Annotated in this window: 800 protein-coding genes, 20 tRNA genes, 3 rRNA genes, 1 other RNA gene, 7 pseudogenes and 1 riboswitch (1 of these 832 running past the window's edge); of the genes and pseudogenes, 340 read left to right on the top strand and 491 right to left on the bottom strand. The window is 63.9% G+C overall.

Annotation, left to right across the window (positions count from 1 at the left end):
- A protein-coding gene (locus JOF28_RS01085) for a long-chain-fatty-acid--CoA ligase (protein ID WP_209704079.1) crosses the window boundary here: on the top strand, window positions 1-379 show its final stretch. The gene continues 1,340 nt to the left of window position 1, outside the view; the window shows 379 of its 1,719 coding nt (coding positions 1,341-1,719); the start codon falls outside the window, past its left edge; it ends in the stop codon at window positions 377-379.
- A 75-nt stretch (window positions 380-454) separates the two neighbouring features.
- On the opposite strand, the gene JOF28_RS01090 is transcribed toward JOF28_RS01085, so the two are convergent.
- Together JOF28_RS01090 and JOF28_RS01095 are read right to left on the bottom strand one after the other, a co-directional pair.
- Window positions 455-1,441, bottom strand: a complete 987-nt coding sequence (locus JOF28_RS01090; protein WP_209704080.1) for a nucleotidyl transferase AbiEii/AbiGii toxin family protein — start codon at window positions 1,439-1,441, stop codon at window positions 455-457.
- Window positions 1,438-1,848 carry a hypothetical protein gene (locus JOF28_RS01095; protein ID WP_209704081.1) on the bottom strand — a complete coding sequence of 137 codons (411 nt, stop codon included), beginning with the start codon at window positions 1,846-1,848 and terminating at the stop codon, window positions 1,438-1,440. Before JOF28_RS01095 ends, JOF28_RS01090 begins: the two co-directional genes overlap by 4 nt.
- A gap of 374 nt (window positions 1,849-2,222) precedes the next feature.
- Here JOF28_RS01095 and JOF28_RS01100 point away from each other — a divergent pair, with 374 nt between their 5' ends.
- On the top strand, window positions 2,223-3,038 hold the full coding sequence (locus JOF28_RS01100) for a hypothetical protein (protein WP_209704082.1): 816 nt from the start codon (window positions 2,223-2,225) through the stop codon (window positions 3,036-3,038).
- Between the two features lie 2 nt (window positions 3,039-3,040).
- On the opposite strand, the gene JOF28_RS01105 is transcribed toward JOF28_RS01100, so the two are convergent.
- The 3 genes and pseudogenes from JOF28_RS01105 to JOF28_RS01110 form a co-directional block, all read right to left on the bottom strand.
- Window positions 3,041-3,319 carry a hypothetical protein gene (locus tag JOF28_RS01105; RefSeq protein WP_245189821.1) on the bottom strand — a complete coding sequence of 93 codons (279 nt, stop codon included), beginning with the start codon at window positions 3,317-3,319 and terminating at the stop codon, window positions 3,041-3,043.
- A pseudogene (locus JOF28_RS14860) lies at window positions 3,320-3,436 on the bottom strand (DUF1648 domain-containing protein); the annotation flags it as partial. It lies immediately after the preceding gene.
- 11 nt (window positions 3,437-3,447) lie between these two features.
- Window positions 3,448-4,455, bottom strand: a complete 1,008-nt coding sequence (locus JOF28_RS01110; RefSeq protein ID WP_209704083.1) for a VOC family protein — start codon at window positions 4,453-4,455, stop codon at window positions 3,448-3,450.
- Window positions 4,456-4,555: 100 nt separating this feature from the next.
- Here JOF28_RS01110 and JOF28_RS01115 point away from each other — a divergent pair, with 100 nt between their 5' ends.
- Window positions 4,556-4,951: a PRA1 family protein gene (locus JOF28_RS01115; protein WP_209704084.1), complete on the top strand. Its 396-nt coding sequence runs from the start codon at window positions 4,556-4,558 to the stop codon at window positions 4,949-4,951.
- On the opposite strand, the gene JOF28_RS01120 is transcribed toward JOF28_RS01115, so the two are convergent.
- Window positions 4,948-5,667 carry an AAA family ATPase gene (locus JOF28_RS01120; RefSeq protein ID WP_209704085.1) on the bottom strand — a complete coding sequence of 240 codons (720 nt, stop codon included), beginning with the start codon at window positions 5,665-5,667 and terminating at the stop codon, window positions 4,948-4,950. The genes JOF28_RS01115 and JOF28_RS01120 overlap by 4 nt on opposite strands.
- Before the next feature lie 184 nt (window positions 5,668-5,851).
- Between JOF28_RS01120 and smc the strand changes: the two genes are divergently transcribed.
- Both smc and JOF28_RS01130 read left to right on the top strand, forming a co-directional pair.
- Window positions 5,852-9,703 (top strand): chromosome segregation protein SMC, encoded by a 3,852-nt coding sequence (gene smc / locus JOF28_RS01125; protein ID WP_209704086.1) that lies wholly within the window; start codon window positions 5,852-5,854, stop codon window positions 9,701-9,703.
- 274 nt (window positions 9,704-9,977) lie between these two features.
- Entirely contained in the window at window positions 9,978-11,258 is a 1,281-nt protein-coding gene (locus tag JOF28_RS01130) for an ABC transporter substrate-binding protein (protein WP_209704087.1), read from the top strand.
- A gap of 153 nt (window positions 11,259-11,411) precedes the next feature.
- On the opposite strand, the gene JOF28_RS01135 is transcribed toward JOF28_RS01130, so the two are convergent.
- The 4 genes from JOF28_RS01135 to JOF28_RS01150 are packed head-to-tail and all read right to left on the bottom strand — an operon-like array spanning window position 11,412 to window position 15,587.
- The gene (locus tag JOF28_RS01135) at window positions 11,412-12,182 is read right to left on the bottom strand and encodes an ABC transporter ATP-binding protein (protein WP_209704088.1); all 771 of its coding nucleotides are present in this window, start codon (window positions 12,180-12,182) and stop codon (window positions 11,412-11,414) included.
- The gene (locus JOF28_RS01140) at window positions 12,179-13,195 is read right to left on the bottom strand and encodes an ABC transporter ATP-binding protein (protein ID WP_209704089.1); all 1,017 of its coding nucleotides are present in this window, start codon (window positions 13,193-13,195) and stop codon (window positions 12,179-12,181) included. Before JOF28_RS01140 ends, JOF28_RS01135 begins: the two co-directional genes overlap by 4 nt.
- Window positions 13,188-14,174, bottom strand: coding sequence for a branched-chain amino acid ABC transporter permease (locus JOF28_RS01145; RefSeq protein WP_209704090.1), 987 nt, complete (start codon window positions 14,172-14,174; stop codon window positions 13,188-13,190). The genes JOF28_RS01140 and JOF28_RS01145 overlap by 8 nt, the downstream gene beginning before the upstream one ends.
- Window positions 14,175-14,183: 9 nt before the next feature.
- The gene (locus tag JOF28_RS01150; RefSeq protein WP_342452043.1) at window positions 14,184-15,587 is read right to left on the bottom strand and encodes a branched-chain amino acid ABC transporter permease; all 1,404 of its coding nucleotides are present in this window, start codon (window positions 15,585-15,587) and stop codon (window positions 14,184-14,186) included.
- A 383-nt stretch (window positions 15,588-15,970) separates the two neighbouring features.
- Between JOF28_RS01150 and ftsY the strand changes: the two genes are divergently transcribed.
- The 11 genes from ftsY (at window position 15,971) to JOF28_RS01205 (ending at window position 26,089) form a co-directional block, all read left to right on the top strand.
- Window positions 15,971-16,846 (top strand): signal recognition particle-docking protein FtsY, encoded by an 876-nt coding sequence (gene ftsY, locus JOF28_RS01155; protein WP_209704092.1) that lies wholly within the window; start codon window positions 15,971-15,973, stop codon window positions 16,844-16,846.
- Between the two features lie 212 nt (window positions 16,847-17,058).
- Window positions 17,059-17,913 carry a 3-hydroxyacyl-CoA dehydrogenase gene (locus tag JOF28_RS01160; RefSeq protein ID WP_209704093.1) on the top strand — a complete coding sequence of 285 codons (855 nt, stop codon included), beginning with the start codon at window positions 17,059-17,061 and terminating at the stop codon, window positions 17,911-17,913.
- Window positions 17,914-17,984: 71 nt separating this feature from the next.
- Window positions 17,985-19,553, top strand: a complete 1,569-nt coding sequence (ffh, locus tag JOF28_RS01165) for a signal recognition particle protein (RefSeq protein WP_209704094.1) — start codon at window positions 17,985-17,987, stop codon at window positions 19,551-19,553.
- A gap of 98 nt (window positions 19,554-19,651) precedes the next feature.
- The gene (locus tag JOF28_RS01170; RefSeq protein WP_209704095.1) at window positions 19,652-20,932 is read left to right on the top strand and encodes an alpha/beta fold hydrolase; all 1,281 of its coding nucleotides are present in this window, start codon (window positions 19,652-19,654) and stop codon (window positions 20,930-20,932) included.
- Window positions 20,933-21,099: 167 nt separating this feature from the next.
- Window positions 21,100-21,516, top strand: a complete 417-nt coding sequence (gene rpsP, locus JOF28_RS01175) for a 30S ribosomal protein S16 (protein ID WP_209704096.1) — start codon at window positions 21,100-21,102, stop codon at window positions 21,514-21,516.
- A 5-nt stretch (window positions 21,517-21,521) separates the two neighbouring features.
- Window positions 21,522-21,860, top strand: a complete 339-nt coding sequence (locus tag JOF28_RS01180; protein WP_245189822.1) for an RNA-binding protein — start codon at window positions 21,522-21,524, stop codon at window positions 21,858-21,860.
- On the top strand, window positions 21,860-22,471 hold the full coding sequence (gene rimM / locus JOF28_RS01185; RefSeq protein WP_209704097.1) for a ribosome maturation factor RimM: 612 nt from the start codon (window positions 21,860-21,862) through the stop codon (window positions 22,469-22,471). Before JOF28_RS01180 ends, rimM begins: the two co-directional genes overlap by 1 nt.
- The gene (trmD, locus tag JOF28_RS01190) at window positions 22,468-23,241 is read left to right on the top strand and encodes a tRNA (guanosine(37)-N1)-methyltransferase TrmD (protein ID WP_209704098.1); all 774 of its coding nucleotides are present in this window, start codon (window positions 22,468-22,470) and stop codon (window positions 23,239-23,241) included. Before rimM ends, trmD begins: the two co-directional genes overlap by 4 nt.
- A 21-nt stretch (window positions 23,242-23,262) precedes the next feature.
- Window positions 23,263-24,597 (top strand): Mur ligase family protein, encoded by a 1,335-nt coding sequence (locus JOF28_RS01195; protein WP_209704099.1) that lies wholly within the window; start codon window positions 23,263-23,265, stop codon window positions 24,595-24,597.
- A complete protein-coding gene (locus JOF28_RS01200; protein WP_342452044.1) occupies window positions 24,594-25,331 on the top strand; it encodes a type 1 glutamine amidotransferase in 738 nt (245 codons plus the stop codon). The genes JOF28_RS01195 and JOF28_RS01200 overlap by 4 nt, the downstream gene beginning before the upstream one ends.
- 200 nt (window positions 25,332-25,531) lie before the next feature.
- Complete coding sequence (locus tag JOF28_RS01205) at window positions 25,532-26,089, top strand: YceI family protein (RefSeq protein WP_209704100.1); 558 nt, start codon at window positions 25,532-25,534, stop codon at window positions 26,087-26,089.
- 35 nt (window positions 26,090-26,124) lie between these two features.
- Here JOF28_RS01205 and JOF28_RS01210 read toward each other — a convergent pair whose 3' ends face one another.
- From JOF28_RS01210 to JOF28_RS01220, 3 genes are all read right to left on the bottom strand, one after another.
- A complete protein-coding gene (locus tag JOF28_RS01210; protein ID WP_209704101.1) occupies window positions 26,125-27,192 on the bottom strand; it encodes an FUSC family protein in 1,068 nt (355 codons plus the stop codon).
- Window positions 27,189-28,178, bottom strand: coding sequence for an App1 family protein phosphatidate phosphatase (locus JOF28_RS01215; RefSeq protein ID WP_209706669.1), 990 nt, complete (start codon window positions 28,176-28,178; stop codon window positions 27,189-27,191). Before JOF28_RS01215 ends, JOF28_RS01210 begins: the two co-directional genes overlap by 4 nt.
- A 124-nt stretch (window positions 28,179-28,302) precedes the next feature.
- Window positions 28,303-29,076 carry a metal-dependent hydrolase gene (locus JOF28_RS01220; RefSeq protein WP_209704102.1) on the bottom strand — a complete coding sequence of 258 codons (774 nt, stop codon included), beginning with the start codon at window positions 29,074-29,076 and terminating at the stop codon, window positions 28,303-28,305.
- Window positions 29,077-29,501: 425 nt separating this feature from the next.
- On the opposite strand from JOF28_RS01220, the gene JOF28_RS01225 reads away from it, so the two are divergent.
- The 10 genes from JOF28_RS01225 (at window position 29,502) to JOF28_RS01270 (ending at window position 42,418) form a co-directional block, all read left to right on the top strand.
- The gene (locus JOF28_RS01225) at window positions 29,502-30,938 is read left to right on the top strand and encodes a cytochrome ubiquinol oxidase subunit I (RefSeq protein ID WP_209704103.1); all 1,437 of its coding nucleotides are present in this window, start codon (window positions 29,502-29,504) and stop codon (window positions 30,936-30,938) included.
- A 15-nt stretch (window positions 30,939-30,953) separates the two neighbouring features.
- A complete protein-coding gene (gene cydB / locus JOF28_RS01230; RefSeq protein ID WP_209704104.1) occupies window positions 30,954-31,988 on the top strand; it encodes a cytochrome d ubiquinol oxidase subunit II in 1,035 nt (344 codons plus the stop codon).
- A 3-nt stretch (window positions 31,989-31,991) separates the two neighbouring features.
- Window positions 31,992-33,752, top strand: coding sequence for a thiol reductant ABC exporter subunit CydD (cydD, locus tag JOF28_RS01235; RefSeq protein ID WP_209704105.1), 1,761 nt, complete (start codon window positions 31,992-31,994; stop codon window positions 33,750-33,752).
- Window positions 33,749-35,434, top strand: coding sequence for a thiol reductant ABC exporter subunit CydC (gene cydC / locus JOF28_RS01240; RefSeq protein WP_209704106.1), 1,686 nt, complete (start codon window positions 33,749-33,751; stop codon window positions 35,432-35,434). The genes cydD and cydC overlap by 4 nt, the downstream gene beginning before the upstream one ends.
- Before the next feature lie 141 nt (window positions 35,435-35,575).
- A complete protein-coding gene (locus JOF28_RS01245; protein WP_209704107.1) occupies window positions 35,576-36,535 on the top strand; it encodes a zinc-binding dehydrogenase in 960 nt (319 codons plus the stop codon).
- Between the two features lie 1,366 nt (window positions 36,536-37,901).
- A complete protein-coding gene (locus JOF28_RS01250; protein ID WP_209704108.1) occupies window positions 37,902-39,011 on the top strand; it encodes a hypothetical protein in 1,110 nt (369 codons plus the stop codon).
- Window positions 39,012-39,098: 87 nt separating this feature from the next.
- A riboswitch (TPP riboswitch) is annotated at window positions 39,099-39,199 on the top strand.
- On the top strand, window positions 39,191-40,042 hold the full coding sequence (gene thiM, locus JOF28_RS01255) for a hydroxyethylthiazole kinase (RefSeq protein WP_209704109.1): 852 nt from the start codon (window positions 39,191-39,193) through the stop codon (window positions 40,040-40,042). (Overlaps the previous riboswitch by 9 nt.)
- Window positions 40,039-40,737, top strand: coding sequence for a thiamine phosphate synthase (thiE, locus tag JOF28_RS01260; RefSeq protein ID WP_209704110.1), 699 nt, complete (start codon window positions 40,039-40,041; stop codon window positions 40,735-40,737). The genes thiM and thiE overlap by 4 nt, the downstream gene beginning before the upstream one ends.
- Entirely contained in the window at window positions 40,734-41,615 is an 882-nt protein-coding gene (thiD, locus tag JOF28_RS01265) for a bifunctional hydroxymethylpyrimidine kinase/phosphomethylpyrimidine kinase (protein ID WP_209704111.1), read from the top strand. Before thiE ends, thiD begins: the two co-directional genes overlap by 4 nt.
- Complete coding sequence (locus tag JOF28_RS01270) at window positions 41,612-42,418, top strand: 3-oxoacyl-ACP reductase (RefSeq protein WP_209704112.1); 807 nt, start codon at window positions 41,612-41,614, stop codon at window positions 42,416-42,418. The genes thiD and JOF28_RS01270 overlap by 4 nt, the downstream gene beginning before the upstream one ends.
- A 17-nt stretch (window positions 42,419-42,435) precedes the next feature.
- Here JOF28_RS01270 and JOF28_RS01275 read toward each other — a convergent pair whose 3' ends face one another.
- Window positions 42,436-43,038 carry a TetR/AcrR family transcriptional regulator gene (locus tag JOF28_RS01275; protein WP_209704113.1) on the bottom strand — a complete coding sequence of 201 codons (603 nt, stop codon included), beginning with the start codon at window positions 43,036-43,038 and terminating at the stop codon, window positions 42,436-42,438.
- Window positions 43,039-43,210: 172 nt separating this feature from the next.
- On the opposite strand from JOF28_RS01275, the gene JOF28_RS01280 reads away from it, so the two are divergent.
- From JOF28_RS01280 to JOF28_RS01290, 3 genes are all read left to right on the top strand, one after another.
- Complete coding sequence (locus JOF28_RS01280; RefSeq protein WP_209704114.1) at window positions 43,211-44,287, top strand: alkene reductase; 1,077 nt, start codon at window positions 43,211-43,213, stop codon at window positions 44,285-44,287.
- A 39-nt stretch (window positions 44,288-44,326) separates the two neighbouring features.
- Window positions 44,327-45,043, top strand: a complete 717-nt coding sequence (locus tag JOF28_RS01285; RefSeq protein WP_209704115.1) for an SDR family oxidoreductase — start codon at window positions 44,327-44,329, stop codon at window positions 45,041-45,043.
- Between the two features lie 110 nt (window positions 45,044-45,153).
- A complete protein-coding gene (locus JOF28_RS01290) occupies window positions 45,154-46,521 on the top strand; it encodes a hypothetical protein (RefSeq protein WP_209704116.1) in 1,368 nt (455 codons plus the stop codon).
- Window positions 46,522-46,563: 42 nt separating this feature from the next.
- Here the strand turns inward: JOF28_RS01290 and JOF28_RS01295 are convergent, their stop codons facing one another.
- Window positions 46,564-47,604, bottom strand: a complete 1,041-nt coding sequence (locus JOF28_RS01295; RefSeq protein WP_209704117.1) for an aminotransferase class IV — start codon at window positions 47,602-47,604, stop codon at window positions 46,564-46,566.
- A gap of 157 nt (window positions 47,605-47,761) precedes the next feature.
- On the opposite strand from JOF28_RS01295, the gene JOF28_RS14765 reads away from it, so the two are divergent.
- Entirely contained in the window at window positions 47,762-49,159 is a 1,398-nt protein-coding gene (locus tag JOF28_RS14765; RefSeq protein ID WP_209704118.1) for an anthranilate synthase component I family protein, read from the top strand.
- Window positions 49,160-49,274: 115 nt separating this feature from the next.
- A complete protein-coding gene (gene leuS / locus JOF28_RS01305) occupies window positions 49,275-51,797 on the top strand; it encodes a leucine--tRNA ligase (protein WP_209704119.1) in 2,523 nt (840 codons plus the stop codon).
- Between the two features lie 378 nt (window positions 51,798-52,175).
- On the opposite strand, the pseudogene JOF28_RS01310 reads toward leuS, so the two are convergent.
- From JOF28_RS01310 to JOF28_RS01330, 5 genes and pseudogenes are all read right to left on the bottom strand, one after another.
- Window positions 52,176-52,400: pseudogene (locus tag JOF28_RS01310) on the bottom strand (transposase); the annotation flags it as partial.
- 110 nt (window positions 52,401-52,510) lie between these two features.
- On the bottom strand, window positions 52,511-53,278 hold the full coding sequence (locus tag JOF28_RS01315; RefSeq protein WP_209704120.1) for an ATP-binding protein: 768 nt from the start codon (window positions 53,276-53,278) through the stop codon (window positions 52,511-52,513).
- On the bottom strand, window positions 53,278-54,897 hold the full coding sequence (gene istA, locus JOF28_RS01320) for an IS21 family transposase (RefSeq protein ID WP_245189823.1): 1,620 nt from the start codon (window positions 54,895-54,897) through the stop codon (window positions 53,278-53,280). Before istA (JOF28_RS01320) ends, JOF28_RS01315 begins: the two co-directional genes overlap by 1 nt.
- 135 nt (window positions 54,898-55,032) lie before the next feature.
- Window positions 55,033-56,073: pseudogene (locus tag JOF28_RS01325) on the bottom strand (IS256 family transposase); the annotation flags it as partial.
- A 649-nt stretch (window positions 56,074-56,722) separates the two neighbouring features.
- On the bottom strand, window positions 56,723-59,431 hold the full coding sequence (locus tag JOF28_RS01330; RefSeq protein WP_209704121.1) for a helix-turn-helix transcriptional regulator: 2,709 nt from the start codon (window positions 59,429-59,431) through the stop codon (window positions 56,723-56,725).
- A gap of 973 nt (window positions 59,432-60,404) precedes the next feature.
- On the opposite strand from JOF28_RS01330, the gene JOF28_RS01335 reads away from it, so the two are divergent.
- From JOF28_RS01335 to JOF28_RS01345, 3 genes are all read left to right on the top strand, one after another.
- Window positions 60,405-64,259 (top strand): DUF7927 domain-containing protein, encoded by a 3,855-nt coding sequence (locus JOF28_RS01335; protein ID WP_209704122.1) that lies wholly within the window; start codon window positions 60,405-60,407, stop codon window positions 64,257-64,259.
- A 132-nt stretch (window positions 64,260-64,391) separates the two neighbouring features.
- Entirely contained in the window at window positions 64,392-65,873 is a 1,482-nt protein-coding gene (locus JOF28_RS01340) for a SpaH/EbpB family LPXTG-anchored major pilin (RefSeq protein ID WP_209704123.1), read from the top strand.
- Window positions 65,874-65,991: 118 nt separating this feature from the next.
- Complete coding sequence (locus tag JOF28_RS01345) at window positions 65,992-66,960, top strand: class C sortase (protein WP_209704124.1); 969 nt, start codon at window positions 65,992-65,994, stop codon at window positions 66,958-66,960.
- A gap of 693 nt (window positions 66,961-67,653) precedes the next feature.
- On the opposite strand, the pseudogene JOF28_RS14865 reads toward JOF28_RS01345, so the two are convergent.
- Window positions 67,654-67,884 (bottom strand): annotated as a pseudogene (locus JOF28_RS14865) (RES domain-containing protein); the annotation flags it as partial.
- Between the two features lie 106 nt (window positions 67,885-67,990).
- Here JOF28_RS14865 and JOF28_RS14415 point away from each other — a divergent pair.
- The gene (locus JOF28_RS14415; RefSeq protein WP_342452185.1) at window positions 67,991-68,440 is read left to right on the top strand and encodes a transposase; all 450 of its coding nucleotides are present in this window, start codon (window positions 67,991-67,993) and stop codon (window positions 68,438-68,440) included.
- A 312-nt stretch (window positions 68,441-68,752) separates the two neighbouring features.
- The gene (locus JOF28_RS01360) at window positions 68,753-69,442 is read left to right on the top strand and encodes a hypothetical protein (protein ID WP_209704126.1); all 690 of its coding nucleotides are present in this window, start codon (window positions 68,753-68,755) and stop codon (window positions 69,440-69,442) included.
- 50 nt (window positions 69,443-69,492) lie between these two features.
- On the opposite strand, the gene JOF28_RS01365 is transcribed toward JOF28_RS01360, so the two are convergent.
- Together JOF28_RS01365 and istA (JOF28_RS01370) are read right to left on the bottom strand one after the other, a co-directional pair.
- On the bottom strand, window positions 69,493-70,266 hold the full coding sequence (locus tag JOF28_RS01365; RefSeq protein WP_209704127.1) for an ATP-binding protein: 774 nt from the start codon (window positions 70,264-70,266) through the stop codon (window positions 69,493-69,495).
- Window positions 70,259-71,905, bottom strand: a complete 1,647-nt coding sequence (gene istA, locus JOF28_RS01370; RefSeq protein WP_209704128.1) for an IS21 family transposase — start codon at window positions 71,903-71,905, stop codon at window positions 70,259-70,261. Before istA (JOF28_RS01370) ends, JOF28_RS01365 begins: the two co-directional genes overlap by 8 nt.
- Window positions 71,906-72,076: 171 nt before the next feature.
- Here istA (JOF28_RS01370) and JOF28_RS01375 point away from each other — a divergent pair, with 171 nt between their 5' ends.
- Window positions 72,077-72,415, top strand: coding sequence for an NAD(P)-binding domain-containing protein (locus tag JOF28_RS01375; protein ID WP_209704129.1), 339 nt, complete (start codon window positions 72,077-72,079; stop codon window positions 72,413-72,415).
- Here the strand turns inward: JOF28_RS01375 and JOF28_RS01380 are convergent.
- On the bottom strand, window positions 72,412-73,299 hold the full coding sequence (locus JOF28_RS01380) for a Fic family protein (protein ID WP_209704130.1): 888 nt from the start codon (window positions 73,297-73,299) through the stop codon (window positions 72,412-72,414). The genes JOF28_RS01375 and JOF28_RS01380 overlap by 4 nt on opposite strands.
- Window positions 73,300-73,302: 3 nt before the next feature.
- A complete protein-coding gene (locus tag JOF28_RS01385; protein ID WP_209704131.1) occupies window positions 73,303-74,055 on the bottom strand; it encodes a helix-turn-helix domain-containing protein in 753 nt (250 codons plus the stop codon).
- Between the two features lie 157 nt (window positions 74,056-74,212).
- Between JOF28_RS01385 and JOF28_RS01390 the strand changes: the two genes are divergently transcribed.
- Complete coding sequence (locus tag JOF28_RS01390) at window positions 74,213-75,205, top strand: ComEA family DNA-binding protein (RefSeq protein WP_245189824.1); 993 nt, start codon at window positions 74,213-74,215, stop codon at window positions 75,203-75,205.
- The gene (locus tag JOF28_RS01395; protein WP_209704132.1) at window positions 75,202-76,071 is read left to right on the top strand and encodes a hypothetical protein; all 870 of its coding nucleotides are present in this window, start codon (window positions 75,202-75,204) and stop codon (window positions 76,069-76,071) included. The genes JOF28_RS01390 and JOF28_RS01395 overlap by 4 nt, the downstream gene beginning before the upstream one ends.
- A 110-nt stretch (window positions 76,072-76,181) precedes the next feature.
- Here the strand turns inward: JOF28_RS01395 and JOF28_RS01400 are convergent, their stop codons facing one another.
- Genes JOF28_RS01400 through JOF28_RS01415 form a run of 4 tightly spaced genes read right to left on the bottom strand, consistent with a single transcriptional unit; the run spans window position 76,182 to window position 82,870 of the window.
- Complete coding sequence (locus tag JOF28_RS01400) at window positions 76,182-76,934, bottom strand: hypothetical protein (protein ID WP_209704133.1); 753 nt, start codon at window positions 76,932-76,934, stop codon at window positions 76,182-76,184.
- Window positions 76,927-78,123 (bottom strand): GIY-YIG nuclease family protein, encoded by a 1,197-nt coding sequence (locus tag JOF28_RS01405; RefSeq protein WP_209704134.1) that lies wholly within the window; start codon window positions 78,121-78,123, stop codon window positions 76,927-76,929. The genes JOF28_RS01400 and JOF28_RS01405 overlap by 8 nt, the downstream gene beginning before the upstream one ends.
- Complete coding sequence (locus JOF28_RS01410; RefSeq protein WP_209704135.1) at window positions 78,120-80,090, bottom strand: DEAD/DEAH box helicase; 1,971 nt, start codon at window positions 80,088-80,090, stop codon at window positions 78,120-78,122. The genes JOF28_RS01405 and JOF28_RS01410 overlap by 4 nt, the downstream gene beginning before the upstream one ends.
- Window positions 80,087-82,870: a DNA methyltransferase gene (locus tag JOF28_RS01415; protein WP_245189825.1), complete on the bottom strand. Its 2,784-nt coding sequence runs from the start codon at window positions 82,868-82,870 to the stop codon at window positions 80,087-80,089. Before JOF28_RS01415 ends, JOF28_RS01410 begins: the two co-directional genes overlap by 4 nt.
- 119 nt (window positions 82,871-82,989) lie before the next feature.
- Between JOF28_RS01415 and JOF28_RS01420 the strand changes: the two genes are divergently transcribed.
- Entirely contained in the window at window positions 82,990-83,535 is a 546-nt protein-coding gene (locus JOF28_RS01420; protein WP_209704136.1) for a DUF1643 domain-containing protein, read from the top strand.
- A gap of 7 nt (window positions 83,536-83,542) precedes the next feature.
- Here JOF28_RS01420 and JOF28_RS01425 read toward each other — a convergent pair whose 3' ends face one another.
- The 5 genes from JOF28_RS01425 to JOF28_RS01445 all read right to left on the bottom strand — a co-directional run bounded on the left by JOF28_RS01425 (window position 83,543) and on the right by JOF28_RS01445 (window position 88,004).
- Entirely contained in the window at window positions 83,543-83,785 is a 243-nt protein-coding gene (locus JOF28_RS01425) for a hypothetical protein (RefSeq protein WP_209704137.1), read from the bottom strand.
- 40 nt (window positions 83,786-83,825) lie between these two features.
- Complete coding sequence (locus JOF28_RS01430) at window positions 83,826-84,029, bottom strand: hypothetical protein (protein WP_209704138.1); 204 nt, start codon at window positions 84,027-84,029, stop codon at window positions 83,826-83,828.
- A gap of 78 nt (window positions 84,030-84,107) precedes the next feature.
- Window positions 84,108-85,445: a hypothetical protein gene (locus tag JOF28_RS01435; RefSeq protein ID WP_209704139.1), complete on the bottom strand. Its 1,338-nt coding sequence runs from the start codon at window positions 85,443-85,445 to the stop codon at window positions 84,108-84,110.
- Window positions 85,445-86,005 (bottom strand): recombinase family protein, encoded by a 561-nt coding sequence (locus JOF28_RS01440; protein WP_209704140.1) that lies wholly within the window; start codon window positions 86,003-86,005, stop codon window positions 85,445-85,447. The genes JOF28_RS01435 and JOF28_RS01440 overlap by 1 nt, the downstream gene beginning before the upstream one ends.
- Window positions 86,006-86,486: 481 nt before the next feature.
- The gene (locus tag JOF28_RS01445; protein WP_209704141.1) at window positions 86,487-88,004 is read right to left on the bottom strand and encodes a SulP family inorganic anion transporter; all 1,518 of its coding nucleotides are present in this window, start codon (window positions 88,002-88,004) and stop codon (window positions 86,487-86,489) included.
- A 196-nt stretch (window positions 88,005-88,200) separates the two neighbouring features.
- Here JOF28_RS01445 and JOF28_RS01450 point away from each other — a divergent pair, with 196 nt between their 5' ends.
- From JOF28_RS01450 to JOF28_RS01460, 3 genes are all read left to right on the top strand, one after another.
- Window positions 88,201-88,554, top strand: coding sequence for a MerR family transcriptional regulator (locus JOF28_RS01450; protein ID WP_209706674.1), 354 nt, complete (start codon window positions 88,201-88,203; stop codon window positions 88,552-88,554).
- Between the two features lie 368 nt (window positions 88,555-88,922).
- On the top strand, window positions 88,923-90,077 hold the full coding sequence (locus JOF28_RS01455; protein ID WP_209704142.1) for a hypothetical protein: 1,155 nt from the start codon (window positions 88,923-88,925) through the stop codon (window positions 90,075-90,077).
- A 133-nt stretch (window positions 90,078-90,210) separates the two neighbouring features.
- Window positions 90,211-90,411 (top strand): hypothetical protein, encoded by a 201-nt coding sequence (locus JOF28_RS01460; protein WP_209704143.1) that lies wholly within the window; start codon window positions 90,211-90,213, stop codon window positions 90,409-90,411.
- Between the two features lie 72 nt (window positions 90,412-90,483).
- Here the strand turns inward: JOF28_RS01460 and JOF28_RS01465 are convergent, their stop codons facing one another.
- The 5 genes from JOF28_RS01465 to JOF28_RS01485 form a co-directional block, all read right to left on the bottom strand.
- Window positions 90,484-91,041, bottom strand: a complete 558-nt coding sequence (locus JOF28_RS01465) for a hypothetical protein (RefSeq protein WP_209704144.1) — start codon at window positions 91,039-91,041, stop codon at window positions 90,484-90,486.
- A gap of 236 nt (window positions 91,042-91,277) precedes the next feature.
- Window positions 91,278-91,571 (bottom strand): hypothetical protein, encoded by a 294-nt coding sequence (locus tag JOF28_RS01470; RefSeq protein WP_209704145.1) that lies wholly within the window; start codon window positions 91,569-91,571, stop codon window positions 91,278-91,280.
- 182 nt (window positions 91,572-91,753) lie between these two features.
- Complete coding sequence (locus JOF28_RS01475; protein WP_209704146.1) at window positions 91,754-92,350, bottom strand: hypothetical protein; 597 nt, start codon at window positions 92,348-92,350, stop codon at window positions 91,754-91,756.
- Window positions 92,351-92,352: 2 nt separating this feature from the next.
- Window positions 92,353-92,886, bottom strand: a complete 534-nt coding sequence (locus tag JOF28_RS01480; protein ID WP_209704147.1) for a hypothetical protein — start codon at window positions 92,884-92,886, stop codon at window positions 92,353-92,355.
- On the bottom strand, window positions 92,879-93,643 hold the full coding sequence (locus JOF28_RS01485; RefSeq protein ID WP_209704148.1) for a hypothetical protein: 765 nt from the start codon (window positions 93,641-93,643) through the stop codon (window positions 92,879-92,881). Before JOF28_RS01485 ends, JOF28_RS01480 begins: the two co-directional genes overlap by 8 nt.
- Before the next feature lie 320 nt (window positions 93,644-93,963).
- On the opposite strand from JOF28_RS01485, the gene JOF28_RS01490 reads away from it, so the two are divergent.
- The gene (locus tag JOF28_RS01490) at window positions 93,964-94,284 is read left to right on the top strand and encodes a hypothetical protein (RefSeq protein WP_209704149.1); all 321 of its coding nucleotides are present in this window, start codon (window positions 93,964-93,966) and stop codon (window positions 94,282-94,284) included.
- Between the two features lie 37 nt (window positions 94,285-94,321).
- Window positions 94,322-95,785, top strand: a complete 1,464-nt coding sequence (locus tag JOF28_RS01495) for a type IV secretory system conjugative DNA transfer family protein (protein WP_209704150.1) — start codon at window positions 94,322-94,324, stop codon at window positions 95,783-95,785.
- 354 nt (window positions 95,786-96,139) lie between these two features.
- On the opposite strand, the gene JOF28_RS01500 is transcribed toward JOF28_RS01495, so the two are convergent.
- From JOF28_RS01500 to JOF28_RS01550, 11 genes are all read right to left on the bottom strand, one after another.
- Window positions 96,140-96,553, bottom strand: a complete 414-nt coding sequence (locus tag JOF28_RS01500; RefSeq protein WP_209704151.1) for a hypothetical protein — start codon at window positions 96,551-96,553, stop codon at window positions 96,140-96,142.
- 51 nt (window positions 96,554-96,604) lie between these two features.
- Window positions 96,605-99,907 carry a MobF family relaxase gene (gene mobF, locus JOF28_RS01505; RefSeq protein WP_209704152.1) on the bottom strand — a complete coding sequence of 1,101 codons (3,303 nt, stop codon included), beginning with the start codon at window positions 99,905-99,907 and terminating at the stop codon, window positions 96,605-96,607.
- Window positions 99,908-100,407: 500 nt separating this feature from the next.
- Window positions 100,408-102,720 (bottom strand): relaxase/mobilization nuclease domain-containing protein, encoded by a 2,313-nt coding sequence (locus JOF28_RS01510; protein ID WP_209704153.1) that lies wholly within the window; start codon window positions 102,718-102,720, stop codon window positions 100,408-100,410.
- A gap of 7 nt (window positions 102,721-102,727) precedes the next feature.
- Window positions 102,728-103,246: a hypothetical protein gene (locus JOF28_RS01515; protein ID WP_209704154.1), complete on the bottom strand. Its 519-nt coding sequence runs from the start codon at window positions 103,244-103,246 to the stop codon at window positions 102,728-102,730.
- A gap of 429 nt (window positions 103,247-103,675) precedes the next feature.
- The gene (locus JOF28_RS01520; protein WP_209704155.1) at window positions 103,676-103,981 is read right to left on the bottom strand and encodes a hypothetical protein; all 306 of its coding nucleotides are present in this window, start codon (window positions 103,979-103,981) and stop codon (window positions 103,676-103,678) included.
- Between the two features lie 205 nt (window positions 103,982-104,186).
- Window positions 104,187-104,774 carry a hypothetical protein gene (locus JOF28_RS01525; protein WP_209704156.1) on the bottom strand — a complete coding sequence of 196 codons (588 nt, stop codon included), beginning with the start codon at window positions 104,772-104,774 and terminating at the stop codon, window positions 104,187-104,189.
- A 126-nt stretch (window positions 104,775-104,900) separates the two neighbouring features.
- Entirely contained in the window at window positions 104,901-106,151 is a 1,251-nt protein-coding gene (locus JOF28_RS01530) for a ParM/StbA family protein (protein ID WP_209704157.1), read from the bottom strand.
- Between the two features lie 38 nt (window positions 106,152-106,189).
- Window positions 106,190-106,552 carry a hypothetical protein gene (locus tag JOF28_RS01535; RefSeq protein WP_209704158.1) on the bottom strand — a complete coding sequence of 121 codons (363 nt, stop codon included), beginning with the start codon at window positions 106,550-106,552 and terminating at the stop codon, window positions 106,190-106,192.
- A gap of 132 nt (window positions 106,553-106,684) precedes the next feature.
- Window positions 106,685-107,047 (bottom strand): hypothetical protein, encoded by a 363-nt coding sequence (locus tag JOF28_RS01540; protein WP_209704159.1) that lies wholly within the window; start codon window positions 107,045-107,047, stop codon window positions 106,685-106,687.
- Window positions 107,048-107,066: 19 nt separating this feature from the next.
- Window positions 107,067-109,082 carry a DNA primase family protein gene (locus JOF28_RS01545; RefSeq protein ID WP_209704160.1) on the bottom strand — a complete coding sequence of 672 codons (2,016 nt, stop codon included), beginning with the start codon at window positions 109,080-109,082 and terminating at the stop codon, window positions 107,067-107,069.
- Between the two features lie 100 nt (window positions 109,083-109,182).
- Window positions 109,183-109,509, bottom strand: a complete 327-nt coding sequence (locus tag JOF28_RS01550) for a MerR family transcriptional regulator (RefSeq protein WP_209704161.1) — start codon at window positions 109,507-109,509, stop codon at window positions 109,183-109,185.
- A gap of 398 nt (window positions 109,510-109,907) precedes the next feature.
- Here JOF28_RS01550 and JOF28_RS01555 point away from each other — a divergent pair, with 398 nt between their 5' ends.
- Window positions 109,908-110,327: a helix-turn-helix transcriptional regulator gene (locus JOF28_RS01555; protein ID WP_280909305.1), complete on the top strand. Its 420-nt coding sequence runs from the start codon at window positions 109,908-109,910 to the stop codon at window positions 110,325-110,327.
- 1,462 nt (window positions 110,328-111,789) lie between these two features.
- Complete coding sequence (locus JOF28_RS01560) at window positions 111,790-112,269, top strand: hypothetical protein (protein WP_209704163.1); 480 nt, start codon at window positions 111,790-111,792, stop codon at window positions 112,267-112,269.
- Window positions 112,270-112,313: 44 nt separating this feature from the next.
- On the opposite strand, the gene JOF28_RS01565 is transcribed toward JOF28_RS01560, so the two are convergent.
- The gene (locus JOF28_RS01565) at window positions 112,314-113,162 is read right to left on the bottom strand and encodes an AbiV family abortive infection protein (protein ID WP_209704164.1); all 849 of its coding nucleotides are present in this window, start codon (window positions 113,160-113,162) and stop codon (window positions 112,314-112,316) included.
- A gap of 597 nt (window positions 113,163-113,759) precedes the next feature.
- The gene (locus tag JOF28_RS01570) at window positions 113,760-115,286 is read right to left on the bottom strand and encodes a recombinase family protein (RefSeq protein ID WP_209704165.1); all 1,527 of its coding nucleotides are present in this window, start codon (window positions 115,284-115,286) and stop codon (window positions 113,760-113,762) included.
- A 31-nt stretch (window positions 115,287-115,317) separates the two neighbouring features.
- On the opposite strand from JOF28_RS01570, the gene JOF28_RS14770 reads away from it, so the two are divergent.
- The 6 genes from JOF28_RS14770 to JOF28_RS14775 all read left to right on the top strand — a co-directional run bounded on the left by JOF28_RS14770 (window position 115,318) and on the right by JOF28_RS14775 (window position 123,594).
- Window positions 115,318-117,036 (top strand): ComEC/Rec2 family competence protein, encoded by a 1,719-nt coding sequence (locus tag JOF28_RS14770; protein ID WP_342452045.1) that lies wholly within the window; start codon window positions 115,318-115,320, stop codon window positions 117,034-117,036.
- A 9-nt stretch (window positions 117,037-117,045) separates the two neighbouring features.
- Window positions 117,046-118,062, top strand: coding sequence for a DNA polymerase III subunit delta (holA, locus tag JOF28_RS01580; RefSeq protein ID WP_209704166.1), 1,017 nt, complete (start codon window positions 117,046-117,048; stop codon window positions 118,060-118,062).
- Window positions 118,063-118,156: 94 nt separating this feature from the next.
- Entirely contained in the window at window positions 118,157-118,981 is an 825-nt protein-coding gene (locus JOF28_RS01585) for a phosphoribosyltransferase family protein (RefSeq protein WP_209704167.1), read from the top strand.
- A 2-nt stretch (window positions 118,982-118,983) separates the two neighbouring features.
- Window positions 118,984-120,465 carry a nicotinate phosphoribosyltransferase gene (locus tag JOF28_RS01590; protein ID WP_209704168.1) on the top strand — a complete coding sequence of 494 codons (1,482 nt, stop codon included), beginning with the start codon at window positions 118,984-118,986 and terminating at the stop codon, window positions 120,463-120,465.
- Window positions 120,462-121,139, top strand: coding sequence for an NUDIX domain-containing protein (locus JOF28_RS01595; protein WP_209704169.1), 678 nt, complete (start codon window positions 120,462-120,464; stop codon window positions 121,137-121,139). Before JOF28_RS01590 ends, JOF28_RS01595 begins: the two co-directional genes overlap by 4 nt.
- 298 nt (window positions 121,140-121,437) lie before the next feature.
- Window positions 121,438-123,594 (top strand): HNH endonuclease signature motif containing protein, encoded by a 2,157-nt coding sequence (locus tag JOF28_RS14775; protein ID WP_209704170.1) that lies wholly within the window; start codon window positions 121,438-121,440, stop codon window positions 123,592-123,594.
- 336 nt (window positions 123,595-123,930) lie between these two features.
- Here the strand turns inward: JOF28_RS14775 and rpsT are convergent, their stop codons facing one another.
- Together rpsT and JOF28_RS01610 are read right to left on the bottom strand one after the other, a co-directional pair.
- Window positions 123,931-124,191 carry a 30S ribosomal protein S20 gene (rpsT, locus tag JOF28_RS01605; protein WP_209704171.1) on the bottom strand — a complete coding sequence of 87 codons (261 nt, stop codon included), beginning with the start codon at window positions 124,189-124,191 and terminating at the stop codon, window positions 123,931-123,933.
- A 135-nt stretch (window positions 124,192-124,326) separates the two neighbouring features.
- Complete coding sequence (locus tag JOF28_RS01610; RefSeq protein WP_209704172.1) at window positions 124,327-125,166, bottom strand: MOSC domain-containing protein; 840 nt, start codon at window positions 125,164-125,166, stop codon at window positions 124,327-124,329.
- Window positions 125,167-125,245: 79 nt separating this feature from the next.
- Here JOF28_RS01610 and lepA point away from each other — a divergent pair, with 79 nt between their 5' ends.
- The 12 genes from lepA (at window position 125,246) to JOF28_RS01670 (ending at window position 136,583) form a co-directional block, all read left to right on the top strand.
- On the top strand, window positions 125,246-127,099 hold the full coding sequence (gene lepA / locus JOF28_RS01615; protein ID WP_209704173.1) for a translation elongation factor 4: 1,854 nt from the start codon (window positions 125,246-125,248) through the stop codon (window positions 127,097-127,099).
- The gene (locus tag JOF28_RS01620) at window positions 127,096-127,755 is read left to right on the top strand and encodes a DUF1990 domain-containing protein (protein ID WP_342452046.1); all 660 of its coding nucleotides are present in this window, start codon (window positions 127,096-127,098) and stop codon (window positions 127,753-127,755) included. The genes lepA and JOF28_RS01620 overlap by 4 nt, the downstream gene beginning before the upstream one ends.
- Entirely contained in the window at window positions 127,756-128,979 is a 1,224-nt protein-coding gene (hemW, locus tag JOF28_RS01625; RefSeq protein ID WP_209704174.1) for a radical SAM family heme chaperone HemW, read from the top strand. It begins immediately after the preceding gene.
- An 83-nt stretch (window positions 128,980-129,062) separates the two neighbouring features.
- Window positions 129,063-130,100, top strand: a complete 1,038-nt coding sequence (gene hrcA, locus JOF28_RS01630; protein ID WP_209704175.1) for a heat-inducible transcriptional repressor HrcA — start codon at window positions 129,063-129,065, stop codon at window positions 130,098-130,100.
- 44 nt (window positions 130,101-130,144) lie between these two features.
- Window positions 130,145-131,254 carry a molecular chaperone DnaJ gene (gene dnaJ, locus JOF28_RS01635; protein WP_209704176.1) on the top strand — a complete coding sequence of 370 codons (1,110 nt, stop codon included), beginning with the start codon at window positions 130,145-130,147 and terminating at the stop codon, window positions 131,252-131,254.
- A gap of 4 nt (window positions 131,255-131,258) precedes the next feature.
- The gene (locus tag JOF28_RS01640) at window positions 131,259-132,038 is read left to right on the top strand and encodes a 16S rRNA (uracil(1498)-N(3))-methyltransferase (protein WP_209704177.1); all 780 of its coding nucleotides are present in this window, start codon (window positions 131,259-131,261) and stop codon (window positions 132,036-132,038) included.
- Between the two features lie 33 nt (window positions 132,039-132,071).
- On the top strand, window positions 132,072-132,422 hold the full coding sequence (locus JOF28_RS01645; RefSeq protein WP_209704178.1) for an HIT domain-containing protein: 351 nt from the start codon (window positions 132,072-132,074) through the stop codon (window positions 132,420-132,422).
- A 1-nt stretch (window position 132,423) separates the two neighbouring features.
- Complete coding sequence (locus JOF28_RS01650) at window positions 132,424-133,506, top strand: PhoH family protein (protein WP_209704179.1); 1,083 nt, start codon at window positions 132,424-132,426, stop codon at window positions 133,504-133,506.
- A complete protein-coding gene (gene ybeY / locus JOF28_RS01655; RefSeq protein ID WP_209704180.1) occupies window positions 133,503-133,964 on the top strand; it encodes an rRNA maturation RNase YbeY in 462 nt (153 codons plus the stop codon). Before JOF28_RS01650 ends, ybeY begins: the two co-directional genes overlap by 4 nt.
- The gene (locus JOF28_RS01660) at window positions 133,961-135,250 is read left to right on the top strand and encodes a hemolysin family protein (RefSeq protein ID WP_209704181.1); all 1,290 of its coding nucleotides are present in this window, start codon (window positions 133,961-133,963) and stop codon (window positions 135,248-135,250) included. Before ybeY ends, JOF28_RS01660 begins: the two co-directional genes overlap by 4 nt.
- Entirely contained in the window at window positions 135,250-136,146 is an 897-nt protein-coding gene (gene era / locus JOF28_RS01665) for a GTPase Era (RefSeq protein ID WP_209706678.1), read from the top strand. Before JOF28_RS01660 ends, era begins: the two co-directional genes overlap by 1 nt.
- Window positions 136,147-136,187: 41 nt before the next feature.
- Complete coding sequence (locus tag JOF28_RS01670; protein ID WP_209704182.1) at window positions 136,188-136,583, top strand: DUF5684 domain-containing protein; 396 nt, start codon at window positions 136,188-136,190, stop codon at window positions 136,581-136,583.
- A 72-nt stretch (window positions 136,584-136,655) separates the two neighbouring features.
- Here the strand turns inward: JOF28_RS01670 and JOF28_RS01675 are convergent, their stop codons facing one another.
- Window positions 136,656-138,551, bottom strand: coding sequence for a DUF2207 family protein (locus JOF28_RS01675; protein ID WP_209704183.1), 1,896 nt, complete (start codon window positions 138,549-138,551; stop codon window positions 136,656-136,658).
- 196 nt (window positions 138,552-138,747) lie between these two features.
- Here JOF28_RS01675 and leuA point away from each other — a divergent pair, with 196 nt between their 5' ends.
- The 7 genes from leuA to JOF28_RS01710 all read left to right on the top strand — a co-directional run bounded on the left by leuA (window position 138,748) and on the right by JOF28_RS01710 (window position 147,959).
- Window positions 138,748-140,511 carry a 2-isopropylmalate synthase gene (gene leuA, locus JOF28_RS01680; RefSeq protein ID WP_209704184.1) on the top strand — a complete coding sequence of 588 codons (1,764 nt, stop codon included), beginning with the start codon at window positions 138,748-138,750 and terminating at the stop codon, window positions 140,509-140,511.
- A gap of 146 nt (window positions 140,512-140,657) precedes the next feature.
- The gene (gene ruvA, locus JOF28_RS01685) at window positions 140,658-141,269 is read left to right on the top strand and encodes a Holliday junction branch migration protein RuvA (RefSeq protein ID WP_209704185.1); all 612 of its coding nucleotides are present in this window, start codon (window positions 140,658-140,660) and stop codon (window positions 141,267-141,269) included.
- On the top strand, window positions 141,266-142,255 hold the full coding sequence (ruvB, locus tag JOF28_RS01690) for a Holliday junction branch migration DNA helicase RuvB (RefSeq protein WP_209704186.1): 990 nt from the start codon (window positions 141,266-141,268) through the stop codon (window positions 142,253-142,255). The genes ruvA and ruvB overlap by 4 nt, the downstream gene beginning before the upstream one ends.
- 120 nt (window positions 142,256-142,375) lie before the next feature.
- Window positions 142,376-142,831: a preprotein translocase subunit YajC gene (gene yajC / locus JOF28_RS01695; protein ID WP_245189826.1), complete on the top strand. Its 456-nt coding sequence runs from the start codon at window positions 142,376-142,378 to the stop codon at window positions 142,829-142,831.
- A gap of 50 nt (window positions 142,832-142,881) precedes the next feature.
- Window positions 142,882-144,603, top strand: a complete 1,722-nt coding sequence (gene secD, locus JOF28_RS01700) for a protein translocase subunit SecD (protein ID WP_209704187.1) — start codon at window positions 142,882-142,884, stop codon at window positions 144,601-144,603.
- A gap of 1 nt (window position 144,604) precedes the next feature.
- A complete protein-coding gene (gene secF / locus JOF28_RS01705; protein WP_209704188.1) occupies window positions 144,605-145,648 on the top strand; it encodes a protein translocase subunit SecF in 1,044 nt (347 codons plus the stop codon).
- A 61-nt stretch (window positions 145,649-145,709) separates the two neighbouring features.
- On the top strand, window positions 145,710-147,959 hold the full coding sequence (locus JOF28_RS01710) for a RelA/SpoT family protein (protein WP_209704189.1): 2,250 nt from the start codon (window positions 145,710-145,712) through the stop codon (window positions 147,957-147,959).
- A 29-nt stretch (window positions 147,960-147,988) separates the two neighbouring features.
- Here JOF28_RS01710 and JOF28_RS01715 read toward each other — a convergent pair whose 3' ends face one another.
- Together JOF28_RS01715 and JOF28_RS01720 are read right to left on the bottom strand one after the other, a co-directional pair.
- Entirely contained in the window at window positions 147,989-148,654 is a 666-nt protein-coding gene (locus JOF28_RS01715) for a hypothetical protein (RefSeq protein WP_209704190.1), read from the bottom strand.
- 198 nt (window positions 148,655-148,852) lie between these two features.
- On the bottom strand, window positions 148,853-150,088 hold the full coding sequence (locus JOF28_RS01720; RefSeq protein ID WP_209704191.1) for a DUF349 domain-containing protein: 1,236 nt from the start codon (window positions 150,086-150,088) through the stop codon (window positions 148,853-148,855).
- 149 nt (window positions 150,089-150,237) lie between these two features.
- Between JOF28_RS01720 and JOF28_RS01725 the strand changes: the two genes are divergently transcribed.
- The 11 genes from JOF28_RS01725 (at window position 150,238) to JOF28_RS01775 (ending at window position 161,807) form a co-directional block, all read left to right on the top strand.
- The gene (locus tag JOF28_RS01725; protein ID WP_209706682.1) at window positions 150,238-151,515 is read left to right on the top strand and encodes a replication-associated recombination protein A; all 1,278 of its coding nucleotides are present in this window, start codon (window positions 150,238-150,240) and stop codon (window positions 151,513-151,515) included.
- 270 nt (window positions 151,516-151,785) lie between these two features.
- Entirely contained in the window at window positions 151,786-152,415 is a 630-nt protein-coding gene (gene rpsD / locus JOF28_RS01730) for a 30S ribosomal protein S4 (protein WP_209704192.1), read from the top strand.
- A 159-nt stretch (window positions 152,416-152,574) separates the two neighbouring features.
- Window positions 152,575-152,787 carry a hypothetical protein gene (locus tag JOF28_RS01735; RefSeq protein ID WP_209704193.1) on the top strand — a complete coding sequence of 71 codons (213 nt, stop codon included), beginning with the start codon at window positions 152,575-152,577 and terminating at the stop codon, window positions 152,785-152,787.
- A gap of 47 nt (window positions 152,788-152,834) precedes the next feature.
- Window positions 152,835-155,504, top strand: a complete 2,670-nt coding sequence (alaS, locus tag JOF28_RS01740; protein ID WP_209704194.1) for an alanine--tRNA ligase — start codon at window positions 152,835-152,837, stop codon at window positions 155,502-155,504.
- On the top strand, window positions 155,504-155,986 hold the full coding sequence (gene ruvX, locus JOF28_RS01745; protein ID WP_209704195.1) for a Holliday junction resolvase RuvX: 483 nt from the start codon (window positions 155,504-155,506) through the stop codon (window positions 155,984-155,986). The genes alaS and ruvX overlap by 1 nt, the downstream gene beginning before the upstream one ends.
- Entirely contained in the window at window positions 155,986-157,119 is a 1,134-nt protein-coding gene (gene mltG / locus JOF28_RS01750) for an endolytic transglycosylase MltG (protein WP_342452047.1), read from the top strand. The genes ruvX and mltG overlap by 1 nt, the downstream gene beginning before the upstream one ends.
- Before the next feature lie 2 nt (window positions 157,120-157,121).
- Window positions 157,122-158,078 (top strand): shikimate dehydrogenase family protein, encoded by a 957-nt coding sequence (locus JOF28_RS01755; protein WP_209704196.1) that lies wholly within the window; start codon window positions 157,122-157,124, stop codon window positions 158,076-158,078.
- A 54-nt stretch (window positions 158,079-158,132) separates the two neighbouring features.
- Window positions 158,133-159,332, top strand: a complete 1,200-nt coding sequence (gene aroC / locus JOF28_RS01760; RefSeq protein WP_209704197.1) for a chorismate synthase — start codon at window positions 158,133-158,135, stop codon at window positions 159,330-159,332.
- A complete protein-coding gene (locus tag JOF28_RS01765; protein WP_342452048.1) occupies window positions 159,329-160,144 on the top strand; it encodes a shikimate kinase in 816 nt (271 codons plus the stop codon). The genes aroC and JOF28_RS01765 overlap by 4 nt, the downstream gene beginning before the upstream one ends.
- Before the next feature lie 50 nt (window positions 160,145-160,194).
- The gene (aroB, locus tag JOF28_RS01770) at window positions 160,195-161,277 is read left to right on the top strand and encodes a 3-dehydroquinate synthase (RefSeq protein ID WP_209704198.1); all 1,083 of its coding nucleotides are present in this window, start codon (window positions 160,195-160,197) and stop codon (window positions 161,275-161,277) included.
- A gap of 29 nt (window positions 161,278-161,306) precedes the next feature.
- Window positions 161,307-161,807 carry a 2-thiouracil desulfurase family protein gene (locus JOF28_RS01775; protein WP_209704199.1) on the top strand — a complete coding sequence of 167 codons (501 nt, stop codon included), beginning with the start codon at window positions 161,307-161,309 and terminating at the stop codon, window positions 161,805-161,807.
- Here JOF28_RS01775 and JOF28_RS01780 read toward each other — a convergent pair.
- Complete coding sequence (locus JOF28_RS01780; RefSeq protein ID WP_245189827.1) at window positions 161,767-163,224, bottom strand: AAA family ATPase; 1,458 nt, start codon at window positions 163,222-163,224, stop codon at window positions 161,767-161,769. The two genes, JOF28_RS01775 and JOF28_RS01780, sit on opposite strands and share 41 nt — an antisense overlap.
- Window positions 163,225-163,304: 80 nt before the next feature.
- Here JOF28_RS01780 and JOF28_RS01785 point away from each other — a divergent pair, with 80 nt between their 5' ends.
- Entirely contained in the window at window positions 163,305-165,209 is a 1,905-nt protein-coding gene (locus tag JOF28_RS01785; protein ID WP_209704201.1) for a VWA domain-containing protein, read from the top strand.
- 103 nt (window positions 165,210-165,312) lie between these two features.
- Window positions 165,313-166,200 (top strand): hypothetical protein, encoded by an 888-nt coding sequence (locus tag JOF28_RS01790; protein WP_209704202.1) that lies wholly within the window; start codon window positions 165,313-165,315, stop codon window positions 166,198-166,200.
- 221 nt (window positions 166,201-166,421) lie between these two features.
- Here the strand turns inward: JOF28_RS01790 and JOF28_RS01795 are convergent, their stop codons facing one another.
- Complete coding sequence (locus tag JOF28_RS01795) at window positions 166,422-166,985, bottom strand: acyl-CoA thioesterase (protein WP_209704203.1); 564 nt, start codon at window positions 166,983-166,985, stop codon at window positions 166,422-166,424.
- A 135-nt stretch (window positions 166,986-167,120) separates the two neighbouring features.
- Here JOF28_RS01795 and efp point away from each other — a divergent pair, with 135 nt between their 5' ends.
- The 16 genes and pseudogenes from efp to JOF28_RS01875 all read left to right on the top strand — a co-directional run bounded on the left by efp (window position 167,121) and on the right by JOF28_RS01875 (window position 183,170).
- Window positions 167,121-167,684: an elongation factor P gene (gene efp / locus JOF28_RS01800; RefSeq protein ID WP_209704204.1), complete on the top strand. Its 564-nt coding sequence runs from the start codon at window positions 167,121-167,123 to the stop codon at window positions 167,682-167,684.
- Window positions 167,685-167,690: 6 nt separating this feature from the next.
- Window positions 167,691-168,107 carry a transcription antitermination factor NusB gene (gene nusB / locus JOF28_RS01805; protein ID WP_209704205.1) on the top strand — a complete coding sequence of 139 codons (417 nt, stop codon included), beginning with the start codon at window positions 167,691-167,693 and terminating at the stop codon, window positions 168,105-168,107.
- 157 nt (window positions 168,108-168,264) lie between these two features.
- Window positions 168,265-168,828 (top strand): annotated as a pseudogene (gene pyrR, locus JOF28_RS01810) (bifunctional pyr operon transcriptional regulator/uracil phosphoribosyltransferase PyrR); the annotation flags it as partial.
- Window positions 168,825-169,781, top strand: a complete 957-nt coding sequence (locus tag JOF28_RS01815) for an aspartate carbamoyltransferase catalytic subunit (RefSeq protein WP_209704207.1) — start codon at window positions 168,825-168,827, stop codon at window positions 169,779-169,781. The pseudogene pyrR and the gene JOF28_RS01815, both read left to right, overlap by 4 nt.
- Entirely contained in the window at window positions 169,778-171,172 is a 1,395-nt protein-coding gene (locus JOF28_RS01820) for a dihydroorotase (RefSeq protein WP_209704208.1), read from the top strand. Before JOF28_RS01815 ends, JOF28_RS01820 begins: the two co-directional genes overlap by 4 nt.
- Complete coding sequence (locus JOF28_RS01825) at window positions 171,169-171,729, top strand: PH-like domain-containing protein (RefSeq protein ID WP_209704209.1); 561 nt, start codon at window positions 171,169-171,171, stop codon at window positions 171,727-171,729. The genes JOF28_RS01820 and JOF28_RS01825 overlap by 4 nt, the downstream gene beginning before the upstream one ends.
- Window positions 171,726-172,937, top strand: a complete 1,212-nt coding sequence (carA, locus tag JOF28_RS01830) for a glutamine-hydrolyzing carbamoyl-phosphate synthase small subunit (RefSeq protein ID WP_209704210.1) — start codon at window positions 171,726-171,728, stop codon at window positions 172,935-172,937. Before JOF28_RS01825 ends, carA begins: the two co-directional genes overlap by 4 nt.
- Window positions 172,937-176,224, top strand: coding sequence for a carbamoyl-phosphate synthase large subunit (gene carB / locus JOF28_RS01835; protein WP_209704211.1), 3,288 nt, complete (start codon window positions 172,937-172,939; stop codon window positions 176,222-176,224). The genes carA and carB overlap by 1 nt, the downstream gene beginning before the upstream one ends.
- Window positions 176,224-177,111 carry an orotidine-5'-phosphate decarboxylase gene (gene pyrF, locus JOF28_RS01840; protein WP_209704212.1) on the top strand — a complete coding sequence of 296 codons (888 nt, stop codon included), beginning with the start codon at window positions 176,224-176,226 and terminating at the stop codon, window positions 177,109-177,111. Before carB ends, pyrF begins: the two co-directional genes overlap by 1 nt.
- Window positions 177,112-177,242: 131 nt before the next feature.
- On the top strand, window positions 177,243-178,169 hold the full coding sequence (gmk, locus tag JOF28_RS01845; protein ID WP_209704213.1) for a guanylate kinase: 927 nt from the start codon (window positions 177,243-177,245) through the stop codon (window positions 178,167-178,169).
- Entirely contained in the window at window positions 178,166-179,242 is a 1,077-nt protein-coding gene (locus JOF28_RS01850; protein WP_209704214.1) for a DMT family transporter, read from the top strand. Before gmk ends, JOF28_RS01850 begins: the two co-directional genes overlap by 4 nt.
- 42 nt (window positions 179,243-179,284) lie before the next feature.
- Window positions 179,285-179,896, top strand: coding sequence for a DUF308 domain-containing protein (locus JOF28_RS01855; protein ID WP_209704215.1), 612 nt, complete (start codon window positions 179,285-179,287; stop codon window positions 179,894-179,896).
- A 757-nt stretch (window positions 179,897-180,653) separates the two neighbouring features.
- Window positions 180,654-181,148 carry a Fic family protein gene (locus JOF28_RS01860; protein ID WP_209704216.1) on the top strand — a complete coding sequence of 165 codons (495 nt, stop codon included), beginning with the start codon at window positions 180,654-180,656 and terminating at the stop codon, window positions 181,146-181,148.
- A 29-nt stretch (window positions 181,149-181,177) separates the two neighbouring features.
- Window positions 181,178-181,846: a Fic family protein gene (locus JOF28_RS01865; protein WP_209704217.1), complete on the top strand. Its 669-nt coding sequence runs from the start codon at window positions 181,178-181,180 to the stop codon at window positions 181,844-181,846.
- Between the two features lie 351 nt (window positions 181,847-182,197).
- Window positions 182,198-182,515 carry a hypothetical protein gene (locus JOF28_RS01870; RefSeq protein WP_209704218.1) on the top strand — a complete coding sequence of 106 codons (318 nt, stop codon included), beginning with the start codon at window positions 182,198-182,200 and terminating at the stop codon, window positions 182,513-182,515.
- Window positions 182,516-182,861: 346 nt separating this feature from the next.
- Window positions 182,862-183,170, top strand: a complete 309-nt coding sequence (locus JOF28_RS01875) for a DUF3592 domain-containing protein (RefSeq protein WP_245189828.1) — start codon at window positions 182,862-182,864, stop codon at window positions 183,168-183,170.
- Between the two features lie 83 nt (window positions 183,171-183,253).
- On the opposite strand, the gene JOF28_RS01880 is transcribed toward JOF28_RS01875, so the two are convergent.
- Window positions 183,254-183,330: transfer RNA gene (locus JOF28_RS01880), tRNA-Ile, on the bottom strand.
- Window positions 183,331-183,536: 206 nt separating this feature from the next.
- Here JOF28_RS01880 and JOF28_RS01885 point away from each other — a divergent pair.
- The 4 genes from JOF28_RS01885 (at window position 183,537) to efeB (ending at window position 187,705) form a co-directional block, all read left to right on the top strand.
- Window positions 183,537-184,025 (top strand): Dps family protein, encoded by a 489-nt coding sequence (locus JOF28_RS01885; protein WP_209704220.1) that lies wholly within the window; start codon window positions 183,537-183,539, stop codon window positions 184,023-184,025.
- 186 nt (window positions 184,026-184,211) lie between these two features.
- On the top strand, window positions 184,212-185,168 hold the full coding sequence (gene efeU, locus JOF28_RS01890) for an iron uptake transporter permease EfeU (protein WP_209704221.1): 957 nt from the start codon (window positions 184,212-184,214) through the stop codon (window positions 185,166-185,168).
- Window positions 185,169-185,210: 42 nt separating this feature from the next.
- Window positions 185,211-186,401 (top strand): iron uptake system protein EfeO, encoded by a 1,191-nt coding sequence (gene efeO, locus JOF28_RS01895; RefSeq protein WP_342452049.1) that lies wholly within the window; start codon window positions 185,211-185,213, stop codon window positions 186,399-186,401.
- A gap of 2 nt (window positions 186,402-186,403) precedes the next feature.
- A complete protein-coding gene (efeB, locus tag JOF28_RS01900) occupies window positions 186,404-187,705 on the top strand; it encodes an iron uptake transporter deferrochelatase/peroxidase subunit (protein ID WP_209704222.1) in 1,302 nt (433 codons plus the stop codon).
- A 44-nt stretch (window positions 187,706-187,749) separates the two neighbouring features.
- Here efeB and JOF28_RS01905 read toward each other — a convergent pair whose 3' ends face one another.
- The 7 genes from JOF28_RS01905 to aceE form a co-directional block, all read right to left on the bottom strand.
- The gene (locus tag JOF28_RS01905; protein WP_209704223.1) at window positions 187,750-188,541 is read right to left on the bottom strand and encodes a glutamine amidotransferase; all 792 of its coding nucleotides are present in this window, start codon (window positions 188,539-188,541) and stop codon (window positions 187,750-187,752) included.
- A gap of 119 nt (window positions 188,542-188,660) precedes the next feature.
- The gene (locus JOF28_RS01910) at window positions 188,661-189,899 is read right to left on the bottom strand and encodes a beta-ketoacyl-[acyl-carrier-protein] synthase family protein (RefSeq protein WP_209704224.1); all 1,239 of its coding nucleotides are present in this window, start codon (window positions 189,897-189,899) and stop codon (window positions 188,661-188,663) included.
- A 68-nt stretch (window positions 189,900-189,967) separates the two neighbouring features.
- A complete protein-coding gene (locus JOF28_RS01915; protein WP_017794148.1) occupies window positions 189,968-190,216 on the bottom strand; it encodes an acyl carrier protein in 249 nt (82 codons plus the stop codon).
- 81 nt (window positions 190,217-190,297) lie between these two features.
- Entirely contained in the window at window positions 190,298-191,302 is a 1,005-nt protein-coding gene (locus JOF28_RS01920; protein ID WP_209704225.1) for a beta-ketoacyl-ACP synthase III, read from the bottom strand.
- Window positions 191,303-191,319: 17 nt separating this feature from the next.
- Window positions 191,320-192,240 carry an ACP S-malonyltransferase gene (locus JOF28_RS01925; protein WP_209704226.1) on the bottom strand — a complete coding sequence of 307 codons (921 nt, stop codon included), beginning with the start codon at window positions 192,238-192,240 and terminating at the stop codon, window positions 191,320-191,322.
- A 79-nt stretch (window positions 192,241-192,319) separates the two neighbouring features.
- A complete protein-coding gene (locus tag JOF28_RS01930) occupies window positions 192,320-193,525 on the bottom strand; it encodes a PucR family transcriptional regulator (protein ID WP_209704227.1) in 1,206 nt (401 codons plus the stop codon).
- 8 nt (window positions 193,526-193,533) lie between these two features.
- Window positions 193,534-196,260, bottom strand: coding sequence for a pyruvate dehydrogenase (acetyl-transferring), homodimeric type (gene aceE, locus JOF28_RS01935; protein WP_209704228.1), 2,727 nt, complete (start codon window positions 196,258-196,260; stop codon window positions 193,534-193,536).
- A gap of 250 nt (window positions 196,261-196,510) precedes the next feature.
- Between aceE and JOF28_RS01940 the strand changes: the two genes are divergently transcribed.
- Window positions 196,511-196,972, top strand: coding sequence for a peroxiredoxin (locus tag JOF28_RS01940; RefSeq protein WP_209704229.1), 462 nt, complete (start codon window positions 196,511-196,513; stop codon window positions 196,970-196,972).
- Between the two features lie 163 nt (window positions 196,973-197,135).
- Window positions 197,136-197,211, top strand: a tRNA-Val gene (locus JOF28_RS01945).
- A 624-nt stretch (window positions 197,212-197,835) separates the two neighbouring features.
- On the opposite strand, the gene JOF28_RS01950 is transcribed toward JOF28_RS01945, so the two are convergent.
- Window positions 197,836-198,183, bottom strand: coding sequence for a hypothetical protein (locus JOF28_RS01950; RefSeq protein WP_209704230.1), 348 nt, complete (start codon window positions 198,181-198,183; stop codon window positions 197,836-197,838).
- Window positions 198,184-198,352: 169 nt separating this feature from the next.
- Between JOF28_RS01950 and JOF28_RS01955 the strand changes: the two genes are divergently transcribed.
- Window positions 198,353-199,306 carry an arsenic resistance protein gene (locus tag JOF28_RS01955; RefSeq protein ID WP_209704231.1) on the top strand — a complete coding sequence of 318 codons (954 nt, stop codon included), beginning with the start codon at window positions 198,353-198,355 and terminating at the stop codon, window positions 199,304-199,306.
- Window positions 199,307-199,372: 66 nt separating this feature from the next.
- Here the strand turns inward: JOF28_RS01955 and JOF28_RS01960 are convergent, their stop codons facing one another.
- The 3 genes from JOF28_RS01960 to JOF28_RS01970 all read right to left on the bottom strand — a co-directional run bounded on the left by JOF28_RS01960 (window position 199,373) and on the right by JOF28_RS01970 (window position 201,547).
- Window positions 199,373-200,515: an NADH:flavin oxidoreductase gene (locus tag JOF28_RS01960; protein WP_209704232.1), complete on the bottom strand. Its 1,143-nt coding sequence runs from the start codon at window positions 200,513-200,515 to the stop codon at window positions 199,373-199,375.
- A 119-nt stretch (window positions 200,516-200,634) separates the two neighbouring features.
- Window positions 200,635-201,177 carry a hypothetical protein gene (locus tag JOF28_RS01965; protein ID WP_342452050.1) on the bottom strand — a complete coding sequence of 181 codons (543 nt, stop codon included), beginning with the start codon at window positions 201,175-201,177 and terminating at the stop codon, window positions 200,635-200,637.
- A gap of 94 nt (window positions 201,178-201,271) precedes the next feature.
- On the bottom strand, window positions 201,272-201,547 hold the full coding sequence (locus tag JOF28_RS01970; RefSeq protein ID WP_209704233.1) for a hypothetical protein: 276 nt from the start codon (window positions 201,545-201,547) through the stop codon (window positions 201,272-201,274).
- Between the two features lie 233 nt (window positions 201,548-201,780).
- Between JOF28_RS01970 and JOF28_RS01975 the strand changes: the two genes are divergently transcribed.
- The 3 genes from JOF28_RS01975 to JOF28_RS01985 all read left to right on the top strand — a co-directional run bounded on the left by JOF28_RS01975 (window position 201,781) and on the right by JOF28_RS01985 (window position 204,296).
- The gene (locus JOF28_RS01975) at window positions 201,781-202,515 is read left to right on the top strand and encodes a CYTH domain-containing protein (RefSeq protein WP_209704234.1); all 735 of its coding nucleotides are present in this window, start codon (window positions 201,781-201,783) and stop codon (window positions 202,513-202,515) included.
- Between the two features lie 80 nt (window positions 202,516-202,595).
- Window positions 202,596-203,114, top strand: a complete 519-nt coding sequence (locus JOF28_RS01980; protein WP_209704235.1) for a flavin reductase family protein — start codon at window positions 202,596-202,598, stop codon at window positions 203,112-203,114.
- Between the two features lie 87 nt (window positions 203,115-203,201).
- Window positions 203,202-204,296: a glutathione S-transferase family protein gene (locus JOF28_RS01985; RefSeq protein WP_209704236.1), complete on the top strand. Its 1,095-nt coding sequence runs from the start codon at window positions 203,202-203,204 to the stop codon at window positions 204,294-204,296.
- An 89-nt stretch (window positions 204,297-204,385) separates the two neighbouring features.
- Here the strand turns inward: JOF28_RS01985 and JOF28_RS01990 are convergent, their stop codons facing one another.
- The 4 genes from JOF28_RS01990 to JOF28_RS02005 form a co-directional block, all read right to left on the bottom strand.
- On the bottom strand, window positions 204,386-205,627 hold the full coding sequence (locus tag JOF28_RS01990; protein ID WP_209704237.1) for an MFS transporter: 1,242 nt from the start codon (window positions 205,625-205,627) through the stop codon (window positions 204,386-204,388).
- Window positions 205,628-205,649: 22 nt separating this feature from the next.
- Window positions 205,650-206,297, bottom strand: coding sequence for an MBL fold metallo-hydrolase (locus tag JOF28_RS01995; RefSeq protein ID WP_209704238.1), 648 nt, complete (start codon window positions 206,295-206,297; stop codon window positions 205,650-205,652).
- Window positions 206,294-207,145, bottom strand: coding sequence for a universal stress protein (locus tag JOF28_RS02000; RefSeq protein ID WP_209704239.1), 852 nt, complete (start codon window positions 207,143-207,145; stop codon window positions 206,294-206,296). The genes JOF28_RS01995 and JOF28_RS02000 overlap by 4 nt, the downstream gene beginning before the upstream one ends.
- 117 nt (window positions 207,146-207,262) lie before the next feature.
- Window positions 207,263-208,702 carry a glyceraldehyde-3-phosphate dehydrogenase gene (locus JOF28_RS02005; RefSeq protein WP_209704240.1) on the bottom strand — a complete coding sequence of 480 codons (1,440 nt, stop codon included), beginning with the start codon at window positions 208,700-208,702 and terminating at the stop codon, window positions 207,263-207,265.
- A 234-nt stretch (window positions 208,703-208,936) separates the two neighbouring features.
- On the opposite strand from JOF28_RS02005, the gene JOF28_RS02010 reads away from it, so the two are divergent.
- From JOF28_RS02010 to rnpB, 6 genes are all read left to right on the top strand, one after another.
- Window positions 208,937-209,842 (top strand): MetQ/NlpA family ABC transporter substrate-binding protein, encoded by a 906-nt coding sequence (locus JOF28_RS02010; RefSeq protein WP_209704241.1) that lies wholly within the window; start codon window positions 208,937-208,939, stop codon window positions 209,840-209,842.
- Window positions 209,843-209,950: 108 nt separating this feature from the next.
- Window positions 209,951-210,979 (top strand): methionine ABC transporter ATP-binding protein, encoded by a 1,029-nt coding sequence (locus JOF28_RS02015; protein WP_209704242.1) that lies wholly within the window; start codon window positions 209,951-209,953, stop codon window positions 210,977-210,979.
- The gene (locus JOF28_RS02020) at window positions 210,979-211,644 is read left to right on the top strand and encodes a methionine ABC transporter permease (RefSeq protein WP_209704243.1); all 666 of its coding nucleotides are present in this window, start codon (window positions 210,979-210,981) and stop codon (window positions 211,642-211,644) included. The genes JOF28_RS02015 and JOF28_RS02020 overlap by 1 nt, the downstream gene beginning before the upstream one ends.
- 3 nt (window positions 211,645-211,647) lie before the next feature.
- The gene (locus JOF28_RS02025) at window positions 211,648-212,511 is read left to right on the top strand and encodes a Nif3-like dinuclear metal center hexameric protein (protein ID WP_209704244.1); all 864 of its coding nucleotides are present in this window, start codon (window positions 211,648-211,650) and stop codon (window positions 212,509-212,511) included.
- 10 nt (window positions 212,512-212,521) lie between these two features.
- Window positions 212,522-213,250, top strand: a complete 729-nt coding sequence (locus tag JOF28_RS02030) for a zinc ribbon domain-containing protein (protein ID WP_209704245.1) — start codon at window positions 212,522-212,524, stop codon at window positions 213,248-213,250.
- A gap of 25 nt (window positions 213,251-213,275) precedes the next feature.
- Window positions 213,276-213,654, top strand: an RNA gene (rnpB, locus tag JOF28_RS02035) — RNase P RNA component class A.
- Between the two features lie 68 nt (window positions 213,655-213,722).
- Here rnpB and map read toward each other — a convergent pair.
- Window positions 213,723-214,592, bottom strand: coding sequence for a type I methionyl aminopeptidase (gene map / locus JOF28_RS02040; RefSeq protein ID WP_209704246.1), 870 nt, complete (start codon window positions 214,590-214,592; stop codon window positions 213,723-213,725).
- A gap of 49 nt (window positions 214,593-214,641) precedes the next feature.
- Here map and JOF28_RS02045 point away from each other — a divergent pair, with 49 nt between their 5' ends.
- The 4 genes from JOF28_RS02045 to JOF28_RS02060 all read left to right on the top strand — a co-directional run bounded on the left by JOF28_RS02045 (window position 214,642) and on the right by JOF28_RS02060 (window position 221,040).
- On the top strand, window positions 214,642-214,845 hold the full coding sequence (locus tag JOF28_RS02045; RefSeq protein ID WP_209704247.1) for a methionine aminopeptidase: 204 nt from the start codon (window positions 214,642-214,644) through the stop codon (window positions 214,843-214,845).
- A 110-nt stretch (window positions 214,846-214,955) separates the two neighbouring features.
- Complete coding sequence (gene glnA, locus JOF28_RS02050; RefSeq protein ID WP_209704248.1) at window positions 214,956-216,293, top strand: type I glutamate--ammonia ligase; 1,338 nt, start codon at window positions 214,956-214,958, stop codon at window positions 216,291-216,293.
- Window positions 216,294-216,295: 2 nt separating this feature from the next.
- Window positions 216,296-219,352 (top strand): bifunctional [glutamine synthetase] adenylyltransferase/[glutamine synthetase]-adenylyl-L-tyrosine phosphorylase, encoded by a 3,057-nt coding sequence (locus JOF28_RS02055; protein WP_209704249.1) that lies wholly within the window; start codon window positions 216,296-216,298, stop codon window positions 219,350-219,352.
- Between the two features lie 749 nt (window positions 219,353-220,101).
- Window positions 220,102-221,040: a DUF808 domain-containing protein gene (locus tag JOF28_RS02060; RefSeq protein ID WP_209704250.1), complete on the top strand. Its 939-nt coding sequence runs from the start codon at window positions 220,102-220,104 to the stop codon at window positions 221,038-221,040.
- Window positions 221,041-221,252: 212 nt separating this feature from the next.
- Here the strand turns inward: JOF28_RS02060 and JOF28_RS02065 are convergent, their stop codons facing one another.
- The 5 genes from JOF28_RS02065 to JOF28_RS02085 all read right to left on the bottom strand — a co-directional run bounded on the left by JOF28_RS02065 (window position 221,253) and on the right by JOF28_RS02085 (window position 225,694).
- A complete protein-coding gene (locus JOF28_RS02065) occupies window positions 221,253-221,657 on the bottom strand; it encodes a VOC family protein (RefSeq protein WP_209706692.1) in 405 nt (134 codons plus the stop codon).
- A 975-nt stretch (window positions 221,658-222,632) separates the two neighbouring features.
- On the bottom strand, window positions 222,633-222,863 hold the full coding sequence (locus JOF28_RS02070) for a hypothetical protein (RefSeq protein ID WP_209704251.1): 231 nt from the start codon (window positions 222,861-222,863) through the stop codon (window positions 222,633-222,635).
- A gap of 172 nt (window positions 222,864-223,035) precedes the next feature.
- Window positions 223,036-224,460, bottom strand: a complete 1,425-nt coding sequence (gene glnA / locus JOF28_RS02075) for a type I glutamate--ammonia ligase (RefSeq protein ID WP_209704252.1) — start codon at window positions 224,458-224,460, stop codon at window positions 223,036-223,038.
- Between the two features lie 109 nt (window positions 224,461-224,569).
- Window positions 224,570-224,998 (bottom strand): RDD family protein, encoded by a 429-nt coding sequence (locus JOF28_RS02080; protein WP_209704253.1) that lies wholly within the window; start codon window positions 224,996-224,998, stop codon window positions 224,570-224,572.
- A 3-nt stretch (window positions 224,999-225,001) separates the two neighbouring features.
- Window positions 225,002-225,694 carry a DUF4191 domain-containing protein gene (locus JOF28_RS02085; RefSeq protein ID WP_209704254.1) on the bottom strand — a complete coding sequence of 231 codons (693 nt, stop codon included), beginning with the start codon at window positions 225,692-225,694 and terminating at the stop codon, window positions 225,002-225,004.
- A gap of 159 nt (window positions 225,695-225,853) precedes the next feature.
- On the opposite strand from JOF28_RS02085, the gene JOF28_RS02090 reads away from it, so the two are divergent.
- Complete coding sequence (locus tag JOF28_RS02090) at window positions 225,854-226,327, top strand: hypothetical protein (RefSeq protein WP_209704255.1); 474 nt, start codon at window positions 225,854-225,856, stop codon at window positions 226,325-226,327.
- Window positions 226,328-226,347: 20 nt separating this feature from the next.
- Here the strand turns inward: JOF28_RS02090 and sucB are convergent, their stop codons facing one another.
- Together sucB and lpdA are read right to left on the bottom strand one after the other, a co-directional pair.
- A complete protein-coding gene (gene sucB / locus JOF28_RS02095) occupies window positions 226,348-228,033 on the bottom strand; it encodes a 2-oxoglutarate dehydrogenase, E2 component, dihydrolipoamide succinyltransferase (protein ID WP_209704256.1) in 1,686 nt (561 codons plus the stop codon).
- 38 nt (window positions 228,034-228,071) lie between these two features.
- Window positions 228,072-229,445, bottom strand: coding sequence for a dihydrolipoyl dehydrogenase (gene lpdA / locus JOF28_RS02100; RefSeq protein WP_209704257.1), 1,374 nt, complete (start codon window positions 229,443-229,445; stop codon window positions 228,072-228,074).
- Between the two features lie 238 nt (window positions 229,446-229,683).
- On the opposite strand from lpdA, the gene JOF28_RS02105 reads away from it, so the two are divergent.
- Both JOF28_RS02105 and JOF28_RS02110 read left to right on the top strand, forming a co-directional pair.
- Complete coding sequence (locus JOF28_RS02105; protein WP_209704258.1) at window positions 229,684-230,664, top strand: proteasome assembly chaperone family protein; 981 nt, start codon at window positions 229,684-229,686, stop codon at window positions 230,662-230,664.
- A gap of 197 nt (window positions 230,665-230,861) precedes the next feature.
- Entirely contained in the window at window positions 230,862-232,283 is a 1,422-nt protein-coding gene (locus JOF28_RS02110; RefSeq protein ID WP_209704259.1) for an RNA polymerase sigma factor, read from the top strand.
- A 108-nt stretch (window positions 232,284-232,391) separates the two neighbouring features.
- Here JOF28_RS02110 and JOF28_RS02115 read toward each other — a convergent pair whose 3' ends face one another.
- Complete coding sequence (locus JOF28_RS02115; protein ID WP_209704260.1) at window positions 232,392-232,613, bottom strand: DUF7455 domain-containing protein; 222 nt, start codon at window positions 232,611-232,613, stop codon at window positions 232,392-232,394.
- A 277-nt stretch (window positions 232,614-232,890) separates the two neighbouring features.
- Between JOF28_RS02115 and JOF28_RS02120 the strand changes: the two genes are divergently transcribed.
- Window positions 232,891-235,026 carry a DNA gyrase/topoisomerase IV subunit B gene (locus JOF28_RS02120; protein ID WP_209704261.1) on the top strand — a complete coding sequence of 712 codons (2,136 nt, stop codon included), beginning with the start codon at window positions 232,891-232,893 and terminating at the stop codon, window positions 235,024-235,026.
- A gap of 175 nt (window positions 235,027-235,201) precedes the next feature.
- Here the strand turns inward: JOF28_RS02120 and JOF28_RS02125 are convergent, their stop codons facing one another.
- Complete coding sequence (locus JOF28_RS02125) at window positions 235,202-237,676, bottom strand: DNA gyrase/topoisomerase IV subunit A (RefSeq protein WP_209704262.1); 2,475 nt, start codon at window positions 237,674-237,676, stop codon at window positions 235,202-235,204.
- A 9-nt stretch (window positions 237,677-237,685) separates the two neighbouring features.
- Here JOF28_RS02125 and JOF28_RS02130 point away from each other — a divergent pair, with 9 nt between their 5' ends.
- Window positions 237,686-238,912, top strand: coding sequence for an alkaline phosphatase family protein (locus tag JOF28_RS02130; protein WP_209704263.1), 1,227 nt, complete (start codon window positions 237,686-237,688; stop codon window positions 238,910-238,912).
- Window positions 238,913-238,981: 69 nt separating this feature from the next.
- Here JOF28_RS02130 and sepH read toward each other — a convergent pair whose 3' ends face one another.
- Window positions 238,982-240,556 carry a septation protein SepH gene (gene sepH, locus JOF28_RS02135; protein WP_245189830.1) on the bottom strand — a complete coding sequence of 525 codons (1,575 nt, stop codon included), beginning with the start codon at window positions 240,554-240,556 and terminating at the stop codon, window positions 238,982-238,984.
- Between the two features lie 236 nt (window positions 240,557-240,792).
- Here sepH and JOF28_RS02140 point away from each other — a divergent pair, with 236 nt between their 5' ends.
- The gene (locus JOF28_RS02140; protein ID WP_209704264.1) at window positions 240,793-241,083 is read left to right on the top strand and encodes a DUF4193 domain-containing protein; all 291 of its coding nucleotides are present in this window, start codon (window positions 240,793-240,795) and stop codon (window positions 241,081-241,083) included.
- A 118-nt stretch (window positions 241,084-241,201) separates the two neighbouring features.
- Here JOF28_RS02140 and JOF28_RS02145 read toward each other — a convergent pair whose 3' ends face one another.
- The gene (locus JOF28_RS02145) at window positions 241,202-241,669 is read right to left on the bottom strand and encodes a DUF3093 domain-containing protein (protein WP_209704265.1); all 468 of its coding nucleotides are present in this window, start codon (window positions 241,667-241,669) and stop codon (window positions 241,202-241,204) included.
- 82 nt (window positions 241,670-241,751) lie between these two features.
- On the opposite strand from JOF28_RS02145, the gene dut reads away from it, so the two are divergent.
- The 5 genes from dut to dxs all read left to right on the top strand — a co-directional run bounded on the left by dut (window position 241,752) and on the right by dxs (window position 248,523).
- A complete protein-coding gene (gene dut / locus JOF28_RS02150; protein WP_209704266.1) occupies window positions 241,752-242,204 on the top strand; it encodes a dUTP diphosphatase in 453 nt (150 codons plus the stop codon).
- A gap of 63 nt (window positions 242,205-242,267) precedes the next feature.
- Window positions 242,268-242,945, top strand: coding sequence for a DUF3710 domain-containing protein (locus tag JOF28_RS02155; RefSeq protein ID WP_209704267.1), 678 nt, complete (start codon window positions 242,268-242,270; stop codon window positions 242,943-242,945).
- Window positions 242,942-243,757 (top strand): DUF3159 domain-containing protein, encoded by an 816-nt coding sequence (locus JOF28_RS02160; protein ID WP_342452051.1) that lies wholly within the window; start codon window positions 242,942-242,944, stop codon window positions 243,755-243,757. The genes JOF28_RS02155 and JOF28_RS02160 overlap by 4 nt, the downstream gene beginning before the upstream one ends.
- A 62-nt stretch (window positions 243,758-243,819) precedes the next feature.
- The gene (gene acnA / locus JOF28_RS02165; protein WP_209704268.1) at window positions 243,820-246,489 is read left to right on the top strand and encodes an aconitate hydratase AcnA; all 2,670 of its coding nucleotides are present in this window, start codon (window positions 243,820-243,822) and stop codon (window positions 246,487-246,489) included.
- A 120-nt stretch (window positions 246,490-246,609) separates the two neighbouring features.
- Window positions 246,610-248,523: a 1-deoxy-D-xylulose-5-phosphate synthase gene (dxs, locus tag JOF28_RS02170; RefSeq protein ID WP_209704269.1), complete on the top strand. Its 1,914-nt coding sequence runs from the start codon at window positions 246,610-246,612 to the stop codon at window positions 248,521-248,523.
- A gap of 72 nt (window positions 248,524-248,595) precedes the next feature.
- On the opposite strand, the gene JOF28_RS02175 is transcribed toward dxs, so the two are convergent.
- The 5 genes from JOF28_RS02175 to JOF28_RS02190 form a co-directional block, all read right to left on the bottom strand.
- Window positions 248,596-249,474 (bottom strand): M23 family metallopeptidase, encoded by an 879-nt coding sequence (locus JOF28_RS02175; protein ID WP_245189831.1) that lies wholly within the window; start codon window positions 249,472-249,474, stop codon window positions 248,596-248,598.
- 103 nt (window positions 249,475-249,577) lie between these two features.
- Window positions 249,578-250,237 carry a phosphoribosylanthranilate isomerase gene (locus JOF28_RS02180; protein ID WP_209704270.1) on the bottom strand — a complete coding sequence of 220 codons (660 nt, stop codon included), beginning with the start codon at window positions 250,235-250,237 and terminating at the stop codon, window positions 249,578-249,580.
- Between the two features lie 223 nt (window positions 250,238-250,460).
- The gene (locus tag JOF28_RS02185; RefSeq protein ID WP_342452052.1) at window positions 250,461-250,955 is read right to left on the bottom strand and encodes a MarR family winged helix-turn-helix transcriptional regulator; all 495 of its coding nucleotides are present in this window, start codon (window positions 250,953-250,955) and stop codon (window positions 250,461-250,463) included.
- A 2-nt stretch (window positions 250,956-250,957) separates the two neighbouring features.
- Window positions 250,958-251,251, bottom strand: a complete 294-nt coding sequence (locus tag JOF28_RS14425; protein ID WP_245189832.1) for a hypothetical protein — start codon at window positions 251,249-251,251, stop codon at window positions 250,958-250,960.
- Window positions 251,176-252,669, bottom strand: coding sequence for a DHA2 family efflux MFS transporter permease subunit (locus tag JOF28_RS02190; protein ID WP_245189833.1), 1,494 nt, complete (start codon window positions 252,667-252,669; stop codon window positions 251,176-251,178). Before JOF28_RS02190 ends, JOF28_RS14425 begins: the two co-directional genes overlap by 76 nt.
- Before the next feature lie 295 nt (window positions 252,670-252,964).
- On the opposite strand from JOF28_RS02190, the gene JOF28_RS02195 reads away from it, so the two are divergent.
- On the top strand, window positions 252,965-253,168 hold the full coding sequence (locus JOF28_RS02195; protein WP_209704271.1) for a hypothetical protein: 204 nt from the start codon (window positions 252,965-252,967) through the stop codon (window positions 253,166-253,168).
- 179 nt (window positions 253,169-253,347) lie between these two features.
- Here the strand turns inward: JOF28_RS02195 and JOF28_RS02200 are convergent, their stop codons facing one another.
- Together JOF28_RS02200 and JOF28_RS02205 are read right to left on the bottom strand one after the other, a co-directional pair.
- Window positions 253,348-254,520, bottom strand: a complete 1,173-nt coding sequence (locus JOF28_RS02200) for an ATP-binding protein (protein ID WP_209704272.1) — start codon at window positions 254,518-254,520, stop codon at window positions 253,348-253,350.
- A 163-nt stretch (window positions 254,521-254,683) separates the two neighbouring features.
- On the bottom strand, window positions 254,684-255,925 hold the full coding sequence (locus JOF28_RS02205) for a PucR family transcriptional regulator (protein WP_209704273.1): 1,242 nt from the start codon (window positions 255,923-255,925) through the stop codon (window positions 254,684-254,686).
- Between the two features lie 206 nt (window positions 255,926-256,131).
- Between JOF28_RS02205 and JOF28_RS02210 the strand changes: the two genes are divergently transcribed.
- The 3 genes from JOF28_RS02210 to JOF28_RS02220 are packed head-to-tail and all read left to right on the top strand — an operon-like array spanning window position 256,132 to window position 260,574.
- The gene (locus JOF28_RS02210; RefSeq protein WP_342452053.1) at window positions 256,132-257,505 is read left to right on the top strand and encodes a type III PLP-dependent enzyme domain-containing protein; all 1,374 of its coding nucleotides are present in this window, start codon (window positions 256,132-256,134) and stop codon (window positions 257,503-257,505) included.
- 31 nt (window positions 257,506-257,536) lie between these two features.
- Window positions 257,537-258,991, top strand: coding sequence for a Na+/H+ antiporter NhaC family protein (locus tag JOF28_RS02215; RefSeq protein WP_209704274.1), 1,455 nt, complete (start codon window positions 257,537-257,539; stop codon window positions 258,989-258,991).
- 2 nt (window positions 258,992-258,993) lie between these two features.
- On the top strand, window positions 258,994-260,574 hold the full coding sequence (locus JOF28_RS02220; RefSeq protein WP_209704275.1) for an N-acyl-D-amino-acid deacylase family protein: 1,581 nt from the start codon (window positions 258,994-258,996) through the stop codon (window positions 260,572-260,574).
- Window positions 260,575-260,594: 20 nt separating this feature from the next.
- Here the strand turns inward: JOF28_RS02220 and JOF28_RS02225 are convergent, their stop codons facing one another.
- Genes JOF28_RS02225 through JOF28_RS02235 form a run of 3 tightly spaced genes read right to left on the bottom strand, consistent with a single transcriptional unit; the run spans window position 260,595 to window position 263,136 of the window.
- Complete coding sequence (locus JOF28_RS02225; RefSeq protein ID WP_342452054.1) at window positions 260,595-261,386, bottom strand: phosphatase PAP2 family protein; 792 nt, start codon at window positions 261,384-261,386, stop codon at window positions 260,595-260,597.
- Complete coding sequence (locus tag JOF28_RS02230; RefSeq protein ID WP_209704276.1) at window positions 261,383-262,222, bottom strand: TrmH family RNA methyltransferase; 840 nt, start codon at window positions 262,220-262,222, stop codon at window positions 261,383-261,385. The genes JOF28_RS02225 and JOF28_RS02230 overlap by 4 nt, the downstream gene beginning before the upstream one ends.
- A 5-nt stretch (window positions 262,223-262,227) precedes the next feature.
- Entirely contained in the window at window positions 262,228-263,136 is a 909-nt protein-coding gene (locus JOF28_RS02235; RefSeq protein WP_209704277.1) for an alpha/beta fold hydrolase, read from the bottom strand.
- A 123-nt stretch (window positions 263,137-263,259) separates the two neighbouring features.
- Here JOF28_RS02235 and JOF28_RS02240 point away from each other — a divergent pair, with 123 nt between their 5' ends.
- Complete coding sequence (locus tag JOF28_RS02240) at window positions 263,260-263,961, top strand: exonuclease domain-containing protein (protein WP_209704278.1); 702 nt, start codon at window positions 263,260-263,262, stop codon at window positions 263,959-263,961.
- Between the two features lie 178 nt (window positions 263,962-264,139).
- Here JOF28_RS02240 and JOF28_RS02245 read toward each other — a convergent pair whose 3' ends face one another.
- Both JOF28_RS02245 and JOF28_RS02250 read right to left on the bottom strand, forming a co-directional pair.
- Window positions 264,140-264,388 (bottom strand): type B 50S ribosomal protein L31, encoded by a 249-nt coding sequence (locus JOF28_RS02245; protein ID WP_209704279.1) that lies wholly within the window; start codon window positions 264,386-264,388, stop codon window positions 264,140-264,142.
- 134 nt (window positions 264,389-264,522) lie between these two features.
- A complete protein-coding gene (locus JOF28_RS02250) occupies window positions 264,523-265,308 on the bottom strand; it encodes an ABC transporter ATP-binding protein (protein ID WP_209704280.1) in 786 nt (261 codons plus the stop codon).
- A 61-nt stretch (window positions 265,309-265,369) separates the two neighbouring features.
- Between JOF28_RS02250 and serB the strand changes: the two genes are divergently transcribed.
- Window positions 265,370-266,008 carry a phosphoserine phosphatase SerB gene (gene serB / locus JOF28_RS02255; protein ID WP_209704281.1) on the top strand — a complete coding sequence of 213 codons (639 nt, stop codon included), beginning with the start codon at window positions 265,370-265,372 and terminating at the stop codon, window positions 266,006-266,008.
- Window positions 266,009-266,134: 126 nt separating this feature from the next.
- Here the strand turns inward: serB and fabG are convergent, their stop codons facing one another.
- Window positions 266,135-266,845, bottom strand: a complete 711-nt coding sequence (gene fabG, locus JOF28_RS02260; RefSeq protein ID WP_209704282.1) for a 3-oxoacyl-ACP reductase FabG — start codon at window positions 266,843-266,845, stop codon at window positions 266,135-266,137.
- A 98-nt stretch (window positions 266,846-266,943) separates the two neighbouring features.
- On the opposite strand from fabG, the gene JOF28_RS02265 reads away from it, so the two are divergent.
- From JOF28_RS02265 to JOF28_RS02275, 3 genes are read left to right on the top strand one after another with little or no spacing between them, the layout of a single operon-like run.
- A complete protein-coding gene (locus JOF28_RS02265) occupies window positions 266,944-267,354 on the top strand; it encodes a DUF3099 domain-containing protein (protein ID WP_209704283.1) in 411 nt (136 codons plus the stop codon).
- Window positions 267,351-267,593 (top strand): hypothetical protein, encoded by a 243-nt coding sequence (locus JOF28_RS02270; RefSeq protein WP_209704284.1) that lies wholly within the window; start codon window positions 267,351-267,353, stop codon window positions 267,591-267,593. Before JOF28_RS02265 ends, JOF28_RS02270 begins: the two co-directional genes overlap by 4 nt.
- Window positions 267,586-268,503 carry an SURF1 family cytochrome oxidase biogenesis protein gene (locus JOF28_RS02275; RefSeq protein ID WP_209704285.1) on the top strand — a complete coding sequence of 306 codons (918 nt, stop codon included), beginning with the start codon at window positions 267,586-267,588 and terminating at the stop codon, window positions 268,501-268,503. Before JOF28_RS02270 ends, JOF28_RS02275 begins: the two co-directional genes overlap by 8 nt.
- Window positions 268,504-268,600: 97 nt before the next feature.
- Here the strand turns inward: JOF28_RS02275 and JOF28_RS02280 are convergent, their stop codons facing one another.
- The 10 genes from JOF28_RS02280 to sufB form a co-directional block, all read right to left on the bottom strand.
- The gene (locus JOF28_RS02280) at window positions 268,601-270,151 is read right to left on the bottom strand and encodes an ABC-F family ATP-binding cassette domain-containing protein (protein ID WP_245190051.1); all 1,551 of its coding nucleotides are present in this window, start codon (window positions 270,149-270,151) and stop codon (window positions 268,601-268,603) included.
- 158 nt (window positions 270,152-270,309) lie between these two features.
- The gene (pgl, locus tag JOF28_RS02285; RefSeq protein ID WP_209704287.1) at window positions 270,310-271,029 is read right to left on the bottom strand and encodes a 6-phosphogluconolactonase; all 720 of its coding nucleotides are present in this window, start codon (window positions 271,027-271,029) and stop codon (window positions 270,310-270,312) included.
- 2 nt (window positions 271,030-271,031) lie between these two features.
- Window positions 271,032-272,468: an NADP-dependent phosphogluconate dehydrogenase gene (gndA, locus tag JOF28_RS02290; RefSeq protein ID WP_209704288.1), complete on the bottom strand. Its 1,437-nt coding sequence runs from the start codon at window positions 272,466-272,468 to the stop codon at window positions 271,032-271,034.
- On the bottom strand, window positions 272,465-273,397 hold the full coding sequence (locus JOF28_RS02295; RefSeq protein ID WP_209704289.1) for a glucose-6-phosphate dehydrogenase assembly protein OpcA: 933 nt from the start codon (window positions 273,395-273,397) through the stop codon (window positions 272,465-272,467). The genes gndA and JOF28_RS02295 overlap by 4 nt, the downstream gene beginning before the upstream one ends.
- Complete coding sequence (gene zwf / locus JOF28_RS02300; protein WP_209704290.1) at window positions 273,394-274,923, bottom strand: glucose-6-phosphate dehydrogenase; 1,530 nt, start codon at window positions 274,921-274,923, stop codon at window positions 273,394-273,396. Before zwf ends, JOF28_RS02295 begins: the two co-directional genes overlap by 4 nt.
- A 4-nt stretch (window positions 274,924-274,927) precedes the next feature.
- Window positions 274,928-275,278: a metal-sulfur cluster assembly factor gene (locus JOF28_RS02305; protein WP_425342469.1), complete on the bottom strand. Its 351-nt coding sequence runs from the start codon at window positions 275,276-275,278 to the stop codon at window positions 274,928-274,930.
- Window positions 275,279-275,288: 10 nt separating this feature from the next.
- Entirely contained in the window at window positions 275,289-276,047 is a 759-nt protein-coding gene (sufC, locus tag JOF28_RS02310) for a Fe-S cluster assembly ATPase SufC (protein WP_209704291.1), read from the bottom strand.
- Window positions 276,048-276,051: 4 nt separating this feature from the next.
- Window positions 276,052-276,378, bottom strand: a complete 327-nt coding sequence (locus JOF28_RS02315; RefSeq protein ID WP_209704292.1) for a Rieske (2Fe-2S) protein — start codon at window positions 276,376-276,378, stop codon at window positions 276,052-276,054.
- On the bottom strand, window positions 276,378-277,556 hold the full coding sequence (sufD, locus tag JOF28_RS02320; RefSeq protein WP_209704293.1) for a Fe-S cluster assembly protein SufD: 1,179 nt from the start codon (window positions 277,554-277,556) through the stop codon (window positions 276,378-276,380). The genes JOF28_RS02315 and sufD overlap by 1 nt, the downstream gene beginning before the upstream one ends.
- A gap of 2 nt (window positions 277,557-277,558) precedes the next feature.
- A complete protein-coding gene (sufB, locus tag JOF28_RS02325; protein WP_209704294.1) occupies window positions 277,559-278,977 on the bottom strand; it encodes a Fe-S cluster assembly protein SufB in 1,419 nt (472 codons plus the stop codon).
- A 263-nt stretch (window positions 278,978-279,240) separates the two neighbouring features.
- On the opposite strand from sufB, the gene JOF28_RS02330 reads away from it, so the two are divergent.
- A complete protein-coding gene (locus tag JOF28_RS02330; RefSeq protein ID WP_245189835.1) occupies window positions 279,241-280,167 on the top strand; it encodes a COX15/CtaA family protein in 927 nt (308 codons plus the stop codon).
- Window positions 280,168-280,682: 515 nt separating this feature from the next.
- Here JOF28_RS02330 and JOF28_RS02335 read toward each other — a convergent pair.
- The gene (locus JOF28_RS02335; RefSeq protein ID WP_209704295.1) at window positions 280,683-281,609 is read right to left on the bottom strand and encodes a heme o synthase; all 927 of its coding nucleotides are present in this window, start codon (window positions 281,607-281,609) and stop codon (window positions 280,683-280,685) included.
- A gap of 80 nt (window positions 281,610-281,689) precedes the next feature.
- Here JOF28_RS02335 and tkt point away from each other — a divergent pair, with 80 nt between their 5' ends.
- From tkt to JOF28_RS02350, 3 genes are all read left to right on the top strand, one after another.
- The gene (gene tkt, locus JOF28_RS02340) at window positions 281,690-283,780 is read left to right on the top strand and encodes a transketolase (protein ID WP_209704296.1); all 2,091 of its coding nucleotides are present in this window, start codon (window positions 281,690-281,692) and stop codon (window positions 283,778-283,780) included.
- Window positions 283,781-283,924: 144 nt separating this feature from the next.
- On the top strand, window positions 283,925-285,034 hold the full coding sequence (gene tal / locus JOF28_RS02345; RefSeq protein ID WP_209704297.1) for a transaldolase: 1,110 nt from the start codon (window positions 283,925-283,927) through the stop codon (window positions 285,032-285,034).
- A 32-nt stretch (window positions 285,035-285,066) separates the two neighbouring features.
- Window positions 285,067-286,707, top strand: a complete 1,641-nt coding sequence (locus JOF28_RS02350) for a glucose-6-phosphate isomerase (RefSeq protein WP_209706707.1) — start codon at window positions 285,067-285,069, stop codon at window positions 286,705-286,707.
- Window positions 286,708-286,985: 278 nt separating this feature from the next.
- Here JOF28_RS02350 and JOF28_RS02355 read toward each other — a convergent pair whose 3' ends face one another.
- The 10 genes from JOF28_RS02355 to JOF28_RS02400 all read right to left on the bottom strand — a co-directional run bounded on the left by JOF28_RS02355 (window position 286,986) and on the right by JOF28_RS02400 (window position 299,704).
- Complete coding sequence (locus tag JOF28_RS02355; protein WP_209704298.1) at window positions 286,986-287,351, bottom strand: RNA polymerase-binding protein RbpA; 366 nt, start codon at window positions 287,349-287,351, stop codon at window positions 286,986-286,988.
- A 72-nt stretch (window positions 287,352-287,423) separates the two neighbouring features.
- A complete protein-coding gene (gene secG, locus JOF28_RS02360; protein ID WP_209704299.1) occupies window positions 287,424-287,672 on the bottom strand; it encodes a preprotein translocase subunit SecG in 249 nt (82 codons plus the stop codon).
- A 61-nt stretch (window positions 287,673-287,733) separates the two neighbouring features.
- Window positions 287,734-288,567, bottom strand: coding sequence for a triose-phosphate isomerase (tpiA, locus tag JOF28_RS02365; protein WP_209704300.1), 834 nt, complete (start codon window positions 288,565-288,567; stop codon window positions 287,734-287,736).
- Window positions 288,564-289,766, bottom strand: a complete 1,203-nt coding sequence (locus tag JOF28_RS02370; protein WP_209704301.1) for a phosphoglycerate kinase — start codon at window positions 289,764-289,766, stop codon at window positions 288,564-288,566. Before JOF28_RS02370 ends, tpiA begins: the two co-directional genes overlap by 4 nt.
- 82 nt (window positions 289,767-289,848) lie before the next feature.
- Window positions 289,849-290,466 (bottom strand): superoxide dismutase, encoded by a 618-nt coding sequence (locus JOF28_RS02375; RefSeq protein WP_209704302.1) that lies wholly within the window; start codon window positions 290,464-290,466, stop codon window positions 289,849-289,851.
- Between the two features lie 168 nt (window positions 290,467-290,634).
- Window positions 290,635-291,609 (bottom strand): DNA-binding protein WhiA, encoded by a 975-nt coding sequence (gene whiA, locus JOF28_RS02380; RefSeq protein WP_209704303.1) that lies wholly within the window; start codon window positions 291,607-291,609, stop codon window positions 290,635-290,637.
- Window positions 291,610-291,666: 57 nt separating this feature from the next.
- Window positions 291,667-292,545 (bottom strand): RNase adapter RapZ, encoded by an 879-nt coding sequence (gene rapZ, locus JOF28_RS02385; protein ID WP_209704304.1) that lies wholly within the window; start codon window positions 292,543-292,545, stop codon window positions 291,667-291,669.
- Window positions 292,542-294,521 carry an excinuclease ABC subunit UvrC gene (gene uvrC / locus JOF28_RS02390; RefSeq protein WP_209706709.1) on the bottom strand — a complete coding sequence of 660 codons (1,980 nt, stop codon included), beginning with the start codon at window positions 294,519-294,521 and terminating at the stop codon, window positions 292,542-292,544. Before uvrC ends, rapZ begins: the two co-directional genes overlap by 4 nt.
- Window positions 294,522-294,559: 38 nt before the next feature.
- Window positions 294,560-297,442 carry an excinuclease ABC subunit UvrA gene (uvrA, locus tag JOF28_RS02395; protein ID WP_425342482.1) on the bottom strand — a complete coding sequence of 961 codons (2,883 nt, stop codon included), beginning with the start codon at window positions 297,440-297,442 and terminating at the stop codon, window positions 294,560-294,562.
- 402 nt (window positions 297,443-297,844) lie between these two features.
- The gene (locus JOF28_RS02400; RefSeq protein WP_209704306.1) at window positions 297,845-299,704 is read right to left on the bottom strand and encodes an HNH endonuclease signature motif containing protein; all 1,860 of its coding nucleotides are present in this window, start codon (window positions 299,702-299,704) and stop codon (window positions 297,845-297,847) included.
- A gap of 230 nt (window positions 299,705-299,934) precedes the next feature.
- Here JOF28_RS02400 and JOF28_RS02405 point away from each other — a divergent pair, with 230 nt between their 5' ends.
- Together JOF28_RS02405 and uvrB are read left to right on the top strand one after the other, a co-directional pair.
- Window positions 299,935-300,420 carry a GatB/YqeY domain-containing protein gene (locus JOF28_RS02405; RefSeq protein ID WP_209704307.1) on the top strand — a complete coding sequence of 162 codons (486 nt, stop codon included), beginning with the start codon at window positions 299,935-299,937 and terminating at the stop codon, window positions 300,418-300,420.
- Between the two features lie 263 nt (window positions 300,421-300,683).
- Window positions 300,684-302,774, top strand: coding sequence for an excinuclease ABC subunit UvrB (uvrB, locus tag JOF28_RS02410; RefSeq protein ID WP_209704308.1), 2,091 nt, complete (start codon window positions 300,684-300,686; stop codon window positions 302,772-302,774).
- A gap of 211 nt (window positions 302,775-302,985) precedes the next feature.
- On the opposite strand, the gene JOF28_RS02415 is transcribed toward uvrB, so the two are convergent.
- From JOF28_RS02415 to JOF28_RS02435, 5 genes are all read right to left on the bottom strand, one after another.
- Entirely contained in the window at window positions 302,986-304,383 is a 1,398-nt protein-coding gene (locus JOF28_RS02415) for a sugar nucleotide-binding protein (RefSeq protein ID WP_209704309.1), read from the bottom strand.
- A 2-nt stretch (window positions 304,384-304,385) separates the two neighbouring features.
- Window positions 304,386-305,387 carry a dTDP-glucose 4,6-dehydratase gene (gene rfbB / locus JOF28_RS02420; RefSeq protein ID WP_209704310.1) on the bottom strand — a complete coding sequence of 334 codons (1,002 nt, stop codon included), beginning with the start codon at window positions 305,385-305,387 and terminating at the stop codon, window positions 304,386-304,388.
- A 126-nt stretch (window positions 305,388-305,513) separates the two neighbouring features.
- On the bottom strand, window positions 305,514-306,449 hold the full coding sequence (locus JOF28_RS02425) for a glycosyltransferase (protein WP_209704311.1): 936 nt from the start codon (window positions 306,447-306,449) through the stop codon (window positions 305,514-305,516).
- A gap of 2 nt (window positions 306,450-306,451) precedes the next feature.
- Entirely contained in the window at window positions 306,452-308,485 is a 2,034-nt protein-coding gene (locus JOF28_RS02430; protein WP_209704312.1) for a DUF6541 family protein, read from the bottom strand.
- Entirely contained in the window at window positions 308,482-309,306 is an 825-nt protein-coding gene (locus JOF28_RS02435; protein WP_342452056.1) for a glycosyltransferase, read from the bottom strand. Before JOF28_RS02435 ends, JOF28_RS02430 begins: the two co-directional genes overlap by 4 nt.
- Window positions 309,307-309,330: 24 nt before the next feature.
- Here JOF28_RS02435 and JOF28_RS02440 point away from each other — a divergent pair, with 24 nt between their 5' ends.
- A complete protein-coding gene (locus JOF28_RS02440; protein WP_209704313.1) occupies window positions 309,331-310,368 on the top strand; it encodes a glycosyltransferase in 1,038 nt (345 codons plus the stop codon).
- A gap of 120 nt (window positions 310,369-310,488) precedes the next feature.
- Here the strand turns inward: JOF28_RS02440 and JOF28_RS02445 are convergent, their stop codons facing one another.
- From JOF28_RS02445 to rfbA, 4 genes are read right to left on the bottom strand one after another with little or no spacing between them, the layout of a single operon-like run.
- Window positions 310,489-311,763, bottom strand: a complete 1,275-nt coding sequence (locus JOF28_RS02445; protein WP_209704314.1) for a lipopolysaccharide biosynthesis protein — start codon at window positions 311,761-311,763, stop codon at window positions 310,489-310,491.
- 14 nt (window positions 311,764-311,777) lie between these two features.
- Window positions 311,778-312,224 carry a DUF2304 domain-containing protein gene (locus JOF28_RS02450; RefSeq protein WP_209704315.1) on the bottom strand — a complete coding sequence of 149 codons (447 nt, stop codon included), beginning with the start codon at window positions 312,222-312,224 and terminating at the stop codon, window positions 311,778-311,780.
- Window positions 312,221-312,985, bottom strand: a complete 765-nt coding sequence (locus tag JOF28_RS02455; protein ID WP_342452057.1) for a glycosyltransferase family 2 protein — start codon at window positions 312,983-312,985, stop codon at window positions 312,221-312,223. Before JOF28_RS02455 ends, JOF28_RS02450 begins: the two co-directional genes overlap by 4 nt.
- The gene (gene rfbA / locus JOF28_RS02460) at window positions 312,982-313,848 is read right to left on the bottom strand and encodes a glucose-1-phosphate thymidylyltransferase RfbA (RefSeq protein WP_209704316.1); all 867 of its coding nucleotides are present in this window, start codon (window positions 313,846-313,848) and stop codon (window positions 312,982-312,984) included. The genes JOF28_RS02455 and rfbA overlap by 4 nt, the downstream gene beginning before the upstream one ends.
- Window positions 313,849-314,041: 193 nt before the next feature.
- On the opposite strand from rfbA, the gene JOF28_RS02465 reads away from it, so the two are divergent.
- The gene (locus tag JOF28_RS02465; RefSeq protein ID WP_209704317.1) at window positions 314,042-314,545 is read left to right on the top strand and encodes a MarR family winged helix-turn-helix transcriptional regulator; all 504 of its coding nucleotides are present in this window, start codon (window positions 314,042-314,044) and stop codon (window positions 314,543-314,545) included.
- 121 nt (window positions 314,546-314,666) lie between these two features.
- Here JOF28_RS02465 and JOF28_RS02470 read toward each other — a convergent pair whose 3' ends face one another.
- The 6 genes from JOF28_RS02470 to ileS all read right to left on the bottom strand — a co-directional run bounded on the left by JOF28_RS02470 (window position 314,667) and on the right by ileS (window position 322,583).
- A complete protein-coding gene (locus tag JOF28_RS02470; RefSeq protein WP_209704318.1) occupies window positions 314,667-315,461 on the bottom strand; it encodes an SDR family oxidoreductase in 795 nt (264 codons plus the stop codon).
- 75 nt (window positions 315,462-315,536) lie between these two features.
- Window positions 315,537-316,772, bottom strand: coding sequence for a winged helix-turn-helix domain-containing protein (locus JOF28_RS02475; RefSeq protein WP_209704319.1), 1,236 nt, complete (start codon window positions 316,770-316,772; stop codon window positions 315,537-315,539).
- Between the two features lie 118 nt (window positions 316,773-316,890).
- Complete coding sequence (gene ndk, locus JOF28_RS02480; protein ID WP_209704320.1) at window positions 316,891-317,307, bottom strand: nucleoside-diphosphate kinase; 417 nt, start codon at window positions 317,305-317,307, stop codon at window positions 316,891-316,893.
- A 91-nt stretch (window positions 317,308-317,398) separates the two neighbouring features.
- A complete protein-coding gene (locus JOF28_RS02485) occupies window positions 317,399-317,875 on the bottom strand; it encodes a DUF4233 domain-containing protein (RefSeq protein WP_209704321.1) in 477 nt (158 codons plus the stop codon).
- Window positions 317,872-319,212 (bottom strand): bifunctional folylpolyglutamate synthase/dihydrofolate synthase, encoded by a 1,341-nt coding sequence (locus JOF28_RS02490; RefSeq protein WP_209704322.1) that lies wholly within the window; start codon window positions 319,210-319,212, stop codon window positions 317,872-317,874. The genes JOF28_RS02485 and JOF28_RS02490 overlap by 4 nt, the downstream gene beginning before the upstream one ends.
- Window positions 319,209-322,583: an isoleucine--tRNA ligase gene (gene ileS / locus JOF28_RS02495; protein ID WP_209704323.1), complete on the bottom strand. Its 3,375-nt coding sequence runs from the start codon at window positions 322,581-322,583 to the stop codon at window positions 319,209-319,211. The genes JOF28_RS02490 and ileS overlap by 4 nt, the downstream gene beginning before the upstream one ends.
- Before the next feature lie 662 nt (window positions 322,584-323,245).
- Here ileS and JOF28_RS02500 point away from each other — a divergent pair.
- The 6 genes from JOF28_RS02500 (at window position 323,246) to JOF28_RS14430 (ending at window position 330,793) form a co-directional block, all read left to right on the top strand.
- A complete protein-coding gene (locus tag JOF28_RS02500) occupies window positions 323,246-324,616 on the top strand; it encodes a quaternary amine ABC transporter ATP-binding protein (RefSeq protein ID WP_342452058.1) in 1,371 nt (456 codons plus the stop codon).
- On the top strand, window positions 324,613-325,506 hold the full coding sequence (locus JOF28_RS02505; RefSeq protein WP_209704325.1) for an ABC transporter permease: 894 nt from the start codon (window positions 324,613-324,615) through the stop codon (window positions 325,504-325,506). The genes JOF28_RS02500 and JOF28_RS02505 overlap by 4 nt, the downstream gene beginning before the upstream one ends.
- Before the next feature lie 106 nt (window positions 325,507-325,612).
- A complete protein-coding gene (locus JOF28_RS02510) occupies window positions 325,613-326,503 on the top strand; it encodes a glycine betaine ABC transporter substrate-binding protein (protein ID WP_209704326.1) in 891 nt (296 codons plus the stop codon).
- Window positions 326,504-326,662: 159 nt separating this feature from the next.
- A complete protein-coding gene (locus JOF28_RS02515) occupies window positions 326,663-327,550 on the top strand; it encodes a glycine betaine ABC transporter substrate-binding protein (protein ID WP_209704327.1) in 888 nt (295 codons plus the stop codon).
- A gap of 333 nt (window positions 327,551-327,883) precedes the next feature.
- Window positions 327,884-330,466: a valine--tRNA ligase gene (gene valS / locus JOF28_RS02520; RefSeq protein WP_209704328.1), complete on the top strand. Its 2,583-nt coding sequence runs from the start codon at window positions 327,884-327,886 to the stop codon at window positions 330,464-330,466.
- A gap of 3 nt (window positions 330,467-330,469) precedes the next feature.
- Window positions 330,470-330,793, top strand: a complete 324-nt coding sequence (locus tag JOF28_RS14430) for a Fe-S oxidoreductase (RefSeq protein WP_245189837.1) — start codon at window positions 330,470-330,472, stop codon at window positions 330,791-330,793.
- Window positions 330,794-330,810: 17 nt separating this feature from the next.
- Here JOF28_RS14430 and JOF28_RS02530 read toward each other — a convergent pair whose 3' ends face one another.
- From JOF28_RS02530 to JOF28_RS02550, 5 genes are all read right to left on the bottom strand, one after another.
- On the bottom strand, window positions 330,811-331,509 hold the full coding sequence (locus tag JOF28_RS02530; protein WP_245189838.1) for a nucleoside/nucleotide kinase family protein: 699 nt from the start codon (window positions 331,507-331,509) through the stop codon (window positions 330,811-330,813).
- Window positions 331,506-332,447: a PfkB family carbohydrate kinase gene (locus JOF28_RS02535; RefSeq protein ID WP_209704329.1), complete on the bottom strand. Its 942-nt coding sequence runs from the start codon at window positions 332,445-332,447 to the stop codon at window positions 331,506-331,508. Before JOF28_RS02535 ends, JOF28_RS02530 begins: the two co-directional genes overlap by 4 nt.
- Entirely contained in the window at window positions 332,440-333,276 is an 837-nt protein-coding gene (locus tag JOF28_RS02540) for an ATP-binding cassette domain-containing protein (protein ID WP_209704330.1), read from the bottom strand. The genes JOF28_RS02535 and JOF28_RS02540 overlap by 8 nt, the downstream gene beginning before the upstream one ends.
- A gap of 11 nt (window positions 333,277-333,287) precedes the next feature.
- A complete protein-coding gene (locus tag JOF28_RS02545) occupies window positions 333,288-334,292 on the bottom strand; it encodes an ABC transporter permease (RefSeq protein ID WP_245189839.1) in 1,005 nt (334 codons plus the stop codon).
- A gap of 78 nt (window positions 334,293-334,370) precedes the next feature.
- Complete coding sequence (locus tag JOF28_RS02550; RefSeq protein WP_245189840.1) at window positions 334,371-335,408, bottom strand: substrate-binding domain-containing protein; 1,038 nt, start codon at window positions 335,406-335,408, stop codon at window positions 334,371-334,373.
- Between the two features lie 144 nt (window positions 335,409-335,552).
- On the opposite strand from JOF28_RS02550, the gene JOF28_RS02555 reads away from it, so the two are divergent.
- The 3 genes from JOF28_RS02555 to JOF28_RS02565 are packed head-to-tail and all read left to right on the top strand — an operon-like array spanning window position 335,553 to window position 338,569.
- Complete coding sequence (locus JOF28_RS02555) at window positions 335,553-336,554, top strand: LacI family DNA-binding transcriptional regulator (protein WP_209704331.1); 1,002 nt, start codon at window positions 335,553-335,555, stop codon at window positions 336,552-336,554.
- A 15-nt stretch (window positions 336,555-336,569) separates the two neighbouring features.
- Complete coding sequence (gene fbaA, locus JOF28_RS02560) at window positions 336,570-337,592, top strand: class II fructose-bisphosphate aldolase (RefSeq protein WP_209704332.1); 1,023 nt, start codon at window positions 336,570-336,572, stop codon at window positions 337,590-337,592.
- On the top strand, window positions 337,589-338,569 hold the full coding sequence (locus JOF28_RS02565; RefSeq protein WP_209704333.1) for a PfkB family carbohydrate kinase: 981 nt from the start codon (window positions 337,589-337,591) through the stop codon (window positions 338,567-338,569). Before fbaA (JOF28_RS02560) ends, JOF28_RS02565 begins: the two co-directional genes overlap by 4 nt.
- Window positions 338,570-338,599: 30 nt before the next feature.
- Here JOF28_RS02565 and clpX read toward each other — a convergent pair whose 3' ends face one another.
- The 14 genes from clpX to recO all read right to left on the bottom strand — a co-directional run bounded on the left by clpX (window position 338,600) and on the right by recO (window position 351,232).
- Window positions 338,600-339,871 (bottom strand): ATP-dependent Clp protease ATP-binding subunit ClpX, encoded by a 1,272-nt coding sequence (gene clpX, locus JOF28_RS02570; protein ID WP_209704334.1) that lies wholly within the window; start codon window positions 339,869-339,871, stop codon window positions 338,600-338,602.
- A 112-nt stretch (window positions 339,872-339,983) separates the two neighbouring features.
- Window positions 339,984-340,649: an ATP-dependent Clp protease proteolytic subunit gene (locus JOF28_RS02575; RefSeq protein ID WP_425342483.1), complete on the bottom strand. Its 666-nt coding sequence runs from the start codon at window positions 340,647-340,649 to the stop codon at window positions 339,984-339,986.
- Window positions 340,650-340,678: 29 nt separating this feature from the next.
- On the bottom strand, window positions 340,679-341,275 hold the full coding sequence (locus JOF28_RS02580) for an ATP-dependent Clp protease proteolytic subunit (RefSeq protein WP_280909306.1): 597 nt from the start codon (window positions 341,273-341,275) through the stop codon (window positions 340,679-340,681).
- A gap of 143 nt (window positions 341,276-341,418) precedes the next feature.
- Window positions 341,419-342,894, bottom strand: coding sequence for a trigger factor (gene tig / locus JOF28_RS02585; RefSeq protein ID WP_245189842.1), 1,476 nt, complete (start codon window positions 342,892-342,894; stop codon window positions 341,419-341,421).
- A 56-nt stretch (window positions 342,895-342,950) separates the two neighbouring features.
- Window positions 342,951-343,028: transfer RNA gene (locus JOF28_RS02590), tRNA-Pro, on the bottom strand.
- A gap of 149 nt (window positions 343,029-343,177) precedes the next feature.
- Window positions 343,178-343,251, bottom strand: a tRNA-Gly gene (locus JOF28_RS02595).
- A 78-nt stretch (window positions 343,252-343,329) separates the two neighbouring features.
- A complete protein-coding gene (locus JOF28_RS02600) occupies window positions 343,330-343,881 on the bottom strand; it encodes a gamma carbonic anhydrase family protein (protein WP_209704338.1) in 552 nt (183 codons plus the stop codon).
- Window positions 343,882-343,963: 82 nt separating this feature from the next.
- Window positions 343,964-344,036, bottom strand: a tRNA-Asn gene (locus JOF28_RS02605).
- Window positions 344,037-344,127: 91 nt separating this feature from the next.
- Window positions 344,128-344,976 (bottom strand): ATP-binding cassette domain-containing protein, encoded by an 849-nt coding sequence (locus JOF28_RS02610; RefSeq protein ID WP_209704339.1) that lies wholly within the window; start codon window positions 344,974-344,976, stop codon window positions 344,128-344,130.
- A gap of 68 nt (window positions 344,977-345,044) precedes the next feature.
- Complete coding sequence (gene dnaG / locus JOF28_RS02615) at window positions 345,045-347,000, bottom strand: DNA primase (protein ID WP_209704340.1); 1,956 nt, start codon at window positions 346,998-347,000, stop codon at window positions 345,045-345,047.
- A gap of 103 nt (window positions 347,001-347,103) precedes the next feature.
- On the bottom strand, window positions 347,104-348,360 hold the full coding sequence (locus JOF28_RS02620) for a deoxyguanosinetriphosphate triphosphohydrolase (protein ID WP_342452059.1): 1,257 nt from the start codon (window positions 348,358-348,360) through the stop codon (window positions 347,104-347,106).
- Entirely contained in the window at window positions 348,353-349,561 is a 1,209-nt protein-coding gene (gene dusB, locus JOF28_RS02625; protein ID WP_209704342.1) for a tRNA dihydrouridine synthase DusB, read from the bottom strand. The genes JOF28_RS02620 and dusB overlap by 8 nt, the downstream gene beginning before the upstream one ends.
- A 42-nt stretch (window positions 349,562-349,603) precedes the next feature.
- Complete coding sequence (locus JOF28_RS02630) at window positions 349,604-350,392, bottom strand: isoprenyl transferase (protein WP_209704343.1); 789 nt, start codon at window positions 350,390-350,392, stop codon at window positions 349,604-349,606.
- 117 nt (window positions 350,393-350,509) lie between these two features.
- Window positions 350,510-351,232, bottom strand: a complete 723-nt coding sequence (recO, locus tag JOF28_RS02635; RefSeq protein WP_209706720.1) for a DNA repair protein RecO — start codon at window positions 351,230-351,232, stop codon at window positions 350,510-350,512.
- A 127-nt stretch (window positions 351,233-351,359) separates the two neighbouring features.
- Here recO and JOF28_RS02640 point away from each other — a divergent pair, with 127 nt between their 5' ends.
- Window positions 351,360-352,169, top strand: coding sequence for a trimeric intracellular cation channel family protein (locus JOF28_RS02640; protein WP_245189844.1), 810 nt, complete (start codon window positions 351,360-351,362; stop codon window positions 352,167-352,169).
- A gap of 33 nt (window positions 352,170-352,202) precedes the next feature.
- On the opposite strand, the gene ruvC is transcribed toward JOF28_RS02640, so the two are convergent.
- The 5 genes from ruvC to JOF28_RS02665 form a co-directional block, all read right to left on the bottom strand.
- The gene (ruvC, locus tag JOF28_RS02645) at window positions 352,203-352,793 is read right to left on the bottom strand and encodes a crossover junction endodeoxyribonuclease RuvC (RefSeq protein WP_209704344.1); all 591 of its coding nucleotides are present in this window, start codon (window positions 352,791-352,793) and stop codon (window positions 352,203-352,205) included.
- 1 nt (window position 352,794) lies between these two features.
- On the bottom strand, window positions 352,795-353,559 hold the full coding sequence (locus tag JOF28_RS02650; RefSeq protein ID WP_209704345.1) for a YebC/PmpR family DNA-binding transcriptional regulator: 765 nt from the start codon (window positions 353,557-353,559) through the stop codon (window positions 352,795-352,797).
- A 97-nt stretch (window positions 353,560-353,656) separates the two neighbouring features.
- Window positions 353,657-354,199, bottom strand: a complete 543-nt coding sequence (locus tag JOF28_RS02655; protein WP_342452060.1) for an HIT family protein — start codon at window positions 354,197-354,199, stop codon at window positions 353,657-353,659.
- Window positions 354,187-356,154, bottom strand: coding sequence for a threonine--tRNA ligase (gene thrS, locus JOF28_RS02660; RefSeq protein WP_209704346.1), 1,968 nt, complete (start codon window positions 356,152-356,154; stop codon window positions 354,187-354,189). Before thrS ends, JOF28_RS02655 begins: the two co-directional genes overlap by 13 nt.
- A 91-nt stretch (window positions 356,155-356,245) precedes the next feature.
- The gene (locus JOF28_RS02665) at window positions 356,246-358,042 is read right to left on the bottom strand and encodes an ABC-F family ATP-binding cassette domain-containing protein (protein WP_209704347.1); all 1,797 of its coding nucleotides are present in this window, start codon (window positions 358,040-358,042) and stop codon (window positions 356,246-356,248) included.
- Window positions 358,043-358,242: 200 nt separating this feature from the next.
- Here JOF28_RS02665 and JOF28_RS02670 point away from each other — a divergent pair, with 200 nt between their 5' ends.
- The gene (locus JOF28_RS02670; RefSeq protein ID WP_209704348.1) at window positions 358,243-359,520 is read left to right on the top strand and encodes an integrase catalytic domain-containing protein; all 1,278 of its coding nucleotides are present in this window, start codon (window positions 358,243-358,245) and stop codon (window positions 359,518-359,520) included.
- 114 nt (window positions 359,521-359,634) lie between these two features.
- Window positions 359,635-360,138, top strand: a complete 504-nt coding sequence (locus JOF28_RS02675) for a hypothetical protein (protein WP_209704349.1) — start codon at window positions 359,635-359,637, stop codon at window positions 360,136-360,138.
- A gap of 109 nt (window positions 360,139-360,247) precedes the next feature.
- On the opposite strand, the gene JOF28_RS02680 is transcribed toward JOF28_RS02675, so the two are convergent.
- The 3 genes from JOF28_RS02680 to JOF28_RS02690 all read right to left on the bottom strand — a co-directional run bounded on the left by JOF28_RS02680 (window position 360,248) and on the right by JOF28_RS02690 (window position 360,535).
- Window positions 360,248-360,319 (bottom strand) — tRNA-Val (locus JOF28_RS02680).
- A 29-nt stretch (window positions 360,320-360,348) separates the two neighbouring features.
- Window positions 360,349-360,419, bottom strand: a tRNA-Cys gene (locus JOF28_RS02685).
- Between the two features lie 43 nt (window positions 360,420-360,462).
- A tRNA-Gly gene (locus tag JOF28_RS02690) sits at window positions 360,463-360,535 on the bottom strand.
- Between the two features lie 169 nt (window positions 360,536-360,704).
- Between JOF28_RS02690 and JOF28_RS02695 the strand changes: the two genes are divergently transcribed.
- Together JOF28_RS02695 and JOF28_RS02700 are read left to right on the top strand one after the other, a co-directional pair.
- Window positions 360,705-361,733 carry a coiled-coil domain-containing protein gene (locus tag JOF28_RS02695; RefSeq protein WP_209704350.1) on the top strand — a complete coding sequence of 343 codons (1,029 nt, stop codon included), beginning with the start codon at window positions 360,705-360,707 and terminating at the stop codon, window positions 361,731-361,733.
- 106 nt (window positions 361,734-361,839) lie between these two features.
- Window positions 361,840-361,912: transfer RNA gene (locus tag JOF28_RS02700), tRNA-Val, on the top strand.
- Window positions 361,913-362,068: 156 nt separating this feature from the next.
- Here the strand turns inward: JOF28_RS02700 and JOF28_RS14780 are convergent.
- Together JOF28_RS14780 and JOF28_RS02710 are read right to left on the bottom strand one after the other, a co-directional pair.
- On the bottom strand, window positions 362,069-363,379 hold the full coding sequence (locus JOF28_RS14780) for a site-specific integrase (RefSeq protein WP_209704351.1): 1,311 nt from the start codon (window positions 363,377-363,379) through the stop codon (window positions 362,069-362,071).
- 52 nt (window positions 363,380-363,431) lie between these two features.
- Entirely contained in the window at window positions 363,432-364,085 is a 654-nt protein-coding gene (locus JOF28_RS02710) for a hypothetical protein (RefSeq protein WP_209704352.1), read from the bottom strand.
- Between the two features lie 98 nt (window positions 364,086-364,183).
- On the opposite strand from JOF28_RS02710, the gene JOF28_RS02715 reads away from it, so the two are divergent.
- The 8 genes and pseudogenes from JOF28_RS02715 to yidD all read left to right on the top strand — a co-directional run bounded on the left by JOF28_RS02715 (window position 364,184) and on the right by yidD (window position 371,460).
- Window positions 364,184-364,441, top strand: coding sequence for a helix-turn-helix domain-containing protein (locus JOF28_RS02715; protein WP_209704353.1), 258 nt, complete (start codon window positions 364,184-364,186; stop codon window positions 364,439-364,441).
- Between the two features lie 704 nt (window positions 364,442-365,145).
- Window positions 365,146-366,330: an AAA family ATPase gene (locus JOF28_RS02720; RefSeq protein ID WP_209704354.1), complete on the top strand. Its 1,185-nt coding sequence runs from the start codon at window positions 365,146-365,148 to the stop codon at window positions 366,328-366,330.
- 775 nt (window positions 366,331-367,105) lie between these two features.
- Window positions 367,106-367,342 (top strand): annotated as a pseudogene (locus tag JOF28_RS14870) (hypothetical protein); the annotation flags it as partial.
- 78 nt (window positions 367,343-367,420) lie between these two features.
- Entirely contained in the window at window positions 367,421-367,636 is a 216-nt protein-coding gene (locus JOF28_RS02725) for a hypothetical protein (protein WP_209704355.1), read from the top strand.
- A gap of 44 nt (window positions 367,637-367,680) precedes the next feature.
- Window positions 367,681-368,715, top strand: a complete 1,035-nt coding sequence (locus tag JOF28_RS02730; protein ID WP_209704356.1) for a hypothetical protein — start codon at window positions 367,681-367,683, stop codon at window positions 368,713-368,715.
- Window positions 368,716-368,741: 26 nt separating this feature from the next.
- On the top strand, window positions 368,742-369,362 hold the full coding sequence (locus JOF28_RS02735; protein WP_209704357.1) for an Ish1 domain-containing protein: 621 nt from the start codon (window positions 368,742-368,744) through the stop codon (window positions 369,360-369,362).
- A 152-nt stretch (window positions 369,363-369,514) separates the two neighbouring features.
- A complete protein-coding gene (locus JOF28_RS02740) occupies window positions 369,515-370,870 on the top strand; it encodes a hypothetical protein (protein ID WP_342452186.1) in 1,356 nt (451 codons plus the stop codon).
- Window positions 370,871-371,214: 344 nt separating this feature from the next.
- Entirely contained in the window at window positions 371,215-371,460 is a 246-nt protein-coding gene (gene yidD, locus JOF28_RS14875; RefSeq protein WP_209704359.1) for a membrane protein insertion efficiency factor YidD, read from the top strand.
- Between the two features lie 1,024 nt (window positions 371,461-372,484).
- On the opposite strand, the gene JOF28_RS14440 is transcribed toward yidD, so the two are convergent.
- Window positions 372,485-373,219 carry a DUF2510 domain-containing protein gene (locus JOF28_RS14440; protein WP_245189845.1) on the bottom strand — a complete coding sequence of 245 codons (735 nt, stop codon included), beginning with the start codon at window positions 373,217-373,219 and terminating at the stop codon, window positions 372,485-372,487.
- A 158-nt stretch (window positions 373,220-373,377) separates the two neighbouring features.
- The gene (locus JOF28_RS02755; RefSeq protein WP_209704360.1) at window positions 373,378-374,262 is read right to left on the bottom strand and encodes a DUF2510 domain-containing protein; all 885 of its coding nucleotides are present in this window, start codon (window positions 374,260-374,262) and stop codon (window positions 373,378-373,380) included.
- Between the two features lie 256 nt (window positions 374,263-374,518).
- Here JOF28_RS02755 and JOF28_RS02760 point away from each other — a divergent pair.
- From JOF28_RS02760 to JOF28_RS02810, 11 genes are all read left to right on the top strand, one after another.
- A tRNA-Ser gene (locus tag JOF28_RS02760) sits at window positions 374,519-374,622 on the top strand.
- A 598-nt stretch (window positions 374,623-375,220) separates the two neighbouring features.
- Entirely contained in the window at window positions 375,221-375,796 is a 576-nt protein-coding gene (locus JOF28_RS02765; protein WP_209704361.1) for a DUF1345 domain-containing protein, read from the top strand.
- Between the two features lie 373 nt (window positions 375,797-376,169).
- Window positions 376,170-377,045: an ABC transporter substrate-binding protein gene (locus tag JOF28_RS14940; protein ID WP_209704362.1), complete on the top strand. Its 876-nt coding sequence runs from the start codon at window positions 376,170-376,172 to the stop codon at window positions 377,043-377,045.
- Window positions 376,982-377,194, top strand: a complete 213-nt coding sequence (locus JOF28_RS14945) for a TroA family protein (RefSeq protein ID WP_209704363.1) — start codon at window positions 376,982-376,984, stop codon at window positions 377,192-377,194. Before JOF28_RS14940 ends, JOF28_RS14945 begins: the two co-directional genes overlap by 64 nt.
- Window positions 377,172-378,221 carry a FecCD family ABC transporter permease gene (locus JOF28_RS02780; RefSeq protein ID WP_209704364.1) on the top strand — a complete coding sequence of 350 codons (1,050 nt, stop codon included), beginning with the start codon at window positions 377,172-377,174 and terminating at the stop codon, window positions 378,219-378,221. Before JOF28_RS14945 ends, JOF28_RS02780 begins: the two co-directional genes overlap by 23 nt.
- Window positions 378,218-379,096, top strand: a complete 879-nt coding sequence (locus tag JOF28_RS02785; protein ID WP_209704365.1) for an ABC transporter ATP-binding protein — start codon at window positions 378,218-378,220, stop codon at window positions 379,094-379,096. Before JOF28_RS02780 ends, JOF28_RS02785 begins: the two co-directional genes overlap by 4 nt.
- Complete coding sequence (locus JOF28_RS02790) at window positions 379,093-379,848, top strand: class I SAM-dependent methyltransferase (RefSeq protein WP_209704366.1); 756 nt, start codon at window positions 379,093-379,095, stop codon at window positions 379,846-379,848. Before JOF28_RS02785 ends, JOF28_RS02790 begins: the two co-directional genes overlap by 4 nt.
- A gap of 141 nt (window positions 379,849-379,989) precedes the next feature.
- Window positions 379,990-380,265, top strand: a complete 276-nt coding sequence (locus JOF28_RS02795) for a hypothetical protein (protein ID WP_209704367.1) — start codon at window positions 379,990-379,992, stop codon at window positions 380,263-380,265.
- Window positions 380,266-380,396: 131 nt separating this feature from the next.
- A complete protein-coding gene (locus JOF28_RS02800) occupies window positions 380,397-381,410 on the top strand; it encodes a carbohydrate ABC transporter permease (protein ID WP_209704368.1) in 1,014 nt (337 codons plus the stop codon).
- The gene (locus JOF28_RS02805) at window positions 381,397-382,251 is read left to right on the top strand and encodes a carbohydrate ABC transporter permease (RefSeq protein ID WP_209704369.1); all 855 of its coding nucleotides are present in this window, start codon (window positions 381,397-381,399) and stop codon (window positions 382,249-382,251) included. Before JOF28_RS02800 ends, JOF28_RS02805 begins: the two co-directional genes overlap by 14 nt.
- 24 nt (window positions 382,252-382,275) lie before the next feature.
- On the top strand, window positions 382,276-383,628 hold the full coding sequence (locus JOF28_RS02810) for an ABC transporter substrate-binding protein (protein WP_209704370.1): 1,353 nt from the start codon (window positions 382,276-382,278) through the stop codon (window positions 383,626-383,628).
- 151 nt (window positions 383,629-383,779) lie between these two features.
- On the opposite strand, the gene JOF28_RS02815 is transcribed toward JOF28_RS02810, so the two are convergent.
- The gene (locus JOF28_RS02815) at window positions 383,780-384,868 is read right to left on the bottom strand and encodes a carbohydrate kinase family protein (protein ID WP_209704371.1); all 1,089 of its coding nucleotides are present in this window, start codon (window positions 384,866-384,868) and stop codon (window positions 383,780-383,782) included.
- A 118-nt stretch (window positions 384,869-384,986) separates the two neighbouring features.
- On the opposite strand from JOF28_RS02815, the gene JOF28_RS02820 reads away from it, so the two are divergent.
- The 3 genes from JOF28_RS02820 (at window position 384,987) to JOF28_RS02830 (ending at window position 386,956) form a co-directional block, all read left to right on the top strand.
- Entirely contained in the window at window positions 384,987-386,333 is a 1,347-nt protein-coding gene (locus tag JOF28_RS02820) for a 6-phospho-beta-glucosidase (protein ID WP_209704372.1), read from the top strand.
- Between the two features lie 199 nt (window positions 386,334-386,532).
- Window positions 386,533-386,605 (top strand) — tRNA-Gly (locus JOF28_RS02825).
- A gap of 278 nt (window positions 386,606-386,883) precedes the next feature.
- Window positions 386,884-386,956 (top strand) — tRNA-Gly (locus JOF28_RS02830).
- Window positions 386,957-386,998: 42 nt separating this feature from the next.
- Here the strand turns inward: JOF28_RS02830 and JOF28_RS02835 are convergent.
- From JOF28_RS02835 to JOF28_RS02850, 4 genes are all read right to left on the bottom strand, one after another.
- Window positions 386,999-387,214, bottom strand: coding sequence for an Rv0909 family putative TA system antitoxin (locus JOF28_RS02835; RefSeq protein ID WP_209704373.1), 216 nt, complete (start codon window positions 387,212-387,214; stop codon window positions 386,999-387,001).
- A gap of 111 nt (window positions 387,215-387,325) precedes the next feature.
- Window positions 387,326-387,982, bottom strand: a complete 657-nt coding sequence (locus JOF28_RS02840; RefSeq protein WP_245189846.1) for a hypothetical protein — start codon at window positions 387,980-387,982, stop codon at window positions 387,326-387,328.
- 6 nt (window positions 387,983-387,988) lie between these two features.
- Window positions 387,989-389,047, bottom strand: coding sequence for a cell division protein ZapE (gene zapE / locus JOF28_RS02845; RefSeq protein ID WP_209704374.1), 1,059 nt, complete (start codon window positions 389,045-389,047; stop codon window positions 387,989-387,991).
- Window positions 389,048-389,104: 57 nt separating this feature from the next.
- On the bottom strand, window positions 389,105-390,388 hold the full coding sequence (locus tag JOF28_RS02850) for an alpha/beta hydrolase family protein (RefSeq protein WP_245189847.1): 1,284 nt from the start codon (window positions 390,386-390,388) through the stop codon (window positions 389,105-389,107).
- A 115-nt stretch (window positions 390,389-390,503) separates the two neighbouring features.
- Here JOF28_RS02850 and JOF28_RS02855 point away from each other — a divergent pair, with 115 nt between their 5' ends.
- The 4 genes from JOF28_RS02855 (at window position 390,504) to JOF28_RS02870 (ending at window position 395,765) form a co-directional block, all read left to right on the top strand.
- A complete protein-coding gene (locus JOF28_RS02855; protein WP_209706728.1) occupies window positions 390,504-391,112 on the top strand; it encodes a DUF3000 domain-containing protein in 609 nt (202 codons plus the stop codon).
- Window positions 391,113-391,120: 8 nt separating this feature from the next.
- On the top strand, window positions 391,121-392,308 hold the full coding sequence (locus tag JOF28_RS02860; RefSeq protein WP_209704375.1) for an HRDC domain-containing protein: 1,188 nt from the start codon (window positions 391,121-391,123) through the stop codon (window positions 392,306-392,308).
- Window positions 392,309-392,420: 112 nt separating this feature from the next.
- The gene (locus tag JOF28_RS02865) at window positions 392,421-393,623 is read left to right on the top strand and encodes a thiolase family protein (protein WP_209704376.1); all 1,203 of its coding nucleotides are present in this window, start codon (window positions 392,421-392,423) and stop codon (window positions 393,621-393,623) included.
- A 6-nt stretch (window positions 393,624-393,629) separates the two neighbouring features.
- Entirely contained in the window at window positions 393,630-395,765 is a 2,136-nt protein-coding gene (locus JOF28_RS02870; protein WP_209704377.1) for a 3-hydroxyacyl-CoA dehydrogenase NAD-binding domain-containing protein, read from the top strand.
- A gap of 214 nt (window positions 395,766-395,979) precedes the next feature.
- On the opposite strand, the gene qcrB is transcribed toward JOF28_RS02870, so the two are convergent.
- The 4 genes and pseudogenes from qcrB to ctaE form a co-directional block, all read right to left on the bottom strand.
- Window positions 395,980-397,584, bottom strand: a complete 1,605-nt coding sequence (gene qcrB, locus JOF28_RS02875; RefSeq protein ID WP_209704378.1) for a cytochrome bc1 complex cytochrome b subunit — start codon at window positions 397,582-397,584, stop codon at window positions 395,980-395,982.
- Window positions 397,581-398,693 (bottom strand): cytochrome bc1 complex Rieske iron-sulfur subunit, encoded by a 1,113-nt coding sequence (qcrA, locus tag JOF28_RS02880; RefSeq protein ID WP_209704379.1) that lies wholly within the window; start codon window positions 398,691-398,693, stop codon window positions 397,581-397,583. The genes qcrB and qcrA overlap by 4 nt, the downstream gene beginning before the upstream one ends.
- Before the next feature lie 44 nt (window positions 398,694-398,737).
- Window positions 398,738-399,547 (bottom strand): cytochrome bc1 complex diheme cytochrome c subunit, encoded by an 810-nt coding sequence (gene qcrC / locus JOF28_RS02885; protein WP_209704380.1) that lies wholly within the window; start codon window positions 399,545-399,547, stop codon window positions 398,738-398,740.
- A 21-nt stretch (window positions 399,548-399,568) separates the two neighbouring features.
- Window positions 399,569-400,183: pseudogene (gene ctaE / locus JOF28_RS02890) on the bottom strand (aa3-type cytochrome oxidase subunit III).
- 187 nt (window positions 400,184-400,370) lie between these two features.
- Here ctaE and trpD point away from each other — a divergent pair.
- The gene (trpD, locus tag JOF28_RS02895; RefSeq protein WP_209704381.1) at window positions 400,371-401,426 is read left to right on the top strand and encodes an anthranilate phosphoribosyltransferase; all 1,056 of its coding nucleotides are present in this window, start codon (window positions 400,371-400,373) and stop codon (window positions 401,424-401,426) included.
- Window positions 401,427-401,486: 60 nt separating this feature from the next.
- On the opposite strand, the gene JOF28_RS02900 is transcribed toward trpD, so the two are convergent.
- From JOF28_RS02900 to erpA, 6 genes are all read right to left on the bottom strand, one after another.
- Entirely contained in the window at window positions 401,487-401,891 is a 405-nt protein-coding gene (locus tag JOF28_RS02900) for a TetR/AcrR family transcriptional regulator (RefSeq protein WP_209704382.1), read from the bottom strand.
- A gap of 4 nt (window positions 401,892-401,895) precedes the next feature.
- Window positions 401,896-402,339: a GNAT family N-acetyltransferase gene (locus tag JOF28_RS02905; protein ID WP_209704383.1), complete on the bottom strand. Its 444-nt coding sequence runs from the start codon at window positions 402,337-402,339 to the stop codon at window positions 401,896-401,898.
- Window positions 402,340-402,351: 12 nt separating this feature from the next.
- Window positions 402,352-402,777 carry a cytochrome c oxidase subunit 4 gene (locus JOF28_RS02910; RefSeq protein ID WP_209704384.1) on the bottom strand — a complete coding sequence of 142 codons (426 nt, stop codon included), beginning with the start codon at window positions 402,775-402,777 and terminating at the stop codon, window positions 402,352-402,354.
- A gap of 19 nt (window positions 402,778-402,796) precedes the next feature.
- Window positions 402,797-404,434, bottom strand: coding sequence for an aa3-type cytochrome oxidase subunit I (gene ctaD, locus JOF28_RS02915; protein WP_209704385.1), 1,638 nt, complete (start codon window positions 404,432-404,434; stop codon window positions 402,797-402,799).
- Window positions 404,435-404,450: 16 nt separating this feature from the next.
- On the bottom strand, window positions 404,451-405,308 hold the full coding sequence (gene ctaC, locus JOF28_RS02920) for an aa3-type cytochrome oxidase subunit II (RefSeq protein WP_209704386.1): 858 nt from the start codon (window positions 405,306-405,308) through the stop codon (window positions 404,451-404,453).
- 157 nt (window positions 405,309-405,465) lie between these two features.
- Window positions 405,466-405,843: an iron-sulfur cluster insertion protein ErpA gene (erpA, locus tag JOF28_RS02925; RefSeq protein WP_209704387.1), complete on the bottom strand. Its 378-nt coding sequence runs from the start codon at window positions 405,841-405,843 to the stop codon at window positions 405,466-405,468.
- Between the two features lie 155 nt (window positions 405,844-405,998).
- On the opposite strand from erpA, the gene JOF28_RS02930 reads away from it, so the two are divergent.
- Window positions 405,999-406,565 carry a DUF3043 domain-containing protein gene (locus tag JOF28_RS02930; RefSeq protein WP_342452061.1) on the top strand — a complete coding sequence of 189 codons (567 nt, stop codon included), beginning with the start codon at window positions 405,999-406,001 and terminating at the stop codon, window positions 406,563-406,565.
- 118 nt (window positions 406,566-406,683) lie between these two features.
- Here JOF28_RS02930 and JOF28_RS02935 read toward each other — a convergent pair whose 3' ends face one another.
- The 7 genes from JOF28_RS02935 to JOF28_RS02965 form a co-directional block, all read right to left on the bottom strand.
- Window positions 406,684-407,736 carry a quinone-dependent dihydroorotate dehydrogenase gene (locus tag JOF28_RS02935; protein WP_209704389.1) on the bottom strand — a complete coding sequence of 351 codons (1,053 nt, stop codon included), beginning with the start codon at window positions 407,734-407,736 and terminating at the stop codon, window positions 406,684-406,686.
- 4 nt (window positions 407,737-407,740) lie between these two features.
- Window positions 407,741-408,220, bottom strand: coding sequence for a transcriptional regulator NrdR (gene nrdR, locus JOF28_RS02940; RefSeq protein ID WP_209704390.1), 480 nt, complete (start codon window positions 408,218-408,220; stop codon window positions 407,741-407,743).
- A 3-nt stretch (window positions 408,221-408,223) separates the two neighbouring features.
- Window positions 408,224-409,534 carry a histidinol dehydrogenase gene (hisD, locus tag JOF28_RS02945; protein ID WP_209704391.1) on the bottom strand — a complete coding sequence of 437 codons (1,311 nt, stop codon included), beginning with the start codon at window positions 409,532-409,534 and terminating at the stop codon, window positions 408,224-408,226.
- Between the two features lie 50 nt (window positions 409,535-409,584).
- The gene (locus tag JOF28_RS02950; protein WP_209704392.1) at window positions 409,585-411,120 is read right to left on the bottom strand and encodes a DUF7059 domain-containing protein; all 1,536 of its coding nucleotides are present in this window, start codon (window positions 411,118-411,120) and stop codon (window positions 409,585-409,587) included.
- A 169-nt stretch (window positions 411,121-411,289) separates the two neighbouring features.
- Complete coding sequence (locus JOF28_RS02955) at window positions 411,290-412,738, bottom strand: glutamate synthase subunit beta (RefSeq protein WP_209704393.1); 1,449 nt, start codon at window positions 412,736-412,738, stop codon at window positions 411,290-411,292.
- Window positions 412,731-417,356 carry a glutamate synthase large subunit gene (gltB, locus tag JOF28_RS02960; protein ID WP_209704394.1) on the bottom strand — a complete coding sequence of 1,542 codons (4,626 nt, stop codon included), beginning with the start codon at window positions 417,354-417,356 and terminating at the stop codon, window positions 412,731-412,733. The genes JOF28_RS02955 and gltB overlap by 8 nt, the downstream gene beginning before the upstream one ends.
- Before the next feature lie 324 nt (window positions 417,357-417,680).
- Window positions 417,681-418,448, bottom strand: coding sequence for an SDR family oxidoreductase (locus tag JOF28_RS02965; protein WP_209704395.1), 768 nt, complete (start codon window positions 418,446-418,448; stop codon window positions 417,681-417,683).
- Between the two features lie 159 nt (window positions 418,449-418,607).
- On the opposite strand from JOF28_RS02965, the gene JOF28_RS02970 reads away from it, so the two are divergent.
- Window positions 418,608-418,967 (top strand): RNA polymerase-binding protein RbpA, encoded by a 360-nt coding sequence (locus JOF28_RS02970; RefSeq protein WP_209704396.1) that lies wholly within the window; start codon window positions 418,608-418,610, stop codon window positions 418,965-418,967.
- 72 nt (window positions 418,968-419,039) lie between these two features.
- Here JOF28_RS02970 and lnt read toward each other — a convergent pair whose 3' ends face one another.
- The 8 genes from lnt to JOF28_RS03010 all read right to left on the bottom strand — a co-directional run bounded on the left by lnt (window position 419,040) and on the right by JOF28_RS03010 (window position 428,618).
- Window positions 419,040-420,611 (bottom strand): apolipoprotein N-acyltransferase, encoded by a 1,572-nt coding sequence (gene lnt / locus JOF28_RS02975; RefSeq protein WP_342452062.1) that lies wholly within the window; start codon window positions 420,609-420,611, stop codon window positions 419,040-419,042.
- A complete protein-coding gene (locus tag JOF28_RS02980) occupies window positions 420,608-422,926 on the bottom strand; it encodes a DEAD/DEAH box helicase (protein WP_209704397.1) in 2,319 nt (772 codons plus the stop codon). Before JOF28_RS02980 ends, lnt begins: the two co-directional genes overlap by 4 nt.
- On the bottom strand, window positions 422,923-423,741 hold the full coding sequence (gene tatC / locus JOF28_RS02985; RefSeq protein ID WP_209704398.1) for a twin-arginine translocase subunit TatC: 819 nt from the start codon (window positions 423,739-423,741) through the stop codon (window positions 422,923-422,925). Before tatC ends, JOF28_RS02980 begins: the two co-directional genes overlap by 4 nt.
- Before the next feature lie 45 nt (window positions 423,742-423,786).
- Window positions 423,787-424,770 carry a helix-turn-helix transcriptional regulator gene (locus JOF28_RS02990; RefSeq protein ID WP_209704399.1) on the bottom strand — a complete coding sequence of 328 codons (984 nt, stop codon included), beginning with the start codon at window positions 424,768-424,770 and terminating at the stop codon, window positions 423,787-423,789.
- Window positions 424,767-425,795 (bottom strand): helix-turn-helix transcriptional regulator, encoded by a 1,029-nt coding sequence (locus tag JOF28_RS02995; RefSeq protein WP_209704400.1) that lies wholly within the window; start codon window positions 425,793-425,795, stop codon window positions 424,767-424,769. Before JOF28_RS02995 ends, JOF28_RS02990 begins: the two co-directional genes overlap by 4 nt.
- Window positions 425,796-425,804: 9 nt before the next feature.
- Window positions 425,805-426,725 carry a peptidylprolyl isomerase gene (locus JOF28_RS03000; protein WP_209704401.1) on the bottom strand — a complete coding sequence of 307 codons (921 nt, stop codon included), beginning with the start codon at window positions 426,723-426,725 and terminating at the stop codon, window positions 425,805-425,807.
- A gap of 73 nt (window positions 426,726-426,798) precedes the next feature.
- Entirely contained in the window at window positions 426,799-427,893 is a 1,095-nt protein-coding gene (locus JOF28_RS03005; RefSeq protein WP_209704402.1) for a tRNA (adenine-N1)-methyltransferase, read from the bottom strand.
- Entirely contained in the window at window positions 427,890-428,618 is a 729-nt protein-coding gene (locus JOF28_RS03010; protein WP_209704403.1) for an HAD family hydrolase, read from the bottom strand. The genes JOF28_RS03005 and JOF28_RS03010 overlap by 4 nt, the downstream gene beginning before the upstream one ends.
- Window positions 428,619-428,713: 95 nt before the next feature.
- Here JOF28_RS03010 and JOF28_RS03015 point away from each other — a divergent pair, with 95 nt between their 5' ends.
- Window positions 428,714-429,826: a PAC2 family protein gene (locus tag JOF28_RS03015; RefSeq protein ID WP_209704404.1), complete on the top strand. Its 1,113-nt coding sequence runs from the start codon at window positions 428,714-428,716 to the stop codon at window positions 429,824-429,826.
- A gap of 87 nt (window positions 429,827-429,913) precedes the next feature.
- Here JOF28_RS03015 and mshC read toward each other — a convergent pair whose 3' ends face one another.
- From mshC to JOF28_RS03030, 3 genes are all read right to left on the bottom strand, one after another.
- Window positions 429,914-431,170 carry a cysteine--1-D-myo-inosityl 2-amino-2-deoxy-alpha-D-glucopyranoside ligase gene (gene mshC, locus JOF28_RS03020; protein WP_209704405.1) on the bottom strand — a complete coding sequence of 419 codons (1,257 nt, stop codon included), beginning with the start codon at window positions 431,168-431,170 and terminating at the stop codon, window positions 429,914-429,916.
- On the bottom strand, window positions 431,167-432,033 hold the full coding sequence (locus JOF28_RS03025; protein WP_209706732.1) for an undecaprenyl-diphosphate phosphatase: 867 nt from the start codon (window positions 432,031-432,033) through the stop codon (window positions 431,167-431,169). Before JOF28_RS03025 ends, mshC begins: the two co-directional genes overlap by 4 nt.
- Window positions 432,034-432,217: 184 nt before the next feature.
- Entirely contained in the window at window positions 432,218-433,531 is a 1,314-nt protein-coding gene (locus JOF28_RS03030; protein ID WP_209704406.1) for a M20/M25/M40 family metallo-hydrolase, read from the bottom strand.
- Between the two features lie 125 nt (window positions 433,532-433,656).
- On the opposite strand from JOF28_RS03030, the gene JOF28_RS03035 reads away from it, so the two are divergent.
- Window positions 433,657-434,601, top strand: a complete 945-nt coding sequence (locus tag JOF28_RS03035) for an EamA family transporter (protein ID WP_209704407.1) — start codon at window positions 433,657-433,659, stop codon at window positions 434,599-434,601.
- A 52-nt stretch (window positions 434,602-434,653) separates the two neighbouring features.
- Here the strand turns inward: JOF28_RS03035 and JOF28_RS14880 are convergent, their stop codons facing one another.
- Complete coding sequence (locus JOF28_RS14880) at window positions 434,654-435,001, bottom strand: helix-turn-helix transcriptional regulator (RefSeq protein WP_425342470.1); 348 nt, start codon at window positions 434,999-435,001, stop codon at window positions 434,654-434,656.
- A 96-nt stretch (window positions 435,002-435,097) separates the two neighbouring features.
- Complete coding sequence (locus JOF28_RS03045; protein WP_209704409.1) at window positions 435,098-435,475, bottom strand: hypothetical protein; 378 nt, start codon at window positions 435,473-435,475, stop codon at window positions 435,098-435,100.
- Window positions 435,476-435,643: 168 nt separating this feature from the next.
- On the opposite strand from JOF28_RS03045, the gene JOF28_RS03050 reads away from it, so the two are divergent.
- Entirely contained in the window at window positions 435,644-436,534 is an 891-nt protein-coding gene (locus tag JOF28_RS03050; RefSeq protein WP_209704410.1) for an alpha/beta fold hydrolase, read from the top strand.
- Window positions 436,535-436,627: 93 nt separating this feature from the next.
- Here the strand turns inward: JOF28_RS03050 and JOF28_RS03055 are convergent, their stop codons facing one another.
- The 6 genes from JOF28_RS03055 to JOF28_RS03080 all read right to left on the bottom strand — a co-directional run bounded on the left by JOF28_RS03055 (window position 436,628) and on the right by JOF28_RS03080 (window position 441,558).
- A complete protein-coding gene (locus JOF28_RS03055) occupies window positions 436,628-437,254 on the bottom strand; it encodes a hypothetical protein (protein WP_209704411.1) in 627 nt (208 codons plus the stop codon).
- A 323-nt stretch (window positions 437,255-437,577) separates the two neighbouring features.
- Complete coding sequence (locus JOF28_RS03060; RefSeq protein WP_209704412.1) at window positions 437,578-438,189, bottom strand: hypothetical protein; 612 nt, start codon at window positions 438,187-438,189, stop codon at window positions 437,578-437,580.
- Between the two features lie 355 nt (window positions 438,190-438,544).
- A complete protein-coding gene (locus JOF28_RS03065; RefSeq protein WP_209704413.1) occupies window positions 438,545-439,750 on the bottom strand; it encodes a Fic family protein in 1,206 nt (401 codons plus the stop codon).
- A gap of 257 nt (window positions 439,751-440,007) precedes the next feature.
- Window positions 440,008-440,397: a Rid family detoxifying hydrolase gene (locus JOF28_RS03070; protein WP_209704414.1), complete on the bottom strand. Its 390-nt coding sequence runs from the start codon at window positions 440,395-440,397 to the stop codon at window positions 440,008-440,010.
- Between the two features lie 206 nt (window positions 440,398-440,603).
- Window positions 440,604-440,909, bottom strand: coding sequence for a helix-turn-helix domain-containing protein (locus tag JOF28_RS03075; RefSeq protein WP_342452063.1), 306 nt, complete (start codon window positions 440,907-440,909; stop codon window positions 440,604-440,606).
- A gap of 103 nt (window positions 440,910-441,012) precedes the next feature.
- Complete coding sequence (locus JOF28_RS03080; RefSeq protein ID WP_209704415.1) at window positions 441,013-441,558, bottom strand: SMI1/KNR4 family protein; 546 nt, start codon at window positions 441,556-441,558, stop codon at window positions 441,013-441,015.
- A 573-nt stretch (window positions 441,559-442,131) separates the two neighbouring features.
- On the opposite strand from JOF28_RS03080, the gene JOF28_RS03085 reads away from it, so the two are divergent.
- The 3 genes from JOF28_RS03085 (at window position 442,132) to JOF28_RS03095 (ending at window position 444,351) form a co-directional block, all read left to right on the top strand.
- Window positions 442,132-442,377, top strand: coding sequence for a helix-turn-helix domain-containing protein (locus JOF28_RS03085; protein ID WP_209704416.1), 246 nt, complete (start codon window positions 442,132-442,134; stop codon window positions 442,375-442,377).
- Window positions 442,374-443,363 carry an SRPBCC domain-containing protein gene (locus JOF28_RS03090; RefSeq protein WP_209704417.1) on the top strand — a complete coding sequence of 330 codons (990 nt, stop codon included), beginning with the start codon at window positions 442,374-442,376 and terminating at the stop codon, window positions 443,361-443,363. The genes JOF28_RS03085 and JOF28_RS03090 overlap by 4 nt, the downstream gene beginning before the upstream one ends.
- Window positions 443,364-443,664: 301 nt before the next feature.
- Entirely contained in the window at window positions 443,665-444,351 is a 687-nt protein-coding gene (locus JOF28_RS03095; RefSeq protein ID WP_209704418.1) for a haloacid dehalogenase type II, read from the top strand.
- 168 nt (window positions 444,352-444,519) lie between these two features.
- Here the strand turns inward: JOF28_RS03095 and JOF28_RS03100 are convergent, their stop codons facing one another.
- The 5 genes from JOF28_RS03100 to JOF28_RS03120 form a co-directional block, all read right to left on the bottom strand.
- Window positions 444,520-445,437, bottom strand: a complete 918-nt coding sequence (locus tag JOF28_RS03100; RefSeq protein WP_209704419.1) for an alpha/beta hydrolase — start codon at window positions 445,435-445,437, stop codon at window positions 444,520-444,522.
- 120 nt (window positions 445,438-445,557) lie between these two features.
- Window positions 445,558-448,689 (bottom strand): DEAD/DEAH box helicase, encoded by a 3,132-nt coding sequence (locus JOF28_RS03105; protein WP_209704420.1) that lies wholly within the window; start codon window positions 448,687-448,689, stop codon window positions 445,558-445,560.
- A 287-nt stretch (window positions 448,690-448,976) separates the two neighbouring features.
- Window positions 448,977-449,059: transfer RNA gene (locus JOF28_RS03110), tRNA-Leu, on the bottom strand.
- A 130-nt stretch (window positions 449,060-449,189) separates the two neighbouring features.
- On the bottom strand, window positions 449,190-449,696 hold the full coding sequence (ybaK, locus tag JOF28_RS03115) for a Cys-tRNA(Pro) deacylase (RefSeq protein ID WP_209704421.1): 507 nt from the start codon (window positions 449,694-449,696) through the stop codon (window positions 449,190-449,192).
- Window positions 449,697-449,783: 87 nt separating this feature from the next.
- Window positions 449,784-451,592, bottom strand: coding sequence for a DEAD/DEAH box helicase (locus tag JOF28_RS03120; RefSeq protein ID WP_209704422.1), 1,809 nt, complete (start codon window positions 451,590-451,592; stop codon window positions 449,784-449,786).
- Window positions 451,593-451,667: 75 nt separating this feature from the next.
- On the opposite strand from JOF28_RS03120, the gene JOF28_RS03125 reads away from it, so the two are divergent.
- Window positions 451,668-452,495, top strand: a complete 828-nt coding sequence (locus JOF28_RS03125) for an SGNH/GDSL hydrolase family protein (protein WP_209704423.1) — start codon at window positions 451,668-451,670, stop codon at window positions 452,493-452,495.
- Between the two features lie 52 nt (window positions 452,496-452,547).
- The gene (locus JOF28_RS03130; protein ID WP_209704424.1) at window positions 452,548-452,889 is read left to right on the top strand and encodes a spore germination protein GerW family protein; all 342 of its coding nucleotides are present in this window, start codon (window positions 452,548-452,550) and stop codon (window positions 452,887-452,889) included.
- A 41-nt stretch (window positions 452,890-452,930) separates the two neighbouring features.
- On the opposite strand, the gene gluQRS is transcribed toward JOF28_RS03130, so the two are convergent.
- Window positions 452,931-453,932, bottom strand: a complete 1,002-nt coding sequence (gene gluQRS, locus JOF28_RS03135) for a tRNA glutamyl-Q(34) synthetase GluQRS (RefSeq protein WP_209704425.1) — start codon at window positions 453,930-453,932, stop codon at window positions 452,931-452,933.
- An 81-nt stretch (window positions 453,933-454,013) separates the two neighbouring features.
- On the opposite strand from gluQRS, the gene JOF28_RS03140 reads away from it, so the two are divergent.
- Together JOF28_RS03140 and pdxY are read left to right on the top strand one after the other, a co-directional pair.
- The gene (locus JOF28_RS03140) at window positions 454,014-455,354 is read left to right on the top strand and encodes an FAD-binding oxidoreductase (protein ID WP_209704426.1); all 1,341 of its coding nucleotides are present in this window, start codon (window positions 454,014-454,016) and stop codon (window positions 455,352-455,354) included.
- A 97-nt stretch (window positions 455,355-455,451) separates the two neighbouring features.
- Window positions 455,452-456,303 (top strand): pyridoxal kinase PdxY, encoded by an 852-nt coding sequence (pdxY, locus tag JOF28_RS03145; protein WP_209704427.1) that lies wholly within the window; start codon window positions 455,452-455,454, stop codon window positions 456,301-456,303.
- Between the two features lie 35 nt (window positions 456,304-456,338).
- Here the strand turns inward: pdxY and JOF28_RS03150 are convergent, their stop codons facing one another.
- Together JOF28_RS03150 and JOF28_RS03155 are read right to left on the bottom strand one after the other, a co-directional pair.
- Window positions 456,339-456,707, bottom strand: coding sequence for a fluoride efflux transporter FluC (locus JOF28_RS03150; protein WP_209704428.1), 369 nt, complete (start codon window positions 456,705-456,707; stop codon window positions 456,339-456,341).
- Window positions 456,704-457,315, bottom strand: coding sequence for a fluoride efflux transporter FluC (locus JOF28_RS03155; protein WP_209704429.1), 612 nt, complete (start codon window positions 457,313-457,315; stop codon window positions 456,704-456,706). The genes JOF28_RS03150 and JOF28_RS03155 overlap by 4 nt, the downstream gene beginning before the upstream one ends.
- Window positions 457,316-457,509: 194 nt before the next feature.
- Between JOF28_RS03155 and JOF28_RS03160 the strand changes: the two genes are divergently transcribed.
- The 4 genes from JOF28_RS03160 to JOF28_RS03175 all read left to right on the top strand — a co-directional run bounded on the left by JOF28_RS03160 (window position 457,510) and on the right by JOF28_RS03175 (window position 461,191).
- Window positions 457,510-458,406 carry a metal ABC transporter substrate-binding protein gene (locus tag JOF28_RS03160; protein WP_209706736.1) on the top strand — a complete coding sequence of 299 codons (897 nt, stop codon included), beginning with the start codon at window positions 457,510-457,512 and terminating at the stop codon, window positions 458,404-458,406.
- Window positions 458,403-459,197 (top strand): metal ABC transporter ATP-binding protein, encoded by a 795-nt coding sequence (locus JOF28_RS03165; protein WP_209704430.1) that lies wholly within the window; start codon window positions 458,403-458,405, stop codon window positions 459,195-459,197. The genes JOF28_RS03160 and JOF28_RS03165 overlap by 4 nt, the downstream gene beginning before the upstream one ends.
- Entirely contained in the window at window positions 459,194-460,063 is an 870-nt protein-coding gene (locus tag JOF28_RS03170; protein ID WP_209704431.1) for a metal ABC transporter permease, read from the top strand. Before JOF28_RS03165 ends, JOF28_RS03170 begins: the two co-directional genes overlap by 4 nt.
- Before the next feature lie 219 nt (window positions 460,064-460,282).
- Window positions 460,283-461,191 (top strand): cutinase family protein, encoded by a 909-nt coding sequence (locus JOF28_RS03175; RefSeq protein WP_342452064.1) that lies wholly within the window; start codon window positions 460,283-460,285, stop codon window positions 461,189-461,191.
- 74 nt (window positions 461,192-461,265) lie between these two features.
- On the opposite strand, the gene JOF28_RS03180 is transcribed toward JOF28_RS03175, so the two are convergent.
- From JOF28_RS03180 to JOF28_RS03200, 4 genes are all read right to left on the bottom strand, one after another.
- Window positions 461,266-463,839: a M28 family peptidase gene (locus tag JOF28_RS03180; protein WP_209704433.1), complete on the bottom strand. Its 2,574-nt coding sequence runs from the start codon at window positions 463,837-463,839 to the stop codon at window positions 461,266-461,268.
- 169 nt (window positions 463,840-464,008) lie between these two features.
- Entirely contained in the window at window positions 464,009-465,385 is a 1,377-nt protein-coding gene (locus JOF28_RS14885) for an NYN domain-containing protein (RefSeq protein ID WP_425342471.1), read from the bottom strand.
- Between the two features lie 75 nt (window positions 465,386-465,460).
- Window positions 465,461-466,309, bottom strand: a complete 849-nt coding sequence (locus tag JOF28_RS03195; RefSeq protein ID WP_209704434.1) for a glycerophosphodiester phosphodiesterase family protein — start codon at window positions 466,307-466,309, stop codon at window positions 465,461-465,463.
- A gap of 5 nt (window positions 466,310-466,314) precedes the next feature.
- The gene (locus JOF28_RS03200; protein WP_342452065.1) at window positions 466,315-467,262 is read right to left on the bottom strand and encodes an EamA family transporter; all 948 of its coding nucleotides are present in this window, start codon (window positions 467,260-467,262) and stop codon (window positions 466,315-466,317) included.
- Between the two features lie 121 nt (window positions 467,263-467,383).
- Between JOF28_RS03200 and JOF28_RS03205 the strand changes: the two genes are divergently transcribed.
- Complete coding sequence (locus tag JOF28_RS03205) at window positions 467,384-467,836, top strand: T3SS (YopN, CesT) and YbjN peptide-binding chaperone 1 (protein ID WP_209704435.1); 453 nt, start codon at window positions 467,384-467,386, stop codon at window positions 467,834-467,836.
- A gap of 135 nt (window positions 467,837-467,971) precedes the next feature.
- On the opposite strand, the gene JOF28_RS03210 is transcribed toward JOF28_RS03205, so the two are convergent.
- Window positions 467,972-468,469: a hypothetical protein gene (locus JOF28_RS03210; protein WP_209704436.1), complete on the bottom strand. Its 498-nt coding sequence runs from the start codon at window positions 468,467-468,469 to the stop codon at window positions 467,972-467,974.
- 150 nt (window positions 468,470-468,619) lie between these two features.
- On the opposite strand from JOF28_RS03210, the gene JOF28_RS03215 reads away from it, so the two are divergent.
- Together JOF28_RS03215 and JOF28_RS14890 are read left to right on the top strand one after the other, a co-directional pair.
- Window positions 468,620-470,257 (top strand): DUF222 domain-containing protein, encoded by a 1,638-nt coding sequence (locus tag JOF28_RS03215; RefSeq protein WP_209704437.1) that lies wholly within the window; start codon window positions 468,620-468,622, stop codon window positions 470,255-470,257.
- The gene (locus tag JOF28_RS14890) at window positions 470,197-470,454 is read left to right on the top strand and encodes an HNH endonuclease signature motif containing protein (protein WP_209704438.1); all 258 of its coding nucleotides are present in this window, start codon (window positions 470,197-470,199) and stop codon (window positions 470,452-470,454) included. The genes JOF28_RS03215 and JOF28_RS14890 overlap by 61 nt, the downstream gene beginning before the upstream one ends.
- 264 nt (window positions 470,455-470,718) lie before the next feature.
- Here the strand turns inward: JOF28_RS14890 and JOF28_RS03225 are convergent, their stop codons facing one another.
- The 5 genes from JOF28_RS03225 to JOF28_RS03245 form a co-directional block, all read right to left on the bottom strand.
- Window positions 470,719-471,762: a ribokinase gene (locus JOF28_RS03225; protein ID WP_209704439.1), complete on the bottom strand. Its 1,044-nt coding sequence runs from the start codon at window positions 471,760-471,762 to the stop codon at window positions 470,719-470,721.
- A gap of 2 nt (window positions 471,763-471,764) precedes the next feature.
- Window positions 471,765-472,724 (bottom strand): nucleoside hydrolase, encoded by a 960-nt coding sequence (locus tag JOF28_RS03230; protein WP_209704440.1) that lies wholly within the window; start codon window positions 472,722-472,724, stop codon window positions 471,765-471,767.
- A gap of 224 nt (window positions 472,725-472,948) precedes the next feature.
- Window positions 472,949-473,251, bottom strand: a complete 303-nt coding sequence (locus JOF28_RS03235) for a helix-turn-helix domain-containing protein (protein WP_209704441.1) — start codon at window positions 473,249-473,251, stop codon at window positions 472,949-472,951.
- Window positions 473,252-473,390: 139 nt separating this feature from the next.
- Window positions 473,391-473,738, bottom strand: a complete 348-nt coding sequence (locus JOF28_RS03240; RefSeq protein WP_209704442.1) for a hypothetical protein — start codon at window positions 473,736-473,738, stop codon at window positions 473,391-473,393.
- On the bottom strand, window positions 473,735-475,270 hold the full coding sequence (locus tag JOF28_RS03245) for a PspC domain-containing protein (RefSeq protein WP_209704443.1): 1,536 nt from the start codon (window positions 475,268-475,270) through the stop codon (window positions 473,735-473,737). The genes JOF28_RS03240 and JOF28_RS03245 overlap by 4 nt, the downstream gene beginning before the upstream one ends.
- Window positions 475,271-475,383: 113 nt before the next feature.
- Between JOF28_RS03245 and JOF28_RS03250 the strand changes: the two genes are divergently transcribed.
- The 9 genes from JOF28_RS03250 to JOF28_RS03290 all read left to right on the top strand — a co-directional run bounded on the left by JOF28_RS03250 (window position 475,384) and on the right by JOF28_RS03290 (window position 486,937).
- Window positions 475,384-476,895, top strand: coding sequence for an ATP-binding protein (locus JOF28_RS03250; RefSeq protein WP_209704444.1), 1,512 nt, complete (start codon window positions 475,384-475,386; stop codon window positions 476,893-476,895).
- A complete protein-coding gene (locus tag JOF28_RS03255) occupies window positions 476,892-477,656 on the top strand; it encodes a LuxR C-terminal-related transcriptional regulator (protein ID WP_209704445.1) in 765 nt (254 codons plus the stop codon). The genes JOF28_RS03250 and JOF28_RS03255 overlap by 4 nt, the downstream gene beginning before the upstream one ends.
- Before the next feature lie 128 nt (window positions 477,657-477,784).
- Window positions 477,785-479,041: an SPFH domain-containing protein gene (locus tag JOF28_RS03260; protein ID WP_209704446.1), complete on the top strand. Its 1,257-nt coding sequence runs from the start codon at window positions 477,785-477,787 to the stop codon at window positions 479,039-479,041.
- 49 nt (window positions 479,042-479,090) lie between these two features.
- A complete protein-coding gene (locus tag JOF28_RS03265) occupies window positions 479,091-480,608 on the top strand; it encodes a TFIIB-type zinc ribbon-containing protein (protein WP_245189852.1) in 1,518 nt (505 codons plus the stop codon).
- Between the two features lie 16 nt (window positions 480,609-480,624).
- Window positions 480,625-481,023 carry a hypothetical protein gene (locus JOF28_RS03270; RefSeq protein WP_209704447.1) on the top strand — a complete coding sequence of 133 codons (399 nt, stop codon included), beginning with the start codon at window positions 480,625-480,627 and terminating at the stop codon, window positions 481,021-481,023.
- Window positions 481,024-481,128: 105 nt separating this feature from the next.
- Window positions 481,129-481,204 (top strand) — tRNA-Ala (locus tag JOF28_RS03275).
- Between the two features lie 96 nt (window positions 481,205-481,300).
- Window positions 481,301-482,839, top strand: a complete 1,539-nt coding sequence (locus JOF28_RS03280; RefSeq protein ID WP_209704448.1) for a DUF3375 domain-containing protein — start codon at window positions 481,301-481,303, stop codon at window positions 482,837-482,839.
- Window positions 482,832-483,590, top strand: coding sequence for a DUF4194 domain-containing protein (locus JOF28_RS03285; RefSeq protein WP_209704449.1), 759 nt, complete (start codon window positions 482,832-482,834; stop codon window positions 483,588-483,590). The genes JOF28_RS03280 and JOF28_RS03285 overlap by 8 nt, the downstream gene beginning before the upstream one ends.
- On the top strand, window positions 483,587-486,937 hold the full coding sequence (locus JOF28_RS03290; protein WP_209704450.1) for an ATP-binding protein: 3,351 nt from the start codon (window positions 483,587-483,589) through the stop codon (window positions 486,935-486,937). The genes JOF28_RS03285 and JOF28_RS03290 overlap by 4 nt, the downstream gene beginning before the upstream one ends.
- 91 nt (window positions 486,938-487,028) lie before the next feature.
- Here JOF28_RS03290 and rsfS read toward each other — a convergent pair whose 3' ends face one another.
- From rsfS to JOF28_RS03340, 10 genes are all read right to left on the bottom strand, one after another.
- On the bottom strand, window positions 487,029-487,403 hold the full coding sequence (gene rsfS / locus JOF28_RS03295; protein ID WP_209704451.1) for a ribosome silencing factor: 375 nt from the start codon (window positions 487,401-487,403) through the stop codon (window positions 487,029-487,031).
- 91 nt (window positions 487,404-487,494) lie between these two features.
- Entirely contained in the window at window positions 487,495-489,183 is a 1,689-nt protein-coding gene (locus tag JOF28_RS03300) for a hypothetical protein (protein WP_209704452.1), read from the bottom strand.
- Window positions 489,176-489,778 carry a nicotinate-nucleotide adenylyltransferase gene (nadD, locus tag JOF28_RS03305; protein ID WP_342452066.1) on the bottom strand — a complete coding sequence of 201 codons (603 nt, stop codon included), beginning with the start codon at window positions 489,776-489,778 and terminating at the stop codon, window positions 489,176-489,178. Before nadD ends, JOF28_RS03300 begins: the two co-directional genes overlap by 8 nt.
- A gap of 16 nt (window positions 489,779-489,794) precedes the next feature.
- Window positions 489,795-490,010 (bottom strand): hypothetical protein, encoded by a 216-nt coding sequence (locus JOF28_RS03310; protein WP_209704454.1) that lies wholly within the window; start codon window positions 490,008-490,010, stop codon window positions 489,795-489,797.
- A gap of 56 nt (window positions 490,011-490,066) precedes the next feature.
- Window positions 490,067-491,359: a glutamate-5-semialdehyde dehydrogenase gene (locus tag JOF28_RS03315; RefSeq protein WP_209704455.1), complete on the bottom strand. Its 1,293-nt coding sequence runs from the start codon at window positions 491,357-491,359 to the stop codon at window positions 490,067-490,069.
- 96 nt (window positions 491,360-491,455) lie between these two features.
- The gene (gene proB, locus JOF28_RS03320; RefSeq protein ID WP_209704456.1) at window positions 491,456-492,244 is read right to left on the bottom strand and encodes a glutamate 5-kinase; all 789 of its coding nucleotides are present in this window, start codon (window positions 492,242-492,244) and stop codon (window positions 491,456-491,458) included.
- The gene (gene obgE / locus JOF28_RS03325; RefSeq protein ID WP_209704457.1) at window positions 492,241-493,767 is read right to left on the bottom strand and encodes a GTPase ObgE; all 1,527 of its coding nucleotides are present in this window, start codon (window positions 493,765-493,767) and stop codon (window positions 492,241-492,243) included. Before obgE ends, proB begins: the two co-directional genes overlap by 4 nt.
- 71 nt (window positions 493,768-493,838) lie before the next feature.
- Window positions 493,839-494,093, bottom strand: a complete 255-nt coding sequence (rpmA, locus tag JOF28_RS03330) for a 50S ribosomal protein L27 (RefSeq protein ID WP_209704458.1) — start codon at window positions 494,091-494,093, stop codon at window positions 493,839-493,841.
- Between the two features lie 33 nt (window positions 494,094-494,126).
- Entirely contained in the window at window positions 494,127-494,435 is a 309-nt protein-coding gene (gene rplU, locus JOF28_RS03335) for a 50S ribosomal protein L21 (RefSeq protein ID WP_209704459.1), read from the bottom strand.
- A 143-nt stretch (window positions 494,436-494,578) separates the two neighbouring features.
- On the bottom strand, window positions 494,579-497,461 hold the full coding sequence (locus JOF28_RS03340) for an Rne/Rng family ribonuclease (RefSeq protein WP_209704460.1): 2,883 nt from the start codon (window positions 497,459-497,461) through the stop codon (window positions 494,579-494,581).
- A 308-nt stretch (window positions 497,462-497,769) separates the two neighbouring features.
- On the opposite strand from JOF28_RS03340, the gene JOF28_RS03345 reads away from it, so the two are divergent.
- Complete coding sequence (locus tag JOF28_RS03345) at window positions 497,770-498,378, top strand: vitamin K epoxide reductase family protein (protein WP_209704461.1); 609 nt, start codon at window positions 497,770-497,772, stop codon at window positions 498,376-498,378.
- Window positions 498,379-498,416: 38 nt separating this feature from the next.
- Here the strand turns inward: JOF28_RS03345 and coaE are convergent, their stop codons facing one another.
- Window positions 498,417-499,031, bottom strand: coding sequence for a dephospho-CoA kinase (gene coaE, locus JOF28_RS03350; protein WP_209704462.1), 615 nt, complete (start codon window positions 499,029-499,031; stop codon window positions 498,417-498,419).
- Window positions 499,032-499,105: 74 nt separating this feature from the next.
- Between coaE and JOF28_RS03355 the strand changes: the two genes are divergently transcribed.
- Window positions 499,106-499,708 (top strand): DUF4126 domain-containing protein, encoded by a 603-nt coding sequence (locus JOF28_RS03355; RefSeq protein WP_209704463.1) that lies wholly within the window; start codon window positions 499,106-499,108, stop codon window positions 499,706-499,708.
- A gap of 88 nt (window positions 499,709-499,796) precedes the next feature.
- On the opposite strand, the gene rpsA is transcribed toward JOF28_RS03355, so the two are convergent.
- Together rpsA and polA are read right to left on the bottom strand one after the other, a co-directional pair.
- Window positions 499,797-501,242 carry a 30S ribosomal protein S1 gene (gene rpsA / locus JOF28_RS03360; RefSeq protein ID WP_209704464.1) on the bottom strand — a complete coding sequence of 482 codons (1,446 nt, stop codon included), beginning with the start codon at window positions 501,240-501,242 and terminating at the stop codon, window positions 499,797-499,799.
- A gap of 326 nt (window positions 501,243-501,568) precedes the next feature.
- Window positions 501,569-504,190, bottom strand: a complete 2,622-nt coding sequence (gene polA / locus JOF28_RS03365) for a DNA polymerase I (RefSeq protein WP_209706742.1) — start codon at window positions 504,188-504,190, stop codon at window positions 501,569-501,571.
- 159 nt (window positions 504,191-504,349) lie between these two features.
- Between polA and JOF28_RS03370 the strand changes: the two genes are divergently transcribed.
- Window positions 504,350-504,742: a hotdog fold thioesterase gene (locus tag JOF28_RS03370; protein WP_245190082.1), complete on the top strand. Its 393-nt coding sequence runs from the start codon at window positions 504,350-504,352 to the stop codon at window positions 504,740-504,742.
- An 89-nt stretch (window positions 504,743-504,831) separates the two neighbouring features.
- Here JOF28_RS03370 and JOF28_RS03375 read toward each other — a convergent pair whose 3' ends face one another.
- Window positions 504,832-505,443, bottom strand: coding sequence for an ANTAR domain-containing response regulator (locus JOF28_RS03375; protein ID WP_209704466.1), 612 nt, complete (start codon window positions 505,441-505,443; stop codon window positions 504,832-504,834).
- 169 nt (window positions 505,444-505,612) lie between these two features.
- On the opposite strand from JOF28_RS03375, the gene JOF28_RS03380 reads away from it, so the two are divergent.
- Window positions 505,613-505,697, top strand: a tRNA-Leu gene (locus JOF28_RS03380).
- Window positions 505,698-505,897: 200 nt separating this feature from the next.
- Here the strand turns inward: JOF28_RS03380 and gatB are convergent.
- From gatB to JOF28_RS03425, 9 genes are all read right to left on the bottom strand, one after another.
- Entirely contained in the window at window positions 505,898-507,412 is a 1,515-nt protein-coding gene (gene gatB / locus JOF28_RS03385) for an Asp-tRNA(Asn)/Glu-tRNA(Gln) amidotransferase subunit GatB (protein ID WP_209704467.1), read from the bottom strand.
- Window positions 507,412-508,947 carry an Asp-tRNA(Asn)/Glu-tRNA(Gln) amidotransferase subunit GatA gene (gatA, locus tag JOF28_RS03390; RefSeq protein WP_209704468.1) on the bottom strand — a complete coding sequence of 512 codons (1,536 nt, stop codon included), beginning with the start codon at window positions 508,945-508,947 and terminating at the stop codon, window positions 507,412-507,414. The genes gatB and gatA overlap by 1 nt, the downstream gene beginning before the upstream one ends.
- 10 nt (window positions 508,948-508,957) lie before the next feature.
- Complete coding sequence (gene gatC, locus JOF28_RS03395; protein WP_209704469.1) at window positions 508,958-509,281, bottom strand: Asp-tRNA(Asn)/Glu-tRNA(Gln) amidotransferase subunit GatC; 324 nt, start codon at window positions 509,279-509,281, stop codon at window positions 508,958-508,960.
- A gap of 87 nt (window positions 509,282-509,368) precedes the next feature.
- Window positions 509,369-510,070: a DNA-3-methyladenine glycosylase I gene (locus tag JOF28_RS03400; RefSeq protein WP_209704470.1), complete on the bottom strand. Its 702-nt coding sequence runs from the start codon at window positions 510,068-510,070 to the stop codon at window positions 509,369-509,371.
- Between the two features lie 220 nt (window positions 510,071-510,290).
- A complete protein-coding gene (gene ligA, locus JOF28_RS03405) occupies window positions 510,291-512,651 on the bottom strand; it encodes an NAD-dependent DNA ligase LigA (protein ID WP_209704471.1) in 2,361 nt (786 codons plus the stop codon).
- Between the two features lie 66 nt (window positions 512,652-512,717).
- On the bottom strand, window positions 512,718-513,884 hold the full coding sequence (mnmA, locus tag JOF28_RS03410; RefSeq protein WP_209704472.1) for a tRNA 2-thiouridine(34) synthase MnmA: 1,167 nt from the start codon (window positions 513,882-513,884) through the stop codon (window positions 512,718-512,720).
- Window positions 513,885-513,949: 65 nt separating this feature from the next.
- On the bottom strand, window positions 513,950-515,128 hold the full coding sequence (locus JOF28_RS03415; RefSeq protein ID WP_209704473.1) for a cysteine desulfurase family protein: 1,179 nt from the start codon (window positions 515,126-515,128) through the stop codon (window positions 513,950-513,952).
- Between the two features lie 3 nt (window positions 515,129-515,131).
- Window positions 515,132-516,115, bottom strand: a complete 984-nt coding sequence (locus JOF28_RS03420; protein WP_209704474.1) for a tetratricopeptide repeat protein — start codon at window positions 516,113-516,115, stop codon at window positions 515,132-515,134.
- 139 nt (window positions 516,116-516,254) lie between these two features.
- The gene (locus JOF28_RS03425; RefSeq protein WP_209704475.1) at window positions 516,255-518,225 is read right to left on the bottom strand and encodes a DUF8094 domain-containing protein; all 1,971 of its coding nucleotides are present in this window, start codon (window positions 518,223-518,225) and stop codon (window positions 516,255-516,257) included.
- Between the two features lie 334 nt (window positions 518,226-518,559).
- On the opposite strand from JOF28_RS03425, the gene JOF28_RS03430 reads away from it, so the two are divergent.
- From JOF28_RS03430 to JOF28_RS03440, 3 genes are all read left to right on the top strand, one after another.
- Window positions 518,560-522,144 carry a hypothetical protein gene (locus tag JOF28_RS03430; RefSeq protein WP_209704476.1) on the top strand — a complete coding sequence of 1,195 codons (3,585 nt, stop codon included), beginning with the start codon at window positions 518,560-518,562 and terminating at the stop codon, window positions 522,142-522,144.
- 4 nt (window positions 522,145-522,148) lie between these two features.
- The gene (locus tag JOF28_RS03435; RefSeq protein WP_209704477.1) at window positions 522,149-522,673 is read left to right on the top strand and encodes a ribonuclease H family protein; all 525 of its coding nucleotides are present in this window, start codon (window positions 522,149-522,151) and stop codon (window positions 522,671-522,673) included.
- A 117-nt stretch (window positions 522,674-522,790) separates the two neighbouring features.
- Complete coding sequence (locus JOF28_RS03440; RefSeq protein WP_209704478.1) at window positions 522,791-523,195, top strand: hypothetical protein; 405 nt, start codon at window positions 522,791-522,793, stop codon at window positions 523,193-523,195.
- A gap of 76 nt (window positions 523,196-523,271) precedes the next feature.
- Here the strand turns inward: JOF28_RS03440 and JOF28_RS03445 are convergent, their stop codons facing one another.
- From JOF28_RS03445 to rpsB, 8 genes are all read right to left on the bottom strand, one after another.
- Window positions 523,272-523,568, bottom strand: coding sequence for an ATP/GTP-binding protein (locus JOF28_RS03445; protein WP_209704479.1), 297 nt, complete (start codon window positions 523,566-523,568; stop codon window positions 523,272-523,274).
- Window positions 523,569-523,577: 9 nt separating this feature from the next.
- Window positions 523,578-524,210, bottom strand: coding sequence for an aggregation-promoting factor C-terminal-like domain-containing protein (locus JOF28_RS03450; protein WP_342452067.1), 633 nt, complete (start codon window positions 524,208-524,210; stop codon window positions 523,578-523,580).
- A gap of 70 nt (window positions 524,211-524,280) precedes the next feature.
- On the bottom strand, window positions 524,281-524,835 hold the full coding sequence (locus JOF28_RS03455; RefSeq protein WP_245189855.1) for a DivIVA domain-containing protein: 555 nt from the start codon (window positions 524,833-524,835) through the stop codon (window positions 524,281-524,283).
- A gap of 47 nt (window positions 524,836-524,882) precedes the next feature.
- Window positions 524,883-525,800 carry a phosphatidate cytidylyltransferase gene (locus tag JOF28_RS03460; protein WP_209704481.1) on the bottom strand — a complete coding sequence of 306 codons (918 nt, stop codon included), beginning with the start codon at window positions 525,798-525,800 and terminating at the stop codon, window positions 524,883-524,885.
- Between the two features lie 5 nt (window positions 525,801-525,805).
- Window positions 525,806-526,360, bottom strand: coding sequence for a ribosome recycling factor (gene frr, locus JOF28_RS03465; RefSeq protein WP_209704482.1), 555 nt, complete (start codon window positions 526,358-526,360; stop codon window positions 525,806-525,808).
- Between the two features lie 74 nt (window positions 526,361-526,434).
- Window positions 526,435-527,154 (bottom strand): UMP kinase, encoded by a 720-nt coding sequence (gene pyrH, locus JOF28_RS03470; RefSeq protein ID WP_209704483.1) that lies wholly within the window; start codon window positions 527,152-527,154, stop codon window positions 526,435-526,437.
- Window positions 527,155-527,366: 212 nt separating this feature from the next.
- The gene (gene tsf / locus JOF28_RS03475; protein WP_209704484.1) at window positions 527,367-528,197 is read right to left on the bottom strand and encodes a translation elongation factor Ts; all 831 of its coding nucleotides are present in this window, start codon (window positions 528,195-528,197) and stop codon (window positions 527,367-527,369) included.
- Window positions 528,198-528,238: 41 nt separating this feature from the next.
- Complete coding sequence (rpsB, locus tag JOF28_RS03480) at window positions 528,239-529,072, bottom strand: 30S ribosomal protein S2 (protein ID WP_209704485.1); 834 nt, start codon at window positions 529,070-529,072, stop codon at window positions 528,239-528,241.
- Window positions 529,073-529,348: 276 nt separating this feature from the next.
- Here rpsB and JOF28_RS03485 point away from each other — a divergent pair, with 276 nt between their 5' ends.
- On the top strand, window positions 529,349-529,891 hold the full coding sequence (locus JOF28_RS03485; protein ID WP_209704486.1) for a M23 family metallopeptidase: 543 nt from the start codon (window positions 529,349-529,351) through the stop codon (window positions 529,889-529,891).
- A gap of 6 nt (window positions 529,892-529,897) precedes the next feature.
- Here the strand turns inward: JOF28_RS03485 and JOF28_RS03490 are convergent, their stop codons facing one another.
- Window positions 529,898-530,845: a tyrosine-type recombinase/integrase gene (locus JOF28_RS03490; RefSeq protein ID WP_209704487.1), complete on the bottom strand. Its 948-nt coding sequence runs from the start codon at window positions 530,843-530,845 to the stop codon at window positions 529,898-529,900.
- A gap of 4 nt (window positions 530,846-530,849) precedes the next feature.
- A complete protein-coding gene (locus JOF28_RS03495; protein ID WP_342452068.1) occupies window positions 530,850-531,641 on the bottom strand; it encodes a DNA-processing protein DprA in 792 nt (263 codons plus the stop codon).
- Here JOF28_RS03495 and JOF28_RS03500 point away from each other — a divergent pair.
- From JOF28_RS03500 to JOF28_RS03520, 5 genes are all read left to right on the top strand, one after another.
- Window positions 531,580-533,106 (top strand): site-specific integrase, encoded by a 1,527-nt coding sequence (locus tag JOF28_RS03500; protein ID WP_209704488.1) that lies wholly within the window; start codon window positions 531,580-531,582, stop codon window positions 533,104-533,106. The genes JOF28_RS03495 and JOF28_RS03500 overlap by 62 nt on opposite strands.
- The gene (locus JOF28_RS03505) at window positions 533,103-534,911 is read left to right on the top strand and encodes a hypothetical protein (protein WP_209704489.1); all 1,809 of its coding nucleotides are present in this window, start codon (window positions 533,103-533,105) and stop codon (window positions 534,909-534,911) included. The genes JOF28_RS03500 and JOF28_RS03505 overlap by 4 nt, the downstream gene beginning before the upstream one ends.
- Before the next feature lie 155 nt (window positions 534,912-535,066).
- Window positions 535,067-537,013 (top strand): site-specific integrase, encoded by a 1,947-nt coding sequence (locus JOF28_RS03510; RefSeq protein ID WP_209704490.1) that lies wholly within the window; start codon window positions 535,067-535,069, stop codon window positions 537,011-537,013.
- The gene (locus tag JOF28_RS03515; RefSeq protein WP_209704491.1) at window positions 536,982-537,404 is read left to right on the top strand and encodes a hypothetical protein; all 423 of its coding nucleotides are present in this window, start codon (window positions 536,982-536,984) and stop codon (window positions 537,402-537,404) included. The genes JOF28_RS03510 and JOF28_RS03515 overlap by 32 nt, the downstream gene beginning before the upstream one ends.
- 586 nt (window positions 537,405-537,990) lie before the next feature.
- A complete protein-coding gene (locus JOF28_RS03520) occupies window positions 537,991-538,278 on the top strand; it encodes a hypothetical protein (RefSeq protein ID WP_209704492.1) in 288 nt (95 codons plus the stop codon).
- A 39-nt stretch (window positions 538,279-538,317) separates the two neighbouring features.
- Here JOF28_RS03520 and JOF28_RS03525 read toward each other — a convergent pair whose 3' ends face one another.
- The 3 genes from JOF28_RS03525 to JOF28_RS03535 form a co-directional block, all read right to left on the bottom strand.
- Window positions 538,318-538,803 (bottom strand): hypothetical protein, encoded by a 486-nt coding sequence (locus JOF28_RS03525; protein WP_209704493.1) that lies wholly within the window; start codon window positions 538,801-538,803, stop codon window positions 538,318-538,320.
- Between the two features lie 222 nt (window positions 538,804-539,025).
- The gene (locus tag JOF28_RS03530; protein ID WP_209704494.1) at window positions 539,026-539,334 is read right to left on the bottom strand and encodes a transcriptional regulator; all 309 of its coding nucleotides are present in this window, start codon (window positions 539,332-539,334) and stop codon (window positions 539,026-539,028) included.
- Window positions 539,327-539,794, bottom strand: a complete 468-nt coding sequence (locus JOF28_RS03535) for a hypothetical protein (protein ID WP_209704495.1) — start codon at window positions 539,792-539,794, stop codon at window positions 539,327-539,329. Before JOF28_RS03535 ends, JOF28_RS03530 begins: the two co-directional genes overlap by 8 nt.
- 606 nt (window positions 539,795-540,400) lie before the next feature.
- Between JOF28_RS03535 and JOF28_RS03540 the strand changes: the two genes are divergently transcribed.
- The 12 genes from JOF28_RS03540 to JOF28_RS03595 all read left to right on the top strand — a co-directional run bounded on the left by JOF28_RS03540 (window position 540,401) and on the right by JOF28_RS03595 (window position 552,895).
- The gene (locus JOF28_RS03540; RefSeq protein ID WP_209704496.1) at window positions 540,401-541,528 is read left to right on the top strand and encodes a sensor histidine kinase; all 1,128 of its coding nucleotides are present in this window, start codon (window positions 540,401-540,403) and stop codon (window positions 541,526-541,528) included.
- Window positions 541,528-542,169 carry a response regulator transcription factor gene (locus JOF28_RS03545; protein ID WP_209704497.1) on the top strand — a complete coding sequence of 214 codons (642 nt, stop codon included), beginning with the start codon at window positions 541,528-541,530 and terminating at the stop codon, window positions 542,167-542,169. Before JOF28_RS03540 ends, JOF28_RS03545 begins: the two co-directional genes overlap by 1 nt.
- 85 nt (window positions 542,170-542,254) lie before the next feature.
- Window positions 542,255-542,992: an ABC transporter ATP-binding protein gene (locus JOF28_RS03550; RefSeq protein ID WP_209704498.1), complete on the top strand. Its 738-nt coding sequence runs from the start codon at window positions 542,255-542,257 to the stop codon at window positions 542,990-542,992.
- Window positions 542,989-543,750: a hypothetical protein gene (locus JOF28_RS03555; RefSeq protein ID WP_209704499.1), complete on the top strand. Its 762-nt coding sequence runs from the start codon at window positions 542,989-542,991 to the stop codon at window positions 543,748-543,750. Before JOF28_RS03550 ends, JOF28_RS03555 begins: the two co-directional genes overlap by 4 nt.
- 10 nt (window positions 543,751-543,760) lie before the next feature.
- Window positions 543,761-544,504 carry an ABC transporter permease gene (locus tag JOF28_RS03560; protein WP_209704500.1) on the top strand — a complete coding sequence of 248 codons (744 nt, stop codon included), beginning with the start codon at window positions 543,761-543,763 and terminating at the stop codon, window positions 544,502-544,504.
- A 548-nt stretch (window positions 544,505-545,052) separates the two neighbouring features.
- Complete coding sequence (locus JOF28_RS03565) at window positions 545,053-547,344, top strand: AAA family ATPase (protein ID WP_209704501.1); 2,292 nt, start codon at window positions 545,053-545,055, stop codon at window positions 547,342-547,344.
- A 385-nt stretch (window positions 547,345-547,729) separates the two neighbouring features.
- Window positions 547,730-548,275, top strand: a complete 546-nt coding sequence (locus JOF28_RS03570) for a HEAT repeat domain-containing protein (protein ID WP_342452069.1) — start codon at window positions 547,730-547,732, stop codon at window positions 548,273-548,275.
- Between the two features lie 4 nt (window positions 548,276-548,279).
- Window positions 548,280-549,272, top strand: coding sequence for a HEAT repeat domain-containing protein (locus JOF28_RS03575; RefSeq protein WP_209704503.1), 993 nt, complete (start codon window positions 548,280-548,282; stop codon window positions 549,270-549,272).
- A gap of 60 nt (window positions 549,273-549,332) precedes the next feature.
- A complete protein-coding gene (locus tag JOF28_RS03580) occupies window positions 549,333-550,079 on the top strand; it encodes a formylglycine-generating enzyme family protein (protein WP_209704504.1) in 747 nt (248 codons plus the stop codon).
- 492 nt (window positions 550,080-550,571) lie between these two features.
- Complete coding sequence (locus JOF28_RS03585) at window positions 550,572-551,150, top strand: recombinase family protein (protein ID WP_209704505.1); 579 nt, start codon at window positions 550,572-550,574, stop codon at window positions 551,148-551,150.
- On the top strand, window positions 551,150-551,821 hold the full coding sequence (locus JOF28_RS03590; RefSeq protein ID WP_209704506.1) for a hypothetical protein: 672 nt from the start codon (window positions 551,150-551,152) through the stop codon (window positions 551,819-551,821). The genes JOF28_RS03585 and JOF28_RS03590 overlap by 1 nt, the downstream gene beginning before the upstream one ends.
- Window positions 551,822-551,875: 54 nt before the next feature.
- On the top strand, window positions 551,876-552,895 hold the full coding sequence (locus tag JOF28_RS03595; protein WP_209704507.1) for a DUF4365 domain-containing protein: 1,020 nt from the start codon (window positions 551,876-551,878) through the stop codon (window positions 552,893-552,895).
- 242 nt (window positions 552,896-553,137) lie between these two features.
- Here the strand turns inward: JOF28_RS03595 and JOF28_RS03600 are convergent, their stop codons facing one another.
- The 9 genes from JOF28_RS03600 to JOF28_RS03640 form a co-directional block, all read right to left on the bottom strand.
- Complete coding sequence (locus tag JOF28_RS03600; protein ID WP_342452070.1) at window positions 553,138-555,099, bottom strand: ATP-binding protein; 1,962 nt, start codon at window positions 555,097-555,099, stop codon at window positions 553,138-553,140.
- 782 nt (window positions 555,100-555,881) lie between these two features.
- Window positions 555,882-556,601: a DNA-processing protein DprA gene (locus JOF28_RS03605; RefSeq protein ID WP_209704509.1), complete on the bottom strand. Its 720-nt coding sequence runs from the start codon at window positions 556,599-556,601 to the stop codon at window positions 555,882-555,884.
- Window positions 556,598-558,172 carry a YifB family Mg chelatase-like AAA ATPase gene (locus tag JOF28_RS03610; RefSeq protein WP_209704510.1) on the bottom strand — a complete coding sequence of 525 codons (1,575 nt, stop codon included), beginning with the start codon at window positions 558,170-558,172 and terminating at the stop codon, window positions 556,598-556,600. The genes JOF28_RS03605 and JOF28_RS03610 overlap by 4 nt, the downstream gene beginning before the upstream one ends.
- Window positions 558,169-558,783: a YraN family protein gene (locus tag JOF28_RS03615; protein ID WP_209704511.1), complete on the bottom strand. Its 615-nt coding sequence runs from the start codon at window positions 558,781-558,783 to the stop codon at window positions 558,169-558,171. The genes JOF28_RS03610 and JOF28_RS03615 overlap by 4 nt, the downstream gene beginning before the upstream one ends.
- Window positions 558,784-558,944: 161 nt before the next feature.
- The gene (locus JOF28_RS03620; RefSeq protein ID WP_209704512.1) at window positions 558,945-559,706 is read right to left on the bottom strand and encodes an iron ABC transporter ATP-binding protein; all 762 of its coding nucleotides are present in this window, start codon (window positions 559,704-559,706) and stop codon (window positions 558,945-558,947) included.
- Window positions 559,703-560,731, bottom strand: coding sequence for an iron chelate uptake ABC transporter family permease subunit (locus JOF28_RS03625; protein ID WP_209704513.1), 1,029 nt, complete (start codon window positions 560,729-560,731; stop codon window positions 559,703-559,705). The genes JOF28_RS03620 and JOF28_RS03625 overlap by 4 nt, the downstream gene beginning before the upstream one ends.
- Window positions 560,728-561,747, bottom strand: coding sequence for an ABC transporter permease (locus tag JOF28_RS03630; RefSeq protein ID WP_209704514.1), 1,020 nt, complete (start codon window positions 561,745-561,747; stop codon window positions 560,728-560,730). The genes JOF28_RS03625 and JOF28_RS03630 overlap by 4 nt, the downstream gene beginning before the upstream one ends.
- A complete protein-coding gene (locus JOF28_RS03635; RefSeq protein ID WP_209704515.1) occupies window positions 561,744-562,775 on the bottom strand; it encodes a siderophore ABC transporter substrate-binding protein in 1,032 nt (343 codons plus the stop codon). The genes JOF28_RS03630 and JOF28_RS03635 overlap by 4 nt, the downstream gene beginning before the upstream one ends.
- Window positions 562,776-562,952: 177 nt before the next feature.
- Entirely contained in the window at window positions 562,953-563,276 is a 324-nt protein-coding gene (locus JOF28_RS03640) for a DUF2469 domain-containing protein (RefSeq protein WP_209704516.1), read from the bottom strand.
- Between the two features lie 120 nt (window positions 563,277-563,396).
- Between JOF28_RS03640 and JOF28_RS03645 the strand changes: the two genes are divergently transcribed.
- The 4 genes from JOF28_RS03645 to JOF28_RS03660 are packed head-to-tail and all read left to right on the top strand — an operon-like array spanning window position 563,397 to window position 570,672.
- Window positions 563,397-564,032, top strand: a complete 636-nt coding sequence (locus tag JOF28_RS03645) for a hypothetical protein (protein ID WP_209704517.1) — start codon at window positions 563,397-563,399, stop codon at window positions 564,030-564,032.
- A complete protein-coding gene (locus JOF28_RS03650; RefSeq protein ID WP_209704518.1) occupies window positions 564,029-565,690 on the top strand; it encodes a DNA polymerase Y family protein in 1,662 nt (553 codons plus the stop codon). The genes JOF28_RS03645 and JOF28_RS03650 overlap by 4 nt, the downstream gene beginning before the upstream one ends.
- A 58-nt stretch (window positions 565,691-565,748) precedes the next feature.
- On the top strand, window positions 565,749-569,300 hold the full coding sequence (locus JOF28_RS03655) for an error-prone DNA polymerase (RefSeq protein ID WP_209704519.1): 3,552 nt from the start codon (window positions 565,749-565,751) through the stop codon (window positions 569,298-569,300).
- 55 nt (window positions 569,301-569,355) lie between these two features.
- Complete coding sequence (locus tag JOF28_RS03660) at window positions 569,356-570,672, top strand: nicotinate phosphoribosyltransferase (protein ID WP_209704520.1); 1,317 nt, start codon at window positions 569,356-569,358, stop codon at window positions 570,670-570,672.
- A gap of 103 nt (window positions 570,673-570,775) precedes the next feature.
- On the opposite strand, the gene JOF28_RS03665 is transcribed toward JOF28_RS03660, so the two are convergent.
- From JOF28_RS03665 to JOF28_RS03675, 3 genes are all read right to left on the bottom strand, one after another.
- Window positions 570,776-571,051, bottom strand: a complete 276-nt coding sequence (locus JOF28_RS03665; RefSeq protein ID WP_209704521.1) for a DUF3039 domain-containing protein — start codon at window positions 571,049-571,051, stop codon at window positions 570,776-570,778.
- Window positions 571,052-571,151: 100 nt separating this feature from the next.
- Entirely contained in the window at window positions 571,152-572,723 is a 1,572-nt protein-coding gene (locus JOF28_RS03670) for a hypothetical protein (protein WP_209704522.1), read from the bottom strand.
- Window positions 572,693-573,733 carry an ABC transporter ATP-binding protein gene (locus JOF28_RS03675; protein ID WP_425342472.1) on the bottom strand — a complete coding sequence of 347 codons (1,041 nt, stop codon included), beginning with the start codon at window positions 573,731-573,733 and terminating at the stop codon, window positions 572,693-572,695. Before JOF28_RS03675 ends, JOF28_RS03670 begins: the two co-directional genes overlap by 31 nt.
- Between JOF28_RS03675 and JOF28_RS03680 the strand changes: the two genes are divergently transcribed.
- Together JOF28_RS03680 and JOF28_RS03685 are read left to right on the top strand one after the other, a co-directional pair.
- Entirely contained in the window at window positions 573,712-574,500 is a 789-nt protein-coding gene (locus tag JOF28_RS03680; RefSeq protein WP_209704524.1) for an ABC transporter permease, read from the top strand. The two genes, JOF28_RS03675 and JOF28_RS03680, sit on opposite strands and share 22 nt — an antisense overlap.
- A gap of 1 nt (window position 574,501) precedes the next feature.
- Window positions 574,502-575,263 carry an ABC transporter ATP-binding protein gene (locus JOF28_RS03685; protein ID WP_209704525.1) on the top strand — a complete coding sequence of 254 codons (762 nt, stop codon included), beginning with the start codon at window positions 574,502-574,504 and terminating at the stop codon, window positions 575,261-575,263.
- Window positions 575,264-575,375: 112 nt separating this feature from the next.
- Here the strand turns inward: JOF28_RS03685 and pyk are convergent, their stop codons facing one another.
- The 13 genes from pyk to rpe form a co-directional block, all read right to left on the bottom strand.
- Complete coding sequence (pyk, locus tag JOF28_RS03690; protein ID WP_209704526.1) at window positions 575,376-576,851, bottom strand: pyruvate kinase; 1,476 nt, start codon at window positions 576,849-576,851, stop codon at window positions 575,376-575,378.
- A gap of 10 nt (window positions 576,852-576,861) precedes the next feature.
- Window positions 576,862-577,860, bottom strand: coding sequence for a prolipoprotein diacylglyceryl transferase (gene lgt / locus JOF28_RS03695; protein ID WP_209704527.1), 999 nt, complete (start codon window positions 577,858-577,860; stop codon window positions 576,862-576,864).
- A gap of 96 nt (window positions 577,861-577,956) precedes the next feature.
- Entirely contained in the window at window positions 577,957-578,781 is an 825-nt protein-coding gene (trpA, locus tag JOF28_RS03700; protein WP_209704528.1) for a tryptophan synthase subunit alpha, read from the bottom strand.
- Entirely contained in the window at window positions 578,778-580,016 is a 1,239-nt protein-coding gene (gene trpB / locus JOF28_RS03705) for a tryptophan synthase subunit beta (protein ID WP_209704529.1), read from the bottom strand. Before trpB (JOF28_RS03705) ends, trpA begins: the two co-directional genes overlap by 4 nt.
- A gap of 16 nt (window positions 580,017-580,032) precedes the next feature.
- Window positions 580,033-580,806: an indole-3-glycerol phosphate synthase TrpC gene (trpC, locus tag JOF28_RS03710; protein ID WP_209704530.1), complete on the bottom strand. Its 774-nt coding sequence runs from the start codon at window positions 580,804-580,806 to the stop codon at window positions 580,033-580,035.
- 1 nt (window position 580,807) lies between these two features.
- Window positions 580,808-581,041 carry a DUF6704 family protein gene (locus JOF28_RS03715; protein WP_209704531.1) on the bottom strand — a complete coding sequence of 78 codons (234 nt, stop codon included), beginning with the start codon at window positions 581,039-581,041 and terminating at the stop codon, window positions 580,808-580,810.
- Window positions 581,042-581,123: 82 nt separating this feature from the next.
- Complete coding sequence (locus JOF28_RS03720) at window positions 581,124-581,738, bottom strand: Trp biosynthesis-associated membrane protein (RefSeq protein WP_209704532.1); 615 nt, start codon at window positions 581,736-581,738, stop codon at window positions 581,124-581,126.
- Window positions 581,728-583,317, bottom strand: a complete 1,590-nt coding sequence (locus tag JOF28_RS03725; protein WP_209704533.1) for an anthranilate synthase component I — start codon at window positions 583,315-583,317, stop codon at window positions 581,728-581,730. The genes JOF28_RS03720 and JOF28_RS03725 overlap by 11 nt, the downstream gene beginning before the upstream one ends.
- Before the next feature lie 24 nt (window positions 583,318-583,341).
- Entirely contained in the window at window positions 583,342-583,716 is a 375-nt protein-coding gene (gene hisI, locus JOF28_RS03730; RefSeq protein WP_209704534.1) for a phosphoribosyl-AMP cyclohydrolase, read from the bottom strand.
- On the bottom strand, window positions 583,713-584,504 hold the full coding sequence (hisF, locus tag JOF28_RS03735; protein ID WP_209704535.1) for an imidazole glycerol phosphate synthase subunit HisF: 792 nt from the start codon (window positions 584,502-584,504) through the stop codon (window positions 583,713-583,715). Before hisF ends, hisI begins: the two co-directional genes overlap by 4 nt.
- A 16-nt stretch (window positions 584,505-584,520) precedes the next feature.
- Window positions 584,521-585,363 carry an ATP phosphoribosyltransferase gene (gene hisG, locus JOF28_RS03740; RefSeq protein WP_209704536.1) on the bottom strand — a complete coding sequence of 281 codons (843 nt, stop codon included), beginning with the start codon at window positions 585,361-585,363 and terminating at the stop codon, window positions 584,521-584,523.
- Between the two features lie 99 nt (window positions 585,364-585,462).
- The gene (locus tag JOF28_RS03745) at window positions 585,463-585,726 is read right to left on the bottom strand and encodes a phosphoribosyl-ATP diphosphatase (protein WP_209704537.1); all 264 of its coding nucleotides are present in this window, start codon (window positions 585,724-585,726) and stop codon (window positions 585,463-585,465) included.
- Window positions 585,723-586,418 carry a ribulose-phosphate 3-epimerase gene (gene rpe, locus JOF28_RS03750; protein ID WP_209704538.1) on the bottom strand — a complete coding sequence of 232 codons (696 nt, stop codon included), beginning with the start codon at window positions 586,416-586,418 and terminating at the stop codon, window positions 585,723-585,725. Before rpe ends, JOF28_RS03745 begins: the two co-directional genes overlap by 4 nt.
- 77 nt (window positions 586,419-586,495) lie before the next feature.
- Here rpe and JOF28_RS03755 point away from each other — a divergent pair, with 77 nt between their 5' ends.
- Window positions 586,496-588,127 (top strand): hypothetical protein, encoded by a 1,632-nt coding sequence (locus JOF28_RS03755; RefSeq protein ID WP_209704539.1) that lies wholly within the window; start codon window positions 586,496-586,498, stop codon window positions 588,125-588,127.
- Between the two features lie 110 nt (window positions 588,128-588,237).
- Here JOF28_RS03755 and JOF28_RS03760 read toward each other — a convergent pair whose 3' ends face one another.
- Complete coding sequence (locus JOF28_RS03760) at window positions 588,238-589,755, bottom strand: RsmB/NOP family class I SAM-dependent RNA methyltransferase (RefSeq protein ID WP_209704540.1); 1,518 nt, start codon at window positions 589,753-589,755, stop codon at window positions 588,238-588,240.
- Window positions 589,752-590,696, bottom strand: coding sequence for a methionyl-tRNA formyltransferase (locus JOF28_RS03765; RefSeq protein WP_209704541.1), 945 nt, complete (start codon window positions 590,694-590,696; stop codon window positions 589,752-589,754). The genes JOF28_RS03760 and JOF28_RS03765 overlap by 4 nt, the downstream gene beginning before the upstream one ends.
- 180 nt (window positions 590,697-590,876) lie before the next feature.
- Here JOF28_RS03765 and trpB (JOF28_RS03770) point away from each other — a divergent pair, with 180 nt between their 5' ends.
- The gene (gene trpB, locus JOF28_RS03770; RefSeq protein ID WP_209704542.1) at window positions 590,877-592,124 is read left to right on the top strand and encodes a tryptophan synthase subunit beta; all 1,248 of its coding nucleotides are present in this window, start codon (window positions 590,877-590,879) and stop codon (window positions 592,122-592,124) included.
- A 49-nt stretch (window positions 592,125-592,173) separates the two neighbouring features.
- Here the strand turns inward: trpB (JOF28_RS03770) and JOF28_RS03775 are convergent, their stop codons facing one another.
- The 4 genes from JOF28_RS03775 to JOF28_RS03790 all read right to left on the bottom strand — a co-directional run bounded on the left by JOF28_RS03775 (window position 592,174) and on the right by JOF28_RS03790 (window position 596,627).
- Window positions 592,174-594,267, bottom strand: coding sequence for a primosomal protein N' family DNA-binding protein (locus JOF28_RS03775; protein ID WP_209704543.1), 2,094 nt, complete (start codon window positions 594,265-594,267; stop codon window positions 592,174-592,176).
- A gap of 8 nt (window positions 594,268-594,275) precedes the next feature.
- Entirely contained in the window at window positions 594,276-595,469 is a 1,194-nt protein-coding gene (gene metK, locus JOF28_RS03780; RefSeq protein WP_209704544.1) for a methionine adenosyltransferase, read from the bottom strand.
- Between the two features lie 126 nt (window positions 595,470-595,595).
- Window positions 595,596-595,901: a DNA-directed RNA polymerase subunit omega gene (gene rpoZ / locus JOF28_RS03785; protein ID WP_209704545.1), complete on the bottom strand. Its 306-nt coding sequence runs from the start codon at window positions 595,899-595,901 to the stop codon at window positions 595,596-595,598.
- 81 nt (window positions 595,902-595,982) lie between these two features.
- The gene (locus tag JOF28_RS03790) at window positions 595,983-596,627 is read right to left on the bottom strand and encodes a DUF8185 domain-containing protein (RefSeq protein ID WP_209704546.1); all 645 of its coding nucleotides are present in this window, start codon (window positions 596,625-596,627) and stop codon (window positions 595,983-595,985) included.
- A 125-nt stretch (window positions 596,628-596,752) separates the two neighbouring features.
- Here JOF28_RS03790 and JOF28_RS03795 point away from each other — a divergent pair, with 125 nt between their 5' ends.
- A complete protein-coding gene (locus JOF28_RS03795) occupies window positions 596,753-597,619 on the top strand; it encodes an acyl-CoA thioesterase (RefSeq protein WP_209704547.1) in 867 nt (288 codons plus the stop codon).
- A gap of 86 nt (window positions 597,620-597,705) precedes the next feature.
- Here JOF28_RS03795 and JOF28_RS03800 read toward each other — a convergent pair whose 3' ends face one another.
- From JOF28_RS03800 to JOF28_RS03810, 3 genes are all read right to left on the bottom strand, one after another.
- Complete coding sequence (locus JOF28_RS03800; RefSeq protein ID WP_209704548.1) at window positions 597,706-598,173, bottom strand: acyl-CoA thioesterase; 468 nt, start codon at window positions 598,171-598,173, stop codon at window positions 597,706-597,708.
- Window positions 598,174-598,239: 66 nt separating this feature from the next.
- Window positions 598,240-599,922, bottom strand: coding sequence for an energy-dependent translational throttle protein EttA (gene ettA / locus JOF28_RS03805; protein WP_209704549.1), 1,683 nt, complete (start codon window positions 599,920-599,922; stop codon window positions 598,240-598,242).
- A 169-nt stretch (window positions 599,923-600,091) separates the two neighbouring features.
- Window positions 600,092-600,598: a DUF6993 domain-containing protein gene (locus tag JOF28_RS03810; RefSeq protein ID WP_342452071.1), complete on the bottom strand. Its 507-nt coding sequence runs from the start codon at window positions 600,596-600,598 to the stop codon at window positions 600,092-600,094.
- A gap of 262 nt (window positions 600,599-600,860) precedes the next feature.
- Between JOF28_RS03810 and JOF28_RS03815 the strand changes: the two genes are divergently transcribed.
- Entirely contained in the window at window positions 600,861-601,406 is a 546-nt protein-coding gene (locus JOF28_RS03815; protein WP_209704550.1) for a single-stranded DNA-binding protein, read from the top strand.
- A 50-nt stretch (window positions 601,407-601,456) separates the two neighbouring features.
- Here JOF28_RS03815 and msrA read toward each other — a convergent pair whose 3' ends face one another.
- The 23 genes from msrA to JOF28_RS03930 all read right to left on the bottom strand — a co-directional run bounded on the left by msrA (window position 601,457) and on the right by JOF28_RS03930 (window position 626,822).
- Window positions 601,457-601,984: a peptide-methionine (S)-S-oxide reductase MsrA gene (gene msrA / locus JOF28_RS03820; RefSeq protein ID WP_209704551.1), complete on the bottom strand. Its 528-nt coding sequence runs from the start codon at window positions 601,982-601,984 to the stop codon at window positions 601,457-601,459.
- Window positions 601,981-602,826: an ammonia-dependent NAD(+) synthetase gene (gene nadE, locus JOF28_RS03825; protein WP_209704552.1), complete on the bottom strand. Its 846-nt coding sequence runs from the start codon at window positions 602,824-602,826 to the stop codon at window positions 601,981-601,983. The genes msrA and nadE overlap by 4 nt, the downstream gene beginning before the upstream one ends.
- A gap of 42 nt (window positions 602,827-602,868) precedes the next feature.
- Complete coding sequence (gene dnaE / locus JOF28_RS03830) at window positions 602,869-606,378, bottom strand: DNA polymerase III subunit alpha (protein WP_245189858.1); 3,510 nt, start codon at window positions 606,376-606,378, stop codon at window positions 602,869-602,871.
- Between the two features lie 176 nt (window positions 606,379-606,554).
- The gene (locus JOF28_RS03835) at window positions 606,555-607,472 is read right to left on the bottom strand and encodes an RluA family pseudouridine synthase (protein WP_209704554.1); all 918 of its coding nucleotides are present in this window, start codon (window positions 607,470-607,472) and stop codon (window positions 606,555-606,557) included.
- Window positions 607,459-608,067, bottom strand: a complete 609-nt coding sequence (lspA, locus tag JOF28_RS03840) for a signal peptidase II (RefSeq protein ID WP_342452072.1) — start codon at window positions 608,065-608,067, stop codon at window positions 607,459-607,461. Before lspA ends, JOF28_RS03835 begins: the two co-directional genes overlap by 14 nt.
- A gap of 8 nt (window positions 608,068-608,075) precedes the next feature.
- Complete coding sequence (locus JOF28_RS03845) at window positions 608,076-608,747, bottom strand: DivIVA domain-containing protein (RefSeq protein ID WP_209704555.1); 672 nt, start codon at window positions 608,745-608,747, stop codon at window positions 608,076-608,078.
- Window positions 608,748-608,827: 80 nt separating this feature from the next.
- Window positions 608,828-609,124, bottom strand: a complete 297-nt coding sequence (locus tag JOF28_RS03850) for a YggT family protein (RefSeq protein WP_209704556.1) — start codon at window positions 609,122-609,124, stop codon at window positions 608,828-608,830.
- A gap of 3 nt (window positions 609,125-609,127) precedes the next feature.
- Complete coding sequence (locus JOF28_RS03855; RefSeq protein WP_209704557.1) at window positions 609,128-609,628, bottom strand: cell division protein SepF; 501 nt, start codon at window positions 609,626-609,628, stop codon at window positions 609,128-609,130.
- Between the two features lie 31 nt (window positions 609,629-609,659).
- Complete coding sequence (locus JOF28_RS03860) at window positions 609,660-610,343, bottom strand: YggS family pyridoxal phosphate-dependent enzyme (protein WP_209704558.1); 684 nt, start codon at window positions 610,341-610,343, stop codon at window positions 609,660-609,662.
- Between the two features lie 7 nt (window positions 610,344-610,350).
- On the bottom strand, window positions 610,351-611,562 hold the full coding sequence (gene ftsZ / locus JOF28_RS03865) for a cell division protein FtsZ (protein WP_209704559.1): 1,212 nt from the start codon (window positions 611,560-611,562) through the stop codon (window positions 610,351-610,353).
- Between the two features lie 149 nt (window positions 611,563-611,711).
- Complete coding sequence (locus JOF28_RS14785; RefSeq protein WP_209704560.1) at window positions 611,712-612,899, bottom strand: cell division protein FtsQ/DivIB; 1,188 nt, start codon at window positions 612,897-612,899, stop codon at window positions 611,712-611,714.
- Window positions 612,896-614,332 (bottom strand): UDP-N-acetylmuramate--L-alanine ligase, encoded by a 1,437-nt coding sequence (murC, locus tag JOF28_RS03875; RefSeq protein ID WP_209704561.1) that lies wholly within the window; start codon window positions 614,330-614,332, stop codon window positions 612,896-612,898. Before murC ends, JOF28_RS14785 begins: the two co-directional genes overlap by 4 nt.
- Before the next feature lie 55 nt (window positions 614,333-614,387).
- Window positions 614,388-615,461 (bottom strand): UDP-N-acetylglucosamine--N-acetylmuramyl-(pentapeptide) pyrophosphoryl-undecaprenol N-acetylglucosamine transferase, encoded by a 1,074-nt coding sequence (locus JOF28_RS03880; protein ID WP_209704562.1) that lies wholly within the window; start codon window positions 615,459-615,461, stop codon window positions 614,388-614,390.
- Between the two features lie 5 nt (window positions 615,462-615,466).
- On the bottom strand, window positions 615,467-616,657 hold the full coding sequence (locus JOF28_RS03885) for an FtsW/RodA/SpoVE family cell cycle protein (RefSeq protein WP_209704563.1): 1,191 nt from the start codon (window positions 616,655-616,657) through the stop codon (window positions 615,467-615,469).
- Window positions 616,658-616,663: 6 nt separating this feature from the next.
- Window positions 616,664-618,154 (bottom strand): UDP-N-acetylmuramoyl-L-alanine--D-glutamate ligase, encoded by a 1,491-nt coding sequence (murD, locus tag JOF28_RS03890; protein WP_209704564.1) that lies wholly within the window; start codon window positions 618,152-618,154, stop codon window positions 616,664-616,666.
- Between the two features lie 11 nt (window positions 618,155-618,165).
- The gene (gene mraY / locus JOF28_RS03895; RefSeq protein ID WP_209704565.1) at window positions 618,166-619,254 is read right to left on the bottom strand and encodes a phospho-N-acetylmuramoyl-pentapeptide-transferase; all 1,089 of its coding nucleotides are present in this window, start codon (window positions 619,252-619,254) and stop codon (window positions 618,166-618,168) included.
- Window positions 619,251-620,660, bottom strand: a complete 1,410-nt coding sequence (locus tag JOF28_RS03900) for a UDP-N-acetylmuramoyl-tripeptide--D-alanyl-D-alanine ligase (protein WP_209704566.1) — start codon at window positions 620,658-620,660, stop codon at window positions 619,251-619,253. Before JOF28_RS03900 ends, mraY begins: the two co-directional genes overlap by 4 nt.
- Window positions 620,657-622,198 carry a Mur ligase family protein gene (locus JOF28_RS03905; protein ID WP_209704567.1) on the bottom strand — a complete coding sequence of 514 codons (1,542 nt, stop codon included), beginning with the start codon at window positions 622,196-622,198 and terminating at the stop codon, window positions 620,657-620,659. The genes JOF28_RS03900 and JOF28_RS03905 overlap by 4 nt, the downstream gene beginning before the upstream one ends.
- 25 nt (window positions 622,199-622,223) lie before the next feature.
- A complete protein-coding gene (locus tag JOF28_RS03910; protein ID WP_209704568.1) occupies window positions 622,224-624,017 on the bottom strand; it encodes a peptidoglycan D,D-transpeptidase FtsI family protein in 1,794 nt (597 codons plus the stop codon).
- 24 nt (window positions 624,018-624,041) lie between these two features.
- Window positions 624,042-624,629, bottom strand: coding sequence for a cell division protein FtsL (gene ftsL / locus JOF28_RS03915; RefSeq protein WP_245189859.1), 588 nt, complete (start codon window positions 624,627-624,629; stop codon window positions 624,042-624,044).
- Window positions 624,626-625,597 carry a 16S rRNA (cytosine(1402)-N(4))-methyltransferase RsmH gene (gene rsmH, locus JOF28_RS03920; protein ID WP_209704569.1) on the bottom strand — a complete coding sequence of 324 codons (972 nt, stop codon included), beginning with the start codon at window positions 625,595-625,597 and terminating at the stop codon, window positions 624,626-624,628. Before rsmH ends, ftsL begins: the two co-directional genes overlap by 4 nt.
- A gap of 11 nt (window positions 625,598-625,608) precedes the next feature.
- Complete coding sequence (gene mraZ / locus JOF28_RS03925; RefSeq protein WP_209706750.1) at window positions 625,609-626,040, bottom strand: division/cell wall cluster transcriptional repressor MraZ; 432 nt, start codon at window positions 626,038-626,040, stop codon at window positions 625,609-625,611.
- Between the two features lie 392 nt (window positions 626,041-626,432).
- A complete protein-coding gene (locus JOF28_RS03930) occupies window positions 626,433-626,822 on the bottom strand; it encodes a DUF3040 domain-containing protein (RefSeq protein ID WP_209704570.1) in 390 nt (129 codons plus the stop codon).
- Between the two features lie 73 nt (window positions 626,823-626,895).
- On the opposite strand from JOF28_RS03930, the gene JOF28_RS03935 reads away from it, so the two are divergent.
- Window positions 626,896-627,993 carry a polyprenyl synthetase family protein gene (locus JOF28_RS03935; RefSeq protein WP_209704571.1) on the top strand — a complete coding sequence of 366 codons (1,098 nt, stop codon included), beginning with the start codon at window positions 626,896-626,898 and terminating at the stop codon, window positions 627,991-627,993.
- 93 nt (window positions 627,994-628,086) lie between these two features.
- On the opposite strand, the gene JOF28_RS03940 is transcribed toward JOF28_RS03935, so the two are convergent.
- The 7 genes from JOF28_RS03940 to JOF28_RS03970 all read right to left on the bottom strand — a co-directional run bounded on the left by JOF28_RS03940 (window position 628,087) and on the right by JOF28_RS03970 (window position 633,438).
- Complete coding sequence (locus JOF28_RS03940) at window positions 628,087-628,476, bottom strand: Rv2175c family DNA-binding protein (protein ID WP_209704572.1); 390 nt, start codon at window positions 628,474-628,476, stop codon at window positions 628,087-628,089.
- A gap of 47 nt (window positions 628,477-628,523) precedes the next feature.
- The gene (locus JOF28_RS03945) at window positions 628,524-628,913 is read right to left on the bottom strand and encodes an MmcQ/YjbR family DNA-binding protein (RefSeq protein ID WP_209704573.1); all 390 of its coding nucleotides are present in this window, start codon (window positions 628,911-628,913) and stop codon (window positions 628,524-628,526) included.
- A 70-nt stretch (window positions 628,914-628,983) separates the two neighbouring features.
- The gene (locus JOF28_RS03950; RefSeq protein ID WP_209704574.1) at window positions 628,984-629,694 is read right to left on the bottom strand and encodes a hypothetical protein; all 711 of its coding nucleotides are present in this window, start codon (window positions 629,692-629,694) and stop codon (window positions 628,984-628,986) included.
- Window positions 629,691-630,368 carry a hypothetical protein gene (locus JOF28_RS03955; protein ID WP_209704575.1) on the bottom strand — a complete coding sequence of 226 codons (678 nt, stop codon included), beginning with the start codon at window positions 630,366-630,368 and terminating at the stop codon, window positions 629,691-629,693. Before JOF28_RS03955 ends, JOF28_RS03950 begins: the two co-directional genes overlap by 4 nt.
- Window positions 630,365-631,165, bottom strand: coding sequence for an ABC transporter ATP-binding protein (locus tag JOF28_RS03960; protein ID WP_209704576.1), 801 nt, complete (start codon window positions 631,163-631,165; stop codon window positions 630,365-630,367). The genes JOF28_RS03955 and JOF28_RS03960 overlap by 4 nt, the downstream gene beginning before the upstream one ends.
- Window positions 631,158-632,279: a FecCD family ABC transporter permease gene (locus JOF28_RS03965; protein ID WP_245189860.1), complete on the bottom strand. Its 1,122-nt coding sequence runs from the start codon at window positions 632,277-632,279 to the stop codon at window positions 631,158-631,160. The genes JOF28_RS03960 and JOF28_RS03965 overlap by 8 nt, the downstream gene beginning before the upstream one ends.
- A 4-nt stretch (window positions 632,280-632,283) precedes the next feature.
- A complete protein-coding gene (locus JOF28_RS03970) occupies window positions 632,284-633,438 on the bottom strand; it encodes an ABC transporter substrate-binding protein (protein ID WP_209704577.1) in 1,155 nt (384 codons plus the stop codon).
- Between the two features lie 218 nt (window positions 633,439-633,656).
- On the opposite strand from JOF28_RS03970, the gene JOF28_RS03975 reads away from it, so the two are divergent.
- On the top strand, window positions 633,657-634,115 hold the full coding sequence (locus tag JOF28_RS03975; protein ID WP_209704578.1) for a MarR family winged helix-turn-helix transcriptional regulator: 459 nt from the start codon (window positions 633,657-633,659) through the stop codon (window positions 634,113-634,115).
- Here JOF28_RS03975 and JOF28_RS03980 read toward each other — a convergent pair.
- Entirely contained in the window at window positions 634,112-635,197 is a 1,086-nt protein-coding gene (locus JOF28_RS03980) for an NAD(P)-binding domain-containing protein (protein WP_209704579.1), read from the bottom strand. The genes JOF28_RS03975 and JOF28_RS03980 overlap by 4 nt on opposite strands.
- A gap of 85 nt (window positions 635,198-635,282) precedes the next feature.
- Between JOF28_RS03980 and pknB the strand changes: the two genes are divergently transcribed.
- On the top strand, window positions 635,283-637,394 hold the full coding sequence (pknB, locus tag JOF28_RS03985) for a Stk1 family PASTA domain-containing Ser/Thr kinase (protein ID WP_280909598.1): 2,112 nt from the start codon (window positions 635,283-635,285) through the stop codon (window positions 637,392-637,394).
- Window positions 637,395-637,545: 151 nt separating this feature from the next.
- Here pknB and JOF28_RS03990 read toward each other — a convergent pair whose 3' ends face one another.
- Window positions 637,546-638,910 (bottom strand): class II 3-deoxy-7-phosphoheptulonate synthase, encoded by a 1,365-nt coding sequence (locus JOF28_RS03990; RefSeq protein ID WP_209704581.1) that lies wholly within the window; start codon window positions 638,908-638,910, stop codon window positions 637,546-637,548.
- An 81-nt stretch (window positions 638,911-638,991) separates the two neighbouring features.
- Complete coding sequence (locus tag JOF28_RS03995; RefSeq protein ID WP_209704582.1) at window positions 638,992-639,666, bottom strand: lysophospholipid acyltransferase family protein; 675 nt, start codon at window positions 639,664-639,666, stop codon at window positions 638,992-638,994.
- Window positions 639,667-639,816: 150 nt separating this feature from the next.
- Here JOF28_RS03995 and JOF28_RS04000 point away from each other — a divergent pair, with 150 nt between their 5' ends.
- A complete protein-coding gene (locus JOF28_RS04000; protein WP_209704583.1) occupies window positions 639,817-641,646 on the top strand; it encodes an AMP-dependent synthetase/ligase in 1,830 nt (609 codons plus the stop codon).
- A 7-nt stretch (window positions 641,647-641,653) separates the two neighbouring features.
- Window positions 641,654-642,394, top strand: coding sequence for a hypothetical protein (locus tag JOF28_RS04005; protein WP_209704584.1), 741 nt, complete (start codon window positions 641,654-641,656; stop codon window positions 642,392-642,394).
- Between the two features lie 57 nt (window positions 642,395-642,451).
- Here the strand turns inward: JOF28_RS04005 and JOF28_RS04010 are convergent, their stop codons facing one another.
- Window positions 642,452-643,081 (bottom strand): response regulator, encoded by a 630-nt coding sequence (locus JOF28_RS04010; protein ID WP_342452073.1) that lies wholly within the window; start codon window positions 643,079-643,081, stop codon window positions 642,452-642,454.
- Between the two features lie 43 nt (window positions 643,082-643,124).
- Entirely contained in the window at window positions 643,125-644,411 is a 1,287-nt protein-coding gene (locus JOF28_RS14790; protein ID WP_342452074.1) for a sensor histidine kinase, read from the bottom strand.
- 185 nt (window positions 644,412-644,596) lie between these two features.
- Between JOF28_RS14790 and JOF28_RS04020 the strand changes: the two genes are divergently transcribed.
- A complete protein-coding gene (locus JOF28_RS04020) occupies window positions 644,597-645,070 on the top strand; it encodes a small multi-drug export protein (protein WP_209704586.1) in 474 nt (157 codons plus the stop codon).
- A gap of 20 nt (window positions 645,071-645,090) precedes the next feature.
- Window positions 645,091-646,356 carry a winged helix DNA-binding domain-containing protein gene (locus JOF28_RS04025; protein ID WP_209704587.1) on the top strand — a complete coding sequence of 422 codons (1,266 nt, stop codon included), beginning with the start codon at window positions 645,091-645,093 and terminating at the stop codon, window positions 646,354-646,356.
- Here JOF28_RS04025 and def read toward each other — a convergent pair.
- Window positions 646,353-646,844, bottom strand: coding sequence for a peptide deformylase (def, locus tag JOF28_RS04030; protein WP_209704588.1), 492 nt, complete (start codon window positions 646,842-646,844; stop codon window positions 646,353-646,355). The two genes, JOF28_RS04025 and def, sit on opposite strands and share 4 nt — an antisense overlap.
- Before the next feature lie 23 nt (window positions 646,845-646,867).
- A complete protein-coding gene (locus JOF28_RS04035) occupies window positions 646,868-650,266 on the bottom strand; it encodes a pyruvate carboxylase (RefSeq protein ID WP_209704589.1) in 3,399 nt (1,132 codons plus the stop codon).
- Window positions 650,267-650,455: 189 nt separating this feature from the next.
- Between JOF28_RS04035 and JOF28_RS04040 the strand changes: the two genes are divergently transcribed.
- The gene (locus JOF28_RS04040) at window positions 650,456-651,256 is read left to right on the top strand and encodes a ParA family protein (RefSeq protein WP_209704590.1); all 801 of its coding nucleotides are present in this window, start codon (window positions 650,456-650,458) and stop codon (window positions 651,254-651,256) included.
- 76 nt (window positions 651,257-651,332) lie between these two features.
- Here the strand turns inward: JOF28_RS04040 and JOF28_RS04045 are convergent, their stop codons facing one another.
- From JOF28_RS04045 to JOF28_RS04060, 4 genes are all read right to left on the bottom strand, one after another.
- On the bottom strand, window positions 651,333-651,905 hold the full coding sequence (locus JOF28_RS04045) for a MerR family transcriptional regulator (protein ID WP_209706756.1): 573 nt from the start codon (window positions 651,903-651,905) through the stop codon (window positions 651,333-651,335).
- 159 nt (window positions 651,906-652,064) lie between these two features.
- The gene (gene ftsR / locus JOF28_RS04050) at window positions 652,065-652,742 is read right to left on the bottom strand and encodes a transcriptional regulator FtsR (RefSeq protein WP_209704591.1); all 678 of its coding nucleotides are present in this window, start codon (window positions 652,740-652,742) and stop codon (window positions 652,065-652,067) included.
- Between the two features lies 1 nt (window position 652,743).
- Window positions 652,744-653,208, bottom strand: coding sequence for an FHA domain-containing protein (locus JOF28_RS04055; protein ID WP_209704592.1), 465 nt, complete (start codon window positions 653,206-653,208; stop codon window positions 652,744-652,746).
- Window positions 653,209-653,341: 133 nt separating this feature from the next.
- On the bottom strand, window positions 653,342-654,805 hold the full coding sequence (locus JOF28_RS04060) for a helix-turn-helix transcriptional regulator (protein ID WP_209704593.1): 1,464 nt from the start codon (window positions 654,803-654,805) through the stop codon (window positions 653,342-653,344).
- Window positions 654,806-655,038: 233 nt separating this feature from the next.
- Between JOF28_RS04060 and aceB the strand changes: the two genes are divergently transcribed.
- Entirely contained in the window at window positions 655,039-656,628 is a 1,590-nt protein-coding gene (gene aceB / locus JOF28_RS04065; protein ID WP_209706758.1) for a malate synthase A, read from the top strand.
- Between the two features lie 79 nt (window positions 656,629-656,707).
- Here aceB and mnhG read toward each other — a convergent pair whose 3' ends face one another.
- The 9 genes from mnhG to JOF28_RS04110 all read right to left on the bottom strand — a co-directional run bounded on the left by mnhG (window position 656,708) and on the right by JOF28_RS04110 (window position 668,518).
- Entirely contained in the window at window positions 656,708-657,094 is a 387-nt protein-coding gene (gene mnhG / locus JOF28_RS04070; RefSeq protein WP_209704594.1) for a monovalent cation/H(+) antiporter subunit G, read from the bottom strand.
- A complete protein-coding gene (locus JOF28_RS04075) occupies window positions 657,087-657,395 on the bottom strand; it encodes an MrpF/PhaF family protein (protein ID WP_209704595.1) in 309 nt (102 codons plus the stop codon). Before JOF28_RS04075 ends, mnhG begins: the two co-directional genes overlap by 8 nt.
- The gene (locus JOF28_RS04080) at window positions 657,392-657,967 is read right to left on the bottom strand and encodes a Na+/H+ antiporter subunit E (RefSeq protein WP_245189861.1); all 576 of its coding nucleotides are present in this window, start codon (window positions 657,965-657,967) and stop codon (window positions 657,392-657,394) included. Before JOF28_RS04080 ends, JOF28_RS04075 begins: the two co-directional genes overlap by 4 nt.
- Entirely contained in the window at window positions 657,960-659,612 is a 1,653-nt protein-coding gene (locus JOF28_RS04085; protein ID WP_209704597.1) for a Na+/H+ antiporter subunit D, read from the bottom strand. Before JOF28_RS04085 ends, JOF28_RS04080 begins: the two co-directional genes overlap by 8 nt.
- Window positions 659,609-660,112, bottom strand: a complete 504-nt coding sequence (locus tag JOF28_RS04090) for a Na(+)/H(+) antiporter subunit C (RefSeq protein ID WP_209704598.1) — start codon at window positions 660,110-660,112, stop codon at window positions 659,609-659,611. Before JOF28_RS04090 ends, JOF28_RS04085 begins: the two co-directional genes overlap by 4 nt.
- Window positions 660,109-662,982: a Na+/H+ antiporter subunit A gene (locus tag JOF28_RS04095; protein WP_209704599.1), complete on the bottom strand. Its 2,874-nt coding sequence runs from the start codon at window positions 662,980-662,982 to the stop codon at window positions 660,109-660,111. Before JOF28_RS04095 ends, JOF28_RS04090 begins: the two co-directional genes overlap by 4 nt.
- Before the next feature lie 216 nt (window positions 662,983-663,198).
- Window positions 663,199-663,315: ribosomal RNA gene (gene rrf, locus JOF28_RS04100) — 5S ribosomal RNA — on the bottom strand.
- A gap of 144 nt (window positions 663,316-663,459) precedes the next feature.
- A 23S ribosomal RNA gene (locus JOF28_RS04105) occupies window positions 663,460-666,570 on the bottom strand.
- Window positions 666,571-666,991: 421 nt separating this feature from the next.
- Window positions 666,992-668,518: ribosomal RNA gene (locus tag JOF28_RS04110) — 16S ribosomal RNA — on the bottom strand.
- Together the 16S, 23S and 5S rRNA genes form the textbook arrangement of a ribosomal RNA operon.
- Window positions 668,519-668,937: 419 nt before the next feature.
- Between JOF28_RS04110 and tgt the strand changes: the two genes are divergently transcribed.
- The gene (tgt, locus tag JOF28_RS04115; RefSeq protein ID WP_209704600.1) at window positions 668,938-670,281 is read left to right on the top strand and encodes a tRNA guanosine(34) transglycosylase Tgt; all 1,344 of its coding nucleotides are present in this window, start codon (window positions 668,938-668,940) and stop codon (window positions 670,279-670,281) included.
- Between the two features lie 21 nt (window positions 670,282-670,302).
- Here the strand turns inward: tgt and JOF28_RS04120 are convergent, their stop codons facing one another.
- The 5 genes from JOF28_RS04120 to JOF28_RS04140 are packed head-to-tail and all read right to left on the bottom strand — an operon-like array spanning window position 670,303 to window position 675,965.
- Window positions 670,303-671,049 (bottom strand): queuosine precursor transporter, encoded by a 747-nt coding sequence (locus JOF28_RS04120; protein WP_209704601.1) that lies wholly within the window; start codon window positions 671,047-671,049, stop codon window positions 670,303-670,305.
- The gene (locus tag JOF28_RS04125) at window positions 671,042-672,034 is read right to left on the bottom strand and encodes an NAD(P)/FAD-dependent oxidoreductase (RefSeq protein ID WP_209704602.1); all 993 of its coding nucleotides are present in this window, start codon (window positions 672,032-672,034) and stop codon (window positions 671,042-671,044) included. The genes JOF28_RS04120 and JOF28_RS04125 overlap by 8 nt, the downstream gene beginning before the upstream one ends.
- 2 nt (window positions 672,035-672,036) lie before the next feature.
- The gene (gltX, locus tag JOF28_RS04130; RefSeq protein ID WP_209704603.1) at window positions 672,037-673,578 is read right to left on the bottom strand and encodes a glutamate--tRNA ligase; all 1,542 of its coding nucleotides are present in this window, start codon (window positions 673,576-673,578) and stop codon (window positions 672,037-672,039) included.
- Window positions 673,579-673,632: 54 nt separating this feature from the next.
- Window positions 673,633-675,012 carry an MFS transporter gene (locus JOF28_RS04135; protein WP_342452075.1) on the bottom strand — a complete coding sequence of 460 codons (1,380 nt, stop codon included), beginning with the start codon at window positions 675,010-675,012 and terminating at the stop codon, window positions 673,633-673,635.
- Window positions 675,009-675,965 (bottom strand): LysR family transcriptional regulator, encoded by a 957-nt coding sequence (locus tag JOF28_RS04140; RefSeq protein WP_209704604.1) that lies wholly within the window; start codon window positions 675,963-675,965, stop codon window positions 675,009-675,011. The genes JOF28_RS04135 and JOF28_RS04140 overlap by 4 nt, the downstream gene beginning before the upstream one ends.
- Before the next feature lie 92 nt (window positions 675,966-676,057).
- Between JOF28_RS04140 and JOF28_RS04145 the strand changes: the two genes are divergently transcribed.
- Window positions 676,058-677,125 (top strand): aminotransferase class V-fold PLP-dependent enzyme, encoded by a 1,068-nt coding sequence (locus JOF28_RS04145; RefSeq protein ID WP_209704605.1) that lies wholly within the window; start codon window positions 676,058-676,060, stop codon window positions 677,123-677,125.
- 14 nt (window positions 677,126-677,139) lie between these two features.
- Here the strand turns inward: JOF28_RS04145 and JOF28_RS04150 are convergent, their stop codons facing one another.
- The 10 genes from JOF28_RS04150 to JOF28_RS04195 all read right to left on the bottom strand — a co-directional run bounded on the left by JOF28_RS04150 (window position 677,140) and on the right by JOF28_RS04195 (window position 688,380).
- Window positions 677,140-678,471 carry an FAD-dependent oxidoreductase gene (locus JOF28_RS04150; RefSeq protein WP_280909604.1) on the bottom strand — a complete coding sequence of 444 codons (1,332 nt, stop codon included), beginning with the start codon at window positions 678,469-678,471 and terminating at the stop codon, window positions 677,140-677,142.
- Entirely contained in the window at window positions 678,390-679,730 is a 1,341-nt protein-coding gene (rlmN, locus tag JOF28_RS04155; protein WP_209704607.1) for a dual-specificity RNA methyltransferase RlmN, read from the bottom strand. Before rlmN ends, JOF28_RS04150 begins: the two co-directional genes overlap by 82 nt.
- Before the next feature lie 65 nt (window positions 679,731-679,795).
- Window positions 679,796-680,317 carry a DUF779 domain-containing protein gene (locus JOF28_RS04160; protein ID WP_209704608.1) on the bottom strand — a complete coding sequence of 174 codons (522 nt, stop codon included), beginning with the start codon at window positions 680,315-680,317 and terminating at the stop codon, window positions 679,796-679,798.
- Between the two features lie 187 nt (window positions 680,318-680,504).
- On the bottom strand, window positions 680,505-682,028 hold the full coding sequence (exaC, locus tag JOF28_RS04165; protein WP_209704609.1) for an acetaldehyde dehydrogenase ExaC: 1,524 nt from the start codon (window positions 682,026-682,028) through the stop codon (window positions 680,505-680,507).
- Between the two features lie 146 nt (window positions 682,029-682,174).
- Window positions 682,175-683,668 (bottom strand): sigma-54-dependent transcriptional regulator family protein, encoded by a 1,494-nt coding sequence (locus tag JOF28_RS04170; protein WP_209704610.1) that lies wholly within the window; start codon window positions 683,666-683,668, stop codon window positions 682,175-682,177.
- 76 nt (window positions 683,669-683,744) lie between these two features.
- The gene (locus tag JOF28_RS04175) at window positions 683,745-684,848 is read right to left on the bottom strand and encodes a carboxylate-amine ligase (protein ID WP_209704611.1); all 1,104 of its coding nucleotides are present in this window, start codon (window positions 684,846-684,848) and stop codon (window positions 683,745-683,747) included.
- Window positions 684,849-684,915: 67 nt separating this feature from the next.
- On the bottom strand, window positions 684,916-685,704 hold the full coding sequence (locus JOF28_RS04180; protein WP_209704612.1) for a fumarylacetoacetate hydrolase family protein: 789 nt from the start codon (window positions 685,702-685,704) through the stop codon (window positions 684,916-684,918).
- Between the two features lie 2 nt (window positions 685,705-685,706).
- Window positions 685,707-686,804 carry a branched-chain amino acid aminotransferase gene (locus JOF28_RS04185; protein WP_209704613.1) on the bottom strand — a complete coding sequence of 366 codons (1,098 nt, stop codon included), beginning with the start codon at window positions 686,802-686,804 and terminating at the stop codon, window positions 685,707-685,709.
- 30 nt (window positions 686,805-686,834) lie between these two features.
- A complete protein-coding gene (locus JOF28_RS04190; RefSeq protein ID WP_209704614.1) occupies window positions 686,835-687,899 on the bottom strand; it encodes a 3-isopropylmalate dehydrogenase in 1,065 nt (354 codons plus the stop codon).
- Window positions 687,900-688,307: 408 nt separating this feature from the next.
- Window positions 688,308-688,380, bottom strand: a tRNA-Glu gene (locus tag JOF28_RS04195).
- Window positions 688,381-688,655: 275 nt separating this feature from the next.
- Between JOF28_RS04195 and JOF28_RS04200 the strand changes: the two genes are divergently transcribed.
- Window positions 688,656-689,825: an IS1249 family transposase gene (locus tag JOF28_RS04200; RefSeq protein WP_209704615.1), complete on the top strand. Its 1,170-nt coding sequence runs from the start codon at window positions 688,656-688,658 to the stop codon at window positions 689,823-689,825.
- 133 nt (window positions 689,826-689,958) lie between these two features.
- Here the strand turns inward: JOF28_RS04200 and JOF28_RS04205 are convergent.
- From JOF28_RS04205 to thrC, 3 genes are all read right to left on the bottom strand, one after another.
- Window positions 689,959-690,031 (bottom strand) — tRNA-Glu (locus JOF28_RS04205).
- A 211-nt stretch (window positions 690,032-690,242) separates the two neighbouring features.
- Entirely contained in the window at window positions 690,243-691,424 is a 1,182-nt protein-coding gene (locus JOF28_RS04210) for an AI-2E family transporter (RefSeq protein WP_209704616.1), read from the bottom strand.
- Window positions 691,425-691,471: 47 nt separating this feature from the next.
- Complete coding sequence (gene thrC, locus JOF28_RS04215) at window positions 691,472-692,902, bottom strand: threonine synthase (protein WP_209704617.1); 1,431 nt, start codon at window positions 692,900-692,902, stop codon at window positions 691,472-691,474.
- Between the two features lie 190 nt (window positions 692,903-693,092).
- On the opposite strand from thrC, the gene mscL reads away from it, so the two are divergent.
- The gene (mscL, locus tag JOF28_RS04220; protein ID WP_209704618.1) at window positions 693,093-693,470 is read left to right on the top strand and encodes a large conductance mechanosensitive channel protein MscL; all 378 of its coding nucleotides are present in this window, start codon (window positions 693,093-693,095) and stop codon (window positions 693,468-693,470) included.
- A gap of 109 nt (window positions 693,471-693,579) precedes the next feature.
- Here the strand turns inward: mscL and JOF28_RS04225 are convergent, their stop codons facing one another.
- The gene (locus JOF28_RS04225) at window positions 693,580-695,013 is read right to left on the bottom strand and encodes a dipeptidase (RefSeq protein ID WP_209704619.1); all 1,434 of its coding nucleotides are present in this window, start codon (window positions 695,011-695,013) and stop codon (window positions 693,580-693,582) included.
- Window positions 695,014-695,268: 255 nt separating this feature from the next.
- Here JOF28_RS04225 and JOF28_RS04230 point away from each other — a divergent pair, with 255 nt between their 5' ends.
- Together JOF28_RS04230 and JOF28_RS04235 are read left to right on the top strand one after the other, a co-directional pair.
- On the top strand, window positions 695,269-696,249 hold the full coding sequence (locus JOF28_RS04230) for a hypothetical protein (protein ID WP_209704620.1): 981 nt from the start codon (window positions 695,269-695,271) through the stop codon (window positions 696,247-696,249).
- The gene (locus tag JOF28_RS04235; RefSeq protein ID WP_209704621.1) at window positions 696,236-696,625 is read left to right on the top strand and encodes a GntR family transcriptional regulator; all 390 of its coding nucleotides are present in this window, start codon (window positions 696,236-696,238) and stop codon (window positions 696,623-696,625) included. Before JOF28_RS04230 ends, JOF28_RS04235 begins: the two co-directional genes overlap by 14 nt.
- Here the strand turns inward: JOF28_RS04235 and JOF28_RS04240 are convergent.
- Window positions 696,622-697,290 carry a MazG nucleotide pyrophosphohydrolase domain-containing protein gene (locus JOF28_RS04240; RefSeq protein WP_209704622.1) on the bottom strand — a complete coding sequence of 223 codons (669 nt, stop codon included), beginning with the start codon at window positions 697,288-697,290 and terminating at the stop codon, window positions 696,622-696,624. The genes JOF28_RS04235 and JOF28_RS04240 overlap by 4 nt on opposite strands.
- 187 nt (window positions 697,291-697,477) lie before the next feature.
- Here JOF28_RS04240 and JOF28_RS04245 point away from each other — a divergent pair, with 187 nt between their 5' ends.
- Complete coding sequence (locus JOF28_RS04245; RefSeq protein ID WP_209704623.1) at window positions 697,478-697,963, top strand: hypothetical protein; 486 nt, start codon at window positions 697,478-697,480, stop codon at window positions 697,961-697,963.
- Window positions 697,964-698,059: 96 nt separating this feature from the next.
- Here JOF28_RS04245 and mfd read toward each other — a convergent pair whose 3' ends face one another.
- The 7 genes from mfd to JOF28_RS04280 all read right to left on the bottom strand — a co-directional run bounded on the left by mfd (window position 698,060) and on the right by JOF28_RS04280 (window position 706,536).
- Window positions 698,060-701,710 (bottom strand): transcription-repair coupling factor, encoded by a 3,651-nt coding sequence (gene mfd / locus JOF28_RS04250; RefSeq protein WP_209704624.1) that lies wholly within the window; start codon window positions 701,708-701,710, stop codon window positions 698,060-698,062.
- A complete protein-coding gene (pth, locus tag JOF28_RS04255) occupies window positions 701,707-702,300 on the bottom strand; it encodes an aminoacyl-tRNA hydrolase (RefSeq protein ID WP_209704625.1) in 594 nt (197 codons plus the stop codon). Before pth ends, mfd begins: the two co-directional genes overlap by 4 nt.
- 118 nt (window positions 702,301-702,418) lie before the next feature.
- Window positions 702,419-702,985, bottom strand: coding sequence for a 50S ribosomal protein L25/general stress protein Ctc (locus JOF28_RS04260; protein ID WP_209704626.1), 567 nt, complete (start codon window positions 702,983-702,985; stop codon window positions 702,419-702,421).
- 216 nt (window positions 702,986-703,201) lie between these two features.
- Entirely contained in the window at window positions 703,202-703,756 is a 555-nt protein-coding gene (locus JOF28_RS04265; RefSeq protein WP_209704627.1) for a CE1759 family FMN reductase, read from the bottom strand.
- Between the two features lie 218 nt (window positions 703,757-703,974).
- The gene (locus tag JOF28_RS04270) at window positions 703,975-704,952 is read right to left on the bottom strand and encodes a ribose-phosphate diphosphokinase (protein ID WP_209704628.1); all 978 of its coding nucleotides are present in this window, start codon (window positions 704,950-704,952) and stop codon (window positions 703,975-703,977) included.
- A complete protein-coding gene (gene glmU / locus JOF28_RS04275; protein WP_209704629.1) occupies window positions 704,952-706,418 on the bottom strand; it encodes a bifunctional UDP-N-acetylglucosamine diphosphorylase/glucosamine-1-phosphate N-acetyltransferase GlmU in 1,467 nt (488 codons plus the stop codon). The genes JOF28_RS04270 and glmU overlap by 1 nt, the downstream gene beginning before the upstream one ends.
- A gap of 46 nt (window positions 706,419-706,464) precedes the next feature.
- Window positions 706,465-706,536 (bottom strand) — tRNA-Gln (locus tag JOF28_RS04280).
- A 97-nt stretch (window positions 706,537-706,633) separates the two neighbouring features.
- Here JOF28_RS04280 and JOF28_RS04285 point away from each other — a divergent pair.
- Complete coding sequence (locus JOF28_RS04285; protein ID WP_209704630.1) at window positions 706,634-707,170, top strand: MarR family winged helix-turn-helix transcriptional regulator; 537 nt, start codon at window positions 706,634-706,636, stop codon at window positions 707,168-707,170.
- Here the strand turns inward: JOF28_RS04285 and JOF28_RS04290 are convergent.
- Complete coding sequence (locus JOF28_RS04290; protein ID WP_209704631.1) at window positions 707,167-708,864, bottom strand: amidase; 1,698 nt, start codon at window positions 708,862-708,864, stop codon at window positions 707,167-707,169. The two genes, JOF28_RS04285 and JOF28_RS04290, sit on opposite strands and share 4 nt — an antisense overlap.
- Window positions 708,865-708,990: 126 nt before the next feature.
- On the opposite strand from JOF28_RS04290, the gene JOF28_RS04295 reads away from it, so the two are divergent.
- The gene (locus JOF28_RS04295; RefSeq protein ID WP_209704632.1) at window positions 708,991-709,581 is read left to right on the top strand and encodes a TetR/AcrR family transcriptional regulator; all 591 of its coding nucleotides are present in this window, start codon (window positions 708,991-708,993) and stop codon (window positions 709,579-709,581) included.
- On the opposite strand, the gene JOF28_RS04300 is transcribed toward JOF28_RS04295, so the two are convergent.
- Entirely contained in the window at window positions 709,578-710,492 is a 915-nt protein-coding gene (locus JOF28_RS04300) for a LysR family transcriptional regulator (protein WP_209704633.1), read from the bottom strand. The two genes, JOF28_RS04295 and JOF28_RS04300, sit on opposite strands and share 4 nt — an antisense overlap.
- A gap of 74 nt (window positions 710,493-710,566) precedes the next feature.
- Between JOF28_RS04300 and JOF28_RS04305 the strand changes: the two genes are divergently transcribed.
- Together JOF28_RS04305 and JOF28_RS04310 are read left to right on the top strand one after the other, a co-directional pair.
- Entirely contained in the window at window positions 710,567-712,087 is a 1,521-nt protein-coding gene (locus JOF28_RS04305; protein ID WP_209704634.1) for an aminotransferase class I/II-fold pyridoxal phosphate-dependent enzyme, read from the top strand.
- A gap of 246 nt (window positions 712,088-712,333) precedes the next feature.
- Complete coding sequence (locus tag JOF28_RS04310) at window positions 712,334-713,779, top strand: amino acid permease (RefSeq protein ID WP_209704635.1); 1,446 nt, start codon at window positions 712,334-712,336, stop codon at window positions 713,777-713,779.
- An 81-nt stretch (window positions 713,780-713,860) separates the two neighbouring features.
- On the opposite strand, the gene JOF28_RS04315 is transcribed toward JOF28_RS04310, so the two are convergent.
- Window positions 713,861-715,087 carry an acyl-CoA dehydrogenase family protein gene (locus JOF28_RS04315; protein ID WP_209704636.1) on the bottom strand — a complete coding sequence of 409 codons (1,227 nt, stop codon included), beginning with the start codon at window positions 715,085-715,087 and terminating at the stop codon, window positions 713,861-713,863.
- 180 nt (window positions 715,088-715,267) lie between these two features.
- On the opposite strand from JOF28_RS04315, the gene JOF28_RS04320 reads away from it, so the two are divergent.
- A complete protein-coding gene (locus JOF28_RS04320; RefSeq protein ID WP_209704637.1) occupies window positions 715,268-715,930 on the top strand; it encodes a TetR/AcrR family transcriptional regulator in 663 nt (220 codons plus the stop codon).
- Window positions 715,931-715,980: 50 nt separating this feature from the next.
- Here the strand turns inward: JOF28_RS04320 and JOF28_RS04325 are convergent, their stop codons facing one another.
- Window positions 715,981-717,021: an AsnC family transcriptional regulator gene (locus tag JOF28_RS04325; protein ID WP_209704638.1), complete on the bottom strand. Its 1,041-nt coding sequence runs from the start codon at window positions 717,019-717,021 to the stop codon at window positions 715,981-715,983.
- Window positions 717,022-717,178: 157 nt separating this feature from the next.
- Between JOF28_RS04325 and JOF28_RS04330 the strand changes: the two genes are divergently transcribed.
- Window positions 717,179-718,411 carry a M20 metallopeptidase family protein gene (locus JOF28_RS04330; RefSeq protein WP_209704639.1) on the top strand — a complete coding sequence of 411 codons (1,233 nt, stop codon included), beginning with the start codon at window positions 717,179-717,181 and terminating at the stop codon, window positions 718,409-718,411.
- A gap of 56 nt (window positions 718,412-718,467) precedes the next feature.
- A complete protein-coding gene (locus JOF28_RS04335; RefSeq protein ID WP_209704640.1) occupies window positions 718,468-719,847 on the top strand; it encodes an MFS transporter in 1,380 nt (459 codons plus the stop codon).
- Window positions 719,848-719,972: 125 nt separating this feature from the next.
- On the opposite strand, the gene JOF28_RS04340 is transcribed toward JOF28_RS04335, so the two are convergent.
- Window positions 719,973-720,602 (bottom strand): MBL fold metallo-hydrolase, encoded by a 630-nt coding sequence (locus JOF28_RS04340; protein WP_209704641.1) that lies wholly within the window; start codon window positions 720,600-720,602, stop codon window positions 719,973-719,975.
- Window positions 720,599-721,684 (bottom strand): S-(hydroxymethyl)mycothiol dehydrogenase, encoded by a 1,086-nt coding sequence (locus JOF28_RS04345; protein ID WP_209704642.1) that lies wholly within the window; start codon window positions 721,682-721,684, stop codon window positions 720,599-720,601. The genes JOF28_RS04340 and JOF28_RS04345 overlap by 4 nt, the downstream gene beginning before the upstream one ends.
- Before the next feature lie 167 nt (window positions 721,685-721,851).
- Here JOF28_RS04345 and JOF28_RS04350 point away from each other — a divergent pair, with 167 nt between their 5' ends.
- The 3 genes from JOF28_RS04350 (at window position 721,852) to JOF28_RS04360 (ending at window position 725,284) form a co-directional block, all read left to right on the top strand.
- Window positions 721,852-722,532 carry a FadR/GntR family transcriptional regulator gene (locus JOF28_RS04350; RefSeq protein ID WP_209704643.1) on the top strand — a complete coding sequence of 227 codons (681 nt, stop codon included), beginning with the start codon at window positions 721,852-721,854 and terminating at the stop codon, window positions 722,530-722,532.
- A gap of 171 nt (window positions 722,533-722,703) precedes the next feature.
- Window positions 722,704-724,014: an MFS transporter gene (locus tag JOF28_RS04355; protein WP_209704644.1), complete on the top strand. Its 1,311-nt coding sequence runs from the start codon at window positions 722,704-722,706 to the stop codon at window positions 724,012-724,014.
- Window positions 724,015-724,024: 10 nt separating this feature from the next.
- Window positions 724,025-725,284 carry an alpha-hydroxy acid oxidase gene (locus JOF28_RS04360; RefSeq protein WP_209706762.1) on the top strand — a complete coding sequence of 420 codons (1,260 nt, stop codon included), beginning with the start codon at window positions 724,025-724,027 and terminating at the stop codon, window positions 725,282-725,284.
- 101 nt (window positions 725,285-725,385) lie between these two features.
- Here the strand turns inward: JOF28_RS04360 and JOF28_RS04365 are convergent, their stop codons facing one another.
- Window positions 725,386-727,146 (bottom strand): FAD-binding protein, encoded by a 1,761-nt coding sequence (locus JOF28_RS04365; RefSeq protein ID WP_209704645.1) that lies wholly within the window; start codon window positions 727,144-727,146, stop codon window positions 725,386-725,388.
- 77 nt (window positions 727,147-727,223) lie between these two features.
- Here JOF28_RS04365 and JOF28_RS04370 point away from each other — a divergent pair, with 77 nt between their 5' ends.
- Window positions 727,224-728,162, top strand: a complete 939-nt coding sequence (locus tag JOF28_RS04370) for a LysR family transcriptional regulator (RefSeq protein WP_209704646.1) — start codon at window positions 727,224-727,226, stop codon at window positions 728,160-728,162.
- A 44-nt stretch (window positions 728,163-728,206) separates the two neighbouring features.
- On the opposite strand, the gene JOF28_RS04375 is transcribed toward JOF28_RS04370, so the two are convergent.
- Window positions 728,207-730,036: an ABC-F family ATP-binding cassette domain-containing protein gene (locus JOF28_RS04375; RefSeq protein ID WP_209704647.1), complete on the bottom strand. Its 1,830-nt coding sequence runs from the start codon at window positions 730,034-730,036 to the stop codon at window positions 728,207-728,209.
- Window positions 730,037-730,259: 223 nt separating this feature from the next.
- Between JOF28_RS04375 and JOF28_RS04380 the strand changes: the two genes are divergently transcribed.
- Together JOF28_RS04380 and JOF28_RS04385 are read left to right on the top strand one after the other, a co-directional pair.
- Window positions 730,260-732,170, top strand: a complete 1,911-nt coding sequence (locus tag JOF28_RS04380; RefSeq protein ID WP_245189864.1) for a lipase family protein — start codon at window positions 730,260-730,262, stop codon at window positions 732,168-732,170.
- Between the two features lie 89 nt (window positions 732,171-732,259).
- Window positions 732,260-734,032 carry an alkaline phosphatase family protein gene (locus tag JOF28_RS04385; RefSeq protein WP_209704648.1) on the top strand — a complete coding sequence of 591 codons (1,773 nt, stop codon included), beginning with the start codon at window positions 732,260-732,262 and terminating at the stop codon, window positions 734,030-734,032.
- Between the two features lie 86 nt (window positions 734,033-734,118).
- On the opposite strand, the gene JOF28_RS04390 is transcribed toward JOF28_RS04385, so the two are convergent.
- From JOF28_RS04390 to JOF28_RS04420, 7 genes are read right to left on the bottom strand one after another with little or no spacing between them, the layout of a single operon-like run.
- Window positions 734,119-734,340 (bottom strand): hypothetical protein, encoded by a 222-nt coding sequence (locus tag JOF28_RS04390; protein WP_209704649.1) that lies wholly within the window; start codon window positions 734,338-734,340, stop codon window positions 734,119-734,121.
- 49 nt (window positions 734,341-734,389) lie between these two features.
- Window positions 734,390-735,067: a DsbA family oxidoreductase gene (locus JOF28_RS04395; protein ID WP_209704650.1), complete on the bottom strand. Its 678-nt coding sequence runs from the start codon at window positions 735,065-735,067 to the stop codon at window positions 734,390-734,392.
- 54 nt (window positions 735,068-735,121) lie between these two features.
- On the bottom strand, window positions 735,122-736,054 hold the full coding sequence (locus JOF28_RS04400; protein WP_209704651.1) for a 4-(cytidine 5'-diphospho)-2-C-methyl-D-erythritol kinase: 933 nt from the start codon (window positions 736,052-736,054) through the stop codon (window positions 735,122-735,124).
- A gap of 59 nt (window positions 736,055-736,113) precedes the next feature.
- Window positions 736,114-736,998: a 16S rRNA (adenine(1518)-N(6)/adenine(1519)-N(6))-dimethyltransferase RsmA gene (gene rsmA, locus JOF28_RS04405; protein ID WP_209704652.1), complete on the bottom strand. Its 885-nt coding sequence runs from the start codon at window positions 736,996-736,998 to the stop codon at window positions 736,114-736,116.
- Window positions 736,995-737,942, bottom strand: a complete 948-nt coding sequence (locus JOF28_RS04410) for a TatD family hydrolase (protein ID WP_209704653.1) — start codon at window positions 737,940-737,942, stop codon at window positions 736,995-736,997. The genes rsmA and JOF28_RS04410 overlap by 4 nt, the downstream gene beginning before the upstream one ends.
- The gene (gene metG, locus JOF28_RS04415; RefSeq protein WP_209704654.1) at window positions 737,939-739,525 is read right to left on the bottom strand and encodes a methionine--tRNA ligase; all 1,587 of its coding nucleotides are present in this window, start codon (window positions 739,523-739,525) and stop codon (window positions 737,939-737,941) included. Before metG ends, JOF28_RS04410 begins: the two co-directional genes overlap by 4 nt.
- A 42-nt stretch (window positions 739,526-739,567) precedes the next feature.
- A complete protein-coding gene (locus JOF28_RS04420) occupies window positions 739,568-740,047 on the bottom strand; it encodes an OsmC family protein (protein ID WP_209704655.1) in 480 nt (159 codons plus the stop codon).
- 105 nt (window positions 740,048-740,152) lie between these two features.
- Between JOF28_RS04420 and JOF28_RS04425 the strand changes: the two genes are divergently transcribed.
- Window positions 740,153-741,493 (top strand): aminotransferase class III-fold pyridoxal phosphate-dependent enzyme, encoded by a 1,341-nt coding sequence (locus tag JOF28_RS04425; RefSeq protein ID WP_209704656.1) that lies wholly within the window; start codon window positions 740,153-740,155, stop codon window positions 741,491-741,493.
- A gap of 76 nt (window positions 741,494-741,569) precedes the next feature.
- Here JOF28_RS04425 and JOF28_RS04430 read toward each other — a convergent pair whose 3' ends face one another.
- The 15 genes from JOF28_RS04430 to JOF28_RS04500 all read right to left on the bottom strand — a co-directional run bounded on the left by JOF28_RS04430 (window position 741,570) and on the right by JOF28_RS04500 (window position 754,107).
- On the bottom strand, window positions 741,570-742,454 hold the full coding sequence (locus JOF28_RS04430) for a PP2C family protein-serine/threonine phosphatase (RefSeq protein WP_209704657.1): 885 nt from the start codon (window positions 742,452-742,454) through the stop codon (window positions 741,570-741,572).
- A gap of 71 nt (window positions 742,455-742,525) precedes the next feature.
- The gene (locus JOF28_RS04435) at window positions 742,526-743,296 is read right to left on the bottom strand and encodes a YaaA family protein (RefSeq protein ID WP_209704658.1); all 771 of its coding nucleotides are present in this window, start codon (window positions 743,294-743,296) and stop codon (window positions 742,526-742,528) included.
- Between the two features lie 79 nt (window positions 743,297-743,375).
- The gene (locus JOF28_RS04440) at window positions 743,376-743,636 is read right to left on the bottom strand and encodes a F0F1 ATP synthase subunit epsilon (RefSeq protein ID WP_209704659.1); all 261 of its coding nucleotides are present in this window, start codon (window positions 743,634-743,636) and stop codon (window positions 743,376-743,378) included.
- A 3-nt stretch (window positions 743,637-743,639) separates the two neighbouring features.
- Window positions 743,640-745,097 (bottom strand): F0F1 ATP synthase subunit beta, encoded by a 1,458-nt coding sequence (gene atpD / locus JOF28_RS04445; RefSeq protein ID WP_209704660.1) that lies wholly within the window; start codon window positions 745,095-745,097, stop codon window positions 743,640-743,642.
- A 23-nt stretch (window positions 745,098-745,120) separates the two neighbouring features.
- Window positions 745,121-746,011, bottom strand: a complete 891-nt coding sequence (locus JOF28_RS04450; protein ID WP_209704661.1) for a F0F1 ATP synthase subunit gamma — start codon at window positions 746,009-746,011, stop codon at window positions 745,121-745,123.
- Between the two features lie 75 nt (window positions 746,012-746,086).
- A complete protein-coding gene (atpA, locus tag JOF28_RS04455) occupies window positions 746,087-747,712 on the bottom strand; it encodes a F0F1 ATP synthase subunit alpha (protein WP_209704662.1) in 1,626 nt (541 codons plus the stop codon).
- A gap of 54 nt (window positions 747,713-747,766) precedes the next feature.
- A complete protein-coding gene (locus JOF28_RS04460; RefSeq protein WP_209704663.1) occupies window positions 747,767-748,543 on the bottom strand; it encodes a F0F1 ATP synthase subunit delta in 777 nt (258 codons plus the stop codon).
- The gene (locus JOF28_RS04465; RefSeq protein WP_209704664.1) at window positions 748,543-749,091 is read right to left on the bottom strand and encodes a F0F1 ATP synthase subunit B; all 549 of its coding nucleotides are present in this window, start codon (window positions 749,089-749,091) and stop codon (window positions 748,543-748,545) included. Before JOF28_RS04465 ends, JOF28_RS04460 begins: the two co-directional genes overlap by 1 nt.
- Before the next feature lie 37 nt (window positions 749,092-749,128).
- Window positions 749,129-749,353, bottom strand: coding sequence for an ATP synthase F0 subunit C (gene atpE, locus JOF28_RS04470; RefSeq protein WP_017791782.1), 225 nt, complete (start codon window positions 749,351-749,353; stop codon window positions 749,129-749,131).
- 56 nt (window positions 749,354-749,409) lie between these two features.
- Entirely contained in the window at window positions 749,410-750,234 is an 825-nt protein-coding gene (gene atpB, locus JOF28_RS04475) for a F0F1 ATP synthase subunit A (protein ID WP_245189865.1), read from the bottom strand.
- 190 nt (window positions 750,235-750,424) lie between these two features.
- Window positions 750,425-750,925, bottom strand: a complete 501-nt coding sequence (locus JOF28_RS04480; protein WP_342452076.1) for a Cg1360 family ATP-synthase-associated protein — start codon at window positions 750,923-750,925, stop codon at window positions 750,425-750,427.
- Window positions 750,922-752,082 (bottom strand): MraY family glycosyltransferase, encoded by a 1,161-nt coding sequence (locus tag JOF28_RS04485; protein WP_209704665.1) that lies wholly within the window; start codon window positions 752,080-752,082, stop codon window positions 750,922-750,924. Before JOF28_RS04485 ends, JOF28_RS04480 begins: the two co-directional genes overlap by 4 nt.
- Window position 752,083: 1 nt before the next feature.
- Window positions 752,084-752,749, bottom strand: coding sequence for an L-threonylcarbamoyladenylate synthase (locus JOF28_RS04490; protein ID WP_209704666.1), 666 nt, complete (start codon window positions 752,747-752,749; stop codon window positions 752,084-752,086).
- Window positions 752,750-752,760: 11 nt separating this feature from the next.
- Window positions 752,761-753,690 (bottom strand): peptide chain release factor N(5)-glutamine methyltransferase, encoded by a 930-nt coding sequence (gene prmC / locus JOF28_RS04495; protein ID WP_209704667.1) that lies wholly within the window; start codon window positions 753,688-753,690, stop codon window positions 752,761-752,763.
- Between the two features lie 69 nt (window positions 753,691-753,759).
- Window positions 753,760-754,107, bottom strand: a complete 348-nt coding sequence (locus tag JOF28_RS04500; RefSeq protein WP_209704668.1) for a hypothetical protein — start codon at window positions 754,105-754,107, stop codon at window positions 753,760-753,762.
- Window positions 754,108-754,284: 177 nt separating this feature from the next.
- Here JOF28_RS04500 and JOF28_RS04505 point away from each other — a divergent pair, with 177 nt between their 5' ends.
- From JOF28_RS04505 to cysE, 3 genes are all read left to right on the top strand, one after another.
- Window positions 754,285-754,893 carry a TetR/AcrR family transcriptional regulator gene (locus JOF28_RS04505; RefSeq protein ID WP_209704669.1) on the top strand — a complete coding sequence of 203 codons (609 nt, stop codon included), beginning with the start codon at window positions 754,285-754,287 and terminating at the stop codon, window positions 754,891-754,893.
- Window positions 754,894-755,009: 116 nt separating this feature from the next.
- On the top strand, window positions 755,010-755,945 hold the full coding sequence (gene cysK, locus JOF28_RS04510) for a cysteine synthase A (RefSeq protein ID WP_209704670.1): 936 nt from the start codon (window positions 755,010-755,012) through the stop codon (window positions 755,943-755,945).
- 119 nt (window positions 755,946-756,064) lie between these two features.
- Entirely contained in the window at window positions 756,065-756,634 is a 570-nt protein-coding gene (gene cysE / locus JOF28_RS04515; RefSeq protein ID WP_209704671.1) for a serine O-acetyltransferase, read from the top strand.
- Here cysE and JOF28_RS04520 read toward each other — a convergent pair.
- The 9 genes from JOF28_RS04520 to JOF28_RS04560 form a co-directional block, all read right to left on the bottom strand.
- On the bottom strand, window positions 756,631-758,016 hold the full coding sequence (locus JOF28_RS04520; RefSeq protein ID WP_209704672.1) for an MFS transporter: 1,386 nt from the start codon (window positions 758,014-758,016) through the stop codon (window positions 756,631-756,633). The two genes, cysE and JOF28_RS04520, sit on opposite strands and share 4 nt — an antisense overlap.
- 222 nt (window positions 758,017-758,238) lie before the next feature.
- Window positions 758,239-759,312: a peptide chain release factor 1 gene (gene prfA, locus JOF28_RS04525; RefSeq protein ID WP_209704673.1), complete on the bottom strand. Its 1,074-nt coding sequence runs from the start codon at window positions 759,310-759,312 to the stop codon at window positions 758,239-758,241.
- A 50-nt stretch (window positions 759,313-759,362) separates the two neighbouring features.
- On the bottom strand, window positions 759,363-761,498 hold the full coding sequence (locus JOF28_RS04530; protein ID WP_342452077.1) for a hypothetical protein: 2,136 nt from the start codon (window positions 761,496-761,498) through the stop codon (window positions 759,363-759,365).
- Window positions 761,499-761,668: 170 nt separating this feature from the next.
- Window positions 761,669-762,649: a homoserine kinase gene (gene thrB, locus JOF28_RS04535; protein ID WP_245189867.1), complete on the bottom strand. Its 981-nt coding sequence runs from the start codon at window positions 762,647-762,649 to the stop codon at window positions 761,669-761,671.
- On the bottom strand, window positions 762,646-763,956 hold the full coding sequence (locus JOF28_RS04540; protein WP_209704675.1) for a homoserine dehydrogenase: 1,311 nt from the start codon (window positions 763,954-763,956) through the stop codon (window positions 762,646-762,648). Before JOF28_RS04540 ends, thrB begins: the two co-directional genes overlap by 4 nt.
- Before the next feature lie 90 nt (window positions 763,957-764,046).
- Window positions 764,047-765,486, bottom strand: coding sequence for a diaminopimelate decarboxylase (lysA, locus tag JOF28_RS04545; RefSeq protein WP_209704676.1), 1,440 nt, complete (start codon window positions 765,484-765,486; stop codon window positions 764,047-764,049).
- Window positions 765,487-765,707: 221 nt separating this feature from the next.
- On the bottom strand, window positions 765,708-766,469 hold the full coding sequence (locus tag JOF28_RS04550; protein WP_209704677.1) for an LmeA family phospholipid-binding protein: 762 nt from the start codon (window positions 766,467-766,469) through the stop codon (window positions 765,708-765,710).
- A gap of 25 nt (window positions 766,470-766,494) precedes the next feature.
- Window positions 766,495-768,165, bottom strand: coding sequence for an arginine--tRNA ligase (gene argS, locus JOF28_RS04555; protein ID WP_209704678.1), 1,671 nt, complete (start codon window positions 768,163-768,165; stop codon window positions 766,495-766,497).
- A 73-nt stretch (window positions 768,166-768,238) separates the two neighbouring features.
- The gene (locus JOF28_RS04560; RefSeq protein WP_209704679.1) at window positions 768,239-769,231 is read right to left on the bottom strand and encodes a DMT family transporter; all 993 of its coding nucleotides are present in this window, start codon (window positions 769,229-769,231) and stop codon (window positions 768,239-768,241) included.
- A 72-nt stretch (window positions 769,232-769,303) separates the two neighbouring features.
- Between JOF28_RS04560 and JOF28_RS04565 the strand changes: the two genes are divergently transcribed.
- Complete coding sequence (locus JOF28_RS04565) at window positions 769,304-770,230, top strand: LysR family transcriptional regulator (protein WP_209704680.1); 927 nt, start codon at window positions 769,304-769,306, stop codon at window positions 770,228-770,230.
- 222 nt (window positions 770,231-770,452) lie between these two features.
- Here the strand turns inward: JOF28_RS04565 and JOF28_RS04570 are convergent, their stop codons facing one another.
- The 9 genes from JOF28_RS04570 to JOF28_RS04610 all read right to left on the bottom strand — a co-directional run bounded on the left by JOF28_RS04570 (window position 770,453) and on the right by JOF28_RS04610 (window position 777,939).
- Window positions 770,453-771,424, bottom strand: a complete 972-nt coding sequence (locus JOF28_RS04570; protein ID WP_342452078.1) for a siderophore-interacting protein — start codon at window positions 771,422-771,424, stop codon at window positions 770,453-770,455.
- Between the two features lie 34 nt (window positions 771,425-771,458).
- Window positions 771,459-772,268: an ABC transporter ATP-binding protein gene (locus JOF28_RS04575; protein WP_209704682.1), complete on the bottom strand. Its 810-nt coding sequence runs from the start codon at window positions 772,266-772,268 to the stop codon at window positions 771,459-771,461.
- Complete coding sequence (locus JOF28_RS04580) at window positions 772,265-773,377, bottom strand: FecCD family ABC transporter permease (protein ID WP_425342484.1); 1,113 nt, start codon at window positions 773,375-773,377, stop codon at window positions 772,265-772,267. Before JOF28_RS04580 ends, JOF28_RS04575 begins: the two co-directional genes overlap by 4 nt.
- 5 nt (window positions 773,378-773,382) lie before the next feature.
- Window positions 773,383-774,420: a FecCD family ABC transporter permease gene (locus JOF28_RS04585; protein ID WP_342452079.1), complete on the bottom strand. Its 1,038-nt coding sequence runs from the start codon at window positions 774,418-774,420 to the stop codon at window positions 773,383-773,385.
- Between the two features lie 10 nt (window positions 774,421-774,430).
- On the bottom strand, window positions 774,431-775,492 hold the full coding sequence (locus JOF28_RS04590; protein ID WP_209704683.1) for an iron-siderophore ABC transporter substrate-binding protein: 1,062 nt from the start codon (window positions 775,490-775,492) through the stop codon (window positions 774,431-774,433).
- Between the two features lie 365 nt (window positions 775,493-775,857).
- Window positions 775,858-776,778 (bottom strand): hypothetical protein, encoded by a 921-nt coding sequence (locus JOF28_RS04595; protein ID WP_209704684.1) that lies wholly within the window; start codon window positions 776,776-776,778, stop codon window positions 775,858-775,860.
- Window positions 776,779-776,928: 150 nt separating this feature from the next.
- Window positions 776,929-777,093: a hypothetical protein gene (locus tag JOF28_RS04600; protein WP_209704685.1), complete on the bottom strand. Its 165-nt coding sequence runs from the start codon at window positions 777,091-777,093 to the stop codon at window positions 776,929-776,931.
- A gap of 141 nt (window positions 777,094-777,234) precedes the next feature.
- The gene (locus tag JOF28_RS04605) at window positions 777,235-777,558 is read right to left on the bottom strand and encodes a hypothetical protein (protein ID WP_209704686.1); all 324 of its coding nucleotides are present in this window, start codon (window positions 777,556-777,558) and stop codon (window positions 777,235-777,237) included.
- Between the two features lie 308 nt (window positions 777,559-777,866).
- Window positions 777,867-777,939: transfer RNA gene (locus JOF28_RS04610), tRNA-Arg, on the bottom strand.
- Between the two features lie 192 nt (window positions 777,940-778,131).
- On the opposite strand from JOF28_RS04610, the gene JOF28_RS04615 reads away from it, so the two are divergent.
- The gene (locus tag JOF28_RS04615; RefSeq protein WP_209704687.1) at window positions 778,132-778,776 is read left to right on the top strand and encodes a GNAT family N-acetyltransferase; all 645 of its coding nucleotides are present in this window, start codon (window positions 778,132-778,134) and stop codon (window positions 778,774-778,776) included.
- 78 nt (window positions 778,777-778,854) lie between these two features.
- On the opposite strand, the gene JOF28_RS04620 is transcribed toward JOF28_RS04615, so the two are convergent.
- From JOF28_RS04620 to trmB, 3 genes are all read right to left on the bottom strand, one after another.
- Window positions 778,855-780,270 carry an MFS transporter gene (locus JOF28_RS04620; RefSeq protein WP_425342473.1) on the bottom strand — a complete coding sequence of 472 codons (1,416 nt, stop codon included), beginning with the start codon at window positions 780,268-780,270 and terminating at the stop codon, window positions 778,855-778,857.
- Between the two features lie 84 nt (window positions 780,271-780,354).
- A complete protein-coding gene (locus JOF28_RS04625; protein WP_245189869.1) occupies window positions 780,355-781,560 on the bottom strand; it encodes an NAD(P)H-dependent flavin oxidoreductase in 1,206 nt (401 codons plus the stop codon).
- A gap of 97 nt (window positions 781,561-781,657) precedes the next feature.
- Window positions 781,658-782,314 carry a tRNA (guanosine(46)-N7)-methyltransferase TrmB gene (gene trmB / locus JOF28_RS04630; RefSeq protein ID WP_245189870.1) on the bottom strand — a complete coding sequence of 219 codons (657 nt, stop codon included), beginning with the start codon at window positions 782,312-782,314 and terminating at the stop codon, window positions 781,658-781,660.
- 180 nt (window positions 782,315-782,494) lie between these two features.
- On the opposite strand from trmB, the gene aroQ reads away from it, so the two are divergent.
- The gene (aroQ, locus tag JOF28_RS04635; RefSeq protein WP_209704690.1) at window positions 782,495-782,935 is read left to right on the top strand and encodes a type II 3-dehydroquinate dehydratase; all 441 of its coding nucleotides are present in this window, start codon (window positions 782,495-782,497) and stop codon (window positions 782,933-782,935) included.
- A gap of 15 nt (window positions 782,936-782,950) precedes the next feature.
- Here aroQ and JOF28_RS04640 read toward each other — a convergent pair whose 3' ends face one another.
- Window positions 782,951-783,886, bottom strand: coding sequence for a CPBP family intramembrane glutamic endopeptidase (locus JOF28_RS04640; RefSeq protein ID WP_209704691.1), 936 nt, complete (start codon window positions 783,884-783,886; stop codon window positions 782,951-782,953).
- Between the two features lie 33 nt (window positions 783,887-783,919).
- Here JOF28_RS04640 and JOF28_RS04645 point away from each other — a divergent pair, with 33 nt between their 5' ends.
- Window positions 783,920-786,292, top strand: a complete 2,373-nt coding sequence (locus tag JOF28_RS04645; RefSeq protein WP_209704692.1) for an ATP-binding cassette domain-containing protein — start codon at window positions 783,920-783,922, stop codon at window positions 786,290-786,292.
- Here the strand turns inward: JOF28_RS04645 and JOF28_RS04650 are convergent.
- Window positions 786,255-787,328 carry an LOG family protein gene (locus tag JOF28_RS04650; RefSeq protein WP_209704693.1) on the bottom strand — a complete coding sequence of 358 codons (1,074 nt, stop codon included), beginning with the start codon at window positions 787,326-787,328 and terminating at the stop codon, window positions 786,255-786,257. The genes JOF28_RS04645 and JOF28_RS04650 overlap by 38 nt on opposite strands.
- Window positions 787,329-787,422: 94 nt before the next feature.
- Between JOF28_RS04650 and JOF28_RS04655 the strand changes: the two genes are divergently transcribed.
- Window positions 787,423-788,895 carry an RNB domain-containing ribonuclease gene (locus JOF28_RS04655; protein WP_209704694.1) on the top strand — a complete coding sequence of 491 codons (1,473 nt, stop codon included), beginning with the start codon at window positions 787,423-787,425 and terminating at the stop codon, window positions 788,893-788,895.
- Between the two features lie 78 nt (window positions 788,896-788,973).
- Here JOF28_RS04655 and ispG read toward each other — a convergent pair whose 3' ends face one another.
- The 6 genes from ispG to rsmI form a co-directional block, all read right to left on the bottom strand.
- A complete protein-coding gene (gene ispG / locus JOF28_RS04660; RefSeq protein ID WP_209706778.1) occupies window positions 788,974-790,104 on the bottom strand; it encodes a flavodoxin-dependent (E)-4-hydroxy-3-methylbut-2-enyl-diphosphate synthase in 1,131 nt (376 codons plus the stop codon).
- Window positions 790,105-790,208: 104 nt separating this feature from the next.
- The gene (locus JOF28_RS04665; protein WP_425342485.1) at window positions 790,209-791,672 is read right to left on the bottom strand and encodes a M50 family metallopeptidase; all 1,464 of its coding nucleotides are present in this window, start codon (window positions 791,670-791,672) and stop codon (window positions 790,209-790,211) included.
- 161 nt (window positions 791,673-791,833) lie between these two features.
- Window positions 791,834-792,922 (bottom strand): 1-deoxy-D-xylulose-5-phosphate reductoisomerase, encoded by a 1,089-nt coding sequence (gene dxr, locus JOF28_RS04670; protein ID WP_209704696.1) that lies wholly within the window; start codon window positions 792,920-792,922, stop codon window positions 791,834-791,836.
- A gap of 109 nt (window positions 792,923-793,031) precedes the next feature.
- Complete coding sequence (locus tag JOF28_RS04675) at window positions 793,032-794,075, bottom strand: FKBP-type peptidyl-prolyl cis-trans isomerase (RefSeq protein WP_209704697.1); 1,044 nt, start codon at window positions 794,073-794,075, stop codon at window positions 793,032-793,034.
- Window positions 794,076-794,227: 152 nt separating this feature from the next.
- Window positions 794,228-794,764, bottom strand: a complete 537-nt coding sequence (locus JOF28_RS04680) for a hypothetical protein (protein ID WP_342452080.1) — start codon at window positions 794,762-794,764, stop codon at window positions 794,228-794,230.
- 24 nt (window positions 794,765-794,788) lie between these two features.
- A complete protein-coding gene (gene rsmI, locus JOF28_RS04685) occupies window positions 794,789-795,607 on the bottom strand; it encodes a 16S rRNA (cytidine(1402)-2'-O)-methyltransferase (RefSeq protein WP_209704698.1) in 819 nt (272 codons plus the stop codon).
- A gap of 105 nt (window positions 795,608-795,712) precedes the next feature.
- Here rsmI and JOF28_RS04690 point away from each other — a divergent pair, with 105 nt between their 5' ends.
- From JOF28_RS04690 to JOF28_RS04715, 6 genes are all read left to right on the top strand, one after another.
- Entirely contained in the window at window positions 795,713-797,011 is a 1,299-nt protein-coding gene (locus JOF28_RS04690; protein WP_209704699.1) for a DsbA family protein, read from the top strand.
- Window positions 797,012-797,060: 49 nt separating this feature from the next.
- Window positions 797,061-798,299, top strand: a complete 1,239-nt coding sequence (locus JOF28_RS04695; RefSeq protein ID WP_209704700.1) for an MFS transporter — start codon at window positions 797,061-797,063, stop codon at window positions 798,297-798,299.
- Window positions 798,300-798,515: 216 nt separating this feature from the next.
- Entirely contained in the window at window positions 798,516-800,453 is a 1,938-nt protein-coding gene (locus JOF28_RS04700) for an HNH endonuclease signature motif containing protein (protein WP_209704701.1), read from the top strand.
- Window positions 800,454-800,558: 105 nt separating this feature from the next.
- Window positions 800,559-801,854: an aminotransferase class V-fold PLP-dependent enzyme gene (locus JOF28_RS04705; protein WP_209704702.1), complete on the top strand. Its 1,296-nt coding sequence runs from the start codon at window positions 800,559-800,561 to the stop codon at window positions 801,852-801,854.
- Entirely contained in the window at window positions 801,851-802,324 is a 474-nt protein-coding gene (gene sufU, locus JOF28_RS04710) for a Fe-S cluster assembly sulfur transfer protein SufU (protein ID WP_209704703.1), read from the top strand. The genes JOF28_RS04705 and sufU overlap by 4 nt, the downstream gene beginning before the upstream one ends.
- A gap of 165 nt (window positions 802,325-802,489) precedes the next feature.
- Entirely contained in the window at window positions 802,490-803,740 is a 1,251-nt protein-coding gene (locus JOF28_RS04715) for a DUF4192 family protein (RefSeq protein ID WP_209704704.1), read from the top strand.
- On the opposite strand, the gene JOF28_RS04720 is transcribed toward JOF28_RS04715, so the two are convergent.
- The 5 genes from JOF28_RS04720 to JOF28_RS04740 all read right to left on the bottom strand — a co-directional run bounded on the left by JOF28_RS04720 (window position 803,649) and on the right by JOF28_RS04740 (window position 809,903).
- Window positions 803,649-804,932 carry a cysteine desulfurase family protein gene (locus tag JOF28_RS04720; RefSeq protein ID WP_342452081.1) on the bottom strand — a complete coding sequence of 428 codons (1,284 nt, stop codon included), beginning with the start codon at window positions 804,930-804,932 and terminating at the stop codon, window positions 803,649-803,651. The two genes, JOF28_RS04715 and JOF28_RS04720, sit on opposite strands and share 92 nt — an antisense overlap.
- 17 nt (window positions 804,933-804,949) lie before the next feature.
- Complete coding sequence (nadC, locus tag JOF28_RS04725) at window positions 804,950-805,798, bottom strand: carboxylating nicotinate-nucleotide diphosphorylase (RefSeq protein WP_209704706.1); 849 nt, start codon at window positions 805,796-805,798, stop codon at window positions 804,950-804,952.
- Window positions 805,792-807,459 (bottom strand): L-aspartate oxidase, encoded by a 1,668-nt coding sequence (locus tag JOF28_RS04730; RefSeq protein ID WP_209704707.1) that lies wholly within the window; start codon window positions 807,457-807,459, stop codon window positions 805,792-805,794. Before JOF28_RS04730 ends, nadC begins: the two co-directional genes overlap by 7 nt.
- Window positions 807,456-808,820 carry a quinolinate synthase NadA gene (gene nadA / locus JOF28_RS04735; protein WP_209704708.1) on the bottom strand — a complete coding sequence of 455 codons (1,365 nt, stop codon included), beginning with the start codon at window positions 808,818-808,820 and terminating at the stop codon, window positions 807,456-807,458. Before nadA ends, JOF28_RS04730 begins: the two co-directional genes overlap by 4 nt.
- Window positions 808,821-808,967: 147 nt before the next feature.
- Entirely contained in the window at window positions 808,968-809,903 is a 936-nt protein-coding gene (locus tag JOF28_RS04740; protein ID WP_209704709.1) for an NUDIX hydrolase, read from the bottom strand.
- Window positions 809,904-810,420: 517 nt separating this feature from the next.
- Between JOF28_RS04740 and JOF28_RS04745 the strand changes: the two genes are divergently transcribed.
- The 4 genes from JOF28_RS04745 to JOF28_RS04760 all read left to right on the top strand — a co-directional run bounded on the left by JOF28_RS04745 (window position 810,421) and on the right by JOF28_RS04760 (window position 815,696).
- Entirely contained in the window at window positions 810,421-810,624 is a 204-nt protein-coding gene (locus tag JOF28_RS04745; protein WP_209704710.1) for a cold-shock protein, read from the top strand.
- 149 nt (window positions 810,625-810,773) lie between these two features.
- Entirely contained in the window at window positions 810,774-812,813 is a 2,040-nt protein-coding gene (locus JOF28_RS04750; RefSeq protein ID WP_209704711.1) for an NADPH-dependent 2,4-dienoyl-CoA reductase, read from the top strand.
- Between the two features lie 10 nt (window positions 812,814-812,823).
- Window positions 812,824-814,185 (top strand): M20/M25/M40 family metallo-hydrolase, encoded by a 1,362-nt coding sequence (locus tag JOF28_RS04755; protein ID WP_209704712.1) that lies wholly within the window; start codon window positions 812,824-812,826, stop codon window positions 814,183-814,185.
- Window positions 814,182-815,696, top strand: a complete 1,515-nt coding sequence (locus JOF28_RS04760) for an MFS transporter (protein WP_209704713.1) — start codon at window positions 814,182-814,184, stop codon at window positions 815,694-815,696. Before JOF28_RS04755 ends, JOF28_RS04760 begins: the two co-directional genes overlap by 4 nt.
- Here the strand turns inward: JOF28_RS04760 and JOF28_RS04765 are convergent.
- Window positions 815,620-816,231, bottom strand: a complete 612-nt coding sequence (locus tag JOF28_RS04765) for a TetR/AcrR family transcriptional regulator (RefSeq protein WP_209704714.1) — start codon at window positions 816,229-816,231, stop codon at window positions 815,620-815,622. The genes JOF28_RS04760 and JOF28_RS04765 overlap by 77 nt on opposite strands.
- A gap of 89 nt (window positions 816,232-816,320) precedes the next feature.
- Between JOF28_RS04765 and JOF28_RS04770 the strand changes: the two genes are divergently transcribed.
- Genes JOF28_RS04770 through JOF28_RS14795 form a run of 3 tightly spaced genes read left to right on the top strand, consistent with a single transcriptional unit; the run spans window position 816,321 to window position 821,593 of the window.
- Window positions 816,321-817,961, top strand: coding sequence for an ABC transporter substrate-binding protein (locus JOF28_RS04770; protein ID WP_209704715.1), 1,641 nt, complete (start codon window positions 816,321-816,323; stop codon window positions 817,959-817,961).
- A gap of 9 nt (window positions 817,962-817,970) precedes the next feature.
- Complete coding sequence (locus tag JOF28_RS04775) at window positions 817,971-818,951, top strand: ABC transporter permease (protein WP_342452082.1); 981 nt, start codon at window positions 817,971-817,973, stop codon at window positions 818,949-818,951.
- A complete protein-coding gene (locus JOF28_RS14795; protein ID WP_342452083.1) occupies window positions 818,948-821,593 on the top strand; it encodes an ATP-binding cassette domain-containing protein in 2,646 nt (881 codons plus the stop codon). The genes JOF28_RS04775 and JOF28_RS14795 overlap by 4 nt, the downstream gene beginning before the upstream one ends.
- Before the next feature lie 100 nt (window positions 821,594-821,693).
- Here JOF28_RS14795 and JOF28_RS04785 read toward each other — a convergent pair whose 3' ends face one another.
- Window positions 821,694-823,982, bottom strand: a complete 2,289-nt coding sequence (locus tag JOF28_RS04785) for a bifunctional alpha,alpha-trehalose-phosphate synthase (UDP-forming)/trehalose-phosphatase (RefSeq protein WP_245189872.1) — start codon at window positions 823,980-823,982, stop codon at window positions 821,694-821,696.
- Between the two features lie 560 nt (window positions 823,983-824,542).
- Between JOF28_RS04785 and JOF28_RS04790 the strand changes: the two genes are divergently transcribed.
- Complete coding sequence (locus tag JOF28_RS04790) at window positions 824,543-825,712, top strand: IS1249 family transposase (RefSeq protein ID WP_209704716.1); 1,170 nt, start codon at window positions 824,543-824,545, stop codon at window positions 825,710-825,712.
- Between the two features lie 126 nt (window positions 825,713-825,838).
- Here JOF28_RS04790 and JOF28_RS04795 read toward each other — a convergent pair.
- The 3 genes from JOF28_RS04795 to typA form a co-directional block, all read right to left on the bottom strand.
- Window positions 825,839-825,912 (bottom strand) — tRNA-Pro (locus JOF28_RS04795).
- A 119-nt stretch (window positions 825,913-826,031) separates the two neighbouring features.
- Complete coding sequence (locus JOF28_RS04800) at window positions 826,032-826,769, bottom strand: maltokinase N-terminal cap-like domain-containing protein (RefSeq protein ID WP_209704717.1); 738 nt, start codon at window positions 826,767-826,769, stop codon at window positions 826,032-826,034.
- A 143-nt stretch (window positions 826,770-826,912) separates the two neighbouring features.
- Window positions 826,913-828,817 (bottom strand): translational GTPase TypA, encoded by a 1,905-nt coding sequence (gene typA / locus JOF28_RS04805; RefSeq protein ID WP_209704718.1) that lies wholly within the window; start codon window positions 828,815-828,817, stop codon window positions 826,913-826,915.
- 161 nt (window positions 828,818-828,978) lie between these two features.
- Between typA and JOF28_RS14655 the strand changes: the two genes are divergently transcribed.
- Window positions 828,979-829,437: an MFS transporter gene (locus tag JOF28_RS14655; protein WP_280909308.1), complete on the top strand. Its 459-nt coding sequence runs from the start codon at window positions 828,979-828,981 to the stop codon at window positions 829,435-829,437.
- Window positions 829,438-829,445: 8 nt separating this feature from the next.
- On the top strand, window positions 829,446-830,186 hold the full coding sequence (locus JOF28_RS14660; protein ID WP_280909309.1) for an MFS transporter: 741 nt from the start codon (window positions 829,446-829,448) through the stop codon (window positions 830,184-830,186).
- 82 nt (window positions 830,187-830,268) lie between these two features.
- On the opposite strand, the gene JOF28_RS04815 is transcribed toward JOF28_RS14660, so the two are convergent.
- From JOF28_RS04815 to JOF28_RS04850, 8 genes are all read right to left on the bottom strand, one after another.
- Entirely contained in the window at window positions 830,269-831,966 is a 1,698-nt protein-coding gene (locus tag JOF28_RS04815; protein ID WP_209704719.1) for a dipeptide ABC transporter ATP-binding protein, read from the bottom strand.
- On the bottom strand, window positions 831,963-832,949 hold the full coding sequence (locus tag JOF28_RS04820) for an ABC transporter permease (protein ID WP_209704720.1): 987 nt from the start codon (window positions 832,947-832,949) through the stop codon (window positions 831,963-831,965). Before JOF28_RS04820 ends, JOF28_RS04815 begins: the two co-directional genes overlap by 4 nt.
- Window positions 832,950-832,951: 2 nt before the next feature.
- Window positions 832,952-834,025, bottom strand: coding sequence for an ABC transporter permease (locus JOF28_RS04825; RefSeq protein ID WP_209704721.1), 1,074 nt, complete (start codon window positions 834,023-834,025; stop codon window positions 832,952-832,954).
- 71 nt (window positions 834,026-834,096) lie between these two features.
- Window positions 834,097-835,716 carry an ABC transporter substrate-binding protein gene (locus JOF28_RS04830; RefSeq protein ID WP_209704722.1) on the bottom strand — a complete coding sequence of 540 codons (1,620 nt, stop codon included), beginning with the start codon at window positions 835,714-835,716 and terminating at the stop codon, window positions 834,097-834,099.
- 235 nt (window positions 835,717-835,951) lie between these two features.
- On the bottom strand, window positions 835,952-837,682 hold the full coding sequence (locus JOF28_RS04835; RefSeq protein WP_209704723.1) for a dipeptide ABC transporter ATP-binding protein: 1,731 nt from the start codon (window positions 837,680-837,682) through the stop codon (window positions 835,952-835,954).
- A complete protein-coding gene (locus tag JOF28_RS04840) occupies window positions 837,679-838,650 on the bottom strand; it encodes an ABC transporter permease (protein ID WP_209704724.1) in 972 nt (323 codons plus the stop codon). The genes JOF28_RS04835 and JOF28_RS04840 overlap by 4 nt, the downstream gene beginning before the upstream one ends.
- Entirely contained in the window at window positions 838,643-839,569 is a 927-nt protein-coding gene (locus JOF28_RS04845; protein ID WP_209704725.1) for an ABC transporter permease, read from the bottom strand. Before JOF28_RS04845 ends, JOF28_RS04840 begins: the two co-directional genes overlap by 8 nt.
- A gap of 176 nt (window positions 839,570-839,745) precedes the next feature.
- On the bottom strand, window positions 839,746-841,353 hold the full coding sequence (locus JOF28_RS04850; RefSeq protein WP_209704726.1) for a peptide ABC transporter substrate-binding protein: 1,608 nt from the start codon (window positions 841,351-841,353) through the stop codon (window positions 839,746-839,748).
- A 268-nt stretch (window positions 841,354-841,621) separates the two neighbouring features.
- Here JOF28_RS04850 and JOF28_RS04855 point away from each other — a divergent pair, with 268 nt between their 5' ends.
- Window positions 841,622-842,458, top strand: coding sequence for a CPBP family intramembrane glutamic endopeptidase (locus tag JOF28_RS04855; RefSeq protein ID WP_209706788.1), 837 nt, complete (start codon window positions 841,622-841,624; stop codon window positions 842,456-842,458).
- Between the two features lie 45 nt (window positions 842,459-842,503).
- Here the strand turns inward: JOF28_RS04855 and JOF28_RS04860 are convergent, their stop codons facing one another.
- The 8 genes from JOF28_RS04860 to ychF form a co-directional block, all read right to left on the bottom strand.
- Window positions 842,504-843,370 carry a hypothetical protein gene (locus tag JOF28_RS04860; RefSeq protein WP_209704727.1) on the bottom strand — a complete coding sequence of 289 codons (867 nt, stop codon included), beginning with the start codon at window positions 843,368-843,370 and terminating at the stop codon, window positions 842,504-842,506.
- Window positions 843,371-843,448: 78 nt separating this feature from the next.
- Complete coding sequence (locus JOF28_RS14800; RefSeq protein WP_209704728.1) at window positions 843,449-844,249, bottom strand: phosphotransferase; 801 nt, start codon at window positions 844,247-844,249, stop codon at window positions 843,449-843,451.
- 36 nt (window positions 844,250-844,285) lie between these two features.
- Window positions 844,286-845,017, bottom strand: a complete 732-nt coding sequence (locus JOF28_RS04870) for a GTP pyrophosphokinase (RefSeq protein WP_209704729.1) — start codon at window positions 845,015-845,017, stop codon at window positions 844,286-844,288.
- 106 nt (window positions 845,018-845,123) lie between these two features.
- Window positions 845,124-845,939, bottom strand: coding sequence for an alpha/beta fold hydrolase (locus tag JOF28_RS04875; RefSeq protein ID WP_209704730.1), 816 nt, complete (start codon window positions 845,937-845,939; stop codon window positions 845,124-845,126).
- 64 nt (window positions 845,940-846,003) lie between these two features.
- On the bottom strand, window positions 846,004-847,662 hold the full coding sequence (locus JOF28_RS04880; protein WP_209704731.1) for an ABC-F family ATP-binding cassette domain-containing protein: 1,659 nt from the start codon (window positions 847,660-847,662) through the stop codon (window positions 846,004-846,006).
- Between the two features lie 117 nt (window positions 847,663-847,779).
- Window positions 847,780-848,154: a zinc ribbon domain-containing protein YjdM gene (locus JOF28_RS04885; protein WP_209704732.1), complete on the bottom strand. Its 375-nt coding sequence runs from the start codon at window positions 848,152-848,154 to the stop codon at window positions 847,780-847,782.
- A 95-nt stretch (window positions 848,155-848,249) separates the two neighbouring features.
- Window positions 848,250-849,551 (bottom strand): M23 family metallopeptidase, encoded by a 1,302-nt coding sequence (locus tag JOF28_RS04890; protein ID WP_245189873.1) that lies wholly within the window; start codon window positions 849,549-849,551, stop codon window positions 848,250-848,252.
- 423 nt (window positions 849,552-849,974) lie between these two features.
- A complete protein-coding gene (gene ychF / locus JOF28_RS04895) occupies window positions 849,975-851,048 on the bottom strand; it encodes a redox-regulated ATPase YchF (protein ID WP_209704733.1) in 1,074 nt (357 codons plus the stop codon).
- A gap of 65 nt (window positions 851,049-851,113) precedes the next feature.
- Here ychF and JOF28_RS04900 point away from each other — a divergent pair, with 65 nt between their 5' ends.
- Both JOF28_RS04900 and JOF28_RS04905 read left to right on the top strand, forming a co-directional pair.
- Window positions 851,114-851,698: a 3'-5' exonuclease gene (locus tag JOF28_RS04900; RefSeq protein WP_209704734.1), complete on the top strand. Its 585-nt coding sequence runs from the start codon at window positions 851,114-851,116 to the stop codon at window positions 851,696-851,698.
- Window positions 851,699-851,763: 65 nt separating this feature from the next.
- Window positions 851,764-853,419: a DNA recombination protein RmuC gene (locus tag JOF28_RS04905; protein ID WP_245189874.1), complete on the top strand. Its 1,656-nt coding sequence runs from the start codon at window positions 851,764-851,766 to the stop codon at window positions 853,417-853,419.
- A gap of 132 nt (window positions 853,420-853,551) precedes the next feature.
- Here the strand turns inward: JOF28_RS04905 and glpX are convergent, their stop codons facing one another.
- Window positions 853,552-854,535: a class II fructose-bisphosphatase gene (gene glpX, locus JOF28_RS04910; protein ID WP_209704735.1), complete on the bottom strand. Its 984-nt coding sequence runs from the start codon at window positions 854,533-854,535 to the stop codon at window positions 853,552-853,554.
- A 110-nt stretch (window positions 854,536-854,645) separates the two neighbouring features.
- Between glpX and fbaA (JOF28_RS04915) the strand changes: the two genes are divergently transcribed.
- Window positions 854,646-855,674: a class II fructose-bisphosphate aldolase gene (fbaA, locus tag JOF28_RS04915; RefSeq protein WP_209704736.1), complete on the top strand. Its 1,029-nt coding sequence runs from the start codon at window positions 854,646-854,648 to the stop codon at window positions 855,672-855,674.
- Window positions 855,674-856,558, top strand: a complete 885-nt coding sequence (locus JOF28_RS04920; protein ID WP_209704738.1) for a DUF6264 family protein — start codon at window positions 855,674-855,676, stop codon at window positions 856,556-856,558. The genes fbaA (JOF28_RS04915) and JOF28_RS04920 overlap by 1 nt, the downstream gene beginning before the upstream one ends.
- A gap of 97 nt (window positions 856,559-856,655) precedes the next feature.
- On the opposite strand, the gene JOF28_RS04925 is transcribed toward JOF28_RS04920, so the two are convergent.
- Window positions 856,656-857,750 (bottom strand): 4-hydroxy-3-methylbut-2-enyl diphosphate reductase, encoded by a 1,095-nt coding sequence (locus JOF28_RS04925; protein WP_209704739.1) that lies wholly within the window; start codon window positions 857,748-857,750, stop codon window positions 856,656-856,658.
- Window positions 857,751-857,839: 89 nt separating this feature from the next.
- On the opposite strand from JOF28_RS04925, the gene xseA reads away from it, so the two are divergent.
- The 5 genes from xseA to JOF28_RS04950 all read left to right on the top strand — a co-directional run bounded on the left by xseA (window position 857,840) and on the right by JOF28_RS04950 (window position 862,213).
- Window positions 857,840-859,090 (top strand): exodeoxyribonuclease VII large subunit, encoded by a 1,251-nt coding sequence (gene xseA, locus JOF28_RS04930; RefSeq protein ID WP_209704741.1) that lies wholly within the window; start codon window positions 857,840-857,842, stop codon window positions 859,088-859,090.
- Between the two features lie 74 nt (window positions 859,091-859,164).
- On the top strand, window positions 859,165-859,404 hold the full coding sequence (locus tag JOF28_RS04935) for an exodeoxyribonuclease VII small subunit (RefSeq protein WP_209704742.1): 240 nt from the start codon (window positions 859,165-859,167) through the stop codon (window positions 859,402-859,404).
- Window positions 859,405-859,406: 2 nt separating this feature from the next.
- Window positions 859,407-860,072 carry a DUF4245 family protein gene (locus JOF28_RS04940; protein WP_209704743.1) on the top strand — a complete coding sequence of 222 codons (666 nt, stop codon included), beginning with the start codon at window positions 859,407-859,409 and terminating at the stop codon, window positions 860,070-860,072.
- On the top strand, window positions 860,073-860,747 hold the full coding sequence (locus tag JOF28_RS04945; RefSeq protein WP_209704745.1) for a carbonic anhydrase: 675 nt from the start codon (window positions 860,073-860,075) through the stop codon (window positions 860,745-860,747).
- A gap of 62 nt (window positions 860,748-860,809) precedes the next feature.
- On the top strand, window positions 860,810-862,213 hold the full coding sequence (locus JOF28_RS04950; protein WP_209704746.1) for a class II fumarate hydratase: 1,404 nt from the start codon (window positions 860,810-860,812) through the stop codon (window positions 862,211-862,213).
- 97 nt (window positions 862,214-862,310) lie between these two features.
- Here the strand turns inward: JOF28_RS04950 and phoH2 are convergent, their stop codons facing one another.
- Window positions 862,311-863,726 (bottom strand): RNA 5'-3' helicase PhoH2, encoded by a 1,416-nt coding sequence (gene phoH2, locus JOF28_RS04955; RefSeq protein ID WP_209704747.1) that lies wholly within the window; start codon window positions 863,724-863,726, stop codon window positions 862,311-862,313.
- Between the two features lie 328 nt (window positions 863,727-864,054).
- Here phoH2 and mtnA point away from each other — a divergent pair, with 328 nt between their 5' ends.
- The 7 genes from mtnA (at window position 864,055) to JOF28_RS04990 (ending at window position 871,224) form a co-directional block, all read left to right on the top strand.
- Window positions 864,055-865,098, top strand: a complete 1,044-nt coding sequence (gene mtnA / locus JOF28_RS04960; RefSeq protein ID WP_209704748.1) for an S-methyl-5-thioribose-1-phosphate isomerase — start codon at window positions 864,055-864,057, stop codon at window positions 865,096-865,098.
- A 40-nt stretch (window positions 865,099-865,138) separates the two neighbouring features.
- Window positions 865,139-866,188: a BMP family ABC transporter substrate-binding protein gene (locus tag JOF28_RS04965; RefSeq protein ID WP_209704750.1), complete on the top strand. Its 1,050-nt coding sequence runs from the start codon at window positions 865,139-865,141 to the stop codon at window positions 866,186-866,188.
- Between the two features lie 111 nt (window positions 866,189-866,299).
- Complete coding sequence (locus tag JOF28_RS04970; RefSeq protein WP_209704751.1) at window positions 866,300-867,853, top strand: ABC transporter ATP-binding protein; 1,554 nt, start codon at window positions 866,300-866,302, stop codon at window positions 867,851-867,853.
- Window positions 867,850-869,097: an ABC transporter permease gene (locus tag JOF28_RS04975; RefSeq protein WP_209704753.1), complete on the top strand. Its 1,248-nt coding sequence runs from the start codon at window positions 867,850-867,852 to the stop codon at window positions 869,095-869,097. The genes JOF28_RS04970 and JOF28_RS04975 overlap by 4 nt, the downstream gene beginning before the upstream one ends.
- Window positions 869,094-870,008, top strand: coding sequence for an ABC transporter permease (locus JOF28_RS04980; RefSeq protein WP_209704754.1), 915 nt, complete (start codon window positions 869,094-869,096; stop codon window positions 870,006-870,008). The genes JOF28_RS04975 and JOF28_RS04980 overlap by 4 nt, the downstream gene beginning before the upstream one ends.
- Window positions 870,005-870,544, top strand: coding sequence for a cupin domain-containing protein (locus tag JOF28_RS04985; RefSeq protein WP_342452084.1), 540 nt, complete (start codon window positions 870,005-870,007; stop codon window positions 870,542-870,544). The genes JOF28_RS04980 and JOF28_RS04985 overlap by 4 nt, the downstream gene beginning before the upstream one ends.
- Before the next feature lie 104 nt (window positions 870,545-870,648).
- Complete coding sequence (locus JOF28_RS04990) at window positions 870,649-871,224, top strand: TetR/AcrR family transcriptional regulator (protein ID WP_209704756.1); 576 nt, start codon at window positions 870,649-870,651, stop codon at window positions 871,222-871,224.
- Here the strand turns inward: JOF28_RS04990 and JOF28_RS04995 are convergent.
- From JOF28_RS04995 to JOF28_RS05005, 3 genes are all read right to left on the bottom strand, one after another.
- Window positions 871,219-872,259: a CPBP family intramembrane glutamic endopeptidase gene (locus JOF28_RS04995; RefSeq protein WP_209704757.1), complete on the bottom strand. Its 1,041-nt coding sequence runs from the start codon at window positions 872,257-872,259 to the stop codon at window positions 871,219-871,221. The two genes, JOF28_RS04990 and JOF28_RS04995, sit on opposite strands and share 6 nt — an antisense overlap.
- Window positions 872,260-872,385: 126 nt before the next feature.
- Complete coding sequence (locus JOF28_RS05000; protein WP_209704759.1) at window positions 872,386-873,549, bottom strand: acyl-CoA dehydrogenase family protein; 1,164 nt, start codon at window positions 873,547-873,549, stop codon at window positions 872,386-872,388.
- A gap of 85 nt (window positions 873,550-873,634) precedes the next feature.
- A complete protein-coding gene (locus JOF28_RS05005; protein ID WP_209706796.1) occupies window positions 873,635-874,849 on the bottom strand; it encodes a CaiB/BaiF CoA transferase family protein in 1,215 nt (404 codons plus the stop codon).
- 120 nt (window positions 874,850-874,969) lie between these two features.
- On the opposite strand from JOF28_RS05005, the gene JOF28_RS05010 reads away from it, so the two are divergent.
- Window positions 874,970-876,487, top strand: a complete 1,518-nt coding sequence (locus tag JOF28_RS05010; protein ID WP_209704761.1) for a PucR family transcriptional regulator — start codon at window positions 874,970-874,972, stop codon at window positions 876,485-876,487.
- 59 nt (window positions 876,488-876,546) lie between these two features.
- Here the strand turns inward: JOF28_RS05010 and JOF28_RS05015 are convergent, their stop codons facing one another.
- The 4 genes from JOF28_RS05015 to JOF28_RS05030 all read right to left on the bottom strand — a co-directional run bounded on the left by JOF28_RS05015 (window position 876,547) and on the right by JOF28_RS05030 (window position 882,159).
- On the bottom strand, window positions 876,547-877,200 hold the full coding sequence (locus JOF28_RS05015) for a hypothetical protein (RefSeq protein ID WP_209704763.1): 654 nt from the start codon (window positions 877,198-877,200) through the stop codon (window positions 876,547-876,549).
- Window positions 877,201-877,204: 4 nt separating this feature from the next.
- Window positions 877,205-877,765, bottom strand: coding sequence for an amino-acid N-acetyltransferase (locus JOF28_RS05020; RefSeq protein WP_209704765.1), 561 nt, complete (start codon window positions 877,763-877,765; stop codon window positions 877,205-877,207).
- Window positions 877,766-877,888: 123 nt separating this feature from the next.
- On the bottom strand, window positions 877,889-879,400 hold the full coding sequence (locus JOF28_RS05025; RefSeq protein ID WP_209704767.1) for an MFS transporter: 1,512 nt from the start codon (window positions 879,398-879,400) through the stop codon (window positions 877,889-877,891).
- A gap of 233 nt (window positions 879,401-879,633) precedes the next feature.
- Window positions 879,634-882,159, bottom strand: coding sequence for an ATP-dependent Clp protease ATP-binding subunit (locus JOF28_RS05030; RefSeq protein WP_209704769.1), 2,526 nt, complete (start codon window positions 882,157-882,159; stop codon window positions 879,634-879,636).
- A 186-nt stretch (window positions 882,160-882,345) separates the two neighbouring features.
- On the opposite strand from JOF28_RS05030, the gene JOF28_RS05035 reads away from it, so the two are divergent.
- The 5 genes from JOF28_RS05035 to JOF28_RS05055 all read left to right on the top strand — a co-directional run bounded on the left by JOF28_RS05035 (window position 882,346) and on the right by JOF28_RS05055 (window position 885,199).
- The gene (locus tag JOF28_RS05035) at window positions 882,346-883,029 is read left to right on the top strand and encodes a hypothetical protein (RefSeq protein WP_209704771.1); all 684 of its coding nucleotides are present in this window, start codon (window positions 882,346-882,348) and stop codon (window positions 883,027-883,029) included.
- The gene (locus tag JOF28_RS05040) at window positions 883,029-883,652 is read left to right on the top strand and encodes a hypothetical protein (RefSeq protein WP_209704772.1); all 624 of its coding nucleotides are present in this window, start codon (window positions 883,029-883,031) and stop codon (window positions 883,650-883,652) included. Before JOF28_RS05035 ends, JOF28_RS05040 begins: the two co-directional genes overlap by 1 nt.
- Entirely contained in the window at window positions 883,649-884,326 is a 678-nt protein-coding gene (locus tag JOF28_RS05045; protein WP_209704774.1) for a hypothetical protein, read from the top strand. The genes JOF28_RS05040 and JOF28_RS05045 overlap by 4 nt, the downstream gene beginning before the upstream one ends.
- Entirely contained in the window at window positions 884,326-884,547 is a 222-nt protein-coding gene (locus JOF28_RS05050) for a helix-turn-helix domain-containing protein (RefSeq protein WP_209704776.1), read from the top strand. The genes JOF28_RS05045 and JOF28_RS05050 overlap by 1 nt, the downstream gene beginning before the upstream one ends.
- A 61-nt stretch (window positions 884,548-884,608) precedes the next feature.
- Window positions 884,609-885,199 (top strand): histidine phosphatase family protein, encoded by a 591-nt coding sequence (locus JOF28_RS05055; protein WP_209704778.1) that lies wholly within the window; start codon window positions 884,609-884,611, stop codon window positions 885,197-885,199.
- On the opposite strand, the gene cls is transcribed toward JOF28_RS05055, so the two are convergent.
- From cls to tilS, 12 genes are all read right to left on the bottom strand, one after another.
- On the bottom strand, window positions 885,185-886,666 hold the full coding sequence (cls, locus tag JOF28_RS05060; RefSeq protein ID WP_209704780.1) for a cardiolipin synthase: 1,482 nt from the start codon (window positions 886,664-886,666) through the stop codon (window positions 885,185-885,187). The genes JOF28_RS05055 and cls overlap by 15 nt on opposite strands.
- 81 nt (window positions 886,667-886,747) lie before the next feature.
- Window positions 886,748-886,927 carry a hypothetical protein gene (locus JOF28_RS05065; RefSeq protein WP_209704782.1) on the bottom strand — a complete coding sequence of 60 codons (180 nt, stop codon included), beginning with the start codon at window positions 886,925-886,927 and terminating at the stop codon, window positions 886,748-886,750.
- Window positions 886,928-887,099: 172 nt separating this feature from the next.
- Complete coding sequence (gene lysS / locus JOF28_RS05070; protein ID WP_209704783.1) at window positions 887,100-888,638, bottom strand: lysine--tRNA ligase; 1,539 nt, start codon at window positions 888,636-888,638, stop codon at window positions 887,100-887,102.
- An 82-nt stretch (window positions 888,639-888,720) separates the two neighbouring features.
- Complete coding sequence (locus tag JOF28_RS05075) at window positions 888,721-889,449, bottom strand: Rossmann-like and DUF2520 domain-containing protein (protein ID WP_209704785.1); 729 nt, start codon at window positions 889,447-889,449, stop codon at window positions 888,721-888,723.
- Window positions 889,433-891,280 (bottom strand): PH domain-containing protein, encoded by a 1,848-nt coding sequence (locus JOF28_RS05080; protein ID WP_342452086.1) that lies wholly within the window; start codon window positions 891,278-891,280, stop codon window positions 889,433-889,435. The genes JOF28_RS05075 and JOF28_RS05080 overlap by 17 nt, the downstream gene beginning before the upstream one ends.
- The gene (locus tag JOF28_RS14895) at window positions 891,277-891,837 is read right to left on the bottom strand and encodes a PH domain-containing protein (RefSeq protein ID WP_425342486.1); all 561 of its coding nucleotides are present in this window, start codon (window positions 891,835-891,837) and stop codon (window positions 891,277-891,279) included. Before JOF28_RS14895 ends, JOF28_RS05080 begins: the two co-directional genes overlap by 4 nt.
- A 198-nt stretch (window positions 891,838-892,035) precedes the next feature.
- Complete coding sequence (locus tag JOF28_RS05090; protein WP_209704787.1) at window positions 892,036-892,563, bottom strand: DUF3180 domain-containing protein; 528 nt, start codon at window positions 892,561-892,563, stop codon at window positions 892,036-892,038.
- Window positions 892,556-893,080, bottom strand: a complete 525-nt coding sequence (gene folK / locus JOF28_RS05095; protein WP_209704788.1) for a 2-amino-4-hydroxy-6-hydroxymethyldihydropteridine diphosphokinase — start codon at window positions 893,078-893,080, stop codon at window positions 892,556-892,558. The genes JOF28_RS05090 and folK overlap by 8 nt, the downstream gene beginning before the upstream one ends.
- The gene (folP, locus tag JOF28_RS05100; RefSeq protein ID WP_342452087.1) at window positions 893,077-894,402 is read right to left on the bottom strand and encodes a dihydropteroate synthase; all 1,326 of its coding nucleotides are present in this window, start codon (window positions 894,400-894,402) and stop codon (window positions 893,077-893,079) included. The genes folK and folP overlap by 4 nt, the downstream gene beginning before the upstream one ends.
- A gap of 2 nt (window positions 894,403-894,404) precedes the next feature.
- Window positions 894,405-896,453 carry an ATP-dependent zinc metalloprotease FtsH gene (ftsH, locus tag JOF28_RS05105; protein ID WP_209706803.1) on the bottom strand — a complete coding sequence of 683 codons (2,049 nt, stop codon included), beginning with the start codon at window positions 896,451-896,453 and terminating at the stop codon, window positions 894,405-894,407.
- A gap of 175 nt (window positions 896,454-896,628) precedes the next feature.
- On the bottom strand, window positions 896,629-897,189 hold the full coding sequence (gene hpt, locus JOF28_RS05110; protein WP_209704789.1) for a hypoxanthine phosphoribosyltransferase: 561 nt from the start codon (window positions 897,187-897,189) through the stop codon (window positions 896,629-896,631).
- Window positions 897,190-897,216: 27 nt separating this feature from the next.
- The gene (tilS, locus tag JOF28_RS05115; protein ID WP_209704790.1) at window positions 897,217-898,350 is read right to left on the bottom strand and encodes a tRNA lysidine(34) synthetase TilS; all 1,134 of its coding nucleotides are present in this window, start codon (window positions 898,348-898,350) and stop codon (window positions 897,217-897,219) included.
- A gap of 147 nt (window positions 898,351-898,497) precedes the next feature.
- Between tilS and ppa the strand changes: the two genes are divergently transcribed.
- Complete coding sequence (ppa, locus tag JOF28_RS05120; RefSeq protein ID WP_209704791.1) at window positions 898,498-898,989, top strand: inorganic diphosphatase; 492 nt, start codon at window positions 898,498-898,500, stop codon at window positions 898,987-898,989.
- Window positions 898,990-899,097: 108 nt separating this feature from the next.
- Here the strand turns inward: ppa and JOF28_RS05125 are convergent, their stop codons facing one another.
- Both JOF28_RS05125 and JOF28_RS05130 read right to left on the bottom strand, forming a co-directional pair.
- Window positions 899,098-900,447 (bottom strand): M23 family metallopeptidase, encoded by a 1,350-nt coding sequence (locus JOF28_RS05125; protein ID WP_245189875.1) that lies wholly within the window; start codon window positions 900,445-900,447, stop codon window positions 899,098-899,100.
- 177 nt (window positions 900,448-900,624) lie between these two features.
- A complete protein-coding gene (locus JOF28_RS05130) occupies window positions 900,625-901,086 on the bottom strand; it encodes an Lrp/AsnC family transcriptional regulator (RefSeq protein ID WP_209704793.1) in 462 nt (153 codons plus the stop codon).
- Window positions 901,087-901,285: 199 nt separating this feature from the next.
- Between JOF28_RS05130 and JOF28_RS05135 the strand changes: the two genes are divergently transcribed.
- The gene (locus JOF28_RS05135) at window positions 901,286-902,593 is read left to right on the top strand and encodes an MFS transporter (protein WP_209704794.1); all 1,308 of its coding nucleotides are present in this window, start codon (window positions 901,286-901,288) and stop codon (window positions 902,591-902,593) included.
- Window positions 902,594-902,652: 59 nt separating this feature from the next.
- Here JOF28_RS05135 and JOF28_RS05140 read toward each other — a convergent pair whose 3' ends face one another.
- The gene (locus JOF28_RS05140) at window positions 902,653-903,525 is read right to left on the bottom strand and encodes a FadR/GntR family transcriptional regulator (RefSeq protein ID WP_245189876.1); all 873 of its coding nucleotides are present in this window, start codon (window positions 903,523-903,525) and stop codon (window positions 902,653-902,655) included.
- 212 nt (window positions 903,526-903,737) lie between these two features.
- Between JOF28_RS05140 and JOF28_RS05145 the strand changes: the two genes are divergently transcribed.
- The 5 genes from JOF28_RS05145 (at window position 903,738) to JOF28_RS05165 (ending at window position 910,506) form a co-directional block, all read left to right on the top strand.
- A complete protein-coding gene (locus tag JOF28_RS05145) occupies window positions 903,738-905,261 on the top strand; it encodes an ABC transporter substrate-binding protein (RefSeq protein WP_209704795.1) in 1,524 nt (507 codons plus the stop codon).
- A 90-nt stretch (window positions 905,262-905,351) separates the two neighbouring features.
- Window positions 905,352-906,299, top strand: a complete 948-nt coding sequence (locus JOF28_RS05150; RefSeq protein ID WP_209704796.1) for an ABC transporter permease — start codon at window positions 905,352-905,354, stop codon at window positions 906,297-906,299.
- Window positions 906,300-906,301: 2 nt separating this feature from the next.
- Complete coding sequence (locus JOF28_RS05155) at window positions 906,302-907,234, top strand: ABC transporter permease (RefSeq protein WP_209704797.1); 933 nt, start codon at window positions 906,302-906,304, stop codon at window positions 907,232-907,234.
- Window positions 907,234-909,048, top strand: coding sequence for a dipeptide ABC transporter ATP-binding protein (locus JOF28_RS05160; RefSeq protein ID WP_209704798.1), 1,815 nt, complete (start codon window positions 907,234-907,236; stop codon window positions 909,046-909,048). The genes JOF28_RS05155 and JOF28_RS05160 overlap by 1 nt, the downstream gene beginning before the upstream one ends.
- A gap of 48 nt (window positions 909,049-909,096) precedes the next feature.
- Window positions 909,097-910,506 (top strand): amidase, encoded by a 1,410-nt coding sequence (locus JOF28_RS05165; protein WP_209704799.1) that lies wholly within the window; start codon window positions 909,097-909,099, stop codon window positions 910,504-910,506.
- Between the two features lie 151 nt (window positions 910,507-910,657).
- On the opposite strand, the gene JOF28_RS05170 is transcribed toward JOF28_RS05165, so the two are convergent.
- Window positions 910,658-911,458 carry an SDR family NAD(P)-dependent oxidoreductase gene (locus JOF28_RS05170; protein ID WP_209704800.1) on the bottom strand — a complete coding sequence of 267 codons (801 nt, stop codon included), beginning with the start codon at window positions 911,456-911,458 and terminating at the stop codon, window positions 910,658-910,660.
- Window positions 911,459-911,523: 65 nt separating this feature from the next.
- Window positions 911,524-912,996, bottom strand: coding sequence for an aldehyde dehydrogenase family protein (locus tag JOF28_RS05175; protein WP_209704801.1), 1,473 nt, complete (start codon window positions 912,994-912,996; stop codon window positions 911,524-911,526).
- Between the two features lie 141 nt (window positions 912,997-913,137).
- Between JOF28_RS05175 and JOF28_RS05180 the strand changes: the two genes are divergently transcribed.
- Complete coding sequence (locus JOF28_RS05180) at window positions 913,138-914,268, top strand: 3-isopropylmalate dehydrogenase (RefSeq protein WP_209704802.1); 1,131 nt, start codon at window positions 913,138-913,140, stop codon at window positions 914,266-914,268.
- Window positions 914,269-914,530: 262 nt separating this feature from the next.
- Here the strand turns inward: JOF28_RS05180 and JOF28_RS05185 are convergent, their stop codons facing one another.
- From JOF28_RS05185 to JOF28_RS05200, 4 genes are all read right to left on the bottom strand, one after another.
- Window positions 914,531-915,769: an acyl-CoA dehydrogenase family protein gene (locus tag JOF28_RS05185; protein WP_209704803.1), complete on the bottom strand. Its 1,239-nt coding sequence runs from the start codon at window positions 915,767-915,769 to the stop codon at window positions 914,531-914,533.
- Window positions 915,766-917,142, bottom strand: a complete 1,377-nt coding sequence (locus tag JOF28_RS05190) for a beta-ketoacyl-[acyl-carrier-protein] synthase family protein (protein WP_342452088.1) — start codon at window positions 917,140-917,142, stop codon at window positions 915,766-915,768. Before JOF28_RS05190 ends, JOF28_RS05185 begins: the two co-directional genes overlap by 4 nt.
- On the bottom strand, window positions 917,139-918,701 hold the full coding sequence (locus JOF28_RS05195; protein WP_209704805.1) for a class I adenylate-forming enzyme family protein: 1,563 nt from the start codon (window positions 918,699-918,701) through the stop codon (window positions 917,139-917,141). Before JOF28_RS05195 ends, JOF28_RS05190 begins: the two co-directional genes overlap by 4 nt.
- A 110-nt stretch (window positions 918,702-918,811) precedes the next feature.
- Window positions 918,812-919,276: a MarR family winged helix-turn-helix transcriptional regulator gene (locus JOF28_RS05200; RefSeq protein WP_209704806.1), complete on the bottom strand. Its 465-nt coding sequence runs from the start codon at window positions 919,274-919,276 to the stop codon at window positions 918,812-918,814.
- Between the two features lie 54 nt (window positions 919,277-919,330).
- Here JOF28_RS05200 and JOF28_RS05205 point away from each other — a divergent pair, with 54 nt between their 5' ends.
- Window positions 919,331-920,791: an MFS transporter gene (locus JOF28_RS05205; protein ID WP_209704807.1), complete on the top strand. Its 1,461-nt coding sequence runs from the start codon at window positions 919,331-919,333 to the stop codon at window positions 920,789-920,791.
- 41 nt (window positions 920,792-920,832) lie between these two features.
- On the opposite strand, the gene JOF28_RS05210 is transcribed toward JOF28_RS05205, so the two are convergent.
- Window positions 920,833-921,402 carry a dihydrofolate reductase family protein gene (locus JOF28_RS05210; RefSeq protein WP_209704808.1) on the bottom strand — a complete coding sequence of 190 codons (570 nt, stop codon included), beginning with the start codon at window positions 921,400-921,402 and terminating at the stop codon, window positions 920,833-920,835.
- 106 nt (window positions 921,403-921,508) lie between these two features.
- Window positions 921,509-922,219, bottom strand: coding sequence for a cyclase family protein (locus tag JOF28_RS05215; RefSeq protein ID WP_209704809.1), 711 nt, complete (start codon window positions 922,217-922,219; stop codon window positions 921,509-921,511).
- 49 nt (window positions 922,220-922,268) lie between these two features.
- Between JOF28_RS05215 and JOF28_RS05220 the strand changes: the two genes are divergently transcribed.
- Window positions 922,269-922,613 (top strand): DUF2200 domain-containing protein, encoded by a 345-nt coding sequence (locus JOF28_RS05220; protein ID WP_209704810.1) that lies wholly within the window; start codon window positions 922,269-922,271, stop codon window positions 922,611-922,613.
- The last annotated feature ends 133 nt before the right edge of the window (window positions 922,614-922,746 follow it).

The raw sequence follows: 922,746 nt of genomic DNA on the forward strand, positions 1-922,746 counted from the left end.
CGAAGACGGCTTCGTCACCGTGGTGGACCGCAAGAAGGAACTCATCATTACGGGCGGCTTCAATGTCGCCCCGAGCGAGGTTGAAGCCGTCATCAACCGCGTGCCCGGCGTTGCCGAGACCGCCGTGGTGGGCGTGCCTCGCGGCGGTGGTGCCGAAGTGATCACGGTGGCCGTCATTCTCGAGCCCGGCGCGACGTTCGACCAAGATGCGGCTCGCGAGCTCGCACGCGAACACCTCGCCGAATACAAGCGCCCCTCAACCTACGTGGTGTGGGAGGAACTGCCGAAGTCATTGATCGGTAAGGTGCTGCGCCGCAAGGTGCGTGACGCAATGATTGCCGACCGCAAGGCGGTGCGCGCGATCGCTGACGAAGACTAAGTCGCGCGCGCATCGTTGTTGAGATCCGGGGTGTCCACTGTTCGTGGGTGCCCCGGATCTTGCGTATCTTGTTTGCTAGAGCAGCCCGCGTTGATGGCGCACGGCGCTGATGATCTCGTCTAAGGAAACAAAGTCTCCATGGAGGAGCGCCTGGGCTGCCTCATATCCCGCTTCGATCGTGCCGCGCGCGGGATGTTCGCGATCAAATGCAGGGCTGTGCGCGTAGCCTTCGATCGGCCGTGGTGTCGAGGAGAAGCCGGCGGCAGCGCTCTGGCTATCAATATCGTCGACCAGTGCGTTGATCCCTTCGTCACCAAGGTTCTCAAGCGCGTCTGTTACTTGTTTGTCCTGGAGGAGACAGTGGATGTCGTAGAAGTGGCGGCCGTGCTTGAAGAGTGCGTCTCTGTCGGCTCGGCTAGCCGCGTCATGTACGGCCGCAAGTTTCTCGAACAGGGTCCGCTCCGGGGCTAAGACATTGACGCTGAACGCAGCGAATTCCTCCCACGTAGCCTCGCTCTCGCCAAGGATGGTGATCGCGTGCTCGGCGACAAGCGACCGATAGCTGTACACCGCGGACGGCTGCGTACCGCCTCGACTCCCGAGCTCGAGTAGAACACCTTCCTTCAGTGAGGGGTCGCTGTTTGCCGTTGGGTATAGATACGTCGTGTAGCGCTTGATCCCTGTCGTTGATGAGCCCACGAGGACCTGAGAGTTCAGGAATGCGAGGTGGCTTTTCACCGCCTGGTCGACTTCTTTTAGCACCTTGTGACGGGCCCCCAACGAGGCCTCCCGCGGAAATACCGCGAGAAGATCGACGTCCTCCGAGAATCGTTTGATGATCCCGAAGACTCGGCTGAGGCTGGTCCCGCCTTTGAACGTGAAGGTCGTCGGTGCGGTCGAACCGTCCGGCAATGTCACGGCGCGGTCGATACTGGCGGCGCGGAGTACCTCGGTGACCCAGAAGTCCTTCTCTACATATACCGTAGGCATGCCAAGGGCTTCCGCAGTTACCCCCACGAGTGCTTCGAGATCATCGGGGGCTTCCCGGAGACGCTCGGTCATGCGACGGCCAGATCCGAGACGAGCCGGTCGAAATTCTCGCGCACCGCGATGTTTCGCTCTCCCGCAACCGCGACGCGTAGACGACCCTCGTTAATCTCACCATCCACAAGTGCGTCACGGACTTTGCTTGCCAAGGTCTTCCAACCAGCCTCGACGTACACCTCTGGCGCGCGCATCAACTCGAGAAGCGCGATCTCCTTTGCGTTGAGGCTCGCGCGTTCCCTGTTGCTGCGTGAGTACTGTGTGGCGCCTTCGATCGGCTCGGCCGTCCACAACGCCGCGACATGGAACGATGAGGGAACCTGGGTGGTTACGCCCCATTCGCGCGCAGCGGAGTACCCGGCCGGACCGTTCCCTTCCGCCCCGAGAACCTCTCGTACGATCTCTTCAATACGAGGCCGAGTCATTCCATACCGAGTCTTCGCTCCGCGGTAGTAGAGGCCACGACGAACGGGCATGAGCTCTCCGCTCCGTGCCGCTCTGGAAGCTGCTTGACGTGCAGCGGACGCAGTCCCGGGCAGCCGGTTGACATGCACGAACGACCGCACCGGGGTGCTCCGGATTGCAGCGGCGGGAGAGATGGCGATCATGTCACGAAAGTTTACCGGGAACGTGACATGAAAGCAACGACGACGAGCGTCACAGCGGCTGCACGTGGGGAATTCGGGGGTTACATCGGCGGCGTGGTTTCTTTTAGGCTGGTGGGGTGCGCGCCCGGGTCGAAGCCGACCTGCCGTCGTACAGACGCCGTAGCCACGACGCCACTACAAGGAGATTGTCGATGAAGACTCGCCCCACACTCACCGTGACCGCTGCCGCCTCGGGCCTCTTGCTAGGCCTCGTTGGGCTCACCGGGTGCGCTGCAGAACCTGAAGCTCCCAGCGCGAAAAACACTGAGTCGGTGCCCGTCGAAGAGACCGTGGTGGAAGAAACCGTGGCCGAAGAAGCAACGGTCGAAGAAACCGAGCGCGAAGTTCCTGCATCGTGCGCCGCGCTCGACCTACAGCCTGGCGCAACCCTTGATGGTGCAGCGCTGGGCACCTGTGTCTCTGAAGCGCTGTCCAGCTACGGCTCGGGCAAAATGCGAGTCACCGCAGACTCATCGGGCGATGTGGAATTCACCTACAACCCCACCTACGAATTTCAAGGCACACTCGAGGGCTCAGACGGTGCGGTCAAGATTTCTTACGTCGATGGAGTCATCTGGATCGACCAGGGAACGGGCCCGGTCAAGGGCGACCTTGAATCAGAGAACCTCGAAGAACAACTGGCAGGTGCCGCAGGCGAGCTCTACCGCATCTACTCCGACCTCGAACAAACGAAGCAAATGATCCAGGCACAACCCTCTTGGACGGTCGAAGAGGGGCAAGACCTGATCGAGCTGCCCAGCGGAGAGATCGTGGAATCATTCCGCATCACGAGCGACGAAGCCTTCAGCTGGCACGAAATGCCATTTAGTGAGTTCATTTTGTGGTTTGGTGAAGACTGGGTGCCGGTGGGCGATCAAGCATCGATCGATATTCAGGGTATGCAGAGCACGCACACGCAGCACTTCTACGACCTGGGAGTGCCGGTGACCATTACCCCGCTGGGCTAACGCTACGCCCGAAACATGCGGGTCAGGCCGACTCCCAGCGCCCCAAGCATGACGGCCACCCCGGGGAGAATAAGTAACGCGCCATTGAACTGCGTGCCAGCAGAGGCGAGGATCCCCGCGTTAATGAGCGCGCACGAGGCAGTGACGCCCACCGTCATGAATTCCCCGGGGCGATACATCTCTTGGGCGTTCGCCTCAGAAACGATGCGGGGGTAGTTGAAGATGCGCGGGTGGCACGAGAGCCAGGCCAGCCCGCACACAATCACCACAAAAATCGCCATGTTAATGAAGATCGAAGATCGAGGCCCCCACCCGTCGGGTTGGCCCAACGCGTTGAAGTGCGTGGGGATGGTTAGCGGCCACGACGGGTACCGCCAGACTTCCCGTGCGCAAGGCAGTCAGGCCGCGGTTACGCCGCCGGGGTGCCCAGCAGGCGAATCGTATTGCCCCAGGGGTCATCTACGGTGAGCTGGCCCGCATCATTCGTAAACGCCACCTGCGCAGCCTCGAGCCGATCGGCCACGGCGGCGAGCGCCGCATCGTCACCCAGGTGCACGGTGAAGTGCCCCAGCCCCTGGGCCTTGGGGCGGTCGCCCGCGCCGTCGCTCATCCACGTGTTGGTGGCGAGGTGGTGGTGGTAGCCGCCGGCCGAGTAGAAGAGGGCGCCGTCTGATTCTGCGGTGACGTCGAAGCCGAGGGTGTCGGCGTAGAACGCGCGGGCATCGTTAAGGTTGCCCACGCGCAGGTGTACGTGGCCCATCACGGTGTCCTCGGTGCTGGGGGTCTGCCCGAGGTGTTCTTGAATGAAGACGTTGGGGTCGAGGGGTGCGGCGCCCATGGTGACGAGCCCGTCGTTCCACACCCAGGTGTCTTCGGGGGTGTCAGTGTAGAGCTCGAGGCCGTTACCGTCGGGATCAGTGAAGTAGAAGGCGAGACTGACGGAGTGGTCGGCGCTGCCGCTGTAACTCTCGGGGGCGGCGGTGGCGATGTGTGAGAGGACGCGGGCCAGCGAGGGGGAGTCGGGGTACAAGATGGCCGAGTGGTAGAGGCCCGCCTGGGTGGCGGTGTCTACGGGCCGGCCGTCATCGAGGGTGAGCGTGATGAGTTCGGCGTCGTCGCGGCCGAGACTGACCTGGGTGCTGCTGGCGTCGAGCACGTCGAGCCCCACCGCGTTCACGTAGTACTCCTGCATCGGGGCGAGCGATGCCGTCACGAGCTCCACGGCCCCCATGCTGGTGTCATCGGGCAGTGCCCGCGCCGCGCTCTGGGCGCTCGCCGCAGTGTTGGCTGACGATGCCGCGGTGACGCCCCACCAGATGCCTGCGGCGGCGAGGGCGGCGACGGCGATCGCGATCGCGGTGATGATGAGGGCGCGTGAGCGTTTGGGGCGTGCTGAGGTTGCGGGGGTGTGGGGCATACTGGGCTTAACTGCTTGCGCATGCAACTTATTCCTGTGGAGATCCGGATCATTCGCCTGCTCCCAGAATGACCTTGTGCCGCCCGATACCATGGTGGGTATGGGATTTCCGCGCGTGACCTGGGGTATGAGTGCCGGCGTATGGTTTGTTGTGTTGATGATGTGCTGCGTGCAGTGGGGTCTGCCGGCGGCGACCGTCGCGATCATTGCGGGGGTGCTGCCCGCGCTGCCGCTGATTGGCGGGTTTACCGGTGACGGGCGTATGAAGCCCGGCCGCGTGCCGCTGTACAACTCGATGATCGGCATGCTTGGCCCGATCGTGGTGCTCGCCATCGGCATTGTGGTGTTGTTTGTCACGGGCGGTTTCGCCACCGGGTTCTGGGGCGTGGGCATCGCCGGTCTCGCCTGGTTCGTGCATGCGGCCGCGAGCCGCGCGTTTGGGTTCGGCCCGCGCCTCGACGACGGCACCCTGCCGAAGGTCGAGCCCCGGTTCTAACCCAGGTGGCGCAGGTAGCGCTCGGGGGCATCGAGAAACAGCCGCCAGTTCTGCGTCATCGCCAGCTCATCGAACGTTGCGGGGCGCAGGCCCCAGTCGCCCAGCTCATAGAGCGCGGCCTGGGGCAGCGCAGCCAAGATCGGCGAGTGCGTTGAGAGCAGCACCTGCGATCCGGCCGCGAGCAGCTCGGTGATTTGTGACAGCAGGGCGAGCTGCCCATTGAACGAGAGCGCCGACTCGGCCTCGTCGAAGATCCACAGGCCCTGCAGGTGGGCCCGCGAGGTGAAGAACTCGATGAACGATTCGCCGTGGCTTTGAAAGTTGTGGCGGCCGGGCTGCGCGATGTCATCGAGGTAGGCGAAATGGCCGTGCATGGTCTCGGCGCGTAAGAAGACGCCCTGCTTCGAGCTGCCGGTCCCGCGCACCAACTGCAGGTGATCGGCCAGCACCGACTCGGTGCGCTGCGTGTGGTGCATTGCATTGTGGGTGCCGCCCTCGGTGTTCAGCCCAAACGCCCCCGCGATCGCCTCAATGAGCGTTGACTTACCGGCACCGTTTTCGCCCACGAAGACGGTGAGGGCAGCCAGATCGAGCCCCTCAGCGAGCAGCTGAGCGACTGCGGGCACGGTGGCGGGCCACTCATGTCGGGCCATCGGCGCGAGGCGGTGCGCTTCGACCCTGCGCACCGGGAGCCTGCTGAATGCTGCTGAACTCATGCCCCCAGTGTGCTGGGTCTTCGGGCACACACGCAAGGCGCGGCCGCCGGTTCAGCCCGCGCACCGCTACAGTTTGAGAGAGAACTTCGGCGAGATGCGGCCGTGCGCCACCGGGCACTCGCACGCCCCCGTCGATCACGGCACCCCACCCGGGCGCCGCCCAGTAACGCAGTGAGGAGATGGCGTGCACCTGAAGAGCCTGACCATCAAGGGCTTTAAGTCGTTTGCGCGACCCACCACCTTCGACTTCGAACCCGGAGTGACCGCCATCGTCGGCCCCAACGGTTCGGGCAAATCCAACGTCGTTGACGCCCTCGCCTGGGTGATGGGCGAGCAGGGCGCCAAAACCCTGCGCGGCGGCAAAATGGAAGACGTCATCTTCGCCGGCACCGAAGCCCGCGGCCCGCTGGGCCGCGCCGAGGTGAAACTCACCATCGACAACGCCGACGGCGCACTGCCGATCGAATACAGCGAAGTGACGATCAGCCGCACCCTGTTTCGCAGCGGCGCAAGCGACTACGCCATCAACGGCGAAACGTGCCGACTGCTCGACGTCCAAGAGCTGCTGAGCGACTCGGGGCTCGGCCGTGAGATGCACGTCATCGTCGGGCAGGGGCAGCTCGACGCCGTGCTGCGCGCCACCCCCGAGGACCGCCGCGGATTCATCGAAGAAGCCGCCGGCATTCTGAAACACCGCCGCCGCAAAGAGCGCACCCTGCGCAAGCTCGACGGCATGGAAGCCAATCTGACGCGCTTGCAAGACCTTGCGGGGGAGATCCGGCGCCAGCTCAAGCCCCTGGGGCGCCAGGCCGAGGTGGCCCGCGAAGCCCAGCACATCGCGGCTGACGTGCGCGACGCCAAAGCGCGCCTGCTCGCCGACGACGTCACCCAGCTGCGCCACGAACTCGACGGCCTCACCCAGGTCGAATCTGAGCGGCATGCCGAGCGCATCGTGCTGCAAGAGCAGCACGACCACAAGCAGCAGCGCGTCACCCTCCTCGAGCACGAGCAATCGGGGGAGGCCCTCGACACCGCCAGGCGCATCACGGTGGGGCTCGAGGGCGTGCAGCAGCAGCTGCGCGGGCTGTACACACAGGCGCAGCAGCGGCTCACGTTCTTGGCGACCCAGGCTGAAGCTCCGGATCAATCGGGCCGGCTCACCCAATCAGTCGTCGATGACGCGGCCGCCGAAACCGCGCGGCTGTCAACACTCGTGCCCACGGCCGAAGCTGCGTGGCGCGAAGCGCAGTCGGCATCGCTGAAGGCCCGCGCCCAGGTCGACGCGCTCGATGAACAGATCGCTGAGCTCAGCGCGCTCGTGTCGCAGCATGACCTCGCGCTGTCGCAGCTGCGCGGCCGTGCCGAAGCCGCCGGCCAGAAGCACGCCACGCTCGCACAAGAGCTCACGCGCCGCACCCAGGCGCTAGCGCAGGCCGAGGAGCGTGCCGAGGCCGCCCAGGCGGCACTCGACGCGTTCGTGCGTGGCGCGGCTGGAGATGACGCGAGCGACACTGCAGGGGGATCGGGCGAGCAGGGCTCGTCTGATCAGCTCACCCCCGAGCAGCTCACCCCCGAACAACTCGAGGCCGCCCACCGTGCCGCGCAGGAGGCGCAGGTCGCGTGCGAGCGCGCCCGTGATGCGGCCCGTGACGAACTGCACGCCATCGAACAAGAACGCGCCGGGCTCGAGGCCCGCGTTACCGCCCTCACTCGGCTGCTTGAGGCGCGCGACGCCTCGGGGGCGCTGCTTGGTGCTGCCCAGCCCGGCATCACCGGCCGCGTCGCCGACCACGTGCGGGTGCGCGACGGTTTTGAAGCCGCGGTGGGCGCAGCTCTCGGCGCGAACGTTGACGCACTGCTCGCCACCACGCTCGCCGACGCCACTGCCGCGGTTGACACGGCACGCGACGGCGACCTCGGCACCGTGCGCACGGTCATTGCCGCACCACTCAGCGACGCATCTGCGCGCGAATGCAGCGCGGCGACAACGCAGCAGACCACCATTGCCCGCAGCCTCGGCGCGACGCCGCTCGCCGACACCCTGCTTGATGCCCCTGACGGGGTGCGTGCTCTGCTTGCCCGCAGCTACGCGGTCGAGCACCTGACTGCTGCCGCGCAGCTGGCCGAGGCCCTGGGGGCCGTCACCGCCAGCGCGGCGAGCGACACCAGCGGTCAAAGCAACACTCTCGGCGGTGACGCTGGCACCGGCTACCTCATCGTGACGGCCGCGGGCGATGTGCTCACCCCGCACACGCTTACGGGTGGGTCGGGTCACCCGCCCTCGACCATCGAGCTGGCGGCCGAACTCGAGCAGGCAGCGGCGTCGCTCGCACGGGTACGCGAAGCCGCCGAGACGGCGGCCACGGCGCTGACCGAGCACCGCGAGCGCGCCCAGCAAGCCAAGCGTGACGTACACGCCGCGTACGCGCGCCTACGCGAGGCCGATGCGCGCGCGGCCGAAACCGCCAAGCAGCGCAATCAGCTCACGGCGCGGGCCGAGTCGGCGCACGCCGAGGCCGAACGCGTGGCGCAGTCCATTACACTCGTTCAGACGGAAGCCGCACAGGCAGAAGCCTCGCTTGCCGAAGCGACCCGGGCGCTCGACGCCGCGGCCGAAGAGCCGCGCCCCGTGCTCGATGTCAGCCAGCGCGATGCCTTCGCATCGGCGCTCGACACGCACCGCGCCACCGAACTCGAACAGCGGCTCGCGCTCGAGACCGCGCGTGAGCGGGTGCGGGCGGCAACTGCCCGCGCGCGCGAGCTCGGTATTCAGCTTGAGGCCGAGCGCCGGGCCGCCGATGAAGCCGCCCGCCGCGAGGTGCTGCGTGCACGCCAGGTTGACCGCGCAACCAGGGTGGCCCACGCGCTGCCCGCCATCATCGATGCGTGTGACCGTTCGGTCGCCGAGGCTCGCGAGGCCCAGCAGCAGGCCGAGGCCGAGTGGGCAGGCCGCAACCACGAGCTCACGCAGCTGCGCGCGCAAGAGGCCGAGCTGCGCACGAAATTGGCCCGGCTCACCGAGCAGGCGCACAACTCTGAGCTCAAAAGCTACGAGCGCAGGCTCCACCTCGCCTCCCTTGTCGAGCGCGCAAACGGAGAGCTCGGGCTCACCGAAGCTGTGTTGCTCGCAGAGTACGGCCCCGATCAGCCCATCCCCGTGGAGGCAGGCGATGAGGCTGACACGGCGGAAAGCGCAGCTGCGCGGCCCGCATCGGGGAAGCAGCCACGGGCCAGGTTGCCCGCGGGCTTTGCCAGCCAGCTCGAGGCCGAACTTGCGGCAGAACTGGGGCTGCAGCCCGCAGGATCCGGATCATTCGACGCCGAAGCCAGCGCGCCCAGGGCCCCGGGCACCGCGCACCCCGCATCGATCCCGTACGTGCGCGCCGAGCAAGAGCGCAGGCTCGCCGCGGCCGAGAAGAAACTGTCGCGCCTGGGGCGCATCAACCCGCTCGCGCTCGAGGAATTTGCAGCGCTTGAGCAGCGGCACCAGTTCCTCTCAGATCAGCTGCAGGATCTCACCAAAACCCGCGCCGATCTACTCGCGATCATCAGTGACCTCGACGTAAAAATGCAGGGTATTTTTGCGGCCGCGTTCGAAGACACCCGGGCCGCGTTCGCCGAGGTCTTTCCCATTCTGTTTCCGGGTGGCACGGGCGAGGTGTCCCTCACCGAACCCGGCAACCTGCTCGCCACCGGCATCGATATTGTGGTGCGGCCCGCGGGCAAGAAGGTTGAGCGAATGTCGCTGCTCTCGGGCGGCGAACGATCGCTCGCGGCCGTGGCCTGGCTGGTCGCCATCTTCCAGGCCCGCCCCAGCCCGTTCTACATCGTCGATGAGGTGGAAGCTGCCCTCGATGACGCAAACCTGGGCCGCTTGTTGCTCGTATTCGAGCGGCTGCGCGAGAACTCTCAGCTCATCATCATTACCCACCAAAAGCGCACGATGGAGATCGCAGACGCGCTGTATGGGGTGTCGATGCGGCAAGACGGTATCTCGCAGGTCGTCGGCCAGCGGGTGGGACGCGAAGACGCGTGACCAGCCTGGCCCGCCTGACCTGTTTGCCCCGTCTGGGATGTCAGACCCACAGCTGACCTACGCATCGCTGCACCCTCAGCTACTGGGGCGGCACAGCAAATCTGGCAGCCCTACCCATTTGCGGAAAAGGCCAAGATAAGCGCGCGAATAGGTACTGAAATCTAACGAATTCATCTCTACGGCATGGCCGATACCAGTTGCTGGCACCCGAACCGTTAAGCTCGTCGACAAGTCCCGTGCGTCGGGACGTTTCAATGACGAAAGGTAGTTGCCAATGAAGGTTTACTCCAAAAAGGCCGCTAGTGCTTTCGCTCTCATGGCCGGCGCGGCACTCGCGCTCTCGGCCTGCAGCAGCGGTGGCGCAGCTCCAGCAGACACCTCTAAGCCCGCGGCAGACAGCGGCAGCGAAGCGAGCAGCGAGGCACTTCGCATCGGCACGCTACTTCCACAGACGGGTTCACTTGAGCACCTGATCTACGGCCCCAAGGCCGGCGTAGCACTCGCCGTGAAAGAGATTAACGAGGCCGGCGGCGTCGGCGGCAACGACGTTGAGGTCGTTGTCGAAGCCAATGAGCACGACCCCACCGACCCGACGATCATGAACAAGAGCGTCGACGAGATCATCAAGGCCAACCCCGCATTCGTGCTGGGCGCAATGGGCACCGGCAACACCAACGCCGCCATGCCGAAGGTCACCGAGGCCGGCATCTTGATGGGTTCGCCCTCAAACACCGGTATCGCGCTCGCGGGTATCAACGACCTCTACTTCCGCACCATCGCCTCTGACATCATTCAGGGCCGTGCACTGGGCAACCTGATTCTGCAGGACGGCAACGCAAAGGTCGCCGTGCTTGCCCAGAACAACGACTACGGTAAGGGCCTGCGCGACAACCTGCAGACCACCGTCGAAGAGGCTGGCGGCGAAATCAGCTACGGCGCCACCGGATCGGGCGAAGAGTTCCCCGAAGCACAGACCACGTTCTCGTCAGAGGTCACAGCCGCACTCGCGACCAAGCCCGACGCGATCGCGATCGTGAGCTACGTGGAAGCGAAGCAGGCCATCCCCGAGCTCGCAGCGCAGGACTTCGACCTCTCGAAGCTCTACCTCGTTGACGGCAACACCGTGCCGTACCCCGAGTTCGACGCGGGCCTGCTCGAGGGCGCACAGGGCACCACGCCCGGTCGCACCGTCGACGACGCGTTCGAGAAGGCGCTCGTTGCGGCCTCCTCTGACGCCAGCAAGAGCCTGAACTTTGCCCCCGAGGCCTACGACGCAGTCATGCTCGTAGCGCTCGCGGCACAGAAGGGTGGCGCAACCGACACCGACACGATCGTGAAGAACCTGCACGCGGTCTCGGGCGATAAGGGTGGCGACGAGTGCTCAACCTACGCTGATTGCCTCGCTCTGCTCGAAGACGGCAAGGAGATCCACTACCTCGGTAAGGCTGGCGGCGGTCCTCTCAACGCCGACAACGAGCCCTCAACCGCTCTGATCGGCATCTACAAGTACGATGCCGAGAACACCCCGGTAGCAGTGGGTGAGATCGAGGGTTAATCCTCGCTCCAACACAACAGCGGCTGATCTCCCACTTGGGAGACCAGCCGCTGTTGTGTTGTGGGCCGTTTACACGGCCTTACTGCTTATCTGGGTGACTTACTCGACCGACTGCGTCTGTGGGGCGCTCAGCCCCGCTTACGTGTCGGCCTGTTAGGCCTGCGCGTCAGCCTGCCCGGCCTTCGCTTCGACGTCTTGCGCGAGCGTACCGAGGTAGAGCTCGATGACGCGGGGATCGTTCGCGAGCTCGCGCCCTGCGCCCTCGTAGGCGTTGGTGCCGTGGTCGAGCACATAGGCCCGATCACAGATCTGCAGGCAGCGGCGGGCATTCTGCTCGACCATGATGATCGTGACACCCGTCTTGTTGATCTGACGCGTGCGAATAAACGTCTCGTCCTGCCGCACGGGGGAGAGCCCAGCGCTGGGCTCATCAAGCAGCAGCACGCTCGGGTTCATCATCAGCGCGCGTGCCATGGCCACCGACTGGCGCTCACCGCCCGAGAGCGAACCCGCCTGCTGCTTGCGCCGGTCAGCGAGCATCGGAAACAGATCCCACATTTCGTCAATGCGCGTCGCAAACTCGCGCGGCTTCAAGAACAACCCCATCTGCAGGTTCTCCTCGATCGACAGCGAGGGGAAGACGTTGTTGCTCTGCGGCACAAAGCCGACCCCGGCGCGCACGAGCTCATTCGTTTTCAGGCCCGTTACGTCGCGCCCGTTCAGCATCACCTTGCCACTGCGAATGTTCACCAGCCCAAACAGCGACTTCAACAGCGTCGATTTGCCGGCGCCGTTGGGGCCAATGATGCCGACGAGTTCGCCCTTGCGGGCCTCGAGCGAGCAATCGTTCAAGATGTTGATGCCGGGCAGATACCCGGCGTCGAGGTTCTCTGCCCGCATGATGGGCTCGGCCTGGGTGGTCATCGTGCCTCCTCCGAAATTTCTTGCGCGGTTTCTTCGGCGACCTCGTTTGCGATCGCCCGAATCACCCCGGTGGTCAACACGTCATCGTCGCCGAGATCGCGGTCGTGGTGCGCACCCAGATAGGCGTCAACGACGGCCGCGCTGGTCATTACGTCTTCGGGGAGCCCCTCGGCAATGATCCGGCCCTGGGCCATCACGACGACCCAGTCTGAGATGTGACGCACCATGTGCATGTCGTGCTCAACGAAGAGCACGGTGGTGCCCTCATCGCGCAGCATCTGAATGTGGTCGAGCAGGCTCTGGGTGAGCGCCGGGTTGACGCCCGCCATCGGCTCATCGAGCATAATCATGGACGGGTTGGCCATCAGCGCCCGCGCCATTTCGAGCAGCTTCTTCTGCCCGCCCGAGAGCCCGCCGGCCATGTCGTCACGTTTGGCATCGAGCTTGAACCGGCGCAGCAGGTCTTCTGCGCGCTCGATGTTCTCTTGCTCGCGTTTCGCCCACAGCGGCTTTACGAGCCCGACGAAGAGGTTCTCGCCGGGCTGATTGGCGGCGCCGATGAGCATGTTCTCGAGCACCGTCATGCGGTCGAGTGCCTTGGTGAGCTGGAAGGTGCGAATCATGCCGGCGCGCGCCACCCGGGTGGCGTTCGTGCGGCCGAGATTGCGACCCTCAAACGACCACTTTGCTTTGCCCTCGCCGCCGCCGAAGACACCGGCCACATTCGAGGGCCGGTCGAAACCGGTGAGCAGGTTGAAGAAGGTGGTTTTGCCGGCACCGTTCGGGCCGATGAGCGCGGTGATGGCGCCGCGCTGCACCTCGAGGTGGTCGACATCGACCGCCGTCATGCCGCCGAACTTTCGCTCGATGGTGTCGACCGTGAGAATCGAATCGGGCTTGGAGACCCCCGGCGTCTGATCGAGCGTGCGCAGGGTGGCTCGCAGCGCTTCGCGATCGCTGGGGTAGTTGGGGTGCAGCAGCTGAGAGCCGTTGGCGCGTAACAAGTTAGACATTGAACGACAACTCCTTCTTATTTCCGAGTATGCCCTGGGGTCTGAATATCACGAGCAGCATCAGCATCGATCCGATCAAGATCCACGAGACGATCTCGGTCTGCTGCGCGTCGAGGATGCTTGAGGGCACGAACTCGGTCGCGACCGCTGAGATCACGAGGCGCACGACGAAGAACAAAATCGATCCGAGCAGCGGGCCGAGAATGGTGGCGGCACCGCCCAGCAGCATGATCATCCACAGGTTGAAGGTGGTGGCGCGGCCCATGCCATCGGGGTTGATAGCCGAGGGGAGCACCATGATGATGCCGCCGAAGCCGCCCATCACGCCGCCGATCATGAGCGCCTGCATCTTGTACGAGAAGGTGCTCTTGCCGAGGCTGCGCACGGCGTCTTCATCTTCACGAATGCCCTTGAGTACGCGGCCCCACGGGCTGCGCATCAGCAGCCAGGTGATGAGCAAGAAGAGGGCGACGAGGCCCCACGCGATGATGCGAGACCACCAGTCATCGACACCGGTGTTCATATAGTTCATGCCGAGGAAGGAGGTGCGCCCCTCGGGCAGAGGCGAGAGTGCGTTCAGTTCAACGCGAAAGTTGGGGCTCTGAATGCCGCTCGGGCCGCCGGTGATGGGGGAGAGGTTCGCGAGGCGGGCCACCATGCGTACGATTTCGGCGGCGCCGATCGTCACGATGGCGAGATAGTCACCCCTGAGCTTGAGCGTGGGGATGCCCAACAGCAATGCGAACAGTGCCGAGCTCAGCATCGAGATGATGATGGCGGGGAAAACGCCGAGGCCGTTCATCACTGAGATGACGAAGCCGTAGCCGCCGATGAGCATGAAGCCGGCCTGGCCCATGTTCATGAGGCCGGTGAACCCGAAGTGAACGTTGAGGCCGATCGCGGCGAGCACGAAGGCCGCCGTGACGGGATTGAGTGCGGTCTGCAGGATGGACTGCAGCAGGCTGAGTAGAAATTCCATCGTTCGCCCCTAACCGATCCGCTCTTTGCGGCCGAATATGCCCTGCGGACGAATCAGCAGAACGACAATGAGAATGAAGAGTGCTGCGGCGTGCTTAAGGTCACCCGGCAGCCAAATGTTGGCCATTTCAACGATCATGCCGATGATCATGGCGCCGATGACCGCGCCGAAGGCGGTGCCGATACCGCCGAGCACAACCGCAGCGAACAACAGCAGCAGGAAGTGCCAGCCGGTGTTCCACGAAATACCGTTGAGCACGAGGCCGAGCAGCACACCGGCGAGGCCCGCGAGGGCGGCGCTGGCGATCCACACCACTCTAATGACGCGGTTCACGTCGATGCCAGAGGCCTCGGCGAGCGCGGGGTTATCTGACACGGCGCGCGTGGCACGGCCGAAGCGTGTGAACTTCAGCGCGACGCCGACGCCCACGATCGCGACCAGCGCGATGGCCATCGCCACATACGACTGCACGGTGAGGGTGACGCCGAGCATGGTGATGGTTTTGGGGGTGCTCGGGTCGATGCGCAGCACGTTGGCGCCAAAGAAGAACTGGAAGACGTTCTGCAGCACGATGGAGAGGCCGATCGATACGATCATCAGCTGCATCAGGCTCAGGCGTTTCTTGCGCAGCGGTTTCCACAGCGCCGCATCTTGCACCCAGCCAAACGCGGCCATGAGCACGACGGAAATGCCGCCCGCGAGCCAGATGTTGCCGGTGAGTGACATGAACAGGAACGCGAGAATGCCACCCATTGACAGCATCTCGGCGTGCGCGAAGTTGCTGAACCCGGTCGTGCCGAACACGAGCGACAGGCCCACGGCGGCGAGCGACAAGAGCAGGCCCATGCGCACACCCGAGGCGGCTTGCTGCCACAGGCGCGGCCACGAGAAACCGTCGCCGCTGGCTTCGGTCGCGGTCGCTGCACCGGGAGCGGCGCCCGACTGGTTCGTGCTGGCGGGGGCCTGGCCCGCGGGTGCATCGGTGCCCGAAGCTCCCGAGGTGCCCGCGGCGCCTGGGGCCGCGGCGGCGGCCTCATCGTCGGTGAGCGGGAAGAGCGCGCTCACACTGTTGTAGAGCTTCACATTGACGGTGCGCTCGGCCTGACCCTTCGCGAATTCGCCGCTGGGCAGGGTCGCGGTGTCGAGCGCGACGGTGTACTCGCCGTCTGCGTCGACCGCGAAGCTCCACCGGCCAGCGTCATCGGTTTCGGTCTGCTGAGCGCCCTCGTCGAGGTCGATGGTGACGCCCGCGGCGGGGTCGCCCGCGCTCGTCTTGATGATGCCCTGAATGCAGGCGGTGGCAGGATCGGGTGCGCACGTGTCGGCGTACGCCGGCGGCAGCGCCAGCGAAGAGAGGCCAAACATCGCGAGTACACCGATAAGAATCAGAAGCGAAAGGCGTCTCGGGGACACCGCACTCCTGGGGGTGGAGAGGATCACTTGACCTCCATTGGTCATTTTCCGTCTTGTCTCAAATGCAGGGTGCTGGCGTAAAATCCGCCGCACCTCAAAATCACGTTGCTGCTGCCGAATATAGCGGAATCGCGGGCGTTGGTTTGCTTCGGCTGTTGGCATGGTGCAATTTTGGGCGGCGGGCCGCCCCTTATTTCTGTACCAACTGCCCGGTGAAATGCCAGGTCGGCCGCGAACTTCCTATGTATTGATCTGGATCATTTGTCGCCAGCCTCACCGTTTTACAGCGCGAGGCGTTGTCGCGGGAGTCGTGATGGGGTCGCTGCAGGGCCATCGCGGGGGCGTCGCGGCTGAAAATTGCTGACCACCGGTAGGATTGAGGCATGGCAGAGCGATCCTGGTCTTTCTCGAAGGCTTTTAAGAACATTTTTAGTGGCCCCGAGCAGATCACCGATGACACGTGGGACGATCTTGAGACCGCGCTCATCACGGCAGACTTCGGCCCCGACGTCACCGATTCGATCCTTGATCAGTTGCGCGCAGACGTCGAACGTCACCGCGTCACTGAGGTGAAAGAGATGCGGCGCATGCTGCGCGACGCGATCGAAGAGCGGCTCGCGGCATACGATCCGACACTCACGCTGTCTGATCGCCCCGCGGTCGTACTCGTGGTCGGTGTGAACGGTGTGGGCAAGACCACCACGATCGGCAAGTTCGCGAACTACCTCACCGCCTTCGATAAGAAGATCATCGTCGGTGCGGCAGACACGTTCCGTGCGGCCGCCGTCGAGCAGCTCGCCACGTGGGCCGATCGCGCAGGCGTCGACATTGTGCGCCCGCAGCAGCACGGCCAAGATCCCGCTTCGGTTGCGTTCCAGACCGTCGAGCGCGCGATCGAGGGCGGTTATGACGTCGCCATTATTGACACGGCCGGCCGATTGCAGACCAAGGGCGGCCTGATGGATGAGCTTGGCAAGGTGCGCCGCGTCGTTGAGAAGCTGGCCCCCGTCGCCGAGGTGCTGCTGGTGCTTGACGCGACGACCGGCCAGAATGGGCTCGCGCAGGCCGAAGCCTTCATCGAGCACGCTGGCGTGACCGGCTTGGTGCTCACCAAGCTCGACGGCTCAGCCAAGGGCGGGTTTGTGCTCTCGGTGCAGCAGAAGACGGGCCTGGCGATTAAGCTCGTGGGCCAGGGTGAGGGCATCGGTGATCTCACCGGCTTCACGCCGCACGTCTTCGCGCAGCAGCTCGTCGGCTAATTTCGCCAGCTTCACGCAGCATTCGCTGGCTACATGCCGCACCCGCCGCTGAGTGACCCACCCCTACGGGCGGGTCACTCAGCGTATTTTTCTCCCACGTGTGGCTTTTCGCTGGTAATATAGGGAAGTGAGGCCTGACGGCCACCCTTTTCGCTTCGGCCGCCAGGCCGTAAGCGCTGCCATCGGGGCGGCGCATGCGAGAAAGGGTGAACATGCAGAACCTGACCGTATTGGGCACGGGCGTCTTAGGCTCCCAGATCATTTTTCAAGCGGCCTACTCGGACAAACAGGTCGTCGCGTACGATCTCAACGATGAGATCCTCGGCAATCTGCCGGCGCGATGGGAATACCTGAAGCCGCGATACCTCGCCGAGGTGCCGGGCGCGACGCCCGAGAAGCTGGCGGCCGCGGTGGGGCGTATTCGTGCCTCATCAGATCTTGCAGACGCGCTCGTCGATGCCGACATCGTGATTGAAGCGGTGCCCGAGCGTCTCGATATTAAACAGAGCACGTGGGAACAGGTGGGCAAGCTTGCCCCCGAGAAAACGAACTTCTGCACCAACTCATCCACGCTGCTGCCCAGCGACATCGCCCCGTTCACGGGCCGCCCCGAGAAGTTTCTCGCCCTGCACTTTGCCAACGAGGTGTGGTCAAAGAACACCGGTGAGGTGATGGGGCACCCGGGCACCGACCCGGCCGTGTTTGAAGCGGTGGCGCAGTTCGCTGCCGAGATAGGCATGGTGCCGATCAGAATCCATAAAGAGCAGCCGGGCTACGTACTGAACTCGCTGCTCGTGCCGTTTCTAAACGCGAGCGCGAAGCTGGTCGTCAACAAGGTCGCTTCGTTTGAAGACATTGACAAGACCTGGCGCATCGCGACCGGTGCCCCGGTGGGCCCCTTCCAGATCTACGACATCGTCGGCATGATGACCCCGTACAACCTCGGCAAAGACAGCGACGACGCTGATATGCGCGAGTTCGCTGAATTCGTGAAGCGCGAGTACATCGATAAGGGCTGGCTCGGCAAGGGGGCCGGGCGCGGCTTCTACGACTACGGCGGCCAATAGCGGTGATTCGCTGCCCGCGGGTGTGCCGGTGCAATATCGGTGCACCCGCGCAGGGTAGAATCTAAGACACTATGGCTACTTTCGGAAACCTCTCTGCGCGGCTCACCGACACCTTCAAGAACCTGCGGGCGAAGGGCAAGCTGTCGGCGTCTGACATTGACAGCACGGTGCGTGAGATTCGTCGCGCCCTACTCGAAGCCGACGTTGCGCTTGACGTGGTGAAGGACTTCACCGGCAAGGTGCGCGATCGCGCCCTCGGCGACGAGGTCAGCGAGGCACTCAACCCGGCTCAGCAGGTCGTGCAGATCGTCAACGAGGAGCTCGTCAGCATCCTCGGTGGCGAGCAGCGCCGCCTCGAGTTCGCGAAGAACCCGCCCACGATCATCATGCTCGCCGGCCTGCAGGGCGCTGGTAAGACCACGCTCGCGGGCAAGCTCGCCAAGTGGCTCAAGGGCCAGGGGCACACCCCGCTGCTCGTCGCGTGTGACCTTCAGCGCCCCAACGCCGTCACGCAGCTCAGCGTGGTGGCCGAGCAGGCGGGCGTCGCAGTGTTCGCGCCCGAGCCCGGCAACGGTGTGGGCGACCCCGTCAAGGTCGCCAAGAACGGTGTGGCTGAGGCGAAGGCGAAGCACCACGACTTCGTGATCGTCGATACCGCCGGTCGTTTGGGCGTTGACGCCGAGATGATGAAGCAGGCGGCAGACATTCGCAAGGCCGTCAACCCCGACGAAGTGCTCTTCGTGATTGACGCGATGATCGGTCAAGACGCGGTCGCCACGGCGAAGGCGTTCCAAGAGGGCGTCGACTTCACCGGCGTGGTGCTCACCAAGCTTGACGGTGACGCACGCGGTGGTGCTGCGCTGTCGATTCGCAGCGTCACGGGCAGGCCGATTCTGTTCGCCTCAACCGGTGAGGGCCTGGGCGATTTCGAGCCCTTCCACCCCGACCGTATGGCCAGCCGCATCCTTGACCTGGGCGATATTCTCACGCTCATCGAGCAGGCGCAGGGCGCCTTCGATGAGGATGAGGCGCGCAAGGTTGCCGAGAAGATCGCGAAGGATGCGTTCACGCTCGACGACTTCCTCGGCCAGATGCAGCAGATGCGCAAGGCCGGCTCCATCAAGAAGATGATGGGCATGCTGCCGGGCATGGGCAAGATGAAGGAGCAGCTCGACAACTTTGACGAGCGCGAGATCGTGCACACCGAGGCCATCATCCAGTCGATGACTAAGGCCGAGCGCGAGAACCCCAAGATGCTCAACGGCTCACGTCGTCTGCGCATCGCCAAGGGTTCGGGCATGACCGTCACCGACGTTAACCAGCTCGTGCAGCGCTTCGAGCAGGCCGCCAAGATGATGAAGACCGTTGCGCGCGGCGGCATGCCGCAGATCCCCGGTATGGGGCCGATGCCCGGCATGGGCAGCCACGGCGGCAAGAAGAAGCAGCAGACCAAGGGCAAGGGTTCGAAGAAGTCGGGCAACCCGGCCAAGCGCGCCCAAGAACTCTCGGGCGTCGAAGCCGCGAAGGCCGCAGCCCCCGCGGGCTTGGGCTTCGGACTCGGCGGTGGGGGAGCAACAGCTGCCCCGAGCGAAGAAGAGATGGCCAAACTGCAGCAGATGCTGGGTAAGGGCCTGCGCTAACCGCATCCGCACCACCCGCACTGCCGCAACATCGCACGCACCAGCACAGCCCGCGCATTCATGCCGCGGGCTGTGCTGTATCAGTCAAGGAGGACCTCATGCACCGTAGCGCCGAATACCTGATTGGCACCGCGATCGCCGCGCGCGATATCTGGACCGATGTGCCGCTGGATTGGAACGATCCCGGCGGCGAAACGATTCGCGTATTTGCTCGCGAACTGGTCGCGGCCGAAAAGCGCCACGAAGAACTGCCGCTGCTCGTGCATCTGCAGGGTGGCCCGGGCGGCAAGGGCCCACGTCCCCTCGCACGCGGCGCCTGGCTGGATACGGCGCTGAAGCGCTTTCGCGTGGTGATCCCCGATCAGCGCGGCACCGGCCGCTCGACCCCGCTGTCGGGCCGCGACTTTGCCGAGATGGCCGCCGAAGAGGGCGCGCGCCGGCTGTCGCTGCACCGCGCCGACTCGATCGTGCGCGACTTCGAGGCGATCAGGCACACGCACTACGCCGGCCGCCCGTGGTGGAGCATTGGGCAAAGCTACGGCGGCTTCCTCACGCTGCACTACCTGTCGGTCGCTCCCGAGGCGATCGTGGCTTCGGCGGTGACGGGCGGGCTGGCGTCGATTGATCCGGATCCCGACGAGGTATACCGCCGCACGTTTCCGCGCGTCAGCGAGAAGAACCGCGTCTTTGCGCAGCGGTTCGGGCACCTCACGGAGCGCATCGGCCGCGTCGCCGATGTGCTCGCGGCGGGGGAGACATATCTGCCCGACGGTGACCTGCTGACCGTGCGCCGGCTGCAGACCCTCGGCCTCGACTTTGGGATGGGCCCGGGCTACGACCGGGTGCACTGGATGTTTGACGAGGCCTTTGCCGATGCGGGCGAGACGCGGCTCAGCGACACCTTTATCGCCACGGTCGGGCAGGCGACGGCATACGCGACGAACCCGCTGTTCATGGCCCTGCAAGAAAGCATTTATGGGCCAGGGCCTTCTGCCTGGGCGGCCCAGCGTGCCCGCGACGCGCGCCCCGAATTCGCCGAGAGTCGCAGGCCACTGCAGTTCACCGGCGAGATGGCGTTCCCCTGGATGTTCGAAGAGATTCGCGCGCTGCGCGGGTTTCGTGACGCCGTTGAACTGCTCGCTTCGCGCGAGTGGCCGATCGCGCTCTACGATCACGCGCGCCTCGCAGCAAATGAGGTGCCTGTTGAAGCGGCGGTCTACTTCGCCGATATGTACGTCGATGCCGAGCTCTCGCTCGACACCGCGCGCCGCGTCGGCGGGGTGAATACGTGGGTGACGAACGAGTATGAACACGACGGTGTGCACCACGATGGCGTTGCTGAGCGACTGTTTGTGGCCCTTGAGCGACGTGTTGGCTGAGGTTTCCCCGCATAGGTTGCACTAAAACCCCTGATCGCAACAAAAATTGCGATTTTGGCTCAGTTGTGCCAAAATTGACAAGTTCGCGAAATACGCGTCCCTAGGTTTTCACGCCGGCCACACACTGTGTGCGCGAGGCGTCGTGCCATTCAATTCAAGGAGTCATCATGGCTGTCAAGATTCGCCTCAAGCGCTTCGGTAAGATCCGCGCCCCCTTCTACCGTGTTGTTGTTGCTGACTCGCGCACCAAGCGCGACGGCCGCGTCATCGAGGAGATCGGTCAGTACCACCCGACCTCACACCCCTCGTTCATCGAGATCGATTCAGATCGCGCTCAGTACTGGCTCAGCGTTGGCGCACAGCCGACCGAGCAGGTTGCTGCTCTGCTGAAGCTCACGGGCGACTGGGCTAAGCACACCGGTGTTGGTAGCACCGAGTCGAAGGTTCTCGCTCCCGAGGCCAAGCCTGCATTCGTTGCTGACGCATCGAAGAAGGCTGTTCTGCGCCCCAAGGCTGAGAAGCCTGCTGAGGCTCCCGCAGAGGCGCCCGCTGAAGAAGCAGCTGCAGAGACCACCGAGGCCTAAGACCCTTGGCTGAACAGGCGCTAGCTGAAGCGCTCGATCACCTGGTGCGCGGAATCTCTGCGCACCCCGATCAGGTGCGCGTGGATTCACGCGATACCGGCCGCGGCGAGGTACTCGAGGTGCGCGTGCACCCCGAGGATCTGGGCCGTGTGATCGGTCGCGGCGGGCGCACTGCGTCGTCGCTGCGCACCGTGGTTTCGGCACTGTCGGAATCTGGTCGTGTACGCGTTGACGTGATTGACACTGATGTGGTCGATTCCAGCGTGATCGAGGCTGACGCAGTTGAAACCGACGCCGTCGTTACTGACGCGGCGCACGCTGCCACTGTCGAGGGCGGCGCCTGATGGCCGACGCTTCCGGGCGTGCGCAAGCTCCCCGTCCCGCTAGCGGGGCGGGGAGCTTGCGTGTTGGCCGACTGACGAAACCCCACGGCCTCAAGGGCGGTGTGAAGCTCGAGTTGTTCACCGACAACCCCGAGCTGCGCTTCACCCCCGGCGCCGTGTTCTACCTTCAGGTACCCGAAGACTCACAGTGGTTCGGGCGCACCATCACGATGCGTGAGCTGCGCTGGTTCAACGAGGCCCCCGTCGGCTTCTTCACCGAGGTTCCCGACCGCACCGCGGCCGAGAGCATCGTGCGCGCGATCCTGTGGATCGACGAGGAGGCTGTCGCCGAGGGCCAAGAAGATGACGCATGGTACGACCACCAGCTCGTTGGGCTGCAGGTCGTGCGCGAGGGCGCCAACGGCCCCGAGGTGCTTGGCAAGGTTGCAGAAGTGCAGCACTTCCCGGCGCAAGACCTGATCACCGTCACCACTGCCAACGGCCCCGTTTTGGTGCCGTTTGTTGAGGCGATTGTGCCCAGCGTTGACCTCGAAGCCGGCGTCATGCACGTCACCCCGCCCGCGGGATTGTTCGAAGAACTCGAGCCCGCTGAGGGGGAGGACCCCGCGTGAGGATCGATGTCGTCACAATCTTTCCCGGCTACTTCGACGCGCTCGAACTATCGCTGCTGGGCAAAGCCAAGCACAAGGGACTGATTGACGTGCGCGTGCACGATCTGCGCGAACACGCGCACGATAAGCACCGCACGGTCGACGACACGCCTGCGGGCGGTGGCGCCGGCATGGTGATGAAACCAGAACCGTGGGGCGTCTGCCTCGATGGCATCTTGGACAGCGCGGCATCTGAGGCTGCTGAAGCCTCCGATGCTGCGCAGGTTCCTGATCCGGATCCGCTCATCATCTTCCCGTCACCCGCTGGCGACGTGTTCAACCAGCGCATGGCCCGCGAACTCGCTGAAGAATCGCACCTCGTGTTCGGCTGCGGCCGCTACGAGGGCATCGATCAGCGGGTGTTCGACGAGTACTCGGCCCGCGGCCGCGTGCGACTCGTGAGCCTGGGCGACTACGTGCTGAACGGCGGTGAAGTCGCCTCGATCGCCATGATCGAAGCGATCGGCCGCCTCGTTCCCGGCGTCGTAGGCAACCCGCAAAGCCTCGTGGAAGAATCCCACGAGGAAGACGGGCTGCTCGAGTACCCGAGCTACACCAAGCCGGCTTCCTGGCGCGACCGTGAGGTGCCCCCGGTGCTGCTGGGTGGCAACCACAAAGCGATCGAAGCGTGGCGCACCGAGCAGCGCATCGAGCGCACGCGCCGGGTTCGCCCCGACCTTCTGCCGCGCGAGCTGCGCGGCGAACCGCGTGGGCGGCACGTCGCAGAGTAACCCGCCACTAGGCTGGAACGCATGCGTGATGTAATTTCAGCCGCCGTCGGTAAGACAGTGCGCCAAGTGGCGCGACTGCGCGGCGGCGGCTCAGCTCTGCCCGGGCTCGTCGTCGAAAAGATTGACCCCGGGTTCTTGGGCCGTGTGCTCGGCCGACTGCCCTACGGGGTGGTCGCCGTGAGCGGCACCAACGGCAAAACCACCACCACGAAGATGGTGGTGGAAATGTTGGAGGCCCGCGGCCTACGCGTGTTCACCAACAAAACCGGATCAAACTTCTCTCGCGGCGTGGTCGCCGCCGCCATTCAGGAGTGCTCCCTGAGTGGCCGCATTGACGCCGATGTCGCGGTGATTGAGCTCGACGAAGCCCACGCGATGTACTTCATCAACCGGGTGCCGCCGCGGTTCACGCTGCTGCTAAACGTGCTGCGTGATCAGCTCGACCGCTTCGGCGAGATCGACACGACCGCCCGCTACCTGCAGCGCATCGCCGATGCCACCACCGGTGGCCTCGTCGTCAACCGCGAAGATCGCCTCGTCGCCCGCATCGGTGAGATCACCCGCGAGCGCGCGGGCGGGCCCCAGGTGCGCGACTTTGGGCTCGCACCAGACCTGCTCGCCACGTTCCCGAGCGATGACGATTTTCACGCCGATGCGGCAGCGGCGCCTTCGCCCGAACCGGCTGACGCGGTGCCCGCCGATGTCACGCTCACGAAGCTGGGCGACCACAAGGCAACGTTTGTCATCGACGGCGAAGACCACCACACCTCGCTGAAGCTTGAGGGCCTCTACAACACCTTCAACGCCGCCGCGGCGCTTTCGACCGTGCGCATGATTTTGGCGGCGGGCCCGCAGGCCGGCCAAAGCATCGCCAACCAGCCGACCGCAGACTCGGCCGCGATCGTCGAAGCGCTCTCTCAGGTGCGCCCCGCGTTTGGCCGTGGCGAGCAGCTCGTGCTCGACGACCAACCGCTCGAACTCGTGCTCGTGAAGAACCCCGCAGGCTTCAGGCTCGGGCTCGCCTCGTTTGAGGCGGCCGGGGTCGCGACGATGATCGCGATCAACGACCAGTACGCTGATGGCCGCGACATGTCGTGGCTGTGGGACGTCGACTTCTCGACACTCGCCACCGACGGTGTCAACCTCATCAGCGGCACTCGCGCGTGGGATATGGCGCTGCGGCTGGAACACGACGACGTCGCCGTTGGGCACGTTGAAGAGGACCTCGGCGCCGCGCTCACGGCCTTCCGTGAGCGCACCATGGGGCAGCCGCGCCGCATCTACTGCACCTACACCGCCATGCTCGAGCTGCGCCGTGCGCTCGCGCTCGTTACCGACGTGGAGGACATCTGGTGACCCACTCACAGGAGACGACGCGTGAGCTCGTCATTCTTTCGCTCTACCCGCGCGACATGAACATTTACGGTGACCGCGGCAACGTGCTCGCGCTGTCACGCCGCGCACGCGCCCAGGGGTTCACCCCGGTGGTCGTTGACCTGAACCCGGGTGACGCGCTGCCCGAGCACATTGACATCGTGATCGGTGGCGGCGGCCAAGACTCAGGCCAGGCCCGCGTCGCCGCAGATCTCGCGGGTCGCCGCGAGCAGTTTCACCAGCTCGCCGAAGCGGGCGCCCCCATGCTGCTCGTGTGCGGGCTGTACCAGCTCTTCGGTCACCGCTTCATCACCAGCACCGACGAAACCCTCGAGGGTATCGGGGTGCTCGACGTGGAAACCCGTGGTGGCTCGGAGCGCATGATCGGCAACATTGTGCTCGAATCTGCAGACTTCGGTGAGGTCATTGGCTACGAAAACCACAGTGGCAACACCACGCTCGGCGAGGGCTCAACCCCGTTCGGGCGGGTGCTGCAGGGCGCGGGCAACAACCCCACCTCTGGCGCCGAGGGCGCACGCAGCCACAACGTGATCGGCACCTACCTGCACGGATCCCTGCTGCCGAAGAACCCCGCGGTCAGTGACTTCTTGATCGCCCAGGCCGCGAAGGCCCGCTACGGCAGCTTCGAACCGGTCGCCGGCATCGACGAGACCACCGAGCGCGCACGGGCCAGCGCAAAGCGCCGCCCCCGGTAGCCTCACCTGTTCATGGGGTGGCTGAGCGCGGGGTGGCCAGGGGGTGCGCAGTCATGTGCATGCGTGGCCACCCCGTGAACGCAAACGGTCCCGTGAAAAAACTTTTTCAAAAAAGTTAGATGCAAGGGAATATAGTCGCCCAATCGGCGTTATCCTTCTGTGAGGCCGGTCCCGGCCAGACCACGATAGGAAGGCATCGCATGTCGATCACCGCAGAACAGATCCCCGGCTACCGCGTTGGCACTTGGGCCATTGACCCCACGCACTCGGAGGTCGGCTTCTCGGTTCGTCACCTCGCCATCAGCAAGGTCAAGGGCAAGTTCGAGAACTTCTCGGCCACGTTCGAGACCGCAGAGAACCCCCTCGAGTCGAAGGTGACCGCCACCGCTGAGGTTGCTTCGGTCAACACGAACGAGAAGAACCGCGACGGCCACCTGCGCACCGGTGACTTCTTCCTCGCTGACGAGTTCCCCGAGCTCACGTTTGTGTCGACCGGCGTGCGTGCCGACGGCAGCGATTTCATCGTTGACGGCGACCTCACCATGCGCGGCGTTACCAAGCCCGTCAGCTTCGAGTTCGAGCTCGGTGGCTTCGGCGAAGATGCCTACGGCAACTACAAGGTCGGCTTCACCGCCAAGACCGTCGTGAAGCGCGAAGACTTCGGCCTGAGCTGGAACGCTCCCCTCGAAAAGGGTGGCCTGCTGCTCGGTTCTGATGTCACGATCACGCTCGACATCCAGGCAGCACTCCAGGCGTAAGCCTTACCGGGCGGTACGCCGCCTGTAGTGCGGGGTCAGACGATCTCTCCGGTGATCCGGCCCCGCACGCGCCGCAGATCTTCCATCAGTGAGCCGATGAGCACCCAGTGCTCGGGGTTGGGCTGCGGAATAACGTACGGTTTCGTGAGCGCGGGTGGTTCGATCATTTCGAACTCGCCCGCGCTTTCGTGTACCAGCCGCGAAAGATCGTGGGAGGCGCGGCGCATCTCATCGGCCATGCCCTGCACCGCCGGGTCTGCGGCGAGCTCGGGGGAGTAGAGGTCGGTGAGGGCGCGTGCCATACCGATCACCTGCGTGACGATCGGCTGCAGCCGTTGAAACTGGTCGTCGTCATCGGCGAGCGTTTCGGCGTAGCGGCGGCCGCGAGGATTGAACCGCAGGCTTTCGCGCGCCTGACGCAGCAACTGATGCACGTGCCTGCGCTCATCTTGCAGTGCGCGCGCGTTCGCGAGCATCTGCGCAAGCCACGGTTCATCGCGCGGGGTAGAAAGCCCGTCAGCGATCTCTGAAAGCACCAGCGCCGCATCGTCGGTGAGCGTCGCAATCGCCTCGTGCACCGACGAGCTGCGCACCGGGGCGACCACGAGCGCATTGATCAGCACCCCAATCGCCGCGCCGATTGCGGTCTCCACGAACCGCTCCACCCCGTAATCGAGGCTCAAACCGCCCAGCGCGATCATCAGCAGCGCGCTGATGGCGATCTGGTTCGCAGACGACGGGGTCATGCGCAGCAGCCAGCCCACGGCCATGGCGGCCGGGATCGCGGCGATGAACAGCCACGATGCATTGCCAAATACGGTGCCGGCGCCGATGGCGACCGAAACTCCGAGCAAGACGCCAATGACGCGCTCGATGCCGCGGGTGAGCGACTGGTCGACGTTGTCTTGCATCACCAGCAGCGCGGCGATCGCACCGAAGAGCGGCAGCTGATCGGGGAATATCGCGGCGCACACAAACCACGTGATGATCGAGGCAGCAGCGCCCTTGAGCAGCTGGAACCATGAGGGGCGAACCTTCACCGTAAAACGGCCAGTTAAATTGCGCTCGAAGCGGCGCCACGGGCGAGTTACGGGTGAGGTCACAGCAACCCGAGTTTTTTGAGTTCTTCGCGCAGCGTCGCACCATCGGGGCCATACACCCAGGGCACACCGCTCGTGCTGCGGTTGACGCGCGCCTTCGACCGGCCGCCGGCGAGCACAGCCTCGCTGATGGAGAGCTGCCTGATGAGCACGGCCGCCACGTTTTGTGGGTAGGCGGTCGCGAACTCGTGGTACAGGCCCTCATCGTGCTGGCCGTCGTCGCCGATCAAGATCCAGCGCATATCGGGGAACTCGCGGGCAATGCGCTGCAGTTCGCGGCGCTTGTGCTCCTGACCGCTGCGGAACCAACGGTCGTGCGTGGGGCCCCAATCGGTGAGCAGCAGGGGGCCCATCGGGTACAGATTGCGCGCCAAGAAGCGGCTGAGCGCGGGGGCCGCGTTCCAGGCGCCCGTCGACAAATAGATGACGGGGCTGCCCGGGTGGTGAGCGGTGAGGTGATCGAGCATCACGGCCATGCCGGGGGTCGCGCTGCGGGCGTGTTCATCGAGCACGAAGCTGTTCCACGCGGCAACAAACGGCTTGGGGAGCGCGGTGATGAGGATCGTGTCGTCGACGTCTGAGATGACGCCGAGCTGCGCCTGCGGGTCAACGATCTTCACGGGCGCATCGGCGGCCTCGCTGTCGCCGGTCTGCAAGGTGAGCGTGTGCCAGCCCGAATCGAGCGATACGGGCACGATGGAATCGATGACGCCGCCGCGATCGGCCACCACCTCGGCGACGGGCACCCCGTCAACGAGCACCTGCACCGGCTGATGCGGCACCGACAAGCTGGTGAACGTGCGCCAGCCGCGCACGCGAGAAACAGCGGTGACATCGGGGCGAAATCGGGTGTGTTCGCGGCTGTCGGGGCGTAAGTACAGCACGCGGCCGAGCACGCGCACCCACTCGGTGGTGCCGTAGCCAATGTATGGGATGACTGACGGGGTTTTTCCCTGCGCGATCGCGCGCTTGGCCCGGTGCGATTGCATCCAGTCCTCAAAGCGCGCCGCAAAGCGGGGGCGGGAATCGGGCTGGGCGTTCAATGTCACCTGTTCAGTGTACGCGGTTCGGCTTGAGGGGCGTCCATATGCTGGCGCCCCGGCCGTGGCCGGGCTATTTCGTAATGTAGACCGCGATGAGGTTCGCGATAAGGCCGGTGAGGGCATAGAGCCCCAGCAGGGTGCCCAGCACGCGCTCTGCGAGGGATCCGGTGCGCCCCAAAATGGGAAGCGCGAAGTAGCCGTTCCCCTTCCAGATCTTGCTGATGACGGGCAGCGATTTCACAACCTTGGGAGCCTTGAACTTGAGCGGCCAGAACCAGTTGATGCCCTCAAAGGTGAGAAAGTCGCCCGCGATGTGCGCGGTGAAACCGACCGTGACGCACAGCTGAAACCAGCCCATTTGGTCGGGCAGAAACAGGGTGAGCGCGGCGGCGGCCACGATGCCCATCAACCACGCGAGCGGCCACGTTTTTGCGATCGTGAGCACCTTGAATGCGAACGTAAACAGCGCGGCCGCGGCGAGGGCGGCGCCCCACGGAATCGCCTGGTGCCACCACGTAGGCTGCGCGCTGAGCGTGCCGATGAACCCGGTGGCAAACCAGCAACCGATGATCGCGAGGATCGAGTGCATGCCGTGACGGTGCCCGCCGGTGATTGAACCCGCGGCACCAGCCGCGACGCGACCGGCGACCGGAATCGAATGCGCGATGGTGGCGTTGTGGTGGTCGGCGTCGGGCAGCAGCGCGGCACCCGCGCACACAACCGCGCCGGTGATCAGCTGCCAGGGCTCGACCTCGACGATGCCGAGCGCGGGGAACGCGGGTGCGGTAGACGCAACCGCCACCCAGGCGGCGGCGCCTGAGATTGCGTGGTTGAAGCCCATCATCGTGAATCGATCTCCTCGTGTACGCGGCAAACTGCTCAGGCGCGCATCGCAGTGTGTGAGCGAATCAGGGCCCGCGACGCCTAGGTGGGGCCGCACCGGCCCAGGTCGCATGGCGCAGCATGTTGCTGCACTTGCAACAGTACCGAAACGAATGGGTGCCTCAAGGATTGCGCGGGGCTCGGGGGTGGCGCGGGGGAGCCGCGCGGCGCAGACAATCTTGACGTGAAGCGAAGACAATCTTGACGTGAAGCTAAAGAAATCTTGACGTCAAAATGCATTCGCGATCAGGTAAAAATCTCGATAAATTTGAGAGTGTTCAACGCAAGTTTGAACGCTCTGGGGGTGAAATTCTCTCAGATCTCACTACGGGGTTTCTAGCTTTTGGCTGGGAACAATTCCATAGTCAGGAGCCAACTTTGTACTTTATGCTCGACGCCCTTGATCTGGCGCGATGGCAATTCGGATTAACGACGCTGTACCACTTCATCTTTGTGCCACTGACGGTGGGTATGGCCCTGATCGTGGCCATTCTGCAGACGGTGTGGGTGAAGACCGATAACCCGAAGTACCTGCGCCTCACCAAACTGTTTGGCAAGATCTTTCTCATCAACTTCGCGATGGGGGTGGTCACCGGCATCGTGCAGGAGTTTCAGTTCGGCATGAACTGGTCAAACTACTCCCGCTTCGTCGGCGATATCTTTGGGGCCCCGCTCGCGATGGAGGGACTGATCGCGTTCTTCTTCGAAGCCACCTTCATTGGGCTGTGGATCTTTGGCTGGGACAAGCTGCCCAAGAAGATTCACGCCGCCACGATTTGGTGCGTGTGGGTGGGCTCAGTGCTGTCGGCCTACTTCATCCTCGCCGCCAACGCCTTCATGCAAAACCCCGTGGGCTACGAGCTCAATGACGAGAAGGGGCGCGCAGAACTCACTGACATTGTCGCGGTGCTCACAAACCCCGTCGCGCTCACCCAGTTTCCCCACACTATCTTCGCCGCGGTCATGTTTGCCGGCACGGTAATGGTCGCGGTCGCCGCCTGGCACCTCAAGCGCAACCAGTTCGTTGATGACATGCGCACCACCCTCAGGTTTGGTGCCGTCACCAACATTCTGGGGTTCTTGGGCGTTGGCCTCTCGGGCCACTCGCTCGGCCTCGTAATGACCGAAACGCAGCCCATGAAGATGGCCGCGGCCGAGGCGCTCTATGACTCAGCCTCGGGCGCCGACGCTTCGTTCTCGCTGTTTAGCCTCGGCACCCCCGATGGCGCGCACGAAATCTTCTCGGTGCGCATTCCGTACCTGCTGTCGTTCCTGTCAACGGGCAGCTTCGACGGCAGTGTGGAGGGCATTCGTGACCTGCAAAGCACCTACACCGAGATGTACTGCGGTGCAGGCGACACCCTGCTCACCTGCCCCACCGATGGCCAGTTCGCCCCGATTATCTGGATCACCTACTGGGCCTTCCGCTGGATGATTGGCCTCGGCGCACTCGCAGCACTCGTGTCGCTCGTTGGCCTGTGGATCACGCGCAAGAAGCAGGTGCAGCTGCCCAAGTGGGTCTGGAATGTTGCGATCTGGACGGCACCGCTGCCGATGCTCGCCTCACTCGTGGGATGGGTGTTCACCGAGATGGGCCGCCAGCCCTGGATCGTGTTTGGGGTGATGACCACCGAACAAGCGGTATCGCCGGGCGTACCGGCCTGGGCCGTGATGGTGTCGCTCGCGGTGTTCACCATCGTCTACGGCGGCCTTGCGGTGCTCGAGTTCAAACTCATTACGAAGGCCGCCAAGGCAGGCCCGCCAGAAATTGGCGAGACCGCTGACGGCGACACCGACCACCAGTCGCTCGCGACGGTCTACTAGAAAGGAAGACACCTCATGGAACTCACCACACTCTGGTTCTTCATCGTTGGCGCCTTTCTCATTGGCTACTTCGTGCTCGACGGCTTCGACTTCGGCGTGGGGATGTCGCTGCCGTTTCTCGGCAAAGACAACACCGATCGCCGCGTCATCATCAACACCATTGGCCCCGTCTGGGATCTGAACGAAACCTGGCTGATCGTCGCGGGCGCCGCCATATTTGCCGCGTTCCCCGAGTGGTACGCCACGATGTTCTCGGGCTTCTACCTCGCCCTGCTGCTCATTCTTGTCGCCCTGATTTTGCGCGGCGTCTCATTTGAATACCGCCACCAGGGCAAGGGCAAGAACTGGACGAAGTGGTTCGACCAATTCATCTTCTGGGGGTCGGTGCTGCCCCCGCTGCTGTGGGGCGTCGCATTCGCCAACCTGGCACAGGGGATGCCGATCGTGCCGATGGAACGAGGCGGCTGGCTCTTCGAAGGCACGCTGCTCACCCTGCTCAACCCCTACGGGCTGCTCGGCGGGCTCGCAATGCTACTGATCACTTTCACCCACGGCCTCGTGTTCGTGGCGCTGAAGACCACGGGCGAGATGCGCGACAACGCACGCGCACTCGCCACGAAGGCGGGCATCGTCACCATCGTGGTGGGCGCAGCCTTCTTGATCTGGACGATCATGCAGCACCTCGACAGCGACATGATCTGGCTGATCGTCACCGCCTCGGCGGTTGCCGCGGTCGCGCTGATCACGGCGTGGGTGGCGAACCTGCGCGGGCGTGAGGGCTGGGCCTTCACCGGCAACGCGATCGCGATCGCGTTCGTGCTGCTCGCGATCTTCCTCGCACTGTTCCCCAATGTGATGCCCTCAAACATTGATCCGGCGTTCTCGATGTCGATCGAAGGGGCCGCGAGCTCGCCCAAGACGCTCGAACTGATGACCTGGGTGGCCGTGTTCACGATGCCGCTCGTCATCGCCTACCAGGCGTGGACCTACTGGGTCTTCCGCCGGCGCATCTCGCGCGACGCCATTCCGGCAGAAACGGCAGCGCACTAACCCATGAAACCCCTCGACCCGCGCCTGTTGCGCTATGCCTCCGCCGCCCGCCGCGTGCTTGCGCTCGGCGGAGGCCTCGGCCTCATTCGCACCCTCGCGACCATCGCGTGGTGCTGGTTTCTCGCGAACGCCCTCACGGTGATCGCGCTGCCGGTGCTCGCTGGCGCGGGTGGAGGGGCGGGGCAGATCGCCCAAAATGCCCCGGATCAGCGGCAACTGCCGCAGCTCATCGCCTACGCCGCGGCGGCGTTTATCGTGCGCGCCCTTGCGGGCTGGGCGATGGACGTCACCGCGGCCCGCGGCGCGGTGCGGGCGAAGGAACAGTTGCGCAGCGCGGCTCTTAACGCCCTCGACCGGCGGGCCATGGGGCCCGCCGGCGGGGATGGCCCTGGGGTGAGTGCGCCGGCGAGCGCGCCCGGCACCGTTGAAACGAGCACCATTTTGGGGCGCGGCCTCGACGCCCTCGACGGCTACTTCTCGGGGTACCTGCCGCAGCTGATTCTCGCGGTGATCGCGACCCCCGTGTTGGTCGCCACGATTCTGCTCGCCGACCCCGTGAGCGGGGTCACCGTGCTCATCGTGTTCCCGGTGATTCCGATGTTCATGGTGCTCATCGGGCTCGCCACGAAGGCGGTGCAAGATCGCCAGTGGGCGCAGCTGCGCAGGCTTTCGGGGTCGTTCCTCGACGCGGTCGAGGGGCTCTCCACCCTCAAAATCTTTCGGCGGGAACACCGCCAGGCCGCACGCATCGCGCGTGAGGCCGACGACTACCGCGTGCGCACCATGAAGGTGCTGCGGGTTACCTTTCTCTCGGGTTTCGTGCTCGACCTCGCCGGCACCTTCTCCATTGCGCTCGTCGCGGTGACCGTGGGCACGCGCCTCGTTGAGGGCGCTTTTCCCCTCGCGCTCGGCCTCTTCGTGCTGCTGCTCGTGCCCGAGGCGTTCATTCCCGTGCGCCAGGTCGGTGCGGCCTTCCATGCCTCGACCGAGGGGCTCGCCGCCTCGCAAGATGTGTTCGCGCTTATCGAGGGCGGGGCTGACGAGGTGGCTCCCGGGGTCGCTGCCGACAGCGCCGGCGACGACACCGCCTCCACGCTCACGCTCGAGGATGTCACCGTGGCCCGCGGGGCACGCCAGGTCGCTGGCCCCGTCTCGCTCACCGTCGCACCCGGCGAAGTCGTGGCGCTTGCAGGGCCCTCGGGAGCCGGTAAATCCAGCGTGCTCGCCGCCGTGCTCGGGTTCGCCGAGGTCACGAGCGGCCGCCTCAGCCGCCCGGGCGCCGTCTCCTGGGTGGGCCAGCGCCCAGATCTCGCCCGTGGCACGGTCGCCACAAACGTCGCCCTGGGCGACGATGCCCCAGACCCGGTGCTCGTGGTGCGGGCGCTGCACGCCGCGCAACTGCCCGACGTTGACCCCGTAACCCCCCTGGGCGCCCTGGGCAGCGGCCTCTCGGGCGGGCAGGCGCAGCGCGTCGCCATCGCCCGCGGCCTCTACCGCGCCTGGGCACACGACGCACCGATCATCATGCTCGACGAACCCACCTCGGCGCTCGACGCCGACACCGAGGCGCGCATCTGCGACATGCTGCGCGCCGAAGCCAGCGCCGGCCGCGGGGTGCTCGTGGTGAGCCACCGCCCCGCCGTGCTGGCCGCGGCCGATCGGGTGGTGACGCTGGGCGATCCGGAGCAGCGTGATCGCCACGAAATTGCGTCGCAAGATACCGACCCCGCAGTGCCGACCGTGACCCAGGGAGCTTCCTCATGAGCGCAGTAACACCTCGCGAGCGCGTGATCGCGCGTGCGCTGCCGCCGCGCGCGAAAACGGTGGCCGGCAATACACTGGGCGCGCTGGCCGACCTGTGCGTCGTGGGCCTGCTCGGTCTGAGCATGTGGCTGATCGTGAGCGCGGCAGAACAGCCGCCCATTTTGCACCTCACATTTGCGATCGTGGGGGTGCGGGCGCTCGCGATTGGGCGGGCCGCGCTGCGATACACGCACCGGCTCAACACGCACGATGCGGCCCTTGCCCAGCTGGCGCCGCTGCGGGCAGAGACGTTTACGGCGCTGGTGCCGAGGGTTCCGGGGGCGCTGCCCACGAGCCGCCGCGGTGAGCTGCTCGCCGCCTTCGTTGACGACGTTGATCAGCTGCAAGACGAGCCGCTGCGGGTGCGCGGGCCGCTCGTGACGAGCGCGATCGTCGTCGCCCTGTCGCTCATCGCGGTCGCCCTGATTTCGCCCGTGGCCGCCCTGGTGCTGTTCGTGTCGCTCGCCGTTTCGGGTGCGCTCGCCATCTGGCTCGCCGCACGCTCAGCGGGCTCGTACGACCGCGAGCTGAGTGCGGCCCGGGCCCGCCTGAGCGATGCGCTGCTCGAGCGCTTCACCCGCACCGACGCCCTCGCAGCTTTTGGCGCGCTGGGGCAGGCGCGCGCCACGATCGCCGACGCCGAAGCGCAGCTGTCACGCGTGCAGCTGGGGCGGGCCGGATCAGCGGGCCGCACGGGCGCGATCTTGGCGTGTGGGGCGGGGGCTGCGACGCTCGTCACGCTTCTGCTCGTCGCACCCAGTGCGCTTAACGCGCCGCTGATGGCCGCCGTCACCGTGCTGCCCACCGCGGTATTTGAGATCTTCGCCCAGGTGCCGGCGGCATTTGCGGCCGCCCGCGCGGTGCGCGCGAGTGCCGACCGGGTCGCAGGGCTCACCGAGGGGGAGCTACCCGCTGAACTGCCGGTTGAGTTGGCTGAGGGTGCGGTGCTTGAAGCGCCGGCTGCCGGTGCTGCGGGAACTGGCGCGGTCGCGCCGCTTGCAGATACGACGATCGAGCTTATCGATGTCGCCGTGCGCCACCCGGGGGCCTCGCGGCCTGCGGTGGCCGGCGTGAACTTGACCCTGCGCCCGGGCGAAACCCTTATTGTGACGGGCGAGAGCGGCGCTGGTAAAAGCACGCTCGCCCTCGCGCTTGAGGGATTCTTGAACTACGAGGGTTCGTACCTGATCGGGGGAGTCGAGGCGCGGTCGATACCGACGCACACGCTGCGCGCCACCGTGGGCTTGTGCGAGCAAACCCCGCACCTGTTCGACACCGACCTGCGCCAGAACCTGAAGTTCGCGCGCGACACCGCTACCGATGACGAGCTTTGGGCCGTGCTCGAGCGGGTGGGGCTCGCCGACTGGGCACGCCCGCGGGGTGGCCTCGATGCGTGGACCGGTGAGCGCGGCGCGCTCGTGTCGGGCGGCCAGGGGCAGCGCATCGCGCTCGCCCGCGTGCTGCTCGCCGATTTCCCGGTCGTGCTGCTCGATGAGCCCACCGCCGGTGTCGACGGCCCGCTCGCCGACAAGCTGCTGCGCGACCTCATGGAGGCGGTGCCGGCAGACCGCTCGGTGCTGCTGATCACGCACGCTGAGGTGCCGGCGGAGTTGCGGGCGGAGCGGCTGGCCTTGGCAACCTGAGCAGCGAAAGGTAGCATGTCGTAAGCGTTCGAACAGAATTCAAAACCGCCCGATTCGTCGTATGATTGGGAATAATTTGGGCTCCTAGGCCGTTGCAATACAGTGAGTTAGATACATGCGCATACAAAAGGAGATTCCCTCATGAAGGCATGGCAGTTCACCGGTACCAACCAGCCGCTCGAGTTGAATGAGGTCGCAGAGCCGCACGCCGGGCCGGGGCAGGTCGTGGTTGAGGTGAGGGCTGCAGGGATCTGCCATTCTGACGTGACTGCTCTGGATGACGCGGGTTGGATGCCACTCTTCCCAGAGCTCCCTCGCACCATGGGGCACGAGAACGCCGGTGTAATCACTGAAGTCGGCGAGGGCATGGACGAGTGGAAGGTCGGCGACCGCGTCGGCCTGGCCCCGGTGATGAGCGATGGCGACGCCCTAGGTTACGGCAAATGGGACGGTGGCTTTGGCCCCCGTCTACTCGCCACCAACGACAACTTGGTCAAACTTCCCGACGAGGTTTCTTTCGAGCTCGGCGCGATGGCGACTGATGCTGGTCTGACGGCTTACCACGCGATCATGGCCGTCGGTGGGGCCAAAGCCGGAATGAAGGTCGGCGTGATCGGACTTGGCGGCTTGGGATACATCGGCGCGCGCGTTGCGGCGCTCTCTGGTGCTGAAGTCTATGGCGCTGAAGTGAACCCCGAAACGCGGAAGCTGGCTGACGAGATCGGACTCGCGGGCATTGCCGACTCGATTGATGCGTTCAAGGATAAGAACCTCGACCTGATCGTCGACTATGCCGGTTTCGGAACAACTACGGCCGCCGCCATTGAGACGCTTGCTGAATTCGGAACGTTTGTTCAGGTCGGAATGGGTCGCCTTGAGGCAACCATCAACACCTACCCGATTATCATCAATCAGCTCACCATCAAGGGTTCAAAGTCTGGCACCAAGGAAGACCTCGAGGCGCTCTACGAGCTCATGAAGTCTGGCCAGCTAAACCCGCCGATCAACCTCATCACTCAGGCTGAAATCCCCGAGGCGATTGACAAGCTGCGCGTTGGTGGCGTAGTCGGCCGTTACATCGCCATGTACGAACAGGCATAGCGAAACTAGAGAAGTTTGAGTTGATCCCGAAGATCATTGGATCGACTCCTTCTACTTTGTATCGATCGGCACGGCAGCACGTGCGTCCCCGCACCCCAAGTGGCGATTCCGCGTGACCTGCGAGATGACGCTACGGGACTCGTGCGGCGGGAAGGCGGCGTGCTGCGTCACACCTGAGTGAGGCACGGGCGAGCATGATCCGGATCAAAAATCGTGACCCGGATCGCGCGTGACCAACGTGGGAGCGAGGCCGCTTATTGGCCTCGCTCCCACGTTTTGCTTGACCGGCTACTTCTGCTGGTTCCACCGAAGGGCTTTTGGTCAGTGCCCGCGTTAAAAAGCATTGACTCCCGGCCAATCTCTTCTCCGTCTGTTGCCATAACCTGCTGATCTGCCGGCTGCGCTTCGTAAAACGAGTCAAGGGCTTCTGGCTTGAGGTTGCTTCGGATTAGGAGCGCGGCCCCCTTGATGCGTGCCGTTTCCTGCACCGGCAAACCGCGAGACCGCCCATGAGGAATCCACCAGCTCAGTGTGCTGTGGCAGCTCCAAAGCCAGCAGGCGCTCTTCAACTCGTTGGGCAGCTGCATTATTGGCATTGTGTACCCATACGTAAGTGCCGATGAAAGCCAAGATCGGCACCAGTACGATGGCAGCGAGGATGGAGAAAATCCAGCGCCCAGGGTGCTCTCGGAAGCTACTACAGAATCATGGGTGATCCCTACGCGTGTGGTCGCGGAACGGTCTGAGAAAGCAGTAGAGCTCGGGCCTGATCGGGGGCGTCGAGGCGCGGTTGATTCTGACGCACATCTTGCGCTTGTAGTTTTGGCTCAGATGAAACACACCACATAGGTGAAACTCGCCAATCGACTGTGCGAAGCTTGGCCAGTCGCTACTTCAGCCAATGAGTGTTCCAGGGGGTGATTCGCAGATGCCGCGCAAACGCAAACAAGCAGTGCCCAAGCACTTTGTCCAAGTACTCAGACGCCCCAATGTGGGGGTCGAGACGACGACGGGGCGGCCGTGGATCGGCGTTGATCAGCAGGTCGGGCATGGCTCAGCCGACGCGCGGTTCGCGTTGACCCCTGAACAGTACGCTCAGGTGCTGACCGAGGGATGGCTAGAAACGCCTTTCGAAATGGAATGCTGGCGTGGCGAGCACCCCGAGCTGGAGTTATCACACCCAGGAAAGCGCCAAGAGACACCCGAAGTCTGGTCTCCGGCACCATCGCGGTCAATAGAGACGCCATTTCACGGTGAACTGTGGCGTCACGCTGACGTACTCGGGGCAACGCCAGAGGACGACATCGTTCAAGTTGTGCAGCAACTTGCAGCTCAGTCCTGGCAACCGTGCATCGTGGACGGGGTAGTGCATCGTCTGACATTCTTGCTCACCGGCGAAAACTCGTACCCGCGCCCCGAAGGGCTGATCGCCGGGCTCACGCAGGGGAGCACGCGCGACCTTGCGCACTTGATCTTGGGCGAGCCGGTAGACGCCACTCGTGACGAGTTTGCTGCGGACGGGATTCGGGTCTTTCTTGAATTCGAAGCCGGGGGCCTATCCCAGATCAGCATTGAGCCGACTTTGCAATGGACCCTTCCTCCGGGCCGCCTCGGGCGTCTCCTTGAGACGCTTGGGACTCCCGAGTTTAGTGATGCATTTGTTGAGGTTATCGAGCAGACGGGCGGAGCGCGGCGACGTCACGAGATACTTTCGGGCGGCATCGGGCGGCTCATTGTTTGGGACGCTGGGCTCAAAGTTCAAGTGCAAGACGGCAACATAGCGATCGCGCAGGTTGAGATCAGCACGGGCGAGGCCGATGAGCCGAATGAGTATGCCCGAACACTTGTCCCGGGCATGACGTGGCCAGCGACGCGAGAACAGTTGCACTCGGCATGGGGGCCGCCCTCAGCAACGGCCGGGCATGCCGATTTGTATCGGTACGGTCGTCGAGAATTGGCGGTGCACTTCAGCTCGGGTCAGGCTAACGCGACCCTGGTTAAGCTCACCGCCGTCATGAGCGGCCAGAATGCGACCATGGCGATGCCGTCGCGTAGTTCTGGCAATTACACAATCTATCTTGATCTGCTCGGGCGCCCCCAAACCGATGCGACTGTCGTCTACGCCCGCACGCAGCTCGGTGCTCACGTACAGCTGTCGGGCACGGGAAGAATCGTCACCGCGGTGGAAGTTGACGGGAGCAGAGTGGGCTTTGCTCGCTTCATGGACGGCTGGTCAAACGTTGCTAGGCGAAGCGACGTAGCTTTCGGCGCACCCGACTACTACGGTGCCCACGACGACGTCTGGTGGCGTGCCCCCGGATGGATTCACGTGCATTCCAATAATGGCCGAAATATTGATCGCATCACCGTCTCCCAAGAACGTCCGACTCGCCTTGACGTACACGCGTGGCAATTTGGGCGCGACAGCATGGAGGCCTGGCGGTCGCTTTCAGACGGGGCATCCGTCACTGAGTGATTGGTGGGTGTGCGGAGCAAACTTGGTGCTGGTCGTAGCTGTGTGACATGAAATTTCGGTGTTTCTGAACTCGTGGGCTATGTTGGGCTCTGTGACACGGGGTGCCCGTCGCCGAATGGCGGGCTGAGATTACACCCGTCGAACCTGATCTAGTTAGTACTAGCGAAGGGATGTTATAGATGCGCACGCGTCTAACCTCTGAACAATGCGCCCAAATGCTCGATTTTCTGCGGGAGCGAGCCCCACTCGTGCAGTGCGTCACCAATACGGTGGTGACAAATTTCACCGCGAACGCCCTGCTCGCCTTAGGCGCCGCCCCGGCCATGGTCGACGTGCCCATTGAGGCCGGCCAGTTCGCCCGCATCGCCTCTGGCGTGCTGATCAACCTGGGTACACCCCACGCCGAACAGCGCACCGCCATGCTTGAAGCGGCCCATGCGGCACACGACGCCGGCACCCCGTGGGTGCTCGATCCCGTGGCCGTCGGCACGTTGACGGTGCGCACCGATCTCGCCCGCGAACTGCTCGCACTGGCACCCACCGCCATTCGCGGCAATGCCTCAGAGATCATCGGACTAGCAGGCCAGGGGAGCGGCGGCCGCGGCGTCGACGCCACCGATCTTCCCGAGACCGCGCTCGCCGCAGCCACTCACCTGGCCGAGGCGACCGGCGCGGTGATTGCCATCTCGGGCGCGGTCGATCTGATCACCGATGGCACTGAAACCATCAGGGTCGCGAACGGCCACCCGCTGCTTACGCAGGTCACCGGGGGCGGTTGCGCACTCGGCGCGGTCACGGCGGCATTCCTGTCGCTCACACACGAGAGCGCAGCATCGGGCGGCCACGCGCCTAGCCCGCGTGGTGGGCTGGATGTGCTCGCCGCAACGGCGGCCGCGACCGCCGTGTATACAATTGCCGCCGAGCTCGCTGCGGCAGATGCAGAGGGCCCCGGCAGTTTCGGGTGGCGGTTCATCGACCGGCTGCACGATCTTGACGCCGCAACCGTCGCAGCGCGGGTGAGGCTGTCATGAGTGCACCAAACGATTCAGTGTCGGATATCTCAGTGCCAGATGCCTCAGCGCGCGCCATCGATCTCTCGATCTACCTCGTCACCGATGAGGCCCTGTGTGGTGAGCGCGGGGTGGTGCAGACCGCGATCGACGCCGTTGCGGGCGGGGCCACCACGGTGCAGCTGCGCCACAAAAACGCCTCAGATGAGCAGCTGCTCGAGACCCTGCTGCAGCTCGCACACGCAATAAGCGACCGGGCGACCCTGCTCGTGAACGACCGCGTCGACGTCTTCACCCGTGCGAAAGCCCTGGGGGCTGCGGTGCACGGCGTACACGTGGGGCAGGGAGACCTCGACCCTCGCGCCGTGCGGGCGCTGATCGGCGAGGACGCCATTCTCGGGCTGAGCGCAGACAGTGCGGCCCACCTCGCCGCGGTGCGCGCGCTACCGGCGGGCACCGCCGACTACCTCGGGGTGGGGGCGGTGCGCGCCACCTCCACCAAACCCGACCATCCGCCGGTGCTCGGCATCGACGGCTTTGCAGCGGTCACCGCGCAGGCAGCACTGCCGTGCGTGGCGATCGGCGGCATCGGCCTGGCCGACGCACAGCCCCTGCGACGTGTGGGCGCGGCAGGCATCGCCGTCGTCTCGGCAATCTGCGCCGCGACAGACGCCCGCGAAGCCGCGGCCCAGCTACGTGAGGAGTGGAGCGCATGACCCAGATACCCCGCGTGCTGAGCATCGCCGGCACCGACCCCACGGGCGGCGCCGGCATCCACGCCGACCTGAAAAGCATCGCCGCGAACGGTGGCTACGGCATGGCCGCCGTCACCGTGCTCGTCGCGCAGAATACCCGCGGCGTGCGCGCCACCCATGCGCCACCAGCCTCATTTCTCACTTCTCAGCTCGACGCGGTGAGTGATGACGTCACCATTGACGCCGTCAAAATCGGCATGCTCGGCGACACCGCCATCATCGATGCCGTGGCTGACTGGCTGACCCGGGTCCCCCCGCCGATCGTCGTGCTTGATCCGGTGATGATCGCCACGAGCGACGACCGCCTGCTCGACGAGACCGCCGAGGGCTCCCTGCGCGCCCTCGTGCCCCGGGTCGATCTCGTCACGCCCAACCTGCCCGAACTTGCCATCTTGCTCGACGAACCCGTCGCCCGCGACTGGGCGCACGCCCTCGACCAAGGGGAGCGGCTCGCCCAAGACACCGGCACCCGCGTGCTCGTCAAGGGCGGGCATCTCGCAGGCATGGCCTGCCCCGATGCGCTCGTGGGCGCGGGCGAAGCGCCGTTTGTGCTCGACGGGATCCGGATCAACACCCCGCACACCCACGGCACCGGGTGCTCGATGTCGGCCGCGCTCGCCACACGCCTCGCCGTGCACGGCGACTGGCGGCGCGCGCTCACCGAAACCAAAGCCTGGCTCACCGACAGCATTCAGTCGGCGGCCGAGCTGCGGGTCGGCGCAGGCCACGGGCCCATCAACCACTTCCACGCGCTCTGGAGCGCGGCCCAGGCGCCGCAAATAACGCACACCACTCATGTATCTCACGCAATGCAGACCAACGAAGGTTCACGCTCATGACTGACACCACCCCGCTTCCCGCATCCCTCCCCATCTCCGAACAAACCGTGCTCGTCACCGGCGGCGGCCGCGGCGTCGGCACCCACCTCGTGCGCGCCTTCGCCCAGCAGGGCGCTCGCGTCATCATCAACTACCGCAGCAGCCACGCAGCAGCGACGGCGCTCGCCGCAGAACTCGAAGTAGAGCACGGCGCGGGCCGCGTGATTGCACTGGAGGCAGATGTGACCGACCGTGAGGCGGTCGACCGGATCGTGGCTGATGCCACCGCGCACTTTGGCACCGAAATTACCACGGTGGTGAGTAACGCGTTGCCCGCGTTCTCGTTCAACGGCGATGACCGACCCAAGGCAGCAGACATCGGCTGGGATGACGTGGCTGCGCAGTTTGAGGGCACCGTGCGCGGGGCCCTCAACACGGTGCAGGCGGTGCTGCCCGGCATGCGTGCGCGAGGATTTGGGCGCGTCATTACCGTGGGCACGAATCTGTTTCAGCACCCGGTGGTGCCGTACCACGACTACACCGCGGCGAAAGCGGCGCTGCTCTCACTCACCCGCACACTGGCGCACGATCTCGGGCCCGACGGCATCACGGTGAACATGATTTCTGGTGGGCTGTTGCGCACGACCGACGCGAGCGCCGCCACCCCTGACGCCGTGTTCGAATACATTGCCGCCGCCAGCCCGCTGCGCAGGGTGACGACGCCGCGCGAATTCGCTGACGCGGCGCTGTTCTTCGCCTCAGAGTGGTCGCGGGCCGTCACCGGTCAGAACCTGGTGGTCGATGGCGGGCTCGTGAATAACTGATCGCGGGCGTGCGTACGCTATTGCGGCAGCACCGCCGCGATCTGGGTGCGAATATCTGCGATCACCGCGTCGGTTGAGGGGTGCAGATGCGCGCCGCTGGCCATGGTGAGAAACGTGATCGACGAGATGACGTGGGCGAGGGTGCGCGCGGTGTCATCGGTCACCGCGCCACCGCGGGTGAGTACCTCGGCGTACGCCTGCTTGGTGCGGGCGACGATGCTCAGCGCCTCGGCGTGGTGCGGTTCGCCCGGGTCGCCGAACACCATTTCACGCAGGTAGGTGCGCCCGTTCTCGATCTGGACCCGGTTGCAGCGCACGACGGGGGTGACGATGGCGAGCAGCGCATCAAGCGGGTCGGTGAGCTTTGCGGCCGCGGCCTGCCCTGCGGCGAGCGCCTGGGCGTAGTGGGCGTTTTGTACGAGCAGCAGCAGCTCACCCTTGGTTTTGGCGTAGAGGAAGAGGGTGCCCGCGCCGATATCGGCTTTGTCGGCGATCTGTTGTGTGGTGACCTCGTCGACGCTGTGGGTGGCGAAGAGTTCGGTGGCGGCAGCGGTGATGCGTTCGAGTTTTTCGAGTTTGTTGCGTTCGCGCCGACCCAGCGCGGGTGCTGTGAACGTCATGAGAAGTATCCTCCTGGGAATAAAGTATGAGTACACTCAGTTATGATCATGGTCACTGTCGCGTGGCCTCGAATCTGCTTCCGCTCATTCTCTCACGACAGTGTTGATTGCCCCGTTGTGCCGGGCTACCGACCGGTAGTCAGTAATCGTGCGATGTAAAGGAACTCACCTCATGACCTCCTCTTCACTGTGGACACCATTTACCCTGGGCCGCATGCAGCTCGAGCACCGTCTCGCCATGGCGCCGATGACGCGCAACCGCGCCGACGTTGATGGCACCCCGAGTGACCTGATGGTCGACTACTACGGGCAGCGCGCCGGCCTGGGCCTTATTATCACCGAGGGCACGCAGCCCTCTGCTGACGGCCAGGGCTACCTGAACACCCCCGGCATCTACACTCCCGAGCATGTTGCGGGCTGGAGCAAGGTCGCCGACGCCGTGCACGAGAAGGGTGGGCACCTGTTCATCCAACTGATGCACGCGGGCCGCGTCTCGCACCCCGATAACACCCCGCACCATCGCCAGCCGGTCGCCCCTTCGGCGATCGCTCCCGGCGAGGATTCACACACCCCCACGGGCGTGCAGCCTATTCCGGTGCCCCGCGCACTGGGCACCGAGGAGATCGCTGATGTGATTGCCGAGTTCCGTCACGCGGCTGCCTCGGCCATCGCTGCGGGTGCCGACGGCGTCGAGATTCACGCCGCGAACGGCTACCTGCTGCACCAGTTCCTGTCGCCCAACTCGAACGAGCGCACCGACTCCTACGGCGGATCAATTGAGAACCGCGCCCGCATCGTGATCGAGATCGCGCAGGCCGTGGCCGACGAAATCGGCGCCGACCGCACCGGCATTCGCATCTCGCCGGCACTGCCGCTCGGTGGCCTCAACGAGGGCGAGGTAGAAGCCGTGCGTGCCCAGTACCGCTACCTCGTCGGCGAGCTCGCCAACCTCAATCTCGCGTACCTCCACGTGCACCACATCGGTGACGATGAGCTGTTGCGTTCGTTCCGCGAGGTGTGGCCGACCGCCGTGCTCGTGGTGCGTTATGGCCGTGGCCGCGACCAGATCGCCGCCGACATTGACGCGAACTTCGCCGACATTGCGCCGATTGGTCGCTTCGCACTCGCTAACCCCGATCTGGTGGAGCGCCTGCGCACCGACGCCCCGCTGAACGAGGTCGACCCGGCCACCCTGTACGGCGGCGGAGAAGCGGGCTACACCGACTACCCCGCGCTGGCCACCGCCTAACCCGCCAGCACACCACCACCACACGCAGAAAGCAGACACATGACTTCACTCAATGGCGCAGTAGTGCTCGTGACCGGCGCAAACGGCGGCATCGGCACACGCTTCGTGCGCGAAGCCCTCGCCCGCGGTGCGGCAAAGGTGTACGCCTCGGCGCGCAACCCGCGCACCTGGGATGACGACCGCATCGTGCCGTTGGCGCTCGATGCCACTGATCCGGCATCGATTCAGACAGCCGTTGCGGCGGCCCCCGACGTCACCGTGCTGATCAACAACGCCGGTGCCGGCGTGCACAGCGCCGGCGTGCTCGGCCACACCGACGCCGAGATTCGCGCCAACGTCGAGGTCAACTTCCTCGGTCCGCTGTTCCTCTCGCGGGCATTCGCCCCCGTGTTGGCAGCGCACGGCGGCAACACCGCCATTATCGACATGCACTCGGCGCTGTCGTGGCACGCGAGCGTGGGTATCTACTCGGCCACCAAGGCAGCCCTGTGGTCGGTCACGAACTCACTGCGCATCGAACTGCTGCCCGCTGGCGTGCAGGTCGTCGGCGTGCACGTGGGCTGGGTCGACACCGCCATGGCGGCCGGCGTCACCGACCCCAAGACCGACCCCGCCGTACTGGTAGGGATGATCTTCGACGCCACCGAAGCGGGGGAGTATGAAGTACTCGCCGACGACACCGCCATCAACCTGAAAGCGGCGCTCAGCGCCCCGCTCGAAGCGGCCTACCCGCAGCTCAGGCAGGCACAAGGCTAAACGCCCTCAGGGCTAAATGCCTTCAGGGGCATCGCGGGTGCTGTTTCATCAGCACCCGCGACACCCCGGCCCGGCTGCAGGCCACCCACCATTTTTACTACAGTTGACGGGTGACTTACGTACCCGCCGTTCGGCTCACCGGAGAGCTCCACCCCAACCCCGGCTACCCCCTCACCGTCGATACGGTGACAGCACACCTGCGCTCGCGACGCCTGCTCGCGGCAGTCGGACAATACGACCTGAGCGCCCTGGCCCGCGCCGCCGGAGTCACAGAAGCCGACCGCTCAGTGATTATCGCGCTCGCCGCCACCGAAGACGAACGCGTCTTCGTGCTCGAAAACGGTAAGGCCCAGCAGGGCCTGAGCGTCGCTGAGCTGTGCGCCGAACTCGCGGCCGCCACACGCGCCAACGTTGAGATCTCAGGCGAATACGTCGACGCCAACGAAACAGAAATCGAAGATACGTTCGAACGCGGTGATGGCGCGGATGAAAGCCACTCGGGTGACCGTGCCGACGATGACGCCCATGGCGACTCGGGGCCGATCGTCGTAGAGCTGCCTGACGCAGACGACCCCGCGCCCGTGCTCATCTTCCGAGGCAAGGCCGACCTGCTGCCCATGCTCGCCAAAGACGCCGAATCACCCCTCGAAACCATCACCCACGGTGACTGGACCATCGTTGGATTCGAAGATGCGGCGGCCGACCCCGGCAGGCACGGCTGGACCCGCAGCGAAACCCCCGTCATTGAACTCAGCGCCATCGGCGAAGACCGCTACCTCACCATCCTCACTTCACGCGGCGCCCTTATCCAGGGGTGCACCCTCACGTGGCAGACGCCCACCACACCGGTACTGGGCGATGAGGAGACCTTTGAGGCAATCACGGGGGATCACCCCGGCCTCGCCGCCGTGCTCGCAAGCCTCGCCAACCCCCACCTCGACCCCGAATCCGAAATGACGCGCCTGCTGAGCGACCCAGCCTTCGCCCACATCGACGCGCATCAGCTCGCCACCGCCCTGCAGCTCCCGCCCGACGAACACTGGTTCACCCGCGTCCTCACAGTCCTCGAGCTACCCGCGCTCGCCGCAGCCGTGTTTGAAGCTGGCGGGTTTGCTACAGACGGCGAGGACTCCGCGCGCGTGACCCGGGTTGAACCCGGCGGATTCTGGGCGTCCATGCGTGCCGTGCTGCAGGTGCACGACACCGCATCGCCCAGCGAGATCGAGCGCAAGGGCATCTTCGGTCGCATCTACGCGGCAACGGTACGCCAGCCGGCACGCATGCTGTTCTCGATCGTCCCTGAACTCGCCCTCGGATCGGCCGCCCTCGCCTGGGTGGCCACCAGCGACCACCGGCCCTGGTGGCTCATCGCCGTAGGGTTCGCGGGCGGGCTCGCCATTCTCGACGCCGTCGTTGATATCGCCCTGATGATCAGGCGCATCACCCGCCAGCGCCGCGGCATCTCACCGCGCAACTAGCGCCCCTGGAGAGCGATCCCCGGATAGCGACCTCCCGAAGGGCTAGGGGCGCACCGGCTCCCACGTGCCATCAAGCGCGAGGCGAAACCTCGCCAGGCGCCCCGCATCGTGCACCGTCAGCGCCTGCCCATCAATTGAGCGCACCGGGCGAATACCGTGCAGGGCATTCACGGCCCACACGTCGCGCCCGACCAACTGATCGGGAGTCACCGTGGCAGGCATGAGCGGCGCCCCGAGGCTGCGGGCCTCACGGGCAACGAGCGCTTCGGCGACCGACGGCACCCGCTGTGTAGACGCCGCCACGAACCCACGCCCAGCGGCATCCCACCACACCAGACTCGTCGTCGTGCCCTCAATCACCGCGCCATCGGCGTCAACCAGCAGCCCCTCGCACCCCAGCGAGCGCGCAATCTCGCTATAGACCGCAATATTCGGGCCCTTGCGAGCAGGGGAGACGAGGCTTGCGGGCAGTGGCGCGGTACGCAACTCAATACTGTCCCGGATCACAGGGAGGGGTCGCAACGCCACCGATAGCTCCCAGCCGGGCACGAGCTGTACAGAGGGCACCTGCTGTGGGGGCTGCGCACTGCCTGCTTGCTGCGCTGCCTGTGTTCCTGGTGCTTCCTGCGCTGCCTGCTTCCCTAGCGCGGGGGACGTCTGCCACAGCTCGAGCCGCGGAAACCCCTCGCCCGCCGCATCGATGCGTTCCAGAGCCTCCGTGAGGAACTCATCTAGCGCATTCGAAACTGTGTTCGAATCAAGATTTGGGCGTGAATCAGCGGAAGCTGGCGCCTGAGGGTTAGGAAACACCTCAAGCAACGGCTCAACTTCTGACAACGCTTCAATCGCGGACTGACGGAACCGTGCCAGGTGCAGCGCAAGCCCCCGCACCTCGGTGACGTCAGCGCGCACACGCGTGCGAAACGAATCAGCCACCGCGAGCTGCCGAGAGGGAACGCTCGCGCTGAGCTCCGTACTAAGTTCCGCGCTGGGCTCCGTGCCGAGGCCATTACTTGCCTGCCGTGCAGAGGAAGAGGGATCCGGAACAGGGAGCGAAGAATCCTGGGGAGCGTGCGCGGGCATGCGGCGAGCGTACCAGGCACGCCAGCAGTGTTCGGGAAGATAGAACAGCCGCACCTGTGGCTCTCACTGCGCCCGCTACTGCGGCCATACCCATTGAGGCAGATACATCCAGCGCTGCGACTACGCTAGTGGAGTGCAAGAAACCAGTGCGCCACACGTGAGGCGGCCAATCGAAGGCTCCTTCGACGCCGAAACCCTCGCCCGCACCCTTGCCGCTGCGGGCCACCCCTGGTGCTGGCTCGATGGAGAGGCTCCCGCCCAGGGGGAGACCCAGGTCAGTTACTTCGGCGCCACCGAACACATTATTGAATGCGCACGGGGGAGCGAACGAAAGTTCCTCACACACCTGCGCAACGAACAAGACCGCCGGTACCGTAGAGACGGCCACTCACACCGCCACTCACACGAAGACCCACAAGGTTCCATCCCTGCGACAGCTGTGCGCGACGGATTTCACGGGGGTTGGGTCACCGCGCTGAGCTACGAGTTCGGCGTCGCCCTCACTGACCTCACTCCGGCGATAGACGACGAGCCGCCCGCATTCGCCCTGCGCCTCGACGCCGTACTCGCCCTCACTGGCGACACCCTCGAACTACGCGCACACACGCACGAAGCGCTCGCCGCAGGGATACAGTACTACGCCAGCGTCATCGCACGGGCCAGGCGAGGCATGCGGTCCCAGGTTCGCGCCGACACCGCGCACCTGGCGCAAACCGACATTGCGTGGCGCCGATCCGGAGCCGCGTATGAAACCCAAGTCGCCAAGTGTCAGCAAGCCATCACGGCCGGCGACGCCTACGTCATCTGCCTCACCGACTCCGCACGCACAAACGGCCACTTCGACCCCATCGACATCTACACCCGCCTACGCCGCCTAGGCACTGCGACCCGCGGCGGCATCATCAGCACCGGCCACCGTGCCCTCATCAGCGCCAGCCCAGAACGCTTCCTCAGCGTGCGAAACCGAGAAATCTCTACCCACCCCATCAAAGGCACCCGCCCCAGAGACGCAGATAGCAACCGCGACCAAGCGCTCGCCGCAGAGCTCGCGAACGATCCGAAAGAGCGGGCCGAGAACCTCATGATCGTCGACCTGATGCGCAACGATCTCAGCCGGGTGTGCGCGCCGGGATCGGTGGGCGTGCGCGAATTTTTGCGGGTCGAGCAGCACCCGCACGTGCATCAGCTCGTGAGCACCGTCGCCGGGCAGCTGGCCGATGGGCTCGATGTGTTCGACGCGATCGCAGCGTGTTTTCCCGCCGGATCAATGACGGGCGCCCCCAAACGCCGTGCCATGCAGCTGCTGGGCGAACTCGAAGCGGCCCCGCGGGGGCTCTACGCGGGGTGCTTTGGTTGGCTGGATGACGGCGGCGACGCCGAGCTCGCGATGACCATTCGCGGGGTGGAGCTGCGAGGGTTGGCAGGCGCGCGGCAGACCGCGCTCGTGGGCGCCGGCGGCGGGATCACCGCAGATTCAGACCCGGCAAGTGAGCACGCAGAGAAAGACCTCAAGGCCGCTGCGGTGCTTGCGGCGCTGGTGCCTCGCGCACTCTAGACGTTTGACACGCCTGGGGCGCGGGCGCGGTGCGCGGCGAGGATGCCCGGGCGCGGTATCCTAGACGGGTGTGTGCCCGCCGTCGCGGGCCCTCCCAAACGAGATCGAGGTGTGTGTGACTGAGCAGGGGCGTGAAGCCGAGGGCTACGACTTCCAAACAATTCAGGATCGGTGGCTGCCGGTTTGGGATGAGCTGAAGCCGTTCGAGGTCACCGATGAGGTGTCAGATCGGCCCAAGAAGTACGTCCTCGACATGTTCCCCTACCCCTCAGGCGACCTGCACATGGGTCACGCTGAGGCATTCTGCTTCGGTGACGTGCTGGCACGTTACTGGCGCGGCCAGGGCTACGACGTGCTGCACCCGATCGGGTGGGACTCCTTCGGGCTGCCCGCCGAGAACGCGGCCATCAAGCGCGGCGTTGACCCGCGCGACTGGACGTACTCGAACATCGACCAGCAGAAGGCGTCGTTCCGCCTGTACGCGCCGTCGTTCGACTGGAGCCGCGTGCTGCACACGAGCGACCCCGAGTACTACAAGTGGAACCAGTGGATCTTCCTCAAGATGTACGAGAAGGGCCTCGCATACCGCAAGGCCAGCTGGGTGAACTGGGACCCGGTAGATCAGACGGTGCTCGCCAACGAGCAGGTGCTCGCTGACGGCACCTCTGAGCGCTCGGGCGCCATCGTGGTGAAGAAGAAGCTGACGCAGTGGTACTTCCGCATCACTGACTACGCCGATCGCCTGCTCGACGATCTCGATCAGCTCGAGGGCCGCTGGCCCGCGAAGGTGCTCAACATGCAGCGCAACTGGATCGGCCGCTCACGCGGTGCCGAGGTTGAGTTTCAGATCGAGGGCCGCGACGAGAGCGTTCCCGTCTTCACGACGCGCCCCGACACGCTGCACGGCGCCACCTTCATGGTCGTCGCTCCCGACTCAGACCTCGCGGCTGAACTCGTCGAGGATGCCTCTGATGAGGTGCGCGAAGCGTTCCAGAGCTACCTCGCTCAGGCGCAGAAGCAGACCGAGATTGAGCGCCAGAGCAGCGAGCGCGAGAAGACCGGTGTCTTCTTGAACCGCTTTGCGATCAACCCGGTAAACGGTGAGCGCATTCAGGTGTGGGCTGCCGACTACGTGCTCGCCGATTACGGTCACGGCGCGATCATGGCCGTGCCCGCGCACGACCAGCGCGACCTCGACTTCGCCCTCAAGTTCGACCTGCCCGTGCAGGTGGTTGTTGACGTGCGCGACGAAGACGGCGCAGCGCTCGAGAACCCCGCCGTGAGTGGCGTGGCCACCAGCGGCGCAGGCGTCATGATCAACTCGGGCGAGCTCGACGGCCTCGGCAAGACCGAAGCCATCGCGAAGGCCATCGAGGTGCTCGAAGCGCGCGGCACCGGTCGCAAGACGACCACGTACCGCCTGCGCGACTGGCTGATCTCACGCCAGCGCTACTGGGGCACCCCGATTCCCATTCTGCACAACGAGAATGGCGACATGCGCCCCGTCGACGAGGCGTCACTGCCCGTCGAGCTGCCGTCGTCAGAGGGCCTCGATCTGAAGCCGAAGGGCTCGTCGCCTTTGGGTGCCGCCACCGAGTGGTCCACCGTCACCGACGAGGCCACGGGCGAAACGTGGAAGCGTGACCCCGACACCATGGACACGTTCGTGGACAGCTCGTGGTACTACCTGCGCTTCATGGCTTCGAACGATCCGACGCAGCCGTTCGACCCCGCCGCTGCAAAGAAGTGGGGCCCGATCGACCAGTACGTCGGCGGCGTTGAGCACGCAATCTTGCACCTGCTCTACTCGCGCTTCATCACGAAGGTGATGAACGACCTGGGCTATGTCGATTTCGACGAGCCGTTCATGGACATGCTGAACCAGGGCATGGTGCTGCTTGACGGCGCGAAGATGTCGAAGTCGAAGGGTAACCTCGTCGAGTTCGCTTCCGAGCTGTCGGCGCACGGCGCCGATGCGCTGCGCGTGACGCTCGCGTTCGCTGGCCCGCCCGAGGATGACATTGACTGGGCCGACGTGTCGGTGCAGGGCTCGGCCAAGTTCTTGGCGCGCGCTTGGCGCATCGCCGATGACATTGAGCACTCAGGTGCTAACGCTGCGGCCGATTTCGCCACCGGCGACCAGGGCCTGCGTTGCGCGACGCACCACCTGCTCGCCGACGCACCCAGCCTCATCGAGTCGTACAAGTTCAACGTCGTTGTCGCACGCCTCATGGAGCAGGTCAACGTGACCCGCAAGGCGATCGACTCGGGCTGCGGCGTGGGTGACCCTGCCGTGCGCGAGTCGGCAGAGGCGGTCTCGCTGATCCTGTCGCTATTCGCACCCTACGCGGCTGAAGACATGTGGGCGAAGCTGGGCCACGAGCCCACCGTTGCCCTGCAGACCTGGCCCACCGCCGACCCCGCACTGCTCGTTGAGAACGAGGTCACCCTCGTGGTGCAGGTCGACAAGAAGGTGCGCGACCGGCTCACGCTGCCCGCATCGGTCACCGAGGCTGAGGCCGAGGCTGCCGCGCTCGCGAGCGCGGCCGTGCAGGCAGCGATTGGTGATCGCGAGATTGTCAAGGTCGTGGTGCGCGTGCCCAAGATCGTCAGCATCGTAACGAAGCCCGCAAGCTAGGGCTTGTGCGGGGCCCGCAGCACTGGCTGCGACCCCCGCTGTGCACTGTGGCCGCTGCCTCACCGTTCTGGTGGGTAGCGGCCACAGGCGTATCTGGGGCTTTGTGGATCCGGATCAACGGGCCTGTCCTGGCTAGGTAGCCCCTCCTACAAGGTTGAGCTAGTTCCGGAGGATAATCGCAGATCTCCCCGGAGTTATTCGGTATCCTCATCCGCCCCAATTCTTTTGGGGGAGGTCGGTCGCATTCGCTCCGCTAGTATCTTCGAGTCGGATACGCTTTGGAGGCACGAACTGCGCGGAATATTCGTCAGAAAACCAGGCCCAAGTGGTCAAGTCCCGTGGAGTGGTGTAACGATCATTCTTCGAGAATGAGCTTGGCTACGCAGTCAACGTGAGGGGTAGTTCCACAGCCACCTCCTCAGCAACGTTGTCCGTGATGAGGCGAACCCTGCAACGAGCCAACACCTCGAGTCCGAGGTATCGGCGGCCCTCCGCCCACTCGTCAGATTGCTCTGCCAGGACCGCTCCAACGAGCCGGGTGATCGCGTCTCGATTCGGGAAAATACCGACAACGTCAGTGCGACGTCTGATTTCTTTGTTGATGACAAGTAGCCCTTGATGGTACGGGTAGTCCACATACCCGGTACTCCTATTCTGGCGAGGGGGTACTGGCACCCAGTCGAAGACGCTGGATGCCAGGCCGCTCGCTCCTGCTACTCCCAGTGGTCCTCTTTCTTGCGTGCGCGTTCGGCGTGCAGGCTCCGCATATCGATAGTGCCCAGATCGATGCGGCGGGAGCCAGAGACGAGCCTGTTCACGATCGAGTCGGCCGCGACTCGGTCCGGGAGCGCTTCGAGCCAATAGCCCGGCCCCGACTGTGACGCGATAATCGTGGGCAGCCTCGTGTCTCTGTTCGCGAGGATTGTGAAGAGGTCATTCGCGGCGTCAGCATCAATACCGATGGTGAGGAAATCATCCAAAATAAGCACTTCAACGTTTGAGAGGTCGTTCAAGAGCTGCTGATGCTGGATGCTGTCACCCCTCGCGACGAGGAGGCGGCGGGCAAGGTCATCCATGCGAACGTAAGTCACCGAGTGTTCGGTGTGGCAGGCCGCGATCCCGATCGCGCACGCTAGATACGTTTTCCCGCCGCCGGTAGGTGACATGATCAGCACGTTCCTCGGGTCTTGCCGCCATGCGGCTGCCGCGTAACGTTGCATCCTGACTTTAGTGAGGCCACGCCCTTCTCGATAGTCGATCTCTGCGACTGACGCGGTCGGATGAGGGAACCCGGCCTTCTTGATGAACCCGTTGACCCGGTTCTCGCGCCGGATCCCGAGCGCTAAATCGGCGGCGGTTTGAAAGAGTTGTTCGGGGGTGAGATGGTCATTCGCCTCATCAGCGATGAGCTGCTCGAACTGGAGCGCAACGTGCGTGATCCTGAGGGTGCGGAATTTCTCGTGGTCTTCGCTGCTGAACATTAGGCTGCGCCTCCCTGCTGCCCGTTGCCTGGGGCGTAGTGAGAAGCGTCGCGCACGTACACGTCAGCAAACTCTTCGAACTTAACGGGACTCACTCGCTTTGCTTGGCCTTTCTGCGTTGACCCTGCCGGCACTCGGGGTGCAGGTTTCTTGACGTCGCTATCGATGCCCGCCATCATGCGTTTCAACACGGTGTATGTGGGTGCCGTTCCGAGGTTCAACACCTGCTGGCAGGCAGCCTCGAGTCGCTGCTTGTTCCGCCTCCCCAACCCGGTGAGAATATTCTGGCAGTCGAGGAAGCCCTGCGCCTCGATCTGCTGACGGTCAAGAACCTGCTCGATCACGGTCACGGTCGCGGGGCCGAAGCTCCGCGCGAGATCGGTGAACCATCGCCTGGTCCACAGCCCATCAATGTTGCGGTGCTGTGGCGGCACATGCGCAGGCTGGGTCGCATACTGGCCTTTACGCCCGGTGAGGCGTCGGTGTTCACAGACAAGATCGTGCCCATCGAACACTGCCACTCTCGCCGAGGTGAGTCGGGCCCGAAGGAGGCGGCCAGCGTAAGCATGGGGAACGGAGTAGTGCATGTAATTGCAGGTGACGTGGTAGTTCCGCCCCACCTTCACGTCTTTCCACTCGACTTCTTCAAACGGGTCGGCAGGCATCGGCCCAAGTTCTGCCGCTTCCTCGGTCTCGAATCGTTCCCATCTGGTGGTGTCGTCGGCGCGTAACATCACGTGATTGATCTCGTGTACCCGCTCCTCGATCGCTTCGTTCAACTCCGCAAGACTCGACCATGTTTCCTCGGCAAGATATCCGATGACACGTTTATTGACTACGTTTACCGCGTTCTCGGCAGCCGCTTTGTCGCGTGGTTTCTTGACTCTGGCGGGCACGACCGCGACTCCGTAATGGTCAGCGAACTGCCGGTAGCGTGCGTTCACTACCCGCTCCGCATCACCCTGCCGCAGCCGATGTGTCGAGGTTGTCGGGTTATCGGGCACGATCAACTTCGTCGTGCCCCCAAAGAACGAGAACGCACGCGCATGCGCGTCAATCCACGACGGTGATTTCATGTCCGTATACGCGTGGCAGAACACCGCACCCGAAAACGGGAGCGCTGCAACAAACAAGATCGCCTTGGTGATTTCCCCGGTTGCCTGGTCGACGAGGTCGAGGGTGTCGCCAGCCCAATCGACAAGTATCGCCCGACCCGGCTCATGTTTGAGCGTCGCGACGAGATCGTTCTTCCTCAGGTAGTCGCTGAAGAGATGGCAGTACTGGGCGTACCCATATTTCCTCAGCCCTCCGCTATCTTGACCGACATAGCGTGACCAGGCTTGCTGCAGCGTGAAATGCCGATTCTTCCGCATCGATGCCACCACCCGTCGGTAGTCGGGCTGTTCATAATCATCGCTCACTCGAGCGCGCCCATCGGGGAACAAACCCCGCACCTCGGCATCGGTCATGGGCTGGAACAAAGCGCGAGTAATCCCGCGCGTCGCGATCACCTTCTTCGCTGCTGCAACCTCTCGGCGAGAACATCCCACAAGCTCCGTGATCGTCGCGTAGCTGCGCTGATCGAGGAGCAGATCCATGATTTTTCGGTAATCGGCCATCACCGGCCACCTCCTGAAACTGTGTCAGCAGCACCGTATTGTGCCGCTAGTTCCAGAAAAGCGCATAACGCGCGGCAGTACCACCTGCCCAGAATAGGAGTACCGGGTAGATGGACTACCCGTACCAACTGAGGCTATGCGCCAGTTGAGACGTTCGTTGGGGTTGTTCGACCAGATCTGCTGCCACACATCTTTCGGGAACGCCGTGAATGCGAGGATATCGGCGCGGGCAGCATCGAGATGATCGTGCACGCCAGGCAGTTTCTCGCCGACGTAGTCCAGGAGCCGGTCGAACTGTGCCTCGACAGCTGCAACGTCGGGCTGGTCATAGACGGAATGCAGCATTGCTTTCACGGCAGGCCACATCTGCTTCGGGCAGGCCGACATGAGGTTCGCGGCGTAGTGGGTGCGGCAACGCTGCCAACTGGTGCCGGGAAAGTTGGCCCGCATGGCCTCGACCAGGCCAGCGTGTGCGTCTGACGTGATGAGCTGCACTCCGGTCAGTCCTCTCGCGACGAGGTCCGCGAAGAACATGTTCCACGCCGCCCCGGTCTCGCTCGTCGCGACCTGCATGCCGAGCACTTCACGATGCCCATCGGCGTTGACGCCGGTCGCGACGAGCACGACCGTGTTGATCACTCGCCCGCCCTCACGTACTTTCATGGTGAGGGCGTCACACGCGACGAACGTGAACGGGCCGGCATCACTGAGCGGTCGGGTGCGGAACTCGGTGACGTGTTCGTCGAGATCAGTGGCCATGCGAGAGACCTGCGATTTCGACAGTGAGTGAATGCCGAGCGTTTTCACGAGTTTGTCCATGCGTCTCGTGGAGACGCCCGCGAGGTAGGCGTCAGCGACGACGGTGATCATCGCTGACTCGGACCGTTTGCGTCGTTCGAGGAGCCAGTCAGGGAAGTAGCTGCCCTGCCGTAGTTTCGGGATCTGCACATCGATCGTGCCGACGCGGGTATCGAGCTCGCGGGCCCGGTACCCGTTGCGGGAGTTCGTGCGGTCTGGTGAAGGGGTGCCGTACTCGGCGCCGCAGACCGCGTCGGCCTCGGCGGAGAGGAGCGTGTTGATCATGGTGTGCAGCAGGGTGCGCATCAGATCTGGCGAAGCGTCGCCCAGGGCTTGGGTGAGAACAGCAGCAGGGTCGACAATAGAAGGAGTGGTCATCGGTGTGATGCCCTTTCGAGTGAGAGTTAGAAGGCTTCTCGAAGGTGTCCCCGGTGGCCACGCTGTTCTTTCAGTGGGGCCGTTGTTACTCGGGGTTCGTTACACCACTCTACGGGGCACTACTGCCCAAGTAGCTTGGCGGAGCAACGCTCAGGCCCGGCACCGGGCAATGCTTGATCGTCTCCATGATGGTCGAACGAGCACCCACCCACCCCGCGACATCCGAGTCCACTCAAGAAAAGAACTGGTCAAACTCGTGCAGCCGTTTAGCGAGACCGGTCGTAGTGCTGAATACTGGCTCCCAGTGGGCGAGTCGGTTTCGGAGGGTATTCAGTTTCTTCATCGGATCGTGTACCTGGCCACGCGTGACGCCGTGAAAAATAGGAGACAGCATTGGGGTCCAGATCGTTGACTCCCGAGCACCGGCCGTGAGCATCATCCAGAAGCCAAATTGTAAGTTCGCGATTGCGTGACCAGCGCTCTGTGACGAACTCAACCGCCGCGCAGAGCGAACAGAGCTTCCTGATTTTTTGGTTAACTCACGCTGTTTGCCGCGCGCCTGCGGGATACCCGCTTCGAGGGACCACAATGCGCTTGGGGTCGTCGGCAGGAGACCGGTGGGTGTCTCGTCGAGCGGGAGCTTCACTTTTTAGCCTGAAAGCTGATAACCGGCCTCGATAGCAGCCGCAATCGCGTCGCTCCGCTTGTTTACGCCGAGCTTTCTGTATGCGCTTCGTACCTGATTCTTGACCGTGTGCGGGGAGAGATGCAGATTAGTTGCGGCCAACGCAATCGAGCCATGTTTCAAAATGGAAGACAAAGCGCGTACCTCTGCGGTAGAAAGCAGCCCTCGTGTTTCAGTCACTAGCTGCGAGTTGTCAGTATCGCGAGAATTGATTAGGTTCGTTAGAGCGTCCATACTGCTATCTGGCAGGACCCTAAACGGAAGAGTGAGCCGATACTGCCCAGCGAGCGCCAATGCGGATTTGAAAGACCGCTGAGCGATTTCCAACTCGCCCATGCACCTTGCGCTTTCCGCATGCAGCAGGAGTACCTTGCACTTACGGCGTGGGAAGTTTTCAGTGCTCGGGTTTCGTAGTATTTCACTAGCAGTTGAACGCGCACCAGCGCTCCGGCCATAACTTAACTGGCTGATTACATGACCCACAGTTCGGGCTTGTTGCATGCCGGGAATTGGTACGGTGCGTGAGGCACGCCACGCCAGTCGTGAACTCAGGCCATCTAGTAGAGCCTTGTTTGTCTTGGATAACATCTGAGCGTTAGAACTCGATTCAATTAACCAGGTCAAACGATTCAAGGCCTCGTCTGGACCGTCCTGGGCCTCGATAATGAGAGCCTCAATGCAGGTGAGCTGAGGCCAGAATTCAGATACCTGGCGCATCTCGGAATAGCTGTCGAGTTGGCGTCGGGCTGAACGCCAGTTCGCATCTTCTAACTCGAGTAGCGCGCTCGCAACATGAAAACCAGCCGCTTCGTAGCCGGCGAACCAATTTGGTTTGGGAGTACGCGCAGTCACAGCTTCGATCGAGCGTTTTGCGGTGCGAAGATCACCTCGCCAGGCCGCGACAAATGCCTGAAGAGCGAATTGATGCGGTAGCCGATTTGGTGCAGCAGTTTGCCTTAGATTAGACAGGCGTTCCAGTTGCGAAGCGCTTTCATGGAATCGCTCGCTCACCAGGTAGGTTATCGCGATGTGTTCAGAGATTAGACATTTGAGTTCGGCAGACTCTGTTTTGTCCCGTACTTCAGAAATTTCCTGTTGAACATCTGCTTTCCGAGCGTAAGTGAGTGATTGAGCTTCCCGCCCAATCATCCGGGCTGCGCCCATTTTAAGAGCACTATGCATCCCAGCTCTCGCAGGGTTCTCGACCTGCTTCGCGACTAATGCATTCCCTAAGAACCTAAGACTCGAAGTTATGAGGCGGTGCTTTGACTTATGGGGAGAACCGATTTCAGCCAGTAGTGACATGAAGTGAAGCGCAGGGTAGCTCTTTGTTACTTGGTGAGGTATTTCTTGAAAAGCGAACGATGCAGAATCTGCCGGGCTAGTGAGGTTGATGCAGCTAGGGTGGTGGTTCACTATCTCGTTGAGCAGGTTCCACTGTCCAGCTTGGAGAGCGAGCCTAGCGGCTTCAAGGGGGTCTGAGTCTTTGAGTGCTCGGGAAAGCGCTCCTAGGAGTCGGAAATGGTTGTCTTCACTGAGCACTTGCTTCGCGAGGGTGAGTAACTGAATACGTACGAGACGTTGGTGACGGTACCAGCGGGTGTTGCTCTCGTCTAGAGTGAAAATCGCTCCAAGAGTGTTGTAGCACTCGAAGAGCATGCGTGTTTGAGTTGCATCTAGCTCGCACACCTTAGCAATGAGTGTGGTGCTCGATTCAGACGGGAGAGCTGAAGCGCAGACAGCGATCCGAACCTCGGAGTCCAGTGTGTTGATCCATGTCTCGATCATCGTGAAGAAGGACTTCTGTGAAAGCTGAAGATCGAAGTGATTTTGTTGGATAGGAGATCCGATTGAGATTGCATGGACTGCTCCAGGCCATCCCTCTGTATGAGAAAAGACCTCATTTGCTATGATTTCGAGCTCCCTTTTACTGTTCTTAAAAGCGGAAGGCTGACGAAGCCTCAAGAGCTGTCTAATCTCTGAAACGCTGAAATGCAGCATGTCTTGAGGTATCTCGATTATTGAAATTCGGAGGGCGGATATCGGGTTAGTGAATTCGGTGAGTGGAACACGTGTTGTAATCACGATACAAAGCTGTTCCCCAGATTCCACTAATTCCAGGATCCACGAATCGTTTTCTTTCGAGGAAGCCAGGTGGTAGTCATCCAGAACTATGGTCATTGGTTCGCGAGCCGCTCCAAGAGCGAAGATTCTTTCGGCAGGGTGTTGGAGGCTCTCAAAGCGCTGTGGCATACGACCTTTGGTCTCTGCGCCGCGGTGAATTATCGCATGAGAGACATCGTCGACGATGGTTCGGGAGAATTCATCTAACGAAGTGAGCCCCGGGTGGCATTTAACCCATGCATAAGTCCCATTCTTTGTGTCACTGAAAGCAGAAGCTATTTGTAGCGCTGTCGACGACTTTCCTGAGCCCGCACCTCCCGACAGTACGATCAGGCTTGCTCGAGAGGGGATGACGGTCGAAAGGATTTGGGCGCGCCAAATGGAGAGATGTCGATTCGCTGAAGGTGCGGTTTCAGGTAGAGACTTCGCCTCGACGAAACCTATATCCCCCGATATGCGCACAGAAACCTTCTCCCCCAACTTTGGTCTTCCCACACGGATCTGTGGGCTTTTGATATGTGAGATCTTATCCGAACGTCGAGAAACCATCAGGTACCTCTCCTTATCGCTCGAAAATAATGAGTATCGGTCTATTCCAAGGACTAAATACACTGACCTGAGGTCTTGAGTTTGTTGTTTATCCCGCATACCTAAAGGTTTCGGGATAATGCGTTTCTCGACATCTTTGGGAGAGTGGTCCGCACGTGACCCCCTACGAGGCCTGGGATGTTCCCAAAAGAGCGCTACCCGGAATCTCTCCTACGCCTGATGTTTTAACAGTTGAACCGCTAGCAGCTACTGCAACAGCTGCAATCTCCAGGTTCGGCTCCTGGGACCCCTGTTCGTCAAGCATCATGCTGCTGCCTGCATTGAAGTCTCACTCCGATGCGTAAGGGCTAATTGAAGTGCCATTTTAGTGTCATGTAAAGCAGGCCGATTTCTGAAACGGGATGCTTTGGAGTGGGCCAATCAGGATCATTATGAGCAGTCACGTACAGCTATAAGGTATGTAGTCCTTTGGTGTGGAACCCACCAATGATTCGAACAATGGATACAAGGAGTCAAGGATGAAGCTAATAAACCTGTGCAAATGGGTTGCGTCGCGCTCGCGGCGTACTCATGACTTCAAAGGCTTAAACGCCCGGAGAAGACAGGTATTGAGACGATCAGGTACAGCCATTCTCTCCCTTGCTGTTCTTGGGGGGCTCATTTCGTTGCCCACAGCAGCCGCACCGGCTCAAGCTACCGAATCGACCGCTGGGTGTGCATATGCCCACGGGGGGACAGGTAAAGGTGCGGAATCAATCTGTTGGATTGATTTTAGCGCCTACTCTGAATCCGCTGCAAGAAGTGCCGAACATCTATCACTTACATTAGGTCAGCATGAAAGGGAATCATGAGTTTTCATAAACCGGAGCGTCCCCCTGCTCGGAACGCTTTCCGGCGTTCCAGGGGGGCTCGCCCTAAGAAACGGTCAGAGTTCATCACTTATTTCAGGCGATCTAAGGTCCTTGCCTCAGGCATGATCCTCGCTTTGGGATCTACGTTACTTGGTTCACCTGCACTTGCAGAACCAGTTTCTGAAGTTACAGTAAAATGGGCCAGCGGAACACCTGAAACCCTCACGACAGGGCAGGTGCTCAATACTGAGGTCAGGATCAATCTCAATGATGACCAGCCGGCCCCTGACGACACTGTCAACGAGAACTTTACGGCGAACTTCACCGTTGCCAACGCGGAATTCACTCAGATCCCCGAGAGTTGTCTCGTTGAGGGAGTCACTCCGCAGTCAGCAATTTCTGACGATGGAACTGAACTGACCTGTAATTTCGGCGAGCAGGTTGAAGGCACCGCCTTAGCACTGCAAGTTCCATTGCAGGTCAAGGGATCCACAGGCGACACAGTCACCTTCGATGCTCGGGTAGGTGACGTTAACGCTGATCAGCTTGTTGCCAATATCGAAAATCCGTTCATGATGGATATCGACTGGACCAACCCAACCGCTCTTGCCCAATCTCCGGGCAACCAGCGCGCAGTACAGTTCGAATGGACCCTATATTGGGGCGAAGGCAGCGATCCCGGACCAGATTCGGTGTCTTACAACCTGAATGCAGTCCCTAGCGCAGGTTCAGTGACCTCAATTGGGAATTGCGGCCCATTCGTAGATGCATTCCCTTCAGGACACCCCAATTCAGGAATCACCGATCCGGCTGATCAGGTTGCTCCGTTCCCAGAGTGCAACATCACCGGCACAGGCGCCAATGCCACGATGACGTTGAGCGGATTGGATTATTCCAAGACACAGGTGCCCTCGAAAGATTCTGGCGGAAATGCCCTTCCCGCTGACCGGGTAGCTATCGCCAGTGGCAAGATCATTGTGAATGTGACTGCAGCAAACCCTGGCAATGTAGTCCTTACCAGTAGCGCTCCTGAATACCAGGCACCGAGCGGTGGAGTTGCGAACGACGATCCATCAAACAACAGGGTAAATAAAACCTGGCTTAACCCTGGCGGCTGGGCCTCCAACTGGCAGCGACCATACACCAATTCCGGCGGCCAGCCTCTCGACGACACCTATCGGGTATCGCAGGGTACTGAAGTTCTCTCGGTCAGCTACTTTGCTGAAGCAGTTACACAGAGCAACCGACCTGCAAATACCTCGCTAATCCTGTGTCACATCCTGGATAACAAGTACACGGAATTTACCGGCGCTACTACTGTTGTTCACCCCAGCGCTGAGCCAATTCCAGGTGCCACGATACAGTACTTCGTCGGGGCCGTTCCGGGGTTGAACCCCAACCAGACTAACTACAACCCGGGGGCAGTATCTTGTGGTGATTTGGCTGGTAGCAATCCTGGTGCTGGCACTGGCTGGCTCACCACCGAACCTGCTAATAAGTCCACGATCAAGGCCGTGAGAGCTGTCATGACCAGGGGTCACCTACAGGGGCACCCACGAGCACTGTTAGAAGTCACACAGACCATCAAGCCTTCAACTCCTGTTGGTACCGATGTGTGGCAGTTTAGCCACCACTTCCAAGGCGGAACCGGTTGGGCCCCGGCGGTGCTGCCCAACAACGCTGGCAATACGGTGGCGCAGCCCGCCCGCTACCCAACAACCAACGCGCATCGTGACCTATTACGTGTAGTGGGGTTGACCCCGAATATCAGGAAATCCGTCGATAACCCTTCACTGCGCGTGGGTGAAGAAGCTGAATTTACATTGGCATATTCGGCTAACGGCGGTACTTCCGCACCAGAAACTGTCGACGATTTCGTTATCGTAGATAAGCTTCCGGCAGGTCTGACCTATGTTGAAGGTTCCGCCACGGTAGATCCAACGGTTACCGAGGAAAATGGTGCACAAGTCCTTACCTGGAACCTCGATGGTGTTCAGACCAATGAAACTCAGGAACTGACTTACCGGGCAACAGCTAACGAAAAGGCGGCTCCTGGTGAACGACTGGTGAACTCGGCTAATGCGACTGTGCAAGGACGCACGAGCGGGGCGAGTGTGGCATCGGTTACGATATCGCAAGACGGCCGAACAATCATTGGCAAGTCCGCAGACCAGAACTTCATCCCGAACGTTGACGGCAACGGATCAGGCGAAGGATCTTGGACTGTTTCGCTTCGTTCCGACGATCCTTTCCCGCAGTCATTCACTGACCTGATTGACATCCTTCCGTACAACGGCGACGAGCGTGGCACGGACTTCTCCGGAAACTACTCCGTTGAGGACGTTGTCCTCTCTGATGGCGGCACGGTGTACTACACCACTGCTTCGGTCAATGATTTGAGCGACGATCCAGCAGACGCCTCCAACGGCGCTGCCGGAAACATCGACGGCAACACTGTCGGCTGGACCGACACGAAGCCAGCCGATGCCTCCAGCATCACCGCAATCCGCGTGATTGCTGGCGAATTACTGCCAAGCGCTGAGCGTTCCTTCCAAGTGAAGATCAGCACTGACGGAGCTAAAGGCGGCGACACCTACGTCAACCGTGTTCAGGGCCGAGCCTCGCATACCGAACTGGTCATGCGCATCTCTGCGCCAACCATCGTCTCGCAGTACTACGCATACGACCTCAAGAAGTATGTGATGAATAGCGCCGGCGAATGGGTTGACGCTCAAGACGAGAACGAAGCCGAATGGCCACAGCTCGCTCCAACCGACACGGCGAAATACAAGTTCGTAGTGACCAACACCGGACAGGGCGACCTGACCAATATCGTGGTGAGCGACCCGCTGTTCGGTGATGACCCGGTATGGACCATCGATGAGCTCGCTTCGGGCGATTCCGTTGAATCCGAGGAGTTCGAATTCGACCTCAGTGGCACTGACTCAGAGGTTCTGCGCAATGAAGCATGTGCAGTAACCGAGCTTCCTGCAGATAGCTCGCAGGAAGAACTGATCAACCCTTGCGATGAAGCCAACGTGTTCGTTCTACCGAAACTGAACGTCGAAAAGACTTCAAACGCGAACGCAGACGTGAAACCAGGAGATACCGTATCTTACACCGTCACGGCGACGAACGACGGACCAGGTACATACACCGAAACCGCACCTGCCGTAATCACAGACGACATGACCGATGTTCTTGACGATGCCGTCTACCAGGACGACGCCGTCGCTACAGTAGACGGTGTCGCGGCCGGGTCGATCAACTTTGAGAACCCCCGCTTGGTCTGGAACGGCCCACTCGCCCCGGGCGAGTCTGTGACCATCATTTACACTGTGAAGCTCGGTGCATCCGGTGACGGAAACGTGCGGAACGTCGCATTCCTCGGTGACGGAGAGACTCCAGAATGTACCACCGATGAGCAGGCTGCACGCATATGTGGGGAAGTTGAATATCCGCTTGAACTTCCTGGCTTGCACTGGCAGAAGGTCGGCGACGACGCAGCTGCCACGCCGCTCGCTGGCTCTGAATGGTCCCTCGTCCCGCTTGACGAGGACGGTGCTCAGATCAGTGATAAGGCTATTACCGTGCTCGACTGTGTCGCAGACACAGAAGCTGACTGCGCTGACCAGACTGACCAGAACCCGGCAGAAGGTGGCTTCCTCGTGAAGCCGCTGAAAGCTGGCGACTACCAGTTGGTAGAGACGAAAGCGCCGGCGGGGTTCAAACTGTTGACCGATCCCATGAACGTCACGATCAGCGTTGACAACCTGAATGCTGACGGCGACCTTGACCTCGGTGACATCGTGAACGAGAAACAGAACGTACCCGCTATCCCGCTGACCGGCGGTGTTGGAACCTTCTCCATCTTGCTGACCGCGGGCGGAATTATGCTCGCCGCAGCTGTACTCCTGATCGTCCGCGCCCGTAGATTGCGGCTCACAGAAGCTGACGGCGTAGACCTACTCAACTAAACCCTCACCGGCTCTCCGGCGGGCACGCAAAACCTTCGACTGCGTGCCCGCCCGGCAGCGCCATACCCAAAACGGGTATCCACACACTTCCGTGGCATCTGCTGGCGGAAACATAAGAAAGGAAACACGCTCATGACTGTGCGTAAGAACCGCGCAACTCGCGCGCTTGCAGCAAGTGGAGTTGTGGCTCTCGGCCTCGCCGGGATGTTTGCCGCCACTTCCGCCGCTCACGCTACCGAGGCGGCACCCGGCAACATCGACACATCAGTGGACGACGGGTCAGTCATCATCCACAAACACGAGACGACCGACCCGATTGCTGACCCCGGTAACCCGAAGACTGGTGCGCTTGGGTCAGGTTTCGGTGACGCGATTGATGGTGCAGGCTTCACCACCTGGCCGATTGAAAGCCTCGACCTTACTAACGGGGACGACTGGAACGATCTCGAAGCCCTCATCGCGCAGGTCAACAGCTCAGGTGCCTGTGAAGTGCCAGGAGAGACCCTCGGTGCTTCGCTCGGTGAAGTCACTACCGCGGGTGGCATCGCGACGGTGCCAAACCTGACCATCGGCGCTTACCTTGTATGTGAAACCACGTTGCCCGCTGGCGCTTCGCACGGGTCTGCACCGTTCATCGTGACGGTGCCGTCGCCGTACGCCGGTGACTGGCTGTACGACGTGCATGTGTTCCCGAAGAACACGCTCAACGTCGTGGAGAAGAAAGTTGAAGCTCCCAGCGGCTACGGTCTTGGCAGCACCCTGAAGTTCCCAGTGTCCACGACGATCAAGCCGCTCCCCGATGGCGAGCAGTATGCGTCGTTCATTATCTCTGACACGCTTGATTCGAAGCTCGGCGGCCCCGCTGTCGAGTCAGTGAAGATCAACGGCGTCGATGTAGCTTTCATGACCGCTGGTGCCGCCGGTAACTTCATTCCCGTGCACATCGATGTGAACGATCCTGGGTTTGTTGTCGGCGGCAAGGTTGAGGTTGTGTTCTCCGGTACCGTCATCGAAGTCGGCGAGATCGAGAACGAAGCAGACCTCTTCGTCAACGACCCGAACATGGAAGGTACAGGCGTTCCTTCGAACAAGGTCGAGAGCCATTGGGGCGACCTGGAGATCAACAAGGTCGATGGTGACTCCACATCGACCGGTCTTGCTGGCGCGATCTTCGAGGTGTATGAGTCGAACGAGCCGTACGCGGCTGACTGCTCGGCTACCACGCCCGGCGCAGGTCCTATCGCTGTAAGCGGTGAGACCACGTTCAAGAGTGGTGCGAACGGTGTCGTCGACGTTGCCGGTCTCTACGTGACCGATTCTGATAACCACCCGAACCAGGGCGCAACTGAGCGTTGCTACTTCGTCAAGGAAACGCAAGCTCCGACCGGCTTCATCACCCCGACCGGTGATGACGCTTTCACCCCGGTCGCTGTAAAGGCCGGCGTATCGGCTTCGGCTGACGTGGTCATCGAGAACACCAAGCAGAACGTGCCGGAGCTCCCGCTCACCGGTGGTGCGGGCCAGGCTGGTCTGATCGCGGGTGGCCTTGCTCTGGTTATCGGCGGTATCACAGCAGCATCGCTGCGCGGCCGTCGCAAGAACGCAGCAGTCTAACCCCGACCGCTGAGGCGCATTAGCGTCGCCCTGATGGGGAGCAGCACGATCATGCTGCTCCCCATCGTTTCAAGACTCGGCATGAAGTGCACTAAGCCAGGCATCTAGGAGATAACGAATGACTTTGACGGTTGACCCGAAGCAGCACGATGAAGCCCAGTCTTCCGTTGCTGCCCGAGGCTCGAAGTGGCGACCGTCCATGCTCTCCTGGGTCATCGCATTCGTCACTCTCATCGGAGTGATCGTGGCGCTGTATCCGAACACGGCACAGTGGCTATCTGCTTACAGCCAGTCGCAGCTCGTGAAGGCATACTCCACACAAGTGGAAGAAGTCACCCCGGATGCTAGCTCGCAAATGGTGGAAGCTTTTCGGTACAACGAAGCGCTCACCGCAGGTGTCGACCTTCTCGCAGGGGCGACTGTCCCAACTGGAACTGGTACATCAAATGCCGACTACGACTACAACACAACATTGACTGCGAATGAGGAAGGTCTTATGGCACGGATCCGGTTCCCCGTCGCGAATGTCGACCTCCCGATCTACCACGGCACTTCTGACTCCATATTGTTGAAAGGTGCAGGGCACCTCGAAGGATCACATCTCCCTGTTGGCGGAGACGGCACACGGTCAGTGATCACCGCCCACCGCGGTCTTGCCGAGGCCACAATGTTCAGCAACCTCGACCGTGTCGCGGAAGGCGACCGGTTTACAATCGAAACCTTCGGTGAAGTGCTGACATACGAGATTCGTGAGACACGTGTCATAGCGCCGGAGGACACAGATTCACTCCGAGCCGAACCCGAGCGTGATCTAGTGACACTTGTTACCTGTACTCCACTCGGGATCAACACGCACCGCATCCTTGTGACAGGGGAGCGAGTGACACCGACGCCACCCGGTGATCTAAGGTCACTTGGCCAAGAGTCAGTGCTCCCCGGATTTCCTTGGTGGATGCTCGTCGCCGGCGCAGCACTGCTCCTTGTGGCAGGTTTTGTGTGGCGTGCAGGATACGTCGACACTCAAAACCAACGACAAGCAATCTCAGTTCCGAAGGTAGACGTGGGCGTAACCTCCGAAAACAGTTGACATCCATTGATCGATTTCTGCTCAACAGCTTTGTGTAGGAGGTGTCATGTTGGCGTGGCTGCAAAACCTCAGATTTCATAGACCGCTGGATACCAGGCTTTGCCGGGTCCAGCCGAATCCGGCGCCTTTATGAGGTTTCCCCGCTTCCAGGCGTCGAACTTCAGTGTCACCTTTAAGGCTCACCCCCTATTAGCCATGAGGGTGACACACTCCTTTCTGCTGGCGGCATTAAAGGGTGCCGCACTCCCTTCAGCGAATCAGTGAAATTTGTGATGTGTCAAAGTGTGGGTGTGTGACGTACTGATGGTTCGACAAATTCAATGCTGCCGCACGTGACTGCGGGGCTGGTTACCGGGGCGCTGGTCACCACTCCACAGTAATCGAGCGCTTCATGTGTTGGGTCTGAACCGACGCCGGGTCGATAACGAATAGTGGATCGGTGCGCTGACGTTCCTGTTCATGCTTTATCCGCCGCATTCCCTCGGGCTCTTGAAAGTCGGTGGGGTTGATCCAAAGATCATCGCCAAAGAATAGGACGAGACTCTTCCCACCTTCACTTACACGGGAGGGATACATCAGGACGTCGATGGTGGGTTTTGTCCACCATTGAAAGGCCTCGGTGCGAAGCTGTGGAGCAGCATGGTCAACGGGGTGGTTGCCGTCGATAATTACAGGGCGTGTGATCTGCTCGACTTAGTACGCCATAGCTACGACTTGGTGGTGGATGTCGTCGTGCGAGTCATCGAACACGCTGGTGTCCGGTGGTACCTGAGTGAGGTCAAGGATGTGGAGAGGGACCTGTAACTTGAACTTGCCGACCACGGCTTCGTAATATGGGTTGTGAGCAGCAACCTCGGCGCAAGCGGTGTCTTGAACACGGGTGACATAAAACAAGGGGATACCTTGAGCATTCATGCGACCCGCAGCAGATTTGCTCTGCGGTGCAGGACCGAGCTGTGACCCCGGAGGCTCCTGTACCGATTGTTACAATGAATGCGCATCGCGCTCTATTCGTGCGTGAAAGAGTGAGATTTTGGGTTCGAGCGTTACTGAGAACTGCTCAGTCCAGCCGACCCGAGTCGTTCTCGCGCCCGTTAACCGCCACGACAGCCCGCTTCTGCAACCAACCCTTGAGTGCCTGGGCCGCTTCGGCTTCGACCTTCCTGAGACAATCACGGTGCACCTGGATGCGGGCTACGACTCCTGGGTGACGCGGGACCTCCTCGAGGAGCTGGGCTGCGAACATGAAATCACCACCAAGGGTGTCCCGCTTCAAGCGGGCCGACGCTGGGTTGTGGAGCGCACCAACGCCTGGCACAACAACTTCGGCAAGCTCGTGCGCATGACCAAGCGCGGCATCGACGTCGCTAGGGCATGGGTGCAGCTGGCCAATGCCCTCCTGATCATTCGCAGAATTGTCGCTGAAGTGTGGACGACTCATCAGTGGGCCGGTCGTCCGAAGCGCAAGGTTTCTGGATAGCGGCCGATGCGGAAGCTAAGGGAAGATCCAGACTTGTCGGCGTTTCCGAATGAGAAGCAGCTCTCTCAGAAGAACTCTGAATCAGAATACGATAATACGCACTACCTGTCGCCTCCCGGGTTTAGTCCGATGAAGCCCCTCAGATGACGGGTGACATCGGCGAGCTCGAAGAAACTTGAGGGTACATCGGGTAGGAGGTAAGGCCCTCTGGAGATGCTAAGAACCTGGATGTCAGCGGTCTCGGGGACACTTCCCCTATGCCTTTCCTTCTATTAGTGACTTCCCTCGGCCTGCTCATTCGGGCAGTCGACCTTGCCCGCCGCTATTCTCGCTCGTTCGAAAGTCGGCCAGGTCAAGTTCCACCGCTCCTCCAGCGGCTTTATGATTTTGTCGCAGTGGGCGCGTTCGCAGTCTTTGCTTTCGTATTTGCATGCATGGCTTTTTCCTACAACGATGGCCCTCGCGTACGTCATCAGTCTCCCTATCGCCCTGCTTTTCTGGGCCTCGCGGTTGCCGCTGGGCGCTCTCAGAAAGTGGGCCGTTGCTTCAGGAAAGTCGCGACCAACCCTGCGCAACCTTCTGAAAGATATGATGCGAGCATGGGTATTTTCGACCTTCCGCTTCCTCAAGGCCGCACGGAAGGCGATCGCTCCAAATAACAAAGCCTGGAAGGAAGTACGAATCCCCGGCAGCCTGGTCGATCAGTTGCTTTCGATCAAAATGTTTGTCCTCGTCTATCTCGGAGGACTGGTACTCGTCTTCGTTCTCATGATCCCCAGCCTCTCCGTATCGTTGGGCTACATGCAGGGCCCAAGCGGTGCTGTGATGCGTGCCGCGATCGGTTTCAACGCACTCTTTATCGTTTCAATCTTTACGGTCTCCGCCGTAGCCACAGTTTCGCTCGCAGCCTTGCTGCGTAGCCTCGGGGTTGTCTTGTTTCCAATTGACCTCCGAGAGTGTTTAGCCGCAGCTTCGGAGAGCGCCTGTGTAATGATCCGATAGCGCGGGCGTAACGACCCGATAGCAGTCGATCCCGCCCGCGCTAACCCGGGTCAGGCGACGTCCCCCGCCTCACGAATCACCGTGGCATGGGTGCGCATGTTCGGCCCGTCGAGCTGGACAATCTCCGCATTCGAGACAATCCGATTCAAAATGGACTCCGCGATCACCGCATCGTGCAACGATTTATACCAGTCCTCGGGATCGAACTGCGAGGTCACAACAGTAGATCCTCGCCCCTCACGCGACGCCAGAATGTTCAACAGCTCCGCGGCGGTCTCGCTGCTAATCGGTGTCGTAAGGAAATCATCAAGCACCAGCACATCACACGTGTGTAGTCCGTCTAAGAACTTTAACCGGGCAGCATCGCTGCGATCGTAGACCGCGAGCTGGTTCGCGAGGTCATCCAGCCGATAATATTTCGCGCTGTAATCCCTGCGGCAAGCCGCGTTCACGAGCGCCTGCGCAAGATAAGACTTCCCGACACTCGAGGCCCCCAAAATGACAAGGTTCGTAGTGTTATCCACCCACTTACAGGCCGCGAGCCTGGCCACGACTTCTCGGTTCAATGTTCGGCCCTCGAGGTAGTGGATATCTTCCACGCAGGCCGCCATGTTGGGGGTGCCGGACGCTTTCAAAAGTTTCAAGAAACGCCGCTCATCCCGCGCAGCGATCTCTCGGCCAAGGGCATGCCGGATTTTCTGCGAGAACGTCCACTCATCAAACTGGGGGTCGTTGGCGATATCAACAACCGCTTCTCCAAACGCAGTCATACGGAGCTTGGTGAATAGGGGCATGTCGTCAGCGGTGAGGTGCTGCTCAAACATCATCTCTCCCTTCCTGGTGCCGGCCAGTGAGCGCATCGAGACTGAACGCAGCAGCCCCCGCGAGATACGCCCGACTCGTGTCACGAACGCCAGGCGACCCCGCCCCAGCAGAAGATGGAACCCCCGGCCTTCCCGTTGACTCGGTCTGCGGGCGCGCATGGTGTTCAGCACGTATGGCGGTGAGGCGATGTTTCACTGCCGTGTAGCTGATCTGCCGATGGGGGTCTTCATCGGTGAGCTGCCTGCAGGCATGTTCTAGCAGGGATCGGTTACTTCGTTTCCCGAGCTCGAGAATGTTCATGCAAGAACGGAACCCTTGCGCTTCGATCTTCTTCCCGTCGAGGAGTCGTTCGAGCGCGGCCACAGTACCTGGCCCGACCTTGGCTGCCTGCCGCAGGAAATAGGCGCGCGTCCAAAGCCCTGCGGTCTCTTCCATATAGGCAGGAGCGTGGTCGGGGACGGTGACATATCCATTCTTGCGTTGCCCCCGGTGATGCGTCGCGATAATCTCACCGTCACTGAGGACATCGATCGTGTCGCCGATGATGCGTGCCGAGACTTGACGACCAGCAAACTCGTAGGGGACGGAGTACTTAATGGTGTCGATCTGGATGTGCCAGTCACGATGTACCTTTGCATTTCGCCACGTGACAGGCTCCCACCGTCTCTCGGGCAGCGAGATGAGTTCATCTCGCTCGGACTCGTTGAACCACTCAACACGGGAACGGTGTTCTCCGCGAAACGGGGTCCGCTGATTGATGCTTTCGACTCGCTCAGCAACAGCAGCGTTCAAGTCATCAAGTGACGCGAACACTTGATCAGCGAGGTAATGAATGACCCAGTTCGTGATGATCTTCACGCCGGCTTCGACATGGCCTTTATCCCGGGGACGGTATGAACGAGTGGGAACGGCGGCTGTCTGGTGGTACTCCAGGAACTCTGCGTAGGCAGGATTCACATCGCGGGCACGCTCGGCCCGGCTGATCTGGTTCGAAGCGGTTGATGCGTTATCTGGCACCACCACCAGGGTGACCCCACCAAAATATTCGAAGGCCCGCCGATGGGCGTCAAGCCAAGCTGGCTGCTTCTCGTCGAGACAGCCGTAGGCGAACACGAGACCGGAATACGGCAGCGTCGCGACGAACACGGACACCTTGGTGGTGGTTCTCGTAATGGGGTCAGTGATGAACATCGGGGTGCCGGCCCAGTCCACTTGCATGGTGTGGCCAGGCACATGAACGATCGGTGAGGTGAGGTCGTTCGTTCTCACATGCTCCGCCACGATTTGGCAGAATCTTTCGTAGCCGTAAAACCTGGCCCCTGGCATGGGGTCGTGCTTCAGATATTTTGCCCAGAGCACTTTCAGTGGTGGTTTCTTGCGGCCCAGTCTCGCTGCAATGATCTTCTCAATATCGACGGGAACGAACTCGCCTGGCACGCTCTTACGGCCGTCGTTGAATAACCGGTCAAGGTCTTCTGCGGTGAGAGCGTTGATTTGTGTGGAGGTCGTCAGCTGTTCGGTATGGAGCACGCGACGTGCTTTCGAAATGGTGGTCTGCGAGCAAGCCGCGATCGAGGCGATCTGGCGATACGACTGGTCCTGTAACAAGAGCAGCATTATTTGCCGGTAATTCGTCATTGAAATCCGTTCTCTGTACCCGAGGCGCTTTGCCGCGGGTGAGAACCATCATTCGGGAAACGAAGCGGGGGCGCTACTGGATACGTACACGCCCGCTATCGGGTCGTTACACAAGCGCTCTCCAACGCACCGACTAAACACGAGCAAGAGCTGCTGCCCAGCGCGGTCGTGGTGAAGGCATTCAACGGCATTCTCGCCCACCACATTCCAAACCTTGCGGGCTCGACCCCGCGCACCGCGCTCTTCATCGCGGGCGATAACGCGGCCGCAAAGCAGGCTGTAGCTTCTCTCGTATCTGCGCTGGGTTTTGACACAGTGGATGCTGGCACGCTTGCCGAGGCCTGGCGCTTCGAACCAGAATCAGGGGCGTACACCCCGATCTATGTCGCAGATATGGCCGTGTTTGCGGCGGACTATCTTGCTGATCCGGGCACCCCGGTCGTAGCCGACAGGCTGCGCGAGCTGCTGGCGGACTCGCACCGCGCAGACGTGGCCGCCCGCCAGTTCTAGCTGCCAGATACCTCTGGCGCGCAGGTGGTCAAGAACTCCATCAGCTCAGTGGCGTCATCGGTTTGGAAGAGCCGATCGAGCGCAACGTTGAATTCTTCAGACCTGGCGTATGGAATGTTGATGGCCTCGAAACCCGCCTGCAGTAGGGCGCCGGTCATCATGATGCGGGCGGTGCGCTTGTTGCCGTCGAAGTAGAACTGCGACCTAGTTGCCGAGCAAAAGTAGGCCAGGGCGGTGGCTCGAGGATCGTCAAGCGTGGCAAGGGATGCGAGCAGGTTCTCATAATCGGCGCGCAGCAGCTCACCGTGATCACCTGCGCGATCCCCTTTGACGGTGCCGCCGCCCGCGAGGCGCACAGCCCCGCCGCCCTGGGTGACCCCTTCGCCGCGAAAATGCCCAGACTCGATGGCCTCGTGGCGCGCGACGACACCGTGCACCGCGTCTGAAAGTTCCTTCCTGAGAGTGAACGTGCCGGAGCGAACCTCACGCACCATGAGGTCCATGGCCGCACTCAGCGCCAGAATCTGTTCGGCTTCCTCTTGTCGCTTGCCGCCCACGGTGACGCCTTCGAGTAACGTGCGCACCTGCGGCAGGGTGAACGTGTTGCCCTCGAGCGCGGCGGCGTTCCAGATCAGTGAGGGTAACGCTTTCTCGAGGCGAAAAAGTGCTCGCGGAGTAGGCGACTCGGGGATCAACGAAAAATCGACCAGTTGGGGCTGCCAACTGATGCGGCCCGTGGTGACGAGCGACGGATCGGCGCGAAGCCGTGAAGCGCGTTCACCGGGGCGGGATGCGCCGGGCCCGGTTGCGTGAGCGGCACGTCGGTGAGCGGCCTCAGCGGCGCTGCGCCCCCACTGTTTCTGCGGCGGAAGATCGGGGTTCATTCCTCACCACCCTTCTGTAACGTTCAACGCGAGGTTGGTATAGCCGAGCCCGTGCAAATCGAGGGCCGCTTGGATCGGTGAGACGACGGTGAGATGTTCTTTTTCATCGGTGAGGGAATCGACGAAATACTCAGGCGGGGCGGGCGCGACCAAGATACCCCCGGGCTGGTAATCGGGAGCTTCGCGAAACGTTGCGCTGAGCGCGTCACAGGCGGCCTCGGCGTGCTCGCTCCACAACACGACGGGGCCTACGCTGCCCGAGGTGAACAGATAATAATCGGCGGCGGCAATACCTGACAGCGCAAACGCACCTTGCGAGGTAACGCCAGCGCTGTTGACCGCTGAAGTGAGCCGGTCGTGTGAGAACCCACTGCGCGGTGCGAAGAACCGAGCCTGAGGGTGGTGCTGGGGCGCCGCGTACTTTCCCGCGAGCGCGAGCACTTCATCGGGTGCGGTGAGCTGATGGCGCTTGAGGCGGGCAACCCACTGCGCAACGTCATCGGATTCTGCGACTGAGGTGGCGAGCATGGAGTCGTACATCACGCGTGCGGCGACGGCCGCGGCAGGATCGCCAGGGGCGACGAGGGTGACCGCGATGTCGTACCCAGCTGCCAGCGCGAGCTCTCTTAGTGTGGCAATTGTGGGCACCGAAGTTCCCTCACGAACACGTTGAATAGTCATGCGAGATAACCCGGTGAGGCGCGCGGTAGACGTCGGTGTGCGCCCGACCTGTTCAATCATCGTGCTGATATCCATGACCCAATTGTAACATTCATGTTTCAGGTGCAACATTGATGTTGCAACTAGTTCTTCTGGTTCGTCCCCAGCTTGGCGATTAACGTGAAAGGGCGGTCTTCTCCACACCGGCGTGAAAGGCCTAGAGAAGTGCCGTGGAGCGAATTACGGTGCGAGTATGCACAACCGTTCGAGCCCGGCTCACGCGAAGGAAGAACCACCGACGCTGCGCTCTGAAGACATCATCGCCAGCGAGCGGTGGCGTGCCCGCGTCGGCAGCGGCCCCGCGGTGGAGCCCGCTTTGGAGCGGGTGCCAGAGCGCTCACTGAGAGACCGGATCGCCCGCGCCGTGAAAGCTCCGGTGCTTGCGGGCATCGCGGTGTTCGTGGTCGCCGTTATCGTCACGATTGGCATCGTCGCCGCGAGCTCACTGGGCGGGGATGTCGCACCAGACGCTGGGGCCGAGGCGATGGCGGGCGTGGCTGATGCAGACGGCCTCGGTGAAAGCGCAGACGCCGGCACAGGCTCAGGCGGCCTGACGGGCGGCGGGGGAGAAAATGGTGCGACTGGTTCTGGAGCCGGCACGGGCGCTGGAACCGGTGCCGAAGCTCGGCCGCTAGCGGGGGACCAATCCGCAGCGGGCAACAGTAGCGATGCTGCTAGTGGACCTGGTGCGGCCACAGCCGCGGGAGCGCTGATCTTCGTGCACGTGGTGGGAGAGGTCGCGAGGCCCGGCGTGATTGAACTCCTCGCTGGTGCGCGCGCACAAGATGCCATTGAAGCCGCTGGCGGCGCGACCGGGGCCGCCGTGCTCTCGGGCCTGAACCTTGCGCGGCCCCTCGTTGATGGCGAACAACTGGTGGTGCCCGACAAGGCCGCCGTGGCTGCTGCGCTTGAAGCCGCCGCCGAGACGGGACAGCCGCACCCGCCGGGTGACGCCGCTCCCGCAGACGCACCGCCTAGCGAAGCGCCGGCGAGTGCCACCATCAACCTGAACTCAGCCGACGCAACCCAGCTCGAGACACTGCCGAGGGTCGGGCCAGCACTCGCCGAACGCATCATCGATTGGCGCACCCAAAACGGCGGCTTCACAAGCGTTGACCAGCTGCTCGAGGTCTCTGGAATCGGCGCGAAGACGCTCGCCGGGTTTCGTGATCGAGTGACAGTATGAGCGATGCAACGACCATAGAGGGTCAGCGCACCGTGAGCTCGCGCACGGCCGAACCGGTGCCGCGTGCACCACCAGGAACTTGGCGGGTGCTTGGCCCGGCCCTGGTGCTCTGGGTGGTGACCGCGATCTCGGTCGCCGTACCAGGAAGCTGGTGGGTACTCGTGTGTCTGGCGAGTGTCGTCGGTGGGGTAGCCGCAGTCGCAGCTATCCGCGGTCGAAAGTGGTTGAGCCACGCGATCTTCGCCTACGCGGCTGTAGGCGCCGCCCTGGTGATGGTCACGGGAATGCGTATTGGCGTTGCTGAAGCGCAACGCGAGGCTCCGCACATTGAGGCTGCAGTGAGCTCGGGCGAATCGGTGGCGCTCAGGGTCGCGCTGAGTGACTACCCGGCACTGGATGCCGAGGCTACTGAGAACGCGATTTCTGGCTGGAGCCCGGCCACGTTACTGGAGCAGCGCCACGGCACCAAGCTCGTGCTGTGGTTTGCCCGCACCGAAACGGATCTCGGAATAGGTGGCGACGCCGAGGCACAGGATACGGCACCCCGGTTCTGGGCGCCGGGCACCGAACTGCTGATCGAGGGGCACCCGGTGCCCCTCGAAGCCACCTCAGGAGCACCATTTGGCATCAGCGTCAAACGGGTGAGCGAGATCACCCCGGCGTCACCTGGCATGATCGTGGCGGCGAACCTGCGTGCACAATTGCGTGACACGGCAGCGCAAGTCGCCTGGGCATCACTCGTGCCAGGCTTCGCCGTGGGCGACACCGCTTTGGTCAGCGATCTGCTCGACGAACGTATGCGGTCCAGTTCACTTTCGCATCTTGTTGCTGTTAGCGGGGACACTGTTAGATCAGGAGGTGGGTAGCGGATTTGTTGCGCTGACTGGGATCTGCGGGGGTCTAGTAGACATGGAGAAGCGGAAGACCCCCACAATATTGCCTGCAGGGGCCTCTCCGTTTGACTAGCTGAAACTACCTATTCAGTTGAACCAACGATCGCATCCACCTCAGCGAGAACTGCTGCAACGTCAGATTGGCGAAGTTCATCGACAAAGAATATTCGGCTGCCAATCTTGTTCAGTGAGGTCCCAAGGATCAGTCCTCGTTCACGGTCTGCGATCCAAAATCGATCGTGGAAATCGTTGGACTCAACTACGTTGACCTCTAGATCTCGACCATGCGCATGTAGATGCTCGAGAACAGCCGTCCGCACTGTTTCATCATTCTGAGAAGGACTCACAACAGTTGTGATGCGCAAGCCATCTGTCAAAGCGGGCGAAATCATTCTCGCTACCGAGGCCGCATAATCTTGGCTATCTCGCTTCCGGGAGCTTGTGTACAGATACGGATCTGTGATGATCAGCTCCCGGATCGGGGCCAGTGCCTGAAGACGGCCTGCCATTCGTTGCTCCGCCGTCTTCGGCGGTTCCTTAACGGAGATGTCTTCTTGGAGCCAGACCATATTCAAGAATGATCCAGGTCCTCGGGCAACTAGTTGTTCTTGGATCTGTTCGATTGAATAGTCGGCTCGTCGGAACAGCATCCGATACCCAAGCTCATCCGCGTGTGACACAAGTTTGAGAGCATCTGTGTGAGTTAGCGGCGGATCGAACTGGAACGAATTCCAGGCATCAAGATGCCGAAATTCCCCGTCATCGTCAAAGCTCACGGGCTCGTTCGCCGACGTGGACCTTGTGCCGTCGCTGCCATCAAGAAAGGAATCACTCATGCTTGGACCCCACTAAGCGTTGTTGCACCTTGTCGTACACGTAGTCGGTGATCTCACCGGACATGATCATCGCCACAGCCTCGTTGATCGCGTCGCGGGGCACAACGAACCATTCAGACGGATCGTAGTTCTGGCCCTTCTTGTCCACCTGGGTCAGGGCGAGGCGCACGTCTGCAAAGACGCGGTGCAGCAGGTTCTCCAGCGCCGAGGCCTTGAGGTTGTACACCCGGTAGTCAGCCACGATCTTGACCGGTGCCATCAGATACGTCGGTGAAGTCGACGCGCCTTTGACCCGTTGCTCAACGCTGGTGGTCGAGAACCCGATCTTGTGCAGATCTTTGATGTTCGCAACTTGGGGGTCTGTGCTCATCGACTGCAGCACGTAGATATGTCCACTCTCGATGTCGGGGTCAAGTACTTCGCTCACATCGTGCCCTGTACGCGCCAGAACCTGCCCCTGGGCCTCGTACAGACGCGTCATGAGGCTCTGTCTATACATCGCCGATTCTGTGCCATTCTCGAAGACCACGCGCAAACGCTGCTTTTGCTTCGGCTTTCCACCAACAACCAGATCCACATCGTCCCCGACCTCGGCGACGAAGCACATCACACCGCTAAGTACGAAGAACACACCTTCACGGATGAGATCCATGCCGGTGAACGGCATCAGTTGGTAGGTCCCGTCAGCGAGCTCGGCATGTTTTGCCTTGAATAGCGGCTCAAAGAGGTCGAAGTCTTGGGCTTTCACCCTCTGAGCCACCGAGTCTGGCGATTCAGGGCGCTTGAACACCGGCAGGTCTGACACATCAAGAATGCCAGTTTCGTCACCCAGCAGGTCATCGAGGTCGTCGTCCTCGAGCAGATCTTCCAGGGACGACGGTGCTTTAGCGACCTCTAGCATCCCGAACTCGTCGAGTGGTTTCAGCTCTTCTAGTTTTGCATCGTCTGCCAGGATCCCATCGAGCCGGGCACCAAGCTTGCGCTCAGCAATGTCACGGGTCGTTGCACTCGGCAACCGGTCGTGCGTCCGACGGAACTCTACGATCTCCAGGAAGGCACGCTGTAGCCGATCAGTGGCTGTTGCTTTCTTTGGCTTTTCTGGGACGTCCAGCAACCCATCGAGGTCGTTGTCGATAAGGTCCTGTAGCGATGTTGGTGCAGCCTCGAACTCGTCTTCATGCTCTGTCATTCGCCAGCCATCATCTCTGTCGCGCGCTTGTCTGCTTCGAGCTTCTGCTTGGCCCGCTGGAGCCAGATCAGCGCTTCTGCATGACGCTTTTCTGTCGGATCTTCGGCACGTGAGTCGGGCTTACGGCCGTTGACCTTGATCCAGTTCTTGATCCGCGGTACCAGGGCGAGTGCTTCTTCTTCGGTGAACTCGATCCGCGTCGCCGAGATAGCGTCGGTAATAATCCGCAGCACGTTCGTTGTGACCGACTTGGACATGACTTCGAAGGCGCGTTGGAACGGATTGACGGAGTCGATCAGGTTGATATTGATCTCGTCGATGTTGACGAACTTCTCGCTCATCTTGATGAACCGCTGGTCGCCGACCGTGCGCACCTCACCGTTCTTGATCACCGAGTCCACGACAACCTGCTGGCGGATCTCTTCGATTTCGGTCTCGGTCAGGTCCGGGTACTTCTCGCGAATGATCTTCGGGATGAGTACCTTGTTCGTGGTCTCAGGATCGATGCTGCCGGCAGCGGCTCGAGCGAAGGTGTCATCCTGCAGAATCGTGGCCTTCAAATCGTTCAGGTCGGTGTCCACGATCTGCTTCACGCGATCAGTCGAGGGTTCCTTGAAACCCTTGATGCGCAGCGTGCCCGGTTCCGGTGCATCGCCATCGCGCTTGGCCTTGAACGTGAAGTTCTGCGCCAGCACCTGCTCCATCAGAAGCGACGCAGTGATCGCCTTGAGCATGTTGTTGACCGAGACCTTGACCTCGGTCTGTGACGCATCTGGTTCGGCGATAAGGTTCGTGAACTGGGTATGCGTCTTGCCGGGGCTGTCGCGGGTCACGCGACCAATGATCTGGATAACCTCAGTCAGCGAGGAGCGGTAGCCCACCGTCAGAGCATGTTCGGCGAACGGCCAGTCAAAGCCCTCCTTCGCCATACCCAGCGCCAGGATGATGTCCACCGCGTCGGCTTGCTTCGATGCGACAGTCGAGAGGTAATGCAGCGTGTCAGCACGCGCCTTCTGGTTCGTGTCGTCAACGAGATCAGCCACGCGCAGGATCGCGCCTGTATCGGCGCGACGGATCCGGATGATCCCGGTGTCCTCTTCGGTATCCACGACCTCACCGATCGCGTCGATGATGAAGCCGACCTCTTCGATCTTGTCCTTTGTCGACTCATTAGCGTTCACGCTAGGGATGTGCAGGATCGTCTTCTTGTCCAGGTCCAGCACCTCGCTGATCGCGTCGGTGTAACGCCCCTGGTAGAAGTGGTGGCCGATACCCAGAGATTTCAGGTGCTCATAGCCGTTCAGCTGGTCGTAGTAGTTGAACGTCACCGGTGTGAACTGTGCCTCATCGTCGGCCGACAGCACAGGCACCGAGTCGCCGCGAAAGTACGAGCCAGTCATGGCCACGATGTGCACATCCGAGCCAGCCATCACATCACGTAGCAATGCACCGAGGCGGTTTGACTCGGTATCTGCCGAGACATGGTGGAACTCATCGATTGCCAGCACTGTGCCGTTGAACGCTTCGGGGGCGAGCTTCTCAAAGGCATAGCGCAACGTCGCATGCGTACACACCAGAGTCGCGTCCGGTCCGTTGAGGAAATCCACGAAAGCTTTGACCTTGCCAGATGATGACCCAGGCGTGCACAGATTGTGCTCATCCTTGATTTCCCAGTCGGCGAAGAAGCCGTTCTTGGTTAGTGGCGTGGTTGCAAACGATGCGCCGATTGAACGCTCCGGCACCGCAACGATGACCTTCTTGCGGCCCTGGTTGTAGAGCTTGTCGAGCGCCACGAACATCAGTGCACGAGACTTACCCGAGGCTGGGGGAGCCTTCACCAGCAGGTGCTGCGCATCGCGCTTTTCGAAGACGCGCTGCTGCATCTCGCGCATGCCCAGTGCGTCAGTATGCACTGACGCCCCGGTCTGGGAATACGTCACATCGACGATGTTCTCGGTCTTGCTCATTTTTTCTTACCCTTCAAAGCTTCAGCTGCAGTCATGGCCTCATACATACCAAACAGGTCCGACAATCGCTGTTCGTCCGTCTCGTAGCCGCTCTTCGAATAGATGGAATCAACTAGCTCATCGATGGCAGTGTGGGCCGCACGAAGGTCCGCCGGCATCTTGTCTGGGTCGTAAAGCTCAGCCAACGTCTTTTCGCAGTGGTACTCACGGACGTCCAGCACTCGCAGGGCAGCGACTGTGAGCTTCTCCTTGACCGTGCCGGATAGCGGAGGCACCGGGAAGTTGTTGTAGACGATCGTGTTGGAGTAACGAATTCGATCCTCGAGTGCGCCCGCGACGGCGCGAGTCCACGCCATATGAACGCGCGACGTTAGGAGGGCGAAAACCCATGGCTCGGCATCATACACGGCGCTTGCTGAGTCTCCGATGACGGTATCTGGACCCAGGTAGCCAATCGGGATGTAGTCCCGCCTTTCTGATGAGTGGCGCGGAATCAGAATCGAATTGGTTTCGCGGTATCGCACTTCAGCGAAGCGCCATGGAACGTCTGCTAGTTTCTTGGTGGCGAGGCGAGTGCTTTTTGATCGATGCTCTAATACTCCGCGCACTCTTCGGTCGATCTCTGGAATTTCGGCTGCGACGGCATGATTCTCCAACGTCAGCCATAGGACGTACTTGTCAGTGCCGTCGATAAACTCCTCGGTACCCGTGAACGCCTTCGTATAGTCAGTGGATCTTGGATCCCTTTCGATCAGGTCTCGCCATGCAGGTTCTTTGATCAGGAGATTTCCTCCGTCGTTTGGCATGCTGCCATTGGAAATAGGGGGAAGGCCTGACAGCGGTTTACGGCGATCCGTGACAACAAAGTTGTCACCATCGGCAAGGTAACCGTTGATGTTTGTAGCCTTGATCTGCAGATCGCCAGCGTAGATATACTTCTGGTCCACCCGAGGGACACGCAAATTTATGACTGAAACTGTCACGCCAGCGTTTCGCTTCGCGTTGTTCGTCCATTTGAATGATGTATACGCGTACCCGATCTCCAAGTCCAGACTGACCAAGAACGGAAATAGGAGCGCAACTTGTTGGCCTTGCGAGAGAGAATTTGTTGTCACGAAAGCAAGTTCGGACTTGCTACCGCGAATGTACTGAGCACCCTTAATGAACCACAGGGCAATATAGTCCAGGTTTTTGGATAGGCCTGTGTTCTCAATTACATAAGTGTAATCAGCCTTTTGCTCTGCTGTTTGAAGCTTTGATCCGTAGTACGGCGGGTTTCCAATTAGGTATATTTCAGACTGCCCGTCGTTCGGGCACACTTGGGTCCAGTCAATTCTTGCTGCGTTTCCAGCTTTGACCTGACCCGTCTCTCTCAGCGGGATCAGCGGAATCGAGAGCTTGAACTTCTCTTTGAACTCGGTGTTCATCTGGTGCTTAGCAATCCAGATCGACAGGATCGCCACCTCGACCGCGAAGTCATCGATCTCGATGCCGTAGAAGTTCTCGATATTGATCCGTGACTCGGCGTACAGCATCTGGTGCTTGCTATCGAGCTCGAAGAGGCGCTCAAGGATGCCGTGCTCAAGTCGACGAAGCTCCTTGTAGGCGATGATGAGGAAGTTTCCTGAGCCACAGGCCGGGTCGAACACCTTGATCTCGCTGATCCGGTCCAGCAGTGCGCCGAGCTTCTTGACGCTGTCGAATCCAGCGTCAAACTGATCGCGCAGCTCGTCCATGAACAGTGGCTCAATGGTTTTGAGAATGTTTGGCACCGAGGTGTAGTGCTGGCCAAGGTCTGCGCGCTTACCGGGTGTGACGATGGCCTGGAACATCGAGCCGAAAATGTCGGGGTTGATCTCGCGCCAAACCAGGTTGCCCAGCTCGATCAGCAACTGCCGTGCCGACTTGGTGAACTCTGGCACGAACTCGTCATCGGTCACGGTGAAGAGACGGCCGTTGACGTAGGGGAAGGCAGCCAGATGGTGCGGCTTGTCTTCAGCAAGCTCAGTATCAAGCGCGAGGAACACGTCCCGCAAGAAGTCCGCGGCATCGGACCCATCGACTTGAGTGTGCGACCCCACAGCGTTAGTGAACTGGCTCCCGTCAAAGATCTCTGTGTCCTCAGCGAAGAAGCAGAACAGCAAGCGCGTGAAGAACACATTCAGCGAGTGACGTCCGTTTGGCTGCTCAAGCAATCCGGGATTCGCTGCCATCAACTCATCAAAGAGTTTGCCCATGCGCTCGGCAGCCTTGACATCAGCAATCTTCTCGGCGACGTATTGCGCCTTCTCCATGCCAGCCCAGGGCAGGAAGAAAGTGTAGTGCTTGTCGATGTCGCGGATGTCAAACCCGATGGTTTCGCCGACTTGCGTGTCTATCGCGACGACCTCGTCGTAATCCGTAACGATCACGAACCGCGGGCCGTACCGCACCACCGAAGCCGAGATGCGTAGCTCTTCGAGCTCGGCCAGTGGGTCGCCGTTGGTCTCACGGAAGTAGACAACGTTCTTCTGCGCCACTTCTCGTGATGGGTCAGCTGCGACGTTGAGCGAGGTGCCGTTCTTCAATCGGGTGACGTTGCCCTTGGGCTTTCCGTAAGCCAACAACAAATCGAAGATGAATTCGCGGTCGTACGATTCTCGACCTGCAAGTGGGGCGACGCGTTCTTCGACGGCCTTGAGATTTAGTTTTGCCATCGTTCTCTCGTTGATTCTTCTTGGGCGCGCCGACGCCGGCTGCGCGTCCTCGCAACCGGAATGATTCATGATCTTTCGGGTCATCTCAGATCATATCGGCGCGCTGCTGTCAGCTCCGGTATGATCTTGCGGTTCGCGTGAATCAGTAGCTACGTAGAACATAACTGTCAATCGCTGGATCGTCGTGAACGAATGGAGCACTCATGGTGATGTTCTACCCCCAGGGACACGAGGCCACCTTATGGAAGCCAGATCCTGCCGAGGCAGGGCATCGTTTTTTCCTCGGTAACGACGCTGGCTGGTCGGTCGGAAATCCGCCGCTCATCGCGCTCTGCATGAACCCGTCGTATGCCAGCGAGCAAGTCTCGGACAAGACAATTGACCGGTTGATCAAAGCGAGCATCGAACACCAATACAGCGGCTGGGTCATGCTCAACCTGTATCCCGAACGGGCCACAGACCCGGCGAATTTATCTGCCTACGATGCCTCGCTTTCGCAGGACAATTGTGACGCGATCGAGGAAGTGATCGCGAAGTATCAAGTCACCGAGATTCTTGGGGCCTGGGGTGGGAACCCTAAACCGACTATTCGCCAAGCAAAGCGCGACGTACTTGCGCGGCTCAAGTCTCTCGGTGTGCAGGTTTTCAGCTTGGATCCGCTTACTGCTGACAAGAACCCGCGGCACCCTACGCCGAGGACTGGCCCACTACCGATGCTTGGCCCAAAGGTGTACCTGCCGCTGCTGTGAAGTGAGCCTATTCGCCATCCTCGCTCAGAATCAACGGCGTGAAGCCGCCCAGCGCCGCAGGTGATGCACACGGCAGGCATAGTGTTAGCCCGAACTCCAAACACAGCAACAGCTCATCCCGGTCGTGACCGGTGTGCCAGCTACCTGTCAGCCGGTCGCGACCGGGGATTGCCCCGCAGTAAGGGATCAAATCAAGCGCCGGCCCACGCTGGTACAAGTGGTGGACAACTTCTCCGGTGACAGTACTCATGCAGCGGATCCTGCCAGCAGCCACCGACACCCGGTTCGGCTCAGCGACGATCCTCAAAGGGATCCACCACGCTGTGAACGCCATGCTCGGGGCAAATGAACGCGATACGCACACCCATGCCAGCTGCGCCTGCGGCCACGTCTGGCTCACAGTCACCACCGCACTCTGGGCAGGTTCTGTACCCGTCGTTCTTGGGCACTCGGATCGATACTCCGTCGGGGCCCTCAAGCTCGTGGTACTCCATGCGACCATTCTGCCCGGAGAGACGACAAAGGAGAACCCCCGCGGATCATCCACGGGGGTTCTCCTGACGGTGCCAATGTCAGCTGACGTGCAACTCCTGGCGCTCAAGCGCTGCAATAAATGACAGCACGTCATCCTCAACAGTCTCCAGATCCGACACCCTGAGCAGGTGGTAGCCGTTGGCCTTTGCCCAATCGTTCTTGAGACCGTCGCTGTGCTTCACCTTCTCGAAAGCAACCTCGGCCTGTTCGACGGTGATGCTGTGGTTCCAGAACACCGGTCTGAAGTGCTGGGCCCCGTCAAACTCGATGAGCACTCTGCGCTCTGGCAAGAGGAAATCGAATCTGCGCCGGCCGGCATCTTTCCGCGTCTCGAACGCCCACTCCTGCTCGAACTCGATCCCCAGATTCTCCAACGCTTCAGCTACACGGTATTCACCCCGTGACACGCTGCATCGCTTACAGCCACTACCTTCTTCGGCATGCCCACGAGGGTTCTGGGAGAACTTGCCATGCTTTCTGCAGATGATGATGACGTTGGTTGCTTGATTCACGTAAATGACCAAGCTGTAGTCGTAGCGATTACCGTGAGTGATCCTGGCGCGTACAATCCACTCATCAGAGGAGTGGGGGATGCCCCCGCCGCAGCGCGCGCAACCGACGCCCTTGACGTGATCCTTCGCTACCTGTCGAAAGGCTCCATGCTCACGACAGATGATCGTCACCATGGTGGTGGAGTTCACGTAGACGGTCTCGGAATAGTCGTAGAGATCTCCGTGCACCTCGCGCACTACAGCGATCCACTCTGGGGTGCTCCAGTTGTACAGACCAGCACAGCGAGCACAGGCGTGTCCGCCCAGGTGATTTCCTGCGTTCTGGGAGAACTCGCCATGCTCTGAACAGATGATCGTCACGCTGTATCCAAGGCCCTGATACATGACCTTCGAGTAGTCGTACATGTTGCCATGAACTTCCCGCGCCCTGCTGACGAACTCATCATTACCCAGTCGCGATGCCTGGGCCATGGCGTCGACGCCACATCGTGGACACCCGTGAGTGCAATGCAGATGAACCCACGGAGTCTGGTTGAACTCGCCATGGACCCGACAGATGATCGTCACTGGCGAATCGACGTTGATGTACACCACTTTGGAGTAGTCAAACATTTCTCCACGCACACCTCGAGCCTGGACAATCCACTCTTCAGTAGTCGGGCGGTAGAGCCCAGCACACCGAACGCAGCCCTGTCCTCGGTTCACATGATTCTGCGGTCGCTGGGTGAACTCACCGTGCACGCGGCAAATGATGATGACCTTTAACATGGATCCGAGGTACACGCTCTTCGAGTAGTCATAGAGATCACCGTGACGTGCGATCGCCTTGGCGATCCATTCTTCCGGTGTTATGCGTCGCGCCATTACTGCGCACCTACCTTGAGGTAGCGGTACAGCGTTGCCGGGCTTACGCCAACGACGCGCGCAATCTTTTCCATGGAGAACCTGCGCTCGTCATAGAGCTCCTGAGCCTCCTTGATCTGCTCGTCGGTGATGCTGCGACGACGGCCGCCAACGTTCCCCTTGGCTCTGGCAGCAGCCAGTCCAGAGTGGGTGCGCTCGATCAGCAGTTCTCGCTCCATCACAGCGACAGCCGCAACGATATTGAAGATGAGCTTTCCCGCCGGCGTCGTAGTGTCGATTCCAAGGTTGAGGATCTTCAGGCCGATCCCTCGTTCCTGCAGCTCTTCCGAAAGTTTCGCCAGCTCACCAAGATGCCGGCCAAGTCGCGAGAGCTCGACAACAACCAACCGGTCACCCTGACGCAGCGTTGCAAGGCACCGATCCCACTGCGGTCGATCAGCGCCCTTCTTACCTGATGCCTTCTCTGAGTAAATCTGGTCGCATCCAGCGGCCGTGAGTTCATCCAGTTGACGGTCAAGGATTTGATCCTTGGTACTGACGCGGGCATACCCAATATCCATGAGAGAGTCTTCTCCTCGGTAATGGACGTAATGGTCCAACTTCAAGAACAAGACAGCATGGCGGTCTTCGGGGTAATTCTCATTTTACCGGGGTTTGTGAGTAAACCCAATATGAGAGACCACCATGTGAGATATGACCTGCGGAGCTACGTCAAAACCGCTGAACGAGACGTCCAGCCGGGAGCCTCTCACATAACGCTCGATTGCGAGAGAGCCTTTTTGTGCGTCGTCAGGTCCAGTTGAACTGTGCTGAATTCCGACCGATTGCAGGACACGAAATACGAGCCACCAAGACGCGCGGCCTCACGCAAAGAGAACTGTCAAATGTACGAAGGCGTCAGTGCTTCCGCCCACAATCCTCGTTGCTCACGGTGTGCATGCTGTGGGTCCACGGGTGTGGCCCAAACTGTCGGGACGGTGAACGACCTGTCGGGCGATTGCGAACAGACTGGGCCAGCTCCCGGTCAGTGGTATGTGGTGGTCAGTGGCCGTTGCCGAGGTTCCCGGTGAGGCGACCGTGGAAGGCTGCGGCGGTGTCGTTGAGGCCTTCGATAGTGACGGTTTTGCCGCGGTTTTCGTACTTGGTGATGATTGCGTCGAGAGCCGCGACAGTTGAGGCGTCCCATACGTGCGAGCGGCTCATGTCGATGACCACAGTCTCGGGGTCATCTGTGTATTCGAATTGGGTGGTGAGGTCGTTGCTTGAGGCAAAGAATAGCTCGCCATTCACAGCGTAGGTCGCCGTTGTGCCGCTGTCGTCGATGGTGCGGGTGACGCTGACGAAGTGCGCGACGCGGCGGGCGAACATGATCATTGCGGCGATGACTCCGAGGATGACGCCTACGGCGAGGTTGTGGGTCCAGACGGTCGCGATGACAGTGATGAGCATGACTGCGGTTTCGCTCTTGGGCATCCGCTTGAGAGTACTCAGTCGGATGCTGTGCCAGTCGAACGTGGCGATCGCTACCAGGATCATCACTGCCACGAGGGCGGCCATGGGGATCACAGCGACGACGTCGCCGAGGGCGAGGATCAGCACGAGAAGGAACACGCCTGCAAGGAAGGTCGAGATGCGGGTGCGTGCGCCGGATGCTTTGACGTTGATCATCGTCTGGCCGATCATCGCGCAGCCACCCATGCCTCCGAACGCGCCGGAGAGGACGTTGGCTGCTCCCTGACCTAGGGCTTCGCGGGTCTTCCGGGAGTGGGTGTCGGTGATGTCATCGACAAGCTTCGCGGTCATGAGGGATTCGAGCAGCCCGACGACGGCCATCGCGAGGGCGAAGGGCGCGATGATCTGGAGAGTTTCGAACGTGAGCGGCACGTTCGGAATGAACAGCTCGGGCAGGCTTCTCGGCAGCTCGCCCTGGTCGCCCACGTTCGGGACGTTCCAGGCGAAAACGATGACAGCGGCTGTCAGTAAGACGATCGCGACTAGGGGCGCGGGGATAACTTTCGTCAGCCGCGGCATCAGGTACATCACGAGCAGTCCGACGGCAACGAGCGGATAAACCAGCCACGGGACACCGATGAGCTGCGGGAACTGCGACGTGAAGATCAGGATTGCCAGCGCGTTCACGAATCCGACCATCACCGAACGAGGGATAAACCGCATCAGCTTTGCGACGCCGAGCAGCGCCAGAACGATCTGGATGAGCCCGCCCAAAAGGACGGTGGCGATGAAGTAGTCCATGCCATGCTCGCGGGCGACCGGTGCGATGACGAGCGCGATAGCGCCCGTTGCGGCGGTGATCATTGCGGGGCGACCACCCAGGAACGCGATAGCGACCGCCATGACGAACGAGGAAAACAAGCCTACGCGTGGATCTACGCCCGCGATGATCGAGAACGCGATTGCTTCCGGGATGAGCGCGAGGGCGACAACGAGGCCGGCGAGGACTTCGCGGGTTAGCAGGCGCGGGCTTCGCAGCGCCTGTATGACGGTGGGTTCGATGCGATAGCGCGATGCGGCATCACGTGTAGGGGTGACGGCAGTCATATGCCCTCCGATTGTTGGGCTCTCTCGTGAGAGCGGGGATAACGAATGGGTTGCGCAGCGGCGCGCAGGCGTCGGTCAGCCCGACGCGGGAAGATAGGGGGTTCGAGCGCGAGAGCCGCGCCGACCCCGACTCTAACGTAACGTTAGTGTTGTGAGGAAATCGACAGGAGGTTCGGCTGTGGCCAACGAGGAAACCATGCGGATCGGTGAAGTTACCGAGCGCACGTCTCTGTCGCTGCGCACCCTTCGACACTGGGAGGATGCGGGTCTTGTGTCACCGTCCGCGCGCACAGAAGGCAACTTCCGGCTCTACACCGAAACGGACGTCGAGCGGCTGTTGATCATTCGACGGATGAAACCGCTCGGGTACACACTCGATGAAATGCGCGAGCTGCTGGACGTCGTCGACGCGCTGGCCGTCACCCCTGACGATGCCTTGCTGCGTGCGCGCCTCAATGAAGTCCGTGAGGGTGCTGCGCTACGCCGCGAGAAGCTCACTGAGCATCTCGCTATGGCCGACGAGTTCGTGGGGTTGCTCGCCCGTCTGTAGTTCGGGAGAGCGACGCTCGACATGTCGGTTGTTTGCGCCCGTGGAGCGAGTGTCTTGATGCGCATGGGACAGCTGGCAGTCGATTTACGCCCCATGATGATCGCGTTGGGCACAAGAGCGTTGAGGACTTCGGACAGAAGCTGCCCCGCCTTTGGACACTGACAACAAGCCCTACCAGTGCCACGATGAGGCTCCGTTCAATAAACAGGTTCAGTTATTGGCTTCAACTCAACACTGTTTATAGAACGGGTTGTTGAACGGTCGGTACGCGACTTCTGATGATCTGACGGAATTCAGTCCGTGCTCGGATAGGCGACCGATTGTTGAACGCTCTGCGACCTGTCCTGGATGCGCCTTAAGGTGATGACATGACATCTGCTGTGCCCACGTGGCTTCCCGAACGACACCTCGGGGTGATCGCGACGCTTGCGCATGCCGACGAACTTATTGCTCAGATCGGTGAACTGCTGTTTTCGTATCTTCGTGGTGAAGATGTCATCCGGATCCGTGAAGTTCCCAACGGAGCCATGAGCGACGCGGTCGTCGAGAGGCTTGCTCCCATCCCGCGAAAGCTCCCACTGTTGGTAGCCGACGCCTTCGTCACTCTGCGTGCCGCTCTCGAGCACACCCTGTTTGCTGAAGCCGAGTTTCTCAACGGTGAGCCACTTAGCGAAGACGCTGCTCGGTCGATAGAAATGCCGGCAAGCCTGAAACACAACGACTACGTCGAATGGGTGAAGAAGCGGAAGCGGAAGACGCCCGACTCGCTGGCGGCCGGTAGTGAACTCTTGCGTCGCGTGGAGGGTCTACAGCCGTTCCACCGCAACATCCGACCTGACTTGCACCCGCTTGCACGCTTGGCGCTGCACACGAATAGATCGAAGCATCGGACGCCTGCGACAATTGCGGTCCGGCTCGTAACTATCGTTCGGGACGACGAGGTGGTGCGCTCAATCAACGACGTGGAGCTACGCCCCGAACTTCCACTGCACGTTGGTGAGGTCATCGCGCAAACGCCGTTGGGCCAACGCGTACCTGCCGATCTCTGGCCGGCGCTTGGGATCAACCGGCCAGATACCGACGAATGGCCGATTATGATGCACGAGCTGGATGAGATCTCGAGCTGGGTGCGCCAACAAGCAATACCACGACTGATCACTGGTGGGGGAGCCTCTGCTGAGGAACTCCCGACTCACTATGAGATCAGTACCGGTCACGACGACGAGTCCCTAGCTATAGCTAGGGGGTCGACGCTCACTGCTGCCCAGCGAAACAAGAATCAGATGGGGGCTGCCGTTGTGCGTAGTAACCTTGTCGATCTCTTGCTGCCACAGGCGACGGGGTTGACTATCGAAGGAATTACCGCCTGGCTTGCCCAAGTGGAAGACGTAGACGTCATCGATATGATCACGCAACTGAAGGCGAGTCTTTCCCAGGAGCCCGGTGGAACCGAAGCGGCAGAGATGCTCCTCAACGAACTCGGCAATAGGGCCCTTCAATTCATGAGCGACCAGCCTCAATAGGCTCTCTGGTTGGGGACAGACGATCCGACATGTAATCGCGGCGGATGCTACTGATAACCCTTTGCCAGATTGTGCAGCACAGCTGCTCCGGGAATCCCTCGAGAATAAGATCCACCACCTTGAGGAGTCCGTCATGAGCACTGCCACCGTCGCTATTGTCCAGTTATCACTGTTCGATCTGGACGTCGCTTACACCGAGGCGGACCGCATCGCTGATCGCCAGCTCTGCCGGGGCTACCTCAATCAGTGGGCCAGCTCCTTCAAATCAGAGCCAGCCGTCACTGAGATCTGCACCGCTGACTTCAAAGCGGCAGCCGCGCGGCTTGCGCTGTAGCACTGGCGACCACGGACAAAAAAGAACCCCACTCGCCAATGAAGGCAAGTGGGGTTCTCTCCGACGGCGGAGCTACGCCGTGGTCTTGTGGTCAGCCGCGTTCTTCGCAATGGTGTCGCGCAGCTTGGTGAAGAGTTCATCATCATGGCCATGCACGAACCAGGTGTGCTTGATTGCGTTCACCATGGGATCGAGGAAACTACCAGCGAATCCTTCGACTGCATGAGCCGCAGTGAGCGTCAAGTGTTTGGCAATAGTAAGAGGCGGCTCAATCGAGTCAGCGCTGCGCTTAGCGTCGCGACGCTCGAGGTCGTCGAGAACACGGGCGTGCCCCTCGGCCGCATCATCGAGATGCATCAGCATGTCGCGACGCTCGAAGTAGTCGACAGCCAGAGAACCAAGATCCGTACCGAGACTGTCTTGGAGCAGTACCGCGAACCGGGTGGCTGAGGCTGGGTCGAGGTTCTCTCGGGCGCTGCGCTCATCGATGAACGCCGCGAAGTTGTCGCGGGTGCCCTTGAGTCGACGCTCCACAAGTTCGCTCCAGAGCAGCATCTGCTCAGTATCAGAGAGCCGGCCTGAGGCATCGCGTGAAATTACTGCGGTGAATGGGGTGGTGGTGACGGTCATGACAAGTAGCTCCTTGTTCGGGGTGGGTGAAGGGCTCTTTCCCCTTCGAAATCCATCCCGAGCGGGCTATGCCCGCCCTTATGTGCTGCGTAGACGGCACCAGACAAAGAGAACCCCACCTGCCAATGAAGGCAAGTGGGGTTCTTCCTGACGGTGAGGCGCAGTCACCGCGGCAGCAATCGCTACCAGTTCTGCGCCCGGGTGGGCTATGCCCACCAGTCTTTACTGCTCTTGGTCTAGCTGCCCATGCGGCGGACGATCTCCTGATGCATGACGGCCAGCCCACCCTCGAAGTGTGAAAGGCTCGCGGCGTTTTCGCGCAGGCGGCTGCGGTACGGATTTTTGAGGGCGTGCATGTACATGTTCAGCAGCTGATTGTTGGTGAGCTCGGCAATGTCCGGAAGATCGGGAGTCGTACAGTGAGGGTCGGCTGCCAGATGAATCTGGGCTGCGAAGTGCTGTGCCGGGTTCGGGTAGGAGAGCTCACGCGCATGGTTGTAGTCGAACGTGGCGATGATGGTGATTGACATGGGTTGCGCCTCTAGTCAGTAGGTCGGTGGATGAAGGATCCTTTCCCTTCAATCAATAACCCGAGCGGGCTGTGCCCGCCCTTATGCGCTTCGAGCGCGACACCACACAGCACAAGACCCGGCTGCAGCTGCAACCGGGGTCTTGCTTTTCTCTGTCTGTCTGACCAGCTGGGGGAGTAGCCCTAGAGCAGGAGCTTCAGCACCGTGTCTCCAAGCTCGCCGCACATCTTGGTGAATTTGACTGCTGCGGCCTTCTTGTCGACGATGGCCGCCCCGTCGTCAATGCCGTGCAGCTGACTCAAGTACCTATCGGTGATCTCCAGATTGCGGCCAACAGAGTCCACGCCGGTAGCGTCCGGATCCCACGTGATCTCGAGCGACCCGTCTGCGTAGCCGGTGGGTGCAAGAGTGCCGTTGCCTTCGCCGGTGACAGATCCCGCGCACGAGTACTGCTTGAAGCTAACCGTAGTTCCGTCAACGACCCACTTATCAAGCACCGGAGAGAATCGCTGATTCGCTTGGAAGTACTCCGTCCCAGACTGCGGGGCGGTGCCCTTCGACGAGTCAGTTTCAGAGGCCGGCTGTTCGACGGCTGGCTCCTGAGCTGCTGGATCCTGCTGCTGCTCAGTATCTGATGGGATCTGCTCGGCTGCTGCCTCGGCCCGTACCTGTGCGTAGTACTCAGCGGCAATCTCGTCGCTGCCAGGGTAGCTAGTGCAAGCTGTCGTACCCAACAGGACTGCTGCCACCAGAGACAGCGCAATAGCCTGCTTCTTCATGATTATTTACGCCCCTTCTTGGTGTTGAGCTTGCGCAGCCAAGCCAGAATTTCCTTCTGAGCGATAAGCCCTGCGCCGAACAGCAACCCGACGCCGATAGCCATCCACGTTCCGCTAAGCAGGCCGAACAGTACGCCCATGCCAGCCTTGAGAAACAGGAAGCCTGCTGTGTAGAGAGCAGCGAAGATGATCAACTTCACCACACCGCTGCGGGCGATCGACGTCTGGATCTCGTCGTAGATCCGACGCAGCGTGCTCTTGGTGAATGCCAGGTCATCGCTGTCCTGCCCGGACGGTGGCAAATTCCAGATACCTGCCTTGAAGAGGTAGCCGACCAAGGTCACCAGAAACACCGTCATGCCTGTGGCTACGACATCTGCGAACGGCCCCAGCGAGAGCTGGTAACCAATCGCCATGATGCCGGCCGTCGCCAAAAGTGTGATCAGCATGCCTCCCCAGTCGCGTCCGCCGTCAATTCGAATAACGTTCTCGATGCGGGGCTGGGTAGGTCCATCGTGCCGTGTCTCGTTAGACATTGTTCTTGCTCCCTTCCTTGGGGCTGGAGATGATCTTGAATCCTGCATCGACCTCGGCGGACGCCTTGGTCTTGTTGTTATCTGGAGCGTCCTGACCAGAGATGATCTTGACGCCCTTGTCAGTGGCCATTGATTGGCCCTGCGCCACGTTGCGGACAGCCGGTGCGGCCCAACCCCAGCTGTAGGCGCGCCATCCAGCGGCGGCAAAGGCCAGCACGATCTGGATCTCGAGCCAGCTGACCATGCCTGCGGCGTACCAGCCGGAGAGTACTCGTGGCGCAATCCACCCACCGGTGCTGGCTTCCAGCCCGCTGGCCAAGGTGTTGATCAGCCAGAGGTCGCCACCGGCAGGGCGACCAAGCAAGAACAAGACTGCGACGAGAGCTGCTGCGACGAAGTACGGCAACACCATGACTCGATGTGTTGCAGCCCTTGATTCCCAAGCTTTGTAGAGCACCCAGCTCAGTCCCCACGTGACGCCGAACCAGCAGGCTTTCAGCCCCGTGTACATGACGTAAGCGACAGCACCCAAAGCAGATGTGCCAGTGTCCTCGCTGCGCTCTGCCCAGAGCCGCATGGTGCTCTTGAGCTTTGCCTCGTGCATGGCAGTGTCACCGAGACCGGCCTTTGTGCGGTCAAGTTTGCGGGCCTGACTGGCCAGGAGCTCAGCGCGTTGCGAGGCACTGTGCTTGTCGAACCAGCGATGGCCCTTGATCCATGCCGAGCGTTCTGCTTCAAACAATCGGGTCTCAGCCACGGCTGCTCACCCAGATCCCGGCCACGTTTGCTGCTGCGCTAGGCACGTTCAACGGGGAGACTGTCGTACCCACGACGTAGCCTGCGAAGAAAATGAACCCCGCCACGAATAAGACGACGATCCCTCCGAAGATCAGTTTCCACATGCGATTTCCTTTCCCGGCTTGATGTAAGTAGGTGCCGGGAAATGGGTACGCCGGACACCAGTGATATCTATCAAGCGGTCAAGGAGCGCTTCGGGGTACTTCAAAGATAGCATAAAATTGTATACTTTGCTATAATCTTATTATCCGAATATCTCAACGTTAAGGAGCCAAGGTGATGGCCGACTTGAATACACGGCTGACGATCCCGATGGCTGCAGACGATAAGACCCGCCTTCGGCGCGCTGCCGCCGAATTGGGCATCAGCCCTGGGCTGCTGGCACGTGCGCTGATACTGGTCGGTCTGGACTCGATCGGGGAGCCGGACGTTATCTCTCGGATTGAAGTTGAGGCCGAAGCGGCAACCAGCCGGGCATCTGCAGCCGGCAAAGCCGCGATGAAGTCCCGCTGGGACAAGGAGCGGGCCAAGCAGAAGAGATCAGGTGCTGGCCGAGCTAAGGCTGTGTCACCAGATCTCGAAGAAGAGAACAAATCCTAGCTTTATACGAACTAGCCAGACTGAGGTGACCCAAGTAATGGGTATTTTCGACAAGATCAAGCAGACAGCGACTGACTTCGCTGGAGCCGTGGATACCGTGATGGCTGAACCGAAGAAGGCTTACGTCAGTGATGACCGCACGCCATTCGTAGGCTTCGAGACTGACGAGAACGGTAAGGTCGTCAAGCCCGCGCAGGGTGGTGTCCACAACCTGACTCTTGCTGGCTCTGGTGTCGGCAAGTCCCGCACCGTCTTGGCCCCGGCGATCATGCTGTGGGATGGGCCGGTCTTCGCTGTCAGTGCCAAGGGCGACCTCGCTGAGATGACCGCCGAGCATCGAGCTCGTGACGGTGGTCCGACCTACCTCATGGATCTGACCGGTCAAGTCGATCTCGATGAGATTCCGGCTGGTCTCATGCCGCTGGTCAACGATCCGTGTGCACTGCTGGTGCCCGATGGTGACGGCAACACGGATGACTCTGCTTACGACCTCGCGACGCTGCTCGTGCAGGTCGGCTCTATGGGCGTGAGTGGCGGCAAGGGCGGGGGCGGTGGTGACTCTGACTTCTGGGCAACACTGTCACTCGGCGTACTGGCCTGCCTGCTTCAAGCAGGCGCTGGCTACCCCGATCCTGAGACCGAAGAGTGGGTCGACGGTGGTGGCATCGCGTGGGTGCTCAAAGCCATCTTGAATCCTGGCGGTGACGAGGGTGATGGCGAAGACGGTGGGGGTTTCGAGTTCGACTTCGACACACCAAGCTGGGACACAGCCGCCATGCGGGCCGGCCTCCGCGACTCGGTGCATGCACTGGACATCGAGGCGACCAAGAATCTCGATCCGAAGCAGCGCGACTCCGTCGGCATTAACCTCCGTGTCGCTCTTTCCAGCTGGAAGAAGCGCGCCATCCGTGGAGGCAAAGGCTCCACACCTTTCAAGCCGGCCATGCTCGAAGATCCGACAGCCACTTTTTACCTTGTCTCACCATCCAACGGTGCGGGCGCAGCAGCAGCTGTCTCGGTCATTGAGGCCATCGTCAACCACTGGGTCACTGGCTTCGCCCGGAAGATGCCCAAGATGTTGATGGTGCTCGATGAGATGCCCGTTATCGCGCCCTGGAAGCGGCTGCGTGAAGCCGTGGGTCTGTTGCGTTCATACGGCCTCACGTTCCACGTCGCGGCACAGCACAGCACCCAGTTCATCGCCCGATTCGGCAAAGAAGAAGCAGACGCACTGCTGGCCATCTTCCCGTCGATCCTGATCGGTGTGGGTGCCATCGAGAAGGAACTGCTTGAGTTGGCAGCATGGACCGCACCGCCAAGTGAGCGGCGCGTAGAGTCCCTTGACGCCAACGGCCGGCGCAGCAGCTCCACGGACAAAACCGAGACGTACCAAGGATCAGAACTCCTGCCACGACACCCGGGAGAGGGCCGGCTGTTGCTCCGCGGGATGTCCGGTATGAAGGTCAAGCTGAAGGACTACACCGAGATGTTCGCGGACTAGACCAAGAAGTAAACCAGCACCAACACAGAACAAGACCCCGATGGCATAGCCACCGGGGTCTTGTTGTATCTACTACCTCTTGAATTGATCACCGGCTCTTGCGGGCCTGTTCACGACGCCTCTCGACGACGATGGCCTGCTCAAAGCCCCTCTCAGTCATCACGTACAGGTTGGGGTCTGTCGTGCGCCTCGGTGCCTGAGGCGGCGTAGCAACCGTGTCGAGTGACTGGGAACAGTGCGGCGCGTGCTGCGTATGGTCTTCGCTGAGGTGTGTCGGCTCATCACATTCGACGCAAACACTGCTCTGACCTACTCCCAGGAACGCCGTCCCGTCACGGCTAAGCCAGGCCACGGCTACATGCTCTGGGTCTGCGACTGGCTCTTGCTCTTGGCCTGAGCGAGTCGCGAGTTCTGGCGGTTCTGACTCTGCTTCATCTGCGCCGCCTTCTGCTGACCTGCCGTCATCGGCTGCTTCTTGGCGGCACGCTGCTGGGCAGCGGGCTTGGCCTTCGCGGTCTGGGTAGCGGGCTTGGCCTTCTGGGTGGGCTGTGACATGGTGTTGCCTTTCTGGTTGGTGTTGCTGCTGTTCTGAAAATGTGCGGCCTGTCCCTTGCGGGCTTGAGCTTTGCGTTGCTGGCGTTGCTCGGTGACCTTCTGGAATTCCGGCGAGTGTTCGTTGAATCGCCGAGCAGTCTTGGCCTCGCCGTTGCTGGCCATGGACGACTTGATCTTCTGGACTTCCCGTTTGTCGATCTTGGGCTGTGCCATAAGCGCTGCCTCCTTCTTCTGTGTTCACGACTGCGTGTGGTGACTGTGTGCTTAGAGGCTTTGAACCTGTGACTGATCCATTTCACGCTCCTTCCGCAGTCGGGTGTTCTGCTTGTTCTGACGCTGGCGCATGGCTTGCATCTTGGCCATCGCCGGGTTCAGCGGTTTAGCCGGCGCAGCGTCAGTGGTCTCTGTGGTGTCCGTCGTTGCCTGCGTAGTTTGTGCAGGTGCAGGCTGCTTGTGCGCCTTGTCTTCACTCTGTCGCTGGACGCTCAGCACGTCCTTTTGGATCAGTTGGTGAGCTGTGGACTCCTGCAGGGAAACGACGTCGACGGTGTAGTTGCCGTCCTGCTGCTGTTGGATGTCACCCTTGACTGCAATGACGTGCTTGCCCTCAACCATCACGTCGTTGCCGCCAGTGGAAAGGAGACGCTTGCCGAAGTCTTCCAAGGGATCAGGGTCAACCTCGAGGTCACGGCCGCTGGATGCTGCACACAGCTGGTTGTACTGCTCTGCACTCAACCGCTGACCGGTCTTGGCTTCCTGCAGGCGCAGGCTCTTCTGACCCTGCGCAGCTTGGCCGTAGGAAGCCAACTGGAAATCAACGTCAACGCTGCCATCGCTGTGCTCGTCACGAACGACAGCGATCAGCTCGGCCTGACGCATCTGCTCATCGCTCAACCCGCTGGCCTGACGATCCCGGGCCACAGGAGCCTGGGTCGGTGCCAGTGGCTGCGTCGGAACATCCAAGCCGTCAAGCTCCTGCAACGATGCCTTGAGCGCGCCTTCGAGTCCCGTGTCAGCGCTCTCGCGAGCCATAGCCTGGGAGAACTGCTCACGAGCATCGTCCTGGTCAATTGCCACAGCGTGCAAAACGTTGGCGTGACGGCCACGGGTGAGGGCTACATAAGCCCCAGCCGCGTCCATCTGGTCGCTGAGAATCGTGTGAGCCGTGTCGACGGTCATACCCTGAGCACCGTGGGCGGTGACTGCGTAAGCCAGCTGCACGTTCTCGGCGACGTACTCGGCGGTCAGCTCACGGTGGCGACCGTTCTCGTCCTTGACTGTGATGCGACCATCCTGATTGACGCGATCCACAGTGAAGGTCTGTCGGTTGGCAACATCGAGGTCACGATCGTTCTGCCGGGTAGCAACACGAGCGCCGACAGCGATTGGATCCTCATCCAGGCCATAGACGACACGGCTGTCATCCACGACACCCGCCGCAACCAAACGCTCGAACACAGCATGGTTCACACGCTGCGCAGTGGCGTTTGTCGAAACGATGGCCAGCGACTCTTCATCAGCGATCAGCTCTAGGGCGACCGTCTCAGATACGCGATCAATGACCTCTTCCGAGGTGCCTAGCTGCACCTGACCGCGCTGATCCAGCAAGTTGTAGAAGTCATCAACGCCTTCACGTTCACGCAGGACAACTGAGGCGTCAGCGTACTGCGTGTCGATCTGGCCATCAGCTGTACGGAAGCGACGCACGTCTTGCAGGTCACTGTAAACAGTGGTCAGCTCAGCAGCACGGGCCATGTAGCCGCCGCGGCCCACAGCAGCCAGCTGCTTGGTGTCACCGGTGAGTACCAAGGTGCCCAGCTTGGCCTCGTCCACGTACTTGTGCAGCACACGAGCAGTGTCCTGGTCGAGCATGCCGCACTCGTCAACCACCAGCACCGTGTCACCGTCGATGGTGAATTCAGCGGGCTGTTCTTTCCACTGCTGAGGAATGACCCACTTGCCAGTGTCCGGGTGCATGGAAGCGCCAGCGCGGTACAGCATCGAGTGCACCGAGTTTCCTTCGGCACCGATTGCTGAGCCAGCCTCCAGTGCGCCACGCTTAGTAGGGGAGACGACGACCATGCGTCGACCATCAATTTTGAGCTGCTCGTTGGCTGCGTCGAGCATCGTCGTCTTACCGGCTCCGGCTGCGCCCTCGATGACCACCAGAGCGTGATTACCCGTGATGGTCTGCGCGGCCTTGACCTGCTCGTCGGAGAGAGTGAAGCCGCCGCGGTCAGCGAATACAGTGCCATCCGAGCCGCGCTGTTGTGCGCGAGCAGTCAGTCGATCAGTGAGGTCTTGCTCGGTGGCCATGACAGCCTTCGAGGTGTAGTGGCGGTTGCCTTCGATCACGACGCCGTCGTCGAAGAAGGAGTACTGCTCTACCTGTGCGGCGTTGAAGGCAGCGGTACGTAGCTCGGGGACACCATCGGTGCCGAGCAGGTACGTCTGTGCGATGCGACGGTCAATGGCTGCGTTGAGCTCAGCAGCAGACCATGCTGAATGACTCTGCGACAGGTCGTCAAGGGCCGTCATAGCAATGACGGTAGGGCTGATCTGATCTGCGCTCTGGCCAGCAACGAAGTGGTCAGTGTTCTGGCCTACGACATCTTCAAGACCCTGCGCAAGACCATCAGCATCAAGTGAGGTGACGTCACCCTTGACAGACTTAGCCGGGCGCTGGTGTGACCAACCCAGCTGATCCCAAGCACGCAGCTGCTTCGGGCCTGGTTCTTTACCGACGTGCTCAGCACGCCAGCGGGTCTCGAGTGCTTCACGGTTTTCCGCAACCTGATCGCGTCGTGAAGAGAAGTCATCAACCAGGTGCTCGAACTCGACGATCTTGCCGCCGCCCTCACCCGGGATCCAGGTGTAACCGGCTTCAGCGATCGCTTCACGCAACGGCACATCAGCCGACATCGACAGGTCAGCGGCAGCATGCATGCGACCGGACAAACGGTAGAGGGTTGCACCATCAATGGAGCGCCACTTGCCCTCGGCAAAAGCCTTCGGAGTGATCTGAACATGTCGGTGCCAGTGCGGGTCATCAGCGCGGGAAGTGCGGTGCTGAACGGAGGTGAACTCCATCCGTTCCAGCTTTGCTTGGTACTGGGCACCCTTGGGGCCAATCCGGGTCACGGCATGCTCTTGGAGAGCTTCAACGCCGGCCAGAGCGGCACGTGCCTGCGCAGCGTCTAAGGCGTCTGCAATACGAGGGTCAGCCGCAGCAGCTAATGACAGCGACTTGGAGGAGGAAACCAGAGTCTCCTGAAACAGGGGAGTACCGCCCAGCTTGGTCTCGCCGTTCTTGTCAACGTAGGTGCGCTGACGGAAGGTACCGCGCTGCTCGCCGGTCTCCGGGTCGCGGTGCTCCATCCATGCAGTGAACTCAACAGAATTCAGGGTGCTCAGTTCAACACCAGCGTCACCGATGATGCCGTACTGGATGGCACGCTCTCCGCCTTCGGAGTAGTACTCATCGAGGCGTGCGGCACCGGTTTCAAGCAGGTATGCGGAAGCAGCCGCGGAGGAACCGCGAAATGCTTTGAAGCCGCCCTTGCTCATATCCGTTGCCTGCCTGATAGGCGGTGTCCGGATATGCAGAAACCCGAGCACCTAATGGTGTCTATCAAGCGGTCAAGGAGCGCTTCGGGTGCTCTAATTCTACCAGAAATATGGAGGCACTACCCCCGGTAGATTACGTGCTTCCTATTTCCCTTGCTCCATAGGCCTAGCTTGCTCACCAGAAGGCTGGAACAGCCAAAGGTGAGCTTGTTCCAGCAGAGAGCTAGCTGTAGTTGCTTGTCATATGTGAGCCGTGTGGCGTCTGAGCAGTGAATCCCAACTAGAGCTCAATGAAGTGCCACCAAGCCCCACAATGACCCTTGCTATTCACACCATGACTTCCCATGAAATGACCCTTGCTATTCATGCAAAGTGGGTGCTGCATGTAATTCCTAAATGTGTAAGCACCATGCTTGAATCAACACCACCAAGACACAAAAGAGCCCACCTACCTTTGCAAGTAAGTGGGCTCCTACGGCCAGAGAGTAATACCAGGGAACCTACTGCACCGAGAGCTGCTGGTCGCTCTCGTGGTTGGGCTGATCAATCTGTGCTGCGTTCTCGTCGATGACTGCCTTCAAATACGCACTGCGATCCTCGTCGCTGATGTCGTAGTCACCTGCTGTGAGCTTTGCAACCAACCACTCACGACGCTTATTGGAGCAACGCAGCTCTCGATCGATTTTCTTGAACCTCGGTGCATGCCTGTCGACGAAGCCGCCAGCGGTCTCAAGACCACTACGCTCCGTCAGGACTGCACGACCTGCGGTGTACTCGGCATCGCGTGCTTCAAGAAGAGCTACCCGCAACCGCAGCTGCTCGTTGACGGCAGGGTCGAGATAGTCACCGAACTCGTCCAACCACGCCTTGCCGATGCCGCTAGGCACACGGGAGTCATCAAAGTGCTGAGCATCAGCCAGTGCCCTCCAGGCATGCTGTTCCTCGAACTCAGCCATGGCCGTGATGGCACGCTGCTTACGCTGGTTGGGACGCTGCACCATGCGCAGCAGGGACTCTCGCGGAGCATCAGGTACAGCTGGTTCTTGTTCAACCGGCGCAGCTACAACCGTTCGCGTCAGCTCAACTGGATCCACCAACTCTGACTCCGCAACAGGTGCGTCGACATGCTCTGGCTGGGGCTCCTCTGCCTCAACGATGACAGCCTCGGGCTTAGCCGGAGCTTCCTGCTCCACAGGCTCTGGTGAAGGCACCTGTCGAGGACGGCTCGGGTAGAACTTCTCGAGCCAAGACGTGTCGCTTTCAGGTGTGGCATCTTCAACGTCAGCCAGCAGCTGCGCAAACGTCGGCCCGCCAGCATTCACCTCGTTTTGTGCAGCTTGCTTTCGCTGGGGCTCAAGGGCAACAGGACTCTCGCTAACGACCTCAGTGCGCTCTGCCGGCTCATCCTCGATCAACTGCTCAGCGGGGCGCTCAGAGGCGGTCCCAGGGCAGCCCTGCTCCTCCCACAGCGTGTCCAGGTACTTTGCCTCGTCGTAGCTCAGGCCGTGAGCCCTGCGCATGGCCTCACGTTGCCCAGTGCGGAATCGCTTTGACAGACCTACGGCTTGCTCTTCCTTGACGATCATCAGTTTATCGAGCTGCTCCATGCGCGCCGCGTCAGACAGCTGTGCGAAACGTGCTGGCGGGTTATCCAGAACTGCGCGCACAGCCTTTTGGTGCTCCGCATCTTTGCTGGCCCGCAAGGCATCTGCTGCAGCTTTAACGTCTGCCCGTTCGGCGAGACGCTTCTGGGACGCAAGCTCATTCGCTGCGATCTTGGCCTGAGTGCTGGCCTCGCGTGCAGCCTGACGCTGATCGAAGCGAGCTTGCTGTGCAGCCTGCTGAGCCTCAAAAGCCAACACCTGTGGGGATACCTGTCGCGTCTCGGCAGCGATCTTGTTCTCCTTTGCGGCCACCAGAATCGCGTTGCGGCTGAAGTCGTTGCTGTGCAGACGTTTGGAGCCGGCTCGTGCGGTGTGAGTGCGATCAGCGCCGTCAGTGTAGGTGTACGACCACGTCTTGTTCTTGCCACGCTCATTGAGAACGACAGCGCCGTCATGGGTGAGCAGTTCCCGGAAGGACTCTTCGCTGGTGGCTTCTGCCTTCGCGTGCTCGACCCGAGCCTTGAGCTCGCCCAACCACCCGTTGGTGCTGCGGGTTGAACGAACAAGCGCCGTGTTGTCATATGCGTGCTCTCCGACCAGGAAGTTGAGCCCCTGGCTGTCCAGGCCAGCGCGCACGCTCATGAGCTTGCCCAGCCGAGAGTTGTCGTAGCCGACAGATGCCATGAACTGCTCATCGGCCAGCACCGCGTTTGTCGCCTCACGGATGCGGAACACGTTGGACATGGCTGAGCTAAATGGCTTACCGGCGACAACCTTTTCGGTGACCTGTTTCCCCTTGACGGTGTGCGTCATCTCAGCATCTTCATGGGCGACATTGGAGATCACCCAGTGTGAGTGGACAAGACCAGTCTCGCCATCGATCTGAGTGCCGACCAGGATCTGACGACCGGGGAAAGTCATCTCAGCAGCGTGCTGCGACACCATGTGGAATTGGTAGACCTGCTCTGGATCTGCAGGATCAAACTCTTCCTTGGATGCGCTGATGACGGCAGAGTATGCCTGAACTGTCAGCTTGTCGTTGGGATCGAACCTGTCGCGTGTGTCAGCAAAGTCAGCCTTGGCCGTGCTGGCCACGCAGCCAATACCTGAGGCGTACATGCACCGGTCGACCTCGGCATCGAGCTTTTCGTTGAGGACGTACCCGATGATCCGGCTGGCCGAGTCGCTGCTCTGAATAGCGTTGTACACGGCTACATCACCACGAGTCGCGGGTGAGTACGTCGCGCAGCTTTCGGGCGCTCTGATCACCCTGTGCGGTAAGCGTCGCCAGCTGCTGATCGATGCTCGTCAGCAGAGCCACGATTTCACCGTTGTGCACGTTCTCGCCGGACCAATAACGCTTGAGCTGCGGCAGCACATTGTGGCCCAAACGGTTGAGCGCAACAGTGTTTTGCTCGAGGGACTTCTGCGTAGCTCGAACCTCTCGGCGCACCTCATCAGGAACATCAACACGAACTGCTCGTGCACCTGCTCGTCCCTTGCCGATGAACTGCAACACAGCAGCAACGACCAAATCAGATCGCTTCATCTCACGACGCTTCGCTGCTTCATCGATCAACACCAGCTCAGCGACCGCTACGCGTCCACTGATCGGGTACGTAGTAGACCTCTTCGGCTTCGCCTCATCGACCACGGCTGCGCCAACCCTGGCTGCGCCAGGACTAACGGTGCTCTCCGTCAGCTTGGGGATGCCCTGCTGCTCCTTCGTCGCCATGGCAATTCCCCTTCACTGTCTTACGACCACCACACCGTGCGATGTCTTTGATGCTCCGCACCTGCACCCATTGTATCGCCCGGTAACAAACCTGACGAGTAGTGATGGTGTATACAGTTGCTGCGCAACTTACCGGCTGCGCCGGCCACCATCACTCTCGATCAGGCCTCACGTCTATTTCGCTCCGCTTCATAGACTCCGGCCCGATACCCGGGGGAAGACAACCCTTCGCGTTGCTACGGGCGACGCTGGCGCTGCACCATGCATTGCACCCCAGTGCATCCCACGAAGCGGGAGCGGAGGGTACATGTGCAACAGTGCTGCGCCAGCACATGCCAGCCATCGTCGCTACCGCTGTGTGGCTGGGCATGACAAAACCCCGGCTGCATCTGCAACCGGGGTTCGATCTACGCACCGACACCTACGCCATCAGTACTGCGACTCAGCTTCGTCGAGAGCCTCCTCGACAATAGGAATGACGCTGGCAATAGAGCCGCCATCACGGCTTTCTTTCGCCTTACGGCTGCGTTCCAAGCGCTGGGCCTGCAGCTCCTGGAACGACTGCTTGTACAGCTGCTTGTAGAGCGCCTCATACTCGTCGCCCTGCAGGATTTCCAGCACCCTGTCAGTGATGCGCTTCTCCTCGTCAGCCTGCTTCTGCTTGAGCTTGCGCATCTTCTCGCTGTGGGCCTTCTTGGCCAGTTTCATCTCTTCGTCGATGCTGAGCTTGCTCATCGTGGTCACTCTCTCTCTGGTGAGGTGTCGTGCGTGCTGCACGTCTTGTTGTTGTTTGCCCTCGACCCGTAGCGGGAGCGAAAAGGTCGTGGGCTTCTCGGTGCCACCTGAAGCGGGAGCGAAAGGTGCACCGAAAGAGTCGGTAGCGGGAGCGAACGAGGCGGGCTACACGCGCTGTGCGGCCCGCCTGGCTGCCACTGCTGAGCTAGGAAGCCTGAGCCCGCTCTGGGCCCCAGATGGGTGCTTCAAACGATTCGGGTCCGTACTTGCGTGCCTGCCGCATCCGTCGGGTCGCGACCCGTTCAGAGATGTTCGCTCTGTCCATCAACTGCTTTACAGCGACCTCGACTCCGTGTTCGGCCTGAAGCCAGATCCAGTCGAGCTGAAGACCCTTGGTTTTCAGCGGGAGGCTCAGGAGAATCAGGTCAGCATCCTGCTCACGCAGCTCGATACTGCCGTCGGGGTTGATGACCGTGTCAGTGGTGCCATCTCCAGATTCGAAAGTGACCGAATCATCGGTATCGATGCAGATTTCTCCCTCCGACTGCTTCCGCCAAACGGTGACGGCACCTGCCTCGTTGACGTACAGCTTGCGACCCGATGAGGTGACGATCTCGACGAAGCCGTCGCCCGTCAGAGAGATCCGAGTGCTACCTGCGTCCTCTCCACCGTTGCGAACGATGTCAACGGAGTTGAACCCCTCGTAGTACGAAAAGGGGCCCCAATGATGCACCAGGCGGCCCGGGTCGCTATTGGAAATCGTGGCCAAAGGTGACTGTTCTGAGTTGCTCATGATTGAGTTCCTATCTGTTGTTGTTGCAGGTGGCATCTAGCCGCCTGTGTGGATGTGGCGGGCAGGCTGTCTGCCTATGCAGAAGCCCCTAGATCCAACAGATCCAGGGGCTCCAGAAGACAGCGGCTACTTCGCCGCAGCGTCCTTCGCGGCGATGAACAATCCCTCACGATTCAGGTTCCGAGAGAACCCTGCATCGAGGTACATCACCGGTACGAAACTGCCGGGCTTGGTACGCGAGATCGTCTCCTGCAGGACAGGGTAAAGGTGTTCGCGGATGGCACCGGAGCCGCCACCGTAGACGTACAAAACCTGCGCCGACGACGCTGTGCGCAGCGACTCCGCGAGGTGCTTTGCAACCTCTGAAACGAAGAGCTTTACTTCGGTGTCGACGTAACCCTTGACGTGTGCGTGACGCTGCTTATCCAGCCGGTTCGGGGTAGCCAAAAGGTACTCAGCAAGGTGCTTCCGTGAGGAGAAAGCCGTCCCTTCGCCGGCCGATGTCATGGCATCCAAAGCGTCCTGCAGCACCGAGCCGTAGCCGCGGTCAAAGCTGCGTGAGGCGTTGTCGTTGAACACCGCGTCAGTGCCCTGTGTGGCGATAAAACCAGTCGTTCCGTCACCGATGTCGATGCCGATAGCGCCCTTGGCCTCAGCAATATCTGAGGCTTCGATGCCCACCAAAGCCGTCGCATGTGCGTCGTTGTGGGTGCGGGCCTCATCGAGCATGTACTGGATCAGGGACTCGCCGTGAGCAGCGATCGCTGACTGTGCTGATGCGCCCTCGGCATTCACGATGACCTCAGCGAACGTGATATTCACCCGTACCTTGGTCTCGAAGTTCTCGATGATTACGGTGTGTGCCTGCTCATGTGCGAGCAGCTCGTCGGCATAAGTACCGCGGTGACGCAGGTACTCATGAACGGGCAGTGCCAGCGCTACCGTGGCGCTCACATCCAGCTCGTCAGTGGGGAGAATCCCCTCAGCCGAGACGTAATCCTTCAGCGCCTTGGCGGCGATGGTGCCCAAGACCAGCACCTTGGAGAGCTGCTGCTGCGCCTTCGACGCACCGCTGACGGTGTCGAACTCCTCGATGGCTCCCTTGGAGTCAAGGGCGGACGTGCCAAAGAGACGTCGGTGCTGATCTGAGACAAGAGGCGTCTCGAAGCGGGCGTCCAAACGGTTGTAGAAAGACACATCTGAATTGAAGACAGTTGCAACCTCGCTGTCAGGCGTCGGGTTCTGCTTGTCGTGAGTCACGATGCGTACCAGTGAGGGCATGTCCACTTCATCAGTGCGCTCTGACGTGACGTCCTTCAGTACAGCCTTGGTGTATCCGTTGCCGATGTCAGCTCCGGCGATGATATTTACAGTCATGATCTAGATCCTTTTTGCTTGAAATGGTCAGTGCTAGGTCAGCGACTGAAAGGGAAATCAGCTGGCGGAGCACTCTCGGTGCTCTCTTTAGCCGGTGCTGACTTGGAAGTGTCTTCATCCAGCACGGGCTCAGCAGGCTTCGAGGTCTTTTTAGCTGGAGCTGGCTTCGCCGGAGCCACAACTTGCGCCTCCACAGCCTCAACCTGGCTGCTGTGCTGCACGGCCTCGGGATCAAGGCCACGAGACATGACCGCGGTGAATGCGTCGGTGCTGCCAAAGCGCTTCACGTAGTCGTTGATCAGAACATGAATCGACATGCTCAAGTTCTTTTGTGCTTCGAGCCAGCCCGTGACCAGCACATCCTCGCTATCAACAGTGAATCGCTGCTGTGTCTTAGTCATTTCGTTACTCGTCCCTGCTGCTCAGTGGCAGCCAATGGTTATCTTTGGCTAAATCAGTGAAGAAATTAGCTACTTTGTATACTTTAATTGTAGATGGTCTACAAAACATAGGCAAGATGGTGCTAAGAATAGCTAGACGAAAGACATGCTCAGCGTGATCCCGCCAGCCACTGCCAGTGCCTGGAGCACCAGAAGCACCGTTTTGTCGTCAAGGCTGGTCATGACCTCAGCGAGGTCGACAGGATGGCTGCTGGAGGCTAAGGAGGTTGCAATCCTCAACACACGAGTTTCTCCGCCAGAGAGATAGCCGCCTTCTTCGGCAGCAAGATCAGCGTCGAACCAGTAATGGCCTTGGTCATCAGAGCGAATCCACGGGCCGCTGAGCAGACGGCCGTTCAACGTAGTGCTCAGGACCTGCACTGCAGCACTCAGAGGCAGTGACCCCTCGGCCCAGCGACGCAGGCCGGCTGTCAGGGGAGTGGGGTTGATGTTCATGGGTTTCTCCTTGGGTTGGTTAGTTGTCGGCGTCGGCAGAGGATGGAACAGCGGTTGCAGTAGTGGCGTTGACCATCGCTTGGGTCATGCGCTGGATTCCCCGGTAGTTCGCAGCAATCGATGGGCTGGCCAAACGAGCCTGGTCCGGGTTCTTGTTGTTCTTCTCGAGCGGGTTGAACCAGTTCTTCAGCTCGTGACGAACGATGAGCAGCTCGGGATCTTTCATCCGGAGCCCCGGTCGGACAGCCTTGGATTTGTCCGGGCAGTGCCACCCATCGTCGGTCTGGATGATCGGCAAGAGATCCTTGATGAAGCGCTGAGCACTAATCGGTGAACCCGAGGGAGATACCTCTACAAACCACGCCTTGTAAAGGTCGTAGAGGAAGGTGAACGGCACCAGATCCCACACGAACTTGTCGCGGAACTCCATCCAGAACGCCCTCACAGGGTCGTTGGTTTCCTTGTACTCCGAGAGCGCGACCTTGGTCGCCAGCGGCTCAGCCAGCTCGTAGTACTCGCCCGGTGTGCGTGAGCCAGCAACGTGCAGCGCGTACCAGAGCACGTGCTCGAGCACGTCGCGTCGCTCCAGGTAGTCGTCCTTGATGTACTTGCGCTCAGCACCTGTGAAGCACTTGGTAAACGGCACAAAGAGCTGTCGGCGGTAGAAGCTCTCTGACTTGTCCTTGACCAGCGGGAACTCGTTGAGGCACTGCACCATGAAGCCCCAGAACTGGAAAGCGATGGGCATGCGGTACTTACGGTTGATCTGGATGACGTCGTTGGTAACGATGGCTTTGAGGTTTGCGGCCTTGTCGATAAACGTTCCGACGTCGTTCTCATCGACGATCACAGCACTGGCTCGCACCAAAGGCTCCAGCGCAAATTCCTTGCCGAAATCTGACAGCGGGATAGAGGTGTGTGACCCAGACCCGACAATGTTACGCATCAAGGCGCACAGGGTGCCCTTGCCGTTGTTGCCGGATTCTGAGTAGAACCAAGCGGTCTTACCCCAGCGCACATGCGGCCGCACGATCGCTCCGATGGTCTCCCAGATCAGAGCAGCCATACCGTCGTTCTTGAGATTGAAATCGTCGTCGCCCTCGGTGAAGTAGAACTCCTCGACCCAACTCTCGACGTCCCAAACGGTGCCGTCCTTGGGGTGCGTGATGACCGGCTTGACGGCAGCTGCGACGTAGTTCACACGGCTCTTGGATACGAAGACCAGCGTCGGATCAAAGGGGTGCAAGCTCTTCGCCTTGAAGCTGAAGGCTTTCCCGTCAATCTTGAGATCAGTGTCGTGGTTACCGTAGAAGAAGACACCATTATTGACGGCGATCAGATCGCGCTCTTCGCACTGGTGCATCCGAGGCGAGTCTTCCTTGAGTACCGCGAGGACTTCCTTGAAGTCGTTGAGGGTGCGCTGGGCGTGGTACGCCCGAGCCGCCATACGAATGTCATCTTCGCTGGTGGTGTACGTGCCCTGCATGCTGCCTGTCGCTCGGTACATGGCCAGCAGGTCGTATTCACGATCTGTGTCTTTGGCGTTAGGCGCGATCCGGATCACGTGGTTGAGCGTCAGAAGAATCTGCGCCAGCTGCCAGTAATTCAGGTGTCGAGCCAGTGCGTAACGAGTCTCGCCCTTGGGCATCTTCTGGTTTTCGTTACGTGTCATCTCGTTGATCAGCGTCAGGAGCTGACGTTCCACGCGCCGAGGCTCAGGAACATTCGTCGCGACGATGTGCTTCAGGTACTCCTCAGTGACATACGTCGTGATCAGGTTCTGCGGTGCTGGATCAGAGGTCTCCTGCATGCTGAAGTAATCCAGCAGTTCCATCGACAGAGACTGGATAGCTTGATCGGTGCGGACGCGCTTGCCAGTGGATTTAGGTACAGCTACGTCGACTGGTGCAGAAACAGCAGGCACAGCCTGCTCGGTCTGAACTGGGGAGTGAGCTACGAGCAACTGCGCTTTCTGCGCAGGGCTGAGGTCGAACGGCAACTGGTAATGAGTGTCATTATCGGGTAAAGTAGACACAGAAGTCTCCTATAAGTAAGCCTGGTAACGAGCTCTAACTCGCAGGCTGAAGAATTTGAACAATTGAGAAGTCCCGGTTCGCCGGGGCTTCTCTTTTTTGTCAGGCGGCGGGGGCCAAGAGGCGACCCAGCTCACCTTTCTGCTCAGCGTTGAGCTTGGGGAGGGTGTCGACGATGTCTTTGACTAATGCGTCGAACTGGACGGCCGATGCCTTGACTGGCCTGGCCAGCAGGTGCATATCACTGCGACGAACCTTGAAGTGCGTGCCCACGCGCAGCGCAGGGAGCAGGCCCTCGTGGATACGGACAAGCACCGTGGCGTGAGAGATGTAACCGAGCTCGTCAGCGACCTTGCGGGGGCTTAGCAGCTCGTTCATGTCAAGTGCGTCGAGATCGACGGCAGGGGTGGTGGCGACTGCAGTAGTCATCGGAATACCTCGTGAGAGTGGTGACGGAGCGCGATTGCTCTACGCGAGATCTCGATGGCGCAAATTCACATCGGGATCAAGGCTCCGGGGTGTCTCAACCGGGGAGCTACACTTCTACGCGAGTACCGGGCTGCCGCCCGTATACAAGGCTCCGGGGTATCTCAACCCTGAAGCTGCACATATTTGCGAGTACCGGACTGCCGCCCGTGTACAAGACGCCGGGGCATTTCAGCTCACGGCACTGCATACGTCCTGTCACCCGCTATCGCCAGCTTGCTACCACTGTGCGGCGGGACGACCTTTGAGGTCATACATACAGTCTACAGGTCACAGGTGATTCTTACAAGTCACGCGATAGGGTTGGCGATAATCACCTAGTACTACCGTCAGGGGTCACCATGTTGAATTCACCAGCTCAGGTATTTGCGCGGCGTCTGCGCGAGGAACGAGTTCGCATAGACATGAGCCAAGCTGAGCTCGCACAGAAGCTCAGCGTGCACTACGACATCAAGCTCGACGCCTCAGCGGTCGCCCGCATTGAGCGTGGTGAGCGTGGCGTAAAGCTCGACGAGGCTGTGGGTATTGCGCAGATTCTCGACACTGAGCTTGAGGCGCTTCTGGATAGTGCCACCAGCATCGACCGAGCATTGCGGAGGCAGCGCACCGAACTAGCTCTGGCGAAAGTCAAGCTTGCAGCGATGCAGGACGAGGTCACCGAGCTGGCGTTGAACGTCGAAAACCTGGAGCAAGAAATTGCTGATCGTGAGGTTCGCGATGAGCTGGCAGATGATCTTCGTACAGAGCAGTGGCCCGGCTGAGTACGAACAGGCCCAGTCAGCCATTGGCGACATAGATCAGTAGATCGCAGGCCTGAAGGCGTCGCCGGGCGCGTGATGTAAGTACACGTCATGCTGGCTGTAAGTGCGTCAGGAAGTGGGCTGTTGGGCTGTGAGTCGCACATGTAGCGCGCTTTTTGGTGGCGTGATGCATGTCAAAAACCTCGTAATTCCGCGGCTAGATGATGATTTCATGACGTGTAGCGGATGTAGCACCCTTTTTTGAACCGGGAGTCATATATAGGGAAATGTATAGGGCAGGTAGTAGCAGAGACTGCGTTTTCCCTTTTCACCCCCCTATGGGTTTATAAAAAAGAGTGCTCCAGTGCTACAAGCTACAAATTTCCCTTGTTCTGACAGGGCGAAGGCCGGAGCGCATTTTGTAGCAACCTTTTTGACCGTGCTACATCATGCTACAAACCTCGCTACATCTCCCCTTTACTGACGTAGAGCACCAGGGGTGCAGCCACAGGACCCTCCGTTGCCAGCCTCATTCGCTTCCTGACGTGCATGCACCCACTTGCTCACGACGCGGTGCTCCAGGGTGGCCCCACGGGCTCAGCATCACCATCGGGCACACCTGCTCACGACGCAGCTTCCCTCCGAGTGCCCAACTCCACCACGCTGACCTGCCATTACCAGCCTGACCGAGACTCGCGCCGGCACGGTCGGCTATCTACTAGCATCTGCCCAATCTGCCCTGACCTGCCCTTGACGTCTGCACGGCGGTGATAGGCGGTGGCGCTTTTTGTCCCCTAGTGGGCACTTGCCGGTGGCGGCAGTGCAGCTACGGGATGGCGAACCAACCCAGCAAGCCAGTGGTGGCTTGGAAACCTAGCAGTAGTGCTCTTTAATCTGACTGGTGATAAACGGTGGCGCTCCACAGCCCGGCTGCTACGCAACAGGGTGATAAACGGTGGCGCTTGACCCACGAACCTCGCTGACATGACCTGCAAGCCCCGCATGTTTCTGCGGAATATGGTCAGGCTCTGCCCTTGACGTCTGTACAGCGGTGATAAGCGGTGGCGCTAAGTGTCCCCTCAGGGGACACTTGCCGGTGGCGGCAGTGCAGCTACGGGATGGCGAACCAACCCAGCAAGCCAGTGGTGGCTTGGAAACCTAGCAGTAGTGCTCTTTAATCTGACTGGTGATAAACGGTGGCGCTCCACAGCCCGGCTGCTACGCAACAGGGTGATAAACGGTGGCGCTTGACCCACGAACCTCGCTGACATGACCTGCAAGCCCCGCATGTTTCTGCGGAATATGGTCAGGCTCTGCCCTTGACGTCTGTACAGCGGTGATAAGCGGTGGCGCTAAGTGTCCCCTGAGGGGACGCATGCCGGTGGCGCACCCGCCAGGAATCTAGCTCACCGATGGGTGATAAACGGTGGCGGACCCGCAGAATCCTTGTCTGGTGCCCCCAACACCGCATAGCGTCGTCACTATGACAACCGAAGGCGACCGCGCTGACCATGACTTTCTCATCAAGTACGCCGGTATGACGGCAGCTGAGCTCTCGGATGAGGCGCTTCGAGAAGGCGACGCAGAGCTCGTGCAAAGCCGCGCAGCAGCTCACCTGCAGGCCGTCGCCGACTCGTGGGACGCCAGCCAGGTCGCAGTATTCCTCAACCTCGAGCACGACGCTGTGCGTCGTGCTGCAACTGAGGGTGCGCTGTACTCTTTTGCATCTGTGTCAGGAGACAACATCTGGTTCCCGTCGTGGCAATTCACGGCGTCGGGACTCCTCCCAGGACTGCAAGAGATTGTCCGGGCGCTGCCTCGCAGCTACCACCCGGTCTCAGTGCATGACCTCATGACGGAGCCGGACGAAGCGCTGGACGGGCTCAGTCCGGTGCAGTGGCTCACAGATGACCATGCGCTGGCAGCTGTCATGGAGATCGTTGAAGGCCGCAGCCGGGAGTGAGTCAGTGCAGTCGTCTACCTGACATCGCATTCGACCCCGCAGCTTCACTCATTCGAGTTGCTGACGTCTTCTTGTGCGCTGTTGCCCTCTTCCCAAAGTGCCCGAAGCTCGCGGTCCTGCGCTTCATATCCAGGTCTTCCGACATTTTCGAACGGGCTGCTCGGCGCGCGGAATGCATAGCTTGCATTCCGGATCGGTTCGCCAGTCTCGCCACGGCGCATTGACTCGATAATTCCGTCGCGGATCACTGGGTCAACGCTACGAAATGCATGGCGCATCTCTTCTATTTCTTCTTCACTCGACGGAGGTATGTCCTCTGCGCGCTCGCGTTGACTCTTGCCTTCGATGTGCTCGCCGAGACGCAACTGCCACCCGATCTGATGAACGTGACCGATCACGGCTCGCACGGCCTCGGCATCGGCGACCTCCTCAGGTGTGACCGGATCTCCCTCGGGATTGACATCGATGTAGAACCCGCGCTGTTTCAAAGTATTGTGGTCGCGCTTCCAGGCGTCGATGGTCCCGAGGATCTGCTCGTTCTCCTCAGGATCTGCAGGCTCGACGCCGAACCAGTATTGCTCCTGCACTAAGAAGCTATGCACCGTCTCGAGCTTAAGTGTGTGCTGCGCCCACAAATCCAAGAGGCACTGATCCACAAATGCCTCGCCCTCTGGTGCGTACTGGATCCCTACGCGCCGCTCATGCAGTGCGATTGCCTTTCCGGACTCCTCCATGCCAAGGATCGCGAGCGATCGAGCGAGCGACAGATCTGCATGATCCAGCATTGTCAGCGCACCTCGGAGCAGCCGGTCCGCGTTCGACAGCAGAGCGTCTTGCAACGCGATCACCTGATCGGGGGAGAGGTATGCAGGGAGTGGAGGTTTTCGAGCCATGATCAGAGTCTGTCGTATGCCTCCGACGTGCTCACTGAAATGTTGGTATATGTGGCGATGTGATCGAGTGGCGTTCTGGCGTCTAGGCGTTCTTGAAAACGAGCCCATCAGCCTTGATCAGGCAGCAAGATCCAGGTCCCGTACACCGCTATTACTCTTCGCTGCGACACGCGATGCTGTGGCCGTGAACAGAGCATTGACTTGGAGGATGACATCTTTGCTCACCGGGGGAGCGCTGGCAGCGATGCCCGCTGCCCATGCTTTGAGCGAAGCTTTCTCGGCTTGAGTCTTGGCCTGATCAGCACAGACAGCGGGGTCAACAAGGGGGGTGCGTGTAGAAGTCAAAATGCCGGTTTTCGGGCTCGATTTGGAGAATCCGAACCCGTGTATTCGGCTGCGCGGGCTCTAAAGCCCTTAAACGTTCTAGCTGTCAACGGATGAACCCGGTCTTAGACAGGGTCCCGGAGAGAGGGAAGCTGACAGCTTGGAGGAACTCATCATGGGGATGTTGCCCTCGACGGAGAGACTATTGGGTTCCAACGAGCCCCGCTTGCCGTTCTGCCGTAGGCATAAATTCCGGCTGAAGCTTGTGGACGCTTAGCGCCAGGCGAAATCCACACGGTCAGGGTAGATGCCTTTACGGCCTTTGCGGCTATCGGGCATACGGTTGATCTTCGGTACCACCAACAGCCTGATGACCTGCCTTTGATCCATCACTGACATCTCTTGCCAGCTGGCATCAATATCATCGGCTCCGGCAAGTTTGATGACCAGTGGGTCAGTCTGCGCAAGAGACTCAAGCTTCTTCTGTGCAGCGTCGATGAGAGGTCGTACCTGCTGCTCCTGTTGCGAGAGCATGGTCAGGTTCTTGGTCTCCATCGCGAGCTGATGGACTTCTTCCAGCCACTTTCGGTGGCCCTCTATCTCCTGAAGCAGCTCCGCACGCACAGTGTCGACTCCTTGGTCGGCCTGGCCGATCTGCGCCAGAAAGTCTGGACGCTTGATACGAGCCAAGACGACCTCGGTTACCAGCTCGTCCAAGAACTCCAAGCGCATCGCGACGTGGAAACCTTTCTTGCCCGGCGTGCCTAGGCATGTGTAGATCTTGTAGGTGGCGAGGGGGAGCTTCTCACCCGTCACCTTGTCGTATTGCCGGCGACCTGCGTTCTGCTTGCCCGTGCGGGTATTATTGCCGCACTCGCCACACACAGCGATACCGGTCAGTAGATACTTTGTCTCCCAGTGGTTACCTTTGAGCTTGCTCCGCCCAGCCATGACTGCCTGCAATTTATGCCACGAGTCACGGTCGATCAGCGTGGGCCAGATCGTGTCAACGTCTTCGAGTACTTCTCCTTGGTGCTGGCGCAATCCGGCATACGCAGGCATCGTCAGCATCTGTTTCACAGCCGGAGCCGTCCATCCCATGACCTCTCGCTGCGGGTTGAATTTCGGCCGTCTGGCTGGGATGCCCTGCACGTTGAAGTCTCTGGCAATCGCGTAGTAGGTCTCACCGGCCAACACGCGCCGTGCGGCCTCTCTCACAACCGGGCCCTGGTCAGGGTGCTCAATTACTTCAAGCAAATCTCGGGTGTGTTTGTCGTACAAACGCTCATATCCGTAGAGGTTCTTCCCGTGCGGGCGGCCCTTCATAGCGTTGGCGCGCACATCGCGCAGTAGGCGCTCGCTGGTCTTGTCGCTCTCGTACTCGGCATCAGAGGCGTCTTCTCGCAATGAACGCCTGTCACGTGCGTTGGTGGGGTCGTAGACACGACCATGGGTCAGTACCCAGATACCCACGCCTTGCTTTGCGCAGAGCTCGATCAGGTCGATCCACTCGCCGGTGCGTCTGGATCCACGACTCGACTCCCACAGGCCGAGGATGTCAGCTCCAAAGTTGCCGGCTTCTAGGTCATCGAGGAGGTCGGTAAAACCCTCACGTACCTTCTTGGTGTACCGGCTCGCACTGCGGTCAGTGTCCTCATAAGGGCGAGAGTGAACTAACCAGCCTTTCTGCTTGGCCGTCGCCACCATCTCTTCGTGTTGCTGCCCGGGGCTCTTGCCGGTACCCGATCGGTCCGACGATACGCGGAGATACTCTCGGACGGTTTGACCAGCTGAATCCATGGGTCCAGCCTACCCACCTCCTTAGTCCACTGTGTCTGGCGCAAATTGCGCGCTCGTTACCAGTGCCGCGGTCTGGGTGCTGTCATGGCTTGGTTGTGGCCGCAGAATGCGCACGGTTGCCGCAGGGGTGGCGCTTGGTGGATTCGTGCTCATCGTCGGCCCCGACACGAGCGTACAGCGCGCCGCCATCATGGGCGCGGTGCTGCTCGTGTCGTCATACGGCGGCAAGCGTGCGGTCGCCCTACCGGCGCTCGGCCTGGCGATCGCGGTGCTCTTAATCATCGATCCGTGGCAGGCCTGGCAGCCCGGTTTCGCGCTGTCGGTCGCCGCCACCGGCGGCATCATTGTGTGCGCACCAGAACTCACCGAGGGGCTGCGCAGACTCACCGGCGCTCCCATGTGGATCGCGCTGCCGGTTGCGGTGTCGGCCGCGGCACAGTTCGCCTGCGGCCCGCTGCTGCTGCTTCTGCAAGACGGAATTCCCGCGTCGGGCCTGCTCGCCAACGTGCTCGCGGGCCCGGCCGCCCCGGCGGGCACGGGGCTCGGGCTGGCCGCGCTGCTGGCGGGCCCGGTGTCGCCTGCCCTCGGCCAGGCCCTCGTGGTCGCGGCAAGCTTCCCCGCGCGGTGGGTGGAGGCCACCGCGCAGGTCGCCGCCGAGCTGCCCTTCGCGCGCTGGGACTGGGTGCCAGGCGTGCCCGGAGCGCTGCTCTTATGCGGGGTCGAGGCGGCCCTGGTGGCGGCCTGGTTGCTCGCCACCGGCAGACTGACACGCAGCGGAGCGCGCGTGATCCGGCCCTGGATGTCGCTGGGACTCGGCCCGAGGAAGCTGCGCACCTGGGTCGCGGTGCTGCTGGGGGCCGCCGCCGGAGCCCTCGTCGGCCCCACCCTCGTTGCCCCGGTGATGCAGCAGGCCGAAGTGCCCAGCGGCTGGCGCATCGTCGCCTGCGATGTAGGCCAGGGCGACGCGATTTTGCTGCGCGGCGGGGGAGCGGCCCCCGGCGAGGCCGTGCTCATCGACACCGGCGACGACGAGACACAGCTGCGGGCGTGCCTGCGGCAGTTCGGCATCTCACGCATTCCGCTGCTCGTGCTCACCCACGACGATCGCGACCACATCGGGGCCGTCGGCGCGATTCTGCCCCAGACCGCGCGGGTGCTCATCGCCCCGCCCACGCGCGAGGATCGCGAGCATCGGCCGATGGTCGCGCAGCTCGAGGCCGCCGACGTTTCGTGGGAGGTGGGCAGCGCGGGCGATTCGGGCGATGACGCCGGGGTGGCGTGGGCACTGCTTGCTCCGGATCGCGGGCTAACGCCCGCCAGCCGCAACGCCGCAAGTTTAGTGATGCGTGCAGATACGGGAGGTCTGACGGCGCTGTTGCTGGCGGACACGGGGGAGGCCGAGCAAGGGCCGCTGCTGGCGAAGTATGACCCGGCGCAGACCCCGGCGGGCGACGCGGCTGCGGCCGGCGCGCTCGTGGCCGATGTGGTGAAGGTCGCTCACCACGGGTCGCGCGATCAGCACCCGGGCATGTATGGCGCCGTGCACGCCCGGGTGGGGCTCGTTTCGGTGGGCGAAGGCAACGGCTACGGCCACCCCGCGCGCGATTTACTCACGTCGCTTGCGCGGGCAGATACTTTGGCTTTGCGCACCGATCTCTTGGGGTCAATCGCGATCTCCCCGGGTGATCACCGCGGCGCGGGCCCCACAATCTGGGCCGCACGCGGGCGCCCTGTCAGTAGTGACGAGTAGGCTTGAAGCGTGGCATCACGAGGCGCAACTACCAAGACACCGGCGATTCAGTGGGATGAGGCGTACCCTGCGCCGGTCGTGCTGGTGAGTGGTCCCGAAATTTTCCTTGCTGATCGCGCGGTGCAGCGCATTCGCGAGACGATGTTTGCCGAGCGCAGCGATCTTGAGCTGCACGATCTCGACGCCGCAAGCTATACCGCGGGCGAACTCTACACGATCGCGAGCCCCTCGCTGTTTGCTGAACCTCGGCTGATTCGCGTGACCAACGTTGAGCGCTGCTCTGACGCATTCTTAAGTGATGCGCGGCGCTACGTCACGGAGCCGGCAGAAGATGCGACCCTCGTGCTGCGGCACGCGGGCGGCCAGCGCGGCAAAGCGCTCCTCGATCTCGTGCGTGGTGGCGCCGGCATCGAAGTGGCCTGCCCCGAGATGAAAAAGGACCAGGATCGCCTGGCCTTTGCCCAGGCTGAAATGCGTCGCCTCGGCGCCCAGATCACACCGGGTGCCGTGCGGCAGCTGGTGGCCGCCTACATGGGTGACCTCGGTGAGCTCGCCGGTGCCTGCGCCCAGCTCATCGAAGTGAGCGGCAAGCAGCTCAACGAAGATCACGTGACCCGCGCCACCGAGGGCCGCGTAGAAACCAACGGCTTCAAGGTGGCCGATGCCGCCACGGCGGGGCGCCCGGCCGAGGCGCTCGTGCTGCTGCGGCAGGCATTTGCCGGCGGCATCGATCCGATTCCGCTGCTCGCGGCGTTGAATATGAAGGTGCGCGGCATGGCCCGCGTGTTTGGCCTGCGAGGATCTGCGGGTCAGCTCGCCAAAGATCTCGGCATGGCGCCCTGGCAGGTCGAGCGAGCAATGAAAGAAACTCGCGGCTGGCGCGAGGCAGAGCTCGCCCGCGCGATCGATCTCGCGGCCGAAACCGAGTGGCTGCTCAAGGGCGGCACGCGCGACCCGCAGTACGCCCTCGAAAAGTATGTTCTGTTCGTGGCGCGACGAGGCCGCGAGGCCAATTCACCGCGGTGATCGCGCGGCGCGAAGGCTGCGCCCCGATCCGGAGCATTTGATTTAATTTGAAATCTATTCGTCATTTTGACGAATAGCGTGTTACGCTGATGTCATGACCATCACACTCCACGCACTCAGCGCAGACGGCACCACCGTCCCCTCGGCGGTCGAACCCTTCCAGTTTCCCGGCGGCGAATGGCACCTGCGCCTTCCCGCCGAAGAAACCCCGTCGCACGCCACGCTCACCGGCTGCGACGCCAATGACTTCATCGTGCTGGGCCTCTGGGCCGACTGGGTGCGCAGCACGGGCTACCGAGCCGTCGCCCACATTCCCTACCTCCCGGCAGCGCGCGCCGATCGCGGCGTGCCGTTCGGCGCAAAGATCTACGCGGCCCTCATTAACGCCGCCGAGCTCGACGAAGTGGTGTGCTTTGACCCGCACTCACCGGTGGCTCCGTCGCTCATCACCAACATTCGCATCGTAGAATCCACGGGCGTGATCACCGAGCGCGTGCTTCCGCACGGCGACTACACGGCGATCATGGCCCCCGACGCGGGAGCGGTGCACCGGGCGCAGCTCGTGGCCGACCGGGCCGGGCTGCCGCTGTTCACCGCCACCAAAAGCCGCGACTTCGCAACGGGCAAACTGCTCGGCTTCCACGCACCCGAGGGTCTGCCGGATGCTGGCCGCGTGCTGATCGTTGACGACATCTGCGATGGCGGCGGCACGTTCATGGGCCTCGCCGAGGCCACCGGCCTCGATCGCAGCCGCCTCGACCTGTGGGTCAGCCACGGCATCTTCTCGGGCCGGGCCGCCCAGCTCACCGAGCGCTTCGGGCGCATCTTCACCACTGATTCACACCCCGGATCAACCCACGCCGCGCTCGCCCCCACCATCATCGAACTCGCCCCGTACCTGGCAGCCGAAAGGAACTGATCATGCTGAAGAATCGTTTCGCCCCGATCAAGGCGCTCATGCTCACCGATGTGTACAAGCTCGGCCACCGCGATGCCTACCTGCTCGCTGGTACCCCCGAGATTGTGTACTCCAACTGGACCAACCGCGGCAGCCGGGTAGAAGGCGTCGACGAGGTCATTCACTTCGGGCTCCAGGCGTTCTTGGGCAAACTCACTGACTGGTTTGAACCATTCTTTGCCGCCGATGAAGACGAAGTGTGCGCGCTGTACGAAGAGCGGCTGACGCAGATCCTCGGGCCCAACACGATCGGCTCCGCACACATTCGTGCGCTGCACCGCAAGGGGTACCTGCCGCTGACCTTCAACGCGGTTCCCGAAGGAACTGCGGTGCCGGTGCGCGTGCCGTCATTCACATTCGAGAACACCGACCCCGAGTTCTTCTGGCTTACCAACTACATCGAGACCATCATCTCCGCCGAAGTGTGGCAGCCCTCCACCTCTGCCACCATCGCCCACGAGTTTCGCAAGGTGCTCGAGGCCGGGTGCGCGCGCACGGGCGGAGACCCCGCAGCAATTGACTGGCAGGGCCACGACTTCTCCTTCCGCGGCATGTCCAGCCTCGAAACCGCTGCGGCATCTGGGGCGGGCCACCTGCTCTCCTTCACCGGCACCGACTCCCTGCCATCACTCGAGTGGATCGAAGACTTCTACGGCGGCGAGTACGTTGCAGGCAGCGTTCCCGCCACCGAGCACTCAGTGATGTGCACGGGCACCGCGGTGGTGGGGGAGCGCGAAATGTTCTCTCGGTTGATCGACCTGTACCCCACGGGTATTTTCTCCGTCGTCTCTGACACCTTCGACCTGTGGGAAGTGCTGACCGACTTCCTGCCCGCGCACAAAGCTCGCATCCTGGCGCGCGACGGCAAAATGGTGATCCGGCCCGATTCTGGGGATCCGGTCGATATTCTCTGCGGCACCGAGCCGCGCTTGGGCGCAGGGGTTACTCCGGCGCAAAAGGGCGTCATTGAACTGCTCTGGGACACCTTCGGGGGCACCACGAACGAGCTGGGCTACGCCGTGCTCGACTCCCACATCGGGGCCATCTATGGCGACTCCATCACGCGTGAGCGCGCCCAGCAGATCATCGACAGGCTCGCCGCTAAGGGCTTCGCCTCCACCAACGTAGTCTTCGGCGTGGGGTCCTTCACCTACCAATACAACACCCGCGACACCTTCCAGAGCGCGGTCAAGGCGACCTGGGCGCAGGTGGACGGCGTGGGATATGACCTGCAAAAGGATCCCGTCACCGACAGCGGCATGAAAAAAAGCGCACGCGGCCGGCTCGCGGTGACACGAGATGGGGCGGGCACCCTCACCCTGATCGAACAGGCCACCCCAGACCAAGAAGCCGCGAGCGAGCTGCGCGAGGTGTGGACCGACGGCGAGTTTGTGCGCAGGCAGAGCTTCGCCGAAGTGCGCGAGACGATGCGGAGCAACCGATGACTGACTGGGGGCAGCCGCTCGTTTCAGTCGATGTGCTGGCACTGCGGCGTGAATCGGGGGAGCTGCTGTACGCCACGCACGAGCGCAAGCTCGACCCCTTTGCCGGGCGCCTGGCGCTACCAGGGGTGCTGCTGCTCCCCGGCGAAAGCCTCGACGCGGCCGCACGCCGGGCCGTCTCGAGCAAGCTAGGTATCGCGACTGGAGCTGTGCGGGAGGTCGTGCAGTTCGGCGCCTTCGATGGCACCAACCGAGATCCCCGTGGCGCCACTATCTCGATTGGCCACCTGGTGCTGCTCGGTGTGCGGGGTGATGGTTTGGGTGTGGTGGATGATCGGGCTGGCCTGGGTGAGGCTGGCGGGTTGGGTGAAGCGCTCACCTGGTCACGCCTCGGCGGCGAACCGCTGGGGCTTCCCTTCGATCACGACCGCATCGCCAGCGCCGCAGCCGCCGAAGTCGCCCGCAGGCTCTGGGCTGACTGGGAGTTCACGCTCGCATTGTTTGGCGACGAATTTACCTCCAGTGAAGCGATCGCGATCACTCGACAGGTTGCTGGGCGGCTTCCGGCTCCCGAAACGAACCTGTCGCGCTGGTTAAAAGCCAGCGGAAGGGTTGAGAAGCTCGGGCTACGCGGGCGAGACACGGTGTGGGGGCGCTCGGCAGTACTCGAGGAGTGAGGAGTCCATCGAGTTGTGCCGGGTGGTGTCTGCTTCGCGGGCAGCTTTACCCTGGCCGCTACCGGGCTTGTTGCGGTAACTAGTGCCGGCACGGGGCTGCAGCCTCAGCTGGCTCTGCCATGGCATTAACGCTTTACCATTTAGCCGCCCCGGCTTCAGCCAAGTCATGGACATTTCCTAAGCTGAAGTAAACATGCTTCACTGAGGCGTCTTTTTGCGAGTGTCCCCTATGTTCTCCGCAAATGTGCGGGACATTCGTCAAAGCACGCCCCCTTGATGAAGCGCAAATGGCTGATCAGTGACCCGTTCAGTGGCCCGCTCGTCCCTGTCGATCTTAAATGTCGTAGGTGTGGTGTCTAATGGGGTTATGGCCACCACACGACGAGGTGCAGGTCACCTCAATAACGATCCAGGCAAACAGCCTGGGGGACGTCGTGCGGGCTCACGAGTACAGTTCGAGTTCACTCCTCCCGATGATGACGAGATACGTGAAGCGAAGCAGATACGCGAAGCATATGTGGCCGCATCGCAAGAAGTTACGATGCTTGAGGCGAGGAAAGCGAAACAGCTCGCTGATCTTCAAAAACTGGTCCTCGATCGCACTCAGATCGACAGTGAGATCAGTATCGGGTTACGGTCAAAGGCCGCTGATGTGGCCCTCGCGCTGGGGGTGAGTGACCGGCTGGTACTCAGGCATATGGGCGACGCATACGAACTCGTGTACGGCTACCCGGTGGTGTTCGCCGCGGTGGCGGAAGCTTCGATTACGATGGCGCACGCGAAAGTGATTATCGCCGAGGGCGGGGTCGTGGGCGAGACCGAACACGAATCTTATGAGACTCGGTGTGTGGAGATTGCGCAGGCTACGAGCCCGGCGAGGTCGCGGGACAAGGCGCGGCAGATCGCGCAGCACCTCACTCCTCACTCGGTTGATGAGCTTCATTATTTGGCGGCGGCGGAGCGGCAGGTGTGCCTGGTGGAGTTGCCGTACGGGATGGTGCAGATCATTGCGACGGTGCCGGCGGTGATCGGGTACAGCATTATCAATCGGCTCCACAAAACCGCGAAAGCGGCCAAGGCTCTCGATCTGGCACGAGCACCATCGACTTCGGCGGGTGGGGAGACGGTGGTGCAGGTGAAGCGCACGTTGGGGAATCGGCGGGCTGATATTTTCGCGGAACTCCTCCTCACTGGCGACGTCCCCCGCCCCAGCGCCGGCAACACCAGCAGCACCAACACATCAAATGGCAACAGCAGCGCCAACGGCACGGGGAACGCGAGCAGCGCCGGTAAGACCGGCACATCGAACACCACAGGCTCCACGAGTGAATCCCTCACGGGGGCGGTGATGGACGGCGGTGAGGGTGCCCAGGCGACGAACACGGGCGAAGCTTTTCTGGGGATTCAAGCGAACATCTCGATTGTGATCCCGGCCGGGGGCACAGCCACTCTCGAGGGATACGGGCCCATTGATACGGAAACGGCGCGGGCGTTCACCCAGATCGCCCCGGGATGGGACGCGATCTTCCTTTCCCCTGACGGTGAGGTGGTGGCGACGAGTAGGCGGCAGCCCACGGAAGCAATGCGGAGAACGTTGCGGGCAAGGGATCTGCATTGCCGGTTCCCGGGGTGCATAGTGCCGGTGGCATCGTGCGAGATCGACCACACGAAGGAATGGGCCAAGGGCGGCCCGACCACAATCACTAACCTTCAACATCTCTGCCCCGCCCACCATGCGTTGAAGCATCCCGATCTCCCGGTGCATGCGAAGTGGCGAGTGACTCAAACTCCAGAGGGAGTTCTGTGGTGGGCGAGCCCGACCGGGGCGGTGTACACCGATCATCCCGAACACAAACTCCACTTCCTGCCGGGTGGCGACCCTGGTGGAGAAGGCAACAACGACGATGGTGACAACGGCGGCGGTGATACCCCAAGCGGCGGCAACTCTGGCGGCGACAGACCCGAAAACCCCGGCCGAGGGGACAACTCTGGCCATGACGGGGAGGGCAATGTCGACGGGGGATTGAACAGCAGTGAGGACCTCACCGAAAACAGCAGTAGCTCGAATGCCAGCGGCAGCTCGAACGCCAGTAGTACCAGCAGCACCGGCACCGACGCCGACTATACCGATTCATGGGGCAGCATGAGGTGGAGAAGGTCTGAGAAGCCGGTGCACCTGAGTGAAGACCCCCTCTGTGTTTGCCCGATCTGCACGGCCAGCGAACGGGCCTCACGAAACATCGCAGCGATCGCCCGCAAGTCCGACTCGGCAGCCACACGCGATAACTGCACGGTAAGCGACACAGACACAGACACAGACACAGACACAGACACAGACACTGCGACCATGACCGCCACTGCGACCGCCAAAGCCCTCGCCGAAGCAGTCACCCGGGCAACCCAGGCTCTCACCAAAGCACACCGCAACACCACGTTCGAACCGCACGATATTTAAGCCACACGTCAGCGCCGCCGAGCAGCGCGGGTCAAGGCGCCGTCAGGGTATAGCCCCAAACGTGTCCGGGGTGGCGAGCCCAGAAGAACAGGGGTTTCAGCGCAGGCGTATAGCCCCTTTGTCGGCTACGGGCCTCAGTGCGCAGCGGAGCAGAGCAGCACAGCGGAGCAGAGCAGTAGAACAGGGGGAGCGCCAGAGGTAGAGAAGCGCCAGAGCCAGGGCCGGAGCCCGCGCCAGAACTAGAATCAGCGCAAGCACGCCCCTTCTGCAGCGTGCACCCGGGCACGCAAAAAAGGCCCCCGCCGAAGCGGGAGCCTTTCTTAAAACCGGTTCAGCTTAGAGAGCTGCAACCTTGGCTGCGAGGCCCGACTTGCGGTTCGCTGCCTGGTTCTTGTGGATAACACCCTTCGACACAGCCTTGTCCAGCTTGCGTGATGCAAGCTGCAGCTTCGCCTCGGCAGCAGCCTTGTCGCCCGAAGCGATGGCCTCGCGGGTTGCGCGGATTACGGTGCGCAGCTCGCTCTTGTAAGCACGGTTGCGCTCGGTAGCCTTGAGGTTGGTCTTGATGCGCTTGATCTGCGACTTGATATTTGCCACGTTAAGTGTGTCCTTAAAAAGGTAAAGATTGACGAATTGATTCCGAGGGGTGGAGAGGGCACCGTCTCGGGGTGTGTGGTTGTTATCCACACGCAAGTCAAGAACTCACTCTATCAGATGATCGTGGAAAATATGTCAGACGGCGCTGACCGTGTCACCGATCCGGATCACGCCGCCCGAGAAACCCGTGTCGAGCGCGCCCGGTACCGCGCCATCCTCACTCACGCCCGCGGGCAGCAGCAGTCGCCCCAGCTGCGGTTCTGCCATACCCAGTACCCCCGTGAGAGTGGTGAGCACCCGGGCATCACGCACCCCGGTGTCGGGGTTGGCGTGCGTAGCGAGGCAGCGTGCGATCGCGCCCTGCGGCGCAAACTCGACGTCGCCAATGCGAATCGGGCCGGTCCACGAGAGTTCCTCATTGGGGGAGAGCCCCTCGACAACGATGTTCGAACGAAACCTGCGATCGTCGATCGGCATCCCCAGCGCGTCGCCGAGCGCCTGCACGCTCGCCTCGCTGTGTACCGAAACAAACCCGCGCGCCCGATCCTGAAAACGTGACTGCACACCGTCGCCCACGAGCGCGAGCGGAAGCCGCCCCTCTCGCGTGAGTTTGCGCCCCTCACCCGACTCCAGCACGAACGTAGCCAAAGCATCGCTCAGAAGAGCGCGACCGGCCTCATCGAGCGCGGCCTCCACGAGGGTGTCTGCACCCAATCGCACGGTGACCCGCTGCGCGCTTTCATCGAACGTGAGGCGCAGCGGCGCGAGGGATGGAAAGTCTTGCAGCGCGAGACCCTTAGATTTGGGCCAGTAATCAAGCCCATTGCGGTCTTCGGGCACCGCGGCGTTGCCGAACCGAAAGGCCAGCACCCGGTCGCCGCGCACGCGCCCGTCAGGCAGGATCGTGAGGGAATCCACGGCTTCGGGGGTGAAACCTTTGACAGGGTATCTATAGAGCGCGACAACGTTGGCCATGTACTTATACTGCCAGTTCGACACCCTGAGGCGCGACGGGTGCCTCATTAGCAGCTGACGCATGCGATAATGGCCGGTAATGTCTCCTCGCAGTGTGAACCCCCCAGAGCCGGCGTCGACCGATCCCGCGAAGATCCGCAACTTCTGCATCATCGCGCACATCGACCACGGTAAGTCCACGCTCGCCGATCGCATGCTGCAGGTCACCGGTACGGTGCCCGAGCGCGAGATGCGTGCCCAATACCTCGACCGCATGGATATTGAACGTGAGCGCGGTATCACGATCAAGTCTCAGGCCGTTCGCATGCACTGGGATGTAGGGAGTGATTCCTACGCCCTGAACATGATCGATACCCCCGGTCACGTTGACTTCAGCTACGAGGTCTCTCGCTCGCTCGCCGCGTGTGAGGGAGCCATCTTGCTGGTCGACGCAGCTCAGGGGATCGAAGCCCAGACGCTCGCGAACCTCTACTTGGCCATGGAGAACGATCTTGAGATCATTCCCGTGCTCAACAAGATTGATCTGCCCGCCGCAGACCCCGAGCGGGTCGCGCGCGAGATCACCGACCTGATCGGCGGCAACCCCGACGATATTTTGAAGGTCTCGGGCAAAACCGGCGCCGGTGTTGAGGAACTCCTCGACTACGTCGTCAAGCGCATCCCCGCACCCGTGGGCGACGCGAACGCGCCTGCCCGCGCAATGATTTTTGACTCGGTCTACGACGCGTACCGCGGCGTGGTCACCTACGTTCGCGTGATCGACGGCAAGTTGTCGCCGCGCGAAAAGGTGATGATGATGTCAACGCTCTCAGATCACGAAGCGCTCGAGATCGGCGTATCTTCACCCGGTCCGACTCCCACCAAGGGGCTCGGCGTGGGCGAGGTCGGCTACCTCATCACCGGCGTGAAGGATGTGCGCCAGTCGAAGGTTGGCGACACCGTCACCGCAAAGCTGAAGCCCGCCGCCGAAGCGCTGCCTGGTTACACCGATCCCAAGCCGATGGTGTTCTCGGGCCTGTACCCGCTCGATGGCAGTGACTTCACCGTGCTGCGCGAGGCGCTCGACAAGCTGAAGCTTGAAGACGCTGCGCTGCAGTACGAGCCCGAGACGTCAGTCGCGCTCGGCTTCGGCTTCCGCTGCGGCTTCCTCGGTCTGTTGCACCTTGAGATCATCTCAGAGCGCCTGCGCCGTGAGTTTGACCTCGACCTGATCGCCACCGCGCCCAGCGTGGTGTACGAGGTCACCGCTGAAGACGGTAGCCAGATCACGGTCACGAACCCCTCTGAGTACCCCGACGGCAAGATTGCCAGCGTGAGCGAGCCTGTCGTGCGCGTCGCCATTCTCACGCCGAAGGATTACACCGGCACCATCATGGAGCTGTGCCAGTCGCGCCGCGGCACCCTGATGGGTATGGAGTACCTCGGCGAACGCGTGGAGCTGCGCTACAGCATGCCCATGGGTGAGATCGTGTTCGACTTCTTCGACCACCTGAAGAGCCGCACCCAGGGTTACGCCAGCCTCGACTATGAGCCCATGGGTGAGCAGACCGCTGACCTCGTGAAGGTCGACATTCTGCTGCAGGGCGAGCAGGTTGACGCGTTCAGCGCGATTGTGCACCGCGACAACGCCTACGCCTACGGCACGCTCATGACGGATCGCCTGCGCAAGCTGATTCCGCGCCAGCAGTTTGAGGTGCCGATTCAGGCAGCTATTGGATCGCGCATTATTGCCCGCGAAAACATTCGCGCCATTCGCAAGGATGTCCTTGCCAAGTGCTACGGTGGCGACATTAGCCGTAAGCGCAAGCTGCTTGAAAAGCAGAAGGAAGGCAAGAAGCGCATGAAGATGGTTGGTCGTGTCGAGGTGCCGCAGGAGGCCTTCATCGCTGCGCTTTCGGGCGACGTCGATGGCAAGGAAAGCGGCAAGAAGTGAACGCCGTAACGCCTCCCCGTCGCGGCAGCCATGTCGAGATGCCGGTCGCGTACGCCGCGGTGGGCGCCTCGAAGCTGCCCGACATCACTCGCTTTCCGCCCGCGGGCGCCACTCCGTATGAAGAGAGTGTGCGCCTCGGCAGCGGTCAGCCGCGCTTCCTCACGGCTTCGAGCCACCTGATGACCTGGGGCGCCCAGCGCGGCGCCGGGGTCACCGTGGAAGAGCTCGGCGGCGCCGACTCCGACACCTACACCGGCCCCGAGTTTGGTGTTGACGGTACACCCGAGGCCCCCGTCGAGCGCGAAGAGCACTTCGCGCCCGACGGCACCCCCTTCATCGCAGCGGGCGCCCGCGCCCGCATCACCCGCCCCGGGGCCACCCCCCGCGACGTACTCGTGATCTACACGATCAACGAGCCGCGTCGCGCCGGGTTTGCCTGGGGCACGAGTGACGCTGAAGGTGCCATTGGCGAGCAGTTGTTTCTCGTAGAGCACCGTGAAGACGACTCCGTGTGGGCCGTCGGCCGGGGCTTTTTGGCGCCGGCGAAGGTCGGGCTGTTTGGCCGTAAGGGCCGCAGTGACCTGCAGGTCGCGATCGATACGGTGACGAGCCAGCTCGAAGCGCTGCTGCCCGGCGCCGCACCCGAGGCCAGTTAAATGGCCGGTGCGCTCCCCGAAGGGGATCCGGCGCCCGAAGACGGTCTGCTGCCTGCAAGTGCAGCGGTCGGCAGCGATGAGCGTAACTTCGGCGTATATGTGCACGTGCCGTACTGCCGCGTGCGCTGCGGGTACTGCGACTTCAACACCTACACCGCGCAAGAACTCGGCGGCACCAGGCAGAACGACTACGCCGAACAGGCAGCCTGGGAGCTCAGCTTCGGCGCCGATGTGCTGCGGCGCTCGGGCGTTGCCGAACGCCAGGTATCGACGGTGTTCTTTGGGGGTGGCACGCCGACCCTGCTGCCCGCGACCGACCTTGCCCTGATGCTGCAGCGCATCAAGGACGAGTGGGGTCTCGCACCGGGCGCCGAGGTGACCACCGAAGCGAACCCTGATTCGGTGGATGCCGCGTATCTCGCGACCCTCGCCGAGGCCGGGTTTACCCGCGCCAGTTTCGGCATGCAATCGGCGGTGCCGAGCGTTTTGGCGACCCTTGATCGCACGCACACCCCCGAGCGCGTGCCGCTCGTCACTGGGTGGGCGCGCGACGCGGGTCTGCAGGTGAGCGTCGATCTGATCTATGGCACGCCGGGGGAGACGCTCTCTGATTGGGAGCGGTCGATCGATGCGGCGCTGGCCACGAATCCCGACCACATTTCGGCCTACGCGCTGATTGTCGAGCGCGGCACGAAGCTCGCCGCCCAGATTCGCCGCGGCGAGGTGCCCGAGCCCGATGAAGATCTACACGCCGAAATGTACGAGCTCGCCGACGCACGCTTTCGTGAGGCCGGCCTGTCGTGGTATGAGATCAGCAACTGGTCGCGCACGCCCGAAACACGCTCGAGCCACAACCTGTCGTACTGGACCGGCGAAGACTGGTGGGCGGCGGGCCCCGGCGCGCACAGCCACGTGGGTGGCGTGCGCTGGTGGAACGTGAAGCACCCCGGTGCGTACGCCCAGCGCGTGGCCGCGGGCGTTTCGCCCGCACACTCGCGCGAATTGCTCACCGACGCAGCCAGGCTTGAGGAGCGCGTGTTGCTCGAGACCCGGATCGCCGACGGCCTGCCAATTGAACTTTTGGGGCCTGAGGGACGCCGGGCAGTGCCCGAGCTGATTGCGAGCGGCCTGATTGACGGTCGCGCTGCCATCGGTGGTCGGGTGGTACCGACCCTGCAGGGCCGGCTGCTTGCCGACACTGTGGTGCACCGGCTGCTGGAGTGACCGAGATTTGCTCTTTGGTATCGACCAGGTGCTCTGCGATAGACTTAGCACTCGTAAACAGCGAGTGCTAGGAGGATGGGTCGATGGTCTCTGAACGTAGCCTCGCTGTGCTCCACGCAATCGTGGGCGATTACGTCTCTTCGAACGAACCCGTTGGCTCAAAAGCCATCGTCGATCGGCATGAGTTTGGGGTGTCGGCCGCGACGATTCGCAACGACATGGCCCTGCTCGAAGAGAATGAGCTGATCGCCCAGCCGCACACCTCATCTGGGCGCGTGCCCACCGATAAGGGGTACCGGCTGTATGTCGATACCCTCGCGAGGATCCGGCCGCTTTCAGGTTCGCAAAAATCAGCCATCGAGCGATTTTTGGGTGAATCCAGCGACCTCGACGATGTGATGGGGCGCACAGTGCGCATGCTCTCGCAGCTGACCAATCAGGTCGCTGTTGTGCAGTATCCTTCACTGCGCGCCACCGTTGTGCGTCACATCGACCTCGTCGCCATTGGCGAAGATCGCGTGTTGTGCGTGCTGATTCTGGGCACGGGAGTGGTCGAGCAGCAGCTCGCTTGGTTGCCGGCAACGCGGGTCACCGAGGCCTGGGTGCACGGGCTGCGCTCGCGCATCGCTGAAGCAGTGGTGGGCGGCGACGTCGAATCTGGTGTCGCTGCCGTGAGCGCGCTGCTTGAGACAGTTGGCGAGTGGGCCGAGCCCGCAGAGGCCACCGTCGTTGAGCGCGTGATCGAGGTGGTGCGCAGTCAGCTGCAAGCCAACCGCAGCGATCGCATTGCCGTGGCCGGTGCCGCAAATCTCACCCGCATCGATGCTTTCGCCGGCTCACTGCCGGGCGTGCTCGACGCGATTGAAGAGCAGGTCACCCTGCTGCGATTGTTTGCCGAGCTCGCGCAAGAGGGCCGCACCGTGGCCGCATCCATCGGCCGCGAGAACGCGCCGTATGGGCTCTCCACCGCCTCGGTGATTGCGTCTCGATACGAAGACGCGGGGGACTCCTCGAAACTCGGGGTGCTTGGCCCCATGCGCATGGATTACGCGGGAAATATTGCCGCCGTACGCGCTGTTGCTAGATATTTGAACCAAATCTTGGGCGAGGACTCAGCATGATTCCCTCGTCACATGACCGTTACAACCACTGAGGAGCTAGGCCTGTGGCCGATCACTACGAAACCCTCGGAGTCTCGCGCGAAGCGACCCCAGAAGAGATCAAGAAGGCATACCGCAAGCTGGCACGTCAGCTGCACCCCGATGTAAACCCCAGCGAGGAAGCCTCAGAGCGATTCAAGGGTGTCACGCACGCCTATGACGTCTTGAGCGATGCCGAGCAGCGTCAGAACTATGACATGGGTGGCCAGGGCGGTCAGGGTGGCGCTGGCGGCTTCGGTGACATCTTCGAAACCTTCTTCGGCAGTGGCGGCTTCGGTGGCGGTGGCCAGCGCGGCCCGCGCCCGCGCGCCGAGCGGGGCGAAGACGCGATGATTCGTGTCGACGTCAGCCTGCAAGACGTAATGTTTGGCGTGCAGCGCGACGTCACCGTCAACACGGCCGTCTTGTGTGATGTGTGCCAAGGAAGCAGCTGCCAGCCCGGCACTCACCCCGTAACCTGTGACGTGTGCAACGGTCACGGCCAGGTGCAGCGCCAGGTGCGCTCGCTGTTTGGCAACGTGGTCACCATGCACCCTTGTGGCAGCTGCCAGGGCTATGGCACGGTCATCGAGAACCCCTGCGTCGAGTGTGGCGGCAAGGGTCGCGTGCGCGAGCGCCGCACCATCCCCATTGATATTCCCTCTGGCATCGACACCGGCACGCGGTTGCAGCTGCGCGGCGGCGGCGAGGTGGGCCCCGGTGGTGGGCCCAACGGCGACCTGTTCATCGAGTTCCGCGTCGTGCACCACGATGTATTCAGCCGAGATAACAACGACCTGCTGTGCACCATGCAGGTATCGATGACCGACGCGATCTTGGGCGTCGAGGCCAAACTTGACGGCATTGACGGGCTGCTCGAGGCCGACGTGCCCGCGGGCACCCAATCGGGCGACATCATCACGGTGCGCGGCCGCGGTATTCAGGGGCTGCGCTCCACCACCCGCGGCGATGTCAAAATTGCCGTGCAGGTCACTACCCCCGCAAAACTTTCGGGCCGCGAAAAGGACCTCGTGCGGCAGCTCGCTGCCTTGCGCGGCGAAGAGAAGCCGTACCTGGGCGAGTTCCAGCAGGGGCTCTTCGGCAAGCTGCGCGACCGATTCTTCAAGGGCAACTAGGCGCATGGCAAACCTGTACTACGCGGAGCAACTCGCCGAGGCACCGCTCGCACCCGGCACCGTGGTTGAGGTGACGGGTGACGAGGCGCACCACGCAGTACGGGTGAGCCGGCTGCGCACCGGCGAACGCATTTTGATCGGCGATGGCCAGGGCCGCATCGGTGAGGGCGAGGTCGAAACCGCCGAACGCGATCGCTTTACGGTGCGACTCGACACGGTGCACGAGGCGGCAACGCCCGCGCCCGCCTTGGTGCTCGTGCAGGCGCTCGCGAAGGGCGACCGCGATGAGCGCGCCATCGAACAGGCGACCGAATTTGGCGTCGACGCGATCGTGCCCTGGCAGGCCAACCGCTCGGTGTCGCGGTGGAATGGCAGCGGTGATAAGGCCGAGCGCGGCTGCGAGAAGTGGCAGCGGATCGCCCGGGAGGCCGCGAAACAGTCGCTGCGACCGCGCATTCCGGGTGTACGCCCGCTCACCAGCCTCGCGGGGCTGTGCGAGCTCGCAGCCCTCCCAAGCACCGAGGTGATTGCCCTGCACCCGCGCGGTAATCACCCGCTCAGCGCGTGGGTGAGCGCGCACGCCGCGACCCTGAACGGAGGTGCGGGCGGTGCACACGAGGTTGTCGTGGTGGTGGGCCCTGAGGGGGGTTTTTCTGATACCGAACTTGACCGGCTTGAAGCGGCCGGCGCGCAGATCGCCGTGCTCGGCGAAACCGTGCTGCGCACCTCGTCGGCCGGCCCCGCAGCCCTCGCTGTGCTGAACGTCGCGCTCGGTCGCTGGTAGCCCGCCCCAAGCAGGCTGCTCTAAACTAGCGCTATGGCAAAAGAGACGGTGTTCGCAAAGATCGTGTCAGGCGAGATCCCAGTGCAGATCCTCGCTGAGACGGAGCGCTTAATTGCGTTCCCCGATATGAGCCCGCAGGCTCCCGTACACATTTTGGTGATCCCTAAATCGACGGCGTACGAGAACGTCACCGAGCTTGCCGCGGCCGAGCCCGAAACGCTCGCCGAGATGATTCAGGTTGCACAGCAGCTGGCAGACGAGCACGCCGGGGGAGAGTATCGCTTGATTTTCAACACCGGCGCTGGCGTCGGCCAGACCGTGTTCCACGTGCACGCGCACGTACTCGCGGGCAACCTCGAGGAGAGTTCGCTCATTGGATCCTGATATGCAGGCTCCGCACTCAGACGCGCCGCAACTGCAGCGCACGGTACTTCTCGAGGGCGTTGACCTGGGCTCATTGCTCGGGCACCGCGACCGACTCGTCGGTGACCTCGAACGCCACCACCCCGGGGTGAACTTTCACGTGCGCGATCAGGTGCTCACGATGCGCGGCCCCGTGGCGAAGGTGCGCGCCGCTGAGCTGGCCGTCGGTGAGATCGTGAAGCTCGCGCGGGGCAGCGGTGCCGTGTCAGCGAACGACGTGAGCGAAATCACCCGCATGGTGCGCGAGGGCAACGGCCCAACCGCCGCCCAAGCGCTCAGCACCCCCATTGTCACCGTGCGCGGCCACTCGGTTCGCCCGCAGACGCGTGGTCAACGTGCCTATGCCGACGCCATTGACGAACACACGATCGTGTTTGGGGTGGGCCCCGCGGGCACCGGTAAAACCTACCTCGCCATGGCCAAAGCGGTGCAGGCACTGCAGCGGCGTGAAGTTGCAAAGATTATTTTGACCCGCCCTGCCGTCGAGGCGGGAGAGCGGCTGGGCTATCTCCCTGGTTCACTCGAAGATAAAATTGACCCGTACTTGCGGCCGCTGTTTGATGCGATCGGCTCGCTGATGGACATCGATGTGGTGCCGAAGCTGCTGGCCAGCGGCACCATCGAGGTGGCCCCGCTCGCATATATGCGCGGACGTACCCTGAACGAAGCCTTCATTGTGCTCGACGAGGCACAGAACACCACACCCGAGCAGATGAAAATGTTTCTGACCAGGCTCGGGTACGGTTCGAAAATGGTTGTCACGGGCGACCTCACCCAGGTGGATCTGCCGATCGCCTCGAGTGGGTTGCGCATCGTGAGCCAGATTCTTGACGGCGTCGATGACGTGCACTTCGCATACCTCGACTCCGACGACATCGTGCGCCACAGTCTCGTGGGCCGCATCGTTGATGCGTACAGCGCCTATGACGAACGGCGCACGGCGCAGCAGCAACAGGACCCGCGCCGACAGCCGGCTCAGAACCACCCATCACAACCATTACGGGGCAACCAAGGCCCCGAAAACGCCCAGGGAGGGTCACGATGACCGTCGAGATCAACAACGAGTCGGACATCGAAATTGAAGAGGTGCGCATTCAGCGCCTCGCAGCCTTCGTGCTCGAATCCATGCATGTGCACCCGTCGACCGAGCTCGGTGTGATGCTGGTGAACGAAGATGCGATCGCGCAACTGCACGTGCAGTGGATGGATCTGCCCGGGCCCACCGACGTACTCAGCTTCCCGATGGATGAATTGCGCCCCGGCCGTGCCGACGCGCAGACCCCCGCAGGCCTGCTGGGCGACATCGTGATCTGCCCGCAGATCGCCCAGGCACAGGGTGAGGCCGCAGGCCACGACCTGGCACAGGAAGTATCGGTGCTGCTGACTCACGGCATGCTGCACCTGCTCGGCTACGATCACGCCGCGCCCGATGAGGAGGCAGAAATGTTTGGATTGCAGCGCGATTTGCTGCTCTCCTTCGCCATGCACGAGCGTTCACGTTGAGTCTCTCGCTCGTATTCGTACTGCTGGGGGCCGCAGTCTTGCTGCTCAGCGCGGGCGGCCTCCTCGCGGCCGCTGACGCTGCCCTCGGAGTGCGTTCACGAGCAGAACTGGTCACACTTGCCGACGAATCTCCCCGCACGGGCCGCGCCATTCGGGCGATTGCCGAAGACGAGGGGAGGCACCTCGAGGCGATCGGATTCGCCCGTGTGCTGGCCGAAACGATCTCGGCGGTCTTGATTACTCTCGTGCTTGCGTATTCGCTTGAGGCGCTGTGGCTTGAACTCATCCTTGCGACGCTCGTGATGACCGCGACCACGTTCGTGCTCGTAGGATCAAGCCCCCGCACGGTGGGAAACCACCACCCCGATGCGGTGATTCGGTTTGCGGCACCTGCGATGCGCGCGGTGCGGGTATTGCTGGGCCCCATCGCCACGGCGCTGATGCGCTTTGGCAACCGGGTCACCCCGGGGCGCGCCGCAGGGCGTGCTCACATTCGCGATGAGCAGCAGCTCCTCTCGATGGTGGATCAGGCCGCTGAGCAAGAGCTCCTCGAAGACGACGACCGAGAGTACATTCACTCGCTCGTCGAATTCGGTGACACCCTCGTGCGCGAGGTGATGGTGCCGCGCATTGACATGGTCACTCTGTCGAGCGATCTGCCGGTACGCGAAGCACTCGAGCAGATGCTCGCCTCACGGCACTCACGCGTACCCGTCATCGCGGGCGACGTAGATGACGTGGTGGGCGTCGTGTATCTGCGAGACGCGAGCGGCTTCATGCTGCGACGCGCTGAGGAAGCCGAGACCGCTGCGGTGACTCGCATCGCAAAGCCGGCCATCTTTGTGCCCGAGCTGCAGCGAGCTGACAGCCTGCTGCGCCAGATGCAGCGTGACGCCAACCATCTTGCGTTGGTCGTTGATGAGTACGGTGGCATCTCTGGGCTCGTGACCCTTGAAGACCTGATCGAAGAACTGCTGGGCGAGATTAACGACGAGCACGACCGAGATCTCCCCGAGGTGACCGCGCAAACAGACGGCTCGTATATGGTGAGCGCACGGCTGAGCGTGGAACAACTCGGTGAACTTTTCGACATCGAACTTGATGACGACGAAGTAGACACTGTGGGTGGTCTGGTTGCAAAGGAACTGGGTCGCCTCCCCGATGCGGGCGACACCGTCGTGGTATCGGGAATTGAACTTATTGCAGTGGGCGTCATGCGCAAACTGCAGCGTCTCACAACTGTTGAGGCGCGTTGGGTGGGAGTGCCCGAGGAAAAGGACGAATGATGAACGAGGAACAGAATTTGCGGGCGGGGTTTGTCTCATTCGTGGGTCGCCCCAACGTGGGGAAGTCAACTCTCACCAACGCGCTTGTTGGCGAGAAGGTTGCGATCACGAGCCCGAAGCCGCAGACCACGCGTCGCGCGATCCGGGGCATTGTGCACCGCGAAGATGGCCAGCTCATCATTGTTGACACCCCGGGTATTCACCGCCCGCGCACCCTACTGGGTGAGCGGCTGAACGCGCTCGTTGAAGCGACGCTTGGCGACGTCGATGTGATCGGCTTCTGCGTGCCCGCCAACGAAAAGCTCGGCCCGGGCGACCGCTTCATTAACGATCGTCTCGAAGATTTTCCGCGTGCCAAGAAGGTCGCGATTCTCACCAAGGTCGACGAGGCCTCGAAGACCGAGATCATCGATCAGCTCACCCGCCTGGGCGAGCTGCGTGAGTGGGATGCGATCGTGCCTATCTCGGCCGTCACCGATGAGCAGCTCGACGTGCTCTCTGACGTGCTGCTGTGCATGATGCCGCACTCGCCGATGCTCTATGAGAGCGATCAGACGACCGACGAGAACGAAGACGACCGCATCGCTGAGCTCATTCGCGAGGCGACCCTCGAGGGCGCCCGCGAAGAGCTGCCGCACTCGCTCGCAGCGAGCGTCGATGACCGCGAAGAACGCGAAGATGGCCTGCTCGCCATCTACGGCTCGATCTATGTTGAGCGCGACAGCCAGAAGGGCATCGTGATCGGCAAGGGCGGGTCGCAGCTGCGCAGCTCGGGCGAACGCGCCCGGCACGAGATTGAGAAGCTGCTGGGGCGCCGCGTGTTCCTGTCGCTGCGCGTTAAGGTGATGAAGGAGTGGCAGCGCGACCCGAAGGCGCTGGGTAAGCTGGGCTTCTAAACTTTCTTAGCGCGTGCGCGACATCCAACGGAGGACACACCATGTTAGCGATCGATAGCATCACCGACCAGGCCGAACTCAACACGCTCTTTGCGTTGAACGGCACCTCTGGCATATTCGCGCTGATCGTGTATGTGATCGTCGCCATTGGTCTGTGGAAGGTCTTCACCAAGGCCGGGTACCCCGGGATCCTCGCGATCATTCCGATCGTGAACATGTTCGTGCTCGTGAAGGTTGCGGGTTACTCGGCATGGATGACGCTGCTCTACATTATTCCGCTGGTGAACATCGTGTTCGCGATCTTCGTTGCCATTCGCACGGGCGAACGATTTGGCAAGGGCGGGCTGTTCTCGATCGTGCTGCTCTGGCTGTTCCCGATGATCGGTTACCTGATCTTGGGCTTCGGTAGCGCAACCTACCGCCCGCGCACCCGCTAAGCCCCGCACGCTGTCTGACGCAGAAAGCCCCAGTTCACTGAACTGGGGCTTTCTGCGTCAGTGGGGCGAGAGCTACCTGCCGCCCGAGAATCCGCCACCCCCGCCGCCGCCGGCGAAACCTCCGCCGGTTGATCCGCCCGAGCTGCTCGCGGTGTAGCCCGCAGCCGAGGTGAACGTGGACGTGAACTGCGAGATGGTGCTTTCGAGCGCGCTGCCGACGCCGATGAGGCCCACGGCGCCCGTGCCCGCCACCCAGTGGGGTGCGAAGCTCGCGCCCTGCGGCGTCGCTTCATACTGCACCTCAAGCGCGCGCGTCCACTCCTTCTCCATCCCAAACAGCATCGCGTAGGGCAGCAGCCGCTCGTACAGCTGCACGACCGACGCGTCGCCGGCCGGCAGCCGTTCGGCACCCGTCACCGACTGCAGCATCGCAATGCGATCGGCCTCGGCCACGCGAATAAACTCGCGCACGCCCAGCAAATACTCGCGGGCCTCGGCGCCCTGCGCGGTGAACACCCGGTGCCGCTTGACGCCGATGACGGCGAGCACGACGGCGACGATCTCGACGAGAATAGCCGCGAATGCGAGCGGACTTTCGCGCTGCCCGATCGCGACGCATCCGAGCGCGAACGCGGCGGCGGTGAGCGCCAGCCCCGCCACACCCAACACGCGGCCCACCGCAGAGTACACGCGCGTGACGTACCCGCGCTTGAACGCCGCAGCGCGCCCGTCGCTGCGCAGTTTCTCCATGCGGCTCGCAAACTTCTCGCTCTTGCGCGGTACCTCAAATACGGTGCCGGGCACAGCCGAACTAAACACCCGCGCCACCGTGGCGTGATCGAGCGGCTCTTCTGCAACCGCCGGATCCACCAACCGCAAACGCGGCCGCTGTTTCTTCGGTCTCACGAGGGTGCCATCTGGCTTGCTCTCGAGCTCGATTCTGAGGGCGCCCGTGACCGCGAGATGCACGATCTGAGCAGGCACGGGATGGGGCGAGGTGCCCGCAAGCTCGGCGGCAAGCAGCGGGGGCCATTGCCTGGGCACGTCGTACTGCGCGACGATCGTGCCGCGGTGCACGCGCCGCTTCCGGCGCATACGCATCACGCTCACGCACGCGGCGGCGCTCAGCAGGAGGCCCGCGCCAGCGATCAGCAGGGGAGCGATGTCGAGAGCGAAACTGGGCAGCCGCGCCGCCGGTTGGGTCACCGCGCCCGGCGCGAGCCCGATCGCGACCGTGACGCCCTCGCGCGCCTCGAGCGTGAGCGGGGCCACGCTCCAGGTCGCCGCGGCCGGGTTGAAAGGTTCTGCGCCCGCTGATCCGGATCCGCGTTCGATCACACACTCAGCGTCAGAGCCCGCGGCACCCGCGTAGCAGCGCGCGTCGCCCGAGAGTTGCTCGGCGAGCGCGGCATCAAAGGTGACCTCGGCCGAGAACGAATCGACCTGCTGCGCGTGTTCGAAATCCAGCAGATCCCAGTAGAACTCGTCGCGGGCGCCGTCATCGCGGGCGAGAATGACGTCGCTGAGCGTGTAGCTGATAACGACGGTGTGCACGCCGTGCAGATAGCGGTCATCGCCCGTGAGCACCGCGGTGAAGCCGTCATCGTGTTCGATTTCGAAGGGCACCGCGTCGCCCGCAACGTCGGTGACGGTGAAGTCCCTGGGCGACAGGGGCGCCCCCTCGTAGCGGCCGGGAATGCCGCGCACGAGACCGCGGTTCTGATCGTGATCTGGGAACCTTGCGGTGATGGTCTCGGTGAAGCGCGCAGTGGCGCGGCCCTCGTCGTTGACACCAATGTCGGCGGCAACGTGCCAGCGGTCATAGCTGAAATTCTGCACGTCGGCGTGCGCGGGCCGTGCGGTGAGCGCCTGCCAGGCACCCGAGAGCAGCAGGGCACACAGCAGCGCGACCGCGAGTGCGATAATGCGCGCGGTGGGTGCGGGGGAGTGTGGCGAGTGAGCGACCATGTCTTCTACGCTAGCGGTGCGTGCAAGACGGCGCGTGTCACGGGCGCGTCTTTCGCCAGCAGCCGTGTGCTAGATTGAAACCATGCTCTTCGGTACGCTCCTTCTTAGCTGCCGCGACGAGGCCTAACCACATCGGCCGTCCTCGTCGCGGTGTTCGTGTTTGGCTGAAAACCCCAAAGATGAGAAAGACGAGTCAATGAAGAACACGCAGCAGCCCTCAGGAATGCCGTTCCACCGGTACCGTCCCTACCACGAGATCATCCCGGTAGATCTGCCCGACCGCACCTGGCCGTCGAAGCGCATTGAGAAGGCCCCGCGCTGGTGCGCCGTCGACCTGCGTGATGGCAACCAGGCGCTGATCGATCCGATGAGCCCTGAGCGCAAGCGCGTCATGTTCGATCTGCTCGTGAAGATGGGCTACAAAGAGATCGAGGTGGGCTTCCCCTCGGCAAGCCAGACCGACTTCGACTTCGTGCGCCAGCTGATCGAAGAAGACGCGATCCCCGATGACGTCACCATTCAGGTGCTGACGCAGGCGCGCGAGCACCTGATCACGCGCACCTACGAATCGATCATCGGTGCCAAGCAGGCCATCGTGCATCTGTACAACTCGACGAGTGTGCTGCAGCGCGACGTCGTGTTCCGTCAAGACCGCGAGGGCATCAAGCAGCTCGCCATCGAGGGCGCCAAGATGTGCCGCGCGAGCGAGCACATTTGCGCTGGCACTGAGGTCTTCTACGAGTACTCACCCGAGTCGTACACCGGCACCGAGCTGGAATACGCGCTCGAGGTATCGAACGCCGTCATCGAGATCTTCGAGCCGACCCCCGATCGCAAGGTCATCATCAACCTGCCCGCCACGGTAGAGATGTCGACCCCCAACGTTTACGCCGACTCGATCGAGTGGATGAGCCGTCGGTTGAACCACCGTGAGAACGTGCTGCTGTCGCTGCACCCGCACAACGACCGTGGTACGGGCGTTGCCGCGGCCGAGCTGGGCTACCTCGCGGGCGCCGACCGCATCGAAGGCTGCCTCTTCGGTAACGGTGAGCGCACCGGTAACGTCGACCTCGTTGCGCTGGGCATCAACATGTTCACGCAGGGCATCGACCCGCAGATCGACTTCTCGCGCCTCGATGAGGTGCGTCGCACGGTGGAGTACTGCAACCAGCTGCGCGTCCCGGAGCGCAGCCCTTGGGCTGGCGACCTCGTCTACACGGCATTCTCGGGTTCGCACCAGGATGCCATCAAGAAGGGCTTCGAGCGCATGGCGCAGGATGCCGAGGCCGCAGGCGTGAGCGTCGACGAGATCGAGTGGGCCGTGCCGTACCTGCCCGTTGATCCCAAGGATCTCGGCCGCTCGTACGAAGCTGTGATTCGCGTGAACTCGCAGTCGGGTAAGGGCGGCGTCGCGTACCTGCTCAAGACCGACCACAACCTCGACCTGCCGCGCCGGCTGCAGATTGAGTTCAGCGCCGTCGTGCAGAACGTCACCGACAGCGAGGGCGGCGAGGTGTCGAGCGACGCCATCTGGACCATCTTCCAAGATGAGTACCTGCCCGCCGCTTCGCCCGAGTCTGATCGTTGGGGCCAGTACGAACTGTTCCGCACCGCATCAACGAGTGCCGGCGACGGCGTCACCGAGCTCAATGTTGACTACCGCGCGGGTAGCGACGATCGTCAGCTCACCGCACGCGGTAACGGCCCCGTAGATGCCTTCATCAACGGCCTCAATGCGAACGGCCACACCGTCACCCTGTTCGATTATGTCGAGCACGCGATGAGCTCGGGCGGCGACGCGGTTGCCGCCTCGTACGTTGACCTCGAGGTTGACGGCCAGCGCCTGTGGGGCGTCGGTATCGATGCCGACACTAGCAGGGCGACGCTGAAGGCGATTGTCAGCGCGGTCAACCGTGCCGTGCGCAACAGCGCACCCGAGAAGGTCGCAGCCGCTGTCTAACTAGCTGCATTATCAGCCCCGGCGCCAGCAGAAGCTGGTGCCCGAGTTGGGCTGAAAACCCGTCGCCGCGCCGCCCATTCGTACTTTTGTTCGAATGCGCGGCGCGGCGACGTTTGTCTGGCAGCTGCGCACCTTAGAGTGAGCGTGTGATTGCATCATTGTCGGGCCCAGTGCTCTCGTCAGGGGCCGGTTGGGCCGTAGTAGGTGTCGGTGGGCTCGGCATGCGAGTGGAACTGCCCAGTGGGCGGGTGTCGCAGGCCTCGGTCGGCGACGTCGTCACCGTGCACACCTCACTGGTGGTGCGCGAAGACTCGCTCACCCTGTTTGGCTTTCAAACCTCAGACGAGCTCGAAGTCTTCGGTCACCTCATCGGGGTCACCGGCGTCGGCCCCCGCAGCGCCCTGGGCGTGCTTTCGACGCTCACCCCGGCAGAGGTTGCGCGCGCGGTGGCGGCCGAAGACGAGAAGGTCTTTCGCAAGGTGTCGGGTATTGGCCCGAAAACCGCGAAGCTGATCGTGATTTCGCTCGCCGGTAAACTGCAGGCCGCCAGCTACGCCGACGAAACAGTCGCCCCCGTGGGTGGCGCGGCATCGCACGCCGACGCCGTGCGCGATGGCCTCATGGGCCTCGGCTGGAACGAGCAGGCCGCCGCCGGCGCCGTCGAAGACGCGCTGGCCGCTGGCGCCCCCACCGATAACGCCGGGCTGTTGCGTGCCTCGCTCGCACTGCTGCAGGCGGCACGAGGGGGCGGGCGATGAGCGACGAGCTCTCGGCGCAGGCCACCCCCACCGATCAGGGCTACGAGGGCGCGCTGCGCCCCGCCACCCTCGATGAGTTTGTGGGCCAGGCGAAGGTGCGCAAGCAGATGGGGCTGCTGCTGAACGCGGCCGCCATGCGCAACCACACCCCCGACCACATCTTGCTTGCCGGCCCGCCCGGCCTGGGCAAAACGACGCTCTCGATGATCGTGGCCGCCGAAGTGGGCAAGCCGCTGCACCAAACCTCGGGCCCCGCGATTCAGCACGCCGGCGACCTCGCCGCGGTACTGTCTGCGCTCACCCCGGGCGAGGTGCTGTTTATCGACGAGATTCACCGCATGGCACGCAGCGCAGAAGAGATGCTCTACCTCGCGATGGAAGACTTCAAGGTCGACATTATGGTGGGCAAGGGCGCCGGCGCGACCTCGGTGCCGCTCGAGCTTGCGCCGTTCACCCTGGTGGGTGCCACGACGCGCGCTGGCCTGCTGCCCAACCCGCTGCGCGACCGCTTCGGGTTTACCGCGCACCTCGAGTTCTACTCTGACGATGAGCTCACGAGCGTGGTAACCCGCGCCTCGGGCCTACTCGGATTCGAAGTTTCTGAGACGGGGCTCGAAGAGATCGCGCGCCGCTCACGGGGCACCCCCCGCATCGCGAACCGGCTGCTGCGCCGCGTGCGCGACTACAGCCTCGTGCACGATACGCCGGGGGACACCGCGGCCGTGCGCGCGGCGCTCGCGCTCTACGACGTCGACGATCACGGCCTCGACCGCCTCGACCGCGAGGTGCTGCGCGCGGTCGTCGAACGTTTCGAGGGCGGCCCCGTCGGGCTCTCAACGCTTGCCGTGTCGGTGGGCGAAGAAGCCGAGACCATTGAGGCCGTCGTCGAGCCGTTTTTGGTGCGTGCGGGCCTGCTCACGCGCACCCCTCGCGGCCGCGTGGCGACGCGGCTGGGCTGGGAACATATTGGGCTGCGGCCCGTCTAAGGCAATGATCCGGATCAAAGATTTTCAGCTTTGGTCCCGGGGGCGAGCTGTCAGCTAAATCACGATAGGCTGGCAAGATCTGTGCCCCGCGTGCGTGCACGCTCATTGGAAGGACCTCCCTTGGACCCGATTACCCTCATGATGTTTGCCCTCATCGCAGTGATGATCTTCTTCATGTTCCGCAACAGCAAGAAGCGCAAGGCTGCTATGGAAGAGATGCAGACCAACATGCGACCGGGCGCCGAGGTGATGCTTCAGTCGGGCATTTTCGCGACGCTCGAAGAGATCGACGAAGAAACGAACCGCGCTACGGTTCGCAGCGGCAACAGCACCCTCATTGTGCACCGCAACGCCATTAGCCAGGTCGTGACCCCGCTCGCTGACTCAGCTGACGCTAGCCAGTCAAGCGACATCGCTCCCGACGACGATCCCGCCTTCGGCGAGCGTCTCGCGAGCGGCGAATCAGCAGCGCAGGCAGACGCCGCAGCCGCTGAAACGACCGAGGCAGCGGCTGAAGAGCCCACCTCAGCTGATTCAACCGAGAACCCGGGCGAAGAGCAGACCCCTAAGGCGTAAGCCGAGGTGTCATCTCGGCACCCTTCAATTTCTCATAGAAAGCAGTCACCGTGGCGTCGTCTCCCGCTGTGCGCAGGGCTCGTAAATCCCTGATTTTCCTTCTGATCGTTATCGTTGGTCTCACTGGTCTCATCGCCTACGGCGTTGAGCGCAGCGGCGCAACCTGGGCCCCCAAATTGGCCCTCGACCTGCAGGGCGGCACGCAGATTCTGCTCGCCGCCGAGCAGACCGATGGTAAAGCCATTGCTGGCGACCAGCTGCAGCAGGCGGTGTCGATCATTCGGCAGCGTGTTGACGCGGCGGGTGTGTCAGAGGCAGAAATTACCACGCAGGGCAATCAGCACATCTCGGTAGCTATTCCGGGTAAGGCTGATGAGGCCACGCTGCAGCGCATCGAGGCATCTGCGAAGCTCGACTTCCGCCCCGTGCTCACCATTGGCATGGGCGTCAACATGCAGCAGCCCCTGGCTGACGACGCCACGGCCGAAGAGAAAAAGGAGCGGGCCGCTCAAGAAAAGGCGCTCGAAGAAGCAGCCGCGGGTCCTGTTGACCCTGATCCGCTGCCGAAGAGCGCCGGCGATCTGGCGTGGGCGACCCCCGCGCTGCTCGCGCAGTTCGAGGCCTTCACCTGTGCATCGGAAGAGGCCCTTGACTCGCGCGATGCGAAGGCCGACCGACCGCTCATCACCTGTGATGACAGCGGCACGGCGAAGTACCTGCTCGGCCCCGTCGAGCTCGGCGGCGACGTCATCACCGACGCCACCGCACAGATGGGCACCACCCAGAGCGGTGCAACCACCGGCGAGTGGGTCGTGCAGATCACGATGAACAAGAAGGGCACCGCTGACTTCGGCAAGATCAGCACGCGCCTGTTCGGTGCTGCTGAACCGCAGAACCAGTTCGCCTTCGTGCTTGACGGCAACGTTTTGTCTGCCCCCGCCATGCAGGGCCAGATTCTTGACGGCCGCCCCTCCATCAGCGGCGGCTTCACTCAGGAGTCGGCTCAGGCCCTCGCCGATCAGCTGAAGTTCGGCGCACTGCCGATGGACTTCACCGTGCAGAGCCAAGAGGATATCTCGGCAACGCTCGGCACCAGCCAGCTGTCGGCCGGCCTGCTCGCGGGCCTCATCGGTCTGCTGGCCGTCGTCGTTTACTCGGTCTTCCAGTACCGTGCGCTCGGCTCGCTCACCATTGCCTCACTCGTGGTGGCCGGTGTGCTGACGTACCTGCTGTTGACCTTCTTCTCGTGGCGACAGGGCTACCGACTCTCGCTCGCGGGCGTCGCCGGCATCATCGTCGCCGTGGGCTTCACCGCCGACTCCTTCATCGTGTACTTCGAGCGAATACGTGACGCTCTGCGTGACGGCTTCTCGATCGAGAGCGCGGTTGAAAACGGTTGGAAGAAAGCCTTCAGAACGGTGCTCGCCTCTGACGGCGTGAACTTCCTCGCCGCGGCGATCCTGTTCATCCTCGCCGTCGGTAGCGTGAAGGGCTTCGCGTTTACGCTCGGCCTCACCACGCTCGTCGATATCCTCGTGGTTGCGCTGTTCACGCACCCGATGATGACGCTGCTGGCACGCACGAAGTTCTACCGCACCGGCCACAAGTTCTCGGGTCTCGATCCGCAGGCACTCGGCGCGGTGTACCGCGGTCGCGCAGCATTCCGCGAACCGGCGAAGGCCGATCGCAAAAAGAACGTGAAGAGTGCTCGCGAAGCCGAGCGCCGACAGACCATTGCGGAGCGCAAGGCCGCCGCTGGAAAGGAGAGCTAACATGGCTCGTTCATTCGCAGATTTTGGCAACGCGCTCTACACCGGTGAGAAGTCGATCAACTTCATCGGTAAGCGTCGCCTGTGGTACGCGGTATCGGTGGTATTGATTCTGCTGTCCATCATCGGGCCGCTCGCCCGTGGCGGATTCACCTTCGGTATTGAGTTCACCGGTGGCAGCCAGTTCCAGGTGCACCTCACCGAGGGGCAGGATCGCGACCCGGCGGTTGCGCAGAAGGCCGTTGAATCGGTGCTGCCGCAGAGCGCACCTCGCGTCACGCTCGTGGGTCCCACCGACCTGCGTGTGCAGACCGAGGCCCTCACCGATGCCGACAACCGTGCAGTCACCGCCGCGCTGGTTGAGCAGTACGACGTCTCAGCCGATGAAGTGACGTATTCGTTCATTGGCCCGGCCTGGGGCCAAGACATCACGAAGCAGGCAGTGATTGCACTGTTCGTCTTCTTGATTTTTGCGGCGCTCGTGATGGCCCTGTACTTCCGCACCTGGAAGATGTCGCTCGCGGCCATCATCGCCCTGCTGCACGACCTCGTCATTACCGCTGGCATCTACGGTGCCTCTGGCTTCGAGATCACGCCCGCGGCCATGATCGGGTTCTTGACGATTCTCGGTTACTCGCTGTACGACACCGTGGTGGTGTTCGACAAGATCCGCGAGAACACCCTGCCCGGTCAGCTCAGCGAGCGCCAGACCTTCGGCGAGGCCGTGAACCTCGGTGTCAACCAGACGCTGGTGCGTTCGATCAACACCTCGATTGTCGCGTTGCTGCCCGTTGGGTCGATTCTGTTCATCGGCGCATTCGTGCTCGGTGCTGGCACGCTGCGCGACATCTCGCTGGCGCTGTTCATCGGCATCTTGGTCGGCGCATACTCGACGATCTTCATCGCATCGCCGGTGTACGCACACCTGCGCGAGAGCGACGAAGATATCAAGCGTCACGATGCAAAGGCACTGAAGCTGCGCGGCGAAGAACCCGCCGCAACGGCAGTCGCCGACGAGCCGGCCTCGCCCGCGACCAGCGCGTCGTAGAGCCCGGTTCGTTGGAAATGCCGGGTGTGGTGTAGCGTTCAATCATTCGAGGAGGTCTGACATGGTAGCCAGTGACGTTTCGCAGGGCGGTACGGCTGCGCTCAGGCGCCTAGTACCTCGAATTTTTTCACGCGGCACCGCGCCCGGCGCGGTCGATCAGCTGATTCGCACGGTGCGCGGAAACTATCCGCGCTCCGACCTCAGCGTCATCGAACGCGCATACACGGTGGCAGAGCGCGCCCACCGCGGCCAGAAGCGCCGCAGTGGTGAGCCCTACATCACCCACCCCATCGCCGTCGCTCAGATTCTTGCTGAGCTGGGCGTGGCACCGGTCGCGATCGCGGCCGCACTGCTGCACGACACGGTCGAAGACACCGAATACACGCTCGAACAGCTCACCGCAGAGTTCAGCGAAGAAATCGCCATGCTCGTTGATGGCGTCACCAAACTTGACAAGGTGAAGTACGGCGACTCGGCTCAGGCCGAGACGGTACGCAAAATGGTCGTCGCAATGTCGCGCGATATTCGTGTACTCGTCATTAAGCTCGCCGACCGCTTGCATAACGCGCGCACCTGGGGCTTCGTACCCAGCGACTCGGCGAAGCGTAAAGCGCAAGAAACCATCGAGATTTATGCGCCGCTCGCGCACCGCCTGGGAATCCAGTCGATCAAGGCCGAACTCGAGGATCTCTCGTTCGCCGTCTTGAAGCCGAAGCTCTACGCCGAGATTGAAAATCTGGTGACGCAGCGCAACCCCGAGCGCGAGAAGATTGTCGGCGAGGTGACCGCGTCGATCGAAGCTGACCTGCGCGAGAGCAAGATCAGGGGCGAAGTCACCGGCCGCCCGAAAGAGCTGTACTCGATTTATCAGAAGATGATCGTGCGCGGCCGAGATTTCGATGACATCTACGACCTCGTGGGAATTCGCACGCTCGTGTCGTCGATTCGCGACTGTTACGCGGTGCTCGGTGCGGTGCACGCGCGGTGGACCCCCATTCCGGGGCGTTTCAAGGACTACATCGCCACCCCCAAATTTAATCTCTACCAGTCGCTGCACACGACCGTGATCGGGCCCGATGGCCGCGCGGTCGAGATCCAGATTCGCACGGTAGAAATGCATCAGCGCGCCGAGTACGGTGTCGCCGCGCACTGGAAGTATAAGCAGCGCGCACAAAACGGTACTGCCCCCAGCTCCAATGACATGGCGTGGCTGGCCCACATCTCAGACTGGCAGGCCGAGACCGAAGACCCGAGCGAATTCCTTGACGCGCTGCGCTACGAAATTGGCGCGAAAGAGGTGTACGTCTTCACGCCGAAGGGCCGCGTGATCGGTCTGCCCGAGGGCGGCACCACGGTGGACTTTGCGTATGCGGTGCACACCGAGGTGGGGCACCGCACGATGGGTGCCCGCGTGAACGGCCGCCTCGTGCCGCTCGAAACGTCACTGCAAAACGGCGACGTTGTTGAGGTGTTTACTTCGAAGGACCCCGAGGGTGGGCCGAACCAAAACTGGCTGACGTTTGTGAAGAGCAAGCGCGCTCAGAACAAGATTCGCCAGTGGTTCACCAAGGAGCGCCGCGAAGAGGCGGCCGAGGCCGGTAAGATCGACATCGCCAAGACGCTGCGCAAGCAGGGGCTGCCCCTGCACCGCGTGATGAACTCTGAGTCACTGCAGCAGGTCGCCCTGCAACTGCGGTACGCCGATGTGGCGGCGCTCTACGCCGCGGTGGGCGAGGGCAACGTTTCGGCGCAGCACGTCGTCGAAAAGGTAACCGCGCTCGTGTTCGACGAGCAGACCTCGTCTGAACCGGCGCTCGCGACGATGCCCATCATTGAGGCGCCACGCGTGTCTCGCTCCACCGACTCGAGCGGCGTGATGGTGAAGGGTGCCAGCGATGTGCTGGCGAAACTCGCCAAGTGCTGTACCCCGGTGCCGGGCGATGAGATTCGCGGCTTCGTCACCAAGGGTCAGGGCGTCTCGGTGCACCGCGTTGATTGCCACAACTTCATCACGCTGCAGCAGCAGCCCGAGCGCATTGTCGACGTCGACTGGGCGCCCACGCACAAGAGCGTGTTCCTCGTGCAGATTCAGGTCGAGGCGCTCGACCGCTCGGGTCTGCTCTCAGATGTGACGCGCACGCTCTCTGAGCACCACGTCAACATTTTGTCGGCGTCGGTGAACACCTCGACCTCGCGTTTGGCGCTGAGCAAGTTTGTGTTTGAGATGGCCAACGCCACGCACCTCGATCACGTGCTGAACGCGGTGCGACGCATCGAGGGCGTCTACGACGTCTACCGCATCACGAACTAGTTGGCGCGGGCTGCGCGAACAGCAATCTCCTAGAGCAACGCGGCGAGGCGCGTGAGCGCCCGGGCTCGGTGACGCCCGGGTCCCGCGTGCAGTGCCGCCTGGCAGCGCTCACGTGACAGCTGCCCGCGCTGCACGAGGAGGCGGCAGGTGACGGCCAAGCTCACGGTGAATGTTTCTTCCAGTCGCAACAGATCGCACACCGTGCGCTCTGGCGTTGGCAACGCGACCCCATCGCAAGCGACGAGGTCGGTGGCGGCGTAGTGAAACTCGTGCACGCGCATGGTGCGGGCGCACGCGAGTTTGGGTCTGCCGCCGCCGCGCGTTGAACAGCTGATGGGGGAGCCCGGCTCACCCGCGCAGCCCCACACCCACGCCGCCGAGATCAAGATCGGGATAAGTTTCGTGCCGAGCAGCTCCCGCAGTACGTGCGCGCGTGTCGCTGGCGTGTCAGGCCACGCCGCGAGGCGCACCCCCGGGCCGCAGCGCACGAGCGTGCCGTGCGCCAGCTCGGCCGATCGCACGGCGGCGGGCCAGCGTTCAAAGTTGATGCGGGTGCGGCCAGGCCTCGAAGTGTGGAGCCTGGGAACGGTGATGTTGGGAACGGTGGAACTGGGGGATGCCGCGCTGGGAGCGAGGGCGCAGGGCTCTGGAGCACTGGAGGCGACAGTGCTGGGTGCTGAAGATGTCTGGGGCATACCAGCATCATGCGGGGACCGCGGGCGAAAGGCCAGACCCCCGAGTCGAGTTGTGGATAAGTGCTGGGTGCTCGCGCCCGGGGGCGAATGGCCGCCACCAACGCACGATGCTACCAACGCACGATGCCGCCGGCTCCGAAGAGCCAGCGGCATCGTGTCAGGTGTGCGGAGCCTAAGCTCGGCACGGGTATTGCGGTATTAGCCGTCGATGGCGGCGAGCCATGAACGCTGGGTCTCCAGTGTCTGCTCGGCGGCAGCCTTCGCCTTCGTGTCGCCCGCGGCGGTCGCCTCAGCGATTTCAGCGGTGAGCTCAGCGATTGACGCCTCGAGCTGGCCGCGCAGACCTTCGCTGCGAGCCTGCGTCTCGGGGTTGGTCTTGCGCCAGTGATCCTCTTCGAGCGCCTTCACGTGATCTTCGATCTTGCGCAGACGACCCTCGACCTCGCGCAGTGACTCGCGCGGCACGCGGCCGATCTCGTCCCAGCGCAGCTGGATCGCGGTGAGCTGCTTGCGGGCTGCAGCGTGATCCTTCACCTCGAGGATGGGCGTAGCCTCGACCAAGATGGCTTCCTTGGCTTCGAGGTTGGCCGTGTACTCCTCGTTCGTCTGAGCGGCTTCTGCGGCCTTTGCGGCGTAGAGCTGATCGCCTGCAGCCTTGAAGCGGGCCCACAGCTGGTCGTCGAGCTTGCGGCTCGCGCGGCCTGCGGCCTTCCAGTCATCGAGCAGCGAACGGTACGCGGGGATGCCCTCGATACCGCGGGGCGCGAGCGCCTCGGCTGCAGCGATGATGCGCTCCTTGCGCTGCTTGACGTCCTTGTTGTTGGCGTCGAGCTGGGCAAAGTGGGCGCGGCGCGCGGCATCGAACGAGTGACGTGCGGCACGGAACCGCTTCCACATCGCGTCAGCCTGTGCCTTGGGCACCTGGGGGCCGCTGCGCTGAGCGGTCTGCCAATCGGTGAAGAGCTTCTCGAACGCTTCGCTCGTGTCCTTCCAACGAATGGAAGCCTCGGGCTGGGCAGCGAGTGCCTCGGCCTCGATGACAATTGCTTCGCGCTTGGCGACTGCAGCCTGCTTGGCCGCGTCGCGCTCTGCGTTCTGCTGCTTGGTGAGTACAGCAGTCTTCTCTACGAGTGCAGCTACGCGAGTGCGCAGGCCTTCGATATCGCCAACGGCTGCCGGCTCAACGAGGGTTTCCTGCAGCTTCGCTACGGTATCGGCCGCCGAAGCGTCTGCAACACCGCGGGCGATGCGCGCTTCGAGAAGCGTCACCTGACCTGCGATATCGGCATACTTGCGTTCGAAGTATGCGAGTGCTTCTTCTGCGGTCCCGTCGGGGAAGGCGCCGACGGCGCGTTCGCCCTCGCCCTCGCGCACGTAGACCGTGCGGTCCTCATCGACTCGTCCCCAGGGGTTCTGGCCTGTCGCTTCAGTCACGGTTTTGCTCACCTGTCATAGTGGAAGGGCGGTCGGCGTGCCGACCGTACGGATAGACCACTCCACTATGCCACAGCTTGGCGCTTAAGTAGCATGGGAGTGTGACAACCCACACTCCTCCAGCGCATACTGCGCCGCTCGCCGTGCGTATGCGGCCCCGCTCTCTCGACGAAGTTGTGGGCCAGCAACACCTGCTTTTGCCGGGCTCTCCGCTGCGCACCCTCGCCTCCGACGGGGGCAACGGCGCCGTGTCGGTGATCTTGTGGGGCCCGCCCGGCACGGGCAAGACGACCCTCGCGCAGGCAATTGCCCACACGAGTGGCCGCCGATTTGTTGAGCTCTCGGCCATTACCGCCGGCATCAAGGATGTGCGCACCGTGATGGAACGCGCGCTCAATGACCGCGATCTCTTCGACATTCCGACTGTGCTGTTTCTCGACGAGATTCACCGCTTCACCAAGGCGCAGCAGGATGCGCTGCTGCCCGGCGTGGAAAACGGCTGGGTCACGCTGATCGCGGCGACGACCGAGAACCCATCATTTTCGGTGATCAGCCCGCTGCTGTCGCGCTCACTGCTGCTGACGCTCGAGCCACTCATCGAGACCGATCTGCGCGCACTTCTGGTGCGGGCGGCTAGCGACCCGCGCGGCTTTGCCGACGCCCTCGACGTCGATGATGAGGCCTACGACGCCCTGGTGCAGCTGGCTTCGGGCGATGCGCGGCGTGCGCTCACGGGCCTCGAGGCTGCGGCGGCTTCGGCCTTCGCCGCCGAGCGGGGCGATGATGAGCGACCCCGGATCACCGCTGAGCTCGTCTCGCTCGCCGTCAATCGGGCGCTGCTGCGATACGACAAAAAGGGTGATCAACACTACGACGTCATCAGCGCCTTCATTAAGTCGATGCGCGGTTCTGACCCCGATGCTGCCGTGCACTACCTCGCCCGCATGATCGAGGCGGGGGAGGACCCGCGGTTCATTGCGCGCAGGCTCATGGTGCACGCGGCAGAAGATGTGGGGCTCGCCGACCCCCAGGCGCTCGTGATCGCGGTCGCCGCCGCAGAGGCCACCCAAATGATTGGGCTGCCCGAGGCGCGCATTCCGCTCGCCGAGGCCACGATCTATATCGCGACGGCGCCGAAATCGGGGGCCGTGATCAACGCCATCGATTCGGCGATCGCCGATGTGAAGGCCGGCCGTTTCGGTCTCGTGCCCAAACACCTGCGCGATGCGCACTATCCGGGCGCGAAGCGACTCGGCCACGGGCAGGGATACATTTTTCCCCATAATGACCCGCGCGGCGTGTCGACCCAGCAGTATCTGCCCGACGAGTTGGTGGGGCGCGAGTATTACGCTCCCACGCAGCACGGCAACGAACGCGAGGTGGCAGATCGCTTGGAAAAGATCCGGCGCATCACGAGAGGTTCGTAGCCCCCGAGGGCAAAACCGTGGTAGGGTTTTCGTTGGCCAACATTGCGTTCGTGAGCGGCTGCCCACGACACAACAATGGCAGGTACCCCGTAGCCGGGTTTCTGCGCTGGTCGTTCCCTCACCGAAACACGGTTCGTTACGTCGCGAGCACTAGAGCGGTGGCCCGGGTTGCTTTGCAGCCAGGATCATCCAGATTAGTGCGGACGTGACACAGCCGAGAGAACGCGCGATTCAACCTGAATCGCGAATAGCAAACCCGAAAGGATCCACGTGTCGACTACGTCGCGTACCCGTTCCCAGACCCGCCTGTCGCGCTCACTGGGCATTGCCCTGACGCCGAAGGCGGCTAAGTACCTGGAGAAGCGCCCCTATGGCCCCGGCCAGCACGGCCGCACCAAGCGTAAGAGCGACAGCGATTACGCCGTTCGCCTCCGCGAGAAGCAGCGTCTGCGCGCCCAGTACGGCATTCGCGAGAAGCAGCTGACCATTGCGTTTAAGGAAGCCCGTCGTCAGGACGGCCTGACCGGTGAGAACCTGGTCGAGATCCTTGAGACGCGTCTTGACGCGCTCGTGCTGCGTGCAGGCTTCGCCCGCACCACCGCACAGGCACGCCAGATGGTTGTGCACCGCCACATCCTGGTTGACGGCAAGATCGTTGACCGCCCCTCGTTCCGCGTCAAGCCGGGTCAGCAGATCCACGTGAAGGCACGTTCAGAGGGCACCGAGCCTTTCCAGGTGGCAGCCGCTGGTGGCCACGCTGAGGTTCTTCCCCCCGTCCCCGGTTACCTCGAGGTCGAGCTGGACAAGCTGCAGGCACGCCTGCTGCGTCGTCCGAAGCGCGTCGAGATTCCCGTGACGTGTGAAGTACAGCTCGTGGTTGAGTACTACTCAGGCCGCTAAGCTTTTCCCATTGCGAGGGGTGTCGGATTCTTTCCGACACCCCTCGCTGTGTTTTCCCTGGCGCGTATGCACGCTGTTGAATGGCGCCCGCTAAGCTGGGGGATGATGATTTTACGCGCGGTCTTGCCGCGCCCAATCGATGTCGGAAGGGAGCAAGTCATGCGCAAATTGCTGTGGCTACTCAACGGGGTCGTGCTGGGCTTTATCGCCGCACACTTCGTCAATCAGACGCCCGAGGGGCGCCGGTTTTTTGACCGCGTCGGACGCGGGCTAGAGGAGTTTGGCCGTGCGTTCTCAAACGGCTATCACGAAGCCGAACCGAACGACGCAGATTTCGAGGCCGCACTGCGCGACCTCACCACCAAGCAGTAACGCACACGCGCTACTTGCAGTTTGAAACGTAGAAGGATACGACACGGATGCAGACCGCCGAGATTCACCGCCGTTGGCTCGACTTCTTTGAAAAGCGAGGGCACACGGTTGTGCCCTCGGCTTCTCTAGTAAGCGACGACCCGAGCCTGATGTTTACGGTGGCCGGCATGGTGCCGTTCGTGCCGTACCTCTCGGGCATGGTGCCCGCGCCGTACCCCCGCGCCACCAGCGTGCAGAAGTGCATTCGCACCAATGACATCGAAGAAGTGGGCAAGACGCCCCGCCACGGCACCTTCTTCCAGATGTGCGGCAACTTCTCATTCGGTGATTACTTCAAGGCAGACGCGATTCGCTTTGCCTGGGAGCTGCTCACCACGAGCGAAGCAGACGGCGGCCTCGGGTTTGAGGCCAAAGACCTGTGGGTGACCGTCTACGAAGAAGACGAAGAGGCCATCGCGCTGTGGCGCGAGCACTCCACCCTGCCCGACGAACGCATTCAGCGCCTCGGCAAGGACACGAACTATTGGTCGACCGGCCAGCCCGGCCCCGCAGGCCCCTGCTCTGAGATCTTCTTCGACATGGGCCCCGAGCACGGCATCGACGGCGGCCCCGCCACCGATGACGACCGCTACGTCGAAATCTGGAACCTGGTCTTCATGCAGTACCAGGTCGCCGACGTGAAGTCGAAGACCGACTTCACCATTCTCGGTGAGCTGCCCAAGAAGAACATTGACACCGGCATGGGCCTTGAGCGCGTCGCGTTCATCAAGCAGGGCGTCGCCAACATGTACGAGATCGACCAGGTTCGCCCGGTGCTCGATCGCGCGGCCGCTGTTGCCGGCAAGATGTACGGTGCAGACCACGCCGACGATGTGCGCCTGCGCATTATCGCTGACCACGTGCGCAGCGGTTTGATGCTGATCTCAGACGGTGTGACGCCCTCAAACGAGGGCCGCGGCTACATTCTGCGTCGTCTGCTGCGCCGTGTCGTGCTGCAGATGCGCCTGATGGGTGTCATGGGCGCAAGCTTCGCCGAGCTGTTCCCTGTGTCGCGCGACGCCATGCAGGGCGCGTACCCCGTTGTTGCACAGGACTTCGATCACATTTCGAAGGTCGCCTACGCCGAAGAGAAGACGTTCTTGCGTACCCTCGCCTCGGGTATCCAGATTCTGCAGACCGCGGTCGCCGCAGCTACCGACGCGCACACCGCCGTTGCCGGCGACACCGCGTTCTTGCTGCACGACACCCACGGTTTCCCGATCGAGCTGACGCTCGAGATCGCCGCCGATGCCGGCGTCAGTGTCGACGAGCAGGTCTTCGTCTCTCTGATGCAGGAGCAGCGCGACCGTGCGAAGGCCGATGCGAAGGCCAAGAAGGGCCAGCGCGCCGACCTGTCGGTGTACAAGGAGCTTCGCGGCCTCGGTGAGACCGTCTTCACGGGCTACACCGAGCTCACCCATGAGAGCCGCGTGCTCGGCATCGTCGTTGACGGCGTGCCCGCACAGGAAGCGCACGAGGGCCAGATCGCCGAGATCGTGCTCGCCGAGACCTCACTGTGGGCTGAGGCAGGCGGCCAAGACTCCGACCAGGGCCTCATCGTGGGCGACGGGTTTGAAGCCGAGGTACTCGACGTGCAGAAGGCTGTTCCCGGCCTGATCGTGCACACGGTGAAGGTGCTCGTGGGCACCGTCGCGGTCGATGCGCGGGCTGAAACCCACGTTGACGCTGACTACCGTCGCGGCGCCACCCAGGCCCACTCGGGCACCCACATCGTGCACGCGGCGCTGCGCCAGGTGCTCGGCGAGGGTGCTCACCAGGCTGGCTCGTACAACAAGTCGGGCTACTTGCGCCTCGACTTCACGCACTCTGAAGCGCTGTCGAACGACACCAAGAGCGAGATCGAAGAGATCTCGAACCTGGCCATTCGTGCGAACCACGAGGTGGTCACGCGCGAGATGCCCATCGCCGAGGCGAAGGCACTGGGTGCGATGGCGCTGTTCGGCGAGAAGTACGGCGATCGCGTGCGCATGGTCGACATCGGTGGCCCGTGGTCGCGCGAGCTTTGCGCGGGTACGCACGTTGCCAACTCGGCTGAGATCGGGCTGATCAGCCTCGTCTCTGAAACGAGCGTGGGTTCGGCGAACCGCCGCATTGAGTCACTCGTTGGCATGGATGCCTTCCGTAACTTCGCTGCTGAGCGCGCAATCGTGCAGCAGCTCACGAGCGGCCTGAAGGTGCCCCGTGCCGAGCTCATCACGCGCGTGCAGGATCTGGGCGCGCAGCTCAAGGCCGCCGAGAAGCGGGTCGCCTCAATGGAGGCCGAGAAGCTTGCGGCCCGCGTGCCCGAGCTGCTGGCAAAGGCCGAAGAGGTGGGTGCCTCGCGCACCGTGCTCGCCGACCTGGGCCGCGTGGGCTCAGCCGACGATCTGCGCACCCTCGCGATGCAGCTGCGTGAGCGGCTGAGCGCAGAGGCCGGCGTGGTCGTGCTCGCGGGCACCATCGCTGGTGGCGATGGCCCCGATAAGCCCGTGGTGCTTGCGGCCACGACCCCCCTCGCTCGCGAGGCGGGCGTGAAGGCTGGCGACATTGCGAAGCTGGGCGCGAAGGTGCTCGGCGGCGGCGGTGGCGGCAAGCCCGACCTGGCTCAGGGCGGTGGCACCGATGTTTCGAAGATCGGTGAGGCTCTCGCCGAGATCCGTCGAAGCCTGGCGGGCTAGTGCGCCCAGGAGTACGCCTCGGCATTGATGTCGGCAAGGCCCGTGTGGGGGTCGCGCGCTGCGACCCCCACGCGATGCTTGCGACCCCGGTCGAGACGGTGCCGCGCGATCTGGGTGGGGATCAAGACCTGATCCGGATCGCAGAAATCGCAGCAGAGCTTGGCGCGATGGAAGCGATCGTGGGGCTGCCGTTGAATATGCGTGGCGAGCGCACCCTGTCGACTGACGACGCGGTGGAGTTCGCGCAGCGGCTCGCTCGGCATCTCGCGGCGGCCGAGGTTTCGGTGCGCCTCGTTGACGAGCGCCTGTCGACGGTGTCTGCCCAGGGGCAGCTGCGCCAGGCAGGCAAGAAAACGAAACAGAGCCGCAGCATCATCGATCAGGCCGCGGCCGTCGTGATTTTGCAGCATGCGCTCGATACCGAACGCTCCCGGGGGGTTGCCCCGGGTGAGGCGGTTGAGCTGAACGAGGGGACTAGCTAGTGAACGCACGGCCATCTGACGGGGGAGTGGCGGCTGTGCGTCGCGAAGAAAAGCGGGCGAAGAGCCGCCGCGTGGCCAAGCGCCTCACGATTTCTTTGCTGGTGACGGTGTTGCTGCTGGGTGGCCTCGCCGCGGCGGGGTCATACCTGTGGTCGCAGTACGGCACCTCGGTGTCGCTCGCCATGGGGTGGACCACCAACGACTACGAGGGCGAGGGTGACGGCGACGCTATCATCGTCATCTCAGAGGGCGAAATCGGAGAAGACATCGCCCGCTCGCTCGCCACCGCCGATGTGGTGAAGACGAGCGAAGCGTTCTACGACCTGCTGGTGAAATCGCCCGATGTCGAGTTCATGCCGGGTTCGTACAGCCTGAAGCTGCACATGAGCGCGAAGGCGGCGCTTGCGGCGCTGCAGGATCCCGAGAACCGTCTCGCATTCACGGCGATGATTCCCGAAGGCAAGACGGTCGAGCAGACGCTCGAGCTCGTGGCCACCGGCGCCGATATTCCGCTCAAGGAGCTGCAGAAGGCCGCCAAGGATCCCTCGCAGTACGGGCTTCCTGAGGGCGTCGATAGCCTCGAGGGTTGGCTGTTCCCGGCGACCTACGAGTTCGAAGAAACTACGACGGGTGAGGAGGCCATTCAGCGCCTCGTCAACCGACAAAAAGAAGTACTCAGCGAGTTCGGTGTCGAAGAGGGCGAGCGTGAGCGCGTGCTCACCATCGCCGCGATGGTGCAGCGCGAGAGCGGTCGCCTGGAAGATTTCGGCAAGGTGTCGCGCGTGATCTACAACCGGCTCGCCGACGACATGATCTTGCAGATGGATTCGACCGCGCAGTACGGCATGGGTCAGCACGATGACGGTAGCGTCTGGTCAACCAACGAAGCGCTGGCTGACGACAATCCCTGGAACACGTACGTGCACAAGGGCCTGCCGAAGGGACCCATCGCTAACCCGGGTGCCGACGCCATCGAGGCGACGCTCAACCCCACCCCCGGCGACTGGATCTACTTCGTGGCCGTGAACCTCGAAACACGCGAGACCGTGTTTAGCGTGACACAAGATGAACACAACGCCGCCGTCGGCGTGCTCAACGAGTGGTGCGTCGCCAACCCCGACCAGGGTTGCTGACCATGACCCCTGTGGCTGCGGCTGCCGCCCCCGCGCGGCAGCTCGCAGTGCTCGGTCACCCGATCGCGCACTCGAAATCACCGCTGATCCACCGGGCCGCATACCGCGAGCTCGGCCTGGACTGGAAGTACCGGGCGATTCGGTGCGGCGAGGAATCGCTCGCCGCGCTACTTGCGGGCCGCGGCCCCGAGTGGCGCGGATTCTCGGTCACCATGCCGCTGAAAGACGAGGCGTATCGCAGCGCCGTGTCGCTCGACCCCGTCGCCGTTGAAAGCGGGGTCGTGAACACGCTGCTGCGCGTCGATGACGAAGCAATGGCATCTGCAGCGCATGCTGGGATGGCTCATGCAGAGACGTCGCGTGCAGCGGCGCCGCAGTGGGCTGGCTTTAACACCGATGTCGCAGGGCTCGCCCGCGCGATTGCGGGCGCTGGCCTCGATGCGACCCGCACGATCGTGCTGGGTGCCGGCGCCACCTCGGGCTCTGCAGTGCTTGCCGCGCGCAGCCTCGGCGCCGAACACATCACGGTGATGGCGCGGCGGCTGACCGCGGCCACGGAGATCACCCGTCGCTTCGCGGGCACGCCCGGGGTGACCGGTGCGCCGCTGGAAATGGCGGCTGCAGAGTTGCTGCCCGCTGCGACACCGGTGACACCGGAGGAGGCAGCCGCGCCTGGATCGCCCACGCTCGTGATCTCGACGCTGCCCGGTCACGGAGTGGACTGGAGCGGGCTCGCCGTGCCCGCGGGCGTTGCGCCACTTTTTGACGTGGCATATAGCCCCTGGCCGTCACACGGCGCCCAGACCTGGCGTGCCGCCGGTGGCACCGCGCACAGCGGCATCGACATGCTCGTCGAGCAGGCCCTGGTGCAGGTGCGCATCTTCGTGATGGGGTCACCCACGGCCACATTGCCCAATGAAGCACGGGTATTGCAGGCCATGCGAGAGGCCGCAGCGTAATCTAACGTCGCACCGAATATGTTTGGGCCCCCCAGATATGGGAGGATAGTGATTATGCTGCGTTGGCTCACTGCCGGAGAATCTCACGGCCCAGAATTGATTGCTGTCCTCGAGGGCCTACCCGCGGGCGTGCCCGTTTCACTTGACGAGATCCGTGCTGATCTCGCCAGGCGCAAACTGGGGTATGGCCGAGGCTCTCGAATGCGGTTCGAACAGGACGAACTGAACATCTCGGGTGGCGTTGTGCAGGGTGTCTCGATCGGTGGCCCCCTGGCCATTCGTATCGGCAACACCGAGTGGCCCAAGTGGACCGAGGTGATGAGCGCCGAAAAGACCGAACTCTCTGAGAAGAGTCGCGGTCGTGGTGCCCCGCTCACCCGCCCCCGCCCGGGTCACGCCGACCTCACGGGCATGCAGAAGTACGGCTTCGCTGAAGCCCGCCCGGTGCTCGAGCGCGCCAGCGCCCGCGAAACCGCGGCGCGTGTAGCGCTCGGTGCGGTCGCTCGTGCGTTCCTCGCTGAGCTCGGGATCACCCTTGTCAGCCACACCGTGTCGATCGGTGATGTTGAGGTGCCCGTTGGCGCCTCGCTGCCCCGTCCCACCGACGTTGATGCTCTCGACGCTGATCCGCTGCGTTGCTTTGACGCTCCCACGAGCGCCCGCATGGTCGCCGAGGTCGATGACGCGAAGAAGACCGGTGACACCATCGGCGGCATCGTCGAGGTGCTCGCTTACGGTCTGCCGCCCGGGCTCGGTTCATACGTGCACTGGGATCGCCGCCTCGACTCGCGCCTCGCCGGCGCGCTGATGGGTATTCAGGCGATCAAGGGCGTCGAGGTCGGTGACGGCTTCGAAACCACCCGACGTCGTGGCTCTGTGGCCCACGACGAACTGCACATCAACGAAGACGGCCGCATTGCGCGCGACACGGGTCGCGCCGGTGGCATCGAGGGTGGCATGACGACCGGTCAGGTGCTGCGCGTGCGCGCCGGCATGAAGCCGATCGCCACGGTTCCCCACGCACTGCCCACCGTCGACACCGAAACCGGTGAAGAAACCAAGGCACACCACCAGCGCAGCGACGTTTCAGCGGTTCCCGCTGCGGGCGTCGTCGCCGAAGCGATGGTGGCCCTCGTGCTCGCCGACGCGGTCACCGAGAAGTTCGGCGGCGATAGCGTGCCCGAGACACGACGCAATCTTGAGTCGTATGTCGCGGCCATCCCCGAGCGGCTGGCGACCGTCATCGAATCGTGAGCGGTTCACGGCGGGCCGGGCGACAAGCCGGCCCGCCCAGCGTCGACCCCACTCCCGCGCGATCGCTGACCGGCACCCCCGGCAGCGAGGCGCGGGAGAGTGGCGCGCCCAAAACTGGGGCGGTGCCGCTGCCCCCGATGTCGCCCATCACGGCGGCACTCTCGGTGGTGCCGCTGAAGCGGCGCGGGGCGCGGGGCCAGAACTCCACGTCGCAGAGCGCAGCTGACTCAGCCGACGGCGCGGCACCGAAGTCGCTGCGGGCCAGGCGCCGACGCAGACGGCGCGGCACCGTCAAGGTCACTGAGCGGGTGCTCGTGTTCGTGGGCCCCATGGCCGCGGGCAAAACCAGCCTCGGCAAGCGTGTCGCCCGTGAACTCGGTGTGCCGTTTGTTGACAGCGACGCGGTGTTTGTGCGCGCGCACGGCCCCATCACCGACTTTTTTGCGACCCACGGCGAACCCGAGTTTCGTCGGCTTGAGGCCGAGGTCATCGCGGCCGAGCTTGCCGCGGGCTCTGGCAAAGTGCTCGCGCTGGGCGGGGGAGCCGTGCTCACCGCGTCGACGCGCGAACTGCTCGCACACCACCCCGTGGTGCTGCTGATGACCACACAGGAGGCGGTGCTGCGCACCGCCAACCTGTCTCGTCGGCCCCTGCTGCGTGACGATCCCAATGCGTGGGGGCGCATCTTGCAGGAGCGCAAACCGCTCTATGACGAGGTCGCTGACGTCACCTACCGCACCGATCGCGCAACGAAAGAACAGCTCGCTCGTCGCGTGGCGAGCTGGGCACGCAGCTTTCGCGGCAAGCGCTAGCCGACCGCGATACACATTTTTCTTATTTCGCACATGAACGGGGTACTCCCATGAACCAGGCCATTACCGAGATTCAGGTCACCGGCGAGTCCAACTACACCGTGACGGTGGGACGCGGCGTGCTCGAGCGCGTACCCGAGGCGCTGGGCGACCGCGTCTCAAAGGTACTCATCGTGCACACGCCGACCGTGGGGCGCGTCGCCTCAGAACTGCGCGAGGCACTGAGCACCCGCTACACGCAGGTGCTGCTCGCCGAGATTCCCGACGCCGAATCGGCGAAGCGGGTCGAGGTGGCTGCGTTCTGCTGGCAGATCATGGGCCAGGCCGACTTCACCCGCACCGACGCCGTCATCGGCCTGGGCGGCGGCGCGGCCACCGACCTCGCCGGATTCGTGGCCTCCACCTGGCTGCGCGGAGTGCGTCTCGTGCAGATTCCCACGAGCGTGCTGGGCATGGTTGACGCCTCAGTGGGCGGCAAGACCGGCATTAACACGACCGAGGGCAAGAACCTCGTGGGCACGTTCTACGCGCCCGCCGCGGTGATCTGCGACCTCGACCTGCTCGCCACGCTGCCCCGCAACGAACTGCTCGCCGGGTTCGCTGAGGTCGCCAAGTGCGGCTTTATCGCCGAGCCCGAGATCCTCGAGATCCTCGAGGCCGACGTTGACCGGGCCACCGATCCGACCACCCCCGAGTTTCAGCGCGTGGTCGAGCTGTCAATCGCCGTGAAGGCGCGCGTCGTTTCAGAGGACTTCCGCGAGGGCGGCCTGCGCGAAATCTTGAACTACGGTCACACCCTCGGCCACGCCATCGAGCACGCCGAGCGCTACCAGTGGCGTCACGGCGTCGCCATCTCGATCGGCATGATGTACGCCGCCGAGCTGGGCCGCATGGCCGGATCGCTCTCTGACGAGGCCGTTGACCGCCACCGCCGCGTTCTTAGCTCACTCACGCTGCCGCTGAGCTACCCGGGCGGCCGCTGGGAAAGCCTGCTCGCTGCGATGCAGCGCGACAAGAAGGCTCGCGCGGGGATGCTGCGCTTCATCGTGCTCGATGACATCGCGAAGCCCCGCGTGCTCGCCGGCGTCGATCAGTCGGTGCTGCAGTTCGCCTACCAAGAGGTCTCGAGCTAGAAGCTCGCCCCGTTTAAGGCAGCCCCGTCATGACTGAATCACTGAAACTTGTGAGCTCGTGTCTGGCGGGGCTGCCCTGTCGGTACGACGGGCGGGCCAAGCCCGACCCCGAGATTGTGCGCGCCGTGCACGAGGGGCGCGCCATTGCGGCGTGCGCCGAACAGCTCGGCGGCCTGCCCACCCCGCGACCGGCGGTCGAGATCGTCGGCGGCACGGGAAGTGACGTGCTCGCTGGCACCGCGCGCGTGCTCACCGAATCGGGAGAAGACCTCACCGCGCCATTCGTGGCGGGCGCCCATCAGGTGGCCGAGATCGCCCGTGCCCACGGTGTCACCGAAGCCATTTTGCAGGCGCGCAGCCCGTCGTGCGGCGTCGATACCATCTACGACGGCACGCACTCGGGCGAGCTCACCCAGGGCGACGGCGTGACCGCCGCGCTACTGAGGGCCCGAGGCTTCACGGTCACGGGGCGTCGCGGTGGCAGCGCCGCTAGAGACCCTGGCCGATCCGGAACCCCTGGCCCGAAATAATTAGGGCCAGCACCCGGCGATCCTCAGCGTGCATCACACCCTCGACGAAGCGCGAGAGCGCGTGGTCGAGGGTGATTGATCCGGCGCTTGCAGCGACCTTGTGCATAATCGCGACGAGCGTGCGCGGCGCGAGCACCGTTTCTTCGAGGCCGGGGCGGCCGTCGATATCGCGCTCGGTGGAGACGTAATTGCCAAAGCCCTCGCCGTGGGCGCCCGCAAACACCTGCTGGCTGATGAAGGCGGCGCGCGCCGCCCGGGTGAGTGCCTCTTCGGGCAGGTGCGGGGGTAGCTGCCCGCGCGCATCGACGATGGCGGCCGCGGCGAGCAGCGCGTTCTCGCGGGGGTAGTCTTCGTACCGGTTTGTCGCATCGGGATAGTGCACCCGATAGCTGCCGGCGCCGAAGCGGTTGACGAGTTCAGCACTGAGCCGGTCGAGTCCGCGGTAGCGGTGCGGGGTCTGCTCGTTGGCGGTCGCAAGGATCGCGAACCCCGGGGCGATGAGCACCGGGGCTCCGGCGTTCTCTTGCACGTGCAGGGTGTCGCCCGGGCGCAGCTGCAGAATACGGTTGAGTCGCTTCAAGAACTCGGCGGGCATCGCGTTCACCTCGTCGAGAATCACCGGGCGGCCCTCGATCATCGCGCGCAGTAGCGGGCCGGGCGCGAAGCTCGTGACGGTCGCTCCGTGTTCGACGCGCAGCTCGTGTGAACCGATGAGCTGAGCGCTCGTAATGTCGCCGTATCCCGACACCAGCTCGGGTTCACGCCCCGAAGCGTGACGTGCGAGGTGCTCGGCGAGGGCGGTCTTTGCGCCACCGGTTTCACCGAGCAACAAAATGGGGTCGCCGCGCAGCACCGCAGGCGTCGCTTCGGCGATAATGCCGCGCATCTGCTGGGTGCGCAGCAGCCCCTCGCGCATCTGCGTGCGCGCCTCGCGCAGCCTCAGGGCCCCCACCGCGGCAAGCACTGCATCGCGGCGGGCCGCCACATCAATGGCGGGGCTTTGCGTCTCGAGGTAGTCGGCGGCCTCACGCAGCTCGGCGGCGCGGGCCTGCTCGCGCGAGGTGAGCAGGCGGTGCTCGCGAATGGCGCGGGCCGTGGCGGCATCGGCGCGATCGCGCAGGGCCTGGGCGCGCTGTTCACGCTGAAACATCTGCACGGCGACGCGCAGCGTGGTGGCGCGATCATCGAGCGCCCGGCCGTAGAGCTGGGCGACCTGTACATCGCGAAGAATCTCATCGCGGCGTGCCTCGATCGTGGCGAGGTCGCGGCGCAGCTCGGCGAGGTGCGCCTGATCGTGATCAGGGCCGCGATCCGGAGCAGCGTTATTCGCCGCCCGAGCCGCGATGCGCACCGCCCGTGCTTCGCGGGCGAGGTGCCGCAGCTCGGCGAGGGCGGGGTGAGAATCGAAACTCTGCATACTCGTCACGCTATCACCGTCGCCGTGACTCACCCAGCCGGGACTCGCCCAGTGTCGCCCGCGACAGATAGTGTGAGCGTATGCAGGGTGAAGTGGCGGCGCGCGAGGCGTTGCGGGCGGTTGCCGCGGTGCTGGGCATCGAGGTGACGGTCACCGATGATGAACGCTGGCAGCTCGATAACACGGGGCTGCGCGCCGGGCTCGGGTGGTACACGAGCCGCGGGCACAGCGGCGCCGAGGCCGCGGCTCTCGCGCTGCTGCAGCTCTGGGAGGGCGTGCGCGGGCTGCGCGTATCTCCCGAGCGATCCGCGCGCGCGAGCATGTTGGGCCGGGCCCGGCCCGAGCTCGCTCCGCTGCTCACCGCGATCACGCGGGCGCAGGCGGCCGCCGAGGTCACCGCGGTATTTCCCGGCATGCGCGAGGCGCTGGGGGCCGCGCTGCACCGCGGGCTGCCGCGCGACCTGAGCGTCGAGACCCGGCGCGATCAGTGGCTCGCGCTCGTGCTCGCGGTGGGATTTGGGGACGTTGAGCGGTTCGCTGGTTTAGACGGTTTAGATTGTTTATATCCTTTAGATCTTGCTGAGCGCGCGGGCGCGAGCGGGCTCGACCCCCTGGTGCTTGAGGAATGGGCGCGCGCCCGCAATTTCGGCGATGCGCGGGGCGAAGCGGTGTGGTGGGTGCTGCAGGCTGCTCCGGATCGCCCAGCCCTTGAACGTTTCGAGCGTGCCGTGGCGCTGCTCAGCCCGGGCTACGAGCGGCTGCTCGCCCGCGATGCCGCCGATCGCGGGCTGGGCGCCGATGGCGCCGTCGCCCCGCCCAATGAGGGCGGCGCGGAGAGCCAGGATTCAGGGCCCGCCGCCGACGGGGCCGAGGCCGATAGTGCGGCCCCTGAGCCGGATGCCGAAGACCCCGAGGGCACCGACGCGGGGGAGCCGCAGGCCCCCGAAGAGCAGCCCGCGCAGGCGCCCCAGGGATCAGAAGCCGATAACACCGAGGGCGCCGACCTCTTTCAGGCCGACCAAACCGGCGACGTCACCTCGTTTCTTGACACTCCGCTGCCGAGCGAGGGCGCGTTGGCCGCGGCCTTCGCCGACATCGATGCCCAGCCGGGCGAGAGCGACGCGGGGGATGTGCGGCCCGGCGCTGGCGGGGGTCTTGGCGCGCGCGGCGGCGAGTACGCCGCGCGGGTGGCCTCCCTCGCCCCCGATATTGAGCGGATGCGCGAGGTGTGGCACGAAGTGACCCATGAGCGCGTGGCGACGGTCGCCGCGATGGGGCGCCGCCCCCAGGCCGAGGGTGAGGCGCTTGACACCCGGGCCCTCGCCGACGGGCTGGCGCAGGTGCGTGCCGGGGTGAAACGCCCCCGCGTGTTTCTGCAGCGCGAGCACCGCACCCGCCGCACCGAACGCAGCGGCAACACTGACTACGTGTTGTTGATCGATCGCTCGGCGTCGATGCAGGGGCGCCCCGCACAGGCCGCCACCGACACCGCCATCATCATGCTCGAGGGGCTCGCCGCGGCGGCCCGCGATATCGCTCAGGCCGAGGCCGTACACGGGGTCGATCTTGAACTGCAGCTGCGCACCGCCCTCATCGTGTTCGATTCGCGCGCCCACCTCATCAAACCGCTCGCGAGCGGCATGAGCGACGACGTGCGCGATGACCTCATCGCTGCGATCACGTCACCGCAGGGCTCCACCAACGATGCTGCGGCACTCACCGTCGCCGCCGCCCAACTGCAGGGCGTTGCCGAAGCACGCCAGCGGCGTCGCATCGTGTTCGTGATCAGCGACGGCGGCACCAACGATGTCGTCGCCGCGGCGCACGAACTGCGGCGCCTGCGCGCCATGGGAGTCAGCGTGTGGGGCATCGGGCTCGGCAACGACGATGTGCGGCAAAGATACGCACCGGGCGGCTCGCGCGTGGATGATCCGGGGCAGCTGGCCGAGACGGTGAGCGCGCTCATTCGACGCGGGTTATCGTGACCGGGCCGCTCTCACGCGAGGGTGGCCGTGGGATACGGTGGCACTGGGATACCGTGGCACTGGGATACCGTGGCACAGACAACCGAGGAGAAAGTCGTAACTCATGAGTGATCGCCCAGAAGCTGCGCAGTTGGCGCGCAACCTGTTTCCAGGGCTCGCGGCCACGCTTGATCGGGCCCTCACCGCGGGCGAAGCCGAGACCCGGCTGGGGCGACGCGGGGTGCTGAGCGACGGCAGCGCGACACCCGGTGTGCCCGCGCGCGATACCTTCGAGGCACAGCTGGGCGCTGAGGTGAACCGGTTTCAAAGCCGTCACGCGGCTCTCGCCTGGAACGACGTGGCAGACGAAGCAGCGCGCGATGCGGTGCTGGGGGCGTTTGCGCTCGTGCGCGACGTGCTGCGCGACAGCGACATTGAATTGCCGGCGCCCGAGAGCTTTGCCGGGCTCGTTGACCTCGGCGCCGTCGCAGATCGCTTCGAGGCGGGGCTCACGCCGGTGCCGGCTCCGTACGGGCTTGGGCTTGACTCCTGGCAGGGGCTGTTTCAGCGGGCGGCCGAGCAGCACCCCGAGCAGCTCGACCCTCGTGAACCCTTTGTGATTGCGACCGAGGCGGTGCGCGAGTTCGGGCTGCTGGGAGATGTGACCGCGGGGCCCTTCATTGACGCATCGAGTGGCCGGCCGGGGGTGCGCTGGACTTTGCGGCTCGTGCCCGACGGTGCCGCGCCGGCGCTGCTCGGCCTGAACTTTGATCATGGCCCGCACGTGACGCTGCCCGAGATGCTGATGCTGCAGCTAATGCGCGTCACCGCCGGCCTCGCCCCGCTCGACCACGCCAGTTTCACCTGGCTGGCCGGCGGGCTCGCGGCCGGCAAACTCGGTGCGCGTCACGTCTATGACGTCGCAGATCGGGCGGTGCGCATCAGCTGCCGCGAGATCGGCAACCAGGGCCCACACCTCGGGGCCCGCACACCGGTCGACCTAGCGGCGTAACCTCGCGCGGGGCGGCCTGCAGCGCCTTAGATACACAGTGTATGTATGTCGCGCGGGGGGAGCGCACGCAGCAAGGCTCACTGAAATGCTGGCCTGTGCGGTGCCTTTCAGCACCTGGCGCGGTCTGGCCTGGCTTGGGCCGAGGGTAACCCGCAAACTTTCGTTACAGCCTGTACCTAATCGGCTGGGGCGAGTGCGCTGCGCGTGAGAACGCCGCGTATCTACTCCCAGACGCTGGTCGCATCGTCGCGGGTCGACGGGAGCCGTGACTGCTGGCCCCACGTGAGAATGTCGGCGGGCACCACGAAGTTCGCGGTGTCGGCGCCGGTCTTTTCGATGAGCTCGGCGATGGGCACGGTTCCGCCAGCTCGACGCAACAGTCGCGCCCGCACGACGGCCCGTGCATAGATCTCGGGGCCGCCGCTCGACGGGCGCGTGAAGCGCTGCTCCATGTAAACGGCCTGGTCGTCAAAGCCCAAGATGCGCGACTCGATCGCAAACTTCTTCCAGGGGTTGAGTGACTTGCGGTAAGTGATGGTCTGCGCCACGACCACCGGGTACCAGCCCTCCTGCTGGAAGAGATCCCATATCCCGTTGCGCTTAATGAGGTCGAACCGGCCGACATCCATGATCGAGAAGTACTTCCCGTTATTCATGTGGTTCAGCATGTCGAGATCGGTGGGCCACACGCGAAACGGAGAGACCGAAACGTCAGCAAGGCCGAGACGGGGGCCGCGCCGCGACGTAATCTGGAGGTGCCACAGCGTGCGAAAAATCATGTGCATGGCGCGACACTACCGCGACGAAGGGCATCGGGAACGCCACACCTGCGCGCTTCAGGCAAAATGAATAGTCAGGGCGTATACTAGATCGGCGCTCATTTCGCGCTCGAACCTTATAGAATCCGGAGCATCACCGCTATGGCAACCTCGAACGACATCAAAAACGGCACCGTTATTAAAGAGAACGGTCAGCTCTGGAACGTTGTTGAATTCCAGCACGTGAAGCCGGGCAAGGGCGGCGCTTTCGTTCGCACCAAGCAGAAGAACGTCGTCTCGGGCAAGATCATCGACAAGACTTACAACGCTGGCGCCAAGATTGAGACCGCAAGCGTTGACCGCCGTGACTTCCAGTACCTGTACCAGGACGGTGCAGACTTCGTCTTCATGGACCAGACTGATTACGATCAGATCAACGTTTCGGCCACCGTCGTCGGCGATGCCTCGAAGTACATGCTCGAGAGCCAGCAGGTGCAGATCGGTCTGCACGACGGCGAGCCCCTCTACCTCGAAATGCCCGCATCAGTGGTGCTCGAAGTAACCTACACCGAGCCCGGCCTGCAGGGTGACCGCTCGACCGGCGGCACCAAGCCCGCTACCGTCGAGACCGGTGCCGAGATTCAGGTACCCCTCTTCCTTGAAGCCGGTACCCGAGTCAAGGTAGACACCCGCACGGGTGACTACCTCGGCCGTGTCAACGATTAATCCCTAGTGTCAGCTCGTACCAAGGCGCGTAAGCGCGCCCTTGACATGCTCTTCCAGGCCGACGTACGCGATGAAGCCCTTGCGGTCATCCTCGCTGCTGAAGCAAAGCGCGCCTCCAGCGAACCCGATCGTGCCGCCTCCTGGCTGTACGCTCGCGAGATCGTTGACGGCGTGAACGACCACCGCGAAGAGATCGACGAACTGCTCGTGACCTACGCGCAGGGTTGGACCATCGACCGCATGCCGCACGTCGATCGTTCACTGCTGCGCATCGCGTCGTGGGAGATCCTCTTCAACGACGAGGTTCCGCCCGCCGTGGCCATCGATGAAGCGATCGAGCTCGCGAAGGAATACTCCACCGAGGATTCCAGCCGATTCGTGAACGGTGTGCTCGGCAAGATCGCCGACCACGCACAGAAGTAAACACCGGTGCCGCGAGTTTCGGGGAGGCCGATGAGCCTCCCCGAAGCCCGCGGCACACCCATGCGCGGGGCGACTTCGACGTTGCCGTAACCTGCGCTAGGATGAACGAGTTACCGCTTTTCTTTAAGGGCCGTCCAGTGAGGCGGAGAAGGGAGGCTCGAATATGGGTACGCGTACTGTGCTGGAAAGCGCTGATATCTCGCGGGCACTGACTCGAATCTCGCACGAAATTATCGAGGCAAACCGAGGCGTTGATGGCCTCGTCTTGGTCGGTATTCCCACGCGGGGGAGTTTCTTGGCGCAGCGTATCGCCGCCATCATCTCTCGCATTTCGGGCATCGACATTCCTGCTTGCAGCCTTGACGTCACCATGTATCGTGACGATCTCGCGCACATCCCCACCCGCACACCGCAGCGCACTGACATGCCCGTAGCTGGCATCGATGAGGCCACGGTCGTGCTCGTTGACGATGTGCTGTACTCGGGCCGCACCGTGCGTGCCGCGCTCGATGCCCTGGGCGATCATGGCCGGCCAAAGGCCGTGCGCTTGGCCGCGCTGATTGACCGGGGCCACCGCGAGCTGCCCATTCGCGCAGACTACATCGGCAAGAACTTGCCCAGCGCCAAGCACGAGCGCATCTCGGTGCGCCTGCTCGAGCACGATGGCATCGACGAGGTTACGATCTCTTCTGACGCCGAGGGTGATGAGGCAAGCGCATGAGGCACCTGCTCGACACTCGCACGCTCAGCCGCGACGACGCGATCTTGATTCTCGACACCGCAGAAGATATGTCGGCGACGCAGCAGCGCGAGGTCAAGAAACTGCCCACGCTGCGCGGCAAGACCGTCGTCAACCTGTTCTTTGAGGATTCGACGCGCACGCGCATCTCATTCGAGGCCGCAGCGAAGCGTCTCAGCGCCGACGTGATTAACTTCAGCGCCAAGGGATCATCGGTCTCAAAGGGTGAATCCTTGAAGGACACCGCTCAGACTCTGCAGGCGATCGGTGCCGACGGCGTCGTGATTCGCCACCCCGCATCGGGCGCCCCCGCGCGTCTCGCGCAGAGCGGCTGGATCGACGCGGGTGTCTTGAACGCCGGCGACGGCACACACGAGCACCCCACGCAGGCGCTGCTCGATGCGTTCACCATGCGTCGCCGCATTCACGGCGACGCCAGCCGCGGCCGCGACCTCGATGGCGTGTCGGTTGTGATTGTGGGTGACATCGCGCACTCTCGCGTGGCCCGCTCAAACCTGTGGCTGCTGCGCGCCCTCGGCGCCCAGGTCAGCTTCGTAGCCCCCGAGACGCTGCTGCCATATGGCTCACGCGCCTGGCCCGTCACGATCCACCATTCCCTCGACGAAGCACTCGCGGTCGAGAACCCCGACGTGGTGATGCTGCTGCGCATTCAGACTGAGCGCATGCACGAGGCCTACTTCCCCAACGAGCGCGAGTACGCTCGTATTTGGGGTTTCGATGACACCCGGCTCGCTCGCCTGAGCGAACGCGCCATCGTGATGCACCCCGGCCCGATGAACCGCGGCCTGGAGATTTCTTCTGGCGCCGCTGACTCACCGCGGTCGACCGTGCTGGAGCAGGTCGCCAACGGCGTATCTGTGCGCATGGCCGCCCTGTATTTGTTGCTGTCTGGAGAACGAGGAGACGCAGTATGAACGCCGAGCACGCATCAGCTTCTGGGATCTTGATTCGGGGCGCACGCCTCGCCGCAGATATCACCGAGCGCGCGGGGGATCATCTCGCCGCTCCCACCGTTGACCTGCGCATCGCGGGCGGTCGCATTGTCGAGCGCGGCACCGATCTCGCCGCACGCGAGGGCGAACGCGTCATCGACGCGACCGGTCTCGTCGCCATGACCGGTCTCGTTGACCTGCACACCCACCTGCGCGAGCCCGGCGGAGAACAGTCAGAGACTGTTCTGACGGGTACCCGCGCCGCTGCTGCCGGCGGGTTCACGAGCGTGTTCGCAATGGCCAACACGATGCCCGTGGCCGATACCGCTGGCGTCGTCGAACAGGTGCAGGCTCTGGGCGATGCCGCGGGCTACGCCACGGTGCGCCCCATCGGTGCGGTCACCGAAGATCTCGCGGGCGAACGCCTGAGCGAGATCGGCGCGATGGCCCAGTCACGCGCCGGTGTGCGCGTGTTCTCAGACGACGGCAAGTGCGTGCACGACCCGCTGCTGATGCGCCGCGCGCTCGAGTACGTGAAGACCTTTGACGGCGTGATTGCGCAGCACGCGCAGGATCCCCGCCTCACCGAGGGTGCTCAGATGAATGAGGGCGCGCTCTCGAGCGAGCTCGGGCTGAAGGGCTGGCCCGCCGTCGCTGAGGAGTCCATCATCGCCCGCGATGTGCTGCTCGCCGAGCACGTGGGCGCACGCCTGCATATCTGCCACCTCTCGACCGCAGGTTCGGTCGAGGTGATTCGCTGGGCGAAGGCCCGCGGCGTGCAGGTGACCGCCGAGGTCACCCCGCACCACCTGATCCTCACCGAAGAGCTCGTGCGCAGCTACGATCCCCGCTACAAGGTGAACCCGCCGCTGCGTCGCAACGAAGACGTGGTTGCCCTGCGTCAGGCGGTCGCCGATGGCGTCATCGACATCATCGCCACCGACCACGCCCCGCACCCGGTCGAAGCGAAAGAGTGTGAGTGGGACGCGGCAGCGTTTGGCATGGTGGGCCTCGAGTCGGCACTGCCGATCGCGCTCACGACGCTGGTACGCGAGGGTCACGCGAGCTGGGCAGAGCTTGAGCACTTGCTCTCGCACAAGCCCGCCCAGATCGGCCGCCTCGAGGGCCACCCGAGCGCGCTGCAGGCCGGCGAGGTCGCTGACCTCGTGCTCGTCGATCCCAACGGTGAAAGCGAATTCGATCTCGCCCGGTTGCGCGGCTTGAGTGTGAACTCACCGTTCCTCGGCATGACGCTCGCAGGCCACGTGGCCTACACGGTGCGCCACGGCCAACTCACCCTCGACCAGGGCGAACTCGTTGCCGCCGAGGTCGTCGCGCAGGCCGCTAAGACCGCGCAGGCGGCACAGGCATGAGCCGCACCGGTTTCGCCTTGCTGATGGTGGGGATCGCCGTCTTGATTCTCGCCCTGATGTGGCTCGGTTGGCGTGCACGCGCCAAGCGCGACGCGGGCATTGCGCTCAACGTCGCCCCGCTCGCGGGCGCGCTGATCGCAGAATTCGTCGGCGTGCAGTACGTGTCGACCACACAGCTCGGGCTCGCCTTCGAACGCGTGTCGATCGCTGGCCTGCGCTACAAGGGTCGGGCTGAGCTCACCGTGCTGACCGGGGGAGTCATCATCGCGATCAACGGCGAGGCTCCCATCTCGATTCCGGCAAGCGATGTGCTGGGCACCTCACGTGCCAATGGGCGCATCGGCAAGGCCGTAGAATCCGGTGGCATCTCGGTGCTTGAGTGGCGCGCCCCCGAGGGCCGCGCCCTTGAATCGGGATTCCGGTTCGACGAGCCTGCCCAGCAGAAGCAGTTTGAAGCCGCCATCTCTCAGATTTCCATCCAAACCCTCGCGGGGGCCGAGCAGGCCGCCGCGCACACTTCAACATCATCTACAGATACGACCCAGGAGGACGCGTGACTACGCACACCACCGATGTAACAGCGCCGCCGGCGAGCGCGGTACCGACAGGTGCCGCCGTGTTGGTTCTTGAGGACGGCACGCGATTTGCGGGCCGCGCCTATGGTGCTACGGGCCAGACCTTCGGTGAGATTGTTTTCTCGACCGGCATGACGGGCTACCAAGAGACCCTCACCGATCCGTCGTACGCCGGCCAGATCGTGCTGATGACCGCCCCCCACATTGGCAACACGGGCATGAACGACACCGACATGGAGTCGCGCAAGATCTGGGTCGCCGGATTCATTGTGCGCGATCCGGCGCGCCGGGTTTCGAACTTCCGTGCCCAGCGCTCACTCGATGAAGACCTCGTGAACGACGGCATCGTCGGCATCTCAGGCATCGACACCCGCGCCGTCACGCGCCGCATCCGCTCAGCGGGCGCGATGCGCTCTGGCGTGTTCTCGGGCGCGGCCCTCGAACTCAGCGACGAAGAGCAGCTCACGCTCGTGCTCGAGCAGGCGAGCATGTCGGGCAAGAACCTGTCGACGACCGTCACCACCCCCGAGCGCTACGACGTTGCTGTCGCAGCAGGCGCGACCCGGATCGGCACAATCGCAGTGCTCGACCTCGGTATTAAGCGCGCGACGGTGAACTACCTCGCAGAGCACGGCTTCGACGTTGTGGTGTTGCCCGCCACCACCACGGCAGACGAAGTGCGCGCCATCGCTCCCGACGCACTGTTCTTCTCGAACGGCCCGGGCGACCCCGCAGCTAGCGACACCCAGGTGGCGCTGCTGCAGGAGATGCTGCGCGACGGCGTACCGTACTTCGGTATCTGCTTCGGCAACCAGCTGCTCGGCCGCGCACTCGGCCTGAACACATACAAGCTGCCCTTCGGTCACCGCGGCATCAACCAGCCCGTGCTCGATAAGCGCACCGGCCGCGTTGAGATCACGGCCCAGAACCACGGCTTCGCCGTCGAAGCGCCCATCGAGGGCGAGTTCGAGTCACCCGCAGGCTTCGGCCGCGTACAGGTGAGCCACTACAGCCTGAACGACCAGGTCGTCGAGGGGCTTGAATGCCTCGACATCCCCGCGTTCTCGGTGCAGTACCACCCCGAGGCAGCGGCAGGCCCGCACGACGCCTTCTACCTTTTTGAACGTTTCGCTGAAACGGTTCGTGCGCACCAGCAGCGCACCAACGCCGGCACCGAGGAGACCAACTAATGCCTAAGCGCACAGACATCAATTCTGTTCTCGTCATCGGCTCAGGGCCGATCGTCATTGGCCAGGCCTGTGAGTTTGACTACTCAGGCACCCAGGCCTGCCGCGTGCTGCGCGAAGAGGGCGTGCGCGTCATCCTCGTGAACTCGAACCCCGCAACGATCATGACCGACCCCGATTTCGCCGACGCCACCTACGTCGAGCCGATCACCACCGAGGTCATCGAGTCGATCATCATCAAGGAAAAGCCCGACGCAATTCTGCCGACGCTGGGTGGCCAGACCGCACTGAACGCGGCCATGGCGCTCCACGAGCAGGGCATCCTTGAGAAGCACGGCGTTGAGCTCATCGGCGCAAAGCCCGAGGCCATCAACCGCGGCGAAGATCGCCAGATCTTCAAGCAGCTCGTGCTCGAGTGCGGCGCAGACGTCGCAAAGTCGTACATCGTCAACACGGTTGAAGAAGCGAAGGAATACGCGAAGGACCTGGGCTACCCCCTCGTCGTACGCCCCTCGTTCACCATGGGCGGCCTCGGCTCAGGCTTCGCCTACACCGAAGAAGAGCTCGTACGCATCGTCGGTGACGGCCTGCACTACAGCCCCACCACCGAGGTGCTGCTCGAGGAGTCGATCCTCGGGTGGAAGGAATACGAGCTCGAGCTGATGCGCGACAACGCCGATAACTCGGTGGTTGTCTGCTCGATCGAGAACGTTGACGCCGTGGGCGTGCACACGGGTGACTCGATCACTGTGGCCCCCGCGCTCACGCTCACCGACCGTGAGTTCCAGAAGCTGCGCGACATCTCGATCGACATCGTGCGCTCGGTGGGCGTTGACACCGGCGGCTGCAACATTCAGTTCGCCATCGACCCGCGCACGGGCCGCATCATCGTCATCGAGATGAACCCCCGCGTATCACGCTCCTCGGCCCTCGCATCGAAGGCCACCGGGTTCCCGATCGCCAAGATCGCTGCGAAGCTGGCCCTGGGCTACCGCCTCGACGAGATCTCGAACGACATCACGAAGATGACGCCCGCAAGCTTCGAGCCCTCGATCGATTATGTTGTCGTGAAGGTGCCGCGTTTTGCGTTCGAGAAGTTCCCGGCCGCTGATGACACGCTGACCACCACCATGAAGTCGGTGGGCGAGGCCATGGCCATCGGTCGCAACTTCACCTCGGCGCTGCAGAAGTCACTGCGTTCACTCGAGAAGCGCGGCAGCTCCTTCCACTGGGAGGCGCCGACGCGCACCGTCGAGGATCTGCTCGAAACGATGAAGCGCCCCACTGACGGCCGCATCGTCGATATTCAGCAGGCCCTGCGCCTGGGTGCAACGATCGAGCAGGTCTTCGCATCGACCTCGATCGACCCCTGGTTCCTCGACCAGATCGTGCTCATCAACGAGGTCGCCGAGCAGGTTATTGCTGCCCCGCAGCTCACCGTTGACGTGCTGCGCGAGGCTAAGGATCACGGCTTCTCTGACGTACAGCTCGCCCAGCTGCGCGGTGTTAGCGAGTCTGAGATTCGTGGCCTGCGCCACGGCCTCGGCCTGCGCCCCGTCTTCAAGACGGTCGACACCTGTGCCGGCGAGTTCCCCGCGCTCACGCCGTACCACTACTCGTCATACGACCAAGAGACCGAGGTGACGCCCTCTGACCGTAAGAAGATCGTCATCCTCGGTTCGGGCCCCAACCGCATCGGTCAGGGCATCGAGTTTGATTACTCGTGCGTGCACGCCTCGTTCGCCCTGTCTGAGGCGGGCTACGAGACGATCATGATCAACTGCAACCCCGAGACGGTTTCGACCGACTACGACACGAGCGATCGACTCTACTTTGAGCCGCTCACGCTCGAGGACGTGCTCGAGGTCATCCACGCCGAGCAGGCTTCTGGCGAACTCGTCGGCGTCGTCGTGCAGCTCGGTGGCCAGACGGCCCTCGGCCTCGCGCAGCCTCTCAAGGACGCAGGCATTCCGATCCTCGGCACCACGCCCGAGGCGATTGACCTCGCCGAAGAGCGCGGCGCATTCTCTGAGATCCTTGACCGCGCTGGCATCCTGTCACCGCGCAATGGCACCGCCATTGACAAGGAAGGCGCGATTCGCATCGCCGAAGAAATCGGCTACCCCGTGCTCGTGCGCCCCTCGTTCGTGCTTGGCGGCCGCGGCATGGAGATCCTGTACGACACCGACTCGATGCACGGCTACTTCGAGCGCATCGCGGGTCACGCACTCGTGGGCGCAGGCCACCCGCTCTTGATCGACCGCTTCCTCGATGACGCCATCGAGATCGATGTCGACGCCATCTATGACGGCGAGCAGATGTACGTCGGTGGCATTATGGAGCACATCGAAGAGGCCGGTGTGCACTCGGGTGACTCGAGCTGCACCCTGCCCCCCGTCACCCTCGGCCACGCCGAGATCGCACGGGTGCGCGAGGCCACACTCGGCATTGCCGAGGGCCTCGGCGTGCGCGGCCTGCTGAACGTCCAGTTCGCAATCGCGCAGGGCGTGCTCTACGTGCTCGAGGCGAACCCCCGTGCAAGCCGCACGGTGCCGTTCGTGTCAAAGGCGCTGGGCACCCCGCTCGCCAAGGCCGCCGCTCGCGTGATGGCCGGCGAGACCGTGCAGCAGCTCATCGACTCGGGCCTGCTGCCCGAGCGTGACGGTTCGCGCATTCCCATCGACGCTCCGATCGCCGTGAAGGAGGCCGTACTGCCCTTCCAGCGCTTCCACACGAAGGAGGGTCAGGTCGTCGACTCGCTGCTCGGGCCCGAGATGCGTTCAACCGGTGAGGTCATGGGCATGGACCGCGACTTCCCGACCGCGTTCGCCAAGAGCCAGGCTGCCGCTGGCAGCCCGCTGCCCACCGAGGGCACCGTGTTCTTGTCGGTAGCTGACCGCGACAAGCGCGCGGTCGTGCTGCCCGCACTGCGCCTGCAGGAGCTCGGCTACACGCTGCTCGCCACGCAGGGCACGCAGGTCGTGCTCGCCCGCAACGGCATCAAGTCGCAGACGGTGCTGAAGCACTCGGCTCGCGCTGATGGCGAGACGATCGTTGACCTGATCAACGGCGCCCGCGTCGACATGATCATCAACACGCCCTCGGGCGGATCGGCACGCGAGGACGGTTATGAGATCCGTGCGGCCGCGGTCGCCGGTGGCGTACCCGTGTTCACGACGATCTCTGAGCTGTCGGCCGCCGTGGGCGCGCTGTCGGCTGCTGCGGTGAGCTTCGATGTGAAGTCACTGCAGGAGTACTCGGCCGACCGCGCTGCGGCGCTGAACGCATAATGACGCACACCGTGCCCACGTTCGGGGGGAGGCTCGCCGCGCAGTTCGCGGCGGGCCGCCACCTGTGCGCCGGCATTGACCCGCACGCCGCGCTGCTCGATGAGTGGGGCGTCGACAACGATGCCGCCGGTGCCGAGCGGATGGGCCGCGACGTCGTCGCGGCCGCCGCCGGCGTCGCCGCGTGCGTGAAGCCGCAAATTGCCCTCTTCGAACGCTTTGGTTCGGCGGGTTTTGCGGCCCTCGAGCGCGTCTTTGCTGATGCGCGCGAGGCCGGGCTGCTTGTGGTCGCCGATGTGAAGCGCGGCGATATTGGTTCGACGTTCGCCGCCTACGCTGATGCGTGGTTGACCCCGGGCGCCCCGCTCGAGGCCGACGCGATGACGGTGGTGGCATACCAGGGCTTCGACAGCCTGGCCGGCGCCTTCCGCCACGTCACCGATCACGGCAAGGGCATGTTCGTGCTCGCCGCGACCTCGAATCCCGAGGCTCGCGAGGTGCAGCGCGCCATTCGTGAGGACGGTCGCACCGTCGCCGCGGCCATGGTCGCTGACGCCGAGGACTGGAACGCAGTGCACGCCGCGTCTCACGACACCGATCCTGCAGCTCACGAGGTCGGCTCCATTGGCGTCGTGCTCGGCGCGACCCTCGCACTCGATGACTTCGGCATCGCCACGGGGGAGCGGCCCGCGGGCCCAGCCCTCCCCGTACTCGCCCCCGGCTTCGGCCACCAGGGCGCCCGTATCGAAGACGCGCATCGCATCTTCGGCGGCATCGGGCAGGCGCTGCTCGCCAACGAATCACGCAGCATTCTGCGCGGCGGCTCAACCGGTCTTTCGATCCGGATCAAAGAACGCGCCGCAGCCATTCAGGCAGCGCTCGCGGCGTAACATCCGCGCATCCAGATGCTCGGCGGGGCCACTTCAGGCCCCGCCGAGCATTCGCGTTTTTGGGTGCGGCACCCCGGCCCTTTTTTATCGTCAGGCCATGTGACCGGGCTAAAGGGGGTATCGTGGTAGTGATGAGCGAGAAGATGCACCCGGGTGCTCACCCGATGCCCACAGTTGATCGTACGGCCGCGAGCCGTGCGGCGGTCGCGGCCCGCCAGGCCCGCGCAGAGCTTAAGCGCAAGCTGCGCAGTGGCGATACCACTCCGCTGCGCGTGCTTGAGCAGTCGTTGGTACCGGGGAGTCCCGCGGCAACGCTGCGCATCACAGACTTTCTGCTGTCCTTTCCCGCCATTGGCGAGGTGAAGTCAGATCGTGTGCGTCGCGACCTCGATATTTCAGACAAGAAGCGCCTCGGCGGCCTCGGCAAGCTGCAGCGCGACCGTCTCACCGCGTTCGTGCACGAGCGCATGGGCGTGACCGGCGAGCGAGATCGCCCGCCGTTGACCGTGCTGGCCGGGCCCACCGCCGTCGGTAAGGGCACCGTCGCCACCTATATTCGTGAGCACTTCCCTGAGGTGCGACTGTCGGTGTCGGCGACGACCCGTGATGCCCGCCCCGGCGAGGTTGACGGTTCGCACTACTATTTCGTAGACAATGAGGGCTTTGACCGTATGCTCGCGGGCGGCGATCTGCTCGAGTGGGCCACGGTGCACAACAAGCACCGTTACGGCACGCCGCGCGGCCCCGTCGTTGAAGCTGCCGCACGCGGTGAGCTGATGCTGCTCGAAATCGATCTGCAGGGCGCCCGCCAGGTGCGCGCCAGCATGCCGGAGGCGAAGCTCGTATTCCTGGCGCCCCCCAGCTGGGATGAGCTCGTGAACCGCCTCGTCGGCCGCGGCACCGAAGACGAAGAAGAACGCACCAGGCGCCTTGAGACGGCCAAGATTGAGCTGGCCGCCGCCGAAGAGTTCGACGAGATCATCGTCAACGACGAAGTGCCCAAGGCGGCTGAACGGCTGCTCGCTGTGATGCGCGGCGAGCGAAACACCACCGCATGATCCTTGCAGTTCCAGCGCTCACCGCGCTGACGATGATCGCTGCTACTGCAAATGGGGCTGAAGCAGAGAACCTCAGCCCGCATCAGTTCCTCGGAATACCAGTGGCGCTCTTGGGCGCAGCTTTTCTGGCGTTCGGTGCGCAGTATCAGTCGCGCGGCCTGAACAAGGTCGAGCGACTCACCGGCGAAAGCGCCGGCAGCGGGCTGTCAATCGCCCACATGCTGAAGCTGGTGGCACGACCGTCATGGGTGATTGGCACATTGCTGCTGGGGCTCGCCGTGCTACTGCAGATCGGTTCGCTGTCGCTGTCACCGCTGATCGTGGTGCAGCCCATCGGCGTCGTGGGTCTCGTTATCACCTCGGTGCTGAACTCAAAGCTCAGCGGAGTGAAGCTGGGCAAGCGGGCAAAGTCGGCAATTGGCATGTGCGTCGCCGGCACTATTTGTTTCGTTACGGTTGCCGCGTTCACGGCCTCTGACCGGCCCGTCACCGACCAGAAGCTCATCATTATTCTGGTGCTGTTTGGTATCGTCTTCATCGTCACAATCGGCACGCTGCTGCTGCTGCGTCGCCGCGCCATTGCGCTGCTCTACATCGTGGGCGCCGGCGTGCTCTACGGCTTTGTGGCCACCTTCGCGAAAGCGGTCATCGGCCGTGTGCAGCAGGGCGACTTTGACCTGCTGACCTGGCTGTGCGTAGCCGCACTGCTCGCGGGTGCACTCGTGGGTATGGTGTACGTGCAGAACGCCTACTCGTCTGGCCCGCCCGACCTCGTGGTGGCCGGGCTCACGGTTATCGACCCGCTGATCGCCGTGCTCATCGGCATCGTTGTGCTGAACGAGGCCGCGGGGGCCCCCGGGTGGGCCATCATTGGCTTCATCGTCACCGGCATAGTGGCTGTGGTGGGGGTCATTGGTCTCGCCCGGTACCATCCGCAAACGGGTCAGTCAGTCATCGTTGAAAGCACCGCTGTGACAACCGACGGCGTTGCTGACACGGTCGCCCCCGCGACGTCTGCTGAGTCTGCTGCCCCTGCTGCGGGTCAAACTCACGCTGAGAACGAACGCCGCTAAACCCGCAGCCCCCGCATAGGGTTGCCGCACTACAGTGGAAATGTGAGCATTCAGTTTCCTTCAGAGTTCGGCCCCGAAGGGGCAACGCAGGGTGCTGCCCGCAACCGACGTGCACCGCGCACGTGGATCGGGTTCTTGGTCGGCGCCCTGATGATTGTGGCCGGCATCGGCCTGGTCTTCTGGCCGCTATCATCGGCCACCGGGCTGCTGGGAATACTCGTGGGCACGGCGCTGCTCGTCAATGGCATCGGGCTGATGACGCGCGGCGGTATCGCGCTGTTCGGTGGCGCGCTGCTCGCGGTGCTGGGCATCTGCTCGTTCCTGCTGCCTGAAGCTATCGCTGGCGCCCTCGTCACCTTCGCTGGTATTGGCCTGCTTGCACTGGGTGCAGTGTGGATCACCTTTGCATCGCGCATTGTCGGCGCGGCGGTGTCGCGCGCTGGCGGGCGAGGTTTGGGCGCGATCGCAGCCCTCGTGCCCGGCATCTTGCTCGTGATCGGCGGCGTGATCGGACTCGTCTGGCCCGAGCTTGCCCTTGCCGTAGTGGCCGTTGTTGGTGGGCTCTGCGTGATCGCGGTGGGCTGCCTCGTCATCTGGATCACGCGCAAGGTACGTCGCGGAGGCCCGGCCGCGCAGACCACGATCATTATCTAACTTGTTCTTAAACGCAATCGCGCCAATGATGTTTATAAACATCATTGGCGCGATTGATGCTTAAAGCACACGATGGCCCCTACGGCTCTCACTGAATCGCGTGATCAGGCACCGTTCGAGGGACTGGTGACAAGGGGAGAGCTGTTCTCGGAGCAGATACCCGCAAGATGGCTCGTTGCGGTGCAAAATTCCTCGTTCAGGTTAAGCTCGTAGTCCTCGTTCGTCGCCACACGAGCTACGTCTGCTAATGATTCAGAGATCCCAGAAGCGCTAGATTGCACAAGCTCCTCCCAGTGCGCGATGGTGCTGGCCTCACGCGTGCTGAACTCGGCCTGATCGATCTAGTTGGCGTCAAGCTCCCAGAGATCATCCATGGTCTGAGTCAAGAGTAAACCCGCTTGAGCGCATTCATTCGCTATAGCGGCGTCTTGAACCTCATGCCTTTCGCTTCGCCGCCAAATTGCTCAAGTGGGTCCGTTGCCTCGACGGATACATCCTGGGGTGAAATTGCGGCCTCGCTCGCGCAGCCACTGAGGGCAAAGAGCGCACCTGCCATGCACAGCGCAATTTGAAGCGAAGTGAGCAGTGGTTTCGTGGGCGACATCTATCCTCTTCTTCGGTGTGTGCTTCAGACCCAGGCTCAGGCCCAGATCATTACTTGACCCTAGGCTTCAAGCTTGGCGCCGCAATCATGTTTACTAAACGTCATTGCGGAAATGGGATGATGCTTTAATAACGTCAAGCAAAGGGAGAGGTCATGTTCACAGCACCTCCGCTCGATTCCGCCGAGCAAGCGGTCAGAGACCGCATCGAAGTGCTAAATGAAGAACTTCGGCTGCACCTTTGCCTGGGCTACAGATGGACTGGTGCTCTGCGTCGCACGACGCTGGCCAGAAATATCCAGGGCTCGAATAGCATCGAGGGTATTCTTGCCAGCGTTGATGAGGTGAGCGCGATCGCGGCGGGCGAGACTCCCGCATCGGTAAGCCAGGAGACGAGCCAAGCGCTGGCCGGGTATCAGTTAGCGATGGCCTACGTGCTGCAGCTGGCGCAGGGTGCGTTTAACTTTGATGCGTCCTTGATTCGCAGCCTGCACTTCATGGTCACTTCGTATGATCCTTCTAAATGGCCTGGTCGTTTCAGAACTGGCCCGGTGTATGTGATCCAGGAGACCACGGGGGATAACGCCCATGAGGGTGCCCCTGGCAATCAGGCAGAACCGCTGATGATGCCTTTGCGGCGGGTGCACTGAGCGGTAAGGACCCGCTGATCGCTGCGGCCATGGCTCATCTGAACTTCGTCTTGATCCATCCATTCAAGGACGGTAATGGGCGGATGGCCCGCATTATTCAAAGTCTCACGCTTGCCAAGGCCAGCGACTCAGCGCCAATCTTTATGGGAATCGAAGAGTTTCTGGGGCGTCGCACACAGGCTTACTACGATGTTCTTGCTCAGGTCGGTCAGGGGAACTGGGCAACCGCGGATCGTAATTCAGAAGCTGCACGCCCCTGGGTGCGGTTCATACTAACGGCGCACTTCAACCAGGCTTCCGAACTCAAGCATCGAATCACCTCCGCCGGCAAGGCCGCCGTCAAGATGGAAGAACTGGCCGCGGCTGCTGTTCTACCTGAGCGGGCGGTGGAGGTGCTCTCCGCTGCCCTGTTTGGTGGCACAACCACTCGATCCCGGTATCTGGCAGCTCTCGAAGAAATCGGAGAGGTTATCTCGGAACAGATGGCTTCTCGTGACCTCACGGCTCTCGTTAAAGCTGGGTTACTCGCGTCACACAGTGACAAGCGGGGCGATGGTACTCACCGGGCAAAGTGGTGCAAGAAGCGGCACGCGAGGCTGGTCTCGGTAGGGCGTGGCGCGACACTGATCCGTTCGCGAATTAGCGTCGTGGGACAGCTGGTAGTGAAGCGGGGCAGCATGAGTTGCGAGTCCAGCTAGGCTGAAGGCATGACGCACCCCCGGTATCGATTCAGCTGCACACGCACCACGGCAGTGCTGGCCACGGTAGCCGCCCTTGCCCTCACAGGGTGTGGCGCAGAAGCTCCGGGGGCTCAACCGAAATCACTTCAGGCAACAGAACCGACTACGCCCGGTGCTGTTGAAAAGATTTCAGAGCCCGCCCCAACGCCAGAAGCAGAGGAACCTCCTGCAGTGGGTCCAATACTGCCTGCCACGTGTGAAGAGGTTATTCCGTTAGAGGTAGTCAAAGGCTATTCAGAATATATCGAGTTCATGGACACAGGCGCGGCGGTTGAACCGTTGCTTGAAAACAGGCTCGGTCCTGCGACTATGGCAGCTCTGCAAGGCGGATCTCAGCAGATCTATTGCAGCTGGGGGATACCTCAGTCAGATGGTGGCGTGGATCTCGGGTTGGCGGCCATTAGCGACCAAACCGCAGCCGATCTCACGTCAGCTCTACGTGACTCCGTGTACGTTGAGCTCGACGCAATCGGCGAAGAAGTCGTATTTGATCAGGGCCCGAGCTCTGAACACAGGTACCTTGACACCATCATCATTGGGGATGGCCTGCTCGTCGTCTCCACAGGCACTCTTCAAGGAAATTTTGCTCGAGACGCCTGGGATCTGGTGACAGGGAGAACCGAGTAACGGGACTCTGGATCGGCGAGATCCCTACCCGCCCACCACGAGGCTCATGTCTTAGTAGGAATCCTATCTGAGGCGGTCGAACGCGTGGCAATACACCCCGCCAGAAGCGGCACCCGTGGCGTAACTGTCCTGCTTTTGGGATGAGTTCACGAAAAGGGTTGCGCATGGTTAAAACATGCCGCGCGCCGATTTATACTCGTGAAATGAAAACTAACTTCTGAGATGGTTTGAGCGTTGCCCTCGATGGTGTGGGCATACTCATCGGCGTCGTGGCCTGATTAGACGCCTGCGGGAATCTGTGCATATCGTCTCGAGCTGGCCGAGGGCGAACGCAACCATCACCGAGGTGAAGCATTTCCCCGCCATTCTCGAAGACAGCACGCCATCAGATCACGGGGTGTACGAGTTCACGACGCCAGAGGGGGCCGTGTTTACGGGGTACGACGAAGAGCCCGTGGAATCAAATCCCGTGGCCGGCATGAAGATGGAGGTCGCGTACGACCCGGCGAACCCCAGCACGAGCCACCACACCAAAAATATCAAGAAGCGAATCGGTGGTTGGTTTCTGATCTTCGTAGTGGTCGACGGAGTGCGCTTCGTCTGTGCCTACCTGCTGTTTGCGGTGGGCATCAGCACATTTATGCAAGCAAGGTGAGCTACCAGGCCTGATGACTGAAACGCGCATCAGCATTTAAAGAGAATCTGAAGCCAACTGAAATAGTTGAGCATCATTGCATTTGGTAGGGCAGGCGGGACTTGAACCCGCGACCGAACGATTATGAGTCGTGTGCTCTAACCAACTGAGCTACTGCCCCAAGACAACCCCTTCATCTTACTGGATCGCATCGCCCCGTTTGTACAGGCCGTGGGCGTGCCGCCAGTCTCGTTGGTGGCCGAGTTGAGGGGGCCCGAAGATGTTACGCACGGCGACAAAGCCCAGCCTTACCTAGCTTGCGCGCATTTCAAAAGGGCGTAGCGTTAGGGGTGTTCGCATATCGGCGACAGTGAAAGGAACACCTCGATGGCCACCAAGCAGATCACCGTTCCCGCAGCGCAGGGCGACCTTCATCGCCCCACCGGCGTTGCTCAGTACTTGACCCCCGTGGTCCACGACCTCGTGGCACTTGCCGTGAATGGCAAGCAGGCGCACTGGCACGTGCGCGGCGAAAACTTCATTGGCGTGCACGAGTTTCTCGATGAGATCGTGGCGCACGCACAAGACGGTTCAGACACGGTCGCCGAGCGCATCGTGGCTTTGGGCTTGCCCCTCGATGCCCGCATTGGCACGGTTGCGCAGCGCACAACGACGCCGCAGCTGAGCGACGGCTTCCAGCCCTCGAACGTGACGGTACGCGAGATCGTGGCGCAGCTCGACGCAACCATTGCCACCGTCTACGCCGCAGTGAAGGGCCTCGACGACGTCGACCTCGTCAGCCAAGATATCGTGATCGCGTTGGCCCAGCAGCTCGATAAGGATCGCTGGTTCCTCGTTTCTCACTTCGCCGAGTAACTCTTTCGGCGCTCGAAGCGCCCAGGCTTCACCTCAAGCGGGTGTGATCTTCACAGATCACACCCGCTTTTTGCTGCCCACAGCACCGAATTGGCCGTGAAGCGAGTCATCACCCAAAAATCGTGGTACGTTTTTCCAGTAAGGCACGCCTTACTAACATCACATGTTGAGGGAAGGTGAGGGCCGATGCTCGGAACTCTATTGATCGGCCTGCGCGAGGGGCTCGAAGCCGCGCTCGTCGTGAGCGTCTTGCTGGCCTGGGCAAGCCGCACCGGGCGCCCCGATACCGTGCGCAAAATCTGGCTCGGCGTCGGCAGCGCCGTCGCACTCTCCCTCATCATCGGCGCCACCCTCACCTACGGCGCCTATGGGCTCTCGTTCCGTGCGCAAGAAATCATCGGCGGCACGCTCTCGATCGTCGCGGTCATCATGGTGACGTGGATGGTGTTCTGGATGCTGCGCGCCGCCAAGGGCTTCAGCGGCGAACTGCACAGCAAACTCGAACGCGCCGGCACCGGCTGGGGGATCGCCGCCATCGGCTTCATCTCGGTGGGCCGCGAAGGCATCGAAACCGCCCTGTTCATCTGGGCCACGACCCGCGCCAGCGACGTCTCACCGCTCGTCGGATTCGTTAGCGCCGTCTCGGGGATCCTGGTGGCGGTGCTGCTGAGCTGGGCGCTCTTTAGAGGCATGATCCGGATCAATCTCACACGGTTCTTTCGCTGGTCTGGCGTGCTGCTCATCATTTTCGCGGCCGGCGTGCTCGCCTATGGCATTCACGACCTACAAGAAGCCGGCGTGCTGCCCGGCCCGTTCGCCCTTGCGCCCGCTGGCGCGAGCGCGTTTGTCGCGCAGTGGTTTGGCGAGAATGCGTGGGCATTTCGGGTGCCCCACCTCATTGCCCCCGATGGCATCGTGGCGACCCTGTTGAAGGGCACGCTCGGGTTTGCCCCCGAGATGACGCGCCTCGAGGTATTCGCTTGGTTCGCGTACCTCGTACCCACTCTCATCGTATTTTTGCGCGGCTCATTCGCGTCGCAGAGTCGCAAGCAGCGGGCAGCAGGGCGCGCTGACGCTGCCGCGGCCGACGGCGCTGCCGGTACTGAAGCCGTCGCCGCGCAGCAAGTCGCACTGTCGGCCTAACCTACTTTCTTTCACCCACCAACTACCTCATAAGGATCTTCCGTGCACCACAAGTACGCCCTCCCCGCGACCTGCGCGGCCGCCGCTGCAACGATGCTGCTGCTCACCGGCTGCGTGCCCAATGCCGCGCCCAGCGCGACGAGCATTGCCGTCACCTCCACCGACACCGACTGCGTGGTCGAGACCGCGACGGCCGCGGGTGGCACCATCACGTTCACGGTTAAGAACGACGGCAAGAAGGTGAGCGAGTTTTATGTGCTCGGCAGTAACGAGCTCACCATCGTGGGTGAGGTCGAGAACATCGCCCCCGGCGCAAGCCGCGACCTCACCATTCAGGCCGGTCCCGGTGACTACTTCACGAGCTGCAAGCCGGGCATGATCGGCGCCGGAGTGGGGCAGGCCGCCTTCACCATCACGGGCGATGAGGTGCAGACCAGCCCCGAAGAAGAAGCCATCGTTGCGCAGTACATCGCGTATGTGAAGGCGCAGAGTGAAGAGCTCGTGCCGCAGGTGCAGGCGTTCGTTGCGGCGTATGTGGCTGGCGATGACGCCGAAGCCAAGCGGCTCTTTCCGATCGCCCGCATCAACTACGAGCGCATCGAGCCCACCGCCGAGCAGTTTGGCGACCTCGACCCCAAGATTGACTACCGCAAGCCGGGCGCCGATGAAGAAGGCCTGCCCTTCACCGGGTTCCACCGCATCGAGATGGATCTGTGGAACGAACAGGCTGTCGCCGCAGGCCGCTACACCGGCGACGATGATCTCACCCCGCTGACCCCCGCCGAACGCAAGGTCGTGGGCGACCAGTTGGTGGTTGATATTACCGAGCTCAAGGACAAAGTCGCGAGCCCCGAGTTCACGCTGACCCTCGCCGATATTACGGAGGGCGCGAAGGGGCTGCTCGATGAGATCGCGGCCCCCGATGGCAAGCTTCCCGGCGAAGAGAACGAGTTCTCGCACACCGATCTCTACGACTTCACGGCCAACGTTGAGGGCGCCCAGGTCGCCCTCGACACGGTGCGCCCGCTCGCGGCGGGCGACCCCGAGCTCGTGACCGAACTCGACGACCGCTTCGCGAGCATGCTCGAACTGCTTGCGACCTACGGCTCCTACGAGGATGGCTTCGTGTCGTACGACACCGTCACACAGGCCGAACGCAACGATCTCGCGGCGGCGCTCACGGCGCTGAGCGAGCCGCTGTCGCGCCTCACCGCTGCGGTCGTGCAGGGCTAACGATGGCCGTGCGTCCCACTAGGCGAGGGCTGTTCGGCCTCGCAGGCGCCGGTGCCGCCGGCCTCCTCGTCGGCGGCACCGGCGGTATCGCCGCGGCCGGGGGAGTGCCCGGCATCGCCGGGGTGCCCGCGCTCTCGGGTGGCCGAGACGGTGGCCGCCAGGCCACCGTGCCGTTTTATGGGGCGCACCAGGCGGGCATCGTGACGCCCGCCCAAGACCGGCTGCACTTTGCTTCGTTTACGATGCTCGCCGGCACCGGCCGCGACGACCTGATTGCGCTGCTGCGCGACTGGAGCGAAGCGGCCAGCATGCTGACCCAGGGCAAGCCCGTGGGCACCGGCGTCGAACCAGACTCACTGCTGCTGCCGCCCGATGACACCGGCGAGGCTGAGGGGCTCGGATCGGGCCACCTCACGCTCACCTTTGGCCTTGGCCGTGCACTGTTTGTGGGCGCAGCTGACGATGCGGGTGAGGCTGATCCGTATGGGATCCGGGGTCGCTTGCCTCAGGCATTTGAGCCGCTGCCGTCGTTCGCCTTCGACCTGCTCGCGCCCGGCTACACCGGGGGCGACCTGTGCGTGCAGGCGTGCGCCGATGACCCGCAGGTTGCCGTGCACGCGATACGTAATCTCGCGCGCATCGCCGCGGGCCGCGCCCACCTGCGCTGGAGCCAGCTCGGGTTCGGCCGCACCGCATCGACCTCGCGCGCGCAAGACACCCCGCGCAACCTCTTCGGGTTCAAGGATGGCACCGCGAACCTGATGGCTGAGGATGATGGGGAACTCGCCGAGCACCTGTGGGCGGGTGACGAAGCTCCCGAGTGGCTGCGCGGCGGCAGCTACCTCGTGGCCCGCAAGATTCAGATGACGATCGAGTCGTGGGATCGCTCCTCGCTCGCTGAGCAAGAGCGCATCTTTGGGCGCACGAAGCTTGCGGGCGGGCCGCTCTCGGGCGGCGAGGAATTCACGGAGCCCGATTTTACTGCCCCGGATCCCGAACAGACGGCGCAGCCCGCGATTGACATCGCGGCCCACATGCGCCTCGCACACCCCTTGCACAATGGCGGGGCGCGGATGCTACGCCGCGGCTATAACTACGTCGATGGCTCGAATGAGCTCGGTCAGCTTTCTGCCGGGCTGTTTTTCATCTCGTATCAGCGTGACCCCGCCACGTTCGTGCGGGTGCAGCGGTCGTTGAAACCCGATCTACTAAACGAATACATCAGGCACATTGGCTCGGGGCTGTGGGCGGTGCCTGCGGGCGCGGCCCGCGGCGAGTTTATTGCGCAGGCGCTGTTCGAGTAGGGCAGGCTGGGCGAACGGTCGCGTCGGGGCGCCGGTAACAAAGGTTAGACGGAGAACAGCGCGTCTTCGTTCAGCGGCTCTTCAGCGATCGCCTCAGTACCACCCGATGAGATGTACTCCTCGACGAAGCGGCCGAGCACCATGTGCGATGCGCGCACATCTGCGCGTTCAACGCCCTCGATGATCGAATCCACTTCGCTGGGTTCGAAGTAGCCGTGATTGGCGTAGGTGCGCACCCTCGATGTGAACGAAGCGGTGTCGAGCTCGGGGTGAAACTGCGTCGCGTAGACATTGCGGCCCACCCGAAAGGCCTGCACTGGGCAGCTGGGTGAGCTGGCGAGCACCACGACCGAATCGGGCACCTCGCTGATCGCTTCCTTGTGCCCCACAAAGGCGTCGAACGTGGCGGGCAGCTGGTGCAGCAGCGGGTCGTGTTGGCCGGCCTCGGTGAGGCTGATGCGCATCGCCTGTGAGCTCTCGCCAAACGTGCGGTCGACCTTGGCGCCCTGGTGCGCACCTATGGTGCCAATGCCGTAGCAGACACCCAAGAACGGAAAGTCGATGCGCACGACCTCGGTGAGCAGCTCGGCGAGCTCAGCTTCCACCCGCAGTTCGGTGGGCGACTTGCGTTCGGCTGGCTCGCTCACCGTAAACGGGCTGCCCGCCAAGATGATGCCCGAGTAGGCCGAAAAGTTGATGGTGCCCAGGGGGCCCGACTCAATGCGTCGCCATTCAAGGTCCTCAGGGAGGAGGCCCGTGAGGCGACAGTAAGCCGCATGTTCGTCTGCGGCCTCGGTGTCTTCACCACGCGTGGTGATGAGCAAAAAAGGCTTCATATCAAGTACCGTATCGCGCGACCGGTCGCCGCGCATGCGTGAGACGCCGCGGCCGCAATACTCCGTAACCCGTGATGGTGTGGAATACTGCGGCCGCGGCTGAGGTGAGTGGCTAGAGACTAGTTGTACGAGCGGATCGCGACAACTGCGTTGTGGCCACCAAAGCCAAACGAGTTGGAGATCGCGAGCTGCGGGCCATCGCCCAGTGCCTGCGTGTCACCCGACACCGAAAGCAGAATCGCCGGATCCTGCTCGGTGAGGTTGATCGTCGGGGGAGCGATGCGGTTCTTGACCGCGAGCACCGCGAACATCGCCTCGAGTGCACCGGTGCCGCCGAGCAGATGGCCCGTGGCACCCTTCGTGGCAGAGACCGGAATCTCGTGGACGCGATCGCCAAACACGCGCTTGAGGGCGGTGTACTCGGCGATGTCGCCCACGGGAGTCGACGTGGCGTGCGCGTTGATGTGCGTCACATCATCGGCGGTCGCGCCGGCCTGCTGCAGTGCCATCTCTACGGCACGGCTTGCGCCCTTGCCCTCGGGCTCAGGAGCCGTGATGTGGTAGGAATCTGCGGTCACGCCGCCGCCGGCGATCTCGGCGTAGATGTGTGCGCCGCGAGCGAGTGCGTGCTCTTCGGTCTCGAGTACGAGCGCTGCGCCACCCTCGGCCATGACGAAGCCGTCGCGGCTGATGTCGTAGGGGCGTGATGCCGTTGCCGGGTCATCGTTGCGCTTGGACAGCGCCTGCATCGAGTTGAATGACGCGAGCGTGATGGGGTGGATCGCTGCTTCTGAGCCGCCGGCGATGACTACGTCAGCGTAGCCCGCCTGCAGGTGCTCGTATGCGTTGACGATGGCCTCGGTGCTCGAAGCGCAGGCCGATGCGACGGTGCGCGCGTAGGCGCGGGCGTCAAAGTGCATCGAAACCGCAGCTGCGGGAGCGTTGGGCATCAGCATGGGCACGGTCAGCGGCAAGACGCGACGCGGGCCCTTCTCACGCAGGGTGTCCCACGCGTCGAGCAGCGACCACAGGCCGCCGATGCCGGTTGCCCAGTCGACGCCGAGGCGATCGTTGTCCAGCTCGGTGATGCCCGCATCAGCGAACGCCTCCATTGCTGCGATCAGGGCGAACTGGCTTGAGGGGTCGAGTCGCTTTGCCACGGGGCGCGCCAGCACGTCGGTGGGCTGCACCTTGGCCTTTGCTGCAAAGGTTACGGGCAGTGCGTACTGCTCAACCCAATCGAAGTCCAGGGACTTTGCTCCGGAGGCTCCGGCGAGGAGAGCGTCCCAGCTTTCGGGTGCGGTGCCACCAATGGGGCTCGATGCGCCGATACCGGTAACGACAATCTTCTTCGTCATGTGTGAGTGCTCCACGTAGGTGAAAAGTTTTGGAGGCGGGGCGCTATTGCGCCCCGCCAGGGAAATGCTTAGGCCTGAGCCTTGACGATGAAGTCCACGGCGTCGCCGACGGTCTTCAGGTTCTTGACCTCTTCGTCGGGGATCTTGACGTCGAACTTCTCTTCGGCGTTGACGACGATGGTCATCATCGAGATCGAGTCGATGTCGAGGTCATCGGTGAACGACTTGTCGAGAGCCACGACGTCAGCCGCGATTCCGGTCTCGTCGTTGATGAGCTCGGCGAGTCCTGCGAGGACCTCTTCGTTGCTGAATGCCATTGTTGTTTCTCCTTGAATATGGGTTGAGGCTGTAAAAGTTTACGGGGTGGCCTGGCGCCCAGGCGCAGGCCACGCGCGAGGTTACGGGATCTCGACGATCTGGGCGCCGAAGACGAGACCGGCGCCAAAGCCGATCGTCAGGGCGAGCCCACCCGAGAGCTCGGGGTGTTCCTCACGAAGTGCGTGCATGGCCAGCGGAATCGAGGCGGCAGAGGTGTTGCCCTGCATCTCAATATCGCGTGCGATGACGACTGACTCGGGCAGCTTCAGCTGCTTCGCGAGCTCATCAATGATGCGCATGTTGGCCTGGTGGGGGATGAACGCGGCCAGCTCTTCAGGTTTGATACCCGATTCTTCGAGCGTGCGGCGGGCAACCTTTGCCATCTCCCAGACGGCCCAGCGGAAGACCGTCTGGCCATCCTGACGCAGGGTCGGCCACGCCACCTCGGTCGGGTTCGCGCGGTACTCTGCGAACGTGGAGGTCATGCGAATGGTGTCCCAGCGCTCACCGTCTGAACCCCAGATGGTGGGGCCAATGCCGGTGTGGTCGCTCGCGCCCACCACAACAGCGCCTGCGCCGTCGGCGAGCAGGAACGAGATGCTGCGGTCGGTCGGATCGATGACGTCAGAGAGCTTCTCGGCACCGATCACGAGCACGTTCTTGCAGTTACCGGCGCGCACGAGCGCGTCGGCCTGACCAACGGCGTAGACGTAACCGGCGCAGGCTGCCGAGATGTCGAACGCTGCGGCGGGGGTGAGGCCGAGACGGTGCGCTGCGAGTGCCGCCATTGACGGCGTCACGGCGACGTTTGAGATCGTCGAGATGATGACGCCATCGATCTCGCTGCGGTCGAGGCCCGACTTGACGATGGCTTCTTCGCCTGCGGCGACCGCGAGGTCGACTGCGCCGATGTCTGAGCTGGCGCGGCGACGCTGCACGATACCGGTGCGCTGGCGAATCCACTCGTCAGAGGAGTCGATGGGGCCCACGATGTCATCGTTGGGCACGTCGATGTCGCCGCGGGCGGCACCGATGGAGAGAATGCGCGTGTGCGCGGGGCCTGTCGGCTGAGTGAGGGAAGCCATGAGAATCCTTTCAGGGCCTAGTTGGCCGAATCGGCAATCAGCTGAATCGCAGCGTCGAGGTCAGCTGGAGTCTTGACGGCCACCGTCGGCACACCCTTGAGGGCGCGCTTGGCGATACCGGTGAGGGCTCCGGCGGGAGCAAGCTCGATGAGGCCGGTGATGCCGGCCTCCTGGAAGCTCGCCATGCAGGCATCCCAGCGCACGGGGTGCGCAATCTGGGACACCAGCAGCTCCAAGAATTTGGGGCCCTCGGTGACGAGGGTACCGTCTGAGTTAGTCCATAGCGGGCGATCCGGATCAGCGACCGAGACGCCAGCAGCAGCCGCAGCGAGCGTCGGCACCGCAGACGCCATGTAGTCGGTGTGGAACGCGCCAGCGACCTGCAGCGGGATCACGCGGGCGCCGCGCGGGGCATCCGCAGCCAGCGCAGCGAGCGCCTCGGGGGAGCCGGCGGCGACGGTCTGCCCACCACCGTTGCGGTTGGCGGGGGTGAGGCCGTGGGCCTGAATCTTCGCGATCACGTCGGCCTCGACGCCACCAACCACCGCGGCCATGCCGGTGCGCTCGCGCCCAGCGGCCTCAGCCATTGCGCGGCCGCGGGTGCCCACCAGGGCAAGTGCGTCGCCGTCGGTCAGTACGCCAGCAGCAGCAGCCGCCGCATACTCACCCACTGAGTGGCCGGCGACGCCGACGCCCGCGAGTGAGGTGCGTGCAGCCAGTTCACGCCACGCCAGCAAGCTGGCAGCAACGATGAGGGGCTGTGCCACCGCGGTGTCACGGATCGTGTCGGCGTCACTGACGGTGCCGTGCGTGGCGAGGTCAACACCCGAGCGCTCAGAAGCGTCGGCGATGAACTCTTGCGCACCGCGCAGTTCAAGCCACTCATTCAAGAAACCGGGAGTCTGGGAGCCCTGACCCGGGCAGGCGATAACAATCACGCTTTACAGTTTCTCAGATGAAGGGCCGAATCACTGCATATAACCCACCATAAAAAAAGCAATTCATTGTATGAAAGCGTTATTTCTTGGGGATTTGCGTGCGGCGAGGGCCATGTTGGGCGATAGAACCGGCAATGAGGGCCGACTGAAGGATGAGGGCTTCGCGCGCGCCGGTGGCGTTCCAGCCGATCAATTCGGTGACCTTTTTGAGGCGGTAACGCACCGTATTGGGGTGCACGAAGAGTTCACGAGCGGTGGCTTCGAGCGAGCGGCCGTTGTCGAGGTAGCACCACAGCGTCTCGAGGAGCTCAGTGGAGTGTGCCAGCAACGGTTCGTAAATCTGCTCGATCAGCGTGCGCCTCGCGAGTCCGTCACCCGCGAGCGCGCGCTCGGGGAGCAGATCGTCTGCGCCCACCGGGCGAGGGGCGTGTCGCCACGACCGCGCCACTGCGACGCCCGCGAGCGCGGCACGCGCACTGCGCGACGCCTCAATCAGGTTCGCAACGGTGGGGCCGAGCACCAGCGGGCCCTCTGAGAAGCCGGGCTCGAGTCGCTCAGCGATCTCGAGGAAAGTAAGGGGGTCTGCGACCGCACCCGAGTGGGTTTGTTGCGGGCGGGTCTGTTCGATCCGGCCCAGCACGAGCACGAGCCGGGTGCCCTGCAAGCCGATGAGCACATCGGCTCCGGCGTGCCGGGCGTTACGCCTGAGCTGATCGACATCGACGACGCGATCGGCAGAGCCCACGAGCACCGCGACCTCACCGTCGCCGTGCCAGCCGAGCGCCGCGATCCGGCTCGGAAGTTCATCGTCGCTCTCGCCCGTGAGGATCGAGTCGACCACCAGCGCCTCGAGGCGCGCGTCCCACAGACCGCGCGCCTCGGCGGCGCGAGCGTACACGTCAGCCGCCGCAAAAGCGACGTCACGTGAGTAGTGGAGGATGGCCTCGCGCAGCGCTTCACTGCGCGGGGCCACCCGATCCTCAACCACCGAGACCACCACGCGGATCAGCTGCAGGGTTTCCTGCAAGCTAATCGAGCGCAGCAGCTCGCGGGGAGCCGCGCTGAACACGTCAGACGCGATCCACGGGGTTGAGGTCGGATCCTCATACCACTGGATGAACGAGGAGATACCCGTCTGTGCAACGAGCCCGACCGCCGACCGTCGACTGGGCGGCATGTTGCCGTACCACGGCAGCGTGTCGTCGAGTCTGGTGATCGTGCGGGTAGAGAGCTCGCCCGTGATGGTACGCAGCCAGGCGAGCTCTTGCTCCTTCGTTCCCTCCATATGAGTGGTTATGCCTCCCCGCCGGCGCCACCGGTAGTACCGGCGTTGACGTCGAGCAGGCGGTACTGTGCAGCGGCACGACGCGGCACATCGGCCGAGATCTTGCCCTGCATAGCGAGGCGCTGCAGCACCTTCACGATGACCGACTCGCGGTCAATGTGGAAGAAGCGGCGAGCGGCAGCGCGAGTGTCAGAGAACCCGAAACCATCGGCGCCGAGCACCGAGTAATCGCCGGGCACGAACTGGCGCACCTGATCGGGAACCTCGGTGGACCAGTCGCTGACAGCAACGACGGGGCCCTCAAAGCCCTGCAGCTTCTGCGTCAGGTACGGTACGCGGGGCGTCTCATCGAGGTGCAGGTAGTTGTGCTCCTCGGCGGCAATGCCATCGCGGCGCAGCTCAGACCAGCTCGTCACGCTCCATACATCAGCGTTGACGCCCCAGTCGCTTGCCAGGATCGCCTGTGCTTCGCGAGCCCACGGCACAGCAACGCCCGAAGCGAAGATCTGCGCCTTGACGCCGTCGCCGGTGCCCGGGCTGACGAGGTGGATACCGCGCACGATGCCCTCGATGTCTGCATCTGCAGGCTCGGCGGGGTGCACGATCGGCTCGTTGTAAACGGTCATGTAGTACATGACGTTGGGGTCGGGGTGCACGCCACCGTACATGCGTTCAATACCCGAACGCATGATGTGACCGATCTCGTAACCGTATGCCGGGTCGTACGAGACGACTGCGGGGTTGGTGTTCGAGAGCACGAGCGAGTGGCCGTCAGCGTGCTGCAAGCCCTCACCGGTCAGCGTGGTGCGGCCCGCGGTGGCGCCAATGATGAAGCCACGTGCCATCTGGTCGCCGGCAGCCCAAATTGCGTCACCGGTGCGCTGGAAACCGAACATCGAGTAGAAGATGTAGATCGGAATCAGGGGCTCACCCTGCGTCGCGTACGACGTGCCCACGGCGGTGAATGCCGCGGTTGCGCCAGCCTCGTTGATACCCACGTGCAGCATGACACCCTGCGGGCTCTCCTTGTAGGCGAGCAGCAGTTCGCGGTCAACCGACGCATAGTTCTGGCCGTGCGGGTTGTAAATCTTCGAGGTGGGGAAGTACGCATCCATACCGAAGGTGCGCGCCTCGTCAGGAACGATGGGCACGAAACGTGAGCCGAAGCCCTTGTCGCGCATCAGATCCTTCAGCATGCGCACGAACACCATCGTGGTCGCAGCTTCCTGCGTGCCAGTGCCCTTCGATGCAATCGCGTACGACTTCAGCTCGGGCAGTACCAGCTCGGTGTGCTCGGTGCGACGCTCGGGGACGTACCCTCCGAGCGCACGACGGCGATCGAACATGTACTGGATCGCCTCGTGCGAGTTACCCGGGTGGTAATACGGCGGCTTGTAGGGATCAGCCTCAAGCTGCGCATCCGTAATGGGGATGTGCATGGTGTCGCGGAACGTCTTGAGGTCATCAAGCGTCATCTTCTTCATCTGGTGGGTCGCGTTGCGGCCCTCGAAGTGGGGGCCCAGGCCGTAGCCCTTGACCGTCTTCGCCAGAATCACCGTGGGGCGACCCTTGTGAGCCAGCGCCTCAGCGTAGGCCGCGTACACCTTGCGGTAGTCGTGCCCACCGCGGCGCAGCTGCCAGATCTCATCGTCAGACATATCTTCGACGAGGCGAGCGGCACGCTCGTCCTTACCGAAGAAGTTCTCGCGAATGTACGCGCCGCTCTCGGCCTTGTACGTCTGGTAGTCGCCGTCGGGCGTCGTGTTCATGACGTTGAGGAGGGCACCATCGGTGTCGCGCTCGAGCAGGTCATCCCACTCGCGGCCCCAAACAACCTTGATGACGTTCCAGCCGGCGCCACGGAAGAAGCTCTCGAGCTCCTGAATGATCTTGCCGTTACCGCGCACCGGGCCATCGAGACGCTGCAGGTTGCAGTTGATCACGAAGGTGAGGTTGTCGAGGCCCTCGTTCGCTGCGACCTGCAGCTGGCCACGGCTCTCAACCTCGTCCATCTCGCCATCGCCGAGGAACGCCCACACGTGCTGATCCGAGGCATCCTTGATGCCACGGTTCGTGAGGTAGCGGTTCGTCTGCGCCTGGTAGATCGCGTTGATCGGGCCAATGCCCATCGACACGGTGGGGAACTGCCAGAAATCGGGCAGGCTACGCGGGTGCGGGTAGCTGGGAAGGGCGTTGCCCTCCTTCGACTTCTCCTGGCGGAATCCGTCGAGGTCTTCCTCTGAGAGGCGACCCTCAAGGAACGCGCGGGCGTAGATGCCGGGGGAGGCGTGACCCTGGATGAAGATCTGGTCGCCGCCGCCCGGGTGATCCTGGCCGCGGAAGAAGTGGTTGAAGCCAACCTCATACAGCGAAGCAGCCGACGCGTACGTCGAGATGTGACCGCCGACGCCAACGCCGGGGCGCTGCGCACGGTGCACGGTAACTGCTGCGTTCCAACGAATCCACGAGCGGTACTGACGCTCAAGTTCTTCGTTGCCGGGGAAGGGGGCTTCATCGCCTGCGGCGATGGTGTTGACGTAGTCAGTCGTCGGGACCATCGGTACGCTGAGTCGCAGTTCGCGCGAACGCGCGAGCATGCTCGTCATAATCTCGCGACCGCGAGCGGGGCCACGTTCGTCGACGACGGCGTCCAGCGACTCGCGCCACTCTGTGGTCTCCTGTGGGTCTACATCTACGCGATCCGGTGCATACGGATCCTGCGGGTTCACAGCCAAGATTAGGGCTCCATTCACCATGAGTCTGTGCCGGGGATTAGCGCGGGGTTTAGCGCTGGGCGGGCACGGGCGATCCCGCCGATTCGCGGGCCATCTACCAGACTAGCGAATGTCGCCACAAAAAACGGATTCCTGTAGTGGAAATCATCAGATTCCGAACAAGATTCGTCTCACAGAGTAAGCCGCGCGGTGGATAAGGTGGTGTGACCGAAGAATTTGATGGCGCGCGAGCGCCTGGAATGGAGATCACATGTCACTCGCAGTAGGTACGCAGGCCCCCGATTTCACGCTGTCGGATCAGAACGGTGAATCGCTCACGCTTTCAGAGCTCGTGGCCGAGGGCCCCGTGGCACTCGTATTCTTCCCCCTCGCTTTCTCGGGCATCTGCACCAGCGAGTTGTGCGAACTGCGCGACAACCTCGCAATCTTCGCCGATAGCAAGGTGCGCCTCGTAGGCATCTCGGTTGACTCGGTGTGGACGCTGAAGGCATGGGCTGCAGCTGAGGGCTACGAGTTCTCGATCCTGTCTGACTTCTGGCCGCACGGTGGCGTTGCCAAGGAATTTGGTGTGTTCGTTGACGAGGCCGGCATCTCGACCCGTGCAACGTTCGTCATCGGCGAAGACCGCAAGGTGCTCGCCGCCTTCGAGACGGCCCCCGGCCAGGCTCGTGACTTCGCGTCGTACCGCGAGGCAATCGCAGAACTCGCGTAAGTAGTGCGTTTTGCCGGGGGTGGGCTTCGCTTGTGCGAGGCCCACCCCCGGCACATAAAACCGCGGAATCTCGCCGAGACACGCGAGGGTTACGCCCGATTGGCGCAGGGTGCGCGAACCCTCATATGATTATGGAGTTCGCAAGGACAAAACAACTCAACAAGGGCCTGTAGCTCAGCTGGTAGAGCGCCACGTTTACACCGTGGATGTCGTCGGTTCGATCCCGGCCGGGCCCACCAAATCAAGACCCTCACTCTTCGGAGTGGGGGTCTTTTTAGTTTCAGGGTGTTTCGGCGCAAGTTCTGTACCGCTCGACTTATCTAAGACTTCGCGGTTTTCGATTCATGGGCTATTGACCGCGGTGAATCGAGGCTGCCTCTTGGGAGTGCTTACGCAAAGCCGATAACACGGCGCTTCGGATTACCACCCACAGTACGATTAAGCCGACGGAGGCCGCCACCAGCCCGAAAACGACACCGAAGATATTGATCCAGAAGAAGTTTCCATGCCGGAAATCATAACCACTCCCATGGCACTTTGGGGGTTCCCGGCTTGGACGGTATTGAATCGGTATTTGCGGAGCTGAATGCGCGGGGTGTGGGCCGTGGCCCGGGAAACCCGGCCCATCTACTCAATTCTTGGCAGATCAGCGTCGTCGGGGCGTCGCCGCAGTATTTTTTGGCGCCGAAGACTGCACCAACTTCGGAACTCTCACTAACTCCGGAGCGATCTGGCGCCAGGGCTCCGGAATTACTGAATACTCCGGAGCTAGTGACTGCGAGTCCAAGCTTCCGCTGGCACCGACGCAGAAGCTCACCCATTCTTAGGGCAGATCAGCGCCGTGCGCCCCTTGGGCTACCGGCCTAGTCGCGACGAAATGACTGCAGCGTCTCTGCGAGCTCCCGCGTCGCGTTCTTCTGAGATCTGCCAATGGCGGTGACGGCGATCGGAAGCAGCAGCCCCGATACGCCTCCGGCCATTACCGAGAGAGAAAGCGTGCGCCCCGCCTCGAAACGAATCTGAGCTGTGTCGGTCAGTTCGTTCAAAGTCGGTGCAAGTGCTTCGTCGCCGACGACCTTGATGATGTCTTTCCTGGCCTTGGCAGCGTCAAAGTTTGAGTGTTCAACTCCCGTAGATATACCGATGGCGATTCCAGCCACAATGACAAGGAGTGGAAGTGCGTACAGAACGACGAGGGCAGGGTTTCTCATGCTTTCAGCCTATGGCCATAGAAACACGATGAAAGACAAAGAGAGACGAGAAGCTCTCGTAAAGGCCAGCACCAGCCCCCATGCAACATCAACCAGGCCGCGCGCCGCCCCAACTCCGCGGGCCTAGGCTGGGTGATCTAGAGAGCCTCACGCCCTAAGGAGCCCGCCCATGGAACGCCTGCAAGTACCGTTGTACTTCGCAGCTCTGCTAGTGGGGGCGCTCGCGGGGCTCGGCATCGCCCAGCTCGCGGTCGCCCCGGTGCTCGCGATGCTACTCTACGTCACGTTCTTGGGGCTCCCGTTCGCGCAGATGCGGCGGGCCGCCCGCGACTGGCGGTTCCTCGCCACCCTGCTGGTGGTCAACTTTGTGCTGGTGCCCCCGGTGGCTTTCGCGCTGTCGCGCTTCATTGCGCACGACCAGGTGCTGCTCGTGGGTGTGTTGTTTGTGTTGCTGACGCCGTGTATCGATTACGTCATCGTGTTCACGGGGCTTGCCGGGGGAGCCCAGCAACGGCTGCTCGCGGCGACTCCGCTGCTCATGCTCGCCCAGATGCTTTTGCTGCCCGTGTACCTGCGATGGTTTCTGGGGGCCGAGCAGGCAAGCGCGATCGACCTCGCCCCGCTCGCCACGGCGTTCGTGCAGTTCATCGTGTTGCCCCTCGCCGCCGCGGTGCTCACGCAGCTCGCGGCCGCACGTTGGCCCGCTGCCGCCGACCTCATGCGTGTGGGGTCAGCTGCCATGGTGCCCCTCATGATGATGCTGCTCGCCGCCGTGGTCGCCGCCCACATCTCAGGCATTGGCGCGCACCTGGGCAGGCTCGCGGCGGCCGTGCCGCTGTACCTGCTGTTCGCCGCGATCATGGCGGTCCTTGGAGCTTTAGCGAGCCGGGTGGCGCGGCTTGATCGCCCCGGATCCCGCGCCGTGCTCTTCAGCGGCGTGACCCGCAACTCGCTCGTGGTGCTGCCGCTCGTACTTGCGTTGCCCGCACCGTTTGAGCTCGCCGCACTGGTTGTGGTGACGCAGACCTGTGTCGAGCTCGTGGTGATGGTGGTGCTGGTGTGGCTGATTCCGCGACTGAATCGAGGCCACAGCAGGTCAGCAGCGTCTCGTTACAGTGTGTAACGACTGCGTGCTTACGCAGCGAGCGACAGGGGCTTGCGCCGCACGCGGAGCGGCAGACCCCGCGCGTTAGAACAGTTCTTCTTCGTGGCTCTTCTCGTAGAGGCGAATCTCATCCAGGCGCCGGTCGCGCAGTTTCGCTGTCCAGGTGGGCTCAGAAAGCACTGCGCGCCCGAGCCCCACGAGGTCGAATTCGCCCCGCTCAAACAGCTCAATGAGTCGGGCCAGCGACAACGAGGGCAGCTCAGCATCGGCGCCAAGGAAGGGTGAACCGACGCCCACTGAGCCCAGCGCAATTGTCGGTAATCCCGTCAGCGATTTCGTCCAGCCCGCGAGGGTGCGGTCGTCTCCCGCAAACGCCGGCAGCCAGTACCGGCGGGTCGAGACGTGAAACGCGCTCACTCCAGCAGCTGCCAGCGGAGCGAGCACCGTGTCGAGCTCCTGCGCGGTACTGGCGATCTGCGCATCAAAGTCAGCGCCCTTCCACTGTGAATACCGAAACACGACGGGAAAATCGGGGCCCACGGCATCGCGCACGGCTGCGACGACTTCTTCGCTGAGGCGGGTACGTGCGGCAATGCTGCCGCCGTAGCGGTCGGTGCGCTGGTTGGTGCGCGACCACAAGAATGCATCGAGCAGGTAGCCGTGTGCACCGTGCAGTTCGACGCCATCGAAGCCGATTTCTTTCGCGGTGAGGGCTGCGCGCGCGAACGACGCGATGATCGCGTCGATATCGGCGAGCGAGGCGGCCCGGCCAAAGGGTGCGCCGTCAGAGCCAAGCCCCGACGGACCGATGGTGGGGGATTCGGGGTGCGGGCCCGACCACTCGTGCCGCGTGACCCCGATGTGCCACAGCTGCGGAAAGATGCGGCCTCCCACCTCGTGCACCGCGTCAACTACGTGTTTCCAGCCCGCGAGGGCATCTGCGTCGTAGAAGCGTGGCACGCTGGTGCTGCCCCCGGCCGATGGATGGTCGATATAGGTGCCCTCGGTCACGATGAGGCCCATGTGCGCGGCGCGGCGACGGTAATACTCGGCGACTTCGGGCCCGGGCACACCGCCCGGCGAGAACCCGCGGGTCATGGGCGCCATCACGAAGCGGTTCGACAGCGCGGCATCACCGAGCGTGAACGGCGTGAACAACGGCGAGGGGTCTGCGTCATCGAGCAACGTCGTGGCGAGCGAACGAGACTGGGCGGTCGAGAGCGTCATATCAGCCCAAACCGCGCACCGGGCCGCCCTATTCCCACGCGATCCCGTGTGACGCTGTGTGACGCGGCAGGCCGCGTCGTCAGCGCGGGGTCAGCACGGCGCCAGCAAGGTTACCGCGGCTAATTCGCGCCGAGCGGCGGGTGAATCAGCAGCTCCGACCGCTCCCGCACATACGCCTGCAGCGTCTGCGCACCGTCGAGGGGTGCCCCGGCGCGCCATCTGACACGCAGCTCGCCCCCTGAAATTCCCACGGGCAGCTCCGGATCATCGCCCAGCGTGTCATCGAGCTCGATGCGCACCGCATCAAAGTTCACGGGCGTGCCCACGGGGTACCCGCCGTTGAGGGCCGCGGCGGCGAGTTCGCGCCGCTCCTCACGCGACTCCGACTGGTAGCCGGGGCGCCCGCGCTCGGCGGCCCGCGTTGATCCGGACAGCGCATAGAGCGCACCGTCAGTGGTGAGCAGCAGTGTGCCGAGGCGCCATGCGTCGCCCAGCGGGCGCATTGTGGCGGCGCGCATTATCAGCAACCGCCGCCTGGGGGCCACGTACTCGGCAAGGGCTTCTGTCGGCACTTTGGCAAGCTGCAGCGCCTGCACGGTGCTGCGGCACGTTTCGCTCGCGCGCTCCAGAAGCGCCTGCCGGTCGATGTTACGGTTCTCCACCAGGTCAGTGTATCTAGTGGGCGTCCCACGATCAGCCTCTATGTACCAGTCACCCAGCCGGATAGCAGTGTCCGAGTTGCGATCCAGGCCTGTTCTATTTGAGTTTTGTCTTGACCTTTGTCATCGCATCGAACTTAGCCATTTCGTAATGATAAAGATGGCTGGTAACTTCACCGCTCACTTTGTCGACAAAATATGTTGAATTGCCAACAGGGCTGATCTCAATATCTCCCATGACCACTCCGGCAAAGTGCGGCACCAGATAGTGCTCCTCGTCTTCCAAGGCGTGCCCCCGGAGCTGCAGTGTTTGTCCTCGATCAGCGAGGTACTCTCGGAGAATCTCAACGGCTTCTGGGTAGGAAATCTGCAAGGGACGGCCTTTCTTTGTGCCGAGTGAAGCATCACAAATTGTCAGATGTGCACACTGCGTTATTGCGCAGTCATGCTTGTGGCTGCGGCATGTTACGAACTCGCATGGCCAGTGTTGAGCTTGAACTATTCCGCACTAAGAATATGCGCAGCCGTTGGGAACCCAACATGGTCGCCTGGGCTAGAGGTGCAGCACTCCAGTTAGATCCGGGCGCGCGGCCATACACTGGAGGGGTGACTCATGAATCAGCTCAAGAATCAATGGAACTCGAGCGAAAGTACGAGGTGTCAGGCGACACCCCGCTTCCCGCCACCGCAGCTTTTGCGGCCGCAGGTTTCACCGCGTCAGCGCCCCAAACCCACGAGCTGGTCGCGACGTACTTCGATACCCCGGGCCATGATCTCGCTACCCGCGGCCTCGCGCTGCGGTCGCGGGCTGGCGGTAAAGATGCCGGCTGGCACCTCAAGGAACGCACCCCCGAGGGGGTACGTGAGCTGGGCTGGGAGCCGAGCACCACGATGCCCGCGGGCGTGATCGCTGAGCTAGGCGCGCGCATCGGGGAGAACGCCGCCCTGGTGGCCCCCGCCGCCGAGATTCGCACTACCCGCGTCATCACCATGCTGCGCGAGATTGCTGCTGCAACGGGCTCGGCCGCCGATACCGCAGCCGCCCCCGAGGTCATCGAGCTCGCAGACGATCAGGTGCTGGCGATCGACCATGTTCAGGGTGTGCGCCGCGCCTGGCGCGAGTGGGAAGCCGAGCTGATGCCCGGCGCCGACGCCGCGCTGCTCGACGTCGTGGAGCCGGTGTTGCTGGCCGCGGGCGCAACCCACTCGCTTAGCTTCGCGAAGATCGCCCGCGCCACCGGTCAGCTCAGCGCCGCTGCCCGAGCCGCCGGCGCCACCGCAGCCCAGCTGGCCGCACTCGCTGAGCTCGACGTGACAGACCGTGCGGCCGCCCAGGAATGAAACGTGAGGCTGCACGTTAGCCTCCAGTGGGGGTCGCACCCGCGACCCAACCATCAACTTGAGATATTAGGGGTGCCCGCATGACGCGAGTGGTTGCAGAGGATTCAGAATCGCGCGAGACGGTCATCGGCGCTGAAGCGCTGAAGCGTTCGTTCCGTGAGCACCCGGCGGGGGTATCGCTGATTACCGCGCACACGGCGGCGGGGCCCGTGGGGCTCACGGCGTCGAGCGTGGCGTCGGTGGGTATCGATCCGCCCGCGATCTCGTTCTCGGTCACCCGCGCCACCGGCAGCGCCGGCGGCATCTTGAACGCTGAAACCTACCTCGTGCACCTGCTTGATTCGCGGCACGCTGAGATTGCGCAGTCGTTTGCCGTCTCGGGTGCTGAGCGCTTCACCGAGGAGCAGGGGTGGGAGACGCTGCCCACGGGCGAGCCCTACCTGCCGGGCACCCGTGCCGCATTGCGCTGCCGCACGCTGCACTCACTCGCCGTCGGCTCTTCAGTCGTCGTAGTCGCCGAAGTGATTGATGCGGTCTTCCAAGAGCCCGCAGCGCCGCTCGTCTACGTGGATCGCAAGTTCCACACGCTGCCCGCCTAACTCCGCGTCGACGTACGACGGACATCGGGCAACCCACAACGCCGTACACACTCACAGCCGTATCCACTCACCACAGAGGAGCACGACATGACTGAATTTGCTGCCAGCTATGTAAACGCAGGCGAGTCGTTTGAGCGCGACACGAACTACATCGAAGACCGCATTGTGCAAGACCCGGTAGCGGTGCGCGCCCTGCCCGCCCCGCCCGAGTCGAAGATCGGCACCCTGGGCTTCGGGCTCAGCGCAGGCGCTCAGGCCTGGCCCGTCGAATCGGGGCGCTACCGCCTTGTGGCGGCACCGGCGTGCCCGTGGGCGAACCGCACCGTCATCGTGCGCCGCCTGCTCGGCCTCGAAGAGGCGATTTCACTCGGCCGCCCCGGCCCCATTCACGACGCGCGCTCGTGGACGTTTGACGTTGATCCCGGCGGCGTTGACCCGGTGCTGGGCACCGAGCGCCTGCAGCAGAACTACTTCAAGCGGTTCCCCGATTACCCCCGCGGCATCACGGTGCCGGCGATCGTCGACATCAAAACGGGTGGCGTCGTCACGAACAACTACCCGCAGATCACGCTTGATCTGTCGACCGAGTGGCGCGAGTTTCACCGCGAGGGTGCCCCCGATCTGCTGCCCAAAGAGCACCTCGATGAGATGTGGCCGATCATCACCCGCGTGTTCACCGAGCTGAATAACGGCGTCTACCGCTGCGGCTTTGCCGGCAGCCAAGACGCCTACGATGCCGCGTACGCGCGTTTGTGGGAGGCGATGGACTGGCTCGAGGAGCGTCTCGCGACACACCGCTTCTTGCTCGGCCCGGTGATCACCGAGGCCGATGTGCGGCTGTTCACGACCCTGGTGCGCTTCGATCCGGTCTACCACGGCCACTTCAAGACGAACCGCAACAAGCTCACCGAGATGCCCCACCTGTGGGCGTACGCGCGCGAGCTGTTCCAAACGCCCGGCTTCGGCGACACCGTCGATTTCGTGCAGATCAAGCAACACTATTACGGCACGCACCTCGACATCAACCCGACGGGTATCGTGCCCGCGGGCCCCGATCTCGCGGGCTGGCTCGAGCCCCACGGCCGCGAACGCCTTGGCGGTTCGCCGTTCGGCGACGGCTCGGCTCCGGGCCCGGTGCCCGCGGTCGATCGCGTGCTGGCGGGCCACTCACCGCTCGTCTAACGAGAAAGATCCGGATCATCGGGGCGCTGGCCTCGTTGATCCGGATCCCGGGGCGTACGCCCCCAAGCAGCTTGCGCAGCTTTGCCTCGTTACTCCTCGCCCATAACGGGGAGGCCGACCGTGTTGAGGCTGCGGGCTTTGTCTCGGCGCTCGACCGCGATGCTCGTGATCGCGAGCAGCAGGCCGAGGATCGCGAGAATCACGCCCACCCAGCCGGGGGCGCGGTAGCCGAGGCCGGCCGCAATCACGGCACCGCCCAGCCACGCACCGAGGCTGTTGCCGACGTTGAAGGCGGCGTGGTTGATGGCCGCGCCGAGCAGCGCCGACTCGTGCGAGATGCGAATGAGGCGGGTCTGAATCGTGGGGATCAGCGTCGACGACGTTAGGCCGATAAAGAACACCGAAATGATGAGGCCCACGGGCGTCTGCGCGACGAGTGAGTAGACCGCGAGCGAAATGATGAACGCGGTAAAGCCCACCATGATCGTGCGGGTGAGATCCTTGTCGCTGGCCCAGCCACCGAGGAAGTTACCCACGGTCATGCCGACGCCGAGGCACGCGAGCACCCAGGGGACCGTGTGCTCTCCGAGGCCGGTTTCGCGGGTCGTGACCTCGGCGATGTACGAGTACACCGCGAAGAAGCCGCCAAAACCCACGGCGCCGACAGCCACCATGATCCAGACGCGCATGTTCGCGAGCGCCGAGAGCTCCTTCATGGGGCTGCGGGTGTGGTCGCCGGGGTAGCGCGGCAAGAAGAACAGCGCGAGCATCAGCGTCACCGCGAAGATCGCGGCCACCAGCACGTATGCCGAGCGCCAGCCCGAGGTCTGGCCCAGCCAGGTGGCGAGCGGCACACCAATCACGTTGGCGATGGTGAGGCCCGACAGCGCGAGCGCCACCCCGCGGCCCTGCATGCCCGGGCCCATGATGCGGGCGGCGATCAGCGAGGCGACACCGAAGTAGGCGCCGTGCGGCAGCGCGGCAATAAATCTAAAGATGGCGAGCGTGCCGAAGGTGGGCATGAACGCCGATGCGACCGAGCCCAGCACAAATAGGCCCAGCAGAATGAACGTCAGCCACGCCTGCGGCATGCGCGCGGCGAGCACCGCAAACACCGGTGCACCCACCACCACGCCGAGGGCGTAAGCGGTGATGAGCACACCGGCGCGCGCAATCACGGCCTGCGGGTCTGCGTCATAGCCCGGCAGCAGTTCGCGGGCAATATCGGGCAGCAGGCCCATGCTCGCGAACTCCGTCACCCCGATTCCAAATCCGCCGAGGGCGAGAGTAAACAGCGCAATCGCGCGGCGTACAGGGGTGAGCGGAGCCATGCTGGCCTTTCAAACGGGGGAGTTACCAGCCGCGTGAGCGCCAGGCCTCCATTTCAGGAAATTCGCGTGCGATTGAGGTCTCATCACCGTGCCCCGGCAGCACGCGTGTGCTCTCGGGAAGGGTGAACAGCTGCCCGTCAATCGACGAAAGAATGTCGGGGAAGCTCGAGTAATCCCACCTCGTGGCACCGGGGCCTCCCTGGAACAGGGTATCGCCCGTGAGCACCGTGCCGAGACCAGGCAGCGCGAAACACACCGAACCCGGGGTGTGACCCGGGGTGTGCAGCGTTACGACCTCGGTGCCCGCGACGCCAAAGACGGCGCGGTCTGCGAGCTCGAAATCGGGCATCGCATCACCGTGGGTGAGCTCCCACAAAAAGAGATCTGCCGGGTGTAGATAAATGTGAGTGTCGAGCGCCGCGGCCGCGGTGCGGGCCGCGTTGATGTGGTCCTCGTGGCCGTGCGTGAGCAAAATACCCAGCACCTCACGCTCGGCGACCGCCTTTTCGATGGCGGCCGCGTCGTGACCTGCATCGACGACAATCACCTGGTCGTCGTTACCGACGAGCCAGACATTGTTGTCGAGGGTGAGGCCCTCGGGAGGGAACCCCGGGGAGCCTGCCCCAACGTTCCCTACCGTGATGAGTCGTTCGATACGTGCGTCGGTCATGCTGTGGCGCGGGTCACGATGACGGGGCAGGGCAGGGCCTGCAGTACGCCATGGCTGACCGAGCCGAGCAGCAGGCGCGAAATACCGCCGCGCCCGCGGCTGCCCACGACGAGGGTCTCGACCTCTTCGCCCACTTGCACCAGCGCGGCCACGGGCGGCGACTGCACGATGCGACGCTCGATCGTGAGATCGGGGTAGCGCTCGGCGAGCCCCGCGACACCAATAGCGATGGCTTCTTCGGCCGCCGAGCGCTGAGCTTCAACGAGCTCCTCGCTCCACAGGTACTCGAGACCCGGGGTGAGGGGCGCCATCCACGCGTAGACTGCGATCAACGGCACACCGCGCATCGACGCCGCCTCGGCGGCGTACGCGATGGCGACCTTCGAGGCTTCAGAGCCATCGATGCCCACCGCGATACCGGCGCCGGGGGAGACCTCGTGCTTGGGAATCACCGCGACCGGGCAGTGCGCCGTCGCGGCGGCCTTCACCGCACGCGTGCCGAAGAACGAGCCGGCGAAGCGGCTGCCACTGTGCGCGCCCAAGATGAGCAGGTCGACGCGCTTTGAAGCGGCTTCGAGCTCGGCGATGGGGTGACCCACCACTGCGGTGCCTGTGATATTGCCGGTGAAGCCCAGTGTCTTTGCATATGCCGTCTCAGAGTCGAGCATCTGCTGCGAAGCCTGCTGCGCTTCAGACAGAAATGCGACGCTCTCAGACAGGAACGAATCGTCGGCAACATGGAGCAGCTCAACGTCAGCGTTGCGCTCTGCAGCGCGTGCGAGGCCCCAGGCCAACGCAACGCGACTGTGCTCCGATCCGTCGACTCCAATGAGATACTTCTCGGCCATGATCGGTCCCTTCTCGCGGGTGCAAACGCCTAATATGACGTCCTACATACAGACTATCGCGCGCGCCCAGAAAGGGCGCGCGCGATAGGTAAGAGATTGACCGAAAGCGGTGAATCGTTAGGCGTCGAGGGCCGGCAAGTGCGCCGGGTGGTTGCCCGCGAGCTTCTCGATCACGCGCACCACCTGGCAGCTGTAGCCGTACTCGTTGTCGTACCAGACGTAGACCACGGCGCTGTCACCGGTGACGATCGTTGCGAGGCCGTCAACGATGCCCGCGCGGTTTGACCCGACAAAGTCACTCGAGACAATCTCGGGCGATTCGACGAAGTCGATCTGGGTGCGCAGCGCGCCAGTCAGCGACACCTGCTCAAGGAACTCGTTGATGTCTTCGCGGGTGGTCTCGCGCTCGAGCTGCAGGTTGAGCACCGCCATCGAGACATCGGGGGTGGGAACGCGAATCGCGTTGCCGGTGAGCTTGCCCTCGAACTCGGGCAGCGCCTTCGACACGGCCTTCGCCGCTCCCGTCTCGGTGAGCACCATGTTGAGGGCTGCCGAGCGGCCACGACGGTCACCGTTGTGGAAGTTGTCGATCAGGTTCTGATCGTTCGTGTACGAGTGCACAGTCTCAACGTGGCCGCGCTTGACGCCGTAGCGATCGTTGAGCACCTTCAGTACGGGAGTGATCGCGTTCGTGGTGCACGATGCGGCGCTCAAGATGGTGTGCGAGTCGTCGATCTTGTCGCTGTTCACGCCGTACACCACGTTGAGCATGTCGCCCTTGCCGGGGGCGGTGAGCAGCACGCGGGCGATGCCCTCGTTCTTCAGGTGCTGACCGAGGCCCTCGGCGTCACGCCAGCGGCCCGTGTTATCAACCAGGATGGCGTCCTTGATGCCGTACTGGGTGTAATCGACGGCCGCGGGGTCGTTCGAGTAGATCACCTGAATGCGCACGCCGTTGGCGAGGATCGCGTTTTCGTCTTCGAGCACGCGAATGGTGCCGTTGAAGGGGCCGTGCACCGAGTCACGGCGCAGCAGGTTGGCGCGCTTCATGAGATCGTTCTCGCCGCCCTTGCGCACCACAATGGCGCGCAAGTTCAGGCCGTTGGCGCTGCCGGCGTGATCGATGATGATGCGGGCGAGCAGCCGGCCAATGCGACCAAAACCGTAGAGCACCACATCGGTGCCCGTGCTCGGCCCGGCGTTGATGGCGGGGGCGAGCGTCTCGCGCAGGTATGCATCGAGATCTGTGGCGCCTGCGGCGCGGAAGCCCGCGGCCAACAGCGCGAGATCGATCGATACCGGGCCGGGCTGAATCTTCGACAGGGCCTCGACGATCGCCGAGGTATCCTCAAGCGGCAACTCAACGTCGTCGATCTTGCGGGCAAAGCTGTGTGCCCGAATGATGTCGATCGGTGAGCGCCCAATCAGTGACCGGCCATGCACCGACATCACAACATCGCGATCGCGATAGAGCTGGCCAATCAGCGGAATCATCCGCTCTGCGAGCTCTTGCTTCGCTTTCCACGCCTCGAGATGAGCATCAGCACGCTGAATCATGTGAACGGAAAATTCCTTTCGGTCTTAACAATTTCGGCCTGCCCGCCGCGACGATGAGCGTCGCACCACAGTATGCCACGCCTGTGACGCTGTGTGACATCACGATTTCACTGCCGCGCGTCTCGTGCTTCAGTCTTGAGGTGTTCACCTTCAGATTTTCGTGAAGGATGCGCTCAGCCCGCGGGTCATGAGCAGCACCACCACAACACTTGAACGGCCTGGGAGGGCATCAGAATGTTTAGCAAGAAGCGCGGCATCATCGCCGCATCGATCACCGCTCTCGCCCTCGCTGGTGCGGCAACACTCGCCGGTTGCGCACCCGCCGCTGACGAGGCCGGCAAGGCTGAAGACGCCGCCGTGCGTATCGGCGTCGTGGGCGCGAGCGATCCCTACTGGGCAACGTTCACCGACGCTGCAGCCGAAGAGGGCATCGAGGTTGAGCTCGTCGACTTCACCGACTACAACCAGCCCAACCCCGCACTGAGCGAGGGTGAGCTCGACCTCAACCAGTTCCAGCACATCGTGTACCTCGCTGACTACAACGTGGCCAACGATGACGACCTGAAGATCATCGGTTCGACCGCGATCTACCCCCTCGCCGTGTTCTCCACCAAGCACACCAAGCTTGAGGATCTCAAGCAGGGCAGCACCGTTGCTGTTCCCTCCGACCCCAGCAACCGCGCCCGCGCACTCAACGTGCTGCAGGCAGCCGGCCTCGTTGAGCTGAGCGACGGCGGCACCCTCTTCTCGACCCCCGATGAGGTCGTCGCCGACAAGTCCAAGGTCAAGGTCACCGAGATGGACGCATCGTTCACGGCAACCTCACTCGCCGACGTTGACGCGGCCGTTGTGAACAACGACTTCGTCACCGACGCGGGCCTCGATTTCGCCGACGCCCTCTACCAGGATGACCCCGAGGATGAGGCAGCACAGCTGTTCGCCAACGTCTTCGCGGTAAAGAACGCCGACGTCGAGAACGAGACCTACCAGAAGCTCGTCGAGATCTACCAGACGAACGAAGAGGTGCAGGCTGGCGTACTCGAGAACTCGGGTGACAGCGCCATCATGATCAGCACGCCCGTCTCTGACCTGCAGGCCCTGCTTGCAGATGCAGAAGAACAGGTTCGCGCAAGCAAGTAAGCTGCTTTCTAGAGTAAGCAAGCGCACACCAATCAGGGCGTTCGGTTTTCTTCCGAACGCCCTGATTTGCGTTTCCCACCAGTTGTCAGCATCGAAGGGAATGTATCGATGACACGCGTACAGATGATCGGGGTCGGCAAACGCTACCCGGGTCGGGGAAAAGGGGCGGCCCCCGTGATCGCCGTTGATGATGTTTCGATCGACGTCGCATCGGGCGAGATCCACGCGATCATCGGGTACTCGGGTGCCGGTAAGAGCACCCTGTTGCGCCTGGTGAACGGCCTCGAACAGGCCACGAGCGGCCAGATTCTCGTGGGCGATGACGATATCACCGCGCTGCCCGAAGCGAAGGTGCGCGCCGCCCGCGGCGGCATCGGCATGATCTTTCAGCAGTTCAACCTCTTCCACTCGAAGAACGTGGCGAAAAACGTTGAGTACCCGCTGATCATCGCGGGGATGCCGTCGGCCGAGCGGAAAGCGCGCGTCGCTCAGCTGCTCGAGTTCGTGGGGCTCGCAGACAAGGCCACCGCCTTCACCGATCAGCTTTCGGGTGGGCAGAAGCAGCGCGTGGGCATTGCCCGTGCGCTCGCGACGAACCCCGGTGTGTTGCTCGCCGACGAGGCGACGAGCGCCCTCGACCCCGAGACCTCGCAGGAGGTGCTCGCCCTGCTGCAGCAGGTGAACCGCGACCTCGGCATCACGATCATTTTGATCACGCACGAGATGGAGGTGGTGCGCTCGATCGCCCACCGCGTCACGGTGATGGACGGCGGCCGCGCCGTCGAGCAGGGCGACGTGTACGAGGTCTTCTCTGCCCCGAAGTCTGCGACCACCAAGAAGTTTGTGGCCACTGCGCTGCCGACTGAGCCCGAGGCCGCGCACCTCGAAGAGCTGCGCAAGCGGCACCGCGGCAAGCTGGTGTTCATGACCTTCCGCGACGGTGACGTCGACCAGCCCGTGGTGTTTCGCACCCTCGCCGAGCGCGGCGTGGGCGTCAACATCGTGCACGGCGGCATCGCAGACGTGGGTGGGCGAAGCTTCGGCCGCCTCACCCTCGAACTCATTGGTAACGATCTGCAGGTGGAGCACGCGATCGCGGCCCTTGCACAAGAAACCGAACTGGAGGTGCTCGCGTAATGGATAAGCTCCTCGAACTCCTTGCAGACGGCAAAGTCCTTGAAGCCACCATTCAGACGCTCATCTATGTCGTCATCGCCATGGGCCTCGGCGGCATCTTTGGACTGATCGTGGGCGTGGCGCTCACCGTGACGCGCCAGGGCGGCCTGCTCGCCAACCGGGCCGTGTTTTGGATCTTGAACTTCCTCGTGAACTTCTTCCGCCCGATTCCGTTCGTGATTCTCATCGCGGCGCTGCAGCCCCTGGCGCGCGTCGTTGTGGGCACCGGTATCGGCGACCCCGCGCTGCTGTTCGTGCTGACGTTCGCCGCAACCTTTGGCATCGCCCGTCTCGTCGAGCAGAACCTGCTCACCGTGAACCCCGGTGTGATTGAAGCCGCGCGCGCGATGGGGGCGCACCCGCTGCGCACCATCTGCACCGTGCTGATTCCCGAGGGCCTTGGGCCGCTCGTGCTCGGCTATACCTTCGCGTTTATCGCCGTGGTCGATATGACCGCAATGGCCGGCGTGATTGGCGGCGGCGGCCTGGGTAACTTCGCCCTGCAGTACGGCTACCGTCAGTTCAACCCGATCGTGACGTGGGCCGCCGTCATCATCATCATCATCATCGTGCAGATCGTGCAGGTGCTGGGCAACCGCATCGCTCGCAAGCTGCTGCGGAGGTAACCCATGGAGTCCACACACACCCTCGCCGACCTGCGCGCGGCCGCCCAGCGGCTGTGGCCCGTCGAGACCGCAGAATCATGGGATCGGGTCGGGCTCGTCTCGGGCCGTGACGACGCGCCGCTCACGCGGGTGCTGCTCGCGGTCGACGCGGTCGCATCGACCGTCGATGAGGCGATCGAGTGGGGGGCGAGCGCGCTTCTCACCCATCACCCGCTGCTGTTGCGCGGCATTCACACCCTCGCCGAAGACACCGCAAAGGGTGCGCTGCTGGCGCGCATGATCCGCGCCGATTGCGCGCTCTATGCCGCGCACACGAACGCTGATCAGCCCGCAGCTGGCGTCTCTGACGTGATTGCGAAACGTCTGGGGCTCCAGCACGCAACGCCGATCGTGCCCCACGCCTCTGACGCCGCGATCGGCATCGGGCGCGTGGGCGACCTTGCGCGCCCCGAGCGCCTCGCCGACTTCGCTGAGCGGGTCGCTGCGATACTGCCCGCCACGGTGAGCGGGGTGCGGGTGGCCGGGGATCCGGATCGCGCCGTGCAGCGCATCGCCCTGCTCGGCGGCGCGGGCGATAGTCTGCTCGACCACCCGGCCGTGCGCGGCGCAGATGTCTACCTCACGAGCGATCTGCGGCACCACCCGGCGCAGGAGTCAATCGAGCTGACACTCGCCACCGGTGGCCCCGCGCTCATCGACGTGGCGCACTGGGCCAGTGAGTCACTGTGGCTCGACGGCGCGGCCGAGATACTCGCCGAGATGCTGCCCGGAGTAGAGGTGCGCGTGAGCCAAAAGCGCACCGACCCGTGGGACTTCGCCGTGGGCTCTGCCGCAGGTGCTGCCAGCGCCGCCGCCAAGGGCCGGTAGGATGGGAGACATGAAGGCTAGCCCCCGCCAGCAGCGATTGCTGCTCGACCTGCAGGACCTCGACACAACGATCGCGCAGCAGCAGCGCAAACGAAAGACGCTTTCGCAGCGCGCCGCACTCGCGGGGCTGTCGGGGGAGTTGACCGCCGCGAAGCAGAGCTTCATGGCTGCCCAGCGCGACCTCGATACGCACTCGGCTGAGTTCGACCGCATCCAGTCGGATGTTGTGCTCGTTTCTCAGCGCGTGAAGCGCGACGAAGAGAAGCTCGCTTCGAGCAGCTCAGCGAAGGAAGCGCAGGCGCTGACGGCCGAGCTCGAGCAGCTCGCCGCCCGCACCGAAAAGCTTGAAGAGAAGCAGTTCGCCATCATGGAGCTGCAGGATGCCGCCAACCAGGCATTCGCTGCCGCAGAGGCGGCGCTCGCGGGCGTCGACGGGCGACGCGCAGAGTTTCAGGCCGAACTCGACAAGGCCGAGGCCGCGATTGATCGCGAATTGGCGATCAACGTGAAGGAACGCCTCGGGCTGTCGGCCGAGCTGCAGCGCGACGTCTACGACCTCTACGAGTCGCTGCGTAAGCGCATCGGCATCGGCGCGGCGCGACTGCGCGGCAACGTTTCTGAGGCCAGCAACATGACCCTCGCGCCCGCAGAAATCAGCGACATTCGTCAGGCTCCCATCGACGAGCTCGTGTTCTGCCCGGGCACCGGCGCGATCCTCGTGCGCGTCGACGAAGACTAGAACCGGGTATACTCAGTTCACGGAATGGGTTGGTGAGGCGGCCGCGTCGCGGCACGTAAGTGTTCGCGCCGAGGAACGTCCGGGCTCCACAGGGGAGAATGGTGGGTAACACCCACCCGGGGTAACCCGCGAGAAAGTGCAACAGAGAGTAGACCGCCTGCCGCAGCTTGCTGCGGTCGGTAAGGCTGAAAGGGTGGTGTAAGAGACCACCGGCGCACGTGGTAACACGAGCGGCCAGGTAAACCTCGTTCGGAGCAAGACCAGACAGAGGATGATGACGCGCCCCGCCGAGTCCTCGGGTAGGTTGCTAGAGAGTGCCGGTAACGGTAATCCGAGATAGATGACCGCCACCCTGAGCGTTAAACCTTGGGGGACAGAACCCGGCGTATGATCTGGCCCATTCCACCAAGCCCCCAACATCGGCATGAATATGCTGAAGTTGGGGGCTTTTTGTGTGCCAAGCGAGAGGTCTTTACTCCGAGACGGTGAGCAGTTCAAAACCGTTCTCGCGCACCACGATGGTGTGCTCGAACTGGGCGGTGATGCTCTTATCGCTCGTGGTGACCGTCCACTCGTCTGCCCACTGGCGCCACTGGTGTGTGCCGAGTGTGAGCATCGGCTCAACCGTGAACACCATGCCCGGCACGATGATGTCGCCGTAGGTGGGGGCCGAGTCGTAGTGGGGGATGATGAGCCCCGAGTGGAACGATGACCCGACACCGTGCCCGGTGAAGTCGCGCACCACGCCATAGCCGAAACGCTTTGCGTAGGTTTCGATGACGCGGCCGATCACGTTCACGGCGCGGCCGGGCTTGGCCGCCTTGATGCCGCGCATCATGGCCTCGTGGGTGCGCTCGATCAACAGGTCGACCTCTTCAGACACCTGCCCCACCCGGTAGGTGCGGTTCGTGTCGCCGTGCATACCGTCGAGGTATGCGGTGACATCGACGTTCACGATGTCGCCCTCGCGCAGCACCGTGTCATCGGGGATGCCGTGGCAGATGACCTCGTTGACCGAGGTGCACGATGAGGCGCGGTAGCCGCGGTACCCCAGCGTCGAGGGGTAGGCGCCGTGTGACACGACGTACTCGTGTGCCACGCGATCGAGCTCGGCGGTGGTGACGCCGGGGCGCACCGCTTCACCGACGGCATCGAGCGCGCCCGAGGCGATGCGGCCAGCGGCGCGAATGCGGGCTACTTCTTCATCGTTGTAGGTGTTGTCGCCGGTGTACGGCGGGGGAGTTTTGAGCCCTACATAGGGTGGGCGAATGATCTCCTGTGGAACCGCACGTACGGGCGGAAGAGAACCTGGAATTAAATGTCCGTGTGCATCGAAGGGCATGGCTCTAGTCTAGGAGTGTGCGCAAGGTGCGCCAAAGGAGGCGATGGCTATGAGTGGCAAAGACTGGGGTATCGACGATCCCCAAGAGACTTACTGGTTCAATACCCGCACCAATCAGGTTGAGCGCGGGCCGCAGTCGTTTGGCGTTGACCGTATCGGGCCGTACAAGACCCCCGAAGAGGCCGCCCACGGCCAAGAAGTCATTAACGAGCGCGCCCGGCTGTGGCGCGAAGAAGACGCAGAAAATGACTAACACTCCGTAAACGAAACATGCCCGACATGCTCGCCCGATAAGGTGGGCAGGTGGAAGGTCGCGGCGGGCGGCCACCAGCAGCCAACAACCCATGGCAGGACGGAGTAGGCGTGAGCAAGCAGCGAGATTTTGTTCTTCGTACCATCGAGGAGCGCGGGGTCAAATTTGTGCGACTCTGGTTTAGTGATGTCTCGGGCACGCTGAAGTCTGTGGCGCTTGCGCCGGCCGAGGTTGAGGGTGCTTTCAACGAGGGCATCGGCTTTGACGGGTCAGCGATCGAGGGGCTCACGCGTGCGTATGAGTCTGACTTGCTCGCGGTACCTGATCCGGCGACGTTTCAGTTGCTGCCGTGGCGCAGCAAGCAGGCTCCCACGGCCCGCATGTTCTGCGACATCAGCACCCCCAATGGTGAGCCCGCGGTCGCCGACCCGCGCAACGTGCTGAAGCGCACGCTCGCGCAGGCCGCCGATCGCGGCTTCACGTTCTACACGCACCCCGAGATCGAGTTCTACCTGCTGAAGTCGAAGGAGTTTGGCCCCGAGGGCCCGATTCCCGTTGACCGCGCGGGCTACTTCGATAACGTTCCCGGGGGCACCGCCCACGATTTCCGTCGCGAAAGCGTCGAGATGCTCGAGGATCTCGGCATCTCGGTTGAGTTCAGCCACCACGAGGCGGGCCCCGGCCAGAATGAGATCGATCTGCGTTACGCAGACGCGCTCACCACGGCCGACAACATCATGACCTTCCGCACAGTGGTGAAGGAGGTTGCGATCTCGCAGGGCGTGCACGCCACCTTTATGCCCAAGCCGCTGGCGGGCCACCCGGGCTCGGGCATGCACACGCACCTCTCGTTGTTTGAGGGTGATACCAATGCGTTCTATGATCCGGGAGCGAAATACCAGCTGTCGCAGACCGGCCGCCGCTTCGTTGCGGGCCTGCTGCGCCACGCCCCCGAAATCACCGCGGTCACCAACCAGTACATTAACTCGTACAAGCGTCTGTGGGGCGGCGACGAAGCCCCCTCGTTCGTGAGCTGGGGTCACAACAACCGTTCGGCCCTCGTGCGCGTGCCGATGTACAAGCCGGGCAAGGGCGGCGCGGCGCGCGTCGAATACCGCGGCATGGACAGTGCCGTGAACCCCTACCTGGGCTTCTCGGTGATGCTCGCCGCCGGGCTGAAGGGCATCGAGGAAGAGTACGAGCTGCCGCCCGAGGCAGAGAACAACGTGTGGGCGCTCAGCGACGGTGAACGCCGCGCGATGGGCTTCGACGCGCTGCCGACGAGCCTCGACCACGCCCTCGCGGTGATGGAGCGCTCTGAGCTCGTCGCCGAAACGCTGGGCGAGCAGGTGTTCGCGTATCTCATTCGCGATAAGCGTCGCGAGGTGGCCGAGTACCGTAGCCAGGTCACGCCGTACGAGCTCAGCTCGATGCTCGACACGATCTAACAATGGCAGTGTCGCCCGTCGAGCTTCGTCTCGCTGATGTCGCACGCGCCGGCTTTCAGGAGCTCGGCGGGTCGCGTGAGTTGCTCGGCGAACTCGCCGCGCAACTCGATAAGCCCGTGATGCAGGTGCTCAACGGGTTCGTGGGCGTTGCCGACCCTGATGCTGCGCTCACCCCGATTCTTCGGTTGGTGGAGCAGCATCAGGATCGCGCGCGTGCGCTCGATTCAGCGAGCCTCGCCAGGTTTTGCCTGCTCGTGGGTGCCTCGCCCGCGCTCGGCAATTTCTTTATTCGGCACCCCGAGCGGCTTGAGCAGATTCTCGCGGGCGGGGGCCGTGTCATCGGCCTTGATGAAGCGCGCAGCGAGCTGCTGCGGGCGATCGGCGCCGCGCCCGATGCGCTTCCTGGCACCCCCCTCACGGCCGAAGCCGGCTGGGTGGCGCTGCGCACGCGCTACCGCGAGCTGCTCGCTGAGCTGAGCCTGTACGATCTGCTGGCGGGCCGCGATGGCCGTGCGACCGACGTCTTTGAAGAGGTGGCGCACTGCCTCTCTGATCTCGCGGCGGCCGCCATCGATGCCTCGCTGCAGGTGGCCCGCGCCACGCTGCTCGCCGGTGAATCAGGGCCGCCGATTCAGGCCGAGCGCCTCGCCGCAGTGCGGCTCGGTATTGTCGGCATGGGCAAGTGCGGTGCGCAAGAACTGAACGTCGTCTCTGACGTCGACGTCATCTTCGTCGTCGACTCGGCCGATGAATCAGTGGTCGAGGGCGAGGCCCTCATCAGGTACGGCACGCGACTCGCGAGCGAGACAATGCGCGGCATTCAAGACCCCGCGCTCGAGCCCCCGCTGTGGGAGCTCGACCCCAATCTGCGGCCTGAGGGCCGCCAGGGCCCCCTCGTACGCACGCCCGGATCGATGCAGGCCTATTACAGCCGCTGGGCGAAGGCGTGGGAATTTCAGGCGCTGCTCAAGGCACGCCCGCTCGCCGGCGATCTCGAGCTCGCCGCAGATTTCACGCGCGACACCCGTGAGGCCGTGTGGACCTCGGCCTCACGCACCGACTTTGTGGGATCGGTGCAGCGCATGCGCCAGCGCGTCACCGAGCACATTGCCGACGAAGACCTTGAGGTGCAGCTGAAGCTGGGCCCGGGCGGCCTGCGCGATATCGAGTTCAGTGCGCAACTGCTGCAGCTCGTGCACGGTCAATACGATGATCGGCTGCACGTGGCCGGCACCCTCGATGCACTGCGGGCGCTCGTAGAGGGCGGGTACATCGCGCGCGCAGACGGCGAACGGCTGGGCGCCGATTACCGGCTGCTGCGGGTGCTCGAGCACAGACTGCAGCTGCAAGATCTGCGGCGCACCGCCATCATGCCCACCGGTGATGACGAACTGCGGGTGTTGGCCCGTGCCTCTGGCCTCGCCGCCACCGGCAGCGACCTGCGTGCGCTGTGGGAAGAAACCAAGCGCGAGGTGCGCAAGCTGCACCTCAAGATTTTCTATGCCCCGCTGCTCAGCGCGGTGGCCGCGTTGCCCGATGAAGAGCTGGTGCTGGGCAGCGATGCCGCGCTCGCACGGCTGTCGAGTATCGGGTTTCGCGATCCGGCGGGCGCCATGCGGCACCTCGCCGCGCTCACCCGCGGCACCACCCGGCGCGCGCGCATCAGACGCAATCTCATGCCGGTGTTGCTGGGATGGCTCTCAAACGGCACCGACCCCGACTATGGGCTGCTCGCGTTTCGCCGGGTCAGCGAGGCCAACCTGGGCAGCCCGTGGTATCTGCGGCTGCTGCGCGACGGCACCGACGCGGCCGAACGCCTCATGCGGGTGCTGTCGAGTTCACGGTTCACCGCCGATCTGCTCGAGTCAATCCCTGACGCGGTGGCGTGGCTTGAACGCGACGAGCACCTCGCCCCGCGTGCGCTCGCCCCGCTGGTCGAAGAGATGCGCTCGCTCGCATCTCGCCGCGACACCGCCGCCGAGGCTGCCGTCTCGCTGCGCGCGGTGCACCGCCGCGAGGTACTGCGCCTCGCGATGGGGCGTGTCACCGGGGTGCTCTCTGACGCCCAGGTCTCAGGCGGGCTGGATGCCGCACACACCGCCCTGCTCGATGCGTTGCTGTCGGCCGTGCGCCGGGACAGTGCGGGCTCTGCCCCCGCCGGTTTCGAGCTTGCCCTCATCGGCATGGGCCGGTTCGGCGGCGGCGAGCTCGGCTTCGCCTCAGACATTGACCTCGTAGCCGTGTATCGCGGTGGCGCGGGAGAGAACGAGGGCGCGGCGGCGTCACCCGAAGCGGTGTCGCGGTACGCCATGAAGATCGTGGGGGAGCTGCGCAGTCTCGTCTCCGACCCCAAGTTTCCCGTCGACCTCGACTTCGATCTCCGACCCGAGGGTAAGAACGGCCCCATCGCGCGCAGCCTCGAGTCATACCGCAGCTACTATGCACGGTGGTCAGTCACATGGGAGGCGCAGGCGCTCTTGCGTGCCCGCGCGGTGGCCGGCGACGCTGCCCTCGGAAAAGACTTTATGACGCTCGCCGACGAACTGCGTTTCCCCCCGCAGTTTCCCGAGGACCGGGTGCGCGAGGTGCGCCGCATGAAGGCGCGCGTCGAAGCCGAGCGGCTTCCGCGGGGCGGCGATCCGCGCCGGCAGCTCAAGCTGGGGCCGGGCGGTGTGAGCGACGTGGAGTGGCTCGTGCAGCTGCTGCAGCTCGAACACGGCGGCGCACACGAGAGCCTGCGCACGGTATCGACGCTGGGCGCGCTGGCCTCAGCCGTGAAGCTCGACCTGATCGACGCCACTGACGCCGAGCAGCTTGAGGAGTCGTGGGAGTTCGCAAGCTCGGTGCGCTCAGCTTTGAAGCTGTGGAACGGTCGCGGGGGAGACTTCCTCCCCACTGACTGGAACGACCTTGAAGGCATCACCGGGGTGCTGGGCTGGGAATCTGGCCGCACCACCGAGCTTGAAGAGCGCTGGCTCACCGTCTCGCGGCGTGCCCGCAAGGTCACCGAGCGCGTGTTCTTTGGGTATGCCGAGGGGGAGCGGTTTCCGCTGCAGTAGCGGTTCACCGATCGTTCACTGATTGGTTACGTCAAATTTTGCAACACCTCTAGCAAAATTCGTTATACAAGCGTAACCTTATCGTTATGCAGTACTTACAAAGCTTCCTCGAAGCCCTACTCTCAGAAGACGGGGCTGAGTTCGAAGACGAACTTGAATCCTGACCAAACGCCCACCTATCCCGCGCCAGTGATGTCGCGCCCGAGCTATGAACGCCCCACCAGCTGATCCTCAAGATCGCTGGCGGGGCGTTCTACGTTGTGTGCCCGAGTCTCAGTCGGAGAGCTCACAATTCGTGCCATCGATGATCTATCTGGCGGTCGAGGAACCTTGCGTGAGTGTGGCTTCGGCGATGCAGTGACCAGCTGCCTCGATGATGAGGGTCCCGGTGTCGACTACTTGACCACAACCATTCATGGAGCCCACTATGAGGAGGCTGGCCACAATCCCAACGCAGCTTTTCATGGTTATGGTCCCACATTGGCATGGGCGTCATCCAGAGAGCAAGAACCGGTCATGCCGCCTGTCCAATAGCGTGGAGGCACTCGAGATATGTCTCACGTTGCGCATGGACCTGCGGGGTATTCGTGGGCGAGCCTACGATGATCGCCCACACTGGTTATCACGCCTACAGCTTGCCAATCTGAAGTACCGGTGATTCCCCGACGTTTCCACGGGGCTGCACGATTAAAGTAGAAGTCTCTGCCGCGTTTGCCCCAAACTGCGGCACCATCACGAAGGAATCTCCCGTGAGCGCAAGCTTCTTCGCATTATTTGATGACATCGCAGTGCTCGCCAAGGCTGCCGCCGCTTCGCTCGATGACGTGGCGGTCGGCGCGGCGAAGGCCTCCGCGAAGGCGGCGGGGGTCGTCATCGACGACGCCGCGGTTTCGCCCCAGTATGTACAGGGCCTGAACCCGAAGCGTGAGCTGCCGGTGGTGTGGAAGATCACGCGCGGCTCCCTCATCAACAAGGCCTTTATCGTGGCCGGCATCATGTTGCTGAGTACGTGGGCACCCTGGGTGTTTCCGTGGTTGCTGCTAGTTGGTGGCACGTACCTCGCCTATGAGGGTGCAGAAAAGCTTTGGCACTCCATCGGCAAACGGCACAGCGATAATCACAGCGTGGCAGAAGTGCTCGAGCGCACCGAGACGTCTGAGAAACAGATCGTGTCGAGCGCGGTACGCACCGATCTCGTGCTGTCGATTGAGATCATGCTCATCTCACTCGCCAATATCGAGACCGATTCGTGGGGCATTCGCCTCGCGATTCTCATCGTTGTGGCGATCATGATGACGGTCGCGGTCTACGGCACCGTCGCGCTGCTCGTCAAGATGGACGATGTTGGATTCTGGCTGCGCCGCAAGCCCCCGCGCTTCTTGAAGATCGTGGGCACTTGGCTCGTCAAAGCCATGCCGTGGGTATTCAAGGCCCTCAGCCTCGTGGGAATGGTAGCGATGCTTTGGGTAGGCGGACACATTCTGCTGGCGAACCTAGCCGAGGTGGGCGTCCCCGCACCGTACGGTGTGCTCTCGAGCATTACACACGCGATTCCTGGCACGGGCATCGTGGTCTGGCTCTTAGACAGCGGCTTATCTGCGGTTTTCGGCCTCGCCTGGGGTGCGGTTCTTGTCGCGGTGCTCGCCGTGATTGCCCGAATGCGCTTTAAGAACTCCAGCGCGCGCTAACGCACAAAAGACCCCGAGCTGCGTAAACAGCCCGGGGTCATGCCGAACGTGGAGGTTCGACATTGCTAAGCCTACCCTACGCGGGACGCAAGGAATGACCACATGGTGTCCATGTGCGCCCCGCCCATATTCGCACTAACCAGTCGACGCGTTGCACGCATCACGAAGAGCACGTGAACTCGGGGCAAGGAAAGCATCGACGGTGCTGAACTTCACTTCAGACTTTGGGCAAGCATGACTAAGATCCCACTCGGACCCCGCACATAAGTGAGTCTGTATTGGTCTTCGTAGGTTGCGATGCCACGAAGCGGGTAGCAATCATGTTTTGCGGCAGCGTCTAGCGCGGCCTCGAGACACTCCACTGAGAACGCAACACGGTGCATTCCGATCGCGTTGGGAAGTGTCGGGTCAGTCTCAACCGCCATCGGAAAAATGTATTCGAACAGTTCAACGAAATCCTGACCGCCCGGGGTTTGCAGAAGAGCAATCTTGGCGTGGTTTCCGTCAAACCCCACCGCAGTGTCAGCCCACTCACCACTGATCGTATCCCTGCCCACAACGGTGAGACCGAGATCAACGAAGAATGCGATCGCATCCTCAAGATCACTTACTGCGATCCCTGTTTAGCAGAGGCTTCGGAGAGCGCCTGTGTATCGATCCGATAGCGCGGGCGTAACGAGACGAAAGCAGTCGACCCCGCCCGCCCGTGCTCTAGCCGGGCCAGGCGACGACCTTCACCTCTCGACCGCGTTCTGCCCCCACTAGATGAAGCAGTACTGGCATGCACGACACTGCCGATCCGGTCTCCTAGTATTTCTGCTGACACTGCGGGCATCTGACGTGTGGCAGCAGCCTCGGTACGCTGCGCAGAGGAGGACCCTCAACCTGACCCCAACTTTTTCGAGCTCTCCATGTAGTTGGTGCCAGCCGGGCTGTTCGTAGATACTCCCGCGGTTCCTTCTGTCGGGGAAGAGCCGTTCGTGGACTTCTGACTCGGTCATATCTGCCACGGTCTCCCATATGAGCTGCTCACGGGCGGCGCGCGCTTTGATCTTATGTACCATCAGAGTTGCTTCTTCTGTCGTCCGGTAACAGCGGACGGCAGAAGGAGCCTACGAGCGTGGCCCCCCAAAGACCTCCATATTGACTCGGGCGCTATTGGATACCTACACGCCCGCTATCGGGTCGTCACACAAGCGCTCTCCAATGCACCGACTAAACAATCCCTACGTTTTCTAACTTGATATTCATTCCAGGAATCGTACGCCTGCACTCCCTATAACACCGCAATTATTCACATGAAATGGGTGAATGACCGTGTCCCAATCGTGCGACGAACGCGAGCGGGATCCTCCTCGTCATTCACCGTTGAATGAAAACTCATTCTCGGCTAATGCTGCCTCGAGAATACGTATCGCTTTCGGACCGACCCCGTGTAGCTTCAATAGCTCCAAACGCGTAAGCATTGAAACCTGCTCCAGGGTTGAGACAGCAGTCCCCTTCAACGCTGCAGTGGCAGGTTTCCCAATATTGGGAAACACACACTCCACCCGAGGGGCTTCGCTGCTAGTCATGATCTAATTGAGTGTGAGCTAGCTTAGCCGCTCGAGCAGAATCTCCCTGGCGCGTGCCTCGACAACAGCGATGTCGATCCCGTCTACATTCAGATCAAGATCGAACGCAGCCGCCGCTGCTTGATCGGCGTCATTTACGCCCAACTCCATCGCCCGGTCTGCCGCGGCTAGGGAGACCTGCTCGGAAGCGGCGTCCATTACGGCCTTCATGATGTCTCCGGCGTCGAAGTCTGAACTCATATCGAACATCAATATCCTGCCTCTGCGTTTATACGATGCAGCGACCAAACCAATTACTGGCACGGGGTCGCCGATTATGGGTAAAACTAAGTCCGCACGTGCTGTCATTGCTTTCGCAACGACAGCACGTGCGGACCAAGGTTGTGGTGATCAGTTCGTGCCGATCACCGGTTTGTATGGCTTAGATCCCGTAGTAGAGCTCGAACTCGTACGGGTGCGGGCGCAGCGCCATCGGAGCGATCTCGGTCTCGCGCTTCATCGTCACCCAGGTCTCAATGAGCTCCTCGGTGAACACGTCACCCTCGAGCAAGAACTGGTGATCGAGCTCGAGTGCCCGCAGCGCCTCTTCGAGCGATGCGGGTACCTGAGGAATGTTCTTAGCCTCCTCGGGGGGAAGCTCGTAGAGATCCTTATCAATCGGATCCATCGGCTCAATGCGGTTACGAATACCGTCGAGGCCGGCCATCAGCTGAGCAGCGAAGGCGAGGTACGGGTTACCCGATGCATCGGGTGCACGGAACTCGATGCGCTTGGCCTTGGGGTTCGAGCCGGTGAGCGGAATGCGTACGGCGGCCGAGCGGTTACCTGCCGAGTAGGCGAGGTTGACCGGTGCTTCGTAGCCCTTGACCAAGCGACGGTAGCTGTTAATGGTGGGGTTCGTGAACGCGAGCAGCGCGGGTGCGTGGTGCAGAATGCCACCGATGTACCAGCGGGCCAGATCTGACAGACCGGCGTAACCGTTCTCGTCGTAGAACAGCGGCTCGCCGTCCTGCCACAGTGACATGTGGGTGTGCATGCCTGAACCGTTGTCACCGAACACGGGCTTGGGCATAAACGTTGCCGTCTTGCCCCACATGTCGGCCGTGTTCTTGACGATGTACTTGAACTTCAGCACGTCATCTGCCGCGCACACCATCGTGTTGAAGCGGTAGTTGATCTCGGCCTGGCCGGGGGCGCCCACCTCGTGGTGTGCACGCTCGAGAATCAGACCGGCTTCGATCAGGCGCAGCGAGATGTCGTCGCGCAGATCGGCCTGCTTGTCGGTGGGGGAGACGGGGAAGTAGCCGCCCTTTTCGCGGGTGGTGTACCCGGGGTTGCCGCCCTCCATCTTGCGGCCCGAGTTCCAAGCTGCCTCTTCTGAGTCAATCTCGTAGAAGGTGCGGCGAGGGGTGGTCTCGTAACGCACCGAGTCGAGAATGTAGAACTCGGCCTCGGGAGCGAAGAAGGCCGTATCGGCGATGCCGGTCGAAGCGAGGAAACGCTCGGCCTTCTTCGCAACCTGACGGGGATCCTTTGCGTAGATCTCACCCGTGCGGGGGTTGAAGATGTCACACACGACGATCAGGGTGCGCTCGGCACGGAACTGATCGATGTAGCAGGTGCTGGGATCGGGAATCAGCTGCATGTCTGATTCTGCGATGCTTGCGAAGCCAGCGATCGACGAACCGTCAAACATCTGACCGATTTCAAAGAAATCAAGGTCAGCTGCCGAAGCCGGGATGTTGAAGTGCTGCTGCACGCCCGGAAGATCGGTGAAACGGATGTCGACGAACTTGACGTCCGTCTCCTTAATGAAGTCGATGACTTCCTGGGGATTCTTGAACATGCTGCTCCTCATTGCTGATGCGCCGAACGGTATCGCTCGTTAGCACCAGCTTACGCGAATCGCATTTCACCACCATGAGAAGTATGTTTCGCGTGTGTTACAGATGCGATTACGCGCGAATCAGTACAGTCCCAGCGATTTTGTCGTGGAAGCCACGCTCATCTGAGTCCCATACCGCAACCGGTATGACGAGGCAGAGCAGCACCGTGCGCACGAGGGGGCGCCAGATCCCCACCCAGCCGCCGGCGATCGGCAGTACGCGCATGCCCAACAGGCGGTGCCCGATGGAGCCACCGATAGTGGGGATGAAGATGATTTGCATGCCGGCAAAAATGGCGAGCTGCCACCATGCTGCGTACGGGCCGCCAATCAACAGGTAGGCGGGCAATGAGGCAAGCGCCCAGTCGATCGCGATGGCGGCGAAGCGCCGACCAATGCGACCAACTGAGCGCTGACCCTCTGCGGGGAGGCCGAGGCGTTCGCCCGGCCACTCACTGGGAGCGAGGTCCCCAAATTTCTGCGGTTGTGATTTCGACATTGCTTAGCGGGGCCGCTGCGAACGAACCTTGTTGGGGTCCATTCCCTTGGGGATCCCCACGGGAGTGCCCTGCAGCGATGCGAGGCGGTTGAACACGGCCGCGATCTCGTTGCGGTTCAAGGCGGGCTTGAGCTTCACGAGCGACTTCGAGAGCTTGGCGAGGGGGATGCCGTCGCCATCGGGGCCGACGTACAGGTGCACGACGGTGACGCCCGAAAGCGCGCGCTTCACCTTGCGCTCTTCATCAGAAGCCATGCGCTGCGTGCGCTGGCGTGAGCCCTCTGAGATCAGCACGACGCCGCCGCGACCGATGACGCGGTAGACCGCATCCTGGTTGCGGTTGATGGCGACGGGAACCTCTGAGCCACGCCATGAGCGACGCAAGGCGCTCTGTACTACGGCGCCCACAGCGCCCGGGCGACCCTCGATCTGGTCGTACGCCACCTTTTCGGCGCGGCGACCCAGCACGATCATGACGAGCAGAATGCCCACCAAGATGCCCGTGACGGGCCACAGGATCCAGCTGAACCACACGCTACCGGGCAGCAGCAGCGCGAGCAGCACAGCCACCACAATGGGGCCGAGGAAGCACGCGAGCAATGCCAACGGCAGGTTTCGATCATGAACCTTGGTGGTCCGATAGACCTCGATCATCTGCTTAATGCGACCGGGACGCTTCGCCTTCTTTTCTGCCATACCTACCAGAATATCCCCTCTTGCTCAGTGCCGCGCACACAGCGTGCGTTGTCGGGCGCTGTTCGCTCACAGCGCCCCGATTTTGCCCCGGATCATCGACTTATTCACATCCCGCACTATCTGGTTGTTTCGCGCCGAAGAACGGGGCATCGTGAAGGGATGATTCCGAGAGATTCGCCACCGCCCGCAGGCCGCACCGCCGGTGCCGCCGCGATGTTGGCCGATCGGCTCGAACGGTTTTGTGCCCGCGGCATTGGCTACCGCAGTTTGGGGGTGTGCCGCGAACCGGGCGTGAGCGTCGCGGCGCACGAACGACTTGGGCACGACGCGGGCTGCGCGACGCTCGGCGTGCCGCGCCGCGCGATTGTGATCACGCTCGGCATGTGGGATCGGGTGGGAGCTACACCGCTGCTATTGGAAGCGATCGATGAGGCGATCACTTCGCTTGCCGAGGCAGGGGCTGCGCGACGCACGGGGGAGTGGAATGCGCAGTTGGCGAGTGAGTGTGTGGCGTTCGCGATCCGGAGCAAAATTACGCCGAGCCCCAGCGAGCAGGCCGCCCCAACACCGCCGCTAGAAAACACAGCGGCCGCGATGTCCCGAAGGAAATCGCGGCCGCAGGTGAGGAGGTAAAAACCACCTGGGTGAATCAATTACATTCCGAGGTCGCCCTCGAAGTCGCCAGCCTCGAGGCGCGCGCGCACCTGGCTGAGGAACCGTGCTGCGTCTGCGCCATCAACGATGCGGTGATCGTACGACAGTGCGAGGTAGACGGTGGAGTGGATTGCCACGCTGTCGCCCTCGGGAGTCGAAACCACAACGGGCTTCTTCACGACGGCGCCGGTGCCCAAAATGGCCACCTGCGGCAGGAACACGAGCGGCGTGTCGAACAGTGCGCCACGTGAGCCGGTGTTCGTCAGCGTGAACGTGCCACCGCTGAGTTCGTCGGGCCTCAGCTTGTTGTCGCGCGTGCGTGCAGCGAGATCAGCGATCTCACCCGAGATCTGAGCGAGGTTCTTCTCGCCAGCGTCACGCAGTACGGGCGTCAGCAGGCCACGCTCGGTGTCAACAGCAATGCTGATGTTCTCGTGATCGGGGTAGCTGATCGAGTCACCCTCGACCGTCGCGTTGACGATCGGGTAGGTGCGCAGCGCCTCAGCGGCCGCCAGAGCGAAGAACGGCAGGAAGGAAAGCTTCGAGCCGGTCTTGGCGAGGAACTCGTCCTTCTTGGCCTGGCGAAGCTTGGCCACGCGAGTGACGTCAACCTCAACCACGGTGGTCAGCTGTGCGGTGCTCTGCAGTGACTGCACAGCGCGCTCAGCGATGACCTTACGCAGGCGGCTCATCTTGACCGAGGTGCCGCGCAGCGGTGAAACCTCAAGCGGAGCCTTGGCCTTCGCGGCGGGAGCAGCAGCCGCGGCGGCGGGAACTGCAGCAGCGAGCACATCTTCCTTGCGGATGCGACCGCCCACGCCGGTGCCGGTGACCTTCTCGAGGTCGACGCCGCGCTCGTTTGCAAGCTTGCGCACGATCGGGGTGACGTAGGTGGCGTTGCTTGCGTCAGCTGCGGGAGCAGCCACAACCGGTGCGGCGGCCGGAGCCGGAGCAGCGGGGGCAGCAGCAGGCGCTACAGCAGCGGGTGCCGGGGCAGCCACGGGAGCAGGGGCTACAACGGGTGCGGGAGCCGCAACCGGGGCAGCGGGGGCTGCAACAGGAGCTGCGGGCGCAGCCGGAGCTGCCGAGCCGATGCGTGCGAGCACGCCGCCGACCTCAACCGTGTCGTCTTCCTGCACCATGATCGCCTGAACGATGCCGGCGATGGGCGACGGAACCTCGGTGTCAACCTTGTCGGTCGAAACCTCGAGCAGCGGCTCATCGACCTCAATCGAATCGCCAACCTCCTTCAGCCAGCGCGTGACGGTGCCCTCGGTGATGCTCTCGCCCAGTGAGGGGAGAACAACATCCTGGCCATCGCCTGCGGGGGCAGCGGCTGCCTCAGCAACCGGTGCAGCAGGAGCTGCCGGTGCGGCAACGGGAGCTGCGGGGGCAGCTACGGGCTCAGCAACCGGTGCGGCTGCGGGAGCCGCGGGGGCTGCCGACGTGCCATCACCGATGCGTGCCAGCTCAGCGCCAACCTCAGCGGTCTCGTCTTCTTCTACAAAGATTGCTTCGAGCACGCCAGCTACGGGCGAGGGGATCTCGGTGTCGACCTTGTCGGTCGAGACCTCGAGCAGCGGCTCGTCAATCTCAACCGTGTCGCCAATGTTCTTCAACCAGCGGGTGACCGTTCCTTCAGTCACACTCTCACCCAGTGCGGGGAGGACTACCGATTCACTCATCGTGTATATCTCCGTTCGTTCTTTAAATCTCTGGGCGATTAAATCGCGTGCAGCGGCTTGCCAGCGAGCTTCAGCATCGCTTCGCCAATGGTTTCGTTCTGCGTCGGGTGGCCGTGAATCAACGGTGCCACATCCTCGGGGTATGCTTCCCAGTTCACGATGAGCTGAGCTTCGCCAACGAGTTCACCGACGCGTGCGCCGATCATGTGCACACCGACCACGGGGCCGTTGTTGACGCGCACAGCCTTGACTGAACCCGAAGTGCCCAGGATGGAGCTCTTGGCGTTACCGGCGAGGTTGTACTCGTACGCGGTGACGTTGTCTGCGCCGAACTTCTCCTTGGCCTTCGCCTCGGTGAGGCCGACCGACGCGATCTCGGGGTCACAGTAGGTGACCTTCGGGATGTTGACGTCTTCGACGATCACCGGGTTGAGGCCAGCAATCTCTTCTGCCACGAAGATGCCCTGCTGGTAGCCGCGGTGTGCAAGCTGCAGGCCAGGAACGATGTCGCCCACGGCGTAGACGCCGGGAACGTTGGTGGCGAGGCGCTCGTTCGCGAGCACGAAGCCGCGATCCATCGCGACGCCAACCTCTTCGAAGCCAGCACCCTGGGTGGCCGGGCCACGGCCCACGGCGACGAGCAAGTAGTCAGCGTTGAGCTGCGTACCGTCTTCGAGCGTGACGGTGACGCTCGAGGCGTCCTGCGTGACCGACTGGAAACGCACGCCGATCTTGAAGCCGATGCCGCGTTTCTTGAAGGCACGCTCGAGCTGCTTTGACACAGACTCTTCCTCGTTGGGCACGAGGTGGGGCAGGCCCTCAACGATGGTGACGTCGGCACCGAATGAACGCCAGACGCTGGCGAACTCAACGCCGATCACGCCGCCGCCCAAGATGATGACCTTGCTCGGAATCTCTTCGAGCTCGAGTGCGTGCTCGCTCGTGATGACGCGGCCGCCAATCTCGAGGCCGGGGAGTGAGCGAGAGTACGAACCGGTGGCGAGCACCACGTTCTTACCGATGATGCGGTCTGCGCCTACCTGCACGGTGTTGGGGGCGATGAGCTTGCCCAAGCCGTCAATCACGGTGATGCCGTTGGCCTTCAAGAGTCCCTGCAGGCCCTTGTGCTTTCCGGCAACGAGCGTGTTGCGGTAGTTGTTGACCTGCGCGATGTCGATGCCGGCGACGCTCGAAAGCACACCGTACTTCTCGCCCTCGCGCGCAACGTCGGCAATCTCTGCGGAGTGCAGCAGTGCCTTGGTGGGCACGCAGCCACGGTGCAGGCAGGTGCCTCCGAGCTTGTCTTTCTCAATGACAGCTGCGGTCATACCCAGCTGCGTAGCGCGGATAGCGGTTGCGTAACCCGCGCTTCCTCCGCCCAGGACGACAATGTCAAACTGCTGATCGGCCAAGTGGGATCTCCCTCGGTGTGTTCGCATGTAAAAGGGCGCCCGATAAGGGCGCACGGTGACTAGCCTACACCCGCATGAGGAGTGCTGAGGGATGCACTCGCGGTGCCCGTCGCGAGCATTTGCGCACAGGTGTCGTCGCCGCCCCAATATGGGGGCCCGGGGCACCCCCGCTGAGGGTTTCGCTCACGGCGTCACCACAACGGGCCCGATCCGGAGCCGCTGTTCATAGGATGGATATGTGAGCGATTCAATCTTTTCTGCAGAGTACGCCGATAGGCGCGCCCAGGTGCCCCGTGGCATCCCACTGATTGTTGCGCTGCAAGGGCTCAGCGACGCCGGGGGAGCGATTTCGCAACTCGAGGAGTATCTGTGGGAGCGGTGCAAGCCCGAGGTGATCGTGCGGTTCAACACCGATCTGTTGCTCGATTACCGATCAAGGCGCCCGGTCATCACCTTCGAGAACGACCACTTCACCGATTATGAGCCTGAAGAGCTCACCCTGAGCCTCGCGCACGATGAGCTCGGCAGCCCCTTCCTGCTGCTGAGCGGGTTCGAGCCCGATTACCGCTGGGAACTGTTCATCGACACGGTGCTGCTGCTCGTGCACGAGTTCGAGGTCTCGATCACGGCGTGGAGCCATGCGATCCCGATGCCGGTGCCACACACGCGCCCCATTTCGATGACGGTGAGTGGTTCGCGCGAGGATCTCATTGAGGCGCGTTCGGCGTGGCGCCCCAACACGAAGCTCTCGGCTTCTGCGGCGCACGTGCTCGAATACCGACTGCACTCGCTGGGCGAGGAGGTCGCGGGCCTCGCGCTTTTGATTCCGCACTACCTCGCGAGCACCGAATACCCCGAGGCGCTGTATGCCGCCCTCGACGGGCTGATGGCGGCCACCGGGCTGATCTTTGCCACCGATGATGTGCGGGCCCGGGCGCGCACGTTCACCGAGCAGGTAGACGCCCAGATCAGTGAGAATCACGAGTCCCTCGAGATGGTGCGCACGCTCGAGAAGCGCTACGACACCTATATGGAAGATCACGAGACGCGCTCGCCCCTGATCAGCGACGATGGCTCACTGCCCAGCGCCGATCAAATCGCGAGCGAGCTCGAACGATTCTTGGCGCAGCAGCGGGGCCCGGGTGATTTTGGGTACCCCGAGGCCCCGGGTGACCCGGGCCCTGATTCTGACGAAGCTGCTCCGGATCACGGCGAGTAGCACGATTGGCCCTTCCGTGCCGGCGGCTCACGTGGTAAAACACACAGGCGCGATCGTGCAATAATGGAGGGGCTAGCCCATCCAAGTTTGCGTTGAGGTCCCCTATCGGACCGAAGCAGGCTTGACATGGGTTTTCATGCTGTGAGCACTCGCCCGTTTGGTGACACAGCCCCATTCCGACACAGAGAGGCGGCTGCGTGGCAACTGCATCCACCCCCACTACTCGCTCGACCTCGGCCAAGACTGCTCAGTCTGCCGCGGAGGATGCCGCAGAGGTGAAGGACGACACAGCGGCGGCGCCAAAGGCGACCGCTAAGAAGACGACCACTACGAAGACCGCCACCGCCGCGAAGACCACGGCGACGAAGACTGCGGCCGCCAAGGCCACAGCTACGAAGGCTACGGCCACCAAGGCGGCTACGACGAAGGCAGCGGCTACTAAGGCCGCAACCACGAAGGCGGCAGCGACCAAGGCTGCTGCTGCAAAGAAGGCCGCTGAAGCTGCCGAGGTAGCACCCGCTGCCAAGAAGAAGACTTCGAGGAAGAAGTCATCTGACGCGATTGATTACAGCGCCATCGCAGCAGAAGAAGAGCCCGTCGAGGTTGAGAAGCCTGCCGCGACCGTCACCGAACCGCTGCCCACCGGCGCAATTGTGCTGAAGGCCAGCGAAGAAGAAGACGTACCGACCTACACGACCGCCATCCCCGGCGCGACTGCAGACCCGGTAAAGGACTACCTGAAGCAGATCGGTAAGGTCGCACTGCTGAACGCGGCCGAAGAGGTCGAGCTCGCTATGCGTATCGAGGCGGGCCTGTTTGCCGCTGAGAAGCTCGGCACCGAAAAGGGTCTGCCCAAGAAGCTTGAGCGCGAGCTCAAGTGGGTTGCCCGTGACGGCCAGCGTGCCAAGAGCCACCTGCTGGGCGCCAACCTGCGCCTCGTGGTGTCGCTTGCGAAGCGCTACACCGGCCGCGGCATGCAGTTCCTTGACCTGATCCAGGAAGGTAATCTGGGCCTGATCCGTGCCGTCGAGAAGTTCGACTACACCAAGGGCTTCAAGTTCTCGACCTACGCCACCTGGTGGATCCGTCAGGCCATCACGCGCGCTATGGCTGACCAGGCCCGCACGATCCGTATTCCCGTGCACATGGTCGAGGTCATCAACAAGCTCGCCCGCGTGCAGCGTCAGATGCTGCAGGATCTGGGCCGCGAGCCCACTCCTGAAGAGCTGAGCCGCGAGCTCGACATGACCCCTGAAAAGGTCGTCGAGGTGCAGAAGTACGGCCGCGAGCCCATCTCACTGCACACCCCGCTGGGCGAAGACGGTGACAGCGAGTTCGGTGACCTCATTGAGGACACCGAGGCGATTGTTCCCGCCGACGCTGTGGGCTTCACGATGCTGCAGCAGCAGCTCGAGCAGCTGCTTGATTCGCTGTCTGAGCGCGAAGCCGGCGTGATCCGCATGCGCTTTGGCCTCGGTGACGGCATGCCGAAGACCCTCGACCAGATTGGCGACACGTTCGGGGTTACCCGCGAGCGCATCCGTCAGATCGAGTCGAAGACGATGGCGAAGCTGCGCCACCCGTCGCGGTCGCAGCAGCTGCGCGACTACCTCGAGTAAATCGACAGTCCAATAGGTAAGGCCCCGGGAGTGATCCCGGGGCCTTACCTATTGGTTCGCCAGCTGCGTGGTCGCAATCTGCGAGGTGCGCGCGCTGGCCCAGCTGGGCTATGCGCCGAGCTTGTGGCTCTCGTCGTGCCAGGCTTCAGCCATGGGCTTCAGCTTCGCCTCGTGCTTGTTTGCGTGGTGGGCGCAGAACAGTAGTTCGCTGCCGCCAAGCGCAACTCGCACGTACGCCTGTGCACCACAGCTGTCGCAGCGATCCAGCGACGTGAGTGGGCGATCAGTGGCCTGAGTGTCAGTCGCGAGGTCATGCTCGATAGTCGACATCTCGTCCTCCCGTTCCTCGTCCGATATATGTTCACTTCCTATCCAATCACTCATCACCCAAATGCGCGATTTTTCGTGGGCCTGGTTCGCTGTGCGCGTAGTGTGACCACCCTTGCCGGCAGCATTTAGGTCTTGGGGTGACCGCTTTTGGGTGTTGCCTGACCCTGCGATGTGTATAGCGCACTCGAAAGTTTGTACGCGCCGAGCCCGCGGCCAGCCAATGTCGGCGGTGTCAATTAGGCTAGAGAAGTCAACGTCTAATAAGGAGATCCGCCGAGTGGCCGAACAGAACACAGCTTCAGGTGCATCGAAGACCGCAGCATCAGAGTCGAATTATTCGGCCAGGCACCTCACGGTCCTCGAGGGGCTCGAAGCGGTGCGCAAGCGCCCGGGCATGTACATCGGCACCACCGATTCTCGCGGCCTCATGCACTGCCTGTGGGAGATCATCGACAACTCGGTCGATGAGGCCCTCGCCGGCCACGGCAACGAGATTGGCATCACGCTGCACGCTGACGGCAGCGTGACCGTGACCGATAAGGGCCGCGGCGTGCCCGTCGACATTGAGCCCAAGAGTGGGCTGAGCGGCGTTGAGCTCGTGTTCACGAAGCTGCACGCCGGCGGCAAGTTCGGCGGGGGAGGCTACGCCTCCTCTGGTGGCCTGCACGGTGTGGGTGCTTCGGTCGTCAACGCACTCTCCTCACGTCTCGACGTCGAGGTGGATCGCGCCGGTAAGACCTGGGCCATGTCATTCAGGCACGGTGAGCCCGGCGAGTTCGCGGGCGAGGGCCCCGAGAGCGCGTTCACCCCGTACGACAACGCCTCGCAGTTGCGCCTCGTGGGCAAAGCAAAGCGCGGGGTCACCGGTACGCGGGTGCGCTACTGGGCCGACCCACAGATCTTCTTGGCGACGGCGCGCTTCGAGCCCGAGTCGCTCATCGCGCGCGCCCGACAGACTGCCTTCTTGGTGCCCGGTTTGGCCATTGAGATTCGCGATGAACGACCCGAGGGTCTTGACGAGGCTGGCGCACCCACGGTGCACTCATTCTCCTACGAGGGTGGGCTCTCTGAGTTCGTTGAGTTTCTGTCAACCGATTCGCCGCTCACCGACACGTGGCGCATCACCGACGAGGGCAAGTTTAAAGAGACCGTTCCCGTGATGGATGAGGTCACCGGTCACCTCGTTTCACGCGAGGTCGAGCGCAACTGCGAGGTCGACATTGCGCTGCGCTGGGGCACCGGCTACGACACCTCGGTGCAGAGCTTCGTCAACATTATTTCAACGCCCAAGGGCGGCACCCACCTGGCCGGCTTCGAGCAGGGCATCACCAGGTTCTTCCGCAAGCAGATCGAAACAAACGCGCGCAAGCTGAAGGCTGGCACCGATAAGCCCGATAAGGATGACCTGCTCACCGGGTTGACCGCGGTGGTCACCGTGCGCGTGCCCGAGCCCCAGTTTGAGGGACAGACCAAAGAGGTGCTCGGCACCGCTGCGGTGCGGGCGATCGTGTCGAAGGCCATCGTCAAGGGCCTCACCGAACGCTTCGAATCGGTCAAGAAGGCCGACCGTGCCCAAACCGGTGCCCTGCTTGAAAAGATGGTCTCCGAGATGAAGGCGCGCATCTCCCTACGCGCGCAGCGCGACACCGCACGGCGTAAGAGCTCGCTCGAGAGTTCCTCGCTTCCGGCCAAGCTCATCGATTGCCGCTCCAAGAAGGTCGCAGAGACTGAGATCTTCATCGTGGAGGGCGACAGCGCGCTCGGCACCGCGCGCCCCGCACGCGACAGCGAATTTCAGGCGCTCCTGCCCATTCGCGGCAAGATCCTCAACGTACAAAAAGCGTCGGTCGCCGAGATGCTCAACAACCTCGAGTGCGGCTCGATCATTAAGGTGATCGGCGCGGGCTCTGGGCGTGACTTCGATCTCGAATCGGCGCGGTACGGCAAGGTGATTTTGATGAGCGACGCCGACGTCGACGGCGCCCACATTCGCACCCTGCTGCTCACCCTGTTCTTCAGGTACATGCGCCCGATGCTTGAGGCCGGTCGCGTCTACGCCGCCGTGCCGCCGCTGCACCGCGTGATCATTCAGCACGCCGGCCGCAAGGCAAACGAGACGGTATACACGTACAGCGAACAAGAGCTGAACAAGCTGCTGGCCGACCTGCGCAAGCGCGGCAAGAAGTACCAAGAGCCGATTCAGCGCTACAAGGGTCTGGGTGAAATGGACGCCGATCAGCTGGCCGAAACCACGATGGATCGTGAACACCGCACACTGCGCCGGGTGCGCCTCGAAGACGCCCACGCAGCGTCGGCGATGTTTGAGCTGCTGATGGGCAACGATGTCGCCCCGCGCAAGGAGTTCATCATCGACAACGCCGACGACATGGATCGCGACCGCATCGACGCATGACGCGGGCCTTCTGCCCGCGTCACGGCGCCTCGCAGCGCTGACGACAGCAAACGGCGCTTCCCAGCATCATGCTGGGAAGCGCCGTTTCGGTTTGAGTGTGCCGCTTCGCAGTGAGCTGCTTCGCCCGGTGTGGGCTGTCCATCAGGCGATGACAGCCCACACCGGCAGTACTGGGTTAGGGAGCGACGCCCACATAGGCGGCCGCGCCGTCGAGCGGGGTGCCCGAGCCGTCGCGTTTGCCCAGTTCGGTGGGCAGCTTACGTGCCGCCCCGTCAAGTGACAGCGCGCGCGGTTCGCCCGCGCCCACCCACGCACATGAGATCTGGTCTTCCCATTTCAAGAATCGCTGCACACGCACGCCACCCGTGGCCCGGCCCTTGGCGGGAATCTCGGCCCAGTCGGTGACCTTCGCGGTGGCGACATCGGTGCCGGGCAGCGTGATGGAGCTGTCTGCCACGGTCACGACTCGCGCCTCAACACCCTCGGGCACTGCGCCGGCAAACACCACGCGGGCTTCTGCGCCCAGTTTGATGCCCGTCATACCCGCGGCGGGCCGGCCCTGCGCACGCACGGTCGCCGCGGGGAACCGCAGCAGCTGCGCCTCGCTGGTGACGACGGCGAACTCGGCCCCATCGGGGGCGGGGAACGCCGCGAGCAGCCGGTCGTCGCCCTTCAGCGTAATGACCTCGAACGTGGGCTTGGCGGGCAAATCACTCAGCACCACACGCTTCACCACGCCCTGGCTGGTGAACAAACCGATCAGGGCATCAGATTCGAGGGGCACAATGCCCACGACGCTGAGCTTCTTGTCGGTGATGCCCAGGTAATCGAGCAGTTTCACACCCGCCGAGAAGGCGATGCTTGCGCCCGGCACGAGCGGCAGATCCACGGGGGTGAATCGCTGCAGCGTGCCGTCGCTGAGAATGGCGCCCAGTTCGCTGCGCACCGTCGCTTCAACGGTGGCCAGTACGGCGCCGTGCTTCGTGGCGCGTGATGTTGATCGCGGCAGTTCGCCGCTCTCGGGGTCGCGGTCGACGCGCAACGCCCGGCCCGTGACCGACAGCATCACGGCGCAGGGGGAGTCGGCAACCTCGAGTGACTTCGGGGCGGCGCCGGCACGCGCGGGGCGCATAACCGCACCCGTGAGCAGCGTACGCCGCGGTGTGCCATACGTTTCGGCGACCTGATCGAGCTCGGTCGCGACCACTTTACGCAGGTTCGCTTCGCTCCCCAAGATCTCAAGCAGTTCGGCGATTTCCTTGCTGAGTTCGTCGCGTTCGGCTTCAAGCTCGACGCGCGAGAACTTCGTGAGCCGTCGCAGGCGCAGCTCGAGAATGTACTCGGCCTGTGCCTCTGACAGGTCAAACACCTGCATCAGGCGTGAGCGCGCGCTGTCAGAGTCATCGCTGGCGCGAATCACCTGAATGACTTCATCAATGTCGAGGATCGCGATGAGCAGCCCCTCAACGAGGTGCAGTCGATCGCGGCGCTTACGCAGCCTGAACTCGCATCGGCGGGTGATGACCGAGATGCGGTGATCTAGGAACACCCGCAGCATTTCCCGCAGCCCCAGGGTCTGCGGCTGGCCCTTGACGAGCGCGACCGAGTTGATGCTGAACGAGTCTTCGAGCGGGGTGTACCGGTAGAGCGCTTCGAGCACCGCTTCGGGTGAGAACCCGGTCTTGAGCGTGATCACGAGCCGCATACCGTTTTTGCGGTCGGTGAGATCAGCGACGTCAGAAATGCCCGACAGCTTCTTCGCGTCAACACCCTGCTTGATCTTCTCGATCACGCGCTCGGGGCCAACGAGATAGGGCAGTTCAGTCACGACGAGGCCGGTGCGGCGCGGGCCGAGCTGTTCCACCGACACCTTGGCGCGGGTGCGGAAGGCGCCACGGCCGGTGCGGTAGGCATCCTTAATGCCGTCGAGCCCAACGATCGTGCCGCCGCCGGGCAGGTCGGGCCCGGGGATAAACTCCATTAGCTCTTCGACCGTGGCGCGCGGGTTTGAGAGCAGGTGCTTGGCGCCGTCAACGACCTCGATGAGGTTGTGGGGAGCGAGGTTGGTCGCCATGCCCACCGCGATACCGCTCGCCCCGTTCACGAGCAGGTTGGGAATCGCCGAGGGCAACACCTCGGGCTGCATGATCTGGTTGTCGTAGTTCGGCACGAAATCGACAACGTCTTCGTCAAGCGAGTCAGTCATGGCGATCGCCGCGCCCGCCAGGCGAGCCTCGGTGTATCGCGACGCGGCCGGGCCGTCATCGAGCGAACCAAAGTTGCCGTGGCCGTCAATGAGCGGCAACCGCAGGGCAAAGTCTTGTGCAAGGCGCACGAGCGCATCGTAGATCGAGGCGTCGCCGTGTGGGTGGAGCTTACCCATCACTTCGCCGACCACGCGCGCCGATTTCACGTGACCCTTCTCGGGCTTCAGGCCCATATCTTGCATCATAAAGAGGATGCGGCGCTGTACCGGCTTCATGCCGTCGCGCGCATCGGGCAGGGCGCGCGAGTAAATCACCGAGTAGGCGTACTCGAGAAACGAGCCCTCCATCTCTTGCGAGATATCGATGTCCTCGATGCGTTCGCCCGGGGCTTCGTGAGGGTGTGCGGGCGTGACTGCAGAGGTGTTATTCGGGACGTCGGTCATAATGAAACAATGCTATCGATAGCCACTGACAACGGCGGGAGGCTTGCCGCGATTGCGCCAGCTGGCCTCGCTGCCCTCGCGCGCGGCCTGGGCCATGACCCCGCCGCCACCCTTGCCGACGCATTTTCGCGTCCCATCAGCCCTGATGCACCGCAGCTGGGCGAGTTGCCCGCGATCAGGTCGTTCGTGATCATCGCGGTTGACGGGCTCGGGCACGCGAACCTCGGCGCGCGCATCGGCCACGCCCCGACGCTCGCCCGCATGCCCCGTAAGCGCATCGAGACGGTCGCTCCGTCGACGACGGGCGCGGCCCTCACCACGTTGGTCACAGGCCAGCTGCCGGGCACACACGGCCTCCTGGGCTATCGCATCAGGCACCCTGAGCTGGGGCTGCGCACCACGCTCAGCGAGTGGGACGGCATCGACGATGTGCGTGCATGGCAACGTAGCGAGCCCCTGTTCCACGCGGCAGAGCGGCTTGGGGCGCAACCCTACGTGATCGGGCGCCCAGCGCACGCCGATAGCGGCCTGACGCGCGCAAATCTCTCGGGCGCCGAATATCTATCGGGCCAGCGCATCGAGGATCGGTTCGCTGAGGCGGCGCGCGTGGTGCGCGGCGGTGACCCGAGCTTTGTCTACCTGTACGTCGATGAGCTCGATCGTGCGGCCCACACCTATGGGTGGCAGAGCAACGAATGGGTGCGCAGGCTCGAGCAGCTCGATGCCTCGCTCGATGGCTTCTTGCGCACCCTGCCGGCTGATGTGGGCGTGGTGCTCACCGCAGACCACGGCATTATCGATGTCGCCGCACACGAGCACATGATGCTCGACGCTGACCCCGCACTGATGCAGGGCGTCACCGAGGTCGGGGGAGAGCCCCGGTTTCGGTCGCTATACCTCGATGCGGGTGTCGATGCCACGCAGGTGGCGCGGGCCTGGGCCGAGAACCAGGGAGCACTCGCCTGGGTGGGCACCCGCGAAGAATTTATTGCCACGGGCTGCTTCGGTGACGTCGACGCGCAGGCCGCAGCGCGCCTCGGCGATGTGCTCATCGCGGCACGCAAGCGCGTCGCGTACTACCTCTCCACCGATGACCCCGCGGCCCGCGACATGATCGGGCAGCACGGTTCATTCAGCGAGGAAGAGCGCGGCATCCCGCTCGCGCTCGGTGGCGCGCTCGTGGGCACCCCGTTTGCGTCGGTGGTGGCGCGGGCCGCAGCCACTTACGCGCGCTAAACAAGCCTCGGGTGCCTGAGGGCGCCCGAGGCTTGTGGCCGCGGTGAGATCGAGATCTGGGATCCGGATCTAGGTTGCAGGGTCCTCGTCACTTCGCGTGCCGAACAAAATATCGTCCCAGCTGGGAATCGATGCGCGACCCTTTTTGGGCGCGCGCGCATCAGCTGCGGCATCGGCCGGCGGGGCAGCGGTGACGTTGGTCAGCGCGGGGGTTGCCGCGAGCGTCACGGGCACCAGTGATTTGGGCTGAGCCGGCGCTGCGGGCTCAGCGGGCGCCGCCTGGGCATCGCGGCTCGTGTCGCTGTCGCTCGCCAGGCTGTCGGGCGTGACACCCGAGGCAACTCCGGCACCACCCCAGATGCTGCGTGACTTCTTCAGGCCGCGCAGCGGTGCCGCGTCAGCCGGCACCGTCTCGACCGTGGCGGGCGCCTCAGGGCGCGGCGCGGTCGGCTGAGATGCCTGCGCCGGCGTCTGAATGGGCGTCGTATCGGTGTTGTCGGGCGCCTTCACCTCGGCCAGCTTGCGCTCGCCTCGGCGACGACGCAGCGCATCGAGCAGATCGGCCGTCTGGCTGAAGTCCACGGGGCCCGAGTCGTCGCTCTTAATCGCGCGCTGGTCAATCTCGCGGCGCCGCGCATACTCGGCGTTAGCGTCGAGCGGAGCAGCGGGCTTCGAGATCCGCTTGGGCAGGGGAGCTGGAGCAACAGGGGCACCCTTGGCGACCTTCGCGGGCTGCTCAGCGTTCACCCGAGCCGCCGTAAAGACGTTGTTCACCGGGGCGGCTGGGGGAGCCGCCGGGCTCGCCACAGCGGCTGGAGCGTGAGGGGCCGCAGCAGGCTTCGGGCGCGTCTGAGCGGCGTCATCGCCCGCGGGCTTCTCGCTCTTCGAATCGCTCTTCGCCTCGGGCTTCGCCTGTGCTGGCGTCGTTGACTGAGCCGCCGTTGCGCGGTCAGCAGCAGCCACCGCGGGCGTGAGGGGCGCGGGCGCCGGGCGCGACTGGGCGGGGCTATCGCTCTGCGGTTCGCTGACCTCTGCGAACTGAGAGGTACGGTCGCCGTTATCCACGGCACGCAGCTTCGGAATCAGCCGGTCACCGACATCGCCCTGCTTAGACATGCTCACCGCATCAGAGTTGATCGGTGCAAGGGTTTGCTTGCGGTGATCAAAGCTCCACAGTGCGCGATGGGCAACGTCACGAGAAATAAATTCGAGGCTGATCAACCAGCCCGTCTCTTCGTCTCGCCACGCTGACCAGTCGGTGGCTTCAGCTTCGAGCACGATGAGCCGTTCGGCAATCACCGCACCAAACTGCTGATCGCTGTCATCATTGGCATCCGTGCGCACGGGGATGGCGTGGGCACGGTCAAGAATGTAGCGGCGCTCTGCGAGCACCGGTTCCTCATACCGCTCAATGTCTGCCTCTTCGAGGCCGGTCATGGCGGCAATTTCGGCACGCGATTTTCCGGCGCGCACCAGCGACTGGATCTCGCGAGGGCGCACACGGCCCGTCTCGCGTTCCTTACGACTGGCGTGCTTGAGTTCAGACATCAGCAGATCGTCAATCACCAGTCGGAATTCATCGTCGCTCGCGTTCGCGAGAATCAGCGATCGCTCTTCGCGTCGCACAAAACGCAGCTCGTTCATCGGCGCGCTCCCTTCCGTGGTTCGCGAACAAGATTGGCACATGACGTGGTAGAAAACACGCATTGACGCGGCGCGTGAGCAACATACGTCTCGATTTTGGTTACTGTGACTTCGCCCCACACTACGCGCACAGTGAACTCACTGTCTCAGAGTTTGCGCAAAGGGGCAGATATAGGGCAGACTATGGCCGCTCGAGACTTGAGGTGCCGACACACGGCACGGGATTGCAGGAGAGAATGGCCACCGATTACGACGCCCCGCGCAAGACAGAAGAAGACGCCGAATCAATTGAGGCGTTGAAGGAGCGCGGCCCCGTTAAGGGAGCCTCGGGTTCTGACACCGAGGACGCAGACAACCCGAGTTTCACGATGGGCGGAACTGATCTGTCTGACGTCGATCTCGACGTTGTTGTGCTGCCGCAGCAGGATAATGAGTTCACGTGCGTGAGCTGCTTCCTGGTTCGCCACCGTTCACAGCTCGATCACCAGACCGACATTGGTCCGGTGTGCGCTGAGTGCTCAATCTAAATCGCGCTAGCGATTTAGGCACGAAGCGCCGGCACTACAGTGCCGGGAGCGCTCAATGTGAATCACGAAGGCCCGCGATGGAATTTCCATCGCGGGCCTTCGTGTTGCTACCTGCTGGTTACTTGCTGGCCTGAATGGCATCAATCAGCTTCTGCGGGTGCCTGGTCGTGATGATCCAATGCGGTGCCGGATCAGCCGGGTCAATGTTCTCAATACGTACCCCGCGGTGAATCCAGCCGCGCACGAGCATGAAGGTGCGTGCGTCGAGCCCCGGCCCGATCGCCTGGCGCAGTCCCTCTGATCCAAGAGCTTCTGCCTCACCCAGCTGCGCCACCGGAATACTCGCGTGGCCCGCCGTGAGCGTGCCGCCCTGCACCGTCACCACGGGGGCGAGCAGCAGCAGCGTAATCACCGCGATCAGGTAGACCGCGATACCCACGGGCCAGGCGATCCCGCTCTCGATGGGGGTGATCACCAGGGCCACCGCCGGTATCGCCAGCACCAGGGCCACAAAAATGCCTGGGCCTGGAACCAGGCGCTCTCGGTATGTGGTCTGCTGGGGCGTCGCTGCGGAGTCACTCGTCATACCTCTAGTATCTCGCGCCTCACCTGACAATCCTGGTGACGGGGTACACCGTGCCCTGAGCCCGATCCGGTAACCTATTGGCGTGACTGATGTCGTAACTATTCCGTTCCTTGCCGAGAGTGCGCCGAGCTATGCGCACCATGATGATGCCGGCGCCGATTTACGCGCTTCCGAGGCGGTCTCGATTGCACCGGGGGCCCGCGCGCTCGTGGGCACGGGCGTCTCGATCGCGCTGCCCGAGGGCTACGCGGCGTTCGTGGTGCCGCGCAGCGGCCTGGCCGCGAAGCACGGCATCACCGTGTTGAACGCCCCCGGCACCGTTGATGCTGGCTACCGCGGCGAGGTGAAAGTCACCCTGCTCAATACCGACCTTGAACGCCCGTTCGAGGTTGAACCAGGTGACCGCATCGCACAGGTCATCATCATGCCCGTTTCACGCGCCGTATTTGTACCCGTGGCAGAGCTGCCCGAGAGCGCGCGCGGGGCGAACGGCTTCGGTTCAACCGGCATCCGCGACGGCGCTTCAGCCTCGTAGGCGCACCCACTTACGCACGATCCATTCCGCCTCGAGCGGTATTTTCAGGAAGCGAAACAGAACATGACAGAGAACCAGAGCCCCGCAGACAAAGCGGCCGATGAGGTCGCACTGCACGATGGCGCCGATGCCACTCCCGAGGTTGACGATTCAAAATCTGCGCCGGCAGACCGCGCCGAGGCGGGCCCCTTTGACGCTTCAGAGGTTCCCGCAATGCGCCCCTACGTCGACCTGGGCGGCGTGAAGGTAGCTCCGCGCGAGGGGCTGCAGCTGCGCCTCGAGGTTGATGAGCGCGCCAACCGCGTCGTCGCCGTATCGCTGGAGTACGCAGAGTCACTGCTGCAGGTGCAGGCGTTTGCGGCCCCCAAGACGACGGGCCTGTGGCACGGCGTGCGCGGCGAGCTCGCACAGCAGTTCGCCACCCAGGGTGCAGTCACGAGCGAAGAAGCAAGCGCGCTCGGCACCGACCTCATTGCTCAGACCCCCGTGCCCGCTGACCAGGGCGGCGGCGTACGCCCCGTACGGTTCGTCGCGGTCGACGGCCCCCGCTGGATGCTGCGAGGCGTCATCATGGGCAAGGCCGCGGTTGACGCCGAGGCGCTGGCCAACGTGGTCGACCTGTTCCGCGAGATCGTCGTGGTGCGCGGCGACCACCCGATGCCCCCGAGCGAATTGCTGCCCCTCAAGGTGCCCGCCGGCGTGCAGGCACCTCAGCAGCCCAACACCGCGCAGCAGGCGTGAGCGAGGCCCCGTCGCAGCCCGAGGCTTCGGTCCGCGAGCCCGAGGCGGGCGCAATGCATGATCCGGATCCCCAGACGCCCGAGCGCGCCCGGGCGCTGGGCGGCATGGCGCACGCCATTGGGCGGGTGACCGAGGGGGAGTCGCTGTCGTCTCGCGGGGTGATGGGCGCGATTGGTGGCGTGCGGGGGATCATCGAAGCGGTGGCTCCCGGGCTGCTGTTTCTGATCGGCTTTACCATCACGCGAGATCCGAAGATCTCGTCGATCGCTCCGGCCGCCTTTGTGGTGCTGGCGATTGTGGTGCGGCTCGCCCGACGCGAGAACGTCACCTCAGCCATTTCTGGTGCGCTGGGGGCCGCCGTCGCGGTCGCCGCCACTCTGATGACCGGCCGCGGTGAGAACTTTTACCTGCCCGGGTTTTTGACCAATATCGCCTGGGCCCTCGGTCTACTGATCTCGCTTGTGGTGCGGTGGCCGCTGTTTGGCATCATCTACGGTTTTGCGACCGGCCAGGGCAACTCGTGGCGCACAAATCGGCCGATTCGCCGCGCTGCGATCTGGCTCACCGTGGTGTGGCTCGGCATGTTTGTGCTGCGCCTCGCCGTGCAGTTGCCGCTGTATTTTGCGGCCCGCGCCACCGACGATGCCGGGTTTACTGACGCGCTGGGCGTCGCCCGCCTCGTCATGGGTCTGCCGTTGTTCGCGCTCGTTGTAGTCGTCACCTGGGTCGTGCTGAGTGGACTGCATCGTTCATCAGATGAAGTTAGTGGCGATATCGTTGACAGTACTGGCGAAAACACCCCCACCCCGTAAGGGACTGGGTCGCTAAATCAGTGTAGAGTTATCTCGACATCGAGATATTTTGGAGGAGCCTCATGGGAGCAGTAAACAGCTTCGACGCAAAGAGCACCCTCGCAGTGGGCGAGAAGGAATACGAGATTTACCGCATTGACCGGGTCCCCGGTCACGAGCGGCTCCCGTACAGCCTGAAGGTGCTTCTTGAGAACCAGCTGCGTACCGAAGACGGCGCCAATGTGACAAAGTCGCACATTGAGGCAATCGGTAGCTGGGACGCAAACGCTGAACCCGATACGGAGATTCAGTTCTCCCCGGCTCGCGTCATCATGCAGGACTTCACGGGCGTGCCCTGCATCGTCGACCTCGCGACGATGCGCGAGGCCGTCACCAACCTCGGTGGCAACCCCGACTCGATCAACCCGCTGGCACCTGCCGAGCTCGTGATCGACCACTCGGTTATCTCTGATGTGTACGGCCGGGCTGACGCCGCGGCTCGCAACGTTGAGAAGGAATACCAGCGCAACGGTGAGCGTTACCAGTTCCTCCGCTGGGGCCAGGGTGCGTTTGATGACTTCAAGGTCGTTCCCCCCGGGACCGGCATTGTGCACCAGGTCAACATTGAGTACCTGGCACGCATGACCTTCACGCGCGACGTCGATGGCGTCACGCAGGCATACCCCGACACGAGCGTCGGCACCGACTCGCACACGACCATGCAGAATGGTCTGGGCGTATTGGGCTGGGGCGTTGGCGGCATTGAGGCAGAGGCAGCCATGCTTGGCCAGCCCATCTCGATGCTCATCCCGCGCGTCGTGGGCTTCAAGCTCCTCGGCCAGATCCCCGCCGGTGTGACCGCAACTGACGTGGTGCTCACCATCACGCAGCAGCTGCGTAAGCACGGCGTGGTCGGCAAGTTCGTTGAGTTCTACGGTGAGGGTGTTGGCTCAGTGCCGCTCGCAAACCGCGCAACCATCGGCAACATGAGCCCCGAGTTCGGTTCGACCGCCGCGATCTTCCCGATCGATGAGATCACGCTCGACTACATGCGCCTCACGGGCCGTGAAGAAGAGCAGATCGAGCTCGTCAAGGCGTACACGCAGGCCCAGGGCATGTGGCACAACCCCGCCGTTGAGCCCGAGTTCAGCGAGTACCTCGAGCTCGACCTCAGCACGGTTGTGTCTTCCATCGCTGGCCCCAAGCGCCCGCAGGATCGCATCGAGCTGTCGCGTTCGAAGGATCAGTTCGAAACTGACCTGAAGAACTACGCACCCGCTTCGAACCCCGCGCAGGTCACTGACGGCGAAGGCCGCGAGTTCACGATCGATCACGGTGCGGTCACCCTCGCCTCGATCACCTCGTGCACCAACACGTCAAACCCCTCGGTGATGCTCGCCGCTGGTGTGCTCGCACGCAACGCGAACGCACTCGGCCTGAAGCCCAAGCCCTGGGTGAAGACCACACTGGCTCCCGGCTCCAAGGTAGTCACCGACTACTACGAGAAGTCAGGCCTGAAGGACGATCTCGATGCCCTCGGTTTCTACACCGTCGGTTACGGCTGCGTCACCTGCATTGGTAACTCTGGCCCGCTGAACGAAGAGATCTCGCAGGCAGTCAACGACAACGACCTCGCGGTCACCGCCGTACTGTCGGGTAACCGTAACTTCGAGGGTCGCATCAACCCCGATATCAAGATGAACTACCTCGCGAGCCCCCCGCTCGTCGTAGCGTACTCACTTGCCGGCTCGATGGACTTCGACTTCGACGTTGAGGCGCTCGGCCAGGATCGCGACGGCAACGACGTGTTCCTGCGCGACATCTGGCCCGACCCCATCGAGGTACAGACGATCGCCGATGCGTCGATCGACCCCGAGATGTTCCGCTCCAAGTACGCCACCGTCTTCGATGGTGACGAGCACTGGACCAGCCTGCCCACCCCCATCGGCAACACGTTCGAGTGGGATGAGAAGTCGACGTACGTGCGTAAGGCACCGTACTTCGATGGCATGAAGCTCGAGCTGACCCCGGTCACCGACGTTGAGGGTGCACGCGCCCTCGCACTGCTTGGCGATTCGGTCACCACCGACCACATCAGCCCCGCAGGTAGCTTCAAGGCTGAGACCCCGGCCGGCCAGTACCTGGTTGAGAACGGCATCGCGCCGAAGGACTTCAACACCTACGGCTCACGCCGCGGTAACCACGAGGTCATGATTCGCGGTACGTTCGCAAACATCCGTCTGCGCAACCAGCTCCTCGACAACGTTGAGGGCGGCTTCACGCGCGACTTCACGCTCGAGGGCGGCCCCCAGTCGACCATCTACGATGCATCGAAGAACTACCAGGCCGCAGGGATCCCGCTCGTCGTGATCGGTGGCAAGGAATACGGTTCGGGTTCATCTCGTGACTGGGCAGCCAAGGGCACGAGCCTGCTGGGCGTGCGCGCGGTCATCACCGAGAGCTTCGAGCGCATTCACCGCTCGAACCTCATCGGCATGGGTGTGCTGCCGCTGCAGTTCCCCGCCGGTGAGAGCGCAGCATCGCTGGGCCTCGACGGCACCGAGACGTTCACGATCTCGGGCGTCACGCAGCTCAACGAGGGCGTGACTCCCAAGACCCTCGCGGTCAAGGCAGTCAAGTCTGACGGCGCTGTGGTCGAGTTCGATGCCGATCTGCGCATCGACACCCCGGGTGAGGCAGATTACTACCGCAACGGTGGCATTCTGCAGTACGTACTCCGCTCGTTGGTATAACCTACGTAGCACACGAACGCCGCCCCTGTCCCGCATTCGCGGGGCAGGGGCGGCGTTCGTTTCGCGGTAGACTGTGGGGATGCGCGGGCCTGGTGGCTCGCAGGGAAATGGAGTGTACGGGTGGCGATTCTGGACCGCATTGAGTCTCCTGCAGACCTCAAGTTGCTGACGCATGAGGAATGCTTGATGCTCGCCGCCGAGATTCGGGAGTTTTTGATCTCGGAGGTCGCGAAAACCGGTGGCCACCTCGGCCCCAACCTGGGCGTTGTTGAGCTGACGATGGCGCTGCATCGGGTGTTTGATTCACCGCACGACCCCATCGTGTTTGACACGGGGCATCAGAGCTATGTGCACAAGATCCTCACCGGCCGCAAAGACTTCAGCGGCCTACGCCAGCGGGGCGGCTTGGCCGGGTACCCGCAGCGCTCTGAATCAGAGCACGACATTGTTGAGAGTTCACACGCGTCAAGCTCGTTGAGCTGGGCCGACGGTATCTCGCGCGCGTTCACCCGCACCGGGCAGCTCGACCGCAGCGTGATCGCTGTCGTGGGTGACGGTGCGCTCACCGGTGGCATGACCTGGGAAGCGCTCAATAACATCACCGATGATAACGATCGCAACCTGGTGATCGTCGTCAACGATAATGGCCGCTCGTATGCCCCCACCATCGGCGGCATGGCTCGGTTCTTGAACGGTGTGCGGTCAAAGGGCAGCTACCGCGATCTGCAAGAGGGCAGCGAGAAGCTGTTCTCGCGCCTCGGTCAGCCCGGTCGCACCCTCTACCGCGGTGCCCGCGGAGCGCTACACGGCTTCTTGAGCCGCGCCAGCAACAATGATCACCTCTACTCAAACCTTGATATCAAGTATCTGGGCCCCATTGACGGCCACGATCTCTCAGCGGTCGAGGAAACCCTCAGACAGGCAAAGGGCTACGGTCGCCCCACGCTCGTGCACGTGATCACCGAAAAGGGATACGGGTACGCCCCTGCAGAGAATGATCTCGCCGATCAGTTCCACGCGATCGGCAAAATCGATCCCGATAGCGGTGAACCTGTTTCACCCTCGGCTGGCCTCAGCTGGACGAAGGTGTTTCGCCAGCACCTCGCCGATATCGCCGACGTTGATGAGCGTGTCATCGCCATCACCGCCGCGATGCTGCAGCCGACGGGTCTCGATCTGCTCGCTGAACGGCACCCCGAGCGCGTCATCGACGTGGGTATCGCCGAGCAGCACGCGGTCACAAGCGCCGCCGGTCTCGCGTATGGCGGCCTACACCCGGTTGTCGCGGTCTACGCAACCTTCATGAATCGCGCGCTCGATCAGTTGATGATGGATGTCGCGCTGCACCGCGCCGGCGTGACCTTCGCGCTCGACCGCTCAGGCATCACCGGCCCCGATGGCGCGAGCCACAACGGGGTGTGGGACCTTGCGACACTGCAGGTGGTTCCCGGGATCCGGATCGCCGCGCCTCGCGATGCCGCGACGCTTCGCGAGCTGCTCAGCCAGGCCGTGAAGATTGATGATGGCCCGACGGTCATTCGTTACCCCAAGGGCTCTGTTCCCGAGGATCTCGTGCCGCTCGAACGGCGCGCAGATGGCGTCGATGTGCTGAGCGCCGATACACCAGGTGTCGACACTGACGTGCTGTTCGTCACGGTCGGCCCCATGGCGTCGGTGGCGCTTGAAGCCGCGGCACTGTTGCGCGCGCAGGGGATTACCTGCACGGTCATTGATCCGCGCTGGGTGGTTCCCGTCGCTGCCTCGGTCGTTGAGATCGCGCGCTCGCACCGACTGCTCATCAGTATTGAGGATGGCATTCGCGTGGGGGGAGTCGGCACGCGTATTCGACAGGCGCTGCGCGATGCGGGCGTTGACACCGCAGTGAGTGAGCTGGGCACCCCCGACGAGTTCCCCGATCATGCCTCACGCGACGAACTATTACTCGAAGCTGGATTGACCGCAGCACAGATCGCTCAGAACGTTGAGGAACAGGTGCGTGGCCGCAGGATTCCGATCGCCCGCCCCGAAGCGTAATCACTGCGGATACTACGAGAGCGCCCTCCGGGCAAGATTCTTGCTCGGAGGGCGCTCTCGTGGGTGAGGCTGTTAAGCCGTGGCGTCGGCGGGTGTCGCAGCGCCCGCTTCAACCGGCTTGGCGACCGTGCGCGGCGTAGTGTTGTACTTGGCGAGAAACTCCATCGGTTCGGCTGGCTCGTCGTTGATGCGCACCGCAAAGTGCAGGTGAGCGCCAAAGGCCATACCGGTCGCGCCGACCTCGCCCACGAAGTCGCCCATCTTGATGTCTTCGCCGACCTTATGATCGTGCGAGCCATCAACCATGTGGCAGTAGCGCGTCGATACCTCTAGGCCGTCAATCTCGTGATCGATCTTCAGGCCAAAGCCGCAGCCGTCATTCGCGAAGCCTGCTTCGACGATGACGCCGTCTGCGACCGCCTGGATCGGCGTGCCCGAGGCTGCCGCAAAGTCTTGTGCGTCGTGGAACTGCTCGACGGGCGCCGTGCGGTAGCCATACGGGTCGGTGAGCATGACCTGTCGCGCGAAGGGGTAGTTCACCCACACCTTTGGGTTGAATTCATACGATGCTTCGGTCACCTCGGCCGTGGCCACACCCGCAACCTCGGCGAACGAATCGGGCAGATCGCCGACGGCGGTTTCGGAGAAAAGCTCCTGCTGGGCGAAAAGCTCTTGCTGAGCCGCAGCCGAGACAGCGACCTCGTCTTGGCTGGCGATCGGCATCACCGCGACAAGCGCGAGGCCCGAGACACACACCGAGGCGGCAGCCGCAGCAAACTTCTGGCGGGTACTGCGCGGCTTGCGCGGGGGAGCGAGAGCGGGAGCCGCCGCCGGTACATGCGTGCGACGGGGAACCCGAAATGCCATCTCATCGCCTGCGTTGCGCAGGGAGGCCCGCAGACCCTTACGAGTGGGAGCATCTATGGGGGGTTCGGGAGGTGCGTCAGTCATGCAAGCTTTCAATAGGCGGACGTGTACGAGTTCGTCACGATTTAAATATAACGATCAGATTACAGTGTAGTTCTGAAAAACACCAGAATCAGATATTATCTGTTCACGCGAGCGGCACACTGCGCGCCTGCGCGATGAACTGTTCAATGAGTTCGGCGCTCTTCATGCCCGGGGCCATTTCGACGCCGCTTGAGACATCAACACCCGCGGGCGAGAGATCCGCAATAGCCGCGGCGACATTTGCGGGGGAGAGCCCGCCGGCGAGTAGCCAGTGGTCACCAAACTCTTGGGGGGCACGATCGCCAAAGTCCCAGCGCTCACCCGATCCGGGTGCTGAGCCATCGAGCAGCAGCCGTTCTTCGCCCAGCTCACCCGGCACAATGTGGGGGAAGTGGGCCAGTGAGGCCGCTCGCCACACCCGCGGAATGATCGCCTGCGCGGCCGCCACGTCTGCTGCGGTGTACTTGCCGTGCAACTGCAGCACGTCAAAGCCAAGCGCGACCGCACGCTGGGCAGCCTCTTCGGCAGCCATCTTGTTCACCACGAGCACGGTGTCGACAGCGGGCGTTGCGGCACAGGGCTGCCCGGTAGCCGGCGACTCCTGACGCACAGCGGCAATCACCGCTCGCGCTTCAGCATCGGTCGCGTGCCGCGGGGTGCCTGGGCTCATGACGACCCCAATGGCCTGCGCGCCAAGCTGCACAGCGAGCTTGGTGAGCTGCGGATCGCGCATGCCGCAGATCTTCACATAGGGGGAGTCCATCCCACCATTCTACCCGGGCCGTGCTACGGGCCCGACCGGGCTTAGGTGCGGCGGCGGGTATGACCCGTACATATAAAACGACCCCGGCTGAGCGCTAGTATCACTCGAACCGGGGTCTGACCAGACCACCCAGGCGAGTGGGTGATCGTGGCTAATATCAGTCTATCTTGCTTTCGCGGTGGCTCTTGACCACCAGGGGCTGTGACCCAACTATCGCGTGCCGCTAACCCTGATCTTGGTTAAACCTGCGCAGCCCGATCTTGAGCTGCTGCAGGTCTTCGACACTCCAGTCAGTGAAGCGCTCACGATAGGTCTCAGCCCACCGCACCCGAATCCCGTCAAGGAATTCAACGGCTTGATCGCTCGCGGTCAAACACACCACGCGGCGATCTTCAGGAGTAGCTGCTGCGTCGACGAGCCCCAGCTCGCGCAGCTTCGTGATCTGCCTGCTCACCAGCGCTTTATCCATATCAAGCAGCTGGCACAGCTCGGTGGCCGTGGTCGATCCATTGCGCCGAATCACCTGCAGCATCGCGATGCCCGCCTTCTTCAACTCGGGGTGAAACTCTGCCGCGTACCTCGCCCAGCGACCCCGCACGAACGCCACCGTTTCAGAAAACTCAGCGATGATCTCTGGCATCAGGGTGTCACGTGGGGGAGTCGCGGGTTGAAACGGAACCGCGGGAAGAAACGGAACCGCAGGTTCTGGCGTGTTCACGATCAGCGCGAGTCGCGACCCGTGGGCGGGTTCTCACCGCGATCACGCTCGGCCGCTGCGCGCTCGGCGGCGTCGACGTCAATCATAGGAATCGCACCGGTTGAGACCTCCACGAGCGTCGCACCAGCAGACTCGGCGGGCAGTTTCTTTGACTGCTCGGCGAGACGCTCAGCGTTGCTTTTCGAGCTCAGCGGAATGTTGGGCAGGAAGATAATTGCGATCAGCGTGACGAGCGCCAGGGGAGAGACCGCGAAGAACACGTCACCGATGGCGTGACCGTAGGCATCTTCGACCACCGAGCGCAGTGGCTCAGCAATTTCAGAAACCTTCGGCAGTGCACCGCTCTGCAACGCTTCAACGCCATCAAGCGCATCGGGTGTGTCTGCGCAAGCTTCGCGATGCCTTCGTTAAGGAAGGTCATCACCTTGTGCGCCAGCACGGTGCCCATGATGGACATGCCCACGCTGCCGCCAATGGTGCGGAAAAACGTGACGGCCGAGCTCGCGGCACCCATCTGAGTGGGGGCCACCGTGTTCTGCACGATGAGCACGAGATTCTGCATGGTCATGCCCACGCCACAGCCCAAGATGAACATTGAGACGCCCACGTACCACATGTCGGTGTCATAGCGCAGCTGGCCCATCATGACCGTACCGATGACGAGGCAGACGCCGCCGATAACCATGTAACGCTTCCACTTACCGGTGCGCGAGATGATCTGGCCGACGAGGGTTGATGATCCGAGCAGACCGCCCATCATGGGGAGCGTGAGCAAGCTTGATTCGATCACCGAGCGCCCGCGTGCCAGCTGCATGTACTGACCCAGGTACACAACCGTCGCGAACATTGCCACGCCCACCGAGATGCTGGCGATGGAAGCCAGGGTGAAGGTGCGGTTCTTGAACAGCGTGAGGGGGATGAGGGGCTCTTCGACCTTCATCTCCACGATTACCGCGGCCACCAGCATAAGCACACCGGCGCCCACCATCACGAAGGTCTGCCATGACATCCAGTCAAACTCAGACCCACCCAGGGTGATCCAGATCAGCAGACTTGAGAAGCCGGCCGAGATGAGCACTGCGCCTGCGTAGTCGATCTTGATCTTGCGCTTTGCGGTGTTGAGGTGCAGGGTCTTTTGCAGCATGATGATCGACACGATGGCGATCGGCACGGCCACATAGAAGTTCCAGCGCCAGCCGACGGTGTCCGTCAGCAGGCCTCCCAGTAACGGGCCACCCACGGTCGCGACTGCCATGATCGCGCCCATAATGCCCATGTACTTGCCGCGCTCACGAGGGCTCACAATTTCAGCGAGAACGATCTGCACCAGGGCGCCGAGGCCGCCCACACCGAGGCCCTGAAGCACGCGGAAGGAAATGAGCCACGTCGGATCGTGTGCCATGCCCGAGAAGATGGATCCGAGCGTGAAAATCACCAGTGCCGTCTGAATCAGCACCTTCTTGCTCGTGAGGTCGGCGAGCTTGCCCCAGATGGGAGTGCCGATCGCCGATGCGAGCGAGGTCGCCATTACGACCCAGGTGTATGACGCCTGTGAGCCTCCGATGTCTGCAATAATGACCGGCATTGAAGTGCCGACCACATTCATTGCAACCATGGAGACAAACATGCTCATGAAGAGGCCGGTGAGCGCGAGGTTGAGCGCGCGGCCGGTGAGTATTCCGTCACCGGGAACGGAGTTTTTGGAACTGGTCATTCGGGTAAAAATCCTCGCTGGGTTCAAAGGGGAGTGTTGTGCCCGAGCCGAACGCACGCTGACGCCAGGTAGCGAGAGGGAGCGGCCCGTGAAATCTAAACGAACCGATGCGGGTCACCCCACGAATCATTCGTTGACGAAAGTCAACTATACGCCATTCGTTGACTTAGGTCAACCACCTCGGGTTACTGGCCTTGTGGCATGTCGCTCACGAAATAATCCTTTCGATGACTTGGCCCAGCTGGGCGAACCTGGGTGTGATCTCGAGAACTCATCAATCATCACGAAAGACGGAATGAAGCTTGACATTGGCCCCGTGGCGAGCGTTGGCGTATCAAGCGCGTGTTGTTCGGCTCAGAACTCGGAGGTTTCGTACCTCTTGGTGAATTGGGGTGTTCCTGGCATCGCAGTGACGCGCACCGAGAATCGCAAGGCCGAGACCTGGGGCAGCTCACGCCAAGCCATCGAGTTGCAGGCCCAGCAACGCGCACTGCGGTAGCCGCAGAAAACGGTACAGGTGGGTCAACCACAAGAGGGGCATTTCCCTTAAAGCTGACATAATATAGATTATCGACTCAGTGACGAGAAGTGGAAATGAGCCGGTTTGAGCCGCATTGGAGTTGTGTGGTGAGCTGGCATGATCCGGATCAAAAGACAGCTCACCATACATAGCCGGCGTCAGTCCAGCGCTGGCGGCGGAGGGAAACCTGCGTCGAGACTCAGGCCATCGATGCGGTCGAGCCTGGCGTTGGCAGCAATCAGGTTGCGCAGATACTCGCGCAGGTACGGGAACTTAATATCGACGTACCCGTAGCCCGCCTCCTGAATCAATCCGGCAGCCAGCAGCCTGGCGCGATACATCGACGCGTACCCCGGCTCAACGTTGCCCATTCTGACGCGAATATCTTCAGAACGGCTCGGGCCATCGTCACGTGCCATGGCCGCCAAATAGCTGCGATCCACACGCGATAGCCCAGATAGCGCCGGCTCGTGAATAAATGCGCCCATCGATCGCCGGGCCTTGCGATGCCCGGTCTCAGCGTCGATCAGTGAAATCTCGCGCGCATCAGGTGTGGCCCGCCAGGCAATATCGCCGATGGACTGCACGAGAAACGGGTATCCCTGCGCCGCTCGGGCCAGATACTCGAGCGTCGCGTCACTCGCCGCGCGACCGTGTTCAACGATGGGCTTTTGAAACGCTGAGATCGTTTGCTCATACGACAGCATGCCAATCGTGACGTGCGCGCAGCGGCGCAGAAAGGTTGATGAACTGTCGGCAAGCAGGCCTTTCACTTCGCCCTGCACCCCGGCGCCCATGAACGCCACCTCGGCGTCTTCGCGCACGAGGTGTTGGTACTCCCCCGCAAATACGCCAATTTCGGCGGCCGAGGCCGAAGACACCTCATCGAGCGTAAACAACAGGCCGCCGCGGCCCGCCTGCAGGTCAAGGATCTGCTTCACCATGCCGCGAAACGTGGGCGTTTCAGTGCGGCCATCAGGGTATTCCACCGAAATACTACCGAGAGACGCGAGCGAGACCCCGGTGATGCGAAAGGCTGGGCCCGGCCTGAGCCGCTGCAGAATTTGCGGCAGATGTACGCCCACGATGCGTTCGAAAAAGCCGCGCGAGGCGGTCTCAGACACGACCTGCCAGCCGGCCTCAGCGGCCAGATCCTCGCCGTGGTTCAACATCACCGTTTTGCCGACGCCGCGCAGCCCGGTCATCAAGATGCCGCGCTCCTGGGGCCACTGCCCCACCTCGAGACCAGACTGCAGCTGAATCAGGGCGTCGGTGCGTCCCGCCAGAAATGGCGGTGATTTCCCAAACCCCGGGCGAAACGGACTGTCCATGCTGGCCTCCTTGCAATGCCCCCAGCGTAACAGAAACTTGATTTATATGTTTTATATCTCAGATTAGCTTTATATCTTTTATATCTTGATCAGGATGTTAGGGCCTCGATGTGCCTGGCCGATTCCAGCCCACCACGCGCGGCCAAGACCCAGGCTGCGCCGGTTAAGACCGGGCTTCGTTATGGATCCCCGGGTTCGCCAGAAACGCCACCATCGTTCGCAGCGCACTCACGGGCTCATTGAGGTCAATGCCCGAAAGCACCCTGATGCGTTCTAGGCGCGTACGCAATGAATTCTCATGGATCCCCAGCTGCCGCGCCGCCTGCGACAGGTTGCCCCGGTGCTCGAGCGCGGTTAGTACCGTCGGCAGCAGCCCGCTGTGGTGTACGCGATCGTATTCGGCGAGCAGCGTGAGCAGCTCGGCAAGGGCCGCGCCATGCGGGCGCAGCGCATCACCCGCCCGAATCAACGCGAGCGCATCTGCGACATCCGCTCCCCCGGCAATACGCAGCCCGCGTGCATCAGCAAGCGCCGGCGCCCCCAACTTGAATTTCAACGCGCGCAGCGTCTCTCGCGCCACCGCCGCCGATTCATGCAGGCTAAACACCCCCGATACGACCGACCCCACACCGATGGGAAGATCCTCCGAGGTGTGCACGGCCCGGCCGAGGCGGGCGCGCAGCTCATCGGTCACGCGGGCCTGTGTCTCGACCGGATGCCCCGGGCGCAGCGCCTCGGCAGCAACCACCGAGTGCACGGGCAGCACCGAGAACAGCACACCGTCAGACAGCACGCTGCGCTCCTCGGGAAACCCGACTGACAACGACAGCCGTAGTGCTTCAAGATCCTTGGAAACGACCGCCGACGCAATCACCACGTGGTCAAGGTCGGGCCGTAGCCCCAGCATCGCGGCGGGGACTGCCGCCTCGGTTGTGCCCTGCAACAGCGCGAGCAGGGCGCTTTCTCGTCGGTGAACGGCCAGCGCCGCATCGCGCTCCAGTGTTTCTGCGGCTTGTTCAGCTGGGCCGGTCTGGTCATGCGCCGAGATGCGCGTGAGCGAGGTCAATGCCCGAATCAACGCGTCCATCGTCACCCACGGTGATCGCCGCAGTACGACCGGTGTGACCGGTGCGCCCGTCATGCTCAGCCCGGCCGCAGTGTCTGGCTGCACAACCAGGGCCGCCGCACCGCCGCATTCTGCTTGTATCTGCTGCAGTTTATGAGCGTCGTCGATGACGGTCATTACCAGCACGATGCGGTCGGTGTAATCCGTGGGTGTGCCCGGCTGATAAATTTCTAGCCCAGTCACGGGCCGCTGAAGCGCCGCCTCGTCTGGCGTCGGGCCCAGCGGAATAAGCAGCCCCTCGGCGGGAGCGAGCACAGCTTCCAGACGCAGCGTATCCATCTGAGCAGCGTAACTCTTTGGCCAGCAGGCTGCACGAACATCGTGAACTTGTGCGCGTTCTGGCTTGTTTGAACACAGAACCCTGTGTGGTGTGCGCGCTGAGACCAGGGCCAGCGCTGCTTCACCTCAGTAATGCACAGTTGCCACCCTGATATTCATCAGAAACGGAGGGGCCGGTGAGCGCGCGGCCGACGTAGCCTGACATTGTGCTCACCACATCATCGCTTGCTCCGCAAGACATCGATCTCTCGTCACCACTCCTTTCACTGCACCCCATCACCAGCCGGCGCCAGAGCGTCTTGCCCGAAGTGGCCCGTCGCGGGCTGCTCACCGATGCCGAACCGTTGTGTGCGGTGATCGATCTCGATACGCTCGACGAACTCGTTGCGCAGTTACAGCGCGCATATCCCGCTCATGTGGTCGCGTTGCACACGGTGGCAGCCAAGTCTCTCGCGCTGCGCCCCGTGCTCAAGCACCTGGCCGAGCTCGGGCTGGGCTGCGAGGTGGCGAGCCCCGGGGAACTGCAGATCGCGTTCGCCGCGGGCTTCCCCGCGCACCGCATCATCTATGACTCCCCCGCCAAAACCGTCTCAGACATTGCTGAGGCGATCTCACACGGTGTTCACTTCAACGTAGACAACTTTGAAGAGCTCGCCCGCGTCGACCGTGCGGTGACGGCCTGGCACGGGCCGCTTCCCCGCATCGGTTTTCGCATTAATCCGCAAAGCGGGGCCGGCAGCATCGAAGCGATGAGCACGGGCACCCCCACATCGAAGTTTGGAATCGGGCTCGCCGATTTTGAGCAGCGCATCATCGACGCCTATGTGGCGCGCCCCTGGATGACACAGGTGCACGTGCACTCGGGCTCACAGGGCGTCTCGCTGCAGCACACCGCGGGCGATATCGCGGCGGTCGTGCGGCTCGCCGAAAAGGTCGAAGCGGCGGCCAGCGAACAACGCATCAGCACGATCGATGTGGGCGGTGGGCTCAGCGTCAACTTCCAGTCAGACGAGATCACGCCCACCTTCGACGACCACGCGCGTGCCCTCCATGAATATGCGCCCGCACTGTTCTCGGGAAAGTACCGCATTGCGACTGAGTTTGGCCGTGCACTCACCGCGAAGGCCGGAATGCTGATTGGGCGGGTGGAGTACGTCAAACAGGCCGGCCCCCGCACGATCGCGGTCACCCCCATCGGGGTGCAGGTCGCCACGCGTACGGTGTTCATGCCCGATGCCTGGCCGCTCAGGGTCGAAGTGTATTCGCCTGAGGGCGTGCCCCGATCCGGAGCTCACCACGCCTACGATATTGCCGGGCCCGCCTGTTTCGCAGGCGACCTGATCGCCACGAATCGGCAGCTCCCTAAGATTCATGCGGGCGATCTCATCGCGGTGCCCGACACGGGCGGGTATTACGCAACCAATCACTTCAGCTATAACTCACTGCCCAGGCCAGCGGTTTACACCACTCGCGCCGGCACTGGTACCGGCACCCGCTCGTTCCAGATTGCGCGCCGGGCCCAGCTCATCAGCGAAGTGGTTGCCGAGGCGGGAGAAGCCCGCCTCATCGATCTGCCCTAACCCCATCACTCCCCCACTGGAAGGCCGGTCAATGCAGACCACCACCAAGCCCATCATTGCGCGGGGCGCGCCCCTGCCCTGGCACCGCCCCATGAACCTGTTTCGCATCGTGATCGCCATCGCCGGCATCGTGCTGGCGATCGTGGTGTCGCCCGCAGTGCGTGCCGCCGCGGGCGCCGGTGGCAGTGACCCGGCAGCGCTGTGGGGCCTGATGCCGATTGCGCTGTATGCCGTGCTCGCCATTTCTGGCATGAGTATTTTGGTGTCGACGCTGGTGGCGTTGGCCGCCGCGTTGCTGCTGAATTTGCCGACGCTGTCGCAGGCTGGCGACATGCTGGTCGGTTCGCTCACGAACCAGGTGACGATCATCGGGTTCATCATCGCGTTGGGCGCGGGAGTGGGCGGGGTGCTGCGCGAGACCGGAGTGGCCCAGGTGATTGTGGGCGGGGTACTGCGCCTCGTGGGGCACCGCGGCCCGCGCACCGTCGCGCTCGGCATTATGCTCGCGTGCCTCGTGCTCGTCGCGTCGCTCGGCACCCTCGCCGGGGCACTCGCGATCGCAGCGCCGCTGTTGATCCCGGTCGCCGCTCGCTTGGGCTACACCCGCATCGCCACCGCCACACTGATGTTCGTTGGTGGCTGTGCGGGGCTCGCGCTCGCCCCCTTCGCGGGCAGCAACGTCGCGATTATGCAGGCCGCAAACGTGGGGTACGGGCAGTATGTGCTGTACGGGGCCGGCCCGCTGGCGGCCCTCACGCTCGCCGTTGGCCTGGTGTGGGTGCCCATCGTGCAGAAACGCAGCGCCCGCGCGGGCAACTTTTATTCCGCCGAAGAAGCTGCCGACACGAGCGCTCCCATCACAAGCTCCTCGCGCCGCGCCACGGTCGTCTTCGCCGGCCTGCTGGTGGTGCTGGTCGCCGTCGCGATTGTCACTGGCGTCGGGTTGATCTTTCCGCTCATGGCGCTGCCACTGCTGGCGATCGCCACGGGCATCGGCGCGAAGCTCCCCCTCAAACGCTGGTTCGCCGCGATGGGGCGCGGCATGTGGAGCATGGCCGGGGTGTTCGCCATGTTCTGGCTGCTCGCGGTGCTGTTTCTGATCATCGACCGGCTGCAGCCCTTCGATACCGTGCTCACGCTGCTCGGCCCACAGCTGCAGTCGAGTTCACCGTTTCTGTTCACACTCATCGTGGCCCTCATCGGCTGGGTGGGCGTGCCCGGTGCCACCGCGGCCCAGGTGGTGTTGATTGACAAGGTGTTTGGTCCGCTCGCGGGCGAAATGGGCGTGAGCGCCGGATCCTGGGTAATCGTGCTGCTGTTTGCTTCAAAAGCTGACACGTACGGCCCGTTTCCGAACCCCAACATGGTCAGCACGATGGGGCTGGCCCGCTCAAAGAACTTACGAATGATGTTGCTGACGGGGTGGATGCTGCTGGTGCCCGCGACCCTGATGTACGCCCTCATGCTGTTTCTCGAAACGAGGTAGCCATGTTTGATTCACTCATTACAAACGCGCTGATTGTCGATGGCTCAGGCGCCGCCCCCTTCTTGGGGAGCGTGGGCGTGCGCGACGGCCGGATCGCGGCGGTCGGCGCCGAGCGCGAGCTCGCGTTCGCAGCGGCGAAGTCGACCACTGATGCGGGCGGCGATGTGGTTGCGCCCGGCTTTATTGATTTGCACTCGCACGCCGATTTTTCGGTGCAGGGTTCGCCCGCCGCCGAAACCCAGCTAATGCAGGGCATTACCACGGTCGTCACGGGTAACTGTGGCGCGTCAGCGTTTCCCACCCGCAACCTCGACATGCTGCGACAGGCGAGCGCCCAGTTTGATTCGGTGTTCGACGGCGAGTGGAGTGACGCGGCGGGGTTTGCGCGGGTCACCAATTCGCACCGCCCCGGCGTCAACCTCGTCACGCAGATCGGTCACACCTCGCTGCGTGCCCATGTATTAGGCATGGCGAACCGCCCGGCCTCACCCGAAGAGGTGGCGCAGATGCAGGCAGAGATTCGGCTGGCGGCTGCGCAGGGCGCGCGCGGTTTCACCACGGGTCTCGTCTATGCCCCCGGGTCATACGCTGACGCTGGCGAGATCGAAGCCCTCGTGCGTACCGCGGCTGAGGCCGGCCTGCTGTATTCCTCGCACTTGCGCAACGAATCTGGGCAGCTGATTGCGGCGGTCACCGAGGCCATCGATGCCGCTGAGGCCACCGGTGCCAGGCTCGAAATCTCACACCTCAAAGCCATGGGCCCCGCCCAGTATGGGCTCACCGCGCAGGCACTCGAGCTGATCGACGCCGCGCAAAGCCGCGGAGTGGATGTCGCCGCTGACGTCTACCCGTATACGGCGTCGAGCACGACCCTGACGTCGAGACTGCCGGCCTTCGCGCTCGATGGCGGGCCGGCGGCCCTGTTGGCGCGGCTCGCAGACCCGACCGAACGCGGCAGGGTCGCGGCCGGCCTTGCCGCCAGGTTTGGGTACGACGTCGACCCCGCGGGGGTGCGCATCGCCGACCTGGGGCCGGTGACCGGGTCAGACTATCGCTGGGCCGTGGGCCAGTCGCTGACCGAGATCGGTGAGCAGCTCGGGTGCAGCCCCGAAGAAGCCGCGCTTCGCGTGCTTGCGGGGCACGGTGCCGCCGTCGCAATCGTGAACCATGCCATGGCCGAGGCCGACGTCGCCGCGGTACTGCAGCATCGACTCGTGTCGGTCGCAAGTGACGGGTGGACGCTGTCAGCCGCCGGCAGCGGAACACCGCACCCGCGCTCGTTCGGCACGTTTGCCCGGGTGCTCGGAACATATGTGCGCGAACTCGGGCTGCTGAGCCTCGAGGAAGCGGTCAGAAAGATGACGTCGCTTCCTGCCTCACGCATCGGGCTGACCGATCGCGGCGTGATCGCCCCGAATAGTGTTGCCGATCTGGTGCGGTTTGATCCGGTGCTGATCACGGATCATGCCACCTATACCGACCCGTGGCAGCTCGCCACAGGGGTCAGCCAGGTGTGGGTGGCCGGGCAGCCCGCGGTGACGGGCGGCGCGGTTACTGGGGAGCGCTACGGCGCGGTGCTGTAGCTGCCGGGCTCGCGAGCTTGTTAGCGGCCCGAGCTGAGCAACAGCAGCGATCGGCTGGCGAGCGCGCTAATGCCGATGCCGCCGAACTGGCCAGCGCTCAGCATGAGATCGGGGCTCTCCCCCATCCACGCGCCCAGCGCGAGTGCCACGCCGCCGGCGACCAGCACCCAGCCGCACATCGCGAGGCCCACCGAGACGGTGCGGCCCATGATGGGGGCGCCGCCGCGTGCAGTGGCGGGGCGCAGCAAACACGCGAGCGAGAAGGCCAGCGCACCCAGAGCGACTCCCCCGAGCACATCGCTCGGGCGGTGCCAACCGTAGGCGAGCAGCTGCCAGCCCGCGGCGCCCAGCAGCACCGCGCATCCCAGGGTCACGAGGGCGCGGCCCCGTGAGGGTACCGCCCAGATGAGGCCCGCGGTCAAGACGGTAAACACCGTCATGTGGCCGCTCGGAAAGGTGTTGGGCAGGTCAAGCGCGAACAGTTCGGGCCTGGTGAGTAGCTGCTGCTTCAGCAGTTGCGAGGCCACGATCGCGAGGGCCGGCACGATCGTGACGACCGCCGCACGCCGAATGCCGTGCACCGCGAGGGCAACCACGCCGATGATCAGCAGCGCAACCGCGACGCTCGGAATCGATACGAGGTTGAGCGGTGGCGGCGGTGACGTGGTGAATTCTGCCGCGTCGAGCACGCTGTCTTCGGCGCGCTGGCCGAACTCGTTGCGCACCCCCAACATGTAGGAGCCCACGCCCACGGCGGCCCAAAAGATGGAGAACCACAGGGCGCCCCGGCGGCCCACCCGCGACGCGCTCACCGCTTGGATCCGCTCTGCTTGCTGCGTGCGTCGCCTGTGCGCACCGCCCACAGTGCAAGTGAAGCCGCGGTCGCCACGTTCAGCGAGTCGACCCCATGTTCCATCGGAATCACGACCGACTGGGTCGCCGCCGCGAGGGCGCGCTCGCTCAAGCCGTGACCCTCAGATCCAAACATCAGGGCGAGGCGCTCAGGCACATGGTCGACGTAGCTCGCGAGGTCTTCGGCGTCGTCGCGCAGCGCGAACGCCGTGAGCTCGTACCCGGTTTCCTTAAACATCGGGCCCGCCTGCGTCCAGCCGGGAAGCCTGGCCCAAGGCACCTGCAGCACGGCGCCCATGCTCACGCGCACGGCGCGACGGTAGAGCGGGTCGGCGCAGGTGGGGCTCAGCAGCACGGCATCGGCGCCCAGCGCCGCGACGGCACGGAACACCGCGCCCACGTTCATGTGGTCTGCCAAGCCCTCGAGCACTACGACGCGGCGCGAGTTCTGCAGCAGTTCGAGCGGGTCGACGGGTGCGGGGCGGTGCATCGACGCGAGTGCGCCGCGATGCATGTTGAACCCGGTGAGCTGCTCCAGCTGCTCAGAGGTGCCGACGTAGACGGGCACCTCGGGGTATTCGGCGAGCAGCGGCTCCAACTGCTCAAGCCAAATCTCGAGCAGCAGCACTGAGCGCGGGCGATGCCCGGCCCGCAGCGCGCGCTCGATCACCTTGGGTGACTCGGCCAGGTAGAGCCCCTCTGCTGGCTCCAAAATGCGGCGCAGATTAACGTCGGTGAGCTGCGTGTAGTCGCGCAGCTCAGGGATCGAAAGATCGGTGATGTGAATAATGTTCATGCGGTCTACTCCCCCGCGTGAGCGGTTACATCGTGATGTTCGAAGGTATCGCCCTGGCCGGTCAGATGCCAGATAACGTACGCGACCGTGTCTTGAACCGCTTCATAGTGCACCAGGTGACCCGAATCCGGGATCACGCGCAGCGTGGAACCTGCGATGCGGCGGTGCAGCTCGAGTTGCTTGGCGAGCGGGGTAATATCGTCGCGTTTCCCCGCAATAATCAGGGTGGGCATGGTGTACACCGCGGTCGCTTCGAGCACCGTGTGTGACACCGAGGCGCGAAACGCGTCAAGCAGCGTCTTCGCGTCAGAAAAACTACTGAAGTAGGCGGCGTGCTGCCCCTGGATCCAACGGCGCAGCTCACGGTCACGTGTCTTCGCCATCACCTCGGTCATGCCGCGCACGATGAGGCCGTTACCGAGCAGGGCACGGGCCGGCGTCTCGGGCAGCCAATCGGCCACGCGGTAGTAGCCGATCGCGAGCTGCGTGAGCACCGCCTGCGGCCCCTCGAGCGCGGGGGCCGAAATGGGATTGATCAAGATCGCGCGCACCGGATCAAGACCGGCCTGCAGCGCGGCCGTCACCACCAGGGTGCCAAATGAATGGCCCAGGATCGCGAACTTCTCGGGAGCGACCTCGCGTGCGAACGCGCACAGCCACTCGCCGTACAGCGCAATATCGTGTGTGCGGCCGGGCACCGCTGGCGTCTGCCCAAAGCCGGGCAGATCGGGCACGAGAATGCGCACGCCGGGCTGCTGGCGGGAGAGTTCTTCGGCGATACCGGCTAGACCGTGGTGATCACCGCGAAAGCCGTGCACGAAAATGATGGTTTCACCATCATCGGGGCCGTGCTGCCACACTCGGGTGGGCACGCCCAACGTCTGAACGGTCAGTGTTGGTTGGGCATTAGTCACACAGCTATCGTAGCTTCCGCCTCTGACAGGGGTCTGGACTCCCCCGCGTGCTGCCCGTGCGCGCGTTGCGCATCGGGCGTGTCAGGGGTGGCCGGTAGCATCGAGGTAACGAAAGGATTTGCCGTGACCAATACTCTCCCCCTCTGGGCCACGCACCTTGCCGTGTTTGACACCGAAACCACCGGCGTCGACACCGCTGAAGCACGTATCGTGAGCGCCGCCGTAGCCCTGCTCGGCCCCGCAGGCGAGGTCCTTGAACGCTATGACTGGCTGATTGATCCGGGCGTTGAAATCCCCGAAGGTGCCGCCAATGTGCACGGCATCACGACTGAGATTGCGCAGTCCAGCGGCATGGCCGCGGGCGTGGGCGTCGCGCAGATCGTCGCGCAGCTGCGCGAGATGATCGATCGCGGGTACCCGATCGTCGCGTATAACGCACCATTTGACCTCAGCCTCATGGCCGCTGAGGCTGCTCGCCACGGAGTGGCCTGGCCTGCCGAGGTCGCCCCCGTGCTTGATCCGCTGCTGCTTGATAAGCAGTTTGATCGATACCGCAAGGGTAAGCGCACGCTCGAGGCCACCGCGGCGCACTACGGCGTAGAGCTGGGTAACGCCCACGACGCCGGCGAAGACGCAATTGCGGCGGGCCGCGTGATGCAGGCCATCGCGAAGAAGTACGCCGACGTCGCGCCGCCCGAGCTCGACGAACTGCACCGCGCCCAAATTGGGTGGGCGGTCGCCCAGGCCGAGAACTTCCAGGCCTACATGCGCCGCGCGCGCGACCCGCTGTTTGTCGCTGACGGCCGCTGGCCGGTGCGCGGCTAACTGCAGTTCACGCAGCGCGTGCGCTGCGGCAGGTGTCTTGAGCCTGGCCGATGCCCCATGGGGCGGCGGCCAGGCTCAGTGCTTTCCCGAGGCATCTCGATCCTCAGGCACCGCTAGAGACAACAAAACAGCGGCCAAACCCCGAAAGGTTTGGCCGCTGTTTGTATACAGCAGCTGCTTACGCGCCGAAGGCCTTGAAGCGCTGGTTGAACTTCTCGACGCGACCGGCCGAGTCCATGATGCGCTGCTTGCCCGTGTAGAACGGGTGCGAAGCGCTCGAGATCTCTACGTCAAGAACGGGGTACGTTTCGCCGTCGAGCTCGATCGTCTTGCTGCTGGTCAGCGTGGAGCGCGTGAGGAACGTCTCCCCCGACGCCAGGTCGCGGAACACGATTGCGTTGTACTCGGGGTGGATGTCGGTCTTCATGAGTGTCCTTAAAAAAATCGCGTGGTCATGGTGCGACGCGCGCACCGAAGCGTATGCGGTTTCCCGCGCCAATGTTCAACTCTATCAGAAAGAGTGAATGCATTTACCCACCTCACGGCGGGCGTGTCGAGAAACTAGGGTCGAGCGGTCGCCGCGTAGCGGCCGTTTGCCTCTGCCAGCTCAAACTGCATGCCGAATGTCACCTCGAGATTCTCGGCGGTCAGCGTCTCAGCAATCGGGCCAGCGGCCTGCACCTTGCCACCGCGCATCATGAGCACGTGGGTGAACCCCGGCGGAATTTCTTCCACGTGGTGGGTCACCATGATCATGGCGGGCGAGTACGGTGAACGCGCAAAGCCCGAGAGCATCTGCAGCAGGCGCTCACGCGCCCCCAGGTCGAGGCTCGCGCTGGGCTCATCAAGCAGCAGCATCTCCGGGTCGGTCATCACGGCGCGGGCGATCATGGCGCGCTTCTGCTCGCCATCGCTGAGCGTGCCGAACGTGTTGTCAGCGAAATCGGCAAGATCCCACTCGGCAAGCACGCGCTCGGCCTGACGCACGTCAATGCTGTCGTACTGCTCGTTCCAACGCCCCTCAACCGAGTAGGCAGCGGTCAGCACCACATCGCGCACCAGTTCGTGTGCGGGGATGCGGCGCGCCGAAGCCGACGACACAAAGCCGATGCGGGTGCGCAGGTCAAACACGTCAACCTTGCCGAGGCGTTCGTCGAGCACGTCGACGCTGCCCGTGGTGGGGTAGTCGGCTGCCATCGCGAGCTTCATCAGCGTGGTTTTTCCTGCCCCGTTGGGGCCAAGCACCACCCAACGCTCAGAATCTTCAACCGACCAACTCACGTTATCGAGAATCGGGCGTTGATTTCGCACGTATGAAACATCGTTGAGGCGCAGCACGTTGGTCATGTTCTTAGCCTAACGAGTTCACCCGTGCGGCAGGGTGCGGCACGCTGCATAGACTGGGAGCATGACAGTGTCTCCCCTTGTTGTGCTCGATTGTGATTCCACCACCATTCAGGATGAGGTGATTGAACTCATCGCCGATGCCGCGGGTAGCCGCGCGGCCGTCGCCGAGGTCACCGAACGTGCCATGCGCGGCGAACTCGACTTCGCCGAGAGCCTGCGTGAGCGCGTCGCCACACTGGCCGGCACCGCCGATACCGTGTTCGCCGACACATATGCGCGCATTCGCCTGACCCCAGGCATTCGTGAACTGGTGGCCGAGGTGCACCGCCGCGGCGGCAAGGTGGGCGTCGTCTCTGGCGGCTTCCACGAGGTGCTCGACCCGCTCGCGAAAGAGCTGGGGCTCGATTTCTGGCGCGCCAACCGCCTCGAGGTGGTTGATGGGGCACTCACCGGCCGCACCGTGGGGCCGATCATTGACGCCTCAGCCAAGGCCGACGCCCTGCAGGAGTGGGCCACAGACAGCGGCATCGCGCTTTCGGCAACCGTCGCCATCGGTGATGGAGCGAATGATCTCGAGATGATGAAGGTCGCCCAGATCGGCGTGTCTTTCAACGGCAAGCCCGTCGTCGTCGAGCGCGCTGACGAGGCCATCGAGGGCGATCTTGCGCTCGCGATCCCGCTGCTCGATCGCCTGAGCTAGGCCTGACCGGGCAAAGTCCCCAAGAAAACGAGTGGGTGGCAAACTGTGCCTGCCACCCACTCGCGAGGCTGTCTGCCTCGTGCTGATCCGGATCATTGCCGACCCGGCCCCAGCCTCAGTTCGTGCCTAGTGCCCCATGCCCAGGCCACCGTCGACCGGAATCACGGCGCCCGAGATATAGGCGGCGTCGTCGCCCGCGAGGAACGAAGCAACGCCCGCGATCTCTGACACCTGCGCGAAGCGCGCGGCGGGGATCGACGCGAGGTACTTCTGCTGCTGCTCTTCGGGGAGCGCTGCGGTCATGTCGGTTTCGACGAATCCGGGGGCGATCACGTTGGCGGTGATGTTTCGTGACCCGAGCTCGCGCGTCAGTGACCGCGCAAAGCCGACGAGCGCGGCCTTTGACGACGAGTAGTTGATCTGCCCGGGTGAGCCGTACAGGCCGACGACGCTCGAGAGCATGATGACGCGCCCGAAGCGACCCTTGAGGAAGCCCTTAGCTGCACGCTTCACGACGCGGAACGTGCCCGTGAGGTTCGTGTCGATGACGCTCGTGAACTCTTCTTCAGACATGCGCAGCAGCAGCGTGTCCTTCGTGATGCCGGCGTTGGCCACCAGCACCTCGATCGGGCCGTACTCGGCCTCGACCTGCGTGAACGCGGCGTCGATGGATGCCGCATCGGTGATGTCGGCCCGCACGGTGAGCGCGCCCTCGGGGCCTTCGCCCGAACGTGCGGTCACGGCGACCCGGTGGCCATCGGCGAGCAACCGCTCGGCAATTGCGTACCCAATGCCGCGATTGCCACCCGTGATGAGAACGGTGCGCGAGGTAGTCATAGAGATCCTTCCGTCGATGAAACTTGGCTCCAGCTTAGTGAAGCCCGGGGTACGTCTCAGCCATACGGCGTAGGCTGAAGAGGTTGAAGAGGGAGCGCATGAGCCAGGAATATCGTGTCACGTCTGCAGGAGTGAGTGCCGCCGAAGACCGGTCGCACCGCATGCGCATGTATTTCATTGCTATGGCGCTGCGGGTGGCTTGCGTGGTCTCACTTTTCTGGGTGCACGGCTGGTGGGTCATTCTGCCCGCGATCGGCACCGTGGTGCTCCCCTGGTTCGCCGTGATGGTCGGTAACGCCGTCGCGACTGAGACCCGCACCGAGGTCGACGCGCCCGAGCCGCTCGAGATTCACGCCGCCCCCGAGGCTGACAGCCCCGCCGATGAGCCGACACTCATTGTGCTTGATGTTGAGCCGGCACGCCGCTCTGCCCGATCGGCCGCCCCCGGTTACTCCGAGGGCCGTACTGCAGATCGCACCGCCGATCACGCTCCCGAGGACGCCTCATGAGCGGCGTCATTACGCCCGGCATTCTCGGCGGCACCACCTCGCTGAGATACGAGTGCTCACGCGCGGGCTGCCGCGACGAGGCCGCCTACGCACTGCTGTGGCGCAACCCCAAGATCCACGCCGAAGACCGGCGCAAGACATGGCTCGCATGTGAGCCCCACCTACCCACGCTGCGCGATTTCCTTGAGACGCGGGGATTCCCGCTCGAGGTGCGCACGATCGAGGAGATCGATGACTGACACGCAGACCACCGGCGCCCCCGCCGCTGTGGCCGACGCATCCACCCCGAGCGAAATGCCCGGCTGGTCGTTCTTACGGTCGCGTCGCTGGTTGGGGTATTTCACCATGATGCTGATCTTCTCGATCGCGTGTGTCTGGTTGGGTAACTGGCAGTTCGAGCGCCGCGGCGAGGCCCGCGCCGAGATTGACCGCATCGACGCCAACTACGGCGCCCCGGCCATCCCGCTCGCCGAAGAGATCCCCGACCCCGCTTCGTTTGATGAGTCGCTGCAGAAGTGGCGCACCGCCACCGTGACGGGCACATATGTGGGCGACCCTGTGCTGGCTCGCAACCGGCCCGGGCCCGACGGGGTGGGCTCAGACATGATTCAGGCGCTGCAGACCACCGACGGTCGCGTGTTCTACGTCGATCGCGGCTGGGTGCCGGTGGACGGTAACGCCGCCGAGTCGGCTGGATTCGATATGGCGCAGCTCCCCCAGGCCCCCCAGGGCACGGTCACCGTTGAGGTGCGGTTGCGCGCGGCTGAGCCCGAGATCTCAGGGCGCACCTCGAGCGCGCTCACGGTCCCCAGTATCGATGTGCCCGCCGTTGCGCAGATCACGGGCATTGAGGCAGAAACCTACACCGGTGCCTACGGCATGCTCGTGAGCGAGTCGCCCGCGGGTGAACACGGGGCACTGCCCGCGAAGCCTGAGCGCGATGAGGGGCCGCACCTCTCATACGCACTGCAGTGGTACGTCTTCATCTTGATCGCCGGCATCGGCGTGCTGTACGCCGCCAAGCGCGAGTACCGCACGTTCAACGAGGGCAGTGACGCCGTCGCAGAGCTCGAGCGCCGTGATGCGGTGCGCAAGCGCCGTCGCGGCCCCAGCGATGCCGATATTGAGGATGAGCTGCTCGGCAACTGATCAGACAACGGGTATTAAAAATGGTCTTGGCGAAATCGCCAAGACCATTTTTAATGCCCTGCGTGTGTAGCGTGCATGTGCACGCTACACACGATTGCTAGGAAAGCTCGATCAGATCGAGGTAATCCTTCGACCAGTGGTCTTCGGTCGCCTCGGGCATAATCAGCACGCGCTCGGGGTTCAGCGCTTCGACAGCGCCGTGATCGTGAGACACGAGCACCACTGCACCGGTGAAGTGCGCCAGCGCGTCGAGAATCTCTTCGCGGCTCGCGGGGTCAAGGTTGTTCGTGGGCTCATCGAGCAGCAACACGTTGGCGCTCGATACCACGAGCATGGCCAGCGCGAGACGAGTCTTCTCGCCGCCCGAGAGCACTCCGGCCGGCTTCAGCACGTCATCGCCCGTGAACAGGAACGAGCCCAGCACGCGGCGCGCTTCCATCTCGGTGAGGTGCTGTGACACCGACACCATGTTCTGCAGCACGCTGGCCTTGACGTCGAGCGTCTCGTGCTCCTGCGCGTAGTAGCCAACCTTCAGGCCGTGGCCCTCGATGATCTCACCGGTGTCGGGAGCATCGACCTGCGCGAGCATGCGCAGCAGCGTGGTCTTGCCCGCACCGTTGAGGCCCAGCACAACCACCTTTGAACCGCGGTCGATCGCGAGATCAACGCCGGCAAAGATTTCGAGCGAGCCGTACGACTTCGACAGTCCCTGCGCCATCAGCGGAGTCTTGCCACAGGGCGAGGGATCGGGGAAGCGCAGCTTCGCAACGCGATCAACCTGACGCACCTCGTCAAGGCTCGACAGCATCTTCTCGGCGCGGGCCACCATCTGGTGAGCCGACGCAGCCTTTGAAGCCTTTGCACCGAAGCGGGCAGCCTGGTCCTTGAGCGCCGAAGCCTTCTTCTCGACGTTGGTGCGCTCCTTGCGGCGGCGCTCCTCATCGGCGGCACGCTGACGCAGGTACAGCTTCCAGTTCATGTTGTAGGTGTCGATGACCTGACGGTTCGCGTCAAGGTAGAAGACGCGGTTGACGGTCTCGCCCACGAGCTCGATATCGTGAGAAATCACGATCACGCCGCCCTTGTAGGTCTTCAAGAACTCGCGCAGCCACACGATTGAGTCGGCGTCCAAGTGGTTCGTCGGCTCATCGAGGATCATCGTGTCTGCGTCAGAGAACAGAATACGAGCGAGCTCAATGCGGCGGCGCTGACCACCTGAGAGGGTCTTCAACGGCTGATCAAGAATACGATCGGGCAGGCCGAGGTTGTTCGAGATCGATGCAGCCTCAGACTCGGCGGCGTACCCGCCCAGCGCGTGGAACCGGTCGGTGAGGTTGCCGAACCGCTTCATGCCCTTTTCGGCAACGGCCGCGTCGGGTGAGGCCATATCAAGCGTGGCCTGCTCAAGGTTCTTGGTGAGCGTGCCCAGGCCGCGCGCATCAAGGATGCGGTGCCGTGCAATCTGCTCGGGGTCACCCGTGCGAGGATCCTGCGGCAAGAAGCCGAGCTCGCCCGAGATGGTGACGCTGCCCTCAGCGGGCTGCAGCTCCCCCGAGAGGGTGCGCGTCAGGGTGGTCTTGCCCGCGCCGTTTCGGCCGACGAGGCCGATCTTATCGCCGGGGTTCACGCGAAAGTTCACGCCGCCCATGAGACGGCGTGCGCCGACGTCGATCGCGAGGTTCTCGACGGTGATCACTGGTGGGGCTCCTTAGACAGGTGGGCGGGCAACCTCACTAGTCTACCCGCTCAGACTGCATGATCGCTCCGCGAGCGCACCCCACCCCGTGTCTTGGCTAGTGAACCGCGTTATCCCAACGCCGCAGCATCGGCCCACAGCACCGTTTCGGTGCGCCCCGAAACCAGTGCGGCGGGTACGAGCGGCTCGCGCCGCGCACGCAGATCAGCGATGGCCTCGGCTTTACCGGCGCCACAGGCGAGCAGCCACACCCGCTCGGCGCGGCGCAGCGCGGGCAAGCTCAGCGACACCCGCTCAGCGGGAGGCTTCGGCGAGTCGCGCACGGCGATCGCGTCGGGCGTACCGACGGCATCGACGAGCAGGTCATCGCGGCCAGGGAAGAGCGAAGCGACGTGGCCGTCCTCCCCCACCCCACACAGCGACACGTCAACGTGAGTAATCTCAGCGATGGTGGCGGCGTACTGAGCTGCGGCCTCGTCAACGCTGAGACCGGCATCGCTCGAAGCAACGCGGTGCACGAGAGCTGGGTCAACCGTCGCCGAAGCAAACAGCGACGTGTCGGCCATCAGATCGTTGCGCTCGGCATCGCCCGCAGGCAGCCACCGCTCGTCGCCCCAGATGAAGCGCACGCGCGCCCAATCAACATCGCTGGCGGCAGCCCGCTCACCGAGAGAAGAAAGCACCGCGGCGCCTGCGCGCCCACCGGTGAGAGCGATGCAGGGCACCTCGCCCTGCCCCTGCCTGGCTGCGCAGATGCGAATGATCTCGTCAGCGCAGGCCAAACCCAGCTCGGCGAGCCCGTCAACCTCTCGTACGGTGAGCGCGCTCATGGCTATGCCTGAATTTCGGTGCGGTCGCCCGACCACAGGGTGTGGAACGAACCCTCGCGGTCGACGCGGCGGTAGGTGTGCGCGCCGAAGAAGTCGCGCTGGCCCTGCACGAGTGCGGCGGGCAGGCGATCTGCACGCAGCCCGTCGTAGTACGCGAGCGATGACGAGAACGCCGGCGACGGGATGCCTGCCTGCGTGGCCGCAATGACCACGCGGCGCCAGGCGCTCTGGCTGTTGGCCAGTGCATCTGCGAAGTAGGGGGCGGCCATCAGCAGCGTCAGCGCCTCGTCATCGGCGAACGCGTCGGCGATGCGGTTGAGGAACTGGGCGCGAATGATGCAACCGGCACGCCACAGGCGCGATACGGCGCCGAGGTCGATGTTCCAGTTGTACTCGGCGGCGCCCGCACGAATCTCGTCGAAGCCCTGCGAGTAGGCGACAATCTTCGAGGCGTACAGCGCCTGGCGTACGTCTTCGATGAACGCTGCCTCGTCGGCGACGGTGAAGCTCTCATCGGGGCCAGGCAGTGCCTGAGCAGCCTGGCGCTGAGCGGCCTGCGATGACAGCGAACGCGCGAACGTTGCCTCGGCGATGCCCGATACGGGTACGCCCAGCGACAGCGCGGTCTGCACGGTCCATGCGCCGGTGCCCTTGGCGCCGGCCTGGTCAAGAATCACGTCAACGAGGGGGGCGCCGGTCTCGGCATCCACCTGGCGCAGCACCTCGGCGGTGATCTCGACTAGGTATGACTCGAGCTCGCCCGTGTTCCACTCAGCAAAGATCTCGGCGATCTCAGCGGGTGACTTTCCGGTGCCGCGCCGGATCAGGTCGTAGGCCTCAGCGATGAGCTGCATGTCGGCGTATTCAATGCCGTTGTGCACCATCTTTACGAAGTGGCCGGCGCCGTCGTGGCCGACGTGCGTAACGCACGGCTCACCCTCGGCGACCGCGGCGATGCTCTCGAGGATCGGGCCGAGCGTGGTCCACGCCTCGTCTGAACCGCCGGGCATGATGCTGGGGCCGTTGAGGGCGCCCTCTTCGCCGCCTGAAATGCCCACGCCCACGAAGTTGAAGCCGCGCTCACGCAGTGCACGCTCGCGTCGAATCGTGTCGGGGAAGTAGGCGTTGCCGCCGTCGACGATGATGTCGCCGGGCTCGAAGACCTCAGCGAGCGCGTCGATCGTGGCGTCGGTAGCCGCGCCGGCCTGCACCATCAAGATGGCGGTGCGGGGGCGTGACAGGCTCGCCGCGAACTCGGCGTACGTTGCGGCGGGAACGAACCCGGCCTCGGGAAACTCGTTCACCAGCGCTTCGGTGCGCCCGTGACTGCGGTTGAATACTGCGACTGTGTTGCCCTCGCGGCTTGCGAGGTTACGGGCCAGGTTTGCGCCCATGACCGCGAGGCCAACGACACCGATGTTTGCTGCGCCTACGCTCATGCGGGCTGCTCCGTTCGTGTGTGTGATTCAAGTTGTGCAACGACGCGACCGTACATTTCGTCTTCGTCGAGGATGCGCAGCTCCTCCGCGAGGCATTCGCGAAGGGTGCGCCGCGGCAGCACGATTTCGTGCTCGGGTTGCCCGGGCTGACGCAGGATGGCGCGATCCGGAGCTACGCGTTCGAGCTGCGCTTCGCCCGAGGCGCTGCGCAGCGTCACCGAACGCACCCCGCCCAGCGGGGAATCGTCGCGTTCGAGCCGGCAGCTCGTCGGCACCTCGAGCGAGAGCTCGAGCCAGGCCGCGAGAATGCGGGTCGAGGGTGATTCGGGCCCGCCCACGACCTCGGCTTCGAGCACCGGGCCGAAGCCGGGCTGGTCGAGAATCGCGGCCAGGTACTCGCGCCAGCGAGTCAAACGGGTCCACGCAAGATCGGTGTCGCCGGGGGTATAGGCCAGCACGCGCTCGGTGAAAGCATCGGCCTGCACCGCTGCGCTATCGGTGATGCGCCGCTGCGCGATGCGGCCCAGCGGGTGTGCGCCGGGGCGCTCGGGGGCCTTGCCTGGCCACCACACCACTACCGGGGCGTCGGGAAGCAGGAGCCCGTTGACGAGGCTCTCCAACCCGCTGCACACCTCGCCGTACGCACGCAGCACAATTACGTCGCTGGCACCCGCGTCGGCACCCACGCGAATTTCGGCGTCGAGCCGGGGCGTGGGTTCATCGGGGCGTGCCACGAGCACGATGACGCGCATCGGGTGCTCGCTCGAAGCGTGGTTGGCGGCCTCAACAACCGCCTCATCAATGGAATCGGGCGCGGCGATCACCAGGGTGAGCACGCGCCCGAGGGCGGAGACGCCGCCCTCGAGTCGCATCGACACCAAACGGTTCGCAATTTTGCTGACGTTGGTGTTCGGAAGCTGTTCGATCACGGTCGTCTCCAACTCCTACCATCGCGCTCAACAAGCGCATGTGCTGATTCGGGGCCCCAGGAACCCGGAGCGTACTGCTCAGGCTTCTCGGGCAGCGAATCCCAGAACTGCTCAATCGGATCAAGAATCTTCCACGACAGCTCAACCTCAGCCTGCCGCGGAAACAGCGGTGCGTCGCCGAGCAGCACATCAAGGATCAGGCGCTCGTAGGCTTCGGGGCTCGCCTCGGTGAACGCATGGCCGTAGCCAAAGTCCATCGTGACGTCGCGCACGCGCGTGCCGGTGCCGGGCACCTTTGCGTCGAAACGCATCGTGATGCCTTCGTCGGGCTGCACCCGAATCACGAGGGCGTTGGCCCCCATGTCGGTGCCGTGTGCCTTCGCGAAGAGTTCGCCGGCTTCACGGCGGAACACCACCGCGATCTCGGTCACTCGGCGCCCGAGCCGCTTCCCCGCACGCAGGTAGAAGGGCACATCGGCCCAGCGCCTGGTATTGACAAACAGTTTCAGCGCAGCGTAGGTCTCGGTACGAGAGTCGGGGTTCATGCCGTCTTCGTCCAAGAAACCGGGCACCTGCTCGCCGCCCTGCCAGCCGCCGCCATACTGGCCGCGGGCGGTAGCCTCTGCGAGGTTCTCGGGCAGGCGAACCGCCTCGAGTACCTTCTCTTTCTCATTGCGCAGGTGTTCGGCGCTGAGCGAGATCGGCTCTTCCATGGCGGTGAGGGCGAGCAGCTGCAACAGGTGATTCTGGATCACGTCGCGGGCTGCGCCGACGCCGTCGTAGTAGCCAGCGCGACCACCCACACCGATGTCCTCGGCCATGGTGATCTGCACGTGGTCGACGTAGTTTCGGTTCCAGATCGGCTCATACATCGAGTTCGCGAAACGCAGCGACAGAATGTTCTGCACGGTTTCTTTACCGAGGTAGTGATCGATACGGAAGATCGAATCTGCGGGGAAGGCAGATTCGAGCGTCGCGTTCAACGCCTGGGCCGATTCGAGATCTTCACCAAAGGGCTTTTCAATGATCACGCGGCGCCAGCGCTGGTCGTCGTATTCACGGTCGACGAGCCCTGAGCTGCTCAGGTGGTGAGCGACTTCGGGGAACGACTTCGGCGGAATCGACAGATAGAAGGCATGGTTGCCCATGGTGCCGCGTTCACGGTCGAGGGCGTCGACCGTCTCGCGCAGGCGCACATAGGCTTCAGGGTCTTCAAATCCACCCTGTACAAAACGGATGCCCTCGGCGAGCTGGCGCCACGTCTCCTCGCGGAACGGCGTGCGAGCGTACTTGCGTACGGCGTCGTGCACGATTTCTGCGAAGTCACGGTCGGCCCAGTCGCGCCGACTGAAACCAACAAGCGCGAATCCCGGGGGCAGCAGACCTCGGTTAGCGAGGTCGTACACCGCAGGCATTAGTTTTTTGCGTGACAGGTCACCTGTCACGCCAAAGATAACAAGGGCGCTGGGCCCGGCGATCCGGTTCAATCGCGGATCGCCGGGCGAGCGGAGAGGGTTCGAACTCACGCGCTTAGATCGAAAAACCCAGAGCGCGCATCATATCGCGCCCGTCATCGGTAATTCGAGCTGGCGTCCACGGCGGCATCCACACCCAGTTGATGCGGAAGGCCGTGACGAGTCCGTCAAGGCACTCCGAAATATCGTTCTCGATGACGTCAGTGAGCGGGCAACCCGCGCTCGTGAGCGTCATGCTGATTACGAGCGCATCGTGTTCCTCGTCAAATGCGAGATCGTAAATCAGACCCAGGTCGACGATATTCACGCCGAGCTCGGGGTCCGATACGTTCTTCAACGCTTCGATCGCTTGTTCCCGAAACTCGGGATCGATCGTCATTGGAGAAACCACCGTTTCGTCTGCCATGGGCTCTAGCCTACGCCTTGGTCAGGAAGCGGTCATAGCCCTCTTCCTCGAGGCGTGTCGCGAGCTCGGGGCCACCCTGCTCTGCGATGCGGCCGTCCACGAACACGTGTACGAAGTCAGGCTTGATGTAACGCAGGATACGCGTGTAGTGCGTGATCAGCATGATGCCGAGGCCGGTGTTCTCCTTGGCGCGGTTGACACCCTCAGAAACGATCTTGAGTGCGTCAACGTCGAGGCCTGAGTCGGTCTCGTCGAGCACAGCGAACTTCGGCTTGAGCAGCTCGAGCTGAAGAATCTCATTGCGCTTCTTCTCGCCGCCTGAGAAGCCCTCGTTCACGTTACGGCTCGCGAAGGACTCGTCCATGCGCAGCTTGCCCATGGCGTCCTTGACGTCCTTCATCCACGTGCGGATTGCCGGTGCTTCGCCGTCAATCGCAGTCTTCGCGGTACGCAGGAAGTTGGCGTTGGTCACGCCGGGGATCTCGACGGGGTACTGCATTGCCAGGAACAAGCCTGCGTGTGCACGCTCGTCGACGCTCATCTCGAGTACGTCTTCACCGTCGAGCAGAATCGAGCCGCTCGTTACGGTGTAGCGGGGGTGACCCGCAATAGCGTACGAAAGGGTCGACTTACCCGAGCCGTTGGGGCCCATGATGGCGTGAATCTCGTCCTGCTTGAGCGTCAGATCGACGCCCTTCAGAATTTCCTTGTCGCCCTGCTCGGTCGAAACGCTGACGTGCAGGTCCTTGATTTCAAGAACGGAAGCCATAGCTTTAAATCTCTTTCGTGATGGTGGTGTCGATGTACACGTCGCCGTCTTCAATCTCGACGACATAAACGGGAACCGGCTCATAAGCCGGCAAATTCTGCGGCACGCCAGTCGTGAGGGAGAACTGGGAGCCGTGCGCCCAGCACTCCAGCGTTTCGCCTTCGACGAAGCCCTCAGACAGGCTGATCTGACCGTGGGTGCAGGTGTCGCCGATGGCGTGCACCTGCCCCTGACCGTCAAGCACGATTGCGATTGGCACGTCGCCAACAACCGCGCGGGTTGCCTGATCCTGAACCAGTTCGCTCAGTGCAATGACTTTCTCTCGAGCCATTACGCGAGCACGCTCTGCTCGAGCTCCGCCTCGATAGCCTGCTGCAGGCGGTTCTCGATCTGCTCGTTGCCGATGCGCTGAATAACGTCGATGAGGAAGCCACGTACGACGAGCTTGCGTGCCTCGTCCTCTGAGATGCCACGGCTCTGCAGGTAGAAGATGTGCTCTTCGTCAAAGCGACCGGTGGTCGATGCGTGGCCTGCGCCCTCGATGTCGCCCGTCTCGATCTCCAGGTTGGGGATCGAGTCGGTGCGGGTGCCCTCGGTGAGGGTGAGGTTGCGGTTCTCTTCGTAGCTGTCGGTACCGGCAGCAACGCGGCGAATCAGTACATCGCCGATCCACACAGCGTGTGCGCCTTCGCCCTGCAGCGCGCCCTTGTAGGCAACGCGGCTGCGGGTGCGGGGAGCGTTGTGGTCCATGTAGACCTGGTGCTCGAGGTGCTGACCTGCATCGGCGAAGTAGGCGCCGTAGCATTCGCCGTTTGCGCCCTGCTCGTCAAGGTGCACCGACGGGTTGATGCGTACAACCTTGCCGCCGAGCGAAACCACGATGTGCTGCAGGTTCGCGTCGCGCCCCACGGTCACGTTGTGGCTGGCCAGGTGGTGTGCGTCTGCATCCCACTCCTGGATCGAAACGACGGTCAGGTTTGAACCCGCGCCGACAACGATTTCGAGGTTCTCGGTGAGGTTTGCGCTGCCCGTGTTCTCAATGATCACGAGGCCCTCGGCCTGCGGTGCGGTCTCAATGACCGTGTGCGCTGCCGTTGCCGTTGCGGTCAGTGCCGTGCGGCGAACCGTCACGGTCTGACGCTCGGGGCTCGTCAGCAGAATGTGCTGAGCGACCTGCGCCTGGCCCCATGCGTTTGCAGCGGCCTGGTCCTCGGGAATCCCCGCGCGACCAACGAGCTCAGAGTCCATCGGAATGGTGGTGACGGTGACGCCTTCGGCCTCACCGATTTCGCTGGGCAGTACGCCACCCTGAAGGTCGCCCGAAAGCAGATCCTTCAGCTGTGCCACGGGGGTGAACTTCCAGTTCACCTCGCGGCCAGTCACCTCGGGGAAGTCGGCCAGGTTGGTCGACTTGAAGCGATCCGAACGTGTCTGAATCGGTGCCCGGTTCTCCCAGTCACCATCAGAGTGGGCCTTGAAGCCGTGCTGTTCTGTCTGAAGCGTAGACATCTTTAACCGACGGATCCTTCCATGCTCATCTCAATGAGCTTGTTCAGTTCGAGCGCGTACTCCATGGGCAGCTCACGGGCGATCGGCTCAATGAAGCCGCGCACGATCATGGCCATGGCTTCTTCTTCAGACAGGCCACGGCTCATCAGGTAGAAGAGCTGCTCTTCGCTCACGCGCGTCACAGTCGCCTCGTGAGCCAGCGTTGCGTCATCCGTGCGGATGTCGATTGCTGGGTACGTATCACTGCGAGAAATGGTGTCAACGAGCAAGGCGTCGCACACTACCGAGTTGGCTGCGTGGTGAGCGTTAGCTTCCACACGTACCTCACCGCGGTAACCGGTACGGCCGCCGCCACGAGCGATCGACTTCGAAAGTATCGAAGACTTCGTGTGGGGTGCGAGGTGCACCATCTTGGCGCCGGCATCCTGGTGCTGGCCGGGGCCTGCGAATGCAACCGACAGGGTTTCACCCTTGGCGTGCTCGCCCACGAGGTACACCGAGGGGTACTTCATGGTGACCTTCGAGCCGATGTTGCCATCGACCCACTCCATGGTGGCGCTCTCTTCAGCAATGGTGCGCTTCGTGACGAGGTTGTACACGTTGTTCGACCAGTTCTGGATCGTCGTGTAACGCACGCGGGCGTTCTTCTTCACGATGATCTCAACCACGGCCGAGTGCAGCGAGTCCGACTTGTAGATCGGGGCGGTGCAGCCCTCGATGTAGTGGACGTAGCTGCCCTCATCGGCGATGATCAGCGTGCGCTCGAACTGACCCATGTTCTCCGTGTTGATACGGAAGTAGGCCTGCAGCGGGATCTCAACGTGAACACCCTTGGGTACGTACACGAATGAGCCGCCCGACCAGACGGCCGTGTTCAGCGCAGCGAACTTGTTGTCGCCCGAGGGGATCACGGTACCGAAGTACTCCTTGAAGATCTCGGGGTGCTCGCGCAGTGCGGTGTCGGTGTCCAGGAACAGTACGCCCTGAGCCTCAAGATCCTCGCGGATCTGGTGGTAGACAACCTCAGACTCGTACTGAGCTGCGACGCCGGCGACGAGGCGCTGACGCTCTGCCTCGGGGATGCCGAGCTTCTCGTACGTGTCCTTGATTTCCTCGGGAAGTTCTTCCCAAGTCGTGGCCTGCTTCTCGGTAGAGCGCACGAAGTATTTGATGTTATCGAAATCGATACCAGACAGATCTGCGCCCCATGTGGGCATGGGCTTGCGCCCGAAGATCTGGAGCGCCTTCAGGCGTCGCTCGAGCATCCACTCCGGTTCGTTTTTCAGAGCCGAGATTTCACGCACGACCTGCTCACTAAGACCGCGCTTGGCAAGCGCACCGGCCTTGTCAGTGTCGTGCCAGCCGAACTCGTACTGGCCCAAGCCTTCAAGCTCGGGCCGGTCGATCAGTACCTCTGGCATGATCCCTCCCTCTTTGTTCAGTCCGTCTGAAAAGAAAACCCATGCCACACCGAAATGCTGGCCCGGCGGCGGGAGCCGCACTCATCAGGTTCTCCGCAACGGTGCAGTAGTCTGAGCTGTGAATTACGACGATCGCGTGCAGTAAAAAGCACGTCGAATCGACGTTCACAACCACAGCTTCTTATTCTACCTTTTTCTGACTGAAAAAGGGAGGGGCGCGCCATGCGCTCCCAGGGAGTAGAAGCACCTTGATAGGAGCCCTGTTGTCTCGCACGTCCACCGGCACAGCCACAGCGAAGAGCACTCCCACATCCAGCTTCGTTCCTTCACGCTGGTTGCGCTTCAGCGCGTGGGCCTCGTTTGTGCTTAATACGCTCATCATCGCGACTGGGGGCGCTGTGCGCCTCACCGGATCGGGGCTGGGCTGCCCCGATTGGCCGCTCTGTGCACCCGGATCCCTGGTGCCCACCGATGAGCTCAGCTACCACTCGCTGATCGAGTTCGGCAACCGCACCATTTCGGGCCCGCTGCTCGTATTCGCGATCCTCACTCTCGTGCTTAGCTGGAAGGTGCGCGGCCAGCGTCGCGACCTCAGCGTGTTGGCGCTCATCGTGTTCGGCCTGGTGGCGCTGCAAGCGTTCGTGGGCGGCGTCATCGTTTGGATGCACCTGAACGCGAACCTCGTTGCGTTCCACTATGTGGTGTCGCTCGGCCTCGTCTGCCTGACGGCCGCGTTTATTGCCCGCATGAATGAAGCCCCGGGCGCGCGTGAGCGTGTCGTTCCCAAGCCATTCGCCATCGTGACGCACGTCACCACGCTCGCCATGGCGCTGACGGTGCTCGTGGGCGTACTGACCACGGCATCGGGCCCGCACTCGGGCGACTCGACCATTCAGCGCGACGGCATCGACGCCGTGCTGATGAGCCACATTCACTCGTGGCCGGGCTACACGGCACTGGCCCTCACGGTCGTGCTGCTCGTTTGGGCTGTCGTGCAGAAGCTGCGGCCACTCCCCTGGCTCGTGGCACTGCTCGCTGTGCTCGTCGTGCAGATTCTGGTGGGCGTCTACCAGGCCCGCAACGGACTGCCGCCGCTCGCTGTGGGCGTGCACATGGTGCTGGCGTCGCTCACCGCGGCCGCGATGACCATTGCGGTGCTGCGTCTGAAGCGCCCGGTCGCGCAAGACTAGCGCTGGGTGAGGCGGGACTACAGTTCCCGCTGCATTTACTTCTGGCCCGGGTGGGCTGCTCTAAAAGGAGCGGCCCACCCGGGCCTTTGCGTTGTGCGGCGGCAGTCGCGGTTGCCAGCGGGCAGAGTCGAGGTCGCGGGCGGGCAGAATCGAGGGTGCCAGCGCGCAGGCCAGCACTACCGCCACCCAATAACACCCTCACGCGTACACGCCGGAACAGCGCACTCGCCCACTGGGTATCTAAATAGCCAGCAAGTATCTTAAATACGCGTTTTCGGCACCTCGCGAATAAATAAGATACGCAATGTAGCGGGTCTGGAGTGCGGGCTGTGGTGTGGTGTGTGTGCCGCATATTGCGTGCGGTGCGGCGGTGTAAGGCATGTCGCGCGCGGTGTGTTTCGGGCCGTTGAGTGCCCACTAACGCAAAACGCCGGCGCCCCTAAACAACAGGAGCACCGGTGTCAAGCAAGCTGACCGGCCGACCGGCCGCGAAGCCGGCCAGTCAGCACCAAGCGTTAGAACGGCAGCAGCGGATCAATCGCAATCGCGAGTGCCAGCACCGACAGGTACGTGATCGATGCGTGGAACACCTTCATCGGCTGGCCCTCTTCGCCGCGAATCACGTTGCTGTAGAGCTTGTGCGCCTCGATCAAGAAATACGCACCCGAGACGAGCGCGACCACCGTGTAGGTCCAGCCCATGGGGCCGAACGGGATCAGCAGCAGGCTCGAGGCTACAGTGGCCCAGGTGTACAGGATGGTCTGCAGGCCCACCGTGACACGCCCGCGCACCACGCCGAGCATGGGAACACCAGCTGCGGCGTAGTCATCGCGGTAGCGCAGCGACAGCGGCCAGTAGTGCGCCGGGGTCCACAGGAAGATGATGAGGAAGAACGCCCACGCGGCCCAGTCGAGGCTGCCGGTGACGGCGGCCCAACCGATGAGCACGGGGAAACACCCGGCGATCCCGCCCCAAATAATGTTCTGCTCGCTGTGGCGCTTGAGCAGCAGCGTGTAAATCACGACGTAGAAGAAGATCGCGGCAGCACCGAGGCCCGCGGCAAGCAGGTTCGTGGTGAGCGCCAGCCAGGCGATCGACACGACACCCAGCACCCAGGCGAAAATCAAGGCGTTACGGTCAGAAATCTCACCCGTGACGAGCGGACGATTCTTCGTGCGCTTCATCTTGCGATCCATGTCGCGGTCGATGTAGCAGTTGAAGGCTCCGGCCGATCCGGCGCTCATCGCCCCGCCAATCAGCGTCGCGAGCACCAGCCAGAGATTGGGCATGCGCCCCTCGGCAAGGATCATCGCAGGCACGGTGACTACGAGCAGCAGCTCCATCACACGTGGCTTCGTGAGTGACACGTAGTTCTTAATCGTGCGTCCCATCGACCGAGGGGTCGAGGCAACCTGTACCTGAGCATCATTTTGGGTGGACATCGTCCCCCATGATAGCCCGTCAAGTCGATAGGATCATGGAGGGTGCGTAGAGACGCGCACGTAACGAGGAAAGGTGTCCCTTGGGTAACGAACTGCAGTGGGAAGAACTCGACAGCAAAGCGGTAGATACCGCCCGCGTATTAGCGGCAGATGCAGTCGAAAAGGTGGGCAACGGTCACCCCGGTACGGCGATCAGCCTGGCTCCGGTGTCGTATCTTCTGCACCAGAAGGTACTGCGCCACGATCCGGTTGACCCGAAGTGGGTGGGTCGCGACCGGTTTATCCTGTCGGTTGGCCACTCGTCCCTCACGCAGTATGTGCAGTTGTACCTGGGCGGTTACGGCCTCGAGCTCGATGATCTCAAGGCGCTGCGCACCTGGGGTTCAAAGACGCCCGGTCACCCCGAGTACGGCCACACCGCTGGCGTCGAGATCACCACTGGCCCCCTCGGCCAGGGCCTCGCTTCGGCCGTCGGCTTCGCGTACGCGGCCCGCTACGAGCGTGGCCTGTTCGATCCCGAGGCCGCCCCGGGCCAGAGCCCGTTCGACCACTTCGTGTACGTGGTGGCCGGCGACGGCGATCTGCAGGAGGGCGTCACCAGCGAAGCATCGTCGCTCGCGGGTCACCAGAACCTCGGCAACCTGATCGCGATCTACGATTCGAACCAGATCTCGATCGAGGACGACACCGATATCTCGTTCTCTGAGGATGTCGCGAAGCGCTACGACTCGTACGGTTGGCAGGTCATCGAGGTCGATTGGAACAAGACCGGCAACTACGTTGAAGACGTTGCCGAGCTGTTCCAGGCGATCGAGGCGGCAAAGGCCGCGACCGACAAGCCGAGCCTCATCATTTTGAAGACCATCATCGGCTGGCCGGCTCCCGGCAAGCAGAACACGGGCGGCATTCACGGTTCGAAGCTGGGCGCTGACGAGCTCGCTGGGCTGAAGACCGTACTGGGCTTTGATCCGGATCAGCACTTCGATGTCGCCCCTGAGGTCATTAAGCACACTCGCCTGGCCGTCGAGCGCGGCGCGGCGACGCGCGCCGAATGGCAGGTCGGTTTCGACGCGTGGGCCGCGGCCAACCCCGAGCGCAAGGCACTGTTTGATCGCCTGGAAGCTCAGGAGCTGCCCGCCGAGGCCCTCGAGGTGCTCCCCGACTTCGAGCCCGGCACGAGCCTCGCCACCCGCGCCGCCAGCGGCAAGGTGCTCGCGGCGCTGGGCCCCGTCATGCCCGAGCTGTGGGGCGGCTCAGCCGACCTCGCCGGCTCGAACAACACGACGATCCCCGGCGTGCCCTCGTTCGTTCCCGCCGAGCACTCCACGAGCTCGTGGAGCGGCGACCCCTACGGTCGCGTGCTTCACTTCGGTATTCGCGAGCACGCCATGGGCGCGATCCTCAACGGCATCCAGCTGCACGGCAACACCCGCAGCTACGGTGGCACGTTCTTGATCTTCAGTGATTACATGCGCCCCGCGGTACGCCTCGCGGCCCTCATGAACGTGCCCAGCGTGTTCGTGTGGACCCACGACTCGATCGCGCTCGGCGAAGACGGCCCCACGCACCAACCCATCGAGCAGCTCGCTACGCTGCGCGCCATTCCGAACCTCGCCATGGTGCGCCCGGCAGACGCCAACGAGACGGCGATTGCGTGGCACGAGATCCTCACCCGCCACGGCGGCCCCACCGGTATCGCGCTGACGCGTCAGAACGTGCCCGTGCAGGCACGCGGCGGCGACTTCGCCACCGCCGAGCAGGCAGCTGCCGGCGTGCGCAAGGGCGCCTACGTGCTCGCTGAGTCGGGCACCGGTTCGGTTGACGTTGTGCTGATCGCGACCGGCTCTGAGGTGCAGCTCGCTGTTGAGGCGCGTGAACGTCTCGCGGCCGAGGGCATCGGCGCACGCGTCGTCTCGGCTCCCTGCCTCGAGTGGTTCACCGAGCAGACCGCCGAGTACCGCGAGAGCGTACTCCCCCAGGCCGTCACCGCACGCGTCAGCGTCGAGGCCGGTCTGCAGCTCGGCTGGGAGCGCTACGTTGGCGATCGCGGCCGCTCGGTATCGATCGAGCACTTTGGTGCTTCGGCCGACTACGAAACACTGTTCACGCAGTTCGGCATCACCACCGACGCTGTGGTGCAGGCTGCGCACGACAGCCTCGCTCAGGCCTAGCCCGAGCCACCGCTCAGGCCCCGCCTGAGTGTCGCTCAGGCCTCGCCTGAGCATCGCCGCGGGTCGAGCCGACGCTCGACACATGGAGGCCCGGCCCGCGGCCCCTCACGCTCTGTATATTCACAAAGAAGGAGGCGAGTTCCCATGACGAACCCGCGTACCCAGGCGCTCAGCGAAGCTGGCGTCAGCATTTGGCTCGATGATCTGTCGCGCGAGCGCATCGAAACCGGCAGCCTGGCCCAGGCCGTTGCCGATCTCAGCGTGGTCGGTGTGACGACGAACCCCACCATTTTCCAGAAGGCCATCGGCGCGGGCATCGGCTACGGCCCCCGCATCGCTGAGTGCGCCGCCAACGGACTTGACGCTGAAGCGACGATCACCGAGCTCACGAGCGCCGACGTTGCAGATGCCTGCGACGTGCTGCGCGGCGTGTATGACGCGACGAACGGCCGCGACGGCCGCGTCTCGATCGAAGTCGAGCCGAACCTGGCGCGCGACACCGAGGGCACGGCCGCCCGTGCCAAGGAGCTGTGGGCGAAGGTCGATCGCGAGAACGCGATGATCAAGATCCCCGCCACCGTCGAGGGCCTCGCCGCGATCACCGCCGCGACCGCCGCCGGCATCAGCGTCAACATCACGCTGATCTTCAGCATTGAGCGTTACCGCCAGGTAATCAACGCATACCTCACCGGCCTCGAGCAGGCTCGCGAGGCCGGTTACGACCTGTCGCGCATCCACTCGGTCGCTTCGTTCTTCGTGTCGCGCGTCGACACCGAGATCGATGCCCGCCTGAACGCGCTCGGCACGCCCGAGGCGCTCGCGCTGAAGGGCCAGGCAGGCCTCGCAAACGCACGCCTCGCCTACGAGGTCTTCGAGGAAGCTTTCGCGAGCGAGCGTGCCCTGCACCTCGTGTCGCTGGGAGCAAACCGCCAGCGCCCGCTGTGGGCGTCGACGGGTGTCAAGGACCCCGCGCTGCCCGACACGCTCTACGTGGCTGGCCTCGTGGCCGCAGACGTCGTGAACACCATGCCCGAGGCAACCCTCGAAGCGGTGGCCGATCACGGCGAGTTCACCGGCGACACGATTTCTGACAGCTACTCAGAATCGAACCAGGTGCTCAACGCGCTCGACGCCCTGGGCGTCGACTACGCAGAGGTGACCGAGTTGCTCGAAATCGAGGGACTCTCAAAGTTTGACGTTTCGTGGGCTGAGCTCACCGAGACGGTCGAGGCGGCATTGAAGGATCAGAAGTGAACACCGATTATCTAGGCTCTGACGCCCCCGCCATGCGGGTGGATCTTCCTTCAGAGCTCAGTGAGCGCGTCGAATTTACCGACGCGCTCACGCGCCTGGTCGCAGACCAGGTTGCAAGCAACATCTTTGCGTTCGACGCCACCCTGTGGGGCGCAGCGGCCCAGCCCGAGGCGAGTGTTCGCCTCGGCTGGACCGATGTCGATCCCGCGGCGCGCGAGTTGATCCCCGCGATCGACGAACTGCGCGAGGCCTTCGCCGCGCAGGGCGTGAACCGGTTCGTGCTCTGCGGCATGGGTGGCTCGAGCCTCGGCCCCGCCGTGATCGCGCAGTGGGCGGGCATCGAACTGACGATGCTCGATTCCACCGATCCAGCCGCCGTGGCCCGCGCGCTCGAGGGCGACCTCAGCCGCACCGCGGTGATCGTGAGCTCGAAGTCGGGCAGCACGATCGAGACCCGCAGCCACCTCGACACGTTCGAGCAGGCATTCACCGACGCCGGCATCACGCCCAGTGAGCGCGTCGTCATCGTCACCGACCCGGGCTCGCCGCTCGAGCAGCAGTCGCGCGCGGCCGACCGTCACGTCTTCCTCGCCGACCCCAATGTGGGCGGCCGTTTCTCGGTGCTCACCGCGTTTGGTCTCGTACCTGCCGGGCTCGCGGGCGCCGATATCGCTGGCCTCGTGGCCGCGGGCACTGCGGTGCGCGATGAGCTCGCACTCAACACCCCCACCAACCCCGCGCTGCGCCTCGCCGCCGCGATCTATGCTGGTCTGCCCGCACGCTTCGTGCTCGCGGTGAACGAGGATGCTTCGGCACGCTGGGGCCTCGGCCGCTGGGCCGAGCAGCTCGTCGCCGAATCGACCGGCAAGGACGGCCTCGGCGTGCTGCCGATCGCGCTGCCCGATGACGCCCCCGAATTCGACCGCGTGCCCGCAAGCGCCGTGGTCGTGCGGGTCACCGCTGATGCGGGCGCGGCTGGTGCTGCTGATGCTGCTGCTGACGCAGGCTCCGGATCGCAGGGCCTCACCGTCGCCGGTAACCTCGGCGCACAGTTCCTGCTGTGGGAGGTCGCGACCGCGGCCCTCGGTCGCCTGATGGGTATCGATCCGTTCAACCAGCCCGACGTGGAGTCGGCGAAGATCGCGGCACGCGCCGCCCTCGCCGAGCTCGACGGCACCGAAGCGGCCACGACCGTGACCGCCGCAGGCGATGTGACCGTGCTCGCCGCCCCCGCAGGCGCGGCAGCCAACACGGCCGCCGAGATCGCGGCCACGCTGCGCGAGATCACCCCGCGTGACGGCTACCTGGCCGTGCAGGCGTACGTCGATCCTGCGGGCGAGCTGCGTGAACCCCTCGAGCGGCTGCGCACTGTGCTTGCACGCGAGCTGGGCGTGCCCGTCTCGCTCGGCTACGGCCCGAGCTACCTGCACTCGGTCGGCCAGCTGCACAAGGGCGGCCCCGCGCAGGGCGCGTTCTTGCAGATCTCTGATCCGGGTGAAGAAGATCTCGCGATCGCACAGTCAGAAACGAGCTTTGGCACCCTCATCAGTGCGCAGGCCCGCGGTGACCGTGGCGTGCTGATTGAGCGCGGCCGGCCCGTGCTCGCGATCGCCCTCGCGCAGCGCGACACCAGTGTGCTGGAGCAGCTGATCACCGAGTTCACGGCGGCGTAGGTTGATCGCGGCGTAATTTTGCTGCAGCGTAAGTTGATCGCGTGAGATATCGCGCTCGCGAGTGGCCCGGTGTTCCCCAGTGGAGCACCGGGCCGCTGCGTTTTCGGGGTGCTCCGTGACTGCGCTACAGCGACATTGAGTTACTGAGTTGCTGAGTTACTGCGTCGCGACCTCCCCACAGCACCGCGCGAGCATGATCCGGAGAAAAAACAAACGGCGGGCGAAACCAAAAAGGTTTCGCCCGCCGTTGGTGTATCGCCGTTGTACCGACGAACCGCTTATGCCTTGCGGCGTGCCGTGCCGCGACGTGCGCGCAGCTTATCGAGAGCGGCGTCGAGCAATTCGACAGCCTCTTCCTCGGTGCGGCGTTCCTTCACGTACGCAAGGTGCGTCTTGTAAGGCTCGTTCTTCAATACCTGGGGCGGGTTAGCCTTGTCGCGGCCAGCCGGAAGACCCGAGGCCGGGCAATCAATCAGCTCAGGAATTTCCTCGGGCGAAACATCAGACGCAAAGTAGCGAACCGTTTCGTTGCCGAGGGCGTCCCAGTATGAAATCATTGTGCGCTCTGCGCGCGAGCCGTGATCCTTCTCCCCCATGGGGCCTGATCCGACACGTGCGCCGCGGATGGCGTTGCTGCCTGCCACTGAAAACCTTTCCTTCGAGTGCGAACGTAAGCCCGACGCCCAATACAGACGTCGGGCTTACGAGATGACGCTTTAGACGACCGAGAACCGCTCGAGCAGGCCGAGGCCGATGATCGAGACACCCCAAACGACAGAGACGATGATCGTAATGCGGTTCAGGTTACGCTCGGCAACACCTGACGAACCGAGGCTCGAGGTGACACCGCCGCCGAACATATCGGACAGCCCGCCACCCCTGCCCTTGTGGAGCAAAATGAACAGCGTCAGCAGAAGACTCGTCAGCACGAGGATGACGATCAGAGCGATCTTAAGAATGAGCACGTGAGTGACCTTTCACGGGTTGCGGGCGCGGAAAACCTACGCCCCAGTATAGTCGGGCTAGTTAGGCGCCCGTGACGTGCTTGCGGAACTGGATGATCCGCGAGAATTCTTCTGACTTCAGGCTTGCGCCGCCGACGAGCGCGCCGTCAACATTGGGCTGGGCCATGAAGCCCGCAATGTTCTGGCTGGCCACTGAACCGCCGTAGAGAATACGGGTCGCAGCGGCGCGCTCGTCGCCCACCGTGTCGCGCAGAGCTTCACGCAGTGCCGCGGCGACTGCCTCGGCCTGCTCGGCCGAAGCGGCCTGGCCGCTACCGATAGCCCACACGGGCTCGTACGCGATGACGAACTCGGCACCCTCGGGCAGGGCGCTAACGGCGGCCTGCATCTGGGCGAGCGGGATCGCGGCGGGGCCGTGCTCTTCGAGATCGGCGGCGGTTTCACCCACGCAGATCATGGGCACGAGGCCAGCGTTGGAAGCCGCGGCGGCCTTCGCGCCGATCAGCTCGTCAGATTCGCCGTGACCCTGGCGACGCTCTGAGTGGCCAACGAGTGCGTAGTGCACCTCGAGCTTTGCAAGCATTGCGGCCGAAATGTCACCGGTGAATGCACCGGCAGCCTCGGGCGACAGATCCTGTGCGCCCAGAGCGATCGGCAGCTTATCTGCGGTGAGCAGCGTCTGCACCGAGCGCAGATCGGTGAACGGCGGGAATACGGCTACCTCGACGTCGGTGTAATCGTGACGCGCATCCTTCAGCGACCACGACAGCTTCTGCACGAGCGCGATGGCCTGCAGGTGGTCGAGGTTCATCTTCCAGTTGCCCGCGATCAGCGGGGTGCGCTCTGCGAACGGCAGGGGTTCGCGTGCGGTCTGGGTGTTCTGTGCGTCGCTCATGCGAGCACCTCCAATCCTGGCAGCTGCTTGCCCTCGAGGAACTCGAGGCTTGCGCCGCCGCCGGTAGAAATATGGCCAAAATCAGTGTCGGCGAACCCGAGGGCTCGCACTGCGGCAGCGGAGTCGCCGCCGCCCACAACGGTGAAACCGTCGGTGTCGGTGAGCGCCTGGGCAACCGTGCGGGTGCCGCCGGCGAATGCCTCCATCTCGAACACGCCCATGGGGCCGTTCCAGAAGACGGTGGCAGATTCGTTGATGACGCGGGCAAACTCAGCGGCCGAATCGGGCCCAATATCGAGCCCGATGCCGGCTTCGCCGAAGCTGCTCTCGCCAATCGCGTGAGCCGAAACGGTTTCGTGAGCCGCATCTGCCGCGAAGGCGGCAGCAACGATCACGTCGGTCGGCAGCACGATACGCACACCGCGACGCTCAGCCTCGGCGAGGTAGCCGCGCACGGTGTCGAGCTGATCCTTCTCGAGCAGGCTGGATGCCACGCTGTGGCCCTGCGCTGCGAGGAAGGTGAAGAGCATGCCGCCACCAATGAGCAGCGTGTCAACGCGCTCGAGCAGGTGCGAGATGACGCCGAGCTTGTCGGAGACCTTCGAACCACCAAGCACGACCGTGTAGGGGCGCTCGGCGCGAGCGGTCAAGCGCTCGAGTACTTCAAGCTCGGCAGCGACGAGGCGGCCGGCTGCACTGGGCAGCACTGCGGCGAGCTCGGTGACGCTGGCCTGGCGGCGGTGCACGACACCAAACCCGTCTGAGACGAAGGCGTCGGCGTGCGTGGCGAGCTGCTTGGCGAAGGCGAGGCGTTCAGCTTCATCCTTGCTGGTTTCGCCCGCGTTGAAGCGCAGGTTCTCGAGCAGCACGATGTCGCCATCGGCGAGGCCCGTGATCGCAGCGTCTGCGTCAGCGCCCACCGTCTGAGCGACAAAGTTGACGGGTACTTCGAGCAGCTCGGCCATGCGCGCGGCAACCGGGCGCAGCGAGAAGCGAGCCTCGGGCTCGCCCTTGGGGCGGCCCAGGTGGCTGATGAGCACAACCCGAGCGCCTGCGTCGCGCAGCTCCCGAATCGTAGTGAGTGACGCACGAATGCGGCCATCGTCAGTGATGACGCCGTCGGCGAGAGGAACGTTGAGATCGCAGCGGACGATAACCGTCCGAGAGCGAAGCGACCCGAGTGATTCGATAGTGCGCATGTGGAGAGCGGGTTCCTTAGATTGCTGAAATAAAAGCGCCCCGTGGCCTGCACAGGTGCAGGCCACGGGGGTACAGGCCGAGTTAGATCAGGCCGGGGGTCTGCGTACGAGCAGCTTCGAAACGCTTTGCAACGTCCTGCCAGTTCGCGATGTTCCAGAATGCCTTGACGTAGTCAGCGCGCACGTTGAGGTAATCGAGGTAGTACGCGTGCTCCCACACATCAAGCATCAGCAGGGGCACGGTGCCTGCGGGGAGGTTGGCGTGCTGATCGAACATCTGCACGATGTTGGGGCGCTGACCGAGCGTGTCCCAAGCCAGCACTGACCAGCCTGAGCCCTGCACACCGAGTGCGGTGGCCGTGAAGTGAGCCTGGAACTTCTCGAACGAGCCGAAGCTGTCATCGAGAGCTGCAGCGAGCTCGCCCTCGGGGCGGTCGCCACCCTCGGGCGAGAGGTTGTTCCAGAAAATCGTGTGGTTGACGTGACCGCCAACGTTGAACGCAAGATCCTTCTCAAGCTTGTTGACGTTCGCGAGGTTACCCGATTCGCGGGCCTCGGCGAGCTGGTCAAGCGCGGTGTTGGCGCCGGTTACGTAAGCCTGGTGGTGCTTGTCGTGGTGCAACTGCATGATCTTGCCACTGATGTGCGGCTCAAGTGCCGAGTAGTCGTAGGGAAGATCGGGAAGTGAATAGGCAGCCATATGGCCCTCCAGACGATAAGACGAACAGTTGTCACCTCTAGTCTAGGGCGCAACACCCCACAACACTGAGGGCCCGCCGTCAATTTCTCGACAAGCGGACCCTCGTGTGGTGACACTCTTCAAGTGCCGATGGCTAGCGACGCACCGCGGCGCGTCACCCAGCCTGCATTACGCGATTTCGTCGGGAATGCTCGCCTCGGTGCCCGGGATCCCGCGCGCTTCGGCTTCTTTATCGGCCATGGCCAGCAGGCGCCGGATCCGGCCAGCAATTGCGTCCTTCGTCAGCGCGGGCTCAGCGCGTGCGCCGAGATCGTCAAGGCTGGCTTCGCGGTGCGTCAGACGCAGCGAGCCGGCGTACTTCAGGTGATCCGGAGCAGCGTCACCGAGAATTTCGAGCGCGCGCTCCACGCGAGCGCAGGCAGCAACCGAGGCCTGGGCCGAACGGCGCAGGTTCGCGTCGTCGAAGTTCACGAGACGGTTTGCGGTGGCGCGGGTCTCGCGGGCACGCTTCAGCTCTTCCCAGCGGGTGCGCGCGTCTTCAGCGCCCATCACACCGAGCATCACGCCGATCGCGTCGGTATCGCGCACGATGACGCGGTTCTGGCCACGAATCTCGCGGCTCTTCGCGTCGACGCCGAGACGGCTTGCGGCGCCCACGAGGGCCATGGCGACCTCGCTCGTGGGGCATGCGAGCTCGAGGCTTGCCGAACGGCCCGGGGCCGTCAGGCTGCCGCGCGCAAGAAACGCGCCGCGCAGGATCGCTGCGAGCTCGGGCTGTGCGCCCGTCGTGAGACGGTTCGGCAAGCCACGAATCTGGCGGCGGCGCTGGTCAAGCAGGCCGAGCTGACGGGCGAGCGTCTCGCCATCAATCACGCGCACGAGAAACTGTGGGGCGCCCGGGCGTGTCGTCGACGGGGGCAACTGCTTTGCATCAGAGCGAACACCGTAGAGCTCCGCGAGGTCCTTACGCACACGCTGCACAATCTGCGGGGTGTGGAGCTCGATCTCGAGGGCAATCCGGCCCGAGATGGAGTGCAGACCGCCCGCGACACGCAACACAGTCGCAACCTCGGCCATACGTTCTCCGGTGCGCTGCACCGGTACACGAACGAGCTCGTTCTTAACCTCGGGGGTAGACAGCACGAATAGGGATCCTCTCAAACAGGAAGGCGAAAAATTGGGCGCGGGTGTGAACGCGTCTTATTCGCGACCGAGGTCGCGATGGCGCAGACTAACGCTGACACCCGGAAGCCCTGCAAGGCGATCCGCGAGTTCGCGGGCCGTTGCAACCGAACGGTGCTTACCGCCGGTACAGCCGACTGCGAGCGACGCATGCCTTTTGTTCTCGCGCTGGAATCCCGCGAGGACTGGCGTGAGCGCCGCGACGTAGTGGTCGAGGAACTCTGCCGCGCCATCGCGACTGAGTACATAGTCTTTAACCTCGGCATCAACGCCGGTGAGCGCCCGAAGATCAGGCTCCCAGAAAGGATTGGGTAGGAACCGCATATCAACCATCAGGTCGACGTCGGTGGGGGCGCCGTATTTGAACCCAAAGCTGACTACCGACAGCTGCAGGCCAGGCGTATTCTCGTCAGAGAACAGCTCGCGCGTCGCGGTGGACAGATCGTGCACGTTGTAACGCGACGTATCGATCACCACATCACTCGAAGCGCGCAGCTCTTGTAGCCGCTCGCGTTCGAGTCTGATGCCCTCGAGCAGGCTCCCCGATTCACCCTGTAGGGGGTGGGGCCTGCGCACCGCTTCGTAGCGGCGCACCAGAATCTCGTCGGTGGCATCAAGGAAGACGACGCGCACGGTGGCGGTTTCACGCAGCTGGGCGACGGTGTGCTGAATGTCAGCGAACAGGTCGCGACCGCGCACATCCACCACGGCCACAATGCGTGGCAGGGCCCCGCCTGAGCGGTCGGCCATATCGGCGAGCGTCTTCAACATTGCAAGCGGCAGGTTGTCTACGACGTACCAGCCGAGGTCTTCAAGCGTGTTTGCGACGGTACTGCGACCGGCACCAGACATGCCGGTGACGATAAGAATCTCCTGTTTTGAGACTGGCTCGTTCACTCAGCACCTCCCTCGTTTGTTTGCAATGCTTCATCAATCTTAGCGTCAGCCGCGCCCCCGTGTGAGCCGTTCACGTTCAGGTGACTAAGAACTACATCTGCAAGTGACTCGCCGAGACCCGGCACGGAGGCCAATTCATCGCGCGAAGCAGCCCGCAAACGCGTCACCGATCCGAAATGTTTCAGCAGCGCAGTGACGCGCTTCGGCCCGAGACCTGGAATTTCGGCGAGCTGACTGGAAATTGACGAGCTGCGACGTTGACGCTGGAAGGTGATGGCGAAGCGGTGGGCTTCATCGCGCACGCGCTGCACCAAAAACAGCGCTTCGCTGGTGCGCGGCAGGATCACGGGGAAGGGATCTTCGGGAATCCAGACCTCCTCGAGACGTTTGGCGATGCCGCAGAGGGTGATGTCATGAATATCGGCCTCGGCCAGGGCGCGGGCCGCCGCTTTCACCTGCGGTTCGCCGCCGTCGACGATGAGCAGCTGGGGGCGATCGCGGTAGATGCCGCTGGGGGCCGCCCCCGCCGCTTTCGCAGCGTTCAGTTGCGCCGCACGCCGCGACACCACCTGATAGATCGAGTCGGTATCGTCGGTGGTCTGCTCAATGCGGTACTTGCGGTAGGCGCCCTTCGCGGGCAGCCCATCTTCAAACACGACGAGTGACGCCACGACGCCGGTGCCCTGCAGGTGCGAAACGTCAATGCACTCGATGCGCAGGGGCGGTTCGCTCATATCGAGGGACTGCTGCAGCTCGGCGAGGGCGTCGGTGCGCGCGGTGATATCGGCCGAACGCTTGAGTTTGTAGCGCATCAGGTGTTCGCCGGCGTTGAGCACCGCGCGTTCAAACAGCTGGGCTTTGTCGCCGCGCTCGGGCACGTGCACGCTCACCTTGCCGCCGCGGGGTCGCTTCAGGCTGAGCGCGGCTTCAAGCTCGGGCTGATTCGCGGGCGCCTGGGGCACCAAAATCTGCGCGGGCGGCACCCGGTCGCCGTCGTACGCCGACTGGATCACCTGCTCAAGCAGCGTGGCTGGGGAATCATCGAGCTCAACATCGACGATCCAACTGCGTTCGCCCCGGATCCGGCCCCCGCGCACAATAAATTGATGCGCGGCCGCCGCCAATTCATCGGAGCGCAGCCCAAAGACATCGACGTTCACGTCGTGCCCGAACACGATTGAGTTTTTCTCGAGCACGTGTTCGACGGCGCTCGCCTGATCGCGCAGGCGAGCCGCTTCTTCGTAGCGCTGAGTCGCCGCCGCCTCACGCATGCCTTGTTGCAGGGCGCGCAGGTGACTCGTGTCGCCGCCGCTTAAGAACGCGACGAGTTCTTCGACGCGTGCCCGGTGCTCCTCGAGCGTCACCTGGCGCGAACAGGGGCCCGCGCAGCGACCAATCTGGCCCGCGAGGCAGGGTTTGCCCGAGCGCATGGCGCGCTTGTAATCGGCGTCGTTGCAGGTGCGAATGGGAAAGGCCTGCTGCAGCAGCGCGGTCGTTTCTTTCAACGCCCACACTTTGGGGTACGGGCCAAAATACTTGGCGCCGCGAATCTTCTCGTTGCGCGTGATGGTGAGGCGCGGGGCCTCCTCGCGCAGGGTGACGGCCAGGTACGGGTAGGTTTTGTCGTCTTTGAACTGGACGTTGAAGGGCGGCTTGAACTCGGTGATCCAGGTGTGCTCGAGCACGAGCGACTCGGTGTCGGTCGCGACCACCGTCCAGTCGACGCGCGCCGCGAGCGCGAGCATGCGCCGGGTGCGCGGCATCAGGGCGTGCAACGGCTGGAAATAGTTCGAGAGCCGTGAGCGCAGGTTCTTCGCCTTGCCGATGTACAGCACGCGCCCGTGACGGTCGCTGAAACGGTACACCCCGGGGCTGGTGGGGATCTCGCCCTGGGCAGGGCGAAACTCGTGGCGCCGGTCGGTCTCGCCGAACGGCCCCACGCCATCACCCAGGCCTTCGCCCGCGTCCTCGCCCATCCCCGAGCTCACTCCCGTATCGGAAGTTAGGCCCGAGTTCACGCTGAGGCTTTCGCCCGCCCGTGCAGCACCTCAGCGAGGAAGTGGCCGGTGTGGCTGTCGGGATGCTTGGCGAGCTGCTCGGGGGTGCCCTCGGCGATGATCATGCCGCCGCCCGAGCCACCCTCGGGGCCCAGGTCGATGACCCAGTCGGCGCTGCGAATCACGTCGAGGTTGTGCTCGATGGTGATCACGGTGTTGCCCTTGTCGACCAGGCCGTTGAGCACGAGCAGCAGCTTGCGCACGTCTTCGAAGTGAAGCCCCGTCGTGGGCTCATCGAGCACATAGATGCTGCGGCCATTGGAGCGCTTCTGCAGCTCGGTCGCAAGCTTCACGCGCTGTGCCTCGCCACCCGAAAGTGTCGTGGCGCTCTGGCCGAGGCGCACGTACCCCAGGCCCACGTCCACGAGGGTCTTCATGAAGCGGTGAATCGAGGAGATCGGTTCGAAGAACTTCTCGGCTTCGGCGATGGGCATATCGAGCACCTCAGAAATGTTCTTGCCCTTGTACTTCACCTGCAGGGTCTCGCGGTTGTAGCGCTTGCCACCGCAGGCCTCACACGCGACGTACACGTCGGGGAGGAAGTTCATCTCGATCTTCAGGGTGCCGTCACCCGAGCAGGCCTCACAGCGGCCGCCCTTCACGTTGAAGCTAAAGCGACCGGGCAGGTAGCCGCGCGTCTTCGATTCAACAGTCTCGGCGAAGAGGTTGCGAATCTTGTCAAAGACGCCCGTGTAGGTGGCGGGGTTGGAGCGCGGGGTGCGACCGATGGGTGCCTGGTCGACGTGCACGACCTTGTCGAGGTGCTCGAGGCCCGTGATGCGGGTGTGCTTGCCCGCGACGAGGCGAGCACCATTGAGCTGGTTGGCGAGCACGCGGTACAGAATGTCGTTGACGAGGGTGGATTTACCCGAGCCTGAGACGCCGGTGACCGCGGTCATGACGCCAAGGGGGAAGACCGCGTCGACGCCCTTCAGGTTGTTCGATCGGGCGCCGACGACCTTCAGCTCGCGCTGCTTGTCACGCTTGCGGCGCTTCTTGGGGGTCTCGATCTCGCGGCGCCCGGCGAGGTAATCGCCGGTGATGGAGCGGGTGTTGCTCAGCAGTTCGGCGTATTTGCCGGAGTGCACGACGGTGCCACCCTCGACGCCGGCCCCGGGACCGATGTCGACGATCCAGTCGGCGGCCTCGATGGTTTCTTCGTCGTGTTCGACGACGATCAGGGTGTTGCCGAGGTCGCGCAGCTTGATTAGCGTCTCGATGAGGCGGCGGTTGTCGCGCTGGTGCAGGCCGATCGACGGCTCATCGAGCACGTAGAGCACGCCGGTGAGCCCTGATCCGATCTGGGTTGCGAGTCTGATGCGCTGGGCTTCGCCGCCCGACAGGGTGCCGGCGGCACGCGCCAGTGTAAGGTAGCCCAGGCCGACCTCGATGAGGAAGTTGAAGCGCAGCCGAATCTCGCGCAGCACCTGGGCGGCGATCTTGGCTTCACGCTCGGTGAGGGTGACCTCGTCGAAGAAACGCTTGGCGTTCTCGAGGCTAAACTCCCCCACGTTTGCAATGGATTCACTGTTGATCGTCACGGCGAGCACTTCGGGTTTGAGGCGCTGACCGTTACAGGCGTGGCAGGGCACCTCACGCAAGAATTCGCTCCACCGGTCACGCTTGGTGTCGCTTTCGGCTTCGGCGTACTGGCGTTCGATGAACGGAATCACGCCTTCGAACCCCGAGCTGTACTTCACCTCGCGGCCGAAACGGTTCTTCCACCGCACGTTCACCTTGAAGTTGTTGCCGTAGAGCACGGCCTGCTGCACTTCTTCGGGCAGGCTCCCCCACTGGTCATCGAGTGAGAACTCGAGATCTTCAGAGAGACCCCGCAGCAACTTGTCGTAGTACTGGTAGAGGCTCTTGCCCTGGCTGGTCCAGGGGATGATGACGCCTTCGGTGATCGACAGCTCGGGGTCACCCAGCACGAGGTCTTCGTCCACCGACATGCTGGTGCCGAGGCCTGAGCAGGTGCCACAGGCGCCAAAGGGGGCGTTGAAGGAGAAGGTGCGCGGCTCGATTTCGGTGAGCTGCACGGGGTGCTGGTTGGGGCACGAGAGGTGCTCGGAGAACTGCTGGGTGCGCTCGGGATCTTTCGCGTCGAGGTCGACGTAATCGATGGTGACGATGCCGCCCGCAAGCTTCAGGGAGGTTTCGAGGGAGTCGGTGAGGCGACCGAGGGCATCGGGGCCGGCGACGAGGCGGTCGACGACGACCGAGATCTCGTGCTTTACCTGCTTCTTCAGCTTGGGCGGATCGGAGAGCTGAATGAGGTCACCGTCGACGATGGCGCGAGAATAACCGGTGGCGGCGAGCTCTTGGAAGAGATCAACGAACTCACCCTTTTTCTTGACCACCACGGGGGCGAGTACCTGGAAACGGGTGCGCTCGGGCAGCTGCATGAGGCGATCGGCGATCTGCTGCACGGTCTGGGCGGCGATCTTCTCACCGCACTGGGCACAGTGGGGTACGCCGATGCGGGCCCACAGCAGGCGCATGTAGTCGTAGATTTCGGTGATGGTGCCGACCGTTGACCGCGGGTTGCGGTTCGTGGACTTCTGGTCGATGGACACGGCGGGGCTGAGGCCCTCGATGAAGTCGACGTCGGGGCGATCTACCTGGCCGAGGAACTGGCGGGCGTAGGCGCTCAGGGACTCGACATAGCGGCGCTGCCCCTCGGCGAAAATGGTGTCGAAGGCGAGGCTTGATTTCCCACTGCCCGACAACCCGGTGAACACCACCATCGAGTCACGAGGAATCTTGAGGTCCACGTTTTGCAGGTTGTGGACGCGGGCCCCCTGAACGCTGATCTGCGCGTGCGCGGCAGAGGAACGGATAGGGGCTGGGGTGGCTGAAGTGCTTCGCGAGGTCACAAATCCATCTTAGGCCTGCGCAACCTGAGTGGTCGAACATATCTACGAATATTTCAAGGGAGCTGTCAGCAACGGGAAGAACTCAAAGAAATGGGCGTGGGCTTTGGGCACCGCGATAAAAGTGGGCAACGGCCGTTCTCGAGCAGGCGGACGCATACCTACACCTACACCTACACCTACACCTACACCTACACCTACACCTACATGCCTACGCCCATACCAACTACCTGCGCCGGATCAGCATCCACCGTCCCCTGCGGGCTGACCGCCATGCTTTGCATGCAAGCTGCTCTGGCTACACACCCAGGACCACCGTTGGCCATCGTGCTGGGCAGATCTAGGCAGAGTTCTCTGGCCGAAGCGAATTTAGGGTCTTGCCTCGCCCGATCGCGGCTCACGTCCACTGGTCTCATCGCTTATTCGGGAGTGACCGGTTCTCGTTTTGTCGGCCGCGGTCGCTGCGGCTGCAGCGTGGGTTCGCGCCCTGGTGTTTCCACCGAGGGGGCGTAAGCCGCGCCATGTCTCGGGTGGCACCATTTGGGGTGGCCGGCTGCGGCCCGGCCTGAATCTTACCGAGGGTTGCGCGGTGCCGCTCCACGCATAAGCCCTCGCGGCCCTGATGGGGAGTTCGATCGCATCTTCGGGCGCTCCCCCTGGTGGATGCAGGACGAATGGTTCGCCACGAGGATTTCTGGTGTTGGTGTTGGCACCGTCGTCGCCACCGCCACCGCCACCGCCACCGCGGGTGATTTTCCAGCCGTTGTGGTGGAGTTGCATGTGGTGGAACCGGCACAGCAGGATTCCTCGATCAATATCGGTGCGGCCGCCGTCGGCCACCCACGCATTAATGTGGTGGGCCTCGCAGTAAGTTGCGGGCCGGTCACAGCCCCGCCATCTGCATCCCCCGTCGCGCAATGAAAGTGCGATGCGTTGTTTCGGGGTGAAGAGTCGCTGCTCACGGCCTACGTTGAGGGGGTTGCCGGCCCGGTCGGTAGTGACGGGCACGATGCCCGTGTTGCACACGGTGCGGGCCGCAACCCCGACCGGAACCGGGGTTCCGTCATCCTCGAGGAATGCGGTGTCAGCGCGGGTATCGGTGTCGGCGCCGGTATCGGTGTCGGCGCCGGTATCAGTGTCGGCGCCTGTGTCAATGACGCGCACGACCCGAACTCCGGCTTGGCGCACGCCAAATACGTCTTCGACCGTGGCCAGGGTGCCACCCACCAGCACCTCGATGAGGAGGTCGTGGGTGAGCTGCTCGTTGCTGCGGGGATCGTCACGCAGCTCAGCTGCTTGTGCCTTCTCGGCCGGGTTCACGAATGAAGGGCCGCCCCTGCGGGGGCGCATGGCCGCGTCGATGAGGCTGCGCACCCAAGCCGCCGATTCATCATCAAAGGTAAATGAGCCGTGGTGCACGCCCTTCGCGTCAACCCACATGCGAAGCGAGCGGGCCTCGTATCGGTCAGAGAATCGCTGTTCGGCCCCCTCGGGGTCGAGTTTGTCGCGCACCGCCCGAGCCGTCTTACGCAGCTCCTCGACCGTGCGAATCGGCGCTTCGTCAAGCAGGTGTTCGACCGCGAGGCTCCACGCCCCATGAAACACTGCCACCGCCCTGCACATCGCTTCTTCATCTGAGACTTCGCCCGAACTCGCTGCTTGTTCGCCCGCCGCCGTAGCGGCTGCCTTTACCGCCGCGACATCAGCTTCAGTGGGCGTGGGCGGGTCGCCCAGCCCCACACGAATCGCGCTGTGTTGATCGGAGGTAATCTGCATGGCACTGAAGGCCTGATCAAGCGCTGCGTGCCAACTCGCAGCTGGTTGCTCACCCGGTATCTGCTGCGACTCGGTGGCTTCACCCTCACCGCCCCCGTCGACGGCCACAGCTGTTTCGAGGAGGGATTGCCCCACCCGAACCTCGCGGGCGGCCTGCGCGTTACTTACCCCTGTGATCTGCTGCACCAGGGAAACCGCATTGCGGTGGCCGCGGGACTGCGCCACCCCGCTGTGCCCCATTGCCCGGGTGGAACGCTGAGCCACCACTCCCGAGGCCGTGATCTGAATGCGCTCGGCCGCACGCGTGAGCGCGGCCGCCCGTTCGAGCACCGCCACCAAATCAGCGTCGGAAAGTTGCTGCATTTCGGCGGGCATCGACGCCGCTTCTGGCACCTCGTGGATCAGCTGGCAGGCCGCCGCCAGCTGATCGAGAAGAGAGGTGCTGAAGTTCATGTTTCCATGATCGCATCACCCTCAGACATTGCGGGATCTGTCGATTTTCTGGGGGCGGGATGGCCTGATCCGGGACCGTTTTGCCCAGTTTCGCAGCCCGTTCCATGCCAGGCGACACGTGAGCGCGATAATCTACACAGGGTGTCGTGGTGACGCACTCGACGCGTTCGTTCGTGCCGAGCGAGCTGCCGCGCGCGCAGGCAAGATTCACCAAATTGAGGAGATCCCACGTGGACCTGAAAGCAGAACTGACCATTGCGCAGCGCACAGCTATGAAAGACCGCGCCGCGGCCGAGCCCGGCGACGCAAAGGACGCCGCTGAGCGCCGTTTGCTGGCTATTCGCTCGGCTCTTGGCGCCCTGGGCGAAGCAGAGACCGCCGGCAAGGCACGCCACGAGCTTTCGGCCGAAGAGCAGATTGCGGTCGTGAAGAAAGAAGTAGCGAAGCGCGAAGCAAGCGCCGAAATCTATGACGGCGCGAGCGAGCCTGAGCGCGCCAATAACGAGCGCCTTGAGGCTGAGGTGCTGCGGGCGTTCCTCCCCCAGGAAACCAGCGAGGACGAGGTGCGCGCGTTCGTTGAACGCATCGTCGCCGAACAGCAGCTGGCGGGCCAGGGCGGCCGGGCCATCGGCGTCGTAATGGCGGCGCTCAAGGCAGATTTCGCGAACTTCGATTCGCGCTCGGCGGCAAAGATCGTGCAGACCGCTACCAAGTAGCTGAAGGAACCCCGCTCACGAGGCGGTGCGTTCAGGGCGCGCGGGAACGCCGCCTGTTTCGCGTGGGTTTGCATCGGTGGGAGCAGGGCCTCGGGCCAGCTCCCACCGGCATACTCAGCACATCGCACGCAGAACGAACGCACGCACGCAGCAGGCACGCACCAGAACACAGAACACACGCACGCACCCAGCGGGCCAACAATTGACCGCGCTTTTCGTCACTTTTCGGTCGCCCGTCAGGGGTGTTCGGTAGGCTCTCCCCCATGGAACCCACGCGCAGTGTTCGGCCCTTTGAAGTGGTCTCAGAATTCGAGCCCAGCGGCGATCAACCTGCCGCCATTGAGCAGCTGACGCAGCGAATTAATGCGGGCGAGACCGACATTGTGCTGCTCGGTGCCACCGGTACCGGTAAGTCAGCAACCACTGCCTGGCTGATCGAGCAGGTGCAGCGGCCGACGCTCATCTTGGCGCACAATAAGACCCTCGCGGCACAGTTGGCCAGTGAGTTTCGTCAGCTGATGCCCAACAACTCGGTCGAGTACTTCGTCAGTTATTACGACTATTACCAGCCCGAGGCCTACGTGCCCCAGACCGACACCTTCATTGAGAAGGACTCGTCAGTCAACGCCGAGGTAGAGCGGCTGCGCCACTCCACCACCAATGCGCTGCTGAGCCGCCGCGACACCATCGTCGTGTCGACCGTGTCGTGCATATATGGCCTCGGAAAGCCGGAGGAATACTACGAGGCCATGGTGCCGCTCGCGGTCGGTGACCGACTCGATCGCGACGTACTGCTGCGACGCTTTGTCGATATGCAGTATCAGCGCAACGACATCGAGTTCGTGCGCGGCAACTTTCGGGTGCGTGGCGACACGGTCGAGATTATTCCGATGTACGAAGAGCTCGCCATCAGAATTGAGTTCTTCGGCGACGAAATCGAAGCCCTCTACTACCTGCACCCCGTGACGGGCAATGTCGTGAAGCAGGTCGAGACGGTCTCGGTGTTCCCCGGTTCGCACTATGTGGCCAGCCGCGAAGCCATGAACCGTGCCATAGGTCAGATCACCGACGAACTCGATATTCGTTCTAGGGAGCTGAAGCAGCAGAACAAGCTTGTCGAAGAGCAGCGGCTGCGCATGCGCACTACGTTTGACCTCGAGATGATGGAGCAGATTGGTTTCTGCTCGGGCATCGAGAACTATTCACGCCACATTGATGGCCGTGAGCCCGGCGAGGCTCCGCACTGCCTGCTCGACTACTTCCCCGATGATTTTCTCGTCGTCATCGATGAGTCCCACGTCGCTGTGCCCCAGATCGGCGCAATGTACGAGGGTGACTCATCGCGCAAGCGCACACTCGTCGATCACGGCTTCCGTCTGCCCAGTGCACTCGACAACCGGCCCCTGAAGTTCTCGGAGTTTCAAAAGCGCGTGGGTCAGGTCGTCTACCTCTCGGCTACCCCGGGTAAGTATGAACTTGAGCGCGCAGACGGTGTCGTAGAGCAGATCATTCGCCCCACCGGCCTCATCGACCCCAAGATCATCATCAAGCCTTCCGAGGGACAAATTGATGACCTGCTCGAGGAAGTACGCCTGCGTGCTGAGCGTGACGAGCGCGTGCTTGTCACCACGCTCACCAAGAAAATGGCTGAGCAGCTCACCACGTTCATGGAAGAGGCTGGCGTGCGCGTGCGCTACCTCCACTCTGACGTTGATACGCTGCGCCGCGTTGAGCTGCTGACCGAGCTACGCGCCGGTGTCTATGACGTGCTCATTGGCATCAACCTGCTGCGTGAGGGCCTCGACCTTCCCGAGGTGTCACTGGTATCGATTCTCGACGCCGACAAAGAGGGCTTCTTGCGCTCTTCAACCTCACTCATTCAGACGATCGGCCGCGCGGCCCGTAACGTCTCTGGCGAGGTACACATGTACGCCGACAAGATCACGCGTTCAATGAGCGCGGCCATCGAGGAGACCGACCGTCGCCGCGAGATTCAGGTCGCCTATAACCTCGAGCACGGCATCGATCCGCAGCCGCTGCGCAAGAAGATCGGTGACATTACCGAGATGCTGTCGCGCGAGGCCGCCGACACCGAAGACGTGCTGTCTCGTTCGGGCGCGCACGCACAGCGCAAGGGTGCCTCGCCTCAGCGGGCGAAGGGCAAGAGCGCTGCCCGCGCCGGAGCCATCGCCGGCGAGGGTGCAGCGAAGCTCGAGGGTCTCATCTCAGATCTCAACGAACAGATGCTTGCGGCCGCCGATGAGCTGAAGTTTGAGCTCGCCGCGCGTCTGCGCGATGAGGTTTCTGAGCTGAAGCGCGAACTGCGCAGCATGGACGCGGCCGGTCACCTCTAGGCCGTGGTACCGCATAAAGCCGCACTGACCAGCGCTTTATGCGGTCAAGAAGTAAGTTACACACTGTAACAGTGTGATGCTCTCGCGAATGTGAATGCGAGTGCGAGCGCCCCACACAGCACAACGCCCGCGGTACCAGATCGATCGATCTCGTACCGCGGGCATTGTCTTGCCTAGCCGCCGCTGACGCGGCTCGCGAGGCGCCGGAGCGTTACGCGCCCTGCGCCAGGTACGCGGCCAGCGCGTCTGCGGCCGTGCGCGGCACGAAGCCCGTCGCCTCGATCTTGTCGAGGGCGAGCGTGCTGTTCAGCGGGCGAGGAGCTGCTTCTTTACCCTTGAAGTACTCGGCCGTCGAGGTGCCCGAAACGCGTGATGCGTCGTGGCCCGTCAGTTCGAATACGCGTGCGGCGATCTGTGCCCACGATTCAGCGGGGCCCTCGTTGGTGAGGTTGTACGTGCCATACTCGGGGCGCGCCTGCAGCAGGTGCGCGATACCCGCGGCAATATCCTCGGTGAAGCTCAGGCGGCCCACCTGGTCGTTGACGACCGCGGGATCGATGCCCCGTTCGGCGAGCGACGCCATGGTGCGTACGAAGTTGTTGCCATCGCCAATGACCCAGCTCGTGCGCACAATGTAGTGCCGCGGCAGGGTCGCCACGATGGCGTCGGCGGCGGCCTTCGTCTGCCCGTACACGCCCAGGGGCGCAAACGCGTCAGTCTCGGTGTATGACTCGCGGGTGCCGTCGAACACGTAGTCGCTCGACACGTGCACTACGGTAATGCCACTGCCCGCCACGGCGGCCGCGAGCTTCGTGATGCCCGTGACGTTGGCAGCCCAGGCCGCGGCGCGACCCTCGGCGGTCTCGGCGACGTCGACCGCGGTGTAGGCGGCGGCGTTGATCACCGTGTCGTAATCTGCAAAGCGCACCCCAGCGAACGGATCTGCCGCCTCAAGGTTGACCTGGTCGCGCCCGACGAAGTCGGCCTCGGGCATCGCAAGACGCAGCGCCCGGCCCAGCTGGCCGTTCGCGCCGAGCACGAGCGTGCGCTTCGGCTTCATCGGCGTGACATCGGCCAGGCGCGGGTGCGCGAGGTCTTTATCACTGCGCTCAGCGTTCTCGAGCGGGATCGGCCACTGAATCGCGGCCGTCTCATCTTCGAGGTTCAAGAAGGTGTATTCACCCTGCGCTTCGGCGCTCCAGTGAGCGTTGACGAGGTACACGTACGCCGTGTTGTCCTCGAGCGTCTGGTAGCTGTTGCCCACGCCCCGGGGCACAAAGATTGCGGTTGAGGCGTCGAGCTCGGCGGTGAATACCTCGCCGAAGCTGGGGCCCTCGCGCAGATCAACCCAGGCGCCGAAGATCTTGCCGGTCGCCACCGAGACAAACTTGTCCCAAGGCTCAGCGTGGATACCACGCGTGGCACCGGTCTTGTCGTTGAACGAGATGTTGTTCTGCACCGGCCCGAAGTCGGGCAGGCCCAGTGCGGTCATCTTCTCGCGTTGCCAGTTTTCTTTGAACCAGCCACGGTTATCACCGTGCACGGGCAGGTCAAGCAGCACCAGGCCGGGAATGTTGGTCTCGCGCACCGAGAGCTGTTTTGCCGCCATGGTTACTGACCCTGTTCCTTGTACTTGGCTTCGGTGTGCGCCTTCTGCGGCTGCCACCACGACTCGTTGTCGCGGTACCACTCGATGGTGGCGGCGAGGCCCTGTTCGAAGTCGGGGAACGAGGGCTGCCAGCCGAGCTCGGTGCGCAGCTTCGTGGAGTCGATGGCGTAGCGCAGGTCGTGACCCGGGCGGTCGACCACGTGATCGTAAGCGTCGATGGGCTGGCCCATGCCCGCGAGGATCATCTCAAGGACATCCTTGTTGTTCTTCTCGCCGTCGGCACCAATCAGGTAGGTCTCACCCATGCGGCCAGCCTCGACGATGCGCAGCACCGCTGAAGAGTGGTCGTCGGCGTGAATCCAGTCGCGCACGTTCAGACCCGCACCGTACAGCTTGGGGCGTTCACCCACCAGGATGTTGGTGATCTGACGCGGGATGAACTTCTCAACGTGCTGCCGGGGGCCGTAGTTGTTCGAGCAGTTCGAGAGCGTGGCCTGTACACCGAAGGAACGCACCCAGGCGCGCACGAGCAGGTCACTGCCGGCCTTCGTCGATGAGTAGGGCGACGAAGGGTTGTACGGGGTGTGCTCGGTGAACCGCTCGGGATCATCGAGCTCGAGGTCGCCGTACACCTCATCGGTGGAGATGTGGTGGTAGCGACGATCATGGCGGCGCACGGCTTCAAGCAGCGTGTACGTGCCAATGATGTTGGTATCGAGGAACGGCTTCGGGTCGTGCAACGAGTTATCGTTGTGCGACTCTGCGGCGTAGTGCACGACCACGTCTGACTGAGCGACAAGCTCGTCGACGAGCTGCGCGTCACAGATGTCGCCGCGCACCACTGAGACGCGCGATTCGGGCAGGCCCGACAGCGACGCTGCGTTACCCGCATAGGTGAACTTGTCGAGCACCGTCACGATGTCGTCGGTGTTGTTGACAAGGTAGTGTACGAAATTCGAGCCGATAAAACCGGCACCACCGGTCACGAGAATCTTGCGGGCCACGAGGCTCCTCCTGAGTTAATATGGTGCGGAATCACGGAAACTGATTCACGCACGAGCGTTTTTTATACTACCGGAGTGCCTGTGAGCACGCCGATGAGGTACAGCGGTGAACGGAACTTGCCCGTTTCAATTTCCGAGGGCGTGACGCAGCAACCGCCCCGTCGCCTGAAACCGGCCACGCACCAGGGTGCCCGGCACGAGGGTGGCCGCGTGAGCGCGTGAGGTGAGCCTGAGATGCGCCGCGCGCACCGTGCGCCGCCATCCCCGCTCGCCTGCCAGCGATGCCGCCAGCGCGTAGTAGGCACGCTCCCCTGCGAATCTGGTGCCCTCGGTGAGCGCGACCGATGAGGCGCTCTCATCGTGCCGGCGGTATTCGAAGACGAAGTCGTCGGGGTCGCTGGCCGGCAGCACGAGCAGCGCGGCCCCGTCGAAGAACATGTCCATCAACAGCGCGAGGTCTTGAATGACGGCAAAACCGTCACGGAAGTCGTGGCGCTGCAGGGTCTCGCGAGCAAAGCACAGCGATGGCCAGTAGAGCCAATCGCCGCGCAGCAGGCTTGCCCCGAGCTGGTCACCGGCCAGCAGCACCGGCGCATGAGACCGCGGGCGCAGCAGCCGCTGCTTCACCGAGTCCACGAGCGAGGCCGCAGGCGCACCAGCGTCATCGATCACGTGCACGGCGGGCTGAATGATGTCGGCTTCGGGGTGTGCGGCGCCTGCGGCAAGCAGGGTGCGCACGTACCCGGGCAGCAGCCGGTCATCGTTGCCCATGATGGTGACGAGTCCGCCGGTCGCCAGCTGCGCGCAGGTGCGAAAGTTTGCCGTGATGCCCTCGTTGACGGGCTTCACCATCGTCGTGATGCGCGAGTCATTCAGCGCCGCGAGTTCAGCGAAGTACGCCAGCGTTTCGCTCCCCGCGGCACCCGATGTAGCGTCGTCAACGATGGTGAGTCGCCAGCGGTCGTCATGCTGCGCGAGCACGCTCTCGACGGCGAGCCGCAGGTATGCGGTGTCTCCCCAGTGCGGAATGAAGATGTCGAGGAATGGCTGCTGATCACTCATCGTTATTCCTGCCCCTCGCTCTGGGGGCCGCAACCGACGATGCGATAGAGCTTGGCTTTGCCCTCTTGGTCCACGAGTTCAAAGGCCGGCGACTTCGACAGCCCCGTAAGACCTGGGAAGTCGTGGTGAGCGCCGTGCACCTCACGTTTACCGAAATCGAGCACGTACTCGGCGTTCTCGGCCTCAACAGAGTCGCACACCTCGTTGCCCGGAGCCATCTGGTTCAGAGCACCGTTGAGCACCAGAGCGTCGGGGGTGAAGTCAACCATGACGTGGGGCATCGTGACCCAGCGATCGGCGTAAGCGTATGCCAGGCCTGATCCGGTCCAGCCATTCGTCACGATCGTGGCATCTGGCTCAACGTGCTCATCGAGCCGTTCGAGCAGTGCCAGCTCATCGATGGAGAGTAGCGGGGCTTTCTCGGTGAACTGGTAGCTCTTCCATGAGCGCTCGATCACGCGGTGCAGCTGGGCGCTGCTTTGCACGCCCACGAGCACCAGCGCCGCAAGCACCGCGGTGATCGCAATCGAGAGGCGGCGGGCCTGGTTGCCCGCGCCGGCGCCCGCGGCAGTTTCGCTGCCCCGACGCACCCACCCTACGAGCCGCTCGATCAGCCAGCTCGCGCCGAGCACCGCAAGCGGCAGGGTCGCGAACACGGTCATCGCTTCGATGCGGGGCACGTTTTGGTACCACACACCGGTGAGCCAGAATCGGGCGCCGCCCAACGACCACACGGGCACGCTCGCCACCGTCACGTAGAGCCCCGCGGCCACCACGTACATGCCGAGCACGGAGATGTCGGTCTTGCGGTGACGAATGAGCGCGACGAGCACGCCCACGAGCACGAGCACGCCGAGCACAACCGGAATGAAGCTCTGATCGAGCTCAGAGGTCACGAAGTCTTTCGTCGCCCCAAACAGCGAGGTGATATGCCACCAGGTCGCCTGTTCCTTGGGTGGGCGAATCTTCAGCAGCGCCACGAATCCCGCGGCCAGAAAGAGCGCGAGCACACCCGCCACCTTCAGCGGGCTCTTCGAGGCGCGCAGGGCGAACCAGCCCCACGCGAGCACGATCGGCACGCAGAACGCGAGCAGCGCCATCAGCGCCCCCGGGTGCGCGAGCGCGATCCCGGGAATCAGCCCCAGCAGCAACAGCCACCGGGTGGGCAGCGCGAGGTTCAGCGCATCGCGTTCGAAGCGGGTGAGCCCGAGCACCACGGCCAATGCGACGGGCACGAGCGAGAACCCCAAAAACATGGGGTACAGCACGCCGTAGTAGGTCATGAGCAGCGGGAAGACCGCAAATCCTGCGGAGACTGCGCCGCTGACGAGAGTGACCGCGAGCCCGGATCCCCAGAGGGTGCGCGACAGCAATACCGCACCTGAGACCCAGATCAGCGCGGCGACCGCGGCGATCGTGGCCGTCGTCGCCACGGCGACTGACGCACCGCTCATCAGCACAACGAGCGAGACGAGGGCGTGCCACCCCGAGGGGTAGAAGCCGAGGTTGCCCGAGGGCGAGTTCATCAGGCCGATGGTGAGCGGCGAGGCGTCTTTCGTGTCGAGCACGAACTGCACGGCGTTGAGGTGGAAGATGTTGTCGAACGTTTGCGAGATGTTGCTCGGGTCACCGATCGATTGCGTCACCCGCCAAAACATGATGGCGCCGCCGATGACCAGCACCGCGGCGGTGACGATTCCGAACGCGCGTGAGCCGAGCCGAATCTCGTGTCGGCTCTGGGCGTCATCTGCCGCGGTGATACGCAAGGCCGATTGGCTGAACCATACCCGGGCGCACAGCCACACCACGGCGGCGAGCACCACGGCGAAGCCGGCGACCGTGGCAATGTTCCAGGGCAGCCCCACGAGCGACAGCACCACCGAAGACATCGCGATCGACGACACCGAGATGGGGCCTGCGGCGGCCCACAGCCAGAGCCCGCGCAGCTGCAGCACGAAGCCGATCAGCAGACCGGGGAGAAGCACCACTGCGGCCGCGGCCGACAGTGTGGGGGCGATGGCGAACCAATCGGTCATTTACCGGCCTTCGGGGTCAGGTGTTCGTTGTGTAGTGAGCGACGCCTGCGCGCCTCTCGAATCATGCGAAAAACAAGGAGGCGAGAGCGCAGCACCATGGGAAGTGATCTGGGCTTGGATGGCGAGGTGTTGTCGTCGTGCAGCCTGCGGTAGGTCGACACACACTCAAGGTGGGTCATGCTCCCGGCGAGATTGCCGCAGATCGCGATCCACAGGTCGTGTGATTCGTGCAGCCAGGCGGGGAATGGCAGCACCGTGTCGGCAAACGATCGCCGCACGCCCATGGCGCAGCCGAAGTACGGCATGATGCCGAGCGTCACACCGAACACATTGCGCAGCGGCGCGCGCTTACCCACCCGGGGTAGCCGCCACTCGCGAATGCCCAGCGGCCCCTGAATAGGTCGCCCGGTGCTGGCGGCCTGCCCGTTCGCGTCAACGCCCAGCAAATCGAGGTTCGATGCCACAACGTCTGCGTGCTCGAGGGCGGCGCACAGTTGGTCTACGCGACCGGGCGCCCACAGGTCGTCTTGGTCAGCGAGTAAGAGGTACTCCCCCGTTGCCTGCGAGAGCGCGCGTTCAAAGGTACGCACGTATCCCTGATTGCTGGGCTGCTCAATCACGGTGATGCGTGCGTCGGTGAAGCCGCGAATCACCTCTAGGGTGCGGTCGGGCGAGGCATCGTCAACGATTACGAGTTCGTCACGGGGGCCGAGCTGATCGAGAATGCTCGAGATCTGCTCAGCCACAAACTTTTCGCCGCGATACGTTGCGATGCACACAGACACCGATGCTCGGGGCGTGGGCTCTAAAGGTTCAGGCACGTCAACCAGGATAGAGTAGGTTCGATGAAAGACGTCACTCCACACTACTCAGGCGATCCCGCCGTTGAGGCCTCGACGGACGCTGCGCGCGTTCGCTCCGCAGCTCACCGGGTGGTTGCGATCGTCACCTCTTTTCGGCCCGAGCCCTCGCTACTACTGCACTGTGAATTGCTCGCCGAACAGGTGAAGCAGATCGTTGTCGTAGATGACGGCAGCGGTGCCGCGGCCGATGAGGTACTCACGCAGCTGCAAGCGCAGGGCGTGCGTGTCGTGCGACAGCCCGAGAACGCCGGTATCGCCGACGCCATCAATCTGGGGTACGTCACGGTGGCCGATTATGACCCCGAATTGGTCATCACCTTCGATCAAGATTCACGGGTGACTCCGGGTTTCGTGGCCGCGCTCGTTGAACATTTTGACCGCAGCATGGCTAACGGCCTCAACGTTGGCATGGTTGCCCCGCAGTTCTTCATGGGCCTCGCGCAGACCCATATGCCGCAAAAGCGGGGATTTCTTGAGGCATATCAGCCTATTCAGTCGGGCCTACTAATGCCCTACGCCGCGATTCGTCAGCTCGGCCCGCAGCGCGGTGAGTTCTTTATCGACTCTGTCGACACTGAGTACTATCAGCGCGCCATTCGCCAGGGCTACGACTGTGTCTGTGCCCCCGCGCTGAACATGCCCCACAGCCTCGGGCACATGCTGAACGTGCGGGTGTTTGGCCGGTTCCTCGTGAACGGCGCCGGTAACCTGCGCTCGATCTCGGTGAGCAGCCCGTTTCGGTATTACTACCGTGTGCGCAACCGCATCATCTTGAACCAGATGTACTTGCTGCGTTCTCCTCGCCGCGTGCAAATGCTGCGCGATACGTTCTGGGAAATGATGCACTACGGCTTTGCCTGGTACTGCTCGCGCGGCAAGGGCGCGTATCTCTCGGTGCTGTGGGCCGGTCTCAAAGCTGGCTTGGCGCGCCGCATGGGCAAGATTCCCGATGCCGTCGCCGAAACCTCACGCAAGGTGTCGTGGAAGCACGCCGCGGCTGCCCGCGAGGATCGCGCGTAACCAACTGACTGCGTGATGTGCTCGGGGCTCCCGGCACATCACGCACCGGATCCGGGCGCCCCGTTGTCCGGATCCGGGCGCCCCGATGCTCGGGCGCCCGATATTCGGACGCCCACAGGTTTACTCGCCGGTGGCTTCTTCGCCGGCAGCTTGCTGACCGGCGGGTGCTTCGCTGTGCGCGCTGTCTCCCAGGCGCATCTGCACGATGGCCTGCGGCAACAGCACCGCGAAGATCAAGCACTCTGAGAGCGCGAGGCCTGCGGCGATGCCTGCCGATGATCCGGCGATGCCCAGCGTGATCATCATCGCGAGGCCAAACATCGCAGCAACGGCGGTCGCCCCGAAGACGCGGCGAAACTTGCCCGCTGGGATCATGATGTTGCGAATCAACGGGGTCGTCGCCGAGATGAAGAACAGTGACGCGCCGAAGAAGATCGACTGCGCGTGCGTTGCCGCCACGTTCTCGCCGAACACGAGCCCGGTCACCCAGGGTGCGAGCAGCGCGATCGCCGCGCCGCCCACGAGCCCGAGGGCCGCGTGAGAATAGATCGCGGCCAGATGGCGCTTCAGCCGGTTGACCACGTTCGGTTCGAGCACCCAACCCTGAAATGCGTCGCCGAGCGCGGCGACCGACATGATGGCAATGCGGTAGAGCTTCTCGGCCGAGCTGAACGTACTCGCGTCAGGGGCGGCCAGCGATGCCGTGGCAATCGGCACCGGGGTCGAGCCATACGAGTTGCCGGTGAAGTCAATCAGCGCCGTGGGCAGCAGATACCGCAGGGATTCGGCGGTGCGCGAGACCGAGTAGCGCTTCTTCTCTGAGCCACGCAGAATCATGCGCGAGAACAGGATCACTGATCCCAGGCTCACCAGAATCAGTACGACCGGGTAGATCCACACGAGGCCGGTGATCCAGATGAAGGGGATCGCCGCGAACGAAACGATGATGCGCGGGATGGCGTCGTAGATGCCCATGAGCACGGGCTTACCGATACCGATGCAGAACCAGTTGGGGCTCAGCCCCACGAGCACACCCGAGATGGCCATCAGCACCGCTTCGAGCTGAAACGATTCAGAGGTGATGACGAGCGTGATGATGACGGCGGCGGGCCCAAACACCATAAACGTGGTGAGTCTGGTGTGCAGGCTCTCGCGGTAGATGTTCTGCCGCTCCCCCTCGTCTGCGGTGGTCGCGATGCGCACCGGCCCCAGCACACCCCAGCCAAACAGCACGCCAATCGCCGCGAGCACGCCGATGGACTGCCCGGCGGCGTAGTTTGCCCAGCCTGCGTCACCGACGGTGCGCGAGATGATGGGCAGAATCAGAAACGGCGCGATCAGCGAAAGCAGCGGAAAGCCGGTGAACCCGGCGAGCCGCTTAAAAACGGTTTTCATTGAGTGGCGGCCGGCTACTCTGCCGCGGTGGCAGTGTCGGGCGTGCCAGATGAAGTTTCATCGCGCTGGCCGGATGCCTGCGCCTCGAGCTGCGCGACGCGACGCGCGAGCTTGGTGATCTCAAGATCGTTGATGGCGGAGTCTTCAGCGAGCCTGCGCACTTCGTCTTCGGCGCGCGATAGCTCCCACGAGAGATGCAGCGCGACGCCCACGAGCAGCAAAATGGCGCCGCCAAATAGCAGGTTTGACGGCAGCTGCACGTGGAGCGCTCGGGTGAGCTGGTCGAGCAGACCGGGCACCGCGACCACGATGAGCCCGCCGATGCCGATCAAGAGCCACAGCACGGCGTATTTCTCGCCAAGCTGACGCTTCGACAGCAGCACGAGGATGATGATCACCATCGCGAGGGCGAGCACGGTTCCGAAGATTACCACCGCGCTGTTTTGCAGATCGGGGCTCATGCGCTCACCTCCTGCTGGGTGTGCTGTGTTGATGCGGCTGCGTAAGTCTTCTTCGTGCCGGGGCGCGTCACTGCGAGGAGCAACGCGAAGGCCGAGCGCAGCAGGTACACGGCCGAACCGAATGCGCCCTTGCTCGGCACGCCGTGCCGCCTGGCACGCATCGCGACGGGCACCTGCGTGGCGGTGAGCCCTGAACGCAGGGCACCCACGAGCGAATCGATGGTGTCGCCGAGATACTCGGCCGGGTAGTAATCGACATACTGCTCGATGGCGCGCGGCCCCGCGGCCCGAAAGCCCGAGGTGACGTCGGTGAGACGCGTCTTGGCGATATTGCTGAGCGCGCGGCCCAGCAACACCATGGCCCACTTGCGAGGACCACGCACCTCATATGTGCCGACGTCTGCGAAGCGCGCACCAATGACGATGTCGGCGTTCGCCAGCCCGGCCACAATGGGGGCGATATCGGCGGGGTTGTGCTGCCCGTCGGCGTCCACCTGAATCGCGGCCTGGTAGTTGTTGCGGTGAGCGTAATGGAACCCGGCACGCATCGCACCGCCCACGCCCAGGTTGAATGGCAGGCGCAGCACCTCGGCGCCAGCTTCACGCGCCACCTCGCCCGTGGCGTCGGTGGAGCCATCATCAACCACAATCACGTGGTAGCGGGCATCGGCCGCACGTATTTCCCGAATTGTCTCGCCGACGTTCTCTGCTTCATTCCATGCAGGAACAATCACTAAGACGTCACCGGGCGCTACGGTCACTTCTGCTCCAAAATACGGCGCAGGTACACGCCGTATCCACTCTTCACGAGGGGCGTTGAGAGCGCGTAGAGCTCATCGTCGCTCAGCCAGCCGTTGCGCCACGCGAGTTCTTCCACGCAGCCGATCTTGAATCCCTGGCGTTCTTCGATGATGCGCACGTACTCGCCGGCCTGCATCATCGACTCAAACGTGCCGGTATCAAGCCACGCGGTGCCGCGATCGAGCACCTGCACGTGCAGCTTGCCGCGGTTCAGGTACTCCTCGTTCACCGATGAGATTTCGAGCTCGCCGCGATCGCTGGGCTGTACGTTCTTCGCGATCTCGACCACGTCGTTGTCGTAGAAGTAGAGCCCGGGCACCGCGTAATTGCTCTTGGGTGTGACGGGCTTCTCTTCGATCGAGAGGGCCTTGCCCTGCTCGTCGAAGTCGACCACGCCGTATGCGCTGGGGTTGGCCACCGGGTATGCGAAGACCTGCGCGCCATCAATGTCGTGATTGCGTCGCAGGGCAGTGCCGAGACCGCTGCCGTGAAACAGGTTGTCGCCGAGCACGAGGGCAACGCTTTCGTCGCCGATGAACTCTTCGCCGATCACGAAGGCCTGCGCCAACCCGTCGGGCGAGGGCTGCACCGCGTACTCGAGGCGCATGCCCCACTGCGATCCGTCGCCCAGCAGCGCCTGGAACTGGTCGCTGTACTCAGGCGTCGTAATGATGAGCACTTCGCGAATGCCCGCAGCCATCAACGTGCCGAGGGGGTAGTACACCATCGGCTTGTCGTAGATGGGCATGAGTTGCTTGGAGATGCCCTTAGTAATGGGCCAGAGCCTCGTACCTGATCCACCCGCGAGAATAATGCCGCGCATACACACCTGCTTGATTAGTCAATGTCTGGACGATGCCCCCAAAAGATCCGGGAGATATAAGAAACAGTTTAGAGGGACTCTCTCTGTGTATGCGGGTCAGCGCGCGGAAAGGCCGATCTTCTTTGCACCAAGAGCCGCTCCCGCCCCCGCCCAAATTAGATCCATGCTGTAACTAACTGGTAGTGTCACGGACATGGAGCCCACCATTCTCGACCGAATTCTCGCTGTTTCTGCACTGTTTGACCGCGAAACGCAGCGCGCATTCGCCGATACCGGCCTCACCGAGACTCGCGTCCACGCATTGCGCGTGCTCTACCACGGCGGCCCTTCTACCCAGCAGCAGCTCGCCAAGATTCTCGGCACGACGCCGCGCAGTGTCTCGGCGCTCGTTGACGGGCTCACCGCGGCCGGCTTTGCACGGCGCAACCCGCATCCCACCGATCGCCGCGCGGTGCTGGTCACGCTCACCGAACACGCAGAGCGCGCGATGCTGAAGGTACAGGCGAGCCGTGAGTGGATGGCACGTGAGCTCATGGGCGCGGTTGCCCCTGACGATCGCGAAGCGTTTGAGCGCGGGCTGAACGCGGCGTTCTGGCACATGAGTGAGCGCTCGCGGGCCATCGATGAGCGGCAGACGAGCGGGCCTGACAGCACGCCAATCAGCGAGCCGACCGGCGCATCACCCAGCGCAGACTAGTTCGCGCGGGTGGAATCGCTCGACGCCACGAGCGACAAAACACTGGCGCGCGTCCTCACAGCAATACTGCCCACGCTGAACGAAGAATAATCGTCAGCGTGGGCAGTGTGGCCTCACGAAATTAGTCGTTCCAAGCCCACACGTCGTCGCCGCGCAAGGTCGCGTCGGCGCCGCCGTCGCAGTAGATCGTCTGGCCGGCGCAGTGTGTGTTCTGGGCGCTCGTGAGCCAGATCAGCAGGTCGGCGATCGACTGCGCTGACTGGTGGTAGTTGAGCGGCATCGGCACCGCGGCATCGGTAAATGCGGCGCCCTCGGGCGTCGACAGCAGCTCCTGCGTCATCGGCGTGATGACGGTGCCGGGGGCAACCGCGTTCAACGGAATACCGCTGCCAGCCCAGGCCTCGCTGATCGATTCGCGGCGCACCCAGCGCGACAGCCCACGCTTCGATGACGCGTAGATCTGGTAACCGACCTGGGGGCCCTGCGCGGCAAGCGCTTCGGCTTCAACGAGCGCACGCGCCTCGTCACCCGCGAGCTGAGCTTCGACCAGCTCGACCGTCACCGGGTGGAGCGTGGCCATTGATGACACGACCGCGGCACGGGGCGCGTCAGACGCGCGCAGGGCGGGCAACAGTGCCGTCAAGAACTCGGTCACACCAAAGAAGTTGATCGAGGTGGTCTTCGCGATGGGTGCTGAGATCCCCGCGCACGCAATGACGCCGTCAACGACTCCGCCGGCAAGTGCGGCGGCTTCGGCGGCGGCCGTGATGCGGCCGTCGTGCGTGGACAGGTCACCCGACACCTCAACGCCGGCAAGATCGACACCGATCACGGTGTGACCTTGTTCGCGCAGTGTCTTCGTCGTGGTCGCGCCCATTCCCGAGGCGGCTCCGGTGACAATGTATGTACGTGACATGTAGATCCTCATTCTGCAGTGAATGACGGCGCTTTACCGTTGCCATCCACACTATCGATCAAGCGCTCGTTCGGGCTAGTTCTCGGCCGTAAAATTCGCTGGCAGCGCGAGGTTTCCCACGCCCGTCACCCGCACCTCTGAGAGCCCCTGCCACGCGGCGGCCCGGGCGAGCAGCTGCGTCGCCACCTCGGCGGTGCGCGCGGGTGCCCCCGGTTCCTGCCACGCCGCCTGCACGAGCAGCGCCCGCCCGGCACGATCGGCTTTCAGGTCGATGCGCCCCGCCATCCGCCCATCCACGAGCAACGGCAGGCAGTAGTAGCCGAACTGACGTTTGGCCTGCGGCGTGTAAATCTCAATGCGGTAGTGAAAGTTGAACATGCGCTCGGCGCGGGGACGAAACCACACGAGCGGATCAAACGGCGTCAGCAGCGCATGGGGCGCGAGCCGCGACGGCACCCGTGCGTCACGATGTAGCCACGCCGTTTCGGGCTCGCCCCGCGAGGTCGTCCAGCCTGCCACGGTCACGGGCACAAGCACCCCCGCGTCTGCCAGATCGCGCACCGCGGCACGCGCCTCTGCGGCCCGGATCCGGTGGTAATCGGCCAAATCAGCGAGCGTCGCTACGCCCAGCGATCGCGCGGCCCGCTCGATCAGCTGCCGTTGCGCGTCAACGCGCGGCACCTCGGCAAGCCCGGCCGCTGGCAGCACCTGCTCGGCGAGCGCATAGCGCCGCTGAAAGCCTTCGCGGCCGGCCGACACCACCTCGCCGCGCGCAAACATCACCTCAACGGCGTGCTTCGTTTCGCTCCAGTCCCACCACGGGCCGCGCGCCACGCGAGGCCCCTCTTCGAGCTGACGCACGAATTGTGGGCCCTCGGCCGACAGTTGCGCGCGCACCCGCTCGATCATCGGCGCGAGCTGCTGTGCGCGCTCGGTGTGACGCGCACGAAAATCGTGCATGCGCCAGTGAAACAGGGGCCGGTCGGCGACCGGAATAAACGCGGCCTCGTGCGCCCAGTACTCGGTGTATTCGCCGCTCGCCCACAGTTGGCGGTCGAGGGCTTCAGGGTCGTAGCCGCCGTGGCGTGAAAAGACGGGAAGGTAGTGGCTGCGCGCAAAGACATTTACCGAGTCAATTTGCAGCACATGCAGTTTCTCGAGCGCGGCGTCGAAGGGGCGGCGTTTGCGCAGACGGGGCGTCGCAGTAAAGCCCTGTGCGGCAAGACCAGTGCGGCGCGCCTCAGCGGCGCTCAGGCTGGCCGGCCTGCCGCTGTGCTCAGCTTGGGGATCACCGGGTGTGTGGTGCGTCATTGCACTCCCTCGAGATTGGTCGTACACACATCAACGGCGCCCTGATCAAGCGAGTATTGTTCACTCGCTTGATCAGGGCGCCGTCTATTTCCTCAGCACGAATGCCGTGGGTGTTGGATTATGCGAACCAGAGCGCGAGCTCACGTTCGGCCGACTCGGTGGAGTCTGAGCCGTGCACGAGGTTCTGCTGCACAGCGAGGCCCCAGTCGCGGCCGAGGTCGCCACGAATAGTGCCGGGCGCCGCGGTCGTGGGATCGGTGGTGCCAGCGAGTGACCGGAAGCCCTCGATGACGCGGTTGCCCGATGCGCGCACGGCGACGATGCGCCCCGACAGCATGAACTCGAGCAGCGGCTCGTAGAACGGCTTGCCCTCGTGCTCGGCGTAGTGCTCAGCGAGCAGCTCGCGGCTGGGCGTCACCATACGCAGGTCAGCGATCTGGTAGCCCTTTGCCTCGATGCGGCGCAGGATCTCGCCGGTCAGGTTGCGTGCAACACCATCGGGCTTCACCAAGATCAGGGTTTCTTCTGCAGACATGCATACTCCTTTTTTGGAACAGGGGTCGTGTTCAGTGTAGTGAGGTTGCGCGGCGGGGTGCGCCGCACGGTACGTGACGGGGTGGCGTGAGTTACTGCGTGGCGAGCCAGGCGGCCCGGTCACGATCCATGCGTGAACCCTTGATCATGCAGTAGATCCACAGCGCCGTAAAGATGGCGCCAACGAAGAACGCGGCGGGCACCAAGAACCCGGTGGCGATCATCAAGACGTGCAGCACCCAACCGATGTTGATACCGACGCGGCCCACGCGCATAAAGCCGAGGCCCGCGATGGTCACGAGCGCGAGTGCACCGCCAATGATGAGGCCGAGGTAGCGCGGCTCGAGCGTGCCGAGACCAAACAGCGTCAACCCAATCAGCACCACAATGATCAGCTCGAAGCCGAGCACAATCGATGCGAGTGCCTTTTGCGTGCGCATCGTGAGATCTTTGGTGCCCGAGATGCGCAGCGCTGTATCGTGGGCTGCGTTTTCAGACGGCGACAGCTCGAAGTCTTCGGGTTCTACGCTCTCGCCTGCGCCCGAAGCGCCCGCCCGGCCACGGCTCATTTGTTGCCCCAACCCTCGGCGCGCGCGAAGGCGATAGCCTCGCCCGCGAGCACGACCGAGCCGACGACGAGCACGGCGCGGCCGCTGCTCTCGGCCGCCCAATCGCGTGCGGTGTCGAGCGCCTCGGCGAGCGAGTCTGCCACCTCGATGGGGGTGTCAGGGATCTCGGCTTCGGCGATCGTGTACAGCGCTTCGACGTCGCTTGAGCGCGGTGAGTCGACGGGGGTCAGTACGACCTTGTGCGCGATGGGGGCGAGCTCGTGCAGCACACCGGCCGCATCCTTCTCGGCCAGCACGCCCACGACAAGCGCAAGCTCGTCAAACGCGAACGATTCTTCGACGGCGCGGGCCAGGGCGCGAGCGCCGTGCGGGTTGTGCGCCGCATCGACGTACACGACCGGGTCGGTGCCGATAAGCTGCAGCCGGCCCGGAGAGGTGAGCTGACCGAGGCCGTCTTCGAGCACCTCGCCGGGAATGGGGCGTTCGGCGCCAAAGAACGCCTCGACCGCGGCGACCGCGAGGGTCACGTTCTCGGCCTGGTGCGCGCCGTGCAGCGGCACGAACGCGGGCTCATACCCGACGCCCGAGATACCGCGCACGTCAATCTGGCGACCGCCGACCGCCAGCCGGTCGTCAACGAGCGCAAAGGCCTCGCCGAAGACGTGCAGCGGGGCGCCGTGCGATTCGGCCACGGCCGCAATCTCAGCAAGCGCGGCCGGATCCTGCGCCGCGCTCACCACGATTGAACCGGGCTTAATGATGCCGGCCTTGGTGCGTGCGATCTCGGCGAGATCGCTGCCGAGAATGGCGACGTGATCGAGCCCGATGGGCGTGATCACGGCCACCTGGGCCTCGACGATGTTTGTCGCGTCCCATTCGCCGCCCATGCCCACTTCGATCACAGCAACCTCGATCGGCGCGTCGGCGAAGGCCGCGAAGGCGAGTACCGCGAGGGCCTCAAAGAAGGTGATGGGGCTGTGGCCCGCCTCGGCGAGCTCGGCGTCAACCACCTGCAGCGGCAGCTGCAGCTCATCCCACGATGACGCGAGCACGTCTTCGTCGATGGGTTCGCCATCAACGAGAAAACGCTCACTAAAATCGGTGAGGTGGGGGCTGGTGAACAGCCCCGTGCGCAGCCCGTACGAGCGCATAATCGATTCGATCGCGCGGCTCGTCGAGGTTTTGCCGTTGGTGCCCGCGACCTGAATCACGGGGTACGACAGCTGCGGCGATCCGGCAAGCTCAGCGAGCCGGCGCACCGGTTCGATGCGCGGGCGCGGGTTCGCCTCGCCTACTCGTTCGAGCAGGGCTTCAAAGACGCGTTCTGCGGCGTTCAACGTGTGCCTCCTGCGAGGCTTGCTGCCTCGGTTGCGTCAATGGTGATGATGAATGGTGCCTTGTCGACGCCGAGCGCGCGGGCGCCCGAGATGAAGACGCCCCGGCCCGGCGACTTGATATCGTCGACGATCACGTCGATGCCGATGGCCTCTTGCACCGCGATGCCCTCGGCGAGGGTCTCGGCGGCGATCAGGGCGCTGTGTACCTGCAGGGCCTCGGCGTGCGCGGGCTCGGCGTTCAGTGCGAGCACGATGCGGTCGCTGACCTCGAGGCCCGCGTTCTTGCGTGCTTCTTGCACGGCACGGATCGCGTCGCGGGCGATGCCCTCAGCCTCAAGCTCGGGGGTGGTCTCGGTGTCGAGCAGTACGAACCCGCCGCCCGCGATGAGCGTGAGGGCGGTGTCTTCGCCGTCGCCGCCGGCACGCAGCGTGAGCTCGTACTCGTGGGGCTCGAGCGCGATACCGCCGGCGATCACGACGCCGTTTTCTTCGGCCCAGTCGCCCGACTTCGCGGCCTTGATCGCCTGCTGCACCTGCTTGCCGAGGCGCGGGCCTGCAGCGCGCGCGTTGACGGCGAGCTGCTGCACGATGCCGTATTCGCTTGCGCTCTGCTCGGTTTGTTCGGTGAGCGTGACCTGCTTCACGTTGAGCTCCTCGCGCAGAATGTCTGCGAAGGGTGCAAGGGAAGCGGGGCGCTGGGTGACCACCGTGAGCTCGGCGAGCGGCAGGCGCACGCGCAGCTTGCGCGACTTGCGCAGGGCGAGCGACTGCGACGTGATCTGTCGCACCTCGTCCATCGCGGCGACGAGCTCGTCATCGACGGGGAACTCGGCGGCATCGGGCCAGTCGGTCAGGTGCACTGAACGGCCGGCGGTGAGCCCGCGCCACAGTTCTTCGGTGACGAGCGGCGCCATGGGCGCGGCAACGCGTGCGACGGTTTCGAGCACGGTGTACAGCGTGTCGAAGGCCTGCTTGTTTTCGGGCTTACCGTTCTCGCCATTCACACCCTCCCAGAAGCGGTCGCGTGAGCGACGCACGTACCAGTTGGTGAGGGTCTCGGCGTAGCTGCGCAGCGCGTCGGCCGCGCTCGTGGTGTCGAGCGCTTCGAGGTGGTCACCCACCTCGCGCACGAGCTGCCCCGTCTTCGCGAGAATGTAGCGGTCGAGCGGATCGCTCGAATCGGTGCGGCGCTCGGCCTCAAGGCCATCGGCGTTCGCGTAGAGGCTAAAGAAGTACCAGGTGCTCCACAGCGGCAGAATGAACTGGCGCACGCCCTCACGAATGCCTTCTTCGGTGACGACGAGGTTGCCGCCGCGCACCACGGGTGAGGCCATCAAGAACCAGCGCATGGCGTCTGAGCCGTCGCGGTTGAACACCTCGTTGACGTCGGGGTAGTTGCGCAGGCTCTTCGACATCTTGTTGCCGTCTGAGCCGAGCACGATGCCGTGGCTGATGACGTTCTTGAACGCGGGGCGATCAAACAGGGCAGTCGCGAGCACGTGCTGCACGTAGAACCAGCCGCGGGTCTGACCGATGTACTCGACGATGAAGTCGGCAGGCTGGTGTGTGTCGAACCATTCCTGGTTCTCGAACGGGTAGTGCGCCTGCGCGAACGGCATCGAGGCCGAGTCGAACCACACGTCGAGCACGTCTTCGATGCGGCGCATCGTCGACTTGCCGGTGGGGTCATCGGGGTTCACGCGCGTCAGCGAGTCGATGTAGGGGCGGTGCAGGTCGATCTCGCCCTCGGCGTTGCGCGGCAGCTCGCCAAAGTCGGCCTCGAGCTCGGCGATCGAGCCGTAGACATCGGTGCGCGGGTACTCGGGGTCGTCGCTCTTCCACACGGGAATCGGGCTGCCCCAGTAGCGGTTGCGGCTGATCGACCAGTCGCGTGCGCCCTCGAGCCACTTGCCGAACTGGCCGTGCTTCACGTTCTCGGGCACCCAGTTGATCTGCTCGTTCGTCTCGAGCAGGCGATCCTTGATCTCGGTGACGCGCACGAACCAACTTGATACCGCCTTGTAGATCAGCGGGTTGCGGCAGCGCCAGCAGTGCGGGTACGAGTGCTCGTAGCTTGCCTCGCGCAGCAGGCGGCCTGAGGCCTTCACGATCCGGATCAAAGGCCGGTTCGCGTCCATCCACAGCTCGCCAGCAACATCGGGGACGCTGCTCAAGAAGCGGCCGCCCTCGTTGAGGCTCAGGATGGTGGGGATGCCGGCGGCCTGGGCGATGCGCTGATCGTCCTCGCCGTAGGCGGGGGCCTGGTGCACGATGCCGGTGCCGTCGCTCGTTGAGACGTAGCCGTCGACGAGAATCTGCCAGGCGGTGCCGGTGCCCCACTCTTCGACGTCGGTGTAGTAATCGAACAGGGGCTCGTAGCGCGTGCCGCCCAGCTCAGCGCCGGTGACGGTGCGGGTGACCGCTTCGCTGGCGGCCTTGCCCGATTCGTAGCCGAGATCCTTGGCGTGGTTCGCGACGAGCTCTTCGGCGATCAGGTAGGTGGCAACGCCAGCTTCGCCGCCGTCAGCTGCACCAGCCGGGCCCGCGGGCACAACTGAATAGGTGATGGCCGGGCCCACCGCGAGCGCGAGGTTCGTCGGCAGGGTCCACGGGGTCGTCGTCCACGCCAGCGCGCGGGTGCCGGCGAGGCCGAGGGCTTCAGCCTGCTCGCCCACGAGCGGGAACGCCACCGTCACCGACGGATCCTGGCGCATCTGGTAGACATCGTCATCCATGCGCAGCTCGTGGTTCGACAACGGGGTCTCGTCGCGCCAGCAGTACGGCAGAATGCGCGAGCCCTCGTAGGCGAGGCCCTGATCGTGCAGGCGCTTGAACGCCCACAGCACGCTCTCCATATAAGAGAGGTCGAGGGTCTTGTAGCCGCCGTCGAAATCGACCCAGCGAGCCTGGCGGGTGACGTATTCTTCCCACTCGCGGGTGTACTGCAGCACCGATTCGCGGGCCTTCGCGTTGAACGCGTCAACGCCCATGTCTTCGATTTCAGACTTCTCGGTGATGCCGAGCTGCTTCATCGCCTCGAGCTCTGCGGGCAGGCCGTGGGTGTCCCAGCCAAACTTGCGGTCGACGTGGCGGCCGCGCATGGTCTGAAAACGGGGGAACACGTCTTTGGCATACCCGGTGAGCAGGTGGCCGTAGTGGGGCAGGCCATTCGCGAAGGGAGGGCCGTCGTTGAAGACCCATTCTTCGCCGCCCTCGCGGCTGCGCAGCGACTCGGCGAAGGTGTCGTCCTTTGCCCAGAAGTCGAGCACGCCACGCTCAAGCGCGGGGAACGACGGCGAAGGGGTCACGCCAAATGCTGCGCCGGTGTTCGGCTGCGCGGCGTCGCCCGTGGGCTGCTGGGGGTAGGGCATGTGGGTCCTTACTCGGTGCTGAATGTGTCACGCGCGCTTCGTGCGTGCGATCCTTCGCGCCGGGACGAGCGAGGATTTCCCTCACCCGCGGTACCACCCCGCTTGCCACCCAGCCCCGTTCAGCCGCCCCTTTTCAGGAGCGCCTGCACGCATCTGAGCGAGCCACTTCATTCGGCGATAACGGGCCGTAACCGTTTGGTTCTACTGGGCGCTCGCGCCTTGCGACGCGGGTGCTGTTCTGCCAAAAACTCCCCGGTGATTGCCGGATCACAGTTGTATGCCGCCAGTCTATCAGTGCCCGCATGTAACGACGAGGTAACAATCGGCCAATATCAAAATCCCTGATCAGGCCCGCAAGCATGTGTGCTACGCGGGCATGCGAGCGCGCGCTAACCCTTGCGCTGCACCACAATCACTTGTTAGCGTCAAAGACAGCGTTGTGTGCGAACAGGGTGCAAACATTGTGCTTTTCGTCCGCGGGCCCAATCGTCGAGAGCCGGCGACCCGTGTTGAGTTGATTGCCCCTCACCCCTGTTCGCCCCGCAATACACAAACCGGCCTACTGAGAGGCCACCCACAGTGGGATGCGTGAAATATACGCAAACACTGCGTTTTGCGTACTCTCAAGAATTTCGCGGCTCAGCCGCGTAGGAGATACAAGAGTGACCAACCAAACAGCATCGAGCACGCCTGACGCGCAGGCCATCGAGGTGACCGGGGCGTACAAGGTCTTCGGTCGCAGACCCAAGGAAGCGGTCAAGCGGCTCCGCGCCGGCGCTTCACGCGACGACATCAAACAGCTCGGCACCGCCGCGGTCATCGACACCAGCTTCAGCGTACAGCCGGGCGAGATCTTCGTCGTCATGGGCCTGTCCGGCTCGGGCAAGTCCACCCTCATTCGCATGCTGAACGGCCTGGGCGAAACCACCGATGGCTCCATTCGAGTGTTCGGCGACGAAATCGTGGGCATGGGCGCAGCCGATCTGCGCGCCCTGCGCCGCGACCGCCTCTCCATGGTGTTTCAGCACTTCGCCCTACTCCCCCACCGCACCGTGCGCGACAACGCCGCCTACGGCCTCGAGATTCAGGGAGTCCCCGCGGCCGAGCGCCGCGAGCGCGCGAACCACTGGCTCGAGCGCGTGGGCCTCAAGGGCTGGGAAGATCACCTCCCCGGCGAGCTCTCTGGCGGCATGCAGCAGCGCGTGGGCCTCGCCCGCGCCTTTGCCGCAGACACCGACATTCTGCTCATGGACGAGGCCTTCTCGGCGCTCGACCCGTTGATCCGGCGCGAAATGCAAGAGCAACTCGTTGAGCTGCAGCAAGAGCTCGGCAAGACCATCGTGTTCATTACCCACGATCTCAACGAGGCCATGTTTCTCGGGGATCGCATCGCGGTGATGCGCGACGGCCGCATCGTGCAGGTGGGCACCCCCAACGATATTCTCACCGACCCGGCCAACGACTACGTGGCCCAGTTCGTGCAAGACGTTGACCGCGCCCGCGTGCTCACCGCCGGTGACGTTATGGAGCCGCCGCGCGCGGTTGTGCCGGCCTCGGCTGGCCCGCGTGCCGCGCTGCGGCTGATGCGCGACCTGCAGACCTCGGCTTGTTTCGTGACCACGAGCGGTCGCAAGCTGCTCGGCGTCGTGCGCGACAAGGACATGCTGCGCGAGGTGCGCAAGGGCGGCACCGATCTTGCCGCGCTCGTGCGCCCCACCCCCTCGGTCGTCGATCGCGACCAGTACATCGCCGATCTCTTCGAGCTCGCGGTCGAAAGCCCGCTGCCCGTCGCGGTCGTCGATAACCAGGGCCGCCTGATTGGCGTTGTGCCGCGCGTTACCCTGTTGGCGTCGCTCACGAACGTGCCCGCGGTCACCACCGAGATTCCCATTATTGAGCCCACGCCCGACGTGCCCATGGCCGTCATCACTGAGACGCTCGAGCAGACCCACCCGGGCCGCGTGCCCGAGGGCGCTGCCGCAGAGAGCCCCTCACCCGAAGCAATGATTACGAATGAGGGGGCGCAGGCATGAACGACTTCAGACTGCCACTGGGAGACGGCGCGAGCGCGGTAGTTGATTGGCTGAAGGAAGCCGGCGAGGGCCTCTTCTCGGTCATTAGCACCGTGCTGCGCGGCGCCTATGACGGCCTCGACTTTATCTTTGCCGAGCCGCCCTTCTGGGCCATCATCATCGTGCTCGTTGCGCTCGCTTGGTTCGCCAAGGGTTGGAAGCTCGCCCTCGGCACCGCTATCGGCCTCACCGTTATCGTGGGCGTCGACCAGTGGGCCGAGGCGATGGACACGCTCGCACTGGTGTTGCTCGCCAGCGTGATTTCGCTGCTCATCGCGATTCCGCTCGGAATCTGGGCGGCACGCAACGACACTGCGTCGAAGGTCATTCGACCGATTCTCGACTTCTTGCAGACCATGCCGGCCTTTGTGTACCTGATCCCGGCGCTGATGTTCTTTGGCATCGGCGTGGTGCCCGGCATCGTCGCAACGATCGTGTTCAGCCTCGCCCCCGGCGTGCGCCTCACCGAGCTCGGTATTCGCGGCGTGGACACCGAGGTTGTTGAAGCTGGCTATGCGTTTGGCTCAACCCCCGGCCGCATTTTGCGCCAGATTCAGTTGCCCCTCGCCATGCCCTCGATCATGGCCGGTGTCAACCAGGTCATCATGCTCTCGCTGTCGATGGTCGTCATCGCCGGCATGGTGGGCGCTGGCGGGCTCGGCGGCGAGGTCGTCAAGGCCCTCAACCGCATTGACGTGGGCCTCGGCTTCGAAGCCGGCGTGTCAGTGGTCATCCTCGCGATGATTCTTGACCGCACCACGGGCGCCCTCGGCAGTCGCACCAAGAAGCGCAAGCCCGCCGCGGCCCAGGCCGCAGCAGAGCCTGACGCAGCGCAGCCCGTCGCCGCATAAGCGGCGCACTGGCCCTCACATTTGGCGGGCTCGCCCCGTCACCACCCCGCGCCCTACGCGCTGGGATCCCCAACAACCGCGCACACCGCGGAAGGAAAGGAACATCATGAAGAAGCGTTTCCTCACCGGAGCCGTCGCATTGGGCGCCACTGCCGCGCTCGCACTGACCGGCTGCTCAAGCAGCGGCTCAGATGCAACAGAAGACAGCGATTCCAAGGGCACCGTCACCATCGGCATGTTCAACTGGGATGAAGATATTGCCGTCACACACCTCTGGGAAGCCATTCTCGAGGAGCAGGGCTACGACGTCGAGATCGAGTCGGCCGACCCCGGCCCCGTCTTCCAGGGTCTCGCCGATGGCGACTTCGACACCGTGCTCGATGTCTGGCTGCCGCTCACGCACGCCAGCTACCTCGAGCAGTACGGCGACGACATCGTCGAGCTGGGCGCATGGAACGATGAGGCACAGCTAACCATCGCGGTCAACGCCGATGCTCCCATCGATTCACTCGATGAGCTGGCCAAGAACGCCGACCTCTTCGGCAACAAGATTGTCGGCATCGAGGCCGGCGCCGGCCTCACCGCCACCACCGAAGACGCCGTGATCCCCGGGTACGGCCTCGAGAAGATGGACTACGTCATCTCGTCGACCCCCGCAATGCTCACCGAGCTCGACACCGCCATGTCAAAGGGCGACAACATTGCGGTCACGCTGTGGAAGCCGCACTGGGCATACAACGCGTATGACCTGAAGGATCTGAAGGATCCCAAGGGCACGCTCGGCGATGCTGAGAGCCTGTACTCGTACGGCAGCAGCACCTTCGTCGAGGACTTCCCCGAGGTCGCTGGCTGGTTGAAGAACTTCAAGATGGACTCAGAGCTGCTGCACTCGCTCGAGGACAAGATGTTCAACGAGTACGACGGTGACGACTACGAACCGGTCGTCGCTGAGTGGATCTCAGAGAACCAGGAATACGTCGACGGTCTCACCAAGTAGCACTGTCGATAGCTGACACCGCGGCTCAAAGCCAGCGGTGTAGAGGGCGTCACCCGATCACGATCTAGGGGTTGGGTGACGCCCTTTGCTGTACCCCCAGCATCTTGTTACACCCATGCAACTTGTTACACCCATGCATCACTTCCCGAAAGGAACCACTTGCAGAAGCGTTTGATCACCGGAGCTCTCGCCGTTGGCGCGGCCGCCGCGCTCGCCCTCACCGGTTGCTCAGATTCAGGAGCAACGTCTGCCACTGAAACATCCAAGGGCACCGTCACCATTGGCATGTTCAACTGGGATGAAGACATCGCGGTCACGCACCTGTGGAAGGCCGTGCTCGAGGAACAGGGCTACTCAGTCGACATCAAAACCGCCGACCCGGGCCCCGTGTTTCAGGGTCTCGCCGACGGCGACTTCGACACCGTGCTCGATATCTGGTTGCCCCTCACGCACGAAAACTATCTCGACATGTACGGTGACGACATCGTCGAGCTGGGGGCTTGGAACACCGAAGCCAGAAACGCCATCGCCGTCAACGCCGACGCACCCATCGATTCCCTTGACGAGCTGGCCGACAATGCCGAGCTTTTCAACAACCAGCTCATCGGCATCGAGGCCGGCGCTGGCCTCACCCGCGCCACCGAAGAAGCCGTAGTCCCCGGGTACGGCCTCGAACAGATGGATTACGTCATCTCATCGACCCCCGCGATGCTCACCGAGCTCGATACGGCAATGTCGAAGGGCGAGAACATTGTGGTCACGCTGTGGCAGCCGCACTGGGCCTTTGACGCCTACGATCTGAAGGTGCTGGAGGACCCCCAGGGCACCCTCGGCGAGGCCGAAAGCATCTACTCGTATGGCAGCAGCACCTTCGCCGACGAGTTCCCCGAGGTGGCGGGCTGGCTCACCGATTTCAAGATGGACGCTGATCAGCTGCACTCGCTCGAAGCCAAGATGTTCAACGAGTACTCGGGCGACGACTACGCCCCGATCGTGGCTGGCTGGATCGCTGAGAACCAGGCGTACGTCGACGGGCTCACGAAGTAGCTCCGCCTACCGCTGAGGGACTCGAGGTGGGCGCCCAGCACCCACCTCCGCTCCCCACCCCCGCTACGCCCGTGCGGGCTGCCGAATCTTCGCGCAGCTCGCACGGGCGTAGCGGCGTTTCGGCCGCACGGCCCATGATCCGGATCATCGCGCAGCGCAGCAAGCCCGGCCCCGCGAAAGCAGCCGCCACACGGGGCAGGCAGCTGCCAAGCGGGCCACCATATCCCCCGGTAGACTAATGGGGTTGACTACTAGGCACCCTGCCCGCAAGGGCCGACGACACGGTGCCGTCCATATCGAACCCGACGATACGTCGAGACCGGAGCAGCACGCATGAGCGCGATCCCCGACAAGCCGAAACTTGAAGGCCTCGAGGACAAGTGGGGAGCAGTCTGGGACGAAGCGGGCACCTACGCGTTTGACCGCGATGGCGCAGGCGAGGTCTACAGCATCGATACTCCCCCGCCCACCGCATCAGGTTCGCTGCACGTGGGCCACGTGTTCTCGTACACGCACACCGACACGGTGGCACGATTCCACCGCATGCGCGGCAAGCGCGTCTTCTACCCGATGGGCTGGGATGACAACGGTCTGCCGACCGAGCGCCGCGTACAGAACTACTACGGCGTGCGTTGCGACCCCACGCTGCCCTACGTAGACGGCTTCGTGCCGCCCCACAACGGTGGCGAAGGCAAGAGCATCAAGGCCGCCGATCAGCAGCCCATTTCGCGTCGCAACTTCATTGAACTGTGCGAGCAGCTCACCGTTGAAGACGAGAAGCAGTTCGAAGACCTGTGGCGCACGCTCGGCCTGTCTGTTGACTGGACGCAGAGCTACCGCACCATTGGCCAGGATTCGCTGCGCGCCTCGCAGCTTGCGTTCATTCGCAACATCGAGCGCGGCGAGGCCTACCAGGCGCAGGCCCCCACCCTGTGGGATGTCACCTTCCGCACCGCCGTGGCACAGGCCGAGCTCGAAGACCGCGAGCAGCCCAGCGCGTACCACAAGCTGGCGTTCCACCGCACCGACGGTGGCGAAGACATTCACATCGACACGACACGACCCGAGCTGCTCGCAGCCTGTGTCGCGCTCGTGGCACACCCCGATGATGAGCGCTTCCAGCCCCTGTTCGGCACGACCGTGCGCACCCCCATCTTCGACGTCGAGGTGCCGATTCTCGCGCACCACCTGGCGCAGAAGGACAAGGGCACCGGCATCGCGATGATCTGCACCTTCGGTGATGTCACCGACGTCGTGTGGTGGCGCGAACTGCAGCTGCCCAACCGCGCAATCTTGGGCTTCGACGGCCGCATCATTTCTGAGGCACCCGAGGCCATCACGAGCGAAGCTGGCCGCGAAGCGTACGCGCAGATCGCCGGCAAGACCGTGTTCAGCGCGAAGCAGACCGTCGTTGACCTGCTCACCGCATCGGGCGAACTGATCGGCGAAATTCGCAAGATCTCGCACCCCGTGAAGTTCTTCGAAAAGGGCGACAAGCCCCTCGAAATCGTGTCGACTCGTCAGTGGTACGTCAAGAACGGCGCCCACGACGAGGCTCTGCAGGAGCGTCTGCTGGCCCACGGCCGCGAACTAGACTGGCACCCCGATTTCATGCGCGTGCGCTACGAAAACTGGGTTGAGGGCCTCTCGGGCGACTGGCTGATCTCACGCCAGCGCTTCTTCGGTGTGCCGCTGCCCGTGTGGTACCCGCTCGACGCCGACGGCAACCCCGTCTTTGATCAGCCGATCATCCCCTCGACCGATCAGCTTCCCGTTGATCCGTCGAGTGACGTGCCCACGGGCTACACCGAGGAGCAGCGCGGCCAGGCCGGCGGCTTCCAGGGCGAGGTCGACGTGATGGACACCTGGGCTACCTCGTCGCTGACCCCGCAGCTCGCGGGCGGCTGGGAGCGCGACCCCGAGCTGTTCGCTCAGGTCTACCCCTACAGCCTGCGCCCCCAGGGCCAGGACATCATTCGCACTTGGCTGTTCTCGACGCTGCTGCGTTCAGAGCTCGAGTGCGGGCAGCTGCCGTGGAAGAACGCGGGCATCTCAGGTTGGATCCTTGACCCCGACCGCAAGAAGATGTCGAAGTCGAAGGGCAACGTTGTCACGCCCGCCGGCATGCTCGAGCAGCACGGCTCTGACGCGGTGCGGTACTGGGCGGCCTCGGCCAAGCTCGGCACCGACGCATCGTTCGATCCGCAGAACCCCACGCAGATCAAGATCGGCCGTCGCCTCGCGATCAAGCTGCTGAACGCAGCAAAGTTCACGCTGAGCTTCGACGCTTCAAGCGCCGGATCAGTCACCGAGGCACTCGACCGCTCGATGCTCGCCGGCCTCGGCCGCGTGATCGAGGATGCGACGCGCGCGTTTGAGGCGTACGACCACGCTCGTGCGCTCGAATACACCGAGTCGTTCTTCTGGACGTTCTGCGATGACTACCTCGAGCTTGTCAAGGAGCGTGCCCACAACGGCACCGGCCAGGATCAGGCTTCGGCCGTCACCGCGCTGCGCACCGCTCTGTCGGTGTTCGCGCGTCTGCTCGCCCCGTTCCTGCCCTACGCCACCGAAGAGGTGTGGTCATGGTTCGCCGAGGGTTCGGTGCACCGCGCCGCATGGCCCGAGGCTGCCGAGGTCACGTCACTCGCGGGTGACGACGCCGATGAGGGGCTGCTCGCCCTCGTGGGCGCAGCGCTCATTCGCGTGCGCGGCGCAAAGACCGACGCCAAGGCATCTCAGCGCACCCAGGTGACGCTGGCCGTGGTGCACACGCCCGCTGCCGACCGTGATCGCCTGGCCCTCGCGGCCGCCGATCTGTCGGCTGTAGGTCGCATCACCGAGCTGCGCATCGAGGCAGCCGAGGTTGATTCGGTCACCGTCGCTGAGATTCAGCTCGAACAGGTCGAGGGCTAAGGCATGCAGTTGGGGGCACGTTGGCGCGCTGGTGATGCACCGCACCGCGGCGTGCCCCCGGTGCTGTTTTCGGCTATCGCCGAACAGGAGGCCGTCTACCCGTCGGCCTCCTCTTGGACCCTCACATTTCTTGAGGGTCGACCGCGGTGTGCGCTCGATGACGCCGTGATCGTGACGCTTGATGCGCACGGTGACGTGGCGCTCATCGCGGTGCACACGCTCGACGATGCAGCAACGAACGACGCAGCAACAACTGGTGGGGCGACGGGAAATGCCGCCCCACCAGTTATCGCGTCAGATGATGATGACGACGATTGGCTGTCGTAGTTAGCGCTTGTGCCGCGCTACAGCTGATCCAGCAGCCGTATGCGCAGATCTGCGGCCGCAGCGGTGCCATTAATGAGCTCGGCGTTGCGCTGATCGCTGCCGAGTGAGCGCTCCTTCGCTTCTGCCGGCGACCGGCCAAAGCGTTCGTGCCGCGCAATGAGCTGCGTAAGCCGCTGCTCCTCGGTCGGTTCTAAGAACCACGCTTCGTCGACCACCGCGCGGGCGTGCGGCCAGGGCTGCGCAGCGTACAGCAGATAGTTACCCTCTGTAACGACCAGCGGAACATCGGCCCGCACCTCAATGGCCGAGCCGATCGGCTCCTCAAGATCGCGCCTGAACTGGGGTGCGTAGATCGTGCCGTCGCGCTCGTTCGATGCGGCGCCGGGCTGGTCGTGGATGCGGCGCATTAGGGCAACATAGCCCCACGCGTCGAAGGTGTCGTGTGCGCCCTTGCGTGCGTGACGGTCGAGCGTGTGCAACACCTCATCGGCGAAATGAAAGCCATCCATCGGCACGAGCACCGCAAGCTCGGGCCCAAGCTCAGCGACAATGCGCTCAGCAAGCGTCGATTTGCCGGCGCCCGGTGAGCCGGTGATGCCCAGAATCTGGCGGCCGCCGCGGTGGGCGAGGGCACGGGAACGGTCGACGAGCGTGTCGAGGGATACCTCGTGGACGGGGGTGGTGCTGGGGTCTTCGTTGACCATGATTATGCTCATTCTCGAGTGAGTGAAAGTGGAATGTGAGACACCGCAGCCAGCCAGCTGCGCGGGCCCACCATCGAGCACCGCACGGCAGCAATCTCGCTCGCGAAACCGATGCGCTGGGCCACACCGGCACGGCTGGCCAGCGCATATGCATAGGCGCCGTGAAACACGTCGCCCGCTGCGAGCGTATCGACGGCGCGCACGCTGGGCACCTCGACGGCGCCAGATGCTGGCGCCTCCTGCCCGGGGTGGGCCTTGGCCCACCACCGCACGGGGCCGGCCCCGGCCGTCGCGACCACGAGCTGGCTCCCCCGGCGCAACAGCTCGGTCGCCGTCGCTTCCGAAGAGTCGGTCCCCGGGACGAGGAAGTCTGCCGAGGCGACCACATCGCTGACCCGTGTGACGAGGTCTGGCATGATCGGCTTCCAGCGGCCCGCGTCGAGCACGCTGGGGATCCCGCGCGACGCGGCCGCGGCACTAAGTGCGCGGGCGAGCGCCAGGTGGTGCCCGTCGAGCAGCACGACGTCAGCGTCGGCGAGCAGCTTGGTGACGAGATCCGGGTCAGGATCAGGCGCCGTCACCCCGCTGGCATCGCCCCCAATCACCGAGCGGTCGCCCGTGGCGTCGATCACCGCGACCGACGACACCGGGGCGGCATCGCGCAGCTCGGGTGCGCTGTCGATCACGGTGACGCCGACGCTGCGCAGTTCGGAGCGAATTGTGTCGGCGATGGTGCCCGCGCCGAGGGCTGTGAGCAGCGTGGCCTCACCGCCCAGCGCCGCGAAGGTCACCGCGGCATTGGCGGCCGGGCCGCCCGCCGCCACAAACTGCGCGAGCGCCGTGATCTTCTCGTTCGCGCCGGGCGGGGTATCGACCCGGTGAATGATGTCGAGCGTGGCGAGGCCCACAAACAGGCCGCGCACCGGTCGCGGCAGGGAGGAGTTAGGCACCGCCCGCCGCCTCCAGCTCGGTGGGCCGTTCGGCGCCCGTCATGAGCGCCACCACCTCAGACATGCTGCGCTCCTTCGGGTCAACGACGGCGGCGCGGCGGCCGAGCCGGTGCACGTGAATGCGGTCGGCGACCTCGAATACGTGGGGCATGTCGTGGCTGATGAGCACGACGGGAATGCCGCGGTCGCGAATCGATCTGATGAGTTCGATGACCTGGCCCGATTCGCGCACGCCCAGGGCTGCCGTCGGTTCGTCCATGATGATCACGCCGCGCCCAAAGGCCGCCGCGCGTGACACCGCGACACCCTGGCGCTGGCCGCCCGAGAGCGTCTCAACCGACTGAGTGACCGATTTGATGCCGATCTTCAGGTCTTGGAGGTGCTTCGTAGATTCGGCACGCATGCGCGGCATATCGAGCCGGCGAAACACCGACCCCATGATGCCCTTGCGCCGAATCTCACGCCCGAGAAACAGGTTCGAGGCGATGTCGAGGGCGGGAATCACCGCGAGGTCTTGGTACACGGTCTCGATGCCGCGGGCCCGTGCGTCGCCGGTGCTGCGAAACTTTACGACTTCGCCGCCGAGGCGAATTTCGCCCTCATCTGGAATCACGGCGCCCGCGAGTGCCTTAATGAGACTCGATTTACCGGCGCCGTTGTCACCGATGACGGCGAGCACTTCGCCCTGTCGCAGATCAAAGTCGGCGCCGTTAATGGCGGTGACGCTGCCGTAGCGTTTCACAAGCCCGCGGGCCTGCAGTGCGAGGGGCGCGCCCACGGTGGTCGCTGATCCTGCGTACTGGGGTGCAGAATTACTGGTGTTCGTCATGATGACTCCCCCTACCTTGATGTCTGACGACGCATGAACTGGTCAACGGCAACGGCGGCTACCACGAGCACACCGGTGGCGATGTTTTGGTACAGGTTGTCGACGCCCGCGAGGGTCAGCCCGTTACGCAGCACGCCCACGATCAGGGTGCCGATGAGGGTGCCGGTGACGCCGCCGCGACCGCCGAAGAGGCTGGTGCCGCCGATCACTACGGCGGTGATCGTCTCGAGGTTCGCGTTTTGGTAGGCGTTGGGGTCGGCGTTGGGAATGCGGCCGAGCGCGGCCCACGCCGCGATCATCGCGATCACGCCAGCAACCAGGTACACCGAGAAGATGGTGCGGTCGGTCTTGACGCCCGAGAGTTTCGCCGCGACGGGGTTGCCGCCCACCGCGTACACGTGCTTGCCCCACGCCGTCTGCGTCAGCGCGTACCCAATAACGAGGTAGACGAGCAGCATGACGACAACGCCGTAGGTGGAGGTGAATGAACCGATGTTGAAGGTCGTGCCCAAGAAGGTGAGGATCGGGTCGCTGACGGCGAAGGTCTGCGAGCCGGCGAAGAGGCGGGTGCCAGCCACAATGGCCGTGAACGCACCCAGTGTCACAATGAACGGAGGCAGCCTGAGCCCGGTGACCAGCGCACCATTGACGGCGCCGAGAGCGACGCACACGAGCAGCGTGATGAGCAGGCCCATCGCTGGGCCGACCGCGCCGCCTGCCTGCGCAAGCACGACGGTGCCGAGCACCGCAATCGCGCCGATCGACAGGTCGATGCCGGCGGTCAAGATGATGAGTGTCTGGGCGACGGCGAGAATGCCGATCACCACTGACTGCTGAAGAATCAGCGAGAAGTTACCGAGGGTGAGAAATCTCGGCGAGAGAATACTGAACACAATAATCGCCACGATGATGGCGGCCATCGACCCAAACAGTGGCGCCTGCACCACGCGGCTGAGCACTGAGGGTCCCTGAACTGGGGGCTGCACCGGCGCAGCCATGGTGGGGGTGGAGGTCATGATGTTGGTCTTTCTGCTGGGAGTGGGCCGCCGCTGAGGGCGGCCCACTCGATCGCTAATCACGGGGCATATTGCGAGTTAGCCCCAGCAGTTCTCCAGACCCCAAGCCGAGTCTTCAGAATCGAGGCCGTCGACCGGCTTGTCGGTGATCAACACCGATCCGGTGTCGTTGAAGCCGCTGTCGGGCTTCGTGCCATCCTTCGCGAACGCCACAATGGCGTCAACGCCCTGGGCGGCCATCTTGCCCGGGAACTGCATCACGGTGGCGCCGATGACGCCCTTCTTCACGTTCTCGACGCCCGTGCATGAGCCGTCAACTGAACCGATCAGCACCTGGTCTTCTTTCCCAGCGGCCTTGATTGCGGCGAATCCGCCAGCCGCTGCCGGCTCGTTGATCGTGTAAAGCGCGTTGGCCTCGGGCGCACGCTGCAGCAGGTTCTCCATCGCGGTCTGCGCCTTGGTCTGGTCACCGTTGGTGTCCTCCATGCCCAGTACCTCGGCCGAATCGTTCGTCAGGCCCATGCCCTCGAGGAAGCCGTCGTGCCTGAAGGTGTCAACGGTGCCACCGGGGGTGCCGTCGAGCATCACCACCTGGGGCTTCGTGTCGCCGAGGCTGCCCTTCACCCAGGAGCCCTGGGCGACGCCGGCGGCGAGGTTGTCGGTCGCGAAGGTCGCATCGACCGCGTCTTCGGGTTCGGTCGCCGTGTCGAGCGCCACGACGAGCACGCCCTGATCGCGGGCCTGCTTGATCGCGGCGAGGATGCCCGATGATGAGTTCGGGGTGATCATGATGCCCTGCACACCCTGGCTGACGAGGTTCTCGATCGCGGCGACCTGGCCCTCGTTGTCGCCGTCGAATGCACCCGCGAGCGCGATGAGCTCGACATCGTTTTCGTCGGCGGCGCTCTGCGCGGCCTCACGCATGTTCACGAAGAACGGGTTCGAGTCGGTTTTGGTGATCAGGCCGACCTTGATGGCGCTGTCGCCGCCTTCGCTGCCCGATCCGCCGGCGTCGGCGGTGCCGCCTGAGCTGCACGCCGTGGTGCCAAGCAACAGGGCCGTGGCCGCGATCGCTGCGGCCCGTACAAACATTCTTTTCTTCACAGTGGTATTCATTTTGAGAACTCCCTCGGTCTCGGTGCGAACTTCGATGTCCACGCACACCTTAGGCAGAACGAAAGCGCTTGCGCAAGCGCTTTCTTCATTCGGGTCAATACTGTTACTGTATTGATCAACTGAAATCGCAAGGAGGCGAAGTTGATGGCCACGATGGCAGATGTAGCTCGTCTTTCAGGTGTTTCTTCGAGCACGGTGTCGCATGTGCTCAACGGCACCAGGCATGTCAACGCCGAGACTCGCGGCCGGGTGGAACACGCCGTGTCTGAGCTGGGATACCGCAGAAACACGGCGGCTCGAACACTCGCCGGGGGCAGTTCACACACCATCGGACTGGCCATATCTGGCCTCACTAACCCCTACTTTGGCCCGCTGTTGCACGCCATCGAGCAGCGGGTGTCGGCGGCCGGGTTTGTGCTGGTGCTCGGTGACACCCACGATGAAGATGCGATGGAACACCGGGTGGTGGAGTCGCTCATTGACCGCAACGTTGATGGCTTGATCGTGGCCCCGTCGCGAGGATTTATCGACGTGGTGGGGCCGCTCGTGCAACAGTCGGGCACTCCCCTGGTGCTGCTCGACCGCGGCCTCGATTGGCCGTGCGATCAGGTGACGCCCGAGAATCGACAGTCGGCCCGCACCCTCACCGAACATCTCATCGAGCATGGGCATCGCCGCATCGCCGTGGTGTCTGGTCTGCAGGGCCTTGACTCCACCCGCGAACGATTGGCCGGTTATCGTGACGCGTTGGTCGCCGCACGCATCGACGCCGATGAGCGCCTCATTCTGCACGCCGATTCGAGCACCGAGACCGCCGAAGCGCTCGTCTACGAGCTGTTGAGCGAACCCGACCCACCCACCGCGCTCGTCTCGCTCAATAATGCGATGACGATCGGTACGCTGCGGGCGGCCCGGCGCACCGCCAGACATATTCCCCGCGACCTCGCGTTTGCAGCCTACGACGATTTCGAGTGGAGCGATCTGTTCGAACCGGGCCTCACCGCGATTGCGCAAGACGTGGTGCGCCTGGGCAATGAGACCGTCGATCTGCTGCTGTCGCGCATTGCCGGCTCTGACGCACCCTTCACGCACCGCGTGATTGAAACTTCCTTCCACCGCCGCACCTCGTGCGGCTGCACACCCTAGAACCCGGAGGCTCATATGCCCATTGCAACTCCAGATCAGTACGCAGCGATCATCGACAACGCGAAGGCGAAGGGCTTTGCGCTGCCCGCCATTAACGTCACCAGTTCGCAGACGCTCAACGCGGCGCTGCAGGGCTTCGCTGACGCCGAAAGCGATGGCATTATTCAGGTGTCGCTCGGCACCGCACTCTACCTCTCGGGTGCCCGCGTGCAAGATCGTGCCCGCGGTTCGAAGGCGCTCGCGCTCTACGCACACGAGGTCGCAAAAGACTACGGCGTCACCATCGCACTCCACACCGATCACTGCGCGGTCGAGTACCTCGATGATTGGGTGCGCCCCCTGCTCGCCGATGCCATTGAGCGGCGCGGGCGCGGCCTCGACCCGCTGTTCCAGTCACACATGTGGGACGGTTCGGCGGTGCCGCTCGAAGAAAACCTGAGCATCGCGCGCGAGCTGCTCGATCTCAGTGTGCAGGCGAACACCATGCTCGAGGTTGAGATTGGAGTGGTGGGCGGCGAAGAAGACGGCATCTCGCATGAGATCAATGATGAGCTCTACACGACCGTCGAAGACGCGCGCGCGACCATCGCGGCCCTGGGTGCTGGCGAGCGCGGCCGCTACCTCACGGCCCTCACCTTCGGTAATGTACACGGCGTCTACAACCCCGATTCGGTGCACCTGCGGCCCGAGATCCTCGGTGACATCCAGGCACAGATCGGCGCCGAGGTCGGAAAGGATCGCCCCTTCGATCTCGTGTTCCACGGCGGTTCGGGCTCGCTCCCCAGCGAAATTGCCGAGGCGGTGTCGCACGGCGTGGTGAAGATGAACATCGACACCGACACCCAGTACGCGTTCACCAGCACGATCGCGGGGCACATGCTCTCGAATTGGGACAAGGTGCTCAAGGTGAATGGCGGCTACGGCGATAAGAAGGCGTACGACCCCCGCTCGTGGGGCAAGCCCGCCGAAACCGCCATGGCCGAGCGCGTTGTGCAGGCTGCCGAGCAGCTGGGTTCTGCGGGGCGCAAACTGCGATGAGTGCGGCACCCCGCGCCCTCATCATTGGCGAGGCCCTCATCGACATTGTTGATCGCGCGGAGCCTGGCCCCGCCGCTGCCGCCCCGATTGAACACGTGGGCGGCAGCCCCGCCAACGTCGCCATGGGGCTGAGCCGCCTCGGGCACGACACCACGCTCGCGACGCATCTGGGCGATGACGCCCGCGGCGCTCGCATTCGCGATTATCTTGCGGGCGAGGGCGTCAATTTTAGCCCCGGATCATTCACCGCCGCCCGCACCTCAACCGCCCGTGCCAGCATTGATACGGCGGGGGCGGCACGGTACGACTTTGATATTGACTGGCGGTTCACACCCCCCGCTGACCCCGCAGCGTTTGCGCTGGTGCACACCGGGTCTATCGCACTCTTTCTTGAGCCCGGCGGCGCTGCGGTGGCCGACTACGTCGTGCGGTTGCCTTCCGAGGTGGTGGTGACACTCGACCCGAATATTCGGCCTGCGCTGATACCCGATCATGCGGTGGCACTGGCCCGCTTCGAACGCGCGGCCGCACGCGCCAACCTCATCAAGCTGAGTGACGAAGATGCCGAGTGGCTCTACCCGGGGCTCTCCCCCGCCGAGACTGCCCAGCGTGTACTGGCGCTAGGCGTCGGTAGCCCTGACCGCGGTGGTGACGGTGGCTATGACAGCGACGGTGCCGATCACAGAGGTGCCGGCGGTGAGCACCGCATCGTGGTGGTGACACTCGGAGCGGCGGGCGCGATTGCTGTCACCCGAGAGCGCGAAGTGGCGGTGCCCGCGGCCCCCGCGGTGGTGGTCGACACGATCAGCGCAGGCGATTCGTTTATGGCTTCGCTGGCGTCGAGCCTGCTTGAGCGCGGCGGGCCAGGCGCGGCCACACACATTGACGACGTGCTGGATCGGGCAGCCAGGGCCGCCGCAATTGCGGTGTCAGCGGCGGGCGCAAACCCGCCCAGGCGAGCCCAACTCGACGGCTAACCCGGCGCTACGGCGCCGGGGGCCAGCTGGTTAGGCGCTTTCGCGGCCGATCTGAGCCTGCAGCACCCGGGGTGCGGCTTCGCCCATCACTGATTCGCGGGTCACAATCACCTTGGTGACCGAGTCGTTTGAGGGCACGTCGAACATGACGGGCCCGAGCACGCTTTCCAAGATGGCCCGCAACCCGCGGGCACCCGTCTTGCGCGCGACGGCCTGTTCGGCCACCGCCTTCAACGCTTCGGTTTCAAACTCAAGGCTCACGCCATCGAGTTCGAACATGCGCTGGTACTGCTTCACGAGCGCGTTCTTGGGCTCGGTGAGAATCTCGCAGAGCGCCGACACGTCGAGCGGGTCAACCGTGGCGATCACGGGCAGACGCCCGATGAACTCGGGGATCAGACCGAACTTGTGCAGATCTTCGGGCTGTACCTGCGAGAACAGGCGATCGCCGTCGCGCTTGCTAGCCACGGTCGCGCCAAAGCCGATACCGCCCTGGCCCAGGCGGGCACCGATGATGTCTTCGAGACCCGAGAATGCACCGGCCACGATGAACAGCACGTTGGTGGTGTCGAGCTGAATAAATTCTTGGTTGGGGTGCTTTCGCCCACCCTGCGGCGGAATCGAGGCCACCGTGCCCTCGAGTATCTTCAGCAGGGCCTGCTGTACGCCCTCGCCCGACACGTCGCGGGTAATCGAGGGGTTCTCGGCCTTGCGTGAGATCTTGTCGATCTCGTCAATGTAGATGATGCCCATTTCGGCGCGTTGCACGTCGAAATCTGCCGCCTGCAGCAGCTTGAGCAAAATGTTCTCAACGTCTTCGCCGACATAGCCGGCCTCGGTCAGCGCGGTCGCATCAGCGACGGCGAAGGGAACCCCGAGCTGGCGGGCCAGAGACTGCGCCAGATAGGTCTTACCGCAACCGGTTGGGCCGATCATCAAAATATTTGACTTGGCGATCTCAACCTGTTCGGCAGCGCTTTCGGCGCTGGCCAGCTTCGTCATGGCGCGCACACGCTTGTAGTGGTTGTACACCGCTACTGCGAGCGACTGCTTGGCGCGATCTTGCCCCACAACGTATTCGTTGAGGAAATCAGCGATTTCTCGCGGCTTGTGCAGCGTGAAATCAGAGGGCTCAGCGACCTGGCTTTCAGCCAGCCGCTCCTCGATGATTTCGTTGCACAGGGCAACGCACTCGTCACAAATATAGATCTGCGGGCCAGCAATGAGCTGCTGCACCTGCTTTTGTGACTTACCGCAGAAGGAGCACTTGAGCAGGTCGCTGCTTTCGCCGATCTTCGCCATGCGGAGGCTCCTTTACGCTCGAACAAGAACTACTCAAGAGAATAGCGCGCACCCCAGACATTGCCGGGCGGCACGCCGCAGGCCCGGGGTGGTGCACCCCGGGCCTGACACGTTACGCTCCCACTGCTGCGAGGGGGTTCTTACGGCTGGTCAGCACCTGGTCAACGAGACCGAACTCGAGTGCTTCCTGCGCGCTCAAGATCTTGTCGCGGTCGATATCCTTGTGGATCTCTTCGGGAGTGCGGTTCGAGTGCTTCGACAGCGTCTCTTCCGTCCACTCACGCATGCGCAAGATCTCGCGGGCCTGGATCTCAATATCTGAGGCCTGGCCGTGGCCGTTCTGGCCCGATGAGGGCTGGTGAATCAGCACGCGGGCGTTCGGCAGCGCCAGGCGCTTACCGGGGGTGCCACCGGCGAGCAGCACGGCAGCAGCCGAGGCGGCCTGACCGAGGCATACGGTCTGCACGTGCGGGCGGATGTACTGCATCGTGTCATAGATGGCCGTCATTGCAGTGAATGAGCCACCGGGTGAGTTGATGTACATCGTGATGTCGCGCTCGGGATCCTGGCTCTCGAGCACGAGCAGCTGGGCCATCACGTCGTCAGCCGACGCGTCATCCACCTGCACACCCAAGAAAATGATGCGGTCTTCGAACAGCTTGGCGTAGGGATCCTGGCGCTTGTAGCCATACGCGGTGCGCTCTTCGAACGTGGGGAGCACGTAGCGCGAGCCGGGCATGTCCAACTGGGATCCGCCGGAACGGGGCATGTGGTTCATGTTCATTGAATCTGGCTTCCTGTTCTGACTTACTTGCTCGTGCCGCCGCCACCGATGACATCGGCAGCTGAGTCACGAATAAAATCAACAAAGCCGTAGGCCAGGGCCTCGTCGGCGGTGAACCAGCGATCGCGGTCACCGTCCTTGTTGACCTGTTCCACGGTCTTGCCCGTCTGGGCTGCCGTGATCTCTGCGAGGCGGTTCTTCATTGAGGTAATGAGCTGTGCCTGCGTCTGAATGTCACTTGCGGTGCCACCAAAGCCGCCGTGCGGCTGGTGCAGCAGCACACGGGCGTTGGGTGTAATGTACCGCTTGCCCTTCGTACCAGCGGTCAGCAAGAACTGACCCATTGAGGCGGCCATACCAATGCCGACCGTCACAATATCGTTGGGCACGAACGACATCGTGTCGTAGATCGCCATGCCAGCGGTGATCGAGCCACCGGGCGAGTTGATGTACAAGTAGATGTCGGACTTGGGATCCTCAGCCGCGAGGAGCAAGATCTTGGCACAGATCTCGTTCGCGTTATCATCGCGAACCTCTGATCCGAGCCAAATGATCCGGTCCTTGAGCAGTCGTTCAAACACACTGTTCGGTGGCGTCTGTTCAGCCATTCGGCGCTCCATTCGTTGTCGTCTGCTACGAGGTTACCGAGTTCCGGGCGTCGAAGCTGGCATGTTCGCCGTCGGCACATCTGCGTAAACGCGAGGATCCCCCACCCCAATAAGGGGTGAGGGATCCTCGCGTCAGTGTGACCTAGGTCGAGTAATTACTCGCCGGCCTTTTCTGCTTCAGCTGCTGCCTTCTTGGCTGCGCGCGTTGCGGCTGCCTTCTTGGCTGCTGCCGAACGGGCTGCCTTCTTGGCTGCCTCTTCGTCAGAAACTGCTTCCTCGGCAGGAGCCTCAGCTGCTACCTCGGCTGCGGCCTCTACGGCGTCGTCAGCTTCGTCTTCTTCAACGGTCTCGTTGTCGACGGCGGTGAACTCGGTCAGGTCGACCTTGTTGCCTGCCTGGTCAACAACCTCAGCCTTGGCCAGTGCAATGGCGAGAGCCTTGTTGCGCGTAACCTCACCGAGGATGACGCCCATCTGGTTGCCCTGGCTCAGTGCCTGGAGGAACTGTGAGGGCTCCATGCCGTACTGCTGTGCTGACTGGAAGATGTACTGTGACACTTCATTCTGCGTCGGCTGTACTTCTTCGGCCTCAACGAGAGCGTCAAGCAGGAGCTGGAGCTGGATCTGCTGCTCAGCCTGCTTGCGTACCTCGGCACGGTGCTCGTCGTCTTCGAGACGGCCTTCGCCCTCGAGGTGACGGTGAACTTCTTCTTCAACGAGCTCTTCAGACACGGGGATGCCGGCCTGCTCGATGAGCGTCTCGGTGAAGAGATCGCGTGCCTGCTGGCCCTGGGCGAAGACTGACGCGCGGCCAGCCTGCTCCTTGAGGCTCTCGCGCAGTTCAGCGATCGTGTCGAACTCGCTGGCGAGCTGTGCGAACTCGTCGTCAGCCTCGGGCAGCTCGCGCTCCTTGACTGCGGTCAGCGTGACAGCAACCTCAGCGTCGCGGCCTTCGTGCTCGCCGCCGAGCAGCTGCGAGGTGAAGGTGGTCGACTCACCAGCGGTGAGCGTCTCGAGTGCTTCGTCGGTGCCGGCGAGCAGGTTGCCTGCGCCGATCTCGTACGAAACGCCGCTGGCCTGATCAACCTCTTCGCCGTCGATCGACGCCGTGAGATCGAGCTCAACGAAGTCGCCGGTTGCTGCGGGGCGGTCAACCGTGACGAGGGTGCCGAAGCGCTCGCGCAGCTTCGTCAGCTCAACGTCAACAGCTGCTTCGTCAACCTCTGCGTTGTCAACGGTCAGCTTCAGGCCGTCGTACTTGGGCAGCGTGAACTCGGGGCGAACCTCAACCTCAAAAGCGAGGAGGAGCGTGCTCTCGGGATCCTTAGCTTCGATCCAGCGCTCGACATCTGCGGTGGGGCGGCCCATGGGCACCTCGCCCGACTCTGCCAGCGCCTGCTGGAAGAAGGTGTCGAGTGAAGCGTTGACGGCCTCCTGGATTACGGCCTCGCGGCCAACACGCTGATCAATGATCTGCGCGGGTACCTTGCCCTTGCGGAAACCGGGAACCGAAACCTGCTCGGAAATGGTCTTGTAGGCCTGCTTCAGGTGCGGCTCGAGCTCGTCGAGCGTGACCTCCACGCTCAGCTTGGCGCGGGTCGGGGTGAGCTTCTCAGCAGTCGTCTTCGGCAATGTTGGCCTCTCATCGTTGGAAATCGTGGGGTTCGCCATTCGGGCCAAAATGACCCTGGTCGGGGCGACAGGATTCGAACCTGCGACCTCCCGCTCCCAAAGCGGGCGCTCTAGCCAAGCTGAGCTACGCCCCGAAACCCGCAGGTTTCTGGTGGTGTTGACGCCCTGAGGCGGGCAACCCGAGCAAGTCTAGCCGAAAGGAGGGCGCTTTCGCATATCGAGTGCGGCGTGGGGCGCGCGAGAATAAAAAAAGCTCCCGCACCGAAGTGCGGGAGCTTTGCATTGGAGGGGCTGACGGGAATCGAACCCGCGTGGCCAGTTTGGAAGACTGGGGCTCTACCATTGAGCTACAGCCCCGAACCGTGAACGGCCGGGTGGCGCTTGCGCCGAACCGAGCTTATCGCACCTCTCGGCCCAGTTCACAGCCGAAGTGCATTAACCGCGTGTCGCGTCGCGATGGGCCACCGTGTAGCCGGCATACAGTTCGGCGTTTCGCCGCACGGCCTCGCGATCATCTTCGCGCAGCTCGCGCACGACGCGGGCCGGCACTCCCGCCACGAGCGAGCGGGGCGGTATCTGCATGCCCTGGGGCACGAGCGCGCCCGCCGCCACCAGCGAGCCCTCCCCCACGACGGCGCCGCTGAGCACCGTGGCGTTCATGCCGATGAGGCACCCGCGATGCACATGGGCGCCGTGCACGACCGCGCTGTGCCCCACCGAGACGTCATCTTCAATCACCGTGGGTGCGCCCTTGAGCGTGTGCACCACGACCCCGTCTTGCAGATTGGTGCGTGCGCCGATGCGCACGGCGTCTGAGTCGCCGCGAATCACGGCGTTGTACCAAACGCTGCTGTCGGCCCCGATCTGCACGTCTCCGACGACCACCGACCCGGGTGCGAGCCACACCGAGTCATCCAGCTCGGGCGCGCCGTAGGGCGGCACCCCAATGATGAGACCGTGGCGATCCGGATGCGACTGCTCAACCATGTTCACTCCCTCGTGAGATTTACTTCGAGATTACCCGCAGATACGAAAAAGGCCCTCACCGAAGTGAGGGCCTTTTGTGTTGCTCCCCCGGCTGGGCTCGAACCAGCGACATCCTGATTAACAGTCAAGCGCTCTGCCAACTGAGCTACAGGGGATCATTGCGTTGCAACATGATTAGCTTAACAAGATCGAGAAAGTGATTGCAAATCGTCGGCACCTGTGCTTGGTTCCCGGGCGAGCCGCGACCTACTCGTCAACGATCTCGTCATAAGCGTTGGCACGCAGCGCCTGGGCCAACAGCTGCACGTAGCCGTGATCGGCGTGACGGAACACCTCATTGATGTCACCGCGGCCCACCAGCTGGCCCTCCTGCAGCACGATCACTTCTTGCACGAGGGCTTCGAGCATGCCGATGTCGTGGCTGATGAGCAGCATCGACGCATTGGTGCGTTCGCGGTACCACTGCAGCAGCTTCACAATCTTGGGCCGGTTATTGGCGTCGACACCCAGGGTGGGTTCGTCGGCGACCAGAAAGACCGGATCAAGCATGAGCGATCGAATAACGGCCACGCGCTGGCGCTGCCCCTTTGAGAGTTCGTAGGGGTACTCCTGCAGCTTCGCGAGGGGTAACGCGACCAGGTCCATCATCTCGGCGATGCGCTCACCAACGGCATCGCGGTCGAAGCGCTTACTGCGCTCCATGATGGGCTCCATCAAAATCTCACCGACGTTGAGCTCGGGGGTGAGGGTCGCCCCGGCCTCCTGCGACAGGAACCCCGTGTAGGCGGTGAGGCGTGCGCGCGTGCGCCGGCTCAGTCGCTTCATGGGCACGTCGAGCACGCTCGCACTGCCGCCGACGAGTTTGATCCGGGCCGATTTTTCGCCGGCGTCATTGCCGCGGCCCGCAAGGAACCTCGCCACCGTCGACTTGCCCGAGCCACTCTCGCCCAGCAGCGCAACGACCTCGCCGCGCCCCACTTCAAAACTCAAACCTTCAACGGCTTGAAACGTTCGACCACCGGCGTGGGCCGGATACGCGAGGGAAAGGTCAGACAGGCTGACGCAGGGATCCGCTTCGGGTACCGGGTGTGCCATCTACTATCTCCTTGGTTGGCGACCCGGGCGAGAACGCCCCGATCTGGTCGCGGGAACTTCCAATTAGGCTACTCCGATCGCAGCCCGCGGCGCGCGGCCTCAAGAGCGACGAGTTGCTCTTGGATGCGTCTTGTCGCCGGATCGGCCGGATCTGGGATGCGCTGCAGGCGCGCCCGCAGCTCCCTCCCCAACGACACGAGATCGCGATCAAGCAGCGAAATCACGACGTCGCGCGCATAGGCGGCGACGTGCGGCAGCCGGCGCTCAGGGATCGGCGCGATTGACAGCTCACGAATCAGACCGTGATGTGTCTCGGGCGCGCCGCTCACCACCGCGTCGAGCGTGCAGGCCCCGGTCGCGGCCAGCGCGGCACCAATGGCGTCGCGCACAGTCGCGAGATCCGGATCAAACATTTGCGCCGTCGACGCCTGCAGCAACAGATCGTTGCCCACCCCCTCGGGGTGCTGCAGCATCGCCATCAGCGCGTCACGCTCAAGCAGCGTCGTGGGTTGCTGGCGCAGCGTGGCCATGCCGATGCGGCGGGCGGGCGGGGCAGGAAACTGCCCGTGCTCCCCCTGCGGGTCAGCAAACTGCTGCCCACTAGACTGCTGCGTGCCAAAATCGGGCGATGGCGGCCGTGCACCCTGGGCATCACGGCGTTGCTGCTGTGGGGCTTGCTGGCGCTGCCCACGATTGGCGTTGCGCCCAGCACCCTCAGCCTGCCGCACCGCCTGGCGCACCTCAGCAACCTCAAGGCCCAGCATCATGGCGAGCTCGCGCGCGTACCCCGGCTTCAGGGACGGGTCACGAATTTCGGCCACGATGGGCGCGGCCTCGCGCAGTGCGAACACACGACCCTCAACGCTGTTGAGGTCGAACCGCGACACCGCTTGCCGCAGCGCGAATTCAAACAGGGGCAACTTCTGCGTAAACAGCTCGCGCACCGCCTCGTCGCCGCGCTGCAGTCGCAGATCGCTCGGGTCAAGCCCCTCAGGCGCCTGCGCCACATAGGTTTGCGCCGTGAAGCGCTTCTCCTCAGAGAACGCGCGCAACGCCGCCTTTTGGCCGGCCTCATCGGGGTCAAACGTAAAAATGACCTCGCCTGCGGTATCGTCACCCATGATGCGGCGCAGCACCGAAATATGGTCGGTGCCAAACGCCGTGCCACAGGTCGCCACCGCAGAATCGATGCCGGCGAGGTGGCACGCCATCACATCGGTGTACCCCTCAACGATGACCGCCCGCTTGCCGCGCGAGATCGCGCGCTTCGCCAGGTCGAGCCCGTACAGCACCTGCGACTTGTGATAGACGGGGGTTTCGGGCGTGTTGAGATACTTCGGGCCCTGGTCATCTTCGTAGAGTTTGCGGGCACCAAAGCCGAGCACCTGACCGCTCGTGTCGCGGATCGGCCACAGAATGCGGCCGCGAAACCGGTCATACGCGCCCCGCCGGCCCTCAGAGGCCAGGCCCGACTGAATCAGCTCGGCGGGCGTGTACCCCTGCTTCGCCAGCGCGCCGCTCATCCCGTCCCACCCGCGAGGGGCGTAGCCCACACCAAAGGTGGCGCAGGCGGCCGCATCGAAACCGCGCTGCGTCAAAAACTCGCGCGCCGTCTTCGCTTCGTCGCTGGCCAGCTCGGCCACGAAATAGGCCGCAGCGGCCTGATTCGCCGCGAGCAAGCGTGCCCGGTTGGGGCCGTCCTCGCGTCGCGTCGACCCCTCTTCATAGGTCAGCACAAAATGAATGCGCGCCGCGAGCCGTTCCACCGCCTCAGTGAAGGTGAGGTGATCGGTGCGCTGCAAAAATGTGATCGCGTCACCCGACTCACCGCAGCCGAAGCAGTGGTAATACCCCGCCGCCGGCCGTACGTGAAAACTCGGGCTGCGCTCATCGTGAAACGGGCACAGCCCCTTCATCGAGTCGACGCCCGCGTTCTTCAGCGTCACGTGGTCGCCCACGAGATCTGCAAGGTTGACGCGGCGTTTTACCTCTTCAATGTCGCTCGCGCGAATCTTGCCCGCCATATAAGAGAGTCTAGTCTTCTACAGATGCGAGCCCCGCAGAACAGGGGAAGGGGTGGCGCAGTGGCGCCGGTACCTCTCGTTAGAAATCGCTTCGCGATTTCCCTTAAACAAGAGGTACCTGACACATCCTCTGGTACCAGGCAATTGCCGACTGGTCAGTGAGCGACGCCACCTGATCAATTACCGCGCGCTTTGCCGCAGCCTCAGAGGTCGCCTCACGATAATCGGCGGCGTACGCAGGCTCCAACTGACTCGGGCCCGACTCCCATAGCGTGTACAACAGTTCAGTGAGCAGCGCCCGCTGCCGCCGATACGTTGGCTGCCGGCGCCCCGCCTGCATCACGAACGCGGCAACGATGCCCTTCAGCACCGCAATCTCGGCTTCCACCTCGCGGGGCACCACCACGTTGCCGCCGTAGCGGGCAAGCGAACCACTCGCCATGGCAAGCGTCGCTTTAATGGATTCGCGGGCAAACCGGCCGATCATCTCACTCGTGAAATTCTTCAGCTGAGCCTGGTCACGACGAGACCCCTGCCAGCGAGTCAGCCAAGTCGCGCTGCGCGAGATCCGATCAAACGCGGCCCCGAGCTCATCGCTCGTGAACTCGCCATCGGCCCACGCCTCCACCGTGCGAATCAGGGACGCATGCCCCGATCGCGCGGTCAAAATCTCGGGGTCGATGTGCTCGCTCACGATGGCGTCTTCAAAATCGTGCACCGAATACGCGATGTCGTCAGAGAGATCCATCACCTGGGCCTCGGCGCACTTTTGACGATCCGGAGCATCAGATCGCAGCCAGTGGAACACGGGCGCGTCATCGGCAAGGTACCCAAATTTCGCGCTTCCCGGGGCCGCCTCAGACAGCGCCCACGGGTATTTGCAGCTCGCGTCGAGAGTCGCGCGTGTCAGGTTCAGCCCGATGCTCTCGCCTTCGGCCGAGAACCGTTTCGGTTCGAGCCGGGTGAGAATGCGCAGCGTTTGCGCGTTCCCCTCAAAGCCGCCCACCTCGGCGGCCCACTCGTTCAGCGCAACCTCGCCGTTGTGCCCAAACGGCGGGTGCCCGAGGTCGTGCGCGAGGCAGGCCGTGTCGACCACGTCTTGCGACAGCCCGAGCGACACCGCGAGCTCACGCCCGATCTGTGCGACCTCGAGCGAGTGCGTCAGCCGATTTCGTGCGAAATCGGTGCCACTCGTGGGGCTCATCACCTGCGTTTTGGCGGCGAGCCTGCGCCACCCGCTCGAGTGCAGCACCCGGGCCCGATCGCGCGCAAAATCACTGCGCGCCCCGCTGTGGGTCTCGGGTGCGAACCGTTCAGCGTCTTCGCTGCGGTACCCGGCGGGCAGCCCCTGATTAGCCACCGTCGACCCCGTGGCCCGACATTTCGGCCTCGGCCAGCGCGGCACGGTCAATGCTGTCGCTCGTGCGGCTGTCCAGCCAACCATTGGGCAGGTGCACCTTTTTGGGGCTGCCGGCGCGGCCGCGCTGCCCCTCAGCGCCCTCACCCGGGTAGGGCATGGTGCCATCCATCGTGCCAAAGATCTCGTCCATTTGGGCGAGTGATTCAACCGCAGACAGTGAGCGGCGCAGTTCGCCGCCGAGGCCGTAGCCCTTGAAGTACCAGGCAACGTGCTTGCGAATATCGCGGCACGCATGGGCCTCGTCTTCAAAGAACTCAACCAGCAGTTCGGTGTGGCGACGCATGGTCTGCATCACAAACCCGAGCGGCGGCTTTGCGATGGCCTGCTCAGCCTCTTCCTGCGAGATCTGGCCGTATTCGGCGCGGAAGGCGGCGTCGAGGTCGCCAAAGAGCCAGGGTCGGCCGAGGCAACCGCGGCCCACGACCACGCCATCACAGCCTGTCTCGCGCACCATGCGCACCGCGTCTTCCGCTGACCAGATGTCGCCGTTACCGAGGATCGGCACGCTCGTGATGGCCTGCTTCAACTCGGCAATCGAGTTCCAGTCGGCCTGGCCCGAATAGTGCTCGTTTGCGGTGCGGCCGTGCAGGGCGATAGCGGCCACGCCAGCCTGTTCGGCAGCGCGCGCGGCATCGAGGAAGGTGAGGTGCTCTGCGTCGATCCCCTTGCGCATCTTGATCGTGAGCGGCACATCGCCCGCGGCCTGCACCGCACCCGTGACAATCGCGTCAAACAGGTCAGACTTCCAGGGCAGCGCTGATCCGCCGCCACGGCGGGTCACCTTGGGCACCGGGCAGCCAAAGTTGAGGTCGACGTGGTCGGCAAGATTTTCGCCGACGAGAAACTTGACAGCCTCAGACACGGTCTTGGGGTCGACGCCGTACAGCTGGATCGAGCGGGTTGTTTCGCTCTCGTGGTGCTTGATGAGGCGCAGCGACGTGGGCGTGCGTTCAACGAGCGCGCGGCTCGTGATCATCTCGCTGACGTACAGCCCCGAACCCTGTTCGCGGCACAGCCGGCGAAATGCGGTATTGGTGATACCCGCCATCGGGGCAAGCACCACCGGCACGTCGAGTTCGAGCGGGCCGATGCGCAAGCGCGGAGCGGGAGAAGATTCTGGCGAGAGCGTGTGAGGAGACATCGCCTCTATTCTCGCACGTTCAGCCGAGTGACTCGCCTGCGGTCAGGCCGACGCCGATGGGGCGTCTTCGGCGCCACCAAACCTGCGGTCGCGATCATGGTAGATCTGTATCGCCCGCCACAGTTCGGCGCGGTCAAAATCGGGCCACAGCGTGTCAAGAAACACCATTTCGGCGTACGCCGACTGCCACAGCATAAAGTTCGAGGTGCGCTGCTCACCCGAGCTGCGCAAGAACAGGTCAACGTCGGGCAGCTCGGGCACATAGAGGTGCCGCTGAATGGTGCGCTCGGTGATGCCTTGGGCGGTCAGCCTGCCCGATTCAACTTCGGAGGCAATCGCGCGCACCACGTCGGTGATCTCGTTTCGGCCGCCATAGTTCACGCACATCGTGAGCGTGAGCCCGGTGTTGTTGGCGGTGGCACGCTCAGACGCGCGCAGCTCGTTGATGACTGAGCCCCACAGTTTCGGCTTTCGGCCCGCCCACCGCATGCGCACGTTCCAGGCGTCGAGCTGCGCGCGGCGACGACGCAAGACATCGCGGTTGAAGCCCATCAAGAAGCGCACCTCATCGGGTGACCGCCGCCAGTTCTCGGTCGAGAACGCATAGACGCTCAGGTGTTTCACGCCCGCCTGCACGGCCCCGGCCACCACGTCGAGCAGCACCTGCTCGCCCATGCGGTGCCCTTCGACGCGGGGCAGCCCCCGCTTGTTGGCCCATCGACCGTTGCCGTCCATCACGATCGCGATGTGCTCGGGTACCGGGCCACGAAATACGGGCGGTGTTTCACCCGTCCAATCGACGGGAACCAGGGTCTGCGGAGCAAGGGACATGGGTTAAAGTCTAGGCCGTCTCACGCCCCGGTTACGACGAGGAGCCTGAGCATCAGCGGCTCGCTGCGGTGAATGGGTGCGGCTGGGCCGCGGTAGGTGAGCTGCGGCGGGCAGCCATTACTGCCGCGACACCCCGAGTGAACGCAGCCCGCGCTCAAGGTGCCACTGTGCGTAGGCGGCGGCGATACCCGAGGCCTGTTCCCGGTGGCGCTCGCTCGCGGCAACCGCGGTCTCCCAATCGCCCTCGAGCAATGCGCTCAACAACGCCACGCTCTCGGGGTCGAGCCGTGGCGGGCCCGCCATACGGCAGTCTTCGCACAACACCCCGCCGGCTTGCACCGAGACGACGGTGTGCGGGCCCGGGGCTCCGCAGCTCACGCAGTGCGTGAACACCGGGGTCCAGCCCGCGGCAGACATCGCTCGCAACAGGTAGCCGTCGCGCACCAAATCGGAGGCGATCTTGCCGGCGGCCAGGGTGCGCAGCGCCCCGATCAGCAGCGCATACAGCGGCAGCGACACCCCGCCCTCGCCCAGACGCTCGGCCGTCTCAACAATCGCGCTGCCGGCGCGGTAGCGGTCGTAGTCGGCGCTAATCTGCGCCCCGTATGATCCGAGGGTCTCTGCCTGGGTGATGGTGTCGAGTGTGCGGCCCTCGAAACACTGCAGGTCGACGACCATAAACGGTTCGAGCCGCGCCCCAAATTTTGAGGTGGTGCGCCGCACGCCCTTGGCCACCGCGCGCAGCAAACCCCGGCTGCGGGTAAACAGCGTAACGATGCGGTCAGCTTCGCCGAGCTTGTGCGTACGCAAGACGACGCCTTCTTCGCGGTAGAGGGGCACTCCCCCAGTATCTCGCATGCGCGGGCGCCCAGGCTGAGCCCGCGCCCATCGCCCGCCACCGCTTGCCATCGCCGCCCACCGCGCGCTCAGGCTCCCTGGGCGTGGTCAACTATGAGGCTTCAGACTGATGCGCGAAAATAGAGAGGTGCTTGACGAGACGTTCAGAATTGCCCTCCCCATCGACCTGATTGCCGCTGCCGTTGGCAGCCTGCAGGGTGCCATGTTTGCGGCGGGCTTCAAACGCATCGATCTGCTGGGTGTTGCGATGATCGGTATCTTCTCGGGCATCGGCGGCGGTTTCTTGCGCGATATTTTGTTGGGCATCAGCCCGGCCGCGTTCTCTAACAACCTGTACCTCATTGTTGGCACGCTCGCCGCGTTCTTGGGGATGCTGCTGGCGAGGTTCCTCGAAAAAGTAGACCCCGTCATCACCGTGTTTGACGCGATCAGCATCGGCCTGTTTGGCGCGCTGGGCACGACGAAGGCGCTCTCATTTGGGCTGCCCGTGGTGCCCTCGATCTTCATTGGCACGGTCGCTGCCGTAGGCGGCGGTGTGCTGCGAGACCTAATGCTCAACATTCCGATCGCGCTGATGCACGTCGGTTCGCTCTACGCCGTCGCCGGCCTCGCAGGCGTCAGCACGCTTGTGGTGCTGCTCTCCTTCGATGTTCCCGTGATGATCGCGGGCATCGTGTGCGTCGTGGTGACCACGGTGCTGCGGCTGCTCGCGGTGCGCTTCGGCTGGAGCCTGCCTGAGCAGCGCACGCTCAGCCGCATCCAACTGCGCAGGCAACGCCAGGTGCAGCAGGCCGTCGAAGAAGCACTGGCGACCGGCACAATTACGCTGCCCGATCTGCAAACGCTCAACGATCTCGCCGCAGACGAGGCCGAGGGCGACATCAGGCCCGACCCGAATGACACGCCCAGCGCACGCTGATCCGGATCAGCCAGCCGCCGTGCGCCCGGGCAGTTAGCGGCTGGGCCTGCGTTTTTGACCGGCGCGCGCCTCAGCTTCACGCCACGCGCGCTGCGCCGGGGTCTCGTTCGTGGGGGCAGTGCCCTTCCCCACGCGATCGGGTGCGCCACCGCGCCCCAGATGCCAAGCGTGCGTAATCGCGAGCGCGAGAGCATCGGCGGCGTCGGCGGGTTTGGGCGGTGCGCCGAGACCCAGCAGCCGCGTCACCATCGTGGTGACCTGTGCTTTATCGGCGCTACCGTAGCCCGTGACCTGGGCTTTCACTTCGTTGGGCGTGTATAACGCCACGGGAATATCGCGCTGGGCGGCCAGAAACATGACCACCCCGCTGATCTGGGCAACGCCCATCACACTGGGGAGGTTCTGCTGCGCAAACACGCGCTCGAGCGCAATCGCGTCGGGCTTCTCGCCGTCGAATAAGCGCTCGAGCGACGAGCCCAGCCGCAGCAGTCTGCGCGGCAAAATTTCGTCGGCAGAGCTGCCGAGCACCTCGACGTGTTCGAACACGACGCGGCGCCCCACCCCAGATGAGACGATCCCGACCCCACAACGAGTGAGGCCGGGATCGATTCCAATAACGCGCACGTTACTCGTCGTTCGCCAATTCTTCCTGCACCGCAGCGGTCAGGTCGAAGTTTGAGAACACGTTCTGCACGTCGTCGCTGTCTTCGAGTGAGTCGATGATGCGGAACACCTTGCGTGCGGTGTCAGCGTCGATCTCAACCTTGAGGCTCGGCACGAACTCGGCCTCAGCCGAGTCGTATTCGATGCCCGCAGCAACGAGCGCGTCGCGCGTCGCGGTCAGGTCGCTGGCCTCGGTGATGACCTCGAAAGCTTCGCCGTTGGGCGTTGCGTTCACTTCTTCAGCACCGGCTTCGAGCACGGCCATCAGCACATCATCTTCGGTCGTGCCCTCGGACGGAACCGTGAGCACACCCTTGCGGGCGAAGTTGTACGCCACGCTACCGGGGTCGGCGAGCGTTGCGCCGTTGCGGCTGAGTGCACCGCGCACCTCTGCGGCGGCACGGTTCTTGTTATCGGTGAGGCACTCGACCATGAGCGCTACGCCGTTGGGGCCGTACGCTTCGTACATGATCGTCGTGTACTCAACGACTTCACCGTCGAGGCCAGCGCCACGCTTGATCGCGCGATCGATGTTGTCGCCGGGAACCGAGTTCTTCTTAGCCTTGTGCACAGCCTCGCCGAGGGCGGGGTTGCCAGAGATATCGGGGCCGCCAATGCGCGCAGCAACCTCGATCACCTTGATGTACTTCGCAAACGCCTTTGCGCGACGCGAATCAAGGATGGCCTTCTTGTGCTTAGTGGTTGCCCACTTGGAGTGTCCTGACACCGGAGCTCCTCTTTCTTCAGTTCAAACGTTGAATATCAGTCTATGCATTGAAGCAGATGCCGCGGGAAACCCGCGGCGGGCCTGCCACCCCCGGGTCCTATGGGTGTGTCCAGGCAGCGGCGACGGCGTCTCGCACGTCGCCGAGGAGTTGCGGCATAGCCTTTGTCTTCGCGATGATCGGGAAGAAGTTTGCGTCTGACGTCCACCTGGGGACGATGTGCTGGTGCAGGTGCGCGGCGATGCCGGCCCCGGCAACCTCGCCCTGGTTCATCCCCAGGTTGAAGCCGTCGCAGTGCAGCGCTTCGCGCGCTGCTGCCATGCCATGCTGAGTGAGCGCGCCGATCTCGGCGATCTCTTCGGCAGTAGCCTCCTCGTAACTGGCGATGTGCCGGTACGGGCAGACCAGCATGTGACCGCTGTTATACGGAAACAAGTTGAGCAGCACGAATGCGGTTTTGCCGCGCGCGACGATCAGCGCGTCGGCATCACCCTTCGACGGCGCCTCGCAAAAGGGGCAGTCGGTGTGGTCAGGCTGTTGATGGTCTGACACGTACACCATGCGGTGCGGCACCCACAGCCGCTGTGTCTCGTCAGGCGAGCCCACAGCGGCCGTGGTGGCGAGGGTTTCTATTCCGTCCACGCCGTCGACACCTGGTCATGGTTCGCGATCGCCGCGGTGATGCGCTCAATCGCTTCAGCAACGGGCACACCGTTGAGCTGCGTGCCATCACGGAAGCGGAAGCTGACGGCGCCCGCGGCGCGGTCGTCTTCACCAGCGATGAGCTGGAACGGAACCTTGGCCTTGGTGTGCGTGCGAATCTTCTTCGGCATGCGGTCGTCGGCGTGATCGACCTCAGCGCGTACCCCGCGGGCCCGCAGCTGAGCGATGACGTCGTCGAGGTACTCACCGTACTGTTCGGCCACGGGAATACCCACGACCTGCACCGGCGAGAGCCATACGGGGAAGGCGCCTGCGTAGTGCTCGAGCAGAATCGCGAAGAAACGCTCAACCGAACCGAGCAGTGCACGGTGGATCATGACGGGCTGCTTGCGCGTGCCGTCTGCCGCTGCGTAGTCGAGCTCGAACAGTGCAGGCTGGTTGAAGTCGAGCTGCACGGTCGACAGCTGCCAGGTGCGGCCAATCGCGTCGCGCGCCTGCACCGAGATCTTGGGGCCGTAGAACGCGGCTCCACCGGGGTCAGCCACGAGCTCGAGACCCGACTCTTCGCCGACCTCGCGCAGCGTCTGCTCGGCTTCTGCCCACTGCTCTTCAGTGCCCACTGACTTCTCGGGGTCACGCGTCGACAACTCGAGGTAGAAATCGTTCAAGCCGTAGGCCCGCAACGTGTCAAACACGAAGTTGAGCTGGCTCTTGATTTCGCCCTTGACCTGCTCGTCGGTGACGTAGATGTGAGCGTCATCCTGCGTCAAGCCGCGCACACGGGTCAGACCGGCCAGCGTGCCGCTCTTCTCGTAGCGGTACACGGTGCCGAACTCGGCGAGACGCAGGGGCAGCTCGCGGTAGCTGCGGGCGCGTGCGCGGAAGATCAGGTTGTGGAACGGGCAGTTCATGGGCTTCAGGTAGTAATCCTGGCCCGGCTTGATCGTCTCGCCCGTCTCCTCGTTGACCACCGAGTCGAGGTGCATCGCGGGGAACATGCCGTCCTTGTACCAAGCCAGGTGCTGGCTGGTCTCAAAGAGCGTGCCCTTGGTGATGTGCGGCGTGTTGACGACGTCGTAGCCGTGCTTCAGCAGCTCCGAGCGCATGAACGTCTCGATCTCGTGCCGAATGATGCCACCCTTGGGGTGGAACACGGCGAGGCCCGAGCCGATCTCGTCAGGGAAACTGAAGAGATCCATCTCGACACCGAGCTTGCGGTGGTCGCGCTTCGCGGCCTCCTCAAGACGCGTCTGGTACGCACGCAGCTCGTCCTTCGTGGCCCACGCGGTGCCATACACGCGCTGCAGCATGGGGTTCTTCTCGCTGCCGCGCCAGTATGCACCGGCCGAGCGCATCAGCGCCCAACCGTTACCGAGCACGCGGGTGGAGGGCACGTGGGGGCCGCGGCAGAGATCCTTCCAGCAGACCTCGCCGGTCTTGGGATCGACGTTGTCGTAGATCGTGAGCTCGGCGCCGCCGACCTCAACGCTCTCGTTGTCGTCGCCCGTTGATCCGCCCTTGAGGCCGATCAGTTCAAGCTTGTAGGGCTCGTTTGCGAGCTCTTCACGAGCTTCGTCCTCGCTCACAACGCGGCGCACGAAGCGCTGGCCCTGCTTCACGATGCGCTGCATTTCCTTCTCGAGGGCCTTGAGGTCCTCGGGGGTGAACGGCGCTTCGGGATCGAAGTCGTAGTAGAAACCGTCGTTAATGGGCGGGCCAATACCGAGCTTGGTTTCGGGGTTGATGCGCTGTACGGCCTGCGCGAGCACGTGCGCGGCAGAGTGGCGCAGAATGTTCAGGCCGTCTTCGGAGTCGATGAACACCGGCTCAACCGTGTTGCTATCGGTAACCTCGACAGCGAGATCTTTCAACTCGCCGTCGACGCGCATAGCGACGATCGCGCGATCGGTGAACAGTGAGAAGCCATCGGCCACTGGGGCACACTCCTTCTAAGGTCGGAAGCTAACCCAACGATTCTATCGGAACAGCCATCGGTTTCTTTGAGCGCGAGCCCCACGGTGTGCCTTACTTAGGCGAGACAGGGGTGAGCGAGAGCCGGATCCCCCGCCATCGATCCTGCAGCCAGCGGTCGTGAGACGCCACGATGACCGCCCCGCGATAGCCCTCAAGCGCGTGTTCCAGCTCGGTGGCCAAGGTAAGGGAGAGATGATTTGTCGGCTCGTCGAGCAGCAACAGATCGGGTGGGCTCGCGAGCACGATCGCGAGCGAGAGGCGTTGCTGTTGCCCCAGGCTGAGCTGATTGACCGGGCGCAGCTCAAGCTCGGCCTGCAACAGCCCGAAGGTCGACAGCGGCAATGCCTCGGCCTGCTCCCACCCCACGGCGTCGCTATACGCTTGCTGGGCGGTGAGCGCTGCACCGCGCCCCTGTGGGTCGGCGATGCGCACTCGCTGTGAGAGTAACCCGATGCTGAGGCCTGGGGCCGTAATGCAGCCGCCTGAGCTGGGCTGCAGCTCCCCCGCAATCAAGGCGACCAACGTCGACTTACCGGCCCCGTTGGGGCCGGTAAGCAGCAGCTTCTCCCCCGCGTGCAGGCTCAGATCAACGGGCACCAGCCTGCCGTCGACCGCGGCCCGGCTGAGTTCGACGATCGGGCCGCTCAAGAGTGCCGGCGGCGCTTCAGCGTGCAGCGATTCGGGTCGCTCGCTGGGCTTCCCGCTTCTCCCCACATTGAGCCCCGCAAACGTGAGCTCTGTGACTGGCGCACGCAGCTGCGATGCCTCGAGCGTTTCGAGGCGAGACCGTGCGTCATTCACCCGCCGCGCCACCACGCGGGCATTGCGATCGGCATAGAACTTCTGCGCCGCGCGGGTCTCGGTGCGCGGTCGCCATTCCGCGTGCCCCACCTGTTGATTGGCACCGACCCCCGCACGCAGTCGTTTCAGTTCGAGCTGCTCGTCACGATATTGTCTCTCCCACCGTGCCCGTGCCTGCGTTCTGGCGGCAAGATACGCGCTATAGCTGCCGGTAAATTTCGTGATCCCGGCCCCTGATCCGGCGCCTGGTGCGCCTCGCTCCTCAGCAAGCTGCTGCGGCAGCGGTGCCGGATCAAGATCAACCAAGCTGGTCGCCGCGGCATCGAGGAAGGCCCGGTCGTGGCTCGCAAACAGTACGGGGCCGCGCCAGTGCGTGATCACCCGCAGCAGGTACTCGGTGGCGGCGGCGTCCAGATGATTCGTGGGCTCATCGAGCAGCAGCACGTCGGGCGCGCGCAGTAACAGCCATGCCAGCGAGAGCCTCGCGAGCTGTCCACCCGACAGCTCATCGGTTGGCCGTGTACGGTCGAGGTCCGCCAACCCGAGGCCAGAAAGCATGCTCGAGGTGCGTGAATCTGCGGTCCATGCATCGAGACGTTCTGCTTCATCAAGCGCGAGCGAGTATGCCTCAACCACCGCAGCGTCAAACGGCGCGGTGGCCAAGGCGGCCGCGGCCCGATCCACCTCGGCAACGGCGTGTCGCGCCCGCGCGATGGCGGCTTCGAGTGCGTCGTCCACGGTGTCTGTGGCGGCGAAGGGTGACGTCTGGTGCAGCAACCCAATGGTCGCTGCACCATGCATGTCACCGCCGGCAATTTCGATGATGCCGTGATCGGGCTCGATTAGCCCGGCAGCGGCACGCAGCAGCGTTGACTTGCCCGACCCGTTCTCGGCAATCAGACCGAGGCGATCACCGGCCGCCACCGTGAACGAGATGTCGGTGAGCACACGACGTGCAGCGAAGCTGACCGAAAGCGAGTCAACGCGTAAGTGCAACGACGCCGTGGACGACGTGGTGGGTACAACAAATGGGGGCAATGCAGACATGGGGGCAACCTTGAGAATCGAAGATATCCCGCCGGGCGCTGCCACGGTCACGGGAAGGTCGAAATACTCAGGAGATCACGGGTTCAGAATACCAGGCAGATCCTATGTGCGCCAGAAAACGGCGTACCTTACGTATATTGATCGCGTAGCCCAAGTCGTGCCTCACATACTTTGATCGCATACTTCTACGCTGAACGAGTATGAACAAGGGCGTGGTGTCAGTGGCGACACGTATCGAAGTCACCAAACAATTGAAGCAGGCCTACAAGACTGCTTCTCGCGCTGAGAAGTCCAAAATTCTGGACCAGTTCTGCGCGACTACCGGGATGTCACGCGTGACAGGCAGGCGCTACCTGACCAGCCCACACCTCGGTACCAAGAACGTCACCCAGATCGACCATCGACGGCATCGACCGACCAAATACTCGGCCGCTTCCCAACGCGTGCTGGTGTGGCTGTGGCGAGTCATGATGTACCCCTGCGGGAAATACATGCAGCAGATGCTCCCCGAATGGATTCCCCGACTTGAAGCGCATCATGAACTCGTTTACGGGCGTCACGACTACAGCCCCGAGGTGCGAGCCGAACTGTTGCAGATGTCTGCCGCCACAATCGACCGATACTTACGCGAACACCGTCGGGCGTTGGAACTGAAGGGCATCTCAGCCACCCGGTCGGGCGCGCTGCTGCGCACCTCGATCACGATCCGGAAAGCCGGGGATGAAGCCGAACACGAGCCCGGGTTTATGGAGTGTGACACCGTCGCGCATTGCGGCCCAACACTCAAGGGCGAGTTCGCGAGAACCCTCACCGCGACCTGCGTATACACGGGGTGGACACACTTGGAAGTCCTCCGCAATAACGCGCGTGTACACATGATCGCCGCGCTCGATCGTCTCGAGAAAGCGTTGCCGTTTGATGTTGCCGGGCTCGACTGCGATAACGGCTCCGAGTTCATCAACGACCAAGTCGTGGCGTGGGCGGGTGAACGGAAGGTGTTCTTCACGAGGTCCCGGCCCTACAAGAAAAATGATCAAGCGGTCGTCGAGTCCAAGAACAATCACATCGGGCGCAAGTATGGCTTCTACTACCGCTACGACACCGCCGACGAACGAGACGTCCTCACGAAACTCTGGCAGGTGGTGATGTGGAAGATGAACTTCTTCACCCCCACGAGAAAGCCAGTCGGGTGGAGCGTGGATGGGCAGGGGCGCAGGCGGCGCGTGTATGACGCTCCGAGGACTCCGTATCAGCGGCTGCTCGATGCCGGGGTACTCTCCCACGCTCAAGAACGTGCACTGCGGGCACAGTATGCGAAACTCAACCCGGTCGAGCTGACCCGTGACATTGTCCGGTATCAGGGCATGCTCATCACCAAAGCACGATGGAAGACCGAGGTCCTCACGGCCGAGGTTGCAGACGCGAAGAAGAACCGGCGGAAACGACAGACCGGCGGCGTGAAGATTCGCTCCGCCTGAGCCGAGGCTACGCGATCAAAGCACGTGAGGCACAAGTAGAGTTACGCGATCATCTTGACATGAGGCACTACGGAAAAATCGATACCGCCCCTTGGCGTTGATACCATCGAGCACATGGACGACCTTCGCATCCCTGAGCTTGAGTTTCGCGCTACTCGGGGGCGCTCGTTCGTGCTCTGGTTTCTCGCAATCGCGCTACTTCTCGGCGCGATCGCTTTTGCGTCGCTCATGATCTCGGCCACGATCGGTGCAGACATGGTCTGGGCGGGAGTTCCACTCCTCTTATTCTTTGCCGCGCTGATCGCATTCTTCTTTTGGCTCGCTATCGCGAATACAGGCGTCATTCTCGTACTGGGCCCCGAGGGCCTCCGCCATAAAGACATGGCTGGGTGGATCACCGTCCCGTGGGGTGCGATCGTCGAAACATCAACGAAAACCAGATATGGCGAATGCGCGCTCATTCTCACCGCACCCGGCGCCATTTATCTCAACAGGCGTGCCCTGCGGCGCCGCACGTTACAGGTGCAGACCGAGCGCCTCAAGACGGGTGGCTACGACATCAAGGCTGAGATCGAACGTCGCATCTACCTCGCTCGAGGTGGCGTGCCGCTGGCGTAACGCCGATTTCGCCGGTGCTCACGGCAGTTTGCCATGCATTTGCCATGCAAACCAAAAAGCCCCGGTTTTGCATTTCTGCAAAACCGGGGCTGATCAGGTATTTCTCCTGTGCGCGATACTGGGATCGAACCAGTGACCCCTTCCGTGTCAGGGAAGTGCGCTACCGCTGCGCCAATCGCGCCTATATATTTTAGGCTATTCAGTTATGAGAGGTGGCGACGGGATTCGAACCCGTGTAAACGGCTTTGCAGGCCGGTGCCTATCCTCTCGGCCACGCCACCTAAGTGGTTGCCCACGCAGTACTTCAGTTACCTGAAATACCAGAGCGGATGACGAGATTCGAACTCGCGACCCCAACCTTGGCAAGGTTGTGCGCTACCAGCTGCGCCACATCCGCATGTCAGACCCACTCACGTTTCCGTTTGCGGCGACGTAGATAACTATAGGGGTGCTGCGGCCACCCACGCAAATCACACCTCCTGACCCGGGCGTGCCGCGCGGAATCATGCGGATTTTATCCGCTTTACCCCTCGACCAGGCACCCTCTATGCCGGTACGGTGGAGGCATGAGTGGCCGCCCGGCCGCACGTCTGCGGCCCATCATTGTGACGATCCTGGCGTGCGCACTTGTCGCCGCCACGGTCGGCGCCGTCATGAATCGGCAGCTCATTAGCGATCACATTGCCGCGGCCGGCTTTGAAGCGCCCTCCCCCGTGCTTGAGCTGCAACAGTCACTGCACCTCACTGACGATGGCACCCGCATCTTCCTTGCGAGCCATCCCACTCTCGATGGCAGCCAGCACTTCAACACCCAGTGCGCCGAACTGCTGCAGGGGGTCACCGCGCATGTGTTGGGCTGTTACGTCGATGATCGCATTCACCTCTTCAACGTGGTTGACCCCCGGGTCGCCGGCATCGTGCAGGTGACCGCGGCGCACGAACTTCTGCACGCGGCCTACGCCCGCATGCGCCCCGGCGATCGCTCGGTGCTGGCCGAGAAACTGCGCAAGCTCTATAAGGAGCGTTCGCAGGCTGATCCAGATCTCGCCAAACGGATGGAGATGTACTCGAACCTTTCAGACACCGCGTTTGCGGGTGAACTGCATTCGATTCTGGGCAGCGAGATGGAGGATCTGCCCGAGTGGCTCGAGGAACACTATGCGCAATGGTTCGAGGATCGCTCATCGATCACTGCGACCTATCGCGCCTATCAGGGCGTCTTTCAGGGCCTGAAGAATGACTCGAACAGTCTGCGCGAACGCATGCGTGTGTTGCGCGTCGACGTCGAGAAGCGCAAAGCGGACTACGACATCGCTATCGAAGCCTACGACGCAGACGCCGCCGAGCTTGAGCAGCAACTTAACGCCCCTAAGCGCAGCAAAAGCCGGGCGACCATCGAATCCGAGCGCGAGAAGCAGCGAGATCTTGAGGAGCGTCGCACCGAACTCAAGGAAACCCTCAAGGGGCTGCAGGATGACATTGATCACTACAACGAGCAGCGCGCAGCCCTGCAGCAGTTGGGTGAGCTCAGCACCGAGCTCGAGCAGCAGTTAGATAGCGCGCTCGCCCCGGTAACGACACGCCCGACCGAGTAGGGCACGATCCGCGCGATCCCGCCAGTCAGCGCCTGCCCGCACGGTGGTGTGCGTGAATCCGTGTACTATCGAATCTGTTGGCTTTCGCAGAAAAGCTTGACAAAAAGGGCGATTGGCGCAGTTGGTAGCGCGCTTCCTTCACACGGAAGAGGTCATCAGTTCGAGTCTGGTATCGCCCACTATCTGGAAGGCTTATTTAGCCGCGGAATTATGCGGAAAACCCCCGATCCACCTAGAACCTGGATCGGGGGTTTTCTTCGTTCGGTCACAAACTCGGTCACAAACCGCGAAAGTGCAACGCCTAGAACCGTCGCTGCCGTATTCGCGGGCTGAGACTAGGCCGCGCCTTGCTGCTCGTCGAGGTCGTCGAGCGTGTCGTTGTCGGCATCCGGCAGGTAGTTCGTGATGTGCACTTGCTTCGTGTGACCAAGCAAGCGAGCCGCCCGTCGAACCGACCAACCGCGTTCGTGTAGCAGCGCCGCCAGGCTGTGCCTGATCTTGTGTAGATGAATGACTGGCACACCGGCCTTGCGGCAGAGCGAGCGAAAACGGTCGCTATACAGCTCGGGCCGCAAAGGTTTGCCTGCCTCATTCACCACGACATATCCGCTATCTTCATAGGCTGACACCGCCGCGAGCTTCTCCGCTGCCTGGCGTGCCTTCATCTTGCGCAGCAGTGCGACGGTGCCCGGTTCCAGCCTCTCGAAGTAGACCTTCCGGTAGCGCTGCTCACTCTTCGCGTCGTCCACATGGTCATCTTTGCCGTCGAGAATTACTCGGCCTTGGTTTACTTCGGCGTAGCTGTTCCGGGGGTCGCTCTCATCGAAGTGCACGTCTCCATCCCACCGCAAGCCCATAATGTCGGCTCGCGTCATGCCGCAGAGAGTCAACCGCCAGGCTCCGGCGTCGCGGTGCTCGTCAGCAACGCGACGGAACTTGTCGAAGTTTGGACACTTCGCTGCGTCGCCGACGCCGGTCGTTTTCCAATATTCGAAGGTGCGGCGCATGCTTCGCTTGTCCTTCGGCTTATCGACGAGCTGCACGACATTCTGCGTCAGCAGTCGGTGCCGCACAAGCCGGTCAAGCGCCTGCGAGAGACGCCCTACCGCGGCACGTATAGCCCACTTGCCGAAAGGCTTGCCGTCTCGCTTTCCTCCGCTCTTCATGCTGGCGATGAGCTTCTCGACGTGGTGCGGTTCCAGTTCGCGCACTGGCAAGGTGCCGAACGCATCAGCGACAGGTTTGAACTGCGCCCGATAGTTCCGCACGGTAGGCGGTTTCAGCTCAGCGACGCCGAGCCAATCCTCGAACGCCTGAGCGACCGTCAGTTCGCGAGATGATAGTCCGCCACGCTCTGCGACCTCGGCGCGCACCTCAGCGACCCATTGCCGCGCTTCTTCGAGGGTGACGAGCGTTTTTTTAGTCTGCTTGCGCTTGGCAGCACCGGGCGGGGTAGCATCGACGACCGCAACGAAGCGCGCGCCGCGAGCAGTCTCTACTCTGCGAATAGGTTCACCCCATTCCGGGCAAGCCGGGCAGGTGTAGCCGCGAATCTCGTCACCCTGGTAGATCGGCTGCCAACCCTGCCGCCTGTTGCCACGTGGCTCTTCGCAACTCGGGCACAGCTTCATGGCGTCATCGGGCACCGCTCGGCGGCTGCCCGTGTGCGTTCTCTCCTTAGTCATTTTGTTCTCCGTTCTATTGTTGGTCCGGCGCGGGCGCGCCGGGGTTCTTGCGGCTGTTGATGCCCCTGGCAGGGGGCATCAGACCGGGTAGCTCTTGCCGTGCTCGCGTTATCCACCTATCAACAGTGCGCTGATTGCGTCCATAATGAGCCGCTACGCCTCGCCGGTCGAGACCGAGGCCGCCCTCGGTCACGGGGCGCATAAGTTTCGCAATCTGCTCGCTAGGCGGTGGTTTGCGCATCGACCCGTCGCCGTCATCTGCGAGACCACCGGGCAGCGTAAAGACCGTGACTTGGCTGCCCGCCCCTCTCTCCGAGATGACGTGCGCCCGCACGACCGAGTGAATACGTTCGAGCGGAATTGACCGCAATCGCTCGAAATCTCCGTATTCACCATTTGGCTTAGTGAATGGCCCACGAGGCACGATCTCAAGATGATCTAGTTCAAGCGTTTCTGGGTTGAGTGTTGCTCTGTAAGTCAGCCCTCGACGCTCATCATGAATCTCAGCACCGCGCCGCAAGTGTTTCATCTCCCACGCTGGATCGAGTGGTTCGTGAACTTCGAGGGTCTCGTCGCCGAGCTTGATCGTGCCCCGGCTGAGCGCGGGAGGTTCTTTGTCGAATCGTGACCACGAGACGACTTGCCATTGAAAGTGCGATGATGTCATGTGCGCAGTTTATCAACCCTTGCAAGTGCGCACAAGATGGCATGAAACTGATTACGGCATTACGAAATGGAATCAAATCAAGCGAAAGGGTTGCGCACATGACCATCACTAAGAGCCACGAAGAGATTATCGCGAGAGCGACCGCACTGAAAGAGCGACTTGACGCAAGGCGTGCGGGGCGCGAAGACTTCACGATCCGAGAGACTGCGCAGATGTTGGGAGTGGGCCGCTACACGATTGATAAGGCGATCCGAGAGGGTCGTCTCGGGCATTACCGACCGAATGATCGCGATATCCGAATCACGCAGTCACACATCGACGCTTTCCGCGCAATTGCTCATGACGGTGCGGCGTGACTCTCTCAGCACGTGAGCACCGCCTCAAACTGCTACGTGAGGAACGTGCCAGCTATTTGGAGAGCAAATCCGTCGAGGTTGAACGGCAGCGGCTCGCGGCGGTTGCAAAGCGGCGGAGTTCAGCCAATGCCGCTGCCATCGCTGAGAGTGCTGCAAAAGCAAAGGCACGCCAGATTAGCCGCGAAGCGGCAGTGATCGCGAAAGACGTCGCCGAGGATCAAACCCTTCGAGCGCGCGCTAGGGCGCGAACGCGCGCTGAGCGCGAGGCACAGTTCACCGACTTCGTAGGAAGGCCGCAATGAATTGACCAAACACAGAGCCTCACATGCCCCCGCAGGTACGAGAACGGAGACGGCTCTCACCAAAGCAAAAACGGCGGTTCGCGTAAATCGCGAAACCCGCCGTCTCAATACGTTCCTTCGTTCCCAAAGGAGGCATTCCAATGCTATCGAATCGTGCGGATTACCGCACCGAATCAACCCCACAGCAGCGACAAGGTGATCTTGTGCGGCTCGCGGTTTCGTACAGCCGACACAGCGCGCTTGAGGTTGCCTACGGTGACTACTATCCCGGCTCTGTCCTACGCGCCGAGCGTGCCGACGCATGGCGACGTGGTTTTGCATGGTGCAACGAGCATTGCCGCGAGTTCCGTGCTGCTGATGCCTGCCCCGAGTGCATGAATAGTGCTCCAGACAATGAGGGCGGTGAATGCTTTGAGTCTCGTGGAACTCGATTTTGCACCTGAAGACGTAGGCGACGGCCCCGGAACACCAGAGTCGTGCCCGTACAAAAACACCAGCGGGCACGAGCACAGCCACTGCGGATTCTGCCGCCGGCAAGATAAGACCGAGCTGCGTCCATCATCGCGCCGGGATGATGAGGTGCGGGCACAGTTCCCGCTTGCCGATCTCGCGGCTCTGGTCGATCCCGACAGGCCAGAACGTTCATGGTTTTGGGGCGAGGTGGTGCCCGAAGGTGAGCACGTCTCTATCGTTGCGCCCGCCGGTGAGGGGAAGTCGCTGCTAACGCTTGCGCTGGCGGTGTCGGCCGCGTCCGGTGCTCGCGACTTTATCGGTCGCCCGGTGCAACTACCCGTGGGCGGGCGCGTTCTCTATTTAGATATGGAGAACAGCGAGGATGACCATTCAGAACGCCTGATCGATCTGGGCGTTACACCTGCAAACGTCGCTGCATTGATGGAGCGGTTGCTCATGCTCTCACTCCCACCGCTGAGCGGTCTTGACACTCACGAAGGCGCACAGCAGCTCCGCGACATACTCGACGCTTACGGCATCCAATCAGGTGACGTAGTGGTGCTCGACTCGACCCAAAGAGTAACCGAGGGCGAAGAGAACAGCTCTGACACATTCCGGCGACTTTATAACCTGACCTCGGTTGAGCTGAAACGGCGGGGTCTTACCGTGATCCGCACTGACAATACCGGGCACGCGGGCGACCGCGTCAGAGGCTCCAGCGGCAAACGCGATGACGTGGGCGCAAGCTTTATTCTCAAGCGTGATCAGCGTGACCCCGAAGTTTTTTCTCTCACCCCAACGAAACGCCGCAGCAAGGGTAAAGGTGGTGCTCTCACATTCCGCCGCGGCGTGGACGAGCACGGCCTGCTTGTGTTCGTACCCGAACGCAGCACGTTCGGTGATCTCATGGGCGACGTACGCGAGCTGCTCGACCGGATTGGCGTGCCAACTGACGCGGGTCAGAACAAGGCCTGGCAACTGGTCAAAGTTGAGCGCGAGCGGATGAAGGCGGCAGATGAGGAATTCCCGAAAGGGGTTACTGCTCGGCTGGTCGAAAAAGTACAGGCCGAACGTGGCTTTTCGATCACGCTCGTGACAAATGACGATGATGCCGAAAACGGCGGTGACGACTGATGAGAAAACACCGGAAATTGTTATCACAGAGCACCTTGAAACATGTGCCCTCTGTGATGGTTTCTGTGATGGTTGAGAAGTATCACGGAGAAGCTGTGATGGCTCGTGATGGAGAGCAGAGCGGGACGATCCTGCCGCATTATTATGCCGATGTTCGCATCACAGAATCGCGTGATGGTTTTGTGATGACCTCCAACCGAGGCACCCGAAAAGGGTGCTATCACGCCATCACACGCCCATTAGGGCGTGATGATGTGATGGCCCCCGAGCCTGACCGCGTGATCTGTAATGAAAAACACAGTGATCGGGTCAAGATATTCGGGCATGGGAGACCTGCGCGAAGCCTGCTCGAATCGACCAGACTGGCCCCGACCAAACGCCGCGCGTGCGCGCGATTCTATCGAGGCGACCGCTGGAGGTGGTGACTCGTGAGCATCTCTTACCAACGCACCCGAAAGCACCGCGGGGTCTCTGAGCAGCTTGTCGAGGCGATGAGTAGCAACCGACCCAGATGTCTCGGCGATGAGCGTTTTACCAACGACGTTGCGCGAGGCGATGGGACTGCCGAAGGCGCGATGTTCGCTAAGTGCTTCAGCTGCCCGCTACTAGCTGTGTGCGAAGAATACGCCGACCAAACCAAACCGGCAGCGGGCTACTGGGCGGGCCGCTGGCGCGGTCAGATGCCGCGAGCGCAATATCTGGACTCTATACGCCACGCTGAAAGCACTGACCATTTCCCGAGCGAGCAAGAGGGAAAGGGGACGGAATCATGACCATGACAGGCCACAACTGGGCGGCGACCCGGCAAGAGTCACAGAATTCGTCACAAACACCCAAGAATCGTGCCGAAACTGGAGAGAAACCGTTGCCCTCGGCATTTACGATCAGTCATCGACGTGCCGAGTCTGTCCGGTGCCCGTCGTGCGGCGCAAAGCCTCGAAGGCACTGCACACCTGAAGACACCGCTACGATCCGCCGCCGAGGTCGCCGCTGGCATCATGAGCACCGCTATTCACTCGCCCTTGCTCGCGACTCAACTCGATCCTTAGAGCGCGCAAGCCTTACGGCTGCGATCTCGGCAGCGCCGACGGTGAAGAGGCCGAAGCCCGTCCCTCCGCCCCGCAAATCTGCACCGGCACCCGGCCGCAGCATTGAGGCTCACCTGCGGGGCGCCCTGGCGCACTATGACCGACGCAGCTCCCCCGAGGCGGTGCAGGCAGCCCTCGAAAGCGCCGGGCTGAGGCTCAGCCTCGAAGCCGTGCAGTTCTGGCTCTCGCAACTGCACGACGAAGGGAATACCCCATGAATGAACCGAACCAAGCCGCTCACCAATATCTAGAGGAAGACAACATGACAAACACCACTACAGCCGCACCGGCTCCCAAATCAGCGAAGCGCCCATACTCGACTAACAGACTCAGCCCGCGCTACCGAAACATTGTGCCGCTAACCGGCGATGCGCTCCCGTGCGGCATATGCGGGCAGTGGACACCGAGCGCCGAGCAGACCGGCACCGAGATCGTTAAGGCCATCGGCTACAGCCCTCGAACCTCGCACGAGCAAATCGTCGCGTCGAGGAAAGGCGGCGCGGTCGGTGACCCCTTCGAAACAAGAATGACTCGGTGCATAACGTGCGCCACTCTTCGAACTGAGGCTGCGCAGCTTGCGGCTCAGTATCCGCACGCCGTCGTTGTCGGCGAATTCGCTTACGCCGGGTCGACTGCCGTCGATGTTGTCGAGCGCGCACTCGCTGCCGTCGCTGTGACTGGCCGTAACATTTCAATGAGGCAGCCCCGAGACCTCAAGCTCGCGCTTGAGCACTTGGTCACGCTTGGCGGGTCGCTTCGTTGGCAGTCGCGCTTCGAGGGCTTGGCCGACCGCGATGCCCGCCCAGACACCGCTGCCGCGATGCCCTGGTCACACCTCACCGAGCAGCAGGTCGGAGTCGCCCGCAGAGCGTTCGCAGGCTATTTGCGCGCGAGAACCGAGCGCCCGGTGCCAGTGGTGCCGACTGAGGCCGCAGGTTGCTATATCTGCGGCATTGGTGAGGTAGTCGCGCTGCCCTCGCAGGCAATAACTACCTGGCACTCGGTGAAGCTCAGCCCCGAGCGCCTCGGCGGCAAGCCTGGCACACCTCAAACTGAGACGGAGGTCTGCTCAACCTGCCACGCTGAGCACAATGCAGTTGGCGCGTGGGGGCCGTCACTGCTCGACAAGCTCGCGCTGAGGGCCGCAGGGGTTGAGAGGCACGTCGGCGCTTACGATGTGCAACTCAACGGCGTGAAAGCCTGGGGCACGACGGGCAAAAAACGGGCGAACCGCACACCATTCGAGCACATGAACCTCGCGCAGCTCGCCGACGATATTCGAGCGGGGCGACTGTAGTGGCCGGGCGAACCAAACCGCGAGGCATGACCGCACGCGAAGCGGCTGCGCTGCCGTCTGAAGAGCGCCCAGCTTGGTACCGACCACCTAAAGGCGCTGGCAATGGCTCACCGCCCGCGGAAGCCTTCAGCGACGGCAACGTCGAGCAGCTCGGCCCCGGTCACCGTAGCCCGCGAGTTTACTCACGGATAGCTGCCGCACTCGTCGGCGGCCTCATTGAGCAGCGGCCCGACCTCGCCACTTACCCTGAATCGCTCGCGAGCTGGAGTGATTCAGAAGCTCGCGCTGCGCTGCTCCGTGCATATCTCGACGAGCACGGCATGCTCGATGACACCGGCGAAGCCCGTGAGACATTGCTCAGGCAGCTCGACCGCTTCGAACGCCGTGCCGCCGACGCGCGCCAGCGTCTCGGGCTTGACCCGCGAAGCGAAGCTGAGCTGGCTCTGCTTCGCGCTCGGGCTATGCGTGAGGGACAGCTCGCCCCTACGGTCGATCTCAGTCAGCTTGCAGAGATGGGCCGCGCGGCACTCGACAGCAGCGACCCCGTGCGTGCGGCGCTCGACCGCGTACGCGCCGAAGCCGCAAACACCGCCCTGGCAGCAGAAAGCATTCCCAATGATGAAGACACCGAAAGGCCCACAATATGAACGTCACGAGCCGCACAGGCCCAGCCGCACTAGAGTTACTCGCTGCCTTGCCATTAGAAGACGGCACGCGGTGGGGCGAACGTGCAGAACCATTCCAACTTGATGACGCCCGCGGTGTACTCGACGCCGACGGCCCTCGCCGTCACTATCTAATGCGCGGGCGAGGTATGTCGAAAACGACCGATGTCGGCGCACTCGTGCTCGTGCTGCTGCTCACCGAGGCCCCGGCAGGCTCCAGCTCTCACGTTTACGCCGCCGATGAAGAGCAGGCAGAGCTGACCCTCGACGCTATGCGTGGCTTCATCGACCGGGCGCAACTCGGCGCGCAGCTGCGCGTCACTTCGTCGAGCGTGACCAACACTGCGAACGGTGCGACCGTCACCGTCGAGACGAGCGACGGGGCGAGCGCGTTCGGTAAACGGCCTTGGCTCCAGGTGGTCGATGAGCTGGCAGTCTGGCCGAACACCTCGAACGCCCGCACACTCTGGTCGGCGATTGTGTCGGCTGTGCCGAAAGTGCCAGGCGGTCGCCTCATTGTCATCACCACCGCAGGCAGTCCGACGGGCATCGGCGCGAAAGTGTGGGCCGAGGCCGAGGTTTCGACGCACTGGCGCACCTCAAAGAGCCCAGGCCCCGCACCGTGGTGGAATGCTGACGATATCGACGCTACTCGAACAGCTTTGAGCGCCTCAGAGTGGCGGCGGTTGATTCTCTGCGAGTTCGCAGAGGGCGACGACGCGCTCACTAGCCCGGAGGACGTAGAGGCCGCGATTCGTAGCGGTTCGGCTGTACTCGCAAAGCGCACGGGTATCGAGTACGTGGCGGCTCTAGATGTGGGCACCCGGCGCGACCTCACTGCACTCGTCGTGGGCCATGCCGAGCAGCGCGAGGCTGGGCGCGTCGTCGTCATCGACCGCGTGATGAGCTGGCGACCGAAAGACGGGCAAGGTGGGCGCGTCGATCTCGGCGATGTCGAGGCCGCAACCCTCAGAATCTGTAAGGAATACGGGGCAAAACTCCGCTTTGACCGCATGCAGGCGGAGCAACTCACCTCGAACATCGCCCGCGAGGGCATCCGAACCGAGGAATACGTGTTTAGCTCGGCAGGCGCGAATCGGCTCGCCCGCTCGATCTGGGGCAGTCTCAGAGACCGTGCTCTCGAACTTCCCGACGATGACGAGCTGCGTCGCGAGTTTCTCGCGGTGCGACTCATCGAGACTGGCCCCGGCACCGTGAAGCTCCAAAACCCACCCGGCAGTCACGACGATATAGTTGTCGCTGTCGGCATGGTTGTAACCGACCTCACGCAGCGGCCTGCCTTGAGGCATGGCAGTATCACGATGCCCGGTAGCACGACAGCTCTCGGCAGCACCCCTGCTGCCCTATCAATCGAGCGGCAGCGGGCGGCCTCGCATATTCCGCTCGGGGTCATGGCGCTGCGCACCGGCTTCGATGCTGAGGGGTTGCGCCGGATCGCTGCCGAGAGATCACGCGAATGTAGAAGCTAAAATGACGGAGCGAGCGACAAAGCCAATGACAATGCCTAGGTGTTGCTAAGGTTCAGTTCAGATAACGATGAAGTTATTGCACGTGGGGGCCTGCTGAAAGGTGACAAGAGTGGTTCAGGAATACAGAAGAACTTGCAAACAATGCGGAAAAGTCTGGCATTCATTAGTTGCGCGAGAAAAACAGATCGTGTTAGCGCAGCAGCAAGCCGCCTTCTCAACCCTAGGAAATTGCTGTTGCGGCGATAACAGTCAGAACATGAGAAACATGGAAGCTTCTTCCAGTAACCTTCAAGTACAAAAGCAATGCCCTGAATGCAAGTCCTCGAACTATACGGAAGAAATCGTTGGAGACTAAGTCTCGGCCGCTAGGAAGTTTAGCGAGCTTCGCAATTAAGCGAATCTGGCAGGACTGGGTAGGGCCACGCTACAACGAAAAGCGGGGCATCTTGTGTCGTTTTTATCCATCCTGCTCACAGTATTCACGCGATGCATTTGAGAAGTACGGATTCATTCAGGGATTTCAAAAGATGCTGAATCGCGTCAGAAGATGCACTTCCGATAACACCGACACCTGTATCGATTACCCATAATTAGACAAGTGTGTCGAATATCAAAATCACACTCTGAAAGTGGTGTACTTCAAAATATCAATAAGCTGAAATTTTTTGCGGCCGCGGTACTCGTTTCCTGCCTCGTCGGTTGCACAGCCGACACCGATGATACATCGAGTCATGAGAAAGATGTTTCCGCTGCAGCTCCTAGCGAGTTGGGAAGCCCCAAACCCACTCCCGCAGCGGAACCAGAGCCAGCTCCAGAACCAGAGCCAGCTCCAGAACCAGCTCCAGTTGTCTCGCAGTGTGAGCTAGATTTTCAAAAGGCAGCGGTTGTACCGCTAAGTCAGACCAATGATCATATTCTCGTGAGAACGCTTACTTCTTGCTCCAGTGTCTCTGAATGGAAGTCGATGCTTCGAAGCTACCCGCGAGTGCTCGGAGTTTCCTCTGTCACGTCGCAGGAGGTCAATCTCACGCTGGATGTAATCTGCTCAAATTCAAGAAGTAGTTCGCAAATTTGTTACTGAACGGCACTTGAGAAATGGTTGGCAGGTTGAATCACCCTAGCCCCACCACAACCCCGGCATCTTCCGATAGATGAGGGTTTGTTGGGTTTTCCTATGAGGGTGAGAATCTGCACCTCTGAATTCTGTGCGAACGACGCGGCATACTCGACGCGAACACGGCCCGCATGGTGCGATAAACACATCACTGAGATTCTCCGCGAAGGCGGCCTCGAGCCGTTGGAGCCGTTCCAAGGGCCAAGGCACTACCGGCTAACGCGCTGTCTTACTTGCGGTTGTGAAGCGCACTACCGCTTCGAGTACACGCTAGAGAAGAACCCTGCGAATGAGAAGACTTGCCGCGCTTGTTTCTGGCGAGCCTGGGCAGCTTCCGCCCGTCAGATGGGAGGCGAATGGGGTAACCATACAATCATCAATCCCGCCGCTATCCGAGAGCGTGCTGAGGCTAATGGATATGAATCAGAAGGAGCACGCCGCATTGCCGCAGCCCATTCACAGGAACGTTCAAAGCGCTGGGGCGCGTAGCAGGGCACAAATCACATTCCCTCAGACCATTCCATTCCAGTACCCATTCTGAAGATCTCGGCCGTAGTGAGCGAACCCAAGTCTGTTCCGTCTGCCATTTGGGTGCGAACAGAAGTGACGCTTTGGCGCAGCCACTTCCCTTCTTCATTGGTGAACGCCATTGGTGTGCCAATGAACTCTGCCATGTTGTCGAATGGGTTTAGATCTCCCATCACATCCGGGCTTACTCCATTGGCCGCAGGGTCGAAAGTCACGAGTACCTCACCATTTTCGAACTGAACGCTTGACACCGCCTGCGCAATCATGACGCCAGACGCCGCGCGTTCATCAATGAACTCCTGGAACGCAGCAATGACGTCATCGGCCGTTGGAGGACTACTTGCATCGGCAGCCGGTGGCTCCTCAGGCTCAGTAGGCACTTTCTCCACCACCTCAGTCTTCTCTGGAGCGGAGGTAGTGACATCGTCTCCATCAGAAATTTGGTCGCTTGAAGTACCTGAGGCGAGATTTCCAATTACCCCAATCAGTAGAACGACGGCTATCGCCCAGACCCACCAACGCTTGTACCACTTCATCTTCATCTTTTCGGGAACTGGGTCTGCAACTCCCTCCGCCAAAAGATCGGTGCTCACAGTCCCATTACTAACTTGTGGAGTTGCTTGATCTGAGTAGTGTTCAGTCCATTGGTTGCCGTCCCACCAACGCTGACGCCCAGAGCCATCGTCATACCAACCTGCTGCTGCCATCTTTATTTCCTCACTTGTTCGACTGTACGGATAGGAGAGCTAAACAAAGTTTGCTTCTCTTATCCTCAACATTTCAAATAGACCAGACTGAGCCCGGCTGCATTCGGCAAGACCTGAATCAACGTATACATTTGGTGGCTACTTCTGGCAGGCTCGGATTAGTAGTAGTTCAGAATTTCCCCGGACGCAGTATAAAGAATCGAATCTAGGATTACTGGAGCGGCCGTTGTGCCGCCCACATCCCCTTCGATTGTTGCCTTCATCTTTGTGCCGTATTCGTTCTTGAATGTTGCACCGATCTTAAAGGTGTACGTCCCGTCTTCATTCGCTGTCGTGATTCTGTCTACGATCCAATGAACGGTGCCGCCGTATAAAAAGCGCTCTTCCCAGGCGAGTGCGAGGAACTGAGCAGCGGTGATTTCATCTAATACTGGCCGAGTGTCTGGCGCTGCTGCCGCTTCCTCTGCGGCTTTGACTTCCTCTGCTGCCGCCGCCTCTTCAGCTTTTCTCGCCGCGTCAGTTTCCGCCTTCTTTTCTGCCGCTTCCTTTAGCGCTTCTTCACCTTCGCTGATCTTCGTCACATAAAGCGTGACAGTTTGTCCTTTGGGAATACTTGCCCCAGAAACAGGATCGGTACGTTCAACCTCCCAATTTGAGTGGGCAATGACTACACGGTCTTCCCCAGTAGCATCTTCGAACTCTGCAACAAGATCTAAGTCACTCAATACTTTCCGTGCTTCATTACCCGACATATCGATGAGATCGGGCACAGTTACGGACTCTGGCTCATCCGCGAGTGCATTACCGATCCCACCGAGTACAAGTACCCCAACGATCAGCCACACCCACCAACGTTTGTACCAAGCCTTCTTGGCTCCACTAGCAGAAGGGGATTCTGCTGATTGCGGAGGCACCGTGGCAGTCGCAGCAGCAAGCGCGCTTTGAGGCGCGTCTTGGTCAAGAAAACGATCGGCCCATTGGTTGCCATCCCACCAACGCTGACGCCCAGAGCCATCGTCATACCAACCTGCCGGAGTACTCATCTGATTCCTTCTGTTGACTTGTCCAAAACCGCGAAGGGCTAAGGAAGCGAAATTCCTGAACATTCCTCAAAACAAATAATTAATACACGGATGATTGAAAACATATCAAGCGCAAGCGGCTCAGCGAACGAGAAGGGGATGAATAGTCCACAACGTTGTCTAGTCGTTAATTGTCGGCAGTAGTCACAAGCGGTCACAAAGCCGTCACAAACCGCGCACGACCAAACGAAATTGGCCGAGACGTGGCGAGACGACGGGGCGACAAAACGGCATGAAACCGCACGAGACGCAACCAAACGCAAGAGCTTAACTGCCTTCACACGGAAGAGGTCATCAGTTCGAGTCTGGTATCGCCCACCAAGTTAATACCTGATCAGCCCCGGTTTTGCAGAAATGCAGAACCGGGGCTTTTTAGTTTTGCGTGGCAAATGCATGGCAAGCTGCGGTTCGCCAGCAGCAACTCCGGAAATTTCAGGTCAACCGGAGGTCTGCCTGGGAGGGGATCCGGAATTAGATCAAACCTCCGGAGCAAATGAGACTGTCCGGACCGGGCGCCACGCCCCCTTGACGCTGGCGACCCAGGCATACCCAGCCTCCCGCGCACCCAAGGTCCCGTCGATTGAAGGCGATGCAGAGCGACTCTACGCCCCAGCACGAGCACCACAATGGCCACGATAAAGGTGCCGGTGAGCCACGTGTTTGCTGCCGCGCTCCGGTTTGCTGCGCAGCGACGATCATTACCGACAATGCGACATTTGTCGTTAGATCAGTCACACGCCGAGGGGATCATCTCTCGCAAACAAGACGACCCATAGAATCCAGAATCATGAGAGTTAGCCGAGCCCCAAGAGATATCCCACTCCGGTTTGATGACGGAGTGCGCGGCGGGATCCCCCTTGGCACTGCGACCCTCATCCTCATCGTGTTGCTCACGCTGAACCGGTTCGCAATTCTACCTATGAGCACTGTGAACATCGCGGCGGCTTCGTGCGCTGCCCTAGCCACAGCATTCATCGCCTACGTCTTCTGGACGCATCGAGTCTTCAGCCACGAGACACCGGCTGAGCTTCGTGAAGTTGCTAAGAAGCAGCATCAACGAGGAGCGAGCACACTCTCCCGATTCTTGGGCATGAAAAGCGCTGAAAGCTGGCCCATTTCCGCTTCTGGCGCTGCGCTCGCTGTTGCACTCGCAGTCACCGTCTACGGTTCATCAGACACCCGGGTGATCCTTACCCCACTCGCTTTGATCACTGCAGCGGCGTCTTGGGCAACAGTCGTGTATTCATTCGCGCTTCGATATTTTCGATTGGATTCCGCCGGAGAAAGCTTTGATTTCGACATTCACGAAGACCCAAAATTTACCGACTTTGTCACATTGGCATTAACAATTTCGGCCGCAGGGGCGCAATCTGCTGCCACACCACGCAGCCGGGCAGGTCTTACCGCGGTAAGAACGCATATCCTGCTCGCTTACGTGTTCAATGCCATCATCTTGGCCCTGCTTGTCTCGCTAGCCGCTGGCCTGGGAACCTGAATCTAACACCCAAACAACCCCCCCTGTCGTGTAGTCCGCAACCAGTCCTGCACACCGATCAGGTGCCCTGAATACATGGCAAATCAACGTATTCAGAGCTGGGCACTTGTATGAGAGTCGCTCGGAAGGCCCACCAAACAAATACATCTTCAGCCTCGGTTTTGCAGAGATGCAGAACCGAGGCTTTTTCGGCTTGCGTGGCATCCATGATGCCTCCGCCAAGCGCCACTCCCCGGCAGCAACTACGGAACTTTTAGTTCAACCGGAGGTCTGCTCGGGCTGGGATCCGGAATTAGATCAAAGCTCCGGAACTGGCGAGCAAAGCCCGCCCCGTGGTTCACCGTGTGCGCCCTCGTCTGCTAACTTAATGATAATGAGAACCATTAACGTTTACAAAGTTGTGCTCGGTGTCGCCGGGCTCTTCCTTCTCGCCGGGTGCAGCACCGCGGGCGCCTCGGCCGCGGGCGACGCAGCCCCCGCCTCAACCGAGGGGAGCACGCAGTACCCATTCACCACAACCAGTTGCGACATGGAGGTCGTCGTGGAATCGGCACCTCAGCGCATTGTCACCCTCGAGCAGACCGCCACCGAAACGCTCTTCGCGCTCGGCCTCGCAGACCGCATGGTCGGCACGGCCTATCTCACTGACCCGATCTTGGAAGAGTTCGAGCAGGAGTACGCAAGCATTCCGGTGCTCGCAGACCTGTACCCCGCCCAGGAGGTCGTCCTCGAAGCCCGGCCCGACTTTATCTATACGTTTGGCCCGGGGTCATTGAGCGCCGACAGCGGAGGAACCCGCGAGAGCTACCAATCCCTCGGCGTCCCCACGTATCTCCAGGCCCACGCCTGCGGCGTTGAAGGCGAGGCTGTGTCCTTCGACGGCTACCACGACGAAGTGCTCGAACTCGGCAAAATATTCGATGTTCAAGAAGCATCTGAGACTTTCGTGGCAGGGCAGCGCACACGCGTTGAAGAGGCAGTCGCTGAGCCCATTCCGCACGCAGAGGACATAAGTTTTGCCTGGTGGTACGCAGTGACCGACACCCCATACCTCGGCACTGAGATCAGCGATGCCGGCAACGTCGCAGATCTCCTCGGAGTCACCAATGCGTTTGACGATGGCGGGCCGGGGGCTGGGCATCGACATCGTGGGAGGTACTCGCCGACCGCAACCCCGATGTGCTCGTGCTCGCAGATCTCAGCCGCGGCGGAGAGGGCGATTCGGCAGCTTCAAAGATCGAGTTTCTGAAGTCCAACCCGATCACCGCCCAGATGGAAGCGGTCAAGAATGATCGATTCATCGTGGTACCCGGATCAGCGCGCGGCTACTCGGTGCGCACGGTGGAGTCGCTCGAGATTATCGCCGAAGAGCTGCGTGAACTCCATCTTGCGCACTAATCAGCAACCGGCACAGCTCACTGCCCTCATGATTGGCGGCGCAGTGACTATCTTTGCGTCGGTCGTCTTTGGGATCTCGGTGGGAGCTACGGGTATCGGGATCGCTGATGTGTGGCCGAGCATTGCCCACACCTTTGGGATAGCGCACGGTGAGCCAGACCCCATTACGTCGGCGATCCTGTGGCAGGGGCGGGCTCCCCGTGCAGTGCTCGCGATCATCGTGGGTGCTGGGCTCGGCGTCTCTGGCGCCGTGTTGCAGACGCTCACCCGCAATCCCCTCGCTGACCCGTACTTACTCGGCGTCTCTTCGGGCGCATCTGCAGGGGCTGTCACGGTGGTGCTCTTTGGCATTGCGCTCGGCTCGGGCCTGTTCGCGTTAGCGATGGGGGCATTCGTCGGGAGTTTGATAGCGTTTGCCCTCGTTCTGCTACTCGTGGGCAGGTCAATGGATAATCCCCTGCGGGTGGTGCTCTCTGGTGTGGCCGTCTCCCAGTTCTTTGCAGCGCTCACCTCCCTCATTTTGATGTCGAATGCAGACGCCGACAGCACGCAGGCGGTGGTGGCGTGGATGCTCGGATCGTTGGCCTCGGCAGGTTGGCCCTCCGTAATTTTTGCGGCCGTTGTACTGACTGTTCTCGGATCAGTGATCTGGTTGTTCTCGGGCGCTCTGAACGCCCTCGTGTTCGGGCGAGAGACGGCGCGCACGCTCGGTATTGACTCCAGAAAAGTCACGTTTCTACTCTTCACCCTCACCGCGCTGCTCACGGCGGCGATGGTGGCGGTGAGCGGCGCGATCGGCTTCGTAGGTCTCATTTCCCCACACATTGCGCGATTTCTCGGCGCACGAACTCACCGGTGGCTCTTGCCGACGAGCGCGCTCATTGGCGCCTTGTTTCTCGTGTGGGCAGATGTCGTCTCCCGCAGCGTGTTCTCCCCTCAGCAGATTCCCGTGGGCGTGGTCACTGCGCTGATCGGTGTACCCGTCTTTGCGGTGATACTCCGCAGAAACGCGAAGGGGAGATCATGAGTTTTGCAGTGAGTGCCGCGAGCTGGCACATCGGCGAGGCCGCCATCCTCGACGAGGTGACCTTCTGCGCCGAACCCGGCGAGTGCATCGGCGTGGTGGGTCCCAACGGCTCTGGGAAATCCTCACTCCTCCGGCTACTCGCAGGGCTTCGAAAACCCAGTTCGGGCAGCGTCAAACTCGACGGCGTCGAGGTCGCCGCACTCCCCCTTCGAGCACGGTCGCGCCGAATCGCCCTCGTTGAGCAGGAGGTATCGGCCGACGTAGACATGACGGTGATGGAGGTGGTGATGCTCGGCCGCACTCCCTATCACCGCACCTTTGAGCGCATGGGCGATGCTGATCGCACACACGCCGAGCTCGCCCTACAACAGGTCGGGCTGCAATTACTCGCCACACGATCTTGGCAGGAGCTGTCGGGCGGTCAACGCCAGCGCACCAGCATCGCTCGCGCGCTCTGCCAGCATCCCTCCGAGTTGCTCCTCGATGAATTCACGAACCATCTCGACATTCGCCATCAGCTGCAAGTCCTTGATCTACTTGCAGACGCAAATATCACTGTGATCGCCGCGCTTCACGACCTCAACCTTGCAGCAGCATATTGCGACCGCGTGCTGCTACTCAACGGAGGCACGGTCGAAGCATTTGGTTCGCCCGCCGAAGTATTCACCGCCGAACGGCTCAGCCGCGTCTATGCAACTGAGTGCGAGGTAACACTGACCCCTGAGGGCGTGCCGCGCATCGGATACGGCAGGCTCCAATCCCGCCCCGTTGCTCGTGCGCCGCGGCCAGTCCACCCGCAACGCCACGTTCCGCATCAGCTCCGTTCCACACTTCGGCCCCATCCCCAATCCCAGTTCGAGAAAGAAATCAAATGACTCAGCCTTCTTCCACCGTCAACGCCCCCGAAGTCACCCCCGCAGAAATCAAACGGGTGGTGACGGGCTACTGGCACACCAACGCGCACCGATATGACCTCGCTCCCGAACACGTCGTCACCGACGAGGTGTTCATGGAACGCTGGTTGCAGCTGCTCGCCCCGCATCTGCCCCAGGCTCAGGGCGCGCGCGTACTCGATGTGGGCTGCGGGACAGGCTTCTTATCGCAGCTCACAGCAAAGCTCGGCCATCACACCACCGGTCTCGACTTCAGCGAAAGCATGCTGCAGATCGCCAAGGGGAAAGCCGAAGCGCAGGGACTCGACATTGATTTCGTGCAGGGCGATGCAGATCATTTGCCTTTTGCTGACGGCACGTTTACGGCGCTCGTTGAACGCCATGTGCTGTGGACAATGGCTGATCCTGCCGCGACGCTGCGCGAATGGCTTCGCGTACTCTCCCCCGGCGGCGTATACCTGCACATCGGGGGCGACTGGAGCAACCTGCAGCCAGCCACCGACACCGGGCGATCCCCGCAAGAGTTCTCTTACAGTTCCATCGAGCACGCTTTGCGCTTCCCCGAGGGGGCTCGGCCCGAAGAAATGGTGGAGCTCTTTACCGAAGCTGGATTGATCGTGCGGGGTATCACCGAGCTACCTGAGGCGAGCTACTGGCAAACGCATCACCCCGAAGCCCCGCTGCGTCGCTATCTCATTGTGGCGGAGCGTCCTGCCGCAGACGACGAAGCGTAAGCGCCGCAGCGCACCACCACTACGAGGAATCTGGTCAGCAACAGCGGCCGAATCGGATGACGATTCGGCCGCTGTGCTGACCGACGTCATTCGTTTCAAGGCTCACACTCCTCACCACGTTCACCCCGGTATCCTTAAGTCATGCTCCACGCTATGATTCGCCCCGTCGAAGAGTTCAAGACCGAAGTCAAGGGTGAAGGGCTCGAAGAGATCTACGAGCGCCTCGAAGAGGCCAGACCCGAGGGGTTTGACTTGATTCTCGCCCCCGTCGCGATGGCGAAGGGCGAGACCGCGATTACCGCGGTCGGCTCGTTTGCTAAGCGCGATGGGCTGCGCGTCATCGAGGCCGACAACATGGTTGCTCTGCGCGCTTTGTTGCCTGAGGGCTGGCAGATGCTGAACGTCTACAAAGACTAAACGCGCAGGCGCACGCGCCGAAAGCCCCGCGGTGCGACACATTATTACGCACCGTACTTGCAGTGCCGCCGCCTCTCGGCCACTATTACACGAGAGAGGGTCACCCGGCACTCGGCACGCAAGGAGGCGCGATGACAGCGGCAGCCAAGCCTCCCGTTGACGCCCCGTCGGCCAACGCTGCCACCCCTCGCACGAGCACTCCGGGCGCTCCGGGTCCCACCGGCAACGCCAAAACATCACAGGGCGATCCCGCGAACCACGCCCACAGCGCCAAGCGCGCCAAGGTGCGCGCTACCGTCGCCGGCTGGGGCCTTGTGGCTCCCAGCTTGTTCGGCGTCGCCGCGTTTCTGCTGTTGCCGATCGTTGTGGTGCTGTGGCTCAGCATGCAGCGCTGGGATCTGATTTCTGACCCTACCTGGGTGGGCCTGCAAAACTGGCAGCGGGTGCTTGCCGACAATAGTTTCTGGAAGTCGATGCTCGTCACGCTCGGCTTCGTCGTCATTGTGATCCCGGTGCAGACGCTGCTCGGGTTGTGGATCGCGAATCTACTCACCAAGGGCCTCCCGGGGTCAGCCCTCATGCGCGTCATTTACGTGCTCCCCTGGGTGTGCGCGCCGCTCGCCCTCGGCGTCGTGTGGAACTGGATCTTTCAGCCCACGGGTGGCGCGCTCAATGAGCTGCTCGGCACCCATGTGCAGTGGCTTTCTGACCCGGCCTTCGCGCTGCCCTCGGTGGCTGCGGTGACGATCTGGTCGCAGGTGGGATATGTGTCGCTGTTCTTCATGGCCGGCCTCGCCGTCATTCCCAGCCAGGTGATCGAGGCCGCCCGCATTGACGGCGCCAGCCCCACCCGCATCTTCTGGAGCATCAAGATTCCGCTGCTGCGGCCTACCATGTTTTTCGTGCTTGTGACCTCGATCATCAGCTCGTTTCAGATTTTCGACACCGTCTACGGCCTCACCCCGCAGGGTGGCCCGGGCGGAAGCACCTCGGTGATCGCGTTCAAGCTCTACCAAACGGCATTCAGGAACTACGATGTCGGCGCGGCCTCGGTGATCGCCGTCATCCTCTTCGTGTTGCTCGTGTTGATCACGCTCGTGCAGCACACGTACTTTCGGAAGCGAATGACCTATGACCTCAGCTAACATCACGGCCAATCGGGTGCGGCCGCTGACGCTCGTGGGGATCTATGCGGTGCTCGTTACCGGCGCGCTGTTGGTACTGGGCCCGTTCATTTTGAGCGTGATGACGTCGCTCAAAACGCCCCAACAGCTCGCCACCGAATCAAAACTCGCGCTCCCCTGGCCGCTCACCCTCGAAAACTTCGAGCGCCTGTTCTCGGGCGAGATCGTCGATTTTTCGCGTTCCATTTTGGTCACGGCGGGCTACGTGGGCATCGTGATTGTGTGCCAGCTCGTGTTCTCGATTCTCGCGGCGTACGCCTTCGCGCGGCTAAATTTTCCCGGCCGCGACGCCCTGTTTTGGGTGTATCTTTCAACGCTGATGGTGCCCGCGGTCGTCACGATCATTCCGCTCTATCTCATGGTGTCAGAGCTCGGCTTGCGCAACACGTTCTGGGGCCTCGTGCTCCCCTATCTCTTCGGCTCCCCCTACGCGATCTTCCTGCTGCGCGAATATTTCCGCGGCATCCCGCAAGAGCTCGTCGACGCGGCCCGCATCGACGGCGCGGGCAACTGGCTGATTTTGATCCGGATCATTCTGCCGCTCTCGCGCCCCATTATTGCCACGCTCGGCATTATCACCGCGGTCACCCACTGGAATAATTTCATGTGGCCGCTGATCATCACGAGTGGACCCGAGTGGAGCGTCATCACGACGTCAACGGCGAGTGTGCAGACCCAATTTAACGGCAACTGGACCATCGTGATGGCCGCGACGACACTCGCCCTGTTGCCCCTCATTCTTCTGTTTGTGGCGTTTAACAAGCAGATCGTCTCATCCATCGCGATTACCAGCTTTCGGTAGTCAGCACCTCAGAAAGGCAGACACATGTTCAAGAAACGCATTCTCACGGCCGTCTCCGTGCTTGCGATTGCTGGCCTCGGGCTTGCCGCGTGCTCATCGGGAGACACCGGCAACGGTGGCACAGATGCTGACGGTGCCGTCACGCTCACCTTCCGCACTTGGGATACCAACGCACAGGCAGCTTATGAGAAGTCGTTCGAAGAGTTCACTAAGCAGAACCCCGATATCACGGTCAACGTTGAGTCGATTCCCTGGGGCGACTACTTCACGAAGCTGCGCACCGATGTCGCCGGCAACAGCGCCGCTGATCTGTACTGGATCAACGCGTCATCGTACAAGGCCTACGCGCAGGCGGGGTCACTCGTTGACATCAACGAGCTGTACGGCGCCGATTTTGAGGCGACCCAGGCCGAATGGGCCCCGGGCGTCGTCGATCAGTTCACCAACGACGGCACGCTCTACGGCATTCCGCAGGCTTCAGACGGCGGCATCGCGCTGTACTACAACGCTGAGCTACTGAAAGCGGCCGGCATGACCCCGGAGGATATCTCGGGTCTCACCTGGGCACCGGGCGGCGGCGATAAGGACACACTCATCAAGGCGCTGCAAAAGCTGACCGTCGATAAGGCCGGCAAAACCGCCGATGACGCGACCTTCGACGCCAAGAGCATTCAGCAGTATGGCTACAACGCCGCACAAGACCTGCAGGCCATCTACCTGCCCTACATCGGGTCAAACGGCGGCACTTTTCAAGATGGCGACAAGTTCACCCTGACCGACCCCAAGACCGTCGAGGCGTACCAGTACATCGTCGATCTGATCAACGAGTACCACGTCGCCCCGAGCGCCGCTGATACCAACACCAATGGTGACTTCAGCCGCGACCAGTTCTTGCAGGGCAACATGGCGACCTTCCAGTCGGGGCTCTACAATCTCGCCAACGTGGCCGACAGCGCCAAGTTCGACTGGGGCGTCACGATGCTCCCCGAGGGCCCCGCAGGCGCCGTGTCGGTATCCAACGGTGTCGCAGTCGTCGGTAACGCCGACAGCAAGAACGCCGCCGCTACCGAGAAGGCACTGAAGTGGCTCGGCACGACCGAGGGCAACAGCCCGATCGGTGCTGACGGCGCGAACCTCCCCGGTGTGCTCGCCGCGCAGCAGGGCTACCAAGACTTCTGGAAGACGCAAGACGTCGACATTCAGCCGTTCTTTAAGGTGCTCGAAGACAACGACACCATCCCCGCGCCCGTTGGCGCAAACTTTGGTGCCGCGTCAGAGGCATTTGGGCCAATCTTCAGTGAAATGTTCCTCGGTCAGAAGCCGGTGCCTGAGGCGCTGAAGCAGGCAAACGAGGCGGCCAACGCCGTCGTCGAGTAACCACTCGCATCAGTGACCGTGGGGCGGCGTTCGTAACGAACGCCGCCCCACGGTTTTTCTTTCCCATTCGAGGTGCTGCGGGCCTACGATACGCAGCGGCATACAGCAGCTCGCAGCGGCATCCAGCGGTGCACAGCAGGCAGCCGGCAAGTTAGTGCATGAAGTCGATGGTGGCGCGTGCCCGACGTGACGCAGGGGCGTCGCGCTTCAGCAGGCAGTCGATGAAGCTGAAGCGCTGCAGCAGCGCGTGCGCGGCGTCATCATGCTGCGTCTGCTGCAGCACCTCCGCACGCCACTGGGCCAGATCGCTCCAGCCGGGCGACCCGAGCGAGCCCCCAAAGTTTTGCACGGCGAGCCCCGCGCAAAGCGTGGCAAAGTTCAGGCGGTCCACGAGCGGCCAGCTGTTGAGCGTGCCCGTGATCATCGCCGCGGCAAACACGTCACCCGCGCCGGTAGCGTCGAGCATATTGACGGGCACGCTCGCCACCCGTGCTTCCTCACCGGTGATCTGGTCGATCGCCATCGCGCCCTGTGCGCCCAGCGTCACCACGGCGAGGGGCACCCGGTCTGCCAGCGCGTGCAGCGCCGCCTCTGGGCTGCTGGTGCTCGTGTAGGCCATCGCCTCAACGTGGTTCGGTAAGAAGCTGTGGCAGCCGTCCAGCCTGTCCAGGGTGTGGGGATCCCACTCCCCTGAATCATCCCACCCCAAATCGGCGAACACGAGCGCGCCCTGCTGCTTCGCCGCAGCCCACCACGGCGTCTCACCCTCGGTATAGGCTGCGGCATCGCCGAGGTCAACAAAGTAGGCGCGGGCATCTGGCGGTGTGGCACCCACGAGCTCGCTGGTGCTCACCGGCATTTCGTCGGTGTGAGTCACCATGCTGCGATCGTCGCGCCGATTAATCGAAACGGTCACCGGGGAGTGCCACCCGGGCAGCACCTGAGACCGACTCAGGTCGATGCCTTCACGGTCTTGCAGCAGCTCCCAGTTCCACTGGCCGTAGGCGTCATCGCCGAAACCAGCGGCGAGGCCGGTGCGCAGCCCCAGCCGGGCGGCCGCAACCGCCATATTCGCAACCCCGCCGGGCAGCGACCCCATGCCGTCGGCCATGGTCTCGGTGCCCGGCTGCGGGTCGGCGTGCAGGCCGGTGAAGATGATGTCAAAGAACAGCGGCCCCGTCAGAAACAGGTCAAGTTGTTGGGGCGAGGCGCCCTCGTGCACGTCTGCAATGCCGGTCATATTCGGACAGTATCACGCCCGTCTCCTTACCTTCAATGACCAAGTGATTGATCTGGGTCGTTCACCCCCGTTACACTCGGCCTCAGGCACGCTGACTGCAGATATGAGGTCTTCCACTATGAAATTGACCGTCATCGGGGGCGGCGGTTTTCGCATCCCTCAGCTCTATGCCGCGCTCGGGCGCGACGACGCACCACTTCGCATCACTGAACTGCACTTGTACGATGTTGATCGCACCAGGCTCGATACGATTCGTAAAATTCTCGAGTACCTGGCCCCGTCGCTGACGCAGGCGCCCGCGCTGTCGTTTGGCATTGATCTTGATGCGGCCGTGACTGGCGCAGACTTTATTTTCTCGGCGATGCGCATCGGCGGCATCGATGGGCGCATCGCCGATGAACGCACCGCCCTCGAACTGGGGGTGCTGGGGCAAGAGACGGTGGGCCCGGGCGGGCTCGCCTACGCCATGCGCACCCTTCCCGTCGCCACCCGGCTCGCTGAGCGGGTGCGCGCGCTCGCGCCAACGGCCTGGCTCATCAACTTCACCAACCCGGCAGGCCTCGTCACCGAGGCAATGCGGCGCGTGCTCGGTGACCGGGTCATCGGCATCTGCGACACCCCCATCGGGCTGATGCACCGCGCCACCCGCGCGGCCGGCGCTCTCCCCCAAGACGTCGACTTTGACTACGTCGGCCTCAACCACCTGGGGTGGCTGCGCCGGCTAAGCGTGAACGGCGTCGACAAGCTGCCCGAGGTACTCGCTTCAGATACCGCGCTTGAGGGCATTGAAGAGGCACGCCTCCTCGGATTCGACTGGGTGCGCTCGCTGGGTGCCCTGCCCAACGAGTACCTCTATTACTACTACTTCACCCGCGAGGCCACCGCGCGCATCAGCACCGGTGCTGAGACTCGCGGGGAGTTTTTAAAGCGCCAGCAAGAGCGGTTCTACACCGCGGGCGTGGGCGCAGGCCCGGCCGAGACGTTCGAGCTGTGGCAAGACACGCTGCGCGAGCGCGAGTTCAGCTATATGGCTGAGGGACGCGCAGAAGCAGACCGCGATGCCAGGCTCACCGAAGACGTCGAGGATGGTGGCTATCAAAAGGTGGCGCTGCAGCTCATCACGGCGCTCGCGGGTGGCACGCCAGCCGTCATGATCCTCAACGTCGCGAACGCGGGCAATGTCGCTGGCCTGCCCGATGACGCCGTTATTGAGGTGCCCTGCCGGGTTGATGCGTCAGGGGTGCACCCGCAGCAGGTCGCCCCGGTCGCCGGCGACATGCTGGGGTTGATGCGCCAGGTGAAGGCGTCAGAGCAGCTCACGCTCGAGGCGACACTCACCCGTAACAGTGAGCTCGCCTGGCGCGGCCTCGCCGTGCACCCGCTGGTCGATTCAGTGGCGGTCGCCCGCAAACTGCTCGATGGCTACCGCGAGCGGATCCCGGGGGTCGCCGCCGCGTTCGACTGATTATCGGGGTCTAAACAGCAGGACACACCCGAGTATCGAGCGCCATGCGGCGTGCATGAGGGCGCCCAATTCTAGGCGGTGATTAGCGTGTCGGGGCGACTGGGCAGTCGGCCGAGTGCACCCCGGTTCGCCTGTGCCCACGCAGCAGCATATACTTGATCAGGTCGCCACAAACGGAAACGTGAGTGGTTTTGACAGTGCGGATGTGGCGCAGCTGGTAGCGCACAACCTTGCCAAGGTTGGGGTCGCGAGTTCGAATCTCGTCATCCGCTCAGTAGTCAACAGGTCGCGGTCTCCATCGGAGCCGCGACCTTTTGCGTTTCTGCCGGCATCTCCCGGGCCCCCACTGCGGCCACAGCCCGCCGCCTCAGCGAGGCACACCCGAGCGACATAAACGTCACGGCAACACATATCGCCCCCAAAGTCAATGGTGGTAACGAATTTCAGGCATTTTCATGCCCGGCGTTCGTCAACTGGTCATTGATCACCTTGAGTGCGATATATGCTTTATCAGGTCGCCGCGAAACGGAAACGTGAGTGGGTCTGACATGCGGATGTGGCGCAGCTGGTAGCGCACAACCTTGCCAAGGTTGGGGTCGCGAGTTCGAATCTCGTCATCCGCTCTAGAAATTGAATTCAGGCGAAATTCGAGAAGCGCACTATTGCTACTCGTTGCCGATCTGGCCGTCGACGTTCTTACGAACGTCTTCCACCTGATCAGCGAACTTGCCGCCGGTCACCTTGTTGGCTAGGCCCGCAGCGCCGTCGAGCAGCTTATCGCTGATGCCCTCGGCCTGTTTGCTCTTGATGGCCTCGTTGATCTTGTCAGAGTTCTGCTTGACGAAGTTGCCAGCCTGCTTACCCAAGTTTTCTAGCCCCATGTGCCCACTCCATTCGGTTATCAAATTCGCGACTCTTCACGCGCACCACCAGTATGGCGCGCAACGGAGCGACACGCGAGCTTTTTTACTGCTTGTTGCGGGTGCGTGTCGTTAGCGCTGGCCGCGCAGAGGCTGCGCGCGCGCGAGCTGCGCCACGGCGCGCGAGAAGGGTGCAGCGTCAAGCACGTGGCCTTCTCGCCGCATACCGTCGTTGGTGATCCGCAGCACGCGTTCGGGCGACAGAAAGCTCTCGCGTCCCTGCGCATCCCAGGCGCCCGAACCGATCGAGATGAAGCCTCGGTGCTCCTTCGTGCTGAGGTAGCAGCCCGCGGTCGCTCCGTTGCCGATGCGCGCGATAATCAAGACCGGGCGGTCTTTGCCGCGGCCGTCATTCTCGGCGTACGGCACCCAGGTCCACACAATCTCGCCGGGATCCGGATCCCCATCGGGATTGGGGTCATACGAGGGGGTGAGCTGCGCAATTTCTGCCGCAGTGAGCTCGCGGGTGGCGCCCGGGCCGTACTGGCCCGGGCTCTCTACGCCGTCACGGCTGCCCGTGTTAGTTGAATTGTTGCGCGACTGCGACGTCGACTGCGGCGCCTGCGCTCGCCCGTTGCCGGGCTGGGCGCGCAGGCGAGGCTGCGGGCCTCCCCCGCGCCGCGAGCGAGCCGAGGGCGTATCGCCCTGGTTGCTGCGGGTACCTTTTCCTGACTTCTTGTTGCCGCTGAGCAGCAGGTCAAGCAGAAACGAAAGGATTTGCCCGAGCATGCTCAGTTACGCGATCTCGCTCGAGCTGAGCGCGTTCAACCGCGACATGCAGCGCTGGTACTTCTTGCGGTAACCGCCGTCGATCATGCCACCACCAAAGATGGAGGTCAGTGAGACGCCCGTCGCCCGAATGGGAATCTGTGCGTCGTAGACACGGTCAATGAACGCCACGAACCGCAGCGCTGCCGACTGATCGGTGAGTTCGTAGACGTCGCGCAGGCCGATGCACTGCACGCCGCCCAGCAGGCCAGAGTAGCTCGACGGGTGCACGGTCGCGAGGTGCTCGATGAGGTCGCCGAAGCTGTCATCGCTCATGCGCTCACCCGACGCGTTCACATCAGCGAGCGCAAAGCGGTAGGCGTCATCTGAGAGCGCCACAGCGTCGCCCGTGATATCGCGCTGGCGGTAGTCGGTGCCGTCGATTCTGATCGTTGTGAAGCGGTCAGACATTGCCTGAATTTCACGCAAGAAGTCGGCGGCCGCGAAGCGTCCCTCGCCCAGGGCGTTCGGGGGCGTGTTTGAGGTCGCCACGATGCGGGTGCCGCTCGATGTGAGCTCGCCGATGAGGCGGGTCATGAGCATCGTGTCACCCGGATCATCGAGTTCGAACTCGTCGATGCAGATGAGGCGCGCACCGGTGAGCACCTTCACGGCGCCCGCATATCCGAGGGCGCCAACCAGTGCGGTGTACTCGATAAACGTGCCGAAGTACTTGCGCCCGGTGGTGGCGTGCCAGGTGGCCGCCAACAGGTGAGTTTTACCCACACCGAATCCACCGTCAAGGTAGATGCCCGGCTTCACGGGAGCCTGAGGCCCCGCGTCAGCGCTCTTCTTACGGCCAAAGCCAAAGAAGCCGCCGCGGCCCACGGGAGCGGGAGGCGCGGTAAACGCCTGCAGCGCATCACGGGCTTCGGCCTGCGAGGGGTACGCGTCATCGGGTCGGTACGACTCGAAAGAGGCATGGACAAACTGGGGCGGGGGCACGAGAGTCGCCACTAGCTCCGGGCCCGAGATGGTCGGGCGTCGGTCGACTAGGCGGGCTGACGTGGGCTGCTGTTCGGACATCGGAGCAAGTCTAGCGCTCACGGCGGTGCGGGCGCGCCGCAACCACCCTTCAACGGGTTACCCGCGCCAGGCCGGCCGGGGCAGCACGCGCACAAACTCCTCGGTGACGCGCTCCCAGCTTTCAGCATCAACGTTCCACAGCTTGACGTGCTCCCCCTGGTCCACGAGCCGCAGGTGCACCAGATTGGGGCACAGCTTGGCGAGTTCTTCGGCGCCAGCAGCGGGCACGAAGGTGTCGCCGGTGCTGGCGTGGATGAGGGTGGGCACCTGCAGCTCACGCGCAAAGGCCGCTGGGGTCACCGCGGTGAAGTCGATGCCGTCACCTGCGGTGTCGGCGGCCACGACGCCGCGCTCGAGCAGCGCGATGCCGAGCTTCGCGAGGCCCCCGGGTGCGCGGTGCAGGCGGGCTTGGTGTTCGAGCAGCCGGGGCCAGTCGATCGCCGGTGACTCGAGCATCAGGCCGTCAATCATGTCGCGGTGTGCGCCGCGGGTGGCCGCCACGAGGCAAGCCGTCGCCCCCATCGACCAACCGACGAGGGTGACGCGCGAGGCGCCCTGCTCAAGGGCATACTGAATCGCCGCGTCAACATCAGCCGCTTCGGTGACCCCAAAGCCGTATCGGCCGTCATCGCCCGCGGGCGCTCCCGGATCATTGCGATAGCTCATCACCAGGTTCGTGATGCCGGCGCGGGCGAGCGGAGCCACACCGCGCAGGGTCTCTGCGGGCAGTGCACCGCGCCCGTGTACGTGAATGGCCCAGCGGCCGCCGCGCCCCGGGCGGGCACGCTTCGCGGGTCGCAGCACCCAGGCGGGGGCGACGCCACCGGTCAGCGGCAGTTCAATCTCGTGCACATCACGCACGTCATCGCTCTCGTCAGCGAGAGCGGCCGCGCTCGGGTACCACCAGCCCGTAATGCGGCACCGCAACCCTTCGATCAGGTCGCCTTCGTCGACGGTCACCACGGTGCGCGCCACGAGGCCGCCGGCACGGGTGATGATCTCGCCCACACGGGCGTGCCCGCGTTCCCAGATCAAGCTGTAACGCCCGGGCAGATCGGCTTCTGCGCCGCGCAGCCACACCACGCTCTGGCCGGCGGCACGTTCGATACGCACCACCTCAATGGGCGTGTCGCGGCGCACGGCCGGGGTTGCTGCGGCACGCGCAAACGCGGCGCTGCCAGCGATCGCAGCACCGGCCACGGCGACGCCGCCGGCAACTACCCCAGCCCCCACCATCGCGCACCAAAATGCGACCCGCTGGGTGACCGGCCGTTGCGTGGCGGCGGGCGATCGCACCCATCGCCTGCTACCGGCTCGTTTCACTGCCATCCCCTCACTCATCGCGGGCCTCCTCAATCTGCGTCAAAGCTTTCACACATCGTCGCACGCGAGCTTCGACGTTCACCGGCGTGGCGAGGCTGTGTTCCTCACAGTAAACTCTAGTGTTCCGAGTGTGATGGCAAGGATCGCGGGCGAACCCGCCGTGTTCGCTGGTGCTGCGGCGCAGGTTCGCGGGGCGCACTTGCGCAGCGAACTGGTGACGCGCGAAATCGCCCCTCCCGAGCGCATTGCGCCGCACTCCGTGGCAATCGCCGCCGCGATTGCGCGCGACCCGCATCACAGCCACCCCGCCGAAGCACTTGAGTCGCCGTATGGCTCGGGCCGGTTTCTACTGCTGCATGATCCGGCATCGCTGCTTGAATGGGGCGCCCCGTTTCGGGTCGTGTGTTTCGCCCAGGCCCCGCTCGAACAAGAGATCGGTGTCGACCCGTTTATCTCTGACGTTGCGTGGTCTTGGCTCGTCGATGCCCTCGACTCGCACGGAGCAGAGTATCGTTATCTATCGGGGACGGCGACCAAGACCCTCTCGAGCGGCTTCGGCTCGCTCGCCGGGCAAGGGGACGCCGCACAGATCGAACTGCGCGCCTCGTGGACGCCGGTCGGCACAGACTATGCGGCCCACGCTGAGGCCTGGTCCGAGCTCCTGTGCCTACTGGGAGGCCTCCCCCACCATGAAGGTATCGATTCGATTGCCGCGCACCGCGCGCGGATGCGGGAGAAATAACACAGCCAATGGTTGCGCAATCTGAACTTCAGACCGACTGGGCGTTTGTCGCCGACGACGACGCAGTGGCGGCCGCCGCCGCGACTTTGGCCGCGGGCCACGGCCCCGTGGGCGTCGATGCCGAGCGAGCATCGGGCTACCGGTACGGCGGCGACGCCTACCTGGTGCAGATGTATCGCCGCGACGCGGGTACCTTCTTGTTTGACCCCACCAAGATTTCGAGCTTCGCGCCGCTGGCGACCGCGCTCGCGGGTGAAGAGTGGATTTTTCACGCCGCCACCCAAGACATTCCCTGCCTCGACGAGATCGGGTTGCGCCCGCCCCGCCTGTTCGACACCGAGCTGGCCGCGCGACTGCTCGGCTTCGAACGCGTGGGCCTGGGGTCCGTGACCGAGCAGCTGCTCGACATCACGCTCGAGAAGGCATACTCGGCCGCCGATTGGTCGACGCGCCCGCTGCCCGAGGCCTGGCTTGAATACGCCGCGCTTGACGTGGTGTTGCTGCCCGATCTGCGCGATCTTGTACAGCTGGAGCTTGAGCGTCAGGGCAAAACGGAGATTGCCGCGCAGGAGTTTCAGGCTGTGCTCGAGCAGCAGCCAAAGCCCGCGCTGCCTGAGCCGTGGCGCAAGCTCTCGGGCACGCAGTCACTGCGCACCCCGCGCGCCCTCGCACTCGCTCGCGAGCTGTGGCTCGCCCGCGAGGCACTGGCGCGCGAGCGCGATATTGCCCCGGGCCGCTTGATTCCGGATCGTTCGATTATCGCCGCTGCCGCCGCGAACCCGCGCTCGCCCGAAGACCTGAGCCGTCTCTCCACCTTCAAGGGGCGCGAGAGTCGCAGTGAGCTGATGCGCTGGTGGAAGGCGATTCTGCGCGCCAAGACCACCACCGATCTGCCCGGCCCCAAGCCCCGCGACCCGGGTGGCATTCCCCACCACCGTAACTGGGCGCTGCGGCACCCCGACGCCGCCGATCGGCTGACCGTCGCGCGCGCCGCCATTGAGGCCGAGGCCGAGCAGCAGGGCATGCCCACCGAGAACCTGCTGAAGCCGAGCCTGCTGCGCACACTTGCGTGGGAAGCCCCCTACGACGGATCAACCGAAACGGTCGAACGCCGTCTCAGGGAGCTCGGCGCACGCGAATGGCAAGTTGGCATTACTGCACCAATACTTGCGGCCTCCTTTGTAGCACCCCTCTAATGACTGTCGCGGTCACCCGCGATATTCTGCGATTCTCCGTTCAGCGTTACCTCAGGTAGGACTCCGTCTCATAGGATGGATTCACTCAGATCACATACCTGATGGAGGCGAAGTGGCCGCAATGAGAGATGTTGTATTCGTAGATGGGGTACGTACCCCATTCGGGCGTGCGGGCGAGAAGGGCATGTACGCCTCGACTCGTTCCGACGACCTTGCAGTGAAGGCACTGCAAGGTTTGCTCGAGCGCAACCCCGGGCTTGATCCGGCGCGCATAGACGACGTAGGTATTGCAGCAACGACCCAGCAGGGCGACCAGGGGCTCACCCTGGGGCGCACGGTATCGATGCTCGCGGGCATCCCCAACACGGTGCCGGGCTTCGCGCTCGACCGCATGTGCGCGGGCGCGCTCACCGTCGCCTCGTTCATGGGCGCCGCGATTGGCTCGGGTCAGTACGACGTGGCGATCGCCGGCGGCGTTGAGCACATGGGACGCCACCCGCTCGGGCTCGATGCCGACCCGAACCCTCGCTTCGTTGCCGAGAAGCTGGTGAGCCCCGAGGCCCTCAACATGGGCCTCACTGCCGAGCGCCTGCATGACCGGTTCCCGCAGCTCACCAAGGAGCGCGCGGATCGTTTTGGCATGCTCAGCCAGCAGAAGGTTCAGGCCGCGTATGACCGCGGCGACATTCAGCACGACCTCGTGCCGGTGGCGCTGCGTTCGCCCCAGGGTTGGGGCCTCGCGACCGAAGATGAGGGCCGTCGCCCCACCACCACCATGGAGGGGCTCGCAAGCCTGAAGACTCCGTTCCGCCCGCACGGTCGCGTGACCGCGGGCACCTCTTCTCCCCTCACCGATGGCGCGACGATGTCGCTGCTCGCCGGCGCCGACACCGCGAAGGAGATGGGGCTGTCTGCAAAGATGCGCCTCGTCGGCTTCGCGTTCGCGGGCGTCGCCCCCGAGGTGATGGGCCTGGGCCCCGTGCCCTCCACCGAGAAGGCGCTCAAGCGCGCCGGGCTCACGATCGACGACATTGGGCTCTTTGAGCTCAATGAGGCGTTCGCGGTGCAGGTGCTCTCGTTCACCGATCACTTCGGCATCGCCGATGATGATCCCCGCGTCAACCCCTGGGGCGGTGCCATCGCTCTGGGCCACCCGCTCGCAGCAACCGGTGTGCGTCTCATGATTCAGCTCGCACGCCAGTTCGCTGAGCGCCCCGACGTGCGTTACGGCGTCACCGCGATGTGCGTCGGCCTCGGTCAGGGCGGCACGGCCATCTGGGAAAACCCTCACTTCGACGGCAAGAAGAGGAAGTAAGACGCCATGACTGACTACAGCAAAATCGATTTCTCGCCGCTGATCGCGGCCTCGGCCGATGAGGTCATCACCGAGTCGTTCGTGCGCGATGTTGCGCTGCCCTCTGGTGGCACCCTCGCCCTCATCACGATCGACAATGGGCGCGATCACACGCGCCCGTCGACGCTCGGCCCGCGCACGCTCGAGGCTCTCTCGACCGTACTCGATGCACTCACCCAGCGCGCCGCCGCCGGCGAGATTACCGCGGTGGCCATTACCGGCAAGCCGTTCATCTTTGCCGCTGGCGCAGATCTCTCGAAGGTGTCGACGCTCGCCACCCCCGAGAACGCTCGGTTGATGGCACAGTACGGGCACTTTGTACTCGGCAAGTTCAAGACGGTCGGCGTGCCCTCGTTCGCCTTCGTCAACGGGCTTGCGCTGGGCGGCGCCATGGAAATTGCGCTGCACTGCGACTACCGCACCCTTGATTCTTCGGCCGCGGCACTCGCCTTCCCCGAGGTCTTCCTCGGCATCATTCCGGGCTGGGGTGGCGCGACTCTCGTGCCCAACCTCATTGGCATCGAGAACGCTCTCGAAGTGGTCGTTTCAAACCCGCTGAAGAACAACCGTATGCTGAAGCCCGCACAGGCGCTTGAGCTGGGGCTCTTCGACAAGATGTTTGGCGCGGCAAGCTTCATCGAGCAGTCGGTGGCTTGGTCCGATCAGGTTGTTTCGGGTGGCCTCAAGGTCAACCGACCCAACGTGCCGGGCAAGCTCGAACGCCTGACCAAGTGGCCGGCCGCCATCAAGATCGCTCGCGATACGTTGAAGGCACGCATCGGCACCGCCGCCATCGCTCCCTACGTTGCGCTCGACCTGCTGTCGGCAGCGAAAGACGGCGACATTGAGCGCGGTTTCGAACGCGAAGACGATGCACTCGCCGCCCTCATCTCGGGTGACCAGTTCGCGGCGTCAATCTACGCCTTCGATCTCGTGCAGAAGCGCGCCAAGCGGCCAGCCGGTGCTCCCGACAAGGCGCTTGCGAAGCCCGTGAAGAAGGTCGGCGTCATCGGCGCTGGCCTGATGGCGAGCCAGTTTGCGCTGCTGTTCGCACGCAAGCTGCGCGTGCCCGTGCTTATTACCGACCTTGATCAGTCGCGCGTGGATAAGGGCATCTCGTACATTCGCGGTGAGATCGACAAGCTCGAGCAGAAGGGTCGCCTCTCCCCCGACGACGCCAACCAGGTGCGCGCGCTCATTCACGGCACGACCGATAAAACCGAATACGCAGACTGCGATTGGGTGATCGAGGCCGTCTTTGAGGAGCTTGGCGTCAAGCAGCAGGTATTCGCAGAGATCGAACCGATCATCTCTGAGACCGCGATCCTTGCCACCAACACCTCTTCACTGTCGGTGCATGAGATTGGCGCGAACCTCGCTCACCCCGAGCGCCTCGTCGGCTTCCACTTCTTCAACCCGGTGGCGGTGATGCCGCTGATTGAAGTGGTGAAGACGCCCGACACTGACGACGCGACCCTGTCGACCGCGATGCAGACTGCCCGCAAGCTCGGTAAGAGCGCCGTCATCACGGCCGACCGCCCGGGCTTTGTGGTCAACCGCCTGCTCGCAAAGGTGATGGGTGAAGCGGCACGTGCGCTCGATGAGGGCACACCGATGCCCGTTGTTGAGCGCGCGCTCGCTCCCATCGGTCTGCCGATGGGTCCGTTCGAGCTGATCGACCTCGTGGGTTGGAAGGTCGCGGCGCACGTGCAGGACACCATGGTGCACGCATTCCCCGAGCGGTTCTACGCATCGGAGAATCTGCACAAGCTGGCCGAGATTGAATCGCCCCTCTCCAAGACCAAGATGGGCAAGGTCGAGGATCTCTCGAAGGCCGCGAAGAAGGCCCTCACGTTGGGCAAGGTCGCCGTCACCGAGACCGAAATTCTCACTCGCGTGGAGAACGAGCTCGCCGGCGAGATCAAGCTGATGCTTGATGAGGGCGTTGTTGCAGCCGCAGAAGATATCGATCTGTGCCTGATCTTTGGCGCTGGCTGGCCCTTCCAGGCCGGTGGCACCACGCCTTACCTCGACCGTGTGGGTGCGAGCGAGCGTGTCTTTGGCGGCACGTTCCACGACCCGCGCATCGCTGGCCACAACTAACCAGCGTTACGGGTCGTCCCCCGTACACACGTCAGCCCGGCACCTCGCATGAGGTGCCGGGCTGACGTGTTTCTGCCGCTCAACAGCAGCTCAATGTGATGACCTGCCGTCGGGTCTGCCCTGCCACAGGCAGGAAGCCCGACGCGACAAGCCCGGGCAAAGCGAAAGGCCCCACAAGACCGAAGTCTTGTGGGGCCTTTCGCAGCGGGAGACCTTAGTGGTCGCCCTGCTCGATTTCACCCTTGGTGGGAGGAACAATGCGATCCTCGAAGAACCAGCGGCTGAAACCTGCGCGCAGACGCTGACCGAATGAGATTCGGCCGTTGTCATCGGGGCGCAGCATGAGCGGTGCGTAGTCGTGGTAGCTCACGAGCTCCCACTGCTCGTACGACTCGAGAGGCTTGTGTACCTCAACGAACTCGCCACCGGGCAGCTGAACGATGCGGCCCGACTCGTAGCCGTGCAGCGCAATCGCGCGGTCCTTCTTCTGCAGACCGAGGCAGATGCGCTTCGCGAGGAAGTACGCAATGATCGGGCCGAGGAAGAGCAGGGCCTGGAGCGCGTGGATGACGCCCTCCATGGACAGCTGGAAGTGCGTTGCCATGATGTCGGAGCTTGCGCCGGCCCACATCACTGCGTAGAACGTGACACCAGCTGCACCGATTGCGGTGCGGGTGGGGGCGTTACGCGGGCGGTCGAGCAGGTGGTGCTCACGCTTGTCGCCGGTGACCCACGCTTCAATGAAGGGGTAGATCATGACGATGACGATGAAGATACCGATGATGATCAGCGGCAGCAGCATGTTCCAAGACCAGGTGTAGCCGAACCACTCGGTCTCAAGCCCCGGCGGTACGAGGCGCAGCATGCCATCGGCAAAACCGATGTACCAGTCAGGCTGCGTACCTGCCGACACCGGTGAGGGGTCGTAGGGGCCGTATGCCCAAATGGCGTTAATTCCGAAGATCGACGCGATGAGCACGATCACACCGAAGACGATGAAGAAGAAGCCGCCAGCCTTCGCCGCGTACACGGGAAGAACGGGGAAGCCTACAACGTTCTGCTGCGTCTTACCGGGGCCGGGGTACTGCGTGTGCTTGTGGATGACCACAAACGCGAGGTGCAGCGCCACGAACAGAATCACGAGTGCGGGAAGCAACATGATGTGCAGCATGTAGAGGCGGCCGACAATGTCGGTGCCCGGGAACTCGCCACCGAAGAACAGGAACGAGAAGAACGTGCCGACAACCGGGATTGCCTTGACGATGCCGTCAATAATGCGCAGACCGTTACCCGACAGCACGTCATCGGGAAGTGAGTAGCCAGTGAAGCCCTCTGCCATTGCGAGGATGAACAGTACGAAACCGATCACCCAGTTGAGCTCACGGGGCTTGCGGAACGCACCCGTGAAGAAGATGCGCAGCATGTGCAGGCCGATCGAGGCCACGAACAGCAGTGCAGCCCAGTGGTGTACCTGACGCATCAGCAGACCGCCGCGCACCGAGAAGGAGATATCGAGCGTCGACGCCATAGCGGCCGACATCTCAATGCCCTTCATCGGAACGTAGGGGCCGGTGTAGACGGTCTCAACCATTGACGCCTGGAAGAACAGGGTCAGGAAGGTACCCGAGAGCAGGATGACGATGAAGCTGTACAGCGCCACCTCTCCCAGCAGGAATGACCAGTGGTCAGGAAAGACCTTGCGGCCAAATTCCTTGACGACGCCACCAATCTTGGTGCGATCGTCGATATACGTAGCCGCGGCTGAAGTGAAACGGCTTGAGCCGTTCTTAGCCGGGGTCTCAGTTACGGTGCTGCTCACTTGAGGCGCTCCCAGTAGCTCGGGCCGACAGGTTCATGGAAATCGCTCTGAGCGACGAGGTAGCCCTCTTCGTCGACCGTGATGGGCAGCTGAGGCAGCGGCCGCTTCGCGGGTCCAAAGATCACCTTCGCGTGCTCAGAAACATCGAACTGCGACTGGTGGCAGGGGCAAAGAAGGTGGTGCGTGTGCTGCTCGTAGAGAGCAACGGGGCAACCCACGTGCGTGCAGACCTTCGAGTACGCGACGATGCCGTCATACGACCAGCTCTCGCGCTCAGGAAGCTCGTTCAGCTCAGACTGATCCAGACGCATCAGCAGCACGATGGCCTTAGCCTTCGCGTCGAGGAAGTTCTCGCTGCCGCCACGCTCTTCAGCGTTGAGGTGCTCAAAGTCGTGGTGGTTCAGCGTCTCGGGGATGACGTGGAACGCCGACCCGATCGTGACTTCACTTGCCTTGATGGGCACACCGGAGGGGTCGCGCGCCAGGCGCATACCCTTGGTCCACATCGTGTGCTTTGCCAGCTCTACGGGATCCTGATCCTGGGGGGCAAGACCACGCAGCAGCGTGATGCCAGGGAGCGGGAACGCGATGAGCGCACCGAGGAGGCTGTTACGCACGAGCGAGCGACGTGAGAAGCCCGACTCTTCGTTCGAGACGGTGAAGACGTCGGCCGCGGCCTGCATCGTTTCTTCATCGCTCGGCACCGGGTGACGCATATCGATGGACTCGTGATCCGCCATCAGTGCCTTGCCCCAGTGGACCGCACCGATACCCACGGCGAGCAGCGCAAGCGCCATGCCGAGGCCCACGAAGAGCGTGTGGAGCCGGATCGCCATCATCTCGCCCGTTTCAATGGGGAAGAACATGTAGGCGAGTACGGCGCCGAGGCTGCCCGCGATCGAGATGTAGAAGAGCGAGTAGACGACGCGCTCTTGGCGCTTCGCCTTCTGCGGATCGAGATCCGTTACGCGCTTGCGGTGCGGGGGAAGGCCCGGATTCTGCACGGCGTCTGATGAAATAACGGCGGTACCCGCCGATGCCACATCAACGTCGTGGCTCTGGGCGGCGACAACGGCGTCGCCGCCGCTGTTCTTCGCTTCCTCTGCCATGTTGCTCCTTGACTCCTGACTCATGAATTCTTAGCGCGCTGTCGTTAGTTCGACTTCGCGGTCACCCAGACGGTGAGACCGACGACTGCACCCAGGCCGATGACCCAGATGAACAGACCCTCGGCAACCGGGCCAATTGACCCGAGTGACATGCCGCCAACGGCGGGCTGGTTCTCGATGTACTTGAGGTACGAAATAATGTCGGCCTTGTTCTGCGGCGAGATGTTCGCATCGCTGAACACCGGCATGTTCTGCGGGCCGGTGACCATTGCCTCGTAGATGTGCGTGGGAGCAACACCGGTCAGAGCAGGTGCGAACTTGCCCTCGGTGAGTGCGCCGCCAACTGCAGCAACGTTGTGGCACATGGCGCAGTTGATCCGGAACAGATCGCCGCCATTTGCAATGCCCTCGTCGGAGCTATCAGCCTGCACGAACTGCGAATCAGGCAGCGAGGGGCCGGGGCCCAGCGAAGCCACGTACGCGGCCATCTGCAGGGTCTGCTCCTCGGTAAACTGCTGCGGCTTCACCATGCCCTGGGGGCCCTGGAAGGCGAGCGGCATACGGCCGGTGCCCACCTGGAAGTTCACCGACGCAGCGCCGGCGCCGATCAGCGACGGGCCGTCAGGGGTGCCCTCTGAGCCCATGCCGTGGCACGTAGCGCAGTTTGCACCGAAGAGCTTTTCTCCGGCCTCAATAGTCGCGGGCGACTCGAGGTCGATCTCAGCGGTTGCCGAGGTCTGGCTGAAGCCGGTGTATGCGGCGCCCGTTACAAGCAGGCCAACTCCGACGAGTGCTGCGGTTGCGAGCGGGTGCCGGCGACCTGACTTGCGAAGGTTCTTCTTAGCGCGAGCCATGATGGCGATAACTCCTGACCCCTACTTGAGGACGTAAATGATGATGAACAGGATGATCCACACAATGTCGACGAAGTGCCAGTAGTAGGACACGACGACAGCAGTGGTCTATTCCTTCTGCGTGAAGTTCTTAGCCGCGTAGAGGCGACCAATCACCAGCAGGAAGGCCACGAGGCCCAGCGACACGTGAATGCCGTGGAAGCCCGTGGTCATGTAGAAGGCAGAACCGTACGGGTCACTTGCGAGTGTGATGCCTTCAGAAACGAAGGTTGCATACTCGAAAGACTGACCGGCGACGAAGACAGCTCCCATGAAGAACGTGAGGTAGAACCATTCGACGGTTCCCCAGTTCTTCGGGCCGCGGCCGATAGCACGTGGCTGGTGACGCTCTGCCGCGAACACGCCCGCCTGGGCAGTGAACGAGGAAGCAACCAGGATCAACGTGTTGATCAGTGCGAACGTGAAGTTGTGCTTAGCGGTCTGCTCAGCCCACAGCTCGGGATTCATGGCACGCAGCGTGAAGTAGATCGCGAAGAGCCCCGCGAAGAACATGACCTCGCTGCCGAGCCACACGATCGTGCCGACGGCGACGAGATTCGGTCGCTTCACCGTTGGCACGGCTGACTTGGTATTCATAGTGGTCGTAGTCACCCCTCCATTATGGCTGAAAGTTTCGTGTGCGTTTTCACTTGAAGCGGGCGCGCCGAACTTTCTGCGAGTTTCCTCACAAGCCTATCGGCAAACACCCTCGTAACTGTATTCGTGTGGCGGGTGTCGTTTCGGATGCCGCGAAGAAACTTCGAAGATCGATAAGATGAAGGTCATGATCGACGAGCAAACCTGGCCCACCATCCTCACTAATCTGCTCGCGGGCGATGATCTCAGCGTCTCGCAGGCCGAGTGGGCAATGTCACGGTTTATGAAGGGTGACGCCTCGGGCGCACAGATTGGCGCCTTCCTGGTGGCGCTGCAGTCGAAGGGCACGACCGTTGACGAGGTCATCGGCTTTCGTGACGCGATCTTGCAGGAGGCACTCCCCCTCGCGCTCCCCGCGATGTCACTCGACATTGTGGGCACGGGCGGTGACCGCTTCGGCACCGTCAACATTTCGACGATGGCCTCCATTATCTCGGCGGCCTCAGGCGTGCCCGTCGTAAAGCATGGCAACCGCGCGGCGAGCAGCCTCTCTGGCTCCTCCGATGTGCTCGGTGCCCTCGGTATTGACCTCACCCTCGATGCGGCTCATCTTGAGCGCACCTTCGAGCAGGCCGGCATTGCGTTTGTGCACGCCGCACACTTCCTCCCCGGCTTCCGCCACGTGGCCAGCGCCCGCAAGGACCTGGGCATCCCCACCGTGTTCAACTTCCTCGGACCGCTCTGCAACCCGGTGCGCCCCGAGGCATCGGCCGTCGGCGTCGCCGACATCAATAAGATCCCGATCTTTGTGGGCGTCTTCCGCCTGCGCGGCGCCTCGGCGCTGGTCTTCCGCGGCGATGACGGCCTCGACGAGCTCACGACCACGGGTCACTCAAGGCTCTGGGAAGTCACGCGCGGCGGTCTCACCGAGCACGACATCGATCCCCGCGATCTGGGCATCCCCCGCGCGCAGATGCAGGATCTCATTGGCGGCACCCCCGAAGAGAACGCGCTCGTGGTGCGCCGCGTACTCGGCGGCGAAAAGGGCCCCGTGCGCGACATCGTGCTACTCAATGCCGCAGCTGGCATGGTGGCATACGACCTCGCGGCTCGCCCCGAGAGCGCCGATACACCGCTGCTCGAGCGCCTCGCAGCGAAGCTCGTCGTCGCAGCCGACACCATCGACTCTGGAGCTGGCGAGCGCAAGCTTGCGGCGTGGGCCGAGGCGGCCAGCGCGGCATAACCCGACACTCCCAGACCAAATAGTTCGGGCCGGGCGCATTAGCGCCCGGCCCGAACTATTTCATTCACCGAGGAGTTCACCCCGGGCGAGTCGTGACGCGGCGGCGAGCACGATTTGGTCGCGATGCGCGGGTGTCAGCACGTCTGCAAGGCGGTGCCGGATCACTGCCCCGTGATCCGGATCCAAAGCGGTCGCAAGCGCTTGATAGATCAGCAGCTCAGCAGCGGCGAGGAGCGCGGTATCGCGCGTATGCACGCGGTCGAGCGCCTCGTCGAGGCAAGCCAAGAAGAGCTCAGGCTTGCCCGTAAAGTTTGTGTACACGTGGGGTTGTGGCACTTCAGCGCGCGCAGCGATGCGTGCGGTAGAGGCCCCCTGATAGCCGTACAGGCCGAACTCGTGGAGTCCGGCCTGTACAAGGCGTGCCCGGTTTTCACCGGGCTTACGGCGGGCGCGACGCTCGGTCACGCCACTAGCCGAGATCGAGGATCTTGCGGTAGTGCTCACCCACCGGTTCGAATCCACGGTGGTTGTAGAACGAGCCGATGCGACCGGTCGAGGCCGACAGCTGCCGCACACCCCGTCCCATGCAGTAGTGCTCGTTGGCCTGCATGAGGCGATCGCCGACGCCGTGCTCGCGCACGGCCTCGTCAACAACAATCTCTTGCAGGTGGGCGGTCAGCCCTGGCGCGTGAAGCAGTCGGGACACCGTCATCAGTGAGTAACCAACTACGCGGGAGTCGTGCTCAGCGACAAACAGAATGTTGGTCTCTTGGTCACGACGCCGCAAAACGTTATCGAATGCGACGAGAAACTCGTCGCGACCGATTGGCTCACGGCCTGTCTGATACTGGCGCGCCAGCGCGAAAACGGATGAACCGTCTTCGCGCTGGCCGCGTCGGATGTTGATGCTCAAGGTGTGAATACCTTAGCGGGCGAAAACGCCGCGGTAGTACTCGTACACCCAGCCGACCACACCGATTGCCACGAGGGGAATGGTGAGGAAGGAGAGCCAGAACTGGAACCCAACAGCCAAACCAAGCATCACGATTGAGCAACCGAATGCGAGGAATACGGGCCACCAGCTCCACGGGCTGAACTCGCCGAGCTCAGGATCCGCGTCATTGATGTCAGCCTCAAGCTGATCCTGAGGGGTGTCGCCGCCACCCTGCTTCTTGATGACGAGCATCAAGTAGAAGGCAATGAAGCCCGTCAGGCCGCCACCGAGCACGAGGGCAGTAGTACCGGCCCACTCGACGTAGCCGTGAGTGATGAAGTTCCAGATGACGTAAGTCGCTGCAACCACCACGAAGTACGCGGTGAGGATTGTGAAGATAACTGCGTTAGCCTTCATTGTATTTTTCCTTCCGCTCTTACTTCTTGGGTGCGAGTTCTGGTGCGGGCTCGGGCTGCTTCACGCCACTCACCTCGGGGTGGTTCAAATCGAACGCCGGTGACTCTGAACGAATACGCGGGATCGAGGTGAAGTTGTGGCGAGGCGGCGGGCAAGAGGTTGCCCACTCGAGCGAGCGACCGTAACCCCAGGGGTCATCAACCGTGACCTTGGGTGCACGACGTGCGGTGATGTATACGTTCAAGAGGAACGGAATCATCGATGCACCGAGGATCATCGCGCCAACCGTTGACAGCTGGTTACCCCACGTCACGCCGTCAGACGGCAGGTACGTGTAGTAACGGCGAGGCATGGCCATGACGCCGAGCCAGTGCTGTACGAGGAAGGTCATGTGGAAGCCGATGAACAGCACCCAGAAGTGAACCTTTCCAAGACGCTCGTTGAGCATCTTGCCTGTCCACTTCGGCCACCAGAAGTAGAAGCCGGCGAACATGGCGAAGACAACCGTACCGAACACGACGTAGTGGAAGTGAGCCACAACGAAGTAGGTATCGGAGAGGTGGAAGTCAAGCGCGGGCGAAGCCAGGATGACACCGGTGAGGCCACCGAAGACGAAGGTCACGAGGAAGCCAAGCGACCAGAGCATCGGAGTCTCGAACGTGATCGAGCCACGCCACATTGTGCCGAGCCAGTTGAAGATCTTCACACCAGTCGGTACGGCGATGAGCATCGTCATCAGCGAGAAGAACGGCAAGAGTACTGAGCCGGTGACGTACATGTGGTGAGCCCACACGGTCATCGAGAGTGCAGCGATCGAGATCGTTGCGTACACGAGCGTCTTGTAACCGAAGATCGGCTTGCGGCTGAACACCGGGAAGATCTCAGAGACAATGCCGAAGAACGGCAGCGCGATGATGTACACCTCGGGGTGACCGAAGAACCAGAACAGGTGCTGCCAGAGGATTGCTCCGCCCTCACCCGTGTAGATATCGGCGCCGAAGACGCGGTCAGCGGCGAGGCCGAAGAGCGCAGCAGCGAGCACGGGGAACACCAGCAGCACGAGGATCGAGGTGATCAACGTGTTCCAGGTGAAGATCGACATGCGGAACATGGTCAGGCCAGGTGCGCGCATGGTGATGATGGTGGTGATGAAGTTCACGCCACCCAAGATGGTGCCGAAGCCACTGATGGCCAGGCCGACGACCCAGAGGTTACCGCCCACACCGGGCGAGTACGTCACGTCTGACAGCGGCGCATATGCGAACCAGCCAAACGAAGCCGCACCCTGCGGGGTGAGGAAGCCGCCCACAGCGATCAGCGAACCGAACGTGTAGAGCCAGAATGCGAATGCGTTCAGTCGCGGGAACGCGACGTCAGGTGCACCGATCTGGAGCGGCATCAGGACGTTTGCGAAGCCCGAGAACAGCGGGGTTGCAAACATCAACAGCATGATGGTGCCGTGCATCGTGAACAGCTGGTTGTACTGTTCCTTCGTTGCGACGACCTCAAGGCCGGGCGCGAACAGCTGCGCACGAATCACCAGTGCCAACAGGCCACCGATAAGGAACCACGTAAAGGAGCTGATCAGGTACATGTACCCAATCACCTTATGATCCGTGGACGTTATCCACGAAACAACGACATTGCCCTTCTTCATTATTCTGCCTTACCCCTTAGTACTGGTTCTCGTTCTGGGCCTTGGCTTCGTCACCGTAGAAGTGCTCCTGGTTCGGGTTGTACTCCACGCTCACCTGCCCAGTGTTGCCTGCGTCACGCAGCGACTTCACATACGCGTCGTACTCGTCCTGCTCAACCACGTGAACTTCAAAGAGCATCATTGAGTGGTATTCGCCACACAGCTCAGCACACTTACCCATGAACGTGCCAGTCTTCTCTGGCGTAATGCTCATGTAGTTGGTCTGGCCCGGGATCATGTCCTTCTTGTACAAGAACTCCACAACCCAGAACGAGTGGATTACGTCACGGGTCTCAAGGCGCAACTCGGTGGTCTTACCCACCGGCAGGTAGAGAACAGGCATGGTATCTGCCGTGGCCTCTCCCTCGTTGTCGGTTTGCACCTGAACACCCTGGAAGTAGACGTCATCATTTACGTAGTTGAAGTCCCACGCCCAGCGCTTGCCCACTACCTCAACCACATTTTCAGGGTTGTCGTAGCGCGCTTCGATCGATGCCTGCTCCTGTGCGGTGAACGCAAAGAAGCCGAGGACCAAGAACACGGGGACAACCGTGAAGAAGGTCTCGATCGGCATGTTGTACCGCATCTGCACGGGCAGGCCGGTCTGGCCCTTCCGGCGACGGTAGGCGATAGTCGCCCAGATGATCAAGCCCCAGGTGATTGCACCAATAATTAGCAGCACAATCCAGGAGGTCACCCAAAGACCGGTGATCCCGTCTGTGTGGTTGGTTGCACCCTCAGAGCCGGCGGGCAAAAAGCCGCGCTTCTGCTCAGGGGTGCAGCCCGCGAGCAGCAGGGCTGCCGAGAGCGCGACCGGAGCCGCGACCCATTTCATTCGACGATTGGAACGCACCGCATACCTTTCGAAACATTTCTCGCCGCCCATTACCGGGCAGGCGAAGCTGATTACTCCCTGTTAGCTTAGCGGGAAGCTGAGCGTTCCCCGAACCACGCGCGAGTGTCGCGCTGAGATTTTCGGGGTAATTTGCGTGCTAGCTGAAGCTATCGCCGCATGCGCAGCTGCCCGCTGCGTTGGGATTGTCGATTGTGAAGCCCTGCTTCTGGATTGAATCTTCGAAATCAATCGAAGCGCCGCTCAGGTAGGGCACGCTCATTCCGTCCACAACGACCTCAACGCCATCAAAGTTCACCACGGCGTCGTCTTCGAGCTCACGCTCATCGAAAAACAGCTGGTAAATCAGGCCCGAGCAACCGCCGGGCTGTACGGCGATGCGCAGGCGCAGGTCATCTCGACCCTCCTGAGCGAGCAGGCTGCGAACTTTCTCGCGGGCCCCTTCGCTCAGCGTTACGCCGTGGGCGTTTTCAACCGCTGACTTCGAGCTGTCAGCGTCTAAAGTTTCCGTGCTCATGGGCACTCCTCACCCTCAATGCAAGTATCTCCACTCACTCTACCCCCGACGTGGGATTTCAGCCCGGTCAGGCACGGTAGTCTGGGTCAAGTGTCGGCGTCAGTCGATAAAGCTATTTCGTGCGATTACGCACCCAATTGAGAGGACAGGCCTTGGTGAAGAAGGGCGCTGAAGACGCGAGCAACCCGGTTGAGGCCGAGGGCCCAGCAGCAGGTAAGGGCCGCCCGACCCCGTCGCGCAAGCAGGCGCAGGCCGCCAATGCCCGCCCGATCGTTGGTTCGAAAGACAAGACGATGCAGAAAGAGATGCGTCGTCAGCAGAACGAGGCGCGTGAGCGCGCACGCGTGGGCATGATGCACGGCGAAGAGCGCTACCTGGGCCCGCGTGACCGCGGCCCGCAGCGCCGCTTCGTGCGTGACTATGTCGATGCGCGCTGGAGCCTGGGCGAGCTGCTCATTCCAATGATGCTCGTGGTGCTGTTGATGACGTTCATCCCCGGCATCATGCAGGTTATTAGCTTGTTCGTGATTTGGGCGTTCGTGGCGCTCGCGATCATCGACGCGGTGACCCTCGGGTTCACGCTGCGCCGCAAGCTCGTGGCCAAGTTTGGCGAAGATCAGGTGCAGCCCGGTTTCCGCTGGTACGCCGCGATGCGTGCGTTCCAGTTCCGCCCGCTGCGCATGCCCAAGCCGCAGGTGCGCCGCCGCCAGTTCCCCCAGTAGGGCGATCTCGCTACCAAAAACTGCCGCTGGCCCGATTGGGGCCAGCGGCAGTTTCTGTATCTGCGCGAATGTACACGCCACGCGGCTCCGGATCATGCCCGGTCAGCTACCGCTTGAGTTATGCGGTGACTGCGTTGCCGCGAAAGCCGAGGCGTTTCAGTCCACGGTTGATGTTAGCCGCCCACAACGGCCCCTCGTAGATGAAGGCCGTATAGCCCTGCACGAGCGTGGCGCCCGCGGCGACCCGCTCGTAGACGTCGTGGGCGTCTGCCACGCCGCCCACAGAGATGACACAAAAATCAGGATCGGGCGCGACCTCTCGAATGCGGCGTAGCACCTCGAGCGAGCGCGTGCGCAGCGGCTCCCCCGACAACCCGCCGGCACCCATTTCGGCCACCCGGTCGTCGCTCTCAGAAAGACCCTCACGAGAAATCGTCGTGTTCGTGGCGATGATGCCGTCGAGCCCGAGGCGCACGGCCAGCTGCACAATGCCGTCGATTTGCGTGTCGTCCATGTCGGGCGCAATCTTCACGAGCAGCGGCGTTGTCGCGGCAGCACGTTTCACTTCGGCCAACAGTGGTTCGAGCAACTCGACTTCTTGCAGACCTCGCAGCCCGGGCGTGTTGGGTGACGAGACATTGACAGCGAGGTAGTCGGCGATCGGGGCGAGCCGCTCGGCGCTCCACACATAATCTGCGGTGGCGTCTTCGACGTTGGTGACGCGGCTCTTGCCGATGTTCACTCCGATGACGGGGCGGTGCCGGGCCATGCGTGCGCGCTCCACCTTGGGTACGGCCGCCGCCGATCCCCCGTTGTTGAACCCCATGCGGTTGATAATGCCACGATCCCCCACGAGCCGAAACATGCGCGGCTTCGGGTTACCGGGTTGGGCGTGCCGGGTGAGCGTGCCTACCTCGACGTGGCCGAATCCAAGGGCTCCTAGGCCCAAAATACCGGAGGCGTTCTTATCAAAGCCGGCGGCTACCCCAAAGGGACTCGGAAATTCGAGGCCCAAAGCGCGCACCGCAAGTGAAGCGTGCGGTGCGCAATACTTAGCCAGCAGCGGCCGCGCCACCGGCGCGACCTGAATCACAGCGAACGCCAGGTGATGCGCGTACTCAGGGTTCATACGCCGCAGCACATACTGAAACAGGGCCGGATAAATTCGCATGACGCTAGGACTCCTGAGGGGTCGAGGTGGGCGCCGGGCTCGGGTGAGCGCGCAGCTCGGCAATCGCCGCATCAAAATCTGCGAGCGACTTAAAGGCTTGGTAGACGCTCGCGAAGCGCAAGTATGCGACCTCGTCGAGCTCACGCAGGTGAGGCAGCACGGCGAGGCCGATCTCGTTCGCGTCGAACTGAGCAATGCCGCTAGAGCGCACCGACTCTTCGACCCGCTGGGCGAGCAACGCGAGGTCGGCGTCGGTGACGGGGCGGCCCTGGCAGGCCTTACGCACACCGCTCATCACCTTCTCACGGCTGAACGGCTCGACCACACCCGAGCGCTTAATCACGGTGAGCGTCGCAGTTTCGGTCGTCGAGAAACGCCGACCGCACTCGGGACACTGGCGCCTGCGCCTGATGGACAAGCCATCGTCTGCGGTGCGTGAGTCAATCACACGACTGTCGGGGTGTCTGCAGAACGGACAGTGCATGACCTACGCCTCACTCTCGAAGCGGGCGCTCACGGCTTCGCCATGCGCCGGTAGCCCCTCCGCGCCAGCGAGCGCCAACAGCGGCGCCTCGAGCGTCTTCAGGGTGTCGCGGTCGTAACGCACAATCTGCTGCGGGCGCAGGAACGTGTGCGCTCCCAGGCCCGAGGCAAAGCGAGCCGTGCCCCCAGTGGGGAGCACGTGGTTTGATCCGGCGAGATAATCACCGAGGCTCACGGGCGTGTAGCTGCCCACAAAGATCGCACCCGCGTCGGTGATCTGCGCGAGCACCTCGTCGTCGATCGCGGTCTGAATCTCGAGGTGTTCGGGGCCGTAGGCGTTGCTCAGCGTCGCTGCGACGGCCAGGCTGTCCACCAAAATCACGGCCGACTGCGGGCCGGCAAGCGCAGTCTGGGCGCGCTCTGCGTGGCGCGTGCGCGACACTCTGCCGGTGACCTCAGCTGACACGCGCTCAGCGAGCTCTACCGAGGTGGTGACGAGCACCGAGGCCGCGGCCTCGTCGTGCTCGGCCTGGCTAATGAGGTCGGCGGCGACGAACCTGGCGTCGGCCGACGCATCAGCAATGATCATGATCTCGGTCGTGCCGGCCTCAGAATCGATGCCGCACAGGCCACTCACCACGCGCTTGGCCGCGGCAACAAACACGTTGCCCGGGCCGGTCACCACGTCAACCGGATCGAGCCCGATCTCGGGCACACCGTGTGCGAAGGCGGCGATCGCGCCGGCGCCGCCGATGGCGTACACCTCTTCGATGCCGCACAGCGCAGCGGCCCACAATACGGCGGGGTGCGGCAGGCCCGCGTTATCGCGCTGCGCGGGCGAGGCGAGTGCCAGCCCGGGCACGCCCGCGACCTGCGCCGACACGGCGTTCATGATCACCGATGAGGGGTAGGCGGCCTTGCCACCCGGGGCGTACAACCCCACGCGGGTGACCGGCTGCCAGCGCTGCGTAATCGTCGCGCCGTCACTCATACGGGTCACCTGCTCGGCGGGTACCTGCGCAGCGGCGCCGCGGCGCAATCGAGCAATGAGCTCGGTGAGCGCCTGCTCCACCTCGGGCGGGCAGTCGGCAAGCGAGTCACGAATCGCGTCTACGGGTACCCGCAGCGCATGGCCCGTGACCCCGTCGAACGATTCAGCCTGTTCACGGAGGGCAGCCTCGCCCCGCGCAGCAACATCAGCGACGAGCGGGCGCACGCGCGCCACAGCATCGTCGGCGCTGAGCGCCGCTCGGGGAACGAGTTTCAGCAGGTCTCCGCGCGTGAGCTCGCGGCCCCGCAAATCAATCGTTCGCATCACATTTCCACTCTACCGGCCTGAGCGGGGCTTCGACGCCGCGCAGGCCGTCAATTCGCTGGGGTGAGCATCCCCAACCACGACAGTTCGCGGGCGCTCGCGATCAGCGCCTGTCGCGAAGCGGCGGCGTCGATCTCCAGCAGGGTCGCCAGCGCGTCGGCAATCTGCCCCATCGTGAGCTCGCCATCGCAGGCCCCCAGGGCCGCCGCGAGCAGCGGATCCGCGGCCACACGGCGCGAAATCGGCTGTGAGGTTTCGAGGGTGATCGCGCGCGGCGCTTCAACGCCCGGCTCGTGCTCGCGGTGTTCAACGACGGCGTCGTCACGCAGCCATTGGGTGTCGAGTACTTCGGCGTCGGTCATCAGCGCGGCCCGCACACCCGCATCGAATGCGGCAGCGAGCGTCGCGCCAGCCTGCTCAGACGCAAACGCCCCGGTGGCCTGCTCAAGATGCACGAGCGGATCGCGCGTGGCCTGCGCGGTCTCCCCTGCGATGCGCTGCACTCGAATTGAGCCGAGCCCCACGCTCACCACGCGCCGGTCGTCGAAGTCGTTCAGCCATGCCGCCAATCGGCGGTTATAGCTGTCGCTCCCCGGGCGTTCCCCGCCGTCTCGCGCCCACATCTGCGCGTATCCGAGCGGGTCGAGGCGGTCGCGCTCGATCACCCATGCGGCAAGACCGGGCACTTCGGCCGCCGCGATCCAGCCGCGAACCCGTTCGAGGCCGTTTCCGCCCCACGGGCTCTCCCAGTTTGCGAGGCACACGAGGGTGCCACCCGGGGCGAGATAGCGCGGCCCCTGGCCCACGACGTCAGCAGCCAGGGCATCGCCTGCGCGACCACCATCGCGGTATTCGTAGACGGGCTCATCGGCGTTGCGCGGGGTGATCACGAACGGCGGATTGGAGGCGATGAGCGCGAACTGCTCGCCTTCGACCGGCGCGAAGAGATCACCGAGGCGAAACTCGATGCGATCGGCGTACCCGTTGAGGCGGGCGTTTGCCCGGCCCAGCATCAGGGCGCGCTCTGAAATATCGGTGGCGACCACGCGCTCACTGCGCAGGGCAAGGTGCAGCGCGACAATGCCGCAGCCCGTGCCGAGGTCGAGGGCCGTGGGTACCTGTGCGGGTGACAGCTGGGCGATGAGCGAGCGGGTTGCTCCGCCCACCCCCATGACGTGATCGGTGCGGGCCGGGCCGCCGCGCAGGTGGTCGTCAAGGTCAGAGATGATCCACCAGTGCTGGTCGTCTGCCGAGTCGGCCACCAACACCGGGTTGAGTGAGAGGGCGGCGCGCAGCGCGTCGCCCGTGCTCGTCGCGATGCCCAGCGTTACCAGCCCTGCGGCCCGCAGCTGCGGCAGCGCGGCGTCTACCTGTGTGGCGGGCACCTCGTCGCCGAGCAGCAGCAGGCTCGTCAGCGTCGCGAGCGGCGAGCTCGGGCGCTGCGCCAGTGCGCGGCGGGCGGCGAACACCACGCCGCTTTCGCGTGCGCGGTTCGCGGGCTCACCCAGCAGCGTTTCGATGGCGTCGGGCAAAAAGCCGGCGGCCGACAGGTCGGCGGCGAGCAGGTCAATGAGGTCGTCAGTCACCTCTGTAGGATACCGCCGCGCACAGGTGCCCGGTCGACGTCTCACCGCATGAAATATCGTACGGTGATGTATTTATTACACAGGGTAATGATTGTTGATCGGCGGTTTGGCGCGGGCTCAGGCACTCACCCGTAGGTTCAGCCCTGCCCGCACCACTCACGCTGCTGGCTTACGCGAAGCCGCGATCTGACGCCTTCACCGGCGAGGGCAGCCGTGATTCGCCGTGCAAAAAGCGGTCGACCGAGGCCGCGGCTGAGCGCCCCTCAGCGATCGCCCACACGATCAGCGACTGGCCACGGCCCGCATCGCCGGCCACGAATACGCCCTGGTCACCAGTCGCGAAATCGTCGCTGCGCGCAAACGCGCCGCGGCTCGTGCGCTCGAGGCGCACCTCGGGGTCAACCACCGGCTCTGCCCCGGTGAACCCCATGGCGATGAGCACGAGGTCGGCCTCGATCAGCTGTTCGGTGCCGGCGATGGGCTCGCGCCCGCGCTCGGTGAACCCGGTTTCGGCGACCTTCAGCCCGGTGACGGCGCCCGCCTCCCCCACAAACTCGACGGTTGAGGCCAGGTAGCTGCGTTCGCCCCCCTCTTCGTGTGAGCTCGACACTTCAAACAGCTGCGGGTGTGTCGGCCAGGGCTGGCCGACGGGCCGCGTAACCCCGGGCTGACGGCCAATGGCCAGACTGGTGACGCTCACGGCGCCCTGGCGCAGGGCGGTGCCGACGCAGTCTGATCCGGTGTCGCCGCCGCCAATCACAATGACGCGCTTGCCGCGTGCGTCGAATTCTGCTGGCAGCGCGCTGCCCTGTACAACACGGTTCGCGGCCGTGAGGTATGACATCGCCTCATGAATGCCCGTCAGCTCGCGCCCCGGCAGGGTGAGCTCGCGCGCAATCCCGGCCCCGGTGGCGACCACCACGGCGTCAAAGCGGCGCTTCAGCTCGCCCCACTGCATGTCTTCGCCAATGGTGACACCGCAGCGAAAGCGCGTGCCCTCGGCACGCAGCTGCTCGATCCGGCGCTCTACAAGGCCCTTTTCGAGCTTGAAATCGGGGATGCCGAAGCGCAGCAGGCCCCCGGGCTGTTCGTCACGCTCGTAGACGACGACGGTGTGACCGGCGCGGGTGAGCTGTTGGGCGGCGGCGAGGCCCGCCGGGCCCGAGCCCACCACGGCCACGCGCTTGCCCGTGAGCCGCTCGGGCGGGTGCGGGGTGACCCAACCGTGCGCGAACGCCTCATCGATGATGCTGTTCTCGATCTGCTTAATCGTGACCGCGGGCTGGTTGATGCCGAGCACGCACGCTGATTCACACGGCGCGGGGCAAGCCCGGCCGGTGAACTCGGGGAAGTTGTTCGTCTCGTGCAGCCGCTCGATCGCGTCTTTGCCGCGCCCCCGATGCGTCAGGTCGTTCCACTCGGGAATCAGGTTGCCCAGCGGGCAACCCTGATGGCAGAACGCAACACCGCAGTCCATACACCGCGAAGCCTGCTTGGCGACGACGAGCGGGTTTGCCGGGTCGACGACCTCGCGCCAGTCTTGCAGCCGCAGCGCGACGGGGCGTTTGGGCGCAAGCTCACGCTCACGCAGCGTCATGAATCCCTGTGGGTCAGCCACGGGTTGCCTCCAAAATTTCGGTCCATACCTGCGTGCCATCGGGGTCGGTGCCCGCGGCCTGAGCGCGCACGCGCACCTCAAGCACGCGTGCGTAGTCGCGCGGCAGCACATGGGTGAAACGTGCCAGCGTGCGCTCGCGGTCAGTCGCGAGCTCATCGATCAGCTGCCTTGCGACATCTGACCCGGTCTGTTCGAGGTGCTGGGTGAGCAGATCTTCGATCCGGATCTCCAGTGCCTCGCGTGCCGCGCCCGTCATCTCGCCCAGGGGCCACAGGCCGAGTGCGCCCGAGCCCAGCTCAGACGCGTTGACGTGGGCGGGGTTGAGGTCGAGCACGACCGCTTCGCCGCCCGACATGCCGGCGCCCAGGTTGCGGCCCGTGGGGCCGAGAATCAGCGCGAAGCCGCCCGTGAAGTATTCGAGCGCGTGGTCGCCCACGCCCTCGACGACCGCGGTGGCGCCCGAGCCGCGCACCAAGAAGCGTTCGCCCACGGCGCCCGCAATCCACAGTGAACCGCTCGTGGCGCCGTAGCCAATAACGTTGCCCGCGATCACGCGGCCCTGGTCACCGAAGCCAATCGTGGCCTCAGCGGGGTGCGGCCGCAGCGCGATTTCACCGCCCGAGAGCCCCTTGCCGACGTAGTCATTGGCGTCGCCCACGAGGCGCAGCGTGATGCCCGCGGGCAAAAACGCGCCAAGCGACTGGCCAGCAGAGCCCGTCAGCGTGATGTCGATCGTGCCCTGGGGCAGCCCCGCCGCACCGCGCACGCGGGTAACCTCGGCGCCCAGCAGGGTGCCGACCGCGCGGTCAATGTTGTGGATGGGCAGGTCGAACACGGCCGGTTCGGCCCGCTCAATGCCGGCGCCGCACGCTTCAAGCAGCGCAATGTCGAAGTGGTCCTCGACGCCGTGCTCTTGCGCGACGCCGTGGCGCCGGGGAGCGCCCTCGGCGAAGCTGGGCCCACGCAAAATGGGGGTGAGATCGAGCCCGTCGGCCTTCCAGTGCCGCACCGCGGCATCGATATCGAGCGCGTCGGTGTCGCCCACGGCCTCGTCGAGGCTGCGGTAGCCCAGGCTCGCGAGAATCTCGCGCACCTCTTCGGCCAGGAACATGAAGAAGTTGACGATGTGCACGGCCTGACCGGTGAACCGCGAGCGCAGCTCGGGGTTTTGGGTGGCGACGCCCACGGGGCAGGTGTCGAGGTGGCAGGCGCGCATCATGATGCAGCCCGACACCACCAGCGGCGCGGTCGCGAAACCAAACTCCTCGGCGCCCAGCAGCGCGGCGATCACGATATCGCGGCCCGTCTTGAGCTGGCCATCGGCCTGCAACACGACGCGGTCGCGCAGCCCGTTGAGCATCAGCGTCTGCTGTGCCTCGGCGAGACCGAGCTCCCACGGCGACCCCGCGTGCTTCAGCGAGTTCATGGGGCTCGCGCCCGTGCCGCCGTCGTGGCCCGAGATCAAGATCACGTCAGAGAGCGCTTTGGCGACGCCCGCGGCAACCGGGCCAATGCCCGACTGCGACACGAGCTTCGTCGAGATGCGCGCGGCGGGGTTAGCCCGCTTCAAGTCATAGATCAGCTGCTTCAGGTCTTCGATCGAGTAGATGTCGTGGTGCGGGGGCGGCGAAATGAGGCCAACGCCCGGCGTCGCGTGGCGGGTGCGTGCGATCCACGGGTACATCTTGGCCGGGGGCAGCTGGCCACCCTCACCCGGCTTCGCGCCCTGTGCCAGCTTGATCTGAATCTCTTCAGCGCTCACCAGATAGGCGCTCGTCACACCGAAGCGACCCGAGGCGACCTGCTTGATCTTGCTGCGGCGTGTGGGGTCGGCGAGCCGCTCATCGGTCTCGCCGCCCTCGCCCGTGTTCGACTTGCCGCCGATCATGTTCATCGCGATGGCGAGCGTCTCGTGCGCCTCGGGTGAGATGGAGCCGTAGCTCATCGCGCCCGTTGCAAACCGCTTCACGATATCGCTGGCGGGTTCGACCTCATCGATCGACACCGCGGGGCGCTGCGGCGCAAACTTCATCAGCCCGCGCAGCGTCATCAGGCGCTCGGCCTGATCGTTCACGCGTGCCGTGTACTCGGCGAACAGATCGCGGCGACCCGTGCTGGTGGCGTGCTGCAGCTTGTAGATCGTTTCGGGGTCGAAGAGGTGGGGCGCTTCGCCGCGGCGAAAACGGTACTCGCCGCCGGTTTCGAGGCGCTCGTGAGCGAGCGGTGCCGTGTCATCGGGGTAGGCCGCGCGGTGACGTGACGCGACCTCGGCCGCGAGCACATCAAGGTCGACGCCGCCGAGCTTTGACGTGGTGCCCGAGAAGTACCGGTCGACCACGTTGTGTGACAGGCCGATGGCTTCGAAGGCCTGTGCACCGCAGTATGAGGCGACCGTTGAGATGCCCATCTTGCTCATGATCTTGAGCATGCCCTTGCCCAGCGCCTTGATCAGGCGGGCGACGGCTTCGGCCTCGGTGATGCCCGTGAGCACGCCCTCGCGCACCGACAGACCCACCGTTTCCATGGCGAGGTAGGGGTTCACCGCGGCGGCACCGTAGCCGATGAGCGAGGCGACGTGGTGCACCTCGCGCACGTCGCCCGCTTCGGCGATCAGGGCCACGCTCATGCGCTGCCCCGTGCGAATCAGGTGGTGGTGCACGGCCGACACCGCCAGCAGCGACGGCACCGGCGAGAGATCCTTGTTCGAATCGCGGTCAGAGATGATCACGAACTCGGCGCCGGCCTCGGCCGCAGCGCTCGCTTCGCGGCACATCTCATCGATGCGGTCGGCGAGGCCGCGGGCCCCAAAGTCGACCGGGTAGAGGCCACGAATGGTGACGGTGCGCTCGATGCGGGTGTCCTCACCGAAGTGCTGAATGCGCGCGAGCAGGTCGCCGTCGATCACGGGAAAGTCGAGGACGACCTGGCGTGCGTGCGCCGCCGACTGGCTCAGCAGGTTCTCCTGCGGGCCCATGCCAGCGCGCAGGCTCGTGACGAGCTCCTCACGCAGGGCGTCGAGCGGCGGGTTCGTCACCTGCGCAAACTGCTGCACAAAGTAGTCGAAGACGAGCCGGGGCCGGTCGGCGAGCACCGCGATGGGGGTGTCGGTGCCCATGGCGGCGAGGGGCTCGGCGCCGGTGCGCGCCATCGGCTCAATGAGCAGCCGCACCTCCTCTTCGGTGTAGCCGAAGGTGCGCTGGCGGCGCAGAATCGAGGCCTGCGGGTGCACGAGCGGCTCGCGCTCGGGCTCGTCAGAGAGTCTGATGCGGCCCTCGTCGAGCCACTGACCCCAGGGAGCGATCTCGGCGAGCGAGGCCTTCACTTCGGCGTCGGTGCGCACCTCACCCGAGTCGAGGTTGACGGCGAGCATGCGGCCGGGGCGCAACCGGCCGCGGCGTGCCACCCGCTCGGGAGCGATGTCGAGCACGCCGGTCTCGCTCGCGATCACAAGCAGGCCGTCGTTGGTTTCGAGGGTGCGGCCCGGGCGCAGGCCGTTGCGGTCGGTGAGCGCGACGAGCTCGTTACCGTCAGTCGCAATCATTGCCGCTGGGCCATCCCACGGCTCCATCACGAGCGAGTGGTACTCGAGGAAGTCGACGAGTTCAGGCGCGAGGCTGGCCTCGTTCTCCCAGGCCTCGGGCACCATCATGGCGAGTGCGTGGGGCAGCGAACGACCCGCGCGCACGAGCAGTTCGAGCACCTCGTCGAAGCTGGCCGAGTCACTGCCGCCCTCGCTGCAGATGGGCAGCAGCTGCCGCACATCGCCGAGCGCGTCAGAGGCGAGCTGCGCTTCGCGGGCGCGCATCCAGTTGCGGTTGCCGCGCACCGTGTTGATTTCGCCGTTGTGGGCGACGAGGCGCAGCGGCTGGGCCAGGTGCCACGACGGGAAGGTGTTGGTGGAGTAGCGCGAGTGCACGATCGCGAAGCGGCTGGCGAAGCGGTCGTCGTGCAGTTCGGGGTAGAACGCGGGCAGCTGCAGCGTCGTCACCATGCCCTTGTAGACGATGGTGCGCGAGCTCAGCGACGGCAGGTAGCAGCCGGTCTCGTGGCCAATACGCTTGCGGGTGCGAAATGCCTGCCGCTCAAGCGACTCCGGATCAGGTGCCCGCTTTGCCCCCGAGGGTGCCAGAATGAGCTGCTCAATGTGCGGGGCCGCGGCGACCGCGGCCTCCCCCAGAGTGGCGAGCTCGGTGGGCACGGGGCGCCACGCGATCACGTCGAGGCCCTCGTCTGCAGCGATCGAGGCGATGCGGTACTGCACCGAGCGGCGCTCTGCTGCGCCCACGGGCAGGAACGCGAGGCCCGCGATGTAGCGGCCCACTGCTGGCAGCTCGACGCCGGGCAGCGTGGCCGCCAGCTCTGCGCGAATCAGTGCGTCGGGGATGTCGGTGAGAATGCCCGCGCCGTCGCCGGTGCCGGCGTCTGAGCCGACCGCGCCGCGGTGTTCGAGGTGCTCGAGCGCCGTCAACGCGAGCGTGACGGTTTCGTGCCGGGCATCACCCGTGAGCGAGACCACTGCCGCGAGCCCGCAGGCATCACGTTCTTCAGCGGGGTCGTAGAGCCCTACAGGTGTAATGGGTTGGCTCAAAATCGACTTCTGAGCTGTGTGCGAGACCATAGTCGTCCCCTTTCTGCTGGCGGGACAACGGTGGCCCAGGTGGGCTGGCGCGACGCTCAGGACGTCGGTGTCGCGGTGATGTGCGTCAGCGGGCTTGCCACACTATCACTAGAAAATTCGGTGTTTTCACCACTTTTACCAAGCTCCAGCGAATTACGAGGGCAAAATACCTAAATAACTGCACAATCTGCGGCGATATGGCTATATCGCCGCAGCCGCTCAAAAACTGTAACACTCGCGAAACATCAGGGGCGCAAAACGGAAACGGGCACGCACCCCGTGAAGAGTGCGTGCCCGCTGCGGTGTTGCGTGAAATCGGTGGCGTTATGCTTCCACGCCAAAGCTCGAAACGTCGCCCACGAGGCGCGTGTTATCGCTCGGTACGGGCTCGACCGCGGCGAGGGCAACCTCGGCCGCAAATTCGGCCACGTTGTACAGCTTGCCCGCCTGCGCGCGGCGGTCTTCGAGGGCGCCCGGATTCATGCGGTTGAGCAGGGTCGCGGTGACCGTGCCCTCGATCATGTCGCCCGACACCACGATGAGATCGATGCCGCGTGCTTTGAGGTCGGCAATGCGCTCGCGCAGTGCATCCTCACCGGCGCGCTTTGAGCGCGCCACGGGCTCGTACTCGGGCATCGTGGGGGTGGTGTGGATGAAGTGGGCCTGGTGGCTCGTCACGAATACCACGCGTGATCCCTCACCCATCAACGGCAGGGCGGCGTCAAGCACGGCCAGCTGCGCGTCGCGGTTGAGCTTCAGCGCGTAATCTTCGGCCATGCCGCTTTCCATGCCACCCGAGGCGTTCAGCACGAGGATGTCGAGGCCACCAAAGGCCTCCTTCACCGCGTCCATCATGCCAGCAAGCGATGCCGGATCGGTGAGATCTGCGCCCTGCACCAGGGCCTCCACACCGAGTTCACGCAGCTGCGCCGCGAGCTTCTCAGCACGGGGTGCCTTGTTGCGGAAGTTCACGACCACGTTTGCGCCAGCCTCAGCGAAATAGCGCACGGTGTCGGCACCCACGCCGCGGGATGATCCCGTCACGAGGGCACGCTGACCGGCAAGACTGCCGGCTTCAAGAATCTGCGTCACCAGAACTCCTCAATTCTTTCGGTTTACGTCAGGTTAACCCTACTGGACTGTGCATGCCATGGGCCGCGAGGGCGGGGGTCTACCGCTCGCCCCTCGTTACTAGTACGCTGCAACAAATGGCTAGGACGCACCGCGCGTCTGAGGCGAGGAGGTCTCGAAATGGCTGATCGTACGCTTCGCGGGTCACGTATTGGCGCGACAAGTTTGCAGGGAGAGACGGGCGTAGAGCTCTCCCCCAGACACGGCGTGGAATACCTGACCGAAAAGGGAGCTCGGTTCGCGGTCTTGTTTGACGCTGACGCTGAGCCCCCGGCCGAGTGGTTCGACCAGAAAACTGGCGAGCTGGGCTTTCTTGACGATGAGGCGGGCCGCACCGCGCGCACCGAACTCGAGGAGAAGGTCGCGTCGGCGCGCACCCCGTGGGACATGCTCGCCGAGCGGCGCAGCATTGAAGAGCTCGAGGAGTTGCTCGAGGAACGGCTGAAGCTGCTGCGCGCCCGCCGCGGCTCGAAGAAGTAATACCGGGCCGGCAGCGGGTCGGCAGCAAGGTGCCGCGGGTCGGCAGCAGGGTGTGACAGCGGGGTGCCGCGGTTACCGCGTGCCGCCCCGCTTCTGGCGCCCGTTCATAACTGCCGTGATCATGCCAGCTGCGGCGGCCGCGCACCACAGCCCGGCGATCCAGGCACCCAGTGTGGTTGCCGGGGTCTGGCCCTGCGTGAGCGGCACGGTCGCGACCATAGCGTCTGCCGTGAACGGGGTGAGGGCGTCAGCGTCGCTGCCATCTGGCAGCACAATGGCGCTCGTGCCCACCGTTGAGATGTTGACGAGCGCACGGCCCGTTTCGACCGCGCGCAGTCGCGCGATGGCGAGCTGCTGGGCGCTCTCATCGGTGCGCCCGAAGTCGGCGTTATTGGTCTGCGCAAAGATCACCTCGGCGTCGTCTGCCATCATGGCGACCGCCTGCTGGTCAAAGATGATGTCGAAGCAGATGGCGAGGCCCGCGCGCACCACACCTGCCGCGGTATCTACGTCGAATGCTGCGGGCGTCGTGCCGGCTGCGTAATCGAGCTGCACGAGGTCGACGAGGTCGGGTACGAGCGCGCGAAAGAATGCCCGGTTAGGCATGTACTCGGCAAACGGCACTGGGAATCGCTTGTCGTAGCGGGTCTCGCTTGGGCCGTCTGCCTGCCACACGAGTGAACTGTTGGTGTACGTCTCGTCGGGGTTGCGCAAAATGGAGCCCAGCACGATGGGGGCGTCGGCGCGCGCCGCGAGCTTGGCGACCCGCTGGCTGCCCAGTGGATTATCGGCGAGCGCGAACTCGGCGCTGTTTTCGGGCCACACGATGACATCGACCTGCTCACCGCTGGCTTCAAGTTCATCAAGCAGCGCTTCAGTGCCGAGCACGTGGTCGCGCAGCACTGATCCGGATTCGCGATCATCGAAAATTGCGGCCTGCGAGTTGCCCTGCACCGCGGCCACCCGCAGCGTGCCCTCGCGCGCCACGGGCGCGCTGGGGACGAGGCCAGCGAGGATCGTCAGGGCCACCGCTGCTGCGCACCAGCGCACCGCGCGGCGGCGGTCGGGCGCGGCTCCCCCGCGCGCACGCAGCGAGAACAGCGCCGCGACCACCACGGCGCTCACGAGCGCGACGAGGCCGGTCAGGCCAGCAAATCCCAGCCACGACACCGATTGCACAAGCGGCCCTTCGGCCTGCGTGTGTGCGAGGCGTCCCCAGGCAAATCCACCGTAGGGCACGCGGCCCTGCAGCTGTTCGCGCGCGACCCATAGGCCAGCGGCGGTGAAAGCCGGCAGTGCAATGCCGGTGAGCCTGCGGGTTGCGAACGCGACTGCGGCGCCGAAGAGGGCGTACCAGGCGATCATCAGGGCGCTCAGGGCGAGCCAGGGCACGGGGCCGAGGTAAAGCGTCAGCCACGAAATATGCACAAGCCAGAACGCTGCGCCGGCTGCGGCCCCGAGGCCGACGCCCGCCCACACCCGCTGGCCCCACAGCGCCGCAAGGATCAGTGCGGCGGCGGGAAACGCGGCCCACCACCAGGCCAGGCCCGGGGTGGCAACGTCAAGCAGCAGCCCGCCCGCGATGGCCGCGGGCGCCGCAAGCCACCAGGGCAGCGGGCTCACGGCGAAGAGCTTGCGGGTCACGCGCCGCTCGACGTTTCGACGATGCCGCGCCTGATCGACCGCTTCGCGGCCCGCGCGGTGGTACCGAGGGCCGTGAGGCGCGCGTAATCGGGGCCCGTGGCGTTCTCACACGCCTGCGCGACCTGGTCAAGCAGGTCGATCGTCTGCTTCGCCCAGCGCACAAAGTCGCCGGCGCCGATGCCTGCTGCCTCGAGCAGGTGTTCGATGGGCTGGCCGTTGGCCCAGCCGTGCATCGTGGCGGCGAGACCCGCGTGGGGCATATCGGCGCGGGGCAGCTTGTGCCGGTCGGCGAGATCGTCGAGTCGCTCCCAAATGTCGAGCACCTGGTCGAATGATTGCGCGAACTCGGTGCCGCCGGGCAGTCGCCCTTCGCCCTCGTCATCACGGCGGGGTTCGTAGCTGAGCACGCAGCACATTGCGGCGAGCCCCGGGGCGTCTAGTTCTTCAAATGCACCCTCGCGCAGTGATTCGGCGACGAGCAGATCGCGGTCGCCGTAGATGCGCCGCAGCAGCTGACCCCAGTCGGTGACGACCGGATCCTGCAGCGTGCCGCCCAGGTAGTCGAGCTCGGTGAGCAGCGCGACCACGCGATCAAACGTGCGCGAAATGGTGCCCGTGCGGGCCGCGATCTGGCGACGACCACGTTCAAGCTTGCGGCGCAGCTTGCGCGCCCGGTCTTCCCACCGCTTCTGGTCGACGCCGCGGGCTCGCTTCACGGCGTCGTCGTAGCCGCTCAGCGAATCTTGCATGGCGCGCAGCTCGCGGGCTTCGCCCACCACTGCGCGGTCGGTTTGGAACTGCGCGAATGACAGCTCGAGCGTTTCGCGCACGCGGTCGGCGCTCATGCGCTCGAGCAGGTTGACGGCCATGTTGGGGGTGGGGCGGAAGCTGGAGTTCACGGGGAACGAGCGCGCACCGGCGAGGTGGGCGAGCGCTTCAAGGTCAACGTTGTCATGCCACACGACCACGGCGTGGCCCTCAACGTCGATGCCACGGCGGCCGGCGCGACCCGTGAGCTGGGTGTACTCCCCCGAGCTCAGCGGCACGCGATCCACGCCGTTGAACTTATCGAGGCGCTCGATCACCACCGCGCGCGCCGGCATATTAATGCCGAGGGCGAGCGTCTCGGTCGCAAACACGATCTTCACGAGGCGGCGCTGAAACAGCTCTTCCACCACGCTCTTGAACACGGGCAGCAGCCCGGCATGGTGAGCCGCGACGCCGCGCTCGAGGCCAGCCAGCCACTCGCGCACGCCCAGCACCCGGCGCTCTTCGTCGCTCATGTCTTTGATGGCTTCTTGTGCGCGGGCGCGAATCTGCTCGCGCTCTTCACGGGTCGTCAGCGCGATGCCCTCAAAGAGGCACTGCCGCACGGCCTGGTCGCAGCCGTTGCGGCTGAACACAAACACGATGGCGGGCAGCAGCCGCGTCTCATCGAGCGCCCGGGCGATGTCGGAGCGCGAGATGCGACGCGACCTGCGCTCGGGGGCCCGGCCGCGTGACCGCGCCCCGCGCCCGCCGCGATTACCGCGGCTGCCACCTGCTTCGAGCATGCGCAGCTCGGGGTTGATGCGCCCCTTGGCCGCCATCTCACCGTCGCGTCCCACAAACAGGGGCGCCAGGTCTTTGCTCGTGAGCACGTGCTGGTAGAGCGGCACCGGCCGGTGCTCTGACAAAATCACATCGGTGCCGCCGCGCACGGCGTGCATCCAATCGCCAAATTCTTCGGCGTTTGACACCGTCGCCGACAGCGCCACGATACGCACGTGACGCGGCAGGTGCAGAATGATCTCTTCCCACACGGCACCGCGAAACTTGTCACCGAGAAAGTGCACTTCGTCGAGCACCACAAAGTCGAGGTCAGACAGGCGGCCCTGTCGCCCACCGGCGGCGGACTCCCCCGCTGGCGGCGTATCGACGCCCTCGGCGTAGATCATGTTGCGCAGCACCTCGGTGGTCATCACCACAATGGGGGCATCACCGCGCAGGTTCACGTCACCCGTGAGCAGCCCCACCTCGTCTTCGCCGTACTGTTCGCACAGTTCGTGAAACTTCTGGTTCGAGAGGGCCTTGATGGGCGCCGTGTAAATGATGCGGGCGTCGCGCTCGCGGCGGGCCAAAAAGACGGCGAACTCGGCGATCGTCGTTTTGCCTGAGCCGGTGGGAGCGGCCACGAGCACGCTGCGCCCCTCTTCGAGTCGCGCGCAGGCCTCACGCTGAAACGCGTCGAGGCCGTAGGGCAGGCGCCGGGAGAACTGTTCGAGCGCAGATTGCGCGGGTGGGCGTTCTTCGGTTACTGCCGCGGTTTCGGTCACGCCTCATCCTTCGCTGGTACATCGTCGATGCCGTATTCGGCGAGTTCTTTCGCCCGGCGTTTATCAGCCCTGCGGTCGTGCAAAATGGCCACCCCGGCTGCCGCGAAGTAGAGCACCACAATGGGTGCGGCGAGCAAGAACATGCTCATCAGGTCGGCAGCAGGCGTGGCAATACCGGCAAACAAAATAATCGCGAGGATCGCGATGCGCCAGCTCTTCAGAATTGATGTACCGCGCAGCACGCCGATGAAGTTCAGCATCACGAGCAGCACGGGCATCACAAAGCCGATACCCACGGCAAGCAGCAGCTTGATCGCGAAATCAAGGTAGCTGCGTGCATCGAGGAAGAACGCGTCTTTCTCGGGCTGGAAGCTCGCCATCAGCCGCACGATGTTTGGCATCACCGTCCAGCCAGCGTAGGCACCGCCCAAGAAAAGCGGCACGGCCGCGGCCAGAAAGCCGACGCCGTAGAGCTTCTCGCGGCGCGTCAGGCCGGGCGCGAGAAACGCCCAGATCTGGTAGAGCCACACCGGCGAGGCAATCAGCACCGCGATAAACAGTGAGATCTGAATCTTGGTGTCGAAGCCACTTGTGATGTCACCGTAGGTGATCGTGGCGTCGCGCCCGGCCACCACGAGGTCTTCGACCGGCTTGCGCAGCATGTTCCACACCCAGGTCGACAGCAGCCAACCAGCCACGAGCGCCACAACGATCGCGATCGCCGAAATCATCAGGCGTTTGCGAAATTCTACGAGGTGTTGACCGAGACTCATGCGACCCTCTGAGGTGCGCTCGGCGCTCGCCTGTTTTGCCATTGTTTCAGTCTATCCCAGCGGGCCGAACGCTGATCTCAGGCGCGCTTAGGCGTCGTAGGCGGCGAGGGCGCGGCTGGCCCACTCGTGCACCGCAGTGCGGGCGGCCTCGGGTGACTCGATGACGACGCGGCCCGGGGCAATGCGCATCAACTGCAGTGCGAGCGAGCGATGCCAGGCGTGAATGGCAACGCGCAGCACGCCCGGGGCACTCTCCTCGATCACCCGCGGGGCAAACCCCGCGAGGGCGCCCAGGCTCTCGGCCGGCACCCGCGCGATCAGCTCGTAGCTGGCGTAGCTTTCGCCGCCCTCGGCTTCGGCCAATGGCGCGGCTGACTCCCCTGACTCAACGATTCCCGCGTCAACCGGGTCGCCGAGCCGCAGCTCAGACATTTGCGCGACCCTGAAGCTGCGCTCGGCCTGCCGCGTGAGGCAGAAGGATCGCAGATACCAGGCGTCGCCGTCTTGGTTCAGCGCAAGCGGCTCTACGGTGCGCTCGGTGGCGGTGCCGTGGGCGTCACGGTACCCAAAGGTCACCACGCGCCCATCGTGCAGCGCTTCGATCAGCAGCGGCACCCGCGCATCGGCGTCGTCTTGCTGCAGCGACAGCGCGTGTGCTGAAGCGCCGAGCGCGCGGGCGAGCTTCGCCGAGAGCGCCTGGGCGCGTGCGGCGCCCGGCTCGGGCAGCATCGGGGTGAGCGCGTGCAGCCCAGCCACCAACGCCGCCGTTTCTGCTGGCGAAAATCTGGGGGCGGCGTCAACCGCGATGACCTGGGTGAGCCACACCTCGTCAAGCGTTTCGAGGGCATCCCAGTCGATGTCGAAGAGATCCTCGTGCTGGTAGCTGAGGGTGTCACCGGGCACGCCCGCGGTGCCCAAGAACGAGATCAGCGAACGCACCTCGGCCGCGGTCACCTCGAAGCGTTTGGCGATCTCCCCCACAGTGGCGCCGTTGCGCTCACGCAGAAAGCCGATCATTGACAGCAGCATGACCACGCGCTCGGCCGACTTTTTGTGCACGGGTTTCGTCATCGCACATCCTCCGCATCATCTGGGTGCTGCGGGGCGTGCAGCGCGTGGATGTCTCGCAGCGCAGCGACCACGAGGTCGCTCAATGCAGCAGGCGAGACCACGGCAACATCGGGGCCGTATTCCACGAGCTGGGCCGCCAACACGTGCGCGTCGAGATACGGCACCTCGACATCGCGGTCAACCCCCGCGGCTGCGGCTGCGCGGTGGGCGTACGGGGTGAAGCGGGCTTCGGCCACTGATCCGGATCGCACCCGCAGCACCGCACGCTGATGATCAGCAAGCTTCGTGAGCTCAGCAATCACCGCGGGCGCGCGATTGCGCAGCGTCTCATCGAACGGGGTGCGTTCGATGCGCACCGCGCTCGTGATGCGCGCGAGCAGAAAGACTCGGCCGGCATCGCGCTCGAGATCCCAGCCGATGAGGTGCCAGCGGCCCTGCGCACGGTGCAGCGCGAGCGGCGCAATGCGGCGCGGCAGGGGGGCGTCGCGATCGGGGTTCGTATATTCGAAGCCCACGATGCGGCCAGCATCGATGGCGCGCTGCAGCTGAGTGGCGCCCGCCTCGACCGGCCCCAGTTTGGGGGCCACACCAAGATGGCGCACATCGAGGCCTGAGCCGAGAGCCTCAAGTTTGAGCACCGCGTGCCGAGAATCCTCACTCATGCTGCCGTCGCTCCACGCGATTGCGGCGAGCCGCAGCAGCGTGAGCTCTTGCTCATCAAAACGCAGATCTGCCGGGAACTGCAGCAGATCCTTTGAAATGCGGTAGCGGGTGAGCTGGTTATTGCCCGGTTCGAGCGGTGAATCTCGCGTCTCGACCTGAATGCCCAGCGCCCGCAGCTGCTCTTTATCGCGTTCAAACTGACGATCGAGGGCAGCGTTCTCACCGCCGACCTCGTAGCGGTCGGCGTAACCAAACACCGACCGCAACAGGTCACGCTTCGTTGCCCCCTTTGAGCTCACCACGAGTGCGAGCACCAGGCTGAATAGCCGCTGCTCGCTGGGCACCCGCGAACGTGCCTCCACTGATGAAACTTAGTTCACGCCGAGAATGTCGATGACGAGCACGCGGGGCGTACCGCCTTCTTCGTTCTCAACGACCACGACCTGCGATCCCACCTGCTGGCCAGTGAGGGCTGCACGGTAGGTGTAGCCCGACTGGGCGATCGCTTCTTCGTTGCCGAGGCCCATCAGCCCGGTGTCCCAGGTGTTGGTGCGCTGCGTGCCGTCCCAGCTCACTTCGAGCAGCTGCACGATGACGTTGTTCGTAGAGCTCACTTCAGCGCCGTCGCCTGCGATGCGCACCGCAGTCGTGGTGCCTGCCGGAGCGCTGCGCGGGGGCAGCACGACGCCCGGGCGGCCGTCATCGTTGGTGACGACGGCTGGGAACCCGTTCGGCAGGCCCTTCACGGCACCGTGTGAAGAAAGTTCGCTCACGCTGGTGACGTCAAGCACGCCCACGACACCGCCGGTGCCCGCGCCGCCCAGCTGCGAAGCCAGCTGCACACTCTCGTTGGGACCCAAGGCCAGCACCGCACGGTCGCCCGCGGCGAGGCAGCGCACGGCCTCGCTCAACGGGTTGGCCTGCGCCTCGTCGACCATCAAGAACTCAGGTGACTGGGTGCTGCCAAACGCGGGGCTCTGGTACAGCTGCTGGCCGGTGGCCACGTCAAAGAACGCCATGTTGACGCCCACGAGGGTCTTCTCGCCCGCAACGGCCGTGCGGTCGCTCGCCTCGTCGACGACGGTGCGCTGTGAGGTCTTGATCGTGATGTCTTCGGGGACGGTCACGGCGGGCGCCGCACCAAATCCACCGGCGACCTCGATGCTGTTACTCAGCGCGCCCGGCTGCATAATCGGCGCGCAGTCGGCCGCAGCCTGCTGTGCGCTGCAACCGGTGATCCCGGCAATGAGCAGTGCTGAAACTGCTGTGGCGGGAATGACTCGACGAAGCATGGGTACCTCTCGCAGAAACCTGGTTGGGAACTCGGCCATCATATCGAACCGAGCCTGGGGAAAATGACGCAAACTAGCGCTGTGCGTCGTCAGTGTTTTCGGGCAGTGCGCCGCGCTCGGTCGCAATCTTGACGGCCTCGCGGGCCTTCTTGCGCAGAATCTTGTCGCTCTTCGACCACTGGCCAATAGCCTCGGGAGTCCACGTCGGCTCACCCTCGGCGTTGGTGGGGCCCTCAACCATGTCGGGCAGCCAGTTAGCCATGTCCTCGTTCGAGAACTCGGTCTTCGACGCGCGGCGCTTCAGCGCGGGCATCTGCGTGTTGGGAGCCAGGCGACGGGCCGTAATCAAGAAGCCCGTGTGACCGACCATGCGGTGGTCGGGGCGCACGGCCAGTCCCTCAACGTGCCAGCCACGCACCATGGTCTCTGAAGACTGCGGGTGCGTGTACTGCCCGCTGCGGCGAATCTCTTCTGCCGTGCGTGAGAGCTGGGTCACGGTGGCGACGTAGCAAATCAGTACGCCACCGGGGGCGAGTACGTCAGCTGCTACGTCAACGCACTCCCACGGGGCCAGCATGTCGAGCACGACGCGGTCAATGCTGCCCTCGTCAACCGTGTTCGGCAGCGCCTCCTGCAGGTCACCCACGGTGACCGTCCAGTTCTCGGGTGCGTGACCGATGTAGGCGGCGGCGTTTGCGCGCGCCACCTCGGCGAACTCTTCGCGACGCTCGAAGGAGAACAGCTCACCTGATTCGCCGATACCGCGCAGCAGGTGCAGCGACAGCGCACCCGAGCCCACGCCAGCTTCAACAACGCGTGCGCCGGGGAAAATGTCGGCGAGCGACAAGATCTGCGCCGCATCCTTCGGGTAGACGATGGCCGCACCGCGCGGCATCGACATCACGAAGTCAGACAGCAGCGGGCGCATCGCCAGGTACTCTTCGTCCGAGCTGTTCGTGACCACCGAGGCATCGGGCAGGCCCACGATTTCTTCGTGCTTGATCATGCCCTTGTGGCTGTGGAACTCGCCACCTGGCACCAGGGTAATCGTGTTGAGGCGGCCTTTGGGGCCCGTCAGCTGTACGCGATCGCCAAATCCGAGCGGCCCGCGCAGCGCTGGCGTGTTCTCGGTCGTCGTGTCTGCAGCGTGGGGGGTCGAGTCGCTCACGCGGTTTCTCCAGTCCCGGCGGTGTCACCGGCGTTGTAGGGGTGGATGGTACGCAGTGCGGTGAAACGCGCTGCAAGAGTGTGGGCGGAGTGATCCGCAAGTGAGGCCCACACCTCGTGGGCCGGCGAGGTGTCAAGCGGCAACAGGTTGGGAATACCGATGGCTATGGCGCCCGAGGCGTGCCCCGCGGTGACGCCGGGCATCGAGTCTTCGAGGGCCAGGCAGTCGGCGATCGAAACGCCCACGGCCGCCGCGCCACGCAGATACGCCTCGGGGTGCGGCTTTTCGTGGGTAACCTCGTCGCCTGCGACCACGGTCACGAAGCTGCCGGCCGGCAGCAGGGCGATGACCGCGTCTGCGATTTTGCGCACCGACATCGTGACGAGCGCGCTGGGGATGCCCTGCGCGCGCAGATCAGCGAGCAATTCGAGTGCGCCGGGGCGCCAATCGGGCGTGGTGGTGTTGAGCCCCGCGATCACGCCGTCGGTCCACTCAGCAATAATGGCGTCGATTTCAAGCGGCACACCGAGGTCTTTGAAGACCTGGGCTGAGCTGCGCAGCCCAGCGCCGATGAGGTTGTCGCGCACTTCGTCGGTGAGTTCGATCCCGTAGCGGCCCAGCATGGTGACCTCAACATCAAGCCACAGTGGTTCTGAATCAATCAGCGTGCCATCCATGTCCCACAGCACCGCCGCGGGTGCATTGTCCATACGTGTCTCAGTCATCCGCAACAGTCTACCGATGACGAGCCGGTATCCTGGGTGTGGCGGCATCGGCGGTTTCAAGATGCGGCCGTCCTAACTGCTATGAGGAGTCCCTGGTGTCAGAATCCCCCCGCCCCACCCCGCGCGTGCTGTTGGCCGCTTTTCAGGGCTGGGGTGACGCGGGCGAGGCCGCCACTGACACACTGCAGCACCTGTCGTTGCGGCTCGAGGCCGAGCCGCTGCACAGCATCGGCGCCTCTGGCTACATCGACTTCCAGGCGCATCGCCCCAAGCTCACGCGCGATGCGCTGGGCAAGCGCTCGCTCGAGTGGCCAGAGACTCGGCTCTACGGCCCCGTGGTGCGCCCGGGGCTCATCGCGATGCCGGCTGCGGCTCCCGCTGCACCGCACACGCCCGGCCCCGTACCCGGGCCCGGGCCGGTATCGGTGCCCGCGGCTGAGCCGGCTCAGGCCGCAGACGCCGCTGCCCTAGCTGACACCGCAGATACTGACGAGAAGGACGCCCCCGAGCTGCCCGAGCGGGTCACCCGCATCGACGGCTCCCTCGTCACCGAGCTGTACCTGTTGGCCGGGTACGAACCCGCCTACAACTGGCAAGATTTCGCCGACGAGATCGTCGACCTCGCCGAGACGTGGGCGTTTGACACGGTGATTCTCATCGGTTCGATGTACGCCGAGGCCCCGCACTCGCGCCAGATCGCGACCACCATTTCGTCTGAAAACGAAACGCTGCGGGCCACCGCCGGCGCGGTGATCAGCACGTATGAGGGCCCGGTCGGCATTGCCTCGATCATTGAGCTCGCCCTCTGCGACGCCGATATTCCCACGCTGTCGCTGTGGGCTCAGGTGCCCCACTACGTACACTCGGCGCCGTCGCCCAAGGCCACGCTCGCGCTGCTGGACAAGCTCGAAGAGCTGCTCGATGTCGTGATTCCCCGCGGCGAGCTGCTCGATCAGTCCAACGAGTGGGAGCGCCACATTAACCGCATCGCTGAGGGCGATGAGGAGATGTCGCAGTACATTCGCACGCTCGAACGCGCACGCGACGAGGCACTCGCGGCGGGCACGACGGGCGATGCGATCGCACTGGAGTTCGAGAAACTGTTGGGTGGGGCCATCGAGGACCCGGATCAGTCATCGGCTCCCCGGTTCCCCCGCGGGCCCGAAGCTCAAGATCCTGAGCTGCCCCGGGATCCGGATCAGATGTAGCCCACCGCCCCCAATGCCAGCGAGCCCGGCACCCCACTGGGGTACCGGGCTCGCTGGGTTTGGGGCGCGATCGGCCCCGGGCCGTCGCTAGGCCTTGGGGTTCAGCTCGACGCCCAGCAGTGCCTGCACCGCGGCATCGATCAGCGCGGGGTCATCGACGCCGCGATCGAGCGCAGCGTCGAGGGTCGCGAGCATCACCGGCGTGTCAAGATCGTTCGCGAGCGCGGCCCGCAGCTGCTGCACGACCGTGGCCGACGACACCGCATCATCGCTGTGACGCGCGAGGCCCGCCTTCCACGCGTCGAGGCGGCGGGTGGCGGTGTCGAGATCGGCGTCGTTCCACTCCCACTCAGAGCGGTAGTGGTGCGCGAGCAGCCCGAGCCTGATCGCCGAGGGGCAGGCCCCGCCGTCGAGCAGCTTCGAGACAAACACGAGGTTGCCGCGCGACTTTGACATCTTGTGGCCCTGGTAACCCACCAGGCCGGCGTGGCAGTAGGCATGCGCGAGCGGGGTGCCCGACAGCGCGGTCGCGTGCGCGGCCGTGTACTCGTGGTGCGGGAAGATCAGGTCGCTGCCGCCGCCCTGCACCGTGAAGGCACCGCCGAGGGCACCCGTCGCGATGACTGAGCACTCGATGTGCCAGCCGGGGCGCCCCTGGCCCACCGGGCTCTCCCAGCTCGGTTCGCCGTCGCGGGCCGCGCGCCACAGCAGCGGATCGAGCGCGCCGCGCTTACCTGGCCGCTCGGGGTCGCCGCCGCGCTCAGCGCTCAGCTGCAGCATGGTGGCCTGGTCATAGGGGGCGACGTCGCCCAGCCGCCACTGCGAGTCGCGCTCTGCCGCGGCCGAGTCGAAGTAGATGTCTTCGCCCTCAGCGTCGGCCGTGGGCACGGCGTATGCGAAGCCGCGCTCACGCAGCTCAAGCACCGCCTGCGCGATCTCGTCGATGTGCTCGGTGACCGCGATGTAGTGCTCGGGCGGAATCATGCCCATGCGGTACATGTCGGAGCGAAAGAGCCCGATCTGGTCTTCGGCGAGGCTGCGCCAGTCCACGCCCGTGGCCTCGGCGCGCTCGAGCAGCGGGTCATCGATGTCGGTGATGTTTTGGGCATACACCGTCTCGATGCCGGCGTCGCGCCAGGCACGCTGCATGATGTCGAACGCGAGGTAGGTGAACGCGTGCCCGAGGTGGGTCGCGTCATACGGGGTGATGCCGCAGACGTACAGCAGCGCCTTGCCATCGGCGATGGCCGGGTGCTCGAGGCGACCCGTGGCCGTGTTGAACAGCTTGGGCACGATGCCCTCGCCGGGCACCGCGGGGATCTCGGGTGGGGTCCAGGTTCTCACTGTGCGCCTCCAGCGGTTTGAGCGATAGCGGTACCACCGTCGGCGGTGAGCACACCGGTCGACAGCAGCACAATAATGACGATGCCGAGCAGCACTCGGTAGACCACGAAGGGCATGAAGCTGCGCTTCGAGATGTACTTCATGAACAGCCCGATGACCACGAGGGCGATCACGAAGGCGACAACGGTCGCGAGCATCGTGAGCCCCATGGGGGTGGTATCAGTGGGTGACTTAATGGCTTTGAAGAGCTGATAGAAACCCGAGCCAAAGACGGCGGGAATAGCCAGCAAGAATGAGTAACGTGCGGCCGCTTCGCGGGTGTACCCCATCATCAAACCGGCGGTGATCGTTCCGCCAGAACGAGATACCCCGGGGATCAGGGCGAGGGCCTGGGCGCCGCCGTAGATCAGGCCACGCTTCCAGGTGAGGTCTTTAATGTCGCGCTGCTTGCGGCCAAACTTATCGGCGATGCCGAGCAGAATACCGAAGCCGATGAGCGTGAATGCCACGATCCACAGCGAGCGCAGCGTCGTCTCGATCTGGTCTTGGAACACGAGGCCCAGCACCACAATGGGAATGGTGCCCAGAATGATCCACCAGCCCATCATCGCGTCTGGATCCTTGCGCGGCACCGATCCGGTGAGCGACCTGAACCAGCGGCCAATGATGCGCGTGATGTCGCGCCAGAAGAACACAATCACCGCGGCTTCAGTGCCCAGTTGCGTGATCGCGGTAAACGCGGCCCCTGCGTCGCCAATTCCCATCAGCTCACTCGCGATGCGCAGGTGCGCGCTCGACGAGATCGGCAAGAACTCGGTGAGCCCCTGAATAATGCCCAGGAGGATCGCCTCGAAGATTCCCATCATTTCCTTTCAGGGCGCACCTCAATTGCCTACTCCGGCGCACCGCGCTCAAGAATAGCCCACGCCCCGGCCACACAGGCTGAGGGTGTGCGAGCGCAGGCGCGCCCCGGCCCCTGCGCTGGCACGCGCCTTGGCTTGCGCCTTGGCCTGTGCCCCGGATCATGTCCCGTGGGGATCTCGGTGTCTAGTAGGTGCGCAGCAGATCGACGAGCACACGGTGACCGAAGTCGAGCGCGTCAAGCGGCACCCGCTCATCGACGCCGTGGAACATGCCGGGGAAGTCGAGATCTGCCGGCAGCCTGAGCGGGGCGAAGCCATAGCCGGTGATGCCCAGGCGCGCGAGCGACTTATTGTCGGTGCCGCCAGACAGCAGGTAGGGCAGCACGCGTGCCTCGGGGTCGTGACGCTTCAGGCTAGCGGTCATCGCGTCAACGAGCTCGCCCTCGAAAGGAACCTCGAGCCCAATGTCTGAGTGCACCTTTTCGATCTCAATGTCGTCGCCCACGATGCGCTGCACCCGGTCGAGAATGTCGGCCTGTTCGCTGGGCAGGGCGCGCACGTCAACGAGCGCCTCGGCCGTGTCGGGAATGACGTTGTGCTTGTAGCCAGCGTTGAGCACGGTCGGGTTGCTCGTGTTGCGCAGGCTGGCCTGAATGAAACCGCCGGTTTTGCCCAGGCGCAGCACCAGCGTTTCGGGGTCGACCGTCTGCGGGTCCTCCCCCAAAATCTCAGAGAGCGCGTCGATCAGCTCGCTGGTGGTGTCGCACAGGGCGAGCGGCCACTCGTGACGGCCGAGCGCCGCAATCGCCTCGGCGAGGCGCGTCACCGCGTTGTCTTTCCACACGCGCGAGCCGTGTGCGGCGGTGCCGCGGGCACGCAGCCTGATCCAATCGAGCGACTTCTCACCCGTCTGAATCAGGTAGGCGCGCTGACCTTCAACGTCGATCGAGTAGCCGCCGACCTCACTGATGGCAGTGCCGGCGCCGGCGAAGAGTTCAGGGTGCTCGTTGACGAGGAAGCTGGCGCCGTACTCGCCGCCGTTCTCCTCATCAGCAAAGAACGCGAGGATCACCGTGCGGCGGGGCTTGCCGCCCGCGCGCAAAATCTCGGCGATCGCGGTAAGGATCATGGCGTCCATGTCCTTCATGTCTACGGCGCCACGGCCCCACAGCATGCCGTCCTTAATGACGCCGGCGAACGGATCAACGCTCCAGCCCGCGGGGTCTGCGGGCACCACGTCGAGATGGCCGTGCAGCACGAGGGCGGGAAGCGTTAGGTCTTCGCCCTCCACGCGCGCTACGACGCTCGCTCGGCCCGGCGCCGACTCGAAGATCTCGGGGGCCAGCCCGAGCTCGGTGAGATAGGCCGCAACGTAGTCGGCGGCCGGGCGCTCGGGGTTGGCATCTCCCCCGCCGCGGTTCGACGTGTCGATCCGGATCAAATCGCGCGCAATGCGTGCGGTCTCTGAAAGCTCCTGGGCGGTGGTGTTTTCGCTCATACCCCCAGCGTATCGGGCTCGGTGGGGTTGGGGGCTGCGGGTTGAGCATTGCTACGCGAGATTGCACGATACGCTCGCTTCGGTGGCGGGCATCGGGGCTCGCGCGCGAAAGGCGAACGATAACGATGACAAGTGCGGCGAAACGTACCGCGGTAACCGGGTTCTTGCTTGCCGTGGGATCGGCGGCAAGCTTTGCGCTGTCGGGAATCTTCGCGAGCTCGCTGATGACGGCGGGGTGGTCTGCGGGAGCGGCGGCTACCGCCCGCATCTCGGTCGCCGCCGCGGTGCTGCTGGTGCCCACCCTGCTCGCGCTGCGTGGCCAGTGGCATCAGGTGCTGCGCGCGTGGAAACCTATTTTGTTGTTCGGTTTGCTCGCGATTGTTGCCTGCCAGCTCGCCTACTTTCTGGCGGTCGAGTTCATTGCCCCGAGCCTCGCGCTGCTCATTGAGTTCATGGGCCCGGTACTGCTGATGCTGTGGATCTGGGCGCGCAGCCGTGTCTCGCCCCCGCCGCTCACCCTCGTGGGGGCCGCGATCGCAGTGGTGGGGCTCGTCACGCTCTCGGGCTTGGCCTCGGGCGGTGCGCTGCACCCGCTCGGCATCATCTTTGCGCTCGTCGCCGCGGTCGGTAACGCCGCTTATTATGCGGCCGGCGCGTCTTCCAACCACGGTATTGCGCCGCTCCCCTTCGTGGGGCTCGGGCTGTTGGTTGCCGCCATTGGCCTTGGCATCGTGTGCGCGGTGGGCATTCTTCCCTTTACCATCACGAACGTTGCCCCGGTGGTGGCGGGCGTCGAGCTGTCGCCCGCGCTGGTGGTTGCGGCGATGGCGCTGATCTCAACGGTGATCGCCTACGTGCTGGGTGTCTCAGCGTCACGCCGGCTGGGCGCGACGGTCGCAAGCTTCACCGGCTACTCAGAGCCCATGTTTGGCATTGTGTGGACCATCGTGCTGCTCGCCATCGTGCCCACCGGCACCCAGTGGTTGGGGGCCGCGCTGATTCTCGCCGGCGTGGTCACCGTCAAACTCGGTGAAATGCGTGCGGTGCAGCGCCGGGTCACTGTGCCGTGATTCACCTAGGCGCGAGGTAAGCCTCTAGTCACGGTGTCATCGAACCAAAGGGTCAGAAGTCGCGGAGCTCAAGCGGCACCTCCTGCTGTGCTGCAACACGCTTCGGAATCAAGGCGATTCGTTCCTCGCCACGATGACGAATACGGGCAAGTTCTTCTGGATCATCCAGCTGAAATAAGGGCACCCCGACTGACACCGCAGCGTTTAGAACGTTGCCTATAGCTACGGAAGGGTGTCCCCTCTCGATCATGGAGATAGTGCGCTCTGATGCACCACACACACTGCCAAGGTGCTTTTGCGTCCAGCCTCGCTCAATCCGAGCAATCCTGATCTGCCCACCCAGCACTTCAAGAGCATCCCGGGCCACCCCGAGTACTCCAACTTTCTCTCGCCCCATCATCAATACCTTTCAGTTAAACCCTATTAAGGCTTAAAGTATTGATGTTTTAACCAGTGAAATCAATCTATGAGCAAAACGGCTCAAAGGAAGCTGCCGCTACTCAAAGCGCGGCCGCACCCGCTCTCGAACCTCCTCATGGTTCTCGGGCGTCACTGCCCACCGTTTGGAATCGGTGTCTTCGAATGTGACCTGAAACTTTCCCGTTGCGCGCTCGGGCTGCACCAGCATGTACACCGGGTACACGGCGGGCTCCTCGTATTTAGTCGCGAGATACGCAAGCGTCGCCTCGGCGATCACAAACGGGCTCACCGTGGTGAGGGCCAACGGGCTGTCCCCTGTGTAGAGGTAGCCGTAGGTTCTCCCCAGAAAGTCGCCGTTGATGCCAACCACCATGCTCATTGACTGCCAGTCAAGCTTGGCTCTATCCATGTTCTCGGTGATGACCTGCAGCATGTTCTCGAGAGCTTCAGTCACGGGATCTCCTTTGACGTGGGGCCGGTGCTCCCCCGCCCGTTGCAGGTAAATATACTCCCAACTCTCGCGGTTGCCAGCTGACATGAAAGCCCTTGACCGCGCAGCTGCGTGCCGTCACGATGGAACACAGTACGCCCGCCGTTTCATCAGCACTCATCGGAGCACCCCATGGACGACCGATCAACGCAGCTGCCAAAGTTGCCAACCGCCGTTTCCACGCGTGACGTCAACGGGGTGCGGCTCGGTATCGAGTCGTTCGGCAATGCCACCGCACCGCTGATTCTGTGCGTGGGCGGCACCACGATGTTCTCGTGGCCCGATGCCCTCTGCGAGAAGCTCGCCCGGGGCGGCCGGTACGTGGTGCGGTATGACCTGCGAGACGCCGGCGCCTCAACGACCGGGGATGCAGAGTCGCCCCAGTACACCCTGCGCGATCTCGCCGCCGATGCGGTTGCTCTCGCGGGCAACCTGAGCGACCGTCCAGCTCATCTCGCGGGGATTGGGGTGGGCGGGTTCGTGGCACAGGTTGCCGCGCTCGACCACCCGGCGTCGTTTTCAGCCCTCACGCTCATCGGCACCCGGCCGGTCGCTCCGGGCCCGACTGATCCAGACCTCCCCGATCACGACCAGGCCACGATGAGCCAGTTATTTTCGCGGCCCGGGCCTGATTGGGAGGATCGGGCCTCGGTTGTCGAGTACGCGGCGCAGGGTGCCACGATTCTGGGGAATGATCCGGATCCCGCCCGTGAGATTGCCGGGCGTATTTGGGACCGCACGCCAGCGGGAATAGCCGGTGCGCACCCGGCCAATCAGCTCGGCACGGTCTTCGCGCGCCTCGATTGCAAGCCCCGGTGGCGCGAGCGGCTGGGTGAGATTGCCCTGCCGACGCTGGTGGCACACGGCCGCCGCGACCCGTTCTTTCCCGTGGGTAACGGTGAAGCTCTTGCGCGCGAGATCCCCGACGCGCGACTTTTAGTGCTTGAAGGTTCGTCGACGGTGATTTCTGAAACCGATGTGGCCCGGGTCGCAGCGGCGATGCTGGGGCTGCAAGAACACTGATCAGGGTGCGGTCAAGTTGCGCGGGCCTCCAAGGTGTAATCGCTGGCGTGCGCTGGTGGTCGGCTCACCGCTATGAGTACCTGAGCGAACCAATTAGTCGCGATGCGGAGACGAACCCAACGCAGACCCATCGGCCTCTGTTCGGAGATGCGGCGCGAAGGACCCTTTGTTCCCGCCGCCTGCGGTATTACCGAGCCCCCGATCGCCGCGGCGGGACTGGCCTGAGACAGGGAGCTTCGGTGACCGTAGCGATAAATCCTGCTGTGCAGCTTGGGTCCAAGAGTTGTCAGTACCGGTGACGTCGAAGGCGCGGCTCATGTCCCCCAACACTTCACGAGCACGCAGTTGAACGTCACTCGGCAAGGTACGCCAGACACGGCGGTTCTCCGAGGTTTCCTTGAGTAAACTGCGGATGCGCTTGCGACTTCTTTTCGCAAGCCCCTCCCGAATCTCACTCACTTCCTGAATGCAGGAAAGCAGAACAATTCCGTCCTCTACATGGCGCATATGGTCCCGCTGGTCCACTAGAAACGCGGCACCTTTAAGCGCGAGAGCACCCTGCAAAGAGGGTAACGAGAAAGACGCAATTTCCACGCCTTCTCGCTGCATGATGACGTTCGAAGTTTGAGAAAGAGCGCGGGTCCCGGCCGGGACAGGAAATAACGGCGACCTGCGGAATGTGGGAGCATGCCGCGCAGCGTGACGATCTGCAACCATCACATCAACTTTGTCATCCCCTCGCATAAAACGGTACGCAAACCTTCCACTGTCAGCGAGCTCAAACCCGCTGGCGTACAGTGCGGCACTTGCCTCAGGGAACGTAATGGCGCGTGTCTCGAGGTGAAGTAATGCGTCCACGTCTGAGGTCGCTCGAATGACCCCCACCCCGGCGAGGTGAGCGTGCGCGCGGAACATAAGCCCAACTACCAGAGACCAGGAATGCCGTGGCAGAATGCTGGATACCTCGGTGGCCAGCGGCCAAGGCGGCTCCTCCCAGGCACCATCGAATGGTTCATCCAGGATGAGCTCAGGTCGATGGCCCTTTAACGCCCCACTGTTTTTGAGAGGTGCTTCTCTAGCCATTCACGGCCGGCGCTCTCCTCGCGAGTTGACCCATAAGCGATGTAGGCGAGGGCCTCAACTACTCCGTGGTGCGCGCGCGACGCGTTCACCGCCACAACGTTGCCTTCAGGGTCGTTCACCAACCCAAGAGACCTGGCCTGCGAAGCAGGGCTGGGGTCCGCAATCACAGCAGTGCCGTACCCGACCAGGTCTGTCTCGTGATTGATGACCGAGCCGAGCGAGTGTAACTGCTCATTAGTCGCACGGTACAGGGTCACTCGACCTGCAAGCACACGGCCGATAAGCTCAGCTTCACCCATCTCCCGGAGCCGCTTTTTTAGACGACTCCGCTGGCTTCCCCCCAGGTCTTTAGTCTTGCCAGTAGATAGCAAGTCGAGAGCAGCAGTCCACGTGCTGTCGTCCCACCGACGCCCGGAGACGTCCATGCGTTCAAGAGCGAACACCTGGTGCTCATACACGCCAAGTGTGCGCCCGAGCCGGACGGCAGTAAGCAAACCATTTTGGACAGCGAGCTGCACTTGCCGTTGAGTGACCCCCAGAATCTGGGAGGCATCTAGCGTGGTAGTGAGCATGTACATATCTTCTCTTGAGCGAATAGATATGTCAAACTTTAGATCATGGAGGCCCAGAAGCACTCCCTCGTCCCCGCTACCATTGATGTCGCGTTCACCGCCATCTTGTTGACCTTGATCCGCGCCGCGTACTTGAATTCGGCAGTCTCCTTTGCCGCTTCAAGTAGTGCTTTCTACTCATCATGTTTCTGCTCGCGTGCTGACTGGAATGCACCTTTTGTGACATCCTTCGCCACACCCATTGCCGCGGCACCGGCTGCCACCTCAATACCTGTCATATCTCGACAGCGGTGGCTTTGTAGTAAATCTCGAATGAGGTCCTGGCGGATCCGCGGCAATGGGGGCGAGAGCGATCTCAGGGTCGCTGTCGACGTGCGCGCGCACCGAACCTATCGAGTGCTGCCAGCACTTCAGGTGTGTGCCAAATGCGGTTGCGCTTGTAGTCGTTCGTCTGGACGAGGGCGCCAGCCGCCACCAGTCGCTCGATCGTGGCCGTTGCAGAGACGAACGAGACACCAAGTTCGTCAGCCACAATCTGGGCCGTGATGACCGGCTGACGTAGGAGCAGCTCGCGAATGGCGACACCTGCGGAACCACGTCGAGCGGGAGCCGTGTTAGCCCAACCAGCGGCGATCGCCTGGAGCTCCTCGACAAGGGTGCGACCGTTGTTGATGCCCGCAAACACGGCATCTGCGAAAGCTAAGATGATCGGGCTCGGGTCGCCATTTCGGTAGCTCGTGAGCGCACGGAAGTAACCGTCGGTATCGCTGAGGAGTCCTGCCGATACAGGTACGGTGACGTTCCTGGTCAGGCGGCCGTGACGGAGCATACTGTGCAACAGCGCACGACCTGTGCGACCATTGCCGTCAGAGAACGGGTGGATCGTCTCAAACTGGGCATGCGCCAGAGCCGCGTGAGCGAGCACGGGCAGATCAGTGCGGGCGCAGAACTGCACGAGGTCGGCCATCAGGCTAGGAACGCGATCGTTATGGGGCGGTACAAACGAAGCCGCGTGAGGTGAGATGCTTCCGCCACCGATCCATACTGGTTCCTCTCGGAACTTGCCCGTGTACTCCGGCGCGCTTTCATACAGCAGCGCGCGCTGCATCGCGATGATCGCATCTTCGTTGATGCTCTCGCTCAGTTCCAGCGCGGCTTGCATCGCACGCACGTTCCCAACAACCAGACGAGCGTTGCCAGACTTGGCAGCGTCCAGTTCAGCCAGGGCGACCTGCTTGGCGCTCGAGGTCAGTTTCTCCACCTCGGAGCTGGAGGCTGACTCGGTACGAAGTAACACCGAAGCGAACGGTGCCGTGATGGAACCCACCTCGGAATCGAAACGCGCCAGTTCCGCGCTGGCATCGTCAGCAGCCGCCAGTGTTTCAGCGTCCAGGTGCACGTCTAGGTCTGCGATCAGCGGCAGGACGGCCGCCTGGTAGTCCCCGCGCGCACGCAGTGACTGACGCCGCGAGGTGACTACCGTGGGGTCTCGCGCCCATGGATGCGGCTCGGTGGTGATCGCCGGCCAGGCTGGGGGCTGAGCGGAGTTAACCTGTGACATGAAACAATCATACCCAAGCTTAGGCGCGTAACCTTTAATAAGATGAGACTGCATTCAAGGAAAAACAAAAACCGCCGTGTCAGAAACCACTCTGAGTAACAGTGGGTCGAAACGAAATCTCCTGCACCTCATCTGAACTACTCCCCGGAAGTTGGACTGAGAAATGGCGATGCTGGGGCTGCGGGAGCACTGATCAGAGTTCGGTCATACTGATCATGCCTCCAGTATGTGATCACTAGCGTGCGCTGCAGAGCGACCTAGCGCCCGCTTGATGCGACGAGCTCGATCTCCACGCGTGCACCGAGCGGCAGACCCACCACTGCGACTGTCGTTCGGGCCGGATAGGGGGTGTTGAAGATCGTCCCGTAGACACTGTTCATCGCCGCGAAGTCATCCATATCAACCAGATAAACATTCACCTTGATCACATCATCGAGTGTTCGGCCAGCGGCGGTGAGAACGGATTCAAGATTTGCGAACACTTGGTGAGTTTGAGCCGCTACATCACCGTCAATCAGCTTCCCGGTTGCCGGGTCGATCGGTGTCTGCCCTGAGAGGAACAGCATTCCGCCACCACCGAGTGCCGCATGCGAGTACGGCCCAACAGGCTCAGGGGCACGCGGGTCGGAGACAGTCGTTCGAGTCATGCCAGCAGCCTAGCGCCGGAGGCCGTCATCAAGTCTGCTGGCGAAAAGATCACCTATAAATCTAGTTAAGGGAGTACTAGCAGCTTGTCATGCGGCAGTACCCGATCACTTCCAGCCTTGCGATCACACGAGCCTGTGTGGGGAAGTGTGTCTGACCGACTAGACGAGCAGAGGTCACTTCATCGGCGAAGCGACCTCGAAGGTAGTCATCGCGCGCGCTTCTTCGTGAGGCTTCCGGCACACAACCTGACGATGTCGCTGCCGAGCAGGTCGATTGCTTCGACGGTTTGGTCGAGCACGCCGAGCGCCCGAAGCACCTGAGTGACGTTGCGGAAGCTTACGCCCGGATCCCCGGTCTCGATTTTGCGCAGAGTGTCGCGCGTGATGCCGGCGCGCTCGGCTACCTGCTGCGCTGTCAAGCCGAGTATCATGTACCACCCCCGCATCCCCACCTCGACGAACCCCCGCTTCAGGCGCGAATCGATCGGCGCGAGGTTTCTGGCGTTGATCACGCTGAAGATCGATTCGTCGGGCGCCCTCCTCGAAGCGCCTCAGAACACCTGACTCAGCAACGAAATCGCTCACACGAACAGCTTCGGCGCGATCACCGCAACCTCATTCAGCAGCTCTCACTTCCACCTGCATTTTGGCAATCCGGCGCTTCGTGTATTCGATCATACTGACGAAGTATTGGCCGAAGCTATCGAAAGTATCGATGAGCTCACCCTCAGCAATCCAGAACACCTTGGGTGCGACGACGCCGTCCTCGATCAACATCACGAACACGTCACCCTGCTCGTTACTGGCAGCGATCGGCAGAAGTTCCTCGGTTGATCTCCCGAGTTCTTCCAAGAATTCTGGCGCGTATTCGAATGCCTCGAATGCTGTGTCGCGGAGGTCTCCTGCGACTAATCCGGTGGTACCGAGCAAAGTCACTTCCTGATGGAAACAATTCCAGCCGTCAGCGAAACCAAGAAAGCCGCGATGCTCTTTATCAAGGCGCACCGTCAGCGCTTGTTCCACCTGGTGGATCAGCTCCTCGGTCGCCGCCACCTCGGGCAGGTGGTTGGGGAATAATTCGTTCGGATCCCACGCGGCCAGGTTCTGTTTCGTCATCACCATCTCGACAATCGGCGGACGCCAGTCTTCGATCAGGATCATGTTAGATACAACCCTCCGGTAAGCATGCGCGGATCGCTCGATAAAATTACTATCTTCCTAAACGATACCGGCCTGATCCAACGGCTACGCTACCTACACTATGGAGCATCAGTCTCCGTAGGGCTGCCCGTGCTCCAACTGTCAGCCAGTTTCAACGTAGCGTTCGCGTCCCACAGGACACGAAAAGAACGACCCAAGGACACTCCCTTACGCTACCTATCACACTGGTATAAGTGGCTCACAGGAGCGAGCTGCGTACAGAAGGCAAGTGAGCTGCGAGGGCTAGGTCTCGTCACTTCTGCTAGCACGGATTGTGCCCACGAACCGGATAGCAGATGCGCTACTGGCCGAGCTGGTGCGGTCCGTGCGGAAGGCCGTCGACCAGACTTGTTACAGCCGCAGAGGCGAGACATTAAACCGAAATTCCACGACGTCACCGCACGTACCCACCCCCGAGAACCCGGTGAATCCCCCGAAATGTCGACCCTACTTTGGCCTTGCAATTGTCGAGCTCATCGAACGAGAAAGCAACCCAGGTTGACAGCCCCTTACTTAGCAACGTAGGTTGACTGCATGGAGTCGTCGCGGATCGCAGCAGTAGCAGCCAATACCAGCGACCCGAAAGCAGGACTGCGGGCCGTAGCGTCGTTGCGCGTTCTCGCCGACACTTTGGAGCTTCAGCAGGTCGAGGCTGGGTTGCGTTCGGGCATGAGTTGGCAGGAGATCGCCGATGCGCTCGGAGTGACGCGACAAGCCGCCCACAAAAAGCACTCCAAAAGAATTGACCCCGCGATCTCGACGCCCAGGAGGAACAAATGAACAAACTCGTCCGCGCCGCTCAAACCAGCCAATCGCTTTCCCTGGCCGCCATGGAGGAAGCATCCCGGCTCGGGCTCCGCGAAGCCGATATCGACCACCTGTTCCTCGCATTGGTCATCAACGACCAGTCCGCCGGCCACGCACTGCGCGAGCTGGGTATCGACATTGATAGCGCCCGTCTCGCCGTCGAGGAACAACGCAATGCACAGCTGACCTCACTCGGCATCGAGGCGTCATTCCCCGAGGCCGGGCGCATCGTGTTCCAGGAGACAGATGGGTATGAGTGGACTCTTCGTGCTCGGAACCTCATCGCGAAGTCCAGCAGCAAAGGCAAGCCAGGCGACGCTGCCAGCGTTCTCCGGGAACTCGTCGCAGAACCTAGCGGTCTGATCACAGATATCCTCGGCCGCCTCGGCACGACTTCCGATGTGCTCATCGAATGCCTCGATCGGGTCGACTCGCCCTCGATGAAGTCCATGCCGGCCGCAGCGACAGCGAAGGGGCGGCTCACGGGAGCGACTGAGACTTTCGTATCCGCATCGCTGGACGAGGTGTGGGTATTCCTCACAGATCCCGCACGCATCCCCGAGTGGGAACCGAGCATCGGCGTCCTCGATCAAACCAGTCAAGAAGTAACGCCAGGTACAACCTGGGAGGGCTTTGCACCCGCAACGTATCCAGACGGCAAGCCTGTGAAAATCAAGCCTCAGTTTCGTCGACGCAGTGTTGAGCTCATCGCAATTCACCAACCGGACAGGATCGCATGGAGCTTCGGATATCCCGACGTCGCACAAGGCAATTCGGTTCTGACTGAATTCGCCTTGGTGAACGCGGTCGGTGGCACACAGGTACGGATCAGTAGGTCCTGGTCGCGACGCCAAGGGTGGCGAGGACTTGTCGCTTGGCCGCTGCGTCCAATCCAGAAGTTCCTGGTGTGGATCACCCTATTCCAGACCGGCAGCGCGATCAGCCGAGCATTTCGCTAACCCCAGGCCGCGGTGATTCGTTTGCTGGCCGCACATAAATCGAGTGCCCGGATCTCCCACGGGCAGGTCCGGGCACTCGAACCAGATGCTGAAGCGAAACGCGATTAAACGTTAAACCGAAACTCCACCGCGTGCCCACACATACCAACCTCAGGCCGCAACGCATTTCATGTGACCCGCGACGGCGACAACGACTGTTCCCCTGCTCGGCAGGTTGAAGTGCCATACACAATCACTCATCGTCAAGAGACCATCAGTGCTGACCGGAACAAACTAGAAGCTGTCCACGTTCAATCTGGATATGATCACCCTGGATTCTGACAGACCCTCGATCGTATTTGACGTCTTGGGGACTCTCGTGGATCAGGCCGGCAGCCTGCGACGGCAGACAAGCGCCGTCACCGGCTGGGACGAGGCCGCCTCAGCTCGAGTCGTGCGCGCGTGGCTCACGTACGTCGCCAAGCGAGAACGCGAAATCATCGCCGGCGACACGGCTTTCGTCCCCAGCCACGTCCTGGATGCGCAGGCGCTGGAGAATTTGGTGGCGAACGGTATGTTGCCCGCTGAGGCGGTCCAACCGCTGACCACTGCCGCGCAACGCTTGGAGCCGTGGCCAGACACGGTCGAAGGCCTGACGCGGCTCGCCGCCGACGCGACTGTGGCCGGCCTGTCCAACGCCAGCCGTCGAGTACTTACCAGGCTGAGCGAAAGCTCCGGGATGCGTTGGCACCAGGTGTTTTCGGCAGAGGACGCCGATACTTATAAGCCCGACCCCGCGATCTATCGGCTCGCGCTGTCGGTCTCGCCCGCAGGCGCGCCACCGCCATATCTGGTCGCGGCGCACGCTTGGGATCTGCGCGCCGCAGCGAAAGCAGGGCTGCGCACTGCGTATGTGCCGCGGCCAGACGGCGATCCACCCGCGGCTGACGACACTTTCGACCTGTACGCCGAAGATCTCCTGCACTTGCACGCCATACTGCGCGCGTGAATCGTCGCGGACCTCTCCTCCGAGACTGTCCGCGTGTGCAGATGGGGTGCCCGTCTTTCATGATGTCGTCGATCCGACCCGGGTCACGCCGAATCGGAACGCCGCTAGACGTTGACCCCAAATTCGACCACGTCGCCGCAGATACCAACCTCTGACTGGGACCTGCAGTCAGCCAGTCATCGCAAGCCTGTCCCGAAGCCACTTGTCAATGTCGTTCAGCGCCGCTTGCGCCATGGAGGTTGCATGACCGGTGAACGCATGAGGTGACGCTGGGTAAACATTCAGATCCACCTCGACGCCGGCCGCGAGCAGTCTTACGCTCATTGCGAGGTTGTCCCCGAAGAGGATGTCATCCTCGCCGATCACAATCAGAGTCGGCGGGAGGTGCTTTAACTCGGCAAAGACGGGCGAGATGTCCGGATTCGTGCGATCCGGTGCGCTTCCTGCATATGCGCCGAGGAAGTACTCATCCTCAATGAGGCGTCCTGCTGGTGTCTGTGCCGAGAGGTCGTACGTCCCGCATTGCAAAACCGCACCGCAAAATGCATGATTCCCACGATCTCGGAGCCGAATCAGAGTTGCTGCCGCCAGGGTGGATCCCGCCGAGAATCCAGTTATCAATAGCCGAGACGTGCCGAACCGTGCTTCGGCGTGCTCCGCGAGCCATAGTGCGGCCGTCTCGCAATCGTCAGGGGCCGCTGGCCACGGATCTTCTGGCGCGAGCCGATAGTCCACGCTCACGACAGCGACACCCAGCGCGTCCACAAGGCGACGATTCCGAACGTCGCTGCCCGCCGCGGACCCAAGATAAAAGCCGCCCGTGTGTATCTCCAAGATCACGCCCGTGGCGGGTCGCCCCATTGGCGTGTGGATTCGCACACGTACGCTACGGCCATCAGCGTTCACTGTCTCTACCGACGGAGTCGGCGTGCATTCGACGGGTGTAGGGGTCGCTTCACGGATCAGAATGAGCTCGCCGAGACTGCTGGGGCCCCGGCCAGGACGCCGGTGCGCATAGAACTCGCGAGACTCTGCAATGAGAGGCAAGACTGCCGGATCGATCAGAGAAGAAGTTGCAAGCTGCATAGGTGAAATTCTACGAGACGCCCAGCGATCATGACCTTGTCAGTGGCTGACGAATCCGGGCGGTCAGCAACGCCAAAGATTAGTTCGAGAACCGGAACTCCACCGTGTTTCAACCCCGCATCAACCCAGCAGTTCACGCACGTCAGCCGCCGTCAGTCCCTGCGCGAAGAGTTCTTCGTCGTCGACCACGGCATCGAACAGAGCGCGTTTGCGACGCTGGAGTTCGAGCACTTTCTCCTCGATCGTGCCCAACGCAATCATTCTGAGCACGTGCACCGGTTTTTGCTGCCCGATGCGGTGGGTCCGGTCAATCGCTTGGGCCTCACTCGCTGGGTTCCACCACGGATCAAGCAGGAATACCGTGTCGGCCTCGGTGAGGTTCAGCCCGACTCCCCCGGCCTTCAGGCTGATGAGAAACACGTCAGCTTCTCCCGCTCGAAACTGCTCAATCACCGCGTCGCGGCCGCGGGTGCTGCCGTCGAGCGTCACCGTGCGCACACCGGCACGTTCCAAGCGCGTGCGTGCCCGGTCAAGGAAAGACGTGAACTGGCTAAAGACGAGCGTGCGCCGCCCCTCTTGCGCAAGCTCGACCGCGTGCTCGGCGAGCGCCTCGAGCTTCGCCGAGGGCAGCTCGGCGTACTGGTCGTCGATGAGCGAGGCGTCGAGTGCGAGCATGCGCAGCAGGGTAAGCGAGCGAAAGACCGTAAACCTGTGGCGGTCGAGATCTGCGATCAGACCGTACAGTTTCTGCCGCTCGCGCTGCAAAAATGCATCATAGAGCTGCCGGTGCGCCGGGTCGAGCTCGATCTCAAGCACCTGTTCCTGCTTCTCGGGCAGCTCGGTGGCCACGAGGTCTTTACTGCGACGCAGCATGAACGGCTGAAGCTTACGCCGCAGCTCAGCAATGCGTGTGGCCCGCAACTCGCCCTGCGCCGCGGGCCCACTCCCCGCGCCACGGCCGACCGATACCCCGGCCACCGGCCGCTCGATCGCGCGCACATACACTTCCTCAAACTTCCGGGCCGAAGGAAACAGGCCCGGTGCCACGATCTTGGCGATCGAGTGCAGCTCACGCAGCGAGTTCTCCATCGGGGTGCCCGTGACCGCGAGCTTCCACGCCACCGGCAACTGCTCGGCGAGTTCGTTGCCGACCGCATGCCCGTTCTTCACAAACTGGGCCTCATCGAGAATGAGGCCGGCGATCCCCTGATCCGGATCTTCAGCAGCCGCGCGGTACTTCTCGTAATCGAGCCTGAAAAGCGCATAGCTCGTGACGATCAGGTCAGCTTCGGCCGCGTCTGCCCGCACGGAGCGACCCGAGGTCGCCTCGGTGGCCGTGCGCACCCGCACCCGCAAGCCGGGCGCGAACCGTTCAGCTTCGGCCGCCCAGTTGCTCATCACCGAGGTGGGGGCAACCACGAGAAACGGGCGGCGCTCGGGGGCAATAGTACTTGCGGAGTCGGGGCGGTGCGCCCCCTCCTTTGCCCAGGTGATCAGGGTGAGGCACTGCAGCGTTTTACCGAGCCCCATGTCGTCGGCCAGAATGCCTCCGAGCCGGTTGCGCCAGAGGAACGCGAGCCAGTGGAAGCCTGCGCGTTGATACGGGCGCAGCTCAGCCTTGATGCCGCCGGGCACCTCGACAGGCTCGGGATACTCGTTATGTAGACCGCGTACGAGCGCGCGCCACTGCGTGGCTGCGGCAGACTCCTCGGCAACGTCTTCGAAGCCGGCCAGAAAGGCCGCCTGGTGTCGACTGAGCCTGATTCCGGCGTCCCACTCGTCAAGATCTTGCCCCTCGGCGATGAGCTCGGCCAGCGGTGCGAACGCGGGATGGTTGAGGTACAGGTACGAGTGATCGATGAGCAGCAGCTTCTTCGCGCCCTTCGCCAGTGCGCGAAACAGCAGCGCAAAGGGAACCGTTTTGCCGTCGACCGTGATGAGCACGCCGAGGTCGAACCAGTCCTCTTTCTCGCTGGGCACCGTGGTGACGGTGAGCTTGGGAGTTGCCGTTTCGCTGCGGTATGCCGGGGCGTTGCCCGTGACGCGCACCTCGATGCCTTCGATGTGTTCGAGCGCGGGCACGGCCCGGTGCAAAAACTCAGCGGCGTCGGCACCGCGCAGTTCGACGGGGCCGGGGAGCTCTGGGGAGTTAGGTGCTTCGGCGGCCCACTCCGCCGGAATGAGCTCGGCGTCAATGAGTTCGCTCGGTAACAGCCTTGCCAGCTGTGGGGCGGGCGCCCCGGCATCGCCGGTGAGGCTCCAGCTCAGGGTCAAGCGGTGACCGTTGCGCCACGCTGCGGTGAGGCGCGCGGTGCGGGGCAGCGGGGCCGGTAACGCCGCCGAGCTGTCTGCGCTGCCGATCTGAAAACGCTGCCGCAGCGCTGGGAGCCCGTCAGCGAGAAAGGCCTCGCGCTCGGCAGCGGGCACCACAAACTCCAGCGCTTCTCGCTTTGCTGTCCCTGCGGTGAGCAGCGAGATTTCGGCCGCGCTCAATCCCCCGGCCACCGGAGCGAGATGAATCTCGCGAGCGGCCTCTGAGCTTGCGGTGTACAGGCCGTGGTCGGCAATCGCGCCGCTTCCCCGTAGCGTCGCGGGTTCGCCGTCGAGACTCAGCCGGGGCTGCAGTGTGAGCGCCCCCTCAGGGCCAGTGGCTGCGTCGAGGGTCAGCTCGGCACTCGCATGCAGCTGCACGGGCGTGTGCGGCCCCGCAGCGACGAGCGCGATCCCCAGCTCATCAGCTTGGTGCAGCAGCGCCCAGAGGGCAGGGCTCACAAAGTCGTCGAGAAACATCCAATTGGCGTCTTGGCCGACAGTGATGACCGTGGCGGCACGGTGCAGCGCAAAGATCTGCCGAAACCATCGCTGCTGCGCGTCGTCGAGGTTGAGCCGACTCCCCTGGTGCCCAATGTTTGACCAGGTCAGATTGCCGCGCGCCCACCCACGCGCTGTGCGCAGCGCGGGCCGCGTGGCGAGACGGTAGACATCACTGCCCGCTTCTTGCCCGGGCTTCACCGATCGCGAAGTGGGTCCGTTCCAGCGATCTGCCGTGCGCGGAATCAGCTCGCGTCGTTCAAACTGCAATGCCAGCTGGGCCGTTGGCCCCGCCTCGGGGTTCAGGGCTTCTTGCTGCGAGCGGTCTTCGGGCTGCTGCGTCACGAGCCGTTCGAGTTGCGCCCGCCACCCCGCGCCAGCCTGCGGCTGTGCTGCTGGGCCCGCGGGCGAGGCTTCGGGGCGAGGCTGGGATGCGTTCATGTCTCCCTCATCGTAGAAGACGCCACCGTCATCATGCGCCGAGAGACTCACATCTTGATTTGCGTACTGCGTGTGACCTGGCCTTCTCACCGCACCAAAACCGGAGCTTTCATTAATTCCGGATCAGGGAGCTCATATTTCTCCGAAGCACGTGAAAGCACCGGAGTTGCTGCCCAACGATCGGAATTACCGCCCAGCGGCCGGAGTTACTGCGCGAACGCACACCCTTGGCATAAGTAAAAAATCCCCCGGATGAGATTTCTCTCATCCGGGGGATTTTCGATCCGTGCGCGGAGGGGGACTTGAACCCCCACGTCCTTTCGGACACTAGCACCTCAAGCTAGCGCGTCTGCCATTCCGCCACCCGCGCGAATCTTGCCTGTCCGTTTCCGTTGCCGGCCGAACAAGTAATAATTTAGCACGGAACAAAAGCTGTGCTCGAATCGGCCCATACTCTCGCGTGTGTCGCGCATAATTCCGCGGTTTTTGGATTCCCCCGCCTATTCGCGCCCAATTTCGGCCCAGGTGGCCCCGCACGCTTTTGCGAGGTCTGCTGGCGTAATTTCGATGTCAAAGCCTCGTTTGCCACCTGAGACGAGCACGGTGGCATGCGCGCGCGCAGACTCATCGATCACTGTTGGGAGTCGAGTCTTCTGCCCCAGCGGACTGATGCCGCCCCGCACGTACCCCGTTTTGCGCTCAGCGAGCGCAGGATCGGCCATCACGGCCTTTTTGCCGGCCCGGGCAGCAGCGATAGCTTTCAAGTCGAGTTTGCCGCTTACAGGCACGACAGCGACCGCAAGCGCACCGTCGACGTCCACCAGCAGCGTCTTGAATACGCGGGCGGCATCAATACCGAGCTCGCGGGCGGCTTCCCCACCAAAATCGGTTTCGTCAGGATCGTGTGCGTAGCTGCGTGCGGTAAACGCAATGCCTGCGCGGGTCAGTTCAACGGTCGCGGGTGTTGATGCGCCAGCCTTGGCCGTCTTTGATGCTTTCTTCGCCATCATTTCACCCTAGCGCCAGCGCTGCAGGGGTGGCGGGCAGACAGCACACCCCGTCGGGCAGTCAGCGCACCCCGCCGGGCCCGGTCGCTACGGGCGCAGGCGGCGGCGCAGCAGCTCAATGCGCTTCTGCAGCTGGGTCACCGAGGCCTGCGCCACGGCGGGCCCGCCACAGACGCGACGCAACTCGGTGTGTACGTCTTTGTGGGGCTCCCCCGAGACGCGTGAGTACATGCCCACGAGCTGCGAGAGAAGCTTGCGCTGCTCCCCCAGGGTGCGGTGCAGCGCCTCGGGCGCTTCGGCCTTGTCTGGCGCGTGCTCAAGGATGCCCTGCTTCGCGGCACTGCGCTTGGCCTGCCGCGACTGCCTGGCCTGCAACAGCGCTTTCACCTCTTGGGGTTCAAGCAGCCCCGGAAACCCGAGAAAATCGAGTTCTTCCTCGGTTTCCACCTCGGCGTACCCGCCGAACTCCACGCCGTCGAATACGGCCCGGTCGAAGTGCGCGTCTGAGCCGAGCGCTTGATACGTGAACTCTTGATCCAGCAGTTCAGATGAGGCTTTGTCTTCGCGTTCGGCCTCATTCATCATGGCGGCCTCGGCGTCCCACATGTCTTCAGCGCTCTTGGGGCCTTCGAGCACGTGGTTGCGCTCTTTTTCCAGCTCTTGTGCGAGCTGCATCAGGGCGGGCACGTTCGGAATGAACACCGATGCCACCTCGCCGCGTCGCCGCGACCGCACGAACCGGCCGATGGCCTGTGCAAAGAACAGCGGCGTCGATGAGCTGGTCGCATACACGCCCACGGCGAGCCTCGGCACGTCAACGCCCTCAGACACCATGCGCACGGCGACCATCCAGCGCGAGGTGTCCTGCGAGAAGTCGTCGATACGTTCAGACGCCCCGGTGTCGTCAGACAGAATCAGCGCCACTGGTTCGCCGGTAATCTCGCGCAGTTGGTAGGCGTAGGCCTTCGCCGAGGCGTGATCGGTGGCGATCACGAGCCCGCCGGCGTCAGGAATCTGCTGTCGCACCTCGGTGAGCCTGCGGTCGGCGGCGCTGAGCACCTTCGCGATCCAGTCACCCGAGGGGTCGAGCGCGGTGCGCCAGGCCTGACTCGTGACGTCTTTCGTGTTGCCCTCGCCGAGGGCCGCTTCCATTTCTTCGCCGGTTGACGTTTGCCACCGCATCTTGCCGGCGTAGACCATAAAGATCACGGGGCGCACGATGCCGTCGGCCAGCGCCCTGCCATAGCCATAGTCGTAGTCGGTCAGCGAGACACGCGAGCCGTCGCCCTGCGGCGCGTACTGCACGAACGGAATGGGCGCTTCGTCTGAGCGAAACGGGGTACCGGTAAGCGATAGCCTGCGCCTGGCCGACCCGTACGCCTCGCGAATTGCGTCACCCCAGCTGAGCGCGTCGCCGCCGTGGTGCACCTCGTCCATGATGACGAGCGTGTCGGCATTCTCGGTGAGCAACCGGTGCTGCACCGGCTTCATCGCGACCTGCGCATACGTCACGACCACGCCGTGATAGTGACGGCCGTAGCCGAGCCCATCGGCGTTCGAATAGTCGGGGTTCAACCGAATACCTGCGCGCGCCGCGGCATCGGCCCACTGGTTCTTGAGGTGCTCGGTGGGGGCCACCACGATGATTTGGGTCACCGTGTGGTTGGAGCGCAAGATTGCCGCGAGCCTGAGCGCGAACGTGGTTTTACCTGCGCCGGGGGTCGCCGAAGCAAGAAAATCGCGTGGCGAAGCCTCGAGGTACCGCCGAATTGCTTCCTCCTGCCACGCGCGCAGAGTGCCTGCGGTACCGTGCGCGGCGCGCTCGGGATACGCGGGAGGGAGCTGTTCGGCGGCACTCGTACCTGGAAGATGCAAGCCTTGATCCGAATCTGTCACAACGCTCTAGACTAGCCCGGAGAGCCAGAGCGCACATTCAGGTAGTGCCGCCGGCGTGACACGGGAGCATCACAGATGACAACGATTGACGAGACGCCAAACACCGACGACGCACCGATCGAACTGCCGTGGTCGCGGTTTGTCGCATTGGGCGATTCGTTTACCGAGGGCGTTGGTGACCTCGACGCAGACAGCCCGGGCGGGTTGCGCGGCTGGGCTGACCGCTTCGCCGATGTGTTGGCCGGGTTCGGGGGCGATTTTTCGTACGCCAATCTCGCGGTGCGGGGCAAGCTGATTCAGCAGATCTCAGATGAGCAAATTGCGCAGGCGCTCGATCTGCGCCCTGATCTCATCAGCATCTGCGCGGGCGGCAACGATGTTATTCGCCCCGGATCAGACCCCGATGAGGTCGCCGCCAAGCTCGACGAAGTCGTTACCAGGCTGAAGGAGACCGGCGCCACCATTGTGATGTTCACCGGTGTCGACACAGCTTTCCAGCCGGTGTTTCGCACGATTCGCGGCAAGGTCGCGATCTTTAACGAGAACGTGCGCAAGGTGGCGTTGAAGCACGACTGCATCGTGGTGGATCAGTGGGCGATCGCCGAGCTGCAAGACAGCCGTTACTGGGCTGATGACCGCCTGCACTTGAACGCACTCGGGCATCACACCATCGCGCGCACCGCGCTGACCGCGCTCGGGGTGCCCCACGATCTTGAACCGCTCGACCCGCAGCCCCTCCCCGAGCACACTTGGCGTGCGGCGCGCAAGGAAGATGTGGTGTGGGCTCGCGAGCATCTCGTGCCATGGGTGATCAGGCGCATCAAGCATGTGTCGTCGGGCGACGGCATCACAGCGAAGCGGCCGGTGCCTGAGCATCTGTCGGGCGCGCGGCACTCAGAGTAGTCGCTGGTCTTTCTCAGCTGACAGGCGCGCTGCCAGCGGATAGGCTGAGCGCATGGCACACCTCACGAAGCAGATTGCAGACACTGTCACCCAGGTCGGCGTACACGCAGCCTATGGCGACCCCGTAGAACTCGGTGGCGCGACCATCATGCCGGTGGCGTGCGCGTCATACGGTTTCGGCGCGGGCGAAGGCGATGCGGGTGCCGAGGGCGCCTCGGGCGAGGGCTCGGGCGGTGGCGGTGGCGGGTTCGCTATTCCCGTGGGGGCATACGTCTCACGCGATGGCGCGACCCGGTTCGAACCGAACCTGATCGCACTGATCGCGGTCGCCGTGCCCTTCGTATGCGTGGCCGGCCGCGCGCTCGCACGCATCATTAGGGCGCTCAAGAAGTAGCAATACTTACGCACCAGCAGCGTTCAAGCCCCGCGAGCCCCTTAGCTCGCGGGGCTTTCGCCATTCCACGTCCAGGGCTCGGTAGAGAGCTCGGCGGGGTCAAACCGGGCCACGAGCTGGGCGCAGGTGACGCTCTCGCCCGCTGCCGCAATGCCGATCGAGGCCGCAAGCTGCGACAGCACAGCGGCGGCCGAGGCCCCGCCCGCTTCGAGCTCGCGCAGCGTCACCGCGCCGTCGCGTTTAGCAAGCCGTGCCCCGGTGGGGCCGAGCACGAGCGGCACGTGGGCGTAGCTCACGCGGGGCGGCGACGGCAGGTCGAGCAGTCGCTGCAGCAGAATCTGCCGCGGCGTTGAGGGGGCAAGGTCTGCGCCGCGCACGATCTGGTCCACACCCATCGCGGCGTCATCGACCACGACGGCGAGGTTATAGGCGACGGTGCCGTCGCCACGCTGCAGCACAAAATCATCGATATCGCCGCGGGTCTCCCCCAGCACGAGATCGGTGAATGCTGGCGCGAGCGCGCCATCGGGCACGCGCAGCCGCAGCGCTGGCGTGCGCGGGGCGATCGCTGCCCGCGCTGCCTCGCGTTCGGCGGGTGTGCGGTCGCGGCAGGTGCCGGGGTATGCCCCGGGAGGCGCGTGCGGCGCCGTCGGAGCCGCCAGAATATCGCGCCGTGTGCAGGTGCACTCGTAGACGAGCCCCGCGGCAGCTAGCTGCGCAATCGCGGCGGTGTGTGCGGCCGCTTGCCCCGTCTGCAACACCGCCTCCCCATCCCAGTCCAACCCCAACCGGGCCAGGTCTGCGAGCTGATCGGCGGCCGATCCGGCATCGCGGGCACGATCGAGATCTTCGATACGCATCAGAAATTTGCGGCCGGTGGAGCGTGCGAACAACCATGCAATCAGCGCGGTGCGCAGGTTGCCCAGGTGCAAATCTCCTGAGGGGCTCGGGGCGTAGCGGCCAGCTCCGCATGCCTCGGGGGCGACTTCGTTGGCCAGGGGGCGGGGCAAAACGGGGGTGGCTTGTGGGCCCGGCAATGACATGGCTCAATTCTGGCACGTGCCGTGCCGCCGCGTGTTTCTGGCCGCGCTACGCTGGGAGCCACGAAGCTGTGGGAGGACATCATGGATGATTTGCAGACGCTGCGGCAGCAGCTGGGTGACCGGCTCGTGACTGAGCCTGGCCGGGTGGCGCAGCACGCGCACGATTCTTCGCGGGCCGAGCCCGCGGGCACCCCGCTCGCGCTCGTCGAGGCTTCTTCGACCGCTGATGTCGCTGCCGCGCTTGCGTGGGCGCACGCGCACGCGGTGCCGGTCAGTGTGCGGGGCGCAGGCACGGGGCTCGCCGGCGGCGCGAATGCGTACGATGGCGGGCTGATTGTGTCGCTCGCGGGCATGAACCAGATTCTTTCGATCGATCAGAACGAACGCGTCGCCGTGGTGCAGCCCGGCGTGATTACGGCTGAGCTTGACGCCGCGGCCAGGCTCGAGGGACTGTTTTATCCGCCCGATCCCGCGAGCGCCCGCAGCTGCACCATCGGCGGCAACATCGCGACCAACGCTGGCGGGCTGCGCTGCGTAGCCCACGGTGTTACGCGTGATGCGGTGGCCGCCCTCGAGGTCGTGCTTGCCGACGGGCGTGTGCTGCGCACCGGATCGCGCACCCGCAAAAACGTTGTCGGGTATGACCTCACCAGCCTGATGGTGGGGTCAGAGGGCACCCTCGGCATCGTCACCGAGGCCACCGTCAGGTTGAAGCCGGTGCCGCTGGGCACACCGTGCAGTTTTCGTGCCTCGTTCGACGACCTTGACTCGGCGGGGCGGGCCGTGACCGCGATTGTGGGCGGCGCGGCCACCCCCGAGGTACTCGAACTCATGGATGCGGCGAGTGTCGAAATCATCGAGTCGTTTCAGCCCAGCGGGCTGACGGTGCCGCGCGGGGCGATGCTCGTGGGCCAGACGGTGGGGGTGACCGCGGCCGCGCAGGCCGCTGCGATCGCCGAGACCTGTGTGGCGCACGGGGCGACCGAAACCGAGGTGTCTGACTCAGACGCCCTGATCGAGGCCCGCAGGCTGTCAAACCCGGCGCTCACGGCGCGAGGCCTGAAGATCTCGTGCGATGTCGGGGTGCCGGTGGCCCGGCTTGCCGAGATCTTTCACGGCATCACCGAGATTTCGCGCACCCATGACCGGCTCGTGTCAACGGTGGCGCACGCCGGCGACGGTAACCTGCACAGCACAGTCGACTGCGCCGATGACGATATCGCGGCGGCCGATGCGGTGCTTGATGACATCACCCGCCTCGCGCTCGCCCTCGGTGGCACGATCACCGGCGAGCACGGGGTGGGCTCGGTGAAACTGCACGAGCTGCCGTGGCAGCTCGATGAGGTATCGCGGGCGACGCAGGCGGCGATCAAGCAGGCGCTCGATCCGCGCGGCATTCTGACACCGGGGCGCGGCATCTAGCACTGCGCGACCGGGGTGGCCGCTCACGAGGCCGTGCTTGGTCCACTCGAACTTGCCATGTTTGGACCGTTCTTCGGGCCAGTGGCAGGATCGAGACATGCGTATTCTCTCCATCCAGTCTTCGGTCGCGTACGGGCACGTGGGTAACTCTGCCGCGGTGTTTCCGCTGCAGCGCATCGGCGTCGATGTGATGCCCGTGCACACCGTGTGCTTTTCGAACCACACCGGGTACGGTGCGTGGCGCGGGCCGCTGATCTCGGGCGCTGATGTCACCGAGATTGTGACCGGCATTGAAGAGCGCGGCGGCCTCGATCAGGTCGACGCCGTACTCTCGGGCTACCAAGGCAGCGACAGCATCGGTGACGCGATTCTCGATGCGGTGGCCCGGGTGAAGCACCACAATCCCGCAGCGATCTATGCGTGCGATCCGGTGCTGGGGAACGCGAAGTCGGGCTGCCACGTGGCCCCCGAGGTGCAGAACCTGATTCGTGACCGGGTCGTGCCCGCCGCCGATCTCATCACCCCCAACCAGTTTGAGCTGGGTTTTCTGACCGGCACCACCCCCGATTCACTCGAGTCGACACTCGCCGCCGCCGATCTTGCGCGCGAACGCGGCCCCCGCACCGTGCTGGTCACGAGCGTTGAGCGGCCCGAGCGTGAGCCGGGCACCCTCGAAATGATGACCGTCACCGATGACGGTGCGTGGCTGGTGGCGACCCCGCAGTTGCCGCTCAAGGCCAACGGTTCGGGGGATGTGACTGCGGCGCTGTTCACCGCACATTTCTTGCGCACCGGCGATGCCGCGGCCGCGCTGTCGCGCACGACCGCGAGCGTGTACTCACTGCTCGAGGCAACGCTGGCCTCAGGCGAGCGCGAACTGCAGCTCGTCGCGGCGCAAGAGGCGTACGCGCACCCCGATGAGCGGTTCTCGGTGCGCCGGGTGCGCTAAGCACCCCAGGCGCACCTGGCCAGGCAAGCTCCCCGCTACAGCGACTGGCCGAGCAGGATCCCCGCCACCGCGCATGCAATGGCGGCGACCATGACGCCTGCAGCATTGGCGACGGCTGCGGTAAACCGCCGCGCCATGAGCAGCTTTGCGGTGTCGAGACTCGCCGAGCTGAACGTGGTGTAGCCGCCGAGCAGCCCCGTCGCGAGCACGGCCTGCACCGCGTCATCGAGCGCGAGCCCGGTCAGTATTCCGAGCACGAACGAACCGGTGAGGTTCACCACAAACAAGCCCCACGGAAATGCGTGCCGGGTGCCCTTCGGCACGAGCTGGTCGACGAGGTGGCGCAACGCGGCGCCGATACCGCCGGCGAGAGCGACCCCGAGCGCCAGCCACACCCCGGTCATGAGGTGGCCTCAGTGTCTGTGACCTCAGGGCTTGCCCCACGCCCGAGGCCGCCGACCCAGATGCCCAGCATGCTGGCCCCCAGCCCGATCACCAGGGTGACGCCCGCGTAGGCGAGGGCGGCGGCGCTCTGACCCGCTTGCAGTAGTTCGCCGGTGTGGGCGGCGAGCCCGCTGTAGGTGGTGAACCCGCCGAGCAATCCCGTGCCGAGCAGCAGTCTGAGGCGTTCGGCGCGAGCTGGGCTCAGCGAGCCCGGCAGCGCACTCGGCACGGTCTGATGCGCCCCAACCGTGCGTCGCCCGAGCAGCGTCACGAGCACGCCAAGGGCGAACGCCCCCACGAGGTTGACCGCGAGCGTGGCCGCCGCACCTCCGACGATCAACTCCCCCACGCCGAAGCGCGCGAGGGTGCCCAGCGCGCCGCCGAGCGCGACCAACACGAGCGCCGAAACATCTACACGGCGCTGCGCACGGCCGGCTCCGCGGCCCGACGCACTGCCGGGCGCAAAATCGGTCGCGCTGCCCGGCACACGGCCAGCCTCGCTGCCCCGGCCAGGCGGCACGTGGGCGCGCGCGGAATCGCGAGAACCCGCCCCTCGCCGTGTCACCATGCGCACCGCCTTTCACGCATCAGCCTACGCTCAGAGGGAAGCCGATAAATAATGTTCGCCATGACGAACTTATTTGATTAGACTCGTCGCAAGATGTTCGGTGACCGCACTGTTGAACGGAGCAGCTCCTCGTGACTAGGCCCTCACGCCGCAGGCACACCACTCGATTGGCCGCCCTCGCTGGCTGCGCCGCCATGCTACTGAGCGTCACCGCCTGCCAAGGTTTTGCGCTCGCCGGCCCCGCAGAGCAAGACGGCAACGCTCGCCCCGTCGTGCTCACCACGTTTACGGTGCTCGCCGACATGGCACACAACGTTGCCGGTGACGATCTCGACGTGCGCTCGATCGCCAAACCGGGGGCCGAAATTCACGGCTACGAGCCCACCCCGCTCGACATCGCAAAAGCCACTGAGGCCGATCTGATTCTCGATAACGGCTTCGGGCTCGAATCGTGGTTCGCGCAGTTCATTGAGCAAATCGAGGTGCCCCACGTCGTCGTCACGCGCGGCATCACCCCCATCGACATCGCCTCTGACGCCTACGCGGGCAAACCCAATCCGCACGCCTGGATGAGCCCCGAGGCCGGGGTCACCTACGTCGAGAACATGGTGACGGCGTTTAGCGATCTTGATCCGGATCATGCCGCAAATTACGCGCAGCGGGGCGCCCAGTACGCCGCAGAAATTCGCGCGGTGGGTGAGCAGCTCACCACCGAGCTGGCCGAGCTGCCCGCGGCGCAGCGGGCGCTCGTCACTTGCGAGGGGGCGTTTGCATACCTCGCGCGCGACGCCGGGCTCACCGAGCGCTACATTTGGCCCGTCAATGCCGAGCAGCAGGCCACTCCGCGGCAGATCGCGGGCGTGATCGAGTTCGTGCGCGAGAGTGAGGTGCCCGCCGTGTTTTGCGAATCCACCGTTTCAGACCGGCCCATGCGGCAGGTTGCCGAGGCCGCGGGCGCCCAGTTCGGCGGAACGCTCTACGTCGATTCACTGTCGACCGCAGACGGCCCCGTGCCCACCTATCTCGACCTGCTCAGCCACGACGCCGCGACCATTCTCGCGGGCCTCACCTCTTCAAAGGACGCATCATGACCGCCGGCGCACTCGCTCCCAGTGTTGAAGTCGACGGGCTGACCGTGCGCTACGGCGAGGTCACCGCGCTCGACGAGGCCACGCTGCAGCTGCAGGCGGGCCGGGTGACCGGGCTCATCGGCATGAACGGCTCGGGTAAATCGACGCTGTTCAAAGCGATCATGGGGGCGGTGAAGCCCCTCCATGGCACCGTGCGTATCGGGGGCACCGACCCCGGTCGTGCGCGGCGACAGGGGCTCATCGGGTATGTGCCCCAGGCCGAAGCCGTTGATTGGGCGTTTCCCGTGAGCGTGCGTGATGTCGTGATGATGGGGCGGTACGGGCGTATGGGGTTCACTCGTCGCCCCCGCGCCGCAGATCATCGGGCCGTCGATGAGGCGCTCGCCAGGGTCGAACTCACCGAGCTCGCGCACCGCCAAATCGGCGAGCTCTCTGGCGGGCAGAAGAAGCGCGCGTTCGTGGCGCGGGGCATCGCGCAGGAGGCCGGTGTGCTGTTACTCGACGAACCCTTCGCGGGCGTCGATAAACGCTCTGAGGCCACCATTGTACGTCTGCTGCGCGAACTCGCGGCCGGCGGCGCCACCATTCTCGTCTCCACCCACGACCTCCACGCGGTGCCCGGGCTCGCCGATGAGGCCGCGCTGCTGCTGCGTCGCGTACTGTTTCACGGCAGCGTCGCTGAGGCTCTCAGCCCCGAGCGTCTCGCGATGGCCTTCGGCCTCGCCCCGGGCACCGCGCTCGGCACCCACGCTGCCGCTGAAGCCGCCACCGACGAGGAGCCGCGCGCATGACCGCCCCCGATCTGTTCTCGCTCATTCTTGAACCGCTGCAGTATGAGTTCATGACGCGCGCGCTGCTCACCACGTCGATCGCGGCCATCGTGTGTGCGCTGCTGTCGTGCTGGCTCGTGCTCATTGGCTGGTCGCTCATGGGCGATGCGGTCTCGCACGCGGTACTGCCCGGAGTCGTGCTCGCCTACGTCGTCGGAGCACCCTTCGCCCTCGGGGCGCTCGTGTTTGGGTTTCTCTCGGTGGGGCTCATCGGGGCGATTCGGTCGACATCGCGGGTGAAAGAAGACGCGGCGATCGGCATCGTCTTCACGACACTGTTTGCGTTGGGGCTCGTGCTGATCTCGGTGACGCCCAGCCAAACCGACCTCAACCACATCATCTTCGGCAATATTCTCGGGGTTTCAAATGCCGAGCTCGCCCAGATCGCGGTGCTCGCGCTGATTGCGTTCACCGTGCTGGTGGTGAAGCGCCGCGACCTCACGCTGTTCGCGTTCGATCCCACGCACGCGCACGCGATCGGGCTCAGCCCCCGCATGCTCGGCGCGCTGCTGCTGGGCCTTTTGGCGCTCACCTCGGTGGTGGCGTTGCAGGTGGTCGGGGTGATTCTCGTCGTCGCGATGCTCATCATCCCCGGTGCCACCGCGTACCTGCTCACCGACCGCTTCGGCCGCATGCTCGTCATCGCCCCCACCCTCGCCGTCATCAGCGCGGTCACCGGCATCTACCTGAGCTACTGGCTCGACGCCGCCTCGGGCGGCCTCGTCGTGGTGGTGCAGGGCTGCGTCTTTGGGCTCGTGTATCTGTTGGGCCCAAAGCACGGGCTGCTGGGGCTCATGCGCGGGCGCCGGATCGCGCGCCGCCGCTAACCTGCGCCGCCACGCGCGCCACCGCCACGCGCGCCACCGCCACGCGCGCCACCGCCACATACGCCACCGCCCGTTCACTGCAAATTCACGAGGGCGTGGGCGTACTCTCAAATCTGCTGGTACCGGGCACTGGAGCCGACCCCTGCTGCGCCATCATGGCGCAGCACGATCGACATCAGCCCGCCAGCTCGTTGCACACCGTTGAGCGAAAGAGACCCCGTGACCCTTCGTCATCCCCGCGCCGCCGTCGCCGCGCTCGCTCTCACCGCGGGCTGCGCGCTCGCCCTGTCAAGCTGCGCTTCGCCCACCGATCCGGCGGTCACGCGCGAGTCGCTGCAGGAGGTCGCCACGGCCCCGGCTCCCAAGCCCGATCCGGATCCCGCCGAGGAAGAAGCGGAAGAGGTGCCGGTCGAGGTTGAGCTGCTCGAGTGCTCCCCCTATCTCGTGGTGACCGCGCGCGGCACCGGTGAACCCACCACCGGTCAGTTGCTCTCTCCGGTCGCGCGCACCATCGCTCAGTCACGGCCCGATCAGGTCGTCACCGTCGATGTGGAGTACCCGGCCGACACCGATGTCAACGGCGGCGCCACCCTCGGGGTGCGTTCGCTCGTCACCATGCTCAATCAGCAGACACTGGAGTGCGCCGAGCAGAAATTTGTGTTGCTCGGCTATTCGCAGGGCGCCATGGTGGTGGGAGACGCGCTGTCGGCCCCCGCCGATCGCCTCGTCGGCGAACAGGCTGACGAGCTGAGTGCCGAGGCCGCAGCGGCCGTCATCGCGGTCGTGTTCTATGGCGACCCCAGGTTTGTGGGGGCGGCCCCCTATAACGCGGGCAGCTATGACGAGGAGCGCGACGGGCTGCTCCCCCGCCCCGTCGACTCACTCGCTGATTACGCCGACGAGATGCGCAACTACTGTGTCAGCGCCGATTTCATCTGCCAGGCGGTCACCTCGGGCCTCGATGAGTCGGGGCACGTCGAGTACTTCGATAACGGCATGCAGCAAGATGGCGCGGCCTTTGCGATCTCGAAGCTCGCCCCGCTGCCGAAGGGCAGTAAGAAGGGCCGTGATTCCAAGGGATCAGAGGACGCCAAGGCTTCAGCGGATGCCAATGGGTCAACCCGCTAGCACCGACCGTCGCATCAACTGAGACTGCCTCCCGCGCCGTGGGCGCGGGAGGCAGTCTCTACTGAGGGGCCTGACTAGGCGGCGTTACGCGCCTGTCGGCGGCGCACCGTCAGCGCTGCTCCACCCGTCAGCAACAGCACGAGGCCCACGGCGCCAGCACCGACCAGCGGCATGCCACCGGTCTGTGACAACGATGCGTTTGCCGTCGTGGTCGACTGCGTCGGCGTTGTGCCGGTGGCTGTGGTGGAGCTGGGTGTGGTGGTGGTGGTGGTGGTCGGATCAGTGGTGGTCGGATCAGTGGGTGTGGTTGTGGGCGGATTCGTTGGAATGGGAGCGGGCGGCGTCGATGACGTCGGGGCCGCGGCCACCGTCACCTCGGCGACTTCGCTCACGTTGCCGGCAACGTCGAGCGCGCGCACGGCCACGCTCGTCTGGCCATTGGGCAACGTGATCGCGGCCACTACGGTGTTGTCCACGAGGTCTTCGCCGTCTGCCAGCAGCTGCCAAGATTCGGCGCCCATGGCGGCGACCGATGACGCTGCCACGTTCTTGATCTGGTACTCGACGCGTGCCACGCCAGAGGTGGCATCATTCGAGGCCACTTCAAGCTGGCCGCGCTGCTCGGGTACGACGGCGACACTGAGCTCGGGGCCCACCGTGTCAATTCCCACGGAGGTTTCGAGCTCGTCGCTCTGGTTACCGAAGTCGTCGGTGGCCCGGGCAGCAATGGTGTGGAGTCCGTCTGTCGTGAGCACCGTAGCCTCTGTGACCACAGCCCAGTCGGCACCGTTGAGTGAAGACTCGAGCACGGGAGCATCGTCGGCGTTATCGGTGGCCGACAGCGTCACATTGACCGGAGCCGACGTGTGCCACTGCGATGCGGGCGTTGCGGGGCTGACCTCGGCGATCACCTCGGGGGCGATCGCGTCAGAGCTCACCTCGATCTTGACGGTGGGGTCAGCGGCGATCTCTACGGCGGCCACGCTGCCTCGCGCGCCGTCGGCTGCAAGGGCGACTACGTCGCAGGTCGCGTTGGGCACGTGAGTGGTGGCCGATCCGGTGTCACCGGTCACACCGGCGTCACGCCAGGTGTTTTCGCCGTCACAGCTGAGTGCAAGCTGGGCCCCCACCGCGGGGTCGCCCTGCTCGTCGGTCACTTCGATGGTGACCTCTTCGAGCGCGGCACGAAACACCGATCCGCCCAGAATCTGCGCGGCGATCGCCATGCGTTCCTCTGACACAAATTCGAGCGTGTCGGTGGTCTGGTGGTAGGCGGGTTCCAACACGATGTTGGTTCCGCCAGCCCAGAACATCCAGCTGAATACCGCTGCGGGAATGCCCACGTCGCGGAACGACTGGTGATCGCTGCGTCCGACTTGACCCACCTGCAGATCACCGTGTCCGGCGAGTTTCGATACCTCGTCTGCGAGCTCGAGCACGGGGTTCTCTGCGACCGTGTCACCGTCAACGGTGAGCGCCCAGAAGCCAAACTCTTGGCCGGGGTCACCCGGGTGCCCGGTGCCCGCCATGTCCATGTTCCACGCACCGATGGTGCGATCGCGATCCTCGGGCGTCATCACCGTTGAGGCGTGGTGTTTCGATCCCTTGATGCCCTGTTCTTCAGCGCCCCAAGCTCCCACGCGCACTTCGGTGTTCAGCGAGTACGAGCCCAAAATCCGAGCCAACTCGAGCATGATGCTTGATCCGGATCCGTTGTCGCTCGCGCCGTGGCTTCCCACCACAGTGTCGATGTGCGCGCCGATGTACACAATCGGCGCGTCGGGGTCGCCATTGGCGGCCTTGCGCACGCCCAGCACGTTCGTGCTGGTGTCGCCGCCAACCTGCGTCGCGATCGACAGCGAGAGCGGGCCGTCGGCGATCAGCGCCCGCATGCGCGCGCCCTGATTGAGTGCGGCGCCCACCACGACAAGGCCCTGGGCTTCGGCCGGCACGGCTCCCACGTTGGGCAGGGCCTCGGGGCTCGAAATTCCCTCGCTCTTCGCGAACACGACACCGATGGCGCCTGCCGCGGCGAGGTCGGTGAGCACGCCGCTGCGTACCGCAGCGGAGGTATTCCAGTCAGCGAGCACGATAGCGCCCGCAAGATCGGTGCGCTCAGCAAGGTCGGCAGTTGCGCCGCCGATGTCGACGAGGTTGTCGGCCACAGGGGCGTCGGCGCCCGTCACTACCGCGTTGCTCGCGGGCCTGAACTGCCAGCTGGCGTAGCCGTCTTGGTATCGGCTGGGCGTCACGTCTGCGAACAGCTGCGCGGTCGCGGCAAATGATTCACGCGAGGTATCAAACCCGTAGCTCGTCAGCGTCTGCTCAATGTAGGCCGCAGCAGCTTCTTCCCCGGGAGTACCGGCGACGCGCGGCCCGATCGTATCGGCGAGGTGCACATCATGGTTCCAGATGTTCTGCGAGTTCACCGCCTGCAAAAATTCTTCTTGATAGCCCGCAGTAGTCGTGCCTGAAGTGATCGCTGCGATCGCATCGGTGGGAGCAAAGCTCACCGCCTGCGCCGCAGTACCTTGCAATATGAGCGGCAACGCCAATGCTGCCGCGCCCAGTATTGCCAGCGGCCGCTTCGCGCGGCCTGCAGGTCGTGGTCGAGTAAACGCACGTTCATTCGCGTACTGAATAGTCATGTATCCCGGGTGTCCTCACTGACATGGAAAGTGCACCGTGTCACACGGTGCACCGCTCTTCACCATATCGAGATCGGCAATTCGGCCACACGTGTGTGACTCCATATGAAGCGACATCGGCCCCAACCCGCTGTGCGGGTTGGGGCCGATGTGTGTGCCGCGTGACGAGTTAGTCGTCAGACTGCTCCCGCAGTCGCACCAGGCGTTCGTGGCCGCTCCCTGAGACCTCGGCCACGTCTGAGCGTGACTTCAAGAAGTCAGAGAACGAACGGAACCCGAGCACCTTCTCGTTAAACGATGAGTCCATGCGGCGCATCTGCTGCTTCACCGCTGAACTGTGCAGCCAATCGGAGTCGTCCTTTTCTTGGCCGAGCCAGAGCGCACGAATCAGCAGGCCGGTGATCTCATACTCGTCGTCCTCGGTGCGGTCGCCCACGCGGTCACCCGCGTCGCCATCGTCGTGCAGGTCATGCTCGTCGTGGTCGCCGTGGGTATCATGCGTGTCCAGTGCGTCGAGCGCCGAGTTGATCTCGTCGGCGAAGCCCTCGCCCTGGTCGGCCTTGGCCGGCTGGGCTGAGCTCGACGGCGCATCCCCGGCGGCCGCAGCTGCATCGGTGCCGGTGTTGGCGCCGGAGCCGGAGCCTGAGCCACCGTTCGCACCGGCGGCCGCGCGTGACGCGGCGCCTGAGGCACGCGATCCGCGGCGTGACCGCGACCGCGAGTTTCCGGTTTTTTCGGGAGCGCTCGTTTCAGCGCCCGCTGTCTCAGCCGTCCCCGCCGTACCGGCTTCTGCCGCGGTGGCCGAGCCAGCGCCGTTGCCCAAGGCCTCTGCCCCAGCGCCACTTGCCGCAGTAGTCGCGCCAGCGAGTTCGCCTGCGTCGCCATCCGCGGTCTGGGCGGTCTGCCCCGTCGCCGTCTTCGCGGGGTCGACGCGGCCGCGGCCACGCCCCGAACGAGCCGGCTTCTCCTCGCGGCCCGGGCGTTCCACACCGGGCAGCGTGTCGTAGGTCGCGAAATCGTCGCACGCGGCGGTGAGGGCCTTCGCCGTTGATCCGGCGACGCCAATGCCCACGACGTAGCGCCCCAACCGCCTGCACCGCTGCGCGAGCGGCACATAGTCGGAGTCGCCCGCGACAATCACCACGTGGGTGAGGTCTTCGAGCCGAAACATGTCTTCGACGGTGTCGACAGCGAGTCGAATATCGGCGCCGTTCTTGGCGTAGGCCGCCGTGGGGAACAGCTGCACGAGGTCGACCGCGCGCGCCACCAGCTGTGACCGGTACTGCGCGTTCACCGGCGCTGACCAGTCGGCGTAGCCGCGCGTGAGCACGAGCGTGCCATATGACGAGGCGTAATCAATGATCGCGCCCACATCGATGGCGGCGGCCTCAAGCCGCGCCACTACTTCAGGATCGTTGGGGTTCTCGCTAATACGGTGCCGGTCTCGCCCAAACGAGTTTCGGCCATGCACGCGGTCGTACCACGAGAGCACAATGTTGTCGAAGTCTAAATAGACCGCAACTCGGCCGTTCTGGTTGTCTGCCACCTCTCTAGTGTGACAGGCGCCGCGCACTCATCCAACGTTTTAGCTGATCGCGCCGCGGCGATTCGCGCCCGCGGCTCATTTTTGGGGCCGCAGCACCTCGATTGCGACGTCGGCACGGTCGGTGACGATGCCGTCGACGCCGAGGTCGATGAGGGCGCGCATTTGATCCGGATCATTCACGGTCCACACGTGCACCTCAACGCCGTGCCTGTGGGCGGCCCGCAGCAACCGGGGCGTGAGCACGCGCAGCGGGCCCTGCCGCTCGGGGATTTGCAGCGCGTCGAAGCCGCGTAGGGCGCGGGCGACGCCGATGCCGGTGAGCACGGCGAGGAGAATGCGGATCACGCCGCGCTGCCCCGGTGATGCTGCGGGCGCGCGGCGTATGGCGGGTTGGGGATCCGCGGGCTCAGCGATGCTAGCGGCCGGAGCTGCGCCAGCAGCGGCGCCCGTGGCCTCAGCAGCCGCAGCAGCGGCTAGAGCGCGGGTGCGAAACGCATCGGCGAAGCTCGTGAGCAGCACCCGGTGGGCGTGGGGCGCCACGAGCTGGCCGATCTGCTCGGCGGCCGCCCCCGCTTTCACATCAACGTTGAAGCGCGTCGTGGGGTACGCCGCGAGCGCCGCCCCGAGCGTGATCACACCGCCCTGCTCAGCCATAATGGCGGCGAGCTCGGCGAGGGTCACGTCGGCGATCTTGCGGGGGTCGCCGGTCACCCGCGCCAAATCGGCGTCATGAAACAGCACCACCTCGCCGTCGAGCGTGAGATGGCAATCGGTTTCGACGATGTCAGATCCGGCATCGATGGCGGCTTCGATCGCGGCGCGCGAGTTCTCGACGATCCCCGCGGCGTGCATGGCCGGGGTGGTGAGCCCCCGGTGCGCCAGGATGCGGGGGCGAGAGGAGTCGGCGAGATAGGGGTGCAACATGCCTCTTATGATTCCAGATGCAGCGGCGGAGTCGTACGCGCGGCTGGGGTGCCAGCGGGGTCAGCAGAGTCGGCGTCAGCACCAGCAGCATCGCGTGCACCGCCGCGTTGCGCCGCAGCTCCCGCGCAGATCACCAGCGCGACCCCCACGATTTGCATCAGTGACGGGGCTTGGCTGAGCACCAGCAGCCCAATCAGCACCCCCAGCGCGGGCTCGATCGAGAGCAGCGTGCCAAACGCGGTGTGCGACATACGGCGCAGCGCCAGCATCTCGAGCGCGAATGAGACCACCGGGGCGATCAACGCGATGCCGGCCGCCATGGCGATCACCCAGAGTGCCCCGTTGCCGTGCAGCACCTGAGGCAGCCCCACGGCCATCGTGAATACCGCGGCGATGGGAATGGTGAGGGCGAGGCCCGAGATTCCCGAGAAGCGATCGCCCACCAGCTGCGTGAAGACGTTGTACAGGCCCCAGCACACCCCTGCGGCGAGCGCGAACCCGATTCCGATGAGGTCGGTCGTGCCGTGCCAGGGTTCGGTGAGCATGATGACGCCTGCAAGGGCGAGGAGTGGCCAGATGAGTGCGCTGCGTTTTTTACTGGTGATAGCGGCGACGGCGAGGGGGCCGAGAAATTCGATGGCGACGGCGGTGCCGAGGGGGATGCGGGCGACGGCGGCGAGGAAGAAAGTGGTCATGAACCCGGTGACGAGGCCGAGGATGAGCAGGGTGGGGATGTCGCGGCGTGTGATGGTGGAGAGTTTGGGGCGTGCGATGAGCCAGAGGATGGCGCCTCCGAAGCACATGCGTAGCCATGCGGTGCCTGCGGGGCCGACTTGTTCGATGACGGTGATCGAAAGTGCGTTCGATAGCTGGATGAGGAGCATGGCGGCGACGGCGAGCGACCAGGGTGGGATGGAGGCGCGCTGGCTGGCGTGTGTGGGGCGGGGGTTCACGTCACCAGCTTCGGGGTTGTGTGGCGCCGCGTCAATTCGGGGGCATCGGTAGGCTTATTGGTGTGGAGGGGCGTGGGCTTCTTCTTGGTCCCCTAGGCGTTTACGAGAGAATCGAGCGAACATGACTGATATCACTGCACAGAAGGAATTGGTTCAGGCCCATATGGGTTCGCTGTTCGATGGCGTCGAGATGGATAACGATGGCGATCTGTCGATTCGGTATGGGTCGAGTCGTGTGTTTGTGCGGGTGCACGAGTTTGCTGAGGATTCGGCGTTGGCGATGGTATTCTCTCCCCTGCTGTCGAATGTGGAGAATACGGCTGAGTTGCGTGACTATGTTGCGTTCTCTGGTGCCGACTACGTGTTTGGAAGCTTCCTGTTGATCGATCGCGGGGAGGGCAAGGTTGATTTGCTGATGAAGCACAATCTGCTTGCTGATCACTTGGTTGCTGATGAGCTGGGCTTTGTGGTCGCGGGGATTGCTTCTACCTGTGATGAGCTGGCAGCTGAGTTGGCTGGGCGCTTCGGTGGTGAGGTGTTCCATCCTGAGGCTCCTGAGGAAGCTGCTCAGTAAGGAGCGTTTCAGGTAGCGCGGTGAGCCGCGTAGCGAACTGTGCGATCTGCGGCGAGCGCCTCGGGATTGATTTCCCGGGACGCTTTGTTGTTGCGGCGAGCGGGGATGCTTGTGCCGTCACCGATGCCTGAGTCTCTATGGGGGCGATCCGGGCCCGCTTAGTTGCTGCGTGGGTTCTTTGCTCCGGATCATCCCGGCGCCGCGCTCATTAATTCGCCCCGGATCGTGCGCAAGCATGGCGGCTCCCAGCTCAGTGAGCACGTAGAGGTGAGGCGTGCTTGCGCGATGCGCGAGGGCGATGTAGCCCAGCCTGCACAGTGAGGCGATGGCCCAGCGTACGCGCAGCTCGAGCCGGTTGTGCCCCGTGCTCGTGTGCTGCGTGAGCGCTTCAGCGTCGAGGGCAAGATCATGCGCGATAGCTGAGACCACAGCGGCGACAAGGGTGTCCGTGGCTTGTGGGCCCTGGGCGAGGAGGCGCAACGTGTGTACGCGGCAGACGCTCATGAGGGGCAGCCCTCCCCTGGTGGCTTCCCTATTGCTGCCACCCCACCTGTTCTCGTCGTAATCCCACGGGATGGTGAAGTCGGGGCCGGGCATATCCCTGCTGCGGTTTGAGCCGTCTTCGCTGTTCATCCCCACTCACCTCCCCTTCTCCCGCGACATGCCTGGAGCTATGGGGCGAGCTTACGCCTGGCAGCATCGTCACGATAGGGGCGACAACACCCCACATATGCCCAAATAACTCATTCGAACATATATTCGAATACGTGGTAGAATAGAACCATGTCCAGCAACGAAGCGGGCAACCTCCGAGGTCCCGCAGCATCCATCCCGCAGACGCCCACGGCGTCCATGCAAGGACTCGCTGCGCAGCCACACATCGCCCATCTACACGATGCCCTCGCAGGCATCACCTCCCAAATGGGTCACGATGCACTCACTCTCATGGACGACGATGATCTCCTCAGCGTCACGCAACACCTCGAACAGGCCTCACGCCGCATCAACGCGCTCCTCATCGCAGCAGCAGGCAACATCGACCATCGCTCCGAACCACACCTCGAGAACTCACTCGCGAAACGCAAGGGCTGTCGCAACACCACCGAACTCCTCCAGCGGCTGTCACAGCATTCCTCCGCCACCATTGGGCGCAGACTCAAAGTGGCACGCGCCACCCGACGCGACATCGGGTTCACCGGCAGCACGATCCCACCTCAATTCCCGGCAGTGGCAGATGCGCTCGCCGCAGGTGATCTCCCCGAAGAAACAGCGCTACAGATCGTCAAGTCACTCGCGGGGCTTCCCAGCCGGGTCGACCCCACCAAGGTCGAGATCGCAGAGCGAGGCATCGTCGACCAAGCTGCGGGCTATTCCTCGGCCGAACGTTTCGACGGTTTATCCCCCGATGATCAGGGCCCTGGCAATGAGGGTCCAGACGATGAGGGTCCAGACGATGAGGGTCCAGACGATGAGGGCTTAGACCCAGCCGGTCACGCGGCAGCACCACTTCCGGTGGACTGCGACACCATCAAACTGATTTGCCAAACCTGGTCCACCTTCCTCGACCAAGACGGCACCGCCCCCAACGAAGAATCGGCGATGCGCGAGCGCTACCTGTGGCTCGGGCCAGAGAAGAACGGCCTCGTACCGCTCCATGGCCTCCTGCTTCCCGAGGCAGCCGCCCTCTTAGGTTCCCTCTTCAACGCAGTGAACTCACCCCGCACCGCAGCTAACACCAACGCTATGGGCGCAGGCACAGGCACAGACGCCGGTCCAGGCTCAGCAACAGGCTCAGGCGCAGCAACAGGCGCCGGCGCACATGCAGCGCGAGCCGGGGGTTCAGGCCGCAAGGTGGAATTCGTGCAATGCGATGACGACCCCTCAACTGAAGGCGGCCCTTCAACCGAAGACCATTCGCCGGCACTTCCCGAGGCTGATCCCCGCTCGTATGGGCAGAAGATGCACGACGCATTCAAAATCGTCGCCGAGATCGCAGCCCGGGCGGCAGAAACACCCCAGGTGGGTGGCGCACCGGTCACGGTGCTCATTCAGACCACGCAGCAAGAACTGGCCGCCAGCATCAACAGCGACAACGGCAGCGGCGGCAACAGTGACACCGGTAAGAGCGGCACCGCTTGGATTCACGGTCACGATGGCCGCCCCACCCCCACCAGCATGGCCACGGTGAGACAGTGCATCTGCGCAGGCACCACCCAACGCGTCATCACCGGCCCCGCGGCGAAATCCTTGGCATCGACAGCCCCACCCGCATTTTCACCCCACACCAACGACGAGCCATCACCGCGAGAGACGGTGGCTGCATCATTCCCGGGTGCAGCATCCCGGCAGCATGGTGCGAAGTGCATCACGTCACTGAATGGGCCAACGGTGGCCCCACCTCCACTGACAACGGTGTCTTAGTGTGCTGGTACCACCACCGAAACCTCGACGCGAACGACTGGCACATTCGCATGATCGACGGGCTCCCCGAGGTACTCGCCCCACCGTGGATCGACCCGCAGCAACGATGGCGGCAAGCCCGACCACCACTCAGAGCGACACACATGCGTAACAGGCAAGAACCACAGCGGCAGCGCGAGCGACAACAGCGCACCTGAGGCGCACGGCACCACTGCGCCTAGTTCAAACATGGGCCCGGAACCAAGTACCCCTGCACCCCAGCACCAGCACCAGCCTGCATCGGTCACTTGCGCAGCCACTTGAGAGCTGACGCTTCATCAGAGCCGTCACTCGCTGCCCCCTACCCACTCGAAGCTTCTGCTCGTTGAATGCTCGTGCTTCCCCACAGAAACGGCGCCCCGAATCAGAAACCAGTTCCGATTCGGGGCGCCGCCCGTCTTGCGTCGTTTGTGCGTACCCGCCTAGGCGCTACGCTCCACGATAAACGCTTCAATCTCTGTACGGTCAGCGTACGAAGACTGTGCGCCCACGCGCTGCACCGACACTGCAGACACTGCCGTAGCGAAACGCACCGCGTCAGCAAGCTTCTGGCCCGCCGCGAGTTCACCAGCCACTGCACCAACAAACGCGTCACCGGCACCAGTGGTGTCCACTGCCCGCACCGTGTACGCGGGCACCGCAGTAAGCGAAGCGAGCGGCTCCTCTGCCGCAGATGATGCGCCGCGCTCAGCTACGATCGCGCCGTCAGCGCCAAGCGTCACCACGACCGAACGGGCACCCGCAATCAACAGCCGCTCAGCAAGCCGCGCATAGTTCGTCGCGTCAGGGTCATCTGCCGACGCCCCCAGCACCTCGAGCGCTTCGTGCTCATTCACAATCAACGGATCACACAGCTGCAACACGTCACCGGTGAGCTGCACCGACGGCGCAGCGTTCAGCACCACCCGGGCTCCCGCAGCGTGAGCTTCCGAGGCCACGTGCAGTGCCGTTTCCAACGGAATCTCGAGGCTCAGCACCACGACCTGTGCGTCTCGCCAGACGCTGCCTGCCCGCCCCGGTGACGCCTCACCGGTCTCGGAGGCTGCAGTACCCTCTGCCACGGGCGCAGCAGCAGCCATGACCGCAGCTTCTACCGCCGCCACGTCGAGCGCCTGGTTGGCTCCCGGCGAAACCACAATCGAGTTCTCACCATCAGGGGTCAGCAAGATGATGGCGGTGCCCGTGGGCCGCTCCACCCGTGCAACATGCTCAACATTCACACCGGCAGCGGTCAACTCCGACAGCAAAAAGCCACCGTTCGAGTCAGTCCCCACGCAAGCAACCATCGACACGTTCGCGCCGCAACGTGCGGCCGCCGCCGCCTGGTTCGCACCCTTACCGCCGGGCAACAGCGCAAGGTCGCCACCCAACAGGGTCTCACCGCCGCCCGGGCGCCGGGCAACCTCCACGACCAGGTCGGCGTTCGCGCTACCGATGACGGCGACGCGAGGCGTGTGCACGCTCACGACTACGCTCCCTGAAAATCAGTAATCAGGTCAACAATGTCGTCGACGATGCCGTCAGCAACATCGAGCAGCACCGTGGTATGCGCGCCCTCCTGCTCGGGGAACCCGCGGTACTTGCCGCGCAGGTCAACGAGGGTCTGGCCGTGACCGGGGCCACCCGTCGTATCCACCTCAACGTTCACCACCGGAGCGAGCCGCACGTCAAGGTGCCCCGCCGCCGCCGCGACCGCGATTGAATCGTGTGTGGCGCACTGCCACTCACCGAACACCATGTCTCGGTAAAACTCACCGTAGAAGTCGATGATCTGACCCATGTACTGACCCGCCGGGCCACCCGCGAGCATCTGCTCACGGTGCTGGGGCGTGATGAGCAGCTTCATGGTGACGTCGAGGCCCGCCATGATGATGGGCCACTGCGCCGCGAACACCGCCTGCGCCGCTTCTGCGTCGTGCCAAATGTTGGCTTCGGCCACGAACGAAACATTGCCGGGGGCCGCTGCCGACCCACCCATCAATGAGACGCCGGCAACCAACTTGGGCAGCTCCGGATCAAGCGCGAGCGCCGTCGCAATGTTCGTGAGGGGCCCGATCGGCACCAACCACACCTCGCCCGGGTGCTGCCGCACAATATCGATGATCTGCTGGGCCGCTGTCGTTGATTCGGCAGCACGCACGGGCTCGTTGTCGCCAGCGTTGCCCTGGCCGTCATGGCCGTGCACGTGGTAGGCGAACTCGGTCTCCCCGCCCAGCAGCGGGCCGGCAGCGCCCCGCGCGACGGGCACATCGGTGCGGCCGACCATGTCGAGCACGCGCAGGGTGTTGCGTGTGCCGAGCTCGACCTCAACGTTGCCCCACACCGTGCCGACGGCGAGCAGTTCGATGTCGGGGTGTATCGCCGCATACATAATTGCCATGGTGTCATCGACACCGGTATCGCAGTCGAGGATCATCTTGGTCGCCATGGAAGGTCTCCTTGCGCCGCTCATCGAGCGCGGCCATACGTGTGTTCAATAGGGGTCTGAGTGCTGCTTCGTCAACGCTCAACCGCAGATGCGCACTGACCGTGTTGCCACTCACGACCGGGTCAATGTTCTCGACATCGACGAAGAGCGAACGTGCTTCAAGGATACCGGGAGGGACCGCTGCGGCGAGCGCAACGATGAGCCTTCATCGACTGAACGCGGGGTTACGCCTTGTAGGTGAGCCCGCGCACGATCTGGCTGACCGCTTGTTGGCTGGTGCCAAATTCTGCGGCGAGCGCCGTTTGTGTTTCGCCTGAGGCGTGGCGTTCGCGGATTCGTTCGGCCTGCTCGACGGTGAGTGACCTGGACTGCTGTGGTTTTGCGCCGCGGGTGCGGCCGCGCCGTACCGAGTCGATGGTGTAGACGGAGACGCCGAAATCTGCGGCGAGCGCTGCACGGCTTTCTCCTGCGTGTGATCGTTCGAGGATTTCTTTGACTTGCGTCGCAGAGAGCGCTGGTGCTGACATGCTGCTGCAACCTCCATGAGTACACGGTGTGCGGGGGCCCGCCACCTGGTTTTACTGTACTCCGAATCGCCTGGGCTCGAACCTGTGGGCGTCGCTTGTTTGGTGGGCAGGATCGACGTTTGTCGGTGGGTTGCCTCAGTTATGCGCGCGGTTGCCTGTCTCGTTTGGCCCGCTGGTTGCGCATGAGTACGATCACGCCAATGCCGAGGAGCAGGATCCCGAGGCTCAAGATGGTGACGATCGCGATCGTTCCGGTGTCCCATCCCGCCAGGGGAAACGCGCGTTGGGCAATGTAGCAGCAGAAGCCCAAGATCAGCACGCCCCACACGATGGGTCCGGTGCGAGTTCCGCCCCGCTCGATGGGTTGGTGCGGCAGTCCCTGGCCTGTGTCGCTCACTCCGGGCCAGTTTTGCCCGAGCCCTGCGTTGTTCAGGCTGTGTCCGCTGCCTGATGACTGGTTTGGCCCGGTCGTGTCGTTCTGGTTCATCGTTCACTCTTCCCTGTGGCGTTCTCTACCTGCACATTGCCGGCGATGAGGTACACGGAGACCTCGGTGGTGGCAGTGTTGGTGCTGCTGTTGGCGCTGGTGGTGTGTGAGCTCGTAGCCGAATTCGTGATCACTTGTTTGCGCAGAAACGGCCCGGCGAGGGTGTGGTTTTGTGTGTCACTCGCGTCAGTGACGTTGCCTGCGAGCACATACACGGTGACGGTAGTGGCGTGGTCCCTGGGAAGCGTCACCGTGGAGTTACCGGCGACCTGCCAGATGGTGATTGATTCATCTCGGGTCTGCGCATTCCTTGCCCGTGTGTCACTGGGCTGAGTGCCCAGGTCGCTCAGGTCTAGGTATGAGTTGCCCGCGACGAGTACCCCTGCGGGGGCCTGCGCACCGGTCATGTTCATGTTTCCCACGATTTGGTATTGCGTGCCGATGGGAAACACCGCGCCGATGAGCAGGGCGACCACGCCGCAGGTGGCAAGAAACCCGACCCAGCCGGTGTGCTTCCCCCTGATGCCAGCGACGATGAGTGAGATCGCCAGTGCGGCGAGCGCCGCGATCATGCCGCCGAGCGCGTTCGCGGGCAGTGCGGTGCCGGTCACCTCAATGGCGCGCAGCGGTTCGGTGGTCAGTAGCAGCGCGACGATCCCGCCGGCGAGCAGCGCGATGGCGAGGGAAATCAGGGTGTGGGCTGCCCCGAGTTTGCGGGCGGCGTGCTGTGTCTCGAGCTGCTGCGCGTGCTTCTCACTCAATGCTTGCGCCTGCTCGCTCACTCCCTGCCCCCACGTTTCCGCTTTCTCGGCGAACCGGGTCCCCCAGTCGTCTGCCTGCTGGGCGAAGCTCGGGTTCGGGTCCGAGGTTTGGTGCGAGTCCGAGGTGCTCGACGAGGGATCCGGATCCGCTTGCGCAGCACCCCTAGGCGTCGTGGGCTCGGTGTGCGCAGCAGGCGCAGTATGAGCAGTGGGTTCAGCAGATGCAGGCGCAGGCCTCGCGGCGGCGGGCGGTGCAGGAACACGGTGTCGCATGACGAGCTTGCGAATCCACACCACAGCGATCACGATCACAGCGACCCGCACGATCCAGCCCAGGGTGACCATCAGCCAGTCGGGCAGCCCCAGCACTCCAACTTGGTCCCAGCCCCACATCGGAAACACCGGCGAGAACGACAGCCCGAAGAGGATGGGGATGATGACGAGACCTGCGATGACCGCCGCCGTGGTGACGACGGCCGTTTGCGCCCGGCCCCGCACGATCTCCTCAATGTGCATGCGTCCCGTTGAATCTGGGAAGACCAGCCAGCCCAGCAAGTACAGCACGATGGCGGGGGTGCCGAACACCGCGACCACGACGAAGAGCCCGCGCACGATCAGCGGATCGATGTTCGCTTTCGCAGCGAGGCCACCCGCAACACCGGCAAACCAGCGGTCGTCGCTGCGCGCGATGCCCAGGCCGCGAATCCACTCGAAGAACTTTCCGAGCGGAGGCATCCCGGTTGCTGGGGTGGGGTCGGGTGTGGTGTTCATGTCTCTAGTCTTGCCGAGTTTCCGGCGGGCGGCCATCGGGGTTCACCCTGATTCGACCCTGACGTTTGCCGCATTCACGCCCCGTAACAGCGCGTTGCTGGTTTGATAGATGCATGCCCTCCCCACAGCTGCACCGGTCGCGCGATGATCGCGTAATCGCTGGCGTGTGTGCGGGGCTGGCCGATCACATTGGGGCGCCGGTACCCAGCGTGCGCATCGGAATGTTGCTGCTGGCCGCGGTGGGTGGCGTCGGCGCACTCTTCTACCTGTGGCTTTGGGGGATGGCCCCGCTTGCCCCCGAATCAGACCAGCCGGTGCCCCTGCGCCGCGCGCTGACCCGGCCCGCGACACAATCAGCGGCAGGGGCTGCGGCAGGATCCGCGTCACGACCTGCAGCAGGAGCTACGGCACTTACGGCGGCAGGATCCGCTGTGACACCTCCGCAAATTGCTGCATCGCCGTCGGCACCCGCATCGGTATCTTCTTCGGCACCTGCATCCGCCACCCTCGCGGCGAGCGCTGTGCCCACCCACGCCAGCAATCCCCCGCCCAGCAATCCCCCGCTTTTGCGGTGGCCGATCGCCGAGCTGCTGCTCGGGCTGTGCCTCGTGGCTACCGCCGCCTGTCTCGTACTCGCGCGCCTGGGCATGCGCATTGATCTCGAGGTGATTCTGCCCGCCACGGCCGTGCTCGTGGGCGTCGGCCTCACCTGGTGGCAGATCGCTGATCGGGGGCGCGCGCACCGCACGCAGCTGCCCCGTGTGCTGGGTGCCCTCGCACTCGTAGCAGTGGGTGTGCTGCTGTTCTTTGTCACCTCGCAATCCCCCAGCGTGTGGACCGTCATCACAGCGGCGGTGGCGGTGCTCGCCGGAGTTGCCCTGGCCATTTCACCGTGGCTGCTGCGCATTAATCGCGAGCTGATCGCTGAGCGTGCCGGTCACGCCCGCGCCACCGAGCGCGCCGAAATTGCCGCCCACCTACACGACTCGGTACTGCAAACGCTGGCGCTCATCCAGCAGCAGTCTGACCCGAGCAGCGAGGTGGCACGCATCGCTCGCAGGCAGGAGCGCGAACTGCGCGAGTGGCTCTTTCGCACGGCAGATGGCGCACCAGCCGCTGCTGTTGAGGCCGTCGATACCGAGCTGCGTGCGCACGCGGCCGAGCTCGAGACCCACCATTCGGTGCGCTTCGACGTCGTCTCGGTGGGCGCGAGCGGTGGCTTCGTCGCACCGGCGACCATCGTGGCCGCGGCGAAAGAGGCCATGGTGAACGCGGCACAGCACGCTGGCGGCGACGTCACCGTGTACCTCGAGATTGCTCCGGATCGCGTCATCATCGATGTCACCGACCGCGGCCCGGGCCTTGATCTGGACTCGCTCCCCGCCGGGAGAATGGGTGTGCAAGAGTCAATTTTGGGGCGGATGGAACGCGCGGGCGGCATCGCACGCATCCTCGCGGGGCCCGGCGGCGCTGGCACCGCCGTGCGGCTCTCGATTCCGAGAGACACCGACACAGATCAGCGCTCCGCTGACAGGGCCACCCCCGCAGCGGCCTCCGACGCCACCAGCACAACCACCGCCACCGCCACCGCTACCACTCATTCCGCAGAACAGGATGCCCCATGAACGCAGTGATCTCGCACGAGGTGCCCGCACACGAGGCACACACAGACGAGGTACACGCAGCCGAGGCGGCTGTCGATGCAGCAGCCGTCGACGCAGCACCCGATGCCCTGATTCGCGTGGTGATCGTCGATGATCACCAGATCTTTCGCACGGGGCTGCGGGCCGAGCTCACCCCCGCGCTCGATGTAGTGGGCGAGGCCGCCACTGTAGACGAAGCGGTTACGCTCATCCCTGCGGTGCAGCCCGATGTGGTGCTGCTCGATGTGCATCTCCCCGGAGGCCTTGGTGGTGGAGGCGCCGAAGTGCTGCAGCGGCTTGTGCCCCACATACCGGCAGGCGGCACCCGCTTTCTGGCGCTCAGCGTTTCAGATGCCGCCGACGATGTCGTCAGCGTGATTCGTGCCGGCGCACGTGGATACCTGACAAAGACCGCTTCGGGCAACGAGGTGATCGCGGCCGTGGGCCGCGTGCACGCGGGTGACGCCGTCTTTTCACCCCGGCTCGCAGGGTTTGTGCTTGACGCGTTCGGAGTGAGCTCGGGCGAGATCGCCGCGGCAGACGACGAACTAGACAGGCTTTCAGCGCGAGAGCAAGAGGTCATGCGCATGATTGCGCGCGGCTACACCTACAAAGAGGTTGCCGCCGAACTATTTCTCTCGGTGAAAACGATCGAGACGCACGTCTCGAAGGTGCTGCGCAAACTGCAGCTGTCCAATCGCCATGAGCTCACCGCGTGGGCGCTCAGCCGCCGGCTGCTGTGACCGAGCTCATCATTCACACCGCCCTCACAGAGCCCCACGCCTGTTGAAAAACCAGCGAGCCCGGTATGCTCGGTGCTACATCATGCTCCGTCCATTTCAGCAGGGCGGGGTGACTGCGAGGGGGCATCATGGGTTTCATCCAGGCATTTACCGGTTCAGTTGGCGGCATGCTCGCCGATCAATGGATCGACTTCCTCGTGCCACCCGAGAACTTGGCCCCCACCGCGGCACTCTTCCCCGCAGTAGCCAAGGGCCAGAATGCCGGTCGCGGATCAAACACCCGTGGTTCTGAGAACATCATCACGAATGGTTCGAAGATCGTCGTGCCCGAGGGATACGCCCTCATCATGTTCCAGGATGGGCAGCTCACCGGGTTCATCTCCGACCCGGGCGGGTATGAGTATCGCTCCAATGATCCGCAGTCGAAATCGGTGTTTGCCAGCGACGGCTTTCTCGGCCCGATCATCAAGCAGTCGTGGGAGCGGTTCAAGTTTGGCGGGCAGCCGGCCGCACAGCAGCTCGGGTTCTACGTCAACCTCAAGGAACTGCCCAACAACAAGTTCGGCACCCAGTCTGAGATCTATTGGGATGATGCGTTCCTCGGCACCCAGGTGGGCGCACTCACCCGCGGCAGCTACACCGCACGCATTGTTGATCCGGTGCTGTTTGTCAAGCAGTTCGTGCCGTACGCTTACTACGGCGCAGATGCCCGTGTCTTTGATTTCACTGACCTCGATAACGATGCCGCCGTGCAGCTGTTCAACGAGGTCGTTTCGTCGCTCGCCCCGGCGTTCTCGGCCTACACCAACGATCCATCCAAGGGCAATCGGATGGCCCGCATTCAGAGCGATTCGCTGGGCTTTGCCCAATCGCTCTCGGCGGCGGTGGAGGCCGGCTACCAGTGGCGCACCGCTCGCGGTCTCGAAATTGTGAGCGTCGCGATCCAGTCGGTCGAGTACGACGAAGACACCCGCAAGCTGCTCAGCGACGTCAAGAAGGCCGACGCGCTGTCAGGCAACCGCGGTGGCGCGTTCCTGCAGCAGTCAGTGGCCCGCGGGTTCGAAGCCGCAGGCGAGGCTGGCGGCGGCAACATGGCAATGATGGGCATGGGGCTCGGCATGACCGGGCAGGCCATGAACTTCCAGCAGCAGAACCAGCAGGCACCGTACCAAAACCCATTCGACGGCAACCAGCAGGGTGGTCAGCAGGCCGCACCTCCCGCAGCGGCTCCGCCCGCAGCAGCCCCCGCCGCCGCTCCGGCAGCCGCACCAGCAGCAGCCGAAGATCCGGTCGCCAAGCTCGCTCAGTTCAAGGCCATGCTCGATCAGGGCCTCATCACTCCCGAGGACTTCGAAGCGGCAAAAAAGAAAACACTCGGTTTGTAATGCTGGCCGTGAGCCCCGCCCGCCCATGTGACCAGGTGAAGGGTGATTCGTGAACGAGAACATCGGTAACCCTGCCCAGCAGGTTCCTCCCGTTGCACCGTACGGGGCTCCGCCAGCGCCCACAGCAGTTCCCGGGGCGTTCGCGCCGCCTGCCGCGGGGCCTCAGGCAGCCCCGGCTCCCCCGAGCCCACAGGTGACCCCAAATCCTCAAGCGACCCCGGCAGCACCAGCAGCCCCGGCACCAGTAACCCCGGGGCCACTCCCCGGGGATCCGGCGGCTCCTGAGCAGCAACCGCAGCAGCCACCGCAGCAGCCACAGCAGCAGCCACAGCAGCAGCCACAGCAGCAGCCACAGGATCAACCCCCGCAGGATCCGCTGTTCACCGAGCCGCCCGGGCCCAGCTACGTCGACACGTCAACGGGCAAGAACGACGGGCTCGACAAGTGCCCCCGCTGCGGCTCCACCGGGATTTCGCTGCGCCCCGAGACCGGCATGCTGATCTGCCACTTCTGCCGCCACCAGTGGCAAGAAGCAAAGATCACCGAGGCGTTTTCGCTCGACAGCCCCATCGGTGAGCTGCGCGGCCGGATGCTCGGCACCGGCGCCCAAGCCATCTCAGAAGATGTTTCAGACGTGCTCACCCTTAAGTGCGGGGCGTGCGGGGCCGAGGTGATCGTCAACACCGGCGAGGCCATGCAGGCCAGATGCCACTGGTGCCGCAACACCCTCTCAGCATCAGAGCAGCTTGCTAACGGCGCTGTGCCCGACGGCGTGCTGCCCTTCAGCATCACGCGCGAGGATGCGATCTCTCGGGTCACCGCCTTCGTCAAGAGCCGCAAGTTTTTCGCCCACCCCGCGTTCGTACGCGAGTTCGAACCCTCCTCGGTCGTTGGCGTGTATCTGCCGTACCTGGTCGTTGACGCCCATGCACACGCATCACTGCAGGGTGTCGGTGAGATTCTCACGGGGCAGCGAACAGTGAAACGTGGCGACAACGACACCGTCACGCTCTACAGCGCCGACGTCTACGAGGTGAGCCGCGCATTCAGCATGGAGGTTGACGACCTCGTGCTCGAATCCTCGGCAGAACGCGCCGACATGACGATCTTTCGCAACACCAACAACGTCATCAACGCGATTCAGCCCTTCGACGTTGAGCACGCCGTGTCATACAACGCCAACTATCTGCGCGGTTTCACCTCTGAGAAACGCGACCTTGATGTTGAAGCGATGGTGCCCCGTGCCGCCGACGCAACGCTTTCCATCGCTCGCGTACGTGCCCGCGAAGCCGCCCGGGCATACGACCGCGGCATCAGATGGACCGACGAAAGCCTCACGCTGCACGGCACCCGCTGGGTATCGGTGTATCTGCCGGTGTGGCTATACAGCTACTACCAGCCGCGCGGCGGCACCGGCCAGGGCCTCGTGCACTACGTCGCCGTCAACGGTCGCACCGGCGAAACCATGGGCAGCGTGCCGATTCGTCAGGGGCGACTCATCGGCATCTCGGTTGCCATTGGCATCGTGGGCACCATTCTCGGCGGCATCGCCAGCCTCGTGATTTGACGCGAAGGACACCATCATGATCGACACGCTCCTCACGCTCACGGCGCTCCCCCTGCCCGCGCTTACTTCCTCAGCGCTTGCTGCCTCGGCATTTGCGGCCTCGGTGATCGACATCGTCCCTGCGGCCTTCACCGTTTCGATGCCCTGGTCGAGTGACTCCGAGGGCAGTGCCGCGCTGTGGCTGCTGGGCCCCGGCGCCGGCATCGCGTTCTACATGTTTCATTACCTGCGCTATCGCAACACGAACCAGCGTCACGCCTTCGAACGCGAGACCAAGAACACTGTCGCCAATGTCACCGGCGACGACCGCTTGGTGGGCCGCGTGCGCGATGTGCAGAACCGCATGGTGCCCGGCGACAACTCTTCGCAGCCGCGCCAGCGCCTGGGCCAGGCCACCCACGTGACTGAGGAGTGAACGGCACGCCCGGGGAACCGCGAACAGCGTCGTCGATTTGCAACCGGCACCCGAGGTTGGTGTACAGTAAAGGAGTTGTCGCGGGAGCATTCCTTCGACTTCAACGGGTCTGTGGCGCAGTTGGTAGCGCACCTGCATGGCATGCAGGGGGTCAGGGGTTCGAATCCCCTCAGATCCACCATCAACTCCCGGTTGCAGAGCATTCTTGCCTTCGACCGGGAGTTTTTTGTTGCGCTTTCTCGCGTAACCCCACACAATCTCACAAGTTATTGAGGTGATGACGAACGTGCGTGCTCAAGCTGCGTACCAGCATGCCACTGCTGCGTTCCGAAACCCGACGCTCGACCTGCTGCACGGTCGCTATGCGCCGTTCGTGGTCGCGAGCCTGTCGCTGTTGTTTAGTGCCGATCGCACCGCGGTCGCCGTGGCCGACGCCCACGTCGAGGTGGCCGAGATCATCGATGAGCTGCGCACCGCAGGCTACGACGATCTCGACCCGGGCCTGCCCGCTGGCAGCGGCCGCGAGATCTGCCGGTACTGGGTGCGGGTGGGCTGGCTCGTGCCCCAGATCGAAGACACCGTCGAGGTGTACCGGCTTTCGGCGCAGGCCGTCGGCGCGCTCGAGATCGCTGGCCGCGCCGGCGGCGGGCGCGTCTCGCGATCGCGCGTACGCACCCTGCTCGACTCGGTCGATCAGTTGGCGCTGAGCGCAGAAACTGATCCGGATCGTCGCCTCGCTCGCCTCGTAGCTCAGCGCACAGAGATCGATGCCGAGATCGAGCGTTTGCACGCGGGCGAGATCGATGAGACCGACGACGAGTTGCTACTCGAAGAAGCCGAGAACGTGCTGCACTTGGCCCGCGAGCTGCCCGCAGATTTCTCGCGGGTCGCCGAGTCAATCAACGCGATGCAGCGTGACGTTGTGGCCGATCTGCGCCGCGATGTTCGCCCGCCAGGCGAGGTGCTGCGCGAGTACCTGCACCGCGGTCAGCACGTGATGCAGGCCACCCCCGAGGGGCGGGCGTTTGCCGGCGCGCTCAGACTCATCGGTGACCCCGAGCACATTGAGTCACTCACCGACCAGGTGCACACGCTGCTTGCGCGCCCCTTTGCGCGGCTGCTCAACGGTGCGCAGCGGGAAGAACTCAGCGCGATTGCGAAGCGTGTGGAGCAGGGCGTGCAAGAGGTACTCACCGCGCAGCGGCGTGCCTCGCACGTGATCACCGCGCAGGTGCGCACCCATGATCCGGCGCGCGACCGCGAGGTCGATGATCTCTTGCGCGGTGTGATGTCGGGCTTGCAGTCGTGGATGCAGGTGTCGCGCCCCACCGACCGTGTGACCCCGCTCGGGCACTTCCCCACCGCCCATATTCGTCACCTGCGGCAGACGCTCAGCGACCCGCGGCCGCCGCAGGCTCCCGCGCCGCTGGTGCACGCCGATGACGTGCTGAACCCGCAGAGTGCCCTCGGCACCGATTCACGCGAGTGGGGCGGGCCGCACTACCGCGAGCTCGAAGCCCACGTTGCGACGCTCGGTGACGATTTCGATCTGGGTGACGCGTTCACTACCTCAGATACCCGTCGCCCCGTTGACCTGTTGGGTCTGCTCGAGATCGTGCACGGCAACGGCATGACCGAACGCGACGAGATCACCGTCGTCACGGCTGAGCGGCCCGACGGCACCACCCGCAAGTTCGCGTTTGTCGGGGTGCAGGCCACCGCCTCCCCCGATGAACACAGTGGCGCGCCTGTCACCGGCGCCGCCGCACCAGAAATCGTGATCCCCCATCCCACAAAGGACGCCTCAGATGCTTGACCCGAGTGACTCCCCCGCCGGTGAGGTTGCACCGTTCATTGACACGGTTGCGATGGAACAGGATCCGGATCAGTGCTTTGCTGGCGACCGCGGCACGCTCGCTCCTGAGGTGCGTCACGTGCTCGTGCGGCTGCTGCAGCGACGCTTCTTGCTCGCCGATCGGCACAGCGATGAGTGGGCGGTGCTGCTCGAGCATCAGCCGGTGATCGAGTCGCGTCTGCACGACATGTTCGTGCGGCTCGTGGTCGATCAGGGCCGCGGGGTGGCCTACAAGCAGCAGGTGCGCTCTGAAGAGATCGACGTGCCGATCTTGCTGCGCGATGAGGCCTACACCCGCTCAGAGACCCTGGTGCTCGTGTATCTGCGCACAGTGTACCAGCGTGAGTCGACCGTGGGCGAGCCGTCGGTGCGCGTCGATGTCGAAGAAATCGAGCAGACCGTGCTCACTTATTTCACCGCCGCCGATGGCGACGTTGCTCGCCGCCAGAAGGCGGTGCGCGCGGCGCTCGCCCGGCTGCGGCAAGAGGGCATCATCACCGAGGAGTCAGAGGGGCGCTACCTCGTCAGCTCGCTCGTCGAGATCGTGCTGAGCGCTGACCGGCTCCGTGAGCTCAGCAATTGGCTGCGCGCGCAGACCGCGGCGGCTGGCGCGGGTGACGCATCTGTTTCCGCCGGCGCTGAGCCCCCCGCAGATACTGAGTTCGGCGACACCAGCACCAACACCATCAACCGAGGAGACCTCGCATCGTGACCATGCTCGATACCCTCTTCGGGCTCATCCCCGCAGCTTCTCGCGGCCAGCAATGGCTCGCCCACGAACTTCAGCTCGTCAACTGGGGTGGCTACGACGGCGCCCATCGCGTACGGTTCTCGCCGGGCGCGACGCTGCTGTGCGGCGGATCAGGCTCAGGCAAGTCCACCCTCATGGACGCCTACATTGCGCTGATGATGCCGCACACCACCCCGTTCAACGGGGCCTCAAACGGCGGCGTCACCGGTCGCCCCCGCGGCGAAGACCAGCGCAACATTCTTTCGTACGGGCGCGGCAAGATCGATGAGTCGCGCACCGAGCAGGGCACGCGCGTGCGCGTGCTGCGCGGCGACGGCAGCGATACCTGGACGGCGATTGCGATGTCGTGGATCGACCATGACGGGTCACGCTTCACCGCTGTGCGCGCCTGGTACATTCCGGCTGGCGCCCGCGTGATCGAAGACACCGTGCGCGTGCGCGCGACCGTCGAGGGGGCATTTAACCTCGCCGATCTCGCGCCGGCCGCCGCGCTGCGCCTCGCCGATGCGCAGGTGCGGGCCGCGGGCCTTGATACCGTGGCTACCGATCGCGAGTTCACCGCACGGGTGCACTCGGTGCTGGGCATTGGTGCCGCGGGCGCCGGTGCGAAGGCGATGAGCCTGCTCGCCCGCATTCAGGCCGGTCAGCAAATCACCACGGTGGATGAGCTGTACAAGCGCATGGTGCTTGAGGAGCCCGATACGCTGGCCGCGGCAGACGCCGTCGTCGCGCACTTTGACGAGCTCGAGGGCACGCGCAGCCGCATGGTCACCGCGCAGCGCCAGGTCCATGCGCTGCGCCCCATTCGCGGCATGCGCACCCGCATCGACGAAGCCATCGATCGCCTGCACATCATTGATGAGGTCGGGCAGCTCTCAGATCAGGGCTCGCTCGTCTCGCTGTGGCGCGCCGACCGCCGCCTCGGGCTGCTGCGCAAGGTCGAGGCCGAGCTGCAGCAGCAGAAGGTCGCCGCCGATGCCGTGGTGCGTGAGCACCAGGCGCTCGCTGAGACCGCAGGGGCCGAACGTGATGGCCTCGTCGAGGTGCTGCGCGGCGCCGGTGGCGAACGCATCGAGATCGCAGAGCGTGAGCTGCGCGAGGTCGAACGTCGGCTGACGACGGTACGCCAGGCGCGTGAGCGCTTCGAGGTGCTGTGCTCCACGCTCGATATTCAGATCACCTCGGCTTCGGCTTTCGGAGCGCTCGTGAGCGAAGCCCGGCTCGAGCTGTCACGTGCCGACGCCAAAGCTGGCGCCCGCGATGCCTACGCTGAAGCCCGCGCCGAGGTGCGCGAGGCAACGGCGCAGGTGGAGGCCCTCGAGGCTGATCTCACCCACGCGAGCGGCCGCAACGATAATATTCCTGCCGCGCTGCACGAGGCGCGCATCGCGCTCGCCGAAGCATCGGGCATTGCCGTCAGTGATCTTCCGTTCGTGGGCGAGCTCGTTGAGGTGCGCGCAGAATTCGAGCCCTGGCGCGACGCCTTTGGGCTGGGGCTGGGCGGCTTTGCCACCACGATCCTCGTCAACGAGGCGCTGCTGCCCAAGTTCCGCGCCGCGATCAATGACGTGTGCACCCGGGTGCGCGTGCGCTACGAGGGCGTGCGCGCGGGTCTCCCCCGCCGCACCGATCTTGATCCGGCGACGCTTCCTGGCCGCCTCGACTACCGCGAATCGGTGCTCACCGGCTGGCTGCAGGATCGCCTCGATCAGCAGTTCAGCTTCGTCTGCGTCACCGACCCCGGCGAACTCGAGCAGCACCCCCAGGCCATCACCATCACCGGTCAGCTGTCGCGTGGCCGCCGCGGCTCACACGGTGGCCACGGCAAGGCGAGCGTGCTCGGGTTCTCGAACCAGCGCCGGATCGAGCAGCTCACCGACCAGATTCTGGCCGCGCGCGCACAGCACGCCGAGTCGGTAGCGCGCGAAGCTGCGGCAGCGGCCAGCCTCGATGCGCTCGATGCGCAGCACGCCGCGTACGCGAAGGTGGCTGAGCTCACCTGGGAAGAACTCAATGAAGCCCAGGTTGAAAGCGACCGTGCTCGTTGGGCTCAGATCATCGCCGACGCTGCCACCGGCAGCGCCGAGATCGCGGGGCTGCAGCAGCAGATTGCCGACGCGAAGAAGCGGGTCGCCAAGCTGCAGCAGGCCACCGGGCGGGCGCAGGCCGAACAAGAGCGTGTCGCGGCCCACTGGGCCGCCGTCTCTGACGAGGTTGATGCCGCGCAGGCGCTCGTCGATGACGCGGCTGACGCCGCACGCGAGCTCTCCCCCGCGCAGACCGAGTACCTTGACCACCGGTTCTTGGTGCCCGCAGAGGATGACACCCGTCACAGCAACCTGCTGAGTCGCTTCGACGCGGCTCTCAACGTCGCCGCCAAGCAGCTGCTCGATGATCGCAGCGCGGCACAGGAGGCGCTCGAGACGCAGCGTGAGGCGCTCGCGCGCACGCTCGACCGGTTCTTGGAGAACTGGCCGAACCCCAACCTACGAGCAGACCCCGATACGTCGTTCGCCGACTTCGAGCGCATTCTGGCTGAGCTGGAGGCCAGCGGGCTGCACGAGCTGGAGGCCGAGTGGAAGGACAGCCTGCTCAAGCTGTCTGGCAACGATCTCACGAGCCTCGATTCGGCCCTCGGCCGTGCGCTGCGCGAGATGCGCGAGCGCATCGACCCGATCAATCAGATCATGCGCGATCTCCCCTTCTACGACGATGATCACCGGCTGCAGATCACCCCGCGTGAGTATCAGACCGATTCACGTCGTAAGTTCAGGCGCGAGCTGCGCGATGTGCGTGCGTTGATCACCGATGCCGATGAGACGATCGATCGCGAACAGGCCTACGGGCGTATGGAGCGTCTGATCGGCCGGATCCGGCGCACCTCGCCCGATTTTAGTGAGCTGATTGACGTGCGCAATCACGTGCGCGTGAGCGCCGAGAAGGTGCACGCCGAAACCGGTGCGCACGCCGCGCTCTACGACCACATTGGGGAGAAGTCGGGCGGCGAGTCGCAAGAGCTGATTGCCTTCATTGTGGGCGCTGCGCTGCGGTACCAGCTGGGCGATGCCGGCGCCGAGCGCCCCCGCTATGCACCCGTGTTCTTGGATGAGGCGCTGATTAAGGCCGATGCCCACTTCACGAAGCGTGCCATCGGCGCGTGGCGTGGGCTCGGCTTCCAGCTGGTCATTGGGGCACCCAACGACAAGTACAGTGCGATCGAACCCCACGTTGACGTCGAGTACGACATTTTGAAGGACGCACAGGGCAGGTCGTGGGCCAAGCCCAAGGTCGGCCTCCCCGCCGCCTAATACGGGCCTAGATACAGCTATCGCGCGGCTCCCAAGAGGGGGCCGCGCGATAGCTGTATCTGCGGATTGACGCGCAGGCGTGAGCTGCTTATTAAGCGGGCTGCTCGGTTGCCGGCGGCGCGATCAGCATGCTGTTCACATCGATGACGGGGCAATCCTGCCAGAGACGCTCGAGCTGGTAGAAATCACGCTCTTCGTGGTGGAACACGTGCACGATGATGTCGCCGAAATCAATCAGCACCCACCGGCCAGTGGCGCGACCCTCACGGCGAACCGTGCGAATGCCTGCGGCGTTCATTTCGTCTTCGATCTCGTCTGAGATCGCCTGCACGTTGCGCTCGACACTTCCCGAGAGGACGAGGAAGACATCGGCGAGGCCGAAGTTCTCGGCAACGTCAAGCGCGACGGGCGAAGTTGCGCCCTTTGCGTCTGCGGCGCGTACGGCTACGGTGAGCGCGTCAAGCACTTCTTGGCTGAGGTTTGTTACGTTTTCCAGGGTGTACTCCTGTGTGGATTCGGTGGCATTGCTGCCAGATGATGTGCGTGTCGGGCGCGAATTAGCCGAACATGCCGTTCGTTGCACCCCAGACGCCGAGACCGACGACCACGATGAGGAGTCCGCCGCCGGTGAGCCCCAGCACGAGCGGCAGCTTGCTGCGCTCCTTCGTGGGCTTTGCGACCGCGGGGACACCTGATACTACGCGCGCACTCACGGCGTGTCGTGCAGACACTGGTGCGGGGCCCGCGACTGTTCCGTTTTCATCGACTGTTTCGGCACCCGTGATGGGGTCGATTTCAGCCGAATCGTGCAGCGACACATGCCCGCCCGTTTCGCCGAGAGACTTCGGCAGCCGCATGGAACCGGTAACGTACAGCTCCCCTGTTGCGCCGAGCGGACCGGTGAGCCCGCCCGTCTCTTCGGGCATCGACGGCAGGATGAGCGCTGAAGTGCCCGTTCCCGTTGTCGAGCCTTCCTGTGCCACAGCACGCGAGATCAGGTCGTCAAAGTCGCCCTGGCCTTCGCTCTGCTGAGCCGGAATATTGCGGGTGGCGGGATCATCGAACACCGAGCGCCACTCCTCTGGGGGCGCGATGTCGGGAAATGAGTAGGAATCTCGCGGTGAAGCGATTTCCTCGGGAAGAGCGGCCGCCGTCTGAGCTGCCACGTCTTCGGGCACCTCGATCACAGCGGTCGGTTCGGGGACAACCGGCGTTTCGGGTACGACGGGCGCCTCTTCGATGACCGCGGGGGCCTCTTCGATCGGTGCAACCTCGACGATGACTTCTTCGGCTGCTGCTGCGGGTTCGATCGTCTCGGCTTCAGCTTCGATAATCGGGGCGGCAGGAGCTTCGGCTTCAGGAATAACTTCAGCCTCAGCAACTTCAGCCTCAGCAGCGGTGTCGGCCTCGGGTGCCGTCTCAGTTGCGAGATCTGCTTCGGGCGCTGCCTTAACTTCAGGTACTGCCTCAGCTTCAGGTGCTTCCACCGCAGCTGCTTCAGGAGTCGATTCAGCAGCAGCTACCGCCGCTGCCTCTTCAGCATTGTTACGCTTCCAGAACTTGCGACGTGCCTTACCCGTTGCCTCAGGCGGCGCTTCGGCGACCTGTGTCTCGGGCTCAGCTTCAGCAGCTACTGCCTCTTCGGCAGCTTCCGCCTGCAGCGCGGTCTCGGCTTCACGAAGCTCTTCGACGGTGAAGGGCTCGGTGGGCGGCGAAATCAGGGAGTCAAAGTCAGCTGCGGGTGCAGCGGTTTCTACTGGCGTGGTGAGCTCGCCGGTGAGCTCCTCAGGCACAGATACTTCAGCTTCTGGGGTGGCATCAACCGTCGGCTCAGCGGCCTCGGTCGTGTCAACAGCTACTTCTGTCTCAGTCTCAGACCCAGGCGCTGCCGGCGAGGTGACCTCGGGCTCAGCAGCGACGGGCTCCTCGATAACCGGCTCGGGTGCGATGACCTCGGGCTCCGCGCTTTCGGGCTCAGCAGCCACGGCTTCGGGAGCCGCAACGGCTTCGGCCGCTCGCGCAGCAAGAGCTTGTTCGCGAAGCTCACGAATCTCACGTCGGCTGCGAGGCGTGCCGTCGTCGTTCAGCGGCGAGATCTCAATGTCGTCAGCCGCAGGCTTCGGGATCGAAACGGGTTCGGCTGAGGCAGCCGCCAGTTCAGAGAGGTCAAGCGTCCCTGTTTCAGCTAGCTCGCGCAGTCTGCGCTCACGCCGCGTTAGCGGTACGTGTTCTTCGTTCTCACTCATGTTCCGTCGCTTCCTCGGTGTACAACCCGTACTTGGCGATGTATTGCACCACGCCATCAGGCACGAGGTACCACACCGGATCTCCCCGGCCTACGCGTGCCCTGCAGTCGGTCGACGAGATCGCCAGCGCGGGCACTTCCAATAAGCTTACGTGTTCTCCTGAAAGTCCCAGGAGCGATAATTCGTGCCCGGGGCGGGAAACAGCAATAAAGTGGGCCAAATCCCACAGCTGCCCCACGTCTTTCCAGCTAAATATCTGCTCAACAGCGTCGGCTCCAGAGATGAAGAACAGCTCTGCATTCGGCCACTTTTTATGTAAATCTCGCAGCGTGTCGACCGTGTAGGTGGCCCCGTCACGGTCAATATCAACACGACTCACGGTGAACCTGGGGTTCGATGCGGTCGCGATCACCGTCATTAAATAACGGTGCTCACTGGGTGAGACGTTGCTTTTCTGCCACGGTTTTCCCGTGGGCACAAACACAACCTCATCCAGGTTGAAGCTTTGGGCAACCTCGCTCGCGGCGACGAGGTGGCCGTTATGGATCGGATCAAAAGTTCCGCCCATTACCCCGATACGTCGCCGCGTAGCCACAGGTTACCGAACCTACCTAGTGCGAGCTCTGGCTTGCGCCGTGCTCGCGAGCGTACGCTTCAGCCTTCTCAGCGTGACGGTTTGCAACGTCTCGGAACGAGAACGTGACAGCCGCAAGCACCAGGAAGATACCGAAGACGATAACGCCGTACATCAATGCCGGGATCGGCAGTTCTACGAGAACGTGCCCTCCCTCTTCAGCTGCGACAGCAAGCGTGGCAAGAACAGACATTGAAACCTCTGCATTCGTGGCAAATTGGATAATCAGATTAAGTCTACCGGGTTTAGTTAACGAATCTGACCCGCACCGCGCACGAGCCACTTAGTGCTGGTGAGTTCGCTCAGGCCCATCGGCCCGCGCGCGTGCAGTTTCTGCGTCGAGATTCCAACCTCGGCACCAAACCCGAATTCGCCGCCATCGGTGAACCGCGTCGACGCGTTGACCATCACCACAGCAGAGTCAATCTCTGCGAGGAAGCGTTCGGCATTGCGGTAGTCGGCGGTCACGATCGCATCGGTGTGCTTCGTGGAGTACCGATCAATGTGCGCGATGGCCTCGTCGATGGAGTCAACAATTTTGACTCCCATTTCGAGGGCAAGGTGCTCGGTGGCCCAGGTGTCGTCGGTCGCGGCTTCGATTGATCCGGATCCGCTCACCGGCAACGCGCCATCGGGCGTGCCGCCCGTGAGCGCAAGGCTGCGGGCGTCCGCTTCGATGTTCACGCCTTCTGCGCGCAATGCCGCGACAATTTTGGGGAGGACGCGCTGCGCGGCACCGCGGTGCACGAGCAGCGTCTCGGCCGAGTTGCAGACGCTGGGACGGTGAGTCTTGGCGTTGCGTACGATCGAGATCGCCATCTCGGTGTCTGCGGTTTCGTCGACGAACACGTGCACAATGCCTGATCCGGTCTCGATCACGGGCACCGTGGACTCCTGCACGACCGTCGAGATCAGGCCCGCGCTGCCGCGGGGAATCAAGACATCGACGTAGCCACGCGCGCGCATCAAGCGGCTTGCGCCCTCGCGCCCGAACTCATCGATTGTCTGGATCGCGTCGCCAGCCAAGCCGGCCTGTGACACGGCGTCTTGGATCACCTTCACGAGCACACTGTTCGTGTTCTCGGCTGCGCTACCGCCGCGCAGCACGACACCGTTGCCGCTCTTGAGCGCCAGGGCAGCAATGTCTACGGTGACATTGGGGCGTGCTTCGTAGATTGCGCCCACAACACCAAACGGTACGCGCACCTGGCTAATAGCCACACCATTTTCGAGGGTGCCGCCGCGTACGACCTGACCGACGGGGTCGGGCAGCGCAATCACATCGCGCACCGCGGCGCTCAGCGCCGCGATCCGGTCAGCGTCGAGGCGCAAGCGATCGAGCAGCCCCGCGCCGATCTCTTGTTCCTCACCGCGCGCGAGATCGATCGCGTTTGCCGCGACGATCTGTGGGGTGTGGGCAACGAGGGCAGTGGCGATGGATTCGAGCGCAGCATTCTTTGCTGCAGTCGATACCGTCGCGAACGTTTTCGCTGCGATGCGGGCACGATCAAGCGTTAGGAGAAACCGGTCTGTATTGGCCATGGCCACAGCCTATCTGGATCGGGCCCCACTCCCTGAAACAAATCGAGCCGTTGCCCCACAAAGTTGTGGGGCAACGGCTCAAAGATGAGTCACGCGTTACTGCAGGTACGCTCCGGGCGCCGCATCAAAAACGGTGCCGTGGTCTGCGCCGTCGAGCACCGCAGAGAGCAAACCGGTCTCGGTGAGCAGCACGCCCGCGCCCGCATCGGCCGCGAGTCTCGCCGCCTGCACCTTGGTGGAGGCGCCGCCGGTCCCCCAGCCAGACTGGCTCTCGCCGATCTGAATCCCCTCGAGGGGGTCACCGTGGGGAACATGCGCGACGCGCTTCGCCCCCACAATGTTGGGCGGAGCCGTGTAGAGCGCATCAACATCTGAGAGCAGCACGAGTCGGTCTGCGCACAGCAGCCTAGCTACGAGCGCCGCAAGGTGATCATTGTCACCGAAACGGATCTCGTGCGTTGCGACCGTGTCGTTCTCGTTGATGATCGGCAAAATGCCCAGCTGCAACAGCCGTTCAATTGCCCGTCGAGCATTGCCGCGGTGTGTGGGGTTCTCGATGTCTTGTGCGGTCAACAGGACCTGACCGGCCACGATTTCGTGGGTGGTCAGGGCCCGCTGGTAGCGGTTGACCAGAATGTTCTGGCCGACCGCTGCCGCTGCTTGCTGCGTGGCAAGATCTTCGGGGCGCTCCTCCAGTTTCAGGAATGGAACGCCCGTGGCGATCGCACCACTCGACACGAGGATCACCTCAGCGCCGGCGGCATGGAGCCGCGCAAGCGAGGCCACCAGTGTTGGGATCTGGCCAGCGTTCTCGCCGCTGACCGATGACGAGCCGACCTTAACGACGACCCGACGTGCCCCTAACAATGATGATCCTGCGCTCATTCATCTGCTCCCCACATGGCAGCGTCGGTACCCCACATGCCTGACTCGCGCTCGCGCTCGAGCTCGGCACGGGCTTCAGCCTTACCATCCATGAGGGTCTGGTATTCGGCACGACGCTCTTGGTTGGTGCGTCGGGTAATCGGATCGAGACGATCGTCAGAACCGCGCACACCAGCCTGCACCTCGCCGACACTGGTGACCGTGGGCTCCCAGTCGAAGATCACGCCTGCGCCGGGCCCGATAACGACGGCAGAGCCGGCGACGGCCCCCGCCTTCACGAGCGCGTCTTCGATGCCGAGCTTCTGCAGACGATCAGCGAGGTAGCCAATGGCTTCGTCGTTGGTGAAGTCAGTCTGCTCGACCCACTTTTCGGGCTTCTCACCCAAAATGCGGAAGATCTCGCCGTGCGTGCCGCCCTCCTTCTTAATACGGAAGTTGATGCGGTCGACAGGCTTCGGCGTGAGCACGATGCGGGGCTGGTCAGCCTTCGCAGCTTCGCGCACCGCGCGCTCCTTCTCGACTGACTCGCCCAGTGCGTAGCCGAGCTCGCGCAGGCCCTCGTGAGAGGCGGTCGAGATCTCAAAGACGCGGTAGCCGCGAGCTTCGAGGTCGGGGCGCACCATCTCAGCGAGATCGCGTGCCTCGGGCACATCAATCTTGTTGAGGGCGATCATCTGCGGGCGCTCGAGCAACGGAATCTGGCCCTCGGGCACGGGGTATGCCGCGAGCTCGCCCAGAATCACATCGAGATCAGACATCGGATCGCGACCCGGCTCAAGCGTGGCGCAGTCGAGCACGTGCAGCAGGGCGCTGCAGCGCTCAACGTGGCGCAAGAAGTCAAGGCCGAGGCCCTTACCCTCGCTCGCGCCCTCGATCAGACCGGGAACGTCAGCGACGGTGTACCGGTACTCGCCCGACTGCACGACGCCCAGGTTGGGGTGCAGTGTGGTGAACGGGTAGTCGGCGATCTTCGGCTTCGCTGCACTCATGGCCGCAATCAGGCTGGACTTGCCAGCTGACGGGTAGCCCACGAAAGCAACGTCGGCGATCGTCTTGAGCTCGAGAGTGATCTCTCCGGTCCAGCCCTCGGTGCCGAGCAGCGCAAAGCCTGGAGCCTTGCGCTTCGGGCTCGCGAGATCCATGTTGCCCAGACCACCGATGCCGCCCTTGGCTGCGACGTAGCGCATGCCGGGCTCGGTGAAGTCGATGAGGGTTTCCCCATCGGAGTCCTTGACAACGGTGCCGATCGGAACGGAGAGAACCATCTCTTCGCCGTTCTCACCCGCGCGCCAGTCACCGGCGCCGTAGCCACCGTTCTTTGACTGGATGTGCGGGCGGCGGTGGTATTCCAGCAGGGTCGTTACCTGCGGGTCGGCGAGCAGCACAATGTTGCCGCCGTGGCCCCCCGCACCGCCATCGGGACCTGCCATTGGCTTAAATTTTTCGCGATGTATCGACACGCAGCCATTGCCACCGCGCCCTGCCTGCAGATACAACTGCACGCGATCCACGAAAGTTACCATGCTGAAATTCCCTACCTATAAACGGCAAAAGGCGAGCCGAAGCCCGCCTCGCCGTGAGTTGCCTAATGTGGTTAGGCGGCCGTCACGATATTGACGACCTTGCGGCCGCCCTTCGCGCCAAACTCAACTTCGCCCGCAGCGAGTGCGAACAGTGTGTCGTCCTTACCGCGGCCGACGTTTACACCGGGGTGGAAACGGGTGCCACGCTGGCGAACGATGATCTCGCCTGCGTTGACGTCCTGTCCACCGAAACGCTTTACGCCGAGACGCTGTGCGTTTGAATCGCGGCCGTTCTTGGACGAGCCTACGCCCTTCTTGGATGCCATGAGTCTCTACTCCTTATGTAGTCGCGTTAAGCGTTACTTGATGCCGGTGACCTTGAGGCGCGTCAGATCCTGACGGTGCCCCTGGCGCTTCTTGTAGCCGGTCTTGTTCTTGTAGCGCTGGATAACGATCTTCGGTCCACGAAGATCATTCAGCACCTCAGCGGTAACAGAAACCTTTGCGAGCTCAGCCGCATCGGTCGTAATCTTGTCACCGTCGACGAGCAGGACAGCGGGAAGCTCAAGCTTGCCGTTGTCATCGCCCTTAACTCGATTCACCGTGATGATCGAGCCAACCTCGACCTTCTCCTGCCGGCCGCTTGCGCGCACTACTGCGTAAACCACTTCACACCCTCTTCTTAAGGTTTGTCCTACATACCGAATCATGACCAAGTCATGCTCGAAGTCTGTCTACCGCCCAGAAAAGGGTGGCACCAACGGTCAATATTATCCCACGAACCGCGTTCGGGTCAAATGCGACGCGAGATTTATTCGCGAGATTTGTCCCGACGCATTGCGGTCGCGTCGAGAGCCTGCGCGAGAGCGAGCTTTGCCGCCTGCGCCGGATCGATCACCTCGGCCGCCGGCTGCGCCGACTTCTGAGCTGCGGGCTGCACCTGAGAAGCAGACTGTGCCTCAGATACAGATTTGTTGGACTGCTGCGCAGCTACGGTGCCACCCTGGGTCTGACCGGTCGACACCCGCCGACGAGCACGACCGTGACCCGCGGCGGGAGCCTCGGGCAGCGCAGAAAGCACAGAATCCAACAAGTTCGCGGTGGGGGCAGTCGCGCGCGGGGCCGACTTGTTCTCCACCGGGGTTAGGGGGGCCACAGACGTCGTGGCCGCTGAGGCGCGCTGAGCCGACGATGCACTCACGCTTTCCTCAGGGGTTTCGGGCTGAGCCGAGACACGCGAACGCACCCGACCGGTGACCGGCTGGTGTGCGTCACTATTCGACGAGACCGGTGCGGCAGCGGCCGGGGCAGCCGACGACTGGCCCTGACGCTGCGAGGCGCCACCGTTACCCGAGCGACGGTTCTTGCGTGCCGCGGCGGCATCAACGGCTGCGGTGAGCTGCTCAGCCACCGCGTCGATGCTCTCAGCAGACTTCGCCGGCATCGTGGACGCAGCAACCTGGGCGAGCATGTTCTTTGCGCCATCGGTGATCGCGTGCGCCTGATTCTTCGAATCTGACTGGTGCGCCGACGGTGCCTGCTGCGACTGCTGCTGAACTACCGGCGGCTGCGGGGTCTGCTGCTGCGAATGCTGCTGCTGGCCGTTGCGGCCGCGCTTCGCGGTGCGCGGGTTGCCCTCGCTGCGATGACGCGATACCGGATCGTGCTGCACGATCACGCCGCGCCCAGCGCAGGTCTCGCACGCTTCGCTAAACGATTCGAGCAGGCCAAGGCCGAGCTTCTTACGCGTCATCTGCACGAGTCCGAGTGAGGTGACCTCGGCGACCTGGTGCTTCGTGCGGTCGCGGCTGAGGCACTCAACCAGGCGGCGCAGTACGAGATCGCGGTTCGACTCGAGCACCATATCAATGAAGTCGATCACGATGATTCCGCCGACATCGCGCAGCCGCAGCTGACGCACGATTTCTTCAGCCGATTCAAGGTTGTTCTTCGTAACGGTCTCTTCGAGGTTGCCGCCAGATCCCACAAACTTGCCGGTGTTGACATCGATCACCGTCATGGCTTCGGTGCGGTCAATGACCAGCGAACCACCCGAGGGCAGCCAGACCTTGCGGTCGAGCGCCTTCGCAATCTGCTCGGTGACACGGTACTCATCAAAGATGTCGCGTTCACTTTCGAAGCGCTCAACGCGCTGCAGCAGGTCGGGTGCAACCTGGCCGAGGTAGTTCTCGATCACCGTGAACGTGTCGGTGCCCGAGATGCGCATCCGGTGGAAATCTTCGTTAAACACGTCGCGCACGATCTTGATCAGCACGTCGGGCTCAGCGTGCAGCAGAGCCGGCCCGCCACCCTTGGCAACGCGCTGCTGGATCATTTCCCACTGACGCGTCAGACGCTCGACGTCGTGGGTGAGCTGATCTTCAGTGGCGCCCTCTGCAGCGGTGCGCACGATGACGCCTGCGCCGCCGGGGAGCACCTCCTTGAGGATCTTCTTCAACCGCGCACGCTCGGTGTCGGGAAGCTTGCGCGAGATGCCGTTCATGGCACCACCGGGTACGTACACGAGGAAGCGGCCCGGCAGCGAGATCTGGCTCGTGAGGCGTGCGCCCTTGTGCCCGACGGGATCCTTGGTGACCTGCACCAGCACCTGGTCGCCAGGCTTCAGCGCATTCTCGATCCGGCGCGCGGTGTTGCCACCCTCAAACTCAGACCAGTCGACCTCGCCCGAGTAGAGCACGGCGTTGCGGCCACGGCCGATGTCAACGAATGCGGCCTCCATGCTCGGCAGCACGTTCTGCACGCGGCCGAGGTACACGTTGCCGATCAGCGAGCTCTCGCTCGAGCGAGCAACATAGTGCTCAACGAGCACCTTGTCCTCGAGCACACCGATCTGCACGCGGTCAGCGGTCGTACGCACGATCATCTCGCGGTCGACGGCCTCGCGGCGGGCCAGAAACTCTGACTCGGTGATCACGCTGCGGCGACGGCCAGCATCGCGGCCATCGCGGCGGCGCTGCTTCTTCGCTTCGAGACGCGTTGAGCCCCGAACCTTCTGCGGCTCGGTGACGATGGGGGCCTGGCGGCGCTCACGACGCGGCGCATCATCTTCGATGTCACGACGACGGGGGCGGCGCGATCCGGCGCGATCACCGTCGTCGTGCGAATCGTGGTCGTTCGGCGCGTGATCATCGAGCAGCTCATCCAGCTGGCGGAAATCACTCGCGTGAGATTCGCGACGCGTGGACTCACGGCGCGAGTCAGCGCGCGTTGACTCGCTGCGCGCTGAGTCGCCTCGTGCCGAGTCACCGCGTGAGGAATCTCCACGGAAGGTTTCGCTGCGGTATGAATCGCCCCGGTATGAATCATTGCGGAACGAGCCTGAGCGACGGTTCTCGTTGCGGCGAGACTCGTGCTCATGCGCGTCTGCGCGGTGATCATCGCTGCGGAAGATCTCGCTGCGCCTCGGGCGCGGCGGGATCGGGGGCACGTCGGGTGCCAAGAAGATGAGCTTCGTGGTCGCGCGGAAGCGCTCCTCGGGCGTCATCTCTGAATACGTCTTGACGGCGGGCTTCGCGGGCTCCGAATCGGCTTCGGTGCCCTCGGTAACCGCGGCCTCGGCCGACTGTTCGACGGTGTCGCTCGTTTCAGCGTCACCCGTGACCTCGATACCGGAGGCCTCGATCAGTTCGTCCTGCTCGGAAACTACGGCTTCTTCTGGTGTGTTCTTCACCATTTCTGGTGTCTCCTCTTCCCGGTGACTGATAAGCCCCGGCGACCTTTTCGGCGGTGGGTGCCGCTCATATTGTTCCCCGCGAGGCCTCGGCGCTCGCGCTCGGTCGCTCTTGGACCGGTGACGGTCAGGCGACCGCCAAAAGACTGTGCGTGCGCGGCGTCATGTGCACGCCTCACACCGTTTACCATTATGTCACGGCTCAGCTGCGCAGCGCATGATTGCGTCGGTTGAGGTTGCCTTTTGACTTCACAAACGCGGGTAAAAGTCCCTTTTCAGGCTGGCACAGGCCCGCGCAGTATGATCGCCTCATGCACGCCGAATCGCTCAAGCGCCAGCGCCCATTTGCCTTCGCAATTTTTTCGATCATTGCCGGCGCGATCGGCTGGTTCGCTTCATTCGAGCTTTTGACCGAGTACATCAAGACCATCAAGGCCCCTGACTATGTGCCCAATTGCAATGTCAGCATCCTGGTGACCTGCGGCCCCAATATGGATTCGTGGCAGGGATCGCTATTCGGTTTCAGCAACACCATCATCGGCGTGGCAGCTTTCATGGCCCCGATCTTGGTGGGAGCGGCGCTGCTCGCCGGCGCCCGATTCTCGCGCTGGTTCTGGATGATCTACCAGACTGGTTTGCTGCTCGGCCTGGCCCTCGTGTTCTGGCTGTTCTCACAGAGCGTGTTTGCACTCGGCACCCTCTGCCCCTGGTGCATGGTGGTGTGGGTCGTTACGATCCCGCTGTTCTGGTTCTCGATTGCACAGCCGTACGCTTCGGGTGAGGTCTCAGTAAAGCCGGGCACCCGCGCATTCTTCTCGCAGCTGCGCTCGTGGGCCTGGGTGTTCGTGCTCGTGTGCTACATCGTGATCGCGTTTATTGCGCAGCTTCAGCTGAACTGGCTCGCTGAGTTCAGCCGCTAGCCGGCCGAAGTTTCTCAGGGCCGTTGGGGGCCGGTCTCCTACGTTTGAGGCTGCGCCCGCAACTGTTCTTGCAGCCGCTGCCACAGCTGCAGCACCTGCGCGCTCGTGTCTTCGGGGGTTCCCCCGGTATCGATCACGACATCGGCAATCGCGCGGCGATCGCTCTCGCTGGCCTGGTGCGAGATGCGCGCACGCGCAGCTTCCTCGCTCATGGCGCGCAGCTGCTGCATCCGCGCCACGCGCGTCTCGATCGGCGCTTCGGCCGTGACAATCACGTCCCACGTGTCTCGGGCCTCTGACTCGGCGAGCAGCGGAATCTCGTACACCACGATGTCAGCCCGCTGGCGTGCGTCTGCAATGCTCTCGTTCATCAGCCGCCGCACTTCGGGGTGCACGATGGCGTTCAGCTCGGCGAGCGCGGCAGGGTCACTGAACACGATCTCCCCCAACGCAGCACGATCGAGCGCACCCTCGGCGGTGAGCAGCTCGTCTCCGAAGCGTGCGATCACACGCGCCAGGCCGGGTGATCCCGGGGCGACGGCTTCGCGCGCGAGCTGATCGGCATCGATCCGGAGCGCACCCAGCCCTTCCAATTGCGATCCAATGGTAGATTTTCCCGCGGCAATTCCGCCGGTAAGCGCGACAACTAACATGGCGAAAGCCTATCGTGGAGCATAGGAGTCACGCGGGCAAAAGTTGTCAACGACGGTGACTGTGGGAGGCCTGCATGCTTGAGATCATCACCGGCACCGTGCTTGCCGCCTCGGCGGGGCTGAATGCCTATATTCCGCTGCTGGGGTTGGGCCTGCTCGCCCGGTTCACCTCGCTCATTGATCTGCCCGATACCTGGGCCTGGCTCACGAACGGCTGGAGCCTGGGCATCGTCGGCGTGCTGCTCGTCATTGAGATCGTGGTCGATAAGGTGCCGGCGCTCGACACCATCAATGATGTGTTACAAACGGTGGTGCGCCCAGCTGCGGGCGGCCTTTCATTCAGTGCCGGATCAGCCAGCAGCACCGTCGCTGTGGCAGACCCCGCTACGTTCGTCACCTCAGCGGAGGTGTGGCCCTTTGTGATGGGCGTGCTGGTGGCTTTGGTGCCGCACATTCTCAAGTCGATTGCCCGCCCCGCCATTAACTTCGTGACGGCGGGCGCCGGCGCATCGGTGATGAGCACGCTCGAGGATGTGGGCGCGGTGGTGCTCACGATTTTGGCGGTGGTGGTGCCCGTGATCGCGCTCGTGGCGCTCATCGGGCTGATTATCTGGTTGTCGCGCAGACTCAAGCGCATGGTCGCAGCGAAGCGGCTTCGACGCACCCAGCTGGCCTAGCGGTCGCGCACTCCCCTTAAAAGCCAGCAGGCCCGGCACCCTTTCGGGTACCGGGCCTGCTAGTGTTCACACGCTTGCGCGGTGAGGGTTAGTTACCCTCGAGCTGCGCCTTGAGTGCTGCGAGTGCTGCATCGTCGGCGAGTGCGCCGGTCGTTGCCGAATCGCTTGAGAACGTCGAAGAAGGTGCGGGTGCTGCGGGAGCCGCAGCAGCCTCGGCTGCCATTTCAGCAACCTGCTTCTTGTGTGACTCCCAACGAGCCTGTGCAGCAGCGTATTCCTGCTCCCACTTCTCGCGCTGGGTGTCGAAGCCTTCCTTCCACTCCTGAGTCTCAGGATCGAAGCCCTCGGGGTACTTGTACTCACCGTTCTCGTCGTACTCGGTGGTCATACCGTAGAGAGCCGGATCGAACTCGGTGCCCTCGGGGTCAACGCCCTCGTTAGCCTGCTTGAGGCTGAGCGAGATGCGGCGACGCTCGAGATCGATGTCGATGATCTTGACGAACACGTTCTGGCCTGCGGCCACAACCTGCTCGGCGAGCTCAACGTGCTGATCCGAGAGCTCAGAGATGTGCACGAGGCCCTCGATGCCGTCTGCAACGCGAACGAACGCGCCGAAGGGAACGAGCTTCGTGACCTGGCCGGGAGCAATCTGGCCGATCGCGTGCGTGCGGGCGAATACCTGCCACGGATCTTCCTGCGTTGCCTTCAGCGACAGCGAGACGCGCTCGCGATCGTGCTCGACCGAGAGTACCTCGACGGTAACTTCCTGGCCAACCTCGACAACGTCAGAGGCGTGCTCGATGTGCTTCCAGGAGAGCTCTGAGACGTGCACGAGGCCGTCCACGCCACCCAGGTCGACGAACGCACCGAAGTTGACGATCGACGAGATAACACCCTTGCGAACCTGGCCGGGCTTGAGCTCTGCGAGGAACGAAGAGCGCGTAGCCGACTGGGTCTCTTCGAGCAGTGCGCGACGTGAGAGCACAACGTTGTTGCGGTTCTTGTCGAGCTCGAGGATCTTCGCTTCGATTTCCTGACCCAAGTACGGGGTGAGGTCGCGCACGCGGCGCAGCTCGATAAGCGAAGCGGGGAGGAAGCCGCGAAGTCCGATGTCAACGATGAGGCCACCCTTGACGACCTCGATGACGGTGCCGGTAACGACACCCTCGGTCTCCTTGACCTTCTCCACGTCGCCCCAGGCACGCTCGTACTGAGCGCGCTTCTTGGACAGGATCAGACGGCCTTCCTTGTCCTCCTTCTGGAGCACGAGTGCCTCAACGGCGTCGCCGACCTGAACAACCTCGTCGGGGTTCACGTCATGCTTGATGGACAGCTCGCGCGAGGGAATGACGCCCTCGGTCTTGAACCCTACGTCGAGGAGAACCTCGTCGCGGTCAATCTTCACTACGGTGCCCTCGATGAGGTCGCCGTCGTTGAAGGACTTAATGGTCAGTTCGACCGCTGCAAGGAAGTCCTCGGCCGAGCCGATGTCGTTTACTGCGACCTGCTTGCTAGTGGTCGTTGCGTTCGTCATGTAATTGATCTCCAGATGGACAGGATATTCAGGCGGGTGCGCACCGCATGGGGCCGAATTTCGACGCATCGAAACCCGCTAGGCGCTCCCGCATTGGACACGGTTGGTCGTCACAAATGTGACACCCCAGCATACCCCGCATATTCACGCGAAAACAACCCACGACACGCCCGGGCAAAAGCAACCCGCTGTCGCGTGGCCTGTGCCCCGGCATTGCCGAGGCCCGCTTCTCCCCGCATGGCCAACTGACACAGGTGGGGCGCAGCTGCACGACCGAGAGTGAACTCGAACGTGCAGCTGCGCCCCCTCCGTCTATTACCGTGTGACTAGTGCGCGGCCGCGTTCCAGTTGGCGCCCTGGCCCACCTGTACTTCGAGCGGCACCGCAAGATCAGCGGCCCCAGCCATTTCTTCACGCACAATCGCCTCGAGCACGTCCCACTCGCCCGCAGCAACTTCAAACATCAACTCATCATGAATCTGCAGCAGCATGCGCGACGTCAGATCGGCCTCACGCATGCGACGCTCGACCGCAATCATGGCGCGCTTGATGATGTCGGCGGCAGAACCCTGGATGGGTGCGTTCAATGCGGCACGCTCGGCGTTCTCACGCAGGATCCGGTTCGGGCTTGCCAGCTCAGGGAAGGGACGCTGGCGACCAAAGATGGTTTCGGTGTAGGTGTCGCGCTTCGCCTGATCGACCACTGCACGCAGGTAATCACGCACGCCGCCGAACCGCTCGAAGTAATCCGTCATCAGCTGCTTGGCCTCTGCGGCCGAAATGCCCAACTGCTTGGACAGGCCAAACGCCGAGAGGCCGTAGGCGAGGCCGTAGCTCATCGCCTTCACCTTTGAACGCATCTCGTTGGTGACGTCAGCTGGCGCAACGCCGAAGATCCGCGAGCCCACAAACCGGTGCAGGTCTTCGCCCTCGTTAAAGGCTTCAATCAGGCCGGCGTCTTGCGACAGGTCAGCCATGATGCGCATTTCGATCTGCGAGTAGTCAGCCGTCATCAACGTCTCAAACTCGGGCGCGTAAATGAACGCCTCGCGAATACGACGCCCCTCTTCCGAACGCACCGGAATGTTTTGCAGGTTGGGGTCAGTCGATGACAACCGCCCGGTGCTCGCACCCGTCTGCACGAGGGTGGTGTGAATGCGGCCGTCATCGCTCACGGCCTTAATCAGCGTTTCCACCATCTGGCGCATCTTGTTCGCTTCACGGTGCGACAGCAGCGCGTCAAGGAACGGGTGCGGGTTCTTGTGCTGCAAATCGGCGAGCGCCGCTGCGTCGGTGGTGAACCCGCTCTTCGTCTTACGCGTCTTGGGCATATCGAGCTGCTCGAAGAGCACCTCTTGCAGCTGCTTGGGTGAGGACAGGTTCACCTCGCGGCCAATCGCGTCAAATGCGCGCTGCTGCAGTTCTGCAACACGGTCTTTCAGCTCGGCCTGATGTGCTTCGAGCAGCGGCAGGTCGATCTGCACGCCGCGAGTTTCCAGCGCGGCGAGCACCGAAACCAGCGGCAGCTCAATGTCGAAGTAAATCTCGGCGGTGCGATCCTCAAATCGCGACACCGCCACTTCGTGGGTGCGCACGATGTACCAGGCCAGGGTCGCGGCGTCAGCCACGCTGCCCTCATCGGGGACCAGCTGGTTGGGGTCGCCCTCGGGCACCTGCTCACCCAAGAACCGCATCGCCGCATCTGCGATGTTCTTCTCGGCGGTTGCGGGGCGCAGCAGCCAGGCCGCCAGCAGCGCGTCGCCCGCAATACCACCGACGGTGACGCCCGCGCGCTGAGCAATTTCAAGCTGAGCCTTCGCGTCGAAGAACACCTTGGGCTCGTCTGAGGCGAGCCACTGCTCGAACTGCGAGTAGTCGCGCCCGCCCGGCTGCCAATCAAACTTCACTGAAGCGGTCTCGGTCGCCACGCCCACTTCGAGCCCGCCCAGGCCCTCGCAGATCATCACGGCGGGGCTCGGGTTTTTGGCGAGCCAGTCCCCCAGCTCCTCATCGATCAACAGCTTCGCTTCGGGGCGTGTCGGCGCGAGCGGCTCGGCAGGCTTTGCCGGATCGTGCGACAGCTCGGTGCCAGCAATCTTGGCGACGCGCTGCAGCAGCGTGCGAAACTCGAGCTTCGCGAACATCTCAGCGACGGCGTCCATGTCCATCGCGCCGAGGGTGAAGTCTGTGAGCTGCACATCGAGCTCAACATCGCGCACCAGCCGGTTCAGACGGCGGTTGCGCGCGGCCAGGTGTGCATTCTCGCGCAGGCTCTCGCCCACCTTGCCGCCGATTTCATCTTGGCGACGCAGAATCTCTTCGAGTGAACCAAACTGGTTGATCCACTTCACCGCGGTCTTCTCGCCCACGCGCGGCACACCCGGCAGGTTATCGCTGGTCTCGCCCACAAGCGCGGCGATCTCGGGGTACTGCTCGGGGCGTACCCCGTAACGCTCCATCACCTTCTCGGCGTCATACCGGGTGAGTTCGCTCACCCCCTGCTTTGAGGGGTAGAGCAGCGTGACGTTATCGTCAACGAGCTGAATGGTGTCGCGGTCACCGCTCACCACGAGCACGCGGTAGTCGGCAGCGGCCCCACGTGCAGACAGCGTGGCCAGAATATCGTCGGCCTCGTAGTTTTCTTTCTCGAGGGTCTTAATACCCATCGAGTGCAGGGCCTCCTGCAGCAGCGGGATCTGACCCTTGAACTCTGAAGGCGTTTCACCGCGAGTGCCCTTGTATTCGGGGTACTCCTCGGTACGGAACGAGTGCCTCGAGATATCAAATGCGACACAGAGCGCATCGGGCTTCTCGTTGTTGAGCAGGTTGATGAGCATCGCAATGAAGCCATGAATGGCGTTCGTATGCTGCCCCGTTTGGGTTTGAAAACTATCGACCGGCAGCGCGTAAAAGGCGCGGAAGGCCAACGAGTGGCCATCAATGATCATGAGGGTAGGCTGATGCGTATTCGACACAACACCAGCCTACAAGCCGCCGCGGTCATGCGCCCGGTGGCAGGCAGATCTGAAAGGGCTATTTTCGCGATGTCTGACTCTGTTCCCAGCCAACTCCCCCAGGCTTCACAGGCAACTGCGCTGGCCGACCGGATGGAATTCATTCGAGATCTCGGGGTCGGCGCGCTCGCAGAGAAGATGGGTATCGAGTTTCTTGAGTTCACCCCCGAGCGCGCGGTGGCCACCATGCCCGTTGAGGGAAACACCCAGCCCGTCATGTTGATGCACGGCGGCGCGTACGTTGTACTGGGTGAATCGCTCGGCTCCATGCACGCGAACCTGATGGCCCCCGAGGGGCACGTCGCGGTCGGCCTCGATATCAATGCGACGCACACGGGTTCGGCACGATCCGGGATCGTCACGGGGGTCTGCACCCCCATCAAGCTCGGCCGCTCGGTGTCCGTGCACGAAATCGTCATCAGCGACGAGCGCGGTCAGCGCTGCTCGACCGTGCGCATCACGAATTTCTATAAGCGCATCGCCTAACCACTGCCGCGTGGCAGCAACAGGCCGGCAGTAAACGCACAAAGCCCGGAGGAAAATTCCTCCGGGCTTTGTGCGTAGTACGCCAGTGGTTAGGCGTCCTTCTTCTGACCCAACTGGTCGATGATGGTCTTCGCGACATCCTGCATCGTGAGGCGACGATCCATCGAAGCCTTCTGAATCCAGCGGAACGCCTCGGGCTCGGTGAGGCCCATCTTGTCGTTCAGGATACCCTTGGCGCGGTCAACGAGCTTACGCGTCTCAAAGCGCTCAGCGAGGTCAGAAACCTCGTTCTCGAGCGTCGTGATCTGCTCAAAGCGAGACAGAGCAATCTCGATGGCGGGGATCAGGTCAGCGGGAGTAAAGGGCTTCACCACGTAGGCGAGGGCACCGGCTTCGCTCGCGCGCTTAACGAGCTCAGCCTGGCTGAACGCGGTCAGCAGCACGACGGGCGCGATGTTGTCCTTGTTGATGATCTCGGCAGCAGAGATGCCATCAAGCTTGGGCATCTTCACGTCCATCACGACGAGGTCGGGGCGCAGCTCCTGGACGAGGCGTACAGCTTCTTCACCATCACCGGCCTCACCCACTACGTCGAAGCCGTTGTCGCGAAGCGTTTCAACGATGTCGAGGCGGATCAGGGATTCGTCTTCCGCAACGACAACGCGTCGCGAAGCGCTCGTGGCAGTGCTCTGGTCATTCACTCCTCTAGTTTACGACATTGCGCAGCTGAAAGTTGGTGAATATCCCCAGAGCCGCATTCCCCAGCGAAATATTTTGGTGGTATAGCGGTTCGATTTTTTTGTCACCCCCATCCTGCGCTAGTGTGGTCTCTGTTGCCACACGCAGTGCGGCCACAACAACTCAATACTTGCCGGATTGGTGGAATTGGCAGACACGACGCACTCAAAATGCGTTGCCGAAAGGTGTGCGGGTTCAAGTCCCGCATCCGGCACCACAGAAAAAGCCTCAACTTTCGCATGAAGATGCGCGAGTTGGGGCTTTTTCTATGCCCGGTTCTGCCGTGAGCGCAGGCGCCCGCCCACATTTGCTACCTGAAGAGTGGCAAAGCTTCAGCGCATAACCAACTGCTCCCCCAGCGCGCACCGTCTAAATCTGGTGCATGCTGAGGGAGCAGAAAGTGTGGCGAGCCGCGAGCTACTGAGCGGCGCGCTCCAGCACGAGTTCACGCACGCGGGCCGCGTCGGCCTGGCCGCGCATTGCCTTCATAACTGAACCGATGACTGCGCCGGCGGCCTGCACCTTGCCGTCGCGAATCTTTGCGAGCACGTCGGGCTGCTGCGCGAGTGCCGCGTCGATGGCCTCGATGAGGGGGCCGTCGTCAGACACGATCGCGAGACCGCGAGCCTCGACGATCTCGGCGGCGGTACCTTCGCCGTCGATGACGCCCTGAATGACCTGGCGTGCCAGCTTGTCGTTGAGGGTGCCAGCGTCGACCAGTTCAACAACCGACACGATCTGTGCGGGCGTGATGAGGTCGGTCGGCTGAGCCGAGCGCTCGTTCGCGATACGAGCGATCTCGCCCGTCCACCACTTACGCGCGGTCTGAGCGGGAACGCCCGCAGCAACCGTCGCTTCGATGGCCGACACGAGGCCCGCATTGACGACGTCCTGGAACTCGAGTGCCGAGAACTTCCAGTCTGCCTTCAGACGACGGGTACGCAGCGTCGGGTGCTCGGGCAGCGTCGCGCGCAGCTCTTCCACCAGTTCACGCGAGGGCGTGAGCGGCGCAAGATCAGGCTCGGGGAAGTAACGGTAGTCATCGGCGTCGCTCTTGGGGCGACCCGGTGAGGTCTCACCCGTGTCTTCGTGCCAGTGGCGCGTTTCCTGCGTGATGGTGCCACCATTGTGCAGAATTTCTGCCTGGCGCTGAATCTCGAAGCGCACCGCACGCTCGATTGAACGCAGTGAGTTCACGTTCTTGGTTTCGGTGCGTGTGCCGAGCACACTCATGCCGGCATCTTCGTTGCCGCGCGGGCGCAGCGACACGTTCGCATCACAGCGAATGTTGCCGCGTTCCATGCGGGCGTCAGAGATGCCGAGCGCAACGACCATTTCACGGATGACCGCGACGTAGGCCGAAGCAATCTCGGGAGTGTCGGCCTCGCCACCAAAGATGGGGCGGGTCACGATCTCGACGAGGGGCACACCCGCGCGGTTGTAATCAACGAGCGAGTACTCGGCTCCCTGAATGCGACCGGTTGAGCCACCAACGTGGTTCAGCTTGCCGGCGTCCTCTTCCATGTGTGCGCGCTCAATGGGCACGTGCACCACGCGACCCGAGGTGAGCTCGATCTCTACCGAGCCATCGTGCGCAATCGGATCATCAAACTGCGAGATCTGATAGTTCTTCGCCATGTCGGGGTAGAAGTAGTTCTTGCGTGCGAAGCCCGAGACCTCGGCAATTTCGCACCCCAGCGCGAGACCCAAACGAATCGAGTAGCGCACGGCCTCGTGGTTCACCACGGGCAGTGAGCCGGGCAGACCGAGGCACACCGGCGTGAGGTTCGTGTTCGGCTCAGCACCAAAGGTGTTGGGGGCCGAAGAGAACATCTTCGTCTTCGTGTTCAGCTCAATGTGCACCTCAAGCCCGATAACGGGCTCGTAACGCTCAAGGGCTTCCTCGTAGCTCATCAGCTTTGTCTTCGCCATTAGTTCGCTGCCTTTCGCGCCAAGCTACCTGCAAGGGAGGGGGCCTGTGCCCAGAACGGAGATCCATCGCGGTTCGCAACGAGCTGCTCAATGGCGGCGCCCGCGCGGTACAGACGCGCATCTTCGTAGGCCGGAGCCATGAGCTGCAGGCCGACGGGAAGCCCGTCTTCTGCGGCGGTGCCGATCGGCAGGCTGAGGCCGGGCAGGCCCGCGAGGTTTGCGGGAATGGTGGTGGCGTCGTTCAGGTAGTCCTGCATCGGGTCGCCGCCGTGCGTGCCGAGCTTCCACGCGGTGGTGGGAGCGGTGGGCGACGCGATGACGTCAACCTGCTCGAATGCTGCGGCGAAGTCACGCTGAATCAGCGTGCGTACCTTCTGCGCGCTGCCGTAGTAGGCGTCGTAGTAGCCGGCCGAGAGTGCGTACGTCCCGAGGATGATGCGGCGCTTTACCTCGGGGCCGAAGCCTGCCGCGCGCGTCTCGCTCATCACGTTCTCGACGGTGCCGCCCCCTGCGGGGTTCACGCGCATGCCGAAGCGCACCGAGTCGTACTTCGCGAGGTTACTCGAAGCCTCAGCGGGCAAGATCAAGTAGTACGCGGCCACGGCGTACTCAAAGTGGGGGGCGTCGATCTCAACGATCTCGGCGCCCGCTGCGGTGAGCTCAGCGAGCGTCTCTTCGAAGCGCGCCTTCACACCAGGCTGAACGCCCTCGAGCATCAGCTGCTTGACGACGCCAACGCGCAGGCCCTTCAGCGATGCCGGATCAGCGCCACCTCGTGCCGCGGCGGCCATTGACGGCCACGCGAAGTCGAGTGAGGTGGAGTCGTGGTGGTCGTGACCGGCGATCACGTCGTGCAGCAGCGCGGTGTCGAGCACGGTACGCGCGCACGGGCCGATCTGGTCGAGCGACGATGCGAGCGCGATGGCGCCGTAGCGGCTGACTCCACCGTAAGTGGGCTTGGCGCCCACGGTGCCGGTGAGCGCTGCGGGCTGACGAATCGAGCCGCCCGTGTCGCTGCCGAGCGCCAACGGTGACTGGAACGCTGCCACGGCTGCGGCAGAGCCGCCGCCCGAGCCGCCGGGCACCCGGTCGGTGTCCCACGGGTTGCGCGTGGGGCCGTAAGCCGAGTTCTCCGTGGCCGAGCCCATTGCGAACTCGTCCATGTTGGTCTTACCGATCGACACGAGGCCGGCGGCGCGAGCCTTGGCAACGGCGGTGGCGTCGAACGGCGACCGGTAACCCTCAAGAATCTTGGAGCCCGAGGTGGAGGGCATGTCGGTGGTAACCAACACGTCCTTGACCGCGAGGGGCACACCGGCGAGCTCGCCCAGCGTTTCGCCAGCGGCACGGCGCGCGTCAATCGCGCGGGCCGCAGCGATGGAGGCCTCTTCGTTGGTCGCGAGGAACGCGTTCAGCGTGCCGTCGACGGCTGCGATCTGCTCGAGGTGCGCACGGGTGGCCTCTTCTGAGGAAACCTCGCGGGCCGCAAGCTTGACAGCAAGCTCGGCCGCGGTCAGTGTAATCAATTCACTCATGGCTCTCCTCCTACTGCTCTTCGCCGAGAATTGAGGAGACGCGGAACATGCCGTCGAACTCCTCGGGCGCGTTGGCGAGCGCTTCTTCACGGGTCAACTGGTCAGCGATCACGTCGGCGCGCGTCACATTGTTCAGCGGAATCGGGTGGCTCGTGGCGGGCACATCGGCGCCGGCCACTTCGCTAACCTTGGCAATATTCGTGAGGATCGACCCGAGGTCGCTCGTAAGCGAGGCGACCTCGGTGTCGGTGAGGGCGATCCGGGCGAGACCCGCGAGATGCTGCACGGCCTCAACCGTGATCTCGCTGCTCGCGCCCACTGGCGTTTCAGGCATGCTGCTCCATCGTTACGTCGGAACTCAAAGGGTTCATTGAACCCCCCTATCCTATCGACCGACGGTGAAGTTCACCTTGGCTAGTGATCAGGAGGGTTCGCCCGCGCGTGTACCGTCCTGCTGCCACAGCCCCGAGCACCCCCGGCGGTGGCTCGAGATCAAATGCACATCCACGATGCCCAGCGCCGCCATCAGCGCATACATTGTGGTGGGCCCGACATATGAAAACCCGAGCCGCTTCAGTTCTTTGGCCAGCTGCGCAGATTCTTTCGACCGCGACGGCACTCCCGCCTCGGTCACCGGAGCGGGTGAGGTATCGGGCATCGCGCTCCACACAATGTCGGCCAAGGTGGTGCCGCGCTCGTGCAGCGCGAGAGTGGCGCGGGCGTTTGAAATGGTGGCGAGAATCTTGCCACGGTTGCGCACGATACCCGGGTTGTCCATCAGCTCGGCGACCTCAGCGTCACCAAACTTCGCGATCTCGCGCACGTCGAACTGGCGAAACGCTTGCCGAAATGCCTCGCGTTTACGCAAAATGATGAGCCACGACAGCCCCGATTGAAACGCCTCGAGACTCATCCGTTCAAAGACCCCGGCCTCGGTGGTGACCGGCATCCCCCATTCGGTGTCGTAATAGGCCTGCAGAAGCGGGTCAGTTTCGGCCCAGGCGGCGCGCACCGGGCCGGTGCTGTTTTGCGCGGGTGCTGCGGTTGCTTCTGTTACTGCGGTTTTTCCTGTTACAGCGGTTTTTCCTGTTACAGCGGTTTCTCCTGCTACTGCGGTTTCCATGACAGCCATTGTCAGTTTCCCCCTGATCTATGAATTCGCGAGTGACCACGAATCCCACTCAGCGTAGCCACCCGGCGCGGGCGTGTGGGGTGCAGCACGCAATCTGTGGACAACTTCACGTATTCGGCGGCCCGGCCGCCAGGTGGACGGCCCGCACACGGGCCGTCCACGCGGCGTCGAAGCTCGTCAACGAGCTCGGGTGAGTACTACCGAGCCAGCACTACAGGTTGAGCGCCGCCGGGCCCTCACTCACGAGCACAGCGAACTGTGCGGCGTCGAGCACGGGCACGCCGAGCTCTTCGGCCTTGCCCAGCTTTGATCCGGCGCCGGGGCCCGCAGCAACATAGTCCGTTTTCTTCGAGACGCTTGATGCCGCTTTGCCGCCCGCCTGAATGATGGCTTCCTTCGCCCCGTCGCGGGTGAACCCGTCAAGCGCGCCGGTGGCGACGATTACCAGCCCTTCGAGCACACCGCCGGTGACGGTTTGGGCGCCGGGGCCCTGATGACCGGGCGTCGACCACTGCACGCCAGCCGCCGCCCACCGGTCAACAATCTCGACGTGCCAGTCGATCTCAAACCAGTCTTTGAGTGACTCGGCGATGATGCCGCCGACCCCCTCGACCTCGGCGAGCTCTTCGACGGAGGCCGCCCGAATGGCATCGAGTGACCCAAACCATTCGGCGAGCGCGCGTGCCGCGACGGGCCCCACATGGCGAATGTTGAGCGACACAATCAGGCGCCACAGCGGCTTCGTTTTCGCCTTCTCGAGTTCATCGAGCAACGTCTGCACATCTTTCGCGGGCAGCAGCTCACGGTGGTTCTTCTTGATGCCGGCGGCACGGCGCTCGGCCTGTGACTTGTCTTCCCACCCGGGCGGGTAGGTGGCCGGGCCCAGCTTCTGGAACGGTGTGCGACGCACGAACTCGCCCGTCTTCTCATCGCTTTTCGGCTCACCGGTCTCGGCGTCGCGCACGATCACCACAATCGGCACCAGCTCTTCTGCGGTGAGTTCGAACAGCCCGGCCTCGGTCTGCAGGGGTGCACGCGCGGGTACCTCGGGGCCGGTCAGCGCTGCGGCCGTGATCTCCCCCAGCACCTCAACGTCGAGCGCACCACGCGATCCGATGTGTTCCACCCGTCCACGCACCTGCGCGGGGCAGTCGCGCGCATTGGGGCAGCGCAGATCGATGTCGCCCTCTTTCATGGCGCGCAGTTCAGTGCCGCACTCGGGGCAGCCCGTGGGCATCACCCACTCGGTTTCAGAGCCATCACGCAGCTCCAGCACGGCGCCCAGCACCTCAGGAATCACGTCGCCCGCCTTGCGCAACACAACGGTGTCGCCGATGAGCACGCCCTTCGCTTTCACCACCTGCTGGTTGTGCAGTGTCGCCTGGCTCACCGTGGAGCCTGCCACCTTCACCGGCGCCATCACCGCATAGGGGGTCGCGCGGCCTGTGCGGCCCACGCCCACGCGAATCTCGAGCAGCTTCGTGTGCACCTCTTCGGGCGGATACTTATACGCAATCGCCCACCGCGGCGCGCGGCTGGTCTCGCCCAGCTCGTCGTGCAGCGCGAGTTCGTCGATCTTGATGACGATGCCGTCAATCTCGTGTTCGAAGTCGTGGCGGTGTTCCCCGCGATCAGCGATGAATGCGACGACGTCTTCGACCTCGTCCAACACGCGAAAGTGCGGCGAAACGGGCAGGCCCCACTCCCCCAGAAGCCGGTAGGCGTCTGACTGGTTTGCAAACTCGGGGTGTGACCAGGCACCGATGCCGTGCACGTAGAGCGAGAGTCGCCCCAGCCGCTCACGCATCAGCATGAGCTCGCTCTCGGTCTTGTTGTCAGAACGTTGGCGCAGGCTGCCGGCGGCGGTGTTGCGGGCGTTCGCAAACTCGGGGTATTTCACCGGAATCTGGTCTTCCAGCTTGCCGCGGCCCCGCTGCGTCTGCGCGTACTCGGCCTGCAGCTCGCGCTGCCGTGCGTTCAGCGCAAGGAAGTCTTCGCCGCCCAAAAATACTTCACCGCGCGCTTCAAAAAACGCGGGGATACCTTCTCCCGTGAGCACGCGCGGAATCACCGGGATCAAGTCGATGTTCTCGGTGATGTCTTCGCCCACGCGCCCGTCACCGCGAGTGGTGGCGGTTTCAAGCACGCCGTCTCGGTAGGCCAGGTTGATCGCGAGACCGTCGATTTTCAGCTCGGTCAGCCATCGCAGCGGTCGCCCGGCGGCCGCACTGGTCTTCCCAGCCCACTCCCGAAACTCGTCGAGGGAGAACACGTTGTCGAGGCTGAGCATGCGCTCGGCATGCTCGTGCTCTGGAAAGCCGGCTGACACGATGGCCGCGCCCACGTCGCGGGTGGGGCTGTCTTGACCTGCGAGCTCGGGGAACGCATGCTCGATGGCTTCTAGCCGCCGAAAGAGTTCATCGTACTCAGCGTCAGAGACGAGCCCCGCGCCCTCTGAATAGTAAGCCAGGCGCAGGCGATCGATCTCGGTGGCGAGTTCGGCTGCTTCAATCCGGGCAGCACTAAAGTCGAGATCGGCCACTGCAGTCACTGGGGAGATATCTTTCGTCACCCCTCAAGTGTAGAAGCGTGGCATCACCCCGCCACCCTTCGACACGATTGCGCGGCGAGTTTACAGTTATGCGGCGTGCACGAGCTCGTCGGCGGCAACCGCCCGGTCGATCGTGAACTGGCCCAAGACGCGCGTGCCGATGTAGATCACCGCGGTTTGGCCCGGGGCCACCCCGATCAGCGGTTCGGCGTGCTCGAGGTCAATGTCGATCACGATCTCGTGGGTGGCATCGACGCGGTGCTCCTCGGTGCGCTCAGCCTCAATGATCGGCTCGAGTCTGGCGAAAGCGGGTACGGGGTCTGCGTGGGCGCGAATCTGCACCTCGCAGGCGAACCGCTGGGCAACATCGAACCCGGGCTCGCCGGCCCAGCTGTAGCGACCGCCGGCGATGCGTGTAATCTCGAGGCTTTCCTTCGGCCCGACCACAACCTGGTTCGACACCGGGCGAATCGACAGCACGAAGCGGGGCTTGCCGTCGGCGGCGGGGGTGCCCAGCGACAGGCCGCGGCGCTGACCTACGGTGTAGCCGTGCGCACCGTCGTGGCGACCGAGCACCTGCCCGCCAGCATCGACGATGTCACCGGGCGTGCGATCGACGTGGTCTGAGAGCCAGCCGCGCGTGTCGCCGTCAGGGATGAAACAAATGTCGTGGCTGTCTGGTTTCTGCGCGACCTGCAAACCGCGCTCGGCGGCCTCGGCACGAATCAACTGTTTTGACGGCGTATCGCCGAGGGGAAAGTAGCAGTGCGCGAGCTGTTTCTCGGTGAGCACACCGAGCACATACGACTGATCTTTCGCCCACGCGCTCGCGCGGTGCAGCTCGGGGCCGTGTGCGCCCGGCTCAAGCATCGCGTAGTGACCGGTCGCGACAGCGTCAAAGCCGAGCGCGATCGCCTTATCAAGCAGCGCCTGAAACTTGATCTTTTCGTTGCAGCGCATACACGGATTGGGGGTGCGCCCCGCCGCGTACTCGGCGACGAAGTCATCCACCACGTCTTCTTTGAAGCGCTCGCTCAGATCCCACACGTAGAAGGGGATCTCGAGCAGGTTCGCTGCACGCCGCGCATCCATCGCGTCTTCAACGGTGCAGCAACCGCGAGATCCCGTGCGAATTGTGCCGGGCATGCGGCTCAGTGCCAGGTGCACACCAACAACTTCGTGCCCTGCTTCGACGGCCCGCGCCGCCGCCACTGCGGAGTCAACGCCACCGCTCATAGCCGCCAAGATTTTCATCAGGACAGTCTACCCGCGCAACATCCATACAAACCGTGTGCGCGCTGCTGTAGCGCGCACACGGGCTATGACAGCCCGGCTACGCGGGCTCGCGAGATCGCGGCGGGCAGCGCGGCAAGCAGCGCATCGACCTCGGCGGCTTGGCTATCGGGGCCGAGCGTGAATCGCAGCGCACCGGCCGCATCACCCTCGGGCACCCCCATCGCCAACAGCACGTGCGAGATTTCGTGCACCCCGGCCTGGCAGGCCGATCCGACCGATGCCGAGACGCCCGCGGCGTCGAGCAAGAACACGAGCGAGTCGCCCTGGCACCCGGGAAAGGTGAAGTGCGCGTTGCCGGACAGCCGCGGCGTGCGCTCTGGCCCGCGCAGCACGGCCTCGGGGGCAATCGCGCGCACTCCGGCGATGAGCCGGTCGCGCAGCTCACGGGTGCGTGCGACGCACTCCGCCCGCGGCGTGCCGTCTTCTTCGACCACGAGGGCGAGGGCGGCCGCAAAAGCGACGGCGCCCGCGACATCTTGCGATCCGGATCGCGCCCGCTGTTGCGTGCCGCCGTGCAGCAGCGGGTCAGCGACCGTGCGCCGCCCCAGTACGAGCGCGCCGATTCCCACGGGGCCACCAATTTTGTGGGCCGAGACGCTCAGCGCCGCCGCACCGCTTGCGGCAAAGTCAATGCGCTCTTGCCCGAGCGCGGCCACCGCGTCGACGTGCACGGGGATGCCAAATTCGCGGGCGACCGTGCACAGCTCGGCCACTGGCTGCACCGTGCCGACCTCATTATTGGCCCACATCAGGGTCACGAGCGCGATGCGCTCGGCCCCGGTCGCCACGATCGCGGCGTGCAACGCAGCGGGCTGGATGCGGCCCGCGTTATCGATGGGCACCTCTACCAGATGCGCGCCCTGGGTCGCTTCCAGCCACTGCGCAGCCTCGAAGGTCGCGTGATGCTCCCCCGCGGCGACGAGAACGACCGGGCCTGATCCCGCGCGCTGACGCGCCCAGAACATGCCCTTGATGGCCAGGTTGATGGATTCGGTGCCGCCGCCGGTGAGGATCGTTTCTGCGCGATCGCACCCGAGCGCCGCGGCGATCTGGTCGCGCGCGGTCTCGAGCGTCTCGCTCGCGACCTGACCGTGCTGGTGCGTGGAGGCCGGGTTACCGACCACCCCCAGCGCGTCGAGGTACGCCTCACGCACCTCGCGCGGCATCGGCGAGGTGGCAGCGTGGTCGAGGTAGGCCCGCACGGATTAGTACAGCAGGTTGGCGAGCTGGCCGCGGGCCGCAATGACCCGCGGGTCTGCGACGCCGACGACCTCGAACAGTTCGAGCAGGCGCTCACGAATGATCGCGCGACCATCGGCGTCTTGCACGACGAACAGGTCGAGGAGACGCAAAAAGGCATCCTCAATGTGGCCGCCTGACACGTCGAGGTCGGCGACGCGCAGCTGCGCTTCAACGTCGGTCGGGTTCAGCCCGGCCTGCGTGCGCACCTCGTCGATGCTGACGCCCTGCAGCCGGTATAGCAACCGCACCTGCACGAGGGCCGCGCGTGCTTCGAGATCGGCGGGGGCCTTGGTGAGCACGCGCTCCCACTCGGCGATGGCCGATTCGAAGTCGCCGCGTTCGGCAGCGTCAACGGCCACGCGGTGAGCTTCAGGGATCTGCGGGGCCGCGGGCTCTGCCGGGCCCTGATCAATCGGCGCCTGCGAATCGGGGGCGCTCACACGACCGGTGATCCCCTGCTGAGCCGAAAGCTCGAGCAACTGGCCAAAGATATCGCGAATCTGCGCCTCGGGCATGGCACCCTGAAGCAGCGGCACGGGGCGACCGCCCACGAGCGCCACCACGGTGGGGATGGAGCGTGCCTGGAACGCCTGCACGATGCCAGGGTTTGCGTCGACGTCTACCTTGCCGAGCATCAGCTGGCCGCCCAGCTCGCGGGTGAGCTTTTCGAGGACGGGGCCAAGCGTCTTGCTTGGCTCGCTCGACGCGGCCCACAGCTCGATCACGACGGGCACGACCGCAGACAGCTGAGCGACCTGCTCGAATGTGGCGTCGGTCACATCAACGATCAGTGACGGCACGTCAACAGTCTGGTGCCCGCCGGCCGGGGCAGCCGGGGCAGCGCCGCCGGGCTGACCCTGCTGCGCCGCTTGCGCCTGGTGGCGTGCGGCGAGGTGGCTGAGGTCAACGCCACCTGCGGGAATTCGTGCTGGCATCGGGTTACTCATCGTTACATCCTCCACATAATTCGTTCAGATTCGTTGCACCTGGGCCGTCGTGCCCGCGTGCCGGGGTGGTGTAGCCCCAATACACGGCTGCGCATCGGTGCCATGCCTCTGAGCGCGGAAGGCCTAGCACCGATGCGCGCTAGTTGGTCGCGCCGACGAGCTCGCTCGTGACACCGAGCAGCTCAATTTTCGTGTTTGTTTCGTCAGACTTGCTCGGCACAAAGAACAGCAGCTGGTGCGCTACCTGCTGCACGAGGCGATCCTGTTCACCAGAGAGCCCCGAGAGCGCGGTGACCGCGTCTTTCGCCTGCGGCTTGTAGCGGCCGCCGTCGGCGTCAACAATCTGCTCTTCGATCACGGTGGTGGCCACGAGGGCCCCGCCCGCGCCTGTCGACAGGGCGGTCTGCTGCAGCTCGCCCTGGTGCGCGGTCGCGCTGAACTTCATCGTCTGACCCTTGTCGTCAGATTCAACCTGGGCCTTGGCGGCGCGTGCTTGACCGTAGTTTTCGAGCAGGGTGTCACCGTCGAGGTTGAAGAATTCTGCCTCGGGAATATCGGTGCCGTTCTGCAGCAGGGCCGCGTAGGCTTCGCCCACCTTAGCCGGCTGCAGCACGAGGGTTTCAAGATCGCCCGAGAGCACCGCGGTGCCCTCCTCTGCGGGTGCGGCCTGCGGCATTGAGATGCCACCGCGCAGCGCGATGATGCGCGAGACGTGGTAGTTGCTGTGTGCGTTGGCCTGCTGCATGATCATCGCGATCGAGGGTGAAGCGTCTTCGGTGCCATCGCCAGGGGTCGAGGCCACGGTCACGAACAGGGTGCGTGGCCAGCCCTCGGTGCTCTGCACGAGCTTGTAGTCGAGCTCATCGTGCGTGAGGTTGGGAGGCACCACCGCGTACTCGGGCATGGCGGCACGAATCGCGTAGTTTGCGGCACGCTGCGCGAGCGCGTCACCGGTGAAACGGGTGGCGAGCAGCTCGGCGTCAAGCGTCTCATCTGACTCGTCAGCGATGGCCTCGACGTGGCCTACGATGCGCTCGACCTGTGAGCCGGTCACGGGCACGGGAGCAATGCGCGAGTCTTGTGCGGGGGTCGTCGTTTCTTCGACGACGGCGGTTTCGCCCAGCTGCGGCCAGTAGCTGGCCGTGCACCCTGACAGCCCCAGGGCAAGCGTGACGCCCAACGCAGGCAATGCCGCGAAGCGGCGTGCGCGTGGCAGTGCGATGCGGGCGAGCGGCTTGGACCCTGAGTCAGCAGCTGCGGAGCCATCGACCGCGGGGCCGGTTTCGGCCGCGGGAGCTTCGGCGGCCTCGGGGGCGCCTGAGATATCAGCGGGAGCATCGGTGTGGTCAGCTGCAGGGGCCGCCGCGACGATCGGAGCCGCGGTCTTCCCCTTGCGCAGCCAGCGCCGGTTGCGCAGGCCCTGCAGCGGGCCCCGGCGACCGCGGCGCGGGCCGAGACCCCGACGGTCGTGATCGACCGCGAGCAGATACAGCACGCCGCCAATCAGCGCGAGCAGCGCACCACCGGCGAGCAACGGCCCGGCCCATGGCGTGTTGCGGTCTTGCGCCCACACGAGCGCAACATCGGCGGGGATCGGATCGCTGCCGTTCGAGGCGATGATCACCGACTGATCGGCGCCGAGAGCAACCGGCACGCGCAGCGCATCGGTCTCGTTTGCATCTTCGGAAGTATTGGTGGATTCCACAGAGCGCTCCTCAACCCACAGGTCTGAGCCACGCGGATCGCGCGTTTCAACGCGCTCTTCGCCGGCGGCCTCATCGACCACGGCCGGGGCTACCAGGCCCGTCAGCAGGGTCTTGCTCGTTGGATCGACCGTGAGCTCAGCGTGCGAGAAAGGCTCAGCCCAGCCACGCACGTCACGGGTCGCACCGATCGCCACGAACGCGGTGTCACCGCGCACCACGACGTTCGCCTGGCCGGGCACCTCCGCAAATTCTTTCGCGTCGATGATGGCATAGCCGGTGTCTGACTGAGTATCGACGGGAAATCGAATCTCGGCCGGGCCGGCAAGAAAAGTTCGCTGGCCGATTCCGAGCAGCAACAGCAGCCCGGAAGCTACCAGAGCCACGATTGCAAGCACGTGTCGCACAGGACGCTCCTCGCTGTAAAAAATTCTGTACCTCCCAACGCTACCGGAGCTTTCCGAAATTCCCATGCGCGCACGGCACATTTGTCGAGTTCGCGATGTTGGCGAGCGGGCGAGATCGGCATTGATCCGGCGCTGAATGGGGGTTGAACAGACTTTGAACGTTCGCTGAATGGGCGTGAGTCTGCACGAAATCAGCAAATGATGTGACGCCCGACGACATTACGGGGCGCGCTCACGGGCAGCGGCAGCGTGGTTCTACTATCATAATGCTGGTACATGCCCGCGCGATGAATTCTCCGCTCTGGCGATCGTCTTAATGGTATTCGGAGGCCTCGTGTCCGACTCATCCCAACAGTTCACCCCCGCGTTTCGTGGCTATAACCGCGACGAGGTCGATGAGCGGATCGGGTCACTCACCGGCCACATCGGTACGCTGCAATCGCACCTTGAATCGCTGCAGAATGCGCACCAGCAGTCTGCGCTCGTCGGTCAAGAGCAGCGTGAGCTGATCGCCGACCTGCAAGATCAGGTGGCAGAGCTCGGTGCGACCGGGTATTCGGGGCTGGGCCTGCGCGTTGAGAAGAGCCTGCAGGTTGCAGAGGATCACGCTCAGCGCCTCATGGCCCAGGCAGATCTCGATGCCGAGAAGCTGCGCCGCTCCTCTGAGGAGGAAGCGGCCCGCGTGCTGTCATCGGCGCAGTCTCGCGCCGATGAGCTGCTCACCTCTGCCGCCGAGCAGGCCGAGACGATGGTCGCCGGGGCTCGCACCGATCTCGCCGAGCAGACGGCTCACGCCAATGCCGAGCGCGAGCAGTTGCGCATCGAGGCCGATCGTCATGCAGAGCTCACCCGCAGCTCAGCCACGCGCGAGGCCACGGCTGAACGCGAAACCGCTCACCGCGAGGCCGAGGCAGAACTGGCGGCGGCACGCGCCGCAGCAGCCAGCGTGCAGGCAGCCGCTCAGACCGCGGCCAATGAGCTGCGCGAAGAGACCGAGCGTCAGGCCGACGCATTCGCTCGCGAGCGTGCCGAGAACGAGCGTGAGGCCCAGCTCGAGCGCGCCCGCCTCGTGCAGGAGGGCGAACGCGCCCGCGCAGAGTTTGAAGCCAAGCGCCAGCGCGAAGAAGCAGAACTTGAGGAGCGTTTCACTGAGCGCTCCCGCGAGCTCGAGGCCCGCAGCGATCAGGAACGCCGCGAACTGACGGGCGAGATGGAGGCGCTGCGCGCACTGATCGCGCAGGAACGCGCCGATCACGATACCGCCATCGCCAACGAGCGCGAGGCGCAGGCGAAGCGGCTCGCGGCCGATCTCACAGCTCACGACGGCCGTATTGAGCAGGAGCGCGCCGCCCTGCTCGCGAACCTGACACGCGACGCAGATGCCGCGCGCACCGAGATTGAGACGCTTGCCCAGCAAGCCGCACGCGAGCGCGAACGCGCCCTCGAGATCTCGCTGGCCGATCGCACCCTCGCCGAAACCGAGCACCGCGAGCAGCTCACCGCTGAGCGCGAGGCCCAGCAGGCCGAGCTGACCCGCACCCGCACCATCCACGATTCGGCACTGCGTGAAGAGCGTGAAGAGCACGATGCGGCGATTTCAGCCGAACGCAGCGCGCACGACACCGCGATCTCGTCAGAGCGTGCAGCGCACGAAGCGGCCATCGCAGCAGAACTGGCTGAGCAGAAGTCACAGCTTGCACAGGAGCGTGAGGCACACGAGGCCCGCATCGCATCAGAGCGCGCCGCCCACGAGACCTCAGTGGCGCAGGAGTTCGAGGCGCACTCCGCGCTGATTCTCGCTGAGCGCACCGATCACGATGACGCAATCACGCAAGAGCGTGAGGCACACGATGATCGCATTCGCAGCCAGATCGTCTCGCACGAAGCGAAACTGGGCAATGAGCGCGATGCTCACCTCGCGAAGATGGCCGCCGAGCGTGAGACGCACGACGCTCGCATCACGGCTGAGAGCGAGGCACACAGTGCCCGCATTACGGCCGAGAGCGAAGCACACAGCGTGCGTCTCGCCGCCGAAACCGAGGCGCACGAATCCCGCATTAGCACCGAGAGCGAGGCCCATGAGGCCCTCATTGCGACTGAAAGCGAGGCGCATGAGGCCCGCATCGCAGCTGAAAGCGAAGCTCACGAGGCCCGCATCGCAGCTGAAAGCGAAGCACACAGCGCCAGAATTGCCGCCGAAAGCGACGCGCAGAGCACTCGTCTCGCCGCTGAGCGCGAGACGCACGATGCACGCATCGCGGCCGAAACTGAGGCGCACAAGTCGACCCTGAGCGCTGAGCGCCAGGCGCACGACACCACACTGCAGGCCGAGCGTGAGGCGCACGATGCCACGCTGCAGGCCGAGCTCACCGAGCACCACACGGCGCTCTCGACCGAGAACACCGAGCAGCGCACGCGCCTCGCCGCCGAACTGGCCGAGCAGGCTGCGTTGCTGCTGGCCGAGCGCACCTCGCACGACGGTGCGCTGAGCACTGAGCGCGAGACGCACGTCGCCGCGCTGCTGGGTGAGCGCGAAGCGCAGCACGTTGAACTCACCGTCGAGCGTGAATCGCACGACGCAGCACTGACCGCAGAGCGCGACGCACAACGTGCCGCACTGACCGCTGAGCGCACCGAGCAGGAAGCGCTGCTCACGGCAGAACGTGACGCGCAGCGCAGCTTGCTGAGCACTGAGCGTGATGATCACGCCGCCAAGATTGGGCAAGAACTCGCGGCCCATCAGGATCGTCTCATCGATGAGTCTGAGGCGCACCACGCACGTCTCGTGGCTGAACGCACCGCGCAGGAGCAGCAGCTTGCTGAGGCCCGCACCGCACAGGAGCGCGCGCTGGCTCGTGAGCTCGCCGCGCACCAAGCACTCGTCGCTGACGAGAAGTCGGTGCATGACTCACGCATCGCCGCACAGCTGGTGTCGCACGCACAGCGCATTGAAGATGAGCGCGCCGCCGCCACCGACCACAACGTGGTCGAGCGCGAGGCCGTCGCCGCCGCCATCGGTGTCGAGCGTGAGGCCGCCGAGCTCGAACTCGAGCTCGAGCGCACCAAGCTCGCCGCAGACCAGGCACGTGAGCGCGACAACCTCGCACGCGAGCTCGCAGCGTCACGCGAGCAGCACGAGGAGACCTTGCGCGTCGAGCGTGAGCGTCAGGCCGATGCCATCGCTCGTGAGGTGGCCGCCCAGCGCGCCGCCGTCACCGAAGAAACTGACCTGTTGCGCGCCGACACGGTCGCTGAGCTCGCCGCCTACCGTGACGCTGAGGAGCGTGCGCTCGCCGAGCTGCGCGCGAGCGCCGAGGATGCCTCACGTGCGCTGCGCGAGCAGATCGACACCGACACACTGGCCTTCACCACGAGCTCGTCGCAGCAGCGCGATGAGCTTGAACAGGATCTCGCCGAGCGCCAGCGCGCCGCGCAAGATGCTTCGAGCCGTGAGATTGCGGCTGCGACCGCTGAGCTTGCCGAGCTGCAGTCGCAGCTTGATACAGCCCGTGCCGAATACGATCGGGTCACCGCCGATGCGGCGCACGATGCCCGCACCACGCGCGCGCAGGCAGAAAGCGATGCCGCAGCGATTGTGTTCGAGGCCGAGCGTCGCGCGCAGGTCACGTTCCACTCGGCCGAGCAGCGCGCCACCAAGGTGTTGGCCGCGGCAGAAGACCGCATGACGCAGCTGAAGGTTGAGCGCGGGGCGGTCGCACGCTACTTCGAGAGCCTCGGCGAGGTCATCACCAACGCGCAGAAGATGAGCACGGTCGCCGGCCGGCTCGTGGACGCCCCGGTGGCTGAAGCCGAGACGCAGGCTGAGGCGCTCACGCAGCCCAAGCTCTCGGCTAACGAGGCCGACTGGGCGAACGACGCCACGCAGCCCATCGCGCACATCACTAAGCAGGAGGACTAACCACGTGAGTCTCATTGCAGCAGCCGATGGTTCGGCTCTGGGCAACCCCGGCCCCGCTGGCTGGGCCTGGGTCATTGACAACCAGCAGTGGCGCGCAGGTGGCTGGCCTCGCGCCACCAACAACCAGGGCGAGCTGATGGCTGTGCTCGATCTGCTGCACGCCACCAGCGTGCGCGCGGCTGAGCCCCTCACGGTGCTCTGCGACAGCCAGTACGTCATCAACTCGGTGACGAAGTGGATGCCGGGCTGGAAGAAGCGCGGCTGGCGCAAGGCCGACGGTAAGCCCGTGCTGAACCGCGAACTGCTCGAGCAGATCGACGAGGCCATGGTGGGCCGCAACGTCACCTTCCAGTGGGTCAAGGGCCACGCTGGCCACCCGCTGAACGAGGCCGCCGATGATCGCGCGCGCGCGGCGGCAACGGCGTTCCAGGCCAAGCGTGATCCGGATCACGGCCCGGGTCTTGCGGGCGCTGCCCCCACGCCTGAGGTCGAGGTGGGGGCACCCGCCGCTCCCCCGACGCTGTTCTAACGAGACACCGCGTCAGCCCCAACAGCTACCCCCGAGTGAATCTTTTCGCTCGGGGGTACTTTTGTCTCTGGCGGGCAGTGTCTTGAACCCCGGTGCCCAGCATGGCAGGGTGGGAGCATGACCCGACTGCGATATGTTGCAGCGTCAGCGCTGACGCTGGCCTCGGTTGTGCTGTTGACCGGTTGTGCGGGCCAACAGGCACCGCTCGCCGATCTCGCAGGCGAACGCACATCCCAAGACGAGCTGCCGCAGCTCAGCGACTACGCGTACGACCTCGTCAATACCGCCTCCAGCAAGTACGTGGGCGAGTACGAGGGGACATCGCTTTGGCTCGCGCTAGGTATAGACCCCGATACACAGGTGTGCCTCATCGTCGCTCCAGGCAACGACCGCTGGACTGTCTCATGCGGGGGCATAAGGATGATCACCTCGAACGGCGAGCATACCTTTGAGGTTGTGCCCGACGGTGCGTCACCTGCTGAGAGCGCCACACGCGTCTCTGAGAACGTGCACGCCCGGTAGCGTCTCCCTGCTGCAACAACGAAAGCCTCGGTCGAGAGTAGGTCTCGATCGAGGCTTTCGTGATGACTCAGCGATGCTAGGCGATGCGCCAGCAGTGCGCGTGGTAGTGACGCCTGTCGCGCACGGCAGCGTCATCTCCGAAGAAATGTTCTGCGTGCCAGGCAACAATGTGCGCTTGCCCCGGCGGAATCTGCGTCTGGCAGGCCGGGCACAGGTAATGCTTCTCGGCGCGGTGTGCGGGAATCTCGCGCACCAGCCAGTCAACACCGCGTCGTGACTCTTTACTTGCTCCGCCGTAGGCGAGGCGGGTCACGTCTTGGGGCGGATTCTGTGCGGCACGCTGGTACTTATTTACCCGACGAGCACGAGCCATCTACGCGGATCACCACCAGTTGTTGGCGATCCAGAAATCGTACGCACCGGCCCACCCGCCGTAGCGATCGGCCGCATACCCGCTCGCCCAGCGCAGGTTATCGACGGGGTCATAGCCGTTACCGGGCACCTTGCTGCACGGGTACGCCTGAATCAGACCGCAGGCGCCAGAGCTTGCGTTCGTGGCGTTCGGATTCCAGGTGCTTTCTTTGTTCGCGATGTAATCGACGAAGCCCCAGTCGCTCTCGGGGATACCGGCCGCTGCCATCCACTCAGCGGGAGCGCCGCCACCCGTGTACCGCGCGGGGCCAGCGGGGGCTGCAGGGCCTGCGGCCGCGGCTGACTCAGCCTTCTTCTTGGCTTCGGCCTCGGCTTTCGCCTTCGCTTCAGCTTCGAGCCGCAGTCGCTCCTCTTCAGGATCGGGCAGCTCAATCACCGGCACATCGGTGTAGATGAGGTCTTGTTCAGCATTCTCGGTCGGAATGAACTGCTGATGAATGCGCGCTTGAAAAGCCAATTCATCGGCCGAGGCGCTGGTGCTCGCCATCGTCAGGGGGGCCACCACAGCGGCGCCCAGAAGCACCGCAACCGCTGTCGCGGCCACGGGGGCGCGCAACCGCGACCAACGGGATACAGGTTTCACAAAAGGCACAATATAACGATTCTATCTCAGCAGCGAGCCGCGATCAACTATCGATCACTCAGCGTCTGGATTAACGCGTGGCAAGCATCAGGTCGACAACAGCGTCGAGCAGTGCATCCACCTGGTCTTCGTCGTACCCGCGACGCTCGGGGTGAAACACCACATCGCGTACGTCTGCGGGCTTCATATCAAATTCGCGGCGCTCGAACATGTCGCCCACACGGGCCAAGAATGCATCGACCTGAGACCTGCGGTAGCCGGTCGCGAGCACGCTGCGGCGTGTGAACTTCCGGCCGCGAGGGCGTTCGATCCGGCCCCGAACTTCAGACAGCAGCGCGCGAGTGTCGTCCCACCAAGCATCCTCGCCGCCGCTGCGCACCGCAGCACGCCGCTCGCGTTCGAAGAACACTTCTTCTAGCCGGTCGAGCGCCGCATCCACGTAGCGTGCCGCGTAACCGCCCTTTTTGACAGGGAAAGACATGCCGCGCACATCACGCGAGGTCAGCGTCGTCGCGTGATCTGGGGCGCCCTCGTAGGCACTGCGTGCCCGCGCTAAAAAGTCGTCGACCTGATCGGGGTTGTACCCGGGTTCAGATCCGGTCGCGAGCGGGAATGACGTGTGCATACTCACATTCTCCCCTGCCCCATTTGCCGCTCCCTGAGAACGCCGCATTACAGGGCTCCCAGCGCGAGGGCGATACCGAAGACGCCAACGGCCGACGGCAGCAGTGAGTCGAGGCGATCGAGGAAGCCACCGTGGCCTGGAATCCAGGTGCTCATATCTTTCACTCCCAGGTTGCGCTTAATGAGCGACTCAGTGAGGTCGCCGCCGGTGGCGGTGAACAGCACCACGATGCCGAGCAGCACACCGACCCACCACGGCTGGTTCAGCGCCGTGATCGACACGATCACGCCGGCGGTCATCGCCGCTACAGCCGCGCCGGCAAAACCCTCCCAGGTTTTGTTGGGGCTGATGCGGGGCGTCATCTTGTGCTTGCCGAGCGTCACACCCGCGACGTAGGCACCCACATCAACCGAGACCACGATCAGCACGAGGGCGAATACCCACCACTGACCGCCCTCTGGAGCCACCATCAGAATGGTGAATGACGCGAGAAAAGCCACGTATACGAGCGTGAACAGCCCTGAGAACACGTCGCGCACCAGCGTGCGCGGCGCAGTCTCGTAGCGCGGCATCAATCCTTCGATGAGCCGCCACACGGTGAGCAGCGCTGATCCGGCAAACAGCCCGAACAGCATGCCAGCCGAGCCCCAGAAATAGGCGCCCGCCACGATGGTCAGGCCACCGAGTACGACGCCCACGCGGGGCACGCGGCGGCCGGCCACCCGAAACGCGCTCGCAAGTTCTACGAGCGCCACCGAGACGAGCGCGGCCACCAGCACCACAAACAGTTCCTTGATGAGCAGCAAGCACACCAAGAACACCGCACCAAACACGAGCCCCGATCCGATCGCAAAGAAGAGGTTGCGACCCGCGCGGGCCTCAATCTTTGCGGTCGTCGCTTCAAACTGCGCACGTCTCATCTCGAGATGCGTGCGCGTATCGTCGCGCTTATCGGGGTGTGCCATGTGGGTTAGACCTCCAGCAGCTCTGCTTCTTTGCGCTTGAACGCATCATCGATCTGCTCGATGAACTGCTTGGTGATTACTTCGAGCTCTTTTTCAGCGCGCGCGACATCGTCTTCGCCGATCTCGCTCTTCAGGCTGTCAAGATCATCCATGCCAGCGCGGCGCACGTTACGCACGACAACGCGAGCGTCTTCTGCGCGGCTCTTCACAATCTTGACGAACTCGCGGCGGCGCTCCTCGGTGAGGTCAGGCAGCGTCACGCGAATGACCGTGCCATCGTTCGAGGGGTTCGCGCCCAGGTTGGGCATGTCGCGAATGGCCGTCTCGATGTCCTTCATCGCACCCTTGTCGTAGGGGGTGATGAGCAGGCTGCGGGCATCCTGGTTCTGCACCGAGGCAAGCTGAGACAGCGGCGTGGGGGTGCCGTAGTAATCAACCTGAACGTTCTGCAGCAGTGACGGTGAGGCGCGGCCGGTGCGAACGGTCGCAAAGCTCTCCTTTGCTGCCTCAATCGCGCGGGTCATGCGCTCTTTAACATCGACGAAGACCTCTTCGATCACGGTGTTCTCCTTCTGGCGGGTACGAATAGATCCAGCTTACCGGTGCCAAGCAGGCAGCACGGTGCACCGGGGGCTTAGCTGTGTACGAGGGTGCCGAGCTTCTCGCCACGAATGGCGGCGGTCACGTTGCCGCTGGGCGACATGCCAAACACGCGCATCGGCATGCCGTTGTCCATGCAGAGGCTAAATGAGGTCGAGTCAACAACCTTCAGGCCGCGCACGAGGGCGTCGTTGTAGCTGATTTCTTCGATCAGCGTCGCGGTGGAATCCTTATTCGGGTCAGCGGTGTACACACCATCAACGCCGTTCTTCGCAACGAGCACCTCTTCAGCGTGGATCTCGAGGGCACGCTGAGCGGCGACCGTGTCGGTTGAGAAGTAGGGCAGGCCAGCGCCTGCGCCAAAGATCACGACGCGGCCCTTTTCCATGTGCCGAATCGCGCGCAACGGAATGTAGGTCTCAGCGACCTGCGTCATCGTAATGGCTGACTGCACACGGCTGTCAACGCCGGCCTGCTCCAGGAAGTCCTGCAGCGCGAGCGCGTTCATCACGGTGCCCAGCATGCCCATGTAATCGGCGCGGGCGCGATCCATGCCACGCTGAGAGAGCTCAGCGCCGCGGAAGAAGTTACCGCCACCAACGACCACGGCGACCTCTGCGTGCTCCATTGCAGCAGCGATTTCGCGGGCGATTTGGCTAATCACATCGGGGTTCACGCCGAGGGTGCCTCCTCCGAAGGCCTCCCCCGAGAGCTTCAACAGTACGCGGCGTTTGCGGGTAGCGGTCTCGGTCATATGGATCCCCTTTGCGGTGGGTAAATTCTAAATATTCGATTACACACCCCGGTTTGGGGTGTTGTGGTGGCATCACGTGCGGTGATGCCACGGGCCTCGAGGCCATGCTATCGGTGAGACGGGTAGTCTGCCGATATTGCGTCCCAATCATATGCGTCAGGACACAGCGAAGGACCCGGGCCGCTAGGGCCCGGGTCCTTATGTGGTCGTGCTTACGCGCCGACCTTGCTGCGGGCGAAGCCCGAAACGGTGATGCCAGCTGCTTCAGCAACCTTCTTCACGTCGCGCTTGTCAGCGTCAAGTGCGTGCACCTGATCGTTGAGCGAAACCTGCTTGAAGAACGCGGTCAGACGACCCTCGACGATCTTGGGCAGAGCCGCTTCAGGCTTGCCTTCGTTCTTCGAGATCTCGGTGACAAGCTCGCGCTCCTTGTCAACCTCAGCTGCGGGGACATCCTCGCGGTTGAGGTAGAGCGGGTCAGCGAACGAGATGTGACGTGCGATCGACAGTGCTGCGTCTGCGTCGTCACCCTCGTAGCCAACAACCACGCCGATCTGCGGGGGCAGATCCTTCGAGGTCTGGTGCAGGTACACCGAGGTTGCGGGGGCTTCGACACGCGAAACCTTACGCAGAACGATGCGCTCGCCGAGGATGGCCGACTCTTCGGTGATAACTTCACCGACGGTCTTGCCCTCTGCGGGAGCCGCAAGGGCTTCCTCAGGGGTGCTTGCCTTCGCGTCAGCGATTGCGCCCAGGATGCGATCAGACAGTGCGATGAACTTTTCGTTCTTTGCAACGAAGTCGGTCTCGCAAACGAGCTCGATCATCGTGGCAGCGCCTTCGGTCTGCTTGACGGCAACGAGGCCCTCGCTAGCTTCACGATCGCCGCGCTTTGCAACACCCTTCAGGCCCTTGAGACGCAAGATCTCAATCGCCTTCTCGATGTCGCCATCTGCCTCAACGAGAGCGTTCTTGCTGTCGAGCATGCCAGCGCCAAGACGCTCGCGCAGCTCCTTCACAGCGGCCATGCTTACTGCAGCCATACGTGACTCCTAAGTCTTTTAGTCGTTGAAGGGAACCGAGATTACTCGGCTGCCGGGGTCTCTGCAACGGGAGCCTCAACGGCCTCAGCTGCGGGTGCCTCTACGGCCTCGGTCTTGTCTGCGTTGAGCAGCTCAACCTCCCACTCGGGAAGGGGCTCAGCAGCAGCTTCGCCGGCCTCGGGCTTCTGGTGGCGCTCCATGAGGCCCTCAGCAACTGCGTCAGCAATTACGCGGGTCAGCAGTGCAACCGAGCGGATCGCGTCATCGTTACCGGGGATCGGGAACGTAACCTCGTCGGGATCGCAGTTCGTGTCGAGGATAGCGATCACGGGGATGCCAAGCTTTGCAGCCTCGTCAATTGCGAGGTGCTCCTTCTTGGTGTCAACGATCCAGATAGCCGAAGGCGTCTTGGTCATGTGACGGATGCCGCCAAGCGACTTCTGCAGCTTGTCGAGCTCGCGCTTCTTGAGCAGCAGTTCCTTCTTGGTGAAGCCACTGGTGGTGCCTTCGTAATCGAGCTGCTCGAGCTCCTTCATGCGCTCCAGGCGGCCGGTGACCGTCTGGAAGTTGGTGAGGAGGCCACCGAGCCAACGCTGGTTCACGAAGGGCTGGTTAACGCGAGTTGCCTGCTCAGCAATTGCTTCCTGAGCCTGCTTCTTCGTGCCAACGAAAAGAATGTTGCCGCCGCGTGCGACGGTGTTCTTCACGAACTCGTAAGCCGAGTCGATGTAGCCGAGCGACTGCTGCAGGTCAATGATGTAGATACCCGAGCGCTCGGTGAAGATGAAACGCTTCATCTTCGGGTTCCAGCGACGCGTCTGGTGTCCGAAGTGAACGCCGCTGTCGAGCAGCTGGCGCATAGTTACAACGGCCATGGCCGTCTCCTATTCTGCATGCGAAACGCATGCGTTGGTTACATCGGCCGCGGTTGCGACCAGATCCTGGTGCCCGCAATGATCGCCGCTTCGCAAAAGCAAAGACCGTGGCAATCATCGTTAGTTCGGGCACGCGTAGTCACCTTGTTAAAGGTGCAGCGAAAAGTCTACCATCTACGCCGTCCACATCGTGCACGCGGCGCGGCGCGAGATCAAGTTATCCACTGATCCAGATTTTAGATCCTCCAGCACCGCTATTCATGGGAGCCTCACATTATGCGTTGGTTCCCGTCTTCTCCGCTGCTGTGCACGGCACTGCTGTGTGCCGGGCTGGTGTGGCCTGCGGCTGCAGCACCGGCCACTCGCGCTGCTCCGGCAGCTCCGACAGCTCCCCACGAACAAGCGGTGTCGGCTGCGGAATATTGGCTACCGCCCCTCGGGTACACCCTCACGCTAGAACGACCATTTCAGGCGCCCGCGAATCGGTATTCGGCCGGGCACCGCGGCTTTGATCTCCCCGCGACTTCAGGAGACTGGGTGAGCGCGCCCGTGTCGGGCACCGTGACCTTCTCGGGCCGGGTCGTGGACCGCGAGGTGGTGTCGGTGCGGGTAAACCCCCAAACGGTGGTGTCGTTCGAACCGGTGTCGAGTGAACTTGCGGCCGGCGACACCGTTGACCGCGGTGCCCTCTTGGGCGTGGTCACCAGTGGCGGGCACTGCGCAACCGAGTGCCTGCACCTCGGGGTGCGGGTGGACGACTGGTACGTCAATCCCATGCGCTATTTTCGCGGCAAGCCCCGCTTGCTGCCCTGGGACTAGGGTCATTCAGGCGCGGGGGTGCGCCCGGCGATAATTGGCGGCCAGCCGGTCGGTCGACACGTGCGTGTACACCTGTGTGCTGGCGAGGCTGGCGTGCCCGAGCATCTCTTGCACCACTCTGAGGTCGGCGCCGCCATTCAACATGTGCGTCGCGGCGGTGTGACGAAACGTGTGTGGGCCGCTCGGGCCGCTTCCCGGCGCAGCTTCAAGTTCGTGGGAGACCAGTTTGTATACCGTGCTCGTGCCGAGGGGTCCCCCGCGTTCGCCAAGGAAGAGTTCTTGGCGGGGCGCCCCGGCGTAGGCGCGAGCGCCGCTGCCGCCCGCGTGCACCGCGGCGCTTTCGAGCAGCGGCCGCGCGTTGCTGAGGTAGCGTTCCAATGCACGGGTGGCAGGCACGCCCACCGGCACCACGCGCTCTTTGCCGCCCTTTCCCACCACGCGAATGGTGTGTTCGCGGCGGTCGAAGCCGTCAACGCTCAAGCTACATACCTCTGACACGCGCAGCGCCGAGGAGTACAGCAGCTCAAGGATCGCGTGATTGCGCAGGGGCACGGGCTCCCCCGCCGCCGCGCGCTGGGCGGCCCACTCTAACAGCCGCGTCATGTGATCCTCTGACAATACGCGCGGTAACGACTGCGCCGGTTTGGGGGCACGCAAGCGCGCCGCCGGGTTTGCCGGCACAAATTCGCAGCGTTCCAGCCAGGTGCCAAACGATTTCAGCGTGGCCACGCCACGGGCGAGCGTGGCCTTCGCCATGCCCCGCTGCTGTCTCGCCCACATCCAGTCACGCATCAGCTCAACGTCGGTGCCCGCGAGGGTGGTGACGTCGCGTGTCTGGGCGAACTGGGCAAACTCCGCCAGGTCTGCGCGGTAGGCGGTGACGGTGTGCTCCGAGTAGCCGTATTCCAGGCGCACCGCAGCGAGAAACTCGTCAATAGCGAAGCTGAGCAGCATGCCTCTATTGTCGCGCAGTGAGCCGCCACATCGGTTGCGCCTCGCCAGCGCTCTCCTGCTGTGAGACATGCCCCAGCAGTTCCAGCTCGGCGAGCGCTCCCCGGGCCTCCTGCCGTTCGACCCCGGCGCCCCGACTCACCTCGTCGAGGCTGCGTGCGCCCCGCAGCGGCAATGCGTCAAGGATGCGGCGGTGCAGGGGCGGTGGCCGGTCTCCCCCTGGTGCGAGATCGAACAAAGCGACGTCAACGCCGATGCCCATCAGCTCTTGTGCTTCGGTGGCGTTGGTGACCAGCGTCGCGCCGTAATCCCGAATCAACCGGTGGCACCCGGCAGATGCCGGGCTCGTCACCGGCCCGGGCACCGCGCCGAGCGCCCGCGACAGCTCAGCCGCGTGCCCCGCGGTGTTCAACGACCCCGAGCGCACCCCGGCCTCGGTGATGAGCGTGGCCCTGGCCAACGCTGAAATGCTTCTGTTGCGTTGCAAAAACCGCCAGCGAGTTGGCGCAGACCCCGGCACCATCTCCGAGCACACCAGCCCCCGTCTGGCAATACTCTGCAGCAATTCGACGTGCCCGCTGGGATAGGGCCGGTCCACCCCGCCCGCGACCACCGCGATCGTGCCCCCGCCTGCGGCGAGCGCGGTGCGGTGAGCGACGGCGTCGATGCCGTAGGTTCTCTCCCCCTTTCTGGCGTGTTGCGTGCGGGTGTCTGCTCCGGCGCTGAAAGATGGGCCCATGGGGATCAAACAGCATGTGTCTTGGAAGCTCTTTTTCTTCCCGAGGAGAGTCTCGGTCATGGGTGACGAACTGCTCTTACGAAGTTTCGAGCAACAGCAGATCGCCGTTGAGCAGGCAGCGATCCCGTCACCTCTTGTTGGAAGACCATTCTTTCTAGACAATGACGGCAACCCACACATTGCCCTGAACCAGTTCTTTGGCAGCGGACGAATGCGTAATCGTTCCGAAGGCACCAATCGCAAGTACGCGCATGCTCTAAGTGTGTGGGTGAATTTCTTGGTCAGACAAGGTACTAATTGGGATTCAGCGACCGAAGAAGATCTGCTCGATTACAAGTTTTGGCGCAGAACAGATGAGCGCAACCCGCGACCTGTGTCTGGCTCAACGTGGACTGGGGATGTGGCCGCGCTGAGCCTGTTCTACGACTGGGCTAAGAAGGCCCTCAATGGGCCAGATCTACTTGGAGGGGCCGACATTAGGGGAACTCGTCGGTACGCCGGTCGGGCGACTGACGGGATCATGGTGAAGGCTTCGACGGTGCGCGGCGCTGACGTGAAGTGGCTGTCACCAGGGGCCTACCGAAAATGGCGCGACATTGGCATCCATGGGATCGCAGCGAACGGGGCTGAGCGGACTCGGTGGCGACCGCGGTCGCAATCTCGGGATGCAGCCTTCGTCGATGGAATCTATGGCAGTGGCTTGCGGCTTCAGGAATGGGCAAGTGTGCTCACGACTGAGCTACGTGAACCAGCACCTAGTCGCGACTATGTGACCCTCCAGCTGGCTGACGCCTGCGCTAAAGGCAGTCGCGGTCACCCCTACTGGCTGAGGCGTCAGACTCTCAATTCCGTCGCGGTGTACATCGAAACAGAACGAGCTACGGCTGTTCGTAAAGCTCAAGCCTTCGGCCTATACGAACGGCTACCCGACGTTCAAATTGTTGAGTCGGTAAACGAAAAGGGTCGGGCAAGGATTACCGATGCCGCCACCTCATTTTCTAGAACAGTCAATCTCAATGATTTGAATCCGGATCAACGACGTGTGCTCTTCACACGAGATGACGGCGGTTTAGCCCCACTCATGCTTTGGTTAAACGAGGACGGTTCGCCCCGCCCCAAACGGGCCTGGTATAAATCCTTCTCCCGAGCGAATGAACGGGTACGGCGTTCCGGAATCGATCGGATGGTATGCCATCCACACATGCTTCGCCACAGCTTTGCGCTGCGCTGGTATGCCGTAGGTCGCCTCATATGGGAACGACGGGATGTCGGCCTGAATAATAACCACGTCTTGGATTTTCGCCAGCAGTTTGGGGACACCTGGTCATTGGTTCAGACAATGCTGGGGCATTCAACTGTCGAGACAACTAGGAGCATTTATCTCGAGCCTTTCTTGACTCTCGATGTCCAGCTCATACTGCAGTACGGCTTGAGCGAGGTCGATGCCGAGTTACTCCTTCAAGTCCTTCAGACGAACCCTCGGGTTCGTCTTGATGAACCCTCCGAGATAGGGGCAAGTGCATGAAGGGCGCAGCGCTCCCCGAGCACGGCTACGAACGTCCAAACAGTCTGATTCGGTTGAGCGACAAAGTCATCGTGCGTGTCTTCTCCGAGAACGGTTCCTCTCAGAAAGACTTTGATTTCCAAAGTTTTCAGATTGGTGAGGAACTCGAACTGGCTTTCGCTGAAGGCTTTGACCGAGCCACTGGACCTGGAGGAACCAGGCGCACGAACGAGTCGACCAAGAACCTCTACAGTGGGCTTCGTGCATTTGCCAAGCTACTCAACGCTGCGTCAAATCCCCCGCGCGCGCTCAGCGATCTACGTCCGGCGCACATAGCTGGCCTTAGATTGCAGGGCACCAAGAATAGCCAATCGATCGTGATGGCAATTCGGGTCGTTCTGCGTGGCAATAGTTCACTCCCGACCCCATTCCGCGAGCTTCTCTTTGCACCCATGAAGTCCGCTGCGTACGTCGGCAAAGTTTCCGCCTACAGCGAGAGCGAGTTTCGGGCCATTCGGCGGTCGGCGCGTACCGAAATTCGCGCCGCCCTCAAACGAGTCCGAACCATGGAAGCTGAACTGGCTGCGTGGCAGCAGCATTCAGATGAGGTTGTAGATCCGGAAGTGGCACGGCGCGGAAACCTATTAGCCTTCATCGCTGCCAACGGGGATCTTCCACGGTATGAAAGCGGGCTTGTAAACCAATATGGTCCATACAAGAACTCTCCAAAAATATTCCGGTCGCTATTTCCCACGCTGTCCGAACTCGCTGCGATCGTGATTCTCATGCAGTGCCTGACAGGGCAGAACGTGACAACGATTTGCGAGCTAACGACGGCCCACGCGCGAGCTGATGATCAGGAAGGCGAGGATGAAGTTCTTCTCATTCGCGCGCAGAAACGGCGCAGAGGGCGGCATGCTGCGGAAATGGATATCTCATTCACTTCGATGCCCGTCTGGCTGGATGAGGGCGGCAAGGATGACGATGACTTCGCCTCACCGTTTGGCTTGTTCAAGATCGCGGAAGAACTTTGTCACCGTGCACGCGCATTCGCTGGATCAGAAAGACTCCTATGTGCATATTCCAGCAAACGCCGCGAGACAACGTTCAATGGCCTTGGATTCCGAGGGATCAATCAAGTATCCGGTTCGATTTGGAACGGCTGGGTTCATGAGGACAAGCATTGCGACGGAATCGACACTATGCGGTTGCGCCGCACTTTCCTCGAACTTCACCAGCGCCCAGTGGCGCAGAAGTCCTCGACTCTCGCCGACACATATCTATCCAAGGATCCCGGTTCGCTACCTACATACCAAGCTGTCGTGGACGAGGCCTTATCGGACGAAGTAAATCGCATTCGTGCCACTAACACCATACGGACGCTGAGCGAGGATGAGGTGCGTGAAGCTGCGCAAGATCCTGAGGCACTCGCCGTACAGTTGGGGCTATCAGCCGGAAAACTCAAAGAGCTGCTCGATGGACGTTTAGACACGATCGCCGCGGCCTGTGTAGATCCTGATAACGGACCTTACGATCCAGCGGGACAAGCCTGTACTGCGTCTTTCCTGCTCTGCCTAGGCTGCCCCAACGCCCGCTCGGAACCACGACACATCCCAGTCCAATCTCTTTTGAGCAAGCGAATCCGGGCCCGCAAACTCGAGATGCCGGCCGAACAATGGACCCAGCGATATCAGGTTGCTGATGAGCAGTTACAGGACCTGCTCCGCGAACAACGTGCTGACGTCGACGAAATGGCGCTTCAAACGAGTGATCACGACTTCCAGATGGTTGAAGCACTTCTCGAAGGAAGGTATGACATCCGATGAACACACAAGTTCTAATTACCGCCCAGCTTGAGGAAGATCCACCGGTACTCATGAATCGTCAGCTCCGACCTGATGACACGCGCCGAGGATCACTTTCACGATTCAGCGACGCTACATGGGACTTATCGCCGGGTGTATTCGAGGATCACAGCACGATGATTTCTTTGAACTTCGAGGTTTTCCCGGAACACTGGCGGCAAGACGTGAAGACTTACTTTTGGCATCTCATCAACGACGAGAAAATACGACCGCTGCCCGCTGGCCCTGTCGAAGCACTTCCGTCATTGCGCACGATTGCCTTTGTACGCCCACACCTTCTTCGACTCATAACGTGGTTTGAGACTCAAGGAATCCGGAGCTTAGATAAAGCCACGCCTAAAATCCTGGACGCTTTGCTGGGCGATCTGAGCGAAACTGATCTCACCTATGCCCAGAAGCGACACATTCTTACGGAGACCCGGCGGCTCTGGGTCTACCGTGACGTGGTACCGGTGTCGATGCAATTGCCCGCAGCTGCGCCCTGGCATGATGAACGGGCCTATGACCTCTTAGGTCGTCCTCCTCAGAAACGTGAGAATCGGACACCGCGCATTTCCGATGGAACCCTGGCACCCCTCATGGGTTGGTCGATCCAGTTCGTCGAAAACTTTGCCGACGACATCGTTGGCAGCTACCATCAGTACCTCGAACTGATAAAAAACGAATATAGACACAGACCTGTGGAGTCAGAGCAGTTGCAAGCTTCCGATCGGAAGCAACGCCTTCGAAGAACACTTGCTGCTTTAAAAAAGGCGGACGTTGGGCTTCCTGGGCGGGTTTTAGCGGACGGCACACGCGAGGTTCGATGGCAGCACCTGGGCCGTCTTGCGCGTGGCCCCGGACATTCTTTTCCTAAATTTGATAGTAAAATGATCGCCCGTTCGGGTCTGCCGATCGACGACAATGCCTATCTGACCGTGCCCTGTTCGGCCATGCTAGATGGGGAGCTCTGGAGAGGGCGCTTCCTCGCTTGGGATGAGATCATTTCGTTGACAACACACCTTCAGACGGCATGCTTCGTCCTGCTCACCTACCTGTCGGGGATGCGCCCTGGGGAAGCGTTGTCTCTCGAACAGGACTGCCTGATCTTGGACTCCAAGACCGGACTCTGGGCGGTCTCTGGAATTCAGTGGAAATCCGCAAAGAACACGAATGGCCAGAAAGCGGCAGAAGGGCAGCAGCGGTCCGTACCGTGGATCGTACACCCGCTAGCGGCAGAGGCAGTAAGAATACTCACAAAGCTGAGCTCAGGTCGACTTCTCTTCCCCAATTCATTGCGCCCGCGAGCAATACGTGGGTTAAATTCCCCCGACAACCTACGAGCTGGGACGGCACGAACCTCGTCGCAGATTGGCACAGATCTCGTCAGATTCATTGACTGGGTGAATGACTACTGCACATCTAACAATCGAAAAGACAGCATCCCCGCGGATCCACATGGTCGCGTCAGCCCGAGTCGATTCCGGAGAACCCTGGCCTGGCATATCGTCCGTCGCCCACGAGGCCTCGTGGCTGCAGCGATTCAATATGGACATGTCGCCACCTACGTCACACAGGGATATTCGGGAAGTTATGCCTCCGGCTTTCCTGATGAACTCGGCTTCGAACGGTGGCTCGAACGAATTGACAATGTTCAAGACGTAGAGGAATACCTCAACAATGGCGGACATCTAAGTGGGCCCGCGGCGACCGAACTCGAGCAGCGTACAAGGCTTGCTACCGCGAAGTTCTTGGGCCGCACCATTCCCACCAGACGCCAAGCTAACGCGCTCCTCTCCGACCCCACGCTCCAAGTATTTAAGGGGGCAGGCATGCACTGCGTCTATAACCAAACAACAGCACTCTGCTCACGAAATGATCAAGGGCCAGCGCTCGGTGAGTGTCGAAGTGCCTGCTCGAACATCGCTAGAACAGACGGAGATATTAACGAGCTCAAGGAAATGGTCGCCGAATTGAACGACGATATCCTTGCGCCGCCGATCAGATACCAACGCGCTCAACTCGTCGCAAGCACGCTCACAAAAGCGATTCATGAACACGAAAGCAACCAAAACGATGACTGACAATGAGGCTGAACAAACCCGTACCTTGCTTCAGCAGGCAGCCGATGATCTTCTTGAAGGTCGCGTTGAAGGCCCGCTGACCGGATTGCGACTCATCGAACTCGCGGGAGTCAAACGGCATCGGCTCACGCACGACAACCCTGACATTAATAAAGCGTTCCAAGAGCGTGCACGAATGTTGAATCGTACAAAACCGGAGGTCGACCAGCTCCGAACCCGGCTTACCGAGGAGATCGCACGGAACACTCGACTCAGCTCCGAACGAATGGAACTTGCAGAGCGAGTGAAGAACTACGCCGCTGCGCTGGCGCTCGTATTAGATGAACGCGATCAGCTACGCGAAGCTCTCAACGGCGAACAAAACTTGGTGACAATCCCGCGGTTTCGGTAGTTCGTGACCTCTGCCGAGAAGTAGCGTTGTGCCCTCATTGCAGGATGGTGAGATCGCCGCTCACAAGGACCGCGCGTGTGCCCGCAAGAGTTAGACCCAAAGAGCCTGGCGAGGGGCCCATGAACAGCATGGCACCGATACTCCCAGACAATACGACCGGTCAGATCGAGATTCTTGCTCACCTTGGGGAGCTAGTTGCAGACGCGCTTGAGCCGATTCGAGCATCGATATTGAACTCGCCGACGATCATCCCAGCCATGCACCGCAGGAACTCGGCTGGCTACTATGACTTGCATTAGGCTGCCGAACGGTGTGCTGGGCCTAGATCTGCTCAGAAGCGCCTCCCCAAAAGGCGTGCAAGTGTTCATGGACTGCGGCAGACTTGAGGCATGGATTACCACGAACTCGAGGGCCCCGACGGCGCAGCGATCCGCGTGCCTAAGGACGAGAGTCACCGAACATGTCCAGCGTGCGGTGGTGACTGTAAGCCTGAGCCGACCACGGTTTCTGGCATGGGTGTCCGCATCGCGTTCATTTGCCCCGAGCACGGGGTTCACAGCGTCATCGATCCCTTTGAAGAAAAGCGATGATCGGCGAGCTGTTCTCAATGAACGCGACGAATTTCGGCCGTGCCGCTCAACGCGCTATGTATCTTCCCGTCGGTTCCCCGGTTATCACTGAGCTGGTCACCATTTCGGGCGACACCTACACCGGTCTCGGCCTCAGGGTCACCGGTCCTGGCGGGTATAACCGAACGATTCCCATTGACGATGAGCGAGTGCAGGCGTGTATCCACGGGAAACAGGAGCCGCAAGCATTCGTCGATGACCTAGAAGCGCAGCTCAGGCAGGCGGTGGAAGAAGCCGGCCCGTAGGCGGCGACCCGGATCTGATGTCAGTGGTACCGTGCTGACTCACTCCTGGCTGCGGCCATCAATGATCACCATTACGTCCGCCAGAGTATGGCCGTCAGTGAGCCACTGCACCGGGCTGAGACCACCCAGCATTTCGTCCGCGTCCGGCTCCGTCATGAGGTCGCGGACAGTGACTGGATGGTAGCTGCGTGGCAATGCGCGGACAATCTCCTGCAGCCCCGGCAGAAGACCCGACGTCGTGAATTGCCACGTCGGGAACCAGATCGCTTCACCTACCTCAGACGCAAAAGAGTACAGCGCGCCCTCCGACGCAGCACGACGCACACTGGCGGGCTCGAGGTTGAGGAACACAGCGACGCGGTCGACATCCCACGATGCAGCCACGGCTTGCTGGTGAGCTGCTGCGCGATTTCTAGCAAGCTCGGCATCACCCTCTCGAAGCGCCTCATCCGAGAGATCAGCTTCTGTCAGGCCAGCATACTTGATGAGAAAGTCGTGGTCAGCGCGGTCGGCTTCGGTTGTCATAATGACGACGCTACGCGTTGCCGGCGACGCCACACAAGGATGGTGTAGCTTGTTGCCAGGGCTTGGAGCGCCATCGAGAACTTGTTCCGTGGGTTCTGAGACTTGAATGTCTCATTGATGAGGTGTTGCGCAGTCCTCGCTTCACCGTAGTCACCCCAGCTACTTTGGTCACAAAGAACCCTCTACGCTTTCGCTGCTGTGTTAGCCGACACCATGATTGGACTAACCAGTCGTGGTCCCTGCAATCTGTTGCAGGGCACGGACATGCGCATCGAACGCAACCCGTCCAGCAGAGGTAAGGGCCAACCAAGTAATGCGGCGTGCGTCATTTCGTCCGGCGAATGCGGCTTTGTTGGAGGAAACGTACCCGGCCGTGACCAAAGTCTTCAAGTGCTTGGAAAGCGTGGCATCCGAGATGTTCAGTGCGTCACGCAGAACAGCGAAATCAAGTTGTTCGACCGGACGCAGGAGCCCACAGATGCGCAATCGCACGGGCGCGTGGATGATCTCATCAAACGCAACCTCATTCACTACGCAACTTCTCCGTTGCTGATCGAAAAGCGACGCCAGCCAGCCACGTCGTCAACGCGAACGCGATAAGGCTGGTTATTGAGACAGCCCAGTACGCGCCGAAAGACACGAGACCGAGAGAAAGACTGAACAGCGCGAGGCAGATGGCAATGATCGCGACCGTTGCCCAACCGGCTCGGGCACCCATCGATCGGAAGCGGATCCCGGTCTCTAGCGTGATCAAGTACGAAACGACGAGCGTGACAACTATAGCCAGCCAACTCGATGTGGGCGGTTCGTAGCTCTCGCCAGGACTTGCCGAGGCCGCGCCAGCAACCCACCACGCGCCCACCCCGCCGAAGGCGGCCAGCAGCGCCCAGGGCACGTTTACGTTCGCTGCAAGTTGTTCCCGGTCGGCCGATAGCGCGTTCAGGGCGTCCGTGGCTGCGTCTGGCGATGGCCCGCTAAAGTTGTTTTCCATAACGGAAAGCATATTGTTCATTTTCCGAATTGGCAAGTAACTTTACGACCCACACCACCACGCACGCATTGTCCAGCCGACGCAGATCGCCACTTTTGCACGCAGTCACGGCCAATCTCGAGACATCGGCGCTACGCGTTGCTGGCGGAACCAGACAATGCTGGCGTTGGTGCGCCACCGTTTATCACCCACAAGTGACCCGGGTTCCTGACAAGCGCGCCACCGGAGCTTGACCCTAAGTGGGTCAAGAAGCGCCACCATTTTTCACTGCCCCGAGCAACACAGGGAAAGGCTGAGCATAATCCGCAGAAACATGCGGTTCTTGCAGCTCACGTAAACCAGGTTCAAGCCTCAAGCGCCACCGTTTATCACCGTGTTGTGTGGCAGCCCCGCTGTGGAGCGCCACCGATTATCACCGGGCAGATTGAAGACCCGTTCTCCAAATTTGGGCGGGCGCAAAGCGCTGGAGTTCCATGCCCTGGATGGGGACTGGCCTTATATCACTCCTCTCTTTGGCGTCGCGGTAGCCAGCTGCGTTGGACACGTACCTTCTACGATGGATACATGAAGACAGGGAAAGCTACTACTGCCCGGAGAGGTGGCGAGGTGTTGTCTTCTGCCGTTCTGCGCCAGTCTGCCTGGTGGGTCCTGGGTCGGAACCTCGTGTTCGGGCTGGCGGTCATCGCGGGACTGTGGCTGACTGTGCCCCCTCATGACGGAGACGCACGGTGGGTTCAGCTTGTGCTCGCCACTGCCGCGGTGGGAGGCGTGCTACTGAGCCGTAGCTGGCCAGTTCTCGCATTGCTCGTCACTGCCGTGGCGACGGGAGTCGCATGGGTATTTGGGGTGACAGCTGATCCATTTGTGCTGACGGGCTTCACGGTTTTCGTGCTCGCCGAGCGACGAGGCTCTCGACGGTTCCCGTGGTGGATGCTTATTGCTGCTCTTCTTGTCCTGTTCTTGTCGATGGGACTCGGTGCGGAGGGTGTCGAAGATCGCTTCCGAGGAATGCTGCTGAGCACGGTGGTGCTTGCGGCGTCGTGGGTACTTGGGGTGCGAACCCGGCAGGCGCGGCGTGAATCGGCAGCTCGCTCGCGTGCGGAAGAGCGGCTGCGGATGTCTCGGGATGTGCATGATGTTCTCTCACATTCGCTGGGCACGATCGGTGTCCGTGCTGGTATCGCGGCGCACGTGTCGACTCTCGATAACGCGCAGCTGCGTGCCGTGTTACACGAGATAGCGGATGACGCCCGCACTTCACTCGCTGAGTTGAAGGACTTGCTACAGCAAGAACGCTCAAACGACGAGGGTGTTTCAGCGACGCCCTCCTCATTGCCCTTGGTCGGAGCACTGGCTGACCTCGCACAAGCCGCGGAGCGCACAGGTATTCGCGCAATCGTGGAGGTGGACGGCGATCTGGATAGATTGCCCGCGGCCCTGCGGACGACCGTCCATCGGATCGCGCAGGAGGCGGTGACTAACGTCATCCGACATGCGGCAGCGTCGTCTGTTTCCATCGGTGTGCGCATCTCTGATGAGAGCGTCAAAGTCGAGGTTCGCGATGACGGGCAGGGTGCACCACAAGGCTTCCGCGAAGGGCATGGTCTGACAGGGATGCGTGAGCGGGTCGGACTACGGGGCGGCACATTTCGTGCGACAACTTCTACGCCCGGCTTCATCGTCACGGCGACCATGCCTTGTCGGGTAGCAGCTGAGTCAGGCGGTGTCTCATAGTGTCGATCCGGGTGTTGATCGCTGATGACGACGCAACGATCCGTGCGTCGTTGAACCTGCTGGTGGATAGCGAACCAGGAATGTCCGTGGTTGCGGAAGCGAATGACGGGCACGAAGCGCTACGCATGGCTGAGCTGCATCGTCCAGACGTGGTGCTGCTGGACGTGCAGATGCCCCGAATGACGGGGTTGGAGGCCACCCGCGTTTTGGCCGAGCGGCCTGGTGGTCCGCACGTGATCGTGTTGACCATGTTTGATTTGGACGATTACGTGTATGAGGCGTTGCGGGCAGGTGCGTCAGGGTTTCTGCTGAAGAACAGCCCACCCCCGGAGGTGTTGCGAGCAATTCGCATCGCCGCTGAGGGGAACGCGTTACTTGCGCCGGAGGTGACGAAACGGCTGATAAGTCGCTTTGCTCCGGCTCGACGAGACAAACGGGTGGACCTGCTCACTACCCGCGAACAGGAGACGCTGGTGCTGATCGGCAGAGGGCTGTCGAACGACGAGGTCTCTCAGGCGCTGTTTGTGACGCCAACGACCGTACGCACCTACGTCAGTCGTATTCTGACCAAGCTCGGTGCTCGTGACCGCGCGCAACTGGTTGTCATCGCCTACGAGAATGGGCTGGTTGGCATCCCCTGAATGCCGGTGGGTCCACTCCTTTGATCTCCGGATTGTCAACGTCTGCAGACTGACACATCGGGGCTGACTTGGTTGACTCGAAGGCATGATCGAAATCAGTAATCTTGTCAAACGCCACGGCTCCCGGGCGGTCGTTGACAACGTCAGTTTCTCTGCTTTGCCAGGACGAGTGACGGGGCTTCTGGGCCCAAACGGGGCGGGCAAGAGCTCGACGATGCGCATCCTCCTCGGCCTCGACCGCGCAACCTCGGGGAGCGCGCTGATCGATGGCGTGCCTTATCGTGCGCTTCAACGGCCGTTGTGGAAGGTCGGCGCGATGTTGGATGGCCCCGGTGCGAACAAGGGCCGTACCGCCCGCGCGCATCTGAGGTGGGTCGCGCAGTCCAACGCGATCCCCACGCGGCGAGTGGACGAGGTGCTCGAGTTGACCGGCCTACGGGATGCCGACAAGGTACGGATCGGCGGCTTCTCTCTTGGTATGGGGCAACGCCTTGGCATCGCGGCCGCGCTTCTGGGCAACCCGAGAGTTCTTGTGTTGGACGAGCCCACGAACGGTCTGGACCCTGATGGGATTCGCTGGACTCGGCAGTTCCTGCGGTCGCTTGCGGAGGAAGGCCGAGCAGTCCTCGTCTCAAGCCATCTGATGAGTGAGATGGAAGAGACAGCCGACGACTTCGTCATCATCGCCCGAGGCAAGGTCCTCGCATCGGGCACCACCACTGAAGTGAAGGGCGAACACCGCACTTTGGAAGACGCGTTCTTCGCTCTCACCGAGAACCAGGCCGACTACCGCGCCACCGGCACTGAGGGGTGGGGACGATGAGTGCACTTGCCCTGACACGCTCGGAGGCGACCAAATTCTTCAGCGCGACAACGATGTGGGTCCTCGCTCTGGTGACGATGCTCGCAACCTGGCCGATGGCTTGGACAAACGTGGCCTCCGGTGCTGACCTGCCGGCAGATGACCCTCGACTGTTCTCTGCCGAGCCCATCCCGATCAGCTACCAAGGCTTCGAGATGGCTGGCTTCGGATATGTCCTCGTTGTCGTGCTGGCTGCGCTGTGGGCGGGTAGTGAGTACGGCGCTGGGAAACAGATCCGGACGACACTTTTGGCGACTCCGCAGCGGCTGCGTGTGTTCATCGTGAAGACCGTACTGCTTGCCTGCGCGGTCGCAGTGATCGGATTTCTCACTATGTGGGGCACCATCGTCATCACCCACGCCGCCGGCAACGCCGGGATCGACCCGTGGGCACTGACCCCCGCGATCTGGGCGAACATCGGCGGCGTAACCCTGGCCTGGATACTTACTGCACTCATCGCGTTCGCCGTCGGCGTTCTTGCCCGTACCGCGATCCTGCCACTCATTCTCGTCATCCCCCTGGTCATCGGAATCGGCGATTTCCTAGCTGGATTTTGGGAAGGCGCGAAGTACCTGCCGGTCGCTGCGGGGGCTGCGCTCTACAGTGACACGTCTACAGGAATCCACCTCGGTTCTGTCGCTGGTGGGCTGGTTCAGGCCACATGGGCTCTCGCTTTGCTGACGGTGGCGGCGGTTTCCTTCGTCCGCCGTGACATGTGAGGCGCAGCTCATGATCCACGTACTCATCGCCGAACTGACCAAGACATTTACGCTGCGCAGCATCCAGGCCACTCTGGCCGCGGCGCTCGTCATCCCACCCGCACTTGCGCTGACATCCGGTCTCGCGTTCGACCCGTTGGCACCCGCCGCCGCAGCGTTCCCCATCGAGTCTCACGGGTTCGAGACGGCAGGTTTTGGGCAGCCTCTCGTGATCCTTCTCGCCGCACTCATTACTGGCACCGAGTACCTTGACGGACAGCTTCGAACGACACTGCTGGCCACGCCCGGCCGAGGCCGGGTACTCGCCACGAAGTTTGCTGTCATCGCGGCACTGTCAGCGATGATCGGCCTCATCAGCACGAGCGCTGCCGTCTTGGTGAAACATGCTGCCCTCGGTGAGTACGGACTGTCGGTTGGCATGTTCACGACCGAGATGGTCTGGAATATTCTGAGCGTCGCAGTCAACTACGCACTCATTGCGCTCATCGCTGCCTCGATCACGATCCTTGCGAGAAGCTTGATCGTCACCCTCGTCGTGCTTGTCCCTCTTGTGCTCGGTCTCACCATCTCCCTGCTTGGCGCGGTACCCATACTGAAATATCTACCTGACCTGACGGGAATCCAGCTCCTCACTACATATCCCGGCATCGGCCTACTCGATCCCATATCTGGCGGACTTGTCATGGCAGGTTGGGCCGGCCTGCTATCGGGTGCCGCGTGGATCATATTTCGCACGCGCGACGCCAACGGGTAGTGGGGTGAATGCATGAGCGGTCACCGCGCCACGGATCAAAGGGAACCTCGTCGCAGGGCTCAGGCAATCACAGATACAGGCGGCTTGTAGAGATCTCCTTAGCGAGACTCGAACCTGAAGTTGCCTTGGCACCGGGTCAATGCCACGGTGCCCGTCGGGCACCGTTCGAGTTCCGCACCACGAGTCCAGTCTCTCGCGAATTCACGTCCGGATACGGGGTGCACTTTGCGGAGGAAAATGTAGCTAGGTTGTTCCGTAGTGCGACCGAGTTACGCCACGGAACAACCTTTGTTATGGCCCCGTAACCTGCGACCCCGAGATAAGGACTAGAGCCAAAAGTCTCGCTGTTGAATTGCGTCTCCATGACACTCCCCATACTCGAACTTCGCCCCGTTACACTTTGCACCCCAACGTGCCGAAGAATTCAGGCACAACCCCGAGTGAGGTACCCGACCAGATATTGTCTGAAGAGGGTCGGCACTGCAAAGCGAGCTACGGTCACGTTGCAATATCGACCGAAGCGCCAAGAACATCAATGGGGAGAAATCGTGGAAATTGAGTCAATCACCGTCCAGGCCGACTATTGCTTCGGAGAGCAACCACTACGGCTCGGTGACCTCAAGAAGGTCAACTTCATCTTCGCACCAAATGGCGCAGGCAAGTCAACAATCTCAAGCATGCTGGCCAGACAGCCAAGTGATGCGGCCCAAAGAGCGACCTGGGATGTAGCACGTACGAATCTTCCGATTCGAGTGTTCAACGAGGCTTACCGATCACGAGTTCTTACCGAGCGAGTTAATGGCATATTCACTATGGGAGACACATCAAAGACGATTAATGACGAAATCGACGCGCTGAAAGACGAAATCAGGGATCGCACCAGCAAACGCAACCAGTGGCGCATAGAGATTGGTCCAGGATCCGACGACAAGGCCCCGAAAGGCCTGCTTGGGGACATAGAAAACTACCGAGTCGCTGCTCGCAAATCGATCTTCAGTGCTCACAAAGATATTGACGAATCTGTAGTTCCTCTAGTTTTCGAGGGATTTCGAAACAATCAAGACAAGTTCTTTAACGAGGCGCGCAAACGTTTCGGCGAGATACAGTCCTTAAACTCAGAAGTTGACTGGGAGCCGATCAAGACACGCGCCCAAAGCTTGAGCAGCGGCAAAAAGATACGTGTGAGTCTCCCCGACATTACGACGGTCAGTTTGATATCTGCGGACGATGTCGCCGAGGTTTCCAGCAAGAGCTCGCACGGCCAAGGTGGAAAGTTCGCAGAACTCATCCAGCATCTAAAGAACGAAGACTGGGTCAGTAAGGGTCGAGACTACGTAGATGAAGCGCAAGGGAAGTGCCCGTTTTGTCAGAACCAAGCACCTGCAAATCTCGAGCATGACTTAGCTCAGTATTTCGAGGGCGGGTTCGATGCGGCACTTCAAGGTTCACTCAAGATTGAAAGCGCTGTAAAACTTGTCGCTGCAAAGCTCGAGGGTGAGATCTCCGCGTTAGAAATTGCGTTGAGCGAGGATACGGAGGTCGAGGAAGAGGAATTCAGTCCTGCGATCTCGCGTGTTCGCGAAGCCGCGAAGCTCCTTCTCGCTGAACTGCGAGAGAGAAGCGCACACCCGACACAGCCGATCACTGTTTCTGATGTGGATGGTGTTGTATCTGAACTTGCGAAGCTCGTTGATGATGAGAACGAGAAGATCGAGCAACACAAACAGATCGTTGAGAATGCCAGCGTCGAGCGCGGCAAACTCGTCGCCGACGGGTGGGTGGCGTTCCTGTCTGGCACCGCCGTTAGCAACGAGCTGAAAAAGTTAAACGGGATTGAAGCAAAAAAGCAAAAGGAAATCACCGGGCTGCGGACCAAAATTACGGAAAGCGAGCACGAGGACGCTCTAGCAAATCCGAAGATAGACGACCTTCAAAAATCTATTTCCAACACGAGCGATGTCGCCGACAAGATCAACAAGCTACTCAAAGCGATGGGTTTCCACCGCTTCAGCCTAAGCAGCGCCGGTGATTCCAGCGGTGGCTATCGGATAGTCCGCGAAGATGGCAGCCCTGCATTTGATTCTCTCTCCGAAGGCGAGAAGTCCTTCATTTGCTTCGCCTATTTTTGGGAATCACTCTTCGGTAGCGAAGTGGCCAGCGGCGTACCTGAAGATGTTGTGGCCGTCATAGACGATCCGATCTCCAGCCTAGACAGCGACGCCCTTTTCATGATCGCCGCGTACATCCGCGATGCCGCGAATCTAGCCATAAAGGGAACCACCAATCTCCGCCAACTCATTGTTTTGACGCACAACACACAGTTTCATCATGAGGCTGCCTACACTGCAGATCGGAAATCGAAACAACGCCGTTATTTCAGGCTTGTGAAGGATCTGGATGGGTTCACCACAGTCCGTGACGACGAATACAAATCCAAGATCCGCGGTAGCTATCCCCTTCTCTGGCATTCAGTTGTTGAGGCTGCGCAAACCGAAGACGAATCAGATTTGGTACGTGTTGGCGTATTCAATATCGTCAGAAGAATTCTCGAAGGGTACTTCAAGACAATAGGAAACGTAAAGGATTTTGATCGGCCCAGCAACGCATCACCGATCGAAGAGCGAGTGGTTTCCCAGTTTCATGTCTGGGCTAACTCAGGGTCGCACACCATCGCGGACGACATAGACCAGACGATTGACGTCGGACGCACTAAAGACTTCCTCAGGCTGTTTAAGCAGTATTTCGACGTTCAGGGCCATGGGGCTCACTTCGACATGATGGTGGTAGCAAGTGATGGTGAGAGTCTCTTGGAGTCGGATCAGCTGTTTGCTCGGTTATGAAAATTCCGACTGGCCCCTAGCGCTGCATGAAGTAAACAGAAATGCCCGGAATACCAACCTCCCGAGGGTACCCATGTCGATCGTCCGTGACCTCATCAGGCTTTGCGTTCCTTGGTTGTGTGCAGTTCGCCGACGTCGTAGTTGACGGCGTCTCAAATCGCGCAGAAGTCGCACCGGGCGCGGGTGCACCCATTGTCGTCGCGTTGGGTTGACCTTGACACAGTGACAAGGTCTTCAATAGATGTAGGAGGTGGTTGCAATGACCCAAATAGGAATAGAAGAGTCGGCTTCAAAGCTGAGGAACGCTTTGGAAGCGTCTGCCTCGTCGGTGAGGCTACAGGCGGCTCTCACAGCGGGGAGCGCCCCGACCCCGGGCTACATCGACGTGCTGATTGACCGGTGCGCGATCGAACCGGACTTCTATGTGCGTGACATGCTGACGTGGGCACTGATCCGCAATGACGCGTCGGCAGTGGCCGAACGGCTGCTAACGGAGCTAGGCTCCGACGTCACACAAGCGCGGGCCCAGGCCCTTCATACTCTATCGAAGCTTGGACACCCTGACACTTGGCCCGCAATCACCTCGGCGCTCTTGCAGGACGAGGATGACGAGGTCGCTCGCGCCGCGTGGCGCACGGCTGCCGGATTGGTTCCCTCTGGCGGAGAAGCTGATCTGGCCGAGACTTTGTCAACGCAGTTCAACCGTGGAGATCGGGAGGTTCAGCTGAGCCTCAGCCGCGCGTTCGCCGCTTTGGGAGAGGGCGCGACGGCGGTCGTCGAGCGAGCAACGACCGACTCTGACACAGGGGTGCGTGCGCATGCGCTGGCAACCGAAATACTCATGCAAGATCCTGACGAAGCGTTCGATGCCGCGATTGCAGAAGCACGTCGAGTCGTTGCTCTTCGCGATTCGCCAGTTGTGAAGGATTGAGCGGATGCTTATCGGCGAGGTCTCCGAGCAGTCCGGGATCAGCGCCCGAATGCTACGTCACTACGACAAGATCGGGCTCGTATCGCCCACCGGACGGACGCACGGCGGGTATCGGCAGTACTCAGAGCAAGACGTTCAACGCCTCTTCCACGTAGAGTGTCTCCGCTCTCTCGGATTGAATCTGCAAGAGGTCGCAAAAGCGCTCGGAGACCTCGCGTTCGATCCGGCACCCTTGGTCGAACAGATGATCACCCGCACACGCACCCGCGTTGCCGAAGAGGAGGAGCTGCTGCGCAGACTAAACCAGGTACACAGGAGCAGCCCCGCCGCATGGTCCGACGTGCTGCGCACCATCGGACTGGTGCGAGGACTCGAAGTCGACGACCCGTCAGCGCGACAACGCCTCGCCCTTGCGCTAACCGGCGAGGGGCAAGCGGACGTCCCGTCCCTCACCGAAGCAGCGCTGAGCGAACTCGATCCCAACGCTGCGGGTGCTCTCTACTGGGCAATCGCGCGGAACGGTGATAAGGCAATCCCGATTCTTGCGGAGGCATTGAGCTCACCTGACGCCGGGCGACGAGGCCGCGCAGTCGAGGCACTGGAGAAGATTAACTCCCCCCGTGCTCTCGCTGCGCTTGGCGACGCCTTCCAACACTCCGACCCGTTGGTTAGCGGGCGAGCCGTGCTCGCACGCGGCACCCGCGGTGACACGGATGTCATTCCCGATCTGGTCGCCCTCATCATCGATGGCCGCTACGACATCGAAGCCGCGGATGCCCTTGGCGTGCTGGCAGCAGAGGACAGTTGTGCGGATGGCATTGTTCGTGCGATTGTCGCCGGACTTTCAGAAGCACCAGTCGCCGCTCGCCAACGCTTGACGGCTACACTCGCGGAGATTCCCGGGTCGGCGGCTGAAGCTACGCTCACCGCCCTCGTCAATGACTCTGACCGCGGCGTCGCTCTGACCGCGACCTCCGTCGTCCGCGCGCGCCGATGAGAACCTCATATGTGCGTCCGCAACCCGACCGGCTTATGGGAGACATGGGAACATTCTGGAATGCCTACCTTTGACCTTCGTCCGTTAACGGCCGGACAAGTGGAATTGCATGACGCTCGACGGAAACGCCGCTGGACCGTCGACCTAGAACCTTTTGCGATTGGGGCTGTCCCCGTCACCACCGCTCAATACGCGCAGCTGATGGGTAATAGAGAATCGGGTTCGGAATCGCCGCTGGTAGATATTACGTGGTTGGAAGCCATCAAGTTTTGCAATGCGGCCTCGATGAAAGAAGATCTTGCCCCTGCATACTTCTTCGAAGCAGACGAGGTGATTTGGCAGACCAACGCTTCTGGGTATCGGCTGCCCACCGAAGCCGAATGGGAATATGCGTGCCGAGCTGGCACTGTGGGGTCACAGTATGGACCCCTCGATGCCATCGCTTGGACATCGAACGACAAGCTGGAGAACCCGAAAGAAGTTGGTCAAAAAGAGCCCAATGCATTCGGGCTTCGCGACACTCTTGGAAACGTCTGGGAATGGTGCTGGGATTTGCTAGATCCTGCCCGCTACGGAGATTACCGGGTCTTCCGAGGAGGAGGCTTTGCTGACAAGCCGTGGAGTGTCCGGGCCTCGACGCGCCGAGGCGGTGCACCTGGAATGAGCCACCCAGACCTTGGCCTGCGGTTGGCACGCGGTGCATATGATGATGCTCTGGCAGCTCAAGGATGGTCATCGGCGGCAGACTCTGAACGTGGAAAGATCGCTGGCATGCTGCCATCTGGATGGACACCTAGGCGACACTAATTCCAACCAGTTTCGGCCTGGTTACATCCGCTGTTATTGCTGTCCCGCGGGAGGGTCCCACCACGACACAATCGCTACCGAACGTCTCTCGACTAAAAGTTTCGTAGTTCCGGAGCCCGCATCTTTCCGTACGCCCCGCCCGACTTGATGCCCGATGAACGTGGCTCCACGGCAACACACTTATCGCCTCGAAACCCTAGATAAACAAGACATATCGCCGCCGATTCACTGTGCGAGACCTATTCCTGCGCCCCACTGGCACGCCAGTTCTCATAACTATGCCTCGTAACCGACGGCGAATTCTCCAGTACCCAACGTCGCTTAGGAGACACCCCGTGAGCTCTACAAACCGCGCCTCGTCGCGTTCAACAAACGGTCGTTCGATGATGCTTTTGAAGGGTGGTTAAAAACACCCATTTCAGGCTCGCACGTCGTTCAACAACGGTAAGCTTTAAGCAATAACTGAACACGTTTATTGAACGGATCATTGTCATGGCACTGGTAGGACTTGTACGAGTAAACGCCAAGGGTCAAGACACTGCCCGGCAGCACGACGCGCTGGACCAGATCTGTGTCAAGGTCTTCGAGGAGAAGGTCAGCGGGAGCCTGAAGCTGGACAAGCGACCGGGGCTGCAGGCGGCGCTTGAGTACATCCGGCCCGGCGACATGCTCGCTGTACAAGAGGTCGACAGGCTTGGGCGCAACCTCATCGAGGGCCTGATCGTCTTGGAGGATCTATTCAAGCAGGGCATCCTCGTCAAGGTGCTCGAAGGCATTGCCGCTGGGGAGCACAAGGAGCGTAGCTTCCTGCTCGACCTCGCGTTCGCGCTGGCCGAAGACCGCCGCCGCGACATCGTGAAGAAGACCAAGAGTGGCCTGGAAGCAGCACGCACGCGAGGGAAGGTCGGAGGCCGTCCCCGTGTGGTCGACGAGGACAAGCGAACAGTAATCCTGGCTCGTCGGGAAAAGGGCGAGTCGATCCGAGCGATTGCTAAGGCCGTCGGCGTCTCTGTCGGCACTGTGTCTGGTGCCCTCAAGGAAGCACCCCTGGAAGAAAGCGAGGTCGCCTGATGGCTCAGGACATCGGCGAGCAATTGATCCTCGCAGAGTGGCTGTTCGTCGAGACGGTCGACGACCTCCGCCGGCGGAGCACCAATCCGGAGACACGAACCAGGTATGAGCTGTTGGGTATTGCGCCTCTGTTGCGAAAACTACTGACCGATGGGAAGGCCCTACTCAACACAATAAAGACCACACGACCCGAAGTTCCGATTGAATTTCACATCCGCTCTTGGAATGAGATCGAGGACAAGCTTGCCGCTGCGGGGTTACCACGCCACTTCGGGAACGGAGGTGAGCGGATCATTGGCGACCCCGGCGGTCCCGCCGTGGGATTGGAGCAGTTCCTCAAGACTGACATCGGCGTTGCCGAAGGTAACGACCTTTCCGTCAAGAGCGTGATCCGCTACTACGCTCACGTCGAAGGTGGGGTGCACTTCGGCAAGCCCGCTGAGCCAGGAGAATCCACTTTGAACGGCATGGCACCGTTGCTACTCGGACACTCAACTGGTCAGATCCAAATCCTTGGCAGCCTTGGGCAGATAGCCGTCGACGCGATGGAGCCATTGCGCCAATCCATCTTGTCTGAGCCAACGATTCATGGACTGTGGCATCGCAAAGATGATCACGGGCGCTTCATGAACCACTGGACGACTGAATATCTGCAGGCGCTGCGCGATTAGCACGATGCGTGGTGTGGGAGTTGCCCCATTCCATGTCTATGGGATCCTTTAGACATGACGGAAGCTCGAACCAAACAACGACAAAGGCGACATATCAGCGCAGACAGCGGTGTCGACATCGTCAAACGCAAGCTCCCTCGCTCGTGGGTTGTCCGGGAGATGAGCCCCGATTATGGCCTTGACTTGCACGTTGAAGTGTTTGGTCCAGATCCGACCGATCCCGAAAGCGCGAACACACTCGGCGAACATTTCTATATCCAAGTAAAAGCCACGGAGCAGATCGAGCTCCATAAACACGTCGTACGCAGTCGGGGAAATGTTACAAAGCTTGACCCTGCCCCCAACGACGGCACTCCGATGACGATCAGGGTCGCGAAGTTCACACTCGACACAGAAACACTTCTGACAGTTGAGACAATGGGTGCCGCTATTCCAGTTCTCCTTTGCTACGTCGATCTGAAGACTGAAGACGTCTATTACGTTTGTCTCAATGACTACTTAGCCAAAGTGTTGCTGCCCACCAATCCGGCATATCAGGAGCAAAACACGGCTACTGTCTACATCCCGTCGTGGAACCAGCTAGACCAGCACGATCCAAGCTTTTCGTATATCGGACTGCTTGCACGTAGAGGCAAGTATTATTCAGCGTTCAATACGTTTGCATATCAGCTCAAAGAGCTCGATAATGCTTTGTTTCGCGCCGGCATCCCTGAACCGAACTCGCCTGTAGTCGTTCCACCGAGAGAGCTTCTCACCCTGGTGAGGCTGTTTCTTCGAGCTGATCTTCGACTTGCGATCTGGGACAAAATCGATGGATCATACTGGTCGCCTCTGGAGGATGTGCAATCTGACCTAAAGACTCTGCAAGATACTCTCCCAAAGGTGGGCGCTGCGATACCTGCAATCGAATTGACGGAGTACATGAGCGCGTTGCACATTGGCTTCTCACGCGCAGTCAACCTTGGGCGCATGTATGAGGAATTGGTCCGGGAGTGGCGGCAGCCCACTTACCTTGCGGCCGGCTTGGACCGCAACCCAGCACAGGCAGTCAATCCGCCGGAATGGCCCGAATAGAACCAAATTCACATAAGTCATGGACATGGAGTAAAAAAGAGGTCGGCAAGCTGAACGGCACGCCGATCCGCTTGCCCACGGAAGACAGCTACAGGACATGCTCCGTCTGTGGCAGAGACTGCGAGTCAGATGTTGCTTTCGGCTCCAACAATGCGGGCGGGCGCATCGCATTCATCTGCCCCGTGCACGGTATCCAGAGTTTGGTCGACCCGTTCGAGGAACAACGGTAGCGGCTTTCGTAACTAGCTGGACGGCAACCCCAACCTGTCAAAAAACGCTCGGTTTCGTTCTTTCGCTCCATTGACAAGGCCGTCGAAACTGATGACTTCGATATACGCCTTGTAAGGCTCGTTGTAACCGAAGTACCCGAGCCCGTCGTGGGTCTTGGTCAAGTTGGACTTCTTGCATCGACTCACCATCGTCGGAGTGAGATCGGCAATCACATAGCAGAACGCAGGCGGCTCCTGCGGACTTGACGGGATCGGCCTCCCCATCGCGGTCTTCGTTTTACCCTCACGAATACGTTCGACGTAGTCCAAGCACTGATCGATCGGGTTCTCCCCTTCGGCCGCATCATTGCGCATCGGACGTTTGAGTTCGACGACGACGATCGAATTCAGCGGCGGATTTTGGCGGTCAGAAGTGAGCACCGGCAAGTCCGGTTGGATCGGCCGAGACACCACGATGTCTGGACGCTTCATGGACTCATCCCCAGTGATAACTATGCTCTTGAGCGATTTGTCGGACGCGAGGTAGTCATGAAAGACGAGCCGCTCGTCCAAAATCCAGAGATTCGACGCGTCCATCCCGACATCGTTCGAGTCTTTTCGCATCGGGAAAAGTAACTCGTGAATGGAATCTTCACGGGCGTACTTGCCATCTTCGCCCGATCGGATGAGCTCCTCAAGAATGTCGAGCGTGGTGCGACGTCGCGCGACATAGTTGGCCAGGTCCGACTGGTTGAGCTCGGTGAGGGTCTCGACGTACTTGGCAAGACGTTTGTCATAGCCTTCGGGCTTCTTGCCACTCGATACGGCAAACACGGCCTGGCCCTCGGCCAGTAACTCGGTCTCAATCTTCTGGGCGTGCTTGTGGAGCTCCAGCTCGAGGTCGGTGTCCTTCATTGACGGGTCCACGACGATCCCGGCCGATTCGATGCGCTTCATGAGAGGGCGGAACTTGGGCCCCTTCGTGCTCACGAAGTGGTTGATTCGCTCTTTGCTCGCGGTCTGCGCTGACGCCAGTGGCTCGGCAAGGGTCTTCGCAACCTCTTTCAGGACACCTGTACGGATGTCATTGAGCGTTGGCTCGTTGAGGATGGCTTCGCCCGGCAAACGATCTGGCAGGTCAAAATCAGTGCGGTCGGCCCTGACGTGGTCGTCAAGGAAGGCTGAAGACAAATAACAGACGTAGGTAAACTCGCCTGAGGCGCTGTCCTTCATACGAGCGTAGAGCCCAGGAAGCTTGCCAGCGATGCTCTCGTCCTTCACAACGCGGTTCGCGGCACACCAATGCAAGCGGGGCGTGGCGTTGCGGGCCGAGGTCTTCAGACGGAGGTTAAGCATTGTAAACGTCTGCCCTTTGACCTCGAAAGAAGCCGTGGTCTCTGTGTACCCAAGTTCTTCGACGAAGTCTTTGAGCGAGTAAGCTTCGTCGTCGTCCTTAACGACCACGTCAGGAGCTCCGCCATCGCGGAGAAAATACCAGATGCAGTGTTCGAAGATCTCCCGAGCGATTGCCTCGGCGGACTTCGCTGCGCTCTGCTGGTAGGCCTTCTTAAAACCGTCGAGTCGCACGGTTGTACCGGAATCAGTCAATCCTTCGGGCGAGACGCCCTGAACGACGTCCTGGGCAATCGAAAATTTGAACTGCCGACCAGAGAGCAAGCCACCGTCGTAGTACGCGCTACGAACCTCGACGCGGTCGAACGCCACGAGCCACAGGAGCCGCCCCACTCCACGACAACCAATGCCTGCCTTATAGTCGCTGTCGAGTGTCTCGAACGACGTCATGTTGTCGGGGGTGAATCCGACGCCGTTATCCACGACGCTGAAACCGGTAATGACCCTCATCGGTGAACGACCACGAGATTCGGCATTAAGGTCGAACACCCCTTGAGTCTCACGATGGATCTGGACGGTTAGTCGACCTCGACCGGCACTATCTTCGGGGAACCGGACGTCGATCGCCTGGATGCCGTTCACAACCGCCTCATGGAGCGGGAGTAGCGCGTGGCTCTTGGGTAGTGTCGTGTTCCGCACCCGACCCACCAGGGATGTCTTTAGCGCCATGGCCACTCCTCTGATTCGATTATCGAAACTCTATTTGAAGAGTCCGACATTAGGAGAGCCTCTTTTCACCGAGGTCGCCAGCGTCTTCGTCTCCTGAGTCCGAATCAGGGCCGCAATATGGTCGTAGACGTTTCGCCACTTAGTGCACCTTTCGAAGACCTCTAGAATCCACGCAATTCTATGGCGGTAAAGGTCTTTGCCCTAGGAATGCACGCTGCTCGGAGGGTCGGGGCCTTGTCCGACATCCCTTCGAATTGCACTTGGAATTCGACGCCGAGGCCATTGCTCCGAAAGCTACCCAGCTCAGAGTTGAATCCATGCATCTAGCCTTTACGTCCCCGGCGACGAAACGCCAGCCCCTCCTCCACATACACACAAATTCACCGCTGGATCGCTTGCCCTGATTGGAATCTACGACCCACTCTCATGGTCCACAATATTGTCCCCTGTCACTGTGCCCCGTGACCAGGGACATGGGACAGGCTCAGGCTGAGGTGGTGACTGTACTCCAGAACCCAATGCCTTTGATGGCTTCGGAGTACGTCTCCTCTTCGACTATTCGGGACACGGCGTTCAGAGCATCGTGAATCCGTTTGAGAACGAACGAACGTTGGATTGTTCTTGATTCGTCAGTACCCAAGGAAAACGATTGCGGGATTGTAATTCTCGAGTCTCCCCATCATGACCATCACGGCTCAAAAGCAAAAGTTGAGAAAGCATTGGGCGACCCCAAATTTCTCTTTCCTTTGGAAGCAACAACATAATTTGGGGTACAGAATATAGACGGCGCCCGAGACGATGGTGGCGCCGGCGGCGCACACGCCGTCGGTGATTTCTGCGGTGATGTGTGCCCCGTACCCGGTGTTTGCCCGTGCGCCGACGACGGCGAGCGAGATCTCAGACAGCAGTTCGGTGCGGCCGCGCGCCCACAGTACGACGGGGGCGTGGTATCCGAGGTCGTTGAGACTGTCTGGCCAGTGGGGGTCGCCGGGAATGAGGAGGCGTGTGTGGGTTTCGGCGGCGCTTGCCAGGTCGTGGAGGGTGGCGTTCTTATCCAGCCGGGGGCGCCACCTGGCGATCCCCTTGACGAACGCTGCGGGGTCGATGTCGAGGGACGCTGGGGCGCGGGAGCCTGTATCGAGTGTGCCCGCGATGACGGTCTCGAGGGCGGCGACGGCGCCCAGTGTGGCGATGAGGTGACCGGCGATGGCGTCACCGGGTTCGATGAGTCGCGCCCAGGTGGCGCGGGCAAAGACCTCGGCCACACGGCTGGACACCGGTTCAGTCGCTGAGGCTTGCGGGTCGATCGCTTCAGGAGCTGCGGGGTCGGGCTCAACATGGTCTGTGCCGTGGGCTTCCCAGATGGTCCGGATCAGGGCGTGGGTGCCCGGGTCGATGCCGAGTGTGCTGGTCATGTTCGGTCTCCTCCTCGTAGGGCCAGTGCTTGTGCGAGCTCGGGCCTGCCAGGGCGCGGGATCCCGGCGAGATCGGCGACGCTCCAGGCGATGCGCAGTGCCCGGTCGTATCCCCGCATGGTGATCGCGCCTCTGGCGTAGGCCTGGTCGAGCACCGCGGTGTCTGCGCGGTCGAGTTTGAAGGCGCCGCGCAGCATGGTGCCCGGCACCTCGGCGTTGACGCGCCACGGGGTGTGGCGCAGCCGGTGTGCGGTGCGGCTGCGCGCGGCGATCACGCGCTCGCGCAGTTGTGCGCTGGTGGGGCGGTGCCCCGGGTCGGCGTTGACGAGGGCTTGTGACACCCGGTGCAGGTTGAGCCGCAGATCGATGCGATCCGAGAGCGGCCCTGAGATGCGTTGTTGGTAGCGCATGCGCGCAATGGGCGTGCAGGTGCATTGGATGGCGGTTTCGACTGATCCGGCGTTACCGCAGGGACAGGGGTTCGATGCGAGCACGAGTTGGAATCTTGCCGGGAGTACCGCGCGCACGTTGGAGCGATGGATTTCAACGGTGCCTGATTCGAGTGGTTGGCGGAGTGCTTCGAGGACGTCTCGATTAAATTCGGGGGCCTCGTCCATGAGTAGCGTGCCGTGGCAGGCCCGTGTGATGGCCCCCGGGCGCACCGCGCTGCCGTGGCCGCCTCCGATAATGGCAACGGTGGAGGCGGTGTGGTGTGGGCTCTCAAACGGGGGCGTGCGCACGAGGGAGGTGAGGGTGTCGCCGCCGAGCGAGGCGATGCAGCTGGCCTGCAGGGCTTCGTCGTCGGTCAGTGGGGGCAGGATGGTGGTGAGCCTCGTCGCGAGGAGTGTTTTGCCCGCGCCGGGCGGGCCCAGCAGGGAGAGGTGGTGCCGCCCGGCCGCTGCGACCACCAGGGCTTCCACAGCTTCGGGTTGCCCGATGACGTCTGACATGTCTCCGGCAAAGGTGGGGTGTGAGGCGGCTGAAGCGTGAGCTTCACTCGTGCGGGGTTCTGCCCGGCCTGGTGTGCCCGTGCTTAAGGCGGCGATGCGCCGTTCCCCGCGGTACCAGGCGACGGCGTCGAGGAGCCCGGCCACCGCGACCACTTCGATGCCCGGTACCAGTTGCGCTTCTCTCACGCAGGAGCTGGGCACCATCACGCGGGCGAAGCCGTGTGCCCGGGCGGCGACCACCGCGGTGAGGAGCCCCGCGGGGCGTCGGAGTTCGCCACTGAGCCCCAGCTCCCCCAGGTGCACGGTGTCACTCATATCGCTTTCAGGTACCTGCTGGGAGGCGGCGAGCGCCGCCAGTGCGATAGCGAGATCAAACCCCGAGCCGTGTTTAGGGAGCGCGGCGGGCGAAAGGTTGACGGTCACGAAGCGGCTCGAGACGGGCAGCCCAATCTGCCCGGTGGCGGTGCGCACCCGCAGTTTGGCTTCGGCGAGTGCAGCGTCTGGTAGCCCAATGATCGCCATGCCGGGAAGCTGTTGTGAGACGGCGGCCTCCACCATCACCACCGTGCCGTCGAGCCCGGTGAGCGACACGGCGGCGGCACGACACACATGGGCGCTCATGAGATGCCCTGCAGGTGGTCGATGTTGGGCGCGTACCCGTCGCGCAGCACAATACCAATGGCGTCGATGCGCAGTTGGGCCCACCACCGTCGGGGCCGATCACCTCGAACACCTACAACGGGGCGGTCATCTGAGGCGAGGGGGCCGTCCAAGTCGGGGCAGCCCGTTAAGGCAAGGCGGTCGCCCATTCCAGCTGTCGCAGCGGTATCGGTGAGGTCGCTGCCATCGTGTGCGCGGCACCACTCCACGAGCAGCCGGCGTAACCGCGCGGCCTTGCGGTCGGTGATCGCCTGCAGCGGGTGCCCGTACCCGAGCCCCGTGCGGGTTTTCACCTCGACGGCGACGAGCGTCTCGCCGTCCACGGCCACAAGGTCAAGCTCGCCGTACCGGCTGTACCAGTTGCGGTCGAGGATGCGGTAGCCCAGCCCCTCGAGGTACGCCGCCGCGATGGCTTCGCCGCGGGCCCCCACCGTGCGGTTGTGCGAGGCAGAACGCGGGGCGCTGTGTGGGGCGCTGTGCGGGGCGGCCACTGGTTGCGCGGATGACGCGGATGGCACGGCTGCCGATGCTGCGGGGCGGCGGGATTGCCCGCCAGCCAAGTGCTGGGTCATGGTGCACCTCCTGGTGCACCATCATGGGCTCAGCGGCCACCCGCCCGGCAGGGGGTCACCCGCAATGGGGATAGATCACGTGTTTTCGCGCTGATCGACGTGCTGTGGACGAGGCGGCGCGATCCGGAGCAGCGTGGATCGTACGCCCCTGCGGCCCGGCGCTATTCGCGGTAGTAGACGGCGACACGGCGGCCGCCGTGTTCGATCACCTCAACCGGGGTTTCGAACACGCGTTCGAGCACCTCGGGGGTGATGATTTCTTCGGGGGTGCCCGAGGCGACCACGCGGCCATCGGCGAGTGCGACGATGCGGTCGGCGTACGCGGCCGCAAAGTTCACGTCGTGGATCACGAGCACCACGGTTTTGCCGAGGGTGTCGGCGGCGGCCCGCACCTGCCCCATCATGGCGACCGCGTGGCGCATGTCGAGCCCGGTGAGGGGCTCATCGAGCAGCACGTAATCGGTGTCTTGCGCGAGCACCATTGCCACGAACGCGCGCTGCCGCTGGCCGCCCGAGAGCTCATCGATGAAGCGGTCTTCGAGGCCCGCGAGGTTCAAGAACGCGATGGCGGCGTGGATGGCGCGCTGATCGGCGGCCGTGATGCGGCCCGCCGAGTGCGGAAACCGGCCGAAGGTGACGAGCTGGCGCACCGTCAGCCGCGCCATGAAGTGGTTTTCTTGGCGCAGAATGGAGATCGTTTTCGCAAGATCTTTGGGGTGCGCGGTGCGCACGTCGAGCCCGCCCACCTCGACCGTGCCCTGATCGGCCTGCAGCAGACGACCGATGATCGTCAGCATCGTGGATTTGCCTGCCCCATTGGGGCCGATCAGCGCGGTCACCCCGCCCCGCTCGATCGTGAGGTCGATGGGGCCCAGCACCTGCTTGTTGCGGTAGTGCTTGGCAATATTTTCGAGACGAATCAACGCAGTCCCTTTCGCAGCAGCAGGATGAGAAACAACAGCCCGCCAGCAAATTCAATGATCACGGTTACCAGGCCCGCCGCCGAGAACACGTTTCTGAGCACGAACGTGGCGCCCAACAGGGTGACGAGCGCGATGCCGATCGCGAGCGGCAGCACCTCTGTGTGAGAGTCGCCGCGCGCGAACTGGTAGGCGAGGGTGGCGACGAGGAAGCCGTAGAACGTCATCGGCCCCACCATCGTCACTGACACCGAGATGAGTACGGCCACGGCGATCAGAATGCCGATCACCTCGCGCTGGTAGCGCACGCCCAGGCTCGTGGCGACGTCGCGCCCGAGCGAAACGACGTCGTAGCGACGCCTGCGCGACCACACCCACACGAGCACGACACCCACGATGACGGCCGCCACGGGCAGGTACTCAACATTGCCCTTGCCAATCGAGCCAAACAACCGGGCGCTCAGCACGTCGAACTCGCTGGGGGTCAACAGCCGCTGCATAAACGTTGACACCGAGCCAAAGCCCATGCCCAGCACGAGCCCCACCATCAGCAGCAGGTGCAGGTTGGTGCGTTTGCCCGAGAACAGCCAGCCATACAGCACGGTCGCAAACACGATCATCATGAGACTCTGCGCGATGATCTTCGGGATCCCCTCGAAGCTTTGCGCCGATACCCCAAACACAAACACGAGCGCGGTCTGCGACAGCACGTAAAGGGCGTCGAAGCCGAGAATTGACGGGGTCAGAATACGGTTGGAGGTCGCCGAATGGAACAGCACCGTCGACACCGCCTGGCACACCGCGACCAGCGCGATCGTGGCAAGCGAGGCGAGCCTGCTGCGCACGATGATCATGAAGGCGGCTGATCCGGGGGGCGCGGGATTACCGTAGGTGAGAATCGCGATCGCGAGCAGGGCCGCGATGATAAACACGACGATCACGGGCGCATAGTGCCGGATCCAGGACATGCGCGGTTCGGGCGCCTCGGGTGCTTCGCCCGAACTGGTGAGTTGTACGGGGCTGCTCATGCGGTCCTCCGCAACAGCAGGGAAATGAAGACGACGGCGCCGACAAGGCCGAGCACCATGGACACCGGAACCTCGAACGGCATGATGATGAGTCGGCCGATGAGATCGCACGCGATCACAAGCCCGATGCCGCCCAGGCACACCCAGGGCAGATTTGAGCGCACGTTATCACCGCGCATCATCGACACGATGTTGGGCACCACGAGTCCCAAAAACGGCAGAAACCCGACCACCACGGTGGTGACGCCCGAGGCGATCGCGACCAGGCCGGTGCCGAGAAACAGCACGCGTTCGTAGTTCAGGCCAACATTGGTCGCGACGTCTTTACCGAGGCCCGCGACGGTGATGCGATCGGCGAACACGAACACCAGCACGGTGACGATCCCCACGATCCACAGCACCTCATAGCGGCCGCGCACGATCTGCGTGAAGCTGCCCATGAACCAGGTGGAGAGCATCTGCAGCAGGTTGAACTGTGCGGCGAGGAAGGTGGTGAGCGCGCTCACCACGGCGCCCAGCATGATGCCCACGAGCGGCACGATGAGGGTGCTGCGAATCACGATGCGCTGCAGGATCAGCATGAACAGCATGGCCCCAATGAACGCGGCGACGCTTGAGACCACCATGCGGGTGACCATATTCGCCTCGGGCACGACCAGCACCGTGAGTAGCAGGCCGAGGGCGGCCCACTCGGTGGTGCCCGAGGTAGTCGCGTCAACAAACCGGTTTTGCGTGAGCATCTGCATCACGAGCCCACTCACCGCCATCGCGGCTCCCGCCAGCACGAGCGCGATCGTGCGGGGCACGCGGGTGATCCAAAACATCTCGGAGCCAAAGGCCTGGCCCGAGATGTCGTACACGCCCACCGCGAGGGACGCTGCAATGAGCCCCGCCACCACGATGATGGCTGCGGCGAGCGCCCACACGGTGCGGGGTCGCACAGCGGGGCGGTCACCCGTTTCGGTGGCCGCCCCGCTGTTTCGGCCTGTTTTACTCAGGCCTGTGTTTTCGATCATGCTGCGGCGAACGCCTCCGAGATGTTGGTGAACAGTGCCGTGTAGGCCTGAATACCCTCGGTGAGGTAGAAGTTCGGGTCGAGGATCACGATCTGCTGCTTCGTGACGGCGGGCACCTGGGCGAGGGCTTCGGCGTCGCGGATGAGTTCGTTGGCGGGAGCTGACCCGGCTTCGCGTTCGGCCGGCGCGAACGAGGCGTCGCGGTCGAGGGCGAAGATCCAGTCGGGGTTTGAGTCGGCGATCGCTTCGACCGAGATGTCATCACCCTGGTGGTCGTTAGATGCGTTCTTCACCTCGAGGGCGGGGGTCAGGTCGAGGGCGCCGAAGATCGAGCCGAGCGAGCGGCCGATACCGGGGGCGATGTAGCCGATCTGGCCGGCCGAGGTGTTGACCGCCATTACGGTCTCGCCCGTCGGGTAGTTGCTCTTGGCGTCGGCGATGGCGTCGTCGAGCTGGGTGTTGAGCGCTGCGGCTTCGTCTTCATGGTCGAAGATCTGGCCGAGGATCTCGGTCTGGCGCTTGAGCTCTGCGAACTGGTCTTCGCCGTCGCGCGGGGCGATCTCGATGACGGTCGCGTCGGGGTTCTGCTTCTTGATCTCGGCGTACTGGTCGCTGAAGCGGTAGCCGCCGATGATCAGATCGGGCTCTGCCGCGACGATCATTTCGAGGTTGGGTTCGCGGTGCGTACCGATGTCGAGCACGGCGTCGTCGTCGGTGTACCCGGGCCAGGCTGAGCCCATGACTCCCTTGGGGGCGGCGACGAGGTCGACATCCCATGCGGCGAGCGTGTCAAAGGCGGTGTTGTCGAGGGCGACGACGCGCTGCGGGTTCACGGGCACTGCGATCTCACCGTGGTTGTCGGTAATGGTGACGGTGTCAGTGCTTGCCGAGATATTCGCGGCAGGATCGGTGGGCTCAGGAGCGCACGCGGTCAGGCCAGCAGCGAGGGCAAGGGTGGCGCCAAGCGCGAGGGCGACGCGGGTACGACGAATGGCACCGGTCGTACGAAGAGTGTGGGGTGACACCATGGGGTTCCTTTGATCAGGTGAGCTGGGCACCAACTTACCATAGCCTTACATACATCAGATGTTCAACCTTTGGTGCAGAAATGGCACCGCTCGCGCCTCGCCGCGGGGCACACAGCGGGCCGGTGGCAGCAAAGAAGCGGGGGTGGTGACACCCCCGCTTCTGCCACACCGTGCCCGCTACTCGTCGAGTGCGAGCTCCTGCGGCAGCTTGAATTCGCGCGCCGACAGTTCTTCGACGTTCACGTCCTTGAACGTGAGCACCCGCACTGACTTCACGAAGCGGTCTGAGCGATACACATCCCACACCCACACGTCGTTCATCGTGAGTTCGAAGTAGAAATCACTCCCAGCATCTTGGCGCTTCAGATCGACCTCATTGGCCAGATAGAAGCGTCGTTCGGTCTCTACTACATAGCGAAACTGGCTGGCGATATCGCGGTACTCGCGAAAGAGCGACAGCTCGGCGTCACGTTCGTAATCGTCTAGCTCTTCCTCGTTCATCTCTCCCATCCTACGCGCTATCTGCCCAGACTTTAAGCGGCGCTGCGGGCACGCTCAGGGTAACCACGCGGGCACGGGTGCCGGATTGACTTATTCGAACATATGTTCGAATATGGCTACATGGTTTCCACCACCGTTCAGTCACTGCAGCAGCGCATCACCCAGATGCAGCCCACGCGCCTGCCCGAACGCAATCTCCCCACGCACCCGGGGCTTGGGCCGGTGCTTCCTGGCGGTGCCATTCACGCCGGATCGAGCTACTCAGTGCGCGGTTCGTGGCAACTTGCGCTCGCGTTTCTCACTGAGGCCTCCAGCGCCGGAGCCTGGTGCGGGGTGATCGGCTGCCCGTCGTTTGGCGCCGAGGCTGCCGCCGCCATGGGCGTCGCTCTCGATCGCTGCATTCTTATTCCCTCCCCCGGTGCCCACGGGTTTGCGCTCGCTGGCGCGCTGAGTGAGATTCTCACTGTCACGCTGCTGCACGCCCCCGCGCAGGTGCCCGCGGGCGTCGCCGAGCGCATCGCGGCGCGGCTGCGCGAACACCAGTCGGCTCTCGTGGTGACGGGAGACTGGCCCAACACCGCCGCCACTCTCGAGGTCACGGCGTCACGCTGGGAAGGTCTCGAGCACGGCTTTGGCCGGCTGCGGGCCCGCACCCTCGGGGTGGCGACCCGCAGCACGCGCGGCACCGCGCACCACACGCTGCGCTTCGCAGATGGCGCCCTCGCCACGGCACCGCCCACGAGGGTGCGGCCGTGAACGAGAGCGAACGCGTGATCGTGGTGTGGCTGCCCGATTGGCCGGTGACCGCGCTGCGCCAGCAGCTGCAGTCGACAGCGACGGAGCCCCCTGCGGGCGACCCCGCTGAGGTTCCGCTCGCGCTGTGCGCGCAGCGTCGCATCGTTGCGTGCTGCGCGATGGCCCGCGCGGCCGGTGTGCGCGCGGGGATGCGTGAGCGCGATGCGCAGGCGATCTGCCCCACGCTCGAGCTGCATCCGCATGATCCGGATCGCGATGCACGCCTGTTCCTTCCCGTGCTGGCCGCGTTTGAGCAGGTCGTCACCGGGCTCGAAGCGCGGCGCCCGGGCCTCGCCGCGCTGCGGGCTCGGGGCCCCGCCCGCTATTACGGCGGGGAAGAACCCGCCGCCCACACCCTGCTGAGCCGCACCGCCCAGCTGGGATTGCACACCGCGCGCATCGGCATCGCCGACGGTTTATTCGCGGCAGAGCAGGCCGCACGGCAGCCGCGCGCCGTCACCGTGGTACCGCCCGGGGAGTCCCGGGCGTTCTTATCGCCGCTGCCCATTGCGCGCGCGGCCCCCGAACGTCTCGCCGCCACCCTGCAGGGGCTCGGCATTCACACCTTGGGTGCGTTCGCGGCGCTTCCCGAAGAAGCCGTGCGCCAGCGGTTTGGCAGCGACGGCGTTGCCGCCCACCGCAGGTCACTGGCCGCGGGCCCCCGGCACGGCACCGACATTCGCCCCCGCACTGTCCCCCAAGAGCTCTCAGCCCAGATCGAATTCGAACCCTCCCTCAACACGGGCGCAGCCCTGGTGGCCGCCGCTACCGCCACCGTCACCCAGTTTTTTGCCGCGCTCGATGAGGCCGCCCTGATCTGCACGGGAATACGCATCGAACTCACCGACGACACCGGCGCCCGCCACGAACGCACCTGGTCGCACCCCACGCACCTGCGCATGGAAGACGTGCTCGACCGGGTGCAGTGGCAGGCCGAATCGGGGGCGCTGTCGGCGGCGAGCGCCTCTGCGTCCGATGACCGCGGCGGGGCCGGGGTCACCCGCCTCACGCTCACGCCCACCCGCACCGACCGCGCGGCGGCTCACGAGGCGGGCCTGTGGGGCAGCGAACCCGATGAACGCGTGCGCCATCACCTGCGGGGCATCCAGTCAGCGCACGGCCGCGACAGCGTCGGCACCGCCTCCCTGCGTGGCGGTCGCCTCGCGCGCCACCGGCAAGAGTTCACTCCGTGGGGATCTGACTCGCACACTGAACGCAACGGCAGCGCGGCCGGTCTCCCCTGGCCTGGGGCGTCCTCAGCCCCCGCGCCCGGCCTGGTGTTCTCGCCACCGCTCCCAGCCTTGCTCAGCGACCCCTCAGGCGCCCCGATCAGCGTCACCGAAGACGACCTCCTCAGTGCCGTGCCCGCCACCCTCAGCGTGCACGCCGGTGACGACGCAGGTTCCACCGCGCATCCCGCCACTCATGCCACCGTTTCTCCCGCCGCGCTGCCCCGCCACGTAGCGGTCACCGCGTGGTCTTCCCCCTGGCCGGTGCACGAGCACTGGTGGGAGGGCTCCCCCGCCAGAGTGCGATTGCAGGTGGTGCTCGCCACCGGTGACGCCTGGCTCCTCTGCCACGAGGCCGGCGGCTGGCTCGCTGAGGGGCGATACGACTAACCGGCACTCCGTTCATCCATCCGCCCGTCATTGCACGCCGACACAGACCGAGATCACTATGCGCTGGAACAACTCACCGCTGTCGTGGCAGGAGTTTGAACGCAAACTCTCAGCACGCACGGGCCCCGTCACCCGCCCCGCACCACCCGGGCACACACCATCCGGGCAAACACCATCCGCACACGAGCCGACGCCGCAGCAGCCCGGCTCCGCATACCCCGATGCCCCGCACGTTCCCTATGCCGAGCTACACGCCCACTCGAGCTTCAGCTTTCTCGACGGCGCTTCATCCCCCGAGTCCCTCATCGCCGAAGCCACCCGCCTCAACCTCGCAGGGCTCGCGATCACCGACCACAACGGGCTCTACGGCGCAGCCATATTCGCGGAGGCCGCCGCGCACGCCGCACGCACCCAGGCGCAAGACCCGGCACCGGTGCAACCACACGCGCAACTACAAACGCAGCCACCCCGCGCTCCCCTCCTCACCGTGTACGGTGCCGAACTCTCCCTGGGGCTCGACTCACCCCAACTCGGCGTCGCCGACCCCGCAGGCACCCACCTCCTCGTGCTCGCCCGCGGCGCCGCCGGCTACCACAAGCTCGCCGCCGCCATCACCGAGGCACAACTCGCCGGCGGCGCGAAAGGCCGCCCCCGCTACCACCTCGCCGACCTCGCCGACGCTGCAGCAGACGACTGGGTGATCCTCACCGGCTGCCGTAAAGGCGCCGTACGCCGCGCCCTCACCGCCGGCTCCCCGTCGCACCCCACCGGCGCCCACCTCGCCGCCGCCACGCACGAACTCACCACCCTCACCGACCTCTTCGGCCCCGATAACGTCTACGTCGAGCTCACGCACCACGGCCACCCCGCAGACGACGACACCAACGCCGCCCTCGCCCACCTCGCCCACGAACTCCACCTCCCCACCATCGCCACCGGCGGCGTCCACTACGCCACCCGCGCCCAGGCACCGCTCGCTGAGGCGCTCGCCGCCGTGCGAGCCCGGCGCAGCCTCGCCGAGATGGATCCCTATCTGCCGGCGACGGGGGCGGCGAGGCTACGATCCGGGGCCGCGATGGCGCGCAGATTCGCGCGCTTCCCCGACGCCGTCACCCGCACCGTGCCGCTCGCGAGTGAGCTCGCGTTCTCGCTGCGCGCCGCGACCCCGCGCCTGCCCACCCTCGACGTACCCGACGGGCACACGCAGATGAGTTGGCTGCGCAAGCTGACGTGGGAGGGCGCCGAGCGATGCTACGGGCAGCTCTCATCGGGCACCCGTGAGCGCCTCGAACGCGAGCTCGCCGTTATCGAGCAGAAGGATTTTCCCGGCTATTTCTTGATCGTGCACGACCTGGTGCACTACGCCAAGGGGCGCGGCATTTTGTGCCAGGGGCGCGGCTCGGCCGCCAACTCGGCCGTGTGTTACGTGCTGGGGATCACCGCGGTCGACTCCGTGTTCTACAACCTGCCCTTCGAACGGTTTCTCTCGAGCATGCGCGACGAAGAGCCCGACATCGATGTCGACTTCGATTCGGGGCGGCGAGAAGAGGTGATCCAGTACGTCTACACCCGGTATGGCCGTACCAACGCGGCGCAGGTGGCGAACGTGATTAGTTACCGCCCCAAGGCCGCTATTCGCGATGCGGCGAAGGCGCTCGGATACAGCGCGGGGCAGCAGACCGCGTGGTCTCGCTCGGTGGAGCGCCGCGGCGCGCTCGACGACCCCGCCGGCCAGATTCCCGCGCCGGTGCGCGACCTTGCCGCGCAGATGCTGAAGCTGCCGCGCCACCTCGGCATTCACTCGGGCGGCATGGTGCTCACCGAGCGCCCCGTCGGCGAGGTGTGCCCCATTGAGCACGCGCGCATGGAGGGGCGCACCGTGCTGCAGTGGGACAAAGAGTCATGCGCGTGGATGGGGCTCGTGAAGTTCGATCTGTTGGGGCTGGGCATTCTCAGCGCGCTGCAGCAGGCCATGGACCTGGTGGCCGAGCACACCGGTGAGCGGTGGGAGATGAGCACGATCCCCAAGGAGGAGCCCGGGGTCTACGACATGCTCTGCCGCGCCGATGCGATCGGGGTGTTTCAGGTGGAGAGCCGTGCACAGCTGAACACGCTCCCCCGGCTGCGCCCCCGCAGCTTCTACGATCTGGTGATCGAGATCGCGCTGATTCGCCCAGGCCCCATTCAGGGCGGCGCTGTGCACCCCTATTTGAAACGCCGCAGCGGCGAAGAGCCCGTCACCTACCCGCACCCGGCGCTCGCCCCGGTGCTCGAACGCACCCTGGGGGTGCCCCTGTTTCAGGAGCAACTGATGCAGATGGCCATGGCCGTGGGAAACTGCAGCGCCGAAGACGCCGATCTGCTGCGCCGCTCAATGGGCTCGAAGCGCGGCGAAGAGCACGTCGCATCACTGCGCGAGAAACTCTTCGCGGGCATGCGCGCCAACGGCCTCGAGCAAGACGAGGCGCAGCGCATCTACGACCAGATCGAGGCCTTCGCGAGCTTCGGATTCGCCGAGAGCCACTCGATCAGCTTCGCGCTACTCGTGTACGTCAGCGCCTGGTTCAAGCTGCACTACCCGGCCGCGTTTCTTGCGGCGCTGCTGAATGCGCAGCCGATGGGGTTCTACGCCCCGCGCACCCTCGTCGACGATGCCAGGCGCCACGGCGTCGTCGTGCTCCCCGCCGACGTGCAGCATTCTGGGGCCGCGGCGGGGCTCGAGCCTCGCGAGGCAGCTGGGGCGGGGCCGCTTCGATCCGGATCGCCCAGCCCCCATGCCCCCTGCACCGCGGCGGCAGGGCCCGCAGCTGCGCCCGCCAGCTCCAGCGCGGCTCCGCCGGCGTCACCTGTGCCACCGTTTGACCCCGCGGCGCCCGATACCAGCGGCGCCCACCGGCGCGACCAGGCCCTCGCCGTCAGGCTCGGGCTCACCGGGGTGCGCGGCATCGAGCAGGCCGCGGCCGAACGCATCGTCGCCGCACGCGCCGATGGCCCGTTTGAGAGCCTCCCCGATCTCGCCCGCCGCGCCCACCTCGATCGTTCGCAGCTCGAAGCCCTCGCGGCGGCGGGAGCCTGCGCAGGCATCGGCCTTGATCGCCGTGCAGCGCTGTGGGCGGCCGCCCCCGCCGCCGATCACCGCGAACAGTTTCTGGCGGGCTCAGCGTTTGAGCTGCAACCGCCGCTGCTGCCCGTGCTCAGCCCCGCCGATCAGAGCGCACTCGATCTGTGGAGCACCGGCATCACCACGGGCGCGCACCCCGTAGCTCACCTGCGCGCCGGCCTCGACGCGCAGGGCGTCGTGCGTTCAGACGCGCTGCCGCGCACCCGGCCTGGCCAGCACATCACGGTCGCCGGCATCGTGACCCACCGGCAACGCCCCTCCACCGCGGGCGGCGTCACCTTCATCTCACTCGAAGACGAATCGGGCACCGTCAACGTGGTGGTATGGGCGAAAGTGTGGGAGCGCCACCGCTTTATCGCCAGGTCATCCCCTGCATTACTCGTGCGGGGCGTCTACGAGCGATCCCCCGAGGGCGTCGGCAACATCATTGCGGCCACGATGACCCCGCTCGCCGCGCCAGCTGGGGTGCACTCCCGTGACTTTCGGTAACGCGCCCAACGCACAAAACACCACCGCGAGGCCGCTGCGCAGATACACTGGCCAAGTGCACACGTCTACAGCCCTGTTCACCGACCACTACGAACTCACGATGGTTGATGCCGCGCTGCATGCCGGCACCGCAAACCGTCAGAGCGTCTTTGAACTTTTCACGCGCAGGCTCTCGGGGGCCCGCCGGTACGGCGTCGTTGCCGGCACCGGCCGCCTCCTCGAAGCCATCGAGCGTTTCAGGTTCACCGATGCCGAGCTCTCGTTCCTCCAAGAGAACAAGGTAGTTCGCCCCGAGACCATCGACTGGCTCGCGAACTACCGCTTCTCTGGAGACATCTGGGGGTACCCCGAGGGCGAAACATTCTTCCCCGGATCCCCCGTCCTCACCGTGGAGTCGACGTTCGCCGAGGGGGTGCTGCTTGAGACCCTCGCGCTCAGCATGTTGAACTCAGACTCGGCCATCGCCACCGCCGCTTCCCGCATGGTGAACGCGGCCGCAGGCAAACCGCTCGCCGAGATGGGCTCGCGCCGCACCGGCGAACACAGCGCCGTCGCCGCCGCCCGCGCCGCATACATCGCGGGCTTCAACGCCACCTCAAACCTTGAGGCCGGTCGCAGCTACGGGGTGCCCACCATGGGCACCGCGGCCCACGCCTTCACACTGCTGCACGACACCGAGCGCGACGCCTTCGTCGCGCAGGTCGCCGCCCTCGGCATCGACACCACGCTGCTCGTGGACACATACGACATTGAGCAGGGGGTGCGCACCGCCATCGAGGTGGCGGGCACGGGCCTTGGAGCGGTACGCATCGACTCGGGTGACCTGCCCGTCGTCGTCGCGAAGGTGCGCCGGCTGCTTGACGATCTGGGCGCGACCAACACCCGCATCACCGTCACCAATGACCTCGACGAGCACACGGTCGCCGCCCTCGCGGCTTCGCCCGTCGACAGCTTTGGCGTGGGTACCTCAGTGGTCACCGGTTCGGGCACCCCCACGATGAGCATGGTGTACAAGCTCGTCGCACGCCAAGATGACGACGGCGCGTGGGTGGCGGTGGCGAAGCAGTCAACGGGTAAGGCCTCCGTCGGTGGCCGCAAGAGCGTGCGTCGCGCGCACAACTCGCGCGGGGTGGCTACGGCCGAACTCATCGCGGTGGGCGACGGCCCGGCAGGCACGGCTGAACTTGCCGAGCTGCACGGCCGTGATGTGCTCGTGCCGTTGATGATCGCAGGCGACGTGGTGCCCGGGTACACCGGCGCCGAGGGCATCGCACTCGCCCGCGAGCAGCACCGGGCAAGCATCGCCGAGTTGCCGCACGTGGCGATGAGCCTCACCCGCGGTGACCCTGCCATTCCCACCGAATACCGCTAACACGCGGCCAGACGACACAACGCCCGCTCACGCACCATCAGGTGCGTGAGCGGGCGTTGTTGTTTGCAGCCGGTGGCTGCGGTGTACGAAGCGTGTGGCTTCGTTACTTCTTCATGTTCTCGTATACCTTTTTGCAGTCGGGGCATACGGGAAACTTCTCGGGGTCGCGCGAGGGCGTCCACTTCTTACCGCAGAGCGCGCGCACGGGCTTCCCCGACATCGCCGACTCCATGATCTTGTCCTTCGGCACATAGTGCGAAAAACGCTCGTGGTCGCCATCCTCGAGCTGTGCGTCTTCGAGAAGCTTCTCGAGTTCGCGGTCGAGCACGTCTGTGCCGCCACCACCAGTGGACTTGTCATCACGCGTGAAGATACCCATGCCGAGATTCTACCGCGATTCAGGCGCACCTGAAGGCACAAAAAAGTTCGTGCAAGCAGTGCTCGCACGAACCTTTCAGTGTTACGCCTCAGACCCGCGGTTAGTCGAAGACCTGTGTCACCGCGATCAGCTCGGGGCCGTTGCGTTCAAACAGCTTGCCACCGATCAAGATGCCCAGCACCAGCACGACGAGGCCGTAGCCCACGCCAAAGGCAAGTGCCCACATGTTCTCGAGGAACGAGAGATCGATAATCGCCAAGACGGCGAACCATACCGGCGGCACCGCCAGCACGAGAGACACCAGCATCGACAGCGTCTGCGCGAGGCCCGAGCCTGAGCCAGACCACTGCGGCTGCACGAAGGGGCTGTCGCCCGGCCGCGTGGTCGGGTACGGCATCGCGACCGAGAAGATACTCGTAATGCCTGAGGCCACCAGCAGCACGGCAATGTTCAGCCCGAGCACGGCGGGCAGAATGCGCCACTCACCAGCGACCGTGACGGTGAGGCTTGAACCAATGACCGCGAGCGGCACACCAATCATCATCACGGGCGCGAGGCGCCCGGCACGGTCTGAACGACCGCGAATACCACTGGCGACGTGCTCCCAAATGGCCGTCGAATCCATCGCTACATCGTTGTGCTGCGACCACGCCAGCAGCAACAACACCACCGGCAGGGGCACGAGCGCGAGGTTGCGCATATCTGCGCCGGCCACGCTAAACGCGACAATCATCACCAACGGCGCGATCGGAATCGCGAACAGCGCCACGCGGTAGCGCGGGTCACGCGACCAGTACGTCAGGCTGCGCGCGGCGATGACCTGTGCGGGGCGGGCCGAGAACCGTTCGAACCAGCCGAGGCCGCGACGAGCGACGCCCGGATCAGCGGGGCGGTCTACCCGGAACAGGGTGACGCGCACGAGCGGAATCCACAGCAGCAGCAGTACGATCAGTGCGCCCACGGCCAGGCCCAGGTGCATCAGCGCGGCATCGGTGTCGCCGCCCGCGGCGAACCCAATCGCAGCGAAGGGGGCGCCAAACGGCGTCAAGCCCGCAATGCGCGCCGCTTCAGCAGCGGCGGTCTCGCCCGCGGCCGTCAGCGTTGCTGAGCCGGCAAGCACTGCGAACGGCACACAGGCCACCAGCAGCACCACACCAATGGTACGCAGGGCACCGGTGTAGCGCACGCCCGCGATGCGCTGCGACAGCGCCGCCATCACCCGCACGCACGCGATCCCCAGGAGGGCGGCGACGACGAGCGCGGCGGGCAATACCCAGCCTGCGCCCTGCCACTCGGTACGGAACACTCCGAGCGAGATCAGCCAGGCCGCAAAGATCAGAAACGGCCAGCTGAAGATCGTGGTGATGAAGAGCCCAAACCCAATGCTCCCGGCCGAAGCTGGGTATGACGCAAACTGGGCGGGCGACAAATTACGTCGGTTCGCGAAAAACGGGACGACGAAGGTCGCCGCGAGCACCACGGCGCCCGCGAGCACGTCGATCATCGCGCGCTGGGTCGCAGAAACGCCCAAGAACGAGGGCGCCGCAGCAGCGGCAACAATCAGCGCGAACAGCACCAACAGTCCCAGGCCCGTACGAACTGCACGCCACATCGACCCTCGGAAGGCAGCGCCCAGCAGCGCTACTCTGAGTCGGAAGAGCCGTGCAACCATTCGAGTCCCTTTCGTGTCTCGCCGCCACCGGTGAGCTGAACAAAGCGTTCTTCCAGGCTCTGCCCGTCACGCACGGCATCAACGGTGCCCTGCGCAATGACGCTGCCGTCAACGATGATCGAGACGTGGTCGCAGACACGCTGAATGAGATCGAGACTGTGGCTCGACATCACCACGCTGCCGCCACCAGAGACGTACTTTTCAAGAATGTCGGTCACGTTTGACGCCGATACCGGGTCGATTGCTTCGAACGGCTCGTCGAGCACCAGTACCTCGGGGGCATGAATCATCGAGCACGCGAGCGCGATCTTCTTCTGCATACCGGCCGAGTAATCAGATACCAGGCGGCCGAGCGCCGATTCCAAACCGAATGCGGCAGAAAGCTCGCCAGCGCGCTGCGCCACCGAGGATTCAGGCACACCGTGCAGCACGCCCGAGTAGTAGAGCAGCTGAGCACCGGTGAGCCGATCGAACAGGCGCAACCGGTCGGGCAGCGTGCCGATCAGGCGCTTCGCCGTTGGCCCGTCTCGCCACACATCGACACCACTCACGGTGACGCGGCCAGACGTGGGCCGCAGCAATCCGCTGATCATCGAGAGGGTGGTGGTCTTGCCGGCACCGTTGGGGCCGACCACGCCGGTAAAGGAACCCGCGTGCACGTCCATCGACACCTCGTTGGCAGCAACGAGAGAACCGTAGGTCTTGGTGAGCACTTCAGTGCGCAACACGACGGGATTTTGCGCGGCGATTCGACCACGCTCGCGAGCCCGCACGACCGACGGAACCGGTACCTGAATGCGACCGGTGCGCGGGGCGCGCGGTCGTTCAGCGGTCGAGATCGCGGGTTCGACGTGATCCCCGGTCTCCTCGGATCTAGGAGCGGGCACGGCAGAAGAACTCAGTGGTGACACAAGCTCTAACCTACCAAATTCAGGCGCGCCCGGTGCCACGCGCGCCGTTGTACTCAGTAACACGGCAGAATAGAGACGTGAACACCCCTGCCGCCTCATCTCGATCTCGCTCGCGCGCGTGGTCTTCCCTGTGGCTCCTCACCAGGCGAGACCTCAAAGTTCGGTACTCGACATCGCTGCTGGGCTACGTCTGGTCGATCCTTGACCCGCTCTTGATGAGCCTGATTTATTGGTTCATCTTCACTCAGGTATTCACCAGGGGTGTGGGCGAAACGCCCTACATCGTCTTTCTGCTCACGGCGATGCTGCCGTGGGTATGGCTGAACGGGGCCGTGTCTGACTGCACGCGCGCTTTCTTGCGCGACATGAAACTCGTGCGCTCGGTCGCGCTGCCGCACTGGATCTGGGTGGGACGCATCGTCTGCTCGAAGGGCATTGAATTTTTGCTCAGCCTGCCCGTGCTGATCGCCTTTGCCATCGGCTCGGGCGCTACAGTCGGCCCAGGCCTGCTGCTGTTTCCCGTCGCCATCATCATGATGGGCGCCCTCATTTTGGGCGTTGGGCTGATTATCGCCCCGCTCGTCGTATTTTTCCGCGACCTTGAGCGTGCGGTGAAGCTCGTGCTGCGCGTATTGTTCTACGCCTCCCCCATCATCTACGGCGCCGCCGACCTGCCTGAGTTCGCTCAGCCGCTTGCCTGGCTGAACCCGCTCTCGGGCATCTTCGCGCTGTTCCGCGCGGGGTTCTTCCCCGATCAGCTCAATGTGGGGCTCGTCTTGAGCTCGGCCGCGATCACCGTCGTCACCCTCGGTATCGGCATCATCGTTTTCCGCCGCACCATCGGCGGCGTCCTCAAGGAGCTCTAGCGTGACTCTCACCCCGGCTCAGCCGCAGCAGTCTCCCATCATCACCGCCGAAGGCCTCGGTGTACGCTTTCGCCGCAACCGTGGCGCACGTCGCAGCTTCAAGGATCTCTTGGGGGGCCGCGCAAGGCGCGGCAGGCCGGGCGATTTTTGGGCGCTGCGTGACGTAAGTTTCAGCGTGTACCCTGGCGAAGCCATTGGCGTCGTCGGCCGCAACGGTCAGGGCAAATCAACGCTGCTCAAGTTGGTTGCGCGGGTACTGTTTCCCGACGAGGGCCGCGTGCGCGTCAACGGCGGCGTCGCCCCGCTGATCGAGATCACCGGCGGGTTCGTAGGCGATCTGACGGTGCGCGATAACGTGCACCTCACCGCTGGGCTCCACGGCCTCCCGAAAGCTGAAATCGCGCGCCGCTTCGACGACATCATCAACTTTGCGGGCGCGGCCGACGTGATCGACACCCCGTTTAAGCATCTCTCGAGTGGCATGAAGGTGCGAGTGGCGTTCTCGCTCATCTCGCAGCTCGATGAGCCGGTGCTGCTGGTGGATGAGGTACTCGCGGTCGGCGATAAGGCGTTTCGCGCGCGCTGCTACCAGCGCATCGAAGAGCTGCTCGCCGACGGCAAGACACTGTTCTTGGTGTCGCACAATGAGCGCGACCTGCGGCGCTTTTGCACCCGTGGGCTCTACCTCGACGCGGGCAAGCTGCAGCTCGATGCCCCCATCAATGAGGTGCTCGACCGCTATAACGCAGACCACCCGGCCTAATTGCCGCCGCGGTTCGCCCCCGCGGCGCAGACCGGCGCAGGCGCATACAGACAAAAAGGCCAGGGCAACACAATCGTGAGATTGTGTTGCCCTGGCCTTTTGGCGCGTGAGCTTAGGCGTCAGCCTGCTTGCGGCCGATCACGTGCTTGCGAGGGCCAGCCTCGGGCAGCTGACCGGTCGCCTCACCAATGCGGTGAATGCGCAGCGTGTTCGTGGTGCCCACGGTCCCGGGAGGGGATCCGGCAATGATGAGTACCTTGTCGCCCAGCTCGCAACGGGCGTGCGCGAGCAGCACCTCGTCGACCTGCGTGAACATTTCATCGGTGCTCTCAACGCGGGGCACTTCGTAGCTGCGTGCACCCCAGGTGAGTTCCATGCGACGGCGCGTTTCAGCGTCGGGGGTGAAGCCGAGAATCGGAATGGGCTTGCGCAGGCGCGACATGCGGCGCACGGTGTCACCTGACTCGGTGAACACGCAAATGTACTTGGCGCCAATGAACTCGGCGACCTCTGCGGCGGCGAGGGTCAGAATGCCGCCCTGCGTGCGCGGGGCAACACCGATCGGCTCGATGCGGTCGAGTGCGTGATCTTCGGTCGACTCGATAATGCGAGCCATCGTCGCCACGGCTTCAACGGGGAACGCGCCCACGCTGGTCTCGCCCGAGAGCATGACTGCGTCGGCGCCGTTGAGCACAGCGTTAGCGCAGTCAGAAGCCTCTGCACGGGTCGGGCGCGGGTTCTCGATCATCGATTCGAAGACCTGCGTCGCCACGATAACGGGCTTGGCGTTGCGACGAGCCATCGCGACGGCTTCCATCTGCACGAGCGGAACCTGCTCGAGGGGCAGCTCAACGCCAAGGTCACCACGTGCGACCATGATGCCGTCGAAGGCGGTCACAATCTCTTCGAGGTGCTCTACGGCCTGCGGCTTCTCGATCTTGGCGATCACGGGAAGGCGTACGCCCTCTTCGTCCATGATCTCGTGTACGCGCACGATGTCGGCTGCGTCACGCACAAACGAGAGCGCAATGTAGTCGGCGCCGAGGGCAATCGCCCAGCGCAGATCCTGCTCGTCCTTGTCAGACAGCGCGGGCACGTTGACGGCAACGCCGGGCAGGTTGATGCCCTTGTTGTTCGACACTGCGCCGGGGATCTCAACAACCGTGTACACGGTGTCTTCGGTGACGCGCACCGCGCGCAGACCGATCTTGCCGTCGTCGACGAGCAGCGGGTCGCCCACGCTGACGTCACCGGGCAGACCCTTGTGGGTCGTGCCACAGATCTTGGCGTCGCCCAGAATGTCGCGCGTGGTGATGGCGAACTCGTCGCCCACCTCGAGCTGGTACGGGCCACCCTCGAACTTACCCAGGCGAATCTTCGGACCCTGAAGGTCAGCGAGCACGGCGATCGGACGACCGACTTCTGCTTCGGCACGGCGAATGTTGCGGTAGATGCCCTCGTGCACGTTGTAGGTGCCGTGTGACATGTTCAAACGCGCAACGTTCACACCAGCGCGAATCAGATCGAGGGTGCGGTCATAACTCGAAACCGCGGGCCCCCAAGTGGCTACGATCTTAGCGTGACGCATGTATTCTCCCTTAGTTGTTAGCGGATGCTATCGGGTGGTGAGCAGCAGTACGATCCTGCTGCTCGTCTTCTGATCCATCATCGTTGGTATCGCTTGCGGTGCCGCGGTCAACGATGTGGAAGTATTCGTCGGCGTTTGACGTGGCCACGAGGGCCATATCTGCCGGGTTGATGCGGTTGGGCAGGTACACGGTGGTCTCAATACCCACGTGACGCTTGCGCTGCACGATGTACAGCACGATGCCCAAAACGACCATCAAGATGGCGGCGAGCACGTTCGTGCGGATGCCCAGGAACAGCAGGCTCGGGTCAACGCGCAGTGACTCGGTCACCGAGCGGCCGAGGCCGTACCAAATGAAGTACATCGCGAGGAACATGCCCCAGCGCGGCTTGAACTTACGCTCGATCGCCAGCAGCACGACAATGCCGAGGATGTTCCACACCATCTCGTACAAGAAGGTGGGGTGGAACAGCGTGTCAGCGGGCAGGCCGATGGGGAACGCCGGGTTCGAAGCCTCGATTTGCAGGCCCCAGGGAAGCGAGGTCGGGCCACCGAAGAGCTCGTGATTGAACCAGTTGCCGAGGCGGCCGACGGCCTGTGCGAGCAGCAGGCCGGGCACGAGGGCGTCGGCGAACGAGAGGAACTTGATGCCGGTGATGCGCGAGGCTACCAGCACGCCAATGGCGCCGCCGAGCAGCGCACCGAAGATGGCGATGCCACCCTGCCAGAACGCGAATGCGTCGAGCGGGTTCTTGCCGGGCCCAAAGTAATCGCCCCAGTGGGTGACCACGTGGTACAGGCGTGCACCGATGATGCCGAGCACGAGTGACCACACGAGGAAGTCAAACACTGCGCCGCGTTCACCACCGCGCTGACCGAGTCGGCGAGCGGTCCACACCCCCGCGAGCACAATGCCCAGGATGATGCAGAGTGCGTAGAAATAAATGCGCAGCGGACCGATCTGCAAGAACTGCATTTCTGGGCTGGGGATGCTGAGCGGGAGAATCATTCACTCCTCTTTCACTGGCGGTGGTGCCGCCCTCGTCGCGCGGGCGGCAGAGCCGTCCAAGTGGAATTGCCGCGTGAGCGGCGGTCAGGGATAATTCTAGCGCGCGCTGACCGCAGGATCGGTGGGCGCACCCTGCGTGCCGCTGGCAATGTGGCGTACGACTTCGGCGAGTGCGGGCACTCCCCCGTCGCGCAGTGCGCGCACGAAGGCGGTGCCGACGATCGCGCCGTCAGCGTAGTCAAGGGCGGCTGACACCTGTTCGGGTGTCGAGATGCCAATGCCCACGCACGCCAGCGGAGCGCCTGCTTCGCGCAGCCGCGCGGTCAGCGTGCGAGCCGCCTTATCGAGTTCGGCTCGTTCGCCGGTGATGCCCATCGTCGACACGGTGTAGACGAACCCGGTCGTGGCTTCAGAAACGAGACGCAGGCGCGCATCGGTTGAGCTGGGGGCCGCCAAGAACACGCGGTCGAGGCCGAACTGCTCGCTGACCGCGATCCACTGCGCGGCCGAGTCAGGCGTGATGTCGGGCGTGATGAGCCCCGCGCCACCGGCCGCGGCGAGGTCGCGCGCGAAGCGCTCGACACCGTACTGCATCACCGGGTTCCAGTAGGTCATAATGAGCACGGGCACGTCAACGGCTTCGCGCACACGACGCACCGCTTCGAACACGTGGGTCAGCTTGAAGCCGTCAGCAAGCGCGGTCTTCGTCGCTTCCTGAATCACGGCGCCATCCATCACCGGATCGGAGTAGGGCACCCCAAGCTCAATGACGTCGGCACCGTTTTGCGCCAGCGCAATGGCGGCTTCAACGCTCGTGCCGAGATCGGGGAAACCGACCGGCAGGTAGCCAATCAGTGCGCCCTTGCGCTCAACGTTTGCCTGCTTGATTGCGCGTGAGACCGAAGATTCGTGCGTGCTCATTCGTCCACTCCAGCTTCGTGGTCAAACAGATCAAAGTAGCGACCTGCCGTGCCCATGTCTTTATCGCCACGGCCAGACAAGTTCACCGCGATCACTGAGCCTTCACCCAGTTCACGGCCGATCCGCAGCGCACCGGCCAGCGCGTGCGCCGACTCGATTGCGGGGATGATGCCCTCGCTGCGGCTCAGCAGCCGCAGTGCCTGCATGGCTTCGTCGTCGGTTGCGGGAATATACTGCGCGCGACCGATATCGGCGAGCCAGGCGTGCTCGGGGCCAACGCCCGGGTAGTCGAGGCCGGCAGAAATCGAGTGTGACTCGATCGTCTGGCCGTCTTCGTCCTGCAGCACATACGTCAGCGCACCGTGCAAAATACCGGGGCGACCGCGCTCGATTGAAGCGGCGTGCTGCTCGGTGTCAACACCAGCGCCCGCGGCTTCGACACCGTAGAGCTTGACGTCGGCGTCATCGAGAAACGCGTCGAACATGCCGATGGCGTTCGAGCCGCCACCCACGCAGGCCACGACCGCGTCGGGCAGCTTGCCCGTCTTCGCGATCAGCTGGGCACGCGCTTCTTCAGAGATGATCTTCTGGAAATCGCGCACCATGGCGGGGAACGGGTGGGGGCCTGCGGCCGTACCGAAGATGTAGTTAGTGCGCTCAACCGAGGCCACCCAGTCGCGGTATGCCTCGTTGATCGCATCCTTGAGGGTGCGTGAGCCCGCGGTCACGGGAATCACTTCAGCACCCAGCAACCGCATGCGGGCCACGTTGAGGGCCTGACGCTCGGTGTCAACCTCGCCCATGTAAATGGTGCACTCGAGGCCGAACAGGGCCGCTGCGGTGGCCGTGGCCACACCGTGCTGGCCGGCGCCGGTCTCTGCGATGACGCGGGTCTTGCCCAGGCGCTTCGTGAGCAGCGCCTGACCGAGCACGTTGTTGATCTTGTGCGAACCGGTGTGGTTCAGATCTTCGCGCTTCAAGAAGATGCGTGCGCCGCCCGCGTGCTCAGCAAACCTGGGCACCTCGGTGATCGGCGACGGCCGACCAGCGTACGATTCGAGCAGCTCGGTGAGCTCGGCACGAAAATCGGGGTCAACCTTGGCTGCCTCGTATGCTTCGGTGAGTTCGTCGATCGCTGCGATCAGCGACTCGGGCATATACCGCCCACCGAACTCTCCGAAGAAGGGCCCGTGAGCATCCCGGAGGCTCGTGGCCCCCGCCTCAGTGTGTGTCATGGTCTCCCTGTTCGGGTTAGACGCTCAAGTAAGACTTCAGCGTCGAAATCGGGTCTCCGCCGGTGACGAGTGCTTCGCCGACGAGTACTGCATCGGCACCTGCTTCGCGGTATCGCTGTACGTCTTCGACGCCCAATACCGCCGACTCAGCGACGCGAATCACGCCGGCTGGAATCTGATCGGCAACGCGGCCAAATAGCTCACGGTCGAGTTCAAAGGTGCTCAAGTTGCGGGCGTTGACGCCCACGAGCTGTGCACCCAGATCGACCGCGCGAGCGACCTCGTCTGCGCTGTGCGTCTCAACGAGCGGGGTCATCCCGAGCTCGCGAATCATCGCGTACAGCGTTTCGAGGCGATCCTGGGGCAGTGCCGCCACGATCAGCAGCACCAGGTCGGCACCCGCTGCGCGGGCCTCAAGGATCTGGTATTCCTCGCCAATAAAGTCTTTACGCAGCACCGGAATGCTGACTGCCTTGCGTACCGCTTCAAGGTCGGCAAGCGATCCCTTGAACTTGCGTTCTTCGGTGAGCACGCTCACCACGCTGGCGCCGCCGGCCTCATACTGGGCCGCGAGCGCCTGGGGCTCGGCGATAGACGCGAGATCTCCGCGCGACGGGCTAGCTCGCTTCACCTCAGCGATCACCTTCATGTGATCCTCGGGGGCGAGCGCCGCAAGCGCATCAAGCGCGGGGGTACGCGAAAGAGCGAGCTTCTCGAGCTCGCTATACGACAGCCGTGAACGGCGCTGGCGGGCATCCTCGAGGGACCCCGCCAGCAACTGATCGAGCACCTTAGTCGTGAGACTTCGGGCTGAACTTGGGTCCGTTGACCCCGTAGCCTACCTTCGACAGGATCCCGCCAAGGATCCAACCAAGTGCTACGATGCCCGCCGAAACCCACACCATGGTGGGGTTATGCAGGAAGAAGAATACGGTGCCTGCGGCAACGCCAACAAGCATCACCACGACTGCCGTCCATGCGGCAGGCGAATCGCCGTGACCAGGTTCTTCGTGCTGGGTACTCATGAATCTCCTCTAAATGGGTGCGAATACTTCAAGCCTACCCGAAATCGAGATCGCGTTCCGCACTGCGGCGCGACTCGACGGGTTACGCGCGGGCGTCGCCCGGCGTGGAATCGACTTCGGGCTCCGGATCGGTGCCCTCGGTCGGGTCTTCCCCCGCTGACAGCGCCTCCCAGTCTGAGATGCGGTCGCGGGGGCCCGTGGGCTGCTGTGCTGCCGAGGTGTCGTACTTGCGGCCGGCCGAAGCCCAGCGCCCGCTCGTCACGACGACGAACAGGCCAGCAAGCGCCGAGATCACGCCCGCCACGATCGTGACCCACGGCCACACGGTCAGCGCTTCGCCGACGATCGCGTCCATGCCCGCGTGCCCGGCCAGGCCCGTGAGCTCGGTGACGCGCGTGGCGGTAGCGGCAGCGGGGTCAGCGACCACGCCGAAAGCGAGCGCCGTGGCGCCCACCCCCAGCCCGGTGATGAGCACGCCGAGCACCCGGCGAAAGATCGGGCCGGCAATCGTCAGAGCGAGCGCTGCCGCGATGATCGCGAGCGCAATGGGTGACAGCGCGGCGTTCAGGTCGTGGCCCGTTGACTGCTCGGTTGATCCGGCCTCGAGACTAAAGGTGACCCACGGCTGTGACCCGGCGCCGAGCGCGACGGCACCAGCGATCGCGAGTAGCCCGAGGGTGAGTGGCTTAGCGCGCATCAGCAGGCTCCTGGTCGGTCTGGTTCTGTGCGGGCATCAGCGAGTTCGCGATGGCGACGGCGCGCAGCGGGGCTGCCGCTTTGCTCTGGCACTCGGCGTCTTCGCTTTCGGGCACTGAGTCGGCGACGATCCCGGCGCCAGCCTGTACCATCGCGATGCCGTCCTTGATGGTGGCGGTACGAATCGCGATGGCGAGGTCGGCTGCGCCGCCCAGGCCAAAGTAGCCCACGACTCCGCCGTAGACCCCACGCTGCACGGGTTCGAGTTCGTCAATGATCTGCAGTGCGCGCGGCTTCGGGGCGCCCGACAGGGTGCCCGCGGGGAAGGTGGCACGAAACACGTCGACCGGGTTCTCGCCCGGGCGTGTACGCCCCTCCACCGTCGACACGATGTGCATGATGTGGCTGAAGCGTTCGATGCGCATGAACTCGGTCACCTCAACGCTGCCGGGTTCGCACACGCGCAACAGATCATTGCGCGAAAGATCGACGAGCATCAGGTGCTCGGCGCGCTCTTTCTCGTCGGCCAGCAGTTCGCGTTCGTGGCGCTGATCCTCGGGGGTGGTGGCCCCGCGCGGCCGCGATCCGGCAATCGGATGCGTCATCACGTGGCCATCGGTCTGCACGGTCACCAGTGCTTCGGGGCTTGACCCAACCACCGAGAACGGCACGCCGGCGGCATCCTCGAGCTGCAACAGGTACAGGTAGGGGCTCGGGTTCAAGTGGCGCAGCACCCGATAGACATCGAGCGGGTCAGCGCTGCACGGCAGGTCGAACCGCTGCGAGGGCACCACCTGGAAAATATCACCGTCGACGATGTACTGCTTGGCCTTCAGCGTCGCTTCAATGAATTCGGGCGTTGACGTCAGGCGATCCGGAACCGGCACCGCCGATCGATCGAGCGTACCCAACGGCGACGGCGCCGCCTGGGCCAGCGACGCCTGCAGCGCATCGAGCCGCTGCTGCGCATCGGCCCACTGGTCATCGGCCGACGGGCTCTGCGCGCCGTCAGCCAACGCCCCGTCGTTGAGCACGTTGGCGAGCAGCACCACGCTGCCCTCGCGGTGGTCGATGACCACCAACTCAGACACGAAGCTCAGCGACTGCGTGGGCAGCCCCGAAGCGACCTGGGGGGCATGTTCGAGGCGCTCGAACTGGCGCACGGTCTCCCACCCGAGGTAGCCAACGAAGCCGCTCGCGAGGGGCGGCAGGCCGGGCACCTCGGGGGTGCGCCAGCGCTCGTAGACGGCGTGCAGGGCCGCCACGGGGGCGAGCTGGTCGACGCCGCCCGGCAGCAGCCGCTCGGCATCGACCCCGCGCCCGGCAGCGGGAGCCCAGTGGGCCTGGCCGTCGCGCTCGCCCAGCACGCCGAAGCTGCCCGCGCCCACAAAGCTAAAGCGCGTCCATACCCCGCCCTGCTCGGCAGATTCGAGCAAAAACGTTCCGGGCCGCGAAGCAGCGACCTTTCGGTAGATGCTCACCGGGGTGTCTGCGTCAGCAAACACCTCTCGGCAGACCGGAATCACAGCGTTGGTCGCTCGCGCGGCGTCGAAGGCCGCACGCGTCGTCGTCAGAGTCACCGTTTCAGCCTACCGCGTGCAGCGCTATGCGTGAGGCGCGTCGCCCTCAGGGTTGCCGATCACCGCGGCGATCTCGCGATCGGTGAAGCAGGTGCGAGTGCCCGTGTGGCACGCCGCACCCACCTGAATCACACGCACGACCAAGGTGTCACCGTCACAGTCCATCGCGACGCCGCGCACGTACTGGCGATGACCTGAGGTATCGCCCTTGCGCCAGTATTCCTGCCGCGAGCGTGACCAGAACGTCACGCGCCCGGTGGTGAGCGTGCGGCGCACGGCCTCACGGTCCATCCACGCGAGCATCAGTACATCGTGGCTCTCGTCGTCTTGGATGATGGCGGGCAATAGCCCGTTATCACCGAAGACGATCTCTGCGGGAATATCGGTGACGTCGCTCATGCGGTGCCCTCTACAGCGGTATCGGTGAGGCGCACGGTGTGGCCAGCTTCGGCGAGTGCCTGCTTCACCTGACCAATCGTGAACGTGCCGTCGTGGAACACCGATGCGGCGAGCACGGCATCTGCGCCAGCCTCAACGGCGGGGGCAAAGTGCTCGAGCTTGCCGGCGCCGCCCGAGGCGATCACCGGCACCTGAGCGATTTCGCGCACGAGCCGCGTGAGCTCGAGGTCGAAACCGGCGAGAGTGCCGTCAGCGTCCATCGAGTTCACCAGCAGCTCACCGGCCCCACGCTCGACCGCCTCACGGCACCACACGAGCGCGTCGAGGTCGGTTTCGCGCTTGCCACCGTGGGTGGTCACAACGAACCCGCTCGGCATGCGATCGCTGCGCTTCACATCGAGTGACAGCACCACCACCTGTGCCCCGAACCGGTCTGCGATCTCGCCGATCACATCGGGGCGGGCGATGGCACCGCTGTTGATACCCACTTTGTCTGCGCCCACGCCCAGCAGGCGAGCCACGTCTTCAGCTGAGCGTACTCCCCCGCCCACGGTCAGCGGGATGAATACCTGCTCGGCCGTGCGGCTCACCACGTCGTACGTGGTTGAGCGGTCGTCGACCGTCGCGGTGACATCAAGAAAGGTCAGTTCGTCGGCGCCCTGCTGCGCATACCGCGCGGCGAGCTCGACGGGGTCACCCGCATCACGCAGGTTCAAGAAATTCACTCCCTTGACGACGCGGCCTGCCGCAACGTCAAGGCACGGGATCACTCTGGTGGCGATGGTCATATCGAGAGCTCCCTCGTTACAGACGCGCAGCGTGGATCGCGGTCACGAGAATAGCCTTCGCGCCGAGGTCGTACAGCTTGTCCATCACTTCGTTCGCTTCATCTGAGCTGACCATCACGCGCACAGCCACCCAGTTGGGGTCCTTCAGCGGCGATACGGTCGGCGACTCGATGCCACCGGCCACCTGGCTGGCCTCGTCGAGGCGATCCAGCGGCAAATCGTAGTCAAGGATGACGTACTTGCGGGCGACGAGCACACCGCGCAGGCGGCGCAGCAGACGGTCAACGCCGGGGTGCTGGGTGGGGCCACCGATCAAGATCGCGGTCGATTCGAGAATCACGGGGCCAAAGATTTCAAGCCCGGCAGCACGCAGCGTCGCACCGGTCGACACCACATCAGCCACGGCGTCAGCGACGCCCAGCTGCACGGCAGACTCAACGGCGCCATCTAGCTTGACGAGCGTGGCCACTACGCCGCGTTCCTGCAAGAAGTCGTCCACCAGCTGCGGGTAGCTCGTGGCCACGCGCTTGCCGTGCAGGTCAGCGAGCTCCTTCACGTCACCGTCAGCGGGTGAAGCGAAACGGAAGGTGGAGTCTGCGAATTCAAGCGCCGAAATCTCGGTGGCACCCGAGTGTGAATCGAGCAGCAGATCGCGGCCGGTGATTCCCACGTCGAGGGCACCAGAGCCCACGTAGGTGGCAATATCGCGGGGACGCAGGTAGAAAAACTCAACGTCGTTGCGAACGTCTGCGTGCACAAGCTTGCGGCTGTCGCGACGACCGGAGTAACCGGCCTCCGTCAGCATCTCAGAAGCAATTTCAGACAGCGATCCCTTGTTTGGGACGGCGATGCGGAGCATGGAGATTTGTTCCTCACGGTATGGCCGACGCGGCATCACGCCGGCCAGGGATTTGGGGTAATTGGCCGGGGGCGTCAGCGCATACGTGAAGCGCTGACGCTAGAGATGCGAGTAAACGTCCTCGAGGGTCAAGCCCTTAGCGAGCATCATGACCTGAATGTGGTAGAGCAGCTGGCTCATCTCTTCAGCGCAAGCAGCATCAGATTCGTGCTCGGCAGCCATCCATACTTCGGCGGCTTCCTCTACGATCTTCTTACCGATCGCGTGTACGCCCGCGTCGAGTCGCGCGACAGTGTCGCTACCCTCGGGGCGGCTAGCCGCCTTCTCGCTCAGCTCTGCAAACAGCGTTTCGAACGTCTTCACGCTTCTACCCTACCGTGTGCAGCTCCCGCACCGTGCACGTGGGCCGCAGCGGCCACGCGCAGGTCGGCAATACGCGCCTCGGGCACACCGCCGTAGACCGCTGATCCGGCGACAAAGGTGTCGGCACCCGCCTCTGCCGCGATGCCAATGGTGTCAACGGTAATACCGCCGTCAACCTGCAGCCAGACGTCAAGACCCAGGCGTGCTTTCGCTTCGGCGAACCGGCGCAGCTTGGGCATCATGTCGGGCATAAATGATTGGCCACCAAACCCGGGCTCAACGGTCATCACCAGTACCTGGTCGAATTCGGGGAGCAGCTCGAGGTAGGGCTCGGGGTCGGTGCCGGGCTTCAAGGCCAGGCCGGCACGGGCTCCCATGTCGCGCAGCTGCCGGGCGAGTCGCACCGGATCCTGTGCAGCCTCCGCATGGAAGGTGACCGAGAAGGCCCCCATCTCGGCGTAGCCCGGAGCCCACCGATCAGCGTCAGAGATCATCAGGTGCATGTCGAGTGGCACCGGCGATACCGCTTGGATGCGCGACACAATGGGCGGGCCCATCGTGAGGTTGGGCACGAAATGGTTATCCATCACATCAACGTGTACATAATCGGCGGTGGCAATTGCCTGTAGCTCGGCTTCGAGATTGACAAAATCTGCTGACAGAATGCTCGGGTTTATACGCTGCTCATTCACAGTGACAGCCTACGGCTTTCGCACGCAAATTACTCATCGGCGCGCATCTGGCCTTGGCACAGCTTAGGCTGGTGCACATGAGCGATTCGCCAGAGCACCCCACCACCCCGCAACCTGGCCAGCAGGACCCCACGGACCCGCTGGCCACACCGGCCGCGACCCCGGCTGAGCCGACCCCCACGTCTGAAGCTCCCGAGGGCCTGGCGCCCTCTCCTGGCATCGCACCGCCCACCGGTATGGCGCCGCCGCAGGCCGCGCAGCCCGAGTTCGCTCCCGATCAGGGCGCGCAGGCGTTTGCGGCCCCTGCCCCGGAGTATCCTGCAGCGCAGCAGTTCATCCCGCAGCCGCCTGCCCCGCAGTACGGCCAGGATCAGGCCCCGCAGTTTGTGCCCCAGGAGCAGGTGCAGGTGCAGGTACAGCCCGAGCAGTACGGTCAGGGCCAGGCTCCCCAGTACCCGCACGACCCTGCGCAGCAGTATGGGCAGAACCAGGCATCGCAGTATGGTCAGGATCCCGCGCAGCAGTACGGGCAGGGCCAGGCGCAGCAGTACGGTCAAGACCCCGCTCAGCAGTACGCACAACAGGATCAGCAGTACGGCCAGCAGCAGTATGGCCAGGATCCGGCGCAGCAGCAGTTCGCGCAGCAGGCACCCCAGTACGCAGCCGCCGGTGTCGGTGGCCCCGGCGGCCCGTTCCCGCCCAAGAAGGGACTGTCGACCGGCGCGATCATCGGCATCGTGGGCGGCGCGGTGGCCCTGGTCATTGTGCTGATCATCGTGTCTGTGTTCGCCCTGGGGAGCTTCAGCTCCCGCGGCGGCACCACGGTAAGCCCCCAGCTGAGCGCTTCAGAGACCGTTGAGAAGTACCTCAACGCCCTCGCCGAGGGCGACGCCGCCACCGCGCGCACCCTCGCTGGCGGCGCGTCATCAGACGTGCTGCTCACCGACGAAGCTCTCGCGGCTTCGCTCGAGATCGCCCCGATCACCGAGATCGTGGTTGATCCGGTCAAAACCGCGCAGTCTGAGTATGACGCCACCGTGTCTGCCACCTTCAAGCTGGGCGACGAGGTCATCAAGCGTGATTTCAAGCTCTGGAACGCTGTCAAGTCGTGGGAGCTCTCTGACGGTCTGGTCAGTTTCTCAGCGCGGACTTTTGAGGGCTTGGATCCGGCCGTCAACGGCATTAAGGTCGGCACGGCATCATCGCTGAAGGCCTTCCCCGGCGCCTACGAGTTCACTCTCGGAGTCGACACCTTCGAAATTGAGGACAACCCCGGCCCCATTCTGCTGACCCTTCGCGATGACACCGAGTCGCTGTACGGTCTGCGACCGGTGCCCACCGAGGACACCGTCGAGACGTACCGCACGCTCGTGAAGGAGTCGTTGGAAGCCTGCCTCGCAGCGAAGACCTTTGAAACCGAGTGCGGCCTCGAGGTATCGAGTGAGCTCGAGGGCGGCGAGAAGGTCATCGAAAAGACGATCAAGCGCACCATCGATGCCGAGGGCAAGGCCAAGCTCAAGCGCCTCAAGCCCGAGGTGAGCTACGACTCACCGACCATCTTGTCGACGTACGACTACGTTTCGGTGACCACCACGGCCGAGGTTGATAACGATGGCGTGCGCGAATCAGGCACGCTGTATGGCGTCGGTTCGCTGCTGAAGCCCACGATCGACTTCGCTGAAGACGACCCCAAGGTCACCTGGGAGTAGTCCATACTCCAGCGGCGGCGCGCTCAAGTTCCCCCGCACAGCACGAGGCCCGTGGGCCGGCATCTCAGCCGGCCCACGGGCCTCATGCGTTGGGGGTTAGTCGCCGAGTATTAGCTCGCCGACTCTTCGGTCTTCGTGAACAGCGCGATGAACATGGCATCGGTCCCGTGGCGGTGCGGCCACAGCTGCACGCTGAGCTGGTCGCCCGCGAGATCGATCGGGCCGCGGGCGATGCTAGTCACCACCTCACGAGCATCGAGTTCTTTCAGGTCGGCGTGGCGGCCGAGCAGACGTTCGACGCTCACCCGAGTTTCGGCCAGGTGCGGTGAGCAGGTGACGTACGCAAGCACGCCCCCCACCGCGAGGTGCGCCACCGCGGCATCCAGCAGTTCGCCCTGCAACTGCGTCAGATCGGGCAGATCACCGGGCGTCTTACGCCACCGGGCTTCGGGCCTGCGGCGCAGCGCCCCCAGACCTGAGCACGGCGCGTCGACGAGAATGCGGTCGTACTGCTGACCGTCATAGGCACCCTCTTCACGGCCATCAAATGACACCACGTTAACTGTGCTGGCCACCGCTTCAACCGCGTTGCGCACGAGTTCGGCGCGGTGGGGCGCCACTTCATTGGCACGCACGGTAGCCCCGGCGAGGCGAGCCTCAGCGCCCAGCAGCGCACTCTTGCCGCCCGGGCCCGAGCACAAATCGAGCCAGCGTTCACCGGCCTGCACCGGGCGGGCGCGGGTGAGCGCGAGAGCCGCAAGCTGTGACCCCTGATCTTGCACCCGCAGCGCACCCTCGTGCACCTGAGCCGCTTCGATCGCACGCGCCGGATCCCCGCCGTGCATCATGAAGCCGATGGGCGAGGGCCCCTCAAACGTGATCGCCTCGAAGCTGCCGCTTTCAACATCTTCGATCAGCTCTTCATCAAACCCGGGCAGCAAAGCCAGGTTCACGCGCGGAGCGACGTTGTCAGCTTCGAGCAGTTCGACAAGCTCTGCGTCGCGCCCCTCGGCCTTCAAAGAGGCACGCAGCGCACGCAGCACCCACGTGGGGTGAGACGTCTGCGCAGCAAGCGCATCATCCTTCGACTTGGCGGTCTCGGCGATGCGCTCATCCCACTCTTCGGGGGTGGTGCGGCCAATCGCGCGCAGCACCCCGTTCACGAAGCCGGCGCCGTTGGGACTGGCCACGAGGCGCTGCAACTCGACGCTTTCGTTGACGGCGGCGTGCGACGCGGTGCGCATGCCGAGCAGCTGATGCACCCCGAGACGCAGCACGTTGAGGGTGCGCGCATCGATGTGTTCGGTGTCGCGGCCCGACGCAATCTCGATGATGCGGTCGTAGCGGCCGCGCATGCGCAAGGATCCGGCCACGAGCTCAGTCACCAGTGCAGTGTCTCGGTGATCGATCCCTGCCTCTCGAATGCGGGCGGGCAGTGCCAGGTTGGCGTAGGCCTCGCGGTCGGTGACGTCACGCATCACGTCGTAGGCGGCAAGCCGCGCCGGCGATACCTTCGGGCCGCGCTGGGGACCGCGTGGGCCGCCCGAGCGATTGCCTGCGCCACGGCTGGCACCGCCTCGGTCACCCGACTGACGGTTTTCGGCGTTGCGTCCGTTGTATTCGCTCACGAGATCACCGTGTTTCCGCCGCGTCCACGCAGCCAGTCTGCCGCCGCCATGGCGGGCTTGCCTGCAGGCTGAACCCGCACCAGTTCGAGTGTGCCGTCACACAGCTGCAGCACGACGGTGCCGCCCACGAGTGTCACGGTGCCGGGAGCGACCGCGACCGCCGCACCAGCTGCATCATCGGTGTCTGCCGGCTGCGCCAGGGGGCGCAGCTCGTGCAGTTTCAATGCCGCATCTTCGTGCAGCGCGTACGCGCCGGGCTCGGGCGTCATGCCAGCCCACTGCGCGAGCACCGCTGAGGTGGGGGTGGTGAGGTCGAGTTTGCCATCCTCGCGCGTCAGCTTGTGCGCGTAGCTGGTCTCGCCCACCTGGGGTTCACCCGCGGCGGGGTCAGCGGCGATCGCGTCGATCGCGGCCATCAGCGCGCCCGTGCCAAATTCAGACAGCGTGGTGAGCGCCGCGCCCGCGGTGGTGCCGGGCGCAAAGTCGTGGGTGTCGCGGCTGAGCACATCGCCAGCATCCAGCGCGGCCACGAGCCGAAACGCCGTCACCGACAGCGTCTGCTCCCCCGCAGCGAGCGCGCGCTGCACGGGCGCCGCGCCGCGCCACCTGGGCAGGTCTGAGAAGTGCAGGTTGATCCACCCGTGCGTGGGTTCGCTCAACAGCGGTTCGCGCACGAGCCCGCCGTAGGCCACGATCACGCCGAGATCGGCCTGCAGGTCACGCGCCCAAGCGAGCGCAGCATCGTCAAGCTTGTTCGCCTTCAGCACGGGGAGCCCGAGTTCGGCGGCCGCATCAGCGACGGGTGAGGGGGTGAGCACGCGTTTGCGCCCGAGGGGAGCGTCTTCGCGTGTGATGACGCCAGCGACCTCATGGCCACGCGCGACGAGCGCGCGCAGGCTGGGCACGGCGAACTCTGGAGTTCCGGCAAAAATTATCCGCATGCGTCTATTCTCTCAGTGCCGAGCGGCTTTCCCTGCTGCTAGACTCAGTCACATGCACTCTGTAAGCCTTTGGTGGACCGTCTAAGGACGGTCTCGACGCTCAGCTGCATTTTCGACACCGCCTCCTGATAGGCGGTGTTTTTTCGTCTCGGGTGGCGCAATGAAGCAAAGGATCCCCCAATGGAACAATCTGATTCACACTCTGACTCGTCCACCGACGCAGGCTCGCTGTATCGTGCCAACGCCGAGGGCTTCTTCGGCGAGTTTGGTGGCGCGGTGCTGCCGCCCCACCTCGCGGGGCCCATGGCCGAGGTGGCCGTGGCGTATGCCGAGGCATCAGCCGACCCCCAGTTCCAAGAGGAGCTACAGGCACTGCTGTCGAAGTATGTGGGGCGCCCGTCGCTGCTCTACTTTGCTGAAAACCTCACCCGCCAGCTGGGCGGCGCGCGCATCTACCTGAAGCGCGAAGACCTGAACCACACGGGCGCGCACAAGATCAATCACTGCCTGGGCGAGGCGCTGCTCGCAAAGCGCATGGGCAAGCGCAAGCTGATCGCTGAGACCGGAGCAGGTCAGCACGGCGTGGCTCTGGCGACCGCCGCCGCGCTCGTGGGGCTCGAGTGCGAGATTCACATGGGCGCCATCGATGTCGCGAAGCAGCACCCCAATGTGGTGCGCATGGAGCTCTTGGGCGCAAAGGTCGTGTCCGTCGAAGAGGGCGGGCGCTCACTCAAGGAGGCCGTCGATTCGGCATTCGGTGTCTATGCCGCAGCCCCCGACGAGTACTTCTTCGCCATTGGTTCAGTCGTTGGGCCCCACCCGTTCCCGACGATGGTGCGTGATTTCCAGTCAGTGGTGGGCCGCGAGGCGCGCGCCCAGGTGCTCGAGAATGAGGGGCGCCTGCCCGATCTGCTGATCGCGTCGGTGGGCGGCGGGTCGAACGCTATGGGCCTCTTCGATGCGTTCCTCAACGATGATTCGGTGCGCATCATGGGCGTGGAGCCCGGCGGCGAGGGCCTCGAGGGCGATCGCCACGCGGCGACAATGACGCTGGGCACCCCGGGCGCGCTGCACGGCATGCTGACCAAGGTGCTGCAGAACGCCGACGGCGAGCCGAATGCGGTGCACTCGATCGCTTCGGGCCTGGATTACCCCGGAGTGGGCCCGCAGCACGCGCACCTCGAGAGCATCGGCCGCGCCGAATACGTGTCGGTGTCTGACGCCGAAACGCTCGCTGCGTTCCAGCTGCTCTCGCGCGTCGAGGGCATCATTCCTGCGCTCGAGTCGTCGCACGCGATCGCGCAGGTCATCAAGGTGGCCCCGACGCTCGCGCCTGATGCGATCATCATCGCGAACCTGTCGGGTCGCGGCGATAAAGACGTCGATTTCGTGGCTGAGTTGTTGCGCAGCCAGGCCCCCGCGGCCTAATTTCTAAGATCCGGATCGCGACACCTCCCCCGCGATCCGGGTCGGCAGGTCAGCCCTCGAAGACTCCGCGGTCGTCGAATCTGAGCCTGAGCGCCTCGGGCCGGGCCCGGCCGGGCGCGCGTGCCTTGGTGCGCGAGGTCGCCCCGGCGGCATCAGCCACCAGCGCGCCGCGCAGTCGCGAGGCCACATCTCCCCCGCGCCCGTAGTCAAAGCGCACGATCGCGCGCACCAGGCCCGCCGGGGTCTTCGCCGCGCCCCCTGCGGGCATGAGGGTGGGACCCAAGTGGTCGACTCCGGGAAGCCCGTCGAGGGTGTCGAGGGCACGGTTCACTTCGTGTGGACCACCCGTCACGCTCGCCACCCGCACCGCGGGCGGGTAGCGCAGTTCGTGCCGGTCGCGCAGTTCGCTGTGCAGCCACTCTTCGGTGCGGCCCGTCACAAAGGCGCGCACGGCGGGCCCTCCACCCGATGCAATCAGGCAGTGGCCGTCTGGCGCGGCGAGGGCGGCCGCGTTTTCCCACCACCGCATGCAGTCTTCGGCAGAGCGCAGCGACTCCCGTGACAGCAACCGCTCGGCGTCCAGCAGCACCACGGCGCGGTACCCGCCCGCAGCGAGGGGCTCGGCGCCGCGGGTCGCGACGACGAGGGCCGGGCGGGCGTCGACCCGTTCGCGCGCGTGTTCGCCGTCGCTGAGCAGCACGCGGGTGCCCGCGAACTGGCGTTCAAACTGTTCGACGGTGCGTTCAGAGCCCATACCGCGTTCGGCAAGGTGACGGCCGTCGCAGACGGTGCAGTGCCAGGTGGCCGCGTTGATGCCGCACCACCGGCAGGCCGCGCGCTGCGCCGAACGAAACCCGATGGGGCCGGCGCACGCGTTACACCGCGCGAGCTCACCGCAGTCATGGCAGACCGAGATTGGCGCGTAGCCGGGAGTGGCCACCTGCACGAGCACCGGCCCCTGCGTGAGCGCCTCACGAATGGTGCGCGCCGCAATCTCGGGCACCCGGCCGGCAAACACATCGGGGGTCATCGCCGCGTCGGCGTGCAGCACGCGGGTGCGCCTGGGCGGGTTTTGTTGCGCCCGCACATATCCAATATCGGTGAGCCGCTGCACCTCTGCGCTGCGTGAGTGCGCGGCAAAGAACAGCCCCGCGCCCGCCTGCTCAGCCCGCACGAGCGCGGCGTCGCGCGAGTGTACATAGGGGGCGAGGGGTTCGGCCAGCACCGGGTCGCCGTCATCCCACATCAAAATCGCGCCCAGCGCGTACGCCGGGGCGTACACCGCCGAGCGGTTACCGATGATGATCCGTGGCTCATGGTCGAGCGCGCGCAAGAAACCTGAGTATCGTTCGCCATTCGATTGCCGCGAGTCAACACGCACCACGGCCTCGTGGCCCAGCGCGGCCAGCGCGTCTCGCAGTTGGTCAAGGTCGCGGTAGTCGGGCACCACGCAGATCGCGCTGCGTCCCTGCACAAATACGCCGATGGCAATGCGCGCCATTTGCGCTGCCCAGCCACCCACCCATTCGCCGGTGTGCAGGCGCTCGGGGCCGTGTGAAGCGGTCAGTGCGAGGCGTGCGCCCTCGATGAGTTCGGCCGCAATGTCGGTCGAGCCGTCAGCCACGGTACTAAACACGACCGAGGAGACCACCGGGGTGGCCGCCGCGGCCGATGCAGCGGCTTCGGAAGCGTCGGTGGGCTCGGATGCCTCGGCTGCTTCAGCCGTTGCCGTAGTATCCGCAGCGCCGAGCGCGAGGTGCTGTTTTTCCACCCGCACCATGCGTTGGGGAATGCCCAGGCGTAAAATATCGCCGGCAGAGCCGCCCGCACGGTCGGCGACCGCGCGGGCGAGCCGCCACACCTCGGGGGTGAGTAGCGGCACCGGTGACACGACGTCGGCGATGGGCGACAGCTCCCCGCCGAATTCGCTGCGGTCGACGAATTCGATGACGTAGCCGAAGCTTTTACGGTCTTTCGAGCGAAACGGCACCCGCACGCGATGCCCCACCCGCAGGCTGTCTTGCAGCTCGAGTGGAATCGCGTAATCAAACAGGTGGTCGAGCTGAGGCAGCGCTGAGTCGAGCAGCACACGAGCGACCAGGCGTGTTCCTGGCCGCTCGGCCTCCTCAATCCCTGCGCTCACGGGTGTCCTTAGACGCCAGCAGCAGCGCGCAGCTCAGCTACGCGCGGGGTCGCTTCCCAGGTGAAATCGGGCAGTTCGCGACCGAAGTGACCGTAGGCACTCGTGGCGGCGTAAATCGGGCGCAGCAGTGCGAGGTCGCGAATGATCGCGAGCGGGCGCAGGTCGAAGACCTCGCGCACGGCGGCCTCGATGCGCTCGCGCGGCACAGTTTCGGTGCCAAAGGTTTCGACGTAGAGCCCCACGGGGTGGGCGCGGCCGATCGCGTATGCGACCTGCAGTTCTGCGCGCTTCGCAAGCCCTGCACGCACGACGTGCTTTGCAACCCAGCGCATGGCGTAGGCGGCCGAGCGGTCTACCTTCGACGGATCCTTGCCGCTGAACGCGCCGCCACCGTGACGGCTTGATCCACCGTAGGTGTCAATGATGATCTTGCGGCCGGTCAACCCGGCATCGCCCATGGGGCCACCGACCACAAAGGGGCCAGCGGGGTTGATGAAAAACTCTGCGTGATCGCTCTTCAAGTCGACGCGGCCCAGTACGGGGCGAATCACCTCGCGCTCAATCACTTCACGCAGCGCGGGCTGCGAGATGCTGGCGTGGTGCTGGGTCGACACGACCACCGCTTCGATGCTCGCGGCACGGTCGCCGTCGTAGCCGATGGTGACCTGCGTCTTGCCGTCGGGGCGCAGCTCGGGCACGATGCCGGCCTTGCGCACCTCGGTGAGGCGCTCGGCGAGGCGGTGTGCGATCCAGCTGGGCAGCGGGTGTAGCTCGGGGGTTTCGTCGGTCGCGTACCCAAACATGATGCCCTGGTCGCCAGCGCCCTGAGCGCTCAACGGGTCGACCTCGGTTTCAGAGGTGCGCACCTCGAGCGAGGAGTCCACGCCGCCCGCGATATCGGGCGACTGCTGACCGATCGACACCGAGATACCGCATGATGCCGCGTCAAAGCCCATCTCTGAGCTGGTGTACCCGATATCGCGCACGGCCTCGCGCACGATCTGGGGGATCTCGACGTAGCCAGACGTCGATACCTCGCCGGCCACGTGGACGAGGCCGGTGGTGACGAGCGTCTCGACAGCGACGCGCGCGCCGGGGTCTTGCTCGAGCATCGCGTCAAGAATGGAATCAGAAATGCGATCGCAAATCTTGTCAGGATGCCCTTCAGTGACGGACTCTGAGGTGAACTGGCGCAGCGGCACGAGGGGCTCCTTGCAATGCGAGCGAAAATAGTGGGTGGTGAAACGACGGTGGCGCCGGATCCCTAGTTAAAGGGTATCCGACGCCACCGACATCGCCGCTTTCACGGCGAAGTGTTACTGCGCGGGTTACGCGTCCTCGCCGGCTACGAGAGCCTCGTCGCCGAGTTCGGGCAGCTCGTCAGCCTCGCGGGGCTTCATTTCGAGCTTGCCTTCAACGATCTCGTGCAACGCGATCGACAGCGGCTTGTCGTCGACAGCCGAGTCGACGAGCGGGCCGACGTTGTCGAACAGATTGCCATCGTGCAGATCCGTGTAGTAATCGTTGATCTGGCGGGCGCGCTGCGAGGCGAAAACCACCAGCGCATACTTCGAATCAACCTTTTCGAGCAGATCGTCGATAGGCGGGTCGATAATGCCGTTGGGATTGGCCATGTACACACTCCTCTAGTAGACCTGTCTATCTTACCTGAGGTTTACTCGAAAAGGGCGCAAGCTGACTTCAAGCCTGCCGTGCTACCCCAGAAGTGTGCGTACAACGACGTGCCCGCGGGCGGTGGTGAGCCGCGTCCAGGTGAGCGTGCGCGTAACATTTACGGGCTCGTCGCCCAAGAATCCCATCGTTTCGGCCGCGAATGCTGCCGCCGCAGGCACGCCGGGCGCAATCTCTACGCCCCAGACCGCCGCGCGCACGCGGTGCACCACGGCCTCCCCCGGATCCTGCGGAAGCGTGTCAGCAACCCGCGCGATTCCCTCACCAGCCACCGTGGCCAATGAGGCAGCATCGATCGCCCCGGCAGGTTGCCACCCGGCCACGGGAGGCAACACGCCGGTCCATGAGGCCATCGCGGGGATATCGGGGAGTTCAAGCGCCAACCCGATGATGCCCAATCGGGCAATACGGTCGAGCACCGCTCTTGCCTGCACGCTCACGTCGATGGGCGATCCGGGTTCAGATTTCAGCGCGAACGCACGCATCACCAGCACGACGGGCACCGAGTCAGTGATGCCCATTGGCGCCTGCGTGCAGCCGTAGACCGCGAGCGTCGCCCCCTTGGTCACCATGCGCACCTCGGGTTTACCCGAACGCAGCAAGCGCTCGAGAAAGATGCGCAGGTCGTCGCGAGTGGCGTGGTCGAAAAGAGCAAGATTGGCAGCCATTCTTACGAGCCTACCCGGGTCGCATGAGCTGCGGCCTCAGCAAACCCGCTCGCCGCGCGCCCCCGGTGACGCGACCGGCGCGCTAGTGTGGACTCATCATCTTGTGTGACCCCCAGGAGGAACTCATGACCGCGTTTCCAGACCTCCTCGCGATGCTGTCGGTTCTCGATTCGGGCGCCCGCACACGCGAAGACATTCTGACCGGGCCCGCCTTTCCCACTCCCCACGGCCGCTCATTTGGCGGTCAGGTGCTCGGGCAGGCCATCGCCGCTGCGGGTACCACGGTGCCAGAGGATCGTCAGATTCACTCGATGCACGCCTACTTTTTGCGGCCAGGCATCAGCGAAGACCGCATGACGTTTGAGGTGGACCGCATTCACGACGGCCGCTCGTTCTCTACGCGCCGGGTGCAGGCTTATCAGGCCGGCCAGGTGCTGATGTCGCTCATCTCGTCCTTCCAAGAGGACGATCCGGGGGTGGAGCATCAGGAGCCCATCGACATGTCGCAGATCCCGGGGCCCGAGACGTTGCCCTCGGTGTGGGAGAAGTACGGTCATCTCGCGGGTGACGGGCGCGCCTCATGGATCATGAATCGTCCCTTCGATTTTCGCCACGTCGAATCTGACATCATTTTGTCGGTTCCCGAGCGCACCAATAAGCAGCGGGTGTGGATGCGTAGCCGCGACACCTTCGACACCTCGGCGCTGCTGCACGCGGCCGCGCTCGCGTTCGCAAGCGACTATATGCTGCTCGAACCCGTGGCCCGCCAACACGGTGTGCCGTGGGCGACGCCCGGGATGCGCGCGGCGAGCCTCGATCACGCGATGTGGTTTCACCGCCCGTTTCGGGTGGACGAGTGGCTGCTCTATGAGCTTGACTCCCCCACTGCCCAGGGCGGCCGCGGGCTGGCGCACGGTCGGTTCTACGACGTCAACGGTGCGCTCGTGGCGAGCGTGTCACAGGAGTCGATGTTCAGAGCCCCCGGCGCGTAACACGCGTGCCCCGGGATGCCGCGCGCCAAGCGCATTGCATCCCGGGGCGCAGGGGCGCAGGGGCGCAGGGCGTGAGTTACCCCTTGCTACCCCCGGCGCATCTTGACGGGCGCGTCCATCCATGCTTCCACCGATGTGCGCCCCTCTGGCGAAAGCCGGATCGGGCGCATCGTCACCCCGTCAACGATCACAATGTGCGAGATTGCTTTTGCGATGACCGTGCGTTCGGCAGCAGCGCCGTCGATGATCTCGTAGTGCACCTCGAGACTTGAGCCACCGAGCTTGCCGATCCAGAGCTCGACGACGATCGGGCGCTCTGAATACTCGAGCACCCGCACGAACTCAATCTGCTGGCTGGCCACCAGCATCTTGGGGCCTGCAGGGTCGTTGCCGCGAAAGTGGCGGGCCATGCCGGTGTCTTCACGGCCAGAGCCGAGCCAGAACGTGCGCACGCGGGCTTCCTCAAGGAACCTCGCGAAGGCCACGTTGTTGACGTGCCCGTATGCGTCTTGGTCTCCCCAACGCAACTCAATGTCGACGTGCGTACGCGCCATGTTTTTCTCCCTGTAGAAATACCGAAGGCGCGGCTCCACTGGGGAGCCGCGCCTTCAAGAATACGACTAGTCGCGCGTGAGCTTACGGTAGGTCGCACGCGACGGCTTCGCCGCGTCGGGGCCGAGGCGCTCAATCTTGTTCTCTTCGTAAGCCTCGAAGTTACCCTCGTACCAGTACCAGTTGGCGGGGTTTTCTTCGGTGCCCTCGTAGGACAGGATGTGCGTTGCGATGCGGTCGAGGAACCAGCGATCGTGCGTGATCACCACGGCGCAACCGGGGAACTCGAGCAGCGCGTTCTCGAGACTCGTGAGGGTCTCAATATCGAGGTCGTTCGTAGGCTCATCAAGCAGCAACAGGTTGCCGCCCTGCTTCAGCGTGAGCGCGAGGTTCAACCGGTTGCGCTCACCGCCCGAGAGCACGCCAGCGGGCTTCTGCTGGTCGGGGCCCTTGAAACCGAAGGTCGAGACGTAAGCGCGTGAGGGCACCTCAACGTTGCCGACCTGCATGTAATCGAGACCGTCAGAGACGACCTCCCACACGGTCTTCTTCGGGTCGATGCCGCCACGAGACTGGTCAACGTAGCTGAGCTTGACGGTTTCGCCGACGCGCAGCTCACCGTTGTCGAGCGGCTCAATGCCTACGATGGTCTTGAACAGGGTGGTCTTACCCACACCGTTGGGGCCGATGATGCCGACGATGCCGTTGCGGGGCAGCGTGAACGACAGGCCGTCGATGAGTACGCGGCCGTCGAAGCCCTTGTTGATGTCCTTGGCCTCGAGCACGAGGTTACCCAGGCGCGGGCCTGCAGGAATCTGAATGTCTTCGAAGTCGAGCTTGCGCGTGCGCTCAGCCTCCGACGCCATCTCCTCGTAGCGAGCGAGACGTGCCTTCGACTTGGCCTGGCGGCCCTTCGTGTTCGAGCGCACCCACTCAAGCTCTTCCTTCAGCCGGCGCTGCAGCTTCTGGTCCTTCTTGCCCTGCACCTCAAGACGAGCAGCCTTCTGCTCGAGGTAGGTGGAGTAGTTACCCTCGTAGGGGTAGAGGTGACCGCGGTCGACCTCACAGATCCAGGTGGCGACGTGATCGAGGAAGTATCGATCGTGGGTCACGGCCATCACGGCACCCGGGTACTTCGCGAGGTGCTGCTCGAGCCACAGCACGCTCTCGGCGTCCAAGTGGTTCGTGGGCTCATCGAGCAGCAGCAGGTCGGGCTTCTCAAGCAGCAGCTTGCAGAGCGCAACGCGGCGCTTCTCGCCACCTGAGAGGTGTTTGACGATCGCGTCAGACGGCGGGCAACGCAGCGCGTCCATGGCCTGCTCAAGCTGGCCTTCAAGCTCCCAGCCGTCGACAGCGTCGATGGCTTCCTGCAGCTCACCCATCTCGGGCAGCAGCGTGTCATAGTCGGCGTCAGGATTCGCCATCTCAGCCGAGATCTCGTTGAAGCGGTCAAGCTTGCCCTTGATCTCAGCGACACCCTGCTCAACGTTCGCGAGCACGGTCGCTTCTTCATCAAGCTCGGGCTCCTGCATGAGGATGCCCACCGAGTAACCGGGGGTCAGGATCGCTTCGCCGTTTGACGGGGTATCGATGCCCGCCATGATCTTCAAGATCGTTGACTTACCGGCACCGTTGGGGCCGACGACGCCGATCTTGGCGCCCGGCAAGAACGCCATAGTTACGTCGTCAAGAATCACCTTGTCGCCGTGCGCCTTGCGCGCGCGAACCATCTGGTAAATATACTCAGCCATATACTTTTTTTGGGCGCCGAGGCGCCCAGAACTCCCTTAGCAAAGACGATGTGTTGCAGTCACCTCTACTGTAGTCTGCTGAGCCGCACACCGGCATCTATCTCAGCCCAACTCGCGGGTTCTCACGGATTCTGGCGGGTTCTTGGACCCGGATCAGTGCGAATCCCAGCTACCAGTTGATGACTGCGGTCTGCCCGATCAGGCAAATGTTCTTCTCGGGGCCCACCGCGGGCGCTGTCTCGGTGGCGACCGTGCGGTCTGCGGTAACGACCTGGCCGACGAGGCAGTCGGCGCCCAGTTGCACCGACACAAAAATGTTGTCGGCTTCAAGCCCGGTCGCTGAGCGGTCAAAGCTGACCTGTATCTGCGACTTATCGAACCCGGCGTCAGCGACGGCACGTGCGACGGGTTCCCCCTTGATCAGGGCGTCACCGGCGGCGAACGAACGCAGCACCTCGGTGAAGTACGGCAAATTTTCATCGGCGCTGCCGCCGGGCACCAGCTCGGGGGCCACTTCGGGAGCCACCACCGTCTCGCGCTCGGGCGTCACCGGTGTGGGGCCTTCAAGCAGCGCACAGCCGCTGAGCGACACAGTTGCCACTACCAGCGCCGCGCATGCCACACCTCGCACACGCAAAGAGGGCCGCCGGTTCGTAAACGCGAAGGGGTAAGTCACGCTGACCAGTGTACGCAGCTCAGCCACCGGCCGGCTGCTGAATTGCTGAGCGCGAAGGTGCCGGTGGCGCAGGTATTGAGTCGTCCCCAGCCCGCCATTTTCGCCAGTTTCCCGCGTTCATCCACAGATCGGGTGCGCGGCCCCCACGTCCGCGCTTCGTGATGCAGCCTTGAGGTGAATGAGGAAGCTGGCACCTGCACGGCCCGGCTTCCTCATTCCCCAGGCCAGCTGGCCGTTCACCGCACATGCAAAGGAGCATCCCATGCACACCCAGGTCTGCGTCGTTGGCACAGTTGCCACCGACCCGAAGTTCACACACTCCGCCGAGAAAACACCGTTCTGCTCGTTCAGGCTGGCGTGTAACGAGCGCCGCTACGACGCCGAGAAGAAGGAATGGATTGATGCTGACACCAATTGGTTCACCGTAAATTCATTTCGTGGTCTGGCAGCTCACGCGTTTGAGTCGTTTCAGAAGGGTGACCGCGTGGTTGTCAACGGCCGACTGCGCATGCGCGACTGGTCCAACGACGAAAAGTCGGGCACCTCAGTCATTGTGGATGCAGACGCGCTCGGTCACGATCTGCGCTGGGGCACAAGCACGTTCACGAAGGCGAGCACTCCCCCGACCGGTCAGGTGACCGTACCGACGCAGGCCTCGCCTGTGGCCGCGGGTGAGCCGCAACCGTGGGGGTCACCCGCAGCCGGAGCACAAGCGACCGCTGCGGGGACGGAGCCCGCCGCGGCCGAAGCCGAAAGTTTTGAGGCCGATGGGTTCACCCCCAAAGACGAACTCACGCCCGCCATGTAACCATGTCGGGCGTGAGTTGCGAGACGCGCTGGCGCCAAAAGCTGGTGGGCTTAGTCGATGAGGTAGCTCACAAACTTTGCACGAATCTTGTTCACCTTGGGGGCAGCCACCGCGAGGCAGTAGCCCTGGGTGGGGTTCTTCGCGAAGAAATCCTGGTGGTGGTCTTCTGCGGCGTACACGATTCCCAAGGGTTCGAGCGTGGTCACGATCTGGGCCGGCCACCATTCGCGTGCCCGGTCGAGCGCCGCGGTAAAGACCTCACGCTGGGTCTCGTCGGCGTAGAACATCGCCGACCGGTACTGAGTGCCGATGTCGCCGCCCTGCCTGTTGAGCTGGGTGGGATCGTGCATGGTGAAAAAGGCGTCGAGAATGATCTCTGCCGGCACGATCTCATCGTCGAAGGTCACCGCGACGGCTTCAGCGTGACCGGTGTGACCGGTGCACACCTGCTCATAGCTGGGGTGTTCGGTTGCGCCGCCGGTGTAGCACGAGAGCACCTCGCTCACCCCGCGCAGGGCGCGGTAGGCGGCGTCCAGGCACCAAAAGCAACCACCGGCAAGAACGAATGTGTGTTTCAAAGTGAGGGCCTCCACCACTGGTCGTCGGGGGTTACCGGGGGGCGCCGCTTATGCTCGGTGCCCCGGTATCGTCGCTCAACGTTCTCACGGACGGCATCGGTCACCGATTCGCCCCGCAGAAACGCGTCGAGCTCGGGGTACGTCACCCCGAGGCTGTCTTCGTCGGTTTGCCCGGGCTGATCATCCAACAGGTCAGCCGTGGGGGCTTTCTCCCACAACCGGTCGGGGGCGCCCAGGTGACGCAGCAACGCCGCGCCCTGGCCCTTCGTGAGCCCGGCGAGCGGGATCACGTCGGCCGCGCCATCACCAAATTTAGTGAAGAACCCGGTGACTGCTTCAGCCGCGTGATCGGTGCCGATCACGAGCAACCCGAGGTCACCGGCGATCGCATACTGGGCGATCATGCGCATGCGCGCCTTCACGTTTCCGCGGTTGAAGTCGCTCACCCCACCGCGGCTCTCGAGCACCCCAGAAGCCTCGACTGACGCCTCAAGTGCTGCGGTTGCCGGGGCAATATCGACGGCGACGCTCTGGTCGGGCGCGATGAATTGGAGCGCCAGTTGGGCATCGTCCTCGTCGCGCTGCACACCGTGCGGCAAGCGCACCGCCGCGAACGTCGCGTCATGCCCGGCCGCGCGAAGCCGTTCGACCGCCAGCTGCGCGAGTCGGCCCGCGAGTGACGAGTCTTGCCCACCCGAAATGCCGAGCACAAACCCACGCGCTGACGGAATACTCAAGGCGTAGTCACACAAGAAGGTGATGCGCCGTTCAACCTCAGCTGCGGGATCGATAGTCGCCCGCACACCAAGCGTGGTCATGATGTCTTGCTGCCGCGTAGTCACTATTCCACTCTACTCCCGGCGAACGAGGTTCGCCGGGAGAAATCACTGCGCGATCAGCTCTTCCAAAGGCAGCAGACAGCGCGGCCCCAAAATCCCCTTCAACTCACCAAACAGGTCACCCGAAATGCGCACGCGCAGCGGCACTTCAAACACGCGCACCGAGGTCGACGTGATCAGGTTCAGCCGCACCTCGCTCACACCGCGGTGGCGAATCAGCGTCTTCTTGAGCTCTTCCATCAGCTCTTCGGTCGCTTTGGTGTCGGTCAGGGTGAGCGAGAGCGTGGTCGCGTCCTCTTGCACGACGGCGTCGATCGGCTTCACACCATAGGCGTGCATCGACATGCCATCATCGCGAGATTTCAGTTTGCCCCGCAACGCCACGATCGTGTCGGGCTGCAACAGGCTGCCAAACTCTTGGTACGACTTCCCCATGAACAAGGCTTGAATTTCACCGCTGAAGTCTTCAACGGTCGCCATGCCGTACAGGTTGCCCGACTTGGCGGTGCGGTGCTCAACGCTGGTGAGCAGGCCGGCCACGGTCACAATCTCACCGTCCATGGCCGCGCTGGCCTCGGGGTTGGTGATTTGCGCGACGGTCGCTGAGGCCTCCTTCGCGAGCGCCTGCTCGAGGCCGCGCAGCGGGTGATCCGAAACGTACAGGCCCAGCATCTCGCGCTCAAACGCGAGCTTGTCCTTCTTCGTCCACTCGGGCCGGTCAGGCACCTGCGAGACAGGTTCTGGCTCGCCGCTTTCCTCGGCCACCTCGGCAAAGAGGCTGTCGAAGTCGAACCCGACGTTGCCGTTCTCGGCGTCGCGTTTTTCTTTCACCGCGCTCTCGATGGCGGGTTCGTGAATCTCGACGAGGGCGCGACGCGTCCCCCCGAGTCCGTCGAACGCACCGGCCTTGATCAGTGATTCAATGGTGCGCTTGTTGAGGGCCGCAACCGACACCTTCTTCAAGAAATCATGGAAGGTTTCGAAGGCCCCCTGTCCCTCACGCGCCGTGCGAATCGCCTCCACAACGTGGCCACCCACGTTGCGAATTGCGCCCAGGCCAAAGCGAATATCGTCGCCCACAGCTGAGAAGTCTGCGAATGAATCGTTCACGGCGGGCGGCAGCACCTTGATGCCCATGTGACGGCACTCATTGAGGTACAGCGCCAGCTTGTCCTTGGAGTCGCCCACGCTCGTCAGCAGCGCGGCCATGTACTCGGCCGGGTAGTGCGCCTTCAAGTAGGCGGTCCAATAGCTCACCACGCCGTAGGCGGCAGAGTGGGCCTTGTTAAATGCGTAGTCAGAGAAGGGAAGCAGAATGTCCCACAGCGATTTTACGGCCGCGTCAGAGTACCCACGCTCGTGCATACCCCCGGCAAAGCCCGCGTACTGCTTATCGAGCTCAGACTTCTTCTTCTTACCCATGGCGCGGCGCAGAATATCTGCCTGGCCCAGCGAGAACCCTGCCACCGTCTGCGCGATCGACATCACCTGCTCCTGATAGATGATCAGGCCGTACGTGGTGCCCAGCACCTCTTTCAAGGGCTCTTCAAGCTCGGGGTGAATGGGGGTGATCGGCTGCAGCCCGTTTTTACGCAGCGCGTAGTTCGTGTGTGAATCGGCGCCCATGGGGCCGGGGCGGTAGAGCGCCAGCACGGCCGAGATATCTTCAAAGTTGTCAGGCTTCATGAGGCGCAGCAGGCCACGCATCGGGCCACCATCAAGCTGGAACACGCCCAGTGTGTCACCTCGAGCCAGGAGCTCATACGACGCTTTGTCGTCGAGTTCGAGGTGCTCAAGGTCAAGCTCGAAGTTTCGGTTGAGGCGAATATTCTCGAGCGCGTCAGAGATGATCGTGAGGTTACGCAACCCCAAGAAGTCCATCTTGATGAGGCCTAGGCCTTCACAGGTGGGGTAATCAAACTGCGTGACGATCTGGCCGTCTTGCTCACGCTTCATCAGCGGAATGATGTCGATGAGCGGGTCGCTCGACATGATCACACCGGCAGCGTGCACACCCCACTGACGCTTCAGGCCTTCAAGCCCGAGCGCGGTGTCGTACACGAGCTTTGCTTCGGGGTCTTCTTGGATGACCGCGCGAAACTCTGCGGCTTCCTTATAACGCGCGTGCTTGGGGTCGGTGATCCCCGAGAGTGGAATGTCCTTGGCCATCACGGCAGGCGGCATCGCCTTCGTCAGCTTTTCGCCCATGCCGTAGGGGAACCCGAGCACACGCGAGGCGTCCTTGAGAGCTTGCTTCGACTTAATCGTGCCGTAGGTCACGATCTGCGCGACGCGCTCATCGCCGTATTTCTCAGTGACATACCTAATCACTTCGCCACGGCGACGATCATCGAAGTCGACGTCGAAGTCGGGCATCGAAACACGATCGGGGTTCAAGAATCGCTCGAAGATGAGGCCGTGCTGCAGCGGGTCGAGGTCGGTGATGCGCATCGCGTACGCAACCATCGAGCCTGCGCCTGAACCACGGCCGGGGCCCACTCTGATCCCGTTTTCCTTGGACCAGTTGATGAAGTCGGCCACCACAAGGAAGTAGCCGGGGAACCCCATCTGGGTGATCACGCCAATTTCGTACTCGGCCTGTTTGCGCACCTTATCGGGAATGCCGCCCGGGTAACGGTAGTGGAGGCCCGTCTCCACTTCCTTCACGAACCAGCTGTCTTCGCTCTCGCCAGCGGGCACCGGGAACCGGGGCATGTAGTTCGCGCTCGTGTTGAACTCGACATCACAGCGATCGGCGATCAGCAGCGTGTTGTCACACGCTTCAGGCAGTTCACGGAAGATGTGCCGCATCTCAGCGGCGCTCTTGAGGTAGTAGCCCGAGCCATCAAACTTAAAGCGGTTGGGATCATCGATGCGCGACCCTGACTGCACGCACAAGAGCGCCGAGTGTGCCTCTGAGTCGGCCTCGTGCACATAATGCAGGTCGTTGGTGGCGACCAACGGAATCTTCAGGTCTTTTGCGATCGCGAGCAGGTCAAGCCGCACACGCCGCTCGATGTCGAGCCCGTGGTCCATCAGCTCACAGAAATAGTTTTCCTTGCCGAAGAGATCTTGGAACTCGGCAGCGGCTTCGCGGGCCTCTTTGATCTGCCCGAGTCGGATGCGGGTTTGAATCTCGCCTGAGGGGCAGCCTGTGGTGGCGATGAGGCCCTTGCTGTAGGTCTGCAGCAGCTCGCGGTCCATACGCGGCTTAAAGTATTGGCCTTCAAGAGACGCGAGGCTCGACAGCCGAAACAGGTTGTGCATGCCGCTGGTGTTCTCACTGAGCAGCGTCATGTGCGTGTAGGCGCCACCGCCCGACACGTCATCGCCGCCACCGCCGCCCCAACGCACGCGTGTGCGGTCGCTGCGGTGCGTACCTGGCGTCACATAGGCTTCGATCCCAATGATGGGTTTCACGCCGTTGTCGCGCGCTTGCCGCCAGAAGTCGAACGCACCAAAGGTGTTGCCGTGGTCAGTCACCGCGACGGCGGGCATTCCTTGCTCAGCGGTCGCCTTCATCAGCGCTCCTACGCGTGCCGCACCATCGAGCATTGAATACTCACTGTGCACGTGTAGGTGTACAAAACCATCATCAACAGCCACTACGAAGGCCCCTCTCGCCGTTGCTTCAAGGGTACCGTCACCGCGCTGGCAACGAGCGCGGAAGCGCAGATACGCCAGGGGCGCGCTGCCCGGTGAAAACCGTACAGCGCGCCCCTGGTGGAAGACTACTCAGCGAGAATGTCGAGCGCCTGCTGCAGATCAGCAGGATAAACGCTTTCGTACTCGACGTTTGCGCCGGTGCCCGGGTGACGGAACCCAAGGCGCATCGCGTGCAGCCACTGCCTGGACAGTCCCAAGCGCTCGGTGAGCGTCGGATCGGCCCCATACATCGAGTCGCCAACACACGGGTGGCGCTGCGCCGACATGTGAACGCGAATCTGGTGGGTGCGGCCGGTCTCGAGGGTGACCTCAAGCAGCGTGGCGTACGGAAATGCCTCGAGCGTTTCGTAGTGAGTGATCGACGGCTTGCCGTCGCTCGTCACCGCGAACTTCCACTCGTGCCCGGGATGACGCCCAATGGAGCCCTCGATCGTGCCCGAGAACGGGTCTGGGTGACCCTGCACGACCGTGTGATAAATCTTCGACACCTCACGCGCCTTGAACGCGCGCTTCAGGTCGGAGTAGGCGCGCTCGCTCTTGGCGACCACCATCAGTCCGCTCGTGCCCGCATCAAGCCGGTGCACGATGCCCTGGCGCTCGGGCGGGCCAGAGGTCGCGATGCGAAACCCGGCGCCGGCGAGGGCGCCCAGCACAGTGGGGCCGTCCCATCCCAGTGAGGGGTGGGCGGCTACGCCAGCTGGTTTGTTGATCACTACGATGTCGTCGTCATCGTGCACGATCCCCAGCTCGGGCAGATGCACGGGCACGACCTCGGGGCCGCGCTTTTCTTCCCACGAGACTTCGAGCCAGGCACCTGCTGAGAGACGGTCTGACTTGCCCAGCTCGCGGCCGTCAAGGAGCACACCGCCGGCCTGCACAATTTCTACCGCGAAGCTACGAGAAAATCCCAGCAGCTTCGCGAGCGCAGCATCTGCGCGTTCACCGGCAAGCCCATCGGGTACAGGAAGGCTACGGTGTTCCATGAATTCCTTCTGGAGAATCGCCCACAGCGTCCTCCTCGGGCGTGGCAGCAGCATGCTGCCGGCCCGATCCGTCAATGGGAATACCCAACAGCGTGATCCCGATAAACAAGATCATGCCGCCGACGATTGCAATATCTGCAATGTTGTAGATGGCTTCGGGGAACCAAAGCCACATCCACGGCGTCGAAATAAAATCAATCACGTGGCCCTCGGGAAATCCCGGGGCACGCGTCAGTCGATCGGTGAGGTTACCAAGCACGCCGCCCAGCAGCAGACCCAAAAAGATCGCCCACGGGAGCGACCGGAGCCTGCGCAGCTGCGTCAGAATCACAATCGCGACCACCGCAGCCAGGATCGTGAAGATCCAGGTTGAGCCGGTGGCCATAGAGAATGCGGCGCCGGGGTTGCGCACGAAGTGCCACTGAAGCACCTCGCCGAAGACCTGCACGGTCTCGCGTTCGACGAGGTGCCCCACAACCCAATTTTTCGTGGTCTGGTCAACAATCCAAACGACCGCGGCCAGCACGATCAGGGCAAGCGGGACCGCCCACCTGCGGCGGGACGGCGACTTTTCAGTCGCCTCGATCTCGTTCACTCTCCCGACTACTGGAGGCCCTCGGGCGCACCCGCGGGCTCAGGCGAGCCGTCAAGCCCACGCAGCTGCGACTGGATGTACGAGCGCAGCGTTGAACGGTATTCGCCTTCGAACTGGCGCAGATCCTTGATCTTGAACTGCAGGTCACTGCGCTCGTCACCGAGTACGCGCAGCTCTTCAGCGCGCTGCGACTGGGCATCCTGCACCAGCTGCTTGGCGGTGCGCTCAGCATCGTCGATCATCTGATCGCGCTTGCTCTCGGCTTCGCCAATGAGGCGGTCACGAGTGGACTCACCCTCGTGCACGTGCTTGTCGTGCAGCTCAAGGGCGAGCTGCAGCATCGCGCTCGACTTGATCGCGTCAGGCTGGGGGCCGCTCACGTCAACTGCCGAGGTAGCAGGCGCAGCCTGAACCACCGGGGCAGCAACGGGCTCAGGAGCATCGACAACGATGGTCTGCTCTGAGGCCTCGACCGTGCCTGCACCGCCGGCTTCGCACGCGGCGAGCTTGGCAGTGAGTTCATCGATCTGAAGCTGAAGCGCTGACTTTTCTTCGTCGTGCTCGCGCAACATTTCGACGATCTGATCGAGGAAGTCATCGACCTGATCGAGATCGTAGCCGTCGCGGAACTTGGTAATCGTGAATTTCTGATTCACGACATCTTCTGGAGTCAAGGCCATCGTTACGTCTCTTTCGATTCGGGACCACCCGCGTGGTCTAAAACTACGCTAGCAAACAAAACACCGTTTGCGTACGGTGCCTATCCGAAGCCTGGAATAATCGCGAGCAAAATCCAGCAGCACACGAGCGTCAGCATCCAGCCTAGATCAATTGAGATCTGTCCGATCCTGATGGGAGGCAACAGCTTACGAAACATCTTAATCGGCGGATCGGTGAGACTGTACACCAGCTCCACAGCTACCGCCAGCGGACCGCGCGGCCGAAAGCTCCGATTAAACACCATCACCCAGTCGATAATCAACCGGGCCCACAGCACAAGAATATACAGGCGCAGCACCAGTCGAATGACGGTGCCGATCGCAACAACTACCTCCACTGATTACGCCGTGGGGGTAACGAAGAAAGACCCGTTTTCGTCGCGAGTGGCGGAGTCTTCACCCGCGATCTCGATGTGCTCTGGAGTCAGCAAGAAAACCTTGCTGGTGACGCGCTCAATGCGGCCGTGGAGCCCCATGGTGAGCCCGCTCGCGAAATCGATGAGGCGCTTCGCATCGCCATCAACCATCGCTGAGAGGTTGATGATGACGGGAATACCCTCACGGAAGTTTTCTGCGATAACCGTGGCGCCACTGTACTCGGTGGGGCGCACCGTCAGAATCTCGCTGAGCGGCTGCGGGGCAGCCTGGCGCGTCGGCGTGACGCGGCGCAACGGGGTCACCGCTGCGGCGCGCGGCTGCTGAGCTGCGGGGCGCGCGGCAGCAGGTTCTGCGACCGGTGCCGGTTGCGCAGCACGCTGCACCGGGGCAGCAGCAGCCTGCTCCTCGAGGTCCTCCTCAGCGAGGCCCAGGAATACCATGGTCTTCTTCAGGGGGTTACTCATCTTTATCTCCCAACGGTGCGATGGTCTGAGACTACCGGTGCTCCGGTCGTTTCCCTGTGATTGCGCTGCCGATCCTCAGGTGTGTCGCTCCGGCCGCGATAGCCTCGGCAAAGTCATGGGTCATTCCGGCAGAAATATCTGTGGCGGTGGGCTCAATGGCCCGCACCCGTTCAGAATATCCTGCGAGCCGCGCAAATGCGCTCTCGGGGGCTTCTTCCAGCGGGGCGACCGCCATCACACCGCGCAAGCGCAGGGCTGGTGCCGCAGCGACTCGCTCGGCAAGCCGGTCGAGGTCTGTGGGCGAAACTCCCCCGCGACCCGGATCATCGGTGAGGTTGACCTGCACAAACGCATCGATCACCCGATCACCCTCGGCGAGCGAATCAACGAGACGTTCGCGATCAATCGAGTGGATGGCGTGCGCGTAGCGCGCCGCCTGGCGCGCCTTCTTCGTCTGCAACTGCCCAATGAAGTGCCAGTTCAGATCAAGATCGGCCAGTTCAGCAGCCTTATCTTGGGCCTCCTGGTGCCGGTTCTCCCCCACATCAACGACGCCTAACCCGGCGAGCTCGCGAACGAGGCTCGCCGGGTGAAACTTCGTGACGACGATGAGCGTGGCACTCTCGGGCTCGCGGCCCGCGGCGCGGCACGCATCTGCAATACCGCCCTTAATCTGCAGAAGCCGATCCCCGAGGCCGGGGTATTCGTCAGACACGTCAGATCTACCTCAGAAACTCGGGGATGTCGAGGTCTTCGTCGTCATCGCCATCAAATGCGGGGTCGGGCAGCTGCGCTTCAACCGGGGGGTTCGAGAGCACTTCACCGAAGGCGGCGTTGCGTGCGTCAGCTTCGCGCTGCGCGTTCGCCTGGAACCCGGGGAACCCCAGGCCGGTGGCTTCGCTGATTGCCGGTGAGGGCACGTCTTCGAGGCGCTCGATGTGGCTGCCGCGGCGGCCGCGCTCGGGCACGGGGGCCGGTGCGGGCGAACCGTCATCGTCGAAGCCGGCGGCGATCACGGTCACGCGAACTTCGTCGCCGAGCGTGTCGTCGATGACGGTACCGAAGATGATGTTGGCTTCAGGGTGCACGACGTCTTGCACGAGCGTTGAGGCTTCGTAGATCTCGCTGAGCGCGAGGTTCGAGGAGCCCTGGATCGACAGCAGCACACCGTGTGCGCCCTCAACCGAGGCTTCCAGCAGCGGTGAGGCCACGGCGAGCTCGGCGGCCTTAATGGCGCGGTCTGCGCCGCGAGCCGAACCGATACCCATGAGCGCGGAGCCTGCGCCCTGCATCACAGACTTCACGTCGGCGAAGTCAAGGTTAATGAGGCCCGGGGTCGTGATCAGGTCGGTGATACCCGAGACACCCGCGAGCAGCACCTGGTCGGCGGCCGCGAAGGCCTCGATCATGCTAATGCCGGGCTCGCTGATATCGAGCAGGCGGTCGTTGGGCACCACGATGAGGGTGTCAACGGCCTCGCGAAGCGTGTGTACGCCAGCGTCTGCCTGCGCCGCACGGCGCTTGCCCTCAAAGCTGAAGGGACGGGTGACGACACCGATGGTCAGTGCACCGATCGACTTTGCGATCCGTGCAACAACGGGTGCTGCACCGGTGCCGGTGCCGCCGCCCTCGCCTGCGGTGACGAAGACCATGTCGGCGCCTGCAAGCGCTTCTTCGATCTCTTCTGCGTGATCCTCTGCCGCGCGACGACCCACCTCGGGGTCGGCGCCTGCGCCAAGCCCACGGGTGAGCTCACGGCCCACATCAAGCTTGACGTCGGCGTCACTCGCAAGCAATGCCTGTGCATCGGTATTTACGGCGATGAATTCGACGCCGCGCAGACCAAGCTCGATCATGCGGTTGACGGCATTCACGCCACCGCCGCCTACGCCGACGACCTTGATCACCGCGAGGTAGTTCTGGTTCGCTGCCACGTGAATCCCCTCCAACCTTCAACCTCTACCTGAAGTTCAAAGTTAGTATAGCTGTATACGTTTGTAGGCCTAACGGTATGGGTTCCGCCCACCGTGATGCGACAGACACGCCGCACCCCGTGGCATTCTCGCCTGATTTACAATCAGACTCACCGAAACACCGGCGCGTACGGCGATGAGACATCAATATTCTCGATCGGGCGATCGGCCAGCGCGGTGAGCATGGACTGCAGCACCACCGATTTGCGCTGCGTATCGGCGTCGCCGCCCCACGTCACCTGCAACCCATTGTCGAGGGTAAGCGTGACATCTTGCGCGCTCGTCGCGGTGATACTCACTACGCGCGCCCGCAGCTCGGCCGGCTGGTCGCGCACGACGCGAGCGGCCGCCGCAAACGCCGGTGACGCACGGTCGGTGATGGCGCCCGCGCCCACGGGCACCCCTGCAGCGGGTGCCTTGCCGCTACCCACCTTCACACCTGCGGCATCGAACTGATCGAAGGTGCCATTGTGTTCGATGGTAATCACCGGCACGCGCTCGGTAATCTGCACCACCAGCGTGTGCGGCGGAATACGCTCCACCTGGTACCGCTGAATCAGCGGAAACACCTCGAGTGCGCGGTGCACTTCAGCGTCATCGACGAGCGCGAGCGGCACCCCGTCGAAGCGAGAGAGAGCGCGCACCACATCGGCTTCGCGCACCGACTGAGCACCCTCCACGCGCACCTCGTGCACGGCGGTGACGGGCGTAAACGCGCACACCGCCACGAACGCCATAAGGGCGGCAATCACGCCCCCGGTAATCAACCAGCCGCGGCGTTGCCGTCGCAGGTCACGCGCGAAGCGATGACGTTCACGTCGTTCGCGGCGGCGGCGCAACCGCGTAGCCGCACGCACCCGCCGGTCGGCGGCCTGCACCGGATCCTTGGGCACTCCCACGCCCGCCCACGCGAGCGCCCGAGACACTGATGCTTTGGCATCGCCAATCGCCGTGGGTGCCGCGTCGGGGTTCGACGATTCTACGGCTGAGCCTGCTGCTGTACCATCGACGGCGCCATCGCCTAAATCGGCGCCGGCGAGATCGCCTGGATCGCTGAGCTCATCGAGGTGGTCGATGACATCGGTGAGCTGCGCATCGGGGTCGGCTGCGCCATCGCCCGGCGCTGTGGCGGCGGGGCTTGCCGCGCCCACCCCATCGGGGACGGGCGCGGGGGTGCGCCGCGGGTTCGCCGTCGGCCGGCTAAAGAACGACGGGGCAGGCTCGGGTGCTGGGCGCGCAACGGGAGCGGCCTCAGGAATGCCCTCTGGCTCGCGGTCGAAGCCGCCCGGCCGTTTCACGCGCCCTCAGGCTCGAACCGTGCTTGAAGTGCCTCAACAACCTGCGGGATGATGCGGTACACGCTGCCGCAGCTCATCGTCACCATGACGTCGCCGGGCTTGGCGATCGTCGCGAGATAGGCGGCAGCGTCGTCCCACTCGGGGACGTACGCGACCATCTCGGGGTTCACGAAGTCGTCTGAGACGAGCGCGCCGGTGATGCCGGCAACCGGGTCCTCGCGAGCACCGTCGACGGCGAGCACGACCGTGTGGTCGGCGCCCGCTTCGAGAGCCTGGGCAAATTCACGGTGGAACATGCTGGTGCGGCTGAACAGGTGGGGCTGGTGAATCGCGATGAGGCGGCCCTCGCCCACGACTGCGCGTGCCGAATCGAGCAGCGCCGCGACCTCGGTGGGGTGGTGTGCGTAATCGTCGTAGACGCGCACTCCCCCAACTTCGGCGTGGAATTCGAAGCGGCGCTTTGTGCCGCCGAACTCGGCGATCGCCGCCAGCGCGCGGCCGGCTTCGAAACCGAGCCCGGTGAGGACTGCGAGCGCGCCCACCGCGTTGACCGCGTTGTGCTTGCCGTAGACCGAGAGCTGGGCCTCATGACGTTCGAGTTCGCCGTTCGCGCCGGCGAGCTCGACGGTGAAGCGCACGGGGCCCGAATCATCGATGCCGACGATGCGCACATCTGCCGCGGGGTCTTCGCCGAAGGTGCGCACGGGCACCTGCGAGCCCGATGCACGCAGCGATTCCAACACCTCGCGGGCACCGGCGTCATCGCTCGAGATCACGATCTGCTCGCCAGATCCCTCAGCGAAATCGACGAAGGCCTGCATAAACGCTTCGCGCGAGCCGTAGAAGTCGAGGTGCTCGGGGTCAACGTTGGTGATCAACGCGATCGAGGTGTCATAGAGCAAGAATGACTTGTCTGACTCATCGGCCTCGATGACGAACAGGTCGTCACCGCCGGGGCCCGACGAGACGCCGAGGCTCTCGATGATGCCACCGTTCACAAACGAGGGGTCGGCGCCCGCGCCGAGCAGGCCTGTGACGATCAAGCCCGTCGAGGTGGTTTTGCCGTGGGCACCGGCGACCGACACCACGCGCTTGCCGCGGGCGAGCCAGGCGAGCGCCTGCGACCGGTGCAGCACGGGCAGGTTGTGCGCGAGCGCATACTGGTATTCGGGGTTGTCCTGCCACAGCGCGCCGGTGACGACGAGCGTGTCGGCGTCGCCCACGTGTGCGGCGTCGTGGCCGATAAACACGCGAATGCCCAGGGCTTCAAGCGCCTCGGTCGAGTAGTTTGCGCTTCGGTCTGAGCCGGTGACCTGCACGCCGGCCTGGTGCATCATGCGAGCGATACCGCTCATGCCTGATCCCCCAATGCCCACGAAGTGCACCCGTCCAATTTCTGCGGGAATTTCCATTTCGAGATCTGGGTAGATCATGTGCCCTCCTGAGCTGCGCAACTGACACTAAAGCGTACCGCGCAGAAGCTGCAAACTAGGCAGCAACCGCTTCGTGTACCAACTCGAGGAGTCGTTCGGTGCCGTCGAGCGACCCCGCCCCGCGCGCTGCCGCGGCCATCTGCGCGAGCTGCTGCTCATCGGTGATCAAGGGAATCAAGGTCTCGCGCACCCACTCGGGGGTGAGCTCGGCGTCTTCCACGAGCAGCGCACCGCCGGCCTCGACGACGCCCGCCGCGTTGTACCGCTGCTCACCGTTGCCGTGGCTGTAGGGCACGAACACTGCGGGCACACCGAGACCGGCGAGCTCGCTGACGGTCGTGGATCCGGCGCGAGAGACCGCGAGATCGCAGGCCGCGAGGGCAAGATCCATGCGGTCGCAATACTCGAGCACCTGGTAGCCAGCGACGCCGGGATCTTCGATCTCGGTGAGGCCACCCCAGATGTGCAGCACCTGCACGCCGGCCGCCGTGAGCGCTGCAGCCGAGCCCGAGATGCCGCGGTTGATGGCGCGGGCGCCGAGGGATCCGCCGGTGACGAGCAGCGTGCGGCCCGCAGGATCGAGCCCAAAGTGCGCGCGGGCTTCAGCCGCGAGCGCCGGGCGGTCGAGCCGCGTAATTTCGGGGCGCAGCGGCATGCCGGTGACCCGCGCGTGCGGGATCGGGGTGCCCGCGAACGTCACACCGACGTAGATGGTGGCGCGCGCGCCGAGCTTATTGGCCATGCCCGGGCGGGCGTTGGCCTCGTGAATCACGACCGGTACACCGGCTTTCGCCCCGGCACGGTACGCGGGGGCTGAGGCGTATCCGCCAAAGCCCACCACCACGTCGATGCTGCGCTCGGTGATGAGCTGGCGCACCTGGCGCACCGCACGTGCGAAGCGGCGCGGAAACTTCAGGGCCGCCACGTTGGGGCGGCGGGGAAACGGGAGTCGCTCAATCGTGACGAGTTCGTAGCCGCGCTCAGGAACGAGCCGGGCCTCGAGCCCCTCCTTCGTGCCGAGCACGGTGATGTTGGCCTCGGGTTCGGTCGCCCGAATCAGATCAGCGAGCGCGAGCAGGGGGTTCACGTGACCCGCAGTTCCGCCGCCTGCGAGCAGGTAGTTCGTCATGAGGCCTAGGCCCTTCCATTCGTCTGGGTAAGTTCTTCTTGGTAGCTCGCCGCGTCGCGCGCGATCGAGATCACCACGCCAATGGCGAGCAGGCAGGCAATGAGCGCGGTGCCACCCGCGCTGATAAGCGGCAGCGGCACGCCGAGCACGGGGAACACACGAATCACCACGCCAATGTTCACAAAGGCCTGGCCGATGATCCACACCATAATGCCGCCGACCACGGCGCGGCTAAAGCGGTCGCGGGCGCGCGCAATCACGCGCAGCATGACCACCGCGAGCGCGATAAACAAGCAGATCACGAGGAGCGCGCCGATGAGGCCAAGCTCCTCGCCGATGATCGCGAAAATGTAGTCGTTGTCTGCGGCGGGCAGCCACGACCATTTGGCTTTCGAGTTACCCAGGCCCACGCCGAAGAGCCCGCCGCCCGCGAGCGCCCACATGCCGTGGGTCGACTGCCAGCCGAGCCCGCTGTAATCTTCGTTGCCGCCGGCGTGCTCGAACAAACGGTTCATGCGGTTGGGGCTCGTAACAACGAAGAGGAACACCCCGAGCAGGCCGCCCGCGGCGACCGTTGCGAGCGATTTACCGCTGACGCCACCAAAGAACATGGCGCCGAAGACGAGGCCGGCCATAATCAGCACGGTGCCGAGGTCGCGCCCGGCCAGCACTACGCCGAGGGCGAGGAGCGCGCCGGGGAGGATCACGGGAATGAGTTCGTGCCGCATCTGATGCAGCAGCGGTTCCTTCCGCTGCAGCACCGCGCCCACCCACACCACGAGTGCGAGCTTCAGCGCTTCAGAGGGCTGCGCGGTGACCGAACCGATCTGAATCCAGTTTCGGTTGCCGTACTCTTCGATGCCGAGTGGCGTGAACACGAGCAACTGCAGTACCAGGCCCAGGCCGAGAAACCACCAGGCGCCCTTTTTCCAGAAGCTGAGGCGGCGTGACGCCGCAAAAAACATCAGCGGCAGGCCGATGAGGGCGAAGCCGGCCTGCTTCCAGAACCCGCCGAAGAAGCCCTGTTCGTCGAGATACGACGTGATCGATGATGACGACAGCACCATGATCAGGCCGATGCCCACCAGCAAGATGGTCAAGCCCCACAGGGCTGCCACCGTACGGTCGGAGCCGGGTTTCAGCGCCGCACCCAGGTGAATGCGCGCACGCCAGCCGCCTGGCTCCGAAGTGGTCACGATTCGCTACCCGAGGCTGCGCACCGCCGCCTGAAACTGGCGGCCGCGATCGGCATAGTCGGAGAACTGATCCATGGAGGCAGCCGCTGGCGACAACAACACGGTGTCGCCGGGCTCAGCGATGCCCGCGGCGGCGGTCACCGCGGCGGCCATCACGGCGTCATTGTCAGCTTCGGTGATCTCGACGACGGGCTTGTCGCCCAGGTGCCGCGCGAGTGCTGCGAGCACCTCGCCGCGCTCTGCGCCAATCACGACGGCGCCGCGCACGCGGTGTGCGTGGCGCGCCACGAGGGCATCGATGTCGACGCCCTTCAGCAGGCCGCCCACGATCCAGATGACCCGGTCGAGTGCGTTCAGGGATGCCTCGGCGGCGTGCGCGTTCGTGGCCTTCGAATCGTCGATGTAGGCGACGCCTGCGACCTCGCCGAGCTGCTCGGCACGGTGCGCATCGGGGGTGAAGCTCAGCACGGCGCGGGCGATCTCGGCGGGTTCGGCCCCGCGGGCACGGGCGAGGGCGCTCGCGGCGAGCACGTTCTGCACCATGTGCGGCTGCGCGATGCCACGGCCCTCAAGCTCTTCAAGTGTGACGAGTTCAAAAGCTTCGTTGCGGCGATCGGTGTGGAACCCGCGGTCGACGAGAATGCCGTCAACCATGCCAAAGCCGCTGGGGGGCGGCGCATCGAGGCCGAAGCTGATGGCGCGGGCGCCCTCAACCACATCGGCGCCCTCCACCATGCGTTCGGTTTGGAGGTCGGCGCGGTTGTACACGCACGCCACCTGGGTGTGCTCGAACACGCGCGCTTTTGCGGCCCAGTAGGCTTCGACGCTGCCGTGCCAGTCGAGGTGGTCATCGGCAAAGTTCAGGCAGGCGCTCGCGAACGGCGAGATCTCGCCGAGCCGCTCGAGCTGAAAACTCGACAGCTCGACCACGAGCGCGTCATACCCCTGCGGGTCGCGCAGCGCGTCGAGAATCGGGGTGCCGATGTTGCCCGCGGGCGTCACCCGCAGGCCGGCGGCCTGCAGCATATGCGCGGTGAGCTGCGTGGTGGTGGTCTTGCCGTTGGTGCCGGTGATGCAGATCCAGTCGGCAATGCGCGTCGTCTTGTCGCGCAGGCGCCAACCCAGCTCAATATCGCCCCACACGGTCACGCCGTGCTCGGCGGCCCACACCGTAAGCGGGTGATCGGGGCGGTACCCCGGCGACACCACGATCAGCTCGGCATCAAACGCCCGCAAATCAGCGAGCTGTTCGTCGTTGCCCGCGATGCAGGCGCGCTCAGCACCGATGACGTCGAGAAGCTTTTCGCGATCCGGATCAGGGGTGCCATAGATCACACGCACCCGTGCGCCCAGCTCAACGAGGGTGTCGGCCACCGAGAAGCCGGTGACGCCGAGGCCGAGTACGGCCACCCGCAGCCCGGTCCAGTCATCGTGCCAGCTGCTCAGCGCGCTGACGCGCGCGGTCACGGCCGCAATCGGGGAATGCTGTTCAGTCATGTCGTGCTCCATTACGGCTGCTGCAGCAGCCACTCAGCGTAGAACCCGCCGACGCCGGCGACGACGAACAGGCCCGCAATCATCCAGAACCGCACGACCACCGTCACCTCGGCCCAGCCTTTGAGTTCGAAGTGGTGGTGGATGGGGCTCATCAAGAAGATGCGTTTGCCCTTGGTGACCTTGAAGTAGATGCGCTGCACAATCACTGAACCGGTCTCGATGATGAAAAGACCGCCGATGAGCAGCAGCAACAGTTCGGTGTGGGTGAGCATCGCGAGCGCGGCAATCGCGCCGCCGATGGCCATCGATCCGGTGTCTCCCATGAACACCTGGGCGGGGTTGGTGTTCCACCACAGGAATCCGGCGATGCCGCCCAGGAAGGCCGCGGCTACGACCGCGAGATCCATGGGATCGCGCACGTCGTAGCAGCCGGGCTCGCTCGCCGTGGCGACGCACGACTGCGCCGACTGCCAGAACCCGATGACGAGGTAGGCGCCAAAGGCGAAGATGGCGGCACCGGCGGCGAGGCCGTCAAGCCCGTCGGTGACATTCACCGCGTTCGTGGTGGCCGTGACGATCACCATCACCCAGATGATGAACAAGATGATGCCGGCGATCGGGCCGAGGATCATGAAGTCAAACGACATATCGCGGAAGGCCGAGATGTGGGTCGACATGGGGGTCAGGCCTGCGTCATTGGCGAACTTCAGACCGAGCATGGCGAAGACCACCGCGATGATGACCTGGCCCGCGATCTTGGCCCAACCGCTGAGCCCAGCCGACTGCTGCATGCGCGTCTTCATGAAGTCGTCGATGAAGCCGACAAGCCCCGCGCCGACGGCCAAGAACAGTACGAGCAGTGCCGAGGGCGTGGGGGTCTCCCCCATCACCAGCTTGCCCAGGAAGTAGGCGATCACCGAACCCGAGAGGAAGATCAGCCCACCCATGGTGGGGGTGCCGCGCTTAACCTCGTGCTCTTTCGGGCCATCCACGCGAATGGGCTGGCCCCAACGCAGCTTGTTGAAGCCGCGCACAAACAGCGGGGTCAAAAGTAATGAATACAGCAGCGAGAAGCCGCCAGCGATCAGCAGTGCGATCATGCGAAGGCCTCTCCGAGTCGGTCGCCCAGCAGGTTGAGCCCTGCGGCGTTTGATGATTTCACGAGCACCGTGTCGTCGGGGCGCAGCGAGCTTTCGAGGTAGTCGAAGGCGTCGTCGCGGCTCTCAAAGAACACGCATTCGCCGTCCCATGAGCCCTCGTTGATGGCGCTGATGTGCAGGTGGCGGGCTTCGGCGCCGACCACCACGAGTTCTGAGATGCGCAGGCGCACCGCGAGCAGTGCAATGCGCAGGTGCTCTTCGATCGTGTACTCGCCGAGTTCGCTCATCGCGCCCAGCACGGCGACCGTGCGGCCGGTGGGCTTCTTGATCTGCGCGAGGGTTTTGAGCCCCGCGCTCATCGAATCGGGGCTGGCGTTGTACGCATCGTTGATGATGGTGATGCCGTCGCGACCACCCATGACCTCCATGCGCCAGCGTGCGGCGCGGGTGGCGCCCTCGAGCACCTCCACCACCTGTGACAGGGTGAGGCCGAGTTCGAGGCCCACGGTTGCCGAGGCAAGTGCGTTGGTGACGTGGTGCTCGCCGAGCACCTTGAACGAGACGGGCAAGCTTGCGCCGTCAGCGTGCAGGGTAAAGCGAGTTCCGTTGGCGTCAGCGTCGATGTCGGTGGCGCGCACATCGGCTTCGGGGTGCAGCCCAAACCAGCGCACGCGGGCGCGGGTGAGCTCGGCCATGCGGCCAACGTAGCCATCGTCGCGGTTCAGCACGGCGACGGCGGTCTCAGGCAGATCCTGCACCATCTCGCTCTTCGCTTCGAAGGTTGAGTTGATGCCACCAAAGCCGCCGGCGTGTGCCAGCCCGACGGTCAGCACGACGCCGATCTGGGGCGGAGCCATGCTGGTGAGCCGCTGGATTTCGCCGGCGGCGCTCGCCCCCATCTCGGCGACGAGGGTGCGCGTGTTCTCTTCGAGGCGCAACATCGTGAGCGGGCCGCCGACCTCGTTGTTAAACGATTTCGCCGACGCGACCGTCGTGCCCACGCGCTCGGCCATGGCGGCGACGAGGTTCTTGGTGGTCGTCTTGCCGTTTGAGCCCGTGATGCCCACGATCGTGAGATCGCCGGCCTCGCGTACACGGCGTACGACCTCGGTTGCGAGCGCACCCAGCGCGATGGTGGCGTCTGCCACCACGATCTGGGGTACGCGGTCATCGACCTCGCGTTCGACCACGAGCAGCGCAGCGCCGAGGTCAACCGCTTTACCGGCGAACAGGTGGCCATCGGTTTCTTCACCGTGGCGTGCGAAAAAGATGTTTCCCGCCGTCACTTCGCGTGAATCGGTCTGCGACTCGCCGCGCACAACGGTGCTCGCTGAAGCCCCGTTGTCGCCCAAGACGAGTCGCCCAGAGGTCGCCTCAGCGACCTCCTGGAGGGTGAGTTGAATCACTTAAGCAGTCCTGCCTCGCGGAGTGCCGCGCGTACCTCGTCGCGGGCTGAATACGGTAGTTTCTGGCCAGCGACTTCTTGATAGTCCTCATGTCCGGGACCGGCATATAGGATAACGTCGCCCGGGCCCGCAAGCGAAATGGCGAGCCGCACGGCCTTGCGCGGGTCGCCCTCTTCGATCACGGTGGCGTGGTTCGCTGAGTGAGCGCCAGCCAGCAGCTGCGCGCGAATCGCCTCGGGCGGTTCTGAGCGCGGGTGGTAGTCACACACAATCAACGTGTCTGAACCGGCAGCGGCGATGCGCCCCATGTCTTCACGCTTGGTCGTGTCGCGGTCGCCATCAGCGCCGAACATGAAAATAACCTTGCCGGGTGCGACCTCGCCCAGCGCTTCAAGCATCGCTTCGAACGCACCGGGGGTGTGCCCGTAGTCCACGAAGAAACGGGGGCCCTCGGTATCGGGCTCGGTCATTTCCTCGAGCCGGCCGGGGATAAACACCGGGATGCGGCCCTTGGTCAGGCCCGCTTCGATCTGCGCGAGGGGAATGCCCGCGTCGTGCAGCATAATCAGCGCAAGCGCCGCGTTCTCGGCCATGAAGCGGCCAAACAGCGGCACGCTGCCGCGGAAGTGGGCGCCGTCAGGGCCCTGCAGCACAAACGACACCGCGTCGAGGGTTTGGCGGGTGACGGCGAGGTGCCAATCAGCCGACTGCCCAAACTCGGTCGCGAGGCGGGTGACGGGAATCTTCGACTCGTGTGCAAGACGCTTGCCGTAGGCAGTGTCGACCACCACCACGCCGCGCTTGGCGTGCTCGGGGGTGAACAGTGCCAGCTTGGCCGCGAAGTAGGTCTCGAGGTCACCGAATTCATCGAGGTGATCCTGTGAGAAGTTGTTGAAGGCCACGACGTCAAAGTTCACGCCGTCAAGACGGTGGCGCACCACAGCCTGCGCCGACACCTCGATCGCAACGGCTTCAACGTCGCGCTCGGCCATGCGGGCGAGGAGCCCGTGCAGCTCACTCGCTTCGGGGCTGGTGAGGTCGGCGGGCACCACTTCGTCGCCAACGCGGCGCTCGGCGGTCGAGCTCAGCCCGGGCACGAGGCCCGCGGCCCGCATCAGCTCGGCGAGCACATACACGACGCTCGTTTTACCGTTCGTGCCGGTGATGCCAAACAGTTTGCCTGGAAAGTGTTCGGTGCCATACACCGCGGCCGCAACCTCGCCCATGATGGCGCGCGGGTGTGCGTCGGTGACCAGCACCGGCAAATCAACCGCGGCGGCGAGCTCGGCGCCTGCCGCGTCGGTCAGCATGGCGGTCGCGCCAGCCGCAGCGGCTGCGGCAGCAAACTCGGCGCCGTGTCGGTGTGCGCCGGGCATGCCGATGTAGAGGTCGCCCTCGCGTACGTCGCGCGAGTTGAGCGATACGCCCGTCGCTGCGGCGCCGGGCGCCGCCGTGCTGCGCAGCTCGAACCGGCGCGCGAGTTCTTCGAGAGGAAAGGGCGACGGATCATGCGGGCGAATACTGAGCGCATTACTCACGGGGTGGTGCCTCCTGCAGGCTAAATCAATACTCCGTAGGGAGTGGTGTGAACTCCCCCGTGGACGGCGGGATTTGGAACGTACGAATCGTGGCTTCTGCCGCTTCTCGGAACGCGGTCAGTGCCGCGGTGCTACCGTCGCCAGCCGCGGGGTATGCAATCGATGCTACCGCGACGTACTGGGGATCGTCGGCAGGGAAGATGCCCGCGAAGCTGTGCACGTAGTCTCCGCGGTAGCTTCCCTGGCCGTCAGACTGCTCTGCGGTACCCGTTTTACCGGCGACCCGGTAACCGGGAATCGCCACGAGGTCGGTGATCCACGACTGATCCACCACGGTTTCAAGCATCGAGAGCACCTGGCCCGCCGTGTCTGGGCTCACGACCGTAACTTCGTCGCCGTGGTCGGGCGTGGTGGTTTTACCGTTGGCGCCGGTGCAGCTTTTCACGATGCTCGGCGGCACGCGCACGCCGCCGTTAGCAATCGCTTGGTAGACCCCGGCGGTCTGCACGATGGTGGAGGATAGGCCCTGGCCAAACATGGTGTTGTAAGAGGTCTGTCGATCCCAATCGGCGCTGTTGTACAGCAGACCCGAGTCTTCCACGAGGAGCCCGGCCTGGGTCGACACACCGATTCCAAATTTGTGGAGGTAGTCGTAGCGGGCGTCGGCGCTGAGCGCGCTGCCCAGCATCGCCGTGCCCACGTTTGAAGACTGCGTCAGGATGCCGGTGAGAGTCCACGGCATCGGCTCGTGCGAGAACGAGTCGCCGAAGCGCACCCCGGGTTCGGGCTCAAGGTAGTCGGGGGTGAGGTTGTGGGTCTCGGGCGCTGCAAGCCCCTCTTCGATCAGCGCGGCCGCCGTGATCGTCTTGAACGTCGAGCCAGGCTCGTAGGGGTACACAAACGAGCGTGCCTCACGCTTAGACGCATCAGACGCGTCAACGTCGTTGGGATCGACCGAGCCGTCTTCGGCGACCGCAACGAGTTCGCCCGTCTTCACGTCCATCACGACGAGGAAGCCCCATTCGGCGGCGACCTTCTGCACCTGCGCGTTAATCGATTGCTGCGCTTCCCACTGCAGATCGCGATCAATCGTCAGTTCAACGGTGCCGCCGTTCACCGCTTTTCGGGTGACTACGACACTGCCGGGCAGTGCGACACCGTCAGCGCTGCGCTCGTAGGTTTCGAGGCCGTTAACCCCGGTGAGGCACTCCTCCTGCGATATCTCAACGCCAGCCTGCGGCACCTCATCGAGACCCGAGAAGCCGATCAGGTTGCCCGCCACGGCCCCGTTGGGGTAGCTGCGCTTGTGGTGGTAGTCGAAGGTCAGCCACGGAATCTTGAGCTCTTTGAGCTTGTTCAACGTCGATAGATCGATTGAGCGCTTGATGTACGCAAAGTCTGATTTCTTATCGATCGCGAGGGCGTCATCGATAATCTTCTGAATCTCGTCGGCCGTTTGACCGGTGACCTCACCGATCTGTTGGAAGGCTTCCTTCGAGGTGACCTCGATGGTGCCTGCCCCGCGTTCAATATCGGGGCCCCAAAACTTGCCGCCGTTTAGCTTCGTGTTTTTGGGCGACACGTTGACGTCGTAGCGTTCGTCGGTGGTGGCGAGCACGACCCCGTTGCGATCCACTACGTCACCGCGCAGGCTCGGCACCGTCACCGGCACGGCCCGCTTCTCGAAGGCATCGGCGTTGAGCGCGGCGGCGCTCATCACCTGCACGTCAGCCAAGCGCACCAAAAACACCAGGCCCATCACGACGATGATGGCGAGCGCGATGGTGCGGCGCAGTCTGCCGCTGCGTGCGCTCAGCATCCCGTGGCTCCCATGCGTATTCTCCTAGTGCGTGTCGGGGGCAGGCAATGTCCCCTTCCACCGTACTGGCGGGTCACTTGCTACTGCCTGGACGCCCGCACTGCGAGGAACGAGGAGTCCCTCAGCATCGACCACGGGCATCGATTCAAGAGTGGAGTTCGGCACAATGTTGCCCCGGGGATCACTCGTGATCGACTCGAGTGAGCCGAGTACGGCGCCGTCGCTCAGCCTGAGCGTCGCGGGGCGCACGTTTTGCACCATGCCGAGCGCCGCAGCGTTCTCTGCGAGGTTCTGCGGTGAAGACATTTTGCCGACATTTTGAGACAGCACACGTTCGACCCGGCTCAGGTCACGCTGTTCAACCTCGAGCGCACGGGCTTCGTACGCCCCCTGCGAGATAGCGATACTGAGACCCAGCTGCGTCGCAAAAATGGCGAGCACGATGCCCACGCCCACGAGCGAGGCCACCACGGGGCTGCGGCCGAGCTTGCGACGCGCCAGTGGCGCCAGCCTGAGGTGGCTGCGACGCTGCTCGTCGGGCGCACCCGGGGCATGCCCGATCGAGGCGCGGTGCGCAAAGAGGGCTTCGGTGTCGCGAGCGGTGGCACTCATCGGCTGGCCCTGAGTCGTTCCGCTGCGCGCAGGCGAACAGGGATGGCGCGCGGGTTCCGCGCGCTTTCCTCTTCGCCGGCAAGTTCGGCTCCGCGCGTGAGGAGTTTGAACTCGGGGCTGTGCTCGGGTAGTTCGACCGGCAAACCGGGCGGGGTCGTCGAGCGGCTGCGCTTGGTGAGCTCACGCTTGATGGCGCGATCCTCGAGCGATTGGTACGACATGATGACCGCGCGCCCGCCCACGTTCAGTGAATCAAGCGCGGCCGGAATCGCGCGCTCGAGCACGGTGAGTTCACCGTTCACCTCGATGCGCAGCGCCTGGAATACGCGCTTGGCCGGGTGACGCTGGTCACGTACGGCCGCGGGCGTGGCCTGCTGCAGCACGTCAACGAGCTGGCCGCTGCGCAGAATGGGTTCGACGTTACGGGCGGCAATGATGGCGCGCGCGTATCGGCCGGCCAGCGGCTCTTCGCCGTAGCGCTCGAAGATGGCGCGCAGGCGCCCCTCGGGGGCGGCCGCGATGACATCGGCGGCGGTCTCCCCGCGGGTTTGGTCCATGCGCATATCGAGCGGGGCGTCTTTTGCGTAGGCAAAGCCGCGGTCGGCGTCGTCAAGCTGCAGTGAGGAAACACCGAGGTCGAACAAGACGCCGTCAACGCCGGGGAACCCAGCGCCGGCGATCGCCTCGGCGATCTCGTCGTACACGGCGTGCACCCTGATGGCGCGGTCGCCAAACCGCTTCAAGCGCTCCCCGGCAAGGCCGAGGGCTTCAGTGTCGCGGTCAAGCCCGATGAGAGTCAGCCCCGGGTGAGCCTCGAGCAACGCCTCGCTGTGCCCGCCCATGCCCAGGGTTGCGTCAACGACCACCGCACCGTCGCGCGAGGCGGCGGGGGCGAGAAGTTCAAGGCAACGCTCAAGTAGCACGGGGGTGTGGAGCGCACTCGGGTCTCTAGATTCGTGTGTGATCATGTGTTTCCGGGCTAGAAAAGTCCCGGAATCACCTCCTCCTCGATTGCTGCGAACGCCGCTTCCTGCTCATTCAAGTACCGCTGCCATGCCTCGGCATCCCAGATCTCAGCTCGCGACCCTGCGCCGATAACGGCTAGTTCGCGATCGAGTCCCGCGTATTCGCGCAGTCCCTGCGGAATGGTGACGCGGTTCTGCTTATCTGGGGTTTCAGCGTGAGCCCCCGAGAGAAACACGCGCATGTAGTCGCGCACCTGTTTCGAGGAAACAGGTGCGGCACGTACGCGCTCGTGCATTTCGGTGAAGTCGCTTTCGCTGAATACGTATAGGCATCGTTCCTGGCCTCGGGTAATCACGAGGCCTTCGGCAAACTCGCCGCGAAACTTAGACGGCAGGATCAGCCGGCCTTTCTCATCAAGCCGGGGCGTGAAGGTTCCTAATAACAACGGACCCTCCCATCGACTCGACTTGGTTTCACACATTACTCCACTTTCATCCACTCCGCCCCATTTTTACCCAACACGCACACATCATGGCATCGAGGCCCGCGAATTCGGCGCTTTTAGTCGACAGGTGCCTGAGACACCGCCGTAGTCAGCGGTCGCGCAATCGCCCGCACGCGGCCAAAATCATCAAGAAATGGCCGTTTTTCCGTCGCCGAAGCCGCGAGGTGGAGCGAAGTGGAGCCAAAGTGGAGCCAAAGTGGCAGCGGGCTGCGGTTTGGCACCGCCAAACCCAGAAACAGCCGGGAAATAGCAAAGGGACCGTGGCGCGCATGCGCCACGGTCCCTTACTTACTAATTACTTACTGCATTCGGCGGGTGAGCCACCCAGCGTCCTAGCGGTCGCCATCCATGCGTTCGTCCCAGCGACGCTCCATGCGATCGCTGAACGACTCGCGCGGGGTGCGCTCCTTGCGGCCCGCCCCTGACTGATTCACTGGACTGGCGTCAGACTCAAATGCGTCTGCCTTGCCCGGGGTAAACATCAACAGCACTCCCCCCAGCATGGCGGCGAACCCGATCAGGCCGAGCCACAGCTGCTGCGCTGCCACTCCACCCACGAGCACACCAATACCAACCAGCGCCAAGACAATACCCAGTACCAGTGAACGATAGTTCACTCGGCGACGACTGCCCGAGACCGTTTGCATTACGTCGGCCTCGCTTTGATAGAGCCCGCGCTCCATCTCGTCAAGCAGTCGCTGTTCGTGTTCTGACAGCGCCATGACGACCCTCCCGACCGTTCTAATACTTTCCTACGCTCAGTCTACGTTGCCCACACCGAAGTAGGCTAGTTACGTGCACGAAACGACACGACTCGCAGGGCTTCTTCAGGAGCGAATCAACGACACGCTGGGCCGGCATCGCGAGGCCCTCGCGCCACTCGGCCCCGACGCGGGTGCTGTCCTCGATGAGGCGACCCAATTTCTGCAGGGCGGCAAACGATTCCGCGCCCAGTTTGCGGTGCTGGGATACCGAGCGATACGGCAGCTCGATGTCTCGGGTGATGTCGACGCCGAGTTTGGGGCGGTGCTTGATGCCGCGTGCTCACTCGAGCTGTTCCACGCCGCCGCCCTCATCCACGACGACATCATCGACCGCTCTGACACGCGGCGTGGTCGCCCGGCCACGCACCGCAGTTTTGCTGCGATGCACCGCGACAGCGGGCTCCGCGGCGATGCAGATCACTTCGGCACCGCCTCGGCGCTGCTCGTTGGTGATTTGCTGCAGTCATGGGCCGATGAGCTCATGCAGGCGGCTTGCGCGGCGGTAGATCGCGAGCGCGGTGACCGCGCACGCGTGCACTTCAACCGCATGCGCAGCGAGGTGGCCGTCGGCCAGTACCTCGACGTGCTCGAGGAGCAGCAGCCCCGCTTTGCCCCGCACAACGAGCAGCTTGAGCGCTCCACGCGGGTGCTCGTCTACAAGTCAGCCAAGTACAGCGTTGAAGCACCGCTGCTCGTGGGCGCGGCCCTCGCCGGCGCCACCCTCGAGCAGGAAGCGCCCTTGGCGGCATTCGGCCTTCCCGTCGGAGTAGCGTTTCAGCTGCGCGATGACCTACTGGGCGTATTCGGTGACGAACAGGTCACCGGCAAGCCCGCGGGTGACGACCTCATCGAGGGCAAGCGCACCGTACTGGTCACCCTCACGCGCGAAACGCTGCCGCACACGCAGCAGAACATCTTTGATGAACTGCTTGGCACCGACCTCGACGTTGAAGACGTGCGCATGCTGCAGCGCACGATTCGCGAAAGCGGTGCGGTCGAAGAAGTTGAAGGCATGATTACGCGCAACGTCGACCGCGCGGTGGGGGCACTCCAGGGCTCCCCCGTGCGCCCCGACGCCGCGCACCTGCTCGCCCAGCTCGCCGAGAGGGCCGCGCAGCGCACGGCGTAGCCCTCGACGTAGCCCTCAATGCAAACGGGTGCCCGGCAGCTGAGCTGCCGGGCACCCGTTTGTCATCTGCGCTTGCAGGTGGGCCGTAAAGCGTTAGAAGGCGAGGCCCTGAGTTGCACGGCGCACCGCGCTCTTGTTGCCCGAAAGCAGGGTGTCGATGGGGCGTGCGCCCAGTTCATCGTTGACCGACATCAACCACTCAACGGCTTCGTCGTCAGAGAATCCGGCGTCGAGCAAGGCGAGCAGCGTGCCGCGCAGTGCGGGCAGCGGTTCAGTGCCTTCGACGAACTCTGCGGGCACGCGCAGGCTGCCATTGACGCGCACCGTGGCGAGGTAGTGATCCTCGATCAGGCGGTGAATGCGGCCGGGGGTTGCGCTAAAGCGCTCCACCAGGTCGGCGATAGTAAACATTTCGGGCTCTGAAGCGTTGCTGTGTGACACGCCACCACTCTGCCACTGGTGAGTGCCCTGCGCAATCGCCATGCCGCAATCCATGCTGAGAATCGGGCATTTACCCCCTGCGGCAAGCGCTATGGCCGTGTGCTGCGCCCGAATGTTTCGGGGTTCACTGGCCGAACTGCGCGCGGCAGAGTTTCGAGCACGAGTAAATATGATTCGGTGACGAGGTCGAGAAACAGTTCGAGGTCGAGTGTGGTGCCTGCCCGCACGGTGATCCAGTGTCGTTTGTTCATGTGGTAGCCCGGGGTGATCTGGGGGAAGGCTTGCTGCAGCACCTGGGAGTCTGCGGGGCGGGCTTTGAGGGTTACGACCGGTTCGTCGCGCACGGTGCTGGCGAGCAGAAATACTTTGCCGACGATTTTGTAGACGTCGTGGTCGGGCCCGAAGGGGTGTTCGAGGGTCGCGCCTGGCAGTTGCTCGGCGCGCTGAAACGCGTGTTGCTGAAGTTCGCTGCCGTTCATGTGGGTTCCCTCGATCGGTGGCTGGGCAGGCGCTCGCCCGCTGCCCACGCTACCCGATGCGATGCGCCCGTTACGGCGCGAGCTGCCCCGATGCGATCCGCGCGATGGCCCGGTCTTCGGCCCACCGCAGGGTTTGGCAGAGCAGCTGGGTGGCGCCCGGCATGAACCCTGCGCCGTGATGAAACACCGGATCCATAGTGGTCATGAAGATTTCACCTGGCGTGGAGACGCGGTCGATATAGGTGGTGGCCCCCACCTCCACACCGTTTTCTTCGACGGTGACGAGTGGGATCGCGCCCACGGGTGGCTGGAAGATGCCGTGGTGGTGCCAGATCATGGCGCGCTTTGTAAAGTAGGGCCAGACCTGGTCGTCGAGGTTGCGAATGCGCATGCCGTGGTCTTCGCCGGTGCGCCACCACCAGAAGTTGGTGGGGCGGGCTTCCCAGGTGATGCCGGGCACCCATTCGTGGGCGGCGTTCTCGCCGAAGATGACGAGCACTCCCCCGCGTTCGGCGACCGCCCAAATGTCTGCGGCGCGGCGCGCGAGCAGGCCCGGGTGTTCACGGTCGGCGACGATCACGATATCGAAGGCGTCAAGTCCCCCGGGTTCGAGGTCGGGCAGGTACACCGTTTCGATCTGGTGTGGGGTGAGGGCCGGGTCTGCGAGGGCCGAGAGCTGGTAGCCGCTTGCGGTGTGCAGCAGGGCGGTGCGCGGCAGCCGCGGCGCAGGCGCAGACGTAGACGAAACCGCGCTTTGGGTCTGGGGATGTGTGTGGGTCATCGGGTGCTTCCTAGCCAGGCGCGAACGTTGGGGGCGAAGCTACCGAGAGTGGTGCCCGGCGCATCGGGAAATGCTTCGAGGTCGAGGCCCTGGTGCACGGCGACCTCGCCGTCGCCCAGGGGGAAGGCGTAGTCGATGGGGGCGCGCAGCGGCCCGATCGTGTTGATGACGGTGGCGTCTGCGGGCAGGCGTACGGCGTAGCCGCGGCCGTAGAACCCGGCGACTCCAATCTGTTCGAGCTCTGCGCGGGTGTGGGCTCCCGGTACCCCGGTGCGGTAGAGCACATCGGCGAGGTCGATGCCCTGCCAGATCGGGTGGGGGTTGGCGGGTTCGATGACGAGGTCTTCGGGGCGCGAGAACATGAGCTTGCGCCATTTGGGGAGGCCGGGCAGAAATGGTTTGGTGACGTGGCCGTTGATGAGCACGCGGCCACCGGCCCGCACGAACGCTTCGAGCTTGGGTTGCTGCCGTGACAGAAACTCTTGGTCGCACATGCCGGTGATGAGGATGCCCGTTACCCCGTCGAGGTTCAGGTGCGCAAAGTCGTAGATGTCGACGCGTTCGATGGGGTCGTGGGCGACCACGGGGGTGGCCCCCATTTGCGCGGGCCGGTTCGGCGACGACACGAGCGCGATGATGCGCACGCCCGTCGACTCAGGATCGTGGGTGGTCATGCGACTGCTTTCTGTGGGACGGGAAGGAGGCATTGCCGGGCGCACCCGGTGCCCGGCACCCCGAAGTCTGGAACGGTGATGTGTTGGTCGGTGTCACGCACCGAGACGTACCCGGTGGCGATGGGAAGCCCGTACAGCGCGCTGAGGGTGTCGCTGGTGAGCAGCTCGGTGGTGGGCCCGACGCGAATGTCGTCGCTGTCGACGATGAGCATGGTGGTGTCGGCGATGCGCAGGGCGTGGTCGAGGTGGTGGGTAGTCATGATGATGGCCATCCCCTCGTCGGCGAGCCGGTGCAGCACCTGCAGCACACGGGCCTGATTTTTAAGGTCGAGCGCCGAGGCCGGCTCATCGAGCACCATCGCGCCGCACTCGGTCGCGAGGGCCCGGGCGATGAGCACCATCTGGCGTTCGCCCCCTGACAGGCCGCGAAAGTCGCGGTGCGCCAGGTGCCCGATGCCGACGCGCTCAATGGCGGCCATCGCGGCCGCGCGATCGGCCGCTTGCGGGGTGCCGTACGCCCGAATGAACCGGGCCCGGCCCATCAACACCATCTCGATCACCGCGAACGAGGTGGCGGTCGAGTGTGACTGCGGCACATAGCCGACGTGCACGCTGTGCGCCACTGATCCGGAGCTGGCCTGTTGTACGCCCGCCAGGCACTTAATCATCGTGGTTTTGCCGCGCGCGTTGGGCCCGAGTACCGCCATCACGTGCCCGGGGGCGAGCTCGACGCTGACGTCGCGAAAGATCCAGCGATCGCCGTCGTAGCTGTGCGATATCTGGTCGGCCTTAATCATTGATCCACGCTTTCTTTCCCATGCGTGCGAGCAGCACGATAAACACCGGCGCCCCAATGACCGCGGTGAGAATGCCCAGCGGCACCTCGGTTGACACGAGCGATCGCGAGAGTGTGTCGACGAGCGTCAGATACCCGCCGCCGATCATGAGCGATGCGGGCAGCAGCACTCGGTTATCGCTGCCCACGATCAGCCGCGCAATGTGGGGCACGAGCAGCCCGACCCAGCCGATCGCGCCCGAGACCGCGACGGCCCCGGCGGTGAGCAGCGCTACGGCGATGAGCAAAATGCTCCGGATCGCCTTCGGTTTCAGGCCCAGCGCCTGTGCGTCTTCGTCGCCGAGGGTGAGCACGTTGAGGCGCCAGCGCAGCGCGAAGATCACAATCCCGCCAATCAGCAGCGGAATCAGCGCCGTGAGCACTTTGGCGTAGCTGGCGCTCGCGAGCGACCCCAGCAGCCAGAAGGTGATCGAGGGCAGCTCGGTGTAGGGGTCGGCGAGGTAGGTCTGCAGTGAGACCAGCGCGCCGAAGAACGCGCTCACCACCACTCCGCCGAGCACGATCATCAGCAGCGGGGAGGATGACCCGATGCGGCCAATAAACATCACGAGTAAGAGGGCGACGATGCCGAAGGCGAAGGCGCCGCCGATCAGCCAGCCGGTTCCCAGGCCGAGCACCATAATCAGCACCCCGCCAAATGAGGCCCCGGCAGATACCCCAAGCACCTCGGGGCTGACGAGGGGGTTGCGGAAGACGCCCTGCAGCACCGCGCCCGCCAGCGCAAGCGCCGAACCAACGATGAGCGAGAGCAGCACGCGCGGCATGCGCACATCGAACACGATCGTCGCTTCCTTCGCGAACCAGGTCTGCTCGATCGGCAGCAGCTGCCCGGCGAGCATGCGCGCCACTTCCACGGGCGGCACCACATACCGGCCGACGGCGAGCGCAATGATCGCGATCACGATGACGCCCACGGCAATGAGCGGCAGGGTGACGAGCCGCGTGCGGCGCGTGGGGTCGAGGTCATGCTGCGCTGCGGCTGCCGCGCTCGTGTCCACCGGGGTGGTCGCGGGCTCAGGCTCGATGCGCGGCCTCGGGTGTGATGTAAGCCGCATGGGTCTAGCGTTCGAACTGGTCATAGTTCGCGGCCTGACCGTTGATGTCGAACCGCAACACATCGTCGATCTCGTCGTCGGTGAGGGTGTACCCGTAGAGGAACTCGTACAGCTCAACCATTTCGGCGCGCAGATCGTAGCTCGCCGTCTCGGGGTACAGCACCTGGGTGGCCCAGATAAAGCTCAGCGTCGATTCGGCGCTGGGCGGATCCCACCAGAAGCCGCCCGAGGGCATTGCATAGATGCGCTTGTTCTGCACGGCCTGCAGACCAGCGAGGGCCGGATCTGCGTAGATATCGGCCGGCACGAGCGGTGACATCGCCGAGGTGAAGATCACCTCTGGATCCCACTCGAGAATCTGCTCGATGCTGGTGGCGCTCGCGGTCTGGTATTCGACGCCTGCGGCCACGTTCGTGGCACCCGACATGGTCATCCAGGTGTTCATGTAGGCGTCGGTCGAGCTCATGCCCGCGTTGTAGCCGCCATCACCCGCGGAACGCAGGAAGATCGTGGTGGGGCTGTGGGTCTGCTTGGCGGCGAACGCTTCGATGTCGGCGATGGTACCGTGCATGCGCTCCAGCAGTTCTTCGCCGCGCGCTTCTTGGCCCAGCAGCGTCGAGAACATTTCGATCCACGCCTCGAGGTCTTTTTGTGTGCCGTACTCGAGGCCGATCACGGGGTACCCCGCGTCTTCAATGGGTGAGACGTACACGTCGCTGTCGCCCTGGTCGGCCCACTGAATCACTACGTCGGGGTCGATCTCGGCGATGGTTTCGACATTGGGCACAAAGTCTGAGCCCGAGATCACGGTGTTGGTGAGGGCACCGGGGAACATCGTGGCGAACACGCTTCCGTCATCGCGTTTGATGGTCGATTCGTTGATCCCCACAATGCGGTCGTAGCTTTGATCGATCGCGGTCAGCATCGACGGGGCCGGAATCACGGTGGTCGCGATCTTCTCGATCGGCTCGGTGAAGGTGTGCGTGACGCCGCGCTGGTCGGTGACCACGATCGGCTCGTCGAGCGTCTTCGCGCCGCCAGCCTCGGCGCTGGGCTCAGCGGTGGCGACGGCTTCGCGAGCGCTGCAGCCGCCCAGCAGTGCGGCGGCGGCAAGCCCGAGTACGAGCACTCCCGCGGTGTTGCGGGTAACGCGCCTCATGGGCGTCGTTCTCAAAATGGGCATCACAAATAGTCCCTTCGGCCCCACCTTGGGGCGTCACATCACGACAGGAAGACGTGATCAGCAGTTGTTTTGCCCGGCATCTTGGGCAACCTTGATCACTGTATTGTATTCATCTGACCAAGGCAAGCCTTACCTACATCTGATGTGTCTTGGGTGTCCGGAAGCACGCAGCACACCAACGGTAGACTGAGGCCATGACTGACGAGACCATTGCCTCAATCGAGTACGAAGCACTCGTATTTTCGCGGCACCTCTCGGGCCTTCCCGGGCATGCCCGCAGATCGCGCGGCACCCTCGACCACAGCGCCTATACGCTGCTGAATCTGCTCGAGGTGGGCGGCCCCGCCACCATTAGCGAGTTGGCGGGCATCACCGATCTCGACGCATCTACCCTCAGCCGGCAAACGGCGGCGCTGCTGCGCGATGGCCTCGCTAGCCGTGTGGCGAACCCCGAGGGCGGCGTCGCCCGCAAATTTGAAATCACCGAGCAGGGCCGCGTCGCCGTCACCGAGGAGCGCGATGCAAGCCGCGCAGTGCTCGCAAGCATCATCGGCGATTGGAGCGCCCCCAACCGCGAGTCTTTCGCCGAACTGCTCTCGCAGTTCAACCGCGCCATCGAGGCCCGGTCGGGGCGCTCCTGGCCACGCGCCTAGCGCAGGTAGCGCACGATACTCGCGGCGGCCGCTTTGCCGGCACGGTTGGCGCCCACCGTTGACTGCGAGGGCCCGAAGCCGATGAGGTGCAGCCGGTCGTCGCCCACCACCTGCGTGCCTTTGACCGCGATCCCGCCAGCAGCGTTTCGCAACTGCAGCGGTGCGAGGTGAGCGAGGTCGGCTTTAAACCCGGTGGCCCACACGATCACATCGATCGAGGTGAATGACCCGTCTGCTTCACGCACGCCCCACGGTTCAATGCGGGTAAACATGGGTCGCCGCTGCAGCGCACCGCGCGCCTCGGCTGCCTTGGCATAGTTGGTGCGGGGCAGCCCGGTGTACGACACCACGCTGCCCGTCGGCCGCCCCGCTTCAACGTCAGCGGTGACCCGCGCGATGGTGTCGCGGCCGGCTTCATCGTTGAACGCCGACTCCCGCCATTTCGGCGGCGTGCGCGTGTACCAGGCGGTGGTGGCGGTGCGCGAGATTTCCTCGAGGTGCTGCAGCGCCGAGATGCCGCCGCCCACGATCGCCACCCGCTTGCCCGCTAGATCGGGCAGCTGCCCGTAATCGCGCGTGTGCAGCTGCTCCCCCGCGAAGGTCTCAACACCTTCGATTACCAGTAGCACCGGGTTGTTCCATGTGCCAGTGGCGTTGATGATCGCGCGGGCCCGCCACTGCCCCTGCGATGTCGTGACGGTGAGCGATCGGCTTCCCGCCTCATCGCTTTCGCGCACCTGCTGCACCTGCACGGGGCGCACAATCGGCAACCGGTGCAGCGCTTCAAACTGCGCGAAGTACTGAGGAATCGCGTCTCGGCTGCGCTCCTGCCCCGTCATCGGGGGCTGTGGCAGGTCAGGAAGATCAAAAATACTGTTCAGGTTAGCCACCAGCAGCGAATCCCAGCGGTGCTGCCAGGCACCGCCTGGCGCCGAGTTCGCGTCGAACATCACAAACGTGCGCTCCCCCTCGGGGTCGTGCAACGCGCTCGTGAATCCGCGCCGCTGCAGGTGGTACCCCGCCGAGAGTCCCGCCTGTCCAGCCCCAATAATGACGACGGTTGCCTGCTGTTCGCTCTCCACTCACGGTGCAACGCCCGCCGCCCCCCGCTCATTCCAGGTTTCCCTGCCATAGACTCTTAAGGTGACCCAAGCGCCTACCGACCCGATGATCGGGCACACGTTCGACGGACGTTACGCGATTCGATCGCGTATCGCCCGCGGCGGCATGGCGATGGTGTACCTCGCGAACGATGTGCGGCTCGAGCGCCGCGTCGCCGTCAAGGTGATGCATGAGCACCTCGCCGAAGACGAAAACTTTCGCCGCCGCTTCGACCAAGAAGCCCGCAGCGCGGCAGGATTGTCACACCCCAACCTCGTCAACGTGTTTGATCAGGGCTTCGATGCCGGCCGCAACTATCTCGTCATGGAGTACCTGCCGAGCATCACCCTGCGCGATCTGCTCAAGCGCCAGCGCACCCTCACGATCGAGCAGACGCTCGAAATCGGCGAAGCGATTCTGGCCGGTCTGTCGGCTGCGCACCACGCCGGCATCGTGCACCGCGATCTGAAACCCGAGAACGTGATGCTCGCCGATGACGGCCGCATCAAGCTCGGTGACTTCGGTCTCGCCCGCGCCGTCAGCGCAAACACCACCACGGGGCAGGCGCTGCTGGGTACGATCGCGTACCTCTCCCCCGAGCTCGTCACGCGTGGCATCGCCGATGAACGCAGCGACCTGTATGCCTTTGGCATCATGCTGTACGAGATGCTCACCGGCGCGCAGCCCTTTGTTGGCGAGCAGCCGATGCAAATCGCGTACCAGCACGCCCACTCCGATGTGCCGGCGCCCTCGCTCGCAAGCGAGGAGTCGACTCCCGAGCTTGATGCTTTGGTGCGCTGGCTCACACAGCGCGACCCCGAGTATCGCCCGCGCGATGCCGGGGCCGCCCTCGATCACCTGCGCGGCATCATTAGCGGCACCGCTGACCCGGTACCGCAGCCCGCCGCGACCACGGTGATGCCGGGGCTCGCCCCCACCACCGCGTTCACCCCCTCCACCACGGTGCTCAGCGATGCCCAACTCGACGAGCTGGGCGGCGCCGATGACGACGCTGATACTGACGAACCGCCCGTCCCCGAGACGCCCATCGACCGTGCGGCGTTCGTGGCGCACCGCCGTGGTCGCCGCGGGCGCATCGTCGCTGCGGTAGCGATCGTGGCGATTCTCGCCGCGGGCGGCACCGGCTGGTGGTTTGGCCAGGGCCCAGGCTCTGCCGCGACCGTACCCGAGGTCACCGCCCTCAGCGTCGACGACGCGCTCGCGACGATCTCGAATGTGGGGCTGAGCGCCGATGTGGTGGGCTGCCCGAGCGTCGAGGTACCCGCGGGTGACGCGGTTGGCACTGAACCCGAGGCCGGATCAAAGGTTGACCGCGGCGCCACCATTCGCCTGTGCCAGTCAACCGGGCCGCGCATTCTCACGGTGCCCACCCTCGTCGGTCTCACCCTCGATGAGGCGAAGACAGCAATCGACGATGCGAAGTTCTCGTTTGGGTCGGCATCTGACGAGCGTTTCTTTGACAGCCCGAAGGGCACGGTGCTCGCCGCCCTCGACGCCGATAAGGAGCCGCTCGAGGGCACCTACCCCGAACAGGGCGAGGTGAATCTGGTGGTCTCGGCCGGCCCGGTTCCCAGTGTCGCTGGCAGCGCCGAGAAGGCGGCCATCGCTGCCCTCACCAAGGTGGACCTCGTCATCGATGAGGAGTCTCGGGCTGAGCTGTATGACGCCGACGTCGCCAAGGGTGACGTCATCTCGGTTGCCCTTTCGGCAGACCCGCTGCGCCCGGGTGACCTGGTGTCGCTCACGGTGTCAGCGGGCAAGATTCCCGCTGTCGCGGGCGAAAGCAAGAAGAAGGCCATCTCGGCCATCAAGAAGGCGGGCCTCACCCTCGATGAGAGCCAGGTGACAGAGACCTGGAACGCAGATGTGCCCGTCGGCGACGTGATCGATATGACGTTCCAAGAGGCCCCGGTGCGCCCGGGCGACCCCGTCGGCCTGTCGGTGTCGCTCGGCCCCGAGCTGTTCCCGGTGCCCGATATCTCGGGCATGCCCCTGCAAGACGCGATGAACGCGGTTGAGGCCGCCGGCTTCGTGCCGACCACGCTCGTACCCGACGCGCTGCGCAGCCTCGCGAAGGCGACCGGCACTGATCCTGCTGCAGCCTCCGAGCTCCCCGCAGGCACCGAGATCCGGGTCAAAAGCACCATCTCGCTCTAGCTGAGCGCGCCACCCCCGGCGGCATCGGCTTCGCGCCCCGGGGATCGCGCTGCCTGAGCCACGCATCGCCCGGGCAACGCACCGCCCGGGAGCAGAAAAGCGCCCCACCTCCTGACTCGAAGGTGGGACGCTTTTATGTGGGGTGCTGGGGTTACGCCTGGCGCAGTTCCTCAGCGACCTGGAACGCGAGTTCGAGCGACTGCATGTGGTTCAGACGCGGGTCGCACAGCGACTCGTAGCGGCTCTCGAGAGCGAGCTCGTCGATGTTCTCCGAACCGCCGAGGCACTCGGTGACGTCGTCACCGGTGAGCTCAACGTGAATGCCGCCGGGGAACGTGCCCACCTCGCGGTGCGCCTCAAAGAAGCCACGCAGCTCGTTCATCACGTCGTCGAAGCGACGCGACTTGTAGCCGTTTGCGGTGGTGATGCCGTTACCGTGCATGGGGTCGGTGACCCACAGCGGCGTTGCCCCCGCATCGCGCACGCCCTCGAGCAGACCCGGCAGTACGTCGCGAATCTTGCCCGCGCCCATGCGCGTGATGAAGGTCAGACGACCCGGGGTGCGCTCGGGATCGAGCTTGTCGATGAGGCGCAGCGCGTCATCCACCTGCGTGGTGGGGCCGAGCTTCACACCGATCGGGTTCTTGACGTGCGACAAGAACTCGACGTGTGCACCGTTGATGTCACGCGTACGCTCGCCGATCCACAGCATGTGGCCCGACGTGTCGTACAGGTCACCGGTGCGCGAATCGATGCGGGCCATGGGGCGCTCGTAATCGAGCAGCAGCGCCTCGTGGCTGACGTAGAACTCGGTCTGCGTGAGGGCGGTGTGGTCAACGCCGCACGCATCCATGAACTTCAGCGCGCGATCGATCTCGGCCGCGAGCGACTCGTATCGCTGGTTCGCGGGGTTCGAGATGAAGCCCTTGTTCCACTCGTGCACCTGGCGCAGGTCGGCGAAGCCCCCCTGCGTGAACGCACGAATCAAGTTCAGCGTTGATGCCGACACGTGGTAGCCCTCGAGCAGGCGCTCGGGGTTGGGCGTGCGTGACGCGGCCGTGAAGTCATAGCCGTTCACGATGTCGCCGCGGTATGCGGGCAGCGTGACGCCCTCGCGCGTTTCTGAATCGCTTGAGCGCGGCTTGGCGAACTGGCCCGCCATGCGCCCCACCTTGATCACCGGCATCGATGCGCCGTACGTGAGTACGACTGCCATCTGCAGAATGGTCTTTACGCGGTCGCGAATCTTGTCGGCGGTCGCCGCTGCGTACGTCTCGGCGCAGTCGCCGCCCTGCAGCAGAAACGCCTCGCCGCGAGCTGCAGCGCCGAGGCGTTCACGCAGCTGATCAGCTTCGCCCGCGAACACGAGCGGGGGCTGCGTAGCCAACTTGGCTGACGCTGCACGAGTCGCCTCGGGATCGGGCCAATTCGGCTGCTGCTTCGCCTCAAGAGTGCGATACGCGTCAAGCTTCGCAAACAGCTGTTCGGCAGTAGTCTGTGCGGCTTGGCTCGTCATGTATAAATCCTCTACGTTGTGGAAAAAGGCCCGGCGATTCCTCGCCGTGCCTCATCCAGCCTACTACGGCAAATGTCTCTATTAGCCACGCGCGCGTACGCTTGACGCGTACACATCGGCGTATCGCTGGCCGCTGAGTTTTTGAATCTCGAGCGTGATCTCATCGGTGACGCTGCGCAGCACGAAACGGTCTGCGCTCATCCCAGCGAAACGGCTGAAATCAAGCGGCTTACCGATCACGGTGCCGATGCGACGAATGCGGGGAATACGCACTCCGATCGGCATCGCCTTCTCGGTGTCAATCATGACGACGGGAACCACCACCGCGCCCGACTCCAAAACGAGTCGCGCCACGCCCGTGCGACCGCGATACAGTCGCGCATCGGGGCTGCGTGTGCCCTCGGGGTAAATTCCCAGCACGTCACCGCGGTCGAGCACCGACAGGCCCGTGGTCAGCGAGGCTTCAGACGCCTTGCCACCAGAGCGGTCAATCGGCAGCTGCCCCACGCCCAGCATGAACTTTTTTACGATCCAGCCCTTCACTCCCTTGCCGGTGAAATAGTCACTTTTGGCAAGGAAATACACGGGTCGATCGACCATGACGGGCAAGAAGAACGAGTCAATCACCGAGAGGTGGTTACCGACAAGAATCACGGGACCTGAGCCCGGAATGTTCTCGGTTCCTTCTACCCAGGGGCGATAGATCGTCTTCAAGAGCGGCCCGATAATCAGGTGCTTGAAAATCCAGTAGAGCACAGGCTGAGGTTTCCTCTCGTTGTCTCATTACAATAGCCGAGCCGCGCCTCTTCAGCGGTATACAGCGCGGTGCGTATACTCTGGAACGACATATTCGCGGCAGAAGCTGCCGCGAACCAGAGGCCTGTAGAAGGTATCGAAGGAGCTGCCGTGAAACAGTCACACACACCCGTACTTGTTCCCGCCATACCTAATGACAACATCACCGATCTGCTCGAACAACGCGTGGCAACGACGCCCGACCGCGTATTGTTCGCACTGCCCAATGGCGACAGCTGGAACGATCTGACCGCCACCGAGTTTCGGCGCGATGTTGTGGCCATTGCCAAGGGCTTCGCCGCCGCGGGAGTTCAGCCCGGCGAACGCATCGCGTTTATGTGCACGACGAAATATGAGTGGACCCTCGTCGACTTCGCACTGATGTACGCCGGCGCCGTCATGGTGCCGGTCTATGAGACGTCGTCTCCGCTGCAGATTCACTGGATCCTTGAGGATTCTGGGGCCCGCGGCATCATGACCGAGTCGGCCGAGCTGGCTGATCGTTTCGCAGAAATTCGCGACGATCTTTCGCACATTGAACTGGTATGGCGTCTCGATAAGGGCGCACTCGATGAGCTGCGCGCCGCGGGCGTCGATGTGACCGACGACGAGATCGAGCGCCGTCGCTCGCTCGCTGTGGGCAGCGACATCGCCACGCTGATCTATACGTCAGGGTCAACCGGGCGCCCCAAGGGCTGTGTGCTCACCCACTCAAACTTTGTGGACCTCTCGCGCAACGCGGGCGCGGCCATGCACCAGGTTGTGCAGCAGCCGGGCGCGTCAACGCTGCTGTTCGTGACGCTCGCGCACGTGTTTGCCCGCTTCATTTCGGTGCTCGCGGTGCACTCTGGCGTGCGCGTGGGCCACCAGGCCGATACCTCTCAGCTGCTCAACTCACTGGGATCGTTCAAGCCCTCATTCATTCTCGCCGTGCCGCGCGTGTTCGAGAAGGTGTACAACTCGGCCGAGCAAAAAACTGAGGCCGAGGGCAAGGGCAAGATCTTCCGTAAGGCCGCTAAGGTCGCCGTCGCGCACTCAGAGGCACTCGACGCCGGCAAGGTGCCCTTCTTGTTGGGCCTCCAGTTCAAGCTGTTTGACAAGCTCGTCTACTCCACACTGCGTGAAAAGCTGGGCGGTCGCGTGTCGTTCGCAGTTTCGGGTTCGGCGCCACTGAGCCACTACCTCGGCCACTTCTACCGCAGCCTCGGCGTCAAGATCCTTGAGGGTTACGGCCTCACCGAGACCACCGCCCCCGCGACGGTGAACCTGCCCGATAAGTTCAAGATCGGCACCGTTGGCCCCGCTCTCCCTGGCCACACCGTGCGCATCGCAGAAGACGGCGAGATTCAGGTCAAGGGCATCGACGTGTTCAAGGAGTACTGGAACAACCCGGCCGCCACCAAGGAAGCATTCACCGAGGATGGCTTCTTCATCACTGGTGACCTCGGCAGCCTCGATGACGATGGCTACCTGTCGATCACCGGCCGCAAGAAGGAAATCATCGTGACCGCCGGCGGCAAGAACGTTGCCCCGGCCGCACTCGAAGATCCGATTCGTTCCAACACGATTATCAGCCAGGTAGTCGCCGTGGGCGATCAGAAGCCCTTCATCTCGGCGCTCATCACGCTTGACCCCGAGATGCTGCCGGTGTGGCTCAACAACGTGGGCGAAGACCCCTTGATGACGATCACCGAAGCGTCACGGCACCCCAAGGTACTCGCAGAGGTGCAGAGCGCAATCGATCTGGGTAACCGGTACGTATCGCGCGCCGAGTCGATTCGTAAGTTCGTCATCTTGCCGATCGATTTCACGGAGGCCAACGGCCACCTCACCCCCAAGATGAGCATTCGACGTGCAAACATTCTGCGTGATTTCTCGTCTGAGATCGCAGAACTGTACGGCGATCGCCCGCAGACTGAGTTGACCACCATCGCACGCTAGAGCGTTCATGTCACAGCCAACGCCGCCGCCGCCGCTGCCCGAGCAAATTCCGCCCGGGCAGCAGCCACAGCGCTACCAGCAGCCACAGCGCTACCAGCAGCCACAGTTCGAGCAGCCGCACTTCGAACAGCCGCCCGCGCCACAGCACCCGCTTCCGCGGTGGGTTATGCCCGCCGCGGTGGGCGCGGTGGTCGTGTTGGTGCTCGCCGGTGTCGCGGTAGTGGCACCGATGCTCTGGGCGACGGGGCAGCTCCAGCAGATCGCCACGGCGTCACCTGATCGTGGCTCGGCGGCGCCTGGCGCTCCAGACTCGCCTGAGCCGTCAGAACCCGCTGAGCCGCGCAAGATACCCGGCCAGCGGATCATTCCGCCGATGCCGATGCCTGAGGTCACACCACAGACGACCCCTGAGGATGCCGCTGCCGCTTCTCAGGTGGCCGCCGAGGTGCAGAAAATTGCCGACGCGTATCTCGAGGCACGACGCGATGACACCATTCTTGACCTCGTGCCCGGCGGCGACCAGGTCGATCCCGACTACATCACGGCCTATCTTTATGTCTTGACTGATCTCAAGAGCGCCACGCGGTTTGGTGGCGACGCCAAGTCGATGCAGGAGCTGCTGGATTCGGCGCTCGCCTATGAACAGCTCTTTCTCGCGGGCAAAGACCTCGACGTCAACATTCGTATCGTCCGTGAAGACGGCAGCGTCTTTGAATCAGACGGTAAGTACCGCACCATCGACGAATAGGCGCTCGACGAGTATCCGCTCGCCCGGCAGCATGGGAGAAGCAGCAAGGCCGAAGCCTTAGATCCACCCCTGCTGCCAGGCTTGCTCAGCGGCCTCATGTCTCGAACTGACACCGAGCTTTGAGATCGCCGCCGAGAGGTAGTTGCGCACGGTGCCCGGCGACAAGAACAGGTGCCCAGCAATCTCTTGCACGCTATTCGTTATTCGCGACGCACGCAGCGCATCAAGCTCGCGGTCGGTGAGGGGGCAACGTTCGGCCGTGAGCGCTGCGGCAGCGATCTCGGGGTCAATGTACCGTTTACCGGCCGCGACCTCCCGAATCACGTTAGCGAGTTGACCCGCCGGCGTTGACTTCGGCACGAATCCTGCGACCTGTGCGGCGAGCGCGCGGCGCAGTACACCGGGGCGCGCGTGTCGCGTCACAATAATGATGCGGCTGTCACCGTGCCCCAGTATCTCTTGTGCGGCGCTCAACCCGTCAGCCTGGGGCATTTCAAGGTCGAGTAGGCACACATCAGGTTGGGTGTCGCGGGCGAGCTGCGCTGCGGTCACCCCGTTATCTGTGCTCGCGACCACTTCGATGTCTGGTTCGAGGCCCAGCAGCGCTTCGAGGGCACCGCGAATCAGGTGCTCGTCGTCTGCCAACAGCAGGCGAATCTTCGTGCTGGGAAGTGCTGAGGCGCTCACGCGTTGTCTGCTTTCATCGTGCGGGTCGTGCGGGTCATGCGGATCATGCGCCGCTCATTTCGGTGTGGGGCACGCATACCCGCAGGGTGAACTGATCAGCGTCGTGCGCGATGACCAGGGTGCCGCCGATTTCCTCGATCCGGCGCTTGAGACTCGCGAGGCCCGAGCCCAGGGTGCCCAGAGGCTGCCCCGCCCCACGAGCACCGTCGGCCGCCGCCGGGCCATTCTGCGAGGCCCCATTATTGCTCAGCACCAGATCGAACGAGGTTTCGCCGCGGCGCAGCGTGATCGCGGCGCTCGTGGCGGCGCTGTGGCGCAAAATATTCGTGGTGCCCTCACGCACGCACAGCGCCAGCACGCGCTGCACACGGGGATGCGCTCGCAGCTCAAGATCATCAATCTCGAGCGAACATGCTGCGCCCGCAAGCGTCAGCACCTCGCGGGCATTCTCCAGCTCATCTTCGAGCGCGACCTCGCGCAGCCCAGCCACCAGTGCCCGAGTCTCTTCGAGGGCTTCCTTAGCGATGCCACGTATCTCTGCGAGCTGCGCGGCCGAAGCGGCCGCGTCGTGCCCCTGCAGCCGCTCGGCCAGCTCGGCCTTCAGCGCGATGACCTGCAGGTGGTGGCCCTGAATGTCGTGGAGGTCTGCGGCGAACCGCAGCCGCTCTTGGGTGACGGCAAGCTCACCCGCCACGCGGCGACTGTCGTCGAGCCGCTCGACCACGCGCCACCACCACACGCTCGCCATCAGCAGCAGCGGCAACGAAACGCAGTAAATCGCGAGCATCCAGGTGCGGGGCCCTGCATCCTGGCTGAACCAGGCAGCCGCCGGTAGCCCCTGAGCGACGGCGGGCAGCACAGTGACCGCTGCGGCGAGCGCGAGCAGCGCCCATCGTCTGACCGTTGGCAGCAAAAGGCTCACCAGGGAGGCGGCGAGCCACAGCGGGGTGGCGGCAATAATCGCGGCTTCGCCTGTGAAGAAGGCGAGCGCCCACGACACCAACGCGGGGGCGACCAAGGCGGCCGTCCACCAGATGCTGGGCAGCCCCTGGTCACGCAAGAACCAGCAGTATCGAATCTGGGTGGCGGTCGCTATCAGCACGGCCACGATGAGCGCGCCGAAGATCCATGACTCGGTGGCCAGATACTGCTCGGTGAGTTCACCCACGACGACTGCGTCGAATACGACGAAAAAGAACACCATGCTGCCAAGCGTGTACACCCAGGTGGCGTTGACCCCTGCGTGCGCGGCCGGCGCGGCAGGGGCGGCAGGGGCCGCTTGCTGCGTCTGCGGTTGCTGCGATGCGTGCGCCGCATCTGGGGATCTCACGAAACGTAACCCTGGCATTTCACCCAGTCTAGGCCCGCCCCAGGCCACGCACCCGTGACAAATGTCACGAGTCTTCGGTGCAATTTTGTCTCCACAGTCATGACAGGACGACACTACTGCGCCCCGCTCGAACTCGAGAGGATTGAACCATCGCAACACTCCCCCACAGCCAGAAAGGCTTCCCCATGATTGACGCACTGCAGAGCTTCACTTCTTCCCTTCCCGAGATTTTTCAGTGGGTCGGCGTGCTCTTGATGGGGGCCATCCCGTTTATCGAGTCGTACTTCGGTTCGGCGATCGGCATCCTCGCCGGAGTGCACCCCGCCGTCGCCATCCCCGCCGCGATCGTCGGCAACATCATCTCGATGCTGATCTTCGTGCTGAGCGCCCACGGCGTACGCTCGAAAGTGGGCCAGGGGCGTGAAGCGAAAGAGCTCTCCCCGCGCCGCGAAAAGCTGCGGGCGCGTTTCGATCGCTACGGCGTACCCGGAGTGAGCCTGCTCGGCCAGCTGATCCTGCCGAGCCAGATCACCTCGGCCGCCATGGTCTCCTTCGGCGCCGCCAAGAACTCGGTGATTCTGTGGCAGGTGATCTCGATCATCCTGTGGGGTGTGGTGTTTGGCACCTTCGCTACCTTCGGGGTCTCGCTGATGCGCTAACCCCCGCGTACACTGGCCGCATGGTTGCTACGCTCACCGGCGGCGAGGTGCTGCAGCTGCGCATGCGTGCGCAGCTGCTTTCGCGTGTGGATCCGGATCCGCACCAGCTCACCCCCGCAGCCCCGGGCCGGATTCAGGGCCGGGGCACCGGCCCGGGCGACAACCCCGGCGCCGAGGGCATTGCCCGGGTGGCCCGGCACATGCTCGCGGTGCAGGGGCAAGACTGGCTGGCGTCGCGGTGGGCGTTGGGGGTGCGGGCACCGGGCACCCATGTGGGTGATGTCACCGCCGCGCTCGACGGTGGTGCGATCGTCAGGTCGTGGCCGATGCGCGGCACGGTGCACCTGTGCGCGGCCGAAGACATCGGGTGGCTGCAACGCACCACCGAGGCGAAGTTGCTGCGGGGCGTGCCCAAGCGCCGTGAGCTTCTCGGGCTCAGCGAAGCCCTGCATGAGCGGCTGACCGAGGTCTCGCTTGCGGCACTCGCGGGCGGGGCCCGGCTGACCCGCGATGAACTCTCGCAGGCATGGACCGAGGCAGGTGTCGAGTGGCGGCCGGCCTGGCGCTACTTGTTAGTGTGGTGGATCTGCCAGAACGGGCTCGCCACACAGGGCCCGCTCACCCGTGTCGACGGCACGCTCGCGAAAGAGCCCCTGCTGGTGCACGCCGACGATTGGTTCGCGTCTGCGCAGGTGCAGCCACGGGCATTGTTAGGTGACGAAGCACTTGAAGAGCTTGCCGCACGCTACACGCGGGCCCGTGGCCCGGTCACCACGAAAGACTTTGCGTGGTGGACGGGGCTCACCATGCGCGAATCGGCGCGGGCCTTCGCGCTCGCTGTTGAATCGGAGACGGTCACCGCGGTGCACACCGATGAGGCTGGAGCGCACTGGATCGCCCCTGAGCTACTGGGTACACCCGTTGCCGGTGGCGGCGGCGGCACTGGTGGCGGAGCTCATGATGGCAGCGGCACACCCTCGTGGCAGCTGCTCACCGCGTTCGACGAGCACCTGCTCGGGTACACCGAGCGCAGGCCGCAGCTGCAGTCAACACAGTTCAGCGAAATCGTGCCTGGCCGCAACGGGGTGTTTCGTGCCACCGTCGTCGCCGACGGCATCACCCGGGGCACCTGGCGCCGCGCCAAGACCCACGGCAGCCACATCGTGGCGACACCGCTCGCGGGCGAGCAGCTCGCGCCGCGGGGGCTTGACGCGGCCGTCGCAGCATGGGCGAGGTTCCACGACTTCGAGGCCGGCAGCCTCGAAGTCGCAGAACCTGCCTTCTAGAACCAGCTCGACGTGCGAATCTGACGCATCGCTTCGCCGCGCGTGGCACGGTCGAGGCGTGAAATATACAGCTTGCCATCGAGGTGATCGCACTCGTGCTGCAGGGCCTGCGCGAGCAGCCCCGACCCCGAGATCACGATCTCGCGACCGTCGAGGTCGATGCCGCGCACGGTCGCCGTCGGGTACCGCATCACATCGAACCACAGGTCAGGCACCGACAGGCAGCCCTCCCCCGTCGCCACCGGCTCACCCGCGAGATCAACGATCTCGGGGTTCAGCACATAGCTGATCTTGCCGTCGATGTGCAGGCTGAACGCCCGCTGCTGGTACCCAATCTGCGTGGAGGCGAGCCCCGCGCGGCCATCAAATGCGACAGAGTCACACAGATCGCTCACGAGGGCTCGCACCCCATCATCGATGGTTCCAATCGGCTCGCACACCGTGCGCAGCACCGGATCACCGAACAGACGAATATCTCGAATAGCCATAGCAACCGAGCTTAGCGGCTCAGTTAGCTAATTACGGCGATCAGGTCACCCGAGTCGACGCCGCGCGTGCCGGTGAAGGCGAGACGCTCGATCGTACCAGCGGCGGTCGCCGTGATGGCGGCCTCCATCTTCATCGCCTCAATGGTGGCGACGGGCTGGCCGATCTCGACCGTGTCACCGACCGCAACGTTCACCGTGACGGTGCCCGAGAAGGGTGCCGCAGTGTGGCCCGGGTTGGTGCGGTCAGCACGCTCGGCAGCCGGAGTATCAACCGCGACCGATTCGTCCTTCACGTAGACCTGGCGCAGCTGGCCGTTCTGGCGCACCATAACGGTACGAACGCCCTTGTCATCGGCCTCACCGATGGCTTCGAGACCCACGTACAGGCGCACACCGTGCGACAGATCGAAGGTGCGCTCATTGCCTGATTCGAGGCCGTAGAGGTAGTCAGAGGTGTCGAGCACCGACAGATCGCCGTACTTCTCGCGCGACTCCTCGTACTGCTTCGTGGGCGCGGGGAACAGCAGGCGGTTCAGCGCCGCCTGGCGATCAAGGCCAGGCACCTGCAGCAGCGCCTCATCCTCGGCCGTCAGCTCAGCGATTTCACGCGTTGCGGGGCGACCGGCGAGCACCTTCGAGCGGAAGGGCTCGGGCCAGCCACCGGGAATTTCGCCCAGCTCGCCGGCCAAGAAGCCCACCACTGAATCGGGTACGTCGTACGAACCGGGGTTCGCCTCGAAGTCTGCCGGGTCGGCGTCAACCGCTGCGAGGTGCAGGGCGAGGTCACCGACGACCTTCGACGACGGGGTCACCTTAGGGATGCGGCCCAGAATGCGGTCGGCCGCCGCGTACATGTCTTCGATCTTCTCGAAGTTGTCGGCGAGGCCCAGCGCGATGGCCTGCTGGCGCAGGTTCGAGAGCTGACCGCCGGGGATCTCGTGCGTGTACACGCGACCCGTCGGCGAGGGCAGCCCCGACTCGAAGGGCTTGTACAGGGCGCGCACCGAGTCCCAGTAGGGCTCGAGTGCGTACACTGCGTCCTGCGAGATGCCGGTGTCGCGCTCGGTGTCGGCAAGCGCCGCCACGAGCGCCGACATTGACGGCTGGCTCGTGGTGCCCGACATCGGGGCTGAGGCGACGTCGACGGCATCGACCCCGGCCTCTGCCGCAGCGAGCAGCGTCGCGAGCTGGCCACCAGGCGTGTCGTGGGTGTGCAGGTGCACGGGCAGGTCAAAGCGTTCGCGCAGCGCGGTCACGAGCGTCTTGGCGGCCTGCGGGCGCAACAGGCCCGCCATGTCCTTGATCGCGATGACGTGCGCGCCAGCGGCCACGATTTCGTCGGCGAGACGCAGGTAGTAATCGAGCGTGTACTTGTTCTCTGCGGGGCTCGCGAGGTTGCCGGTGTACGCCATGGCGACCTCGGCGACAGCGGTGCCGGTCTCGCGCACCGCGTCAATGGCGACGCGCATCTGGTTGACGTCGTTGAGCGCGTCAAAGATACGAAATACGTCAACGCCGGTCGCAGCGGCCTCGGCAACGAAGCCGCGTGCGACGTTGGCGGGGTACGGCGTGTAGCCGACCGTGTTCTGGCCGCGCAGCAGCATCTGGATGGGAATGTTGGGCATGGCCGCGCGCAGCGTGGCGAGGCGCTCCCAGGGGTCTTCGCCGAGGAAGCGCAGCGCGACGTCATACGTCGCACCGCCCCAGGCCTCAACCGACCACAGCTCGGGCGTCGCGCGAGCAACGTACGGCGCAACGCGGGCCAGATCGCGGGTACGCACGCGGGTCGCGAGCAGGCTCTGGTGCGCATCGCGGAACGTGGTCTCGGTGACCGCGAGGGCCTTCTGCTCACGCAGGGCCTTCGCGTACGCATCGGGGCCAAGCTCGAGCAACCGCTGGCGAGCGCCTGCGGGGGCGGGCTGCGAAATATCGATCTTCGGCAGCTTCGATCCCGGATCAACGTGTACCGGGCGCGGGCCGTTGGGCTGGTTCACCGTGACGTTGGCAACGTGCTGTAGCAGGCGCGTGGCACGGTCCTTGGGCTTGTTCATGGCGAGCAGTTCGGGCCGCTCACCGATGAACGCGGTCGACACATCACCGGCCTGGAAGGCCTCATCGGCGAGCACGGCCTGCAAGAACGGGATGTTCGTGGAGACGCCGCGAATTCTGAACTCGGCGAGCGCGCGGCGCTCGCGGGCAACTGCGTCAGCGAACGTGCGGCCACGGCAGGTGAGCTTGGCGAGCATCGAGTCGAAGTGGGGGCTGATCTGTGCACCCACGTCGATCGTGCCGCCGTCGAGGCGTACGCCGCCACCGCCCGGTGAACGGTAGGCCGAGATACGGCCGAGGTCAGGGCGGAACCCGTTTGCGGGGTCTTCGGTGGTGATGCGGCACTGCAGAGCCACGCCGCGCAGCTGAATGCGATCCTGCGTCAGCTCGAGCTCCTCGAGCGTAGAGCCCGAGGCGATCAGCATCTGTGCGCGCACGAGGTCAACATCGGTGACCTCTTCGGTCACGGTGTGCTCCACCTGAATACGCGGGTTCATCTCGATGAAGACGTGCTCGCCTGCGCGCTCACCCTCGGTGTCGAGCAAGAACTCAACGGTGCCGGCGTTCTCGTACCCGATCGACTTCGCGAACGCGATCGCGTCGCGCGTGAGTTCGTCACGCTTAGCCTGAGACAGGTTGGGCGCCGGGGCAATCTCAACGACCTTCTGGTGGCGTCGCTGCACCGAGCAGTCACGCTCGAACAGGTGCACGGTGGCACCGGTGCTGTCGGCGAGGATCTGCACCTCGATGTGGCGGGGGCGCAGCACGGCCTGCTCGATGAACATCGTGCCGTCACCGAATGCGTTTTCGGCCTCGTGCATGGCCGATACCAGCGCCTCGCGCAGATCTTCTTCGCGTTCCACGCGGCGCATGCCGCGCCCGCCGCCCCCGGCGACCGCCTTCGCGAACAGCGGGAAACCGATTTCGCGGCCACCGGCGATCAGCTCGTCAAGATCGGTGGAGGGAGGGGTCGACTTCAGTACGGGAACGCCAGCGGCGATCGCGTGCTTCTTCGCCGCTACCTTGTTACCGGCCATTTCAAGTGCCAGGCGGCCCGGGCCGATGAAGCGAATACCGGCGGCGTCTGCGGCCGCGGCAAGCTCGGGGTTCTCAGAGAGGAAACCGTAACCGGGGTAAATCGCGTCTGCGCCCGATTCCTTCGCGACGCGCACAATCTCATCAACGTTCAAGTACGCCCGCACCGGGTGGCCGACCTCACCAATAAGGTAAGCCTCGTCTGCCTTAAGCCGGTGAAGCGAGTTGCGGTCTTCGTAAGGGAAGACGGCAACCGTGAGCGCACCCAATTCATGTGCAGCTCGAAACGCGCGGATCGCGATTTCACCTCGGTTGGCGACAAGTACCTTTTTGAACATACGAAAAACTCCTCTGTTTCATCACTGCATCTCGGCTGCCCAGGCCCGTGAACTTGTTTGATATCAAGATACATGCTTCGCCCACTTCTCCAAGCATTTGACGGTTCTACCGAGTGCCGCACCCCCAAAATCGGGGCACGCCGCAGAATCTTCGGCCCGCTCCCCAGGCTGATCGACTACACTCGGAACGTGCATGTTTTGAGTGTGAGCTCCCTAAAGGGCGGCGTCGGTAAGACCACAGTGACGCTCGGCCTCGCTTCTGCTGCGTTCTCGCGCGGCCTACGGACCCTGGTGGTTGATTTCGATCCCCAATCCGATGTGTCGACGGGCCTGGCGGTCAACCCCGAGGGGTTCGCCAGCGTTGCAGACGTCCTCGAGGGACCCAAAGAGAAAACTGTGCGCGCCGCAATCGCGCACAGCGGCTGGTCCGATTACCACGAGGGCGGCGTCATCGACCTCATGGTCGGCAGCCCCTCCTCCATCAACTTTGACGGGCCGCACCCGTCGACGCGCGATATCTGGAAGCTTGAAGAAGCCCTCGCAATCCTCGAGAGCGAGTACGACCTCGTGCTCATCGACTGCGCGCCTTCGCTGAACGCCCTCACGCGCACCGCGTGGGCCGCCAGCGACCGCGTATTGGTCGTCGCCGAGCCCAGCCTGTTCGCCGTGGCCGCCACCGACCGTGCGCTGCGCGCGATTGAAGAGATCCGGCGCGGCGTCAGCCCCCGCCTGCAGCCCCTGGGCATTCTCATCAACCGCACGCAGCCGTCGTCGCCCGAGCACCAGTTCCGCATTCGCGAGCTGCGCGAGATGTTTGGCCCCCTCGTGCTGAACCCTCAGCTGCCCGAGCGCCCCTCACTGCAGCAGGCACAGGGTGCGGCGAAGCCCGTGCACATGTGGCCGGGCGAGGCCTCGCAAGAGATGGCCGCCAACTTCGACACCATTCTCGATCGCGTGCTGCGCTCAGCCAGCATGAGCTCCGACCGGTAGTCCTCTCAGCACAATAAAACCCCCGCTGGTTTTCGTTACGACGAAAGCCAGCGGGGGTTTTTAGTGCGCGAGGCGCTTAGGAAATCTTCTTCTTCGCGGTGCGGCGGTGCGCGAGCTCGTCGACGCCATCGGCCTCGCCCACTTCGCGGTGCTCGTCCATGCTGACGAGGGAGTTCTCGACCTCGCGCAGCACCTTACCCACGGCGATGCCAAACACGCCCTGCCCGCGGCTCACCAGGTCGATGACCTCGTCGCTTGAGGTGCACAGGTAAACGCTGGCGCCGTCGCTCATGAGGGTGGTCTGTGACAGGTCGCGCACGCCGGCCTCGTGCAGCTGCGCGATGGCCGTGCGAATCTGCTGCAGCGAGATGCCTGTATCGAGCAGTCGCTTCACGAGCTTCAGTACGAGAATGTCGCGGAAGCCGTAGAGCCGCTGTGAGCCCGACCCCTTGGCGCCGCGCACCGTGGGCTCAACCAGCCCGGTACGTGCCCAGTAGTCAAGCTGACGGTAGCTGATGCCCGCGGCACGAGCCGCAGTGTTGCCCTTGTACCCGTTCAGGTTGGGGTGCGTCAGACCGTCGAACGAGGGAGAGTCTTGCGCGATCGAGCTTGGCTGCGCGTCAGTAGCACGCGGCTCAGTGTTCTCCATCACGTCCCTTTCCCCCATCTCAGTGGCGCAGAAAACTGCGCCGAACTTACATAACGCTACCCACCAGACACCCCTGAAGCAACGACCGCCGCACCCCAGTTTGTGCGTGTCGAGCGTGACTGCAAAAAGAGTGTTGATTTCGTGCGGAAACAGGGCCGGTTATGCCGCGCCAAACCGCCGACGCAACACGCCGGAGCGCACCGTTTCGAGGTGCGCAGCGAGCTCGAGCGAGTCTTCGAGGCCCTGAGGCGTGGAGGTTTTTATGCCGCGGCTCGCCACGGCGTGGGCGATCAGCTCGGCCTCGCGTTCGGCGGCCACGCGCAGCGCACGCAGGTGCTGCGGGGTGATGCCCTGCTCGGCGAGGTGCAGCAGCGAGGTGAGCTGCGCGGCAGCTTCACGCGGAAACACTTCAACGGCCGGCATCAGGCCGGCCGCGACGGCCTCGCCCAAGAATCGGTTCGAGGCGCCGGTAATGCGGCACAGCTCTTGGCCGCTCAGTAGGCGGTGCGGGGTCAAGATGCTCGAGACGCTGCGCGGGGCAGCGCCAGGGATCACCGGATCGCGCCCGGCATCAACCTCTTCGAGAACCTCAGCGATCACTTTCAGCGGCAGGTAGTGCTCGCGCTGCAGCTCGAGAATCATGCGCAGTCGTTCGACGTGTGACTGAGCGAACTTCCGATAACCAGATTTCGTGCGCGACGGCGTCACCAGGCCCTGCTCCTCGAGGAACCTCAGCTTTGATGGCGTGAGGTCTGAGAAGTCGTCGCGCAGCAGCTCAAGCACCTGACCGATGCTTAAGAGCTCGCGCGACGACTGCTCAGCCTGGGGTAATGCCACCCTACGCGCTCTCTACCAGGTCGAATCGCGAGGCGAAGAACGTGAAGCGGTACTTGCCAATCTGCACTTCTGCGCCGTCATTCAGCGCGAGTTCGTGATCGATGCGTGAGCTATCGCAGAACGTACCGTTCAGCGAACCGAGGTCGACCACGCTGAACGCGGTGCCCTTGCGGCGAAATTCGGTGTGACGGCGCGACACGGTGACGTCGTCGAGGAAAATATCGACGGCGGGGTGGCGCCCTGCAACGGTGACGTCGCGGTCGAGCAAGAAGCGCGCGCCCAGGTCGGGGCCGCGTCGCACAACCAGCAGCGCAGCGCCTGAGGGAAGCGCTTCGACTGCTTCGCGTTCGTCAACAGTGAGGTCTGTGGCATGGGCCCGAATCATGGCCCCCAGGTCGTCGCGAAACTGCTGAGTTGCACGCGCCTCAGTGTTGTCGGATCGCCGGGCATGAAATTCAGTGTTCATGTCCCACCTACTTCCAAACTCGTGACCTACGGGCTTCCGCCCCTTGTATTCTCTACGCTATCGCAGCTACCTAGGCTTATGCACGTCGCGAGGCCATATCTGTCACAAGAATCTGGCACCGCGCGTGGCGTGCCTACCGCGAGGCCTCGTGGCGCTCCAAGAAGGAGTACACCTCGTTCGCATCCACGCCGGGAAATGTGCCCGTGGGAAGCGCGGCGAGGAGACTGGTGGGGGTGGCCGCTTCGGGCCAGGCCGCGCTTTCCCACTTACGGGTGAGTTCACCCGAGGCACGCTTGCAGCAGCGGTCGTCGGGGCAGTTTGAGCTGGTGCGGTGGGTGGTTTCGCGGCCGCGAAACCATTTCACGTCTTCAAATCTCACGCCAACGCTCACCGAGTACAGGCCCTCTTTTGCCTTCTCGAGGCGCGAGGTGCACCAGTAGGTGCCGCCGGCCGACATATCGGTGTACTGGTACCAGGGGTTGAACTGGTCGGGCTGCGTGAATACGGTGCGAGCCGTCCAATTGCGGCACACCGATGCACCTTCAAAGTTGCCGAGAGCGTCAGAGGGAAACCGCACCCCGTCGTTCTCGTACGCCTTGATCAGGGTGCCCGATTCGTGCGCCTTCATGAAGTGCACGCGCAGGTCGAGCTTCTCGGTGGCGAGGTTGGTGAAACGGTGCGCTGCCATCTCGTATGAGACGCCGAAGGCATCGCGCAGGTCTTCCATTGAGATGTGCCGTTCTTGTTTGGCCCGCCGCAGTACGTCACCGGCCGCTCCCTCGGGCAAGAGCACCGCACCCGCGAGGTAGTTGGCTTCTACGCGCTGCCTCAAGAACTCACCGTAGCTGCCGGGTTCTTCGTGCCCGCACACCACCCCAGCGAGGGCCCGCAGCACGGGGGCGCGTGCGTCGCGCGAGGGCAGATTGGCGCTCAGATAGATGCGTCCGTTGCGCCGGTCGATGACCGAGCGTGTGGAGTGCGGAATATCGGTGACGTAGTGCAGGCTAAACCCGAGCTTTTCGGCGATGTTTGAAATCGACTGCTGCGACACCGGTCCCCCGACGTACCCCACCGAATCGAGCAGCCCTGAGGCCGCACGTTCAAGATCAGGGTAGTAATTGCCCACCACGCGCATTTCACGGCGCAGCTCGGTGTTGGCACGCCGCGCCTCTTCGGGGGTCGCCGCACGTTCACGGTGCAGCCGCTCCACTTCTTGGTGGAGGCCCTGCAGCGCCTTCAGTGTTTCGTCGCTCGTCGCTTTCGATACGCGAATGGGCGCGAGGCCGAGTGATTCGAACACGGCGCCGCGCTGGGCACGCTCGACCGCGATCTCGAGGGCGGCCCGCTCGCTCGGCGCTTCTTCGATGAGCAGCTCGTCGATGGTCGAGGAGAGTGCTTGGGCGATGGCGCGCAGCAGCGGCAGCTTGGGTTCGCGCTTCCCGTTTTCAATCGCCGAGAGCTGCGAGGGTGCCCGGTCTACCGCGGCGGCCAATTGCTCAAGGGTGAAGCCGAGCTCGATGCGGCGCTCACGCACGCGGCGCCCGAGGGTGAGGGCGTCGCCAGGTTCGACCGCGGTGTCGATGTCTGTCAGAGTCATGCCCCCTATGGTGGCATCTCGCGATATTTCTAGCAAGCAGAAATACTGCGAATCTTCTCAACGCATTTCACGTTTCTGCTCGCTGATGGGACCCAGGATAGAACTACACCGCAAGATTCACCCTCGGGTCCAATCCATCAGGAGTCACCGTGTTCAACGAAGCCACGCAGACGGCCACGCAGACCGCCACGCCGTCGCGCCCCGCCACCCTCGCACCCAGCTCCGCTTCCCGCATCGAGATTCTGGGCCGCCCCTTCACCCGCAGTGAAGAGATCCTCTCCCCTGAGGCGCTCGCGTTTGTCACTGCGCTCCACGACCGGTTTGCGACCTCGCGTCACGAGCGCCTGGCCGATCGCCAGCGTCGCCGCTACGAGATCGGTAACGGCCGCGACCCCAAGTTTCGCGAAGATACCCGCGCGATCCGCGAGGACACCACGTGGCGTGTGGCCGGCGCAGGCCCCGGCCTCGAAGACCGACGCGTAGAGATCACCGGGCCCACCGACCCGAAGATGACCATCAACGCTTTGAACTCTGGCGCCCGCGTCTGGCTGGCCGACCAAGAGGATGCGACGAGCCCCACCTGGCAGAACGTGATTGGTGGCCAGCTCTCACTCTTTGATGCGATTCGCGATCAGCTCGAGTTCACTAGCCCCGAGGGCAAGCAGTATCGCGTCACCGCCGAGCGCACCCCCACGATTGTGATGCGCCCCCGCGGCTGGCACCTCGTCGAGAAGCACCTGCGCTATGTCGACCCTCAGGGTCAGGCTGGTGCCGCCTCAGGCAGCCTCGTTGACTTTGGCCTCTACGCATTCCACAACGCGCAGGAGCTCGTGGCCCGCGGCCGCGGCCCCTACTTCTACATCGCCAAGATCGAATCCAGCGAGGAGGCGAAGCTGTGGGATGACATCTTCACCTTCACCGAGCAGACGCTTGGCCTGGCGCACGGCACGATTCGCGCCACCGTGCTCATCGAGACGCTGCCCGCAGCCTTTGAGATGGACGAGATCCTGTACGTGATGCGCCACCACATCGCGGGCTTGAACGCGGGCCGCTGGGATTACATCTTCTCGATCATCAAGAACTACCGCGGCCGCGGCGCACGCTTCGTGCTTCCCGACCGCAGCGAGGTCACGATGACGGTGCCCTTCATGCGCGCCTACACCGAGCTGCTGGTGCAGACCTGCCACAAGCGCGGAGCATATGCGATTGGCGGTATGAGCGCCTTCATTCCCAACCGCCGCGACCCCGAGGTGACGGCACGAGCCGCCGAGAAGGTCACCGCCGACAAGCGCCGCGAGGCCACCGATGGCTTCGACGGCACCTGGGTGGCGCACCCCGATCTCATTCCGGTGGCACAGGCTGAGTTCGATGCGGTGCTGGGCGACCGCCCCAACCAGGTCGATCGCCTGCGCGACGACGTCACCGTCACCGCGCGTGATCTACTCGACGTGCACATCGGCCGCGATATCACCGAGGCCGGGGTGCGCGAGAACGTCTCGATTGGCCTGCGATACATCGAGGCGTGGCTGCGCGGTAACGGCGCGGTTGCGATCGATAACCTGATGGAAGATGCGGCGACGGCAGAGATCAGCCGCTCGCAGATCTGGCAGTGGATCAACCAAGATCAGCGCACGGCCGAGGGCACCCTCATCACGGCCGAGTGGGTGAGCGGCCTCGTCACTGAGGCGGTCGCATCATTCGATCGCCACGACGGTGACCGCTTTGCCGACGCGGTTGACCTGTTCGCCGATGTCGCCCTGGGCGACCAGTTCCCCACGTTCCTGACCGTGCCCGCCTACAGCCGGTACCTGGTCGACGCCTAACCACCCGATCATGCATCAGGCCCCAGCTACCTCGCGAGGTAGCTGGGGCCTGATGCATTGATCCGGATCAGCGTGCGCCTTATCGGTACAGCGATTCGCTGCGTTCGATCGCGGGGCCGAGCTCGTCAATCACCATGGTGGCTTCGTCGACCTGCCCGGCACGGTAGGCGGCACGGCCGACCATGTGGGCCGCGATCGGGGCCGTCAGGCACTGGAATACGAACACCGGTACGAGCGCTGCCAGCGTCGCGAGGGAGCGCTCGTCGAGGGCGACTGCCGCGATCGTGAGCAGCAGGCCGAACACCTGCGGTTTGGTGGCGGCGTGCAGCCGGCTCAACGCATCAGGAAATCGCAGTAGCCCGATACCGGCCGCCACCGACAACAGCGCAGCCAGCACCAAACACACCATCGCGGCGATGTCCATGATGTTCGCGAGCGGGCTGCCGTCACTGAGCAGTTCAGACATGTTCACCCCGTTCTGCCGACGCTTCGGGTGTCGGTCGTTGTCTGCGCACGTAGCGGGCGACGACGATGGTCGCGAAGGTGGCAGTTGCCGCGATCGCCGTCATCAGCGGGATGGAGTCGGTGTGCCCGCGCAGCACCATATCGACCCCGAGCACCAGCATCAGCGTGGTGAGCAGCACATCAGAGGCGATCATGCGGTCGAGCAGCGTCGGGCCAGCGATGATGCGCACGATGGTCATCATCGCGGTGGCCGACAGCCCGATCCCCGCGATTACCGCGAGCACCATTATGGTTACGCTCATTGGTCAGTGTCCTGTCGCTCGCTGTCGGCCTGCGGCCCCGGGTTGCCAAAGGTCAGCACGAGCAGCCGCTCGATGCGGCGCACCTCGCGGCGCATCGCGGTAATTTCGCGCTGGCTGGGGGTGTTGAGCACGTGCAGGTACAGCACCGATTCGAAGCGGTCGACGTCGGCCACGAAGGATCCGGGAATCAGCGAGATCGTGAGGGCCACGGCCGTCAAGATGAAGTCAGATTTGGTGTGCAGTCGCGCACCAATGATTGCCACGGGCGGCGGCGGGCCGGGCCGCACCGCGATCCAGGCGACCTGCCACGAGGCCTTCGCCAGGTGCCACAGGAAGTAGCCCAGAAACTTCAGCCCGTACCACAGGTTGAAGCGGCCAGCGAGCTCGACCGGGGGCAGATAGAACAGTCGCATCACGACGATGGCGACCACGATGCCGCTGACGACTGAGAGGAGCGAAAGTTCGCCCCACATCAGCGCCCACAGCGCCACCAGTCCCACCATCAGCGGCAGCTCGTGTACGCGCACCGCCCATTCCATGCGCCGGGCACTCGCGCGCGACAGCTTACTCATGACCATCACCCCCGGGTTCGGTCACGCCACTGCCACCGCCGAGCTGCCCCGGGGTATCCCCCAGCACAATCGATACGAGTTTGCCGGGGTTGGCCATCGAGTCACCGGCGCGCGTTGCGTACGCGTACAGCGGGCCTGCGAAGACGGTAAGTGCGATACTCACGCATACCATCCCCGTGGTGGCGGCGATCATCAGCCGCGGAATATCTTTGCGTTCTTGCAGGGGGCCGGCGTCGGGCGCATCCTGCAGCTTCTCGATCATGGCTTCTTCGCGCACGCGCAGCACCATGGCTTCGGTGGTCGGCGGCACGACCTTTGCGACGGCGCTGCGACGCGGGCGCCAGAACGCCAGCACCCACGCACGCGCGAGCGCATACAGGGTGAGCAGTGACACGAGTGCGCCCACGCCCATCAGCCAGTAAGCACCGGGGGTGGCGAGTTCGGCACCGGCCGTAAACAGGCCGACCTTGCCGATAAAGCCTGAGAACGGTGGGATGCCGCCCAGGTTCAGCATCGGAATGAAGAAGAGCACGGCGATCACCGGTGAGCGTCGCATCAGACCGCCCAGCTCAGCAAGTGACGTGGTGCCGCCCTCACGCTCGATCAGACCGACCGCGAGGAACAGGGTGGTCTGCACAATAATGTGGTGCGCAATGTAGTAGATCGTGGCGGCAAACCCGGCGGCGTTGGCCATGCCAATACCGAAGATCATGAACCCGATGTGGCTAATGAGCGTGAACGACAGCAACCGTTTCACGTCGAGTTGAGACACCGCTCCCAAGATCCCCACGATGAGGGTGAGCCCCGCCACCACCAGCAATATTTTATCGACGCTGGATTGTGGGAAAAGTTGCGTTTGGCTGCGAATAATCGCGTAGACGCCCACCTTGGTGAGCAGCCCGGCAAACACCGCGGTCACAGGAGCTGGTGCGGTCGGATACGAATCGGGGAGCCAGAATGACAGCGGGAACACCGCGGCCTTAATCCCAAAGGCGATGAGCAGCGACAGGTTCAGTAGCAGCTGCACTTCGCTGGGCAGCTCAGCGATACGCAGCGTGAGCTGAGCCATGTTGACCGTGCCCGTTGCGCCGTAGATCAGTGCGATCGTGACGAGAAACAGCACCGATGACACGAGTGACACCACGACGTAGGTGATGCCCGCGCGAATGCGCTGACCGGTGCCGCCGAGGGTAATCAACACGTAGCTTGAGACCAGCAAAATCTCGAAACCGACGTAGAGGTTAAAGAGGTCGCCAGCGACAAACGCGTTGAAGACACCCGCGCCCAACACCAGGTAGGTCGGGTAGTAGATCGACACCGGAGTCTCGTCGTCACCGTCGGCGAGGCCCTGCCCGATCGAGAACACAAACACGCCCAGCAGCACCACGGCCGACACCACAAGCATGAGTGCCGAGACCCGGTCGACGACCAGCGCGATGCCGAACGGGGCTGCCCAGCCGCCCACTTCCATCACGAGCACGTCGTGAATGTCGACGAGCCACATCAGGGTGCCCGCGATCAACACCGTCAGGATCAGGGCGGTGAGGGTGATGCCCTGCTGAATGCGACGACGGCCCGGCAGCGCCAGCGTGATGGCGGCTGACGCGAGCGGCACGAGCACCATTAGTGGGACAAGCGCAATCATGCGTGCTCCTTCCCAGTCGTGGTGGCATCTGCGGTGCGCGGGGAATCGGCCGCGCCGCCTGTCGTATCGGTGTCGTCTGAGTCGTCAGAAGTTTCGGGGGTTTCGGCGACGTCTTCATCGGTGACCTCGTCACCGGCGAGTGCGTCGCTCGTGCCGATTTCGAGATCGGAATCGTCATCGCGCACGGTATCGCTCTGGTCTTGCGCGAGGCGCCATGAGCGATAGATCAGGGCGAGCAAGAAGGCACTCACCCCGAAGGTGATCACGATCGCGGTCAAGATAAAGGCCTGCGGTAGCGGGTCGCTCGTCTCCCCTTCGCCGCCGCCCACAATGGGTGAGCGCCCAAATGATCCGGACATCAAGAAGATGAGCAGGTTTGCACCGTTACCCACGAGCAGAAAGCCGAGCAGCACGCGCGTGAGCGTGCGGTCGAGCATCAGATAAATGCCGCACGCAAACAGCACCATCATGACAATCACGAGCACGAGTGGTGTGGTCATTTGGCCATCGCCTCCTCGGTACGTTCAGCATTGTCTTGTTCTTCGTGTTCGTCGATTTCGGCGCCCAGGCTGCGCAGCACGTCAAGCACCAGGCCGAACACCACCAGATACACGCCGATGTCGAACAGCGTCGAGGTGACGAGCGGAATCGAACCGAACCAGCCTAGGTCGACATCGATCCAGCTCGAGGCCAGCGCAGCCTGCCCAAAGAACATGGGCACGATCGCCATCGTCACCGCGAGTGCGAGACCCGCGCCGAGAATGCGACCGGCGTCAAGCGGCACCGTGGTGCTGAGCTCGTAGCGGCCGCCCGCCAGGTAGCGGGCCACGAGCGCGAGACCAGCTACGAGGCCACCGGCGAACCCGCCTCCCGGGCCATTGTGGCCGCTGAGCAGCAGATAGATCGAGAGAATAATGAGGCCGTGGAACAGCAGGCGCACCACTACCTCGAGCAAAATCGAGCGGTTCGCGGGGTCGAGCGTGCGGCCCGCGAGCAGCCACGGCGTGCGGCGTGCGGGATCGTTGGGGTCGGCAACCCTGCGCAGGTTGTCGCGCGCGAAGCCTTGGGCCTCGCGGCGCGTGATCTTGGGGCGCAGATCGGCGCGGGTGTTGAGGAACACGAGCGAGGCGACACCGGTGGCCGCGGCAAGAATCACCGAGAGCTCACCCAGGGTGTCCCAGCCGCGAATGTCGACGAGCATCACGTTTACAACGTTGCTGCCGTGACCGCCGAAGTACGCAAGATCGGGCAGCTCGAGCGAGATGGGGTCGGCAACGCGGGCACCGAGCGCGATGAGGGTTGCGGCCCCGAGTGCGAGGCCAGTGGCAATGCCGATCGCGGCGCGGGCCCAGCGCGCGGGGCGACGCACGGTGATATTGAGGCGCTGTGACAGGCGCCGGATCACCAGTACGAAGGCGATCATCGTGACCGTCTCTACCAGTGCCTGTGTGAGCGCAAGGTCGGGCGCCCCGTGGGTCGCGAAGAGCGCGGCCATACCGTAACCGGTGACGCCCACGAGCACCACCGCTTGGAAGCGGGTGCGTGCGCGCAGTGCGAAGCAGGCGGCCGTGATCATCAGGATCGCGATCGGAATTTCAACGGGTGAGCTGATCCACTGGTACTCGTTGGGCCACGCCCCGCCCCAGATGGCGACGCCGCCGATCGTGCAAGAGGCCACGATCAAAATGACCGCGAGGTAGAACGGCAGTGATCCACGTTGGGTGATGGATGTGGTGCGTACCGCCAGCGTGTCGAGCCACTGCGTGAGCACCCAGTAGATGTGCGAGGCGGTGAAGCGCTCGGGGGGTGCGGGCAGCGGCCGGCCACGGCGCGCGAGCACCAGGCTGAGCAGCGTACCCGCGCCGATGGCGACGGCTGAGGCTGCCAGTGCCGGGGTCCAGCCGTGCCAGAGCGCCAGGTGCTCGGCGTTGCTCGGCCAGCCGGTGCGCAGCAAGCGGTCAAGCAGCGGTGAGATGAATCCGAAGAGCAGCGCGACGGTAGCGAAGATCGCGGGTGCGATGTAGATACCGCGGGGCGGGGCGTGCAGGATCAGCGACGAGGGTACGCCGCGCTTCGTGAAGAAGGCACCCCACAAGAATCGGCCCATGTATGCCACGGTGAGAATGCTGCCCGCGAGGGCGACCCAGAACGCCGTCACTGCGAGCGGGCCGTCGTCGAGCAGCTCGGTAAAGGCGGCTTCTTTGGCCACGAAGCCGATGAATGGCGGGAGGCCGGCCATGGAGGCGACGGCGATGCTTGCGATGATTGTGAGCCCGGGCAATGATTTGCCGAGCCCGCTGAGCTCGCGCAGGTCACGCGTGCCGGTGGCATGGTCGATAACACCGACAGTCAAGAACAGCGGGGCCTTGGCCACGGCGTGCGTGATGAGCAGGGTGATACCCGCAAAGGTGGTGGCGGGTGTGCCTACGCCGATGACCATCACGAGCAGGCCGAGTTGGCTGACGGTGCCGTGTGCGACGAGCAGTTTGATGTCGTACTGGCGCAGCGCGCGAATGCCGCCGCCGATCATGGTGATCGCGCCAAGGGTGACCAGTGTCACTCTGAAGCCGGGTACGTCGGCGAACCCGGGGGCGAGCCTGGCGATCATGTAGACGCCGGCCTTCACCATGGCTGCGGCGTGCAGGTAGGCGCTCACCGGGGTGGGGGCCGACATGGCGCCGGGGAGCCAGAAGTGGAACGGGAAGATTGCCGACTTCGACAGCGCGCCGACGAGCACAAGGAACACCGCGGTCGTGGCGACGGCGCCGGTGGGCGCGGCTTCGACGATGCCGACGAGTGAGCTGGTGCCGGTCTGCTGCACGAGCAGCACGAGGCCGACGAGCATGGCGAGGCCACCGAAGGTGGTGACCATGAGCGCCTGCAGGGCGGCCGCGTTGGCCGTGCGCAAACGGGTCACGTGGCCGATGAGCAGGAAGGAGAAGACCGTGGTCGCTTCCCAGAAGATGAAGAGCAGGTAGACGTCGTCAGAAAGCACGAGGCCCAGCATGGAGGCGGTGAAGCCCATGAAGACGGCGGCGAAGCGAGCGAGGCCCGCCTCCCCCGCTTCGAAGTAGTAGGCGCAGTACAGCAGTACAAGCGAGCCCGCTCCGGTGACCAGCAGGGCGAAGATGGCGCTCACCGCATCGAGGCGTAGCCCGAGCGTCATGCTGAGCTGTGGCACCCACTGATAGCTTTCGGTGAGCACGTCGCCGTTGAAGACGGGAATACTCAGCGCCAGCACCCAGGCGAAGATGCCCGCCATGAGGGTGGCCAGCAGCAGGAAGGCGCGCGGGCCCACTCGGGTAACGACGGGGTGAATGCAGAGAGCGCAAAGCGCAACGACTAGCAGCATGCTGGTCATTGCACCCATATGCGTCCTACTTTCGGTGGTGGCCGTCTGTCTTCCTTAAGCTTACCGGGGGCCGCCTTGGCGCTTCCCGGGGGCACTCCGTAAGGCAGCAATTACGCATACCGCTAATAGCATAAGTAGTTGTACCACCTATGGTAGCGATAGGTAAAACAAAGGGGCCGTCAGGACACGCTCACTCAATCGTGAACATCCTAACGACCCCTTCATTGAAAAGGTGTCCGGCGGTGACCTACTCTCCCACACCCTCCCGAGTGCAGTACCATCGGCGCAATCAGTCTTAGCTTCCGGGTTCGGAATGTGACCGGGCGTTTCCCTGATGCTATAACCACCGTAACTCTATCAACATACAAACCACACCCAAACCCTAGAACACCATCGGTGTCCTTGATTTGGGGGTGTGGCCGTCCGTTGGGAACCACAAAGTAGACGCGAACAATCGTTACACAAAAATCAGATCTTATGCCCAACAAGTGGGAAGAAATCAAACCATCGGCTTATTAGTACCAGTCAGCTCCACCCGTTACCGGGCTTCCACATCTGGCCTATCAACCCAGTAATCTACTGGGAGCCTCACACACCAAATGGTGTACGGAAATCTCATCTCGAGGCCGGCTTCCCGCTTAGATGCTTTCAGCGGTTATCCATCCCAAACGTAGCCAACCAGCCATGCCCTTGGCAGAACAACTGGCACACCAGAGGTCTGTCCAACCCGGTCCTCTCGTACTAGGGTCAGATCCTCTCAAATTTCCAACGCGCGCAGAGGATAGGGACCGAACTGTCTCACGACGTTCTAAACCCAGCTCGCGTACCGCTTTAATGGGCGAACAGCCCAACCCTTGGGACCAACTCCAGCCCCAGGATGCGACGAGCCGACATCGAGGTGCCAAACCATGCCGTCGATATGGACTCTTGGGCAAGATCAGCCTGTTATCCCCGAGGTACCTTTTATCCGTTGAGCGACAGCGCTTCCACAAGCCACTGCCGGATCACTAGTCCCGACTTTCGTCCCTGCTCGACCTGTCAGTCTCACAGTCAAGCTCCCTTGTGCACTTACACTCGCCACCTGATTACCAACCAGGCTGAGGGAACCTTTGGGCGCCTCCGTTACTCTTTAGGAGGCAACCGCCCCAGTTAAACTACCCACCAGGCACTGTCCCAGAACCCGATCAGGGTCCATAGTTAGATATCCAATATGACCAGAGTGGTATTTCAACAACGACTCCACCATAACTAGCGTCACAGCTTCACAGTCTCCCACCTATCCTACACAGGCCACACCGAACACCAATACCAAGCTGTAGTAAAGGTCACGGGGTCTTTCCGTCCTTCTGCGCGTAACGAGCATCTTTACTCGTATTGCAATTTCGCCGAGTTCACGGTGGAGACAGCTGGGGAATCGTTACGCCATTCGTGCAGGTCGGAACTTACCCGACAAGGAATTTCGCTACCTTAGGATGGTTATAGTTACCACCGCCGTTTACTGGGGCTTAAATTCAAAGCTTCGAACCCAAAGGTCCTAACCTCTCCTCTTAACCTTCCAGCACCGGGCAGGCGTCAGTCCGTATACATCCACTTGCGTGTTAGCACGGACCTGTGTTTTTAGTAAACAGTCGTTCCCCACTGGTCTCTGCGGCCACCACACCCTTTCAACGTAAAGTCTAATAAGCGGATGGCCCCCCTTCTCCCGAAGTTACGGGGGCATTTTGCCGAGTTCCTTCACCATGATTATCTCGATCTCCTGAGTATTCTCTACCTGACCACCTGAGTCGGTTTGGGGTACGGGCAACAGCAAACCTCACGTCGATGCTTTTCTAGGCAGCATAGGATCACCTGCTTCCCCCAAAGGGTCCGCATCGTATCTCACCCTTCATGTCCCAAACTATTAATAAGGAACAGGCTACATACTTACACCGGGACAACCATCGCCCGGCACAGGCTACCTTCCTGCGTCACACCTCACGCTCACCACCCGAGCTTTGGGTTCGCAGCCACCACCCACACATCACCCGAAGGATCCATGCAAGCTTAGGTTTGCTTAGCACTACTCGTTAGGCCTTTGACGGTTTACCGCCGGTACGGGAATATCAACCCGTTGTCCATCGACTACGCCTGTCGGCCTCGCCTTAGGTCCCGACTTACCCAGGGAAGATTAGCTTGACCCTGGAACCCTTGGTCTTCCGGAGGACGGGTTTCTCACCCGTCTTTCGCTACTCATGCCTGCATTCTCACTCGTGTAGCCTCCACGGCTGGTTCACACCGCCGCTTCAATGGCCACACGACGCTCTCCTACCCATCCAACGGACTGAACCACAAAAGGCTTGTCTATACGTTAAATGCCACAACTTCGGTGGCGTGCTTGAGCCCCGTTACATTGTCGGCGCGGAATCACTTGACCAGTGAGCTATTACGCACTCTTTCAAGGGTGGCTGCTTCTAAGCCAACCTCCTGGTTGTCACAGCAACTCCACATCCTTTTCCACTTAGCACGCGCTTTGGGACCTTAGATGGTGATCTGGGTTGTTTCCCTCTCGACTATGAAGCTTATCCCCCACAGTCTCACTGCTGCGCTCTCACTTACCGGCATTCGGAGTTTAGCTGACGTCAGTAACCTTTTCGGGCCCATCGGCCATCCAGTAGCTCTACCTCCGGCAAGAAACACGCAACGCTGCACCTAAATGCATTTCGGAGAGAACCAGCTATCACGAAGTTTGATTGGCCTTTCACCCCTATCCACAGCTCATCCCCTCAGTTTTCAACCTAAGTGGGTTCGGTCCTCCACGCGCTCTTACACGCGCTTCAACCTGGCCATGGATAGATCACTTCGCTTCGGGTCTAGGACATGCGACTGAATCGCCCTATTCAGACTCGCTTTCGCTACGGCTACCCCACACGGGTTAACCTCGCCACATATCGCTAACTCGCAGGCTCATTCTTCAAAAGGCACGCCGTCACTAGAACAAGCTAGCTCCGACGGATTGTAAGCAAACGGTTTCAGGTACTATTTCACTCCCCTCCCGGGGTACTTTTCACCTTTCCCTCACGGTACTAGTCCGCTATCGGTCATCTGGAAGTATTTAGGCTTATCAGGTGGTCCTGACAGATTCACACGGGATTTCTCGGGCCCCGTGCTACTTGGGATACTCATCACGCGGTAAAACCATTTCGGATACGGGACTCTCACCCACTCCGGTCGACCATTCCAAGTCGTTCTCCTATAGCTTCACTCTCACGTTGACAGGCCGGCAGACCCATCCAACAAGTCCCACAACCCCGACCATGCAACCCCTGCCGGGTATCACACATGACCGGTTTAGCCTCATCCGGGTTCGCTCGCCACTACTACCGGAATCACTTTTGTTTTCTCTTCCTGGGGGTACTGAGATGTTTCACTTCCCCCCGTTCCCTCTACCCGCCCTATATATTCAGGCGGGAGTCACCAGGTACACAAGTGCCCTGGCGGGGTTTCCCCATTCGGAAATCCTCGAATCACAGCCCGTTTATCGGCTCCCCGAGGCTTATCGCAGATTACTACGTCCTTCTTCGGCTCCAGATGCCAAGGCATCCACCGTTTGCTCTTAAAGATTTGAAATCACATAAGTATCAAAAAAATCACATTATAAATAATGCGACCAATGAAAAAAATTTAGTATCAACAACAACCCGTAGGTTGTTGTTAGATGCTCGCGTCCACTGTGTAGTTCTCAACGTACGGTCGATCCCAACCACGCCACCAACAAGTGCGACGCAGAAGGGCCCGAAGAAACCAAACACCCACCCCCATACAGGAGCAGCTGGCTGGGCCTTCAGGACCCAATAGTATGCACTGTCTTGAAACTAGAACCCACTCACCCACGCTTTCCAACCCTGCCCCGTAAAGGACCTGGCGTACTTGCACAGACGAGCAAATCAAAGTTTACTTTGTCGAATGTTCCACCCATGAGCGTTCAGCATCACACGTACGGTGATGTCCTGAACATTCTGCAACAACAATGTTGTTGAGTGCTCCTTAGAAAGGAGGTGATCCAGCCGCACCTTCCGGTACGGCTACCTTGTTACGACTTAGTCCTAATCACCAGTCCCACCTTCGACAGCTCCCTCCCACAAGGGGTTAGGCCACCGGCTTCGGGTGTTACCGACTTTCATGACTTGACGGGCGGTGTGTACAAGGCCCGGGAACGTATTCACCGCAGCGTTGCTGATCTGCGATTACTAGCGACTCCGACTTCATGGGGTCGAGTTGCAGACCCCAATCCGAACTGAGACCGGCTTTTTGGGATTCGCTCCACCTCGCGGTATCGCAGCCCATTGTACCGGCCATTGTAGCATGCGTGAAGCCCAAGACATAAGGGGCATGATGATTTGACGTCATCCCCACCTTCCTCCGTGTTGACCACGGCAGTATCCCATGAGTTCCCACCATTACGTGCTGGCAACATAGGACGAGGGTTGCGCTCGTTGCCGGACTTAACCGAACATCTCACGACACGAGCTGACGACAACCATGCACCACCTGTATAGAAGTGTCCAAAGAGTTGACGATCTCTCGCCCGTTCTTCTACATGTCAAGCCTTGGTAAGGTTCTTCGCGTTGCATCGAATTAATCCGCATGCTCCGCCGCTTGTGCGGGCCCCCGTCAATTCCTTTGAGTTTTAGCCTTGCGGCCGTACTCCCCAGGCGGGGAACTTAATGCGTTAGCTACGACACAGAACCCGTGGAACAGGCCCTACATCTAGTTCCCAACGTTTACGGCATGGACTACCAGGGTATCTAATCCTGTTCGCTCCCCATGCTTTCGCTCCTCAGCGTCAGTAGCGGCCCAGAGATCTGCCTTCGCCATCGGTGTTCCTCCTGATATCTGCGCATTCCACCGCTACACCAGGAATTCCAATCTCCCCTACCGCACTCTAGCCTGCCCGTACCCACTGCAAGCCCGAGGTTGAGCCTCGGGTTTTCACAGCAGACGCGACAAGCCGCCTACGAGCTCTTTACGCCCAATAATTCCGGACAACGCTTGCACCCTACGTATTACCGCGGCTGCTGGCACGTAGTTAGCCGGTGCTTTTTCTGCAGGTACCGTCACTTTCGCTTCTTCCCTACTAAAAGAGGTTTACAACCCGAAGGCCTTCATCCCTCACGCGGCGTTGCTGCATCAGGCTTGCGCCCATTGTGCAATATTCCCCACTGCTGCCTCCCGTAGGAGTCTGGGCCGTGTCTCAGTCCCAGTGTGGCCGATCACCCTCTCAGGCCGGCTACCCGTCGTCGCCTTGGTGAGCCATTACCTCACCAACAAGCTGATAGGCCGCGAGTCCATCCATCACCGATAAATCTTTCCCACAACTGACCATGCGGCCGCTGTGCATATCCAGTATTAGACACCGTTTCCAGTGCTTATCCCAGAGTGATGGGCAGGTTACTCACGTGTTACTCACCCGTTCGCCACTCATCCACCCCAGCAAGCTAGGGCTTCAGCGTTCGACTTGCATGTGTTAAGCACGCCGCCAGCGTTCGTCCTGAGCCAGGATCAAACTCTCCGTAAAAAATTACATGCCCCACACAGAAACGGAAAAAGTTCCTGAACGGAGCGAGTTCAACCTGACAAAAACGAACATCATTACTGACGTTCATATAATTTGTCCAAAACAACCCCACCAATCCGAAGATCGGGAAGGGTTTAAATAAATTGGCATTTGACAATTTAAGTGCACACTATTGAGTTCTCAAGGACCAGACACTCCCCGTACCAGCCAAAGCCTTCCGAAGAGCAACCTGTCTAACTTACCACAACTTCTAGTAAGTATTTGCGCAAGCTAATGAGCCGGACTGTTGTTCCGGCCCGGCAGCGTTGCAGCGACAAGAGATAACAATACGCAGATGCCAGTGTGAGGGCAACTCGCGCCACCATCGCGGGCGTGTCGGCTTCAAGCGGCTTCCCGTGCAGTGCTGCTTAGATGGACTTGTGACTACGAGCCAAGACCCCGCCCACGCGCCATCGCCCGCCGACTTCTCCTTCTCTCTCGAGAATCGTCTCGAGACCGGAGGTACTCTCGGCCGCAGCGAGCAGCCGCTCGGGCGTACGGGCACCATCCATACTCCGCACGGAGATATCCAGACCCCCGCTTTTATCCCTGTCGGCACGAAGGCGACGGTGAAGTCCCTACTTCCCGCCACCGTGACCGAACTGGGCGGCCAGGCTGTGCTCGCGAATGCGTACCACCTGTTCTTGCAGCCCGGCAGTGACATCGTCGATGAGGCCGGCGGGCTCGGCAAGTTCATGAACTGGAGCGGCCCGACCTTTACTGACTCGGGTGGGTTCCAGGTGATGTCGCTGGGGGTGGGATTCAAGAAGGTCATCTCGATGACCGAGCATGAGCACGCCCCTGCCGAGGTGATTGCCCGCAACAAGGAGCGGCTGGCACACGTCGACGAAGACGGTGTGACGTTTAAGTCGTTCATCAACGGCGATCGGCATCGGTTTACCCCTGAGGTGTCGATGCAGATTCAGCACCAGCTCGGCGCCGACATCATCTTTGCTTTTGATGAGTGCACGACGCTGTTGAACACTCGCGCGTATCAAGAGGATTCAGTTGCGCGTACCGCCCGCTGGGCCGTGCGCTGCCTCGATGAGCACGCCGCTCAAACGAATGACCGTGCGCACCGCCCCTATCAGGCACTCTTCGGAGTGGTGCAGGGTGCCCAGTATGAGGATCTGCGTCGACAGGCCGCCAGCGGTCTCGCTCAGATGACGGGTGCGCAAGCAACTGACCAGTCGTTCGACGGCTTTGGTATTGGCGGTGCGCTTGAGAAGAGTGAGCTCGGCACCATCACCGGCTGGGTTTGCGATGAGCTCCCCGAGAACAAGCCCCGTCACCTGCTGGGTATTTCAGAGCCCGATGACTTGTTTGCGGCGATCGCTGCTGGCGCCGACACCTTTGACTGTGTCGCACCCTCGCGTCAGGCACGCGGTGGCAGCATGTACTCCCCCAGCGGCCGCATCAATGCCAAGGCAGCGGCGCAGAAACGCAACTTTGGGCCGCTTGACCCCGTGTGCGATTGCTTCACCTGCGAGAACTACACCGGTGCGTACCTGCATCACCTGTTCAAGGCGAAGGAAATGCTGGCGTCGACGCTCGCCACGATTCACAACGAGCGCTACATTGTGCGCTTGGTTGATCGCATCAGGGCCAGCATCATCGATGACACGTTTGCTGAGCTGCGCGATGAGGTGCTGGGTCGCCAGTACGGTGTCGAGTTTGCTCGCACCGCGGCTGAAAAGGCCAGCCAGGCTCAGTCAGTTCGCTAGCGCGAGGCGCTCGCTTGCGGCTTAGGCCGCGAGCGAGCGCTGCTCTGCGGTGCGCACGGCCGTGATCACGCGGGTCGTGATCGGCAGCAGCACTACTTCGGCGAGCACCTTCACCACGTAGCCGAGCACCACGTACATCACGAAATCGATGCCGGTGATGATGCCGGCAAACGCGATCGTGCAAAACAGCAGCGTATCGATCAGCTGCCCGACGATCGTTGAGCCGATGAGTCGCGTGCGCAAGAACCGGCCTGAGGTACGCTGGCGCAAGCGGTCGAGCACCCACGCATTCACGAGCTGACCTGCGAGAAACGCGATCAGGCTTGCGGCGACGATGCGCGGCACAAACCCGAGCACGGCGGCGTAGGCTTCTTGGTTATTCCAGCCCTCGGCGGCCGGCGAGATCTGCACCACGAAGATCGTGAGTGAAGCGACGAGTGCGAGACCGAACGCCGAGAAAATGGCGCGGCGCGAGGCCTTCAGCCCGTACACCTCGGCGAGCACATCGCCCAGCACGTAGGCGAGGGGAAAGAGGAACACTCCCCCGTCGAATACGAGCGGCAGTGACAGATCACCGAGGGTGATTGCCCCAAACGCGATCGGCTTCACGGCGACGACGTTCGAAATCAGCAGGATGCCAACGAACATTGCTGAGATCATGGCGTAGCGCGAGCCGTTTCTGGCTGCGCGCGCTCCGGGGGTTTGGTAATCCTCGGGGGTGCTGGATTCGGCTGGCTGCGCCATCGTTCGCTCCGTCGTGTTACTCATCGATCATCCCGACCCCGAGTGCACCCCGGATCATATCCATGTTGAGCTTCGCAGCAACGCGTGCTCCGTTGCCTGCGGCAATGATGAGTTGCTGCGGGCCCGGCGGCACAATGTCGCCGACGGCGTACACGCCGCGGGCCGATGTTTCGCCGCGTTCATCGGTGACGACGAGTCCCCAGTCGTCACGTTCGAGTTCGATCTCGCCCATGAATTCGACGGGGGCGTTCCAACGCGGGCGCACGAAGCCGCCTACGCGGGCAATGACTTCGCCGTCTGCGAGGCGCACACCCGTCATGTCGGCCTTCTCACCGACGATGTCGTCGATGATGCGGCGCTCGACACGAATGCCGATCGCGTTCAGCTGTGTTTCTTGCTCGGGGCGAATCGTGTCGGCCCCGTTCGTGAACACGATGAGGTCTGAGCTGAAGCGGCTGATCAGCAGCGCCCGGGCGAACAGATCTGAGGTTTCACCGATGAGTACGAGCGGTTTATCGGTCTTCTCAAATCCATCGCACTCGACGCAGCTGTGCAGCGCGGTGCCGTAGTAGGCGCGAATCATGGGCAGCTGCGGGAGCTGCTCGGTGAGCCCGGCCGAAATGAGCACGCGGCGCGCAATGAACTCGGCGTTTGCTTGGCCCCGGATCCCGGTGCCGTGCACCCGAAAACCGATGCCATCGGGGAAGCCGACGGCGTGCGCGTCAGCTTCGCTGAGTCGTTCGACCGATCTCACGATGGCCTGCGCATACTGCGCCGACGGGTACGCTTCGAATTCCTCGCGACCGATGCGGCGCAGCTCGAGCGGCGGGATGCCGTCGCGGGTCAAGAACCCGTGTGATTCGAGGGTCGCCGAATGGCGGGGGCGGTTGCTGTCGAGAATGGCGATGCGCCGATTGGCGCGCACCAGTTGCAGTCCAGCCGAAAGCCCCGCGGGGCCGCCACCGATGATGGCGACCCCAATGGGAAGATCGTTCGCACCCGCCGTCATGATTAGGCCTCTTCTGCTGCCGTTTCGGCGGCCAAGTAATCGGTGAGCTTGGCGAGGCGCGCGAGCGTCTCGCTCTTACCGAGCAGCTCGAATGATTCGAACAGCGGCGGTGAGACGCGGCGGCCCGAGGCGGCCACGCGCAGCGGACCGAAGGCGACGCGCGGCTTCAAACCGAGACCGTCGATCAGGGCAGCCTGCAGGGCGGCCTGAATGGCTTCGGTGTTCCACTCGGTTTCGGGCAGCGCGGTGAGCGCCTCTGAACCGGCAACGAGCACAGCCGTGGCGTCACCCTTCAGTGACTTCAGCGCGTCGGCCTCGTAGTTCAGTGCCTCGCTCGTGGTGAAGAGGAAGCCGAGCATGTCGTTGACCTCAGACAAGACGGTGACGCGGCTCTGCACGAGCGGCACGGCCTGGCGTACGATCTCAAGCTGCGCCTGCGTGGGCTCGACGGGAAGCACGCCACCCGCGATGAGGTAGGGCAGAATGCGGGTGCCGAAGTCTTCTTCGGTGAGCAGACGGATGTGGTCTGCGTTGATCGAGTCGGCCTTCTTCTGGTCGAAACGAGCCGGGTTGGGGTTCACGTCGTGTGCGTCGAACGCGGCGATCATCTCATCGCTCGTGAAGATGTCGCGATCCGGAGCGAGGGACCAGCCCAGCAGCGACAGGTAGTTCAGCAGACCCTCGGGAATGAAGCCGCGTGCACGGTGGTGCAGCAGGTTCGACTCGGGGTCGCGCTTCGAAAGCTTCTTGTTGCCTTCGCCCATCACGTAGGGCAGGTGGCCAAACTGCGGGATCGCCTTCGCAACGCCGATCTCGATGAGCGCGTGGTACAGCGCGATCTGGCGGGGCGTCGACGAGAGCAGGTCTTCGCCGCGCAGCACGTGGGTGATCCCCATGAGGGCGTCGTCAACGGGGTTGACGAGCGTGTAGAGCGGTGCACCGTTGGGGCGTACCACTACGAAGTCGATGGTGGAGCCTGCGGGGAACGTAATGTCGCCGCGCACCACGTCGGTGAAGGAAAGATCGACAGCGGGCACGCGGAAGCGCAGGGCCGGCTCGCGGCCTTCGGCGCGGAATGCGGCGCGCTGCTCGTCGGTGAGGTCGCGGTCGAAGTTGTCGTAGCCGAGCTGCTTGGGGCGGCCGGCCGCTTCGTTACGCGCGTCGATCTCTTCAGAGGTCGAGTAGCTCTCGTAGAGGTGACCCGCCTCGCGCAGGCGCTCGATCACGCCCTGGTAGATGTCACCGCGCTGCGACTGACGGTATGGGCCGTCAGATCCGCCAGCGTCGATACCCTCGTCCCAGTTGAGGCCGAGCCAGCGCAGCGAGTCGAGGATCTGGCCGTAGCTTTCCTCGCTATCACGTGCGGCGTCGGTGTCCTCAATACGGAACACGAAGGTACCGCCCGTGTGCCGGGCGTAGGCCCAGTTGAACAGTGCGGTGCGCACCATACCAACGTGGGGAGTGCCCGTGGGTGACGGGCAGAAGCGTACGCGAACATCAGAACCGGTCGCGGTGGAAAACAGGGAGGAGGCAGTCTCAGACATCTTGTCCAGTCTAGTCGTTGATGGTAGGAGTCGGCTGCGCATCAGCCAGGGAGCTTATGAATTTTCGCGGGATCGTGAAATCGTCAGGGCGAGCCACAGTGCGACCACGGCTCCGCCGACGAGCACGAGGCCCGCGATGATCGCGAGCAGTGAGAAATCACCGATGGCGAAGGCGACGCCGGCGAGTGCGCCCGAGATCGCGCCCGCCGCGCTCATGCAGGTGTCAGACAGCCCCTGCCACTTGGGGCGCACTTCTGCCGGGGTGATATCGGTGAGCAGCACGGCCCCCGCGACGGTGACGGCGCTCCAGCCCAGCCCCAGCAGGATCAGTGCGAGCTGCACGGTGAGGTGTGACGGGCCCGAAATATAGGCCAGCCAGACCGCGGCAGACAGCAGCGCGATGCCGACTGCGATGGTGGGGAGCCGCCCCAACTTGTTGGTGAGGTACCCAAACACGGGTGACAGGGCGTACATGCCGGCGATGTGCAGGCTCAAGGTGAGCCCCACTACCTCGGCGGTGCCGCCGGTGTGCATCAGATGCAACGGGGTCATTGCCATCAGGCCGACCATCAAGATCTGGGCGACCGCGATCACTACGATCGTGAGGATCTGGGCGATGCGGGTGGCTGTGGCGGTGATCTGAATGCGCGCGGTGCGGGGCGACATGCCTGCCGATGACGCACTGGCGGCGTCGGTGGTGCTCGGAACAGGGGCTTGCAGTTCGGCCTGTTCGGCCAGTTTGCGCGCCGTGAGCAGCGGATCTGGCCGCAGCCCCACCCAGCTGACCACCGTGGCGAGCGCCTGCGCGATGCTCGCGAACACGAACACCCCCGCGAGCGGAGGCACACCGATCGCGTTGCCCACGATCTCGCCCGGGCCGATGAGGTTGGGGCCGATGACCGCGCCCACGGTGATCATCCACACCACAAACGACAGATCGCGTGCGCGGCGACGCGTCGGGGCAAGGTCGGTGGCGGTGAAGCGCGACAACAGCTGCACCGCGCTCGCGACACCAATCAGCCCGAGGCCCACAGCGAGCACCGGCCAGACGCCAATCGCGGCGCCCAAGATCGCGGTGAGCGCGCCAACGAACGCGAGCATGCTGCCCGTGACGAGGGCACGCCTGCGCCCGTGACGCATCGCGATGCGTGCGAGCGGCACCCCGGCGGCCGCGGCACCCGCGCCAAATACGGCCGAGGCGAGGCCCGAGATCGCGTCGTTGCCGCTCACCTCGGCGAGCAGCAGCGCGCCCACCGAGAGCGCCGCGCCCACGCCCAACCCACCCAGAATGGTGGACAGGCTGAGCACGATGATGGTGCGCCGCTGCAGCGCGAGAATGCGGGGGCTCGCGAGCGTTTCGACCGGATCATTGCCCGGCAGCGCGCCGTGCGCGGCAGCGGTTGCCTCGGTGTGCGAAGCTGCGCGCTGGGTCACGCGATGGGCTCCAGCCCCCACTTGGCGCCGTCGACGCCCGCGAACAGGCGCTTCGCAAGTCGCACCTGCGGGCTCTCGTTGGCCGTCACCATGGCGACGAGGCCGATCGTGCGGTGGCGCGGGGGGTCGAGCACGAGCGCGTGGGCGTCGTCGGGCAGTGAGCGTGCCGCCGCGAGCGCGAGGCCGGGGACAAGCGCCACTGCGCCACCGGCAGCGGCCATGGCGAGCATCGCGGGCACGTTGTCGGTTTCTTGGATGATGTCGGGCTCGAAGCCCGCTTCACCGGCCGCGGTGAGCAGGTGCCCACGGCACTTCTCGCACCCGGCGATCCAGTGATCGGCGGCAAAGTCTTCGAGCTTCACGCGCCCCGTCGTGGGATCGCAGGCGCGCTCACTTGAAACGACGAGGTGCACCTCTTCACGCCATAGCGGCAGGAATGCGCTGCCCGCGGGCAGGCCAGCGGCCCCCGCGTAGTCAAAGACGAGGGCGCAATCCACTTCGCCGTCGCGCAGCATGGAAGCGGCCTCGGGCGGCTCGGCTTCGCGGTACTGCAGCGCAACGTTAGGCGCCTGCTCTGACAATCTGCGCATCAGGTCGGGCACGAGCGTCGCTGAAGCCGAGGGGAAGCCCACGAGCCGTAGTGTGCCAGCCCGTTCGCCGCGCAGATCGTCGATGGCCGCGAGTGCGGCATCAATTTCTGCGACGACGGTGCGGCCGTGATCGGCGAGGATCGTGCCCGCGGTGGTGAGGCGAATACCGCGCCCGCTGCGCTCGATGAGCGGCACACCGAGGCGAGATTCCACGCGCTTGATGCGCTGGCTCACCGCCGGCTGGCTGAGGTTGAGGCTTGCCGCGGCCGCCGTGAGCGAGCCCGTGGTGGCGAGCGCGTGCAAGATGCGAAGTTCGGTGGAATCGATTGACCCGAGCGGGTCGGCGCTGCGAAGGGTGGTCATGGGAAACATTCTACGCGATGCATAATTATTTGTGAACTATTGATAAGAATGATTCTGTTTCATTATGCATCGCGGGCTCCTAGGCTCGCACTATGAGCACCATCGCGCACGCTATCGCCCCGTTTGCCGCCGCACGGGGCCAGTTCTCGGCGCATCCCGGGTATCTTTCGGCCTGCACCGCTGGGGTGCCCACACGCGACACGATCTCGGCGATGACGGCGTTTACCGAGCAGTGGGCCACCGGCAACCTCGACGCGCTTGCCGTGGGCGCGCAGGTCGAGGCCTGCCGCACGGCGTTTGCGCGCATCGCCGGGGTGCCCGCGCACCTCGTCGCGGTCGCTTCGCAGACCTCGCAGCTTGTGTCGGTGATTGCCGCCAGCCTGCCCGATGGCGCAGAAGTGCTGTGCGCCGAGGGCGATTTCTCGTCGCTCACCCACCCCTTTGAACAGCAGCGTCATCGCGGCGTGCGCGTGAGGTACGCCCCGTTGGCCACGCTTGCACAGGCGATCACCGAAGGCACCGCACTCGTGGCCTACTCCCTGGTGCAATCGGCGAGCGGAGATGTGGCGCCCCACCTCGAGATTGCTGCGGCCGCCCAGCGAGTGGGGGCGCGCACGCTCGCCGACCTCACGCAAAGCATGGGCTGGCTGCCGGTGCCGGCTTCGCAGTTCGATTACACCGTCTGCCACGCCTATAAGTGGTTGTGCGCGCCCCGCGGCACCGCGTTTCTCACCGTGCGCGAGGAGCTCATCGAGTCACTCGTACCCATTGCGGCCGGTTGGTACTCGGCCGATAACGTGTGGGAGTCGTGTTACGCCGGGCACACCCCGCTGGCCGCAGGGGCTGGGCGGTTCGACCTCTCCCCCGCCTGGCCCGTGGTGGGTGGCACGGTTGCCGCGCTCGAGTTCTTTGCGTCACTCGACCTCGAGGCGGTGCAGGCCCACGATGTGGGGCTCGCCAATACCGCACGCGCTGTGCTGGGCCTACCCGCCGGCGACTCGGCGATCGTCACCTGGGCCGACGCCGCAGGCACCGATCTCGCCGCGATGCAGTCAGCCGGCATTACCGCCTCTGGCCGTTCAGGGAACGCGCGCATAGCGTTCCACCTCTGGAACACCGAGCACGATGTCGAGCTGCTGGAGCGCGCGCTGCGCGGCTGAGCCGCTCCTGGCGACTACGCTGAGCCGCGCGGTCGGCTCCCCGCGTGTGCGGCCACCCGAAATTCAGCCGGCACCGCGCCCGCACCCGTCGCGAGATCGGCCCCGAGCTCGCCCAGCACCGGCGCAAACTTGGCCCCGTGCCCCGAGCACGCCGACACCACGATGACCCCGTCGGCCTCATCGATGACGAAGTCTTCGCTGGGGGTGTTGGTGAAGAGACACGTGGTCTCTGCGTACGGTTCGGGTACGAGCCCGGGCAAGAACTCGCGGGCGTACCCGATGATCCAGTCACGCATCTCGGGCAGAATCTCGCCGTCTTGGTCGAGCGCCGACGGCAACACTTTGCCGCCGTTAAAGCGGGCAAACTTCTGGCCGCGGTGCCCGGCATCGCGGCCACCGGGCAGCCCGTAAACGTCGACCCCGGCACGGTTATGAATAAAGGTTGGCCAGCTGGGGTACGGCTGGCCCGCATCATCGGTGTCTCGCCAGGGCATGTGGAACGCCTGCTCTTGCCGCACCTCGAGCGCGGGGAATGACCGCACGAATGCTTCGGGCAGCGCGAGGTCGCGCAGCAGATGCGGCAGCCAACCGCCGGCCGCCACAATCACTTTCTTGCCGGTCACGGTCTCGCCCGTGACTGAACGCACTTCGAAACCTGCGCTGCCAATGCGGCGCACCGAGGCCACGTTCCAGTTCGTGCGTACCTCAGCAAAGCCCGTCGCCTGTGCGAGCGCGAGCATCGTCTGCACTGTCGTTTCGGCGTCGAGCACCCCGGCGCCGGGCTGCCACAGCACGTCTGAGTCGAAGTTGAATTGGGGCCAGCGCTCCTGCGCTGCGCCCGCGTCGAGCAGTTCGTGTTCGACACCCACTGTGTCAAGCACGTGTGCCAAATCTTGCGGGCGCCGGTCTGCCCCAAAGTCGACGGCGCCGGTGGGCGAGATCAGTGGCGTGCCCGAGAGCCGCTCCAGCTCATCCCACCCCGTTTTCGCCCGCACCACGAGCCCGGCGTAGAGCGGCTGCGCGTAGGCATACCGAAAGATGCGGGCCGATCCGTGCGAGCTGCCCGCCGCATTTGCGGGGGTGGTGCGCTCAAGCACGGTGACGTGCGCGCCTCGCTGGGCGAGACGCCACGCGGCCGAGGCCCCGGCGATGCCCGCTCCGATCACAATGTAGTCAGAAGTGGGCATGCGGGGCATCTCCTCAGTCAGCGTGTGACGACCGAACGATAGCCGCGGGTGAACCTGAGTAAACCGGTTCGTGCAGCTTACGCTCGCGCAGCGGCATCGGCCGCCGCAGCCTCTACGGCTTCGCGCTTGTCTTCCTCTGATGCTACGAGCTGACCGCAGGCACCGTCGATTTCTTTACCTCGTGTGTCACGCAGCGTGGTGGGCACACCGGCGGCGTTCAAGCGATCAACGAACTCACGCGTCACCTCGCGGGTCGACGAGGTCCAGATCGAGCCCGGCGTCGGGTTCAACGGAATCGGGTTGACGTGCACCCAACCGCGCCCGCGCGAGTTGAGCTTGTCGGCGAGCAGATCGGCGCGCCAGCCGTGATCGTTCATGTCCTTAATCAGGGCATATTCGATCGAGACGCGGCGGCCGGTCTTCTCGTAGTACTCGTAGGCGGCGTCGAGCACTTCTTCGACCTTCCACCGGCTGTTCACGGGAATCAGTTCGTCGCGCAGCTTGTCATCGGGGGCGTGCAGCGACAGCGCGAACGTGATCGGAATGTTCTCGTCGGCGAGCTTACGAATCGCGGGGGCCAGACCCACCGTCGAGACGGTAATGCCGCGGGCCGACATGCCCAGGCCCTCGGGTGAGGGCGCGATCATGCGGTGCACCGCGTTCATCACGCGCTTGTAGTTGGCGAGCGGTTCGCCCATGCCCATGAACACAATGTTGTGCACGCGCTCGGCTTCCACACCGTTGCCCTCGCGGCGCTTGTGCCCGAGGCCACCCTCAGAGATGATGCGGTTGGCCTGTACGATCTGGTCGAGAATCTCGGCCGTCGACATGTTGCGCGTCAGGCCCGCCTGGCCGGTGGCGCAGAACGGGCAGTTCATGCCGCAGCCACACTGGCTCGACACACACAGCGTAATGCGGCCGGGGTAGCGCATCAGCACCGACTCAACGAGGGCGCCATCGAACAAGCGCCACAGCACCTTGACGGTTTTGCCGTCGTCGGTCACGAGGCGCTTCACCTCGGTGAGCAGCGGCGGGAAGAACGCCTTCGCCAGCTCCTCACGGCGGTCCTTGGGCAGGTCCGTCATGTCTTCAGGAGACGTGGTGTGGTGCTCGAAGTAGTGGGTCGACAGCTGCTTCGCCCGAAACTTCGGCACGCCCATCTCGGCAAGCTTCGCTTCACGCTCGGCCATCGTCATATCGGCGAGGTGGGTGTCGGGCTGCTTGACGCGCGGGGAGGCAAACTGCAGCGTCGGGCGTCCGTCAGCATTGGTAATCTGCTTCCAACCCTCGGCCTTGGGCCGCACCTGGGGTCGCGAAGCTTCGCCCTCGGCGCGGGGGCGCGTCTTGATGAACTTGGGCGGTTCATCTTTTTTCGGGGGGAGCGCGGCCGGGGTGTGGTTGAGCTTATTCGGATCCATCGTGCTCCAATTGTCTCATTAACTGCGGCGAGGTGGGTGAGAGCCTGCCGTACCCGCCCCGCGGGTCACAATAATCGCGACCGAATCAAGAATCTTTGCCCCTCCGGAGCCTCGAGCGAGAACCCTCCCCCACGCCCCGGCACCGCATCGATGGTGAGGTGCGTGTGCGCCCACACCGCGAACTGTTCACGCGACATCCAAAACCCAATCTCGCGCGGGGCTGGCCCGGCTGGAGCTGGGCTTGGCGAGGCAGGATCCGGATCATCAGTCGCCAGCCCAGGCAGCTCGAGGGTGCCCAGCAGCACGTCTTGGCCACCCGTGCGAAACTCCCCCGCCTGGTAACACATGGGGGCACTGCCGTCGCAGCAGCCACCCGACTGGTGAAACATCAGCGGGCCGTGCAACAGCCAGAGTTTGTCGATGAGCGCGAGGGCGGCGGGGGTGAACGCGAGTCTGCTCGCGCTCTCCCCCGGCACCTCGGGGCGGGCCGGCACGCAGCCAGCAATATCGATCGCGCTAAGCTGCGCTGCCCGCGTGGGCAGCTCGCAGCTCTCGCTTTCGTCGTTGATGATTGGTGCGTCAGACATAACCGACCTCCCGGTGTCGTGCTGCGGTACTGCGGTGTCGCGATCCTGCGGTGTAGCGATGCTGCGGTGTAGCGATGCTGCTGAACTACGGTGTTGCGGAATTACGGTGTTGCGTTACTGCAGTGTTGCGGTGTTACCGCGGCGGGCCGGCCGCAAGTCCCCCTCGTGCCAGCCCGCCGGGATCTCGTTAAAAGAAGCCGTCAGCGCTCTCCTTGTAGCTCACCAACAGGTTCTTCGTCTGCTGGTAGTGATCCAGCATCATCAGGTGGTTCTCTCGCCCGATACCGCTCGACTTGTAGCCACCGAAGGCCGCGTGCGCGGGGTATGCGTGGTAGTTATTGACCCACACGCGGCCCGCCTGAATGGCCCGCCCCGCCCGATATGCGGTGTTGCCATCGCGGCTCCACACGCCTGCGCCCAACCCATAGAGGGTGTCGTTGGCGATGCGAATGGCGTCGTCGAAGTCAGTGAAGGTCGTCGCCGACACCACCGGCCCAAAGATCTCCTCTTGGAAGATGCGCATCGAGTTGTCGCCCCTGAAGATGGTCGGCTGAATGTAGAAGCCGCCCGCGAACTCGCCGCCAAGATCATCGACCTCGCCGCCCGTGAGCACCTGAGCGCCCTCTTGCTTACCGATGTCGAGGTACGACCGAATCTTTTCAAACTGATCGTTTGATGCTTGTGCCCCCATCATCGTGTCGGTGTCGAGCGGGTTACCGCGCTTGATCTTCTTGGTGCGCTCAACCACGGCGTCGAAGAAGCTATCGGCCATCGACTCCTGTACGAGCGCGCGAGACGGGCAGGTGCACACCTCACCCTGGTTCAGGGCGAACATGGTGAAGCCCTCTTGCGCCTTATCCCAGTAGGCGTCATCTTTCTTCATCACATCGTCGAAGAAGATGTTGGGGCTCTTGCCACCCAGCTCAAGCGTCACCGGAATGATGTTCTCTGAGGCGTACTGCATGATGAGTCGGCCCGTGGTCGTTTCACCGGTGAACGCGATCTTGCGAATGCGCTTGTTCGAGGCGAGCGGCTTGCCGGCCTCGGCGCCGAAGCCGTTCACGATGTTGAGCACCCCGGGCGGCAGTAGATCGCCGATGAGTTCCATCAGCACGAGAATCGAGGTGGGGGTCTGCTCGGCGGGCTTCAGCACAATCGCGTTACCCGCGGCGAGCGCCGGGGCAAGCTTCCACACGGCCATCAGAATCGGAAAGTTCCAGGGGATGATCTGGCCGACCACGCCGAGGGGCTCGTGGAAGTGGTAGGCGACGAGGTCTTCGTTGATCTGTGACAGGCCGCCCTCTTGGGCGCGAATGGCGCCGGCGAAGTAGCGAAAGTGGTCGATGGCGAGCGGAATATCTGCGTTGAGCGTTTCGCGCACGGCCTTGCCGTTATCCCAGGTCTCGGCGACCGCGATCATTTCAAGGTTTTGTTCCATGCGGTCTGCGATGCGGTTCAAAATGATGGCGCGCTCTGCCGGGCTGGTCTTGCCCCAGGCGGGTGCTGCGGCGTGAGCGGCGTCGAGGGCGACCTCGATATCTTCTGCGGTGCCGCGTGCCACATCGCAGAAGGCTTGGCCGGTGACGGGGGTGACGTTTTCAAAGTACTGCCCTTTGACGGGCGGCACCCACTTGCCGCCGATGTAGTGCTCGTATCGGCTCTTAAATTTCACCAGGGAGTCTGGCTGCCCTGGTGCGGCGTACACGGTCATGGTGTTCTCCTCTGACATCGTTGTCGGTGGCGGGTGGCGAACCACCCGTGAGGCACACCATACGCGCGGCAACGTTGCATCAACGTTGCATCGAAATCACGGCGGCAAAACAGCGAGGTCACGCCGACCGCGCGGCCGCGCAATCGTCAGGCAAGCGCCGCGATTTCGGCAAGCTTGGCGACGACCCTGGCGCGCTTAGGAGACAGCGGCGGCAGCACCTGCAGCAGCGTCTGCCACACCTCAGCGTCGGTGAGCGCCCAGTTTTGGGCGTAGTCAAACAGGGGCTCAGCGGCGGCCGATTGCAGCAGGGCTTCGCGCAGCGTCGCATCCACTTCCCCTCGCAGCCGCACGGCCACGGGCGCATCTGACACCGGCATCAGCGGCCCCTCGTAGGCCGCAAGCGCCAGCCGGTGGGCGCCGCGCTGCAGCGCTTCGAGGGCCTCGAGCGCATCGACCCGCAGCGGCACATCGAGGCGGTACGGCCGCGAAGCAATCTCGATCGCGATCCCCGCGGCCGCCAGCCACCTGCGCAACCGCACGATTTCGGCGCGCAACGTCTGCTCGGTGCCCTCTTCGCCATACACGTCATCGGTGAGCTGGGCCGCACTGCGCCCGCGCGGCGACGCGGCCAGCGCGAGCAAAATCTCACTGTGCCGACCCCCAATCGGGTGGGTGCCCCCGGCGTGCTCGAGCAGCGCCGGATCCCGCCCCAGCGCTACCAGCCTCGGCGCCAGCTGGCGCTGACTCGCCTGACGGGGTGACCGCTGCCCGGTGCCGACGGTAAGCCTCCGCCCAGCGCTACCCGCGGCATCATCGGCCCCAGCTCCCGTGCCCACCGACACCGCGGTGGGGGTCGCGCCTGTTGCTCCCCCGGCGCCCTCACCGATTTTGGCGCCTGTGGCACCCGTCATCATGACGCGCACCGCAGGAAGCTGGCGTTCGGCATCGATCAGGGCGCGCAGCGAGGCGAGCTTCAGCTCGGCGTGCACGGCCGCCACGGTCGCTTCCACGAGCGGCATCAGATGCGGCGAGGCTGCCCCGTCACCGCCGGTAACATCAATCACCCCGAGGATCGCCCCGCTCTCGGGGTCGTGCACGGGCGCCGCCGTGCAGCTCCACTCGTGCACCGCCCGCGCATAGTGTTCGGCGCCGAGCACCTGAATGGAGTGGTTGATCGCGATCGCGCTGCCGGGAGCACTCGTGCCCACCGCTTCTTCTGACCAGTCGACCCCCGCCGCAAACCCCATATCTTCGGCGCGCGACCGCAGGGTGTGATCGCCGTCGACCCACAGCAGCCTGCCCGCGGCATCACCCACCGCGATAATGAATCCCGAGTCGTTCGCTTCTTCCAGTAGCAAACGCTGCACCACGGGCAGCACCTTGCCAATGGGATGGGTGGCGAGCACGTCGTCGAGCGCGGCGCGGGTGAGCGAGGCTTGCTGGGGCGCGTGATCCGGGTCAATGGTGCGTTTTTGGGAGCGCAGCCACGAAGCCAGCACGACCGGGCGCAGCAGCGAGAGTTTGGCGCGCGCCTCGGGATTGTTTGCGCCGTCGGTGACGAAGGTCTCGTGGGCGAGTTCGAGCAGTGCTCGGCGCTCGCGCACCGATTCCCCTACCCGCAGGGCTCGCCAGTCGCTCATCGCACGCCTCCCTCGTAGCAGTCGTGCTCTGAAGCGTAGTCGACCGCGGGGTTGTGCGCGAGGGTTCCGGCGAAGGTTATGCCGTGGCGGTGTGGCCCGCCCGATACAGCTCGAGGAGGGCCTGCGTGCCGCCCGCGGCCCAGGTGGCGCGCTGCAGCTCGGCCGGGCCGAGCGTGGCGCGGCGGCGGGCCAGAAAGCGTTCAACGGTCGCGAGGTCGCCCGCGTCGTCGAGCTCACCCGAAACGTAGTCGAGCAGCGCCGAGATGACCTCGAACGCGGGGCGGGCTTCGCCCACGTGCGGGTGCACCAGTTCGGTGGCAATGCCGTTGCGGGCCGCGAGCCAGTGGGCCCCGCGCAGCACATCGGCCTGCGCGCGCTCGAATGGTTCTGCGGCGTCGCGCTCCCGCAGCGCACGCGCCACGAGCGCCCGCAAAATGAGCGCGAAGGCGACCGCATCGCGCGCCTCGAGCTGCGAGTCTGCGGTGCGCAGCTCGATCGTGGGGTACTTATCTGAGAGCCTGATCGACCAATTCACCAGCGCCGGATCAATGAGTGCCCCCGCTCGCACGAGGCTCTGCACCACCTGCTCGTACTCGTTGGCGCTCGCGAAATGCGGCGGGTAGCCCGAGCTGGGCCACTGCTGCACCGACATGTATCGCCAGCTCGCATACCCGGTATCGCCGCTCAGCCACACGGGTGAGTTGGCGGTGAGGGCGACGAGCACGGGCGACCAGGCCGCGATGCGGGCGAACACGTCGACGCCGGCATCGCGCGAGGGCACCTCGACGTGCACGTGGGTGCCCGTCGAGTAATACCGCGTCACCATGCCGCGCATCGTGCGGTCGATGTTGAGGTAGCGATCGTTGGCCACCACGCGGCCGGGCTGGCTGCCGCCGACCGGGGGCAGCCCCGTGCCGGCGAGCACGAGACCGTGCTGCGCGGCCGCGGCCGCGGCACGCGTGCGAAATGTGGTGAGCGATTCAAGCGCTTCGTTTGCGGCGGTGCACACCGGGGTGGCCGTCTCGATCTGCGAGTGAAAATACTCGTAGTCGCAGCGCAGATCGGGCAGTGCCCGCACCAGCTCATCGGCTCCGTCGCGCGGCAGGCCCGTGGCCTGGTCGAGCAGCAGAAACTCTTCTTCGACCCCGAAGCGCGGGGCGTATTGGGTGCGAGCGGTCATCTCGCGCACCTTCCGTCGAGAAGCGGCGCCCGGCCGGGCGCCGCTTCGAATCTAACTCACAGGAGTGCTACCGCACCGTATTTCGCAGCGTTCCCACACCTTCGATTTCAACCTCAACGGTGTCGCCTGCTTCGAGCAGGCCGACCCCTGCCGGGGTGCCCGTCAAAATCACATCGCCAGGCAGCAGCGTGAAGGCCTGCGACGCATACGCCACAATCTTCGCGAGCGAGTGGATCAGCTGCGAGGTGTTGCCCTGCTGGCGCACCTCACCGTTGACCCGCGTCACGATGCTGGCGTTGCTGAGATCGGGATCGGTTTCGATCACGGGCCCGAGCGGGCAGAACGTGTCAAAGCCCTTGCCACGCGTCCACTGGCCGTCAGCGATCTGCAGGTCGCGGGCGGTGACATCGTTGGCGCACGTAAAGCCAAACACGTACTTCAGGGCGTCCTCTTCTGGTACGTCCTTCGCCACGGCGCCGATGACCATCGCGAGTTCGCCCTCATGCTCCACACGATTCGAGATCGCGGGGCGCACAATGGCGTCATCGGGGCCAATCACCGAGGTGTTGGGCTTCAAAAACAGCAGCGGTTCAACGGTGGCCTCGCCGCCGGTGACGTCGCGCATTTCTTCCACGTGATCGGCGTAGTTCTTGCCGATGCAGACCACCTTCGAGCGGGGAATCACGGGGGCGAGCAGTTTTACTGCCCCCAGGGGTACCCGGCGCCCGGTCGTGTCATAGCCGGCAACGATGGGGTCGCCGCGCAGCTCGACGAGTTCAACGCCCTCGCCTGACTCGGCCCGGTCGATGATGCCGAACGCGATCTCGCCCTCGTGCAGGTAACGTGCGATCTTCATGCTTATGCCTCCGCTGCGACGATCACGTCGAGCCAGTTGTGGCGATCCTCGCGGGCACCCGTCTGAATGCCGGTGAGCTCTTCACGCAGCGACATCGTGAGTTCGCCCGGGGCCTTGTCGCCAAAATCGATGGTGAAATCAGTCGACTTCAGCTGGCCGATCGGGGTGATCACCGCGGCAGTGCCGCAGGCGAATGCCTCGATGATCGAGCCGTCTGCGACGCCTGCGCGCCACTCAGACACGGTGACCGCGCGCTCTTCCACGGAGTGGCCGCGATCCTTTGCGAGCTGGATCAGGCTGCGACGGGTGATGCCGTCGAGAATGTTGCCGTTGAGCTTCGGCGTGAGCAGCGTGCCGTCGGCGCGCACCAAGAACATGTTCATGCCGCCGAGCTCGTCGATCGTGTCTTCGGTCGCGGTGTCGGTGAACAGCACCTGCTGGCAGCCATTCTCGGCTGCTTCGTTCTGCGGGGCGAGCGATGCGGCATAGTTGCCGCCGCACTTCGCGGCGCCCGTGCCACCGTGACCGGCGCGCGCGAGCGTCTGCGACAGCCAGATCGAAACCGGCTTCACGCCGCCCGAGAAGTAGGGGCCGGCGGGGCTGGCGATCACCATGAAGCGGGCGCGCTGTGCGGCGCGCACACCGAGGAAGCTCTCATCGGCGATCATGAACGGGCGCAGGTACAGGCTCTGGTCGAATCCCGAGGGCACCCAATCGCGGTCGGCCGTCACGAGCTCGTGTACGGCCTGCACGAACAGGTCTTCAGGAATCTCGGGCAGCGCGAGGCGCGTGGCCGACTGGTTGAGGCGACGCGCGTTGGCTTCGGGGCGGAAGGTCACGATGGAGCCGTCTGCGCGACGGTAGGCCTTCAAACCCTCGAAGATTTCCTGGCCGTAGTGCAGCACTGACGAGGCGGGATCCATCGGGATCGGCCCGTACGGGAGCACCTCGGCGTCATGCCAGCCAGCCTCGCGGGTCCACGTGATCGACACCATGTGCTCGGTGAAGATATCGCCAAACCCGGGGTCGGCGAGCAACGCTTCGCGCTGCTCGGCCGGCATCGGCGTGGCCGGGGTGTGGGTGAAGGAGTATGCGGTCATGAGGTTCTTCCTGCCAAAATTTTGTGTGAGTTAAGCCGCGCGCGCGGGCAGTGCGTTGATGATCGAGTCACCAATAACGCTGGTGCCGCGCGCAGCGTCTCCTCGAGTCGCGAGATCAGCACGTACGGCGGCGCGAACGCGCTCGGCCTCTACGGGCAGCTCGAGGTGGTCGAGCATGATGGCCGCAGACAGGATCGCTGCAGTGGGGTCGGCCTTCTGCTGCCCAGCAATATCGGGCGCAGAGCCGTGCACCGGCTCAAACATGCTCGGAAATTCGCCTGTGGGGTTGATGTTGCCCGAGGCCGCAATTCCGATGCCGCCGCCAATGGCGCCGGCGAGGTCGGTGAGGATGTCACCGAAGAGGTTGTCCGTGACGATCACATCGAACCGCGAGGGGTTCTGCACCATGTGAATCGTGGCGGCGTCGACGTGCATGTAGTCGACGGTGATTTCGGGGAACTCGGCCGAAACCGCACCGACGACGCGCTGCCAAGTGGCACCGGCGTGTACGAGCACGTTGGTCTTGTGTACCCAGGTGAGCTGCTTACGCGGGCGCTTCTGCGCCATCTCAAAGGCGTAGCGCACGATGCGCTCGACACCGAACGCCGTGTTCACCGATACCTCGGTGGCCACCTCGTGCGGGGTGCCCTCGCGCAGCCGGCCGCCGTTGCCGACGTACGGGCCCTCAGTGCCCTCGCGTACGACCACGAAGTCAACGTCACCGGGCTCGGCGAGCGTCGAAGCAACGCCGGGGAACAGCGTGCAGGGGCGCACGTTGGCGTACTGGTCGAAATCGAAGCGCAGCTTCAGCAGCAGCCCGCGCTCAATGTTTGCGTGCTTCAGGCGGGGGTCGCCGGGCACGCCGCCCACGGCGCCGAACAGAATCGCGTCGTGCGTCGCAATCGCGGCCTGCTCGATCTCGGGCAGGGTGTCGCCCGTGGCGAGAAAGCGCTCGGCGCCGAGCTTGAACTCGGTGCGCTCGAGGGTGACGTCGCCGCCGGCCAGCACGGCGTCGAGGACGCGGTTGGCCTGTGCGGTTACCTCCACACCGATTCCATCACCGGGAATAACTGCGAGTTTGATGGTGCGGGCCACTGAGCGCTCCTCTTTGTGCTGGGACTAAACGTCTCAAGCTTACTGCGGAGCGGGCGAACCGATAATCGTGCTGCAGCGCGCGTGTGGCCGGGGCGCTAGCGCTCGCACGTTCGTGCGCCAGCTTTTCGGGGGCTCACGACGCCCGAAGGCTCGCCATTTTCAGGCTGTCTCGGTGATTGCGGCGCTGACTCTGCGCGGGTGCTGATTCTGCGCGGGCGCTGATTCTGCGCGGGCACTCACTAACTCCGGTGAATTCACTAATTCCGGATCCTGGGCGCGGGATGCCTCCGGAGTTACTGAAAGCTCCGGAGTTGGTGCGTGTGGCACAAGCGGCAAGGAGGCGGCTGGCGCAGAAACTGTGTCTAGATACAACGAAAGCCCCACCTTTCGGTGAGGCTTTCGATCCGGTGACCCCAACGGGATTTGAACCCGTGTTACCGCCGTGAGAGGGCGGCGTACTAGGCCGCTATACGATGGGGCCGGACGCGTTACTAGCTGCAGAATGAATTCTGCTGCGCTGGCAACGAGGTCTATTCTGACACAGGAGTTGCGGCCTCGCCAAATCGACGCGACCATGACGCGCCGGTGATGTGCGTCAATTACAGAGCATCCGCACGACACCCAGGGAAGCGCCGATTACAGTGAGCTCCTCGCAGGAGACTCCGGCCTATAGGACAAAACGTGTGTACGAGATCTTGATCTAGCCCCAGGATGACGCGGTAAACCCAGGGAAGCTATGCCCGGGCACCCTTAACTGTGCCCAAAAGCGAGAACACCACCACCTGCCTGATATACAACACCAAGCTCGTCAGGAATGGCACGACCCCCGCGGGAACCGTGCGTTGGAGATGCCCCAAATGCGGTGCTTCATCGGTTCGGAAACGCCCCGATGTGACACGCAAAGCGCAACTGGATCAGTTCCTCGCCTGGATCACGGGGAAGGCCTCGCAGGCTGATCTCGGAGGTGCCAGCGCAGCTCGACAGTTCCGCCGCACGACGGCCTGGTGCTGGGCGCTCCGCCCCGTCATTCCAGTCACTGGCGCGGTGTACGACGTCCTCCAGATCGATGGGTTCAATCTGCGGACAGGCTGGTGTGTGCTGGTCGCCACTCACCGCGGAACCGTAGTCGCGTTCCAATGGTGTTCTCGTGAGTCAGCGGCTGCTTGGGGCGCGCTCATGCAACGGCTGCCGGCGCCCCTGGTCGTGGTGTGTGATGGCGGATCGGGCATGCATGCTGCGCTCAATACTCATTGGCCTACGGCCCAGGTTCAACGCTGTCTCGTGCATCTCCAACGCAACGTCCGGAAACACGTCACGACCCGCTCAAAAACGCCTGCCGGTCAGGGGTTGTGGGGCCTTGCTCTGAAACTCACCCGCGTAAAAACTGTCACTGGGGGCGAGGAATGGGCGCAGCTTTTCCTGGCCTGGGAGAACTCGTTCCTGCACCTCACCAAGGAACGCACGTATCGCAAACACGCGGCCGAGGTGCCGTCGTGGGCGAGGCCGAACCAAACCTGGTGGTACACGCATCAACGCCTCAGGTCGGGCTACCAAGTGCTACAACGCGCTATCCAGGGCGGCCATCTATTTACGTTCCTCAGCCCGCAACTCGCGCATCTCAACGTGCCCTCCACGACGAACGAGATCGAGGGAGGCACGAACTCCCAGATGAGGCTTCTGCTCCGCCTCCATCGGGGCATGCCAGAAGAACATCAACGACGAGCGATCGAGTGGTGGTTGTATCTGCATTCAGAGTTCCCGAACCCAGCAGTGATCCTCAAAGAACACCAACCCGAGAAACGGCAACACACGAACACTGCACAACCAGAGTCGAAAGATCCAGCAGCGCCAGTATCGCTCTATGACACCGGCCTCGATGCCAACGAAGGGCTATGGACACGCAGCGGATGGGCGGGCAGGCCCTGAGACACGCTCAACAAAACCCACACGTTTTGTCCTATAGGCCGAGACTCCGCTCACGAGCGACTCCCCCGCCAAGACTGGTGCAGGTGCCCAGATACAACGAAAGCCTCACCTTTCGGTGAGGCTTTCGATCCGGTGACCCCAACGGGATTTGAACCCGTGTTACCGCCGTGAGAGGGCGGCGTACTAGGCCGCTATACGATGGGGCCGGACGCGTTACTAGCTGCGAAACGAATTTCGCCGTGCTGGCAACGAGATATATTCTGACACAGCAGAACCGACCCCGGCAAATCAGCCCCGTACGCCCGCGTGTGTCTGGCGTAATCATGCGGAAGTTGTCTTGCCCAGGGTCGGCCTCAGCCGCACGTTACGCCCGCGAAAATTCGTTCAGAAATCTGCGACCCGCGGTTTATAGGCGTGTCACTCGTGTGTCACGGGCGAACGAAACGCCTTCGCGGGGGTATTGGGGCCATCCCACACCTGAATAATGCCCCAGACGACCGCGGCGATGGGCACCGCGAGTACGGCGCCGAGAATGTTGCCGAGCAGCGTGCCGACGGTCAAGGCCAGCAAGATGACGAGCGAATGCAGCTTGAGCGCGCGGCCCATGAGCACGGGCTGCAGGAAGTTGCCCTCGAGCTGGTTCACCAGCACGACCACACCCACCACGATGATCGCGTTGATGGGCCCGTTGGCCACGAGCGCGACGAGGGCCGCCAGAATGCCGGCGAGCGTCGCACCCACGATGGGAATGAACGCGAGTACGAACACGAGCACCGACAGCGGCAGCGCGAGCGGCACCTGCAAGATGGTCAAACCGATGCCGATGCCGAGGGCATCGACCGCGGCGACGCCGGCGGTGCCCCGCACATACGCACCCAGGGTCTGCACGGTCTTGGTGCCGGCGCGTTCGGCGCGCTGCAGCGCGGCACCGGTGAAGGGGCGCAGCACGAAGCGCCAGATTTGCGGGCCGTCCTTCAAGAAGAAGAACAGCACCACAATGAGCAGCACGAGACCGGTAATGAAACTTGTCAATACGCCGACGCCCGCAAGAGCTCCCGACCCGAACTGAGCGCTCGTCACGAAGCCGACGATGGCCTCTCGCCACTCTTCAAACTGGGCGGTAGTGGGCGCAAACGGCATGCTCTGCACCCAGGCAATCACCTGGTTCAACCCGTCTTGTGCCTGCGCTGCCAGTTCATCCCACTGATCTTGGACGGCCCACACGATAAGCCACCCGATGGCGGTGAGCAGCACCATAATGCCCAACAGCACAATGACGGTGGCAAGCGCTGAGGGTACGCGGCGCGATTTCAGCCACCGCATCACCGGGGCGAAGGTGCTCGCGAGGATGAGCGCGAGCAGCAGCGGAATCACGACGGTGTTGAGCGTGCGCAGTCCATAGATGATGGCGGCCGTCAGCGTCACGACGATGATGATCTGCAGCGAGCGGGTCGCGAGCAGCCCGAACGCGTCGCCCCAGGCCCCGCGGGCTGGCGATACCGCGCGCCCGGCGCCCGCAGCATCGCGCTGCGCGCCGGTGACAGTTTCAAGCCGCGCAAGCCGCCGCTCAACATCCTTCGGATTCTTTCGAGAAAACATTGTTTCCTTTCGTTGAAGCGGCGGCACTGCGACGTGCGGTACTGCGGTTAGCGCTTGGTCGCGCGCTCAGCAACGAAGGCACGCAGCGCGGCCTCGTCGTTGCCCATATCGGTGACGTGCTGCGGCAGCTCGAGCAGACCGTCGAGGTGCTCGGGAATGCCGATGCGCTCGCCCGTAGCCTCGAACACGATCTCGGGGAACTTCGCGGGCTTCGCCGTTTCGAGCACGAGCATCGGTACGCCGGGCTCGAGGTGCTCGCGCGCGACCTTCACGCCGTCTGCGGTGTGCGGGTCAAGCAGCGTGCCGGTCGTCTCAAATACCGAGCGAATCGTGGCGACGCGATCGGCGTGAGTGGAGGTGCCGCTTTCAAAGCCGAACTCTGACACAAACCGGGGCAGCTCAGCGGTGAGGTCGATCTGACCCGTCTCGTCGAGTTCGCGCCACGCAGCGGCGAGGCGCTCGGGGTCGCGGCCCAGCAGGTCGAAAATGAAGCGCTCGAGGTTTGAGGCCTTCGAGATGTCCATTGACGGGCTCGACGTCAGGTACGTTTCTGCCGCGGCGCGGGGCGCGTAGACGCCGGTGCGGAAGAAGTCGTCGAGCACGTTGTTCTCATTGGCGGCGAGCACGAGGCGACGAATCGGCAGCCCCATGCTGCGGGCGAGGTGGCCCGAAAGGATGTTGCCGAAGTTGCCAGACGGCACCGTGAACGACACCTCGAACGTGGCGCGCTCGGCCTCAGCGACGGCGTCGGTGGCGCGCAACCACGCCCAGAAGTAGTACACCATCTGCGCCGAGATGCGGCCGAGGTTAATCGAGTTGACCGTGCCGAGGTCGTGCTCACGCTTGAACTCGAGGTCGCCCGAGAGCGCCTTGATGAGGTTCTGGCAATCATCAAACACGCCCTCGAGGGCGATGTTGTGAATGTTTTCGTCGGTGAGCGAGTACATCTGCGCGCGCTGGAAATCACTCATGCGCCCCTGCGGGGAGAGCATAAAGACCGAGATGCCGGCCTTACCGCGCAGCGCGTATTCTGCGGCTGATCCGGTGTCGCCTGAGGTCGCGCCCACGATATTGAGTGCGCGATCTGCGGTCGACAGTACGTGCTCGAGCGCCTGGCCCAAGAACTGCATCGCCATGTCTTTGAACGCCAGCGTCGGCCCCTCAGACAGGCCCACGAGCGAGATCTCGCCCTCGAGCGGCGTCACGGGCACGATGGCCGCGTCAACGAAGTTTTCGCTGCTGTAGGCCGCGTGGCACATGCGCGACAGATCTTCGCGCGAGATGTCGGTCGCGTACAACCCCAGCACTTCGGTGGCGAGCTCGGGGTAGCTGAGCCCACGCCACGACTCAATCTGCGCGGGCGTCACGCGTGGCACCGTCTCTGGCACTACCAGGCCGCCGTCTGTGGCGAGCCCCTCCAAAAGAATCTCGCTATACGATGCGGGCGCCATGCCGCCGCGGGTGGAAAAGTACTTCACCTGTGCTCCTTTGGATCGCTCCCAGATCGGGACAACAGCTTCATTCTGCCATCACCCACCACCCCGGGCGGTCACGCATCGCACAGATCGTCACAATTCCGCTCGTCGCGCACACGAAACGCGCCTGCCGCGCTATCGTGTGCACGACACGGTTTTACCACTTTCATTTACTGCCACTTCGGGGGAAATAATGTTCAAGGGATTCAAAGAATTCTTGCTTCGCGGCAATGTCGTCGACCTCGCGGTCGCAGTTGTCATTGGCGCAGCGTTTAACGCGGTCGTTCAGAAGGTCGTCGATTCGCTCATCACGCCGGTCATCGGCATGGTCTTCCAGGCCGATTCGCTCGACACCGCACTGATGATTGCGCTGCCCGGTGGCGGCGCGATTGGGCTCGGCGCGGTCATCGGCGCACTGCTCAACTTCGTGATCGTCGCGGCTGTTGTGTACTTCGCGTTCGTGCTGCCCATGAACAAGCTGCGCAAGCCCGAGCCTGAGGTTGAGGCCGGCCCGTCGCAGGAGGAGCTGCTCGCTGAGATTCGCGATCTGCTGCGCACGCAGCAGCGCTAATTTCTTCCCTGCGGGGCGAAATGCAACAGCGGGGCCGGATCACCTAGGTGATCCGGCCTCGCTGTTGTTATGTGGCGCGCCCCCAGAAGCTGCTGGGTGCGCTGCCCACTTACGCGTCGGTGTTCGTGCGTGCGTCGAGGCGTGCCAGGAACAGTGCCTCGGTGAGCACTGACTTGCGAAACGATTCGATGTGCAGCGACTCGTTGGGGCTGTGTGCGCGACCATCGGGGTCTTCGACGCCCGTGACCAGAATCTGGGCCTCGGGGAACTCGCTGACGAGCTCGGCAATGAACGGAATCGATCCGCCCACACCCATGTCGACCGGCGTCTTTTCCCACGCATCAGCCATGGCCTGACGCACCTCTGTGACGGCCCAGCCGCTCGTGTCGACGAGGAATGCCTGGCCGAGGCCCGGGTCTTCGAAGGTGAGCTTTGCGCCGAACGGGGCGCGCGCCTCGAGGTGTGACTTGATGGCCTCGTAGGCGGCCGTCGGGTCTTGGCCCGGGGCGATGCGTGAGCTCAGGCGCACCCGAGTCGACGGAATCAGCGTGTTCGAGGCGTTCGCTACGTCGGGCGCGTCGATGCCCGTGATCGAGATCGCGGGCTGTGCCCAGATGCGCGACAGGATCTCGCCGCGGCCAATGGGCGAGACGCCGGGCAGCAGCGCCGACTCCTCGCGCAGGCGGCCCTCGTCGTAGGCCGGGGCCGCAATCTCTGCGGTTACCAGTCCCTCAACGGCGACCGATCCGTCGGCGTCCCACAGGGTGTCGAGCAGGCGCACCGTCGCGAGCATCGCGTCGGGTACTGCCCCACCGAACATGCCCGAGTGCGAGGCGTGGCCGAGCGTTTCAACCTTCAGGTTGAACGCCACCGCGCCGCGCAGTGCCACGGTGAGCGCCGGGGTCGTCTCGTCCCAGTTGCCCGAGTCGGCCACGATGATCGCGTCGGCGGCGAGCAGATCGCGGTTCTCGTGCAAGAACGACCCGAAGGACTGTGACGCCCACTCTTCTTCGCCCTCGATGAACAGCGCGATGCCGAGGTCGAGCTCGCGGCCCTCTGCCTGCGCGGTTTCAACGAGTGCGCGAATCGCACCCACGTGAGCCATCACGCCGGCCTTGTCATCGGCAGCTCCGCGGCCGTAGAGGCGGCCGTTGCGCTCGGTGGGCTCGAACGGCGGGGTGTCCCAGTCTTCGTCTTTTCCGGGAGGCTGCACGTCGTGGTGCGCGTACAGCAGCACGGTGGGGCGGCCGTTGCGCGGCTCGCGGCGGGCCACCACGGCGGGCTGGCCGTACTGGATCTCGGTGGCGCCTTCGGGCTGCACGTCGAGCGGTGCACGTCGCACGTCAACGACGCCGAAGATGCCCGTTTCGCGCAGCATGTTGGCGATATCAGCCGACGTGGCGCGCAGGTGCTCGTGGTTGAATGCGGGCCACGATACTGACGGAATGCGCACGAGGCGCTGCAGGTCATCGAGTGTGCCCGTGAAGTTTTCATTGACCGCCGCGCGAATCGCGGTCTCGGTCTGCGTCTGGTCGCTGGCCATGCATCTCCCCTACTTAGCTTGAGTCTCACCCGTTTGGGTTACCGAATCAGCCTACTCTCAGGGCCTTTGTACTTCGTCGCAACACCCAACATCAAGGTGCGACATCTTGTATTGCGAAGACAGAACAAGTTGTACTAGCCTTGCAGCACAACAGTTATCGACGACAAGGACCTCATGCTGAGCTCATCTGCGACTCACGTCTTCCGTTCCATCATCGGCGCAGTTCCCCTCGAACCCGCGCTCACCCTGGGCATTGTGTTCTTTCTGCTCTCGTGGGTGTATCCGCGTCGACTATTGACGATTCCTGGACGAAACCCACGCACAACAACCCTGACAGCCTTAGGCATCATTGGTGCGGGCTTCGTCGTGGCCGTGGCCTCCTACACTTCTTGGCAGTCCTATCTCTACGCTTTCCCCGACCCAAGTGGGTTCGGCGGCTGGTGGCGGCGTGCGGCGCCGCTCGCTGCCGTTGCAGTGGTGCTCCTTCTCGCGCTTTTGCTGCTGCGCAGAGAGCCACGTTCTAGAACGGGCGGCCACGCGATTGCTCCGCATCACCGGTGGGACGCATTCGCCCGCCCGGCTCAGCTATGGACTGCCGTCGCCCTGGCGGTCCTTTTGCTCGGCACCAACATCTGGCAATCCCTGCTCGGAGTTTCTGCGCCCGAGGGAGCAAACTTCTATGGAAACACCACCGCTCACCCCACCCAACTCCCCATCTATTTGCCCTTCCAGGGCGGCACGGGATACCTCGCCGGGGTGGGTTGGCCCAATCATCTCGGCAGTATTCTCGCGTTGGTGATCACGACGCTTTTGCTGATCGTCGCGTTGAACGACAGCGCAAACCGACCCTTGCCTGTACAGCTGCCCGCCGCTGAAGCACGTGCACAACGCACCGCGACTTCAGCCATGCTGCTCTGGATCACCCTGGGTGGACTGCTGCTCACCCTTGGCGCGGTGTGGGCACACGCCGGATTCATCGGTGAGTTCACCGGCGTGGTCACGCAGTATGATCCCGAGCAGGTCGCCCCTGGCAGCCAGCAGCCTTTTACCGCGGGTACTGGCTATCACGACATCGCGTTTATTATGCACAAGGGTGGCTATGTCATACAGGGCCTCGGCGCAGCGTTGCTGCTGCGGGTAATGACCGATACCTTGCGCGCCCGTAGGTTCTCAGCCGGAGGTTCCCCGGCACAGTCAGCTGCCAAAACATCAGAGGTATTCAGTGAGCACCAATAAGCCCGCAACCCCGCCACCGAGCAATGCCGATGAGATCACCGAACTGTTTCGCGGTGCCATCAGCTCGGGTCAGCTGGGTGACGGCGAGCGACTCCCCACTGTGCGGCAAACCGCGCGTGACTTTGGCGTCGCGGTCGCAACCGCGGCCAAGGCCTATCGCGCCCTCGAGCAAGAGGGCCTGGTGACCACCCGCACCGCAGCAGGCACCCGCGTCGCACCAGGCGCATCGCGGGCCCCCAAAGAAGTCGTTGAGCAGGCCCGCGCGTTTATTGAAGCGGCAGAGGCCGCCGGCCTGTCTGCCGATGACGCCGCCGCGGTGATGCGAGCCCTCTGGGGGCATTCATCATCGGCACCGCCAGCACCCCCGCTGAACTAGGAGTGGGCGGCCCGGGCCGCCATGCGATCGACCGCGAGACGCAGCGCGCGATCCGGATCAACGCCAGCCGCGTTCGCCCGCGTCACGATCGCGAGAATCGCGTCACCCACTCCCACCTCGGCGAGGCGCCGCTCATCGGGCCCAATCACGGCAGCGAGGGGGTCCCTGTGGATCCCCTCCATCTCGCTGGGGTCAATCAGTTTTGCGCGTTTGAGCCGCTCGACGACCTTCGCGGCGCGGGCGAGCGCCGGCATTCCACTGGGGATGCCCTCGAGCGCGTGACGGGTGCCGCGAGCCTCGCCGGCCGCGTCCTCTTTCAGGCGCTCCCACTCAGCCTCAAGCTCCTCGAGCGAGAGGTACCCGCGGTCGCCAAAGACGTGCGGATGGCGCGCAATGAGCTTCTCGTTGAGCGCGCGAGCCACCTCGTCGAGGTCGTATCCTTCGCCGTCGCGCTCGGCGATCGCGGCATGAAATAACACCTGGTAGAGCACGTCTCCGAGCTCTAGTTTCACCTCTGATGCGGGCAAATCGCGCTCTATGGCATCGATAAGTTCAGAAGATTCTTCAACTAAATATGGGGTGAGAGATTCGTGGGTTTGTGCCTCATGCCAGGCGCATCCGCCCGCCGAAACCATGGCCCGCACCGTCTCCATTAACGTCACCATCGGGTCATTTGTATCGGAGCCCGAGTGAGCCTCGCTCCCCCGATGCTGGGCATGCTGCGTGTGTGGTTGGTCTGCGCTTACGTGGTCAGTTGCCATGCATGCACCCTAACTGGCCGCCTGGCTGTTAGCCTGAATACGCACACCCGTTTTACAGATATGCGCGTTGCAGCGCACGCTAGGACCCCCTATGAGCTTCATCAAGACCACCACAAAAATCGCTAGCGCATTCGGCATTGCCGGTCTCGCACTCAGCTTGGCATCATGCTCAGGCGGTCAGAGCGTTGCAGAAGCGTGTGACGTTGCGTTGAAGACCATGACCGAAGTTCAGACCGAAAGCGACACGGCGCTCACTGATTCTGCGGCTAGTGACAATAGTCTCACCGAGATGTTCGCTGGATTTGAAGACATAGCACTGAAAGCTCAGCAAACGGTCGAAAACCCCGAGGTTGCTGAGGCACTGAAGGGGATTGCCACCGATTATGCAAAGATCGCTAAATCCGTAGAAGGCGAGGAGGGCAGCAATATGCCCTCGCTGGAAGACATTGATTACACCGACCCGAAGGCTTTGGAAGAGTTTCAGAAAAAGACTGAAGCTTTCACCGAGAAGGTGGAATCGCTGGCCAAGTCGTTCTCAGGCTCAAGCGAGACCCTGCAGGAACTCTGCAAGTTCTAAGCTTCAACGCGCACAGGCACGGTGTCACCCCGTAAGGGATGGCACCGCGCCTGTGGTGTTTCTGCCCCGCGCAACGTGTGCGGGGCAGCTGCGAGGTTACGACCCCGCGGGCGGATCAGCTTCGAGAAGTGTCGCGAGCACCCGGCTAGTCCACGCCGCGATATCGCCCTCGTCGCCCATCAGATTCTGGCCCACACCCGCAAGCGGGCTGCGCGGCATAGCCGTGGCGCCGGGCAGCGGAATCTGCAGCGTCTGCGTGGCCTCGGTATAACGGGCACCGGGGTACATGCGGTTCATGCGCATGCGACGCGAATCGAGCAGCTTCACGGGCTCAATGCGCAGCACAGTCCCCGCCGCCACTACCTTTGAGAGCTCAAGGCGAGCCGCCCGGCGCCGCAGCTGCGACACGAGCGCCAGCCGCTCCACCTCAACGGGCGGAGCACCGTAGCGGTCGGTGAGTTCATCAAGCACGAGCGCAACGTGATCTTCGGGGGCCTGCGGGTGCGAGGCCGCCGAGAACTTTTGGTACGCCTCCAGCCGCAACCGCTCACTCTCGACATACTCCTCGGGAATATGCGCGTCGACGGGCAGCTCAAGCACGAGCTCAACGGGGCCAGACACTTCCTCGCCCTTAAACGTGTTCACGGCCTCACCGATCATCCGCAGGTAGAGGTCGAAGCCAACCCCCGCGATGTGACCCGACTGTTCGCCGCCGAGCAGGTTACCCGCGCCGCGCAGCTCAAGGTCCTTCAGCGCGACCTGCATACCCGAGCCGAGCTCGTTGTTCGTCGCAAGGGTTTCGAGCCGCTCGTGGGCGTGCTCGGTGAGAGGCTTCTCGTGGTCGTACAGGAAGTAGGCGTAGGCGCGCTCACGGCTACGCCCCACCCGGCCACGCAGCTGGTGCAGCTGACTCAACCCATACTTATCTGCCGCATCGATAATGATCGTGTTGGCATTGGCGATATCAAGGCCGGTCTCGATGATCGTCGTCGAGACGAGCACATCATATTTGCGCTCCCAGAAATCTTGCACGACCTGCTCAAGCTGATGCTCACCGAGCTTGCCGTGGGCGATCGCGACGCGGGCGTCGGGCACAAGCTCGGCGATCTGCGCGGCGACGCGGCTAATCGAGCTGACGCGGTTGTGCACGAAGAAGACCTGCCCCTCGCGCAGCATCTCACGGCGAATCGCGGCCGTGATCTGTTTGTCGCTGCGCGGTCCCACAAACGTGAGAATGGGGTGTCGGTCTTCGGGCGCCGTCGCGAGCGTCGACATTTCACGAATACCGGTGACGGCCATCTCGAGCGTACGCGGAATAGGCGTCGCACTCATCGCGAGAATATCGACGTTCGTTTTCAGCTTCTTCAGCGCGTCCTTGTGTTCGACGCCAAAGCGCTGCTCCTCATCAATGATGAGCAAGCCGATGTCCTTGTACAACACGTTGTCGGCAAGCAGCCGGTGGGTGCCGATGACCATGTCGACGGTGCCCGCCGCGAGCCCCTCAATGGTCTCGCGCGACTCTTTGTCGCTTTGGAAGCGGCTCAGCGGGCGCACGTTCACCGGGAACCCGGCGAACCGGGCCAAGAACGTTTCGAGGTGCTGGGTGACGAGCAGCGTCGTGGGCACCAGCATCGCGACCTGTTTGCCGTCTTGAATCGCCTTAAACGCTGCGCGCACCGCCACCTCGGTTTTGCCGAAGCCCACGTCGCCCGCGATCAGGCGATCCATGGGAATCTGGCGCTCCATATCGCGCTTCACCTCGTCGATTGTGGTGAGCTGGTCGAGGGTTTCTGCGTAGGCGAAGGCTTCTTCAAGCTCGTGCTGCCACGGGGTGTCAGGCGAGAATGCATGCCCCTTCGAGGCGACGCGCGCCGAGTACAGCTTGACGAGTTCAACCGCGATATCGCGCACGGCCTTGCGCGCCTTCTTCTTCGCGTTCGACCAGTCGTTGCCGCCCATTTTCGAGAGCGCCGGAGCCTCGCCGCCGACGTAGCGCGACAGCTGGTCGAGCTGGTCGGTGGGCACGTAGAGCTTGTCGCGCGGCATGCCACGTTTGGTCGAGGCGTACTCGATTACGAGGTATTCGCGCAGCGCCTTCGCGGCGTCGCGACCGAGGCCCGTCGGCACCATGCGCTGGGTGAGCTCGACAAAGCGCCCGATGCCGTGGGTCTCGTGCACCACGTGATCGCCGGCGACCAACTTCAGCGGGTCGACGACGTTCTTACCGCGGCGCTTGGCCAGCTTCTGGCCACTGGCGGCCTGCGCGCTCGCGGCACGGCCAAAGAACTCGGTTTCGGTGGCGACGACGAGCTGCGCCTCGCCGCTCTCAAACCCGGCCGTGGCCGACGCGACGACGAGGTACACGACCCCGGCCTCAAGGTCTGCCGGCGACTCGGGCAGGCTCTCCACGATGCGCGCGGCCGCGCCCGCCTCGGCGAGCAGGTCGCGCGCGCGCTCGACGAGCCCGGCCCCAGGAGCTGTGACAATCGCGTGCCAACCGGCTTTGAGGCGCTCCCCAATGATCCGGATCGCCCCGCCCACAGGGTCAGCATCCGCCGCGGGCCGCGGGAACGGGCCGCCCGCCACCGTAATGGTGCGCAGGTCAAATGTGTCTTCATCGGGCAGATCGGCGCCGTCGTCGTGCACGAAGCTCGAGACCGTCCACCAGGGCCGGCCGAGGGAGGCAGCCTTCAGCTCGGTCATCGACAGCATGCCGCTGTTTTCGGTGGGCACCGGGGCGTCGGCGCCCGCGGTGGCCGCGTACCAGGCGGCCTCAAGAAACTCGCGGTTCGTTTCGGCGAGGCTGATCGCGCGCCCAGCCACGCGCTCGGGCGATGCGACCACGACAGCGCCGCCTGCGGGCAGCAGCGCGGTGAACGGCTGCATGCCCGGCACGAGCTGCGGGATGAGGCTTTCCATGCCCTCGACCGCGATACCCTCGCTGAGCTTTTCAAGCAGTGAGCTGAGCGCGGGGTACTTCGGCAGCAACGCGGCCGCGCGCTCGCGCACATCATCGGTGAGCAGCAGCTCACGGGCGGGCCACAGCTCGACCATCGTGATGGGGTCGCCAGCACTGCGCTGATCGGAGACCGCAAAACGGTGAATCTGGTCGACCTCGTCGCCGAAGAAATCAACGCGCGAGGCCTGCGAGGCCTCGGGCGGAAAGACGTCGAGAATGCCGCCGCGCACGGCGAACTCACCGCGCCTGGTCACCATGTCGACGCGGGTGTAGGCACGTTCGATGAGCAGGCGGGCGACCCCAGCGGGGCCGGATCCCGATGGGAGCTCTGGGGCTTCGCCCGCGCGCAGCACGATCGGGGTGGCCGCGGCCACCTGGGGTGAGACGGGCTGCAGGGCCGCGCGCACCGAAGCGACAACGATCAGCGGGGTGACCCCGTCGTGTTCGCGAATGGTGCGCAGCACCTGCGCACGCCGCCCGACCGTCTCGGGGCTCGGGCTGAGGCGCTCATGGGGCAGCGTCTCCCAGGCCGGAAACTCGCAGGTCTCGGCCTCGGGCATCGCCGAGCTGAGGGCGCTGCGCAGCGCGTCGGCCTCGCGGCTGGTCGCCGCGATCACCAGCAGCGCACCGGTATCACCGGCGGCACGACGGCGGCGCATCAGCCCCGCGATCAGCGGGGCACGCATGCCCTCGCTCGCCGAGAACTCGGCATTACGGGAGGCGGTATCGAGCGCCCGCGCAAACGATTCAGAGGGCTCAAGCAGCCGGTCAATACCGCCCAGGGTCACTCGGCGGCCCTCCCGTGGAAGCGCTGCTGAGTGGCGGTGAGGCCCGATTCGACGAGACCCTCGCAGGCATCGGCCGCATCTTCGAGCAGCACGGGCAAATCTTTACGCTCGGTCGAAGAGAACGGCCCCAGCACGAAGTCTGCCGGGTCTTGGCGGCCGGGCGGGCGGCCTACGCCCACGCGCACACGCAGAAATTCGGGGGTATCGAGGGCCTTCGCGATGTCACGCAGGCCGTTGTGGCCGCCATGGCCACCGCCCTGCTTCAGCTTGATCGCGTCAAACGGAACATCGAGTTCGTCGTGCACCGCGATCACGCGCTCTGGTGGCACACCAAAGTATTTGCACAGTGCCGCGACGGGGCCACCTGAGGTGTTCATATACCCGTTCGACTTCGCCAGAATGAGCTTCGCGGCGCCGGGCCGCAGCCAGCCCTCGGCCACGCGCGATCCGGTTTTGCCGTGCGGGGAGAACTTCGCACCGATTCGGCCAGCCAACACGTCAACGGTCATCTGCCCAACGTTGTGCCTGGTGTTTTCGTACTGTGCCCCCGGGTTACCGAGCCCGACGATCAGCCAGCTGTCTTGCGACACATGGCCTCCTCTTCTGTAAGTTACGACGCCAAACCAATTATCGCGTGTTCGGCCGTGACAGCGAAAAACCCGCCGGTGTGGAGTTCCACACCGGCGGGTTATTCAGCGGTTACTGAAATTACTCAGCAGCAACTTCGTCTTCAGCTGCGCCGCGTGCGCCAGCGATCTTGACGACGAGCAGGTCGCCTGCGTCGATCGCGGTTGCACCCTCGGGCAGAACAACGTCGCGCACGAGGACGTGTACGTCAGCCTCGAGGCCCGTGATGTCAACGACAACGTTCTCGGGGATCGAGGTTGCGGGAACGCTCAGGCGGATGGTGTTGAGCTCCTGCAGTGCGCTGGTGCCCGAGAAAGGCTCGCCCGACAGGTGGAGGGGAACCTCTACCTCAACGGCCTCGCCCTGTGCAACGATGAGCAGGTCAACGTGCTCGATGATCTGGGGTACGGGATCGCGCTGAACATCCTTCACCAGAACGAGGTGCTTCTCGTCGTTCAGGTTGAGCTCGATGAGCGCGTTTGCCTGACGGATGATGAGGCTCAGGGGGTGAGTCTCAACGGTGACGTGCAGGGGGGCGGTGCCGTGGCCGTAAACAACTACGGGGGTCTTGCCAGCAGCGCGCAGCTTGCGTGCAGCGCCCTTGCCGAACTGTTCGCGAACGGTTGCTTCGAGCTGGTACTTGCTCATAAGTAATCTCCTTGCGGGCTTTCGCCCAATTAGTGGGCGGCCTAGGCCACCAGAATTGGTGTCTCGCACTAGCGTAAATAACGCAGCAAGATGGCCCGCTGAGGCAGTCCGTCCCGCGTCGATAACGGGCGCAAGCGCCCCTCGCCGAAGTACAGCTGCCTACTTTACCAGAACTCTGCTGGGGCATTCATCTCTCGGAGTGTTGACCCCTGTTTGCTACGCGGCGATCTCGGCCGGCTGCCGCAGCGCGTACCCCGCGGCGGCGCGGTCAATGCGCTGCAGCAGGGCCTGGTTGATGATCTCGCCCGCGCGAAAGTCCTCCCCCGTGGCAAATATTGCGACCGGGGCAACGTGCGCGTTGAAGTAGTTGAAGAGCGGGCGCAGCTCGTAATCCACCACGAGTGAGTGGCGTGCGCTTCCACCCGTGGCGCCCAAAATAGTGGGCTTGTTGGTGAGGGCGTACGGTTCGACGAGGTCAAAGAAATGCTTGAACAACCCCGAGTAGCTGCCCTTAAACACTGGCGAGACGGCGACGAGCACATCGGCCGATTCAACCGCGTCGAGTGCCTCGCGCAGCCCCGGTGTCGTTTCGCCCAGGATGAGTGACTGGCCGATTTCTGCCGTCAGCTCCGCAACCTCGATCACGCGCACACTGCCCGGGCGATACTCTCGCACCGATTCGGCGATCACCCGCCCGAGCTCGGTCGTTTTTGACGGACTGCTGAGCGTGCCCGAAACGACGACGATCTGCGATAGCTCGGCTGTGGTCATGACCGCACCCCTTCATGGCTCATGTCACGCACGCGGGCGTTTGCCGCGCACTCGATTACATAAGTCAGACTATGGGAGGCATAACTAGATGTGCATCATTGTTACGTCACGCAACACCCCGCCAGCCGCGAACATCGCCACGGGCATACAAAACGGGCGGTTCATCTCGCAAGATGAACCGCCCGTAAGTGCGCAGCCAGATGGCCGCGAGGGGATGCTTACGCAGCGCCCTCGAACATGCTCGTCACCGAGCCGTCTTCGAAGACCTCGTGAATTGCCTTGGCGAGCAGCGGGGCAATCGAGAGCACCGTCAGCTTCTCGAAGCGCTTCTCTTCAGGAACCGGCAGGGTGTCGGTGACGACGACCTGGTCGATGAAGTCCTGCGACAGGTATTCGGGGGCACGGCCCGAGAAGATCGCGTGCGTGGCAGCGATCGTGACGCCGCGGGCGCCAGCTTCCTTCAGCGCAGCAGCAGCCTTGGTGATCGTTCCGCCGGTGTCGATCATGTCATCGACCATCAGGCACCAGCGATCCTTTACGTCACCAACGATGCCGTGCACCGACGCCTGGTTTGCAACGGTTGGGTCGCGGCGCTTGTGGATGATCGCGAGGGGGGCGTTCAGGCGATCGCTCCACACGTCGGCCACGCGTACGCGGCCCATGTCGGGCGACACAACCGTGATGTCATCACGCTTGAGGTGCTTCTCGAAGTGCTCGATCAGCACGGGCATCGCGAACAGGTGATCGAGGGGGCCATCGAAGAAGCCCTGAATCTGCGGTGAGTGCAGATCGACAGACATGATGCGGTCTGCGCCAGCGGTCTTGAACAGGTCGGCAATAAGACGGGCCGAAATCGGCTCGCGGCCGCGACCCTTCTTATCCTGACGTGAGTACGGATAGAACGGCGCCACCACGGTGATGCGCTTGGCCGATGCACGCTTGAGCGCGTCCACCATGATCAAGTGCTCCATGAGCCATTCGTTGATGGGGTCGGTGTGTGACTGAATCACGAACGCATCTGAACCGCGCACACTCTCATCGAACCGTGCGTACAGCTCACCATTGGCGAACGTGCGTGCATCGGTCGGTACGAGTTCGGCGCCGAGCTCTGCGGCCACCTGCTCAGCGAGCTCGGGGTATGCCCGGCCTGTAATCAAGACGAGCTTCTTTTGCCCCGCCATCTCGATTTTGCTCATCAGTGCTGGTTCTCCATCCCTGGCTGTTCGCCGTGCTCACGCGCTGTCTTCGATTGCTGCGCCGCTTGTGCGGTGCTGGTTCCCGGCCGATTTTCGGCAACCCACCCCTCCAGGTTACGCTGTGGCGCCACATTTAGCGCCAGCGAACCCGCAGGAACATCCTTGCGCACGACGGTCCCTGCGGCCGTGTACGTGCCATCTTCGATGGTAACCGGGGCAATCAGCACGTTCTTCGAGCCGATGCGCACCTCGTTACCCACGACCGCGTGATGCTTATTCACACCGTCGTAGTTCGCGAAGATGGTGCCAGCACCCACATTGGTGCCAGTTCCGATGGTCGCGTCGCCAACGTAGCTGAGGTGGGGCACCTTGCTGCCGTTGCCAATCTTGGCGTTCTTCGTTTCGACGTAGGCGCCAATCTTGCCGTCTTCGCCCAGCTCAGTACCGGGGCGAATGTACGCAAACGGGCCCACATCGACGCGCGCACCAAACACGGCGAGCGTAGCTTCGCTGCGGCGAATACGTGCGTCTTCGCCCACTTCGCAGTCCACGAGCGTGGTATCGGGGCCAACCACGGCGCCGCTGGCGATCGAGGTCGCACCGTGCAAGAACGTGCCGGGCAGCACCTCAACATCGGGCTCAATCGAGACATCAGCGTCGATCCAGGTCGTTTCGGGATCCTGAATGGTGACGCCGCCGCGCTGGTGCTCGCGCACAATGCGGGCGTTCAGCTCGCGGCCGGCCGCGGCCAGCTGGCTGCGGTCGTTGACGCCGGCGATGATCCAGGGATCTTCGGTCGCAACGGCTTCAACGGCGCCGCCCGAGGACAGGATGCGTGAGGCAGCGTCGGTGAGGTACTTCTCCCCCTGCGCGTTATTGGTGTCGATCAGCGCGAGGGCTTCTTGCAGCGCACGGCGCGCAAACACGTAGACGCCACCGTTAATCTCGGTGATGCGACGTTCAGCCTCGCTGGCATCCTTCTCTTCAACGATGCCCGTCACCGCGCCCGACTGATCGCGCAGAATGCGCCCCAGGCCGGTGGGGTTGTCGTAGATCGCCGAGAGCATCGTCATCGCCCGGCCACCGTCGAGGTGACCGCGCAACAGGCGCTCGAGCGTGGGCGCGTCGATCAGGGGCACATCGCCCGAGAGCACCACAACGGAGCCCTCAAAAGTTTCGGGAAGCGCGTTCAGCGCCTGCTCAACCGCGCGGCCGGTGCCGGGCACATCATCTTGATCGACGATCACGGTTTCGGGAGCGTGCTCAACGATGGCCTCGGCGACACGATCACGATCGTGGCGCACCACAGCAATGACGTTCGTGGGCGCGAGCCCCGATGCGCTGTCGAGTACGTGTGCAATCAGCGAGCGCCCACCGATGCGGTGCAGCACCTTCGGAAGCGATGACTTCATGCGTGTTCCCTGCCCCGCGGCGAGGATAATGACCGCAAGCGAGCGTTCTGCCATGGTGTGTTCCCTTCCCGGGCGCCGCAGGCAAGCGACGTTCCTTCGGCTCCGCCCCCAGGATTCGAACCTGGACCTAACAGCTCCAAAGGCTGTCGTGCTGCCATTACACCAAGGCGGACCGCACCGAAGATCGGCACTCGTATAGTCTGCCAGATCTTGAGAGTGATTCTGTACACACGGCGTGCGTGGCGCCTGGTTCTTGCCATAATGGGTAGATGAAGCATGAAGATGAGGTCGATCAGATCATCACGGCATGGAGTGTCGCCAGGCCAGATCTCGATCTCGCTCCCCTCGAGATCTTCTCGCGAATGTGGCGAATCGCGAAGCACGTGGATCGTGCCAGGGCCCAAGCCTTTGAACGCTCAGGGCTCAGCCTGTGGGAATTCGACGTACTTGCGGTGCTGCGGCGTGGCGGTGACCCGTTTCGCCAGAGCCCCAAGGTGCTCGTGCAGCAGACGATGGTGTCGAGCGGCACCATGACGAACCGGATCGACCGCATGGTCGACCGCGAACTGGTGCGCCGCCTCACCGATCCCAACGACGGGCGTGGCGTGCTCGTGGAGATGACACCGCTCGGGCTCACCCTCGTCGACGCCGCGATGACCCGGCTGAGCGATGCCGAAGAACGACTGCTGGGCGGGCTCCCCCGCTCGGAGCGCGAGCGCTTGGGGGTGCTGCTGCGGCGGTTGGCCCTCAGCGTGGATCGCTTCGAACCCGAGCTCGATCTCCCGGCTTCGCCCATCAACGACTAGCGCGCTGGTGCGCGGTCACCGGGAAGACCCGGGGCGGCTGCGGGGGCGATGCGCAGGGATCCGGCGCTTTCAAATGCGGCCGCATAGCCGAGCAGCTCAAGATCGGCATAGGCGCGGCCCGCGAACGTCAAGCCGATCGGCACCCCAATGTCACCCATCAGACCCATCGGCACAGTAACGGTGGGGATGCCGAGGTGGCGCAGTGCGTAGTTGCCGTTTGAGAAGAACACGCCATTTGCCCAGGCGCGATCGGCCGCGGCCTCGTCACGCTCGGCGTCTTCGGCGCCCACATCGGCGTTGGCGGGGAAAATGACGCCGTCAAAGCCCTCGGCCGTAAGCCAGCTTTCGAAGAGCTCCTCGCGCAGTTGCACCAGGGATCTAAGGCCCGGGGCAAAATCGGCGCGCTCGCGCGGGTCAGCGATGCCGGCCTGCGCTATCGCGACCGTGGCGCGATAGCGGTTTTCGTAGTCGGCGACCTCTTCGTAACGGTCGGGCAGGGTGCCGGCGGGCTGCGGGAAAATCTGGTCGGGGTCGACGACACCGAGGTTAGGGATGGCGGGGTCACCGTTCGCCCGCAAGAAGTCATCCCACCCAAACGCCAGAATCTCGTTGAATTCGGTGTCCATCCACCCGGCGGGCAGCACCCCGAGCGCGGCCACATTCTCTTGACCGGGCCGGTCGCCCTCGTACTGCTCAATGAGCGGAAAATCGGTGACGACGAGTTCGGCACCCAGTGCTTCGAGCTGTGCGCGGGCCACGGCGAACTGGTCGAGCACCGAGGGGCGCACCTCAATCGGAAACGCCGGGTCTTCGCCGAGATACATGCGCGGCACGGCGAACCGCTTGCCCGACAGGGCGCCCGGCTGCTGCAGCGAAAGATAGCTTGCGGGCCGGTGTTCGCTGGGCTTGGGCACCGGCACGACTTGCTGGTGGCGCCAGAAATCACCGCGCGTGACGTCGTCATCGGCGACGAGCACGTCGAGAATGCGCAACATATCGGGCATCGTGCGGGCGTGGGGCACGACGACATCGCGGGCAGGAAACAGAGGCCAGTTGCCGCGAATGGACAGCACGCCCCAGCTGGGGGTGTACGCGCACAATCCGTTGTTGGAGGCCGGGCTGCGGCCCGATGACACGGTTTCTTCGCCCATGCCAAACACGGCGAGGTTGGCGGCGGTCGAGACGCCCGAGCCATTTGATGACCCCGAGGCGTAGGCGGCGGCGAGGTAGTCGCGGTTGTATGGGTTTTCTGCGCGCCCGTAGACGCCGCGCTGCATGCCGCCGTCGGCCATCGGGGGCATGTTGGTTTTGCCGATCAGCACGGCGCCGGCGGCCCGCAGCTGGGCGACCGAGAAGGCATCCCACTGGGCGATGAGGTGCTCGAACGCGGGCGAACCCGCGGCCACGGTGAGCCCCTGCACCATGTACGAGTCCTTCACTGTGAAGGGCACGCCCTCGAGCGGGCGGGCCTCCCCGGCGGCCCAGCGGCGATCGGATTCATCTGCCTGCGCGAGCGCCTCGGGGTTCTCGACGATGATCGCGTGCAATCCCGCGTCGCCCCGGTCATACGCTTCGGCGCGCGCCAGATAGCGCTCGGTCAACCACCGACTCGTGATGCGGCCTGCGGCGAGCGCGGCCAGGATCTCGTCAATGCTGGCTTCGATCAGGTCGAACGGCTGGGCATGCTGGTCCATGTGGTTCCTTAGCTTCTGCTGCGGCGGTGCTTTCATTGCGGCGCCGGATCACCTATCCTGAAAACAGTTTCAGTTTAATGTGTGCGTCTGTCAAGTGGGGCGCGCCAATTACCCCGGGGGTTCCTCATGTCGATTGACGCGCGTGATCGCATACTTGACGCCTGCGAGCGTGTGATCGCGGTGAGCGGGCTCGCAAAGTTTCGGATGAGTGCGGTGGCCACCGAGGCAGGGGTCTCAATCGGGTTGCTCTCGTACCACTTTGGCGATCGCGACGGATTGTTGCAGGCCGCGCTTGATCGGGTGAACGCCGGCGCGACGAGCCGGGCGGCGACCATGCCCGAGCTGCAGACCGCACGGGCGCGCCTTGAGGCGCTGCTGTGCTCTGATTTTGGCGATGACGAGCAGGTGCGCGCGGGCTCCATTGTGTGGAACGAGGTGCGTGCGGCCGCCGTGTTTGACGCGGATCGCGCGGTGGTGCTGTCGCGGTCAACGTCGAGTTGGCAGGATGCGGTGCGCGAGCTGGTAGCCGAGACCGCCGTGGAGACGGCGATGTCGGCGGGGGCAGGCGCGGGCGCCGCGCTGCAGCTCGATTTTGATCTTGCGGCGCTGTCGCTCACCGCGCTGGTCGAGGGGCTTTCGGGCCGGTGGCTCACCGGGCAGATCACGGCCTCCCAGGCGCAAAGCACCGTGCGGGCCGCGGTGCGCAGCCTGGTCTAGGTCGTTACCGCTGCGATGCGCGACGAGGCCACGCGCTGCAAGATCTCACCCAGCCACCCCACGGCTGCTGGACGCGCGCCCTTGGTGGTGACGAACGACACCCGCCGCTCCCCCAACCCGTCAACGGTGTCACGCAGTTCAACCTCGAACTCTTGATCCACGGGCGCCGCGGTCGTGAGCGCGCAGCCGAGCCCCTCGGCGACGAGACCGTGAATCATGTACCAGTCGTCGGTTTCCATCAGCACCCGTATCTGCTCACCCATTTCGCTGTGCACCCGGCGCAGCACACGGTCTGAGGCTTCGCTGTCGTTGCGGCTGCAGATCCAGCGCATGCGGGTGAGGTCTTCGCGGGTGAGCTTGGAGTGCTCGGCCCATTCGCTGTGTCGCCCCACCATCACTTGGTAGGGCTCGGCGAACAGGGTGCGCTGTTCAAGGTCGGGGGTATCAAACAGGGGCTCCTCTGAAATGTCGTAGATCACCCCGGCGTGCACCTCACCCTGGCGCAGCATGCGCACGACCTCGGTGGGCTCGCCCTCCACCACTTCAACGCGCACCGAGTGGCGCTGTTCAAGCTCAGAGATCGCGGCGGGCATCAGCCGTGACCCCACCGAGGCGAACGTACCCACGCGCAGGGTGACGACCCCCGAGTCGCGGTGCCCCGCCACGGCATGCTCGGCACGGTCGAGGCGCACGAGCACGGGTGCCACCTCTGCCGCGTAAAACTCACCCAGCGGGGTGAGCTCGGTGCCGCCCCTGGTGCGCACCACCAACTGGGCTTCGAGGTGTGCTTCGAGTGTGCGCAGATGGTGCGCCACCGTCGGCACCCCGTAGCGCAGTGCCTCGGCGGCCTGGGTCAGGCTGCCGTGCTCGCGCACCGCGAGCAGCACGCGCAGCTGTTGCAAATTGATCATGACATAGAGCCTATGTCACTCACTCTTAAATCGTGATATTCCGCATCTGACTTGCAGCTCATAAAATGGCACCCATGCCGACTGCATCTTCAATTTCATCAGTGCCCGTAGCTGATGCCGCGTTCATCGAGCGCCACCGCGAAACTCCCTACTCGACCGCGATTCGCACCCTGGCCCAAGAGGACTGGCAGCGCATCATGGTGCCCGGTCACCAGGCCAGCGCCGTCAATAGCCCGGGCGTCGCGGGGCTCGTCGGCGAGCACGCGCTCACCATGGATTTTCCGATGCTGTTCAGCGGCATCGATCAGCAGACCTGGAAGCTGACGACCCCCGGCCGCATCACCCCCATCATGCGGGCGCAAGAGTTGGCGGCTGAAGCGTGGGGCGCAGCGCGCACCTGGTTCATCACCACCGGCGCCTCGGGCGGCAACCACATCGCCACGACCGTGGCCCGTGCCCTGGGCATGGAGACCGTGGTGCAGCGCAGCGTGCACTCGAGCGTCATCGATGGCATCACTCACTCCAACCTCACCCCCCACTTCGTGCACGGCGCCGTCGACACCGGGCTCGGCTCGAACCACGGCGTCACCGCCGAGCAGGTCGACCAGGCCCTCACCGCCAACCCGCAAAGCGCCTCGGTGTACATCGTGTCGCCGAGCTACTTTGGTGCGATCGCCGACGTTGAAGCCATCGCGAAGGTGGCACACGCGCACGGTGTGCCCCTCATCGTCGACGAGGCCTGGGGCTCGCACTTCGGCCTGCACCCCAAGCTGCCGGTGAACGCGGCCCGCCTCGGCGCTGACCTCGTCATCTCGAGCACCCACAAGGCGGTCGGCTCGCTCACCCAGTCGGCCATGCTGCAGCTGGGCCACGGCCCGCTCGCAAAAGACATGGAGACGCTGGTCGACCGCGTCGTGCGCTCATACCAGTCCACGAGCACAAGCGCACTACTGCTCGCCTCGCTCGATGAGGCCCGCAGCCACATCGTGACGCACCCCGAGATGGTAGAGCGCGCGCTCGAAAGCGCTGAAGAGATTCGCCGCCGCGTGCGCGCCGATCGCCGCTTCCGCGATGCCACCCCCGATATTTTGGCGAGCCCCGATGCGATCGGTAACGACCCGTTCAAGATCGCCATCGACACGCGCGGCGCGGGCATTACGGGCGATGACGCGCACTACCAGCTGCTGCGCGATCACCGCCTCTACTGCGAGCTGTCCACCACCTCGGCGTTGCTGCTGCTCGTGGGCGCCACCTCACCGGTTGATGTTGACCGGTTCTGGAACTCACTGCAGGCCCTGCCTGAGGCCGAGATCGAGCCCGAGCGCCCCTTCACGCTTCCCGCCAGCTGCGAACGCGGCATGGGTCTCAACGAAGCCTTCTTCGCGAAGGTCGAAACGGTGCCCTACACCGAGGCCGTCGGCCGCATCTCGGCTGACTCACTCGCTGCGTACCCGCCCGGAGTGCCCAACGTGCTCCCCGGCGAGATTCTCAACGATGAAGTGATCGCGTTTCTGCGCGGCACCGCGGCAGCCCCCTCGGGCTATGTGCGCGGCGCCAACGATCCCGCGCTCGACGCCTTCCGCGTCGTCGCATAACCTGCGCAAGGTCGCGACCCCTGTGGGTCGCGGCCTTGCGCCATTTCTGGCCCCAGCGCATCGATGCCTGGGATCCGGATCCATTCGTACCGCCCCTGAGCGGTCCTTACCCGTGCGGCATCGCAGCCAAAAAACCGGGCACACGACACAACGGTGTAATGTACTTCGGTCGGGTAATTTACCCCCCCACTCTGATTTCTCTGACCAGATATCAGCGCAAGATCACACCCCCACAAAGGAGTGCCCATGTCAACTGAAGCCGTTTCTCAGGCCCCACCGAGCGAAATGCAGCGCGGGCTCAAGAACCGCCACCTGCAGCTCATCGCCATCGGCGGCGCAATCGGCACCGGCCTGTTTTTGGGGTCGGGCAAACTGATCAGTGTCGCGGGCCCGTCGATCATCTTTGTGTACATGGTGATCGGCTTTTTTGTCTTCATCATCATGCGCTCACTGGGCGAACTGCTGCTGTCAAACCTGCACTACAAAACCTTCGGCGACATCGCCAAAGACATGCTCGGGCCGTGGGCCGGGTTCTTTGTGTCGTGGAACTACTGGTTCTCATGGGTGATCGCATGCGTCGCCGACATCATCGCCATCACCGCCTATGTGCAGTGGTTCAACGCCGATATTCCCAGCTGGGTGCCCGCGCTATTCGCGGCCGGCCTGCTGTTGCTGCTGAACTTGCAGCCCGTGAAGTTCTTCGGTGAGACCGAATTCTGGTTCGCCATCTTGAAGATCGTCGCCATTCTCGGCCTCATCGCCGTGGGCATCGTCTTGATCGTCATCGGATTCCAGACCCCCGACGGTAACACGGCCTCGGTGACCAACCTGTGGAGCCACGGCGGCATGTTCCCGATGGGCGCGAGCGGCTTCGTGCTCGGCTTCCAGATGGGCATCTTCTCGTTCATCGGCGTCGAGATGGTCGGCACGGCTTCTGCCGAGACCGAGAACCCGCGCAAGACCCTTCCCAAGGCGATCAACTCGATCGTCGTGCGTATTTTGATCTTCTACGTGGGCGCCCTCGCCGTCATCATGTGCGTTACCCCCTGGGATCAGATCGCCCCCGATAAGAGCCCCTTCGTGTCGACGTTGACGACGGCAGGATTCGGCCTTGCGGCGTTCGTGATTCAGCTAGTCGTGCTCACCTCGGCCGCCTCGAGCGCCAACGGCGGCCTCTACTCGGGCACCCGCATGCTCTTCGGCCTCGCGAAAGACGGGCACGCGCCTCGCGGGTTCGCCTGGACCAACAACCGCGGCGTCCCCAGCAAGGCCGTGTTCTTCACCTCGGTGTTCTTGTTCGCCTCGATTCCGCTGCTCTTCGCTGGCGACAGCGTTGTGGCGGCCTTCACCTTCGTTTCGTCGATGTGTGCCACGCTCATCCTGTTCACGTGGGGCTCGATCGTGGTGAGCTACATCGTGTACCGCCGCAGGTTCCCCGAGAGGCACGCCGCATCGAAGTTCAAGCTGCCGTTCTCGCGCGTCTCGCCCTGGCTCGTGCTCGCGTTCTTCGTATTCATCGCCGGCACGCTGCTCTACGGTGAAGACACCCGCACACCGTTCCTCGCGGCGCCGCTCTGGTTCATCCTGCTGACCGTATTGTGGCAGCTGCAGAAGCGCAAGCTGCAGCGCGAGGGCCGCCCCCTCACCTCATCGATCCCGACGGTCACCCACCCGCTCGACATCGAAGACTAGGTTCGAGCGCGTTTCGCCACAGCGGCCGGTGCTTCACAATCATCATTGTGAAGCACCGGCCGCTGTGTAGTACTAGGCGGGTTACGCGAAGGCGCTCAGCCCGGTGATGTCGCGCCCGATAATCAGTGCCTGCACCGTCTCGGTGCCCTCATAGGTGTGCAGTGCCTCGAGGTCAGCAAAGTGACGTGCCACTCGATTCTCGAGCAGAATGCCGTTACCGCCGAGCAGGTCACGCGCGTTGCGTGCCATGTCGCGGGCCGTGCGCGTGGCCGTGTACTTGCCCAGCGACGCCCCGGGGCCCGAGAGCTCACCGCGCTCTTCGGCGCGGGTCAGGCTCATAATGAGCGTCTGCAGCGTGGTGAGTTCGCTCAGCATCTCAGCCAGCCGGCTCTGCACGATCTGCGAGGCCGCAAGCGGCCGCCCAAACTGAATGCGCTGCTTGGCGTAGTTCACTGCGGTCTCGTAGACCGCGTGCGCCTGGCCCAGTGCAGCCCAAGCCACTCCGAGCCTCGTTGCCTGCAGCACCGCCGCCGTGTTCTTGAAACTGAGCGCGCCCGGCAGCTTGGCGCTCGCCGGCAGCTGCACGCCGTCAAACTCGATGTGCGCTTGCCAGATGGCGCGCAGTGACACCTTGCCCTCAATCGTGGTGGCGTTATAGCCCGGGGTGCTCTGTGGCACGAGGAAGCCTTGCACCTGGCCGTCATCACCGCGCGCCCACACCACTGAGATGTCGCCGCAGCTGCCCGAGCCGATCCACTTCTTGTGGCCGTTCAGTACGAACCCATCTGCGGTGCTCTCGGCACGCGTCTCGAGGCTCACTGAGTCCGATCCGTGAGTGGGCTCGGTCAGTGCGAATGCCCCGAGTTCGGTGCCACGGGCGAGCGGTGCTAGCCAGCGTGCGCGCTGCTCATCAGAGCCGCACATTGCGATCGACCGCATGGCCAGGCCGCCCTGCACACCCACGATGGTGGCGATTGAGCCATCGCCGCGGGCGAGCTCCATGGTCGTCAAGCTCGCAGCGAGCAAGCTCTGCTCGGGGAAGCCATCGACGTCAACGCCGTCACGCAGCAGGTCGAGCTCACCCATGCGGCGGGCGAGGTCGAGCGGGTATTCTGCGCGATCCCAGATGCCCGCGATGACAGGGCGCACCTCTTCGCGCACGAACTGCTGCGCCCGGTCACGGTAGGCGGTGTCGTCGGCAGAAAGCCCACGAAAGACGCCAGCCACATCGACATCTACCGGATCCCACAGCCGATACTCTGGCTCGGCCGTGCCCTGCGGGGTGGGGGTGCTTTTTACCTGAGACATGTCGGTTCCTCTCTGAAGCCTGCGCATGCCCGGTTACCGGGCACCATACCTCGAGCATGCCTGACACTGAGTGTCACGTCAAGCCCAGGGCGTGGTGATATTTCCAATTATCAGCCTAAAATTAGGCAAAGAAATGTGACACCTAGTTTCACAACCCGCGTTTCGTGCTATCTTCTCGATATGTCATCTCTCCCCGCGCGCAGTGTTTCGGCCCCCGAACAGGGGCCCGCTGCAGCCATTCGTTTTCTTGCCACGCGAGGGTACGATGCCACTACCGCAGAGCACCTTGCCGATGCCGTAGGCATGAGCCGCAGTACATTCTTTCGCCGCTTCGGCAGCAAAGAAGACGTCATCTTCGCTGATCACGACACATTGCTGACCGAGCTCACCGCGTTACTCGCCGGCACGGCCCAAGACCCGGCGAGCGCGGTCATCACCGGCACCCGTCGCATCCTTGATCACCATCTCGCGCAGGCAGACACCACGCGGCTGCGCGCAGAGATCTTGCGAGAGTCCCCCGCGTTGCGCGACCGCGAACTCGTCATCGGGCACCGCTATGAGCAGGTATTTGCCGCGTATCTCACCGCGCACACGCAGCTGTTGCCGTGGGAGGTGCTCGCGCTGTCAGCCAGCATCGTGGCGATCCACAATGCGACGCTGCGTCACTGGCTGCGCGATGCATCGTGGCCGGCGTCGCGCAACCTTGAGCGCGACCTCACCCAGCTCACCCAGCGTTTCTTACGCCCCGGCGCAGACGACAGCACCGTGATGGTGACGGTGTACCGCGGCGCAGACGCCGCCACCGTACTCGCGAACGTGCAGTCGGCGCTCGACGCTCAGTAGCTGACGTCGCCCCCGGATCAAAACCCAGGGCAGGTACCACCCCGCCCGAGTCAGAGCGTGGGCTGTGCAGGCTGTTGCTGCGCGCTCGACCACACCGAGCGCCCCTGCAACCCCATGTTGCGGTACATCCGTTTCCACGTGCGTAGGTGCAACACCGATTCGGTGACGGTAACGCCGGCGCTGGCACCGAGCAGTTGGGCCTCGAAGGCGACCGATTCTTCAAGGGTGCGGCTCAGCGCAGTGATCACGATGTTGGCATCACCGATAGTGAGCGCGACGAGCCGTAAGCCCCGATAGTCTCGAGCAACCGCGGTGAGCGCGGCAATACCCGCGTCTGGCACCCGCAGAAACCACGATCGTTCGATGGGCCAGCCGCTCACGTCATACGCCATTTCGCAGCGCACCGTCACCGCACCCGATTGCAAGAGCGAGGAGAGCTGCCGCCGTACCGTCGCTTCATGCCGCCCAAGTTCGTCGGCCAGCCACGCCACCTTGCTGCGCGGGTCACGAATAAAGGCGTGCGCGAGCTCACGGGCGTCGGGGTCAAACGTGGGGCCTGTGGGCTGCTTCCACACCCCTGGAGCACCGTGATCGGCGCTTTCGAGCGCCATCCGCTGCTGCGCCGGGTCGAGCGCGTCGAGCCGCCACGAGGCGCCCTCGGCCAGCAACCGCGCCACGAATCTGGCGTGCACATCGACGATGCCGGGGATGTGTGCGACGTGGTCGAGCACATCACCGATCAGTGTTTGCAGGTTGTCGGCCGCGACGGTGATGTGCAGCCGTGAGGCGATCGCACCCTCGCTCACCGCCATCACCCGACCTTCGGCGCTGAGCGCATCGATCACCTGGTCACGCTGGTCGATATCCATTGTGACCGACGCGAACGCCATAACGGAGTGGGTGCCCAACGATTCATAGGCCACGAGCCACGCCAGGCCGCCCGCTTCGAGACGCTGCCACCGCTGCGCCGTGGCCGCGGGTGAGCGGCCGATGATCTCGCCGAGCGCGGCCCACGAGATGCGCGGCGCAATCTGCAGCGCGTGCACCAGCTGGCGATCGATCTCATCGACCGTGCGTGACTCATTCGGCACCGCAGACCCCATCAATCCATGTAAACATTCGCGCGACCGCTTCCAGATGCAGATTACCCTCCGTAATCGTATGTCACCAGGGAATCAGCGCCATGATTGACCCGTTATAGCGCGCGGGCAACGTCGTCTGCTGCGTGAACGAAGAAAGAGGTCGAGCATGGATGCTCACACCATCACTCTGGGTCTCGCACCCGAGCTCATTGCGCTGCGTCGCGAACTGCACCAGCACCCAGAGGTGGGGCTGCACCTGCCTCAGACGCAGGCGCGCGTACTGCAGGAGCTTGCGGACTTGGGGCTTGAAATCACCACGGGCACCGCGCTCAGTTCGGTGACCGCCGTGCTGCGGGGTACATCTCCCCTGCGCCCGGCCACTGACGCTCCCGCCGTGCTGCTGCGCGCTGACATGGACGGCCTGTCTGTGCACGAGGACAATGACCTCAGTTACCGGTCAAAGTTCGATGGAAAAATGCACGCCTGCGGCCACGATCTGCACACGACCATGCTGATCGGCGCGGCCAAGGTACTCGCGGCGCACCGTGACGAGCTCGCGGGCGACGTCGTGTTGATGTTCCAGCCGGGCGAAGAACTGCACGATGGTGCCGCCGTGATGGTGAAGGAGGGAGTGCTCGAGGCCGCCGGTCGCCGGGTCGATGCCGCCTTCGCCATGCACGTGTTCTCCGACCGTCGCGAGCTCGGCACGTTCTCGAGCCGGCCAGGCACGATTATGTCGGCGGCCGACACCCTCAATGTGCGAGTGGTGGGCCGCGGCGGGCATTCTTCGGCACCGTATCGCGCCGTTGATCCGGTCACGATTGCCGCCGAAATGATTGTGGCGCTGCAGAATTTCGTCACCCGCCGCTTCGATGTGTTCGACCCCGTAATCATTGGGGTGGGCGCGATCGCGGGCGGCGATATGGCCGCTCCCAACGCCATCCCCGAGTCGGTGCGGTTTAGCGCGTCAGTGCGCTCTTGGTCTGCCGAGTCGCAGGAAAAGTGGCAGGCCGGCGTGCGCACGCTGCTGGCGGGCATCGCTGCGGGCCACCAGGCCAGCGTTGAGGTCGACGTGGTCGAGGGCTACCCCGCGACCATCACCGATCACAATGAGACGGCGTTTGTCGCGCAGACCGCCGCCAAGCTGTTTGGTGCTTCGCGGTACGTCAATATGGCGAACCCGCTCTCGTGCTCTGAGGATTTTTCTCGCGTGCTCGCTGAGGTTCCCGGATCATTCGTGGTGTTGTCAGCGGGAGACATCGCCGACGGCGATGAGACCCCGCCCGACAACCACAGCCCCCGCGTGCTGTTTGACGACTCGGTGCTGCCCGACGGCGCGGCGCTCTACGCGCAGCTCGCGTTTGATCGCCTCGCCCAGCTCGCCGAGCACCGCCCCTAAGCTACGCCGCACCGCCGCGCCGTAGTACTATTCACATCGCTATAAGGAGGTCATCGATGACAACCACTCGCTCAACGACCGAGCAACACCACCGCGTCGAAACCCGTCGCGCCCTCGTGGGCACCGGTTTTGGGAACGCCCTCGAATGGTTTGACTGGGCAATTTATGCCACGTTCGCGCCGTTCTTTGCTTCAAGCTTCTTTAATTCAGATAACCCCGTCTCGGCGTTCCTCTCGACGCTCGTCGTGTTTGCCGTGGGCTTTGTTGGCCGCCCCATTGGTGGCTTCATCTTTGGGCGGTTGGGTGACCGCATCGGCCGCCGCACCGCCATGTCGCTGACCGTGGGCCTCATCGCCGCGGGCGGGCTGCTCATTGGCGTCAGCCCCACCTACGACACCATCGGCGTGTGGGCTTCGGTGCTGCTGCTCGTAGCACGCCTCACCCAGGGCCTCGCCTACGGCGGCGAGCAGCCGACCGCTGGCGCGTATCTGTCAGAGCGCGCCCCGGCCAAGCGCCGCGGCCTCTGGGCCTCGCTGATCTACTCGTCGGGCACCGTTGGCGTGATGGCCGGCATGTTGCTGGGCGCCGTGCTCTCGGCCGTGCTGGGCGCAGAAACTATGGCGGCTTGGGGCTGGCGTGTGCCGTTCATCATCGCGGGCCTTGGCGGCCTGTACGCATTGTGGATGCGCCGCAGCATGCCCGAAACCGAACAGTTCACCGAGCAGATCGAGGTGGTTCTCGAGGATCAAACCGCCGAGGCAGCCAAGAAGCCCGGGTTCTTCGCCGACATGTGGACGATGCGCCGCTCGGTGATGCAGGTCGTGGGCATGACCATGGGCATGACGGTGGCGTACTACTACTGGGTGGTCGCATCGTCGTCGTACTCCATCAGCGTGCTGGGCGCAGACCCCACCGCAACGCTGCTCGCGGGCGTGGCCTCAAACGTGCTGTTCATCGCGTTTCTGCCGTTCTGGGGCATGCTCTCTGACCGCATCGGCCGTCGCCCCGTCATGCTCTTTGGGTACGTGGGCCTACTTGTTACTCTGTTCCCGCTGTCGGCACTGATCGACGGCAACCCGGTGCACCTGTTCTTCGCGATGACCGGCGCTGCCGTGTTCCTCACCGCGATCCTGTCGATCTCTCCCGCCGTGATGAGCGAGATCTTTCCGACCCGCGTGCGCACCGTTGGGGTGGCCGTGCCGCTGGCCGTGGCCACCGCGATCTTCGGCGGCACCTCGCTGTACCTGCAGACCTGGCTGACCACCACGTACGGCGCACACGCTTTCTTGATCTATCTGTCGGTTCTGCTGGTGATCTCGGCCTACACGATCTACCGTCTCCCCGAGACGAAGGGTCGCGTGCTCACAGACGACACCGAAACCTTCACCGATGCCGTTTCGGTGCCCGCTGAGGCCGCGCGCGCTTCGCTCAAGTAACGCGCCGCGCGTTCGCACGTCGCACAACGCCAGAGGCGGTGGCCCCCACATTTGGGGGCCACCGCCTCTGGCGTTACTGGCAAGGCCGGCACAGCTGGCACAGCGCGTGCGCAGCTGTCGTGCGCTTAGTGACCGCGCGCGATCCACTCTTGCAGCTGGGGCGCTTCTGCCCCAATTGTGGTGGTGTCACCGTGCCCGGTGTACACCACGGTGTCACCCGGCAGCGTCAAGAGGCGATTCGTGATCGACTCGATGATCGTCGGAAAATCGCTGTACGAGCGGCCGGTGGCACCCGGGCCACCCTGAAACAGGGTGTCCCCGGTGAACACGGCGTTCAGACCCGCGGCAACGAAACTCGTAGACCCGGGTGAGTGCCCCGGAGTGTGCTGCGCCACGAGGGTCACGCCCGCGACCTCGAAGCTGTCATCGTCGGCGATCTCGCGCTCGGGCAGTTCGTCGTACACGGCCGACCACAGCATGTGGTCTGCCGGGTTGAGAAACAGCTCAGCGCCCAGCAGATCTGCCGTTTCGCGCGCCGCCCGAATGTGGTCGTCGTGCCCGTGCGTCAACAGCACCGCGCACACGGTGCGACCGCCCACGGCCGCGGCCACGGCGGCCGCGTCGTGCGCCGGATCAATGACGATCACCTCAGCGTCGTCACCCACGATCCAGACATTGTTGTCGACATCCCAGGTGCCGCCGTCGAGTGAGAAGGTGCCGCTCGTGACGACGCGTTCGACGCGTGTGCCGGTCACAGCTCAACCACCGAACGCAGCACGGTGCCCTCTGCCATTTTGGCGAAGGCGGCTTCGACGTCACCGAGGCCGATGCGCTCGGTGACAAAGCCGTCAAGGTCGAGGCGACCGAGCTTGTACTGGTCGATCAGCATCGCGAAGTCGCGGCTGGGCAGGCAGTCGCCGTACCACGATGACTTCAGCGAACCGCCGCGGCCAAAGACGTCGAGCAGGGGCAGCTCGAGCATCATCTCGGGGGTGGGCACACCCACGAGTACCACGCGACCGGCGAGGTCGCGGGCGTAGAACGCCTGCTTGTACGTCTCGGGGCGACCCACGGCGTCGATCACGAGGTCGGCGCCGAAGCCGCCGGTAAGAGCCTGAATCGCTTCGACCGGGTCAACCTCGCGCGAGTTCACCGTGTGGGTGGCGCCAAAGCGCTTCGCCTGTTCGAGCTTCGCGTCGTCGATGTCGACGGCGATGATGGTGGTCGCACCTGCGAGCTGTGCGCCCGCGATTGCTGCGGTGCCCACGCCGCCACAGCCGATCACTGCGACCGATTCGCCGCGCTTCACCTCACCGGTGTTGATCGCCGCGCCGATGCCGGCCATCACACCGCAGCCGAGCAGGCCAACGGCTGCCGCGTCTGAGTCTTCGTCGATCTTGGTGCACTGGCCCGCGGCCACGAGCGTCTTCTCGATGAATGCGCCAATGCCCAGCGCCGGTGAGAGCACCGTGCCGTCTTCGAGGGTCATCTTCTGGGTCGCGTTGTGCGTCGCGAAGCAGTACTGCGGCTGGCCCTTGGCGCAGGCACGGCATTCGCCGCACACTGCACGCCAGTTCAAGATGACGCGGTCGCCCACGGCCACGCTCGTGACACCCTCGCCCACGGCGGCAACGCGGCCGGTGGCCTCGTGCCCGAGCAAGAAGGGAAACTCGTCGCTGATGCCGCCCAGCTGGTAGTGCAGATCGGTGTGGCAGACACCGCTCGTGATGATGTCGACGACGGCCTCGCCCGGCCCGGGATCAGGAACAATAATTGTTTCGATCGTCGCCGGCGCATCTTTCGCCCGCACGACAACGCCCTGTACTCGATAGACCATGTGGTGTCCTTTCACGCTTTCACGGTGGATCGCGCACGCGGCGGCACCTCTGGGTGCCGACTGCATTGTTGCGCTCATCTCAGGGTATCGAGGCCCGCAAGGCCGCGCCACCGACCGTGCGCGCTGAGCACAGAAATATTCGCTCACGAGATGCCATAATCAAGGCAATGAAAGCGCATGAAGTGGTGATGTCGTGGGTGACCGAGGGGCTCTCGAGTGGGCGCCTACACATTGGCGACCACTTGCCCAGCGAACGAGCGCTCGCTGAGACCCTCGAGGTGTCGCGCAGCTCGCTGCGCGAGGCGATGCGGGTGCTTGAGGCGCTCGGCACGATTCAGACGTCAACGGGGTCGGGGCCCCGCTCGGGCACGATCCTCACGGCGGCCCCCGAGCAGGCGCTCACCCTCGCGCTCAGCATGCAGTTGGCGACGCGGCACGTCGATCACGACCATATTCTCGAGGCCCGTCTGCTGCTCGAATCGTGGGCGGCGATGCGCTCGGTGACCGGCGCGGGTGATTGGGCCGGGGCGAGCGAACTACTCGATCGCATGGATGATCCGGATCTCGCTGTCGAAAGCTTCCTCACCCTTGATGCCGAGTTTCACGTCACCCTGTCACACTCGGCCGGTAACCCGCTGATCAGCAGTTTGATGGATGCGATGCGTCTCACGCTCGCCGATCACACGGTCACGCTCGCCAAGTCGCTCCCTGATTGGGAGACGACCGCGGCCCGGCTGCGCACCGAACATCGCGAGATTCTTGGCAGCTTGCAGCTGGGCGAGCGCGATGCTGCCGCGCAGCAGCTGCGCGCCCACATCGAGGGTTACTTCCACGAGACCACGCGCTAGCCGCGCGGTCACCCCGCGCCTGCCCGCGCAAACACGCCAATTGCCCGGCGTGATGTCGTGTTGACGGCGCCGCAAAGTCGACGTACACTTCTGTGGTCTGGCCACATGGTCTGGCCACAAAGTTTTTGATTTATCCTCAAAGGGGAGTACGAATTGACTGACACAACATCCGTGCAGGAAAACCCAAAGTTAAACTATCGGGTGCTGCTGGGCAGCTTGAGCGGCAGTGTGATCGAGTGGTTTGACTTCTTGGTCTACGGCACCGTCGCAGCCCTCGTCTTCAACAAGATGTACTTCCCGAGCGACAACGAGTTCGTCTCGACGATCCTCGCGTACATCTCGTTCTCGCTGACCTTCTTCTTCCGCCCTCTCGGCGGCGTGATCTTCGCGCACATCGGTGACCGCATCGGCCGCAAGAAGACCCTGTTCATCACCCTGATGCTCATGGGTGGCGGCACCGTCGCCATCGGCTTGCTGCCCGATTACAACACCATCGGCATCTGGGCCCCGATCCTGCTGATCTGCTTCCGCATTCTGCAGGGCATCGGCATCGGCGGCGAGTGGGGCGGCGCCCTGCTGCTCGCCTACGAGTACGCACCGAAGAACCGTCGCGGCCTCTACGGCGCGGTCCCCCAGATGGGCATCAGCCTCGGCATGCTCTTGGCCGCAGGCGTGGTCGCACTGCTCACCATGCTGCCCGATGACCAGTTCCTCACCTGGGGCTGGCGCATTCCGTTCGTCGGCAGCGTCGTGCTCGTGCTCATCGGCCTGTGGATTCGTAACGGCCTCGATGAGACGCCCGAGTTCAAGCGCATGCGCGAATCGGGCAAGCAGCTCAAGCTCCCCATCAAGGAGGTTGTCACCAAGCACTGGGGCGCCGTACTCGTGTCGATCGGCGCGAAGGCCGCAGAGACCGGCCCGTTCTACATCTTCGGCACCTACGTCGTCGCATACGCCACCAACGTGCTCGGCGCCCGCGACAACAACGTACTGCTCGCCATCGCTGCCGCCGCATTCGTGGCCACGCTCTGGATGCCGATCTTTGGTGCGATCTCAGACCGCATCAACCGCGCCGTGCTCTACCGCTGGTCGGCCACCGCCACCATCTTGCTCGTGGTGCCCTACTACCTCGTGCTGAACACCGGGTCGACCCTTGGCCTGTTCATCGCCACCATTGTGGGCTTCGGTATTCTCTGGGGCAGCGTCAACGCCATCTTGGGCACGCTGATCGCCGAGAACTTCGCCCCTGAGGTGCGCTACACCGGCGCTTCGCTCGGCTACCAGCTCGGCGCGGCCGTCTTCGGCGGCACCGCTCCCCTCATCGCAGCGTGGCTGTTCGAGATCAGCGGCGGCCAGTGGTGGCCCATCGCCGTGTACGTCGCCCTCTGCTGTGTCGTATCGATCGTCGCGTCCTTCTTCATCAAGCGCGTTTCGCACAAAGAACCCGTGAGCGCAGCACCTGTCGCTCAGCACACCGTCTGAAAGAGATCGCATCATGCAACGTCAGTTTCCACGCCCCGCTGAACTGCTCGAGCTCATGCAGTTCAAGAAGCCCGAGTTCAACGGTAAGAAGCGCCGCCTCGACTCAGCGCTGACCATCGCCGACCTGCGCAAGGTCGCCAAGCGCCGCACCCCCGCTGCCGCCTTCGACTACACCGACGGCGCTGCCGAGGGTGAGCTGTCGATGATGCGCGCCCGCCAGGCGTTCGAAGACATCGAGTGGCACCCCGACATTCTGCGCCCCGCAGAGCACGTCGACACGAGCACGCAGGTGCTCGGCGGTTCGTCGGCGATGCCGTTCGCCATCGCCCCCACCGGGTTCACGCGGCTGATGCAGACCGAGGGCGAAATCGCGGGTGCCGGCGCTGCCGGTGCTGCCGGTATCCCCTTCACGCTGTCGACCCTCGGCACCACCTCCATTGAGGGCGTCAAGGCGGCAAACCCCGAGGGCCGCAACTGGTTCCAGCTGTACGTGATGCGCGACCGCGAGATCTCGTACGGCCTGGTGGAGCGCGCAGCTGCTGCGGGCTTTGACACGCTGATGTTCACGGTCGATACCCCCATCGCCGGCTACCGCATGCGCGATACCCGCAATGGTTTCTCGATTCCGCCGCAGCTGTCGCCCGGCGTGATCTTGAACGCGCTGCCCCGCCCGTGGTGGTGGATCGATTTCTTGACGACCCCCAAGCTCGAGTTCGCGTCGCTGAACACCACCGGCGGCACCGTCGGCGAGCTGCTGAACTCGGCCATGGATCCCACGATCTCGTACGAGGATCTCGATATCATCCGTGAGCTGTGGCCCGGCAAGATCGTCGTCAAGGGCGTGCAGAACGTGGCCGATTCGGTGAAGCTCATCGACCGCGGCGTCGACGGCATCGTGCTCTCGAACCACGGCGGCCGCCAGCTCGACCGCGCACCCGTTCCGTTCCACCTGCTGCCGCAGGTGGTGCGCGAGGTCGGTAAGGATGCCACCGTGATGGTCGACACCGGCATCATGAACGGCGCCGACATCGTCGCTTCGGTTGCGTTGGGCGCGAAGTTTGCGCTCATCGGCCGTGCTTACCTCTACGGCCTGATGGCCGGCGGCCGCGAGGGCGTCGACCGCACCATCGCGATTCTGCGCAGCGAGATCGTGCGCACGATGGCGCTGCTGGGTGTCTCGAGCCTCGATGAGCTCGAGCCCCGCCACGTCACGCAGCTGCACCGCTTCATGCGCGAGGGCGCACAGGCGCAGGCTGACGCCGGGCGCTAACCCGCTCAGCGCATCACGCGCACACGCGACGACGCCCCACCAGAACTTCGGTTCTGGTGGGGCGTCGTTTGCGTGTGTCGCGCCTCGCTAGTCGCGCCCCGCTATTCGACGAGCTTGCCCGCGACCGAGTCATCGGCGGCCGCATAGGCAAGCTCACGGAACGATTCGGGGGCCTCGGCGACCCGCTCGAACCGCACACCCCGCGTAAGATCCCACAGCATGTTGCCGCGCAGGGCGTCGTTTTGCTCGGGGAAGTCGGAGCGGTTGTGGCAGCCGCGCGTCTCGCGGCGCTCGAGCGCGCACTCCAGCGTCGCCCGCGCCGCCAGCAGTGAGCCCTTGAGATCGTAGGCGTGGGCAAGATCTGCGAAGCCCGCAATGTCGGGGTGCACGGCCACCCTGGTAGCCCGATCATCGAGTTCGCCCAGCTGCGCCAGCCCGGCCGTCAGCCCCGCCTCGTCGCGCACGACGCCAGCGTGCGCCGTCATCAGATTGCGCAGCGCACGCTGCAGCAGGCGCGGGCTCTCGGTGTTGTCGCCCCGCAACAGCGCCCGCATTTCTTCGCGGGCGGCATCGACCGCGGCGCGATCGCGGCGCACCGAGGTGAGGCCCGTGACGTACTCGGCGGCGTCTGCGCCCGTGATGCGGCCGTACACGAGCAGCTCGATGAGCGAGTTTCCGCCGAGCCGATTCGCGCCGTGCAGCCCGCTCGATGCCTCACCAATCGCGTAGAGCCCGGCCACGCCCGTGCCGTGGTCTTCGGGTCGCACCCACACGCCGCCCATGGAGTAGTGCGCGGTGGGAGCGATCTCGATGGGCTGAGAGGTGATGTCGAGCATTTGCAGGTCGATCAGGGTGCGGTACACCCGCGGCAGCTTCTCGAAGATCACCTCGCGGGGCAGGTGCGAGACGTCGAGCAGCACGCCGCCGTTTTCGGTGCCGCGCCCCTCGGCGATCTCGGTGTAGCTCGCGAGCGCGACCCGGTCGCGGGTCGACAGCTCCATGCGCTCGGGGTCGTAGCGTTCCATGTAGCGCTCGCCGAGTGCGTTGCGCAGCACCCCGCCCTCGCCGCGGGCGGCCTCTGACACGAGCGTGCCCGCCGCGTCTGTGGGCTCGAGCAGCCCCGAGGGGTGAAACTGCACGAGCTCGGCGTCGCGAATTTTCGCGCCGGCGAGCGCCGCGAGCCGAAACGAGTCGCCCGTGTTCTCATCGCGGCGAGACGAGGTGTGGCGCCAGATGCGGGTGTGGCCGCCTGCCGCAAGAATCACGGCGTCGGCGTGGATCACCACGGGGGTGCCGTCGACGATGTCGAAGCCGTACGCGCCAAAGATGCGCCCGCCTGCTTCGAGCAGCCGGGTGATGTAGACCGTGTCGATGATGGGCACGGCGAGCTCGCGCGCCCGGCGCATCAGCGTGCGCTGAATCTCGAGGCCCGTGTAGTCGCCGGCGTATGCGGTGCGGCGGTAGGTATGGGCGCCAAAGAAGCGCTGGCTGATGCGCCCGTCGGCTTCGCGCGCAAAGGGCATGCCCCAGCGCTCGAGATCTTCGATGCCCTGGGCGGCCCCGCGCGCAACGACCTCGACGATCGCCGGATCAGCGAGGAAGTACGACTCGCGCAGCGTATCGGCCGCGTGCTGCTGCCATGAGTCTTCGGGATCCATGGTGCCGAGTGCGGCGTTGATGCCGCCCGCGGCGAGGGTGGTGTGGGCGTCGTGTGCGCGGCGCTTGCCCACGGCGAGCACCTGCACCCCGCGTTCGGCGAGTTCGATTGAGGCGCGCAACCCCGCGCCTCCCGTGCCGATGACGAGAACGTTGGTGGAGAGATGACGCTCAGTGCGTGAGCTGGTGTTGGTGTTGGTGTGCATGGGTTCCACGCTAAAAGCTCGTCGTCAATTACTCCAATGAATAGATTTCATGGTTTCAATACGTTTAGGCTATGGCTATGAATCTTGAACAGCTGCGCAGCTTCACCGAGGTCGCACGCCTGGGCCACTTCACGCGGGCCGCAGAGGGGCTGCACGTGACGCAGCCGTCACTCAGCCGGCAGATCGCCACCCTCGAAACCGAGCTGGGGGTCGAACTCTTTCATCGGGCCCGCGGCAACATCGCGCTCACCGCGGCGGGCGAGCGGCTGCTCCCACGCGCCAGGCGCATGCTCACCGACGCCGAGTCGGCGCGCGCCGAAATGGCCGAACTGGCGGGGCTGCGCGCCGGCCGCGTGCGCATCGGTGCGACGCCCACGCTGTGCACGAGCCTCGTCGCCGAGACTCTTACCGGGTTTCGTGCGCGGTACCCGGGCGTTGAGGTCGAGATTTTAGAGCGCGGCTCACGCAGCCTCATTGCGAGCCTGGCTGAGGGCGCGCTCGATCTCGCCCTGATCGTCGATACCGAGGCCCCGGCGGCCGCGTTTGACACGCTTGACCGCACGCCCATGCTCACCGAGCGTCTCGTAGTGGTGGAGCGGGCCGAGGGCGGCGCAATCTCGGCGTCTATGCCCGTCACGCTCGATCAGCTGGCCGCCACACCGCAGGTGATGTTTCCCGACAGCTATGACCTCCACACCACCATGTCGCGCGCGTTTAAAGCGGCCGGGCTCTCGCCCGTGGTGGCGGTGCACGGCGCCGAGATGGATGCGTCGCTCAGGTTCGTTGAGCGCGGCCTCGGCGTCGCCGTGGTGCCCGCGATGGTGGCGCTGGATCGCCCGCTACTCAGGGCACATCCGCTCGCAGACCCTGCGCTGTCGCGCACGGTCAGTTTTGCGCGGCGTGCCGATATGACGCTCACCCACGCGGGGGCGGCGATGCGCGATGCACTGCTCGCCACGACCGCGCAGCTCACCGCCGCGGGCGCGGTGACCGCCCGTTTCGTGTCGCGGGCGTAGCCCATGGTGCGCGGTCACGCATGACCGCGCACCAGCTGACGACGTTAGCCGAGCAGCTCAGAGAGTTCGAGCCAGCGCGTCTCGAGGTCGTCTGCGGCAGACTCGAGCTCGGTGATCTTCGCCATCTCTGCATTCAACAGCGTGTAATCATTCTGATCGAGCGTGGCAAGCCCGTCGCGAGTCTTCGCGGCGTCCTTGCGCATACGCTCCATCTTGCGTTCGATCGACGACAGCTCTTTCTCGGCGTTGCGACGCTCAGCGCCCGACACCTTCGGAGCGGCAGCCTTAGGCGCCTTCATCGAGATCTGCTGCGGGCCGCCGGCCTGACCTGACGACGAGGAGATCTCCATACCGGCTTGCTCGGCCGCACGCAGTTCGAGGTACTGATCGACGCCGCCGGGCAGGTGGCGCAGCTTGCGCGCAAAGATGCCGTACTGCTGATCGGTGACGCGCTCAAGGAAGTATCGGTCGTGCGAGACCACGAGCAGCGTGCCGGGCCAGGTGTCGAGCAGATCTTCCATCGCCGCGAGCATGTCGGTGTCGAGGTCGTTCGTCGGCTCATCGAGGATCAGCACGTTGGGCTGCTCCAGCAAAATCAGCAGCAGCTGCAAGCGCCGCTTCTGCCCGCCCGAGAGATCCTTCACGGGGGTCGACAGCTGCGCGCTCGTGAACCCCATCCGCTCGAGCAGCTGCCCGGGCGTGAGATCCTGTGCCTTTGATCCGGATCCCACCGTGAAGCTCGTGCGCAGTCGCCCAATGACGGTGCGCACCGGCTCCTTCAGGTGCGCCTCGAGCTCGTTGAGCTGCTGAGTGAGCGTGGCGACCTTAACGGTTTTGCCGCGCTTCACCGTGCCCGTGGTGGGCTCGAGTGAGCCGGTGATCAGCGACAGCAGCGTGGACTTGCCCGCGCCGTTGACGCCCAGGATGCCCGTGCGCTCACCGGGAGCGAGACGCCACTCAACGTCTTCGATAATCGTGCGATCGCCGTACGCGACGCCCGCACCGATGAGGTTGACGACCTCCTTGCCGAGGCGGGTGACCGCCATCGACTGCAGCGACACCTTGTCGCGAATCTCGGGAACGTCTGCGATGAGCTCGTTCGCCGCGTCGATGCGAAACTTGGGCTTGGCCGTGCGCGCGGGGGCACCGCGGCGCAACCAGGCGAGTTCCTTCTTGGCCAGATTCTGGCGCTTCTGCTCGATCGTGGCGTTCTGGCGGTCGCGCTCGACGCGCTGCAGAATGTAGGCCGCGTAGCCACCTTCGAAGGGCTCGACGATGCGGTCGTGCACCTCCCAGGTGGTCGTGCAGACCTCGTCGAGGAACCAACGGTCGTGGGTCACGACGAGCAGCGCGCCCTGGTCGCGGGGCCAGCGACGCTTCAGGTGCTCGGCGAGCCAAGCAATGCCCTCAACGTCAAGGTGGTTCGTGGGCTCATCGAGGAACACCATGTCGTGGTCGCCGACCAGCACGCGGGCGAGGGCCACGCGGCGGCGCTGACCACCCGAGAGGCCCGAAACTTCGGCCTCCCAGTCGAGATCTGAGACGAGGCCCTCGATAACGTCGCGAATCTTGGGGTCACCCGCCCACTCGTACTCGGGGATATCGCCCACGATGGCGTGACCCACGGTCTCACCATCGTCAAATACGTCGGCCTGGTCGAGCACGCCGATGGTGGTGCCACCGCGCATCGTCACTTTGCCGCCGTCGGGGCTTCGCCGCCCAGCGAGCATCATGAGCAAGCTGGACTTGCCGTCGCCATTGCGGCCCACGATGCCGATGCGATCGCCCTCAGCAACGCCAAGCGTCACAGAGTCGAACACGGTCTTCGTAGGTACTTCGAGGTGAAGGGCTTCAGCCCCCAAAAGATGCGCCATAAGACCTCTAGCGTAGTTGACTCAGATCACAACCAGCTCCACTCGCCGCATCGCACGGCGGATTGGGTGCTGCAGGCACCCTGCGAGGGGGTGCCCGCAGGCGTGTGACGTGGCTCCCCGCACCCCGCATCGCTAGTCTGGAGTGAGCGCTGCAGGGGCAGCCTGGCCCGAATCGTTACGGCTCGCGTCTACCGATTCGCGTCCACCTATCAGGGGGTCCCACTTGACTGAGCCAGCAGCACCGCAGCACACGCCATCACCGCAGAACGAGCCGCAGAACGAGCCGCAGAACGAGCCGCAGAGTTCGCCGCAGACCGGTGGGCCGCAGCGTTCACCGCGTGCGACGCTGAAACAGCGTGCCCTGCACACCGCGCTGCGCTTTGCGCTGCCGGCTCGCCTGGTGCTCGTGGCCGCCGCATTGGCTGTTGGCGCGCTACTGATTCTCGCCCCGCTTTCGGTGCACCGCATCGCAATCGTCACCGGTGCCGGCCTCGTCATCGCGGGGGCGGTGAGCCTCATCCGCGCCGATGCCAGCGCCCGCCTCGCACGCTGGGCCGCCGGGCTGATCATTGTGCTCGGCGTGGTGATGGCGCTGTGGCCGGTGGCGGGCGCCCCGTGGCTCGCGATTTTGGTGGGGACGGCGCTCGTGGTGCACGGCGCGGTCTCGGCAGTTGAGGCAATACGCGGTCGCCGCGGCACACAGGTAGACGCGCGCTTGGCCGGCGTGCTGAGCGCGGTCGCGACCCTGCTCATTGGTGCGATCGCGTTTGCGTGGCCCGTGCTCACCCTCAGCCTGTTTCGGTATGGCGTGGGCGCTTGGTTCGTGTTTCTCGGGCTGCAGCTGTTGCTCGCCGTGGTGCTGCGGCGAGCGCCACATGCGCAGGGACCAGCCGGTGCGGCGGGCACCCCCGGCCGGGTGGCGCGCTGGTCACGCACGATCGCTGCGGCGCTCGCGCTGTTGCTCGCGGCCGGGGCCACCTACGGCAGCGGCCTACTACTGGGTGGTTCGGCGTTACCCGAGCCCGGTGAGTTCTACACCGCCCCGGCCGACGTACCCAAGACGCCCGGGCAGCTGATTCGCGTGGAGCCGCTCACGATGGGGGTGCCCAAGGGCGCGCAGGCGTGGAAGATGCTGTACACGACGACGAACCCCGATGGTTCTGCCGCGGTCTCGAGCGGCACGGTAATGGCGCCCGCGCAACCTGGCGCAGCGCCCCTCCCGTTGATCTCGGTCGCCCACGGCACCACCGGGGTCGCTGCGAAGTGCGCCCCGTCGCTCAGTGCTACACCGTTCATTGACGGCGCGGGGACGGCACTGACCGAAATGGTGACCCAGCACGGGTATGCCGCCGTCACATCCGACTACATCGGGCTCGGCACGAGCGGCACCCACCCCTACTTGGTGGGCGATGCCGAAGCCCGCAACGTGCTTGATGCGTCACTGGCGGCCCAGCAGATCGAGGGGCTCTCGCTGTCGACCGAGACGGTCGCGTGGGGCCATTCCCAGGGCGGCCAGGGCGCGCTGTGGGTCGGGCAGATTGCCGAGGACTATGCCCCCGAGCTCACACTGCTGGGGGTGGCTGCGTTTGCGCCCGCGGCCGATCTGTATGGCCTCGCCGATGCCGACAAGAACGAGGCAGCGGGCAAAACCGTGTCTGCCTACATTGCCGCCACGTGGGATCATCTGTTCCCCGAGCTTGAGCTCAGCAAGCATCTCACCCCGGGTTCGGCCAGGGGCGTCGCAAAGATTCAGAATCTCTGCTTCAACGGCAACGACGTCATCGCCGCCATTCTGCACGGCACCCAGGTACCCAACCAGGTATTCCCCGACCGTCTGCTCGCGGGAGTCTTCGGCGACAAGCTGAAACAGCAGACCCCCGTTGGCCCGTTCGCTACCCCCGTGCTGGTCGCGCAGGGTCTCGCTGATCCGCTCGTGAAGCCGCCGATGCAGCGGGACTGGGTGGCCGCGCGCTGCGCATCAGGCGATCAGCTCGATTACCGCACCTACCCGGGTCTCGACCACAACTCGCTCGTCGCGGCTGATTCTCCGCTCACCCCGCAGCTGGTGGAGTGGACGCTTGATCGGTTTGCCGGCCAGACACCCACCCCTAACTGCGCCGACCTGCCCGAGTAACCGCTGCGGTGCCTGGGTGCGTGGCGCCAGTGTGTGCCCGCAACGCAGATAAGTGACGGGTGCATCGTAGGGTGTGCCAGAGTGGACGTATGACGGAGAACGAACGCCCCCAGGCAGACTCCCACCCCAAGCACGCCCCCGGGCACACCAACCGACGCAGCTTTCTCAAATCTGGCGGCCTCATCGCGGCTGGAGTCGCCGTGGCAGCGGCCGGCGCGACGGGCGTGGCCGTCGGCCGCTACTCGGGGGCCATTGGCTCCACGTATATTCCCGAAGAGTTTGCGATCCCCACGCCGCGCAAGAACCCCGGCTTCGATCACCTCGTCGTGGTGATGGGTGAGAACCGGTCGTTCGACAACATGCTCGGGTATCTCTATACCCCCGATGCGCCGCCACCGCGGGGCAAATTTGAGGGGCTCGCCTTCGGCAACTATTCCAATGCGGCAAGCGATGGCACGCTCGTCAAAGCGCACACCTATCGCGGTGCCACCGATAGCATCATGGGCAAACCCAACCCCGACCCTGGTGAGGAATACCCGCACGTCAACGCCCAGCTGTTTGGGTACGTTGATGCCGAAAATCACGCCAAAGACGTGGGCGAGATGGTCGCCCCCTTCAACCTGCCTGACCCGTTACCCAAGGCCACGATGAGTGGCTTCGTACTCGACTACGAGGGCGAGTTCACCCATTTGAAGGGGCACGCCCCCAAGCCCGCCAAACGCGACCAGATCATGGGCTCATTTGCGCCCGAGATGCTGCCCGTGGTCTCGATGCTGGCGCGCGAGTTTGGCGTCTTCGACCGCTGGTTCTGTGCCGTGCCCAGCCAGACCTTTTGCAACCGCAGCTTCTTTCACGCCAACACCTCCCACGGCTTTGTGATCAACAAGCACAATGGCAGCTACGCCAAATGGCTGAAGGCGGCCCCCGCCCCCACGGTCTTTAACCGGCTCGAGGAGGCCGGCCGCAGCTGGCGCATTTACTTCGACAAGCTGCAGCTGATCTCGTTCACCGGCGTGATCCACGCCCCCGTGCTCGAACAGTATTGGGGCACCGATCATTTCGCGACGATGGAGCAGTTCCACGAAGACACGAAGAACGGCACCCTGCCCGATTACGCCTTTATCGAGCCGCGCATGATTTACAACCACAACGACTTTCACCCGCCCGTTGGCCTGGCACGCGAAAGCGACCTGGGCACCGATGACGAGGTGTGGAGCGGCGGGGTCTCTGATGCGCGCGCGGGCGATGCGCTGATCCACGAGCTCTACACCGCGGTGCGCGGCGGCATGGCAAAATCGGGATCAAACTATCTCAACACCGCGCTGCTCATCACCTTCGACGAGCACGGCGGCACCTATGACCACGTCGCCCCACCCAAGGCGACCCCGCCCGATGACAGCGGCCCCGGCGAGATGGGTTTTGCATTCGATCGGCTCGGCTGCCGTGTCCCCGCTATTTTGGTGTCGGCGCACGTTGAGCGCGGCAGCGTGTTTCAGCACGAAATGCATCACGGATCGCTCGCAGCGACGCTCTCAGAGCGGTTTGGGCTGCGCCCGCTGACCCGCCGCGATGACACCGCGACGTCGCTTGACAGCGCGTTTAATCGCAAGGTGCCCCGTCACGTCGCCGATTGGCCGCAGACCTCGCCCTCGTTTGTACCGCCCAACCCCGAGGCGAGCGAGCACCCGGCAAAGTCGCACCCCAATCGTCCGCTCAGCCCGCCCGCGAAGGGGCTCATCGGGCTCATCGTTGAGAAGTACGGCACCGCCGACGAAAAGGCGCACCCACCCGAGACGTTTAAGGCCGCCTATGACATGCTCGTGAAATACGGCACGGGCCTGTTTGGAGTGCCGGCGACCTAAATGAATGGCCTTGCCGCGACGAAACGTCGCGGCAAGGCCATTCATCGTTCAGCCAGTGTCAGCGTGCTGACCTCTGGTGCCCGCAGTTACACGCGGCAGCAGCCGCCACCGCAGCAACCGCCCGCGGCGTCGCTGTCGTCAGCGGTGCCGCCAAGCAGGTTCATGATCTCCCGCGTCTCTGCGTCGGCGAACCCCGCAGCGCCGGCGATGCTGGCTTCAGCGTTGAACGTATCAGCAGCGATCGGTTCAGCGGCGGGTGCTTCGGCGGGCGCGGTATCGGCCGGGGCCGCAGTCTTCTGGTCAGTCATGGTGTTCTCCTTTGATGAGTTCTCTGCGGTGTGTGGCCTGGGCGGCCAGTTAGCTGGCGGCGCTGGCTTCAGCTTCCAGTTCGAGCACCTGCGCGAACGCCCCCTGGAACGCGTCTGCGGTCTGCGCACCCGAGATGCCGTACTTGCTTTCGAGCAAGAAGAACGGCACTCCCGTCACACCCAGCATCTGTGCCCGGGTGATATCGGCGTCGACCTTTGCGCCGTAGGCGTCGTCGTTCAGCGCGGCGCGTACCTGGTCGGCGTCGAGGCCGGCTTCAGCACCGATGCGTGCGAGTGTGTCGGCGTCAGACATGTCTTGTCCCTCGCCGAAGTAGGCCTTGAACAAGCGCTCCTGCACGGCCGCCTGCACGCCCTGCTCGCGGGCCAGGTGCAGCATGCGGTGCGCACGACGCGTGTTCGCGTGCTTCACCTGGGTGAAGTCGAACTCAAGGCCCTCGCTGGCGGCGAGCTCGGTCATCTGACCGAGCATCTGCTCCACCTGGTCGGCGGGCATGCCCTTGTGCTGCACCAAAAATTCAACTTCGCTGCCCTGAAAATCGAGCGGGGTGTCGGGGGCCAGCTCAAAGCTGTGGCTCGACACCTCAAAGGAGACCTCTGGATGGTCGGCGCGGAAGGCGGCGACACCAGCGTCGAAGCGGTGCTTGCCGATGAAGCACCACGGGCAGGCAATGTCAGACCAGATCTCTACACGTATCGTTTTCGTCACACTCGGTGCAGCGCGTGAGGGAACCCGTTTATTCCCACGAACTGCGTCACAAATTTAACCCTCGATAATGCGGGCGCCCACCACGGGGCCCGTCACCGTCAAGGCACGCACTCCCGAGCGGGTGAGCACGCCACGCAGCTCAGACGCCGCCTGGGCGTCTTGCACGAGGAAGGCCACCGTGGGGCCTGATCCGGAGACGATGCCAGCGAGCGCGCCGCGCGACTCCCCCAGCTCAAGCAGCGTCATCAGATCGGGCGCGAGATTCAGCGCCGCCGTCTGCAGATCGTTGTGCATGGCGTCGGCGAGCGAGTCGGCGTCGCCGACGCGCACCGCCTGCAGCACCGCCGTGTCGACCTTCACGAGATCGGGCTGCGTGCCCAGGTGCGTGGCGTGGCGATCACGGTGCGCGTCGAGGGCCTCGTACACGACCGGGGTGCTCAGACCGGCGTCAGACAGCGCAAGCACCCAATGGAAGGTGCCCTTCGCCAGCGCCGGGCTAAGCTCGTCGCCGCGGCCGGTGCCCACCGCGGTGCCCCCCTCGAGCGCGAACGGCACGTCAGCGCCCAGCATCGCCGCCAGCGGCAGCAGGCCAGAGCGGCCGAGCCCCGTGCCCCACAGCTCATCGCAGGCCACGAGCGTCGCGGCGGCATCAGCCGATCCGCCGCCCATGCCGCCGGCGATCGGCACCCGCTTCAAAATCGTGAGGGCCACCCCACCCGCGTAGCCGGTGTGCTCAGCGAGCAACCGTGCCGCGCGCACCGCAAGGTTTGACCCGTCGGTGGCCAGGTCGGTCGTATCGATCGGGCCCGTGAAGCGCACGGTGAATTCATCGCTGTGCTCGGCCGTAACCTCTTCGCACAGCGATACCGCCTGGTAGAGCGAGGCGACGTCATGGTACCCGTCAGCCTGCAGTGCTCCCACACGGAAATACACGTTGATCTTTCCCGGCGCCTTTACCGTGACAGATCTTCCTCGAGCGTCTCGCATACGTCAACGCTAGCGCACTCTGGGCGGGTGTGATGACACCCGCCCAGCGCGCGAACCAGCTAAGCTGCGGCCCGGGCGATCGCGAGGTAGTCTTCGATGCTGAGTTCTTCAGCACGCGACGTCGGATCAATGCCCGCGGCCTGCATGACAGTGACGGCCTGATCAAGCGTGCCCAGTACGGGCTGCAATGCCTGACGCAGCATCTTGCGGCGCTGCGCGAACGCGGCGTTCACGAGCGCAAACGTTGCCACACGTTCAGCTTCGGTTCCGCGCGGTTCGGCGAGTCGTTCGTACCCCACCAGCACCGAATCCACGCCGGGCACGGGCCAGAAGATGCGACGGCTCACGGTGCCGGCGATGCGCCACGGGCCGTACCAGGCGGCCTTCGCACTCGGCGAACCGTATTCCTTTGATCCGGGGCCTGCCGCGATGCGGTACCCCACCTCAGCCTGCACCATCACGAGCCCCGCACGCAGCTGCGGAATCAGCTCGAGGAAGTGCATCAGAATCGGCACCGACACGTTGTAGGGCAGGTTTGCCACCAGCACCTCGGGGGGCGCGGGCAACGCGGCCAGATCGGCCGCCGAGATTTCAAGTGCGTCGCTGCGCACCACGCGCAGGCGGGGTGCGTTCTCGTCGGCGAAGATACCGGGCTGCATGGTGCGCGCGGTCGTGGGCAGTTCTGCCGCGAGCCGGTGATCAATCTCGACGGCGGTGACATCGGCGCCCACCTCGGTGATGCCGAGCGTGAGCGAGCCAAGGCCCGGGCCGACCTCGATCACGCGGTCGCCCGCAACAACGCCCGCGAGCCGCACGATCTTGCGCACCGTGTTGGGATCGATCACAAAGTTCTGGCCGAGCTTCTTGGTGGGTGAGACGCCGAGACGTTCGGCGAGCTCACGTACTTCCACGGGCCCCAGCAGTGCCGGTTGTACCTCGCTCATGCTGCGGTCTCCTTTGTTGCGTCGGCGTCGAAACTCCACGAGCCGTACACGCGTTCGGTGTTGGCCACCAGGCGTGCGCACACGTCTTCCAGTGACTCGTCAAGTGTTTCAGACATGCGACGCACGGTGTGCGGCATCAGATAGGGGGCGTTGGGGCGGCCCCGCAAGGGTTCGGGCGTCAGAAATGGTGCGTCGGTTTCCACGAGCACCAATTCGGGCCGTGCCACCTGCAGCGCCTCGCGCAGGGCGGGCGCGTTCTTGAACGTTGAGGTGCCCGAGAACGACATGTACCAGCCGTGCTCGTTGCAGATGCGGGCGAGGCGCGCATCGCCCGAGAAACAGTGGAACACGGTGCGGGCGGGAGCGCCCACGCGGGTCAGCGTTGCCACGACCTCGTCGTGCGCGTCACGATCATGAATCTGCAGCGCGATACCGTTCGCTTTGGCGATCTCGATGTGCGTTTCAAATGCTTCGATCTGCGCGTCACGACCGTCTTCGCCGGTGCGGAAGAAATCGAGGCCGGTCTCCCCCACCGCGCGCACGCGCGGCTCTGACGCGAGCCTGGCAATTTCTGACAGGTGCGCGCTCAGCTTGCCCTGCGCAAACAGCTTGGGAGCCTCATTGGGGTGCAGCGCCACCGCCGCGAGCACGCGCGGGTCGCTCGCGGCGAGCTGCGCACTCCATTTGCTGGTGGCGAGGTCGGTGCCCACCTGCACCACACCGCGCACGCCCGCGAGTTCTGCGCGGTCGAGCGAGGCGATCGGATCGAGGGTGTCGATCCCGTCTTCGATTTCGAGGTGCGTGTGGTTGTCGTAGACCGCAATGGGGAGCGGCGGCGGCACCGCAGGGAGCGATAAATCGCGCTGCTGATCGCCGGATCGCGAACCATCGGTGCGCTTACGCAGCCCTCCGGCGGGTACTTCGGGGAGCTCCGACTGGCTCACTTGCCCTTCTCCTCCGTTTCGATGCGGGGGAAGAGCACGGAGATGGGGTGCTGCTGGGTGCCGGCCTGCAGCCGACCCCAGTTGCCTGCATCCCGGATCGGCTGACCCTGCAGAGCACCCAGCGTCTCTTCAGCGCCCAGCGCAGCCCACAGCTTCGCCGTCGCCTCGGGGATCACGGGGGCGAGGAACTCGGCGAGTACGCGCAGCCCCTCGGTCGCGGTGTAGAGCACCGTCTGCAGGCGCTCGTCGTTGGCGGGGTCCTTCGCGAGCGCCCACGGCGCTTGCTCGGTGATGTAGCCGTTCAGTGCGTCCACGAGCTCCCAGATCGCTGCGATCGCTTCGTGGATCGCGAACTTCTCGATCTTCTCGTCGGCGCGCGTGGCGATGCTCGCCGCGAGCTCGCGAATGGCTGCGTCGGCCGGGGTTTCGGCGCCTGCCTGCGGCACACGCGATTCGAAGTACTTGGCGTTCATCGCGAGGACGCGGCTGGCCAGGTTGCCAAAGCCGTTGGCCAGCTCAGCCTGGTAGCGAGCCGCGAGGTCTTCCCAGCTGAACGAACCATCGTGGCCGAAGGAGATCGCGCGCATGAAGTAGTAGCGGAACGCGTCGGCACCGAACGTGTCGGTGATCTCGTTCGGGGCGATGCCCGTGAGCTTCGACTTTGACATCTTCTCGCCGCCGACGAGCAGCCAGCCGTGTGCGAAGACGTGCTCGGGCACGGGGAGGCCTGCGGCCATCAGCATGGCGGGCCAGATCACGGCGTGGAACCGCAGAATATCTTTACCCACGAGGTGGGTGGCGGGCCAGCGGCGCGCAAATTCTTCGTCGTCTTGGCCGTAGCCGATTGCGGTGACATAGTTCAGCAGCGCGTCGAACCAGACGTAGGTGACGTGCTCAGAGTCCCAGGGAATCGGAATACCCCAGTCGAACGAGGTGCGCGAGATCGACAGATCTTCGAGTCCCTGCTGCACAAACGCAATGACCTCGTTGCGTGCACTTGCGGGCTGCACGAAGTCGGGGCGCTCTTCGTAGAGCGCGAGGAGGCGATCTTGGAACGCGCTCATCTTGAAGAAATAGTTCTTCTCCTGCAGCAGCTCGAGCGGCTTGGAGTGGATCGCGCAGACCTTCTCGCCGACAAACGCACCCTCGCCGTCGACGATTTCGCTCTTGGGCTTGAACTCTTCGCAGCCCACACAGTAGAGGGCTTCGAACTCACCGGCGTAGACGTGGCCGTCATCGTGCAGCTTCTGCAGGAACTTGGCGACGCCAGCCTCGTGGCGGGGTTCGGTCGTGCGAATGAAGTCGTCATTCGAAATGTTGATCGTGTCGAGCAGCGGCTTCCACGCGGTCTCGACGAGGCGGTCGGCCCATTCCTTGGGCGCGACGCCGTTGGCGGTCGCGGTACGCAGAATCTTTTGGCCGTGCTCGTCAGTACCGGTGAGGAACCAGGTGTCGTCACCTGCCTGCCGGTGCCACCGCGCGAGCACGTCGGCCGCAACCTCGGTGTAGGCGTGCCCGATGTGGGGCGCGTCGTTCACATAGAAGATGGGCGTCGTCAGGAAGAACGAGGAGGGTTTGGGCATGGCCACCATTCTATCTGGTGCCGCGCCCCCGCATGCCCCGTGTTACGCAGGGTCACCCGCGACCCAGATCTCGGGCTCGTGATGCACCTCAAAGTTCACGGAGTTCGCAATGAAGCACAGCTCTGCTGCCTCGGCATGCGCCGTGCGTGCTGCGGCGACCATGGAGGCTTCAGCAACCGTCACCCGCGGGCGCAGCGTGACGCGTTCAAATGCACCGCCGAGCCCCTCTTGCCGTAAGACTCCCACGGCCGTGTCGGTGTAGGCGGTGACCACGATCTCGTGTCGCACGGCCACGTGGAGATACGACAGCATGTGGCACTGTGCCAGCGCCGAGATAAGTAGTTCCTCGGGGTTCCAGCGATCCTTGTTGCCGTGGAATGTGGGGTCTGCCGAGCCCTCCAGCGGCGGCTTATGCGCCGCGTGGATCAGCTGCTCGCGACCGTACGCGCGGTACCCACTCGTTCCGGTGCCGCGATTGCCCACCCACTCGACCCCGACCGAGTACTCATGCAGATTGTTCATGCGCTCACTCTAACCGGCCGAGTGCGCCCGCATACAGGGTGAAGTTACTCGGATTGACGCGCACCTCGGGCGATTCTGACCCCGTCTCGGGGCTAGGATTACAGCATGAGCGAAGCCACCGTTTCCGAGTCCAGTATTCCCCAGCAGCGCCTTCTCGTCACCGAGATCCCTGGCCCGCGTTCGCAGGAGCTGCACGCCCGACGTCAGGCCGTCGTGCCTCCGGGGGTGCACAGCGTGCTGCCGGTCTACATCGACCGCGCACACGATTCGATCGTCGTCGACGTCGACGGCAACCACATCATTGATGTGTGCGGTGGCATCGGCGTCATGACGATCGGCCACACCGATGCTTCGGTAGTCGCTGCGGCCCGCGAGCAAATGGGCAAGGTGACACACACACTGTTCACGATGACCCCGTACGAGCCCTACGTACAGGTCGCCGAGTACCTCGCGAAGTACGCGTCACAGCAGGAAACGTACAAGACCCTGCTCGTGAACTCGGGCTCAGAGGCCGTAGAGAACGGCGTCAAGATTGCACGCAAGTTCACGGGTCGCCCCGGCGTTGCCGTGCTCGAGCACGCCTACCACGGCCGTACGCTGCTCACCTCGTCGATGAACTACAAGGCCGTTCCCTACGCGGCCGGGTACGGCCCGCGCGCGGGCAACATCTACAAGGCCCCCAACTCGTACCCGTTGCACGACGGCCTCACGGGCGCCGAGGCTGCCGCGCGCACCATCGCTTACCTTGAGAAGTGCGCGGGCGCCGAAGACCTCGCGTGCCTCGTGTTTGAGCCCATTCAGGGCGAGGGCGGTTTCATCGTTCCCGCCGACGGCTTCCTCCCGGCACTCGCCGAGTGGTGCCGCGCGAACGGTATCGTGTTCATCGCCGATGAGGTGCAGGCGGGTATCGCACGCAGCGGCAAGATGTTTGCGTTCGAGCACTTCGGCATTCAGCCTGACCTCGTGCTCACGGCCAAGGGCATCGCGGGCGGCCTCCCCCTCGCTGGCGTCACCGGTCGCGCCGAGATCATGGACAAGTCGCAGCCCGGCGGTCTCGGTGGCACGTTCGGCGGTAACCCCGTCGCGTGCGCGGCTGCCGTCGCCGTCTTTGAGACCATCGAGCGCGACAACCTGCTGCTCGAGGCTCAGCGCATCGAGGCCACGTTCTCGGCGGGTTTGAAGGCCCTCCAGGCAAAGTACCCGGCAATCGCCGAGGTGCGCGGTCACGGTGCGATGCTCGCATTCGAGCTCACGAAGCCGGGCACGACCGAGCCTGATGCCGACCTCGTCGCCAGCATCATCGATTTCGCTGCGAAGCAGGGTGTCATGCTGCTCTCGGCGGGCATCTACAACCAGGCCATTCGCCTACTGCCGTCGCTGAAGATGACCGACGAGCTGATCGCTGACATCCTCAGCGTGCTCGACGAGGCATTTGCCGCGGCGTAAACCACACACGCAACAGGCCGCGCACCCCGAGGGGTGCGCGGCCTGTTGCGTTTACGCTGTGGCGTGAGCTGAGAGGTTATTCCTCTTCGTCGCCCGAACGCTTCTTTGACGACGTGCTGGTGTCATCGAAGTCGTCTGTGTTCAGCCCCGGCGCCTCGACGAGGCCCGTGTCAACAACGTCGCCGACGGCGTGCACATCAATCACGATCACCGTCACGTTGTCGCGCCCCGAGTTATCGAGGGCCTGCTTTACCAGCATGCTCGCGGCTTCTTCTGCGGTCTCGCAGGTCGCGAGGAAGTGCTGGATGCCGACGTCAGTGAGCTCTTTGGTGAGCCCATCTGAGCAGATCAACAGGCGTTGGCCCGCAATCAACGCGAGTGACGTGTAATCGGGCACGGCGGCCTCACCGAACCCGACCGCGCGCGTAATCACGTTGGCGTGCGGATGCGTCTCGGCCTCTTCGGGCGTGATCGCGCCCGTGTCGATCAGGTGCTGCACCACCGAGTGGTCGACCGTGATCTGGCTGAGCGCGCCCTTGAAGTATTGGTAGACGCGTGAGTCGCCAATGTTGAATACGCGCCAGGTCGGCTCGTCCTCTGTGCTGAGAAACACACCGGTGACCGTGGTGCCAGCCCCCAGCTCGGTGTCGCCAGCGTCGAGTTCAATATCTTCGACAGCGTCAGCGAGCACCGCATCAAGATCGGCGTCAGTGACCTGCTTCGAACCGCCCAGTTCGGCGATTCTGCGCACGACCGCGGCCGAAGCGACCTCGCCTGCTGAGTGCCCGCCCATGCCGTCGGCGACGGCAAAAACCGGGGCAATCGTCACAAAGCTGTCTTGGTTTGTGTCACGGCGGTGGCCGACGTCGGTCGCCCCGAACCACGACAGATCGAGCTCAAGCTCACTGTCGCTCCGGTAGCGCAAACGTCGCCGCGCGGCGTTCTCTCCGCGTGTCGTCACTGCTTCCACCTCTTTGACATCAGTACATCCTATCGCGGCCAGGCAGGCCGATACGTTACGAGCTTTAAGCTTTAGGCGCGGGTCGGTGCGCCCAGCTCGGTGACGAGGGTGAGCGTGTCACCGTCAAAGTCAAGGTTGAGGCCTGCGTCTTTCGCCCAGGCAATGAGCTCTTCAACGGAGGATACCGCTTGACCGGTTTGCGCCAGGCGACGAACCAGGTCACCCTTGGCCGCTTTATTGAAGTGGTTGAGGGCCCGCACTTGACCGTCAGCGCCGCGCTGGGCGACGTGGAGGCTGTGCCCCTCCCCCGCGCGCAGCGGCGCCAGTTGTGCGTAGTCCTTGGAGCGCAGATCGAGCGTGAACGCTGGCGCGTCCAGCTCTTCGTGGGCGGGTGCCCACACTCGCTTCAGCGGTTTACCCAGGTCGGGGAGCTTCGACGAGGCAGACAGCCGGTAGGCAGGAATCGGATCGAGAGCCCGCACCCGACCGAACAGGGCTGACTGAATCTGCACGTGCGCGCCGCACCAGGCACGTGCCTGAGCGCCGATGGTTTGGGCGTCGAGTGCGTCATAGAGCACCCCGGTGTAACGGTCGATCGCCGCCATAATGCCGCTCGACCCGATCGAGCGGTTGCGCGCGATTTCACCCCGGTTCTTCACCCCAAGTTTGAGGGCTTTCACGGCCGTTTCTTCGTCGGCGTCGGGGGCGCACAGTGCTTCGAGGGCGGCGCGTACCGCTTCGCGGGCTGGGGTGAGCGCGGGGCCAAAGGCGAGCAGCTCGGTGTCGAGGCTCCCCGATCCGCCTTCGCGTTTCGTTTCTGATGGCGGCAGCAGAATCTGCATGGCAACCTTTCTAGGGTTCAGACAGCAGAAGGCCGGTCGTACACACCAGGTGTACGACCGGCCTTCTAGAGAGGGAAGACTACGCTACCAGCGTGGCCTTGCCCGCGACGATGTTGATCGTGTCGTGGTCAACCGAGAGGAAACCGCCCTCGGCGTCGACCGAAATCTGCTCGCCGCCTTCGGTGGTCACGCGCACCTCGCCCTGCGCAAGCAGCGCGAGCATGGGCTGGTGACCGCTGAGGATGCCGATTTCGCCCTCGACCGTACGCGCGACGACCTGAGAGGCAGTGCCTGCCCAGACCTGGCGATCAGCCGAGACGACATTCACGTTGAGGGCCATGACTTACGCCAGGTCCTTCTGCATCTGAGCCCACTTCTCTTCGACGTCGGAGATTCCGCCAACGTTGAAGAATGCCTGCTCAGCGACGTGGTCGAACTCGCCCTTGGCGATTGCGTCGAACGACTCGATGGTCTCCTTGAGGGGAACCGTCGAGCCCTCTACACCGGTGAACTTCTTCGCCATGTAGGTGTTCTGCGGCAGGAACTGCTCGATGCGACGTGCACGCGATACGGTGATGCGGTCTTCTTCAGAGAGCTCGTCAACACCGAGGATCGCAATGATCTCCTGGAGTTCCTTGTTCTTCTGCAGAATCTGCTTCACGGTGGTCGCAACACGGTAGTGGTCGTCGCCCAAGTAACGGGGATCGAGGATACGCGATGACGAGGTCAGCGGGTCCACAGCCGGGTAGAGGCCCTTCGAAGCGATGGCACGAGAGAGCTCGGTGGTCGCGTCGAGGTGGGCGAACGTGGTCGCGGGAGCCGGGTCGGTGTAGTCATCGGCGGGCACGTAAATAGCCTGCAGTGACGTAATCGAGTGACCGCGCGTCGAGGTAATGCGCTCCTGGAGCACACCCATCTCGTCGGCGAGGTTCGGCTGGTAGCCCACAGCAGAAGGCATACGGCCGAGAAGCGTTGAAACCTCAGAGCCTGCCTGCGTGAAGCGGAAGATGTTGTCGATGAAGAGGAGCACGTCCTGCTTCTGAACATCGCGGAAGTACTCCGCCATGGTCAGAGCCGACAGTGCCACGCGCAGACGAGTCCCCGGGGGCTCATCCATCTGGCCGAATACAAGCGCGGTCTTGTCGAAGACGCCTGCTTCATCCATCTCGTGGATCAGGTCGTTACCCTCACGGGTACGCTCGCCAACGCCGGCGAACACCGAAACGCCACCGTGATCCTGCGCAACGCGCTGGATCATTTCCTGGATCAGAACGGTCTTACCAACGCCTGCACCGCCGAAGAGACCAATCTTGCCGCCCTGAACGTAGGGGGTCAGAAGGTCGATGACCTTGATGCCGGTCTCGAAGAGCTCAGTCTTTGACTCGAGCTGATCGAAAGCGGGGGGCGTGCGGTGGATGCTCCAACGCTCGGTAGCCTCGAACGTCTCGCCCTCTGCAAGGTTGAGTACGTTACCAGCAACGTCGAAGACCTTGCCCTTGGTGATGTCGCCCACGGGAACCGTGATTGACGAACCAGTGTCGGTAACTTCCTGGCCACGGACCAGTCCGTCAGTCGGCTTCAACGCAATAGCGCGAATCAGGTTGTCGCCCAGGTGCTGAGCAACCTCAAGCACGAGGGTGAACGACTCTGAGCCGTCGCCGAGGCTGACCTGGGTCTCAAGTGCGTTGTAAACGCCGGGAATAGCGTCGTGCGGGAACTCGATGTCGACAACAGGGCCGGTTACTCGAGCGATCCGCCCGACCACCTTGGCCTCAGTCGCCGATACGGCGGTTTCGGTCATGATTCTCTCTCTTCGTACTTCGACTAGTTGGCCAGCGCGTCAGCGCCGCCCACAATCTCGGAAATCTGCTGGGTGATCTCGGCCTGGCGAGCGTTGTTCGCGAGGCGGGTGTAGTCACGAATCAGCGTGTCGGCGTTATCACTTGCCGACTTCATCGCCTTCTGCGTGGCTGCGTGCTTAGCGGCGGCCGATGCGAGCAGCGCATTGAAAATGCGTGCTTCGATGTAGGCCGGCAGCAGCTGCTCGAGCACGACGTCTGCTTCGGGCTCAAATTCGTACAGCGGAGCCGGTGCGTCAGTCGCTTCTGCAACACCCTCGACAACCTCAAGCGGCAGCAAGCGGTTGACTTCGGGAACCTGGCTCACCATGCTGACGAGACGGTTGGACACGAGGTGGATTTCCTGTGCACCGCCCTCGTCTGCCGAGCGAGCGAATACCTCGAGGACCGACTCAGCAATTTCCTTCGCTGTGTCGAACGAGGGGTTCTCGGTGTCACCGATCCACATGCGCTCGGACGAGCGCTGGCGGAAGGAGAAGTATCCTTGCGCCTTGCGGCCGACCAGGTAGTAGACAACGTCCTTACCTTCAGCGCGAAGCAGCTCAGTAAGCTGCTCAGCTTCACGAAGCACCTGCGAGTTGAAGGCGCCCGCGAGGCCACGGTCGGAGGTGAAGATCACCACCGCTGCGCGGGTGACCGTTTCGGCCTCCTTGAGCAGCGGGTGGTCGGTGTTCGAGTGCGTTGCCACGGCCGAAACGGCGCGGGTGATCGCGGTAGCGTAAGGCGTGGATGCTGCGACGCGAGCCTTGGCCTTCTGAATGCGAGATGCTGCGATCAGCTCCATCGCACGGGTGATCTTCTTGGTCGTCTGGGCAGACTTAATCTTCTGCCGGTAGACCCGGAGTTGCGCTCCCATGTCTCTCCTGTGTTGGTCGGTGCTGGCTGATGGTGGCGGTGAGGTGGGAGCTTACGCTCCCACCTCGGTCCGTCACTACTTCTTTACGACCAGCTGCTCCTGCTTGATCTCTGCTTCATCGAGCGAGGCGAACTGTTCGTTCAGGCTCTTGCCTTCGCTCGTGCGGAACTCGCTCTTGAACTTCTCGATCTGAGTCGTGAGCTCTGCCACGGTCTCGTCAGAGAGAAGGTTCGTCTCGCGCAGCGTGGTGAGCGCCTGCGAGTTGCGAGCCAGGTAATCCAAGAACTCGCGCTCGAAGCGGAGGATGTCCTCCACGGGCACGTCGTCCATGAAGCCCTTGGTGCCAGCCCAGATCGAAACGGTCTGGTCCTCAACGGGGAACGGTGAGTACTGGCCCTGCTTGAGCAGCTCGGTGAGGCGTGCGCCACGCTCAAGCTGCTTACGGCTGGAAGCATCAAGGTCAGAAGCGAACATCGCGAAGGCCTCAAGCGCGCGGTACTGTGCGAGCTCAAGCTTCAAGGTGCCCGATACCTTCTTGATCGACTTCACCTGAGCGTCGCCGCCCACGCGTGAAACCGAGATACCCACGTCGACCGCGGGGCGCTGGTTAGCGTTGAAGAGGTCGGACTGCAAGAAGATCTGGCCGTCGGTGATCGAGATCACGTTGGTCGGAATGTACGCCGAGACGTCGTTTGCCTTGGTCTCGATGATGGGCAGGCCCGTCATCGAACCTGCGCCGAGCTCGTCGGACAGCTTTGCACAACGCTCGAGCAGACGCGAGTGCAGGTAGAAGACGTCACCGGGGTAAGCCTCGCGCCCCGGCGGGCGACGCAGCAGCAGTGATACTGCACGGTAGGCCTCAGCCTGCTTCGAGAGATCATCAAAGATGATGAGTACGTGCTTGCCGTCGTACATCCAGTGCTGGCCAATGGCCGAACCGGTGTACGGTGCGAGGTACTTGAAGCCTGCGGGATCAGATGCGGGAGACGCCACGATCGTGGTGTACTCCATTGCACCGGCTTCCTCGAGCGCGCCCTTTACCGAAGCAATGGTCGAGCCCTTCTGGCCGATAGCGACGTAGATGCAACGAACCTGCTTCTGCTTGTCGCCTGAAGCCCAGTTGGCCTTCTGGTTGATGATCGTGTCGATCGCAAGAGCCGTCTTACCGGTCTGGCGGTCACCAATGATCAGCTGACGCTGGCCACGGCCCACGGGGATCATCGCGTCGATAGCCTTGATGCCGGTCTGCAGCGGTTCGTGAACCGACTTACGCTGCATCACGCCGGGAGCCTGCAGCTCGAGTGCACGACGGCCCTCGATGCCACTGATCTCGCCGAGACCATCAATGGGCTTGCCGAGCGGGTCAACCACGCGGCCGAGGTAGCCCTCGCCCACGGGAACGGAGAGAACCTCTCCGGTGCGCGTGACCTGCTGGCCCTCCTCGATGCCGGTGAATTCACCGAGCACGACGACGCCAATAACGTCTTCGTCGAGGTTCTGAGCGAGTCCGAGAGTTCCATCCGCGAAGCGGATGAGCTCGTTCGCCATGACGCCGGGGAGTCCCGCGACGTGTGCGATGCCGTCTGCGGCGTCAACTACCGTTCCGACCTCGGTCTTATCTGCCTGGGCCGGCTCGTACGACGCTGCAAAGTCATTCAGCGCGCTACGAATCTCGTCCGGGCTGATTGAGAGTTCTGCCATTTCGTTTCCTCTGTCTGATCCGGAAGCGCCGCCCCCGGGGTGAAAAGTTGTGCCCTAAGCCGCGAGCTGCGTACGCAGGTCGTCCAGCCGGGAACGGATGCTGCCGTCGATGACGTCGTCGGCCATCTGCACGCGGATGCCGCCGATAACCGCCGGATCAATCACGGTGGTGATCTTCACGGTGCGGCCAGCGGTGCGCTCGAGAGCGGTTGCAAGCCGAGCCTGCTGCGCTGCCGAAATCGGAGCAGCAACAGTGACGGTTGCGAGTTCGCATCCGATCTGGTCTGCGGTGATGCGGGCTGCTTCACGCAGCGCCGCTTCAAACCGTCGACCGCGCGGGTGTGAAACCAGCTGGCGAGCGATAGCGAGTGCAGAGTCCGAGACCTTGCCGGTCAAGAGACTCGCCAGCAGCGAGACCTTACCGTCAGCTGCAACAAGCTTGCTGCCCAGCGTGAGCTGGAGATCGTGGTTCCGTGCAACGACATCGGCAATCGCGAGCAACTCATCTGAGAGGCCGGGGTTCTTGGAGCCCTCGGCACGCAGGCCGAGTTCTTCAATACCCGCGACCAGCTCAACTGAGTTTGACCAGCGACCAGCAACCACCGCGGTGAGGACCGCGCGCGCGTCAACGGAGAGCGCGCCGAAGAGCCGTGAGACCACGGAGCTCTTCGCCTCGGCCGCAGCGGAGGAGTCTCCGAGCGCGGAAGCGAGTGCCGGGTTCTGAGCGATAACGCCCGCAACCTCAAGCAGCTCGACACCAACGGTCGTGGCCAGGCCGTCCCGCAGAGCGGTACGGGCCTGTGCAAGTGCTTCGCGTGACGCGCTACCCATTACTTGGCCGCCTTCTCGGATGCCTCGAGATCAGCGAGGAAGCGATCGACGAGAGCCGATGCCTTCTGATCATCGTTCAGGCTTTCGCCAACAACGCTCGAAGCGAGGTCGATGGCGAGTGATCCGACGTCCTTGCGCAGCGAGACAACAGCGCTCTGGCGCTCTGCCTCAATCTGAGCCTGGGCAGTCTGCGTGATGCGAACCTGCTCAGCGGTAGCGTCTTCCTTAGCCTTGGCGACGATCTTCGCGCCATCTGCACGTGCAGAGTCGCGAATCTCGCCAGCTTCCTGGCGGGCGCTAGCCAGCTGCGCGGTGTATTCCTGCAGCGCAGCCTCGGCCTTAGCCTGAGCTTCGTCTGCCTTGGCGATGTTGCCTTCAATTGCTTCGGCGCGAGCGTCGAGCATGATCTGAACCTTCGGAAGGAAGACCTTCCAGAAAGCCACCAGGATGATGACAAAAGCGATCGCCGACCAGACGATGTCATACGTCGCCGGGAGCAGCGGGTTACGCGTCGTGCTCTCTGCAGCGAACTGCAATGCGAGATTCATCGTGCCTCCCTTTCGAGACTAGGGAAAGGTGGTCTGATTAAACGAAGATGAAGTAGGTGGCAACGCCGATGAGCGCGAGCATCTCCGTGAAGGCGATGCCGATCCACATCATGCCCTGGAGCTTGCCGGCGAGCTCAGGCTGGCGAGCGGTGCTCTCAATGGTCTTGCCGACCACGATGGCAACACCAATGGCGGGGCCGATTGCAGCGAGGCCGTAGCCTACGGTCGCGATGTTGCCCGAGATTTCAGCGAGAACAGACACAGTATGTGTTTCCTTCCGTATGTGGGTTTCGGCGGTTGCCGAGACCCGATGGGTTTTTAGTGCTCGTCAGCCAGCGCGAGCTGGATGTAAAGCGCGGTGAGCAAAGTGAAGACGTAAGCCTGCAGACCAGCAACGAACACCTCAAAGAGGGTGAACGCGAGGCCGAACACGAAGGTGCCGGCGCCCACTGCTGGGAAGAATCCGCCAGCGTCGAGCACGAAGAAGTTCGTAGCTGCAAACAGCAGCACGAGGATCATGTGACCAACAAGCATGTTCATCAGCAGTCGCAGTGCAAGTGTCACCGGGCGCATGATAAAGGTCGAGAGGAACTCAACCGGGGTGACGAGCAGGTACATGACCTTGGGTACGCCAGCCGGGAACAGCGAGTTCTTCAGGAACTTACCGGGGTGCTTGCGCAGACCTGCATAGAGGAATGCGACATACGCCACAATCGCCATGAAGATCGGGAAGCCCACTACGGACGAGGCCGCAATGTTAAACCCGGGAACAACGCCGGTGACGTTGAAGGCGAAGATGACGAAGAACATCGACATCAGCAGAGGAGCGAATCGACGCCCCTCCTTTACGCCAAGTTGAGCCTCGATGACGTTATTGCGCACGAAATCGAGCGCAAACTCGAGAACGCCCTGGCCACGGGTCGGCACAACCTTCAGGTTGCGCGTTCCGAGCCAGAACAGCAGCAGCAGCACGATCACCATGATCACGCGAATGATCATGATGCGGTTCATTTCGAACGGCGTGCCCGCAAAGAGCACCGCTGCCGGGAAGAAGTCATCAAGGGTGGGGCCGTGGAAGCCACCCGCTTCAGTACCGAAAAGTCCGGGGGCCACGAGGTGCATAGCGTTAGGGAACAGCGCCATTCTCCTGTATTCGGGGTGCGGATATAAGCCGCACGGCTTCGAACGATGGACGTGCCCCCAGCACGTATTGGGCGCACCTCAAGTGACGCCCGGCAGGGACATACCTCAGTGTAACAATACTTTCGCCCTCTGAGAAACCAAACACTCCAAATTCAAGCGCTCATTTGGTTTCATTTTTAGGGCGAAAATACTAATCTGAATAGTTTGCGATCGCGATGCGACCGCGGGCAAAGACAACTACGTTGACTGCCAGCGAGACCACCACACCAATGATGATCCCCAAGAACAGCATCGTCGAGTTCAGCCATTCCTGATCTTTCAGCAGCATGGCGGCGGCAATGAAGACCACAATCTTCAGCAGCCACGCCCCCATCACAATGCTAAAGAAGATCTGCAGGTACGCCGGGCTCGCTGAGAAGCGGTTACCAAATGCGATGCTGCCAGCCGTGAGCGTCAGGAAGATACCGGCGATACCGGCGCCGATCGCGCCGCCCACCACTCCGGTCATTCCCGAGACGAACCACCCGATAGCGGCAAACACCACGATGAGCAGAATCGAAACGACGATGCCCCACTTCACCGCACGCAACAGCACAGGCTGCGAGGTCGGCATGAAGTTTTCAGTGGCGGGCTCGCCGGCGGTGGTGCTGCCAGTTGTGGCCGCTGTGGGCGTCTGGTCGTGTTCTGTCACTCGGGACTCCTATCGTTGGGCACACGTAGAGTCAACGCTAGCAAGCTTCGACGGGCGATCGCTGTGCGTACCCGCGCGATCGGCATCAGCAGCACCATCGCGCACACCATCCCACCCACGATTAACACGATCAGCGGGATCGTGTAGCTCTGCAGCGTGAACACGAGCAGCACGGCGGTGGAGAGCACCGCGGTGCCGAGATAGAACACGACTACGGCCTGCACGGGCGAGTGGCCCATGTTGAGCAGGCGGTGGTGCAGGTGGAGTCGATCAGCCGTAAACGGGCTCTGACCGGCCCGCAGGCGCCGAAATACCGCGAGCGCAAAGTCTGCCAGCGGCAGTGCGAGCACCGCGATCGGCAAGATGATCGGAATGTAGCTGGCGAGCACGAGCTTCTGGTCGAGGGCGGCGGGGTTGAGTTTGCCGGTCACCGACACGGTGCTCGCCGCCATCAAGAGACCCACAAGCAGTGCTCCGGTGTCACCCATAAACATTTTGGCGCGGTGCCAGTTGTAGGGCAGAAAACCCGCGCACACCGCCACGACGATGCAGGCGATAAAGCTCGCGAGGGTGACGGCGTCAACTCGGCCAATGCGGTCGTGCAGCAGCATCGTGTAGACGAAGAACACGGCGTTGGCGATAATGGCGACGCCCGCGACGAGCCCGTCGAGCCCATCAACAAAGTTCACGGCGTTCATCACAACGGTCATGAGCACCACGGTGATCACAAAGTTCCACACGGCAGAGCCAACTATGAGGGTGTCCCCCACGGGCAGCGACACGATCTGCAGCCCATTCCAGGCGAGCAGCCCGGTGGCCACAAACTGGGCGCCGAGCTTCACCATCCAGTCCAGATCGAGCAGGTCGTCGAGGATGCCGATGACGGCGATGAGCGCGCAGGCACCGGCGAGCGCCCACATTTCAGTGCTCTCGGCATAGATCTGCCGAAATTCGGGCAGCAGCGCACCGGTCGCGAACGCGGCCAGCATGCCGGCGAACATGGCGACCCCGCCAAGCCTCGGGGTTGGGGTGTCGTGTACGTCGCGCTCGCGCACGGCCGGCGCAAGGTTGTACTTGCGGCTGAGGCGCAGCACGAAGTAGGAGGCGATTGCGGTGACCGCGGTCGCCACTACCGCGACGATGAGATAGGAGAGCACGTTAGTCCTCGATGGTCACCTGCGGCAGGGCTTCGGCCAGATCTTCGCGGGTGACACCTCCCTCGCGCAAAATACGCAGGCTGCCGCCTTCTTCGGTGAGCGCGGTGGCGTCAATAATGGTCGAGGCTTCGGGCTCGTCGGCGTTCGCCCCGTTTTCGAGGTACACCGAAACCGAGTCTTCAAGCATGGCCTGAGCCTCGGCGGCGGTGCGCGCGGGCGGCTCCCCCGTCTTGTTCGCAGACGACACCGCGAGCGGGCCGGTCTCCTGGAGCAGCTCAAGGGTGAGCGGCTGGTTGGGGATGCGCAGGGCGACGGTGCCGCCGGTCTCCCCCAGATCCCAGCTGAGTGCCGGGTTGGCCCGGGTGATGATGGTGAGCGCACCGGGCCAGAACGTTTCGGCGAGGGTGCGCAGCGGCGCCGTAACCTCGGCGGCTAGCGCGTCAAGGGTGGCGACATTGGGGATCAGCACGGGCGGCGGCGACTGGCGCGTGCGGCCCTTTGCGTCGAGCAGGCGCTGCACCGCTTCTGCGGTAAACGCGTCTGCGGCCACACCGTACACGGTGTCTGTGGGGATCACCGCGAGCTGCCCACTGCCAATCGCTCGCCTTGCGGCGCGCATTGCCGAAATGAGCTGGGTGGTGTCGCTGCAATCAAATACCTCTGCCATAGCGCCCCAGCTTACTCGGCTTGGCCAGGGAGTCTCGCCGAAGTCGCCCGATCGCGGCCCGTGAGGTCGACGTGGGTGTGCGTTTGCTGCCACCCGTCGCGTGCGAGCAGCCCGCGAATCGCGGCCCCCTGCTCTTCGGTGTGCTCGAGCACAATGAGCCCACCGGGCGCGAGTAGCCGGCGCCCGGCACGGCTCAAGATCCTGATGGCGTCGAGCCCATCGCTGCCACTGTAGAGCGCGAGATCGGGGTCGTGTTCGCGCACCTCGGGGTCGACGGGAATCTCACTGGCCGGCACGTATGGCGGGTTCGACGCGAGCACTGCGAAGCGCTCCAAAAGCGGCGTGATTGCGCGGTCGATCTCGCCTGCGGGCTGTTGAGTTCCTTGATCCGGATCATCGAGCTCAGCGATATCGCCCAGCAGCAGCGTGACCCGGTGATCGCCCCAGTCGGCCACGTTTTGTGCGGCCCAGGAGTAGGCAGTTTCGTCTTTTTCGACGGCCCAGATGCGCGCGGTGGGCACCTCGTGCGCCATCGCGAGGGCGAGGGCTCCGCTGCCCGTGCAGAGATCGAGCGCGAGCGGATCGGGCTTAAGCGCGAGTTCATCGATCGCGATTTGCGCGATTAATTCAGTTTCGGGCCGCGGCACAAACACGCCGGGGCCGACCTTCAGCTCAAGGGTGCGAAACGGTGCGAGGCCGGTGAGGTGCTGCAGCGGCACGCGCTCGGCACGGCGTTGTCCCAGCGCTTCGAACTGCGCGTGCTGCGCTTCGGTGAACGTGCGTCCCATGATGGCGAGGGCTTGCACCCGGCCGCGTGATTCGCCCAGCACGTGGCCGGCGAGCAGCTCGGCATCGACCATCGGGGTGTCGATGCCGGCCGCGGCGAGGGTGTCAGCGAGCTGGCGCAGCTGCTGCTGCAGCGCGCGAGAGTGAGAAGCCATAGCCTCTACTTTCCCACACCCAGGCGGGAGCGCTGCGCGGTGACTTCCGCGCAGCGCTTCCCACAGGGTTTACCAGAATACGGCGATTGCCACGTTGATGAGCGACAGCCCACCCACGGCGTGAGCGATGCCCGTCGATACAGGCTCGCCCTTCTTGACCTTGCTGCGGCCGATCCATGCGGCGACCAGAATGCCCACGAGCAGCACCAGCTTGACGCCGATCTTGATGTGGTTGACGCTGCCGTCGCCCATTTCGGCGAGGCCCACGAGCAGCAGGCCCGTGATGAGCTGCACCCAGGCGCCAGCAAACTGGAATACCCCCACCGTGGGGGTCTTGAACGTGGCGAGCCAGCCACCCACGAGGGCAGCGGCACCGAGAAGGTGGAAGAACACGAGAACGGTATGTAGGAAGTCCATACCCTCGAGCATAGGCAGCCTTTGCACACGCCGCTGGGCGCCCCCCGATGGCCGGTGAGAATCAGAGCAACTACACAGTTTCACGACACCGTGTCGGTATCATGCGTAGAGTCACTTTCGGCGCACTGACGGGCCTCGTCACTGTTGACCCGCTGGCGAGAACTGGAGGCGATATCTATGCCACGCCTTGAAGCGGCAACGGTGGCCGAGCATCGCGCAAACCAAGAGCGCCTGCTGCTCGATGTCGCTCATTCCATGCTGCAGCGCACGGGGGCCGTGCCCGGCATGGGCGCCGTGGCCGCCGGGGCTGGGCTCGCCCGCTCGAGCATCTACCAATACTTTGATTCTCGCGAGGCGCTGCTCAATGCCCTCGTGGAAGATATCTTTCCCAAGTGGGCCGAGCGCGTGACCGGGGCGATGGCTGCCGCACCCAACGCGGGCGCCCGCATACTGGCGTATGCGCTTGCCAATCTTGAACTTGTAGCCGAGGGCGCCCACGCGGTCGGGTCTGCGCTGGCCACACTGTCCCCCGGCGACGCCGTGAATGAGCAGGCCGCGCGCATGCACCGCCAGATCCAAGAGCCCCTCACCCAGGCCCTCATTGAACTGCGCGTGGCTGACCCCGAGGGCGTGGGTGAGCTCATCAACGCCATGGTGCACGCCTCGACACTGCGGCTCGAAGCTGGCCAGCCACCCGCTCAGGTGCGCGAGAACCTCACGGCAGTTATTGCCCCGATGGCGCAGCAGCTGCAAGAGCAACACAGCGGCCAGGATCCCCTCACATAGATCGGCGAGGTTCGCCCGACGCGTAATCGGGCGACTTAGGCTATAAGTGATCGGAAACACTCCGATAAGGTGGAGCTATAGTTTAGCGTCGCACTCAACCGCAGGAGGATGCACCCATGGCACGGATTTACGACAACATTACCCAGGCTTTCGGCAAAACGCCGCTCGTTCGCCTCAACCGCGTCACCGACGGCGCCGTTGCCGAGGTATACGCGAAGCTCGAGTTCTACAACCCCGCAGGCTCGGTGAAGGATCGCATCGGTATCGCGATCATCGACGCCGCAGAAGCCTCAGGCGCATTGAAGCCCGGTGGCACCATCGTTGAGGGCACGAGCGGCAACACCGGCATCGCCCTCGCCTTTGTTGGCGCAGCGCGCGGCTACCGCGTCGTACTCACGATGCCCGAGACGATGAGCATCGAGCGTCGCAAGATGCTGAAGGCGTACGGCGCCGAGATCGTACTCACCCCCGGCGCAGCCGGCATGCGTGGCGCAGTCGAGAAGGCTCAGGAGATCGTTGACTCAACCCCCGGCGCCATTCTCGCCAACCAGTTCGGCAACGCAGCCAACCCCGCCGTGCACTACGCCACCACGGGCCCCGAGATCTGGGCCGACACTGAGGGCAGCGTTGACATTTTCGTTTCGGGCATCGGCACCGGCGGCACCATCACGGGCGCCGGCAGCTACCTGAAGGAGCAGAACGCTGCAGTGCAGGTCGTTGCGGTTGAGCCCAAGGACTCCCCGCTGCTCACCGGCGGCAACGCAGGCCCGCACAAGATCCAGGGCCTCGGCGCAAACTTTGTGCCCGAGGTGCTCAACACCGAGCTGTACGACGAGGTCGTTGACGTTGAGCTCGAAGACTCGCTGCGTCTGGCACGCGAGCTCGCGACCCGCGAGGGAATCCTCGTGGGCATTTCGGGTGGCGCCGCCGTATCTGCCGCACTCGAGGTCGCCAAGCGCGCCGAGAACGCGGGCAAGAAGATCGTCGTCGTGATCCCCGATTCGGGCGAGCGCTACTTCTCGACCGTACTGTTTGCAGACCTCGAGGTCTAACACGCCGTGACGCGGGGGTCGGGCATAGGCTGCCCGGCCCCCGCGTTGTCGTGACCACGGTCAGAACACCCACTCCACACCCCAGTGGTTCCCCAGATCTCAGAATGAAGCGAGGCAGCGTGAGCATCCTGTCGAGAATCCGTGAAGACGTGCAGTCGGCGCGCTCCCATGACCCCGCGGCGCGCGGCGCCCTCGAAGTCGCCGTGGTGTATTCGGGGTTACACGCAGTCTGGTGGCACCGGGTGGCACACACGCTGTGGTCACGGGGTGCCCGCTTTCTTCCGCGCCTGATTTCACAGGCCACACGCTTCGCCACCGGCATCGAGATTCACCCGGGCGCCACCATTGGCCGCAGGTTGTTCATCGATCACGGCATGGGGGTCGTCATTGGCGAGACCGCCATCATCGGCGATGACGTGCTCATCTACCACGGCGTCACGCTCGGCGGCACCGGCCATGGCCGCGGCAAGCGCCACCCCACCCTGGGCAACCGCGTGGTGGTGGGCGCCGGCGCAAAGTTGCTCGGCGCCATCGAGCTCGGCGATGACTGCGCCGTCGGCTCAAACGCCGTCGTGGTGCGCTCGGCCCCCGCGTGGTCGACCCTCACCGGTATACCGGCGCAGGCTCGGCCGAGGCGTGGAGCGCCCCGGGCCGAACAGCCCGACATGGCCGACTTCTACGTCATCTAACGCAGCCGGCGCCCGCGCTCGGCCATCCAGCGCTGCGTGCGGCGCCGCTCGATCAGCACCATCGTGATCCCGAGCACCCACAGCGGCACCTGCACCGCGAACGCCCACTTAAAGGCCGTAAGCGAGTAGGCATCGGGTGATCCGGCGCCTTGTACGTCAAGCACCAGCCCGATCAACAAGATCACAATCAGCGAGGCAATGAAGCCGCCCGTGTTGACGAGCCCCGTCGCGAACCCGGCGAAGCTGCGCGGTGAGTGCGACCGCAGCACCTCGAACGCGATCATCGAGGCCGGGCCGCCCAGCGGCATCACGATAATCAGCGCGAGCAGCAGCCACAGCGGCGGCGGGCCGGGCCACAGGAACACCGTGCCCCACACGATCGCGATCGCGAGGGTAATGCCCACGTTGATCCACACGCGGCGCTCGACGAACCGCGAGCTCAGCGGGCCGAGCACGAGGCCGGCCACCATCGATGACACCACCGTGATGCTCAGCAGCGCCCCCGATTGTGAGGCAGACAGACCCACCCCGCCCGTCAAGAACGGGGTGCCCCAGATCAGCAGGAACACGTTCGCCGCGAAGGGTGAGGTGAAGTGCAGCCAGAATGCGAGCCTGATGCCCGGGATGCGCAGCATGCGGCGGGCGCGATCGATTACCTCGAATCCGCGGTGGGAATCAACCAGCGGAATGGTGGAGGTTTGGGGCGGCCCAATCGACGAGGTGACGGCCTCAGGCTCCCCCGCCAGCGAGCGCGCGTTGAGGGTGAGTTTGCCGCGGCGCCCCGTGATCTGCTCGACGAGCGTGGGGGCGCCTGGGCGATCCCGCATCACGAACGCACCCAAAATGGTGACGAGCAGGCCGACGGCCGCGAGGCCCAAGAAGCCCTGGGTCCAGCCGACCGCGCCCACGAGCAGCGCCAGCGGGGTCACTGAGACCAGCTGTCCGGCTTGGCCGATCAGCCCCGTAACCTGGCTCACCGTGGGCAGCTGCCGCACCGCGAACCACTCGGGGAGCATACGCATCACGCTAATAAACGTGCACGCGTCACCCGCGCCCACCAGCACGCGGGCTAGCACCGCAAGCCACACATTATCGACCGTCGCCATTGCGGTCTGGCCGATCAGCATCAGCACGCCGCCGCCCAGCACCATGTTCGTGGTGCCCACCTTGTCGAGCAAAATACCCACGGGGATCTGCAGGGCGGCATAGACCACCAGCTGGATCACGGGGAACGCCGCGAGGGTCGTTGCGTCGATGTCGAAGTGGTGTTGGGTGGCTGGGCCGAGGGCGGCGAGTGAGGAGCGATTAATCACTGCCACTGCATACGCGATGGCGGCCACACCCCAAACAAACCAAGGGAGCAGTGGGCGTGCTGTGCGCATGGCCTCAGCCTACTCTCGGGTGCGTCCCTGGCAGCCCAGGCGCGCGGTGCCGCTCCCCCGGTTCAGCACCCGGCCTTGCACTCGGCCGGCCCCCGGCCCAGCACCCGGCCAGCCCTGGCCAGCCCCGGCCTGCATGGCACCGCGTACGAAAACGGGCCCTGCTTCCTCGCACAGTGTGCGAGGAAGCAGGGCCCGAGATGCGTGGCCGATGGCCGGGTGAAGTTACTCGCCCAGGTTTGCCAGGCGCTCTTCTTCGTCAGCGCGAATGCACGAGTCGATGACTGCGTCGAGCGCACCGTCCATCACGTGATCAAGGTTGTATGCCTTGAATCCCGTGCGGTGATCTGCGATGCGGTTCTCGGGGAAGTTGTACGTGCGAATGCGCTCGGAGCGATCCATCGTGCGGATCTGGCTCGAGCGGTACGCACTTGCCTCAGCGGCGGCTTCCTCTTGCTTGCGCGCCAGCAGTCGTGCACGCAGCACGCGCATACCCGCGTCGCGGTTCTGCAGCTGGCTCTTCTCGTTCTGCATCGCCACGACAATGCCCGTGGGAATGTGCGTGATGCGCACGGCCGAGTCGGTCGTGTTCACCGACTGGCCGCCGGGGCCGCTCGAACGGTAGACGTCGATCTTGAGATCGTTCTGGCTGATCTCAACCTCTTCAGGGGCGTCAACCTCGGGGTACACGAGCACGCCCGTGGTGGAGGTGTGAATGCGTCCCTGTGACTCGGTCACGGGCACACGCTGCACGCGGTGCACGCCACCCTCGTACTTCAGGTGCGCCCAGGCGCCCTGCGACGGATCGGCAGCGTTGGCCTTGATCGCGACCTGCACGTTCTTGTAGCCGCCCAGATCGCTCTCGTCTTTCTCGAGGATCTCGGTCTTCCAACCCTTGGACTCTGCATAGTGCATGTACATGCGCAGCAGATCGGCGCCGAACAGCGCCGATTCTGCGCCGCCCTCGCCACCCTTGATCTCAAGGATGACATCGCGTGCGTCGTCGGGGTCGCGCGGAATCAGCAGACGCCGCACCTTCTCCTGAGCCTCAGCGAGCCCGGTTTCAAGAGCGGGGATCTCTTCAGCGAAGGCGTCATCTTCGCGTGCAAGCTCGCGTGCGGCCTCAAGGTCTGCACCCTGCTGCTGCCACTGCTCGTACGCAGCCTTAATCTTGGACAACTCGGCGTAGCGCCGGTTGACCTTCTTTGCACGTGCCGCATCGGCGTGCAACGCCGGATCTGCAAGCGTCTCCTGCAGTGCGAGGTGCTCAGCGAGCAGTGTCTCGACCTGTTCGAACATGTTTCCTCCGAGAATGTGTTCTGTGTAAGTGACCGTGAAGCGTGTAAACGCTAGGCCGCGGAGGTGGTCTGCAGAACTGCAGCGCCACGCGTGTGCGAGCGCTCAGCAACTACGGTGACCGCAGCGGGAGCGGTGGCTGCGAAACGAATTTCGCAGTTCGCCACGGGGCGCAGGTCGCGCAGCAGCTGCTTGTCAGCAGCAAAACCAGTCTTTGCAGCGGCGGTGGCGAGCACCGTCACCGATCCGCCGTTTTCAACGTTGCGGGCCGCGCCAAGCACGCGACGCACCTGAGCGGTCGCAAACTCGTCGACGGCTCCGTTTGCGGGCCGCGATGAGACGGGCTGTGCCTGGGCGTAAGCCCGAGCCAGGTCGCCTACCGAGTCGATCAGCACGACGACGTCGTGGCCGAGCTCAGCGAGACGCTTTGCGCGCTCGATACCCAGCTCAGCGATCGTGGCCTGGTCTTCTGCCGTGCGCTCGAACGATGCGGCGATGACCTCACCGTTGACGGTGCGCGTCAGGTGGGTGATGTCTTCGGGCTGTGCGTTGGTGAGCAGCAGCATCAGGTGTGCATCGGGAGCGTTCTGGCTCACCGAAGCGGCGAGCTGGCTCAGCACCTCGATGCCGCGTGCGGGCTGGGGCACCACGAGCAGGCCACGCTGGCCGAAGCCCACGGGAGCTGCAGCGTCAATCTCGCTGCCAATGCCTGCGCCGGTCGAGAGCGGCAGCTGGCGTACGGGGTAGATGGCTGAGAGCTCAGAGAACTCAGCGCGCTGCTCGTTCTCTTCGATCGCGCGACCGTTGATCGAGTCAACCTTCACAATGGCGTTGTACTTCTGACGCCCGGCCTGATCGCCTTCGCGGGGCTGACGAATAGCGCCAACGACTGCGTCGCCGCGCTTCAGACCGTACTTCTTGACCTGACCGAGCGAGACGTACACGTCGCTCGTGCCGGGCAGGTAACCGCTCGTGCGCACAAACGCGTAGTTGTCGAGCACGTCGAGGATGCCCGCGATGGGCAGCAGGACATCATCTTCGGTGATCTCGGGATCGATATCGTCACCCTGGCCGCGACGCTTACGGTCACGCTGGCGGGTGCGGCTCGAACGGCTTTCGGCGTTCTTGTCGTTGTGGCGGTTCGACTCGGGGCCGTTCTGGCTCTCACCGGTCTTCTGGCCACGCTGGTTCTTGTTCGCCTGAGCCTGGTTCTGGTTCTGGTTCTGAGCCTGGTTCTGGTTCTGGTTCTGAGCCTGACCCTGGTTCTGAGCCGCGCCCTGAGCCTGGTTCTGGCCCTGGGTCTTGGTCTCAGCAGCTGCAGCCTCGGGCTGCGCAGCCTCTGCGGTCTCAGCAGTTTCAGGCCTCTGGCCACGGCGGCCACGGGTGCGACCGCGGGTGGGGCGCTCGCCCTCAGCCTGGTCAGCGTTGGTCTTGTCGGCGTCAGCCTGCTCGGCCGACGTGGCCTCAGCAGCCTGATCAGCGGCGGGCGTTTCGCTCGACTCGCTGGCGACCGGCTGCGACGCTGCGGTCTCAGCGGGCGCTGCGGTCTCGGCCTCGGGGGTCTCGGCGATGGGCTCAGCAGCCTTCGCTGCCTTGCTGACCCGTGCACGACGCGTGCGCTTCACGGGAGCCTCAGCTGCAGCAGTTTCATCTGCGGCGGCCTCAACGGGGGCCTCAGCCGCAGCCTCGGGGGCGGCTTCGGCAGCGGGTGCTTCAGCAGCGGGAGGCTCGACGGCTTCAGCAGCAGGAGCCTCAACGGGCTTCTTACGAGCACGCGTTACGCGCTTCTTCGGCGCCTCAACAGCAGCCTCAGCGGCAGGTGACTCAGCAGCAGGTGCTGCGGTCTCCGCAGCGGCCTTGGGAGCTGCAGCCGATGATTCAGCAGCGGCGGGTGCCTCAGCAGCAGCCTCAGCCGTGACCGGCTTCTTACGAGCACGCGTCACGCGCTTCTTCGGCGCTTCAACAGCAGCGGGCGCTGCGTCAGCGGCGGGGGCCTCAGCGGCAACCGCTGCGGCCGGAGCAGCAACGGCCGCAGCAGCCGGCGCCACGACGGTGACGGGCGCAACGGCCTCACCGGCGGGGGCCGTCACGCGACGCGATGCGCGCTTACGCACGGGTTTCTCAGCAGCAACCGCGGCAGTTGCGTCGCCACCGACGCTGGCCTGGGGCTCAATTACATTGTCTTCCACAGTGTTTTCCTCTCGGAATGTCGCGGGGGCGCACGCAAGGCGCATCACCCTCCCACGAACTTGCACTCAAGTGCATTCGGGATCGCCGGGCATGCGCCTCGGCAAGGGAACGATCCAACCTCCACAGCCGCGAATACACCGTGCACCGACAAGGCGGTGGCGACGGAACGCTACTGGGAAACTCGCGAAGAAATCGCGGGGATCGGCTCCACTGTAGCACCCTTCGTATCGACCGCAAGCGTCAGAACGCGCCAATCAGGGTGATGCTCAGCCACGAAATCTGCGGCGGCCAAGCGCTCCTGCGGCCCGTTCGACATCACGAGCACCGACGGCCCGGCACCCGACACCACGGCCGGGTAGCCGCGCTCGCGCAGCTCAGCGATCAGGTCGCGCGTGCCCGGCATCGCTGCACCGCGATAGTTCTGGTGCAGGCGATCCTCAGTCGATTCAAACAACAGCTCGGGGCTCTGCGTGAGCGCCGCAATGAGCAGCGCCGAACGCGACACGTTAAACACTGCGTCCTCGTGCGGCACCTGCTCAGGCTGCAGGCTGCGCGCGAGTTCCGTCGACATCGTGAAGCTGGGCACGAGCACGAGCGGCGCGACACCGCGGTGCACCATCAACTTTTTGAACTTCGGCCCCTCGGGCGTGGTCCACGCAATCGTGAGCCCGCCAAACAGCGCGGGAGCCACGTTGTCGGGGTGCCCCTCAAGCGCGGTGGCGAACCCGAGCAGCTGAGCTTCGGTGAGCGACAGAGGCGATTCCGGATCACTCTCGAGTAGCCCCGCCGCAATCATGATGCCCGCGACGATCGCCGAGCCCGATGAGCCCATGCCGCGGCCGTGCGGAATGCGGTTGTGTGCCTCGAGCGTCAGCCCGGGCAGTTCGCGGCCGAGCTGCTCATACACGTAGGCCGCCGAGCGCACCACGAGATTCGAGGCGTCAGTGGGCACTTCGCCCTCGCCGACACCCGTGACGTGCACGGTAGCGCCAGATTCTGCTCGGGTCGTGGCGGTGAGGTCGTCACCGTAGGCGAGCGCAATGCCCAGAGTGTCAAACCCTGGCCCCAGGTTTGCGCTCGTCGCCGGCACGCGCACGCGCACCGAGCGTGCGGCGTAAGTCGTCTGTGGTGCGTCAGCATTCATGCTCATTCGTTGCCCTCCAGGCGCAGTACGCTCGTCACCTCGTGCACCAGATCGCTCGCGCGCAGTGAATCAACCATGGCGGCGAGATCAGACTCGCGGCCGATGTGGGTGCCGATCACCAGCGAGGCACGCTCGTGCGCACCGTCAGCGATGCTCTGCTTCACGCTTGCGGCCGAGACACCGTGCTCGGCGAGAATACCGGCGATTCGGGCGAGTACGCCCGGCTGATCCTGCACCTCGAGCATCACCTGGTATGACGTGTTGACCTCGCCCACGGGCAGGATGGTCAGGCCAGCGTGGAGCGATCCGGCGATGCCGGGGCCGCCAACCACGTGGCGACGTGCCGCAGAAACAACGTCACCGAGCACCGCAGAAGCGGTCTCGGCGCCGCCAGCGCCCGCGCCGTAGAACATGAGTTCGCCAGCGGCTTCGGCCTCAACGAACACGGCGTTCTTGCCGCCGTACACCGCCGCCAGCGGGTGGTCGCGGCGAATCAGCGCCGGGTAGACGCGCGCCGAGACGCCGTGTTCGCCGTCTGCCGAGGTGATGCGCTCGGCGATCGCCAGCAGCTTGATGACGTAGCCGGCCTGCTTGGCCGTTTCGATCTGCTCAAGCGTGATGTTCGCGATGCCCTCGCGGTAAACCGCGTCAACGGGCACCTCGGTGTGGAACGCGATCGAAGCGAGGATCGTTGCCTTCTGGGCAGCGTCGTAGCCTTCGACATCGAGCGTGGGATCGGCCTCGAGGTAGCCCAGCTCGCTCGCAACGCGCATCGCGTCTTCAGAGCTGTCACCGAAGCGATCCATGCGGTCGAGAATGTAGTTGGTCGAGCCGTTCACGATGCCCATCACGCGGGTGATGTGGTCGCCCGCGAGGCTCTCGCGCAGCGGGCGCAGAATGGGAATGGCCGCCGCCACCGAGGCTTCGTATGACAGCTGGGCGCCGACCTGTTCTGCGGCTTCAGCGAGCTCGGGGCCGTGCGCGGCGATGAGCGCCTTGTTGGCGGTCACCACATCAGCGCCGCCCTGCAGCGCCTGCAAAATGAGGGTCTTGGCCGGCTCGATGCCGCCCATCAGCTCGATCACAATGTCTGAGCCCTGTACGAGGCGCTCAGCGTCGCTCGTGAACAGCTCCTGGGGCAGGTCGACATCGCGCTTCGCGGTGGTGTCGCGCACGGCAATGCCTGAGAGGGTGAGGCGCGCACCAATGCGTGCGGCAAGCTCGTCGCCATGCTCGATGATGAGTCTGGCTACCTGGGCGCCCACTGAGCCGCAGCCCAAAAGTGCTACGCGCAAGTCACGGTATTCGTTCACTTCACTGTCTCCGATGATCGTGTGTATTTCGCCGCGGGGTGTGCCCGCGGAACAGGGGTGGGGGCCGCGCGGTGGGCGCGACCAAGGGAATTAGCTGCGGGGCGTGGGGGCCCAGTCAGCGGCGCCCGTCACGCTCTTGGCGAGCAGTTCGGCTTCGGTTTCGCCGTGCACGATCAGGCGCGCACGGCCGTCGGTCACTGCGACCACCGGGGGCCTTGGCACATAGTTATAGTTGCTCGCAAGCGACCAGCAGTAAGCGCCGGTCGTGGCAACGGCGAGGGTATCCCCCGGGCGCACGTCACCGGGCAGCAGGTCGCGCTGCACCACAATGTCGCCCGATTCGCAGTGCTTGCCTACGACGCGCACGAGGGCAGCATCAGCGGCACTCACGCGGTTGGCGATGCGCACGTGGTAGTCAGCGCCATAGAGGGCGGGGCGAGCGTTATCGCTCATGCCGCCATCGACGCTCACGTACAGGCGCTCGCTGAACCCCTGATCGGCGGGATCTGCGGCCGCGTCGCTGCCCGCAAGCTGCACCGTCTTCGTGGTGCCAACGGTGTAGAGCGTCACGCCCGACTGGCCGATGATCGCGCGCCCGGGCTCGAAGGCCAGCTTCGGCACCGGCACACCGGCTGCCGCGCAGCTCTCGGCCACAATGTCTGCGAGCTCGCGAGCGATGCGAGACACCTCGGGGGCGTCAGCTGCCTGATCAGGAGTGTAAGCAATGCCGAAGCCACCGCCCAGGTTGAGCTCGGGAATATCGCGGCCCGCAAGCTTGGCCAGCTCGGGGTACACGCTCAGCAGCCGCTTGGCTGATTCGCGGAAGCCCTCGGTCGCGAAGATTTGCGAACCGATGTGGCAGTGCAGGCCCACAAAGTCGAGCGACGCATGCGCGAGCACCAGTGAGGCCAGGCGGGGAGCTGCGGCCAGCGGCTGACCGAACTTCTGATCCTCGTGCGAGGTCGCCAGGAAGTCGTGGGTGGAGGCGTGCACCCCGCTGTTGACGCGCAACCGCACACGCTGCACACGCCCGTGGGCTGCGGCCGCCTGAGCGACGCGCTCAATCTCGATCTCGCTGTCGATGATGATGGTGCCCACGCCCGCGGCTACCGCGCGGTCGATCTCGCTGACCGACTTGTTATTGCCGTGGAAACCGATCATCTCGGGCTTCACGCCTGCGGCCAGGGCCACCGAGAGTTCGCCGCCGCTGGCGACGTCAATGGCGAGGCCTTCCTCGGCCATCCATGCCGCGACCTCGACGCACAAAAATGCTTTGCCCGCGTAGTACACGGTCGCCGAGGTGCCAATGCGTTCGGCCTCGCTCGTGAGCGCGGTGAACACCTCGCGGGCCTTCGCACGTGCGGCGCCCTCGTCAATGACGTACAGGGGCGAACCGAACTGCGCGGTGAGATCGGTGGCGCGAATCTCACCAATCTTCAGCTCACGACACTCGTTTCCGCGACGCGCTGTGGGCGGAAAAACGCGAGTATCGATGGCGTTCAGGTCGGCCGGCTGGGTGGGCTCGGTCATCTGGGCTCCTGTGCTCCTGAAATGCGGGTCTTGTTCGCGCACGCTGCGGCTGCATCATGCAACACGTGGCGAGCGGACCCGGCTTGGCCCCTGAAGCCGTGCGAACGGAGACGTGGGTCTCAGAACGAACTTCTCTAGCTTATCGCGGCCCACATGCTCTGCGCGTCACGCTGACGCTGTGTGACAGCACGACTGCGTGCTGGCCACCCAAAACTGGCAAGTTACTCGCAGCTGCCGGGCTCCTGTTCGCGGGCGACCGCCAAAATGGTGGGCGAAAGATCGGCCCGGATCGTCACCGATCCGGTGCTCGACAAATCAACACTCGACAGTTCGATCCCCTTGGGGAGTCGGTCTGCGACGCACAGTTGCTGTGGCTTCAGGATCGGTTCGAGCAGGCTTCCCGTCACCGACCCGAGCTGCTTGGCCGACATATCGAACCCTGCGGCTTTCAGGCCCATGGGTTCAACGGTGACTTCGCCGTCTTCCACGCCCACGCGCAGCGACGCCGTAATCGACACGTCTTGCCCGAAAATCTCGACCGAGCGGCCCACGACGAGCTCGTCACCGCGCACCTCACCCGACTGGGCGATGCCCTGGGTGAGGAGCTCGATGGTGGGGCCCAACTCATTCTTGGGCACGGTGAGTGCGGCGGTGCCGCCCACAATCTCACCCGTGGTGGGATCGAAGGGCGTGAAATCGGCGTGCACGCGCGCATCGGCGATGAGCCCCTCGATGAGCGGCACCTCGGGTGAGGTGATGGTGACATCCCCTACCCCGCCGCGCACAGCGTTCACCAGGGTGGATCCCCCAAGCTCGACGTCGACCGGGTGGTCGTCGCTGAGCTTCAGCTCGCTGCGAATGGTGCCCGCCACGATGTTCGGAATGATCATGCGCAGCGCGATTTCGGCCGCGCCGGCGAGCAGGCCGAGCACGACGACCACGCCGAGTGCTCGCACCCACCAGCGCGGTTTCCGCTTCGCCATGGGGATCCGGATCTAAATATCTAGATTAGAGGCGCTCGGGCGCCGAAACACCGATGAGATCGAGGCCGTTGCGCAGCACCTGGCCCGCAGCGTCGTTGAGCCACAGGCGCGTGCGGTGCAGGTCGCCGATGGGCTCGTCGCCCAGGGGCAGCACGCGGCAGGCGTCGTACCAGCGGTGGTAGGCCGCGGCGAGCTCTTCGAGGAAGCGGGCGACGCGGTGCGGTTCGCGCAGCTCGGCGGCACCCGCGATGATGCCGGGGTACTCCTGCAGCTTGCCCAGCAGCTCGGTCTCAGACGCGTGCGTCAGAAGCTCGGGCACGAAGGCGCTGCGGTCGATGCCAGCGGCCTCGGCGTTGCGGTCGACCGCGCAGGTGCGGGCGTGCGCGTACTGCACGTAGAACACGGGGTTGTCGTTCGTGCGGCTGCGCACCTTCTCGCCGTCGAGCGCGAGCGGCGAATCTGCGGGGAAGCGAGCCAGCGAGTAGCGCAGTGCGTCAGATCCGAGCCACTCGAGCAGATCGTCGAGCTCGATGATGTTGCCGGCGCGCTTCGACAGCTTCGCGCCGTTGAGGTTCACCAGCTGGCCAATCAGCACCGTGATATCGGTGTCGATGTTGTCGCCAGCGGCGCCAGCGATCGCGCTCAGTCGACCGATGTAGCCGTGGTGATCTGCGCCGAGCAGGTAGATCTTCTCGCCGAAGCCGCGATCCTTCTTCGACAGGTAGTAGGCAGCGTCGGCCGCGAAGTAAGTGTAGATGCCATTGCCGCGCGTGAACACACGGTCTTTGTCATCACCGAAAGCTGAGGTGCGCACCCAGGTGGCGCCACCATCTTCGTAGACGTGGCCCTGCTCGCGCAGGCGCTCAACGGCCGACTCGATGGGGCTCGGTTCGCCGTTCTCGCCCTTGGCGTGCAGCGTGCGCTCTGAGAAGAACACGTCGAAGTGAACGTTGAAGCGCTCGAGCGAGCTCTTGATCTCGGCGAGCTGCAGCTGGTAACCCAGCTCTTGCGCCTCGATGATCGCGGCAGCGCGATCTGACTCGGCGAGCTCGGCGAGGCCGGGAAGCTGCGCCTTGATCTGCGCGCCGAGCGCCTGAATGTATTCGCCCGGGTATGCGTCTTCGGGAGCCTCTTCGCCGAGGGCTGCGGCCAGCACCGAGCGGCCGAACTTGTCCATCTGTGAGCCGGCGTCGTTGATGTAGTACTCGCTCGTGACCGTGGCGCCAGCGGCGCGCAGCACGCGAGCGGTTGAGTCGCCCAGGGCTGCCCAGCGGGTGTGGCCCATGTGGAGGGGGCCCGTGGGGTTTGCCGAGACGTACTCGAGGTTGATGTTCTGACCCTTGAGGGTCTCGGTGCGGCCGTAGTTAGCGCCCTGCTCGACTACGCGGCGCGCGGTCTCGCCGGCGCTCGCTGCATCGAGGGTGATGTTAATGAACCCGGGGCCAGCGATTTCGGCCTTGGCGACGCCTTCGATCTCGGCGGCCTTCGCGGTGATTTCTTGTGCGAGCTCGCGCGGGTTGACACCCATGCGCTTCGCGAACTTCATCGCGGCGTTTGAGGCCCAGTCGCCGTGTTCACGGTTCTTCGGTCGCTCTACCGGAGTGTCCTGTTCGGTGACCACGAGGTCGAGGCCGCGTGCGGCGACGATCTCGGTCAGGATGCGGGCGAGAGCGGTAGCGAGTTCTTGGGGAGTCACGAGAATCAAGTCTACTCTCTCGAGCTTGCAGGTTCGTGCGCGTGGCGCGTGACCGCGGTTGTGGCGTAACCGCTTATGGCGCGGGGCGGTCGATGGGCCCGGTCGCGAGGCTGACGAGCGGCCGCTCGGCGATGGCGGCAGCTGGGTCTGCTGCCGCGATGCTGGCGGTGTGCCCGTGGCGCCACAGCTGCTCGGCCCGCGCGCCCCACCAGGTGGCGAACAGCAGCACGATTGCGCCCACGAACCCGAGCACGCCGATGCGGTCGCCCGCAATCATTACGCCTGCAAGCAGCGCCCAGGCCGGCTCGGTTCCTAGCAGCATGCCCGCGCGCGAGGCCGAGGTGCGCTTGGTCGCCCACAGCTGCCCGAGAAACGCGACGATCGTGCAGCCGAGGCACAGATAAGCGATGGTCAGCCAGTTGGCCGCGCTGAAGGTGGGCAGGCTTTCTGCCAGTGAGCGGCCGCCCCACACGGCGAAGATCACGGCGCCGAAGGTGATCTCGACGGTGGTAAGCCCGAGCACATCTGACTTATTCATGCCCGCCGCCCGCGCTTCGGCGACGCCCAACAGTGCGCGGGTGGTGGCGGCCAAGAGCATCAGGCCATCGCCGAGGTTCATGGCCGAGAACCCCTGGCCGCCCACCAGCAGCGCGATGCCCAAAAGTGCCAGCACGATGCTGCCGAGCAGCGCACCCGAGAGGCGACGCTTCAGCATCGCTGACTCGATGATCGGGGTGAGCAAGATCGACAGCGCAATAATCAGCCCGGCGTTGGTGGCACTCGTGAGCGTCACGCCGATGGTCTCGAGCGCAATGGTGGCCGCGCGCAACGACCCCAGCATGATGCCAGGGAGGGTGGAATCTCGCAGCCGCACCTTCGGCCTGGCGGCATTGATCGCGAGCAAGATGATGGCGGCGGGCACAAATCTGGCGCACATCACAGCGGCGGCCGAAGACGCGTGAGCGAGATCTTGCGTGGAGAGGTAGCTGCCACCCCAGAGCACGGCAATCACGAGCAAAATAGCGTCGGGAATATGGCTGCGAAGGTTGCGCGTAGCGAGGGTCACCTCTGTAAAGTACCGGCCGGTAACAATACAGAACAACTGGCAGTGTCTTCACTATTGCGTAAGCTGAGCTTCATGGAAGTTCATCACCTGCGCACCCTGCGTGAGCTGCGCGATCGCGGTTCGGTCACCGCGGTGGCCGCGGCCCTGCATCTTTCTCCGTCTGCGGTGTCGCAGCAGCTCGCGGCCCTCCAACGGGGTGTGCCGGTGCCGCTCACTGAGCAGCAGGGGCGCGTGCTCGTACTCACCCCGGCCGGCGAACGCGTCGCCGATGCCGGAGGCAAGGTACTCGAATCACTCGCGCAGGTCGAGAACGTGGTGCACGAGTACCTCACCGCCCCGCATGAGACGGTCACCGTGACCGCGTTTCACAGCGCGGGGCTGGCCTGGTTTCCTGACTTCATCGCGACATGCATGGCCGATCGCAAGGGGCCCACGGTGCGCTGCCGCGACGAAGACGTCTCGATCACCGAGTTCGTTGACCTCGTCAGTGAGCACGATGTGGTGATCGCCCACCGCCCGCTCGCATCTGAGCCCTGGCCCACCCACCGGGTGCACGTCACCGAGGTACTCACCGAACCCATTGATATTGCGCTGCACCGCGATCACCCCCTCGCCGCGCAACAGACGGTGAGGCTGGCAGACCTTGCCGAGGAATCGTGGGTCGCCGCCCACGAGGGGTTCGCGCTCGAACCGCTGCTCGTGCAGGCCGTGTCGGCAAGCGCGGGCTTTCCGATCAACATTGCGCACCGCGTCAACGAGTTCAACATGGTCGCGGCGATCATCGCGAAGACAAAAGCGGTGGGCATGCTGCCCCGCTACACCGGCCTGATCCCCTATTTCAGGGACGAGGTGGTGCTGCGGCCCCTCGAGGGGCTCACCGTTGGCCGTCACATCGATATTCTCACGCGGCCCGAAACCCAGGCCCGGGCCAGCACGCGCACCGTCATTGACCGATTCGTGCGCATCGCGCAAGAGACGCAGCGGCGCGCTGAGGCGTAGGCACGCCAGCCACCGCGGCCAGAGTTTTCACTTCAACCAGAGATTTCGCTTCAATCAGAGCTTTCTCCGTGAATTCTTCTGGTTGAGATGAAATCTCTGATGTGAGCGCGGGTGGCGCTCGCAGATCTTCGAGATCCGGGCCCGCAGTTCAGCGACCACAGCTCAGCGCCCACAGCTCAGCACCGGAGCCAGCGGCTCAGCGCCGGAGCCCGCAGCTCAGCGCTAGCCGCGCATCGCAACGCCCTTGCGCCAGTACCCCATGAATGCGACCTGGGCCCGGTTGATTCCGAGGTCTCGCACGAGGTGCCGCCTGAGGGTCGTCACGGTGCCACTCTCCCCCGCGATCCAGAAGTACGATTCGGCGTGATTCTCGCTGACCGCGGGTTGTTCGCCGAGGCGAGAGTATTGCGGGGTCTCCCACACCAGTTCCTCGCCCTCGACGTCGACGATCTCCACCGACCCTGTGGCAGTGAGCTCACCGTCGCTGAGCGCCCCCAGATGCTGCAGCACCGCCGGAATAAGCACCGTGCCTGTGGCTTTTCCGTCGCGGGGCAGCCAGTGCACCTCGCACCCGGCGGCGGCCGCGATGTCGAGGCGATCACCCGCTTCGGGCACCTCGATGAAGGCGCGCACCTGCGGGGCGTCATCGCGGCCAGCGAGATCTTCAATGATGCGGGCGATCGCGGGGGCCGCGGTCTCGTCGCCTGCGAGCAACACCGTTGACGCGGTGCCCGGGGTGTATTCGATCCCGCCGCCCTCGAGCAGCCCGCGCCGCGGCCCAAAGATCAGCAGGTCGTCACCGGCCGCGGCCTGTGCCGCCCAGCTCGATGCCGGCCCCGAGGCACCGGGGCTCAGGTGCAGCACGAAATCCACGACGAGCGTCGTCGCGTCGCCCTCGACGATGAGATCACGCACCGAGTACGTGCGCATTGCCCCGCGACGCTCTTCAGGGAACGCGAGCCACGCTTGGTACCACTCACTCCCTGCTGATGAGAGGTCAGGGAATTCGCCCTCTGCGGGCGGAAAGATCAGCTTGATGCGCTGATCGAAGGAGCTCCCCGGGGTGCCAAAGTCAGCCAGCTCAGGCCCGCCAAACGAGATACGTACAAAGCTCGGTGAGAGCACCTCGACCGTTTGCACCGTCGCTCGCGCAATAACGAACGGAAACTCAACGGGCGCGGTGGAATCAGTCACGGTACTCTCCTCAATCACTTCGTTATGGGCCTGGTCAATAAGTTGCACGGACATGGTGCCGTCCTTTCGGAAGTACGAGTGGGGTGCCAGATACGGCATCGGGCACGATGCTGCAGTCGAGGCCAAACACCTCGTGCACAAGTTCAGGGGTCAAGATCTCACCGGGGGCGCCGTGCGCACACACGCTGCCGCTGGCCATCGCCACCAATACGTCGGAGTACCGCGCCGCAAGGTTCAGATCGTGCAGCACCATCACGATGGTGGTGCCACGTTCGCGGTTCAAATCAGTGAGCAGGTCGAGCACCTCGACCTGGTGGGCGACATCGAGAAACGTGGTGGGTTCGTCGAGCAGCAGCACATCAGATTCTTGGGCGAGCGCCATCGCGATCCACACTCGCTGACGTTGCCCACCCGAGAGTTCATCCACCGCCCGCTCAGACAGTTCAGCGAGCCCTGTTGCGGCGAGCGCGTCTGCGACCACTTCATAGTCGTGTGCGCTCCATCTGGCGAAGGCTCCCTGGTGTGGGTGGCGGCCGCGGCCGACGAGGTCGGCGACGGTGATACCTTCGGGGGCGATTGGGCTCTGTGGCAGCAGCCCGAGAATGCGCGCGAGTTCTCGTGACGGGTAGTCGTGCAGGGCTTTTCCGTCGAGGGTGACGCGGCCACTGCTCGGTTTCAGTAGTCGTGCGAGGGCGCGCAGCAGCGTTGATTTACCGCAGCCGTTGGCACCGACGATCGAGGTGATGCGCCCGGCGGGCACGTCGAGGTCGAGGTCTGTGACGATGCGGCGGTCGCCGTAGCTCAGGGTGATGTGCTGCGCCGCCAGTTGACGGGTCTCGGTCATGCGGTGCCTCCTGAGCGGGTCATGCGGGTCAGTAAGAAGATGAGGTAGGGCGCGCCGAGTGCTCCGGTGATGACGCCGACGGGGTAGCGCTCGTTGAACACGAACTGGCCGATGAGGTCAGCGGTGAGCACGAGCACGGCGCCGACGAGCCCGGCGGGAAGCAGTGAGGGCTTCCCCGGGCCGATGAGTCGCTGGGCGATCGGGCCCGACATGAATGCGACGAAGGTGATGGGGCCGGCGGCGGCCGTGGCGAATGCGAGCAGCACCACGGCCGACAGAATGACCGCGATACGGGCACCGTTGACTCTGAGTCCCAGGGCGGTCGCAGCGTCATCGCCGAGTTCGAGCAGGCCGAGGCTGCGCCCCGTGTACAGCAGCACCGGTGTGCACAGCAGACACACGATGGCGACGGGAAGTACCCGCTCCCATGTTGCGCCGTTGAGACTGCCGGTGATCCATTGCATCGCGGCCTGCATATCCCAGGCGGCAGCACGCGAGATCACATATGAAATCACGCTCTGCAGCATGGCGGCCAGGCCGATGCCGATGAGAATGAATCTGGCGCCGGTGAATCCGCGCCGGTTGGCGAGCAGGTAGATGGCGAGGGCAGTGGCGAGGGCTGCGCCTAATGCCAACAGCGAGATGCTGGTTTCGTTCCATTTCAGCAGCACGATCCCGACCACCGCGGCCGCCGCCGCACCGCCGCTCACCCCGATGATGTCGGGGGACGCGAGCGGGTTGCGCAGCAGAGTCTGGAAGGAGGCGCCCGCTGCGCCGAAGGCAAACCCGGTGAGGATGCCCAGCGAAGCGCGCGGCAGCCGCAGCTCCCCCACGGTGAACGCGGCTTCTGAGTCGGTGTCGCCCAGCAGCACCTGCATCACCTGCGCGGGGCCGTAGAAAGTGTGGCCCACCATGAGCGTCAGTGCGAACACGGCGAGCGCGAGCGCCCCGAGCACCACGGTGACCGTGACGAGCCGCGCATGCCGACCGCGGCGACCGCGCTGAATCACGCGGGCGAGCGGCGACGCCGAAGGCCGCGACGCCAAAGACCCCGACGCCGACTGCGTCTGCATCTGCATCTGCATCTGCATCTGCATCTGCATCTGCATCTGCGTCATAGTCCTCTCCCCTTCTGCCGGCGCACGATCCAAATGAACAGCGGCGCCCCGATGATCGCGGTCACGATCCCCACCTCGATTTCTTCAGGCTTGGCAATAATGCGTCCCACAACATCGGCGGTCACGAGCAGCATTGATCCGGCAATCGCGGTATATGGCAGCAACCAGCGGTGATCTGGCCCGACCAGCAGCCTGCAAATGTGCGGCACCAAGAGCCCGACGAAGGCGATGGGCCCGGCTACGGCGGTGGCCGCGCCCGCCAAGATCACGGCGCCCAGCGCCGCAATCGCGCGGGTGCGAGCGACGTGCGCGCCGAGCCCGGCGGCCAGTTCGTCGCCGAGCGCGAGCGCATTGAGTCCCTTGGCGCTCGCGAACACGATGAGGGCGCCGATCGCGAGCACCGGGGTGACCGTGGCGATGCGATCCCACGCGGCTCCCCCGACGCCGCCCACCTGCCAGAACTGAAAATTGCGCAAGCTATCCACCCGGGGCAGCATGATCGCCGAGCTGAGTGAAACGAGCGCGGCGGCGGTCGCGGCGCCCGCGAGGGCGAGCTTCAGCGGGCTCGCTCCCCCGCCCAGTGACCCCACGATGTAGACGAAGCCTGAGGCGACGGCCGCTCCGATCACCGCGACGCCCATCACGCTGTAGGGCTGCGATAGCCCAAAGAACGCAATGCCCACGACGACCGCGAACGAGGCTCCGCCTGAGATTCCGAATATTCCCGGATCCGCGAGCGGATTGCGCGTCACGGCCTGCAGCGCGACCCCCGACAGAGCGAGGGCTGCGCCGATCAGCACAGCAAGCACGGTGCGGGGCACTCGCTTCGTCACCACGGCTTGCGCAATGGTGTCGGTTGCACCGCCGAGCCCCGCCACGATGTCGTCGAACGCTACCCCGCGCACCCCAAACGCCACCGACACCGCGCACATCAGCGCGAGCAAGACGAGGCACACGAGCAGCCCCGCGCTGAGGAAGCTGGCACGTTTTATGTGCGTCGCTCCGCTCAGCGCGGGCGCAGTTGAAACAGTCACTCGGGTCGAGCTACTTGGCGGCCGAGGTGCTATTCAGCAGCTCGAAGTAGTCACCGATGCCCCACGCAATCGACAGCGGCGACGGGTTCGCCGATGCGGCGAGCGGGGTGTTGTCTTCGAGGATCACGATGTTACCCGCGGCGATCGCGGGAATCTGTGAGTAGAGCGGGTCGGCCTGCAGCTGCTTCACGAGGTCACCCTGGGGGTCGCCGTACGTGACAAACACATCGACGTCGTCAAATTTATCGGCTTCTTCGGCGCTGATCTCGACGTAGAACTCGTCGGTTTCGGCCGATGACTCTGCCACGAGGGCGGGGGTCGGGGCGCCAGCGGCTTCGAGGAAGCCGGGGCGGGTGTCGTGGCTTGTGTAGTACCCGATCTTGCTGAGGTCGCTCGGGTCAACAAACGCGAACATAAACTTGGTATCTGCGAGCTCGGGGTTTGCGTCCATCGCGGAAGCGGTCTCCGACTCGATCTCAGCATTGAGCGCCGCGCCTTCTTCGCCCAGTCCGAGCGCGTTGGCGTTCATGCACACCATGTCTTGCACCGAGGTACCCCAAGCGGTGTCGGGGTAGGCCACCACGGGGGCGATCTTCGAGAGCGTGGCGTATTCCTCTTCGCTGAGGCCGGAGTATGACGCCAGAATCACATCGGGGTTCGTTGCGCGCACGGCCTCGAAGTCGATGCCGTCGGTCTCGTCGAAGAGCACCGGAGTTTCGCCGCCGAGCTCTTTGATCTTGTCGTCGACCCAGGGCAAGATTCCGTCGCTGTTTTCGCCGTCACCCCAGGTGACCTTGCTCATACCAACGGGCACAATTCCCAATGCCAGGGGCACCTCGTGGTTCGCCCACGCCACAGTTGCCACGCGCTCGGGAGCTTCCTCGATCGTCGTGGTGCCGTAGACGTGCTTCACCTCGACCGGGAATCCGCTGGCGGCAGCGGTGCACGACGCTGTTTGAGCGTCGCCGGCGGCATCAGATTTACTGCCACTGTCAGAAGCTGTTGAGCACGAGGCAAGGCCGACGGCGAGAAGGGCGACGGCACTGCCGCCGAGGATGCGTGAGAAGCGCACGGGAGTTCCTTTCAAAGGATGAAGACTGCGCACGACTAACACGTACGCACATCATCCTATGATGGTTAGGCACACCTAACTTTGTCAACCATTAATCGTTAATTTACGTCATCACCAAGTCAGCAAACGGGCCATGAGCGGGCCCGATAACCGCTGCCTGCAGCACCAACTCCGGGGTTTTCATTAGCAACGGACGTCTACCGGCACTTTTCTCCGGAGTACCTGGATCTTCCGTTTTTAGGCAGCACAAAAAGCATGCAGGCATCAAAAAACGTGGCCAGCCCGTATGGGCTGGCCACGTCTTCACCTACGCAAATGGATTGGGTTGCGTCCTCTTAGGCAGGGCAATAAACAAACTGGGGTTGTCAATTTGCGGCGGAGTCAGCGGTGCTTGCGCATCCAGAAACGATGTCCACCCAAAGATTTCCATTGATCGTGTAGCTGTCATTAACCGATGCCGATCGCACCGGCAGAATCTCGCTCCCCATAAAATATTGAGATTTCATTTGATCGTGCACCGGGTACCCGGCCTCTGACCAGGCGGCCACGATCTGACTCACGGTTTGCCCCTCTGCGTCACTCGGCAACGCAAATCTTGCGCTGACTTGCTCGCCAGTTTGGCCGCTGGGCGTCGGGCGACACGATTCGACGCGCAGCGGCAGCTCCGTCGCCGCAAAAGTAGCTTCCTCACCGGTGACGTCGTCCACCACGACAATGGGCCCTTTGGAGAACGACGCGGCAATCTCTGCCATGCGCACGACCTCGGCCTCGGCATCCGTTTGACTCAGTGGAACTATCTCCTCGGGAACCGTAGACCCCGTGGCGGGCGAGCCCGGCACTTCGAGAGTCACAGAACCGATGCGCTCATTTGTTTCACGAATCACCTCGTTGAGGCTGCCGAGCGCATTAGTAGACACGAGCGCCAGCGTGGCCACGAGCATTCCACCGCTCAGAACCCCCGCGACAAACCAGCTCCGCTGATGGTTCCAAGCCGCGATAACAGTAATGATCGCAATGACCGCGAGCATCATGGCTGCGGCTATCACCACGCCCGTCGCGCTTTGTGCGGTGAAGCCAATGGCGCTGGTCCACTGTTCCAAGGTGGTCAGATCGTTCCTGTCCCACAGAACACTCGCACCGACAAACAACAACGCAAAACCCGCCCACAAACACATCACGGCCACAACGAACACCATCACGGTAGCGAAAATTCGATGAATGATCGGCCCAAAATTTCGCTTCTGGCCCGGTAAATTCTCGTTGCTTTCTATATCAACCATTGCCATCACATAACCTCCGCGAGTTCTTACTCAAACGAGTGACTGGCCGCCACAGGGCATGAAGCCCCCATACTAACCAGCCCCCGCTCCCGCAGAAGATAAAAGCGCGCGAAAGATAAAACGTGGCCAGCCCGTATGGGCTGGCCACGTCATGAACTACGCAAATGGATTAGGTGTTGCGTCCCCTTCATCAGGATGACGAATCAATCCGGGGTCATCCTGACCCTTACGCGGGTCTTCATCGCCGTTGAAGGTCTCGGTTGCACCGTCCATAACCGGCTCATCAATGGTTTCTTCGGGGTCGTGGTGATCGTTTTTCATAGGGCGCTCCTCACGTTTTGGGAAGGCCTACTCTATGCGCCGAAGCGCCCGGTGAGTTCGAATTCACGGGAAACGCTAACCCAGCGGGTTCGAGTCTCGCCGGGCGTAACAGGAATGCTGTCGCCCAGCTTGTCTCCGCCGCTACACCGAGGTCGGTACGTCGGGCGCCCCGTCTCGGTACGACTGCGGAACATGGCCGGTCTGCCCACCCCAGCGATGGTTCTCACGGCCAGTCTTCACGCCCGCCGATTCCCATTTCACTGCGGCATTGGCCGCGTCGAGAGAATCGTACATGGCAATGAGGCGGCGCTGAGAAGGATTCGGGTTCCACGTCATCAGCAGAAATTTAGTGATTTGCTGTCGATCTGTGACGCACTGGATCATCGCGGCCGGCTGCTCCAATTTGTACCGCATGACCGCCCACAGATCAGTTTCGATTTGCACGCACGGCTGAGTCTCACTCATGCCCACGAGAGTAAACCCCACCTGCGACATCGCCCGCCGACCATCCACTAAAGCCATGTTTACTGCGTGTTGACCGGAGCGCCCTCAAGCCCACCAGCAACAGAAAAGCCCGCAAAACAGGCGATCGAGGCTCACCCGTTGCCGAGCAACGTGATCCGCTTTCCTGGCCTCGCTTCGTAGCGCTGCCCCAGATTTGCCCCACGTGACCTACGGTACTTATGACCGATCCGCTCAACGGCCCTTCTGCAGAAAACAAAAAAGCGGGCCTGACCTGCTATTTCTAGCAAATCAGACCCGCTCATATCGAGTGCCCTCGGAGGGATTCGAACCCCCGACCTACGGTACCGGAAACCGACGCTCTATCCCCTGAGCTACGAAGGCGAACAACTGCGACTCAAACAGCCTAGCGCATTTGGGGCTCGATTCTCGAACCGACGACCGCCCGCGCGTGCGAGCGTGTTTCTTCCCGCTGCCACAAGCTCCCTTGCTAAAGTTCCCAGTATGGGCAACGTGGCTTTACGCGGGGCCCAGCAGCACGAGCTGCCCCGCCCTCGCACCGAGAGAAGAGTCCTCATGACGCAGATTCCCGCGCACGTGACGCCCGCCCCGCATTCCCCGCAGCAGCTCACCGCGATCACCGACACAATTGCGCTCGCATTTGCGCACGATCCTTCGTGGTCGCCGATCCTCTCCCCCAACGCCGACGATCTCGCCGTCGCCCGCAGCTACTGGGGCCTGTTCGTCAATACTGCGCAGCGCTACCCCTTCACGTTCACGGTCGCGAGCGAGGCCAAGGCCGACACCGACACCGCAGAAGTCGCCGCGGCCGCCGTGTGGTACCCGCCCAACGCCGAAGAGCTCACCCACGCCGAAGAGGAAGCGTTCCCCGAGTTCGTGGCCGGCCTCATCGGTGAGGCGAAGCGCGACGAGGTGCTTGCGATCTCTGATTTGTTCGACGCCGCTCACCCCACCGCGCCGCACTACTACCTGAGTTTGCTCGCGACGCACCCCGCGCACAGCGGCAAGGGCCTCGGTATGGGGCTGCTCGCCGCGAACCTCGCTGAGTTCGACAAGCTGGGTGTGCCCACCTACCTCGAGTCCTCGAATCCCGCGAACAATGCGCGCTACCAGCGCCTTGGATACGAACCGCACGGCACGATCGATCTGCCCTCGGGCCTCACGATCATGACGATGTGGCGTGAGCCGCAAGCGATCTAATATGCGGGCCTCGCACGATCTTGATCCGGATCGCGCGAGGCCCCTCCCCGCTCAGCCCTAGCGCGCCCTGCAGCGTGCCTACCGGTCGTCGAGTGCCTGGCCCTTGCGGTCCACGAGCCCCCAGGTGGCCGCGGCCGCCACGACGAAGAAGATCGAGAATACGCCGAAGGTGAGCCCTGATCCGCCCGCGGCCAGCAGCAGCGGTACGGTGAGCGGTGCAATGATCGAGGCGATGCGGCCGAAGCCGGCTGCCGAGCCCGCGCCCGTGCCGCGCAATGAGGTCGGGTAGAGCTCGGGAGTGACCGCGTACAGCGCACCCCAGGCACCCAGATTGAAGAACGACAGCGCCATACCGGTCGCGATGATCGCGCCCTCGGCGTGCACCGTGCCGAACAGGATGGCCGATACGGCCGAGCCGATGAGGAACACCGAGAGGGTGAGCCTGCGCCCCCACACTTCGATCAGCCAGGCGGCCACCGCGTAGCCGGGAAGCTGGGCCAGCGTGATGATGAGGGTAAAGCCGAACGACCGCACGAGGCTGAACCCGGCGTCGACCAGAATGCTGGGGATCCAGATGAACGCCCCGTAGTAAGCGAAGTTGACGCAGAACCACACGATCCAGATCGCGAGGGTGCGGCCGCGCAGTTCGCGCGACCAGATGCCGGCGAGACGCGAGGCCGAGGCAGTAGGACGCGCAGCGGCGGTGCCAGCGGCAGCGCTGTCAGCACCGCTAGCCTTCTCGGCTGCCTGGGCGTGCGCGGGAGGCGCCGGAGTGGCGGCTGCCTGGATCGTGGCGGCTGGCAGCTTGGCGGCCTCGGCCTCGAACGAGGCCACAATCACTTCGGCCTCTGCTGCGCGGCCGTGGCCGCCCAGCCAGCGGGGCGATTCGGGCAGCGCCCAGCGCACCACGAGCGCCCACACCGCGGGGATCGCGCCGAGCGCGAAGGCCCAGCGCCAGCCATCATCAGAAGCGGGAACTACGAAGTAGCCGATGAGCGCGGCGGCCGTCCAGCCCACCGCCCAGAACGCCTCGAGAATCACGATGATGCGGCCGCGAATGCGGGCGGGGGCGAACTCGCTCACGTAGGTAGAGGCGACCGGCAGCTCAGCACCCAGGCCCAAGCCGACAAAGAACCGCAGCACCAGTAGCACCGCCACGCCGCCGACGAGTGCGCTTGCCCCGGTCGCGATGCCGTAGATCAGCAGGGTGATCGCGAACACCTGGCGGCGCCCGAAGCGGTCGGCGAGCAGCCCGCCCAGGCTCGCACCGATGGCCATGCCCAAGAACCCGATCGAGGCGATGAGCCCGGCTTCACCGCTCGAGATGCCCCACTGCTGCGTGAGCGCCGCAATGATGAACGAGATCAGGCCAACGTCCATCGCGTCGAGGGCCCAACCGATGCCTGATCCGGTGAGCACGCGTCGGTGCTTGCGCGTGAACGGAAGGTCGTCGAGGCGCTCTGCGATACTGCGGGGTTCGCTCATGATCCCCATCGTAGATCGCTTCGGCGCTTTACCCCGCTGTTTTGGCGTCGTGTGGCGTTTTATGCCGCGTCATGGGGCGTCATTCAACGGGCGTTATTCAACGGGCGTTAGCTCGCGTACGACCTCGGCGGCCGGGTGCACCCGTGTGATGTGATCGACTCCGAGCCCGGCGTCGACCGGCACCACGGTGAAGTCGCCGGCCGCGCTGGCCGCGCGAAACTCTTGTTTGGCCTGTTCATTGGCCGCGAGCTCGGCCTCGCGCCCGTGCCACTTAACAATGAACGGGGTGTCGATGAGTCGCTCAGGGAAATGGGCGGGCCAGGGCCGATCGAGGGCGATATCGAATACCCGCGTCACCCGGGTATCGCGGCCGTGCGCGGCGATCAGCACCTCGCGGGCCGCGGGTGACACGAGTGACTCGGTACAGGCCGTAAACGCGGTGCCCACCCAGGCGGCCGCTGATCCGGCGTCGAGTACGCGTCGCACATCGGCCGCGGTGCTGATGGCACCGGCGGCCAGCACCGGGATCGACACCGCACCGATCACCTCAGCGAGCAGCGAGCCGAGCGGTTCGCGGTGGTCGCCGTGCCCGCCGCCCTCGAGCCCGCGTGCCACCACGCTGTCGATGCCGGCGGCCTCGGCGGCCCGGGCTTCATCGGCGGTGGCGGCTTGGGTGATGGTGCGAATTCCCATGGCGCGGGCGCGGGTCACCCACTCGGGGGTGCGGCCGCTCACCCAGTCGCCAAAGCTCACCGAAAGCAGGGCGGGGCGGGCAGCAAGGGCGCGCTCAAACATTTCGGGGTCGCGCTCGATGCCCCACCCGACCATGCCGATGCCAAACGGCAGCGGAATGTCAGCATCATCCTCACCCGCAGCCTGATGCGCCGCGGCAAACGCCGCAAGTTCGCGCTCGAGCGCGGCCACAGAGCCCGCGCTGCCCATACCGATCATGCCGAGCCCACCCGCGCGCGACACCGCGTGGGCCAGTGCGCCGCCCGCGACGCCGCCCATCGGTGCACACACAATGGGGGCGGTGATGCCGAGGTCGCGGCTCCACTGGCTGCTGCGGGGGTGATGCGTCACGGTGTCTCCTTGAATATGGGCAAGTGCGTGTGTGCGGGCCCAGCAAAGGTCACGCGGCTGGGTGAGCGTGAGGCGGTCGACGACTTCGCCGCCATCGCAGCGGCGCAACTCGACCGCGGCCGAGGTCTGCGTGACGGTCGACACCCGCCAGGTGCCTCCGTTCAGCTCCCATCGCGCCACCGCTTCGGGGTGCAAGTGTTGTGCGTCATCGCTCATACATTCCAAGGTACCCCCGAGACGCAAATAGCGCCCGAGCAACCGTCATGAATCGACAGTGCTCGAGCGCTATGTGCGTACGCGGTGACCTTTTTGGTTACACCCGCGAGTAGGTCAGGTCGCGAATATCGCGGCCCTTCTGGGTGCCCTTCTGCTCGAACGCGGTGAGGACGCGGCCCTCGTAGCGTTCGGCCCAGTCACCGTCGAAGGCGCGCGTGAACTCGGGGGCTTCGTCGAGCACGTCGCGCATGTGCAGCGCGTACTCTTCCCAGTCGGTGGCGAGGCGCAGCGTACCACCGGGAGCGAGGGCTCGGTGCGCGATGCGCGCAAACTCGGGGCTAATGAGGCGGCGCTTGTGGTGCTTCACCTTGGCCCAGGGATCGGGGAAGAACACCCAGATCTCCTCGACCGAACCTGCGGGCAAGTAGCGCTCGAGCAGCTCGGGGGCGTTGACCTCGGCGAGGCGCAGGTTCTCGACGCCCGCTTCGACCGCACCAAGCACGGTGCGGGCGAGGCCGCCACGAAACACCTCGACGGCCAGGAAGTTGCGCTCGGGGTGGCTCTCGCAGGCGTGCAGAATTGCGTGCCCCTGGCCTGAACCGATCTCAACGGTGAGCGGCGCGTCGCGGCCGAAGAGTTCAACGGGGTCGCCCGTCTCGCCCTCGGCGAGGCTCGCTGCGGCCGGGCCGTTCTTAATGTCGAGCACGTAGCGCCCGTGATCGTCGTCCCATGCGCGCTCCTGCGATGAGGTCATACGGCCACCGCGGCGCACAAAAGACACCGGCTTATCGCGGAACGTCGTCGGATCGTACTGTCTGCGTGTTTGAGGCTGCTCTTCCGTCACCCTATAAAGGTATCGCAGCTTGGGGCTTCCCCGGCGCTACGATGGAAGAAACGACCACGATGGTCGCACAAGCGACGAGGAGACGGCATCATGACGAGACGCATCCTGCTGGTAAACGGCCCCAACCTGAACCTGTTGGGCACCCGCGAACCTGCGATCTATGGCGCAGATACGCTCGCCGATGTTGAGGCGCTCGTGGGCCGCGTCGCCACCGAGTTCGGTCTCGACGTGCGCTGCGTGCAGAGCAATCACGAGGGCGTGCTGATCGACGCGATCCATGCCGCACGCGAAGATTGCGCCGCGGTCATCATCAACGCGGGCGCCTTCACCCACACCTCGGTCGCCATTCGTGACGCGCTCACCGGCGTCGCGCTGCCCGTGGCCGAGGTGCACATCTCAAACGTGCACACCCGTGAGGCGTTTCGCCACGAATCATTCATCTCAGACATAGCTGAGTGCGTGATCGTGGGCTGCGGCGTGCAGGGCTACGATTTCGCGGTGCGGCGCATCGCGGCACTGCTCGCGGGATAACTGCTCGCGCCGCAGTCACCCGGCCAGCGGAAACCAATCAAACAGGGCCGGGTTGTGGGCGTGCACAATCACGGCAAACACAATCGCGTCGAAGAGCAGGTGCACGGTCACCACGTACGCGAGCGATCTGGTGCGCATAAAAATGTATCCCTGCACGAGCGCGAACGGGATCGTGAGCGCGGGCCCCCACGACCGGTAGCCCAGCTCCCACAGAAACGATACAAACACGATCATCTGCAGCACGTTCGCGGTCCACATCGGAAAATGCCGCAGCAGCACCGCAAACACGGTGCAGATGAAGAACAGCTCATCCCAGATGCCCACCGCCCCCACGCCCACAAAGAGCCTGCCGATGAGCTCGGGTGAGTCGACGGCGGGCCAGTTGCGATAGACGCCCGAGCCCATAAAATACCACGGCAGCAGCAGCCAGGCGAGCACAATCACGGCGCCGAGCCAGCCCCAGTGCAGTCGACCCCAGCGGCCGCCGCCCCGCCACGGAAACCCGGTGGCCCGGTCGCGATACAGGTACCGCGACACGAGGTAGGGCACGAGCACCGCGCCCCCGAGCGCGAGCGTAAACCGCACCATCGCACAGTTGTCGAGCTGCGCGGCCAGCGGTATCGTGCGCACGACCGCGAGGCCGATGACGATCAGCGATAGGTCGCGCAGCAGGCTGGGGGCGCGGGGCGCGGCGGGCTGGGATCCGGATCCCGAATCGCCACCCGCCTGCGCGCCGGGCGCAGCGAACGCGCTATCAGGCGCAGCGAGCGCGCTGCCTCGAGCGGCCGCTCCCTTGCCGAGCAGGCCGGCCCAGATCAGCCCGGCCGCGGCGAGTAACGCACCGAGCCACAGCTGCTCGAGCACGAACAGGGCTGGGGCAGCGAGGCACACGAGCAGGGCGGCTGCCGCGTGGGGCAGACGCAGCGGAAGGGTCGAGCGCGCGGCGTGCATGACTCCAGCGTATCGGCGGGTTACTCTTGCCGCATGAGCGATGCACACACCAGAGATGTAGGCCATCCCGCCGACGCACACACCGTGATCAAGGTGCGCGGGGCGCGCGAGCACAACCTGAAGAACATCGACGTCGATCTGCCCAAGCGCAGGCTCACCGTCTTCACCGGCGTCTCGGGCTCGGGCAAGAGTTCGCTTGTGTTCAGCACGATTGCGGCCGAGTCACAGCGCCTCATCAACGAGACCTACAGCACCTTCGTGCAGGGGTTTATGCCGCAGCAGGCCCGCCCCGATGTCGACGTGCTCGAGGGGCTCACGACCGCGATCATCGTCGATCAAGAGCGCATGGGCGCCAACCCCCGCTCCACCGTGGGCACCGCGACCGATGTGAATGCGATGCTGCGCATTGTGTTCTCGCGGCTCGGTGCCCCGCATATTGGGTCGCCCCAGGCATTCTCGTTCAACGTCGCCTCGATCAGCGGCGCGGGCGCCGTCACGATTGAAAAGGGCGGCAAGAAGGTGAAGGAGCGACGCAGCTTCGAGGTGCTGGGTGGCATGTGCAGCACGTGTGAGGGGCGCGGCAGCGTGAGCGATTTCGACTTTGATGAGCTGTACGATGCATCGAAGTCACTCGCCGATGGTGCGCTCAAGGTGCCTGGCTTCAGCATGGATGGCTGGTACGGCCGCGTCTTTGGCGCGGTGCTGCCCATGGACGTCGCGATTCAAGACTTCACCGAAGCGCAGCTGCACGATCTGCTCTACAAAGAACCGATCAAGGTGAAGGCCGACGGCGTCAACCTCACCTATGAGGGCCTCATCCTACGCATTCAAAAGTCGATGCTGTCGAAAGATCGTGACGCGATGCAGCCGCACATTCGCGCCTTCGTCGACCGGGCCATTGTGTTTCGCCCGTGCGCCGCATGCGAGGGCACCCGGTTGAACGATTCGGCCAGATCTTCAAAGATCGACGGCGTATCGATCGCCGATGTCTGCGCGATGCAGATCAGCGACCTCGCCGAGTGGGTGCGGTCGATCAACGACCCCGGGCTCGCCCCGCTGATGGCCAAGCTCGCAGACACCCTCGATTCGTTCGTGCAGATCGGGCTCGGGTACCTCAGCCTCGACCGCCCCACCGGCACGCTCTCAGGTGGTGAGTCGCAGCGCACCAAGATGATTCGGCACCTGGGGTCGGCGCTCACCGACGCCACCTACGTCTTCGATGAGCCGTCGATCGGGCTCCACCCACACGACATTCAGCGCATGAACCAGCTGCTGCTCAAGCTGCGCGACACCGGCAATACGGTGCTCGTAGTCGAGCACAAACCCGAGATGATTCAGATCGCCGATCAGGTGATTGATCTCGGCCCCCGGGCCGGTGCCTTAGGCGGCGAGGTCTGCTTTGTGGGCTCGGTGGCGGGGCTGCGTGCCTCGGGCACGCTCACCGGCACGCACATGGATGACCGCGCCCGGGTGAAGGAGACCGTGCGGCAGGCGACTGGTGCGATCGAGGTGCGCGGCGCCAATGAGCACAATCTGCGCGACATCGATGTCGATGTGCCGCTCGGGGTGCTGTGCGTCGTGACCGGCGTGGCCGGATCGGGCAAGAGCTCCCTCATTCGCAGTTCGGTGTCGGGCCGCGACGGGGTTGTCACCGTCGATCAGGGCGCGATCAAGGGGTCACGCAGGTCGAACCCGGCGACATACACGGGGCTGCTCGATCCCGTGCGCACCGCGTTTGCGAAGGCCAACGGGGTGAAGCCCGCACTGTTCAGCGCGAACTCCGAGGGTGCCTGCCCCGAGTGCAAGGGCGCCGGCATCATCTTCACTGACCTCGGCATGATGGCGACGATGGAGAGCGTCTGCCCCGTGTGTGACGGGCAGCGCTTTGATGCGGCCGTGCTCGAGTACACGCTCGGCGGCAAGAACATTGCTGAGGTGCTCGACCTGTCAATGTCTGAGGCGCACGAATTCTTCGCGCAGCCCGATTCAAAGATCCCGAAGGCCGTCAAGATTCTCGATCGCTTAGTCGACGTGGGCATCGGCTATATCAAGCTGGGCCAGTCGCTCTCGACGTTGTCGGGCGGCGAACGGCAACGCCTGAAGCTTGCCATTCACATGCTCGAAGATGCCGAGGTGTATGTGCTCGACGAGCCCACCACCGGCCTGCACCTCGCCGATGTGCAGCAGCTGCTGGGCCTGCTCGATCGCCTCGTTGACGCGGGCAAGAGCGTCATCGTGGTCGAGCATCACCAGGCGGTGATGGCCCACGCCGACTGGATCATTGATCTCGGCCCCGGCGCCGGGCACGAGGGCGGCCGCATCGCGTTCACGGGCACCCCCGCGGCCCTCATCGCCGACGGGTCAACGCTTACCGGTCAGCACCTGGGGTCGTACGTGCGTCAGTAATCGGTGGGGCGCTCGCGAATGCGTTGAGCGCCCGAATCACCCGGTCTAGATCGCCCACCGCGCGGCGTCGCGGGGTGAAGACGATGCGCGGCAATTCAAGCCGATCATTGTCCTTCACCTCGGGGGCGAGCGGGCTCGTCACCCGAATCTCGCCGCTGTCGAGCAGCCCCGAGAACCGAGCATTCAGCTGTGCTATTTCTCCCGCAGTCGGGGTGGCCTTGAGTCGCATCACGAGCTCATCGCCAACCCAGCGCAGCGAGTCATAGTTGCGCCAGAAGCCCAAGACCTCGGCGGTCGCGGTCTCGGCCGAGTCGGTGATGACCACGCGGTCAAGGTCGCCGGCCGAGATATAGCCGCCGCCCGCGAGCTCTTGCGTGATGAACGCGGCGAAGTGACTCCAGTAGGTGCCACCGGGGCGATCCAGCAGCACGATCGGCACCGGGTCCATCTTGCCCGTCTGCTGCAGCGTCAGCAGCTCAAATGTTTCGTCCATGGTGCCAAAGCCGCCGGGCAGGCACACGAAGCCGCTCGATTCTTTCACGAGCATCAGCTTGCGGGTGAAGAAGTACTTCATCACGACGTTGTTGGCGTCGACGGTGTTACCTTCGGCGTCGAGGGCTTCTTCGAAGGGCAGTCGGATCGAGACGCCCAGCGATTTCTCGGCGCCCGCGCCATCTGCGGCGGCCTCCATAATGCCGGGGCCCGCCCCGGTCACCACCATCCAGTGGCGGGCCGAGAGCTGCTGCGCCACCTTCTCGGTGTTGGCCCACAGCGGATCATGCGACTGGGTGCGGGCCGAGCCAAACACGGTCACCTTGGGGGTGTTCGTGTAGGGGGCGAAGAGTTTGAACGCGGCGCGCATCTCTTCGATCGCCGCCGACGTGATCTTCAGGTTGAGGCGCGACGTGTCATCGGTGCTCAACCCCACCCCGGCTTCAAGAATGCGGCGCACGAGCGCGCGGTGTTTCGTCACACCCGCGGCGGTCAAAAAGGTATCGATGGCATCGGCGGCGGCTGGCGTCACTGGCATACTCATGCCCCCAGTCTAGGAGTGCAGCATATTTATTGGCCTGAGTTTGCCAATGTTTCATTCCTAGCCTCTGCGGGGGCCGCGCCGGTAGGCTGAGGCCATGCCCCATAGGCGCTCACACCTCAGCCACCGTGATGAACACGGCCTCCTCGAATCGGCGCTTCAGGCGCTGCGCACCGCGAACAATGTGCCGGTCGATTTCACGGCGGCCGCACGCCTCGAGGCGGAGGCTGCCGCGGTGGCACCACCCGAACCGCCCGCGCTCGACCTACGTCATATCCCGTTCGTCACGCTCGACCCCGCGAGTTCTCGCGACCTCGATCAGGCGTTTCACCTCGAGCGCAACGGCACAGGCTGGCTGCTGCGCTACGCGATCGCCGATGTGCCGAGCTTCGTCACCCCGGGCGGCGCGCTCGATGCCGAGGCCAGGCGCCGCGGCCAAACGCTGTATCTGCCCGATGGTTCGGTGCCGCTGCACCCCCGCGTGCTCAGCGAGGGCCGCGCTTCGCTGCTCCCCGACGAAGATCGCACCGCATACGTGTGGACCATCCCCACCGACGCATCAGGGCGAGCCTCGTTCGAGGGCGGGCAGGTGGACGCGCCCAGGGTCGAGCGAGCCCAAGTGCGCTCGGTCGCGAAGCTCGACTATGTTTCGGCCCAGGCCGGCGTCGATGCGGGCACTCCCCGGCCCGAAATCGCGCTGCTGCAAGCCTTTGCCACACTGCGCATCGCCGAGGAGCGGCGCCGCGGCGGGGCCAGCCTCAACATGGCCGACGAAGAGATCGTGTGCAATGACGGTGAATACCGCATCGAGCGCAGCTTCCCGCTGCCCGTCGAAGACTGGAACGCGCAGCTCTCGCTCCTCACCGGCATGACCGCGGCGTGCATCATGCTCGACGGCGGCATCGGCATTATTCGCACGATGCCGCCGCCCGACGCGGCAGCGCTCGCAGAGTTTCGCACCCGCGTGACGGCGCTCGGGCAGCAGTGGCCGAACGCTTTACCCTACGGCGAATATCTGCGCACAATCAACCGCGACACCGCCGCGGGCGTCGCGGTGCTGCACGCCGCGGCGGGCCTGTTTCGTGGCGCCGGATACGCGGTCTTCGGGGTGCCCGACGCAAACGGCACGATGCTGCAGCCGCCCGCGCACATCGCACAGGCGGCGATCGCGGCCCCCTACGCGCACGTCACGGCGCCGCTGCGGCGCCTCGTGGACCGCTGGGGGCTCGTCATCTGCGAGGCACTGTGCGCGGGCCGCCAGGTGCCCGCGTGGGCGAGTGCGAGCCTCCCCGAGATTCCCGCGCTCATGCGCGCATCCGCGTCGTTCGCCGGCCAGCTGGGCGCGGCCGCGCTCGACATGGTCGAGGCCGCACTGCTGCAAGAGCATGTTGGTAAGACGATCGAGGTGACGGTGCTCGAGGCACGCGGCTCCGGATCGCGCGTGCAGATCACCACCCCGCCCGTAACGGCGCGCACCACGGGTCGCGCGCTGACGCCCGGTACCCAAGGCCGGGTGCGGGTGGTGCGGGCAGATATCGCCTCGGGCGTGATCGAACTCGAGGCCGCATAACGCAACAGCCCGCCCAGATATCTGGGCGGGCTGTATGCGTACGGTCACACGCGCTCAAAGCGGCAACCGTGACGGGTGCTAGTAGGTGAGCACCTCGGGTGCGCCCGATTCAGCCTTGTGGCCGATCTCGGCAGCCAACCGGTTCGCTTCCTCGATGAGGGTCGCCACGATCTCAGACTCGGGCACGGTCTTGATGACCTCGCCTTTGACAAAGATCTGTCCCTTACCGTTACCCGAGGCAACCCCCAGGTCGGCCTCGCGAGCCTCACCCGGGCCGTTCACAACGCAGCCCATCACGGCAACGCGCAGTGGCACGGTCATACCTTCGAGGCCCTTGGTGACCTCTTCGGCGAGCGTATACACGTCGACCTGTGCGCGGCCACACGACGGGCACGAGACGATCTCGAGCTTGCGTTCGCGTAGGTTGAGCGACTGCAGAATCTGCATGCCCACCTTCACCTCTTCAACGGGGGGCGCCGACAGCGATACACGAATCGTGTCGCCGATGCCCTCGGAGAGTAGAATGCCGAACGCGGTCGCGCTCTTGATGGTGCCCTGAAACGCGGGGCCGGCCTCGGTGACGCCGAGATGCAGCGGCCAGTCGCCACGCTCTGCGAGCATACGGTAGGCCTTCACCATCACGATCGGGTCGTTGTGCTTGACCGAGATCTTGAAGTCGTGAAAGTCGTGCTCTTCGAACAACGAGGCTTCCCACACGGCGCTCTCCACAAGCGCCTCGGGGGTGGCCTTGCCGTACTTCTGCAGCAGACGCGGGTCGAGCGATCCGGCGTTCACGCCGATGCGCAGCGAGGTGCCAGCTGCCTTCGCGCGCTTCGCGATCTCACCGACCTGGTCGTCGAACTTACGAATATTGCCCGGGTTCACGCGCACTGCGGCGCAACCGGCATCGATCGCAGCGAACACGTAGTTCGGCTGGAAGTGGATGTCGGCGATCACGGGGATTTGGCTCTTCATCGCAATGATCGGCAACGCTTCAGCGTCGTCGCGGCTGGGGCAGGCGACGCGCACAATGTCGCAACCGGCCGCCGTCAGCTCAGCGATCTGCTGCAGCGTCGCGTTGATGTTCGTCGTAGGCGTGGTGGTCATCGACTGCACCGAAACAGGTGCGTCGCCACCGACCATGACTGAACCCACCTTGATCTTGCGGGTGTTTCGCCTAGGGGAAAGGATTTCAGGAACCTTCGGCATACCGAGATTAATTGCTGCCACGAACACGATTCTAGTCACGTCGGCTGCGTGCTCGTTGAGCGTGCCCCAATTCAGCCCCGATTACACCCGCTTTTCAGCCAGCTTCACCCGAAGAGCGAGACCGGTTTCACGAGATCGGCGTAGACGAGCAGGAGGCTCATCGCGCCCATCACGATCACGACGACAAAGGTGACGGGCACCATCTTTGCGGTGTCGACGGGACCGGGGTCGGCTTTACCGAAGAGCTTCGCGAGGCGGCGTTTCGCCCCCTCGTACAGAGCGCCCGCGATGTGGCCGCCGTCGAGCGGCATCAGGGGAATCAGGTTGAACACAAACAGGGCGACGTTGAGCGAGCCGAGCAGCATCACTAGGGTCTGGGCGCGGGCGGCGATCTCCATCTCGCCCGAGCTTGCGACCTCACCGGCAATGCGGCCCACCCCGACAACGCTGATGGGGCCGTTGGGGTCGCGTGCTTCAGACCCGAAAGCGGCGTTCCACACGTCAACCATGCGATCGGGCAGACGCACCACGATCCCCACGACATGCTCGATGTTTTGCCCCACCTGTGCGGGCACCGCGGTGATAGGCTGGCGCACCCGCGCGCTCGCCGGAGAGGCACCAATCATGCCGACGGTTTCGGTGAGGGCAACGCCCGCGGCATCGGTGGCCACCTTGCCCGCCTCGTCAACGACCAGGCGGGTATTGGGCACGGGGGTGAGGGTGACGTGCTCTTCGCTGCCTGCGCGCTCGATCAGCAGATCAAGCGGGGTGCCGGGGGCGGCGCTGACGGCGTCGCGAAACTGCTCCCAGCTGCCCATGTTTACGCCGTCGATCTCGAGGATCGTGTCGCCCGGGCGCAGCCCGGCCGCCGCCGCGGGGGCGGCGGTATCGGTCGCGTCACAGCTGGTAGCGGTGCTCGTGGCGGGCAGCAGACACTCGTTCACCTGGCCGAGCGTAGTGGTGAACTGCGGCACCCCAAAGCCCACGAACACGATGGCGAAGAACACGAACGCGAGCACGAGGTTCATCAGCGGGCCGCCCAGCATGATGATGATTTTCTTCCACACCGCGAGGCGGTAGAAGGTGCGGTGGTCTTCGCCTTCGTCGATGGTTTCGGCGCTCGCGAGGCGTGCGTCATCGACGAGACCGGCAATGCCGCGGCGCAGCTCGAGCTCATCGGCGGCAGGGTGCCGGCCCGCGGGTGCCGCGCCATCGATGGTGTCGGCGGCAGCCTCCAGGGTCGCCGCGCCCCCAGCCTTGCCCGTGGGCGCGCCCTCTTCGACGACCGAGTTCAAAAACCCGGTGGTCGATGCGCGGGGCGCCTCCCCCGGTCGTTGCGGCGGATACATTCCGGTCATCGCGACGTAACCGCCAAGCGGAATCATCTTCACGCCGTACTCGGTTTCGCCCTTGCGGCGCGACCACACGGTTCTGCCAAAGCCCACCATGTACTGGGTCACCTTGACGCCGAAGAGCTTGGCGGGCACCAGATGCCCGATCTCATGCAGCCCAATAGACACGGCAAGTCCAATGAGGATGATTACAATCCCCAGCACGTAGAGCAGCACGTCAATCACGGGTTTAGGCTACTGGCTGCCACTGTGTAGTTTCGGGGAGACAGCTGTGCCCGCGCACGGGCGGGGGTGCAATCGCGCGATGCTGATCCGGATCACGATCGCGCCGCCCCACCTCCGCCTGCCCCGCTGCGGCCTGACGCGCAGCCGCGGCGTTAGCGGGCGCGGGCCGCGATCACGAGCTGGGCCCGCTCGCGTGCCCAGCGTTCGGCTTCGGCGAGCGATTCGAGCGTGAGCTGTGCCGGGGCCTCGTGTACCTCGAGCACCGCGCGAATGATGTCGACGATGTCGGTGAAGCCGATGCGGCCGTCGTGGAAGGCATCGACGGCCTCTTCGTTGGCGGCGTTAAACACGGCCGGGAAGGTTTTGCGGGCGCGGCCCACCTCTTTGGCGACGTCGACGGCGGGGAATGCCTCGCTGTCGAGCGGCTCGAAGTCCCAGGAGGTCGCCTTGGTCCAGTCAATCGGGGCGCCCACGCCGCCGAGGCGCTCGGGCCAGGTAAGCCCCAGCGCGATGGGCAGGCGCATATCGGGCGGTGAGGCCTGCGCGATCGTCGATCCGTCGATGAACTCGACCATCGAGTGCACGATCGACTGCGGGTGCACCACCACGTCAATGTTGCCGTATGAGACGTCGAAGAGCAGGTGCGCCTCGATCACTTCGAGGCCCTTGTTGACGAGCGTCGCCGAGTTGGTGGTGACGACGCGGCCCATGTTCCAGGTGGGGTGCGCGAGCGCCTGCGCGGGGGTGACGTGTTCGAGCTCTGCGCGGGTGCGGCCGCGAAACGGGCCACCTGAGGCGGTGAGCACGAGGCGGCGCACCTCGCCCGCAGTGCCCGAGCGCAGCGCCTGCGCGATGGCCGAGTGCTCAGAATCGACGGGCACGATCTGACCGGGGGCCGCGAGCTCGCGCACGAGGTCACCACCCACGATCAGCGATTCTTTATTTGCGAGGGCGAGCGTGCGCCCGGCCTTCAGCGCGGCGATCGTCGGGGCGAGCCCCACCGAACCGGTGATGCCGTTGAGTACCACGTCGGCCTCGACGTCTTCGATGATCTGCACCGCGCCGTCGGCACCGAGCGCTGTGTGTTCGACATTGAATTCTTCGGCCTGCTCGGCCACACGCTCGGCGTTCGTGCCCGCCACCAACCCGGCGATTTGAAACTTCGCGGGATTCGCACGAATCACGTCGAGCGCCTGCTCGCCAATCGAACCTGTGGACCCCAAAATGATGACGCGCTTCATAGTTCCATTGTGCCGGATCCCGCTGTGCGCAGACAGCAAATCGCCCCTGTGAAGTGCTCCCTATGACCGGGAGCTCACCACAGGGGCGACTCAGTATTACTTCTGAAACCTACTTGGCGTCGGCGTGAACCGTACCAAGAATATCGAGCACGAAGACCATGACGTCATCGGGTTCGTGGCCCATCTGGGTCAGTCCATCAGCACCGTAGCCGCCGTCTTCAGCGGGCACCACGGAGATGATCTGCGAGCCGACCTTCTGACCTTCAAGCGCCTGCTGGAAGCCACCGATCACTCCGGTTGTGGTGAAGTTTGCGGCTTCGCCGCGGCTCCAGCTGGAGTCAAACTCTTCGCCCGTGCGCCAGATCACTCCGCGGTAGTTGACGTACACGCGGTCACCGGGCTCGACGGTTTCGCCGTCGCCCTCGATGATCGTGGCGACCTCGAGCTTCTTCGGGGCATCGCCCTTGGGCATCGTGATCGTCGGTGCGCCGTCTTTCGCGAGCTTCACCGTGGGGAACCCCTCGGGAGCATCCTTGGCGGTGCCCTCGGCCTTCTTCAATAGCTCATCAGGTTCGAGGGTGCCCGGCTCGTTGGTCGGAGCGACGGGCTCTTCAGCAGCGGCCGCGTCATTGATCTCTTCGACCTGCATCACGATGACGATCGAGTCCTTCTTGGTGAAGCCCTCGAGACCGGTGGCCTCGGGTTCCATCTCAGACCCAAAGAAATCGTTGTAGGGGGCAACAATGCCCACCGTTTCACCGGGCAGCGCGCAGCGCAGGCCCTCGTAGGCCCAGTCGTTGAGCGTGTCCTTCACCAACGGCACGGCGCTCGCGGGCTGCTGCTGAATCGAGGCGCCGGTCTTGCCGTTAAACATCGCCATCGACACGGTGACGCTCTGGCCTTCCTTTGCCACCTTGCCGTCGCCCTCGGTGATCACCGAGCGCTCAAGCTTCTTCGCGGTCACCGGTGCCTTTGACGTGAGCTTTGCGTCAGCGCCGATGTCGCCCGAAACCTTGAGGCTCGAGCTTGCAGAGCCCGACGCGAGACATTCAACACCCGCAGCGTCTTTGGTCGGAGCACCGGCGGCAGAGCATCCGGTCATCAGCAGCGCCCCGGCGAGGGCCGCGGGCAGGAGGGCACGGGAGATGTTCACGATAAGTGGATTCCTAACTCGAGGAGAATCGCCGGCCGCGCCGACGCAGTGGTTGTAGTATTTCGCACCCGGCTAGCCGGGAGCTGGGAGACCCCCGGCGGGCAGCAAGCTGGTGACGCTGCTACCCGGCAGCTCGTAGCCCGGCAGCCCGGTCAGTCGCGTGGAGCGAGCCGCGCCAACAGCGCGCGGGCCGCAAGCACGGCAGCCACGACAAGCAGCGCCAACACGGCCACATCGCAGGCGATGTAAATGTAGTGCCATGGTGACTGCCCGGGATCGCCACCCTGCAGCACCAGATCGGTGCGCGCGTTTAATGGCGGGCGCACAAACACGACCTTAATAACAAACAAAGCGGCGAGCCCCGCCCACACCATCAGGCGGCGCCCGGTGATGCGCGACGCTACCGGCCAAAACGACAGAATCGTCAGCGCAAACAGCAGCAAGCCCTCGGCTACGTTCAGCGCCGAGAACACGAGCCGCCCAATACCTAGCCCGAGCGGAATCGTGATGCCCGGGGCCTGAAACTTCAGCGGAGCCTCAATAAACGAGATCGCGGCGACGAGACCAAACCACAGCACCGGCAACACGAGCCGCCACAGGTCGATGCGCACGGCGCTGCGCTCAAGCGCGTGCAGCTGTGCGCGCTGCTGACTGTTCGAGCTGTTGCGGCGAGCGCTGGACTTCGACACGGGGTCTCCTTGACAGTGGTGAAACTAGTTGCGTGCGGCGAGGGCGGCGGCGTAGAGGTCGCGGGCTGACAGCCCGGTGGCCTCGGCGACCTCGCGGGTGGCGTCTTTCAGGCGGGTGCCCGCGGCGACGCGGTTCTGCACCTCGGCGAGGGCATCCTCGGGTGAGAATACCTTCGCGGCGCCAGCGCCGACCACGATCACGATTTCACCGCGCACGCCCTCGGCTGCCCATTCGGCCAGCTCGGCGAGCCCGCCGCGCTTGACTTCCTCGTGCATCTTCGTGAGTTCACGGCAGACGGCGGCGGGGCGATCCGAGCCAAACACGCGCGCGAAGTCAGCGAGCGTCGCCGCGAGCCGCGAGGGGCCCTCGAAGAACACGAGCGTGCGGCGGTCGTTCGCGAGTTCTTCGAGCGCGCGGGTGCGATCGCCGGCCTTGCGCGGCACGAATCCTTCGAACGCGAAGCGGTCGGTGGGCAGCCCCGAGACCGCGAGCGCGGTCACGACGGCGCTGGGGCCGGGGATGCAGGTGACGTCGACGCCCATCTCGGCGGCGAGCTGTACGACGCGAAATCCGGGATCAGAGACCGTGGGCATACCGGCATCGCTCACGAGCACGATGTCTTCGTCGCGGGCCCGCTCAACGAGAGAGGCGGCGCGCTCGTGTTCGTTGTGGTCGTGCAGCGCGATGAGCTCGGGCCGGTTTTCGATGCCGAGCAGGCGCAGCAGCTGAATGGTGTGGCGCGTGTCTTCGGCTGCGATGACCGTGGCGGCCTCGAAGGTTTCGCGCAGGCGGGCCGACGCATCGCCGAGGTTACCGATGGGGGTGGCAGCGAGCAGAATCATGCTTCCATCGTAGGCGCTGCCGGGTGTGTGAACGGTGCCATGCTTCAGCCTCGCCTCAGCACTGCTTCAGCACCGCCTCAGCACCGGCCTGCGAGAATGGTGCGCATGAGCGATCCCGCAGCGCCCGGTCAGGGCGACCAGACGCCCGCAACGTCACCGTATGAGCCGGCACCTGTGCCTGATGCTGCGGCACCCGCGCCCGCAGTTGATCCGGCGCAGCTGCCTGCTGCGGAGTCAACGCCCGCAGCCAGCTTCGCTCCCGCGCCAGCTGCGGCACCCGTGCGCGCACTGCCGCACCCGAGTCGCGGTATTGCTATTGCCGCGATGGCGGTGGGGCTCGCCTCGATCGTCACCGCGCTGGTGGCCATGCTGTATGCGCCCGTCGCCCTCATTCTGAGTGCGGGGCTCGCGATCGCCGCCATCGTATTGGGCGGCATCTCGATTGCGCGCCGTGCTCCGCGGGCGCCCGGCATCACTGGCCTCGTGGCTGGGTTGGCGACCCTCGCGCTCACCGCGTGCGTGGTGATGTTCGACCTGGGCATGATCGGTGTGCAAGCGTTTAAGGAGGCCACTGCGAGCTCGGGCTTCGGGGCGCCGAACGAGACGGGTGAGGGGCATGGGGCACCTGAGGCTCCGGGGACGCCGGGCGCTCCCGGTCACCCGGATGTTCCTGAGGCACCTGAGGCCCCGGGGGCATCTGACGGTGTCTCGTGGCCCGCGAACTTTGCGAGCGGCGGCATCATGTTCACCGGCGACTCGAAGTCGTCGCTGCGCGTCATCGAATCGGATGCGCTGCCCGACAATTCGTTCCCCAACACCGCCGCACTGGCTGACCGGGCCGATGGCACCTCCCCCGACCGCATTCAGCTATACCTCGATTACCGCTGCCCCGCCTGCCTCATCTTTGAAGAGGCGAACGGCGACACCCTCGAGGAGGCAGCGCTCGCGGGCGCCGTGGTCGAGCTGCAGCCCCTCACCTTCCTTGACCAGGCCTCTGCTGGCAGCTACTACTCATCACGCGTCGCCGGAGCGATGGCCTGCGTGGCCGAGCGCGAGCCCGATCTCGCGTGGACCGCGCACCGCGCCCTATTGCACCCCGATTTCCAGCCCGCCGAGGGCATCAAGGGCCCCGACAACGCTGCGCTGGTCGAACGTATCGAGGGGGCCACGGGTGGGTTGCAACGCGACACCCGATCCTGCATCGCTCATGAGCAGCACGTCACCTTCGCCCAGGCCTTGAGTAACTGGCACAGCACCAACCCGGTGCCGCGGGCCGCAAACCCCGAGCTGCGGGTCACCGGCACGCCCCTCGTGGTCGTGAACGGTGTGGCCTACCCCGGCAGCATCGACGATGCAGATGAGTTCATGAAGTTCCTCACACAGCAGGGTGTTGATCTACCGTAAGCACCGAGTCACGAGGCTGACAGGCATCGCCTGTTAGACTCGCTCGGCTATGGAGAATTCGAACGCGCAAGATCAGGTCACCGTTATTTCGCGCACCGGATTCGCGTATTTCCCGATCGCGCTGATGGCCCGGCTGCCGTTTGCGATGGTCGTGATCGGGGTGCTCACGCTGGTCGTTTCGGCCCGCGGATCGGTCGAGCTTGGCGGCTTCGCTTCGGCATCGGTGGGTCTCGGCGTTGCGTGCTGCGGGCCACTGCTGGGTGCTGCGGCCGACCGCTTCGGTCAGCGCCCCATGCTGCTGTTGGCCGGCGCGGTGAACGCGGTATTGCTCGGCGTGCTCGCCTGGGTGGCGTTCAGCACGCTGCCCATGTGGGCCGTGTTCTTCTCGGCGTTTCTTGTCGGCGCTTCGGTGCCGCAGATCTCGCCCATGTCGCGGGCCCGGCTCGTCGGCATCATTTCGTCTCAGCTGCCGGCCGCACGCAGGTCACGGTCGCTGTCATCGACTTTTGCGTATGAATCGGCGGCCGACGAGGTCATCTTTGTCTTTGGTCCCGTGACCGTAGGTCTGCTCGCCACGGCGTTTGGGGCGTGGGCGCCGGTGATCGGCGCCGGCGTGCTCACGCTGATTTTCGTGACGGCATTCGCGCTGCACCCCACCGGAGCCAAGGCCCAGGTCGAAGAAGGCACCGTCACCTATGTGGCCCCGGTCTCGCAGCTGTGGCGCCCCACACTGCTACTCACCGTCATCGGTATCCTCGCGGTCGGCATGTTCTTTGGTTCGATGCTCACCTCGCTCACCGCTTTCATGCAGGATCGCGGCGATGCCGAACAGGCCGGCCTGATCTACGGCGTGATGGGAGTGGGGTCGGCGATCTTTGCGGTGGGCGTCGCCTGGCTCTCCCCGAAGTTCACGCTGCGGGCGCGCTGGCTCGTGTTCGCGCTGCTGATCTTTGGCGGCGCACTGTTCCTGCAAACTGCGCACGATCTCCCCCGCATGATCCTCGCGCTCGCGGTGATGGGCATTGGTATTGGCCCGCTGCTCGTCACGCTGTACAGCTTTGGCGCGCACCGCACCCCCGCCGGCCGCGGAGCCACGGTCATGGCGATGCTCGGCACCGGCATCATGGTGGGCCAGTCGTTCACCGCCGCGGTCGCGGGCGTGGTCGCTGAGCACGTCAGCACCCAGGCCTCGCTGCTGCTGCCGCTGTTGGCGGCAACCATCGCGGTCGCGGCTGGCGTGGTGAACTGGTTCCTCACCCCGGCCGGGCCTGAGCCCGAACTGGGCTAGTTTCTGGGCTCTATTCTGCCGCCCCAAGCTCCGGATCGCGGCTGACGCCGCAGTTTCGCACCCCCTCGATATTGATTTGTCAATGGGGTCACCTCGCCACCCTTGAATGTCCGAGGCATGGTGTCTAATGAAAATATGACCACCCCACCGACAGGTGATGATCACTTCAACACCTCACCGAACTCCCCCTCACCGAAGAGGCGTGGGCCCTCACGGGTGGAGTTCGTCGGTTCTGTTCCTGACGACGCAGAGCTGGCACGCACTGCTGAAATCCGTGAGGCGTTCGTCGCCGAGACCCAGGCGATCTCACGACTCGAAGCGTCGAAGGCCAGGCACTTGGCAGAGCTGCAGCAGCTGGTATTGAACCGCACGCAAGTCGACAGCGAGATCAGTATCGGGCTGCGGTCAAAGGCCGCAGAACTCGCGGTATCGGCGGGGGTGAGCGATCGGGCGCTCGTGCGTCAGATGGGTGATGCGTATCAACTCGTCCACGATTTCCCAGCGACACTGACCGCACTTGAGACTGCGGCGATCACCGTGCAGCATGTGCGAGCGATCGTGGGCGAAGGCGACATCGTCGACCCGGCCAAGCGCGAAGAATACGAGACCCGGTGTGTGGCAGTCGCAGCAGAAACCAGCCCGGGCCGGTTGCGCATCAAAGCAAAGGCCCTCGCGCAACAACTCACCCCGCACACGATTGACGAGCTGCATCACATGGCGGCCGCCGAACGGTCGGTCTGTGTCTACGAACTGCCGCACGGCATGGCAGAACTCGTGGCGGTCGTGCCCGCGGTCATCGCCTTCGCCATTCAAGACATGCTGCAGAAGGCGGCGAAAGCGGCCAGGCGCCTTGAGGTCGCGAAGGACCGCGAGCGCGCAGCCTACGCAGACGCAACAGATCACACAGACACCACAGGCACCGCAGGCTCCGCAGATACTTCAGACGCCTCAGACCCAGCCTCAGCCTCAGCCTCAGCCTCAGCCTCAGCCTCAGGCCAGGCAGCCGGCACTTCGACTTCCACCTCAACACTCGACATCAAGAAGGCCACGATCGCCGATGAGCTGGGGATTCACATTCCCGAGGCCACTGAACTTCCGGCCAATTATGACGAGTTGACGCCTGCTGCGCAGCGCGAGGCCAGGGCTCGCGTGAACAAGGCAAAGGGTGGCACTGTGAAACGCACCCTGGGGCAGTTTCGGGCCGACATCTTCGCAGAACTTCTTCTCACCGGATCCCTGGACCCAGGAAGAGATACCCGAGGAAGTGTCCCGGTCGCACAGCCCCTCCAACCTGATCCAACATCTCAAGCAACTTCAACCGGTTCAGCGCCACCAACCAGCTCACCGCTTCAAACAGATTTGGATCCACCACCTGGGTCAGCTCCACCAGCCACTTCGGCCGGCCCCAACAGGCAAAGCACCCAGACTCGGCTCGCAATCGCGGGTATCCAAGCCAATATTTCGATCGTGATCCCGGTCGGTGGCACCGCCACCCTCGAAGGATATGGGCCTATCGATTCCGACACCGCCCGGGCATTTACAGCCATCGCACCTGGCTGGGACGCGGTTGCGCTCACCGAAAACGGTGAGGTGCTGGCGACTGAACGACGGCAACCCACCGAAGCGATGCGGCGGGTACTTCACGCCAGAGATCTCCACTGCAGATTCCCCGGCTGCACGCGACCCGTCGCATCCTGCGAAATCGATCACACCAGCGACTGGGCGCAGGGCGGCCCCACCGAGATTTCAAATCTCGAGTTTTTGTGCAAACAACACCACGCGCTCAAGCACCCCGATCTTCCGCCCCAATCAAAATGGCGAGTGACTCAAGACGACGAGGGAACCCTCCTCTGGACCAGCCCCACCGGGGCGCAGTACGCCGACCACCCCGAACATCCCTTTCACCCCGTTCCACAGGAGAACTCTGGGAACACCCCAGAGGATGATCGGGGGAATGATCCGGGGGATGATCCGGAAACAACCCCGGGAAGTATCCCAGGATCTGACCCCTGGTTCATCGACATCGACAGCGACACCGACACCGACACCGACACCGACACCGACAGCGGCGAAGCTGGTCTTAGCGCCGAAGCTGACCTCAGTGCCGAGTCCCGAGACCTCCCCGGATTCGGGCCGGGATTTCCTACCAATTAGCATTCAGATGCGCTCAGCGCGTACACGCCGACACCCTTTCACGGAATAGTCTGATGTTGCAGCCCGTTACACCGGGAGTCAGCCGTCAATGGGAGAATGGAATACATGTCAGCCCTTTCTGCCGCAGAGGTCCAAGACCTCCGCGCCGCATTTCCTTACTTCGCCGCGCAACCCGCGCCGGGCACACTAGCTCCCGCGTACCTCGATTCGGCCGCAACCTCGCAACGCCCTGCAGCGGTGCTCGATGCTGAACGTCGATTCTTGGAGACTTCCTACGCCGCGGTACACCGCGGCACCAGCGGCGCTGTTGGCGAAGCCACGATGGCGTTCGAAGGGGCCCGCGCCAAGGTCGCAGCATTTGTGGGGGCAGCTACCCCCGAGCAAATCGTGTGGGCAGAGAACGCCACCGATGCCCTCAACATCGTGACGCTCGGCATTGGTGAGGCCAACGCTGGCCTCGGTGTTGCCGGTTCTGAGCGCTTCGCGCTTGGCACGGGCGACGAGATCTTGATCACCGAGGCAGAGCACCACGCCAACCTGATTCCGTGGCAGCGCCTCGCCGCGAAGACCGGCGCAACCCTGCGCTTCATTCCGGTGAACGAACACGGCACCTGGAGCCTCGACGATGCGCGCGCTGCCCTCACCGAGCGCACCCGCATCTTTGCGTTTGCCCACGTGTCAAACGTGACCGGTTTTGTGGCTCCCGTCGCTGAGCTCGTTGAGCTGGCCCGCAGCGTTGGCGCTGTGACCGTGCTCGACGCCTGCCAGTCAGTGCCGCATATCCCCGTTGATTTCGCCGCACTCGGCGTCGACTTCGCCGCGTTCTCGGGCCATAAGATGCTCGGCCCCAACGGCATCGGCGTGCTGTATGGCACACCCGAGATGCTCGCCGCGCTCCCGCCGTCACGCACCGGTGGTTCAGCCATCACCCGCGTCACCATGGAGTCGGCCGAGTTCATGCCGGCGCCATTCAAGTTCGAGCCTGGCACCCAGCCGGTGTCTCAGGCGGTGGGCCTCGGCGCCGCCGTCGATTTCCTGTCGGCCGTAGGCATGGACCGCGCAGCGGCTCGTGAACACGAACTCGTTGAGCGGCTCGTGGCCGGTATCGAAGCGACCCCTGGGTTGCGTCTGCTGGGCCCTGCTGGCACCACTAACCGCATCGCCCTCGCCTCAGTTTCAGTTGAGGGTCTGCACGCCCACGACGTGGGCCAGTACCTTGACGAGCAGGGAGTGCTCGTGCGCGTGGGTCACCACTGTGCGCAGCCGCTACACCGCGCATTTGGCATCGCGTCCAGTACGCGTGCCAGTGTGCATCTCACCACCACAGAAGACGAGGTCGATCGGTTCCTCGACGCGCTCCGCGGCGCCCAGCGGTACTTCGGAGTGGAGGTGTCAGCGTGAGCGCGCTTGACGGTCTGTACCAAGAACTAATTCTCGATCATTCAAAGCGACCCATCGGCAAGGGCGACCTCGCCGAACACCCGGGTGCGCACACTGCGTCACACCACGAGTTCAATCCGAGCTGTGGCGACGAGATCGATGTATCGATCGCGGTTGACCCCGCCACTGGCCGCATTTCTCAGCTCGCGTGGCAGGGGCAGGGATGCTCCATTTCGATGGCATCGGCTTCGATTCTCGCGCAGCTCGTGCGCGATGAAGAGCTCACCATTGACACCGCGCGTGCCAAGATCGGGGCGTTCCGCGAGATGATCCAGTCACGCGGCGAAGGCGAACCCGACGAAGACGTGCTCGGTGACGCGATCGCCCTGCACGGTGTCGCAAAGTTCGTGATGCGCGTGAAGTGCGCCATGCTCGGCTGGGTGGCGCTCGAAGCCGACCTGGTGAAGGTTGAGGCACAGGCTACGGCTTAACTCCCTTCGACCACATGTGAGGCCGTGGCCCGAATTCTTCGATACAAGATTTCGGGCCACGGCCTCACGTCGTCCACAGCGCATCATTTCTGCCCGATACGCGGGTGAGCAACAGGTTTCTGTGCATAACCGGCACAGGCTTGCGGCATCGCGCAAAATCGGGGCATGACTGATCACAATGCTCCCGCTCCCAAGGTTCTGTCTTGTTCAGGAACCGCCGACTTTCTCGCTGCGCTGCCGCAGCTCACCGGTTTCACGGCCACCAATAGCCTCTTTGTCCTTTTCTTTGCGGGCTCCCGCACCCGCGAAGCCATGCGTATCGATCTGCCGCCCAACGACAACCCGCGCGAAGCCACCGACCTGCTCGAGTTTCTGAGCTACGCGATTCGTAGTTTCGGTGCAGCGCAGGGCAGCACGTCTGATCCCGCGATCGCCATCATGTCTGAGCAGAGCTTTGCTGAGTGTCAGGGGCCGCCCTGGCAGCGGCTGGCCCGTCGCATCGAGCGCCGACTACGCCGTGATCAAGTGCGGTTGCGAGAGCTGTGCGTGCTCGCCCCCGACGGTTGGCAAAGCTACCTCGACCCGCACGCCCCGCGCCTCGGGCGCAGTCTCGACGACATTCGCAACAGCCCCATTTCAGTCGCGGCAGCACTCGCACAACAGCGGATTCCTTCCCTCGCAGAACTCGGTGCCATCCCCGAGGTAAATCCTCGCCGTGCGCAGTGCGCCGCCCGCGCGCTGTCTGCGCTGCAGCTCACAGCCCCCGACCGCGTCAGCCACGCCGCCCAGGTCACCCGTCAGCTATGTGCCCCCGATACTCGGCTCTCTACCGAAGCCCTGCTCTCCGCCGAGGCACCGCGCTCCCACAATGCGCCGTTCTCCGCCGAAGCCTCGGGGCACCTCGCCTACGTACTTGAGCGACCGGCGGGATGGTGGCACGTCGCCATGGGAATGATTACGCGCCCCGAGTTTCCTGGTGAACTTGCCCAAGATCTGGGGCCGCAACGGTTCGCGAGTCTGCCCGTTGATGAGCCGCCCTCGGCTGGCGCGGTGCAGGGGCCCGGCAGCACTCAGGGCTGCTCGATGTATGCACTGCTTGCGGCGGTGTGCCCCGAGTTTGCAGACCGCACCCGATTGGCGCCGCTGTCGACACGGTTGGCCCGCGCGATCGCCGATGTGCCCACGCTTGCGCGCCCGGGGCTTTTCGCGTTGAGCGCCCTGGTGTGGTGGTTGTGCGGTAACCAGACGACTGCGTACCGGCACGTTGATGCGGCAATTGAGATCTCCCCCGAGCACGAGATCTCACACATGGTGCGACGGCTGGTCAGTGTGCCGCTTGCCGCACGGCAGATGCTGCCGCCGCCTCCGAGCCACGGGGGTTTACCCCGGTCACCTCGCGCCGCAGCGTCGCAATGATGCGTTCGATGATCCGTGCCGCCAGCGGCGCAGCGAGGGTGAACCGCAGGGCGGCATGCGCCTCCTCTGGGGCCCGCCCCATCGCGAGCAACGCGGGTGACGGCTCGTCATGCCCGGCAGCACACGCCGACCCCGATGACACCGCGATGCCTGCCATATCGAGTGCGACCAGCAATGACTCCCCGCTGACCCCCGCGAACACGAACGAAGCGTGCCCGGGCAATCGCTCACGGGGGTCTCCGGTCAGGCTCGCGCCCGGAATTTCGGAGAGCACCCGGCCGATGAGTTCGTCACGGCTCGCCATCAGCGTCAGTGCCCGAGTTCCGACAGTCGCGATGCACTCGCGTACGGCGGCGGCGAACCCGGCGATCCCGGCCACGTTCTCAGTGCCCGAGCGCCGTCCCTGCTCTTGCCCGCCGCCGTGCAACAACGGCTCGACTTTGAGCCCCGCGCGCACCAAGAGGGCGCCCACACCCTGGGGTCCACCAAATTTATGGGACGCGATGCTCATCGCATCAATCTGCGCCCCCGGCCACTCCTCACCATGCATACTGACCGGCAGCGACGCCGCGGCCTGCACCGCATCGGTGTGCACGAGAGCACCCACACGCTTAGCGGCAGCGGCAATCTGCGGCAGCGGCTGCACCGTGCCTACTTCGGCGTTGCCAAGCCCCACTGACACGAGGGTGGTGTCAGCCCGCACCGCGCGTGCAATGTCAGCGGCGGTCACTCGCCCGTGGCCGTCCACCGGCACCAGGGTGAGTTCGTACCCAAACACACGCTCCAGATACCGGCAGCTTTCCAGCACCGACGGATGCTCGATCGGCGTAGTGACCAGGTGCCGGCCCCGCGGGTTCGCCAGCGCCAACCCGATTATCGCGAGGTTATTAGCTTCTGTGCCGCCCGATGTAAACACCACGTCGGCGGCGCGCACCCCGCAACTATGGGCGATATCGCGGCGTGCAGTCTCGACTACGGCGGCGGAGCGGTGCCCGGCCTGGTGCACGCTCGAGGGGTTGGCTGCGAGGTCATCGTAGACGGCGGCCATCGCCGCCCGCGCCGTTTCGCGCAGCGGTGCGGTGGCTGCCGCATCAAGGTATCGCTCGGGGGCGAGTGCTCCCGAGCCTAACGGCGAGGAGGCGTCTCCTGCCGGTAGCCGTGTGCTCGCTGCGGGCAACGACACGCGTTCCACCGGCGGCAGTGTCGCGTTCATACCGCGTCGAGACCGAGGTCGAGGGCGCGTGCGCCGTGGGTCAGCTGCCCCACTGAGATGACGTCGACACCGGTTTCAGCGATTGCGCGCACCGTGTCGAGGGCGACGCCCCCGCTGGCTTCAGCAATGGCGCGCCCGTCAATCAACGCGACCGCACGCACCAAATCGGCGGTGTCGAAATTGTCGAGCAAAACACCCGTCACACCAGCCTGCAGCACGGCAGGCACCTGGTCGAGCCGGTCGACCTCAACGATGATCGAGGTCGTGTGGCCGGCCCGTTCGCGAAGCCCCTGTAATGCCCGCGTGGTGCTTTCGGCGTCGGTCGCTCCGAGCGCCGCGAGGTGATTGTCCTTCACCATGATGGCGTCAGATAGCCCGAACCGGTGGTTCGAGCCGCCGCCCACGCTGACCGCGTGTTTTTCGAGGGCGCGCAGACCCGGAGTCGTTTTGCGGGTGTCTGCGATGCGCGCACGAGTGTGCGCCACCTCCTGCACGAATCGAGCAGTGAGGGTCGCGATTCCGCTCATGCGTTGGCTGAAGTTGAGTGCGATGCGCTCGCCCGTGAGAATGCCGCGGGCGGGGCCACTGATCACAGCGAGGGTATCGCCCGCCGCGAATGGGGTACCGTCGGCCACCAGATCTTGCACCTGGATGCGCGAGTCAGTCTGCTCGAAGGTTTCACGCACGAGGGCCCCACCGGCAAATACTCCGGGTTCTCGGGCCACGAGCTGGGTTTGCAGCGTGAGGGATTCGGGGATGGTGAGCTCGACGGTGAGGTCACCCCACGGTGCATCTTCGGCGAGCGCAGCGCGCACGACCTGCTGAATGAGGGTCTGAGTTAGCACGTGGCAAAGTTCCTTTGTACGAAGTGATGAGAGGCGGCGGGCACCGGAGTGGGGCGCGCTGCTGGAGCTGCGGCGAGCGCGAAGGCCCGCCGTTGCGCCTGCGCGGGGTCGGTGCCGGGGAAATCTGCGCGCTGGTGGGCGCCCCGGGATTCGCTGCGGCTGAGGGCGGCGAGCGCAATCAGCCCGGCGAGGGTGGCATCTCGGCCGGGCAGCGCGGCGAAGGTGTTGCAAGCTTCTGCCATGGCAGCCCCGTCACGTTCGATGCCGAGGTGTGCGCTCAGGGCCGCGCTGACTTCGCGGGATACGAGGCCTGCGCGCGCCGGGCCACCGGGCAGCGGGGCGTTACGCAACTCCGCAGCCGCAGCATCAGCAGCAGCCCCCGAATCCCCGGCCACCATCGTGCACTCGCGGGTGAGGCGAGCCATCGCGTCGCCCGCATAGCGCCATTCGCGTGCGCTCCCGGGCCGGGCATAGCGCGCGGCAGCGGCCCCGGCCCGGCGCCCAAACACGAGGCCTTCGAGCAGCGAGTTTGAGGCCAAACGGTTGGCCCCGTGCACCCCGGTCGATGCCACTTCGCCCGCGACGAAGAGCCCGGGCACGCTCGATCGCCCGTCGAGATCGCTCGCGATGCCGCCCATCGTGTAGTGGGCTGCGGGGGCGACCGGTACGACTTCCCGCGCCCAGTCGTATCCGTGCGCGCGCATCGCGGCATCGATCCCGGGGAACATGCGGGCGAGGGATCCGGGGCCGTGGGCGGTTTCGATCCGGATCGCATCAAGCCATACCCCGTGCCCCTCGTGAGCGCCCGCACGCTGGGCATTGAGTTCGCGGTGCATCTCGCGTGCCACGACGTCGCGCGGCGCGAGTTCGGCGTTGGGGTGTTTGTCGACCATGAAGCGGTGCCCCGCGTGGTCGAGCAGTGCGGCCCCTGCCCCGCGCACCGCCTCTGAGATGAGCTGGCCGGTGCCGGCGAGCACCGTGGGGTGAAACTGCACGAACTCAAGATCGGCTACGATCGCGCCCGCTTCGGCCCCGGCCATGATGCCTGAGCCGCGGGCCGCCGCGTGGTTTGAGGTGCGTTCGTAGAGGGCCGCGTAGCCCCCGGTCGCCAAGATGACGGCCCCCGCGTGCACGGTCTCGACGGAGCCGTCGTCGTGCATGAGGGTGGCGCCGGTGACCTCGCCGTCGGTGACGATGAGGTCACCGAGGGTGGCGCGCTCGATCACGTGCACGCTCTCGGGCAGCTGGGCGACGAGGTGCGTGTGCAGCTCGGCGCCGGTGCGGTCGCCGCCCGCGTGCACGATGCGGGCCGCGCTGTGTGCGCCCTCGAGCCCGAGCGCGACCGAGCCCGCCGCATCACGGTCGGCGCGAAACCCCTCGGCGAGCAACCGGTGTACCTCGCGGGCCCCGTCGGTGACCAGCTGTGATGCGGCTTGGGTATCGACGAGGCCGGCGCCAGCGGTGAGGGTGTCGGTGAGGTGGTCTTGCACGCGGTCGTCTGCGGCCACGACCGCGGCCACCCCGCCCTGCGCCATCGATGTGCTCGTAGTGTCACCGACCGCCAGCGTGCCCATGGTGACGATGGTGACCTCGGCGCCAGCGGCGTGGGCGGCCCGGGCCGCGGTGAGCCCGGCGACCCCCGCACCGATGACGAGAATCATGGCTTCGCCGCCAGCATGCGTTCGAGCGCAACGCTGGCATCGCGTGACACGTCTGCGGCCACGGTGATGCGGTTGGGTGTTTCGCCCGCGACCAATGCTTCCAGCGTCCACGCGAGGTATGCGGGGTGGATGCGGTACATCGTCGAGCACGGGCAGATCACCGGATCTAGGCAGAACACGGTGAGATCAGGGCGTTGCTGCTGCAGCCGGTTCACGAGGTTCACCTCGGTGCCGATCGCGAGCACGTCACCGGGCTTAGCCGCTTCGACGGCCTTGCGAATGTATTCGGTTGATCCGGCGCCGTCGGCGGCCTCGACCACCTGGGCGGGGCATTCGGGGTGCACGATGACCTTCACCCCGGGGTAGTCGGCGCGCGCCTTCGTAATCTGGTCGACGGTGAATCGTTTGTGCACCGAGCAGAAACCATTCCACAAGATGACCTTTGCGTCGCGCAGCTGCGCCTCGGTGTTGCCGCCGCGGGCGAGGTGCGGGCGCCACAGCGGCATCTCGTCTTCGGTGACCCCCATGGCCTTGGCAGTGTTGCGCCCCAGGTGCTGATCGGGAAAGAACACGACACGCTGCCCGCGAGCAAACGCCCACTCCAGCACGGTGCGGGCGTTCGATGAGGTGCACACGATGCCCCCGTTGCGGCCACAGAACGCTTTGATGTCGGCCGAAGAGTTCATGTACGTCACCGGAATCACCGGTTGCAAGGCGCCCGGCTCCCCCGTGCCAGCGGCGGCTTCGCCAAGGGCCGCGGTGAGTTCACGCCAGCAGTCTTCGACCTGATCGATCGTGGCCATATCGGCCATTGAGCAGCCCGCGGCCAGGTTGGGCAGAATGACGGCCTGGTCGTCGCTCGACAAGATGTCGGCGGTTTCGGCCATAAAGTGCACCCCGCAAAACACGAAGGCCTCGGCTTCGGGGCTGTCTTTGGCGGCTTGGGCGAGCATGAATGAATCGCCGACGAAGTCTGCGTACTGCACCACTTCGTCGCGCTGGTAGAAGTGACCCAGAATGCGCACCCGGTCGCCGAGCGTCTGCTTCGCCGCGGTGATCCAGTCGTGCAGCTCGGCGTCGCTCGCATCGGTGTAGCGCGCGGGCAGTGGGCCCTGCCTGGGAGCGTCACCCGCGATTGTGTCGGCCGCCGAAGCGCCCGGCCCGTAACCGGGTGCGCGGTCGATACCCCACGGATCATCGGCGAGCTGGGTATCGCAGCTCGAGACCCCGGTCGATGCGAGTTTGATGGGCCGCCGATGCCCGGGCACCTGCGCGGTTCGCGACGGGCCTGTGGCACGCACCTCACGCGTCTCGGTTTCGCGCTGGGCAGCGCCTCTGATCAAATCGTGCACGCTCGTCATGGGTTTTCCTCATTGAAATTGGGTGGAACAGGTGGTTGAAGCAGGAGGTTGAAACAGATGGGTGAAGCGGGTGGAGCTGCTCAATCAGGTGGAGCAGAAGACTGATAACTAGGGACGATCGTGAGGACCGCGAATAGGCCGGGCCGTCTAGGGCGACGCGTCGACGAAGCGATACAGTTTCGCGGGCCGATACCGGGTGCCCGTTTCGACCCCGCCCGTGGCCTGCAACCTGCCCTGTGCGAGCGCCTGCCGCCGAAAGTTCGCGGGATCAACGGCCCGCCCCTGCACCGCCTCATGCACGTGGCGCAGTTGGGCGAGAGTGAAGGCATCGCCCAAAAACCGGTGGGCCACCTGGGCGTACTCGGTTTTGCTGCGCAACCGGTCGAGCGCGTGCGCCACGATCTCGGCGTGATCGAACGCGAGATCTGGGAGCTCGTCGATCGCAAACCATGCCACGTTGTTGGCGGCATCGGCCGGCGCCGAGCTGAGCTGCAACGCATCGTTCGCGCCCAGCCCGGGGGCAAGCGACTCAGGCACGAACGGAACAGGCACAAACGGCTCCGGATCATCCCACCGCCGCGCCTCGCGAGCGACGCCGCCTGCTGCGCTCGGCTCGTTGGCTGGGGCTGCGGGGTCAGCGCCAGCGTCAGCGCCAGCGCCAGCGCCAGCGCCAGCGCCAGCGCCAGCGCCGGTATCCGCCCGAGACTCGTGCTGCGGAACCCCGCTGTAGAGCGCCCAGTAGGCGATCGTGACCAGCCGCTGTGCCTCAGCCGAGCGTTCCACTCCCCCGAAGGAAAAGAGCTGTTCAAGATATTCTGGCGGGCGCCCCACCGCATCGGCGAGGGTGCGCTGCGCCGTATCGACCAGCGCCTCATCCCACTGGGTTGCTCCGCCCGGCAACGCCCACCGGTGCAAGAACGGTGCCCGTGTGCGGCGCACGAGCGGAATCCACAACGACGCCGCCGTTGCCGCTTCCCCGGTTTCGCCAGCTTCGGGAAGCGTGAGCGCAAAGGCGATTGTCGACACCGCCACCGCGGGCGGCAGGTAGCGTCGTTCGCTCGCGCTCAGTGTTGCGTAATCCATCGTGGGCTCCCGTACGGCTCATCTTTACTTAAAGTCACTTTGACTATAAGCCAGAACCACCAGCAACACTACGCCCACAACTCCGCCCCCACAAGCCCGGGTTTCATGCACCCAGTTCTATCGTGGCCATCGCCCCACATCTGCCGCGGCGTCCCCTCACTTGGCGACACGCCAAAATATCGGCTTTTTGCGGGGCTGCGCCCAATCACTCCGGCAGGCTAGCTATGCACACCCGATGCGCCAACGATCGCCTAGATGACTCACCCTCAGCGGCCCCGGCAATCTATGAAAATTACCCACACTTGAAATGAAATGACACGAACAGGTCACGATCCTGACACTTTAGGAGTTCCGTAGGCTAAGCTCACCTGTAAGACCAGTAATGCCGAACGTAGGAAACTTCCAGCACGTTTTAAAGCCGCGTTCGCGCGGCAACGCTACACCAGTCTCCACGTCGGCACCGTCGCCGTGGCACCAAGGGCTCACCAGAGTCCAGCAACAACAAAGGAAATACAGCATGGCTACCGGCACCGTTAAGTGGTTCAACTCCGAAAAGGGCTTCGGCTTCATTACTCCCGACGAGGGCTCATCTGACGTGTTCGCACACTTCAGCGCCATCCAGGGCAACGGCCGTCGCGACCTGTTCGAAGAGCAGCGCGTACAGTTCGACATCGAGCAGGGCCCCAAGGGTCTCCAGGCCAGCAACATCCAGGCCATCTAAGTCTTAGGACTTTCTTCCTGCGGGGTGGGGCTTCGGCTCCACCCCGCAGGTTTTTTTATGCCCTGATTTTGTACCCTCGGCACAGCCCGTTCGCATTGCCGCATCACTCACCGATACAGTCGGGAGGATTCCGAACGAACGGTGCTTATATGTCAACGCAGACGTACCCGCGGCTCTTCGAACCGCTCGACCTTGGGTTTGTGACCCTTCCCAACCGCATCATCATGGGGTCCATGCACCTCGGCCTTGAAGATGCCCCCGATGGCCACGAGAAACTTGCCGCGTTTTACCGCGAGCGTGCCCTCAACGGCCCCGCCCTCATCATCACCGGCGGCGTCTCCCCCAACGCCGCGGGGCGTCTCACCGCTACCGAGCGGCCCCTCGACAGCGAGGACGAGATCCCGGGTCACCGCCTCATCACCGACGCGGTGCACGAGGCGGGCGGCCGCATCGCCCTGCAGCTGCTGCACGCCGGGCGCTACGCCGCTCACCCTGGGCTCGTCGCCCCGAGTCCGATTCAGGCTCCCATCTCGCCGCTCACCCCGCGCGAGCTCAGCGATGCCGAGATCGAACGCACCATCGACGACTATGCGCACGCGGCCCAACTGGCCAAGCTCGCGGGCTACGACGGGGTCGAGATCATGGGCTCTGAGGGGTACCTGATCAACCAGTTCACGGCCCCCGTCACCAATCAGCGCACCGACCGCTGGGGCGGCAGCCTCGAGAACCGGCTGCGGTTTCCCACCGAGATTGTGCGCCGCGTACGCGAGGCCTGCGGCGACGACTTCATCGTCGTCACCCGCATTTCGATGCTCGACCTCGTGCGCGGCGGCTCCACGCTGCCCGAGGTTATCGAACTTGCGCAGCGCGTTGAAGCTGCCGGCACCTCGCTGATCAACACGGGCATCGGGTGGCATGAGGCCCGCGTGCCCACGATCGCCAGCTCGGTGCCACGCGCGGCGTTCGCGTGGGTCACGAAGCGCCTGATGGGCGCGGTCACCGTGCCGCTCGTGGCGGCCAACCGCATCAATATGCCCGCCGAAGCCGAAGCCGTGCTCGAGAGCGGCTCGGCCAATCTCGTATCGCTCGCGCGCCCGTTTCTCGCCGACCCCGAGTTCGTCGAGAAAGCCAGGCGCGGCACCCCGCTGCGTATCAACACCTGCATCGGGTGCAACCAGGCCTGCCTCGACCACGCCTTCGCTGGCAAGTCTGCATCGTGCCTCGTGAACCCGCGCGCCGGCCACGAAACCGAGCTGGTGATCACCCCCACGCGCTCCCCCAAGCGGGTGGCCGTCGTGGGTGCGGGCCCCGCGGGCCTCGCCTGCGCCACCACCGCGGCGAAGCGCGGTCATCACGTCACCCTGTTCGATCGTGCCGACGAGGTGGGCGGGCAGCTCAACCTCGCGCTGCAGGTACCTGGCAAGAGCGAGTTTCGTGAAACGCTGCGCTATTTCTCGGGGCTGCTGGCAGAAACCGGCGTCGAGGTGCGCCTGGGCGAGGAAGCCACCCCGCTCACCCTCAAGGGATTCGACGAAGTGATCTTGGCGACCGGCGTCACGCCCCGCACCCCCGAGATCCCGGGGCTGCAGCACGAAAGCGTCGTGACCTACATTGACGTGCTGCGCCACAAGGCCCCCGTGGGTGACCGCGTCGCCATTTTGGGCGCGGGCGGCATCGGCTTCGACGTCGCCGAGTATCTCACCGACGATCACCCGGCCGAGCCCGATGATATTGCAGCGTTCCTGCAGCACTGGGGCGTCGACCCAGCCACCCCCGATGGCTTCGCGCCCGATCCGGCAGCACCGCCCACGCAGCCCGTCGCGTCCACTCCCCGCCGCTCGGTGATCATGCTGCAGCGCAAGGAGAGCAAGCTGGGCGCGGGCCTGGGCAAAACCACCGGGTGGATTCACCGCACCGAGCTGGCCCGTCGCGATGTGCTGATGATCCCCGGCGCCGAGTACCTCGGCATCGGTGACACCGGTCTCACCGTGCGCACGGCGGGTCAGGAGCGCACCCTCGAGGTCGACACGATTGTGCTCTGCACGGGGCAGGATCCCGATCGCAGCCTGCACGCCCAGCTCGCCGCATCAGGCATCACCGCGCAGCTCATCGGGGGCGCCGACGTGGCGGGCGAGCTCGACGCCAAACGCGCCATCGCTCAGGGCACCCGCGTTGCCGCAGCCCTATAGTCTGTCGATTATGGCAGCCAATGTTGACTCCAGGCCAGGATCCCCTGAGCGCCTATCGCGCATGATTCAGATTCCGACGGTGTCTGCCGCGCTCGCAGACACCGGCCTGGACCCTTTTGAGCGCTTCATCTCGCTGCTTGAGGAGCTCTATCCGCTCACCCACGAGCGGCTTACGCGCAAGCGCATCACCGATCTCGGGCTGTTGTATCGCTGGCCCGGCAGCGATGAGACGGCCGACCCCGTGGTGCTGATGGCACACTTCGATGTGGTGCCCGCGGAGCCCGAGGACGGGTGGGATGTGGCCCCGTTCGAGGGCCGCATCGCCGATGGCTATGTGCACGGCCGCGGTGCCCTCGATGACAAGGGCCCACTGCTCGTGATGCTCGAGGCCGTTGAGAATCTGCTCGCGGCGGGGTTCACTCCGGCGCGCGACGTGTATCTCTCGCTCGGCGGCAACGAAGAAACCTACGGCGATGCCGCGCAGGCCATCGCTCAGACCTTTCGCGATCGCCAGATCACCCCGTGGTTCGTGCTCGACGAGGGCGGCGCCGTCGTTGCGGCCCCGCTGCCGTTTGTGCGCGGCGAGGCCGCGATGATTGGGGTGGGCGAAAAGGGCGCCACGACCATCAAGCTGTCGGCGCGAGGCGCGGGCGGCCACGCCTCTGCCCCGCCCACGCTCACCGCGGTGGGGCGGGTGGCCCGCGCGGTATCGCGCGTCACCCCGGCCATGTTTCCCGCCCGCACCCCAGGCGCGGTGCTCACCATGCTGGCGCTGTTTGCGGGGCGCGCCCGCGGCCCGGCCAAACTGCTCTACCGCGCCCTCGCCGCGAGCCCCTGGCTCACCGCCCGGCTGTTCACCCTGTTAGGCGGTGAGCCAGCCGCGCTTGTGCGCACCACGGTCGCCCCCACGATGCTCTCGGGTGGATCTGCACAGAATGTGCTGCCCGCCCAGGCCGAAGCCGCCATCAACCTCCGCATCGCACTGGGCGAGACGGTGCCGGGCACGCTGCGCCGCATCAAGCGTCGCATTGCCGACCGGCGAGTCAAGATTGAAGTGGTGGAGGGCGGGGCGCCCTCGCCCGAATCCCCCACCGATAACGCACAGTTCGCGCTCATCGCCGCAGCCGTTGGCGTCTCGCACCCCCAGGCCATGCCGGTGCCGTACGTCATGATGGCCGCCACCGACTCCCGCTACTTCCACGCGTTTACCCCCGCCTGCTACCGCTTCGCTCCTCTGGCGATGTCGGCCGAGCTGCGCGCCTCGATCCACGGCGTCAACGAGCGCGTGGCCATCACCGAGCTGGTGCGCGGCGAGCAATTTCATCGCGCCCTCATCACCGCGATTCCCGCATCGTCAGGAGCTTCAGCATGAACGTCAGTGCGGGGCGCACGGCCCGATCCGGATCAGCACAGAAGCCCAAAGCCCGGTTGGGCGCGCTCGCCGGGGTCGTGGCTTTTCTCGCGTTCGTGGAGTACACGAGCGGGTTCTTGCAGGGGTATTACACCCCGATGCTCACCGACATTGCGCGGCATTTGCGCGTGCCCGACGCCGATGTGAACTGGCTCGAGGGGTCGCAGCTGATCCTCTCGGCGCTCGTCGTGCCCGCGCTCGCGAAGCTCGGCGACATGGTGGGGCACCGCCGCATTCTGCTGTGGTCGACCGCGCTCACCGGCCTCGCCACGCTCGCGCTGCCCTTCGCCCCCAACTTCGCCGTGTTTCTTGTGTGTTGGACGCTGCAGGGGTTCTATGTGGTGTGGCTGCCGATTGAGATCGCGCTGTTGTGGGTGCGCAGCCGCGATATCAAGCTGCGCAGCGCCGTTGTCGCGAAGGCCGCGGGTCTGCTCGTCGCGGCCCTCGAGGTGGGCGCGATCAGCGGTGCACTGCTGGGCGGGCAGCTGATCGATTCGCTGCCCCTGTTTCCGGTGCTACTGATCCCCGGGGTGCTCGTGAGCGTGTGCTTCGTGGTCATTGCATTTGGGGTGAAGGAGTCGCCCGAGCCCACGGGCGGCCGACTCGATATCGTCGGGCTTACCCTCGTGACCTTCGCCATTTTGGGGTTCACGGGCGGCCTCAGCCTCATGCGATTGCACGGGTTTGAAAGTCCCCTCGCCTGGGGCGTTACGCTGCTTGGCCTGCTGCTCGTGTGGCCGTTCGCCCGGTGGGAGCTGCGCCACCCCGACCCGATTATCGACGTGCGCATGTTTCGCTCCCCCGCGCTCGCCCCCGTATTCATCACGGCCGCACTGTTTGGCATCAGCGTGCTCGGGTCGCAGGCCCCGCTGTCAACGTTTATGCGCACCGACCCCGAGGTGTACGGCTACGGCATTGGCGCCGGTGGTTTCACCACCTCCCTCGCCATTGGCTGCTACCTCATCGGCATGATCACGGGTGCCCTGCTGTTTCCTCAGGTGTCACGCCTACTCACGCCCCGCATCACGCTCACCTGCGCGGCCGTGCTGGTGGGCATCGGCTACCTGATGTTTCTGCCGATGCACGACACCTTCGCCCAGGTCATCACGAACATGATCATCACGGGCATCGGCTCGGGGGCCCTCGTTGCCGCCCTGCCCGCGGCCGCAGCGGCGGGCGCGCACGAAAGCCAAACTGGCGTCGCCACCGGGCTCACCAACTCCTCCAAAACGATGGGCGGGGCGGTGTCGTCTGCGGTGTTTGGCATCGCACTGATGCACGGCGCGACGGGAGCCGCGGCTGATGCCACGGCGACCGCCGGATCTTTCTCGGGCTACGTCACCGTGTGGGTGGTGTGCGGCGGCGCGGCGCTTGTGGCCGCGGCACTGCTGCTGTTTATTGTGCCGAAGAACGCGTTTCAGGATCGCCCAGCGTCACCAGCTCCGGCCGCAGTAGGCGGTGCGCGGCCGTAACGGCCCGGCCAATTTCGTCGGTGAGTGAGTACCTACCCGCGCCCTTCGCCGCCCACGTCCACACCGCGGCAAAGAGCGCCGCGGCATACCCGGCGCCCACAATCTCAGCGTCACGCTGCGGGGCGCCATCGCGCACGAGCCGGGCCGCCACCGCGGCAGCAACCAGCTGCTGCCGGTCGGCGCGCCCGCGCGCGAGCTCGGCCTCGACGCCCATGGTGCGGGCATCGACAATGGCGAGCGCCAGGGTGTCAGGGCGGGCCTCGGCGCCGGCTGCGGTGAGTGCCTCCGCGAAGGGGATCTGCGGGTCCAGCAGGGCCCCGGTGAGCACCTCGATGCGGCGGTCGAGCACGAACCACAGCGTCTCGGGCTTGCTCGCGAAGTAGTTAAAGAAGCTGGCGCGGCTCACGCCGACGCGGCGAGTGATTTCGGTGACCGAGGTGGCTTCATACCCCTGTTCGAGAAAAAGTTCAAGGGCGGCGTCGGCGAGCACCTCGCGTGAGGAGGCGGGCGGGCGGCCACGGGCGGGGGTACTCATGCATCAACTGTACCGTCGCATCGGGTACACTCGCATTTGTTATACCGAAGCTAATAACTCATCTCACACTCGGAAGAGGATCGCCCCCGATGCAGTTCCGCACCACCGCAGCACTCACCTCGCTCTGCGCGATCGCAGCACTCGCGCTCACCTCGTGCACCTCCCCCGGCGCCGCCAGCGATACCGCTGCAACCGCCCAAACCGGCGGCACCCTCGTCTACGCGACCGGCGACGCAGAGCCCACCTGCCTCGACCCGCACGTTGGCGGCAACTACCCGCAGGCCCTCATCTCCACCCAGTACCTCGAGCCCCTCGTGGGCCGTGACGCGAGCGGTGAGATCACCCCCTGGCTCGCCGACACCTGGCAGGTCGCCGAGGATGGTCTGTCGTGGGAGTTCACCCTCAAGGAGGGCATCACCTTCACCGACGGCACCCCGTTTGACGCGGCCGCTGTGCAGGCAAACATCGCCCACCTGCAAGACCCCGAGACGCAGTCGTCCACCGGCTTCACCGCGCTCACCAAGGTGGAGAGCGTCGACGCCGTCAACGACCTGCGTGTGCGCTTCAACCTCATCTCGCCCGATGCGGCTCTGCTCGAATCGCTCAGCCAGCCGTGGACAGCAATGCAGTCACCCACCGGCATCGAGCGCGGCATGGAAGCCAACTGCCAGACCCCCGTCGGCACCGGCCCCTTCATCGTCGAAAGCTGGGAGCCCCAGCAGTCGGTGATCCTCGTGCGCAACGACGACTACGCCACCCCCGGCCCTGAGGCCGACCATGACGGCCCCGCCTACCTTGACCGCATCGAATGGCGATTCATCCCCGATGCCGCCACCCGCCAGGCAGCGCTCGCGGCCGGCGAGGTCAACGTCATCGATAACCCGCTGCCCATCGACATCGCGGCAGCTGAGAAAGAGGGATCCGGCATCGGGCACCTCGACGCCCCGCGCCCCGGCTCGGTGAACCGCATCGAGCTGAACTCGGGCCAGACCCCGTTTGACGATGTGCGCGTGCGCGAAGCCTTCATCAAGTCGGCTGATCCGGGCCCCGGCATCACCGCGCTCTTCCATGGCGCCGCCACCCAGTCATTCTCGCCGCTGGGCAGTTCAGAGCCCGCCGCGATCAGCGACGAAAGCATCTTTGTCACCGACGTCGACGCGGCCGCCAAGCTGCTCGATGACGCTGGCTGGAAGCCCGGCGCCAATGGTGTGCGCGCCAAGGACGGCAAGAAGCTCACCGTGCGCTTCCCCGTTAGCACGAACCAGTCGGTCGCGGCCGAGCAGTCGCTGTTCGAGCAGATCCAGGCCAACACCGCCCAGGTCGGCTTCGACGTGCAGCTCGAGCCCATCGACCTCGCTACCTGGCACAAGCGCCTGAGCTCGAAGGAGTACGAGGCCGTAAGCGCCCCGTACACCAAGGTCGGCCCCGATGTGCTGCGCATTCTGTACCACTCGAGCGGCGTCACCCCCGCGCCGTCGGGCTACTTCGGTAACCACGCCATGCTGCTCAACGACGACGTCGATGCGCTCATCGAGCAGGCCACGAAGACCACCGATGATGCCGAGCGCACCCAGCTCTACGCCGAGGCGCAGCAGCTGATCCTCGAGAGCTACGTGATTCTGCCGCTGTACGACCAGCAGAACCACTTCCTCACGAACGGCGTCACCGGTGTCGCAAAGCTCGGCACCGTGGGCACCCCCACGTTCGTGAACACCCAGCTCACGGCGTAGGCGACGCGCGTGGACGGAAGGTTGCGGGGCGTCGTGGGCACCATTGCCGCGAGGGTGGGCTCTGCCCTCCTCGTGGTGTGGGCCACCGCCACGATCGTATTTTTTGCGCTGCGTGTCTCGGGCGACCCGCTCGAGGCGGTCATGGGCGGCCCCGGATCGCAGGCCGGCCCCGAAGCACAGGCCGCCGCGGCTGCGACCTACGGCTTCGATCAACCGCTGATTGTGCAGTATCTGCGGCAGCTGTGGCAGGTGTTGACGCTGCAGTTTGGCGATTCATACACCCGCAAGCAGCCCGTCGTTGATCTCATTGCCGCAAACTTTCCGTCCACGGCCCTGCTGGCCACCCTCGCGTTGCTACTCGCCTGGGTGCTCGCGGTCGCCGGGGTGCTGATTGCCCAGACATCCCGGGGTCGCGCCGGCCAGCTCGTGCGCAGCACCCTCCACGGCCTCGAGACGATCGCCTCGGTCACCCCGCAGTTCTTTCTCGGCGCGATTCTGATTCTTGTGCTCGCGAGCGGGCTCGGCTGGTTTCCGGTCACCGGATCGGGGGCCTCAGCCCTCGTGCTTCCGGTGATCACCCTCGCGGTGCCGGTGGCGGGTTACCTCGCCCACGTAATGCACGGGTCGCTCGCCGAGGCCGACGCGGCTCCCTTCGCTCTGTCGGCCCGCGCGCGCGGGGCGTCAGAGGCCCGCGTGGTGCTCACCCACACGCTGCGCCACGCGGCCCTGCCCGCGCTCGCCCTCTCGGGGTGGGCGTACGGCTCGCTGCTCAGCGGTGCGGTCGTCGTCGAGGCGCTCTTTGCCCGGCCCGGGCTCGGGCGGCTGCTGCTCGAAGCCGCCACCGGGCGCGACGTGCCCGTCGTCATTGGCAGCGTCTCGATCATCGCGCTGTCGTACGTTGTCATCATGCTGGTGTCAGACGCCATCGAGATCGCGGTTGACCCGCGGCTTCGCCCGGCTCCGCGCCGCGTTCAGGAGGTCGCGCTGTGAAAACTCGCGTGCAATCCATGCACTTCAATTGGCCCGTGATCGCCAGCTGCGCGGTCGTCGCGGCCACGCTCACCGCCATCGCCGCACCGTCGCTCATTGCGCCCGGTGACCCGCTCGCGGTGCACCCCATCGATGCGTTCACTCCCCCGTCGCTTGCGCACCCCTTCGGCACCGACGAGTCGGGCCGCGACCTGTTCACCCGCGTCGTGCACGGCACCCGCGCCTCGGTGGGCATCGGCGTCGCCGCCACCCTCATCGGTGCCGGTATCGGTGCGCTCGCGGGCTTCGCCGCGGGCCTGGGCCCCAAGCTCGCCGACCGCGCGTTCTCACGCTTGTTCGAGGTGCTGTTCGCGCTGCCCACCCTCGTGCTCGCGCTGCTGTTTATCTCGATCATGGGCGGCGGCACCGCCTCGTCGGTGCTTGCCATCGGCATCGCGACCATCCCCGGTTACGCACGCATGCTGCGGGCGCGGGTGCGCGGCGTGGCCGCCAGCGACTACGTCGAATGGGCCCGGCTTGACGGGGTGAGTGGCCCGCGCGTCTTCAGCCGCCACATCGCGCCCAACTCGCTGTGGCCCCTGGCCTCAGCCGCGACCCTCGGCATCGGCCAGGCCATCATTTGGGTGTCGGCCCTAGGCTTTCTCGGCCTCGGCACCGCGCCCCCTGCCCCCGAGTGGGGAGCGATGCTCAACGCGGGCCGCGTCTACCTCACCTCGGCGTGGTGGATGACCGTGTTCCCCGGTCTCGCCATCGTCGCCATCGCGAGTGCGCTCACCGTGCTCGGCCGGGCGGCGGGCGCCCCGCGCACCCACCGCACTCGTACCCGCACCAGCATCCGCGCAAGTGGTCGCGCAGGTAGTCGCGCCGCTGCCCGTGCTGGCGAAGCGGGCACTTCAGCTGCCGTCGATCGCTCAGCCGCGCCGGTAGTTGCGCCCGCTGCCGCCACCGCAACCGACACCGTAACCGACACTGCGACCGCCGCGACCGCCGCGCTGTCGATCACCGACCTCAGCGTCTCAACGGCCGCGGGCGTACCCGTGCTCGATCGCGTTTCGCTGAGCGTGGCCCCCGGCGAGTGCCTCGCCATCGTGGGTGAATCGGGCGCCGGTAAATCGGTGCTCGCCCGCACCCTCTTGGGCCTCACCCAGGAGGCCCCCGAATGGCGCGTGTCTGCCGCAAGCCTCGCCATCGCGGGCACCGAACTGCGCGACGCATCCCCCCGCGCTTGGCGCCGCACCCGCGGCACCGGCGTCGCCCTCGTGCTGCAAGATGCGCTGCAGTCGCTCGACCCGCTGCGCACCATCGAAGACGAGGTCGGTGAAACACTCGCCCTACGCGGAGTGCGCGGCTCCGCCCTGCGCACCCGCGTCATCGCGGCCCTCGAAGCCGCCGGGCTCCCCCAAGCAGCTTCACGATTGCGGCAGCGACCGAGCGAGCTGTCGGGCGGTATGCGGCAGCGCGCCCTCATCGCGTCGGCGCTCGTGGGCGACCCCGCCCTGCTCATCGCTGATGAACCGACGACCGCGCTCGACCCGGCGACGTCGTTGCGTGTGCAGCGACTGTTTCGCAGCATCGTTGACGACGGCACCTCGGTTGTGCTCATCAGTCACGACCTCGCCAGCGTCGCACGCACGGCCGACCGCATCGCGGTGCTCGAGCGCGGCCGCATCGTCGAGTACGGCGCCGCCGCAGATCTGCTCGAACACCCGCAGCACCCGGTCACGCAGGCACTGGTCGAGGCCATTCCGCGCGGCCCCAAGCCCGCAACCCCCCGCTCGCTGACGGCTGCGCACACGGGCGAACCGCTGCTGCAGTTGCGCGATGCGACCGTGTGCTACCCCAAACCGGGCGGCGGTGAGACCGGCATGTTTGGCATCGACCTCACACTCACCCGCGGCGAAACCCTTGGGCTCGTCGGTGAATCGGGGGCCGGTAAATCGACGCTCGGCCGCGTCATCATCGGCGCCGAGGCCCCACAGCAGGGGTCGCGCGAGTTCGTCAGCCCGGGCTGCCGCATCCGCCTGATCCCGCAAGATCCCCTCGCGAGCTTCGACCCGCGGTGGCGCATTGAGCGCATTCTGCGGGCGTCGATCCGGATCGACACCACAGACCAGGCCGCGGCAGCCGCGCAGCCACAGCTGCAGCCACCCACGCCGGCCGAGCTGCTCGCGCTCGTGGGGCTCGATGCGGAGATGCTGCGGCGGTACCCGGCGCAGCTCTCTGGTGGGCAGCGGCAGCGCGTCGCGATCGCGCGTGCGCTCGCGGCCTCGCCCGATGTGCTGGTGTGTGACGAGGCGGTGTCGGCGCTCGATGTCACCACGCAGGAGGGTGTGCTGAATCTGCTGCGTGACCTGCAGGAACAGCGCGGTGTCACGCTCGTGTTCATCTCGCACGACCTCGCCGTGGTGCGCAGCATGGCCGATCGCATCGTCGTGATGCGCGACGGCCGCATCGTTGAGCAGGGCGATACCGAGACGGTGATCGCTACGAGTCAGGAGCCCTTCACCCGCGCCCTGATCGAGGCGAGCGAGCTCAGCGAGCTACCCGCGAAGGCTGAGCAGTCAGCACAGTCAGCGCACGCAACAGAGCAGGTCGGGAAATCGGAACAGACTCAAACGGCTGAGCCTGTGCAAGCGGCTTAGGCCAGAAACAGAGCGCCGCTGCACGCGGCAGCACACAGCACGCGGGCTGGGCTGGGGAGACGTTCCCCGGCCCAGCCCGTGTTCTTGTTTTTACCTCTTGCTAGGAGCCGATCACCGTTCCGGTGCGCAGCTCGGCCAGCATGGCAAGCACCGCCGCGACGCTCGCCGGGTCGGCGACCCGCTGCGTAGCCGCGGTCTCACCGTCCCCCACCTTGATGCCGAGGTCGTCGTGGCCGAGCACCGCGAAAGCGTCTTCGTCGGTGACGTCGTCCCCCAGAAACAGCACGGGAGCGAGCGGAAGCGCCGCACGAATACGGTTCAGCACATCGCCCTTGTTGCTCTCGCGCACCGACATCTCGCGCACGCGCTTACCCGCGCGGGTGTGCAGGCCAGCTGCCTCACCGATCTCGACCGCTGCCGTGAGCAGCTCTTCGGCTTCGATCTCGTCTTTCACCTCGCGCGTGTGCACCGCGAACCCGAAGGGCTTCTCTTCAAATCTAACCCCGGGCACCTGACCGAGCGCGCGGTGTACGCGGCGTTGGGCGCGCTGCAGTGCCTCCCGCTCTTCGTCGGTGGGCGGGGCAAGGGTCTCAACACCGGTGGTGCCGGGAAGTCCCATGAGTTCGGCGCCGTGCGATCCGGAGATAATCCAGCCATCGCTCGCCACCTGGGTCTCAGCGAGCCCCGCGAGTGAGCGGCCGGTGAGCAGCACGACCTGCACCCCGGGGGCCTCGCGCAGCACGTCGAGGGCCTGCTGCGCGCGCGGCAGAATGCGGGCGTCAGCGGGCCGCTTCACGAGCGGGGCAACGGTGCCATCGAAATCGATCGCGACGGTGAGCTGCGGGGCCGCAGCCAGCCGCCTGATGCGGTCATCGACCTGGCGCGGCACATATGCCGCCGACACTTGGATGGGTTCGGTGCGGCCGCCGGTTTGGGTCTGCGTCTTGGCATCTGCCGCAGCGCACACCGCGCCCAAATAGTTCTGTGCCCAGTGGGCCACGTCGTTGTTGTATACCGCGCGCCGCATACCGCGCATGCGCCTCGCCTGCTCGCGCTCGGGCATGTGCGCGGCACGCAAGATGGCGGCCTTCAGCCCCTCAATATCGTGCGGATTGACGAGCAGCGCGTCACGCAGTTCATCGGCGGCGCCCGCGAACTCGCTCAGCACGAGCGCGCCGCGTTCGTCACCGCGGCAGGCCACATACTCCTTGGCCACGAGGTTCATGCCATCGCGCAGCGGGGTAACGAGCAGCACATCGGCGGCGAGATACAGCGCCACCATTTCGTCTTTAGTAAAGCTGCGGTGCAGATAATTGACCGGTGAATGACCGATGCTGCCACGCTCACCGTTGATGCGCCCCACCGTGACCTCCACGTCGTCGCGCAACTGCCGGTACGCTTCGACCCGCTCACGGCTCGGGCTCGCCACCTGCACCAGCACGGCCTCGGCCGGTTCAAGCTCACCATCGGCGATCAGCTCATCGAACGCCTTCAGGCGGTGCCTGATGCCCTTCGTATAGTCGAGCCGGTCGACCCCGAGCATGATCGTTTTGGGGTTGCCCAGGTCTTGCCTGATCTGGAGCGCGCGGGCCCGAATCTCGGGCTGCTCGGCAATCTTTGCGAAGGCCGCGGCATCGATGGAGATGGGAAACTCTTGGGCAAGGGCAGTGTGCCCCGGCTGTTCGCCGCGGGCCGGCGTGACGATCGTGTTACCGATGGACGGGGCGGTGCCGTAGCGCTCGGCCACGGCACGAAAGCTGATCGCGTCGGCCACGCGTTGAAACCCGATCACGTCTGACCCGAGCAGCCCCTCAACCAGTTGCCTGCGCCAGGGCAGCTGCGCGAAGATGCGGCGGGGTGGAAACGGGATGTGCAGGAAGAACGCGATCGTAAGATCGGGGCGGGCCTCGCGCAACATCGCGGGCACCAGCTGCAGTTGATAATCATGCACCCACACAATGGCGCCGTGACTGGCTTCTTGCGCCACGCGGTCGGCGAAGCGGCGGTTCACCGACTGATACCGATCCCACCATTCGCGGTGGTACTCGGGTTTCGCGATCACATCGTGGTAGAGCGGCCAAAGCGTGCCGTTTGAAAAACCCTCGTAGTATTCGGCGACCTCGTCGATACTCAGCGTGATGGGAGCGAGGCGCATGCGGCCCACTTCAAAGGGCTCGATCTCTTCGCCGGCGTCGCCCGCCCAGCCAATCCAGACACAGCCCAGCTGTTCAACAATCGGTTCAACGGCGGTTACCAGCCCGCCCGGCGACGCGCGCCAGTGCATGCTGCCGTCTTCAAGGGTGACCCGGTCAACCGGTAGTCGGTTAGATACCATCACCAGTTCGCGCCCACCGGTCATGTGGGTCATCTCGGCAATTGCTTCAGTCATCGCGGATGTTGCAGTAGTTGCATTCATTGCAGTCATTGCACCTCCAAGTGGCTCTCTGGGCAGTCTACCGAGGCACCTGTAGAGACGGTGGAAAAGTTACTTTGCAAGGCCTGCATGCAATATCTACGTAATGTTTGGGCAACATGTTGAGCTGCGCGATGCTCGGCTGGGCTTCGACTGCGGCGGCTCGAGATTTACAGGTTCGGCCAGACCCCCTGGCGAGAATGACCGCGTGCACCCGATCTCGCAGGTGCAGCTTCGCGAAAACTGTTTCCAGTCGTCCTCTGTCGCTCGGCCGAATTGGTACCTGTGACCGATCTTCATGGCCGCTTTTGAGAAACGTATCTTTCCTGTGTCAACATGCGAGTTCCCCAAGCCGGAGACAGCATCGCACATAGGCGCAAGAGGAGTTTGGCCATCTGGAAGACGAAGAACCGAATAGTTCTTTGACCTATACGCCGAAAATCCGGCCTATAGGACAAAACGTGTGTACGAGATCTTGATCTAGCCCCAGGATGACGCGGTAAACCCAGGGAAGCTATGCCCGGGCACCCTTAACTGTGCCCAAAAGCGAGAACACCACCACCTGCCTGATATACAACACCAAGCTCGTCAGGAATGGCACGACCCCCGCGGGAACCGTGCGTTGGAGATGCCCCAAATGCGGTGCTTCATCGGTTCGGAAACGCCCCGATGTGACACGCAAAGCGCAACTGGATCAGTTCCTCGCCTGGATCACGGGGAAGGCCTCGCAGGCTGATCTCGGAGGTGCCAGCGCAGCTCGACAGTTCCGCCGCACGACGGCCTGGTGCTGGGCGCTCCGCCCCGTCATTCCAGTCACTGGCGCGGTGTACGACGTCCTCCAGATCGATGGGTTCAATCTGCGGACAGGCTGGTGTGTGCTGGTCGCCACTCACCGCGGAACCGTGGTCGCGTTCCAATGGTGTTCTCGTGAGTCAGCGGCTGCTTGGGGCGCGCTCATGCAACGGCTGCCGGCGCCCCTGGTCGTGGTGTGTGATGGCGGATCGGGCATGCATGCTGCGCTCAATACTCATTGGCCTACGGCCCAGGTTCAACGCTGTCTCGTGCATCTCCAACGCAACGTCCGGAAACACGTCACGACCCGCTCAAACACGCCTGCCGGTCAGGGGTTGTGGGGCCTTGCTCTGAAACTCACCCGCGTAAAAACTGTCACTGGGGGCGAGGAATGGGCGCAGCTTTTCCTGGCCTGGGAGAACTCGTTCCTGCACCTCACCAAGGAACGCACGTATCGCAAACACGCGGCCGAGGTGCCGTCGTGGGCGAGGCCGAACCAAACCTGGTGGTACACGCATCAACGCCTCAGGTCGGGCTACCAAGTGCTACAACGCGCTATCCAGGGCGGCCATCTATTTACGTTCCTCAGCCCGCAACTCGCGCATCTCAATGTGCCCTCCACGACGAACGAGATCGAGGGAGGCACGAACTCCCAGATGAGGCTTCTGCTCCGCCTCCATCGGGGCATGCCAGAAGAACATCAACGACGAGCGATCGAGTGGTGGTTGTATCTGCATTCAGAGTTCCCGAACCCAGCAGTGATCCTCAAAGAACACCAACCCGAGAAACGGCAACACACGAACACTGCACAACCAGAGTCGAAAGATCCAGCAGCGCCAGTATCGCTCTATGACACCGGCCTCGATGCCAACGAAGGGCTATGGACACGCAGCGGATGGGCGGGCAGGCCCTGAGACACGCTCAACAAAACCCACACGTTTTGTCCTATAGGCCGAAAATCCACCTGTACTGAATCTATACTATAGCCTCTAAAACGAAAACAGGCCTGATCAGAATTATCTTCTGATCAGGCCTTTTCGTCGGGATGACAGGATTTGAACCTGCGACCCCGTCGTCCCGAACGACGTGCGCTACCAAGCTGCGCCACATCCCGATTGCTTTTTCAAGCAATCTCTACTTTAGCGAGGTGTCCCCCAAAAACTGAAATCGACACCCAACAAAGCGTGTCTCCGCGCGCGCCCCCGCTCGGCTCGGCCCCGATGCCGGGCAAGGTTAGACGCGCAGGGTCGCGAGCAGCGCCCCGATGCGGCGCGCTTCAGCGCTTGCACCCGCGCCAGCAGCTACATCAGCGTCACCGGCCGCCGCGTCAGCTGCGCCCCACGCCGCCCGCAGCGTGTGGGTGCCCGGGGCATCCTCGGTGCCGTCGCACTCGGGGTCGATGATGCGGTGCAGTTCGAGGGTCGCGAGCTCAGTGTGGGCCACGCTGTTCGATCCCTGCTGCTCCACCTGTGCCGCCCACAGCTCGGGCACCGCCACGCCCTGCGATCCGGTGCCCGCGACGCGCACGCTGGGCTCGCGCTCGATACCCACCTCCGATGCCTCTGGGCCGCCCGGGGTGCTCACGAAGTCAGCTGCAACGAGAAACTCGCGACTGCCCGTGCCGCCCTGGGCGATCGCCGCCGCAAGCGCCGCCCGATACACGGGGTCGCCGATGGCGTCGCTCACCCATCGCGTGCCCAAGATGCCGTGCTCGATCGTGCCGGCCAAAAACTCTTCCCCTGAAGCCAGGGGCGCGCTGCGATACGTCAGGGGCGCGTGAAAGACCCGCGCATCGCCCGCGGTGAACAGGTGCCCTTCGCACCCCACCTCGCCCTCGGGGTCGTCAAAACGGTACGACCCGACCGGTTCAAGACGGCTAATATCGCCCGTAAACCACGGCTGCGAAGGCAGCCAAGCCTTGATCAGGTCATACTTTGAAGGGGTCAGTTTGGCCTGGTAGATGATCGACATACCCCGATCCTACGCACGAACCCGCACAATTTGAATGACCGCAACCTGCCAACTCGCGCGGTGCGGCCGCCAGCAAGATCACCCCGCAGACGCAAAAATTCCCGCCCGGCCGAAGCCGAGCGGGAATTCTTACAGCGAGAACCTTACTTCTGGTTCTTTACGCGCGAAGCCGTGCGTGCGCGAGCGTTAGCCTCGAGCACGAGCTTGCGAATGCGCACCGCCTCGGGAGTAACCTCAACGCACTCGTCCTCGCGGGCGAACTCGAGGCACTCTTCCAGCGTGAGCTGGCGAGGGGGCGTCATAGCTTCGAAGCTGTCAGACGAAGCTGCACGCATGTTCGTGAGCTTCTTTTCCTTAGTGATGTTCACGTCCATGTCTTCTGAACGTGAGTTCTCGCCAATGATCATGCCCTCGTAAACCTCAGCGGTGGGCTGAACGAAGAACGACATGCGCTCCTGCAGGTTGATGAGCGAGAACGGCGTTACCACACCGGCGCGGTCAGCAACGATTGAACCGTTGTGACGGGTCACGATGGGGCCAGCCCACTCGTCGTAGCCGTGCAGAATGGTGTTGGCGATACCGGTGCCGCGCGTGGTCGTCATGAACTCCGAACGGAAGCCGATGAGGCCGCGTGACGGAATGATGAATTCCATGCGTACCCAGCCGGTGCCGTTGTTCACCATGTTCTCCATGCGACCCTTACGCGTCGCAAGCAGCTGCGTGATCGCACCGAGGTGCTCTTCGGGGGTGTCGATGGTGAGGTGCTCGTACGGCTCGTGCTTCTTGCCGTCAACCATACGAATCACTACCTGGGGCTTGCCCACGGTGAGCTCGAAGCCCTCGCGGCGCATGTTCTCAACGAGGATCGAGAGGGCGAGCTCGCCACGACCCTGTACTTCCCATGCGTCGGGGCGGTCGGTGTCGAGCACCTTCAGCGAAACGTTACCGATGAGCTCGCGGTCAAGGCGGTCCTTGATCATACGAGCGGTGAGCTTGTGGCCCTTGACCTTGCCCACGAGGGGCGAGGTGTTTGCACCGATGGTCATCGAGATCGCGGGATCATCGATTTCGATCATGGGCAGGGGGCGCACGTCGTTTGCGTCACAGATCGTCTCACCAATGGTGATGTCTTCGATACCGGCGATGGCGACGATGTCACCGGGGCCAGCCTTCTCAGCGGGGAAACGCGTGAGTGCCTTGGTGAGCATCATTTCGGTGATGCGCACATTGGCAACCGTGCCGTCTGACTTCACCCAAGCAACGGTCTCACCCTTGTGGATCCAGCCGTTGTGCACGCGCAGCAGCGCGATACGGCCGAGGAACGGTGAGGAGTCAAGGTTCGTGACGTGTGCCTGCAGGGGCGCCTCGTCATCGAATGCGGGAGCGGGGATCTGCTCGATGATGGTCTCGAACAGCGGCTCGAGATCAGGGTTGTCGGGCAGCGAGCCATCGGCGGGGCGGTTGTGCGATGCAGCACCGGCGCGACCCGAGAGGTACACAACGGGCACGTTCAGCACGGCGTCGATGTCGAGGTCGGGTACTTCCTCAGACAGGTCAGAAGCCAGGCCGAGCAGCAGATCCTGAGCTTCGCCCTCAACCGCTTCGATGCGCGAGTCGGGGCGGTCGGTCTTGTTGACCGCGAGGATCACGGGGTGCTTGGCCTCAAGAGCCTTGCGCAGCACGAAGCGGGTCTGGGGCAGGGGGCCCTCAGATGAGTCAACGAGCAGAACGACGCCGTCAACCATCGACAGTGCGCGCTCCACCTCGCCACCGAAGTCAGCGTGGCCGGGCGTATCAACAACGTTGATCACGATGGGGCCATTCTTCGCGTGCACGCCCTCGTAAGTGATGGCGGTGTTCTTCGCGAGAATTGTGATGCCCTTCTCGCGCTCGAGGTCGTTCGAGTCCATGACTCGTTCGTCCATCTCAGCGTGAGCATCGAACGAGTTGGTCTGGCGCAGCATCGCGTCCACGAGCGTGGTCTTGCCGTGGTCGACGTGTGCGACAATAGCGACATTGCGGAGGTCTTCGCGAGTGGCGAGAGCCATAAAGGTAGTGTCCTAACGAGACGAACGGAGTCGACACGGCGGGATGCCATGTTCGGCGCGTGAAGACACTCGAAAGCACTCCAAGCGGGCACGAAGAAGATGCCGACGAGCAATTCTAACTGATACCGGGGGTTCCCGGCTGGAAGCGAGCAGTAAACCACATGAAATCGGCCTCACGTGGTCTCACGACTGGCTTACTCGTTACTCTAGCGTTTCTTTCTGCGGCTGGCCCATTCGCGACGGATCTCTATCTCCCAACGTTCACCAATATTGCGCATGATCTGGGAACTGTGCCCTCTGGCGTGCAGCTCACCCTCACCGCATTCATGTTCGGTTTGGGGCTCGGGCAGCTCTTCTTGGGGCCGATGTCAGATAGTTTTGGCCGCCGAAAAATTTTGCTCATTGGACTTGGTGCGTTCACCGTAGCGAGCTGTGCGATGGTGTTTTCGCCCACGATCGAGGTGTTTATCGCGCTCAGATTCGTGCAGGGCATGGCCGGCGCCGCAGGCATTGTGCTGGCCCGGGCGATCGTCGCCGACCTCGCCAAGGGCACGGCCGCGGTTCGCGCATTCAGTCTGCTCGCCATGATCGGGGCGGTCGCTCCCCTCGTCGCCCGGTGAGCGGCGGCATGCTCACCGAGCACGTGGGGTGGCGCGGGGTGCTTGCGGCGCTGGGCGTCGTCACGGCGCTGATGTTTGTGCTCGCCCTGCTGCTGATTCCTGAGACGCTGCCCCTCGCGCAGCGCCACGACGGTGGGCTGCGGCGCGCGCTCAGCAACTTCGCCAGGCTGGGCCGCGACCGCGCATTCATCTTGCTGACGATCATGGTGGCCTGCAATTTTGGGGCACTGCTGGCCTACATTTCGGCGGCCCCGTTCGTCGGCCAGGTGATGCTGGGCATGTCACCGGCTCAGTTCTCGCTGTCGTTCGCGAGCGGCGCGGTCGCCATGGTGCTTACGAACTTCATCAATTCGCGCATGGCGGGCCGCGTGCCACCCACGCGACTCTTGTTCGTGGGGACGACGCTGGTGGGCCTCGCTGGCTGCGCCTTTGCGACGCTGGCGCTCACCGAGGCGCTGTCGATTCCCGCTTTCATCGCGTGCGCCTTCGTGATGAGCGGCGGCGTCGCGCTCGTGAGTGCGAACGGCACCGCGCTCGCGCTCGGCCTGGCTGATTACGCCCGCGGCTCCGGATCAGCGCTGCTCGGCTGCATCCAATTCTTGGGCGGCAGCCTCACTCCCCCGATCGTGGGCGCCTGGGGCGACCACACGGCCGTGCCCATGGCCACCACGATCATTGTCGGCGCTGTGTGTGCCTGCGCGTGCGCGGTGGGCGCTGCGACCGTGCTGCGTCGCCGCGCGCGGGGCTAGGCGCCACGAGCGCTCAGGCCACGACCAACGCAGCGGGCCCCAGTTCACTGAACTGGGGCCCGCTGTGTTGGTTCTTGCTGCGCTACGCGCTGCGACGCACCTGCTGCCACAGTGCGCGACGCTTCGCCTGGGCCACCGGATCCGGCACCGGCAGCGCCGCCAGCAACTCGCGCGTGTAGGCGTTCGAGGGCGCCCCCAAGACCTGGGCGGTAGTGCCCTGCTCTTGAATGCGGCCCTGCTGCAGCACGACGATGCGGTCAGAGACCGCGTCGATGACCGCGAGGTCGTGGCTGATGAACAGCGATGCGAAGCCCAGCTCGACCTGCAACTGCACGAACAGCTCGAGCACCGTCGCCTGCACCGACACATCGAGCGCGCTCGTGGGTTCGTCAGCGATCAGCAGCTTCGGGCCGAGGGCGAGCGCCCGCGCCAACGAGGCACGCTGGCGCTGGCCGCCCGAGAGCTCGTGCGGGTAACGGTCGCCGAAATTGGTCGGCAACCGCACCGCGTCGAGCAGCTCGTTGACGCGCGCCCGGGCCTGCTGCGGTGAGCTGGCCCGGCCGTGCACGATGAGGGGCTCGGCGATGCACTCCGCGATCGTGAGCAGCGGGTTGAAGCTCGTGGCCGGGTCTTGAAACACGAACCCGATCTCGGGGCGCAGGGGCGCCAGGTCACGGTTTTTCACACCGCGCATCTCGTGCCCGAGCACGGTGAGCGAGCCATCAACCACCTTTGTGAGGCCCACCACCGCACGCCCGATGGTGGTTTTGCCCGATCCGGATTCTCCCACGAGGCCCACGACCTCGCCCGGGGCGACCGACAGGTCGATGCCGTGCACGACGACGGTGGCGCCCTTACCGAAGCGGCCGGGGTACCCGATCTGGGCGTTCTTCGCGACGATCAGGTGGCCCGTGGTGTCGCGGCTGGCCCCCGCAGCTTCGGCGGCATCTCGCTCGCTCACCTCAATGCGTGATTTGCCGTGGCCCACGTGCGGTACCGCCGCGAGCAGGTCGCGGGTGTACTGCTGCGACGGGTTCGCGAACAGTTCGCGCACGGGCGCCTGCTCGATAATGTCACCGCGATACATCACGACAACGCGATCGGCGAGGTCTGCGACAACGCCCATATTGTGCGTAATGAGCACGATCGTCGCGCCGAACTCATCGCGGCACACGCGCAGCAGATCGAGAATCTCGGCCTGCACGGTGACGTCGAGGGCCGTGGTGGGCTCGTCGGCAATGATCAGCCCGGCGTTCATCACGAGCGCCATCGCAATCACAATGCGCTGCTTCTGCCCGCCCGAGAACTGGTGCGGGTACTCATCAATACGCGATTCCGGATCAGGAATGCCCACGCGCCGCAGCATATCGATCGCCTGCGCACGCGCCTGCTTCTTATCGATCTTGCCGTGGGCGCGCAGCCCCTCCATGATCTGCCAGCCCACGGTGTACACCGGGTTGAGGGCGGTCGATGGCTCTTGGAACACCATCGCGGCGTCGCGGCCGCGCATCTCGCGCAGCTGCGCGCCGCTCGCGTGCACGACATCGGTGTCGTGGCCCGCGCGCGAGCGAATCACCACGGCCCCCGACATGGTCGCCGTTTCGGGCAGCAGGCCGAGCAGCGCGTTCGCGGTGACGGTCTTGCCTGATCCGGATTCGCCGACGATCGCGAGCACCTCGCCCGCGTTCACCTCGATCGAAATGTTCTTCACCGCTTCGACGGGGGCGCCGTCGGTCGCGAAGGTGATGCTGAGATCTGTGATGCGGGCGACGCTAGTCATTTCTTCCCCTTTGCACGCTTGCGGGTACGCAGGCGCGGATCAGCCAGGTCGTTGAGGCTCTCGCCCACGAGGGTGACGCCCATCACGACGAGCACAATGGCGGCGCCGGGGAACACGCTGGTCCACCAGATCCCGCTCGTGACGTCGGCGACCGAGCGGTTGAGGTCGTAGCCCCATTCGGCGGCCGCGGTGGCCTCAATGCCAAAGCCCAAGAAGCCGAGGCCCGCGAGGGTCAACAGCGCTTCTGAAGCGTTCAGCGTGATGATCACCGGCAGTGACCTCGTCGAGTTGCGCAGCACGTGCTTGAGCAGAATGCGGTGCGTGGGCACGCCGATGACGCGGGCGGCCTCAACGAAGGGTTCGCTGCGCACCCGCACCACCTCGGCGCGAATCACCCGAAAGTACTGCGGCACAAACACAACGGTGATTGACAGGGCGGTCGCGAGGATGCCACCCATGAGGGTGGACTGGCCGCGGCTAATCACAATCGACATCACGATCGCGAGCAGCAGCGACGGGAATGCGTAGATCGCATCGCAGATCACGACGAGCACGCGGTCGAGAATGCCGCCGAAGTAGCCCGAGATGAGGCCGAGGGCGATACCCAAGAAGATCGAGCACAAGATGGCGGCGACGATCACAAACAGCGCCGTCTGCGCACCCCAGATGACGCGCGAGAGCACGTCGAAGCCCGACACGGTGGTGCCGAGCAGGTTGGTAGCGTTGGGGGCCTGCTGGGCACCGAATGACACTCCGTCGATGCCCTGCTGCGCCCAGGTGTAGGGCGCGATCCACTGGGCGCCCAGCGCGACGAGCACGAACACCCCGCAGATGATGAGGCCAGCGATCAGCATGCCGCGCTGCAGCCCCACGCTCTGGCGCAGGTGCGAGAGCACGGGCAGCCGGTCGCGCCAATCCTTTTTGCGCGGGGCTTCGAGAGCGAGCACCGAGGTCACGGGAGTCGGAAGATCTTGACGAGCCATGATTAGTACCTCACTCTCGGGTCGATGGCCGCGGCGACCAGGTCAACGATGAAGTTGGTGACCGCGACGACGACGGCGATCATCACGACGATGCCCTGCACCGCCACGAAGTCACGCGCCTTCAGATATTCGGCGAGCATGAAGCCGATGCCCTTCCACTCGAAGGTGGTCTCGGTGAGCACCGCGCCCGCGAGCAGCATGGCGATCTGCATACCCATCACGGTGATGATGGGTATGAGGGCCGGGCGGAACGCGTGCTTGGTGGTGAGCCGAAACTCGCTGACACCGCGTGAGCGGCCGCTCGTCACGTACTGCTGGCCGAGCGTGCCGATAACGTTGGTGCGCACCAGGCGCAAGAAAACGCCCGCGGTGAGCAGGCCAAGAGCTACGGCAGGCAAAATGGCGTGCCACAGCACGTCACTGATCGCGGCGCCATCGCCTAGCCTGATCGCATCGAGCAGGTAGAAACCGGTGGCCGAGTCAATACCGCTCATCGTGAGTTCGGTCTGGGTGCCGGCGCGGCCCGAAACGGGCATCCACCCCAGCCACACCGAGAACACGAGCTTGAGCAGCAGCCCGACAAAAAAGATGGGGGTTGCGTAGGCGAGAATCGCCATGATGCGCAGCACCGCGTCCTGCCACTTATCGCGGCGGTAAGCGGCGACCAGGCCGAGCGGAATGCTGACCGCGAAGGCAACGACGAGCGCGTAGAACGCCAGCTCGATCGTGGCCGAGCCGTACTGCAGCAGGATCTCGGTGACGGGGCGGCGGTCGGTAATCGAGGTGCCAAAGTCACCGCGGAAGATGCCGCCTAGGTAATCGAGGTACTGCACGAAAATGGGTCGGTCGAAGCCGGCCTCGTGAATGCGGGCCGCGAGCTGATCTGGCGGCAATCGGCCACCGAGCGCGGCCGTGATGGGGTCACCGGTGAGCCGCATCAAAAAGAATACGACGGTGACCAGAATGAGCACGGTCGGGATGATGAGCACGAGGCGAATCAGAATGTATCGCCACAGCCCTCCCCCGCCGGCTGTTCGTCGCGCTGCCGCGACGGGTGTGGGTGTATCTACAACCATGGAGAAATACCTCTACTAATACGACACCGGGCCGGGGCGCGCTTGGCGCCCCGGCCCGGTGTCAGCTCGCGCTACTTGGTGAGCGGCGCGTAACGGAACTTGAACGAGGCGTCGAGCGTGGTGCCTTCGACGTCTGCGCCGACAACGGCGACCTGCTTGCCCTGCAAGAGGGGAAGGGTCGAGATGTCAGCAGCTTCGATCTCTTGGATCTGCTCGATGAGCTCGGTGCGCTTGGCCGTGTCGGTCTCGGTCTGCTCAGCGGTGATCAGGTCAACAACCTCGGGGTTGTCGTAGTGGTTCAGCAGGAAGTTGTCCTTCGTGAAGAAGGGCGACAGGTAGTTATCTGCGTCTGAGTAGTCGGGGAACCAGCCGAGCTGGTACGCCGGGTAGACGTCAGCGGTGCGGTCCTTCGAGTACTGCACCCACTCGGTCTGCTGCAGGTCGACAGTGAACAGCTTGTCAGCCTCGAGCTGCGTCTTGATCATCGCGTACTCGTCGCCTGACGACGGGCCGTAGTGGTCACCGTTGTACTGCAGCTTCAGGTCGACGGGGGTGTCAACGCCAGCGGCCTTCAAAATCTCTGCGGCCTTCGCAGCGTCGGGGCCGCCCTGACCGTCACCGTACATTTCCTTGAACGGAGTGATCGCGCCGGTCATGCCCTCAGCCACGGGCGAGTAGAGCGGCGAGAAGGTGTCCTTGTAGACATCCTTCGCGAGTGCCTCACGGTCGATCAGCGAGGCGGCTGCCTGGCGCACCGCGAGCGCCTTGTCGGCATCGGGGTTGGGCGATGCAGCACCGTGGGGCATCGTGTCGAAGTTGAAGACGATGTAGCGAATCTCGCCGCCGGGGCCGTCAACGATCTTGACCTTGTCGTTCTTGGCGAGGTCATCGGTGTCAGTGGCCGACAGGCTGCGGAACGCCACGTCGATGTCACCGTTGCCGATGGCCAGCTTCAGGTTCGATGCGTCAGCGTAGTACTTCGCGCTGATGCCGGTGTTGTCTGCCGCGCCCAGGTTGCCCTGGTAGTCAGCGAAGGGGGTGTACGAGATGAGCTCGTTGAGCTTATAGGTGTCGATCCCGTACTGGCCGGCGAAGGGCTTGCCCTCGACGATGTCGGCGTCAGAGGTGACCGCGTCAGCGGCAAACACGTCTTCGTCAATGATGGGGCCGGCCGGGCTTGACAGGATCTGCGGCCAGATCTGGTCGTCACCGTTCTTCAGCTTGAACACGACGGTGAGATCGTCAGGCGTCTCAATACTGTCGAGGTTACCCAGCAGCGAGGCGGGGCCGTTGGGGTCATTGATCTTGACCACACGGTCGAATGAGAACTTCACGTCACTCGAGGTGAGCTCGTTACCGTTGGCGAACGTGAGCCCCTCCTTGAGCTTCACCGTGTACTCGGTGGGCGAGGTGAACTCTGCCGACTCAGCAATGTCGGGCGTGACCTCTGCCGTGCCATACGTGCTGTTGAGCAAGAACGGGTAGACCTGGTTCATGACCACGAATGAGCCGTTGTCGTAGGAGCCCGCCGGATCAAGCGACGTCACCTTATCGGTGGTGCCGACAATCAGGTTTGACGAGGCGTCGCCGCCCTCGGCCTTTTCCCCGCCGCTCGTGCTGCTGGTAGCGCAGCCCGTGAACAACAGGACGCCGGCTGCAAGCGCCGCCGTCGTCATCAGTGTTTTCTTCATAACTTTTGTCTTCCTTCGTTGCAAGACGTGCAGCTGTAATAGCTCCACGGAAGTTTCAGTGAAACAAGTTGAGCCTAGTAAACGACCGTGACATATCTCGACTCGGCGCGTCGATGTAATGCCTTTGTAACAAAAGCCTGTGCCTGTTCACCACGCATGGTGGCAAACAGACACAGGCTTTGTAGGTTAGGGAAGATCCCTGCCTGGCTCCAGCCAGGGGCTGGAGCCAGCTGAGTTAGGAGACCCCCAGCTCGATGCTCGCGCCAGGAATGGCCTCGAGCAGCTTGCGCGTGTATTCCTCACGCGGGTTCTGGAACACCTCGTCGGTGGTCGCCTGCTCAACGATCTGCCCCTGCTTCATCACGCACACGCGGTCAGCGATGAGACGCACCACCGCGAGGTCGTGGGTGATGAACAGGTAGGTCAGGCCCAAATCGCGCTGCAGCTCGGCGAGCAGATCGAGGATCTGCGCCTGCACCAGCACGTCAAGCGCCGAAACGGCCTCGTCGAGCACAAGCACATCGGGCTTCAACGCGAGCCCTCGCGCTACGGCCACGCGCTGGCGCTGGCCACCCGAGAGCTCATTGGGGTAGCGCGTTGCGAGTTCACGCGGCAGCGACACCTGATCGAGCAGCTCAAGCATGCGCGCCCTGCGGCTCGCGGCATCGCCCACGTTGTGAATCTTCAACGGCTCCATGATGGTGTTGCCGATGTTGTGCAGCGGATCGAGCGAACCATACGGGTCTTGGAACACCGGCTGCAGTGTGCGGCGCAGATCAAACAGGCGCTTGCCACTGAACTTGCTGATGTCTTCGCCAGCGATCTTGATGGTGCCCGCACTCGACTTTTCGAGCTGCAGGATCATCTTCGCGATCGTTGACTTACCCGACCCCGATTCGCCCACAAGCGCGAGCGTTTCACCGCGGTTCACGGTGAACGTGGCGCCCGAGACCGCGTGAAAATCTTCGTACCCGAAGTTTCCCTTGCGCAGCTTGTAGATTTTGCCGAGGCCTTCGACCTCGATCATCGGCTCGCCGTGCTTCACCGCGTTCGAGGGTCGCTCGCTCAGCGCCGCCATGTCGAAGGTCGACGTGGGGGCCGCGGGCAGCGTCGCGTCAGCGCCAATACGGCGCGAGGCGAGGCTCGGTGCTGCCGAGACCAGGCGCTTCGTGTACGGGTGCTTCGGGTGCTGCAGAATCTCGCGACTCGGGCCCGACTCCACAATGTTGCCCTGGTACATCACGATCAGCTTCTCGGCGCGCTCGGCGGCAAGCCCCAGGTCGTGGGTGATGAAGACCACGGCGGTGCCCAGCTCGCTCGCGAGGCCCTGCAGGTGATCGAGCACCACGCGCTGCACGGTCACGTCGAGCGCGCTCGTGGGCTCGTCGGCGATCAGCAGGCTGGGTTCAGCCGCGAGGCCGATCCCGATGAGTGCACGCTGCTTCATGCCGCCAGAGAACTGGTGGGGGTACTGCTTCATGCGCTGCGCGGCGTTCTGCAGGCCCGCCTGCTCAAGCACCTCCACAGCCTTCTCGCGCACGGCCTTGCGGCCCTTGGCCACACCGTTGGCGCGCACGGCCTCTTCGACCTGGAAGCCAACTGACCACACCGGGTTGAGGTTCGACATGGGGTCTTGCGGCACGAGACCAATCTCGCGACCGCGCAAACTTTCCATCTCGCGACGGCCCAGGCCCACGAGCTCGCGGCCCTTCCACTTCACCGAACCACCGGTGATGCGGCCTGTGCCGGGCAGCAGGTTGATGATCGCGTGCATCGAGGTCGATTTACCCGACCCTGATTCACCAACGATCGCGACGGTCTCACCGGGGTAGACATCGAGATTTACCCCGTGCACAACCTCTTTGGGGCTTTTCTTGGTACCGAACGCAACCCGCAGGTCGCGTACGCTCAGCAGCGGCTCCTCGAAGGAATCTGCTGCCGGGTTGGATGACGTTGCGTCGCTCATCGGCGGGCCCTCGCCTTCGGATCGAGTCCATCGCGCACAGATTCACCCAGCAGGATGAATCCCAGCACGGTGACGGTGAGTGCCAGCGAGGGGTAAATGAGGGGCATCGGGTCGGTGCGCAGCGACAGCTGAGCCTGACTGATGTCGTTACCCCAGCTGATGAACTGCCCGGGAGGCAGACCGACGCCCAGGAATGACAGCGTCGCCTCGGCCACAATCGCTGAGGCCAGCGACAGGGTCGTCACCACGATGGCCGGCGCGAGTGCGTTCGGCAGCACGTGGCGGGCGAGCGTGTTCATGCGCGACAGCCCGAGGGCCTCCGCCGCCATCACGAAGTCGGCGTTCTTCACGCGCAAGATCTCACTGCGCACAATGCGCGCGGTGATCGGCCACGAGAAGCCACCGATCGCAAGCGCGATCACGAAGGGGTTGCGGTGGTTCGACAGCACGCTCATCACGACAACGGCCGCGAGGATGTAGGGAATCGAGAAGAAGATATCGCCGAGGCGTGACAGCACCGTGTCAACGGCGCCGCCGAAGAATCCGGCGAGTGCACCCATCAACGTGCCAAACACGAAGGTGATCGCGATCACGATGAGACCCACCGACACCGAAGTGGGGGTGCCGTGGATGATGCGCGAGTAGACGTCGCAGCCCTGCTTGTTGAAGCCCAAGGGGTGGCCCGCGCCGGGCGCACCGTTGGAATTCGACAGTACACAGGCGCGCGGATCGACCTGAGTGAAAATACCGGGCAGCAGTGACACGAGGGCCACCAGCACGATGATCGCCACCGAGATCCAGAACATCGGCCGACCGCGCATATCGCGCCAGGCGTCGAGCCACAGGTTCGACTTCTGGGCCTTGATCTGCACGGCGTCGACGGCGAGCACGGGAGTCTCGTCGATCGGAGCGACGAAGTGTTCGATGGGCGGGCGCTGGGCGCGTGATTGATTCTGTGGCTCAGGCATAACGGATCCTCGGATCAAGCACGGCGTACAACAGGTCGACCAGCAGGTTGACGCCCAGGTAGATAAGCACCATCACGGTGACGAACGAAACGACCGTCGAGTTCTCACCCTTCAAGATGGCTTGGAAGAGCACGTTACCGACGCCGGGCACGTTGAAAATACCCTCGGTCACGGTGGCGCCGACCATCAGCGTGCCGAAGTCGGTGGCCGTGTTCGTGATCGTGGGAATGAGTGAGTTACGCAGCACATGAACGGGCACGACGCGGTTGCGGCTGAGCCCCTTCGCGTATGCGGTGCGCACGAAATCTTGGTTCAGGGTGTCGATCACCGAGCTGCGCGTGAGGCGCATGCTCGTGGCGTACAAGCTGACGCCCAGCACAATGGCGGGCAGCAGCAGATCCTTAAGCGGAGCACCCGAGCTCACGGTCGGGCTGAACCATCCAAGCTTCAGGCCCAAGCCGTACTGCGCGATGAAGGCGACCACGAAGATCGGCACGCTCAAGAAGAGCAGGCCGATGATCAGGTTGATGTTATCGAAGGCCTTGCCCTTGCGCAGGCCCGAGAACAGGCCCACGACGATAGCGAGGGCGAGCTCGATCACGATTGCCATGGCGGCGAGCTTGATCGTCACGGGGAACGTGCGCGCGAGGATCTGCGAGACGGGTTCGCCCGAGAAGCTCGTACCGAAGTCACCGATGAAGATGCCCTTGAGGTAGAGCAGGTACTGCACGATGAACGGCTGATCGAGGTTGTACTGCTTACGTACGGCCTCGAGCACGGCCGGGCTGGGCTGCTTGTCACCAAACATGGCCGCAATGGGGTCGCCCGGCATGGCGAACACCATGAAGTAAATCAAGAATGTGGTGCCCAGCAGAACTGGGATCACCTGAAGAAGTCGAAGGAGAATATATCTCAGCATGTCACGCTGCTCCCCCGGGTATGTGTCAGTTGCATGTCTAATACTTTCGCATGAATTGCGCGAACCACGCTACGCGACGACGGTGTCGCTGCGTGGAAAATGGAGTGTCTCGCTGCCGGGGATGGTGGCAGCCGAGGCGAAGGCCCCGGGCGAACCCGGGGCCTTCTGGAGTAACGCTAGTTCTTAGTGATCTCGTTGAAGATCGGCACTGAGTTCCAGCCGAAGACAACGTTATCGATGCCCTCGCTGTAGCCACCCGTTGCGCCCTGGTACCAGAGCGGGATCGAGGGCAGGTCTTCGAGCAGAATCTCCTGCGCCTGATCAAGCTTGGCGTTGCGTGCGTCGTGGTCGCTCTCGGCTACCGCTTCGTCGAGCAGCTTGTCGAACTCGGGGTTTGCGTAGAAACCGTGGTTCGAGCTGGCGTTCGTGAAGTAGAGCGGCTGCATGTAGTTGTATGCACCCGGGTAGTCGCCCTGCCAGCCGGCACGGAACGGACCGCCAACAACGTCCTGCTCACGGTCTTCGAGGAATGCTGCGAAGGTCGGGTAGAGCTTGGGAGCTGCCGTGACACCGAGGTTGGTTGACCACTGGTTCGCAACCGCTTCGATCCACACCTGGTGGGGGCCGTCTGAGTTGGTGGCCACCTCAATGGTGCCCTCGAACGGGCTGATCTTGTCGGCCTCAGCCCACAGCTTCTTGGCCTCGTCAACATTGAAGTCGAGCTTCTCTGAACCCTTGAGGTCTTCGGCGTAGCCGTCAACCACGGGCGAGGTGAAGTCTTCTGCGGGGATGTTGGTGCCCTCGAAGATCACGTCGATGATCTCTTCGCGGTCGATGGCCATCGACAGTGCCGCGCGGCGCAGCTTGCCCTCTTCGCCCGAGAAGTGCTCGAGGTTCTCAGAGATGGTCAGCGTCGTGGTGAGCGCGCTGGCCTGGTTGACTGCGCGGTCGCCGAGCTCATCCTGGAACACCGCGAACGAGGTGTCGGGGATCTGGTCGAGAACGTCAAGGTTGTTCGCGAGCAGGTCGGTGTACGCCGCGTCGAGCGAAGCGTAGACCTTGAAGTCGATGCCGTCGTTCTCAACCGAGCGCGGGCCGACGTAGGTCTCGTTCTTGACAACCTTGATCGACTCGTCGTGCTTCCAGGCGCCTTCGCCGTCCATCTTGTAGAGGCCGTTGCCGATGGGGTTCTGGCCGAACGCTTCCATGTCTTCAAATGCGACATCGGGCAGCGGATAGAACGCCGAGTAGCCGAGGCGATCGGGGAAGTCGGGGGTGGCTTCGATGGTGAAGGTGTGATCGTCAACGATCTTCAGCCCCTCCATCTCTTCGACGGCCTTGGAGTCTGAGTAGCCCTTGATAGCGGCGAAGAAGGCCTGGTTATCGAGCGCGTTGTCGATATTTGCCGAGTAGTTCCAGGTGTCAACGAAGTTCTTGGCGAGCACCGGGGTGCCGTCAGAGAACACTGCGTCGTCGCGCAGCTTGACCGTCCAGGTCGTGCCGTTGTCTGACTCGATTGACTCAGCAACGCCCATCTGGGTGACGCCGTCTGCGTCGTAGTAGACGAGGCCCTCCCACAGTACGTCGACAACCTTGCCGCCGCCGACCTCAGAGGTCGCTGCGGGGATCAGAGCCTTCTGCGGCTCAGTGGTGTTGACGGTGATGATGCTGCCGGCATCGGCTGCACCACCGGCGTCGCCGCCGGAAGACGAGCAACCCGTCAGTGTCAGAGCGCTGGCTGCGGCGAGGGCAATGAACCCAAACCCGATCCGTGATCGCTTCACTAGTTTCCTCCTTGAATTTTTCCCCGAGAATGAGCTCTGCCAGGCATACCTGCGCAAGCAGGCCTCAAAATCGATAAACCTAGACTCATACAATCAGACACCTTATCGATCGCCACGCCCCTGAACCTTAAAAACTCGCCCTTGTAACATCTTCGTAACCGGGCGCTGTAGCTCTTCATGAGACACGCGATGCATTCGCCTCAGGTTTCTGTACCGATCCGACATCGCTTGCGCGTGTCGGCGCTACGCTGATGTCGTGCACCATTCAATGGCCGAGGGCGTTCCCGTATCCAGAACACGTACGATCTGGGAGATCGTCATCGTGTTGTCGCTGTCGTATGGCGCCGCTGGCGTATTTGCCGTGGTGTCGATCATCGAGCGTCTCACGCGAGATCAACCGCTATCGCAGCAGACCGCGCAGCTCAACCGCCCAGCCGCGCAGCAGGCGATCCTTGATCTCACCCTGCAGCTGCTGAACTTTGCGTTTGGGCTCGCCCCCGTGGCCCTCGTCGTGTTCTTGGTGTGGCGGCACACGGCCCCGCATCTGGGGGCGCTCGGGCTCGGGCGGGCCAAGTCAGACTTTGCGGGGCTGCCCGGCGGGCTCGCGGCTATCACGGGGCAGCCCCGCAGGCTGTGGCCGCTCGAAGCGCTGCAGGGGCTCGGGCTTGCTGCCCTCATCGGCATTCCCGGCCTCGCGTTTTACCTCGTCACCAAAGCGATCGGCATCAATGTCACCATTGAGACGACGTCGCTGGCCGCGCACTGGTGGACGATCCCCGTGCTCGTGCTGATGGCCCTGAAAGCCGCGCTCGGCGAAGAGATCATCGTGGTCGCGTATCTGTTTACCCGGCTGCGCAGCCTGGGGGTCAGCGTCACCGTCATCATCATTTCGAGCGCGCTGCTGCGGGGCAGTTACCACCTGTACCAGGGCTTTGGCGGCTTCATCGGCAACGTGGTGATGGGCCTCGTGTTTGGCTGGGTCTACCACCGATACGGGCGCGTGCTGCCGCTGATCATCGCGCACTGGGTGCTCGATATCGTGAGCTTCGTGGGGTATCCGCTGGCCGTTGCTCTGTGGCCGACGCAATTCGGGCTGGCCAGCTAAGCTGACCAGCCCGAATCATGGGGCGATGCCCCGGTGGTTCTCGCGTTATGACGCCTTGATCGAATCGACCCAGGCCGAGATCAGGCCCCACACTTCGTCGTACAGCTCAGGCGCGGCCTCGCAGGTTGCGGCGGGCTTACGCACCTCGAAGGTGCCGTTGTCGAGCTTCGTGGCGCCCCAGGCGGTGCTCATGTCTGCGCAGCTTGCGGGGAACGAGTTCAGCAGGTCTGAGGAGAGTTCAAGGTTGACCCCGTCAGGAATGTAGAAGCTGGCCGAGCCGAAGCGCTGCGACAGATCTGAGGTCGCGTTCCACGGGCCGATCGGCATCATGTTGGTGGGGCCGACCTCGACCTCGGGCGCCTCATTCTTCGGCTTCTCCTCGGGCTTGGGCTCGGGATCTTCCTCGGGCAGGGCCTCGGGGACGGTGCTCGGCGTCTCGGGCTGCGCCGGAGTCGTCTCGGTCGTGTCGGGGGTCGCCTCGGGGGTCGATTCAGACCCGCGGGCAATGTTCACCACAAAGATCGACACGATGATGGCCACAACCGCCACAAAGCCCACGATCACCCAGGGCAGCGCCTTGGTGTTCGAGCCACCTGAGCGCTTCGACACGGGCGCGTGCGCCGTGTGAATGCGCTCGGCCTGCTCGTGCGCCAAGCGCTGCCGAGCGGGCATCGGGGTGGTCATCGCGGCGCTCACGGGCGCTGCGGCGGGCGCGGGCTGCGGGCTCTGGCCACGGCGAATACCGGCACCAACGGCGCCCGGATCGGGGGCTCCTGCCACTCCCGTCGCGGCGGGCCGAGACGTGGGTAGCGGTGCCGTGGGCGTTTCGCTGGCACCCAAAACGTCGTTCAGGTTGTTGTCTGTATCGTCGGCCAAAGGCCCGAACAGCTCCTCGAAGGGATCTCTACTCACCTAACTACCCTAACCTTTCGAGCTGCGTGCCCGCACCGAGCATCGTTCCAAACATGTCTTGGGACCCCATCTGATTCGTCACGCACGGCCTGATCCGGGCCCTGATTTTGCCCCGGATCCCGCGCCAGCAAGCTCACGCCGAAGTTCAATTTCGCGCTCACCAAATTCGCGCACCCGGGCCAGGTGACGCTCCATCGCGCCCGAGTCGCGCAGCGCGATCGTGCCGGGGTCGCCGCGGTCGATGCCGGCCTGCCAGCGCGCGGCGATGAGCGCCATGCGCGCGTCGACGGCGTCGAGCAGTTCGAGCGCGCTCACCCCGCCGTAGGCCTCAGCCGCGAGGCGCAGCCGCCGCACGACCGCCGCGGTGTCGGTGGCGCGCAGCAGCGGCACCCCCGACCACACCAGAAAGGCGAGGTCTTCGATCGGGTGGCCGGGGCCCGCGCGATCCCAGTCGATCATGCCGGCGAATGCGCCGCCCTGCACGACCCAGTTATAGAGGCCAGGATCGTTGTGGCAGATTACCTGCCCCTCCCCCAGTTCTTGGACGCCCTGGCGCCACGCGACCGCCCCGGGGGCGAAATCGCGCACGGCGTCGTGAAACCGGCGCAGCCAGGCCGCGGCCGCCGCAAGCGCCGCGTCACCCGGGGTGGTGTGCGCGGGGTCGAGGGTGTCGCCGGGAAGGTACTCGAGCACCTCGCGGCCCTCGTCATCGAGCCCGTACACCTCGGGGATGCCGTCGAGACCGCGCGCCCTTAAGTGCCGCAGCAGATCGTGCACCGCGGGCGTCCACGGGCCCGTCGGGCGATGTACGCGTGTGACGCCGTTGGCACGGATGCGCCAGACGCCTCCGGATCCCCCGGGAAGATATTCGCTTTCCACATGTCGACTGTAGAGGATGACGCGGGCCTTCGTGGGTTAGACGGGAAATACGCGCGGGCCCGGGGCCGTGTCGCCCTCGGGTACGCCGTGTACTTCGATGTGCAGCCGCTCCATGTGCGCGTCGAGTTCTGCCGCCAAATCGGCCGCGTCTTTCAGGTCGCGCGTGAGCGAATCGGGCACCTGCCGGGCAAACTTGTAGTAAATCTTGTGCTCGAGGCTCGCCCAAAAATCCATTGCGATCGTGCGAAATTGCACCTCGACAGGCACGTCAACGCGCCCCGTCGACAGGTACACCGGCACCGAGATAATGGTGTGCAGGCTCTGGTAGCCGTTCGGTTTGGGCTCGGCTATGAAGTCTTCGACCTCGAGCACCGTGATGTCGTCTTGCTGGGTGAGCAGGTCGAACAGCCGGTACACGTCGCGCCGAAACGAGCAGGTCACTCGCACGCCGGCGATGTCGTGAATGTTTGCACGAATGTCGTCGAAGTCGGCGCCGATCCCCCGGCGCTCGAGCTTACGCACGAGACTGTCGATCGATTTCACGCGGCTCGACACGTGCTCGATCGGGTTGTACTCGTGCGTTTGTACGAACTCTTCACGCAGAATCGAGAGCTTCGTCTCGACCTCTTGCATGCCGAAACGGTACTCCAGCAGGAACCGCTGCATGCGGTCTCCCAGCGCCTTCAGTGCGCTCGCCGAGATGGTGATCTCGTCGCCAGCCCCGTCCTCTGTAACAACCTCTAGCGACTGTGCCTCAGTGGTGCTCATACCAAGAGGGTAGCCCGCAATGAGGCGCGAGTGCTGCAGATCGCGGGGAACTCTGAGGTCTCATGCAGCTCACCCGCAGGTCACCAGAGAGTCACCCGGTGACGGGTTAGCGCCCGGTACTGACGAGGAATGCGCGCAACGCCGCAATCGTTTCTTCGGGCTTTTCTGAGTGCACCCAGTGGCCCGAACCTTTGACCGTGACGCGCACGGTTTTGGGGAACAGTTCGCGCATCGCGGGCTCGTCTTCGTCGGAGACGTAGCTTGAGTTGCCGCCGCCGATCCACATCACTGGCCCCGTGAACGTTGCGTCGCCGGTGTCGGGGAATCCCATTACAGCCGCAAGCTCGGCGCGCAGCATGGCGAGGTTCGCTTCCCAGGTGTAGCCCTGATCGTCGCGCTTCAGGTTCTGCAGCAGGAAGTTGCGCACCGCGGGGTCGGGTACCTGTTCGCTCAGTGCGTTCTCGGCGTCTGAGCGGCGCGTGATCTGTGCCAGATCGATCGCGGCGAGTGAGCCCAACAGGTGGGTGAAGTTGCCGCGCCCACCGGTCGATGACCCCGGGGCGATATCGATCACGACGAGTCGGTGCACCAGATCGGGGTGGCGCAGCGTCAGAATCATCGCGACTTTACCGCCCATCGAGTGGCCCACGATGTCGACGGGGCCGTTTGCGGCGAAGTCTGCGCGCAGGTGGGCTGCGATGAGGTCGGCCATCTGCTCGTACACGAAGTGTTCGGTCCACCCCGAGCCAGCATGGTTGGGCAGATCGACGAGCAGGCACTGCGCCTCGGGCCCGAGCGCGGTAGCCACGCGCGTAAAGTTTTTGCCGCGCCCAAACAGTCCGTGGAGGAAGACGACCCGGTGCGGGGCGTCTTCGTTACCGACGCGTACGGAGTGCAGGGGAAGGCTGAGCTGTTCAATCACTACTGAAATGGTACTCGCCGTATCTCAATACTGCCTAAAGCGTGCCTCCCGAGCGCGGCGCGGCCTATAATTCGGTCACTTTTCCCGCCTCCACGTGCCAGCGCCTGGTGAGCTGCACCGAGTCGAGCATGCGCCGATCGTGTGTGACGAGCAGCAGCGCCCCCTCGTAACTTTCGAGGGCTTCTTCGAGCTGCTCGATCGCGGGCAGGTCGAGGTGGTTGGTCGGTTCGTCGAGCACGAGCACGTTCACGCCGCGCGCCTGCAGCAGGGCGAGCCCCGCCCGCGTGCGCTCGCCGGGTGAGAGTTCGCCCGCGGCCCGGTTCACATGATCGGCCTTCAGCCCAAACTTCGCCAGCAGGGTGCGCACCTCGCCACTGGCGTACTCGGGCACCTCATTTTCGAACACGGCGGCCAGGGGCAACGGGCCGGTGAACTTGGCGCGCGCCTGGTCGACCTCGCCGATGGCGATGGAGGAGCCGAGTGAGGCTGATCCGGAGCTGGGTTCTTGGCGGCCCAGCAGCAGCCGCAGCAGCGTGGATTTGCCCGCGCCATTGGGGCCCGTGATGCCGACGCGTTCGCCCGCGTTCAGCTGCAGCGAGATCGGCCCCAGGGTGAAGTCGCCCTGGGTGACCTCGGCCGCGTTCAGAATCGCGACGACGCTGCTTGAGCGGGGAGCTGCGCCGATGGTGAATTCGAGCTTCCACTCCTTGCGCGGCTCTTCCACCTCATCGAGGCGGCGAATGCGGCTCTCCATTTGGCGCACCTTCTGCGCCTGCTTCTCGCTCGATTCTGAGGCGGCTTTGCGTCGCAGCTTGTCGCTGTCGGGGGCCTTCTTCATTGCATTGCGCACCCCCTGGCTCGACCACTCACGCTGCGTGCGCGCGCGTGAGACCAGGTCGGCCTTGGTCGAGGCGAACTGTTCGTATTCGTCGCGGCGGTGCTGGCGCGCCACCTCACGCTCCTGCAGAAAGGCATCGTAGCCGCCGCCAAACAGTGTGCTGCGGCCCTGCGCAAGATCAAGCTCAAACACGCTCGTCACGCAGCGCGCCAGAAACTCGCGGTCGTGACTCACGAGCACGACGCCGCCGCGCAACCCGCTCACGAACGCCTCCAATTGCTCGAGCCCCGCAAAGTCGAGGTCGTTGGTGGGCTCATCGAGCAGCACAATATCGAAGCGTGAGAGTTTGAGGGCGGCGAGCCCCACGCGGGCGGCCTGCCCACCTGAGAGGCCCGTCATCAGGCTTTCGGCGCCGATGTGGGTGAGCCCGAGCTCTTCGAGCACCGCGGGCACGCGCTCTTCAAGATCGGCGGCGCCGCTGGCGAGCCACCGGTCGAGCGCCGTGTTGTAGACGTCGGCGGGATCGGCCTCGCCCGGCTTGCGGGGGCTCGTGTCTCCCAGGGCAACAGCGGCCTCGTCCATGTCGGTGGTGGCCTGTGCGCAGCCGGTGCGGCGCGCAATGTAGCCGGCCACGGTTTCGCCCTCGACCCGTTCGTGCTCCTGCGGCAACCAACCGATGAACGCGTCGGTGGGGGCCCGGTGCACGACCCCGGCCTGGGGTGCGAGCGCGCCGGCGAGAATGCGCAGCAGCGTCGATTTGCCGGCACCGTTGACTCCGACCACGCCGATCACATCGCCGGGGGCGACAGTGAGTTGGACGTTTTCAAAGAGGGTGCGGTGGGCGTATCCACCCGAGATACCCTCAGCCACGAGCGTTGCAGTCATGTCATAAGACTAGAGTGCGCCGGGGCATGATTCGCCCCGGCGCACTCTTTTGCCGCACAGCGCGGCCACTTTCGGCCCGCCGTTGCACTGTTCTCGCCCTGCTAGGGGCTGGAAGTTCTAGATCTTCTTGACGATGCTCGACTTCAGCTGCAGTTTGCCCACACCCGGAATCTTCGCGTCGATATCGTGGCCGTTGCCCGAATCGGTGGTGAGGCGAATGCCGCGCACCTTTGTGCCGATTTTGACGGCTGCGCCGCCACCGCCCGCGATCTTGACGGTCTTCATGATGGTGACGTCATCGCCGTCAGCCAGGATGTTGCCCACGGCGTCGCGAATGACGTCGTCTTCGGGTGCCTCGTCGGCTGCGTCAGCAGTCGCCGTAGCCCACTCGTGCCCGCACATGGGGCAGGTCAGCAGCGCACCTGACTCATAGGTGTACTCGCTCTGGCACTCGGGGCACGGCGGGAACTCGGCTTCGACGGTTTCCGTCATTCTTCTCACGCATCCTTTGGAAGGTTCATATGCCTGAATTGGCATCTATCTGCAGCTTACCAACCCGGTGAGCTGCGGTCGCCGCAGCGACGGGGTTACTTAAAGTCGACGATCGCGAGGTTGAGGGGCATCTCATCGGTGCGCGCTTCAGCCTGCGCAAGCTTGCCCGTGAGGAAGTTGCCCGTGAGATAATCGTCGGCGTCTTCAATCACCTTCGGGGCGACCTGCCCGTCATAGTCGAAGCCTCGCAGGGCATACGGCAGCGAATCTGACTCAATAAAGCTGGGACCATTCATCAACTGAAAATGCAGGTGTGACGCGTTGGCATTACCGGTGTTGCCCAAGTGGCCGAGCACATCCCCTTCCTTGACCTTGTCCCCCACTTTGGCCGTCACCGAACCCGCAATCATGTGCGCATACATGGCATACACCCCGTCGCCCAGGTCAAGCACGACGTGGTTACCGTCGGCGTTTTCCACGGTGAGTTTTGCCGCGAGTGTTGGGTCGTCGGCCGGCAATTTACCCGGGGCGTTCGCTGCGACCCCGTCAAGAATCGCGACCACCGTCGCATCGGCCACCGCGAGAATATCTGCGCCGTAGTCGACGTAACTCTCGTTTAGGGTTTTGTCGCCCACGTAGAAGTCGCCCTCGTCGTTGGCACGCTTCCAGTCGATGGCGAACCGCTGGCTGTTATTCATCTTGCCGTTGAACGACATCACCGAGCTGCGGTGCGGAAACCCCGGCTCGCAGCACCCGTTGAGCGCGATCCAGTTCTCGCCGCTGAGCGGCGGGGCAATCACCGGCACCGTCTGGGTCGAGACCGCAATCGGGGTCGTCAGATAGTCGATATCTGAGGGTTTTCCGAACGCTGGCGAATTTGCGCCGGTGCCGGTGAAGCGGTGCAGCAGCGTGGCCGGCACATCGTCCTTGGTATCGACGGCGAAATCAATGAACAGCACGCGGCTTTCTTGCGGCGGAATCGTCGCGCTCTCAACGGTGCTTGCCGGGAGGCTGCGCAAGCGATTGCAGTCACCGTAGACACAGGTCGGGTCGATGAGGGCCTTCCCCGCAAAACTGGCGATCACGGTCTTCGGGTTTTGCCCGTCGACGACCTCAAACTTCTCGACGCTCGCGGGTTCTTTGGTTGCGTTCGTGAGCAGCAGGTCATAGACCACGTGGTATTTGCCGTCGGTGCCCTTAAACGGCAGCGGGCTGTTGCCGATCGTTGACACGGTAACCGCCGTAAACGCGTCGGGCACGACCACGCCGGTGACCGACCCCGCGGGAGGCGGGGCGGGCGTCACCGCGTCGGCGACCGGGGCGGCAGCGCACCCCGTGAGCAACAGGGCGAACGCTGCGAGCGAGGCAAACAGGTGGGGTGCGCGACTGGCGTGCATGGTGGGAGCTCCGGATCAGTACGGTTCAGCACGATTAATGAGGGCGAGCCGTTTCGCTCGGCTCGCTCGGTGATAGGTCAGAACACCGAGCCGCAACTGACTCGAAGTGGGCACCTCACGTAGGCATGCCTGCCGCTGTTCACGGTACTTCCGGCAACACTGAAAACACTTGCACTGTAACGCACTCGGGTTTCACGCCGCAAGCGTTTTTGGCCCCGGATCAGCGCGACGCAATGTGCCTCATTGCATTGCCGCGCGCAACACCTGTTGATCGGGCCACCGCGCAGGCACGGGGACACCCCATAAAAAATTCCCGCCCCTTTCGTCTGAAACGAAAGGGGCGGGAATGAGCACCCGAGCGGCGGCACTTACACACCAAAAACACACTGTTGTGTCATGGTGCTGCTACCGCTGATCTGGGATTTAGACGTTGAAACGCCATTCCACGACGTCGCCGTCCTGCATGATGTATTCCTTGCCCTCCATGCGGGCCTTGCCCTTGGCGCGGGCCTCGGCAACCGATCCGGTCTCGACCAGGTCTGCGAACGAGATGATCTCGCCCTTAATGAAGCCCTTCTCGAAATCGGTGTGGATCGCGCCAGCAGCCTGAGGAGCAGTCGCGCCCTGCTTGATGGTCCAGGCGCGCGCTTCCTTGGGGCCAGCGGTCAGGTAGGTCTGCAGGCCGAGCGTCTCGAAACCGACGCGAGCGAGCTGGTCAAGACCACTCTCGTCCTGGCCGATCGATGCGAGCAGCTCAGCAGCGTCTGCGGGATCGAGCTCTACGAGCTCGCTCTCGATCTTGGCGTCCAAGAAGATCGCCTTTGCGGGTGCAACAAGAGCGGCCAATTCAGCGAGACGCGCCTCGTCCTGCAGCACAACCTCGTCAACGTTGAAGACGTAGAGGAAGGGCTTTGCGGTAAGCAGACCAAGCTCACGGATCTCTTCAAGGTCAATGTCCGTGTGCGAGAGCAGCTTGCCGTCGTTCAGAGCCGCCTGCGCAGCCTTCGCCGTTTCAACGACCGAAGCCTCGATCTTGCGGTTCTTGAGCTCCTTCTCGAAGCGCACGAGGGCCTTCTCGACGGTCTGCATATCGGCGATGATCAGCTCGGTGTTGATCGTCTCCATGTCGCTGGCCGGGTTGACCGAGCCATCGACGTGAATCACGTCGGGGTCAGAGAAGCCACGCACGACCTGTGCAATAGCGTCTGCCTCGCGAATGTTGGCGAGGAACTGGTTGCCGAGGCCCTCGCCCTCGCTCGCACCGCGCACGATGCCGGCGATGTCGACGAAGCTGACCGCTGCGGGCAGCAGTCGTTCTGAGCCGAAGATCTCAGCGAGCTGCGCGAGCCGCGGGTCAGGAAGATTCACAACGCCGACGTTCGGCTCGATCGTCGCGAACGGATAGTTCGCTGCGAGCACGTCGTTGTTCGTCAAAGCGTTGAACAGGGTTGATTTGCCGACGTTGGGAAGGCCAACGATGCCGATTGTAAGAGCCACGGTGGATCATTCTACCCGGTGATTGCGGGGCTTTCACTGTCAGGGGTGTGTGGCACCCTTGTTGCGTGCCTGTAGATTTCACTGCCATCGATTTTGAGACCGCCAACAGTCACGCCTCTTCGGCGTGCTCAGTGGGCCTCGTGCGTGTGCGCGATGGCCTGGTGGTCGAGCGGGCCGACTGGCTCATCAAGCCACCCGAGGCACACGGGTCGTTCAATCCGTTCAATGTGAAGATCCACGGCATTTCTCGGCAGATGGTCGAGGGGGCACCTGGTTGGGCCGAGCAGCTCGGCGATCTGCGCGACTTCTTGGGCGACGATATTGCGGTCGCACACAATGCCAGTTTCGACATGGGCGTTATTCGCACCGCCTGTGCCGAGACCATCACCCCCGTGCCCAAGCTGCGGTACCTCTGCAGCGTGCAGGTGTCGCGCAAGACCTACGATCTGCCGTCGCACCGGCTCCCACTGGCCGCCGCGGCCGCGGGGTACGGCGAATTCGCGCACCACGATGCGAGCGCTGATGCCGAGGCCAGCGCTGCCATCGTCATCAATTCGGCCCGCCACCATGGCGCACCAGATTTGCCCACGCTCATCAAAATGACCGGGGTCAAACTGCACACGCTGAAGGCCATTCCGCTGAAGCTGTAAGAAGCGTTGTCGGTGGTCGTCGCTAGCGTTGATGTCACATCAATTCTAGAAAGGACGGGTGCCCCATGAACGCCGTCGTTCTCATTCTGAGCATCATCAACTTTTTGGTGGCCATTGCGCTGCTCGCCATCGTGCTGCTGCGCACCCGACCCGGTAGTGCCGGGCAGGGCATCGTTACCGGCACTGGCGCGCAGGCGCTCGGCCCTGAGCTGCGCCAAGAGTTTGGGGCGCTGCGCGGCGAGCTGTCGCAGTCGCTCGCCGTGGGGCAGCAACAGCTCGACACGCGGCTGCAAACGGTGACCTCGATGCAGGCCGATGATCTTGCGCGCGATCGTGACGCGCGCTCCTCGGCGCAGCTCGAACAGCGCGAGCTGCTCGAGCGCTCACTCGCCGGCCTGCACGACCGTCTACACGCTTCGGCGCAGGCCGGTGTGCAGTCGCAGACCGAATTCACGGGCACGGTCGAGGCACGGTTTGAAGCGCTGCGACTCGCCAATGACGCCCAGCTCGAACTCGTGCGCGCGACCGTCGGTGAAAAACTGCAGGACACGCTGAAGGTGTCGCTCGATGAGAACGCCAAGCGCGTGCAGGCGCTCACTGACACGCACGTCTCGAAGCAGACCGAGCTGCAAGAAACGCTGCGGCAAGAGATTGAAAAGCTGCAGGTGACGCAGCGCGAAGAACTCGACAAGTTGCGCGCCACGCTGCGCACCGAACTTGAGCAGCTGCGCCAGGGCAACGAAGCCAAGCTCGAGAAGATGCGTGAAACCGTGGATGAAAAGCTGCAGGGTACGCTCGAGCGTCGCCTCGGCGAGTCGTTCAAGCTCGTCAGCGATCGCCTCGAGCAGGTACAGAAGGGGCTGGGTGAAATGCAGACCCTCGCCTCAGACGTGGGCGGGCTGAAGCGCGTGCTCACCAACGTGAAGAGCCGTGGCAGCTGGGGCGAGGTGCAGCTGGCACGCCAGCTCGAAGACATGCTCACCCCCGAGCAGTACGCCGAGAACGTCGCGGTTGAGCCGGGTTCGGCCGACCGCGTGGAGTTCGCGGTGAAACTACCCGGCCGAGAAGAGGGCGAGGTGCCCGTATGGCTGCCCATCGACTCGAAGTTTCCGCAGGAAGACTACGAGCGACTACTCGAAGCGCAAGAGGGCGGCGAGAAGGATGCCGTTGATGCGGCTGGCCGTGTCGTCGAGAAGGTGATCATTGCGCAGGCAAAACTGATCAGCGAGAAGTACATTCACCCGCCGCACACCACCGACTTCGCGATCATGTATCTCCCCACCGAGGGCCTCTTCGCCGAGGCGATTCGCCGCCCGGGGTTGGCCAGCAAATTGCAGAACGACTTTCACGTCACCATTGCCGGGCCGACCGTGTTGATGGCGCTGCTCAACAGCCTGCAGCTCGGGTTTCGCACCCTCGCCATCGAGAAGCGCAGCTCTGAGGTGTGGAAGGTACTCGGCGCAGCCAAAGCCGAGTTTAAGAAGTACGGCCAGGTGTGGGACAAGCTCGAGAAGCAGCTGCAGACCGCACAGAATACGGTGCAGCTCGCGGGCGTGCGCACTCGCGCGGTTGAGCGCACGCTGCGCAGCGTCGAAACGCTCGAGGTGCCTTCAGTCGTAGCTGAAGACTCCCCCGCCGCCCTCGAGGCCGCGGTCGCACGTCTTTCGGCGGATGAATCTCCGATGAATACTTTTGACGAGGTCTTCGACGCGCAGCAATAACTGCCCGGCAACCGCTGACACGAGAGCAGTTGCCGCCCGCGCATCGCCCGAGAAACACGTCGCCCCCGGCCTCCTCACATGGTGAGGTGGTCGGGGGCGAGGCGTGTTACCGGGTGACCGGCGGGGTTGTGCTTAGTTCCAGCGCGTGGGATCCATGTCGCTGATGACGTGGCGGATGGTGCCCGAGTGCGCACGCATCACGATGCTCTCTGCGCGCACGAACGGGCCGTGGCGCTGCACGCCGTCAACGAACTCGGCCGAGGTGATGCCGGTGGCAACGAAGTAGCAGTTGTCGCTGGCGACGAGGTCGTTCGACTGCAGCACGCGATCGAGGTCGTGGCCTGCGGCGAGGGCGCGCTCGCGCTCCTCGTCATCCTTCGGCCAGAGGCGGCCCTGAATGACGCCGCCGAGTGCCTTCACTGCACACGCTGTGATGATGCCCTCGGGGGTGCCGCCGATGCCGACGCACATGTCGATGCGCGAATCCCAGCGGGCCGCGTTGACGCCGCCAGCGACGTCGCCGTCCATGATCAAGCGGGTGCCAGCGCCGGCCTCGCGAATGTCGGTGATGAGCTGGGCGTGACGGGGGCGGTCAAGCACAGCCACACGAATGTCAGAAACATCAACGTTCTTGGCGCGAGCCAGGGCACGAATGTTCTCTCCGATGGGACGATCGATGTCAACGACACCCACGCCCTCGGGGCCACATACGAGCTTGTCCATGTAGAACACGGCCGAGGGGTCGTACATGCTGCCGCGGTCGGCAACAGCGATCACCGAGAGCGCGCCGGGGCGACCCTCTGCGGCGAGTCGGGTGCCATCGATCGGATCAACGGCGACGTCGCACTCAGCGCCCTCACCGTTGCCCACCTTTTCACCGTTGTACAGCCAGGGAGCTTCGTCCTTCTCGCCCTCGCCGATCACGACGGTGCCGTTCATGTTGACGGTCGAGAGGAAGCGACGCATAGCGTCTACTGCGGCACCATCAGCCGAGTTTTTATCGCCTCGTCCGATCCAAGGCGTAGCCCGCATTGCTGCGGCCTCCGTCGCGCGTACCAATTCCATTGCGAGGTTGCGGTCGGGCTGCCAATCGCCGAGAGATCGTGGTTCAGTCATGACGACCAGTCTACCGCCTAGACTGAGAAGTAATCGCGGCTCAGCGCCGAACCGTGATGAATGGAACCTGTGGCGCAGTCGACACACACTCACAAATCCTAGGAGAACCCATGCCCGTAGCAACCCCGGAACAGTACGCAGCTATGCTCGACACCGCTAAGAACGGAACCTTTGCGTTCCCAGCGGTGAACGTGTCTAGCTCGCAAACCCTCAACGCAGCCCTGCAGGGCCTTGCAGAGGCCGGGTCGGATGGCATTCTTCAGGTGAGCTTCGGCGGCGCCGATTACCTCGCCGGTCACACCGTGAACAACCGCGCCGGCGGCGCGATCGCCTTCGCGAAGTATGCAGAAGAAGTCGCCAAGGCCTACGACATCACCGTGGCGCTGCACACCGACCACTGCCCCAAGCAGCACCTCGAGTCCTTTGTGCTGCCCCTCGTGGCGGCCAGTGAGGAGCGCGTCAAGAACGGCGGCCTCCCCTACTTCCAGTCGCACATGTGGGACGGCTCGGCTGTGCCCCTCGCTGAGAACCTCGACATCGCTAAGGAGCTGCTGCCCCGCCTCGCGGCTGCCGGCATCATCCTCGAGGTCGAGATCGGCGTCGTCGGCGGCGAAGAAGACGGCATCACGCACGAGATCAACGACAACCTGTACACGACCCTCGAAGACGCGGTTGCGACCGTTGAAGCGCTGGGCTTGGGCGAGCAGGGCCGCTACCTCACCGCCCTCACCTTCGGCAATGTGCACGGCGTCTACAAGCCGGGCGGGGTGAAGCTGCGCCCCGAGCTGCTCGCTGAGATCCAGTCGGGCCTCGCCGCCAAGTACGGCACCGCCGCGAAGCCCCTCGACCTCGTGTTCCACGGTGGTTCGGGCTCATCGGCTGAAGAGATCGCCGAGGCGGTACGCAACGGTGTCATCAAGATGAACATCGACACCGACACGCAGTACGCGTTCTCGCGTCCCCTCACCGACTACTTCTTCAAGAACTACGACGGCATGCTGAAGGTTGACGGCGAGGTCGGCAACAAGAAGAAGTACGATCCCCGCGCATGGGGCAAGGTTGCTGAGACTGGCATGGCCGCTCGCATCGCGCTGGCTGCTGAGCAGCTCGGCTCGGCTGGCAAGTCGGTGAGCGCATAGTGGCAGACGACCCGCAGACCACCCCGGCTTCGCAGGATCCGGCTGCCCCCGCAGCTCCTGTCGTTCCCGCGGCTCCCGTTGTTCCGGCAGCTCCCGTCGAGCGCGCACGCCCGGCGTATGGTGAGCTCGCTCCCGAGGGATGGACGTGGAAGCCCGAGGGCGACAACGCTCAGGCTGATGGCCAGGCTGAAACCACGCCTGCGTCTGCTGGGTCGTCGTCACAGGCGCCGCAGCGCGCCACTCCCACCTCGGGTTCATTGCCTGGGGTGCCGCACAACCTGGGCGCGGGCCTACCTAAGGGTGCCGGCGCGAAGTCGGCCCCCGTGGCCGGATCGACGCCCACCCCCGGCGGCGCGAGCCAGCAGGAATCAGGCGCACCGTACCGCGCCGCCGCGACTCCTGCCTCACCCGCGCCTGCTCCCCAGGCTCCGGTCGGGGCGCCCATGGGCGCGCCTGGCGGGGTCGCCAAGCCGCGCACCGCAGACCGCGTGATCACGATCGTGCTGCTCGTGCTGGGCGCGTTTGCGACGCTCAACTTCGCCACGGGACTGTTCGCACTTGAGTCGCAGATGCGACTCACGGGCACCATGATCGGCGTCGAAGACACAAGCGTCGCGTCGTGGGTGGGGCCGCTGGGCACCATCAGCGGCATCCTGATGCTCGCATTGTTTGCGTTTACCCTGATTTTCTCGATCCGGCGCGTGCGCGCTCGCCAGCTCACCTTCTGGGTGCCGCTGACCGCGGGCGCCATTGCAATCATCGTGGTGTTCATCGTCACCGCGATCGCCATGTTCTCGGGGGCTCCCGAGCTCATGCAGCAGCTGAACTCTGACCCCTATGGATCGATGGACAAGATGTTTGAGTACACGCAGCAGATGCCGTAGGCACCCGCCGCACACACAGACCCGCCCCGCACGGTGAGTTCAGCTTGAAGCGCTGAACCACATCGTGCGGGGCGGGTCTGTTTCTAGCGAGCGCGTGTTAGCGCACGCGGCCACCGAGGGCGCGGGCATCGGTGTTACCCGAGGCATCCTGACGCAGCTCCTTCGGCAGCGAGAAGACGAGGTCTTCTTCAGCCGTCATCACAGCCTGAATATCTGCGTAGCCCGCATCAACCAGGTCATCGAGCAGCTCCTGCACGAGCACCTCGGGCGCCGAGGCACCGCTTGAGACGCCGATGGTCTGCACGCCATCAAGCCATTCCTGCTTCACTTCGCTCGCATAGTCAACGAGGTACGCCGACTTTGCGCCGTACTCGAGGGCGACCTCAACGAGGCGCACCGAGTTTGATGAGTTGCGCGAACCGATCACGAGCACGAGATCGGCCTTGGGCGCGATCTCTTTAATGACGCCCTGGCGGTTCTGCGTGGCGTAGCAAATGTCTTCGCTGGGGGGATCTTGCAGGTTGGGGAACTTGGCGCGCAGCCTGCGCACCGTCTCCATCGTCTCGTCGACCGAGAGCGTGGTCTGTGACAGCCACACGAGGTTGTCGGGGTCTTGCACCTCGAGCGTGTCGACGGCCTCGGGAGAGTTCACGATGGTGACGTGCTCGGGAGCTTCGCCAGCGGTTCCCTCAACTTCTTCGTGGCCTTCGTGGCCGATCAGCAAGATCTCCATGTCTTGCTTCGCAAAGCGCACGGCTTCGCGGTGCACCTTGGTCACGAGCGGGCAGGTCGCGTCGATCGCGTGCAGGCCGCGGTCGTCGGCGGCACTCACCACGGCGGGCGAGACGCCGTGAGCCGAGAACACGACGTTGGCGCCCTCGGGCACCTCGTCGACCTCTTCCACAAAGATGGCGCCCATTTCTTCGAGCGTCTTCACGACGTGCACGTTGTGCACGATCTGCTTGCGCACGTAGACGGGGGCGCCGTAGCGCTCAAGCGCCTTCTCAACGGCAACGACGGCGCGGTCAACGCCCGCGCAGTAGCCGCGGGGGGCTGCGAGCAGCACACGTTTATCGCCGGCAACGGCAACGTTCTTGAGGCGCCCTTCCTTGCGACGCACACGGGGCATCGCAAGACTCACAACGGGCGCACCAAGTGTGCGCGGGTTCGGGATCTGAGCAGTCTCGGTCATACCCACCAGTCTACGCCGCGAGGTCTGAACACCCGCCGACCAGCGGCAACCCGTGCGGCGATGACGGTAGCTAAAGCTAGGCTTGAGGCATGGCCGAGCCAGTAGTTTCCACACCCACGTCAGCTTCGACACCCGCGACGCGCGATACGCCGTGGCCCGTCGCCCTCATGAGCGAAAAGATTGCCGGCTGGGTTGAGCGGCTCGGGCAGCTGTGGATCGAGGGAGAAATCACCCAGTGGCAGGTGCGCGGCGGGCACGTCTACGGCAAGTTGAAGGACCTCAGTCAAGACGCCACTATCAGTTTCACCGTGTGGCGCTCGGTCGCGCAGCGGCTCACGAGCGAATACGCCCAGGGTGATCGGGTGATCGCGCTCGTGAAACCCAACTTCTGGGTGAAGGGCGGCTCCCTCACGGTGCAGGTGTTTGACCTGTCTCACGTTGGCCTGGGCGAGCTGCTTGAGCGGCTCGAGCGGCTGCGCCGTCAGCTTCTCGCCGAGGGGTTGTTCGCGCCCGAGCGTAAGCGCGCGCTGCCGTTTTTGCCCGGGCTCATCGGTCTCGTCACGGGGCGCGATTCTGACGCCGAGAAAGACGTGGTGCGCAACGCGACGCTGCGCTGGCCCGGGGTGAAGTTCAAGATCCACTACGCCGCTGTGCAGGGCGACCGTGCTGCAGGCGAGGTCACCGCGGGCATCGAAGCGCTCGACCGTGACCCCGAGGTCGACGTGATTATTGTTGCGCGTGGCGGCGGCGACTTTCAAAACCTGTTGCCGTTCAGCGATGAACGGGTGGTGCGTGCCGCGGCGGCGGCGACCACTCCCCTCATCAGCGCGATCGGGCACGAGGCCGATCGACCGCTGCTCGACGACATCGCTGACCTGCGCGCGTCAACACCCACCGACGCCGCGAAGCGAGTGGTGCCCGATGTGGGCGAAGAACTCGCGGGGCTCGATCAGGCTCGTGCGCGCATGAGTTCACGCCTCGGGCAATTCATCGCGCATGAAACTGACCGCATCGCGCAGCTGCGTGCGCGGCCCGTGCTCGCCCAGCCCGAGCGCGGCATCGACGAGCGAGCCGATGAGCTCGTGCGGTGGGCGGCGCGCGGCGCTGAGCTCGCTGACCGCGCGGTGAACGATCGCGGCCAGGCCCTCGCGCAGACCCGCGCACGCCTCACCGCTCTGTCACCCCGCGCCACGCTCGAGCGGGGCTATGCCATCGCCCAGGTCATCGCCGTAGACGGCACCCCTGGAGCCGTGGTGCGCGATCCGGCAGACGCCCCCGTCGGCGCTGCGCTGCGCCTCACTGTCGCCGGCGGGCACGTCGCAACGGTCGTCACCCCGTGACTTCGACTGCTAGGAGAGACGCACCTGACCCACGCCAGGCAATGATGTCAGCGGCGCCGGGTAAGCTGGGGGCTATGGCAGAAACTGTAAGCCCGGATCAAGCATCCATGAGCTACGAAGCGGCCCGTGACGAACTCATTCAGGTCGTGAGTCGCCTAGAACAGGGCGGCACCTCATTGGAAGAATCACTGGCGCTATGGGAGCGCGGTGAGGCCCTTGCTGCACGCTGCGAGGAGTGGCTGCTTGGGGCTCGTAAGCGCCTCGAGGAGGCACGTCATGGGGCCCAATCGGCCGCAGACAGGATCGGCGCATAATCATGGCAAAGCAGCAAAAGCCGCCCGTGGTGGTCGCCGAACTTGGCCGCCCCGAGACACCGGCAGAGACCGCGTATCGCAAGGCCACCGACTCGTACCTGTACAAGAAGCGCAAGACCGTCAACAACTTGGTGTTCTCACTACTGGTGTCGCTGGGCCTGGTGCTGGTCATTGTGCTGATGGTGCCGCGCGGTGTCGGCGGTTTCGAAGACGTGTCGATCGACGTGTCTCAACTGGCAGAAGAGGCCGCCCCGAGCGCCGGCCGCGTACTCGCAGCTCCCGATGTTCCTGAGGGTTGGAAGGCCAAGCAGGCTCAGTTGCGTCGCACCGGTGAGGTCACCGAGTGGCGTATCAATTACACCACCGTCGACGAAGCGTTCGCCGCCGTCGCGCAGGGCTTCACCGCTGACGGCACCCCACCCGAAGACGCTTGGGCCGCGGGTCACTTCGAGCAGCAGGCCGAAACCGGCAGCGAAGAACTTGGTGGCCTGCAGTGGGCGGTGTACGATCACTCCGACCGCAGCCCAGACTCGAGCAACGCGCTCTTCGGCCTCAAAACAGAGATCGCTGGAGACACGGTCGTCGTGTACGGCACCGATACCCCCGGCAATCTACGCGTCCTTGCCGTTGACGTCGCTCGTTCATTGAATACACCGGAGGCACCATAAATGAAGTCCCCTCGAGTCACCCCGCAGCAGGCATGGGATGCCCTCTCGGCAGGCAACGAACGTTTCATGAATGACACGCTGCGCCACAATAACCAAGACACCGACCGCAGGCATGAGCTCGCGAGCGGGCAGGCACCAGATGCCGCTTTCCTGGGCTGTGCTGACTCGCGCGTCGCAGCCGAAATGCTCTTCGACTGCGGCCTGGGTGACCTGTTTGTCGCTCGCAACATCGGGCAGGTGGCCAACATGAACATGGTGGCCACGCTCGAATATGCGGTGGCGATGCTGGGTGCCGCCGTCATCGTGGTGCTTGCCCACGACTCGTGCGGTGCGGTGGCCGCTGCCATCGAGCAGACCACGGCGCGCCCTCCGCAAGTGACCGAGGCCATCAAAGACGAGCTCTCGTTAATTCAGCCCTCAGTGCAGCAGGTGTGGTTCAAGGAACACCGCGACACCCCCTATGTTGATCCAGATCAGATTGATGCCAACGCCGTAGGCCGTCGCCACCTCGTGACTACAATCAATCAGCTCATCAGGTCCTCTCGCGTACTCAGTGACGCGGTGGCCGAGGGCAGACTCGGCATCGTCGGTTGCCAATACCAGCTGCACAACGGCCGCGTTGCGCCCGTCAGCTCAGTGGGCAAGCTCGACATCGAGCTCACCGCGTTCGCATAACCCCTAATCTTTACTGTATTTTTCACTCAACACCGGCTTTATTACCTACACATAAGGAAGATATGAGCGACATCGAGTACCGCATCGAGCACGACACCATGGGCGAGGTACGCGTTCCCAAGAATGCGCTGTACGCCGCGCAGACGCAGCGCGCCGTTGAGAACTTTCCGATCTCAGGCAAGGGCCTCGAGCCCGCTCAGATCGTCGCACTCGCACGCATCAAGCGCGCTGCGGCCATCGCCAACAGCGAGCTGAACGTTCTTGACGCCGATATCGCCAAGGCCATCGTCGCCGCTGCTGACGAGATCATCGGGGGCGACCACCACGCCGAGTTCCCCGTTGACACGTACCAGACCGGCTCTGGCACGTCATCGAACATGAACATGAACGAGGTGCTGGCTACCCTCGCCACGAAGCACCTCGGCGCTCCCGTGCACCCCAACGACCACGTCAACGCTTCGCAGTCGTCGAATGACGTGTTCCCCACTTCGGTTCACATTGCAGTGACCGGCGCGCTCATCGAGCAGCTGAAGCCGTCACTCGTGCACCTCGCCGAGGCCCTCGAAGAGAAGGCAACACTGTGGGCGACCGCAGTGAAGCCGGGCCGCACCCACCTGATGGATGCCACCCCCGTCACCTTCGGTCAGGTCTTTGGCGGCTACGCTGCACAGGTGCGTTACGGCATCGAGCGCATCGATGCTGCGCTCCCCCGCGTCGCTGAGGTTCCCCAGGGCGGCACCGCCGTGGGCACCGGCATCAACACCCCCCTCGGGTTCCCCGAGAAGGTCATCGCCGAGATCGCGGCATCGAGCGGCCTGCCCATCACCGAGGCACGCAACCACTTCGAGGCACAGGCGAACCGTGACGGTCTCGTCGAGGCATCGGGCGCACTGCGCACCATCGCCGTCTCGCTCACCAAGATCAACAACGATCTGCGCTGGATGAGCTCGGGCCCCAACACGGGTCTTGGCGAGCTGCACATCCCCGATCTGCAGCCCGGCTCGTCGATCATGCCCGGCAAGGTGAACCCTGTGGTTCCCGAGGCCGTGCTCATGGTCTGCGCGCGGGTCATCGGCAACGACGCAACCATCGCATGGGCTGGCGCTTCAGGCGCGTTCGAGCTCAACGTGCAGATTCCCGTCATGGGCACCGCCCTGCTCGAGTCGGTACGCCTGCTCGCCAACGCTTCGGTCGTGCTCGCAGACAAGACCGTCAAGGGTCTTGAGGCGAACATCGAGCGCGCGGCAGCACTCGCGGGCATGAGCCCGTCAACCGTCACCCCGCTGAACCGCCTCATCGGTTACGAAGCGGCAGCGAAGATCGCCAAGCACTCGGTGGCCAAGGGCATCACCGTGCGCGACGCGGTCATCGACCTCGGCTATGTCGAGCGCGGCGACGTCACCGAGGCTGACCTCGACAAGGCACTCGATCTGCTCTCGATGACCCACCCGGGCGTCGCGAAGTAGCGCGAAGCAACACACCGCACACACGCGGCACAGCGGGCGGGGTTGGCATTGATTGCCAGCCCCGCCCGCTGTCGTATTTCGGGCCGTCAGGTGCGGATTAGTCGAGCAGCTTGGTGACCAAGGCCGCGATGTCACTGCGCTCCGAGCGCGCGAGCGTGACGTGGCCAAACAGACGGTTGCCCTTCAGCTTCTCGATCACCGCAGCGATACCGTCGTAGCGGCCCACCAGCAGGTTGTCGCGCTGCGCCACATCGTGGGTGAGTACCACCCGCGAGTTCTGCCCGATACGCGAGAGCATCGTGAGCAGTACTCCGCGTTCGAGTGACTGCGCCTCGTCGACAATCACGAAGGCATCGTGCAGCGACCGGCCGCGAATGTGGGTCAGCGGCAGCACCTCGATGAGGCCCCGCGCCATCACTTCTTCGAGCACGTTCTGTGACACGATCGAGCCGAGGGTGTCGAAGACGGCCTGCGCCCACGGATTCATCTTCTCGTCGCGGTCACCCGGCAGGTATCCGAGGTCTTGCCCGCCCACGGCGTAGAGCGGGCGAAACACCATCACCTTGCGGTGTTGCTGCCGCTCGAGCACCGCTTCAAGCCCCGCCGCGAGCGCCAGCGCCGACTTACCCGTGCCCGCGTTGCCGCCGAGCGACACAATGCCCACCTCGGGGTCGAGCAGCAGGTCGATCGCGAGGCGCTGTTCGGCGCTGCGGCCCGACACCCCAAATACCTCAAGGTCGCCGCGCACCAGGTGCAATGAACCGTCGCCATCCACTCGCCCGAGCGCCGACCCTCGCGTGGATTGGAGAATCGCTCCCGTGCCGTAAGGCAGGCCGCGTGCCCCCTCCACATCATCGACGCGCTCAGACTCCCACAGCACTCGCATCTGCTCTTCGTCGAGGCTCATCTGCACGGCCCCGGTGTAGGCATCATCGTGCGCAAGCTCGGCCCGATATTCTTCTGCGCCCAGGCCCAGTGCGGCAGCTTTCAACCGCATCGGCAGATCTTTCGAGACCACGGTGACGTCAGCGCCTTCAGAGGCCAAATTGTGGGCGACCGCAAGAATGCGTGTGTCGTTGTCGCCCAGCCGCATGCCGCTGGGCAGCGTGTCGAGACTCGAGTGATTCAGCTCCACCCGCAGGGTGCCGCCGTCGGTGCCCACGGGAACCGGGAAGTCGAGTCGCAGGTGACGAGCCCGCAACTCATCGAGGCTGCGCAGCGCGCGACGCGCAAAGTACCCCAGTTCGAGGTCTTGGCGTTTCTGTTCGAGCTCCACCAGCACGACCACCGGCAATACGACGGCGTGCTCTGCGAACCGAAACAGCGCACGCGGATCGCTCAGCAGCACCGAGGTGTCGAGCACATAGGTGCGCTCGGTCACGTGCGCAGATGAGGTGCGCTCGATTGCTGGCGCATCAGCCAGCCCTGCGGTCGGTGCTTCTGCTGGCCCGCCCTGCGGTGCGATCGCCGCACCTTCTGCGAGCCTGGTACCACCGAGATTGTGTGACATCATCGTGATCTCCTACAGGAATTCCCGTGGGGCGAGGCTGCCACATTACCGAGGCTGTGTGGCCTCCTCGATCGGGCGGTGCCCGATAACTTCACGCTACGCTCGGCGCCTGACAGATGGTGGGCGCCACGCAAGGAGCAACCTGAACGCTTCACTACTTGTGTATGAACCCCCGGTGTTACCAAGAAAGAGTAGACAAAATTGTGCAACTTCGATAGTCACACCGAGTCGAATTCGGCGCTGAGCCGAGTTCCGATACCCTAGAGTGTTGCGACACCGATGCCGGGGGGCGGGTAACGCCTTGCCACGGCAAGACTATGAAGGAGCCCTCTTGCGCACGATCGACTGGGTTGACGGGGTTATCGAGCTGATCGATCAGACCTTGCTGCCGCATACCATTGAGGTACAGCGAGTCACCGAGCTGCCGACCCTCATCGACGATATTCAGCGTCTCGCTGTGCGTGGCGCCCCCGCGCTGGGCGTGGCCGGAGCCTTTGGTGTGGCGCTGATTGCGGCGAGTGTTGCTGTCGAGAACGGCGACGCCGACTTCGACGAGGCAGAGGTGCGCCGTCAGGCCGCGCTACTGCGCGAAGCTCGCCCGACCGCCGTCAACCTGTCGTGGGGCGTCGACCGCGCTCTCACCGCACTCGCCGGTGGCCCCGCAGCCGTGCTCGCCGAAGCCATCGCGATTCGTGATGAAGACATTGCAGCGTGTGTCTCCATGGGACTCTACGGCGCCGATCTCACGCGCGAGCTCACTGGAAAGGATCGCGTGCGCGTCATGACGATCTGCAACACCGGCAGCCTCGCCACCGTTGAGCGCGGTACAGCACTCGGCGTCGTGCAGACGCTCCTCGAACAGGGATCCCTCGAAGAGGCCTTCCCCCTCGAGACGCGGCCACTGCTGCAGGGTGCACGCCTGACGGCGTGGGAGCTCACGCGCATGGAAGCCCCGTTCCGCCTGATCATCGATTCGGCTGGCCCCTTCCTACTGTCGCGCGGTATCGCAGACGCCGTGTTCATCGGCGCTGACCGCATTGCCGCCAACGGTGACTCGGCCAACAAGATCGGCTCGTTCTCACTCGCCCTCGCGGCGCAGCACGCAGGCGTACCGTTCATTGTCGTCGCCCCCGAGTCAACGGTTGACATGCTGACCGCGACCGGCGCCGACATTGAAATCGAAGACCGCGGCTCAGATGAGGTCTGTGGTTTCGGTGGCACGCGTACCGCCCCCGAGGGCACCAATACGGTGAACCCCGCCTTCGATGTCACCCCGCACGAACTGATCACGGCCATCGTTACCGAGCGCCGCATCATTCTGCCAGGCAAGGGCGAATCGCCCGTCTCGGTACCACTTGGCGCCCTGCGCTCATAAGCTTCTTTACATTCCCATGTCATTCTCGAAAGGAATACCTATGTTCTTCACCAAGAGCCGCACGCGTGCGGCACTCGTTGCTGGGGCAGCCGCTGGCGCCCTCCTCCTGACCTCCTGCGCAGGTGGCGGCGATGCCGGTGCGAGCGACGCGTCGGGCCCTAAGTTCATTTACATCACCAGCGACCCGATCGGCCAGAACGAGTTTCTGAAGTCGGGCAAGGTCGGCATCGACTCGGTAGCTGAGCAGTTCGAGGGCTCAGCCAAGACGTTCGAGTCCAAGGACGAGGCGCAGCGTCGCACCAACCTGGAGTCAGCTGTTGCGCAGGCGCCCGAGGTCGTTGTCATGCTCGGCTTCCAGTTCGAGGAAATGGCCAAGGAACTCGCTGAGGCGAACCCGCAGCAGAAGTTCCTGCTGATCGACACCAAGGTCGACGGCGCCCCCGAGAACCTGTACCAGGCGACCTTCCGTGAGCAGGAGCCCTCGTACTTGCTCGGCTACGAAGCTGGTCTGCTGTCTGCAGCTGGCAAGGTTGGCTCGATCATTTCTCTCGATATCCCGCTGATGCAGAAGTACACGGTGGGCTTCGCCGAGGGTGCCGAGGCAGCCAACAAGAAGGTCGACGTGATCGATCCTCAGGTTGTGGGCGGCGAGAACCCCTTCGCTGACACCGCTCGCGCCAAGGAGCAGGCCATTGCTTACGCCGGCACCGGCGTTGACCAGGTCTTCGCTGTGGGCGCTGCTGCCAACGGCGGCATCATGGAGGCTGCAGCTGAGAAGGGCTTCTCAGCCTACGGCGTAGACACCAACCAGTGCGGCATGCAGCCCGGTTCGGTAGTCGACGGCTCGATCAAGTCGGTAAACCGCGTCGTTGAGACCGTTGTTGGCGAGATCATGGACGGCGTCAGCTCGAAGGATGCCACTACCAGCTTCGGCCTGAAGGAAGAGGGCATGACCATCGTCAGCCTCGCAGAGGGCGCAGAAGAGTCGCAGTGCACCGTGATGGAGAACCCCGAGGTTCTCGAGCAGGTCACCCAGGTGCGCGATGACATCGTTTCTGGCAAGGTAAAGGTCACCGACCCCCTCGCCTAAGTCGTGAATGTGGGGCGTGGCCGTACACCAGCGCGGCCACGCCCCACATCGCAACATCGCAACATCGTTACACGCAGCACCCTCACACCCACCCCACCCCAAGGAGCGCGGATGACCGCCGAAATCTCGATGCGCGGCATCACCAAACGTTTCCCCGGTGTTCTCGCCGATGACAACGTCGACTTCGAGGTCGAAACCGGTGAGATTCACGCACTGATGGGCGAGAACGGCGCAGGCAAGTCGATTCTGATGTCGCAGCTCGCCGGCGTCTACCAGCCCGATGAGGGTGAAATTTATGTGCGCGGCGAGAAGATAGCTTTCTCTTCCCCGCAGGGCGCCATCGATGCCGGCATCGGCATGGTGTTCCAGTCCTTCAAACTTTTTCCGTCACTCACGATCGCCGAGAACGTGGTGTTTCGTAGCGAGCCGACCAAGCGCGGCCTGATCGATCGCAAGAGCGCCAATGAGCGCGTACGCGAGATCGCAGACCGATACGGCCTCGCCCTCGACCCGACGGCACGCGTCAGCTCGGTGCCCGTTGGTGTGCTGCAGCGCGTCGAAATCGTGAAGGCCCTGTACCGCGAAGCCCGCGTACTGATTCTCGATGAGCCCACCGCTGTGCTCACCCCGCAAGAAACCGAGAACCTCTTCGACGTGCTACGCGCGCTCAAGGCAGACGGTCGCACGATCATCTTGATCACGCACAAGCTGAACGAGGTGATGGCGATCTCTGACCGCGTCACCGTGCTGCGTGACGGCCGCAACGTCGCCCAGCTCGTCACCGCCGACAGCTCCCCCGAAGAGATCACCCGCCACATGACCGGTCGCGACGTTGACCTGTCCACTCCCCCGCCGGCGCTTGAGCCGGGCGAGATCGTGCTCGACGTGCACGATGTCACCGTCGCTGAGGCCGGCACTAACCCCACCGTGCAGCACGCCTCGGTGCAGGTGCGCGCGGGCGAAGTTGTCGGCATCGCTGGTGTCGCCGGCAATGGCCAGGTCGAACTGGCCGAGGCCATCATCGGCATGCGCCCGATCGCCTCGGGTTCAGTCACCCTGCAGGGCAACAACCTGTCACGTTCATCGATCGCCCAGCGCCGCGACGCGGGCATCGCTTATGTGCCCGAGGATCGCCACGGCGTCGGCAGCGCCGGCACCGCCAGCGCGATCGACAACCTGGCACTCGGTCATCACCGTACCGCCCCGATTCTGCAGCGCCGTCTGCTGTCGCGTGCCGCCATGGTTGAGCACGCGCAGCGCCTCATCAAGCGCTTCGGGGTCAAGATCGCCAGCCCCGCCACCGCCGTAGGCACGCTTTCGGGCGGCAACCTGCAGAAGGTCGTCGTCGCGCGCGAGCTCGACTACGGCTCACCGCTACTGATCGCCGAACAGCCCACCCGTGGCGTCGACGTTGGCGCCATCGAATCGATCCACCGCGAACTGTGTGAATACCGTGACGGCGGAGGAGCACTGTTGCTCATCTCTGCCGAACTCAGCGAGATCATGTCGCTCTCCTCCCGCATCCTGGTGATGTTTGAGGGGCGCGTCACCGCCGAAGTGGCGAAAGAAGAAGCCACCGAAGCACTGCTCGGACTCTACATGGCGGGCCATGAGCCCGAGCCTCGGCACCGCCCAGGCGCTCTCGCGAACGGAGACGCACGATGAAACAGGTCACACGCATCGGGCGTTGGTTTACCACCCCGATCCCCATCTCGGTGGTGCTCGCGCTCGTCATCGGCGCTTGCTTCATGCTGATCGCGGGCGTTGACCCGATCAGCGGCTACGTCGCCATGGTGCAGGGCTCATTCGGCAGCGGCCCCGGCCTCGCCAACACCATTTCACGCGCCATTCCGATCATCGGCATCGGTCTCGCCATCGCCATCGCCTTCCGCGCCGGCATTCTGAACCTCGGCACCGAGGGGCAGGCGGGCCTCGGCGCGCTCGCCGGCGGCATGGTCGCGGTCTACGTGCCCGGCCCCGCCTTCCTCATCGTGATTCTCGCGTTCATCACCGCCATCGCGGTGGGTGCGGCCTGGGGCGTCATCGCAGCACTGCTCGAGAACCGCCTCGGTGTGCCGATCTTGCTCTCCTCGCTGCTCATGAACTACCCGGCGCGATTCTTCTCGTCATGGGTGATCAGGTTCAAGCTCGACGAGCCCGATTCTGCGCTGATTGCGAGCGAGGCTGTGCGCCCCGAGGTGCAGATGTCGATGCTGGTGCCGCGTGATTCGGCCTTCGCTGAGACGCTGCGCACCACCCTCGGCCCGACCAACCCGATCACCTCGATTCTCACGAGCGTGAACTGGTCGCTCGTGGTACTCATCGTCGTGCTCATCGGTGTCATCTTCATGAACCAGCGCACCCGCTTCGGCTTCGAGTCGGGCGTCAGCGGCCAGAACGCCGAGTTCGCCCGCTACAGCGGCGTCAAGCCCGCACCCCTCGTCACGCGCACCATGGCGTTCTCGGGTGGCCTCGCCGGTATGTTCGGCCTGATGCTGATCATCGGCGCCCCGTCCACGCGACTGCTCGAGGGCTACATCGTGCAGACGAACTACGCGTTCACCGCGCTGCTGGTCACCCTGCTCGCGCTGTACCGCCCCATCGGCACCGCCATCGCGGGCATCTTCTTCGCCGCGATTATGGTCGGCAGCGACGCGATGGGCCGCGAACTGGGTCTCTCACCGCAGATCGCCGCCGTGATTCAGGCGCTCGTCATTATCTTGCTCGCGTTCCGCGTCGGGCTGCCAAAGCTGCGCAAGCGCGGTGGTGATCCGGATCGCGAGGCCCCGCCCGCCCCCGAGCCCGCGGCGCCTGCAGCCGCGGCAGCAGCAGCCTCCGCAGCAACGCCCTCCGCCCCCATCGCAGCAGCAGAAGCCGCAGCACCCGCCTCGAAGGAGTCCGCACGATGAGCTTCCTCGACATGTTTAATCAAGACCTCGTCACCTCGGTGATTCGGGCCCTGATTCCCATTCTGCTTGCGGCCCTGGGCGGCATGATCGCCGAGCGCGCCGGCATCTTCAACATCGGCCTCGAGGGCATGATTTTGATTGGCGCGTTCTGCGCCGTGACCGCGTCGTTCTTCACCCACAGCTGGTTGCTCGGCGTCATTGCCGCGATGCTCGCCGGTGCGCTTTTCGCGCTGATTCTGGGTTACGGGGCGGTGTATCGCAAGGGCGACCCGATTGTGCTCGCCATCGCCATGAATATTTTGGCGCTGGGCATGACGAGCTTCTTGCTCGTCGCGATCTTCGATGTGCAGGGTGTGTTCCAAGACCCGGGCATCGTGGGCATTCCCGTGTGGCGCATTCCGGTGCTCGCCGATATTCCCTACCTCGGGGCGCTTTTCTCGCTGACCCCGCTCGGGTACCTCGCGCTGCTGCTCGTACCGACGCTATGGATCGTGCTTTTCCGCACGCCCCTCGGCCTGCGCCTGCGCGGGGTGGGCGAACGCCCCCTCGCCGCGGCGACGCTCGGCGTGAAGCCTGAGCGTTACCAACTGGGCGCTGTGCTCGCCTCGGGTGCGCTTGCGGGCCTCGGCGGCGCGCAACTCGCCCTTGGTAACGTGGTGCTGTTCACCGAGAATATGTCTTCTGGCCGCGGCTGGATCGCCGTCGTCGCCGTGATGCTCGCGCGTGCGCACCCCGTGGGCGTGCTCGGTGCAGCGGTGCTCTTCGGCTTCGCTGACGCGCTTGGCTTCAGGCTGCAGATTCTTGGCTTGCCGCCGCAGCTCACTGACGCTGCGCCCTACGTGGTCACGCTGATCGTGTTGATCTTCACGAGCCGCCGGTTCCGCAAGCCGCGTGAGGCGGCGCTCGCGTGATCGAGGCCTCACCTGCGGGTGGAGACCTCGGCACGTCTGAGGTCTCTCCCCCCGCGGCGCTCCCTGCTACTCTCCCAGAGCTTCCCGCCGAGGCGGCGCACTGGGTTGAGCTACTCGAGCTCGCACCGCTCGAACACGAGGGCGGGCTGTTTCGGCAGATGCACCTCGATGCGCACTCCAGCGCGATCTATTATCTGCTCGCCGACCCCGATTTCTCGGCGCTGCACTCGCTGAACTCGGTCGAGGTGTACCACTGGTACGCGGGCGCGCCGTTGCAGCTGTTGCTACTGCACCCCGACGGCCGCATCGAGCAGCCGGTGCTCGGCCCTGATGCCGCCGCGGGCCAGCGGCCGCAGATCGTCGTGGGCCCGGGTGTGATGCAGGGATCAAGCTCCGCCGGATCATGGAGCCTCGTCGGCACCACCATGTCTCCCCCGTTCGACTGGAACGGGTTTCAGCTCGGTGACCGCGCCACACTGCAGGAACAGTACCCGGAGGCGAGCGCGCGGATCGTTTCGCTGACCCGCCTGCACTAAACATCAGACGTTTTGTCGTGACCTTCCTACGCGTCAGCTGCATGTTTACCGCATTCCCACATATGTAGCCTGATATTTGCGTGCTTCGGCGTTAATGTAGAGCCATGACCGACGCAAGAATCGTACGCACGCGTGCATCGCTGCACGCAGCAGTGCTGCAGCTCGCCGCAACAAAACCCGCCACCGAAATCACGGTGTCAGAGCTTGCGGTCGCCGCAGACATTAACCGCGTCACTTTTTACAAGCACTACCTGACGCCCGGTGAAGCTCTGCGAGAGGCCCTCACCCAAGATCTCACGCAAGCACGCACCACCGCACTCTCGTCACTCGCTGAGGCCGAGCCGCGTGACGCCTTTCTGGCAACGCTGAACCTCGCCCTCGATCACATCGAGCGGCACCGCGCGATCTACACGTTCAGCTTCACGGCGCCCGACGACGGCACCGGCATGTACGTGCTCGCAACACACTTCACGAGCATCGTGCGCATGTACCTCGATGCGCGCCTCACTCTGCCGCCGCCCCTGCCCGAGTTCGACCCGCAGCTGTTGGCCAGCCTGATTGGCACCGGCTTTGTGGGCCCAGTGTTCCTGTGGCTGACGTCTGGCCGGCACGACCGCGAAGATCTCATCAAGACGCTCTCGGTACTCACCCCCGAATGGTGGTTTCCGCAGGCCTCATAGGTCGGTGGTCGCCGGCGCATTATCCGCTGGCTCAGTGCGCTCTGGCTCGTTGTGCTCCGGATCATGGCGCACAGGTGCATTGCGCGGCAGTTCATTGCGCGCTGGTGCAAGTTCGGGCTGTATGCGCAGCTGACCGGTGAGCGTGAGCACCAGCACGATCAGGGCGACCACGATCCATCCGGCTGCCCCGGCCACGGTCACGAGCTCGACACGCACTTCGCTGCCGACGGCCGCGAACAGCATGACAAGACCTCCGGTGGTGTTCAGCGCGCCGTGCGCGATGACGGCGGGCCATACCGATCCCGAGCGCAGTCGCAGCCAGCCAAACAGCACGCCCCACAGCACGCAGTTCACCGTCATCAGGGCGACCCCGCGCCAGTCAAACAGCCCGTAGTTGTGGCCGAGCAGCGTCAGCGGAGCATGCCACACGCCCCAGATCGCCCCGCTCAGCAGCAGCGCGGGCCAGGTGCCCAGCGGGCGCAACGCGGGCAGCAACCATCCCCGCCAACCCAGCTCTTCACCGAACGCGAGCAGCGAGTTGGGCAAGATGGCGGCGATGGGCATGAGCGCGATCTGCACCGCAATCAGCAGACCCGCGGGTGGCAGCACGCTGGCTTCCATGCCCGCGGGCAGGGCCGCTTCGTTGAGGGCAACGAAGCCCGAGAAGTTGACGAGGTCAAGCTCCACCCAGCCCAGGAGCGCGGCCACAGCCACCGACGCAAACCCGATGGCGATCGAGCCGAACAGGGCGGCTACGGTGAGCCAGACAACGCGTTTGGCGGGGCGCAGCGGCCACAGCCCAAGAAACCGTGCGCGATGGGTGCGCGGCGCGCGCATCACAAACACCACGATGATGGTCGCGATTGCGGGTGTCAGCATCATCACCGGCGCCAGAATCGCCGAGAGAATCTGCGTGCTCGGCGCTGAGAGATCGGAAAGCCACAGCGGCAGCGCGGCCAGCCAGGCGAGCCCGTAGGCCAGCACCACGAAGAGGGCGACGGCGCCCCATCGCACCCGAGTAGTCTGCGTGGCCATCAGGGCACCCCTTGCATCTTCATCGACTGTTGTTCTACCCAGCCTAGCAATGCGGGTGCGGCGAAAAGAAAAATGCCCGGCGCCTCGAAAGAGGCGCCGGGCATGATCCGGAACGTAAACCTAAGGTTAGAACGCGGCGATGCCCGTGAGCGCGCGACCAATCACGAGCTGGTGTACCTCGTCGGTGCCCTCATAGGTGCGTACCGACTCGAGGTTCGCCATGTGGCGCATCACCGGGAAATCACTCGTGATGCCATCGCCACCCAGAATCGAACGGCAGTTACCGGCGATCTTGATGGCCTCGCGCACGTTATTGAGTTTGCCGACCGAGATCTGCGCGTGGGGCAACGTGCCGGCATCCTTCAACCGGCCCAGGTGCAACGCCACGAGCAGACCCTTCTGGTACTCCACAAACATGTCGGCGAGCTGCGCCTGGATCAGCTGCTTGCCACCAATCGGAGCACCAAACACCTGGCGGGTCTGCGACCGCTCAACCGCGGCCTCAAGGCATGAACGCGCCGCGCCCATCACACCCCAGGCGATGCCGTAGCGGGCCTCGTTGAGGCACTTAAACGGCGACGACAGGCCCTTTGATCCGGGGAGGATCGCGTCGAGGGGCAGGCGAACATCGGTGAGCTCGATCTCGGTCTGCAACGACGCACGCATCGACAGCTTGTTCTCGATCGCGGTCGCCTTGAACCCGGGGGTGTTCGTGGGCACAACGAAACCACGCACGATGCCCTCGTCGTCCTTCGCCCAGATCACACCGACCGTGGCGATGGTGGCGAGGCCGATCCACCGCTTCTTACCGTTGAGGACCCAGCTGTCGCCATCACGGCGGGCAGTCGTGATCATCGTGTTGGGGTCAGAACCACCCTGGGGCTCGGTGAGCCCGAAGAACCCGATCGCTTCGCCGCGACCCATGGCGGGCAGCCACTGCTGCTTCTGATCTTCTGAACCAAACTTGTAGATCGCGCCCATCGCGAGCGACCCCTGCACCGACAATGCGGTACGGAAGCCCGAGTCAACGGCTTCGAACTCCATCGCGACGAGACCGTACGCGACTGACGAGGCACCCTTCAGGCCGTACCCGTCCATGTACATGCCGAATGCACCGAACTCGCCCACCTCGGGGAGCAGCTCGACGGGCAGGCGGCGATCTTCGAACGCCTGGTCAATGATCGGCTTGATGCGGGTCTGCGCGAACTCGCGGGCCTTGAGCTGCCATTCGCGCTCTTCCTCTGTGACATAGTCTGCAACGTCGAAGAGCTGATCAATCGTGGTGGTCATGCGGGTGTCCTAACTCATAAAGGGTGCGAACTCAAAGAATTCTGAAGGTGTGAAGAGTGATGAAGTGCGGGGTTGCTGGCGCGGGTTAGCGCGCGAGCCACTGCGCGTCTTGGTGCTCGCCGATGCCGGGCGGCGGGGCCTGGTAGGTCGCGGGCGTGCCCGAGAGCGAGATCGGCAGCGCGACCGAGTTGAGGGTCTGGGCCGATCCGTCGGGGGCGGTCGCCGCGGTGCTCACGACGGTGCCGAGGCCGAGCGACTGGGCCAGCTCAAACGCCTGGCCGATCGTGTTCACGCGGCCGGCCGGAATGTTTGCCGCGGTGAATGCGTCGATCCATTCCTGGGCGGGTCGCGTGCGCAGCGCCGCTTCGAGCGCGGTCTTCAGCGCATCACGGTTTGCGACGCGGGAAGGGTTGTTCACGAAGCGTTCGTCGGTGGCCAGCTCGGGGCTACCAATGACCTCGCACAGGCGAGCGAACTGCCCGTCGGTGCCCACGGCAAGCGCGAGCGCTTGGTCTGCGGCGTGGAAGGTTTCGTAGGGCGCGATCGATGGGTGCGCGTTACCCATGCGCTGCGGTGAGACCCCCGTCTCAAGCGTCGATGACGCCTGGTTGGCGAGCGCCGACAGCAGCGAACCGAGCAGCGTCACCTTCACGTGCTGGCCCTGACCCGCGGTCGCCGAGTCAGCGGTGTCGCGGGCACGCAGTGCGGCCTGGATGCCGATGACCGAGTTCAACCCGGTGAGCACATCGACGAGCGCGACACCCACTTTGGTGGGTTCACCGCCCGCCGCATCGGCCTGGCCGGTGATGCTCATGAGGCCACCCACGGCCTGCACCAGCAGGTCGTAACCGGGGAGGTCGCGCCCGGCGTCATCGCCAAACCCCGAGATTGAGCAGTAGACGACGCCCGGGTTTGCCGCCGCGACCTCGTCATAGCCGAGGCCGAAGCGGGTCATCGTGCCAGGCTTAAAGTTTTCGATGACCACGTCGGCGGTGCGGGCGAGCTCGCGGGCCCGCTCAAGGCCCTCTTCGCTGCGCAGGTCACACACGACCGATCGCTTGCCGCGGTTCACCCCGGCAAAGTAGGTGCTCTGCCCGATGGCGTTAGTCGGCGGGTTCCACTGCCTGGTGCCGTCGCCCTCGGGGCTCTCAATTTTGATCACGTCTGCGCCCAAATCGGCGAGAATCATCGTTGCGTGCGGCCCGGCCAGCACGCGCGAAAAGTCAGCGACCCGAATACCTGCCAGCGCGCCGCCTGCGACGCCCTGTTCTCCGTTGATTGACACAGTTCTTCCTCGCATCATGTTGCACGTGCGGTGCGAGGGAGCGCACCGCGTTACGCTCAGTCTAGGCCGATCGCCCGCCAAACAACTCACACAATTGCACACTCTGCAGGCGCCCGGTCGTGCAAGAATGACACCATGGCCTTTCTGTCGCAGTTGCTTGCCCTGCCCGATCTCGGGCTTCGCCTCATCAAGCTGGGCCCCAACGATCCCGAGATCAGCTGGGTATCGACGACCGAACTCTTTGATCTTGGCGACTACCTCGACGGCGGCGAGGTGCTGCTCACCACCGGCCTCTCGTTCGCCCACAATGATCCGCGCTGGCGTGATTTTGTGGCGGGCCTCAGCCGCGCGCGCATCGCCGCAATCGGCTTTGGCATTGGCGTGAATCACGAAACAGTGCCGCCCGCGCTGGTGCTGGCGGCAACGCAGTATCGCGTGGCGCTGTTCGAGATTCCGCTTCCCACCCCGTTTGTGGCCATCAGCAAGGCCGCCGCCGGGCTGCTGCGCGCCGACGAACTGCGTGCAGCTCGCGGGGCGCTACAGGTGCAACAGCGGCTGCTTGACGGTGCCCGTGGCAATCAAGACCCGGCAGAGGTGCTCGCCGTGATCGCGCAGGCGACGGGGCGCCACCTCGCCCTCGTCACCACCGACGAGACCCTCGTGGCCAGCACGGCGGGGTTCGCCGCGCAGCAGGGCGAGATCGATTACATCTCGCTCGACCGCAACAATACGCTGCGCTTGGGCATCACGGGCGATACCCCGCTCACGCCCGAGGGCAACGCGATTATCGCGGCCGGATCAATGGTGCTCGGCCTCGGCCTGCACGGCGGCCGCTCTGATGAGCAGCGTGAACGTGAGCGCTGGGAGCGCCTCGCCACCGGGCTGCTCGAGGGCACGCACGGGCCCGATGTACTCGAAATTCTCTCGCCCTCGATGCCGCGGGCACAGTTTCCCGCCCGCGTGCGCGCCATCGCGGTGCAGGGCGGCTCTGAAGACGTTTCGGCCTGGCGCAAGCGACCACTCAGCGGGCTCGACCGGCTCGTGGCCGCCGATGCCACGGCGCCGCGCGCACCCGGTCTGAGCCTGGCCTGGCAGGTGTGCCCCGATACCACCGAGGATCTCGATCGGGCACTCGCGGCCGCCGCTGAGCACGGGCTCGACGCCGTGGTGGGGCGGGCGGTGCCCACCGATCACGCCCCCGCGAGCCGGCGCTCGGCCGCAGGCCGCCTGCGCGCCCTCTCCCCCACCGAACCGCTCTATCGCGCACCCCGCGTGCCCACGGTGGTGTGGGCCGACCGCGACGCCCCCGTGTTCGAGGCGCTCGTGAGCCTCACCGAATCTGGCGCCGCGCGTGCACTGGGCGCGCAGGTGCTGGGGCCGCTGTCGCGCTACGACGCCGCGGCCTCGCCTTCGGGCACCGGTCTCGATCAGCCGCTGCCCGCGACCGACCGCGAGCTGCTGCGCGACACCCTCACCGCCGTCATCGAACACGACGGCCAGCGGGGCCCCGCGGCGGCCTCACTCGGCATTCACCGCAACACCCTGCGCTACCGCATCACGCGCATCGAGCGGCTCACCGATCGCTCGCTCGCTGACCCCGATGACCGCTCAGAGCTGTGGTTTGCGCTGCGGCTCGAAAACCTCGACGCATAAACTTCGACGCTTCACGCCAGGGCGTGCGGCGCACGATCGCTCAGAACCCTGCGGTAATTTCAGTACAGCAAGAACTGGGCGGTGCCGCTGCCCTGCACCCCGGCCGCGACCGCGCGCAGGTGGTACGAGGCGCCGTCGCCGCCCACCGCTTCGCGTGGAATACCGTCGCCGCAGGTCTCGGCGCTTGAGCGGGTGCGATCCCACGTAATCGTGTCGGTCTCAAGGGTTTGATCCGGATCAATAATCACCGCGAGCGTGGTCGCGTCTGCCTGGCAATCCTTCGAGCGCCACACCTGATCATTGCCGCTCGACACCGTCAGCTCCATGCCCGCGGTGCCCAGATCGGCGCTGCACGCCTCGCCCCCGGTGTTGCGCACCTTGAGCGAGAGCTGCGGGTTCTCGCCCGCGGCATAGGCGGCGTCGTCAGTGACGGGCAGCACCTGCAGCTGGCCGGCCTGGCACGCCGCAACGTCGTTCTTATCTTTCTTTTTTCCCTTGCCCGTATCGGTCAACGAGGTATCGGCGGTCTGCGCGGCCAGATCAGTGGGCACGTCAACCGTCGTGCCGCTCGTCACGTCGCTGTTTGAGCCCGGGCGCACAATGACCAGCACGACAACCGCGATAAACGCGATCAGAGCGGCCAACACGATCAGGCGGCGCATCACATAGACGCTGGCGGGCTTGGACCCCACGGGTTCGCGAAAGCTCGGCATGGGGTCAGACGCTCTCGGGAGCCTGATCGAGGTGCTTAATCATGCGCGTATTGCCCAGCGTGTTGGGCTTCACCCGCGCGAGATCGAGAAACTCTGCCACGCCCTCATCGGTCGAGCGCAGCAGCTCAGCGTAGACGTCGGCCGCGACCAGCTCGCCGTCTTCCTGCACGTTTTCAAAGCCGTGGCGCTCAAAGAAAGCGGTTTCGAAGGTCAGGCAGAACAGTTCGGTGAGGCCCAGATCCCTGGCGCGTGTTTCGAGCGCGGTGAGCAGCCGGTGCCCCACTCCGTGGCCGAGCCAGTCGTCAGAAACGCCCAGTGTGCGCACCTCGCCCAGCTGATCCCACATCACGTGCACCGCGCCGTAGCCGATGACGGTCTCAACGCTGGTGCCTGAAGCAGTGCTGACCTGGCAGGCGACCAAGAACTCGGGCACCGCACCGTAGAGCGCCACCAAGTCTTTACCCAACAAGATTCGCCTGGTCACCAGCGGCTCCATCAGTTCAACCATGCGCGGAACGTCGCCCGTGCGCGCGGGACGAATGAAGATTTCACCAGCATCGATCATGAGTACAGCCTACTGCTGACTGCGCGAATTGCGCGTCGTCAGCAGTAGGCTGCGCGGGTTGCCAAGGCTGCTTGGATAGCGGAGGCAGCCCCGGGCTGCGGGGTAAGCAGCGGTCTGTAGCGGTTAGCCGTGGCTGGGCAGCAGGTCTTCCTTCTTGCCGCGCACACAGAACACCGACACGATGCCCGCGAGCACGAGTGCGATACCCGCCGAGAGGAACACGGCGCTGTAGCCGCTGGCCTGCACCGCGAGATCGCCGGCGCCGTTTTCGGCGGCCGTCAGCGAGGCCGAGGCTGCCGCCAGGGCGAACACCGACAGGCCGATGGAGCCGCCGATCTGCATCGCGACGTTGACCATGGCCGAGGCTGATCCGGCGTCAGAGGGGGCGACCCCCACGAGTGCCAGGTTCTGCAGGGGCACGAGCGTGACGCCCACGCCCAGACCGACCAAGATCAGGCCGGGCATCACCTGAACGACATAGCTGCCGTCAGCCGTGATGAAGGTCATCCAGAACATACCCACTGCGGCAATGAACGGACCAAACACCATCATCGGGCGCGGGCCGGTGACGGGCAGCAGCTTGGTGACCATGGGCACCACCAAAATGGTGATGACGGTCATCACGACGCTCGCGAGGCCGGCGAGCAGCGGCGACATACCGAGCACCAGCTGCAGGTGGAACGCCAGGTACATGGTCGAACCGATCAGCACGGCACCCATGACGGCCTGCACGAAGTAGGCACCAGCGCGCACGCTGTGCATCACCACGCGCATGGGCAGCAGCGGGTGAGCCACCTTCGTTTCGATGAGCACGAACACGGCGAGCAAGATCACCCCGAGTACGAGGAACCCGATGGTGTCAACGTGCATCCAGCCCTCTTCAGCCAGGGTGAATCCGTAGACGAGCGCGCCGAGGCCCAGGGTGACCGTGATGGCGCCCCAGATGTCGAGGCGAGCCTTGCCCTCAGACTTGCTCTCGCTCAGCACGAATGCGCCGACGATCACGCCGATGAGCACGAAGACGATGTTGACGAGCAGGCACCAGCGCCAGCTGGTGTATTCGGTCAGGAAGCCGCCGAGCAGCAAGCCCACGGCGGCGCCCGAGCCTGCGACGGCGCCGAACACAGCGAAGGCGATGTTGCGTTCGCGCCCGAAGGGGAACGCGACGGTGAGCAGCGCGAGGGCCGCGGGGGCCAGCAGGGCAGCAAACAGGCCCTGCAGACCGCGAGCGAGCAGCAGGTCGAGAGCATTCTGCGCGAGCCCGCCGTACAGCGAGACGGCACCAAAGCCGATCATGCCGAGCATGAAGGAGCGCTTGCGCCCCCAAGTGTCGGCGATGCGGCCGCCGAGCAGCAGCAGCGCACCAAACACCAGCACGTAGGAGGTGACGACCCACTGGCGTTCGGTGTTCGAGAGGCCGAGTTCGATCTGTGCGCTGGGAAGCGCAATGTTGATGATCGTGCCGTCAAGCACGACCACGAGCTGCGTCATCGCGATGATCACGAGGGCCCACCAGCGGCGGGCGTGCGCGGTGTGTGACACGCCTGCGGGCTTCGCAGTGGTGGGGGTTGTCGCGGCAGAATCAGGGATCTCGATCGGACCTGATTCGGGCGCGGGGGCATGGGTAAGCGTCATGGTTCCTCCAGACGTCAATGTGCATTGATGCTGGAGGTTTCAAGCCTCGGACCAGTTCGCTGAGACCCTGCTCAGACCGCCAACCACCCCACGTGTACTACGCGGACAGAACTATAAACGTAGCACACACTTACGTCGTTCATAAGCTGGCGCGAGGTGCCGGGACCTGCTGCAACGACAACAGGGATCCACCGCCGAAGCGGTGGATCCCTGTTGCTTAAAGCGGCGGTGCGCTACTCGGTGGTGCCGGGCGTCGCAGCCGTTGACGCCACAGCGGCCGCGGCCGAAGCCGAGGTTTCGCCGTGTGCCTTCTCAGTTTCGCGGTCGGTCTCGAACGTGAACTTACCATCCACGAAGTCGACGTTCACGAGGTCACCGGCGAGCAGTTCAGCACCGAGGATGCGCTCTGACAGGCTGTCCTCGATCTCACGCTGCATGGCACGGCGCAGCGGGCGAGCACCCAGCGACGGGTCGTAGCCCAGCTCTGCGAGTCGTTCGCGTGCGGCCTGCGAGATCTCGATGCGCATATCGCGATCGAGCAGACGATCCTTGAGCTGCTTAACGAACAGCGAAACGATCTGCAAGATCTCGGGCTTCGAGAGCTGCGGGAACACGATGGTGTCATCGACACGGTTCAAGAACTCGGGCTTGAAGTGCTTCTTCAGCTCCTCGTTCACCTTGCCCTTCATCGACTCGTAGCCGACCTGCGAGTCACCCTCGAGCTGGAAGCCCACCGGGCCACCAGCGATCGACGAAGAGCCGAGGTTGGTCGTCATGATGATGACCGTGTTCTTGAAGTCGATCACGCGACCCTGGCCGTCAGTGAGACGACCCTCTTCAAGAATCTGCAGCAGCGAGTTGAAGATGTCGGGGTGAGCCTTCTCGATCTCGTCGAACAGCACCACCGAGAACGGCTTGCGGCGCACCTTCTCGGTGAGCTGGCCGCCCTCTTCGAAGCCCACGAACCCGGGAGGGGCGCCGAAGAGCCGCGACACGGTGTGCTTCTCGCCGTACTCAGACATATCGAGCGAAATCAGCGCGTCTTCGTCGTCGAACAAGAACTCGGCCAGGGCCTTCGCGAGCTCGGTCTTACCAACACCCGTGGGGCCGGCGAAGATGAACGAGCCCGAGGGACGCTTGGGATCCTTGAGGCCTGCACGCTGACGACGGATCGTCTTCGCGAGCGCCGAAATAGCTTCGTTCTGGCCGATGACGCGCTGGTGTAGCGCCTCTTCCATGAACCGCAGGCGGCTGGTCTCTTCTTCGGTGAGCTTGAACACGGGGATACCCGTGGCCTGAGCCAGCACCTCAGCGATGAGCCCCTCGTCAACCTCAGCCTTGGTGGCGACGTCGCCCGAGCGCCACTGCTTCTCGAGGCGCAGGCGCTCAGCGATCAGCTTCTTCTCTTCGTCGCGCTTGTTGGCGGCGAGTTCGAAGTCTTGGTTCTCGATGGCCTTTTCCTTGTCGGCACGAACGACGGCGATCTTCTCGTCGAATTCGCGCAACTCGGGCGGGCTCGACAGGATCGACAGGCGCAGACGCGCACCCGCCTCGTCGATGAGGTCGATCGCCTTGTCGGGCAGGAAGCGATCCTGCACGTAGCGGTCGGCCATGTTCACCGCGGCGACGATGGCGCCATCGGTGATCGATACCTTGTGGTGGGCTTCGTAGCGGTCGCGCAGCCCCTTCAAGATGTTGATCGAGTGCGGGATCGACGGCTCAGCAACCTGAATCGGCTGGAACCGGCGCTCGAGCGCTGCGTCCTTCTCGAAGTGCTTGCGGTACTCATCGAGCGTGGTCGCGCCGATGGTCTGCAGCTCACCGCGGGCGAGCATCGGCTTCAGAATGTTGGCCGCGTCAATCGCGCCCTCAGCTGCGCCAGCACCCACGAGCGTGTGGATCTCATCGATGAAGATGATGATGTCGCCGCGGTTGCGAATCTCCTTGGTGACCTTCTTCAGGCGCTCCTCGAAGTCGCCGCGGTAACGGCTACCGGCGATCATCGAACCGAGGTCAAGCATGTACAGCTGCTTGTCCTTCAGCGTCTCGGGCACTTCGCCCTGCACGATCGCCTGGGCGAGGCCCTCGACGACCGCGGTCTTACCCACGCCCGGCTCACCGATCAGCACGGGGTTGTTCTTGGAGCGACGCGAGAGGATCTGCATGACCCGCTCGACCTCTTTCTCGCGCCCAATCACGGGGTCGAGCTTGCCGTCGCGGGCAGCCTGCGTCAGGTTGCGACCAAAGTTGTCGAGCACCGTCGAGCCCTTGGTTTCAGCCTGCGCCTCGGGAGCACCAACCGTAGCGCTCTCCTTGCCAGCCTGGTAACCCGAAAGCAACTGGATGACGGTCTGGCGCACACGGTTCAGGTCGGCCCCGAGCTTCGCGAGCACCTGGGCGGCTACACCCTCGCCCTCGCGAATCAGGCCGAGCAGAATGTGCTCGGTGCCGATGTAGTTGTGGCCGAGCTGCAGCGCTTCGCGCAGGCTCAGCTCAAGCACCTTCTTGGCGCGCGGCGTGAACGGGATGTGCCCCGCTGGCGGCTGCTGGCCGGTGCCAATAATGTCGGTAACCTGGGCGCGCACGGCGTCCAGTGAAATATCGAGCTGCTCAAGCGCCTTAGCGGCAACACCCTCACCCTCATGGATGAGGCCGAGCAGAATGTGCTCCGTGCCGATGTAGTTGTGGTTGAGCATCTTCGCCTCTTCTTGGGCGAGCACAACCACACGACGAGCGCGATCGGTGAATCTCTCGAACATCTGTCTCCTCCTCGGGCTGGGGTCGCGTCGTCGGTGCGGCGCCAACCAATGTGTCTAGGCTACGGCCAGATTCCTTGCTATGGGGGCTTGTTCGATCTGGGCGTAACGGCGGCTTGACATCTGAAACCCAAAACCCTTAACGTATCGATTAACGATAATATCGATAAACGATAAGGAGGTGGCGTCGTGGCCATCACGTCGAATCACTCACCGCAGAGCACTCCCCGCACCGTTGCCGCGCGGCGCCCCGCGCTCATCACCCTCATCACGGCGACCGCGGCGGTGCTCGCCGTCGCCGTGTTTGCTGGCGTCTGGCTCACCCTGTGGTCGTTCTCGGGCAAACTCGGCGAGTTCGCGTTCGTGACCCCGGTCGTTTCCGACCTCTCCCCCGCGCTGCACAACACCGCTGACATCTACCAGGCGTTTGACACGGTGATCGTGAGTTCGTCAGCGGCCCTCGTAGTACCCCGCACATTGGCTGCCATCGCCACGGCGCTGCCGTTCCTCATCATGATCACCGGGTGCATAGGCGTCATGATCCTCGCGCGCAGGCTACTGACGGCTCGCCCGTTCACCCGCGCCGGCCAGGTCATCATTGCGGTGCTCGGTGGCCTCGCCACGGTCAGCTCGGCGCTCATCAGATGGTGCGAGACGCGCGCCACTGAACTCGCCGTCGCCGAGCTCGGGCTGCCCACGAGCGGCGGCACAGCCACCGACTCGGCGCTTGGCCCCTGGGTCTCGCCGTCATCGTTCGACGCCCTCCAAGATCTCGACTGGCCGCTGCTCGCGCTGGGGGTCACGCTGCTCTTGGTCGCCGCGCTGTGGCGCCAGGCCTCCCGCCTCCAACGCGACACCGAAGGACTCATCTAATGCTCGCTGCCACACCAACCCTGCCGACCTACCGCCCCTCAGCGGGCGACCGCATCGGCCTCTGGATCTTTATTATCGCGGGCCTCGCCATCACGATCATCACGGCGGTGTTTGCCGGGATCCGGATCACGGAGCTGCTCAGCCCCGGGCCCATCGCGGTCGAGAGCGAATTTGCGCAGTTGCCCGCGGCCGTCGCTTCGGGCGCGGAGACACTGCCCATCGACATCTCATCGGGCACCATTTATGTGACCGAGATGCCGCTCGCCTCGCTCGTCGCCGGGGTGCTCGCGCAGGTTGTTATTGCCCTGGTCACGGCCACGATCGCGGTGTGCATGATCTTGCTGGCCGTGTCGGTGATTCGGGGCAAGATCTTCAGCAAACGCAATTCGGGCCTCGTGGCTGCGGCGGGATTCACCGGCCTGATCGGGTTTGCCGCAGCCAATCTGTTCAGCACGATGCTCGCCAACGGGGCGCTCGCCTGGGCCACCGAGCGGCAGATCGATAACACGGTCTTCAGCTTTCATCCCGGCAGCTTTTTGCTCTGGGCGTTCGTTATTGCGCTCGTGAGCTCAGTTTTTGTCATCGGGGAGCGCATGCAGCGCGATACGGAGGGACTCATATGACCACGCAACAGCCCGGCGCCGGCGGTATTGAGCGGCTGCCCCGCGAATCCGGCCCCACCAAGATGCGTTTGGACGCGTTTGCGGTGCTGGCCTTCGGCATCATGGCCGCCATCGGCATCATCACGCTCGCGGTGCAGAAGTTCGCCGCGACATTCACCCCGCACGGGGTGGTCTGGCAGCTGCCCATTGAGCCCCAGACCAGCACCGCGACGGGCCTGCAGCTGTACAACGCTGAGGGCCCGGTCGAGGCGGCCCAGGTCACAGGATCGTTTACGAGCGTCGAGGTCACCGTCACGAACCTCAATACGGTGTCGGCGGTCTGCCTCGGCGCCGGCATCGTGCTCGCCGCGCTTGCGTTCTTGATCGTGGTCGGGGCGACCGCCAGAATCGCGTGGCTCTTTCAGCGGGGTCGCTTCTTCACCCTCGCCACCAGCCACGCGCTACGTACCCTGAACTGGTCTCTGGGCATTGGCTTGCTCTGTGCCTACGCCGGCTGGAACCTCGGCGCGAACGGCATTGAGGCCGCGCTGAATGTGCGCGCCCTCAATAGTGTCAGCGGTGAATGGTGGAGTTGGTACGTCATTATGCTCTTCGCTGTCACCTCGTTCGGCCTCATCGATATTGCGCTGCGCCGCGCCATTCGGGTGCAGCACGACGCTGAGGGGTTGATCTAGTGCCGCCCGAAGAAGGTCACGAGATCAGGTGTCGCCTCGACGAACTGCTCGCCGAGCGCCAAATGACACTCACCGAGCTGAGCGAGCGGGTGGGCGTGAGCATTGTGAATCTCTCGGTGCTCAAAAATGATCGCGCGAAGGCCATCAGGTTCACCACCCTCACCGCCATCTGTAACGCGCTCGAGTGCGAGGTGGGCGAGCTGTTGGTGATGGCGCCGTAACCGCTTGGTGAATCACCGCGCGCCCACAACTCCTCGCAGCCGCACCGGATACGGTGGAATCATGAACGTGCCCTTGGACACCCCCATCGCTCTCGTGCGCCACGGCGAAACCGATTGGAACCGTGCCGCCCGCATTCAGGGCCGCACCGAGATTCCGCTCAATGACACCGGTAAGGCGCAGGCCGCTGCCACCGCCGCGCTGCTCGCTGCGGCCGGCACCTGGCGCGGCGTGCGCGCGTCGCCCCTGGGGCGCGCGATTCAGACGGCCCAGATTCTCGCGGCCGGTCTCGAGCTCGCGCAGCCCACCATCGATGAGGGCCTGTGGGAGCGCAACTTCGGCGAGGCCGAGGGCCTCGAGGTCGCGCACGCGCAGAATCGTTGGCCCGGGCTCGACGGGATCCCCGGTTCTGAATCGGTGGCTGAGGTCGCTGAGCGCTCTGCGGCCGCCATCACTCGCGTGCTTGACACCGCCCCCGGATCAATCGTCGTCGCCCACGGCGCCATGCTGCGCAACGGCCTCATCAATCTCACGGGCGAAGCCGTGCCCCGCATCCTGAACGGTGAAGTGTGGCTGCTGTTTCGCACGAAGAGCGGCATGCGCACCGAGCTCATCACTGATCCGGCCGCGGCGCAAAAGCTACTGCAGCGCTGAGGTCAGTCGGGCCAAGCCGTCGAGCAGCTGTGAACGCAGCGGCTGCTTGTCCCACTCTTCGATCGTGAGCTCTCGCGAGTTCTCGCGGTAGTAGTCGTTGACCTGGTCGAGGTCGCAGACGAAGTCTTCGCCGTGCACCACCATCGAGATCTCCATGTTCAGCCCAAACGAGCGCTGATCCATATTCGATGACCCCACCACGGCGACCGCGTCATCGACGGTGAAGTGCTTCGAGTGCAGAATATAGGGCGGCTTGAACATCCAAATGCGCACCCCGGCCTTCAGCAGCTCCTCATAGTAGGAGCGCTGCGCGTGGTACACGACGGCCTGATCGCCCGTTTCTGACACGAACAGTTCAACGTCAACCCCGCGGGCGGTGGCGGCACGCAGCGCGTTCATGATCGACCCGTCTGGCACGAAGTAGGGGCTCGTGATGCTGATGCGGCGCTTGGCCGTATACAGCAGTGCCACGAACACCTGCAGGTTGTTCTCGCCCGCATAGCCTGGGCCGCTCGGCACGATCTGGCATTCCAGTTCGCCCGAGTGATCGACCTCGATATCGTCGTCGACCAGGTGGTTCAGGTACTCATCGGTTTCGAGGTACCAGTCCCCCTGAAACACCGCTTCAAGGCCCAACACGATGGGGCCTTCGACCCGCACCATCAGGTCCTTCCAGTGCAGACCACGGCGCCTATTGGCGGGCTTGTTGTAGCTCGAGTCGACGAGGTTCTGCGAACCCATGAAACCGACCTTGCCGTCGATCACCATGAGCTTGCGGTGGTTACGCAGATCGGGGCGCTGGTATTCGCCGCGCCACGGCCGCACGGGCAGCATGTAGTCCCACTCGGCGCCCATGTCGGTGAGGCTTTTCTTCGTGCGCTTGGCACCCGGGTTGCGCACCGCCGAAATGTGGTCGAGCAGCACACGCACCTCGACACCGCGCTCGACGGCTTCGCGCATCGCTTGGAAGACGTCGTCGGTGGTGGTGTCGTGCACGAGAATATAAAACTCGATGTGCACAAACACTTCGGCCTGGCGAATCGCTGCGGCCATCTGCGCGAACGAGTCTTCGTAGTCGATGCAGATGCTCGCTTTGTTGCCCGAGAGCATCGGCTGCGCACCGAGGGTGCGACCGAGACGCGCCACGCTGTCGAGGCCATCCTGCAGCTGCGTTGCTGGGGTGATGACCTCGCGCTCTTCGCGGTCAGCGACCTGAGCCACGAAGTGGTTGATAGCTTCTTGTTTTTGTTCTCGATGCTTGGGTAGCCGCTTGCTCCCGATGATCAAAAACAGAATCAGGCCGGGTACGGGGAAGAAGAAAATCGCCATCAGCCAGGCCATGCCTGACGTGGGCCGGCGATTGCGGGGCACCACGAAGAGTGCAATGATTCTGATCACATTGTCGATGATCAGCACCGACCATGCCCAGATAACTGGCAGGCTCACCAGATCCCAAGTGAATGCCACGTGCACCTCCCCAGCTCAACCACACATTTGTGTAACTGAGTTCACCTTACCGGGCGGGGCGCCCGAGGTTAGAACCCCTGGTTAGGAATCTTCACGAAGCGGCAGGCCTGCCTTGGCCCGCTCTTCGTTTTCAATCTGTCGATAGACACGTCGCTCGGTGCGATCCGCACGCAAAATCAGACGCAAGACGAGCCAGAAGAACAGCCCGATGAACACGGTCGGCAACAATGACCAGCCCGCGTTTACCCACCAATTATCCATACTTGAGATTCTAGCGGGGCTCCCCTGTGGCTTCCTGAGCGCAGAACTCCTCGGCTCAGATTGAGCCCAGCTACAAAAAACCGACCCGGTAGCGCGCTGAGCTGACAGCGCGCTACCGGGTCGGTAGTGTCCATGGACACGGGTGATGAGCTGACGTAACGCCAGCCGTCACCTACTTCACAAGCGGGAAGAGGATGGTCTCGCGAATGCCGAGGCCGGTGAGGGCCATCAGCAGGCGGTCCATGCCCATGCCCATGCCACCGGCGGGCGGCATGCCGTGCTCGAGGGCGCGCAGGAAGTCTTCGTCGACGCCCATGGCCTCGACGTCACCGCGGGCAGCCTCTGCCGCCTGCTGGGTGAAGCGCTCGCGCTGCACGACGGGGTCAACGAGCTCAGAGTAGCCGGTGGCCAGCTCGAAGCCGCGAATGTACAGGTCCCACTTCTCCACAACGCCCTCGATGGAGCGGTGGTGGCGCGTCAGCGGGCTGGTCTCGACCGGGAAGTCCATCACGAAGGTGGGCTTGGTGAGCCCGTCCTTCACGAAGTGCTCCCACAGTTCTTCGACGAGCTTGCCGTGGTTGGCGAGGTGCACCTCGACGCCCTCGGCATCGGCGATGGCCTGCAGGTCAGCAACCGAGGTGGCGGGGGTGATCTCGCGGCCGGCGGCTTCAGACAGCGTGCCGTACATCGAGATGCGATCCCAGTTGCCGCCCAGATCGAACAGCGTGCCGTCGGCCCACTTCACGACGTGCGTGCCTTCGCGGTCGCTGCCCACGTTCGCTGCGAGGGCAGCGTTCTGAATCAGATCCTGCGTCAGGTCTGCGATGCCGTTGTAATCGGTGTACGACTCGTACGCTTCAAGCATCGCGAACTCGGGGCTGTGCGTCGAGTCTGCGCCTTCGTTGCGGAAGTTGCGGTTGATCTCGAACACGCGGTCGAGGCCACCGACCACGGCGCGCTTCAGGTACAGCTCGGGTGCGATGCGCAGGTACAGCTCGGTGTCAAACGCGTTCGAGTGCGTCACGAACGGGCGTGCCGAAGCGCCGCCGTGCATGGTCTGCAGCATCGGCGTCTCAACCTCGAGGTAGTTGCGCTCGGCGAACGTCTGGCGCAGGCTCGACATGGTGCGTGCGCGGGTGACCACGTTGGTGCGGGCCTGCTCTCGCTGAATGAGATCGAGGTAGCGCTGGCGCACCTTGGTTTCTTCATTCAGTTCTATGTACATGTTGGGCAACGGCGCGAGGGCCTTTGCCGCAACCTGCCACGAGGTGACCATGATCGACAGCTCGCCGCGGCGGCTCGAGATCACCTCACCCGAGATGAACAGGTGGTCGCCCAGGTCGGTGAGCTCCTTGTACTGTGCGAGCGATTCTTCGCCCACCTCAGCGAGGCTCACCATGGCCTGAATGCGGGTGCCGTCGCCAGCCTGCAACGAGGCGAAGCAGAGCTTGCCCGTGTTGCGCTGGAACACCACGCGGCCCGCAACACCCACGGTCGCACCCGACTCGGTGCCGGGGGTCTCCTCGAGGTGACCCCACTCGGCACGCACTGCGGGGATCGTCGTGGTGACGGGCACCGAGACGGGGTATGCACCGCCGCCGAGGGCTGCCCCGGCGTTCAGCTTGTCGCGCTTCTCCAGGCGCACGCGCTTCTGCTCGAAGACGTCTTCTTCGCTCGTCGCGGGTGTGCTGGCTGCAGGCTGATCGCTCATTGTGGCGGGGTCCTCCGTGTTCGTGGCTCGCCAGATCCAAGCAGATCGGCGTATCGAACTATCCTACGCGAGCGAACCGGGGTTATTGTTCGTCGAAGGCTGAGGATGGGTCGCTGGCCTCTGATCCGGATCCAGCAGACAGGGCCTCCTCGAGCGCCGCTCGCACGAGACCGCCCAGCAACTGCGCGGGTGCGTCGATGTTGATCTCGCGTAGCGCGTTGAGCCCCTGCCGCACGACGGCGCCCACGAGGTCGCGCGAGGCGGTCACCGCGTCGGCGTAGGCCGCGCGATCCGCCTCAGCGACGGTCACCGGTTCGGCCCCCATTTCGACCGCGAGGGCCATGCCGATGGGCAGCACGGGCGCGGGCGCGGTGACCGCGATCGACGCGCCAGACAGGCGCGTGAGGTCGAGGCTCGTGCCCGTGAACTGCAGCGCGGGGTGCAGCGCGAGCGGAATCACTCCGGCGGCCATGGCGGGCGCGAAGACACCGTAGCCGTATTCGGCGGCGGTGTGGATGACGAGCTGGCCGGGCTGCCAAGCGCCCGTCGCGGTCAGCCCCGTGATGAGACCGGGCAGTTCGTCGCCGGGGATCGCAATCAGCACAAGCTCAGAGCGACGCACCACCTCGGCAACGTCGAGCACGGGCACGCCGGGCAGCATCACTTCGGCGCGCTCACGACTTACTTCGCTGATGGCGCTGATGCCGGTGATGGCGTGGCCCGCTCCGGCGAGGGCGCGGGCGAGCACGGGGCCCACCTTGCCCGCGCCGATCACGCCAACGCCCAGTCTCGACTCACTTGCTGATGACATGTTTCGCTTTCTGTACGGATTCGTCGGTCTGCGCGCGCAAGACGCACGCACTCAGCTCGTCGAAGAATGCTTGCGCCTGCGTGAGTTCGATGCCGCGCGCCTGCATCTGCATCGGGCCGAGCACGGTGTGCGCCTGCACTGAGGCGAGGCCGATCATACGGTGCACGAGCGGGCGATGCAGCATCACCGACTGGGCGCGCACGACGGGCATCACCCCGAGTGAGCGGGTCATGAAGCCGCGGCGCACGCGCAGGGTGGCGTTGTGCTCCCCCGCGTCGGCGATCGTGATGCCTGACCGGCGACGACCAAACCACAGCACCCAGCCGGCCTTCGGCCCGGCGCCCAGGTAGCCCGCGGCCTGGCCACTGAGGCCGTCCTTCAGCCCCTCGATCTCGTGCGCTTCGTCGCCGATGCCGGGCAGCAGCGTTTCGAACACCCGCAACACATCGGCCTCGGTGCCCACCGGCAGCACAACGTTTTGCATGGCGTTTTGGCCAGCCTGTGCGGCCGAGTGCCCGGCAGTGGTGATGCGCACCTTCCACCAGCCCAGCGGCCGCCACATCAGCGGCTGCCGTGCCTCAATGGCATGAATGCGGCCAAACGGAATGGTTTCGGTGAGCGTCGAGGTGAGCCCCGCGCCCGTGCGCACCGTGTCATGACCGCGCGACAGCGTGAAGTTGAAGCCCTTGTTGAACTGCCCGATCATCACACTCGCCATCACGATCACCATCGGCAATATACCTAGCAAAAGGCCCGGCTCCGTCGTGATCGCGGTCACGATGACGCCCACCACGATCAGGATCAGTGACACCATTTCCCAGCTCAGCGCGATGCTCGCGATCAGCCGGGGCACCGGCACACGCACCAGGGTGTTCTCGGTGATCGCCTTCGGGTCGATGTCGGCGTCGATGAAGTCGGCGGCGCGTTCGGTGAGGGCAACGTCGAACGCCGCCGCCCGGCTGGGCTCGGGTGGCCCCATGTCGGGGTACTCGGTGCTCTGGTACCCCGACACGGGGCCACCAAATGCGCCGTTCACACCGGCTGCCGCGGCTGCGCCTGCTGTCCCGGCTGCCCCGGCCGTTCCCAGGGTGTCGTCGAGCTTAGGTGGCCACAAATCGTTGTTTTCGGGGCTCTGGTACCCCGATTTGTGGCCACCCAACGCGGTGGGGTCGCTTGTCGCAGGTGCGGCGGCGGTCGCTGCGCTGCCACCGCGGAGGGCAGCTGCTGCCCCCAGAATTTCCTGCCGCACCGTCTTCGCGTGCTGGTAATTCAGGTACGCAAGCTCGACCTTGCCGCCCTGCCCTGCCGTGACGATCTCGATCTTGGTGAGCCCGAGTATGCGCGCCAGCATCGGGCGCTGCAGGTTGACGCTTTGAATGCGTTCGAGCGGTGCGCGCCGGTGGCTGCGAAATACGACCCCGTTCTTCGCTTCCACCGCCTCGGCAGAGATGCGGTAGGTCGAGAACCGCCAGGCGATCCACGAGAACAGCACAATGAGGGCGACGACGCCCAGCAGGGCGCCGAGCGCAATCAGCAGCAAGCCTTTCTCGGCGAAGAACCCGATCGGGTCTTGGGCTCCCGAGTACTCGTTGAGGTCTTCCCCGCCGCCCAAGAAGCGGTCGCCCACGAAAAGCTCGATGAAGCGATCACGAAAGTTTGCGACGATGATGCCCGCGATGACGAGCAGCGCAATGCCACCCTTCAACAGGGGCGACAGCGGGTGCATCCGATGCCAGACCTCGGGGTCGGGCACGGACGCCGAAATCTGCTCGGCCTCGGGTTGTGGCTCGAGGTGCTGCTCGGGGTGCTGCTCGGGCAGTTCGGCGGTCACAGCCCTGACCGCCGCGTCTCTGCGAGCTGCACGAGGTGATCGCGCAGCGCTTCGGCGTCCTCGAGCTTGAGCCCGGGCAGTTGCACGCCCGTCGCGGCCGAGGCCGTGACGAACTTCAGCGTGGCAAGCCCCAGCGAGCGCAGCAACGGTCCACGCGTGACGTCAACGAGCTGCAGGCGGCCGTAGGGCACCGCGATCACGCGCTCGAACATGATGCCGCGGCGAAACAGCAGATCGTCTTCGCGCAGAATGTATCCGATCGCGCGCACCCGTCGAAACGCGAGCAGCGCGTTGATCAGCAGCACGACGACGACGCAGGGAATCAGGATCATCGGCACGAGCGGCAGGTCTTGGTCGTTTATGAAGAAGATGAACGCGCCCACCGCGGCAACGGCCACCACGAGCAGCAGGTTAATCGCGAGGTCGGCCCAGGCGTACGAGGTGGCGACGCGCGTCCACTCGTGCGCTGGCTGTGCGGCAGGTGTTACCTGCTCTGCTTGATCCTCCGGAGCTGCCTGCTCTGCAGACGTTGCCTCCGCAGTCTGCGCCGCAGGCACTGGCTGCTCTGCAGGAGCTGCGTGCGCTGCGTGCGCTGCGTGCGCTGCCGTTGCGGGCACCGCGGCTTCTGTGTGCTGGGCTGCTTCTGCGGGCTGCGCTGATACGGCCGCGCCGGTGGGCGAGCTCACGGTGACGGGCTCAGGGTCGCCCTGACTTACGGGGGTCGAGAGATGCTCTTCGGGGTTCACCCCTCCAGCTTACGGTCGACGGTAGGCGGTCTGGGTTTCTGGCCCGCCTTCTTCCTCTTCATTCCCAGCAGTTTTCTCGCCGTCGTTCGGCGGAACCCTGCACCACCGCTCAGTGAGCACACCGCAAATCACGAGCGCGACCCCGGCAACGAGCGCCATCACCATCGGCAGCCATGTGCTGGTGGGGGCCGGTACGCTGCGTCCCAGCAGCGACAGCACGAGCCCCGCGCCGAATCCCCCAAATAGGCCGCCGACGAGGCTGCCCGCGCGCGCCGACACCAGCACCCGCACCGCATGAAACGGGTCGACCTGCTGATGCGGGTCGGCGATGGTGCGCTTCAGGCGCAGCCCGAATACGAGCAGCACCGCCGCGATCGCGGCGAGCGAGATCGCCAAACTGTAGGGCGGCACGAGGGGCGACTGCCCCGATCGCGCGAGCCCAAACTGCACAAGCAGCCCGGCCACGAGGCCGAACCCTGCCGCGACGAGCGGCGCGAGCGGCCGCGAGGAAGGCTGGGGGCTGGGCTGATTAGGCATGATCCGGATCTTCTGATCGATCGAGCGGAGAGGTCGTGTCGCCGATGCGCGCGAGCAAATCGGCGACGCGGCCGTGGCCCATCAGCACCGCGGCGGGCTCGAGATCGAGCCAGGGTGAAAGCACGAAGTCGCGCTCGTGGGCGCGCGGGTGCGGCACCGACAAGCGGTCGTCTGCGATCACCCGGCCGCTGTAGAGAATGAGGTCGAGATCGAGGGTGCGGGCGCCCCAGCGCACATCGCGCACGCGGCCGTGCTGCAGTTCGATGCGCTGCATGACATCGAGCAGCTCGTGCGGGGTGAGCGTCGTCGTGGCGCGGGCGACGCCGTTGAGGTACCGCGGGGCCTCGGGATCAGGCCCGTTGAGGGTCATCGCGATTGTCTCGCGCAGCGGCGAGGCCGCCACGTCGAAGATGCCGGGGGTGGCCGCGAGTTCGGCCTGGGCCGCGAGGATCGTCTCGCCGCGGTCCCCCAGATTCGCGCCGAACGCGATCAGCACGGGGGCCACCTGCGCGATCATGCTGTGCCTCCGGTCGCGGGGCGGCGAACGACCGTGACGGATACATCGGCGAAGGTTTCGGCGATCGGCGCATCAGGTTTGTGGACCGTGATGCGGGCCTCGCGCACTCCGGCGAATGACAGCGCGACAGCGGCCACCCGTTCGGCGACCGTTTCGATGAGGTCGACGGGGTCGCGGCGCACGGCCTCGGCGATGGCGTCGGCGAGTTCGCCGTAGTGCACCGTTTGGCCGAGCTCATCGCCTGCGGCGGCGGCGTGCAGATTGACGGCCACCTCGGCGTCAATAATAAACTTTTGGCCGGCTTCGCGTTCGAAGTCGAACACTCCGTGGTGCGCGAAGACCTCAAGCCCGGTGAGCGTGATGCGGTCTTCGAGCCCGTCGCGGTCGGCTGCAGTGTCGCTGGTCTCGGCGTGAGCGTTCGCGCGGGGCTGCGGTAGGGCTGCCTGCGGTTCGGCTGCCTGCGGCGCGATGGTCTGCTGCTCGCCCGCCTGCCACGCCGATGCGATGGCCAGCGCTTGGGCGGTGCCCGCCACGTCGTGCACACGCACGCCCCAAGCGTTGGCGCGCGCCGAGAACGCACTCACCACTGAGGTGGCGAGGTCGCGTTCGTGGCTGTCGCAGTCTGCTGAGTGGCCGGTTACGGCGTCGGTCAGCCCGCCCAGCGCTTCGCCCAGCATGCGTTTGCGTGAGGCCCCCACGAGCACGGGATACCCGGTGTCGATGAGCTCAGACAACCGGGCCAATAGCTCCCAGCACTGCGCATCGGTCTTATCGAACCCGAGACCCGGATCAAGGATGAGGTGGGCCGGGTCAACGCCCGCAGCGATCGCGGTGTCAGCGAGCGCGAGCAGGGCGTCGCGCACCTCGGCAACGACGTCGTCATAGGCCGAGCGCACGTGCGCGGCATCGGGGATGCCCCGCCAGTGCCCCAGAATGAATCGGGTGCCATGCTGCTGGCTGGCCGCTGCGGCCACCGCAAACATGCGGGGGTCGTGCAGTCCCCCCGAAACATCGTTGATGTACCGGGCACCGCACGCGGCAACGGCTTCTGCCGTCGCCGCATGAATGGTGTCCACCGACACCGGGATGCCGCGCTCGACGAGCGCGCGCACCACGGGTAGTACGCGTGCGGCTTCTTCGGTTTCGCTCACCGGCGTTGAACCCGGCCGCGTCGATTCGCCGCCGACGTCGATCAGGGTCGCGCCCTGTGTCATCAGCTGTTCGCCGCGGCGCACCGCGGTGGCGACGTCGAAGTATCGGCCGCCGTCGCTAAACGAGTCGGGTGTGACATTCAGCACACCCATGACTTCGGTGAGCGCCACGCCTACTGCTCCGAAGCTTCCGATGCCTCCGTACCGTCGGCCTGCGGTGCTTCGGTGTGCGAAGCGGGTGTGGCCGCGTCAGGATCACCCACACCGGTGACCGCGGAGCTCGGTACGCCCTTCATGTCGAGCGACGATACGTCGATGGCTGCGCCGTCGGTGCGCACCGCTGCCGGGACCTCGATCGGAGGCCGGGTCGATACTGGGCGGTCACCGTGTGACAGCCACACGGCGCGCTTGGGCAGTCGCTTCACGTGCGTGAAGATCTCGGCGATCTGGTTGTGGTCGAGCGTCTCTTTCACGAGCAGCTCGCGCGCGAGGTTGTCGAGGATGTCACGGTTCGTCGTGAGCACCTCGTACGCCTCGTTGTGCGCCTGTTCCATCAGCGCCCGTACCTCGGCGTCGATCGACACCGCCAGTCCCTCTGAGTAGTCACGGTTCTGACCGAAGTCGCCCATGAACGCACCCGGCTGAGCCTGGCCCAGCTTCACGGGGCCCACGATGGCCGACATACCGTATTCGGTGACCATCTTGCGGGCCGTGTCGGTTGCCTTCTCAATGTCGTTACCCGCGCCCGTGGTCGGGTCGTGGAAGACGAGCTCTTCGGCGACGCGGCCACCCAGCGCGTACGCCATCTGGTCGAGCAGCTCGTTGCGGGTCACCGAGTACTTGTCCTCGAGCGGAATCACCATCGTGTAACCCAGCGCGCGACCGCGCGGCAGAATGGTGATCTTGGTAACCGGATCGGTGTGGTTCAGACCGGCCGCCACGAGTGCGTGACCGCCCTCGTGGTACGCCGTCACCAGGCGCTCGTGATCGCGCATCAAGCGCGTGCGGCGCTGCGGGCCAGCAATCGAGCGGTCGATGGCTTCGTCAAGCGCACGGTTATCGATGAGCTGTGCGTTCGAGCGCGCGGTCAGCAGCGCTGCCTCGTTGAGCACGTTGGCGAGGTCGGCGCCCGAGAACCCGGGGGTCTTACGAGCGACCACTTCGAGGTCAACGTTCGCAGAGAGCGGCTTGCCCTTTGAGTGCACCTGCAGAATCTTGAGACGGCCCGGCATATCGGGCGCGTCCACGCCCACCTGGCGGTCGAAGCGACCCGGGCGCAGCAGCGCGGGGTCGAGCATGTCGGGGCGGTTGGTCGCCGCGATCATGATGACGTTGGCCTTGGGATCGAAGCCATCCATCTCGACGAGCAGCTGGTTGAGGGTCTGCTCACGTTCGTCGTGGCCACCGCCCATGCCCTGCCCGCGACGCTGACCGACCGCGTCGATCTCGTCGATGAAGATGATGGCGGGGGCGTTTGCCTTGGCCTCCTTGAAGAGATCGCGCACGCGGCTTGCGCCCACGCCAACGAACATTTCAACGAAGTCTGAACCCGAAATGGAGTAGAACGGTACGCCGGCCTCGCCCGCCACAGCGCGAGCGAGCAGGGTTTTACCCGTGCCGGGAGGGCCATACAACAGCACGCCCTTGGGAATGCGCGCGCCCACTGCTTCGAAGCGGGTGGCGTCTTGCAAAAAGTCTTTAATCTCGTGCAGCTCTTCAACGGCTTCGTCAGCACCAGCGACGTCATCGAAGGTTACCTTCGGCATGTCCTTGGAGACGAGCTTGGCCTTGTTCTTGCCAAACTGCATCACACCCTTGCCACCGCCCTGCATGGATGACAGCATCCACCAGATCAGCAGGCCAATGAGCAGCATCGGCAGCAGGAAGGACAGCAGCGACCAGAACGGGTTGGGCTGCGGCACCTTGTCGTTGAAGCCATCCTTGATGGTGGCATCATCGACGGCCTTCACGACGTCAGCACCGCGGGGCGTGACGTAGTAGAAGAACACGTCGGTGGCGCCGGTCTTCTTGTCGGCCTTCGTGAGCGTGAGGTTGACGCGCTGGTCACCGTCAACGATCTCGGCCTTCTTCACCTGACCATCGGCAAGCATCTCGAGGCCCTGCTCAGTGGGCACCTCGCGTGTGTTGCCACCCGACAGCAGCGACCATCCCAGCAGCACAATCAGCGGTGCCAAGATCAGATAGACCAGCGGCCCCCGCATCAGCTTTTTGCTTTTGGTCGGGCTCTTCGGGGTGTTCTCTGCCAAGTCAGCGCCTTTCGGGTACGCGGGGTGCAGGTGTAAGCGTAGCTAATGCCACTGTCATCAACACCGTGCTGGGGCGGTTGTACGCTCATGGCGCACAACCGCCCCAGCACGGCATCAACGAACGGAGAAGCTATTCGCCCTTGGTGTAGACGTGGGGCGCGAGAATCGCGACGTCACGCAGGTTGCGGTAGTCCTCGGCGTAATCGAGACCGTAGCCGACCACGAACTCAACAGGAATGTCGAAGCCGACGTAGGCCACGTCAACCTCAACCTTGAGTGCCTCGGGCTTGCGCAGCATGGTGCAGATACGCACCGACTTCGCGCCACGAATCTCGAGGTTCTCCTTCAGCCATGACAAAGTGAGGCCCGAGTCGATGATGTCTTCGACGATCAGAACATCGCGGCCGGCGATGTCGGCATCGAGGTCCTTCAGAATCTTGACGACGCCGCTCGACTTGGTGCCAGCGCCATACGACGAGACAGCCATCCAGTCCATCTGTGCGTGGAAACGCAGCTCGCGGGCCAGGTCGGCCATCACCATGACAGCGCCCTTGAGCACGCCCACCAGCAGCGGCGGCTCTTCGGGGTAGTCGGCTTCAATTTCGCGGGCCATTTCCGCAAGGCGAGCGTGTAGCTCAGCTTCGGTGTGCAGTACTTCAGTGAGATCGTCACTCAGGTGTTCAACGTCCATTCCAATACTTTACCGCCGTCGCCTTAGCTACTCCCGAGAAATCGACCGGGGAGACCCGATCTGGGCGTGAAAATGCAGCACGTTTGCCCGCCTGGTGACCGCGATCCCCGGCACATACACGGTCGATTGGCCCCGCCAAGCAGTGATCAGCTCAGTGATCGCGAGGGTGTGACCGCGCTCGAGCTGGGCACCAAAATGATCGCGCGCCATGATGCGCACTACGCGGTGCACAATCGCTGCGGGCTCCCCCGCGAGCGCGGCGACGGCCACCTGCGCATCCCGGGAGTCCCCTGCGGTCACCACGCGGCGCGTGAGCTGCTCGGCAATCTCGTCAAGGGCGTCGGCATCCTCGCGCGCAAGGTCGGCGGTGCGGGCGAGCGCCGCGGCCACCCCCGGCCCCAGCTCGGTCTCGAGCACCGGCAGCACGCGATCGCGCACCCGCACCCGCGCGTATCGCGGATCGGTGTTGTGCGGGTCTCGCCAAAACGTGGCGGCCTGATCGAGGCACGCGGCTTCGGTGGTTTCGCGGTCAATCGCGGGGTCGCTCGCCAAGAACGGACGCCGCATCTGGGTGCCGTTCGCGAGCGCACGCTGCCGTGGAATCCCCGCCAAACTGCGCAGCCCCGAGCCACGCGCCAGCCCCAAGAGCACCTGCTCGGCCTGGTCTCCGCGGGTGTGGGCGGTCAAAATGGCCGCCGCCCCATGCAGCTCGGCCGCCCCCGCGAACGCCGCATAGCGCGCCTCGCGGGCCTGCGCCTCGGGGCCCCCGGGTGCCTGGCCCACGCGCACTCGCTCCACGAGCACCGGATCAAGACCCGCCGCCCGCGCCTGCGCCGCGGCAGCATCGGCCACCTCGGCCGAGCCCTGTTGCAGCCCGTGGTCGACCACCACCGCTCCGGCCCGCACCCCACAATTCGGCGCTTCATACGCCACCGCAAGCGCGAGCGCGAGCGAATCGGCACCGCCCGACAGCGCGACCAGCACGAGCGGCGGCGCGGCCGGTGCAGACTGACCCGGCTGAGCAGTCTGAGCTGGTTGACCAGCCGCGTTGATCTGAGCTGACCGCGCTGCGCGATGCTGAGCGGCGACCTCACGCAACACGCGCCGCGCAGCCACGCGCGTGGCCACGACCGCTCGGCCAAAGATTCGCTGCTGGGACATGCTCTTAACGCTACCGCGATGCCCGCCACGGCGGGCGCGGCAGCTGAAGTGACACTGTGAGACCCGGGCGCTCTTCGCGCGGTGAGGTCGGTTCGGGTAACCTGTTGCACAGCATCACCCTCATTACATTTACGCAAGGAGCAGCCAGTGACCGCAGCGTTCGACGCCGTCATCGAAATCCCCAAGGGGAGCCGCAACAAGTACGAGATCGACCACGAGACGGGGCGCGTCTACCTTGACCGCGTACTGTTCACCGGTTTTGTGTATCCCGCCGATTACGGCTTCTTTGAGGAGACCCTCGGCGAAGACGGCGATCCGCTCGACGTGCTCGTACTGCTCGACTACCCGGTCTACCCCGGCGTGGGCATCAAGGTACGCCCCGTGGGCGTACTACGCATGAGCGACGAGGCCGGCGGAGACGACAAGGTCGTTGCCGTGCAGGTGAAGGATCCCCGCTGGAGCCACATTCAGGATGTCGAAGATATCCCTGAGTACACCCGCAAGGAGATCGAGCACTTCTTCGAGCGTTACAAGGATCTTGAGCCCGGCAAGTGGGTCAAGGTTGATGCGTGGGGCAACGCGGCTGATGCCGAGCGCCTCATCGTTGAAGCTCAGGAGCGCCTGGCCTCACAGTCCTAAGCTCTCCACGCAGTAACGCAAAAAGCGCTGGGAAACGATTCGTTTCCCAGCGCTTTTTGTCTGTGTGCGGGCCCGCAGCGGCCGGTGTGACCGCCGCGGTGATCGCGATTACAGCGCGATGTAATCCTGCGGGTTCACGAACCCGTACCAACCGTTGTCTTGGTTGGGCCGCATCTCGAAGTGCAGGTGGCAACCGGTGCTCGCACCGGTTGATCCGACGTAGCCAAGCACCTGACCTGCGCCCACGGGCTGGCCCGGGGCCACAGCGGCCCACTGAATCATGTGCGCGTACCGGGTCTGCCAACCGTTGGGGTGGTTGACGGTCACCATGTTGCCGCCGGCGCCCTCTTCCCAGTAGGTGAGCGCGACGGTGCCCTCGGCCGCCGAAACGATCGGGGTGCCGCAAGCGGTCGCCAGGTCTGTACCGGTGTGATCCCAGCGGCCCGGGCTGCGGTAGCCCTCAGAGACGTAGTACCCCGAGGTGGGAATTGTCCAGCCGTTTGACGTGTTGGGGGGCGGCGGTGCCGACGGAGCGGGCGCGGCCGGAGTCTCAGCGGGCGGGGCCGGGGCCTCACCGGGTGCTTCGGGCGCGGGAGTTGCGGTCAGTCCGTCTTCGATGCGGCGCCGTTCCAGTTCATCCAGGCGTGCCTGCTCGGCAGCCTCGGCGGCCTGACGCTCACGCTCAGCCTCTTCTGCGAGGCGCTGGCGCTCGGCCGCTTCCTCGGCCAGGCGCTTCGCTTCAGCGATGCGCTGTTCTTCTTCGATGCGCAGCCGCTCTTTGTAACCGTCAACGGTCTTCGACGTTTTGTCCTTCAACGCCTCAAGCTTGACCTCAAGGTCGCGCTGCTGCGCCTCTTGTTCAGCTACTAGTACGCCCTGCTGGGTGACAGCCGCGGCCGCGGATTCTTCCTTGACCTTCTGTTCCTGGCGTAGTACCTCGCGCTCGGCTTCAGCAGCTTCAGCCTGCTTACTCAGCGACGACGCCGTGTTCGCGGTCTGTTCGGCTTCTTCTGAGAGCTTCGAGTTGCGTTCGGTGGCCTTCGACATCGACGCCATGCGCTCAAGCAGCGCGTCTGCCGTGCTGGCATCAGAGTCGAGGAAGAGTTCCATGCTGCGGTCGACACCGCCCGAGCGGTACATCTGCGCGACGATAACGCTGGCCTGATCGGCGGCTTCTTGCGCCTTGATCTTGCTGGCTTCTGCCTCGGTGTTGAGCGTGTGCGCCTTGTCTGAGGCCACGGCGAGCGCCTCTTCGGCAACCTTGAGCTCGGCCAGCTCGCCCGCGTGCATGTTGCGGCGACGGTCGAGCTCTTTCTCGCCGTCAGCGATCAAGCCTTCAATTTCGGTGACCTTTTTATCGGCAGCGGCCTGGTTCTTCTTCGCTGCCTCAACGTCGTCCCACGTGGGGAGGTCAAGAGCCTGTGCTGCGGGAGCATTACCCTGCTGAACTACGGCCATGCCTGCAATGAATGCACACACACCCAGCACCGCGAGCCCTCGTCGAAACCTCGAATGGGTCCGTACGCGCATGTGGTGACCTCTTCCCTGCAATTTGTGTCGTCACAACCACCGCTACGCTAGCACCCGGCCGTGCCAGATGTGCTGAAGCAAGCCTGAAAATCCTGCCGCCCCGCATCACGCTTCATTCAATAGCCCGGTGACTCGATAAGGAATCACCTCGCGAAGAAACAGGCTGGTCGAGGTGCGATTGATGCCAGGGCACAGGCGAATCTCTTCGCTCACACGGTAGAGGTCATCTGGATCCTTAGCCACCACACGCAAAAGCAAATCGGTGTTGCCAGCTGGCGCAAAACATTCAAGCACCTCGGGAATACTCGCCAGCGCCGCAATCGCCTCGCTGATTTGGTGCTGGTCGAGCTCGACCTGCACACTCGCGGCGACGGGCCGGCCAAGCGCTGCGGGGGTGACGCGAGAAGAGTGCGCACGCAGCATGCCCGATTCGCGAAGCTTCTCGAGCCGCGTCTGCACGGTGCCGCGGGCGAGGCCGAGCCGCATCGCGATCATCGCGGTGGGCATGCGGCCGTCTTCGTCGAGCGCAGCAAGAATGCGGCGATCAGTTGCGTCAAGATCATTCATTTTGACCACTTTCTGCTGGGATATTCGCGGCAAGATTGATCATATTGCTCAACTTCAAATTTGTCGCTTGCTCAATACGCCACACTGCGATGTACTTTCTGTGTGCCGCAGACATCCCTGCAGCATCACACATCACCTGCACCACCCCCGCAGGGTTTCATCGGCAGCCACACCCTGGCTCGCCGCGAAGGAGAGAAGTATGCTGCGCGCCACCCCCGCACACCATGCACAAGCTCGGCGATCCGGCGCCCGGTTATCGCCCCTGAACGTACCCCCGTTCGCACCCCCAGCAGTACCGCAGGTTGGTCTGGCCAGACCCCGCATTCGCATGGCGCTCACCGCACTCACCCTCTTCGCGCTGCTCGTGAGCGCGAATCTCAGCACTCCCCTGTTTCCGTTGCTCGAGCAGAAGCTCGGCATCAGCTCACTGGGCACCGCCATCGCGTTCTCGAGCTACGTGCTCGCGTTGATCGCCGGGCTCGTCGTGTTTCGCCGCGTGGCCGATCGCGTGAATCGCCGCACGGTGCTGCTCGCGAGCGTGGGCGCCGCGGCGCTCGCCACCGCGGGCCTCGCCCTCGCGCCCTCGCTGGGCTGGTTCTGCGTGGCGCGTGCGGTGCAGGGCGTTGCGATCGCGTGTGCCACCGGCACCGGATCGGGTGCCCTGCGCGCCCTATCCCCGCAGCGCCCCGCCCTCGTTGGCCGACTTACGCTGCTGGCGACGTCGGGCGGTGTCGCCGCGGGCCCCATTCTCGGCGGCGCCCTGTCGCTTGGGGCGTGGCCCCTCGTCACCCCGTACCTGGTGGCGGCCACGCTGCTGCTGGCCCTCATCCCCGCGATCGTGTTGCTCGCCCCGCACCAGGAGTGCTTTCCCGCCTATGCGTCGTCACCCATTGCGCTCGCCGACGCCCCGTACCCGGCCGCCGAAGTCACCGACCCGCAGCTGCATCACCGCGCGGTGGGGGCGTTTCGGATCGCCGCGGCCACCGGCTTCTTGAGCTTCACCGTGTTTGGGTTCTGCCTCTCACTCGCTCCCGCATACTTCGCCGCCATTGCCGGCACTGACTCGCGCCTGGCTATCGGGCTGCTCGCCGCGGTGACGCTCGGTGCCTCGGCGCTCACCCAGTTGGTACCGCTGCGGGGAAACTGGCGTATTCCGGTGGGGCTGGCCGCGCTCGCGGTGGCGCTGCTGGGCATCGCGGCCGCCGGTCTCCTCGGAAGCGTGTGGCTGCTCATTGCGGCGAGCGTGTGCGCCGGCATCGGCCAGGGCATCGCCTTTCAGGCGGCGTTCACCGCGGCCACGGCGGCGGTCTCCCCCGCACGCCATGCCTCAACGGTGAGCGCCATCTATACGGTGACCTACCTGGGCAGCGCGCTGCCCGTGCTGGGGCTCGGGCTCATGGCCGAACAGTTGGGGCTGAGCGCGTCTGTGACCGTGTTCGCGGTGGCCACGGCGCTCGCCTGCGCGGTGCTCGCGGCACTGGCGCGCAGTTCGCGAGCTGGCGCGTAGCCCGCACCCGGTGCCGGCGGGGTCAGCCCGATCAGCACGACCCGCACAGCCAGCGCCGGCTACTTCGCCAGCGCCGCCAGCGCTTGGCGGGCCTCGTCATCGCCGAGCAGCGGGGAAAAGCGGTCGGCGACGGCGCGACGCGCGACGCGGCTCGCTTCCTCCGCATCGCGGCCCGCGATCGCTTCGAACAGGCCGCGGTCAATCTGCGCCGAGGCGAGCTTCACGCGGTTGTCGTGGTGCTCGCCCTCGGCGTCTTGCTGCATGATGCCGCGCAGCACGCCCGATACGGCCTGGCCGGTCATGCGCAGCACCTCGTTGCCGCTGGCCGCCCAGATCGCCTCGTGAAATTCGAGGTCGGCGTCGGCGAAGCTCTCGGCATTCTGCGCCGCGTCGCGCTCCATCCGCTCGATCGCCGCGCGCATGCGTGTGAGGTCATCGGCATCATGCCGCAGCGCCGCCAGCGTGCTCGCGGTGCCCTCGAGCACCACGCGGTACTCGATCAGGTCGGCGATATCGAGGGCGTCGGTGCCGATCATGGCGCGAAATGAGCGCGACAGCGTCTTCGACGAGGGCGCGAGCACGACGGGGCCGCCGCGGGTGCCGGGGCGCGATTCGAGCAGCCCCATGCTCTGCAGAATGCGCAGCGCTTCGCGCACGGTCGGGCGACTCACCCCAAACTGCACCATCAGGTCGCGTTCGCTCGCGAGCTGCGACCCGACCGAGATTTCGCCCGAGACGATGGCTTGCTCGATTTGGTCGACGATGCGTTCGTAGGTGTGCACGGGCACCGCGAGTTCAAAGCTGTGTGGCGTCGTCACCTGGGTCTCGTTTCTGTCGCGGCGTGGCAGCGCATCGCTGCTGTGCACACACAGCAACTGCAGATTGTGGGCGGTCTGAGGGCGGCTGACCGCGGCCCCGATGCGCGTGGTCATGATCTTAGCGTGACGTTAAGTGGCCTTACCATGTATCCTGGTTCAAATCTTCTTTTCTGCACCACACGAACACCGGGCTCATCACAAGTGGGTACCCAAATGTTCGGCAATACCCTCATCAGCAATACGCTTGAACCTGACCGGTCGGCTCTGGGCATCGCCGCCCACGAACCACCCCGGTCATTCCACCAAGACACCAGACAGAGGAAGCAATGATGCGTCGCAAGAATCCACTCCTGCTTACTGCCACAATCGCGTTGACCGCAGCACTCGGCTTGGCCGGCTGCTCGGCGGGAGCCAGCAGCTCAGGCGGCGACTCCGGTTCCGACACGCCCACGACCGCAACGATCGCGCTCACGGGCCCGCCCACCAACCTCGACTTCACGACCACGGCTGGCTCGGCCATCCCCCAGGCCATGATGTCGAACGTCTACGAAGGTCTCGTGCAGCTCAACGACGCCGGCGAAATTGTGCCGTCGCTCGCCACCAGCTGGGAGATCAGCGATGATCTGAAGACCTACACGTTCAAGCTCGAGGAGGGCGTCACCTTCTCGAACGGTGCCGCGTTCACCGCAGAAGACGTGAAGTTCAGCTTCGACCGTGTCAAGAGCGACTGGGTATCAAGCCTCAAGGCCAAGATGGATGTCGTCGAGAGCATCGAGGTCATCTCAGACACCGAGGTCGCCGTGACGCTCAGCGCCCCGTCGAACTCGTGGCTCTTCAGCCTCGCCACGCCCGTGGGCGCGATCTTCACCCCCGAGGGCGTTGCCGATCTCGCCAACACCCCCGTGGGCACCGGCCCCTACACGGTCGAGAAGTACACCCCCAACGAGAGCATCGTGCTCGACACCCGCGACGATTACTGGGGCGAAGCACCCGGCGTCGAGGGCGTCACGCTGAAGTACTTCGCTGACTCCACCGCGACCACCAACGCGTTGCAGACCGGCGACATCGACGCGATCGTCAACCTGCAGGCCCCCGAGCTCGTCAGCGCGTTCGAAGCCGATGACAAGTTCAAGGTCGTCGACGGCACCTCGAGCGGCGAAGTTTCGCTCTCGCTCAACAACCAGGCCGCACCGTTTGACGATGTGCGCGTGCGCCAGGCAGTGCTGTACGCGCTCGACAAGCAGGCGATCATCGACACCGCGTGGAACGGTTACGGCTCAGCCGTCGCAACCTTCGCGACGCCGACCGACCCGTACTACGAGGATCTCAACGACGTCTACCCCTACGATCCCGCGAAGGCCAAGGCGCTCCTCAAGGAAGCCGGCCAAGAGAACCTCACCGTTGAGTACACGGTTCCCACGCGCCCGTACGCGCAGGCCGTGTCTGAGATCGTGGTGTCGCAGCTGAAGGATGTGGGCATCACCGCCACCATCAAGTCGGCCGAGTTCCCCGCCGTGTGGATCGACGAGGTCTTCACGAAGCACGATTACCAGATGACGACCGTGCTCGCCGTTGAAGCGCGTGACATCCTCACCGTGTTCAACGACCCGAACTACTACATCGGGTACGACAACTCGAAGATCGAGCCCATCGCGGCCAAGGCCGACGCGGCCGACGAGGCGGGCTACATCGACGGCATGAAGCAGGTGTCGCGCCAGATCGTCGACGACGCGGCCAGCGGCGTGCTGTTCCTGTTCCCCAACATCGTGGTCTCGAAGGCCAACCTCGAGGGCATCCCCGAGAACGCGATTATCGAGGCGCTTGACCTCACCGATCTGCGCTGGGATTAATCTCCGGATCGCTGGTGCTGCGGCGTCGCCGCAGCACCAGCACCAGCACTCTGTTTTACCCGCACCATTGAGCCCACACCAGAGGAACCCATGGCCATACGGATTCTGATCAACCTCGCGAGATTCGCGGTGACGTTTCTCGTCGCGACCATCGTCGTGTTCCTCTTTATGCGACTCATCCCCGGTGATCCCGCGCAGATTGCCCTGGGCGTCAATGCGACCCCCGAGCTGCTCGAGCAGACCCGCGAGGAGTTCGGCACCAACCGCCCCCTCTTCGTGCAGTACTTCGAGTGGGTTGGCGGCATCTTCCGCGGCGACTTCGGCACCTCATACGTCACCCGCACAGACATCAGCCCGCTGGTCACTGACCGGTTGCAGGTCAGCCTTATCTTGGTGCTCTCGGCAATGGTCGTCGCCCTGCTCATCGCGATTCCCCTCGGCACCTGGGCCGCGGTCAAGCACCGCAACTTCTCGGGCGTCGTCATTGGCGTCGGCTCGCAGCTGGGCGTCGCGATCCCCGGCTTCCTCGCCGGTATTTTGCTCGTGATGGTGTTCGCAGTGGGGCTGGGCTGGTTGCCCGCCAACGGCTGGACCGCCCCGTCTGAAAACTTCGGCGACTTCATACGCCGCCTCATTCTTCCCGTCGTCGCCCTCGCCTCGGTGCAGGGCGCGATTCTCACCCGCTACGTACGCTCGGCCGTACTCGAGGTGATGAGCGAGGATTACCTGCGCACCGCCCGTGCCAAGGGGCTTTCGAAGTCGGGAGCCCTCGTGAAGCACGGCCTGCGCAACGCCGCCATTCCCGTCATCACCGTCACCGGTGTGCAGATCGCGGCGCTGATCATTGGCGCCGTTGTGATCGAGCGCGTGTTCGTGATCCCCGGCCTCGGCTCCATGCTGCTCGACGCCGTCGGCAACCGCGACCTGCTCACCGTTCAATCAGTGGTCATCGTGCTCGTCGCGATCACCCTGATCCTCAACCTCATCGTCGATCTGCTCTACACGATCGTCGACCCGCGTCTGCGAAGGAGCGCCTAGCCATGAGCACCAGGCAGGTACCCATCCCTCCCGTCCAAGCCCCGCGCACCACCGCGATCTCGGCGCCCGGCGGAGCGACCACCAGCGGCCCCGTCGAAACCCAGTCGCCGGCACGCCGCAAGCTTTCAGCCACCCTCATCATCGGCATCATCCTCGTCGCGTTGGTCGCCGTCGCCGCCATCGTTTCGTTCGTGTGGACCCCGTATGATCCGGTGCAGGCCAACCCCGCCGCGCGCCTCGAAGGATCGAGCTTCGCGCACCTCATGGGCACCGATAAGTACGGCCGCGACGTGTTCTCGGCCATGCTGTTTGGCGCACGCATCACCCTGTTCGTGGGCGTCATCTCGGTGGGCATCGCGATTCTCATCGGCACCCCGCTCGGCATCCTCGCCGGCATTCGCGGCGGCTGGATCGAAGAGGTCATCATGCGCACCTCTGACATCGCGCTCGCGTTCCCCGCGCTGCTGCTGGCCATCATGTTCAGCGCTGTGTTTGGCGCCTCGACCCTCACCGCCATGGTCGCGATCGGCATCGCGACGATCCCGGGGTTTGCGCGCGTCGCGCGATCCGGAACCCTACAGGTGATGAGCACCGAGTACATTCTCGCGGCCCGCGCCGCCAGCCAGTCGCGGTTTCGCATCGCCCTGCGCCACGTGCTGCCCAACATCATCGGCATCGTCGTCGTGCAGTCATCGGTGTCGTTCGCGCTCGCGGTGCTCGCCGAAGCCGGCCTCAGCTTCTTGGGCCTCGGCACTCCCCCGCCCACCCCGTCATGGGGCCGCATGCTGCAAGAGTCGCAGCAATTTCTCGGCACCGAACCCATGCTGGCCGTGTGGCCGGGCCTCGCCATCGCCATCGCAGTGATGGGCTTCAACCTGCTGGGTGACGGTCTGCGCGACCGCTTCGACCCCAAACTGAACGGGAGCCGCAGCTAATGGCACCACGCACCTCTTCTCACGCCGCAGACGACCTGCTGCTGCGCGTCGACCACCTCAACGTGCGCACCCCGCACCGCACCCTGGTGTCTGATTTCTCGCTGCACATGCAGCGTGGCGAGCGCATCGGGCTGATTGGCGAATCCGGATCAGGCAAATCCATGACCACGACCGCGCTGCTGGGCCTGCTGCCCAACGGCGTCACCGCCGACGGCTCGGTCAAGATCGACGGGTACGCAGGCAACCTGCTTGAGGCGCCCGAATCAGATCTCATGAAGCTGCGCGGCAACGACATGGCCATGGTGTTTCAGGAGCCGCTCACCGCGCTCAACCCGCTGATGCGGGCGGGCGCGCAGGTCGCCGAGATCATGCTGCAGCACAAGCTCGCCCCCAATAAGGCCGAGGCCAACCGCCGCGCCATTGAAATGCTGGCGTCGGTGCAGCTGCCCGACCCCGCGCAGGCCGCCCGCGCCTACCCCCACCAGCTCTCGGGCGGGCAACGTCAGCGCGTCATGCTCGCGATGGCGCTTGCCAACGACCCCGGGCTGCTGCTGTGCGACGAGCCCACCACGGCGCTCGATGTCACCGTGCAGCGTCAGGTGCTCGACCTGATTTTGAACCTCGTGCGCGAGCGCGGCACGGGCCTGCTGTTCATCACGCACGACCTCGCGGTGGTCGCCAACATGTGCACCCGCGTGCTCGTGATGAACAACGGTGTGGTCGTCGAGGAGGGCACGACCGAAGAGGTCTTCACCCGCCCGCAGCACCCCTACACCCGCGGGCTGCTCGCCGCCTCAGACCTCGATGCCCTCGACAGCGACGGCCGCCTCTTCACCGTCGCGACCGCGCAGGCGTATGTGCCGCCGACCGTCGGCGAGGATGCTGAGGCTGAAGCTGCTGAGGCTGCCGCGGCTGAGATTGTTGCTGAGGTGATTGATCCGGATCATGCCGCATCGTCACCCGTCAGCACCGGAGCAGCCAGCGCAGCGTCAGCCAGCACCGCGGCGCCCGTGATGCGGGTCACCGATCTCGTGCGCACGTACACCCGCGGCAAGACGAGTCTGTTTGGTAAGGCGCCCCAGGTGCAGGCGCTCAAGGGCATCTCGTTTGAGGTGCCCGAGGGCGGCCGGCTTGGCGTCGTCGGCGAATCGGGGTCGGGCAAATCGACCCTACTGCGCATCCTTGCGGGCCTCGATCAGCCCACCTCGGGCAGCGCGATTGTCGCCGGTAACGAGGTCGCTGGTGCGAAGGAAGCCGAGCTGCGTGAGCTGCGGCAGAACCTGCAGATCGTGTTTCAAGACCCGATGGGGTCGCTTGATCCGCGTATGACCGTTGAGCAGATCATCTCTGAGCCGCTGCTGGTGCGCGGCCGCCGCGAAACCTCGGCCGAGCGCAAGCGCATGGTCGCCGAGATGCTCGAATCGGTGGGGCTTCCCGCCGAGGCAGCATCGCGGTTTCCGCACCAGTTCTCGGGTGGTCAGCGCCAGCGCATCTCGATCGCCCGCGCCCTGATCTGCCGGCCCCGCGTGGTCGTCGCCGATGAGCCCGTGAGCGCGCTCGATGTGTCAGTGCGCGCGCAGGTGCTCAATCTGCTTGCCGATCTTGTCGATGAGTATGGGCTCACGCTCGTGTTTGTGTCGCACGACCTGAACGTGGTGCGGTACCTGTGTGATTCGGTGATCGTGATGCAGTCGGGCGAGATTGTGGAGGCCGGTGACACCGAGTCGGTGTACCGCGACCCGCAGCACCCCTACACGCGTCGCCTCATCGATTCGTCGCTCACGCTGCGCCAGGAGCTCGCCAACAACCTGTAGGCGCGCTGTTTTTGCTTTCACCTTCGTTTCCCTCAAGAAAGTAGCCCCATGACTTCCCCCTCCGCGCCCCGCTACGCAGACCTCGACGCCGCCGCCCTCTCGGCTGCGTACGCCGATGGTTCGCTCACCCCGAGCGCGGTGCTTGAGGATGTCATTGCGCGGGTCGAGGCCCGCGAACCCGTGCTCAACGCGTTCTACCTCTTCGACGCCGAGCAGGTGCGCGCCGATGCTGCGGCCTCGACCGCGCGCTGGGCAGCGGGTACTCCCCTGAGCCCGTTCGACGGTGTGCCCGTCACGGTGAAGGAGAACGTGGCCCGTGCGGGGCTTCCCAAGCCCTCGGGCACCGCAATACCGAACCCGCCGATCGCTGAGCACAACGCCCCCATCACCGACCGTCTCCTCGAGGCCGGCACCGTGATCATCGGCTCGACCACGATGCCCGACTGGGGCATGCTTTCATCGGGCGTCTCGAGCTTGCACGGCGTCACGCGCGGTGGCCTCAACCCCGCTCACACTTCGGGTGGCTCAAGTGCTGGCGCCGGTGCCGCGGCATCGGCGGGCTACGGTCCGTTCCACATTGGCACCGACATCGGTGGGTCGATCCGGCTGCCAGGCACCTGGCAGGGGCTCACCGCGCTGAAGCCGAGCGAGGGCCTGATTCCGCTCGACGGCCCGTACATGGGGCGCGCGGCCGGCCCGCTCACTCGCACCGCCGCCGACTCGATCAGGCTGATGTCGATCGTCGCGCGGCCCGACGCCCGCGATTACCTCACGCGCGCCTACCCCGCCATGGACTGGTCAACGACGCCGCTGGCCCCCGCGGGCATGCGGGTCGCGGTGCAGCTCGATGCGGGGTCTGGCATCGACGTCGAGCCCGAAACCCGTGCCGCGATCGAGCGCGCGGCTCAGCTCTTCGCTGAGGCCGGCGCCGAGGTGACGCCGCTCGCGCCGTTCATCGGGCCCGAGGTACTCGACGGCATCGTCGATTTCTGGCGCAGCCGCTCGTACGCCGACTACGAGCTGCTGAGCGAGGAAGAGCGCGCGCTCGTGCTGCCGTTCATCGCTGAGTGGTGCGCCGCCGGCGCCGATTTCAGCGCGGCGCAGACCGTGCGCGGCCGCGGCATGATGGACCAGATGGCGCGCCTCACCCGCGAGGCCACCGAGCCGTTCGATCTCGTGCTGTCGCCGGTGACGCCCGTCGCGGCGTTCCCCGCCGAGGATCCGATGCCGCTCACCGATCCGCGCGTAACGATGGGCCACATTTCATTCACCGTGCCGTACAACATGTCGGGTCAGCCCGCGGTTTCAGTGGGCGCGGGTATTCAGGCCGACGGCCGCACCATCGGCTTGCAGATCGCTTCACACATCGGCACCGACGATATGCTGCTGCGCGTTGCCGCATGGTTTGAAACGGTGCGCGGCGCAGACGCAACGGTCGACTGGTCGCTGCTGCCGTAGCGCCTCCCGGGTCCACGCCCGTCACCACATAAAGCGCGCCTGGCCGGTTCTCTTCTGAGAACCAGCCAGGCGCGCTTTGCGTGGGCTGAGCCACGTTTGGTGGCCTCGTGTCGGGGTACCTTCGCGATATGTACCCCGAGACGCGGCCACCTTAGCTTGCGGGCGGCGTGTAGCGGCCGTCGATAGCGGTCCAGCCGCCGTCAACGGTCAGCGTGGTGCCGGTCACGAACGTCGACGCGTCTGAGGCGAGGAACACGACGGCGCCCGCGAGCTCGTCGGGGCGCGACCAGCGGCCCAGCGCGCTCTTCGAGGCGTAGGCGCCGTACCACTCGGGGTTCGCCGTGATCTGCGCGGTGAGGGGTGTCTCCACAACCCCCGGAGCCACCACATTCACGCGCACGCCTGCGGCACCGTACTCGGCGGCCCCGGTCTTGGCGAGCTGCACGAGCCCTGCCTTCGTGGCGGCGTACACGCCCTGGCCGGGCTCGACGACCTGCGCGCGAATCGATGCGAAGCCGATGATCGAGCCGCCGCCGTTCGCGGCGAAGCGCGTACCGAACTTACGAATGAGCTGGAACGAGGCCCGCAGGTTGAGGTTGACCACGCGGTCAAACTCGTCCATCGAGTAGTCCTCCATGCGCTTGCGCACATTGGTGGCGGCGGTGAACACGAGCGCGGCGGCCGAACCGAAGCGCTCAACCGCGGCGTCGATGGCGTCGTCGTCGAGCACGTTGAGCTGGTAGGCCTCGGCCGACCCGCCCTGCGCCTGAATCAGCGCGGTCGTGGCCTCTGCCGCGTCGAACGCGTAGTCAGCGATGACCACGTGCGCGCCCTGTGCGGCGAGGGCCTGCGCCGATTCGCGGCCGATCCCGCTGCCGGCGCCGATGACGACGACGGTGCGGTTATCGAGGCGAAACAGCTGGGTGTAATCAATCGGTGCCGGGGCGTTCATGCAATTCTCCTGAGGGTGAGGCAAAGGCGGGGCTGCGGCGCGCAACCCCGCTAAATGTGTGGGGGTTAGCTGCGAGCGCGGGGCCGGATCATGGCCATGCGCGTCACGGTGAACTCTTCGATCGCAAAGCGGGGGCCCTCGCGGCCCACGCCCGAATCCTTCACGCCGCCGTAAGGCATGATGTCGGAGCGGAAGCCGGGGATCTCATTGACGACAACGCCGCCCACTTCGAGGCGTTCGATCGCGTCAAACGCGCTCTCGAGTGAGGCCGTGTAGATCGCGGCCTGCAGGCCATAGCGTGAGTCGTTGACGAGGTCGATTGCTTCGTCGACCGAGTCCACCGAGGTGAGGCAGACGACGGGGCCGAAGACTTCTTCGCCCCACACGTCAACGTCGGCCGGCACGTTGCCGAGCACCACGGGGCGAATGTTGGCGGCTTCGCCGTCGCCCGGGCCCTCGGTGAGCATGGTGGCGCCCGCGGCAACGGCGCGGTCGATCATGGCGCGAATGCGCTCCCCCGAGGCCGCGTTGATGACGGGGGCCACGTTGGTCTCGATGTTGCGGGGGTCACCCACGACGACCTCAGTCATGCGCTCGACGAGGCGCTTCGTGAACTGTTCGGCGATGGGGCGCTCGAGCACCACGCGCTGCACCGAGATGCAGGCCTGGCCGTTGGCGTAGAACCCGCCGCGCAGCACGGCGTCAACGGCAGCCTCGATGTTGGCGTCTGCGGCCACGATGAACCCGGTGTTTGATCCGAGTTCGAGCACGACCTTGCGCGGGGCGGCCTGCTGGGCGATGAGGTGCCCGATCTTGGCCGATCCGGTGAATGACACGACCTGTGCCCGCGGGTCGCGCACAAGCACCTCGCCGGTTTCGGGCCCGCCGTTGACGAGCTGCACCGCGGCCGCCGACACACCGTGGGCGACGAGCACCTCGCGGGTGATCGCGACGAGCTCGAGCGTGGCGAGCGGGGTGTTGGGGGCCGGCTTGATGATCACCGGGCAGCCCGCGGCGATCGCGGGGGCGAGCTTGTGGGTGGCGAGCAGCAGCGGGTAGTTGAACCCGGCGATCCCCACGACCACGCCCACGGGCTTGCGCGTGAAGTAGCCGATCATGCCGCGGCCCATCTCTTGCACGTCGAGCGGCACGGTTTCACCGTGCATGTGGGACACCTCTTCGGCGGTGGCCTCGAGGGTGACGATGGTGCGGTTCACCTCGACGCGGCAGTCAGCGCGGGGCTTGCCTGTCTCAAGCACGAGCAGGTCTTCGAGGCGCGCAGCCTCAGCGCGCACCCGGCCGAGCACGTCCACGATGATCGCGCGGCGCTTTGCCGATGACAGGTCACCGATCTCGCGGCGCACCGCAAACGCGGCATCCATGGCGTCGCGCGAATCTTCGGCACCCGAGACCGGGGCCTGGGCCACGACGCTGCCATCGAAGGGAAACACGATGTCGCTCGAGGCCGCAAAAGCACGCCATTCGTTGCCGATGGGAAGCGCGCCCTGGGGGGCGCACAAGCTGAGCGCGTATGACATGGTGGGGTTCCTTGCTGCTGAGAGTTCTGGATTGCGAACGATGCAACCCTTCGCGCCGAGTGGCCTTACCATCTAACATAGATCACCATAGGGAACATTTCCAAGATTTTGAATGATCTGCGATCGCGAAAGGATCCACTCATGACTGCCACCTATGCCATCGCAGTACTCCCGGGAGACGGGATTGGCCCCGAAGTTGTGCAGGGCGCGCTCGACGTGCTCGACGCAGCCGAGGCGCGCTTCGGCTTCACCACCACCCGCAACGAGGTCACCGCGGGTGCCAACCACTACCTCGCCACCGGCGAACTATTCGACGAGGTCGAGGAGGAGCTGCGCGGCGCCGACGCCGTACTGTTCGGGTCAATGGGCGACCCCCGCGTCACCCCCGGCATTCTCGAGCGCGGCTTCATTCTCGAAATGCGCCAGCGCTTCGCGCAGGCCGCCAACGTGCGCCCCGTGCGGCTCTACCCCGGTGTCCCCACCCCAATTGCGGGCCTCACCCCCGAGCGCTGCGACATGGTGATCGTGCGCGAAAACACCGAGGGCGCCTATGTGGGCCGCGGCTCAACCGTGCACGCCGGCACCCCCAACGCCGTCGCCATGCAGGAGTCGCTCAACACCTACGCCGGTATTGAGCGGGTCGTTGACTTCGCGTTTCGTCTCGCGCTGGGCCGTCGCAAGAAGCTGACGCTCTGCCACAAGACCAACATTCTGGTGGCGGCAGGTCAGCTCTGGCAGCAGGTAGTCGCCGAGGTGGGCGCCCGCTACCCCGAGGTGGAAACCGATTACGTGCACGTCGACGCGATGTGCTTCCACCTGCCGCTCACGCCCGAGCGCTTCGATGTGGTCGTCACCGACAATCTCTTCGGCGACATCATCACCGACCTCGGCGCCGTCATTCAGGGCGGCCTGGGTGTGGCGACGAGCGCGAACCTCAACCTTGATGGCAGTGCGCCCAGCATGTTCGAGGCAATCCATGGCTCGGCCCCCGATATCGCGGGCACGGGCGCCGCGAACCCCGCAGGCGCAATCCTGTCACTCGCGCTGATGCTCGGTCACTTGGGTGAGGGCGAGGCGGCGCGCGCCGTCGAGGCCGCCACCGTCGAGGTGCTCGCCGAGCTCCCCGCGCTCGCTGGCCCCGCGATGGGCATGAACACGACCGAGATCGGCGCACGCATTGCCGAGCTCGTGCGCAGCGGCAACGCGAACACCGACCTCGTGCCCGATTCGCTGCTGGGCACGCTCGCGGCCCTGGCGCCCTCGCGCCGGTAACTCGCGGTCACATTTGAGCCCCGCACCCCGCCGGTTTCGGCGTGGGTGCGGGGCTCAAATGTTCAACAAGACCCAAACAAGCATTTGGCTCTAGCTTTCCTCGTGCACACGGGATATGGTGAATGTTGATCGTTGACAATGGCGTCCTCGATCACCATTCATTTTCAGGCTCACGCCTCACCACTCAGGCCACGATATCGGGCCAGCTCACCATCTCGTGCGTTCACCACGATCGATCTGTGTCAGCCACATTCGATGCGTTTCAGTTATCGAGCAGCGCCGCCGCATACATCGGCCGTGCCGAGTCGGCGCTCGGGGGGTGGAACAGGCCCGCTGTGGCATCGCGAAAGATGCGGCTCATCTCGTGCCCGTTTCCATAACCCGATCCGCTGGTGCACATCAGCGCGGCTTCGGCACAGCTGCGGGCTGCGTCGCCGCCAGCGAGACGCGCTGCCACTAAGAGCAGCGGCCAGCGAGCACCGTGATCGATACCCTCGTCAAGGTCACGCGCGCAGACCGCGAGCTGCGCGGGGGCCGCAAGGTAAGCGCGGTGCGCGTCGGCGAGGCGAGCCCGGGCCTCAGGGTTCTCGGCGAGCGAGGCCCCCGTCTTCACCGAGCGGCGCTTGTGCAGCCCCGCGGCGCCCAGCTCAAGCGCACGCCAGGCAACGCCCGTGTACACCGAGCCAACGAGCAGCTGGAAGCAGCTGGTGATCGCGAAGACGAGCAGGTCGGGGGTGCGCCCGGGCGCGAGCTTGCGCGCGACGCGTTCGGGCCTCACCAGCGCACCCTCGAGGCGTGTGGTGCGGCTGTGCGAGGCCCGCATGCCCAGCACATCCCAGTCACTCGAGGTCAGAATCGTGCCGCCGACGGTCTCGGCGGTCTGATCGGCCAGCGTCGCGGGGTCTTCGCTCTTGATGCGGGGGCGCTCGATGAAGCCGTACACCAGCTCGGGAGCATCACTATCGGTGGTGTCGAGCCCGTGCACGATCAGCCGCGTCCATGCCGGCGACAGCGACGTGAAGATCTTGGTGCCGGTGAACAGGTAGCCGCCGTCTGGCTGCGGCACGGCCTGCGTTTGTGATCCCTGCAGCACCCAGTCGTTCGCGGGCTCACTGATACCAAAGGCGAAGATCTCACCCGCCATCGCTTCGGTCAGTACGTAGTCGAGCGACTGGTCGCCGCGCTCGCGCATCACCCGGGCGACGCCTGTGCACATCAGGTGCATGTTGACGGCGAGGGCGGTCGCGGGGGCCGCCGTTGCCAGCCGCTGCTGCAGGCACGACAGTTCATCGAGGCTCGCTTCGGGGCCGCCAAACTCTGCCGGTACGAGGCAGGTCAGGTAGCCGTTGGCGGCCAGCTCGACAATATCCTCAGCGCAGAATCGGTTTTCGCGGTCGTACACGGCGGCGCGCTCACGAAACCGCTCCAGCAGTTCAGTGGGCAGAAACCGCTGTGCGAGCTCTTCGTATCGGGCTTCTCGGCTGGGTGTCTGCATGCTCATCTGGGTTCCTCCACGTTGACGGGTAAACAGTTGATAGGTCTGCGCAGCACGATGGCCGCGTTGTGGCCGCCAAACCCAAACGATGTTGAGAGGGCGGTGTCGAACCGCGATCCGCATCCGGCCGCTGCGCCGCGACCGGTTGCGGCAGCGGGCATGGTCCCGTCAGCAGGCACAGTCTCGGCAGCGTGTACGGTGACGACCCGGGGCGCGGTGACGAAGTTCCAGCCGGGCTCTTCGGGGTCATCGAGGTTGCGGGTGGGCGGCAGCACGCCCGCATTCAGCGCCTGCACCGTGATGATCGCCTCGACGATCCCGGCGGCCCCCAGCAGGTGCCCCGTGGTCGATTTGGTGGCGCTGATGGGAATCTCGCGCGCCCGCTCGCCGAGCGCCGCGTCAAACGCGCGCAGTTCGGCCGTGTCACCCGCGGGGGTGCCCGTGCCGTGCGCGTTGATGTGATCGATGGCCGTCGCATCGATCCCGGCGTCTGCCAGGCAAGCTCGAATGGCCTGCGCGGCCCCGCGGCCCTCAGGGTGCGGAGCGGTGGGATGGTGCGCGTCGCTCGAGGCCCCAAACCCGGCGAGCTCGGCGAGCACCCGGGCGCCCCTGCGGCGAGCGCTTGACGCTGATTCGATCAAAATCGCGGCGGCGCCCTGGGCCATCACGAATCCGGAGCGTGCGCGGTCGAAGGGTCTGGAGGCTGCGGCGGGGTCTGATTCGTAGCCTGCAGCGAGCGCCCGCAGGTTGGCGTTGGAGGCGAGGTTTATGGGGTTGAGGCAGTCTTCCATGCCGATGACGAGCACGGCGTCGGCGTAGCCGTGGCGAATGCGCCGCATGCCTTCGCCGAGCCCGATGGCCCCGCTTGCGCAGGTCGCCGAGACGCCCTGGGATGGGCCGTGGAATCCGTATCGTTGGCTGAGCAGGGCGGCGGCCGAATCGGGGGCGCCGTGCATGGCGAGGGTGAGGGGCACGGCGCGGGGGCCGCGGGCGTCGAAGGCGCGGGTGGCGTGCTGCATGGCGTCGATGGGGCCAGAGCCTGTGGCCGCGATGACCGCGACGCGTGTGCGATCCCACGGCAGCGGGGCGGCGGGGTCGTAGGGAGCAATACCCGCCTGCGTGAGTGCCTCGTCTGCGGCGGCGATGGCCCACTGCTGCACGGGGCTGATGCGCTTGGCCCGTTGCTGGCCGACGGCGAGCGCGCCGTCGAAGCCGCGCACTTGGCCGCCGATGCGCACGGCGAGCGGCGCGAATGCATCACCGGTGAGTGCGGTGACGGCGCTGTGCCCCTCGCGCACAGCTTTCCATAGGGCTTCGGCACTGTTGCCGTTGGGGGTGATGGCCCCGAAGCCGGTAATTACCACGTGTTCGAAGGTCACAGGCGCTCGGCCTCCCCCGCGATCACGAGGTCGCATGTCTCGCCGCGCCTGATCTTGCCGCTTACGGTGCGGGGCAGCTGATTCATTCGGTACCATCTTGTCGGCACGAACTGGGGTGCGAGGTGGGCTTCGGCGTGCGCGCGCAGGGCGTCACGGCTGGGGGCCTCCCCTTCAACGACGAGCCCGATCACGCTGCCGAGAGTGGGGTGCGGCAGCGCCACTGCACACACAGCAGCGGCCTCCGCCTGATCACCCGTCGCTTCGAACGCGCGCTCCACCTCGAGCAGTGACACTTTGTGCCCTCCGGTGATGGCGATATCTCCTGCGCGGCCGAGCAGTTCGAGCTGGCCGTCGATGATGCGCGCCTGGTCGTGCACGGTCGCCCAGCCGTCGTCGCCCACCAGCCGTTCGGCGGTAGTGCCCGCCACATAGCCCAGCGAGCAGGCCGCGGCATGAATCCACAGGGTACCGGGCTCCCCCTCGGGCACCGGGGCACCCGAGTCGGTGTCGCGCACACTCGCCTGCACTCCCCCGTACAGCGAGACGCGGGTGCCATCGCCCTCACGGCTGTCGCCGATGAAGCCGATCTCGGCGGCCCCGTAGTAACTGATGAGGCGTGCACCCGGCACCGATGCCGCAAGGGCCGTGCGAATGCTCGCGGGCAGGTTCGCGCCGCCCGTAACGACAAGTTCAAGCCCCGCGAACGCTTGCGGGTTGCGCCGGGCCGCGACCGCGATGCCTTGCACGACGGCGGGTACGGCTACGACCCGGGTGATGCCCTCAGCTATCACGCGCGAGGCGAGCCCAAACGCGTCGAACTGATCGGCGAGGTGCACGCTGCCGCCCGTCGCCATGCACTCGATAACGGCGTAGAGCGTGAGGCTGTACGACACCGGCCCGGGGGCAAGGGTGACGACCCCCGGCAGCGGTGCGAGGTGCGCGGTGGAGACCGCGAGGTTGGCTCGGTATTGGGCGCGCGTCTTCACAAACGCTTTGGGGTTGCTCGTCGTGCCCGACGAGAACAGCAGCAGGAAGGCTTCGTCGCCGTCGCGCACCGTGGGCTGCGGGGCATCTTGTTGCAGGTCAGTGAGGCGCACCAGCCGCGCGAACTCCATTGGCGCGATGACTGTACCGCCCCAGCCGCGAGCACGCAGCGCTGGTTCAAGGTCGTCAGCGGCCGAGATGACGACCCCGATGCCGGTGGTGAGGATGACATCGACGCGGTGCGCGAGCGGCCACCGCGGGTCGATCACCGCAGACACCGCTCTGAACCCCGCGAGGCCCGCGACGATGCGCCCCGCGAGAAAGGCGGAGTCTGCACTGACCGCCGTCACCGCGATACCGCCTGTTTCGGGGGCCGGTGTTGGAGGCTCAGTCTGGCCGCGGTGCAGCGCATCGATCACGGCGAACATGCGGGCCGAGTCGGCCACCAGTTCGGCGTAGGTCAGCCGTTCGTGCCCTCGCACTTCGTCGAGGGCCGCCGCCCCACCAGAGCCCGCGATCGCCACCCGATCGGGGCACTGCGCCGCCGTCTCAAGAATCGCTCCGGTGATCGGCATGCGACACCTCCCAGTGATGCTTTACAGGCCCGTCATTGGCCCTGCGTCCATTCTAGGGACGACCACCGACGCCACAGCAATCACGGGCGGTCGCAGCGCGTGAAACCCGGCTACGGAGTATCGCGGGGCCAGGGCTTGGGGTAGTTCTGCTCGGTCGTTTCGTTGAAGCGGCGCAGCACGCGGGCAAGCTCGGCATGCTCATCAGGCGTCCACCCTGCCAGGGTGCGGGCCAGGGCCGCACGGCTGTGGGACTGTTCGTATTCGAGCGCAATGTTGCCCGCGAAGGTCAACCGAAAAATACGTGCAATGCCGCCGTCTGGATCGGCGATGCGTTCGACGTGACCGTCGCGCAACAGCGCTGCGGTCTGCCGGTTTAGCGTCGACGCGTCGAGCCCGGTTATGTCAGAAAGGGTACTGATGGAGGCCGGCCCGCCCGCCTCGAGCAGCGTCATCAGTGTGTATGCGCTGCCCTCAAGCACCAGCTCGTCTCGTCGCGCACGCCCCACCGCTGCAGTGATGTGTCGCGTAAACGCCAGCGTCTCAAATTCGATCGCTGAGATGGGGTCGGTGCTCATACCCAAAGTGTAGCAACATTTATGCAAGATACATATCTCATGTAGTATACATAAGTGATTCGATCTTCGCGCACTTCGCGCACCCCCTTCCAGCCCACCCCCGGCCTCATCCTGACGGTGCTCGCTGCCGCCGGCATTCTCGTGTCTCTGGCACAGACCCTCATCGTGCCGCTCATCGGTGAACTGCCCCGCATTTTTGACACGTCGGCAGCCAACGCTTCCTGGATTATCACATCCACTCTGCTCGCAGGCGCCGTATCGACCCCCATCATGGGGCGCCTCGCAGACCTCTACGGCAAGAAACCGATGCTGATGGTGGCAATCATCGCGTTCGTCGCGGGCTCGATCGCGTGTGCCCTCGCCCCCAACCTCGGTGTCATGATTCTTGGGCGCACCCTGCAGGGTGTCGCCAGCGGCATGGTCGCGCTCGGCATTTCGATGCTGCACCAGCTGCTCCCCAAGGATCGCGCCGGTGCCGCCATCGCCCTGATGAGCTCGTCAATGGGCATCGGCGGCGCGCTCGGCCTTCCCGTTTCTGCTGCGGTGGCGCAGTTCGCCGACTGGCGCATCTTGTTCTGGAGCGTGGGCATCGCGGGCATTCTCGTCGCCATCGCCATAGCGGTCGTCATTCGCCCCGTGCCCCAGGCCAAGACTGACGCCACCTTCGATATCGTGGGCGCGATCGGTCTCGCCGTGGGCCTCGTCGCACTGCTGCTGGGCGTTTCGAAGGGCAGCGAGTGGGGCTGGACCAGCCCCACCACGCTCGGTGCGCTCGCCATCGCCGTGGTCGTGCTGCTGGCGTGGGGTTGGTACGAGCTGAAGCTGCGCTTCCCGCTCATCAGTCTGCGCACCGCCATCATTCCCACGGTGCTATTCACAAACCTCGCATCGATCATGTTTGGCTTTGTGATGTACGCCATCAACCTCGTGGTACCGCAGATCATGCAGCTGCCCGTATCGCTCGGTTATGGCCTCGGCCAGTCAATGGTGCTCATGGGCCTGTGGGTGATGCCCATCGGTATCGGCATGATGCTCGTCTCGAAGCTGGGCGCTGAGATCAGCCGCACCCGCGGCCCGCGCACCACCCTGATGCTCGCAGGCCTCGTGATCGCGGCCGGCTACGGTGCGATCATGATCATCCTCGCGACGATGGGTAACCGCACCCCGGGTGACGCCTCAGACACGGTGGTGTACCTCACGCTCGCCCTGATGTCACTGTGCGCGGCCGTCACGGGCGCCGGTATCGGCTTCGCGTTTGGCGCAATGCCCGCCCTCATCATGGGGGCCGTGCCGCCCAGCGAGGTTGCCGCCGCCAACGGCTTCAACTCACTCATGCGCTCACTCGGCACCACGAGCGCGGCCGCCGTCATCGGCGTGATTCTCGCCTCGATGATGCACGAGTACGGTGGCTTCCACGTGCCCACCCTGTCGGGCTTCTTCACCGTGCTCGGTATCGCTGTGGGCGCAGCGCTCGCCGGCACGGCCCTGGCGGCGTTGGTGCCCCGCCGCCCGTAACGGGCAGCGGGAAGATCAGCGGTGCGGGCGGGTTCGTGAGGTTACGAGCCCGCCCGCACTGCGTATTCCAGGCGTGCGAACTGGCCCACGGCGCGGGCGCCAATCAGGCGAAGCTGATCCGGATCAATGCGGCGCGGCAGAAACGGCGCCCCTGAAGTCAGCAGCGCGGGCGCAATCGAGACCGCGATGCGGTCGAGTGCTGAGGCGTCAAAGAATTGGCCCGCAAGATCGCCGCCGCCCATGATCCAGATCTCTTGCGAGGCCGTGGCTTCGGCCGCGGCCCGTAGTTCGGGCAGCACCTCGGCCACGCTCGCGTTGCGCAACCGCACTTCAGCGCCCGCCGGCACCGGCAGTGTGCGTGAGCTCAGCACGTAGACGGTTTTCGTGCCGTAAAACTCGGCCCATTTGGCCGGGTCGTCGAGCATGTTCTCGTGCGCGAGCACCCACTCGTAGGTGTGCGCGCCCATTACCAGCACGTCAGCGTGCGAGGGATACAGCTCGTCGGTGGGAGCGTCTCCCCCTTCGACCGTAAACAACCACTCCAGGCTGTGGTGCTCATCGGCGATGAAACCGTTGAGCGTGGCAGCCGCGTCATAGATGAACTGAACCATGGGCCCAGACTACGCCCCGCCACCGACCATCAAGAGAATCGCGCCGATTATGCCAACGATCACGACAACAAACCCGCCAACGGGGTGTGTGATGCGGGTAAGTCAGTCATGAACGCGGCCCTTCTTCTCCGGGGGCCCACGCCACGGCGCGCACCGGGGCCCCGTCACCGGTGAGTGGCAGCGGAAAGAACCCGACCTTAGCGAGGCTGCCGAGGCGTTCGAGCCCGCGCAGGTTCTCGACGATCAGCCCGTCGCCGCCCAATACGACATCGTGCACGGGGAAGATGCCGGGGGCAGCGCCCAAGCCCAGCCCCGCGCCGCCGCCCACGACGGGCCCGTCGCTGGTGCTTGCGGTGCGATCCGGGCTCAGGGCATCGGTGCCCAGCACCCGCATGCCGCGCTCCCACAGGGCAGCCGCGGCCTCGCGCGTGAGATAGGGGTGCTCGAGCGCGCGCTCTGAGGCAAAGTGGCGGTCCCAGCCGGTGTGCAGCAGCACGATGCGGGGCACGGCGACGAATTTAGTGAGCTCGTCTTTAAGCATGGCGGTGTCGATGGGGGCTCCGGCACGCACCCGATCGGTGAGGTGCAGCACGAGCGCATCACCCACGAGTTCGCCGAGCGACACCTCGTCGATCGTGCGGCCGCCCGCAATCGAGTGCGCCGGCGCATCGATATGCGTGCCCGTGTGCGAGCCGAGACTCACAGCGGTCACGGCTGCTCCGTCGGCATCAATCGTCAATGATTGCGCGCAGCGCACCCCCGGATCCCCTGGGTACACCGTCATGCCCGTTCGAATTGAATGACTCAGATCAATCATGCTGGCAGTGTATCTGCGCCGTTCAAGGATTTCGGCATACACTCCCAACATGCACCGAATCTTTCACACCAGCTTCGCGTCGGTCTACCCGCTCTACCTCTCAAAGGTGGAGCGCAAGGGGCGCACGCAGGCCGAACTTGACACCGTGATTAGGTGGCTGACCGGGTTTTCTGATGCCGAGCTGGCGCAGCAGATTGCCGCCGAGACGACGTTTCGGGAGTTTTTCTCGGCGGCCTCACTGACGCCCGCGGCGTCCCTCATTACGGGCTCGGTGTGCGGCGTCAAAATTCAAGAGGTCGAAGACCCGCTGATGCGCGAGATTCGCATGCTCGACAAGGTGGTTGACGAGCTCGCGAAGGGTCGCCCGCTCGAAAAGATTCTGCGCACGCTGTAGCGCGCGGGTGATCTGGGGTTGCTGCTAGCGGCTCCGGATCACGGAGTATTCGCGAACAAACGCATGATCGAGGACTCAATCCATGATGGTGTTGCACCGAATGCTTCCGGGTGTGCCTCAACATCCGGCAGAA

Source organism: Leucobacter exalbidus, from assembly GCF_017834145.1.
GTDB lineage: Bacteria > Actinomycetota > Actinomycetes > Actinomycetales > Microbacteriaceae > Leucobacter > Leucobacter exalbidus.

Excerpts from the sequence above, each read along its gene's own strand:
- JOF28_RS01090 (WP_209704080.1), bottom strand. The coding sequence starts at position 1,441 with ATGACCGAGCGTCTCCGGGAAGCCCCCGATGATCTCGAAGCACTCGTG.
- JOF28_RS01095 (WP_209704081.1), bottom strand. The coding sequence starts at position 1,848 with ATGACTCGGCCTCGTATTGAAGAGATCGTACGAGAGGTTCTCGGGGCG.
- JOF28_RS01100 (WP_209704082.1), top strand. The coding sequence starts at position 2,223 with ATGAAGACTCGCCCCACACTCACCGTGACCGCTGCCGCCTCGGGCCTC.
- JOF28_RS01105 (WP_245189821.1), bottom strand. The coding sequence starts at position 3,319 with ATGGCGATTTTTGTGGTGATTGTGTGCGGGCTGGCCTGGCTCTCGTGC.
- JOF28_RS01110 (WP_209704083.1), bottom strand. The coding sequence starts at position 4,455 with ATGCCCCACACCCCCGCAACCTCAGCACGCCCCAAACGCTCACGCGCC.
- JOF28_RS01115 (WP_209704084.1), top strand. The coding sequence starts at position 4,556 with ATGGGATTTCCGCGCGTGACCTGGGGTATGAGTGCCGGCGTATGGTTT.
- JOF28_RS01120 (WP_209704085.1), bottom strand. The coding sequence starts at position 5,667 with ATGAGTTCAGCAGCATTCAGCAGGCTCCCGGTGCGCAGGGTCGAAGCG.
- JOF28_RS01130 (WP_209704087.1), top strand. The coding sequence starts at position 9,978 with ATGAAGGTTTACTCCAAAAAGGCCGCTAGTGCTTTCGCTCTCATGGCC.
- JOF28_RS01135 (WP_209704088.1), bottom strand. The coding sequence starts at position 12,182 with ATGACCACCCAGGCCGAGCCCATCATGCGGGCAGAGAACCTCGACGCC.
- JOF28_RS01140 (WP_209704089.1), bottom strand. The coding sequence starts at position 13,195 with ATGTCTAACTTGTTACGCGCCAACGGCTCTCAGCTGCTGCACCCCAAC.
- JOF28_RS01145 (WP_209704090.1), bottom strand. The coding sequence starts at position 14,174 with ATGGAATTTCTACTCAGCCTGCTGCAGTCCATCCTGCAGACCGCACTC.
- ftsY (WP_209704092.1), top strand. The coding sequence starts at position 15,971 with ATGGCAGAGCGATCCTGGTCTTTCTCGAAGGCTTTTAAGAACATTTTT.
- JOF28_RS01160 (WP_209704093.1), top strand. The coding sequence starts at position 17,059 with ATGCAGAACCTGACCGTATTGGGCACGGGCGTCTTAGGCTCCCAGATC.
- ffh (WP_209704094.1), top strand. The coding sequence starts at position 17,985 with ATGGCTACTTTCGGAAACCTCTCTGCGCGGCTCACCGACACCTTCAAG.
- JOF28_RS01170 (WP_209704095.1), top strand. The coding sequence starts at position 19,652 with ATGCACCGTAGCGCCGAATACCTGATTGGCACCGCGATCGCCGCGCGC.
- rpsP (WP_209704096.1), top strand. The coding sequence starts at position 21,100 with ATGGCTGTCAAGATTCGCCTCAAGCGCTTCGGTAAGATCCGCGCCCCC.
- rimM (WP_209704097.1), top strand. The coding sequence starts at position 21,860 with ATGGCCGACGCTTCCGGGCGTGCGCAAGCTCCCCGTCCCGCTAGCGGG.
- JOF28_RS01195 (WP_209704099.1), top strand. The coding sequence starts at position 23,263 with ATGCGTGATGTAATTTCAGCCGCCGTCGGTAAGACAGTGCGCCAAGTG.
- JOF28_RS01205 (WP_209704100.1), top strand. The coding sequence starts at position 25,532 with ATGTCGATCACCGCAGAACAGATCCCCGGCTACCGCGTTGGCACTTGG.
- JOF28_RS01215 (WP_209706669.1), bottom strand. The coding sequence starts at position 28,178 with ATGCAATCGCACCGGGCCAAGCGCGCGATCGCGCAGGGAAAAACCCCG.
- JOF28_RS01220 (WP_209704102.1), bottom strand. The coding sequence starts at position 29,076 with ATGATGGGCTTCAACCACGCAATCTCAGGCGCCGCCGCCTGGGTGGCG.
- JOF28_RS01225 (WP_209704103.1), top strand. The coding sequence starts at position 29,502 with ATGCTCGACGCCCTTGATCTGGCGCGATGGCAATTCGGATTAACGACG.
- cydB (WP_209704104.1), top strand. The coding sequence starts at position 30,954 with ATGGAACTCACCACACTCTGGTTCTTCATCGTTGGCGCCTTTCTCATT.
- cydD (WP_209704105.1), top strand. The coding sequence starts at position 31,992 with ATGAAACCCCTCGACCCGCGCCTGTTGCGCTATGCCTCCGCCGCCCGC.
- cydC (WP_209704106.1), top strand. The coding sequence starts at position 33,749 with ATGAGCGCAGTAACACCTCGCGAGCGCGTGATCGCGCGTGCGCTGCCG.
- JOF28_RS01245 (WP_209704107.1), top strand. The coding sequence starts at position 35,576 with ATGAAGGCATGGCAGTTCACCGGTACCAACCAGCCGCTCGAGTTGAAT.
- thiM (WP_209704109.1), top strand. The coding sequence starts at position 39,191 with ATGCGCACGCGTCTAACCTCTGAACAATGCGCCCAAATGCTCGATTTT.
- thiE (WP_209704110.1), top strand. The coding sequence starts at position 40,039 with ATGAGTGCACCAAACGATTCAGTGTCGGATATCTCAGTGCCAGATGCC.
- thiD (WP_209704111.1), top strand. The coding sequence starts at position 40,734 with ATGACCCAGATACCCCGCGTGCTGAGCATCGCCGGCACCGACCCCACG.
- JOF28_RS01270 (WP_209704112.1), top strand. The coding sequence starts at position 41,612 with ATGACTGACACCACCCCGCTTCCCGCATCCCTCCCCATCTCCGAACAA.
- JOF28_RS01275 (WP_209704113.1), bottom strand. The coding sequence starts at position 43,038 with ATGACGTTCACAGCACCCGCGCTGGGTCGGCGCGAACGCAACAAACTC.
- JOF28_RS01280 (WP_209704114.1), top strand. The coding sequence starts at position 43,211 with ATGACCTCCTCTTCACTGTGGACACCATTTACCCTGGGCCGCATGCAG.
- JOF28_RS01285 (WP_209704115.1), top strand. The coding sequence starts at position 44,327 with ATGACTTCACTCAATGGCGCAGTAGTGCTCGTGACCGGCGCAAACGGC.
- JOF28_RS01295 (WP_209704117.1), bottom strand. The coding sequence starts at position 47,604 with ATGCCCGCGCACGCTCCCCAGGATTCTTCGCTCCCTGTTCCGGATCCC.
- JOF28_RS01315 (WP_209704120.1), bottom strand. The coding sequence starts at position 53,278 with ATGTTCAGCAGCGAAGACCACGAGAAATTCCGCACCCTCAGGATCACG.
- istA (WP_245189823.1), bottom strand. The coding sequence starts at position 54,897 with ATGGCCGATTACCGAAAAATCATGGATCTGCTCCTCGATCAGCGCAGC.
- JOF28_RS01330 (WP_209704121.1), bottom strand. The coding sequence starts at position 59,431 with ATGGTTTCTCGACGTTCGGATAAGATCTCACATATCAAAAGCCCACAG.
- JOF28_RS01335 (WP_209704122.1), top strand. The coding sequence starts at position 60,405 with ATGATCCTCGCTTTGGGATCTACGTTACTTGGTTCACCTGCACTTGCA.
- JOF28_RS01340 (WP_209704123.1), top strand. The coding sequence starts at position 64,392 with ATGACTGTGCGTAAGAACCGCGCAACTCGCGCGCTTGCAGCAAGTGGA.
- JOF28_RS01345 (WP_209704124.1), top strand. The coding sequence starts at position 65,992 with ATGACTTTGACGGTTGACCCGAAGCAGCACGATGAAGCCCAGTCTTCC.
- JOF28_RS01365 (WP_209704127.1), bottom strand. The coding sequence starts at position 70,266 with ATGTTTGAGCAGCACCTCACCGCTGACGACATGCCCCTATTCACCAAG.
- istA (WP_209704128.1), bottom strand. The coding sequence starts at position 71,905 with ATGACGAATTACCGGCAAATAATGCTGCTCTTGTTACAGGACCAGTCG.
- JOF28_RS01380 (WP_209704130.1), bottom strand. The coding sequence starts at position 73,299 with ATGAACCCCGATCTTCCGCCGCAGAAACAGTGGGGGCGCAGCGCCGCT.
- JOF28_RS01385 (WP_209704131.1), bottom strand. The coding sequence starts at position 74,055 with ATGGATATCAGCACGATGATTGAACAGGTCGGGCGCACACCGACGTCT.
- JOF28_RS01390 (WP_245189824.1), top strand. The coding sequence starts at position 74,213 with ATGCACAACCGTTCGAGCCCGGCTCACGCGAAGGAAGAACCACCGACG.
- JOF28_RS01395 (WP_209704132.1), top strand. The coding sequence starts at position 75,202 with ATGAGCGATGCAACGACCATAGAGGGTCAGCGCACCGTGAGCTCGCGC.
- JOF28_RS01400 (WP_209704133.1), bottom strand. The coding sequence starts at position 76,934 with ATGAGTGATTCCTTTCTTGATGGCAGCGACGGCACAAGGTCCACGTCG.
- JOF28_RS01405 (WP_209704134.1), bottom strand. The coding sequence starts at position 78,123 with ATGACAGAGCATGAAGACGAGTTCGAGGCTGCACCAACATCGCTACAG.
- JOF28_RS01410 (WP_209704135.1), bottom strand. The coding sequence starts at position 80,090 with ATGAGCAAGACCGAGAACATCGTCGATGTGACGTATTCCCAGACCGGG.
- JOF28_RS01415 (WP_245189825.1), bottom strand. The coding sequence starts at position 82,870 with ATGACCCGAAAGATCATGAATCATTCCGGTTGCGAGGACGCGCAGCCG.
- JOF28_RS01420 (WP_209704136.1), top strand. The coding sequence starts at position 82,990 with ATGGTGATGTTCTACCCCCAGGGACACGAGGCCACCTTATGGAAGCCA.
- JOF28_RS01425 (WP_209704137.1), bottom strand. The coding sequence starts at position 83,785 with ATGAGTACTGTCACCGGAGAAGTTGTCCACCACTTGTACCAGCGTGGG.
- JOF28_RS01430 (WP_209704138.1), bottom strand. The coding sequence starts at position 84,029 with ATGGAGTACCACGAGCTTGAGGGCCCCGACGGAGTATCGATCCGAGTG.
- JOF28_RS01435 (WP_209704139.1), bottom strand. The coding sequence starts at position 85,445 with ATGGCGCGACGCATAACACCGGAAGAATGGATCGCCAAGGCGATCGCA.
- JOF28_RS01440 (WP_209704140.1), bottom strand. The coding sequence starts at position 86,005 with ATGGATATTGGGTATGCCCGCGTCAGTACCAAGGATCAAATCCTTGAC.
- JOF28_RS01445 (WP_209704141.1), bottom strand. The coding sequence starts at position 88,004 with ATGACTGCCGTCACCCCTACACGTGATGCCGCATCGCGCTATCGCATC.
- JOF28_RS01450 (WP_209706674.1), top strand. The coding sequence starts at position 88,201 with ATGCGGATCGGTGAAGTTACCGAGCGCACGTCTCTGTCGCTGCGCACC.
- JOF28_RS01455 (WP_209704142.1), top strand. The coding sequence starts at position 88,923 with ATGACATCTGCTGTGCCCACGTGGCTTCCCGAACGACACCTCGGGGTG.
- JOF28_RS01460 (WP_209704143.1), top strand. The coding sequence starts at position 90,211 with ATGAGCACTGCCACCGTCGCTATTGTCCAGTTATCACTGTTCGATCTG.
- JOF28_RS01465 (WP_209704144.1), bottom strand. The coding sequence starts at position 91,041 with ATGACCGTCACCACCACCCCATTCACCGCAGTAATTTCACGCGATGCC.
- JOF28_RS01470 (WP_209704145.1), bottom strand. The coding sequence starts at position 91,571 with ATGTCAATCACCATCATCGCCACGTTCGACTACAACCATGCGCGTGAG.
- JOF28_RS01475 (WP_209704146.1), bottom strand. The coding sequence starts at position 92,350 with ATGAAGAAGCAGGCTATTGCGCTGTCTCTGGTGGCAGCAGTCCTGTTG.
- JOF28_RS01480 (WP_209704147.1), bottom strand. The coding sequence starts at position 92,886 with ATGTCTAACGAGACACGGCACGATGGACCTACCCAGCCCCGCATCGAG.
- JOF28_RS01490 (WP_209704149.1), top strand. The coding sequence starts at position 93,964 with ATGGCCGACTTGAATACACGGCTGACGATCCCGATGGCTGCAGACGAT.
- JOF28_RS01495 (WP_209704150.1), top strand. The coding sequence starts at position 94,322 with ATGGGTATTTTCGACAAGATCAAGCAGACAGCGACTGACTTCGCTGGA.
- JOF28_RS01500 (WP_209704151.1), bottom strand. The coding sequence starts at position 96,553 with ATGGCACAGCCCAAGATCGACAAACGGGAAGTCCAGAAGATCAAGTCG.
- mobF (WP_209704152.1), bottom strand. The coding sequence starts at position 99,907 with ATGAGCAAGGGCGGCTTCAAAGCATTTCGCGGTTCCTCCGCGGCTGCT.
- JOF28_RS01515 (WP_209704154.1), bottom strand. The coding sequence starts at position 103,246 with ATGGCGACGAAGGAGCAGCAGGGCATCCCCAAGCTGACGGAGAGCACC.
- JOF28_RS01520 (WP_209704155.1), bottom strand. The coding sequence starts at position 103,981 with ATGAGCAAGCTCAGCATCGACGAAGAGATGAAACTGGCCAAGAAGGCC.
- JOF28_RS01525 (WP_209704156.1), bottom strand. The coding sequence starts at position 104,774 with ATGAGCAACTCAGAACAGTCACCTTTGGCCACGATTTCCAATAGCGAC.
- JOF28_RS01530 (WP_209704157.1), bottom strand. The coding sequence starts at position 106,151 with ATGACTGTAAATATCATCGCCGGAGCTGACATCGGCAACGGATACACC.
- JOF28_RS01535 (WP_209704158.1), bottom strand. The coding sequence starts at position 106,552 with ATGACTAAGACACAGCAGCGATTCACTGTTGATAGCGAGGATGTGCTG.
- JOF28_RS01540 (WP_209704159.1), bottom strand. The coding sequence starts at position 107,047 with ATGAACATCAACCCCACTCCCCTGACAGCCGGCCTGCGTCGCTGGGCC.
- JOF28_RS01550 (WP_209704161.1), bottom strand. The coding sequence starts at position 109,509 with ATGACTACTGCAGTCGCCACCACCCCTGCCGTCGATCTCGACGCACTT.
- JOF28_RS01555 (WP_280909305.1), top strand. The coding sequence starts at position 109,908 with ATGTTGAATTCACCAGCTCAGGTATTTGCGCGGCGTCTGCGCGAGGAA.
- JOF28_RS01560 (WP_209704163.1), top strand. The coding sequence starts at position 111,790 with ATGACAACCGAAGGCGACCGCGCTGACCATGACTTTCTCATCAAGTAC.
- JOF28_RS01565 (WP_209704164.1), bottom strand. The coding sequence starts at position 113,162 with ATGGCTCGAAAACCTCCACTCCCTGCATACCTCTCCCCCGATCAGGTG.
- JOF28_RS01570 (WP_209704165.1), bottom strand. The coding sequence starts at position 115,286 with ATGGATTCAGCTGGTCAAACCGTCCGAGAGTATCTCCGCGTATCGTCG.
- JOF28_RS01585 (WP_209704167.1), top strand. The coding sequence starts at position 118,157 with ATGACCATCACACTCCACGCACTCAGCGCAGACGGCACCACCGTCCCC.
- JOF28_RS01590 (WP_209704168.1), top strand. The coding sequence starts at position 118,984 with ATGCTGAAGAATCGTTTCGCCCCGATCAAGGCGCTCATGCTCACCGAT.
- JOF28_RS01595 (WP_209704169.1), top strand. The coding sequence starts at position 120,462 with ATGACTGACTGGGGGCAGCCGCTCGTTTCAGTCGATGTGCTGGCACTG.
- JOF28_RS01610 (WP_209704172.1), bottom strand. The coding sequence starts at position 125,166 with ATGGCCAACGTTGTCGCGCTCTATAGATACCCTGTCAAAGGTTTCACC.
- lepA (WP_209704173.1), top strand. The coding sequence starts at position 125,246 with ATGTCTCCTCGCAGTGTGAACCCCCCAGAGCCGGCGTCGACCGATCCC.
- hemW (WP_209704174.1), top strand. The coding sequence starts at position 127,756 with ATGGCCGGTGCGCTCCCCGAAGGGGATCCGGCGCCCGAAGACGGTCTG.
- hrcA (WP_209704175.1), top strand. The coding sequence starts at position 129,063 with ATGGTCTCTGAACGTAGCCTCGCTGTGCTCCACGCAATCGTGGGCGAT.
- JOF28_RS01640 (WP_209704177.1), top strand. The coding sequence starts at position 131,259 with ATGGCAAACCTGTACTACGCGGAGCAACTCGCCGAGGCACCGCTCGCA.
- JOF28_RS01645 (WP_209704178.1), top strand. The coding sequence starts at position 132,072 with ATGGCAAAAGAGACGGTGTTCGCAAAGATCGTGTCAGGCGAGATCCCA.
- JOF28_RS01650 (WP_209704179.1), top strand. The coding sequence starts at position 132,424 with ATGCAGGCTCCGCACTCAGACGCGCCGCAACTGCAGCGCACGGTACTT.
- ybeY (WP_209704180.1), top strand. The coding sequence starts at position 133,503 with ATGACCGTCGAGATCAACAACGAGTCGGACATCGAAATTGAAGAGGTG.
- era (WP_209706678.1), top strand. The coding sequence starts at position 135,250 with ATGAACGAGGAACAGAATTTGCGGGCGGGGTTTGTCTCATTCGTGGGT.
- JOF28_RS01670 (WP_209704182.1), top strand. The coding sequence starts at position 136,188 with ATGTTAGCGATCGATAGCATCACCGACCAGGCCGAACTCAACACGCTC.
- JOF28_RS01675 (WP_209704183.1), bottom strand. The coding sequence starts at position 138,551 with ATGGTCGCTCACTCGCCACACTCCCCCGCACCCACCGCGCGCATTATC.
- leuA (WP_209704184.1), top strand. The coding sequence starts at position 138,748 with ATGAAGAACACGCAGCAGCCCTCAGGAATGCCGTTCCACCGGTACCGT.
- ruvB (WP_209704186.1), top strand. The coding sequence starts at position 141,266 with ATGAGCGACGAGCTCTCGGCGCAGGCCACCCCCACCGATCAGGGCTAC.
- secF (WP_209704188.1), top strand. The coding sequence starts at position 144,605 with ATGGCTCGTTCATTCGCAGATTTTGGCAACGCGCTCTACACCGGTGAG.
- JOF28_RS01710 (WP_209704189.1), top strand. The coding sequence starts at position 145,710 with ATGGTAGCCAGTGACGTTTCGCAGGGCGGTACGGCTGCGCTCAGGCGC.
- JOF28_RS01715 (WP_209704190.1), bottom strand. The coding sequence starts at position 148,654 with ATGCCCCAGACATCTTCAGCACCCAGCACTGTCGCCTCCAGTGCTCCA.
- JOF28_RS01725 (WP_209706682.1), top strand. The coding sequence starts at position 150,238 with ATGCGGCCCCGCTCTCTCGACGAAGTTGTGGGCCAGCAACACCTGCTT.
- JOF28_RS01735 (WP_209704193.1), top strand. The coding sequence starts at position 152,575 with ATGCGCAAATTGCTGTGGCTACTCAACGGGGTCGTGCTGGGCTTTATC.
- alaS (WP_209704194.1), top strand. The coding sequence starts at position 152,835 with ATGCAGACCGCCGAGATTCACCGCCGTTGGCTCGACTTCTTTGAAAAG.
- JOF28_RS01755 (WP_209704196.1), top strand. The coding sequence starts at position 157,122 with ATGACCCCTGTGGCTGCGGCTGCCGCCCCCGCGCGGCAGCTCGCAGTG.
- aroC (WP_209704197.1), top strand. The coding sequence starts at position 158,133 with ATGCTGCGTTGGCTCACTGCCGGAGAATCTCACGGCCCAGAATTGATT.
- aroB (WP_209704198.1), top strand. The coding sequence starts at position 160,195 with ATGAACCAGGCCATTACCGAGATTCAGGTCACCGGCGAGTCCAACTAC.
- JOF28_RS01775 (WP_209704199.1), top strand. The coding sequence starts at position 161,307 with ATGACTGAATCACTGAAACTTGTGAGCTCGTGTCTGGCGGGGCTGCCC.
- JOF28_RS01780 (WP_245189827.1), bottom strand. The coding sequence starts at position 163,224 with ATGCAGAGTTTCGATTCTCACCCCGCCCTCGCCGAGCTGCGGCACCTC.
- JOF28_RS01785 (WP_209704201.1), top strand. The coding sequence starts at position 163,305 with ATGCAGGGTGAAGTGGCGGCGCGCGAGGCGTTGCGGGCGGTTGCCGCG.
- JOF28_RS01790 (WP_209704202.1), top strand. The coding sequence starts at position 165,313 with ATGAGTGATCGCCCAGAAGCTGCGCAGTTGGCGCGCAACCTGTTTCCA.
- JOF28_RS01795 (WP_209704203.1), bottom strand. The coding sequence starts at position 166,985 with ATGCACATGATTTTTCGCACGCTGTGGCACCTCCAGATTACGTCGCGG.
- efp (WP_209704204.1), top strand. The coding sequence starts at position 167,121 with ATGGCAACCTCGAACGACATCAAAAACGGCACCGTTATTAAAGAGAAC.
- JOF28_RS01815 (WP_209704207.1), top strand. The coding sequence starts at position 168,825 with ATGAGGCACCTGCTCGACACTCGCACGCTCAGCCGCGACGACGCGATC.
- JOF28_RS01820 (WP_209704208.1), top strand. The coding sequence starts at position 169,778 with ATGAACGCCGAGCACGCATCAGCTTCTGGGATCTTGATTCGGGGCGCA.
- JOF28_RS01825 (WP_209704209.1), top strand. The coding sequence starts at position 171,169 with ATGAGCCGCACCGGTTTCGCCTTGCTGATGGTGGGGATCGCCGTCTTG.
- carB (WP_209704211.1), top strand. The coding sequence starts at position 172,937 with ATGCCTAAGCGCACAGACATCAATTCTGTTCTCGTCATCGGCTCAGGG.
- pyrF (WP_209704212.1), top strand. The coding sequence starts at position 176,224 with ATGACGCACACCGTGCCCACGTTCGGGGGGAGGCTCGCCGCGCAGTTC.
- gmk (WP_209704213.1), top strand. The coding sequence starts at position 177,243 with ATGAGCGAGAAGATGCACCCGGGTGCTCACCCGATGCCCACAGTTGAT.
- JOF28_RS01850 (WP_209704214.1), top strand. The coding sequence starts at position 178,166 with ATGATCCTTGCAGTTCCAGCGCTCACCGCGCTGACGATGATCGCTGCT.
- JOF28_RS01860 (WP_209704216.1), top strand. The coding sequence starts at position 180,654 with ATGTTCACAGCACCTCCGCTCGATTCCGCCGAGCAAGCGGTCAGAGAC.
- JOF28_RS01865 (WP_209704217.1), top strand. The coding sequence starts at position 181,178 with ATGGCTCATCTGAACTTCGTCTTGATCCATCCATTCAAGGACGGTAAT.
- JOF28_RS01870 (WP_209704218.1), top strand. The coding sequence starts at position 182,198 with ATGGCAGCTCTGCAAGGCGGATCTCAGCAGATCTATTGCAGCTGGGGG.
- JOF28_RS01885 (WP_209704220.1), top strand. The coding sequence starts at position 183,537 with ATGGCCACCAAGCAGATCACCGTTCCCGCAGCGCAGGGCGACCTTCAT.
- efeU (WP_209704221.1), top strand. The coding sequence starts at position 184,212 with ATGCTCGGAACTCTATTGATCGGCCTGCGCGAGGGGCTCGAAGCCGCG.
- efeB (WP_209704222.1), top strand. The coding sequence starts at position 186,404 with ATGGCCGTGCGTCCCACTAGGCGAGGGCTGTTCGGCCTCGCAGGCGCC.
- JOF28_RS01905 (WP_209704223.1), bottom strand. The coding sequence starts at position 188,541 with ATGAAGCCTTTTTTGCTCATCACCACGCGTGGTGAAGACACCGAGGCC.
- JOF28_RS01910 (WP_209704224.1), bottom strand. The coding sequence starts at position 189,899 with ATGACGAAGAAGATTGTCGTTACCGGTATCGGCGCATCGAGCCCCATT.
- JOF28_RS01915 (WP_017794148.1), bottom strand. The coding sequence starts at position 190,216 with ATGGCATTCAGCAACGAAGAGGTCCTCGCAGGACTCGCCGAGCTCATC.
- JOF28_RS01920 (WP_209704225.1), bottom strand. The coding sequence starts at position 191,302 with ATGGCTTCCCTCACTCAGCCGACAGGCCCCGCGCACACGCGCATTCTC.
- JOF28_RS01930 (WP_209704227.1), bottom strand. The coding sequence starts at position 193,525 with ATGGAGGGAACGAAGGAGCAAGAGCTCGCCTGGCTGCGTACCATCACG.
- JOF28_RS01940 (WP_209704229.1), top strand. The coding sequence starts at position 196,511 with ATGTCACTCGCAGTAGGTACGCAGGCCCCCGATTTCACGCTGTCGGAT.
- JOF28_RS01950 (WP_209704230.1), bottom strand. The coding sequence starts at position 198,183 with ATGAGAAACCCTGCCCTCGTCGTTCTGTACGCACTTCCACTCCTTGTC.
- JOF28_RS01955 (WP_209704231.1), top strand. The coding sequence starts at position 198,353 with ATGGAACGCCTGCAAGTACCGTTGTACTTCGCAGCTCTGCTAGTGGGG.
- JOF28_RS01960 (WP_209704232.1), bottom strand. The coding sequence starts at position 200,515 with ATGACGCTCTCGACCGCCCAGTCTCGTTCGCTCGCCACGACGTTGCTC.
- JOF28_RS01980 (WP_209704235.1), top strand. The coding sequence starts at position 202,596 with ATGACGCGAGTGGTTGCAGAGGATTCAGAATCGCGCGAGACGGTCATC.
- JOF28_RS01985 (WP_209704236.1), top strand. The coding sequence starts at position 203,202 with ATGACTGAATTTGCTGCCAGCTATGTAAACGCAGGCGAGTCGTTTGAG.
- JOF28_RS01990 (WP_209704237.1), bottom strand. The coding sequence starts at position 205,627 with ATGGCTCCGCTCACCCCTGTACGCCGCGCGATTGCGCTGTTTACTCTC.
- JOF28_RS01995 (WP_209704238.1), bottom strand. The coding sequence starts at position 206,297 with ATGACCGACGCACGTATCGAACGACTCATCACGGTAGGGAACGTTGGG.
- JOF28_RS02000 (WP_209704239.1), bottom strand. The coding sequence starts at position 207,145 with ATGGCCGAGAAGTATCTCATTGGAGTCGACGGATCGGAGCACAGTCGC.
- JOF28_RS02005 (WP_209704240.1), bottom strand. The coding sequence starts at position 208,702 with ATGATTCAGCGTGCTGATGCTCATCTCGAGGCGTGGAAAGCGAAGCAA.
- JOF28_RS02010 (WP_209704241.1), top strand. The coding sequence starts at position 208,937 with ATGTTTAGCAAGAAGCGCGGCATCATCGCCGCATCGATCACCGCTCTC.
- JOF28_RS02015 (WP_209704242.1), top strand. The coding sequence starts at position 209,951 with ATGACACGCGTACAGATGATCGGGGTCGGCAAACGCTACCCGGGTCGG.
- JOF28_RS02020 (WP_209704243.1), top strand. The coding sequence starts at position 210,979 with ATGGATAAGCTCCTCGAACTCCTTGCAGACGGCAAAGTCCTTGAAGCC.
- JOF28_RS02025 (WP_209704244.1), top strand. The coding sequence starts at position 211,648 with ATGGAGTCCACACACACCCTCGCCGACCTGCGCGCGGCCGCCCAGCGG.
- JOF28_RS02030 (WP_209704245.1), top strand. The coding sequence starts at position 212,522 with ATGAAGGCTAGCCCCCGCCAGCAGCGATTGCTGCTCGACCTGCAGGAC.
- map (WP_209704246.1), bottom strand. The coding sequence starts at position 214,592 with ATGCCCTTCGATGCACACGGACATTTAATTCCAGGTTCTCTTCCGCCC.
- JOF28_RS02045 (WP_209704247.1), top strand. The coding sequence starts at position 214,642 with ATGAGTGGCAAAGACTGGGGTATCGACGATCCCCAAGAGACTTACTGG.
- JOF28_RS02055 (WP_209704249.1), top strand. The coding sequence starts at position 216,296 with ATGGCAGTGTCGCCCGTCGAGCTTCGTCTCGCTGATGTCGCACGCGCC.
- JOF28_RS02070 (WP_209704251.1), bottom strand. The coding sequence starts at position 222,863 with ATGTTCGATATGAGTTCAGACTTCGACGCCGGAGACATCATGAAGGCC.
- glnA (WP_209704252.1), bottom strand. The coding sequence starts at position 224,460 with ATGTTCAAGAATCCCCAGGAAGTCATCGACTTCATTAAGGAGACGGAC.
- JOF28_RS02080 (WP_209704253.1), bottom strand. The coding sequence starts at position 224,998 with ATGTCGAAATCACAACCGCAGAAATTTGGGGACCTCGCTCCCAGTGAG.
- JOF28_RS02085 (WP_209704254.1), bottom strand. The coding sequence starts at position 225,694 with ATGGCAGAAAAGAAGGCGAAGCGTCCCGGTCGCATTAAGCAGATGATC.
- JOF28_RS02090 (WP_209704255.1), top strand. The coding sequence starts at position 225,854 with ATGATTCCGAGAGATTCGCCACCGCCCGCAGGCCGCACCGCCGGTGCC.
- sucB (WP_209704256.1), bottom strand. The coding sequence starts at position 228,033 with ATGAGTGAATCGGTAGTCCTCCCCGCACTGGGTGAGAGTGTGACTGAA.
- JOF28_RS02115 (WP_209704260.1), bottom strand. The coding sequence starts at position 232,613 with ATGTCGACTATCGAGCATGACCTCGCGACTGACACTCAGGCCACTGAT.
- JOF28_RS02125 (WP_209704262.1), bottom strand. The coding sequence starts at position 237,676 with ATGACCGACGTCCCGAATAACACCTCTGCAGTCACGCCCGCACACCCT.
- JOF28_RS02130 (WP_209704263.1), top strand. The coding sequence starts at position 237,686 with ATGCTATCGATAGCCACTGACAACGGCGGGAGGCTTGCCGCGATTGCG.
- sepH (WP_245189830.1), bottom strand. The coding sequence starts at position 240,556 with ATGAACGAGCTGCGTTTTGTGCGACGCGAAGAGCGATCGCTGATTCTC.
- JOF28_RS02140 (WP_209704264.1), top strand. The coding sequence starts at position 240,793 with ATGGCCACCGATTACGACGCCCCGCGCAAGACAGAAGAAGACGCCGAA.
- JOF28_RS02145 (WP_209704265.1), bottom strand. The coding sequence starts at position 241,669 with ATGACGAGTGACTCCGCAGCGACGCCCCAGCAGACCACATACCGAGAG.
- JOF28_RS02155 (WP_209704267.1), top strand. The coding sequence starts at position 242,268 with ATGACAGAGAACCAGAGCCCCGCAGACAAAGCGGCCGATGAGGTCGCA.
- acnA (WP_209704268.1), top strand. The coding sequence starts at position 243,820 with ATGGGAGCAGTAAACAGCTTCGACGCAAAGAGCACCCTCGCAGTGGGC.
- JOF28_RS02175 (WP_245189831.1), bottom strand. The coding sequence starts at position 249,474 with ATGACTGACGCACCTCCCGAACCCCCCATAGATGCTCCCACTCGTAAG.
- JOF28_RS02180 (WP_209704270.1), bottom strand. The coding sequence starts at position 250,237 with ATGGACTCCCCCTATGTGAAGATCTGCGGCATGCGCGATCCGCAGCTC.
- JOF28_RS02190 (WP_245189833.1), bottom strand. The coding sequence starts at position 252,669 with ATGACCAGTTCCAAAAACTCCGTTCCCGGTGACGGAATACTCACCGGC.
- JOF28_RS02195 (WP_209704271.1), top strand. The coding sequence starts at position 252,965 with ATGAAGCTTGACATTGGCCCCGTGGCGAGCGTTGGCGTATCAAGCGCG.
- JOF28_RS02200 (WP_209704272.1), bottom strand. The coding sequence starts at position 254,520 with ATGGACAGTCCGTTTCGCCCGGGGTTTGGGAAATCACCGCCATTTCTG.
- JOF28_RS02205 (WP_209704273.1), bottom strand. The coding sequence starts at position 255,925 with ATGGATACGCTGCGTCTGGAAGCTGTGCTCGCTCCCGCCGAGGGGCTG.
- JOF28_RS02215 (WP_209704274.1), top strand. The coding sequence starts at position 257,537 with ATGCAGACCACCACCAAGCCCATCATTGCGCGGGGCGCGCCCCTGCCC.
- JOF28_RS02220 (WP_209704275.1), top strand. The coding sequence starts at position 258,994 with ATGTTTGATTCACTCATTACAAACGCGCTGATTGTCGATGGCTCAGGC.
- JOF28_RS02230 (WP_209704276.1), bottom strand. The coding sequence starts at position 262,222 with ATGAACATTATTCACATCACCGATCTTTCGATCCCTGAGCTGCGCGAC.
- JOF28_RS02245 (WP_209704279.1), bottom strand. The coding sequence starts at position 264,388 with ATGAAGACCGACATCCACCCCGAGTACAACGCAATCGTGTTCCGCGAC.
- JOF28_RS02250 (WP_209704280.1), bottom strand. The coding sequence starts at position 265,308 with ATGACCAACGTGCTGCGCCTCAACGATGTTTCATACGTGCGAAATCAA.
- serB (WP_209704281.1), top strand. The coding sequence starts at position 265,370 with ATGACAGTGTCTCCCCTTGTTGTGCTCGATTGTGATTCCACCACCATT.
- fabG (WP_209704282.1), bottom strand. The coding sequence starts at position 266,845 with ATGACTACCTCGCGCACCGTTCTCATCACGGGTGGCAATCGCGGCATT.
- JOF28_RS02265 (WP_209704283.1), top strand. The coding sequence starts at position 266,944 with ATGAGCCAGGAATATCGTGTCACGTCTGCAGGAGTGAGTGCCGCCGAA.
- JOF28_RS02270 (WP_209704284.1), top strand. The coding sequence starts at position 267,351 with ATGAGCGGCGTCATTACGCCCGGCATTCTCGGCGGCACCACCTCGCTG.
- JOF28_RS02275 (WP_209704285.1), top strand. The coding sequence starts at position 267,586 with ATGACTGACACGCAGACCACCGGCGCCCCCGCCGCTGTGGCCGACGCA.
- JOF28_RS02280 (WP_245190051.1), bottom strand. The coding sequence starts at position 270,151 with ATGGGCGGCGTGAACTTTCGCGTGAACCCCGGCGATAAGATCGGCCTC.
- pgl (WP_209704287.1), bottom strand. The coding sequence starts at position 271,029 with ATGAGCGCGCTCACCGTACGAGAGGTTGACGGGCTCGCCGAGCTGGGT.
- gndA (WP_209704288.1), bottom strand. The coding sequence starts at position 272,468 with ATGAGCGTAGGCGCAGCAAACATCGGTGTCGTTGGCCTCGCGGTCATG.
- JOF28_RS02305 (WP_425342469.1), bottom strand. The coding sequence starts at position 275,278 with ATGGCAGACGAAACGGTGGTTTCTCCAATGACGATCGATCCCGAGTTT.
- sufC (WP_209704291.1), bottom strand. The coding sequence starts at position 276,047 with ATGGCTTCCGTTCTTGAAATCAAGGACCTGCACGTCAGCGTTTCGACC.
- JOF28_RS02315 (WP_209704292.1), bottom strand. The coding sequence starts at position 276,378 with ATGGCTCGAGAGAAAGTCATTGCACTGAGCGAACTGGTTCAGGATCAG.
- sufD (WP_209704293.1), bottom strand. The coding sequence starts at position 277,556 with ATGTCTACGCTTCAGACAGAACAGCACGGCTTCAAGGCCCACTCTGAT.
- sufB (WP_209704294.1), bottom strand. The coding sequence starts at position 278,977 with ATGCCAGAGGTACTGATCGACCGGCCCGAGCTTGAAGGCTTGGGCCAG.
- JOF28_RS02335 (WP_209704295.1), bottom strand. The coding sequence starts at position 281,609 with ATGTCCACCCAAAATGATGCTCAGGTACAGGTTGCCTCGACCCCTCGG.
- tal (WP_209704297.1), top strand. The coding sequence starts at position 283,925 with ATGACGAACCCGCGTACCCAGGCGCTCAGCGAAGCTGGCGTCAGCATT.
- JOF28_RS02350 (WP_209706707.1), top strand. The coding sequence starts at position 285,067 with ATGCGGGTGGATCTTCCTTCAGAGCTCAGTGAGCGCGTCGAATTTACC.
- tpiA (WP_209704300.1), bottom strand. The coding sequence starts at position 288,567 with ATGAGCGACGCACAGAACACCCAGACCGCACGCGAACCCCTGCCGTTC.
- JOF28_RS02370 (WP_209704301.1), bottom strand. The coding sequence starts at position 289,766 with ATGCGCACTATCGAATCACTCGGGTCGCTTCGCTCTCGGACGGTTATC.
- JOF28_RS02375 (WP_209704302.1), bottom strand. The coding sequence starts at position 290,466 with ATGGCTGCCTATTCACTTCCCGATCTTCCCTACGACTACTCGGCACTT.
- uvrC (WP_209706709.1), bottom strand. The coding sequence starts at position 294,521 with ATGGGCGAGGACGCGGGCGAAGGCCTGGGTGATGGCGTGGGGCCGTTC.
- JOF28_RS02400 (WP_209704306.1), bottom strand. The coding sequence starts at position 299,704 with ATGAACTTCAGCACCTCTCTTCTCGATCAGCTGGCGGCGGCCTGCCAG.
- uvrB (WP_209704308.1), top strand. The coding sequence starts at position 300,684 with ATGGAACCCACGCGCAGTGTTCGGCCCTTTGAAGTGGTCTCAGAATTC.
- JOF28_RS02415 (WP_209704309.1), bottom strand. The coding sequence starts at position 304,383 with ATGGCGGCAAAACAGCTCTCGGTGCGCGAGACCAACATTCCCGGCCTG.
- JOF28_RS02425 (WP_209704311.1), bottom strand. The coding sequence starts at position 306,449 with ATGAGTGATCAGCAGCCATTCCTCGACATCTTCATTCCGCACTGGGGA.
- JOF28_RS02430 (WP_209704312.1), bottom strand. The coding sequence starts at position 308,485 with ATGACCGATTGGTTCGCCATCGCCCCCACACTGTCGGCCGCGGCCGCA.
- JOF28_RS02440 (WP_209704313.1), top strand. The coding sequence starts at position 309,331 with ATGAAAGACGTCACTCCACACTACTCAGGCGATCCCGCCGTTGAGGCC.
- JOF28_RS02445 (WP_209704314.1), bottom strand. The coding sequence starts at position 311,763 with ATGAAAACCGTTTTTAAGCGGCTCGCCGGGTTCACCGGCTTTCCGCTG.
- JOF28_RS02450 (WP_209704315.1), bottom strand. The coding sequence starts at position 312,224 with ATGAGCCCCGATCTGCAAAACAGCGCGGTGGTAATCTTCGGAACCGTG.
- rfbA (WP_209704316.1), bottom strand. The coding sequence starts at position 313,848 with ATGCGCGGCATTATTCTCGCGGGTGGATCAGGTACGAGGCTCTGGCCC.
- JOF28_RS02465 (WP_209704317.1), top strand. The coding sequence starts at position 314,042 with ATGGAGCCCACCATTCTCGACCGAATTCTCGCTGTTTCTGCACTGTTT.
- JOF28_RS02470 (WP_209704318.1), bottom strand. The coding sequence starts at position 315,461 with ATGTCACGTACATACATTGTCACCGGAGCCGCCTCGGGAATGGGCGCG.
- JOF28_RS02475 (WP_209704319.1), bottom strand. The coding sequence starts at position 316,772 with ATGACGCACCACACACCCGGTGATCCCCAAGCTGAGCACAGCGGCAGG.
- ndk (WP_209704320.1), bottom strand. The coding sequence starts at position 317,307 with ATGTCTGCAGAAGAAACCCTGATCTTGGTGAAGCCCGATGGTGTTGCA.
- JOF28_RS02485 (WP_209704321.1), bottom strand. The coding sequence starts at position 317,875 with ATGAGCCGTGGCCGGGCGGGCGCTTCGGGCGCAGGCGAGAGCGTAGAA.
- ileS (WP_209704323.1), bottom strand. The coding sequence starts at position 322,583 with ATGCCCTACCCCCAGCAGCCCACGGGCGACGCCGCGCAGCCGAACACC.
- JOF28_RS02505 (WP_209704325.1), top strand. The coding sequence starts at position 324,613 with ATGAACGACTTCAGACTGCCACTGGGAGACGGCGCGAGCGCGGTAGTT.
- JOF28_RS02510 (WP_209704326.1), top strand. The coding sequence starts at position 325,613 with ATGAAGAAGCGTTTCCTCACCGGAGCCGTCGCATTGGGCGCCACTGCC.
- valS (WP_209704328.1), top strand. The coding sequence starts at position 327,884 with ATGAGCGCGATCCCCGACAAGCCGAAACTTGAAGGCCTCGAGGACAAG.
- JOF28_RS14430 (WP_245189837.1), top strand. The coding sequence starts at position 330,470 with ATGCAGTTGGGGGCACGTTGGCGCGCTGGTGATGCACCGCACCGCGGC.
- JOF28_RS02530 (WP_245189838.1), bottom strand. The coding sequence starts at position 331,509 with ATGAGCATAATCATGGTCAACGAAGACCCCAGCACCACCCCCGTCCAC.
- JOF28_RS02540 (WP_209704330.1), bottom strand. The coding sequence starts at position 333,276 with ATGACGAACACCAGTAATTCTGCACCCCAGTACGCAGGATCAGCGACC.
- JOF28_RS02545 (WP_245189839.1), bottom strand. The coding sequence starts at position 334,292 with ATGACCTCCACCCCCACCATGGCTGCGCCGGTGCAGCCCCCAGTTCAG.
- JOF28_RS02550 (WP_245189840.1), bottom strand. The coding sequence starts at position 335,408 with ATGAATACCACTGTGAAGAAAAGAATGTTTGTACGGGCCGCAGCGATC.
- JOF28_RS02555 (WP_209704331.1), top strand. The coding sequence starts at position 335,553 with ATGGCCACGATGGCAGATGTAGCTCGTCTTTCAGGTGTTTCTTCGAGC.
- fbaA (WP_209704332.1), top strand. The coding sequence starts at position 336,570 with ATGCCCATTGCAACTCCAGATCAGTACGCAGCGATCATCGACAACGCG.
- JOF28_RS02565 (WP_209704333.1), top strand. The coding sequence starts at position 337,589 with ATGAGTGCGGCACCCCGCGCCCTCATCATTGGCGAGGCCCTCATCGAC.
- clpX (WP_209704334.1), bottom strand. The coding sequence starts at position 339,871 with ATGGCGAAGATCGGCGAAAGCAGCGACCTGCTCAAGTGCTCCTTCTGC.
- JOF28_RS02575 (WP_425342483.1), bottom strand. The coding sequence starts at position 340,649 with ATGAACCACATGCCCCGTTCCGGCGGATCCCAGTTGGACATGCCCGGC.
- JOF28_RS02580 (WP_280909306.1), bottom strand. The coding sequence starts at position 341,275 with ATGGAGCGCCGAATGGCTGAACAGACGCCACCGAACAGTGTGTTTGAA.
- JOF28_RS02600 (WP_209704338.1), bottom strand. The coding sequence starts at position 343,881 with ATGGTTGAGCAGTCGCATCCGGATCGCCACGGTCTCATCATTGGGGTG.
- JOF28_RS02610 (WP_209704339.1), bottom strand. The coding sequence starts at position 344,976 with ATGGCACACCCGGTACCCGAAGCGGATCCCTGCGTCAGCCTGTCTGAC.
- dnaG (WP_209704340.1), bottom strand. The coding sequence starts at position 347,000 with ATGGCGGGCAAGATTCGCGCGAGCGACATTGAAGAGGTAAAACGCCGC.
- dusB (WP_209704342.1), bottom strand. The coding sequence starts at position 349,561 with ATGTCTCCTCACACGCTCTCGCCAGAATCTTCTCCCGCTCCGCGCTTG.
- JOF28_RS02630 (WP_209704343.1), bottom strand. The coding sequence starts at position 350,392 with ATGTCCCTTGCTCCGCAGACCCTGGTTCCCGTCGATTGGACGGGTGAA.
- JOF28_RS02640 (WP_245189844.1), top strand. The coding sequence starts at position 351,360 with ATGCGCGAAAATAGAGAGGTGCTTGACGAGACGTTCAGAATTGCCCTC.
- JOF28_RS02665 (WP_209704347.1), bottom strand. The coding sequence starts at position 358,042 with ATGTCTGCATTGCCCCCATTTGTTGTACCCACCACGTCGTCCACGGCG.
- JOF28_RS02670 (WP_209704348.1), top strand. The coding sequence starts at position 358,243 with ATGAACAAGGGCGTGGTGTCAGTGGCGACACGTATCGAAGTCACCAAA.
- JOF28_RS02675 (WP_209704349.1), top strand. The coding sequence starts at position 359,635 with ATGGACGACCTTCGCATCCCTGAGCTTGAGTTTCGCGCTACTCGGGGG.
- JOF28_RS02695 (WP_209704350.1), top strand. The coding sequence starts at position 360,705 with ATGAGTGGCCGCCCGGCCGCACGTCTGCGGCCCATCATTGTGACGATC.
- JOF28_RS02710 (WP_209704352.1), bottom strand. The coding sequence starts at position 364,085 with ATGACATCATCGCACTTTCAATGGCAAGTCGTCTCGTGGTCACGATTC.
- JOF28_RS02715 (WP_209704353.1), top strand. The coding sequence starts at position 364,184 with ATGACCATCACTAAGAGCCACGAAGAGATTATCGCGAGAGCGACCGCA.
- JOF28_RS02730 (WP_209704356.1), top strand. The coding sequence starts at position 367,681 with ATGACAAACACCACTACAGCCGCACCGGCTCCCAAATCAGCGAAGCGC.
- JOF28_RS02735 (WP_209704357.1), top strand. The coding sequence starts at position 368,742 with ATGACCGCACGCGAAGCGGCTGCGCTGCCGTCTGAAGAGCGCCCAGCT.
- JOF28_RS02740 (WP_342452186.1), top strand. The coding sequence starts at position 369,515 with ATGCGCGGGCGAGGTATGTCGAAAACGACCGATGTCGGCGCACTCGTG.
- JOF28_RS14440 (WP_245189845.1), bottom strand. The coding sequence starts at position 373,219 with ATGGCAGCAGCAGGTTGGTATGACGATGGCTCTGGGCGTCAGCGTTGG.
- JOF28_RS02755 (WP_209704360.1), bottom strand. The coding sequence starts at position 374,262 with ATGAGTACTCCGGCAGGTTGGTATGACGATGGCTCTGGGCGTCAGCGT.
- JOF28_RS02765 (WP_209704361.1), top strand. The coding sequence starts at position 375,221 with ATGAGCACTGTGAACATCGCGGCGGCTTCGTGCGCTGCCCTAGCCACA.
- JOF28_RS14940 (WP_209704362.1), top strand. The coding sequence starts at position 376,170 with ATGAGAACCATTAACGTTTACAAAGTTGTGCTCGGTGTCGCCGGGCTC.
- JOF28_RS02785 (WP_209704365.1), top strand. The coding sequence starts at position 378,218 with ATGAGTTTTGCAGTGAGTGCCGCGAGCTGGCACATCGGCGAGGCCGCC.
- JOF28_RS02790 (WP_209704366.1), top strand. The coding sequence starts at position 379,093 with ATGACTCAGCCTTCTTCCACCGTCAACGCCCCCGAAGTCACCCCCGCA.
- JOF28_RS02795 (WP_209704367.1), top strand. The coding sequence starts at position 379,990 with ATGCTCCACGCTATGATTCGCCCCGTCGAAGAGTTCAAGACCGAAGTC.
- JOF28_RS02800 (WP_209704368.1), top strand. The coding sequence starts at position 380,397 with ATGACAGCGGCAGCCAAGCCTCCCGTTGACGCCCCGTCGGCCAACGCT.
- JOF28_RS02805 (WP_209704369.1), top strand. The coding sequence starts at position 381,397 with ATGACCTCAGCTAACATCACGGCCAATCGGGTGCGGCCGCTGACGCTC.
- JOF28_RS02810 (WP_209704370.1), top strand. The coding sequence starts at position 382,276 with ATGTTCAAGAAACGCATTCTCACGGCCGTCTCCGTGCTTGCGATTGCT.
- JOF28_RS02815 (WP_209704371.1), bottom strand. The coding sequence starts at position 384,868 with ATGACCGGCATTGCAGACGTGCACGAGGGCGCCTCGCCCCAACAACTT.
- JOF28_RS02820 (WP_209704372.1), top strand. The coding sequence starts at position 384,987 with ATGAAATTGACCGTCATCGGGGGCGGCGGTTTTCGCATCCCTCAGCTC.
- JOF28_RS02835 (WP_209704373.1), bottom strand. The coding sequence starts at position 387,214 with ATGGGGCTAGAAAACTTGGGTAAGCAGGCTGGCAACTTCGTCAAGCAG.
- JOF28_RS02840 (WP_245189846.1), bottom strand. The coding sequence starts at position 387,982 with ATGCTCGGGCAAATCCTTTCGTTTCTGCTTGACCTGCTGCTCAGCGGC.
- zapE (WP_209704374.1), bottom strand. The coding sequence starts at position 389,047 with ATGTCCGAACAGCAGCCCACGTCAGCCCGCCTAGTCGACCGACGCCCG.
- JOF28_RS02850 (WP_245189847.1), bottom strand. The coding sequence starts at position 390,388 with ATGAGTGAGGGGATGGCAGTGAAACGAGCCGGTAGCAGGCGATGGGTG.
- JOF28_RS02855 (WP_209706728.1), top strand. The coding sequence starts at position 390,504 with ATGGCAAGGATCGCGGGCGAACCCGCCGTGTTCGCTGGTGCTGCGGCG.
- JOF28_RS02860 (WP_209704375.1), top strand. The coding sequence starts at position 391,121 with ATGGTTGCGCAATCTGAACTTCAGACCGACTGGGCGTTTGTCGCCGAC.
- JOF28_RS02870 (WP_209704377.1), top strand. The coding sequence starts at position 393,630 with ATGACTGACTACAGCAAAATCGATTTCTCGCCGCTGATCGCGGCCTCG.
- qcrA (WP_209704379.1), bottom strand. The coding sequence starts at position 398,693 with ATGGCAGAGGAAGCGAAGAACAGCGGCGGCGACGCCGTTGTCGCCGCC.
- qcrC (WP_209704380.1), bottom strand. The coding sequence starts at position 399,547 with ATGGCTCGCGCTAAGAAGAACCTTCGCAAGTCAGGTCGCCGGCACCCG.
- trpD (WP_209704381.1), top strand. The coding sequence starts at position 400,371 with ATGATCGACGAGCAAACCTGGCCCACCATCCTCACTAATCTGCTCGCG.
- JOF28_RS02910 (WP_209704384.1), bottom strand. The coding sequence starts at position 402,777 with ATGAAGGCTAACGCAGTTATCTTCACAATCCTCACCGCGTACTTCGTG.
- ctaD (WP_209704385.1), bottom strand. The coding sequence starts at position 404,434 with ATGAAGAAGGGCAATGTCGTTGTTTCGTGGATAACGTCCACGGATCAT.
- ctaC (WP_209704386.1), bottom strand. The coding sequence starts at position 405,308 with ATGAAATGGGTCGCGGCTCCGGTCGCGCTCTCGGCAGCCCTGCTGCTC.
- erpA (WP_209704387.1), bottom strand. The coding sequence starts at position 405,843 with ATGAGCACGGAAACTTTAGACGCTGACAGCTCGAAGTCAGCGGTTGAA.
- JOF28_RS02935 (WP_209704389.1), bottom strand. The coding sequence starts at position 407,736 with ATGCGAATTTATCCGGCCCTGTTTCAGTATGTGCTGCGGCGTATGAAC.
- nrdR (WP_209704390.1), bottom strand. The coding sequence starts at position 408,220 with ATGCACTGTCCGTTCTGCAGACACCCCGACAGTCGTGTGATTGACTCA.
- hisD (WP_209704391.1), bottom strand. The coding sequence starts at position 409,534 with ATGCGAACGATTGATTTGCGGGGCCGCGAGCTCACGCGCGGAGACCTG.
- gltB (WP_209704394.1), bottom strand. The coding sequence starts at position 417,356 with ATGGTCTCGCACACAGCTCAGAAGTCGATTTTGAGCCAACCCATTACA.
- JOF28_RS02970 (WP_209704396.1), top strand. The coding sequence starts at position 418,608 with ATGGCTGATCGTACGCTTCGCGGGTCACGTATTGGCGCGACAAGTTTG.
- tatC (WP_209704398.1), bottom strand. The coding sequence starts at position 423,741 with ATGGCAAAACAGGCGAGCGCCGAGCGCACCTCAGAGGGTCGCATGAGT.
- JOF28_RS02990 (WP_209704399.1), bottom strand. The coding sequence starts at position 424,770 with ATGACGAAACCCGTGCACAAAAAGTCGGCCGAGCGCGTGGTCATGCTG.
- JOF28_RS03000 (WP_209704401.1), bottom strand. The coding sequence starts at position 426,725 with ATGCTTCGTCGAGTCATTCCCGCCACAGCAGTTTCAGCACTGCTCATT.
- JOF28_RS03010 (WP_209704403.1), bottom strand. The coding sequence starts at position 428,618 with ATGACTGAGACACGTATGGACAATGCACCCGCGGCGGTGCTGTGGGAC.
- JOF28_RS03025 (WP_209706732.1), bottom strand. The coding sequence starts at position 432,033 with ATGGGAATCTTCGAGGCGATCCTCCTGGGCATTATTCAGGGGCTCACC.
- JOF28_RS03030 (WP_209704406.1), bottom strand. The coding sequence starts at position 433,531 with ATGAGCGAAAACACCACCGCCCAGGAGCTTTCAGAGACCGCACGCATT.
- JOF28_RS03035 (WP_209704407.1), top strand. The coding sequence starts at position 433,657 with ATGACAAGTGCGGCGAAACGTACCGCGGTAACCGGGTTCTTGCTTGCC.
- JOF28_RS14880 (WP_425342470.1), bottom strand. The coding sequence starts at position 435,001 with ATGATGGGGCGAGAGAAAGTTGGAGTACTCGGGGTGGCCCGGGATGCT.
- JOF28_RS03050 (WP_209704410.1), top strand. The coding sequence starts at position 435,644 with ATGGACGACCGATCAACGCAGCTGCCAAAGTTGCCAACCGCCGTTTCC.
- JOF28_RS03060 (WP_209704412.1), bottom strand. The coding sequence starts at position 438,189 with ATGCTCACTACCACGCTAGATGCCTCCCAGATTCTGGGGGTCACTCAA.
- JOF28_RS03065 (WP_209704413.1), bottom strand. The coding sequence starts at position 439,750 with ATGTCACAGGTTAACTCCGCTCAGCCCCCAGCCTGGCCGGCGATCACC.
- JOF28_RS03070 (WP_209704414.1), bottom strand. The coding sequence starts at position 440,397 with ATGACTCGAACGACTGTCTCCGACCCGCGTGCCCCTGAGCCTGTTGGG.
- JOF28_RS03080 (WP_209704415.1), bottom strand. The coding sequence starts at position 441,558 with ATGATCCTGATCGAAGACTGGCGTCCGCCGATTGTCGAGATGGTGATG.
- JOF28_RS03085 (WP_209704416.1), top strand. The coding sequence starts at position 442,132 with ATGGAGTCGTCGCGGATCGCAGCAGTAGCAGCCAATACCAGCGACCCG.
- JOF28_RS03090 (WP_209704417.1), top strand. The coding sequence starts at position 442,374 with ATGAACAAACTCGTCCGCGCCGCTCAAACCAGCCAATCGCTTTCCCTG.
- JOF28_RS03095 (WP_209704418.1), top strand. The coding sequence starts at position 443,665 with ATGATCACCCTGGATTCTGACAGACCCTCGATCGTATTTGACGTCTTG.
- JOF28_RS03100 (WP_209704419.1), bottom strand. The coding sequence starts at position 445,437 with ATGCAGCTTGCAACTTCTTCTCTGATCGATCCGGCAGTCTTGCCTCTC.
- JOF28_RS03105 (WP_209704420.1), bottom strand. The coding sequence starts at position 448,689 with ATGAACGCATCCCAGCCTCGCCCCGAAGCCTCGCCCGCGGGCCCAGCA.
- ybaK (WP_209704421.1), bottom strand. The coding sequence starts at position 449,696 with ATGGCGAAGAAAGCATCAAAGACGGCCAAGGCTGGCGCATCAACACCC.
- JOF28_RS03125 (WP_209704423.1), top strand. The coding sequence starts at position 451,668 with ATGACAACGATTGACGAGACGCCAAACACCGACGACGCACCGATCGAA.
- JOF28_RS03130 (WP_209704424.1), top strand. The coding sequence starts at position 452,548 with ATGGCACACCTCACGAAGCAGATTGCAGACACTGTCACCCAGGTCGGC.
- gluQRS (WP_209704425.1), bottom strand. The coding sequence starts at position 453,932 with ATGTCATTGCCGGGCCCACAAGCCACCCCCGTTTTGCCCCGCCCCCTG.
- JOF28_RS03140 (WP_209704426.1), top strand. The coding sequence starts at position 454,014 with ATGGATGATTTGCAGACGCTGCGGCAGCAGCTGGGTGACCGGCTCGTG.
- pdxY (WP_209704427.1), top strand. The coding sequence starts at position 455,452 with ATGCGTATTCTCTCCATCCAGTCTTCGGTCGCGTACGGGCACGTGGGT.
- JOF28_RS03150 (WP_209704428.1), bottom strand. The coding sequence starts at position 456,707 with ATGACCGGGGTGTGGCTGGCGCTCGGGGTCGCTCTCGCCGGCGGTATC.
- JOF28_RS03155 (WP_209704429.1), bottom strand. The coding sequence starts at position 457,315 with ATGGTGACACGGCGAGGGGCGGGTTCTCGCGATTCCGCGCGCGCCCAC.
- JOF28_RS03160 (WP_209706736.1), top strand. The coding sequence starts at position 457,510 with ATGCTACTGAGCGTCACCGCCTGCCAAGGTTTTGCGCTCGCCGGCCCC.
- JOF28_RS03165 (WP_209704430.1), top strand. The coding sequence starts at position 458,403 with ATGACCGCCGGCGCACTCGCTCCCAGTGTTGAAGTCGACGGGCTGACC.
- JOF28_RS03170 (WP_209704431.1), top strand. The coding sequence starts at position 459,194 with ATGACCGCCCCCGATCTGTTCTCGCTCATTCTTGAACCGCTGCAGTAT.
- JOF28_RS03180 (WP_209704433.1), bottom strand. The coding sequence starts at position 463,839 with ATGACTATTCAGTACGCGAATGAACGTGCGTTTACTCGACCACGACCT.
- JOF28_RS03195 (WP_209704434.1), bottom strand. The coding sequence starts at position 466,309 with ATGTTGCACCCCTATCTCGCCGACTCCTCTCGCCCCCGCATCCTGGCG.
- JOF28_RS03205 (WP_209704435.1), top strand. The coding sequence starts at position 467,384 with ATGACTGATATCACTGCACAGAAGGAATTGGTTCAGGCCCATATGGGT.
- JOF28_RS03210 (WP_209704436.1), bottom strand. The coding sequence starts at position 468,469 with ATGAACAGCGAAGACGGCTCAAACCGCAGCAGGGATATGCCCGGCCCC.
- JOF28_RS03215 (WP_209704437.1), top strand. The coding sequence starts at position 468,620 with ATGTCCAGCAACGAAGCGGGCAACCTCCGAGGTCCCGCAGCATCCATC.
- JOF28_RS03230 (WP_209704440.1), bottom strand. The coding sequence starts at position 472,724 with ATGGCGACCAAGATGATCCTCGACTGCGATACCGGTGTCGATGACACC.
- JOF28_RS03235 (WP_209704441.1), bottom strand. The coding sequence starts at position 473,251 with ATGTCAGCACCAGCGCTCTCTGCGACGCAAGTCAAAGAAATCCTCGAA.
- JOF28_RS03240 (WP_209704442.1), bottom strand. The coding sequence starts at position 473,738 with ATGAACCAGAACGACACGACCGGGCCAAACCAGTCATCAGGCAGCGGA.
- JOF28_RS03245 (WP_209704443.1), bottom strand. The coding sequence starts at position 475,270 with ATGAACACCACACCCGACCCCACCCCAGCAACCGGGATGCCTCCGCTC.
- JOF28_RS03250 (WP_209704444.1), top strand. The coding sequence starts at position 475,384 with ATGCCCTCCCCACAGCTGCACCGGTCGCGCGATGATCGCGTAATCGCT.
- JOF28_RS03255 (WP_209704445.1), top strand. The coding sequence starts at position 476,892 with ATGAACGCAGTGATCTCGCACGAGGTGCCCGCACACGAGGCACACACA.
- JOF28_RS03260 (WP_209704446.1), top strand. The coding sequence starts at position 477,785 with ATGGGTTTCATCCAGGCATTTACCGGTTCAGTTGGCGGCATGCTCGCC.
- JOF28_RS03270 (WP_209704447.1), top strand. The coding sequence starts at position 480,625 with ATGATCGACACGCTCCTCACGCTCACGGCGCTCCCCCTGCCCGCGCTT.
- JOF28_RS03280 (WP_209704448.1), top strand. The coding sequence starts at position 481,301 with ATGACGAACGTGCGTGCTCAAGCTGCGTACCAGCATGCCACTGCTGCG.
- JOF28_RS03285 (WP_209704449.1), top strand. The coding sequence starts at position 482,832 with ATGCTTGACCCGAGTGACTCCCCCGCCGGTGAGGTTGCACCGTTCATT.
- JOF28_RS03300 (WP_209704452.1), bottom strand. The coding sequence starts at position 489,183 with ATGAGTGAGAACGAAGAACACGTACCGCTAACGCGGCGTGAGCGCAGA.
- JOF28_RS03310 (WP_209704454.1), bottom strand. The coding sequence starts at position 490,010 with ATGTCTGTTCTTGCCACGCTTGCTGTCGCAGCTGAAGAGGGAGGGCAC.
- JOF28_RS03315 (WP_209704455.1), bottom strand. The coding sequence starts at position 491,359 with ATGGCCAATACAGACCGGTTTCTCCTAACGCTTGATCGTGCCCGCATC.
- proB (WP_209704456.1), bottom strand. The coding sequence starts at position 492,244 with ATGAGCGCAGGATCATCATTGTTAGGGGCACGTCGGGTCGTCGTTAAG.
- obgE (WP_209704457.1), bottom strand. The coding sequence starts at position 493,767 with ATGGTAACTTTCGTGGATCGCGTGCAGTTGTATCTGCAGGCAGGGCGC.
- rpmA (WP_209704458.1), bottom strand. The coding sequence starts at position 494,093 with ATGGCATCCAAGAAGGGCGTAGGCTCGTCCAAGAACGGCCGCGATTCA.
- JOF28_RS03340 (WP_209704460.1), bottom strand. The coding sequence starts at position 497,461 with ATGGTGAAGAACACACCAGAAGAAGCCGTAGTTTCCGAGCAGGACGAA.
- JOF28_RS03345 (WP_209704461.1), top strand. The coding sequence starts at position 497,770 with ATGCACGCCGAATCGCTCAAGCGCCAGCGCCCATTTGCCTTCGCAATT.
- coaE (WP_209704462.1), bottom strand. The coding sequence starts at position 499,031 with ATGTTAGTTGTCGCGCTTACCGGCGGAATTGCCGCGGGAAAATCTACC.
- JOF28_RS03355 (WP_209704463.1), top strand. The coding sequence starts at position 499,106 with ATGCTTGAGATCATCACCGGCACCGTGCTTGCCGCCTCGGCGGGGCTG.
- rpsA (WP_209704464.1), bottom strand. The coding sequence starts at position 501,242 with ATGACGAACGCAACGACCACTAGCAAGCAGGTCGCAGTAAACGACATC.
- polA (WP_209706742.1), bottom strand. The coding sequence starts at position 504,190 with ATGATCATTGATGGCCACTCGTTGGCCTTCCGCGCCTTTTACGCGCTG.
- JOF28_RS03370 (WP_245190082.1), top strand. The coding sequence starts at position 504,350 with ATGGAATTCATTCGAGATCTCGGGGTCGGCGCGCTCGCAGAGAAGATG.
- gatB (WP_209704467.1), bottom strand. The coding sequence starts at position 507,412 with ATGGCGAAGACAAAGCTGATGAGCTACGAGGAAGCCCTTGAGCGTTAC.
- gatA (WP_209704468.1), bottom strand. The coding sequence starts at position 508,947 with ATGAGTGAATTGATTACACTGACCGCGGCCGAGCTTGCTGTCAAGCTT.
- gatC (WP_209704469.1), bottom strand. The coding sequence starts at position 509,281 with ATGCCTGAAACGCCAGTGGGCGCGAGCAGCGAGATCACGGTTGAGGCC.
- JOF28_RS03400 (WP_209704470.1), bottom strand. The coding sequence starts at position 510,070 with ATGGAAACCGCAGTAGCAGGAGAAACCGCTGTAACAGGAAAAACCGCT.
- mnmA (WP_209704472.1), bottom strand. The coding sequence starts at position 513,884 with ATGAAAATCTTGGCGGCTATGAGCGGTGGCGTTGACTCCGCAGTGGCG.
- JOF28_RS03420 (WP_209704474.1), bottom strand. The coding sequence starts at position 516,115 with ATGAGTAACCCGATGCCAGCACGAATTCCCGCAGGTGGCGTTGACCTC.
- JOF28_RS03440 (WP_209704478.1), top strand. The coding sequence starts at position 522,791 with ATGACCCGACTGCGATATGTTGCAGCGTCAGCGCTGACGCTGGCCTCG.
- JOF28_RS03445 (WP_209704479.1), bottom strand. The coding sequence starts at position 523,568 with ATGGCTCGTGCTCGTCGGGTAAATAAGTACCAGCGTGCCGCACAGAAT.
- JOF28_RS03455 (WP_245189855.1), bottom strand. The coding sequence starts at position 524,835 with ATGCACACGTCATTCCCGCTCGCGACCGGATCTGAACCCGGGTACAAC.
- JOF28_RS03460 (WP_209704481.1), bottom strand. The coding sequence starts at position 525,800 with ATGGCACACCCCGATAAGCGCGACGATACGCGCACGCATCTCGAGATG.
- pyrH (WP_209704483.1), bottom strand. The coding sequence starts at position 527,154 with ATGACCGAGACCGCTACCCGCAAACGCCGCGTACTGTTGAAGCTCTCG.
- tsf (WP_209704484.1), bottom strand. The coding sequence starts at position 528,197 with ATGGCTGCAGTAAGCATGGCCGCTGTGAAGGAGCTGCGCGAGCGTCTT.
- rpsB (WP_209704485.1), bottom strand. The coding sequence starts at position 529,072 with ATGGCCGTTGTAACTATGCGCCAGCTGCTCGACAGCGGCGTTCACTTC.
- JOF28_RS03485 (WP_209704486.1), top strand. The coding sequence starts at position 529,349 with ATGCGTTGGTTCCCGTCTTCTCCGCTGCTGTGCACGGCACTGCTGTGT.
- JOF28_RS03490 (WP_209704487.1), bottom strand. The coding sequence starts at position 530,845 with ATGCTGCTCAGCTTCGCTATTGACGAGTTTCTCGCTGCGGTGCGCCTG.
- JOF28_RS03500 (WP_209704488.1), top strand. The coding sequence starts at position 531,580 with ATGGGGATCAAACAGCATGTGTCTTGGAAGCTCTTTTTCTTCCCGAGG.
- JOF28_RS03495 (WP_342452068.1), bottom strand. The coding sequence starts at position 531,641 with ATGACCGAGACTCTCCTCGGGAAGAAAAAGAGCTTCCAAGACACATGC.
- JOF28_RS03505 (WP_209704489.1), top strand. The coding sequence starts at position 533,103 with ATGAAGGGCGCAGCGCTCCCCGAGCACGGCTACGAACGTCCAAACAGT.
- JOF28_RS03510 (WP_209704490.1), top strand. The coding sequence starts at position 535,067 with ATGATTTCTTTGAACTTCGAGGTTTTCCCGGAACACTGGCGGCAAGAC.
- JOF28_RS03515 (WP_209704491.1), top strand. The coding sequence starts at position 536,982 with ATGAACACGAAAGCAACCAAAACGATGACTGACAATGAGGCTGAACAA.
- JOF28_RS03520 (WP_209704492.1), top strand. The coding sequence starts at position 537,991 with ATGATCGGCGAGCTGTTCTCAATGAACGCGACGAATTTCGGCCGTGCC.
- JOF28_RS03525 (WP_209704493.1), bottom strand. The coding sequence starts at position 538,803 with ATGACAACCGAAGCCGACCGCGCTGACCACGACTTTCTCATCAAGTAT.
- JOF28_RS03535 (WP_209704495.1), bottom strand. The coding sequence starts at position 539,794 with ATGGAAAACAACTTTAGCGGGCCATCGCCAGACGCAGCCACGGACGCC.
- JOF28_RS03550 (WP_209704498.1), top strand. The coding sequence starts at position 542,255 with ATGATCGAAATCAGTAATCTTGTCAAACGCCACGGCTCCCGGGCGGTC.
- JOF28_RS03555 (WP_209704499.1), top strand. The coding sequence starts at position 542,989 with ATGAGTGCACTTGCCCTGACACGCTCGGAGGCGACCAAATTCTTCAGC.
- JOF28_RS03560 (WP_209704500.1), top strand. The coding sequence starts at position 543,761 with ATGATCCACGTACTCATCGCCGAACTGACCAAGACATTTACGCTGCGC.
- JOF28_RS03575 (WP_209704503.1), top strand. The coding sequence starts at position 548,280 with ATGCTTATCGGCGAGGTCTCCGAGCAGTCCGGGATCAGCGCCCGAATG.
- JOF28_RS03580 (WP_209704504.1), top strand. The coding sequence starts at position 549,333 with ATGCCTACCTTTGACCTTCGTCCGTTAACGGCCGGACAAGTGGAATTG.
- JOF28_RS03585 (WP_209704505.1), top strand. The coding sequence starts at position 550,572 with ATGGCACTGGTAGGACTTGTACGAGTAAACGCCAAGGGTCAAGACACT.
- JOF28_RS03590 (WP_209704506.1), top strand. The coding sequence starts at position 551,150 with ATGGCTCAGGACATCGGCGAGCAATTGATCCTCGCAGAGTGGCTGTTC.
- JOF28_RS03595 (WP_209704507.1), top strand. The coding sequence starts at position 551,876 with ATGACGGAAGCTCGAACCAAACAACGACAAAGGCGACATATCAGCGCA.
- JOF28_RS03605 (WP_209704509.1), bottom strand. The coding sequence starts at position 556,601 with ATGACCAGCACACTCGGCATCGACCCGGGCACCCACGCCCTGATCCGG.
- JOF28_RS03610 (WP_209704510.1), bottom strand. The coding sequence starts at position 558,172 with ATGAGCGCCCATGTGTGTCGTGCCGCCGCCGTGTCGCTCACCGGGCTC.
- JOF28_RS03615 (WP_209704511.1), bottom strand. The coding sequence starts at position 558,783 with ATGACCCAGCACTTGGCTGGCGGGCAATCCCGCCGCCCCGCAGCATCG.
- JOF28_RS03625 (WP_209704513.1), bottom strand. The coding sequence starts at position 560,731 with ATGAGCAGCCCCGTACAACTCACCAGTTCGGGCGAAGCACCCGAGGCG.
- JOF28_RS03630 (WP_209704514.1), bottom strand. The coding sequence starts at position 561,747 with ATGATCGAAAACACAGGCCTGAGTAAAACAGGCCGAAACAGCGGGGCG.
- JOF28_RS03635 (WP_209704515.1), bottom strand. The coding sequence starts at position 562,775 with ATGGTGTCACCCCACACTCTTCGTACGACCGGTGCCATTCGTCGTACC.
- JOF28_RS03640 (WP_209704516.1), bottom strand. The coding sequence starts at position 563,276 with ATGAACGAGGAAGAGCTAGACGATTACGAACGTGACGCCGAGCTGTCG.
- JOF28_RS03645 (WP_209704517.1), top strand. The coding sequence starts at position 563,397 with ATGGTTTCCACCACCGTTCAGTCACTGCAGCAGCGCATCACCCAGATG.
- JOF28_RS03655 (WP_209704519.1), top strand. The coding sequence starts at position 565,749 with ATGCGCTGGAACAACTCACCGCTGTCGTGGCAGGAGTTTGAACGCAAA.
- JOF28_RS03665 (WP_209704521.1), bottom strand. The coding sequence starts at position 571,051 with ATGGGTATCTTCACGCGTGATGACAAGTCCACTGGTGGTGGCGGCACA.
- JOF28_RS03670 (WP_209704522.1), bottom strand. The coding sequence starts at position 572,723 with ATGGTTGCACGGCTCTTCCGACTCAGAGTAGCGCTGCTGGGCGCTGCC.
- JOF28_RS03675 (WP_425342472.1), bottom strand. The coding sequence starts at position 573,733 with ATGAGGCGGCAGGGGTGTTCACGTCTCTATTCTGCCGTGTTACTGAGT.
- pyk (WP_209704526.1), bottom strand. The coding sequence starts at position 576,851 with ATGCGTCACGCTAAGATCGTAGCCACTTGGGGGCCCGCGGTTTCGAGT.
- lgt (WP_209704527.1), bottom strand. The coding sequence starts at position 577,860 with ATGATTCTCCCGCTCAGCATCCCCAGCCCAGAAATGCAGTTCTTGCAG.
- trpA (WP_209704528.1), bottom strand. The coding sequence starts at position 578,781 with ATGAGCACGCACGAATCTTCGGTCTCACGCGCAATCAAGCAGGCAAAC.
- trpB (WP_209704529.1), bottom strand. The coding sequence starts at position 580,016 with ATGACACACACTGAGGCGGGGGCCACGAGCCTCCGGGATGCTCACGGG.
- JOF28_RS03715 (WP_209704531.1), bottom strand. The coding sequence starts at position 581,041 with ATGAGTACCCAGCACGAAGAACCTGGTCACGGCGATTCGCCTGCCGCA.
- JOF28_RS03720 (WP_209704532.1), bottom strand. The coding sequence starts at position 581,738 with ATGCGCGCTAAGCCACTCACCCTCGGGCTACTCGCGATCGCTGGTGCC.
- hisI (WP_209704534.1), bottom strand. The coding sequence starts at position 583,716 with ATGAGCGACGTCACCGATATTCCCGCAGAGATCGTCTTCGGTGATAAC.
- hisF (WP_209704535.1), bottom strand. The coding sequence starts at position 584,504 with ATGACCATCGCCACCAGAGTGATCCCGTGCCTTGACGTTGCGGCAGGC.
- hisG (WP_209704536.1), bottom strand. The coding sequence starts at position 585,363 with ATGCTCCGCATCGCCGTCCCAAACAAGGGATCGCTGTCTGAAATTGCT.
- JOF28_RS03755 (WP_209704539.1), top strand. The coding sequence starts at position 586,496 with ATGAGCGATTCGCCAGAGCACCCCACCACCCCGCAACCTGGCCAGCAG.
- JOF28_RS03765 (WP_209704541.1), bottom strand. The coding sequence starts at position 590,696 with ATGCGGATAATTTTTGCCGGAACTCCAGAGTTCGCCGTGCCCAGCCTG.
- trpB (WP_209704542.1), top strand. The coding sequence starts at position 590,877 with ATGGAACAATCTGATTCACACTCTGACTCGTCCACCGACGCAGGCTCG.
- rpoZ (WP_209704545.1), bottom strand. The coding sequence starts at position 595,901 with ATGGCCAATCCCAACGGCATTATCGACCCGCCTATCGACGATCTGCTC.
- JOF28_RS03790 (WP_209704546.1), bottom strand. The coding sequence starts at position 596,627 with ATGGCTGCCAATCTTGCTCTTTTCGACCACGCCACTCGCGACGACCTG.
- JOF28_RS03795 (WP_209704547.1), top strand. The coding sequence starts at position 596,753 with ATGACCGCGTTTCCAGACCTCCTCGCGATGCTGTCGGTTCTCGATTCG.
- JOF28_RS03800 (WP_209704548.1), bottom strand. The coding sequence starts at position 598,173 with ATGGCGCGTACGCACGTCGACATTGAGTTGCGTTGGGGAGACCAAGAC.
- ettA (WP_209704549.1), bottom strand. The coding sequence starts at position 599,922 with ATGGCTGAGTATATTTACCAGATGGTTCGCGCGCGCAAGGCGCACGGC.
- JOF28_RS03815 (WP_209704550.1), top strand. The coding sequence starts at position 600,861 with ATGCACACCCAGGTCTGCGTCGTTGGCACAGTTGCCACCGACCCGAAG.
- dnaE (WP_245189858.1), bottom strand. The coding sequence starts at position 606,378 with ATGCTCGATGGTGCGGCACGCGTAGGAGCGCTGATGAAGGCGACCGCT.
- JOF28_RS03835 (WP_209704554.1), bottom strand. The coding sequence starts at position 607,472 with ATGGAACACCGTAGCCTTCCTGTACCCGATGGGCTTGCCGGTGAACGC.
- JOF28_RS03845 (WP_209704555.1), bottom strand. The coding sequence starts at position 608,747 with ATGGCCTTGACTCCAGAAGATGTCGTGAATCAGAAATTCACGATTACC.
- JOF28_RS03855 (WP_209704557.1), bottom strand. The coding sequence starts at position 609,628 with ATGAGTAACCCCCTGAAGAAGACCATGGTATTCCTGGGCCTCGCTGAG.
- murC (WP_209704561.1), bottom strand. The coding sequence starts at position 614,332 with ATGATCTACCCAGATCTCGAAATGGAAATTCCCGCAGAAATTGGACGG.
- JOF28_RS03880 (WP_209704562.1), bottom strand. The coding sequence starts at position 615,461 with ATGACGAACTACCTGCTCGCAGGCGGCGGAACTGCGGGTCACGTGAAC.
- murD (WP_209704564.1), bottom strand. The coding sequence starts at position 618,154 with ATGACTGAACAGCATTCCCCGATTGCGGCCGTGACCGCGCGCGTCAGC.
- mraY (WP_209704565.1), bottom strand. The coding sequence starts at position 619,254 with ATGATCGCACTGCTGATCGCTGGCGGCTTCTCGCTGCTGTATTCATTA.
- JOF28_RS03910 (WP_209704568.1), bottom strand. The coding sequence starts at position 624,017 with ATGCTGAGCGCACGCAGCGGCAGACTGCGCCGCACCATCGCGCTCGCC.
- ftsL (WP_245189859.1), bottom strand. The coding sequence starts at position 624,629 with ATGAGTGCCACCGCTCGCGACACCGAAGCCCTCTTTGCGCACCGCGCC.
- rsmH (WP_209704569.1), bottom strand. The coding sequence starts at position 625,597 with ATGATCACACACGAATCTAGAGACCCGAGTGCGCTCCACACCCCCGTG.
- JOF28_RS03930 (WP_209704570.1), bottom strand. The coding sequence starts at position 626,822 with ATGGCGCTGTCAGAACACGAACAGCGACTGCTTGACGAGATGGAGCGC.
- JOF28_RS03940 (WP_209704572.1), bottom strand. The coding sequence starts at position 628,476 with ATGGCGATTGCGCAGGGCACTCACCAGTGGCAGAGTGGTGGCGTGTCA.
- JOF28_RS03945 (WP_209704573.1), bottom strand. The coding sequence starts at position 628,913 with ATGAACGGCAGCGAACTTCAGCAACACGCGTTTCAGCGCGCCGAGCAA.
- JOF28_RS03950 (WP_209704574.1), bottom strand. The coding sequence starts at position 629,694 with ATGACCCACACACATCCCCAGACCCAAAGCGCGGTTTCGTCTACGTCT.
- JOF28_RS03955 (WP_209704575.1), bottom strand. The coding sequence starts at position 630,368 with ATGACCACCCACGATCCTGAGTCGACGGGCGTGCGCATCATCGCGCTC.
- JOF28_RS03960 (WP_209704576.1), bottom strand. The coding sequence starts at position 631,165 with ATGATTAAGGCCGACCAGATATCGCACAGCTACGACGGCGATCGCTGG.
- JOF28_RS03965 (WP_245189860.1), bottom strand. The coding sequence starts at position 632,279 with ATGCGGCTTACATCACACCCGAGGCCGCGCATCGAGCCTGAGCCCGCG.
- JOF28_RS03970 (WP_209704577.1), bottom strand. The coding sequence starts at position 633,438 with ATGAGGCGCGTTACCCGCAACACCGCGGGAGTGCTCGTACTCGGGCTT.
- JOF28_RS03975 (WP_209704578.1), top strand. The coding sequence starts at position 633,657 with ATGACTGACGAGACCATTGCCTCAATCGAGTACGAAGCACTCGTATTT.
- pknB (WP_280909598.1), top strand. The coding sequence starts at position 635,283 with ATGATCGGGCACACGTTCGACGGACGTTACGCGATTCGATCGCGTATC.
- JOF28_RS03990 (WP_209704581.1), bottom strand. The coding sequence starts at position 638,910 with ATGACGAGCCAAGCCGCACAGACTACTGCCGAACAGCTGTTTGCGAAG.
- JOF28_RS04005 (WP_209704584.1), top strand. The coding sequence starts at position 641,654 with ATGTCACAGCCAACGCCGCCGCCGCCGCTGCCCGAGCAAATTCCGCCC.
- JOF28_RS04020 (WP_209704586.1), top strand. The coding sequence starts at position 644,597 with ATGATTGACGCACTGCAGAGCTTCACTTCTTCCCTTCCCGAGATTTTT.
- JOF28_RS04025 (WP_209704587.1), top strand. The coding sequence starts at position 645,091 with ATGGTTGCTACGCTCACCGGCGGCGAGGTGCTGCAGCTGCGCATGCGT.
- def (WP_209704588.1), bottom strand. The coding sequence starts at position 646,844 with ATGGCTATTCGAGATATTCGTCTGTTCGGTGATCCGGTGCTGCGCACG.
- JOF28_RS04035 (WP_209704589.1), bottom strand. The coding sequence starts at position 650,266 with ATGTTCAAAAAGGTACTTGTCGCCAACCGAGGTGAAATCGCGATCCGC.
- JOF28_RS04045 (WP_209706756.1), bottom strand. The coding sequence starts at position 651,905 with ATGGAGAACACTGAGCCGCGTGCTACTGACGCGCAGCCAAGCTCGATC.
- JOF28_RS04055 (WP_209704592.1), bottom strand. The coding sequence starts at position 653,208 with ATGAACACTGAATTTCATGCCCGGCGATCCGACAACACTGAGGCGCGT.
- JOF28_RS04060 (WP_209704593.1), bottom strand. The coding sequence starts at position 654,805 with ATGACTCTGACAGACATCGACACCGCGGTCGAACCTGGCGACGCCCTC.
- mnhG (WP_209704594.1), bottom strand. The coding sequence starts at position 657,094 with ATGTCTGAACTGCTCAGTGACGGCAGCCCGCTCGCGAACATCATGGAC.
- JOF28_RS04075 (WP_209704595.1), bottom strand. The coding sequence starts at position 657,395 with ATGAGCGTAACCATAATGGTGCTCGCGGTAATCGCGGGGATCGGGCTG.
- JOF28_RS04080 (WP_245189861.1), bottom strand. The coding sequence starts at position 657,967 with ATGAGTAAGCTGTCGCGCGCGAGTGCCCGGCGCATGGAATGGGCGGTG.
- JOF28_RS04085 (WP_209704597.1), bottom strand. The coding sequence starts at position 659,612 with ATGATTGCGCTTGTCCCACTAATGGTGCTCGTGCCGCTCGCGTCAGCC.
- JOF28_RS04090 (WP_209704598.1), bottom strand. The coding sequence starts at position 660,112 with ATGACCACACCACTCGTGCTCGTGATTGTCATGATGGTGCTGTTTGCG.
- JOF28_RS04095 (WP_209704599.1), bottom strand. The coding sequence starts at position 662,982 with ATGGGTGCAATGACCAGCATGCTGCTAGTCGTTGCGCTTTGCGCTCTC.
- JOF28_RS04120 (WP_209704601.1), bottom strand. The coding sequence starts at position 671,049 with ATGAGTAACACGACGGAGCGAACGATGGCGCAGCCAGCCGAATCCAGC.
- JOF28_RS04125 (WP_209704602.1), bottom strand. The coding sequence starts at position 672,034 with ATGACGGCGGGTGCGAACGATCTTCCCATTGGGGTCGCCATCATCGGT.
- gltX (WP_209704603.1), bottom strand. The coding sequence starts at position 673,578 with ATGTCTGAGACTGCCTCCTCCCTGTTTTCCACCGCGACCGGTTCTGAT.
- JOF28_RS04140 (WP_209704604.1), bottom strand. The coding sequence starts at position 675,965 with ATGACCACCCTTCGCAGCGCCGACCCGCTCGGGTCAATCGATTCCACC.
- JOF28_RS04145 (WP_209704605.1), top strand. The coding sequence starts at position 676,058 with ATGAGCACCATCGCGCACGCTATCGCCCCGTTTGCCGCCGCACGGGGC.
- rlmN (WP_209704607.1), bottom strand. The coding sequence starts at position 679,730 with ATGGATCCGAATAAGCTCAACCACACCCCGGCCGCGCTCCCCCCGAAA.
- JOF28_RS04160 (WP_209704608.1), bottom strand. The coding sequence starts at position 680,317 with ATGTCTGACGCACCAATCATCAACGACGAAAGCGAGAGCTGCGAGCTG.
- exaC (WP_209704609.1), bottom strand. The coding sequence starts at position 682,028 with ATGACCGTGTACGCCGCACCAGGGCAGCCAGACTCCCTGGTGAAATTT.
- JOF28_RS04170 (WP_209704610.1), bottom strand. The coding sequence starts at position 683,668 with ATGAGCGACTGGCGAGCCCTGCGGGTAGGGGAATCGGTGCGCGAGCGC.
- JOF28_RS04175 (WP_209704611.1), bottom strand. The coding sequence starts at position 684,848 with ATGACCGCTCGCACCCAATACGCCCCGCGCTTCGGGGTCGAAGAAGAG.
- JOF28_RS04180 (WP_209704612.1), bottom strand. The coding sequence starts at position 685,704 with ATGAAGATCGCACGTTACCTGCACGAGGGCGAGATCGCGTTCGGCATC.
- JOF28_RS04185 (WP_209704613.1), bottom strand. The coding sequence starts at position 686,804 with ATGACCGCATACTCCTTCACCCACACCCCGGCCACGCCGATGCCGGCC.
- JOF28_RS04210 (WP_209704616.1), bottom strand. The coding sequence starts at position 691,424 with ATGTTTTCTCGAAAGAATCCGAAGGATGTTGAGCGGCGGCTTGCGCGG.
- mscL (WP_209704618.1), top strand. The coding sequence starts at position 693,093 with ATGTTCAAGGGATTCAAAGAATTCTTGCTTCGCGGCAATGTCGTCGAC.
- JOF28_RS04225 (WP_209704619.1), bottom strand. The coding sequence starts at position 695,013 with ATGGCCAGCGACCAGACGCAGACCGAGACCGCGATTCGCGCGGCGGTC.
- JOF28_RS04240 (WP_209704622.1), bottom strand. The coding sequence starts at position 697,290 with ATGGTGACGTTAATGGAGACGGTGCGGGCCATGGTTTCGGCGGGCGGA.
- JOF28_RS04245 (WP_209704623.1), top strand. The coding sequence starts at position 697,478 with ATGAGCTTCATCAAGACCACCACAAAAATCGCTAGCGCATTCGGCATT.
- JOF28_RS04260 (WP_209704626.1), bottom strand. The coding sequence starts at position 702,985 with ATGAGCAAGTACCAGCTCGAAGCAACCGTTCGCGAACAGTTCGGCAAG.
- JOF28_RS04265 (WP_209704627.1), bottom strand. The coding sequence starts at position 703,756 with ATGACCACAGCCGAGCTATCGCAGATCGTCGTCGTTTCGGGCACGCTC.
- JOF28_RS04270 (WP_209704628.1), bottom strand. The coding sequence starts at position 704,952 with ATGAGCAAAATCGAGATGGCGGGGCAAAAGAAGCTCGTCTTGATTACA.
- glmU (WP_209704629.1), bottom strand. The coding sequence starts at position 706,418 with ATGGCAGAACGCTCGCTTGCGGTCATTATCCTCGCCGCGGGGCAGGGA.
- JOF28_RS04285 (WP_209704630.1), top strand. The coding sequence starts at position 706,634 with ATGAAGCATGAAGATGAGGTCGATCAGATCATCACGGCATGGAGTGTC.
- JOF28_RS04290 (WP_209704631.1), bottom strand. The coding sequence starts at position 708,864 with ATGGACCAGCATGCCCAGCCGTTCGACCTGATCGAAGCCAGCATTGAC.
- JOF28_RS04295 (WP_209704632.1), top strand. The coding sequence starts at position 708,991 with ATGTCGATTGACGCGCGTGATCGCATACTTGACGCCTGCGAGCGTGTG.
- JOF28_RS04300 (WP_209704633.1), bottom strand. The coding sequence starts at position 710,492 with ATGATCAATTTGCAACAGCTGCGCGTGCTGCTCGCGGTGCGCGAGCAC.
- JOF28_RS04305 (WP_209704634.1), top strand. The coding sequence starts at position 710,567 with ATGCCGACTGCATCTTCAATTTCATCAGTGCCCGTAGCTGATGCCGCG.
- JOF28_RS04310 (WP_209704635.1), top strand. The coding sequence starts at position 712,334 with ATGTCAACTGAAGCCGTTTCTCAGGCCCCACCGAGCGAAATGCAGCGC.
- JOF28_RS04315 (WP_209704636.1), bottom strand. The coding sequence starts at position 715,087 with ATGTCTCAGGTAAAAAGCACCCCCACCCCGCAGGGCACGGCCGAGCCA.
- JOF28_RS04320 (WP_209704637.1), top strand. The coding sequence starts at position 715,268 with ATGTCATCTCTCCCCGCGCGCAGTGTTTCGGCCCCCGAACAGGGGCCC.
- JOF28_RS04330 (WP_209704639.1), top strand. The coding sequence starts at position 717,179 with ATGGATGCTCACACCATCACTCTGGGTCTCGCACCCGAGCTCATTGCG.
- JOF28_RS04335 (WP_209704640.1), top strand. The coding sequence starts at position 718,468 with ATGACAACCACTCGCTCAACGACCGAGCAACACCACCGCGTCGAAACC.
- JOF28_RS04345 (WP_209704642.1), bottom strand. The coding sequence starts at position 721,684 with ATGGTCTATCGAGTACAGGGCGTTGTCGTGCGGGCGAAAGATGCGCCG.
- JOF28_RS04350 (WP_209704643.1), top strand. The coding sequence starts at position 721,852 with ATGAAAGCGCATGAAGTGGTGATGTCGTGGGTGACCGAGGGGCTCTCG.
- JOF28_RS04365 (WP_209704645.1), bottom strand. The coding sequence starts at position 727,146 with ATGCACACCAACACCAACACCAGCTCACGCACTGAGCGTCATCTCTCC.
- JOF28_RS04370 (WP_209704646.1), top strand. The coding sequence starts at position 727,224 with ATGAATCTTGAACAGCTGCGCAGCTTCACCGAGGTCGCACGCCTGGGC.
- JOF28_RS04375 (WP_209704647.1), bottom strand. The coding sequence starts at position 730,036 with ATGGCGCATCTTTTGGGGGCTGAAGCCCTTCACCTCGAAGTACCTACG.
- JOF28_RS04385 (WP_209704648.1), top strand. The coding sequence starts at position 732,260 with ATGACGGAGAACGAACGCCCCCAGGCAGACTCCCACCCCAAGCACGCC.
- JOF28_RS04390 (WP_209704649.1), bottom strand. The coding sequence starts at position 734,340 with ATGACTGACCAGAAGACTGCGGCCCCGGCCGATACCGCGCCCGCCGAA.
- JOF28_RS04400 (WP_209704651.1), bottom strand. The coding sequence starts at position 736,054 with ATGCGAGACGCTCGAGGAAGATCTGTCACGGTAAAGGCGCCGGGAAAG.
- rsmA (WP_209704652.1), bottom strand. The coding sequence starts at position 736,998 with ATGAGCGAGGTACAACCGGCACTGCTGGGGCCCGTGGAAGTACGTGAG.
- metG (WP_209704654.1), bottom strand. The coding sequence starts at position 739,525 with ATGCCCAAACCCTCCTCGTTCTTCCTGACGACGCCCATCTTCTATGTG.
- JOF28_RS04420 (WP_209704655.1), bottom strand. The coding sequence starts at position 740,047 with ATGAACAATCTGCATGAGTACTCGGTCGGGGTCGAGTGGGTGGGCAAT.
- JOF28_RS04425 (WP_209704656.1), top strand. The coding sequence starts at position 740,153 with ATGAGCGAAGCCACCGTTTCCGAGTCCAGTATTCCCCAGCAGCGCCTT.
- JOF28_RS04435 (WP_209704658.1), bottom strand. The coding sequence starts at position 743,296 with ATGCAGATTCTGCTGCCGCCATCAGAAACGAAACGCGAAGGCGGATCG.
- JOF28_RS04440 (WP_209704659.1), bottom strand. The coding sequence starts at position 743,636 with ATGGCCCTCAACGTGAATGTCGTCTCGGCTGATCGCCAGGTCTGGGCA.
- atpD (WP_209704660.1), bottom strand. The coding sequence starts at position 745,097 with ATGACCGAAACCGCCGTATCGGCGACTGAGGCCAAGGTGGTCGGGCGG.
- JOF28_RS04450 (WP_209704661.1), bottom strand. The coding sequence starts at position 746,011 with ATGGGAGCGCAACTCCGGGTCTACCGGCAGAAGATTAAGTCTGCCCAG.
- atpA (WP_209704662.1), bottom strand. The coding sequence starts at position 747,712 with ATGGCAGAACTCTCAATCAGCCCGGACGAGATTCGTAGCGCGCTGAAT.
- JOF28_RS04460 (WP_209704663.1), bottom strand. The coding sequence starts at position 748,543 with ATGGGTAGCGCGTCACGCGAAGCACTTGCACAGGCCCGTACCGCTCTG.
- JOF28_RS04465 (WP_209704664.1), bottom strand. The coding sequence starts at position 749,091 with ATGAATCTCGCATTGCAGTTCGCTGCAGAGAGCACGACGCGTAACCCG.
- atpB (WP_245189865.1), bottom strand. The coding sequence starts at position 750,234 with ATGGCGCTGTTCCCTAACGCTATGCACCTCGTGGCCCCCGGACTTTTC.
- JOF28_RS04490 (WP_209704666.1), bottom strand. The coding sequence starts at position 752,749 with ATGGCAGAGGTATTTGATTGCAGCGACACCACCCAGCTCATTTCGGCA.
- prmC (WP_209704667.1), bottom strand. The coding sequence starts at position 753,690 with ATGGCTTCTCACTCTCGCGCGCTGCAGCAGCAGCTGCGCCAGCTCGCT.
- JOF28_RS04500 (WP_209704668.1), bottom strand. The coding sequence starts at position 754,107 with ATGGACTTCCTACATACCGTTCTCGTGTTCTTCCACCTTCTCGGTGCC.
- JOF28_RS04505 (WP_209704669.1), top strand. The coding sequence starts at position 754,285 with ATGCCACGCCTTGAAGCGGCAACGGTGGCCGAGCATCGCGCAAACCAA.
- cysK (WP_209704670.1), top strand. The coding sequence starts at position 755,010 with ATGGCACGGATTTACGACAACATTACCCAGGCTTTCGGCAAAACGCCG.
- JOF28_RS04520 (WP_209704672.1), bottom strand. The coding sequence starts at position 758,016 with ATGCGCACAGCACGCCCACTGCTCCCTTGGTTTGTTTGGGGTGTGGCC.
- prfA (WP_209704673.1), bottom strand. The coding sequence starts at position 759,312 with ATGTTCGAACAGGTCGAGACACTGCTCGCTGAGCACCTCGCACTGCAG.
- thrB (WP_245189867.1), bottom strand. The coding sequence starts at position 762,649 with ATGAGCATGAATGCTGACGCACCACAGACGACTTACGCCGCACGCTCG.
- lysA (WP_209704676.1), bottom strand. The coding sequence starts at position 765,486 with ATGACCGAGCCCACCCAGCCGGCCGACCTGAACGCCATCGATACTCGC.
- JOF28_RS04550 (WP_209704677.1), bottom strand. The coding sequence starts at position 766,469 with ATGGCGAAGCGGAAACCGCGCTGGTGGGTGCGAGCACTCGGCGTGGTC.
- JOF28_RS04565 (WP_209704680.1), top strand. The coding sequence starts at position 769,304 with ATGGAAGTTCATCACCTGCGCACCCTGCGTGAGCTGCGCGATCGCGGT.
- JOF28_RS04575 (WP_209704682.1), bottom strand. The coding sequence starts at position 772,268 with ATGACCGAGACCCGTCAACTGGCGGCGCAGCACATCACCCTGAGCTAC.
- JOF28_RS04580 (WP_425342484.1), bottom strand. The coding sequence starts at position 773,377 with ATGCAGATGCAGATGCAGATGCAGATGCAGATGCAGATGCAGACGCAG.
- JOF28_RS04595 (WP_209704684.1), bottom strand. The coding sequence starts at position 776,778 with ATGGCAATGGTTGATATAGAAAGCAACGAGAATTTACCGGGCCAGAAG.
- JOF28_RS04600 (WP_209704685.1), bottom strand. The coding sequence starts at position 777,093 with ATGAAAAACGATCACCACGACCCCGAAGAAACCATTGATGAGCCGGTT.
- JOF28_RS04605 (WP_209704686.1), bottom strand. The coding sequence starts at position 777,558 with ATGAGTGAGACTCAGCCGTGCGTGCAAATCGAAACTGATCTGTGGGCG.
- JOF28_RS04615 (WP_209704687.1), top strand. The coding sequence starts at position 778,132 with ATGACGCAGATTCCCGCGCACGTGACGCCCGCCCCGCATTCCCCGCAG.
- JOF28_RS04620 (WP_425342473.1), bottom strand. The coding sequence starts at position 780,270 with ATGGGGATCATGAGCGAACCCCGCAGTATCGCAGAGCGCCTCGACGAC.
- JOF28_RS04625 (WP_245189869.1), bottom strand. The coding sequence starts at position 781,560 with ATGAGCGATGACGCACAACACTTGCACCCCGAAGCGGTGGCGCGATGG.
- trmB (WP_245189870.1), bottom strand. The coding sequence starts at position 782,314 with ATGACCTCATCGCAGGAGCGCGCATGGGACGACGATCACGGGCGCTAC.
- aroQ (WP_209704690.1), top strand. The coding sequence starts at position 782,495 with ATGACGAGACGCATCCTGCTGGTAAACGGCCCCAACCTGAACCTGTTG.
- JOF28_RS04640 (WP_209704691.1), bottom strand. The coding sequence starts at position 783,886 with ATGCACGCCGCGCGCTCGACCCTTCCGCTGCGTCTGCCCCACGCGGCA.
- JOF28_RS04645 (WP_209704692.1), top strand. The coding sequence starts at position 783,920 with ATGAGCGATGCACACACCAGAGATGTAGGCCATCCCGCCGACGCACAC.
- JOF28_RS04650 (WP_209704693.1), bottom strand. The coding sequence starts at position 787,328 with ATGAGTATGCCAGTGACGCCAGCCGCCGCCGATGCCATCGATACCTTT.
- JOF28_RS04655 (WP_209704694.1), top strand. The coding sequence starts at position 787,423 with ATGCCCCATAGGCGCTCACACCTCAGCCACCGTGATGAACACGGCCTC.
- ispG (WP_209706778.1), bottom strand. The coding sequence starts at position 790,104 with ATGCCGAAGGTTCCTGAAATCCTTTCCCCTAGGCGAAACACCCGCAAG.
- dxr (WP_209704696.1), bottom strand. The coding sequence starts at position 792,922 with ATGAAGCGCGTCATCATTTTGGGGTCCACAGGTTCGATTGGCGAGCAG.
- rsmI (WP_209704698.1), bottom strand. The coding sequence starts at position 795,607 with ATGATTCTGCTCGCTGCCACCCCCATCGGTAACCTCGGCGATGCGTCG.
- JOF28_RS04690 (WP_209704699.1), top strand. The coding sequence starts at position 795,713 with ATGAGCGATCCCGCAGCGCCCGGTCAGGGCGACCAGACGCCCGCAACG.
- JOF28_RS04695 (WP_209704700.1), top strand. The coding sequence starts at position 797,061 with ATGGAGAATTCGAACGCGCAAGATCAGGTCACCGTTATTTCGCGCACC.
- JOF28_RS04705 (WP_209704702.1), top strand. The coding sequence starts at position 800,559 with ATGTCAGCCCTTTCTGCCGCAGAGGTCCAAGACCTCCGCGCCGCATTT.
- JOF28_RS04715 (WP_209704704.1), top strand. The coding sequence starts at position 802,490 with ATGACTGATCACAATGCTCCCGCTCCCAAGGTTCTGTCTTGTTCAGGA.
- JOF28_RS04730 (WP_209704707.1), bottom strand. The coding sequence starts at position 807,459 with ATGATTCTCGTCATCGGTGCGGGGGTCGCCGGGCTCACCGCGGCCCGG.
- nadA (WP_209704708.1), bottom strand. The coding sequence starts at position 808,820 with ATGACGAGCGTGCACGATTTGATCAGAGGCGCTGCCCAGCGCGAAACC.
- JOF28_RS04740 (WP_209704709.1), bottom strand. The coding sequence starts at position 809,903 with ATGGATTACGCAACACTGAGCGCGAGCGAACGACGCTACCTGCCGCCC.
- JOF28_RS04745 (WP_209704710.1), top strand. The coding sequence starts at position 810,421 with ATGGCTACCGGCACCGTTAAGTGGTTCAACTCCGAAAAGGGCTTCGGC.
- JOF28_RS04750 (WP_209704711.1), top strand. The coding sequence starts at position 810,774 with ATGTCAACGCAGACGTACCCGCGGCTCTTCGAACCGCTCGACCTTGGG.
- JOF28_RS04755 (WP_209704712.1), top strand. The coding sequence starts at position 812,824 with ATGGCAGCCAATGTTGACTCCAGGCCAGGATCCCCTGAGCGCCTATCG.
- JOF28_RS04760 (WP_209704713.1), top strand. The coding sequence starts at position 814,182 with ATGAACGTCAGTGCGGGGCGCACGGCCCGATCCGGATCAGCACAGAAG.
- JOF28_RS04765 (WP_209704714.1), bottom strand. The coding sequence starts at position 816,231 with ATGAGTACCCCCGCCCGTGGCCGCCCGCCCGCCTCCTCACGCGAGGTG.
- JOF28_RS04770 (WP_209704715.1), top strand. The coding sequence starts at position 816,321 with ATGCAGTTCCGCACCACCGCAGCACTCACCTCGCTCTGCGCGATCGCA.
- JOF28_RS04785 (WP_245189872.1), bottom strand. The coding sequence starts at position 823,982 with ATGACTGAAGCAATTGCCGAGATGACCCACATGACCGGTGGGCGCGAA.
- JOF28_RS04800 (WP_209704717.1), bottom strand. The coding sequence starts at position 826,769 with ATGTCGATCATCTACCAGGCCAAACTGACCCCTTCAAAGTATGACCTG.
- typA (WP_209704718.1), bottom strand. The coding sequence starts at position 828,817 with ATGGCTCTCGCCACTCGCGAAGACCTCCGCAATGTCGCTATTGTCGCA.
- JOF28_RS14655 (WP_280909308.1), top strand. The coding sequence starts at position 828,979 with ATGAAATCGGCCTCACGTGGTCTCACGACTGGCTTACTCGTTACTCTA.
- JOF28_RS14660 (WP_280909309.1), top strand. The coding sequence starts at position 829,446 with ATGCTCACCGAGCACGTGGGGTGGCGCGGGGTGCTTGCGGCGCTGGGC.
- JOF28_RS04815 (WP_209704719.1), bottom strand. The coding sequence starts at position 831,966 with ATGACTAGCGTCGCCCGCATCACAGATCTCAGCATCACCTTCGCGACC.
- JOF28_RS04820 (WP_209704720.1), bottom strand. The coding sequence starts at position 832,949 with ATGGCTCGTCAAGATCTTCCGACTCCCGTGACCTCGGTGCTCGCTCTC.
- JOF28_RS04825 (WP_209704721.1), bottom strand. The coding sequence starts at position 834,025 with ATGGTTGTAGATACACCCACACCCGTCGCGGCAGCGCGACGAACAGCC.
- JOF28_RS04830 (WP_209704722.1), bottom strand. The coding sequence starts at position 835,716 with ATGAAGAAAACACTGATGACGACGGCGGCGCTTGCAGCCGGCGTCCTG.
- JOF28_RS04835 (WP_209704723.1), bottom strand. The coding sequence starts at position 837,682 with ATGAGCGACGCAACGTCATCCAACCCGGCAGCAGATTCCTTCGAGGAG.
- JOF28_RS04840 (WP_209704724.1), bottom strand. The coding sequence starts at position 838,650 with ATGCCTGAGCCACAGAATCAATCACGCGCCCAGCGCCCGCCCATCGAA.
- JOF28_RS04845 (WP_209704725.1), bottom strand. The coding sequence starts at position 839,569 with ATGCTGAGATATATTCTCCTTCGACTTCTTCAGGTGATCCCAGTTCTG.
- JOF28_RS04855 (WP_209706788.1), top strand. The coding sequence starts at position 841,622 with ATGGCCGAGGGCGTTCCCGTATCCAGAACACGTACGATCTGGGAGATC.
- JOF28_RS04870 (WP_209704729.1), bottom strand. The coding sequence starts at position 845,017 with ATGAGCACCACTGAGGCACAGTCGCTAGAGGTTGTTACAGAGGACGGG.
- JOF28_RS04880 (WP_209704731.1), bottom strand. The coding sequence starts at position 847,662 with ATGACTGCAACGCTCGTGGCTGAGGGTATCTCGGGTGGATACGCCCAC.
- JOF28_RS04885 (WP_209704732.1), bottom strand. The coding sequence starts at position 848,154 with ATGACGGAAACCGTCGAAGCCGAGTTCCCGCCGTGCCCCGAGTGCCAG.
- JOF28_RS04890 (WP_245189873.1), bottom strand. The coding sequence starts at position 849,551 with ATGCACGCCAGTCGCGCACCCCACCTGTTTGCCTCGCTCGCAGCGTTC.
- JOF28_RS04905 (WP_245189874.1), top strand. The coding sequence starts at position 851,764 with ATGAACGCCGTCGTTCTCATTCTGAGCATCATCAACTTTTTGGTGGCC.
- glpX (WP_209704735.1), bottom strand. The coding sequence starts at position 854,535 with ATGACTGAACCACGATCTCTCGGCGATTGGCAGCCCGACCGCAACCTC.
- fbaA (WP_209704736.1), top strand. The coding sequence starts at position 854,646 with ATGCCCGTAGCAACCCCGGAACAGTACGCAGCTATGCTCGACACCGCT.
- JOF28_RS04925 (WP_209704739.1), bottom strand. The coding sequence starts at position 857,750 with ATGACCGAGACTGCTCAGATCCCGAACCCGCGCACACTTGGTGCGCCC.
- xseA (WP_209704741.1), top strand. The coding sequence starts at position 857,840 with ATGGCCGAGCCAGTAGTTTCCACACCCACGTCAGCTTCGACACCCGCG.
- JOF28_RS04935 (WP_209704742.1), top strand. The coding sequence starts at position 859,165 with ATGGCAGAAACTGTAAGCCCGGATCAAGCATCCATGAGCTACGAAGCG.
- JOF28_RS04940 (WP_209704743.1), top strand. The coding sequence starts at position 859,407 with ATGGCAAAGCAGCAAAAGCCGCCCGTGGTGGTCGCCGAACTTGGCCGC.
- JOF28_RS04945 (WP_209704745.1), top strand. The coding sequence starts at position 860,073 with ATGAAGTCCCCTCGAGTCACCCCGCAGCAGGCATGGGATGCCCTCTCG.
- JOF28_RS04950 (WP_209704746.1), top strand. The coding sequence starts at position 860,810 with ATGAGCGACATCGAGTACCGCATCGAGCACGACACCATGGGCGAGGTA.
- phoH2 (WP_209704747.1), bottom strand. The coding sequence starts at position 863,726 with ATGATGTCACACAATCTCGGTGGTACCAGGCTCGCAGAAGGTGCGGCG.
- JOF28_RS04965 (WP_209704750.1), top strand. The coding sequence starts at position 865,139 with ATGTTCTTCACCAAGAGCCGCACGCGTGCGGCACTCGTTGCTGGGGCA.
- JOF28_RS04970 (WP_209704751.1), top strand. The coding sequence starts at position 866,300 with ATGACCGCCGAAATCTCGATGCGCGGCATCACCAAACGTTTCCCCGGT.
- JOF28_RS04975 (WP_209704753.1), top strand. The coding sequence starts at position 867,850 with ATGAAACAGGTCACACGCATCGGGCGTTGGTTTACCACCCCGATCCCC.
- JOF28_RS04980 (WP_209704754.1), top strand. The coding sequence starts at position 869,094 with ATGAGCTTCCTCGACATGTTTAATCAAGACCTCGTCACCTCGGTGATT.
- JOF28_RS04990 (WP_209704756.1), top strand. The coding sequence starts at position 870,649 with ATGACCGACGCAAGAATCGTACGCACGCGTGCATCGCTGCACGCAGCA.
- JOF28_RS04995 (WP_209704757.1), bottom strand. The coding sequence starts at position 872,259 with ATGGCCACGCAGACTACTCGGGTGCGATGGGGCGCCGTCGCCCTCTTC.
- JOF28_RS05000 (WP_209704759.1), bottom strand. The coding sequence starts at position 873,549 with ATGACCACCACGATTGATCAGCTCTTCGACGTTGCAGACTATGTCACA.
- JOF28_RS05005 (WP_209706796.1), bottom strand. The coding sequence starts at position 874,849 with ATGCGAGGAAGAACTGTGTCAATCAACGGAGAACAGGGCGTCGCAGGC.
- JOF28_RS05010 (WP_209704761.1), top strand. The coding sequence starts at position 874,970 with ATGGCCTTTCTGTCGCAGTTGCTTGCCCTGCCCGATCTCGGGCTTCGC.
- JOF28_RS05015 (WP_209704763.1), bottom strand. The coding sequence starts at position 877,200 with ATGCCGAGCTTTCGCGAACCCGTGGGGTCCAAGCCCGCCAGCGTCTAT.
- JOF28_RS05020 (WP_209704765.1), bottom strand. The coding sequence starts at position 877,765 with ATGATCGATGCTGGTGAAATCTTCATTCGTCCCGCGCGCACGGGCGAC.
- JOF28_RS05025 (WP_209704767.1), bottom strand. The coding sequence starts at position 879,400 with ATGACGCTTACCCATGCCCCCGCGCCCGAATCAGGTCCGATCGAGATC.
- JOF28_RS05030 (WP_209704769.1), bottom strand. The coding sequence starts at position 882,159 with ATGTTCGAGAGATTCACCGATCGCGCTCGTCGTGTGGTTGTGCTCGCC.
- JOF28_RS05040 (WP_209704772.1), top strand. The coding sequence starts at position 883,029 with ATGCTCGCTGCCACACCAACCCTGCCGACCTACCGCCCCTCAGCGGGC.
- JOF28_RS05045 (WP_209704774.1), top strand. The coding sequence starts at position 883,649 with ATGACCACGCAACAGCCCGGCGCCGGCGGTATTGAGCGGCTGCCCCGC.
- JOF28_RS05055 (WP_209704778.1), top strand. The coding sequence starts at position 884,609 with ATGAACGTGCCCTTGGACACCCCCATCGCTCTCGTGCGCCACGGCGAA.
- JOF28_RS05065 (WP_209704782.1), bottom strand. The coding sequence starts at position 886,927 with ATGGATAATTGGTGGGTAAACGCGGGCTGGTCATTGTTGCCGACCGTG.
- lysS (WP_209704783.1), bottom strand. The coding sequence starts at position 888,638 with ATGAGCGATCAGCCTGCAGCCAGCACACCCGCGACGAGCGAAGAAGAC.
- JOF28_RS05075 (WP_209704785.1), bottom strand. The coding sequence starts at position 889,449 with ATGTCATCAGCAAGTGAGTCGAGACTGGGCGTTGGCGTGATCGGCGCG.
- JOF28_RS05090 (WP_209704787.1), bottom strand. The coding sequence starts at position 892,563 with ATGCCTAATCAGCCCAGCCCCCAGCCTTCCTCGCGGCCGCTCGCGCCG.
- folK (WP_209704788.1), bottom strand. The coding sequence starts at position 893,080 with ATGATCGCGCAGGTGGCCCCCGTGCTGATCGCGTTCGGCGCGAATCTG.
- ftsH (WP_209706803.1), bottom strand. The coding sequence starts at position 896,453 with ATGCGGGGGCCGCTGGTCTATCTGATCTTGGCACCGCTGATTGTGCTG.
- hpt (WP_209704789.1), bottom strand. The coding sequence starts at position 897,189 with ATGGACGTTGAACACCTGAGTGACGATCTCACTGAAGTACTGCACACC.
- tilS (WP_209704790.1), bottom strand. The coding sequence starts at position 898,350 with ATGTCCCAGCAGCGAATCTTTGGCCGAGCGGTCGTGGCCACGCGCGTG.
- JOF28_RS05125 (WP_245189875.1), bottom strand. The coding sequence starts at position 900,447 with ATGGCCGTAGTTCAGCAGGGTAATGCTCCCGCAGCACAGGCTCTTGAC.
- JOF28_RS05130 (WP_209704793.1), bottom strand. The coding sequence starts at position 901,086 with ATGAATGATCTTGACGCAACTGATCGCCGCATTCTTGCTGCGCTCGAC.
- JOF28_RS05135 (WP_209704794.1), top strand. The coding sequence starts at position 901,286 with ATGCTGCGCGCCACCCCCGCACACCATGCACAAGCTCGGCGATCCGGC.
- JOF28_RS05140 (WP_245189876.1), bottom strand. The coding sequence starts at position 903,525 with ATGACCACGCGCATCGGGGCCGCGGTCAGCCGCCCTCAGACCGCCCAC.
- JOF28_RS05145 (WP_209704795.1), top strand. The coding sequence starts at position 903,738 with ATGATGCGTCGCAAGAATCCACTCCTGCTTACTGCCACAATCGCGTTG.
- JOF28_RS05150 (WP_209704796.1), top strand. The coding sequence starts at position 905,352 with ATGGCCATACGGATTCTGATCAACCTCGCGAGATTCGCGGTGACGTTT.
- JOF28_RS05155 (WP_209704797.1), top strand. The coding sequence starts at position 906,302 with ATGAGCACCAGGCAGGTACCCATCCCTCCCGTCCAAGCCCCGCGCACC.
- JOF28_RS05160 (WP_209704798.1), top strand. The coding sequence starts at position 907,234 with ATGGCACCACGCACCTCTTCTCACGCCGCAGACGACCTGCTGCTGCGC.
- JOF28_RS05165 (WP_209704799.1), top strand. The coding sequence starts at position 909,097 with ATGACTTCCCCCTCCGCGCCCCGCTACGCAGACCTCGACGCCGCCGCC.
- JOF28_RS05170 (WP_209704800.1), bottom strand. The coding sequence starts at position 911,458 with ATGAACGCCCCGGCACCGATTGATTACACCCAGCTGTTTCGCCTCGAT.
- JOF28_RS05175 (WP_209704801.1), bottom strand. The coding sequence starts at position 912,996 with ATGTCATACGCGCTCAGCTTGTGCGCCCCCCAGGGCGCGCTTCCCATC.
- JOF28_RS05180 (WP_209704802.1), top strand. The coding sequence starts at position 913,138 with ATGACTGCCACCTATGCCATCGCAGTACTCCCGGGAGACGGGATTGGC.
- JOF28_RS05185 (WP_209704803.1), bottom strand. The coding sequence starts at position 915,769 with ATGAGCATGCAGACACCCAGCCGAGAAGCCCGATACGAAGAGCTCGCA.
- JOF28_RS05195 (WP_209704805.1), bottom strand. The coding sequence starts at position 918,701 with ATGCCGATCACCGGAGCGATTCTTGAGACGGCGGCGCAGTGCCCCGAT.
- JOF28_RS05200 (WP_209704806.1), bottom strand. The coding sequence starts at position 919,276 with ATGAGCACCGACCCCATCTCAGCGATCGAATTTGAGACGCTGGCGTTT.
- JOF28_RS05210 (WP_209704808.1), bottom strand. The coding sequence starts at position 921,402 with ATGGTTCAGTTCATCTATGACGCGGCTGCCACGCTCAACGGTTTCATC.
- JOF28_RS05215 (WP_209704809.1), bottom strand. The coding sequence starts at position 922,219 with ATGATTGATCTGAGTCATTCAATTCGAACGGGCATGACGGTGTACCCA.
- JOF28_RS05220 (WP_209704810.1), top strand. The coding sequence starts at position 922,269 with ATGCACCGAATCTTTCACACCAGCTTCGCGTCGGTCTACCCGCTCTAC.